Here is a 904120-nt window from a genome sequence, read left to right on the forward strand (position 1 = left end):
ATCGATGCATCGTCGGAGTTCGGCATCTCCATTTTCAACTGGGTCGAAAGTGGCGCTCAGGACCAAAGGGCACATATTGGGGGCATGTCAGATTCTTGGTCGACGGAAAGAAAGGCGTCAATCCACATCTCTATTGGGCAGACGGGCCAGGAATTGTGACCTGTTTTCAAAAGGGAAAGAGCTATCCGCAAGGTACCCTGACGTATCCGGCGCCCTGCAGATAATGCGCGCTTGGGTCACAGCATCGCCGGAACCACCTGATCAGGCGGGCGATGTCCGTCTTCAAAGGTCTTGATGTTGATGATGACTTTTTCGCCCATCTCGATCTCGACCTTCGATCGTAGCCGACCCCATATGCGGCAGCAGTACCACGTTGGGCAGCTCACGCAATCGCGGGTTCACATCGGTTCCGTGCTCATAAACATCCAGTCCCGCTCCTGCGATCTCGTTGCTGCGTATCATGCGGGTCAAGGCATTTTCGTCGATGACCTCACCACGAGAAGTATTCACGATCACTCCGGTCGGCTTCATCAGCTTTAAGCGGCGCGCGTTCATTAGGTGGAACGTACTGGGCGTAGAGGGGCAATGGATCGACAGAATGTCCATACGGGCAACCATCTGGTCCAAGCTTTCCCAATACGTCGCCTCTAGTTTTTGTTCGGTTTCAGGACGCAACCGGCGGCGATTATGGTAATGAACTTGCATCCCAAAGGCTGCTGCCCTGCGGGCAACAGCTTGGCCAATGCGCCCCATTCCCAGGATACCCAATCGGCGGCCACCAAGGCGTCCCCCAAGAACGCGGTTGGGGCCCAGCCAGACCAATCACCCGTTTGCATGATGCTCATGCCCTCGGACAGGCGTCTTGTCACCGAAAGGATCAGAGCCATGGTCATGTCGGCCGTATCATCCGTCAGGACACCCGGTGTGTTCGACACCAGAATACCACGCCGACGCGCGGTTTCGACGTCGATATGGTCCACACCAGCACCATAGTTCGCGATCAGTTTCAAACGCTCGCCTGCCTGTCCGATCAATCCGGCGTCGATCGCATCCGTGACCGTCGGCACGAGAATATCCGCGTCCTGAATCGCTTCGACCAATTCGGCCCGCGTCATCGGCGTGTCGTCGTCGCGCAGGCGCACATTGAACAACTCGCTGAGTCGGGTTTCCACCGCTTCGGGCAACCGTCGCGTAACAACAACACTCAGACGTTCTCTTGACACTTCCGCTCTCCCACGCTTTTCAAACAGCTCCGCGTCATGCCATCGTGGCGCAGGAACAGGCGGGGCACAAGAACCCCATGCGCAAATGACGCAGCCTTTTTTGGTGATTGGCAGTCGAGCATTCAGGCAGGCAGGCAGTGAAGAATTCAAGTTTTATTCATCGTCGCATTTTGGCGGCAGTCTCAGCTATCTCGCTTGTAGCCGCGAACTTTGCCGCCGCGGCTGAAGAGAAGCGTGGTCCAGTGACCAATCTGCCCCTGCCCCGATATGTTTCGATGAAGGCAAACAAAGGCAACGTGCGGCGAGGCCCATCGTTGACCCACCGCATCGATTGGGTGTTCAAACGCCGCGACATGCCGCTACAAATTACGGCCGAACACGGCCACTGGCGCAAAGTCCAGGACCGCGATGGCGCAGGCGGCTGGGTGCACTATGCTCTGCTGTCAGGCGTTCGCACCGTACTGATCGAAAAGGACATGATGCCAATATACTCGCGTGCAGATGCTCGGCGCTCCGGTAACAGCTCACTTCGAAGTCGGCGTGGTCGCACGTCTGGGAAGTTGTTCAACTGAGTGGTGCCGAGTTTCCGCAGGCGGCTACCGAGGGTGGGCTTCGAAAGAGAACCTATGGGGTGTGACACCTGAGGAGGTGCGGGACTGACCAGCAGCCCGCAACAGTTTCAGGACGTGCGCGAGATAAACTCGTTTGTTATTCGTGCCAATTCAGGCCCGACATCTTCCTGTAGAAAGTGTCCGGCATCCGGCAGGATCGTATGCGGTTGTCCTTCGGCTCCGGGGCAGAGTTTCTGAAAAACTTTGTCAACACCGGCCATGATCTTGTCGTCTGCGCCAAAAGCCGTCAGCACCGGGGTGTTCAAACCGCGGATCACAGCCCAGGCATCACGGTTTGCCTGTGACGACGGATTGTCGGGGCTGTCAGGGACCAACACAGGAAACTGGCGTGCGCCCTCCTTGTAGCTCTCGTCAGGATACGGCGCGTCATACGCTGCGACTTCGGCGTCTGTCAGTTTGGACGTAGTTCCGCCGTAGACTATTCGCCCAGCGGGAAACTCCGGCACGTCCTGGCTGAATGCACGCCAAGCCTTGAACGCTTCGCCCATCGGCTGATCCCCGGTCGGCAACGCAGTGTTTGCAACCACAATACGCGCGAACCGGAACGGCATTTCGGCCCAGAGACGCAACCCGATCAACCCGCCCCAGTCCTGGCAAACCAAAGTGATGTTTTGCAGATCGAGCTGACGCAGAACCGATCCCATCCATCCAACGTGCCTCTCATAGGTGTAGTCACTACGTTGACTGGGTTTGTCCGAGCGGCCGAAACCCACGAGGTCAGGCGCGATGACCCGATGACCGGCGCCTGTAAATACGGGAATCATATGCCGATAGAGGTAAGACCAGGTCGGCTCACCGTGCATTACAAGAACAGGGTCAGATCCGGCCGCCCCCTCGTCCAGATAATGCACCCTCAAGCTGCCGCCTTCAGTGTCGTCGACCTCAAGATAGTTTGGCTGATACGGAAAGTCCTTCAACCCATCAAACCGTTCGTCCGGCGTTCGCAGTGCTTTCATGGCAACTCCTCCTCGTGTTGCGATCAAGCCTAGCATTCGCCTGCCATGCGGCTAGGGTGAACGTCACGACAGTTTTCCAAAGGACATGCAGATGAAAGCCATCACCTACAGCCAATTCGGTTCGGCCCAAGAGGTTCTGACCGTCTCGAACGTGGACTGCCCGGCACCGGGACCAGGTGAGGTCACCGTGGATATCACGGTATCTGGCGTGAATCCGTCGGATGTGAAATCGCGCGCGGGTCGCCCAGGCCTCGACAAACCGGTTTTTGCGCAGATCATACCCCACAGCGATGGTTCAGGGGTGATTTCGGCAGTTGGCGAGGGCGTCGCGACGGATCGGATTGGTCAGCGGGTCTGGCTTTGGAACGGTCAATGGAAACGGCCATTTGGAACAGCCGCCGAAAAGATTACCCTACCGGCCGATCAGGCTGTACCACTACCTGATAGTGTCAGCGATGAGGTCGGGGCGACACTTGGCATTCCTGGATTGACTGCCACGCATGCCGTTCTCAACGGAGGGGACGTCCGTGGCAAAACAATACTCATCCACGGTGGCGCAGGAACAGTTGGATATCTAGCCGTTCAAATTGCCAAATGGGCGGGAGCTCGTGTTATCACAACCGCTCGGGGAGCAGGACTTGAAAGAGCCCGTTCTGCCGGAGCGGACGTGGCATTGGACTACAGCGCACCAGATCTGGCCAGCCAAATTCTGACTGCCAGTGGCGGTGCCCCCATCGACAAGATCATCGATGTGGAATTCGGCGCCAATATTGAGCTAAACGCGGAAGTCATCGCAGAAAACGGACGCATTAACGCTTATGGCTCAGCCAAGGACATGACCCCGACGTTTCCGGTGTTTCCTTTCTTGTTCAAAGCCGCAACGATTGAAGTCGTGCTTGTTTACCTGCTGACCCAGGAAGAGCGCACAGCAGCTATTGGTGCTCTGAACAGGGCATTGTCTGCCGGAGCGCTACACAGTCCGATCGAAAAAGTGTTTTCTTTTGGCGATGCTGCGCGCGCGCATGAGGCTGTAGAAGAAGGTGGCCGCGCAGGTGCGATCCTGCTTTCGACCGGGTAATTGGCCACGTCAAAATTTTTCCGGATCGGAGCGATTTTTTTGCTCCGGCCCTCTTGAACCCCAAGATCACTCGGCGTAGATAGCCGCTCACCGATGGGGTGTGGCCAAGTGGTAAGGCAACAGTTTTTGGTACTGAAGATCGTAGGTTCGAATCCTACCACCCCAGCCATCTTCTTCCAGATGATCAGAGCAAGTAGTCGCCGCCCTCAGGGGTGACTAGAATGCCCCTGTTTATGCCCCAGTCGATTGTCGTCGTCTGATGCAGGAAGCCATGGACCCGATCGTGATTCCGAGGGGGACTTGAGCGAGGTCGCCTTTTGAGATCTAGGTTGGGACCCTTAAGGTCCCTCTCTCCTTACAGGGCCCATTAATGAGGATGGGGGATAACACCCTCCCTTAAGGAGGTTCACCACTTCTTACTTATCTCTTCTAGTGACATAGTAACTGATGTTACTCTTTCATCAGAGGTATCTAGGCTAGATATCCTTCCCTACCGGCTTCAGCCCTAGGGGTGTTCGGCAGAGATGTCAGGCGAAAGGCCAGTCATTGCCTGGAACACCTCCCGCATGTCTGACTCTAGGCGCATGATCTTCATGCCGATACCTGCATTGAAGTAAGGAAACATTTCAGGGTGACGCTGGCTCACCGCCACCAAGACTTCGCCTACAGATATCCCCTTAGGGAAAGACTTCCTGGCTCCCTTGGGCATCCGACTCAGAGGCTTCTTGCTGTTGATTACTGCTTGGATGACCTTCTTAATTCCAGAGCGGCTGGATGCGGGCACACCGTAAGCCGCGAGGTCATACAGATCTCCTTCTGGGGGGCTCGCCTTAGCCAAGCCATACAGCAACATCAGCCCCATTTGCCCGTAGTCCAATTCAACAACACTATCGTCGTCTATGATGATGCTACTAAGTCGATCACTCGACCCCATCTTCTGCCAGAAACCGCCGTACAATCGGCCTCCCTGCCGAAAGTCGCCATTGTTAAAAGTGCGCTTCTGGAAGCAACCCCAAAGCCTGCTATGCGCAGTAAAGCGACCTCTGCAAAGTCGCGATGACCGCAGCTTAGGACACGACGCAAACGGCCTATTCCTGCCGCTCACCTTTACTTCCATCGCGGCAACGCGGCTTCACCGAACCGGCCATTCATAGGCTGCGCAGCATATTCAAATGCCGAGTGACTGCTTAGCGGACAAAGCTGTTCATCGCATCAAACTTCTGTGCTCATACCCAGCACTCTGCCGTTGAGGTTCAGAACCTAACAACTATCGAAGCTCTCGCGAAATCCGAGCGTTTCAACGTGAATTCGTCGCCTCTGAGTGCGCCAATCTAACCTGTCCGGAAAATCTACAAAAAAATACATGACTCAGTTTGGAATATTTTTGTCGGCTCATCCGTCTCTCTCATGCAACCCCCGTATTCAACGGTATGCGGGATCAAAGTCATGGGAGGTCAAGAATGGTAGATAACAAGGAAACGATGGACGTTCACGGGTTCTTTTCGGAAGATCCGGCGAAGGCGGACAAGGAATTCTTCGGCCGGGTCGCAAACCCGGATCGTCGCGGGTTCCTCAAGCGGACCGGGCTGGCCACGATGGCGGCGATGGTCGGCACCTCGATCCCGTTCCACCGCGACATGCCCATCGGGTTTGTTCCGGCGGCCATGGCTTCCGAAGACGTTCTTGTCGGCAAGGACGGCCTGACGCTGCTGAACGACCGACCCGTCAATGCCGAAACGCCGCCTGAACTGGTGGATGACGCGATCACGCCCACCGCGCGGCATTTCGTGCGCAACAACGGTATCCCGCCGGAAAATACCAGCCCCGATGGCTGGACGCTGACCATCGACGGCTTCGTCGACGACCCGGTGGAACTGTCCATCGACGACCTGAAATCGCAGTTCGAAGTGGTCACCATGGCGCTGACGGGCTTTGTTGCACAAATTGGCTTTGGGCCGCATTTCTCCTTACCCCGGAAGAACTTATCCTACGGTCTCTGTGACCGGTATGCCAAGCGCGGTGTAGCCATTTAGGACGGCAGCGCGGATCTGGATTTCGGCAACTTGTCGGTCGGAGTCCCGTGCCATGAAGCTTGTCCACAACAGCTTCACACAATGCATTTTGGTCTCGACGCGGCTCCTGCGGTGGTATCCGCTCCATCGCCGCTATAGTGCCCGTCCGAGATACTTAGAGGAGCGAACCGCTTCGTTCCCGGCTATTGCACCAGCCGACGTTGGCTTCCAGAGCTTGGCATTCTTGCGAGGTGGGATGATGGCATTGGCACTGCGACTAGCAATAGCATCGTGGCAATTGCGCAAGCTGTAGCCTCGGTTCGGGAAATCGAGGCAGCAATCTCCGCGTCGCTCGAAGCGCGAAAGGGGATCGCCATTGCCATGCCGCGTGAGCCGCTACCCGAGCAGCGCGGCGACTTTCTTGAGGGGCCAATCCGTCGCAATTTCCATCCACAAGGATCAGGAGACATCTACGTTGCCCAGACGCCTTACTCTTTCCTGTTCGATCCCCAGCGGCGCCTCGGGTGCACCGCTTACTGAGATTCTCCGTTAATTGACTTGTGCAGGATTTTCAAAAGCAAGCTGATGGAAAGCCAGATCAAAACGCCGTTGAATCTCACCAATTGCAGCGAAAACTACGCTCAGGTCGTGTGGCAGATGACCGAACGATCTTTCACAGGATTCAGAAAGCTTGTTTCGAGTGCAAAACAGCCACAATATGCATGAATACGAATAAAACAGGGGAAGTGTTGGTCAAATGGGCAAATGGGGCTGCCCAAGGGCCTCAAAGCTACCTCTAAAGAAAAGGCAAAGTACATGATTGGAAGCATACTCTTTTACATCGGGTTCTTGACCTCATTGGGTATAGGCTTTTTGTATTTCCGTGACCTCGGTGACGTCAGCCAGATGCTGTTGAAAGTCAAACGAGAGAATACGATCCGGTTTATTCGACATGAGTATAAAATTGTTGCTGTTGGGCTATGTGCAGCGGCCGTCATGGTCATTGGCTACGTCATGGGTGGCGGACCAACCTGGCTATTTTGGATTTCGCTTCCGGTGATCGCGTTTCTCTATGTGTTTCCATGGGTTTGGGTGCACGTCGGACTACGCAATCAAAAGGATAAGGCACAGTATTACCCCATCGCAGAAGCCCGTGATTACATCAATCCTTCGGCTTCGGTCATGGTCCTGGTGAACAATGACCATGCTCGCGCACACTCCGATGGCGAAATGATGCGCCCGCATCTGGCCGACGATGAAAAAGGATTGGACGGGGAAGATGTGGTGCTGACTTACTGTGCCATGGCGAACCTGGGCATTGGATACACGCCCCAAATCGAAGGAAAACGCCTGAACCTCGAGGTACTTGCACAACATGGCAACAACCTGATCCTTCGAGACAATAACACCGGCGAGCCAATTCAACACATCTATGGCTTCCGCGAGTCTGATACTGCGCCAGATACGGATGGGCCGGTTTGTCCCCTAAGGCCAGAGCTTGCGATGAAACCCTGGCCCACCTTTCGCATGTCCTTTCGCGGCTTTCAAAAAGCCTATCCCAACGGCGAGGTCTTTTTGAACAAACCGTCGTCAAATCCTCTGTTACGCCTGTTTGATATGGCGGCTGGCATCGCGTTTGGCTGGGGTATCGAACGCCAGCACCAAGAGGCCGCTCCGGTAATGGACAACATGACCCATTTCGATAACCGCCTTCCAAACAAAACCTACGTTTGGGGCGTGACCATCGGGAATGATGCCGTGTGCTGGACCGATGATTTTATTGTCGAAAACAACTGGCTGATCAATACAACAGTTGGCGGGCGGGATCTGGTGGTTAATCTGGATCCAAAATTTGAAAGCGTTGGCGTCTGGTACAATGACAGCGGGAAGCCGGTCACTCGCTGCGATTTCTGGGGCGACTCTGATCAGGGCAAATTACAGCGGGTCGAAACACTGCGGTCCGGGATGTTTTGGTTGGTCTGGGTCGAGTTCTTTCCTCACACAGACATTAACCGTGTCGGAGACCCGGCAAGCGTGGAAGCTGAAACGTGATCTGACAAGTGGGCCCAAACCCTGGGGACGCAACATGAAAACAATCACAATGGGGAGAAACAAGATTTGAAACGCTCAATTTCATGGACTTTGGCAACGGTGGTGGTGTTCATACCGTTTTTAGCTCAGGCCGAAGATGCTCCAATCGTTCACGATGCCGAATACTACATCCTAGAAGCGCAAAACGCCGAGCAATGGGCTGAGGATAACAAAGCCGTCGATAAGAAATTGGCAGCATTTCAAGAAACCAACGGTGGCAAGCCTCCAAACATCATAAACATCCTGATCGATGACATTGGGTTTGGCGACCTGGGCATTCCTGAACTGAACGCCGTCCGAGGATATTCTACGCCCAACATCAATCAGTTTTCGGACGAAGCCATGCGCATGGTGCGCATGTATACTGAGCCGTCCTGCACTCCGACGCGGGTGGCAATGATGACAGGGCGTTTGCCAGTCAGAATGGGCATGGGCGACACCACTGTAGACATCTCCGGGTTTGGCTTGCCAGACGGTGAGGTCACACTGGCCGAAGTTTTGTCAGAAGCCGGATATGCGACCGCGCACGTTGGCAAATGGCATATGGGCGACATTCCCGAAGCTTGGCCGCACAATCAGGGCTTTGATACGGCTGCCTTTCCCATTCATCAGCAAGGGCAGTTGACGATCTACAATGACGACGCGATTTACGAACAGGTCTCGGTCGGGATCAGTGACTTTGATGAACGTTTCATCAAAGACGGCTTCTTTCGCCCGGATTCAGCAGCGATGGTCACTGGCCTGGAGGCTGTAAAAGGCGGGTTGGCACGCGAGGTTGACTTGAAACCGGGGGAACGTTGGACGGCTGAAAAGTACGATGCAATGAACCAGCGGTATCAGAATCAAACCTTGGACAAGCTGCGCGAATTTGCTGGTCAGGAATCGCCGTTTTTCCTGCAATACTGGCCATTGATCCCACTGGACAACACACGCGCCGGGCGCGACGGACCGAAATCACCCAATGGTGGGTTGTACGTCGACAAAATGCAGCAACTTGACGCCTGGCTGGGCGAAATTTTTGACGAAATGGACAAGCTGGGCGTGGCAGAAAACACCATTGTCGTGGTCATGGGTGACAACGGGCACTTCACCAAGTATTCGCCCCAGTCTGGGTTCACTCCGATGGTATTCCGCGGCGGCAAGGCGGACACGACCGAAGGCGGTATTCGCGTTGACAGCTTTATTCGCTGGCCAGGAATGATCGAGGCGGATGGCATCGTCGGCGACATCGTGCATGTCTCGGACCTGTACACAACACTGTCTCGTTTCGCCGGTGCGGATGACTACATTCCACGCGACCGATTGGTCGACGGCGTAGACCAGTCCGCTTTGTTGTTGGAGGGTGAAACCAAGGGCCGTCGCGACCATTTGATCGTATACTCGATCAATACTCCCAAAGAGGTCATCAAGGATCAGCTCAAGCTGCACCTGCCAGGACCGGGTGAGAGCCCAATCGTTGCTCAGTTCTATGACGTCTACCGCGACACCCACGAAAAATACCCGGTTTCGACCGAAGTTGGGGCATGGGGCGGACAAGAGTTCGTGCGTATTCTTGGGCGACACTTGAAGCGCAAAGAAAAGTACCCGGACACGCCTCCGGCTTTTGGTCGCCCATATGAGGGCATCGAGAATTTGCGACCCGAAAGCAAGGCTGCTGTAGAGGCCTTTTTGTTGAAACAGTCGGCTGTCGTTAAGTAACAAACTGGCGCGGCTCTTTGTAGGGCCGCGCCGCTTTTCTTCATATTTGTGCTGTTTTGGCAGGGTCATGATTTTCAGGTTGGAAACGTGAAATGCAAGGCAAACTGGCTTCCCTTCGCGCGCTATTCCTGTCCATGGGTTCTGTCCATCTGGCATCTGCTGCGCTTGGGACTTTTGTGGCCTTGCGCATTGCCGAAACCAACGGGTCTCAGCAATTGGCGTCGTTGGTCGCGGCCAGCTATTCCATGGGGTTTCTTGTTGGGTGTTTCTATACGTATCGCCCGCTGTCCAAAGTTGGCTATGTACGTGCATTTTCAGCCGCGGCGGCCCTGTGCTCGACCTTTTCACTGGCACTGTTCTGGTCTGACAATGGCGCCACGATGATGGTCGCCCGATTTGTGATCGGACTGGCGACGGCAAGTCTGTATGCGGTTGGGGATGCATGGGCCACAGACTCGGCTCCAAAGGAATCGCGTGGCAGCATTTTAGCAATTTACGCGACAGTGCTGGGTGTGGCTTCGGTTCTTAGTCAGGGTGTTGTTGCGTTGTCGTCAGATGATCTTTCAAATGGTTTTGTCGTGATTGCTGGTGTCTATAGTTTTGCGATCGTTGTTCTGGCAATGACCAGACTTGACCAACCAAAAGACAAGTCATCGGCGTCAGTTCAAATGATGCCCGTACTGAGGGCCTCTCCGACAGCTTTTGTAGGTGTATTTGTAAGCGGAGTCGTTCTGACGATTTTTCTCGCAATTCTGCCCTATCAGGCATCAACGGTTGGGATCAACGCGGCAACGATCACTACCTCTATTGCGATGGCCTATTTCGGTCGCATTTTGTTCCAGTTTCCTCTCGGGCGGATGTCCGATCGAATGGACCGGCGGATAGTAATCTTGGGCATCTCAGTTGTGGCCTCTGCTGTGCTTTTTTTGGTCTCTCTTGTGGTGCAGGGCGAAGGATCGGCAATTAGCGGAGAACCGTCTTTAGGCATCCGTATTCTGGCTGTGGGGATCTCAATTACTTTGGGTGGTACGTTGCTGCCGCTCTACTCACTGTTGACGGCGCACGCGATGGACCGAACACAACCGAATTTGGTTGCGTCGACGGCTGTGACGTTACTTTTTGTGTTTACACTTGGCGGGGTCACCGGCCCTGTTCTAGGAGCGATTTTGGCAAGTGTGTTCGGAGGGCGACCGATGGCGTGGGCTGCTTTCCTAATAATGCTAGCGTTCTGTGCGTTTACGACATGGCGACTGATCAGACGCCCGGGAGCAGGCGAGAAGTCTCATAGGCCAATGACTGTTTCTCCGGCAACCAGCGTTCGAATGGCGCTAGACACCAAACCCCTATAGGCGAGTTAATGAACGTCGGATCAACGTTTCGGTTTCGCTGTTTTGACCTGATTTCGCAGTGTTGTGATGCTTTCCGCGGAACTTTTGGCGGTTTGTCTGCTGTGACCGGCACCAGTCACGCTTATCCGCTCGCCGCGATGCCTAGGGTCAGGATTCGTAACCAGAACATGACTATGGCGACCAATCCCAGATAAAACCCGCTTGTCATCCACTTGTGGCTTGCCGTGCGATTTGGGGAAGAAGGGCGCGAGCTTGGTCATCTGCTCGTCTTTCAGCCAGAAAAGAGCACTCATGTCACCGCTCCATTTTTCAGAACCGTGAATCACGCCGCGAAATGTAAATCAATGCATCCTGACCCTGACAGAGGGGCTGATCTGGTCCATTTGACGCCTACAAACGGACCAAGATTCTATCAATCTGACCTTTAAGTTCGAAGCCCACCTTCAAACTGTGTTTCAAACGCCAAAGCCAGGAAAATTGGGGGCCAGAAAGCTTGTTTGGCGCGCGAAACAACGACAATATGCATGAAACGGAATTTAATTGAGTAATGCCCGGAGAGGGGACAGATGAATGAAAAGTAAATCAAAGCTACGGGAAATTTTGGCCAAGAACTGGTCCCTGGTTCTTGAAGCGAGAGCGGCAAAAACGGCCCTTGCTGCGCTATTGTTTGCCTCGGTGGCTTCGTCATCTCAGGCACAATCACTTCCAGCACCCGGACAAGACGAAGAAGGCTGGCGTCATGGCCTGGCCGTGTACTTGTTCACCCCTCTCAGCACTAAAGGGACCTCCACTGTAAACGGGAATTCCGCGAACATTGATTTGGATCTGGGCGACGTTCTTGAAGTGCTCGATTTCGCGGCGGCTGGTCGGTACGAGGCTTGGAATGGCGATTGGGGTGTTATTCTGGATGCCAATTACGTTGGCATCGAAGCCAATGAAAACCTGCCTGGCCCGCTGGGTTCCGGTGTCCGCGTCAACGTGCGACAAAAATGGTTGGGAGCAATGGCCGCCTATCGGGTCGCTAACGGCACGTATGGAGCCAAGAACCAACGCTACACCTTCGACATCCAAGGGGGCGTGCGATACAATTCCATTCGTCAAACGATTGACATCACGACACCGGGCCCTGGCGTTCCTCCAACCTTGGGTGAAGATCAAGGCTGGGTTGAACCCGTCATCGGAGCTCGGGGAATGTGGCGCCTCAATGACAAATGGACCACGATTGCATCAATCGATCTAGGTGGGTTTGGCGCAGGCGGGAACAAACTTCAGGTCGGGGCGAACATCGGCTTTGACTATCAGCCTTGGCAAAACACATCGCTCACATTCGGTTATAGATACTTTAGCATTGATTACAGCGAAAATTTGTCGACGGGGGTTTTCGCATATGATGTTGCCCAACATGGACCCTACATTGGGTTAAAGTACTTTTTCCAATGAACGTTATCCCCAATCTATCCCCTCACAAGTGCAGCGAACGCAATAGATCGTTTGAACAACTACCGTTCTCACTAAAAGCAACGATGGCGATTGCCCGTTCAGCGCGGCGGTTGTCAACACGTACCAAGGCATCAGCTATCAATCACTGACAAAGCTGGAAACATGAGAGCATCGACGAACGCAAAACACCCTGGTTGCTTCGCGTTCGTTTATTGCCTTGTGGGCTGCCTTATGGACCAGGCCAATGTACCCGGAAGATCCTGCAATGGTCATTCACCTATGAAACAAGCTCTTCTCGCAGCCCCGATCCTAATCGCGTTTGTATTGGCGGCTTCACCATTACATGCAGAGAGCACGAACAGGTTCACTGGCGAAGTTGAAACGGCACCAGGCGTTTTGCCTCAACTTGGGGTTTTGCTACGTTTGCCGGACAATTTACAATTGCGTGACCCAGACGAACCAAAGGCGCCAGAGAAGTCGCCCCCCTATAACCGGTTGCTGCCGTTTGGCGCCCAAAAGGTGATAGATCGCGGGTATTCTTTGCCGCTGCCGCTCGGCATCACGATTATCGGTGTGGACAACACCCAACGACAGGGAATCTCGGAGCTCGAGGTGGCATTGGGAAAAGGAACAGCGCCACCTCCTGGTACTGATTTGCGCCCCTTGCCCAACGTTGCCATCGAAAATGTTGTTAGCCGAACCAGAACGAAACAGGTCAAGATCGATGCCTGGCTTCTACCCTTTGTTAATGTTTTCGCCGCAGTTGGAAAGGTGGATGGAACAGTCAACCTAGATGTTATCGCGGATCTGGATGCTGCTCTTCCGCCGCCCGTTTGCACACCGATCGACCCCTGTGGAAGCGTGTCAGCAAATTTTGATGCCGGTGTCGATGCGGTGACCGCCACACTCGGGGCATCGGCTGTTTACAGTTTTGGGCACTGGTGGACCACTGCAACTGCTTCTGCCACCCTCACAGTCGGCTCGAGCTCGGACACCAATATCAAATCCTATACCGGTGGGCTGCGTGCTGGTCGGCGTTTTGCATTTGGGAACGGTCACATCGTCTCGCCATATTTTGGCGTGAGCTACCTAGACGTCGATTCAGTTGTCGAGGGGGTCACAAGCTTGCGAAACGCGTTTCCAGATGGCGACGACCTGCACGTACGCTACAGAATTCATCAGGAAAATCTAGACAAGTGGTCCGCCGTCATAGGTTTGAACATGGGCTTTAGAAACGGCACATCCGTTCAGGCAGAATACAACCGAAACGGTGGTGGGGGGGATCGCATTGTATTGACCACCAGTATTCGGTTTTGATTGACGGGTAGCAATTCGGTCAAGTGTTTTGGGGCTATGTTGTATAGGCGATTGAGGGGGTTCATGGTGTGAACCCAACGCGATAGACATTTGAAATGAAACCCTGATCCACCTTATCAAGGCTTCAAATTGGTCGAAAAACCAGGACCACCTCTGGTTCTGTCTTGGCGGATTTCTCATCTTGTTCAAAACTGATCAACGGTCACCGTGTAATTGGCTGCAGGAGGATGACAAAACGAATGTCTCCTTGGGCCGATTAACAGTCACCTCACAACCTCAGATTGCAGAAAGGGTTTCAGTACAATCAGCTCTTTGCTCCGATCCAAGCAAACGACCCCAGGATGCGGCTGTTGGTTTTGGCTTTGGAAAAATCAACGCTTCGATTGTAAGCGAAACGCTCTATGAAAAAACTGAGCTTCCCGAGCCTGAGACGGGAACTCCAATACCACGGCTTTGAACCGGCCTAATTCTTCAATCGGTCTATCAAGCTTGCGATTTCATTGCGTCTTGCACACAACATATAGTTGTTGAGGTGTCGAATTACGATAGTTCCTGTATGATCCATCGCTTCAAATTAGGTTAAGTTTTCCATTCGGTTCACGGCGCATAGGGAGATCGACCCATTGAAATTGATTGAACTGCTCCGTTGGGACGTCAACTTGGATGGCTGCTTTGACTGTCGCAGCAGATGCAGGCTGCTACTGCGGAGAAGGTCCGAAATCCGCCCAAAGTGCAAATGCTGCGTTTTACACGAATGGCTGCGAAGCGCAGGAAACGGATTTTGCAAAATATGACAATCGGCGGTTAGCTCACCTTTGTAGGCGGCACAGCGAATGGCGATTACATGGCGCAAGTAGACCGTAATGTGGCCCTCTGGTATTGACTGGTCTTCGAGAAGGCCCAAAACGCGGCCAACATTGATTGAAAATCATTGTTTCCCGCCAACACAATAAAGGAAGCTCTGACTTGATTTTTCGAACCGCCTTATTTGCATCCATTGTTGCTGCCACATCAGTCGCGGCCCAGGAAACTCCCATCGTCCATGATGGAGAATTCAATTTTCTTCGCGCTCAATACGGCGAGCAATGGGATGCCCAGGACATTGAGATCGATAAGAAACTAGCGGAAGTTCGAGAGAGAAATGATGGTAAGCCCCCTAATATTCTCTACGTTCTCATCGATGACGTGAGTTTTGGCCTCATGGGCAATCCTGCGATGAACTTTGTCACCGGATTCGACACACCAAACATCAACGATTTTGCCGCAGAAGGCCTTTCTTTGATGCGGATGTATACTGAGCCTTCCTGCACACCTACCCGCACTGCATTCCTGACCGGAGGGCACCCAATTCGCGCGGGTGTCAAGGAAGTGAAAGTTGCCCTTGTTGGTGAAGGGTTGTCCAAGGACGAAGTTACCATCGCCGAAATTCTCAATCTATCCGGCTATAACACAGCACATGTTGGGAAATGGCACCAAGGTGATATTGAGGAGTCATTCGCTCACAATCAGGGGTTTGATGTCGCGTATTTTCCAGTCCATCAGCAAGTACAACTGAGCCTGATGACACCAGAGGCTGCGAATGCAGGTAACCTCAACGGCTGGCATCCATCTACTCAATCCGGGAAATACGGAATGGATGAACGGTTCAAACCCTATGGGCTTGTGACGGGCCTTGAAGCCAAGGCCGGAGAGGATGCTCGGGAAGTTGGCATAGAAGCTGGTGAGGAATGGACACAGGCGCACTATGAACGCATGAACGAGACTTATCAGGCTCAGGTCCTGGAGCAACTTGACCGTTTGGCAGGAAAAGACGAACCATTCTTTCTCCAGTACTGGCCGCTTTACCCAATCAATTTCACTTACGGCGAGCAGCAGCGGTCCCGCAACGGCGGCTTTATGGCTGATAAAATGGAGCAACTTGACGATTGGATCGGTGATTTGATGGCCAAAGTTGATGAACTTGGAATTGCGGATAACACGCTTGTGGTGATCATGGCGGACAACGGCATCTTTAAGCAGTATTCGCCCACTTCAGGCATGATCGAATTGATCTACCGGGGCGGCAAAGCGGAACACCTCGAAGGTGGGGTCCGTGTTGATGCGTTCGTTCGCTGGCTTACCGCAATCGAAGGAGGCAAACACGCAGGGGACATCGTTCACGTTTCCGATCTATTCACAACGTTCGCCCGTATCGCAGGCGGAACTAAATTCATCCCGCGTGACCGGATCATCGACGGTGTGGACCAGACCGCATTGTTTCTTGAGGGGGATGGCAACTCGCGGAGAGACTATGTCTATATCTACGAAGGGCCGGTTTTGCGTTCGATTGTGAAACAGGAATTCAAGATGCACATGCCCGCACCTGGTGTCCCAGTGCGCCGCCGCGCCGGTGTTCAATATCCTTCGCGATCCGCGCGAGATGTATTCTGACATCGGCCAATCGCTTTGGTCCGGGGCGTCCTTTCAGGATATGGCCAAACGGCATCAAAAAATGATTGCAAAATACCCACATCGCGAGATTGGGACTGATGAACCCTATGGAGGCATTGAAAATCTGCGACCAGAAAGTGAACTGGCCCGCAAGACTTTTGCAAGTTGGCAATAACCAAAACGCCGCTTCACGGACAAGATTTGTGTAGTCCCTGAAGCGGCATCTTTGATTGGTGTTCACCCTTAAGAGTGGATTTTTACCTTATCTTCTTGAGCAGCCCCGGGGGTTGTGAAAGATTGGGATCCTAATTTTACCTAATCTGTGCATGCTTGGGCCGGGATGTCACCGCAGGCTTTTCGTTCCGAAAAAGTAGAGCAACTCGACCTTCATGTACCGGTTGCTGAAAAAATTCCTGTAAATCAGGCCAAGGTAGTTGCCAGCGCCTATGCCTGCTCGCCTCCCTGCTTGCGGATCGACCAAGCCCGCATTGGGCTGCGGCCAGCCATTCGCGCAAACCGCTGAGAACAGCAGTTCTGAACCCTTATTGGCCGATGCTGCGGCTTGCATATTTTGGTAATGAGGGCGGATTGCGGTCATTCTCTGCGAGAGCAAGTTAAACATTTTTGGAATTCGTGAGCAGACATTCAGAACGGCTAAAAAACAAGCATCCCGCGGCAGGATGGCAAGGCAGCTTCGAGCGCAAAGCGAGAGTTTATTCGCCTAAATTGAAACAAGTGTTTCTGGTGAGTTCAATTTAGCCTAAACCCAAATTGGCATGGATAAGAACCCCAATGCCAAAACGAAGTTGCCACCCAGCTCGCTTGTGCGCTGGATGGCAGCCTAACACTAATTTTGCCAGTTCCGGGCTGGAGGGTCGGTCCTACTGCGTTTGGATGCTATCATAGCATGCTGACCAACCAGATTTCTTGGGCAGTGTTTGTCCTTTTTGCTTTACAGGCGATCAAGCCTTAGCCGTTCCGATCTTTGCGGTCTTCTTTGACGTTGTCGCGACGCTCTTGGGCTTCGTCCTGCGCGTCTTCGAAATTGTCTTTTTGGATCGCCCCTCCTACGGCTCCGACCGCAGCACCAGCGACTGCGCCGCCCACGACACTTTCGCCAGCGATGCCGGCGACAGTAGCGCCGACAACTGCACCCTTAATCGCTTTGTCGGTGACGTAGTCAGCATGAGCCGTTGATGCCATGGTGAACAAAAGCGCGCCTGAGATCGGAGCGACAAACAGTTTCTTTACAGTCTTCATAGGTTTCATCCTTGTTCTGTGTCAGCAACCACCGCGGCTGCCGTGTGCCATTGAACTAGGTGACTCAAAAGCCTGCTTTCTTTTGGAGACTGGACGAGGTTTTGTGGGTGTTGGACATCTTCCGCCTTCCCCACCCAAGGGGGAGAAAGGGCTTCTAACGGCCAGTTTTACGGAACCTGGCGGGCGTTTCACCTGTCCATCGTTTGAACGCTACTGAAAAGGCGGCCTGATCCGCGAATCCAAGCATGAAGGCAACCCGGGCAACACCTTCACCACTCCGAAGCATCCGTTTGGCCAGGTCACACAGCACCCCTTGCAAGAGTGCTTTGAAACTTGTTCCCTCGGCCGATAGGTGCCGGGTCATCGTGCGCCGCGTCAATCCAAGCTCTCCGGCTATGGCGTCGCCATTTGGGATTGGTCCGGGAAGACGCGCGCCAAGCATGTCCACGATACGGTCGGACAGGCCGCGGACTGCATCAGGCCGAGCCTTCAATTGCTCTTCTCCATGCCGACGTAAATGCCCCAACAAAGTTGGATCTGCTGTTGGTATGCGAAAGCTCATGCCGTTTGCTGGCAGAGCCAAGGCGTATCCGGGCTTGGAGCCTGAGACTTGACACCCCGCCAAATCGGCCAGCAACCGGCAGTGTTCGGCATCGTCTGTTTCCAACTCGATAGAGATAGGGGCAAGTCCGCCAGAGGTGATTTGTTGAACGCGCTTGTAAAGACCGAATATCAGCATCTCGCGATGGCGAGGATACTGATGCGCCGGGATAACACTGCTCTCAAGTATGACTTTCGGTTTGCCAGGTGCGCCCTCAACGTCCAGACGTAGGTCGGGATCTTGCATTGCGTAAAAGCGCTGCGTCATGGCCAGTGCGTCTTCGATCGTTTCAGCAGCTCGCACGATGTAAGCCAGAAGCGTTCCAGGGCCTTGCGCCGACAGCCCGACACGCGCGGCAAAGGTTTTGTCTGCCAAAACCCGACACGCGGTTTCGACTGCGCCCGCCTCATGTAGCAGTTCGACAGTGGCGTCGGGACTGTCGCCGATATCAATGGGTGTCCCTGCCATTTCCAGAACTTCCGGAAACGGAATGCGCGCTCCGGGTTCCTGCGCATAACGCAGCCCAACATTTTGCAGTCTGTAAGCGCTGATGCGTGGCACTCTTCGATCCTCCCCTAGCTTGCACGCAACTCTCTGCAGTCACTGCAATTGTCCAAAAGCCAATAGCAAATGTCCAGAAGCCTCAGGATTGCAGGCGCGATGGCAAATAGGTCCGGGCCATCAGAAAGGAAACTACCATGATCTACTTTGCAAGGTATTACCGCGTGCTGAAGGCAATCCAAAACTGCGCCCACAAAGAATGGGCCGGGGGGAGCGTGCAGGGCCTGCGCACTTCGCCACTTGGCGAAAAAACACCGAACGGTCGTCGTTGGGATCCCCCTACGCCCCGCAGGGGCAACCCTCAGAACCCGCACAGCAACCGACCGAAGACTGACGTTCTCCAGAAACAAAAAATCTACACGCGCTGCTCGGCTGCGTAACAAAAGGACCTGAAACATGAAACCACCCGCGTTCCTGATGATGCCTATACTTGGCCTCATCTCAACTCCTGCTTTCGCTGCTGGCAGCGATCCCAGATGGTGGGTCGCACCCAATCAAACCGACACCTATGCATGGGTTGGATTGGTCGTACTCGCCCTTGCGATCCTGCTGGTTGTGCATCTCTATGCTCGCTTTGAACGCTACACCGAACACAAATCAATTGGTACGCCCCTGCGCACAACAATTCCGACGATGCTGACCGTGGCCTTGGCGTATGAGCTGATGCCAGCCCTTAGCCATTTCAGCAGCCTGCTGCCGGGCGCCCTAATTCTGACCGCAATCGCGCGCGACTTCATGTTGTGGTGGCGTCCATCGCATGAGGAGTTGGTAAAGTGATTGAGATTGTTGTCACATCTTTCCCGTTTGTCCTGCGCGTGATCTATCTGAAATGGCGCGGGCTACCGGTCACCCTCTACAACGTTCACCGAGCGCTCTTTACGTGGTTCGTCTTGGCTCTGATCGTTTTCTTTGCCGTGTTCTACTACTACCCCAAATCCTACACTGGTCTTGTGCCATTCAGAACTGTTCCGGTCGTTGCCGAGAACGGTGGAACAGTCACAGATATCTACGTAAAGGGTGGTGATCGTGTAAAACCGGGAGATCCGCTGTTTGCCGTCGAGAATGCCTCTGAAGTAGCCGCTGTCGATCTCGCGACGCGTAAAGTTGAAGAGATTGAAAGCGCTAAACTGGCTGCTGAGTTGCAAGTCCGGACCGCACAGGCCGTTCTGGATGCCGCGATCACCGCGAGAGAGCAGGCCGAATTGGTACTTATGGATCATGAGGCACTTCAGGCAAAAGGCTCCGCCGCATTTCAAGTGAGCCAGTTGGAGCGTGCCCGGGCCACTTTGAGTACCCGCGAAGCAGAGGTCGAGGCTGCTGAAACGCAACTTGGCGTGGCACAAGTCCAGGCGTCGGCGGTTCTGCCAGCCCAACTTGCATCGGCGCGTGCGTCGTTGAAGCAAGCTCAGGTGGAGTTGTCAAAGACGCTTACGCTCAGCGCGGTCGACGGCGTCGTTGAGCAAGTCACCCTAAATGTCGGATCGCGCGCGGCCCAAGCTGCAATGAGCCCTGCCATGCTGATCGTACCGGACCGGAAAGATGCCGAGAAAGGCCGCATCATTGCAGGGTTTTCACAGGTTTCGCGCACCGAATTGTACGAGGGTATGGCAGCAGAGGTAGCTTGCGAAAGCAACTTCAACATCTCGATGCGCAATACCATTCTCCCTGCAAGGATCGTACGCATTCAGGAGCAGATTTCTTCCGGTCAGCTAGCGCCTAGCGGTCGGTTGATCGAGCCCAGTGAAAAGGCCAAGCGGGGTCAGATCGTCGTACATCTTGACCTGGTGCACACGGAGCACCGCGATCTTCTGGTTCCAGGAAGTGGTTGCATCGTCCAATCCTATACCACCAATTTTGAAGGCGAAATGGAAGGAACCCTTGTCGCCCACGGGATTCAGGCAATGGGTATCATCAAGGCGGTCGGCATACGAGTTAAAGCTTGGTTCGGACTGACTTCGGGTATCGGGTTGATCGGTGGTGGACACGCCTGAGTTTCCCAAAACAATCCCATTCAACGAACACGGCTCCTGGGAACGCCGGGAGCCGTTTCTTCTGTACTTTGGATAGATCACATGCCGCGAAGTGAGTTTTGACACCACTTTCTGTCACCCGGCGAACGGTTGGCAGTTCCGCTTACGCAGTCGTTTCAAAACAATAACGACCAAATACAATGTCCCGGAATGTCAGCTTTCATCCACAAGACAGACCTTCAACATGCCGTTGGCTTCACAACTGCAGCGAACGGCCGGTTCAGTGAAACTGCGCTGCAGCGCCTGACACGGTGGTAAATGTCAGGAAAGGGCCGTTTGCATCGAGTACCTGGCGGTTGTCACAGGAACTTTGCAAAGGTTGCTATCTGCGCATTGCTGCTGCTGACAGGGAGAGCAGCGAAAGTCCGCTTTCCACCCTTCCAGCATGGTGGGTTTTCCAAGCTCCCGAGGGTTGTTCATGTCCGCTTTGGGCTGTCAGCAGCCATCTAGGCATGACCCAGCGAACGTCGGCCAGAAGCCCTTCGTTGCCATATGATGCGCCGGGCTCGAAAGACCGTTAAGAGACGTTTGGCAACGACAAGCGCATTTCAGACTGAACGATGAAGCGATGAGCTCCAAGCTCCTGCAAAAGGGAACACAACGCGCTGCAATCGGAATCTACATTGACCAATGTCAGCGAGCCGACCGTGGCTGCCGCAGCGAGGAGGTCTTCCAAAGCCGAAGGTTCACTGGCAGCAATCTGATGCACGAGGCCACCTGCGCCGATGATCGCTCCACCCTTCTCATGCAGGAAGGACGTCAGCTGTGAGCCGGAAATGGTTTCCGTGGCGTTTTGCCAAGTTGGCTCCCAGGTCGAATACCTCTGAATGACATTCGCAACGGTGTCAAAATCCGACAGTTTGCATGAGGACCGATCAGGAGATGGATGGTTAAACCGATAGCAGTCGAGCTTTCTGGTCACATCAAATCCCATCTTCCGATAGAGACGTTCAGCGCCTGTGTTTCCCTCGATGACCTCGAGCCAAAAGCTCTCGATTCCGACATTATCTGCCGCACTTATCGCCGCCATACCCAAACGGGACGCCAATCCCCGGCCTCTGTGGCCAATCCGAGTTCCGCTACTGATCAGATACCGTTTGGTGCTCCGCGTCGCGACGTTCCAAAACCCAACGACTTCATCATCGTCGATGGCGATAAAGGACGCCTCGGGGTCAAAACCTCTCGCACTCAGCGCCGCTTTGAACGTGTCTGCATCTGGTTGCAATGGAACGATATAATCAGCAAACGCGGCAAGCATGGCGCCATGCAGAGCTCCCAGGTCAAAGCCTGATCCGGCAAACGAAGCAATTCGCGTCATTTTGTGCTTTCATGTCTCCGGGATGCGCAAAAACGCGGTTACTGATGGCGTTCGATGACACGGCCGCTGGTCTGGAAGGACAATCCTTGCGTACCGGTGCCTCCGACCATGAGGGCATTTGCAACCGGCTCGACGACCTGAGACGAAGCTTTCCATTTCACGACAAAATTCGCGCCGGTACCACCGGAGTTTTCGCGTATGCCGATCACATAGTCACTTGATTGAAAGCTGAAGAGTGTGATGGGGTCGTCCAGTAAGTCACGCAAAAGCTCTCCCTCACTTCCATGGTATTGGATGTCGGTCAGCACGATTTGATCCTCTGAATCGACGTTGTGAACGACCAAAGTGGCCGCCAGAGGTTGCTGATCAGAGGCGCTGATATGGACTTGGGAAAAGGCCGGAACATAGATTGTGCCGCCTTTCGACTGAACAAGAAGGTTTTCGGCCTGGGTCGTGGCTGGGCTGGTGACAAGGGCGATCAGGGCAATCAGAAACCAGAGCGGTCCGCGTTCTCGAATTCTTGTCATTGTGCAGTCCATTGGTTCCATCAGTTGACGCATAATGGCATGTAAAACAGGAGTGGAAAAGCGCTGGTTCGGGCGGTTCAAATCAGCCAATGCACTCAAGCCGGAAAGGCCGCGCAGAAGGTCATTGCCGACCATCGGGTGCCGTTGACACGCGGTTCGGGCTCTACGCAAATGAATGTCCGGCGGCCTTGGAGAGATCATCGAAAACTCAGACAAGCAGCCGGTTTGCATCAACGAGGTTTAACGGCTGTTTGTCGACTGTTTCCTGCGATCATGGCAATCCTTCGATGCCGCTGAAAGTGAGGCGGGGTCTAGTTGGAGAGCGTTGGCTTGCGTTCCCGGCTTTGCGCGGCCACTCTCAGCCCACTGGAATTGGAGGGAACGGAACATGCGATTGACGCAACCTATGGCCATCGCGATCAGTGCTGCCCTTGCCAGCGCCATGTTGGCTTCAGTATCTGCCGCTGGTGAATGCAAGGTAGGCGCCATTCCGCATGTGGCCGACGTCAGGATTCTGACTGCAGAACCCGTTTCCGTCCCGGCGGACCATTGCCGCGTGGTCGGGGAGATCGGCACCGAAACCGGTTTTGAACTGCTGCTTCCCGACGACTGGAACGGGAAATTCGTTATGGGCGGCGGTGGAGGGTTCTCTGGTGACTTCAACAACGCCGCCTTGAGATCGGGGAACGTCCTTGAGAACGGGTGGGCGACCGTCACGACGGACACAGGCCACAAAGGGAACAATATTGTTGCCAGCTGGGCGCTGAACAACCTTGAGCGGCAGGTCAATTTTGGGTTTCTGGCGGTGCACCGGACTGCCGTCACGTCCAAGAAAATCATTGCCGAGTATTACGGGGCGGAGATCCAGCGCAATCTCTTCGTTGGCTGCTCCCGCGGCGGTGGGCAGGCAATGATGGTGGCACAGCGGTCTCCGGACCTGTTCGAAGGGATCTATGCGGGGGCACCGGCCTATTCCTGGACAAGGGAAATGGCTGGCCGATGGACATATGACGCCATGAACATGTTCCCCGATCCAAACCAGATTTCGACGCCGGTGATCAATACGGACGCGCAGGCCCTTATCGGAACCGCGATCATGGAGCAGTGCGACACAATTGACGGGCTGAAGGATGGAATCCTGAATGACCCCCGACAGTGCGATTTTGCGGTTTCGAGCCTGAAATGTGGGGAAAGTGACTCCAATCAGTGCCTAAGCGCCGATCAGGTCCGGGTGGCCGAAGACCTCTACCGTGAGGTCGAATTCGGCGGCACATCCTGGCCCGGAATGCCAATGGGCGTTGAGATGCCGGGCAGCCCGCTGGGTTGGTCATTGTGGAACACCGGCGGTTATGTAGAAGGTACCGAGCTCGACTTTCACCCAGGCGATGGCGACGATGAGCAGTATGAAATGCCACCGATCCCGAATGCCACCTGGGGCTTCTCAACGCAGTTGATGAAGAACTTCTTCTACAGCGATCCTGACTGGACCTATGAAGGATATGATTATTCAGGTTTTGCGCATCACGCCGCGCGCGTCGGCCCTACGCTTGATGCTGACGATCCCGACCTCTCGGCGTTCCGGGCCAAGGGCGGCAAGTTGATCCTCGACAACGGCTGGATGGATGGGTCTTTGTCTGCTTTTGGAACCATAGACTACTATGAAAAGGTGCTGGAGTTCGATCCAACCGCGCGGAACGACGTGCGTTTGTTCGTCCGTCCCGGCGTGGCGCACTGTGCAAATGGTCCCGGACCCGACGGCACCAACTACATCGTGGCATTGGAAGACTGGCTGGATTCAGGTGTGGCCCCTGATCAGCTTGACGCGCCCTTCATAAATCCTGCTACCCGGCAGCCCACCGGCGAAGGTCGCATCATCTGCGCGCATCCGGCCGTTGTGACCTATGACGGCAATGGAGATCCAAACGCGCCCGGCAGCTTCACCTGCAAGACGCCGGAGTGACTCTTTGTTCAATTCATGCAAAGCCAAAGTGTTGTTGAGGCCCCACGACGGGGCCGTTGGATAAAGAGCGTTTTATGGACCCTTTCAGAGGAAGGCTTCTGACCTTAAGGTCTCTTTTCGTCGCGATGGCTTCGGTTCAGCTCGTGACCGCAGCCTCCGCGACGCTAGTCGCGCTCTATTTTGCCGAAACCGGCGCTTCGCAAGAGGCGGCCGCGCTTGCGCCCGCTTTTTATTCCTTCGGGTTCCTCCTGGGCTGCTTCTATATCGCTGGATGGCTGAGCACGATCGGCCACGTCAGAGCGTTTGCGGCGGGGGCCGCGATCTGCATCGCATCAACACTTGCCTTTTCCGTGAGCGAAGCGGTGCCCTTTCTTCTCCTGGTTAGGTTTACGACAGGTGTCGCAACCGCCGGTTTGTTCGCCATCGGAGACGCCTGGATCAGCGAATCCGCAGACAGGGAGAGCCGGGGCAGATTGCTGGCAATCTATGCGATCATCCTCGGCACAATGTCGGTTGCCAGCCAGCTTCTGATCCAAATTCTGCCCGATGATCTGGACGAGGCTTTCGTTCTAATTTCCATGCTATACTGCATTGCGATCGTGTTCCTGACGGCGGCCCGAACCGATCCGCCACCGCTCAAGGCAGTCGCCAATGTCCGCATCAAAGAGCTGTTCAGGGACTCTCCCACCGCCTGGGTCGGTGCTTTTTGTGTTGGCATGGTCGCCACAACGCTGCTGAGTGTTGTGCCCTACCGTGCCGCGGTCTTGGGCGTTGAGACCACCGATATCGGGTTTGCAATCGGGATACTCTATCTTGGCCGAATCCTGTTCATGTACCCGCTGGGCAAGGCGTCAGATCTTCTCGATCGCCGCCTGATAATCTTGATAAGCAGCATAATTGCGTCGGTCCTGCTCGCGGGCATCGCCATTCTTGGCTCGGGTGACGAGACCGCCTATATTCTGGCCGCCGGACCCGGGTGGCAGGTAATTCAGCTTGGCGCGTTCCTGTTGCTGGGCGGGTCGCTGCTGACGATGTACTCGCTGCTTGCCGCACACGCTATGGACCGCTCCCCACCGGTTTTTGTGGCGTCGGCCTCTGTGACGATGCTGTTTGTGAACACCGTCGGTGCGGCGTCGGGTCCGCTGCTGGCCAGTGCAGTCTCGGGCATAGTCGGCGACATCGCACTGTTCTGGTTTCTTGTCGCAATGATGGCTGGCTTCGCTGTCTTTGCCGGTCTGAGAATGATCAGCCAAGACGCGGCCGCAATTGCCGAAAAAACAAACCACGAAGTCGCGACGACAACCAGCGTCGAACTGACGCCGCAAGCAAAGAGATAAGAAGAAAAACAGCGCTGCTTGGTGGACCCACGGTGCAGGTGGAATGGACGGCCACTTCCTTGGGGTAGTTGCGCCTGTAGAACCAAGTCTGACCCTTGGGATATGGTCAGTCGAAGGTCGTAGCGCCTCCGCAGACCCCAAGCCAAGGCCAGCCGGAAGCGGTCGTTCGCTGCGCTTGGCAACGTTATCAGAGAAGTGCAGACAGCGGATTCTCAAAATGTCCGGTATTGGTCAGCGGTTAATGCTGAAGAGCGCTCAGAAGTGTTGAGTATCCGGTGCTAAATACAAATGCGGAAAGCGTTCCTGTCACCATCGCCGGAATGCCTTGTCTCCAGGTGTCAAACACGAGGTGGCAGAAAATCGCGCCAACCGAAGTGCACAGCAGGGCCAGTGCCCCAAGCGGACCGATCCAGGATGACTGGAACCAGATGGCGATGGCCCCGAACAGTTCGGTGCACCCGACGAGGAACATGATTTGGCGGTTGAGGCCATAGCTCTCGAACATGTCCAGCTGGATCTCAAACACCTTCTTTTGCCAGCCAAAGATCTTGATAGATGACGCGAAAAGGAAAAAGGCCGACAGTAGACCGATGACAATGTTCAGGACCATTATTAGTTCTCGCTGTTTGATCTCTTGAAGGCTGCAGGTGACATCCCGGTCCATTTGCGAAACGCCCGAGAGAAAGCTGTGGGATCGCCGTAACCAAGCCTTTGTGCCGTTTCACCGACTGATTTTCGGCCCTTTGACAGCAGGGTTTTGGCTTCGTCCTGTTTGACCCGTGCAATCACCTGGGATGCCGTTTGACCATAAGGCTCTAGCCGATTGTTCAATGTATCTGGGTGAAATCCGCAAAGGCGAGCAAGTTCATCTACACCAAATTTTGGTTCAGAAATATGAACCCTAATCAGCCCCTCCAATCCTGCCAGAAAGTCCTGCGGCGCGGCCAGATCTTTGTCCATGATCCCGTAGTCTGGTGCGTTTTCCAGTGCCTCTGGTAGCAATCTGTAGCTTAACCAACCGGAAGGAAACCGGATCGAAAACCCTTGAGGACCGCACTTGATTGCCTTGACGCCGTGAAATTGAGCTGGAAGGGCATCCGGGTCACAGACACGAAGAATGACCTGATTGGGATCCCATCGAAAATCCAGAACCCGATGCAGAAGGGAAATCCAGATGCTGGTCTGAAAGGCATCGGTTTGGCTCGGGGAGACCGCGACCCTGAAATTTCGTTTCGCGTTGAAATAGGCGTGCTCGCCTTCGACAAAGAGAGATTGCGTAACGGCATTGGATTCCTTTGAAACCGCTTGCGTGAACCGGGTGAAGAAGTCCCCCAATGTCAGGGCTTCGGCCAGCATGTCGCCAAGCGGGAGGAATTGGACAAGGTCGACAGATTGACCAACCCGAGCGCAGAAATCCGGTGCGGTGGATTCGGCCACGGCCTGATAGATCTGATAAACCGTATCGTGGCGCAGGAAATTTTTGGGATCCATGACGAGCGCCTCATTCAACCCGAGCGGGTCAAGAACCGTCGCGGGTTCGATGCCAACGTTGCGCAGTGCCGCAACAACGGGACCGGCCACCGATGCCCTGACCAGGGGAGAGACTGATCTGTGGTATTGCCTGATGTCGTTGTCATGTTGCCTCCAACTCAGCGAAATATGACTGCAGATCGGGGAATTCTACAAAATACTTTCAAAACCTTGCAGTTCGCGGAATCCTTTTTTAAGCGCCCCGACAAAGTGTCAGGCATCAAGTTATTCGCATTCTATAATAACTCTTCAATACACCTTTTCTGATTCTCTTCTATGGGAGCTTCGATGATCAATCTTCTGAAGCGTGCAATGGCAGCCACCGCTATCGTGGTCAGCCTTGGGCTCCCATCCCTTGCTCTCTCGCAGGACGAAAAATTTACGATCCTGTTTACCAACGTCAACGTATTTGACGGGGTGAACGAGGCTCTGATTGAAAACGCCAATGTTCTGGTTGTCGACAACCTGATCTCCGAAGTGTCGAGCGAGCCTCTGGCGGCTGCAAATGCCCAGATCATCGACGGTGGTGGCCGTACTCTGATGCCGGGATTGATTGACGCCCATGTGCACATGGCGATCACGGAGCCGGTTGCGGACCTCAGGGACAATTTTGATTGGATGTATTGGGGGGCAGTATCCACGATCGAAGCAGAAAAAATGCTGTTGCGCGGCTTCACCTCTGTTCGTGATGCGGGTGGACCGGCGATTGGGCTTCAAAAGGCCATCGATCGAGGCAAAGCTGTCGGCCCCCGTATTTACCCGTCCGGGCCAGTGATCTCGCAGACGTCCGGGCATGGTGAACATCGGCACTACACGGAACCGCACCCAAACTTCGAAGGGGCCTCACCCTCATTCTTTAACCAACACGTCGAGTTTCTTGCTGACGGTGTTCCCGAAGTTCTGCGGGCTACGCGGGAAGCGTTGCGTCTGGGCGCATCGCAGATCAAGGTCATGGCTGACGGAGGTGTGTCTTCCAGCGTAGACCCATTGCACACCGTTCAATTCTTACCGGAAGAACTGGAAGCGGCCGTTAAGGCTGCTGCAGACTGGGATACTTACGTTCTTGTGCACGTCTACAATGACGAGAGCATTCTGCGATCCATCGAAGCAGGTGTGCAGAGCATCGATCATGCACAATTGATGACCGAAGTGTCGGCGCAGGCGATCAAGGACGCGGATGTCTGGGTTGTGCCATTCTTCTCGCTGCTGGGACTGGATGCCGAAACAGTCACCAAGGCGCTTGGTCCGTTGGCAGCGCCCAAGTTCCTCGAGGTTCAGGGCGGGGCGAGAAACCAGATGCGGTTGCTGAAAGAATTCGGGATCGAAAAGGTCGCCTTTTCAACCGACATTATTGGGGATCCTGTGGCGCTCACCAAACAGAACGATGAGTTCAAGTACCGTCTCGAACAATGGTCATCCTACGAGGTTCTAATGCAGGCAACCTCAAAGGCCGGTGAGTTGTTGGCCCTGTCAGGCAAACTCAACCCCTATCCCGAAGGCCCGCTCGGTGTGATTGCAGAAGGGGCCTATGCCGACATTCTGTTGGTCGACGGCAACCCGGTCGAAGATGCCATGATCATGACCGACTACGAGAACAACTTCGATCTGATCATGAAAGACGGCGTGATCTACAAGAATACACTCGACTGAGTGTCGCGCGGGGTGAACCTTACCTCGGCACCCCGCGCACCAAGCATTTTTTGTTTAAGGGAGAGTAAAATATGAATGCCTCAAAACGGTTGCTAGCAGCCGCAAGCGTGGTTGCTTTGTCGGCGTCCGCTTCTTTCGCGCAGGATGCTCCTGCCCAAACACTGTTCACCAATGTGCATATCTTTGATGGGATCAGCGAAGATCGCATCGAAAATGCCAGCGTCCTGGTCGAAGGCAACCTGATCAAGGAGGTTTCGACCGATGCCATCGACGCGCCGGATGCCACGGTGATCGACGGCGGCGGGCGCACCCTGATGCCGGGGTTGATCGACAGCCACGTTCACCTGAACCTGACCGGGCTTTTCACAAGCTTTGGCGGTGCTGAATACGCCAATTGGGATGGCGTCGGCGCGATGGCGGTCGCAAACGCGCGCGACTATCTGATGGATGGCTACACGACGGTTCGGGATGCCTGTGGTCAAGGCGACGAGATGAAGAAACTTATCGATCAGGGAATCTTGGCCGGGCCGCGAATTTATCCGAGTGGTGCGTGCATCGGTCCACAATCCGGTCACACGGACTGGCGCAGCCCCCGTGCCCGGGCTGAAGGCGGCCCGGTCGCACAGGTGGAGCAACTCAATCTTGCAGTCGTTGCAGATGGAGTGGACGAAATCAGGACAGCCGCACGCCGGAACCTCAGCTATGGGGCGACGCAGATCAAACTCACGGTCGGCGGTGGCGTCTCTTCGGAATTGGACCCGCTTTGGTCTGTAGGGTACGGCGTGGAAGAAATTAGGGCGGCCGTCGAGGTCGCGGCCTTTTATGATACCTATGCCTTCACACACGCCTATACGGACGAGACTGTCCAAATGGCATTGGATGCAGGCGTCAAGGTCATCGAACACGGCCAGATGGTTACTGAAGAAACAGTAAAGCGCATGGCCGACGAAGGAGTCTTCTGGTCGCTGAACACCGCCGGGTTCTCACCAATTCTTTTCGAGCACCCTAACTTTGCAAAGGGCACCCCTGCAGGAGACAAACTGACAATTGCGCAGGACCAGAGCAAGGATCTCATCGAACTGGTCAAAAAGTACAAGCCCAAGGTCGTCCACAACGTTGATACAGTGCTCTCAACGCTCGATCAGGGCCGTGCCCATCGTGATTTTGAAAAGTATCAGTTTGCCGACTGGTTCGGCAATCATGCCATGCTGGTCTCGGCCACGTCCACGGCGGGCGAGTTGGCCCAGTTGACCGGCCAACGCAATCCTTATCCTGAGCAACTCGGCGTGATCAAAGCGGGAGCCTATGCCGATATCCTGATCGTCGACGGCAACCCATTGGAAGACCTATCTGTCCTGGGCGCCCAGTCAAAGTGGTTTGACGCAGAACCCCGAGAAGAAGGTTTCGACACCATCCGTGTGATTATGAAAGACGGTACATTCTACAAAAACACGCTGGATTGAAACCGCTATTGGGCAGGGGCATAGGCCTCTGCCCAACATCAATTTCTTGGAGATTGAAAAATGAAAACGCGCTTAATTGCCCTTCTGGCCGGAGTGACGGCATTTGCCACGTCTGCCTTGGCTCAGAACCCCAGCGATGAAGAAATTGCGGCGCGTATCGAGAAGCTGGTCGAAATGGCTGACCCACGCGGGGACGACGCGCGCGTCGGTGATCTGCCGTATCGCGAACGTTATGCTGATGCGTTCATGATCGATGCCCTTGCTGTCGGCTCACCGGGATTTGAAAGCATCAATTTCCTGTTGAAAGACTGGGAAAACCTTGCAGGACACTACGAAGAATACGGTTTTGCGGCATTCAGCACGACCATCTCAAACGGGTCCGAAGGTGCGCTTGCCGTTCTTGAACGCATCGACGTGATGCAGAAATGGATAGAGGATAACGCTGGTCGCTTCACGCTTGCGACAACGGTCCAGCATCTGCGCGAGGCTAAGGACGCTGGCAAAGTTGCCATCATGATGAATTCCCAGAGCATGGATATGCTGGATGAAAATCTTGCCTATGTTCAGAAGTACTGGGATCTCGGCATCCGGCAGATGAACTTCAGCTACAACCAAACCGGAGCATATTCAGCTGGAATGGTAGCCAATGATCCTCTGGTCATAGATCCCGGCATGACGGAACTGGGCTACAAGGTTGTCGCCGAAATGAACCGTGTGGGTATGATTGTCGACTGCTCGCACTCTTCCTGGCAGACCTGCATTGATGCTGCCGAAATCACCACGAAACCCATGATGATCTCGCACAGCAATTCAGCTGAGCTTTATGACAATTACCGCAACGTATCCAGTGAAGCCATTCGCGCAGTCGCGGCCACAGGCGGTGTCATTTGCGTGAACTTTCTTGGTGGCTTCTTGAACCCTCAAGGGTCTGCAACGCCAAAATCCATTGCCAAGCACATCGACTTCATCGGCCAGATGGTTGGAAAACAGGCGACATGCTTCGGGGTGGATTACGTCGAGAACTATGGTGTGGCGCTCGATCCGATCATCAGGAACCCGGAAAAATACCCACCAGCGCAAGGTTATGGTCTGCCGACACATATGGCACCCCCGGCGGATGTTTGGGCCGTGGCCCGGATTCTAGAAGAAGAACACGGCTGGAGCGAGGGCGACGTTCGTGGCGTGATGGGGGCAAACCTGATGCGGCTTTACAAAGCGAACTGGGGTGAATGAACCCAAATAATCAATGAGGTGACCACATGAAAAAACTTCTGTTCCCAATGTTGCTTTGCGGTTCCATGGCTGCTGCGGAAGATGTCCCGGACATGCGCACCTTTCTGTTCATAGGCACGCCAAACAGTGCGGCGTGGGAAGTGCAGATTGCGAACCCGGGCGACCGTGCCGCCGCGGTCAAGGGCGGCATCGAGGCGCTTGGCGGTGAGCTTCTCAGCTACTATTGGGGATTTGGGAACGGTAAGAACTACATCACCGTATCCCTTCCCGATGACCCCACCTTTATCCAAGCGTTCTATCTCACGCGTCTGGGAGACGGGGTGTTGGATGATTACCAAATGATCGAATTGATGAGCAGCGCGGATATGGGCACGGCGCTGGAACGTGTTTCCGAAGTCAAAACAGCGGATGACATGAAATGAAGTCTCGAGTGGGAAGGGTTCTGGTCGTGACTGGATTGGACTATGCCGCATTGGGTATGCTGGCATTTATGGGCGCGCTGGCAATTGGAGTGATTGTGTTCATTGGAGGGTGGCCCGGGCGGGTCGCGGCAAAACGCAATCATCCTTACCGCAGTGCGGTAACTGTCGGCGGCTGGATTACGCTGATTGCCGGCGGAGTTTTCTTCCCCCTGGTGCTGATCTGGGCCTATGCGGGAACCCCTGACGCCGGAATCAATACGTCGGAGGGCTCAGCATGATCACCCTTATCATTGCGATCTGGATGGGGTTTCTCTGGCTGTTGGTAAAGGTTGGTATCCTCAAGAAATGGCACCTCTGGATGAAGATTTCTCCGGTTGTCGTCTGGGCAGCCGCGCAGGCGATCATCTTTCTTCCACTAAGCTGGACCGCTCCAGTCGGGCCGGTATCAGTTGTCGTCTCTTCGGTTCAGGTGCGGCCGTCTGTTACCGGCCCGGTGATTGAAGTGCCCGTGGCTTCTTGGACGCCGCTTAAGACCGGTGACGTATTGTTCCAGGTCGATCCAGAGCCCTATGCTGCGAATGTTCGACAAGCTGAGGCGCGCTTGAAACTAGCCGAGGAGCAACTCACGCGAAAACGCCAACTGTTCGCACGTCAAGCCGTTGCAGAGGCCGAAACCGAAGCCGCCGAAGCCGAAGTCGAAATGGCCCGCGCACAGATGAACCTCGCCAAAATCAACCTGGAAAACACCACCGTGCGAGCGCCAATGGACGGTATCGTTCCATCTGTCGTGCTGTTGCCCGGCAATCGGGTGGCCGCGGGTCAGGACGTGATGGCAGTTCTGGATGTCGATAGGCCCATTGTCGCGATGATCGTCAAACAGAACGCGATCCGTCATGTTCGGCCTGGTCAGCCTGCAGAAGTCGTGTTCCGCAGCCTTCCCGGGCAAACTTTTGCCGCGTCAGTCAGCAAGCTGTACCAATCCGCACCGCATGCCGAATTTAACACCAGCGGCAAGACCCCGGATGTCCCTGAGATCCGCGATACCACCTATGCCATCGAGCTGAGTGTCGATCTGCAGGGTAAAGCCCTGACACCCGGAGTATCCGGGCAAGCCGCTATCATGACCGATAAGGTCGGATCACTTAGGGTTATCCGGCAAATCACCCTTCGCATGACAACCTGGATGAATTTTCTATGAATGCACTGTCATCTCACCTCACGCGCTTGGTTGGTGCAAGCTGTCTGTTCGTTTCCGCTATGTCTGCCTCTGCGCAAGACGTCAAAAAGCTCGAAGCGGCAGCGCAAGCGTCATTGGGTGGTCCGGGATCCGCCAGCGCGCAACAGGAACAGGACCGGTTGCGTCGGCTGGAAGAGTCGCGTTGGCCGGGTCTGGACCGGGCCCTTGATCCGATAGAGAAGTCATTGGGTCGTTTCCGGGAAAACACAGGCTTGGCACTCAGCTTTGATTATCAAGCTCTGTATCAGCGCAGTTCACATGATCTGACTGGCCAAGACGAGTCCGCCTCGGGGCAACTCAGGATGATCGGCACATGGGAATTGGCAAACCGAGGCGGCGCAAACCCCGGTAGCTTTGTCTTTATTCTGGAAAACCGGCATCGGCTGGGTCAGCCCATTGCGCCGTCGGCATTAGCCGGTCAGATCGGTTATCAAGGCGCCACTGGTGTTACTTTTGGAGACACGGATACAACTCTGTCGGTCGCTTACTGGCAGCAGGGATTTGGAAATGGGCGCGGTGGTATTGTCGCAGGCCGTATTGACCCCGGCGACTATTCCGACATTCTTGGATACGTGAACCCACGAACAACATTTTCGAACTTTTCGATCATGTTCAGCCCGGTCTTACCGATTCCCGATCCAGGGTTCGGTCTAGTGGCGGGCGGATATCTGACCGACCAGATCTACGCCTTGGGGATGGTCAGTGATGCAAATGGGTCTTTGACCGATATAGAATGGTTCCCCGGCGGAAGTGAATTCTACAAATATGCAGAAATCGGTTGGACGCCTGAACGTTCGAAGCGGTTTCTGACAAATGTTCATCTGGGGATGTTCCACGTTGACGAGCGCCAAGATGCAGGTGTGCCGGAAACATATGGCGTGACTCTGGCTGCCAACCACACATTTGAGAATGATCTGATGGTCTTTGGACGACTGGGTTGGTCCAACGGTGGAGGAGCAATAGCGGAGAAGGCTGTAAACAGCCGGCTTGTTGTGGCGACCGGGTACTTATGACGATCTGTTTGGCTTGGCTGTCACGGTAGCTGATTTGACAACACCGGGACTTCCAAATCAAACAACTGTTGAGGCATTCTACCGGTTGGATCTGGCAGACAATCTAGCGCTGACCGCAGATGTTCAGTACCTCAACAACCCTGGATCAAATCCAAACGACCCGCTGGTGTTCGGGTTGAGGTTGAGGGTAAATCTTTAACAGGTAGTTTGCTCATTGTTGCGTCATTCCGTCCGGTGCCCGGTATGGCACTGAGCAGCTGGCGTGGCGGATGAGTGGGCCACTCTATTTTGCGTCCATAGGCAGCCCGATCGTCTGCGCGAGCGCCGTCAGTCCAAAGTAGCTGAAGACGAGTGATTATTGCAAAAGCAGGCGGTAATGAAACTAGTTACAATGGCTGCAAAGCCCGGTTATCAGAAATTGCAAAATCAATCATTGAATGTCGGCTTCGGGCTGCTCGCGAAACTTTGCAAAATTCACTGTCTGCGCATAGCAGGCTTTGGTGTTGCCTCCAGAAGGAGATCTGTATGACCTCTCGGTTTATGGTGTGCCCGCATCCAACCGCTCTGGAATTAAGAAGGTCATCCAAGCAGCAATCAACAGCAAGAAGCCTCTGAGTAGGATGCCGAAGGGAGCCAGGAAGTCTTTCTCTATGGGGATATCTGTAGCCGATGTCTTGGCGGCGCTGAGCCAGCGTCAAGCCCCAGTCAACCAAACAGCATGTGCAATAGCGAACTGTTTTGGTCAAACGTGAGTGAACCCTATTCCGCTGGCCCACCACACATCTCAGTGGTCCGGACAAACCACGAGCTCAGAATAGGAATTCCAGAAATGTCACGCTTGGTGTCGGCTGAATCCTGCGATCGGCACGAAACAGAGAACAGTCATGTTCGACCAATTTCCCGACGGTTTTGCGAACCTACAGAATTTCCTTCTGACACATTCCGAAGGCCTACAAATGTTGCATTGCTCCTTGGTGGTAAGCCGGAACTGAAGGCCACCGTTGACATGATCGACGATGTTTGCACCACACCTTCTCTTACACCAGACTGTTTCGAAGTCTTTGTGCAAACAGCTCCGCAAACTGTTTTGTCGCTGCCGATCGGAACTGCGTGGGCGGGTAAACGGCAAAGATACCTCCAGTTGGAAGCGTCCAGTCCGGAACAAGCCGGATCAATGTGCCGTTTTCAATTTCTCTCTTCGCGAAAAAATCAGGCAGAATGGAGATCCCGGCCCCTTCGACTACCATTGCTTTGATCGCTGGTGTTACGTCTGCTCGTAGCGCAAGGCTCATTTGAACGTCGCAGGTTTCACCGCTCGCTTTGGTAAATTGCCAGTTCAGCGGGTTAGGCAGAGACCTATGTTCAACAAAAGGAAACGCCGCCAATCCTTCCGGATGGTCTGGTCGCCCCAATTGCTCAATCAAGTTAGGCGACGCCACTACGATCTGCTGAAAATTTGCCAACTTGCGGGCGATGTTGGCAGAATCGGCAAGCCAGCCAACCCGATAGGCAATGTCAAATCGTGCCTCAACCGGATCAAACCGTGTATCGCTCAACGTCAAATCGACAGTGACAGCCGGAAACGCGATACGAAACTCGGCAACGACCGGCGAAACGTATGTAACGCCCATATCGAGAGGCGCAGTGATGCGCAGGTTCCCAGTCGGTTCAGTCCGCCCCTGTCGAACCACTTCAAAAGCCTCTTCCGCTTGCGCCACCGACGCGCGCGCGGCTTCGTAAAAGGAATGTCCGGTTTCAGTGAGATTCAGATGGCGAGAGTTGCGTACTACAAGTGTTGCGCCAAGCTCTTCTTCCAGCAGCTGAAGCTGCTTGCTGACCACCGCCTTACTGATGCGCATCCGCTCGGCCGCGGCTGTGATTGTGCCCGCTTCGGCAATGGCAACAAAATACTCAAGACGGTTTAAGTTCGACTTTTTCACAGATCGTCACCTTTTAGCTGACATTGTGTCTTGATTGCGCGCCTTTAGTCAACAATGACGGCACCCTACTTGTGGTTCACCAAAACGGAGACCGCAATGACGCGCTTCATCTACATCTACGATACCTACTGCGGCTGGTGCTACGGCGCGGCACCGGTGATCAACGCGCTGATCGACAGCGGCGCTGATGTCACCGTTCTGCACCGGCACATGTTCCAAGGCGCAAACGCCCACCGTATGGGGGACGGCTTTGGAAGGATGGCGTTGCAATATGACCGGCGCATCGGGCAGCTGACCGGCCAAGAGTTCAGCGAGGCTTATGTCCAGAACGTTCTGGGCACCCCCGGCGAAGTGCTGGACTCCACCCTGACCGCATATGCCGCGGCTCTGGTCCATGATCAGGGTTCCAAGGCCGAGATGACGCTGGCCCATGCCCTGCAACGGGCGCGCTATGTTGGCGGCGTATCAGCCAGTGACAGCAAAGCCGTCCAGAATGCGCTGACAGAATTCGCCATCGACCGCCCGTTGGACGCGGGCAGAAACCAAGCCAAGCAGATCAGTTCGGAAGCCGCCAACTTGCAGGCCCGGTTTGGCACTCAAGGTGTCCCTACCCTGCTGATGCAGACCGACGGCGGAATAACCCAGATCGATATCTCAGCCTACTACACCCTTCCCGAGGAAATCGCGGCCCTGGCCGCATAAATGCAAGGAGCATCCCTATGAAGACGATCCTCACCTCTGCAGCAGCCCTGCTGCTGTCCACCGCAGCCTTTGCCGCGGATCTGACAATCACCGCATTCACCCCCAACGAAGGCAGCCTGTTCCCGGTTTCGTCAAACCTGATCGAAGGCCCGAGCGAGATGATCCTGGTCGACGCACAGTTCGAAAAGGACGATGCGCAGCAACTGGTCGACATGATTAAGGCAACCGGCAAATCCCTGACAACCGTCTTTATCAGCCACAAAGACCCCGATTTCTACTTCGGCCTGGACACCATCCGTGCCGCCTATCCTGACGTCAAAATCGTCGCCACGCCCGAGACCGTCAAAGGCATCGAAAAGACCATCCAGCTCAAGTACGACTTCTGGGGTCCGATCCTGAAAGAAAACGCACCGACGGACCTGATTGTTCCCGACGTTCTTGAGGGGAACAGCCTGACGGTCGATGGCGAAACCGTAAATGTGGTTGGCCTTGATGGCCACGACCCCGTTCACACCTTCCTGTGGGTGCCGTCGGAAAAAACCGTATTGGGCGGTGTTGTTCTGTATGAAAACGTGCACGTCTGGATGGCCGACACCCAAACACCCGAAAGCCGCGACAGCTGGCGTGCGACGCTGGATCAGCTGCTGGCATTGAACCCCGAGCGGATCATCCCCGGCCACGTGATGGGCGAAAGCGCCGAGGACGCCAGCATCGTTGCCTTCACCAAGGAATACGTCGCCGCTTTTGAGGCCGCCGCAGAAAAAGCAAACGGCTCGGTAGAGCTGATCGCAGCAATGCAGGCTGCCTATCCAAGCTTTGAAAACGTGGGCGACCTGAAACTTGGCGCGCAGGTCATCGAAGGCGAACGTTCCTGGCCATAAACGCCCTACCAGCGCCGGAACCAGCCCGGCGCATAACATAAAAGGGCGGGAACAATGTCCCGCCCTTCAGACCCCATATCGCAGTCATCCCGTCAGACCATGAGGCATTTCATGATCTTTGAATCCAACACCTCAAAGCATGTGAAGCGCAGCATGATTGGCGCGACACTGTTGGCCCTCGTTTCTACATCACCGCTTGCCGTCAATGCGCAGGATTCCAAAATGACACCATTGGACATCGTCAAAAGCATTTATGAAGGTGAAACATCCGAAGAAAACGGCCGCAACCTCCAGGCGCACCTGGCACCCGATGTCAAATGGACCGAGGCGGCTGGCTTTTCCTACGCAGGGACCTACACGGAGTTCGGCGAAATCGCAGAAAAGGTGTTTGCGCGTTTGGGATCGGAATGGACCAACTACAAGTTCGTGCCTGAAAACTATGTGGCCGATGACACCCGCTTTGTCGAATTTGGGACCTACTATGGTACGTTCAATGCAACCGGCAAGGAGTTCTCGGCACGGGTTGCGCATGTCTGGCAGGTCCAGGACGGCAAGATCGTAAAGTTTGAACAGTTCATCGACAGCCTGCCAGTTGTCGCAGCGATGGAATAGCCGAGGAACAGGAAGATGTCCCACAAGAGATCGCGCCGAACACTTCTGGCCGGAGCTACAACCGCCGTTGGCAGTCTGCTCTTGCCCCGGACTGTACTGGCAGCCGAACTGACACCGCGCGTGGCTGAGGGGCCGTTTTACCCGACCAGATCCATGCGGGTTCAAGACACCGACAACGACCTGGTCAAGGTCGCCGGGCTGGTGCGCGAGGCGGGTGGGGATATCATCACCCTTAAAGGCCAGATCACCGATCGCAAGGGGGTACCCATGGCCGGTGCGCGCATCGAAATCTGGCAATGCGACGTGAACGGAAAGTATCTGCATCCCGGCGATGATCGGTCGGTGCCCTACGATCAGGGGTTCCAGGGGTTTGGTTACGACATCACCGATGACGCCGGCAACTATACCTTCCGGACAATCAAACCAACCAGATACCCGGGGCGCACGCCGCATATCCACGTGAAAGTCTTTGTCGGACGCCGCGAGGTGCTGACCACTCAATTCTATGTCGATGAAGAGCCCAGTAACTCCAAAGACGGGCTTTACCGCAGGATGTCCAAGGCAGAAGCCAACGCCGTCTCCATGTCATTCACCAAGGGGCCGAATGGCCCGGAAACGATCATCAACGTTGTTGTCTGACGGACTGCGTCAGATCACGAAAAGGAACAGACCATGAAATTCGCTTTGATTGCAGGGGCCATGGCGCTCCTGACCCCAGTGGTTGCCTTGGGGCAATCCGCTGATGCCTTCACCCATGTCGCGGGCAACGTCTATTATTTCCAGAACGGCAGCTACAACTCGCTTGTTGTCGCAACGGACGAGGGGACCGTTGTTGTCGACCCAAACGGCCGCACCGCGAAAAAGCTGCAAGATAACCTGACTGCGCTGACCGACCAGCCCGTGACACATCTGATTTTCTCGCATTCGCACGGCGATCATGCCTCCGGCGGTGATGTCTACGGCGACGATATTCAGGCCATCGCGCATTCGAATGCTCCGGCAACATTGGGAGGCGTTAGTCTCGACGTCCAGTTCGATCATGAGCATAACTTTCAGCTGGGCGAGAACACGATCGAACTGACCTATCTCGGCCCCGGAGACGAGAAGGACATGATCGCAACGGTCGTGCGACCTGAAAACGTTGTCTTTCTTGTCGATATCGCCGCGCCAGAACGTATGTTCTACACCAGCTTGGGCGGTGACAATGTTGAGGGTTGGTATCAGCAGATACTCACCGCTGAAGCGCTCGAATTCGATATCTTCGTGCCGGGCCACGGTCGTATAGGCGACCACAACGACCTGACAAACGTTAGGCTCTATATGGAAGAACTGCGGGCAGATGTTTTGACAGGGCTGCAAGCCGGTAAATCCACGAACCAACTGGTCAAAGAACTTACCTACACCGAACGAAGCCATTGGCAGCAATACGAAGCCTGGCGGCCGAGCAATGTGCGCGGCATGGCTCAGCATCTGATCAACAGCGGAGCAGTTGAGCAATGAAATTCCTGACGGTTTTGAGTTTGTACTTTCGATGATCATTGGGCAAGCCAAACCTGTCTGAGGTGGGACTTGTCAGAGGAATTTCAGAAGATCGGCTGGGACCACAAACTTAGATACAACCCAGCGAAGCTCTCCGCCAGACGGAGGATCACCAAAACCTAGGATGGCCTACAGGAAGCAGCTTCCCATAGTTAAGCTTCGACACGATATCTTCGGGCCTTTCTCGGGTCCCTGCCATCTCTGATCCTCCAATTTCATGGGGCAGTCTATGCCAGCTGGTGGACCACCTTCAGGGACTAATCGAACAACAACATCTCGTCAAAAACAGGTTCGCAACCACTCGCAGAACGTCGCAGACTCTTGTGAGCCTGCGAGACTGGTTTTGTGGTGCATGACATAGTGAGCCTGCCCAGTATCGACGGGCGCGCCGACTATGCGAACCGGGCGTCCCGATGCAATCGCTTGCCGCGCGAAGCGTTCAATCATGATCGTGCAGCCGTTCTCGGCAGCAACCAATTCACATGCAGCAACCGACGTATCGACGACAAGACGAGGAGATATGCCCGCATAGGAAAGACCATGCGCAGACAGATAGCGTGACCAATGATCATCAAACCCCAGCACATGGATGGCCTCGCAAGCCATAAGATCTTTGGATGACTTGATTTTTGCGGCGGTGCGTAGACCACAGACCGGAACGATCGTTTCATCGGCCAGCTTCGCCATTCGGGCATCCGATTGTTTCTGCGGCGCCAGCATAATGTCGACATTCACGGGATGACATTCGTGGTCGTTTTGCCACAAAGACGTGACAAGTTTGATCCCGATGCCGGGAAACGAAGCTTGAAAAGCGGAAAGCCTGGGAGACAACCATACGATCATTGCCGCCGAGGCGCGCAGAACAATTGTGGCGCCGAGCGCGGGGCCAAACAGCCCGTTCGTAGAAAAGGCGATGTGCTCCAGAGAGTCGCGAACCGAAATTAGATAAGCCTGTCCGATCTCCGTCAGTTGCAAACTTTTGGCGCGGCGGATGAACAATTTCTGCCCCAGCTTCCCTTCCAGCGCTTTGATATGCTGGCTAACAGCCGTCTGCGTCAGTCCAAGTTCGCGGCTGGCTGCCGTAAAGTTCAGATGGCGCGCGGCAGCTTCAAACGTGCGAAGCCAGTTGAGGTTGAGATTGCTCGTCATAGGACATCCATAAGTATTTTATGGTCATGAAGGCAAATTCTTTAATTTTTGCTCTAACTCTATGACTCCTACACATGGACTCAGAACCAGTGCGAACCACCCCACAGGCGCAAGGAGTTAGATATGTCACAGATCAGCCCAGACGCAGAGATAGACATTGTTCAAAAGCTTGTGGACCTGTCGCGCTACCCCATTGCGGACTTGGAGAGCCCGGAAGGTGCTGCGTTTCTGAAAAAATGTCAGGATCATATGAAAGTACATGGCTGGTGCAATCTGGATGGGTTCATTCGCGCCAACGCGCTTGCAGAATTAGCCAACGAATCCAACGCCCTGTTACCAAGCGCAGACGTCCTGACCATCAAACGCAATATCTATCAGGGCGCAATCGATCCGACATTGCCGACCAATGATCCGCGACGTCAGGAGTATGTGCATATAGCTACACAATTGGCTGATGATCAGATCCCGCATGACACCCTCATTCAGCGCCTTTACCAATCAGAAATCCTAACGAACTTTGTGCGTCGCGTTCAAAAAAAGCAGGTGCTGTTTCGTTGCGCCGATGAATTCCAGGCTTTGAACGTTGTCGCATTGCATCCTGGCAGCTGGCACGCTTGGCATTACGACACCACCGAATGCACCGTGACACTACTTTTGCAAGCCGCCGAAAACGGGGGAAAATTCACCTTTTTGCCAAACTCTCGCACCGATGAAACAGAAGATCGGGAAGCAGTCGACCGCCTGCTTTCTGGCGACATGTCCCACGCGCAGACATTCGATCGCGGAGCCGGCACGTTTACCCTGTTTCGAGGTGGGTATTCGTTGCACGGTGTGACAGAGGTCGAGGGATCAATCCCCCGCGTCACTGCAATCATGACGTATGATGAGCAAGAAGGACGCGTGATCAGCGATGACATCAACGTTCGCATCTATGGAAAGCGTGTCAAAAAAATACTTGCGGACCGGACAGCGTCCCAAATTCAAAGTTAACGGAAAAATCAATGAAAACAGCTCTTCTTGTAATTGATGTACAAATGGCGCTAGCCCATGACGATGCGGCTGGGGCAGTCCGATCTTGTCCCGAAGCGGCCAACAACATCGAACGACTACTGAACAAATTTCGCGCAAATAGCGATGCAGTCATACATGTCCATCACCATGGGCATGACCCCGATGATCCGTTCCATGCGGATGCGCCCGGAGCGGCGGTTCAGCCATTTGCCGCCCCGGTTGGAGAAGAGCAGGTCATAATCAAACATGTCTCAAGCGCCTTTGCTGGTACGTCGCTCGAGACGGATCTACGCAATGCGGGCATAGACCGGGTGGTGATCTGCGGCGCCACGGCCAACCACTGCGCGGAATCAGCCGCGCGCTCGGCCAGCAGCCTGGGGTTTGACATGATTTATGCGTCTGACGCCGTATGGGCCTATGAGGCAACAGGCCCGGATGGGATCACGCATAGTGCTGATCAGATTCATTCAGTCACACTGGCCAATTTGCATGGTGAATTTGGCGCGGTGCGATGCACTGACGACATCCTAAACTCGCAAGGGTGACGCTCAAAGGACGTGATTGGACTTCGAAATACGCCGTTAAAACGCCTTGGGATGTCACAAGAAACTTTGGGGATCGATATCGACACTAAGTCGCAAATCTCCCTTAAGCCGGATTGGTGCAATCCATCGCGCAATAGCGTCCTGAATAGGGGCCCCCTTATCCGCCTTGACCAAAAGCCGCACCCGGTGACGCCCTCGAATGCGGGCAATCGGTGCTGGTGCAGGACCAAACACCTGCGCTCCGATCTGGCGTAGAGGACCATCGTCACGGGCAAGAGCGTTGCCCAAGTCAAAGACCGCAGCTACATCCGGACCAGACAAAACGATCCCGGCCATCCGCCCATAAGGCGGAACGCCTGCAGCTTGCCGCTCGGCTGCCTCTGCCGACCAGAACCCGTTTTCATCCCCCGACAGGATGGCACGAATAACCGGGTGCTCGGGCTGGAAGGTTTGCAACAGTGCCTGCCCTGGCTTTTCGGCCCGGCCTGCGCGCCCCGCGACCTGCCGCATCAGTTGGAACGTGCGCTCTGCTGCCCTCAGGTCCGAGCCTTGAAGGCCCAGATCAGCATCGATAACGCCGACTAGGGTCAGGTTCGGGAAGTTGTGCCCTTTGGCCACCAACTGTGTGCCGATGATGATATCGGCGTCGCCTTCGGCGATCTCTTCGATCTTGGCCTTGAGCGCACGGGCCGAACCGAACATGTCCGAACTCAGCGTGACAATATTGGCATCGGGAAAGGCCTCCAATGCCTCTTCGGCCAGACGCTCGATTCCCGGTCCGACTGGCGCCAGCTTGCCTTCGACCCCACACGAAGGGCATTCCTCGGGCATCGGTTTGGTCTCACCGCACTGGTGACACATCAGCCGCTTGAGAAACCGATGCTCGACCATGCGGGCGTCGCAGTGATCGCAACCGATCTGCTGACCGCAGGCGCGGCAGAGCGTGACCGGCGCATAGCCGCGCCGGTTGATGAACAGGAGCGATTGTTCCCCTTTGGCCCGACGATCTTCGACCGCTTGCCGCAGAGTGGGAGAGATCCATGTGCTGGCAGGCATGCTCTCGGCCCGCATGTCTATCGCGCGCATGTCCGGCATGACAGAGGCCCCAAAGCGCGAGGTCAGTTCGATCTTGTCGTATTTCCCGGCATCCGCATTGGCCCAGCTTTCCAGCGATGGCGTGGCACTGGCCAACACGACGCGGGCCCCACAGATCGCCGAGCGCAGCACCGCCATGTCGCGGGCATTGTAGGTCACGCCATCCTCTTGTTTGTACGAGGTGTCGTGTTCTTCATCCACGATGATCAAGCCAAGGTGGCGAAACGGCAAAAACAGCGACGAGCGCGCACCGACCACAACCTGCGCGTCCCCCTGCCCCACCATGCGCCAGACCCGTCGACGTTCTGTCATCGTAACGCCCGAGTGCCATTCGGCAGGCCGAGCGCCGAAGCGCGCCTCGACCCGCGTCAGGAACTCAGCGGTCAGTGCGATCTCGGGCAACAACACCAGGGCCTGTTTGCCCATGCGCAAACATTCAGCGACAGCCTCAAGATAAACCTCTGTCTTGCCCGAGCCAGTCACGCCCTTGAGCAGCGTCGTGCCGTATTTCTGCGACTTCAACCCAGCGCGCAGGGTTTCGGCGGCGGCGGCCTGATCAATGCTCAGCTCTTTGCTGGGCAAGTCCGGGTCCAGATGCGGGTAGGGCAGATCGCGGGGGCTGTCTTCTTCGCGGACAATGCCTTGCTTGACCAGCCCTTTGACCACCGTTGGGGTCACGCCTGCCATGTCGGCCAGTTCCTTGAGGGTGAACGAAAGCCCACCGTATTCGCGCAGCACCTCGAGCACACGGCGTCGCGCGTCTGTCTGGCGATCTGGCTCTCCCTCGCCCAGCCGATAGACCTTGCGCATGGATTGCGGATCGCCCAGTGCCCGGCGCGCGGGTGGCCAGCCGCAGCATCATCGACATGGGCGTCAGCGTGTAATCTGCAGCCCGGCCCAAAAACGTTCGCATCTCGTCGCGCATCGGGGCCACATCCAGCACCCGGATGACCGGGCGAATCCCGGATCGGTCGAAATCTCCCTGTCCCGGCCCCCAGACAACGCCCATGACTTTGCGCGGGCCCAGCGGCACCTCGACAAAGGCTCCGCGAAAGCATCCGCCTTCGGGTGCTTTGTAATCCAGAAGCCGATCAAGGGGTTGCGAGGTCAGGACGGCAACCAAATCACCTTGATCAAAGAATTCCGGATCGTGCACGCATCACCTTTGGCAGCTGGGGGTTTCAGTGAGACACCTCATGAGGTAAAGGCATCCGGGACAGAGGCCAACCCATCAAAGGACTGCCCCCATGAAATTCTTCGTTGATACCGCCGAGATCGACGCCATTGCCGAGCTGAACGACCTGGGCATGGTGGACGGTGTGACCACCAACCCTTCGCTGATCAAGAAATCCGGTCGTGACATTATCGAGGTGACCAAAGAGATCTGTGATCTCGTCGACGGCCCCGTGTCGGCCGAAGTCACCGCAACAGACGCCGAGACAATGATCGCCGAAGGCCGCAAGCTGGTCGAGATCGCAGAAAACATCGCCGTCAAAGTGCCGTTGACCTGGGACGGCCTGAAGGCTTGTAAGACGCTGACCGACGATGGTCACATGGTCAACGTGACGCTGTGCTTTTCGGCCAACCAGGCGCTGCTGGCGGCAAAAGCAGGCGCAAGCTTCATCTCGCCTTTCATCGGTCGTCTGGATGACATCAACCTCGACGGCATGGAAATCATCGAAGACATCCGCACCATCTATGACAATTTCGGGTTTGAGACCGAAATCCTGGCCGCGTCGATCCGTTCGGTGAACCACATCCTGGACAGCGCCCGTATCGGTGCTGACGTGATCACCGCGCCGCCTGCCGTGATCAAGGCGATGGTCAACCACCCGCTGACCGACAAGGGTCTGGACGCCTTCCTGGCGGACATCAAAGCGGCCGACATCAAAATCCTCTGATCTGTCTGGGCGGGGCACTCCCGCCCTTTGTTGCCCGATCAAAGATCGAGCACCTCCGGTTGGGCCGGGCAGCGCGCCTGCGGCGCGCTGCGGTTGCGTCCAGTCGACATCGTTTCGATCAAAACACCAACCACGCCGCGCCCAGCGCGGCGCTGGGCCCAACGGGAGGGGCCAGATCTGTGATCTGGTGCCGACGGGCGGGAGCACCCCCTCCGCACCGGTGGTAAACCGCGCACATGTCTCGACAAATTGCCTGACCTGTTGATTTTTCCATCCGAAACCCGCATTCCCATGCTATAAACCAGCCCAACACAAAAACGAGGCTAGAATGAGCAGCAGCCCGAAACTGGAAAACGCTCTGCGCGAGGCGATCATCGCCAAGCCGGACACGGTGCTTGACGACAAGGACCTGATGCATGCCCTTGTCGCCGCCAATGAGCGGGCCATGGGGGGCAATATCGTCGACCTGCGTGGCATCGCTATGGAGCGGCTCGAAGCGCGTCTGGATCGACTGGAAGATACCCATCGCTCGGTCATCGCCGCCGCATACGAAAACCTCGCTGGTACCAATCAGGTGCACCGAGCCATTCTGCGCATGATGGACCCCACCGACTTTGAAACATTCCTTCGTGATCTCGGCGGCGAAGTGGCCGAGGTTCTGCGCGTTGACGCCATTACCCTTGTGCTTGAATCCGTGCAAAACGACGATGACCCCAGCATTCAGCGCATGGGCGATGTTCTGAGCATCGCCGAACCGGGGTTCATTGCATCTTACCTTGCGAACGGGCGCCATTCCGGACCACGTCAGGTCACCCTAAGACAATTGCACCAGGCATCTTCACAGATCTATGGCACGCGCGCGGATTGGATCCGGTCAGAGGCCTGCCTCAGACTTGATTTCGGCAACGGCCGCCTGCCCGGCATGCTGGCAATGGGCGCCGAAGATCCCCATCAATTTACTCCACAGCAAGGCACAGATCTGCTGTCATTCTTTGCAGGGGTATTTGAGCGTTCCATGCGACACTGGCTTTCATGAACCTGATTTCGCCCGCTTGCCGGGATGCATTGCAGTCCTGGCTGGATGTGCAGCATTCCCTATTGGGTCGTTCAGAAAATACGATTACGGCTTACCAAGGTGATCTTGTTGATTTCATGTCTTTCATGACCCTGCACAAAGGACAAACACAGGGATTGGCTGCACTCAAAAGCATTTCTGTCTCTGATATGCGATCCTGGATGGCACAGACACGGTCATCTGGTGTCGGAGCGCGGTCTCTGGCGCGCAAATTGTCTGCTGTAAAAAGTTTCTACAAATGGCTAGCCGAGCGTGAAGGGTTTGAACCAACCGCTGTTTTGTCCACCCGCGCACCAAAGTTCCAACGCAAGCTTCCCCGACCCTTGGCCGAAGACGCAGCGAAAGCAATGATTGAAACGGTCGAAGTGCAGTCATTGTCGGATTGGGTCGCTGCACGGGACGTGGCCGTCGTCACTCTTCTTTACGGATGTGGTCTGCGCATTTCCGAAGCCTTGTCTCTGCAAGGCAAGGATGCCCCGCTCCCTCAAACCCTTCGCATCACGGGCAAAGGCAACAAGGAACGTGTCGTGCCAGTTATCAATCAGGCCAGGACTGCCGTTGAGACCTATCTCCGCCTCTGTCCGCACCCACGCGAAGCTGACGGCCCGTTGTTTCGCGGTGTCCGTGGGAAAGCCCTGGCACCCCGAGCGATTCAAGCCGTCATGGCCAAAGCGCGTATGCAACTAGGGCTGCCCGCAACTGCCACTCCGCATGCCATGCGTCACAGCTTTGCCACCCATCTTTTGGCCGCCGGAGGAGATCTGCGCGCGATCCAAGAATTGTTGGGGCACGCATCGTTGTCGACGACGCAGGCCTATACCGCAGTGGACACCGCGCATTTAATGGACGTTTACAACCGAGCCCACCCCAAGGCCTAAAGACATAGGTTACGGGGCGATCTATCAAAGAACCCGAGCCAGTGAAGGAACTTTGCCTTACCTTCAATTCCCACTATCAACCGTTTGCAGTTCGATGCGTTTTCAGTCATGACGTGCCTATGACCCCTCAGTTTCGTGCCCTCTCCGTTCACCTGTTCACTGCCACCGGCGCCGTATTTGCCATGCTGTCCATGCTGGCAGCGGTTGATGCCAAATGGGACCTGATGTTTCTTTGGCTTGTGGTTGCTTTTTTTGTTGACGGGATCGACGGGCCTTTGGCGCGAAAATTTGACGTCAAAACCAATGCACCGGAATTTGACGGGGTTCTTCTAGATCTGATCATCGACTATCTGACGTATGTCTTCATCCCGGCGTTTGCCTTGTTCAAATCCGGTCTCATGGACGGTTGGACTGGATGGTTTGCGATCATCATCATCACCTTTGCCAGTGCCATGTATTTTGCCGATACGCGCATGAAAACAAAGGATAACTCCTTTTCCGGCTTTCCTGGGTGCTGGAACATGCTGGTTTTGGTGATTTTCGCGCTTGAGCCGAATTTCTGGGTCAGCCTGGCTATGGTCACTGCCCTGGCTGTGGCCATGTTCCTGCCCTTGAAATTCGTCCACCCGGTTCGAACAGAACGGTGGAGGCCTTTGAGTTTGTCGATGGCATTGGCCTGGACATTCTTTGCTGGGTGGGCCGCCTGGGTCGATTTTCATCCCGAAAGTTGGGCGCACTGGGGTCTGATCGTCACCAGCGTGTACCTTGTATCTGCCGGGATTGCCCAACAGTTGATCCCTGCCAAAAAACCCTAGAACGGATATCGGTCTATCTGAATCGAGCAAAGCGGCCTGAAATCCAAATTCAACCTGTTGCGCGATGTCTTCTGACGCTCAAATAGACCATTTTCGCTTTAGAATACGTCATCAACAACAAAGCTGCGGCCGTTGTGATCAAAACTGTCACCGACTTTGGCGCCGACCATGGCCTTGTAGATCGGGCTTTGCGGAGAGATGCCCATATAAGTTATCCCTTCGACATCGAAACGGGTCGTTGATACAGCGACCACGAAGTTGCGGCGGTTGAATGAAACCACGGCGCCTGGTTGAACTGTGTCGGTCACAGAGAAGTCCAGGTTTTCTATGACATCGATCTTGGCGTGGTGGGCTTGAACCGGCGTATCAAAAGCGGCCGCCAAATCCGCATTCTCACGCGATGCTGCTAGGTCGTCCTTGTCGTGAGTTTCCCGATCATCAAGCTGCGAGTCATGCAAAAACGCTTCGTAATGGGCGATCGCTGTTGCCAGTTCCGCTTCTTCCATGGAAAGCAATTTGTCACGAACAGCTTCCTTTAGTGCCGCGCGGTCTGTGTTCATAATGGCCTCCTTGGACGTTTTTGCGATCACTTACATGCCGTGATCTGGATCCATCTTGCCTTGATCCAAATCAGATGAGCAAGCCCGCCGCCCCTTCGTGACGCAGCAAGGCCACCTTCATTTCCACGCCGCCTTTGCCAGAGAACCCCGTCAGTCCTTTGGCTCCCATAACTCGGTGACACGGAATGATGACGGGGATCGGGTTGCCGCCGCAGCCTTGCCCCACCGATTGGGCCGAATACCCCAAGTCCTTTGCCAATTCGCCATAAGTGCGCGTATACCCGAATGGAATGGCAAGCATGGCGTCGCAGACATCACGCTGCATTTGAGACCCTTCTACGCGCATCGGCAAATCAAAGTTTTCCAGCTGACCCGCGTCGTATGCAGCCAATTGCGCCGCCGCTTCATTCAACAAAGGTGTGGGCGTTCCCTGGTTCTCCCCATCCCAAACCAGCTTGGTGATGGCGCCATCGTCTTCGACGATCCCAAGGCGTCCGAATTGTGTATCAACTGCAATCATGGTCATAGGCACAGGGTTCCAGAAGCCCGGGGCCAAGACAAGTTACTTTTGCTGCAAACGCAACGCATTCACTGTTTTGGGGCAACCTTTGAGCGCGTCATAGCCCGTCATGTCTTCGGCCATCAGCAGAGCGTTCAGGATCGCTTCCTCTGCCGCCTCGATGACGGCCTCGAACAGAGGCGAGCACGCGTCGTTGGCAAGCGGCTCGCTCTTATTGATAGAAAAGGCCAAAGCGTAGTCGCCCGAGCCGTTTGACAGCGCCGAACCTATGCGGGCAAGACCGGCAAAACTTCGAGTCGCCAAACGGGTCAAATTCCGCGGGCACAGAGGCGCGTCTGTCGCAACAATCAATACGATCGAGCCATCTGCATCCGCTTGCGATGTTTCGGAGATATCGCAACCATCTATTCGGAGGGTGCCGCCAAAGTTTGACTGCACCAGCACCCCCACGAGATGATCACCGACAACGCGCGATGACGTGCCTATCCCACCTTTGAGGCCAAAAGAAACTGTACCGGTCCCTGCCCCAACGCAGCCTTCGGTCACGAGGCCACTGGATGCAGCGTCGAGCGCTTGGCGCATTTCGGCAACGGTCGGGCGGGCGGCGCGGATATCGTTGAGGCGACCATCGTTGGTTTCGCCAACAACCGCGTTGATGGACGTCACGAATTCGTTGCCTAGCTGTGCCAGCGTATGTTGAATCAGAGCCTCGATCCCGCGCCCGACAGCCAGGGTGTTGGTCAGCAGGATGGGTGTTTCCAGTTCACCCAATTCCTGCACCTGCGTCACGCCGGCAAACTTGCCGAACCCGTTCAGAACCGACAGCCCAGCACAGGGGCGGTCGGTGAACAGATTGCCGGGATGCGGCAGAATGGCGGTCGCACCGGTGCGGGTGCGCGCGCCTTCGTTCAGGGTGACGTGGCCGACGGCCACCTGCCCCACATCCGTGATCGCGTTCAGCGGACCGGGCGGGAACCGCCCGATCGCAAGCCCCAGATCACGGGCGCGCGGCATCTCAGCTCAGCGCCTCGTCACAGCGACCGCAGACACCTGTGTGGCTATGGCCACCCACGTCTGGCAAGATCTTCCAGCAGCGCTGACATTTGGCGCCATCGGCCTTTTCAAACACCACCGACACGCCGTTGATTTCCGGCACACGGAAGGCCTCGGCCGGGGATGGGTCGCCGGTGATGGTCAGGCCCGAGGTGATGCACAGATCGTTCGCATCGAAGGTTGCCAGAAGATCGCGGGTTTCCTTATCCTCGACATGCACCACCGGCGCGGCCTCAAGGCTGGAGCCGATCACCTTATCGCGCCGCTGAAGTTCCAGCGAAGCGGTCACGGCACGACGCACGCGGCGCACTTTGGCCATGGCCTCTTCCAACTCAACATGGCGCCAGTCGGCAGGCGTTTCGGGGAAATCCACCAGGTGGACCGAACTGTCATCGCCCGGGAACCGCTCAAGCCAGACCTCTTCCATGGTGAAGACCAGAACCGGCGCGAGCCAGGTGGTCAGGCGGTGGAACAGGATGTCCAGAACCGTGCGGGCCGCGCGGCGGCGCAGGGTGTCGCCATCGCAGTATAGCGCGTCCTTGCGGATGTCGAAGTAGAAAGCCGAAAGGTCCACAGTGGCAAAGTTGAAGACTGCGCTAAAGACGCCCTGGAAGTCGAACTTGGCATAGCCCTCGCGCACTTGCGCATCCAGCTCGGTCAAACGGCTCAGCACCCAACGTTCCAGACGCGGCATGTCCGCAGGTTCCACCCGGTCAGCTTCGGTGAAGTCGGCCAGCGAACCCAGCATGTACCGCATGGTGTTGCGCAGGCGGCGATAGCTGTCGGCGGTGCCCTTCAGGATTTCCGGCCCGATCCGCTGGTCAGCGGTATAGTCGGTCTGGGCCACCCACAGGCGCAGGATGTCGGCGCCATATTGCTTGATAACCGCCTCCGGCACGATGGTATTGCCGAGCGATTTGGACATCTTCATGCCCTTCTCGTCCAGCGTGAAGCCATGCGTCACCACGTTGCGGTAAGGCGCGCGGCCCTTGGTGCCACAAGCCTGCAGCAGGGACGAATGGAACCACCCGCGGTGCTGGTCGGTGCCTTCCATATAAACATCGGCGATGCCGTCCTCGGTCCCGTCTTCACGGTCGCGCAGCACGAATGCGTGGGTCGAACCGGAGTCGAACCAAACATCGAGCACGTCGAACACCTGATCATAGGCGTCCGGGTCCGCGATGCCGTCGAGCACCTTGGCCTTGAACCCATCTTCATACCAGACATCGGCGCCGTGCTCCTTGAACTCGGCCTTGATGCGGGCGTTCAGATCGGCGTTGCGCAGCAGGTAGTCGGCATCCGTAGGAAGCGCGCCCTTCTTGGTGAAACAGGTGAGCGGCACACCCCGGGCGCGTTGACGCGACAGAACCCAATCCGGGCGATCCTCGATCATCGAGAACAGGCGGTTGCGGCCCCGCTGTGGGGTCCATTTCACCAGTTCGTCGATGGAGCGCAGGGCCCGTTCGCGGATGCTGTCGCCCATCTCGCCCATGCCGTCGTCAAGCTTGCGATCTACGGATGCAAACCACTGCGGCGTGTTGCGATAGATGATCGGTGCTTTCGACCGCCACGAGTGCGGATAGCTGTGTTTGATCTTGCCACGCGCCATAAGGCCGCCAACCTCGACCAGCTTGTCGATGACGGTCTTGTTGGCGTCACCCTCACCACCCTTGCGGGACAGGATAAACTTGCCACCAAAGAACGGCAGATCAGCGCGGAAAGAGCCATCGTCCATCACGTTGTAGGTGATGACCTGCTCGAGCATGCCCAGATCACGATACAGCTCAAATTCTTCCATACCGTGGGACGGGGCGCAGTGGACAAAGCCGGTGCCTTCGGTGTCGGTCACAAAGTCAGCGGCGCGGAAGTCGCGGATGTCGTCCCATTCGCCATTGCCACCCTCGGCGCCGTGCAGGGGATGCGCCAGGCCGACGCCTTCCAGATCAGCGGTGGGCACATCTGCCACACGGGTCCACTGGTCGTCTTCAAGGCGCGCGCGGCGGAATACATCGGCCGCCAGATTGTCGGCTAACAGGTACTTGTCACCAACACTGACCCAGCATTCTTCGGGCGTGCCGGTCACTTCGTACAGGCCATAGGCGATGTCCTGACCATAGACGACCGCCTTGTTGGACGGGATGGTCCAAGGTGTGGTGGTCCAGATCACGACATTTGCGCCAGCCAACTTGTGATCGGCAGGTTCAGCAACCTTGAACTTCACCCAGATGGTGAAGCTTTCCTTGTCGTGGTATTCCACCTCGGCCTCGGCCAGGGCAGTCTTTTCGATGGGCGACCACATGACGGGCTTCGAGCCCTGATACAAGGTCCCGTTCATCAGGAACTTCATGAACTCATCCGCGATCACCGCCTCGGCGTCATAGGCCATGGTCAGATAGGGATCGGCCCAATTGCCGGTGATGCCGATGCGCTTGAACTCTTCGCGCTGGATGCCCACCCATTCGTCGGCAAAGGCGCGGCATTCGCGGCGGAAGTCCACCACGTTCACCTCGTCCTTGTTCTTGCCCTTCTTGCGGTACTGCTCTTCGATTTTCCATTCGATCGGCAGGCCGTGACAATCCCAACCCGGCACATAGCGCGCGTCATGGCCCATCATCTGGTGCGAGCGCACGATCATGTCCTTGATGGTCTTGTTCAGGGCGTGACCGATGTGCAGGTGACCGTTCGCATAGGGGGGCCATCGTGCAGGATGAAGGGTTTGCGCCCTTCCTTTTCCCGCAGACGGTCATAAACGCCGATCTTTTCCCAGCGTTCCAGCCATGCGGGCTCGCGCTTGGGCAGGCCTGCGCGCATGGGGAAATCGGTCTTGGGCAGATTCAGCGTGTCTTTGTATTCAGGCGTATCGGTTGTCTTGTCGGAGCACATGTGTGGCGTCCTTTGGATATCATCGTGGTGTATGGATCGAAGCGGTCAGTGCGAAGTCTCAAGCACCTTTGCCCGGCGTCTCAAGGGTCAGAGCGCCGGGGATATAATTCGAATAATGATGAGGCTCAGATGGCTCATGCGGGCCTTATAGGGCGCAGCGCGTGGCGGGTAAAGCGCCGAGGAATGTTTGAAATGCCTCAGACCACGATTTCTATCGCATTACCCTTCGGTTTTCGAAAACAACCCACTCAAAGCACCTTTTACGATCCCACGCACTGACGGGCGGTGTCGTTTGGAAAAGGGCAGCGGGCGACAGACCTCCATCGCGGCGACACCAACACGGGCGCTCAGCGCCCCGTTGACCAGCCCCTCGCCAAAACGGCGCGACAGTTTGCTGAGGATTGATCCACCCAAAATTGGTTCCAGCAGGTCGTCACCAACGGCGACGGCCCCGGTGGCCACTAGATGCGAGAACACCGCACGCGTCAGCCGCCAGCTGCCAAAGAACCCCGCCTGCCCGCCATAGATCTCTGCCACGCGGCGGATCATTCGCAAGGAAGCAGCCAAGGCCGTCAACACATCTGCCAGCGCCATGGGGACAAGCGCCGTGACAGTGGCAACTTGCCGGGCAGCTGCCTCGACTTCGCGTTTGGCGGCGGCGTCCAGGGGGGCGAGCATCTCGTCCTCGACCAAACCCAGCAGCGTTGAGGCGTCGAATTGTTCGTCCATCCGCTCGGCCACGCGGTCGCGCCCCCACTGCACGTCATCGCGGCCACGGTAAAAGGCCAGCAGACGTTTCGACACATCCTTGGCCTGGCTCAATTCGCCACTGGCCAGCGCGTCATCTGCCGCGCGACGCAGCCCATCCACGCGAGAGAGGCGCCCAATGGCGGCCAGTTCCTTGATGGCAATCACCACGGTGACCAAGACCAACGCGCCCATCAAGCCGGTCACAGCCCAGCCCAGAAGAGGCACGCGGGTGATCAAGGACGTCACAAAATCCCAGGCCGCGACCGAGATCACCGCGCCCAAAACCGACAAAGCCAACGCCCAGAACCATTTCGCCAAACGCGAAGGTTTGCGCGCCGCAACCCGCGCCGCCATCTGCATCGCCTGCCCTGTTGGGGCGGCAATGTCGGGTACCGGCGGCGCGTCAGCCACCGATGCAGCAGGTTCTTGTTCAAGGTCGATGACGACCGGGCCCTTGGTCATGGGTTTGGCTCTTTCTTGTCTGCCTTTGTCCATAGGTAGGTAACATCGGGCAGGTTTTCATCATTGTCGGCCCCGTCGCCGCAAGCCGTTTCGACAAACCCTTCGCGCCGATAGAACCGTTGCGCGCCCTTGTTGTCCTCGAATGTTTTCAGCACCAGCCGGTCGCAGGCGGATTTGGCAGTATCCAGAAGCTGTGGCCCGATTCCACGACGACGCCCCCGGCGCGACATGTAGAGCGAGCAGATTTCCTCGCCATCGCGCGCGATGAACCCTTCGACCCTGCCGTTCACCTCGGCCACGGTGACCCAGCCCCGGTCGATCATGGTGCCACAAAAGCTGATGGTTTCGGCCAGCGTGTGCAATTCGGGCATCCAGTCGTTGTCCTGAGAAAACTGGTGCAGGATCTCGCCAGTCGTTCCGGCGTCTGTTGATCTGGCGGGTCGGATCGTTGCCATCACAAACGGTCCCCGATCAGGAACTGCACCGCGCGATCAAGACGGATGTGCGGCGGCCCATCACCGGGTTTGAGTGTCAGGGGCGCGGGCGCAAAACTCATCGCCTGGTAATCGCCATCAAGCCAGCCCTCAGCCCCGTCGCGCGCCGGCTGCAACAAATGGGCCGGATCATCAGGCAGGGCACCAGGATAAAGCGCAGCCTGTTTGCCGGTGTCCAGCAGCGTGCCCCGCACACATGGCAGCTCTTGCCCGTTGTGGGGGTGCATTTCCTCGGTCGTTGCGCGCAGCGAGGCAAGCGAGAGCGCTGCCGTATCCGCGCCGGCAAACTGCGCCCGGTCGCGGGCATCGCGGGTCAATGCCTCCATGATCGCGGTCAGTTGCGGGTGTTGCAGGTGGTGCAGATGGTCGGCCTTTGTGGCTGCAAACAGAATTTTCTCAACCCGCTTGCCCATCAGCAGGCTGGTGAGCCAGGCGTTGCGACCGGGGCGAAAGCTGGTGAGGATGTCGGCCAGCGCATGGCGCATATCCTCGACTGCCTTGGGGCCTTTGCTGATCGCACCCAACGCATCAACCAGCACGATCTGCCGGTCGATGCGCGAGAAATGATCGCGAAAGAAGGGTTTGACAACTTGGGCCTTATACGCCTCGAACCGACGTTCCATTTCGCGGTGCAGACTGCGGCGGGTAGACGAGCCCTCCACCGGCAGCGGCGCAAAGGTCAGAACAGGCGATCCAGCCAGATCGCCAGGCAATAAAAAACGCCCCGGCGTGCAGTCATAATACCCAGTGTCCCGTGCGTTGTTCAGGTAAGCAGCAAAGTTTTGCGCCAGAGTTTGCGCCAGTGGTTCGTCATGCGTGGCCTCTGGGTCCACGTTCGACAAAGCAGCCATGTAGTCAGCGGCGCAGCGTCGATCTGCGATCCGATCCAGCGTCTCTCGCGACCAATCGTCAAAGCTGCGCTCCAGCAGCGCCAGATCCAGCAGCCATTCGCCGGGATAATCAACAATATCCAGATGAATGGTGCGCGGTCCCTGTAGGCCGGACAATAACCCGTTGGGTTGCACCCGCAGCGACAGGCGTAGCTCGGAAATGGCGCGGGTGCTGTCGGGCCAATGGGGCGTCGGGCCGGTCAGGGCACCCAGATGCGCCTCGTAGTCGAAACGCGGCACTGTGTCGTCAGGTTGTGGTTGCAGATATGCGGCCTCGATCCGGCCCTCTTGCGCGGCCACAAGCCCAGACATGCGGCCCCGGTCCAGCAAGTTAGCAACCAGCGAGGTGATGAACACCGTCTTGCCTGATCGCGCCAGACCGGTGACACCCAGCCGTATGACCGGTTCAAACAGCGCCTCGGACACCGTGTCGCCGACACTTTCGACACTACGCACCACGCGATCCGCCAGAGATGAGATGACCAAACTTATGTCCTGCCCAAATTGCTTTGCCCCAAGATAGGGGGCCGTCCCTGCCCTGACTAGACTTGTATCGCGCGTCAGGGTACTGCCCGACGCCATGTCACGTTACGCATTGAAAGTCGAATATCAGGGCGCGCCCTTCGCCGGGTGGCAGCGGCAAAAGGAACACCCTTCGGTCCAGGGCGCGATCGAGGCTGCCTTGGCGCGGCTGGAACCCGGCCCCCACACCATCGCCGCCGCCGGGCGCACCGATGCAGGCGTGCATGGGTTGGGGCAAGTGGCCCATTGCGACATGACCAGAGATTGGGACCCCTTCCGCCTGTCTGAGGCGCTGAATTATCATCTGAAACCCCAGCCCGTTGCCATTGTCGCTGCCGCCCGTGTGGACGATGACTGGCATGCCCGGTTTTCGGCCCTTGAGCGGCAGTATCTGTTCCGCATCCTGCAACGACGCGCACCTGAAACCCACAACAAGGGTCAGGTTTGGCGCGTCAATCAGCAGCTGGATGTGGACGCCATGCGCGAAGGGGCTGCGCATCTGATTGGAAAGCATGATTTCACGACGTTCCGCTCGACCATATGTCAGGCCACCAGCCCGGTGAAGACTTTGGACGAATTGAGCATCGAAAAAGTGAACGGCTTCTCCGGCCCAGAAATCCATTTCCACGTCCGTGCCCGGTCGTTCCTGCACAATCAGGTTCGTAGTTTTGTGGGCACGCTAGAACGCGTTGGCGCAGGAAGCTGGTCGCCGGAGGATGTAAAAACCGCTTTGGAAGCCTGTGATCGCGCAGCCTGCGGCCCGGTCTGCCCGCCGCAGGGTCTTTATCTGGCGCGGGTTGGTTACCCGCACGATCCGTTCATTTGATTGGATGCAGCACCAGGGTTTGTAACGCCACGCCCACCGGCCCCTTGGTGTCATAGAGGGTGGAATGGGACATGCCGATGCCGTTGTCGTGCCAATGCGACACCGCCTCTGACGCCAGCCAGTCGCTTTCCGGCTCGCGGTGGATTTGCAGGGTTAAATCGGTGTTCATAAAACCGATCCGTTTGGGCATTTCGTTCATCGACAGCCCGTTGCCACAATCCGCCAAAGCACAAATGGACTGAATCGGCGACTGCTCCTCTCCCTCTATCAGGTTCGGCACGCGCGCCCAGACGGTTTTGGGACCGGGGTCGCGGGACTGGCCTTTGGGAAACACCATCTCGGTAAAATTGCCAAACATCGGCTTGTCGTGGATGCCCGCAATCAGGATCGGCTCACCCTTCTCGGTATCTTCGATCCGGGGGCGTGGAACCTGCGCTGTTGGCACGTCTGAGAGCTCTTTGCGCACCAGATGCATGGTCGTGGCACTGGCGCAAACTGTGCCATCCTCGGCTACCACTTCGATCCGCGTGGTGGTCAGCGTGCGCGAGTCGCGCAGCACGTCGGTGTTGATCTGCAAACCCTGCAACGGCACCGGGCGCAGCACATCGATGGTCAAACGTGTGAGCATTTTCGCATGCCCCGCCGCCGCTTCGGCCGCGCGGGCCACCAAACCCGTGACCGGGCCTGCGTGACAATGATCAGGGGACCAAGGGCCGCGGGCGGGGTCGTTTCCATGAAACACCCCGCCCTCGGTCATCTTGAAATAGGAAAGCTCACGCATCAGGCGTCAGACTTTCTCCTGCGTGTATTTGCGCAGCTCGGTCCGGGCCACCTGACGGCGGTGCACCGCATCGGGACCATCGGCCAGACGCAGGGTCCGCACGTGGGTCCAGGCAATCGCCAGCGGGGTGTCCTGGCTAACGCCTTGACCGCCGAACATCTGCACGGCCTCGTCGATCACCTTGAGCGCGACGCGAGGCGCCACAACCTTGATCTGGCTGATCCATGGCGCGGCGGCGCGTGCGTCACCCTGATCCATGTACCACGCTGCCTTCAGGCACAGCAGGCGGGCCATTTCGATCTCCATCCGGCATTCGGCAATGATGTCATAGTTGGCCCCCAGCTGGGCCAGCTTCTTACCAAACGCCTCACGCTGCAGCGAGCGTTTGCACATACGCTCCAGCGCGATCTCGGCCTGACCGATGGCGCGCATACAGTGGTGGATGCGGCCGGGCCCAAGGCGACCTTGGGCAATCTCGAACCCGCGCCCTTCGCCCAGCAGGATGCTGTCGGCAGGCACGCGCACGTTGGTGAACCGGATGTGCATGTGGCCATGGGGCGCATCGTCGTGGCCATAAACCTCCATCGGGCGCAAGATTTCGATACCGGGCGTGTCGGCGGGCACAACGATCATCGACTGGCGCTTGTGCTTTGGCAGCTCTTCGCCACCCGTCTTGACCATCACGATATAAACCTTGCAGCGCGGATCACCCGCACCCGAGGACCACCATTTCTCGCCATTCAGGACATAGTCGTCGCCATCGCGTACGCAAGCCATCGACACGTTGGTCGCGTCCGAGCTGGCCACATCCGGTTCGGTCATCAGATAGGCCGAGCGAATCTGCCCATCGAGCAGCGGCTTGAGCCACTGTTCTTTCATCGCCTCTGTGCCGTAGCGCTCGAACACTTCCATATTGCCGGTGTCGGGCGCGGAGCAGTTGAACACTTCGGCCCCCAAGGGCGTCTTACCCATCTGTTCGGCGAAATAGGCATATTCGACGGTCGACAGGCCAAAGCCCTTGTCGCTGTCCGTCAGCCAGAAGTTCCAAAGCCCCTCGGACTTGGCTTTGGCCTTGAGCCCTTCGAGGATCTCGGTCTGGCGCGCAGTGTATTTCCAGCGGTCTTCCTTGGCGATCTCATCGTGGTATTCCTGCTCCAGCGGCATGATCTCGTCCTGGATCATTGCCGTGACACGATCCAGCAGTGCGCGGTTCTCGTCCCGCATCGAAAAACTCATATCCATTGAAATCCTCCCTGGCGCCCTCGGGTCGATCACCTGATCGAGACCTGCGCTGAAACTCTAGTCTTTACGTTCAGTCAAAGTGTGGCTTAGCTGCGGCGGGTAAGTCCAGCGGTGTGACGGCACGTCATCGGAAAGTTTGTCGGAAAGGGAATGAAATGGCCTTGTTGATTGATATCGGCATCAGCGGATGGATGACAGAAGAGGAGTTGGCCGAGCAGGTCCGCGCCGCCATGCCCACAGCGGATGTTCGCACAAGCGCCGATGTCGGCAATCCCCAGGACGTCACCATGATGGCCGTGGTCAGCCTGAACGGCGATCGCCCGACCGAGTTTCCGAACCTGCAACTGGTGCAAAAGCTGGGCGCGGGCGTCGAAACCATCGTTAAACACCCCGGCCTGCCCGATCATGTGCGCGTTACGCGTTTGAAGCCCGACGCCCCGGCGCGTGAGATCGCGGAATGGTTCCTCGCCTACATACTGCGAGCGCAGCGCAACATGGACAAACACGACTCGGATCAGGCAATCAGCGTCTGGGGCCCGATTGAGCCCCGGTACACCCCTGATACCGTCGTTGGTGTTCTGGGTCTGGGGCACATCGGCAGCCGATCGGCGGGCATGCTGCGCGACGTCGGCTTTCAGGTCAAAGGCTGGAGCCGTTCCCCGAAGGACATTAGGGGCGTGGATTGTTATCATGGTTACGACGCTTTGCCCGACCTTTTGGGTGAATGCGATTTTGTCTGCTGTATCCTTCCGTCGACGGCGGAAACCGTTGGCCTGTTCGACGCCGAGTTGCTAGCGGCGCTGAAGCCTGGCGCGCAACTGCTCAATGCGGGTCGCGGAGACCTAATTGACGAAGCCGCTTTGATGGCCGCTTTGGATGCAGATCAGTTCGACCGAGCCATCTTGGATGTGGTCAGCGAAGAGCCGCTGCCGTCAGACAACCCACTGTGGAATCACCCAAAAGTAGTGATCACGCCCCATGTTTCGGGTTGGCATCTGGGCGATGCGCTCAAGGATGTGGCCGAGAACTATCGCCGCCTGACAGAGGGCAACGAATTGTTGCACGAAGTCGACCGCGACCGCGGCTATTGAATTGACTGATCGAGAGGTTGGAACTTACCCGACCTCTTCGATGCGACACTTCAGTTCCGTATCACCGGGCGGCATGAAGAGCGCCTCGTCCCCCTTGGTGAAAAGGGAGGACGCTCCGCCCAAGAAGGCGTCACTTGCGTATTTCGCACCAGAGCCAGAGGGAACGGAAGGTAGGGCAACGGCCTTGTCCCGCCATTTCAACACCGCCATTGGTGCGCTGGAATTGACGAACACAACACCAATGGCTGCGTCAAACCCATCACAGGCCAGAACTTGTGGTCCAATGCTGATCCCGGCGGAATCTTCGCTCCGCGCGTTGGCATAGCCGGTTCTTAAGTCCATGATACGAAAGACATATTCGTTAGCAACGCAAGAGTTCAAGCCCAACGAAGACTTCCAGCACTCATCACGGCCCTTAATCCATCCGCGTTGCATCGCCTTCAATTCATTCAGCCGCGCGCCTGAAACATCCGCCACAGCCAATTGATAAAGACGCGTCACTTCGACATCGAGCTCGGCCAATGCATCGGATTTGCATACAGCTTGTTCCGCATCGCTTTGCGCCTTGGCGCAGTCAAAGGACGGATCAGCCGCCAACACCCAAGTGCCAAGGAACACAGATGCCGCAGCCAGATACCAAGGTTTCATGTCGGCCCTCCTATGGATTCGACAGTCGAAGCCTAGGCCAAAGCCCTCGCAAATCAATCCTATCGTCACGGTGAAACCGTTCTGCACGCGCGGCAATCTGGAGACTTGGTGCAACCGCAGCGCCGCAAGGCGCTGCGCGGCCCAACGGGAGGTCGGCCCGTCAGGGCAGAGCCGACGGACGGGAGTTAACCGAAATTTGGGGTCAACTGATGAAATCTTTGTACCCGGCTTCGTCCATGTAATCGTCCATGGGCGACAAGTCCGAAGGTTTCATCTTAAAGAACCATGCCTCGCCCATCGGGTCTTCGTTGACCCGGCCCGGCGCATCAACAAGCGCCTCGTTGACCTCGACAATCTCGCCATCTAGAGGGGCTAGGATGTCCGAGGCTGCCTTGACGCTTTCGATAACGACGATCTCGTCATCCTTGGAAACTTCGGTGCCTTCTTCGGGCAGTTCGATGAACACCACATCACCCAATTGCTCTGCCGCATGCGCCGTGATGCCCACCACGATCAGATCGCCCTCTGGCAACAGCCATTCATGTTCTTCGGTGTACTTCATTTCTTTCGTCTTCCCTGTTGGTCTCTGGCTGGAGATCTCACCTCCAAGATGCCACGTAGCACACGCAGCCCCTACTGCCCCCTCTGTCCTTGCGCCTGAGATCGTTATCCCTTCGGCGGACGCATCCCGGCGCCTCTCTCCAGAGTTTTTTCCAGCAAACGGTCCCTTGGGCCTGAGAGATTCCGGGGCGGTTGCTCCTTCGGCACTGATATCGCATCAGTTCTCCCGCATGCTTTGACATATCGTACTAACGGCAAATCGCACCGACAAGACCTTACTGTCCCACCTCGAAACGCTCCCGCCCGTCGTTCAAAGGATGCAAGGGCGATAGACCGCACCGCTGAATGGTCGAATTAGGTGAGCAAGCGCATCACGGCGTCAGCAACCAAGTGCCATTGGCATCCTCGCACCACCGGGTCCGGATCTCTCGCGATTTTGGCGCCCCGTTCGGAAGAACAAAGTGCTGCATATACACGCAGTTTCCCTGCTTCGCTCGAAGTTTCACCGTTCCTTTCGATCCCGTCTCCGGGTTGCTCCATGACAGCTGCCGACCAACACTTGGGATGCCGTTGACGAATAACTGATCCACAGTCGCCTGCATCACCTTGTAATCATCTGGCGTCAGCCCAATCTCGCTGATGATCCGCGACAAGGGCTTAGCCTGCGCATTATGCGCGGCAAACCCCAGCAACGCTGACAAAAAAACGATCGAAATCAAGTGTTTCATTGCTGCCTCAAATACTTCTGATGGTTCGATCACGCCGCAGGTGCGCATCGAACACAGTCCTTGACCACATCGTTACACTGCCCATGTCGGCTTGTCCAAACCCCCAAATGCAAATCTTCAAAATTTCCAAAAGAAAGCTATCCGATTAACCCGCCTTTCCAGCCAATCGCCATTCCTCGCATAGTGCCCGCAACTCACAGATACGAGGCATCCATGGCAAACCCTACTTACTACGCCCCGACTGGCGGGCACCCCAGTCAAGAGCAGCTTTTGACTGACCGCGCCATGTTCACTACCGCTTATGCCGTCATCCCCAAAGGCACGATGCGCGATATCGTTACCAGCTTTCTGCCCTTTTGGGACAAGACCCGTGTTTGGGTTCTGGCCCGTCCGATGAGCGGCTTTGCTGAAACTTTTTCGCACTACATCATGGAAGTTCAGCCTGGTGGTGGCAGCGAGCGCCCTGAAACCGACCCAAATGCTCAAGGGGTTCTGTTTGTTGTCGAAGGCGCTGTGACGCTGACCATCGGCCAGACCGATCACGTACTGGAGGCAGGCGGTTATGCCTATCTGCCCGCAAGCTGTGCGTGGCGTTTGAAGAACCACGCCGGTCCGGCGGCGCGGTTTCACTGGATCCGCAAAGCCTACCAAGCAGTAGAAGGCATTGATCCACCAGAGCCCTTTGTCACCCGCGAGCAGGACGTCGCCCCGAACGAGATGCCAGGGACCGAAGGGCGTTGGTCTACCACCCGCTTTGTGGAACCCGAAGACCTGCGCCACGACATGCATGTGAACATCGTCAACTTCCTGCCCGGTGGCGTCATTCCCTTTGCGGAAACCCATGTGATGGAACACGGGCTGTACGTGCTCGAAGGCAAGGCTGTTTATCGCTTGAATCAGGACTGGGTCGAAGTCGAGGCTGGCGATTACATGTGGCTACGCGCCTTTTGCCCGCAGGCCTGCTATGCGGGGGGCCGGGACCCTTCCGCTATCTGTTGTACAAAGACGTCAATCGCCACATGCCGTTGAGCCCAACGCGTTAAAGCATGCGTTGGGGGTTCACAGTGGCTCCGAAATTTGGTCAAACGGAAGCAGTACCTTCAAAGGACGGAGTTTGGTCAATGAAAATCCGCACAATAATTCCCGCTCTGCTGGCAGCTTTTACTGTGGCAGGCTGTGAATCAACGACACTGACCAAACCAGAATATCCTACGAGATCCGTTTCGGTCTTGAGCCGAACTTGGGAAGTGGTTCAGGTCGCAGACACACCTGTCGCCTACAAGGCCACCCGCGACTGGAACAATCTCAACCCCTTCGGCCCACCAGCACGTCGCCGCAGTGTTCAAGCTGCTACCGCCATACAGCAGGCCACCGGGTGCAAGGTAATCTGGTCGAGCATGTATGAAAACATCTCGGGCCAGTTCTATTCGCAGGTCAGCTGCCCGCCGAGCGTTGCCTCGGGCAGCTAAACAGACGCCCCCATTGCAATCGACAGGGTTCGCGCGGCGGTTTTGACCGCTTGCGCCAAGCCCTCGATGTCACTGTCTGTGACACGAACGGTGGGACCAGACACCGATATACCCGCAACGGGTTCGCCAAAAGCGTCGAAAACCGGGGCGGCGATGCAGCGCATGCCGTCGGTTTTCTCATCCGCGTCAAAGGCATAACCGCGCTCTCGACTGATCCGCAGGTCTTTGATCAGAGCATCTGGCTGGGTTAGTGTCTGCGCTGTGTATGTCGTCAACGGTTGCGCGGACAGAATGGCGTCGCGCCGGTCCTCAGCCATGAAAGCCAACAACGCCTTGCCAATGCCCGAGGCATGCATTTCCGACACCGTACCGGGGGAAAGAATGCGCGGATGTTCGAATGAGTTTCGACCTGGCTGACGAAAAGCACCTCTCCATTGCGTTCGATGCCAAGGTTTGCGGTCTCTCCGGTCTCTTGCATCAAGGCGCGCAGGATCGGTCGCGCCCGCTCAACAAGACTGGTGCGGCGCAAGAACGTCGCGCCGATCAGGAATGCGCCCGGTCCAACACTCCACAGTTGCGCCCGGTCGTCGAAATCGACGAGCTCGCGGTTCTGGAACGTCACCAACACGCGATAGACAGTAGCCGGGGATTGGCCAAGATCTGATGCCAGATCCGTCAGAGTGACAGCGCCTAGCTCGCCCAATCGCTGCAGCACGACGATGGCGCGATCCAACGATTTGATCGTATTCTGCTCGGTCTTGTCATGCCAATCGCGCGGACGCCCGCGCGAGCGTTTGTCAGTCGATTCTACAGGGTCATTCATCGCGCCACCTCAAGAACGAAAATCGATTTCATAATGTGAAAAAATTAACCATATGACAAGAAACAATTTTCTTACATCTTGCGTTTTTGAAATATTTTTTCAAAAAATTGATGACGAATGCCCCCTCTCCTACGCTGGTTCCCAAGCAATCAAGGAGACGGCCATGAGCCATCAAAATCCTCTGTTCATTCCAGTGCCCCACCAACATCCCCGAAGTGGTGCGCAAAGCCTGTGACATGCCCAGCATCGACCACCGCTCGTCGCTGTTTGGCGAGATCCTGCACCCGGCCCGCGAGGGTGTGCGTCAGGTGCTCAAAAGCACATCGGCCGAGGTGTTCATCTTCCCCGCCTCGGGCACCGGCGGCTGGGAGACGGCGATCTGTAATACGCTGTCTCCCGGTGACGCGGTTCTGGTGGCACGCAATGGCATGTTCTCGCACCGCTGGATCGACATGTGTCAGCGTCACGGGCTGGACGTTCAGATCGTGGAAACCCGTTGGGGCGACGGTATCGACGCCGCCCGGTACGAGGAAATCCTGACTGCCGACACCTCGCATCGGATCAAGGCTGTTCTTGCCACTCACAATGAAACGGCGACCGGCGTGCGGTCGGACATCGCTGCCATCCGCCGCGCAATGGATGCCGCGGGCCATCCGGCCCTGTTCTTTGTCGATGGCGTCAGCTCCATCGGTTCGATGGATTTCCGGTTTGACGACTGGGGCGTGGATGTGGCCGTGACCGGCTCGCAAAAGGGCTTCATGCTGCCCGCAGGTCTGGCGATCACCGGCTTCAGCGCCAAGGCACTGGCCGCAACCGAGACTGCCAAGCTGCCCCGCACCTTCTTTGACGTGCGCGACATGGCTGCAGGTTATGCCAACAACGCCTATCCCTACACGCCCGCTGTGGGGCTGATGAACGGGCTGAAGCTGACGACGCAGATGCTGCTGGATGAGGGGCTGGAGAACGTCTTTGCCCGTCACCACCGCATCGCCGAAGGCGTGCGTAAAGCGGTGCGCGCCTGGGGGCTGGAGCTGTGTGCCGCCTCGCCCGATGTTGCATCAGACACCGTGAGCGCGATTTTGACACCCGGCATCAACGGCACCGACATCGTTGCCCATGCGGCGGAAACCTATGGCACCGCGTATGGCGTGGGACTGGGAGAGGTCGCGGGTAAATTGTTCCGCATCGGGCACCTTGGGTCGATGACTGACGTCATGGCGCTTTCGGGGATCGCCACGGCCGAGATGTGCATGGCTGATCTGGGGATGAACATCCAGCTCGGGTCCGGCGTGGCCGCTGCGCAGGAATTCTATCGCCAGTCGCATGCCCACCCGCAACAGGACGCGGCGTGATGAAGGATCTGACCATGACCTTACCCACTTACAAGGATGTGATCGCAGCGCATGAGCGCATCGCGCCCCACATCCACCGGACGCCTGTTCTGACGTCCAGCTACTTTGATGATCTGACCGGCGCGCAACTGTTTTTCAAATGCGAGAACCTGCAAAAAGCGGGCGCGTTCAAAGTGCGCGGTGCGTCGAACGCTGTGTTTGGTCTGGATGACGAGGCCGCCAAGCGCGGCGTCGCCACCCACAGTTCGGGCAATCACGCGCTGTCGCTGTCGTATGCGGCCGGTCGACGGGGTATTCCCTGCCACGTCGTCATGCCCCGCACCGCACCCGACGCCAAAAAGGCCGCCGTGCGTGGTTATGGCGGCGTGATCACCGAATGCGAACCTTCGACCAGCAGCCGCGAAGAGGTGTTTGCCCGCGTCCATGCCGAAACCGGTGCCGATTTCGTTCACCCCTACAACGACCCGCGCGTGATCGCCGGGCAAGGCACGTGCTCGCGCGAGTTGATGGAACAGACTGACGGATTGGACGCCGTGATCGCTCCGATCGGTGGCGGCGGCATGGTCTCGGGCACCTGCCTGTGGATGAGCCACGCCGCGCCGGAAGTGGCGATTTATGCCGCTGAGCCGGAACAGGCCGACGACGCCTATCGCAGCTTCAAGGCCGGGCACATCATCGCGGATGACGCGCCGCAGACGGTGGCCGATGGGCTGAAAGTGCCTTTGAAAGAGAACACCTGGCATTTCGTCCAGAACCACGTGAGCGACATCCTGACCGCAAGCGAGGACGAGATCGTGGCGGCCATGAAACTCGCCTGGCAGCGGATGAAGATCGTGCTGGAACCCTCTAGCGCCGTTCCGCTGGCCACCATCCTGAAAAACCCCGGCGTTTTTGCCGGCAAACGCGTGGGCGTGATCATCACCGGCGGCAACGTCGACATGGACCGCCTGCCCTGGACGCAATAAGGATTGAAACAATGAACGCACCTGCAAAATTCGACGGCCTTGAGGTCGGCTTTGACATCCCCGCCCTGCCCGGCATGGACGAGGCAGACATTCAAACCCCCGCCCTTGTGCTGGATCTGGATGCGCTGGAACGCAACATCACCAAAATGGGTGATCTGGCCGCGCAGATGGGCGTGCGCCACCGGGTTCACGGCAAGATGCACAAGTCGGTTGATGTGGCCCTGTTACAAGAGAAGCTTGGCAACTCCTGCGGTGTTTGCTGCCAAAAGGTCAGCGAGGCCGAGGTGTTCGCCCGTGGCGGCATCAAGGACGTGCTGGTGTCAAACCAGGTTCGCGACCCGGCCAAGATCGACCGACTGGCACGTCTACCCAAGCTGGGTGCGCGCACATTGGTCTGCGTTGATGATCTGGCCAATGTTGCCGACTTGAGCGCGGCTGCGACCCGTCACGGCACCGAGATCGAATGCCTCGTAGAAATCGACTGTGGCGCAGGTCGCTGCGGTGTGACGACCACGCCGCAGGTGGTCGAAATTGCACAGGCCATCGCCAACGCACCGGGGCTGAAATTTTCCGGCATCCAAGCCTATCAGGGCGCGATGCAGCACATGGACAGCTATGAGGACCGCCGGGAAAAGATCGACATTGCCGTGGCCATGGTTCGCGACGCGGTGGACACGCTGAAGTCGCTTGGGCTGGAGTGTGACATCGTCGGCGGCGGCGGCACCGGCAGCTACTATTTCGAAGGCGCATCGGGCGTCTACAACGAGCTTCAGTGCGGCTCTTACGCCTTTATGGACGCAGATTATGGTCGCATTCTGGATCAGGACGGCAAGCGGATTGATCAGGGCGAGTGGGAGAACGCGCTGTTCATCCTGACCTCAGTCATGAGCCACGCCAAAACCGATCTGGCGGTGGTAGATGCGGGCCTCAAGGCGCAGTCTGTGGACAGCGGGTTGCCAGTGGTGTTTGGCCGCGATGACGTGACCTACGCGAAATGTTCGGACGAACATGGGGTAATCTCCGACCCCGATGGCGTGTTGAGCGTCAACGACAAGCTGCGCCTGGTGCCCGGTCACTGTGATCCGACCTGCAACGTGCATGATTGGTACGTGGGCGTGCGTGGCGGCAAGGTCGAAGTTGTCTGGCCGATTTCTGCGCGCGGCAAAGCGTTCTGATCCTCTCCAACCAAACCTGTAAACAAAGGGGCGCGGCATCCACCGCCGCCCCACATACATAAGGAGCGACCCATGTGGATCGTACCTGAGGCAGCGATTGCCGATCTGATGACCGAAGAGGCAAGCTTTGACGCCGTCGAGTCGGTCTTTGCCGCCATGTCGCGCGGCGACGCAGTGAATTTCCCGGTCATCCGCGAAGCCATTGGCCATGCGGACGCGCTCTATGGTTTCAAATCCGGGTTTGATCGGGCAGGCCTGAACCTGGGCCTGAAATCCGGCGGCTATTGGCCGGGCAACATGGACAAAGGGCTAACCAACCACCAATCATCGGTCTTTCTGTTCGATGCCGATACCGGTCAGTGCCGTGCCGTGGTGGGAGGCAACCTGCTGACCGCCCTGCGTACAGCGGCAGCCAGTGCCGTTTCGATCCGCCATCTGGCGCGCTCTGATGCCAAAGTTCTGGGCATGATCGGAGCTTAGCCATCAGTCGGCGTTTCAGATGCGGGCGGCGGTGAAACAGCGGGAATTCGAAAAAGTGATCGGCTGGAACCTGCACCCTGAAATGCTCTCGCGCCTTGCAGATACGGCCACCGAGTTGGGCCTGCCGTTTGAAGCAGTTGATCTCGACCAACTGGGCGCAGAGGCCGATGTGATCATCTCGATCACCTCAAGCTTTGATCCGATCCTGATGGACGCACAGGTGCGCCCCGGCACCCACATCGCCTGCATGGGCACCGACACCATCGGCAAACAAGAGGTCGAGGCGACGCTTTTGACGCGCGCACAAGTCTTTACCGATGAGATTGCACAATCGGTGACGTTGGGCGAGGCGCAGCACGCTGTCAAAGACGGGCTGATCACAGCCGAGGACATCTCGGAATTGGGCGCTGTTATCAACGGCACCCATCCGGGCCGCGCCTCGGCAGACGACATCACGCTATTTGATGGCACTGGCGTCGGATTACAGGACCTCGCCGTGGCCTCTGCCGCCCTGGAACTTGCGATCCAGCGTGGAACAGCCATTGAGGTCGATTTCTAGCCCTGCCATATCTTCGCCCATGAAACTGGCGATCAACGGATTCGGCCGCATCGGCCGCACGATCCTGCGACAGGTGCTTGCCCTGCCGCGGGATTCCGACGTCGAGGTGGTACAGATCAATGACATCGCCCCGCTCGACACTTGCGCATACCTGTTCAAATACGACAGCACTTTCGGCCCCTACCCCGGCGCGGTCCTGGCCGGGGACGAGGCACTGGTGGTCGATGGTCTGGCCATCCCGATCACCCACAGCCCCGACCTGACCCGCGTGGATCTGAGCGGCGCAGACGTGCTGCTGGATTGTACCGGGATCGCCCGCACATCGGATGTAGCGGCACGTGGTCTGACGGCAGGTGCGGGCAAAGTGCTGATTTCCGGCCCCTCTCCGGCAGCCGAGGTAACAATCGTTCTGGGCGCCAACGAAGGTGAGCTGGGCAATGCCCGGATCGTGTCGAACGCGTCCTGCACGACCAATGGCCTGGCGCCACTGGTCAAGGTAATCGACGACATCGCCGGGATCGAGACTGCGCATATGACAACGATCCACTGCTACACCAACAGCCAGCCACTGGTGGACGCTCCGCGGGGCGATCTGGCCCGGTCGCGGGCCGCCGCCCTGTCGATGGTGCCCACAACCTCGTCGGCTACGCACCTGATCGACACCGTCCTGCCGCATCTGGCGGGCAAGATCAGCGGCGCAGCGGTGCGGGTGCCAACCGCAAGTGTTTCGGCGGTGGATCTGGTGGTGCAACTGTCAACGGATATGGACGAGACAACGTTCAGAGATCACCTGCACCAGCAAGTTTTGGCGTCACCCGTTCTGGGGTGGACCGACATGCCGCTGGTCTCGTCAGACCTGCGCAATCGGCCTGAATCGTTGATCATCGCCGAGCCCGAAACCCGGATGACTGGCACGCGACAAGTGCGCGTCTTCGGTTGGTATGACAATGAATGGGGCTTTTCCGCACGCATGCTGGATGTGGCGATGCGGATGGCCACCTAACTTTCAGTATCTCGAAACAGCAGCGCGCCGAGCTTCAGCTCGGCGCGCTGCCCAGCCCAACTGGTCGGTGGGCGCATCAATGATGCGTCCCGACCAGGCGGGAGCACTCCCTTACTCGCCGGGCAAACTGCCCGAGCCGTGACCGGACATGCCACCTGACACTTCCTCGGTGGCCTCATCTGCCAGCTCTTCGGGCAAGATCAGGTTCAGCACGATGGCGATCAAAGCCGCCGGCAAGATGCCTGATGCCGCCAAGATGCGCAGCGTGTCCGGCAGGTATTGCAGCGCGTTGGGTGAGCCCGGCGCAAGGTTCATCACCTCCAGCTGCAACCCAAAACCAATCGACAGTGCAATCGCAAAGATCACCATGTTGCGGCGGTTCCAGTTCACGTCCGACAGCATCGAAACACCAGCCGACACAACCATCCCGAACATCACGATCACGCCGCCGCCCAGAACCTCGATGGGAATGGTGCGGATCAGCGCGCCCACCTTGGGGATCAGACCGCAGACGATCAGGAAGATCGCGCCGATGGTCACCACATGGCGGCTCATCACACCTGTCATCGCGATCAGACCCACGTTCTGGCTGAACGAGGTATTTGGGAAGCCGCCAAACAGGCCTGCAATCGCCGAACCGATACCATCAGCAAAGGTCGCGCCCTGGATCTCCTTGTCGGTCGCTTCACGACCTGCACCACCCTTGGTGATACCGCTCACGTCGCCCACGGTCTCAACCGCGCTGACGAATGACATCAGGCAGAAGCCAATGATCGCCGCCAGGCTGAAATCGATCCCGTATTTGAACGGTATCGGCAGACCGAACGCAGCAGCACGGCTCCAGCTCTGGCCGATCCCGTCCAGGCTCACCAGACCAAAGAACATGGAATAGATGTAGCCCGCGACGATCCCGATCAGCACCGCCGACACAGACAACATCCCACGCGCAAAGAACTTCATCCCCAGCGTGACAAAGATCACCACCAGCGCCACGGACCAGTTCAGCAAGCTTCCGTATTCCGGGTTATTGAACGCCTTGGCAGGTACACCACCGGCCGCGTATTCAATACCCACGCGCACCAGATAAAGACCGATCATCGTCACGACGAGACCTGTCACCAAAGGTGGCAGAGCAAATCGGATGCGGCCTATCACGGTTCCAAGCAGCGTATGGAACAGTCCACCAATCAGAACGCCGCCAAAGAGCGCAGGCAGCGCTTCGACGCCTTTGCCCGCCACCAGGGGGATCATGATCGGGATAAACGCGAAACTTGTGCCCTGCACGATGGGCAGACGCGCGCCCACTGGGCCCATGCCGATGGTCTGAAACAGGGTCGCAACACCCGCAAAGAGCATCGACATCTGGATCAGATAGGTCATATCGGGGAACCCTTGCGCCCCCGCGTCCGAGCCAAAGCCGAAACCGGCCGCACCCGAGATGATGATGGCTAGGCGTGATGTTGGAAACAAACATCGCCAGCACATGCTGAATGCCAAGAGGCACCGCCTTGTGTAGTGACGGTGTGTAGTTGGGGTCGCGGAGTTGCTCCGCTGTCCCGATTGAAGTGTCAGCCATGATCTCACTGTCCTCCCTTGTGGGTCTCATGGGGGTCTTGCCGCTTCTTTGTATGGCGGCTTCTGATTTGATGGCCGCCCTTATTCGGGTCGTACCACCACGAATGGGGTGTCGAACCAATGTTCCTCCAGATTGGTCCCCTCCCCGATGCGGTCCACGACCGCAAACAGTCCCGGTGCATGCAGCGGGGTTAGAACCCCGTGCCACGTGCCCCGGTGAAAATTGATTGCCTGCCCCGGCTTTGTTTCAAATGCCAGCGGTCGTCCCGGTTTGCCGTCTTCATCAGGCGCAACAATAACCAGAAACGAATGCTCGCTCATCGGAATGAACAGCTGGCTGCCCTCAGGGTGCCGTTCGACCAGATCGAGCGTGTAAGGCAAGGATCGCGGGTTGGCGTTGAACAGGCTTACCCCAGCCCGGCCTTGGGCGAAATCCAAAGATGCCCGGTCGTGATACCGCCCGCATTGCCCTTGGTTGATGATCTTGTCGGGCTCTCCTGCAACCTCGATCACCTCGCCAAAAGGCGCAAAGGTCAGGGACGAGATAGGCTGAATGACAATCTGCTGGCTCATGACGGCAGGAGGTCCCGCAGGCGGAATTCAGCAATGCGTTCGACCTGTCGGCAGGCCGCGGCAAATTCCGTGTCGCGATCATGGTCGATCCGGCGATGAAATGCCTCCATGATCGACGCCTTATCGTGGTCACGCACCGCGATGATGAAGGGAAAACCGAACTTATCCACGTAAGCTTGATTAAGCTCTGTGAATGAAGCGCGTTCCTCATCCGTCAGCGCATCGAGGCCCGCCGAAGCCTGCTCGGAAGTGCTTTCGGCCGTCAGTCGTTTGGCCTGAGCCAATTTCCCCGCCAGATCCGGGTGTGCCGTCAGAACACCAAGGCGCTCCTCGTCACTGGCAGACCGGAACATCCGCGCAAGCGCGTTGTGCAACCCCCTGCCGTGTCATGTGCCGGTCCCAGTTCCAGGTCATGGGCCCGCTCAGCGATCCAGGCCGAATGTTCAAAAATGCCGCCGTAGGTTTCGACAAACTCCGCACGCTTCATCTGCGACGGGCGCGGGTGTTTCACCGGCGGGTGTGTTGCGACCCAATGCTGAGCAATCTGCAGGCGAGTGGCGAACCACACGTCCTGATGCCCCTGCGCGTAGTCCAGGAACCGTTTCAGCGCCATGACCCGACCGGGGCGTCCGATCAAACGGCAATGCAGGCCGATCGACATCATCTTTGGTGCCCCCTCTTCGCCCTCGGCATAGAGTGCATCAAAGCTGTCCTTGAGATAGGCAAAGAACTGATCGCCAGAGTTGAACCCTTGCGGCGTGGCAAAGCGCATATCGTTGCAATCAAGCGTATAAGGAATGATCAACTGATCGCGCCCGTCGATCTCGGTCCAATATGGCAGATCATCGTCATAGGTGTCCGAGATGTAATCCACCCCCGCTTCCGCCGCCAAGCGCACCGTGTTCATCGAGCAGCGCCCTGTGTACCAGCCGCGTGGCGGCTCCCCCACCACTTCGGTGTGCAGGCGGACGGCTTCGGCGATCTGCGCCCGCTCGTCCTCCTCGGGCATATCCTTGTGCTCGACCCATTTCATGCCATGGCTGGCGATTTCCCAACCCGCCGACGTCATCGCTGCAACCTGGTCAGGTGAACGCGCCAAAGCTGACGCCACGCCGTAAACAGTGACAGGCAGGTCCTTCATCAGCCGGTGCAGACGCCAGAACCCGGCCCGCGCGCCGTATTCATAGATGGATTCCATGTTCCAATGCCGCTGCCCTGGCCATTGGCTAGCGCCTACGATCTCGGACAGGAACGCTTCAGATGCTTCGTCCCCATGCAGGAGGCAGTTCTCGCCGCCCTCTTCATAGTTCAGAACGATTTGAACGGCGATCTTAGCCCCGCCCGGCCACTGAGCTTTAGGGGGCGTTGCGCCATAGCCGATCATGTTGCGGGGATAGCGTGGGGCAGGCATTTGGGAATTCCGGTGTTGTTTCTGTAGCGCTAATCCTTGAATAGCGCAGAATTGCCACATCGTTTATCAAATGCTGATTGATAGTGTTTCAGTATTTTCACCGCACACAGAACAGTCCGCGGAATGGTTTTCCCGGTTAACCTTCAAAAAGAACGGAAAACACTGTCACGCGGGCGACGTTTGCAATGCCGGACCGACTGCGGCACACCCAATGGCAAATGAATGGAGACAAAGCTATGAGCGGCTATCTGACAACACATGTCCTGGACACGGCCAAGGGCTGCCCCGCGGCCGGATTGAAGATTACCCTATTCCGTATAGACGGGGACACACGGAAAGAACTTGTCGAGATGGTAACCAACGATGACGGCCGCACAGACAGCCCGATCCTTCCCTCAGAGACGTTTGAGACCGGGGTTTATGAACTGATCTTTCATGCAGGCGACTACCTGCGCGCCAGCGGCCAAGCGACAGAAGAACCCTTGTTCTTGGACCAAGTTCCGATCCGCTTTGGCATGTCAGACGAAGATGCGCACTATCACGTGCCTCTGTTGCTTTCGCCGTTCGGGTTCTCGACCTACCGCGGCAGCTGATGCCCAAAGCAGGGTGCGCTCCCGCCCGTCGTCAATTTTTCTGGCGAAAAACCTCCTCCCGTCGGGCCGGGCCTCGCTGCGCTCGGTGGGTGGTGACTGTGATTAAAACGATGCCCCCACCGTGACCGCGCCGAGCCGCAGGCGAGGCGCCCGGCCCAACGGAGCAAGGGCCCGTCAGGGCATGATGCGAGGGCGGGAGTGCCCGCGATCGCTTAACCCACTTTGGCCTCTGCGGATCGCACGGCTTTGCCAACACGTTCGGTCATGAAGTCCATGAACAGGCGCGTCTTGGGGTCTTGGTGGCGGCGGTGCGTGTAAAGGCAGGCCATCTGCACCGGAGTAGGCGGCGTGTCCTCTCCAACGCGGATCAGACGGCCCGACACGAGGTGATCGGCCACTTCGAACACCGGCTTCATCGCAATCCCCTCGCTCGCCAAAGCCCAATCGGTCAACACGTCTCCGTCATCACATTCGTATCGCCCCGACACCGCAAACCGCTTGGGTCCCTCGGACGTTTCCAGCAGCCACTGGAATTCAGTGGCCCCCGGAAACCGAAGGTTCAGACACTCATGCCCGTCCGACAACAGGTCCTCGCCCGACGTCGGATGACCACGCCGCTTTACATAATCAGGCGAAGCAACCAGAACCCTTTGGCAATCAGCAATCTTGCGGATGCGCAGGTTGCTGTCCTCAGGTTGGCCCAGGAAGAAGGCCAGATCCAGCCCTTCGGTCGTCAAGTCCACCGTTCGGTCGGTCAAGCGCAAGCGCACATCGATCTCAGGATATCCTTGCAGAAACTCGGGAACTTCGGGCGCCAACAGCCTTCGTCCCACTCCCAAAGGCGCGGCCACAAACAGCGAACCGCGCGGATTGTCGGTCAGGTTCATCACTGTCGCCTCTGCGGCTTCGACGCTGTCAAGCACCGTCACAGCCCCCGAATAGAATGCCTTGCCATGTTCTGTCGGGGTCAAATTGCGGGTGGTGCGCTGGAACAGCCGGACATTCAGATGATCTTCCAATTGCGAGATGCGCGCGGATGTCACCGCAGGCGAAATGCGCAGGTCGCGCCCTGCGGCAGACATGCTGCCCAGTTCATAGACCCGGACGAACGTGCGAATGTTGTCGAGATAGGACATTTTCTCAGATTTTTTGATACAGCTTGATACTATATGGGAATACCGAACAAACGCCGCTTTGCCTAGTCTGCTTGAAAAAGACCGGAGTGACCCTTCATGTATGATTTTGCCGCCTTCTGGGATTGGGCCGCCTTTGCCGTGCGATGGCTGCACGTAATCACCGCAATGGCCTGGATTGGATCGTCGTTTTACTTCATCGCGCTTGATCTGGGCCTTCGCAAGGCACCTGACTTGCCACCCGGAGCCCACGGCGAAGAATGGCAGGTGCATGGCGGTGGTTTTTACCACATCCGCAAATACCTCGTAGCACCGGCCGAGATGCCCGACCACCTGACGTGGTTTAAATGGGAAAGCTATACGACTTGGCTCAGCGGCGCAGCGCTGTTGATGATCGTCTATTGGGTTGGCGGTGAGCTGTATCTGATCGACACCAACAAGGCTGATTTGGCCCTGTGGCAAGGCATCGCGATCTCGGCGGCCTCGTTGACCATCGGGTGGTTGATCTATGATTTCCTTTGCAAATCTGGCCTAGGCGAACGCCCCACCCTGCTTATGGTACTGCTGTTCGGACTACTGGTGGTCATGGGTTGGGGATATAACCAGATCTTCACCGGCCGCGCGATGATGCTGCACCTGGGAGCCTTCACGGCGACCATAATGACCGCCAACGTGTTCTTCATCATCATGCCGAACCAGCGCATCGTGGTGGACGACTTGAAAAATGGCCGTACGCCAGACCCGAAATACGGCAAGATTGCCAAGCTGCGTTCGACCCACAACAACTATCTGACGCTGCCCGTCGTGTTCCTGATGCTCAGCAACCACTACCCGCTGGCCTTCGCGACCGAATACAATTGGATCATCGCAAGCTTGGTGTTCCTGATGGGAGTTACGATTCGTCACTATTTCAACTCGCACCACGCCCGAACCGGTAATCCGACATGGACCTGGATGGTCACGGCGCTGCTGTTTCTCGCCATCATCTGGCTGTCCACGGCGCCGATGCACGAACCTGTGGAAGAGGCCGAAGCCAAACCCCTGACCCGGCACGAAGAAAAATTCGTTTCCGCCGATGGGTTTGAGGATGCCCATGATATTGTTCTGGGCCGGTGTTCCATGTGTCACGCACGCGAACCTGTTTGGGAGGGTATTTTGTGGGCACCGAAGGGAGTTTTGCTGGAAACTCAGGCGGATATCGCCCGCAACGCTCAGGCGATATACCTTCAGGCCGGGATCACGCATGCAATGCCGCTTAGCCAACATCACATTCATGGAAGACGACGACCGCCGTACGATTGTCGAATGGTTCCGTAGCGTCAACTAATTTTCTGTTTCTGCCGACATAGGTGGCTATTACACAAAACCACAACCTATAGAGGCTACAAAGACTAAAAACCCCCTCCAAACCCAGCATCTTGTGTGTTATTCGGTTCTTTGAAGGCAAATCGCATCGAGCTACGGTTTGCCGGTGCGAGTTCGGGCAGTCTGGAGCCATGGGGATGAAAACAACGGGCCGTTTTGGCGCCGCGTTGCGCGGAGTGACACTTGCTTGGGCGCTAAGCCTGCCTACGGCTTCGTTAGCCTTGGGAACGTCGCTTTCCGCGCCTGGAACGTCCGAAGATTTGCAAGAACGGCTGACAATGAGTTCGCTCGCCCTGTCGGCTGAAAAACACGGGCTTACCGAACCTCTAGAGATTCTGTCTGCCGCATTGTCGGATTATAGAACCCTGGTGCAGGTTCTCTATGACGAGGGTTATTTCAGCCCGGTTGTCAGCATCAAGCTGGATGGGCGCGAAGCGGGTAACATCGATCCCCTTCGCATTCCCAGTCAGATCAACAACGTTCAGATCACAGTTCAGGCTGGACAGAAGTTCAAATTCGGCAAGGCGGCTATTTCACCGACAACAGCGGAAACAGAGTTGCCCGACGGCTATGCCCCCGGACAGACTGCGACAACCGGTGCGATCCGTGATGCTGCCTCTGCAGGTATCGTGGGCTGGCGTGATGCGGGGCACGCCAAGGCCAAGGTAGGTGATCAGAGAATTACTGCTCGTCACCGCGATGCGCAGCTCGATTCCGACATTGAATTGTTGCCCGGACCTAAATTGCGATTTGGCAAGATGAGCGTTTCCGGCCCAACGGACGTGCGCACCGAAGCCATTCGACGGATCGCCGGATTTCCCAGCGGCGAAGTCTACAGCCCCGCTAACGTGCAGAAAGTTGGAACACGACTGCGTCGGACTGGAACGTTCAATTCCGTGACGATAAGGGAACGGGAACAGCCGAATCCTGATGGCACATTGGATTTTGACGCGACATTCGAGGATTTGCCCAAACGTCGCCTGACGTTCGGTGTCGAAGTGTCCTCCAGCAACGGGCTTGATCTGACCGGCACCTGGATGCACCGAAACGTGTTCAACAACGCCAACCGGTTCCGGTTCGAAGCCAACATTCGAAACATAGGTGGCACCGAGGACATAGACGGGCGTATCGGCTTTCGCTTGGACCAGCCGGACAAGCTGGGCCCTGACGATAGCGTATTCTACATCGGCAATCTGGAGCGCCGGAACCGGACCCACTACAATGTCACCAGTGCTCAATTGGGTGTGGGTGCAAGGCGCACTTTCTCAGACGAGCTTTATGCCGAGGCCTGGCTTGGCTTCAACTATGCCTCCTCCGACGATGCTTTTGGCAACGATCGCAGGTTCCGCTACCTTATCGTGCCGATACGCTCGGAGTGGGACAAGCGTGATAACAAGGTCAGCGCGACAAAAGGATTCTACCTGGATACGCGACTTACCCCCTATGTCGGCTTGAGCGGAACTGAAACTGGCGCACGTTTGTTTATCGATAGCCGTGGATATTGGGACGTAACCTCGGACGGCGGCATCGTTCTGGCAGGCCGTTTGCAACTTGGCTCGGTCGTCGGATCATCACAGGCTGGAACGTCGCCAGAATTGCTTTTCTTCTCGGGTGGTGCAGGTACAGTTCGTGGTCAACCCTATGAATCTTTGGGTATTCCGGTTGGTACTGGTATTGCTGGTGGTCGGTCGTTCCTTGGCTTTTCGGCAGAAATCCGTGGACGGGTCACCGAGAGTTCTATCCTTGGTCGGCTTTTATGACATTGGTCTAATTGATGCCTCGTCTTTTGTAACATCTTCGTCAGCACGCCACGCTGGTGCTGGATTGGGCGTACGATATGATCTGGGTGGATTTGGCCCTCTTCGTGTCGACCTCGCTCTTCCAGTCGAAGGTCCAACGGGTGATGGGCTACAGTTTTACATCGGTATCGGGCAGGCATTCTGATGACGCGTTTTTCTACAGGACTTATTGCCGCCACGACATGTATTGCTCTGACCTGCTCTGGTCCCGCTTGGACGCAAGAGGACGACGAAGAAGGCGGCATCCTGGTCGATTTTCTTGAAGACACCCTGTCCGGCGAAGGCCGCCAAATAAAGGTCCGAGGTATCGAAGGCGCGCTGAGCGCCAAGGCCACCATTGAGCAGATCATCGTTTCGGATGACACAGGCCCCTGGTTAACGATCAATGACGCAGTGTTGGACTGGAACCGTCTTGCCTTGATCCGTGGACGGTTTTCTGTAAACGAGTTGACGGCCCGCGAAATCCTTATTGATCGCGCGCCTGAGCCAACGACGCAGGCTGAGCCGCTTCCGGATGCTGGCACGCAACCCTTTCAACTCCCCGAATTGCCTGTCTCAATCGAGGTCGGCGAAATCCGGATCGATACCTTGGGTCTGGGGGAGCCACTGATCGGGTTGGCCGCCGAACTCAAGGTTCAGGGTGCCTTGTCTCTCGCCGACGGCACATTGGCCTCCGACTTGGCCATCACACGTTTGGACCGACCGGGTGACGCCATCAAACTCGAGGCCGGATTCCAAAACGAGACCAGTCAAATCTCTTTGGATCTGCAGGTCATCGAAGACGCAGGCGGGTTGATTTCCACAGCTTTGCAAATGCCCGGGCAGCCGCCATTGTTGCTGACCGCCCAAGGCGAAGGTCCGTTGACCGATTTCACCGCCGACATTTCGCTGGCGAGTGAAGATACCGAACGTGTTGCCGGTCAAGTTCGACTGCGCGGCGTTCCCTTTCAAAGTGACGAAACTCAAAACAGCATTGCTTTCACGGCCGATCTGGGCGGTGACATCACGCCATTCCTGGAAGAGGAATTTGATGCGTTCTTTGGGCTGGATACCCGTCTGAAAGTTGACGGCATCAGTGATCCCGACGGGCATCTCGCCATTTCTCAGCTCGAAGTTACCTCGGACGCTCTGAACCTCAAAGGCGAACTGGATATGGCTTCGGGGGGCGTTGACCAAAGTTGCGCTGCAAGGCCGTGTTTCGCCACCCAATGGTGACAGGGTTGTGCTGCCTGTCGCTGACCCGCGCATCACGTTGGAAGCTGCGCAGTTTTCGGTGCTGTTGGACAAGGCATTGGGCAACCACTGGGACCTGAGCCTGACCATAGACGAACTAGAAACAGCCGATATCCGCGTCGATACGGCAGATCTCACCGGTCAGGGCACCCTCGATCAGGGGGAAACGCTGTCGCTTGAAGGGGACGTTCAGGCGTTGCTGGACGGGCTGGCATTTTCAGACCCGGCCCTGAACGAAGCAGTGGGAAGCAGGATAACGCTGGACGGACTGTTTGACCTGATCGACGCAGGGAACCTGAATCTGACTGATGTTGTCATCAAAGGATCCGACTATTCCGCCAAGGCCAACGCCGAAATCAGCGGCTTGCAAAGTGGCTTTGAAGTTGACGGAACCGTCAGTGTTGAGGCATCGGATCTCTCTCGTTTCTCGGGCCTCGCCCAACAGGACTTAACCGGGACGGTCAAGGCTGATTTGACCGGGACGGGCGCGCCTTTGGGCGGCAGTTTCGATTTCAAGCTTGACGTAGTTGGCGATGGCCTCAGCACCGGCATGTCCGAGATCGACCCTATCATCGCCGGGCGCACAAACATTTTCCTGGACGCAGTTCGCGACCAAAAGGGACTGGAAGTGCGCAAAGTGACCGTGAACGGTCAAACCTTGAATGCCGAGGCCGCCGCGACACTGACCGGATCACAAGGAACCTTTGCCGTAGATGGCAATGCCACGTTTTCTGCCAGCGATCTGTCGGTGTTTTCAGGTCTTGCGGGACGGCAATTGGCGGGCTCGATGCAGGCCAATGTTGTCGGCAAAGGCGACATGAAAAACCAACATTTTGATGTGAAACTGGATGCCTCAGCGCAGGATCTGAAAAGCGGGATGCCCGAAATTGATCCGCTGATCACGGGCCGCACGACCATTTTGGTTGATGCGAAACATGACGATCAGGGCCTCGATTTGCGTCAGTTCTCGTTAGACGGAAAAGCCCTGACCGCCAAAGCCGTGGCTAAACTGACCGGAATTGACGAGGGCAACTATGCCGTGGATGGGAATGCCACAGTTAACGCCCCTGACCTGTCCCTCTTTTCCGCCCTCGCGGGCCAAGACCTGACCGGACGGTTGCAGGCAAAGGTTGCTGGTAACGGTGACCTTGCAAGCCGTCACTTCGACATCCAGCTGGACGCGGATGCAAGCGGCGTGACCAGCGGCATTCCGCAAGTCGATGCTCTGATTGAAGGGCGCACGGTGCTCAAACTGGACGCCGCCAATGCGGCTGAAGGTTTAAACATCAGGACATTTAACCTCAATGGCGCCGCGCTCAACGCAAACGCCAGCGGCAACTTGCAAGAACCTAGCGGCTCGATCACGTTCGACGCAGCCCTGGATGAACTTAAGCGGGTAATACCCTCTTTGTCCGGACCTCTGACAATGGCAGGGGATGTGAAACCAACCGGAAACGGCCTTAAAGGCAAGGTCGAGGTCAAGGGACCCCAATCATCCACTGTGGCTCTGGATGGCGAGGTTGAAACTGACGGAAACGCCGACCTGAACTTTGACGCTAACCTGGCTCAGCTGGAGAGAGATCGTGCCTGAATTGGTTGGCGCGCTGACCGCCAAAGGCAACGCCAAACGCAACAATGGCGTCTGGCAGATTGACGCCGATGCCAAGGGTCCGGCCGGATTGACCAGTGCTATCGCGGGCAGCTTTGACGAGGCATCCGGCGAGGCAGATGTCACGGCCAAGGGTACGATTGGCCTGAGTATTGCCAATCTTTTCATCACCCCTAATTCGATCGACGGCAGCGCAACCTATGATCTAGCCCTGAAGGGCACCCCAAGCGTCGAGGCGGTCAGCGGTACGATCACGGCTTCTGGCACGACTGTTGCCATACCCACTGCAGGACAAACCCTTACCGACATCGGTGGGCGTGTGACCTTGTCAAACGGTAGCGCGAATATAGGCATCACAGGTGGCATGCGCGCTGGTGGATCTTTCCAGGTTAGCGGACCCGTTGAACTGGCGCCTCCTTTCAACGGGCGCATCGCTTTGAATCTGAATGAGTTGGTGCTTACGGATAACGTGTTCTTTGAAACCTCGGCCAACGGGCAGATCGTCATGTCCGGCCCCTTGGCGGGCAACAGTGCCATCGCAGGTCAAATCGTTTTTGGCGAAACCAATATCAATCTGTCTGCCGCATCCGGTGCTGTCGGAGCCGCGCCGATACCTGAAATTCGACACGTCGGCGAATCCGGGGCACAATTCACAACTCGCAAACGAGCCCAATTAGTTAAAGCAGACAGCAAAAGCGCCGGGCCGGTCATATCTCTGGATGTCAGCCTGCTGGCACCCAACAAGGTCTTTGCGCGCGGGCGTGGTCTGCAAGCCGAGCTTGGAGGCCGCATTCACGTTGGCGGAACTACTGCCGCAATTGCCCCGTCGGGACAAATAGAACTGATCCGCGGGAATTTCGATATTCTGGGGCGTCGTCTGAAGCTCACCAAGGGCATCGTCACATTACAAGGTAATCTGACCCCTTACCTCGAATTTGCCTCGACTGCCACAACGTCCGACGGAACAGCTACATTGGAAATCTCTGGCCCTCTTGACGGCCCCGAGATCAAGGTCACTTCGGACCCTGAACGCCCCAGCGAAGAGGCTTTGGCCATGCTTCTCTTTGGCAATCAATTCTCGGAGCTTTCCCCGTTCGTAATTGCCCAGATGGCTGCCTCTCTGGCCCAACTTAGCGGCGCTGGCGGCGACTCTACCAAGGGTGTGCGTGATGCAACCGGCGTGGACACCGTTGATATCGGAGCTGACGAGGGAGGTGCAGGCGAAGTTGGTGTGGGTACCTATTTGACGGATGGTCTGTACACGGACTTTACCGTCAACACCAAAGGCGAGACCGAATTGAACCTGAACCTCGATGTCACTGAAAGCTTTACAGTGAAAGGCACTGTGGACAACCAAGGCGAAACCTCTGTCGGCGTCTTTTTTGAGCGTGATTACTGAGGCGTGAATGACACGCGGTTGACGGCAGCTGTATGACATGCAGTGATCCCGACCTGACCAGTTGGGAGGCCGCCTCATGACATTCACCACTCGCCCCGAGATTGCCGGAACATTTGGCGTTGCCACTTCAACCCATTGGATCGCGTCAGCCGTTGGTATGCGGTTGTTGGAACGCGGCGGGAATGCATTCGATGCGGCGGCGGGGATGGGGTTTGTCCTGCATGTGGTTGAACCTCACCTGAACGGCCCTTTGGGTGACATGCCGATGCTAATCAAACCGACGGGCCACGCCGAGCCGACCATGGTCTGCGGTCAGGGGGTTGCTCCCGCTGGTGCGACGATCGCCCACTATAAGGATCAGGGGCTGGAATTGATCCCGGGTTCTGGATTGCTGGCAACAGTTGTTCCGGGTGCCTTTGACGCATGGATGATCACGCTGCGTGACCATGGCTCCCTCCCCCTACGCGACATCTTGGAGCTTAGCCATTCATTACGCGCGGTCAGGTCACCCGCTATTGCCTCGCGTAGCGAACACGATTGCTAGTTTGGCAGAGTTTTTTGCGCAGGAATGGCCAACATCTTTTCAAACTTGGGTCCCCGGTGGTGCCGTTCCAAATGCAGGCGAATTGTTCTGCAACCCGCAGCTGTCCGACACCTGGGAGCGACTGCTTTCCGAGGCCGAAGTTGTATCCGGCCGCGAAGCACAGATCGAGACCGCACGCCGTGCCTTTTCGACAGGGTTTATTGCCGAGGCCATTGACGAATATTTGCAGGATGCCTGCGTCATGGATGCCAGTGGCAGACGGAACAAGGGCGTTCTCACCGGACAGGATATGGCCGATTGGCAAGCAAGCTATGAGACGCCGCTGCAAGTGAATTACCACGGCTGGACTGTTTGGAAAGGTGGTCCTTGGACCCAAGGTCCGACCCTGCTTCAATCACTCAAGATCCTTGAGGAGGCGCCACTTGCCGGAATGGATCTGAATGGGTCTGAGTTTGTCCATCTGGTGACCGAAACCATGAAACTCTCTTTTGCTGACCGCGAAACGTACTTTGGTGATCCCGATTTCACGGAGATCCCAATGGCTCAGCTTTTATCCGAAAGCTACACCGCTGAACGCCGAGGATTGTTATCGCCATCCGCGTCGACAGAGCAGCGTCCAGGTCGTCTTCCGGGGCATACTGCCTGGGTTGAAGCTGCCCTCTCGCATGCCGGATTGTCATACGAACCCGGTCATGCCATCGGTGCGGGTGAACCGACGATGTCCCATCTGACTGAAAAACGCGGGGACACGGTACATCTGGATGTCATCGATCGTTGGGGAAATATGGTGTCGGCAACGCCGTCCGGTGGATGGCTGCAGTCATCGCCAGTGGTTCCGGGACTTGGGATGCCGCTGAATTCACGGGCGCAGATGTTCTGGCTTGAGGATGGTTTGCCGACCTCGATTGCACCGGGGCGACGACCACGTACGACACTGTCTCCGTCGATGGCACGTGCACCTGACGGAACAGAACTGGCATTTGGTACCCCGGGTGGCGATCAACAGGACCAATGGCAACTGATTTATCTGTTGCGGTTGGTACATGGGAGCATGAACCTGCAAGAGGCAATCGACGCCCCCCTGTTCCACACCGCCCATTTCCAAAGCTCGTTCTACCCACGCGAAGTGCGTCCGGGGCACTTGATGGTGGAACCCTCATTTTCTTCCAACGTAATTTCTGACTTGCGCGCCAAAGGACACATGATCGAAGTGGCAGATCCCTGGACTGTTGGACGATTGACCGCCGCCAGCCGATCAAACAGCGGCTTGTTACGGGCCGCGGCCACACCTCGCCTGATGCAAGCTTACGCGGTCGGGAGATGAAATCGAAATTGCGGCGCAGCCCGTCATGCATGGTCCAACGGGATGAGATGTTCCGCCGGGAAAACTGACGGCGGGCGGGAGCATCCCGCTACCCTTCTCGCAATTTTTATTAAGTGGTGCGCTGCTGCTTGTTCGCCTTGGCGCTGGCATAAATTTGATCAATTATCTCTTGTACCTGTCGCGACAATGTAAGCGGTACAACGTTCTTATTGTCAGATTGGCAAGCCTTCGCAAAAGCATCGACCTGCAACTCGTACTGCCGGGCTGAGGTAAATCGAAACGTTTCTTGTCTGGAATTTGTCTCATCATATAGCACCACTTCGGCAGCGCCGTATTCACCTGCATTGAACGGAGCCCTTACGTCGATCCAACCTGACTCACCCATGAACCGCATGGATTGATGCAGCGCCATCTGCGTGGACACGTGAAAGTTCAGGTTGAACTCCTCGAACGCCACAACAGCCTGAGCGTATATGTCCGTTTCAAACTCTGGTGAATATTCGACCTGGGCCTGCACTCCAATCGGCTTTGCCCCTGTAGTCATCAAGGTCGTGACAATTGGGTAGACACCGATGTCAGGCAGCGCCCCGCCGCCCGCGGCAAGCTGATTACGGGTGTTGGTCGGGTCCGTACTGTAAAAGGAAAACCCGCCGGTTACGTGCCGCAGCTTTCCAATTTTACCGTCCCAGATAAGGTCACGTACCTTGTGCCATTGAGGATGATACCAGACCATAAAGGCTTCAGAGACCAATACGTTGTTATCCCGGGATGCCGCTTCTATCCGATCGATATCGTCTGCTTTCATCGCCATCGGTTTTTCGCAAAGCACGTGCTTGCCCGCTTTGGCCGCCCGTATTGCCCACTCGGTGTGATGAGACGTAGGCAACGGAATATAAACCCCATCGACTTCTGGATCGTTCAGGACCGCCTCATAGGAATCATACCAACGCAGTGCTCCAAACCGTTGCGCAAGGATTTGCGCCAACCCGGAATCACGGCTTGAAACAGCCTGTAGAATCGAAGTCTCGGAGCGCACGATCGCAGGCAAAACATGCTCGCGCGCAATTTTGGCAGAAGACAGAACTCCCCAACGAAACAGACGTTGCATGGCTCATTCTTCCTTATAAAAATGTGCGGCTCCGGTCAGCGCAGCCAGATCATCGGTAATAACGTGGATTGGAACTTGCGACAGATGATCCGAGAAGTACCCTTCGGATTGAAATGCCGCCTTGAACTCCAAAATCGCTCCAGAGTTCAACAAACCCCGCGCAGCACTGCCTGCAAAATGGATACCCCCGAAGGGCAAATACTGAAATACAAGTTCACGGGCAAACAACCCCAATGCCCGGGCCAACGCCGCCACGGACATCTCAACGCCTTCGCACACGCCGCTGTCATAAGCCGAAATCAGTTCCGCAGGGGACATGTTCTGACCGGTCAACGCCTTGTGAAAGCGGGTCATGCCTCGGCCAGAGAACAACGCCTCGTTGGACGAGAATTCAGTTGGCTCGCGCCCAAAATCCTCGCGCAAGGAGGAAACGACACTCGCAGGCAGACTGGCATGTCCCAGTTCCGCTTCGAAAACGACCCCGCCCCGCAGCATGCACACGTTGAAGCCGGTTCCCATACCAGCAACCAGACTCTGCGCGTTGAAGGGTCCAGATACTCCGGGCAAAATCGTTTTCTGTTGCTCCGATGTCAGTCGAGGCAGTGCATAGCCGAGTGCCACTAGGTCATTTGTCAGTTTGACTTTCGGTTTACCCGGCAACGCTGCGCTGATCCTGTCGCAATCAAAAAGCCAATCGCGATTGGTCAACCTTGCCTGGTTGGACGTAACAGGACCAGCGACAGCTATGCAGCACCCCTCCAGATCCAAACTGGTTTTATCGGCAACATACAGGTCCAAAATTGCATCGAATGAAGCGTGTGCATCGTTTTCGAAACGGTTGAGCTGTGAAACCGCCCCGCCTTCGAACAAGCCGATGCGAGAGTTGGTCCCACCGATATCCGCGACAAGTAGCGTCATCATTCGTTCCTTACGCGGCTTCGCCTGATCCCGGCTGTTTGCCCAAGATGATCATACCCAGCAAGTCATCATCAGTGACGTCATCCACATCAACGGTTCCGACCAGCTTGCCATTTTTCATCACGCTCGCCCGGTCGCAAAGTTCCATCACGTCGTGGATGTCGTGGCTGATAAGGAAAATTCCGATGCCTTCAGCCTTTAACTGCTGAATCAACTCGGACACCATTTGCGTTTCATGCGGTCCAAGTGCGGCCGTCGGCTCGTCCATGATCAGGATGCGGGCATCGAAATAAACGGCTCGGGCAATCGCCACCGACTGACGTTGCCCACCCGACAGGGCCGAAACGGGCTCTGCGAACTTTTTGAAGTTCGGGTTGAGCCGCCCCATGATCTTGCGGCACTCGGATTCCATCGCATCGTCATCGACCAAGCCAAACCCAGTTACCAATTCCCGTCCCAGGAACAGGTTACTGGCCGCATCCAGATTGTCGGCCAACGCCAGCGTCTGATAGATCGTCTCGATCTTGTGCGAGCGCGCGTCGCGGGGGTTGTTGATCTCGACTTTCTGGCCGTTGATCAGGATCTCGCCACTATCGCCTTGGTACGCGCCGGACAGGATTTTGATCAGGGTCGACTTGCCTGCGCCATTGTGGCCCAAAAGGCCCACAACCTCACCCGGATACAGATCGACGCTGACATGATCGACGGCGTGAACGCCCCCAAAAGAGATACAGATATCGCGCATTTCGACCAGCGGGGTCTGGTCGCGGTTGATGTCGGATTTGGCCATCAGCTCTCTCCCGTCTTTTTGCGATAGATGATGTCGATCAGGACCGCCAGCACCAGAACTGCGCCCACGACGATGTTCTGCAGCGGCGCATCAACGCCCACCATGGCCATGCCCGATTGTAGTGACTGCATGATCAGAGCGCCCAAGATGGCCCCGTGAATCGTCCCCAATCCACCTGCTAAGGCCGTGCCGCCGATAACTGCCGCAGCGATCACGCGCAGCTCATCCAGCGTACCAATATCATTGGAGTGGTTGGTCAGACGAGCCGAAGCCACCACAGCCGAAATCGCACAAAGCGCCCCCATCAAGGCAAAAATCTTGACGGTCAGCCAGCGGGTATTGATCCCAGAAAGCTCTGCCGCATCCGGGTTACCGCCAGTGGCAAAGATGTAACGGCCCAATCGGGTGCGTTTGGCTAGGATCGTCATCGCCACCGCAATGAAAATCAGCAGCAGTACCGAGATCGGGATGCCATAGGATTGCGTGAACCCTTCGGGCATGACTTCGCCACGGGCTTCGAACATGCGCTGTAGTTTGCGGGTCGGCACCTCATAAGCATTCAGCACCGCGACAAATCCAAGGATGGCAGCTGCGATGATGCCTGCAAGCACACCTTCGGCCCACATCGGTTTGACTGTGAAGCCGTGTTTAACCTTGTTGCGACGGCTCATCCACAGTCCATAAAGCGCCCCGGCCACGGCCAGCAGCCCAAGGATCCAGGATCCGGTTGCGCCGAGCGTTCCATTGATACCACCAAACTTTTGAAACGTCGGGTCCAGCGGGCCAATGGTTTTGCCACTGGTCAAATACCACCCCACATTGCGCCAGACCAAAAGTCCACCAAGGGTCACAATGAACGCAGGAATGGTCAGGTAGCCCACCATCCAGCCTTGAAAAGCTCCGATCAGCGTGCCGATCAACAGACCGACACCAATCGTTATCCACGGTGTCAACGGGTGACCCAGACCGAGCCCCAGTGCGTTGGGCAACAACTGCGTCTGCGTCATAGCCATCACCGCCGAACAAGTCGCCAGCAGGGCACCCACACTCAGATCGATGTGGCGGGTGACGATAACAAACACCATTCCGGTTGCCATGATTGCAACAGATACGGTCTGGATCGTTAGGTTGAAGATGTTTCGCGGTGTCAGGAACCGCCCGCCGGTGACCAAGTCAAACCCAATGCACAGCACAGCAAATGCGCCAATCATACCCAAGAGCCGCAAATCCAGCTCGAGCGTTTGCACGATGTTTTTCTTGGGGGTGCCGGGGACAGATCCGCCTCAGAATGGGTCATTGGATGTCCTGCAGATTTTGGTGCCTCCCCCGGATTTGAAACCGGGGCAAGGCTGTTTCTATTGTCGTCGGCTTAGTTACATGGCGTTGGACCAGCGGTCACACCTTGGCACAGTGCTTCTTGAGTGATCCACTGGGCGTCAACAACGTCAGACAGGTTCTCTTTGGTTACTGGCAGCGGGCTCAGGAACATGGCGCTCATCTTGGTGCCACCGGGCGAGGTCCAGTCATCTGCACCACCAATGGCATTCATCTTCACACCATCCGCCAGCGAAACAGCGATGCTTGCCGCAGCCTTGCCCAGATCACGGGCGTCTTTCCAGACGGATACAGTCTGTGTGCCCTTGGCCACGCGGTTCAGCGCAGCATGGTCGCCATCCTGACCGGAGACAGGGATACCTTCCATGCCTTGTGCGGTCAAAGCAGCCACAACACCGCCAGCGGTGCCATCATTCGAGGCCACAACCGCATCCACACCATTGTCCTGCGCAGTCAGGATCTGTTCCATATTGCGCTGCGCGTTGGCAGGCAGCCAGCCATCTGTATAGGCTTCGGCGACGATGGTGATGTCACCGTTGTCGATGGCATCCTGCAGCACCTCTTGCTGACCACCGCGCAGGAAGTCCGCGTTCGGATCGGTGGGCGAGCCTTTGATCATGACATAGCGGCCCTTGGGCATTGCTTCGAGCACAGCACGCGCCTGCATGCGGCCCACTTCGACATTGTCAAAGGTCAGATAAAACGCGCGAGGGTCTTCGATCAGCCGATCGTAACCGACTACGGGAATACCTTCATCAGCGGCGGCCTGTACAGCAGGACCAATGGCCTGAGCGTCCTGAGCAAGGATGATCAGTGCATCAGCACCCTGCGCAATCAGGCTTTCAACGTCAGAAAGTTGTTTGGCCGACGAACTTTGCGCGTCTGCCGAAATATATTTTGCGCCTTTGGCTTCCAGTTCCGCCTTGATCGCTCCCTCGTCTGTCTTCCAACGCTCTTCCTGGAAATTCGACCAGCTCACACCAATGACGATTTCATCGGCCCAAGCTGCTGTACTGAGAAATGCGCCGACGATTACGGCCGTCGCAGATGCGAAGAATTTCATGATGTCCTCCCAAACAAATTCGGCCTTGCGCTGTTTAGATCGTCAAGCACGGCCTCTCAGAACATCGTGATGCATTTTAATTTGAAAATCAAATTAATTCGAATACTCTGGGCAAAATCTTGTTCAACTGGCAGGCTCAAAGTCAGGAAATCGACAATGCAATATTTATGACATTGTCCGCAAACACCGGAAAGCGGCAATTAAATGGCTGTTTTACAAAGAGAATATGGTCGACGGAGACTGATGGCCGAAATACGGAAATCAGGTCGCATCCCACGGATTGAACTGGCCGAAAAGACGGGCATTAGCCGGGCGACCGTGACCACGATCACTGCTGAATTGCTTCAACATGGCCTGATTGAAGAGGCTGTACGCCACGAGGACGGCCCAGATTCTCGACGTGGTCGCCCTAGGGTCGACCTTAAGATTCGCGGATCAGCACGGCTGATTGTCGGTGTCAAAGTCTCTCATCTGAAACTGTCATTGGTATTGCTGGATTTTGAAGGCACGCAACTGGAGTGCTTCGAACAGGATCTTGATCAAAGCGTACACGCACCTGATCTGCTGGCGCAGAAAGTGAAACAGGCGGTGGGTGAACTTGCACGGAAATCCGGGCACAAATTGGATGACATATCCGGTGTCGGTGTCGGTATTGCAGGTGTCGTCGAAGCACTTAACGGATTTGTCTATTGGTCTCCTTCGCTGGATGAACGGAACGTAGAGTTTGGCAAACTGCTCAGCGATCAATTGGGGGTGCCGACATTCGTGGACAATGACGCCAACCTGGTCGCCTTTGCCGAGCACGTTTTTGGCCTGGCCCGCGCGAAGTCGGATTTTCTGGTTGTGACCATCGAAAGTGGCGTAGGGCTCGGGCTTATGATCGACGGAGAACTGTATCGAGGAACGCGAGGGTGCGGGGCTGAATTCGGCCATACCAAAGTTCATCTCAACGGCGCATTGTGCCGATGTGGCCAGCGCGGTTGTTTAGAAGCCTATGTTGCAGACTATGCGCTTTTACGCGACGCCACTCTGACCACCCAGGCCGACACCAGTGGAGATCCCGTGCAAAGGTTGGAAGCCCTGTTGGCTGCGGCTCGCACGGGGGACCCCACCGCCCGCAGCGTGGTTGATCGGGCCGGTCAGTATTTCGCAATGGGATTGGCAAACTTGGCCAATATTTTCGATCCTGAGCTCATTATTTTGGCCGGTGAACAGATGCAGTTCGACCACCTTTATGCAGACGCGGTTATTGACGCGATGCAACAATCCATCGTCCGGGTGGACCGTAAGCCCCCCGAGGTTGTCGTGCATAAATGGGGCGACCTGATGTGGGCCAAAGGTGGTGCCGCCTATGCGCTGGATCGTGTGTCTGATTTAGCGCTTGAGGATTTGAACGAAAATGCGGATTGAGGCACTTGCACTTGGCTTGTTAGCAGTTCCAGCATCAGCCGAAGTAGAATTCGCGCCCATCGAAATTCCGGAGCACGTCTATTCTGGTGGCTGGGAGCATTTCGTCGGCGGCGGATTGGCCAGTTTCGACTGTGACGGAGATACCCTGCCCGAGCTCTATGCGGCTGGTGGAGAAGCAGACGCCCAGTTGCTGCGAAATACCTCGACTGTTGGTGGTGACGTAAATTTCTCGGTCGACACTCCTGACAGTCTGGCTTTGACGGGCGTTATCGGAGCTTACCCGCTGGATATAGATGCGGATGGGCACATGGATCTTGTCATCTTGCGGGTTGGTGAAAACAAGATCCTGAAGGGCGGGCCGAATTGCGCGTTTTCACCCTTTGAAACCCTAGGATTTGCAAGCGACGATCGATGGACAACTGCTTTTTCGGCCACATGGGAGGTTGGGCAGGTACTGCCAACGCTTGCATTTGGCAACTACGTTGACCGGAACGATCCCGACGGTCCTTTTCGTGCTTGTGATACAAACCAGCTCTATCGGGCACACGGAACCTCCTATGCCGAGCCCATTGAATTGAAGCCTGGATACTGTCCCCTTTCGATGCTGTTCAGTGATTGGAGCAGAAACGGCAAACAAGACCTTCGCATCAGCAACGATCGCCACTACTACGTTGACGGTGGCGCTGAGCAGTTGTGGGAGCTGACACCGGATCTCCGATTGTTTGATAGCGGCGACGGCTGGCAGGATCACAAGTTGTGGGGGATGGGTATCGCCGCACGCGATCTGGACCGAGATGGGCAGCAAGAAGTATTTCTGACCTCAATGGGCGACCAAAGGTTACAGCGGCTTATCGGTCCCGGCCCCCGGTTTGACGATGTGCCTTATAACCTAGGCACCACGGCGCACCGCCCCTATAGCGGCGGCGATGGACGCCCTTCTACCGGATGGCATGTCGCATTTGGCGACGTCCAGAACGACGGGTTGGATGACATTTTCATCTCCAAAGGCAACGTTGAACAAATGCCCGACAGCGCTTTGGACGACCCCAATAACCTTTTGTTGCAGTCCGTGGATGGCAGCTTTTCAGAGGCCGGATTGCAGGCAGGGTTAGCCAGCTTGCATCGTGGCCGAGGCGCAGTTCTGACGGATTTCAACCTGGACGGAAAATTGGACGTCGCAGTTGTGAACCGCCGTGCTCCTCTGGAAGTTTGGCAAAATGTAACGGGTTCAACCGGAAACTGGATCGCATTGACCCTTGAACAAACTGGCCCGAACCGGAATGCGGTTGGCGGCTGGATCGAGGTTTCGACCCGGAATGACGGCGACGAATGGATATTGCGCGAGATCACGCGCGGTGGCGGCCATGCAGGCGACAGTGTCGGATATCATCATTTTGGGCTTAGTGACGCGCAGGACGTATTTGTGCGCGTGACTTGGCCAGATGGATTTGTATCCGAGATGACAAAAGTGCCGTCCAACCAGTATCTAAAACTTGTTCGACGCCCCAAAGGACTGCATGTATCGACGTCTCACTAATGCTCCACCTCAAGCCCACTGGGTACACGAGCAGGAATGCCCAGACGGCCCGCCAAGGCTGTTTCGTCGGTCAATGCACCAAGAAACGCTAAAAGGTCGTCAATCTGCTGATCTGTAAGCTCGGAAGTGTTCAAGCGGTTGGCTGATGCGATGACCTGAACTTCATCTGTGTTTCCCATCAACACGAAGTCGGTCTCGAAAGAACCGCCTGGCAAAACGGTCTGCTCCGCAACAAAGGTTCTCAGGCTTTCGATGGGGCTCAGGTGGTGGCGCACAACGTCTCTAAGCGAAGCGTATGCTCCAGAGTGGCCATAGGGGGCCGTAAACTCGACGTTGCGTAAGGAAGGCGTTCGAAACGCAAAGGCGTCTGCTGTTTCCCCTGTCACTCTCATCCGGCCAACGTCGCGGTTATGTCGTTCAAATCGTGCGGCCTTGCCCGGACCGACCTGAGGCATGGCAATGGCGTGGAACCCATGATCGGTTTGAAAACGACCCGAGTGGCAGGTTGAGCATCCTGCTTCACCATAGAAAAGGTCCATACCGCGAGATTGAGCCGCAGACAAAGTAGACGTGCCGCGAAGAAAACGGTCGAACGGGCTGTCATCTGCTCGCCATTCAAAAGCTATGAACGCGGCGATCATGTTTGAAATGTCAGTGAAAGCGATTGAGCGAGTTCCGATCACGTTGTCGAACCTGGCACGGTACTCCGGAATTGCTTCGATCCGCATGGACAAGATGTCCCAAGCACCACCGGGACCAGTTATGAAGCCTTGCCGCACGGCCTGTGCCACATCGTTCTCAGAATAGTGGCCAGCCATTTCATCGCCTGACAGAACCGGGAACATGGTCTGTGCGCTCAATACTGAAGCAAAGCCCATTTCCATCTCGGCACCCAGCGGCGTTCGGATGCCAGAGGGGCGCATCGTGTCCACTTCTAGCCGTCCGTCGTGAAAAAAGGAGGTGAACTCACTTGCCCCCAGATTGAACAAAGCCGACGAATTGCGTGGTATCCGCTGTTCAGGAAGATTGTCCGGGTCTGGTCGCCGTTCGGGGCCAAGCCCGATGCCTCCGTCACCGATGCCTAAGGACACACCATCTGACGTGGCGAAACGTGGATGATGGCAAGTTGCGCAAGACACGGACCGATTGCCGCTGAGCACTGGGTCAAAAAACAGTAGATGCCCCAGCTCTACTTCGTCCATGTTGACCGGTGGGAAAGTCGGTTCAGCACGTGGCAGTTCCTCAGCAAATGCGGCTGAGCCCACACACAGAGCGAGGAAGAAACGGAAAATCATATTTCATCCTCACGGATCGTAACGCTCAACCGTTGCCGATATGGGCGTTCGGGCGTCGCGATGGTTGTGGGGAAAGCCTGCGTATTAACCGCATTGGGATAGCCCTGTGGTTCAAGACAATAACCGGAAAACGGAATATGAGACTGTCCCTCAAGCGGCGTGTTGAAACGCTCGAGGAATTGACCAGTATAAAGCTGCAGGCAGGGTTGGTCAGTTTCCAACTCCAACGTCAACTGCCCACTCCTAGCAACGACCTGCGTTCCATCCAGTACGAAGTTCATGTCCAAACCGCCGGTCTCCTGAATAGCTTTTGAAAGCCACCGGGGCTTGGAAAAGTCAAACACCTTGCCGTGCACTGTAGCAATGTGGCCCAATGGTATCATCCTGTCGTCAACAGGCGTAATCCCCCGAGCCGGAATGTGCAGGGTGCTGTCCCCTTGCCCCAGTGCATAATAAGAATGCTGCGCCAGATTGACAGGTGTTGGCCGATCGCTGATCGCCTGCATGTCGTAGGTCAAACAGTGTCCCGACAATGAGACCGTAACCGTCAATTCCAATCGCCCCGGATAACCTTGGTCCCCGTGCTTGGACGTTAGGCGAAGTTGAACCGCACGATTGCCGTCCGCTTCCATCGTCCAGTTTTGACTATGCAGCCCTTCGCTCCCACCATGCAGGTGGTTGGGTGCTTCGTTTGCTGGCAGTTCGTATCGTGTGCCATCCCATTCGAACCCTGTGCCCGAAACCCGGTTCGCCAGTCGCCCGACGATCGCGCCCAGAAAACACGGGTTGTGCAGGTATTCCTGCGGATGTTCATACCCCAGTACCACGGGGACCCGGGTTCCATTCACGGGGACGCGCCAATCCTGGGTTATGCAGCCAAGCGACAGAATGGCGACAGATACGTCGCCGTCACTCAGAACATGCCGCCGGATCTCCACGCGTCAGACGAACCGGTTTACATAGTTTTCAAGAATTTCCTGTCGCCCCGATCTCGGTTGTGGGTTGATCGAACCATTCACGACATCCGCAAAGATGCTGTCAAAATCGCTGTTCAGCATCGTCTGCGCCTCATTGCTGTCCCAGCCCGCGTATCGATCCTTAAGAGCTGCATCCAATCCGCCATCTTCCAGCATCGCTGCCGCAGCCATTAGTCCCCTTGCACAGATATCCATCGCGCCGACATGTGCCGCAATCAGATCCACTGCATCCAATGACTGACGTCGCAGTTTGGCATCAAAGTTGGTGCCCCCGGTTCCCAGGCCACCGGCTCGCAGGATGTAGTAGTATGTCAAAGCAACCTCGGGGACGTTATTGGGAAATTGATCCGTGTCCCAACCGGATTGGTAGTCATTGCGGTTCATGTCAATCGACCCCAACATCCCTTCAGCCGCAGCCACCGCGACCTCATGCTCGAACGAGTGCCCGGCCAAAATCGCGTGCCCCTGCTCCAGGTTCAGTTTTACCTCATTCTCCAGCCCGTACTTTCGCAAAAATCCGATACAAGTTGCCGCGTCAAAATCATACTGGTGTTTGGAGGGTTCTTGCGGCTTGGGTTCAACCAGAATTGTGCCCTTGAAGCCGATTTTGTGTTTGTAATCGACAACCATGTTCAAGAAGCGGCCCATGTGGTCCAGCTCTCGTGAAAGATCCGTGTTGAGCAACGTTTCATACCCTTCACGCCCTCCCCACAAGACATAGTTCTCGCCACCCATCTTGTGGGTGGCGTCCATGCAGGTCTTCACGGTTGCAGCCGAATAAGCAAAGACATCCGGGTCTGGGTTGGTCGAGGCACCAGACATCCAACGACGATGGCTGAACATGTTCGCCGTTCCCCACAGCAGACGTGTTTTGCGGGTTTCCATTTTTGCCAGAAAATAGTCGATGATCTCTTCAAAATTGCGCAAGGATTCTGCAAAATCTGCCCCTTCCGGCCGAATGTCAGCGTCATGCCAGCAAAAAAACGGTTGCCCCAGAATGTCGAACATTTCAAACGCAGCATCTGCTTTGATCTTGGCTCGCCCCATTTCATCCTGCGGGTGCCATGGGCGTTCAAAGGTTTGACCTCCAAACGGATCCCCACCTTCCCACGCGAAGGAATGCCAGTAGGCAACGGCAAACCGCAGGTGATCCTCCATCCGCTTGCCCAAGACGACTTGGTCCGGGTTGTAATGACGGAACGCCATCGGGTCAGAGCTGTCAGGGCCTTGGTAGGTGATCGGAGCGATTTCGGGGAAAAACTGTGTCATGGCATGGCTTTCAAGGCGGGATAGGACGAAGAGAAGACTGCGTAGGCGTCCTCGAACGCGGGTTGGAGAGTTTGGTTGGGGTCAACGGTTTCAGCAATCAAGGGTTTGGTCATGATCTCTGACGGCGCAGCACCAGTTACACCACATATCGCCAAGCGGGCCGCCCCAAGGGCGGCTCCGAGTTCGCCTTGCTTGGGGAGTTGCAAAGGAATTCCCAAAACGGTGGCCAACAGCTCCACCCAATAGCGCGATTGCGTGCCTCCACCGATTGCCAGCAGACTGGGCAGGTTCGCTCCGGTCTTCCGCAAGGCCTCAAGACCGTCACGCAGTGCAAAGCTGACACCTTCCAGAACGGCCTGGGTCAACTCGGCACGATCCGTCGCAATGTCCAACCCCACGAAAGCCCCCGTACTGCGCTGTCGTTATGCGGTGTGCGCTCTCCTGACAGATACGGCAGAAACTTCACCTTTGACGGAGTGCGAACGTCACGAAGCTCACTAGTCAATTCGGCTGGCGTGGCGCCCGCGATCTTTGACAGCCAGTTCAGACAATCGGTAGCCGCAAGAATGACGCCCATCTGATACCAGGTATCAGGCACAGCATGACAAAACGTGTGAACGGCGCTTTCCGGTTTTGGCTGGAAACCATCGCGGGCCGCCAGCAACACCCCTGACGTTCCAAGCGAGACGAAACCGTCACCTTCGTTTAGCGCGCCAACGCCGCAAGCGGCCGCGGCATTGTCCCCGCCGCCTGCAACAACTTGTACGTTTTCAGACAACCCTAGGTCACGTGCCAGCTCTGGCCGGATCATTCCGACGACATCCGTTCCCTCAACTAGGTCGGGCATCTGGTCCAGCCGCATCCGGCTTGCTGCCAACAAGTGTCCAGACCATTGGCGAGCACCTACGTCCAGCCAACTTGTTCCTGCGCTGTCCGACATGTCCGAGACGAATCGACCTGTTAGCCAGTAACTCAAGTAATCCTTAGGCAGAAGAACTTTTCCAACCGCCGCAAACAGATCAGCTTCGTGTTCTGCCACCCACAACAATTTGGGAGCGGTAAATCCGGGAAATACGATGTTACCCGACAAGGCTCGCACCTGCGCTAGCTGATCAAGACGAGCCGCCTGCGCATGACTGCGCGTATCATTCCAAAGTATGCAAGGCCGCAAAACGGAACCCTCTGCATCCAAAAGCGTCGCACCGTGCATTTGACCGGACAGCCCGATCCCTTCTACCCGCTTCATTGCTTCGGGACGTTCCGAAGTCAGCTTGGCAATGGCTGCCTGACATGCAGCAACCCAATCCTGTGGGTTCTGCTCGCTCCAGCCGATTTTGGGATAAGACACGGCAAGTGACTGGTCCGCACTGGCCTGCGGTGTGCCATCCACGTCGACAAGCAGCGCCCGCACCCCAGAGGTTCCCAAGTCCAGTCCGATAAACATCCAGTCTCCCCAAGCGTGATTTGCACGCGCTGTAACAATCATGCTTTATTTAATTTTTATGTCAAATTAAAATTCAGCAAGCGCGTTGATCCTTGATTTTGCAATGACTTTTGTCGAAAACAGACCACAATTCTTCCGCAATTACCGCCTGATCAAAGTCGTAGGCAGGTCAGAACCAAAAACCGAACCACCCCTGCCGGTATTGGTGTTAGAAACGTTTCGGTAGAAGAGCGGCAAAGGAGTTCGCATTGAGGATTACCTTTCTCAGTCCACGGTCCAACCTGTCAGGCGGGACTCGTGTGATCGCCACGTATGCCAGAATGCTGCATGACCGTGGGCACCAGGTCACGATCGTGACCCCTTGCGAACGGATCGAAAGCCGCAGGGAATGGCTCCGTTCACTGCTGCCAGGCGGAAAACCTGAATACGCAGATGAAATCGGGCACTATCACAAGATTCCTGAATTGGTTCACGAAGCCGCAACCAGTGACTTTCAATTCTCGGAAACCGATATACCGGACGCAGATGTAATCATCGCAACTTGGTGGGAAACGGCATTTGCAGCCGCTGCCATGCCAGCAAGCAAAGGGCACAAATGTTATCTCATTCAGGGGCATGAGGTGTTTTCACCGCTCCCCGGGCAGATATCGCGTGCGACCTACTATCTGCCCCTTCAGCCGCTTGTAGTGGCAGGATGGCTCGATGATGTCTTGCGTCAAGAATACGATCGCAACGATGCTATCGTGATGCCAAATGGCGCAGACCTGTCGCAATTCCACGCACCTGTACGGGGCAAATCTACGCAACCAACAATCGGATTTCTCTATTCGTCGAACCCAATCAAGGGGACAAGAACCGCGCTCAATGTCATCAACCGGGTCCATAAGAAATTTCCATCACTTCGCGTCGTCGCTTTTGGCACCGAAACCCTGCCGCCAGAAATATCCCTGCCCTCTGGAAGCTCTTACTACAGACGTCCGGAACAGGACGAAATTCGGAAAATCTATGCTCAATGCGATGTTTTTCTGGGCACCAGCACGTCAGAGGGGTTTTACTTACCCCTGCTCGAAGCAATGGCATGCCGCACTCCGTTTGTGTGCACTCGTGTGGGGGCCGCGCCTGACCTGATTGTCGATGGCGAAACCGGCTTTGTTGTGGATGTCGAGGACGAAGACGCGCTTTCAGAAAAAGCCATTCAGATACTCGCGTTGCCCGAGGCAGAATGGAGACACATGTCTGATGCCTGTTTTTCAGTTGCACAAAAGAATGGGTGGGAACAGGCCTGCGACAGAATGGAAGAAACTCTGACAGCTCTGTTGAACGGGCAAACACCATGAGCGTTGATCTGGTTTTGATCGGGCGAAACGAGGGGGAGCGCCTAGTGCGCGCCCTAAATGCCGCAGTGGGACAAGCCGAGCGCATTGTTTATGTGGATTCCGGTTCGACAGATGGCAGTGTCGCGGCAGCACGTGACGCGGGCGCACAAGTTGTCGAGTTGGACATGTCCATGCCATTCAGCGCTGCTCGGGCGCGAAACGCGGGTTACGAACACTTAGCTTCCGGCTCCCCGCCAGTGTACGTCCAGTTCATCGATGGCGACTGCGCCTTGGAACCTGATTGGATAAAAGAAGCAAGCCAAGCGCTTGACCGCGACCCCAACCTCGGGGTCGTTACTGGCTGGCGCTCGGAGGTCAATCGAAATACCAGTGTTTACAACCAGATGTGCGATTTTGAATGGCATCGCCCAGCAGGTCCGATTGAAGGTTGCGGCGGCGACATGTGCGTTAGAGCCGAGGCATTTTCTGCAGTCGGAGGCTTTGCCCCCCAGGCGATCGCAGGCGAAGATGAAGAATTCTGTTTACGTATTGCCAAGGCCGGATGGAAACTGGAGCGTCTCCCGCTTGCGATGACGCGACACGATGCAAATATCACTCGATTTTCGCAATGGTGGCGCCGTGCGGTGCGAGCTGGACATGCCTATACCCATGTCGCGGACCTGCACCCAGGGCACTACCGTCGTGAACGCCTTAGAATACTCGCCTATGGGCTAGTCTTGCCGATGATCGCCCTTGTCGGGAGTTTCGTCTCCTTTTGGCTGCCCGCTGGTGTGCTGGCGCTGTACGGGCTGTCGTATTGCAAAACGGCGCGTGATTTGCGGTCCAATGGCCTTCCTGACGATGAATGCTATCGTCATGCTGGGTTCTTAACGATATCCAAATTCCCAAACCTCTTGGGAATGCTCAAGTATTGGCGAACACGCCGCTCCGGAGACCTCCACCAGATTATTGAATACAAATAGCCACGTGCTCTGACTGTTTGGATTGTGGAGCTGCAACCCCAGTCCGGCGTCTTGCTATTTTTGTTCCCTGCGAAGTCGTAATGCCTGCTGCACCTGACGCGGCAGTATCGCAAGGCAAAGCATATACCTAGGGACCAGTCGCACCGGATTCGAAAGAGCTCGCCACACCCATTCAAGGGCCAGAGCACGTACCCACCGTGGGGCTCGAACCTGATGCCCGCCAAGAAAATCCAAGCCTGCACCTATCGAAGCAAAACCCACGCGAGGGCATATCTGGCGCCCCAGTACCGCCAGGCTTTCTTGCTTGGGTGCTCCCAACGCAAGAAAACACAAACCGACTTCTGCCTCATTCAGTTTTTTCAAGATAGTCGCAGCCAACTCTCCATCTGTCACAAACCCAAATGGTGGCGCCTCGCAGTAGACTATTTTGATACCGGGAGTGTCCGCTTCCAAAGACGCCTTTGCGTCCTCCAGAGCCTGCGCTGTACTCCCTACCAAAGCAACGGGCACACCTTCGGCAGCAGCTACCTGGGCCAGCGGGCCTACCAGATCAGATCCGGGCAAGAGTTCGACCGGTTGCTTTGCCAACCTGGACAGCCAAACAATTGGCCGCCCATCTGCGACAACAAAATCTTGCGCGGCGTAAACCTTTGCGAACTTGTCATCTTTACCCAGCTTAACCAGGTGGTCCAAATTGATCGTCGCCAGCGCAAACCCCTGACCGGATCGAAACCTTTCGCCAACTTTTGACAACAAGGTTTCCCGATCAGGGATATTAACCTGAATGGTCGTGCCGGAAAAAGAAAACTGCACGCTGTGCTCCTGCCCTTTGTTCTTTGCTTATAGATGTAAAAACCAAAGCGCCAGAGTGGTGTGCCGTTCCCGCAAGACGATGCAAAACCGCTTGATTGTCGCCACTTCAATGCCCCATTGCCACGCTATACCGCGACACGTCAGCCCGAGGCTGCTACTGTGCACACAACAACCTGACCAGAAGAAACTGGACCCGATGCCTAACGCGTTCGCATATCTGATGCTGTTGATTTGGCCCATTGTCTGCGTGATCCTGTTCCGCAAAATCCCACTCGAACGTGCGATTATCTGGAGCATTCTGGGCGGTTATCTAATCCTTCCTCCGGTTGCCGAATTTGACCTGCCATTGGTACCGTCCATGAACAAGGATTCCATATCTTCGATCGGAGCTTTCATCGGTTGCACTCTCGTTGCTGATCGGTGGATGTCGATGTGGCCGCGGTCGGTGCCGTCCAGGATATTGGTCGCTTTGTTCTTTTTGTGTGTCATCCCCACGGTTCTGACCAATCAGGAACCCATGGTTTTTCAGGTCCTCGCGGGCAGTGAGCCCATTCGGTTCATAACAAACCACGTCCCAGGCTTGGGGTTGCGGGATCTGCTCTCTGTGATGATCAACCAAGCCGTTGTTCTACTTCCATTTTTTCTTGGCATGACGTTTGTGTCAACAGATACAGGTTTGCGTGAGCTTCTGATCGGATTGGCGGTTGCCGGGCTGGTTTATTCGATACCTGCGATTGCGGAAATTCTGCTCAGCCCATTGATAAACATCTACGTCTACGGGTTCTTTCAGCACGATTTCCAGCAGATGATCCGCGAAGGCGGGTTCCGACCCATCGTGTTCCTGCCCCATGGCTTGTGGCTGGCATTCTTCATGGTCACTGCACTAGCGTCTGCAGCTGCTTTGACTCGCATGTCGCGAGGCAGAACGCGACTATACTGGGGCGCCGCGACTGCCTATTTGCTTTTGGTTCTCAATGCCTGCAAAAGCCTTGCGTCTTTGGGCTATGGCTTATTGCTGACGCCGGTAATGTTGTTCTTTGGCGAGAGACAAAAAATCTTACTCGCTCTGGTTCTTGCTTTCTTTGCAGCAGGTTATCCGATGCTGCGAAATGTGGGCGTCGTTCCGTTGGACGAGATCGTTGCCCAGGCACAAGAAATCAATCCAGCGCGGGCGCAATCACTGGAGTACCGTTTCGACAACGAAGAAGCACTACTTGAAAGAGCCCACGAGAAACCCTGGTTCGGGTGGGGTGGTTGGGGCCGAAATCTTGTTCGGCATCAGGAAACTGCCGATATCCTGACGATTCCTGACGGCATGTGGATCATTATCTTCGGCACCTTCGGCTGGGTTGGTTATGTTGGGCAGATGGGATTGCTTACCTTGCCAATTCTCTTGTTGTTCATCTACAGCCGAAAGATCCCGGCTTCCGAATTATCCCCTTATGTGGCGCCAATTACGATAATCCTGGCTGCAACCATGATGGACATGCTCTTGAATGCGACCCTAACGCCATTTACGTGGTTATGTGCGGGAGCAGTATTGGGTTACGCGGAACGGTTGAGGTTCCCGGTCAAGGAGCAACGCCGCCCTACATTGTTTGGCGAAGGGCCGGTCATGCGGGCCCGATCACAGCCAAAGGGCAGCCGCAGTATTCTGTGATCATTTTCCCCTTAACTTGATGTCTTCTTTGATCACATATTGTTCGCATTGTTGCCGCAATGATCGGGGATCAAGGGGATTGTCGCGGTACCATGAGGGGGAACCGAAATGACGGAAATGCTTTATAGCACGAAATCAGTGCGTTAGGGTCATCTTGGTAAGATAGATAAAATTGAATGCTTTCGGCCCGGTTTAGCGTCCGGTACATTCGGTACGGGTGTGTGGGCTGATATGAACGAACTGGGGATCGTTTGGTCAGACTATGGTAGCAGGTAAAAAACAATATACTGGTGACATTGCCATTGTTGGCATGTCCGTTTGCGTCCCAGGCGCCTCTTCAACTTCGGAATTTTGGCGCAACTTGCGGAACGGAGTTGAATCTATCCGTTCACTGGACGAAGAGACTTTGCTGGCTGCTGGCGAAGACCCAAACCTGCTATCCGATCCGAACTATGTACCAGCTGCTGCTCTGCTGGACGGGTTTGCCGACTTTGACGCCGATTTCTTCGGGTTTAGTCCAAAGGAAGCTGCAATCCTTGACCCACAACACCGCAAGTTTCTTGAAGTCGCTTGGGAAGCAATGGAGGATGCCGGGCATCCCCCCGAAACTATTGACGGCCCTGTCGGCGTCTACGCGGGCTGCGGAATGGGCAGCTATTTCTATTTTAACATCTGCTCCAATCCTGGCCTTGTGGATGAGACGGGCATGTTTTTGTTGCGTCATACTGGCAACGACAAGGATTTCCTGTCGACACGGGTGAGCCATGTCTTTGACCTCAAAGGGCCGTCAATCAACATTCAAACAGCGTGTTCCACGTCTTTGGTCGCTATCCACTATGCCTGCAAAGCCCTGAGAGAGGGCGAGATTGACATGGCTCTCGCAGGTGGCGTCACCATCGAACTGCCGCAGGGTCGTGGGTATCTCTACAAGGAGAATGAGATCCTTAGTCCGGACGGTCATTGCCACGCCTTTGACCATCGCGCGCAGGGAACTGTGTTCGGCTCGGGTTCGGGCGCAGTTGCGCTGCGTCGACTGGATGAGGCGATGGCGGATGGTGATCATATCTGGGCCGTGATCAAAGGCTCGGCTGTGAACAATGACGGCGCAGCCAAGGCCGGATACCTGGCGCCAAGCGTCGATGGGCAAGCCACAGCAGTGGGCGCGGCGCTGGCCGAAGCTGATGTCGCCGCTGACACCATCGACTATGTCGAATGTCACGGCACTGGAACGTACCTGGGTGACCCAATCGAAATCTCTGCCTTGACCGAGGCTTACCGAAAACAAACCGACGACGTTGCCTATTGCCGCGTTGGATCAGTCAAGACCAACATCGGGCATCTGGACACGGCAGCGGGAATCGCAGGTTTGGTAAAAACCACGCTTGGCCTGCATCATAAGAAAATTCCGCCCTCTTTGGGCTATGAAGCCCCGAACCCAGCCATCGACTTTGAAACCAGCCCCTTCAAGGTCAATGACCGACTGAGTGACTGGACATCACACAAGGGACCGCGTCGTGCAGCTGTGAACGCGCTCGGTGTCGGCGGCACAAATGCTCATGCAATTCTTGAGCAAGCACCTGATCGCGGCGCCTCGGACGAAAGCGACTTTCCGTTCCACGTGCTGTGTCTTTCTGCCCGTTCAAAATCGGGACTGGATGCAAATGCCAGAAGCCTGGCAGATCATTTGCGATCCAATCCTGACCTGGATCTCGCCGACGTAGCCTATACCTTGAAAGAAGGCCGCCGTGCTTTCGAAAAGCGCCGCGTGTTGGTCGCGGAAACACCCGAACACGCCGTTGAACTTTTGGAAACTGCCGATCCTCGGATGGTGTTTTCGCATGACGCGATCGAAGGTTCGCCAGACACAGTGTTCATGTTCCCGGGCGGCGGTGCGCAATACGCGGGTATGGCACGCGATCTTTATGAAACCGAACCAGTGTTTGCCGAATGGATGGATCGTGGGTTGGAACACCTGCAAAAACAACTCGACTACGACATTCGCGCTATCTGGTTGCCTGAAAATGGCTCGGCTGAAGCAGAGGCAAAACTGACCCAGCCGTCGGTTCAACTGCCTTTGATCATGATTGTTGAATACGCTCTGGCTCAACTCTGGATGGATTGGGGGGTAAATCCTGCAGCTCTCGTTGGTCATTCGATGGGTGAAAACACGGCCGCATGTCTGGCGGGTATCATGTCATTCGAGGATTGTATTGATCTTGTGCTGCTACGCGGGCGTCTGTTTGATACCGTTCCGGCCGGAGGAATGCTGTCGATTTCGCTCCCCTTGCCAGAAGTACAAGCCATGATAGGTGACGATCTGGACATCGCATCGGTCAATGCCCCACGACTGACAGCAGTGAGCGGGCCGCAGAATGCTCTGGATAAGCTGGCGCAGGAGCTGGTTCGTCAAGATATCGATCATCAGCGCATCGCGATCGACATCGCGGCACACTCGCGGATGCTGAAACCAATTCTGGATAGCTATCGTTCATTTTTACAAAGTATTAGCCTTTCGCCGCCTCAGATGCCGGTGTTGTCAAACCGCACGGGGCTGCCACTGACGAATGAGCAGGCCACCGATCCGGAATATTGGGTGGGTCAGTTGCGCAATACCGTGCATTTTGCCGATTGCATCAACACGCTGGCAACTGAACCATCCCGCGTCTATTTGGAAGTTGGACCTGGCAAGGCTTTAAGCTCGCTGGCACAGATGGCTGACAGGGTTTCGCCCGGGCAGGTTCTGAGCTCGCTGCGGCACCCGGATCAAGATATCCCCGATGACGCATTTTTCCTGCAAGTAATCGGGCGTCTATGGGCGTGTGGAGTTGAGGCCGATTGGCCGCAGATATGGGGTGAAGCCAAACGTCATCGTCTACCGCTGCCGACCTATGCATTTCAGCGAAGCCGCTATTTCATCGAACCCGGCACGCAAAGCACACAAGTCAGCACCCCTTCCCTGAAACGCTCGGATGACCTTGGAGACTGGGGCTGGCGCCCAGCATGGCGCCCTCGGTTGGCAGAATGTGACGTAGACGTTGAAACCGAGTTGGAAGAGACCGAGCCACTAAACTGGCTGATCTTTGAGGACGATGCAGGTGTCGCGGCCCCTGCAATAGAGCGCTTATCCGCAGCCTAGCCATGTCGTTACCCGGATACGAGCAGGCGACACATATGCCAAACTGGGAGATGATTTGTATCAGGTCCCACCTGAACAGGGGCGACATGGTCACGACAACCTGTTTCACCACTTGACCGAAGCAGACCGACTGCCCGATCGGATAGGTCACTTCTGGCTGGTTACACGCTCCGAAACCTTCCGTCCTGGTCATAGCTTCTATGACCGCAACATGGAGCATGGCTTCTTGAGCTTGACGTCACTGGCGCAGGCCATGACCAGCGTCGAACTGCCCGGAGCACTGCATATTGCTGTCTTCACCACGGGCGCTGCGCAGGTTCGTGGAGAAGCACTACCCTATCCTGAAAAGGCCACCATCGCAGGGCCCGCGGGCGTCATCCCGCACGAGATGTCCGGCGTCACCTGTGCCACGATCGACATCGACTTGCCCGAGGTCGAGGCCGTTAATTTTTGGTCGCGTGGCCGCACAAAATCACCCCTTGGGGATGATACACTTACAACTCGCATCCTGGAGGAATTGCTGGCCGAGCCTGGCAACACGATTGCGGCTTTGCGCGGCACCCAACGATTTGGACAGAGCTACAAGCACCTTCAGTTGAAGTCTCCCGAAGCAGCCGTCTTCTCTGAGGGAGGGACGTACCTGATAACCGGTGGCTTTGGCGGTATCGGCCTGACATTGGCAGCCGATCTGATGCGCAACAACAATGCCAACGTCGTGTTGCTCTCACGTGATGTCCTGCCTCCGCAAGAGCAGTGGGACAGTTATCAAAGCACTCACAGTCCCAACGATCGACTGGTTCGACGAATTACTGCCATGCGCGAACTACAGGCTATCGAGACCGGCCGCGTCATGGCTGTGTCTGCAGATGTTTGCAACATCGACCAAATGCGTGCTGCTGTTCGACTGGCTGAAGACACCTTTGGCGCCCTGAATGGCGTGATACATGCTGCGGGGCACATCGCCGATGGACTAATTGCCACCAAGAACGAAGCCGAGATTCAGCAGGTTCTGGCCCCCAAGATTAACGGCCTACAGGTTTTGAACACCTTGTTCCCAGATGGAATGTTGGAATTGATGGTACTCTTTTCCTCGTCCAGTGCCGCAACGCGCCCTGCTGGTCAGGTCGATTATGTCGCTGCAAACGAGTACCTGAATGCTTGGGCAAGGTCTCGCCGAAACGCCGCAACTCGTGTTGTGGCCGTAAATTGGGGTGTTTGGTCGGACGTAGGTATGGCCGCGGAAGCCATGTCAGCGCGCACGGATGGAGCCCAGCCAACCGAGCGTGAAGCCACCGACTTGCCGCTGTTAGACGAGATGGGGTTCGGTGCCGACGGCAACCGAATCTTTGTATCGCACATGCGCCTGGACGAGCACTGGGTGTTCAACGAACACCGCACACGCGATGGAACCGCGCTCATGCCCGGCACTGGTTACATTGAACTGGCGGCTCAGGCTCTCAAGGCGCATGGGATCGACGTTCCCTACGAGATCCGGGATCTGTTTTTCTTCCGACCACTGGACGTGAAGCCCGACCAATCCCGCGAGGTTGTGGTCCGGCTCGAACACAAGGCGGACGAAGTGACATTTACTGTCCACAGCAATGGTGCTGACGGGTATGTTCTGAACGCACAGGCGACCCTGAATTTGCTCGATGACGCGCGTCCAACTCCATTGAACCTGAGTAATATTGCAACGCGCTGCCCAAAGTCCGAAACAGCACCGTTGGATGGTCGGTTACGTTCGCCGCAAGAACGCCATTTGAACTTCGGATCGCGTTGGCATGTGCTACGCAACACGGCCTTCGGTGACAGCGAAGGATTGGCGCGGCTGGCGCTGCCTGACGTCCATCACAGTGACCTTTTACAAGGCTATCAAATTCACCCGGGTCTGATGGATCTTGCTACGGGTTGGGCCATCTCGTTGGCGGAAACCTATGACGACGAAGCGCTTTGGGTGCCCGTTTCATATCGCAGTCTTCGGGTCTATGATGCCCTGCCCGCAGACGTCCGTAGTTGGGTGCGCATGTCAGAGGGCGCCACTCCAATCAGTGGATTTACGTCTTTCGACATCACCTTGTGCGACGCGCAAGGCAACATCTGTGTCGATATTTCCGGCTTCCAGATGAAGCGGTTGACCGAAGAGTTGGCGATAGAGATCTCGGGTCCTGCCGATGCCTCAGCCGTGGATCTGGGGCTAGCAGCCCCTGGCATCGATGCTCCACTCTCACCCGAAGAACTCAGACTGCACCGACAGATCGCGCAAGGTATTCGAGCCGACGAAGGTCCCGCGGCTCTGCGCCGCGCAATTGCGGCGGACCGACCTCAGGTGATCCTCAGCCCGTTAAATCTGCCTGCTTTGCTACAACAGGCTGATGCCGTATCCGAACAAGTAAGCGACAACGCGCAGAGTTTCGAACGACCTGATCTTGATACCGAATATGTTGCACCGGAAACCGAAATCGAAAAGACGCTGGCTGGGTTCTTTGAAACTTTGCTGGGTGTTAGTCAGGTTGGCACTCAGGACAGTTTCTTTGACCTCGGTGGGCACTCGTTGATTGCGGTTCGCTTGTTCGCCCAAATCAACCGTATGTACAAGATCGAGTTCCCGATCTCAGTCCTGTTCGAAGCCCCCAGTGTGGCAAGGATCGCAGAAAGGATCGCTGCACGAGTGGGGGACATATCATCGTCCGTCGAAGACAATACGCGCCCAACAGACACTGAGTATAAGCATCTCGTGCCGCTGCATCAGGCTGAAAACTCAAGTGCCACACCATTCTTCCTTGTCGCAGGTATGGGCGGCAACGTGTTAAACCTGCGCCATCTTGCCCTGATGTTGGGCAATGATCGTCCGGTCTTTGGCCTTCAAGCTAAAGGTTTGGTCGGAACCGACGAGCCGCATAGGCGCCTGGACGACGCTGCCCGGGCCTATGTGGCCGAGCTTCGTATGATCCAACCAAGCGGTCCCTATATGTTGGGCGGTTTTTCCGGCGGTGGTATTACGGCCTATGAAATGGCGCAGCAGCTCACGGCTGCCGGTGAGGAGGTTGCCGTTCTGGCTCTGCTGGATTCCCCGTTGCCCATTCGCCCTTCATTGACCCGCAAAGACAAAGCACTGATCAAACTCCAGCAGTTCAAGTCAAAAGGGCCTGCGTACTTGCGCGAGTGGGTTCGCAATCGCTGGCAATGGGAATTGGAAAAACGCAAAGCCCCGCGACCCGAAGAAAACGTTGCAACTGCCTTTAACAACGTCAAGGTTGAGCTCGCGTTTCTCGAAGCCATCCAGGCATACCAAGTGCAACCGTGGAGCGGCCCAATGACCCTTTTTCGGCCCCCAATGGACAAGCACTGGAAAGTCAGCGGCGGCAATTGGGTGAGTGAGCAACGCGAGTACGTATTCAATGACAACGATTGGGGCAAATGGGCCCCCGAGGTTGAAGTCGTCGAAGTTCCGGGTGATCACGACAGCATGGTCTTGGTACCTAATGTCTCGGTATTGGCTGAAAAGCTGAGAACCTATCTTGACCAAGCAGACGGAGACAACAAAACCGACAGTGCGACCTGGGCAAGCGCAACGGCTGCCGAGTAGATTACATGTCAGATCAGTCGATTCTCACGGTTATCCTGAACTATCGCACACCTGAACTTACGCTCAGAGCCTGCGAGGCGGCGGTGCGCAGCATCGAAGGAACGAATGGCGAGATTGTTGTGGTCGACAACGCTTCAGAAGATGGCTCTTTCGAACTGCTTCAGAACACCGCAGAACAAAACGGATGGAGCCACAACAACCGGGTGCGGGTTCTGCAAAGCGGCCGAAATGGAGGGTTTGGTGCGGGCATGAACTTTGGCATGCGTGCAAACCTGTCATCGGGCGCACAACCGGACTTTTACTATGTTTTGAATTCAGACGCGTGGCCCGAGCCGAATTCAATCAAACTCTTGCGTGATTTTCTACACGCCACCCCCACGGCGGGTTTGGTTGGCAGCTACATTCAAGGTGAGGATAACGTACCGCACCAAACGGCATTTCGTTTCCCGTCCATCACCGGGGAATTCGAGGCCGCTGCGCGAACCGGGCTTGTCAGCCGGGTATTAAAAAACTCCATCATCACACTGCCGATCTCAAAGCATGAAATGCGTGTTGACTGGACCGCAGGGGTGAGCCTGATGATCCGACGAGAAGTGATTGAAGCAACCGATGGCTTTGACGAGAATTTCTTTCTGTATTTCGAAGAAACTGATTTGTGCCGCCGGGCTGCCGCAATGGGATTTACCACGCACTACTTGCCACAAAGCAAAGTTGTTCATCTTGGATCCGCAAGCACAGGCATGAAAACCTGGGATCGGACTCCACCCTATTGGTTTGACTCGCGTTTGCGGTATTTAGTCAAGAACCATGGTGTCATCTACGCAACCATCTCAACATTCAGCCTTGTTTTAGCCGGATCGCTTTGGCGCATTCGCAAGTTCATTCAGCGAAAACCACAGGCAGATCCAAACTGGTTTCTATGCGACCTGGTCACCCACGCCATCGCATCAATATTTCGCGGCCCGGCTTACAAGATTCCACCTTCCCCCGGTTCCCATTGTGAAGGATCCTAGATGACTGGTTTTTCCTGCGTCGTAATTGGCAATGAATCTCTATTAATTGGCTGCGCCGATGCGGTCATGGATCAGGGACACCAGATCAGGGCTGTCATTTCGTCAGATCCTGCAATCCAGTCCTGGGCTGCGTCAAAAGGCCTGCCGCATGGGGACAAGGTCTCGACCCTGACAGAATTGTTCCAACCGGGTGACATTGATTGGTTGCTCTCGATTGCCAATCTTCAGGTGTTGGGGGACGATATCCTGTCTTTACCGGCAAAGGGTTCGGTGAATTTTCACGACGGTCCCCTTCCCCATTATGCTGGTCTGAACACCCCTGTATGGGCCTTGCTGAATGACGAAACAAGCTATGGCGTAACCTGGCACCTGATCGAGAAAGGTATCGATACAGGTGACATCCTGGCTCAGCCCACGTTTGACGTTGGATCAGATGAAACCGCCTTGTCGCTGAACTCGAAATGCTATGCAGCGGCTCTCGACAGTTTTTCAGATGTATTGGAGCAACTGGAAAACGGCTTGAGGCCGACTGAGCAGAATTTGACGGATCGCCGTTATTTTGCACGCGATGATCGACCTGATGCGGGTGGCTCTCTGGATCTGACCCAGTCCGCTGACCGCTTGGCGACTGTTGTCCGATCGCTGCACTTTGGAGAATATTGGAACCCGTTGGTGTGCCCCAAGATCGAAACGGACAATGGGCTCATTGCCATCGGGTCTGCAAGCCCAACAGGGGACAACAGCGGCAAAGAACCGGGAACCGTTCTACAGTTTGATACCTCGGGTTTGGTGGTCGCGACAGGACAGGGCGACATTCGCTTCGAACAGCTTACCACACTTCACGGAAGCGCCTTGTCGCTTTCGGATTGGGTCAAAGTTGGACAGGTTCTTCAAAGCCCAACGGTTGATCAGGCCAAGCAGCGGTCCGATGCCATCTCTTCAGTGCTGGCGGGTGAGCGTCATTGGCGCCCGGTTTTGCACAGGGGCAAACCTGTCGCCATGCCACTGGCCACAGGCGCCACAAACGGGGAATGTGACACGGTTCAAATTGCGGTACCTCAAGGCGTTTCCGTCGAACAATTAGCGCTGGCCGCGGCGGTTTGGGCGCAACACGGTGACGGGTCAGAAGAAATCGTGATTGCTCTTACCTCTGCACCTTTGCAGACAAAGGCCAATCTGGCGCCTGGATTTGTCGAACCTTGGGTTCCCCTCCCCGTATTCGGAAACGAGACTTTATCTGCAATCGCTAACCGACTTACCACCACTACAGATCAAGCTGCGTCGCTCGGAGGATTTCCGTCCGATCTGCCAGTCCGAGACCCTGCAATCACGGGTTTCCAAATCCCGCAGATCGCCATTTCGCTAGACGCGGCAGGTCCAATAACCGGAAGCTGCGTCACTGTTTCGCTGCAACCCGAACAGGCTGTTTTGCACGTAGATCGAGCATCGTTTGACGCGGCCACGATCGCGCTTTTGGCACGACGCTTGGAAACGGCAATAGAGCAAGTTCAAGACGCCAATAAAGATAGCTCTATCAGTAACCTATCAATCCTGTCGGCTTCGGAACGGGCACGTATTCTGACCAATTGGAACAGCAGTGCCAAAAGCTATGATCGCAACGAAACCGTACATCACGCCTTTGAGACACAAGCGGAAAGATCTCCAGATGCTGTTGCGCTTGTCATCGATGACAAGGCCCTTAGCTATAGCGAACTGAATAGACGCGCCAACAGTGTTGCCGAACGTTTGCGCGCCATGGGCGTTGGCCCTGGCGCTAACGTAGGCCTATACACCGATCGCTCACTGGACATGGTTATAGGTGCAATGGCAATCCTCAAGGCGGGAGGGGCCTATGTGCCGCTTGATCCCGCCTATCCATCCGATCGCATCGCGCACTATGTCAAAGACAGCCAGGCAAGCGTTCTGATCTCACAACGCGACATGATCACGAACCTACCATCCTCGGATGCAGACATCCTGTGCATCGAAGACGTCGAGACCGACCCTGAAGCCCGTAACGTTGACGGCGGAGCAACCGCCGACGATTTGGCTTATCTGATCTACACTTCTGGTTCGACAGGCACCCCAAAGGGCGTGATGGTCGAGCATCGGAACGTCGCCAACTTCTTTGCCGGGATGGACGACCGCATCGAGCACGAAGACGGCGCTGTCTGGCTGGCAGTCACCAGCCTCAACTTCGATATCTCTGTACTAGAATTGTTTTGGACGCTTGCACGCGGCTTCAAAGTGGTTCTGACAGGCAACGAAAACCGTGCCGTTGTTTCGAACGGTCCAATCACACAGATTGATCGCCCTATTGATTTCAACCTGATGTATTGGGGCAACGATGACGGTCCGGGGCCGAAAAAGTACCAATTGTTGCTTGAAGGGGCTAAATTTGCAGACGCGAACGGGTTCAACGCTGTCTGGACACCTGAGCGACATTTCCACGCGTTTGGCGGTCCTTATCCAAATCCGTCCGTGACAGGGGCTGCAGTTGCAGCTGTTACCAAAAACCTGTCCGTGCGAGCAGGTAGCTGTGTGGCACCCCTGCACCATCCAGCGCGAATTGCTGAGGAGTGGGCCGTCATCGACAACCTGACGGGCGGGCGGGCCGCAATCGGTTTTGCGTCTGGCTGGCAACCCGACGATTTTATCCTGAGGCCTGAGAACACGCCTCCGCAGAATAAACCAGCAATGTTTGAAAGCATTGAAACCGTTCGCAAACTTTGGCGCGGAGAGTCGGTAGAGTTTGTAAAAGCAGATGGTTCCACGCACGCAGTCGTAACCCAACCGCGACCTGTGTCAAAAAACCTGCCAGTTTGGGTGACAACAGCGGGTAATCCTGAAACCTGGATCGAAGCTGGACGAATAGGTGCAAATGTTTTGACCCACCTGTTGGGGCAAAGCATCGATGAAGTGGCCGAAAAGATCCAACTATACCACCGAGCCTTGCGCGAGGCAGGACATGCCCCGGAAGATCATCGCGTGACATTGATGCTGCACAGCTATCTGGCTGATACCCGCGAGGAGGCTGCCCAGATCGCTCGCGAGCCGATGAAAGACTACCTGCGTTCAGCTGCGGCACTGATCAAACAATATGCCTGGGCATTCCCGGCCTTCAAGAAGCCCAAAGGAGTTTCCAACCCTTTCGAAATGGATTTGGGGTCACTCAGCACAGATGAGCTTGAAGCCATCCTGGATTTTGCCTTTGAGAGATACTTCGAGGATTCAGGTCTATTTGGCACCGTGCAAGATGCCGTGGCCCGCGTCGAAAGCCTCAAACGGATAGGTGTGGATGAGATCGCCTGCCTGATTGACTATGGAATTGACCCGGAAGTTGTTTTGGAAGGGCTCAAACCCTTGGCCGAGGTGCTCCGGCTTGCCAACGCCCCTAGTACACTGGCCAACGATGACTTTTCTCTGGCGGCGCAAATCATTCGCCACGGTGTAACCCACATGCAGTGTACGCCGTCGATGGCGCGCATCATCTCGATGAATGACGAGGCTCGAATAGCATTGGGTCAGGTTGAACATCTCTTACTTGGTGGAGAAGCCTTACCAGCCGAATTGGTCAACGACCTGCGCCGTTGCACCAAAGCCAAGATCCTAAACATGTACGGCCCCACCGAGACCACAATCTGGTCGACTTGCCGGGAGGTACCGAACGAGCCCCAAGGTGTCGTCGACATTGGCACACCGATCGCAAATACGGCTGTCTACGTTCTGGACGACACAGGCGCACTTTGCCCGCTTGGCGTTCCAGGTGAACTTTTCATCGGCGGCGAAGGTGTCACTCGCGGGTATTGGCACCGCCGCGAACTGACTGAAGAACGGTTCGAGATCGATCGGTTTGCCACTGAGGCCGGGCTGACGGTTACGGCTGCTCCACTGATGTATCGCACCGGGGATCTGGTGCGATGGCGGGCAGATGGCAGCCTCGATTTTCTGGGGCGTGCGGATCATCAGATCAAAATACGTGGACAACGGATCGAGCTTGGCGAAATCGAAAACGCACTATCCGGTTTTTCCGGTGTTCGAGCATCGGTTGTCATTTCAAGAGAACAGGCAGGAAATGTTCAGTTGATCGGCTACATCACGACAGATACACCCGTTTCGGACGCCGCGCTGCGAAGCCATCTGGCCAGCTGTCTACCCGAGGTCATGGTGCCTACTCATATAGTGACGCTCGATCACTTTCCTTTGACGCCAAACAAGAAGATCGACCGCAAGGCCCTGCCGGACCCAACCCCTCAGAGCACTGCAAAACCGGTTCAAAGCGATCAGCCAACCGATGGTGTACAAGCCAAAATTGCGGCCATTTGGTCACGCACGCTCGGCGTGAGCGATATTCAACCGAACGACAATTTCTTTACTCTGGGCGGTCATTCTCTGCTGGCAGTTCAGGTGCACCGGGAACTTCGTCAGGTGCTCGACCAACCAAGCCTTTCGATCACCGACATATTCCGGTTTCCAACCCTGGGTGGGTTAAGCGCGCATCTGAACCAGGACTCAGTAGACGAACACCAGCCCGTCACCGACACTGCCGCCCGATCTGAAACAATGTCCAAACGCCGCGCCATGCGCGCAGGACGCCGGATGCGGACCCAATGAATGAAGCTGTTTCCTCTGCATTGATGCTGGCATCATCCATTGTCGACCCGGTGGTTGCTCTGGCCGCGGCCGACCCCCAGGGCAATAATTCCGCGTACCCTGAAGAGTTGCTGGCTGTTAAGGGCGCCGTCCCAAAACGGCGACGTGAGTTTGCGGCTGGCAGAATGGCCGCCCGAAAAGCCATGGCCGAACTTGGCGCGCCCGCTATGGCAATTCCAATGGGACAAGATCGAGCTCCAATCTGGCCAGCGCCCTTGATTGGAAGCATAACCCACTGTGACCGCGCTTGCCTTGCCGCTGTCGCCTGGGTTGGTGACGTTCACATGCTTGGACTGGATATTGAGGACTTCACACCTCTTTCAAAAGACCTGCTCGAAACGGTCTGCACACCATCAGAGCAAAGTTGGTTAAGTCGTCAGGAAAATCCGTTACTCGATGCCAAGCTGGTGTTCTCGGTTAAGGAGTGCGTCTACAAGGCACAATATCCCCTCAGCAATCAGCTGTTTGATTTCCAGACCCTAGAGATGAGTTTCACAAATTCCCGTGATCGGTTTTCTGCTCAGTTCACGCAATCCGTTGCCCCCTTTGCACAAGGTGATCAGATTTCGGGGAAAATCGCGCAGGGCCATGGGTTGATTGTCTCGGCGGTCACAGTTCGTGCGTGAAAGCCGATTGCAGTCACGCTACAAATGTTTCTGACACAACCCAACCTGCGATCCTGTGAAACAAGTTAGGCCGACAATGCGTATTCTCTTATTGCTTCTGCCAGTTCTGATGGTCTTTTGTGCCGGGGTATATTGGTTTTGGTTGAAACCCCGTGTTCCTTCCGCAGCAGTGGTAAATGCTACCTATGCAACTCCGTTGCCAGCTCCAAAGGGACCTATGAATGTCTTTTTTCTGGGGCACAGCTTAGTCAACCAAGACATGCCCGCCATGCTGGCGCAACTGGCCGGAGATGGGCACAGATACAACAGCCAACTTGGTTGGGGCACCCAACTGAGAGCGCATTGGGAGCCGGATATCGAGATTTTGGGCTTTGACGAAAGCAACACGCGACCCGACGTGTTCCGTCCGGCCTCAGAGGCCGTTGGATCGGGAAATTATGACGCGGTTGTTGTGACCGAAATGGTCGAGTTGAAGGATGCGATCAAATACCATGAGAGCGTGAAGTATCTGGGACTGTGGGCTGATCTTGCACATGATGCCAACCCCGACGGCCGAATTTTTCTCTATGAAACGTGGCACTGGCTCAACGACCCGAAGGGGTGGGAGCTGCGGCTGGAAGAAGATCTTGAAAATCTGTGGGAAAACCGCCTTTTGTTGGTTGACCTGGCCCGACATCCTGATCGACCGGTTCATGTAATTCCAGCTGGACAGGTTCTGTTGCAATTCACGAAAGCTGTCAATGCAGCGGGCGGGGTTGATGGAATTTCAGGTCCCGAGGATCTGTTTGGTACTGACCCCGATGGCAAGCTCGATCCGATTCACATGGGTGATCTTGGGAACTACCTGGTTGCTTTGACACATTATGCCGTCTTGTACCAACAATCTCCGGTTGGTTTGCCCCATGAGCTTTTAAAGGCAGATGGCACCCCCGCCAAAGCACCCTCACCAGAAGCGGCCCTGTTGATGCAGGAGATCGTTTGGACAACTGTCACCTCTTATCCAAAAACCGGAGTTCCGCAATGAGTTGGCTGTCCACACTGGTCGGCGTTTTTTTTGTCGGGCACAGCCTGTTTGGTCCTACCAATCCGCAGATGATGGCAGAGGTTCTTGATCGGGCCGCTCCAAACGTTCAGGTGGACTATCAGATCATCAATGGCGCGCCCTTGTCCTATAACTGGACCGAACCCGACCGTGGCGAAGGCCTGAACGCCAGACGCGCATTGGCAGGCGGGGACTACAATGTCGTCGTACTAACCGAGGCCATTCCACTCGCCAATCATGCCGGGTATGGCGACAGTGTCGAATACGCGCAAAAATACTATGATCTCGCCGTTGGAGCAAACGCAGAAACCCGTGTTTTCTTGCAGGAAACCTGGCACGATTTGCGGTCCGGCAGCGGGATCGACATTGAATATGACGATGGCGACGACACGCCTTGGCTACAGCGTATTGAGCAAGACCTCTCTGTTTGGCAAGGGATTGTTGATGCGGTGAACACCAAACGCGATCCGGATGCCCCGCCGATGCAATTGATCCCTGCGGGACAAGCCATGTCGCGCCTAACTTCAGAAATTGCCGCAGGTTCTGTACCCGGTGTCGGAGGGATCGAAGATTTCTTTTCCGACAACATCCACCCCAACGACCTGGGCTTCTACTTTTTGACAATGGTCCAATATGCGGTGATTTCCGGGGAAAGTCCGGTCGGTCTGCCGCGACGACTACGGGACAAATGGGGCGGTTCATATCGTGCCCCAAGTCCGGCGCTAGCGCAGAGACTGCAACAGATCGCAAATGATGCGGCGGTTGCATATGACACCATCCGACCAACACCCCCTCCTCCGGAGCCCGTTACAAGCGACGCGTCAGACGAAGCCGATGTAGACCCCGAAGAAGCACAAGCCACCGTTGAACCAGCCGAACCCGTCGCCTTGCCAGAGGGGTTTCCGACACCGCCAGAGCCCGACGGTCCTGTACCCTTGGCGATTGGGCTTGCGGGCGTGAATGACTGGTCTGTGCAGCAACCGTTTCTGGACGTAATGAAAACCGCCCGCCCCTGGATCGGCCATTTGCCCCGGCAATTTGGTGGGTCAAGCCACGAAGATCTGCAAAAGGCCGGATATCTTGATGAATATGGTTGGCCCGAAGCAATTCCCCCGGAACTCAGCTCGATCGGAACTCTGATCCTGACCGATATTCCAGCTGAAGCGACCTCGACTAAGGGTCGATACCTTCTGCGGTATGAGGGCAAGGGCGTCGTCGAAGTTTCAGGGCGAGCCAAGAACGTTAAATATGGCAAGAACCGGGTCGAGTTTGATTTTGAGCCTGGCCCGGGTTTAGTCGACATTCGCATCCAGCGAACGCATTTGGGCGGGGATTATGTCCGAAACATATCGGTTGTTAAACTCGAACATCAAAATGCCTACGACGCAGGCGCCATCTTCAACCCGCTTTGGTTAGATCATCTGCAAGGGTTCGAAGTTTTACGCTTCATGGACTGGATGGAGACCAACAATTCAACCCAATCCGAATGGATCAATCGCCCAAGACCCACTGATTACACATATGCCCGTCTCGGTGTCCCACTTGAGGTTATGGTCGAACTGCTGAATAGAACCGGCGCAGACGGATGGTTCAACATGCCCCATCTGGCGACAGATGAATACATGCAGACCTTTGCTCAATACGTGGAAAAGACACTTTGGGTTGAGCAAAAAGCATATGTGGAATTCTCTAACGAGGTGTGGAACTGGCAATTTCAACAAGCGCATTGGGCCGACGAACAAGCTCTGGCTGCATGGGGGAAAAAGGACCATTGGGTTGCCTACTATGGCGGGCGTGCCGCCGAGATGGCACAAATCTGGAACAAGGTTTATGGCGATCAGGCACAGGATCGATTGGTGCGTGTAATCGCAACCCAAACCGGTTGGATCGGCCTGGAAGACTTGATCCTGGAAGCCCCTGATTGGGTGGCAGACAACAACAACAGAACTCGTCCCGCTGACTATTTTGATGCCTACGCGGTTACCGGCTATTTTGGCGGCCTGCTGGGGTTAGAAAACAGGCGAGAGATGGTTCAGAGTTGGTTGTCTGAAAGCCGGACCCTGGCCGAGAAACAGGGTCGGGAAAAAGGTCTTACGGGCTCTGGGTTGACGTCATTTGTTGAAAAGCACCGTTTTGACGCGGCTTCGGCTCAAGCATGGGCCGAACTGCGTGACGGTCTCGTCAGCGGTGAGTGGGAGGATACCCTGGCTCATAACCTGACCGAGCGTTTGCCCTATCAAGCCGAAGTTGCAAAAAAGTATGGCTTGGATCTGATAATGTACGAGGGCGGATCGCATGTCGTTGGAGTGGGGCCGATGGTAGATGATGAAGAACTGACAGCCTTCTTTACGCATTTCAACTACACGCCCGAAATGGGTGCATTGTATACTGAATTGCTTCGGGGCTGGCATGCGCTTGGCGGTCAGTTGTTCAATGCCTATGCAGACATTTACCGACCCAACAAATGGGGCAGTTGGGGTCACCTCAGATACCTGTCCGACGATAATCCCCGCTGGCGGGCACTTTCTGCATTCCGATGACCCAAACCCTAAGCATCATTCTTCCCGCCCACAACGAGGCGAACTTTATTGCGGACTGTGCAAAGTGCCTCTTTGACAGCGATCCGTTGCCCGTAGGATGGGAGGTCGACGTTGTTATCGTTGCCAATGGATGCAGCGACGATACAGCCGAAATTGCGCGTTCCATGGAAGAACAAGCACATTCGCTAGGGTGGACCTGGACTGTGATCGAGTTGGAGCAAGGCAGTAAGATCGGCGCCTTGAACGAAGGTGACGCCACCGCCGTGGGGACGATCTTTGTCTACCTAGATGTCGATGTTCGCGTCTCACCTCAGTTGCTCACACAAATCACCGAACACCTGTCTGATACTCAACCTGGCTATTGCAGCGGCACTCCAGAAATCGACGGAGGGGCGAATTGGGTGACAAGGACCTATGCGCGTTTTTGGTCCAGCTTGCCCTTTGCTCAAGATGGCTGCCCCGGTTTTGGCATCTTTGCAATGAACCAAGCGGGACGTGAACGATTGGGGCAATGGCCGGACATCATTTCGGACGACACATATGCCCGTCTGCATTTTGCGCCATCAGAACGGGTCCGGTTGCAGGCCCGATATGATTGGCCAATGGTTCAAGGGTTCCGCAATCTTGTCCGTGTTCGTAGACGCCAAAACCAAGGTGTGCGCCAAGTCCAACACCTGTTTCCCGAACTTGTGCAAAATGATGATGTAAGATCTCTGGGCTTCACCGAACTACTGAGGCGCCTTATTCGCGATCCACTGGGATTTGCGGTTTACGCAACTGTTGCGCTGTCGGTGAAAACCCCCTTGTTCAAAGATCGCTCAACATGGGCACGTGGTCGCTGAGATTCAGGTCTTGGCGCAGGCTCTCTAGAGCTCAATCCTGAAAAACTCGGCCAGTTTCCTAGCCTGGTCGTCAATATCATGACGCTCAAGTACTCGCGTTCTTGCGGCCTGCCCCATCTCCGCAATGTCGTCGATTGATTTTTCGGCAACCAAGGCAATAACCTCTGCCAGTGCCGAGGCATCGCCAGCAGGAACCAACCACCCGGATCGGCCCTGCTCGACCAATTCCGGTATTCCTGCAATCTGCGTTGCAATGACAGGACGCGCGGCTGCCATGGCTTCCATGACAACCATCGGCAAACCTTCAGCGAAACTGGGCATTACCAAAGCGTGTGCAGCATCGATCTCACGGCGTACACCTTCCTGATCCAACCAGCCCGTAAACCGCACCATCTTTTCCAAACCCGCGTCTATCACGGCACTCTCCAGGTCAGTTCGCATTTCGCCATCACCGACCAATGTGATCCTGACCTGGGGATGAATGCTCTGCAGAAGTGCAAGAGCGTTCACCAAAACCATCTGTCCTTTTTGTTCGACAAACCGTCCTATTGTGACCAAACGCAATGGCCCCTCTGGCATCGGCGCGTACGCCCCGAAGGCCGCGCGCTCAATTCCGCAATGAACGACCTTCAGACGCGGCCACGCATCAAACGGCGCCCAGCGACACAGTTGGCTACGGCCAAACTGGCTTACGCCAACTGCGAACGAAGCCCTCTCCAGCTTTTTTGCAAGGGACAGCCCATGAACAGAGTCGAATTCCTCGGGACCATGTACAGTGAAGGAATATCGACACCCACCCAAGGCGTCCGACAACAAGGCAACCGCTGTGGCGTTTGTGCCAAAATGGGCGTGCACGTGCGTGATACCTTGTGTGTTGCAATGGCGCGCAACATAAGCCGCTTCGGCAAGATAGATAAGATGACGAAATACCCCGGACGGTGACGCCCGGCCCATGTGCCAAGCCAGCGCACAGGCTTTGAACAGACATCGAGGTGACCGAAGGCCCACCAAAAACACATCCGACAACAACCCAAGGCCACCGCGATCCAGAACATATTCCGTCCGAGTTGCCTCTTCCTGATCTCTGACATCAACCAAAGTCGCATCACTGCGACGCATTGCCAGTCGAACAACGTCAAATCCGAGTCGTTCAAGGGCCTGTATTTCGCGGCGAATAAAGCTGTGCGAAGGCTGTGGATAGGTATTCAGGACATATGCGATTTTCACAGCGGCACCGTCAAGGAATGTGTCGTTCAAGTCCTAAACGGTTGCCCACACTCTGAAAAGCTCTGGCCGAAAACAGTTTTTGTTGTGTACCCCAATACCTACAGGCAGTATCGCCCCCATCACAGAGGCCGTAGGAACCCATGAGGCAATCATCGAAATGAACCCGATTGCATCAGCTTTTTCAGGCGCTGGCCTGATGGCCCGGGTGCTGCGAAGCGCGTCCTGGTTGATCGTGGGGTACGGCGGCAGCCAAGCGCTCAGGCTGGCGGCAAACCTGATCCTGGCCCGGATACTATTCCCCGAGGCATTTGGCCTGATGGCTCTTGTCGGAGTGGTCACCGTCGGGCTGAATCTTTTCTCCGACGTCGGCATTGGCCCTTCAATTGCTCAGAACAAGCGGGGGGATGATCCAGATTTTTTAAATACAGCATGGACCATTCAGGTTATCCGAGGCGTGATCCTGTTCGGTGCGGCCTGTGCTCTGGCCAGTCCGGTTGCCGGATTTTATCATGAACCGGAATTGAAACATTACCTTCCGATTGCAGCCATTGCGTTGCTAGTCTCCGGTTTCAACCCCACACGCATCGAAACTGCGAACCGACACCTGTTGGTTGGGCGGCTCACGGCTCTTGATCTGGCAAGCCAATTTATCGGCATCGGGTTTATGGTCGGTTTCGCCCTTGCCACCCAATCGGTGCTGTCCTTGGTCTTGGGAGGCGTCGTACAGGCAGTCGCAAAGCTGGCTTTGACTCATTTCGGCCTTCCCGGCCCGCGCAATCATTTCAGATGGGAGCGTACCTCGGTTCTGCAAATCGTGCACTTTGGCAAATGGATTTTCCTGAGCACTGGGTTGGCCTTTTTGATCAGCCAGGGAGACCGCGCAATACTCGGGCGTTTTTTGTCATTGGAAGCGCTTGGGCTTTACAACATCGCCTATTTCCTTGGCAGTTTCCCATCCATGTTGGGCCATGCGGTTTCACCAAAAATCATGATCCCTGTCTATCGGGACCGGCCCGCCCACAAAAGCCACCAAAGCCGACGAAAACTGCGGCTGTTGCGCACTTCTATTACCAGTGGCATCGTCGGACTGTTGCTGGTTACAGCTCTCGCAGGTCCTTGGCTGGTCGGTTTTCTCTATGATGACCGCTACCTGACATCTGGTCCGATAGTCACGTTGATTGCCTGTGCCATGATCCCGCAGTCCATTATTTTGACTTACGACGCCGCTGCTCTGGCCGCAGGCGACTCCAAGTCCTTTTTTGTTTTGAGCTTGGTAAAGGCCGGATCACAGACCCTGTGCATCATTTACGGGGTAATGAACTTTGGCTTGGTGGGCGCCATAACTGGATTAGGAATATCTATGGCATTCAGTTATCCCGTGCTGGTCTGGCTCTCAGTCAAGCACCGTGTCTGGGACCCGCTCCACGACGTAGTTGCCTTTGTGTTTTCACTTTCCTGCGTGTATTTGATTTTGATGTATCACGCAGAGGGCATTCAATCCCTATTGGTCAGCGGCTAAACTGCCTTGTCCTTTTTGGAAGTTCCGCCAAACAGCGAAAACAAGCGTGACCAGACGGATCGGGGCTTGTCCTGGGTATCCAGAAACGGAACCGTAACCACAGGTGCAAAACCCAATTCGCGTTCCATTTGCCCCGCTGATCGCATAACCGGATTTTTAAGCTCGAGCAAATAGGCGAGAACAAAGGCCGCAACAACGCTGGCAGCACCGCCCAAAATAGCCTTTTTCTTGCGGCTTTCGGATATGGGAAAATCTGGCAATGCTGCTTCTTCGATAACGGTCAAACGCTCTGCTTGGCGCTCGGCCTCCAGGCGAAAGCCCAGTTCAGCGTCCGTGCGGCGCGTAGCAATATTGGAAAGCTCGTCGCGCAGTTGTTCTACTTGACGTTCATATGCACCCAGCTTTCGCTGCACTTCAGGAGAGGTTTCAATCAACTCTTCCAGTTCGATTTTTCGTGCCATCAGCAGGTTGTGCTGCGCATCCAACGTTTCCAGTTGCTCCAAGTAGTCCGCGCGCAGCCGTTCGGCCGTAGCTGGTCGTTGGCTTTTTCAGCCAGCTCCATCGATCGTTCGACTTCGATCCTGTCGCGAGCAATGTCCAACAACCCGTCGTTGATGGTCGAAATCTCTTCCCGCCGAAACTCCAGACTTCCTGGCAAAGACAGATCGTTGGTATTTCTGTACTCTGTGATTTCATTTTCAAGGTCCGAAATTTCCTTGGAAATCGCTGCCTCTTGAGCATCAAAAAAGGCAAGCGTCTCGCTTGCTTGTTCGATACGGTTCTCTTTGCTCAATTCAATCGTGCGTTGGCCAAAGTCATGAGCAATCTGTTGCGCCAATTCCGGTGTCGGCATCCGGGCCGAAATCGTCAGGACAGAAATTGTTCCGTCATCCGAATACCCTTCGCGCGCCGCAGCAACCCCTTCAATTTGGACCGCACGCCGCAACATGTCGACCTTTTCGCTGTCCTTAAGGCCGGGCAGATCAGAATACAGTTGGAACTTGTCAATGACCTCAAGAACACTGCCCCTGGCCATCAAGCGTTGTTGAATAAGTTGAAGTCTCCTCGCCGACGATCCTTCTACCGTTGATTTCGCAAGATCATCTGCGATGACTGGCTGAACAATTTGGAGAACTTCGGTGGCCTGATATTCGTGCGCCTGGCGCAGCGCCAACATGACCGACGCGCTACAACCCAAGACGATAACCGTCAGGATCAGCAACGCCCTGCGACGGACCATGTCCGCGAGTTCACCCAAAGAAAAGATCGGCCCCATAGCCTGTGTCCAACCTGCAATTTGATTTGTTCATGCCTGCTCGTCCCGCAATCGAGGCGGTCAGCCATCTTACACCATAGTAAGCTGGCGAAACTATGGCAGTTGCAAGGTTAAGCTGGTGTCACGACGCGTAGGCTTCAAGTACGGAACTGCGGCCACGGTTCAAAACAACTCCCAACAGGGGGATATGACCACCGAAGATCTTTTCGCAAGCCTTGATCTGATCGGCCGTTGTCTGTTCCCCATCCGAGACCAGCAGAACACCGTCAACTTGCGGCATGAACGCTGTAAAGTCATCGTATGCCAGCACAGGTGGTAGATCATACAGGACCACATCCGGCTGCATGTCTTCGATCATCGTTTCCAAAACTTCAATGCAAATCGGCGATTGCAGCAATTCCGCAGCAGTGTTGCTGGGTTTGTCAACGAGACCCAAGGCCAAGGTGTCGCTGCACTTTACCAGATGATCCCGTGCGCTGATTTGGCCGTCCAAAAACTTTTGTTGACGCCCGGCGGCAGCAACATCCAGCACGTTCTTGACGCCAGGATCGCGCATATTCAAATCCATAAGAACCATGCGGCAGTCCGGGACCCGCGCAAGGCTCAATGCCAGATTCGTCGCCGTAAAAGTTGCGCCGCATCCCGCAGTTGGGGCTGTTACCGCGACGCGTTTCCAGCCTTTATGCTTCAAAGTCTGCAATAACCGTGTCCGCAATACATCGAATGCTCGCGCCGTCGAGGTATCTCGAAAGTAATTGACCAAGGGGGCACGGGACAAAAAGTGGTCTCGCACACCCAAAGGCACGTGACGCAAAAGTTCCCAGGTTTCGGGTACCAGGGCAGGAAGCGTTTCGACCCTGCTGTCTTCTGTCAAATCAAGAGGGTCATCATGGCTTGGAAGATCGCGCAGCGCCGCCTTACGTCGAAACGGTTTGTAAACGCCCTCTCCACGATGAGCGTTGCCCTGATATGCGCCATCCGTTTGAACGGCGTGTAGGTCTTTTTCAGAATTCGACACCATGGTGTTATCATAGTAACTCATGTCGCAGCTCCCAAACCACTTTTTCCCGATCCCCCGGCTTGCCGTTCAACCAGCCGTCAGTACCCGGTTCGTTTGACCACAACGCCAAAGGTCTTGATCAACAGCACCACGTCCTGCCAAAACCCAAGGCTTCTGGCGTAAACAGCATCAACTCGAGATCTGACGCTAAACGTATTTTCATTGCGCGCCGAAACCTGCCACAACCCAGTAATTCCTGGTCGAAGCGAAAAGTAGGACCTGCTTGGACCATACAGCGGCAATTGCTCAGGAAGCATGGGACGCGGGCCAACAAGGCTCATTTCACCGATCAGAACATTCCACAGTTGTGGCAACTCATCCAAGGACGTCTTACGCAGGAAATGACCTATCGGAGTAATACGCGGATCATTCTTTAATTTCTGCGTCGTTTCCCATTCCTGTCGCAATTCCGGATCCGACCGCATCAGATGCTCAAATTGCTTGTCTGCATCCACCACCATGGTCCGCAATTTCAAGATCCGAAATTTCTGACCGTTACGCCCCAGACGCCATTGGCGATAGAATGGTTGTCCACCTTCCATCATCAATGCCAAGGCACAAACAAAAATTACGAATATGGAAATCGGCGCGCTCAGAACAATCAAACTGACGTCCAAAGCCCGTTTCCCAAAACTTTTGTAGACTGAATAGCCGCGCTGATCATTTTCTGACTTGTGTACCGCGTCCAATTTTGCCGGGCTGACGACCATTGCAGCCATCCCCCCACCGGCATTCCCGGATCTGATCGATACTCGCGCAGAAGAGTCCAAGGCCGCTTCTTGGATATAGTCCTTCATTGCTTCCCCCACATGGGACTTCACGATACGGCTAGGACGGCCGCATCGCTTGCTACACACTTCTTTAAATTGCTAGGCCCGCAATGCCCCTCATGCAGCGGATCGGCTCCCTTATTACCTAAGTCGCGTCAGCCCCCAACGCGACCGTCTTCATGGCCAGATACCGGCCAAATTTTGCCTTGGTTCTGCCACGATTGACCGTAACACCCACCTGGTCAATTTTCAGAAAATCTGCGTAAACAGATTGTTTCCCCCCATAACCATGCAGAAAACAGTAATTATTCGATTCTCGGTCGAACCAATACCCCCAAATCGGGTCACATTGTTCACGTATTCTCAATTACCCTTCAACAGAATCGTAAATGGAGTGCCTCTGCCCGGCCTTTAAGGGGAATTTTGGGAATTGCGGCGCAAACATGGCAAACAATCTCGGTAATGCTGTCATGTTATGCAGACTGTCATGATTTGGCGCTAACACTTGTGCAAGTACATTGCTTGACGAGCTTACAGCGCGTTTTCAAAGTTCTGACAATTCAACGAACAGGCTCATGCGCCCCTGTACTGGCCTGGTGTATTTCCGGTCCATCGTTTGAACGCATCGTTGAAACTGCTGAGCCCTGAATACCCGAGCAAATAGGATATCTCTGCCAGAGACAGATTGCTGTCCTTCAAATAATTGACCGCCAATGCAGTACGTAGTTCTTCAAGGGTCTTGAAGAATGTTGTGTTCTGTTCTGCCAGACGACGTGACAAGGTGCGCGCACTCATGCCAAGCGTACGCGCCACAATCTCCTGGCTCGCATCACCAGATGCCAGCTTGTCAGCAATAGCTCTTTCGACCTCGACAACGATGGGCGGCAGGTTTCTGGATTTATCCTTCAAAACGCGTTCACATAGGTCGGTCAAAACCTTGTAAAGCTCGTTATCGGCCGTCATCAATGGCAATTCCAGGTCGGTCGCCTTGAAGTGGTAGGCATTGGCGTTCTGGCCGAACTTCACCGGGCAGCCAAAGAAACGCTCAAATGCTTCGATGTTGGTGTTACGCGAATGGTGGAACGTCACAAGCTCAGGGCAGAAGTTCCGATTGGTTGCTTGTCGCATGGCAAAAACCAGACCTGACGCGCCAAATTCAACGTATTGCCTGCGTTTGACATTGGTCGGGACAGCAAAATACCAGCGCAGCACGCCGTCCTGTTCCAATCGGTCTATGTTGATTTCCACCGCATCGCTAAATACTCGGCGATAACGGGCCACGTTGCGAATGAAATCTTTTACCGTCGGTGAGGACAGTCCCACGTAGCTTATAAGCCCGGTTCGACGCATTTCTCGTTTTCCACCGCGAACGAACCCAAGTAGATCGTCACCGGTCAATTCGGATGCGCGCTCAAAAAACGCCGCTATCTGATCAAAGGGTAGGAATGGCTTTTCCTGATTCAGCAAATCTGGCGTGATGCCAGAGCCGCCAAAGATCTGATGTCCATCAAAGCCCTGCGCAAGTAAGTCCCTTGCGAGGGTCTGCACAAATACGGCGCCATGAAGAGGGGTCGGTTGAACCATCTGCGACTACCCCTCAATCCCGCAAATCAGCTTGCCCGAAGTCTTAATCAAACCGGTCTAGACCCTTGTTGTTTCAACTGAGTTTTCTGAAACATAGCATCCGGATTTAAAAAATCTTCTGCAAAATGTCCGAGTCACCGAACGATTTGTCCAATATCCCAAAGGATGATCTGTACCACCTCCCCACATGTGGGATGACATTATCGGCACGATCCAAAGACCAAGCGAGATTGAACTGCAACACTTCAGTCGACCTGTCCGCGTGCTTTTGACTTAGGGATACTTGGAGGGCCACAATGAGCCGCCTGACTGAAATGGAAGCCTTTGCCACCGTCGTCGAAGAAGGTGGCTTTACCGATGCCGCGCGCAAGATGGGAATATCAAAGTCAGCAGTGTCCAAACATATATCGGCATTAGAATCCCGCTTGGGTGCCCGCTTGCTCAGCCGGACAACCCGCAGGGTCAATCCAACGGAAATCGGCCTTGCCTACTATGACAGGGCAAGTCGCATTCTGAATGATGCCGGTGAAGCTGACGCTTTGGTTGCCGCCTTGCACGCACAGCCGTCGGGATTGTTGCAGGTCTCGGCCGCGTCCGATTTTGGCATTCATGAACTTTCGCCGTTGCTGAGTGTTTTCCTGCAAGAATTCCCCGACATCACCGTCAACCTCGAACTCAGCGATCACACCATGGACCTGATCGCTGAAGGGTTCGACTTGGCAATTCGTGTGGGCGAAATGCGTGACAGCAGCTTGAGAGCACGAAAGTTGATGGAATTCCCGATGCGTCTGGTTGCCAGCCCGGAATACCTTGAAAGCACTGGTTGGCCCGAGAAACCCGCTGATCTTGAAGGGCACAAGTTACTTAGCGGGACGACCCGCCCGGGATCCAATATTTGGCGCCTTACAGACCAGACCGGTGCCTTGCGTCAGATACCGGTTGCCGGAGGATTGAGCGTCAATGACGGGCAAACACTGCTAAATGCGGCAGTGGCAGGATTGGGGATCGCCTATTTGCCCGAGTTCATTTTCCGCGAAGCGGTGGATCTCGACCTACTGCGTGATGCAATGCCTGACTTGCCTGATCAGATGCAACCTGTTTATGCAGTCTATCCACCAGGTCGGTTTACGCAGCCCAAGGTCCGGGCTTTCATTGACTTTTTGGTCCAACAGCTAGGCCATTCTCACAAAAGCCCACTTTGACCGCGCGCGTGGTTTGATGCCTTATGCTGTGGTAACTTCATCCATATCAGGAGGGCCTGGAATGCCAGTATCCTTACAAGTGATTTATCCCGTCTCTGAAGGGTCAACATTCGATTATGGCTATTACGCCGATACGCACATGCAATTGGTTGCTGATCATATGGGGCCGCATATTCAATCGACGCTGGTGACAAAAGGCGTCGCAGGTGGCCCCGAGACGCCAGCTGGTTTTCACGCAGTTGCCACGATTGTCTTTGCGGACAACGACGCACTCGGCGCAGCGATGGGTGTTGCCGGACCTGTAATGGCGGACCTGCCGAACTTTACAAATGTTCAACCACAAATGTTGATCGGGGAAGTTATCGGCTAGACGGTCCCCCAACCACATCTGAGTGACGCAGTTGCCGCAGCAACTGGCGCGTACCCGTTGCCGCGTTTTCTGCGTCACCGCTTTCAATGAATGCCAGAACCCGGGCGAGCGCCTCTTTGTGACAAAGTGGATCAAAATGCGATCCTGACTTGCTCAACTGCAATGGCCGGATTGAAAAGTAGTTGGCCCTTACATCCTTGGCACCGTAGCCGTATTTGTAGCTCTCGTTGCCGTGACAAAAATCATAGACCTTATAGCCATTCTCGATCGCCCATCGAATGCTTTGGGAATGTAACAGTGGTCCGATGTGATGCCCCTCGGCAGCGATATCTCGCCCCGATACGATGAAGTGAACACGCTTGTGTTCTGGGTCCAAAACATGCCCCAGGGCTCCCAATGTACGCGCACCCTGACGTAAAACTGCAAGATATAAGAGGCCCAGTTCGTGCGCCGCAGTTAGGACCTGCCGATAGTTCTCGGAAACGGTTGTAGCCGTTCGTGATCCTTTGACCGGCGACCATTTGATCCGCCACAGCCGACAAAGCGTATTCAGATCCCGATCAAACCCTGCAGCCGAGGATCGTTCAAACTGCAGTTGACTGGTTTCAAGATACTTCCGTTCAAACCGTCGGATTTTCTGGCGAGAATTACGGCTGACGTTCTGCTGAAGGTACGCATCAAAACTGGTGGGCAGCTGGACTTGTGGGCAAGAAAGGTTGTCGGTTTGCCCCTTGTTAATGAGATAAGGCTTAGTTCGAACGCGATACTCATCTTGCGAAAATGACGCCTTGAACAAGGCTGTGCGTCGATCAGACAGCACATATCGCAAAGACAATCGTATCCATGGCCAATTCTGCAGACGCGTGGCCAAGGCTGCAATCGCCTCGGCTTCAAATTTTGGATCGCACAGAAACCCTGTGTATTCGCTCCAAATCAAACGTCCGCCTGCCTCGATTTCGGTCTGGAATTCTAACCGAGTAGTACTCCAGTGAACCCGATATTTCAGCGGCAGTACGCAAACCAGGTCCGGCCCAGCCCACACTGCCAAAACCCGCCAACGCCCTTCGGTCGAGGCAAAAGCTTTATGCAGCCACGCCCAAGACAGAAAAACTGTCCCTTCAGGGTCTTTGCCCTCCAGCACCTCCCAAGCGTGTCGCAACTCCATAAAGCCGTCCATCGTATCCACGGCCTCTACCCGAAAATTGCCGATTATTGGCAAAGCCCCGAGTGAATTTGGAACGACGCGGTTCATACTGACTATGCGCTCTTCAGCGAGCCACCTTCCCTGAGAATATCGAGGAAACTGTCCCGGGCACCTTCAAAATTCCGGGTCAAAGGCGCAGTAACTCGTGCCTGAGCTGAGAAGTACGCGCCGACCTGACAGATTTGAGCTGCAAACTCTGGGTGCACTCCGGCGTCGTCGTACTTTCGAACACGCTCTTTGGACAACCAGCCACGCTTCTTCGCTTCTTTCACGATCAGCTTGAAGCGCTGTACACAATGGAACGTCAGATAGGTTGAAAGGTATTCCAGATAGGATGCTAAGTCGTGTCCACATTCAGGATCAAAGCAATCGATCATGACGTCAACCATTTGGTCTGGCGCAACGGGCCACGCTTCATCGCCGATCAACCAGGCAAAATCTTCCGCCCCATGACGCAAGCCAGAATATTCGAAGTCAAACCATCGAAGCACATCGTCTTTGCCAATCGCGGCATTGCCCGAACGGCAATCCCACTTAACAAATTGACGCCCAGGACTGGAAACCGCCTCGCTTGCCGCGATCTGGTCGAAGTCGTCGGCAATCCCTGAGGAAAAGGGTTGAAGTGCATCGACCGCGCCGACAAAGTTCTCGATCCAATTTTTGTTAGCCCCCAAATGCGGCATCATGCCATGCAGATCCGATTTTCGTGCCGCACTTTGATATCGAAAGATCGAGGCCACAGCTTGGGCTGCGAGATCCAGTTGCCCCGTTTGATCATGACGGATGATCTCCTGGTTCAAACGACGTCTGCCCACATCGCTCTGGAACATGATCTCGCCGTCAACGCCAAGACATTCAGGCGTGTCATCGCAATAGGTGCGGAGTTGCTCCAGAACATGTGCTTCAAGATGGGTTCGGCGAAAATTAGGCCTAAGCGTTGCAATAACATCCATATCATCAAAGTGCAGACGGAAACTTGACCGCCCCTCGCCACCGGGGGCCGTCACTTTCAACACAGCTCGACCGAACCGTTCTTCGGCAGTGGAAACGATTAATTTCAACCGATTGTCGCTGTCTTTGCTGACCACAATAGCACCTCGCCTAACCTTGCTCCTCGGCTACATGCCGATGTCCTGAACGTCCGCTCCAGGCCTTGGATAACCTTGAAATCTGTCGATTCTGAGGAAGCTTTACGGTCGAAATTCATATCATATCACCTCGATTCGGGGTCGCCTCTACTTCCCATCTCAATGAGATTGACGGGATAGTGTAGTCAATTGACCGGATTATGGCCTGATTGTTTCCCAGCACCCCTTATTTTCGCTCCAGATTTGTCGGAAAGTTGACACAAATTTGCCCCAGTTGACCTCGGGTCATATCCTGAGGGGCATCGGTGGGTATTGGTGCCTAATACGCGGTGTAAGAGCTGGGTGCGTTTGGTTGCCAGAGATTGCGCACACGTCCTGAGGGGGAGTAACACGCATGAGTTTTCGGTATTGGAATTGGTACGGATACGGCGGCAGCAAATCCTACCACAATGGCGGCGTTGAAGGCGGTCATTTCACATCCTGGTATGACACTTATTTGTCCAAGCATTTTTCTGGGCACTCCGACGGTTATGGTTCGGACGGCACCAAAGGGTCCGGATCCGACGGCACCAAAGGATCTGGATCAAGTGGAACCAAGGGATCTGGATCGAGTGGAACCAAGGGATCGGGATCAGGCGGAACCAAGGGATCAGGATCAGGCGGAACCAAGGGATCGGGATCAGGCGGAACCAAAGGATCGGGATCAGGCGGAACCAAGGGATCTGGATCGGGTGGAACCAAAGGATCGGGATCAGGCGGAACCAAGGGATCAGGATCAGGCGGAACCAAGGGATCGGGATCAGGCGGAACCAAAGGATCTGGATCGGGTGGAACCAAGGGATCGGGATCGGGTGGAACCAAGGGATCGGGATCGGGTGGAACCAAGGGATCGGGATCGGGTGGAACCAAGGGATCCGGGTCCAATGGCAGTGAGCCAACTGATCCTCCGAAAACCAACACCAAGTTTGAAGTGGGTACAGATCCGAGCGTCACAGTCGAAGTGACTGCCTTGGAAGGTGGCGAACTCTTCATTCGCCTCTCACCCACGGACTTCAGCGGAAAGGTAGCTGATCTGGATGGCTTCTTCTTCAACCTCGCGGATGATAGCGAAGTTGAGGGACTGAACTTCTTCCCATCAGAGGGGGAACGCGGTGTCATTGGTCACCAGGCCAACGCAAACAACGTAACGACCCTGTCAAACGGATTCACGGTGCCAGGGCCCGCGTTTGATGCGGCCTTTGAATTTGGTGACACACCGGAAAATCCAGGGGATCTTCCGTTCGATGACGAAATAATCGATATCAACTTCACGCTCTTTTCGGACAATGGCCCGCTAACTTTGGATGATATTGATCTCGACAGCATAGGTGTCGCCGTCGATACAAACTCACCGGACGCACAGTTGCTAACTCCATCTGACACCGAAGATGGCTCACCCTCATATCACAATGGTGGCGTTGAAGGTGACGAACTGGCGGTTTGGTACGACGAACATCTTGGTGGGCAATATGATGATCCCAAAGGGTCCGGCTCCGCGGGAACCAAGGGGTCTGGCTCTGCAGGAACCAAAGGGTCCGGCTCTGCTGGAACCAAAGGGTCCGGATCTGCTGGAACCAAAGGATCCGGCTCTGCTGGAACCAAAGGGTCCGGATCTGCAGGAACCAAAGGATCCGGCTCTGCTGGAACCAAAGGGTCCGGCTCTGGAGGAACCAAAGGGTCCGGATCTGCAGGAACCAAAGGGTCCGGCTCTGCTGGAACCAAAGGGTCCGGCTCTGCTGGAACCAAAGGATCCGGCTCTGCTGGAACCAAAGGGTCCGGATCTGCAGGAACCAAAGGATCCGGCTCTGCAGGAACCAAAGGGTCCGGCTCTGCTGGAACCAAAGGATCCGGCTCTGCTGGAACCAAAGGGTCCGGCTCTGCAGGAACCAAAGGGTCCGGCTCTGCTGGAACCAAAGGATCCGGTTCTGCTGGAACCAAAGGGTCCGGCTCTGCTGGAACCAAAGGATCCGGCTCTGCAGGAACCAAAGGGTCCGGCTCTGCTGGAACCAAGGGGTCCGGCTCTGCAGGAACCAAAGGGTCCGGCTCTGCTGGAACCAAGGGGTCTTGGGATGGTCTGCCCAAATTCACTGGAGATCCGAAAAGTGAAGACACGGCAGATGATGAGACCGTCATTTATGCCTCAGGCGGAACATCCGGTGGGAAACATCCAACACCAGATGACTTCATGGCTCTGATGAACAGAGGCACCGAAGACATCGATGCAGCCCATGCCGACGACAGGTGGGAAGAAGAAGACCCAGAGGACGTTGGATAATTTTCTGCCCTGAAGAACTTGGAAGGACCGGCATTTGCCGGTCTTTCTTACTTACGAATACCCAACTTCGCACCCACTTGAGGTGCCTCAGGTAGGTTTTTATGGTCTTCACACATGCGGGCCAGCCGCCTTTGCGCCCATTCCGGATACTCTGCACTTCGCCCGGTTGCTTGACTGACGTTGATAATCATCCCTTCTTGGGTGGCGCATAACACGTCGTCTTTTTCTGAGAACATCTGCCCGAAGTAATGCAGGCGCTTGCGGTCATGATCGATCAGTCGAAAATGGAAATAGAAACCCTCTCCCTCGAGAAGTTCGCGCAGAAACTGGACGTGAGATTGTATCATGTAAGGCCCCGCTCCAGCCGTTCTTACATAGTCCTCACCAATTCCGAGATAATCACCCACCATTTGCTCCAACGCGAGATCAAAGGCGACGCCATAGTATCCGACGTTCATGTGCTTGTTGTAGTCGATCCACTCAGGCTTGACCGTCATGCCCTTCACAACGATTGGTGCGGGGTAAGGACCGTTGTGACCACTTTCGGGACTATCCGACATGGTTGCTCCTGTCATTTGCACTCCAACAATTACTCCAAACGATCTTTATTATTCAACCACCTAGACAACACCTCTAGGACCCCATCGGCCTATGGGCCTCAAGCCCCCGCAGAATCCAAGTTCGGGTGTCTGCCGGGTCAATCACTGCATCGATTTCATTGTAGGAAGCGACATTGATCGCTCCACCTTCGGAGTAGGCCCGAGCCACCAGTTTCTCGAACAGCGCATCCCTTGATCCAGGGTCCGGTTGCGCATCCAATTCCTTGCGATAGCCAAGTCGCACTCCCCCTTCCAATCCCATTGCACCGAACTCACCCGAGGGCCACGAGATGGTAAAGACCGGATTGGCAAAGCTGCCGCCCGCCATGGCCTGCGCCCCGATGCCGTACCCTTTGCGAATTGCCACAAAGAGTAGCGGCACCTGCAACTCTGCACCTGCACCGATGAATTCGCAGGCGGCCGCTACACCACCGGCGCGCTCGCTTTCGGGGCCGACCATGAATCCCGGCGTGTCACAAAGCGCCAGGACCGGCAGACCGAAGCGGTTGCAAAGACGCAAGAATCGCGCGCCCTTGGACGAGGCCGCCGCATCCAACGCTCCGCCCAGATGGTGCGGATTGTTGACCATCACGCCAACCGGACGACCGTGTACGCGCATAAAGCCAGTGATCAACCCAGAACCAAAAAAACTGCCAAGTTCCAAAAAGCTGTCTGTATCAGCGAGCGTCTCAACGACCTTACGTGGATCATAGATGCGTTTACGGTCTTCAGGGATAAGATGGCGCAGCATCCGTTCATCCGCTGCTTCCCAATCTTTAGTCTCGCCTTGAAAATAGGACAAAACCTGACGTGCGGCCTCGACGGCCTGAACGTCCGTGTCCACCAGAACATCAACCAGCCCGATTTCGGCCTGCATCGAGGCTGGACCAACTTCTTTTGGATCAAATTTTCCAAGACCTCCGGCCTCGATCATTGCCGGACCTCCCAGTCCGATCCAGCTGTTGCGTGTGGCGATGCGAATGTCGCCAGCCCCGAACAGTGCAGCGTTTCCAGCGAAGCAGAACCCTGAATTTACGGTTATCTTTGGCCCCCACCCTCTCAGGCCTGCAAAAGCCGAAAAGGTTTTTACATCCAGCGCACAATGCATTGTCCCCGCGAAGTCGTCATCATTTGGTCGCCCGCCTCCGCCTTCGGTTAGAAAAATGCAGGCGAGATTCATTTCAGCAGCTTTTTCCAGCAGGCGATCGGTTTTCCGATGCCCGAACACACCTTGCGTTCCAGCCATGACGGTCGAGTCGTATGCCAGGATCGCGACTTGTCCCCGATCCTCATGGAAATGGTCAGCGTTGACGGTCCCCAGCCCCGTGACAATACCATCGGCGGGCGCGTTTTCGATCAATGCATCGACACCCAGTTTTCGACGCTGCGCCGCAATGACAAGTTGACCATACTCGTGAAAATTGCCCCCACGACACAGCTGCTCGACATTCTCGCGCGTCGTCGCCTGCCCGCGTGAACGACGCCTCTCAACAGCCTTTGGTCGCGCATCGTCAAGTGTCTTTGACAGTCGCGCGTTCAACTTATCCAAATCCTGTCGCGGTGCATTCACATCCAGTTTTTCCGCAACAAGGCGTTGCTCGTCGCTTGTGTCATCCGGACATAGCGCGGCCAGAACATGCCCCTTAACGACCGTCTGCCCTTTTTGAACGCGTACTTCGGTCATTTGTCCGGCACGTGGAGCAACAACGGGGTGCTGCATCTTCATCGCCTCGATGACCGCCACTTCCTGCCCTGCATGAACGTGCTCTCCCGGCTGAACCAACACATCACTTACCAACGCCTGTATCGGAGAACACACGCCAACATGACCTTCAGGCAAAGTGTTGGCCTCGACATCGCGTGTGCGCTCAACTTCCAGCATTGGCTCGAATACCCGCGTCGACTTTTTTGAGTCTGCAACAAAGCCGTCCAACAAACTTGTATGAACGTCCCAGTTTCGAATTTCTGGTGCTGCCAACAAAGAGCGCAACACAGGTAGGTTCGTGTCCAACCCGGAAATTTCAGCCTCGGAAAGGGCATGTTCCGCGCGGCGAAGTAAACCCGGCAGGTCTTGTCGGCCATGGTGTAAGATGATTTTCACCAACATCGGATCGAAGTTGGGGTTTGAGGCATAACCAGCATAACCGTGCGTCTCGATACGAACACCTTGTCCACCCGGCATCTGGAATCGTTCGATAGTTCCACTGGCCGGAAGAACCCGCCCATCAGCCTGAAGAACTTCGGTATTGACCCGCAACTGCAGAGCATAGCCACGGGGATGAGCTGGCGACAAAAGAGCCGGGTCGATTTCCCCAAGGCTTTGACCTGCCGCCAAGCGCAATTGCAGTTCGACGAGGTCCTGTCCGGTGACCGCCTCGGTTACTGTATGTTCAACTTGAATTCGCGGGTTTGTTTCAATGAACCAAAACGCAGCCTTAGCGACATCAACAAGAAACTCGACCGTCGCCAAGCCGCGTAGTCCGCATGCTCGGCCAACGTCCAATGCTGCTTTGACAAGTCGCGCCCGCAAATCATCGGGAACATTCGGAGACGGCGCGATTTCAATGACCTTTTGGTTGCGTCGTTGCAGCGAACAATCCCTGTCCCAAAGGTGTGTGAAATGCGTGCCGTCACCAAGAAGTTGAATTTCAATATGACGCAAACCTGCCAAGTATCGTTCAGCATAAATTTCGGCCACACCAGATCCGGCCAGTGCCTCGGCTTCGGCCTGCTCAAAAACTGAAGCTAACTGTTCGGCTGTCTGCACCTTCCGCATACCTCGCCCCCCACCGCCCTGCACGGCCTTGAGCATGATTGGCCCCGGATAGGCGCTCAGGAATTCCTGCGCCTGTTGCACCGATGTGAATGGCCCGGCTCCTTCAGGCACGGGCACCCCCACTGTCTCAGCCAGAGTACGGGCCTGCACCTTGTCGCCTTGAATTTCCAGGGTATCGGGGTCGGGACCAACAAAAGTAAGACCTGCGAGTGCGCAGGCCCTGGCAAAGTCCGCGTTTTCGCTGAGCAGACCATAGCCAGGATGCACAGCATCACACCCGGTTGATTTCGCTGCATGCAACAAAGCCTCGACGTCCATATAACCAGCGGCGCCCTTGCCAGGCAGCTGGCAGGTTTCGTCGCCATGTTTGACATGCAAGCAACGCGCGTCATCTGCGGTATGGACAACGACAATCGATATTCCCATTTGCGCAGCGGTGCGCGCAATTCGAATTGCTATCTCACCACGGTTGGCGATCAACAGTTTCTTGAACATCAGCGCACCTCATATCTCTGTTCCTATCAAAGGCAGAATGGGCGCATGAATCCAGCGTATTGGAGGGAGCCAACTTACGCTGACGCAAGGTCGCAGAGGAGTACGGCAGAAATCGATGCTCAGGTTTGGAACCTGCCAAACAGTTGTTCCAATCCAGCGGTGATGTCCGTTTCCATCCCCCGATCCAGTAGAAAATCCCTCAGTTCAGCGTTAAACCCACCCGGCGTGCTAAGGGCCAGAACCAGATCATCCAAAGCACCGACATGATCCAAAGGGGCAGCCATCAGGCTTCCTCCGACAAGCAATCGCAAAAACCGCTCCGCTTCAGCAGCATCGCCGGTTCGCTTTTCCAGCCAGTCGCGTGTTACGGCCAGTTGTTTGACCGCTGGCGACAGGATGGCCTGCGCCGCCAAATAGGCTTCAAGATCTGCGACCGAACCGACCGGTATGACGTGATTTCGAGCAGAAAACAGATTGTGCATCAACGGTGTAGCCGGGCAACACAACAGCGGTGAACCACCCTGTGCAATGGCCGGAAAAGGAATTGCTATGGCGTCGAGCGTGGCGGGTTTGACGAGTGGCGCCAAGTCTTCCGGGGACACTTCGGCCATCAGGGAAACCACGGCCTGACCATCGTGAAACCGCAAGTCAGGCAACAGGTCCCAAGCCACATCGGCCATCAGCCCCAACAACACGACGTCGCTCTGGTCTAGTACGTCTTGATTGCTTGCAATTCCTACATTGTCGAACTCGCTGGCGAGGGCCTGCGCGTTTGACTTGGACCTCTCGGACACAACGATCTGGTGTCCGTCTCCACTTATCCCTCGGACAACCGCCGTCGAAATTGTACCTGTACCCAGTACTCCTATTTTCATCAGATATCCTTCATCAAGCGAAGCGCGTCATAGATCGCCGCGTGAGTGTTTCTCGCCGAAACAGCATCGCCAATTCGGTACAGATCGAAGACACCCTCCGGATTGCGAACAACGGACTGCGGCTGTCCGGCAATCAACGCATCATAATCAACAGCCCCACCGTTTCGCGAAGCGGGGCGCAGATCAAAATACAGATCTGCGTTCGGCACAGTTCCATAGTTGACGACGATCATATCATAGGGCTGTCTTTCAATCAGATCACTATAGTCCGTTCCAACTTCCGCGTTCAGGCGGTTACCTATGCGCTCTATTCCCTTAAGCCGCTTCGTTACGGTAAACGTTACACCCTTGGCCTGTAGGTCTCTCATATAGGGCACCAGGTTCATCGCCATGATATCCGGGGCAAACGTGCGATCGGGTGTCATCACTTCGACATCGGCTCCGCCCCCGGCAGCAGCCATCGCCGCCTGCAACGCTGGATGATCACCGCTTTCATCATAGATCAGAACCCGCCCGGCTGGTTTCACCTCTCCTGAAATGACATCCCAGCTGCTTGTGGCCAAAGGTTGTTCATTGTCTTCTTCGAACAAGGTCGTGTTTGGCACCCCACCAGTTGCCACAATAACCACGTCCGGAGACAGCTCTAAAACAGTCTCTGCTTCGGCCCAGGTGCTAAAGTTAAACTGCACGTCACGTGCCGCGCATTGCGCCATGCGCCAGTCTATGATGCCAATCATCTCGCGGCGGTGCGGGGTTTGTGCTGTCAAACGAACCTGACCGCCAGGATCGGGCGCGACTTCGAATACGGTGACCGCATGTCCGCGCTCTGCCGCAACACGAGCCGCTTCGAGCCCGCCGGGCCCAGCACCCACAACCACCACACGACGGCGCACCGTCGCTGGCAAAATCACATGTGGCATGGTCAGCTCTCGCCCCGTCGCTGCGTTGTGCATGCACAGCGCCTCGCCAGCCTGATAGATGCGGTCCAGACAATAGGTGGCCCCAACGCAAGGACGAATGTCTTCTTCGCGTCCTTCGGCAATCTTTTGAACCACATGAGGGTCCGCCATGTGCGCACGCGTCATTCCCACCATATCCAGCAGCCCCTCGGATACTGCATGACGGGCAGTCGCTACATCCGGAATACGAGATGCGTGGAACGTCGGCATGCCTGTTTCCACCCGTATGCGACCGGCGAAATCCAGATGAGGCGCGCTACGCATTCCTTGAACCGGAATGACATCCGTCATTGCCGGATCAGTGTGAATGCGCCCCCGGATCACGTTCAAAAAGTCCACCTGACCGCTGGACCGCATGACACGCGCCATCTCAAGACCGACATCGGGCGTAATACCACCTTGCTCGGTTTCATCCGCTGTATAACGCACCCCGATCAGAAACTTTGTCCCTACGCGCTCTCGAATAGCCGCAATCACATCCATACCGAACTGCATGCGGTTCTGCAGGCCATCGGCCCCATAACGACCATCGAGATGATTGGTCAGCGGTGACCAGAACTGGTCAATCAGATGACCGTAGGCCTCAAGTTCGATTCCATCCATGCCGCCTGCCTGCATCCGTTCGGCGGCATCTGCGTAGTCCTGAATGATGCGCTCGATGTCCCAATCTTCGACCAGTTTGGGAAAGCTGCGGTGCGCAGGTTCGCGATGCGGCGTTGATGACACAGACGGCAACCAGTCACCCTTGTTCCACCCCGTCCGGCGCCCCAGATGCGTGAGTTGGATCATCACGGCGCACCCATGCTCGTGACACGCGTCGGTCAGCTTGCGAACCCACGGCACGACCTCGTCTTTGTAGGCCAGAATATTGTTAAACACCGGCGGAGAGTCCTTGCTGACCGCCGCCGATCCTGCCGTCATGGTCAAGGCAACACCCGCTTTTGCCCGCTCTTCATGATAGGCGCGATACCGGTCTTTTGGCATTCCCTGTTCGGGGTAGGCCGGTTCATGGGCTGTCGTCATTATGCGGTTTTTCAACGTCAAATGTTTGAGTTGATAGGGCTGCAACAATGGATCTTTGGACATCACGTTTGGTGGCTTTCAATCAAACCTTCTCGACACTACTGTCGAGAACTCATGCAAGAGTGTCAACACAGTTGTGAGACAGGCGGCTCAATGCTAAGCCTGCGCCATGAACGACCAATCCCCTCCCCGCCAGCGCGGTTCGGAAACCTTGTGGCTGGATGCCGCCGAGAAACTGTTGTGTGAAGCTGGTATCGACGCTGTCAAAGTGATGCCACTGGCCAAGTCTTTGGGTTTGTCCCGTACAGGGTTCTATTGGCATTTTCGGGATCGCGACGCACTGCTCGAAGCGCTGGTTCAAAGGTGGGAGGCCAAGAATACCGGCAATCTTGTCGCCCGAACCGAGGCTTTTGCAGAAAACATCTGCGAAGCGATGTTTAACCTTTGTGATTGCTGGTTGGACGACACCCTGTTCGATTCCCGGCTGGATCTGGCAATCCGAAACTGGGCCCGCACCGATCCGACGTTGCAGCACCGGTTGGATCGCGCTGACCAGCAACGGGTCGAGGCCATCCAGGCCATGTTCGCTCATCACGGTTATTCCGACGCCGAAGCCGAGATCCGCACCATGACCGTGCTCTATACGCAGATCGGGTATCTTTCGATGCAGGTGCAGGAAAGCCACTGGAAACGCATCGCCCACGTACCCGACTACGTCGAGGTCTTCACGGGTCAGCGTCCAAGTGAAAGCGATGTGGGACGTTTCATGTCCCGGCATCTGACCGAATAACGTCAGTCTTGAAATATGGCCACTGCCCGAATGAACCCGGCAGAAGCGCCCTTAATCTTGTACGGAAAGCACGAGATTTCGAACCCATTGGGTGGCAGATCCTCTAGGTTTGACAGCTTTTCCATGTGGCAATAGCCGATGTCCATAGACGCCCGGTGTCCTTCCCAGATGATCGAGGCATCACCCGATTGGGCATAGGCTTGCGCGGTCAGCGGAAACGGCGCGTCCCAGCTCCAGGCGTCTGTGCCAGTCACACGCACCCCACGCTCGGTCAGGTAAAGCGTCGCCTCGCGTCCCATGCCGCAGCCTTTCATCAGATAATCCGGCTGCCCATAGTGCGCACCCGCTGATGTATTGACGACAACAATGTCCAACGGCTTCAACTCATGCCCGATCCGCGCCAGTTCTGCTTCGACATCGGCGGCGGTTACCACATAGCCATCGTCGAAATGGCGAAAGTCCAGTTTCACGCCAGGGTTCATGCACCATTCAAGCGGCACCTCGTCGATGGTGATCGCTCTCTCGCCGTTGTTCATCGTGGAATGGTGGTGATAGGGCGCGTCCAGATGGGTGCCGTTGTGTGTGGCGATCTGTAAACGCTCTATCGCCCAGCCCTCGCCGCCCGGCAGATCGTGACGCGTCAGACCCGGAAAAAACGACATCACCTGCCCGGCAGTCTGATCGTGGCTCAGGTACTCGATCTCGGGCAACATGATCGGCGGGTCCGAGACGATGCCCATTTCCAGCGGAACAGACAGGTCGACAAATCGGCGTGGCATGCGGAGGCTCCTGATCAGGTTGTAAGACACCGTAACATGATCGCCCCGTTTGTCTTTAACCGTGTTAGGCTGCCCCGGAATGATTGGAGAAATTTGAATGGCACGATTCAAGCACAGGCTAAAAAACACGTCCGATTGCATGACGATGCACATCGCCACAATCCCATCTGCAGTGGTCACACAGGCGATGGCCGCAGCAGGATCAGATGGGGTGATCATCGACATGGAGCATGGGGCCATTGACCATGCCACCGCACACGCGATGATCGCAGCCACCCAAGGCACCGATTGCGCGCCGCTTGTTCGCCTGCCCGAGATCAATACGGCACAGGCGAAACGCGTGCTGGATTTAGGGGCCGAAGGGTTGGTTTTCCCGCTTGTGCGCACGGTCGAAGATGCCGAACGCGCAGTCGCCGCGATGCGCTATCCCCCCAACGGCAATCGGGGATTTGGCCCCTTCATTGCTCATTCCCGCTGGCAGGTCGCCCTGCCCGAGTATCCATCAAAGATGGAGGATCAATTGGTCTGCTGCCTGTTGGTCGAAACACGGGATGCGATCGAAAACATCGAGGGCATTTGTGCTGTGCCGGGTATCGACCTGTTGGTCCCTGCGCTGTTCGACCTGTCGACCGACCTGGGCCACATGGGCCAATTCGATCACCCCGAGGTGGTCGAGGCCCTAGCCCGTGTCGAAGCTGCTGCCAATGCGGCAGGCATCCCCCTTGGCAATGCCGCATTGAACGAAGAGCAGGCCAGGGGGCTGAAAGCGCGCGGGTATCGGGTTCTCGCGGGCTTTGATGTTTTGTGGCTCAAAGAGAAAGTCGCGCAGACCCAAAGCTGGGTGACCTAGAGGCGGCCTATTTCGACTTTTTCGCCGCCATCCGCCTGCGGGCAGTCATGGCGCGTCCGTCCCGGATGCTCAGCCCCATCAGGAACAGATTGGTCGCGCCCGCGATCAATTCGATGACCTGCACCACATAGAACCCGGTGTCAAAAGCCCCAGCACTGGCCTTGTTGCTTAGGTAAACAGCCGCCGGAACCAGAACCAACAACCCATTGGCCGCAATGATCGGCATCCGCTTTTTCTTGGCCAAGGCGGGCGCATCTTTGCGGCGGCGCCCCATTGCCATCCCACTGGCACCAACGACGGCCATGGCGGGGATGAGGATAAACAGGCCGCGTAAGACCATGCCTTTGACGGCGACGATCATTTCGGGCGTGCCAAGTAGTTCACTGTAAAGTGTTGAGGTCCAAAAGGTCAGGATCGTCAAAAACCCAATGACGCTTAGCGATGGGATGGATTGCTTTCAACATGGGGCTGCTCCCGGCTGTGCGTCAGGCGACGCAGTGGTTTTCGATGGTCAATTTGCGCGCCAGATGCGGGCGCGCCACGGCGCTTGGGGGATAATCAGCAATGCGCCGCTGGAATTCCGGATTGCAGAACGCGTCCCGAAAGCTTTTGACGTCCTGCCACACGGCGTAATTCATGAACGTCGAGCTGCCAGCAATGCCCTGATGCAACTGGGTCGAGATGTAGCCCGGCTGGGCTTTCATGAAATCCGCATCGTATGCCCAGGCCTTGAGCAAAGCCTCTTCTTCGGTTGGGTCGACAGTGAACAGGTTGATCAGGACAATTGGCCCCTCATCCGTTTCCATCTGATCCGCGAGGCTCACAACTTTATCCAACTCTTCAAAACGGGACATGGCGCTTCCTTTCATTTTACATAGCAAGCTATATACTATTGCATAGCATGCTATTCAAGGGGTAATTTCCGGCATGGATTTCAAGAAAGAAGACTCAGCTGGCTATCTGATCAATCACATGGCCCGCCTGTTCGCCAAGGAACTGCAATCGCGGATCGTGCCGTTGGGCATCGTGGTCGGGCAGTTTCCGATCCTGCTGGAGCTGTGGCAAAAGGACGGTGTGTCCCAGAAAAAACTTTTGGAAAACATTGATGTAGAGCAGGCCACACTGGCCAACACGCTCAACCGGATGGAGCGGGACGGGCTGATCAAACGCACCAAAAGCCCAACGGACGCGCGGGTTCAGTTGATCTGGCTGACGGAAAAATCGGCGGGCCTGAAAGAGCAGGCCTACGCTGCTGCATTCGAGGTCAACACCAAGGCCTTGCAAGACCTGAGCTCTCAGGAGCGGGATATGTTCATGGACGTCATGAAAAGGATCATTGACGGTCTGCGTGCCAAATAGACCGGATCAATCTGCAATCGTTCAATTTGTAAAACTCGGCCAACGTCAAGAAAAAACTAAGGCATTTACCGGCAACAGGATCGCCTGCGCTCGCAGGACAATGGCATTGGCGATGCCCATACCATCTACGATGCGCGCGATGAAAGCTGAAAAACCCGTGATCTCTCCGGCCTCGATCTCTTTAGCGCGACTCGTGTATGCGACACCTACACAGGCGCTGCCGGGTGGGAGGATTTCCAGATGTTTGGGAAAGATCGGCGCAAGAAATACGGTCACGGTACCGGGGCGGCGGCGATCCTGTTGGTCCAACAACGCGTCCCCCGGTCGGAACTGACCGGCAGCAATGGCGTTTTGCACGTCGTCCACAATCATCGGGATGATCGTCAGAGGTTTCGAAGCACAGGTGATCTCAACCAACATGCCCGGTTTTATGACGCTGGCCGAGATCTGGCCAAAGGCCGCGACAAACCGACCCTGCCCTGTCACATCCGGCACCAGAACACCTGCCGGGCGCAAGATCGGATTCACAATGTCACCAGGTTTCAACAGGAATTGTTTCACGGTTCCGTCTACCTCGGCAATGACGGTGGATTTCGCGATTTCAGCTTGGGCCTCTTGCAACAAAGCCCGCGCGGTTTCACGTTGCGCTGGCAACAGGGTCGACTGACGCAATTTGGCACCATCCAACGCAGCGATGGCCGCTGTTTGCTGGCTTTCAGCGCGAGCAAGGGCCGTCTCAAGTCTCTCCAAATCCTGCTCGCTGACAGTCGCATTGTTGCGGTCTGCCAACGACTGACGGCGGTTCAAGTCATCGCGCGCCTGGTTCAGGTCGGCAATTGCGGCCTCTAACCTCGCCTCGGCGGCAGCAATGTCTGTTGTAACAACGCCAAGTGCGGCATCCACCTCGGCAATCCTACGACTGGCAGTTTCAACCGCCGCCTCTTGACGAATGGTATCCAGACGAAAGATCGGATCGCCAGCCTTCAGCCGGTCATTATTTTGCACATAGACCTCGGCCACGCGACCTGCTCGGTCCGACAATACAGTGACCGTACGAAACGCAGCCGAGACATTGCGGGTCGAGGGATGAAAATAGAAAATGATCGTCAGCAATGTCACCGCTAGAATGGAACAAGAGGTCAAACCCCATCTCAGTTCGTACCAAACGTTAAACAGCGTGATCTCATGTCCCCAACGCTTGCCCTGTTTGTAGTGGCGATACAGGTAGTCGGGCACAATTGTGATCAGAGCGGAAAAGATAAGCTCAAGCATTGTCATCCTCCGCCTTGGGGCGATGGATGTATGTCGGGAAAACCTCGTGCAGCGGGACAGCCGCGATCAGGATGGCCGCGATCCAAAAGGCGTTGTTCAGGGTGAAAAGCGAGATCAACCCCAGAACACCAACAAGCTGCATCTGAACCTTATGCGCACCCGCCGCCATACGGTCGGGAATCGCCTGTATCGTGAAATAGAACGCACCAAACCCAAGCAGGATGGCCACAAGAAGCACCCCGACGACGATCAGAAATCCGTCGGCTTCTCCTGGCGGGGTCACCCAAAAGGGAAGCCGCGCCAGAGCCTCGTCAGAAAGGGCACTGTTCATCCAAGCCTCCAGTTTCATAACGATACCAGAGAACTATAGACAGGATGCGGCTTTCAGATCAACGAAACCGCATATGTACCGACACAAGCGAAACAGGCGACCCTTTCGGATCACCTGCCTTTTGGATCATTCCGCCGCGATGGCGTCTTCGATCTTTTCAACCCGGATCGCCGAGAACTTGAACTCGGGGATCTTGCCGTAGGGGTCGATGGCCGGGTTGGTCAGGATGTTCGCCGCCGCCTCGACATAGGCAAACGGGATGAACACCATGTCCTCGGCAATCGCCCGGTCGGCACGCACCATGATGTCGATGGAACCGCGACGTGTCGTCAGACGCACCATCTCACCCGGCTCAATACCCATCAGTTTAAGCGTGCGCGGGTTCATCGAGCAGTTGGCCTCAGGCTCCACCGCATCCAGAACCAGTGACCGGCGAGTCATCGACCCCGTGTGCCAGTGCTCCAGCTGACGGCCTGTGGTGGCGATCATCGGGTATTCTTCATCCGGTGCTTCATCCGGCGGGATGACGCTGGCGGGCGTGAACTTGGCACGACCTTCGGGCCGCGGGAATCCATCACCGAACACAATCGCCTGACCGGGATCGGTCTCGTGCAGCGATGGATAGGTGATCGTCTCGGTTTCCAGACGCTCCCATGTGATGTTGTCGAGTGACCCCATGGTCTGCTTCATCTCGTTGAACACCTGAGACACATCCGGGTAATCCCAGTTCAGCCCGATGCGCTGTCCCAGTTCGACAGTAATGGCCCAATCCTCTCGCGCCTCACCCGGAGGGGTCACGGCGGGACGCACACGCTGCACCTGACGGTTGGTGTTCGACACGGTGCCGTTCTTTTCATAGAGCGCGGATGCGGGAAGGATGATGTCGGCATAGTTCGCCGTTTCGGTCAGGAAGATATCCTGAACGATCATCAACTCCAGCTTGGCAAGCGCTTCGCGTGCGTGGCCCGCGTCGGGGTCGGACATCGCTGGGTTTTCACCCTGGATGTACATCCCCTTGATGTTGCCCGCATATGCCTGGTCGATGATCTCGGTCACGGTCAGGCCCTTCTCATTCGAGAAGTCGCGTTCATCTTTCCAGACGCTGTTGAACTTAGCCCGGATGTCATCGTCCATAACCGACTGATAGTCCGGTAGGAACATCGGGATCAGGCCCGCATCAGATGCACCCTGAACGTTGTTCTGACCACGCAGCGGGTGCAGACCTGCGCCTGGTTTGCCGACATTGCCGGTCATCAGGGCCAGCGAAATCAGGCAACGCGAATTGTCGGTGCCGTGGATGTGCTGGCTGATGCCCATCCCCCAGAAGATCAGGCCAGCCTCAGCCCCCGCAAAGATACGCGCAACGCGGCGCAGCTGATCGGGTTCGATGCCGCAGATCGGGGCCATCGCCTCGGGCGTGAAGGCCCGCAGGTGTTCTTTTTCGGCCTCCCAGTTTTCAGTCCAACGGTGGATGTACTGGCTGTCATAGAGCTCTTCCTCGACGATCACGTTCATGATCGCGTTGAGCATCGAGACATCCGCGCCGGGGCGGAATTGCAGCATTTCGTCCGCGAACTTGCGCATGCCAACGCCGCGCGGGTCCATGACGATCAGCTTGCCGCCGCGCTTGGCGAACTGTTTGAAATAGGTCGCGGCAACAGGGTGATTTTCGATCGGGTTCGAGCCGATGATGATCGCCACATCCGCATTCACGATCTCGTTGAAGGTCGCGGTCACAGCGCCCGATCCCACGTTTTCGATCAGAGCCGCAACGGATGAAGCGTGGCACAGACGAGTACAGTGGTCGACGTTGTTGTGACGGAAGCCCTGGCGGATGAACTTCTGGAAGAGATAGGCCTCTTCGTTGGTGCATTTAGCCGAGCCAAAGCCCGCAACCGAACGCGGGTCTTCTTCGCGCAGTGCTTTGAGCTTGGTCGCCGCCAGATCCATCGCCTCTTCCCACGAGGCTTCGCGGAAATGGGTCGACAGATCACCGGGGTCGACGTTCAGCCCCTTGGCAGGCGCATCCTCGCGACGGATCAGTGGCTTGGTCAGGCGGTGGGGGTGGTGGATGTAGTCAAAGCCGAATCGGCCTTTGACACACAGGCGACCCTCGTTTGCCGGGCCGTTGATGCCCTCGACATATTTGACTTTGCCGTCTTTGACCTTGAGCGAGACCTTGCAGCCAACGCCGCAGAACGGGCAGACGCTTTCGGTCTCAGAGTCGTAATCCTTGCTGTCACCCTGCTGGTTATCGTCCAGCACGGTGGCAGGCATCAGCGCACCGGTCGGGCAGGCCTGAACGCATTCGCCGCAAGCCACACAGCTGGATGCGCCCATGGGGTCGTTCTGGTCGAACACGATTTCAGCGGTGTGACCACGACCGGCCATGCCGATCACGTCGTTCACCTGCACTTCGCGGCAGGCACGGACGCAGAGGTTGCAGTTGATGCAAGCGTCCAGATTGACACGCATCGCCACGTGGCTGTCATCCAACAGCGGGATCTTGTCTGCCTCTTTGGCAGGGAAGCGGCTGTCGCTGACATCGTTCAGCTTCGCCATGTCCCAGAAGTGGCTCGAGGTGTCGTGTGCTTCTTCGGGCTGATCCGCAACGAGCAGCTCCATGACCATGGCGCGTGATTTTTCGGCGCGGTCGCTGTCGCTCTTGACCACCATCCCCTCGGCCACCGGGCGAATGCACGAGGCAACCAGCGTGCGCTCGCCTTCGACCTCAACCATACAGGCGCGGCAGTTGCCGTCCGGGCGATAGCCCGGCTGCGGCTTGTGGCACAGGTGCGGAATGGTGAAGCCTTGGCCCTTGGCGGCTTCCCAGATGGTCCAGCCCTCGGGCACGGTGACATCTTCGCCGTTCAGGTTGAAGGTGACGGTCTTGGTTGGGCTTGCGTCTAGCATGGCTCTGTCTCCCTCAGATTTCGTCAGCGAAGTGTTTCATGACCAGGCGGATCGGGTTCGGTGCCGCCTGTCCCAGACCACAGATCGAGGCATCGCCCATGACCTGACACAGGTCCTCGAGCAAGTCCTGATCCCATTTGTCGGCCTGCATCAGCTTGACTGCCTTTTCGCATCCGGCCCGGCAAGGCGTACACTGACCACAGCTTTCATCCTCGAAAAACCGCAGCATGTTCAGCGCCGCATCACGGGCGGTGTCCTGATCGGACAGAACCACAACCGCGGCCGACCCGATAAAGGTGCCAAGCGGTTGCAGGGTGTCAAAGTCGAGCGGGACATCGTCGATGCTAGAGGGGAGAAGGCCCGACGACGGCCCGCCCGGTTGATACGCCTTGAATGCATGGCCATCAGCCATACCCCCCGCCGCATCAATCACGTCAAGAATGGTCGATCCTGCGGGCAGCAGGTAGACGCCCGGCTGGGCAACGCGGCCAGAGACCGAGTAGCTTCGCAGGCCCTTGCGGCCATTCTTTTCAACAGAATTCAGGATCTGCGGCCCCTCGCGGCAGATCTTGGAAACCCAATAGAGCGTCTCAACGTTGTGAACGAGGGTCGGACGGTTGAAAACGCCCACCTGCGCCACAAATGGCGGACGGTGGCGCGGCAGGCCCTTTTTGCCCTCGATGGATTCGATCATCGCGGATTCTTCACCGCAGATGTAGGCACCGGCGCCCCTGCGCAGGTCGATGTAACCCGGCTCGACGATGCCAGCTTCTTCCAGCGCGGCAATCTCGGTCGCGAGAATTTTCAATACCGCGGGGTATTCGTCGCGCATGTAGATAAAGCAGGTTTCCGCTTCGACTGCCCAAGCGGCGATCAACATGCCCTCAAGGAAGACATGCGGCGTGCGCTCCAGATAGTAGCGATCTTTGAAAGTCCCCGGCTCACCCTCGTCGCCATTAACGGCGAGATAGCGCGAGCCTTCGTTCATGCGAACAAAGCCCCATTTCTTGCCCGACGGGAATCCTGCACCACCCAGACCACGCAGGCCCGAGGACAGGACATCCTCTTGCACCGCTTCCCAGTCACCGCTTTCGCGCAGCTCTTTCAGCTTGGCATAGCCGCCTTCGGCCACGTAGGCGTCGTAGGTTTCGTAATCGGGGACATGTGCATGAGTGTCATCTGCCGCAATCGCCGCCTGTACCTTTTCCGGTGTGGCATTGTCGATGTGGTTGTGACCGATCTCAAGCACCGGGGCGGTGTCGCAGCGGCCCATGCAGGGCGCGCGGAGGACGCGGACCTGAGTGGGATCAAGGCCATCTTCGAGCGCCTTTTGCAGCTGCGCGGCACCCGCCATTTCACATGACAGCGAGTCGCAGACGCGGATGGTCAGCGCAGGCGGAGGCGTCTCGTCTTCTTTCACCACATCGAAATGAGCGTAGAAGGTCGCAGTTTCATAGATCTCGGCCTGCCCCAAACGCATCTCAACTGCGAGCGCGGCGATGTGGTCGGCGCTGATATGGCCATGGGCATCCTGGATCAGATGCAGAAACTCGATCAACAGATCCCGGCGACGCGGGCGATCACCCAAAAGGCGCGTGATCTCGGCCTGCGCCTCGTCCGTGAACTGACGGCCTTTGGGCGTGTGCCGCCCTTTGCCCTTACCTGACTTCCAAACGCCCCTGGGTGCGTTTGATGGCTTGGTATCTAATGGTGCCATGATGCCCTCCGATTGACGTTCCGTCTCTCATCAGAGGAGCATATCGTCAAATCGCAAAATGCAATCGCACGATAACGACACCTTATCACCGCAAAGACGTCACCACGCGCTTCAACGCAGCAACCGTAGGCAATTCTGGATCGCGTGTCAGCGTGGCCAGACAGATAGGTTTGCTGACTTCGGGCGCAATCAACGGCAGGGCGCGCGTCCCGGTCAGGTTCCCCAATGCGCGCACCAGCACACGTGGCACCACAGTTGCGGCCAACCCTTCGCGCGCCATGACCATCGCAGCGGTAAAGCCGCTGCTTTCCGCAACCACTTGGGGATGCAGGCCAAGTTCGGCAAAGATGCGGTCCAGAATGCGCCGGTTCTGCATCTGCGGTTCCAGCATCGACAAAGGAAACTCGGCCACACGCGCCCAAGGGATCGGGCCTGTTTCGCTGGTCATGTGATCGGGCACCAACAGAACATAGGTTTCTTCGTACAATGACTGCACCGACCTCAGATCGGTGCCGATGCTATCCCCATATGTGACGCCTGCATCAATCGTGCCCTCGTCCAACCGCTTCTGGATTGTGGCAGATGACATGGAATCGATGCGTGGCACGATTTTTGGGTGCGCTTGATGAAGACGACGCACCAAGCGCCCGGTAAAGGCCAAGGCCGTCGGAATCACGCCAAGAACAAGCGTTCCGCTGATCTCGCCTTTGACGGCAAGTACCTCCTGCTCCAGCGCTTTGGTGTCGAGCAGGATCCGGCGGGCCCGGCGAACAATCATCTCGCCCTCTTCCGTCAGGCCCTGAAATCGGTTGGCCCGTTTGACGATGGAAACCCCCAACCGTTCTTCCAGGTTGCGGATGCGCATGGAAAAGGCGGGCTGCGAGATTCCGCAATCCTCGGCCGCCTTGGCAAAGTGGCGATGCCGCGCCAAGGCGCTGAGTAATTCCAAGTCTCGCAGTTCAATCACAGGTGCGGTCTCCGGGGCGGATCTGCCCCTTTTGCGGATCATAGCGACATTCAGGCCAACGAAAAGTGTTGCATTGCATGGGCCTATGCGCTTGGCGCGGGCTGTCTCAAAAAAGAAATTGACAAAAGTGATGGTCCGCATGGATGCTATAGCGAACGTTCACTAACTTGCCGTTTGGTGAGATATCAGGATTGCACTTACATGCTGACACTTGGCGAATTGATCAATCGGAACGCCCGCAACTTTGGTGATCGCGAGGCGTATGTCGAGATTGACCGCCGCCGTACCTGGCGGGAATTGGACCAGCGCACTGACGCTCTCGCTCGCGTCCTGCGTGGCTGGGGCGTGCGACCGGGAGACCGCATCGGTGTGATCCTGAAGGACTGCATCGAAGTGGTCGAAACCATTGGGGCCTGCGCCAAGGCGGGTGCGGTTCGCGTTGGGTTGAATTATCGTCTTGCTCCACCAGAACTTGGTGCCCTGATTGATGACGCGGGCGTTGATCAGATCTTTGTTCAAGCCGATCTGATCGCTGGAGCCAAAGAGGCCCTGACCCATTCAGATCGGCAACCCCGCTTGATCGGCATAGGCACAGGTCATGACTTGCCTGACGACTACGAGGCACTGATTGCTGAAGGCACAGCAGAAGAACCGCTGAGCCTGTCGCAGCATGAACGGCTGATGATCTGCTACACCACCGGCTCAACCGGATTGCCCAAGGGCGCGATCTATCCACATCGCCAGATGGTCGAATCCATGGCTGCCATCGCCCTGTCCGAAGGGGCCACACCCGACGACGTCTGGCTACACGCGATGCCTGCATCGGGCGTGCCAATCATGCACCTGCTGCGCAACATCTTTCACGGCAACAAATGCGCCATCATCGGCGAATGGGACGCTGAGCGCGCGCTCCAACTGATCGAACGCGAAAAGTGCTCGATTTGCGTGTTGGTTCCAACGATGCTCAACAGCTTGCTGAGTTCCGGTCGGATCGAAGAGCACGACGTCTCATCCATGCGCCAGCTTGGCTATGGCTCGGCCCCGATCCCGCCCGCAACCGTGCGCGAAGCGGTGCAGGCGTTCGGTTGCTCGTTCCTGCAGATGTATGGCACGACCGAGTTGATGGGCATGTCGATGATGCTGACAGCGACGGACCACGACTTGGCGCTTAATCAGGATCACAACTGCCTCGCCAGTGCTGGTCGCCCGCTCTATTTCGTCGAAACCCGGATCATTGACGACGAGGGCAACGACCTGCCACAGGGCGAGGCCGGAGAGCTGCTGATCCGTACGCCTTACGTGATCCCTGGCTATTGGAACCAGGACGTCAAATACACAGAAACAGTGCGCGACGGCTGGCTCTATACTGGTGACATCGCCTCGCAAGATGCCGAGGGGTACGTCTATTTGATGGACCGGGCTAAATTCCGCATTAAATCAGGCGGCTACAACATCTTTCCGGTCGAGATCGAAAATTGCCTGGCCGAACATGAGGCGGTGAACGAAGTCAGCGTCTTTGGTCTGCCCGATCCCAAATGGGGCGACCGCATTCATGCGACGGTCACCCTGGTGGACGGCCATAACATCACCGGAGATGAGTTGCGCGACTTCTGCCGGGGTAAGATCGCCAACTTCAAGATCCCCAAAGAGATCGAAGTTTGGGACAGCCTGCCCAAAGGCCCCACCGGCAAGATACAAAAGCGTGAGATAATCGAGATCTGCATGCAGCGCGAGAAGGAACACGCCACTCTGTGATATCTCGCGAAGGCACGCTGGTTTCTCCCAACCATCGCGCCGCTAGAACCCCGAAACTTGCGCCCGCCCTTGGGCGCATTTTTTTGTTCCGATGAAACCAGGCCGGATCAGTGACGATCCGGCCTGTTCTTTTTCAAAATTCACTCTTCCGGCACATAGTTGCGCACGCACTGCTGGAAATAGGTCAACGGCGCTTCAGCACCCGGTCCTTGCGACAATTGGCCAACGCTATATTTTGGCGATTGAAGCGACCGCTGCATCTTTTCGACAACGTAAATGTCTTCGGTTTGGAAATCCCCGGTTTCGAGCGGAGGTTTCTTCCAGTGCGAGGATTTGATCATGCCCGACACTTTGTCATAACCAGGCAAGTCCTTGACTGATCCTCGGTATTTAAATCGCGATTTGGCCATCCAACTGCGTGCATGCAGATAGGTGGTATTCGCGTCGATGGGTTCCATCCAGGACACCGTGAAACTGTATGGCGAGGACGTGACAATCGTGGTTGGGAACAACATGTAAACCCCACCATATCCCCCCTCGGCGGCATGTGAAATCTTTTTAGCCCCGTGTTTTTCCAACTGCTCGTTCAGGAACGCGGGAATGCGACTGCGGTGTTCGTTGTTTTCGGTCGAATACCAGACCTGATGATCTCCATGAGCATCCCAGATGTTGGCCTCAGGACGCGGACCACCCAGCGTATGTTCGTGCAGATAGACCAAGTGGTACCCGTCGATGGCGTTTTCAAAGAAAACCTTCCAGTTGCACTTCATCTCATATGTAACGACCTGATCAAAAGCGACCAGCTCCGGGCTGTTAATGTCATGTGGCCAAACCACGTCCGGTACGGTTGCCAACCAGTCTTCGATATTTTGATCTGGCTCGGGGCAAACAAAGATTAAGTCCTTGAAAACTCCAACAGAAGCTTCATGCAGCCCGTTGGCTTTTTTGTCGAAATCAGGGAACAATTCCCGCTGGTCCGGGACGCCGCGCAGAGCGCCATCCAGCCCAAAAGTCCACCGGTGATACGGACAAACGATGGTCTTCCCGGTGTTGCCACAGCCAGGATCAATAAGCTCGGTTCCACGATGTCGGCAAATGTTGTGGAACGCCCGCAACTCACCATCACTGCCGCGAATCACCACTAGGGTGAAAGTTCCTGCTTTGACTGTTTTGTAGTCGCCCGGATTGGGAACATCGCTGAGTACACCCGCGAGATCCCCAGGTTTTGGAAAACAGCTCTTTCATTTCACGGGCCAGCCACTCCTGTGAGGTATAGGCCTCGGGTGGCAATATCTGGGTCGCGTATTCTGGCATAGAGCAATCTAAAGTCACGAGAATCTCCTCTTTCTTCTCAGCTGGCGCGCGTCTTTATTCATTAATTTTCATTAATGACAAACTATCACCTTTGACAAGTAATTCAACCTGTGTCTAAATTCAAGGCATCATGAACGTTCACTAACTCTCAAATAACCACGATGAAAAAATTCAAGTGAACGGGACCAGGGAGGAAAAAATGACAACCCAGACTGCCGGTGCGCCCGGTAAGATGCAGCTCTTTTACGGGCTGGGCGGTGTCGCCAACGGCGTGTTTTCGAACGGATTGAGCTTCTTTTTGCTCATCTACTACAACCTTGTCATTGGTCTCCCGGCCGAAGTTGTGGGGTTTGCTCTGTCTATCGCACTGATTTTTGACGCGATTTCTGATCCGCTTGTTGGTTATCTGTCCGATAATTGGAAATCACGGATGGGCAAACGGCATCCATTCATCTTTCTGTCGATCGTACCGACCGCTTTCCTTTTCTGGCTGATCTGGAACCCACCCGCGTCGCTGACCACTGACGGGCAACTGTTCTGGTTCCTACTGCTGACCACCATCGGCCTGCGCCTGTCCATGACGCTGTATGATGTGCCGCACAACGCAATGCTGCCTGAATTGACCAGCGACTATAACACGCGCACTTTGCTTTCCGGACACAAGGTTTCGGTGACATGGATATCAGGTCAGATCATCGTGATCGCGATGTATACAATCTGGCTGGTGCCGACTGATTTCATGCCCTATGGCATCCTCAACCAGGCGGGCTATCAAGAAGCAGGTTTGGTCAGCGCCTTTCTCATCGCAGGTGCCATTCTGATTTCAGCCTTGGGCCTGCTGTCCTACAAGGATCGGATGACCGAAATTGCGCATGAACCCACCAAAAGCGCCGGTGGCTTCTTCCGTCAGTTCGCGTCAGCTGCGGGCCTGCCTGCTCTGCGCGCGATTTTCCTGTCGTCGGCTGTCTACGCCATCGGTGCAGGCGTTGGTGCCGCTCTTTGGACCTATCTGATGAGCTTTTACTGGGAGCTCAGCAACGATCAGATCTCGTTGATCCTGCTGGCCAACCTGGCCGGAGCGCTGATCGCAGGCTTCCTGATCAAAGTTGTGTCGAACCGCGACAACAAAAAGGCCACCGCGATCAACCTGTCGATCCTGTCGACCATCATCGGAGCAGGCCCATATCTGTTACGCTGGATGGACCTGTTTCCGGCCAATGGTACCGACGCTCTGATCTATGTTCTGTTTGTTCACGGCATCATTCAGGTAGGCGTGATCGTCTGGACCTCGTCCGTGCTGACGTCGATGACCGCAGATGTGGTCGAGGTCGGCCTTCACAAATCCGGGTTCCAGAACGAAGGGATCATCACCGCTTCGATCACTTTCATCCTCAAGGCGGGTACAGCCGGTGGGCTGGCCGTTTCAGGTGTGTTCCTGGCATTCGTGGGCTTTCCGACTGCGCCGGATCAGACCAACCTGACGCCGGAAATCATCAGCAGCCTTGGCATCAACTATGCCCTGCTCACCATCGCAATCTACGTAGCGTCCATCATCTTCCTTTTGTTTTACAATCTTGACAAAAAACAATTCGAAGAGATGGTTGGCAACAAAGCTGCATAGAAAACTAACGATTTTCTGCAGGCGGATTCGGCAAACGCCGGAACCGCCTGCAGAACCCCCAAAGGGAGACTTAAATGACCAAGCACGACCCAAATCTGGACGCGGACATGCTAAGCCAGCTTGAGGCGCAGCGTTCGCATTTCCTGAGCACCGGCGCCCCCTCGCAAGAGCAGCGTATCGACCGTATCAATCGTCTGATCGACCTGATTGCCGACAATCAGGACGCCCTGGCGGATGCTGTATCGGCAGACTTTGGCAACCGCGCCAAGGCTGAAACATTGATCGCAGACATCGGCGGTACGCTGACCGAGCTTAAGCATGCCAAATCGCATCTGGCTCAGTGGATGAAGCCTACCAAAGCCAAGGTTGATTTCCCCCTGAACATGTTTGGCGGCAAAGCACGCATCGAATACCAGCCGCTTGGCGTGATTGGCATCGTTTCGCCGTGGAACTTCCCCATCTATCTTGCCATCGGCCCGATGGGAGAGGCCTTTGCCGTCGGCAACTCGGTCATGTTGAAGCCATCGGAATTCACCCCGGCGACGTCTGCACTGATGAAACAGTTGATCGAAGAGAAATTCTCGCCCAATGAGGCTGTCGTGATCACCGGCGGTGTCGAAACCGGCGTGAACTTCACCAAACTGCCGTTTGACCACATGCTGTTCACCGGCGCGACCTCGATCGGCAAGCACATCCTGCACGCGGCTGCCGACAACCTTGTGCCCGTGACGCTGGAACTGGGTGGCAAATCACCTGCCATCGTGACCGACAATGCCGATATGGAGGTTGCAACCTCGCGCATTGCAACTGGTAAGCTGTTCAATGCCGGTCAGGTCTGCCTTGCACCCGACTATGCCATGGTGCCGCGCGCCAAAGTTGGAGAGTTTGTCGATCAGGTCAAAACCAAGATGGCCGCCGCCTATCCTACCTTGCAGGGCAACCCGGACTACACGCACATCGTGACCGACCGTCAGCACGACCGCCTTAAGGCGTTGGTACAACAAGCCCGCGACAGCGGTGCCGAGGTGATCGAAGTGAACCCTGCAAGTGAGAGCTTTGATGGTTCCAATGAAAAGGTCATGCCCCCCACCATCATCGTCGATCCCTCGCCCGAACTGGACGTGATGACCGACGAGATCTTTGGCCCGATCCTTCCGGTTGTTCCTTATGACACCGTTGAGCAGGCCATAACATTCGTGAACGCCCGCCCACGTCCCCTGGCGCTTTATGTCTTCTCGAAAGACGCTGGAGAGCAGGAAAAGGTTCTGGGCAACACCACCTCGGGCGGTGCCTGCATTAACGACACCATCATGCATTCGACCCAGCAAAGCCTGCCCTTTGGCGGCGTTGGACCGTCGGGCATGGGGGCCTATCACGGGCACCACGGTTTCAAGCTCTTTAGCCACGAAAAGGCCGTTTACAAGCAAATCAACATGGACGGGCCGTTCAAACCTTTGCGCGCTCCCTTCGGTAACAAGTTCAAAAAGGCCGTCGCGCCATTGTTAAAGAAGTAAGGGAATTCAATGAAATACCTAACCAACCACCCGGTCACATGGCTGACCGTTGTCGCCCTGATTCTGGCGACGCTTTTCGGCCACTTCTGGGTCTGGGGGTCGCTGTTTCTGTGGTGGGCGTACACCTCGTTCCTCGCAGGAGAGGCGTTTATCGGGGAAATCGTGAACGTCCGGGAAAACCCGCCGCTGTTCTGGACCGTCACCGTAATGTGGTTCTTTCTTGGGGCCTATTACGTGGTTCAGGACCTCGCGTGGAGGCTGTTCGGCATCTACTTCGACATCTCTCAATTGGTTGGCGTCAATCCATACGGGTTCTGATCCCTGGCCCGTTCATTTTTACTAGTGAGGAAAAGACTATGAAACTGACATCTATCCTGAGCACCGCCCTCGTCGCTTCGGCCCTGTCAACGACAGGCGCTTTGGCAGACATGGAAATCACCATCGATGGCGTAGACGCTTCCGGTGGTGCGATCCACGTTCTGGCGTTCAACGACCAGCGTGCATTTGAAAACAACATGTTCGCGAAAATGGTAAGCTATGTAAAAATTCCCGCAGCCGAAGGGACTGTCACTGGCACCCTCCCGGGTCTGGAAGCTGGCACTTATGCGATCATGCTGCACCACGATGCCAACGACAACGGCCAGATGGAAATGAAAGGTCCTGTTCCGGAAGAGGGCTGGGGCTATTCCAACAACGCAGGCGCTACAGGCGTTCCGACCTTTGCCGAAGCATCATTCGAATACACAGGCGACAACAACCCAACGATGAAAATGAACTACGCTCCAAAGTAATCACTTTAGGCAAAAAACCGCACAAAGGCCCTGCTTAGGTGGGGCCTTTTTCTTTGCTACGACTTGCTTTGCGCGTTCGGCACATTATTTTGTCATATGTGACAGAAAATTGGAGGCACTGCGGTACAACTGCATTGCTCCGCACAGTCGAGGCAAAGCCATCAAATGAAGAACACATTGGAAGACAGCAGCCGGTTTCTGATGCAAGCCACACTTGGGGCCAATCAGAAACTTCTGGAAACCGTTCGCACACAAGGGATCAACTCTTGGCTCGCGGGTCAGTTAAATCACAAACCCAGTTCAAGCGATGTGTTCGAAAAGTCGACCCGCGCGATCTGGAAGGATTTTCGCAAGCGACTTGTAAAAGCGCACGGCCAAGGGGCGATTGATGGCGATGGCAACAACCCCGCCCTGCCCTACAAATGGTACTTCCACATGGCCTGGTGGGATCACACACTCAGCAGTAAGGACGACCTGCTGCGTCAGCGCATGGCGCAGGCACTGGGAGAGGTTCTGGTGATCTCGGATCAATCATCACTGGAACTCGATTCCATTGGCTTTGCCAGCTACTATGACCTGCTCTACAAACACGCCTTCGGCTCTTACGTTGACTTGCTCTATGACGTGTCGATGCATCCGATGATGGGCATTTACCTGTCCCATATGCTCAACCAGAAGGCCAACAAACGCAAAAATATCCACCCCGACGAAAACTATGCCCGCGAGATCATGCAGCTGTTTTCTGTCGGCCTGTTCGAACTGAACCAGGATGGCTCGGAAAAGCTGGATGCGGCTGGAAAGCCGATCCCGACGTATGACAACCGCGATATCAAGGAATTGGCCCGTGTATTCACCGGCCTGCTACCCGCGGCTTATGAATACGAATGGAACAACAGTTTCTGGGAAAGCTCGTTTAACGGCTATCCCGTTGGCTTTGATGACGACGTCGAAAAGGCATATAAGACCGTGCCCTTCATCGACGCCACTAAGCCAATGGTGGTCGATGAGAATTACCACGATCGCGGCGCCAAGAAACTGCTGGGTGGTAAACTGACCCTACCTGGAAGGCAAAAAGGCCCATCCGAAATTCGCTCGGCTGTGGAACAGTTGGTGGCGCACCCGTCAACCGCGCCGTTCATTGCGCGCAACCTGATCAACCGGCTTGTAACGTCCAACCCCTCGCCTGCCTACATCCGCACCGTTGCCAAGGCGTTTGGTCCCAAGGGTGATTTGAGTGCCACGCTTGAGGCGATCCTGACCTACCCGCTGACCAACGAGGTGTCGGACAAGCGTCTGCCGACAGCCCGCAAGGCTGGCGGCAAAATGGTGCAGTCGCAAAAACTGAAATCGCCGCTGCATCGCGTGACCCAGCTTTTGCTGGCGTTCAATGCACACAACACCAGTGGCAAGCTCTGGCTTTTGGGCGATGATCTGCAGGAAGAGCTGCAAATGCATCCAATGTCCGCCCCCACCGTATTCAACTTCTATAAGCCCGACTTTGCACCACATGGTGCTCTGCAAAACGCAGGCATGGTCGCCCCCGAGTTTGAGTTGCACACCTCGGCCACCTCGGTCGCTTACGTCAACCAGATGTATTACTGGTTCTTTGGTGGGTTCCTGCCGCTGGTGTCCACCCAGATCGGATCCGGGGCCGAGCAGAAGATGGTGATGGAGATGTATCCAGATACCCTCTGGGCGCAAAAGAAAGACGCTCTGCGCTTTGATCTGTCCTCGGAAATCGCGTCGGCCAAATCTGCGGCCAAACGGGATGCGCTGATTGATGAAATGTCGATCCTACTGACCGGTCGCGCATCATCCAAAGCCAAGGCGCGCATCAAAGAGGCCTTTGCCCAATTTGCAGACAACCCCGAATGGGTGGTGCAAACCATCGCCTTCATGATTGCCATTTCCCCCGAATTCAACGTGCAGGAGGCCTAAGCCATGTTCCATCCCGAATTCACACGTCGCGGTTTCCTGCAATCCACCGGCCTTGCCATGGCTGGCACCGCCGCCATGACCATGGGTCTACCCGGTCTGGCGCGCGCCTCTGGCGGTATGATCACGCCACAGCGCAAGGCGCTGGTGTTCATCATGCTGGATGGCGGCAACGACAGCTATAACATGCTGGTGCCCACCGACCGCACCCACCACAAGCAATACAGCCGCACGCGTGGCAACCTAGCCATCGGGCGCGGCAAGTTACTGGGCCTGGATGGTCCCGATGACGCAGCAGGCCGCAGCTTTGGCCTGCACGCGTCGATGCCCGAAGTGCAAAAGCTGTATAACCGCAAGAAACTGGCCTTTGTCGCCAATGTCGGCCCGCTCGTCGAACGGCTGCGCAAGGAGCAGTTTTATGACGGCTCGGCCCAACTGCCGCTTGGCCTGCTCAGCCATGCGGATCAGTTCAAACACTGGCAGACCTCGCGCCCCGATGTACGCGAAAATCAAGGCTGGTTCGGTCACTTTGCCGACCAATTGCAGCCTAGCCTGTCCGCGCATGAGATCCCGATGAACATCTCTCTGGCGGGACACAACATTCAGCAGAACGGCGCGCACAACCTGCCCTATTCGATAAAATCGGAAGGGTCGGTAGGCCTGTACGTCAAAGAAGAGAAGAACCAGCTGAACGAGGTCCTTCTGGACAGTTTCACCAAGCTGATGAACGAAGATTACGCCGGTGATCCGTTCATGGAAACCTATCTGGGTCTCACCCGCGACGCGCAAGCCAAGCATGAGGTGTTCCGCGACGCCACCAAGGGGATCAACGCGCCGGGTTCGTTCTCGGGTAGTGATCTAAGCCAACAGTTGCGCATGGTGGCCCGTACGATCAAGGCTGCTGATCGGTTAGGGCTGCAACAGCAAACCTTCTTCCTGCGCTACATCGGTTGGGATCACCACGACGAGTTGCTGAACAATCAGGGCTACATGTTGGGTGTGCTGTCGCGGGCTTTAGGAGAGTTCCAGAACTCGCTCGAGGAAATGGGCATCGACGAGCGTGTCGTGACCTTCACCGGGTCCGACTTTGGCCGCACGCTGACCTCGAACGGCAATGGCACCGATCACGGCTGGGGCGGCAACACCATCGTCATGGGGACACCCGTTCAGGGCGGGCGTGTCTTTGGCGAATACCCAAGTCTGGGACTTGGCAATGACAACACCCAAGACGTGGGCGACGGAGTGTTGATCCCGACCACCTCAACCGATCAGCTCTATGCCGATCTGTCGCTGTGGTTCGGCGTTCAAGACAGCGCGCTCAACACGCTCTTCCCCAATCTGCACCGGTTCACTGACACCGCAAACGGGGGTCGTCTGGGTTTGTTTGCCTGAGAGGGCGGTCTTGCCTTGACGGGCAGGGCCAGCTTCCCCTCCTCCACTCCTCTCGGGCGTTTTCCGAGTAGCACCAGATGACCATCGGACCGGGGTCGGGCAAATGCCTGGCCCCGGTTTCTTTACGTGCCGCGGATCAATACCCGCGTTGGCGATCCACTTAGACCAGTAAGTTTCAATGGGGCCGTTATGATCTCCCCCTTGTCGGGTATGGGGCCTGCGTCATCCGCGTTCAGATCTTCGACCAGGAACTTTCCCGCCTCAGCGAGGCGTTGATGAAACCACAACCCGTCTGGGTTATCGACCCGCACGCCGCCCGCCATGACCCAGACCGGCACCGGCAAGGTCAACAGAGCCTTGATGTCGCCCATCGACATCAAATGATCTGCCCGCGCGTCCAGAAAAAGATGGGTGATACCCTCCCAAACGTCCTGAGTCATATCGGTTTTAGGCTGCGCCGCATCCACCCGTCGAAATTGTCCAAAACAATGCTTCGAGTTAAAAGCATCCATCGAGGCCGCACCGGGTACGAAATGACACGGAGCATCTATATGCGTGCCCATCTGGGTACCCATGGACAACGCCCATACCTCGAATCGACTGGCTTCTGGATCGGTCCACTTCATCGCGCCAAAAGGCGGGTCCGAGTAGTTTTCTGCTGAATAGATCCACATGTCGGGGTTCAGATCAAAACTCAGGTCGATCCAATCGGTCATGGTGCATCCTCTATGACTTGCATGTCAGATTTATGCCTTAATGCCTAGCTACACAACCTGCGTTGCATTGATTGTCGGCCAGTAATTCAAACCTCAAGGAACAACTGGCGCCGATTTCAGAATTAGACCAAGCTAAAAATACCACTGGCAACTTTAGCCGCAGACAAATTGACCAAGGGCAATGTTCCCGATTTGAAAATGGAGACACCCTGGTGTTCAAATCTCTGACGGACGTTTAAATGCATCGCATTCACAGATATGCCTCCATTGGGCTGGACGGGCGTCCTGACAAAGAGAAGTCCAAGAGGTATGCATTTAACATTCTGATGTTGATTGGATGTATTACCGCAATCGGATACGCAACCTTTTACGCCATCTACGATTTTGAAGGGTTGCGCATCGCCTGGGCTGCCTCTCTCGTGTGTTCAAGTGTGATATTCGTTCCCTTCGTTGCGGTCTTTAGCCTGCGACTGGCGCTTTATCTGGGTGTCAGCCTCGTCGTCGTTGTCTTCACCTACCTCAGCTATCATCTGGGCACTGGTACGGGTTTGCATCTGTTCATGAACCTCATACTCGTAGGCTTATTCATTGCCTACGGTGTGGACAGGCCAGCCGAGACTTTTGCCATTTGGCTGGTCATCACCCTTGCCATGGTCGCAACCGTTGTCCTTTTCGAAGTTCCATCCGGGAAAGCTGCTATGGATCCGCAACTCAAACAGATCATACACATTGGTGTCGTGATCGGTGTTTCGGCCATGATGGGTGCGAGCCTTTTGGTTCTGTCGCTCAGGGTTGCGCAGGTTGAGGATCAACTAGCAGCCGAACACGTGCGATCCGAAACACTGCTCGACAGTCTGTTGCCCAAAGAAATCGCTTCCCGATTGAAGGCGTCACCGGGATCGACAATAGCCGACGATTTGCCGGACGTGACCGTCTTGTTCGCCGACATTGTCGATTTCACCCCACGCGCAGCTGCGATGGATGCCGAAGAGGTCGTATCGTTCCTCAACATCGTATTCACAGCGTTCGACCGATTGACCGCGCAGTTCGGCCTGGAAAAAGTAAAAACGATCGGCGACGCGTACATGGTGGCGGCCGGAATGCCGACCCCACGTCCAGACCATGCCGAGGTCATGGCAGAAATGGCATTGGCCATGCAGGCCGAAGCAAGCCGCCTGTCCACCGAATTCGAACGCCCACTGCAGGTTCGCATCGGCCTGCATTCTGGCCCTGCCGTCGCTGGAGTGATCGGAACGCAAAAGGTGTTCTATGATGTCTGGGGGGAAACCGTTAACACCGCAAGCCGATTGGAAAGCCACGGCATCAAGGGGCGCATTCAGGTCACGCAGCCCACGCGAGATCGGTTGGCGACCGAGTATGATTTTGAGGCCCGCGACGTGATCGACATCAAGGGGATGGGACCAACGCAAACCTATTGGTTGGTGGGTCAAGCCTAGGATCAGAAAAGAGAACGGGCACGGTCTGAAAGATACCGTGCCCGACTACGATGTTTACAGCAAAACAGTTCGACCCGCTATCATTTACGCGGCATTACACGCAGCGATCCGCACGGCAGATCATGCCGGGCTCACCCGCCTGCATGATCATCTCATGGCTCAATGCGCGCGGCAGGGCCCGCACCAACAGCGCACGTGCGCAATCCAGACGGTCGGCATAGTAATCCGCCGATTGCGCACCTGTACCCGCGTGGGCAGCTTTGGCGATACGCGCCGACATCCAGGCCGAGAAGCTGAGCGCAACCACCTCAAGGTAGTCACAGGCGCCCGACAGCACGTCGCCTTGCACGGTCGACAGCACCCAGTCGGTGCAGCGGCCCAACCGAGCGGCAGCGTCGCGCAATGCAGTCTGTACGTCGGCCAGTTCGGCAGGCAGATCATCGGCCTCGGCCAGCATGTCAGCGACAAAGCCCTTCATCACCGCACCGCTGTCACCGCGCACCTTGCGGGTCACCAGATCACGCGCCTGCACCGCGCTGGTGCCCTCGTAGATTTCAGTGATACGCACGTCACGGACCAGTTGCTCGACGCCATAGTCCTTGATGAAGCCATGACCGCCGTGCATCTGCACCGCCTCATTGGCCATGCGCGAACCCATCTCGGAGAGGTAGGATTTCAGCACCGGCGTCAGAACCGACAGCTTGGCATCGGCTGCTTTGCGGGCCTCAGGTGTGGCGGCGCGATGCGCTTCGTCCAGCAGGCTGGCTCCGAAATAGGCAAACGCACGACCCGCGTCCATTTCACCCTGAGCCGTCAACAGGCGGCGACGCACATCAGCATGCGCGATCAGCGGATCGGCAGGGCCTTCGGGGTTCCAAGGATCGCCATCAGCGCGCCCTTGCAGACGTTCGTGCGCATAGGTAGTCGCGGTCTGAATGGCCGCCTCGGCAATGCCCAGGCCTTGCTGGCCAACAGACAGGCGCGCGGCGTTCATCATTACGAACATCGCAGCCAGGCCCTTGCCCTCTTCGCCGACGATCCACGCCTTTGTGTCCTCAAACGAGATGGCGCAGGTGGGTGATCCGTGGATGCCCATCTTGTTCTCGATCCCTGCGATGGTGATCGTGTTCTGGGTGTCCGTGGTGTTGCCATCGGCATCCAGCATGTACTTGGGTGCCAGGAACAGCGACAGGCCACGCGGACCGGGCTGTGCGCCCTCGACGCGGGCCAGGATCAGGTGGGCCACGTTTTCCGACATGTCGTGGTCGCCCCAGGTGATGAAGATCTTGTTGCCGGTGATGGCATAAGACCCGTCATCGTTCGCAACAGCCTTGGTGCGGATCAGGCCCAAATCGGTGCCGCAATGCGGTTCCGTCAGGTTCATGGTCCCGGCCCAGTTGCCGCTGGTCAGCTGCGGCACATAAACCGCCTTCTGATCGTCCGAGCCATAGGCCATCAGCGCCTCGACCACGCCAAAGTTCAGCTCGTGAATCAGGGCAAACGCCAGGTTGGTGCCTGCCATGCCTTCGCGCAGCGCGGCATGGAGGACGAAGGGCAATTGCTGCCCACCGTATTCTTCCTCAAGCGCCAAAGCGTTCCAACCGTCTTCGCAGAACACCTTGTAGGCGTCGCCAAAACCGGGCGCGGCATAAACCTGACCGTCGACCAGTTTGGCCCCGGGGCTGTCGCCCGCCTCGTTGCAGGTCGCCAGGTTGTCGCGCACAAAGCCGTTGATGGCGTCGACCACGGCAAAGAACGTGTCCTTGTCGCAGTGTTCGTACCCCGGCAGCGCCAGCGTTTTGTCGAGGTTCAGAACCTCATCAAGCAGGAACGTGATGTCCCGTTGGGGGAGTTGATAGTCCATCTTATTCCTCCGTCAGTTCTTCAGCGGTTTGCCGGTGGTCATGGTGTGGCGCATACGCTCGATGGTCTTATCCTGAGCGATCAGACGCATCATGCCGTCGGTCTCCAGCTTGTGCAGCGCTTCCTCGTCCAGCTGGCCACCAGTGCCACCGGCCAAAACGTGAGCCGTTTCACGGGCGATATCGACCGTGTAGGGCGCGTCGGGCAGAGCGTCAGTCAGGGCGGTCAGCTTGACCGCCAGCGCCGCATTGATCGCGTTCGCATCCAGCTCGATCTCGGCTTTGGCTGGGGCTGCGTAGCCATCGACCAGAGCCAGCGCTGCCGCTTTGGCATCTGCCAGCAGACGGTCGCGGTTCATAACCACGCCATCCGTCGCGCGCAGGTAACCCGCGTGCTGCGCCATTGGGGCAGAGCCCACCATCAGCGCGGCAGAGATCACGTCAAACGCAGCCTCGGCGCCCTTGATCGGATCACCCAGTTCTGCGGTCTTGCTCAGCAACAGGGCTGTTGTGCCACCCCACGCAGGCAGCAGACCCACGTTGGCCTCAACCAGACCGATGTTGCTTTCGAGATAGGCCATGACACGATCCGAATGCATCAAGATCTCGCATCCGCCACCAAGGGCCAAACCGCAAGCGGCTGACACAACCGGGAAAGGCGCGTACTTGATCTTGCGCATCGTCGCCTGACCGATGGCCAGTTGGTCCGCGACCAGAGCCAGCTCGCCCGCATCTGCACGATCCAGCGCCTTTTTCAGGTTGGCCCCGACCGAAAAATGGTTGCCATCCGATCCGATGACCATCGCCTTGAAATCACGTTCGACCACATCCAATGCGTCCGACACACCGCTCATGACCAGATCGTCCAGCGCAGCGTTGGGTGCAGTGATCGTCAGCAGGGCAACACCGTCGCCCATGTCGCGCAGGACAACTGCCTCGGTTGCAAACACTGGCGCGTCGGTCAGGTCAGAGGCAAAGATCACACCCGGCCCACGTGGCACATCCGCCTGCTCGCCCGAGGGCAGCAACACCTTGCGGTCCAGACCTTTGCCGGAATAGATGCCACCGCGTTCAGCGGCCAAGACCAGCAGCGGCGGGACATCTTGATCTTCGGCTTTGAGGCGCGCGACGATTTTGTCCGCACCGATCTTATCTATCAGCTTGAACGGACCCATGCGCCAGTTATAGCCAAGCTCCATCGCCACATCGATGTCGGCAGGGTTGGCCGTGATTTCCGGCACGCAATAAGCGGCATAAGACAGGGTCGGACCCATCACAGCCCACGCGTAATCGGCAAGACGGTCACCCGCTTGGTCGATGAAATCCACGCCAAAGGTTTTGGCCAGTTCCGGCCCCTTGGCTTGCGCGCGATAGTCCAGCGTGGCCAGATCGACGGCTTCGATCAAGGTCTTGCCCGCCTCGTTCTTGGACCGTTTATAGAAGCCAGCGCCCGCCTTACGGCCAGCCAGACCTTTGGCGGCCATCTGATCGAACAGCTCCAACCCCTCGGTGTGGGTCTGTTGCGGGTCATTGCTTTCAAGCAGGTTGCGCATCGACAGGCGGGACTTGCCCATCAGGTCAACGCCGATCAGGTCCATCAGAGCAAAAACACCTGTGCCCGGCACACCAAAGGGACGCGCCAGAACAGTGTCGGCTTCCTCAACAGTGATACCACGAGCCACAGCCTCGCGCGCGGCGGCATTCATCCACAGCCCACCCAAGCGGTTCGCGATAAAGCCAGGCCGGTCGTTACAGGGCACCACGGTCTTGCCGAGGCGCTCGTCACTGAACGTACGCGCGCGCTCAGCAGCCGCCGGGTCGGTGTCCGGGCCAGTGACCAGCTCGATTAGGCGCATATAGCGTGGCGGGTTGAAGAAATGGACAATGACAAACCGCTGGCGCAGGCTCTCATCCATTTCAGACACCAGATCCGCCAGCGGGATGGTTGATGTGTTCGAGCTAAGCAGCGCATCGTCGCGCAGATAGGGCGCGATCTTGCCATAAAGCGCGTGCTTGATGGCGAGATCTTCGAGGACGACCTCAACCACCCAGTCGCAATCGCGCAGCTGATCCAGATCGTCGTCCAGATTGCCAGCTGTCAGACGGCTGACATAGGCCGGATCGGCCAATTGCGGCGCGCGGCCTTTGGTCATGCGGCCAACAGCACCCTTGGCAAGGACAGAACGATCCTCGGCGTCTTTTGGCACGATGTCGAGCAGAACCACCTGCGCCCCGGCGTTGGCGAAATGGGCGGCAATGCCTGCGCCCATCACGCCCGAGCCGATAACGGCTACTTTGTTGATTGCAGACATTACAGAACCTCGAACAGGCCAGCTGCGCCCATGCCGCCGCCAATGCACATTGTGGCGACGATGTATTTCGCGCCGCGTTTCTTGCCTTCGATCAGCGCGTGGCCGACCATGCGGGTGCCCGACATGCCATAGGGGTGACCGACCGAGATCGCGCCGCCATCGACGTTCAGTATCTCGTTCGGGATGCCCAGTTTCTGCGCGCAGTACAGCGCCTGCGAAGCAAAGGCTTCGTTCAGTTCCCACAGACCGATGTCGTCCATTTTCAGGCCATTGCGCTCCAGCAGCTTCGGCACGGCAAAGACCGGACCAATGCCCATTTCATCGGGTTCACAACCAGCAACCACATAACCGACATAACGACCCAGCGGCTCCAGGCCACGCTGTTCGGCCAACTTCTCTTCCATCACGACCTGCGCCGAACCACCATCGCTCAGCTGAGAGGCGTTACCGGCAGTGATCCATTTGCCTTCGCCCATGACCGGGTTCAGACCCTGCAGGCTTTCAAGAGTGGTCGATGGGCGGTTGCATTCGTCCTGCGTCAGCGTGACCTCTTCATAGGTGATCTCGCCGGTTTCTTTGTTCTTGTTGGCCTTGGTGACGGTGATCGGTACGATCTCATCATCAAACTTGCCTGCGGCTTGAGCCGTCGCCGTGCGCTGCTGCGATTGCAGGGCAAACGCGTCCTGTTCTTCGCGGCTGATGTTGTACCGCTCGGCCACGGTGTCGGCGGTCTGGATCATCGGGTTGTAAAAACCGCGGACGTTGTTTTCGATCCAGTCCTCTTTCAGGCGGAAGGTGTTGTCACGCCCCATCACCAGCGAGATGCTTTCGGCACCACCCCCAACAACCACATCACATCCATCAACCATAACGCGCGAGCAGGCACGAGTCAGCGCTTCCAGACCCGACGAGCAAAAGCGGTTGACGGTCACACCAGAGGCCGTCACGGGCAGGCCCGCGCGCATAGCGATCTGACGACCCAGGTTGCCGCCATTTGCGCCCTCGGGCACGGCATTGCCGATGATCACGTCTTCGATTTCCGACGGATCAACGCCCGCGCGCTTGACCGCTTCGGCCACGGCATGGCCGCCATAAACGGCCGGGTGAGTGTCGTTGAAGGCACCTTTGAAGGCTTTGCCAATGGCGGTACGGGCGGTGGAGACGATAACAGCGGAACGCATAAGAAATTCCTTTCGGAGGAGGAGAAAGAAGGGAAAAAGGGGGCGTCTCGCGCCCCCGACAAGTTAGTTATCAGTGGGCAGCTTGTAGTCTGCGTATTGCTCGCGCAGGTGCAGTTTGGAGACTTTACCGGTCGCGGTGTGGGGCAGCTCGGCCTGGAACACCACGTCATCGGGCGTCCACCATTTGGCGATCTGGCCATCATAAAGCGCCAGCACGTCTTCGCGAGTAACATCCGAGCCGTCGCGTTTGACCGCAACGATCAGCGGACGCTCGTCCCACTTGCGATGCTTGGCCGCAATGCAGGCAGCTTCGAGCACGTCCGCGTGGCTCATGGCAATGTTTTCCAGGTCGATCGAAGAAATCCACTCGCCGCCCGATTTGATAACGTCCTTGGTGCGGTCGGTCAGGCGCAGATAGCCTTTTTCGTCGATGGCGGCGACATCACCGGTCGAAAACCAGCCGTCTTCGGTGAACGCGTCGGCACCTGCCCCGCCCCAATAGCTGGACGCGACCCAGTGACCACGTACCTGCAACATACCCGAGGCCTGACCATCATGCGGCAGACGCTCGCCCGCGTCGTTGACGATGCGCATTTCGACACCATAGAGGGCGCGGCCCTGTTTGGTCTTGATCTGCAGGCGTTCGTCGATGGGCAGCTTGTCTTCGCCGCGCTTCAGCACGGCGAGCGAGCCCACCGGCGACAGTTCGGTCATACCCCAGCCGTGGACAACCTCGGTCCCGTGATCCTTTTCGATCTTTTCGATCAAGGACAGCGGTGCAGCCGAACCGCCCATCATGGCGCGCTTGACGGTCTTGAGCTTTTCGCCGCGCTGATCGAGGTATTCGTAAAGACCCAGCCAAACGGTCGGCACGCCCGAGATCATGGTGACCTCTTCGCCGTCCATAAGCTCTTGCAGAGGTGCGGGGTCCATACCCGGCCCGGGCAGAACCAGTTTGGAACCATTCATCAGCGCCGCATAGGGAATGCCCCAAGCGCAGGCGTGGAACATCGGCACAACCGGCAGCGTCGCGTCGCGCGAGCTGAGCGCCAGCCAGTCGCCACCCGACACACCCATGGCGTGCAGTACGGTGCCACGGTGGGAATAAAGAACGCCCTTGGGGTTGCCGGTGGTGCCCGACGTGTAGCAGAGCGCCATGGCGGCGTTTTCGTCAATCTCGGGCCAGTCAAAAACGTCAGGCTTGCCAGCGATCAGGCTCTCATAGTCGCTCACTGGCGTCTTCATCTCTGGCACGCGATCCGGGCCGGTCAGGCTGTACCAACCCTGGACGGTGGGGCAGCGGCTGGACACCGCGTCGATCAGCGGTGCGAAAGTGGTGTCAAAGAACAGGTGCGTGTCTTCGGCGTCGTTTACGATGAAGGCAATCTGGTCGGGGTGCAGACGCGGGTTGATGGTGTGGCAGATCGCACCAATGCAAGCCAGAGCATAATACAGCTCTAGGTGCTGCGCGTTGTTCCACGCCAGCGTTGCGACACGGTCACCTGCGCCAACACCCATTTCGGTCAGCGCGTGTGCCAGCTGCTGCGTGCGACGGCCCATGCCGGCAAAGGTGTGGCGATCGACGGACATGTCGGAATTGCGCCAAACGATCTCGGCCTCGGGGTGGGCGCGCATGGCGTGACGAAAGATGCTCGTCACGGTCAGTGGCATGGTCATGATCTGGCCGGGGATTGATTGTTTGGTCATGGGGTATCCTCCCGTATTGAACTGCCGGAGGGTCTCCCCACCCGGCAGATGGATGTTCAGGTTGTGATAGGGTTCAGAGTTGTGGGGGTGTCAGGCGTCCGACGGCTTGTTCCAGAATATGGCTCAAGCCAAGAACACCCACGTCGTCAAAACGTTGACCGATGATCTGAACGCCGATGGGCAGGCCATTTCGGTCCAATCCCATGGGGACGTTCGATCCGGGTTGTTCGGTGAGGTTGAACAGGAATGTATTGGCCCAGCTTTCAAAGATGCGGGTGGGGTCCGAACCTGGAAGATCAGCGTCAAAAGCAGTGTCGGGGGTCGAAGGCAGGATCAGGAAATCATAGCCTTCGATCAGTTTCAGTGTCCGCTCACGCAAACGCTGTGTAGCGACAAAATTTGCGTGGTGATCTAACGCTGTCAGTTCAAGCGCCCGGCGCGTCCAATCGTAGATCACCGGCGTTTTACGTTGTTCGACGTCGGGGTGCTGACTCAACTCGCTCAGCGTACGAACCATATAAAACTGTTCTGCTGGTTCCCATTCGCCCCTTTCAAAAGGAATGGTGTCGAGGCGATCCACGTGAACCCCCTGCCCCCGCAGCGTCTCACCCGCGCGCACGATGGCATTGGCGACGTCCTCGGCCACCGGCTCACCGATGCCAAGCTCGGTGATCACCAGCGCGCGCTTGCTAGGCCGGGTCAAAGCGGTCGAGTTCCGCGACATAGTCCATACCGTCGCGCGGCAGGGCCGAGAAGTCGCGCCCATCCGCACCGGTCAGCACATTCATGTGCAGCGCCACGTCAGTGATTGAGCGCGCCAGAGGGCCAGCAACCAAGACGGGGCTGCCCTGAAAGTAATATGGAACACGACCATAAGACGGTTTGTGCCCTGCCAGACCGCAATATGAGGCCGAGCAGACGGATGGAACCGACGATATCGGTGCCAATCGACACCGGCTCGATCCCCGCACAGACACTCGCCGACGCGCCCGAAGACGAGGCGCCGGTGGTCTTACTCAGATCCCGGGGATTTCGGGTGACACCGTGGTACGAGCTGACACCAGCGGCCAGAATTCCATAGTCGCACATGGTGTTCTTGCCAACGATGACAGCACCGCTGTCACGCATTCTTGCGACAGTGGGGTGATCGGAGGAGTGGACCACCCCGCTGCCGACGGCCGACCCACGATGGGTTGGCAGACCGTTGGTTTCCAGCGCGTCCTTGATCGTGGTTGGCACCCCATCGAGCCAACCCAAGGGCGCGCCATCACGCCAACGGCGTTCAGATGCCTTTGCCTGCGCCAATGCCCCATCGTGATGGACGTGATAGATCGCGTTGATCTTGGGATTGACCTCTTCTATCCGGGCCAACGTCGCTGTCAGGGCCTCAACCGGTGACAGCTCGCGGCGGCGGAACAGATCGGTCATTTCGACCGCAGAAAGATGGGACACGGACACGGTCATAATCGTCTCGAACAGGCTAAGGGATTGTTACTCTTCGTACTTCTTCACGTAGTAGGCCTTGGAGGCGATCTTCCATTCGCCGTTGGTCTTGATCAGCGACAGGTAGTCGATGAAGTATTTAGGCTGCACCGCGCAGTCGATTTTCACGAATGCGGTGTTGGGACCAGATTGGTCGATGTGCACGACGTGGCCATAAACCGGATAGCCCAGTTCCTTGGGGCTTTTGCGACCCGCGACCAGGTCTTTGTACTGTTGCAGCGTCATGTGGATGTAGCTGCCATCGTCATTGGCGCAGCACAGGTCACATTCCGGCAGGAACTGCTTGTCGATTGCAGCGACATCACCTTCATGCAAGCCGATCATGTAGTCCTGCATCATGGTTTCGATTGTTGCGATATCCGCCATCTTTTCCTCCAACGGGGTTACGCCGCCACCGGCGCGAGTTTGTAAAAGCCGCGCTGCGCATAGATCAGCGCCGACGCCTCGGGGTTCAGGTGAACAGCATCCACCAAGCCAAAGAAGACACGGTGCGTGTGCGCATCCGTCCACTCGCTGACGGTGCATTCAAAAGACGCGACCGCCTCTTTCAGGATCGGCAGGCCACTGGCCGAACGTTCCCATGTACCGGCCATCTGGAACTGCTTTTCCTTGTCCTCTTTCGAAGAAAACGCACCCACAACATCCGTAAGGCTGTCGGGCACAACGTTCACGGCGAACTTGTTCGATCCCATGATGTAATCGAACGTCCGCGCCGTGCGGTTTGTGCAGATCAGCAGCGACGGCGGATCAGCGGCCAGCGATGTAACAGCCGTAGCCGCCATCCCGGCGCGAGCGCCTTCATGCTCGGACGTGATGATGGTGGTCGAGGCCGCCAGCAGTTGCATGCCCTGCTTGAACAGCTCTTGCGTATTGTCTTGGGTCATGGCGACCTCCTCTTGTCGTAAGTGGTGTCGGGCCTGTAGCGACCCGACAATGCGATCAGCCGTTGACCTGCTTGATGACACCTTCGGAGAACTCGATCAGAGCTTCTTGCTCGATGTCGTCACCGAAATAATTTACGTGGTGCCAGACGAAGAACTCGTCGATCTGATAACGCTCTGCCAGTTCGCAGATCTGGTCCACAACCTGTTGACGCGAACCGTCCCAGACACGGCCAAGCGGCACGTGATAGGGCGGCGCGTCATAGGCCTGCTTCCACAGGGTGTCGAACATGCCGCGATACTGCTTGGTCTTTTCTGGGGTCTTACCCATCAGCAGGTGACCACCCAATGCCAGAACGTCGTTGTTGGTTGTCTCTTTCAGGCCATTTTCATGCGCGGCCTGCAGACACTGCTCCAGGATGACCGGCATGAACTCTTCTTTGTCGGCGGTCACAAACGACACCATCTTGGCACCCTCGGACGCCCAGAAACGTGCGGTCTCCATCGAGTAGGAGAACGGCGCGTAGACCTTGGGGTGAGGTTTCTGCAGCGGTCGCGGAACGATGCCCGACTTGCGCAGAATCTTGTTTTCATCAACCGGATTGTCACCGCCCCAAAGTTTCGTCGGGTTGAATTCCCATTCCACATTCGACGGGAAGTTCCAGAACTCGCCCTGATGCTCGGTCAGGTCATCGGTCCAGAGCGATTTGATCAGACGCCAGTTTTCATACATGGCGCGACGGTTGCGCTGGTCCGCTTCGGATTTGTCGGATTCGGCCGAAGTGATGTCCAGGTGCTGCCCCATGGTCGCGGTCCAGCGTGGGGTGTTGCCGCGAGAGAAGCCCGCGAACACACGACCACCGGTCATGTGGTCGAGCATCGCGATGTTTTCCGCCGTGGTGATCGGGTTCATCGCGGTCAGGTTCATACCCAGCTGACCAACTTTGAAGTTTTTGGTGTGCTGCGCGATGTACATGTTCCAGAACAGAGGGTTGGTGGTGCACTCCACCCCTTCGACCTGCATGTGATGCTCGGTCAGGCAAAAACCCTCATAGCCCAGCTCTTCGGCCAGAACCATCTGGTCGCGCAGCGTGTGCATCATCTTGTTGAACCGACCCGGATCGCGACCGGCAAGTTGGGCGTCTTCGCCATGTTGCCGAGCGAACGGGATGGCAAGAATTTTGAACTTCATGGCGTGCTTCCCTGAAAATAATGAACGTTCACTAACCTTCACCTGAAAACGCGATATCGTCAAACAATTTTTGTTGATATGTTACAGAGGTTTAGAAAAATCCCTACGTCAAGAAATTTAGTGAACGATCACTTCTTTCTGAGTTATGCTACTTAAACACGCTGGACAACCGGTACTGTCCCAAGCATCGTACGTTTGACCATCAGAGGACAGAGATCGACACATGTTTTCGTATTCCGCAGCTCAGATAACGGAATTTATTTCTAAAAACCAAAATGATAGCGCATTTGCATCGCTTGCCTTGGAGGCCGCGCGTCACGAGCTAGAGCGGGATTGTGATGGTCGGTTGGTCTTGGTCAGCAGCACTGTATCCGCTCTGGCACCAATTTCGAAGGAATCACTTGTTGCAAAACCAACGAGATTGTCCGCAAAAGGTGCTCCCCAACAAGTGTGCCGCGTGGTGTTATCCCAACTATCGAATGGCGCATCAAAAAAGCGCAGCGTCGCAGAAGCGTTGTGTATTTTCCAGCTTCACGAAGCGGATGCCGACGAGGCACCGACGTCGACTTCTGCAACGCAACCACTAGCCCCAAAATCTCGCGAAAACCTGTCCAGCACGGCAGAAACGCGTCGTCTTCAGATATTTGAGGGCGCTTGCAAGGTCATTGCCCGGCACGGTTTCGGCAATGCCACAATGCGCGAAATCGCACGAGAAGCCGGATTGTCGGTGCCCTTGATGTATAAGTATATCAAAGACAAAGATGACATTTTGTATTTGATTATGTCGGTGAACATGCAAGGCATGTTCAACTTCTTTGACAATCAGGAATTTAGCGCCTAAGCACGCCCAAAGAGAACCTGATCGGTGCAGTCGACAAGTATATCGACTACATCGGGGAAAATCGGAAGTATATCAACTTAGTGTATTCGGAAACACGGTCGCTGAGCGCTGAAAACAGGTTGAAGGTATTTGACACCGAGCGTGATTTTATGCGGCGGTGGCAGGCCATCATTGATGACGGTATCGACAAGGGGCATTTTCGACCCGTCAACACAGAGCTTTTATCAAACTTCATCTACTTTCTATGTACGGTCTGGGCTCTGCGACATTGGAGCATCGGCCACTTCCCGGTAGACGAGGTGAAGGTTGCGCTACACGACTTTGTCTTGACAGGCCTGTTGAAAGAGGAAAGTTAAAGTCGATCCAAATCTATAGAATACTTTTTTGTCTTATTTGACAATAAACTAACTTACTGATACAGTCCGATCAACCTAGTGAAAGGCAGTTTCGAATTATGGGGCGTCCCTCGGTTCAAAAACAACGCAAAGCGGAAGTTCTCGATGCTTTTCTGACTTGCGCCGCAAAATATGGAATCGAAGGTGCAACACTCGAGCGGATCGCGGCTGAAGCCGGATTGAAACGCCCTTTGATCAGGCATCACTTGGGAAACCGGGATGATATGGTCAAAGCACTGTCCGAATACGTTCTCGTTCAAATATCCCAATTGGTTGATGAAATGCGTGAAGCGCTTGAGGGGTATCCAACTGCCAAGAATTTCATCGACGCACTTTATACGCCTGAAAGTGAAACAGACCCGCGTCTGAATATCGTCTTTCAATCCTTGATGCAGACGTCCGAGGGATATCCGGGGCTACGCGAGGAACTCATCAGTGTGATGCAGTCGTTCTTTGACTTGGCGAGCGGAGTGATGTCCAGAAACTATCCTCACGCCCCTCAAGCCGAGTGTGATATTGTAGGCCAGGGGATCGTTGGTCTGTATTTGACAATGGATTCTTTTTCTCCCCTCAACCCTCCTTCAGAATGGTCGTACTCGTCATACTTTTCGGCATTGCGTCTAGCCAATTCGCTTACTCAAAAGAACTGATACCGCTTTCTGCCTGGATTGCCGAACAAAGCTTAAGGCATAGATCTGGACGTTCCCATCCAGAGTTGCAGTGATGACGCGCTACATATTATTTCTCGAAACCCTCACCGTAGTCTTTTCTCAAGGGAATGGGCTTTTCCAAATAAAAAAGGACCGGCAGCTATGCTGCAGGTCCTTCGCAGGTCAACACCTGGAACAGGTTAGACTTCCAGCCATTCTTTACGAACTTCGGCGTTATTCTTGAGATCGTCTGGCGTTCCTTCGAACACCATGTGGCCATGGCCCATGACATAAACTCGGTTGGTGACCCGCATGGCGATGGTCAACTTTTGCTCCACCAACAGGATCGAAACCCCACGCTCAGCAATTTGCACCAGCAGATCCCCAACCTGTTCCACAATCTTGGGCGCCAAACCTTCGGTTGGCTCGTCGATCATGATGAAATCCGGGTCTCCCATCAGGGCCCGGCACACGGTCAGCATCTGCTTTTCACCGCCTGACATCACCGACGCATCGACATCAGCACGGGTACGCAAGTTGGGGAACATGTCGAACATGTCCTCCATGCTCCATCGTCCGTCACCATCTTTTTGTCCGGGCTTGAGGCCCAGCATCAGGTTCTGGCGTGTCGTCAGGCCCGGAAAGATATCGCGGTTTTCGGGGACATAGCCAATGCCTTTCTTAGCGATCTCATAGCTTTTTCGCCCTGCAATCTCTTCCCCGCGGAACTGGACCGAACCCTTGGGTTCGACCTCGCCCATGATGGCTTTACAGGTGGTTGAACGGCCTACACCGTTGCGTCCCAACAGCGAGACGATCTCGCCTTCGCCGACCTCAAGGTTGACGCCCTGCAGGATGTGGCTTTTGCCGTAATATGCGTGAAGATCATTTACCTTGAGCATCTTACGCGTCCTCTTCTTCAAGCGTTGTACCCAGATAGGCCTCTTTCACCTTGGCCGAGGCACGCACGGCGTCCGGCACGTCTGACTCAATGATTTCGCCGTATACGAGAACCGAAATCTTGTCGGCCAGGTCAAAGATCACACCCATGTCGTGCTCAACGATCATCAGCGTCTTGTCCTCGGTCACCTTACGGATCAGGTCCACGATCAGGTCGGTTTCCGAATGGCTCATACCCGCACAAGGCTCATCCAACAGGATGATGTCGGCGCCCCCCGCGATGGTGATCCCAATCTCCAACGCGCGCTGCTCGGCATAGGCCAGCGTACCGGCCAGCAGATCGCGACGCGCGGTCAGGTTGATCTCTTCCAGGATCTGCTCGGCCTTTTCGGTCACATCGCGCTGACCATTGATCATGTGCCAGAACGAATACTTGTAACCCATCGTCCACAGCAGACCGCAGCGAATGTTTTCGAAAACGGTCATGTTAGGGAAGATGTTGGTGATCTGGAACGACCGGCTCAGGCCGCGGCGGTTGATCTCGAACGGCTGCATGCCGCTGACATCTTCACCGTGCAGGTAAACCCCACCCGAAGTCGGCGCAAACCGACCGGTGATCAGGTTGAACAGGGTGGACTTACCCGCCCCGTTCGGGCCGATCACCGCATGACGCTCACCCTTTTCGATCTTGAGATTGACGCCCTGGATAATCTTGGCCAGGCCAAAGCTTTTTTCCAGATTGCGCAGTTCGATTGCGGGAACTGTCATTGGGCGTCTCCTGCGTGGTTGGCTTCGTCCCAGGCTGCCTTGATCGACGGCAGGATGCGCGAGACCAAGAACAACGAGATGGCGGCGATCACGATACAGAACCCAAGGGCCTGAAAGCCGTGGCTGTCGAAGGTGATCCCATAGAGCGACATGGTGTGGTCATCACCAAACGAATGCCGTTTGTGGAAACTGATTTCCAGGATCGCTGCCAGCGACAAAACACTGGTGATCGCCGGAATGGCCGCCTTGAGATAAGGACCAACCAACAGGTTGAGTTTACCAAGCGCCAGCGGGCGGCGGTGCATCGCGATGATCCCGGCAAAACCGCCTGGGAAGAACATCACGCAGGCCACGAACAGGATGCCCAGGTAGAGCGACCAGATCTCGGTATAAAGACCCAGAACCGTCTGCAGCAGGGTGAACACGATCGCTCCGATGATCGGGCCTACAAAGAAGCCCACGCCACCCAGGAAGGTGATCAACAGGATCGAGCCTGAGGTTGCGAGGTTCAGGTTCTCTTCGGTCAGGATCTCAAAGTTGATGGCGAACAGCGAGCCTGCCACACCGGCAAAGAAACCCGATGCAATGAACGACATCCAGCGCACCCGACGTTGAGAGTAGCCCAGGAATTCAGCCCGTTCTTCATTGTCACGCACGGCATTGGCGATCCGGCCAATCGGTGTGCGCGAAAACAGATACATCAGCACGGTCGCAACCAAGAGCCAGATTATGGTCAGATAGTAGACCTCGGACTGTGCTGCGAAATCGTACCCCAGAACTTCGGGCCCCATGGTCCGGTCGCCCGAGATGCCCTCTTCGCCACCAAAGAACACGACGATGATGATAGAGCAGGCGGCGATCAACTCGCCCACACCCAGTGAGATCATGGCAAACACGGTGCCCGCACGGCGGGTCGAGAAACTGCCGATGATAAAGGCAAAGGCCATACCGAACATACCGCCCACAACGGGCAGCAGCGGCAGGGGCAGCCAGAGCCCTTCATATTCCACCATGTTCATGACGTGCATGGCAAAGAAGCCACCAAGACCCATGTACACAGCATGACCAAAAGACAGCATCCCGCCCTGCCCCAGCAACATGTTGTAGCTGAGAGCAAAGACGATGGTGATTGCCATCTGGTTCATGATGGTCAGCGCCGAGCTGGACTGAAAGATCAGTGGCAGGCACAGCAGGAACAGCGCGGCAAAGGCCCATGGCAGAAGATTGGACAGCGAGATAAGTCGCCGATTGGGATTGGACACAACTTGCGTTTTAGATGCGGTATTCATGTCTCACGTTTCCCCATCAGGCCCTGCGGACGCAGCACAAGGACAAAGACCATCAACAGATAAGGCAGGATCGGCCCGATCTGAGGCAAGGTCAGGGTCCACAAATCCTGCAGCGGGTGGTCCCAGATGTTTTCAGGTTTGGTAAATCCGATGAAGGTCAGGATGTCCTCCATCGCGACGTTGTAGGCCGCGGCGAAGGTTTGCAGCCAGCCGATGATCAGCGAGGCTACCAAAGCGCCCCAGAGCGAGCCAAGACCGCCGATCACGATGGTCACAAACACGATCGAGCCCAGCTGAACCGCCATGCCAGGGAATGTCCCCAGAACCGGCCCTGCAATCACGCCGACCAGACCGGCCATCGCAGTACCCACACCGAACACGCCCATGAACACCAGCGGCACGTTGTGGCCCAGGTTCTGCACGGTTTCGGGATAGCTGAGCGCGGCCTGAATGGTCATGCCGATGCGCGTTTTGGTAAGGATATAGAGCAGCGTCAGGAACAGCCCCATCGCAACAAAGATCATGAAGACCTTGTAGGCGGGGAAAGAGTTTCCGGCGATTGCAAAAGCAGCAAAGTTCAGCGCTTCGGGCTCGGAATAAGCCATTTGGCTTTTGCCCCAGAAGAACTGGACCACTTCTTCGATCAGCAGCGCCAGACCAAAGGTAAAGATCAATTCGGGCACGTGCCCGTATTTATGTACGCGCCTCAGACCGTATCGCTCGATAAGCGCCCCAAAGACGCCGACTATGACTGGAGCGACCAGAAGGCCCAACCAGAATCCGGTTATTGTGCTGATCTGGTAGGCGAAATACGCCCCCAACATGTAGAAACTGGCGTGGGCAAAGTTCAGAACACCCATCATCGAAAAGATGAGTGTAAGGCCACTGCACAGCATGAACAGCAGCAACCCCGTAACCAGGCCATCCAAAATATTAACGAGGAACAATGCCATCGTTGTCGGCTCCCTGATGAGATTTTCGGTTTTTCTTGGTCTTGTCCCGTCAGGAAACCCCTGACGGGACAGTCTGGCAACCTTTAATGCAATGACGAAGCGTTACGGGCGCTTCATCTTGCAAGTGGTTGGCGCATCTGCCGAGGCCAGCTCGACGACGGTCTCGGCAATCATGCCGTGGCCCGAGTTGTCATAATCAAAGGTCAAACCATCTTTGGCCTGGCCCTGAACGGTCACAGTCTGGATTGCCTGGTGATCGCTTTCACGCATCACTGTCTTACCCGTCAGAATGCCGTCATGCTCCATACCTTCCAGAGCGTAGGCGATCGCTTTGACGTCTTCGGCATTGCCAACTTCGTTGATGGCTGCAGCCAGCATCGGAGCGACGTTCGCCATCTGAGGCTGACCCAGATCCAATTCCGGGAACTTCTCGTAGTACGACGCGGTGAACGCTTCGGCGTCTGCCGACAGCGGCGGGTTGATCTGACCGGCACCAGCCAGTTTCACAATGCCGTCGCCCTGATCACCAAAGTTCGCGGTGATACCCGAGGTGGCACCATAGTAGGTGTAGATCGGCTTGGTGAAGCCAGCACCCATGACAGCCTTGCCCAGGCCAACCATGTCACCGCCCCAGTTGCCTGTGATCACCGCATCCGCTTCGCTCGAAATGACTTTGCGTGCGTACGGAGTGAAGTCCTTGACCTTGCCAATCGGGTGCAGTTCGTTGCCGACGATTTCGATGTCGGGGCGCTTTTCGCCCAGGAACTTGACCGCTGCGGCAGCAACAGCCTTACCGAACGAATAGTCCTGACCAATAATGTAGACTTTTTTGATGTCTTCGTTTCCGGCGATATCGTCGGTCAGCGCGTCCATCTTGATGTCTGCGTTGGCATCGAAACGGAAGTGCCAGAAGTTACATTTGTCGTTGGTTAGCGCAGGGTCAACCGCCGAGTGGTTCAGGAAGATGACCTGATTGTCAGGGTTACGCTTGTTGTGCTTCTTGATCGCATCGGTCAGCGCGTTGGCAACGCCGGACGATGCGCCCTGAGCGATGAAACGAATGCCCTGGTCGATGGCGACTTGCAATTGAATCAGGGATTCTTTCGCGCTGATCTTGTTGTCGAACGGCACGATCTCGAACTCGGCCGCGCCATTCAGCAGGGCACCTTTCTTGTTGACCAGTTCGTCAACTGCGTGACGATAGATCGACAGGCCCTGGTTGCCCGTCGACGCAAACGGCCCCGACAGCGGGTCAATAAAGGCGATTCGGATCTTTTCCTGCGCCATGGCCGAGGTTGCAGCCAATCCGGCGACAACGGCACCGACCAGCAACGACTTGAACTTATTCATTTGTTCCCTCCCTAAGGGTTTGGATTTGCTCGTGGGTAGATAAACACCCATTTGCTTGATCGTGCCAACTTTTGGTTAGTGATCGTTCACCACTGTTGAAAATAATCGTTTGTGTGTCAATGATCTTTTTTGACAGCTTATCGATCAGATTTGCGACTTGGCAACCTTCAACTTTGCGGCGAGGAAAATCCGATCGAGTCGCTGAGCAACTCACCATCAATCGCACCAGAAACCCTGCAAGAACAGAGGAGGGTTAAACGGGGCTGACCTGGGGCACCTCTAATGCGAGTGACTTTTATCAAGCAAATACAACATGATGGCAACTGAAAACTTTACGTTGACAAATTTCCGAATCCAGCAATATCATTAGCATACAAACAACAATGGCACGCTTCCAACCGGGAACCCGCACCTTGGACTACTTTTCGCCCACAACCCTGGACGATGCATTTGACCGCCTCAGCGCGCGCAATGTCGACATCGTAGCAGGGGGGACCGACTTCTACCCCGCACGTCCGCAAGGACCGCTCAAATCTGACCTTCTTGACGTGACCCGCATCGCAGGCTTGTCAGGCATCACGCGCATTCAAGACGGTTGGCGCATCGGCGCTGCGACGCGTTGGAGCGAGATTTTTCGCACCGACCTGCCCGCCGCTTTTGCGGGCCTTCAGGCCGCTGCTCGCGAAGTGGGCAGTTTGCAGATCCAGAACGCTGGAACAGTCGCAGGCAATCTCTGCAACGCCTCTCCGGCGGCGGATGGGGTCCCGCCGCTGCTGACGTTGGACGCACAGGTCGAAATCGGGTCAGCACGCGGCACTCGCACCGTCGCCCTGTCTGATTTCATCACAGGTGTGCGCAAGACGGACCTACACAGTGATGAGCTCGTCACGGCTTTGCTGCTTCCCGAGCCCCCGCACACGCCCAAGGCGCGTTTGAAAAGCTGGGCTCGCGCCGGTATCTGGTGATTTCGATCACCATGACCGCTGCGGTCATTGGTCTGGACGCCGAAGATCGCATTGACCATGCGCGCATTGCTGTGGGGGCCTGCTCACCCGTGGCACAACGCCTGATCGCGCTGGAAAGCGACCTTCTGGGTAAGTCCTTGGATCAGATCGAGGTAACAGAGGCACATCTTGCTCCGCTCTCTCCCATCGACGATGTGCGTGGCAGTGGAGAATACCGTCTGGATGCCGTTGCTGAACAATGCCTGCGGGCCATCAAACAGGCCGGAGGCAAAAATGGATAAGCGCGTGAGCGAAACCGTGACCGATTTCATCTTGAACGGCGATCACGTCAGTGCCACGCCCGTTGCTGGTGAACGCCTGTCCGAAACCCTGCGCGAACGCCTTGGTGCGCGTGACGTCAAGATCGGGTGTAACGCTGGCGATTGCGGAGCGTGTACTGTTCTGGTGGACGGCGATCCTGTTTGCGCCTGCCTGATGCCTGCGCAACAGGCCGCTGGTCGTACCGTGGAAACCCTAGGCGGTCTGGCCCGTGAAGACGAGATCACGCAGCGTTTGACCGAGAGCTTTCAAAACTTTGGCGCGGCACAATGCGGGATCTGTACGCCCGGCATGATGACCGCTGCAGTTGCCCTATTGCGCGACACTGACACCCCAAACGAAGAGCAGGTGCAGGACGCGCTTGGTGGTGTCCTGTGCCGTTGCACCGGATACCGCAAGATCATCGACGCGGTGGTTGCCGCCGGTCAGGCCAAAATCCCCTCCCAGGCCGATGGGCACGCTGGCGAAGGCATTCGCCGTCTCGATGGTCTGGGCAAGGTTCAAGGAACTGAGGCCTTTGGCGACGATGTGGCCCCTGCTGGCACGCTCGAACTGGTGGTGATCCGTTCCCCCTTCCCACGGGCGGGTTTCTCTTTCGGTGATCTGGATGCATTTGCTGAAGTCACAGGCGTGGAAGCTGTTTTGACTGCCGCTGACGTTCCGGGCCGCAACGTGTTTGGCGTTATCCCGGCCTTCATGGATCAACCCGTTTTTGCCGAAGAAGAGGCGCGCTTCCGGGGCGAAGCCGTGGCTGCCGTCGTTGCCACCCCTGAATTTGCCTGTGACTTTGACCCAAATACGTTCCCAGTCGAATGGGACGAGCGCCCTGCCGCTCAGGACGTACATGCGGCAATGGCGCCAGAGGCGGCGCAACTCCACAAAGGCCGTGACGGCAATGTCATGTGCGGGGGCTTTGTCCAGTGCGGCGACGCCAAGGCGGCAATTGCCGAGGCCGACCTCACCGTCGAAGGCAGCTTCCGCAGCGGATTTGTCGAGCACGGCTACATCGAGCCGGAAGCAGGCTTTGCCGAGGTGGTGAATGGCCGAGTCGAAATCCACGCCTGTACCCAGGCTCCGGTCATGGATCTCGATTCGATGGAGATCATACTGGGCATGCCTCGCGATCAGATCCGCATCATTCCGACCGGTGTTGGCGGCGGGTTCGGGTCCAAACTCGATATCTCGGTGCAGCCCTACCTGGCGCTTGGCGCGCTCAAGACGGGCAAGCCCGTGCGCATCTGTTATTCGCGCACCGAGTCGATGCAGTCGACCACCAAGCGGCACCCGTCCGAGATCACGCTCAAGATCGGCGCCACGAAGGATGGCAAGATCAAAGGCTTCGACTTCTTCGGCTACTTTAACACCGGCGCTTATGCCAGCTGGGGACCGACCGTTGCGAACCGGGTTCCGGTCCACGCTTCCGGCCCCTATCAGATCACCGATTACCGGGCCGAATCCAAAGGCATCCACACCAACTGCCCGCCTGCGGGCGCGTTCCGTGGCTTTGGCGTTCCCCAATCTGCCATTGCGCAGGAAAGCCTGTTTGACGAGTTGGCCGACAAGCTGGGGATCGACCGGCTGGATTTCCGCGTCCAAAACTCGTTGGAAAACAACATGCCCACGGTCTGCGGGCAGGTATTTGAACAGGGTGTTGGGATCAAACCGTGTTTTGAAGCTCTGCGTCCCGCGTGGAACGTTGAACGCGCGGCGGTGGCGGAGTTCAACGCCAGCAACGACACACTGAAACGCGGTGTGGGTGTGGCCGGTGGCTGGTATGGGTGTGGCAACACCTCTCTGCCGAACCCATCGACCATCAAATCCGGCGTTCGTGCGGATGGCACAGTGGTACTGCACCAAGGAGCGATGGACATCGGCCAAGGCGCAAACACCGTCATCAGCCAGATTTTTGCCACTGCACTCGGCATTCCCGTCGCGCAGCTCGAAATCATCGGGGCCGATACAGATGTCACGCCGGATGCAGGCAAAACCTCGGCCTCGCGCCAGACCTATGTGTCGGGCAGTGCATCGCGCCTATCGGGCGAGGCGATGCGGTCGCAAATTCTGGCCCGTGTGAACGCGAGCGAAGAGGCGGCGCTGACCGTCGGCAATGGTCAAATCAAGGTCACGGATCAGGGCAGTGAGCATGTCATCAATCTGAGCACGCTGACACCTGACGACGAGGGCTATGTCCTGCGGGCCGAAGAAACCTATGACCCGCCAACCAAACCTCTGGACGAAAATGGTCAGGGCATCCCTTATGCGCAGTTCGGTTATGCCGCGCATCTGGTTGTGGTCGAGGTCGATACCAAGCTGGGCACCGTCAAACCGCTGAAGTTTGTGGCGGCCCACGACGTCGGCAAGGCCATTAATCCGATGCTGGTCGAAGGTCAGGTTCAAGGCGGCATCGCCCAAGGTTTGGGCATGGCCTTGATGGAGGAATACCTGCCGGGCCGGACCGAGAACCTGCACGATTATCTGATCCCGACCATTGGCGACATGCCTCCGGTTGAGACGCACATCATCGAAGAACCGGACGCGCATGGACCTTACGGAGCTAAAGGGCTGGGTGAGCATGTGCTGATCCCCACCGCTCCGGCCATTCTGAACGCAATCAAAGACGCCACTGGCGTGCGATTGAGCCAGGTGCCAGCCACCCCGTCGCGCGTCCGTGCCGCAATCAAGGACAACGCCAATGGCAACTGACCGCGCCAAACCCGAAAAAATCCGCTGCGACGCGTGCCCGGTGATGTGTTTCATTGCCGACGGCAAGGCGGGCGCCTGTGACCGCTATGCCAACCACGGCGGCGATCTGGTGCGTCTGGATGCGCTGACCATCATCGAAAACACCGATGAGGCCAAGCTGGTCCCGTTCATGAAAGACGGCAAAGGCCCGGAAGATTGGGACGGCAATATCGTTAACGGCAACCGCCCGTTTGTAACGGCGGTTGGGGCCGGCACGACATACCCCGACTACAAACCCGCGCCTTTCATCGTCAGCCAAGAGGTCTCCGGCGTCGACATGGTCACCGTCGTGACCGAAGGCATCTTCTCGTACTGCGGGGTCAAGGTGAAGATCGACACCGACCGTCACATCGGCCACGAGCGCGATGTGGTCTATGTCGACGGCGAACCGATTGGTCACGTGATGACGTCGGAGTATGGCTCGAAAATGCTGTCGCTTGGCGGTGTTGAGCACCTGACCGGCGGGTCCAAGAAAGAAGGCCGCATCACCTGTGACGCGCTGCTGAAACTCTGCAACCGCGAAGCCGTGGAAATGGTGATCGGCGAAGAGGGTCACCAGACAACCGTGGTTGTTGAGGCAGGCAAAGCCCCGATTATCAACGGCGTCGAAGAGAAACTGATGCGCGTGGGCTGTGGCTCGGCCACCATCGGCATGTTTGCTAAGCAATGGGTCGATCACGTGGACGACGTGGTCGTCGTGGATGACCACATCACCGGCGTTCTGAGCGAACACCAGGCGGGCAAACTCTTGGATGTCGAGGCCACTGGCATCAAGATCAACGGCCGCCGCTCGACCCCCGGTCGCTATTTCCGGGTCGCTGAACCCGGTACTGGTTGGGGTGGAACGGACATCGAAGACCCGCTCAAGATCCTAGGCGACTTCAATGCCAAATTCGCCAAAGAGGGCATGAAGCTGCTGATGGTGTCGACCACTGGCGAGCAATATGCTTATTTCGAGCTTGATGCGGACTTGAAGCCGCAACCCGTCGACATCCCCGCGCCTCTCAAAGCCTCTGCGGAATTGATCGCCGAAAACTGCGAACCGTCGGTCTGCTCGGTCCTGTTCATGGGTGGCGCGGGTGGCAGCTTGCGGGCTGGCGTCACCGAAAACCCCGTGCGCCTGACCAAGTCGGTCAAAGACTCGCTGACCTTTGTGTCCTGCGGCGGGGCCGAGGCCTATGTCTGGCCCGGCGGTGGTATCACGGTGATGGTGGACGTGCTCGACATGCCCACGGGCTCGTTTGGCTACGTCCCAACGCCTGCTCTGGTTGCGCCCATCGAATTCACCATGCGGGTTAGCGATTATGACACCCTTGGCGGGCACATGGAGGAGATCAAACCGGTTGCCGACGTAGTCTCGGATGAGGCCCGCAAGGTTTCGCAGTTCGAAAACCAGCCTGATCCCAACGCGGCCACCAACTATCGGTGGGCAAAGGGGATCAGCGCCAAGTGAACCCTGCCGCCGCCATACTGCCCTGTGGCACCCGGTTGCATTTGCAGCATGGGCCGATTGATTTGATCATCGGGGCAGATGGTGCACGGCAAAACGCGTTTCAGGCCGCCGAAGCACGGTTTCAGACTGTCTTGCAGGAATTGGTTGGTGAACTGACAGAGCTGCGCCAACCCATGACCTTGGACCGCGCGCCTTTTGAAGGGCGCATTGCCCGTCGTATGGCGCGAGCTGTTCGCCCGCATTGCCTGACGTTCGTTACACCGATGGCTGCGGTCGCTGGGTCGGTCGCTGATGAAGTGCTGAACGCCATGCGCCAGGCCACCCCCTGCGCCGGGCCTATGTGAACAACGGCGGTGACATCGCATTGCATCTGGCACCGGGTGAGACGTTCACCTCTGCCATGGCCTCGGTTGAGGGTCATGATCTTGGTCGTATCGAGATCTCCTCGCGCGACCGGATCGGTGGCATTGCCACGTCTGGTCGCGGGGGGCGCAGCCTTTCGATGGGGGTTGCCGACAGCGTGACCGTTCTTGCCCGCAACGCGGCACTGGCCGATGTGGCCGCAACCCTGATCGCAAACGCCGTCGACCTGCCCGATCACCCCGCGGTCACCCGCTGCCCCGCCAGCGACCTGCATGACGACAGCGATCTGGGTGATCGGCTCGTCACAACCCACTGCGCACCTCTTTCGCGCCCCGATATTCACCATGCGCTGCAAAACGGTCTGATCGTCGCTAAAAAAATGCGCGATGCCGGATTGATCCGCGCTGCATCCCTTCACCTGCAAGGCGAATCCCGTCATGCAGGATCTTCCGGTTTGACCGGACAACAAACCAAACGGACACTGCTAAATGCCTGACGTCATTCTAAGAAAAACAATCGCGTCTTACGAAGAGATCTTTCACGAGGGCGGCCCCGTGCCCGAAACGCCGCAGCGCCGCGCCGCTGTGCTGGCGATCATCAAGAACCCCTTTGCTGGCCGGTATGAGGCCGACATTCAGGGCTTTATGGAAGATTTGAAACCTTTGGGCCTGCAAATGGCGCAGAAACTGCTCGACATCCTGGGCGGCCCTGAAAACATCGAAGGGTACGGCAAAGGCTCTCTGGTCGGTGAAGGTGGCGAGCTGGAGCACGGCGCGCTGTGGCACGCACCGGGCGGCTATGCCATGCGGCAGCTTTTGGGTAATGCAAACGCCATCGTGCCCTCATCCAAGAAGGTTGGCGGCGTTGGCGCGCGGCTGGACGTGCCGATCACTCATATCAACGCATCCTATGTGCGTTCGCATTTCGACAGCATGGAAGTGGGCTGCAACGATGCGCCGCGCGCGGACGAGCTGGCCTTTGCGCTGGTGATGAGCACGGGTCCACGCATTCATTCACGTTCGGGCGGTCTGGAAGCCTGGGACATCAAGGGAGAGGATGGTCTGAGATGAGCATGAACATTCGCAAAATCGCCGTAAACGTCGAAGAAACCCATATCGAAGCTGGCCGCTACATCGCCCCCGCCACCCGCAAAGCGGTGGCTGTGGCCGTGATCGCTAATCCCTATGCTGGCACCTATGAAGAGGATCTGACGCCTCTGATGGATATGGGCGCCGAACTGGGCACAATTCTGGGCAAGAAATGCGTCGAAGCTTTGGGCATCACACCCGAGCAGGCCGAAAGCTATGGCAAATCGGCCATGGTCGGCGAAAACGGCGAGCTGGAACATGCCGCCGCCCTGCTGCACCCGAAACTGGGTGCGCCGCTGCGCAAAGAGGTCGAAAAAGGGGCTGCTCTGGTGCCGTCGTCCAAAAAGATGGGCAGCCCGGGTCAGGTTTTGGATGTACCTCTTGGCCACAAGGACGCCGCTTATGTGCGCAGCCACTTTGATGGCATCGAGGTCCGTCTGAACGACGCGCCGCGTGCCAACGAAATCATGGTGGCTGTGGCCGTCACCGACAGCGGCCGCCCCCTGCCCCGCGTCGGCGGCCTGACCCATGGCGATGCCGAAGGCAAAGACGGCCTGCGTTAACACAACAATTGCGACAAAGGTGACCTAAGGTCACCTTTGTTCTGACAACAAACCAGAAGCCGGGCATAACTGGCCACGTGATAAGGAAAAACTGAACCAACCGGAGGAACAGAAATGACCATGATCAGACGTACCGTTCTGGGTGCGCTTGCGGCCCTACCCCTGATGGGATTTGGCCCGCAGGTCGCACTGGCCGCGGACACGATCGTTATTGGCGAAGTGAACAGCTATACCCGTCTGCCCGCCTTTACCGAGCCCTACAAAAAGGGGTGGCAACTGGCGATTGATGAGATCAACGCAGCTGGCGGGATCGATGGTAAACAGCTTGAGGTGATCAGCCGCGATGACACCGGCGATCCAGCCACTGCCATCCGCATTGCCGAAGAGCTTGTGACCAAAGAGGGCGCCGTTCTGATCTTTGGCACATTCCTGTCAAACATCGGTCTGGCTGTCGCGGATTTCGCCAAGCAAAAAGAGGTTTTGTTCCTTGCATCGGAACCCCTTTCAGACGCCATCGTCTGGTCCAAGGGCAACAAGTACACCTATCGTCTTCGCCCCTCGACACACATGCAGGCCGCGATGCTGGCCGAACAGGCCGCCAAGCTGGACGCGGTGAAATGGGCCACCGTTGCCCCGAACTATGCTTATGGTCAGGACGCGGTGAAGGCGTTCAAATCCGAACTCACCAAATTGCGCCCCGACGTAGAGTTCGTCGAAGAGCAGTGGCCGCCGGTGTTCAAGATCGACGCAGGCTCAACCGTGCGCGCGCTCGAAGCATCCAAGCCGGATGCGATCTTTAACGTGACCTTTGGTGGGGATTTGGCCAAGTTCGTCCGCGAAGGTTCGCTGCGGTTCCTGTTCGAGGATCGCGCTGTCGCCTCGCTGCTGACGGGTGAGCCCGAGTATCTGCAGCCCCTGGGCAATGAAACACCAGACGGATGGATCGTCACTGGTTACCCGCCTGCGGACATCGACACCGACAGCCACAACACCTTTGCCAAGGCATACACCGACAAGTTCGGCGAAGCTCCTAAGACCGGCTCGATCGTGGGCTACAACTCGGTCTTGGCGATTGCAGCGGCTCTGACCAAAGCAGGTTCAACCGACACCGAGGCCCTGCTGGCGGCGATGGAAGGCCTGGAAGTGGCTGACAGCCCCACCGGCCCGTTCAAGTTCCGCGCAGCGGACCACCAGTCTACCATGGGCGCCTATGTGGGCAAGACCGCCCTCGTAGATGGCGAACCCAAGATGGTTGATTGGACCTATGCCGACGGTGCCGCCTATCTTCCATCCGAAGAAGAGGCCGCCAAGCTGCGTCCTGCTGATTAAGACCGCCACTCACGCAGTCTGAGGCGGGGCGCGCAAATACGTGCGCCCTGCCCACCCCCGAATTTCACTCGAATAGGGATGGTAGGCCGACATGGGCTTCTATTTTGCACAACTGTTGACCGGGCTGGCCAATGCCTCGTCGTTGTTTCTGATTGCATCTGGTTTGTCGATTATCTTTGGCGTCACGCGCATCGTGAACTTTGCCCATGGCTCGTTCTACATGGTGGGCGCCTATCTGGCCTACACCATCGTCACCGCACTGAATGGCGGAATCTTTGGGTTCTGGTTCTCTGTCATCGCAGCCGCAGCCATTGTGGGCGTGATCGGCCTATTGATCGAGATGACCATCCTCCGTCGCATTTACAGCGCGCCCGAGCTGTTCCAGCTGGTTGCCACCTTTGGAGTGGTGCTGATCTTTCAGGACGCTACACTGGCGATCTGGGGGGCTGAGGACCTGCTGGGTCCGCGCGCACCCGGTCTAGACCGTGCTGTCCGCATCATGGGAGAGCCGATCCCCGAATACGATCTAGCCTTGATCGCCATCGGTCCCGCCGTTTTGGCAGGCATCTGGCTGCTGTTTCACAAGACCCGCTGGGGTGTGCTGGTCCGCGCTGCGACCGAAGACCGGGAAATGGTCGGGGCACTTGGCGTCAATCAGGCTTGGCTCTTTTCGGCTGCCTTCGTACTAGGTGCCTTTCTGGCAGGTCTGGGTGGTGCGCTGCAAATCCCGCGCGAGGCGGTGAGCCTGCAAATGGACCTGTCAATCATCGGCGAGGCCTTTGTGGTGGTCGTCATCGGCGGCATGGGGAGTGTGAGCGGGGCCTTTGTGGCGGCTGTTCTGATCTCGGTCCTCAACGCCTTTGCTATCCTGATCTTCCCGCAAATCTCGATCGTGCTGCCATTTGTTGTTATGGCCGTGGTGCTGATCCTGCGCCCATATGGCCTGTTCGGCAAACCGGGCAGCGAGCATGTGGGCACTGAAGAACCCGAGCAGCCACTGAAACTGATGAGCAATAAGGCTACCATGGTTTTGCTGGCCGCTGTGATGGTGCTAGGTTTCAGCCCGGCAGTGACGGCTGACTTTACCTCGATCCTTCTGGTTGACGTTATGGTTGCCACGCTCTTTGCCGTGTCGCTGCATTTCATGATGGGAATCGGCGGCATGGTCAGCTTTGGCCATGCGGCATACTTCGGCGTCGGAGCCTATGCGGCGGCGATGGCCACCAAGTATTTTGACTTTGGCATGTTGCTTAGCCATGGCGTTTGGTCCCCTGGCCGCAGCTGCGGCTGCACTGTTCTTTGGCTGGTTCTGCGTGCGTCTATCCGGCGTCTATCTCGCCATGCTGACCATGGCAGCGGCGCAAATCCTGTGGGGGGTCACCTTCCAATGGCAGGACTTTACCGGCGGCGATGATGGCATTCTGGGTGTCTGGCCTGCCCAGTGGGCAAGCTCGGACAAGGTCTATTTCTACATCGCCTTTGTACTGTGCCTCGGCGGGATCTGGTTCCTACGGCGCGTGGCCCATTCGCCCTTCGGCTATACTCTACGCGGCATCCGCGACAGTCAGACCCGGGCCGAGGCCATTGGCGTGGACACCAAGTTCCATCAATGGATGGGCTTTGTGGTGGCCGGTTCCCTTGCCGGTCTGGCAGGTGTTGTCTTTGCCTTTTCCAAGGGCTCGGTCTTTCCCGACACACTTGGCATTGCGCAAAGCATCGACGGGCTGATCATGGTTCTGCTCGGCGGCATCCATGCTCTTGCTGGACCGATCTTTGGCGCCGTGGCCTTTGTCATGATCGAAGACTGGGTCACCCGCCTTGATTACTGGCGCTTCATATTTGGCGGCATCATCCTTGTCGTGGTCCTGCTGGCACCTGATGGCATCGCAGGCGGGGTCAACCGCCTGATACGGGCCATCCTGCCCAACCAGAAAGGAGGTGCGGCATGAACCCGGTTCTGTCCGTCCGCAACCTGTCCAAGAACTTTGGGGGCATCAAGGCAGTGCAAGACGTCAACTTTGACGTGGCCAAGGGCGAGTTTCTGGCCCTGATCGGCCCCAACGGCGCAGGCAAGACCACCTGTTTCAACATGCTCAACGGCTATCTGCCGCCCAACGGCGGGTCGGTGAAGCTGAACGGCAAGGAGTTGCTGGGGACCCCACCACGCAAAATCTGGCGCATGGGTGTGGGGCGCACGTTTCAGATCACCGAGACTTTCCTGTCGATGACCGTGTTGGAAAACATCCAAATGGCGCTGATCTCGCACCATCGCCGGGTGTTTGACATGTTCTCGCGCGCGACGCGTCTTTACGTTGACGAGGCGATGGCGCTGCTTGATCTGGTGTCGATGACCGAGTATGCGGCGCGAGCCTGCTCCGAGTTGGCCTATGGTGACCTGAAACGGTTGGAACTGGCAATTGCATTGGCGCATGAACCCGCCCTGTTGCTGATGGACGAACCCACAGCAGGCATGGCCCCGTCCGAGCGGATAGCGCTGATGGCGCTCACCGCCGACATCGTGCAGCGTGAGGGGGTCAGCGTGGTCTTTACCGAACACGACATGGATGTGGTCTTTGCCCACTCGCACCGCATTCTGGTTCTGAACCGGGGGGAATTGATCGCCGAAGGCACCGGAGATGAAATCCGCGCCAACCCAACCGTGCAAGAGGTCTATCTGGGCGGTGGCACCCTATTTGAAGGCAAGAAGGAGGCCGCCAATGCTTGAGGTTGCAGACCTGGACGCCCGCTATGGCCGGGCGCAGATCCTGAATGGGGTGTCGCTATCCTTGGGTCAGAACGAGGTGGTCGCAGTGTTGGGTCGCAACGGTGCGGGCAAGTCCACGACGATGAAATCCATCATGGGTATGGTCCGGCAGAAAACCGGTCAGATCACCTATGAAGGGCAGAGCATTCTAGGCAAACCCAGCCATGCCATCTGTCGCGCAGGGGTTGGTTACGTGCCCGAGGAACGGCGTATCTTTGGAGAGCTGACGGTCGAGGAAAACCTGGAAGTGGGCCGCCGCGACAAGCGCGAAGATGCCCCCGAATGGACGCTGGAGCACCTGTTTGAATTGTTCCCGAATCTCAAAGAACGGCGCAAGAATCTGGGCAAGCAGCTTTCGGGTGGCGAGCAACAGATGCTGACCATCGCGCGGACCCTTATGGGCAACCCCAAGATGGTGCTGCTGGACGAGCCGTCCGAGGGGATCGCGCCAGTGATTGTCGAGCAGATGGCCAATGTGATTGCCGAGTTGAAACGCGAGGGGTTGTCGGTGTTGATCAGCGAACAGAACCTGCATTTCGCGCGTCTTGTGTCCGACCGGGCCTATATCATCGAAAAGGGTTCGGTCTGTTACGACGGGACTTTTGCCCACCTCGACGAGAACCCTGAAATCTCGAACAAATACTTGGCGGTTTGATGTCTGTCCGGGCGGTCTGCCGCCCGGATTTACCGTTGTGGGCATGCACGTTTTTGTTATACTGCTAATGTTTTTTGCAATTGGCGGATGAGTGGATGACCGAAGCGGCAGACCAAGCAGATACAGACTATCGACTGGATGATCAGGTCGGGTATCTCCTCCGATTGGCGAGCCAACGCCATGCCACAATCTTTCAATCGAAAACCATCAACGGGCTGACCCCCACACAGTTCTCAGCCTTGATCCGAATTTCCGAAGAAGGCACCTGTTCCCAGAACCACCTGGGCCGTCTGGCCGCGATGGACGTGGCAACAATCAAAGGTGTGGTTGACCGGTTGCGTCAAAAGGGTCTGACAGTTACCGCTCCAGACCCCAACGACAAGCGCCGCACGATGATTTCTCTCTCGCCCCAGGGCGAAGAGATGGTTGCACAGATGAAAGAGGTCGGGCGCGAAATTACGGCGGAGTCACTGAAACCCCTTACCGCTGCCGAACAACGCAATCTGGTCAAGATTCTGCGCAAACTCTCATGATCTGACTGGCCGCTTGGGGGATGCCTTGTCCAACTGCAACTCGGACCGCGAAAAGCGGATCGGGGTACGCAGCCCCTGCACCCCCTCGGGCGCGATCTGCATTTCGCGGTGCTGTACTTGCGGGTCATTTAGTGCCTCGGCAACCGAGTTGATTGGCCCCCCGGCACACCGCCTTTTTCCAAGGCAGCCAAGAGGTCCCATTTGCCCCATTTCATGCAGGCGGAGGTCAGCAACTGTGTTAGTTCACTCCTGTTCGCCACGCGGTCGGGATTTGTGGCAAATCGCACGTCTTCAATCAATCCCGGCGCATCCAGAATGGTGCACAGCGTGGCATATTGCCGGTCATTGCCACAGGCGATGATGATGTGCCCGTCCGCGACCGGAAACACCTGATAGGGTACGATGTTTGGGTGTGCATTGCCCAGACGAGTGGGACAGTTGCCCGACGCCAGAAAGTTCATCGCCTGATTGGCCAGAACACCGGTCATGCAATCCAAAAGGCTCAAGTCTACGTGCTGACCCAAGCCTGACGTTTCGCGCTCGGTCAGAGCCGCCTGAATCCCGATAACACCGTAAAGACCCGTAAAAATGTCGGCAAAAGCCACACCAATCTTTTGCGGCTCGCCTGCGGGGTCGCCAGTCAGGTCCATGATGCCGCTCATACCTTGGATCAGGAAATCATAACCCGCACGATGGGCATATGGCCCGTCTTGGCCAAAGCCCGTAACCGAGGCATAGACCAAACGCGGGTTGACCGCCTTGACGCTTTCATAATCCAGACCGAATTTCTTCAGCCCTCCGACCTTGAAGTTCTCAACAAGCACATCTGCATCGCGGATCAGATTCAGCAATTTCGCCCGGTCCTGCGCATCCCCGAAATCCAATGCAATACTGTCCTTACCCCGATTGGCGCTATGGAAATATGCTGCCGTCTTGTCCCCGTCCCGCTCAATAAACGGGGGGCCCCATTTGCGGGTATCGTCGCCCTCCGGGCTTTCAACTTTGAGCACTTCAGCCCCCAGATCGGCCAACGTTTGCCCGATCCACGGTCCCGCCAAAATGCGGGCCAGTTCCACAACTTTCAAACCTTGCAGCGGTGCGCTCATCTTGGGTGCCTTTCAAAAAAATCCCTCGGAGGCAAAGCCTTCCGAGGGGCAGTTCGGGGAGTGTTGTGTCTTAACCAACGACCTGCGACAGGCGTTGCACTGTTCGTAAATCGGTTTTGAGCTTGGAGCCCAATTGGAGGCTGAAAGCATTCGCGTGAATGCCACAGGGACTGCTCATTCGTTCTGTTTCTGGTGTGTCTTTGCCCCACAGAAACAGGCCGGTTTTCTTGGCGGCAGGCTTTGCAGGCATCGATCACTCCAATCAACTCTGACTCAGTATTATCTTCGTTTGTATACTAACGTAAAATGAACTTCCGTCAAGTGATCCGCTGTCGATTTGATTGAACGTACACAAACGTATTGACAGGCCCGCAATGAGTCGATTATTCATTAGCATACAAACGAAAGGACGAGTGCCGATGACCTATGTGGTTACTGACAACTGCATCAACTGCAAATTCACTGATTGCGTAGAAGTCTGCCCCGTGGACTGCTTTTATGAAGGTGAAAACACCTTGGTCATCCACCCTGAAGAGTGCATTGACTGTGGCGTTTGCGAACCCGAATGCCCTGCCGACGCCATCCGCCCGGATACCGATGACGACGCAGAGTCTTGGGTCGAAATGAACCGCAAGTATGCCGAACAGTGGCCGGTCATTACCGAAAAGAAAGACCCGATGCCCCATGCCGATGATTGGAACGGCAAAGAGGGCAAACTTGATCTGTTGTCCGAAACCCCTGCAGCCGCCTGACCGGTACGGAGTAACTCATGTCGCTTGACGAGACCCCCAAAACTCAATTCCCGATACCGGCTAAGCGTTTTTGCTCAGACCGTGACTTCGGTCGAACACTATACAGACCGTTTGTTCAAATTCCGTATAACACGCCCATCAACCTTCCGTTTTCGGTCGGGTGAATTCGTGATGATCGGATTGCCGAATGCCGAAAAGCCTGTGTTCCGCGCCTATTCTATCGCATCGCCAAGTTGGGACGAAGAGATTGAATTCTACTCGATCAAAGTCCCTGACGGGCCGCTGACCGAGCACCTACAGAAAATAGAAGTGGGCGATACCGTTCTGATGCGCAAAAAGCCCACTGGCACATTGGTCAATGATGCTCTGTTGCCGGGCAAACGTCTGTGGATGTTCTCGACCGGTACAGGCATTGCCCCCTTTGCCTCACTCATCCGAGACCCGGAAACCTATGAAAAGTTTGACGAAGTCATCCTCACGCATACCTGTCGAGACGTAGATGAATTGGAATACGGCAAGCAGCTGGTCAAAGAACTGAAGGAGGACCCTCTGGTAGGCGAAATGGCACAGAACTTGCGCCATTACTGCACCGTGACCCGCGAAGATTATCCGTTCAAAGGCCGTATCACCGACCTGATGGCGAGCGGAAAAGTCTTTGAAGATCTGGGCGTTCCGCCAATCTCACCCGAGGTGGATCGTGGCATGATCTGCGGATCGATGGCCATGCTTAATGACACCAAGGCCACGCTCGAAGGGTTTGGCCTCGAAGAAGGCGCTAACAACAAGCCCGCGACATTTGTGGTCGAGCGCGCCTTTGTAGATTGACTATTCGGGGGTTTCGGCCCCCGATCCGAACACCGGGGCCTACCCTCTCGCTCTCACATCAGGCTCCGGTGTTCCGAAATTGAATCGTGATCGGCTTCTCCCTTTGCTCCGATCGCGTTCAGGGGAAAGCACTCTCTCCTCCTCGCTTTCCCCACTTTTCCCCTCAATCCAATCAGCGCAATTGCCCGGACGCGGGCAGGGATTAACCTTCTGCTGTTTGGCGTTTCTTACCGGAGCACAACGCGTGCACCAAGCGTGCACCAAGCGTGCACCGCCTGACACAAGACTTTACGAGCGATGAAAGGTTAGCAGAGCGGGCGATGTTGCAATGATCTGATCATGAATGCGATCGCGAGACAGCCCGGCCCGAGGCCCACCCCATGCCGCAGGTGTTGACGGAAAGGGCACGACAGGACGCGGGGGTCGAAATCTTGGAGGAAGATCGGCCAGCGCTGGCAGTTTCGTCGTGTTTCGCAATGGGCCGTTTCCGGCGGTGCCACTTACTGATCTGCGGGAACCCAATCAGGTAGAGGTGTTCCACCGGTATAATGGTTCTCGGCAGGGTTTTCACGAAAGAGAACATAAAGGTCGATCGGGTCTGAATTCAGCTCTTGCTGCAGGATTGCGGCGATAGCGTCAGACAGGGCTTTTTTGCGATCGGCATCCCGGCCGGGGCGCAGGTCGACGGTCACAAGCGGCAGACCATCGCCAAGGATGCCGAATGCCTCGCGCACCGCGACATAGTCGTATTTGATTTCCTTTGGAGCGAGCGTGTCCAGCACAGCTTGTTTTACGCCTTCGCGGATGCGGATCTTGGTGTCGTGGTCCGTGCCTTCAGGGACTTCAACGCGAATAACGGGCATGGCGTTCTCCTTTTGGGGGGATTGAATTCCGAGCGTATCGTGTGACAGCGGTTTCGGCCATCTGATCCTTTTCGGGGCGGGTGCACGAGGCAAGCCATCGTGCACCCCGAAGAGTTCAAACCTCGAGCGGGGTATTGCCGCGCTGCCATTTCAGCGGGTGGAACACTTCGTCAACGGGGGTCTCGGCCACATGGTTGATGTAGTTCGACATCGTCTTCTGGGCCAGGCCGAGGATAACGTCGAGAACCGCGCGATGGCCATAACCTGCGTCAAAAAACGCCTGCATCTGGGCTTTGGACACGTTACCGCGTTCCCGCACCATCTGAACGGTAAAGGTGCGCAAGGCCTCGAGTTTTGCCGTGGGCAGCGGTGTTTCATTGCGCAGGGCTTGGGTGATCTCGTCCGAAACCTTCATCATCTTTGCGATTCCGGTATGCGCAGGAACGCAGTAATGGCAGGCGTGCTCGACGTTGATCGATTGCCAGACGACGGTCAGTTCATCCGCGTCGAAATCCGTTTCGGTGAACAGTTTGTGCAGCAGCTGGTAGCCCTCGTAGGCCTGTGGGCTTTCCGCAAGAACCTTGTGCAATCCGGGAAGGCGGCCAAAGGCTTTTTGCGAGTTTTCCAGCAGGGGCTTGGAGGCTTCGGGGGCAGTTTCGAGGTCGTGGGACGGGAAGTTCATGTTTCAGATTCCATACATTGAACAGGATATTTGTCATTTAGTCTTTCTTGAGTGATCACTCAAGTATATTATTGAGCAATCGTTCAAGAACGGAACCTCTGATGCCTCGCAAACCGAATTTCGATCGCAATGACTTGATTGAGCGCGCCCGAGATTTGTTCTGGAAGCGCGGATGGTCCGGCACTTCGCTGAAAGACCTTGAAGCCGAGCTGCAGATGAAACCTGGCAGCTTTTATGCGGCTTTCGGATCAAAGGATGCCCTGTTCGGGCTAGCCATGCAAAAATATGTCAATGACGGGTTAGAACACCTTCGGGAATTGGCGGACAAATGTGGTCCGATCAATGCCCTCAAGCAATGGCCTGCGAAGGCCATCGAAAGCGACAATGCCCCGGCCAAAGCCTGTATGCTCTCCAAGACGTTGCTGGAACTGAACGCGCACAATCATCCTTTGGCCGAGCAAGCCAGCCTTCATCTTCTGAAAATGGAAGAGCAGTTTGCCGACTTGTTTCAGCAGGCTCAGTCAGCTGGGGAAATTGACAAAACACATGACCCGCTGGTCCTTGCCCGTAAATACCAGTCGGACCTTTTGGGGTTGCGGGTGTCGGCAGAGCGTGACGGAATCAACGCCCAAGCCATTGCCCAGGAGATCGCAGACGGCATTTCCAGGCTTTAGCGGCATCACCGTCGCGAATGTCAGGTTCCGGAGACGCTTCCGGGTTGGTTGACGCGGGCGCGAAGGTCAGAAACAGGCCGTGAAGCGCTGGTCTGGTGTCGATGACCGAACGGCAGCCTTGTCCGCCTAGAGGACGTTCACTGAGGCTCTGTCAATGTCTGCATTTGGAATAAGAATAACCCCTCGAAAAATCTTCGAGGGGTTCAACTCGCAAAGGCTCACCAAATCTGCGAGGGGCCGGTGATTTGCAACGTTCACGGTATCGGTTAAGGCCCAAGTTGGTTCAGCCCGGGCCGTATCAGGCCTTTGTCCGGTTACTGATTGTCGCGTTTGCCGGTCTTGGCCAGGAACGCCTCCATCCCTGCGCGCGCCTCGGGCGAGGATTGGGCGATGGCAGCGGCCAAGCTTTCGGTGAACAAACCATCGCTGGCAGACATGTCGTTGATGCGGGTGATAGCCTGCATCATCATGTAGTTCGACAGGGGCGCATTCTCGGTCACGCGACGGGCCAGTTCCATCGCCTTGTCAAAGGCGGTGCCGTTGGGCTCGACGTAGTGTGCCAGGCCCAGATCCATCCCCGGCTGCGCCAGATAGCGGCGACCGGTCAGCATCATCTCCATCATGCGGCTGGCACCGATGATGCGGCCCACACGGACCGTGGCCCCGCCGCCGACAAAGATGGCGCGACGACCCTCGGGGAGTTCATAGAACGTGTCCTCTTGGCTGACGCGTATGTGGGCGGTCATGGCCAGTTCCATCCCGCCGCCCAAGACGCCGCCGTTCATCGCGGCCACGACCGGCACGCGGCCGTATTCGATCTTGTCGAAAATCCGGTGCCAGAGGCGGCATTCGTGCATCGCGCCTGCGGCATCGCGCATCGAGTGTTCCAGCAGGTCGAGACCGGCACAGAAATGCTGGCCTGAGGAACGGATCACCACTGCGCCGATCTCATCGGGCAAGGTGTCGAAATAATTCTCGATCTCATGCAGCAGCCCGTGGTTGATGGCGTTGAACTTGGCCGGGCGGTCGAGCGTCAGGATACCGATATTGCCGTCGGTCTCGCTGGTGATATGGGTATATTCCATTGCGGGCGTCCTTATTTCGGCTCAAGACGGATGGCACCGTCCAGGCGCACGCATTCCCCGTTGAGCATGGTGTTCTCGATCATATGGGCCGCAAGCTGCGCGAATTCGCCCGGTTTGCCAAGGCGCGAGGGGAACGGAACCTTGGCACCGAGGCTGTCCTGAATGTCCTGCGGCAGCAGATCCATCATCGGGGTCGAGAAGATGCCCGGTGCGATCGCCAACACCCTCACACCCATGCGCGCGAACTCACGTGCTGCTGGCAAGGTCAGGCTGGCAACGCCGCCCTTGGACGCAGCATAGGCCGCTTGTCCGATTTGGCCTTCGAAGGCAGCGGCGGACGACGTGTTGATGATCACGCCCCGTTCGTTGTCGTCGAGCGGGTCGTTCTGACCCATCTTTTCTGCCACCAGACGCATGACATTGAATGTGCCGATCAGGTTGATCTGTACCGTGCGGGCAAACCCGTCAAGCGAAGCCGCCCCGTTGCGACCGACGATGCGTTCGCCATGGGTGACACCCGCACAGTTAACCGCCACACGCGGCAGGCCGTTGGCGGTGATGGCGGTTTCCAATGCGGCGGCGACCCCTTCGGGGCTGGTGACATCGCAAGACGCGGCTACGGCGCCCAGTTCTTTGGCCGACGCCTCAAGCTTGTCGCCCGGCAAGTCAAAGAGGGCCACCTTTGCCCCCTTTTCGGTTAACGCTTTGGCTGTGGCAAAGCCCAGCCCCGAAGCCCCGCCTGTTACGATCGCGGATGCGTTTTCGATTTTCATTTCGAACTCCTCATATCCCGGCCCAAGGTACGCAACGGCACATCTGCCATCGGCTTGCGCTGTCCCTTTGGGCGAATTATCTCGATTTACGAACCTAAGTGAACGCTCAATAATACATTTGCATACTAACAATCTCTTGGGTAGTCTAATTCTGACAAAACCGGCGTCACGGGCGTGATTCCGGCAGAAGACGCCAGGGAGTGAGACGAAATGACCACAGATGGTCGCGAGACGATGACATCGGCCTACCCAGCCACCAAGTTTGCCCCAGCCGAGGTGGTGCGCACCGAGTTGGGGGATGGCGCGTTTACCTTGAGAAGCCCGCAGCCTTTTGAGATTGCAGTGCAGAACCTGTCAGAGAAGCTGGATCATTGGGCGGTTGAGGCACCGGACCGAGAGTTCCTGATGGAGCGCGACACCGGCGATGTCTGGAGCGGCGTGAGCTACGGCGAGGCGCATGCGCAGGTGCGGGCCTTGGCGGCGTTTCTTCTGAAACAGGGGTTAGGGCCGGAAAAGCCACTATTGATCCTGTCGGCCAACTCGGTGCGTCACGGGGTTTTGGCACTGGCGGCGATGCATGTGGGCATTCCGGTTGTGCCGGTCTCTGTCCCCTACTCGCTGCATGACAAGACGCTGGCCAAGCTACGCCACATCGTATCGGTGACTGCGCCGGGCATGGCTTATGCAGCGGATCAGCAGATTTTTTCAAATGCGTTTGACTATCTGGGTGGTGAGGGCATTGCCCTGCTGTCGGACAATGGTGACCTGAGCTATGGCGCAGCGCTGGCCACGCCGGTGAGTGATGCGGTGGTTGAGGCGGCGGCCAAAGTGGGCCCCAAGACGGTTGCCAAGATCCTCTTTACCTCTGGTTCGACCGGCATGCCCAAGGGCGTGATCGTCAATCAGGAAATGATGATGGCCAGCCAGCAGGCGCTGGTGCAGATCTGGCCGTTTCTTGAGACCGAGCCGCCGGTGATCGTGGATTGGCTGCCGTGGAACCACACCTTTGGTGGCAACTTCAACTTCAACCAGATCCTGTGGAACGGCGGCACGTTTTATATCGACGACGGCAAGCCGGTGCCCGGTGAGATTGAAAAGACCATGCGCAATATCCGCGATGTGTCGCCGACGCTCTATTTTAATGTGCCCAAGGGCTTTGACATGATGCTGCCGGTGATGCGCGAGGATGCGGCCCTGCGTAAGGCGTTTTTTGAACGGCTGCAGTTGATTTTCTTCTCGGGCGCGGGTCTGCCGGATCACCTGTGGGAAGGGCTGGAAGAGCTGGGTGTGGCCGAGCGGGGCGAAAAGATTCCCTTTGTCAGCGCCTGGGGCGCGACCGAGGCGATGTTGATCACCTGTGTTCATTTCCCGGTGCCAAGTGCGGACGTGATCGGCCTGCCGACACCAGGGTATGAGCTGAAATTCCTGCCCAACGGCAGCAAGCTGGAAATGCGTGTGCGCGGGCCGCATGTGACGCCCGGATACCTGAACAACGCCGAAAAGACGGCCGAGGCCTTTGACGAGGACGGGTTTTACCTGACCGGGGACGCGGGGCGTCTGGTGGATGAGGGTGACCTGAGCAAGGGCATCTACTTCGACGGGCGCACGTCCGAGAACTTCAAGCTGATGACCGGGACATGGGTGGCCGTGGGCAACCTGCGGATTGCACTGCTGGATGCGCTGAAACCCATCGTGTCGGACGCCGTGATCACCGGCCACAACCGCAACGACATCGGAGCGCTGTTGTTCTTGAACGCGGATGAATGCAAGTCGTTGGCCGGTCGCGTCGACGATCTGGCGGGCTATGCCAGTGACCCGGCGGTGCGCGCGTTCATCGAGGAACGGTTGAGCGCCTATAACGCGGGCCAGACCGGAAGCGCGACGCGCGTGAGACGGGTTTTGGTCCAGACGGACGCGCCGTCGGTCGAGAAAAATGAAATCACCGACAAGGGCTATATCAACCAGCGTCTGGCGCTGGAACTGCGCGACGCGGCGGTGAGCGAACTTTATGAAGGGTCCGAGCGCATCATCGCCTCGGTCAAGGTGCACGCATGATCGATTACACCGCATCCGAGGCCGAGATCGCCTTTGTTCTGAAACACATCGGTCGGCCCGAGCGGCTGGACGATTGGAGCGACGATCTGGCCGAGGATCTGATTCCGGCCCTGGCGAAATTCATCAACGCCGAGATCGCGCCACTGGACCTGATCGGGGATGAGGTTGGCGCCAAGCTGGAAAATGGCCGGGTGCGGATGCCCCCGGAGATGGTCACCGCCTACAAACGTTATGCCGAGGCTGGATGGCCCGGCCTGTGCTCGCCGGAAGAGTTCGGTGGCATGAACCTGCCCCACGTCTTTGGCGCGGTGCTGGCGGATATGCTGGCAGGCGCCTGTATTTCCTACGAAATGGTGCTGAGCCTGGCGCAGGGTTGCATTCGCACGATCAAAGCATCCGGGTCAGACGACCAAAAGGCGCGGTTGCTGCCGCAGCTGGTGTCCGGTGAATGGATGGCGTCGATGTGCCTGACCGAGCCGGATGCAGGCTCGGACCTGGGCCGGATCAAGACGATGGCAACGCCGGATGGCGACGGTTACGCGATCAGCGGGGCCAAGATTTTTATCTCCGGCGGTGATCACGACTACACCGACAACGTGATGCATCTGGTGCTGGCCCGAACGCCGGATGCCGCCCCGGGTGTGCGGGGGCTGAGCCTGTTTGCCTGCCCTGCCGTGCTGCCCGATGGCACGCGCAACACGGTCCAGACCGTGCGGCTCGAGGATAAGATGGGCATGCATGGCTCGCCCACTTGCCAGATGGCCTTTGACGGTGCCCGCGGTGAGTTGCTGGGCGAAGAAGGCAAAGGCCTAACCGCCATGTTCACCATGATGAACGCCGAGCGTCTGGACGTTTCGTTGCAGGCCGTGGGCCAGATGGATGTGGCCTTCCAACGCGCCCGCGCTCATGCTGCCGGTCGCCGTCAAGGGACGACTGCCGAGGGCACTGCGCTGATCACAGAACATGGCGACGTGCAACGGATGCTTTTGGACATCTACGCGCACACCATGGGCTGTCGCGCGATGGTTTACAAAACCTTCGTGGACATGGATCTGGGCGCAGATCAGGGGCTGCTCGACATCTTGACGCCCACCTGCAAAGCCTTTGCCACCGATGCTGTGAATTCCACCAGCAGCCTCGCGGTGCAGATCCACGGCGGATACGGCTTCTGCAAGGAATACCGGGTCGAACAGATCATGCGCGATGCGCGGATCATGGCGATTTACGAGGGCACCAATGGCGTTCTCGCCACGGGTGTGGCCCGCCGGGCGATCCGGGCCAAGGATGGCGCGGCTGCGGCTGCGTTTGCCGATCTGGTGTCAATCGGCGAGACGTCGATGGAGCTGGCCGATGCGATCGAGGACTGGCGTCAGGCCACCACCGCGATGCAGACCCGCGGCGACATCGGGCCATCGGTCAACGACTACATGCGCCTGACTGGCCTCGTGTATTTCGGTCGGGTCTGGGCGGACATGGAAGCCGCTGCAGATCAGGCCCCCGAACCCGCCCTTATGCGGGCCGCTGCCGCCCATGTTCGCAGCCGCCTGTTGCCGGAATCTGCGCTGCTGCGGCGGCGCATTCTGAACCCCGAACCCACACATGACGCGGCGCTTTTTGCCGCTTAACCCAAGGAAGCAACATGACTGACTTTGCACTCCCCGAAGCCAGCCCACAGGCCGACGCGACGTTCCGCGAAGGCTTGGCTGCTGGCAAGTTCCTGATCCAGCGGTCCACCACGACCGGCGCATACAACTTTTACCCCCGCGCGCTGTCGCCCACCACGGGTGCCGACGATCTGGAGTGGGTCGAGGCGTCGGGCAAAGGCACCGTTTACGCCAGCACCATCATCCGTCGCCCGACCAAATATGGCGGCGACATCAACAACGTTCTGGTCGATCTGGAAGAAGGCCCGCGCCTGTTCACCCGCCTCGTTGACGTCGACAACGAGGCGATCGAGATCGGTATGAAGGTTCAGGCTGTTGTCATGACCCCCGACTTCGGCCCCAACGCCAAATCCGGCGAACCCGCCGTATTCTTCAAGCCCGCGTAAGGAGTTAGACACATGACACACGCACTGCGCGGCAAATCCGCAATTGTTGGCAAGGGCTATTGGGGTCTGGGCAAGACGCCCAACACCTCGCCCATGGAACTGATCGCCAAGGCGACCAAGAATGCTCTGGATGACGCGGGCATGGACCTGTCGGAAATCGACGGCATCTGTGGCGGGACCTTTTATCACTTCTTCCCCACGCTTTCGATCGCCGAGTATCTGGGCATCAAACCCACATGGGCAAACTCTGACATGGTGGGCGGGTCGTCCTTCATGTCGTATCTGGTCGAGGCGACCATGGCGATCCAGGCGGGCCTGTGTAAGAACGTGCTGATCTGCTATGGCTCGAACGCGAAATCCGCGCGCGACCTGAACGGGTTGATCGAAACGCCCCAGTGGGAGCGTGCATACGAGCCGATGGTTCCTGTTCCGGGCTATGCGTTCACAGCTCAGCGCTACATGCATGAGTTCAATGTGCCCAAGGAGCACTTTGGCCATGTCGCGATTTCGGCGCGCAAATGGGCGCAGCTGAACCCCGATGCGACCATGCAGGCCGATCTGACGATGGAAGAATACCTGGCCTCGCCCAGTGTGGCCGACCCGCTGACGGTTCTGGACTGCTGCCTGATGTCGGATGGTGGCGCTGCGATCATCGTGACCTCGGCTGATCGCGCCAAGGATTATCAGGAAAAGCCTGCGTACTTCCTGGGCGGTGGCAATGCGATTTCGCACCGCGAGATCGCACAGGCCGCAAACCTGACCACCACCTGCGCCGCTGAAAGCTCGAAACGCGCGTTCGACATGGCCGGGATCACCACCAAAGACGTGGATGTGGTCGAGCTGTACGACGCATTCACCATCAACACGCTCTTGTTCCTTGAGGACATGGGCTTTGTGAAAAAGGGTGAGGCTGGTGCATTTGTGGCCGATGGCAACATCGCGCCGGGTGGTACGCTGCCGGTTAACACCAATGGCGGTGGTCTGAGCTGCGTGCACCCCGGCATGTACGGTCTGTTCTGCCTGATCGAAGCGGCAACGCAGATCCGTGGGGATGGCGGCAAGCGTCAGATTGATGACGTGAACATCGCCATCGCACACGGCAACGGCGGCACCTTCTCGAACGAGTACACCGCCGTTCTGGGCAGCGAAGCCGCGCTCTGAACACATTAGGCACGGAATCAAGGCCGTAGGCCGCCGTGCCAGCGCCGTCCCGCCCCTCGGGACGGCGCTGCCCCAGCTACCGTTGGCTATATCTCAGCCAGCTACTTCCAACTCTTGCTGGCGGGCTGCGTCCTCTCCCTTGATCTTCTTGTGCTCGTCCTCGGCCACGCCTGCCTTCCAATAACTGGAGAGATAGATCTTGGTCCGGTCCACCCCGCGTTCGTTTCGGAAATAGGTCCGCAAATGTTGCATGGATTTGAACTCACACGCCGCCCAGACCGACACGGTGCCGTCGCGCCATTTGAGCGACCGAATATGCTCGACAAAGCCCGTCGAGGTGCCGTCAGGGTGCGGATTGAGGATCAGATGCAGGGTCATACCATCCGGCAGGGAGATCTCTGGCGCGTCCTCGGGGCTGGTGAGCTCCATCACCACCTCGCCCTTGGCGCCTGCGGGCAGAGCTTCGAGGTTGCACAAAAGCGCAGGCAGCGCGGTCATGTCGCCAGCCATCAGCAGCCAATCGGATGAGGTGTCGATCCATTTGATTTTGCCCGGACCCGCGATCAGAATGTCATCGCCCGCCTTGGCGTTTCGGGCCCAGACAGAAGCGGGCCCGCTTGCGGTCCCGTCAGTGTCATCGTGCAGGGCAAAGTCAACGGTTAGGCGGTTGTGAACCGCATCAAAGGCGCGCACCGTAAAGGTTCGCATCGCCGGACGGTCAGGACGCGGGCGTGGTGCGTCTGGGAAGATCAGCTTGATGTAGCCGCTTTCACTGCCGTCGGGAAACCCGTGCAGGTCATCGCCACCCAGAACGATGCGGCGCATGTTTGGTGTCAGGTTCCACGCGTCCAGAACCTGTAACTTGCGACCTTCTGCTTGCGCCATCGCCTCACTCCTACATCCATCGTTGCCATCATTACCTGAGTGATTTAGTCATATTTAAGATTTACGCAAGCAAAACATGAACAACGCCCGCGCACGAGGGCTGTGCGCGGGCGCAGATCATTCATCAAGCAAGGCTTAGGAAAAGGCTTTGATGACCTTGGAATAGTTCTCGAGCATCTCAAGCTCTTCTTCCTGCTCGAAGTATCCGACGTGATGCCAGACCACGAATTCCTCGGTCCCGTATTTCTCTTTCAACACGCCGACCTGATCGATGACTTGATTGACGGTGCCCTTCCAGACGCGGCCCATGGGCACGTGATAGGGTGGTGCGTTGTAGGCAAAGTTGAACAGCTCTTCGAAGTCCCGATAATGCTGTTCGGCCTGGGCCTCGGTCGAGCCGATGGTCAGGTGACCACCCAAAACCAGCGTGTTGCCCACGTTCAGCTCGGTGTGGCCGTGGTGGTGTGCCTCTTCGAGGTAGATCGGCATGGTCATGTCCATAAATTCGTCTTTGTTGACGAAAGACACCAACTTGGCGCCCTCTTTGGCCCAGAACTTGGCGGTTTCCATCGACCACGAGAATGGCACGTAGAGCGGCGGGAAATCACGCCCGTCGGTGCGTTTGCGCGGACGTGGCACGATGCCCATCTTGCGCAGGGTGCCGTTGTCATCGACCGCGCCCTTACCGCCGTATTCGGCGGTCGGCGGGAAGGGCCACGTGATATCGTCAGCCGGGATATTCCAGAACTCGCCATGGTGGCTGAATGTCTCGTTTGTCCAGGCCTTTTTGACTACGGCCCAGCTTTCCTCCATCAGGCGGCGGTTGCGCGCGTCTTCTTTGGAGCGATCCGATTGCGTGGTGGTGATGTCCAGATGCTGCGCCAGCGTGTTCAGCCAACGCGGCGTGTTGCCCCGCACGAACCCGCAGAACAGACGCCCACCGGACATATGGTCGATCATCGCCATGTCCTCGGCCAGACGCATGGGGTGATGCGCCGTCAGCGCCATGCCCACCTGCCCCACCATCAGGTTCTTGGTGTTGGCGGCGATGTGCATGTTCCACAAGAGCGGGTTGGTCGTGGTTTCGATCCCTTCGACCTGAAAGTGGTGCTCGGTCATGCAAAAACCGGCATAGCCGTTCTCATCGGCAAACTTCATCTGCTCGGTGGTGCGGTCCAGCAAGGTCGCATAACGATCCGGGTCCGAACCCGGCAAAACCACATCCTCTCCCTTGCTGCGCATGTACGGCTGCACCAAAACGTGGACTTTCATCGCGTCACTCCAATATTAGTTATCGTTCACTAAATTTGATGACATGGCATGACGGGCGCGTATTTGACCTGAATCAAATCCCGCCCCTCACGCAGCAGTGAATGCCGTTGATTTGCCGAAAGCGCCCCCGAGGCGCAGGTTCAATACACAGACGTTCGTCAAAACCAACAGCATTAAACCGGCCCAACGGCCTGTATCGGAGGTTCAATAAATGACACGACTGACAACCATCCTGGCGGTTGCCGCCCTAACTTTGCCCTCAATTGCGGTGGCAAAAGGAGACGCGCAAACGGAAACCAAAGCGCATAAGAGCGTACCGGACAACGACCCACGCTGGTCGAATTGGCCGCATGCGCCTGAAACACAGGCGGGACGATCCTATTCCAAACTGGTGCGGATTGAATATGGCGGACCTGTTGAGAGGAATTTTGAATCCGGGCGGCGCTAAGGATCAGCTTCGCCTAGGATAGAGAATGGGTCGCGTGTTTTCTCCGGTCCCCCCGGTACTGCGCGGCCCATTCTTCATTCAGACCATCAGCCAGTTTACGTACACCCGGAACCACTCGGTCTGCGGTCACTGAAGGCAAACCCAGATGAGATAAAACGCGCCGCACTTCTTGCCTTGGGTTGTCCGCGAGATCGGAGTACCGAACCTTGAGCGGAGAAATATCAATCTGCTCGAACCAATTTATCCAAGCTGCCTCGCGCGCTTCGAATTCCGCGACCTTAAGATCGATTAGGGCATAATCGTAGGATGGCGGTTGCAGCGGCCCCTTTTGTTCAACCCTGGTGCCATCGGGAGCCACATGCCAGGTGCCGGTCTGTTCCGCTCGCACGTAGGAGATGGCCTGATCCACCTTGTCCTCGCGGATCAGATGAACAAAACCCGTTCGCCCGAAAACTGCTTTGATCCGCGTCATGTCATCCTCAAGCTTGGGGTGCAGCTGCGTGGTCATAGTGAGCAGATCGGGCAGGCTTTCATGCATCAGACGACAGCCGAAAAGGTCTCCCCCTCCCCGCCCCTCGGTTTGGGCAGCAGACAGGAAGGATGCGCAAAAGGCGGGTTTGGTCAGATCAACCGCCTCGGGCACCTGTAGGTGATCAGCCCACCACTGTCGGGACGGGCCGCGAAAGAAGGAATCCGGTTTTCCGGCCACACCGGTTTGCGCCAACAACCCACAGAGCAGGGTGCTGCCCGACCGAGGATTGGTACAGATAATGTAGCTGTCGTGCGTCATGTCCCCTCTCCCGATCTGGATCTGGATCTGGGGACAGTGGTATCAGGTGTTGAACAGGAAGTGCATTACATCGCCGTCCTTGACGACGTAGCCCTTGCCCTCGGCCCGCATCTTGCCCGCCTCTTTGGCACCGCTTTCGCCGTTGCAGGCGATATAGTCATCGTAGGCGATGGTTTCGGCACGGATAAAGCCCTTTTCGAAATCGCCGTGAATGACGCCCGCCGCCTGTGGCGCTGCGGTGCCCTGACGGATGGTCCAGGCGCGCGCTTCTTTCGGGCCGACGGTGAAATAAGTTTCCAGGTGCAGCAGCTCGTAACCCGCCTTGATCAGACGGTCGAGGTCGGCCTCTTCGAGCCCCATTTCGGACAGGAACATCTCGGCTTCATCGTCTTCCAGCTGGCTGATCTCTTCTTCGATCTGGGCCGAAATGATGACGTGGCTATTGCCCTGCGCCGCGGCCATTTCGGCCACCTTGGTGGAGTGTTCGTTGCCTTCTGCGGCCTCGGCTTCGCCAACGTTGCAAACGTAGAGAACGGGCTTGGTGCTCAGCAGTTGCAGCATCTTCCAGGCTTTGAGGTCTTCGGCGTCGACCTCGACCAGACGGGCTGGCTTGCCATCTTCGAGCATGGCTTGAGCTTCGGCCAGCAGGCGGTCTTGCTGTTGGGCCTCTTTATCGTTGCCTTTGAGCTTGCGCACCAGATTGGCGCGGCGCTTTTCGATGCTTTCCAGATCGGCCAGCATCAGTTCGGTTTCGATGGTTTCGGCGTCGGCCACCGGATCAACACGGCCATCTACGTGGGTCACGTCGCCGTCTTCAAAGCAGCGCAACACATGGGCGATGGCGTCGGTTTCGCGGATGTTGGCCAGGAATTGGTTGCCCAGACCCTCGCCCTTGGACGCACCTTTGACCAGACCGGCGATGTCGACGAATGTCATGCGGGTCGGGATGATCTGTTTGGAGCTTGCAATCGCGGCCAACTTGTCCAAGCGCGCATCCGGCACCCCCACTTCGCCCACGTTGGGTTCAATGGTGCAGAACGGAAAATTCGCTGCCTGCGCCGCTGCTGTTTTGGTCAGCGCGTTGAACAGGGTCGATTTGCCCACGTTCGGCAGACCCACGATACCCATTTTAAAGCCCATGACCGTCTCCTGATGTCATTCCAAAGGGGCTTCTAGGGGTGCAGGCCCAAATTGGCAAGCCGCCCCGGTTTCGTGCGGGTCAGATCACAATCGCGCAACGGTTTTGTGATCCTTGGATCATTGCAAGTGTACCGATCGGTAAACACCTAGATCAGCACCACAAGATCACCGGAAGGCCACAATGAAACACCTCGCAGTCGCACTCTCCATTACCGTGGCTACGGCCGCGCCGCTACACGCACAATCCCTGATCCTGGGTCTGGGGTACGCGGATTTCGAATTCTCGGGTTCCTCGGATCAGGCGCTTGCTTCTATTGAATACCAACATTCGCCCTTTCACGAACGCGAGCGGTTCAGCGCGGCCTTTGCCGGGGCAGCCTCGATCCATGCCAATGGTGACGTACATCTGGGCGTCGGGATCGCGGCGGAATACAAGTTGAACCAGAATTGGTTTGTCGAGGCCAGCGTTCTGCCCGGTGTATTCATCGAGGCCGACAGCACCAACGATCTGGGCAGCAAGTTCGAAGTGCGCAGCCTGTTGGGCCTTGGCTATCGGTTCGAACGCGGCGACGCCCTGTCGCTGGCCATCACGCATAAATCCAACGCCTCGGTGTCGACTTTCAATCCGGGGGTAAATGCGGTCTTGCTGCGCTATCATGTCTCTTTTTGAGCGGTCTTTCTGGGCAACCTGCCCAAGCGGGATTGATTTTCCGGCCAAGTTTCTGCACATCGGGCGTAACCCACAGTTTCAAGGACGCCCGATGACCCGTATCGACGCCAAGTTCGCCGCGCTCAAAGCCCAAGGCAAGAAAGCCTTTGTTTCTTATGTCATGGCGGGCGACCCCGATTTCGACACCTCGTTGGAACTGGTCAAGGGCCTGCCGGGGGCGGGCGTGGACGTGATCGAACTGGGCCTGCCCTTTACCGATCCGATGGCCGATGGTCCGACCATCCAGCTGGCTGGTCAGCGCGCGCTTGAGGCGGGGATGACGCTGGACCGCACGCTGGAGCTGGCGACCGAGTTCCGCAAGGAAGACGACACAACGCCGATCGTATTGATGGGGTACTACAACCCGATTTACAGCCGCGGGGTCGAGACGTTCCTGAGTCAGGCCAAGGCTGCTGGCATAGACGGGCTGATCGTGGTGGACCTGCCGCCTGAAGAAGATGACGAGCTGTGCATTCCGGCGCAAGAGGCTGGTCTGAACTTCATCCGCCTTGCGACACCAACCACCGACGACAAGCGACTGCCGCGCGTTCTGCAGAACACATCGGGCTTCGTTTACTACGTCTCGATCACCGGCATCACCGGCGCCGCCGAGGCGGAAGCCACCGACGTTGGACCCGAAGTGGCGCGGATCAAATCGGCCACCGACCTGCCGGTCATCGTGGGCTTCGGCATCAACACGCCCGCAAAGTCGCAGGCCATCGCCAGTGTCGCGGATGGCGCTGTGGTGGGATCGGCCATCGTTAGCCAGATTGGCGCAGGCAAACCAGTGGGCGAAGTGCTGGAGTTTGTGAAAACTTTGTCCGACGGGGCTCACGCAGCCTAAATAACTGTTTTTACATATCTTTAACGCAAGGCGCAGGAGGTCACTCCGGCGCCTTGTTGCGTTCTGGACCACCAAACTTAGCCCACTTGCGCAACAAATCAGGAATTGGTAAAAACTTCTAACCAATTTTGGATCGGAGTCTGTCATGCCCGTCATTACCAACATCGACGACCTAAAACGTCTGTATCAGCGGCGTGTCCCGCGGATGTTCTATGACTATGCCGAAAGCGGCAGCTGGACCGAGCAGACGTTCCGCGAGAACACCTCTGACTTCGACCAGATCCGCCTACGTCAGCGGGTGGCCGTGGACATGACAGGACGCAGCACTGCAACCCAGATGATTGGCGAGGACGTCGCCATGCCGGTGGCGCTGGCCCCTGTGGGGCTTACCGGCATGCAACACGCCGATGGCGAGATGAAAGCGGCCAAGGCGGCCGAGGACTTTGGCGTGCCCTTTACGCTGTCGACCATGTCGATCAACTCGATCGAGGATGTGGCGAGCGCCACGACCAAACCGTTCTGGTTCCAGCTCTACACCATGAAGGACACGGACTATGTCAGCCGCCTGATCCAGCGGGCCAAGGACGCAAAGTGCTCGGCGCTGGTGATCACGCTGGACCTGCAGATCCTGGGTCAGCGGCACAAGGACTTGAAGAACGGGTTGTCGGCCCCACCAAAGCTGACGCCCTCTACCCTGTTGAATTTGGCTACGAAATGGGGCTGGCTGGCCGGAATGGCCCGTGCGCACCGACGCGAGTTCGGCAATATCGTAGGCCACGTCGAGGGGATCTCTGATGCCTCGTCGCTGGGAGCCTGGACGGCGGAACAATTCGACCCGAGCCTCGATTGGGGCAAGATCGAAAAGCTGATGAATGAATGGGGCGGCAAGGTGATCCTCAAGGGCATTCTTGATGCCGAAGATGCCAAGATGGCTGCCAAACTGGGCGCCGATGCCATTGTGGTGTCGAACCACGGTGGGCGTCAGCTGGACGGCGCGCTGAGTTCGATCCGCATGCTGCCCGAGATCCTGGATGCGGTTGGGGACGACGTCGAGGTGCACCTTGATAGCGGCATCCGATCGGGTCAGGACGTGCTCAAAGCGATGGCGATGGGCGCCAAGGGAACCTATGTCGGACGCGCGTTTGTGTATGGTCTGGGGGCCATGGGGCAAGCTGGCGTGACAAAAGCGCTGGAGGTCATTCATACGGAACTCGACACGACAATGGCGCTGTGCGGCGAACGCGAGATTGCGGGGTTGAGCCGAGATAACCTGTTGGTTCCCGAGAGGTTCGGCGGACGTTGGGCTTAGGCGGGAATATGGTCAAATCGGTTTTCCGCTCACCCCGTTAAGGAAACAGCGCAAAGCCTAACAGCGCCGAATTTCGGTGTGTGATATGCGTGCACCAAGCGTGCACCATACATGCACTGGCATGTACACCGTTTCACCACCGCTCAATGGTTAACGTTGGCCATGGTTCGGGTCCGCGGCATGGCGCCCGCGACGGATTTGAGCGTATTTCGTACCAAACAAGATGCGGTCCGGTTTGCGTCGAAAAGGCCACAACGTCGATTGAAATGCGATTTATTGAATGACAATGCCGCCGAAATTGTGCGGTTGATCCATACTGCTTCTACCGCCCCCACCGAATTCTATATCTCAGCTTAGGAACCATCATGCAAAGAATGTTGTCTTATTTCATGGCTCTGACAACTTTGTTTCTGAGCTCTTCCCTAAGTGCTGATGACGCAAATTGCGACGCTGCATGTCAGGCTGCTCGGAAGGCTGCGAACCCTTTGGCGGATATCCGGGCCATCATGACCGACAATACAATCGCCTTCCGGACTGGCACGAACAACGAAGACAGCTACAGCTTTCAAATTCAGCCGGTATATGCGGTGCCCCTTGATGGTGCCAATCTGGTCCTTCGCGGCATCATTCCGATCCAGGGGGTGCAGCCGGGCGCGGTTCTGCCGCCGGGTATCGCAAACCCCACTCAAAACACGAGCTTGGACTGGGGCATCGGGGATTCGACCGTTCAGGCGTTCTATGCCCCCACGCCACGTGGGAACATCTCTTATGGTTTTGGCGTTCAGGTTTCGCTGCCGACACATTCCAAAACTTCTCTGAAAGGCCCCGGCTGGGGGCCGGACCTGCAGCCGTCATATTCGGACAAACCGGTGACTTGTCGTGGGGCGGGGTTCTGGCCCAGATGTGGGGCGAGAACGACTTTAACACAACGATCCTTCAACCAATCCTGATCTACGGCCTGGGAGGAGGATGGTACTTTGGCTACAACAACACGATCTCTTATAATTGGAACAGCCCCAACAACGATGAGGCCTGGACCGTGCCGTTGGGCTTGATGGCCGGTAAAACCATTGTCACAAACGAAGAAACTGGAACGTCTGTTGACCTCAACGTTGGGTATTACACGTTGAATAGATCACCGACCGGCGGCCCTGACAGGCAGTTGAAATTCGGGGTCTCTTTCTTTTTCTGACCAGCGGCGTACCGGAACCTTGTGAGCCTGCGGTTTCTTGCGTGAAGTCATTCTGTCAGTTCGATAGGGTCGGTGTCGGAAACAGACAATCGCGTCTGCACAAACTTCGTAAGCTGATCCCTGGAACAATTGGGGTGAGGACCTTGCGATGAGCCAGTACACCGACCGGATGGCCCAATTTCGTCAAAGACTGGCAGAGGCTGGCATCGACGTGGCGCTGGTGACTGATGATGACAATGTTTATTATCTGACAGGCTACTACGACTATCTGCACATGGAATTCGGGCGGCCCACCATTCTGGTCGTTCCGCGCGACGGCGACAGCCTACTGATCACCCCCACCATCGATCTGAACGCCGCTACGGCCGCGGCGCGAGTGGATCGAATTGCGGCCTGGAATGACGGGATGGGCGCGGAATGGCGGGCGGAACTGCCCGAGGCACTTGGCGCAGCGGCCCGTGTTGGGATCGAGCCGGATCACATGCCCCCACTGGTGCGGGCCTATGTGGATGAATTGGTGCTGGCCGAGCGTATCGCCTCGACCTCTCCGCTTCTGGCGGACATGCGCATGATCAAATCCGCGCAAGAGCTGCAACTGGCGCGTCACGCAGGTCGAGTTGCGGGTGCAATGATGGCGGCGGGCCGCGCGGCGATTGGCGATGGTGTGCCCGAGTTTGAGGTGGCGATTGCCACCTCGCAGGCCGGGACCCGCAAGGCGGCCGAGTTGTTGGCGGCGCATTATGATGATGCCGACATGTCGCCCAACACGCATTTTCTTCAGATCATGGCCTCGGGTGCCGAGATCACCAAGACGCATCACCGCGCCTCGACCCGGATCATGCGACGCGGCGAGCCGGTGTTTTTGTGCTTCTGCGGCATGACCAATTTTCACCGCTTCAAGCTGGGGTTCGACCGCACATTCTGGATTGGTGAGATCGGCGATCCGACCCAGGAGCGTATCTATGAGGTGGCGGTCGAAAGTCAGGCGGCGGCCTTGCGTGCCTTGCGGCCGGGTGTGACGGCGGAAAGCGTGCATGCGGAATATGCCGAGGTGATCCAGGGCGCAGGGTACGAATACCCCTTCCGCTGTGGCCGGGCGACCGGGTTCAGCTATCTGGAGCACCCGCAGTTGGTCACGGGTGATACGACCGTGTTGCAGCCAGGGATGGTCTTTGCCGTTGATGGCTCGGTCACGACCGAAACCTTTCGGGCGCAGGTCGGCGACAGCTTCATCATCACCGAAGATGGCTATGAACAGATCACCGACCATCCAAAAGCTGCGGCGGACATGATATTGTGACGCTTAGAGGGGTAGCAGACTGACGAGACCCCGATTCAGCCCTTTTCAACCCGCCCAAAGTGGTCTATGAGCGCGGCTTCACGCGGGGATACAGCCTTGGAGGATTCCCGCCCTAACTTATGGAGAATTCATATGGCTGGTCAGATTCCTGATCTTGAGTGCCAGGAACGTGCGGGGACAGGCAAGGGCGCCGCTCGCGCAGCGCGTCGCGCTGGCATGGTTCCGGGTGTTGTTTTTGGCGGTGACGTAGATCCGCTGGCGATCCAGATCCCGTTCAACGTTCTGTTGAAAAAGCTGAAAGCAGGCCGCTTTAAGGCGACCCTGTTCAACCTGAAAGTCGAAGGCCAGGAAGACGTCCGCGTCATCTGCCGCGATGTTCAGCGTGACGTGGTCAAAGACCTGCCGACACACTTCGACCTGATGCGCCTGCGCCGCAACACCCGCATCAACCTGTTCGTGCCGGTTGAGTTCGTCAACGAAGAAGAAGCACCCGGCATCAAGCGCGGCGGCGTTCTGACTGTTGTGCGTCCCGAAGTTGAACTGATGGTCACCGCAGGCGACATCCCCGAGAAGATCACAGTTGATCTGAGCGGCATGGCCATTGGTGACGTGGCGACAATCTCGTCAGTTGATATGCCGAGCGGTTCCAGACCGATCATCGACCGTGATTTCGTGATCGCGAACATCTCGGCCCCGACGGGTCTGGCATCCGCGGATGACGAAGATGGCGAAGGTGAAGGCGAAGGCGAAGAGGCCGAAGTCGAAGCAACTGCAGAAGAATAAGAACTGCTTTGCTTGCCCCATTTGCGGGCAAGGCTGATTTTTGCACCCCCTGACCCATGGTCGGGGGGTGTTTTCGTTTTGGGGCCGCGCATTTGGAACGCCCATGGGTTGGCTGCTACACTTTCCTTGATTCGAATATTTTCATGAATCAAACGGCGGCCTTGCTGCCTTTGTGGGAGAGTTATTATGACAGGTATTTTGACGCGCGCCTGCGCCACGTCAGTGGCCGCGCTGATCACGATGAGCACATGCGGTTTTGCCCAGGTCCAGGACTTGCTGCCGGACAAGGACGATGTGTCCCAGAAATTCGTGGCCGATCATTTTTCCCCCTATGCAGGGCGGACGTTTCCGACGCAGCTTCTGTGGGGCGACACCCATCTGCACACCGAGGTGTCTGTGGACGCGGGCACCATGACCACCGTCAGTCAGGAGGACGCGTTCCGCTTTGCCCGCGGTGAAGAGATCACCACTACCCATGGTCTGCGCGCCAAACTGGGGCGCCCGTTGGATTGGCTGGTCGTCGCAGATCATGCCGAGATGTATGGGTTGATGCCGCAGCTTCTGGCGGGGGACCCCGCTGTTCTGTCGACGAAACAAGGTAAGCTTTGGTACGACGAACTGACCACCGGCGACCATGACAGGATCTTTGCGGCAGCGATGGAGATCGTCGCCTCGCTGTCAGGAGACACGCCGCCCATCGACAACCCAAAGGCCACCAAGAAAGCCTGGCAAAGCTATACGGCGCTTGCGGATCGCTACAACGACCCGGGACGGTTCACTGCACTGATCGGGTATGAGTGGACGTCTGAGGGTGGTGACAACATCCACCGCAACGTGATTTTCCGCGACGATGCGCCCATGGCCAATACAGTGGTGCCGTTTTCGCAATTTGACAGCAAGAACCCCGAGGACCTGTGGAGGCATCTGTCCGACTATGAAGACCGCACCGGGGGCGACGTGCTTGCCATCCCGCACAATGGTAACCTGTCGAACGGGCGGCTGTTTTCGGTGTCGAACTTCGACGAAACACCGCTAACCGAGGAAAATGCGCGCTTGCGCGCCCGGTTCGAACCGGTGATCGAGACCACGCAGATCAAGGGCGACAGCGAGGCCCACCCGTTCCTGAGCCCTGACGACGAGTTTGCCGATTTCGACACATGGGATGCGTCGAACCTGAACGGGACCGAGGCCAAGACTGAAGACATGCTGCAATACGAATATTCGCGCGAAGCTTATAAGACCGGGCTGTTGCTGGAAGAGCAATTGGGCATCAACCCCTACAAGGTGGGTCAGATCGGCTCGACCGATGCGCATACCGGCATGGCGGCAGTGGAAGAGGACAACTTCTTTGGCAAGCATTCCGGAGTCGAGCCCGAGCCCAACCGCTGGGAGCATCTGGTCATCGAGGCACCGGATCCTGAATTTTCGATTTATGGCTGGAAGCAGGCCTCGGGCGGGTATGCCGCTGTCTGGGCCACGGAAAACACCCGCGCCGCCATATTTGACGCGCTGGAACGGCGCGAGGTGTATGGCACCACCGGGTCGCGGATCATGGTGCGGTTCTTTGGCGGCTGGGATTTCGCCGCAGCGGACGCAATGTCCCGCCTGCCCGCCGATCTGGGATACGCCAAGGGCGTGCCGATGGGCGCCGACCTGCCCGTGCGCAAAGGGGAAGGCGCGCCGAATTTCCTGATCGCCGCGCTCAAGGACCCATTCAGCGGCAACCTGGACCGGGTGCAGGTGATCAAAGGCTGGCTGAACGCGGACGGCACGCGCGGCGAGAAGATCTATGACGTGGCCTGGAGCGGCGAACGTGCGCCGGGTGCGGATGGCAAGCTGCCGCCCGTAGGTAATACGGTCGATGTGGCCAATGCCACCTGGACCAATACCATTGGGGCACCCGAGTTGATCACCTATTGGCAGGATCCAGAGTTCGACCCTGCCCTGCGCGCGTTCTACTATGTACGTGTGATCGAGATCCCCACGCCGCGCTGGACGGCGTATGAGGCGAAACGGTTCGGTGTCACGATGGACGACACCGTGCCCATGACTACCACGGAACGGGCCTATACCTCTCCGATCTGGTACACACCGGAAGGGTGAGGCATCAGCGAGAATAGCCCATAGGGGGTGTCTCCCGCCCGTCGTCAATGTTTCTGGCGAAACATTTCCTCTCGTTGGGCCGAGCGCCGCGCTGCGCGCGGCGCGCCACGGCAGAACGCAAACCGTGTGTGTCGAGGCATCGAATTGTGCCAAGCGATCCGAAGCCTGCGACGTTTTCTGGCTTGTCGTGCTGGATTTCGCATGGGTTTCGGTGCATTTAGGCGCCGAACCCGCAACAGACTTTTTTGAGAGGCGCCATGAAACTTTTTGTCGGATTGGGTAATCCGGGCGGCAAATACGCCGGTAACCGACACAACATCGGATTTATGGCGCTGGACGAGATTGCGCGCGATCATGGGTTCGGGCCGTGGAAGGGCAAGTTTCAGGGACAGATCGCTGAGGGTCGGCTGGGCCGTGTGAAGGTGCTCTTGCTGAAGCCGGAGACTTTCATGAACCGGTCCGGCCAATCGGTGGGTGAAGCGATGCGGTTCTACAAGCTCGACAGTACCGATGTGACGGTTCTCCACGACGAGCTGGACCTGGTTCCCGGCAAGGTACGGGTCAAGGCGGGCGGCGGTCATGCGGGACACAATGGGTTGCGGTCGATTCATGATCACATCGGGTCTGCCTACGACCGGGTGCGCCTGGGAATCGGTCATCCGGGCCGCAAGGAGATGGTCTCCGGTTATGTTCTGCACGACTTTGCCAAGGCGGACGAGGACTGGCTGGAAAATGTACTGCGTGGTGTGTCGGACGGGGCCGTTCATCTGGCGCAGGGTGACGGTGGCAAATTCATGAACGCGGTGGCCCTGCGGACTGCGCCGCCACGCTCGTCAAAATCGCCCTCTGCCAAACCCGAGGCAGCGGCAAAACCCAGTGTAGCTGAAGCACAGCCCGCCAAGGACAGTCGTTCCCCCATGCAGAAGCTGTTGGATCGCTTCAGTTGACCTGATGGGCTGGGCGCCTGACGCGTCCTCGGTTGACCAACTCCAAACGATCGCCGCAGGCATCACAGTCGCAGGCCTAGCCTGCGACTGCCCGGCCCAACGGGAGGAGGTGTCCCGCAAGGGGCATTGACGACGGGCGGGAGTGCCTCCGAGTTCATTGCACCTTTGGACCCTCGCTTCCCCCACGTTTCCGTTGCGCTTGATTGTTGCCGCCCTCAGGATGCCGACAACACGGGGAGATTTCAAAACATGCGCACTTTTGGGAAATGGCTGGGTCGGGTTCTGCTGGCACTTATCCTTGCGGCAGTTGTCGTAGGCGTCTGGAAACGAGAAGAGATCATGCGCCTGCTGGCCGTGAACTCTTTGTTTTCAGAAGAAAAGATCGTGCAAAACTTCTCGAACATGGACGCAGCCTTCCTGACCACCACCTTGCCGCGCGGAGATGGCCCAACGTCCGAATTGACCTACGGAGCGGAATACGACCTGCCCGCTGGAGCGGATCAGTGGATCGAAGAGCGGGCAGTGACCTCTTTGCTGGTCATGCAGAACGGCCAAATCCGCTTTGAACAGTATTTCCTGGGCACGGGTGCCGATGACCTCCGCATCTCGTGGTCCATCGCCAAAAGCTATCTCTCGGCGCTCTTTGGGGTGCTGGTTGCCGAGGGCGAGATCGCCTCGCTGGACGACAAGGTCACCAAATATGCACCCAAGCTGCAGGGCAGCGCTTATGAGCATGCCACCATCCGCAATGTGCTGAACATGGCCAGCGGGGTGGTGTTTGACGAGGATTATCTGGATCCCAATTCCGACATCAACCGAATGGGCCGCGTCGTTGCGTTGGGGGGCGAGCTTGACGATTTTGCCGCCTCACTCAAGGACAGTTTCACTGCCCCGGGCGACACCTGGCAGTATGTCTCGATTGACACGCATGTGATCGGCATGGTGATCCGGGGGGCCACGGGGCGTTCAATTTCCGACCTCTTGAGCGAAAAGATCCTGGCGCCGCTGGGGTTAGAGCGGGATGGCTATTATGTCACCGACGGAGCGGGCGTGGCTTTTGTGCTGGGCGGGTTGAATTTCACCACACGGGATTTTGCGCGCTTTGGACAGATGATCCTGCAGGACGGTGAATATGGCGGTCAGCAGGTTGTGCCAGCCGATTGGATCGCGGATTCCACCGTTGCCTCGGCCCCGACTGCGCCGGGCAAAATCGGCTATGGGTACCAATGGTGGATTCCCAAAGGCGCGCATGAGGGCGAGTTCATGGGGCGTGGCGTTTATGGCCAGTACCTGTATTTCGACCAGTCTCGGGGCGTTTTGATCACCACCACGGGCGCAGATCGCAAGTTTCGCGAAGACGGCGTCAGTGATCAGAACATAGAAATGTTCCGCAAGATCGCGCAGAGCCTGTAAGCTGCTCTTATGGAACGCGATGAGAGTGTGAATGTATTGGGTGGCGCACTGCTGGCCTGCTCGACGGATCCGGTGACCGGGTTCTTTCGGGACGGGCATTGCAACACATGCGCCGCCGATCAGGGCAGCCATACGGTTTGCGCCGTGATGACGGCCGAGTTTCTGGCCTATTCCAAATACGTCGGCAACGACCTGAGCACACCTCGGCCCGAATTCAACTTTGCAGGCCTCAAACCCGGCGACAGCTGGTGCCTGTGCGCCGCGCGTTTCATGCAGGCCCACGACGAGGGCTGCGCGCCCAAGGTATCGCTCGAGGCCACGCATCAGCGCGCGCTGGAGATTGTGCCGTTGAGTGTGTTGCAAGAGTGTGCGGGATAACGTGGGGTACTTTGGTTCGAATGTTTCAAGTAGAAAGACTCTGCTTCTAAAGACTTCTGAGCGCAGATAGCGACCTTTGCAAGGCCTGACCAACTTCGCCAGAACCGCCATTCTGGCGGTCTCGTGAGTTGATCGCTTTGAACCCAAAGCCGCCCATGTTGCAATGCGAATGAAGAGCCGCGTCAAATCCGGGTGCAAACATCAAGGTTGCGAGGAGCGGTACGTTTTGACCACGCCACATGCGGATGTCACGCAGCGCCCGCCGCTCTACCGCTACCTGGGAAACCAGTACTTTTCTCGGCCTTTTTTGTTTGCAAGTTCAGGCGATGGTCAACGCCCTGAATTGCTTTTCGCGATGTTGCAAAGTAGATCAACATGCCGATCCAACCAATCTGCGTCCAGCACGTCGTGGCGTATGAGTTTGCGGAAATAGGGTGCAGCGATAGCCAGCTCTATCAGCTGTTCAACCGGAACTTCGTCGTTGATCTCACCGCGGTCAATTGCAGCTAAAAAGACAGTTTCAACACTTGCGAACCTGTCTTTCATGAATTCCGTGATCACCAGTCGTGCTTCTTCATCGGTGGACGCAGCTGCGACCACCTGAGGCGCGATTTGGCCCCATGGCGTGTCATTCAACGCGCCCATCAGAACACCAAGCAACCAGCGCAAGTCAGAGCGAAGCGGGCCATCCGTTTTGGGAGGAATGTTCGGTGGGGTCGCGATGCGCCTGAACGCGGCGTCTCGCAAACTTCGGGCATCGGGCCAGTGCCTGTAGAGCGTGCTGCGCGAAATGCCTGTCGCTTTTGAAACTGCGTTGTGCGTCACGTGCAACACGCCTTCATCCACCAAGATTTTTTGCGCCGCATCAAGTGCAGTCTGCCGTGTAGCGATCAGTCTTGGATCTTCCTTCAAGCGCCCCTCCTATAGAACACATTGTTGCACTACAGAACATTCTGTTCTATAAGTACGAACGGGCACAAGAGCTAATGCCCAAACCATTCTACCAACACATCTTATCTGAATTGGGAGGGTATCAATGTTTAGAACAGCGGCAACCGGACTGGCGGTTTTTTTGTCGATGGGCGCCTCTGCGGCATTGGCTGACAGTGGCACCTACGAACTGGACCCTGGACATAGCCAGGTGATGTTTAGCTATAATCACATCGGGTTTTCAGAGACATTTGGTATGTTCTCGGGCTTTAACGGAGAGGTTGAGTTCAACGAAGATGACCCCTCGGCGTCGTCAGTCACAGTTTCAATGCCGGTCAAATCCATGATCACGGGCTGGGACGCTCGCATGCAACATTTTATGTCCGACGACTTTTTTGGCGCGAACGACGGTGATGTGGTCACATTTGCCTCAACAAGCATCGAAGTGACCGGGACCAATACTGCAAAAATTTCCGGCGACCTGACCATGAATGACATCACCAAGCCTGTCATTTTGGAAACGACACTCAACAAATCAGCACCATACCCGTTTGGCCCCAAGGAGGGCACGCCCACTTTGGGGCTTTCAGCCAAGGCGACCATCGTGCGCTCAGACTTCGGGCTTGGGGCCTTTGCACCCGCCGTGAGCGACGAAATCAAGCTGTTGATCAATATCGAAGCTTTGAAGGTTGATTGACGCATTGCGAGGGCGGCGGCGCAGCGCCGTGCGCCCTTTCCCAATTTCTGACAGGCTGCCAACGAAATGAATTCTTCCTTTAAAACATTGGCGATCGCTGCGGTGGCAGCACTGATGTGCACTTTGGCTTTTGCCCAAGAGCACAGCTTGCCGGAACGCAAATCTCCTCGTCCCGAAACAACAACCGGAGTGCCCCATATCCAGATAGGCGTAGAAATTGACGCTCATTTGGCCGACTTGTTGCTGGAGCGTGTTGCACAATTCCCTGGGGTCAAGCTTGGCCCGACGCGCGTATCACTGCCTGGCGCGATTGGCTTTCAGCTTGACCGTGACATGGCGTTGTCTCAACCGGGATCAGTTGTCGGTGGCTTTGAGTTTGCGCATATGCATCCCGATGGCAGCCTGCATGCTTCGCTGGACCCTACTTTGGCGCAAAAGGCGATTGAGGCCGGATGGGCCGTGGCACATCCTTGGGCCAATCAGCGTCCCGGGTGGAGTGGCTTTGTCATGATCTATACACCGACCACACCAGAAGAACTGAATGTCGTAATCAATCTGATCGAAAGTTCGTACATTTTCATAACCGGCAACACCTTGGGCTAAACGCGTGCTTCTACGAAAGCGCAGGGTGATGCCTGTTTCCTGTCAGAGGGCTGTTTCAGCCACTTTGTTTTTGCGCGGTCAATTTCTTTCGTACATTCTTGCCGTTGCAAAGCGCTCGGAGTGTGCGTGCAAACCGTTAGCAGCAATTGTAGTTCCCGCCCCGCGCAATTTAATCTGCAAAACGTTGTGGTGAATATCCGGTTCAGGCTGCAAGCTGACCTCGTCACTTGCACCTATCCGCAACTTTCGCTCTGATGCGCCTCAGCCAGCGGTCAGGGGCATAGGCCCGCCGTGCGCCAATCCTCTTGCACGTCTAGAAGAAAGCACAGCCGATGAGCTTTATTGCCATGAACCGTTTCAAGATCCGTCCGGGTTCGGAAGGAGATTTCGAAACCATCTGGAAATCGCGGGAAAGCCGCCTGAAAGAGCTCAAGGGCTTTCGCGAGTTTCGCCTGCTCAAAGGGCCGTCGAGCGACGAGCACACGCTCTTTTCCAGCCATGTGATCTGGGACAGCCGCGCCGATTTCGAGGCCTGGACCAAATCCCAGCAGTTCCGCGATGCGCATAAGAACGCAGGCAAGCGCGAAGGCGAAAGCCCTATCCTGGGGCACCCGCAGTTCGAAGGGTTCGAAACGGTTCTACACGAGGCGTGAGCGTCCGCCGGGATGCCGGTTCTGGCGGACCCAAAACAAAAAGCCCCGGCAGATCATTGTCTGCCGGGGCTTGTTTCATCCAGTCAATCTGGCTTGCGCTTAGTCGGCAGTACGACCTTCGGTGTCGGACATGTCGAACCCAAGGTAATTGGCGACCGTCTGCACATCCTTGTCGCCGCGGCCACACATGTTCATGCAGATCAGGTGATCGGCGGGCAGCTCGGGCGCGATTTTCATGACGTGGGCCAACGCGTGCGAGGGTTCGAGCGCAGGAATGATGCCTTCAGTCGAGCAGCAAAGCTGGAACGCCTCTAACGCCTCCATATCCGTGATCGAGACATATTGCGCGCGGCCGATGTCATTGAGCCAAGCGTGTTCAGGGCCGATGCCGGGATAGTCGAGGCCTGCCGAGATCGAATACCCTTCTAGGATCTGACCGTCGTCGTCCTGCAGCAGGTAGGTGCGGTTGCCATGCAGCACGCCGGGGCGGCCGCCGGTGAGCGAGGCGCAATGCTCCATCTTTTCGTTGACGCCCTTACCGCCTGCTTCGACCCCGATGATGTTGACGTCTTTGTCGTCCAGGAAGGGGTAGAACAGGCCCATGGCGTTTGAACCACCGCCGATGGCAGCAATCAGCGTGTCGGGCAGACGGCCTTCGGCCTTGTGCATCTGCTCCTTGGCCTCTTTGCCGATGATCGACTGGAAGTCACGGACCATCGCCGGATAGGGATGGGGCCCAGCCACAGTGCCGATGCAATAGAAAGTGTCGCGCACGTTGGTGACCCAATCGCGCAGGGCGTCGTTCATCGCGTCCTTGAGCGTGCCACGGCCTGAGGTGACCGGGATCACTTCGGCGCCCAGCAGGCGCATGCGGAAGACGTTGGGGGCCTGACGTTGTACATCGTGCGCGCCCATGTAGACCACGCATTTCAGGCCGAACTTGGCGCAGACAGTGGCGGTGGCAACGCCGTGCTGCCCCGCCCCGGTTTCGGCGATGATGCGGGTCTTGCCCATGCGGCGTGCCAGGATGATCTGACCCAGCACGTTGTTGATCTTATGCGCGCCGGTGTGGTTCAGCTCATCCCGCTTGAGATAGATTTTTGCCCCGCCCAGATGTTCGGTCAGGCGTTCAGCGTAATACAGTGGGGACGGGCGGCCCACGTAGTTGGCCCAAAGATCGTCCATCTCGGCCCAGAAGGTCGGGTCGTCCTTGGCCTTTTCGTATTCCTCTTCCAGCGACAGGATCAGCGGCATCAGGGTTTCACTGACGAACCGTCCACCAAAGATACCGAAGCGCCCGCTTTCGTCGGGGCCGGACATGAAGGAGTTGAAAAGGTCGTTGGCCATGAGAGTCTCCGTCGTCGTACCAGATGTTCATAGGAGGTGCGGACCGGATTTGCCATGCAAAAAAGGCATCAGGCTGCGGATTGCCCTTGCTGTCGCCACAGCTGCCACGCGACATCGGGATTCGGAATCTCGGTGCAGGGGAAGTGGTGGAAGTAGAGCACATGTGCGAGACGTGGCGTGACCTTGAGCAGACGCGCGTGGGGACCGCTGTGCGCATAGGCAATCATCTCCTCTGGACTGTCCCATACACTGAGTGAAAAATAGATGTCACCCCTGGGGAAAACGATTGCGTGGCTGCATCCGGGGCTGTCCTTGGCCTGCTGCAGAGACCGCCGTGCACGCCAGAAGAACTCGGGGGCTGTAAGCCAGCTTTTCAACCTAACTCCGCCAATTGCCGCCATCATCACCCTGCCCTCCTGTCATAATAAGTACGATGCGGCGAGTGTGGCGGATCACATGTAGCGACCTGTTTCGAAATAGAAAAACACCCAAGCGGTTCGCTTGGGTGTTTGGCGGTTCATCGGGCGAAAACTTAGGGTAGCAGAACTTTGTCGATCACGTGGATCACACCGTTGGATGCCTCGATGTCGGCGGCAACAACCTTGGCCCCATCAACCTTGACGCCATTGCGTGCATTCACATCCAAGCGGTCCCCCTGAACTGTAAGAACCTTGGCCTTCTTGCCTGCAATGTCACCTGCCATCACCTTGGCCGGGACAACATGATAGGTCAGAATGGCAACCAGCTGGTCCTTGTTTTCGGGCAACAGCAGGCTTTCAACCGTGCCTTCGGGCAAGGCCGCAAATGCCTCGTCCGTGGGCGCGAAAACGGTGAACGGGCCGTGCCCTTTCAGTGTCGGAACCAGCCCTGCGGCCTGCACAGCGGCGACCAGCGTGCCAAAGGTGCCTGCACCCACGGCAGTGTCCACGATATCCTGACCGGCAGCAGTTGCGGGGCTCATCACCGAGGCCGCGATCGCGGCGCCTGCGGTCATGCTCAAAAACATACGACGAAACATTCCATGTCCTCCATGTTGGAATAACAGGAATACGCGAACACCCAGATATTGGATCACTTGATCGCGCACGGCCACCTTACTGCGACGTGCGAAGCCAATGATTTATCTTTTTGAATCAGATCTTTGCCGATTTTACAAAGCTGGCAATACGTTCTGCATCCTTGACGCCCGGAGCGCTCTCGACGCCCGAAGAAACGTCCACCTGACGAGCACCCGTCATACGGATCGCCTCGGCCACGTTGTCAGGGGTTAAACCGCCAGCCAGCATCCAGGGCTTCTGCCAGTATTTGCGACCCGCCAGCAGGCGCCAGTCGAACGCCAGCCCGTTGCCACCAGGAAGATCAGCGTTCTTGGGCGGTTTGGCGTCGATCAAGAGCTGGTCGGCCACGTCCGAATACAGGTCAATCTGCGGCAGGTCCTCAGCATCGGCGATGCCAATTGCCTTCATCACCGGCAGGCCATAGCGCGCCTTGACTTCAGCCACGCGCTCGGGGCTTTCCTTACCGTGGAGCTGCAACATATCGAGCGGCGCAGCAGCGGTGATCTGATCCAGTTCGTCGTCAGTGGCATTCACCGTCAGAGCAACTTTGGCTACTCCAATCGGCACTTCGGCTGCAAGGGCCGCAGCCTGTTCTACCGTCAGGCATCGAGGCGATTTCGGGAAGAATACAAAGCCCACATAGCGCGCACCAGCCTGGGCCGCGGTCGCCACATCGGTGGGGGTCTTCACCCCACAAATCTTTACACTGACAGTCTGAGACATGGGGCTAAATCAGCTGGCCTCATCGAGGATGGCCAGCACCTCGTCCTTGCCTTCGTTGCTCTTGTCCTTGAGCTTGGTCACTTCGCGCTCCAGCTTGCGAACTTCGCGCTTTTTGACTGTCGCATCTTTACGATGCTTGTGCTCTCGCAACCATTCCCACACGAAGCCAATGATGATCCCAGCGGCAATCCCGCCCAGAACCACCACAAACAGCGGCAGCGAAATGGCGAAGTTGAACCCCAGAACACCCGCCAGATCATCGGGTACCAGTTTAAGGGTCACAAATTCCCGGTTTGCCAGCGACACGGACACCAGAAGAATGCCCAAGGTCCCCAGAAACGCGTAGCGAATGTAGCGCATGTTGTTACTTTCCGTTCAATCGATCCCGAAGCAGCTTGCCGGTTTTGAAGAACGGCACGTGCTTTTCTTCGACATGCACTGTTTCGCCGGTTCTTGGATTGCGACCAATCCGCGCGTCGCGCTGTTTCACCGAAAATGCACCGAACCCACGCAACTCGACGCGGTCACCCCGGGCCATCGCCCCCGTCACCTCTTCGAACACGGTATTTACGATCCGTTCCACATCCCGTTGATATAGATGCGGGTTCTCATCGGCGATTTTCTGGATCAGTTCCGAACGGATCATGGTCAGTTCCCCTCCCAAGGCAACATGTTGGCGCAAAGCTATTTTTGTGATCGTACAGGAAAACTAGAGCCATGGGGAACGTTAAGTCAAAGAGTTGACGGGAAAAATCGGGATTGACGCCCTGATTTTCGCCCGGGTTTCACGAGTTTTTCAACTGACAGACGTGCTGCATCGCCGCAAAAGGCCCCGTACTGCGGTATTCAGGTCAGATGATTCGGGGCTGTTGTGTCACGACGTTGGATGCTCAACCTTGCCAATGTGTAGTCGGCAAGAATTCCGTTCAACGGTTCGTTTCGTGGCATTCGGTGCCTTTGATCTCTGGCAGCCAAGGCGCGCGCCGTATGGTCCAGAGCTCATAAGCGGGTGCAAACTGATGGGGATCGTTCAGAGCCCCCAGATGCAGCTCGATCTCGCCTTCCGAACGAGAAAACACCGATGAGCCGCAGCGCGGGCAGAAATGTCGTCCCTGATAGTGTTGCGTCTGCCCCGTCACCGTGACCTCCCCCTCGGGATAGATCGCCGAGGCATGAAACAGCGCCCCGTGATGCTTGCGACAGTCCCTGCAGTGACAGAGCCCGACCCGGAGAGGCGGGCCCTGAGCAAAAAACCTCACCGCATCGCACAGGCATCCGCCGGTCACTTTGGTCATGTGCATTCTCCCTCTACTCGCCCCTATCAATAGCATGTCGATGGAACTCTGATAAAATGCCCGAGGCTCGTTCCTTTTTGCCACGGCCGCGTCACACGGTGGCGCGCCGTGCGCAGCGCGGCGCCTGGCCCAACGGGAGGAAGATTTTCGTCAGAAAATTGACAACGGGCGGGAGCGCTCCGAGTTTAAAGGCAAACTCTGACGGAAAATCAGCTGTGGCGGTTTCGGAGCGTGCCTCTGCGATAGCTCTCCTTTCAGACAAGAGAGCACAGGAACGATTTCGTTCCGTTGGCCCACAGTTCCCAATTCATAAAACTCGGTCATCGGTTCGGCCTCTTAATTGATTTGTTCATGGTCGGGTCTGCGGACTTAGCCGCCGTTTGCTCAGATTGTCCTAATGTCTGCTCTCTCCAAATCGCACGGCATGAGGTTGCGTTTCCGTGGCTTGAACTACCGTCACGATTTCAGCCATTGCTGATACTGGAATGGACGATGTGTTCCGCAACAACCGTACCAAACCAATTGACCCCTGCAATCAAGCTAGGCTCTCCTCAAGGATGCTCGGTTGGTGAAAAGGGGCTTGTAGCTGGTCGAGGAGCAAGCCCCGCCTCCTCTGAAATGATGCCTGACGCGTGCTCTACCTAGATGAGACTGCTATGAGGTTGCGTCTTCATTGACCACATCAGCGAAAGATTTGAAGAATTTGGCCGCAAGTTTCTTGGCAGTGCTTTGGATCAGTCGACTGCCCAGTTGGGCCAGCTTTCCGCCGATATCGGCCTTCGCCTGGTAACGCAGGATCGTCGTGTTGGGCCCATCGGCTGTTAGCGTGACATCTGCGCCGCCCTTTGCGTGCCCGGCGGGTCCGCCATTGCCCTGCCCGGTCAGCGAAAAGGCATCCGGCGCGCCTGCGGTGTCGAGTTGGACGTCACCGCTGAACCGTGCCTTCACCGGCCCGACCTTGAGGACAACCTTTGCCTCCAGTTCAGTGTCCGAGTGCTTGATCAACTCTTCACAGCCGGGAATGCACAGCTTGAGAACCTCGGGGTCGTTCAGCGCTGAGTAGACTTGCTCTTTTGATGCGTTGATGACGATTTCGTCTGCCAGTTCCATGGGATGTCCTTTTAGCAACAGGGAAACTTGATGGTGGCCATATGGTCGGCCTGTTCGGGCGTAAGCGCGAGCTTGTGGCGCAGATGGGCTGCGACGTATCGAATGATCTTCACGTGATGTCCTCCAGCAAGTCTGCCCTGAGAGCGGCGTACGCCTCGGGTGTGTCCACGTCCGTGTAAAACCCGGGAGAGGCCATTGGGTGAAACTGGACATGTTCAGGATGGGTTCGGGTGAACTCTTTGCACCCCGGAGACCTCGGGTCCGCCAGGAGCCGTGCGCGCAAGGCTGCGGGAACCACGATCGGGTTGCCGCGGCGTTGATCCACCGCCGGAATGGAGATGCGCGCGCTGTCAGCCGCCGCATGCGCCGCCAGCAATGACTGAATATCGCCAGCGGTCAGAAGCGGCTGATCCCCCAAACCGATCAGCACAGGGGTTGCCTCATCCACCTCTTGCAGCCCGCAGGCCACCGACGTGGGCTGACCCTGCTCAAAATTAGCGTTGAAAACGGTTTCGGCACCGCTGCCCGAAAGGGCGTTGCCGATCTGTTCGGCCTGATGCCCGGTCACCACCAACACATGTCCGCACGTCGCCGTACGATAGACATTGACCATGTGCCGGATCATCGGGACCCCGGCAACAGGCAAAAGCAGCTTGTTGCGCGCACCCATCCGGCGTGACAGTCCGGCCGCCAGTATGATTGTCGTCACTTCAGCCATCGGTCGGCCTCATTGCAGCACGCCGGTCCTGGACCAGTTGCGCCAGGATCGACAATGCGATTTCTTCGGGCGTCACCGCGCCCAAATCCAAACCTGCCGGAGCTTTCACGCGGTCAATGGCGGATTGTTCAATGCCAGCCGCGGCTAGCTTTTGGGCTAGAAACGCGTATTTCTTGCTGCTTCCGACGAAGGCCACATACGTCGCTTGTGCGTTCAACGCTGCCTTTAGCGCGTCAAGGTCACCTTGTCCCTGGGTCGCGATCACGACGAAGGACCGCTGATGCGGTTGGCCGCGTTCCAGGGTCGAAGACACGGACCAGTGAAACTGTGGGGCGAGATTGCTTATCACCTGCGCCACGGGCGATGCGCCCATGACCACGAGTTGCGGTGACGGCAGGCAGGGTTCGATGAAGATGTCGATCGTGCCGCGCGAGGGACACCCGTTGCCGGCAAATCGCGTGCCGTCCACCTCATCGCCAGCGGCCACGCCTTTTTCGGCCAGAAGGTCTTCTGGTGCGACGGATACAAGCTGTGGCGTCCCATCCTGCAGGGCCTGCAGCGCGGCGCGTTTGACGGCGCCACGGGTGCAGCCGCCGCCAAGCCAGCCTTGGAGGATCGTCCCATCCGCGCTGAGTAGCGCCTTCGCCCCCGGCTTGGCCGCGGTGGACCCGGCCGTGCGCACGATTGTGGCGAAGGCAAAAGGTTCGTCCTTGTCCCGCAGTTCCTGCGCAGCCTGGGCTAGGTCTGTCGAAAGGATTTCAGCCGGGGTCATAGGCGTGCCAACTCCTGTTCCAGCGCGGCCAGATCCCCCAGCGTGTTGGCCGCCTTGAAAGCGTCGAGGTAAGGCAGGGCCGCCGCCATCCCTTCGGCCACCGGTGCGTAATCAGCCCAGCCTTTCAAGGGATTAAGCCAGACCACCTTGCAACCGCGTTTGCGCAGTTTCTCCAGGGCGGCGGCAATGATATCTGGTGCTTCGGTGTCGTACCCGTCGGACAAGATCAGCACGACGCTGCGTCCATCGACGAAGCGTTTGGCATAGGTGTCGGCAAAGCGCATCAGCGACGGACCGATTTTGGACCCCCCGCCGTACCCATCGGCCATCAATGACATCCGTCCAATCGCGCGCATCGCGTCCTTGTCACGCAGAGCTTCGGTGATCCGCACAAGGCGAGTGTGAAAGAGATAGGCGTCAGCGGCCGTGTCGGCCCGCATCAGGCCGACGAGAAACGCCAGAAATATCTGCGAGTAGACGGACATGGAGCCGGAAACATCGCAAAGTGCGACGATCTTGCGCGTGCGGTCCGGGCGCCTCTTGCGCAACAGTTTCAGCGGCTCGCCGCCGGAGGCCAGACTGTGGCGAATAATCTTGCGAAAATGCAACCGGTCCCCTTTGCGCGCGGCAATTCGACGGCGGGATCGCGTGTCGCGCAGGGCGGCCCCGAGGCGGCGCGCGACGGCTTCGGCCTCTGTGATTTCTTCCGGTCGGACAAGATCGCGCAGGTCACGCCGGTTGAGATTGCGTTGTTCGGTGGCGATCAACTTGCCGGTCCCGTCGCTGTCCGCAGCTCCGCCCGTGTCGTCAGGGGCAGTAGAGGTTCCGGATGCGCCAGCGTCTTCACCCTTGGCATCCCGTGAGGAATGAACATCGTCGCTTACAGTGGATGACGGGGTAGGAACGACCTTCTGTCTCACACGACCCATGTCCATCCAGTAGCTGTCGAACAGATCGTCGAACCTCTCATACTCTTCCTTGCAGCCTGTGCAGACCGCACGTAAGGCACGGCGGCTGTCGCCCGGACGAATGGCGTCCACCTCGGCCAGGGCCGTCATGGCAAGGTCTGCTTCTGCAACGCCAAGCCGCAAGCCGTTGTCGCGCAGGTGGGCGATGAAGCCCGCGACCCGGGCGGCCGGACCAGGGTCGCGGCCTGCGAATTTTGTCACCCGGCTCATGCGGCCTTGCCCGCAATGCGCCCTGCCACCTCAGGCGTGATCTGGGCCTGATCGCTTTGGGTTTTCAGCAAGGTCGTCAGTGTCGATTGCAGGACCGCGGGGTTGTCGGTCAGATCGGCGATACCGAGGCCCATCAACGCCGAGGCGAAATCCAGCATTTCGGCGATCCCGGGGGTTTTCTCCAGCTCTTCCTGACGCAGCTTTTGAACGAAGCCGACTATCTGTTCGCCCAGCCGTGCCTCGACCTCCGGGCAGCGGGCCTTGAGGATCGCTAATTCGGTCTCGCGGTCGGGGTATTCCACGTAGGTATATAGGCAGCGACGGCGCAGGGCGTCTGAAAGGTCGCGGGTACCATTCGAGGTCAGGATCACGACAGGGCGGCTTTTCGCGGTGATCGTACCAAGCTCGGGAATCGACACCTGATAGTCAGAGAGGACTTCCAGCAGGTAGGCTTCGAACTCTTCATCCGCCCGGTCGATTTCGTCGATCAAGAGGACCGGGGGCGTGTCTTGGGTAATGGCCGCCAGCAACGGGCGCTCCAGCAGAAAGTCGCTGGAGAAGATCTCGATCTTCGACCGCCTTGCCGGTTTCGCCAGCCTCGGAGGCTGCCCGTATGGTAAGCAGCTGTCGCTGGTAGTTCCATTCGTAAATGGCCTGCGCCGCGTCCAGGCCCTCGTAGCATTGCAGCCGGATAAGGCGCGTGTCCATCACCGCAGACAGCGTGCGGGCGATCTCGGTCTTGCCGACACCTGCCGCACCTTCCAGCAACAGCGGGCGACACAGCGACAGAGCCAGTTGCAACGCAACGGCCAGATCGTCCGAGGCCACATAGCCTTCGATGGCCAGCGAGGCTTTCAAGTCAGTCCAGGTCATGCGTGTCTCCGTAGGGCGGGCATCACCCCGCCCTACCAAAAGGGTCAGTCGTGCAGGCCAAGCTCGTTGGCCGTGCGCCAAATCCGCCAGTGATCATGCGGCATGTTGGTGTGCCGGTTGCCGAAGGGGCGGAACGCGTCCTGCACTGCGTTCGAGAAACAGGGCACGCCGCCAACATGCGGGCTTTCACCTACGCCTTTGGCGCCGATGGGATGGTGCGGGCTAGGTGTGACGGTGTAGTCGGTTTCGTAATTTGGCACTTCCCAAGCTGTTGGCAGGAAGAAGTCCATCAGCGTGCCCGTCTTCACATTGCCCATGTCATCATAAGCAATCTCTTGCCCCAGAGCGACGGCGAGTGCTTCTGTCAATCCACCATGCACCTGGCCTTCGATGATCATCGGGTTGATCCGCGTGCCGCAGTCGTCCAGCGCATAGAAGCGGCGGATTTCCGGAACACCCGTGTCGACGTCGATGTCCATTACACAGACATATGCGCCGAACGGATAGGTCATGTTCGGCGGATCGTAGTAGCTGACAGCCTCAAGCCCCGGCTCAATCCCCGGAATGGCTTGGTTGTAGGCTGCAAAGGCGATTTCTTTCATTGTCTTGAACTTTTCAGGCGCGCCTTTCACGACAAACCGGTCGACATCGAATTCCACGTCATTGTCGTGGACCTCGAGCAAATAGGCCGCGATCATCTGCGCCTTGGCGCGGATCTTGCGGCTCGGCCATGGCCGTGGCGGCGCCTGCCACCGGGGTAGAGCGTGACCCGTATGTGCCAAGGCCATAGGGTGCTGTATCGGTGTCGCCTTCCTCAATGGTGATGCTGTCGGCAGGCAAGCCGATCTCAGAGGCGAGGATTTGCGCGAAGGTTGTCGCGTGACCTTGCCCCTGACTGATCGTTCCCAGACGTGCGATCGCTGAGCCGGTCGGGTGGATGCGGATTTCGCAGCTGTCGAACATGCCAAGCCCAAGAATGTCGCAGTTCTTGACTGGGCCAGCGCCGACAATCTCGGTAAAGAAACTTAGGCCAATGCCCATCAGCTTGCGCGTCTTGCCAGCTTTGAAGTCCTCGACCCGCTGGGCCTGTTCGGCCCGCAGCCCGTCGTAGTCGACGGTCTTGAGCGCCTTGTCCCAAGCGGTGTGATAGTCACCGCTGTCGTATTCCCAGCCAAGGGCAGCAGTGTAGGGGAACTGCTCTTTCTTGATGAAGTTGATCCGGCGCAGCTCAGCTGCGTCCATGTTCAACTCGATGGCCAGGACCTCGATCATCCGTTCGATGAAGTAGACTGCCTCGGTCACCCGGAATGAGCATCGATAGCTGACGCCGCCCGGGGCCTTGTTGGTGTAGACGCCGTCGACCTCCAGATAGGCCGTCGGGATGTCGTAGGAGCCGGTGCAGATGTTCATGAAGCCCGCCGGGAACTTGGTGGGATCGGCGCAGGCATCAAAGCCGCCGTGGTCAGCTGTCACATGGCAATGCAGCCCGGTTATCTTGCCGTCCTTGGTGGCAGAGATCTTGCCGGTCATGTGATAGTCGCGGGCAAAGGCGGTGGTCATCAGATTGTCCATCCGGTCTTCGATCCACTTCACGGGCTTGCCCGTGACGATCGACGCCACGACCGAGCAGACATAGCCCGGATAGGCACCAACCTTGTTGCCAAAGCCGCCACCGATATCTGGGCTGATCACGCGGATGTTGTGCTCTTCAATGCCCGAGATCAAAGACACGACCGTCCGGATCGCGTGCGGCGCCTGGAACGTGCCCCACAGGGTCAGCTTGCCGTTGACCTTGTCCATCGACGCCACACAGCCGCAGGTTTCCAACGGGCACGGGTGGGTGCGGTGGTAGTACATGCTTTCGGTCGCGACGACCTCGGCGTCAGCGATGACCTCTTCCGTTGTGCCTTTGTCGCCTGCGTCCCAGGTAAATATGTGGTTGGGGTGCTTGCGCGGTCCGTGCGCGCCATCGGGAATGGAACCGTCTTCGCCAACAAGGTCCTCGCGCAGAACCACATCGGACTTCAATGCCTCGAACGGGTTCACGATGACGGGCAGTTCTTCGTACTCGACCTCGACCGCCTCGATCCCATCTGCGGCGGCATAGCGATCTTCGGCGACGACATACGCGACCTCTTGCCCCTGAAACAGCACCTTGCCATCGGCCAGCACCATCTGCTTGTCGCCAGCAAGCGTCGGCATCCAGTGCAGGCCCAGCGGCTCCAGATCAGCCGCGGTCAGGACAGCCAGCACACCGGGCACTTCCAGCGCAGCGGCGGTATCAATGCTCTTGATGCGCGCATGGGCGTAGGGAGAGCGGACAAAGTCGCCAAACAACATGCCGTCCAGCTTGATGTCATCGACATAGTTGCCCTTGCCTTGGGTAAAGCGCGCATCCTCGACCCGCTTACGCGAGCAGCCCATGCCTTTGAGATTGTCGACACGTTCTTCGCGGGAAATATCGTCCTTCATTCTGCGGCCTCCTTGGCTGCATTCATTTCGGCTGCGGCGGCCTGAATGGATTTCACAATGTTCTGATAACCCGTGCAGCGGCAGATGTTACCGGCCATGCCAAAGCGGATTTCTTCTTCGGTCGGGTTGGGGTTTTCTTCCAGCAGCTTGGTCGCCCTGGTGATCATACCCGGCGTGCAGTAACCGCACTGCAACCCGTGGTGTTCCTTGAACGCCTCTTGCAGCGGATGCAGGTCGTCCGGCCCGCCGATGCCTTCGATAGTGGTCACCTCGGCGCCATCGGCCTGTGCAACGAACATGGTGCAGGATTTCACCGACTTGCCGTTGATGGTGACGGTGCAGGCCCCGCAATGGGACGTTTCGCAGCCGATATGCGGCCCGGTGATGTTCAGCCGTTCGCGCAGGGTGTAGATAAGCAGTTCACGTGGTTCGGCCAGGAATTCTTCGTCTTTACCGTTTACGTTCAGCTTGATGTGCATTTTCTTTGACATGATGTGTTCCTCCTACGCCCGCGACCAGGCGCGCTCGATGGCACGGCGCAATATGACGCCCGCCACGTGGTTCTTGAACGCGACGGGCCCGCGGTTGTCCTCGGTCGGGTCGATATCGTCCAGCATCGCAGCCACTGCCGCGCCGAGGGCAGCGGCATCGACAGATGTTCCCACCAGCGCGGCGCCTGCGTTTTCGGAATAAACCGGCGTGTCGCTGAGGTTCGTCATCGCGATGGAGGCGCTGACGCAATTGCTGCCGTCCCTGACGATCTGCACCGCGGCGGCGGCTGTCGCGTAGTCGCCAATCTTGCGTTTTTGCTTTTCGTAGGCGTAGCCACCTTTGGGCGCGGGGATAGTTACGGCGGTCAGTACTTCTTCATCCTCGCGTGCGGTCATGTAGGCGGCCTCGTAAAACTCCCGCGCGGGGATATCACGCTCGCCATCCGGGCCGACCACGGTGAATACCGCATTCAGGCATTGCATCAGCCCCGGCATGTCATTGCCCGGGTCGCCGTTTGCGACGTTGCCACCGACGGTGCCCATGTAGCGGACCTGGGGATCAGCAATCTGCAAGGCAGCCTCGCGCAGGATCGGAGCTGCATCCGCAAGCTCGCCATGGTCGATGATATCTGCCTGTGTGACCATCGCGCCGATCACAATGCTGTCAGCCCCGACGTCGATATCCGACATGCCGCCGACATCCTGGAGGTCGATCAGGTGCGGGACTTCGGCCATCCGAAGTTTCATCATCGGGATCAAACTGTGCCCACCCGCCATGACGCGCGCATCGTCTCCGTGTTCTTCAAGAACGGCCAGCACGCCTACCATGTCCTGAGGACGGTGATATTCAAATGCCGCTGGAATCATCGGCTCTCCTCCCTAAAGCGAATGTTCAGTGTGGGAGCGAGGTTGCATGCGGCCGCATGCCACATCACCGGAAAATCAATAAAATACAGGTCTTTTGCACGAAATGCGCCTGCTCACGCACCAATTGCGCCGCCTTGCGCCGCAAGCACGTCTTGAACGGCCTTCAGTTTGGAACGGCTGACGGGTGCGGGCGGCAGATCGTCCCCGTCGAAAAGGCAGCGTCCCTTATCCTTGGTTTTTTCGAAGCGCGAGACACGCGCCGGGTTGACCAGGTAGCTGCGATGGGTCTGCAGGAACCCCAACGGCAAGAGCCGTTTGGAGGCCATAGTGATCGGCCAGACACAGAACAGCCGTTCGGTCTCGGTATAGATCTGTGTATAATGCCCATCGGCGCGCACGAACACCAAGTCCCTGGCCCTGACAAAGACCTTGTTGCCATCCGCTTCACAGGGGATCTGGAGATCGGCCTTCAGTTCCGGCGCGGGTTCCGCTTGCTGACCGTCCTCTTCAGATCCGGGTGTGACCAGATATGTCACGCTCACCCAGAGGCACGCCCCGAAGATCACGAAACTGACGAAGATCACACCAAGCGCCAGCGTTTCATTGCTCATGCTAGGACCAAACTCAGCTGCGGTGGACGTCTGCACAAAATTGGTTTCCGCAATCGCCAGAAAATGTGCCGAGCAAACGGCAAACGCAAAGCAGATCGTCCCAACCACGATGTTGCGGTTTGTGCGCTTGCCATAGGCGATCCAGAAAGCAAGAATACACAGCCCGATGGCCACGATGGAAGAAAAGACGACGCCCGATGTCGTATAGACCGCGCGGCACAGTTCCAGACCGGCCATGCCGATATAGTGCATGACCAGGATGCCAGTCCCGACAATGCAACCCGACAACGAAATGATGAATGGTGTGCGGCTGACGAAATGCAACAGGATCAGGGCCGATCCAACAAGCAGGATCGCCGACAGAGCCGACACCAGCGTGATGGCTGCATCATAATAGAACAGGATCGGCAGCTTCAAACCAAGCATGGCTACGAAATGCATTGCCCAGATACCGCCGCCCAAGGCGATGGACGCAAGCGCGATCGACGCTTTTTTCTGGAACATCGGCTTTTCTGCCAAGTCGCGGGTGAGCGAAAGACCAGTGAACCCTGCGACAAGTGCCACGACGCAGGACATTGCGATCAGAAAACTGCTATGGTCGACGGTCATAAACTCCATGCCGAAAAGGATGACCAAGACTCGAGCGATTTGCAATCAGTGCCGTTCGCATGGCCTTCTTTTCTTGCTGTGGAGCGCGATCATCGACAGCCGCAATTCGGAATGACAGATTTTTTTGCGGCTGACACGGCAGGGCTGGAGAAATCTAAATGCAATTTTCCGATAGAAGACATTCGTGCACTATACAGCCTTCCCCATTTTGGGCTCGTTTCTGCCGTTCACCGATTGGGGTAATTCCCGTTGCCCACCCAAACAAAAAAGGGCCCCGCAACTTGCGTTGCGAGGCCCCGTAACATCCAAGCGGATGGATCAGTCGTCGCCCGTTTTCAGAGCTGCGCCCAGGATGTCGCCCAGCGATGCGCCGGAATCCGAGGAGCCATACTGTTCCACTGCTTCTTTTTCTTCCGCGATCTCGCGTGCCTTGATCGACAGGCCCAGACGGCGGGTCTTGCTGTCGACGTTGGTGACGCGAACGTCGATCTTGTCGCTGACCGAGAAACGCTCGGGGCGCTGCTCGGCACGGTCACGCGACAGGTCCGAACGGCGGATGAAGGATTTCATGCCTTCGTATTCCACCTCGATGCCGCCATCTTCGATTGCGGTCACTTCGACAGTCACGATCGAGCCGCGCTTCACGCCGCCAACCGCTTCAGCGAACTTGTCACCGCCCAGGTTTTTGATCGACAGCGAGATACGCTCTTTGTCGACATCAACCTCGGAGACAACCGCCTGAACCACGTCGTTCTTGTGGTAGCTCTGGATCGCATCTTCGCCACGCTCGTCCCACGACAGGTCGGACAGGTGAACCATGCCATCGATGTCGCCGTCGAGGCCGATGAACAGACCAAACTCGGTGATGTTCTTGACTTCGCCTTCGACCTGAGTGCCCTCGGGGTGTGTTTCTGCAAACACTTCCCATGGGTTGCGCATGGTCTGCTTGAGGCCCAGGGAAACGCGACGCTTGGCGCCGTCGATTTCCAGAACCATGACGTCGACTTCCTGGCTGGTCGAAACGATCTTGCCGGGGTGGACGTTTTTCTTGGTCCAGGACATCTCGGACACGTGAACCAGACCTTCAACGCCCGGCTCCAGCTCAACAAATGCACCGTAATCGGTGATGTTGGTGACGCGGCCCTTGTGTACCGATTCCAGCGGGTACTTGGCAGCAACCAGATCCCACGGATCTTCTTGCAGCTGCTTCATACCCAAGGAGATGCGGTGGGTCTCTTTGTTGATCTTGATGACCTGAACCTTGACGGTTTCGCCGATCGTCAGAATCTCGGACGGGTGGTTCACACGGCGCCATGCCATGTCGGTGACGTGCAACAGACCGTCTACGCCGCCCAGATCAACAAACGCACCGTATTCGGTGATGTTCTTGACCACGCCGTCGACTGCCTGACCTTCGGACAGGTTGCCAATGACTTCGGCGCGCTGTTCGGCACGCGATTCTTCCAGGATTGCGCGACGGGACACAACGATGTTGCCACGGCGGCGGTCCATTTTCAGGATCTGGAAGGGCTGCTTGAGACCCATCAGAGGGCCAGCATCGCGCACGGGGCGAACGTCAACCTGCGAACCGGGCAGGAACGCAACTGCGCCACCCAGATCGACGGTGAAGCCACCTTTGACACGACCAAAGATCGCACCTTCGACACGCTGGTCGTCTGCGTATGCTTTTTCCAGGCGATCCCATGCTTCTTCACGGCGGGCCATCTCACGCGAGATAACGGCTTCGCCGCGGGCGTTTTCAGCCGCGCGCAGGTAAACCTCAACTTCGTCGCCGACAGCGATTTCAGGGGCTTCACCGGGGTTTGCGAATTCTTTCAGTTCGACGCGGCCTTCCATTTTGTAGCCGACGTCGATGATGGCTTGGCCTGCTTCGATAGCGATGACCTTGCCTTTGACAACCGAACCCTCTTCGGGGGTGTCCATTTCGAAGCTTTCTTGCAGGAGGGCTTCGAATTCCTCCATGGATGTATCAGCCATGTGGCGTGTGTGTCCTTTACAACGGTTTTTTTCTGGCCGTGCGGTTGTCTCCGCCGGTCTTGGTTAAGCCTGTCCAGAACGTGGACCGGAACACATCTGATCAAACAAACACAAAGGGCCGAGGTGTACCCCAGCCCTGCTCAGACATGTCATCCGGACGTTGACCGCCCTGTTCAGACATCGCGCGTATAGGCAGATTCCCCGTTGTGTGCAAGGGAAAGCTGCGGGAACAGGGCAGAGAACGTCATATTCACAGCCCGTGTGAGGGTTTGTGTAGCTGCTCGTCCGGCAAACTTAGCAGATCGTCCGGATCGCTTGAAACCGTCAGGACAACCCATAAGCTGACGGGATGGATCCGATCAGCGATATTCTTTCGCATCTCGATTTTGCCGGGATGCTGTATTTCTCGACCGAGTTTTCGGGGGATTGGGGCGTGCATGTGCCAGCCTATGAAAACGTGGTGCGCTTTCACCTGGTACTTAGAGGTGAATGTCATGTGCGGGTCGAGGGGGCGGATGCCCCCTGCCATATCCGGCAAGGGGATTTTCTGATGATCCCGCACGGCGCACAGCATGATTTGTTAGCCCATCCTGACGCGCGGGCGCCCGAGTTGGAAACTGTGCTGAGTGATGCGGGGTATGATGGCAAGGGACAGTTGATTTACAAGCTGCGTGATGATGGGGCGCAGACGCGGCTGTTGTGTGGACACTTCTCATTCTCGCCACAGGCGCGGCGCAATCATTTCCTGCAGACCCTGCCGCCTTTGATATTGGCGCGGGAACTACCGCATGAAGCTGCGGCCTGGCTGGCGGCGACCTTGAACCTGCTTGCGACCGAGGCAGATGCCCCTGCCCCCGGCAACGGCATCATCGTGCACCGGATGACCGAAGTATTGTTCGTGCAAGCCCTGCGCCTGTGGATGCAACAGGAAAACCTGCCACAAGGGGTGCTCAAGGCGATGGGGGATCCGATGATTGCGCGGGCGTTGCGCGCCCTGCATGACGATCCCGCCTCACCCTGGACGGTCGAGAGTATCGCACGCAATGCGGGGATGTCGCGCACGGTATTTGCCGACCGATTCCATAACCTGACAGGAACAACGCCGCTTAAATACCTGACCGGCTGGCGGTTGGAAAAGGCGCGCAAGCTGCTGCAATCGGGCGAGCAGTCAGTCGAAGGAGCAGCGTTGAGCGTGGGGTATCAGTCCACGCCCGCCTTTAGTCGTGCGTTCAGCAAATTTTATGGATTTGGCCCTGGGCAGGCTCGTAAACAAGGCGACATAGACGCCCGGACGATTGGATAAGTTTCCCGGACCACCTGAAATTGTTCGTCCCAAGATCCGCGCCCATTCTCAGGTCATCGCAAGACAAACCTGCGACCAACCTGAGAAAGGAAACACTCATGAAAGCTCTTTTGATCGCCGCCCTCGCCGTCACGCCCATGCTGGTCGCCCCGGCCTTTGCCGCCGATGAGGTCAACGTGGCCCCCGGCATCACCGCAGCAGGTGCGCCGTTGGCTTTGCGCGGCAATGACCCTGTTGACCTGGTCAACGGCGGTAAGGTGGTGAAAGGAACGGCGGATTATGCCGCCACCCATGATGGTGCGGCCTATTACTTTGCCAGCGAAGCCAACATGAAGGCGTTTCAAGCAGATCCGGCAAAGTTCGCGCCCGAGCACGGCGGGTTCTGCTCGTATGGCGTCTCGGTCGGTAAGAAATTCGACGGCGATCCGAACCAGTTTCTGGTTCAGAACGGGCGCCTCTTCGTGTTCCTGAACGCGGCCACCCGCGCGGCGTTTCTGGAGGATGCGCAAGCCACCGAAGCCACCGCAGACCAGCAGTGGGATAAGATCGAGCATACAGCCGTCAGCGATCTGTGACCTGGCTCATCCGGCGGCGGGTCTTGTCTCGTCGCCGGGTTCCGGCAAGGTCAGGCCGATCTGGTGGCATCTATCCAGCAATGCGCGGCGACGATCGAGAGAACCGGTGGATCCGCAGAGCAGCTCCATCCGGCGCGGGGACCAGCCAAAATAGCCGAACGTCCCTTTGGTCCACATTGTATCGAGTGCCGATCCATAGCCCTCTTGTTCGATCTCATCCGAACGCGCGCCAGCAGGGATCAACAGGACGCCGGTGCGGGGCTTTTGCAGGGACAATTCGGGATCGTCGAGCTGATCATAAGCCCACCCCCAGCTCCAGACACGATCCACCCAGCCCTTGGTCATCGACGGCATCCCCCACCAGAACAGCGGAAACACCAGACAAATGGCATCGGCCCGGGCAATGCGGTCTTGTTCGGCCCGGACATCTTTTGATATTTCCCCTTCGGCGTCTTGCATGCTCCAAAGCGGGTTGAACCCTTCGGCATGTAAATCGGCCAGCTCGGCTGTGTGCCCGGCATCCTGCGCCCCCTCCATGAACCGCGCGGCGGTGGCGGCGCTGAAGGATTTGGGGTTTGGATGATCAAGAACGGTGAGTACGTGCATTGCGGCCCTCGGGTTGGTGTCTAAAGCGCACTGTGCAAGCTCAACCCACCTTGAGGGCAAGAGAAATATCAGATTTCTACTACGATGCTTTCATAAACCCTGCCCCCCACAAGCGTTCCCGGGATTGCAGCTCAGGTTCACTGTCGCAGTTTTGACTAAGGAATATGGATGTCTTCTTTGAACCCATTCTAACTGATGCTGCGCGAGGCACAAACGGCCCAGACCGAACCTCCGGTGCCGTCCAAGTTTACCCTAGCAGCTTCCCAAAAACCGACATTGCTCGATGGCGCAGCATTTTGGGTTCGCAAGTGACTGCGTTGCGGACGAAGCGGACTTTTGCAGGTGCGGCCATTGCTAGCGCAGCATTTCTTCGCAAGTGCAGCGGCAAGCATATTACGATGTTGCTCATTTCAGGAGAGCGGCCATCGGGAAGGTCAAAATTCTGTACTCCCTGACCACCCTCTTTCTGCGCGCCGGTCAAACAATCAGATCGCAGAATTTACCGCTATCAATACGTGAGATGCAAAGGGCCGCCTTGGTGCGCCAGCCGTCCTTACATTGAGCGAGAGCGTTACTTGCTCGTTTTCTCGTCATAGGCCTCCCGCGCTCCGTCAATCTTGGCGAGGTTATCTAAAGCCCAATTGCCCAATACGTTTACGGGCTCACGAAAAGACTCGCCCATATCGGTGAGATTGTATTCAACCTTTGGCGGGATCGTTGGATGATATGTTCGGTTCACAAGACCGTCGCGCTCCAGCTCTTTCAGCGTCTTGCTGAGCATGCGTTGCGAGATACCGAGGTTGCGTTTGAGTTCATTGAACCGCAGCGTTCCGTATTCCGCCAAAGAGATCACGACAAGCACACTCCACCGATCTCCGATACGGGATAGGACCTCGTTTATGCGCTGGCAATCAGGGCAACGGTCGTCGTCCAGCATGGAGGTTCCCTTTGTGTGACCGAGGGTCAGAAATGTGCCTTCTTGCGGCGTGCTATGGTGTCGAATAGATCGTCAGTTACGAATGTATACCGCGCAAAAAAGGCGCTGACAATAGGACCAGACACATGACAACCAAGCCGCTTAACGACCTTTTGCAATGGCGCTATGCCACCAAGAAGATGGACCCGTCAAAGGCCGTCCCGCAGGAAAAGGTCGATGCGATCATCGAGGCAGTCCGGATGGCCCCGACATCCAGTGGCACGCAGCCGTTTGAGCTAACTGTTGTGACCAATCCGGATGTTCGCAGCAGAATTGCTAAGGCTGCCGGTAGACAGGCACAGATCACAGACGGGTCTCACCTGTTGGTTTTTGCGGCGTGGGACAACTACACAGAAGATCGCATCGACGAAGTTGTTGATCTGAACGTGCAAGCGCGTGGCGATCTGCCGTTGATACATGCTTATTATGACAATCTGAAATCCAACTACGTGCCTCGTGACGCCGAAACGAACTACGCCCACGCCGCGCGCCAAGCCTATATCGCGCTTGGCATCGCGCTGGTCGCCGCGGCCGAGCAAGAAGTCGACAGCACACCAATGGAAGGTTTTGACCCCGATGCGGTGGATACAATTCTAGGCTTGAAAGAGCGCGGCCTGCGGTCAGTTGTTTTGATGCCTTTGGGCTATCGCGATCCGGCTGGCGATTGGTTGCTGCCAATGGATAAAGTCCGCAAATCCCACGACGCCATCGTCACGGAGGTCAACTGATATGGGCATTCTTCGCAAACTTTTCCGCGCGCAACCGCAACCCACAGCCGACGGCGCGTTCAGCCCGTCACCCCTCGCGATCAAGCTGGGCACATCATCCACGACCGATTACGACGGCGGGGCCTACGCGAAACGGTATGAAGGCACCCGCAACCGCGTACTGATGGTTTGCACCGAAGAACGCAACATGACGATGGCCAATGGCAAGAAATTCTCGACCGGAAACCACCCTGTCGAAATGGGCCTACCGATGCTGCATCTGATGAATGCGGGTTTCGAGATTGACGTGGTCACGCCAACGGGCGCGCCAGTCGCAATCGAGGAATGGGCGATGCCAGCGGATGACGCGGATATCCAAAAACTGTACCGCGACTTTGCCGACACCTTTCAGAACCCCGGTAGCCTTGCCGATTTCGCCGCAAACTCCATGACAGACGATGCGCCCTATGCCGCCGTGTTTATTCCCGGTGGTCATGGTGCGATGCTGGGATTGCCCGACAATGCCGACCTCGGGAAAGTCCTTCATTGGGCGCATAATACGGGCCTTCATACCCTCGCGCTGTGTCACGGTCCTGCTGCGTTGTTAGCTGCCAAAAACGACGCAGATTTTTTGTATGACGGCTACAAGATCGCTGTGTTCCCGGACGCAGTGGACAAGCAAACGCCAATGATCGGTTATTTGCCTGGACCGATGCCGTGGTGGGTTTGCCAAAAACTGACAGCACTTGGCGTCGAAATCATCAACAAAAAGGCCGACAATTCGGTCCATGTCGATCGCCGCCTTGTAACCGGCGCAAGCCCACAAGCTGCAAATGGTTTTGGAAGACTGGCGGCGACAACTTTGCTGAAGCGCGCTCAAGCCAACACTTAGGGCGACGCGGCACTTTTATACAGAAAAAGGCGCACATCACGGTTGAGGTGGAGACACTTTCTGTAGTGATTTCCTCTCGGACGTGATGTGTCTTAGTGCAATAGCCTCCAAGCATCCACGCCCACTCGAATTGAAAACGCAGCTCTAAGCGAGCCGGCTTTTCAAGAGGTCACCAGACTTAAGCAAGATGGGGTGGCCTACCATCGAGAACGCCGTGTTGATTTGCTTTAGCGCTCGAAGTGTTTCCTGATGGATGTTGCTCGTCTCGATACTCTCAGACAGCCCCTCGCGCAGGCGGCCGATGTGGTTGCGTTGCAGTTTTTGTTCGACTTTTCGCACTTTCTCCTTGGCTGCGACTAATTCGCGAGCTTCGGCAGGGTTTTGGTTCATCATAACATTCAGGGCGAGCTGCACATTACTTTGAACTCGGTCCGTAAAATCACGGATTTCTTCGCGGCCTTGGGGCGAGAATTGAACGTTTTGCAGATCCAGACGCTTGGCGAGTTCCAGCATGATCCGCGCGATGGCATCAGATGCAGAATCGAGACTGGATGATATCGAGGCAAGTTCCATCGACCGGCTGCTCAGGTCTTCATCCATGCCCTTTTGCCCAAGGCGCGCGAGATAGAGTTTGATCTCCAGATGCGTCTGTTTGACGGCCTTGTCCTGATCCAGAATCAAGCTGGCGGTGGCGGCGTTCCACTGGTCGTAAAGGGGTTCGACCGTGATCAGCATCTGTTCAATCTTTTGGCCCATCCCCAGCAGTTCGCGCGCCGCACAGTCAATGGCACGCCGAGGGCGGACCAGCAGTGCGGGATCAAGGGCGCTGGTGACCTCCAGCCCTCCGAGCCTGTCGGGTCTTTCAGTGATAAAATATGAAACCACAGCAATAATCGGCCCCACAAACGGAAGCGCCACGAGCGCTAGGCCTACGTTAAACGCAAGGTGCAAATTAATAGCTTGCCGAGCGGGCGTCGTACCGAGCCCGGTCAACAGTTCTGGCATCGCAACGATCAGGAGGAGGACCAGTGCAGCACCGCCACCTCGTAGGATCAGATTGGCCATAACCATCCGTCGCGACGCGATCGGTGCAGAATAAGTAAGAACGAATGCGATAAACCCGCCGCCGAGGTTGGCCCCAAGGATCATGGCGGCGGCAGCAGGGGTTGGAAGGATGGATTGCCCTGCCAATGTGACAAACAGCAATACTGCCGCGACGCTCGAATGGACGAACCATGCAAACACAGCGCCAATGATGAAAGCGGTTAGCAGATCGCTGCCCAGATAGGCCATGATGGCCTGCGTGCTGGAGTTGGATATCATCGGTTCGGTGGCATTCCGGATCATATCCAGCGATACAAAGATCAAGGCAAGCCCAATCAAAATTCGGCCAATCTGCCGTGTGTTGCTGCCGTCGCCGCGCAGAAAAACGGTGACCCCGATCACCAGCAGCAAAGGGATCAGAAGGGGCTGACGCACCATCAAAAGCTGCGTCACCACAGCTGATCCGACATCGGCCCCCAATAGGATCGCCAGCCCTGTCGCTGTCGCCAGCCCGCCCTTTGAGACAAAATTGGACACCAGAACGGCAACCGCAGTCGCGCTTTGCAGCAGCACCGCAGCACCCATCCCAGTCCCGGCCGCCAGCAATCGGTTCTTGGCGGAATGACGCAACCAGCTGCGCATGGGGGCGGCAAACCCACGCTCGACGCCGGTGCGCACAAGGCGTACGGCCCAAATCAACAGGGCCGCGGCGCCTGCGATTTGTATCACGATTTGAAGGGCGTGCGGTTCACTCACCGGTCATGCTCTCCTGCTCTTCAGTCAATCTTGAAGGGAAAAGGACCGGCACCGTCATTTGGGCCGATGCGGATCGACTGAAAGCCCCCATCCCATCGGTGCAGCAGACATCCGTCCTCCTGAGTGTGAAACCCAACCGGCGCATCGGGGCGCCTGTCATAGGCAAAGGTGCTGTTGGGCGATGGTGCGGATACTCCGACATGGCCTGCAACGGTCTGGATCATCATGGCATGGATATGTCCGCAGACAATCCGAAGCTCACCTGCATAGCCGCCGACGGCATCTGTGAAATCCTGTTGATTGGTCAAGCCGATGTCATCCATGAACCTGATCCCAGATGGAAAAGGTGGGTGATGCAACGCCAGCAAAACCGGTGCACCATTTGCGTGGACCAATGCGGCACGCAGAAAAGTCAGGGTCGCAGGGGTCAGGGTTCCGTGCTTTTGCCCCTCGACCAATGTGTCCAGACCGATAAGATAAATCTCTCCGATCCTGTGGCCCCAGTTGATGGGGCCCGCGTTGGGGATGTGGTCAGCAAAAGCTGCACGCATCGGCGCGCGTGCATCGTGGTTGCCGGGGATGACATGCAGCGGCACTTCAAGAGGGGCGATCAGTTTTTTGAAGTGGTCATAGCTTTGCGCGCTGCCATCATCGCTGAGATCACCGCTAACAAGGACTGCATCCAGCACCCCGATCTGATGACGGATTGAACCGATCCGGGCGACCAGGCGATCCAGTGCATCTGCAGTGTCAAGCCGACCCGCGACAAGCCCACCAGGTGCCACGATATGCGTGTCGGAGATTTGTAGGATTGTTGTCATTTGATCCCTGCGCGGAGGAAGGCTTGGACGAATTGACGTTGGAAGATCAGAAAAGCGATCAGCAATGGCGCGACAGACATCAGTGTAGCGGCCGAAATGACGCTGATATCAACGCCGTTTTCTGGCGCGCCAAAGATTGACAGACCAACCGTCAGGGGGCGTGTTTCAGGCGAATTGGTGACGATCAATGGCCACAGAAAATTGTTCCAATGGGTTGAAACGGACACCAGCGCGTAGGCCAGATATGTTGGTTTTGCCAAGGGCACATAGACTCGCCAAAGAATGCCCAGCAATCCACAGCCTTCAATCCGCGCGGCCTCGTGCAGCTCAATCGGGACCCCTTTGAAGGCCTGGCGCATAAGGAATATCCCAAACGCGCTGGCCATGTAGGGCATGCCGACGCCAAGGATCGTATCGAACAGCCCAAGCCGCGAGATCATCGCATAGTTTTCCACGATCAGGACTTCGGGCAGGATGAAAAGCTGCATCAGCACCAAAATGAAGACGAAGTCCTTTCCGGGGAACTGCAACTGCGCAAAGGCAAAGCCTGCCAGTGTGGTCAGAAAGAACTGTCCAATCAGGATCACGGTCACCAACATGAAGGTGTTGATAAAATATTTCAGCCATGGCGCTCCCGCCCAAGCGACGCGAAAGTTATCCAAGGTCCAAGGCGAGAACACGTTCAGATTGACCGCATCTGACGTGGAATGTGTCGCGGCCCAAAAGGCGAACAGCAGGGGGAAATCCAGATGATTGCCAAAAGGATCGCGCCAAAGCTGTCCATGAATTTGGTCAAGCTCTTCATTGGTAATGCGTCCTTTTGTCAAGGTAGAGAAACTGCACAGCCGCGACGATCCCCAGCACACCGATGACCATCATCGTCATGGCCGCCGCACTTGGCGCATCAAAGAAGGCAAAGGCCATCTCGTAAATGTAATAGAGGATGAGTTTGGAGGCATCTGACGGCCCCCTTTGGTCAGGATGAACAGATGGTCGATCAGCTTGACCGAGTTGATCATGGCGTTCACAGCAATGAACAGCGTCGTCGGCATCAACAGAGGCAACACGATGCGGCGCGTATAGGTCCAGCGGCTGGCCCCTTCGATATCAGCGGCTTCCTTAAGGTCTGCCGGGATCGTCTGCAGCGCGGCCAGGTAAAAGATCATGAAAAACCCCGCCTCTTTCCAGATGGTCACAATGATGATGGCCCAAAGCGCCGTTTCCGGCTGGCCCAGCCAGTTCACGGACGGCAAGCCGAACAGGCTGCCGATCTGGTCCAGCACCCCAAGGCCGGGGGTATAGAAGAAAAGCCATAGATTTGCAGCAGCGATCATCGGCAGAACGGTTGGCGTGAAATAGGCAGTGCGCACAAAGCCACGGGCGCGGATTTTCCCATTGGCCCAAAGCGCCATCGACAGCGCGATAAAGATCGACACCGGGATTGTGATGCCTGCATAAAGCAGGTTGTTCTTGACCACGATCCAGAAAGTCGGATCGGCAAATAGCTCGGCGTAGTTTTCGGTGCCTACGAATTCGGTGGGTTTGCGGCGGGTGCCGCGGGAAAACAGGCTCGACCAAAGGGTCGCGACCGACGGATAGAACGCAAACAGCGTCAGCAGAACAGCGGCAGGCGACAGCAAGAGCCAGCCATAAATGGCCTGTCTGCGGCGTTCAAGATTGGCGTGGGCTGACATGGCGCGTCTCCGCTGCGTGACAAAAGATGGGCTAAGCACAAAAAGCGCGCCGACCCTAATGGTATCGTTACTGGTAGTCTTTGAGCAGGCGCACAGCGGCGGCTTGTGCCTCGGCCAGCGCTTCAGCTGGTTCTTTCGCTCCGGTCAAAGCTGATTGGATCGCATTGTTCAGACCATCACGCACGCGGGCTGTCTCGAAGGTCGAGAATTCAGCCACAGCGTTTTCCAGCTGGTTGCGCGCCACCAAGGCAGGCGGGAATTCAGCCGTGTAGGCCTTCAATGCATCTGTCTCGTAGGCAGCGGATGACACGCCCATGTAGCCTGTGCCGATGGACCATGCAGCGGCCTGTTCAGGCGACGTCATGAATTGCATCAGCTTGAGTGCTGCGGCGCGTTCTTCGTCTGTTGTGTCTTTGAACAGGTAAAAGTTGCCGCCACCCGTTGGGGAGCCTTTGCGCACATTTGCAGGCAATTCCGCCACACCGAAATCAAAGCTTGCGCCTTTTTTTACCGCAGTCAGGTTGCCGGTTGAATGCCACATCATCGCGGTTTGGCCTTCTAGGAACGCCTGACGTAGTGTGCCCCATTCAACGGTGCCTGTTGGCATGATGCCATGTTCAGCCGAAAGCGATTTCCAGAACTCCAGTGTTTCCACAACAGTTGGGTCGTCGAAATAGGTGGTCAGGCCATCGTTGGACATGACCTCTTTGCCATTCTGGATCGCAAGAGCCTGGAACATCCAATAAGGATATCCGGTGGAGGGGATCATCAGGCCGTAAGTGTCGCCCTGGGTCAGGGTTTTGCCCATCGAGATCATTTCGTCCCAAGTCGTGGGCGGTGCTTCCGGGTCCAGACCTGCGGCGCGGAACAAGTCCTTGTTGTAATAGGCCACGATAGTTGAGCGCTGGAACGGGATGCCCCATGTCTGGCCTTCGATCTTACCATTGGCCATGAGCGCGGGATAGAATCCGTCCAGCCATTCTTTGTCCGCGTCCGTTGTTGCGACCTCCTCGAACGGGATAACCAATTCCTGTTCGATCAGGTCATAGGCATCGATGGAAAACATCACCGCCAATTGGGCAGGCTCTCCAGAGGCAAGTGCGGACAAGGCACGCACGCGCGTGTCATCGTAGTTGCCCGAATAGATCGCGTTCACCTTGATGTCAGGGTTTGCGGCTTCAAAGTCGGCAACTATGCTGTCCACCACTTCGGTCAATGCACCCCCGACAGCAATCGGGTAATACATCGTCAGTTCTGTTTCAGCGCTTGCTGGCGCGGCAAGACCAACGGCCATAGCCGTCGCCAGACCCAATCCTGTTGTCGAAAATAGTTTCATCTCTCTCTCCCATTGTTTTCGTTCATTGTCGTGTCGGCCAGTGGTTTTCACCCCGCCAGTCGTTGGCCCGCAGCGTCGAAGACGTGCAGATTTTCGTCGTGAAAGGTAATGTCGATCACGTTGCCTTCGGCCATCATCGAAAGACCCGGCTTAAGCACGCAGAGCCCCGCAGCGCCCGCGTGATCCAGACCAATCAGTGTCTCCGCGCCCAGAAATTCACTTTCATTGACAGTGCAGCGCATCCGTCCTTCGCCCTTTGGCACAATCTGGATATTCTCGGCTCTGATCCCGATTGTCTTGTCGTCGCCAAACCCGTCTAAAACGGACGACTGCAGCAATGCCATCGGCGGCGCGCCGACAAATTCGGCGACAAAGGTGTTGTTGGGCCTGCTGTACAAGTCCTCGGGCGAACCAACCTGCTGGATATGCCCGTCCTTCATCAGCACAACCGTGTCGGCCATGCTCATCGCTTCTGTCTGGTCGTGGGTCACATAGACGACCGTGATGCCCAGATCTCGTTGCAATTTCTTGATGTCCTTGCGTACGGCGTTGCGCAGCTTGGCATCAAGATTGGACAGCGGTTCATCCATCAGGCACAGGCGTTGCCCCGCCACGATGGCGCGGGCCAGGGCGACACGCTGGCGCTGACCACCCGACAATTCGCCGGGCTTGCGATCTTCAAGACCGAGCAAGCCGGTGATTTCCAAAGCACGGTGCAGCTTTTCCAGCCGCTCTTTCTTTGGAACGCGCCGGACCTTGAGGCCAAACATGACATTTTCGGCAACCGACAGATGCGGAAAAAGCGCGTAGGACTGGAACACCATCGACAGGTTTCGGTCCGATGCAGCACTTGTCGTCACGTCCTTGCCGTCGATCAGAATCTTACCCTCGTCGGGCAATTCCAGCCCCGCCAACAGGCGCAGCGTGGTAGACTTCCCGCACCCGGACGGGCCCAGAAGTGCGGTGAAGCTGCCCTCGGGAATATCCAGCTTGATGCCTTCAACGCCCAATTGGCCGTTCCAGCGCTTTGCCACGCCGTCGAGCTTCACAAACGGTGTTGTTGTCATGTTGCATGTCCTTCAGCCACAAGCAGGCGATCTTTGATATTGTCCAGCAAAGGCGCAAACTGCGCCCCCGGCCGTCGGTCGATGATGATCCGGTCCATGTCCGCAATATTGCCGCCCAATGCAGGGGCTTGCCGCCCGAATTTTGACCCGTCGATGACCAGAAGAGATTGTTTGGCATTCTCACAAATCTTTTGTGTCGCGCTTACTTCGGTTGTGTGAAATTCCAGCAACCCGCCGTCTTCCGCGATCCCGGCAGCACCAAACACAGCAAAATCCGCTCGGAAACGCCCAAAAAAGTCCAGGACTTCATTGCCCAGAATGTCACGATCCGGCAAACGCACCTCACCACCGGGCAGGATGATCCGGTTCGAGACTTCCTCGCTCAGCGCCATCGCGGCACTCAGGTTGTTCGTGATGACGGTCAGTCCCTTCCGGCGTCGTAATGCCTGCGCAACGCTCAGCGGCGTCGAGCCGATGGAAACGAACAAGGTGGAACCGTCAGGGATCAGCTCTGCAGTGGCCTCGCCGATAGCGCGCTTACCCATCAGGTTCGTGCCAGCACGTTGATCGAAGGGTGTATTGAGAAATTCTTCGCTCAGTTCGATGCGGCCATGGACGCGGTGCAGCATGTCGCCCTCACATAGGGTATCCACATCGCGCCGGATCGTCTGCATGGAAACATCAAACCGGTCAGCAAGTGAACCAACGGTCACAGCACCCTGTTCAAGAACCAAAGCCGAGATCGCCTCGCGCCGTCTTTGTTTTTTTGATGACATCCCACCCCCACGGCCTTGCGTCTCTCGCAACGTTAATCCGCAAAAAGCAACAAAACAACATTTTATTCCACGATTCGGCCTACGCACTCGAATATGTTGGCCGAAAAATTATGAAAATAGGGGTTCATGCTGTCAGTAGCTCTCAAATAAATGTTGTTTTGTTGTTTTGCCTTTCGCTTATGGAATTTTTCTTTAAGGTAATCCCCAAGTGGGCGATCAGAAGACGAAATGGGGAAGCATGCTGACAACGCAGTCGATTTTTGATCGTTACGAGGAAGTGCGGGCACGGTTTCCGAACGTCATCGCCCGCGAAGCCTCGCTTGGGATCACGTCATTGCTGGACATTGCCGATCAGGTCGATGCCTTTGTTTTTGACGCGTTTGGCGTATTGAACGTGGGCGAAACGATGATCCCCGGTGCAGATATGCGGCTGGATCAGCTGCGGGCAAGGGGCTGCGCCATCCGCATCCTTACCAATGCCGCCAGCTACGACCGAGAGGGTGCAATCGCCAAATTCAAACGTCTGGGATTGCGTGTCGAGGACGACGAAATCATCACAAGCCGGGAAGCCGCCCTTCAAAACCTGGGCGAAGGTCACTGGGGTGTTATCGCCGCCGACACGGATCAGCTGAACGACCTGCCCGGCAACGTGACGCGCCTGAAAGACAACGCCGACGACTATGACACAGTCAAACAATTCCTGTTTCTGTCGACAGCTGACTGGACCACCTCGCGTCAAGATTTGTTGGTGTCAGCGATGCAGCAGCGCCCGCGAAAAGTATTGATCGCAAACGCAGATCTGGCGGCGCCTCGCGACAACGGATTTTCCATTGAACCAGGGCACTATGGCCACCAAATCGCCGACCAATTCCCAGGTTATGTACATTTCTTCGGAAAGCCTTTCCCAGAAGTTTATGATCTGATCGAGGCGTCACTGGCATCGCTGACCCCTGAGCGGATTGCCATGTGCGGCGATACTCTACATACGGATATTCTGGGTGCCGCGGCGCGTGGGTGGCGCACTGTACTGGTCACGCAAGATGGCTTGTTCGCGGGCTACGATACGCAGCCATTTTCAAAGCAAGCGCACCTTTTTGCAGATTGGCGCCTCAGCCGAATCTGATCGAGTGGAGTTCAAGATATTTGTGAGTTGAAGATTGGGTTTGTTGATGAGTTCTCGCCTCTCCAGACGGGCAATGGCAGCAGAGAGATTCATCATGGTCAATTTCAAACCGTCTTCTGCCAAAGTCGCAAAACGAAAATTAACCTCTGGCGTAACTAAGCAGAGGTTGGTTTGGTCCGCATATTCGCCTTGAGTGTATTGTTCTTACTGCGGCTCGCATGAATGACTGGTTTTTCTGCCGCTCCGCGGCGTAGAAATTTGCGGATTTGCAGCAATATTCGTGCTGCGAGCACATGCGACGGGAATACCGAAATCACACAATGGGCTCTCTGCGGATCTCGGAGGCAGCGCGGCGTAGGCTAGTCGCTAGGGCGCCGAGTTCGCCACGGACGGCCCGAACCAGGCATTCGTGCAAGTAGAGTGCCATGTCAGCGTCGAGCCCATTGCCGACATTGGCCATCAAAGTCCCATGTGGTCTGGCTCTACCAAGACCCTCATATTTGGCCTTATAGTCATTTCTGGATCGACGTGCGCAATTAGCTCTGGCTCAGAGTTCTGCGTTTACACGACGATGATAACTCGACAACAAACCCCACATACATTGTTGAAGTTCACTCTTTTGCCATTACTGATCTAGCGCTTCCAAAATTCTCTCATCGCGCCCATAGATATCCTCTCTAAAGTGCACGATGCCTTCTTCCACCCAAGCCGTCCAATAGGTGAGCAGAACAGGCATTGGTTTAGGCAGGTCAATCCGAACCGTTTTTCCGCTGTCCAAGATAGATTGCATGCGCTCTGTGCTCCAATCTGGATCTCCCTCCATCAACAGCCCGGCAAGTTCGAACGGGTATTCTAACCTAACGCAGCCCGAACTGAGGTTGCGTTCGTTTCGGTCAAACAAGGACCGGTCGTTCGTGTCATGCAGATAGACGGCATACTTATTGGGAAACATGAACTTCACCAACCCAAGAGCATTGTCTGGGCCTGGTTTCTGAACCAACGTAACTGCCGGATTGTCGGCCCCCCAATTTACAGAACTGGCAGGGATAACATCACCATTTCGATTGCGAACGATATAGTTGTTTCGCCCCAGATACCCGGGATCCTTACGAATGCGGGTTAGCTTGTCTTTGCGGAAAATCGAGGTTGGCACAGTCCATGTTGGATTGAACTCCATATACTGTATTTCATCCCGAAACACCGGCGTTTTTCGGTATTGAGACCCGGTGATGGATCTGGTCGTCCATACCGATCCATCCTCTTTGGCGAGATAGGTTCTTGCCCCTGCAATATTGACCAGAACATATTCCGACTCTTCATCCCGGAACAACCAGCGAGCCCTCTCAAGACTGAGGCGGATCTGGTCTACACGTTCTTCAACCGTGCGGTTTAGAGACACGTAGGTTCTGGGCCCAATGACCCCATCGGCCTCTAGGCCGTGACGCGCCTGAAAGGCTTTGACATCGTTCACCAACCGGTCGTCATAGAGTTCTGCTGGATCGCTGCCGCCCTCGACCGATGGCGGGATCTGACCTTCATTCAGAGCGGCTTCTGCTGCCAGACGATTTCTTAGAATGGACACCGCAGGGTCCGACATCCCAGGCTTCAGTACTGTTGCACTTGGCACTTGAGGCCAGCCCCCATTCGATGCAAATGTGCGATACGTGGCCAATGCATCAACCAGGCTCTGAAACTGCGGGTTTTCTAGGTCGATCAGCGCCATAAGGGCTGCAAAGCCCTCTCCATCCAGATACCGAGCGATGATCTGAACCGGGTCTCCTTGAAGGGTGGGTCGCGCAAAGTTCCAGTCTTTGTCAAGTTCGCCTGGATTGACCTTCCCAAAGACTGAATAGTCGAGCAGCTTGAGAGCAGCATCTGTGGCCAGAACATCGAAGGTTGCCTTCTCCGAAGCACCGCCAGACTGTGCTCTTTCAAATTGCTCCAGCAATTCCGGCAAGCGGAAATCCGACGGTGAAAACCCATGGGCGACGCCCTGGTCTATCTGACGAAGCAGTTCGTTGACTGAGGAATCTTGCTTCCAGATTGCCCGGTAATCCCGCGTATCGTAGAGCTTCGGCAGATGTTCAGCGGAGGCAAGGCTGCTGTCTTGTGAAGGGCTTTCTTCTTTCACTGGGCCAACGATGTCTCGAATGTGATCTGTGACATCGTCGGCTTGACCCACAGAGGGAACGGTTATCATCCCAAGTATAAACAGTGTCAATCTCACCTTAGTCATGAGCAGAGAGGGTTGGCTGGCTTTCACTTTTTGCATGCTTACGTCGAGCTCCGGTTTCCACGCTCATAATTCATAGCTCGAAATGGCAAAAAGCGTAACGACTCTGTCGAATTAAACAGCAGAGCAGTTCTTGGCCGATTTGACGAAGGTTGTTCCGGCCCATTGCGGTCACTCGTCGGCGGTCTTGATTGCTGCGGTGCGGCCCGCCGAACTTGCCATTCGCCACGGCTGCAAATTCGAGCAGGCGACGAACTGGAAGTCTGCGGACATTGTTAACTTTCGCTGCTGTACGCGCCAACATCTGCTTCCAATTCGGCAACACGAATTACTCGATTTCTACAATCTTAGTCACGGAATTCCCTTATGCTCCAAATTTTTTCAACGTGGGTTACATCGACGGGAAACGCTTCGCTGCACAGGCGATTCAACCTATGCAGCGGTCCAGTTAGCTCGCAGAGGCAAGCGATTTCCTGGGGTCGTAGAACGGGATCGACACGACAGTGCACATACGCGTTTCACTCAACTTATCTACCTGTAGGGCCGTGCCTGATGCTGCGTGGTCGATGCTTATCATTGCAAGTGCGATGTTCTTTTCCAGTCTCGGGGAATAGATCGCCGACGTGACCGTGCCGACCTTCACGACCTCTTTCAGGACGGGCCAGAAGAAGTCATTGGACCCGACAAAGGGATCGCCATCAATTTCCAGACCGACAAGCTGTTGCGACACGCCCTGTTCCTTGATCATGGTTAAGGCCGCCTTGCTGACAAAGTCAGACTCCATGTCCAGATCGACAAGACGCCCCATACCCAGCTCAAAGGGGTTGTTCGCAAGGGTCATATCCGCGTGGTAGGACAACATGCCCGCCTCGATCCGGCGAATGCTTGATGTGTGGCCGGGCTTGAGACCCAAAGGCCCACCTACGGCCATCAGATGTTCCCAAAGCCTGTCACCTTGTGAGCCGTCGCGCAGGAAAATCTCGTAACCAAGTTCGCTTGACCATCCGGTGCGTGAAATAATCAATGGCACGCCGTCCCAGTCAAATTCCATGAACCGGTAGTATTTGAGTTCTGTCGGAGCATCGCCAAAGGCTGCGCGTAGGACGTCGCGGGATTTGGGGCCTTGCAGCTGCAACGGTGACACGTCGGGTTCGGAAATGTCCACATCCATACCGGAATTCACCGCAATGCCGCGCGCCCAAAGCAGCACATCACTGTCCGCAATGGACAACCAAAAATGATCCTCGGCCAGTTTCAAAAGGATCGGATCGTTGATGATCCCGCCGTCCTGATCCGTGATCAGCACATATTTGCATTGTCCAACCTGGCATTTGGACAGGTCACGGCAGCTAAGAAACTGGGTGAATTTCGCCGCATCCGGGCCCTTTATCTCGACCTGACGCTCGACAGAGACGTCGCACAGGATCGCTTCATTGACCAGGTTCCAGAAATTCTGCCCCGGATCGCCAAAATCGCGGGGGATATACATGTGGTTGTAGACGGAGAATCCCTTGGCCCCCCACCGCAGGGCGGCCTCGGAATAGGGGGATTTTCGCACCTGCGTGCCAAAGCTGAATTGGGCAAAGTTAAGTTCGTGGGACATGACGTGTATCCAGTTTCATGTGATGGGGCGTCAGCTTTTCGGGCGGATCAGATCGCGGAGTTCGTTTTTGCGAATTTTCCCGGTGGTGGTCTTTGGCAGTTCGCCGAAGATCACTTTCTTGGGGCGTTGGTATCCGGCAAGGCGGGTCTTGGCGTGCGCCAGAAGCTCATCCTCGGTGGCCTCGCCGGAAAGCTCGACAAAGGCGCAAGGCACTTCGCCCCATTTCTCATCCGGCATCGCCACGACCGCACACAGGCTGACGGCAGGATGCGAATACAGCGCCTTTTCCACCTCGATGGAGGAAATGTTTTCCCCACCTGAAATGATGATGTCCTTGGACCGGTCGCGGATCTCGATATAGCCATCGGTGTGCTGCACCGCTATGTCACCTGACCAGAACCAGCCATCCTTGAAGGTTTTGGCAGTCTCTTCGGGCGCTTTCAGATAGCCCTTCATGACGATGTTGCCGCGAAACACAATCTCGCCCAGCGTTTCGCCATCCCATGGAACTGGCTCGCCGGTGTCAGGGTTCAGAACCAGCACGTCTTCCTGCAATTCATACGCAACGCCTTGGCGGGCCTTCAGGTTTGCCTGTTCTTCCGTTGGCAATGCTGCCCAACTCGGTTTTTCCGCGCATACCACTGCGGGGCCATAGACCTCAGTCAGGCCATAGACATGGGTGATGGAGATGCCCATGGCCTCCATTCCGGCAATCACGCTGGCTGGGGGTGGCGCTGCCGCGGTCATCATCTTGATCTTTTGCGGAAAGTCGCGTTTTTCCTCTGCCCCCGAGATCATCGACATGATGATCGGCGCACCGCAAAGATGGGTAACGCCATGATCCGCGAAGGCGTCATAGATCGCATCGGTTCGCGGCGCGCGCAGGAACACATGGGTTCCGGCAAGCATGGTGATCGTCCAGGGAAAGCACCAGCCGTTGCAGTGGAACAGCGGCAGCGTCCACAGGTAAACCGGATGATGCGGCATTTCCCAGGTGACGACGTTGTTGACCGCATTGGTCCAGGCACCGCGATGAGAATAGACAACGCCCTTGGGCCGCCCTGTGGTGCCTGACGTATAGTTCAGGGCAAGCGCGTCCCACTCATCCTCCGGCAGGGTGTAGGCGAAATCCGGGTCGCCTTCCGCCAGCAGCGCGTCATAGGTGAGCGCGCCGATTTTCTCGCCACCTGGGCCTTCGCTATCCTCGATATCGATGACCAACAGGTCACGGCCCGATTGGGCGATGGCCTCAGCCGCCAGATCGGAAAATTCGGTATCGACCAACAAAACTCTAGCTTCGCCGTGATCCAGAATATAAGCGATCGTACCCGCGTCCAGCCGTGTGTTGTTCGCGTTCAGAACCGCGCCCAGCATGGGCACAGCCAGCGCGCATTCCAGTGCCTCGGGGATATTCGGTGCGATCAGAGCGACGGTATCACCCTTGCCGATACCGCGTTGAGCCAGGGCAGAGGCCAGACGTTTGCACCTTTCCGCGACCTCTCCCCAGTTGCGCCGGATGCGGCCATGGATTTGCGCCGGTAGCTCTGGATGCACGCGCTCGACACGCTTGAGAATTGAAACCGGTGACAGGGCCGTGTGGTTCGCTGCATTACGGGCAAGCTCCGGGCCCTCGTAAATCATTCCCCAGTCCAATCTGGCATTGGTTCTTTGCGGGTGAAGGCTCCAATACCGGCCTCGGCATCCTTGGCCATCATGTTTTCCGCCATTGTGCGACCGGCAAAGGCATAGGCTTCCTCCAACGGCATCTCAGACTGCTCATAGAAGGCCCGTTTGCCGATCTTGACGGCCGAAGGGGATTTTTCGGCAATGATACGGGCCATCTCCATGGACGCTGTTTCCAGCTCTGACACAGGAACCACGCGGTTGACCAACCCCATTTCGGCGACGCGAGCTGCGGGCAGGAATTCCCCCAACAGCAGCATCTCCATCGCCAGTTTGCGCGGCACATTGCGGGACAGCGCCACCATAGGGGTTGAGCAAAAGAGCCCGATATTCACACCCGACGTGGCAAAGGTCGCATCATCGGCGGCCACGGCCAGATCACAGGACGCCACAAGCTGGCAGCCCGCCGCTGTGGCGATGCCCTTGACCTCGGCGATTACAGGTTGCGGCAAACGCACCACCCGAAACATCATCGCAGAGCATGTGGCAAACAGGTCTTGGAAATACTGAAATCCACCGTCGGCATCCGCTCGGCGCGCCGACATTTCTTTGAGGTTATGACCGGCACAAAAGTGGTTCCCGCCGCTACGCAGGATTACCGCTTTGACACTGCGATCTTCTGCGATTTGGTCAAATGTGTCTGACAGAGCGCGTAGCATCGCCTCGGACAAGGCATTAATCGACTTGGGCGCGTTCAGAGTCAGAACGGCAACGCCATCGGTGTCGGCCCGAAGGATCAGATCATCATTTTGCATTTCGCCCTCATAAGCCATTGAGTGGAACCTTCAGCATGGGTGCGCCGTTGTCGTCACACGGAATTTCACCCGCTCGCATGTTCACTTGCAGGGACGGAATAATCAGTTTCGGCATGGCCAGTTGCGCGTCGCGTTCGGTGCGGAACTTGATGAATTCTTCGCGCGATTTACCGGCACCCACATGGATGTTGTCGGCACGTTGCTGGCCAATAGTGGTTTCCCACGCGATGGCGCGCCCACCAGGGCCATAGTCGTGGCAGATGAACAGGCGCATCTCGTCCGGCAGGCTCAGCACGGTTTGGATAGAATCGTAAAGCTGCCCTGCATCACCACCCGGAAAGTCTGCGCGGGCTGAGCCGCCGTCAGGCATAAAGAGCGTGTCACCGGCAAAGGCGGCGTCGCCAATCACATGCACCATGCAGGCGGGTGTGTGGCCCGGCGTGGCAATCACAAAGGCCGTCATTTCGCCAATGGTGTAGGTGTCGCCGTCTTCAAACAGAGCATCAAACTGCGACCCGTCGCGCTGAAATTCCGTGCCTTCGTTGAATATTTTGCCAAAGGTGTCCTGAATTTCGATGATGCCTGCACCAACGCCAATTTTTCCACCCAGCTTGTCCTGAAGATAGGGCGCGGCAGACAGGTGATCAGCGTGGACATGGGTTTCGATGATCCATTCCAGCGAAAGGCCTTGCGTCCGGATGGCGTCAATCAAACGATGGGCACTGTCGTAAGTGATCCGCCCGGCGGCGTAATCCATATCCAGAACGCTGTCGATGATCGCACAGGCGTTTGATGCGGGGTCTTTCACGACATAGGAAATCGTATTGCTGGCAGGGTCAAAGAACCCTTCGACTTCAGGCTTTGCTGCCATATTGAGATTTGGGAAATTTGTTGAAGGGTCCATAATTTACTCCAGCTCGCCGCCGACCTTTTTCCAGGCGCCAACGCCTCCGGTCAGGTTCACAACGGGCGACAGCCCCATATCCATGGCCACCACCGCCGCCATTGCAGAACGCCCACCCGATGCGCAATAGAACACGTAAGTTTTATCTTGATTGAACTCCGGCTTGTGTGCCGGGCTTTCCGGGTCGATGTGGAATTCCATCATGCCGCGCGACGATGCGACCGCACCCTCAATGACTCCGGTTTTGGCCTGTTCCGTTCCGTCGCGCAGATCGACAAAAACGTGATCGGGCGAGCCTACCAAGGCCAATGCCTCTTCGGCGCTGATCGCAGGCACGGCTGTCATGGCCGCCTTTACGATGTCTTTCGCACTTTTGGTAATCGTCTGAGCCATGTTGAGTTTCCTTTTCCGATTGGTCTGAAACCAGTCCAGTATTGCGGTGAGCAGCCAGTCCAGGGGCCCGCTACACCCGCAAGCACAGGCAGAGGCCACATGAAATTCTTTGCCACTCTCAGTCAAATTGCGAGATCAAGACGGGGTTTCCAGAACGGGCGGAACAGCTCGATCTTGGGGCAGCGGTTCATCACCACTTTCAGGCCTGCTTCTTCGGCAAGCGCGGCCGCGCGGTCATCATAAACGCCGATTTGGCCCCAAAGCACCTTGGCGCCGATTGCTATGGCCTTCTCGGTGATCGCGTATAGCTCCTCTTTCGGGCGGAATACCTCGACCATATCCACGGGCCGGTCGATCTCTTCCAGCGAATGAACGACAGGTATGCCGCGAATTTCGGTCAGCTTTGGGTTTGGGTTAACAGGAATCATGTCATACCCGGTTTCATGCAGCACACGCAGCACGCCATAGCTGAACTTGGTCTTGTCGCCACTGGCGCCCACCATCGCAATGGTTTTGACCGAACGCAGGATGTCCGCCAGATATTCGGGCGCGTAATCATACAGGTGATCGATGTCAGCTTCGGGCATTTAAGCCTCCTTAGGGGTCGCGATATCCGCCTTCAGCTCATGCGGCTCTAGCGGATCAAGGAAGGGGTTGCGATAAAGTTTGTCGTGGCTTTCGACGCCAATTTCCAATGTGCAATCGCTCACCGCGCGGGCCACACACAACAGAACATAGCCATTGTTGATCTGGCGATTGTTCAACGCCACTTGCCTGCGTTGATCCACCTCACCAGCGGTCAGTTTGGCCGCACAAGTGATGCAGCCGCCGTATTTACAGCCATAGGGCAGATCGACACCCTGTTCGCGCAGAGCGTCCAGCAACGGACGGCGGGCGTCGACCTGATAGGTCGCATCATCGCGGTTGGCGATTGTGATGGTGCGCGTCTCGCTCACAGCCAGATGTCGCTTGTACAATCGCCACCGGGATAGCGGGTTTCATGGCAACGGCTGGGGCCGTTTGGCTCTTTACCAAAATCAACAACGAAATCTTCGTTGATTTTCATACCGCCGTTTTCGACATCGCAGTCGATCATCAGCATGACGCCACCCTGCGTGCGTATCTCTGGATAGAATTGGTTGTCCCAGGTCGAGAACAGCGAGGTCGTGACATACAGGCGTTTGCCATCAAGCGAGAGCTGATACATTTGCGGCCCGCCTGCCACTTTGACGCCATTGACCTCGGGCGCTTTGCCCAAAAGCCCGCCCATCCAAACCTGCCCGGTCAAAACAGGATTATGCGGGTCAGAGATGTCGTACTGGCGCATATCGCCGTGCAACCAGTTATTGAGGTAGAGGTATTTATCGTCCATCGACACAAGGATGGCCGACATCACACCGGGCACGGGAATGGGCCATTCGGGATGCGGTTCATTCTCCACATCAATGATCTTTTCCCATTCCCATTTCCCAGCTTCGGACTTCCAGAAATGGATGACATTGGCGCTGAGCGCGGCACCGCAGAACCCATGCGTGCTGTCAGGATCATGCAGAAACTTTACTTCCAACGGGATCAAGCCGTCTTCGCCGAGATACATTGTCTCGACCGGCACCTTTTTCTCAAAATCCCAGATGTGCAGGCGGCGACCGTATTTCAGGTGGCCCACTTCCTCCAGATCAAACCCTGGCATAAAAGTGTTGGGTGCGGCCCATTCGGAACTGACCATCACGTTATGGCGCGGCTGGTACCAGAAGTCATAACCAAACGGGATATCGCCCATTGAGTTTTCCCAACGACCAACGATCTCGAAGTCTTTGTTGAGGTGCAGATAACCACCGGGCGCTTCGCCCTGTGCGTCACCCAGGAAGGAAATGATGATCTCAGAGCCCAGACAATGTACGGTGTGTGGGCCGCTCAAGTTAGTTTTTGACTTGATCTCGGCCCCGTCAATCACCTTGTGCAGGCGCGGCGCAAACGGGTCCGTCGCGGTGTCGATCACATGGATATTGTTGGACCGCACGCCCGGCACCAGCAAGTACTTACGGCTCATACCTGCGTCGTCGTGACACGAGGAACACGCGTTCCAACCCATGTGATGCAATTCATCCCCGATGCCGGGCATCTCTAAGCGATGGATGACTTGTGAATAGGTCGGGCTCTCCGGGTCGGCGTCTACGGTGGCTAGGTAGTCCGGCTTCTGAATGCCCGTCCCTGTATAGATGGCAATTGTGTACAAGAGTTTTTCACGCGGCGCTTTGATCGCCTCGGCCGGGCTTGCATACCCCGGGCCACAACATGCTCCGTCCATCGTAATATTCCTCCCTTGCGCTCACCTAATAATTCTCGTAAATCGATAAAGAGATTCTCGCAAGGTAAAAATATGCATCTGGAACGCCTGACTTTCATCCTCGAAGTTGTTGGACAAAAGGGCGAGGCAACAGTGGCCGAGATTTGCGCTCACTCGGATCTCCCCAAACCCTCTGCCTACCGGTTGGTGCAGGACCTCGTCGGCGTGGGTCTTCTGGAACCTGTTGCCCGTGGTACATTCACAATCGGCTCTCGCCTGAAGCGGATCACGAAAAGCGACCACTCTGACCGTGCACTGTTAGAGGTGATTGCGCCTGCGTTAAAGCAAGCCGCTAAACAATATGGCACAGCATTCTTCCTGTCCCGCCTGCGCGGAAAATCCGTGGAAATTATTCACGTTGAAACACCTGACACTGGGGTCTCCTATCTCCATCCCGGTTTGGGGAAACGACCCTTGCATGCCTGTTCCTGCTCTAAGGCCGTTGCTGCATTCTCACCCGACTTGTTTTTAACCAGCGAAATGGAAGGCCGACTGCGCGCCTATACCGAATTCACCCTGACAAACGTGCAGGACTTGGAAGCCGAGTTTGACACCATTCGCAAGCGCGGCTTCGCAGAATGCGTGGAAGAGATTGAGCGCGGCATGTGTTCGGTGGCAGCTCCCCTTGCGCCAAGCGGGCCAGGTTCCACGATGTCCATCGGTGCAACCGGATCGGTACGGGTCTTTACGCCAGCGTTCCGCGAGAAACTCGGACCTCAGATCACCCTAATTGCGCGCGATGTATCGACAAACTTGGGCTGGGACGCGGCAACGGACACCAAACTGTCAGGTTAATTTTAAGGTAAACTTCAAACTTGGGCCTCTTCTAAATCTGATCTGAATTGACCTCCACTACACACAAACAAAAGTGCAACGACGGACGTTCGAACGTCTCGCAGCATCGGTCGCAATAGGCTCCCACCCGACTTTGTCCGCAGATGCACATGAGTTTGTTATCTTGAGTTGCCAACGTTTGGTTGGCGCTGTGGTGGAACGTGGTGGATGGGAGGAACCATCATGACCATTGCAAACTTACCTGCCATTTGAGCCTGCCACCCTGCTTGGAATAAAGGTCGCGTCGTCGGGCAAAAACGCCCTCTGATGCCGTAACATGTCTGGGCCATCCGCGTGCGGCTGGAAATCGCCGAGAACCATCGTGATCTGGCTTTGTTCAACCTTGCCATCGACAGCAAGCTTCGCGGTTGCGATTTGGTAGAACTGAAGGTCGCGGACATCTACGCATCGGGTCAGGTCAAGGAACGGGCTTCGATCATCCAAAGCATGACGCAAGGACCCGTGCGGTTCGAGATCACCGAGGGCACGCGCACTTCAATTCTGCGATGGATGGAGGAGCCACTAATGGTTGGATCCGAACACTTGTGGCCTGGTCGGTTTCACGAACGGCTGCACATTTCGACACGCCAATATGCGCGGCTTGTCCGTGAATGGGTCAAATCCATCGGTCTCGATCCCACATCGTTCGGAACCCATTCAATGAGACGAACCAAGGTTGCACACATTTATCGCAAAACTGGCAACCTGCGTGCGGTGCAACTGTTACTCGGCCATACAAAGATGGATAGCACCGTTCGATACCTTGGCGTCGAACTCGAAGATGCGCTAGCGATTTCAGAAGCCATTGAGATTTAGAAACGTGGGCCGTCTTCGCGGACGGCCCAATGCTGACCTAGGCGGTTCTTGCAGCGAATGGGTGGGTTGAGCCCAAAGTACCAAATACAACGCTTGCTCTCGTCAGAGACTTCCCACTACGAGTTTTCTCTGCGGTCCAACCTGAATACTTCGATGGGTTCGCGTATGCCCTTGAGCGTGAACTCGCCAGAAGAGATCGAAGGACAGTCGTCCTCCACGGCAACGGCAGCTCGTGCACTCAGGAGGATTTCGCCGTCCTCAGCCAGTTCGCAAAGGCGCGAAGCGACGTTGATCGCTGTGCCTGATGCAGTGTACTCGGACCGCCCTTCGTAACCCACCATGCCAACAGTGGCATAGCCCAGCGACACGCCGACCCCAAAACCCAGTCGGAATCCCATGCGCTTCCAGTGTTTTGCCAACTCGTCCATGCGAGAGCGCATCGCGACAGCAAGGCGGACAGCATCTCCGGCTGGATCCGGGCAAGGGATCGGATCGTTGAACAGCACCATGATTCCATCACCCATGCGATGATCTACACCCGCGCCATGGGCGTTGATCAACTTGCCCATTTCCTCGTGATAGGTTTGCAACACCTCGATGGTTTCTTCCGGTTCGGCGATCTCGCAGAAAGCTGTGAACCCACGGATGTCACAGAACAGGACCCCTAGTAGTGCGCGGTGGCTCGCCAGCATCTTTTCCGAGCCGGATGAGATTACGGTGTCCGCGACGGCGGCAGGCAGAAAACGCTTGAGCTTGCCCATGCGTTCGATCTCGCCTACCTGGTCTTTAACCCTGTCCTCAAGCTCGGAGTTGAGTGTTTCCAATGCACGGAATTGGCGAACGTTTTCTATCGCGATGACCGCCTGCGCCGCAAAGGTTTCGACCATTCGAATTTCATCCGCCGTGAAAGGGCGGACCTCTCGGCGGCTTAGATTCAGGCATCCAAATGCAATTGCGTTCTTCACCAGCGGTATAGTCAAAAAAGTGCGAATCCCGACCTCATCAACGAGCTTGCGCCGCACTGGATCGCCTTCAAAGTACAGTGGATCATTTGCCATATCGGGCGTGTGAATCGTGCGGGACTCTCGAACCGTGACCGCAATCTGCAATGGTCCAGTCAGGTCAAACTCCGTACCCTTGGGGAAGTGATCCGACATCGGGCCGAATGCCGCTGCATACGCCAAATGGGTGCCTTGTGAATTGACCAAGCTGATCCCGGCGAGATGGGCGTCGGTGAGGTGTCCGGCGTTTGACACGATAGCATCCAGAACCGGCTGCTCATTGTCCCTAGACTGGCTAATGATCTTAAGAATTTCTGCCGAAGCCTGCTCGCGTTCCAGCCGAGTTCTTACTTCCCGAAACTGGCGCCCATTCTCAATGGCAATGACAGCCTGAGCTGCAAAGCTCTCGACCAAATGGATTTCGGTCTCGATGAACGGTCTAACTTCTTTGCGGCTAAGTGCTATCGCACCAATCGCTTGCGGTCCGGAAAGTAATGGCACCACTAGCCAAGAGCGCACTCCTTCAACATCGACTACATGGCTGATGATGGGGTCATTTTTGCGATAAAAATCGGTGTCGCTCAGATCGGCAATGTTGACGGTCAGACCAGATCGGATAGCTTCCGGAATCGGCCTGCCGCTGTCCAAGGGCGCGGATCCCCCGACACTGAAGGCCGTTTCCTCAAACCCCCAGTAAGCGGCAATTTCGAACTGTGTGCGTTCAATGTTGGCGAGTTGCAGAGAGGCTTGGCTTGCCTCGCATAACACCGCCGCCTGTGTGAGGATGGCTTCGAACACAGGTCCTTCGTCATCGCGAGACTTTTGAATGACTTGGAGGATGGACCGGGTCGCTTCTTCGCGTCTAAGACCACGGTGCAGTTCGGTCAGAAGACTTTCCCGTGTTGTGTCATTCTCCATGCCGGGTACAACCTACCTTGAGGTTCATTTGGTCACTTACGGTAAGCTATACGTGTCAGCCGGAACTTGCCAGACTGTAAAGCCTTGATCGTAATTCGAAGGTCGGCCTTGTCCGCATGCTGGACATTTCCCTTAGAACCAGCCCGTGAAGGCTTTCGACCAATATGCGAACATCACACCGTTGCTCTCTGACGAACGTCGTGCCGATTGGGCTGCACCACAAATGCGATGCAGCCCTGCTTTCGTTCCAAAAAGAAACATTATCCAGTCAATTCCCGCCGCAAAGTTCAAGCTGAACCAGCGACCAGGGCAACGCCGTCAGTCGAGCTTGAGCAGCATGTCCTTTTCATAGGCCGCCAGGTCGGCAAACTTGCCTGCCTGCACCTGGTTGGCCCAATCGGGGTTGGCGATCAGGGCGCGGCCGATGGCGACCATGTCGAACTCGTTCCGGTCCATCCGGTCCACCAGATTGTCGAGGCTGGCGGGTTCTGCGGCCTTGAAGTCAGCGGTACCGTCTTCGGGCAAGAAATCGGCGTTCAGGCCCACCGATCCCACGGTGATGCAGGGTTTGCCTGTCAGTTTACGGGTCCAGCCAGCCAGATTCAGGTCCGAGCCTTCAAACTCTGGCTCCCAGAAGCGGCGGGTGGAGCAGTGGAAGATGTCGACACCGGCCTCGGCCAGCGGCTGTAGGAAAGCGCCCAGTTCTTCGGGTGTTTCACACAAACGGGCGGCGTAGTTCTGTTGCTTCCACTGCGAGAAGCGGAAGATCACGGGAAAATCGGGGCTGACGGCGGCGCGGACGGCCTTGACCACCTCTAGCGCAAACCGCGAGCGCGCGGCCAGATCGCCGCCATATGCGTCGTCGCGCTGGTTGGTGCCGTCCCAGAAGAACTGGTCGATCAGGTAACCATGAGCCCCATGGATTTCGACGGCATCAAATCCGATCGCTTCTGCGTCTTTGGCGGCCTTGGCAAAGGCGGCCACAACATCGTTGATGTCGTCCTGTGTCATGGCGTGCCCCCGGACCTTGCCCGGAACGGCCATTCCGCTGGGGCTATAGCCCGGTGTGTCGCCGCCTGGGTTGATGCCGGGTCTACGGATCGCGCCCACGTGCCAGATCTGCGGGGCGATCTTGCCGCCAGCCTTGTGCACGGCCTCGACCACGCGTTTCCACCCGGCCAGTGCCTTGTCCCCATAAAATGCAGGCACATTCGGATACGCGATGGCAGCGGGGTGATCGACAAAGGTGCCCTCAGTAATGATCAGGCCCACGCCCCCCTCGGCCCGACGGCGATAGTAATCCACCACCGCGTCATTCGGAACGTTGCCCGGCGACATGGTGCGCGTCATGGGGGCCATGACGACGCGGTTTTTCAACGTCAGTTTTTCAGTATCCAGCGGGCGGAACAGGGCGTCAGCCTGAGTCATGTTTCTTGGTCCTGCAATCTATGTCTGACAAAAAAGGGGGCGGCCCGTTGAGCCGCCCCCGCGCGATGCTATATCACGCAATCTCGGTCACGAAGGTTTCTTTCGACTTGCGGACCTTTTTCATCGGCAGCAGCCAGTCGGCGTCTTCCTGACGATAGCCCAGCGGCAAAAGCACGACCGAGCGCAGGCCCTTTTCGCTCAGGCCCAGGATCTCATCGACCTTGGCAGGATCAAAACCTTCCATCGGGGTACTGTCGACGTCCAGCTCGGCAGCCGCGGCCAGGGCAAAGCCCAGCGCGATATAGGCCTGACGGGCAGCGTGGTCGTGGTTCACCTGCGCGTCACGCGGCAGGTAGTTGGCTTTGAGGTTCTCGTAATACTGGTTCAGCATCGGGATCTCGCCGCGCTCGTTTGTCATCTGCTGGGTCACCGCGTCGATGCGGTCGGCCGAATAGTTGTCCCAGGCCGCAAACACCAGCAGGTGCGACCCTTCGGTGATCTGGGCCTGATCCCAGGCGTGGGGGCGGATCTGGGCGCGGATGTCGGGGTTGGTCACGACAAACAGTTCAAACGGCTGGGTGCCACTGGATGTGGGGGCCATACGCACAGCCTCGACGATCTGGTCGACCTTGTCTTGCTCAACCGGTTTGGCGGGGTCCATCTTCTTGGTTGCGTAGCGCCAGTTCAGCTTGTCGATCAGGGTGCTTTTGGTCATGTCTTGCGTCCTTTGATGGGCATCTGCCCAGGGGTGGTATAATTTTGTAACCGGCTATATATGTGACACCAGATAGCCCCACAAGAAGGCACATGTCTGAGCCCCGGTCACATAGAGGGAACCACCGCCATGAACAAAGCCAATCAATGCCCTGAATGTGGACGCATAAACGAGGTTCTGGGCCGCGTCGGTGACCGGTGGAGCGTGCTGATCGTGATCTCTCTGGCACGCTACGGTACGCTGCGGTTCAACGAGCTCAAGCGTCATCTGGGCATTTCCCAGCGCATGCTAAGCCTGACCTTGCGTGCTTTGGAGCGCGACGGGTTGGTCAACCGAACCTATCACCCGACAATCCCGCCCAAGGTGGAATATTCGCTGACCCCGCTGGGGCAGTCGTTTCGCAAGCCGGTTGAGGTTATGGGCCTGTGGGCGCTGGAGAACCTGAACGCCATTGATCAGGCGCGCGAAGCCTATGACGCGCAGGCCGCAATGGAAGACGCGTAACGTCTCAAAGAATAGTCTTTTGGATTGTGGGCCGCTCCTCCTAGAGTGGTGGCAATCAAAGGAAAAATTCAGGGGGATTTACGCGTGGGTATTATTACCAGCACATTTCCGGACGTTACCTTGTCCGATCAGACCATCACACAGCGGGTGTTTGAGGGGATCGACCCCGAGATGACCATTCTGATCGATGGGCCATCAGGGCGCAGCTACACCGGGGCGCAGTTCATCGGTGCGGTCAAATCGTTGGCTGGCGGATTGGACGCGCGTGACATGGGAGCAGGCAAATGCGTGGCCTTGATGCTGCCCAACATCCCGGAATATTGCATCGCCTTTCACGGTGTCGCCTGGGCCGGGGGCACGGTCACCACGATCAACCCGACCTATACAGCGCATGAGGTGAACCATCAGCTGATGGACGCGTCCGCCGACGTTCTTGTCACCATCGAAATGTTTTTGGACACCGCACGCGAGGCCGCCAAGGGCACGGGTGTTACCGAAATCGTGGTGATCGGAGATGCGCCCGAAGGCACGCTGGCTTTTACCGATTTGATGGGCGCGCCGATGGCCGAACAGGCCCCGGTTGATGTGGCTGGTCACGTGGTGGCGCTTCCTTACTCGTCGGGTACGACGGGCCTGCCCAAGGGGGTGATGCTGACCCACCAGAACCTGGTGGTGAACACCGATCAGACGCTAGTGCCGTCGGACCTGACCAATGGCGAGCGGACGGTGGTTTTCCTGCCGTTCTTTCACATCTACGGCCTGCAGGTGATGATGAACATCTATCTGGCTGCAGGTGGTGCGCTGGTCACCATGCCCCGGTTCGATCTGGAGCAATATCTGGACCTGATCAGCGAACACAAAACACCTCGGCTATGGATCGTGCCGCCAGTGGCGCTGGCGCTGGCGATGCACCCGCTCATTGACAAATATGACCTGTCGTTTGCCGACCAGATCTTCTGCGCCGCCGCGCCCTTGGGGGCAGATGTGGGCGATGCTTTGGCCGGGCGGTTAGATGCACGGGTCAATCAGGGCTATGGCATGACCGAGCTAAGCCCGGTCAGCCATATCTCTCCCAATGGGGTGGGCAAATCCGGAGCCTCGGGCGTCACCATCCCCAGCACCGAATGCCGGATCGTGAACATCGAAACGATGGAGGATGCCGCGGACGGCGAGGACGGCGAGCTGTGGATCCGCGGACCGCAGGTGATGAAGGGCTATCTGAACAACCCCACCGCCACGGCCGAGACCATTGTTGACGGCGGTTGGCTGCGTACCGGTGACATCGCGCATTTCGATGACGAGGGGTTCGTTTATATCACCGACCGCCTGAAGGAACTGATCAAGTACAAGGGCTTCCAGGTGGCCCCGGCGGAGCTCGAAGCAGAGCTTCTCACCCATCCCGATATCGTGGACGCCGCCGTTATCGGCAAACCCGATGACGAGGCGGGCGAGTTGCCCATGGCCTTTATCGTCGCCGCACCTGGCAAAGAAGCTCCGGATTTAAAGTCGTTGCAAGGATATCTGGGCGACCGTCTGGCGCATTACAAACAGGTTCGCGTGCTCGAGGTAATCGACGAAGTGCCAAAATCGCCCTCGGGCAAGATTTTGCGTCGTTTTTTGAAAGACCGCATCGCTGGCTGACGTGCTAGGGCTTGGATGAAGGGATCAGGCGGGTGCTTTCGGCATCCGCCTTTTTCGTCCGGCACGACACGAAAGGCAGCACCATGAGCACCCCCACCAATTTCCTGGTCATCATCTCGGACGAACATCGCAAAGATGCTATGGGCTGCGCAGGCCATCCGATCGTGAAGACGCCAAATCTGGATGCCTTGGCGGCACGCGGCACGATGTATGACGCCGCCTATACCCCTCACCCATGTGCGTGCCCACTCGGGCGGCACTGGCCACAGGCGATTGGGTGCACAAGACAGGCAATTGGGACAGCGCCACGCCCTATACAGGGCATCCCCGCAGCTGGATGGGCCATCTGCGGGACGCGGGGCGCGAGGTGGTAAGCATTGGCAAACTGCATTTCCGCTCGGGCGAGGATGACAACGGGTTCAGCCAAGAGATACTGCCGATGCATGTGGTGGGCGGCGTAGGCTGGGCCGTGGGTCTTCTCAGGGAGAACCCGCCGCCTTATGATTCTGCCGCTGAACTGGCGGGCGATGTGGGCGTCGGCCCTTCGACCTATACCGACTATGACCGCGCCATTACTGATGCGACCGAGGCTTGGCTGGCTAACCCAGCGCGGCAGGACCAACCCTGGGCCGCCTTTGTGTCCCTGGTCAGCCCGCACTACCCCCTTACTTGTCCCGAGGAATGGGCGGCCATGTATGATCCGGCTGATATGGATCTGCCGGTAGGTTACGGCGAGGGCATCCCCGACCACCCAGAGCTGCGCAACATCAAGGCATTCTTCCACTACGACGACTATTTTGACGAGCAGAAGATGCGCGAGGCCAAGGCAGCTTATTACGGTCTGACCTCTTTCATGGATGACTGCGTGGGACGGGTCCTCAAAGCATTGGAAGAGAGCGGGCAGTTAGAGAATACCGTGGTCGTCTATGTCTCGGACCATGGCGATATGATGGGGGACCAGGGCTTCTGGACCAAACAGGTGATGTATGAGGCCAGCGCCGGCGTGCCGATGATCGCCGCCGGTCCCGGCGTGCCTGCCGGACACCGGGTGGCGACATGTACGAACCTGATCGATATCGCGGCTACGGCGCGGGATATCTGCGGCGTCAGCGGTGATGATACAAGCGCGGCTCTGCCAGGTGTCTCACTGCGCGCCATCGCTAACGCGCCGGATGATCTGGAACGGACAGGGTTCAGCGAGTACCACGACGGTGGCTCCAAGACCGGCACATTCATGGTGCGGTGGGGGCAGTGGAAGTACGTGCATTACGTGGGTCATTCCCCGCAACTCTTTGATCTGGGCAAGGACCCGCATGAGCAGGTGAACCGCGCTGTAGACGGCGTGAACGACCCTGAGGTTCAGGCGGCCCTGGTAGAAGGTGAACGGCGCCTGCGCGACATTTGCAATCCCGAAGAAGTGAATGCCCGCGCCTTTGCCGATCAGCGCCTCAAGATCGCAGAACTTGGTGGAGAAGAGGCTTGTCGCACGGCGTTTGTGTTCAACCACACTCCAACGCCGGTGGAACAAGCCGAACTGGACAGGCAAAAGGGCACGCATTGACGTAAGGTCATGAGTAAAAAACCGCCAACTTGGGCAATTTGACTGCGGTTTTGGCCCTTTGGACTATGGAATACCTTAATTGAACCCTTCGTTCCGGGGACATAGGTACGTCCGGCAGATTGCCACCCCGGTCCGATTCCCAACGACGTTCCGACGGCGGCACGGTCTTTGCACTGCAAGGATCAGTTACACCCGCCGTGGACTACAACGTCCTGCCATCACTCACGAACGGCGGGTTGGGCCGGAGCGCCGAAAGGCTGCTCCGGCCTCCTCTATTTTTGACGAGAACATCACGCTCGGAGCAGGCCGCGTTGGTTGCCAGCACTTTCGTTTGAGAGGCAAGCACTAAGCTACAGCCTGCTTTCCAGACAGCCACCAGGTCTCCACCTCACCGATGCCTTTGACGTCGACCTGCCCGCGTCGAACAAATTGGTACCCCGGTTCCAGCTCTGCCTTTACCTCTGCAGTGACTTGAATGCGGCCCGGTTCCCCGAGGCTTTCCATTCTAGAGGCTGTATTCACCGTCTCGCCCCAAACGTCGTAGAACAGCTTTCGGTTCCCGATAACGCCAGCCACGGCCGGACCTGCGTGAAGCCCGATGCGAACCTCTAGGCCTTCGGGAAACTCGCAAGACATCTCGATCACGACCCGTTGCATGTCCAGGGCCATTTCTGCCACGCGATGCACCGGGTCCCCGACCGGGGACGGCATCCCGGCGGCAACCATATAGGCGTCGCCGATGGTTTTTATCTTTTCCAGCCCATGTATTTCGGCAAGCTCATCAAAGGCGCTGAAAATCTTGTTCAGAAAGTCCACAACGTCCTCGGGCGGCAATGAAACGGCCCTGGGCGTGAAATCCACGATGTCGGCAAACAGGATCGCCACCCTGGGGAGGCTATCGGCGATTGTCCTGTCCGGTTCGAGCTTCAGGCGGGCTGCTATGTCGGCAGGCAGCAGGTTGTACAAAAGCGCCTCAGACTTGGCATGCTCTTTTGCCAACTCTGCGCGCTGGCTTTCGACTTCTTGGTAGAGGTCGCCAAGCTGCTCACTCGTGGCGTTGACATTGTGAGCCAACTCGCCGAGCTCATCCCGATTTGGAACAGAGACACGGGCGTCGAAGCCCCCTTGGCAACTGTATCCAGCGTTTGTCCGATCCGATGAACCGGCCAAACCAGAGAGGACGAGATGGCATAGCCCAGCAAGAGCGATATGCCCACGGCGACCAGTGCCCAAGTGACCACCAATTGGCGTGAGGCCTGATAGGCCACAGCCGTCGACCTGGCCTTGGCGGCCATGTCTCTTTCGATGCCTTGGACGACAGTATAAACATCGCGCTGAATGCTGCGCAGCGGTTCAAACAGTTTTTCCATGGCATAAGGGGCTGCCACCGGCTTGCCTTCTTCGCGACGCAGGCGTTGCACCTCGATGGCATGTGGCCGGAGAATAGCCAATTCAGACCGAAGGCGCGCGACAAGGTCCGCGTCCGGCATGTCAGGTTGCCCGAAGTGTCGAACGCCCTTGCCAACGAACAATTGAAGGTCGCCAACACGAGCATCAACGGGGGCGCCAAAGAATCCCCTGACCCCGAATTGTTGAGCCCATAGGGTGTGTATTGTCCGACAGTCATCGCGATAAGATCGCCGACATATGCGTGGATTTGGGTGAAATACTCGATGCGCTCCTGATCTCGGATCAGTGCCTGGGTACGGGCGTGAGACTGCTGCAAAGAGTAGAGCCCAAAAAGCGACAAGACGACAAGAAGACCGGTGATGCCCATGAATGCGATCAGCAGTTTGGAGCGGATCGATAACCCAATCGCTGCAACGCATCGGGTCAGAATATTGGGTTGTTGCGCCAACATGGGAAAACCCTAGGAGAAAATCTAGAAAACAAGGTGCGTCCAAGTATGCCCTGTTAATCCGGGTTTCGCAAAATGCGTTCATTTTCGGAGCCATGGCCCGCGCCCGAGAAATCGAAGGTTTAGTGCAAACAGCGCTGTCGCGACAGCATGTTTCGCTTTGCAATCTTGCAACGTTGGCTCCGATCGCCGCCAACCCGCTTGCACCGGCTTAGATTTCTTCGCCCTTCTTGAGCAGCTCCTCGATCAGCGCGCGTTGCAGATTGCCGCTGTCGCCGCCACCATATTGAGCTGCCCCCGGAATAGAGCGTGCCATAAGTTTTGGCGATGTTGACGGTTTGCGCGAGACCGGAAATGAACTGATCCTTCTCCAGCGGCGACAGCGGGTGGATGAAGGCAGCCCAGAGCGTTCCGTTGGCAATGGCATAACGCGCGTCGAGCGCGGTGTCGAAATTGGCCTGCATCATCCGCTGCATGTCCTCGCTCGTCAGTTCGTCCGCCCGACGGATCGGAACCATGGCGCGCATGCGGTCTGCGATTGCATCCGTCACTACAATAATCGGCACACCTGCAACTGTCAGTTCAAATCCCGGACCGCGTGGCCGTGCATCCGGATCAAGGACAAAGATGATTTTGCCAAGACGCTCATAGGTCATGCGCTCTTCGGCCTCGGACGCTTTGGGCGTGTCTTCAGTTTCCTGCGCCAAAGCCACTGTGCCAGTGGACAACATCAACAACAGTAGAACGCGACGGATCATGGCGGGCCTCCGGGGTTGGGATGCCCCGAGCCTAAGCAGGCGTGCCCGGATGAGCGATACACAGGTTGGTGATCGGTTCAGCCGACTTGTGGCAGCCTGCCCTGCACGATGGCGATTGCTGCGTCCAACGCGTCGTCGACCGACAGATCGCTGGTGTCCACCAAGACCGCGTCCTTAGCCGGGATGAGCGGTGCCTGCGCACGCTCCATGTCGCGGGCGTCGCGTTCCTTGACGTCAGCCAGAACCTGAGCGCGGCTGATGTCGGAACCTTTGCCCAAAAGTTCCAGATATCGGCGTTCAGCGCGTACTTCGGGCGTGGCGGTGACATAGATCTTCACTTCGGCCTCGGGACAAATCACAGTACCGATGTCACGCCCGTCCAGCACCGCGCCCCCGTCGCGGCGGGCAAAGCTACGTTGAAAGTCGACCAATGCGGCGCGAACTTCGGGGATGACGGCGACCTTGCTGGCGGCACTGGGCCACATGCGCGCTGCGCAGGTCTTCATGGGTCAGGTCCTCGGGCGTCAGTTCCAGCGCGGCGGCCTCGGCCCCCACACCATCCAATGTGCGACGACCAACGGCACGATAGAGCAGCCCGGTGTCCAAATGTGCAAAGCCGAAATGGGCAGATACACCTTTGGAGATCGTACCTTTGCCGAGCTGCTGCCGGTCCGTCGATGGCGATGGTGAAACGCATGGGAGCTCCGCAAATATGGTTCAGCTCACCTTATTTGATCTGGGCACACCTTTGGCAATCCCCGGCACAAAGATTTCCATACCGGGGACAGCGCTTAGTTGCCTGTCAGAGCCTCATAAACCGCGTTACGCAAAACCGGGCGGTAGTATTCGCGTTGATCCGGGTTCTGGATCATGAAGACAACAGCCATGTCCTGTGCCGGGTCGATCCAGAAATAGGTTCCGGCAAAGCCACCCCACCACATATCCCCGATCGAGCCCTTGCCGGTGCCTGCCTCAGACTGGCGAATGGCAAAACCCAGACCAAAGGTGTTTTCGTCCCCTAGCAGGTCGTAGTTACCGGGACGCACACCTTGCAGATGATCCATGCCCATGTCTGCAACGGTTTCGGGCTTCAGGATACGAACACCGCCCAGCTCTCCGCCGTTCAGTAGCATCCCGACGAATTGCAGATAATCCGGCGTAGTGGACATCAGTCCGCTGCCGCCCGACTGATAGGCAGGTTCGATCATGGGATCGAACATGAACCCGTGGACGCCCGGCAAGGCGACACGATCGACCTTGTCCTGCGAAACAAAAAAGGCAGTGTCTTTCATGTCCAGGGGATCGAGGATCTCGGCCTTCAAGAACTGGTCGAGGCGCTGGCCCGAGACAACTTCAACCACATGGCCCAGAACGTCGGTTGATCGGCCATATTCCCAGGCCGCGCCAGGTTCATGTTCCAGGGGCAACGAGGCAATCAGACGGGCGTGATCGCCCGTGCTGACGGTCGTATCCAACAGATTGTGTTTCTTGTATTCATCGCGGGCAAAAGTATCGCCAAAGAAGCCATAGACGATGCCGGACGTATGACGCAGCAAGTCGCGCACAGTGATTTCGCGCTCGGGCTCATACAGGCCGCTGGCTTCGATCAGCTTGGTGTCGGCATATTCGGGGATATACTGGCTGAGCGGCGCGTCAAGCTCCAGCTGCCCGCGCTCGACCAGCATCATGGCCGCGACCGAAACGATGGGTTTGGTCATCGAAAAAATGCGAAAAATATCATCAATCTCTTGCGCCACTCCATCCGCCGCACGCAAACCCGCCGCGTGATGCAGTGCCAGCCTATCGTTGCGCAGGATCGAAACGGTCCCGCCCAGAATGCGCCCCTCGGCCACGTCATTGTCCAGCATCTGCGCGATAGCGGCCACCTTGCCCGGATCAAAACCAATCTCGGCCGGATCGACCAGATCAAAGGCGGCGCCCCATGTGGGCAAAAGTGCAAACCCGGTCACGGTCAAAGCTTGGAAAATGGATTTTTTGAACATCTATCTCTCCCTGATTGCGCCTGTCCAAAACGGCGCCATCAAAGTGTAGCATGAAAATTGAGTTACCGTTCACTTATTTCCCCGTAGATCACCCAATTGCGGGACTTATATGGAGCCTGTAAAAGAACGTACACTCACTCATACACAAGAGACGAACATGGATATCTGGTTTTACGTCGGCATCGGCCTAATCCTTTGGGCGATCAAGGATCTGTTCATGGGCTACACATACCTGTGGGCCCCCATCGCAAGCGATGAGGATCCGTGGACCTATTGGACCGTCCTGCTAGTGTGGTTCGCCCTCGGCATTGGCACCGTGGTTTGGTCGCTCGGCTACATCTAAGCGACAGCGCGGGGATTAACCCCGTGCGACGTTTGCCCCAAGACCGGCCATCAGCGGCTCGAAGATCGGGAACGAGGTGGCAATCGGGCCACCGTCATCAACCGAGACCGGTGCCTGCGCGCCCATACCCATCACCATGAACGACATGGCGATGCGGTGATCCAGAAAGCTCTCGCAGGTGCCGCCGCCGGGCACGTTGCCGATGCCCAGACCTGTGACCGCCCACCAATCCTCACCTTCGTCCACGGTGACACCATTGGCGCGCAGCCCACGGGCCATCGCATCAATCCGGTCACTTTCCTTGACGCGCAGCTCTTTAACGCCCGCCATCATTGTGGTGCCAGTGGCATTGGCGGCAACAACAGACAGCACCGGGTATTCATCGATCATAGATGCCGCACGTTCGGGTGGGACCTCGATCCCTTGCATGTTAGGTGAATAGCGCGCACGTAGGTCCGCGACCGGCTCGCCGCCTTCTTCACGCTCATTTTCATAGGTCAGATCGGCGCCCATCTCACGCAGCGTAGTAAAAAGCCCTGCGCGCGTTGGGTTCAGCCCGATCCCCGGCACCAGCACATCCGATCCCGGCGTCAGCAGCGCGGCACAAACCGGGAAGGCTGCCGAAGAGGGATCACGCGGCACCGCAATCACCTGCGGTTTCAGCTCAGGCCGCCCGGTCAGGGTGATCACCCGGCCCTCGTCGGTGTCCTCGACCGTGATTTCAGCACCAAATCCCGCCAGCATCCGTTCGGAGTGGTCGCGAGTGGCTTCTTTCTCGATTACTACGGTCTGGCCCGGCGCATTCAGCCCTGCCAGCAACACGGCGGATTTCACCTGTGCCGAGGGAACCGGCACCTCATAGCGGACCGGCACCGGATCAGCGGCCCCCACAATGGTCATGGGCAGGCGCCCGCCTTTGCGACCAACAGTCTGGGTCCCAAAGAGCGCCAGCGGATCCGTCACCCGTGCCATGGGGCGGCCGTTCAAGCTGGCATCGCCAGTAAAGGTCGCGGTGATCGGAGAAGACGCCATCGCCCCCATAATCAAACGCACCCCGGTGCCAGAATTGCCGCAGTCGATCACGTTTTCAGGCTCGGCAAACCCGCCAACACCCACACCATGCACCGACCAGCTGCCATCGTCATGTTTGGTCACCTCGGCCCCGAATGCGCGCATGGCCTTGGCCGTATCCAGCACGTCCTCGCCCTCCAGCAGGCCGGTAATCCGGGTTTCCCCAACAGCCATCGCACCCAGGATCAGCGAGCGATGCGAGATTGACTTGTCGCCAGGCACCTCGGCCACACCGCTCAGCGGACCACAGGGGGTCGAGGTCATCGGGATGGGCGTACCGTGTCCGGACATGTGGTGGTTCCTTTTGCGCTATCAGTCCCAAACCGATTACCCAATTGCCCCATCAGCGTCCAGCAGCAAAGGTGACTGCAAGACAATCAGACACCTTTGATCTAACCAGTAAGGCCTTGCCCGATGGGTAAATGGTCCGAAACTGGCAGAACGCAGATAAAAACAGTGTCAGGATCGAGCCCAATCCAATCGCCATTCTCGCTGAGTTTGGCTCAGCCTCGTGCAGCAGCCATACGTCCTAAATTGGAATTGGCTTGATCACTCAATACCCATTCCAACATCGAACGATACGGGCTGTGCGCCAGCGTTGACGACTTCCACGACATGGTCGCCGGACTGCCATAACTGTCCTCGATACGGTGTGTCAGAGGAAATCAGATCGAGCAACAGAGAGCCGTCCGGATTAAATATCTTGTAGTCGAGAGCTCCGCCATGCGAACCGACATCGACATTCAGAAATTGTCCATCGTTCGCGCCCAAAACATAACGCACAGATGTACCGGGTTGGAGGGTTCCGCTCATTACGGTACCGCTGGTGCCCGCGTCAAATCTGACCGTCTGTTCACCGGATACTGTTTGCGAGGCGACACCTGCACCCGCCGATGCGCCTACCCCGTCATTCGCTACATCGCCGTCGCCATTGACGGGACGCAGATCTGCGACCTCAGGTCCGGACCAAACGATGCATTCGTATTCGACACCGTTACCATCGCGGAGACGTACCATGATTGCTGCTTCACTAAATTCCTGCCCTAAAACTTCCCCACCAACGTTGCCGTAGCGGGACATCAGTTCATCGATACAGGCATTCGCTTCGTCCGATATATCGGCCAGCGCCGAAACGGGAAACAAAAGTAGGGGAAGCATTTTCTTTAGCATAGTAAGGCTCCAATCATCGAAGGGTATGAATTGCTCGGCGTGACGTAATGCAAAAGGCTGGTGTCTCAACCAAGTATTGCTTGAACTGATTTTCAGTCAAGGAAGGCTGCGCCCGCGCAGTCGGCTCTGCCCGGAAACTCCTGAGAGCTCAGTCATACGTAAGTGACACCGCTTTAGTCTGAAGCAATGGTGTAATTCATGATGTAGAAGCTCGCTAAGCACAAAATCCGTGTTGAAGCCTGCATTTCGTATGCCTTCTCACAAACACTATGAAGAACATAGCAATTGGTGTCGGTACTATGAATCGCCCAACCAGCGCGACGGGTTCTCTTCGGCGATCTGGCGGAACACTTCCTCTCCCAGAGCATTGCGCAGACGGAAACACACCGCCTTCTCGGATAGTTTCTCTTGACGGGTCATGTAGAAATCGGACCCGAAGAGGACTCTGCTGCGCAGCCGCTCATGCTCCGGCTCATCCCCCAACAAGAAAAGGCGCAGGAACGGCACGTAGTCCTCGAAATGAAACAGCGTGTAGGAAATGTCGGTCCACAGCCCCGGATAATCGCCACTGCAGATCATCTCGCGGATGCGGACTTGCCAGTTGTTGCGGTATTCATCGGCAAAGGGGTTGCGTTGGTCGGGGTTCACATAGGCCGCCCAATCCCGTTGCCCGCCAAAATGCGCCAAGCAGATGCGCAGTTTCGGGTGCGCTTTCATGATCGGGATATAGGCATCGGGTTCTGTGTAGCGGTCGGCCCAATGGTCGGACAACTCGCGACCCTGCACCCCGCCGCGCGAGCAATGGGTCATGAGCGGTAGTCCCAGTTCCTCCATCCTTGGGTAGAGGTGCTTCATCAGTCTCGGGTCATTTGGGGCAAAACCCAAGCGAGGATAAATCTTGACCCCGCGAAACCGCAGTTGGTCGATGGCCCGCCAAACTTCGGTGGCTTGCGGATCGGCGCGCGGGTCGAGCGTGGCAAAGGGGATAACAGAAGAGCCCACCTCTGGGTCATGGGTCAGCTCGGCCAGTTCGTCATGCTGTGCCGTCAACGGCACCTCGGGCGCGCCATAGCCAAACGCCGAAAGCTCCATGGGCAGTACAACAAAACGGGTGTTCGACGGATAGTGCTGACGTACATTGTCCAGGATGGCACGCTGGCTGCCAGCTTGGGTTTCCTGCTGGAACCGGTAGAGACGGCTGAGCTTTTCAGCAATTGGGTGCTGACCGATCAGGGACATACCAAATTCCAGCCCCTGATCAGCCAAGGCATGTCCTTGAAAGGTTTGAGTGCCCAATATGGGTAGTCTTCGGGTACGTGATCAGCGTGGAACAGATGCACGTGGCAGTTCGTGATGCGAAGGTCGGACATGGCAAAATTCCAAAAATAGAATGAATGCCTTCAGTCTACCACTCCTCTCAGCCCTGTCGACGGAAAGTCAGATAATGTGGCACCCTGCCCTCGCGCAGCGCCTTTTGCTCGTAACGAGTGGATATCCAATCCTCCCACGACACGCGCCAATCGTCAGGGCGTTCGGCCAACCAGTCAAAGCCCGCCTTTGGCACCTCTTCCAAGGTCTGGCGGACATAGTCGGGGATGTCAGTGGCAACCCGTAGGATCGCGCCGGGTTTCAGCACCCGCGCCAGCGGCTCCAGGTGCTCTTGCGTTACAAAACGACGGCGGTGGTGACGGGTCTTGGGCCAGGGGTCGGGGTAGAGCAGGAATGCTTTTGAGATGCTTTGATCGGGCAGCACGTCAAACAGATCGCGTGCGTCACCGGGATGCACGGCGAGATTTTCGACGCCGGCCTTGCGGATCTTGCCCAAGAGCATGGCAACGCCGTTGATATAGGGCTCGGCCCCGATGATGCCCACGTCGGGGTTACTGGCGGCCTGATGCACCAGATGCTCACCTCCGCCAAAGCCGATTTCCAGCCAGACGGGTTTGCCGCCAAAGAGTCCGTCAAGGTCGAGGTTCTGCCGCGTGGGGTTTTCATCCCAGCTGACAGCGCCCGGCGCTAGGGCGGCCAGGTCCTCATCCAGATAGGTCTTTTGACTTTGCTTCAGGCTCTTGCCTTTGAAGCGGCCATAAAAGTTCCGGCGGGGGCGTTTGGGGTGATCGGTGCTCATGCTCCGGCCCATACTGGCTTGGGCCGAGCGTTGCAAGATGGGGTGTAGGGTCAGATCTGTTGCAGGAATTGGCGCACCTCGGCCCGCGAGCGCAGAATATGGGTATTACGCGCATCCGACCAGCGATCGACAAAGGCCAAGGCTCGCAAACGGCCGTTGGTTTGATAGTTCCAAGAAAAGGACAGGAATTCACGATCAAAGCGCTCGGGACAATTGGGGCCCATGTCAGGGCGGGTCCGCCCATAGTGACGCGCCGACCGCCACAGGATACGCCAGGTCCGCAAGGCGCGCGGCATGTCCAGAAAGACGATCGTGTCTGCCCGCTCGGCGCGATAATCCATACTGCGCGAATGGTTGCCGTCAAAAACCCAGGCCGACGCGTCAGCAGCAGCCTTGGCCATTTGCATCACGGTTGCTTTGTCCCGCTCGATCCAATCGCCCTGCCAATAGATCGGGTCCATGTGGACGACAGGCAGGGACAAACGGGCCCCAAGAGCACGCGCCAAAGTGGATTTGCCAGACCCTGGGCCGCCGATGATCATTATCCGTCGCATCGTTACCCAACCCTCACACAAACGAGCTGTCCGATCTACCAATCTGGAAAGGGAACCGAAACCCAAATATTCGTAGCGCTCCCGCACCCGAGCGATCCTGGCGGCGCCAGCCCCGCTAGCGGCCTTGGGCCGGGCGCCTCGCCTGCGGCTCGGCGCGGTCGCACCAAAGGCGACTGCTTCGCCAAAAGCGCCAACCGCCGAGCGTAGCGAGGCTGGGCCCAACGGGAGGAGGGCATCTTTGATGCACGTACGACGGGCGGGAGCACACCCCAGCCATGAGTCTCAAGACCGCCCACGAAAAAGAGCGACCCGATTGGACCGCTCTTTTAGAAACCTCAAAGCTTGGCCTCAGACTGCGCCTTTCAGCGCCTCTACCAGATCCGTGCGTTCCCAGCTGAAGCCGCCGTCATCCGACGGTGTGCGGCCAAAGTGGCCATAGGCCGCTGTGCGCTGATAGATCGGTTTGTTCAGACCCAGGTGCGAGCGGATGCCGCGTGGGGTCAAGTCCATAACCTGGTCAATCGCCTTTTCGATCGCTGCGGGTGCAACCTCACCCGTGCCGTGGGTGTCGGCGTAGATCGACAGCGGCTTGCTGACGCCGATGGCATAGCTCAGCTGGATAGTGCATTTTTCCGCCATGCCAGCAGCCACAACGTTCTTGGCCAGGTAACGCGCGGCGTAAGCCGCCGAGCGATCCACCTTGGTCGGATCTTTCCCCGAGAACGCGCCGCCACCGTGCGGGGCAGCGCCGCCGTAGGTATCGACGATGATCTTGCGCCCGGTCAGGCCTGCGTCGCCATCAGGGCCGCCGATCACGAATTTGCCGGTCGGGTTCACATGCCATTCGGTTGCTGCGGTCAACCAGCCTTCCGGCAGGGTTTCGCGGATGTAGGGCTCAACAATGGCGCGGATGTCGTCGCTGGTCAGCGCCTCGTCCAGGTGCTGGGTCGACAGCACGACCGAGCTGACACCGACGGGCTTGCCGTCTTCATAGATCACCGACAGCTGCGATTTGGCGTCAGGACCAAGCGCGGGCTCGGTGCCGTTCTTGCGCACTTCGGCCAGACGACGCAGGATCGCGTGGCTGTACTGGATCGGGGCAGGCATGAGTGCCTCGGTCTCGGTCGTCGCGTAACCGAACATGATACCCTGGTCGCCAGCGCCCTCGTCCTTGTTGTCCGCCGCGTCCACACCTTGGGCGATATGCGCAGATTGCTCATGCAACAGGTTGGTGATCTCGACTGTCTCGTGGTGGAACTTGTCCTGCTCATAGCCGATGTCTTTGATGCAGGCGCGGGCGATGTCTTCGATACGGCCCATGTAATCGCGCAACTTATCCTGATCTGAGAGGCCAACCTCGCCGCCAATAACAACGCGATTGGTGGTAGCAAAGGTTTCAGCGGCAACGCGCGCCTCGGGTTCTTCGCTCAGAAATGCGTCAAGAACGGCGTCTGAAATCCGGTCGCAGACTTTATCTGGGTGACCCTCGGACACGGATTCCGAAGTAAAAGTGTAGTTTTTCCGGGACATCAATAGTGCTCCATTAAGGTTCTACAGCCACGCCAGGAAGCCGTTGTGGCAGTTTCTCGAGGGATACGCGGCACCAAAGGGGTGGTCAACGCCTAAATGTCAGATGCGTCGCGGCGTGTGAAAACGACCACGCCAAGAACGATGGCAATCAGCAGCAACAATGGAGGCGCATCACCGAATCTAGAATATGCTGTCGGTTTCAACGCTGTGGTCAGAGGAGCATCAAGATATCCCGCCTGTCCAAGCGGCAAACTATCCGTGACCACCCCAAGCGGATCAATCATTGCTGAAATGCCCGTGTTTGCTGCGCGGACCATTGGCAGGCCCTGCTCGATCGCGCGCATGCGGGCTTGAGCCAGATGCTGATATGGACCGGAATGGGCTCCGAACCAGGCGTCGTTCGTAACCTGCAACAGAAATTCTGGGCGCTCAGCGACCCCATTAATATCTTGTGGAAAGACTGCCTCGTAGCAGATCAAAGGCAATGCACGCCCAAGTTGCCCCATGAGAACGGTTTCCGGACCAGGACCGGCGCTAAACCCCTGTCCGCTGTTGGCTGCAAACCCATGAACACCAAAACGAGACATCAGGTTCCCGAACGGGACGTATTCACCAAACGGCACAAGGTGGTGCTTGTCATAGATACCAGCGATTTGGCCTTGCCCATCCAGATAGACCATCGAGTTATAGATCCGCGCGCCCTCTGACCGGCGAATACCCAAGGCCAATGGTACCCCGCGTGCTTCACGCGATATCCGTGACAGCGCCGGTTGGGCGTTTTCAAGCCAGACAGGAACCGCTGTTTCAGGCCAGACAATCAGATCCGGGTCAGGTTGTCCGAAATTCGGAAGGGCAGCCGTAAATTCAAGCTGCCTTTCAAAGAATTTAGGGACATGGGCGGGATCCCATTTCTGATGTTGCGGGGCATTGGGCTGGATCAGCCGGATGACATGCCCGCTCGGCTCAACATTCGGCGCCGAGGTTTGCGCGGCCCAGGTAGCAGCGGCAAAGAAGGACCCGGGAAGAAGCGCGAAAATGTGTGACGCCCCCGGCGAAAGAAGCAATGTTCCCAGCCCAAAGGACGTCACCAATGTCAGGATTGCCAGGCCATGAGGTCCAACCCAAGCCAGAAGCAGTGACGCAGGCGCGTCAAGCCATACCTGCGCCAATGCCGCCCAGGGAAATCCCGTCAGCACATAAGCCCGGGCATACTCGGCGAGCGACAGGCCGCAGGTCAGCAAAATGACCCGCGCAATTGGCCCCCGGATCGGCGCGTGAAACAGCGCAACTCCCGCGCCCCAAAACAATGCCAGCCCCGCCGCCAAAAAAAGCAGGGCAAAGGGTGCCATCCACGCGTGACGCTCTGGGTCAACCATGAAGGGTTCTACAATCCACATCAGGCTATGCGTGAAATAACCGACACCCAACGCCCAACCAAGGCCGAACGCCTGAGTGCGAGTCTGAACCCGCGCCAGCAGATAGGGCACACCCGCAAGGGCAACCAGTGTTGCCCACCAATATCCGAAAGGGGCCAACCCAAAAGCGGCAACGCCCCCGACCGCAATAGCACAGGCCATTCGCAGCCAGAACCGCACCAGCACCTGCTGCGTCACTCGATGAGATCGGGCAACATGACCCGAAGCCGCTTGATCCGCCGGGGATCGGCGTCGATGACTTCGAATTCGGGCCCGTCAGGATGACACACGACTTCTCCTCTGGCAGGCACCCGACCAGAAAGCATGAAGACCAGTCCGCCCAATGTGTCGATTTCTTCCTCGTCAACATCTTCATGACTGGTCAAAGAACGACCTATCTCGGTCTCGAACTCGTCAAGCGGTGTGCGCGCTTGCGCAATGTAGCAACCTGGCTTGTCCTTGATCCAAGTCTGATCCTCGTCTGTGTCGTGTTCGTCCTCGATCTCACCGACGACCTGTTCGATCAAGTCCTCGATGGTCAACAATCCGTCGACCCCACCATATTCATCGATGACAAGTGCCATGTGACAGCGTTCTGTCTGCATCTTGGTCAACAAAACACCAATCTGCATCGAGGGCGGCACGAATAGCAGGGGACGCAGCATCCCTTGGAGGTCGAATTTCGTCGAGTTGCCGTTGAAACCGTGGATCAGTGCAAAATCCTTGAGATGTGCAAAACCCAATGGCGTATCCAGCGTTCCCTCGTAGACTGGGATCCGGGTCAAACCGCTTTCCCGGAACACCTGAACCAGTTCCTCCCGGGTGATTGAACTTGGAACCGACACGATTTCAGCGGTTGGTATCGCGACGTCCTGAACGCGCATTCGCCTCAGGTTGATCATGCCGTGGGGTTGGGCCGCTACAATGGCTTGGCCGTTTTGCTCGGTCTCATCCAGCTCCTCGGCTGGGGAAAACGCATCCATAATGCGTGAAAAAACCCGCTCCGGTCGTCGGTGGTGGTATCTAATTCGTTCTGTGGCTGCGCGCGATGCGCTGCGTTAGAACTGCCGTCTGTATCGCCCATTTTTCCTGTTCCAAAACCAAGGCCCAAAGGCCCACTTACTCTATATATGGGTTATCGATGCCCATTTTGCCAAGTATGTCGACTTCCAAAGCCTCCATCACAGTGGCATCCGCGTCACGAATATGATCATAGCCCAACAAGTGCAAAACGCCGTGCACGATCAAATGGGTGACGTGCTCTGCCATTGGCTTGCCTGCTGTTTCCGCCTCTCGTGCGCAAGTATCGAATGAGATTGCAATGTCACCGAGCGCCAGTTCGCCCGTGAAATCGGGTTCTGGCTGCGCAGGATCAGCCCCTCTTCGTCCGGGGCTAGCTCCTGTGCGGGCCAGCTCAGCACGTTGGTCGGCGACGGCTTGTCGCGAAACTCGGCGTTCAGTACAGATATGCGTTCGTCGCCACACGCCAGCAAAGAAATTTCGCAGTCGTCAGGTTCCAACCCTTGATGCCTAAGCGTCGTTGCAGTGGCGCGTTCCGCCAACGCCTCCAGACCGGCATCCCGCCAGCGATCGTCTTCTATCGCGATATCCAGCATAGCAGCCTTTGCCCTTTGCCCAACTCGACCTCAGGTCAGCTGCGGCCAGAATCAGCCTCATAAGCTTCAATGATGGCAGCCACAAGCGGATGGCGCACGACGTCTTTGGAGGTGAAGTAGTTGAAGCTGATCTTGGGAATCGAATTGAGCAGGCGTTCGGCGTCCTGCAGGCCCGATTGCACGCCGCGCGGCAGATCAACCTGGCTGCGGTCGCCGGTGATGACCATGCGCGAGCCCTCGCCCAGTCGGGTCAGAAACATCTTCATCTGCATGGTGGTGGCGTTCTGCGCCTCGTCGAGCACAACAAAAGCATTGGCCAGTGTGCGGCCCCGCATAAAGGCCAAAGGCGCGATTTCGATCCGCTTCTCCTCGATCAGCTTGGCTAGTTGTTTGCCCGGCAAGAAGTCGTTCAGTGCGTCATACAGCGGCTGCATGTATGGATCGACCTTGTCCTTCATGTCACCGGGTAGATAGCCCAGCTTTTCGCCTGCCTCGACGGCTGGTCGACTAAGAATGATGCGATCGACATGGCCGCCGATGAACATAGACACGCCCACGGCCACCGCCAGATAGGTCTTGCCGGTCCCCGCAGGCCCAATGCCAAAGGCCAGCTCGTTTTCGAACAACGACTGAACATAAGCCCTTTGCGCGTCAGTGCGCGGCTCAACCAGCTTTTTGCGGGTCTTGATCTCGACTTTGCCGCCCTTGAACATCTCCAGCTGATCGCCATCGCGCGTGCTGGTTTCTTCAGTCGCGCTGCCCATTCGGAGCTCACGATCAATGTCGCCGGGTTCCACTGTGCGACCTGCCTGTAGACGATCATAGAGCGCCTGTAGCACCTCTAATCCGCGCTTCTGCGCATCCTCGCCGCCCATGATCACCAGCTGATTGCCACGTCGCGCGATCTGCACGTCGAGCGCCTTTTCGATGATGGCCAGGTTGCGGTCGTATTCGCCGCACAGGTCGATCAATAGTCGATTGTCTGAAAATTCGATCTGCGCCTCGCGCGGGGCGCTTTCGGTTTGCGGTGGGGTCAGGGCACCGATGGCCAATCTGCTCTCCTATTTTGGCAGTCTGTCCCAAGCGTAGCCACGATCACGGCTCGCACGCAAGTCGGAGAAGCAACTTTTCATCCATCTGAAACAAAAAAGGCCGCCCAATCGGACGGCCCTGTCGTTTTTGTTTGCTCTGCTCAAATTGAGTCCGGAACAGTCGACCCTTCCTTGAAAGGTCCAGTTGCTACACCCGGAGGTGCCGCGCCGGAACACACAGGTTTGCCGTTACGATCCAAACGCTGCGACAAATACCCCTCGAGACCATCGTCAATGATCCAGTGGTCACACCCTTGTGGGTCGACCCAGATACCCGCCTTGAGGTTCGACAGGTCTTTGGCGTCGATCCCCCGGTCCACTGTCTTGTCGATTGCCGCAGTACAAGCGGCCAAGCCACCCAGAGCTGCAAAAAGCACAATGCCTTTGATCAGTTTCATGATGGCTCTCCTCAGTTCACGCAGACGATTTCGACACGGCGGTTCGTTGCCATATTGGATGCGTTGGAATTCGGCACCCGAGGGTCACGCTCGCCATAACCGCGCACATCCACGATGCGTGCGCCCGTGCTACGACCGACCCGAGCTACAGAATTTGCACGATTCAACGAAAGGCGCAGGTTGTAGGCATCCGAAGCCCGACTGTCGGTGTGGCCGGTTATGATGTACCCGTTTGCTTTCGTTGTCTGAAAGAACTCGCGCAGCCGCGCTTGGCCGAGCTGAACTGATGCGGAAACTGTCAGTCGCAAAAAACTGATCCGAAGGCAGCGTTCCACAAAGGTTGCCGCGTCGGCAGACCGGAATACCCTGCCGGGTAACATGTGGTGTCATGTACCCTTCGGCCCCGTCATCCATAACCCAATGCTCACATCCATCTGGATCGACCCAGATCGTGGGAACGTACCGCTCACCAATCACTGTGCGCTGGTTCTGCGCGGCTGCGGGGGTGGCTACGGCCCCGGCAATCGCGACAATGGCTGTCAGCGCCGCTACAACGCCTTTGATTTTAAAACTAAACACCGCAGATATCCCTCACCGTAGTTCCCCAGAAATTGGCGCCGCCAAAATGCATTTGGCCTGCACCCTTACCCCAACTGACCTAAGGTTAGGAAAATAAGAGATAACTGTGAAGCAAAATCCACCATATATTGTGGCAGAAGCCTGAACACTCACCAGAAATTCACCAAATTGTCGCCATTTTGGCAATACCGGCGTTCAAACGAAATTGATTGAGTCGCTGCGACTCAACCCCAGCCTGATCACTTAATCACCTGCCCAGCCAGAGAATTCGGACCCGAAGACACGATTCTGACGCGCGCGATGTCGCCAATCGACGCCCCAGACCCGGTCACATGCACCGCGTGAAGGTATTCGGATTTGCCGACCATTTGATCGTCGAACCGGCCTTCCTTCTCAAACAGAACGCTGACCTCGCGTCCAACCATACCGTCCTGAATCTCACGCTGATGGCGGGTGATCATTGCCTGCAGACGTTGAAGGCGGTTGTCGGCCTCAACCGGGTCGACCTGGGGCCGTTCCGCCGCCGGAGTGCCCGGTCGGGTCGAGTATTTGAACGAATAGGCGTAGCCGTATTTGACTTGCTCGACCAAATCGAGCGTGGCCTGAAAATCTTCTTCGGTCTCTTCAGGGAAACCGACGATGAAATCGCCTGACATGACGATATCGGGTCGCGCCGCGCGGATGCGCTCGATCAACTTTAGATAGCTTTCGGCGGTGTGGCTGCGGTTCATCCGTTTCAGGATCTTGTCCGATCCGGCCTGCACCGGCAGGTGCAGGTAGGGCATCAGTTTCGAGCAAGTGCCGTGCGCCTCAATCAGATCATCCATCATGTCGTTGGGGTGACTGGTGGTGAAGCGGATACGCTCCAGTCCATCGACCTTGTCCAACTCCCAGATCAGTTGCGCCAGTGTCATGTCGCCGTTGGGGCCAGCACCGTGATAGGCGTTGACATTCTGTCCGAGCAGCGTGATTTCGCGCACGCCGCGTTCCACCAACTCATTGGCCTCTCGGATGATGCGATCAGCCGGGCGGCTGACCTCGGCTCCTCGTGTGTAAGGCACCACGCAGAAAGCACAGAATTTGTCGCAGCCTTCTTGAACCGTCAGAAACGCAGTCGGACCACGCTTCGCCTTGGGGCGGCTCTTCAGCTTTTCGAACTTGTCTTCTTCGGGGAAATCCGTATCGAGCGCCTTTTCGCCCAGCTGGGTCTTGGCCTCCATTTCAGGCAGGCGGTGATAGCTTTGTGGCCCCACGACCAGATCGACCAGCGGCTGGCGCCGCATGATTTCCTGCCCCTCAGCCTGAGCGACACATCCTGCCACACCAATCTTGAGGTCCGGCTTCTCGGCCTTCAGACCCTTGAACCGCCCCAGTTCAGAATAAACCTTTTCAGCGGCTTTTTCCCGGATGTGGCAAGTGTTCAGCAGGATCATGTCCGCGTCATCGGGCGATTTGGCCTCGACATAGCCCTTGCCGCCCAATGCCTCTGCCATTCGCTCACTGTCGTAAACGTTCATCTGGCAGCCATAGGTTTTGATATACAGCTTCTTGGGCTGAGACGTTTTGGACTCGGGCATGTCAGTCGCCTTTGCGTTCGCGGGATCAGCGGCGGGCTTTATACCCTTCGAGCACCGCTTGCAATGCACGTGCAATTAACCGATTTTGGTGTTTGATGCCAGCACGGCAAATCAGGGGCGCCCCGATGGAATACAACTCACTCAGTCATCTCTTGAGGGCAGGTAAGGAAACACTGTCCAAGGGTCCTGTTGCGCTGATCTTTGTCGAGGACGACGTCGAGTTGGCCACGACGATGCGCCATCATCTGCAATGCGGCTTCAAATCTGTAGTGGCCTTCATGCCTGACGCCTTTCCCTTGCCCAAGGACGTCGAAGCCCGCGTGCATCGTGTCCCATTCGATTGTGGCCCACGCCTGGCCGTGGTCGAGGCGATTAACAAGATCATCGAAGCTGCGCCCGGTATTTGGATGTATTACTGTTTCAACGCCGAATACCTGTTCTACCCCTTCTGTGAAACTCGCAGCATAGGCGAGATGCTGGCGTTTCATGGCGAAGAACGTCGCGATTCGATGCTAGCCTATGTCATTGATCTCTATGCAGACGATCTGCACGCCTACCCCGACGGGGTATCGCTTGACCGGGCCAACCTCGACAAGTCCGGGTATTATGCACAATCACGCAAGGATCCGGAAACCGGCCATCCGCGCGAACGGCAATTGGATTTCTTTGGCGGTGTCCGCTGGCGTTACGAGGAGCATATCCCAAAGGAGAGCCGCAAGATCGACCGGATCGCCCTATTCAAATCGGCGCCCGGGCTCAAACTGTTGCCAAACCACACGTTCGAGGATCAGGAATACAACACCTATGCCTGCCCCTGGCACCACAACCTGACGGCAGCAATCTGTTCGTTTCGTACTGCCAAGGCGCTCAAGCGCAACCCTGGCTCGACATTTGAGATCGACAGCTTTCGCTGGCACAACTCCACCCCCTTTGAATGGCACTCGCGCCAATTGCTTGATCTGGGGCTGATGGAACCGGGGCAATGGTTCTAAAGCTGGCGCTGCCTATCACTGGCGCCCTTCGATCCAACACTTCTTGGCAGCGCCCTTTCGGCTACAGGCCAGGGGCGATTTCCGCAGTTTTGCAGGCTTGCCATTATGGCATAACGAAAGCAATCAACGCGACTCTGTAATCAAACCGACCCCTTTGCCACGTTTGCCATGACACAGACCATTTGAACGCCTCGAAGACGATCACGCGCGCCAATTGCTGGACTCGGCGGCCAACGGGTCTGGCCAAGCCCACTCTTCCACTTGCTCAAAATTTCCCGGGAGAGCCGCGCATCGGCAGGGGCAGAGCGCCCTACCCGATCAGCATCGGGAACCAATCTTCGCGCAGGCGCTGACCGGGCTGCATATCGTGCCCCGGAAACGGCGGCGAGGTGCGGCCCGGACGCTCGACATAGCGCGCATCGTCGCCCACCAGCCGCAATGAAAACGCACGGCGGCGGCTGTCAGATGTATTGCCCCGCGCGCCGTGCAGGATTTTGTAGTTGAACGCCACCGCGTCACCTGGCTGCATTTCGAACTCGGCGACCTTCATGCCCTCGGCATCCGGGTCGGGGATCGGCATGTACTGACCCTCGTCGGCAAAGAACCCCTCTTCTGACACCCAGCGGGTTGGCAAAACTTCTTTTTCCCACAGGTGCGAGCCCGCGACGCAGCGCAACGTCGCCTCTTTCACCGGATCAAGCGGTGACCAAAAGCTGACGGTCTGCTGCCCCTCGACAAAGTAGTACGGTCCGTCCTGATGCCAGGGCGTCGCCATAGACGTACCCGGCTCTTTTACCAGAACATGATCGTGGAACATTTGCACTGTGTCCGATTTCATCAAGGCAGCAGCCACTTGTGCTGCTGGCGATGCCTGAATGACATCGCGGAACTGGGGAATGCGGGTCCAGTTGCAATAGTCATCAAAGAACAGACCGGTCTGACCCTCTTTTTTGTTGTCCGAGGCATAGGGTCCCGGCTCGGCCATATTGACCTCGATCCCGTCGCGCAGGGCGTCGACATGATCAGCAAAAAGGCCGGGAACAAGGACAACGCCGTCGCGCTGATAGGTTTCGATCATCTCGGGTGTCACAATCGGGCGCATCACAAAGGTCCTCCATCCATGCTGTTGAGAGAGTTCTGCCCCGGCAAAAACAACATTTCAAATCATATCTGGAAATGACATATTTAACTTCATGTTATACCTGACACTCCGCCACTATGAATATGCCTGTGCCATCGCAGCCGAAGGGAGCTTGTCGGCGGCCGCTGCGCGACTGAACGTGTCGCAGCCTGCATTGTCCAACGCGCTCGACCGGATTGATGCACAGCTGGGGTATCCGCTGTTCATCCGCAAACGGGGCGCCGCGCTGGCCGTCACACCGCAGGGGCGTCGGTTTGTGGACCGGGCCGAGGCGCTCTTGGCCCGCGCCGCCAGCCTGGAAACCGGGTGGGACACGCAACCTGCCACAACCCGACTGACGCTTGGGTGTTTTTCAGACCTTGCTCCGTTTCTGCTCGCGCCCGCCTTGCAGACTTTGCGGCAGGCCTATCCGCAAGTGACAGTCAGTTATCGCGCCGCGGCGTTTGAACCGCTGATTGGTGCATTGCTGAACGGGACCATCGACATCGCCGTGACCTATGACCTGGGATTGGACGCAGGTTTCACCCGCACCACGCTGTTTCATCAAGGACCCATGGCAGTGCTGTCGTCGGATCACGAATTGATAGAGCACCGGAACATGTCGCTCAAGGATCTGTCGGCGTACCCGCTGATCCTGTCGGATGAGGGGCTGTCGGCTCAACATATACTGGGGTTATTCCGCCGCCATGGGCTGTCGCCGGTGGTGGCTCATCGCACACAATCACTTGAGATCATGCGCAGTCTTGCCGCCCATGGCGAAGGGGTCGGCATCAGCTATGCCGCGCCCTACGCCAGCCACAGTTATGACGGTCAGCCTTTGGTGATGGTTCCGATCCAAGACCAAGATGCTCGCGAGCCCGTAATCCTGACGCGGCACGGGATCGGCCCCAGCGATCCAGTGATCGATAACGCTATGGAAATTCTGACAGAAGCTTTGAAAGGACCGCCGCCCTGATCACACCTTGCGCAGGCGGATCACCACATCAACCGACGCAATTTCGACACCCTCAGGCGCCTCGGGCAGGCGCTGGATGACCAGCTGATCGGACGGGGCATCCGACAGGCGGGCCTCGTCCTCCCAATAGAAATGGGGATGGTCGTGGGTGTTGGTGTCAAAGTAGCTTTTTGACCCATCAACGGTGATTTCCTGCAATACGCCTGCATCACAAAAGGCGCGCAGGGTATTGTAAACCGTGGCCAAAGACACCGAAGCCCCTTTGGTCTTCGAGGCCTCGAAAAGGCTTTCCGCAGTGACATGGCGGTGACGGCCATCGCCCACCAGAAGTTCGGCCAGCGTTACGCGCTGACGGGTCGGACGCAAACCCGCGTCGACCAACCAATCGGTGGCAATCTGATTGCTATCTGGTGTCATCACGTCAAGACTCGCTAATGGCTGACTGTATATATAGGGCGGTCCCCCGGGTAAATTCAAATGAAATTCATTCGCAACTGCGCGGACCCAACGTCGCAATCCGCCCGTCCGGCTCTTGCGGGATAGCTAGGCGCGATGTTAGAGGGTCGAAAGCGAAATTTGACACCCCAGGCAGGAGAAGCGGCAGCATGTCCCAATTCCCGAGCAGTTTTGACAAAGATGACCTGCTGAAATGCGCCCGTGGCGAGCTTTTTGGCCCCGGCAATGCACAGCTTCCGGCCCCGCCGATGCTGATGATGGACCGGATCACCGAGATTTCGGGCGATGGCGGCGCGCATGGCAAAGGTCACGTGTTGGCGGAATTCGACATCAATCCGGACCTGTGGTTCTTTGACTGTCACTTTCCCGGCAACCCGATCATGCCCGGCTGTCTTGGTTTGGACGGCCTGTGGCAACTGACCGGTTTCAATCTGGGCTGGCGCGGCTGGCAGGGGCGCGGTTATGCTCTGGGAGTGGGTGAAGTCAAACTGACCGGCATGGTCCGCCCGGACCGTAAGATGCTGACCTACAAGATCGACTTCACCAAAGCGATCCAGACCCGCCGCCTGACAATGGGTGTTGCCGATGGCATCGTCGAGGCAGACGGCGAAGTGATCTATCAGGTCAAAGATATGAAAGTGGCCCTTTCCGAAAGCTGAGGCCGCGCTAGAACCGAAACCGAAAGAGAGGCTCACGGGCCTCTTTTTGCACCTGCAACAGAGAGGACCACGTCGTGTCGATCACTCATAAAGATCTATCTGAAGCCCGCACAGCATGGGGTCAGGGTAAGATTGCCATCTCAAAAGCCTTTGAAGAGGATGGAATTGACGCGGCGCGTCAGGTCGCAGATGCCCATCTGGATGCGATTTATGGCTACAACATGGGACCGGTTTTGTTCAAACCGACCATGGCCAGCGGCCCACAGACCTTTCGGCCTACAAAAGAGGGCGCTTTGGCTTATTTTTGCGGCCACTCCGAGGAATATCCGAAGGACAACGGCTTTGCGATCCAGGGCTGGCGTGCCATGGATAGCGTGACATCGGCCGAATACATCGACGGCGACGTCGCGATGTGGATGGGCTGGGTCATGCTGACAGACAAGGATGGCAACGTGACACAGGTGGACAAATCGTTCGGCTACAAGAAGGACGAAACCGGAAAGCTGCGCATTGTGCTGCACCATTCGTCTTTGCCGTATCAGCCGTAATCCCAGGCAATCTAAAGCCGATCAAACGGCAACAGACAGATTCGTGAAAGGGCCTTCGGGCCCTTTTTTCCTTTTGTAAGATGCAATTCATATCCAAACTGAAGGCAAGACAACACCCATCCGAACAGAAAGAAAGATAGTGCATCGTGAAGTCGTCACGGATAATTTTCCACGACAGTTTTCATGAAACACCCATCAGCAGATGGGTGGGTGCGCGCTGGATCGGGTGGCTCACACAAACCAGCGAGAGCGGCCAGCCAAAGCGGCCAAAGATGATCACGCATCCCTTTCTGGAACAGCGAAAACAATGGTGCACACTGAACGTCCATTTTGACGAAGTTGATCTTTGGTTCGCAATGCCCGAAGAGCTCGATCAGTTTCTGGATGTCTTGTCGAAGAACCCCTCCCATCAGGACAATCGCTGGTTCCGGGGATGAACGTAGGTCGACCGAACACGCATTGGCTCTCGCGTTTGCCATCGAAAGCCAAGTCTCAAAAGTTCCGAAAGCGGCTGTGTGCCTACCTGGTTGAAAACGATGACGTCGAGCGGTTCCGGAAATATTATTTGAGCAATCCAGTTCAATTCGACTTTCCCGATGTCTACGATGTCTATTCAGATGCTCATCACGCATCTTTTGGCGGTCCACACAACTGACCGATCTTGTTTCGAGTTTCAGACTGGAACCATGGGCCATAGATTTGAGAGCCGCGATAAACGACGGCACCGAGGCAATACCGCAACCCACCTTGCACCCCTGCCCGGCAATGCATACTAAGACATAAGCTAACAAGGGAGTGCACGTATGCGTCGTGTCGTCGTCACCGGTCTGGGCATTGTCTCGTCGATCGGCAACAATGCCCAAGAGGTTGTAGCCTCGCTTAAGGCAGGCAAATCCGGAATCGTCGCCAGCGACGAGATGGTCGAACACGGCTTTCGCAGCCAGATCGCCGGAACGCTGAAGCTTGACATCAAGGAGCACGTGGACAAACGCACGCTGCGCTTCATGGGCCCCGGTGCGGCCTATGCCCATATCGCCATGAGCCAGGCCATCGCCGACGCGGGACTGACCGAGGACGACGTTGTGAACGTGCGCACTGGTCTGGTTGCCGGATCAGGTGGACCATCGACCAGCGCCATGCTGGCAGCCCATCAGGTGGTTGCCAAAACCGGCGCGACCAAGCGTATTGGCCCCTTTGCGGTGCCCAAATGCATGAGCTCGACCATTTCCGCCAACCTGGCGACGGCGTTCAAGATCAAGGGGATCAACTATTCGATCACTTCGGCCTGTTCGACCTCGCTGCACTGTATCGGCAATGCGGCGGAGCAGATCATGCTCGGCAAGCAAGACGTGATGTTTGCGGGCGGCGGCGAAGAGCTGGACTGGACCCTGTCGTGCCTGTTCGACGCCATGGGCGCAATGAGCTCGAAATACAACGACACACCCGACAAAGCCTCACGCGCGTTTGATGAGAACCGCGATGGGTTCGTAATCTCGGGCGGCGGCGGCATTGTCGTGCTCGAAGATCTTGATCACGCCCTGGCGCGTGGCGCCAAGATTTATGCCGAAGTGACAGGCTATGCTGCCACGTCGGACGGCCACGACATGGTGGCCCCCTCGGGCGAAGGCGGCGAACGCGCCATGCGTCTGGCCGTTTCCACCCTGCCCGAAGATCGCAAGGTCAGCTATATCAACGCGCATGGCACCTCGACCCCAGTGGGCGACGTCGGCGAAGTTCAGGCCGTGCGCCGCGTCTTTGGTGAAGGCAACGTGCCCCCCATCAGTTCGACCAAGTCGATGACCGGTCACGCACAGGGTGCCATGCGGCGCGCTTGAGGCGATCTTTTGCCTGCTGATGCTAGACAATGATTTCATCACCCCTTCGATCAACGTCGAAACCTTGGCCGAAGGGATCAACCCCGGCGAAGTGGCAACCGAGTTGGTCGAGAATGCAGGGCTTGATTCCGTGATGACCAATAGCTTTGGCTTTGGTGGCACCAATGGCTCGATGATCCTGAGCAAATACAAAGGATAAAACAAATGACCGGAGTATTGCAGGGCAAACGCGGGTTGATCATGGGTGTCGCCAATGATCGTTCGATCGCATGGGGCATCGCTAAAGCCATGGCCGAGGCCGGGGCCGAGCTGGCATTCACCTATCAGGGTGAGGCTTTTGGCAAGCGCCTGGAACCGCTAGCGCAAAGCGTCGGGTCTGATTTCATGGTGGACGTGGATGTCACGGATGACGCGTCGTTGGACACCGCGTTCGCACAGCTGGGTGAGCGCTGGCCAACTATTGATTTTCTTGTGCATGCCATCGCCTATTCGGACAAGACCGAACTGACAGGTCGGTTCCTCGATACAAGCCGGGCGAATTTCAAGAACTCGATGGATATCTCGGCCTATTCCTTCATCGAGGTGGCCCGCCGCGCACATCCGCTGATGAAAGACAATGGCGGTACCCTATTGACCCTGACCTATGCCGGGTCGAACCGGGTTGTGCCAAACTACAACGTCATGGGCGTAGCCAAGGCGGCGCTGGAATCGGCGACCCGTTACCTGGCCAACGATCTGGGTCCCGAAGGCATCCGCGTGAATGCAATCTCGCCTGGTCCGATGAAAACGCTGGCCGGTGCGGCTATCGGCGGTGCGCGGAAGACGTTCAAGTTTGCAGACAACAATGCGCCCATGCGCTCGAACGCGACGCTTGAAGCGGTTGGCGGCACGGCCGTTTATCTATCCTCGGATGCGGGCGCCTTCACCACGGGTGAAATCATTCGCGTTGACGGCGGGTTCCACGTTTTGGGCATGCCGCAGCCCGAATCCATGTAAGTCTGAGGATGAGTACCGTGCAGGACCAATAGGTCTTGCTCCGAAATCGTCACAACTCTGCCCTTGGAAGGTCATGGTTAATGGTCATTGTTCGCAAATGACCGTTAACCTTGATAGGCCAGCTTTGCATGACGGAGCATCCAGACGTAGGTCAAAACCATTGCGTCTGATGAGGATGACACTTATTGTGTTCTCTGGCCTAATGATGATGGTCGTTCTCGCATCATCACCGAAAGTCCAAAACGCCTTTTCCGGCGGTTCGCAGGCGGCGATCTCGAGCCGCGAGAATAGCTCAGAGGCGCGCATCAAGGTTCAGGTTGAAGCACGTCAAGCGACATCTCCAGGTTTCGTCAGCCCGTCTTCGGAGAAAGCCCCCACAGGCACCGCGTGGTACGGAACCACAAAGATCACAATGCAAGATGCAGCATCGTTGTTCACGGAAGAATCAGAAACCTCAGGCCTGGCTGTGTCATCCATGCCGCGCAACAGGATACCTGTACGCAAAGGTGGGTTTCGCGTTTTTGAGTAGACCAGATATCTCAGCTCTACGCTGGACCGCCTGACGAGGTATTCATGCCTCAAAGCCATCCTCGAACGCCACAGCGCCGCGCAACGCGCGGCGCTCGGCCCAAAGGGAGAAGGGCATCTAGATGCCTGTACTCCCCGGCGGGAACACCCCGTCTACACTCCGTACTTCAGTTGATTGAAACAACCTCGAAGTCAAACACCAGGTCCTGACCCGCCAGCGGGTGGTTGGCGTCCAGTGTCACGGTGACCTCGTCCACTTCGACCACAGTTACCGGCAACGCCTGACCGTCCGGTGTCTGCATTTGCAACTGGGTGCCTATCTCAAGCGGGATATCGTCAGGGATGCCTTCACGCGGGATCGACTGGCGGGCGGCGGGATTGATTGGGCCATAAGCCTCTTTGCAATCGATGTTTACTTTTTTCTTCTCGCCCACTTCCATGTCAGGCAGCGCTTTGTCCAAACCGGGGATGATCTGCCCCGAGCCCACCACGAACTCCAACGGATCACGCCCTTCAGAACTGTCAAAGGTGCTGCCGTCCAGCAGGGTTCCGGTGTAGTGGATGCGCACTGTGTCGCCTGATTTGACCTTGGTCATTGGGTCTCCGATCGCATGGGAGTTAAAAGATGGCGCACCCTGACGGAGCCTCACGCCAATGTAAAGGTCAGGGCCTTTCCCCTCTGCCCCGCCTGTGCAACCCTGCGCCCCGGAGTTGAGGGAGAAGACAACATGGCAATCACAACCTGCGTATTCGACGCTTATGGCACCCTGTTCGATGTGGCAGCCGCCGCGCGACAGGCCGCCGCCGAGCCCGCGCATGCCGCGCTCAAGGACAAGTGGATGGAAGTCGCTAATCACTGGCGTCTGAAACAGCTGCAATACACCTGGCTGCGCGCCATCACCGATGCGCATACCGATTTCTGGGATGTGACACAGGATGGACTGGACTGGGCTTTGGAGGCCAGCGGGTTAGATGGCGACGCGGCCCTGCGCCAACGTTTGCTTGATCTCTATTGGGAGCTGCAGGCCTACTCGGAAGTCCCTCAAATGCTGCGCGCCCTCAAGGGTGCAGGGCTGCAAACCGCGATCCTGTCGAACGGCTCGCCTGCGATGCTGGATGGTGCAGTTCAATCGGCAGGCGTAGGTGATGTTCTGGATGATGTGCTGTCGGTGGAAAGCGTCGGCATCTTCAAACCAGACAGCCGTGTCTATGACCTTGTAGGCCAGCGGTTCGGTTGCGCTCGCGACGAGGTTCTGTTCGTAAGCTCAAACGGCTGGGACGCAGCCGGAGCCAGCGGCTATGGTTTCACCACCGCTTGGGTCAACCGTGCAGGCGAGCCGATGGACCGCTTGCCATGGCAGCCCGCGCATGTACTCTCCGACCTGACGAGCATTCCACAACTGGCAGGGGTTTGATGGCCGATTTCACCACCTCGGACGGCAAACGCATTCACTTCACCGATACCGGCAACGGCCAGCCGCTGTTGTGTCTGGCCGGGTTGACCCGCTGCGAGCGGGATTTTTCCCATCTCGCCCCGCATGTCAGAGATCTACGCATGATCACAATGGATTATCGCGGGCGCGGGCAATCAGAGTATGACCCCGACTACATGAACTACAACGTGATGCGCGAAGGTCAGGATGCCATCGAGCTGTTGGATCATCTCGGCCTGGACTGCGTCACCATTCTGGGCACCTCACGCGGCGGGTTGATCGCCATGGCCCTTGCCGCGACGCAGCCGCAGCGTTTGGCAGGTGTGATCCTGAATGATGTAGGCCCGGTGGTCAGCCCCGAAGGCATCTCGCGGATCATGGAATATGTGGGCAAAGCGCCCGTATCCAAAACCTATGGTGAGGCGGCCAAGGCGATGCACGCCGCGCTTGCACCGCAATTTCCTGATGTCCCGGTCGAGGTCTGGCAACAACAGGTCGAGACCCAATATGACGAGACACCGGACGGATTGGCCCTGCGCTATGACGCGAAACTGCGCGATGCGTTGATCGAGCAAGCCGCGGCTGGCCCTGTGCCGAACCTCTGGCCGCTGTTCGAGGCCCTCAAGGGGCTACCCACCGGCGTCATCCGTGGCGAAAACTCAGATATTCTGGAACCAGGCACCTTGGCCGAGATGCAAACCCGGCACCCCGAGATGTTGACGGCGGTCATCCCCAATCGGGGCCATGTGCCGTTTTTGGACGAGCCTCAATCCCTTTCCCTCATCCGCAGTATTCTGGAGCGCGCCTTATGAGCTCGATTGACATGATCCACGCCGCCGCCGAACGCCTGAAGGGGCATGCGCGGCGCACACCACTGCTGAACTCTCCGTTTCTGGATGAGCTTGCCGGGCGGCGGCTGTTCGTGAAACCTGAGTGCCTGCAACACACCGGCAGCTTCAAATTTCGGGGCGCTTGGTCGGCGGTATCTGCACTGGATGAGGATACCCGCAAGCGCGGCATTCTGGCGTTTTCATCCGGCAACCATGCCCAGGGCATAGCCATGGCCGCCACCAAGCATGGCGCGCCATCGGTGATCATCATGCCGTCTGATGCACCCAAAATGAAAATCGACAACACCCGCGCGCTTGGGGCCGAGGTGGTCCTTTATGATCGCGGCAGCGAAAGTCGCGAACAGATTGGCGAGCGGCTGCGGCAGGAACGCGGGCTGACGCTGATCAAGCCCTATGACGAACCGCAAGTGATTGCGGGCCAAGGCACGACAGGGTTGGAGATCGCGGAACAAGCCGCCGAGCACGACGTCACCCAGGGCGACGTTCTGGTCTGCTGTGGCGGTGGCGGGTTGACCTCGGGCATTGCGCTGGCGCTGGAAGAACACGCGCCAGATCTACGCCCCCGGCCGTGCGAGCCGCAGGGGTTCGATGACGTGAAACGCTCGCTTGCCTCGGGCCAGATCGAACAGAACCCAGCGACCTCAGGTAACATTTGCGATGCAATTCTGACCCCGTCACCGGGCGAGATCACCTTTCCGATCATGTTTGAACGCTGTGGCCCGGGCCTGACTGTCACCGAAGACGAGGCGCTGCACGCCATGGCGTTAGCGTTTTCACGTCTTAAGATCGTGCTGGAGCCGGGCGGGGCCGTGGCTCTGGCCGCAGCGCTGTTCCGCAAGGATCAGATCGAAGGTGAGGCGGTGATCGCCGTCGCCTCGGGCGGCAACGTGGACGCCGATATCTTCAGAACGGCCCTGGAGCGTTTCGCATGACCCGATTCACCATCGCCTCCTTCAACGTCAAAAACCTGATCGGCGCGGACAAGGAGTACTACACGTTTCAGAAGTACACCCCCGAAGAGTACGCCTGGAAACAGGATTGGATGGCGGATCAGCTGCTGACCATGGACGCCGACATCGTTGGTTTTCAAGAGATCTTCGAAGAAGAGGCGTTGCGCGATGTGATTGCTGAGACCAATCGGCGTGGCGCGCAGGCCAACGAGGCCAACCTGCCGGATGCCTCGAAACGCTATCACAAGAAGGCAATCTTTCGGAAACTGGCCTTTGGTGGCTACAAGGATGCTGCTCTGGCCTTCGCCGCCAACGCATCAGATGGCGGCCCGGGCGAGCGACGCCCCGGGTTGGCGGTGCTATCCCGGTTTGGCTTTGCCGAGAAACCCAAGATCATCCAAGAACTGCCCGAGCCTCTGCGCATCCCCATGTCTGCTTTGGGCGGTGACGAAGGGGCTGGTCAATACACATTGACCCGCATCTCACGTCCGATCCTGAAGGTTCGTGTGCCGGTTGGGGGCAAGGTCATCACAGTATTCAACTGCCACCTGAAATCCAAGCTGGGTGAATTCATTCGTCCCGAAGGCGCCGAGTTTGCCCCTGAGGCCGTTTTGACCGTGTATGATCCAGTCGGCCGCGCCATGGGTGCGCTGCGCTCGGCTTTGCGTCGCATGGCCGAGGCCTGGGTGTTACGGCGCGAGATCGTGGCCGAACTGGACAAGGGCCACCCGGTGATGGTTCTGGGCGATTTCAACGATGGTGAACATGCAGTGAGTTCCGAGATCATCTCGGGCGAGCATCCGTTCAAGAATTACTCGTGGATGCTGCGACATGACGCCAAGGCCCCCAATGATCGTTATTCACGCGAAGAGAATGAGCAGATCACCGAAGCCGTCGATCGGGTGCGCCTGCGGTCGGCAGAAAAGATGTTCGTGCGCAAATCCCTGCGCGATATGGTCTATACGGCGGCCTTTGGTGGCGTCTATGAGAGCATCGACCAGATCTACATGTCACGTCATTTCGACAGCGCTTGGGATAAATCCATGGGCGAGATGGAATATTACAGCGTCTTCAACGACCACCTGACGGACGGCTCACACCCCGAAGCGCCCTACAACAAGCTCGCCTCGGACCACGGTCAAATTATGGCACATATCCGGCTCACATAACGAAACAAAGAAAGAGGTGCACTCCCGCACCCCAACAGTCCTGGCTTTGCGAGCACCGCTAACGGCTTTGGGCCGAGCGCCTCGCCTTTGGCTGGGCGTGGCTGCGTCCAGTCAATCCATTTCTCGTCTTTATCACCCATCTGCAGCAACGCGCCAACCGCCGAGCACAGCGAGGCCCAGCCCAAAGGGAGAAGGGTATCTTTGATGCACGAACGACGGGCGGGAGCCCCCTCTTTCTTGTGCAACAGCTGGCAACCTTATCGCGAGTGGAATTGATTACGGAACTCTTGCCGAAGACGCAGGCGCTCGGGGTATTCCTGCAGAAACTGTTCGGATGGTTTGCCTTCCCATACCTGCGCATAGACACGCATCTTGTTGCCGCCGTAAATCTTGGCTAGATCCTCGTTAGAATACCCTCGCGCCCAAAGATCATCTGTCACCGCCGCCAGGATTTTAGCCATTTCACCGTTGCCAGTTGCTCCACGATTGAAGGCTTCAATCATGTAGCCTCCGTCGTCGTAAACGTCGGGATTCGCCTTGGCGAAGTCCACCACAAGCTCGGTCGAGAACATGTCGTCCGAGGCGATGCCTACATGATCAACCCCCACCAGTTTTACGTAATAGTCGATCATATCCGCCGCCTGTTTCGGCGAGATGTCCTCGGGCCAGATGCCATCCATCATCCATTCTGTAAACGTGGGTGATACATATCCCCCAGAATTGGCAGCCCTTAAGACCTCTTCGTCCGTGACATTCCTATAGCACCCCTGCGGCGAGGCCTCCGGTTCATCCTTGTAAAGGCCAATCGGCAGCGAATGGCTGTAGATGTAAGGAACCCCAGGATAGTTTTCGTCCATATAGTCCATGGCATCATTGGCCGTATTCACGCCCGTATGGCTGAGGTCCAACAGAATGCCAAATCGCACCATCTCGTCGATTACTGATTTTCCCCAAGGCGTCAGACCGTGATCTTTCCCCTTTTGGGCCGCCAATCCCCCCGCACCAGTTCGAAACGTATCGTTATAGGCGAGGATCATCGACTTAATGCCCATGTCCTTGAACAGCGCCATTTTCTTGAGGTCGCCACTCAAGATGGTCGCCGTCTGGCTGTTCCAGATTACGGCCGTCTTGCCCTGGGCATGGGCGGCTTCAATATCTCGGGTCTGGTTCACGATCACAAAGCTCTGAGGTTTCTCGGCCATCGCAGCGCTAAAATGATAGTGCTGTTCCAGCAGGTCCTCAAACGTCATACCAGCTGCTGTCAGTGTCATTTCATGCCCGGTGATCCCATTATCCCGCGCCCGTTGGAAATAGTCATGCAGTTGCGAATACTCGGTCCAGCCAGTCCCATAGGGGCTGGCCAGCATGCCCAGAACAATGGTGTCCTGCACAAATTGCTTTGCCTTGTCGGATGCCTCCCACGTTTTGCTTTCCTCGCTGGCTTGCCCTGCGGTGGCAAGACCCAGCAGAACGGCCCCGAGTACGATCATTCGCTTCACGTTGATTTCTCCCCTGTCGCGTCACACAACAATATCCGCAAACATTCATATGTCATGCCATTGTTTGCTGCGCCAACCAGAAACACCCTTCAGATGCCATATGGCACGCCCCCGGTCACAGGCAGGTTGATGCCCGTAACATAGCGCCCAGCAGGCCCGGCAAGATAGGCAACCGCCTCGGCCACATCTTCGGGGGTACCAGCCTCGCGCAGTGCCACATCGCCGTAGCGACGACGCTTCATCTCATCCAACGGCACGCTCTGTTCTTGCGCCAAACGCGCGTTGGCGGCCAAGTGCATATCCGTGGCGATGTACCCCGGGCAGACTGTATTGCACAGGATACCATCGGGGCCAAACTCGGCTGCAAGCGTTTTGCTCAACCCCACCAGCCCGTGCTTCATCGCCGTATAGGCACCGAACCCCGGTTCGGCCCCCAAAGACCCGGTCGAGCCGATGTTGATGATGCGCCCGCCCCCCTTGGCCTGCATCGCGGGGATCACGGCCTGCGCCAGCTGCATGGGCCCCAGCAGGTTGACCGCAAAGCTGGCCTGCCACTGCGCGGGCGTGGTGTTTAGGAAATTGTCCGACCCCGCCAGCGAGCCTGCGTTGTTGACCAGAATATCAACAGGTCCAAACGCGTTGTGAACTGTTTCAATGCACCCCGCGATCTGATCGGGTTTGGTGACATCCAACGTCAACGCCAGCCCGCCAACCTGCACCGCCAACTGGTCCAACAAGTCGGTGCGCTGATGGCTCCGGCCCTCGAACTCGATCGAGCCGACTGTATCGGTGACGACAACGCGCGCACCGTCCCGCGCCAGACGCACTGCAATTGCCCGGCCAATTCCGCGCGGAGCCGAGGCCCCGGTGATCAGTGCAACCTGCCCTGCAAGTGATGTCATGGTGTGTCCCTCATGCTTTTGCTGCTCCACGGAAAATCACCCCATTGGTTTGCAGAGGCGCACTGCCTAAGCTAGGCAGAAATCAGGCAGAGGAGAAGACAGATGCAGATCGCAGATTTGGGTGATGTTCGGCTACACTATCGAATTGATGGCGACCCGGACGGCGCGCCGGTGGTGTTTTCCAACTCGCTCGGCACAGACATGAGGCTGTGGGATCCGATCCTGCCCCTGCTTCCCAAGGGGCTAAAGCTCATTCGCTATGACAAACGCGGCCATGGATTGTCGTCCACACCCGATGGCCCCTACACGATGGGTGCGCTGGTGCGCGATGTCGAACGACTGATGGACATGCTGGAAATCAAGGACAGCCTCTTTGTAGGTCTCTCAATCGGTGGCATGACTGCTCAGGGGTTGGCGGTGAAACGGCTGGATCTGATGCGCGCGATGGTGCTGTCCAACACCGGCGCCAAGATCGGCACGCCCGCGATCTGGGACGAGCGTATCGCTGCCGTCAAAAAGGACGGGATCGAGGCCCTGGCCGATGGTGTGATGGAGCGGTGGTTTTCCAAAGCCTTCCGTGAAACGACCGAACTGGAACTGTGGCGCAACATGCTGGTGCGCACCCCGGCCGAAGGGTACTGGGGTTGTTCCGCCGCCATCTCGGGCACCGATTTCTACACGCCCACCAGCGGCCTGCGCCTGCCCACATTGGGTATCGCCGGGTCCGAAGATGGCTCGACGCCGCCTGACCTGATGCGGGAAACGATCGACCTGATCCCCGGCTCGCAGTTTCACCTGATCCGCAAAGCCTAGCCATCTTCCTTGTGTCGAACAGCCCGAGGAATACGCCCGCGTCCTGACACAGTTCATCCGCGACACCGGGCATCTCTGAGCATGGCTGATTTCCTGTTGGTCCACGGCTCGTGCCACGGGGCCTGGTGCTGGCGTGACCTGATACCGGCGCTAACGTCACAAGGCCACGCTGTCCGCGCCATTGATCTGCCTGGCATGGGTGCGGATCAAACCCCTTTGACCGGGATCACCCTGGACGACTGCCGCGATGCCGTGCTTGCTGCCTCAACACCCGAAACGTTGCTAGTAGGACACTCTTGGGGCGGCTATCCCATTAGCGCGGCGGCCGAGGCGGCCCCGGACAAGATGCGCGGGTTGATCTATCTCTGCGCATACTTCCCAACCGATAGCCTGTCGATGGTAGACAGGCGCAAACGCAGCCCGCGTCAAACGCTTGCCGATGCAGTGATAAAATCCGAGAACGGATTGTCTTATACCGTCGAACCTGAGCGTATCCCTGACCTGTTCTATCACGACTGCCCGCCCGAGGCGGTGGCTTACGCCATGCAGCATTTGCGCCCGCAACCCATCGCACCGCAAGATACGCCGCTGCCAACAGGTGTGGCGTTCGACAGTGTTCCAAAATCCTACATCCGCTGCGCGAACGACCGGACCATCCCGCCCGAGTACCAATCCGAGATGACCCGCGACTGGCCAGTGGACCGTGTCCACGTTATGGAGACCTCGCATTCGCCGTTCTTCTCTGACCCGGTTGGGTTGGCGGCGCTTCTGACCCGGATCGAAAGGCATTTCTGATGGCGGCCTCTGTCTTTGATAGCGCGCTCTATTCCCGGCTGTTTCCCACTGGCGAAGTGGGGCGGCTGTTCACCGACACCGCCGAATTGCGTGCAATGTTGCTGGTCGAGGGGATGCTGGCCAAGGCACAGGGTGAACAGGGGATCATCCCCGACGAAAGTGCCGCTGCCATCAATCGGGCAACGATGGAAATCCTGATCGACCCCGGCGCGTTGGCGCAAGCCACGGGTCAGAACGGCGTCAGCGTTCCGGCACTCGTCGCCGAGTTTCGCAACGAAATGCAGGCCCCTGAACATGCGCAATACGTGCATTGGGGGGCGACCTCGCAGGATATTATCGACACCGGGCTGATGTTGCGCTTGCGGCAGGCTCTGGGTCTGATCGAGAAAGATCTGTGTGCGCTGTTGGACCGGCTGGCGCAAATCGCAGATGAACATGCCGAAACGCCCATGGCCGCGCGCACCTATGGCCAGCACGCAACGCCTACGTCTTTCGGGGCTGTCGTCGCGTCTTGGGGGGAACCCCTGTTGGGCCTATTAGGGGAACTGCCCGAATTGCGTCGCTCTTGTTTGCTGGTGTCTTTGTCGGGTGCGGCCGGAACATCCTCGGCGCTTGGGGCCCAAGCCGTCGAGACACGAGAAAAGTTGGCACAACTGCTGAACCTGACCGACCCCGGGCGTAGCTGGCACACCGACCGCACGCCAGTTCTTCGGATTGCCGAATGGTGCAGTCGTGTGTGCCTTACTTTTGGTAAACTGGGTGAGGATGTCACCGAGTTGGTGCAAAGCGGCATTTCCGAAATCACCCTGGGCGGCGGTGGCTCGTCCTCGACAATGCCACAAAAGCAGAACCCTGTGGTGCCGTCTGTTCTGGTGGCGTTGTCACGACAAACCAGCGGGTTGATACCTGTGCTACAAGGCGCGGCGATGCACCGCCACCAGCGTGACGGAGCGGCCTGGTTCACCGAATGGATGTGCCTGCCGCAAATCATTCTGGGTGCAGCTTCGGCCGCACAGGCAGGCGTAGCGCTCTGCAAGGGGCTTGCCCCCAACACTACGCAGATGCGCGTCGCCCTCGACGGCTCACTAGATCTGATCCACGCCGAAGCCCTGAGTTTTACTCTGACCGAACATCTTTCGCGCCCGGACGCACAGGCCGCGACCAAGGCCTTGTGCAAAGAAGCCATCACGGCAGACGTCCCTCTGCGCACACTGGTCGCCCGCGATTGGCCGCAACTGGACACCAACAAGTTGTTCGATCCCGCGCACCAAATGGGGCAGGCCCCAACGGCGGCCCGAACCTTTGCCATTCGAGCACGTGCCGCAGCGAAAACTTGAAGCTGCCCTTTTACTTGTACCGTGGCGGACATAGGTTGCGCTGAAGTCACGACCACCCGGAGCGATCTTTTGCGTCTGCCTGTCCTGTTCATCCTGCTCACAGTCATGATCGACGCCATGGGCATCGGCCTGATCATGCCCATAATGCCTGATCTGATCGTCGAGGTTCAGGGGGGCACACTGGCCGAAGCGGCCCTGTGGGGCGGGGTTTTGAGCACGGTTTTTGCCGTGATGCAGTTCCTGTTCAGCCCTGTGATCGGCAACCTGTCAGACAGCGTCGGGCGACGTCCCGTCTTGCTGGTCTCGTTGTTTGTTATGGCGTTGGATTATCTGGTGATGGCTGTGGCCGGGACCATTTGGCTCTTGCTGATTGGGCGTGTCGTGGGCGGGATCACCGCCGCGACACATGCCACCGCTGGCGCCTATATCGCCGACATATCCGAGCCGCACAAAAAGGCTGCCAACTTTGGCCTGTTGGGCGCGGCTTTTGGCATGGGATTTGTCCTTGGCCCCCTGATCGGTGGCCTGTTGGGTGAACTTGGCACCCGCGCGCCATTCTATGCCGCCGCCATTCTGGCCGGTATGAACTTTGTCCTGGGCTGGTTTGTGATGAACGAAACGGTCACAGACAAAACACGCCGTGCATTCAATTGGCGCCGGGCCAACCCCTTTGGCGCATTCAAGGCAATGGCCGAGATCCCCGGCATCGCCCGGCTGTTGCTAGTCTATTTCCTCTATTCCGTTGCCATCTACGTCTATCCGGCGATCTGGTCCTATTACACGCAAGCCCGGTTCGATTGGGGCCCGCAGATGATCGGCCTGTCGCTAGGGATTTTTGGCATCATGATGGCCATCGTCCAGGGCGGGTTGATCCGGGTCGCGCTCAAATACCTGGGCGAGCGGCGCACGGTTGTTGCGGGCAAGCTTTTGGATCTTGTCAGCTTTGGTTTCCTGGCCTTCATCACCAGCGGAACCTTGGCTCTGTTCCTGACCCCTATTTCAGCATTGGGTGCCGTCGTCTCACCCGCGTTGCAGGGGATCATGTCGAAGTCGGTAGGCGATGATCAACAAGGCGAACTGCAGGGTGTCATGACCGCCGTTCACGCGCTGTCGATGATCGTGTCGCCGTTGATGATGGCTGGCGTCTTTGCCCATTACACCCGCGAAGGAACAAGCATGTATTTGCCCGGTGCGCCCTTCCTGGTGGCGATGGTGCTTTTGTTATTGGGATTGATCGTGTTCCTGCGCACACGCATCACAGTGACGTAATCCCGACACCGCAATGCCGGTTTCCGGCTTGCAGGACCGATGCCCGCACGCCACGGTTGACCCAAGCAAGGGAGAGGACGACATGCCAGCCACCCGAGCCGCGGCCTGCCGCGAATTCAAAGCCTCTCTGGAGCGGACCCAATGCTGAGTTTCCTGACCAATCTGTTCAAACCGCAGGCCGCCAAGGCGCCGCCGATCACGTCCGAAACCTCGATGAATTTCGACACGGACAGCGTCGAGCCATTTCTGATCGGCCTGCTGAACAACCCGCGCTTTGGCCTTCCGACCGAGCTACCCGCGACCATTGCTGAGGCACTGACCGGCATCCCCGTCGATGGCAAACAGCGCTGGCAAATCGATGGCGATTTCGACGGGGCAAAGGTACAGATCAACATCGAAGTCTTCATGGACGACATCGACGCGCCGGATCTGTATTTTTTCTCGACCCAACCCGTGATCGCAGAGATCGATCGGGAACTGACCGCCTTTGGCAACCTGATGGAGTAACGCCTCATGAAGCTGCAAGACCTAGACATCATTGTCACCGCTCCACCTGCGCCTGGTTGGGGCGGGCGCTATTGGATCCTGGTTAAGCTTACCACCGACACGGGTATCACGGGGTGGGGCGAATGTTATGCCTCGTCTGTGGGACCAGAGGCGATGAAGCCGGTGATCCGCGATGTGTTCGACCGGCACATGGCTGGCGAGAACCCCGAAAACATCGAGCTGATGTTCCGCCGCGCGTATTCCAGCGGTTTCACCCAACGTCCCGATTTGACGGTCATGGGTGCATTTTCCGGGCTCGAGATTGCCTGCTGGGACATCCTGGGCAAGGACCGAGACCGCCCTGTACACGCCCTGCTTGGTGGGCGGATGAACGACCGCATTCGAGCTTATACCTACCTCTACCCGTTGCCTCATCACGATCTGAACGAGTTCTGGACCTCGCCTGAACTGGCCGGAGAGAGTGCCGCTGAAATGGTGCGCCGGGGCTATACAGCGATCAAATTCGATCCGGTAAGCCCTTACACGATGCGTGGCGGGCATATGCCTGCGATGACCGATATCTCTTTGTCTGTGGCGTTCTGCAAGGCGATCCGCGAGGCAATCGGCGACAAGGCCGATCTTCTATTTGGCACCCATGGTCAATTCAACACCGCCGGTGCCATTCGTCTGGGGCAAGCACTGGAACCTTATTCGCCGCTCTGGTTTGAAGAACCCACACCGCCCGACAATATCGAAGACATGGCCCGCGTCGCCCGCAACGTGCGCATCCCCGTGGCCACTGGCGAACGAATGACCACAAAGACCGAGTTTGCAGCCGTCCTTCGCACCGGCGCGGCCGAAATCCTGCAACCCGCGCTTGGCCGGGCCGGCGGCATCTGGGAGATGAAAAAGGTCGCCGCGATCGCCGAAGTATTCAACGCTCAAATGGCCCCGCATCTTTACGCAGGTCCTGTGGAATGGGCTGCCAATATCCAACTTGCGGCGTCAATCCCCAACATCCTGCTGGCCGAAAGCATCGAGACACCGTTCCATGACGCCTTGATCAAAGGTTCGATCCGGGTAGAGGGCGGATTTATTGCCCCCCGGACACGCCGGGCTTGGGCATCGACGTGGACGAAGATCTGGCCCGCGCACATCCCTATACAGACGACGGTCTGCACCTACAGATGCAAGAGGAGCCCTGCGACTACAAAGGTGGCAACGCGTTTCAAGGGGGGCACCTGCCAAAGAAGGGTAATTTGGTCCCAGCGGCAGGGGTGTTGTGCAGCTACAATCCTTGCACGCCCCTGTGACCGCCACACTTCAATCCAACGACGGATGATTGATGGGAGTTTTCATTGGGTTTGCTCCCAGAGGTATTCGTTTGTCCGCACCTCAGAGCAGAAGAATACCGCATGATGCGCCGTCAATTGGAGACATAGCCCGCCACGACCTGCAATAGCTTGAAGGCCGTCGCCGCATCGTTCTCAACCACAGCCAGGAATTCCTCTTCTCCGATCCGAAGACAGGTGATGTCCGTTTCGGCCACCATCGACAGCGCGCGCGGCACCTTGCGGATCAGGCCCAACTCACCCACCAGCGTTCCGGCTCCCACTTTGGCGATCAGCTGATCCTCGACTTCGTCCTGCGGCAGATAGAGCCCCGCCTCACCATCGATCATCATATAGGCACCATCCGTGGGCTCATCGTCTTTCAGGAAAACGACCTCGCCCGCCTTGGCATCATACCAGCGCGCACCAAAGGCCAGCAGCCGCAGCTGTCGCCGATCGAGACCCGAAAAGAGTGGTGTTTGCTCTAATGCCCGAAGTTTGCGCGCCAAATCTGCCGAGGCGACACTGTCCTCTTCGACCTCTGTCTGGGCCTCTTCGCTGACGATGCGACCCTGTTGAATTTCCAGGAAAACGTCGAATACACCCGGCGACTGGAATTGATCGTTCAGATAGATCACGGTGGTGTCTGGCAACAGCGCCCGCAGATTTCTGTAGACCGCCACCTGCGTGTCCATGTCGTAGCTGTCCAAGGCCTTGTCCAGGATCAGCACATCGGGTTTCTTGATCGTCGCACGGGTAAAAGCAAGTGGCTCGGCAAAGACAGCCGGCAGGTTGCTGCCACCCAAGGCAACGGGTACATCATAGATCAACTCGATCACCTGCGCCTGCGCACCGTGTTCGGCCAAAGTATCTGTAATCAACTTGCGCAGTTCGTCCGCTTTCGCACCGCCCACTTCGCTGACTTTACCAAACAACGCGTTTTCAAGAACCGTTAGGCCTGGCGCATAGCTGTCAGGCGAAAGTGGAGTGAATACCCCGTCCAGCGATTGCAGCAGCTCCGCCGAATGCCCACGCCGGATTTCCAGAATGCGCGCCTTGAGCTCGTCCGAGAACGCAGGCCCGATCTGATCGGCCGAGATGCGGAAAGGCACGGCCAGCAAGTTTGCAAGCTCGGTGTCATCCAGCGCCGCCGCCCCGTCCGTGCGGGTTTTTTCGACCAGCTCAACAGCAGTTTCATAAGTCTTGACCTCAAGCCCCAGCTTGCGGAACAGCGGGTGGTCGGTGCCATCCAGCCCAAAGATCTGACGCAGCATGTCAATCACGTCCTGGGTCAGGCTGACCAAGGTCTCGTCTACATGCAAGGATCGCAGCAATGCCAGGAACTGGGTCTGTGAGGCGATCATGTCCTGCGAAAAGGCCACCGTTGGCGTGGCAAAGAGCAGGTTTTCCGCCACCGGTAGCGCGGGGTTATAGGCGTCAGGATCAAAAAGATAAGCCTGTGCTTGCAAACCGGCGTCCCGCATCGCTTGCTGCACTACGGGACGCAGTTCAATCAGACGAGCAGCCAGTTCTGGGTGGTCTGCGGCATCGAACTTCTGCTCAGCGCCGCGCCGAAACAAAGCGGCCCCCGAGCCCATCCCCTCGATCAAGCGCAACCACCACGCGCGCAGGGCAGTCTCGTCTTCCAACCCTGCAAGCTGTGGATCCAGCCAATTCGCATCAAAGGGATCATCACTGTTGCCTGCCCGAACAGCCTCGCGGTGCGCCTTGCCGTCAACGCTGTCACCTTGCGGCTGGGGCCGCATTGGCATCATGACATTGTCGCCGATGCTCCCTTGAAACATAACGGGGCGCGAGGTGGCATGACCAATCCGAGCCGCTATCAACGCCTGATGCAGCTCGGATAGACTGTGGTTCGCGATCCGCACCGTGCCTGCCGCTTGCGGCATAATCTCGCGTGTGAGCAGTTCGGCCAAGGCACGGCGGTCTTCTTCGCTGGGTGCTGCAATACCAATGATGCCACCACCGGGCAGCGTTGCGGTCAAATCGTCCAGCACAAGGTTACCGTCCGCATCCCTGACCGAGACATGATCCAGTTCGATGTCTCCGTCCAGTTTGGGGCGGCTCTCTGGTTCGCCTTCAAACAGTGCCTCATCCACCATGCCGGGCGGAGCAAAGCGGTCCAGGATCACCTCCCAGCGGATCGACATGTCCTGGGTCTGATTGTAGTAGGTCAGCAGTTCCTTCCACGGGCTGCTGAGGTCCTTGTAGGCCGCCAAAGCCGCAACCAGGGCGCCCAGAGACACCGCGCCTTGCAGCACCAGATAGCCACCGATGGAAAAGAAAAAGAATGGTGTCAGCTGCGAAATGAAGTTGTTGAGAAACTTCATGAAGAATTTCTTCTGGTAGATCTCGAAGCGGATATCGAAAAGCCGCCCCAGTTGATCCGTGATCGCTGCCCGGCGATATCGCCAGCCGCCATTTGCCCTGAGCGTCGAGGCACCAGCGGCGCTTTCCCCGATCTGGGCCGCCAGCACGCGCACTTCTTGGATGCGGGCCTTGTTGAGCAAATTGATCTGCTTTTGCAGCTTGGGGATCAGCCAGGCTTGCAAGGGGATCAGAGCGATGGCGGCGAGCCCGAACCAGAAGCTCTGCAGGAACAGAAACGACAGGATAGTGATCATCTGGCCAGCCTGCAGCACCGGTTGGCTAATGGCGTCACCCATCAGTCCACCCATCGGCTCGCTTTCTGCGGTGACCATGGACACCATCTCACCTTGGCTGACCCGTTCAAAATAGGGCTGGGGAAAGCGCATGATCCGCGCGATCAACTGATATCGGAACCGGCGCAGCATACGCTCGCTGAGCACGCCTTTCATCGTGTTGATGCGCATCTTCATCAGGCCGTGGGCCAGAACTGACAGTAAGAATGCAATACACAGGATGCCTAGAAACGTGACCTGATCAACAGTGTAACCCCACACGTTAATCGTAGAGCTGGCCGCACCAATGGCGTCGTTGATAATCCGCTTGGGCAGTTCCAGTGTCAGGTAGAGCAACGGGAAAAGAGTTGTCGTCACCGCCAACAGTATCAGCTGGTCGCGCTTGGAATACTTCCAAATAAATTTAAAAATCGAACGTTCTATGAGACTATTCCTGAATTACAGCGCAGCCGAAACACACGACGGAGTACAATCGTCAAAACCAAAGCGTTTCGGGAGAAACCTGGAAAACTTGCCCCACTGTTACCCCTGGCAACAGGCGCAGCCAGGGTACATGCGATTCAAGCTTCATGTTAAACGCTCGCTTCAAACTTACTCCGCCTCGCCGTTTTCAGGCAAATGGATTTACACATCCGAAAATTCTCCTGTCTGTGAACCAGTTCATTTGCAGCCGGTCGGATATGCGCATAAGCTGTATCTCGGCAAGAGTTTGGAGGATAGCTTTGCCCGAACCGATCAGCTCTGTGCTGTTTTTGTTTGGCTTGTTCATGATCAAGCATATGTTTGCGGACTTCTATCTGCAGACACCTAAGATGCTGTCCGGACGGTGCCAATACTGGCATTTGGGGCGGGCAATGCACGCAGGTGTGCATGTTCTGGGATCAATCCTTGTTTTTTTGATAATCGGTTCACCCCTTCTGTTTATTGCCATCGTCGTCGCACTTGAGTGGATTGTTCATTTCAACATCGACTTCGGTAAAGCCAGCTATTCCGAGCGAAAGAACCTCAACCCTGCACAAGCGGCTTTTTGGCAGGCGGTAGGACTGGATCAGTGCCTGCATAACTTGACCTACGTGGCGATGACCTGGGCCTGGGTGGTCTATGCGGCCTGACATCGCATTCAACAAAACAGATTTGTTTCGAAATCCCTGATACTCCCGCCGATCGTCGATGTCCCTGACTAAAGATCCCGTCTTGGTGGAATCGCGCCTGGCTTGACCCAGCGCAACGCCCAAGGCTGTTTGAGGTGGCGCCGCAGATGTGACCACTTGGGCGTGGGAGCACCGCCGGTTTTCAGGACCATTAGTGGCGAGCAGCAGAATATGCGGGGACCGGTTCGGCGTACCCCTTGAGAGGGATTGGATCGAGCGCATCAAAAACTACGCCGTTTCGATCTAGCGCTGCATTGCGCGTGGCTTGATCGACCAACACCTGATCGGGTTCAGCTTTGGAACACAGCCGTGCTGACAGGTTCACGGTTGAGCCCAGAACGGTGAAATCCATTCGATCCTGCGCGCCCATAGCCCCCATGACCACCTCTCCCGAAGCGACACCAATTCCAACATGCAAATTGTGCTCGGGGTGCTCTTCCAACAACCGCGCCATGGCCTGTGTAATGTTCACCGAACACTCAACAGCACGCAGTTCCATATCCGGCCCTTCGAATACAGCAACCAGAGCATCACCGATAAATTTGTCCACGTCCCCCCCGAACTCGTTCACTATGTCAGCCTGAACGTCAAAATACTGATTGAGCACTTCGATCACGACTTCGGGCGACACACGTTCGGAGAATTCGGTATAACCCCGGATATCGGTGAAAATGACCGAGATACGACGCCGCTCTCCGCCTCGTTCCATACCTTCTGTCTCGGCCTTTTGAATGGCTGACATGGTGCCGTGCGAGACAAACTTCATCAATTCCATCCGTTCGCCCAGATGCGTGATCATCTGATTTATCCGCCGGGCCAGATCGCCAATTTCATCACGGGCTCGCACGTCTTCTACCCGGGCAGCAAAATCACCTTCGCCCACTTTCTCGGCCACTGCACCGATGGCCAGGATCGGGCGCGTGAGTTGTCGGGCAAAGATTAGAGCCCCTACAGCCGCGATGGCGAAACCGATCAGACCTACGATCAAGATCTGCCGGGTGATCGCGTTCACAACCGCATAGGCGCTGTCTTCGCTCAATTCAGTAATTACCGCCCATTGAAACCAGTCGGGGAAGGCATACGCCCCCAGAACGGCAGTCCCGTCAGGTCGCACATAGGGCTCTAGCGCGTCCGCCCGTGCGCCTAGCCACAATGAGCGGCATGGTAGAGGCAACGATCTGTCGTTGGATCAACATCTCGGGTTCTTTACCCAAGACACTCCGCCCTGCTTGGTCGACAATCGTGATTTCGCCACGTTGCGCAAAGGGATGACGGCGCACCATGTCACCCAGGATAGACAATTCAATCTTGGCCGCCATCGTGACCTGACGCCCGGCAATTTGTGTCGACAGCGGTAAAGCCAGCGTAGCCAGCCAGTCGCCCGTTTCAGAAACTCGGCTGACAACCGGACGCCCGAATTGGCCGGTGCCTTCAAACGCTTTGATCAGTTCCGGCGGTGTTGCAAGCGTAGAGATTGGATCCAGCCCCGCCTTCACAAGTTTTTCGGCGAACCCCTCATTCGTCACAAGAATGGGCAGATCCGACCCCTCGACGGATAACTGCAAAGCCACAACCTGCGGCAGCTCTTCCAGACCAAGAGTCAGAAGTGAGACTTTTTGCGGAACGCCCAGAACATCGCTGTCGACACCGTTTCGGATGACCATCAAAGGCGTCAGCCATCGGCCCTGAAAGGTGTTATCGAACGCGGTTCTCAGCTGAGCGGCAACCGTAGTCAGGTCTTCGTTTGCTGCACTTTTTAACTCGTCCCGCGAGAGACGCGTCAGATTTTGCCCGACAAGCGCCAAAGGGCCAACAGCAAGCAGTACAGCAAAAACAAAGAACTTGAGGCGCAACGGGAATCTCATTGGCGCCAATCCTAGATCACTTTGCTTGAATCGTCTTGATAATATCGTGTCCTCAATCCCGCGGCACCGCAGTTATCGTGGCAGTGTCTCGCCCAATTCCGCAGACCAAGCCGGTGCTGTCTTGCGCTCGCACAGTAACAGTGTAGCTGCCAGCAGTGGTGTAGCGATGACGCACGACAGACCCTGTCGCCTCGGTCCCATCACCAAAGGCCCAGGTCACCTGTGTTCCCTGCCCGTCTGGGTCTTTTGCATCCAATTCTGCAAACCTCACAACGTCATGTGCAGCGCCAACCGGCACTGTACGGTCCGGGCCTAGCGTCGACAACCGGGGCAGCATTGACCAAAACCCTGGCCGCATCAGTTCCAACATCACATCCAATCGCATCGCTATCATCACGCACACGAAGCCGAACGAGCAGATCCGCCGGGCTTTCAAAGACCCTCTCAACCCGTTCCCCTTCCAAAATTACACCATCACTGAATTCCCAACTCCAATCGGTGATCTGACCATCCAGATCACTTGAGGCACCAGCATCGAATACAACTGCATCCCCCGGACACACGACGCGGTCGGGCCCTGCCAGAGCACTCGGTGCAGAGTTCACCCGCACGTATGTCTCTTCGCTGCGTCGACTGCTTAACAGGCCGCGCCCATCATCCATGCTGACCCGCACGGGGAACAAGCCGGGGGAGACAAAGTTATGCTCGACCGAAGCGCCCGCAATTTCTGCACCACCTCCGAATTGCCAGCTGACTTGCGTTCCATCTTCTACGGTCACGCTCCAGGGAGTATCTACACCCGGACATACAGCACCATCAGCAGCCAGCCCCGCGAGTGGCGCCGGTGTGACCCGAATAATCTGTTCGACATTTCGTTCAGAATTTCCAACGCCCGCGTCATCCCAAACTGTCAGAACAACGGTTTTGTCGCCCGGTTCGGTGAAACGGTGCGAGGCCAACACGGTGTCCGCCGAGCCTCCATCTCCAAAATTCCAGCGAAAACCGACAATCGCGCCGTCCGGGTCTACAGAACCTCCTGCATCGAACCGAACGGATTCGCCTACCGCCACCTCGGCAACGACGTCCATGACAGGTTTAGGCGCAGCGTTCACGATTACCTTGCGAATAATTTCCAGATCGGTACAGCCCTCGGTTCCGCCGGACAGGTTGGTGCGAAGCGTTACAAAATACGCGCCCGGGCTCTCAAAGATATGAGATACCTCCTTACCTGTGGATGTTGACCCGTCCGAGAACTCCCACTCAAACCCCAAAGCCTGTGCTTCACCCAATTGTTCAAGCTCGGCTGAAAACTTCGCTGGCATGCCCGCTGCGGCCCGATCCGAGCCGATGATTTTCAATGTCGGTGCCTCGACCACAGTAATGTTGGCAACATCGCTGTCGAGTGGGCTACATGCACCACGCGCCTCGCCCGTAATCGTAAGAGTCACTGCATAGGTTCCAGCCCGCTTGAAGATGTGAACCGGTGTTTCACCGCTGCCGGAATTGCCGTCACCATAAGTCCAAGCAAATGCATTCACGGCCCCATCCGCGTCCGTTGATCCCGAACCGTCAAAGCGAACTTGTTGGTTTGAACACACAGTGCGGTCCCCACCTGCATCTGCAATTGGGCCCTCACGCACGAGCGCCGCAATGCGATCGATGTCTGTTCCATACTGGGTGCCGGTTTCATTCCGCACAGTTAGCGTCACGGGATACACTCCCGGTTGCTCATAGGTCTTGGTCGGGTTGATCAGATCTGAGGCACTGCCGTCCCCAAAGTCCCATTCGTATGCCAGCAACCCACCATCTGGATCGGCGCTATCCGAGGCATCAAACAGGATGGGTTCACCAGAACACACATCCCGGTTTCCCCGGCATCTGCCAGTGGGCGCGCGCGGATCGTTACCTTTGTGGCATCCACGGAACGCGCGTTTGCAAGCCCCGTGCCATCGTCTACCCGCAGTGTAACCGGGAACACACCCGAGCGCGGATAGATATGCGTGACCTGCTCACCATAAACTGGCGACGACCCATCGCCAAAGTCCCAGTGATACATCAACGCATCCCCGTCGGCGTCCTTGGATTGCGAAGCATCAAAAGAAACATATAGCTTGTCAGTATCAATATCCGGCCCGGCCTCGGCCACTGGCGGGTGGTTCACACGGATCGTCATATCATCACTGGCCGTGCTGTTGAGAACGCCGCTGTCGTCCGTTACGACCAACTGTGCTGACCAGACACCTGGAATGGGATAGTGCCGTTCCACTGTACGCGCTTCAAGCGGCGCGCCCAAGTCATCAAACTCCCACCGATAACTGGTTACTCGACCATCGCTATCAAAACTCTGACCCGCATCAAACTGCAGGGTCTCACCTGGAGCGATCAAACGGTCCGTTCCGGCAACCGCCACAGGGGCGGCGTTCACTGTGATGAATACTTCATCCTCGTCCTCTGCCGCGCCGCCTTGGAAATTGTCGCGCACCAACAGACCAATCCGATATAACCCCGGTTCATCGATCGTGTGCGCAGCTCGAACACCAGACACTGTTTGTCCGTCGGGGAAAGTCCAGATGTGTTCAGAAACCTGCCCATCCGGGTCAATCGATGCTCTGCCTGAAACCACGAACTCCTCTCCCGGAGCCACAGTCTGTGACGGTCCAGCATCGGCAATGGGCGTGGCATTGACAGTTACCTGCAACGTGTCGCGGTCCGTATTCAGCGGCGCGCCGCTGTCATCACGGACGGTCACGGCAACCTCGTACTCACCGGGCCGTAAGAATGCATGACTTACCGTCTGACCGGTTGCGGTACGTCCGTCGCCAAAATCCCAGACCCATTCCGTAATGGTCCCGTCCGGGTCGACAGATCCCCCTCCGTTGAACTCCACTTCGCTTGCGGTCACAAATTGATCCGGACCGGCATCAGCCACCGGTGCGGCATCGACACGCACGGTTCGGGTGACCGATTGCAAGGCCGAGGCAGTCCCACTGTCGTCTTCAACGGTCAACGTAACCGTGAATTGGCCGGGTTGCGTCCATGCATAGTCAACAATTGGGCCTTCTCCAACCGCGCCATCCCCAAAATCCCAGATGTAGGAAAGCACTTCGCCATCGGCATCAATGGTGGCCGATCCGTCGAGCAGAGCAACCTCGGACACCGAGACCGGTCGCTCCGGGATCGTGAAGGTTGGCTCGGGCGGAGAGTTGACCTCAACCCGCATCCCGTCTGTCGCGAGATTATTGACCACACCGCTGTCGTCGATGACGGTCAGTAACACCTGGTAGGATCCACTTTCGGCATATTCATGACTGACGGTTTGACCTTCCAGAACCGTGCCGTCGCCCATGCTCCAGCGATAGGTGTCGATCAAACCGTCCACGTCGTAGCTGGCTCCTCCCGAGACAGTTACGGTTTGCCCCACGATGGCACTCTGGTCTGTGCCAGCCTCGGCAACAGGTGGGAAATTGACCACAACCCTCCGGGTCGCAAGCCCGACGTTGCAGGGGTGTTCGCTGTCATCCTTGACCCGCAGAACGGCGCGATACTGACCCGGCACTTTGTAAACGTGGTTGGTTTTGGCTCCTTCAGCGCGGCCACCGTCGCCAAACGTCCAGCTATGACCCGTAATTGGACTATCCGATTCCTGGGAACCAGAGCCATCAAAGTCCACCGTTTGCCCCGGCGCGACCACGATATCCGCACCAGGCACGGCGACCGGTGCATTGCGCACATGAACTGGCAACATAATTTCATCGCCTCGCCCAGGCCGAGTGCCGGGGTCCAGAACCCGCAACCGAGCAGTATAACGGCCTGGTTCCGCGTAGCGATGTGCCACCACAGGCTTTTCCGAGCGGTTTCCATCGCCAAAGTCCCATTCATGCCCCAAAGGGGTCAGTCCGATAGATCTGCTGGCGTCAAAGGCCACTGAACGGCAATCGGCCAACGGGCGGACACTGCCAATGGCTGTCGGACGAGATGGCGTTGGCGCGTGTTTTGGGGGCATTTTCAGTGGAACAGGATCACCTGCCGCGTCAAAAACGGCCAAAGTGACATCATTGGGCGTCTCAAACCCACCGATCAGGCTGATGGCCAGATTGGTTTCATCGGTATCCACTGTGTCCGAAGTCCAGAAATCCTGCCCTGAAATTCGCAACCCCAAATCGCCGTAGTCTGTCACCAGCGCCAATTCCCCTTTGGCGCCATCGAAGCTCTGGACCTTCAACGGGCCGTTGGTGGTACGGGTGAACCAGACTTGCGTCGCCGTATCGCTGCAGCTGACCAACGCACGGTTGGACGATAGGCAAACATTTCCAAACTTTGAGGCGCGCGGGCACGATCACGAGACAGACTTACGTCCAGAGAATACCCATTGCCATCGTTGCCCTTGCTGCCCTGTACATCGATACGGAAATAAGCGCGACCGCCAACAACTTCGCCCTGACTGGCCCTGACAGCGGTCAGATTGACCCAACGGCCGTCAGTATCACGATCAGATCCCCACGCTTTTTCGACCAGAATCTTACCCGGTTGTGTCACTGGATCATATGGGATCAATCGCGGTTCACGTGCTCCATCTTCGACCGGGGTTGGACGGTCTGCTTCGGTATATGCGCCAGCCCCCCAAACACACGAAACGTAGTTTCAGAGTCGGCCGCCCCGCCATACGTAAAGTCGCGCTTGCCAGATGTCTCGGGGTCGAAGATTCGGACAAAAACGCGATCTTTCAGATCAGCTGGAACGCTGAAAAAACCTGCTCACGCCGATCGACGTCCCCTTCGCGCGAGGGGGCACGGGGACCGTATACAACAAGCAACCCATCAGCCGGGGCCAATTGCTGCGCTACACCGCACTCGGATGACAGGATCACAGCCAACGCGGCAGCTGCGCAGCCTTTTATCCATCTCATTTCCGTTCCCCTTCACCGTTCCTTTTTTGACCACCCCGGTGCCCCCACCCCGGCTGGTCGTTATTGTTCAAAAGCGGCATTCCCCGCGTAGTCTTCGATGATCAATTCAACCAATTCCAACTTTCCCAACTCGGGCGGTAGCACTGCCCGGCACAGGCCGCTGGAATTGTCGCACCGCAAAAAGCCTTCGATTTCGGTGCCCCCCGCGCTAATGACAAACGGTGCCGCCTGACGCAGCCCAGACGCGTCACGGGCCAGCACTTCAATTTCAATTGGTCCGCTATCGCCTTCGGGGCGCCCGAGCTTTGCGCTCAGAACCTCGGGCGGATCAACATCCAGCAATGTATTCAGACGTGTGACACTTACATTTCCAACCGCATCCGTAGCCACAAGCTCAAACTCGTTGGGTCCGGGCACAAGCGATACGGACAGATCAAACCGTCCGTCTAACATAGGCAGTTCTGTTCCATTCAATGTCAGGGCCACCGCGTCACCTGCAGCACCGGTCACTGACAAACGTTCGTCGGACGTGGCCCGAGGTGGTGGTACATCCAGCGTAATCTGCGGCGGGGTTTGATCCTGAATTGCCATAAAACCCAATTCGCCTTCGACGGCTCCTCCCGGAGCCAAAACTTCGATCAAGAAGTTTTGCACCAACTCGTCCACCGGAACGGTGAAACCCAATGTGCCGTCAGTTGCCACCTGCGTACGTAGCAAAACACCTCCACCCCCTGACCTGACAACGACTGCCGCGCCAGGATCGGCCGTGGTTTTAGCAGATACAGAGAGCTGCCCGGTGCGAGACGCCAACGCATCGTTTACCGTGGCAATCCCGTCCGAAAATACGATGTCGACCAAAGCTGCGGGCCGATAGACAACTGTCTGGCCGCGGCGACTCACATTGCCAGCCAGATCAATTGCAACGACCTCAATCGCGTTTTGCCCCGGCAAAAGGGTCAGGTCGGTTACGAAACTGCCATCCCCGTCAACCTTGAGCGGCTTACCGTTGAGCGTCAGCGTCGCCTCTAGTTCAGTCGCTCCCCAAACTTCAATCTGCGGAGTTGTGGCGATGGTATCGGCACCTGGAGACATCAGCGTCAGAAACGGCGGCGTATCATCAACCCGCAACGTGAAATCGCGGGCCGTGCTCCATTCTCCCGGCAGGCCCAGCTTGTCCAGCGCCGCCACCCGCCAGTGATAGCGCTTCGGCTTCAGACCCGTTGCCGCAAAAGCCGTGTCCCGGATACCCCATTCAGAAATTTGCATCTGGTTGAAGCCCGGGTCGCTTGCAACTTCGAGCCAATACGCCTCTGCGCCCTCAAATACGTCCCAGCTCAGGTTTGCGGCTTCTGAATAAAGGATTTGTCCGACCGATGGCAGATTAAGGAGCGGGCTGGTCAGAACTTCTGCCCGCTGTGCCCCCGATCCAGCAATGACAACGCCCTCGTTTTCACCCAAGGCAAAGATCTGCCCTCCGCGCTCGATCTCAAGCTCAGGTGTGTCATAATTTACAAACCGCGCACCGCTTTGATCGTTCTTGATCCAAAAATCCGCCGAGTTTGTCGTGGTTTCAATTCCAGGGACATCAATCTCAAACGTTGTTTTCTCCGATAGCTGATTCAACAGGGCATAAAAATCACCCTCAGCCAGCGATACCTTGGTCACTTCACCTCCCGTCAACGGGTCTGAACGCATCCGCTGGATCGTGGCATTCGAATTCGGGTTGAGCCTCAACCGGCTGAGGTCGCGAAATGTGATCTGCGTTGTGCTCGCAGAAAGCGTACGGACACGCTCGAACTCGACCAGAACATCGTTGCGGGCACGATCCGACCACTTCGGCTCGACCGGCGCACGACCTTCAACGTTGCCCTGTACATCGGACACTACGGCCTCGGCTGAACGATCCCGTTGCGCGATCGAAATATCCAGCGCTTCTCGGGCGAAATCGCTGGCGACACCGGCATAATTGACCACTTCGCGCCATTGGCCAGACTCACGTTGAGTGACGGCAGTGTCGCGGTTTTCTATCGCCCGTCCTATTTCGACAGGCGCAAAAATGCGCGCACCCTCTGCATTTGCCTTTTGAATAGCCTGCAACGATGTCAGCAGGGCTTGGTCCGCTGCCGCGACTTGCCTGACAGGCAACCGCAACTCTGTGCCCGGGCGCAGGTCCGCAGGTGAAGCAATGTCGTTGAGCGCCAGAACAGCAGGCCACAGGTCGGGATCGCTAAGGTGCCTGCCAACGACGCCACGGATCGTGTCTGTTTCGCCAAAGCGCACGACTTCCAGTGGAGCTGACCAAGGATCAGTCTCGGCCTGGGCAATGGGGGAAATTATCAGAATAATGCATGAAACAATCCCGGCCTTCGCCCGTGGCAAAGACAAATTTCGATCAATCAAATTCTTCTTCAACATCATACCGCCAGTCCCAAATGACCGATTTGTCGAAGCAAAACGTCTGCTTAGTATAGTCTCAAAGGTGTTTGCTGCCCCCGGAATGCAGCAAACACCAAAAGTAAGCTCACAAATTAACTCAAGGTTATGCCAAAATTCTAGATTCACCAAATTTGTTTCAAAATTCGAAACAACACGGCGCCAAGCAATGCGATTCGTCAGGACAAATTTGCCACCGGTTTGTTTTGCTTCAGAGTACGTAAAACAACATTTGTTTGTGCGCTCGCGACTGCAGGCAGACGGAACAGAAACCCGTCAAGAAACCGGTTGTATTGTTCTAGATCCGCGCACAAAACACGCAAATGGTAGTCCGATTGCCCGGTGGTGGCAAAGCACTCCTGCACTTCGGGGCTGGTTTCAACTGCGCGAATGAAATCCACGATCTTTTCTGGATCATGGCGTGTCAATTGAACATGAACGATAGCCTGGAACCCCAATCCCATCGCTTTGGGGTTCACCACCACTCCATAGCGTTCGATAACACCCGTATCCTCAAGCATACGTACGCGCCGCCACAGGGCCGAAGTGGACATTCCAACTGCCTCAGCCAGGTTTGAATTTGAGATCTCGACTGTCTTGCTGCAACATCTTCAGGATCTGGAAGTCCCGATCATCCAAGTTCAAATTTTGGTTCATGCATCCACTATTCTGTCAATTTCCGGGTCATCACACCAAGAATAAGCAATCAATTGCAAGATTTGGAACAAAAAACCAGCAGCCAAGGGTTAAGTTGAGACTAGCCGGAACCCAAAAGTGACCCCAGCCATGACACTACACAAATCAAACTTGCGCCCCTATCAACTCTCGGATCGCTACACCAACACGACAGGGCGCGTGTTTTTGACCGGAACTCAGGCCCTTGCCCGGATCATGATGGATCAGGCTCGGCGTGACCGTGAATCCGGGTTGAACACGGCCGGTTTTGTTTCCGGTTATCGCGGCTCGCCACTTGGCGGGCTGGACCTTGAGCTTTGGCGAGCACGCGATCGGCTGGCCGAGGACAAGATTAAATTCATGCCCGCCGTGAACGAAGATCTGGGTGCCACGGCTGTCCTGGGTGCACAACAGGCGACGCTTGATCCCCATTGCGAGGTCGAGGGCGTGTTTTCCATGTGGTACGGTAAAGGCCCTGGCGTCGACCGCTCTGGCGATGCGCTGAAACACGGCAATGCCTATGGATCGGCTCCCAAGGGTGGCGTGCTGGTCGTGGCGGGCGATGATCATGGCTGTGTCTCAAGCTCGATGCCACACCAATCCGATGTGGCCTTCATGACCTGGTTCATGCCAACGCTGAACCCGGCATCCGTCGACGAATATCTGGAATACGGCGAATACGGACTAGCGCTGTCGCGGTTTTCTGGAACCTGGGTTGGGTTCAAGGCGATCAGCGAGACGGTTGAAAGTGCCCGTTCGGTAGAATTACACCCCGACCGCGCGTTTGAATTGCCGCACATCGACGTGCCCGCTGGTGGGCTGCATGTGCGAGCGGCCGATCTCCCCTCGCCCGAGATCGAGACCCGCATTCAACACAAGCTGCGCGCCGTACGCGCCTTTGCCGAGACCAACCCGATTGATCGCCGTGTGTATGACATCGAGAAGGCCAAGTTCGGCTTTGTCACCACCGGCAAGGGCCATCTGGACCTTATGGAGGCGTTGCGCCTGCTTGGCCTGAACGAGGGCAAGTGCCGCGAATTGGGCATCGACATCTATAAGGTTGGCATGGTCTGGCCACTCGCCCGCCGCAACGCCCTGCGCTTTGTGAAAGGCAAGGCCGAGGTGCTGGTGGTCGAGGAAAAGCGCGGCATCATCGAGAGCCAGTTCAAAGAGTATTTCTATGACTGGCCCGGTGACAAACCGCACAAGATGGTTGGTAAATACGACAGCCACGGTGAGCCGCTGATCCCCTGGACCGGAGAGCTGAGCCCACTGATGCTGGCCCCCATCGTCGCCGCGCGGCTGGACGCGTTTTTTCCCGAGGAGGACCTGCCTGCGAAAGCCAAGGCGCTGACCGACACGCCACCGCAGTTGATCAACGTACCAGGCGCAACCCGTACGCCGTATTTCTGCTCTGGCTGCCCGCATAACAGCTCGACCAAAGTGCCCGAAGGCTCCACTGCGGCCAGTGGCATTGGTTGTCATGTCATGGCCAGCTGGATGGACCGCCAGACGGTGGGTTATGCGCAGATGGGCGGTGAAGGGGTGCCGCATGTGGTGGCCAGTAAATTCAACGGTGGCAAGCATATTTTCCAGAACCTTGGCGAAGGTACCTGGTATCATTCCGGCTCACTCGCAATCCGTCAGGCGGTCGCAGCGGGCACCAACATCACCTACAAGATTCTCTATAACGACGCAGTTGCAATGACGGGCGGTCAGCCTGTGGACGGTCCTGTCAGCGTATCCGGGATCGCTCAGACGTGCCGTGCTGAAGGGGTCGATCGGATCGCCTTGGTGTCGGACAACATCGAAAAATTCTCGCGTGCCAACTTCCCTGCCAACACCTCATTCCACAACCGCAAGGAAATGGATCAGGTCCAGCGCGAATTGCGCGAGATCCCGGGCGTCACAGTGCTGATCTATGAGCAGACCTGTGCCACCGAAAAACGCCGTCGCCGCAAGCGGGGTACGATGGATGACCCCAAACGGTTTGCATGGATCAACGATTTGGTCTGCGAAGGCTGCGGTGATTGTTCGGTCGCGTCCAACTGCCTGAGCGTCGAGCCGCGCGAAACGCCTCTGGGCCGTAAGCGTAAGATCAACCTCAGTTCCTGCAACAAGGATTTCTCGTGCCTCGAAGGGTTCTGCCCCAGCTTTGTCACCGTCGAAGGCGCCACCCGGCGCAAACGCGCGGTGACACTGGACCTGGAGACCATCGAGGCCGGGTTGCCCACTCCCGAGCTGCCACCACTCGACGTTCCCTTTGACCTTCTGGTCACGGGGGTGGGCGGCACCGGCGTTGTAACCGTCGGCGCGCTGATCACCATGGCCGCGCATCTTGAAGGCAAAGGCAGTTCAGTGCTCGACTTCACCGGTTTTGCTCAGAAATTTGGCACCGTGCTCAGTTACATCCGTCTGGGTGCTGCGCCCGAAGCGCTGAACCAGGTGCGGATCGACCAGGGCACGGCGGATGCGGTGATCGGTTGTGATGTGGTGGTCAGTTCGGCCCCCAAGGCCTCGGCCCACTATAGCTCGGGCACTCGAGTTGTCTTGAACCGGGCGGAAATGCCGACCGGCGATTTGGTTCTACGCCGCGATGCGCAGTTGAACGTCGACACCCGCGAGGTCGAGATTTCAAAGGTTGTGGGAGCCGACAACGTGGCCGGGTTCGATGCCAACGCGTTGGCCGAACAAGTGCTGGGAGATGCGGTCTTTGCCAATGTGATGATGCTGGGCTTTGCTTGGCAACAAGGTCTGGTTCCGGTCGAACAGATGTCGCTGTCTCAAGCGATCCTGCTGAACGGCGTGGCCGTTGAAAAGAACAAGCTAGCTTTTGCTGTTGGACGCGCGATGGCTGCGGACTCAGCCCGCCTGAAAGATATGATCACGCCCGAGGAACAGCCGGAAACGCTGGATCAGATGATCGCGCGCCGCGCGGCGTTCCTGACCGACTATCAAGACAAGGCTTACGCCCAGCGCTTCACCAACCGGATTGAGCAACTCCGCGCCCGAACATCGGACGAAGTGGCCGAAATCGCCGCGCGCAACCTGTTCAAGCTGATGGCCTATAAAGACGAGTTCGAAGTGGCCCGCCTGATGACCGGGCAAGCCTTTGCTGATGAGTTGGCCGAGAATTTTGAAGGCGATTTCAAGCTCAACTATCACATGGCCCCGCCCATCCTGAACTTTGGCAAGGACGGTCGCGGGCGCCCTGCAAAGCGCGCATTTGGGCCATGGATGCAGTCGGTTCTGGGTCTGCTGGCCAAGGGTAAAGGCTTGCGCAATTCGCCCCTGAACCCGTTCGGCTATCATTCCGAGGCCAAAATGCATCGCGACACACTGGCGTGGTACGAGGGGCTGTTGGATCAAGCAAAGGATACCGAGGCTTGGCAGGCGATCCTGTCCGTAGCAGATGAGATCCGTGGATACGGGCCAGTGCGCGAACAGGCTGTCAAAGTCGCCAAAGCCAAATTCACAGATCTAAAGAGTGCCTTATAGAATTAGGCGGCCTTAACATCCTGCTGCTGTATGTTGCCGAGCCACAGCCGGTCAATCCGATCCAATTCTGCCGGGTCGAACCGGGCCGCGACCTTCCAATAGCGGCCAGAGGGAACATAGTAACCCAGCGCGCGTTCTTGTGCCTCGACACTGGCGAGGCGCGAGGTATCGGTTAGCGGCGTTTTACTCATCCGCTCCGGAGCAGACCGGGGGCACACCAAGCGGCTCTCTCCTTGGGACAGGCGCACCATACGGCACCCTTGGCGGGCAGCGTATTGCATCAAACGCGCGGATTTGGCCTCAAGCGAGCGCAGCGTGATGTCCTGCCGCAACGGATCCGCCTGCCCGGTTCCATAGAAATGCGTGTTGCCTCGCGCAGGATAGACCATGTCGCAGCCGAAATAGGCGATCACGTCTGGCTTCAACGCGTGTAGCGCCCAATACCCCGCTGTAAAAGCCATCGTGCCGCCTGCGTAGACAAAGCCACCATAAGCGTTTTGCGCGGGGACATATTCCCGGGCGGTGATGATCTTCTGGTTGGGCGCCAGTTTGGCAGGTTGGTTTGCTTCGGGAAAATCCTCGGGGTGGATCAGGAAATCCCAATCGGGCCGAACGCGCCAGGCGTTGTTGATGGCCAAGATGTGGGTAAAGGGTTCGCGCGACCAATCTGCCGCCTCTTGCGCGCAGGGCGCAGAGCCCAGAATCAGAACTTTTGGTCCCGTCTGTGTCATAATCGGATCGGCCTCCTGCCTCGCATCTCAATGCGCCAAAATAGGCCGATCCGATTGGCAGTCCAGATGTCAGCCCAAAACCGAGAAGCTGCTTTCCTCGTTGATCGGACGTTTGCGCGAATAGAAACCAACGTCGATCATGTGCCCGGTATAGGGCAATTTGAACTGCAACGGCGCATTGTCGTGATCGCCGCCGCCTTCACAGTAATCGACCAAGGCAGCCATCATCTTGCCCGCAATTGGGGCATTCTTGTATTGGTTCCCGCTGGTGCCGCAGGCCATATAGAACCCCGGTAAACTGGATTTGTCATAGATCGGGATCCAGTCGGTGGATGCATCATAAAGATCCACCACCCCGCGCGTTTTCGACGGGATACCAAGCGATGGCACACGCTGCGCATAGCGCATGGCCTGCGTGGTCCATTGGTCGGTGAATTCTCGATTGTAGTCCTTGTCATCCTCGCACCACTGGTGGGGATCGCATTCAGGGTCTTCGGATCCGATCAGAATATGATTGCCGTGCTCGGGCCGAACATAGAGCGAGATATCGCTGTCCGAGACGATTGTGCCCTGTTCTTCGAAATTAAACCCCTCTGGGCTGGGGACATGCACCACCTCTTGCCGCAGCGGTCGGGTTTGGATGGTCATGTCATCCAAAACGCCCGCCATAGTGTTGACGATGGCCGAACCGGGCCCTGCCACATTGATCACCACAGGGGCATGGATTTCCTCTCCGTCCGCCAGTTTGACACCGCTGACACGACCATCTGATTGTAGGATCTCTATCACTTCGGCGCCGGTGCGCACCTCGGCGCCATGCTGACGGGCGGCATTCATCAGGTTCTGCGCGCTCAGCGCCGGGTCTGTGACATAACCTGCTTGCGGCCAGAACACCGCACCACCCATCTTGCGTCCGTTGGGTTGGCCGAATTCCGGATCATCCATCCGTTTGGCCGGGGCAAAACTGTCGAGCGTGTAGACCGGCATCTTTTCGACGACCTGCTCTGGCGACCATTCTTCGAACGGGCAGTCCAGCTCGGCGCTGTATTTCATGTGCTTCTCAAGCTGACCGTTGGCGTCCGTTTTCATCACCAGACACCCAGTCTGCTTGAATTGAGCCAGGTTCGCACTCTCAGGTAGGCCAAGGTAATCAGCCCAATCGCGCCAATAGTGATACCCTTCCCACGCAAAGGCGGTGCCGTCGAAGGTGGAATAATGCATCCGAATAATGGCACAGGACCCGGCGGTCGAGCCGTGGCCCACCTGTGCGTTACGATCCAGCGAGAGGGTCTTGCGCCCTGCCTTGGCCATCTCAAAAGCGATAGCTGCACCGATGACGCCGGTGCCGATGATGATTGCGTCTGGGTTGCTCATGTCTTGTCTCTCAACTCTCCGGCGGCGCGCCGCCCTCTTGGGTGCGGCGTGCGATAAACTCTTGCAGCGCCCCCACCCGGTCAGGGTCGTGCTTGGGCGGCTCGAATGTGTTCACAATGTTCTGCCAAATACCGGTCGCTCGGTGGTTGGCATCGACCGAACCCCGCTCGGACCAGGTGCCAAAATTCGACCAGTCGCCCACCACCGGTTCATAGAACTGGGTCTGATAGCGTTCCATCGTGTGGGTCGCGCCAAAGAAGTGACCCGAGGGCTGCACCTCGCGCAGTGCACTTAGCGCGATGTCGGCATCCGTCGCCGGGGTACCTGCACAAAGCTCGGCAACCATCTGCAGAACTTCCAGATCGGTGATGATCTTTTCGTAAGAAACCGTCAGCCCACCTTCCAGCCAACCGGCCGAATGGATCACCACCGTGGCCCCTGCCATCAGGCAACCCCAAAGGCCAAACTGGCTTTCATTCGCAGCCTGCGCATCGTTGATGTTGGCTGCTGATCCGCCCGCACAACGCCACGGCAGACCCAACCGGCGCGCCAATTGACCCGCAACCAGCGATGCGGTGAAATGTTCGGGCGTGCCAAAGGCGGGCGCGCCGGATTTCATATCAACGTTGCTGGTGAAGGTGCCATAACACACCGGCGCGCCCGCGCGAGTCAGCTGCGTAAGTGTGATCGCCGCCAGCGCCTCGGCATGGGACAGTGTCATGGCGCCTGCCACAGTGATCGGCGCCATAGCCCCCATCAGGGTGAACGGCGTGACGATGGACACCTGGCCTGCGCGGGCAAAGTCGATCAGACCCTGTGCCATCGGCATGTCGATCACACGGGGCGAGTTGGTGTTGATGATGGTGTAACACCATGGGGTCGCATGGAATTCATCATCCGAGATGCCGCGGAAATCGCGGATCATCTCGAACCCGTCCATCACCTGCGGCGTACCACGGGAATAGAGAAACGGCACCTTGTCCGATTGGGTCAGGATAGTTTCCGTCATTGCATAGTGGCGCAGATGCATCGGGATATCCTGCGCCTCGACCAAGGGTGGGATCATCTGCAGCACATCGAAATGCTGCGTCAGCTGCACCATTTCGCGAAAATCCGACAGTGATCCGGGGCGACGCCCGCGTTCCAAATCGGTGGCATGGGGTGCTCCGGCACCCGGTTGAAACACCAATGATCCCAGTTCCAGCGTGATGTCGCGTTCTCGCACCGCGCCCCTGATCGGGACGGATTTCGGGGCGCTGGCGATTGCAGCATCAACTATATCGCGGCCGATAAAGACCATCTCGTCGTCGATCCGCGCGCCACCTTGCTGGAACAGCTCTCGCGCCTCAGGCAGCAGCACCTTGATGCCGATGTCTTCGAGCACTTCGAGCGAAGCCTCATGCAGCGCCTCGATCCGGTCATCGGTAAAGGCGCGCATCGGAGGGAATGGGTTGCGCAGGTTGTGATAGTCGACCTTGCGCTGTTCTGCGGGGGCCTCGACCCGCGCGCGCCTGCCACGCCTGGTCATGCCCGCATCGCCTTACCCTGGGGGTCATAAGGTGAGATTTCGATGACCTTTGCCTGTCGTTCGACACCCACGATATGCACGCTCAAGTCAGTGCCAACCGCGGCCTGTTCCCGGTCCACCAGCGCCATCGCCAAAGACTTGCCGGTGTGGTGCCCGTAAGCACCGGATGTAACAAAGCCCACGCGGTTACCATCTAACCAGATCGGTTCATACCCGCTGGCGTCGGCACCCTCGGCTTCGATCTCCAGCGTGACCTGCACCTGTCCCGGGCCGTTGCCGTCGCGCTCGGCCATAGCTGCCTCGCGCCCGACGAAATCCTTCTCCCAGTCGATCCAGCGATCCATGCCGGTCATGCCCGGCGTGTAGCCTTGGGTGAATTCCGCCGACCAGATGCCAAAGCTCTTTTCGATGCGTGTCGACAACATTGCATTGAACCCGACCTCGCGGATGCCCTGTTCAGCGCCTGCCTCTAGCAGCATCCGGCGCAGAGCGATGTGATCGCCGTAGCGGCAGTTGAGCTCATAGCCTTTCTCGCCCGTCACCGACATGCGCGCCACCTGACAGCGTACCAAGCCAATGTCGAACTGAGCGCATCCCATGAATTTCAGTTCGCCAATATCCTGTTCTCCCAGCTTCTCAACCACCTCTTGCGATTTCGGCCCTATCACGGCAAAGCCGCAAACCTCTTCGCCAAGATCGCGTAGGGTGACGCCATCGTCCATGTGGTCGTTGAACCAACGCATATGCCAGGCCCGGAGATAATAGCTACCCATGATCCAGTAGCGGCCATCGCCCCAATTCAGAACCGTCAGATCGCCTTTGAGCTTGCCTGTCTCGCTGAGCATCGGGGCCAGCTTGGCACGCCCCGGAGCAGGCAGTTTTGACGCCATGATCCGGTCGAGCCAGATGGTGGCATTCGGCCCTGACACCTCAAACCGCGAGAACCCAGTGATGTCGAGCAGCGCCACGCCCTCGCGGATCGCTTTGCACTCCTCGGCAACGATGTCGTGGGCGTTTGAACGCTTCAGGGTCGGTGTCTCTTCGAACCCTTCGGGTGCGAAATACAGCGGAACCTCAAGATCCCAGCTGACGCCCCATTTGCAGCCCGCCGCCGTCATCGCGTCATGTGCTGGGGACATTTTCAGCGGACGTCCCGCTGGAAGCTGCTCGTTGGGATAGGTCATCACGAAGCGGCGGGAATAGAACTGCCCCGTGGTTTCGCGGATGTATCGTTTGTTCTGCGCAAAATCGCCATAGCGGGCAACGTCCATGCCGTAGACATCCGCCTCAGGCTCGCCGTGGATGATCCATTCGGCCAGCGACTTGCCCACGCCACCGCCTTGCAGGAATCCAGCCATGACCGCGCAAGCCGTCCAGTAACCGCGCTTACCCGGAACCGGCCCCACCAACGGATTGCCATCGGGAGAGAAGGTGAACGCCCCGTTCACCCAGGTTTTGATACCGGCATTGTTGAGGCAGGGGTAGCGCTGAAACCCAAGGGTCAGCTCATTCTCGATCCGACCCAGATCTTCTTGCTGTAGCTCGAATCCATACTCCCAGGGCGCGCCGTCTTCCATCCAGTGGTCATGGTCGATCTCATAGATACCGACCAGCATCCCCTTTTGGTCCTGCCGCATGTAGGTGAAACCTTCGAGGTCGACGGTCATCGGCAGCTCGTGATCCAGCGCTGCGACCTCGGGGATGGCATCGGTGATCAGATAGTGATGGTTGAGCGGTGAAACCGGCAGCTCAACGCTCGCCATGCGCCCAACCTGCTTTGCCCAGAGGCCTGCGGCGTTGACCACATGTTCGCATTGGATGGTGCCTTGTTCGGTCACGACCTCCCACCCTTCGGCGGTTTGGTTCAGCTCTAGCACACGGTTGTTTTCGACCACTGTCGCGCCGCGTTTCTTGGCCGCGCCCGCATAGGCCTGAACGGTTCCGGTGGTGTCGATGTATCCCTCGCGATCGGCCCACATACCGCCCAACAGCCCATCGGTGGACATCACCGGGTTCAGCTCTTGTGCTTCTTCGGGCGTGACAAGGCGGCAATCCTCGATACCGATGGATTGGAACACGCGGTAGGCCGATTGCAACCACTCCCAACGGTCAGGCGTCCCGGCCATCGTCAAGCCGCCGGTCATATGCAGTCCGATGTTCTGACCGCTTTCCTTCTCGATCTCGGGCAGCAGGTCGATGGTATAGGCCTGCAACGCGGCAATGTTCGGATCGGCGTTCAGAGCATGAATGCCCCCGGCTGCGTGCCAGCTGGACCCGGCGGTCAGAACCTTTCGTTCGATCAGGCAAACATCAGACCAGCCGAACTTGGCCAGATGATACAGAACCGAGGCGCCAACAACGCCACCCCCAATGACAACCACGCGGTAATTCGACTTCATCCGACCCTCCACTGCCTGACGTCAAAGGGACGCTATTTCGATTGTTCAAACCTGTCTAGACATTTCTGTACAATACTCAGGAAGCAAACCAAACTGGGAAACGACCAACCAAACGGAGACTTAAACAAAAACTTGATGGAGCCTTATCGAGCAGGCGGCCGATCCTGCGAATACAAGGCAACAATGACTTCCAGGGGTTTTTGGGTTAGCTTGAAATTCAGTTCATCAATCTTTTTTGAAACAAATTGCATAGTGAGCGACCCAATCGAGTCCGCCAGCACCACTTTGACTGACCGCGCGAAATGTCTGTTCGAACTATATGCGTTCGGGCGGTCTCGCGGAGTGAAGGAAGAGAACCGCGACGCAGCAGTTTTCTTGGCCGTGGTGATGCCCATCGCCAACCTGTCCCTTCTGGGATGGATGACCTTCTATCTTGTGTATGACGCAGCCTCGCTCTGGCCAGCCGCAGCAATTTGTGCGGGTCATCAGATCACCCTTTTTCGCCTTGGATCGCGCGACGCAACAGATTCGCCGCCGAAGTCTTTGTAAGCGCCATGATCGGCGCACTATTCACCGCGTTAATGTGGTTTTTTGGCAAAGATTCAGGGCTGACTTACGGACTCCTGATCGCAGTCCTTCTTCTTATCATGGAGATTGGAACTCGGCGCCCATCTGTGATGATCGTTTGTACCGTACCGTTGGTCGTCTTGTTTTGGGTGCTGCCGATATGGTTTCCAGAACCGCAGCCGTTTTCCAATGCAACGCCGTGGTTGCTGCAAACGATTCAGTTCAACAACATTGTCAACGTCATCATGATCTCTTTCCTGATGGTCTTGATTATTCTGCGGCGGGCGGAAAACGCAGAAATAGCCCTTTCAAGGGAATACGAAAGGTCAGAAACCCTTGTTGAAAATCTGGTTCCTGCGCAAATCGCCGCGCGGCTAAAGGAACGGCCGGGCGAAGTCATCGCGGATGAAAACGCGGCGGTCACAATTCTATTTGCGGACCTGGTCGACTTCACTCAGATGGCGACCCGCATGCCACCTGAAGAGTTGGTATCGTACCTGAATCGGGTCTTCTCGGCTTTCGATGCGCTGACAGAGCGCCATGGCTTGGAGAAGATAAAGACTATTGGCGATGCCTACATGGTGGCGGCCGGTTTGCCTGTTGCGCGCCCTGACCATGCCAGCGCAGCCGCGCAAATGGCGTTAGATATGCTCGAAACTTCGGATCGGTTGAGCGCTGAGATAGGTCAAAAAGTCGAAGTTCGGATCGGGCTTCATACCGGACCAGCAATCGGCGGGGTAATCGGAACCACCAAAATGTTTTACGACGTATGGGGCAACACGGTAAACACTGCCGCACGTATGGAAAGTCATGGCGAAGCCGGGCGTATTCAACTGACGGCTGAGGTGCGCCGGGCACTAGGCAGCAGATTTACATTCACGCAGCGCGGGCTTGTCAAAATCAAGGGGAAAGGTCTGGTTGAGACGTTCTGGCTAACGGGACGAAGCGCGCCGGGATGACTTGCCTGTCGTGGAGTGTCGACGGTTTTAACTTCAAGCAGACCCTCGGCCAACGTGTGAAGATTCGCAAAACGAACTCCACGTTTGCCGTTCACCGCAACAAATTCGCGGGCACCAAAAAACCACTGCTTGCCCAGAGTACAAGCCACCTTTGCCTTGAAGGTTCAGTGATCAAATTTGTGCGCTTGGACGCGCCTTGATTGCTTCGTACCAATCCATTGTAGCCGTATGGCTTTCGGGAATACGTTTTTTCACCACACGCGCGAAGTCGACAAAAACAAAGGTTGAGATGTCGGCCAGCGTAAAGTGATCGCACGCAATGTAGCGACTGTCCTGCAAGCGCTCTTCAAGGACGTCAAAGAACTGATCAATCCGTGCCAACCCACGTTCTGCCAATTCAGGGATCTGCGCATGATTTGAAGGCCCGGGAATCGCTCGGTCCTTGAATGCCGGATGAGTGTTGCGCAGCGCCTCAGCCACCGACATGCCACCCTGCTGCTCGGCAATCGAGTTCCACATCAGAACCAGACCCTTTTCATCTGCCGTTCGCCCCATCAGCGGCGGCTCGGGCGTGTGCGCTTCCAAATATGCCGCGATGCCCAGGTTTTCGGTCAGTACCGTGCCTTCGTCCGTGACCAGCACCGGGATCGTTGCTCGCGGATTCACGGCCTTGAAGTCCGCGCTTAGCTGTTCGCCCTTGGCGATCGAGATGTCACGGGTTTCAATCGTCAGCCCCTTTTCGGCGATGAACATACGCGCGCGGCGGGGGTTGGGGGCAGTGGAGCAATCATAAAACAGCATCGGGCAGCCTTTCCTGTCGGGTTCCTGCCCAACGATGACGATGGCAAGCCGCCCCGCCTAGCCCCCGCAGAATGTGACCTTACGACATTACGTGGTTTGACACGGCTCGTGCGATCACACGCTCTTCGTCTGTAGGGATGACCAGCACCGGCACATCGCCATCCGATATCACTTGATCGTTCGCCTCATTGGCGGTTGGGTCCAGGGACAGCCCCATGAACTCCAGCCCCTCCAAGACGCGTGCGCGGATTTCGGGAGAGTTTTCGCCAATGCCACCACAAAAAACCACGGCGTTGAGCCCACCCATGAGTGCAACCATCGCGCCCAGCTCGCGCTTGATGCGAAAGACATAATAATCAATTGCCTCGGCCGCGCGTGGATCTTCACTTGCCAGCAGGGTGCGCATATCGTGGCTGATCTCGCTTAGCCCCAGAAGACCGCTCTTTTTGTAAAGGATATGCGTGATCGCCTCGGCGCTGTGACCCTGCTCCATCAGATAGAGCAGCACACCCGGGTCGAGTTGACCGCACCGCGTGCCCATCGGTAGGCCGTCTAGCGCGGAAAACCCCATGGTCGAACCGATGCTTTGACCGTTTTTGACGGCGCACATCGAGGCACCATTGCCCAGATGGGCCACAATCACTCGACCGCGCGCCAGAATGGCATGATCGCGCTGCAACGTGTCGGTGATATAGTCGTAGGACAAGCCATGGAACCCATAGCGCCGCACGCCCTTTTCATAGAACCGGCGCGGGATGGCAAAAGCGTCGTTCACAAAAGGATGCCCGTGATGGAACGATGTGTCGAAACAGCCGATCTGCACGGCATCCGGGAAAGCCGCTTGGGCCGCGCGGACGGCGGCCAGGTTGTGCGGTTGATGCAAAGGCGCCAACGGAACCAGTGTTTCCAGCTGTGCCATCACATGATCGGTCAACTCGACTGGTCCGGTAAAGGTCTTGCCGCCATGCACGATGCGATGGCCCACACCAGTAACCACATGCCCATGCAACATCGGTTCAATAACTTCGAGAATCGCCTGCACGGCAGTGTTGTGATCCGCCGGCCCAATCTCGATGGTCTTCTTCTCGGGGTAGCTGACCAGCAACTGCGCAACCGGGCCAAGGTTTTCAACCTGCCCCAACATTAGCAATTCAGGCTCGGCCGCATTCAGATAAACCCCGAACTTGATCGAGGAACTGCCCGCATTCAGCGTCAGAAGACCGCTCATGTCCGCCTCCTTAGCGGCGGTAGACGAAACAGCGTCCTTCAACCGCATCAGGCGGCAGCGGCAATTCGGTCAGAGTGTCAAAATACATTCGGTCGCTCGACACCATCAACCCACCGGGTGCCAAAAGCGGCTCGATCAACGGAGAGACAAGCCGGGCAAACACATCGTTCTTTTCGCGGTTGTGACCGCCCAGATCGGCATGGATCAGGCTGGCTGCGGCACCAAAGCGCTCGACCGAGGCAGGTAAAGTCTCACGCACATCGCCCAGGATCAGCATCTCGTCCGGCGGCGTCGAATCCGGGTGCGATGCCACGGCACGCTCAAACACATAGGTGTCGCGCCCTTTGATGTGGGTTTTCATGTGGTGATAGGTGCGCCCGTTGCCTAGGCCCAACTCGAAAACCGGGCCGCTCAAATCGGCTGTCTCGGAGATCGCAAAATCCAGGCAGGCCCGTTGCGAGACCATTCGGTCGATGAACAGATCAAGGCGGCTTACATCGTCACTCACGCGGGTCACTCCTCTGGTACAGTCGGCCCCATTGACCGCAACCTTTGCCCGTCATGCCAAATCCAGAGAGCATTGTGTAGGCACAGTTGACGAAATTCTCCCTTTTTCGTGACGTTTAGTCACAATTTCGGGTTTGACTAGAGGGGGTGCGCGCGCGAAAGTGACACAGAATGACCAGGGGGATCGAGAGACTTATGTTGCGTATCGGCCAGGCGGGTGGACAGCCTGAATGACCCCTTTGTTATCTGTCGAAAATCTGAGCATTGGCTTTGGCGATGGTGAAGCTGTTGTCAAAGATGTGAATTTTGAGGTCCAGCCAGGAGAAACACTGGCTTTGGTTGGCGAATCTGGTTCGGGGAAAACCGTAACCTGCCGTGCAGTTCTGCGCATTTTGCCCCGTGCGGCCCAGATCCGAACGGGCCGCATCACTCTGAATACCGAAAAAGGCCCGTTGACACTGTCAGAATTGGGCGAACGCAGAATGCGTGACGTCCGTGGTGATCAAGTGTCGATGATTTTTCAGGAGCCGATGCGTTCGCTATCGCCCTTGCACCGGATCGGCAATCAGGTGAGCGAGGTTCTGTGGCTGCATCGTGGCGCTTCCGAAAAGGAGGCCAAACGCCAGGTTCTTCAAACATTTGAACGGGTTGGATTTCCTGACCCCGAACGCGCTTACCGCTCTTACCCGTTTGAAATGTCGGGTGGGATGCGGCAACGAGCCATGATCGCAATGGCCATGGTAGCAAAGCCGGACTTGCTCATTGCAGACGAGCCTACGACCGCCTTGGACGTGACCACGCAGGCTCAGGTGTTGGGGCTGATCAAGGAATTGCAGCAAGAAACCGGCATGGCGCTGATCTTGGTCACACATGACTTGGGCGTGGTGGCAAACATGGCAGAAAAAGTCGTGGTCATGCACAAGGGCCGCGTTATGGAAGCTGGCGACGCAGAACCAATACTCAAGGCACCTGCGCATCCTTATACCCAGCAGTTGTTTGATGCCGCACCCGCCATTCCGGCCGAAGCTTCTCTGGCGCCTCCCCTGCCGGACGACGATTTGATCCTGGAAATGAATCAGGTGTCAAAGACCTTCACTATGCGCTCTGGGTCCGCCTGGAAACCGGATGTAATGGTGCACGCCTGCCGTGGAGTTGATCTGAAACTCCCACGCGGTAAAACACTTGCGATTGTCGGTGAAAGCGGCTCTGGCAAAACCACCGCAGCGCGTATCGCTCTGGGAGCCGAGATCCCTGACGAAGGCAGCGAAGTGCTGTTCCGCGCCTCGCAAGGCGCCAAACCGATTACCGTGCATAAGATGTCGCGCGAAGTTCGAACTGCCTTTCAGCGTAATGCGCAGATGGTCTTTCAGGATCCCTACAGTTCGCTCAGCCCACGCATGCGGGTGCAGGACGCGATGACCGAGCCGCTGGAGATTCACAACATCGGCACAAAATCCGAGCAGCGCGACAAGGCGGCGCAAATGCTGCAACGTGTCGGGCTGAATGCCGACATGCTGAAACGCTATCCACACGCCTTCTCGGGCGGTCAACGGCAACGATTGTCAGTCGCCCGCGCGATGATGCTGGACCCCTCGCTGATTGTCTGCGACGAGCCGACTTCAGCACTGGATGTCTCGGTCCAAGAACAAATTTTGACCCTTTTGGAAGAGCTGCAAGAGGGTCTGAACCTCAGCTATTTGTTCATTTCGCACGATCTTGCTGTCGTGGCCCGGATCGCTGATGAAGTCGCCGTGATGCGCCAGGGATTGGTCGTTGAACAGGCCCCGCCCGATACGCTTTTTTATAACCCACAACATCCTTACACCAAGGCTTTGATCGCGGCTCAGCCTGAGCCAGACATCGAGCGCCCAATTGACCTGAAACTGGTTGCTCAGGGTGCCGGATCGCCTGAAAAATGGGCCGAAGCCTTTCGTTTTACCGACTCCATGATACCCTCGTTGGTGGAACTGGAACCCGGCCACAAGGTACGCTGTCATGTTTAAACCCTCTCGCCGCTCTCTGTTTCTCGCTGCGTCGCTCGTTGTTGCCAGCCTGATGCCCGCAGGCGCAAACCCGATCCCGCCGTTACAAGAAAGCACATTCTGGCAGGCCGAAGTTGACGCCGGCGATCTACCGCCGGTGAACGAACGCATCCCGGACCAGCCGATCATTGTTGATATGGAGGCCAAGGGCCGCGAGTTTGGGCAGCAGGGCGGTACGCTGTCGACCATGGTGACCCGGTCCAAGGATATCCGGCAGATGGTGGTTTATGGCTATGCCCGTCTGGTCGGTTATGACGAGAATTATGAACTGGTGCCGGATCTGCTGGCGTCCTACGAGAATGAAAACAACCGCAAGTTCACCTTACGTCTGCGACCCGGCCACAAATGGTCAGATGGTGCGCCGTTCACCTCGGACGATTTCAGGTACTGGTGGGAAGACGTCGCCAACAACCCGTTGCTCAGCCCCGCCGGTCCGCTTGATTTCCTGCGCATCGAGGGTGAGTTGCCCAAAGTCTCGTTCCCTGATGAACTGACCGTTGTGTATGAGTGGGAACATCCGAACCCGAACTTCCTGCAATCGCTCGCGCAAGCACGCCCGCCGTTCATCTATCGCCCGGCGCATTTTCTGAAAGATTATCACGGCGACTTTGCCGATGAAGCTGGGTTGGCAGAAAAAGTCGAAGACGCCCGTGTCAAAAGCTGGGCTGCGCTGCACAACAAGCGCGACAACATGTACAAATTCGACAATTCCGAACTGCCTACATTGCAGCCATGGATCAATGCCAGCGCAGGAAAGAAGATCCGCCACAACTTTGTTCGCAACCCCTATTACCACCGGATCGACAGCAACGGCTTACAGCTGCCCTATATCGACATCGTCGAGATGGAGATCGTGGCCCCCGGTCTGGTCGCTGCCAAATCCAACGCCGGTGAGGTTGACCTACAAGGACGCGGGCTGGACTTCCGCGACACATCGATCCTAAAAAAGGGTGAAGCAGACGGGAACTACAAAACCAACCTGTGGCAGACAGGCGTGGCCTCGCAGATCGCGATCTATCCCAACCTGAATTATGCTGATCCGGTCTGGCGCGAAATCATGCGCGATGTGCGCGTCCGTCGTGCGCTGTCGCTTGGAATCGACCGCAAAACCATCAATCAGGCACTCTATTTCAAACTGGCCAAGCCCGGATCGATGACCGTACTTCCTGCCTCGCCATTTTTTAAGCAAGAGCTCCGAGACGCCTGGGCCGCCTTTGACACAGAAACTGCCAATGCTCTACTGGACGAGGCCGGGTTGGACCAACGCGACGGTAACGGCATCCGCATTTTGCCCGATGGCCGCCCGATGGAGATCGTCATCGAGACAGCAGGTGAGCGGCAAGAAGTTGAAAACGCGCTGCAAATCGTGACCGATACCTGGCGCGAGATTGGTGTCAAACTGGTCATGCGCCCGCTGGATCGCGATATCCTTCGCAACCGGGTTTATCGCCGGCAACACAATGGCTTCAGTCTGGTTTGGCTGGGACAATGGCATCCCGCAAACCTACACCTCGCCCGATTATCTGGCCCCGCGTCATCAGGAATTCCTCGCCTGGCCCAAATGGGGGCAGCATTACCAAACCAACGGTGACGTTGGCGAAGCGCCCGACCTGCCAGAAGCACAGCGTCTGATGGAACTTGCGCTGGAATGGGACCGCGCGGACACTGACGAACAACGGGCAGCCGCATGGAACGAAATGCTGGATATTCACTCTGAGCAACTCTATGGCATTGGCATTCTGGCCGAGGCCCCACAGCCCATCGTTGTGTCCAATCGGATGCGCAACGTACCCAAGAAGGGCCTCTGGGCCTGGGACCCGGGTGCGCATTTCGGTGTTCATCGTCCCGATGAATTTTTCATGGCCGAGTGACGGAACAAGCTGAATGAGCATCCTGCGCTACTCGATCTATCGCTTTTTCACCATGCTGCTGACCCTGCTGGTGGTGTCGGTGCTGGTGTTCGTGATCATCAACCTGCCCCCAGGCGATTATCTGTCGAACCAGATCGCCGAACTGAAGGCGTCCGGGCAATCTGCCGGTGTGGCCAAGGCCGAATTCCTGCGCAAGGAATACGCGCTGGATCGGGCGTTGTGGGAGCAATACATGATCTGGATGGGCTTCATGCCTGGCCCTCATGGCTTCTCTGGCCTTATCCAAGGTAACTTTGGCTGGTCCTTTGAGTTCGACCGCCCCGTGCGCGAAATCGTGGGAGACAGCCTGTGGTTGACGGTTCTGGTCAACATGGCCGCGATCGTTTTCGTCTATGCTCTGGCCTTGCCCTTGGGTGTGATCGCCGCCGCCAAATCGCGCACCTGGATCGACTATACCTCGGCCTTTGTGGGGTATCTGGGTTTGGCCACGCCAAACTTCTTGTTAGCGCTGATCCTCTATTATTATGGTCGTAAGTACCTGAATATTCCTATCGGTGGTCTGATGGACCCCTCGTTCGAGGGACAGCCGCTGAATTGGGAAAAGATCAAGTCTATCATGGTCCATCTGATCGTGCCGACCGTCGTGATCGGCACCGCAGGCGCCTCTGCGATGATGCAACGCCTGCGCGCCAACATGCTCGACGAGTTGGGCAAGCCTTACGTGGAAACCGCCATCGCCAAGGGCATGGCCCCCAGCCGTATGCTGACCAAATATCCGCTGCGTGTCGCCTTCAACCCCTTTGTGGCCGACATCGGCAACCTGCTGCCCTCGATGGTGTCGGGCTCGGTTCTGGTCTCGGTGGTGATGGGCCTACAGACTATCGGCCCGGCTTTGCTGACGGCGCTCAAGACGCAGGATCAGTTCCTGTCTGCCTTCATCCTGATGTTTGTGGCTTTGCTGACTCTGATCGGCACCATGATTTCGGACATTTTGCTGGTCATGCTTGACCCGCGCATCAGATATGAAGGGCGCGATTCATGACCAAACTTCCCGACGGGCGCTTTGTCGATGACGCGCCATACGACCCACAAGTTTCAATCCAACAGCTGGAACGCCGCGATCTGGACGCGCCCAATTGGGTGCTTATCTGGCGCAAGTTCAAGACCCACAAGCTAGGTTTGATTTCGGGCATCTTCCTGCTTTTCTGCTATCTGATGCTGCCTTTTGCGGGCTTCATTGCGCCCTATGGTGCAAACGAACGGAACTCAGATCACCTCTATGCTCCGCCACAGGCTGTGCATTGGGTGCATGAGGGCGAATTCCTGGGTCCCTTTGTCTATCCAATCACGGCCGAGGCAGATCTGGAAACATTCCAGTGGGTGTTCAAACCAGACACAACGACGCCGGTCCCGCTCGAGTTCTTTTGCGAAGGCGCCGAGTACAGCTTGGCCGGTTTCATCCCCAGCGACACCCATCTGTTCTGCGCCCCTGACGGGGCCACGCTGTTCTTATGGGGATCCGACCGTTTGGGCCGCGATGTGTTCAGCCGCATCCTTTATGGCGCGCAACTCTCGCTCACCGTCGGCCTGATCGGCATTTCTGTGTCGTTCTTTCTGGGCATCTTGCTTGGGTCGATTGCAGGTTACTTTGGCGGCCGCATCGACTGGGTCATCAACCGCGTAATCGAGATCCTGCGCTCGCTGCCCGAACTGCCGCTTTGGCTGGCCTTGTCGGCGGCGGTGCCGTCAAACTGGGGGCCGGTGGCCGTCTTCTTCATCATCTCAATCATCCTTGGCATCCTGGATTGGCCAGGCCTTGCACGAGCAGTGCGCGCCAAGTTTCTAAGCTTGCGTGAAGAGGAATACGTGCGCGCGGCCGAAATGATGGGTGCAAGCTCGGGGCGGGTTATCCGCAAGCATCTGCTGCCCAACTTCATGAGCCACCTGATCGCCAGTGCGACTCTGTCGATCCCGGCCATGATCCTGGGTGAAACAGCGCTCAGCTTCCTCGGTCTGGGCCTGCGGGCGCCAGCGGTAAGCTGGGGCGTGATGCTGAACGATGCGCAGAACCTGGCCTCGATCGAGATCTATCCCTGGACGGCGATCCCGATGATCCCGATCATCATCGTGGTGCTGGCTTTCAATTTCCTTGGCGATGGGCTGCGAGACAGCCTCGACCCCTATCAGCAATAAGGCAGACTGGCGGGGGCTCTGCCCTCGTCGTCTTCAGAGCCTCCCGCGGAGTTTTTAGCAAAAGATGAAGAAAGGCGCCAAGGGGGCGGGAGCACCCCTCCCTGACCCTTAATCGCGATCACCGTCACCCGGTCCGATTTCGTCGAGGTAGTCCTCGTCGATCGCCGCTTGAACGGCGCCGGTCACCGCTTCGCGCTGTTTGGGGGTCAGATCCCCAGCTTCTTTCTCGTCTGCCAGACGAACCGTGACCTCACGGTGTGCAAACTTGACGCCTTCTCGGGCGAACAGTTCGCGGATGTCTTGATACACTCGTTTGCGCACCAGCCATTGATCGCCCGGTTTGGTCATGAACTTGACCCGAATAATCATCGCTGAATCCTGCATCTCGATCACGCCCTGCGATTTGAGCGGTTGGATGAAGTTGTCGCCGATCACCGGATCAGTCAGCAGCTCTTTCCCGAGGTTCTTGATCAGTTTGCGAACCTTTTCCACGTCGGTGTCATACGTCACCCTAAGAGGCAATTTCATGATCACCCAGTCACGAGAATAATTCGTCAAAACCTTGATTTCGCCAAAGGGAATGGTGTTCAGAGCACCCAAGTGGTGCCGCAACTGAAAAGAGCGAACCGAGATTTTCTCGACCGTCCCCTTCACATCGCCGATGTCGATGTACTCGCCTTTACGAAAGGCATCATCCAGCAAAAAGAATGCCCCGGAGAATATGTCCCGAACCAGTGTTTGCGATCCGAATCCGACGGCCAAACCAACCACACCGGCACCGGCAAACAAGGGGCTGACGTTGATGCCGATCTCCAACAGCGTGATCAGCACGATCGACACCACCACGACGGCCAGAATTGCGCCCCGAAACAAAGGCAACAATGTCGCGAGACGGCTAGCAGACGAGCCCCCCTTCATCACCCAACTCGGCCTCTTCCATGTCACCGCCTTCTTCAGCGATCTTGCTATCGATCCAGATACGGAAAAAATGGAACACGATGTACCCGATAAATAGGATAACCATGACATCAAGGAACCGCTCCATGGGCAGATCTTCGGTCCATGCCGCATCGGGGTTCCAAATGACCAACAGTGCATAAGCACCAACGACAAATGCCAGGATTCCGGCAACGCGCCGAGCCAGACCCTCAAATGTCGAAATCGAATGTGCGATCTCTGCGACGGGAAGAGGCCGTGGCTCCTCACTAGCCTCTGCCTCGTCTGCCTCTGCATTGATCTCCTGCACTTTGCGAGACCGGTCGAAATACCTCTCCAGTAGGTAGTTCATAGCCCCATACGCAACCACCACGGACATGAAGATCCCGTAGGTCCCCGCAATCAGCGGGATCGGCACTGGATTTTCAAGAACCAGATCCAGCGCAAGTGAGAACCAGCCAAACGCAATGTAGATAATCAACACTGGCGCCCAAGCAATGGAAGTAGCCCAGAGCATCCATGAGACCTGCTCCTTGCTCCGCCCCGCTCGAATGGCCTCCGTTATGGCTCTCGCATTGAAAAGGATCATCAGGACATTGCCGATAGCCCCTACCCCAGTCAGACCCCCGTAGACCATTGCATAGACGTTATAATTCAACCCGAAGTCAGCGACCCATGTCGAAAAAAGGACTGTCGAGATGTCATAGGTCGCGAGGACGGATGCCCAGATATAAAGCCGTTTGGCGTCCTTGTCGGAAAAGGGAGGCAGTCGATATTGGCTAAGGAACGGCGACAGTACCATGCGCCACAGATCGGACACGGTGCGAGACAGGAAATAGGCCGTAAAGATCGCCGTTATCGTAAACTGAACTGAAATGTCTTCGGATTCTCCAAAGGCAATCAGACCAATAATAGTCGCAAAGAGCATCGCAAACAGCGTGCCGCCGATACCCATAACAAAACGAAAAACCAAAAACGGCATCTTGTCCCGGTAACCCACCGGGTTTTCCTTGATGCGCGAAACAACATATTTCTTGGCAACCCTTTTGCCGTAGATCTCTACCGACACCCATCGCCCGATCAGAAGCAGACCGATGTTGATCGCCAATACCCAAAGATAGGTGCTGATATTCCCGTCAGGGCTTGTTTGCCGCAGAATATACTGAACCTCAAAAATCGAATACGGCAACGCCGCAAGTCGCGATTCAAGGGCCTTTCTAAATTCGGCCCATCGTGACTGCGCTTGCATCAACTGGGACGCCTCCCCCATAGGGTCGGCCTTAGCTCCATTTTCACCCGACGCGGCATTGCTCCCGGCCGTTGCCAGGTTCCCGCTGCTGTCAATGACGATGACACTCGCACCAGCGTCCGTTGCTTCTCGGATGGCATTCGCCAGGTCGGCATCCGCAGTGCTTTCGCTGCTGTCAGACCCGGTCACTCCTGAGTACAGCGATAACTGGGCCTGCGCCGTTGTCGTCGAAACGGCCAAACTCAGCGCGAGCATCGCCAATAGGCGGAGCAAAATGGTCAGCATGGAGGTCTTTCTTTGGTTAACTGAACCTGGCTGGGACCCTATCGGAGCAATCCTTTTTATTCAAATGACTAACTTGAATGTTCTGTTGACTGGTTGAAACCTTCCAGCCCGGGCGACACGTCAAAGCGAATTCCCAATAAAATCGTGTTTCCAATCCATCCCCGATTTATTAGTAGGACGGGGTGGGTTTGTCGTTTCCATGAACGGGTGTTACTTGCGACGATTTCAACGTCGCTGATAATGTTCTTGTTTTGCGTCAAATCACTGACAAAGAGACAGGACTTCGGGGATGATCAGACACGCCTCTGCAGAAAAGATCGCCGTGTTGGGCTTGGGTTATGTCGGGCTTCCGCTTGCCTTGGGGTTGGCGCGCGCTGGTTTCCAGACTTTGGGTTTCGACACCGACACCGGGCACGTCGAGGCGCTCGGTAAAGGTGTGGACAAAAATGGCGAAGTGGCCGAGCAATCCCTGCGTGACACTCCGGCAAAGTTCTCTCACGATGCAGCGGATTTGAAGGACTGCACTGTTTACATCATTGGGGTGCCGACACCCATTACTCCGGCAAAAACACCTGATCTAACGCCGCTGAAATCAGCCTGTCATCTGATCGCACCACATTTGCGGGCTGGCGACTTGATCGTGCTGGAATCCACAGTTTATCCAGGCGCAACCGAAGAGGTCTGTGGCCCCGAGTTGGAGCGTCTAAGCGGTCTGCGCATGTACGACGATTTCAAACTTGGCTATTCGCCCGAGCGTGTCAATCCCGGGGACGCCGAGCACTCGATGGATAACGTCGTCAAGATCATATCAGCACAAGACGCCGAGACACTGGACCGGGTCGAAGCTATCTATGCGCCTGTTATCAAGGCTGGCGTCCATCGTGCCAGCTCTATTCGAACTGCCGAAGCTGCCAAGGTCATCGAAAACACTCAACGCGACCTGAACATCGCGTTGGTCAACGAGTTTTCACTGATTTTTTCCCGCATGGGTCTGGATACGCTTGAAGTTCTCGAAGCCGCAGGAACCAAGTGGAATTTTCTGCCGTTCAAGCCCGGCCTCGTTGGCGGTCACTGTATCGGCGTTGATCCCTACTACCTAACGTATAAGGCCGAACAGACCGGATATCACCCCGAAGTCATCCTGGCTGGCCGCCGGATCAATGACAACATGGGGCGGCATGTCACACAGGAATTGATCAAGGCTATGATCGGTAGGGGCATCAACCCAAGTTCGGCCAGGGTTCTGATCCTGGGCTTCACATTCAAGGAAAACTGCGCCGATATTCGCAATACCCGCGTGGCAGATATTGTGTTTGAACTGGCCGACTATTCTGTAAAGACCGAGATTTATGACCCATGGGTGGATGCCCGAGCCTTGCAGTCGGAGTACGGTTTGACCTGCATCAAGGCACCGGAACGCCAAGCCTATGATGCAGTAATCGTTGCAGTTGCACACTCTGAATTCGTCGAAATGGGCAATGCATCCATTCGGGGCTTGGGAAAAGAGGGTGCCATTCTATACGATATCAAAGGGATTTTTGATAAATCCGGATCTGATCTGAGGTTGTAAGCCGTGAACATGGGTGGGAACGTGACAAACGCAGAAACCCCGGGGGCCGAGCGCGCGCCCCGGATCATGCTGTACAGCCATGACACTTTCGGGCTGGGGCACCTGCGCCGCTCTCGCGCACTGGCAGGCGCAATCACCCGCGCCGACCCACAGGCATCGGCCCTCATATTGACCGGCTCTCCTGTAGCGGGTCGTTTCACGTTCCCTCGACGCGTCGACCACGTACGCCTTCCGGGTGTCACAAAACGCAGTGACGGATCCTATGCGTCGCAAACAATCGGTATGGGCATCGAAGAGGTGACTGACCTGCGGTCCAGCCTGATCTGCGCAACCGCCAGTCAATATGAACCGGATGTCCTGATCGTTGACAAGGAACCGACCGGCTTTCGTGGCGAACTGCTGCCAACGCTGAAAACTCTTCTGGAACAAGGCAAGACCAAGCTAGTTCTGGGGTTACGTGATGTTCTGGACGAGCCTGAAGTGCTAGCTGCAGAATGGGAGCGTAAAGACGCCGTTGCCGCAACAGAGCGGTTCTATCATGAAATCTGGGTCTACGGGCTTCGCTCGATCTATGATCCGACCGGCGGTTTGCCACTGTCTGCCGAAGCTCAATCCCGTACACATTGGACAGGTTACCTACGGCGCGAGGTGGGCTCTTCCGATGAACCACCTGAACAGCCCTATGTACTGATCACTCCGGGCGGCGGCGGTGACGGCAAGGCAATGGTTAACCTGGTTCTTAGCGCCTATGAACAGGATCCCAGCCTTTCACCCCGCGCTTTGCTGGTTTATGGCCCTTTCCTGTCAGGTGACCTCAGAGCTGAATTTGAAACGCGGGTTGCCGCCCTAAACGGGCGCGTTACGGCCGTTGGATTTGAATCCCAAATCGAAACGCTGTTCGCTGGTGCTCAAGGCGTCGTTTGTATGGGTGGATACAACACGTTTTGCGAAGTGCTGTCTTTTGACAAACCCGCGGTCATCGTACCCCGAACAACACCAAGGCTGGAGCAATGGCTTCGCGCCTCACGCGCCGAGGAACTTGGCCTAGTCCGAATGCTGGATGAAAACCGCGATGGTTTGACCCCACAGGCGATGATCCAGGCCATCAAGAACCTGTCTGAACAACCTCTACCCTCACAAGCGATCAAATCAGGTCTGCTGGATGGGTTGGACTACGTAACAAGGCGCGTGGATGCCCTTTTGAGCCATAAGACGGAACAGGCCGCTCAATGACATTAAACAATCCGAAGCTGGCGATCGTGGTCAAAGGCTGGCCGCGCCTGTCCGAGACATTCATCGCACAAGAACTGGCGGCTCTCGAAGACTGCGGGCATGAGTTCGATATCTGGTCTCTGCGCTATCCAACAGACAAAAAACGGCACCCTCTACACGACCGTATCAAGGCGCGCATCCGTTACTTGCCGGAATACCTTTACGAGGACCCCGAACGGGTGTGGGCTGCGCGTTCAGCGGCCCAAAATCTTCCCGGCTACGGCGAGGCATACCGCGTGTGGCGAGCAGATCTTGCTCGCGATCTGACCCACAACCGGATTCGTCGCTTTGGTCAAGCTTGTGTGCTTGCCACCGAACTGCCTGCTGAAACCCGAGCATTCTACGCCCACTTCTTGCACACGCCGTCCTCGGTTGCGCGCTATGCCGCAATCATGCGCGGCCTACCATGGAGTTTTTCGGCCCACGCCAAGGACATCTGGACGTCCGACGAGTGGGAAAAGCGTGAAAAGCTGAGTGCCGAGACACACGGCGCCGCATTTGGGGCCACGTGTACCGCGTTCGGCGCAAAACACCTGCGCGATATGGCCGATGATCCGGCGCGTGTCGATCTTGTGTATCATGGCCTTGATCTGACCCGTTTCCCCCCTCCTGATCGCAACCTGCGGGATGCATCAGGCCCGTTCCATATGATTTCGGTTGGACGTTTGGTTGAAAAAAGGGCTTTGACCGCCTGATCTCCGCTTTTGCCCAACTGCCTTCGGATCTGGAATGGCACTGGACTCATATCGGCGGCGGCGAACTGAACGACACGTTGCAAGCGCAAGCCAAAGAGGCGGGTATCTCAAGTCGCATCACCTGGCGCGGCGCCTGCGATCAACCCGAGGTGATCGAGGCCATGCGTGCGGCAGATCTGTTCGTGCTTCCCAGCCGGATCGCCGAAGACGGTGATCGCGATGGGCTTCCCAACGTGCTGATGGAAGCGGCCTCGCAAATGCTGCCTATCCTGTCCACGCCCGTGTCCGCGATACCTGAATTCATCGACAGTGGCACCCATGGCCTGCTCGTCGAGGATGATCCAAGCAAACTGGCTGCCGCAATCTGCAATTTGGCAGGTGATCCTGAACAAACTCACCGCTTTGCCGCCGCTGCGCGCGAGCGACTAGTCGGAGAGTTTGGTATGGCCCCGGGCATAGCTCGGTTGTCCGCGCGCCTGAACCAGTTGATGTCGGGCGGCTAACCCGATGACGCACGTTGCCTTTTACGCTCCCATGAAATCGCCCCATAGTGCGGTGCCTTCTGGGGATCGTGAAATGGCACGCAATCTGATCCGGGCCATTGGACAGCGTGACGGTACCGCGGTGGACTTGGTGTCCGAACTCAGGCTTTTTGACAAGGCTGGCAACCCCGAAGTTCAAGCGGGTTTGAGCCAACAGGCCAAGCATGAAGTAGAACGGCTAATTCGGGACTTGGACAAGAACACGCAAATCTGGGTGACCTACCACAACTATTACAAAGCTCCTGATTTGATTGGCCCCAATGTCTGCGCAGCCCGGAACATCCCATACGTTCAGATCGAAAGCACCCGCGCCTACAGCCGTCTGTCTGGCCCTTGGGCAGGTTTTGCCCAAGCGGCACACGATGCATGCGATGCCGCCAGCGTAATCTTCTACCTCACAGCCAACGACCTGATCACATTGGAACGTGAACGGACCAATGAACAGCATCTGGTTCATTTCCCACCGTTTTTGCCTACTCAAACGCTTTCGGATGCCAGTGACCTGTCTGGTCCCATGCTAACCGTGGGCATGATGCGTGAAGGGGACAAGTTAAAGTCCTATCGCATTATAGCCGAGACCCTTTCGCATTTGCGTGGCGATTGGCACCTGAACATCGCTGGTGATGGTCCGGCTCGCGGAACCGTCGAACACTTGATGGCACCCTTTGGCGATAAGGTTACGTTTCGCGGTCAACTAGACCGTGCCGCTTTGGACAAAATGTACCGATCTGCATCCTTGTTTTTGTGGCCCGGCGTCAACGAAGCCTTTGGAATGGTGTATCTGGAAGCCCAGGCTCATGGTCTCCCGGTTGTGGCACAAGATCGTCCCGGCGTCCGAGATGTGCTGCTGGATGGGACTTACCCAGCTCCCGAGGTAGGTGCTGAGGCGTTGGCGCAATTGGTCGACGAATTGCTTCACAATCCGCAAACAAGATCACGCCGCGGCTCATTGGCCCGCAAGATGATTTCCAAACACCATCTGTTGCCCTCTGCAACTGATCGGTTCTGGTCGGCTGTCACCCCGCTTTTGAAAGGTACCCCATGACCCGTCTTGCCCTTCTCCGTCATGGACACACAGAATGGAACCGCGCCGGGCGCATTCAGGGTCGAAGCGACATTCCTCTGGATGACGAAGCCCGCAAAGATCTTGCGGATTACAGCTTACCGCCCGGCTGGCAACTCGCGGAGGTATGGGCCAGCCCGTTGTCCCGCGCGGTTGAAACCGCCGAAATCGTGGCTGGGCGCAGCCCGATGACCGCACCCGAGTTGACCGAAATGGACTGGGGCGACTGGGAAGGAAAGCGTGGCGTCGATCTTTTGGCACAACCCGAAAGCGGCTTTCGTCATATCGAAGATTGGGGATGGGATTACCGCGCGCCAGGCGGGGAAAGCCCGCGCGAACTGTGGGAGCGGCTGGAACCCTGGGTCCGATCAAGGCAAACCGATACGATCGCTGTCTGCCACATCGGGATCATGCGGGTAATCCTGGCCAAAGCCCACAGTTGGGACTTTGACGGTGAGGCCCCATTTCGGATCAAGCGCAATCGCTTGTTTGTTGTGGATCTCGACAGCTTGATCCCGGAAAAGGAACCCGAACGACTGATACGCAAGGCCAGTTCCGCATGAAGGTTCTGATTGCCGTTACACATCTGTTGGGTACTGGACACCTAAGCCGGGCCTTGACGCTTGGGCGGGCGTTTTCTGACGCGGGTCATGGTGTCACCCTCGTCTCAGGTGGTTTCCCTGCGCCACAATTGAATGCAACTGACCTTGATCTCCGTCAGCTTTCCCCATTGCGTTCCGACGGGACGAATTTCACGCGATTGTTGACTTCTGATGATCGCGAAGCAGACATAATCTATCTTGCAGAGCGGTCGAAGCAGCTGACCGACATTCTGTTCGAAGTTCAGCCAGATGTGCTGATCACGGAACTGTTTCCATTTGGTCGTCGTATACTCAGGCAAGAATTTCTGGCCTTGTTGACTGCAGCGCAAGGCATGACCCCTCGACCCCTTACACTTTGCTCGATCAGAGATATTCTGGCTCCGCCATCGCGACCGGAAAAGGTAACAAAAGCGGATGCCGTAATCTTGGAACATTACGATGCCGTGCTGGTTCATTCCGACCCACGCACCACCCCACTGGAAGCAAGCTGGCCCGTCTCTGACATGCTGTCCGAGAAGCTCAGATACACCGGATATGTTGTACCTGGGATTGCTGCCCCGCATGCGGAAAATGCCGGACGCAACGAAATCCTGGTCAGTGCCGGCATGGTGGAACAGTTGGCACACCGATCTTTCGCGCAGCCATCGAGGCTGCCCGAAAGATCACCAACAGGCACTGGCGCCTGTTGGTTGGTGGTTCGAATTCAAACGAACGGATCCTGAAGCTACGCCAAGCCGATTTGCCCGAAAATGTCACAATCGAACCCACCCGTCCCGACTTTCGACAAATGCTGCATCATGCTGACGCATCCGTCAGCATGTGTGGATACAATACGGCCCTTGACGTGCTCCAATCCGGGACACCTACTGTCTTTGTTCCATTTGATGACGGGCAAGAAGTCGAACAGACGCTGCGCGCCGAAAGCCTGGCCGATCTTGCGGCGATCCAGATCGTGCCCAGCGCGAGCCTTTCCGCGGACAGTTTGGCCAAGGCGGTTTCGAAAGTCATAGCAGAAGGACCCAGAACAGGATTTTCTGCTCAATTTGATGGAAGCCGCGAAAGTGTTCGGATTGTCGAAGCCATGTCCATGGAGCGAGCATGATGGTCGATTGGTCCGCCTTGGATGAGGAATTGGCCGCATGGAGCGCTGAAGGCCTGAAGCTGCCACTTTGGTGGCGCGACGATGATGCCGTAGAACCTACGCCGGAATTGGAGCGTTTGTCTGACCTCTCAGAAAATCTCGGAATTCCGATCCACCTGGCTGTCGTTCCTGCACATGCGACGTTGGCCTTGTCGCGGTTTCTGCAGTCTCGCCCCCATGTCATACCAGTTGTACATGGGTGGGCCCATTGCAACCATGCTCCTGCCGATGAAAAAAAGCCGAGTTTCGGTTGCACCGCCCCTTGGAGGACCTCGTTTCCGACGTCACCAACGGGCACGAGCGGTTGATCGAGCTTTTTGGTGAAATGGTAATGCCGATGTTTGTGCCACCCTGGAACCGCATCGACGGCGACGTTGTGCGGTATCTGCCAGTGGCAGGGTTCAAGGTTTTGTCCACGGCTACCCCCAGAAAGTCGGTATATGCAGCTCCGGGATTGCTGCAAATCAACGCACACCTTGACCCGATTGACTGGCACGGTACTCGAAGTCTTGCGTCACCAGATCAACTGATAGAGCAACTGGTACAGCAACTTCGAGATCGCAGAATGGGCGTGACAGACAACACTGAGCCTTATGGGATGTTGACCCACCATCTGGTTCATGATGAAGACATATGGTCCTTTACCGAGGACGTATTGTTCCGGCTTCTGGACGGGCCTGGCCGGTGCTGGACAATGGCTGAAACCTCAAAAAGGACCCCGCCCCATGAGCCGACTTGATCTCGATGCTGCGCCGCTTTTCTGCCCAAAGGGATGGCTTAAATTGGGCGGCTCAGGCTGTTGCCCATCTGGACGGCGACGTGCTGGACATGGGGCTGGGCAATGGCCGTACCTATGATCATCTGCGTGAAATCCTGCCTGACCGCCGCATCTGGGTGATGGACAGAGTATTGCAGTGCCACCCGTCCTGTGTGCCCCCTGAAAAGGATTTCCTGCAGGGAGAGGCCGAGCCGATGTTGAACAAACTGGCCGAATTTGGGCGGAGCATTGCTCTGGCACACTACGACTTCGGTATGGGAATCAAGGAAGAAGATGTGGCTGAATCGGCACGTCTAAGCCCGATGATCGCGGCGGTGATGAAGCCCGGTGCGTTGTTGGTGTCAGGCCAACCGCTGGTGGGGTTCGAACAGATTAAAGGCCCCGAAACGATCGCACCGGATCGCTACCTTTTCTACCGTGCGTAAGGGGGCTCAATTTCCGAAAACGCTCCCGCCTATCGTCGGTGCCCTGGCGGGGCACCTCCTTTGGTTGGGCCCGGCTCATGCGGGCAAGCCCACATGAGCCTCGCAAGACGCGTCCCGCGCCCGCTTTCCTCAACATTGTGACACGACGAGATCGCAGAAAGTCACGCCACCTGCATCCCCTGCGACCAAACTGCGTGCAATGCCGGAACACCGGCGCGCATACGGAACCGCAAAAGATCAGCTCGGGCCCCAATACGTAGAGCCCCGCGATCCTCAAGACCTACAGCTTTCGCAGGCGCTTGAGTCGCCGTCTTGATGCCACGTGCCATATCGCCCCAGATTTCGCCAAGCTTCACCGCCGAGAGCAGCAACGCAGACGGCACATAGTCTGACGAGACGATGTCCAGCAGGTCCAGCTCGGCCAGCTCTCGCGCCGCCACGTTGCCCGAATGCGAGCCGCCCCGGATTAGGTTGGGGGCACCCATCATCACCTGGATACCGTGATCGTGGCAGGCGCGAGCGGCCTCAACCGTAGTGGGGAACTCGGCCAGTCGGATGCCGTGGCCTGCCGACACTGCCACTTGTTCGGCCGTGGTATCATCGTGGCTGGCCAACACCGCACCAAAATGAACTGCCTGCTTCACCGTCTCGACCTCGTGCATCTCGCCGTATTGATCCCGTAGTCCTTTCAAATGTGCGATATGTTGCAGGAACTCGTCGTCGTTCATCGCATGCTTGCCTTTCATATAGGCCTCGAGCTTGGTCATGTCGCGGAACTGCCGTTGTCCCGGTGTGTGATCCATGAGTGATAAGATGCCGACCCGATCCTCTTTGCCGAACTCGCGCAACTCATCCACCAACGTTTGCGAGCAAACTTCGGCCCGCAAGTGCAGGAAGTGACTGATTTTCAGCGCATCTGCTGCTCGCAGCTCCAGCAGTTCACTCGCCAGATCGCGGGCGTATTTCTTGTAGCGCGCTTTCCCCGATGGGATCGAGCCAACGCGCATGGCATCGAACACGGTGGTGATGCCGGTGCCTGCCAATTCTGCGTCGTGGGCAATGATGGCTGCGGCATGTGGCCAATCAACTTTTGGCCGAGGTTGGATGTGCCGTTCCAGGTTGTCGGTGTGTAGTTCGATTAGGCCAGGGCAGACAAAATCGCCTTCGCAGTCTACGGCTCCGGCAGGAACGGTCGTGCCGCTGTCGATGGCTTCGATGTGCTGGCCCACCACCTTGAGAGACCCCTTGCGGGTCTCTGAAGGGAAAATCAGCGTTGCATTGGCAAGGATCAATTCTTCTGTCATCTGAACTTCACAAGGTTTGAGCTATTGGGAAGGCCACGACATAGGAGGCCAATGTGACATTCTCGCGATACGCGATCTATTTTACGCCGCCCGCCGATGCGGAGTGGACCCGGTTTGGGGCCAGCTGGTTGGGCTGGGACATGGAAACTGGTAAAGCGGTTTCTCATCCAAAGCTTGTTGGCTTGGACGTGGAACGGATCACCGCAACTCCTCACAAATACGGGCTGCATGGGACCATCAAACCGCCGTTCCGACTGGCCGAGGGGCAGACGCTCAATGCGTTGGAACAAGCCTGTACGGATCTCGCCGCAACGCTTGCTCCCGTGTGGCTGGACGGGTTGGAACTGGCGCGGTTGGGTCGGTTTCTGGCGCTGCGCCCGATGGGCGACACCAGTGAATTGGGGGAACTGGCAGCTCAAGCCGTGCGCGGTTTGGACAGCTTTCGCGCCCCTGCCCCGCCTGACGAGCTGGAACGGCGCCGCGCGGCAGGATTGAAGCCCGCGCAAGAGGCGAACCTGCTGCAATGGGGATACCCTTACGTGATGGACGAATTCCGGTTTCACATCACCCTGACCGGCAAGCTGCCCAAGCGTGACCTGCCCGACGTGCAAGGCGCGCTGGAACAGGTCCTGAACCCAATGTTGCCAAAACCCTTTGTGATCAGCGATCTGGCCCTTGTGGGTGAGCGCAGTGATGGACGGTTCCAGATGATCCATCGTTACGCACTCTCAAGCTGAAGCTGCGTCAAGATCGTTTGTACCGTCTGATCCAACGCGCCAGAGTTGTCGACCTCGATCACCCGACGCAGCCCTTCGGGTAATTTCAGGCGTGCGCGATCCAGTCGGCGTTGGCGGTCCTCGACACTCTCGCGGGCGCGAGTGTCGAGCCGAGCCGCCAGAACCTCGGGGGACGCCGTGAGGGATACCACCACAAAATCGCCAAAGAGTTCTTGCGCGTCCAATAGCACCGAGCGCGAGAGGTTTACCAACAAGCCACGCGCCTGACGTCGTTGATCGTGAGTTGCCGCTGGAATGCCATAGCGCAAGCCATGTGCATTCCAATGCAGCAGGAAATCACCCGCAGCCAGGCCAGCGTCGAATTCGGCCTCGGTGGCGCGTGCGAAAACCTCGCCATCCTCGCCCGCTGGCCGGGTAATGACACGGCGCACCAGTTGCAGATCATCCCCACGCGCGGCCAATGCCTCCATCACGCTGTCCTTGCCCACGCCAGACGGCCCGACGACGGCTATGACTGTTGCCAGTGTCATGCGGCCTCCGGCGTAAAGTGCGAGACGTTGACCTCGCGGTCGCAAACCCGCTGACGCGCCTCGACATCGTGAAAAATGCCGACGATGGCAGTGCCGCGCTCCTTGGCCTCTTCGATCAGGGACAGCACGGTCTCGCGGTTGGTGACATCAAGGCTGGCAGTGGGTTCATCCAGCAGCATCGCCGGATACTCATGCGCGAAACCGCGGGCGATATTCACCCGCTGCTGTTCACCACCCGAAAAGGTGGTGGGGCTGAGGGCCCAAAGGCGTTCGGGGATGTTCAGACGCGCCAACAGACCAGCGGCCTTGTCCAGAGCTTTTGCTTTATCGACGCCTACGGCCAGCAGCGGCTCGGCCACCACCTCGAGCGTTGGCACACGCGGCACCACACGCAGGAACTGGCTAACATAGCCCAAGGTCTCGCGGCGCAGCGTCAGGATCTCACGCGGCTCGGCCTGCGCCACGTCCAAGCCCCCCACCATGACACGGCCCGAGGCCGCCAGGTAGTTGCCATAGATCACCCGCATCAGGGTGGATTTGCCCGCACCCGAGGCGCCGGTCAGGGCCACGCATTCGCCTGGGTTCACTTTCAGGTTGGCGCGTTCCATCACTGGGATGACGGCGCTGCCCTGATTGTGCAGGGTAAATCTCTTGCTTACGTTTTCGAGTTCAATCATTTCTCTCGCCCCTCACACTTGCAGCACGCTGGAGACCAGCAGCTGCGTGTAGGCATGTTGTGGGTCATCCAGCACCTGATCGGTCAGACCAGCCTCGACCACATGTCCGTCTTTCATCACCATCAGCCGATCCGCCAACAGGCGCACCACGGCAAGATCGTGGGTCACGATGATGGCGCTCAGCCCCATCTCGCGCACCAGACCACGCAGCAGATCAAGCAGACGCGCCTGCACAGAAACATCCAGGCCCCCTGTGGGTTCGTCCATGAACACCAACCGTGGTCCTGTCACCAGGTTGCGGGCGATTTGCAGACGCTGCTGCATCCCGCCCGAAAAGGCGGTCGGACGGTCATCGACACGGCTTTCGGCAATTTCGACTCGGCCCAGCCAGTCGATCGCCTTGTCTCGGATGTCGCCATAGTGACGATCACCCACGGCCATCAGCCGCTCGCCAATGTTGCCACCGGCGCTGACCGACATGCGCAGACCATCGCGGGCGTGCTGATGGACAAAGGCCCAATCGGTGCGGCCCAACATCCGGCGCTCGGGCTCGGACATTTGCAGCGTGTCCACCGGCCCGTCGGCACGGGTGTCAAAGATGACCTGCCCTGCGTCCGAATCCAGATGGCCTGCCAGACAGTTGAGCAATGTCGACTTGCCCGACCCGCTTTCGCCCACGATCCCCATCACCTCGCCGGGGTAGAGGTCAAAGCTCACATCCTTGCATCCGATCCGCGCGCCATAGTGTTTTTCGATGCCTTTGACTTGCAACAGGGGGGTCATGCTGCGTCCTCCGTTCCCAATCTGCCGACATGACCCGCTGCACGGCGAGAACGGCAATAATCCGTATCCGAGCAGACAAACATCCGGTTGCCTGCATCGTCCAAAATCACCTCATCCAGATAACTGTTCTCGGCCCCGCACAAGTCACAGGCGTGATCTGCCTTGGTGGCCTCAAACGGGTAATCCTCGAAATCCAGGCTCACCACCTTGGTGTGCGGCGGCACCGCATAGATCCGCTGTTCGCGACCGGCGCCAAAGAGCTGGATCGCCGACATCTCAAGCTTGGGATTATCGAACTTGGGAATGGGGGATGGGTCCATCACATAACGGTCTTGCACCATCACCGGATAAGCGTATGAAGTCGCGATGTCGCCATGCTGGCTGATGTCCTCATAAAGCTTCACGTGCATCAGCCCGTATTCCTCAAGGCTGTGCATCTTGCGCGTTTCTGTCTCGCGTGGTTCCAGAAAGCGCAGCGGCTCCGGGATCGGCACCTGATAGACGAGGATCTGATCCTCAGTCAGTTCAGCCTCGGGGATGCGGTGGCGGGTTTGGATGACGGTGGCCTTTTCCGTTTCTTCGGTCACGGCCACGCCTGCGGTGTTCTCAAAGAACTTGCGGATCGAGACGGCGTTGGTGGTGTCGTCCGCCCCCTGATCGATCACCTTGAACGTGTCATCCGGCGTCAGCGTTGCAGCCGACACCTGCACCCCGCCCGTGCCCCAGCCATAGGGCATCGGCATTTCGCGGCTGGCAAAGGGCACCTGATAGCCCGGCACGGCCAGGCCTTTGAGGATGGCGCGGCGGATCATCCGCTTGGTTTGTTCATCCAGATAAGCAAAATTGTATTCGCTCATAGCAAATCTCTTTCATTCAAGGCCGTCTCAAAAGCCTGAGGCGTGGTGAAATGAATGGCGTCCATGCCGACGGTGCGCGCGCCCTCGACGTTTTTCAGCGTGTCATCGACAAAGATGCAGTCTTGTGGCGTCAGTCCCGCGCGTTCGCACAGCCGGTGGAAAATCTCTGGCTGCGGTTTCAGCAGCTTCTCTTGTCCAGAAACCACCGTGACATCAAAGACCTCGCCCAATTCCGGGTGCGCACTGACACCAACAGGCCAGGTTTCGGCTGACCAGTTGGTGATTGCATGCACCTGCCTGCCCTGTTCCCTGAGCCGGTAGAGCAATTGCCAGGTGCCCTCGATCTTGTCGGGCAAAGTTTCAGCATAACGTTCGACATAGGCGCTCAGTCGGCGCTGATCTTCGGCGTTATCCAGCTCGGCCGCCAGGTCGGCAAAGGTTTCGCCCCCGTCTGCCCGAAGGTTCCGATCAAAGAACGCAACCCGCGTCAAAAACTCGGTCACCGCGCTACGGCTACCCAAGTCATCGAGCCAGGCCAGATAGGGGTCCCACCGGATCAGCACGTTGCCGATATCGAAGACGACGGCCTTCATTCCGCGGCCTCTTGATATCCGGCGGTGCGCTCTTCCGCCTCGCGACGCAGTTTGCGCACCAGCTCCAGCTCGGACTGGAAATCGACGTAATGCGGCAGTTTGATGTGTTCGAGGAACCCGGTCGCCTGGATGTTGTCTGAGTGGCTGAGCACGAACTCTTCGTCCTGCGCTGCTGCACCCAGATTGTCCTCGCCTAGCTCCTTCCACCGCAGCGCGCGGTCGACCAGCGCCATAGCGATGGATTTGCGTTCAGATTGACCAAAGACCAGACCATAGCCGCGCGTAAACTGGGGCGGCTCTGTCTTGGAGCCCTGGAACTGGTTCACCGTTTCGCATTCGGTCAGCTCCAGCTCTCCGATCTCGATGGCAAACCCCAGTTCAGGGATCTCCATCTCAACCGCGACCTTGCCGATCCGCAATTCGCCCACAAAGGCATGGTTGCGGGCGTAGCCGCGTTGAGTTGAGTAGGCCATGCCCAAGATGAACCCCTCGTCCCCGCGTGTTAACGACTGCAATCGCAGGGCGCGATTGGCAGGAAATTCCATCGGCTCACGGGTCAGGTCGCCCGGCACCGCATCGCTGGCCGGTTCGCGTTGGATGATGTCCTCATCCTGCAGGAATTCGGTGATGTGCGGCGTTGCTTCTTCGCGCGGCGTTGCCTCGACCGCCGGAGCAACCTCTCCCTCGGCCGCCAGTTTGAAATCCAGCAGGCGATGCGTGTAGTCAAACGTTGGGCCCAAAACTTGCCCCCCGGCGCATCCTTGAACGTCGCTGATATACGCCGGTCGCAAGCCATGCCGCCGGTTTCAACGGGCTGACTGACCCCGAACCGCGGCAGGGTCGTGCGGTAGGCTCGGATCAGAAAGATCGCCTCGATCAGGTCGCCCCGAGATTGCTTGATCGCTAATGCGGCCAGGTCAGGGTCGAACAGCGAGCCTTCGGCCATGACGCGGTTGACCGCAAGACTCAGTTGCTCGCGGATTTGCGCGATGGACAGCTCCTTCACCGATGTCTCGCCGCGCCGCTCCTCGGCCAGCCAGGCGTGAGCGTTTTCAATGGCGCGTTCACCACCTTTGACAGCTACATACATGCCTTAGCCCTTTGCGATTTGCGTGCTGCGCGGCAAGGCCGCGACTTGGGTGCCGCTGGTGAAAAAGAAATCCAACCCCAGAGGGTAGAGCGTGGAATTGGCCTGAAACTCCGGGATATTCGGCAAGTTCAGATGCGCGGTGTCATTGATACCGGGGCCAGAGAGCATTGCGCCGTTTTGCGTCAGCTCGGCGCACTCAACGATCAGGGTCGCCGAGCGATCAGGGTATTCTGAAGTGCCGATCCGATAGGTATTGATCGGCTGAAGATCCGTCCAGGCGCCCACTGCAAAATCCGCTTGAGTGGCATCGACCAAAGGCGCACCTGTGTGAAAGATCAGCCATTGACGCACGTCAGGCGTGTCCGCCCCGCCCGCCAGGTAAACGCCTGTTTCCGGATCACAAAGTGTAAGCAACAGGGTCGCAGCTGCCTCGGACAGAGGAGCTGGCGCCTGCGCCCCGGTCAGGGTGCGAATTTCACCAGGTCGAGCCATGACGGTCATGGCAGCACGAAAGGCATGGGCTGAGTCGATTGGCGCATCCAAAAACCCGCCCGCAAATTGCGTTGCTTGCGTTTGCATCAGTCTTCTCCTCGCACCATGGTGAAAAACTCGACCTTGGTCGCGGCGGCCTTTGCTGCGCGTTTCGTCTTGGCCTGTGCCACCTGATCGGCCAAAGGGGTCAGGATATCGCGCTGCACCCGGTCTGCGGCCTCTGTCTGCATCAGGGCATCAATCAAAGCGGCAGCTTCGGCTTTGGGTTTGGACCGCCCCTGGACATAGCCATGGCCAACGGTGCCGTCTTTCAGAACAAGCGAACAGCGGGTCACCGTCATCTCGCCAACGTTGAAGGGTGCACCGGTACCGCCCATGCGGCCCCGCACCATGACGCCGCCCACTTCGGGGACGCGCAGCCAGTCAAAGGTAGGGCGATCGTCGACTTCGCCCCACAGTGCCATCATCGCTCCCTCGGGCGCGGACGCCATCAGACTCATCCACGCTTTGCGCGCTGAATTGCCGGTATTCATCTCATTTGCCATATTAGCCTCTTGGCGAAGTTGTCTACAACAACTATACAACTAGACAAATCATACGAATTAGAGAGCCATCCCGCAATCCCGCATCTTGTGAAGTTTTGATGACATGAGCCGAACACCAATCTGGAAGACCATTGCCGCCAGTCTCACCTCGGACATTTCCGAGGGGCGATATCGCAATGGTGACCGCCTGCCGACCGAGGCCCAATTGTCCGCAACGCACGGCGTGAACCGCCACACCGTGCGGCGGGCGCTGGCCGAGCTGTCAGAGCAAGGGCTGGTGCATGCGCGGCGAGGCGCAGGCGTGTTCGTTTCGGCGCGGCCCACCGAATATCCCATCGGCAAACGGGTGCGGTACCACCAGAACATTTCGGCCAGCGGCAAGATCCCCGGCAAGCAGATCCTTGCGCTGACGACTCGCGCCGCAGACACGCAAGAGGCCGAGGCCCTGGGTCTGGCAAGTGGCGATCCAGTGCACGTCTATGACGGCTTGTCCCTGGCGGATGGGTTACCGATCGCGGTATTCCAAAGCGTGTTTCCGGCTGGCCGCTTTCCCAACATGCTGACAGCACTTGAGGACACGCAATCCGTCACCCGCGCACTGCAAGGGCTCGGGATCACGGATTACACCCGCAAATGGACCCGCCTGACCGCGCGCCGTGCCAGTGCAACGCAGGCCTTGCACCTGCGAGTGCCAGAAGGCGCGCCCGTGATGCACTCGGTGGGGGTCAATGTCGACCCTAATGGGGACCCGGTGGAGTTCGGGCGAACCTGGTTTGCCTAGCGATCACGTCACGCTAACCTTGGGTGAAACATAAGCGGAGCTCTCCCGCCCGTCGATCAGGCATCTAAGATGCCCTCCTCCCGTTGGGCCGGGCCTCGCTTCGCTAGGCGGTTGGCGACTGGACGCACCCACGCCGAGCCGAAGGCGAGGCGCCCGGCCCAAGGCCGCCAGCGATTTCGGCAAAGCCGGGATCAGCGCGGGCACGGGAGCGCCCCCGAATGGCTCAGGTGTACTTCTCCAAAAACGCCTCGGCCTTTAGGGTGCGAAAATCAGCAAGACGTTCGCGCAGGACGTCATGGCTCCAATCCCACCAGGCCAGTTCCATCATGCACTCCGCCACTTGCTCGGAAAACCGACGGCGCACTTCGGTTGCTGCCACGCCCGCTACAATCGTGTAGGGTGCCACGTCTTTGGTCACCACCGCGCCGGACGCGACCACCGCACCATGGCCGATTGTGACCTCGGGCTTGATGATCGCTGCGTGACCAATCCAGGTATCGTGACCAATTTTCGCCATACGACTGGCGCGATAGGCGAACCAGTCTGCATCATGCTGCGCATCCGCCCAATAGTCCGCCGCGCGATAGTGGAAATGATGCAGCGACGCCTTTTCCATCGGGTGATCCGTCGCCCCGATCCGAGTGAAGCTGGCGATGTTAGAGAACTTTCCGATCCGGGCATTGGCTACGTCGCAGGTCCGGTCGCAGTACGAATAGTCTCCCCACACTGTATTGTTCAGGCGGGTCCTTGCGCCGATCTCAACATACGCCCCAAACTTGCTGTCGTGGATCTGGCAATCAGAGTGGATGAATGGCGTATCGGACTTCAGGCGGGGTTCGGTCATCTTTTGGTCTTTCTCAAACGAAAAAGCACCGCTGGTGGATCAAATCCTTCAGCAGCGCTTTGATTTCCTACTTCAGGGCAGAACGAAGGGCTTGGCCGTGGTGTCCGCTTTACGTTTGCGCGATGTCTTCGCATCGCCCGCGATCAACTTGCGGCGCAACCAGCCCGAGAACCAGTCCATGAACATCACCATCAGGATGATCAGGACGATGTAATACGCAACCTCTTCCCAATCCTTCTGGGTGATGATCGCCTGCGTCAGCAGCAGGCCAATGCCACCTCCAGTGATCGCGCCAATGATGGTCGCGCTGCGGGTGTTGGATTCCAGAAAGTACAGCAACTGGCTTATCAGAACCGGTGTGATCTGCGGGATCACCCCGAACCGATACCGCTGCGGTGCATTGGCCCCGGTCGACTGCACACCTTCGATCTGCTTCTTGTCGACGTTTTCCAAGGCTTCCGAGAATATCTTACCGAAGGTGCCCGTATCCGTCACCAAGATCGCCAGCGCGCCAGTCAGTGGCCCCGGCCCGAAGGCCCTGCTCAAAACCACCGTCCAGATCAGCGCGTCGACGCCGCGGACAAAGTCGAACACCCGGCGCACACCAAAGCGTAGCGGCCCTAGCGGATTGAAGTTGCGGGCTGCCATAAAGGCCAGCGGCAGCGCCACGATACCCGCACCAAGCGTGCCCAGAAAGGCCATCAGGATCGTTTCGAAAATCGCCCAGGCCACATCCTGATGCCGCCACATCTTGTTGGTCCAGAAATCATTCCAGATCGCGCCCGCCTCACCGGCAAAAGCAAGCCCCATCAACTCCCCCGGTCCCTTCCCGTAGTAAGGGCTGTCGAGGGTGAACCAGAAGAGCTCCCAACCGTTGAAGTAGCGGAACACTTCAGACCGGTTGCGGGTCACGGTCAGGCGGCCTGCGTCGGTGGTTACAGCCAGGCGGTTCTTGGACAGGTTGATCCACTCTGGCACCTCACCTGCGGGCAGTTCTGCCTGTACGCCCTTGCGGCGGTCCGGGGTTGCACGGATCAGACCGTAGCCCGGCACGTCAAATTCGATGCTTTCGGGTCCAAACCTCACGATATAGCCGTCTTCCAGGTCGATTACCGTGGTTTCGCCTATCTCGACCCACTCAGGCGACATGCCGTCGGGGTATGCCCCCTTGCGCTCGCCTTCGATGGCGACGGACACGTCGCCGCTGCGGTTGTCGCGGGTGACATGGGTTTTGTAGCTGTAACTGTCAGCCACCAGCGTATTGCCGTTTTTCCAACTGGCTTTCTCATACAACCCCGGTACATCGAATGCGAAGAACACATAAGCCAGGTACAGCAGCACCAAGATCGGCAGGCCAAAGTTCATGATCCGCTTACGGGCAAAGATCTTGTCGGCCTCGGCCTTGAGCGCCGTGATAGGAAGGTTGGTGGCGAATGTACTCATGACGCGGCTCCGTGGGTCAGACGATTGCGCAGGACGCCAGACAGTTGGTCGACCAGAACGATTGTGACGAACAGCAGGATGAATATGGCGGCGGCCTCGTCATAGCGCCCCTGCCCCCAGGACATCGAGTTTCGCAACTCATACCCAATGCCACCGGCACCCACGAAGCCCAGGATGGCCGAGGCACGGATGTTGATCTCGAACCGCAGCAGTGCGTAGCTGACATAGTTCGGCCCCACCTGCGGGATCACGCCCAGATACATCCGCTGCGCCCAGGATGCCCCGACCGATTGGAGCCCCTCGACAGGCTTGAGCAAGGCGTTTTCGTTCACCTCCGAGAACAACTTGCCCAGGGCACCGGCCGTGTGAATGGCAATGGCGATCATCGCCGGAACCGGCCCGCCACCCAGAACAAAAATCAACACCAGCGCGATCACGATTTCCGGGACGGCACGGCAGATGTCGCTGATCCGACGAAAGACGGGGATCAACGCTGGCCAAGGCGCCATGCCGCGCGTGGCCAGCAGTGACAGGAACGTGCCCAACACAGCACCAATCAGGGTCGAGGCGGCTGCGATATTCAGCGTCTCGATCAGGGCTGGCATGAAATGCGCTAGATGTCCGGGCAGCAGAGCGACCTTTTCCCAGGCCTCGCTCAGCACCTCGGTCGGGTAGTCAAGAACTCGGCGCCAACCATCCGTGAAGGAACCTGCGTTGCGCGCATCTGCGGTGCGGAACCCGGCCGCCATCAAGCTGATGAAAAGGATCAGGAGAATACCACCATAGACCCGTTTGCGCTGAACCAGCGCGGAGTAATCGTCGCGAATATCCGCGACTGTTGGGGACCCTGCACTCAGGTCTGTCATTGGAATGCTCCCGTCAAAAACAGGGCCCGGCGTGTAAGTGCCAGGCCCCGCACATTTGGTTCTGAAATCAGTTGGACTTCAGTTTGCGCGCTTCGATGATGACCTCATAGGCGTCATGGCCAATCGGCATCACGCCTTTGGCCTCACCCGAGAGAACGCCATAGGCGCAATCGGGGTCCATCGCGGGCATCGAGGCCATCAGAGCAGTGAACTTGACCTTGACATCTTCGGGCAGAGCCTTGCGCAGAACGAAGGGGCCTTCGGGGATCGGCTTGGATTGCCAGATTTTGACCAGATCGTTCATGTCAACCAGACCCGCATCAACCGCGCGGCGCAAAGCGCCCGAGTTGAAACCGTCTTCCCATTCGCCCAGGCCGTCAGCCCAGCTCACGCCCGCGTCGATGTCGCCGTTGTTCACGGCAACGATGGTCTGCTCGTGACCGCCGGTGAACTTCACTTCACCAAAGTAATCACCCGAGGTCATGGTCGCACCGGTCACTTCGGGAATTTCGATCGAGGGGATCAGGAAGCCAGAGGTCGAGTTCGGGTCGCCAAAACCAAAGGTCTTGTCCTTCAGGTCTTCGATCGAGGTGATGCCGCTGTCCTTGCGGGCAAAACCGATCGAGTAGTAGCCGTAGCCGCCGTCGTTGTTGACCTTGACCAGGATCGGCTCAACCGCTTCGGGGTCCGACAGATAGGTCTTGGCATAACCGCTGGCGCCCAGCCATGCCATGTCGATGGTTCCGCCCAGCAGGCCCTGGATCACGCCGTTGTAGTCGGCGGGGGCAAACAGCTTGGTTGGAACGCCTAACAGTTCCTCGGTCTTGGCGCGCAGGCATTCGTTGTTGTTCAGACGGTCCTGAGCATTTTCACCACCCAGCAGGCCGATGCGGAATTCTTTGATTTCTTCTGCCATGGCCGGTGCGGCCAAGGCTGTGGTTGCCACAAGGGCTGCGATCAGTTTTTTCATCTTTGGGTTCTCCGGTTAAGTTTCCCCGACCCCCATCGGGTTCGGGTGATGAAAGGGATTGAAGCGGGTCAGACCGCTTCTTTGACGGAATTTGCCGTTGCAGCGGCTTCTAGCGTTTCGATCTCGGTCGACGTCGCGGCCTCGGAAAAATCGGCGCCTGCGCCATAGATTTCGCGGGCGACACCGGTGGTCAGCTGCTCCGGCAGGCCATCAAACACGATGCGCCCGTCGCGCATGCCAACAACGCGATCGCAATAGCGGCGCGCGGTGTCGAGCGTGTGCAGGTTGGCGATGACAGTTCGGCCGTCTTCTTCGTGGATGCGGCGCAGGGCCTGCATCACGACCTGTGCGTTCATCGGATCGAGCGAAGCAATCGGTTCGTCCGCCAGAATGATCTTGGGGTCCTGCATCAGAGCACGGGCAATAGCGACCCTCTGCTGCTGACCACCCGACAAGGCCTCGGCCCGTTTTGGGGCGTGTTCGGCGATGCCCAGACGGTCAAGAATGTCGATGGCCTTGTGAATGTCGGCCATGGGAAAGAGGTTGAACATGGTCGAAAAAGTCGAACGACGATTGAGCGTTCCGTGCAATACGTTCGACACCACATCCAGACGCGGCACCAGGTTGAACTGTTGAAAGATCATGGCGCATTCGGCTTGCCAGGCACGTTTGTCTTTGCCCTTCAGCGCGGTGACGTCGTGCCCTTCAAAGGTGATTGCACCTTTGGTGGCATCCTCAAGCCGGTTCAGCATTCGCAGCAAGGTCGACTTGCCCGCACCAGACCGACCGATGATCCCAATCATGCACGGCTTGTCCACGTCTAGCGTGGCCGCATCAACAGCCGTGTTTGCGCCAAAGCGTTTGGTAAGTTTGTTGATCCGCAGCACGAGCCACCCCCATTAGTTGATGTCAGGTGGCTAATGGGCAAAGACAAAAGGTATGTGTCGACCCGGTGAAGGTTTTGTAACGGGCGTCATTACTGAAATTTACGACGAAGGAGAGTGTTAGAAACTTCAGGACGGGCCGAAATCCTGCCCTTCCCCTGTTCGCGCGCAGCATTTGGCCCTATATGAGCGGTCGACTCGCTCTGATCCAATCACTTGCAGGTGCCACTCATGACTTTTGACCGTTCAATCAAGATCGCCCCATCGATCTTGTCCGCTGATTTTGCCAACTTCGGCCAAGAGATCCGGGCCATTGAAGCCCAGGGTGCGGATTGGGTTCATGTGGATGTGATGGATGGGCACTTTGTCCCGAACCTGACGTTTGGTCCGATGGCGGTCAAAGCGTTCCGTCCCCACGTCAAGACGGTGATGGATGTGCATCTGATGATTGCGCCGGTCGATCCCTACATTGACGCCTATGCCGACGCAGGCGCCGATGTGCTGACCGCCCATGTCGAAGCGGGCCCACACACCCACCGTACGCTACAAGCGATACGCGCGGCGGGAATGAAGGCAGGTGTAGCTTTGAACCCCGGAACGCCTGCTGAAGCGGTTGAGCATCTGCTGGACCTGACAGATCTAGTCTGCGTAATGACCGTGAATCCCGGTTTTGGCGGGCAGAAGTTCATCGACATGACCAGCAAGGTCCGTCGCCTGCGCGATATGATTGGCGATCGGCCCGTTCACATCGAAATCGATGGCGGCGTTGATTCGAAAACCGCACCGCTGGTGGCGCAGGCCGGAGCCGATGTGCTGGTCGCAGGTTCGGCCGTCTTCCGCGGCGGTTCTGTTTCGAACCCCGATGTCTACGGCGAGAACATCCGCGCCGTCCGCGCCGCAGCCGAAGGCGTTTACGTCTAAAGTCGCGCCAAAGAGGCCAGGCTCTCCCGCCCGTCGTCAATGCCCCTTGCGGGACACCTCCTCCCGTTGGGCCGGGCCGCCGCGCTGCGCGCGGCGGCTGGCGCTTGCAGCTCCCTTTTGTGATCAAAAAAGCTCTTGTCGGGACGGTACCGCGCCGAGCCAAAGGCGAGGCGCTCGGCCCAAGCCCGTTAGCGGTGCTGACGCAGTCAGGATCGCTCGGGCGCGGGAGCACCCCGAATTGCTTAGCCCAGACGGTGGGCAAAGTGATCAAGCAGCCGGTGCTTCAAGATCTTTCCGGTGGGTGCAGCGGGCAGTTCGGTTGCCACCACAATTCGGGATGGACGTTTGTAACCCGTCAGACGCGTGGCCACAAAGCGGGTCAGTTCTTCAACATCCGGCAAATCCCCGACCGCGGCCTGCACAAAGGCATAGACAAGCTCGTCCCCGTTTACCGTGCATCCGATCACTGCAGATTGAATAACCTGCGGGTGATCGTTCAGCGCGGCCTCGACCTCGGGCGGGTAAACGTTGAAACCACCGTGGATGATCAGCTCTTTTGACCGCCCTGCGATGTGTAGTCGCCCCTGATCGTCAAAATAGCCCAAGTCACCTGTGCGCAGCCAGCCTTCTTGCAGTGCAGCTGCAGTGGCTTCTGGGTTACGATAGTAGCCCTTCATCACATGTGGACCCGCTGTCAGCACCTCGCCCACGCCATCCCCTCCGCCCTCAACCCTATCGTCGACCCTGACCTCGACCCCGGGCAACGCTTTGCCCACAGAAATATCTGGATCCCCCAGATCATTGCTCGACGCGCTCACCCCGGCCGTACTTTCAGTCAGCCCATATCCGTTCTGGATCGGGACGCCATAGAAGGCTTCGGCCTTGCGTTTCCAAGTGGGGTCCAACGGTGCCGCGCCGGATGATGTATAGCGCAACGCGCAATCCTGCACCCCCTCCACCCCCTGTTCTTTGGCGTATTGCATCAGCAGGGCATGCATTTGCGGCACCGCTGAAAACAGGGTCACACCATCTTGCAACTGCTCGTAAAGCCGAGCTGCCGAAAATCGAGCCTCTAACCTGACCTGAGCACCGGCACAGCTTGCTGCCGTAACAACCGAGCAAAGTCCGAAGACATGGGTGATCGGCAATACGCCATAAACTACATCCTCTGGCGTCATCCCCCGCAAATTGGCCGAGGTCATGCCCCCGAACCGCACGTTGTCATGGGTCAGCATAACCCCCTTGGGCGTCCCGGTTGTTCCGGTGGTAAAAAGCATCACAGCCACGTCATGCAAATCCGTATCCGGATCGCTGGTAAAGGGGGCCGCCATGTGGAGCGCGCCAAACGCACCATCTAGCGCTTCGGCTCCCATTGCCTCTGCATGTTTCACCGCGTCCGGCGAAGCTGCTGTCGTCAACAGAACCAAAGTCGGCCGCGCGTGTTCAACGATCCGTGACAATTCACCTGCTGTCTGGCGTGCATTCACCGGCACCGCACAGGCCCCGATCCGCGAGCACGCATAGAGCGCGGCAATGGCAGCACAGCAATTCTCGGACACGATCATGATGCGGTCGCAGGCCCGAGCACCACGCGCCGACAACCCCATTGCCAGAGCGTCGACGGCGCGGCCAAACTCGGCAAAACTCCACGTTGTCCCACCATTGTCGGTCAAAGCAAGAGCATCAGGACGCACCTTGATCTGATCATCCAGAAAATCATGCCATTTGCTCATGCGACCCTCCCCTGTCGTCCAAGCGATGCGCTAGAACCGTGGTTTGCGCTTTTCCAGAAAGGCCGAGATCCCCTCGCCTGCCTCATCTCCTGCCACGGCCCGTGCCATGGCGTCGCGTTCTGCATCAAGCTGTGCTGCCTCGAGCTGCTCATAGGCTTGCCCCACAAGCCCACGGATCATCCTCTGCGCCTCGCGCGGCCCTTGGGCCAAAGCATCCGCCAACTCGTGCGCCGTTGCCAGGGTTTCACCCGGTTCAACGAGATCTGTGACAACTCCAAGGGCAGCCATGCGCGCCGCCTCAACCGGGCAGGCGAGCAGGCACATCTCGGTCGCCAAAGGGCGCGGCAACATCCGCGCCAGCGCCGATGTCAGACCGCCATCCGGGACCAACCCGGCCTTTACGTAGGCGGCGGTGAACTTGGCCCCCTTTGCTGCCACGATGAGATCGCAGGCCAAGGCCAATGACAACCCCGCACCTGCGGCACCCCTTCGACGGCGGCGATCACCGGCACAGGGCTGCCCCGCACTGCGCGGATCACGTCATGCAGCATGTCCACCCGCGCGCGTCGCTCATCCTCTGACAGCGCGCGTCGTTCGATCAATACGTTCAGATCGCCCCCGGCACAAAAGAATTGCCCCGCGCTTGTCAGCACGATGGCGCGAATACGACTGTCGCGCGCCTGGTCAGCAGCTGCCCTTATGGCATCATAGAGCTCTGGCGTCAGCGCCCCACGCTTTTCAGTATTACCGTTGACCACGACCAGGCGGTCATCCTGGTCTTCGACCCAGGCCAGGCTCATGGCTCAGCCCTTTTACTGCCGCGCTTGAATGTGCCCTGCGCCATGGCCAGCAACGCACCATCCTCGTTGCGAAGCTCGCCGGACACATAGGCGATCGAACGCCCGTTGCCTGCGGGTTGACCCACGGCAGTCACCCTTCCGCCGCGACCAGCCGAAACAAACTGCACGTTCAGCGCAACGGTCACCACTGGCTCTGGATCTTCAGGGCAAAACATGGCCGAAGCCGTCTGGCCGCACGCGACATCCAATAACATCGACACCATCCCGCCGTGCAGGATGCCGTGGTAATTCAAATGCTCGGGCCCGATATCCAAGTAGCAGGCCCGGCTGATCCCTGTCCGGCTGTGGTCGATCTCGTATCCGGTCATCGACTGACAGCCAGATTTCTGACGTGTCCACGATGCCCGCGAAGCTTTCTCTGGGCTAGGCCGCGCTGAGTCCAATGAACCGCTCCATGTGATAATCTGCGTCGCCAAATCGATGGTCGGTCAAGACGATCCGCTTGGCAATATGGGCCAACTCATACTCTTGCGTCATGGCAATGCCACCATGCATCTGGATCGCCTCTTCGGCCACCAGCCGACCGGTGCGGGCCATCAAATTGCGCGCGGCCGCGATCTGACGGTCCCGGTCGTCGCTGTCCAGGTGACCAGCGGCATTGGTGACAGCGGACCGCGCCTGTTCCAGTTCGATCAAAAGATCTGAGAAGCGATGCGCCAAAGCCTGAAACGTCCCGATAGGGCGGCCGAACTGCTTGCGCGTCATAAGATATTCACGGGTCAGTTCCGTGGCGCTTTCCATGGCACCCATAACTTCGGCCGCCAGAGCGACATTGGCACGCGCGACAACATCCGAAAGTGCTTCGAACCCTGCCCCCTCGGCGCCTAGCCGAGCAGAGTCTGGCACGCGCACATTGTCCAGTGTCACCTCAGCTGCGCGGCCTCCGCTCATCATCGGATAACCCTGCATTGTCAAACCAGCGGTATCCGCAGGCACCAGGAACAACGAGATCCCATCCAGGCTGAACGGCCCGCCACCTTCACGCGCGGAGACGATCAGATACCCGGCGGCTTCAGCGTTGATCACAACCGCCTTGCGCCCTTCGATCACTATGTCATCACCGTCGGCCCTGGCCGTGGTTTCCACTCGGCTCAGATCGTAGCGGCTGGCTGGTTCACCATGCGCCAACGCCAGATGCAGGCCACCGCCGATCACTTCTTCGACCAGGCCCTGCTGCGCGTCATTGCCAAGCGCGGCAAGCAGCCCGCCGCCCAGAATAGCGGTATCCAGAAAAGGTTCGACTACACCAGCGCGGCCCAATTCCTCGAACACGGTCGAGATGTCAAAGCCCGCGCCGCCAAAACCACCCTGCTCTTCGGTGAACAGCGCACCTATAACGCCCAGCTCGGCCAATTCACCCCAGATATCGGCGCTCAAACCCACGTCACTGTCAATGATCGCGTTGCGCTCGTTGGTGGTATACTTCTCGGACAGATAGCGCCGCAAAGTGTCCTGCAGCATCTGCCGCTCTTCGGTCAGATTGAAATCCATTTTCCTCAGCCCCCATCTTGACCTTGGCGATGATCCCACGCTGGATCTCGTTCGAGCCGCCAAAGATCGACAGTTTGCGATTGTTAAAATATTGCGCCGACACCGGCCCTGCGTAATCCGGCCCGATGGGGTCATTGTCCCCCTCGACCGCCTCAGAGGCGAATGGCATCGCGTAGGGACCAACCGCGCGACGTGCCAGATCGTTGATCTCTTGGCGAATGATTGTGCCCTTGACCTTGAGCATCGAACTTTCGACGCCCGGAGCTTGTCCGGCAGCGGCTTGACTGATGATGCGCAGGTTGGTGGTGGACATGGCCATCAGGTCAATCTCAATCTGCGCCAGACGTGCCGCGAAATGCGGGTTCTCGATCAGCGGTCGGCCATTGGCGCTTTCCTGACGGGCCACACGTTTGACCGCATCCAGACCCGCGCGACTGAACCCGACACCGGCGATCCCGGTGCGCTCATGGGTCAGCAGATATTTAGCGTAGGTCCAACCCTTGTTCTCTTCACCCACAAGGTTTTCGACCGGCACACGAACGTTGTCAAAGAACACCTCGTTCACTTCGGGCGTGCCATCCAGCAGAACGATGGGGCGGACTTCGATCCCGGGCGTGTTCATATCGATCAGCAGGAACGAGATACCTTCTTGCTGCTTGGCGTCCGGATCAGTGCGCACAAGGCAGAATATCCAGTCGGCATATTGCCCCAAAGTGGTCCAGGTCTTTTGCCCGTTGACCACATAGTGATCCCCATCGCGAACGGCACGGGTTTTGAGAGAGGCCAGATCGGAACCTGCACCCGGTTCGGAATAACCCTGACACCACCAGTCGGTGCCATCCAAAATGCGGGGCAGGTAATGATCCTGTTGCTCTTTCGATCCGAACTTTTGCAGCACCGGCGCCAACATCGACAAACCAAAGGGTACGATGCGCGGAGCATAGGCAGCTGCGCATTCATCCTCGAAAATATGGCGCTGCACAGCGTTCCATTCGGCACCACCAAATTCCTTGGGCCAGCCATAAGACAGCCAGCCCTTTTCGTTCAGGATCGAATGCCACAGCTCGTGGCCTTCCTTGCCGATATGTTCACCACGCCGGATCTTGTCCGACATGTCCTTGGGCAGCTTTTCCTCCAGAAACGTCCGCACTTCATCGCGGAACGCCAGCTCCTCATCTGTGTAACTCAGATCCATTCCTGATCCTTCTCTCTCAACATCTGCGGCAAAGCGTACCGCCCGGCACCCCGTGCCGGGTCGCCTTTGTCCGGGCCTCGATGGCCCGGGCAATGGCCCTCGCCGATCAGTAAATTTCGAACAGGCCAGCTGCGCCCATGCCGCCGCCGATGCACATGGTCACGACACCCAGCTTGGCACCGCGACGCTTGCCTTCCAGCATCAGATGCCCGGTCATCCGCGCGCCGGTCATGCCAAACGGGTGTCCAATCGCGATAGAGCCGCCGTTCACGTTGTATTTCTCGGGGTCGATGCCCAGACGGTCACGGGAATAAAGGCACTGGCTGGCAAAGGCCTCGTTCAGCTCCCACAGATCAATGTCATCAACTTTCAGCCCATGGCGTTCCAACAGGCGTGGCACTGCAAAGACGGGGCCAATGCCCATTTCATCGGGCTCACAACCCGCAACCGCGAACCCTTTGAACGCGCCCAGGGGGTCAACCCCCGCTTTTCAGCCTCGGACGCTTCCATCAGCACCACAGCAGCTGCACCATCGCTGAGTTGCGAGGCATTGCTTAGCCGTAATCGCTTTGTCAGGTCCACGGATCGGGTCCAAGCCTGACAGCCCTTCCATTGTGGTTGTCGGACGGTTGCACTCGTCACGATCCACGACGACCTCTTTCTGAGAAATCTCGCCAGTTTCGCGATCCTTGACTGCCATTGTCGTCGTCATTGGTACGATCTCATCGGCGAACTTGCCCGCTTCCTGTGCAGCGGCGATCCGCTGTTGGCTGCGCAGTGAGTATTCGTCCTGATACTCGCGGCTCAAACCATAGCGCTCGGCCACAATGTCCGCCGTTTCGATCATCGTCATGTAGACGTCGGGCTTATGCTCCAAAATCCACGGATCGGGCGCACCGCGCATTTTGGACTGCACCAGCGAGATGCTCTCAACCCCGCCTGCCACCATCGGACCGGCGCCCTCTTGTGTGATCGCGTTGGCTGCCTGTGCGATAGCCTGCAAGCCCGACGAGCAAAAGCGGTTCACGGTCATGCCCGACGCCGTTACCGGCAGGCCCGCGCGGATGGCGATCTGGCGACCGATATTGCCGCCGGTTTCACCCTCGGGTAGCCCGCAGCCGATCACGCAATCCTCGATGTCCGAGCCTTGCAGCCCCGCCCGTTCGACTGCGGCCTGCACGGCATGCCCGCCCATCGTAGCCCCGTGGGTCATGTTGAACGATCCGCGGAACGATTTCGCCAGCCCGGTCCGAGCGGTGGATACAATTACGGCCTGTTTCATCATGCAGTTTCCTTGTTCAGATCATCAAATGTGCGGCCCTCAGCCACGAGTTGTTCAAGAAGGGGCGCGGGCTGCCAGAAATAGTCGTCTTCCTTGGCCCATTCTTTCATGTCAGCCAGCAATTCGCCTAGTCCAACCATATCGGCCCATTTCAGCGGCCCCCCGCGATAGCGTGGAAATCCGTAGCCATAGAGCAGCGTCACATCCACATCGAGCGGGCGCCGGGCGATCCCTTCGCCCACCACTTTGGCCGCCTCGTTGACCATCGCGGCCATGTAGCGGCGCACGATGTCCTCATCGGTGAATTCACGCGTGGTAAGACCTTGCTCTGCCCGTTCAGCCTCAATCAACGGCATCACATCGGGGTTTGGCACGCCCGCGCGCTTGCCCGCCTCGTAGACATAATATCCTTTACCGGTTTTCTGACCAAAGTGCCCGTCTTCGCAGAGTTTATCCGCATAAGAGCTGTCGCGTGCGCGTGGATCCAGCCCTTCGGCCCGCTTGCGTTTGCGCACAGACCATCCAATGTCGAGGCCCGCAAGATCCGCCACCGCAAACGGCCCCATAGCAAAGCCAAAGTCGGTCAGCGCCTTGTCGATCTGATAGGGAGAAGCCCCATCCAGGATCATGTGGTCGGCGCAGGTGCGATAGGTCGACAAAATCCGGTTGCCGATGAACCCGTCGCATACACCTGCCCGCACAGAGGTTTTCTTGAGCTGATTGCCAAGCGCAAATCCGGTTGCAACCACATCAGCGGCGGTTTTATCGGCTACAACAATTTCCAACAGCTTCATGACGTGGGCTGGAGAAAAGAAGTGCAACCCGATGACGTCATCGGGACGACCGGTGCAGGCGGCAATCTCGTTGATGTCGAGGTAGGAGGTATTCGAGGCCAAAATCGCGCCCGGCTTGCAGACTGCGTCGAGCTTGGTGAATACTTGCTTCTTGACGTCCATGTCCTCGAACACAGCCTCAATCACCAGATCCACGTCGCTCAGCGCGCCATAGTCCGTGGCCAGCGTCAACGCCTTGGTTGTCAATTCCTCGAACTGGACCTGGCTGAGTTTGCCGCGTTTCAGGGCACCACCAAGGTTGCCCTCGATCCGTCCCTTTGCTGCCTCGGCGGCTTCGGGCGTCATTTCCAGCATCACCACCGACAAGCCCGACAACAGAGCCGCGGTTGCGATGCCCGCCCCCATGGTGCCGCCGCCGATGACACCGATTGCGTTCAATTCGCGCGGTTCCACACCCTTGAGTTCCGGCAACTTCCCAACTGCACGTTCGGAAAAGAAGGCATGGATCATGCCCTGCCGTTGATCGGACGACATGAGCTCCATGAACAACTGTCGCTCGCGTTTCATGCCGTTGGCAAAAGGCAACTCGCAACACGCCTGAATTCCCCGCACGGCCACCGCAGGCGCGATCTGACCTCGGCTTTTCTTGAGCACAACGTCGTAGAGCGCATCAAAGTCCACCGGAGCGGGCGCATCCATTTCGCTGATGGCGCGACGTGGGGCGCCGCTGTCAAGCAGCTCTTGCGTATAAGCCAACCCGATGTCGCGCGGAGAGCCTTCGGCCACTCGGTCAAGAATGCCCAATTCCAGCGCCTCTTTCGCACCGACCTGCCGACCCGAAGTGATGATATCGACTGAAGCATCAACCCCGATCAAACGCGGCAGACGTTGCGATCCCCCGGCTCCGGGCATAACGCCGATCAGAACTTCGGGCAGACCGACGCGCGCCGATGGCACAGCGATCCGATAGTGTGAGCCCAAAGCAATCTCTAGACCACCACCCAAGGCCGTACCATGCAACGCAGAGACCACAATCAAGGGAGAGGATTCTGATGCGGGTGCAGACGTCAGGCAAAAAGGGTTCGGTTGGAGGTTTGCCGAACTCACGAATGTCAGCGCCAGCAAAATACGTGCGACCTTCGCCGTAGATCAAAACAGCCTTGGCGCCATCTGCTTCAGCCCGCGCCATCCCATCGACCAAGCCGTTTCGCACTGCGTGACCCAAGGCGTTCACAGGCGGATTGTTCGCGGACAGAACCGCAATATCTCCGACCAATTCATACCCAATTGCCTCTGACATCGGCATTCACTCCCCTTTGACGGAACGCGCGTCCGAAAAGTCTGCGCGCCTGCTCCTGTGGGCCGAACATGTGCCCCCCTTGACTGGTCCAGCCATTGTAGGGCTCGCTCCTCGTGACACGTTCGGCGGTCATTTCACGTTGCGAAACGTTGTTCCGCCACGTGAAAGTGATCCGCCCTGACCCCAAGATCAAGGAGAATTCACCGAAGCGACGTAAGGTTGGATTTGGGTTCGGGAGCCGTTTCCTGCTGCGTTCGGCGTCAGTCCTAGGGGCGCACGCAGGTCCACACAGTACGGGTCGATTTGTCGTCAACGCGCTCAAACCCGGCCTTGGTCAGGATCGTTTTGCATTCACGCATGCCCTCAATGCCATATGCCTCGGGGTGGAATTCCAGCACAACGGCGCGGAAGCAATTCAGGTCAGCGTGCCGCAACAACTCGAGTTCTCCCCCTTCGATATCCATCACTAAGACAGTGGGCGCTAGTTGTTCGCAAACCTGCGAAAACGAGGCCGTGGGCACATCCACCACATTGGTAGGCCGGTTCCCGGGGTTGAGCAGCGAAGATCCCAAGTAGCTGTTTCGAACATGAAACGGCATGGTCTCTGGGCGATCACTGGCACTAATGAGCACTTGGTTGGTAACTGAAATCCGATCCTGCAGCCCATTCAATTCATAGAGTTCGTTGATTGCTTCCAACAGATCGGGGTTTGCTTCGAAAGAATGAATGGCTTTGGGTTTGGCATTATGGGCAATCACCGCACCCACTAGGCCGATGCCTGCCCCAATTTCCAGGACCGTATCGTCGGGCGTCACCACATGCAGTGACCCTTCGATCTCCTGCCCCTCATAACGGGCACTCTTAATCCGCTCTATGCGTTTTTCGTGTAGAAACCGTGTCATTGGCACTTTGACGCCCAGGCATTCTGCGGCAACGGTTTGAGTATCAGTCACTGCTCAGGTCCTTATGCCCCGTTTCATTGCGCCGCATCCTGCGGAGATGGGAGGTAAAACGCAAGAGACGGCGATAATATTTCGTAGGGCAAGGCACCGGGTTGACCGTTACGACAGTCGTACCGTGGCACCCCTGGTGCCGCGCAAGTCATTGCGTTTGGCGCGGCCGCAACTTTTGGTCGAATTTCACCCTCATACATGCACGAAAAATACACCGTTGCAGGCGTTGCAATTCGGCTATTCCAAGGTTGCCCCTACTCAATGCTGCAAGTGCAGCATAACTTTCAATCAACCGAAACCCGTATTGGGAGATTCAAAAATGGCTGTTACCGCCGCGCGTTCGCACACCGTCCCCTCGATCCTGGGAGCCGTCGGTGATGTTTTTGTGGGCATCTGGAGTGCCTTGGTTCACATCGGCGAGGCGAACTCGAAAGTGCGCCGCATCCAAATGCTGTCCAACTTGAGCGACCCCGAGTTGGAAGCGCGGGGTATCAAACGCGAGAACATCATCCGCCACGTGATGGCTGACGTTCTGTAAGGGTTGGGACCCAATAGGGTCCCTCTTGCTTCCTAGACCAATGATGCTGCAGCGATTTCATATGCCTGCTGTGTCAGCTCAAAGTCAGCCTCGGTCAAAGCCAGAGACGGATAGGTTTTGCCGGGCGCTTTGAAAATACCCTCTTGCATCAACACCGCGTTGAACCTGGTTGCTTTGACCGTGTCAGCGTTGAATACATCGCGGTAGTCGCGAGGCTGCGTGTCGGCGAAGACAATCTCGAACAAGGTTGGATCTCCGACGATTTGATGCGCGATACCGCGCGCGGTCAGGGCCGCTCTTGCCATATCCATGAGACGTTGACCATTAGCACGTAGTCGGTCGTAGGCCCCGTCGCGGCGTAGCACTTCCATCGTCTTGAGGCCCGCAACGGCTGCCACCGGGTTGCCCGACAGCGTGCCCAGCTGCATCAGCCACTTGTCCGCCCCTACCGTTGCCTTGTCGAAATGCGCCATGATGTCGGCGCGACCTGCAATCGCGGCTAAGGGGAAACCACCGCCAATCACCTTGCCCAATGTGGCTACATCCGGCGTCACGCCATAGAGTTCTTGTGCGCCACCGTAGGAGAAACGGAACCCCGTAACGACCTCATCAAAGATTAGGACGATACCGTATTTGTCGGCCTCTTCGCGCAGCAGCTGCAGGAAACCCGGTTTCGGTGGGATGATCCGCTGTAGAGGTTCGACGATGATGGCAGCGACCTGATCACCATGCTCGGCCAGAAGTGAGCGGATGTAGTCAGGGTCGTTGAAAGGCGCAATCAGCATCTCGGCCCGCACACTTTCAGGGATGCTCGGCGCTGTCTGGAACCGCTTGCGGGAAATTGACCATGCGCGAGGGGGCCAACGACATTTGGGCCTCGGCGCTCATGCCGTGATACCCGCCTTCGAACTTGACGACCTTGTCGCGCCCAGTGAAGGCGCGCGCCAGGCGGATTGCATACATATCGGCCTCGCCCCCGGAGGAGACATAACGGATTTGGTCGGCGCACGGTACGGCGCGGCAGATTTCTTCAGCCAGCTCGACCCCGGCCGCGTTGTTCGCAAAGAATGTCATGCCCTTAGGGAGCTGTTCGGCGACCGCCTCCAACACTTCTGGATGGCCATGCCCCAACAACATGGGACCCGACCCAATCAGGAAATCAACGTATTCCTTGCCGTTCTCATCCCAGACCCGGCTGCCTTTGCCATCGCGGATGAACAAGGTCGGATCAAAGTTGCCAAAGCCACCGCCCGGAAGGACAGTCTTGGCGCGCTCGAACCAGTCGGCTTGTGAGAGGATTTTATCCATTTCTGCAGTCCTTTTGCCGGAGGGAATCCCTTGGGTTTTTAAAATTTTGACCAGAAAGTCAAAAATCAGTCAAGGATGAGATCGGGCGGACCGAGCACATCTTTGTCAGGTTGGATGCCAAGCCCGGGCCCGTCTGGTGGTGCAATCCGGCCCTGATCTCGTGTGGGGCCATCCGGGGCAATCCTTGGGGCGACATAACCCGACAGATCGCAGACGTTCATAACACGGGCCGGATCGGTGGAAGCGCCCAAGTGGAGCAGCGCAGCCGTGGTGATATCCGAGCCCCAGGTGTCTTCGATACACATCCGGGGACCCAGATGCAGACACAGATCGCGAGCGCGGCGCGTGGCCGAGAGACCACCAAACTTGGACAGTTTCAACGCGACCGCGTCCATGCAGCCATGGGCATGACCCGCCAACAGGCTGGCTGTGTCATGGGCGTTTTCGTCGAGCTTCATCGGCAGGCCTGTAGCGACGCGAACACGGGCGCAATCTTCGACGGTGGCGCAGGGCTGTTCCAGCATGATGTCGAGATCGGCCACTGCGCGCCCCACGCGAGAGGCCTCTAGTGAGGTGGCACCGCAATTCCAGTCACCATAGACCAGCGGCCCATCCCCTACCGCCTCGCGAACCAGGCGCAGGCGGGCGACATCTGCTTGCCAATCGGCATCGGCGCCGAGCTTGACCTGAAACTGGCGTATCCCTGTCTGATAAGCGGTCTGCGCGATACGGGCCATTTCATCTGGGGCGATGCAGGTGATCGAGTGATAAAGCGGCATTGTCTCGGTTCGGCGCCCGCCAAGCAGCGCATAAAGCGGTAGGTTGGCGGCCTGGCCGGTCAGATCCCAAAGAGCGATGTCCAGTGCGGATTTGGCATAAACGTGACCCTGCAGGTGTTTGTCGAGCTTGGCCATCAGTGCCTCGGGTCCGACAGGGTCAGCGCCAATCAGCACCGGGGCCATCTCTTGAACGGCAGGTGCAACGCCACGTGCGTAGGCCGGCAGGTAGTGGGGGATTGGGCAGACCTCTCCCCATCCAGTCAGGCCGGTGTCGGTTTCAAGAGCGACAACCACCGTTTCGACCGTGTCGCAGGTCTTGCCATCGGCCATGTAATAGGCGGTGTGGCTGGTGAGCGGTATGTGCCACAGAGAGATGCGCGTGAGCTTCATGAGGAGTAGATCGCAACCGGATCGCCTAAGGCGGCTTCGTCCGGATGCACGCCGAGGCCAGGAGTTTCGGGAAGGTGCAGGTGGCCATCAATGTTGCGGGGACCGCGACCATTGGCGATGTCCACCGTGAGCATGTCCTGGCAGGCCCAAACCGCATGGCAGTTGGCGTCGGGAATGGTAGCGGCCAAGTGCAGCGCCTCGGTGTCAGCCAGAACCGAACCACCGGTGGCCATGACAAACATGTCGATGCCGTGTGCCAGCGCGATGTCACGCATGCGGGCGGCTTTGGTCAGGCCGCCGACACGGTTGAGCTTGATGCCGAAGACTTCGGCCAGACCATCGCGGGCGATGCGGGCGGCATCTTGTAGAGTGACGAGGCTTTCATCAACGCTGACCGGCGCGGAATGCAGCGGGCGGATGGCGGCGATGTCGTCCAGGGTTTCGCCCGGCTGTTCGAACATCACGTGCAGGTCTTCGGTCGCGCGCATCACGCGCAGCGCCTGCTGACGAGTCCAGCCGCGGTTGACGTCATAGAGCACGATTTCACCGGGGCGGCGGATGTCTTCCATATCGCGGACGCGTTCGATGTCGCGTTCGACGTCGCCGCCGATCTTGACGGAATGGGCGACATAACCGCGCTGGCGATAACGGTCCACGACGGCACGGGTTTCGGCCGCCGTCTTGGCCCCAACAGAAGACGCAATCGGACGCGGGGTGCGCGAGCCGCCACCCATCAGATCGGCAATCGGCAGGCCAGCCGCCTGCCCCGCGATGTCCCAGCATGCCATGTCGATGGGGGATTTGGCATAAAGATGCCCTGGCAGCGCCAGATCCATCGCGCGTTCCACGTCCAGCACACGGCGCGGGTCGAGGCCGACGATGAAAGGCGCCATGGTTTCGATCCCGGCACGGATGCCGGGGCCATGGGCGGGTACATAGGTGTGCCCCCAAGGCGTGCCCTCGCCCCATCCGACAAGCCCCTCATCCGTTTCAAGCTTGACCAGCGTGGCATCCAATACTTCGAACTTGAGCCGTCCGCCCGAGAGCCAATAGGGATGCTCGAGCGGCAGGTCGACGTGATAGACCGTGATGCGGGTGATCTTCATTTCAGTTCCACTTCGACAAAGCTCATCGGCTGGTCCGAGGCGTTGATAACATTGTGTTCGACGCCTTCGTTGCGCCGATAAGATGTGCCTGCCGTGACGGTGACCTCGTTTGTCGTGCCATCCGGCATCTCAAGCCGCATGTGGCAGTCGGTGACAGCTGTGATGACGTAATCCATCGCGTGCCGGTGCCAGCCGGTTTCTGCACCGGGCGTGAAATCGAACCGGGTGACACGCACGCGCTCATCGTCGATCATCTGCGTGGCTTTGGCTTGGTCTGTCATTGGGTAAACTCCTCTACCGGGTCGCCGAGGCTGTTGAAGTCGGGCGTAACACCAAGCCCGGGAGTATCAGATGCATAGAGCTTGCCATCACGCGCCTCTGGCCCGCCGACCCCAGTCGAACGGGTGTTGTAGTTCATCAGGTCGGTGGTGTTGTGCATGTATTCTGGTGGTGTGGTGGCTGCAAAATGGGCAAGTGCTGCGCTGGTGATCTCGCCACCCCAGGTGTCTTCGGCAACAACAGGGATGCGGTTTTCAACAAGGTAGTCGCGCACACGGCGAGCTTTGGATAGGCCGCCGAGGTTCGAGATCTTGAGGCAAACGAGTTCCGCCGCGTGATCTGCAACGATTTGCTGCGCCACGGCCATGCCGGTCACGCATTCGTCCAGCTTCATCGGCAGATCGGTGCGGGCACGGACCTGCAGGCATTCGGCATAGGTGCGGCAGGGTTGTTCCAGAATGTAATCCAGGTCACTAGTCGCGCGTGCCACGCGGATCGCATTGTCAACGCGCCAACCTTGATTGGCATCCGCCATCGCCTTTTCGCCCGGTTTCAGCAGCGGCACGGTGGACCGGATGCGGTCGATATCGGCGGCCCAATCACCGCCCACCTTGATCTGGAACTGGCGATATCCTTGGGCGCGATACACCTCCATCTCGGCAATGGTCTCTTCGGTGCCTTTCTGCGGCGCCACCCGGTACATGGGCGCACCATCAGTCAGCTTGCCGCCCCACACCGCCCAAAGGGGTGCGTTCAACGACTGCCCTAGAAGATCCCAACAGGCCGCATCAAACGCCGATTTAGCGTAGCCGTGTCCCTGCACCAGATGGTCCATGACCTGCTCGATCCGGGCCACATTACAAGGGTCCTCGCCCAACAAATGCGGCGCGATCAGACGGGCGAGCGCAGGCACCCCTTCGGAGTGTGCAACCATGTAGTTCTCGCCGCAGGGAGTGAACTCACCACATCCCTGCAAGCCCGCATCCGTATCGATCACCACGACAGAGGCGCGCGCAACTTTGATCGCATTGCCCGCGCCCCAGACGTAAGCCCCGCCCACGTAAGGCAGATCTGTCTGGAAAACGCGGATGCGGGTGATTTTCATGCGGCGTCCATCTTTGGCAGATCCGCCATGCCCGCCCCGCGCCAGAGCACGAAAGTCAGGATAGGCTGGTCGTTTGTCACCATGGCGTGGCTTTGCCAGCTGCTGTGGGCACGGGTTTCGCCCGCTGGGACGCTGACCCGATCCTCATCGGCATAGAATGTCGCCTCACCCGCGATGTTGAGATACAACTCCTCGGCCTCGTGGCTGTGCCAGTCATAGCTCAACCCCTCGCCCCAATACCCGATGTAACCGCGCAACTGGGTGGAGTGGAAATGACCCGTGGGGCCGAAGAGTTCGTAGTAGCCATAGCGATTGCGGAAATCGGCGCCGACTTCTTCCTCGGTGTAGGTGCGTTTCCAGCTTGCCAGATCTGTGGCCTTCTTGACCGCCTGTACCAACGCATCCGTTTGCGGGGTTCCCGGCAAAGCTAGGTTCGCGACCAAGTCGGTGGCAGGAACAGCGCGCGGTTGCAAATTAGATGGGGTCAGATCATCCGGCCAGGAGGCAAACTCGTTCAGGTCTGGGTGCGCGGCATGCAATTGCCGGGCGGCTTCAAGGACAGCGTCGAGGGTCATGGGATCACTACGATGTTTCCGGTGTGGGTTTTGTTGATAAAGGCCTGCTGGGCCTCTCGAAGCTGATTAAGGGGGTAGGTCGCGGCCAAAGCTGGCTTGATCTTGCCATCCTCTATGTATTTCACGACATCGGTGAAGTTTTTCGGCCGGTTCACCGTGGAGCCGACGAAGGTCAGATCGCGCAGATAGAATGTTCGCAAGTCGAGCTCGACCATGGGGCCCGCGATAGCCCCCGAGCACGTATAGCGCCCGCCGCGTTCCAGAATGTCGATCAGCTTGGGCCAGTTGTCACCGCCGACTACGTCAGCGACCACGGTGATCTTTTCCCCCTTCAGCGCCTTGCGCAGGTTTTCAGGGTTCCGCGGGAGGATCACGTCCGGCCCCAACTCGGCGACCTCGGCGTGTTTGGCCTCGGACGCCATTGCAATAGTGCGGGCACCGCGCAGTTTGGCAAGTTGGATCAAGGCACCGCCAACGCCGCCGGATGCGCCGGGTATCAAAACGGTGTCGCCCAGCCCCACATTGGCGCGATCCACCATGCCCTCGGCCGTGACATACGAGCAGATGAAGGTGGCAAGTTCAGCGTCGCTGAGGTCACAGTCGATCGGGGCAATGCCACGCACATCGGCTTTGGTGTATTCTGCGTATCCACCGTCGCATTCCGAGCCGAAGTATCCCGCCTTATCGCGGTTCATCGGCTCATCCCAATCCCGCAGCCATCCCGCCACCATGACGCGCTTGCCGATCAGGCCCGGGTCGGCACCTTCGCCGACTTCAACGACCTCGCCGACAGCATCTGCGCCTTGGATGCGGGGAAAGGTCAGCGGCGCGCCGCCCCAGGTGCTGTCTTCGTCGTCGACCTCATCAAAAGCGCCGCCGGTTGTGGCCTCATCCACCGCTTTGGAATACCAACCCGTGCGGGTGTTCACGTCAGTGTTGTTGAGGCCGCAGGCCCCGACCTTGATCACCACCTCCATCGGCCCCGCCTGGGGCGTGGGCCAATCTTCGTGCCATTCGTATTTGTCAAAATCACCGTGTCCGGTCAGCACCATGGCCTTCATAGTTGCGGGAATGGTCATGTCAGTGGTCCTTTCGAGGTCAGAGGAGGGTATTGCCCCCCGCCTTCGGCTCCCCCGGAGTATTTGAAAATGGGTGAAAATGTTGGGTCATTCTGCGGCCACCTTGGAGGCGTCGGTGCGCGGCAACAGGCTTTGCGGATCATAGACGGGTTCGCTCAGGATGCGGCCCTTGCGGGGTTTGCCTGCGACGATGACCTCAACCTCGGTTCCGGGTTGGTTAGCGTGTGGCTTGACATAGGCAAAGGCCAGGATCTTGCCGACCGAATGGCCATAGGCGACGGACGCAGTCGAACCGACCACCTGACCGTTCAGCATCACAGCCTCACCGCCATGGCCATCTTCGACGCCATCGGATTCGATCTCCAGATAGGCGCAGACCCAAGGCAGATCGGTGTTGAGCGTCTTGTCCTTCCCTAAGTACTCTTTGTCCTGCCGGGCAAAGCGCAGCACGTCGGCCTCGGCCAGTGTGACCTCGTTGGTCAATTCACCTGCCCCTTTGAACCCTTTCTCCATCCGCAGTGAGTTCATTGCAAAGGAGCCATAGTCGGTAATGCCATGCGCCTCACCTGCGGCCCAAAGCGCGTCGTAAACGGCAAGGGTGTTTTCGCGGGGGATGTGCAGTTCCCACCCCAGCTCACCCGCATAGGACATGCGGAAAGCCCAGAGCTTGTGGCCTGCGACCTCGATTTCTTGCGCGGTGAGCCATTTGAACCCGGCGTTGGACAGGTCAGCATCAGTACAGGCCCCCATCACGTCGCGGGCGGCGGGGCCGTTGACTGACAAGGCGGCCCAGTCGTTGGACCGCAGGATGATCTCGGCATCCTCACCGTCACGCTGCTGTTCAAGATGATCCAGCAGGCGCTGCTCAAAGAAGGCGGCACAGACGAGGTAGTAGCGGCCCTCATTCAATTTCACGGCCGTTGTTTCCAGCTCGATCCGGCCCCGGCGGTTGAGCATATGGGTCAGCGCGATGCCACCCACCTTTTGCGGCAGGCCGTTGGCTGTCAGCCGGTCGAGCAATGCTTCGGCACCCGGACCCGCAACCTCGACCTTGGTAAAGGCCGAAATGTCCATGATGCCGACGGCCTCGCGCACAGCTTGGCATTCGGTCGCGACCATATCGTGCACTGCGTTGCGCTTGAACGAATAGTGGTCGAGCTGCGCCACACCATCCTTGGCAAACCAACGGGGGCGTTCGTGGCCATAGACCTCTTCATAGACCGCGCCCTTGTCCTTAAGCCGCTCATAGAGCGGCGAGGGTTTCACAGGTCGCCCTGCAAGGCGATTGAAATGCGGGAACGGGATTTCGTGGCGCAGGCAGTAGTCTTCTTTGGCCTTGGTGACCTGCCAATCCTTGGTGGCATAGCTGCCGAAACGACGCGGATCGTATTCGCGCATGGAAATATCGGCAGCGCCATGCACCATCCAGCGCGCCAGCTCACGTGTCAGACCCGGCCCCCAGCCGATACCGATCTGCGTGCCACAGCAGCACCAGTAGTTGCGCACGCCCGGCGCAGGGCCGATCAGCGGGTTGCCATCCGGCGGGTGCGAGATGGCCCCGTGCACGTCGCGGGAAATCCCCAGTTCAGCAAAGATCGGCATGCGGTTCAGGCTTTCCTCGAGCCAGGGCATGACACGGTCATAATCGGCATCGAACAGCCAGTTTTCATAGTCCCATGGGCATTCATCCAGCCAAACCGCATTGGGGTTGGCCTTTTCGTAGATGCCGATCAGCCCGCGTTTCTGCTCCATTCGGATGTAACCCGAGACCTTCTTGTCGTCGCGGATGACCGGGAGCTCCTTGTCCAGCCCTTCGAATTCAGGCACCGGGTCGGTGACGAAATAATGGTGCGTCATCGAAGTCATCGGCAGTTGCAGGCCGGACCATTCGCCCATCTGGCGGGCATAGGTGCCGCCCGCGTTGACCACATGCTCGCAGGTGATGGTGCCCTGCTCGCTTTCAACCACCCATTCGCCAGTGTCAGCTTGGGTGATGTTTGTGGCGCGGCAGCGGCGGACGATCTTAACGCCCAGCGCACGCGCGCCTGCGGCCATGGCCATGGTCACGTTGGTCGGATCGACGTGGCCGTCGTCTGGTGTGTGGAGCGCGCCCAAAACGCCGTCGAGATTGTAGAACGGGTGCAGTTCGGCCACCTTTTCGGGACCAACGAGTTCGATGTTGAAGCCCAGAGATCGCCCGACGGACAGGGTGTGGCGCAACCAGTCCATTTCATCCTCGGTATAGGCGAGCCGGAACGACCCGCAGCCGTGCCATGTCACCGCCTGCCCGGTCTCAGCCTCCAACGCGCCGGAATACAGCCCGATGTTGTAGTCCACGCATTTGCCCAGACCGAACGAGCTGGTGGAATGGGTGATCTGGCTCGGCGGCGTGCCAGGTCGAGCCAGACGTCAGCTCTCCCTTTTCCAGCAGGACAACATCGCTCCAGCCTTCGTGCGCCAGATGATAGGCAAGGCCCACCCCCATGACGCCCCCACCCACGATGACGACACGGGCGTGCGACGGCAGCTTATTCTCGGACATGATTTTTCCACTTCATGCATCACGATTCTTCTCGACAGGCTAATTCCACATTTGTACCATCGTCAATCATGAATGACACAAATGTATCATATACCGTTCTGGACCGCCTGACCGAGGAATGGGACGCCCTGACGCCCGAGGCGCAGAAAGCCGCGCGCTATGTGCTGGAAAACCCCACGGACGTGGGGGTTTCGACCGTGCGCGAGATTGCCGAAGCCGCCAACGTAAAACCCAACACCTTTGTGCGCATGGCGCGCCAAGTGGGCTTTGACGGGTACGAGGATTTCCGCGCGCCATTCCGCGATGCAATCAGGCGCGGGACAGTGTCCTTTCCCGACCGTGCACGCTGGCTGCAAGACATCGGTAAATCGGGGGAGCTTGGCGGGCTTTATGCCGACATGGTCGGCGCAGCGATCCGCAACATTGAAGAGACCTTTGGCGGAATCAGCGAAGACACCCTAAAGGCAGCCGCGACGGACATCTGGAGTTCACGGCAGGTCTATACTTTGGGCGTTGGCGTCAACAATTCGAACGCCCGCAATTTCACCTATCTTGCCTCGACCGGTATGAAGCAGTTTCATGCGATCCCACGGCCGGGGTCCACTGCGATTGACGATCTGGCCTGGGCGGATGAACAGGACGTGTTGATCGCCATCACCTGCCATCCCTATCGAACCGAGGTAATCGAAGCGATCAAGCTGGCGCGCGAGCAAGGGATGACCGTGGTGGGTCTGTCCGACAGCCCGGCCAGCCCGGTGATCCTGAACGCCAACCACGGTTTTGTTGTTGCTGCCGACACGCCGCAATTCTTCCCCTCCTCCGTATCGACTATCGCCTTGCTGGAAACACTGCTGTCCTTTGTCGTGGCCGTCTCCAGTGATGAGATTGTCGAACGGGTCGAGCGGTTTCATCGTCGTCGCCATCAATTGGGCCTATATGCGGAGGAGCCTGAATGAACGCACCCCTTACGCAGTCTCTGGACGCGCGCTATTATACCGACCCTGCGATTTTCGAGCAGGAAATGCAGGGACTTTTGGCCCGCACGTGGCAGTTTGCTGGCCATATCGCGCAGGTGCGCGAAGTCGGGGATTACTTTGCCTTTGAGATCGCCGGTGAGAGCCTCTTTTGCATTCGCGGGCGCGATGGTGAAATCCGCACCTTCTATAACGTTTGCCAACACCGCGCGCATGAAATGGTCACCGGTGCGGGCAATACGCGTGTGGTCGTGTGTCCATACCACTCGTGGACCTATGAACTATCAGGCGAGTTGCGCGCAGGGCCCAACATCAAGTCAGTTCCGGGATTTGACCGCTCGGCCATTTGCCTGACCTCGGTCCAAACCGAAGTGTTCAACGGCTTCATCTTCGTCAATCTTGATGACGATGCGGCACCTATGGACGACTGGTATCCCGGCGTGCGCGAAGAAATCCGCACCTATGTGCCCCACATCGACGCGCTTGAACCGTTGGAATGGGTCGAGGTTCCAGAAAACTGTAACTGGAAAGTCAGCATCGAGAACTATTCGGAGTGCTATCACTGCCCGACCAACCACCCCACCTTTGCCGAAGGTGTGGTCAAACCCGAGACCTATGACATCAAACCCGACGAGGGCGGCGGCTATGTCTTGCGCCACACTACCGAATGTCAGGCCCTCGACAAGATGACCTATCCCATCGACATGTCGGTCCCCCATGCGGGTGACTACCAGTCGTGGTTCCTTTGGCCGATGTTTTCGTTCCAATGCTATCCGGGCAATGTGCTCAACACCTATCACTGGCGCGCCAACGACACCGATCACTGCACCGTTTGGCGCGGCTGGTATACCGATGGTGGGTCGGAAAGCGCCGTCATCCGACAACTTGCTGTTCAAGACCGTGAAACCACTGTCGAGGAAGACATACACCTTGTGGAATCGGTTTATCGCGGCCTTAAATCGCGTGGCTATAGACCCGGACCGCTTGTCCTGGACCCATCCGGCGGGGTGATGTCTGAGCATTCGATTGCTAGGCTGCAACAATGGATGCGCGAGGCGATTGATCCGTAGCAAACGTCAAGGAGAGGTGCGTTGACTGAACGAACAGGACGCTGCGCTTGCGGTGCGACCATATGGCAGACCTCTGGCCCGGTCCTTTGGGCAGGGCATTGCCATTGCGAGAGTTGCCGACGAGCCAGCTCTGCCCCGGTAACAAGTTTTTTTGACGTTCCACGTGACAGTGTGATCTGGACTGGAAAGATCACGGACCGGCAGTCTTCGGTTGGGGTGCATAGGGGGTTTTGCGCAGCTTGCGGCACGCAGCTTTATTATCAAGCGGATATTTGGCCCGACGAAACACATCTGTTCGCAGCCACGCTGGACGATCCCAAACTGTTTGAACCTCAGGCCCATTACCATTGGGCGGAACGGTTGCCATGGATGGCAATCACCGACGAGTTGCCGAAATACAAAGGGTCTGCGGATGGCGACGATCCTTTGTAGCGGAGACATCCCGAACCATCGCAGCTCTAAGTCAAGGCCCCCTCTCGGGCCGTCTGAAAGCTGACCAACAGCCAAGACCGATATGGAGACTTACATGGCCGACTTGTTCAATGAAGATCTGTTCCTCAAGGGCCTGGAACAGCGAAAGGGCACCTTGGGCGCCGAATACGTGGAAAAGAACCTGGCCGCGGCCGACGAGTTCACGCGGCCCTTTCAGGAGGCGATGACCGCATGGTGTTGGGGCTTTGGCTGGGGTGATGACGTAATCGAGCCCAAGACACGCTCAATGATGAACCTCGCCATGATTGGGGCCTTGGGCAAGATGCATGAGTGGGAGATTCACTGCCGCGGCGCGTTGAACAACGGTGTCACCAAAGAGGAAATCCGGGCCATCATCCACGTGATCGGCATCTACTGCGGGGTGCCTCAATCGTTGGAGTGCTTCCGCGTGGCCCGCAAGGTGCTGGAAGAAGCCGGACAGCTTTCAACGTAGAACTCAGGCTGTTGACTTAGGTTCGCATTCAAACGTTAGAATACCTCTAGTTGATCTGGAGGTACTTTCATGAAGATATTTCGCAGTCTCCTGATAGCGGCTAGTCTGACGTTTTCTTCGTCGCTCGGAGCCTCAGCCCAGGAAAAACCCAACATCGTCTTCATCTTTTTGGACAATTTCGGCTGGGGTGAACCCGGGTTTAATGGCGGCGGCATTATCCGCGGAACCGAGACACCCGCAATGGATGCGCTGGCCGCCGAGGGTTTGCGTTTGACCAATTTCAATGTCGAAAGCCAGTGTACCCCGTCGCGCGCCGCTACGATGACGGGCCGATACGGCATCCGTAGCGGTAATCACACAGTCCCTTTGGGTGGCGGCGTCTACGGTCTGGTCCAGTGGGAAATTACGATGGCCGAGATGCTGAAAGAGGCTGGCTATGATACCGCAATGCTTGGCAAGTGGCATCTGGGTTGGACCGAAGGGCGTTTCCCAACAAATCAGGGGTTCGACGAATTTTATGGCGTTGAAACAACCGATGTTACCGTCTGGAGCACACTGAGCGGGTTTGCAGAGGCAGACATGGAAGCCCCTGTCGTCATGCAAGGTGTAGCTGGAGAACCCGCAACAGTAGCTCGAGATTATGACATCGAGTACCGCGCTTTGATCGATGGCGACCTAACCAACAAGGCCATCGACTTCATCGCCCAAAAGGGCCAGACCGACGATCCGTTCTTCCTGTATCTGGCCTATACCAACACACATTATCCAAACATCCCCCATCCAGAGTTTGAAGGTGCAACCGGCAATGGTGTTTGGGCGGACATCTTGTTGCAGACCGACACCTACATCGGGCGAGTGGTACAGGCCTTGGAGGACGCTGGCGTCAGCGACGATACGGTTGTTATTTTCACGGCCGACAACGGCCCCGAGGCCCTGCCAGTGGGCAGTTCGAATGTGTCGCCTTCTCCGGCGGTGCAAGGTACGGCAGGCCCGTTTCGCGGTACACTTTTCACCAGCCTCGAGGGCAGCATGCGCGTTCCCTTCGCGATCAAATGGCCCGGCAACATCCCTGCCGGATCGGCCAGCAACGAGGTGGTGCATTCCATGGACCTGTTCCCAACGCTTGCGGCTTTTGCTGGCGGCGCGGTCCCACAAGACCGGGCCTTTGACGGCATTGATCAGTCCTCGTTTTTCCTGGGAGAGCAGCCGAACTCGAACCGCGATGGCGTGATTGTCTACATGGGAGAGCAGGTCTTTGGCGTGAAATGGCAGGACTGGAAGGTTCTATTCAAGGAAAACGCCACGATTTTCAGCCCGACGGATTCCTTTGACACACCGCGGGTCTATAACCTGCTGAACGATCCGGGCGAACGGGACAATGTTCTTTTTCCGTACACTTGGGTCGCCGAAAAGGCTCTACCACAACTAGGTGAACATTTGGCGACCTTCGAACAATATCCGCCCATCGCGCCTGGGACGCCTGATCCTTACACGCCGCCTGTTGATTGATGCTCCGCCTGTTGGCGTGCGTTTGGACACAGGCACGCCAGAGACGTTACCCAAGAGGGGATAACTGCGTTTTCGAATTTCTATATGTTACCATTTTTCACGATGCTTGCATTTTGTGTTACATTTTACTTGCGGCGAATCATAATCACACCTATTACCCGACCAAGCGGTCACCTTATGGTGCAGCCAAAAACTGGAGACTATTCTGAATGGACGCCTTCATCTGCGACGCACAACGCACCCCAATCGGACGCTACGGCGGAACCCTGTCTGGGGTTCGGACCGACGATCTGGCTGCGCTGCCAATTGCCGCCCTGATGGAACGCAACCCCGATGTGGACTGGTCCACCGTTGACGATGTGATCTTTGGCGATGCCAATCAGGCAGGTGAAAGCAACCGCAACGTGGCGCGGATGGCCGGGTTGCTGGCAGGTCTTCCGATTGATGTTCCGGGCACCACCGTGAACCGTCTGTGCGCCAGTGGCATGGACGCAGTCGGCATGGCCTCTCGCGGGATCAAAGCGGGCGACTATGACATGGTCATTGCAGGCGGTGTTGAGAGCATGAGCCGGGCGCCTTTTGTAATGCCCAAGGCCACCAGCGCTTTCAGCCGGGCAAACAATGTCTACGATACCACCATCGGCTGGCGTTTCGTGAACAAGAAGATGCACGAGATGTATGGCACCGATACCATGCCTCAGACAGCTGACAACGTGGCCGACGATTACGGTGTGAGCCGCGCTGACCAAGATGCTTTTGCCGCGCGCAGCCAGGCCCGTTGGGCGGCGGCGGACGCAGCCGGCGTGTTCAAGGACGAAATCACAACTGTAACCCTGCCTCAGCGCAAGGGCGATCCGATCGTATTCGACACAGACGAGCACCCTCGCCCCGGAACAACCGAGGAAAAGCTCGCAAACCTCAAAGGCATTAACGGTCCGGACAAGACAGTGACGGCCGGTAACGCCTCGGGTGTGAATGACGGCGCGGCCGCGATCCTAATGGCGAATGAAGATGCAGCGGCCAAGAACAACCTCAAACCGATGGCCCGTGTGGTGGGCATGTCGGTGGCCGGTGTTGCGCCGCGCGTTATGGGCATCGGCCCGGTTCCGGCCTGCCGCAAGGTGTTGGCCCGTGCAGGTCTGACCATCGAGCAGATGGATGTGATAGAATTGAACGAAGCTTTTGCCAGCCAGGGTCTTGCCACCCTGCGCGAACTTGGCGTGGCCGATGATGCACCCCATGTTAACCCCAACGGCGGTGCGATCTCGATCGGGCACCCGTTGGGTATGTCGGGCGCACGTCTGGTGCTGACGGCGGCCTATCAATTGCAACGCACGGGCGGGCGCTATGCGCTGTGCACCATGTGTGTTGGTGTGGGACAGGGTGCCGCCCTGATCCTGGAACGAGTTTAAGGAGGGAACTGCCATGTATGCACAGATGGTCAAATCCGAAGCGTCGCAGGAAGATCCTGAAAAGCTGGCAGCCTTTCAGGCCCGCATCGACGCAGGCGAAAAGATCGAGCCCAAGGATTGGATGCCTCAGGGTTATCGCAAAACGCTGATCCGTCAGATCGGTCAGCACGCCCATTCCGAGATCGTCGGCACCCTGCCCGAAGGCAACTGGGTCACCCGAGCGCCCACTCTGGAACGCAAGGCGATCCTGCTGGCCAAGGTCCAGGATGAGGCAGGCCATGGTCTGTACCTCTACTGTGCGGCCGAGACCCTAGGTGTCAGCCGAGATGAAATGACAGAGATGCTGCTCGATGGTCGCATGAAGTATTCGTCGATCTTCAACTACCCCTCGCTGAACTGGGCCGATATCGGCGCCATCGGCTGGCTGGTGGATGGCGCGGCGATCATGAACCAAGTGCCGTTGCAGCGGACCTCATACGGTCCCTATTCCCGCGCGATGATCCGCATCTGCAAGGAAGAGAGCTTTCACCAGCGTCAGGGTTATGACGCTATCCGCGCCTGCGCAGAGGGTACGCCCGCGCAGAAGAAGATGGCTCAGGATGCGCTTAACCGCTACTGGTATCCGTCGCTGATGATGTTCGGCCCGCCTGACGGAGACTCGGTCCATTCAGAACAGTCAATGGCGTGGAAGATCAAGATCAACACAAACGACGAGCTGCGCCAGAAGTTTGTGGACCAGACCGTGCCGCAGGCTGAATTCCTGGGCCTGACCGTTCCGGACGAAAACCTGAAATGGAACGAAGAGCGCGGGCATTATGATTTCAGCCAGCCCGACTGGTCCGAATTCTTTGACGTGATCAAAGGCAACGGCCCCTGCAACGTCGACCGACTGGCTGATCGCAACAAGGCCTGGGACGATGGCGCCTGGGTGCGCGAAGGCATGTTGGCCCACGCCCGCAAAAAAGCAGCCGCAAAAGTCGCGGCAGAGTAACAAACGAAGACACATCCGCTGTGCGAGGGGCCCGGTTTTAACCACCGGTTTCTCCCCTCGTACCCAGCCAGGAGGAGACCCAAGCTATGAACAACGAATGGCCCCTGTGGGAAGTTTTCATCCGCGGCCAGCATGGCATGAGCCACCGTCACGTGGGCAGCCTGCATGCACCCGACGCCGAAATGGCGATCAAGAACGCCCGCGACGTCTATACCCGCCGCAACGAAGGCGTGTCGATCTGGGTGGTCGAGGCCGTGAACATTTCCGCCTCGTCCCCGTCAGACAAAGGCCCGCTTTATGAACCCAGCGAAAGCAAGGTTTATCGTCACCCGACCTTCTTTGACATTCCTGATGAAGTGGGGGCCATGTGATGACCCGCAACGAGGCTCTGTTTGAGTTCCTCCAGCGTATGGGGGACAACACCCTGATCCTGGGACACCGGATCAGTGAATGGTGCGGTATGGCTCCGGTCCTGGAAGAGGACATTGCGCTGTCAAACACCGCACTGGATTTCATTGGCCAGACCCAGTTCTGGCTGGGCTATGCGGGCGAGGTTGAAGGCGAAGGTCGCGATGCGGACCGTCTGGCCTTTCACCGCGATGCCTGGGATTTCCGCAACGTGCTGCTGGTCGAGATGCCGAATGGCGACTTTGGCCAGACCCTCATGCGTCAGTTCCTGTTCGATGCCTGGCATTCGATCTACGTTGCGCGCCTGATCAAAAGCAGCGACACACGTGTCTCTGAGATCGCCGAAAAGGCCAGCAAGGAAATCGCCTATCACCTGGAACGCTCGGCCGACACGGTTGTCGCCCTTGGTGACGGAACCGAAGAAAGCCACGCGCGCATGCAGAAGGCGCTGGATTATCTTTACCCTTACGTGGGTGAGATGTTCCTGACCGACGAAGTCGACGCCGAGATGATTGCGGCCGGCATTGCTCCGGATCCCAGTACCCTGCGCGAAGAATATGACGCGCTGGTGCAAAAGGTGTTGGATGAGGCCACGCTGACCGTGCCCGGCAACCGCTTTGCCCAAAAGGGCGGCAAGAGCGGCACCATGCACACTGAACATCTGGGCCACCTGCTGTGCTCGATGCAGTGGCTGCAGCGGGCCTATCCGGACGGAAACTGGTAAAGCACCATGGAACAGCCAAGCGTCAAACAGGTTTGGGAATGGCTAGATGCTGTTCCCGACCCCGAGATCCCTGTGATCTCGCTCGTGGATCTTGGCATCATCCGGGACGTCGCGTGGCAAGACGACACGCTGACTGTCACGGTGACGCCGACTTACTCGGGGTGCCCCGCCACATCCGTGATCAACATGGATATCGAGACCGCCCTTCGGGACCACGGGATCGAAAAGCTGCAGCTCAAGCAGCAGCTTAGCCCGGCCTGGACCACCGATTGGCTGACCGAGCGCGGCAAGGCACGACTGGAAGATTACGGGATCGCCCCACCGCAACCTGCGGGCGGTCCAGAACGGTGCCCAAACTGCGGCAGCGGGAATGTGCAGAAGGTCAGTCAGTTCGGCTCGACCCCCTGCAAGGCGCATTGGCGCTGCACCGACTGCCTGGAACCGTTCGACTATTTCAAATGCATCTGAGCCCCAGATAAGAGGAGACGCCCCATGGCGCGCTTTCACGATCTGACCGTCACAGACGTTCACAAAACCATCCGCGACGCTGTCGTGGTCACGCTGCAGCCCGTCAACGGCGCAGCCGAAGAATTCGATTTCACTCAAGGCCAATACCTGACCTTCCGCCGCGATTTCGACGGCGAAGAGCTGCGCCGGTCCTATTCGATCTGCGCCGGTAAGGATGATGGTGTCCTGCAGGTCGGCATCAAACGCGTCGACGGCGGAGCCTTTTCGACCTGGGCCAATGAAGAGCTGAAGGTGGGCGACACCATCCAGGCAATGCCACCCATGGGCGGCTTCTTCACCGCGCTCGATGCGGATGCCAACAAGCATTACCTCGGTTTTGCCGGTGGCTCGGGCGTAACCCCGGTTCTGTCGATCCTGAAAACCACTTTGGCGCGTGAACCCAAAGCGCGGTTCACACTGGTCTATGCCAACAAGGGCGTGAACACGATCATGTTTCGTGAGGAACTGGAGGATCTCAAGAACCTCTACATGGGACGCCTGAACGTGATCCACATCCTGGAAAGCGACGCACAGGACATCGACCTGTTCACTGGTCTGGTGACGCAGGAAAAATGCGCCGAGCTGTTCAAACACTGGATCGACGTCAAAACCGTGGACACCGCATTCATCTGCGGACCCGAACCGATGATGCTGGGCATTGCCGCGGCTCTGCGCGATCACGGTCTGGATGATGCCCAGATCAAGTTCGAACTTTTTGCCAGCGCCCAGCCCGGCCGCGCCAAACGCAAGACCACATCGGGTGATGCTGCCAGCAGCGCGAACCAGACCAAGGCGGCTATCACGATGGATGGCTCGACCCAGACGATCACCATGCCCAAGGACATGTCGATCCTGGATGGTGCGCTCGAAAACGCGATGGACGCGCCCTATGCCTGCAAGGCAGGAGTTTGTTCAACATGTCGCTGTAAGGTGCTGGACGGCGAGGTCGAAATGGTCGCGAACCACGCGCTGGAGGACTACGAGGTCGAGAAAGGCTATGTCCTGTCCTGCCAGGCCTTCCCGCTGACGGATTCCGTCACAGTCGATTTTGATCAGTAAGGAGAGCGATCATGGCAGAAGATATGACAATCGAAAGCTACCTGGCCGCCGGCGGGGTACTGACCAATCCCACCAATGTGCCACCACGCTATCGCGCCGAGCTGATGAAACTGATGGCGATCTTTGTGGACAGTGAACTGGCAGGCGCTGCCGGTTTTGCGGATGTGATCAACGCTGGTCCCGGCATCAAGGAACGGATCGCCGCTGCCAAGATCGTGCTGGAAAAGACCGACAACGCCGACCGTGTGCTGCGAGTCATGGCCGAGTTCGGCGTGGATGCGGACCGCTATGCCTCGCACCATCCGTGGACCGCACGCCTTGGTCGTGATGCCGACATAGGGACATCCCGCAGCGATCACGACATGCGCCTGGCGGTGTTCAACTATCCGCTGGATGGCTGGGTTGATTCCGTGGTGATGAACGTACTGATGAGCCGGGCCGTGGTGATCCAACTGACCGAGTTCTCGTTGATCTCGTATCAACCTCTGGCCGAGGCATTCCGCGCTATCCTGCCTGTGGAAACCCGCCACGCAGAACTGGCTGTCGAAGGCGCACTGAAATTGGCGCAAGAAGGCACGACATCGGACATGCAGACATCGGTCGATTACTGGTGGCCTCGTGTGGCCGCAAGCTTTGGTTCAGGTGCGTCGAACAAGGCGGCTGCACTTAAAGACATGGGTTTGCGTCGTACCACGAACGCCGAACTCAAGACACGTTGGGAAGTTGAAGCATCCACCGTGCTCGATACCCTCGGCTTGAAACGCCCCTAATTCCGAGAGGCTCCCGCCCCTCATTGATGGCCCTCGCGGGCCATCTCCTCCAGTTGGGCGAGGTTCACGCGGGCAAAGCCCGCGTGAACCTCGCCCCTGCCGTCCGCAGGACGCAAGGCCGACAGGCCGCGCAGCTCTTTGTACGGCTCAGAAGAAACTCAAACTTTCTAGATTTTACTCAGACCACCAAGCGTCAGGTTGGAGACCACCGCCGCGTAATCTTCGCGCGCGTTGGGTCCCGCACCGGTGTTCCACATGTAGTACCAATTCAACATCCCAAAGACGGACATGGTAGCAGAGCGGAGCTTCTCACCGTCATTTGCGATCTCTAGTGGTGCGTTTTCAGCGATGATGCTGCTGACAAACTCGACCATGTCGCGCTGATAGCGGCGCAGCAACTTTTGCTGCTCTTCAGGCAAGGCGGACATACCGCTGGTCTGCACCCGGTGTTCATCATCCACACCCTGATAGGCCAGCAGGATCTCGGCCACCACTTTGTGCAGCCGTTCCTCACTGGACAGCCCGTCCAACTCGATCCCGCAGATCAGGTCGCGCAGTTCGCGCAGGTAGGTTTCAAGGATGTCATACAAGATGGCATCCTTGCTGTCGTAGTAGTGATAGATATTCGCCTTGGATATCCCACATTCCCGCGCCAATTGAGTCATTGACGCACGGTCGAACCCCTCGCGCGCGAACACGCGCGCGGCGGATTTCAGGATCTGAGCCCGTTTCTGATCATGGTCTTTTGCAATCGTGCGGGCCAAATTCTACTCCTTGCCTCGGTTGTCGACGACGCGCTTGGCTTTGCCTTCGGAGCGCGCCACCTCGCCGGGATCGCCCACGATAATTTCCGTCGAAACGCCCACGATGTCCTTGATCCGCTTGCTCAGCATCCGCGCAGCGGCCGTCTTGCTCAACTCGTCAGCCGCATCTGGGTTGGCTTCGACAAAGACCCGCATAGCATCCATGCGCCCGGATTTGTAGAGTTCGATCTGGAAATGCGGGGCCAGCCCGCCGGTGGCCATCAGCTGTTCCTCGATCTGTGTCGGGAAAACATTGACGCCGCGCAGAATGATCATGTCGTCTGAACGGCCAGTGATCTTCTCCATCCGACGCAGTGACCGTGCGGTTCCCGGCAACAATCGTGTCAGATCGCGTGTACGATAGCGGACCATCGGCAGGCCCTCTTTGGTGAGCGTGGTGAACACCAGCTCGCCCATTTCGCCGTCGGGTAGTACCTCACCAGTTTCCGGATCAATGACCTCGGGATAGAAATGGTCTTCCCAAACATGCAGGCCATCTTTGGTCTCGACGCATTCGTTGGCCACCCCCGGCCCCATGATCTCGGACAGGCCGTAGATGTCGACCGCATGCATGTCGAATGCCTGCTCGACCTCAAGCCGCATGGCGTTGGTCCAGGGTTCGGCGCCGAAGACACCCACCGACAATGAGCTTTCGCGCGGGTCCAGACCCATCTTGTGAAACTGCTCAAGGATGTTGAGCATATAGGACGGCGTCACCATGATGCCGTCGGGTTTGAAATCGTTGATCAACCCGACCTGCTTTTCGGTCTGGCCGCCGCCCATGGGCACCACAGTCGCGCCAAGGCGTTCGATGCCGTAATGCGCGCCCAGGCCACCGGTGAACAGGCCATAGCCATAGGCGTTGTGCACCATGTCGCCCTTGCACAAGCCCGAGGCACGCAGGGAACGGGCCAGTAGATCAGCCCAATTGTTGATGTCGTTGGCGGTATATCCTACCACCGTGGCCTTGCCGGTGGTGCCCGACGAGGCATGCAGGCGGATGATTTGTTCGCGTGGCACGGCAAAAAGACCAAAGGGATAGTTGTCGCGCAAATCGTTCTTGTAGGTGAACGGAAACTTGGCCAGATCGGCCAAGCTTTGCAGATCGTCGGGGTGTACGCCCGCCTCATCGAACCGCTGCTTATACATCGGCACGTTGTCATAGGCGTGGCGCAGCGACCACTTCATCCGTTCCAGCTGTTTGGCGCGGATCTCGTCGATCGAGGCAATCTCGATCGGGTCCAGGTCGGCTTTGTTCGGGGTCAGGTCCTTCATGGCGTCCTCCACACCTTAATCTTCATCAAACAGGGTGCCTTTGATCGCCCGGGAAAAGCCCCGGAATTCGGCGATCTGTTGGCCGTCCTGATTGGTCACGGTTACATCATAAATCCCGCTGCGCCCGGTCAGGCTCAGCTCGGTTGCGGTGGCGATCAGCCGGTCGCCCAATTGTCCGGGCGCGATGAAGCTGATCACATTGTGTTGGGCAACCGTTGATTGGTTGCGACTGTTGCAGGCAAATGCAAAGGCACTGTCGGCCAGCATGAAGGTCACGCCGCCGTGGCATATCCCATGCCCGTTGCAATGATGCGCCTCGACGGTCATCTCAAGCGTCGCGGTCGCCTCATCAACATAGGTGATTTCCATCCCGGCCCATTTCGAGGCCTGATCCCCATCCCACATGGCTTGGGCGGCACGTTCTGCGCGGGTTTTTGGCGTCATTGTCACTTGCCTTGAAACTTGGGGCTTCGTTTTTCCAGAAACGCAGTGACGCCTTCGGCGTAGTCCGCGCTTTCGCCACAGGTTTTCATGGCATCGGCTTCCATTTCAAGGTGTTCGATCAGATCATCGGTCGCGGCCGCCTGAATGCACTGCTTGGTCAGGCCCATGCCCAGTGTCGGGCCATTGGCGAACTGCTCGGCCAGCGCGCGGGCCTCGGACATCAAATCGTCGTCCGGCAGGGCCTTCCAGATCAGCCCCCAATCCTCGGCCTGTTTGGCTGGCAGGGGTTGCGCGGTGAAGGCCAGTCCCTTGGCGCGCGCCTCACCCAGCAGGCGCGGCAAATGCCACGAGCCGCCGGTGTCCGGAATCAAGCCGACCTTGGAAAAGGACTGGATGAACTTGGCGCTTTCGCCTGCCAGCACCATGTCACAGGCCAGCGCAATGTTGGCCCCTGCCCCGGCAGCAACACCGTTGACGGCGCAGATGACGGGGAAGTTCAGCGACCGAATGAGCGTGACCAACGGTGCATAGAAGGTGCGCACAGTTTTGCCCAGATCAGGCGGGCCGTCCATCTTTGATGGGTCGCGGTCGCCCAGATCCTGACCCGCACAAAAACCGCGGCTAAGCCCCGGTCAACAGCACCGCACGAGCGCCAGAATCACGCGCATTTTCAAGCGCAGCACGCAGCGCATAGTGCATTTCGTCGTTGAAGCTGTTCAGGCGATCTGGACGGTTGAGGGTGATTTCCACCCAATTTCCATGGTCTTGCGCAAGAATCGTATCGCTCATGTCAGGCCCGCTTTGCAGATGTTTCTACAAAACAGTTGCATTAACCGAACGGTTGGTCAATAAATTTTTCGAATATGTTGATTCTCCGATTTTGAGGACAAAGCACATGACGGACAGCGCGGTTGTTACGGTCACGCATGAGGGCGACATCGCCTGGGTTGAGATTGACAATCCCCCGGTGAACGCAACTTCGACCGCTGTGCGTGCAGGCCTTGCTGCGGCGGTGCAAAAGGTTCAAGGCGCGCGCGTTGCCATCCTGACCTGCGCCCGTCGCACCTTTGTGGCTGGCGGTGACATGTCCGAGTTTGACCGAGCGCCTGAAGAGCCCCACCTGCCCGACGTGGTGCAGATGATCGAGGACAGCGAAACACCCTTCATCGCGGCGATGCAAGGCAACGTCTTGGGCGGCGGGTTCGAGATCGCCATGGGCTGCGCCTGGCGGATCGCTGCACCCGGCACCAAGTTTGGCCTGCCCGAGGTGAATGTGGGTCTGGTCCCCGGTGCAGGCGGCACGCAACGCGCGCCCCGCCTGATCGGGATGCAGGCGGCAGTCGACATGGCATGCTCGGGTAAAATCCTGCCTGCTGAGAAATTGTTGGAATTGGGTGGAGTGGATCAGATTGCGCAGGGCGAACTGAAAGAGGCCGTCCGCGCGTTTGCTCAGAACTTGCCCGAACGCCCTGTGAAAGTGCGGGACCGCACGGTCGCGGCATTGCCGTTGGATGAATACGCCGCAACAGAAGTTGCGTTGAAAAGGCGGGCAAAAGGCCAGCAGTCTCCGGCCCTGAACCTCGAGGCACTACAGTGGGCTGCTCTGCCGTTTGAGCAAGGTCAACCGGTCGAGCGCACCTTGCACCTGAAGCTGCGACACTCGGTCGAAAGCCGCGCCTTGCGGTATGCGTTTTTTGCTGAACGCGCCGTTAGCAAGCCCAATCTGATCGCCGGGGTAGAGCCGCGCGCTCTGAACCGGATCGCCATCGTTGGCGGCGGCCTGATGGGCGCCGGGATCGCCATGGCCTGCCTGAGCGGTGGTCTTTCGGTAACGCTGATCGAGCGGGATGCTCCTGCTGCTGACGCGGCCAAAACGCGCGTGTCCGGCTTGATCGAAGGCGGTGTGAAACGCGGCAAATTCTCGGCAGACGACCATTCCGATATGCTGGCGCGCTTGGCGACAACCGATAGCTACGCAGATGCCGCAGACGCCGATCTGGCGATCGAGGCAGTGTTCGAGGATCTGGACGTCAAACGTGACGTATTCCGCCAGTTGGCGGCCGTCATGGGACCGGATGCGATCCTGGCGACCAACACCTCATACCTGGACCCGACACTGATCTTTGACGGCATCCCCAACCTGTCGCGCTGTCTCGGTCTGCATTTCTTCAGCCCCGCGCATGTGATGAAACTGCTCGAAATCGTCAAAACCCCTGACACCGATCCGCAGGTCATCGCCACCGGCTTTGCCCTGGGCAAACGCCTGCGCAAAGTCTCGGTCCTATCGGGTATTTGTGACGGGTTCATCGGCAACCGGATGCTGGCCGCTTACAGGCGCGAAGCGGAATACCTGCTGGCTGATGGAGCCTTGCCGCATCAGGTCGACGCGGCCATGCGCGCCGCTGGAATGCCCATGGGGCCGTTTGAACTGCAGGACCTCACCGGGCTTCAGATTGCTTGGGCCAACCGCAAACGTCAGGCCACAACACGTGACCCGAACGAACGGTACGAGCGCATCGCTGACACGCTCTGCGAAATGAATCGCCTGGGCCAGCGTACCGGTAAGGGTTGGTATTGCTACGAAGACGGATCGCGCACGCCGATCCGCGACGCGGAAGTCGAAGAGCTGGTCGTCTCATACTCCAAAAACAACGGTTTGACTCGCCACACTTTCACTGCCGAACAGATCTCGGACCGGCTGTTGGACGTGCTGGCGCGTGAGGGTCAGCAGATCGTAAGTGAGGGAATCGCCGAGCGCGCCGAAGATGTGGATGTGGTGAAACTTTTTGGCTACGGCTTTCCCCGCTGGCGCGGTGGGCCGATGTTCCTGGCCTCATCCAAGCAGGAAAAAGCTGCATGAAATCTGCATCTTAACGAAATCCAGAACACACCATACACACCCCAAATCGAAAAAATGAACCGATCATAAGACTACCCACAATGCGTTGATGGTTACAAAAACAACCATTATCCGCGTTCATCAACACCATTCTGCGAGGGAGGAAACCCAATGGTAAAATTCACGAAACTGAGCACTCTGCTGGCCTCGGCGGCCTTGGCCGTATCGGGCGCGGCAGCGTTTGCAGCCGACTACACCCTGACGATTTCAAGTTGGGCACCGCCAACCCACGGCATCAACGCCAAGATGTGGCCCAAGTTCGTCGAGATGGTTGAGGAGGCCACCGACGGCAAAGTCACAGCCGAGCTGAAACTGGGCATCGCCCTCCCCCTGCACAGATGGATTTGATTCAGGACGGCGCCGCTGATGCCTCGATCATCTTCCACGGCTACCAGCCCGGCCGCTTTGTCACCACCAAGCTGATCGAACTGCCCGGCTACGAAGGCTCGGCCGAGGCTGCATCGGTCGCCTACTGGCGCGCATATGAAAAATATCTTGCCGAGGCGAACGAGCACCGCGGCGTCAAGCTGATCGCTTTGCACACACATGGTCCAGCTCAGTTGCACTCGAACGCAGCCGTCACAGACATGAGCCAGATCGCCGGCCTCAAGGTGCGGATCCCCGGCGGTGTCGGCGGCGACGTTGGAGCCGCCCTAGGCGCCACCGGCATCAAAGTTCCGGCCCCCAAGGTATACGAAACCCTGGCCTCGAACGCAGCCGACGGCGTTGTCATGCCGTTTGAATCCCGCAAGGGCTTCAAGCTGACCGAGGTTGCCAAAAACGTCTATGAAGTTCCCGGCGGCCTGTACCGTGGCTCGTTCGCTTTCATCATGAACGAAGACACCTTTGCCGATCTGCCTGCTGACATCCAAGCGGCGTTGGACGAGAAAGTCTTTGGTGAACCGCTGAGCCGTGAGATCGGTAAGATCTGGGACGAGATCGACGGCATCGGCCGTGAAGCAACCCAATCGACCGATGGCAACGCGATCAACGCGGCTTCGGACGCGGATCTGGAGAAGTTCAACGCCATCGCCGAAGAAGTTCGCGCCAAGGTTCTGGCCGAAGTCACCGATGCTGGCATCGATGCGCAAGCCGCGTATGACCAAATCAAGTCGGACATGGCCGCAAACTAAGCCTGTCCACCGGGGCGGCGGGTCCTGCCGCCCCACCCTTCGGACCCCTGCAAAGGAGCCCACATGTCTCCCCTTCTCAAGCTCGCCCGCAGCGCCAGCATCGTGCCAATTGTGGTCGCCTGCATTGCTCTGTTCATCCTGATGATCATGACTTTTGCCGATGTCATCTTGCGGTCAATGTTCAATTCACCCATTGAGGCCGCAACAGAACTGACCCGCATTCTGATGGCGGTTCTTGTCTTTTCCGTGCTGCCCATCATCTCGGTCCAGAATGGCCACATTGCCGTCGATCTGACTGACGGCTTGTTCAACCGCTTTCGCCTCAGCCGTCTGCGTGACGGGCTGCTCAATGTCTTTTGCGGCGTGATCCTTTATTGGCCGGTTCAGCGTGTCTGGATCCTGGCGGAACGCGCACGCGACTATGGGGATGTGACCGAATATCTGGCGATCCCCGTCTTCTACGTCGGTTGGTTCATCACCCTCACTGTCGCCGTTTCAGCCATCGCGATGATCATCAATGGCCTGATCCTTCTCTTTGCCCCCAACCTTCTCGCGGAGCCGAACCAATGACCGCCGCCCTGATCGGATTTTTCCTTGTTCTGGTTCTCGTTCTGATCCGGATGCCCATCGTTTTTGCCATGGGCCTTGTTGGCACACTTGGCTTTGCCTACGAGCGCGGCGGCTCGATCTTTGACGAACGCGGCCTCAAGGCCGCGATGTCGATGGTTGGCCGCCAAATCACCGATACCGCACAGGACTATGGCCTGTCGGTTGTCCCTCTCTTCATCCTGATGGGCCTTTTCGTGAACAAGGGGGGCATGGCGCGCGAGCTTTATGCCGTGTCCAACGCTTTCTTGGGTCACATGCGCGGCGGGATCGCCATGGCGACCGTTGCCGCCTGTGGTGGGTTCTCGGCCATCTGCGGCTCATCACTGGCCACTGCGGCGACCATGTCCAAAGTCGCGATGCCGGAAATGCGCCGCTATGGTTACTCGGACGAGCTGTCCACTGCCTCCATTGCGGCGGGAGGTACACTCGGTATCCTAATTCCTCCGTCAGTGATCCTGGTGATCTATGGTCTGCTGACCGAAACCTCGATCGGCAAGCTGTTCATGGCCGGCATCATCCCGGGTATCTTGGGCATCCTGTTCTACCTGTTTGCCGTCCGCTGGACCGTCTGGCGCAACCCGAACTCGGGCCCAGCAGGCGAGCGCGCCAGTTGGGGTGAGCGGTTCAAGGCGCTTGGCTCGGTTTGGGCTGTGCTGCTCTTGTTCTTCCTGGTGATCGGCGGGCTGTATGGCGCGTTTGACTTTGAACCGCTGAACCTGACCTTTTCCCCGACTGAGGCGGCCGGTATGGGCGCGGCCGGAGCCTTTCTGATCGCGCTATTTCGGGGTGGTCTGACCATAGGATCGACCTTTGAGGTTCTGAAAGAGACCACTTTTACGGCTGCGGCGCTTTTTGCGGTGCTGATCGGGGCGCAGATCTTTTCGAACTTCATCAACCTTGCGGGTCTGCCCGAAGCGCTGATCGCCATGGTGACGGCTTATGACGTCGCGCCCTTTGTGGTGATCCTAATGATCCTGGGCATCTACATCATCTTGGGTTGCGTGTTTGAATCGCTCTCGATGCTGCTGCTGACCGTACCGATCTTCTTCCCGCTGGTGACGTCGCTGGGGTATGACCCGATCTGGTTCGGCATCGTGGTGGTTGTCGTCACCGAAATCTCGTTGATCACGCCGCCTGTGGGCCTGAACGTTTTCATCCTGAAAGGGGTGGTTGGCGACGTGTCCACCGGTACGATCTTTCGTGGCGTTACACCCTTCTGGATCGCGGACATCTTCCGCCTCGCCCTGATCGTTCTGGTCCCCATCGTGGTGCTTTACTTGCCGCAGCAGATGGGCGCATTGGGCCACTAAATCTCTTTGGCCGGATGCACCTGCATCCGGCCTTTTTCCGCTTCGGCGGGTTTTTTTGACTCAATTAATTGACCGATCATTCGGTTAATCATAACATGAGCAAAACCGGGCGCGACTCTGCCTGATCGACACCAAGGAGACTTCCGATGAGTTTGCAGCAGATTTCCAGCTTTGCCGCCGGTGAATGGATCGCGCCGGGCAGCGGTGCTCGCACCATCGCTTCGGCCATCACGGGTGAAGCGTTTGCCAGCGCAGGCAACAACGCACTCGATGTGCAAGGCATGCTGGACTACGCCCGCAACGTGGGTGGCCCTGCTCTGCGCCAGATGGGATTCCACGACCGCGCCAAAATGCTCAAGGCACTGGCAAATGCACTGGGTGCGCAGAAGCAGGCGCTTTATGACCTGAGCTTTGAAACCGGTGCGACCCAAAGCGACCACTTGATCGACATCGATGGCGGCATCGGCACGATGTTTGTCTTTGCTTCCAAAGGCCGCCGCGAAATGCCCGACGGGCAGGTATATCTGGACGGCGATGTCGAACAGCTTAGCCGCAATGGCACCTTTCTGGGACAACACGTCTGCACCCCGTTGCACGGCGTCGCGGTCCACATCAACGCTTTCAACTTCCCGGTCTGGGGCATGTTGGAAAAACTGGCCCCCACCCTGTTAGCGGGTGTACCTGCGATCGTGAAACCGGCGACCAACAGCTGTTATGTCACGGAACTGGCGGTCAAGATAATGCTCGACAGCGGCATCCTGCCCGCCGGTGCTCTGCAACTGGTCTCGGGCGGTCTGGGTGACATGCTGGACCGGCTGGGCATGCAGGATGTGGTCAGCTTTACTGGCTCTGCCGACACCGCGCTAAAACTGCGCCAGACGCCTGCGATCGTGAACAACGCGGTGCGGTTTGTGTCGGAACAGGACAGCCTCAACGCCTCGATCCTTGGCACTGACGCCGAGCCCGGAACCCCCGAGTTTGATCTGTTTGTCAAAGAGGTCAGCCGCGAGATGACCGCCAAGGCGGGTCAGAAATGCACCGCAATACGCCGCATCATCGCGCCAGAAACTTCGGTGCAGGCCGTGATCGAGGCTCTGTCTGCGCGCCTGTCGAAAACTCTGATCGGCGATCCGCGCCTGGAAACCACACGCATGGGTGCACTGGTGTCGAATGGTCAGAAACAGGACGTGTTGGAAAAGGCAGCGATCATCGGGCAAGAGGCCGAACGCGTCTTTGGCGACCCCGAAAACTTTGCCGTCGAAGGCGCAAACAAGGACAAAGGCGCGTTCCTGCCGCCGATGCTGTTTCACTGCGCCGACCCGGACAACGCCCAGCGCGTGCACGACACCGAGGCCTTTGGCCCCGTCTCGACCATCATGGGCTACCGTGATCTGGATCACGCGATCAATATCGCCAACCGTGGCCAAGGTTCGCTGGTGACTTCCGTCATCACAAATGATGCAACCGTCGCTCGTGACGTCGTGTTTGGCTCGGGTGCCTACAACGGCCGGATCTACATCAACAACCGCACCTCGATGAAGGAATCGACAGGTCACGGCTCTCCGCTGCCCCACATGGTGCATGGTGGCCCCGGCCGCGCGGGCGGTGGTGAAGAAATGGGCGGCGTGCGTGGCGTGAAGCACTATATGCAGCGCACCGCCATCCAAGGCTCACCCGAAATGCTGAGCGCCATCGGCGGCACTTGGGTGCCCGGCGCGCCCGAAGTCAAAGGCCCCGCACACCCCTTCACCCGCAAGTTCGGCGAGTTGTCGATCGGCGAGACGCTGCACACCGCGTCGCGCACTGTCACGATGGACGATATCGAGCTGTTTGCGAACTTCACCGGCGACACGTTCTATGCTCACATGGATGACGACGCCGCCAAACGGAACCCGTTCTTCCCTGGTCGTGTGGCGCATGGCTATTTGCTGCTTAGCTTTGCGGCTGGTTTGTTTGTCGAACCAAACGAAGGTCCGGTTCTGGCGAATACCGGCTTGGATAACCTGCGGTTCATGAAGCCGGTCAGCGCCGGTGACAGCATCAAGGTGCGCCTGAGCGTCAAGAAAAAGACCCGCCGCACGGATGAATACGGCGAGGTGCGCTGGCACGTGACACTGACCAATCAGGATGACGAAATGGTCGCAGAATATGAACTGCTGACCATGAACGCTTACTAAGTCAAATAGCGCGCGGTTTACCTCCGCGCGCCTTTTTCTCAAGCCATGGCCGTGGCCTCGATCTCGAACATGAGGCCCGGCAAAGCCAGCCGCGTGACACCCAGCAGTGTCATCGGAGGCGCAACCTGATGCGGCCCAAACCGCATCCCCATCAGATCAAAATTCTTCAGCGCTTCGTCCACATCCGTGGCATAGATGCCCAGCCGAGTGACGTTGCTCAGGTCCATCCCGCCATCCGACAAAACCGCCTCTAGATTATCAAGAGCCAGGCCGATCTGCGCGCGCATGTCACCCGAATGCTGAGGAATGCCCGTCTCATCCACAGCGGTCTGACCGGCACAGGTCAACTGTCGGGTACCCCCTCAAAGATCTCGGCCTGATTGTAACCTAGCTTGGGTGACCAATCCCATGGGTTCACAGCAGTACGTTTCATTATTCAATGCTCCTGATTTTTTGTTGCTGCGTCCGGGGTAAATCAAAATAGTGACAAATCCTGTCACTGTTAGTGCTAGGGTGGTCACATGAATGTTCGCAACCGCCATGATGCCATCGTGCGAAGCCTGCGCCGCAACGGAACAGCCACGGTTGATGACCTGGCAGGTGAAGTAGGCGTCTCGCGCCGTACAGTGCTGCGCGACATCAGGGCGCTGCGGGATGAAGGTTTTGTCATTCATTCTGATGTCGGGCGTGGCGGCGGACTGCAGCTTGATCCGCAGTCCATCCAGACCAGCGCACGACTGTCCGTGCCCGAAGTCTTTGCCCTCTTGATCAGCGTGGCGGCTATGCGTGCGGCCGGAAACTTGCCATTCTTTGATCTGGCTGACGCCGGGCTGGCAAAAATCGAAAAAGCGCTGCCATCGGACAAGGTCAAAGAGCTGCGCGCTTTTTTGGATCGCCTGTACATCGGGAAACTTTCGCCGCTGCAGGATCTGTCTGACATGGGCCGGTTAGATCCAGACCTGTTGCCTGTGTTCCAAAGCGCATTCCTGGATCGTCGCCTGCTCCGGTTCGACTATCACGATGCCAAAGGCCGCAAGACCCAGCGACAGGTCGAACCTCAGGCCATGCTTATTCTGCCGCCGCTTTGGTATCTGGTAGCCTGGGATCCGCAGCGCGCGGATTTCCGACATTTCCGGATGGACCGGATCAGCACCCCACGAACCGCCGAATACACCACCTTCAGGCACCGGCATGTGCCATTCGAAGACGACGTTTGTCCATTCAGCGAATTGGGCCCATAAAACCGCCTCAGACCCTTTTTGCGTGGTCTTGCTGTAGCTTGCGTCGTAAACTGATCACATGACAGCTCAAGACCAATGGTTCGACAGCGCGATCACGCGTTTGGCCGACCCACAAAACCAGCGCGTGTGGTCGATCATCGTGTCCCTATTCGGTGATCTCGCGCAAGGTCCCGACGACCGGATAAGCGGTGCAGCACTGACCCGCATCATTCAACCGATGCATGTCAAACCAGAAGCCATCCGTGTGGCTCTGCATCGCCTGCGAAAAGACGGCTGGGTGGACAGCGCCCGGTCTGGCCGCTCAAGCGTGCACCACCTGACCGAGTTTGGCCGGATGCAATCTGCCGCTGTCACCCCCCGGATCTATGACCGGGACCCAAAAGTTTCGCAGGATTGGCATCTTTTGATGTCCGAGGGTGGCGGCGCGCTGGATGACCTATTATTGACAGAAAACTACATCAGCATCGGGCGCAGTGCCGCCTTGGGATCGGGTGCGGTTCCTCCGAATTGCGACGACTTGGTAGTGTTCGATGTCACGGCCCGCAGTGTACCGGAGTGGCTCAAATCCCGCCTGTGCCCACCTGATTTGATCGAGGCATGCCGCTCACTATCAGACGCGGTGGCAAATGTTCGCGACACACGGCCCGCCGAGCTGCAGCTGACTGCTGTGCAGGTCGCAACACTACGCACTCTCATCGTGCACCGCTGGCGCCGTGTTGTCCTGCGCAACCCGGATTTGCCGCCAATGTTTTTCCCTGATGATTGGCGCGGGTCAAACTGCCGGTCTTCGGTTTTTGCACTTTTGGACACGTTGCCCAAGCCGGACTTGAACGCGCTGAACGCCCCTGCTTGATCCCTTGTACGAACTGCAACGCACTCTCGGTAAATTAGCTACAAACAATCCCGGGGCTTGCACTGAAACGCCCCCTGCCTGAAAGATGGCGCACGCTTGGAGATTGAGCCAATGTCCCTAATTGCTGCGATCGTTCTGACTCTTCTGATCCTCGCGGTCGGGCTGCCGGTCATATTCTACCTCTGGACCCATAAGCTGGCTCGAATGGGCGAGCAGCTGGTGCCCCAGGCCGGAGAGGTCATCCCGGTGCGCGGCGGCGGTATTCACTATGTCGAGATGGGTAACCCTCGCAAGCAAACACTTGTCATGATTCACGGGTTGTCGGGGCAATTGCAGCATTTCACTTATGCGTTGGCGCAGGATCTGGCGCAGGATCATCATGTCATCGCGCTGGATCGCCCCGGCTGTGGGTACTCCCCCGCGATGACGACGCTTTGGCTGAATTGCCTGAACAGGCGCGCATGATTGGTGAGTTTTTCGACAAGAAAGGAATCAAGGATCCCGTTCTAGTAGGACATTCCTTGGGTGGTGCTGTCTCATTGGCCATTGCCTTGCAACGCCCGCGCGACATTGCAGCGCTAGCCCTGATCTGCCCACTGACACATCCCATGAACAGCGCGGCACCGGCATTCAAACCGCTGGAAATCCGATCACCCCGCGTGCGCCGCTGGATCGGTAACACAATCGCGGTGCCATTGAGCAAACGCACCGCGGCAGAAACCCTGCGCATGGTGTTTGCGCCCGAAAGCTGCCCCGATGATTTCCTGGAAAACGCGGGTGGCGCGCTTGGCCTACGTCCGCAAGCTTTTGTCACCGCATCCGCCGACTTGGTCTGGGCCGAGCAATCCATTCGCGCGCAAGCCGATCAATACCCGCATCTGCGCACCCCGGGCGGCGTCCTGTTTGGTGCCAAGGACCCCATCGTTCCCGCCAAGGATCACGGCCCAACAATGACGCAATACGGGCTGAGCTATCAAACGCTTGAAGGGCGAGGTCACATGATCCCCATCACTGACCCGGATGCCTGCTCCGAGTTCATTCGCGGTATTTCTGTCATGGCGCGTATTCCGGCCACGCTGGTGAAGTAATCAATAAGGGTTCATGGGTCCACGGTCTGATGACAGGCTGTCCTGTCGCCGCTCGACCAGCATCTCAATCGCGTCAGCCAGATGAACGCGGCCAATGTTGTGGTCGCCACGCGCCACACGCAAACGATGCGCTTCGATCAGAACATCCGCGTGACTGCAACCCATTGGCGGCTCGAAAACATAGCTGGCCAGTTCGATTAGCAACCCCATCGGCTCGGTGAAATAGATCGAGTTCATGAACCCGCGATCCTTGACCCCGGAATGAGAGATCCCGCGCTCGTCCAAACGTTCAACGGCTTGCTCAAATGTGGCTTGGCTGACGGCAAACGCCAGATGATGCACGCAGCCGGGGTCAGTCGGCGTTCGATCATGAACGGGCTGGCGCTTTTCATTGGTAAAGACCGTGATCAATCGCCCGTCACCGGGATCGAAATACAGGTGCCCTTCGTCCGGATTGTCCAGATTGGGTTGATCAAAGACAAAAGGCATGCCTAGCACACCTTCCCAAAAATCAAGCGAGATTTGACGACCCGCGCCTGTCAACGTGATGTGATGAACGCCCTGTACCTGTAGTTTGCGCATCGTCGCCTCCGCTTGCACTCTTGAGGGGAAGTATCGCAATTGACGCATCGGACAATGTCAAACACTGTCGATTACTCTGCCGGTGCTTCCCACGGCGTACGCCCAACCATCCGATCGGCTTCAGCCGTCAGATCGTTCATCGCAGCCTCTAGCGATTGTCGCAGCTCTTCGGTTTGCTCTTCAGTTGCCTTACGCGGCACTTCATGCGGCCATTCCCTACACAGAAACACCCCCTCGTTGCCCCAAACACGGGGCAACAGCATCCGATCCCAACTGCTGGCCTCGCGCCCGTGTTTGACCGAGAAAGTCATACAGAAGACCCGTTTTCCGGTTGTCCGGGCCCAGATCAGCGGCACGTTAGACAAAACCCGTTCCGGTCCACGCGGACCATCTGCGGCGATCCCGATGGACACCCCCTGTTTGGTCATACCCAGCACTTCGCGCGACAGGGCCACATGGCGCTTGTGGCTGGACATCGCAATTGTATCCATACCCAACAGATGTTGAACCCGTCCCACCATGCTGCCCGCGCGCGCGGCCGAAGTGATCGTGCAAATACGTCCCTTGTCCAACGGATAGAGAAACGGAGACATGACCAGTCGTTGATGCCACAGCACCACGACCACCGGTTCGCCCGCCTCGGCCAACTGGTCAAGCTCTTCGAACCCGATCCGCTGCCATTTGGTGTAGCGATACACCATCCGGGCATAGCCCGCGATGCGCCGCGCCACCCAGTTGAGTACGGCCTCGCTGTCTGCGATATTCTTCCGCAGGCTCACCATGGATCCTCCCGTCAGGTTCCCATGTTGATACTGCAACCACCCATCAGCGCAACTCGTTTCTGATCACAGAGCAGTTTCATCGATGAAATGAAAAAAGCCTCTTGAGTCCCGCGCGCGGCTGGCATATCTCCATCGCCACGATAGGGGTATAGCTCAGTTGGTAGAGCGACGGTCTCCAAAACCGTAGGTCCCGGGTTCGAGCCCTGGTGCCCCTGCCATCCCACAAAATTTGATGCGACGTGATCCGGATGTTCAGACATTCGTTGCCCGCCCGATTTCGACGCAAAAATTGTCCCCAAAACAATTGCTCCACTCAGCATTTTGGCCGCAAACTTGACTCTCTAATCCTGAAAGAGGCAGGCTGACTAAGTTTTTAGTAGACATTTTGGGAGATAATTATGGCTAAGAAAGCCACAAAAATAGCGTGCCCGTTTTGCAAAGAGAAGATCAAGGCAGCCGCAGTGAAGTGCAAACATTGCCATTCTGCGCTATCAGCAAATCATGAGTCTCATGGCGGGCAATGCCCCCTCTGCAAAGAGAAAATTCATCCTCAAGCCGTGAAATGCAAGCATTGCGCAACCCTGCTAAATAGTGCGCCTTCATCCGGCGGCGGGTGCGGATGCGAGCGCGGATCACTACAGGCGATGGCTGTCCCAACCGGCCCCGGCATCGGCGGACAGGAATGCTTTTGGCGCTGCTATGATGCTGCCCGTGCATGGGGTAAAGAACGAAACAAGGCACATGAAGATTGCGAAAATGATTGCGGTGTATCGATGCCGCCGCAACCGCACGACTTTTATGACGTCATCGCACCCTTGTACTTTCGTATGCGTTGAGTGGCAGCAAACTGTGTTGACACAACTTCGACAGTAACCGCCTTTGCCACGTCGCTGCCCCCTGCGCATTCAATGTGCTCGTTGTTTTCCATTCGAGAGCACATGTGTGAAAATAATCATGGCCAAACAAAAAAGGGCGCCTCGCAGGCGCCCTTTTCCGTCTGATCATTCGCTAGAGCGAATTATTCAGTGATCTTCGACACAACGCCGGCGCCGACGGTGCGGCCGCCTTCGCGGATCGCGAAGCGCAGACCCTGCTCCATCGCGATCGGTGCGATCAGCTCAACGTCGAACTTCAGGTTGTCGCCAGGCATAACCATTTCGGTGCCCTCGGGCAGGTTCACGGTGCCGGTGACGTCAGTCGTACGGAAGTAGAACTGAGGACGGTAGTTCGCGAAGAACGGCGTGTGACGGCCACCCTCTTCCTTGGTCAGGATATAGGCTTCTGCTTCGAACTTGGTGTGCGGGTTCACGGAACCTGGCTTACACAGAACCTGACCACGCTCAACGCCGTCACGGTCGATACCGCGCAGCAGGGCGCCGATGTTGTCGCCAGCTTCACCGCGGTCCAGCAGCTTGCGGAACATTTCCACACCGGTACAGGTGGTTTTCTTGGTGTCGCGGATGCCGACGATTTCAATCTCGTCGCCCACGTTGATCACGCCACGTTCCACACGACCGGTCACAACAGTACCGCGACCCGAGATCGAGAACACGTCTTCGACCGGCATCAGGAACGGCTGGTCAACAGCACGGGCCGGTGTCGGGATGTATTCGTCAACAGCTGCCATCAGCTCTTTGATCTTCTCTTCGCCGATTTCAGGGTTGTTGCCTTCCATCGCCGCCAGAGCCGAACCGGCAATGATCGGGATATCGTCGCCCGGGTATTCGTACGAAGACAGCAGCTCGCGGATTTCCATTTCCACCAGTTCCAGCAGCTCTTCGTCGTCGACCTGGTCAACTTTGTTCATGAAGACGACCATGTACGGGATGCCAACCTGGCGGCCCAGCAGGATGTGCTCGCGGGTCTGAGGCATCGGGCCGTCAGCTGCGTTCACAACCAGGATCGCGCCGTCCATCTGAGCGGCACCGGTGATCATGTTCTTCACATAGTCAGCGTGGCCGGGGCAGTCGACGTGTGCGTAGTGGCGGTTCTCGGTCTCATACTCGACGTGTGCGGTCGAGATGGTGATGCCGCGGGCTTTTTCTTCAGGTGCGCCGTCGATCTGGTCGTAGGCTTTGAAGTCACCGAAATACTTGGTGATTGCTGCGGTCAGCGTGGTCTTGCCGTGGTCAACGTGGCCGATCGTGCCAATGTTGACGTGCGGTTTTGTACGCTCAAACTTTTCCTTTGCCATTCCTCAGGCGCCCTTTTGCGATTTGGGGGACCCTCGGTCCCGGTTTGCATCTGCGCGCGCGGAATATTTGGTTCAGCGGGGAAAATCAAGAGCATCCTGCGTTCGAGATCAACCTTGAGCGGGTTTTTCCGTGTTTGTTGCTGATTGGGTGGCTCCGGTTGGTTCAGGACGCAATTCGAACCAGCCATTTTCCAAATGCTGCTCGGCCATCCACTCTTCGATCTTGTCCACAATGTTCAGAGACAACCCAGAGATTTGTTCTTCTTTGGTCCGGCTGTGACCCGAGCCCAGAACAGCACTTTGTCCCGTTGTGTCTTCAAAAACCTCCATCTGCACTTTGCGTGCCAGATATTCCTTTTGAGCAACATCATAGACAAATACGTTCACCACAGCGACGCTCTTGGGGTTCAGAAGGACCGGAACCCCTGGAGGGGCAAGCATGAAACCTTCGAGGGATACGGCCACGTCATATTCCTGGGTCCCGGTGTACCTGCGCAAACGCGCCTCCATCGCCTGCTCGAGCGGGGCGTTCCACTCGGATGGTTCCGCACTGCGGGACAACGGCCATTGCAACGCCTTGTCCGTGTAGACATGAATGACCCGAGCTCGGAAAGCGCCCATGTCTTCGGGTGCTTCATTCAATTGCGTTTCACCACATGCGACCAAGATTAACGTGCATGCCAGAGAGATCAGAATTCGGATCATGGATTTTGTCTCGATAAGCCCCATTTGACGCGGGTGTACCCCGGTACCGTTGTTGATGCCAGCTGCATCAGATTGATTACATGTAAACGCGACACATGGATCACGAGAACTTGTAAGTTCGCGGGAAGCCGTACGGCGGGCGTTTGCCGACACCGGCCCGTTTGGCCAGCCATTGTGACATGTCCTGCTCATGCCGGGTCTTGTCGCCGCCCATGGGCCAACTGAGGCCCTCTTCCCAATTGAATGTAGTGATATCTGACAAGCCGCCGTCCAGCTCCAGAGCGCCCTGTTTACCCCGAGCCATGTTATACTTCTGCAGCCGCACTCCTTTGCCGCGCCCCATTTCAGGAAGCTCACCTGTCGGGAACACAAGCAATTTGCCATTTTGCGAAACAACGGCCACGTGATCTCCTGCGACCGGTTTGCAGATCATGGCTTTTTCGTCGCCTTTGACGTTCAAAACCTGCTTTCCGGTGCGTGTCTGCGCCACAACGTCGGGCTCGGGGACAACAAAGCCATTGCCTGCACTTGATGCCACCAAAAGTTTGCGCTCTGGGTTGTGAACCAGAATATCGACAATCTCAGCCTCGTTCGGCAAGTCGACCATCAAGCGTAAAGGCTCCCCCATGCCGCGCCCGCCTGGCAGATTCGCGGCGCTCACGGTGTAGAACCGACCATTTGTGCCAAATACCAGCAATCGATCCGTGGTTTCAGCGTGAAAGATAAACCGTGGCCCGTCACCGTCCTTGAACTTCAACTCGCGTGCAAGGTCGATGTGACCAGTCATCGCGCGAATCCATCCCATCTGCGAACACACCACAGTAATCGGTTCTCGATCTATCATCGCCTCCAGCGGGACGTCTTCGATTTCTCCGGCCTCGGCAAAAACCGAACGACGCGCACCGCCTTCGTAATCCTTGCCAAACGTCTTCTTCGTCTCTTTCAACTGTTCGGCAATCTTGGCCCACTGCAAGGCAGGGTCCGCGATCAGATCTTCGAGGTTCGCGCGCTCCATCATCAGGGCGTCGCGTTCGCGTACCAACTCCATCTCTTCCAGACGGCGCAAGCTGCGCAAACGCATGTTCAGGATCGCGTCTACCTGCACCTCGCTGAGCTCTCCCTCGCCTGGCATCGGCGAAACATAGCTCGCCTCATCCATGGCGCGAACGTGTTTGATGCTCCAGTCTTCGCGCATCAACGCGGCTTTGGGATCTTCGTCATAGCGGATGATATCGATAACCCGGTCGAGGTTGAGGAAGGCAACAATAAAGCCTTCCAAGACCTCCAACCGGTGGTCGATCTTGGCCATTCGGTGACGAGAGCGGCGCAGCAGCACGTCCTGCTTGTGATCCAAGAACGCACGCAGCACTTCCTTGAGCGAGCAGACCTTGGGCGTTACGCCGTCGATCAGGACGTTCATGTTCAGGCTGAACCGCACTTCAAGGTCGGAGTTGCGGTAGAGCATGTTCATCAGCACGTCGGGATCTACGTTTTTGGATCGTGGTTCCAAAATTACGCGGATGTCGTCAGCCGATTCGTCGCGAACGTCCGCCAGAATCGGGATCTTCTTGGTCTGGATCAGTTCGGCTATTTTTTCGATCAGCTTGGACTTCTGTACCTGATAAGGAATTTCGGTTACCACAATCTGCCACTGGCCCCGGCCCAGATCCTCGACCTCGTACTTGCACCGCAGACGGAACCCGCCGCGCCCGGTGCGATAGGCCTTGGCGATGTCTTCTTGCGGCTCGACGATAACGCCCCCGGTCGGAAAGTCCGGCCCGGGCACATAGTTGAGCAACGTGTCGTCGCGCACATCCGGCACTTTGATCATGTGCAAGCAGGCGTCGCAGAGCTCGGCAATGTTGTGGGGTGGAATGTTGGTCGCCATGCCAACCGCAATACCGCTGGCGCCATTAGCCAGCAGATTCGGGAATTCAGCAGGCAGCACCACCGGCTCGGTCAGGCGACCATCATAATTGTCGCGGAAATCAACAGCATCCTCGTCAAGGCCCCGCAAGAGCGCCTCGGCCACAAAGGTCATCCGTGCTTCGGTGTATCGACTGGCCGCCGGGTTGTCGCCGTCGATGTTGCCAAAGTTACCCTGACCGTCGACCAGCGGGTAACGCACGTTAAAGTCCTGCGCCAATCGCGCCATCGCGTCATAGATCGCTGCGTCGCCGTGGGGGTGGAAGTCGCCCATCGTGTCGCCCGAGATCTTGGCTGACTTCAGAAACTTGCCGTTCGACGCCAACCGTAACCTGTTCATCGCGTAAAGGATTCGCCGGTGAACCGGCTTCAGGCCATCACGCGCATCCGGCAGGGCCCGGTGCATGATCGTGCTCAAAGCATAGGTCAGATATCGCTCGCCAATGGCGCGGCGCAGCGGTTCGGCTACCTCACCAGCGCCTTCGGGGGACTTCATGTTGGGGTCGTCGATAGTGTCAGTCATACATGATGTGATACGCCGCCAACGGGCGCGGGTAAAGCAAGCATGGTTCATTTTGCTGGGGACAACTCGGTAAATTCGTCAAAAACGGGAAACAGGGGGAGGAACCCGGCCACCTTCCCCAAGCTTTCGACTCTACATCGGCTCTATGGTATGGTGTGTCGGTAAGTCTGCTACCGATTTAAATATCCATTTTGTCTTTGGGGGGCGCGTGCCATGCGCTTTGTGTTGATCTCGTTTGTGTTTATGGGGCTGGCCTTTTACGAGCTCAGCGGCGGCACAGATTTTGAACCTCGTGGATTACGGCCGACAGAGCCCGAACGCGTGGCCTATGTCCCTAAACAGAAGCTTGCTCCAGTTTCGGAACCCGTAACGGCGGTTGCGTTAGTGGCGAAACCCGTACTTACGCTACGGAAAGCCACAACGGTTCAACAGACACCCGATCCCGAACCTGAATTGTCAGCCGAAGAAACCGCAGCACGACTTGCTCAAATCTCAGTTAGCCTGCAATCAGGATTGAACACCTCTGGGCAAGAACTCGGCACCACATTCACGCTGGCGTCACTTGAACAGGGTGCGTCGTCTTTTCAACGCGCGCCAACAGAAGAACCGGTGACGGAACCCCAAGCTGCAGAACTGTCCGAGCCAGAACCCGACATCCGCGAAATACTGGGAACTCGTGTGAACATGCGCGACGGACCTGGCACCATTTATCCAGTCGTTGGTCGGCTGAACATCGGCCACAAGGTCGAAGTGTTGAGCGAATCCGGCACTGGTTGGTTGCGCCTGCGGGTCTTGCCCGAGCAACAGATGGGTTGGATCGCGGCATCGCTTGTCAGCAAAAAATCACCCTGACCCCTACCTTGCATTGATCTCGACCGCCGCAATCGGCATAGCTGCCTGCAAAACGCCACGCAGGGGACGACATGCAAAAAACCATCCTGATCACAGGCTGCTCATCCGGTATCGGTTACGACGCTGCCCTGGGCATGCGCGACCAAGGTTGGCGTGTCTTTGCTTCTTGCCGCAAAATGGCCGACTGCGACCGCCTTCGCACAGAAGGCTTTGACAGCCCACTGATCGACTACACTGATGCTGCGACCATCACCTCTGGCCTGCAAGAGGTTTTGGACACAACTGGCGGCACGCTTGACGCGCTGTTCAACAACGGCGCGCATGGCTTTCCCGGAGCGGTTGAGGACATCCCAACAGACGGGTTGCGACACATTTTTGAGACAAATTTTTTTGGCTGGCACGAACTGACCCGTCAGGTCATCCCTGTAATGCGTAAACAGGGGCACGGCAGGATCGTTCAATGTTCTTCGATTCTTGGCTTTGTCGCCTTTCCTTGGCGCGGCGCCTATGTTGCGACGAAATACGCACTAGAAGGGCTCACCGACACCCTAAGACTGGAGCTGCATGACACTGGTATCGAAGTGTCGTTGATTGAGCCGGGTCCCGTCACATCAAAGCTTCGGGAAAAGGCCATACCGATATTTGAGCGCTACATCGACTGGAAAAACTCGGCCCTACGTGACAAATACGAAAGCTCTGTGCTCAAGCGCCTTTATCACAGCTCAGGCCGCCCGGATACGTTTGAGCTTCCCCCTCTTACGTCACCAAGCGCCTGGTGCATGCAACCACCGCCGCCCGCCCGCGCCCGCGTTACTACGTCACGACGCCCACCTATGTCGGCGGTTTTCTGCGCCGTATCCTATCCACGCGAGCGACAGACCGTATCCTGACACGGCTCTGAGACAAAAAAACCTGTTCGCTTTTGCTAGATCCGCCGCTAGATGAGCGACATCGAACGTTTAACCCTCTACGAGGCCAAACATGGAAAACATAGTTTTTGTCGTCATGCTCGGGGCCATGTTTGCCGTCGTGCTCGTTCTGGCCATCGGCATCGGGGGATTTGGGGCGGGCGGCAAGTTCAACGCCAAATATGCCAACAAGATGATGCGCCTGCGTATTCTGTTTCAGGCCATCGCCGTGATACTGATCGTTCTCTATGTCTACCTGCGCGGACAAGGAGGCCAATAAATGGTCGTTCTCAACAAAATCTATACGCGAACTGGCGACAAGGGTGACACGGCCCTTGGCAACGGTGAACGCGTTGCCAAATATTCCGACCGCGTGACCGCCTATGGCACCACGGACGAGTTGAATTCCTTTGTCGGTGTAGCCCGACTAGCCGCCGAAACAGACATGGATGCCGCGCTGTCGCGCATTCAAAATGACCTGTTTGATCTGGGTGCCGACCTGTGCCGTCCCGACATGGACAAGGACGCCGAGGCCGAATATCCGCCCCTGCGCGCAACCCTGGAACAGGTCGACCGCCTTGAGGCCGAGATCGACGTGATGAACGATGCACTCGACCCGCTGCGCAGCTTTGTCCTGCCCGGCGGCTCTGCCTTGGCCGCACATCTGCACGTCTGTCGCACCGTGGCGCGCCGCGCCGAGCGGCTGACAGTGGAACTGGGTGCGCATGAAACGGTTAACCCTGCCGTGATCAAATATCTCAACCGTCTCAGTGATTGGTTCTTTGTTGCAGCCCGCATTGCCAACAACGGCGGCAAAGACGACGTGCTTTGGATACCCGGTGCAAATCGCTGAAACCTGCATTTCAGTTGCGACAAATTGGCCCTGCCTGCGTGACACCGAGTCGAGCCACAGCCGCGCATGAGCGAAATTTTCTTGCGTTTAGCGCTCACGAAATGACGAAACGCGACGTCCATCGACACTGACGTGACGATTTTGCCCTGTTGCGGCGGGACCCAAAACGCTATCTAGCCCGGGAGAGCATTGGTGGAGTCGCCCTAGCGGCTTGCCGTTTTTGTAAGGAGCAAACGCAAAAATGAAGGTACTTGTGCCTGTCAAGCGCGTGATTGACTACAACGTAAAGGTCCGTGTGAACGCGGATGGTAGCGGTGTCGATCTCGCCAATGTCAAAATGTCGATGAACCCCTTCGACGAGATTGCAGTGGAAGAGGCGATCCGCCTGAAAGAAGCCGGCAAGGCAGACGAGATTGTCGTCGTGTCCATCGGCGTCGCGAAAGCCCAGGAAACCCTGCGCACCGCGCTGGCCATGGGCGCCGACCGCGCCATCCTGGTCGAAGCTGCTGATGATGTTCACACCGACATCGAGCCGCTGGCCGTTGCCAAGATCCTGGCAAAAGTTGTCGAGGAAGAGCAGCCTGGTATCGTCTTGGCTGGTAAACAAGCCATCGACAACGATATGAACGCAACCGGTCAGATGCTGTCGGCCCTGCTAGGCTGGAGCCAAGGTACGTTCGCATCCGAGCTGGACATCGATGGCGACAGCGCCAAGGTGACCCGCGAGGTTGATGGCGGCCTGCAGACCATCAACGTCAAGATGCCTGCCATCATCACCGTTGACCTGCGCCTGAACGAGCCGCGTTATGCCTCGCTGCCCAACATCATGAAGGCCAAGAAAAAGCCGCTGGATACCAAGACTGCCGCCGACTATGGCGTCGACGTCACTCCGCGTCTGGAAATCGTCAAAACCGAAGAGCCGCCCGCGCGTGCCGCAGGCATCGTGGTTGGTTCGGTTGACGAGCTGGTCGAGAAACTCAAAGAAGCGGGGGCTGTGTAATGGCTGTTCTTCTTCTCGCAGAAGTTAACAATGGTGAACTGGCATTCGACGCCACGGCCAAAGCTGTCACCGCAGCAAAATCTCTGGGTGACGTGACCGTTCTGGCCGCTGGTGGTTCTGCTGCCGCAGCTGGCGAAGCTGCTGCCAAGATCGACGGCGTCGCCAAAGTTCTGGTTGCCGAAGACGAATCCCTGGGCCACCGCCTGGCGGAATCGACCGCAGCGCTGATCGTGTCGCTGGCTGGTGACTACGAGCACATCGTTGCCCCGGCCACCACCGACGCCAAGAACGTGATGCCCCGCGTCGCGGCCTTGTTGGACGTGATGGTGATTTCGGACGCGACCGAAGTGGTTGATGGCTCGACATTTGTGCGTCCGATCTATGCTGGCAACGCCATGCAAACCGTCAAATCGAGCGACGCCAAGAAGGTCATCACCTTCCGCACCTCGACCTTTGATGCGGCTGGTGAAGGCGGTTCTGCCTCGGTTGAAACCGTGTCGGCTGCTGCTGATCCGGGTCTGTCGTCGTGGGTTGAAGACAAGGTTGCCGCAAGCGACCGCCCCGAGCTGACCTCGGCTGGCGTTGTTGTATCGGGCGGCCGTGGTGTCGGCTCCGAAGAAGACTTCAAACTGATCGAAGGTCTGGCAGACAAGCTGGGCGCTGCTGTTGGCGCATCGCGCGCTGCGGTCGACTCGGGTTACGCTCCGAACGACTGGCAGGTTGGTCAGACTGGTAAGGTTGTTGCACCTGAGCTTTATGTCGCTGTCGGCATCTCGGGCGCGATCCAGCACTTGGCCGGTATGAAGGACTCGAAAATCATCGTCGCGATCAACAAAGACGAAGAAGCACCGATCTTCCAGGTTGCGGATTTCGGTCTGGTTGCCGACCTGTTCGCCGCTGTGCCTGAGCTGACCGAAAAGCTCGGCTAAGCCAACGGCCCCGAACTGAATTTGAAAGGCCCGCCAGACTTGGCGGGCCTTTTTCATTAATCCAGGTCTCGCAAGGCTTGATACACCCGGTCCGCAATAATCTGGTGGGTGGCGGGGCCGATCATGTGCTCTGCAACGGGCTCCTGCAAGGTGCCAAAGATCATATCCCCTAGTTCATCCGATTCCCCAGCCATCTTGACCGGCAGCTCGATCACGGCGGCAACCTTGCGACGCAATCCGTTTACCATCTTGGACGTTACCAAAAGAGGTTCGGGACCAAGCAGGTTGCCAGAGCTTTCATCCAACGAAGGATCATACCTCAACCAAAGCAGGATCACCTGCCCTTCAAGCCGTTCAACCAGTGTGTGCATCCGGGCTATCCAGGCCTGTTTCAATTCCTCCTGCACCACCTGGAAACGTTCGTCTGAGATGAGAAAAAGTTGCCCCAAGAGATGCTTGTTGAAGTGGAATTCAGTAAAATCCACCTCATCATACAGGGAAGCTAGAAGTTTGGACGCTTCAAGAAAACGGTCATTGCGCCGTGGATGAACACGATACAATCGGTTCGACAGATTTTGCGCTCCGGGCACTTGCAGAACACATGCCTCAGCATCCTGTGCGAGACGCATCAATTCCGCGTCGTTAAGTATGGAATCCAGACCGCTGTTGATACTTCCGAAGTTTACACATGGCCCACCCATTCGCTGCTCGAGCAAAGTAGGAAACGGCTTCGAAACAAAACGACCGTATGTTTCCGTCCCGCCCATGCAAGCCACATAGGGAGCGTCCAACGATCGCTTCGGCCCCCGAAAGCGCAGTTTTGACGTTCCATAACGACAGGACAATTGTTCAGGCGCATCTGCGCCTTGCATCTGATAACTCATTTCACCCACCAATGTGTTTTGTCACCCAAAAACCAGTTTTCGACCACAGGCGTTGCGATTCCCCTAATGTGCGGTTTTGAAGCAAATTGTTGCGACCACGCCCTCTTGCCGCCGCCCCTGTGCTGCGCATAAAGTCGCCTGAGCGCGCTAGGAAAGGCACGAGAAGATGGACATTCAAAAGGTTGGCGTCATTGGAGCAGGTCAAATGGGCAACGGAATTGCCCATGTGATGGCCCTTTCGGGGTATGATGTGCTACTGAGCGACATCAACGAAGACGCGCTGAAAGCCGCCATTGAAACGATCCAGGGTAATCTGACACGACAGGCTTCTCGTGGGAAAATCTCGGACGAGGCTGTTCAAACGGCCATGGGTCGAATTCAAACCACGTTGCAATTGACCGACATCGCGCAGACGGATCTGGTCATCGAAGCGGCGACCGAACGCGAGACCATCAAACAAGCCATTTTTGACGAGTTGCAGCCCCATCTGCAGCCCCACACGATTCTGACATCAAACACGTCTTCGATTTCGATCACACGCCTCGCCAGCAGGACCGACCGCCCCGAGCGTTTCATGGGTTTCCATTTCATGAACCCCGTACCGGTGATGCAGCTTGTCGAATTGATCCGTGGCATTGCGACCGACGAAGAAACTTTTGCAGCCTGCAAGAAGGTTGTTGATCGGCTGGGCAAGACCTCCGCGAGCGCCGAAGATTTCCCGGCCTTCATCGTAAACCGGATTTTGATGCCGATGATCAACGAGGCGGTTTACACGCTCTATGAAGGTGTCGGAAATGTTCAGTCCATAGACCAATCAATGAAATTGGGCGCCAACCACCCCATGGGTCCGCTTGAATTGGCGGATTTCATCGGGTTGGATACATGTTTGGCCATCATGAACGTGTTGCACGACGGGTTGGCCGACACAAAATACCGCCCCTGTCCTTTGCTGACCAAATACGTTGAAGCCGGATGGCTGGGCCGCAAGTCGCAACGTGGTTTCTATGACTATCGCGGCGATGTTCCTGTACCAACCAGATAAACTGGCCAAGGCACAACACACAGTCCGGCCGCGGTCGTGATGTTTTCAGGTGTCTTCTGGGGCTTTACTGCCAAGGCCCATCGTGTGATCCCGCAGCCATGCCATGAACCCGCGCGGGTTTGTTTCCAGAAGCTCCATATCTGCATCGGAAACCGGGGCGCCGACCACTGGCGCTTGTGGCTTGTTGCAAGATCGAACGATCTCGTGCAGCAACAAACCCTGGCGCATGATAGCCGACATGCGATTGGCCATCAGGTACCAGCGTGAATTGCAGCCGGGGAAGTAGATCGGCACCACCTTTGCCCCCGATCGACGGATCATCTTGGCGGTAAAGACGTTCCATTCCCGTTCGATTGCTGGTCCAAACAACGTGTCCGAAGACATGACCACACCAGAAGGAAACAACGCCACCACGCCCCCTCTTTCAAATGGCCCATTGCCTTGGCCCGCATTTCAACCATTTTTGCCTGAGCATCAGGGTCGTGCGGAAACGGCACGGGGATCATGAACGATGTCGCAGCCTCGTCCAGTCCTGTCAAAACCGAACGGGTCAGGATACGATAATCCTGGCGCGCCCGCCCAATCAGATCCGCAAGGATCATCCCATCCACCATGCCGTGAGGGTGATTGGCAACAACCACGACCGGGCCGCTCTTGGGAATATTATCTAACTGGTCTTGAGGCGTAACCAAGTCGATGCCCATGATGTTCAGCGCTCCGCGCCAGAACTTTTGCCCGCGGTAGTTTTCGTTCTGTTTTTCGAACCGGTTGACCATGCGCAAAATCGTAAGCTTGCCCGTCATCCATTCGATCGCCTTAATCGCCGTCGAAGTCCAAGCATCATCAAACGAGTTCGCATAGGTCAGCGTGCGACGATCATAGATCTCGCCTTCGGACGTGTCCGTATCAGACACGACTGCTGATTTATCACTCTGAGTGGTCTCTGCCACGCGCGCGTCTTTCTTTTGTGATGTCACCCAAGAACAGGCGCTCTCAGAACCCTTCGCCGAACTTGTCAGCCACTAGAGCTTCGAGCGCATCTGCCAACGCCTCAGCATCCGGGCCAGACGTCTCAACGTCAATAGTTGTTCCACGTGACGCTGCCAACATCAAAAGACCCATAATACTGTCACCTGATGCAGAGAGGCCATCACGGGACACTTCGGCCGTCGCATCAAACCCCTCTACCACTTCGACCAATTTGGCCGAGGCTCGCGCATGCAGTCCTTTTTCGTTTTCGATTGTCAATGTCCGCTGAATCATTTGAGCCTAAATTCACTACTCTGGCGCAACGTTGCGCATGTTAATGTATTTTCTTCCTGCTTCCATAGCGCCTGCTGTCGCATCTGAGATCGGCAGATGTCTGCTCTTGGCCAGTTTGATCAACATAGGAAGGTTGGCGCCGTAAAGTATTCGGCGATCCGACGGGGCGCAGGCGCGCAAACTCAGGTTGGATGGAGATCCGCCAAACAGATCTGTGACCAGCACAACGCCATCACCTTGATCAACTTCATCCGCGGCCTTACAAATTTCCCGTTGCTTTTCTTCCCGGTCGTGATCTGCATCGATCGAGATGGCGCGCATTCCCGCTTGCTGTCCGACAACATGTTCAATGGCTGCCAGGTATTCCCTCGCCAATCCTCCATGCGCCACGATGACTATTCCGATCAATCCCGCCTCTCAGTCGCCATTTCGGCGTTCAAGTTCGCGATGCCTAATTGACACTTGCACCCCATGATCCGCAAGGGCCTTCGCCATCGTTTCCGTCAACAAAACCGACCGATGCTGCCCTCCGGTGCATCCGAAGCCGATCGACAGATGCGTTTTCCCTTCGGCGTGATACGCCGGAACTAAAAATTGTACCAAGCTGGTCACCCGGTCTAGAAACGGTGCAAATCGCTCATCTGCATGAATGTGCTCGGCAACCAAGGGACTTCGCCCATCCAATGGTCTCAATTCCGGGTTCCAATGGGGGTTGGACAAGAACCTGCAATCGAAAACCATGTCCAACCCTCCGGGCAGGCCCCGCTTGTAGGAAAAGGAGTGCACCGACACCGCCAACTGGCGCCCTCCTTCGGGTGCGAACCAACGTTCCACTTCGTCCCGAAGCTGGTGGATATTCAATTCAGAGGTATCGATCAAACAGTCTGCAACCTCGCGAATAGGGCTAAGTAGGTCCAACTCTCGGCGGATACCCAATTCGGGTTGGCTTTGAGGGGACATCGGATGCCTGCGCCTTGTTTCTGAGAAACGTTGAAGCAAAACCTCGACCTGGCAATCCAGATACAAAACGGCAGGATCTGTGTTCGATACCCGTTTCAACTGCGAGACCAGCTCAACAAAACCCGAAGTTGTGAAATCTCTGTTTCGAGGGTCGATCCCCAAAGCCAAAGTGCATTGGGGTGGAGATCCCTCGACTAGAGGCTTCACCATCGCCATCGGCATGTTGTCGATCGCCTCGAACCCAAGGTCTTCCAGAACGCGGATCGACGTTGAGCGACCGGCGCCCGACGGGCCGGTAACCAAAACGATCTGCTTAACACTCTTTACGTCATCGGACATTCCGGATCATGCAAACCTTCTTTAAGGAATTGAAACAGCGCCGCCGCAAAATGGGCTCCTTCCACCTTTCGAAATAGGTGCAGTTTTTGCCCATTAAAGTAGATTTCTCGCGTGCGCGGCAAACGGTCCGTTTCCACAACATCCATATCTACGACGGCAAGGAGCTTTGCCGGTCCGACAAGCTCTGCATGCAACAACCCTAAACCGCGCGCTTCGACGAGATTGGGCAATCGTTCAGGGGCTTGCGCAATGATCTCTCCTTGGTCAACTTCAAGCGCAACTCTGTCATCTGCCACCAGATCGCACCCGTATGCCATCAGCTGCAAGGCCAACGCCGACTTGCCTCTTCCAGACTGCCCCCGGATCAACAGCCCGCGACCTGCTAAGGAAACGCAACTCGCATGAACTGTTTCTGATGAATTGTGTTGATCAGCCTGAACCGACGGCATTAATCAGACCGGTAATCCCACGACAAAGCGGGCCCCAAGAGGGTCAGATGTTACATCCGCCTCGGTCGGTCGGATATTCTCTGCCCAGATCACTCCACCGTGCGCCTCTACGATTTGCTTTGAAATCGCCAGGCCAAGTCCGGAATTGTTACCAAAATGCTCTTCTGGGCGTTGCGAGTAGAACCGTTTGAAAATTTTGCTCAGCGCCTGATCTGGAATACCGGGCCCAGTGTCTTCGACAACAATCAAAACCCTATTTGATCGTTTCCGTGCCCAGACACGGATTGCATCCCCTTCTTCACAGAAGGAAATCGCATTGGTGATCAGGTTCACAAATACCTGCGCCAGCCGAGCTTCCAGCCCTTGAATGACAACAGGGTCCGGGGGCAAGTCTGTAATGTAGTCAATCCCCTTCCCGCGCGCATCCTCGCCCAAGTATTGGTTCAAGTTGTTCAGCATCTGCAACAGATCAAACGCTTGTTCTTCTTCCTTGACCAACTCGGCATCCAATCGGGACGCGTTAGAGATATCGCTGACCAATCGGTCCAGCCGCCGCACATCGTGTTCGATCACCTCCATCAGCTTCTCACGCTGATCGTCGCGCTTCACCATTCGCAAGGTGCCGACTGCGGACTGCAGGCTGGCCAAAGGATTCTTGATCTCATGGGCAACGTCTGCTGCGAACTGCTCATTGCCATCAATGCGCGAGTAAAGCGCGGACACCATGCCGCGCAAAGCACGACTCAAGCGTCCAATTTCATCAGGACGGGCTGACAGGTCCGGTATTCTGATCCGGCCCGGGTTCATGCGACGCGCGTTTCGATCGCGCCCCAATTCTGCAGCTTCAGCTAGATCCGCCAACGGGTTGGCTATTGTCGAAGCAAGAACCAAGCTGAGACCTATGGAAACCAGAAGCGCCACGATGAACATTTGCAAAACGCGTTCGCGTTCGCGTTTGGCCAGCGTATCAATCTCACCAGATGGGCTGGCCATGGCAACCACGCCGACCGGACTTCCACTTTGAATGATGGGTGTTGCAGTCGCAAACACCCTGCCTCCTGCGGTGTCCTGTAAAACCTCAACTTGGGTGCCATTTGCGATCGCAAGAGGAACCAGTGACTTGAGTTGAGGTTCAAGGTCAGTGGTGACTTCAGGCACCGGAGCGGAGAATAACCCGGAAACGGACTTCCAAAGCCCTGACAGAGTATCGCTAATCAGTGTGGAACTGTCATTCTGATCAGCCTGCACAGACAAAGAACTTGAATTTTCATTGCCCTTTCCCTGTGCGATCAATGTCTGCGCGCTGTCATAAACGAACACCTCGACCCCGGCGCGCAAGCTCAGGCTCTCAAGTGTCTCTGCTGCATCAATTCCGTCACCAGTGGCCAAATTGACTGGGCTGCCCTCAGGCATCTGGGCCTCGAAAACATCGGCAACAAGTCGGGTTTCGCCCACCAATGCCCCGGCGCGCTGTGTGACTAGGCTGTCACGGGAGTCGTTAAGGTAAAGAATACCAGCAACAAGAATGATCAGTGCGATCAAGTTGAAGGTAATGATCTTGCGCGTCAGCGGAGATCCCCTCAACGAAAACAGGCTGCGGCGGGCCCTTTTGACCCGCAACTCCTGAGACACCGTGCTTTGCGGAGCGACCCAATCGTCGCCCAGCACTACGTCACCACTGCCGTCGCCCTGAGATGTGCCAGTATCGCGCACGACATCCCTTTCGAATTGAATTCCGGATCACTCCGTTACTCTTCATTATATCTGTAACCGATCCCGTACAGCGTCTCAATCGCGGCGAAATCTTCGTCTGCGGTGCGCATCTTCTTGCGCAGGCGTTTGATGTGGCTATCGATGGTCCGGTCATCTACGTAAACTTGGTCATCATAGGCTACATCCATCAACTGGTCGCGGCTTTTGACGAACCCCGGGCGCTGCGCCAAAGCCTGCAGCAACAGGAACTCGGTTACAGTCAGCGAAACATCCTTGCCCTTCCAACTGACGGCATGCCGCAAAGGATCCATCCGCAAATGGCCACGTTCCATGACCTTTGCTTCCCCAGTGTTGGTTCCTGCGACATCTCCTGCAACCGTTTCCTGACGACGCAAAAGCGCGCGGATGCGTTCCACCAGAAGACGCTGAGAAAATGGCTTCTTGACGTAGTCGTCGGCGCCCATCCGAAGACCCAGAACTTCGTCAATCTCGTCATCCTTGGACGTCAGAAAGATCACGGGCATTTGGGTTTTCTGCCGCAAACGTTGCAACAAATCCATGCCATCCATACGTGGCATCTTAATGTCTAACACCGCCATATCAGGCAGCTTCTTGTTAAACGCATCAAGCGCTGCTTGACCGTCATTGTAAGTTTCGACTTCAAAGCCTTCGGCCTCTAGAGTCATGGAAACCGACGTCAGGATGTTCCTGTCGTCGTCCACCAAAGCAATCTTTGACATCCGAATGTGCCCCTATGCTGCTCAATTCTGCCTTATTTTTTTCCCATTCATCGCTCTTTTGAGGGGGCGAATCAATCCATAACTGCGATTCGAACGCCTCTTTCCCAAGCATTGAGGCAAAAAACCTTACTCAGGGATGAATAAGTGCCCGTCAAAGCAGCTGAAAATTAATGGTTGCGCTAAACATTGCCTTGGTTGCGCTAACTGCGCCAAAGCGTCCTGTTCATGTCCCAAACCGTCATGTTAAGACCCGCCTCACCGGCGATCAGGCCGGACCAAAAGCCCCAACGGCCACAGATCGGTTTCAAGCGCCGCGCGCCGACACAGGAGAATTAAAACATGACATCTGGACGGGTTAACCCGCAATTCCGCCTCGAAGATCAGGGCATCGAGGGTCTGGGCAATGTCTATTACAACTTCATGGAACCGGCGCTGATCGAAGCAGCCCTCAAGCGCGACGAAGGTACGCTGGGCAAAGGCGGCGCGTTTCTGGTGACCACCGGCAAATTCACCGGCCGCTCGCCCAAGGACAAGCACGTCGTCAAGACCGAGAGCGTCAAGGACACGATCTGGTGGGAAAACAACGCCGCCATGAGCCCCGAAGGGTTCGATGCGCTTTATGCCGACATGCTCGAGCATATGAAGGGCAAGGACTACTTTGTGCAGGATCTGGTTGGCGGGTCTGACCCGGCCTATTCGATCAACGTGCGCATGGTGACCGAGCTGGCCTGGCACAACCTGTTCATCCGCCACCTGCTGCGTCGGCCGTCCCGCGAAGACCTGGATGAGTTCGTGTCGGATTTCACTGTCATCAACTGCCCCAGCTTCAAAGCGGACCCGGCCAAGCACAACTGCAACTCGGAAACCGTGATTGCGCTGAACTTTGACAAGAAGGTCATCCTGATCGGCGGCACCGAATACGCGGGTGAAAACAAAAAATCGGTCTTTACCCTGCTGAACTATATGCTGCCCGAAAAGGGTGTCATGCCGATGCATTGCTCGGCCAACCACGCCATTGGCAACCCGGTCGATGCGGCCGTGTTCTTTGGCCTGTCGGGTACTGGCAAAACCACCCTGTCGGCCGACCCTTCGCGCACTCTGATCGGTGACGACGAACACGGCTGGTCGGATCGCGGCACCTTCAACTTCGAAGGTGGCTGCTATGCCAAGACCATCAACCTGAGCGCCGAGGCCGAACCCGAGATCTATGCGACCACGACCAAGTTCGGCACCGTGATCGAGAACATGATTTTCGACGAAGAGACCAAGGAACTGGACTTCGACGATGACAGCCTGACCGCAAACATGCGCTGCGCCTACCCGCTCGAGTACATTTCGAACGCGTCTGCCTCGGCCATGGGTGGTCATCCTAAGAACATCATCATGCTGACCTGTGACGCCTTTGGTGTTCTACCTCCGATCGCGCGTCTGACACCGGCGCAGGCGATGTATCACTTTCTGTCGGGCTTCACCTCGAAGGTTGCAGGCACAGAGCGTGGCGTAACCGAGCCGCAGCCGACCTTCTCGACCTGCTTTGGCGCCCCCTTCATGCCGCGTCGCCCCGAGGTGTACGGCAACCTGCTGCGTGAAAAGATCGCCCAGCACGGTGCTACCTGCTGGCTGGTCAACACCGGCTGGACCGGTGGCGCCTACGGTGTGGGCTCGCGCATGCCGATCCGCGCCACCCGTGCCCTGCTGACGGCCGCTTTGGACGGGTCGCTGGCCGAAGCCGAGTTCCGCAAGGACTCCAACTTTGGCTTTGACGTTCCGGTCGCCGTTCCTGGCGTCGCCGAAGTGCTGCTGGATCCGCGCCGCACCTGGGATGATCAGGAAGTGTTCGACAAACAAGCCACCAAGCTGGTGCAGATGTTTGCCGACAACTTTGAGCAATATTTGCCGTACATTGACGAGGACGTAAAAGCCGTCGCAATCGGCTGATACAACTTTAGCCATGAATGAAGGCCCCGTCAGATTGGCGGGGCTTTTTCATTAACACATCGTGAACCATTATTGATTGCTTGATCAATCAAACATCGTTAATCTTTCCTGACAGGAAAAAACCCGGCACCTGACGGCACCGGGCATCACAATGAAAGGATCTTATTGGCTGCCACCACTCACAAATAAGCAGCCTAACATCAGATAGGTTACGTTATTGATCTCTTGTGTCAATATGATACTGCTAGAAATCAGTAACTTTTGGATGCGATCATTCGCTATCTGCATGTCTCTAAGATCAATTGGTCACAAAACAGGCTATCGAACAAAATGCGTGAACTTTCAAAACTGGCGGAACTCAGAAAACTCATGCTCAGCATGGAGCGTTCGCTAGGGCTGCAAGATCTTTCGCCGGTTGAACGTGACATTTATTATGCCGCCAATGAGCTGTCAGAAAATGGAAATGGGGTTCGAACAATAGGATTGATCGAACATTCTCTGCTGGAAACCGTTTCTCGCCCAACGTTTTTTCGTGCGCTTAAATCCTTGGTCAACAAAGGGTATTTATCGCACTGCAATACGGTGAACAGAGGGCAATATACGGTTAATGGACCGCAGGACTACTAGAACAGCTGACGCTAGCGGACCCGCACGTGCGATCGCTGGTTAAAGAAACAATCGTAGCATCTGGCCTATACCTCGCTGCCTTTCTGGTGGTCTTCGAGGTAGTCACCCCTTTGCAAAGCATGTTTTTTCCAGAGTTCCCTAGCCGAGCCAGCTTGTTGTTTTTACCTCATGGTATTCGTGTGCTGACAGCATGGTTGCTTGGCTGGCGCGCCATTCCCGCGCTTTTACCGGGTGTGTTTCTGGTTTTTCTATACGTCGGAGGAACTGACGTCTTTCTTCCAAGCAGGCTGGCGGCGATTGCAATAGCAGTAACAGTAGCACCGGCAGTTTTCATGGCCCTGGCCGCTATAAAGCAGGACATCAGACCTCGCCCGGGCAAAACCCCCTGCTGGCCATGCGTCATGGGCGTCGGAATTGTGACCTCGTTCTTGACCGCGCTTTTGACGAATATGGCGTTTGGTAGCGAAACAGTAGAATATGTCGCGTATCTGATCGGCGACGTTTTCGGCCTGTTCTTCCTGATGCTTGGCCTTCTTTATGTCTTTCGGTTCCTGAGAAGCCGCGCCTAGCCAAAGACCCATCACCTCCTGAGATAGCCACATTCGGATTTTTGGAAACTTGATTTGCCGATACCGCAATGGGTAGGCAACGCTTGAGCGATTACCCTTGTCTCGTGTCTAGTTGGTGCGAAACCGAACAGGGTCATAAACATGAGCCAGCCACAGTCAACTCGCTCAAAACGTTCTGGTCGAAAAGAACGCCACGCTCAGCGTGCAAAGCCGCCTGCGGTAAATCCATGCCCTCCTGGGCAAATCGGAGGTCAGTTCAAGCCTTTGACGCAAGCCGATATGGATGCGATTTTCAAGACGGCTCTACGACTGCTTGGTGAGCTTGGCATGGGGGAAACCCCTGACCGCTTGCAAAGCCTGTTAGTTAAAGCAGGTGCACGCAAATCTAAGGATCGTGTCCTGCTGCCCGAGACACTGGTCCGTCAGGCTATCGCCACGGCTCCACAGCAGTTTGCACTTCATGGTCGCGATCCATCACGCACGATCCATGTTGGCGGCAAGAGGGTATATTTTGGCACCGGAGGAGCCGCCGTACAGACTTTGGACATTGAAAACGGGCTGTATCGCGCCTCGACCCTACAAGACCTACGAGATTTCACACGGCTGCAGGATCGGCTTACCAACATAAGCTGGTTTACAAGGTGTTGCATCGCCACAGATGTCGAAGACACCTTCGAACTGGATGTAAATACGGCCTACACACTGTTGAGGCACACGACGAAACCGTCGGCAACTGCCTTTACACTGGCCGAACATGTCGGGCCGATCGTCGATATGCTCGACATTGCGGCAGGTGGAGTGGGTGCTTTTTCAGAACGCCCATTTTTGAAAGCTCATATTTCCCCTGTCATCTCGCCCTTGCGTTATGCCGAGGACGCCGTCGATGTTACTTTTGCCTGCCTCGATCATAACATCCCGGTGTCCTGCATCACGGCGGCACAGGCCGGTGCGACCGCGCCCGCCACGCTTGCCGGGTTCCTTGTGCAATCACTGGCAGAAACACTGGCGAGCCTTGTCATGGTGCAGGTGATCAAACCGGGTCATCCCATGGTGTTTTCAAATTGGCCTTTTGTGATCGACCTTAGAACTGGTGCTTTTTCCGGAGGAGGGGAGAGATCGCCCTGCTTAACGCGGCCTCGGCGCAATTGTCCAACTGGCTTGGCTTGCCCTCTGGCGTTGCGGCTTCGATGACCGACGCCAAGGCCATCGATGCACAGTATGGAGTGGAAAAAGCGATGACATCGCTTGCAGCGGCCTTAGCTGGTGGAAATCTGATCTACGAAAGCTCCGGCATGACGGCATCCTTGCTAGGAGCCAGTTTCGAAGCCTTCGTCCTGGATGACGAAATGCATGCCCATACCTATCGGGCACTGCGAGGCGTCGAGGTGTCACCCGAGAACTTGGGGTTTGACGCGATCTGTTCCGCAGTATTGGGTGACGGTCATTTCTTAGGCGGATCACACACATTGTCGGCGATGGAAAGAGACTATTTCTATCCGCATATCGCGGACCGTGATACGCCAAAAACCTGGGCGGACAAGGGCGCCCCTGATGCTTGGTCTGTCGCGCGCGAAAAGGCCAAATCCATCTTGGCCGAACATCATCCCGACTACCTGACTGCGGAACAAGACAAGGCGATAAGACAGCGACTGCCGATACTGTGAATTTCACCCAAAAAGCGCACGGCGCAACAAGTTCAGAGCAGCAACCAGCAGAACTATGAGCGTAATCTTTCGAAAAGTGCCCTGATCAATACGACCCTGCAGGCGGCCGCCTGCCCACATACCAGCCACCCCAGGCACAACAAGCGTCAAGGAAAAGACAAGAGTTTCAGACCTGAGGATTCCTGACGTCAGATGGGCCACGACCAAAGCGACAGCGCCCAGACCATATATGACGCCCTGAACGCGCATCTGGTCATCCTTTGGTGTATTCAAGGCCGTCAGATAAGCCACGGTCGGTGGCCCCCAAACGCCCGCCATGCCACCTACGAGATCCCGCCACAGCACCTGTTAGGGCTTCGACTTTCATGGAAGGTGCTTTCAGGGTAAAGCGCAACCCGAACAATTGCGCGACCGCAAAACCCGCAACGGGGATCGCAATCATCAGCAAAAACGTGTCGGCATCAACGCGTGTCACCAATTGCGACCCCATCAGCAGGAACACCAGCCCAACCAGCAGAAAAATGCGGAATCGCCGCACCGAGACTACAGCAGCTTGCATCCCTTGACCCAATGCCTGCATTCCGTTTGTCACAAGGGTTGGAATGATCAATCCAGCCAAGGCCCAATCTGGCGGCAAAACCATACTGAGCCCAGCGATGGAAATCATCGGCATGGCAAATCCGACCATGCCCTTGATCAGTCCGGCAACAAACAGAACTGCAAAAGCAAGGGCCCATTCTGTGGGCGACAAGATCGCAAACCAACCTACCATATTCCACCAATATCACTCTTATCGGACGCTGCACTGCAAAAATGATGACGCAATAAATGAACCATACGTGGGGTTTCTGCGTATTTATGTTGCGCTGCACGTGCAAAATGATATGACCAAGCCAAGAACAGAGGAATTGATTCATGGCCCATGACGGACAGGATATGACGACGATGACGAACCCCGTGATTTTGCCCGACCTTCTGACATTGACCGGCGCGGCGATTGCCCCGGTTGATTCCGTGTTCGAGGCTGCCCGGACCTCGGTCCGCGAGTTGGTGAGCGTCGATGGCAAGGTATCGGGCGCGTTGATCGAAGCAAATCAGACCGCCGCCCATGGCTTGGCTTGGCTAGCGACCTATCAGAATTCGCTGCACCAAATGCAGCGTTGGGCTGAAGCGCTGCAAGCCGACGGCAACTTTGGCGAGATGGAGCAGCTGCTCCACCAGATCGCGTTTGGTGAGTATCTGCACCAAATCGCAGGCGGCATCCCGATGAACCAGACCGAGGTCGTGCGCCTGCAGGACATGGGGTTGGGTTGGGACGCGCTGTCGGGTTTCCAATGCGCTGAAGTGCAATCGCTGATGTCCTCTGCCAACAGCCAGGCCGCCCGTTCGCGCCTTGTTGAGCTGATGGAAGAGCAAGCAGGCTCGACCATGTTCGGAGCCTCTGGCCTGGATGAAGAGCTGGAGATGATCCGCGACCAGTTCCGCCGCTACGCTGCCGAAAAAGTCGAGCCACATGCGCATGACTGGCACCTCAAGGACGAGCTGATCCCGATTGAGATCATCAACGAGCTGGCCGAGATGGGCGTCTTTGGCCTGACCATCCCCGAAGAATTCGGCGGCTTCGGCCTGTCCAAGGCGTCGATGTGCGTGGTATCCGAGGAATTGTCGCGCGGTTACATTGGTGTGGGCTCTCTGGGAACACGGTCCGAGATCGCGGCCGAGCTGATCATGGCCGGTGGCACCGACGAGCAGAAAGCCAACTGGCTGCCCAAGATTGCCAGTGCTGAAATCCTGCCAACAGCAGTCTTCACTGAACCCAACACCGGTTCGGATCTGGGGTCGTTGCGCACACGCGCGGTCAAAAATGCCGACGGCGACTATGAGGTCACCGGAAACAAGACCTGGATCACGCACGCCGCCCGTACGCACGTCATGACCCTGTTGGCACGCACCAACTCTGACACGACAGATCACCGAGGCCTGTCGATGTTCCTGGCCGAAAAAACACCAGGCACCGATGAAAACCCGTTCCCGACCCCCGGCATGACCGGCGGCGAGATCGAGGTTCTGGGATATCGCGGTATGAAAGAATACGAGCTGGGTTTTGACGGCTTCAAGGTCAAAGGCGAAAACCTGCTGGGCGGCGAAGAGGGCAAAGGCTTCAAACAGCTGATGCAGACCTTCGAGTCGGCCCGCATTCAGACCGCCGCCCGCGCTATTGGTGTGGCGCAATGCGCGCTGGATATCGCGATGCAGTATGCACAGGACCGCAAGCAGTTCGGTAAATCACTGATCAACTTCCCCCGCGTGTCGGGCAAGCTGGCGATGATGGCTGTCGAAATCATGGTGGCGCGTCAGTTGACCTATTTTTCTGCTTGGGAAAAGGATCACGACCGCCGCTGCGACCTTGAGGCCGGTATGGCCAAACTGCTGGGCGCTCGCGTTGCATGGGCGGCTGCGGACAACGGCCTCCAGATCCACGGCGGCAATGGCTTTGCGCTGGAATACAAAATCTCTCGTGTCCTGTGTGATGCGCGCATCCTGAACATCTTTGAAGGTGCAGCTGAAATTCAAGCTCAGGTCATCGCCCGCCGCCTGCTCGGCTAAGGCGTATCAATAGAAATTTCCCCGACTGGGCCCGGTTTCAAACGCCGGGCCTTTTCTTTTGAGCACCCATGTGCAATCGGGCATAGGCTAACAAAAACTGCGCGGTTTTGGGGGCGGCAGGAGCACACCCACCATTGCAGACAAACGGGCACCTCAGTTACCAACGACTTAACACAATTCGAGAGTTGCCATGAGAACCTTGCTCATTTTGCCCTTCCTCGCCCTGTTGCAATGCGGCTCGGACGAGACAATCGCCGCCTATGGTGCAGCGGGGCTTACGTGGGAATTGCAGAGCATCGACACAGACCGCTTCTCTGGCCCCATTACACTAACCTTCCCCGAGACCGGCCGGATCGCAGGGCAAGCGCCCTGCAACGCCTATCGCGCCGCCCTCAATGTGCCTTACCCCTGGTTTGAGCTCAAAGCCTTTGGCGCAGGCACCTCCGAGTGCCCCCTCCTGGTCGAGGAAGGCACCTATTTTGCAGCCCTTCTGTCGATGACTCAATCCGAGGTGTCCGGGAACACCTTGATCTTGCGCAATGATGCTGGGAACGAAATGGTGTTCACAGCCGCCGAGTAAAGGTTGCCACGAAACGCCCGCGCGCTTCTGGCAAAGGTCGCGAGCCCAAGGCGGGTGCCAATCGGTGTTCCAAAAATACCCGGTCGTGCGCAACGCCCGCACAACCTCTTCGTCTGAGGCCACCCCCTTGCCCAGCATCACCGGTGGCAAGTCCAGCAGCCGATCAGCCCACTCCCCTGCCCCCGCCTGCGAGACGGCGCGACCTGATTTGGGTGAGACATATGCCAGACCCTGATCCGAGCCGGTCACCGCGCAGACCGACAGATCCATCCCAAATCCCAACTCATCCAGCAGAGCCATTTCCCACTGAAGATAGGCCAGAGGCCATATTTCATCTTGTCCCAAAAGGTCCAAAAGCTGCTCTGATCGCCGATACAGATCCGCATGTGGCTCGCGCTCAGGCAAGGCAAAGGCCAACAGGGCTGTCACCGCATTCAGCCCCGACAAAGACAAGCGACCCGACAATGCAATAGCCGCCCGGCTGCGCAGGGGTTCGACCTGATAGCTGCCCAGATGATCCTCAAGCCGCGCACGCCACAGCAGATCCAACTGCGCGCCCGGTTGCAGGATCGGAGCGATCTTGCGACTGGTCCCACCGCGGACAACGCCAGCATGACGCCCGTGCCCTTCGGTGAACACGTCGATGATCGCCGCCGTTTCTCCGTGGCGCCGTACCGTCAGCAAAATTCCATGATCGCGCCAGTCCAAGAAACGGCCCCTAAAAACACTCAATCGCTAACAGAGCGCAACCAACGATGCCCTGCAAGCCCACTTGACTCCTGGCCTGCCGTCACCTTTATTTAACTAAAATGTTAAACTAAGGAGTGGCGCCATGCGCGCAATCACCATTACCTACACCTACAGCGGTGACGAAACGGTCTGGCAAGATGCAATTAACGCCTTTGTTTCAGCTTTGGATGCGGACACAGAGTTGGCTGGCCGCTTCTCTTACCAAGTTGCCGTCGCCGACGACAAGGAAACCCGCGTCCATTGGGGCCGTTGGGACAGCGCCGAAGCTTTGGCGCATGTGCAATCTCAGCCCTACTTCAAGGAGTTCGCAGGAAAAGTAAGAGAGTTCGCAGGTGGCGCACCCAATGCAACCGGCCACGATATCTTCGCCAAAACCGGCAATTGGTGAGCAGGCTATTCCAGCCCCTCGTCCCCAAGCAAATGCCGCCCCTGACGGTCTTCGACCTCGATTACCCACAGATCGGGGTCAAACCCTCGTTGGCGCGAAATGGCCGCGTCAACATCTCCCTCGACGCCCGATGCCAGCTCGGACCAGACCCGCTCGCCGGTCATCAGGTTGTATTCCCGCTGATAGGCCACCGCCTGCCCATCCAGAGTGTTCAGCTTGACCAGAACGGCCCCCGCGTTGTCATCTCCATGAGCCACGACAAAGGCGGGAATTTCCTGAAATCTAAGCCGCGCCAGATAGGCCTGAACCCAAAACTCGGCTGTCAGCCGGGTCATGCGTTTCCGTCTTTGAAGTCAAGACCCATCTCGGAATAGCGCTCGGCCTCGTCCAGCCAGTTAGGCCGCACTTTGACCTGCAGGAACAGATGAATCTTACGATCAAGGAACTCTTCCAACTCGGCCCGTGCTGCTTGGCTGACCGCCTTGATGGTCTCGCCCCGCTTGCCCAGAACGATCCCCTTGTGGCCATCGCGCACGACATAGATGATCTGGTCAATCTTGGCCGAGCCGTCCTTGCGCTCTTCCCAGTTCTCCGTCTCGACCGTCAGCTGATAAGGAAGCTCCTGATGCAGGCGCAGGGTCAGCTTTTCACGCGTCATTTCGGCTGCGATCATCCGCATCGGCAGATCGGCGATCTGATCCTCGGGGTAGAGCCATGGGCTCTCGGGCAGTTTGCCTGCCAACCATTGCCGCAGATCGTCCACACCATGGCCGCGTTCGGCCGAAATCATAAAGGTTTCGGCAAACCCATAGCGCTCGTTCAGATCCTGAGCCAGACCCAACAGAACCTCGGACTGCACCTTATCGATCTTGTTGATCGCCAGCGCCACAGTCCGGCCCTGCCCGATCTCTTGTAGACCGTCCAGAATGCGCTCGACGCCTTCGGTGATGCCCCGATGCGCTTCGATCATCAGAACAATGACATCAGCATCAGCCGCCCCACCCCAAGCCGCTGCAACCATCGCGCGGTCCAACCGACGACGCGGCTGGAACAAGCCCGGCGTATCGACAAACACCAACTGGCTCTCACCTTCCATCGCCACGCCGCGAATGCGGGCGCGGGTGGTCTGCACCTTATGCGTCACGATCGACACTTTCGCGCCGACCATGCGGTTGAGCAACGTGGACTTGCCCGCGTTGGGTTCACCGATCAGAGCGACAAATCCGGCACGTGTGGTCATGTAAAGCCTCGATCCTTACGAAAGCGCGCGTTTTAGCCGAGTTTCCTGCAAAGCGCCAGCACCCGTTTAGCCTTTGCTCACCGCCTCAAGCAACGCTTTGGCAGCGGCCTGTTCAGCCTGCCGCTTTGCACCGGCTGTGGCCTGAGCCTCAGTCCCGTCCTGCAAGCGGGCGACAATCGTAAAGACTGGCGCATGATCTGGACCGCTGCGCGATACCTGTTCATAGCTGGGTGGTTTTTGCCCCCGCGCCTGCGCCCATTCCTGAAGCGAAGTCTTGGCGTCGCGCGCATCGGCTTCGACCGTGGTGACGCGCTTGCCCCACAGCCGCAGGATCATCGCCTGGGCCGCCTCAAAGCCACCATCCTTGTAGACGGCAGCAATGACGGCCTCCATCGCGTCTCCCAGCAAGGCCTGTTTGCGACGGCCACCAGACATCATCTCGGACCGGCCCAGTTTTAACACCGCGCCCAGATCAATCTCGCGCGCGACATCGGCACAGGCCTCTTTGCGCACCAACGCGTTGAACCGCGGCGCCAGTTGACCCTCGGTCGCTTTCTTGTCGTGATCGAGAAGCGCCGTGGCCATCACCAACCCCAGCACCCGATCACCCAGGAACTCCAACCGCTGGTTATCCCCTCGGGTTGGCGACGAGATCGAGCCATGAGTCAACGCACGCACCAGCAACTCGGGTCGGGCGAACTCATGTCCGATCCGCTCCTGGAATGCTCTCATTTCGGCCGAAAGTTTCACTCGATCCCCTTGAAAAAGCGATCACTCCGCCAGGTCCAGAAGAACAGCATTGACCGGCCAGCAGACGAGAACATGATGCGATCCGCCCGTCCGATCAAGTTTTCATAAGGCACGAATCCTACGCCGCCAGCCGACTGCGGCAAACGGCTGTCGCTGGAGTTGTCGCGATTGTCACCCATAAAGAAATAATGCCCTTCGGGAACAACATAAATGCCAGTGTGGTCCGACGCCTGGTTCCCGATATTTAGGATCGCGTGACTTTCACCATTGGGAAGCGTTTCAATCTGCCTGGGTTTTTGACACAAGCCGCCCTCGCCCACGGGGCCATTTTCACACCGCGGACGCAGACGTTGCGGTCCTTGCTCGGCATAGACTTCCTCGAAGATGCCGTCGTCTTCGACTTTTACCGCCTGGCCGTTCAGATACAGCAGTCCGTCCTTGATCTGAACCTTATCACCCGGCAGACCAATCAAACGTTTGATATAATCGCGTCCCGACACCGGGTGACGGAAAACAACGACATCGCCACGATCAGGCTCGCCCCCCAAAAGCGAGTGTTGTCGCCTTTGGCCCAGCCACAGATGTCTTCGGCATCAACGATCAAGCTGGGGCACGAGGCATAAGAATAGCCATAGGCCATTTTGTTCACGAACAGGAAATCACCGATCAGCAGGGTTTCCTTCATGGAACCGGACGGGATCCAGAACGGTTGAAAAAACAACGTGCGAAAGACACCAGCAATCAGCAGGGCATAGACGATGGTTTTGATCGTCTCCCAGATGGCGTTTCCTGATTTGGCTTTGGTGGCCATTCGGTTCTCCGATCCAATCGATCTAACAAAGTGTTTGGGGCTACATGCGGGCGGGGTCAGGGTAAGTCAAGGTATCGACACCGGCATCGGCCACGGGTCGCGCCTCGATCACCACAAAGGCCTGGGCCCAGGGGTGATCATCGGTCAAAGTTACGTGAATAATGGCCTCGTACCCTTCTGGCGTCATCTCTTTCAAACGCTCAGCAGCCCAGCCAGTGACATGCATCACCGGCTGTCCGGTGCGCAGGTTGGTAACCGCCATGTCCTTCCACGCGATTCCCATCCGCAAGCCAGTACCTAGTGCCTTGGAACAGGCTTCTTTCGCGGCCCAGCGTTTTGCATAGGTTCCCGCGGTGTCATGCCGACGCTCTGCTTTGCGTTGCTCTATGTCAGTGAACACACGGTTGCGAAAGCGGTCGCCAAAACGATCCAGCGTGCCCTGAATACGTTCAATGTTTGCGAGGTCTGTACCGATGCCTAGGATCATGACAACCGAACCGTCAGGATCTTGTAACTTGCGAGACCAAAGAACCCGGCAAAGGCAAAGTCAAACCAGCGTCGCGCACGGCGATAGGCGTTGACCATTCGCTCGGACGAGAACAGGAAAGCGTAGCCAATAAAGACAACCAACGACCCCGCGTAGAGCATCCCGAAATAACCCAACAGCATCGCAAGGCTGGCATCGTTTGGCGCCACGATGGCATAGATTGACCCCCAGCTCAGGATCGCTTTGGGATTGGTCAGATGGATCGCGGCACCCTTGGCAAAGATAGAGCCAAGCGTGCCCTTCACGGGATTGCCCAATGCTACCTCGTCTGATCGCAACGCCCGCAACAGTGCCTTGATCGCCAACCACCCCAGATAGGCGACGCCCACGTAACGGATCACCTCGAACACCCAGACATTGGCCAGCATAATTGCGGACAGCCCCAAGGCTGCCGCAATGCCCCACGCGGCAGAGCCTGCACAAATGCCAAGCGCAAAGACCAATCCGGCCCGGCGGCCTTCGGTCATTGCGGTTCCGGCAATCCCCATGGTCGCAGGCCCCGGCGAGCCGCCAGCCAGCAACCAAGCGATCCAGACCGCAACAAACCCCGGCGTGATCATGCGCGCGCCTCGTCCATCAGGCGGCGCATTTCACTGATCGCAGGGGTTATGCCGCGAAAGATCGACTCGCCGATCAAGAAGTGACCGATGTTCAGTTCCATCACCTCGGGAAAGGCAGCAACCGGTTGCACGGTGTCATAGGTCAGGCCATGGCCCGCGTGCACTTCAAGCCCCAACGAGTGAGCAAAGGCCGACATCTCACGCAGCGCTTCCAATTCACGGTCGCGTTCGTCGAAACGACCCTCAGAATGGGCATCGCAATAGGCGCCGGTATGCAACTCGATCACTTCGGCCCCGATCCGGTGAGCCGCCTCGATCTGGCGTTTGTCAGCCGCGATAAAGATCGACACCCGGCAGCCTACGTCGCGCAATGGTGCGATGAAATGGGCCAGCCGGTTTTCCTCGCGCGCGACTTCGAGCCCACCTTCGGTTGTCCGCTCTTCGCGCTTTTCAGGCACAATGCAAACGGCATGGGGTTTGTGGCGCAGAGCGATCTTTTGCATCTCGTCTGTTGCGGCCATTTCGAAATTCAACGGCACCGACAGAACCTCCATCAGCCCATCAATATCCGCGTCCGAGATGTGGCGGCGGTCTTCGCGCAGGTGCGCGGTGATGCCATCAGCCCCGGCCTCTTCCGCCAGCTTGGCCGCGCGCAACGGATCGGGATAGGCCCCGCCCCGCGCATTTCGAACCGTTGCAACATGGTCGATGTTCACACCAAGACGCAGTTTGTCGCCAGACATCGCACGAATCCTTTTGATTAATTTTGCCCGAGACTAGTCCGCTTTGCCCAGAGGGTCAGCCTCAGCTTCGGCTTTTTTACGGATGGCGTCGAACTTGGCTTTGATCTTTTTGCGGCGGCGCTGCTGATAGGCGCGGATCAAAGGCAGGCTGAGCATATGCATGATCGTGGCTGCAATGATCCCCGGCAGGATACCCCCAACCAGATAAGGCAAGAACACCTCATAAAAGAATACCGATAGCCCATGCCAATCCGCCACGTCAGGCGTAAAGATCGCCTTGCAATTGTGCCACAGATCCGCCCCAGCCTGTTTGAATTTCAACCCCAGCGAGGCGTTCTGTTTTTCAAATTCGGTGCCAAGAATGAAATGTCCCGTTCGCAGCGACACAGCAGCAATGAAGATGAAAGACAGCGGATTGCCAAAAAACGTGCTCATCAAAGAGGCCAGAATATTGCCTCTGATAATGTAGGCCAACAACGCGGCCACGAGAAAGTGCAGCCCAAAGAGCGGCGTGAAGCTGGTGAAAACCCCAGCCCAGATGCCGCGCGCAATCCGTTCGGGTGAATCCGGCAATCGGCGCACACGGTGTTTGACATAGTGAAAGGCTCGGGTCCAACCACCGCGCGGGTACACGAATTCCGAGGCGATCTGCACTGGCGTGCGTCGATCTCGGCGTTTGAATACCACCCGCGTGTTCCTTTCCGTGCCGAAACGGCTTTAGCTAATCCCGGATTTTCCCGGGTTTTTCTCGCGATACCGTTCAACAGCGGCTACATCACTTTCCGCCTCAAGCATCAGCATCAAAGAATGCAGTTGTTCTATGTCCCGAAGCTCGGCGTTGACCATCAACCTGTAGAAATCCGGTTTTCTGTCGACAATCTCCAAGTTTGAGATATTGGCCTTTTTCTCTCCGATCAATGTGCAAATGCGCCCTAAGACGCCAGCGTCGTTTCCGATCGTCAAATCCAGCGTTGCCCCATAAACCGCCGGGTGAGTTCCGGCATGCCAGTGCAAATCGACCCAGCGTTCGGTCTGATCCTCAAACTCGCTCAAACGATCGCAGTCGATTGCATGCACCACCACGCCCTTGCCGCGGTAGGTGATCCCCAGAATGCGCTCGCCAGGAAGCGGCTGACAACAAGGCGCGCGCTCAAAGCTCTGCCCCGGTTCCAGACCAATAACAGCCCTGCGCAGCGGGATCGCGTCCCCCTCGTCGGGCGCCAACTCCGGATAAACCGCTTGCACAACGTCATGTGCCGTCAACTCGGCGCTGCCCAGTCGGGCCAGCAACTCGTCCCGGTTTTTCAAGCGCAGGTTTTTGGCCGCTGTGTCCAGTGCCTTGTCCGTAGCTTTTCGTTGCACATGCTCGAACGCAGAGCGTGCAAGCTCCTGTCCCAGTTTGATAAACCGTTCACGGTCCACTTCACGCAATGCACGCCGGATGGCAGTGCGGGCTTTGCCGGTGACCGCGATGTCCAGCCAGGTAACCTGCGGCGTCTGACCTTCGGCCGTAATGATCTCGACCGACTGACCATTCTTGAGACGAGTCCATAACGGCACGCGGATGCCGTCCACCTTGGCACCGACACAGGCATGGCCAATCCGCGTATGGATGGCATAGGCATAGTCCAGCGGTGTCGCCCCGCGCGGCAGTTTGACCACGTCACCCTTGGGTGAGAAGCAAAATACCTGATCCGAATACATCTCAAGCTTGACGGCCTCGAGGAAATCCTCGTGGTCTTCTTCATTGTCAAATTGCTCGGTCAGGTTGGCGATCCATTTTGCCGGATCAACCGCAAAGGGGTTTTCGGTCCGCACGCCGTCCCGGTACGACCAATGCGCCGCCACACCGGTTTCCGCCACATCGTGCATCTGGCGGGTGCGTATCTGCACCTCGACCCGTTTGCCATCGCGCCCCGACACCGTGGTGTGAATCGAGCGATAGCCGTTTGATTTTGGCTGGCTGATGTAATCCTTGAACCGGCCCGGTACCGCCCGCCAACGCTGGTGGATCGCGCCAAGGGTGCGATAGCAGTCTTCCTCGGACAGAGTGATGATGCGGAAACCATAGATGTCGGAAAGGCGAGAAAACCCCTGATCTTTTTCCTGCATCTTACGCCAGATGGAATAGGGTTTCTTGGCCCGGCCAAACACTTCGGCTTGGATCCCCGCCTTTTCCAATTCGAATCTCATGTCGCCGGTGATGCGATGGATCACGTCACCTGTTTCACGCTGCAGCGTAATGAAGCGCCGGATAATCGACTGTCGACCTTCGGGATTGAGAACACGGAACGCCAGGTCTTCAAGCTCTTCGCGCATCCATTGCATACCCATGCGGCCCGCGAGCGGTGCATAGATGTCCATAGTTTCGCGCGCCTTCACCACCTGTTTTTCCGGCCGCATTGCTTTGATCGTGCGCATGTTGTGCAAACGGTCGGCCAGTTTTACCAGAATGACCCGCAAGTCCTTGGACATCGCCATAAACAGCTTGCGAAAGTTTTCGGCTTGCTTGGTTTCGCGGCTGGACAGTTGCAGATTGGTCAGCTTGGTAACACCATCGACCAACATGGCGACCTCGTCACCGAAGCGTTTGGTCACTTCTGAATAGGACGCCTTGGTGTCTTCGATAGTGTCATGCAGCAACGCGGTGATGATGGTGGCATCATCCAACCGCTGCTCGGTCAAAATAGCGGCGACGGCAACAGGATGCGTAAAGTACGGCTCGCCTGAATGGCGAAACTGCCCATCGTGCATTTCCTCGCCAAAGTCATAAGCTTCGGCTAGGCGCTTGGCGTTTGTTTTAGGATTGTAGTTGCGGACCAGCGCAATCAGATCTTCAGCTGCAATCATTTCCGGTCCGCATCCTTTCGCGGTGGGGTCAGCCCTGCCCCTGCGCTTCCATCAAGGCACGCAGCAGTTTTTCTTCGGACATGTCGTCATCGGTCGGCTTGTCGGAGTCTGCTCCCATCAACAGGGCCATCGAATCCTCTTCGGGTTCGTCAACCTCAATCTGGGTCTGGTTGCTTTCGATCAGTCGTTCGCGCAGGTCAGCGGCGCTCTGAGTTTCGTCAGCAATCTCGCGCAGGGACACGACAGGGTTCTTGTCGTTGTCACGATCCACGGTGATCGGCGCACCCGCAGAAATCTCGCGCGCCCGATGGGCGGCAAGCATCACCAGTTCAAACCGGTTTGGAACCTTGTCTACGCAGTCTTCAACCGTCACGCGGGCCATCGGGCAATCTCCAAAGTGAAACCTTGTCCAGAAGAGGTGTATGTAAGGGCGAATCTCCAGCTTGACAAGCAAGAAACGACTTGATCGTCCATGATCAAATCGGCTCGACCTCTGCCACGTCTTTTTCTGGCAAGGCTGCACAAAGTTCCCCGATTGTGCGTCCCAAAACAGGGTGCACCCAATCCGGTGCCACATCATTGGCGGGAACAAGGGCAAATGCCCGGTCCTGAAGTCTTGGATGCGGTAAAATCAGACAATCAGGCGTCGCCCTGACCTGCTCCTCTAACGGCAAACGCATCCAGCTTGCAAAACTGTCTTGATCTGGCAGAACCCGATCTGCGTACATCAGGATATCAAGATCAAGCGTCCGCATGCCCCAACGCTGCTCGCGTGCGCGTCCGAATTCATGTTCGACTTCGTGCAACAACTGCAAAAGAGCTTCGGGTGAAAGCTCTGTTTCGACACGAATCGCAGCGTTGACATAGTCAGGACCAGCTCCTGCCGGGAAACACGGGGTTTTGAAGAATCGGCTCGTTTTTCGAATCACTATGCCGCTGTCCGCAATGCGTTGAATTGCTTGCCGCAGGGTCACTTTGGGGTCAGCCCCGTCAAAAGGTAGGTTTCCACCCAATGCGATAACCACATTTGACCGAATTTGTGTCAACATTGACCCCTAATCATTATCATATCATACTTGCGATACACGTGAATTCTCCTAGATTAATGGCACCATTTCGCCAATTTAAGCACTCACTCACGGATAACAGGGCGAATGGATTATACCGGAAGGACATATTTATGTTTTACAAGGACGAACGGCTAGCGCTGTTCATCGACGGTTCAGATCTTTACGCCGCCGCCAAAGCACTGGGTTTCGATATCGATTACAAGCTGCTGCGCCAAGAGTTCATGCGTCGCGGCAAGATGCTTCGTGCTTTCTACTACACAGCGCTCCTGGAAAATGACGAGTACTCGCCCATCCGGCCCTTGGTGGATTGGTTGCACTACAATGGCTTCACCATGGTGACCAAGCTGACCAAGGAATACACCGACAGCATGGGCCGCCGTAAGGTCAAGGGTAACATGGACATCGAACTGACTGTGGATGCCATGGAACTTGCGCCGCGCGTGGATCACATCGTTCTCTTCTCGGGCGATGGTGACTTCCGCCCGCTTGTGGCCAGTCTGCAACGTCAGGGCGTGCGCGTGTCGGTTGTCTCCACCATTCGCAGCCAACCACCGATGATCTCGGATGAATTGCGCCGTCAAGCCGACAATTTCATCGAACTTGAAGAACTCAAGGATGTCATTGGAAGACCGCCGCGCGAAGTTCCGATGGAACCACGCAGCGTCATGGCCGCAAGCGGGCAATAACTTAATAGGTCTAATCAGCCCGAGCCGGGTCAACCCTGCAGGGTAACTGTGTCAGACACCAAAGACCCCGAGCCCTTCGGCTCGGGGTCTTTCTTTAACAAAACCCGACTTGCCCACCGGGTGAAATTACACCCAAAGAACGCATCGTTTTATGATCTGGTCATTCAATGAGTTCGATATACATTTCCGCCATGTCAGATTCGTGACAAATTCCCGCACTGGACCTGAAGTGAGCAAAGCCTTACCTGTCGCTAAGCAAGGAGATGCCAAAATGACCAAACCGCCTCTGACATTGTATTTGGCAGCCCCCGCGGGTTCTGTGCCGGTGTTGATCGTGCCATCAAGATCGTGGAAATGGCGCTCGAAAAATGGGGCTCGCCCGTCTTTGTGCGCCATGAAATTGTACACAACAAGTTCGTCGTCGATGGCCTGCGCGACAAAGGTGCAATCTTTGTCGAGGAACTGGACGATTGCCCCGACGACCGCCCGGTGATCTTTTCCGCCCATGGCGTGGCCAAATCCGTCCCGGCCGAGGCCTCGCGCCGTAACATGGTTTTTGTCGATGCCACCTGCCCGCTGGTCAGCAAGGTGCATGTCGAGGCACAACGTCATTCCGAGGCCGGCCTGCAAATGATCATGATCGGTCACAAAGGCCACCCCGAAACAATCGGAACGATGGGGCAACTGCCCGAGGGCGAGGTTCTGCTGGTCGAAACCGTCGACGATGTGGCGACCGTTCCAGTACGCAATCCGGACAACATCGCCTATGTCACGCAAACCACGCTGAGCGTCGATGACACCAAGGACATAGTAGCAGCCCTGCAGGCGCGTTTTCCAAAGATCGTTGGCCCGCATAAAGAAGACATCTGCTACGCGACCACCAACCGGCAAGAGGCGGTCAAGGCCATCGCCCCAAAGGTGGACGCAATGCTGGTAGTGGGCGCGCCCAACTCGTCAAACTCACGCCGCCTGGTCGAGGTCGGCTCGAAGGCGGGATGCAACTATGCCCAACTTGTCATGCGCGCGGAAAACATCGATTGGCGCGCGTTGGATGGCGTGACATCTGTGGGCATCACCGCTGGCGCATCCGCCCCCGAGCTGTTGGTGAACGAGGTAATCGATGCCTTTCGAGAGCGATTTGACGTCCACGTAGAAACAGTCGAAACGGCCGTCGAAAACGTCGAATTCAAAGTTCCACGTGTCCTGCGAGTGCCCGCATGAGCGACAAACAGACACTCGACGTCTATGCCGGTGCCGCGAAGCAATACGCGGACGGTTTTGCACGATCCAAAGACATTGATCAGAAATCCGACGTGCGTGGCTTTCTGGAATTGATCCCAGAGGGCGGATGCATCTTGGATCTGGGCTGCGGCCCCGGCCATTGGGCCGCGCGTTTCAAAGCAGAAGGCTTGCAGGTCGATGCAACCGACGCCTCCCCCGAGATGGTGGCCCTGGCCAAGTCCGACTTTGGCGTCGATGCACGTGTCGAAACTTTTGATCAGATGAACGCCGAAGATGTTTACGATGGCATCTGGGCCAACTTTAGCCTCTTGCACGCCCCGCGCGAAGAGTTCCCCGCCCATCTGACCCGCATTCACCGGGCCTTGAAACCCGGTGGCGCCTTTCACATCGGCATGAAACTGGGCAGCGATCAGGGTCGCGACAATCTAGGCCGCTTCTATTCCTATTTCAGCGAGGATGAATTGCGCGAGCATCTGAACACCGCAGGTTTTACTGTAATCCGCTCCAAACGCGGCAACGGCGAAGGTCTGGCCTAGCAACGTCGAAACCTTTGTAACGATGACTGCACATGCCTGAGCTCTTTGCCTATACCGACGGAGCATGCTCCGGCAATCCCGGCCCCGGCGGCTGGGGCGCACTGCTGCGCGCGATGGAAGGTGAGACGGTCGTGAAGGAACGCGAACTCAAGGGTGGCGAAGCCGAGACCACCAACAACCGCATGGAACTGCTGGCTGCGATCAACGCGCTTGAGGCACTGGAGCGCCCCACAAAGATCACGGTCGTCACCGACAGCGCCTATGTGAAGAACGGCGTAACCGGCTGGATCTTTGGCTGGAAGAAAAACGGCTGGAAGACCGCTTCGAAAAAGCCAGTGAAGAACGTCGATCTGTGGCAACGCATCGATGAGGCGCAACAACGCCATGATGTGACCTGGGAATGGGTCAAAGGCCACGCGGGGCACCCTGAAAACGAGCGAGCTGATGAATTGGCGCGCGCGGGCATGGCCCCCTTCAAACCCAAGAAAGCCAAGACGTGAATGCACTTGCCCTATTGGATTATGCCTCGGTCCTGGTCTTTGCCCTGACAGGCGCATTGGTGGCCAGCCGGGCGCAGCTGGATCTGGTAGGGTTTGCCTTTGTGGCGTGCCTCACCGCTGTTGGGGGCGGAACCGTGCGCGATCTGCTGCTGGATCGCCACCCGATTTTCTGGGTGGGCGAGCCGACGTATATCTTGATCGCGGCATCTGCCGCTGTGCTTGTGTTTTTTACCGCGCATCGGATGGAGAGCCGCTACAGCTGGTTGATCTGGTTGGATAGCTTTGCACTGGCAATCGCTGTGGCAGCCGGTACGGGTGTTGCCCTGACACTGGGTCAACCACCTATCATCGTGGTGCTGATGGGCATGACCACCGGGTGTCTGGGCGGATTGATGCGCGACGTCGTGTGCAACGAAATTCCACTGGTTCTGAAACAGGGGGAGCTTTACGTGACCTGCGCCCTTGTCGGATCATGTGTTTCGATTCTTGTTTTCGCGCAAGGCTTGCCGCAGTTGCCCGCTCTGGGGCTAGGTGCGCTCACCTGTTGGGGCCTGCGCGCAGGCTCGTTGATCTTTGGCTGGCGTCTGCCCGTCTACAAAAGCCGACCACCCCGCACGCACAACCGGTAGCGCTCCCGCCCGTCGTCGATGCCCTGGTGGGACATCTCCTCCCGTTGGGCCAGGCTCATGCGGGCGTTGCCCGCATGAGCCTGGCCCCGCCGTCCGCAGGACGCAAGGCCGACAGGCCGCGCAGGTGGCACCTTCAGCGCAATAACCTCGCGCCAATCTCTTTGACGAATTTCGCCGCCACCATCGCCGTCATCCCGTAAGGGTCGCGATGCGGGTTCAACTCAACGATATCCGCACCGACCAAGTCCCCTTGAAACCGCGCGATCAGGTCAATCGCGTCACGTGTGCTGAGGCCCCCCGGTTCGTGATGCGACACGCCCGGTGCAAAGGCCGGATCCAGACCATCAAGATCGAGCGATAGATAGACTGGTCCATCAAACACGGGTGTCAGGTCGGACCGCCAGTTGCGCATGTCCACAACCTCAACCCCGAACCGTTCAGCCTGCTCGCGCTGATGCGTGTTCATCGTCCGAATGCCCACCTGCATCAAACGCTTGACCTTGCCCGTTTCCATCACCCGCGCAAACGGACAGCCATGCCCCAGCGGGCCGATATCCTGTTGATCATAAAGGTCCGGGTGCGCGTCGATGTGCAGTACATTCAATCCATCATAGCGATCCGCGTGGGCGGTGATCAGCGGATAGGCCACCGAGTGATCCCCACCCAAGGACAAAAGCCGCGCGCCTGTGTCGATGCGCGCGCCTGCACCGGCCTCGATCTTGGCGATTGGTTCTGGCCCGCGCTGTTCGAACACATCCAGATCGCCGGTATCCTTGACCCGGTCCGTCGCGCCCAGATCCGTGCCATCCTCGGCCGTCAGGTTTGCCGCCCCAGAATGCAGCGCCTCGCGGATGCGGTTTGGCGCAAACGCGGGGCCTTGCAAAAACGAACTGTGCAAATCGAGCGGCACGCCCATCAGGGCCACATCATCCGCCCCCAGATCCTTGATCGTTGCACTCGTGATCATCGCACCCTCCGCCAGAAATCTCATTTCCAGCAGTTGGCGCCCTCGGGCGATTTACGTCAAGCCCCTGTCAGCGCTTGTGAAAATAGGTCTTCCAGATCCAGATCACCAACAGCGCACCAAGCACCGCGCCAACAAAGCCCGAGAGGATTCCCATCACGCTTGACAGAAAGCGCAGGACAAAACCGCCGACAAGCGCGCCGATGATGCCGATGAACATGGTGGTGGGAATGTCGGCCTCGATCCGCATCAGACGCGTTGCCAGAAACCCGGCCGCCGCCCCGATTACGATAAGCGCCACAACCGTCATGTCAGCGCCTCCAATGGAATGGCACGATAACCAACGCGCCAATGCTCGATACAATCGCATTCATTCCAGGCGAAGAAAAACCAACGCCAAACATGATGCGGATGAAATAGAACAGGAACGCCCCACCGATGCAAATGATCATCGACTGCAAGATGCCATTGCGGGTCCAGCCTGTGCGCTCCGAGGCATAACCCACGATACCGGCAATCACCACGGTTCCCATCAACGTCATGAACATGGCGTCATCCTTTTAAAGCTGCGCACCCTTGGCCACCGGCATACCACGCAGAAACACATCCGTATCCTGCGCGCCTTTCCCGGCCCTTTGCAAGCGCAACAGGGACACCGCCCCTTCGCCACAGGCCACGGTCAACATATCGTCCAACACCGCACCCGGCGCGCCTGTGCCATCTGCAAGGCGCGAGGCCAACAGTTTCACCCGCTGTCCGTCAATCTCGGTCCATGCTCCGGGGAATGGGGACAGGCCACGAATTTGGCGATCCACCTCAACCGCTGGCTTGGTCCAATCAACCCGCGCCTCTGCTTTGTCGATCTTGTGCGCATAATTTACGCCCGCCTCTGATTGCCCCTCGGGCACCAGATCGGGCAATTGCACCAGGGCATCAACAATCGCCTGCGCACCAATCGCAGACAGCCGATCGTGCAGCTGTGCTGTGGTCTCTTCGCCGCCAATCGGCGTGGCCACGCGCGACAAAACCGGTCCGGTGTCCAGACCGGCCTCCATCTGCATGATGCAGACACCAGTCTCAGCGTCGCCTGCCATGATCGCGCGGTGAATAGGCGCGGCCCCGCGCCACCGTGGCAACAGGCTGGCATGAATGTTCAGACATCCCTTGGCGGGCGCATCCAGCACCGCCTGTGGCAGGATCAATCCATAGGCCACAACCACCGCCACGTCGGCTTGCAAATCCGCGAAAGCCGCCTGCTCCTCCACCCCTTTTAGGGAGACGGGATGGCGAACCTCCAACCCCAACTCGACGGCGCGTGCATGCACCGGCGTTGGCCGCTCTTTCTTGCCCCGACCGGCCGGGCGCGGCGGCTGGCAGTAAACGGCCGCGATCTCATGCCCAGCATCAACCAGAGCATCCAGCACCGGCACCGAAAACTCGGGCGTTCCCATGAAGATGATGCGCATCACGTTCCCCTGCTCGGTTTTTGGCCTCAGCCGTTCTGTTTCTTTGCCTTGCGCAGCAGCATGTCGCGTTTGACCTTGCTGAGATGGTCGAAATACATCTTGCCGTTCAGATGGTCGATCTGATGCTGCACACTCGTCGCCTCGATCCCGACAAAGTCACGCCGATCCACCGCGCCGTCTTCGTTCAGGAACCGCACGGTCACCGCACGCGGACGTTTGATCTTGGCCGACATGCCCGGCAAATTCGGGCTCGCCTCATCATGTTCGCGCAGCTCGATCGACGAATGCAGGATCTCAGGGTTGGCCAAACGCACTGCCCGTCCTCGCTCGGTCGAGCCATCAACCACCGCCAACCGCAGCATCACGCCGATCTGGTTACCTGCCAGACCAACGCCCGGCATCGCCTCCATCGTGTCGATCATGTCGGTCCAGATAGCGCGGATCTCATCAGTGATCTCGGTCACCGGTTCGGCCTTGGTGCGCAGTCGTTTGTCGGGCCACGGCAGGCATTTGCGAACTGTCATGTGCTCATTTCCCTGTAATGCGCCTCGGCCGTGCGGCGGGCGACGGCGTCAAGACGGTCAAAGGTTACCATCCCGTTGAGATGATCAAACTCGTGTTGGATGCAGCGCGCCTCGAACCCGTCGAAATCGGCCATGTGAATGTCACCCTCGGGTGCGGTCCATTGCACCGTCACAGCACGCGGGCGAGAGACTGAAACCATAATTCCTGGAATAGACAAGCACCCCTCGGGCCCAATCTCTTCTGCGCGTTCAGCCGCCATGATGAAGGGGTTGATCATTGCCAAGGGCGTCGGCTCGCCCTCTTTCCAGCCGCAATCCATAACAAATACGCGCTTGAGCACACCAATCTGCGGCGCGGCTAAACCTCGGCCATTTGCCGCATACATCGTATCGAACATGTCTGCGATCAGCACGTCCTCGGGTCCCGTCACCGGCGCACATTGCGTCACAAGCCGGTCGTCGGGCCAAGTCAAAATGGCTCGTACCGCCATTCAGGCGCGCGCCCGCTCACGCTTAAGCTTTTGCATCTTGCGCGTGATCATCTGCCGTTTTAGCGGTTTCAGATAGTCGATGAACAATTTCCCATCCAGATGGTCGATCTCATGCTGCACGCATGTGGCCCACAAACCATCGAACACTTCTTTCTGGGCGTTGCCATTCTGGTCCATCCACGCCACCTCAACCTCGCGCGGGCGGGTCACCTCGGCGTATTGATCCGGGATCGACAAACACCCTTCTTCATAGACGTTCAAATCGTCCGAAGACGACAGAACTTCGGGGTTGAACATCACCAACGGGCGGGGTGTCTCGCCCTCTTCCTTGACACAATCCAGCACGATCAACCGGTTCAGCACGCCGATCTGCGGCGCGGCCAGACCGATGCCGGGCGCCTCATACATCGTTTCAAGCATGTCGTCGGCCAGCTTGCGCAAATCGTCCGAAATATCGGCAACAGGATCACACAGCTTTTTCAAGCGCGGGTCGGGATGGATCAGAATGCTACGTTTCATGCCGGTGATTTAGGCCATAGTGCGCGTCACCGCAACGCCCCCTTGCGTCCACCGGATTTCCCGCTAGCCTGCCCGGCGCACATGACAGGAGAGGCTCATGAATTTCGACGACCTGATCGACCGCCGCGGCACCCATTGCGCCAAGTGGGATATGATGGAACCGCTCTATGGCGTTCCCGCGGACACGGGCTTGTCGATGTGGGTGGCCGACACCGATTTCCAGTGCCCCCGAAGTGGTCCGCCGCAAGATCCACAAGGTCGCAGACGGCGTTCTGGGCTACACCAATCTGGATACCGATTACAAAGGCGCGATCCAGTGGTGGATGGACACCCGCCACGGCTGGAGCATCGAGCAGGACGCGATCTTTACCACCACCGGGCTGGTGAATGGCGTCGGCTTGTGCCTGGACACATTCACGGCTCCGGGTGACGGGATTGTCCTTTTCACGCCAGTCTATCACGCCTTTGCCAAAGTGATCCGCGCCGCTGGCCGCACTGTGGTCGAATGCCCACTGGTGAACAACGATGGCCGGTATGAGATGGATTTCACCGCTTATGACGCGATGATGACCGGTTCGGAAAAGATGATCATCCTCTGCTCGCCGCACAATCCGGGTGGCCGGGTCTGGACCCAAGAGGAACTGCAAGGCGTTGCGGATTTCGCCAAGCGCCACGACCTGCTGTTGTTGTCCGACGAGATCCACCATGATCTGGTCTATGCAGGGCACAAACACATTGCCATGCAGATCGCCGACCCGTCGATCACGGATCGGCTGCTGATGCTGACCGCGCCCTCAAAAACCTTTAACATCGCTGGTCTGCACACAGGCCAGGTGATCATCCCCGATCCAGACTTGCGCGCCCGGTTCGCCGCGCGCATGGCCGCGCTTAGCGTGGCGCCGAACTCAGTCGGGCAGTTCGCCACCGCAGCTGCCTATTCGCCCGAAGGGGCCGAGTGGGTCGATGCGCAGGTGGCCTATCTGGATCAGAACCGGCAGATCTTTGATGCCGCCATTGCAGGCATTCCGGGACTGTCTTCGATGAAGTTGGAATCAACCTATCTGGCCTGGGTCGACTTCACCGACACCGGCATGCCACGCGAAGACTTCACCAACCGCGTCGAACAGGACGCCCAGATCGCGGCCAATCATGGCACGACCTTTGGCTTGGGCGGTGAAAGCTTCCTGCGGTTCAATCTAGGCACCCAACGGTCGCGTGTCGAAGAGGCCTGTGCCCGCCTGACCCGTGCCTTTGGTGATCTTCAGTAACCATGTTGTGGCGGTTCTTCTGGACCGTTCTGGCGTTGGTTCTGGTGACCGGCGCCAGTCTAGCGTTGTGGGATCGCTTTGCACCTCGACCTGCCCCTCCACCCTCGGCGCTGGATGTTGATCAAATCGATCACATCCTGATCGAGAAATCGGCACGTCGGTTGACCGCAATGGCAGACGGTCAGGTGGTCATGCAAGTGCCGGTCGCCCTTGGCTTTGCACCGGACGGGGACAAAGTGCAGGAAGGCGACGGCAAAACGCCCTTGGGTGAATTCATCATCGACCGCCGCAACCCCAACAGTGCCTTCCACCTGTCACTTGGCCTGAACTATCCCAGACCACAAGACATCGCTCGCGCCAAGGCGGATGGCGTGGACCCGGGCAGCGACATCTTTATCCACGGCCAGCCCAACGGAATTGTCGGTATTTCCTTGCCAGGAGATTGGACTGCAGGTTGTATCGCCATCAGTAATGCACAGATGGCGCAGCTCTGGTCGGTTACGCCCATCGGCACCACCGTCGAAATCCGCCACTGATTCGAAGAACTCCCGCCCCGCCGTAGATGCCCCTTGCAGGACATCTCCTCTGGTTGGGCCGAGCCGCGCTGCGCGCGGCGGTTGGCGCTCTTTTGGGACCTAAGATGGAAAAACGAAAAGTCGCCCAGTCCACGCCTGCTGCAACGGCATAGACATAACCCCACGCGGTACCGCGCCGCGCTCGGCGCGGCGCCGGGCCCAAGTCCGATGGTGGAGCTGACGCAGTCAGGTCTGCTCGGGCGCGGGAGCACCCCTACCTAACCAGTGAACTGTTCAGCCGTCCTTGCCCAACAGGGCAATCGGCGTATCCGGGTCACGATAGAAATCCAACGGGGCCTTGTCGGCGGCAACGGTATTGCGCTTGAACTCGTAACGCATTTCGCCCGCCTCGTCTTCGGATGCGATGATCAGGCACTGATAAAGGTGGTTGGCTCCATCATACAAATCAACCAACCCCCGCAGGCGCGGCGTCGTCTCGGTCTCCACCGCAAAACCATCTTTCCACAGGCGAAGAACCTTAAAATACTCCTCCCCCATCTCAACGCGCAGGCGGCTTGCCTTTTTCAGGCTGGCTATACGGGCCGCGTTCAACCCGTCACTGATCTCTTTGGACACATAAGTACTCATGTCGCTCCTCCCAGACGAACAAAGCCCAGCCTCTTCGGAGAGGTTTTAAAATCAAGATAAGATTTTGTGAATTATTGAATCCGAACCATGCGTTGCGCAGAAACCTCAGACCAAGTTGTGCGGTAGCGCAGAGAGGTTGCGCGTAACTTGCCATGTGCGGACTGCGAACATCGCCTTAAGTTACCTCCAAACAAAGATTGGAGATCACTCATGGGCTTGCTCATTGACGGCACGTGGCACGACCAATGGTATGACACCAAATCCCACAACGGCGCGTTCAAACGCAGCGCCGCGCAATTCCGCAACTGGATCACCGCCGACGGCGCGCCCGGCTCCTCGGGCCAAGGAGGTTTTCCAGCCGAGAGCGGGCGCTACCATCTTTATGTCAGCTATGCCTGCCCTTGGGCGCACCGCACATTGATCTTTCGCAAACTCAAGGGGTTAAGCGATCACATCACTGTCTCAGCCGCTCATCCCGACATGCTGAATGAAGGGTGGAGCTTTGAAACAGACGATCACGGCGCAAGCGGCGATGATCTCTATAGCCTGTCCCACGTTCATCAGATCTATACCAAGGCCGATCCTGGTTACTCGGGCCGAGTGACAGTACCAATCCTATGGGACAAACAGCGCCAAACCATCGTGTCGAACGAAAGCTCCGAAATCATCCGCATGTTCAATTCTGGCTTTGATGGAGTGACCGACAACACCGAAGACTACTGGCCCGCACCGATGCGCGACGCTATCGAAGAGGTGAATGCTCGCATTTATGATACGCTCAACAATGGTGTCTATAAGTGCGGATTTTCCACGACTCAGGCCGCCTATGACGCCGCTGTAATTCCCCTGTTTGATACGCTGGCTTGGCTCGAAGAACGCTTGTCCAGCAACCGCTATTTGATGGGGGACAAGATAACTGAAGCAGACTGGCGTCTTTTCACGACCCTGATCCGCTTCGATCCGGTCTATCACTTACATTTCAAATGCAACCGTAAAAGGATCATCGACTACCCCAACCTCTGGGGCTACACGCGCGAGCTGTATCAATGGCCGGGTGTGGCCGAGACAGTGAACATGAACCACATCGTGCGCCACTATCACTACAGTCATGAAAGCGTGAACCCGCACCGAATTGTGCCGATCAACCCGGTAACAAACTACCTGGAACCGCACGGGCGCGGTTAACGCCCCGCCGCATAATGCTCGACCATCGCTGCCAGATCTTCTGGTGGCGTACCGCTTTGGACATAAGCACAGGCATTGGGGCTGTGGGCAAAGATCGATCCATCCGAGAAAAAGCTCGTGTTTGTCACAAATATGACTCGCGCCTCGGGGCGCCTATAGCTGGCGAAATCAGCCACGGCCAGGGCGCTACCGCCTTCTAACACCAGATCCAGTACGATTATCTCAAATTCTGTTCCATACAAAGCAAGGATCGCTGCCTCCTGCGTGCGCACAAGGCTGACCCGCGCGCCTTGCCGCTCAAGGTGGCGCTTCCACAGCGTTCCAAGGTCCGGATTACTTTCAACGATCAAAACATTCATGGCAGACGTAGGGCACTTTCTATCTTGATAATCCTGTGCCGCTCCCCTTTTCCCGTGATCTTTCTTTTCCCTTAACAAACTCTTAACACAATAGGATACGATCGGCGGATTGACGGTCACGTCTTGTGCATCAGGCAATTTTCCGCTTGAACCGATTCCGTCTATCATACCGCAAATCCGGGTTCTTGGCATGACCGAAGCTTTTGATATTAACCCGCGTGCCAAACGCGATCACGGAGGCGGCTTGGACGCCGCCCGTCAGCAATTTGGCGGGCGACCGGATGAGTGGATTGATCTGTCCACTGGCATCAACCCGACCCCTTACCCAGTCCAAGGCTTGACTGACAATGACTGGGCAGCTTTGCCGGATCACAACGCCTTTGAAGATCTTGCATGTGCAGCCCGTTCATTCTGGAACGTGCCTTCAACGGCAAGCGTCCTTCCTGCGCCCGGTGCCTCAGCCCTGATCGCACGGCTGCCGATGCTAGCCCCGGCATCTACCGTCGAAATCACCCGCCCCACCTACAACGAGCATGCCGCCGCCTTTTCGTCGCAGGGCTGGCAAGTTCAGGACCACGGACCGGCAGATGCACGGGTTTTGGTGCACCCGAACAACCCGGATGGGCGCCTTTGGCAGCAAAACGATGCTGAACAGGCAGGGTTGGTGGTTATCGACGAGAGCTTTTGCGATGTCACCCCAGATGCCAGCCTGGTTCACCTGGCGGATCGACCGGATACAGTCATTCTCAAGAGCTTTGGCAAGTTCTGGGGCTTGGCGGGCCTTAGACTTGGCTTTGCCATTGCCAGACCTGAACTCATTTCCCGGCTGAACGACATGACTGGCCCCTGGGCCGTGTCCGGCCCCGCCTTGCGGATCGGCACGCAGGCCCTGCGCGATGAAGACTGGGCGGAAAAGACGCGTGCTCAACTGGGCGACGACGCCCAAAGATTGGACAAGCTGATGCTGGGCAAGGGCGCAGAACTGGTTGGCGGAACTTCGCTGTTTCGGCTCTACCGCGTGGACGACGCCAAGGCCTGGCAAACCCGGCTGGCAAAACACCACATCTGGAGCCGCATTTTCCCGTACTCCGACACCTACTTGCGGCTTGGCTTACCAACCAACGACGGGTGGGTCCGATTGGACACTGCGCTATGACCTCTTTTGCCCTCGCTTTCGCTATGCTTCTCGATGCGGCCTTTGGAGAACCCAATTGGCTTTGGTCTCGTGTTCGACACCCGGCCGTCTTGATGGGCGACGCCGTCGGATGGTTAGAAAGACGGCTGAATCACGGCCAGCATCGACAACTCAAGGGGGTGATCGCGGTTTGTATTCTAGTGTTGACTGCATGGGGTCTGGGCTTTTTGTTGTCTCAGTTGGGCGTCATAGCCCAAATCCTCTGCTGTGCAATTTTGCTGGCGCATCGGTCTCTGGTTCAGCATGTGCAGGATGTGGCTGACGCCCTTCGGCTGTCTCTTGCTGAAGCGCGCCAGATGGTTTCCCGTATCGTTAGCCGCGACACTGGTGAGATGACAGCACCGCAGGTGGCACGTTCTGCCATTGAAAGTGCTGCCGAAAACCTCAGTGATGGGGTTGTCGCACCCGCGTTCTGGTTTCTGGTTGCCGGTTTGCCCGGGTTACTGATCTACAAGGTGGTCAACACCGCGGACAGCATGGTTGGCTATCGCAATGAACGGTACCTGCAATACGGGTGGGCTTCGGCGCGGCTGGACGACTTGCTGAACTTGGTTCCTGCGCGTCTTACGGGCATTTTGATTATCCTTCTTTCAAATCAATGGCCTAAAACACGCGAGATCATCGAGGATGCGCAACGCCACATCTCGCCAAATGCAGGCTGGCCCGAGGCTGCCATGTCGCGCGCCCTGAACGTGGCACTGGCGGGCCCGCGCAGCTATCACGGCCAAACCCGCCATCTGGCATGGGTCAACGAAGACGCACGCCAAGACATCGGCGCGCGCGAGGTCGAACGCGCGGTGAACATGCTATGGCAAGTCTGGGCGCTGTGTCTGGGACTGGTGATTGCCTGCCTTGTGGTGATGCTGATAGTCTGATCCAAACAACAATTGGATTTCTCGACTTCATGAAATTTTCCCACCTTTTGGCCGCCCTTTCCCTTCTACCCGGCGCGGCTTTTGCCCAATGCGGCGGTTCTTTCACCTCCTTTGTTTCCGGCCTTAAATCCGAAGCCGTGTCTCAGGGGCACGACGCCGCCGCAGTGGACGGTTTCTTCCAAGGCGTATCTCAGGATCCGAAAGTGCTGCGCGCTGACCGAGCCCAAGGCGTCTTTCAAAAACCCTTCATCGACTTCTCCCGTCGCCTGATCTCGCAAAACCGGATCGACCGGGGACGTGCCATGGCCCAGAAATACGATACCGTCTTTGACCGGATCGAGGCGCAATACGGCATCTCACGCGGGGTGCTTCTGGCGTTTTGGGCATTCGAAACCGACTATGGCTCGTTTCAGGGCGACTTCAACACCCGCAACGCTTTGGTGACACTTGCCCACGACTGTCGCCGCCCCGAGCTGTTCCGTCCGCAGATCTTTGCCGCATTGGAGTTGTACTCGCAGGGCGATTTCGACCCTGCTCGTACCACCGGCGCCTGGCTGAGCGAAATCGGCATGGTGCAGATGCTGCCCCGCGATATCCTGGAAAACGGCGTGGATGCGGACGGCGATGGCACCGTATCGCTGAAAACTTCAGCCCCCGATGCGCTGACTTCAGGCGGAAAGATGTTGTCGCACCTGGGTTGGGTTGCGGGTCAACCTTGGCTACAAGAGGTCACTGTACCCAGCAAAATGGATTGGTCTCTCAGTGGCCCCGGCAAACCGCGTCCTGTCTCCGAGTGGCAGGCCCTGGGTGTGAACGCTCGGGACGGATCACTGGCCAACTTAGACGCCTCATTGATTTTGCCCCAGGGACACAAAGGCCCTGCTTTCCTTGCCTATCCCAATTTCGACGTCTACTTCGAATGGAACCAGAGCTTTGTCTATGTCCTTACGGCCGCCTATTTTGCCACCAGGCTGGAGGGCGCGCAGATCTATGATGCAGGCACCCCGGATCAGGGTCTGGACGGCAATCAGATGAAGCAACTGCAACGCAAACTGCAATCGCGCGGCCACGATGTTGGCAAGATTGACGGCATCCTTGGCGCCGGAACACGAGCGGCGGTTCAAGCCGAACAAGGACGGTTGGGTTTACCCGCCGATGCCTGGCCCACCCCAACGTTGTTGGGACGCCTCTGACTGTTTCGTTCCGCCAAAGTGCAACACCCAACATCCGTGTTTTTAAGCGAATTATCGCGTCGGATCTTGTCTGTCGCCGGACCCCAATCCGTAAGAGAGGCTGATGCAGTCAGGTTAACTCGGACACGAGAGACCCCGGATTGACTAAGCCACCAGCTTCACTGCCCCACATCAGGCCGCACGGGATAGCGTTCGCCCTTTTCGTTGATCAGCACCAATCGACCCTTGTTGTGAACAAACAAGTCACAGCGCCGTAACCCATTGCGAAACGCAGTACAGATACTGCCGTCCTCAGCCACTTCATAGGTACCAAAAGCCGTCCCGCCCCCATTCACGGCCGAATAGGTGTAAGAATAGGCCCCGCCGGTTGAGTATCTGGATTGCCCGTCGTCGTAGAACGTCAATACCCGGCCTTCGAGCGCCTGCAACTCCGCAGTCGTCAACTGTACATCGCCGTGTCGTAGAACCCACTCCGCAGCGGACGCACTTCCACTCAACAAAAGAAACAACAAAACATATCGCATGGCGGGATCATGCCGCCACAATTCTGATTTGGGGAATCACGTTGAGGTGAGTACCGGAGCTACGGCCGTATTCCGAATTCGAAGGTCATCCGCATCCGGCCCGCTTTTCGCTGGCGCACCAGCTTGACCTCATCACTCTTGATCTGGACGTCACAATTGCCCGCTTGCTGGCGCAGATTGACACACAGATGTCCGCGCCAATGCAAACGAACGGCGCCTAGGGATACACCATCCTTGAGTGTTTCAACCAGTTCCGGAACATCCATCTGCTGGTCTTCCCGTTCGTAAGAAACCTGTCGCAAACTTGGCACACTTGTCCCTTGGGCATCGAATTCTGTACCGAACCTTGAAGCTCCGATACGCCACAACGCCAACTCATCCGCGAAGGCCGAACTCGCGAACGTCATAAAAACAAGGGAAATTAATACAACCATCTCAATAGGCTAGCAGACAGAACCCAAATTTTCTACTAATGCGTGATCACGCCACCAAAGATTCTGCTTTTTTCAGATCAACCGAAACCAACTGACTGACACCCTGTTCTTGCATGGTCACGCCAAACAACCGATCCATGCGGGCCATGGTCACAGCGTGGTGCGTGATAATCAGGAACCGCGTCTCAGTCTGGCGACACATTTCATCCAGCAAGTCACAGAACCGGGTCACGTTGGCATCGTCAAGTGGCGCGTCCACCTCGTCGAGTACGCAGATCGGAGCAGGATTGGCCAAGAATACCGCAAAGATCAACGCCATCGCGGTCAGGGTCTGCTCACCGCCCGACAGCAGCGACAGCGTAGACAGCTTCTTGCCCGGAGGTTGACACATGATCTCTAGTCCCGCGTCCAGCGGATCCTCGCTTTCAACCATCACCAGATTGGCCTCGCCACCACCAAAAAGGTGCTTGAACAGCATGGCAAAGTTCGAATTCACCTGTTCGAATGCGGTCAACAGGCGTTCACGTCCCTCGCGATTGAGGCTGGCAATGCCATTGCGCAGGGTCTTGATCGCTTCCTCCAGATCACCCTTCTCAGCCGCAAGCGTGTCGTGCTCCTCCTGCACCTCGCGCGCATCCTCTTCTGCGCGCAGATTCACGGCTCCCATGGCATCCCGCTGGCGTTTGTGCCGGTTGACTTCGGATTCCAGTGTCTCCGCATTGGGCATTCGCTCGGGATCAACATCCAAGTCGTTGAGCAACTGGTTCGGCGTCAATTGCTGATCCTCAGCGATCCGCTCGGCAGCGGCCACAACAGTTTCCCGCGCCGCATCCGCACGCGCTTCGGCTGCTGCTCGCGCCTCGCGCGCTTCTGAGGCCAACCGTTCTGCTTCACGCTCTGCCAGCATGGCTTCTCGGTGGGTGGCCTCGCCAATCGCCAGAGCGTCAGCCGCGCCTTTGCGTCGTGCCTCAGCCGCCTCTGATTGCTCCGCCAGTTCTTCGCGCTGTTCAGCGATCTCGACGGGCACTGACATCGCGTCGGCCAAGTCCTCCTCAGAGGTTGCCTTGCGCTCGACCAACTCTGCAATCCGCTTTTCTGCGGTATCCAACCGATGTCGCCAACCGCTGATGTCCTTGGTCACTTCCTGCGCGCGCTTGGTGCGGGCATCACCTTCGCGCCGCAGTTCATCATGAGATGATCGATGGGTCAGCATGGTGATCCGAGCCGCCTCGACGGTCTGTTTGATGTCTTCGACCTGCTGACGCGCTGTGTCCAAATCACCCAACTCGGACAGGGCTTTTTCGGCCTCGCGCATTTGAACCCGCGCGGCCATTGCATCCTCTTTGTGCCGATCCACGGCCAGTCCCAGTGTTTCAAGCCGCCCCTGCGCCAGATTGCGGTCGGCTTCGGACTTGGACAACGCCCGCGCCGCCTCGGCAACACGCTGGTCGGCAGCCCGGCGCGCTTCACGCGCGCGGCGGTCAGCCTCGGTCACGTCCGCCAACTGCTGCGACAGAGCTTCATGCGCGGCGCGGGCCCCGTCAGCCTGCGCGCTCACCCGCTCCAACTCTTGCTTCAAAGCCTCGAGCCGGTTGAGCTGTTCCAGCCGCATTGCCGCTGCACTTGGCGCATCCTCGGCCCAGGCCCGGAAGCCGTCCCATCGCCACAGGTCACCTTCGCGCGATACGAGCCGCTGCCCAGGCTTCAAAGCCGCTTGCAACCGACTGCCATCATCACCGCGCACAATCCCGATCTGCGCAATCCGGCGGCTCAGCCGATCCGGCCCAGACACATGCAACGCCAGCGGTTCAGCCCCCTCTGGCAATGCCTGATCCGCATCATAACCCGGCACCTGAACCCAGCCTGACGGCCCGTCATCATCGGCCAAGGGCGCACGCAGGTCATCCGACAGCGCGGCCCCCAGGGCCTTCTCATACCCTGGCGCCACACGCAGCAGGTCCATTACCTGTCCGCCCTCTGCCGTATCCCGCGCCACCAGCTTGGCCAGCGCGGTTGTCTCGGCCCGGATCGCGCCAACCTCCCCCTCGGCTTCAGACCGTTGTGCACGAGCCTCAGCCTCACGCGCCTGCGTGTCATTGCGCAGCTCATCCGCCGCCGCCAGCGCCTCTTCGGCAGCCTCTGCTGCCTCGCTGGCTTCTTCCTCGGCGTCCAGCGCCTCGCCGTAAGCGTCCACGGCCTGCTCCAGCGCCACTCCGGCTTCGCTCACCGCATCGCGCGCGCGCACCTCTTCACCTTCGGACCGGTCCAGCGTCTTGCGGCTGTCGTCGACCAGACGCTGCGCTGATTGATGCCGCGCCGCTAGACGTGCGACATCTTCGGTCATTTGGGACAAGTGATCTTCGCGTTCCTGCAAGACCGAGGCCGCCTCGCGCGCCACCTCGGCTGCCTCGGCCAGTTTGTCGGCTTGTCCTTCGCTGGCCTTTGCCAGTTCCCGCGCTTCCCATTCCAACCGTTCAATGGTCTCGCCCGCATCGCGGTTCAACCCGGTTTCTCGCTCGATATCTTGCCCTAGCTGGGCAATCCGGGCAGTCAACGTCTCGATGGCCTGACGGGCTCGGGTTTCCTGATCGTTCAGCGCGTCGCGTTGAACCTGCATCCGTTGCAGAACTGCTGCCGCGATCGCCTCTTCTTCGCGCAGCGGTGGCAATGCTTCGTCGGCCTCGGCACGCGCGCTCGCTGATTTCAGCGCCATCCCTTCTGCCTGCGCAGCCTCGGTTGTGCGACCACGCAAAACCTCTTCTGCGCTCGCCCGCGCTTCCTCTGCCTCTTTCCATCGACGATAGAGCAGCATTCCCTCGGCCTGCCGCAAAAGCGTGCCGATCTCACGATAACGGGCTGCCTGCCGTGCTTGACGGGCCAGTTGCCCCAACTGTGCGGCCAACTGCTCCAACACATCATCAACGCGGGTCAGGTTGGTTTCGGCCCCTTTCAGCTTCAACTCGGCCTCATGCCGCCGCTGATAAAGACCCGAGATCCCCGCCGCCTCTTCCAGGATACGCCGCCGCGCCTTGGGCTTGGCGTTGATCAGTTCCGAAATCTGCCCCTGTCGCACCAACGCCGGAGAATGCGCCCCGGTTGAAGCATCGGCAAAGAGCATCTGCACGTCGCGTGCCCGCACGTCCTTGCCGTTGGTCTTGTACGCGCTGCCAACGTCCCGGGTGATCCGACGGATGATTTCCAACTGATCGCTGTCATTAAACCCCGAAGGGGCCAAGCGCTCGGAGTTGTCCAGCTGCAATGAAACTTCGGCAAAGTTGCGCGCCGGTCGGGTCGCGGCTCCTGCAAAGATCACATCTTCCATCCCACCGCCGCGCATCGCCTTGGGACGGTTTTCACCCATCACCCAACGTAGCGCTTCAAGAAGGTTGGACTTGCCGCAGCCATTTGGCCCTACGACTCCGGTCAGCCCGTCCGCGATGATCAAATCGGTCGGATCGACAAAGCTTTTAAAGCCGGTCAGTCGGAGTTTGGAAAAGCGCAAATGGCGAGCCCTTGGTGATTCCTTATCCCAACCAGCCTGCGCAGCGATCACCCACCTGTCAACGCTGTCGCCACCCTATCTAGACCAACCCCGCAGGTTATCCACAAGATATTGCTACTGCGGATCGCAAGTCATGTCCGTTCGGCCGTCCCCTGATGCTGTGATCCAAGTGACCTGCTCACATTCCAGCGTGGGATACTTCAATTTGGGATCACCACCATAGGGCTCGCAGGTGATATTGGTCCAAATCTCGGACCCGTTCGAGAATGAGGTCGAATTCCACTCGTGGCATTCATACTGCGGTTTGCCCGTGTTTGCGGCTTTGTTCTGAGCCTCGCCCGCCACGATCTTGTCCGCCTCGGCAATGAATGCCCGCGCCTGCGCCATATTGCAGCCTTTGACGCCCCAGGTCACAAACCGACTGACGCGATACACCTTGGCAATGGGACAGCCCGTCAGCTTTCCCATCACCTGTTCCAGCGCCACGTAATAGGCATCTGTATCGTGCAAGTCTGACACCCTGCGCCTGGCTTTTACCACGTCTTCTGTAATCTGAACCTCGACAGCATAGCCACCGACACTCAATTTTTGCACGGGTTGGCCCGCCGTGAACCCCGCCTCAGGCGGAGCACAGGCCACAGCCAATAAAAGGGTGGCAAATGCAAGGAACCGGATCATGCCGCCACCCTCGGCACGAATGGTTAACAAATCCTTATTCAGCGAGCGCCCGTCGCAGAACCGCGCCCAATCGGGACACGCCTTCGCCAATCGCGGCCTCTCCTGAGTTGGAAAAGTTCAACCGGATCGTGTTGACCCCAGATCCATCCGCAAAGAAGGCGCCGCCCGGGACAAACGCCACCCGCTCTTCGCGGATCGCCCGGTCCAACAGCGCGGCCCCATCCATGCCCTTGGGCAGGGTGATCCAAACAAACATGCCGCCCTCAGGTCGGGTCCAATCAACGCCATCAGGCATGTGATCGGCCAACGCCGCGAGCATAGCATCCCGCCGCGCGCTATAAGCCCCACGCAAGGCGTTCACATGCTCTTCAAAACACGCTTCAGCCACACCGTGAATGGCCATCTGGTTGATGGTCGGCGAATGTAGATCCGCGGCCTGTTTCATCAGCACCAACTTAGAGATCACCGGCTTGGCCGCCACAATCCAGCCCACGCGCAACCCCGGCGACAGGGTTTTGGAAAACGACCCGCAATAGATCGTCCGACATGCCTCCAGATTGCCTTTCTGCGCCAGTTCCATCGCCAGGATCGGCGGTATGGCCTCGCCGTCATAGCGCAACGCCTGATAGGCGCCGTCTTCGATGATCGCGCAATCCAGCGCCTCGGCCATGCCCAGCAGGCGCACGCGCCCTGCTGCATCCACCGTCTCGCCAGTCGGGTTCGAGAAGTCAGCCGACAGATAGGCGAACTTGACCCGCCCACCTGCGGCCTCGGCCCGCCAGGCAAAGTCGGATACGTCATGATTGACCCCCAAATCCAGCCGATCAAACCGCGGCTCATAGGCGTTGAACGCCGCCAAAGCACCTAGATATGTTGGCCAGTTCACCAAAGCTGTATCCCCCGGCGACAGCAGCAGTTTGCCCAGATAGTCTAACGCCTGTTGCGACCCCGATGTGATCAGAATGTTGTCAACATCACAGGGTACCCCGATGCCCGCCATGTGGTTAGCCAGCCATTCCCGCAGTGGCAGATATCCCTCGCTCACCGAATACTGCAACGCCTTGGCCTGATGCTGAGAATCCAGCGCCGTGGAATAAGCCGCCTGAAACGCCTCGGTCGGGAACAGCGCCGGATCCGGAATGCCACCCGCAAATGAGATGATGTCGGGCTGGTCCAGCAGTTTCAGCAACTCGCGGATTTCCGAGGCCTTGAGCCGGTCGGCACGGGTTGCAAACATCTCCTCTAGCTTCATCTGTGTTTCTCCTCCAAAGCTGCGGATCAGCCTAGGCAGAGGCTGAGTTAAGTCAAACATGCTGACCTTTGTTACAGCAATTGTGATCAGTCAGCCTCTCTGACATTTCCTCACTTGCAGCTGCAGCCTCACCGTGGTCATATGTTTTGACCAATTTGAAAAAAGGCCCGGTCATGCCCTTTCAGAAAGTCCAGCCCGAGAAACTGTCGACATCGGTAGTGCGCCAGATCGAACTGCTGATCCTGCGCGGCATCCTGCGCCCAGGTGAACGCCTGCCCTCGGAACGGGAACTGGCCGATCGGCTGGGCGTTTCCCGCCCCTCATTGCGCGATGCGATTGCCGAGTTGCAGGAGCAAGGCCTGCTGACCGCCAAGGCGGGCTCTGGCGTATTTGTGGCCGAGGTTCTGGGCAACGCCTTCTCACCCGCACTCACGCGGCTGTTTGGCGCGCATGACGAGGCGATGTTCGACTATCTGTCGTTCCGCAGGGACATCGAAAGTCTGGCCGCCGAACGTGCAGCAAGGCTGGGGTCGGACAGTGACCTCAAGGTCATTCAGACGATCTACGACAAGATGGTTGTGGCCCACGGCTCCCCAGGTTCGGACGAAGAGGCGCGCCTGGACGCCGAGTTTCACATGGCCATACTCGAGGCGAGTCATAACGTGGTCATGCTCCACATGATGCGGTCGATGTTCGACCTGCTGCGAGCGGGCGTCTTCTACAACCGGCGCATCATGTTCCACCAGCAACACACCCGCGCCTCGATCCTGGATCAGCACCGCGCCATCAACAACGCCTTGCAGGCCCGCGATCCCGTCGGCGCCAAGGCCGCGGTTGAGGCACACCTGAGTTTCGTCAAACAATGCCTGTCCGACCAACAGATCGCCGAACGCAACGAGACCATCGCCCGGCAACGGCTGGAACACGAAACCGGTCAGAACTAACAGCGGCCAAAGGTGAATAGGAGAACGGGGTACTCCCGCGCCCGCGCTGATCCCGGCTCCGCCGGAATCGCTGGCGGCCTTGGGCCGGGCGCCTCGCCTTCGGCTCGGCGCCGGTCCCGCTAGGAGCATTTGTTTCGCCTCATGCGCCAACCGCCGAGCGAAGCGAGGCCAGGCCCAACCGGAGGAGGTTTTTCGTCAGAAAAATTGACGACGGGCGGGAGCAGCCCCTTCACCAGTTCTGCACCGACCACAAAAAAACCCGGCCGCTAGGCCGGGTTCTTTCAAATCATTCAGGCGTCAAACGCTCAGTGAAGCTTGGCGTCCACTTCGGCGATGGCCGCGTCGATCAGCTTGTTGCCTTGCGCCGCAGTCATCTGTTTGGCGATCACCTCATTGGCCGCAGAAACGGCAATGGTGACGGCTTGGTCGCGGACCTCTTTGACGGCCGAAGCCTCGGCCGATGCAATCTGGTCCTGCGCAGCGGCCAGACGGCGTGCAATCGATACTTCCAGATCGGCCTTGGCCTGCTCTGCTGCCAGAACAGCGTCGTCTTTAGCAGCTGCCACGATGGCGGCGGCCTGGTCCTGAACCTCTTTCTGCTTGCGCTCGTACGAGGCCAGCAAAGCTTGGGCTTCGTCACGCAGAGCACGGGCTTCATCAAGCTCGGACTGGATGCCCTGAGCGCGATTGTCCAGCGCACCGCCGATCATGCCGGGCACTTTGAAGTAGAACAGCACCCCGATGAATACCAGGAAGCCCAGTGTCACCACAAAGTCGGTGTTGCCCAACGAAAAGAATGGACCGCTTGCAGCAAGCGCGGGGCTTGCAACGCCAGCTGTCAGGATAAGGGCGAGGGTGTTACGCATGGCTCTTATCCTTTCATCCGGGCGTCGATCGCACCAGCGATACCAGCCTCATCTGCCTGACCACCCAGGGCGGTCACAATCTCGCCTGCGGTGTCCTTGGCAACAGCCTGAATGCTGTCCAGGGCACTGGCACGGATTTCGGCAATTGCCGCTTCCGATTCAGCTGCCTTGGCGGCAATCTCGGCGTCCGCCTTGGCAATCGCCACATCCAGATCAGCCTGGATTTCGGCGCGCGCCTCGGCTGCGATGGCCTGTGCTTGCGCACGGGCATCTGCCAGAGCCTTGTTATAGGCTTCTTCCGCTTCAACCGCTTTGGCCTTCAGGTCCTCGGCGGCAGCAATGTCGTTTGTAATGGTGCCCTGACGTTCAGCCAGGATCGCACCGATGCGCGGCAGAGCCACACGCGACAGGATCAGGAAGATCGCAACCAGCGTAATGACGAGCCAGAAGATCTGGTTGCCCATCCACTCTCCGCAGAGCTGGGGCATGCCGACCGCGCTGCCGTACGAGTCGACGCAGGCGCTGACGAAGTCTGTTGTCTCAGTTGCCATGTCGGTCTCCTTGGAAACTTAGCTTACATTGGGCAGCGCGATCGTGTCGAACTGCCCAACCGTAAGGATGTCGGTTCCCGAAGGTCTTAGACGGCGAACATCAGCAGCAGAGCGACCAGGAATGCGAAGATGCCCAGAGCTTCTGCGAACGCGATACCGATGAACAGGGTCGCGGTTTGCGATGCGGCGGCCGAAGGGTTGCGCAGAGCGCTTAGCCAAGAAGTTACCAGCTACGTTACCAACACCGATAGCGGCTGCGCCGGAACCGATTGCTGCCAGGCCTGCGCCGATGTGTGCGAGATCGCCTTCCATGAGAATTCTCCTTACGATTGGAAGTTTCGATTTTAGGGGTTCAGAACCTTAGTGCGACGGATGCAGCGCATCCTTCAGATACACACAGGTCAGAATTGTGAATACGTAAGCCTGGATAAAGGCCACGAGGATTTCCAGGCCATACATGGCCGTGATTGCCAGAACGGATACCGGCGAGATCACTGTGATGGCGGCAAAGCCTGCGAACACCTTGATCACCGCGTGACCGGCCATGACGTTACCAGCAAGACGGATCGAATGGCTGACAGGGCGTACAAAGTACGAGATCAGCTCGATCACGGCCAAGATGGGACGCAACGCCAGCGGCGCGCTCGACACCCAGAACAGGCCCAGGAAACCGGCACCGTTGATGACGAAACCCAGGATGGTCACGGTCAGGAACACGGCCAGCGCCAGCACGGCGGTCACGGCAAAATGCGATGTGGTGGTGAAGGACATCGGCAGCAGGCCAAGGAAGTTGGCGCTGACGATGAACATGAAAAGCGTCATGATGTAGGGGAAGAACTTGATACCGTCCTTGCCGCAGACGTCTTCGACCATCTTGTAGATGAAGCCATAAGTCAGTTCCGCGATCGACTGGCCGCGGCCAGGGACGATGGCGCGCTTGGATGTGGGCAAAACCAGCAGGGCAATCACGGCCACGATGGCCAGAGCCAACCACAGGGTCACGTTGGTGATGGTGAACATGCCAACTGCACCGTCGCCAAACAACGGCTTGACGATGAACTGATCCATCGGGTGGAAAACCAGGCTGCTACCTTCTGCGGCTGTTGTATCGCTTGCCACGATCTAGTCCCTCTCGTTCTTCTCGGCGCCGATGTTTTGCTCGGCGGCCAATGCCTTGTCCTGAACCTCTTTCGCGCTGCGCATCATCGTCTTGATGCCGACGGCAAGGCCCAACAGTGTAAACAGCACCAGGAATATCGGGATGGTCCCGAACAGGTAATCCAACCCGTACCCAATGCCAAAGCCGATCCCGATGCTGACCGTCATTTCGATGACCATCCGCCAGGCAAGCTCGCCATGGGAAAAGCCCCGATCCACACGCTCGGCCTAGCGCTTGCGCCTTTTTCACCGTCGCGATCCGCGCCTCCAGCTGCGACAGGCGCTGCTTTTGGTCGTCTTCGGTCACGGGTAAATCCCTCACGTTGTCTTGGGGTAGGTGCTAAGGGTGTGGAGCTAAGGAGTCAACGACACTTATGCCGCAGCTCATTAGCGCATAAGATTCTGTTTTAACTAAATAAAAACAATAATCCAGAGTCCCCCGACACCAACCCTCGTCCCCGGAACCCCCTGAAATTGCCCACTATCCATATTCAACCAAAAGGTTGATTAATGCGTTTTCGCCAACTTTGGGCCGGTTCCGCACTTTTGGATTACCCCCCGATGCACAGAGCAGCTCGGTAAAGTTCATTTGAACTCGCACTTTGGCATCCCGACAGTTTGCTGCGCAATTTCTCGGTGAACGTATCGCAGCCCCTCGCCCGGATAGCCACGTAAGGTCAGGCAGGGTGTTTCGCACTTGGCAGTTTGTCAGAATTCTGTTCCGCCCATTCATGCATCTGCAAGAGCAACGGCACCAAGCTTTCGCCCAGAGGGGTCAGGCTGTATTCCACATGGGGCGGGATGGTCTGGAAATCTCTTCGAAGGACAAATCCCGACTCCTGCAATTCTGTCAGCTGGCGCGTCAACGTGCGGTGGGTAATGCGACCAAGATTGCGCTGAAGCTGATTGAACCGGCATCCCCCTTGGGCCAACCAATAGATGATCAACAACTTCCACCGGCCAGAGATCGCCGAAATCAGCGCCTCGATCTGGCAATTTTCCTCTGGCTCATGCTGTTTCATAGCAGTATCCTAGATGACCGTACTTGCCCGATTGCGCGTGCCTTCATAACTAGCGCCCAACGCAAAGCGCTGCAATGAGAGATCAAATGAGCAAAAAGAAAATCGTCATCGTTGGTGGAGGCTATGTAGGGTTCGAGGTTGCCAAAGAACTGGACGCCCATGCGGATGTCACTCTCATCGAACAACGTGAAGCCTTTGTACAACCACCCGCAGCGATCCGCGCGCTTGTGCAGCCCGGACTTCTGGATCAGATCATCCTTCCCTACGACACCCTGCTGAAAAACGGGAAGGTCATGCGTGGCCGTGCGGTGTCGATTTCTCAATCGGATGTCACCTTGGACTCCGGGGATGTTGTCCCGGCGGATTACATCGTTGTAGCCACCGGATCCTCTTATGCCGCGCCTTTCAAACCATCGGGCGACAGCATCGCTGATTTTCGCAAAGCCAGCTCAGATGTCAGCACAAAATTGGCCAAGGCAAACTCTGTCGCAATTGTCGGAGCTGGCGCAGTGGGGACAGAACTTGCTGGTGAGATTGCAACGGCGCAGCCCGGAAAATCCATAACGCTGATTTCATCTGGCGAAACTCTTTTTCCGATGTACCCGTCACGGTTGGGCGCGCAACTCAAACGCAAGTTGGAACGCCTGGGCGTGACAGTTGTACTCGGACAACGCGTACAGGATTTGCCTCAGTCGGATCACCCATTTGAGGGTGCGGTTACATTGACGAATGGTACTGTAATTGCGGCAGATCTTGTTTTTCCGGTGATTGGATCCAAGGCGCAAACCGCCCTGATACAAAATCTCCCGGGCGCTGAACTTGGGTCCTTGGGTCGAGTCAAGGCAGACGAATGGCTGCGCCCATCCGACTACCCCAATGTATTTGCAGCCGGAGACATTGCTGATGTCGGAGACAATATGACGATCGTCGCGACAGCCCGGCAAAACCCATGGCTGATCAAGACATTAAAAAAGGTGCTGGCAGGGGAACCTCTGGAGAGCCAAAAGCCCTACACGCCATGGAAGAAGGCCCCAATTCTTGTCCCCTTGGGGCCTGTGATCGGCAACAGCTGGATATTTGCCACACTGGGAGATTGGGTCACACGCACAATGAAAGGAAAGGACCTTTTCATTCCGAAATATCGCAAGGCGTTTGGACAGAAACACGGATGAAGCCTGTGCTGCCCGCCCCATCGGGCGGGTTGAAACACTCTCAAGCCGTCCCGGCAAATGGGACACAAGAAATGGATTATTCGGAACAAGGCCATCCGCGCAGGTCCGCAGTCTCCTCCAACAACCATTCGCGAAACGCCCGGGCGGCTTTGTGGCGTCGGGCGCGCGTGCTTTGCACCAGCCGCATGGCACCATCACGAAATCCCACGTCAAAGCACCGGATCAACCGCCCCGCCGCGACCTCTCCGGCCACGCAATCCCCGGCACCCAGATAGACGCCCAACCCCTGCACTGCCGCCTCGAACGACAATTCGGTTTCAATATGTTTACGCGGATCAGACACTTCGCCCGGCGCCAAGCCTGCCACCTGCCCCCACCGGTCCCAGATGCCAGTGCCGCGATCCTTGAATCGGCGGTACTGCAAAACCTCTCGTGGGTCATTCCATCCCTCACGCCGCAATTCCGGCGCAGCATAGACTTGTAGTGGCGTATCGCTGATCAGGTCCGATGGCGCGTCCAACTCGCCCCGAAAGGCAAACCGTAAAGCAACGTCCGCCTCGTATCGGTCCACATCCGCCAGCGCATTGGTTGCCTCGACATGCACCTCGACGTCTGGAAAAGCCGCGTAAAAGCGTTTCAGCCGCGGCATCAGCACCTTGAGCGCAAAGAGCGGCTCGCTGCTGACGGTAATCCGCCCCTCGGGCGCCTCGCCCAGATCCTCGGTCGCGTCCGAGATCAGATCGAGCGCAACAGTGACCCGCGACAGATAGTTGCGCCCCTCGGCCGTCAACTCCAACCCGCGCGGCAGATCCCGAAACAGGGCCACACCCAAGCGATGCTCCAGCCCACGCACATGGCGGCTGATCGCCGAGTGGCTGACATTCAGTTCTTCAGCTGCACGGCTGAAGTTCTCGTGTCGCCCGGCGGCCTCAAAGGCGCGCAAAGCGTTCAAAGGGGGCAAAGGGCGGGACATGGGCAATATGTGCATTTTTTGCACATAAGCTGTCAAGCAATTGAAATTGTGAAGATGTCTCAGGGGCCCCATATCGTCAACATAGAAAGGAAAAAGGTGAAACATGACTGCAATCGACATGATCCGCCCCGCGAGAACAACCACCAGCTTTTGGCACATTCTATTTTCATGGCTCAAACCCAAGCCAAAGATGCTGACCGGCCCCCTGCCTCAAACAGGCAGATTTGCCCGCGACTCTGGACTGTCCCCGACCCAGAAGGAACTTCTTCAAATGCAATGGCCATCGCAGACAACACGGCACCCAATGCTCTGAACCCTTTCCGGGCGGCGCTAGTCGAGCTATGACCAAGGCATGAGTGACCAACTTGATGCCGTCTTTGCCGCCCTGGCCGATCCCACCCGCCGCGCGATTCTGTCGATGCTGCTCGAAGACGATATGGCCGTGACGGATGTGGCCGAACCATTCGAGATGTCGCTGGCCGCCATTTCGAAGCACCTGACCATCCTGACCCGCGCAGGCCTGATCGCGCAGGAAAAGCGCGGCCGGGTGAAATGGTGCAAGCTGGAGCCGGACGCGATGCGCGCCGCCAGTGTCTGGATGCAGGGCTTTGGCCAGTTCGAACCGGTCAACCTGGACGCCTTCGAGCGGTTCCTGGAAGAAGAGCTGTCAAGCGACTCTACAGCCGAAACCTAGCCAACGCCGCCTTATGACCATGCAGAACGTGAGTCCGCATGTAGCCTCAAACGGATCGAAACGACCCGCTCACATGCTTCTGGGTTCAAGGGCACGCCAGACGTCACTTTGCGGACTGGACAACTTGAAAAGAACCGACCCGCAAATGCGGGTTTTCCACGCCCAACCTCAAAGTCACCAAATGCGCGTCAAAAGCGAAACCATTCTCTCCCAGTCGCAGGATCGACCGCCAACGGCACATTTATCGCGACCAAATCGACATCCCCGTGGTCGACTACGCGCCTGCAGTCATCCCCCCTTTATGCGCGCATCAACAGAAAGCCGCGGTGCAATTGCCCCGCCAGAACACCGCTGGCTTGCATAAAGTGATTTCTAACCGACGCGCTGCCTCGCAACTTATTCAAACCAGCAAAAAGTGGCGGATTACAGCCACACAGAACTCAAGACATCTGATTCAAGATCAGCCCTCAAAGAACTCGCCGCAATCTCGGCCCAACCTCTTCGAACCCTTCGCGTTGATAAAAGCCCAGCGTGCGTGCCCAGTCCGGTTGTGGCGGTGCGCCAACCTCCAGCCGTTTCCACCCACGCTCTCGCGCAAATGTCTGCGCTGCTTCCACAAGCAGGTGCGCAACACCGGCCGACCGCCAACTCCGATCGACATAGAGCTCGGAAATCTCGCCGAAAACGCCTCCCGCATAGATCGCTGCGCATTCGTTGAGAACCAGCACACCCACTGTTTCTTCCCCGGCGACGGCCAGAAACGCGGTCACCGCGGGCAGCGCCAGCACCGTTTCTGCATTTGCCGCCACGACAGACGCATCAACCGAAGCTCCATCCAACTCGGACAAGAGTGCCGCGACCAAACATGCGACAACCGGGGCCTCATCCAGTGCCGCCTCTCGGACCATAGGCACTTCACGCATCATCCATCCCTTTCGCCTCGGTCACCGATTTCGGCTTTCGCACATCAAGCAACATCCACAACGCCACCACCGTCAGCCCCACGCCAACCAGGACAAGCCCCGCTGGGGCGCCGTGGCCCAGCGCGATCTCCCACACAATGACCCAGCTGGGTGTCAGATATGTATAGGCCATGACCTTGGCCGCAGGCAGATGCAGGGTGGCGAACTGCAAGAGCACAAAGGTCGCCGCACTGGCAAAAATCGCAACGTAGAAAATCGTTATCCAAACCAAGGGTCGCAAGCTGGCCCAATTGGTGGCGCGAATGTCAGACCAGCCATAGATCCACAGCAGAACGCCCCCCGCCACCAGCATGCCAAAGGTGAACACCACCGCAGGCTCGCCCCTATTCAGCTTGCGCACCATGGGGGTATAGATCGCATGCGCCGCGCAGCCCCAGAAATAGATGATCTCGCCCTGCCCGATCTCGAACGCGCGCAACGCTGCCAGATCGGCGCGAAAAATCACCCATAGTGCCCCGGCTCCGCCGATGGCCAGCGCCAGCGCCATCCAGGGCGTTGTCACTTGACGCAATAGAACCCACCCCGCCACCGCCGCCATCACTGGCGTCAAGGTAAACACTGCCGCCGCACTCACCGGTGGCGCGGTCTTGAGCCCCTCAAACATCAGCACGAAATAGGTGGCGAACAGCCCGCCCAGCACCAGATACCGCCAAGGCGCCTGCGCTGCAGAGCGTGGCAGTCCGGTTGTGGCCAGCGCGGCAACCCCGATCACCACCGCCGCGATGACAAAACGAACTGCGTTCAGGGCCGTTGGCGCGATGTCATTTGCGACCAAGCCACCCAGCGAGAAACTCCCCGCCACCAAGGCCGAGAAACAAAGCATCGCCAGATGTCCACGCATCACAAATGTCAGATTTCCCAAGACTTGGATCGCTCTTTCAGAAACTTCAGGAAGGCCTGAACCTTGGTGGTGCGATGCAGATCCACATGCGTCACCAACCACAGCTTGCCCGACCATTCCGGCATCGGCTCTGCAACCTGCACAAGGTCGGAATTTTGCGCTGCAACCCAGCGTGACATGAACCCGATCCCCGCGCCTGCTCGAATGGCGGCGTGGCCCGAGAAGATATCCGTGCAGCGAAACGTAATCTGATCTTCGGACACTTTGGTTCTCAGCCAGCGATAAAACGGCGCCCGGCTGTTCTCATCGTCATGGCCCACAAACACGTGCCCCTCTAAATCGTCGATCCCTGCGGGCAACCCGTGACGCTCGACATAGGATGTGCTGGCATAAAGCCCCATGGTATCCGACACAAATGGCTGTACCACATTGTCGGGCTGATCCGGTGCCGCACCGGCGCGTATCGCCACATGTGCCTCGCCGTATTCCAGTCGGAACACCCGGTCGCCTGTCAGATACCGCACCACCAGTTCTGGGTGCATCTTCTGAAACGCCGCCAGTTCCGGAACCAGCAAGGGCCCCACTGCGGCCAGCGATGTGACCACCAGTTCACCCGAAACATCATCCCCTTGCCCCTTGAGCCGCCCGACAAGTTGGTTGAACTGATCCTCGGTCGCCTGCGCCACCCGCAAAAGATCGTCACCGGCCTCGGTCGCGGTATAGCCGCGCGCGTGCCGCTGAAACAGCTTGACCCCCAACCGCGCTTCGATCGAGTCGATGTGGCGAATTACGGTTGCATGGTGCACACCCAAAACCTCGGCTGCGCCACTGACAGTGCCCATTCTGGCCACCTGAAACGCTGTGCGCACTTCATCCCAATTGTCCATGACACCTCTCTTGCACGATTCACTTCTGTGCAAAAACAAACAAAACTTGTTCAATTATGGCAGTTGAGTTCAAATTTGCAACATTTATGTCCAATGGAACAGTTCCAGCAACCGCCTTCAAGGACAATCGCTCATGACCACCACTGTTCTGCACATCGACACATCGGCCCGCCGTCAGGGTTCGGCCACCCGCGAGCTGACCGACCAGATCGTCAAACAGATCGCCCCCGCCCGCATCATTCGCCGCGATCTGGCCACGCCACTGCCATTGATTACCGAGGATTGGGTCAACGCCAACTTCACCCCCGCCGACGCGCGCAACATCGAACAGCAAGAACTTCTGTCTCTCTCCGATCAACTCGTCGCAGAAATCAAGGACGCTGACACGGTTGTCATTGGCATGCCCATGTACAACTTCGGTGCCCCGGCCGGCTTCAAGGTCTGGGTCGACCTGATCGCCCGCGCCGGTCTGACGTTCCAATACACCGCTGAAGGCCCCAAGGGCCTGCTGAGCGGCAAACGCGTTATCGTCGCCGTCGCCACTGGCGGCGTACCCTTGGGCTCCCCTGTTGACCACCTCTCGGGCTACATCCGTCAGATCATGGGCTTCATTGGCCTGACTGACGTTGAGTTCGTCGCGGCCGAAGGCATGTCGACAGATCCGGAAACCGCGCTGAAGGCAGCGCGCGATGCGGTCGCAAAACTCGCCGCGTGACCAAGAAAAGCCAGGCGCGGACAACCGCCGCACCTGGCCTTTTTCGTCGAGCCGGTCGGAATCACGACCCCGTTAAATTGCTTCTATGACCTGAACTGCGGCTCTCGTTTCTCCAAAAACGCGGTCATCCCCTCTTTCTGGGCAGGCAAACCATAGAGCGCATGGTACATCTGGCGTTCGAACCGAACGCCTGCGCCAAGCCCCACCTCTTCGGCTTCGTTCACGCAGGCCCGAGCCATCATCACGATATCCTTTGGATACTCGGCGATCGTGGCCGCGACCTCCTGAGCCGTCTCCTCTAGCGCTTCATCTGCAACAACTCGACTGACCAACCCCATTGTCAGTGCCTCGTCTGCAGCAACCATCCGCCCGGTCAGGATCATGTCCATTGCACGTGCGCGCCCTACCAACCTGGTTAGACGCTGAGTGCCACCAATACCTGGAATGCACCCGATCTTGACCTCTGGCTGACCAAACCGGGCCGATGTCCCCGCAAGAATAACATCACACATCATCGCCACTTCGCAGCCACCGCCCAGCGCATAGCCTGCAACAGCCGCTACTTTTGGCGTGCGCAGGGCCGCAAACTGGTCCCACCCCGAAAAGAACTTTGTTGCGAACATCGAGCTGTAGTCCTGTGCGTTCAACTCAGCGATATCGGCACCGGCTGCAAAAGCGCGCTCATTCCCAGTCAACACAATGCAGCCAACATCCGGGTCGTCGTCATAGGCTCGGGCGCAATGCAGGACCTCCTCCATGACTTGAGTGTTGAGTGCATTCAGCGCCTTGGGCCTGTTGAAACGGATCGTCAGAACACGACCACTTCGCACAACATCTATGGTTTCGTAGGTGTCATAAGAATCACGCATATCAACTATCCCAAATTGCACCAAAAGCAGGAATGCCACGGCGTTCCATGTCGTAAATGACTTGCTGCGTCAGCTTTTGGTTGGAAATCACGATGACTGCCTCAGCCCCGGTTTCACGGACCGCGTCGAGCGCAAGCGCCGACAAGTCCGGCTTGCCGCGCGTATCGGTGTCCCAAATCAACGGATCTTCGGTATTGCCTTCAATCTCATCAACAAGCGCATCCCCATAAGTCTTGCGAGGGCTTCGAGTCGACCAGATCAACTTGTTCGGCACCTCATGCGCAAGCAAATGCGGCAGGATCGGACCAATACCGCTACCGGTTCCAACATAAACGACCTTCTTGAACAGAACTTCGATGCGTGCCACGCCAGATGTGGTGATCCCTTTCACCCAGACGTGCGATGGCGGGTTGTCGATGAACCGCCCGGTCCAGTCACCTGCCCGGCTGATAACGAGGCGGTAACCTTCTTCGCCAGGCGTCGGAATATTGGCAAAGGAATGCCACTCTCTGAGTGGGCTCAGGCTGAGCGCATTGGACGAGCCAGGAAAAGGCGTGTCACCATAGTTGAACCGCACCACAACAGCATGGCTGGATGGCTTTTCGATCTTCACCGGCACTTTCTTCAGTGTCATCCAGGGCGATGCGATCGACAGAGTGATCAGACACAACAGCCAAAAGGACAGGCTCTCGGCCACGGCGCCCTGATCCGTATCCCGTACCATCGACATATTATGTGCCCAAAACAGCGCCAGCAGGGCCCATCCTGCAAACCGATGGACATGTTCGAACCGGTTGTGGAACTTCTGCCGAATGGGACCAATGGCCGTCACAACCATCAAGACCATCAGAGCAACCATCACAGCGGTCAATCCAAGGGTCACCCGCGATGCAGACCCCACGCCGTTGACCTCATTCGCCACCAGCGCGAACAGCAAAAACGCGAACCAGACCGACCCCGCAACCGCACCGCCCGAATGTAGTCCGCCGAAATGGAACACCTTTCCCGCGCCCCAACGCATCCACAGGGGCCAGCTTGTGGGAATGCGCGTGGCCAACCAAAACAACAGGTTCACCACCCGCTGTTGACGGATCAGAATGGCCAAGGTGAAATTCAACAAGGCCAACCGCGCAATCAGAATCCACGGCGAAAACCCCGCCGTGGCTCCATGCCCGCGACATCAACCCGTCGGCAAAAATCCAGACGTTGACCGCTGCAACCAGTGCAGCCAGTCTGCGATACTCAATAACTGACGGATGCCGGGTGAAGTTACGAAGCCTAAATCGCGACGGCGCGTTGATATCTGTCGTTTGAACCGTCATTCCGCCGCCTCCAAACGAGGTTCCGAAAGCACTTGCCTGGCCATTGCCAACAACAAGCGCTTGTCCAACTTACCCCGGACCGTCTTCGGCAGAGTGCCCAACGGCACGATGATCTTTGGCACACAATAATAGGGCAGTGCTTGCTCTACATTGCTTCTCGCCTCGACGGGGCACACGTCTTCAGGGCTGACAAAAGACACCAGTGTTTGGCCGTCATACTTCAGCGTCACTGCTTGGGCGCATTCTGGGGTTGCCTCAAGCGCGCGCGACACTCCATCCAATTCCACCCGAAAGCCCCGGATCTTTACCAGGTCATCAACACGACCAAAGTGCAGAAGCTCTCCAGCTTCCGTCCACGCACCAAGATCACGGGTGTTGAACATCATATGACCAGGGCGGAATGGGTCGGGTTTGTATCGTTCCGCGTTCAGCTCGGGGTTCGCCAGGTAACCGGCGGTAACACAGTCGCCGCCAGCCCACATCACCCCACGACCGCCGAACGGAACCGGCTTGAGATCCTCGTCAAGAATGTAGACCGTGTTGTTCGGCGTCGGTCTGCCAATCGTCAATTCTGTCTTGTCCGGGTGGTGCCGCATGGCAGTGTTGATGATTGTCGTCTCTGTCGGACCACATGAGTTGTAGAAATTGCAAAAACTCGCCCATTTGTCGGCCAACGGACGTGGACAGGGTTCACCTGCCACTGCAGCAGTCTTGATATTCTGACACGCATCCGCATCCAACGATCCCAGAACAGAAGGCGTCGCGATCAGGACATCCACTTTGCTGGCGGTCTCTTGAATATCAGACCCACGAATGACCAGAGTAGCCCCATTCGACAAGGCTCCCAGTGTTTCCCATGCCGCCATGTCAAAAGCGATCGACAGGACCTGCGCCACTTTCAGACCTGGCCGCATTCCCAGATCCCCCGGAGCAGTCTGCAGAATGTTGCACAGGTTCTTGTGCGTGACCTGAACACCATTGGGCACCCCCGTTGTTCCCGAGGTAAAGAGCACCATGCAGATATCTTCTGGGTCCAGAGGGCTGGGCTCGGTATAGCGCGGGGCCGTCTCGGCACACAGCTGATGCTCCAGCACAATCAACCGCTGTCCGGGCACCAACGGCACCTTGTCCGAAAGCTCTTCTAGCGTCAAAACCACACGCGCCTGTGTCGTCCGGGAAATATGCCGCAGAGCTTTGTCCGTTGCGACACCGACATGCTGCGGAACGTAATACGCTCCCACTTTCATACAGGCCAAAATCCCCACCACCATCGGAATGGATCTTTTTAGATAAAGCCCGACCGCATCCCGATGGCCAATACCAGCATCGGTCAAACGGTGCGCCAACCGCGCGGCAGCTGCATCCAGCGCACCGTAAGTGATTACATCGCTCGCCCATTCCACCGCCGGTGCCTCGGGCTGAAGAGCCGCGAAATGCTCAAAGCCTGCAAGAATGGTCTCGAACCGCGGCGTTTCTTGCGGGCCCCAACCAAATCGCTCAAACCAGTTTTCAGGCGCCGGACCTGCTGCTTGCTGTGGTGAGAAGTTTGTAAGGGACGACACGGTGAAACCTCCTATATGAACTTCCTTCACGTTCATGGGAAATTTTCCCACGATCAATACACAGGGTCGTGAAAATGGTTTCGTAAGTATGAACATTGGCATATATTTGCCGAAACGGCATGGCGCTTGAGATGACATCCAGACAGACAGACACGAACACAGAACGCTTGGAGCGAACGCTTGCATCTGTCCTGCGCCCCCTTTCCAAGATAATGATTAAAAACAATTTCTCTGTGCAAATGGGGATAGAAGCACTTAAACGTGCCCTGGTTGGTTCAGCTTTGGACGGGACCGATGCAACCGACAGCCTCGTCAGCCTTAAAACAGGTGTACATCGCAAAGATGTGAAGAGGCTCCGTTCCGACATCGAAGACGGATCGCCCGCAAAATTTCCCATTCATGGACTAGCGATGGTCCTGGCAACCTGGACTCAGCAAAAGCCATTTAGCAACGGAGCAGGTGGCGGTCGCCCCCTGGCGCGCAAGCGAGACGGCGACACGCCCGGCTTTGATGAACTGATCAAGGCCAGCAAAGTCGATCTGGCAGCAGCAACCGTCATGAACGAGCTCCAGGCGCAGGATCTCGTGACTCAGCACCCCGATGGTGCGATCGAATTGCGCACGACAACCTTTGTCGGCAAAACCGGTGACGCGGCTCTGGAAGCCTTTGAAGCCACCATCGCTGATCACGTCAGGATCGCGACTGAAAATGTGCTCACCCCTCCAGGCGAGCCACGCCAGTTTGATCAGGTATTGCGGTACTCCCACCTGTCGGACGCCTCTGTCACTCAACTGGAGGAGACTGCACGGACTATGGCAGCAGACTACCTTGGAACGCTGAACACCCTCGCCCATAAGCTGCAGAGTCAGGACGATGCCTCGGGCAACCTCCTGAACGGCCGTTTCGTCACTGGCGTTTTTGTCGCCCCCACACCTCCGGTCCGCGACGGGCAGCCGGACAAGGTCAAGGACACATGACAGTGAAACACACATACTCTGCAGCCCTGATCCTGTTTTGCTCGCTCCTGCTGCGCGTTCCAGGTGCCATGGCCGAAAACGAACCTCGCGAGGGCGGCTTGACAGGCACCGGAATTGTCGGAGAAATCACGGCACTGGGCAGTATCGTGGTCAACGGCCATCGGATCACGTTCCCAGCATCGCTGCCTGTCACCTCTGAAACCGGAGAAAAAACAGCAAGTGACTTGGTTCCCGGCGACGTCGTAGCCGTCGCCGTTACCGCGGATCAACAGGGTTGGGCGGCTCAGGCTATCCAGCAGATCCATTCTGTGATCGGGCCAGTTTCTGCACTTGATGGCAACGAGCTCACAGTTCTGGGCGTATCTGTGGAATCTCCGGGCACTTTATCAGATTTGAAGGTAAACGATTGGGTTGCCGTGCAAGGTTTCTGGACCCGTTACGGCATCCAGGCAACCCGCATCGAATCCATAGCTCCGCACAAAACCGCAAGCCTGCAGGGCAGTTACGTTAAGCCCGTCACGGATCAAGGCACAACCACCATTGGCACTGCCACACTTGACATCTCTGGCCTGGAACACGCCAGCCCAGGGGATGTTCTGCGCGTCTCAGGCCCCGTCAAAGGCAACCGCCTGCAAGTGACGGACATTCACCTCGGGGTCTTTGCCCACCCGGTCGGTGTTGTTCTGGCCGAAGGTTATTTTTCCGATGTTGCAGCCTCGGGTCACTACACCGTCAATGGAAGCGGTTTGTCTTCATACACTGACAACCTGGCTCAGACCATGCCTACAGGTCGCGTTCAGGTCTGCGGCATCGATGGTGAGCTGCTGCAGTCTGATGATGGCGTGTCGGATGAACCTCGCAAACAACTGGCAACGCTAGGGTGCGACCTTCCCTAAGTGTTTGCCTGCCGAAGCAGCGGTGCGACGATCAAGCCAACACTGTTGGCACTTCCCCTAGTCGGGCCACCCTTGACTGGGCTGGCTCACCTCAAACCCAATTCACCTCACAACCGATCTTCTCAAAGAACGTCATCATGCCCTCTTGCGACATCGCCACAGTGCGGTCGTTGACCAGCGGGTGCATGTTGATCACATCCGCTTTCTGGGCGGCCGCGTCCATGAAAAACGTCACCCCGTTCTCGACCCCGTTGATCATCGCCAACGGGCTGACCGCGCCCGGACGGATGCCAAGGTTCTGCAATAGTCGATCCGCCGATCCAAACGACAGATTGCCCACGCCCAGTTCAGCGCCCAGCGCTTTCAGATCAATCTCGCGGCTCTGCTCCAGCGTCACCAGATAGTTCCTCTTTTTACGGTCCCGCAAGTACAGGTTCTTGACCCGCAGCGTGGCCTCTCCGGCCACCACGAACTGATCTTCGACTGCCATCGCATCTTCGACCGTGCGCAGCGGCACGTGAGAGTGCAACCGATAGCTCAACCCCCAATCGTCCAGACGCTTGAGCAGCGCGTCCGAACTGAGCGGAAGAGTGTCCTGAAAAGCGGATGAAGCGTCCATGGGCTGTGGCTCCCGTATCAAAGGTAATTCCCAACCGCCTACCACGCAGCCTGCAAAAGGCAATGCCTCAATATCATACTGTATGGTATGATTTTCTTGACTCACTCCGGCAAAGCTGAAATCACACCACCCAGTATGAAATTAGACTCGCAACCCACCACCGAAAGACTCCCCATGACGGACAACTCTCAACCCAGCACCTCGCGCACTCTCCGCCTCAAGGGCATTTGCATCGCACTGTTTGGCGCCGCCCTGATGAGCCTTGACCCCGTGTTCATCCGGTTTTCCGGCGTGGACGAGCTGGAAACCTCGTTCCTTTTCGGCCTCTTCACTGCGATTTCAATGGCGACGGTTATTCAACTCAGCGACAAGCGCGGCGTCCTACAGGTTCTGCGCGACAGCGGCTGGCCGCTTCTGATTTCAGGCCTGCTGATGTTGGGCAGCGCAAGCGGATTGGTCTTTGCCATCAAGAACACCTCGATCGCAAATACGTTCCTGATCCTCAGCGCCACACCCGCCATTGCCGCGATCTTCAGCTGGCTGTTCCTGCGTGAAGTCGCCTCGAGACAGACACTGTTGGCCATCGCAGGTGTCATCGTCGGCATTGCCATCGTTGTCTCGGGCTCTACCGGGTCGGGCAATTTGTTCGGCGATCTGCTTGCCGTCTTTGCGGTGTCCTGCCTTGCCCTGATGATGACGCTCTTGCGCAAGTTTCCGGATGTCAGCCGCATGGGTGCCGTAGGGACCGGAGGGTTCCTGCTCGCGGCCACCATGGTCTTTGTTACCGAGCCCTCGCAGTTCGGCGCGCAAACATGGCTGATCATGGCGGCCATGGGCCTGCTCACCGCCCCTTTTGGTCGCGTCCTGTCCATGGTCGCCACGCGTTATGCCACCGCGACCGAGGTTTCGATGACCCTGATGTTGGAAACCGTTCTGGCGCCGATCTGGGCCTATATCTTCTTCACCGAAGTGCCCGCTGTTGCGAGCCTTGCAGGTGGGGCTGTCATCCTGATCACCATCGCGGCCTATACCTTGCACCTGGCCAAAGCTGGCGATTAGAACCCTCAACTGGTTTAGGGAGCGCCCAAATCTGCCAGTACAACGCGGACCGCCATCTCGGCGTGCCGGGCAATCTCATGGTCGTCCGGCCGCCCCCGCCCCAACAAGGCATCATCGCGATGCGCCAAAAGCATCGAGGTTAGGAGGCATATATGCGCCTCGGGCTCGGCCACGCGCAACCTCTGGGTAAAGAACATGGCCAAGGCCGCATTGGTCTGATCCGGCGCGGCCGTAAAAAACGTGCTGACGACCTCGGGCGAGCGTACACTTTCCGCAACCAACAGGCGGAACACACGGAGCGGCTCGTCCTCCAGATGCCAGCGCATGAACCCTTCGGCAAATTGAACCAAGGCCGTCCTGGGCTCAGCACCCTCAAGGTGGTGCAGGAAATCGGCCCCGCTCGATTGGCCGATCAGCTGGAGCGTGGCCTCAAACAAGTCAATTTTGGACGGGAAGTAGCGATAGACCGTCTGCTTGGTGACCTCAGCCGCCGCCGCAATGCGGTCCATGTTCGCGGCCTCAAATCCAACAGACAGAAATTCATCCCGCGCCGCCGCCAAAATGGCACGGCGCTTGGCTTCGCGTTTTGCTTCCATCTTGCCCATGGATCGCCCCCGAATTGATCATCCTATTCAGTATGCTTTTCCCAGGGGCGGTTCAAGGCAGCTTACCGGCACGATTGCTCAGCTGACGTAAGCGCAGAAGTCCTGAACGTAGCGGATGTAGCCATTGGTGAACATCTCAGCCTTCTCGCGCACATCCGATCCTTGATGCATTATGAAGACCTCGGTTTTGCGCTCGATGTAATGTGTTGTTCCGTCTCCACGACCGGACGCGACATACTCGCCCTTAGGAGGTCGTTGGAACGGTTTTTCATGGCTGAAGTCGGTGCCCTCTTTCGCCTTGAAAAACACCATTGCCATCGGCGGCTCCGTTTCGGCATAGACAAAATAGTCTATCTCCGGAGTGGTTGGATTCTCACTTAACCCAACCGTCAGCATCGGAAATTCGAATGACGTCCACAGCACCCATCCTTCGCCTTCGACCTCTTTCCAGCGATAGGTTGTGAGCTGGCAGTCATTGACCTCAACCGCATGCCGCTCGTCTTTGAACTCGTTCTGTCCACCTGCCTCTATCTGCGCAATCAGCGCCGCTCGATCCGACGCGGCGGTAACGGAACTCGCCATCAACATTGCCAAAAGCAAACTCAAAACCCGCATCAAGCCCTCTTCCCTTGCCTCCTCAAGAGCTAGGAAATTCAGTCAATGGCTGCAAGCGCCCCACCCCCACTTCTCCTTATTGAAAATACAACGGGGGCAGCGCCCCCAAACTCCGGCACCACTTGACTCTGCCCCCCATTCCGCATACGTCCCGCGCAAACACCCGGGAGCATTGTGCCTTCCGGTCCCATGAGTCGTTCAGGGATCGCCCCCCACCAGCGTGTTACGCCCGTGGGGGTAAACTTGTATGGCTCGCCCCGATCCGCATTGCGCCACATCGGCACAATTGGAAACGACCCCGCCGCCTCTTAAGTAAGGGGCACCTGCAAGAACCGGCAAAGGAGCCACGACGCGTTATGTTTGAAAATCTATCCGAACGCCTCTCTGGGGTCTTTGATCGCCTGACCAAACAGGGCGCCCTGTCCGAGGAAGACGTCAAAACCGCCCTGCGCGAAGTGCGCGTCGCCCTGCTGGAAGCCGACGTTTCGCTGCCCGTCGCGCGCGAGTTCATCAAGAAGGTGCAGGATCAGGCCACCGGCCAGGCCGTCACCAAATCCATCACCCCCGGTCAGCAGGTCGTCAAGATCGTGCACGACGCATTGGTCGACACCCTGCGCGGCGAAGAAGACCCCGGTGCGCTCAAGATCGACAACCCGCCTGCCCCGATCCTGATGGTCGGTCTGCAGGGCGGCGGTAAGACCACCACCACCGGTAAACTCGCCAAGCGCCTGAAGGATAAAGAGGGCAAAAAGGTCCTCATGGCCTCGCTCGACGTCTACCGTCCTGCGGCTATGGACCAGCTCAAGGTGCTGGGCGCCCAGATCGGCGTCGACACCCTGCCGATCGTACCCGGCCAGAACCCCGTCGACATCGCCAAACGCGCCAAACAGCAGGCCGCGCTTGGGGGCTATGACGTCTATATGCTGGACACCGCCGGTCGCCTCCAGATCGACGAAGTCCTGATGCAAGAGGTCGAAGACGTCCGCGACGCCGTCTCCCCTCGTGAAACCCTGCTGGTGGTCGACGGCCTGACCGGCCAGGTCGCGGTTGAGGTGGCGGAAGAGTTCGACGCCAAGATCGGCATCTCGGGCGTTGTCCTGACCCGGATGGACGGCGACGGCCGTGGCGGTGCGGCCCTGTCGATGCGCGCTGTTACCGGCAAGCCGATCCGCTTTGTGGGTCTCGGCGAGAAAATGGACGCGTTGGAGACCTTCGAGCCTGACCGCATCGCGGGCCGAGATCCTTGGCATGGGCGACATCGTAGCCCTGGTCGAAAAGGCCCAGGAAACCATCGAGGCCGAACAGGCCGAAAAAATGATGAAGCGCATGATGAAGGGTCATTTCAACATGAATGACCTGCGCATGCAGCTGGAACAGATGCTCAAGATGGGCGGCATGGAGGGCATGATGTCGATGATGCCCGGCATGGGCAAAATGGCCAAACAGGTCGAAGAAGCCGGCTTTGACGACAAGATCATCAAACGCCAGATCGCCCTGATCCACTCCATGACCAAAAAAGAGCGCGCCAACCCCGGCCTGCTGCAAGCCTCGCGCAAAAAACGGATCGCCGCAGGCGCCGGGATGGAGGTCTCTGACCTTAACAAACTGCTCAAGATGCACCGGCAGATGTCGGACATGATGAAAAAGATGGGCAAGATGGGCAAAGGCGGCATGCTGAAACAGGCCATGAAAGGCATGCTCGGCAAAGGCGGCGCCAGCCCCGAACAGATGGCGCAGGGCATGGACCCCAAGGCGCTCGAAGCAGCAGCTAAGGCCATGGGCGGCAAAGGCGGAATGCCCGGTGGCCTGCCCGGTCTCGGCGGCGGCATGGGCCTGCCTCCGGGCCTCAGCGGTTTCGGCAAAAAGAAGTAACCGATGCGCATCCCCACCCTCCAGACAGAGCGCCTGACGCTGCGCGCCCCCAAGCTCGAAGACTTCGAGCATTGGGCGGCATTCTTTGCGTCCGCGCGCGCCATCCACGAGCGGGGCATGATGTCCCGGCGTGAGGCATGGCATGTCTGGGCCGGGGATGTCGGCGTCTGGACGCTACGCGGCTACGGCCCGTTTGGCGTCGAAACCACAGATGGCGGCGACTACGTCGGAGAAGTGGGCATTTATCAGCCCGATGGATTCCGGGACCAGAACTGGGTTGGTTCGTAGTCCCCGAGGCCGAAGGCAAAGGCTATGCCGCCGAGGCCGCCCGTGCTGTCATGACGTGGGTTAGAACAACATTTGGCTGGGACAGGCTGATCAACATCATTGATCCTGCCAACACCCGTTCCATCGCATTAGGTCAACGTCTTGGCGGCGTCATCGACCCCACCGCACAAGGCGATGATCCCGACGACATCGTCATCGTGCATGACCTGCGGGAGATGGCATGATCCAGATCCCCACCATATCGACCCCGCGCCTGACGCTGCGCCCGATGGAAGCCCGCGATTTCGCGAGCTTCACGGCGTTCTTTGCGTCCGATCGGTCGAAATTTGTGGGCGGCCCGATGACGGCCGAACAAAGCTGGCGCGCCTTGGCCACCGAACTGGGCCACTGGCAGTTGCGCGGTTTTGGCCGTTGGGCCGTCGAAGAAACCGCAACAGGTGAATTGGCCGGCATCATCGGCCCCTGGTTTCCCCACGGCTGGCCCGAACCCGAATTGGGCTGGGACCTGATGAACGGGTTCGAGGGCAAAGGATACGCGACCGAGGCTGCACTGGCATCGCGCGAATACGCCTATGACACGCTGGGTTGGAAAACCGCCATCAGCCTTGTTGCCCCGGAAAACCACGGCTCGCGCAATGTCGCCAAACGCATGGGCGCAACATACGAGGGCATCTACGAGCACGAGCGTCACGGCGCGTTGGAAATCTGGCGTCACCCGTCTCCGCAAGATCTCGCCGCTGGCGGGATGGAGGCCTACGCATGACCGCACTCGACCTCAACGTCCCCACCATCGAAACTCAGCGCCTGATCCTGCGTGCCCCGCATGCCGACGACCTGCCGCGCATGACCGCGTTCTTTGAAACCGAACGCAGCCACATGGTCGGCGGTCCCAAGACCGCTGCCGAAAGCTGGGAATCGCTGATCAAACGTCTGGGCCACTGGACGCTGAACGGCTTTGGCCTGTGGCACCTGACCGACAAGGCAACGAACGCCTTTGTTGGCTGGACGGGGATGATTTTCGCCCCCGGTTGGGACGAACCCGAACTGGGCTGGACCGTAATGGACGAGGCCGAAGGCAAGGGTTACGCATTCGAAGCCGCTCATGCCGCCCGCGACTTTGCCGCTCGCCATCAAGGCCTTGATGGCGTGATGAGCTACATCGCCCACGCCAACGACCGTTCCATGGCGCTCGCCACGCGTCTTGGTGCTGCTTACGAACGCGAAGGCGAGTTGTTGGGCAAAAAATGCCAGGTCTGGCGCCACCCGAAAGTGGGGGGCGATCAATGACCGTCTCGATCCCCACCTTGGAAACCAAACGCCTGATCCTGCGCGGCCCCGAAGCTGACGACTACCCGGACTTCAAGGCAACCTTCACCAGCTACCGCGCGCGCTTCATGGGCGGGCCGCTGAACGCCTATGAGTCATGGATGCTCTATGCCGCCGAAATCGGCCACTGGCAGATCCGCGGCTATGGCATGTGGATGATCCACGACAAGGCCACGGATGAGACCTATGGCATGGCCGCACGGCTGGAAACCCGCAAAATGGCCCGAGCAGGAACTGGCCTGGGTGATCTGGCCCGATGCAGCAGGTCACGGTTACGCACTCGAAGCGGTTGATGCCGCGCGCCGCTATTTCTACACCCAGCTCAGTTGGGACGGCGCGGTCAGCTACATCGACCCCAAGAACCTCGACTCGATCCGCCTGGCCGAACGCCTGGGCGCGGTCAAGGACAAGAACGCACAGACCATCGATGGCAACGATGCTGTCTATCGCCATCCCTCGCCCGCGCAACTTGATGGTTCGCAGTTGGCGCATGGCATCGAGATGGAGATCGACCACTACGCCGATCCGCTGTTCAAACCGAAAGGATGGGCACTTGATTAACGCACGTCTTTTCTCTCGGTTCGCCGGTTTCGATGGTGTGTCGCGGCGGTGCACGGGTAGTGCACGCTTGGTGCACGCATTGTGCATCCTGTATTTCACCCAATTTGCTGCAACTCAGAGGACCTCATGACTGATCCCGTGACACGCGCAGCCGAGCTGCTGAAAGACCACCGCGACAGCATCGACCGCCTCGATGCGATTCTCGTCTATACTCTGGGCGAGCGGTTCAAGCACACCCAAGCGGTGGGTCGCCTCAAGGCATCTCACGACCTTCCCCCGTCCGATCCAGCCCGCGAAGCGGCGCAGATCGAGCGGCTCGAAGACCTGGCGAAAGAAGCCGATCTGGACCCCGATTTTGCCAAGGCTTTCCTGAACTTCATCATTCAGGAAGTCATCCGACACCACAAGAAACACCAAGAATAACAGGCCCTTGCCTGCTAACGCCATCTAAAGGAGATAAACCCATGGCTATGAAAATTCGTCTCGCCCGCGGCGGCTCGAAAAAGCGTCCCTTCTACCGCATCGTGGCTGCTGACAGCCGCATGCCGCGCGACGGTCGCTTCATCGAAAAGCTGGGCACCTACAACCCGCTGCTGCCCAAAGACAGCGAAGAGCGCGTGAAAATGAACATGGAGCGCATTCAGTACTGGCTGGACCAGGGCGCCCAGCCCACCGACCGTATCGCTCGTATGCTGGAAGCCGCTGGCGTCCGCGAAAAAGCCGACCGCAGCAACCCCAAGAAGGGCACCCCCGGCAAGAAAGCCCAGGAGCGGGCAGAAGAGAAAGCCGCCAAGGCAGCAGAAGCCGCTGAAGCATCTGAATAATGGGGATAATCTGCGTGCAAGATCAGCTTTTCACAGACGATTTTCGCACGCAGCTTGACCTGCTGATGCGGCTCCGGCGCGACGTGCGCCGGTTCCGCTCTGACCCGGTGGACGAGGTGGCGCTAGCGCGCTGCCTCGACGCCTTTTCCATGGCTCCCTCGGTGGGGCTGTCGGAACCCTGGCGCATCCTGCGCATCGACAGCGACACGGCCCGCGCCGCCGCTTTGAACAATTTTCGCACCGCAAACTCCGAAGCTTTGTCCGGCTATTCCGGCGAACAGGCTGAAAACTACAGCAAGCTCAAACTCTCGGGCATGCAAGAGGCCCCGGTGCAACTCGCTATCTACTGCGATGACGCCACATCCAAAGGCCATGGCCTTGGAGCCCACACCATGCCCGAAATGCGCCGCTATTCCGTCGTGGCCGCCACCACCCTCTTCTGGCTACGCCTGCGCGCCGAAGGGTTGGGACTGGGCTGGGTGTCCGTGCTTGACCCCAAACAACTAGCCATCGACCTGAACGCCGACCCCAACTGGCGGCTCATAGGTTATTTTTGCATTGGCTGGCCGGAACAGATATCTGATACACCCGAATTGCAGCGCGAAGGCTGGGAACAGCGTCACGCACAACTGCCCATTGAAACCCGCTGAGGCCCCATGACAGACACCAACGACAACGACCTGGTCTGCGTCGGCGCCATTGCCGGCTCTTACGGGGTACGCGGCGAAGTACGCATCAAATCCTACTGCGCCATCCCCGAAGACATCGAAGCCTATTCACCACTCACGGATGAGACCGGCACCAAGAGCTTCACAATCCTGCTGACCCGCGCAATCAAGAACGGCTTTGCCGCCCACTTGGGTGATGTGGCGACCAAAGAACAAGGCGACGCCCTGCGCGGCACCCGCCTGTTCGCACACCGCGATCAACTCCCCTCGCTGCCTGACGACGAATACTATCACGCCGACCTGATGGGGCTGGCCGTATTTGACACCGGTGGCACCCAACTGGGCCGCGTGAAGTCCGTGCAAAACCACGGCGCCTCGGACCTGCTCGAAATCGAAGGGCCCGGGATCAAGGGCACCACCCTCCTCCCCTTTACCCTGGCGGCGGTCCCAACTGTCGATCTCGCCAGCGGTCGCATCATCGTTGATCCGCCCGAAGGTCTGCTCTGACCCCCTCCACTTTCTGCGAGTATCCCGGAGCGCAAGGCAGAGCCTCGCCCCGCGCCGCAGGCGCAAATCAAGCGTGCGGTCGGTACTCAATTGGATCACCCGGGCTTTTCGAGCGCCCGACCTTCGCCTATGACACTGACATGAACGATACACCAAGCAAATCCCATGGCCGCAAAGCAATCCGCCCGACATTCAAGCCACGCGAGCTGATGACGGCGACACCCGACCTGCACGGCGTGTGGAAAGCCAAGATTCTAACCCTCTTTCCAACCGCCTTTCCTGGTGTCCTGGGCGAGAGCCTGACCGGCAAGGCCCTGCAGGACGGTCTTTGGCAATTGGAGACCATTGACCTGCGCCAGTTCGGTATCGGCAAGCACCGCAACGTCGATGACACGCCGGCAGGTGGCGGCGCCGGCATGGTCCTGCGCGCTGATGTTCTGGGCAATGCCATCGAATACGCGATGGAGGGTGTTCGCGGCAATTGGCCAATCCTCTACCTGTCTCCGCGTGGCAGGCGCATGGATCAACCAATGATGCGCAACCTCGCGCGCGCCGAAGGGGTCACCCTGCTTTGCGGTCGGTTCGAGGGGGTCGATGAGCGGGTGTTGGAGCATTATGGCATCCAAGAAGTCAGCTTGGGTGACTTCATCATGACCGGCGGCGAGATTGCCGCTCAAGCGCTGATCGACGCGACCGTGCGCCTGATCCCCAATGTTCTGGGCAACGCCGCTTCTACAGAAGAAGAAAGCTTCTCTACTGGCCTTCTGGAGCACCCTCAATACACCCGTCCCGCCGAATGGAAAGAACGATCCATTCCCGATGTCCTAATGTCTGGGCACCATGGAAAAATCGCCGAATGGCGGCAGACGCAAAGAGAAAACCTGACCAGATCTCGTCGCCCCGACCTTTGGGAAGTCTACAAAAAACACTCTGACACCTAACCGCGCTTGACACACGCACCCAAGACTGTCGAATTAGCCCCGCGGAATATCCGGGGGAAAATCTGTGTTTTATGGGCGGCTCAAGGGGCAGGATGGGGAACGCTTTCGCGATGCGATGAAAACCCTGCAGGAATTGTGCGGACCGATGTTCGCATCGGACAACCTGATCGGGTTGCAGCGCGCTGCGGGGTTTCGTGAAGACAAGAGGTTTGTCGACGCAATCAAGCGGAACGCCCAAAACAGACAGGAACAATCTCTAGCTTGGCGCTTGCATACACTGTTGTGGGCTGCGCAAAACACGCTGTCCTTAGACGGAGACTTCGTCGAATGTGGGGTTTGGAAAGGCTTTTGTTTTGCCTTCTTGACCGACTATTTAGAGTTTCAGAATATCGACAAGGTACTTTACCTTTATGACACCTTCGAGGGCATCCCGGACCAGATGAATTCCGAGAACCGTTCCAACGAGGTTTACGAACGAGACAATCAAACCGATCCCGACGCTATATTCAACATTGTAAAAAAGCGGTTTGCAAACCTCCCCAACACTCGGATTGTCAGAGGGATGGTGCCAGACAGTTTTTCCCAAGAATGCCCGGACAAGGTTGCCTTGCTACACATTGATATGAACTCGGCCGCCTCCGAAATTGCAGCGCTAGAAGTGCTGTTTGACAAGGTTGTCCCGGGTGGGATGATCGTCTTTGACGACTATGGTTGGACCGGCTACGCTGCACAGCGACGAGCAGAGGATGCATTTATGGCAGCCCGTGGCCACAACGTGCTGGAACTGCCCACTGGTCAGGGGCTGGTGATCAAACATTGATCCCATGAGGGGTTGAACCCCTACCGCAAAAGACGTAAACGACCCCCAGTCTGGAATCGCCTCTGTGCGCTCCGGGCTTTTGGCTGTTTACGCCACAGTACCCTGAATGTCTTCTTCGACCGACGGGACCGGCAATTAACGGTCAATTTCAAGGAACAGACGACCAGACCTCTGGCGGGCTGCGCATGCGGAACCCGATGAAGACCAAGAGCTATCTGGCGGCGCCCAATCTTCGTGGATCAACCACGAGCAATAATAGGAGACCTGCGATGGACCTGATCGCACAACTCGAGGCGGAACAAGTTGCCGCCCTGGGGAAAGATATCCCCGATTTCAAAGCCGGTGACACCATCCGCGTCGGCTATAAAGTGACCGAAGGCTCGCGCTCGCGCGTCCAGAACTACGAAGGCGTCTGCATCAGCCGCAAAAACGGTTCGGGCATTGCCGGTTCGTTCACCGTCCGCAAAATCTCGTTCGGCGAAGGCGTGGAACGTGTGTTCCCGCTGCACTCGACCAACATCGACAGCATCACTGTTGTCCGCCGTGGTCGCGTCCGTCGCGCCAAGCTGTACTACCTGCGTTCGCGCCGTGGTAAATCCGCACGTATCGCAGAAGATTCCAACTACAAGCCCAAGTCGGGCGCTCAGGCGTAAGGATCGGTCTCATGAAAAAAGATACACATCCCGAGTACCACGTCATCAACGTCAAAATGACCGATGGCACCGTCGTTCAGATGAAATCCACCTGGGGCGCCGAAGGCGACCAGCTGGCTCTGGACATCGACCCCTCGGTTCACCCGGCATGGACCGGCGGCAACACCCGCCTGCTGGACGCCGGTGGCCGCGTGTCGAAGTTCAAGAAGAAATACGAAGGTCTGGGCTTCTAAGCTATCTCGACCCTCACTTGACCCCAAAGGCTGCCTTTTGCCTAAGGCAGCCTTTTTTCATTCTCTCCATCCGCGCGGGGTCTGCCCGCGAGAAAGCCGCCACCCGTGAAACAAGTTCTTGCCGATGCGCTCAAAGAGCGCGGTTACGAAACCCTGACCCAAGTGCAGGAGGCCGTGACGCAGCCTGAACTCAACGACCGCGATTTGCTGGTGTCTGCCCAGACCGGCTCGGGCAAAACCGTGGGCTTTGGCCTGGCGCTTGGCCCAACCTTGCTGGGGGATGATGAAGCCTTTGGTCAGGCCGACGCGCCGCTCGCGCTGATTATCGCCCCCACCCGTGAACTGGCCCTGCAGGTAAAACGCGAACTGACATGGCTATACAAGGGTGCTGGCGCATTTCTAGCGTCCTGCGTTGGCGGCATGGACATGCGCGATGAGCGCCGAGCGTTGGCCCGTGGTGCGCATATCGTTGTGGCCACGCCCGGACGTCTACGCGACCACATCATGCGCGGCTCGATCGACCTGAGCCAAGTGCGCGGCGTGGTGTTGGACGAAGCTGACGAGATGCTGGATCTGGGATTTTCCGAAGATCTGGAATTCATTTTGGGCGAATGCCCAGAAGATCGCCGCACTTTGATGTTCTCGGCCACCGTACCGCGTGGCATCGCCAAACTGGCCGAGAACTATCAAAACAACGCCGAACGCGTGACAACCGTTGCCGAAACCAAGCAGCATTCGGACATTGAATACCGGATGATGTCAGTGGCTCCGCAGGACGCCGAAAACGCGATCATCAACGTTCTGCGGTACTACGAAGCCCCTAACGCCATCATTTTTGCCAACACGCGTGCCATGGTCGCCCGCCTGACCGCGCGCCTGTCGAACCGCGGCTTCCCGGTTGTGGCCCTGTCGGGTGAGCTGACCCAATCGGAACGCACCAACGCCTTGCAATCCATGCGCGACGGTCGTGCCCGCGTCTGTGTGGCCACTGACGTCGCCGCGCGCGGCATCGATCTGCCGGGCCTGGATTTGGTAATCCACGCCGAACTGCCCAACAACCACGAAACACTACTACACCGCTCTGGCCGGACCGGCCGTGCCGGGCGCAAAGGCGTAAGTGCGTTGATCGTGCCACCCAAGGCGCGTTCGAAAGCGCAGCGCATTTTGCGGTTCGCCAAACTGACGGCTGAGATGTGCAATGCCCCCTCGGCAGACGAGGTCAAACTGCGCGACGAAGAGCGGATGCTGGCGGATCTCGGCTTGGCAGGATGCTATTACCGAAAACGAGCAGACCCCGGTTCAAAAACTGATGGATCAGTTCAGCCCCGAGCAGATTGCGGCCGCCTATCTGCGCCTCTATCACCAACGCCATTCCGCCCCCGAAGAACTGAACGCTGTCGACGCAGGCAAACCGCAAAAACCGCGCGCGGCCTTCGGCCCAAGTGTCTGGTTTTCGATCTCTGGTGGTCACGATGCAGGTGCAGAACCCCGGACTTACCTGCCGATGATCTGCAAGGCCGGTGATCTTACAAAGGACGACATCGGTGCGATCCGTGTGCAGCAACGCGAGACCTTTGTAGAGTTGAAGCAAGAAGCCGTTGCAGGATTCCTTGCCAATCTGGATGGCAAGACCGAGCTTGAGCCGGGCGCCGTGCTGAAGCAGTTGGACTCGGCTCCTGAAATTTCGAATTCTCCTCGTCCGAAATTCAAAGGAAAACCGCGCCCTGATCGTTCAGATAGTGGCGAGCGTCGTCCGCCACGGGACCGTGATGGTCAATCCGAACGGCCAGCGTGGAAAGACAAGGGCCACAAGGACGAGGGGCGCAAGCCGCGTCATGCTAAAGGTGACAAACCTGCGCGCTCGACACCGCCGGTCGACTGGAACGACGCGCCAGAGCCACGGCGCAAGAAGCCAAAACCAGATGCCGCTCGCAAAGGTGATGGTGGGTTCAAGAAGAAACCAGCACAATCTGAAGGCCACCGCCCTGATGTTGTCGCAGAACCTGCCAAAAAGCGTGGCCCCAAACCCGTCGGCAAACCCAGTGCCAAACCTGGTGCCAAATCAGGTGCAAAACCCTATTCAGGCAAAGCCTCCGGCAAGCCGCGCGGAGACAAACCTAAAGGCCCGCCACCGCCCAAGAGCAAACCAAGCAGCAAAAAAAATAAAGCCCGCGCAATGGACGCCAGCAAACGCTACAACCCCAACAAAGGGGGTGATGCTGCGCCGCGCAAGCCGCGCAAAAGCTAAGCATCTCTCCTGCATGATCCACCCATAGATTGAGCAGGGGACACCCATGAACACTTTTCATGGTGTCCGTCTCAACATATAGTGGCGACAAATCGCGCAAGATGGCTTGGGCGAAACAAAGGACTTGGGGCAGATGGCGCATATCATTGTCGTCGGAAACGAAAAAGGCGGTGCGGGCAAATCCACCGTCTCCATGCATGTGGCCACGGCGCTGGCGCGGATGGGTTTCAAGGTCAACACACTGGATTTGGACCTGCGCCAACGCAGCCTCGGGCGCTATTCGGAAAACCGAGCAAGCTTCCTGAGTAAGGAAGGGCTGGAGCTACCAACTCCGCACACCCATGACCTGCCCGAAATCGACCCGACCTCTTTGAAGCCGGGCGAGAACATCTATGACCACCGGCTGTCGGCGGCGGTGTCCCGACTGGAAGCAGACAGCGATTTCATCCTGATCGACTGCCCTGGTTCGCATACCCGCCTGAGCCAGGTGGCGCATTCGCTAGCCGATACGCTGATCACACCGCTCAACGACAGCTTTGTCGACTTTGACCTTTTGGCGCGGATTGATCCCCAGGGTGAAAGGATCCTTGGCCCTTCGGTCTATTCCGAAATGGTCTGGAACGCGCGGCAGCTTCGAGCCCAAGCGGGTCTGAAACCCATCGATTGGGTCGTTGTTCGCAACCGTGTGGGCACACAGCGTATGGTCAACAAGGAGAAGATGCAGCGCGCAATCGAGATGCTGTCGAACCGCATCGGCTTTCGCATTGCACCCGGCTTCTCCGAGCGCGTGATCTTTCGCGAGCTGTTCCCTCGCGGGCTGACCCTGTTGGATCTCAAAGACATCGGTGTCAAACAGCTCAACATCTCGAACATCGCGGCGCGTCAGGAATTGCGCGACATGATGAAAGCTCTCAACCTACCCGGCGTAGAGATCGACTTCTAACATTTCCGGCGGCACTCCCGCCCGTCGTCAATGTTCCTGACGGAACATCTCCTCCCGTTGGGCCAGGCTCACGCGGGCAAAGCCCGTGTGAGCCTGGCCCTTGCCGTCCGCAGGACGGAAGGCCAATCGGCCGCGCAGAGCCGCGATTCCAGTTAGCCTGCGTAAATTGTATATAGTTCCTGAGGTTCAGACACGCCGCGCAGCATGTAGCGCCCAACGCTGACGAGATCATGATCCGTTTTCCCAGATGCCTGTATGATAGGCTCGGACAAGATCACGCTTTGCCCGACTGATCGATGCATGCCCGATAAGCGTACAGTCAGGTTCACTGCCGGGCCGATCACCGTAAAGTCGAGCCGGTTTTCAGCGCCAATGTTGCCATACAGAATCTCACCTGCGTGCATGGCCAGTGTCACCCCAGTGGTTGTTTCACCGCGGCCCCGACGCTCGGCGTTCTTCTCTTCCATTTTTTTGCGCAACTCGGCCACTGCATCCAAACCTGCTGTTACCGAAACCTGAAGGCTCTGCAAATTGAACATCGCCAGAATGCCGTCCCCCATGAACTTCAGAATGTTGCCGCCATGTCCTTGGATCACTCCAACGGCCAGCCCAAAATAGTCGTTGAGCATCGCAATCAACTCGGGTCCTGGTGTTTGCTCGGTCAAGCTGGTGAAGTCTTTGAGGTCGAAGTAGCACAAAACAGCATCGATCTGTTGCAATGACCCACGACGGATTTCGCCTGACAACACGCGCCGCCCTGCATCTCTACCCAAGTAGACCTGCAACAGATCAGCAGCCACACGCCGGTTGGCCGCTGCTTTCAACGCTAGCGACAGATAAGGCTGCGCTGCTCGAACAATGGAGAGATCGCTGTCGTTAAACCCATCCGAGCCATCGCTGGTCCAAGACAGCAACACTCCTTCAGGCGCATTCCTTGGGTCAAGTGGTTCATCATCGTTGCGGGACTCGAGCACGACGCCTGCCGCAAAATAATCCGTCGCACCCGTTTCCTTGAGCTCGTTCAGGAGTGGGAACCGGCTCGGCTCATTGCTGTCAATCAGCCGTTCGCGATACTCAGTCAGGTCGCGTTCCAACAAATGATAGAGTGGGCTTCGCAACCATTCCGCGCGGGGTGTTTCCGAGTAGGTGTATTCCTCACTGCTCATCCCCTCTTCACGCAGCCACTCAAACCCGATGCCACCATATTGTGGATGAAACGCGCTTTGGGCGACGTGCAGCCGATAAAGAGGAATGCCAAGGTCCACCAACTGCGAGCAATAGCCGTTAAGCACCTCTTCCTGCGTGGCCCCTTCAAGCCCACGCTGCAACAACCAAGTGTTCAATACATCAGCGGATGCATCGATAGGCGCGTGTCGTTGCCCGACATCGGTCATTGGGATCTCCTGTCCGCTTCATTTTCTTCAGGCGATATGAGCATTCACATCGCGCTTGGACAGACCCGGTGGTCAGATTTAGTCCAATCCCGCAAGCCGTCTCAACATCATACGCAGCAAAACCACCTCTCCGGCGGTGAATTGCTTGCCCAGCTGCGTCTCATAGGCCTCGGCCTCTTGACGCAGCTCGCGATAAACCGCGAGACCTGCTGTGGTCAATGCCAATCGCTCGGACCGCCGGTCACTCTCATCACGTGTGCGTGTAAGATATCGCCGCTGGCTCAGCTTCGCCACGGCCCGACTGATCTTGGTCTTATGCATGACCGCACGCTCGCCGATTTCCTTTGCCGTCATCTCGCCGTAGTTGCCCAGATGGAACAGCACCCGCCATTCGGTACGCAGCATCCCATAGCGATTCTTGTAGGTGCGCTGAAACCCCAGGGAACTCTGCTCCGCAGCCAGATTCAGCAGAAAAGGCATGAAATTCCGCAAATCAAAGTCGTCTTTTTCAGTCATTTTCGATCTCCTCGCGCTTGTTAGTTACAAAATCAACTATTATTCCACAACCCAGAACGGAGGAACGCGCGATGAATCGTCCAACCGACCCACATAATTTTGTACAGGCCACATCGGCCACGGGCACGACCGAGGGCTACATGCCCGGTTTTGGAAACGACTTTGAAACCGAGGCCCTGCCAGGCGCTCTGCCCCAGGGCATGAACAGTCCGCAGAAATGTAACTATGGCCTTTATGGCGAACAGCTGAGCGGTACGGCCTTCACCGCGAACCCGCCGGAACGGACCTGGTGCTATCGCATTCGTCCGTCGGTCAAACACTCGCACCGCTACGAAAAGATCGACCTGCCTTATTGGAAATCGGCTCCTTGCGTTGACCCGGACGTCATCAGCCTGGGACAATACCGTTGGGATGCGGTGCCGCATTCGGATGAGGGGCTGACCTGGCTGACGGGCATGCGTACCATGACCACGGCCGACGATGTGAACACTCAGGTCGGCATGGCCACGCATATCTATCTGGTCACCGAGACGATGCAGGACGACTATTTCTTCTCGGCCGACTCCGAGATGCTGGTGGTCCCGCAAGAGGGCCGCCTGCGCTTTGCAACCGAGTTGGGAATCATCGACGTCGAGCCAAAAGAGATCGCCATCCTGCCACGTGGTCTGGTCTACCGCGTTGAGGTGCTTGAAGGCCCGTGTCGTGGGTTTGTCTGCGAAAATTACGGTCAGAAATTCGAGCTGCCCGGTCGTGGCCCCATCGGTGCCAACTGCATGGCGAACCCGCGTGATTTCAAAGCTCCGATTGCGGCGTTTGAGGATCGCGATGCCCCCTCGACCGTCACTGTGAAATGGTGCGGTCAGTTCCACACCACCAAAATCGGGCACTCCCCGCTGGACGTGGTGGCATGGCACGGCAACTATGCGCCCTATAAATACGACCTGCGCACCTATTGCCCGGTTGGCGCAATCCTGTTTGACCACCCCGACCCCTCGATCTTTACCGTGCTGACTGCGCCGTCGGGTCAACCGGGGACGGCCAACATCGACTTTGTGCTGTTCCGCGAGCGTTGGATGGTAGCGGAAAACACCTTCCGCCCGCCGTGGTATCACAAGAACATCATGTCCGAGTTGATGGGCAACATTTACGGTCAGTATGACGCCAAACCACAGGGCTTTGTTCCCGGTGGCATGAGCCTGCACAACATGATGCTGCCTCATGGCCCAGACAAGAATGCTTTTGAAGGCGCTTCGAATTCGAACCTCGGCCCCGAGAAGCTGGACAACACCATGTCCTTCATGTTCGAAACCCGTTTTCCGCAGCATCTGACAGCATTTGCCGCCAATGAAGCGCCGTTGCAGGATGATTACATCGACTGCTGGGAAGACATCGAAAAGAAATTTGACGGTACGCCGGGTATGAAGTGATGGATGGGGGCGCTGCCCCCTCTTGCCCCCGCCGTATTTGAAACAAGAAGAAACATGGGGGACACTCCCCTGCACCGAAAGGACAAGACATTGCCTTTGATGACATCCTGGGTGGCTTCGGCCAACGATACCAACCACCCGTTTCCGCTGAACAACCTGCCTTACGGCGTGTTTTCAACCGAAGCTTCTGATCCCCGCTGCGGCGTGGCGATTGGGGACATGATCCTGGACATCACTGCGGCCGAGGCTGAGGGGTTAATTGCCCTGACAGACGAGCCGCTCTTTGACATGCCGTTCTGGAACATCTTGATGGAAGAAGGGCCCGCCGTCTGGACCGCTTTGCGTGAACGTTTGACCGCTCTGTTAGCCGAAGGATCCGATGAGCAGGCCAAGGTAGAGCCACTGCTAGTGGCCGCCGCAGAGGCCGACTTGCACATGCCTTTCGCCGTCAGCGAATACACCGATTTCTACGCGGGCAAACAACACGCCCAGAACATGGGCGCGATTCTGCGCGGTTCGCCAGATCTGCCCGCCAACTGGCTGCACATTCCCATCGGCTACAACGGTCGTGCTTCGTCGGTTGTTGTTTCGGGGACACCGATCCATCGCCCCAATGGACAGACCAAAGCACCAGATGCTGAGATGCCTTCGTTTGGACCATCCAAGCGTTTGGACATCGAGCTGGAAATGGGCGCTATCGTCGGTACCGGTTCCGATCTTGGTCAGCCGATCACCGTCGACGAGGCCGACGCCATGATCTTTGGCTATGTCCTGCTCAACGACTGGTCTGCCCGCGACATCCAAGGCTGGGAATACCAACCGTTGGGTCCGTTCCAGGGCAAAGCGTTCGGCACATCAATCTCACCTTGGATTGTGACCGCTGCAGCGCTGGAAAGCTTCCGCGCACCGACCCCGGCCCGTGACAAGGAGCTTCTGCCTTATCTGGATGGCACTAAGGACGGCCTCTATGACATCGAGCTTGAGGTGCTGATGCAGCCCGAAGGCGCTGAGACCGCATCCGTGATTGCCAAAACCAACTACAATCGCATGTACTACTCTGCCGCCGAGCAGCTGTGCCACCACGCCATCGGCGGGTGCGAAATGAACAGCGGCGACCTCTTGGGTTCTGGCACCATTTCCGGCCCCGTGCGCGAAGAATACGGCTCGCTGATGGAACTCAGCTGGGCCGGGCGCGAGCCCTTCACGCTCGATACCGGCGAAACGCGCGGTTTCATCGAAGACGGCGACACGCTGACCCTGCGCGGCAATGCGCGCGGTGACGGCTACACAATCGGCTTTGGCGACTGCACCGGGACAATCCTGCCCGCCGTCAACTGGCCCGCAGAATAAGGAACACGACCCATGGCAAAAGCATTCGCGTCCCAAGGGGACATGTCTGAGAAAAAAATCACCTTTGATGAGATCGGCGAGGGGCTTTACGCCTTTACCGCCGAGGGCGACCCGAACTCGGGCGTGATCATCGGTGATGACAGCGTGATGATCGTCGAGGCACAGGCGACCCCGCGCCTGGCCAACAAGGTGATTGAATGCGTGCGCTCGGTGACCGACAAGCCGATCACCCATGTGGTGCTGACCCATTATCACGCGGTGCGCGTGCTGGGGGCGTCTGCCTTCAATGCGCAGCAGATCATCATGTCGAACACCGCCTACAACATGGTGTTGGAGCGCGGACAAGAGGACTGGGACAGCGAATTCCAACGCTTTCCCCGTCTGTTCGAAGGCCACGAAAGCATCCCCGGCCTGACCTACCCCACCACCACCTTCACTGATCAAATGACCGTCTTCCTGGGCAAACGCCGGGTCGACATCAAACAGATCGGCCGTGCCCATACTGCCGGTGACGCGGTGATCCACGTGCCGGATCAGAACGTCATGTTCACAGGCGACATCGTCGAATACCACTCGGCCTGCTACTGCGGCGACGGTCACTTTGCCGATTGGGGTCAAACGCTCGACAACATCAAAGCCTATGAAGTGGACGCGATTGCTCCGGGTCGCGGCGACGCTCTGGTGGGCAAAGAGATGGTGAACGCTGCCATCGAAAACACCCGCGATTTCGTCGAAAGCACCTATCGCCCGGTTCAGCGCATCGCCGCACGTGGTGGCTCGCTGAAGGAGGCATGGGATGCCGTGCGCGCCGAGTGTGACCCGAAGTTTGCAGACTATGCGATCTACGAGCATTGCCTGCCCTTCAACGTCGCCCGCGCCTATGACGAGGCGCGCGGCATCGCACACCCCCGTATCTGGACCGACAAGCGTGATCTGGAAATGTGGGCCGAGCTGCAGGGCTAACGCGCTACTGGGGCGTCTTTGATCCAGATCGTGTCGCCCCGGACCGAAACGACAGAGAATGAACCATCACTCCCGGCGAGCCATCGCCGGGACCCGAGAAACTCGTGCTTATCGCACTGTTTGAGGGGAGAGAGCCCATGAACAAGATTTTCGAAGTTCCACTCTATGCCTATAACCGCAGCCCGGATCAGGACGCACCTGCGCCGGTTCGGCACAAGGTCGCAGTGATTGGTGCAGGACCTGTTGGTCTGGCTGCCGCAATTGACCTGGCCCAGCAGGGGATCGAGGTTGTCGTGCTGGACGACAACGACAAGGTCAGTTTTGGCAGCCGTGCGATCTGTTTCGCCAAACGGCCGCTGGAAATCCTTGATCGCCTGGGTTGCGGTCAACCGATGGTCGACAAAGGCGTTCAATGGAATATGGGCAAGGTGTTCTTTGACGACCGCCAGGTCTATGACTTCAACCTGCTGCCCGAAGAGGGTCACGCACGCCCGGCGTTCATTAATTTGCAGCAGTACTATTTCGAAGAATACCTAGTGAACCGCGTCCAGGAGTTGCAAGCTGCGGGTGCGCCGATCGAGATCCGTGGCCGCAACAAGGTCGAGGCCATCGGCACGCATCCCGACCATGTAAAACTGGAAGTCGAAACGCCCGAAGGGTCCTATACCCTCGAAGCGGATTGGCTGATCGCCTGTGACGGCGCCGGATCGCCCACCCGCCGGATGCTGGGCAAGGATTTTGTTGGTCGTGTGTTCGAGGACAATTTCCTGATCGCCGATGTGATCATGGATGCCGATTTCCCGACCGAACGCTGGTTCTGGTTTGATCCGCCCTTCAACAAGGGGCAATCGGCGCTGCTGCACAAACAACCCGATGGCGTCTGGCGCATCGACCTGCAGCTCGGTTGGGACATCGACAAGGAGCGCGAAAAACGTCCCGAGAATGTGATCCCGCGCCTCAAGGCGATGCTAGGCGAAGACGTGGAGTTTGAGCTGGAATGGGTTAGCATCTACACCTTCCAATGTCGCCGGATGGAACAGTTCCGCCATGGCCGCGTGCTCTTTGCAGGCGATGCGGCACATCAGGTTTCACCCTTTGGCGCGCGCGGCGCAAACTCAGGCCTTCAGGACACCGACAACCTGATCTGGAAGCTCAAGCTGGTGATGGAGGGCAAAGCACCCGAAAGCCTGCTGGACAGCTATGACATGGAGCGTGTCCATGGTGCGGATGAAAACATCCTGAATTCGTCGCGTTCGACCGATTTCATCACGCCTAAATCCGAAATGAGCCGCGTTTTGCGCGACGCCGTGCTGGACCTGAGCGAGCATCACGAATTTGCCCGTCCGCTGGTGAACTCTGGTCGCCTGTCGGTGCCTTGCACCTATGATGGCTCGCCCTTGAATTCGGCCGATGCGCTGGATGGCCCGGCCCGAACCCGGCCTGGTTCGGCTTGCCCTGATGCACCGCTGGGGGATGAGTTCCTGCTGCCCAAGCTGGCGGACAAATTCACCCTGCTCACCATCGACGCGGACGCCCCGGATTTGATCGAAGAGGATGGCGTCGAGGTCACTCGCCTGGCGTTGTCGGTCAAGGATGACGCGACACTGGCGCTCAAGGAACGGTACCTCGGGGACAACGACAGCGGTGTTTACCTGATCCGCCCGGATCAGCACGTGGCCGCCCGCCGACCCAGCTTTGACGAACCGCAAATCCGCGCCGCGATCCGTCGCGCCACAGGCAAGGAGTGACCCAGATGGATGACCTGATCCTGACCCCGAACATCGACGGCGCAGATGATTTCTACGCCGAACTGCTCAGCATTCACGAGGGCCTGGACAAGGCCGACAGCGACGCGTTGAACGCGCGGCTGGTGCTGGTGCTGGCGAACCACATTGGAAACCGCGCGATCCTGACCCAAGCGCTGGCGGCTGCCGCGCTCAAAAAGGAGGTTTGATACATGAAAGTCGAAAAAATCCACCACGTTGCCTATCGCTGCAAGGACGCGAAGGAGACAGTGGAATGGTACGGCAAGATGCTGAACATGGATTTCATCCTGGCGATTGCCGAAGATCACGTGCCGTCCACCCACGAGCCCGATCCCTACATGCACCTGTTTCTGGACGCAGGTGACGGCAATGTTCTGGCGTTCTTTGAACTGCCGACCAAGCCGGAAATGGGGCGTGACCCAAACACCCCAATCTGGGTTCAGCACATCGCGTTCAAGGTCAAGGACCGCGAGACGCTGATCGAGTTCAAGGATCACCTCGAGGCCAATGACGTCGAAGTTCTGGGTGTCACCGATCACTCGATCTTTCACTCGATCTATTTCTTCGATCCCAATGGCCACCGTGTTGAACTGGCCTGCCCGGATCCGGAAGAAGAGGCCATGCTCAAGCGCATGGATGAGGTGAAGTGGGACATGCTCAATGAATGGTCCGTGACCAAGAAAGCCCCCAAACACGCCGATTGGCTGCATGCCAAAGAGCTGAACAAAGCAAGCTGAACTTGCTAAGCTACTCAAATCGACCGGTTCATCGGGGCCGGTCGCTCGCATGTGCATGGAGGCCCTATGAGCGATACGATCCTTTTTGACTACTGGCGGTCCTCAGCCAGCTATCGGCTGCGCATTGCGTTGAACTTGGCAGGGATCGAGTACCAAGCCATTTCTGTCGATCTGGTCAAAGGCGAGCACAAATCTCCCGAGCATCTTGCGCGCAATCCTCAAGGGTTTGTGCCGGTGCTGGAAATTGACGGTCTGCGCCTGACACAGTCGCTGGCGATCCTGGGCTATCTGGATCAGACCCGAGACTTGGGCCTGCTGCCAAAAGATCCCGGTTCCCGGGCGCAAGCACAGGCCCTTGCTCATTCTATTGCGGTCGACATACATCCTGTCTGCAACCTGCAGGTGGCAAAACATGCGACGGCGCTCACCGGCGGGGCTGAGGGTATGCCGGGGGACTGGATGACCCACTTCATCCGACCTGGCCTGCAAGCGTTCGAGGCCCTTCTGAGCGCCTATGACCAAGCCCCGTTCTGTACCGGTGACGCCCCCGGATTGGCTGACATCTGCCTGATGCCGCAGCTCTACAACGCCCGTCGTTGGGGTGCAGATTTTAGCGACATGCCGCGCCTTTCGGGTGTGGAAACAGCTTGCCACACACATCCCGCATTTGCTGCGGCCCATCCGGATCAATGGGCACCTACCGAAAAGTGACGTAGGGGAAATTCTACCTATGCGGTAGTTTTCTACCCCCTCCTCTTTGAGCCACGCAAAGCCGTGTTAGGCTTGGCGCGTTCGGAGTTTTCCCGAACCAATTGGGAGGAAGACCTTTGAAGACATCATTATTCGCAGGATTTGCCTGCGCCATCAGCCTTGCAACCAGCACCTGGGCCGCCGATTGCACCCCATCCAAATGGGGTGAAGGTGACGAGCTGGGGTCCGCCAATCTGGTGAGCCCGGAAAACACCCTCAAAGCAGCTGCGCTGATCAAACAGGGCAAGTCGCAACCGCTTGGCATCGTGATCGATTCCAATACACCCGCGTTCCCACCCCGCTCGCTCAGCCTGCAGGTGGTGCAACCCAACCAGCAGGGCGGTCAGAAACTGGATGCCTTCGGCTATCCCGGCAACTACAACGATGACCTGCTTCAAACCTGGGTTGGCATCGGCAGCCAGATCGACGGGCTGGGTCATTTGGGCGAGGGCGGATTCTATTACAACTGCGCCGACGAGAAAGAGATTTCAGCCATCACTGGCCTCACCAAACTGGGTGTCCACAATATCCCGCCATTGGTTGGCCGCGCCGTCATTCTGGATATGGCAAAACATGCCGGGAAGGATTACCTGACTGCGGGTGAGCATTTCGGCGAAGAAGAGATCAAGGCCGCAGCCGAGGCACAAGGTGTCAGCATTGGCAAAGGTGACATCGTTCTGTTCCACACCGGCTGGACCGAGAACACGCTTGAGTCCGATCCGACCGCCTGGGTATCGGGTGAACCCGGCATCAATGTCAGCGGTTCGCGCTATCTGGCGTCGCTCGATGTGATGGCCGTTGGGGCCGACACCTGGGGCATCGAGCCGGTTCCGCCCGCGCCCGGTGACGGCGCGTTCTATGGCCATGTCGTGCTGCTCAAGGACCACGGCATCTATATCCTTGAAACGATGAACACCGGTCCTGTTCTGGCTGACGGCGTCAACGAGTTCATGTTTGTTCTGGGCCAGGCCCGCATTCGCGGCACTGTTCAGATGATCATTAACCCGGTCGCGCTGTACTGATCGCCCCCCGGAGGCCGCAAATTGCGCGGCCTCCGACGCGTTTTGACGCTTTCGAACTGTCTTTTTCCCAAGTCACGTTGTTAGGTTGGAAAAAACGACAGGGGACAAGATATGGCCAAACACGGATATGATAGCGGACGATTGAATCTGCCTTTTGTGGGCATCTGCACCTTCGGGAAATACCCTTACGTCGAAGATTGGGACCAGATCGACGCTGATGTTGCCGTGATGGGTGCGCCCTTCGATTTCGGCACCCAATGGCGATCCGGCACGCGTATGGGTCCGCGTGCGATCCGCGAAGCATCAACCCTGTTTTCCTTTGGCCACGCCGGAGCGTATGATTTTGAGGACGACGTGACCTATCTGGACCCTGCCAAGGTCACCATCGTCGACATCGGCGACGCCGACATCCTCCACACCGACACTATTCAGAGCCACGCCAACATCGAACACGGCGTTCGCAAGATGCTGCAAGCCGGCGCTCTGCCGGTGGTTCTGGGGGGCGATCATTCGATCAACATCCCGTGCATCAACGCCTTTGACGACCAAGAGCCGATCCATGTGGTGCAGATCGATGCACATCTGGATTTTGTCGATGAACGCCACGGCGTGCGCTATGGTCACGGTAACCCGATGCGTCGCGCCGCCGAAAAACCCTATGTCACCGGGCTCAGCCAGATCGGTATTCGCAATGTCTCGTCCACCGCCAAAGACGGCTACGAAGACGCCCGTTCGATGGGATCGGACATCCAATCCGTTCGCCACGTTCGCAAGATGGGGGTCGAGGCGATGTTGCGGCGCATCCCCGAAGGCGCGCGGTATTACCTGACTGTCGATATCGACGCATTTGACCCGTCGATTGCACCCGGCACCGGCACACCCAGCCACGGTGGTTTCATGTACTACGAAGTGCTGGAGTTGATCGACGGGCTGGCCCAACGGGGTGAAATTGTAGGCATGGATCTGGTCGAAGTCGCCCCTGATTACGATCCAACCGGCAGCACATCGACCCTTGCAGCCCAGCTTTTGATGAATTCCATTGGCAGGATTCTACATCATCGAGACGCGTAGGCAGTTCGGCAAGTTCAGCCTACATGAGATCGTTTTCAAGGTCTTCTGCTGCAAACCCCAGAGCGTCCAGACCATTCTCCAGATGGTCTGACAGATGCGGCGTTCCGATCAGGTAATCAGCACAAGGAGTAGAGGCTTCGGCACGCGCCGTGGCGACGGCCTCTGCAAAGTCATCTGGAAAGAAGCTCTCGCGCCCAATCCACATAATCGCCACAAGCTCAGCCTGTTCATCTTCGCTCATGCGATCAACAAAGGCACGCAACTCACCTTCAGCCCGGTTCAACTCGCGCGCCATCATTGCGACTTGCACCACATTTCTCGGCGAAATTTCCAGCATCGTTCTACCCCTTTGTTCGCGGTTACAAGCCAACTATGCAGGCCTCTCAGAAGCAGAGTCTTTGATCTTGCGCAAACCCCTCGCGGACGCTCGCAACGATCTGTGCAGAAAATGACATCAACGCCCGAAAACCAGCGCCACTATGCCCCTATTTCGCGTTAGTGTTGCGGGCATGAGACTTGATCTGCCTGATGATGACACCCTTTATGATGCCCTGCTGAACCGCGACCCTTTCTGGGATGGACGAGCATATGTTGGCGTCACCAGCACCGGTATCCTTTGCCGCTTGACCTGTCCTGCCCGCAAACCCAAACGCGAGAACTGTGTTTTCTTCGATACAATCGGATGCGGGATCGAGGCCGGGTATCGGCCGTGTAAACGATGCCATCCCATGGAACCGGCAGCGCAGGCGGATCCAATAATCCAGAGGCTGTTGACCGCGCTTGAACAGGAACCGACCCGTCGATGGAGTGAAGGGGATCTGAAGGCTCTGGGGCTTGACCCGTCCACTGTTCGCCGTGCCTTCAAACGACATTTCGGGCTGACTTTCCTTGATATGGCGCGCCAAACCCGATTGCACGCTGGACTGACAACCTTGGCAAAGGATGGACGCGTGATCGATGCACAACTTGACGCGGGCTTTGAATCACCCGGCGCCTTTCGTGCGGCTTTTGCTCGGCACTTGGGCTTGCCCCTAACGCCTTCCGCTCAGACGCGCTGTTGAAAGCAGACTGGCTTCAGACCACACTGGGGCCAATGATAGCCGTCAGTGATGCAACCCACCTGCATTTGTTGGAATTCACCGATCGTAGGGCACTGCCAGCCGAGCTCAAACGGTTACATAAGGCGTCAAAGGGATCTTTGGGCTTTGGGCGACAAACCCCGATTGATCGGATCGAACGACAGTTGAACGACTATTTCCAAGGCCAATCTGCCCGGTTCGACGTTCCATTGGCCTTGCATGGAACGCCATTCACCTGCGCAGTTTGGGACATATTGCAGACCTTGCCTGCTGGCACCGTTCACTCCTACTCTGACATCGCACGCCGGTTGGGTCGCCCGCAGTCAACCCGGGCAGTCGCTCGTGCGAATGGCGCCAATCAGATTGCAATAATCATCCCATGTCATCGCGTCATGGGTGCCGATGGATCCTTGACTGGCTATGGAGGGGGTCTTTGGAGAAAACAGAAACTGATCGAACTTGAACGCCAATATACCCCAACCGAAGGTGTAATTGCATGACCCAATCCGACACAGCCCGTAACTTTGCGAACTTACACCGTCCCGGTCACCCCCTGATCTTGTACAACGCTTGGGATGCAGGAAGCGCCATGGCCATTGCCAAGGCAGGGGCCCCAGCCATTGCAACAGGGAGTTGGTCACTTGCTCATGCTCAGGGGTTTGGGGATGGGCAAGAGATGCCGTTAGAGTTTGCCCTGCATATCCTGGCGCGGATCACGACCTCGGTAGACCTGCCTGTGAGTTTCGACTTTGAGGCGGGATATTCTCAGGACAATGGCGTTCTTGCTACCAATTTGGAGCGTGTCATCGCCGCTGGGGCCATTGGCGTTAATTTTGAAGATAGGGTAATCGGCGGCAAAGGTCTGTTACCCGTGCAGGCACAAGCAGAGAGGATCGCTGTTCTACGTGGCGCAGCCAAGGCAACGGGTGTTACCATCTTCATCAACGCTCGCAGTGACGTTTTCTTTCAGGGCTCTAAGGAGGACGCGCACCCCGATTTGATGGACGATGTCATCGACCGTGCAAAAGCTTATGCTCAAGCAGGGGCTGATGGGCTGTTTGTCCCGGGTTTGACCACTCCGGATCTGATCAGAGACATCTGCACAGCCACGTCTTTGCCAGTGAACATCATGCAGACCGGCAAGGCACCGGGTCACAGAGCATTGGCCGATCTGGGTGTCGCAAGGGTCAGCCATGGCCCTGCGCCGTATCTGGCAGCCATGGCAGGTTTGACCGAGGCGGCAAAAGTTGCGCTGACTGTCTAAACCTGTCTGATCAGCGATTGAAGCCGCTGTGATATTTCGTCTTTCGCTTGCTCAGAAGGGCTCCTGTACCCGAGCGACCCCGATTTTGTCGACATCACTTGAATCTTAGGGCCAGAGCACTGCGGTCATGGGTGACACGTCTGGCCGTTGCAGTTTAAGCCGCTACAGCTTGCTCCAAAGGCGGCTTAAAACGGTGGTGGGTAATCTGCTCTTCGTTGATCTCGATGGCTACTCCGGCAGGAACCTCTATCCATTTTTGCCGTTCGTCATCCAGAGGCTCGGAAGACACGATGAGTCCATGAGCACAGCGGCGGTGAAACAAACTGGGAGCGAGGGCATCTGATGCATAGCGCGCCGCAAAAGGCGTTTCCCATCCGACCAGCAGGCTGCAAATCGCATGTACGGCAACTCACCTTGACGGCGCGAAAGATCCTCAACTCGTCCCACGGCACGAGCCATCGCCTGAATGGGATCGGTTTCCAACCCTTCACCCAAAGCGATCAAAAAGATCGCCTCGCTTTCAGTGGCACCCCAGCGATGCTCATAGCAGTCGGTCGGGATCATCCCGTCCAGCTTCTGCCGGATCTCGTTGATGACCGCCAGCCTGCCCGTTGTGCATGAAGCTCCATCGACCATGGCCGAACGGATGACAGTTGTTGCGTGATGTGGCTGTCCCTGTCGACGCTCGCACATGTGCCAGAAACATTCCCGACCGCGTATGATGGGCCAACTGTCGAAGGTTTGCATCCGACCAGGCCGGATTAGTATCTTTGTAGAAACAAGGACTTTCCCGATCAGAATACCAAGCCAGACCAAAGCCATCCGCATTTATTGGCGTCTTACCAATCATCGCATTACGGCTTTGTTCGACCAGCGATTGTTCTTGGTTGAGGACCAGTTCGTCAAAATAGCGCGGGGCACCTGTCCACGCGAGAAATCGGCACATTTGGGAATTCCGTTCGGGATCTTCTTTGTGCAGAAGATACACTCCAAGAATTGAACTTTTTCACCAAATCCCCCAATCTCAACTGAGTTGTTCGAGAGTTTGACCCAACAATCGCCTATCTGCGGGTTAAATCCTCACTCTCCTGGTTTGGTCAGAGGCACCACCGAGCCGGTGTCTTCGGGGGCCAGTTCTTCGAAATCAAAATTGTCCAATCGCAGCGCCCGGCGCCCCGCCTTGTCGGCGCTGATCTTGATATCCGAAATATCTTTGGCCGCCTGTCCAAAATGACGATCCAGGTTGGCCACCCGGTCACCCAGTCGTTCGACGTCCTTGTGTAGCAACCCCAACTCCTTACGGATTGCCCCGGCTTGTTCGCGCATTCGCGCATCCTTCAAGATCGCGCGCATGGTGTTGAGTGTCGCCATGCAGGTTGTGGGCGAGACGATCCAGACCCGCGCGGTAAAACCTTCGCGCACGATCTCGGGAAAATTCGCATGCAATTCCGCGTAGACTGCTTCCGACGGTAGGAACATCAGCGCACCATCAGCGGTTTCCCCATCGATGATGTATTTTTCAGAGATCGCTTTGATATGAGCCCGCAAGGCCGTTCGCATCATCCGCGCGGCCTCGTTCAACTCGCTTTGGGTCTCAGCCCGACGCAGCGCCTCATAAGCTTCCAGCGGGAATTTGCTGTCGATCACGATGGGGCCCGGTGGGTTGGGCAGATGGATCAAACAGTCCGCCCGCTTGCCGTTAGACAGGGTGTGCTGCAACGCATAGCTGTCCGACGGCAACGCCTTGGACACGATGTCATTCAGCTGAATTTCCCCAAACGCCCCGCGTGTTTGTTTGTTCGACAAGATGTCCTGCAAGCTTAGCACATCACCCGACAGTTTGGTGATGTTGTCCTGCGCCTTGTCGATTGTCTTGAGCCGTTCCTGCAACTGCGTCAGCGAGGTCGCGGTTTGTTTCGACGATCCATGCAAGCTCTCTTTCATCCGCTCTTGCATTTCGGCCAGGGCCCTGGCCGAGCGCATGGCGTTGTCTGCCAGCCGGTCGTTCATGTGCTGCTGCACATCACCCAGCCGCGCCTCCATCGTTTGGATCACCTGCACCTGTGCATTGGCCTGCGTGTCCGACACATGTTGCAACCCACCGCGCAGCTGCTCTTGACCTGCTCCCAACTGCTGGACGTTCTGGCCAAGAATGGCCATCTGCTGCGTCAGAGGTTCCGCCAATCGGGCCGAGCGGTTGGCCGCCCGCAAGCTGAGAAACACCAGCAAAGCAATCAGCAAAAGGACCGCGGCCGCACCAAGAGCCATCAGGACCAAAGGGTCCTCCAGCGAATAGGTCTGTCCTGCAATCTCGATCATCTGCGCCTCGCCTGTGTTCTCTTTTTGTTTCCCAAGTCTCTAGCGAGGGGACCCGGGAAAATCAACTGCGTCCGAACAGCCGTTCGATGTCTGCCAGCTTCAGCTCGACATAGGTGGGCCGTCCGTGGTTGCACTGGCCGGAATGGGGCGTCGCCTCCATCTCGCGCAGCAGCGCGTTCATCTCTTCACCGCGCATCCGGCGACCTGACCGGATCGAGCCATGGCAGGCCACGCGGCTCAGAATCGCCTCTATCCGGGCTTGAACCATCTGGCTTTCGCCCTCGTCAGCCAGTTCGTCCAGGATGTCCAGAATCATTGCCCGCGCATTCACCTCACCCAGAATGGCCGGGGTTTCACGCACAGCCACAGAGCTGCCGCCGAAGGCTTCGATGGTCAGGCCAAACCTGCTCAGATGATCCGCCACTTCGAGCAACCGGGAACAATCGCCCTCAGAAAGCTCGACAATCTCAGGAATCAAGAGGGCCTGGGCGGCCACACCGTTTTCGGCCAACTGGGTTTTGAGCTTTTCGTAAACCAGCCGCTCGTGGGCCGCATGTTGGTCCACGATCACCATGCCATCGGCGGTTTGTGCGATGATGTAGTTTTCATGTACCTGCCCGCGTGCCGCACCAAGAGGCAGCTGTTCCACGGCTGCCACGGGTGTTTGGTCTTCGGCTACCGGAGTGGGCTCGATCACCCGACCGGAGTAGCTTTGCGACAACTCGCCAAACCCGGGGGCTGGCATCGGCTCGGGCGCTTGAGCGTGGTAAGCAGCCGTGCGAGAGACCATCGATGGGCGGTCCATCTGATAGATGCGCGCGGTACCAGCTTGCGGCGCTGGCTCGGGCCGCATTGCCCCCAAGGTGGCATTCGCCACGGTGGTTGACGCTCGATGCCCGGCTTCGGCCAAAGCATGGCGTAGTGTCGAAATAATCAGCCCCCGTGCGATGCCGGGATCGCGGAAACGCACCTCGGACTTGGCAGGGTGGACGTTCACGTCGACCAGTGTCGGATCACAATCCACGAACAAGGCTGCCGCGGGATGGCGATCCCGGCTTAGGAAATCGAAATATGCCGCCCTCAGCGCGCCCGTCAGCATCTTGTCGCGCACTGGCCGTCCATTAACGAACAGGTACTGCGACACCGCCGCACCACGGGAATAGGTCGGAAGGGCGGCATAGCCGTAAAGGCGAATGCCCTCACGCTCGGATTCGATCCGAAGGGCGTTTTCAGCAAACTCGCGACCAATGACCCGGGCCAGGCGCGCGTGCAGAGCATCGAACAAATCGCCGCTTTCGGCGTCGGCTCGGAACACGACCCGACCTTCACCACCGCCAGAGACATCGCGCAGGGTCAGCCCGATTGAGGGCTCTGCCATCGCCAACCGCTTGATCGTATCGGTGATGGCCTGCGCCTCGGCTCGGTCGGTGCGCATGAACTTGAGTCGCGCTGGTGTGGCAAAAAGAGGTCTCGCAACTCAACCACAGTGCCAGACCGCAAGGCCGCCGGCTTGACCGGTTCAACCTGCCCACCCGCAACGCGGATGCTTGCAGCCTCGTCACCCGGAACCCGGCTGGTAATGGTCAATCGCCCCACAGCCCCCAGTGATGGCAACGCCTCGCCCCGAAAACCAAAGGTGTCGATGTCCAACAGGTCCGAGCCGTCGATTTTCGACGTCGCATGGCGGGACAAGGCCAGCGGCAATTGCTGGGGTGAGATCCCGCAGCCGTCATCCGTGACCCGGATCAGCGTCTTGCCGCCGTCCGCGATTTCCACCGTGATCCGAGTGGCCCCTGCATCGATTGCGTTCTCCACCAATTCCTTGACCGCCGAGGCCGGTCTTTCCACCACTTCACCGGCTGCGATCCGGTTGATAGCGGCATCGTCGAGTTGGCGAATAACAGGGCGAAATTCGCCGATATTGGGGTCAGGGTGAGGCATACCGCAAAACCTAGCACAAAGGCAGTCGATTCTGCCACCCGAAAGCGGAGCAAGAAAAGAAACCCGGCACGTCTTTTTGAACTACAGCGGTTGGATAGACCAGCTAGCCACGGACAGCCGGGTTTCTCGTGAGTGGTGGTTATTCAGAGGGCTTGCGCCGCTCTGGCCATGACGTCAACTTGGGCAGTAGAGTGCAGGTTGTTAAGCTGAAAGCTGTCTGAATTTTCCGATTGGCGCGATCAAGTAATTGGATGACCGGATCCCTCAATGCTCATTCTTGAGTTGGGGCTCCAAGGCGCCGACGGCAGGGACCGAAAAACGCCGAAATCCCCAGGATCATCCCGGACATCGTAGCGATCATGCCGGCTGCACTCACCGCGTTCTCCGCGCCCAACCAAAGTGGGCCGTATCCCGCCAACACATAGCCCGATACTGCGGACAGGACGGCAAAAACCACACTCCAGGCAATCTGATGTTCCAGTTGGTTTGTCATCATCCGGGCTGCGGCGGGTGGACATATGAACATCGCAATGACGATGATTGATCCTACAGCGTCAAAGGCAGAAACTGCAGCAATGGCTGCCACGATTACCAGCGCCAATCCTAATAGGTTTGTTCGTATTCCCATGGTCCTAGCGAAACCCTCGTCAAAAGTGGAGAGTTTCAGCGGACGCCAGAAAAGCCAGGTGAACACGGTGACACAAACAAGGGTCAGGGCAATTCGCCACAACTCAACCGGTAGCCCTGACAGAGCTTCTGGATCCCAAAGCGACGACCACCCGACTGCATCCAACCAGATTAGGCTTTCCAGATTGCCATAAAGCGCGTGTTCAACATCTAGATGCACGGACGAGGTATCGGTTTGCTCGAGCAGCAATACACCGCCCGCAAACATCGTGGTAAAAACGACACCCATCGCGGCGCCTGGTTCAATACGGCCCAAACGACGGATCGCTTCGATTAACAGAACGGCCACAAAAGCAGCGCCTACCGCACCCAACATCATAGGCCACGCCGATATCACGCCGGTTAGCAGGAAAGCCACAACGATGCCCGGCAGTACCACGTGGCTGATCGCGTCGCCGATCAACGCCTGTTGACGCAGAACCAGGAAATTTCCCGGCAATGCACATGCCACGGCTGAAAAAATGCCGATCAGCAAGGGAGTTAAGGACAGGGGAACAAATTCTTCACCGCTCATGCCAGAACCCCTTGCGGGCCGCCGATACGGCGGTCGATTTCTGCAATTTGATCTTTTGTCAAAACTGTTTCGATATCGCGCAACCCGTCATAAAGCGCGGCGGCTGCTTCGTGCGATTGATCTGCACGTGCGACTTCCCATCGCTTTTCGTCGCGAAGGGCCTTGGCGGCACGCGCCCGCCCCAATTCGGTTGCGACGCCATCCGCCCTTGCAAATCCCGCCCGGGACAACAATCGCAATGTCAGCCGCTCATAAATGGGCTGTCCTTGAGCCAAGGCCAACAGCCCTTGTCGCAAATGCACCCGTCGTTGGAAACGCAGATGCCCAAGTACCGCAGCCAAGACACCCCGGCCCGGCGCAACAAACAGCGATACCGCAAAGAGCGCGAAACTAACCAACACAATGATCGGCCCAGTCGGCAGGTTGGGCGCCGATGCGGAAATCGCGGTGCCAACATAGCCGGAAAGCCCTCCAAACAGACCACTCAGCAGAACCACACGCTCGGACCGCTCAGTCCAAAAGCGGGCAGCAACAGGCGGAATGATCAATAATGCCACAATCAGGATCAGACCGACGATCTTGAGCCCTACAACGGTCACGGCCATGACCAGACCCATCATCGCAAGGTCGATCCGTGCGATAGGCAGTCCTCGCGCAGCAGCATACTCGGGATCAAACGCAACAAGTGTCAGTGGACGGCGCAGGATCATGATCATCATCAGCGTTAAACAGCCACCAACGGCGATGACCAAGGCGTCAGCCCACAGCATTCCGGCCGTCGACCCTAACAGGAATCCCTCCAATCCTGCTTGCCGCCCCGCACCTATTGATTGGATCACTGTCAACAATACTACACCAAAGCCAAAGAACACCGACAGAACTGCCCCAATGGCTGCATCCTCGGCCAATCGGGTGTGACGGGTCAGCCAGTTGAGGCACAAGAGCCCAACCCAGGCCGACATGGCCGAGCCAAGCAAAAGCCCGATCAGGTTGCGACCGTCCCCGCCAAAGGCAACCATCACCATGAAGGCGATGCAGACGCCCGGCAGGGTCGCATGGCTGATCGCGTCGCTGACGAGGGCGCGCTTTCGCAGGAACAGAAAGGTGCCTGTTACCCCGGCAGAAACGCCCAATAAAGTCGCACCAATGGCAACCAAAGTGGCGTTATAGCCAAGCTGTAACAGCAAAGCATCGCTGAGCATGAGGACTGTGTCCGTCTATCTAGCCGACCACGCGCGACAGCTGGTCGATCTGCGAGGTTGCCAAGCGACCGCCATAGGCGGCCTGAAGCGTTTCGGCGGTAAAGGCCGTGTCCACTGGACCTTCGGCCACCTTGCGGGTGTTGATCAGGAACACATGGTCGAAATAGTCGGTAACCGTGGCCAGATCGTGATGCACCACAACCACAGTCTTGCCCGCGTCCTTGAGCGATTTCAGAACCGCTATGATCGCCTTTTCGGTGGCGGCATCGACACCGGCAAACGGTTCGTCCAGCAGATACAGGTCTGCATCCTGCGCCAGCGACCGGGCCAGAAAAACACGCTGCTGCTGCCCGCCAGACAGCTGCCCGATCTGTCGGTCAGCAAAGTCGCGCATACCCACACGGTTCAGGCAATCCATCGCCTTGGCCTTGTGTCGGCCGCGAAGTCGGCCCAGCAGACCAAGTTCGCGATAAAGCCCCATCAGCACCACGTCGATCACGCGGGTTGGGAAATCCCAATCCACACTTGCACGCTGAGGGACATAGGCTATGCGGGCGCGCTGATCTTCCAGCGGTTTTCCAAAGGCGGTAACCTGCCCCGACAGCGGCTTGACGATGCCAAGCGCAGCCTTGAGCAAGGTTGATTTACCGGCCCCATTCGGGCCGATGATCGCGGTCATCGCCCCGGCCTGCACTGTCATATCAACCGAGAACACAGCTGGTTTTTGACCATAAGAGACTGTCAGCCCCCGGATCGCCAGCGGGCTTTGAACCAAAGCCTCATTGGTGTTTGCAATTCCATTGTTGCTTGCCAGTTCCAGCATTGTTCAGAACCCCGCCGACAGTTTGCCGTCCATGCCGCGCGCAGGCACGTCTGCGCCCAAGGCACCGGCAATCACGGTGATGTTGTGGTCCAGCATGCCGATATAGGTGCCTTCGTAGGTGCCATCTTCGCCCATGGCATCGCTAAAGAGTTCGCCCCCGACATGAACCTTGTGCCCCTTCGCCGCAGCGCCTTCGATCAGGGCGCGAATGGACCGGTCCGAGACCGAGCTTTCGACAAAGACAGCGGTGATCTGACGATCCACCAGCATATCAACCAACTCGCCAATGCGGTTCAAACCGGCCTCGGATTGGGTCGAGATACCTTGGATGCCCAAAACCTCGTAACCATAGCTGCCACCGAAGTAGCCAAAAGCATCATGCGCCGTCAGCAGAACGCGGTTGTTATCGGGCACCTGCACCAGAGTTTCTGCCGCATAGGCCGACAGACGGTCCAGATCAGCCAGGTGCTTTTCAGCGTTGGCCGCAAAAACATCCGCCGCTTCGGGGCGCACATCGGTCAGGGCCTTTTGCACTTCGATCACCACATCGCGCCACAGGTCCGGGGTCATCCAGACGTGGGGGTCGTATTTATCGGCATAATCGTCATGGGCGCGCAGCTTGGATTTATCCAAACCTTCGGCCACGGCGACGACAGTGCGCTTACGTCCAAGATCGTGAAAGAACTCTTCCATCTGTGCCTCAAGATAGAGCCCATGCCACAAGATCAGATCCGCGCGGGTCATGGCAACGATATCGCTGCGTGTCTGGCGGTACGCGTGTGGATCAACGCCGGGACCCATCAGGCCTTTGACTTCGACCTTATCCCCGCCCACCTGACGCGCGGCATCTGCGATCATGCCCGTTGTGGCCACCACCTTGAGCGGTTCCTGCGCCCAGGCCGTGAATGGCAGGGCCAGCAGTACTCCGGCAATCAGTAAAGAACGTCGCAGAATCATCTCAATCCTCGCATTGGTGCGCCCATCTAAATTGAGAATTATTCGCAACTAAGTCAATGCTATTGAGAATTATTCGCAAGAAAAGCTACAATACCCTGTAAAACAAAGGTTTTACTTCATGCCTTCCGCCGTTAGATCGTCTAGAAGAGCAAAAACAAGCCGACGCAGTGACTTGGAAAAGAGCCGATCCTCGGGCCAGGTCAGCCAATATCCGTCCCGCGTGTTCAGCTTGCCGCCTGAGGGCAGTATCAGTTTGCCAGCAGCCAGATCAGCCTGTGCCAGTGGCACAGAACCAAGGACAACGCCCAGCCCTTCGCGGGCGGCGCGTAGACCGTGCACCATGGAATCAACACTTAAAACCGCGCCGCCGGGCACCGTTCCGCCTGTCTCACGGCTCCAATCCTGCCAGCCGGGGCGTTCGCCGCGCACCTCGATCCGGGGAAGGTCCTGCCCCTGTGCGTCTGGCGCGGCCATTGGAACCAAAACCTCTTGCTCGATCAGGCGCGCTTTGCGCCCGGGCCATGTTCCGCGCCCATATCGCAGCTGTAACCAGGTGCGTTCTTCGTCAAACTCCGACCGTTTGGCGACGGAATCCGTGACCAGCCTGACGTTCGGGTATTGGGCCCAGAACGCGCCAACACGTGGCAAGATCAGCGTATCAATGTGTGAACTCAACGCTGCCAGTCGCAGTTCCTTTGGCGCGGTGCCAAACAGATCTTCGGTGTTGCGTTCCAGCGCGGTCAGGCTGTCCTGCACCAACGGCAGATAACTTTCCCCATCCGTCGTAAGGGACACACCCCGCGCCTCGCGGATAAAAAGGCTACGGCCCAGCCACGCCTCTAGATTGCCCATCCGCTGACTGACGGCGGCCTGTGAAATCCCGAACTCGCGCGCAGCGGCAGAAAACCCGCCCAGTCGTCCCGCAGACTCGAACACGCGCAGCCAATCCAGCGGGGGCAGCCCGACTTTTTTCTCACCCATAAGAAATTCCTGCCCTGAGATAGAATAAGGTTTAATTGTCGTAATGGCACGCAGCGGCTATTTCCTCAAGGGAAAGCTCGCGCCACAAGGAGAGACCCCATGCTGCGCTCTGCCACCCATGATCCGTCCGTCGTCACAGTTGAGTTTGACGATGGCACCACCTCCCGTTTCCATGCCATTTGGCTGCGCGACAACGCGCTGGACCCCGAGACCCGCGCGCCGGGGAATGGTCAACGGTTGATCACAATTGGTGACATTCCCACCGACATCGCCATCGACGTCGCAGACGTGTTGAACGGGAACTTGTCAGTAACCTTTTCGCCCGAAGGTAAGACTGTCACATTCCCCGCCGACTGGCTGGCGGATCACTGCTATGACCGCGATCAAGCCAGTGTCATTGGTCGTGTCGCACCAGGCATCACCACTTGGGAGCGCGGCATCGACGCCCCCAGCGGCGATTGGGCTGCGGTCCAGTCGACCCATGCCGCCAAACGCGATTGGTTGGCCGCCGTGGCCGAGTTCGGCTTTGCCAAGCTGACAGGCGGCCCGACCGAGCCGGAATCACTCCTGAAGGTGGCAGATCTGTTCGGTTACGTGCGCGAGACCAACTATGGTCCCTATTTCGAGGTACGCACCGAGGTGAACCCGACCAACCTGGCCTATACCGGCCTTGGTTTGCAGGCCCACACGGACAATCCCTATCGTGATCCGGTTCCGACTCTGCAGATCCTGTATTGTCTGGAGAACTCGGCCGAAGGCGGGGATTCTGATCGTTGTTGACGGGTTCCGTGCCGCCGAAAAGCTGCGCGATGCAAACCCACAGGGCTTCGCCCTGCTGGCGGGTTACCCGGCACGGTTCGAATACAGGGGTTCGGACGGGGTTTGCCTGCGGTCCCGCCGTCCGATGATCGAACTGTCACCTGATGGAGAGCTGGTCGGCATTCGGTTCAACAACCGTTCTTCTGCCCCCATCGTTGATGTCCCCTTCGACAAGATGGAGGCCTACTACGCCGCCTATCGCCAGTTGGGCGAGATCATCGACGACCCGGCCATGGGCGTGTCCTTCAAACTGGAACCGGGTGAAAGCTTCATCGTTGACAACACCCGCGTGCTGCATGCGCGTCTGGGCTATTCAGGTGCCGGGTCACGTTGGTTGCAGGGGTGCTATGCGGACAAGGACGGGTTGCTGTCGACCTTGGCTGCGATGGAGATGACACAGTTGGAGGCTGCGGAATGAAACCCGATTTCACGACATTGGATCGCAGCAATATCGTGGCGTTCTTAGGGGACATCTTTGAGCGCCGTGGCGGTGAAGAATACCTGGGCGAGCCGGTCACCATGGCCGAGCACATGCTGCAAGGCGCCACCATCGCCGAACAGAACGACCAACCCGAAGAGATCATCGTCGGGGCGTTGCTGCACGATATCGGGCATTTCACGTCCGAGTTCGGCACCTATCACCCCGACGACACCGAAGACCGCCATCACGAAGATGCCGGTGCCGAGGTGCTGGAACAGTTCTTCCCATCTGTCATCACCGATTGCTGTCGCTATCACGTGGCAGCCAAGCGGTATCTGTGCGCGACCAAGCCGGACTACTTCAACCGCCTGTCTGCCGCTTCAGTGCACACGCTTGAGCTGCAAGGTGGGCCGATGAGTGCAGATGAGGTTGCCGAATTTGAGGCCAACCCAAACCTCAAGGAGATCATTCAAGTGCGATATCTGGATGAGGCCAGCAAACGGGCGAATATGGACACCCCCGACTTTGCCCACTTCGCCCCCATGGTGCAGCGTATGGTCGACCGTCATTTGGGTACTGCATGAGCGCGCCTGAGTACATATTCGAGGCCAGCTCGAAACCCTCATTGCCCTGGCATGAGGTGCCTTTGATCCGGGCCACGGACGAGACGATCAAAGGTTATGGCTGCCTGGTCGATGACCCGGACACCTTTGAGATCGAGATCGTGCGCTGGCCACAGCAAGGCTGGCGTCCGATTGATGAAGGCACAGGGGATGAGGCCGACTGGGTCGAGGGCACGTTCAAATGCGACTGGCAAGGCGATGTGCTTTACGGCGAGAACGAAGCGGTCAGGGGCCACTATGTTCTGGGCTGGTCGACTGATCCGCAACAGGCCCAGACCGAAGCACAAACCGCACCCCGCGATCAGGTGCTGCTGTGGCACATGAACTATCACCCCGACGGCGGGCAAATGTTCTGGCCGCTGGACAACAAACCCTTCATCGTGCCCGTCGCCTTGCCTGGCGATAACCTGACGCCGGATAAGGTGGTGGCGTTCTGGTGTGATGGTTCACGTGGGCTCTACATCCATCCCGGCATCTGGCACGAGGGGATTTTCCCAGTCGAAGACAACCAGCGGTTCTTGGATCGTCAGGGTAAGGTCCACGCCCGCGTCAGCGCCGACATCGGGAAAGAGTTCGGCGTCTACCTGTCCTGCCCGCTGCGTGCGGATAAAGTGAAAGACCTCTAATCAGAGGGCCATGCGCGCTGTCAGGCGGTGGCGCGCACAAAATGGATCTGGGCGGGCACGCGAACGGCGTCGCCCTCCGCCATCTCTGAAAACCCGGCCACCAACTTCGCCCGAATGGCCTCGCGGTGCGTATCGGTCAGGTTTCCCTTGGCCTTTTCGACCCCCATTCGCATACCTGCCGCCCCCATTATCGTGTGCATTTTGCCCACGTCCTCGGGGCTGCCACGCGGGGTCAGCTGCAAGTCCTGCGTGTCGATTTCAACTGACCATCCGGCGCCGGACAATATCCGGTCGATCTTGTCTGGGTCATTCAAAGACATCGGGCCTGGTGCGTCCGGATCAAACTCCGGGCCCGGGCCAAAAACCTCGGCCGCAATACGGCCCGGCATGCTGAACCAGGGGTTGGCCTTGGGTGGCCCCCAGCAAGCGCATGTCAGCACTGCGCCAGGTTTCAGAGCTGTACGTACATGCGCGAAGGCAAGATCCGGGTCAGCAAAAAACATCACACCCAAAAGCGAGATGGCGGCGTCAAACCCGCCTCCCTCAAACGCATAGCTCGCCGCGTCACCAATCAAAACGTCCACATTATCGGGCGTGCGGTCGATGGCGCGTTCGGCAAATGGCGGTGCGATCTCGATCCCGGTCACATGGCCTGCAGGACCAACAACATCGGCGGCGCGCAACAAGGAAACCCCTCCGCCGGGGCCAATATCCAGAACGGATTGTCCCGGACGCAACCCGGCACGCGCAATCAGCCCATCCAGAATCGGGGCATGGGCTGCATCCGTCTCTGCCTCGACCCGCAGCCAAGGCTCTGCAATCGCTTTCCAGTCCATGATGTACCGCCCCTCGTGCCATGTCGGCTTGAGGTCAGTCTGGCAGTCGCGCGCTGTCATGGCAATCAATCAAGATGACAGCGCCAGATCCACACGTTGAAAAACGTCGAAATGTCGGAGTTCAGAGCCCCAGAACGTCGACCATGTCGTATTCGCCGGGCGCTTTGCCCTGCCCCCAAAGCGCGGCTTTGAGCGCGCCACGGGCAAAGATCGCGCGATCGGTCGCAAGGTGGCGCAGCACGATGCGCTCGCCAGCAGCGGCAAAAAGCACGTCATGCTCGCCCACGATGTCGCCACCGCGCACGGCGTGAAAGCCGATGTCGCCCCGTTTGCGCGCGCCGGTGATGCCGTCGCGGCCCCGGTCCGACACATCGTTCAGATCAACGCCGCGCCCTTCGGCGGCGGCTTCGCCCAGCATCAGGGCTGTGCCCGAAGGCGCGTCGACTTTGTGGTGATGGTGCGCCTCGATCACTTCGATGTCGAAATCTTCGTCCAGCGCGGCGGCGACCTTTTTGGTCAGCTGCACCAGAAGGTTCACACCCAAGCTCATGTTGCCAGCCCGCACGATGACCGCATGGCGCGAGGAAGGTTCAAGCCGCGCAATCTGCTCGTCCGACATGCCGGTGGTGCCAATCACATGCACACAGCGCGCCTGTGCGGCCAAAGCGGCAAACTCAAGCGTTGCTTCGGGCGCGGTAAAGTCGATCACGGCCTGCGCATGGGAAAACGCCTCTAGCGCATCGTCCGTCACGATAACGCCGACAGGTTGACCGCCCATGGCCGCGCCCACGTCACGCCCGACCCAATCGTGTCCCTTGCGTTCAACCGCGCCCACCAGTTTCGCCGCGTTGCTGTTCAGCACGGTTTTCATCAGCATCTGACCCATGCGGCCTGATGCTCCGGTAATGACAATCCCTGGTGTGTGGGTCATGGCACGATTCCCTTTTGTCGGCTCATTGCCTCCTACCCGCTTCGCGCCCGCTTGGCAAAGCCCGGCTTTGCCCTTAGATCGGGGATATGGCCAAGAACAAATTCCATGACGGGCCAGGCCCGTCCCAACGTCAGCTTCGCGTCGGCGAACTTATCCGCCGCACCTTGTCCGAGGTGCTGGCGCGCGGCGACGTGCATGATCCCGATCTCAACCGCATGTCGATCACCGTGGGCGAGGTTCGCACCTCTCCCGACCTCAAGATCGCGACCGCCTATGTGTTGCCGTTGGGCGGCAAGGGCCAGGACGAGGTACTGAAACTGCTTGCCCGCAACAAAGGCGAGCTGCGCCGCGTCATCGGCAAGAAAGTGGGGCTGAAGTTCTCGCCCGACCTGCGGTTTCGCCTGGACGAGACGTTTGACCAGATGGACGACACCCGTCGCATGTTCGATCAGGACGCGGTGCGCCGCGATCTGGACGAGTGATCCGGGCACTGCTGATCGGATTGGCCGCTTTGGTGGCGGCACCGGCGGCGGCGCTGGACTGTAGGGATGTGTCTCATGCTGACAACCGATACTCCATCTGTGAGGTGGATTTGACGACGGACGAGCTGCGCCTGTTCCTGCGGGATGATCAGGGCGAGGTTCTGGGACAGTTTTCCGCGGTCGATTCCGAGCTAGAGGGTGAAGGCAAACAGCTGGCCTTTGCAATGAATGCGGGCATGTATCACTCGGATCGCTCGCCTGTCGGGCACTATGTCGAAGACGGCACTGAAGAGATGCGGGTTGTACCCAATGCTGGCCCCGGAAACTTTGGCCTGCTGCCCAACGGCGTGTTCTGCATCGAACCGGGTAAGGCGCGCGTGTTGGAGACGCTGGCGTTTCAGGCCGCCGAGCCGGATTGCCGCTTTGCAACGCAATCTGGTCCGATGCTGGTGATCGACGGATCTTTGCACCCCCGGTTCCTGCCCGACAGTACCTCGCGTTATCTGCGTAATGGCGTGGGCACCAGCGCAGATGGAAAACGTGCGGTCTTCGCCATATCGAAAAACGCTGTTACCTTTCACGAGTTCGGCTCGCTGTTTCGAGACGTCCTTGGAACACCGAACGCTCTTTATTTCGACGGCAACATATCGCGCCTGTATGCGCCGCAGTTGAACCGGGCAGACGCGGGGTTCTCGATGGGGCCCATCGTGGGCGTTGTCACTCCGCGCGAGTGACATTGCGGCTGACGCAACCCCAAAAAATGCGAGTTTGACAGGGCGCGGCCAATCCGATAGGTCGCGCGCCTCAAACATGTTCGAGGGGCATCATGGCACGCAAACGCAAGGGGCGCGACATTTCCGGTTGGCTGGTGGTGGACAAGCCCGCGGGCATGACATCGACTGCCGTGGTCAACAAAGTCCGTTGGGCGATGGATGCCAAGAAGGCAGGCCATGCAGGCACCCTGGACCCCGAAGCCACCGGCGTGCTGGCCGTGGCTTTGGGCGAAGCGACCAAGACAGTCCCCTACATCACCGACGCTCTCAAAGCCTATATCTTTACCGTTCGGCTGGGTCAGGCCACCAACACTGACGATGCCGAGGGTGAGGTGATCGCGGAAAGCGCCGAACGCCCCACGGACGAGCAGATCAAAGAGGCACTGGCCCCGTTCCTTGGCGACATCATGCAGGTGCCGCCCAAGTTCTCGGCCGTCAAGATCGACGGGCAGCGCGCCTATAAACTGGCCCGCGACGGTGACGAGGATTTCGAGCTTGCTGCGCGCCCACTTTGGGTCGAAGAATTGATCCTGGTGGATCGTCCCGACGCCGATCACGTGACGCTCGAAATGACCTGTGGCAAGGGCGGTTATGTCCGCTCGATCGCGCGAGATCTTGGCGCGGCCTTGGGGTGCTACGGGCATGTGCGCGAACTTCGCCGTATCTGGTCCGGGCCGTTCGAGGCCGAGGATGGGATCACCATCGAACAGATCGACGAGATGGCCAAGACCCCGGTGCTTGACGAATTTCTGCGCCCGCTGGAACAAGGCTTGGCCGAATTGCCCGAGCTGAAATGCACTCCCGAAGGTGCAGCGCGCCTGCGTAATGGCAACCCTGGGATGGTTCTGGCGTCGGATGTTGAATACGGGGATGAAGCCCGGGCTTCGCTCGACGGTCAAGCGGTAGCAGTCGGAACGTACAAAGCAGGCGAATTGCACCCCAGCCGGGTCTTCGTTCAACCAAATTGAAGCCTGTGGCCTGACGGATCGTGACGTGCTAGCCAACAGCCATGATCACGCGCACTCATACCAAGGGCGACGCGCCCTCGACCGCCGTTTACTCGGATTGCGAACGCTATCGCTATAGCTTGACCCGGATCTGGGATCCGTCGGGCGGCAAGGTTCTGTTCGTGATGCTGAACCCTTCGACCGCGACCGAGGTGCAAAACGACCCCACTGTGGAACGCTGCGAACGCCGGGCACGGGCCTTGGGGTTCGGGGCGTTTCAGGTCACCAACATATTTGCCTGGCGTGACACCGATCCGCGCAAGATGCGGGCTGCGGCTGATCCAGTTGGCCCCGATAACGACGCCGCAATCCTCACCGGTGTTAGCTGGGCAGATACGGTCGTTGCAGCTTGGGGCACTCATGGAGAACACCTTGAGCGGGGTGCCGCCGTGGAATGCCTGTTGCGCACATCAAACCGTCCCATACACCACCTTGGCCTGACCAAGGCAGGGCACCCGAAACATCCCCTATACATCTCATACACCCAACAACCGGAGCCTTGGCCCTAACTAATTGTTCGTTAACCATTTCTCCAAACGCTCTTTGACCTGAACACCCGCTTCGTGGCCTACTGTTCAATGGTGGAATTTGCGTGTGGAGAATGAAAATGCTGGCATTGGCGGGGTTGCTTGGCCTCATGGCCGTCGGAGGTGTCTCTCTGATGGCACTGGATTTTTCCACTGAAGCCGAAGCAGACGACGACTCGGTGAACGATGACGAAGCGATCGTAAATCTTGTTGACGACCCTACTCTCGTTCACAATCAGCGACCCGATAGCGTCTTAACTGAAACCCAACTCACGAACGAAACCGCAGACATCGCCAATTCGGACTTTGGTGATGAGCAAAACTCTGTCGAAACAGATCAGGCCGCATCGAACGAAACGCAGGATCAGTGGCGCATCCATTTGGGCGACGATGGAGATGACACGCTCGACGGTACGGATACAAACGACCAGATGAATGGTTTTGGCGGAAATGACATTCTGTCAGGGGGATCCGGCTCGGACATCTTGCATGGTAATACCGGTGAAGACAGCCTGAGCGGTGGTGCAGACAACGATACAGTTCTTGGCGAAGACGGTTCAGATCTGTTGTTCGGCAATGATGGGGACGATGCGCTTTATGGCCACTTTGGCGATGATCAGTTGCAAGGCGGAGCAGGCGACGACACCCTGTATGGCGGGCAGGACGAGGATGTCCTGGCCGGAGGTGATGGCGACGACGCGTTACATGGCGGCTATGGCAATGACACCCTCATAGACGATAACGGGCAGGACACGCTGTTTGGGGGAACCGGAAATGATGTAATATCGGGCTGGAATGAAACCACGGGCAGTGTAGTGGACGCAGATTTTCTAAACGGTGGTCAGGGCAACGATACAATCATCGGCGGATCATCAGACATAATCACTGCGGGATCAGGTGCCGATCAGATCATACTGGGCGATTGGATTGTTGATGGTGACGCCGCGGACGTGATGGATTTTGATCCCGCGCAAGATCGTCTTTTGATCAGCTGGGACCTTTCAGCAGACCCCAATCCGCAAGTAGAAGTTCAATCTCATCCAGAGCATGCAAATTTGAATCGCGTTTTGGTCAACGGTGAAGAAATCGCATTGTTGCGCGGCAGCGGACAAGTTTCAGCAGCAGATGTGATGCTGATCGACCATGATGAGCTGGATGCGATGAACCTTGCCGGCTAATGACCCTTCGCGACAGAGACCGCCTCAAGTAACAAACCCTTTGCCAATCCAAAAGAAAACGCCTATATCCGCGCATCTGTCGGGGATTCGGCCGTTGGGTTGAGTTTGCGACAGACATCTCCATGGGCCTGTGCTGGACGACATCCCGGCCTGAGCCATCCACTCTAACCTTGTAAAGGAGACCCCGATGTCGATCACAGCTGCAGAAAAAGCACGCGTCATGACCGAGTACGCAACCAAAGAAGGCGACACCGGTTCGCCCGAAGTTCAGGTTGCTGTTTTGAGCTCGCGCATTTCGACTCTGACCGAACACTTCAAGACCCACAAAAAAGACAACCACGGCCGCCGTGGTCTGCTCAAGATGGTTGCTCAGCGCCGCAAGCTGCTGGACTACCTGAAAGGTAAGGATGAGGCCCGTTATCAGGACCTGATCAAACGCCTGGGTCTGCGCCGCTAACCGCGGGGCATCGACGAAAACCGGTTTAACCTGGATTTTGTCTGTATTTGGCGCTCGCCACCCGGCGGGCGCCTTTTTTTGTTGAAACCTTCACAACTCCACACATCATAAATTGCGCATAGGTTGGCCTGTGATACAGTCCGTCACATAGATCTTTCGCCGGAGTTTATCGTGTCATCCCTTTTCAAAAAGCTGGCCCTTTTCCTTTTGGGCCTTGTGGTGTTGTGCGTCGTTGGCCTGTGGCTGCTGCTGTCCTCTTCGCTGTTGGCAGGCCCTCGGGGAGCTCTCGTGGCGCGCGTGCTGCAGGACAAATTGGGACAAGACGTTGCAATAAATGGCGGCGTGACGGTCGATCTGGGATCCGTCCTGCATATCACTGCCCAGGACGTGGTGCTTCTCAACGACACCGATCCCGACAGCAATCTGGCGGATCTCCAAAGGCTCGACTTCGATCTGGCAGCCCGGGATCTGATGCAAGGTCGGATCACCCTATCCAATCTGACCGCCACGGGGGCCCGTGTCACAGTTGTCGTAGATGAAAACGGGTACAGTGGTTGGACAAACGCGATATCGGACGCGCCTGCCAACACCGAGGTCACCAACCCGAAAGGCAGCGTTTCCTTCAACCCACTGAGCTTGCTGTCCGGTCAAGGGATTCAGCTGTCTGACAGCAGCGTCCTGTATCAGGATGCGAGAAACGGCTTGGATCTTGAAGTGCAGATGAGCGCCTTTGGCCTGATCCAGGAAACACCCTCAGCACCCTTGATCCTGTCGGGCAACGGTGCATTGAACGGTGAGACTTTTGACTTGGACGGCACATTTGCCAAAGGGGATCCGTTTTCCGCCAATATCCGCTTCAACCAGATGCACATCGACCTGTCTGGGGATCCCACAGACGGTGGATATGTCACCTCGATCAGCGCCGAGATCCAAGAGCTGGAGCAGCTGCTGGACGCGCTGAAGCTGCAAAAGCCGATCTCCGGTAATGGCAAGATTAGCGCCAAGATGCACACCTCGGACGGACCAGCGCGGGTGACGGATGTGAACGTTGCCGTGGCACTGGACACCGGTCAAAGTCTGACGGTGACAGGCGAGTTGGGCGAAATGGGCAACGCTTCCGATGTCTCGCTCGACACGCGCATTCGCCTCTATCCCGACAACGCCTTACCGCCCCCCGCAACACTGCGGCGTGACTTGAAACTGTTGGGTGTCGACATGACCCTCGAGGCGCAGCCAAACGGCATCCCGAAACGGGGTATGGTGATCGCCACCAATGGTTTCGTCCTGGACACAACCGGCGAAGGCCCGCCCCCTGTTGAGGTTTCTGGCATATCACGCACCGCCGACGGGTTGCTGCGCCTCGGCAACGCCGTACTTCGGATCGGCCCGCCAGATGCACCCTTTCTGGTTGTCGAAGGCGCCGTCGAGGATGCGCTGCGACTGGAGGGGATCGACTTTGGCGCCGACCTGTTGATTTCGGCCTCAAGTCTGATTGCGCCCGAGGGATTTGCCGCGGCTGGTGATCTGGGCAAGCTGGTTGGCGGTTTTCGCCTGAAAGGCAATGCCAAGGTTCTGTCGCTCAGCGAGCTTCAGGCCAAATCGCAAGACTCCGACCTGTGGCATCTGGATGTAACCGGCTCGGTGTATAACGCGCTCAAATTCGAGGATGTCGATCTGCATGTTAAGGTTGATGTTCCTTCGGGCGCCAAGCTGCTCGAAACGCTGGAGTTGAAGCCAATCGACACAGGCCTGGTGCAGCTGGCCATCGACTTGACCAGTCAGGACACGGCTTGGGAAACGGTAATGGCCGTGGATGTGGCCGACTCAGAACTGGATCTGGCAATGTCCTTGGACATGGCAGACCCGCACCCAGTGGTGCGCGGCACGGTCGAAAGCGATCTGATCCGGATCAATCACCTGCGCGACATCGCCGCCTCGGCGCTCCAACTGTCAAAACTGAATCCGCAGGCTGAAAGCGCAGAAAAACCCGCCGACACAAATGAGATCCAACCGCTCGTCCTGAGCAAGGAAGAGCCCACAAGTGGGCCCTTGCGAGATGTGACGCTGGAACCACTCGGTCGAACCATACTGCTGTCTGGCATGGACCTGAGCGTGCAGATCGATCTGCGAAAACTCGAAGGCAAAGCAGGCACCACCAGCCTGCAAAGCGCGTTTGAATTCGCCGAAGGCAAAGCCCAGTTGGGGCCGGTCGATTTCAGCTATGGCGGAGGTCATTTCAACATCACAGGACTGATGGACATGAACGAAGATCCCGACACCCTAAGGGTTGAGGGGTCCACTGACGGATGGGACTTTGGCGAGATCATGCAAGCAATCAACTTCAAGAAGCCCGCCAGCGGAGTGGTCAACGGCGAGTTCAAGCTGCAAGGGCACCATAAATCGGTGAGTGATTTCCTGGCTACAATGCAAGGATCTGCCTTTGTTTCGATGCGCAACGGGACCATCGACACACAATTGCTAGACATCGCCGGGCTGGGTGTTTTGCCTTGGTTATTTACCAAAGAGCGCGGCAAAACCGCCCCTATCGTCTGTGCACAAGCTCCACTTTACTTTGCGAATGGGCAGGTTTCGACCAAGCAGATTGTGGTGGAAACCGATCAGGTGCAGGTGGTGGTCTTTGGCAACGTGAATCTGAAAGGCAAGACACTTGACATCACCGGACAGCCACGACGCATCGGCAAGCCGCTGTCGCGCAGCCCCTGGCCGTTTACACTCAAGGGCTCGTTGAATGATCCTAAGGTCAAGGTTAAGGACGGTCCCCGCCGCCTGAAGCGCTCGGATGGGGCCTCTAAAATGCCGGACGACCGCAAGCTCTGCGTGCCCGATATTCTGCAATTGCAATAACGCGCCGCACGCAGAACACAGTGCGCGCTGCCCCTATCCAGCGGTAGCGGCGGATATTCCCCAATAACCCTGATCAGTCCCCTTTCATTTGGGGGAAAACTGATGTAAGGGCGGCTTCATCTGAGACGTGGTGCACGGACCCTGGCACCGTGAAGGAAGATAACAGGGGTCGGCGGCAATGGGGCCGTCATGCAAACGGGAGACGCGGGAGGGCCCGCGAGTGCTCCTATTTAGGATACGCTAGATGTTTAACGTAACAACGAAATCCATGCAGTGGGGCGAAGAGACGCTTACACTGGAAACTGGCAAGGTTGCCCGTCAGGCCGACGGCTCGGTCATCGCCACTTTGGGCGAAACCAGCGTCATGGCCAACGTGACCTTTGCCCGTCAGCAAAAGCCCGGTCAGGACTTTTTCCCGCTGACCGTTCACTACCAAGAGAAATATTATGCCGCCGGTAAAGTTCCGGGTGGCTTCTTCAAGCGCGAGGCGCGCCCGACCGAAAAAGAGACGCTGACCGCGCGTCTAATCGACCGTCCGATCCGCCCGCTGTTTGTTCCTGGCTTCAAAAACGAAGTTCTGGTGATGTGCACCGTGCTGAGCCACGATCTGGTCAATGACCCGGACATGGTTGCAATGATCGCCGCTTCGGCTGCTCTGACCCTGTCGGGTGCTCCGTTCATGGGCCCGATCGCCGGTGCGCGCGTTGGTTTCGAGGACGGTGAATACGTTCTGAACCCGACCGTCGACGACATGCAGGACCTGCGTCTGAACCCTGAACAGCGTCTGGATCTGGTTGTCGCCGGCACCAAAGACGCCGTGATGATGGTTGAATCCGAAGCCTACGAGCTGTCCGAAGCTGAAATGCTGGGCGCAGTTAAGTTCGCGCACGAGCAGATCCAACCGGTCATCGACCTGATCATCGCTCTGGCCGAAGAAGCTGCAAACGAACCGTTCGACTTTACACCCCCGGATTATTCGGAGCTGTACGAAGCCGTCAAAGCTGCTGGCGAAACCGAAATGCGCGCCGCATTTGCGATCAGCGACAAGCAAGAGCGTACCGCCGCTGTTGCTGCAGCTCGTGAAACCATCAAAGGCGCCTTGACCGAAGAGCAGCTGGACGACGCGAACCTGGGTTCGGCGCTGAAGAAGCTCGAAGCAGGCATCCTGCGCGGTGACGTTGTTAAAACCGGCAAGCGTATCGACGGTCGCGCAACCGACGAAATCCGCGACATCGTCTCGGAAACCGGCCTGCTGCCGCGTACACACGGTTCGGCCCTGTTCACCCGTGGCGAGACCCAGGGTCTGGTTGTGACCACACTGGGCACCGGCGACGACGAACAGTTCATCGACGCCCTGCACGGCAACTTCAAATCGAACTTCCTGCTGCACTACAACTTCCCTCCCTATTCGGTTGGTGAAGTGGGTCGTGTGGGCCCTCCGGGTCGTCGTGAAATCGGTCACGGTAAACTGGCATGGCGCGCTCTGCAGGCCGTTCTGCCCGCCGTCACCGATTTCCCGTACACCGTTCGCGTTGTGTCGGAAATCACCGAATCCAACGGCTCCAGCTCGATGGCGTCGGTCTGTGGTGGCTCGCTGTCCATGATGGACGCAGGCGTTCCGCTGAAAGCACCGGTTGCTGGCGTTGCGATGGGTCTGATCCTGGAAGACGACGGTTCGTACGCGATCCTGTCCGACATCCTGGGCGACGAAGACCACCTGGGCGACATGGACTTCAAAGTGGCGGGTACCGAAAACGGCATCACCTCGCTGCAGATGGACATCAAGGTTGCAGGCATCACGCCCGAAATCATGGAAAAAGCCCTGGCACAAGCCAAAGACGGCCGTATCCACATTCTGGGTGAGATGGCCAAAGCCCTGACCGAAGCGTCCGAGTTCTCGGTTCACGCACCGCGCATCGAGACCATGCAGATCCCAACCGACAAGATCCGTGAAGTGATCGGTTCGGGCGGTAAAGTGATCCGCGAGATCGTCGAAGTGTCGGGCGCCAAGGTCGACATCAACGACGAAGGCATCATCAAGATCGCATCGCCCAACGGCGAAGCCATCAAGAAGGCCTACGACATGATCCACTCGATCGTCGCAGAGCCCGAAGAAGGCGCGATCTACACCGGTAAGGTCGTCAAGATCGTCGACTTCGGTGCATTCGTGAACTTCTTTGGCAAGCGCGACGGTCTGGTCCACGTGTCCCAGATCGAAAACCGCCGCCTGAACCACCCTTCGGACGTTCTGAAGGAAGGCCAGGAAGTGAAGGTTAAGCTGCTGGGCTTTGACGATCGCGGCAAGGTTCGCCTGTCGATGAAAATCGTCGATCAGGAAACCGGCGAAGAGATCGCACCTGAAAAGAAAGAAAAGAAAGAAGACTGATCCTTAGTCTTACCTTTCAGAAGGCCCCGACCAAGTGTCGGGGCCTTTTTTCGTTTGCAGCCCAGCGTTACGTGGGGTTTCAGATGAATTGGCGATCGCTGCGCTGCTAGCGTTTAAACATGCAAGCCGATCCTCAAATGCACCCGATCCGCTACACGGCCGCTTGCGCCGATGGCATTGGTATCGCCTGTTATCGTTTTGCCAATCCCGGCGGCGTTCCGGTCATCGTCGTGCATGGCACGTTTTCCAGTCACGAAGGGTGCATCGGCTTAGCCCGGAGGCTGGCCGATGATGGGTTGGACATCTGGGCGATGGATTGGCGTGGCCGAGGTGGCAGTGATCAGCCAAAACACAGCTTCGATTTTGATACCGTTGCAGAATTCGACATCCCATCGGTGATGGATCTGGTCAAAGCAGAAACAGGGCACTCGTCGGCCTACTTTGTCACCCATTCTGGCGGCGGTCTGGTCGTCGCAATGTGGGCGGCCCGCAACCCTGACGAGGCCAATCAAAATATCCGGGGATTGGTCACAATGGCCGCTCAGGCCCATCTTGCAGCAGATCCACCTGAACACCGCAAGAGAATCGACGATATGGCGCAATACCTGGCGAACGTTGACGTCATTCCACGTCGTCACTTTGGTGTCGGATCGGAGCCTGAAAGCGCCCGGTTGATGCGTCAGTGGTGCCGCTGGAACCTGGAGCAGACGTTCGTGGGGTCCGATGGTTTTGACTATGTTCCTGCGCTTGGGCAGGTACAGTTTCCGCTGCTGTCAATGGTCGCCGCGGCGGATACATTCGTCGCCCCCAAGCCGGGTGTGAAGTGTTCGCAAATTGCTTTGGAAGCTCTGACCGGACGATTGTCGTATGCGGACGGGAGCAGGGGTTTCTCGAAGACTATGACCACGGCAGAATTCTGGCCTCCAGTGCGGCCGCTCGGGACGTTTGGCCGTTTGTCGCGAAATGGATTGAGGACAGGTTGAAAACTTAGCACCGATGAAAGACTTCTGAAATCGCAACTTCGTGACACGACAAACCGCGGTTGGATTGATGGAGGCCTCCTCCTCAGATTATTCAATCACCCCGACACGAAATTCTGTGATCAGACGTGACGGCTCGGCCCCTTCCAATCGTCGGCGCAGCACGCAATTGGTTAAGCATCAAACGCCTGAACAAAGGATCACCAGATGCTTTCCCGTCATCTCATAGCCGCTGCCACGCTGACACTGTCCGCCTCGGCGCTGTCTGCTCAATCATTGCCCGAAGGATATTACATTCAGGGTTTTGCTGGCTTCAATCAATTGCAGGACACCAATCTGTCCGGCACGATCGGTGGCGCGCCACAATCCGTCTTTGGCGATTTTGACAGCGGCTACGGCATCGGTGTTGCTGTGGGTCGCGAAATTCCGCAGTGGAGTAGTTCAAACATCGGCACCCGTGTCGAACTGGAACTGTCCTATCGCAACAATGATGTGGATACGCTGAATTTCACCGGCAACGGCCCCGGAAATGAAGCCAATACCAGCGGTGACATTTCTTCGACGTCGCTGTTTGCCAACGTGCTTTTCGATTTCAAGCAACAAGGTGCGTTCACGCCCTTTGTCGGGTTTGGTCTGGGCGCGCAACGCAGCAGCTATGACCTTGTGTATGGGCCGGGCGTCGCTATTCGGGACAGCGATACCACCTTTGCAGCTCAGGCCATTGCCGGTGTTAGCTACGACATCAACAACAGCACGGCGCTGACGCTTGATGCTCGATATTCACGCGCCTTTGATGCTGCTAGCAGTCGGCTCAATCCAGCCGGAATTTCGACCGGTACGGTCGAAGATGATCTCGACAATTTCAGCGTAAACCTCGGTGTAAGGTTCAAGTTCTGAAGTTAAGCGAAACAGCCCCCGCCTTGGTTTCGCTTTCACCGCATGGCCCGGCGCGGTATGCATCGGGCCATGCGATCATTTATTATCCATATGCAGGGCGACACCAAACGCGCTCCTAACGTTGAAAAACTGCTAAAAACACTACCCGATGCACAAGTTATCGACGCTGTGGTCGGCAAAGACATTTTGGCACAACAGAGTTTTGCAACAAGGCCAGGTGACCTACACCAACCTGAGTACCCCTTCCCCCTCAGTCCGGGTGAGGTCGGGTGTTTTCTAAGTCACCGCAAATGCTGGCAACGCATTCTAGACGAAGATTTGAGCCACGCCCTGATCGTCGAAGACGATTTGTCAGTCGATCCTGAACTCTGGGCCGAAGCCATGGATCTGGTCGAAACACACTCCACCCCGGAAACTTTCATCCGATTGCCAGCCAAAAGACGCGAAGTCGCAAAAAGCATCGTGGCCGAACGCGACCGAGCAAAAATGTTTCTACCAAAGGTCATCGGCTTGCAGACCGTATGTCAGGTGGTCGGCCGCAATGCCGCAAAGCATCTGCTTGAGGTGACAGAGGTTCTGGATCGCCCAGTTGACACCTTTTTGCAGATGCATTGGGTTACTGGACAACCGGTACATACGATTTTGCCAAACGGCGTGGCAGAGATCACCGAGGATCTTGGCGGTTCTACAATCCAGAAAAAGAATACCGGTGATAGCAAATTGCAGCGTGAATTCAAACGAGCTGTTTATCGAGCCCGCGTTTCTCTGCGCCCCCAGCCTGCCTAACCGCAAAAAATTCCCGCGGCCAACGACCGCGGGAGCAGTACATTTCAGCAGGCCAATCAGCTCGGCGCTTTAGTTTTGCGCAGATAGGGGAAGATTGTCTCGAACTCGCCAAATTTTTCCTTGGCCTCTTCGTTGCTGACGGCTGGCGGGATGATCACATCTTCTCCCGGCACCCAGTTTGCTGAGCGTGGCAACACCCTTGCCGGACATCTGCAACCCGTCCAGAGCACGCAGAATCTCGGCAAAGTTGCGGCCCACGGTCATCGGGTAGGTCATTGACAGTTTCAGCTGCTTGTCAGGGCCGATGATGAACACCGAACGCACTGTGGCGCTGTCAGCCGGGGTGCGGCCATCTGGCAGATACGCCTCGGCAGGCAGCATGTCGAAGGCTTTTGACACGGCCAGACCATCGTCTGCGATGATCGGGAAACCAGCGGCAGCATTGCCGTATTTCTCAATATCACCTTTCCATTTCTTGTGGTCCTCAACCCCGTCAACGGATACGCCGATTACCTTGGTACCGCGCGCGGCCCATTCATCGGCCAGCTGTGCGACCGCCGAAAACTCGGTGGTGCAAACTGGTGTAAAGTCTTTGGGGTGGGAAAACAGAATCGCCCAGCTGTCGCCGATCCAGTCGTGGAACTGAATGGTGCCCTGATCGGTTTCAGCAGTAAAATTCGGAACAGTATCGTTAATACGCAAACCCATGGCTCATCTCCTTTGGTATGAAAATCCGGGTCGGATCGTCCTGACCCGCTCAACTTAGTGGTTCTGCCGCAAGGTTACAGGGGCAAAGTGACGAAGGGGAAACAATTCCTGCTTGCAAAGACCGGCGCGATGCGCAGCTTTGACAGCGGAGGAGCTTCACCCGGATGATGCGATCAATTCATCCGTTTACCCCTTGCTCGGAACCGGGGGTGGTGACACATTGGCCACAAATTCGACCAATCGGTCGATTTATTGGCAGGATCAGGAGAGCCAGACATGATCGAAAAACGCAACTTCTACATCAACGGCGCATGGGTTGCCCCGGCCGCCGCAAACGATTTTGAAGTCATCAACCCGTCCACCGAAGAACCCTGTGCGGTGATCTCTTTGGGTGATCAAGCTGACACGGATGCAGCTGTCGCTGCCGCCAAGGCCGCCCTACCCGGTTGGATGGCAACCCCTGTCGAAGAACGGATCGCTCTGGTCGAGAAACTGGCCGAAGTTTACCAGTCCCGCACCGAAGATCTGGCGCAAGCCATGTCCGCCGAAATGGGCGCGCCCATTGACATGGCCCGTACACAGCAGGTCGGTGCCGGTGCATGGCATCTGATGAACTTCATCAAAGCCGCCAAGAAGTTCGAGTTTGAAAAGCCGCTTGGCGATCACGCCCCGAACGATCGCATCATTCACGAGGCAGTTGGCGTAGCGGCCCTGATCACCCCGTGGAACTGGCCGATGAACCAGATCACGCTCAAGGTCGGCGCGGCGGCGGTTGCAGGCTGCACCATGGTTCTGAAACCGTCCGAGCAAAGCCCGCTGAACGCGATGGTTTTTGCCGAGATGATGGATGAGGCCGGGTTCCCTGCCGGTGTCTTCAACTTGGTGAATGGCGATGGCGTCGGCGTCGGCTCGCAGCTGTCAGGTCATCCAGACGTCGATATGGTCAGCTTCACTGGCTCGACCCGTGCGGGTACGGCGATTTCCAAGAATGCTGCCGACACGCTCAAAAAGGTACATCTGGAACTGGGTGGCAAGGGCGCCAACGTGGTTTTTGACGACGCCGACGACAAGGCGATCAAACGTGGCGTTCTGCACATGATGAACAACACCGGTCAAAGCTGTAACGCCCCGAGCCGGATGCTGGTGCAGCGTGGCGTTTATGATCAGGCGGTCGAAACCGCAGGTCAGGTCGCACAGATGGTGTCCGTCGGCAACGCTTTGGAAGAAGGTCGCCACATCGGCCCCGTCGTGAACGAGCTGCAATGGAACAAGATCCAGGACCTGATCCAGAAAGGCATCGACGAAGGCGCCAAGCTGGTTGCGGGCGGCACAGGTCGCCCGGACGGCCTGAACAAGGGTTACTATGTGAAACCCACCGTCTTTGCCGACGCCAACAACCAGATGACCATCGCGCGCGAGGAGATCTTTGGACCGGTTCTGACCATGATCCCCTTCGACACCGAAGAGGAAGCCGTCGAGATCGCCAACGACACGCCCTATGGACTGACCAACTATGTTCAGACCCAGGACCCGCAGCGTCTGAACCGCATGGCGCGCACCCTGCGCTCGGGCATGGTCGAAATGAACGGCACCAGCCGTGGTGCTGGCTCGCCTTTTGGTGGCATGAAGCAGTCTGGTAACGGCCGCGAAGGCGGCGTTTGGGGGCTTGAAGACTTCTTGGAAGTCAAAGCCGTCAGCGGTTGGGCAGCTGAGTAAACTCCTCGTGCTTTGAATGAACGCGGGCCGGACAGTTCCAATCTGCCCGGCCCGTTTTCTTTGTCATTCCGGCATCACGATCAGTTGCGGCTGACCATCCGACGTCTTGCGCGTCGAACGCCCATCCCAACCAACCTCGCCGCTTACCCGCTGGCGGAAAGACGAGAAGCTGTCGAAGGTCACAACATCCACGGGCTGATCAAAATGCAGGGTGACACGGCGATGCGACCCGTCCCCAATCGTGGACAGCGCGCGCACCTCTCCTTTGAATGATTGCCCCAGATAGGTTCCGCGAACGCGGTCTCCAACTCGGAGCAGCATTCGGTTCCCCGCCATCGCATGCAGAGTGTTCCAATCCCGCACGCCATGCTGTGTGGCCACCAATTCCAGCGATTCACTGTGGCTGAGTTGCACGCCTGTGCCGCGCAGTTTCTCTCTCAGACGTTTGGCCTGGGCTTTGAGCTCCGACACTGGAGCAATGTTTGGTACAATAGTCATCATTTGCCTCGTTTCTTTCAAACGGACACGCAAGAACTTGGACGGGGCTCGCATTGCCATCCGGGCGCGCCGTGAAAGGGGCGTCAGATGTATCTTTACTGGGTTTCACCAAAGCCAAAGGGCCGCGAGCGGCAGGGAACCCAAACCTGAGCCGGTGAAATAGGAAGCCCAGACCCACATGTCAACGGCATGGCTGGTCTTGCCAGTCAGGAGCGCCTAAACAGACACAGACGCCTTCACTTGGGACAGCCCGCAATGATCATCACTCGCCTGCACGGCCGCCTCGGCAATCAGATGTTCCAATATGCCGCCGCTGCCGGATTGGCGGCACGGATTGGTACACAGGTGGCTCTGGACGCGCGCAGTGCCATTTTGCGCGGCGAAGGGGTTCTGACGCGGGTGTTTGATTTGCCGCTGGTTGATCCCACTTCATTGCCTCCATTAAAGTCCGAAGCGCCGTTGCGCTATGCGCTGTGGAGGAAAATGGGGAGCGCGCCCAAGTTCCGACGCGAACAAAATCTGGGTTACAACACAGGGATTGAGGGGTGGAAAGACGGCAGCTACCTGCATGGCTATTGGCAGAGCGAAAGGTATTTTTCGCATATCGCGAAAGACATTCGGACAGCTTTTACATTCCCCGATTTTTCAAACTCGCAAAACGCCGAAATGGCAGAGTACATTAGCGAGGCGCAGGCCATTTCGCTCCATGTGAGGCGAGGCGATTATGTCAGCCTGAACGCGCATGTACTGTGTGACCAGAGCTATTACGAGACCGCTTTGGCCCGAGTTCTGGAAAGTGTCGAAAGTACGCCGACGGTCTTTGTCTTCTCGGACGATCCGCAGTGGGCCAAGGACAACCTGCCGCTGCCAGTCAAAAAGGTGGTGGTGGATTTCAACGGCCCCGACACCGACTTCGAAGATATGCGTCTGATGAGCCTGTGTCGGCACAACATCATCGGCAACTCATCCTTCAGCTGGTGGGCCGCCTGGCTGAACCGGACACCCGGAAAACAGGTGGCGGGTCCATCCAAATGGTTTGGCGATCCAAACCTGTCCAACCCCGACATCTTGCCCCCAGACTGGCACCGGATCGAGGCGTAGCCCCGAGGTCTTTTGCCAAAATACGGGTACCGCAGGTATGTGCCCGCAGGATGCATTCCAAAACCGGAAGCCCTCCCGCCCGTCGTTCGTGCATCAAAGATGCCCTCCTCCCGTTGGGCCGGGCCTCGCTACGCTCGGCGGTTGCGCTTGTGGCAAAACGAACACCCCAAACTGAACCGCGCCGGGCACTGCCCGGCGCTACGCCCAAGGCCAGTAGAGGTGCTGGCGTAGCCAGGATCGCTCGGGCGCGGGAGCACTCCCGAACTGGTTCAGAACGGTGCCTTGGCACGGAACTTCATCGACATCCCCCTCTGGGTGTTTCAGTCGCAGCTCTTCGGAATGCAACATCAACCGCGGGAACTCGCGTGCAGGGCCTTCGGCATAGAAGGGATCACCCAGGATCGGGTGGCCCAGGGCCAACATGTGCACGCGCAACTGATGCGAGCGCCCGGTCTTCGGGCTAAGCTTCACCCGCGATGACTCACTTTCGTACTTGGCAACGCGCCAATCCGTCACTGCAGGTTTGCCCGTTTCGTGGCACACCATTTGGCGCGGTCGGTTCGGCCAATCCACGATCAGTGGCAGATCGACGGTTCCGGTTTTGGGCTCCAATCGCCCCCAAACCCGGGCCACATAGGTCTTGCGCGTCTGGCGTTTTTCGAACTGCAACCCAAGGTGACGTTGTGCATGTGGGGTCTGGGCAAAGACCATCACGCCGGATGTATCGCGATCCAGACGATGCACCAGCAGAGCCTGAGGAAACGCTGCTTGCACGCGAGTGAGCAGGCAATCAGCCAGATGCACCCCCGTCCAGGCACGGACAAAAGGCCCGAAGGTTTGTCGACCACGATCAACTGCGCGTCCTCGTGCAGCACATTCAGCGGGTCATTTGGCGGGCGGTAGTCATCACTCATGTCGGCGTCCCTACCTGACTGTGCTGCCTCCCGCAACGTCGCCCTTGCAGCCTTGTTCGCGATGACTGACCTTTGCGGAAAGGGAGAGGAGACACCATGCACCCAACAATCATCAAGATGCAGGAGGTCGTGGCCAAAGGCGACGAAAGCCTGATCCACGAGTTGCTTGCCGAAGACGTCAGCTTTATGCCGCCAACCTACTACAAAACCTGGACGGGGCGTGAACCGGTTGCCGCTGTACTGGGTCATGTAGGCCAGGTGTTTTCCGATTTTCGTTATCGGCGCGTGATGGGCGCCTAGCACGGACTGGGCGCTTGAGTTTCAGTGCAAGGTCGGCGATCTGGACGCCGTCGGCGTTGACCTGATCACACTGAATGATGACGGTCTGATCCAGACTTTCGAAGTTGTCATGCGCCCCTACAAAACCATCGGTGCGCTGCGCGACGCAATGAACGCGCGGGTGATGACCGACGCGCGCTTCCTCAAGTTCCGCGAGGCACTGTCCTGATCGCAGTGGATCAAATCCTGCGTGTGCCGCTGATCCCGGTGTTGGCGGCACAGGCAATTTCTGTTCGGCGTAGTGCGCAGTTGCTGGGCGAACCGGCTGGTCCCCGCGCCGGGCGAGATCGGAACCGGACCTACCCTGCGGCTTCTGATCGCCGGAGATAGCTCGGCCGCCGGGGTTGGAGTAGACAAGCAGTCCCAAGCGCTCAGCGGCCAGTTGGTCAGCCTCTTGAGCCAGGCCTTTACAGTTGAATGGCAGCTAGAGGCCACGACCGGCCATATAACACGCGACACGATCCAGCGCCTGTCTCAGCTTGAGGGGCCGTTCGACGTGGTGGTTACTGCGCTTGGGGTAAACGATGTTACCCGTTGCGTGACACGCAAGCAGTTCATCAACCACCAATCCGAACTGATGGACCTGCTCACCAAGCACTTCGACGCCTCACTGGTGCTGGCCACAGGTGTTCCGCAAATGGACCTTTTTCCAGCATTGCCCAATCCGCTGGCCTGGGTGTTGGGCGCGCAGGCCCGGCGGTTGGACACGGGTCTTGCTCATGTCGCGAGCCAGTTCCCGCAGGTGCATCACTTCAAACTGACCATCCCTCCCGAACCGGCCTATGCCGCGCGGGATGGTTATCACCCCAGTGCGCGGGCTTATCGCATTTGGGCACAGATGCTGGCAGACCCCATTTTCGCCAGTTTCGATTAGGCTGTCCGGCGCATGCTGCGGATCATCGACAGCGAATAAATCACCAATCCGGCCCAGATCAGCGGAAAGGCGAACATGCGACCCCGATCGACCTCTTCGCCGAACACGAACACCGCATTGATGAAAATCATCGACGGCGCGATGTATTGCAGGATGCCCACGGTGGACAATCGCAACAGCTTGGCCCCGTTGGCATAAAGGATCAGCGGCACTGCTGTCACCACACCGCACCCCATCAGTAATGCTGTGTCAGAGAGATTACCTCCAAAACTGGAAATGCCCTGTCCGCCGAGATATGCCAGATACCCCAACGCCGGGATGGTCAGGATCAGAACCTCGAGCAGGAAACCTTGGTTGGGTCCAATGGGAAGCGATTTTTTGAAGAAGGCGTAAAACCCCCAGCTAAGCGTCAAGCTGATGGCGACCCACGGCAGTTTGCCGGATTCAAAGATCAACACCAGCACACCCGCGCTTAAGCAAAGGCAATCGCCACCAACTGCGCGCGTGTCAGCCCCTCGCGCAGCAGCAAAGCACCCAGGGCAATGCTGAAGAGCGGATTGATGTAGTAACCAAGCGCCGCGTCCAGGGTGTTGTCATTGGCAATCGCCCAGACATAGATACCCCAGTTCACAGAGATCAGAGCCGCCGTCACACAACCCATGGCCAGCATCCGCGGCGTCCGCAATGCGACTTTCAAGTCCTTGGTCCGCCCCAGCAAGATCAACAGCACACCGGCCAATGGCACCGACCAGATGATCCGGTGCGCTACAACCTCAGCCGCAGGCATATGCGACACAGCCTTCAGATAGAGCGGCAGAAACCCCCACAGCACATAAGCCGAGATCGCAAAGGCCAGGCCCTGCGGCGTGTCAACGTTCTGAGCGGGTTCGACGGGGGTGGACATGAACGGGTCTCCGAATGATACCCAATGTCCTTAGGTCACCCGATCAGGGTTTGGGAATGAAATTCATCGCACTAATCCATCAAGTTTTGTGCGATGCTCATCTCAGAAATCGATGGCGAGGCCCTTTTTCTCCCAATCGCCATAGCGCACAGGTTCGGGCCCGTCGCGGCCACCTAGCTCTTTGGGCATTGCCTTGACCTTGTCTTCGGCGGCCTTGCGGCGTTCTTCGGCCTCGGCCAACGCACGCTGCGCGGCGGGGGGCAGATCTTTGATTTGGTCGGCAGGCATCTCGGTCATGAGCGGGTTCCTTTATCGCACATCCGTGATATACGCGCGCGTCGACCCAAGGCAAGGTGGCCAAAGGTCTCAACACGCAGGAGCCGATCCATGTCAGACCCAGCAACCAGCGCCCGCCGAAGCGCCATCTACCTGCTTGATCAGGTGTTGGGTGAACAGCGTTTGCTGGCCGAATGCCTGTCTGCCGGAGCGTTGGACAAGTTGGCGCCAGAAGATCGCGCACGGGCACAACGGTTGACGGTGGAGACGCTACGCGGCTTGGAACGCGCCGACCGGTTGTTGCAGAAACACCTGCAAAAGAAACCCCCGCTGTCGGTGCACAACGCACTGCGCATTGGCACGGTCGAGCTGTGTCAGGGCGAGGCTGCGCATGGGGTGGTGAACTCGATGGTCGACATCGTGTCCCGCAACCGCCGCTATGGACGGCTCAAGGGTCTGGTGAATGCGGTTTTGCGCAAGATCGCCGCCGAAGGACCCGAAGCATGGCCTGCCCTGCGCGCGCCGCGCCTGCCGAAATGGCTGCGCAGCCCATTGGCGCAGGCCTGGGGCAACGAGACGATGCTGCAAATCGAACTCGCGCATCTGGCCGGGGCGCCGCTGGATCTGACATTGAAACCGGATGCAGATCCGGCCCCGCTGGGAGGTGAGGTTCTGCCTACTGGATCGGTTCGGCTGCGTGATGCGAAGCAGGTCTCGATCCTGCCTGGCTTTGAAGCTGGCGATTGGTGGATTCAGGATGCCGCCGCCGCCCTGCCCGTCAAGGTTCTTAACCCGCAGGAAGGGGAAGAGGCTCTTGATCTCTGCGCCGCGCCGGGCGGCAAGACCATGCAGATGGCAGCCGCTGGAGCCAAGGTCACCGCCCTGGACATAAGCGCAAACCGGATGGAGCGCGTGCAGGAAAACCTGACCCGCACCGGGTTGCAGGCTACTCTGATCACTGGCGATGCGCTCGAGCATCAAGGCAGCTATGACGCGATCCTGCTGGATGCGCCCTGTTCGGCCACCGGCACGATCTCGCCGCCACCCTGATTTGCCGCACGCCAAGGACGGCTCGCAGTTTGGCGAATTGATCGAATTGCAGACGCGGATGCTGGCCCATGCCTGGAGCCTTCTGAAACCCGGTGGGCGGCTGGTGTTCTGCACCTGCTCGCTGCTCCCGGACGAGGGCGAGGTGCAAGTGGAAGAGGCGCTAGAGATGTTCCCGGACATGGAGGTCGACCGTTCCATGCTGGACCGTACCGGCATTGATCCGACTTGGCACACAGAAGAGGGCGGGCTACGCCTGCGCCCCGATTATTGGGCTGACCGTGGCGGCATGGACGGCTTCTATGTGGCCTGTTTGCGCAAGTCTGCCTGAGCCCCATTATTCATCGGTGACTCGAACGGATTGAACCGCTATCCTCTGCCCAAACGCCAAAGAGCGTAAGAGGCAGCATCGATGTTCAGTCCAGATTCCATGGCCAGTCGACGCACGCGGTTTCTGAACCGCCTGTACGCACGTCTGAGCCAACGGCGTAAATCGCTCACCGGTTTTGTCTCGCAGCCAGAGCCCCGTACCGTTGGTTCTTTTGCGCGTGGTCGGCAGTTGGTGGCGGGCAATCTGCTGTTTGCCGGGTACCTGGTGGAATCCAAGGAAAGCGGTTTGTGGGAGGTCAAAGCCCCCAATGCAGCATTCGATGCCGAGCGACACGGGTTTGCATGGCTGGATGACTTGGCCGCTGTTGGAGATTTTGCAGCCCGTGAAAAGGCGCAGAAATGGCTTTGGGGCTGGATCAAAGTACATGGTGATGGACGCGGTCCCGGCTGGACGCCGGAACTGGCCGGTCGACGCTTGATCCGCTGGATCAACCACGCGCTGTTCCTGTTGCGAGGGATGGAGCCTGCGCAGAGCGACGCGTTCTTTCTGTCACTTGCACAACAGACATGGTTCCTGTCGAAACGCTGGCCCGCCGCCACTCCCGGCCTGCCACGGTTCGAGGCGCTGACTGGTTTGATCTATGCCGGCCTTGCCTTGGAAGGCAGCGAAGAACTGGCCGACCCGGCTGTTCGGGCGCTTGCACAGGATTGCCAATCGCAGATCAATGAACAAGGCGGATTGCCCACGCGCAACCCAGAGGAGCTGCTCGAGGTCTTCACGCTTCTCACATGGGCTTCTGCCGCCCTGCACGAAGCCGGACGCGGCTGTCCTCCTGAGCATTCCGCCGCGATCGCGCGCATAACCCCGACACTTCGCACTCTGCGCCATGCCGATGGTGGTCTGGCCCGGTTTCATGGTGGCGGTCGAGGGTTAGAAGGGCGACTGGATCACGCCCTTGCAGCCAGCCCCGTCAAACCGCTGCATTCCGAGGGGCTCGCCATGGGTTATGCTCGCTTGTCCGCGCACCGCACCAGTGTCGTGATTGACGCCAGCCCGCCGCCCTCGGGCGCGGCATCTTTCAATGCGCATGCCTCGACACTGGCGTTTGAGCTGACTTCGGGCCGCCGCCCATTGATCGTCAACTGCGGATCGGGTGAAACCTTTGGCGTGGATTGGCGGCGTGCAGGACGCGCGACCCCATCGCATTCAACACTGTGTTTGGATGGTTATTCCAGCGCTCGCTTGGCCGACCCGCTAAAGGGGACGGCTTACGAGGCGCTGGTGGATGCCCCCAAGCATGTTCCCATTGAAATGTCCGAAGCCCCCGATGGCATTCGGTTCCAGTGGCGGCCACGATGGTTACGCTGCGGTCTTTGGCCTAACCCACGCCCGCACGTTGGAACTAACGCTCGATGGCCGTGGCATGGCGGGTGAGGACATGCTGCTGGCGATGGAGGATGAGGCCAAACGCAAGTTCGACAAGGCAATGGACGCCACCGTGCTGGCCGGCGTGGGATTCGACATCCGCCTGCACCTGCACCCCGAGGTCGATGCGGCGGTGGATTTGGGCGGCGCGGCAGTGTCCATGGCGCTCAAAAGCGGTGAGATCTGGGTTTTCCGCCATGACGGTCAATTTAAATTATCACTGGAACCAAGTGTTTACCTCGAAAAGAACCGTTTGAAGCCACGCGCGACAAAACAGATCGTTCTATCCGGGCGCGCAATGGAGTATGCGACGCGCATCCGGTGGTCGCTGAGCAAGGCGCAGGACACTGCGGTTGCCATTCGCGATCTGAACCGGGACGAACCCGAATTCGACTGATCACGACAAGGATCCAGACACATGACCGACCTTCATCCCGTGCGCCGCGCGCTGCTTTCCGTTTCCGACAAGACCGGATTGATCGAGCTGGGCAAGGCACTGGCCGCACGCGGGGTCGAGCTGCTGTCGACCGGTGGCACCGCCAAAGCGCTGCGCGAGGCTGGTCTGGCGGTCAAGGACGTCAGCGATGTCACCGGCTTCCCCGAGATGATGGACGGTCGCGTCAAGACACTGCACCCGATGGTGCATGGTGGTCTGCTGGCCCTGCGGGACAACGACGCACATGTAGACGCGATGAATGAGCACGGTATCGACGCCATCGACCTGCTGGTCGTGAACCTCTACCCGTTTGAGGCCGCCCTGGCCCGTGGTGCCGATTACGACGAGATGATCGAGAACATCGACATCGGCGGCCCGGCGATGATCCGCGCGGCCTCCAAGAACCACCTGTTCGTGAACGTAGTGACCGACGTTGAGGACTATGACGCGTTGCTGGCCGAACTGGACGCCAACGACGGTCAGACAACTTACACCTTCCGCCAGCGCCTGTCGCAGATTGCCTATGCCCGCACCGCCGCCTATGACGCGGCAGTGTCGACATGGATGGCCGGTGCCATTGGCGAACAGACCCCGCGCCGCCGTGCATTTGCCGGTGAGGTCAAACAGACGCTTCGTTATGGTGAAAACAGCCACCAGCAGGCAGCGTTCTACACCGATGGGTCGAACCGTCCGGGCGTCGCCACCGCCGTGCAATTGCAAGGCAAAGAACTGAGCTACAACAACATCAACGACACCGATGCAGCCTATGAGCTGGTGGCCGAATTTGACCCGACCGAAAGCGCCGCCGTGGCCATCATCAAACACGCCAATCCTTGCGGCGTCGCAAAAGGCGCAACTCTGATCGAGGCCTACCAAAAGGCGTTTGACTGTGACCGCACATCGGCCTTTGGTGGCATCGTCGCACTGAATCAGCCGCTGGATGCTGTCACAGCCGCCAAGATCGTCGAGATTTTCACCGAGGTCGTGATCGCACCGGGCGCATCGGACGAAGCGAAAGAGATCTTTGCAGCCAAGAAAAACCTGCGGCTGCTGCTGACCGATGCTCTGCCGGATCCGCGCGCACCGATCACGACCTACAAGCAAGTCGCCGGTGGCGTTCTGGTTCAAGACAAGGACGTCGGCTATGTCGGCCTGGACGATCTGAAGGTGGTGACCAAAAAGGCGCCAAGCGACGCGCAGCTGCAAGACCTGCTGTTCGCCTGGAAGGTTGCCAAACACGTCAAATCCAACGCCATCGTCTACGTCAAGGACAACGCAACCGTTGGCGTCGGCGCAGGGCAGATGAGCCGTTTGGACAGCGCAAACGTGGCGGCGTCCAAGGCTGCTCGCATGGCGACCGAACTGGGCCTGAGCGAAAGCCTGGCCAAAGGGTCCGCTGTCGCCTCGGACGCGTTCTTTCCCTTTGCCGATGGCCTGCTAGAGGCCGCTGCAGCAGGCGGGACATGCGTTATTCAGCCGGGCGGTTCCATGCGCGATGACGAAGTGATCAAAGCGGCGGATGAGGCCGGTTTGGCGATGGTCTTCACCGGCATGCGCCACTTCCGCCACTGATGCGATACGGACCGCTCATATGGGCCGCATTCTGGGCCTTTCTGCTCGACCAGATCAGCAAGTATCTGGTCGTGCATGTCATGCGGGTGGCCGATCAACCTGGTGGCATCGACGTGCTGCCACCGCTGCTGACTTTCAAATACGGTGAGAATCGCGGCATCAACTTTGGCCTGTTTCAGGGTGACAGCTCGGCCTCAATGTGGATTCTTGTTGCCTTGTCCATTTTGATTTGCCTTGGTGTCATTTTTTGGCTCTCTCGAACCTCCCCCACGCGCTGGATGTTGATGAGCGCAGGGTTGCTCATAGGCGGGGCGTTTGGGAATGTCATAGATCGGCTGCTCTATGGCTATGTGCTGGATTTCTTGAACATGTCTTGCTGTGGCATCAACAATCCGTTTGTGTTCAATGTAGCTGATATCTTCATCTTTGCTGGAGCCATCGGGCTGATCCTGTTGGACGGAAAAGATAAGGCGCAAGGCGCGTCTGATGAAAAGGCCCCGTGACGGCAGTCGACAAATACGGTAGAAGCCTGAGAAACAGGCAGGAGACAACCATGCGCACGCCGCTTGGAATGATTGCATTGATAGCCACTGTTGTTGTTGCAGGATGCAGCAACACAGGTCTCAAAGACATCCGCTCGACCGGCGAAGGCCCGGACGAGTTCGCAATTATGCCTGTAAAACCTCTGACTGCGCCACAGGATTACGCGGTTTTGCCAGCACCTACACCCGGTGGCGCAAATCTGACGGATCCAAACCCTAATGCTGATGCCGTCGCAGCGTTGGGTGGACGTCCTTCAGCGCTTGAAAACACAGGTGTTCCATCGTCGGACAGCGCACTGGTTACCGCGACCAGTCGATATGGCGTCCCTGCCAACACCCGCGCTTCGCTGGCTCAGGAAGACGCAGAGTTCCGCAAGCGACAGGGACGCTGGACACGTATCAAACTGTTCCCGGTGGATCGTTATCAGCAAGCCTACCGCAAGGAATCGCTCGACCCGTATCAGCAGACTGAGCAATTCCGACGCTCTGGGTTCGGCACCCCTCGGCGCCGCCGGTCAGTGAATAAGCGCCCAACATCAGTTCTCGGACGAATGAAGTTTTCTTAATTTTTCGTCAGTGGTTCTTGAACGCCGCGTGTCCTGCCGTAGGTTGACACACAACCGTCACGGAGGACGTTTGATGATCCGAGCAATTGCTTTGGCTGTCGCTATCTGTTCCGCTACGCCCCTGTGGGCCGAGCAAGAGCAACGCGAGGAAGTAACTACATATAAGCTGGATAACGGCATGGACGTCGTTGTGATCGAAGATCACCGCGCACCAGTTGTGCAGCACATGGTCTGGTATCGAGCCGGATCAGCCGATGAACCAGTCGGTTCGTCCGGCGTGGCTCATTTTTTGGAACATCTTCTGTTCAAAGCTACCGACAAGCTGGAATCGGGTGAGTTTTCCGCCACTGTTGCAGCAAACGGCGGACGCGATAATGCGTTTACGTCTTATGACTACACCGCCTATTTCCAACGTGTGGCTGCTGATCGGCTGGAATTGATGATGCAGATGGAAAGTGACCGGATGCGCAACATTCGCTTGACCGAACAAGATATCAAAACAGAACGCGACGTGATCCTGGAAGAGCGCAATCAGCGCACCGACAGCAACCCTCGCGCCCTGTTTGGCGAGCAACTAAATGCGTCTCAATATCTCAATCATCGCTATGGCGTTCCGATAATCGGATGGCGTCACGAGATGGAAGAATTGGACATGGACGATGCCTTGTCCTTTTACCAGACGTACTACTCACCGAACAATGCAATCCTGATCGTATCCGGCGATGTGAAACCTGATGAGGTTAAACAGCTGGCGGACAAATACTATGGCGTCATACCAGCCAACCCGGACCTTCCAGAACGCCTTCGCAGCCAAGAGCCACCTCAGACTGCCGCGCGCCAGCTTGTGTATGAAGACGCACGTGTTGCCCAACCGTATGTTCAACGTTCGTATCTGGCGCCAGAGCGTGACCCGGGCAAACAGGAAGAAGCAGCTACCTTGTTCATGTTGGCCGAGCTGTTAGGTGGTGGAACGACGTCGTACCTGAACGAACGTTTGCAATTTGACACTCAAACCGTTGTGTATGTTGGCGCTTTCTACGGCGGAGTATCGCTCGACGATACGACCTTTGATCTAATTGTCGTCCCCAGCAAGGATGTGTCTCTGCAAGATGCCGAAGACGCGATGGATGCTGCAATTGCAGATTTCATAACCGAAGGCGTCAATCAGGAAGACCTGGACCGGATCAAGATGCAATTGCGCGCATCGCAAATATATGCCCGCGACAACGTGGACGGTATCGCCAATCGGTATGGCCGAGCGTTGACCTCGGGCCTGACAGTCGAGGATGTGCAGGCTTGGCCAGATATCCTTCAAGCTGTTACCGGCGAAGACATCATTGCCGCTGCAAAAAAAGTGTTCCAAGCCGAGACATCGGTAACCGGCTGGTTGATGCGCGAACAGGAGATAACCCAATGAAACTGATCCTGAGCACTATCACCGCCCTGTTTGTAGCACTGCCCGTTTTGGCCGAAGTCAAAATCCAGGAGGTAACATCGGACGCAGGCATAAAAGCCTGGCTGGTCGAAGAACACTCTATTCCATTCACGGCTCTCGAAATCCGCTTTCGTGGAGGCACATCACTGGATGTGCCGGGCAAACGTGGTGCCACCAATTTGATGATGGGATTAATCGAAGAAGGCGCTGGCGATCTCGATGCACGAACCTATGCACGCAAGCTCGAATCTTTGGCCGCATCGTTTTCTTATGACGCATCAGACGATTCCGTTTCCATCTCGGCCCAGTTCCTGACCGAAAATCGGGAGGACGTGATCGACTTGCTGAAAACTACTATCCATGAACCTCGATTTGACCAGGACGCCATTGACCGGGTTCGCGCTCAGGTCATCTCTGGCCTCAAATCAGATGCCGAGGATCCCAACACCGTCGCGGATCATTCGTTTGCGGCCATGGCCTATGGCGATCACCCATACGCCACCGATGGCAAAGGAACAGTCGATAGCATCTCGGCCCTAACGCGTGACGACATCATGCAAGCATACGAAAACGCATTTGCCCTGGACCGTATTTATGTTGGCGCGGTCGGGGATATCTCCGCTGAGGAACTGCAATCCTTGCTGGATGAGTTATTGGCAGAGTTGCCAAAGAAAGGCGCTCCTATTCCGGGCAAAGCCGACGTGGCCATCGAAGGCGGCATCACTGTGGTCGATTTTGATACACCGCAGTCGGTGGCTCTTTTTGGACATTCCGGCATTGATCGCGACGACGACGATTTCTTTGCAGCCTATATCATGAACCACATTCTGGGCGCTGGATCGTTTGAAAGCCGTTTGATGTCCGAGGTCCGCGAAAAACGTGGGTTAACATACGGTGTTTATTCCTACTTGGTGCCCAAGGATCTGGCCTCGATCTACCTGGGTAGTGTTGCCTCAGGCAACAAGCGCATTGCCGAAGCCATTGAAGTGATCAAAAGCGAGTGGTCTCGCATGGCCGAAGATGGCGTGTCCGAGGAAGAACTCGAAAATGCAAAAACCTATCTGACCGGAGCGTATCCTTTGCGGTTTGATGGCAACGGGCAGATCGCAGGAATCATGGTTGGCATGCAGATGCAGGATTTGCCCATCGACTACATCGCCACTCGCAATGACAAGGTGAACGCCGTGACGCTTGAAGACGTAAAACGAGTCGCGGGTGAATTGCTGAAACCCGATGAGCTTCACTTTGTGGTAGTTGGTAAGCCTGAAGGGTTGGAGACAACCAACTGATCGCGGGGCTTCTGGATGCTCGGGGCACTCCCGCACCCGAGCAATCCTGGCTTCGCCTGAACCGTTAGCGGCTTTGGGCCGAGCGCCTCGCCTTCGGCTCGGCGCGTTCACACCCAGACGAGAGCTGTCCTCAGAAATCCCGACGGGTGACAGTCGCGATTTGACGCAACCGCCGAGCGCAGCTAGGCACGGCCCAACCGAAGGAGGGCATCTGTGATGCACGTACGACGGACGGGAGCAATCCCGTTCCGGAAGCTGACTTCAGTTTCTGCCCTTGGACATCGAACGCAGCATTTGCCCAATCATCTGCCCCGGTCGGCCGGACCCTCGCTGATAAAGCGCGCCATCGACAGCCAAAACCGTACCGCTGATATAGCCCGCCAGATCTGAGCCGAGAAACAAACATGCGTTGGCGACGTCCTGCGGTTGCCCCCAGCGGCCCAATGGTACGTCGCGCTTGAACTTCTCTTCTGCGTCCGGCGTAGGCGCCAGACGTTTGGCGCCTTCGGTGCCTTCGATGAACCCTGGCACGACCGAGTTTACGCGAATGCCCTCGAGTCCCCATTCCATCGATAGGGTTCGGGTGATCTGATCCACACCTGCCTTGGCCGCGCAGACGTGGCTTTGACCCTCGTAAGGCAGATATGACTGCGGCGCCGAGATATTGATGATGCTGGCCCCGGGGCGACGCAGAAAGTCATAGGCCCCTTTCATCACGTGGATCGTCCCCATCAGGTCGATGTCGATCACCGTCTTGAACGCGTTGATCGACATGTCTGCAGCCAGTGCTGGGAAGTTGCCTGCTGCCCCTGACACTAATACGTCAAAGTCACCGAATGCGTCGTGGAACCCTTTGAGTCCAGCCGCAACGGCATCGGCATCGCGCACGTCAAACGCCACACCAATCGCGTCTTGTGCACCAGCATCTTTCAGCGCCGCGACTGTATCGTCGACCTTCTCCTGCGACCGGCTGGCGACGGCCAGTTTTGCGCCCGAGGCCGCAAAGGCCTCGGCGATACCACGGTTGATCCCGCTTGTGCCGCCGATGACGACGACAGTTTTGCCTGCAAAATCCATGTAGAGTCTCCCCGTTTGTAACGGGGTGCCCTACTCGCCGTAAGGCACCCAGATGTTCTTGATCTCGGTCGCAGCCTGAAGGAACTTGCGGCTGTGGTCCACGTTCCAGTCGGTTGCCGTGGCGTTATTCACCCAGGTCCGCTTCAGGTTACCCGCTGCTGCATGTTCGATCTGTGCAGACACGTCGCTGGAGGAAAACGACCAGACTGCATCGACATTCAGATGCGAGGCCAAGGGTTTCGCCAGCTCCGCGTGGCTGCCAGTCAGGATATTGACCACGCCTGCAGGCACGTCCGAGGTTTCAAGGATCTGATAAAAGTCGGTCGCGGCCAGCGGATAAGGCTCGCTTGCGGCCAAAACCACCCGGTTGCCCATGGCAATCGCAGGTGCCATGACCGACACAAGCCCCAGCAAAGGCACCTCATCCGCGCACAACGCGCCGATCACACCAGTTGGTTCCTTCATCGCCAGCGCCACGCCCCGGATCGGGACACCGTGCACCTGACCGTCGTATTTGTCGGCCCAAGCCGCCGCGGTGAACAAGCGCTGGATCGAGGTCTCGACCTCTTTTGCGCCAGTTTTCTTGCCGGTCATGGCGTCGATCCGATGGGCAAACTCATCCGCACGAGCCGAGAGGTTCTCACCGATGTAGTAGAGGATCTGCGCCCGAAGATGCCCAGTCGCCTTGGCCCAGCCTTTCGCGCCCGCGGCAGCTTCAACCGCGTTGCGGACGTCCTTACGGTTGGCTAGACCCACGTGGCCCAACAGGCCCGATTTGCCATAGACGGGCTTGGAGTATCCGCTGTCGGGACGCGCTTGCTTGCCGCCAACATACATTTTGGCCGTGCGGTCGATGGGATCAACCGGGGCACCTTCGCCTACCACGGCTTCAACCTTGGCCAATGCCTTGGTTTTGCCCTTGGACTTGGTGTAGGCGCTCAGCCCTTCCCAACCGCCTTCGCGACCAAAGCCGCTTTCACGTATCCCGCCAAACCCGGCTGCTGCATCAAAGAGGTTGGTGGCATTCACCCAGACCACTCCCGCGACCAGCTTGGGCGCGATGTCCAAGGCGAGGTTCACATTCTCTGTCCAGACTGTTGCCGCCAAACCGTAGCGTGTGTTGTTGGCCAGCTCGACCGCCTCGCCCGGCGTACGGAAGGTCGAGGAGACCAGAACCGGGCCAAAGATCTCTTCCTGCATCAGCGGGTCGCTGGTTTCCAACCCGGTGATCAGGGTCGGCGGGAAGTAGCAGCCGTTTTCGGGCATATCGCAAGCGGCTTGATAGAGCTCACCGGCGGTGTTGCTTTCGACCATGCCCTTGATGGTTTGCAGCTGAACCGGGTCCACTACGGCACCGACGTCAATGCATTTGTCCAGGGGGTTGCCGATGCGCAACCCGTCCATGCGGGTGCGCAACTTGGTATGGAAACGATCCGCGATCCCCTCTTGCACCAACAAGCGCGACCCGGCGCAGCAGACTTGGCCCTGATTGAACCAGATGGCATCCACCAGACCTTCGATGGCTGAATCGATATCGGCGTCGTCAAAGACGATGTAGGCGGACTTGCCACCCAACTCGAGCGTCAGTTCCTTACCCGACCCTGCCGTTGCCTCTCGGATGCGACGCCCGACCGAAGTCGAGCCGGTAAAGGCGATCTTATCCACGTCCGAGGCGACGATCATCTCACCGACGGCGCCATCGCCTGTAACGATGTTGACCACGCCCTTGGGTAGGCCCGCCTGAGTGCAGATGTCGGCGAACAGCAGTGCGGTCAGCGAGGTGTACTCGGCGGGTTTCAGAACCACGGTGTTGCCCATCGCCAGCGCGGGCGCGATCTTCCATGACAGCATCAGCAGAGGGAAGTTCCACGGGATGATCTGGCCACAAACGCCAAGCGCCTGCGCATCGGGCAGCTCGCTTTCCATCAGTTGTGCCATACCCGCGTGATAGTAGAAATGCCGCTGTGCCAACGGGATATCGATGTCGCGGCTCTCGCGGATCGGCTTGCCGTTGTCCATCGACTCCAGCACGGCAAACAGGCGCGAATGTTTCTGCAGCAGGCGCGCAATCGCATATAGGTAACGCGCCCGGCCTGCACCGCCCAGACCTTCCCACTTGGGTTGGGCTTTACGGGCGGCATCAACAGCAGCATCCACATCCGACTGGGACGCCTGGCTCAGTGTTGCCAAAACCTCGCCCGTCGCGGGGTTGCGGCTCTCAAATCCGTCGCCGGGCTTGGTGAAGGCCCCGTTGATGAAGTGACCGAACCGGTCGCCCTGATCCACCAGCCAAGCCAATGCCTCGGCGGCGCTTTCAGGGGCGGGGCCATAATCCATGGTCTCAAAGATCTCTTTTACAGACATTCGTTTTTCCTCAACCCATGGAGTGACGGTAACCGGCGGAGTATGCCCCGGTGACATGGTGTTCCAACTGGCGTTCGATGTCGCCCAGCAGCGACGAAGCGCCAAAACGGAACAGGTCAGGTTGCAGCCAACGGTCGCCCAACTCATCCTTGATCAGCGACAGATAAGTAACTGCGTCCTTAGCTTTAGAGATGCCGCCTGCAGGCTTGTACCCGACACGGTATCCGGTGCGATCATAGTAGTCGCGGATGGCACGGATCATCACCAGCGTCACGGGCAAGGTGGCGTTGACGCTTTCCTTGCCGGTCGAGGTCTTGATGAAATCGGCCCCCGCCATCATGCAGACCAGCGAGGCACGCGCGACGTTGCGCAGGCTGCCAAGCTCACCGGTGGCCAGAATGGCTTTAACGTGAGCATCGCCACAGGCCGCGCGAAAGGCCTTCATCTCGTCATAGAGGGCTTGCCAATCGCCCGACAACACGTGGCGACGCGAGATCACGATGTCGATCTCCTCGGCGCCTGCCTTCACGCTCTCTTCAATCTCAGCGACGCGCAGGTGGAAGGGCGAAAGGCCCGCCGGGAAACCGGTGGAAACCGCTGCAACCGGGATGCCAGTGCCTTTCAAAGCGTCCACGGCGGTTTCGATCATGTCGTGATAAACGCAAACCGCGCCGGTGGTGATCGCGGGCATATCCATCGCATCAAGCAGCGCACCCGAAACAGGTTGGCGCGCCTTGGCGCACAGGCGGCGCACGCGGCCGACTGTGTCATCGCCTGACAGCGTCGTCAGGTCGATCATCGTGACCGCCTTGAGCAGCCAGGCCGCTTGATAATCTTTCTTCACCGATCGGCGCCCGGGCAGTGTCGCGGCCCGGCGCTCGATGGCCGATGTATTGGCCTGCACGGCCCGCACCCAATCCAGGTCCAGCTCGGTGCCTGGGTTTCGGGGTTCCGTTACAAGCGGCAGATGCGCGGTGCGCACGGGTGTCTCAGCGCTTTGGGTGCTCTGCGATTCCATCTGATGCATCCTCTGAGGAGTTAGAGGCGCAAAATCGCATGGGTGCGGCATATTGGCAAGCGACGCGCCGGGTTTGACGGCGCGTTTTTTGACCAAATGGCAAAATTTTTTGGATGGGGCGCATGTTTCACCCCATCCATTTGGTTTTCAAACCTGTCAGATCACACTTTGACCCGCTCGGACTTGGGATCATACATCGGCTTGAGCGAGGCTTCGGCTTTGACCCGTGTGCCCATGACGTCGATCTCATAGGTCGAGGCCAGCACTTCGGCGGCGGTTTCACCTTCGCAGGGTACGTATCCCAGACCAACGGCGGCACCCAGGTGGTGACCGTAAGAACCAGAGCTGAGGTAGCCCACAATCTCGCCATCCCGGATCACTGGCTCGTTGTGATAGAGCAGCGGCTCGGCATCGGTCAGTTTGAACTGCAGCAGGCGGTTCTTGAGACCTTCTTCTTTCTTGCGCAGCACCGCATCGCGCCCGATGAAGTCGGGCTTGTCGGTCTTGACCGCAAAGCCCAGACCCGCCTCGAGCACGTGATCCTCGGCGGTGATGTCGTGACCGAAGTGGCGGAAGCCTTTTTCGATCCGGCAGGTGTCCATCATGTGCATGCCGCAGAGTTTCAGGCCAAGGTCCTGACCCGCTTCGTGCAGCACCTCAAAAGCGTGGCCTGCCATGTCGGAGGAGACATAAATCTCCCAACCCAGCTCGCCCACGTAAGTTACGCGGTGCACGCGGGCTAGGCCCATGCCCAGTTCGATCTCTTGCGCAGTACCAAACGGGTTCACCTCGTTCGAGAAGTCGTTGGGCGACACCATCTGCAACAGCTTGCGTGCGTTGGGCCCCATGACCGCCAGAACGCCTTCGCCAGCCGTCACATCGGTGATCACCACGTTGAAGTTGCCCTGATGACGTCGCATCCAGGTTTCATCCGCCAGACGGGTCGCCGCCGGGGTGACCACCAGATAGGCGGTTTCGGACATGCGCGTTACAGTGACGTCCGCCTCGATACCCGCGCGGCTGTTGAGGAACTGGGTGTAGACGATCTTGCCCAAGGGCACGTCGTACTGACCACCGCCGATGTAGTTCATAAAGGCGCAAGCATCGGGGCCTTCGACGCGAATTTTACCAAAGGACGACATGTCGTACATGCCCACATTGGTGCGGATCGCGTTGTGCTCTTCGGCTACGTTGTCAAAGAAGTTCTGGCGCTTCCAGCTGTATTCATACTCGGGCGTCTGGCCCTCGCGTGCGAACCAGTTGGCGCGTTCCCAACCCGCCAGCTCACCAAAGACAGCACCGTTCTCCTTCAGATGGTGATGGAACGGCGTGCGGCGCACACCACGGGCGGTGGCCTTTTGGCGGAACGGGAAGTGGTCGGCATAAAGCAGACCCAGCGTCTCTTTCGAGCGTTCAAAGAGGTACTGTTTGTTGCCCTGGAACGGCTGCATCCGGCTGATGTCCACATCGCCCAGATCAAACGGCTTTTCACCGCTGTCCATCCACTCGGCCAGTGCATGACCCGCGCCACCCGCAGACTGGATGCCGATCGAGTTAAAGCCCGCTGCGACCCAGACGTTGTCCATCTCGGGCGCCAGACCCAGGTGATAGGCGTCGTCGGGGGTAAAGCTCTCGGGACCGTTGAAGAAGGTATGAATGCCCGCCTCCGCCAGCATCGGCATCCGTTCACAGGCGGCTTCGAGGATCGGCTCGAAGTGGTCGAAGTCTTCGGGCAGCTGATCGAATTCAAAGGTATCGGGAACACCGTTCATCGCCCAAGGCTTGGCATTGGGTTCAAAGGCACCAAGCAGCATCTTGCCTGCGTCTTCCTTGTAATAGGCGCATTCATCCGGCACCCGCAGAACCGGCAACTGGCTCAAGCCTTCGATGGCTTCGGTCACGATGTAAAAGTGCTCGCACGCGTGCAGTGGCACGTTGGTGTTGGACATCCGACCAACTTCGTGGCCCCACATGCCCGCACAGTTCACGATCATGTCGCATTCGATGTGGCCGCTTTCCGACCCATCGTCTGATGCCCAATCGACGCCAGTGACCTTGCGGCCTTCGCGCACGATGTTGGTGACCTTGGTACGTTCCTTGACGATCCCGCCACGCTGACGCGCGCCCTTGGCCAGGGCCAGCGCGATGTTGGCGGGGTCGCCCTGACCGTCGAGCGGCAGGTGCACAGCGCCTTTGACATCTTCGACGTTCAGGTGGGGATAGAGTTCGGCCACGCGTTCATTCGAGATCTCGTGCACCTCGACACCAAAGGCGCGGGCCATGGCCGCCTGACGGTAAATCTCTTCCTTGCGCTCTTCGGTCAGGGCCACAGTGATCGAACCGCAGCGTTTGAAGCCTGTGGCAACTCCGGTCTCTTCTTCCAGTGTTCCGTAGAGTTCCTGGCTATACTTCGCCAGTTTGGTCATGTTCGCCGTCGCACGCAGCTGTGCGATCAAGCCTAGCTGCGTGCCAAGTCGTGCCACTGGTCAACTGCTTGCGTTCCAGCAGGACAACGTCGTTCCAGCCCTTTTTGGTTAGGTGATAGGCCACCGAGCAGCCAATGACGCCGCCGCCGATGATGACCACGCGGGCTTTGTTGGGAAGATCGGCCATGTTTTTCTCCGCCTCAGAATTCGATGCGCAAGTGTGCCACATCAAGGCGACAAGAAATCTACAAAAAGCGTCAGGGAATCAGCCAAAATCACCCGTGCATAGATCGACGCTGACGACGCAAAACGAACGGAGTTATGCCATAGAAACTTTTGTAGACTGCTGAAAACCCGTTGGGAAATCCGCATGCCAAGCCGATTTCGCGCACACTCATGGTGGTGTTCAGCAGCAGGTTATTTGCCTTTGCCAGCCGCATCTCCCGATAGAAGGTGTTCGGCGTCGCACCCAGATAGGTCTTGAACTTCCGTTCCAATGAGCGATTCGACAGCCCCAATGCCGCGACGATTTCATTGATCGGTACGGGGTCTTCGACATTGGCCTGCATGATCTTGATGCATTGATCCAACTTGTCGTCACCCGTGGTCGTTGTCTTGACGCCAGAAAATGGCTGCTGTGAACCAAAGTCACGGATTTTCTCGTGAAGCAGGATGTCGGCGACCGTCATCCGCGCCGCACCCGAGATATGCCGACCGATCACTTCCAGCGTCACGTCCACAGTCGCGCCCATTCCTGCGCAGGTAACAACTGGCCCGTTCTCGGTGGCGATCGAGAAGTTAGCGTCAAACGCACCGGTTCGTTCACGCAGAAATGCCGAGTTTTCCCAGTGGGTCGTGTGAGATTCCACCTCGCCATTGTCATGGATGTATCGGCTGGCGGCTTCGGCCAGCAGGAACACCTGCGCACCGCGATAGGTATAGTCCGACACTTTGCGGCCCAGCGCCAAGTCTGGGCAGTCCGGATCGGCGTTACCAATGACAAAGACGTAATCAGCATTCGGTTGGCTAACCATACGCTCGGTCGACACAATCGCACCCGAGCTGCTTTCGATCATCCCGCCAGAGATCGAACGATAGGTCCATGCAAAAGGGGGTGTTGGGCAGACACGGTTGGCCAGGCGGATGACATCAACGACCCCCGCCAGCTCGGTCAGGACAAATCCATTGGCCACAACAATATCGAAGTGCCATTGGCGGTTGGTGTCCGACACCAGATGCAGTTTACTCTTTCCACCCATGTCGCCGCCCCTCCTAGACGATCCGATGCCCTGCGTCTCGCAGTTGGCGCGCCAATTCTGCAATGTGGTCAGGGCCCACTTCGCAACAACCACCGACAATCGATGCCCCTTGCGCGACCCACCCCATTGCGTGGGTCGCATAGGCTCTGGGATCAAGGTCCGTTCGCTGTTCCAACGCATCGACGGTAGGGGCGTCTTTCAGGAAGCCCTCACTGATGCGCGTAAATCCGTTGGCATAAGCTCCGTAAGGCCGGTCAAACTCTTTGATGATGGCTAACGCTGCTGGGATCGCCTCGGGTCGGGAACAATTGATCAACACCGCCTGCGGATCGAACCGCTCGATCAATGGGCCAATGTCAGTCAATGCCTCACCCGAGCGAAGGTGTGTCCCGTCGTCGTCCATGACAGTCAGAGCCAGCCAAACAGGCTTGTCGTGACCTTCAACCCCGCGCAATGCGCCCTCGGCCTCTTGAACAGAAGATACCGTTTCGAGCAGGAACAGGTCTACGCGGTCTTTCATAATGTCCGCCAGTTCGCTGTACTTGACCGCTGCATCTGCCGGGTCGGGGTTCAAGTCCGGTCGATAGGACGCCAACAACGGCCCCAAAGAGGCAGCAATTCGCCCGGTGCCCTCACGAGCACGTTCAGCCTGGGACAGAGCGGTTTCGATCAAGTCGGACAGCTGGTCTTCCATATCGACACGCACCAACCGCGAGCGATGCACCGCGTAGGTGTTGGTCGTGGCAACCGTTGCGCCCGCGTCGAAATAGGACGTGTGAACATCACCCACCAGGTCGGGGTGGTCAATCATGACGCGGGTCGACCAGAGCGGGGTTGCCCGGTCGCCACTGCGCTTGACCAGTTCCTGCCCGATCGAGCCATCCAGAAGAGTAATATCGGCCATTCACAGTCTCCTTAGGGGATCAGCACCAGTTTACCCGGCAGCGTCTTGCTTTCAAAATCTGCCTGGGCCTTCGCGATATCGCGAAGCGGATAAGTTTTCGAGATCAGGGGGCGAATTTTTCCGGCATTCATCAGCCCGACCAACCGTCCAAACACCTCGGGTGATTGATAGGTGCAGCCATGGATCGTGATGTCGCGCAGATAAATCTCGCGCAGATCAGCCTGCACCATCGGCCCAGCGATGGCCCCTGAACACGCATAATGCCCACCGGGTTTGAGGCCCAGAATCAAATCGCCCCAAGCAGACCCGCCCACAACGTCGATGACCACATCATAGGTTTCACCCGGAATGGGCGCTCCGCGAGCAATGGTGGTTGACGCGCCCTGCGCCAAAACAATCTCGGCCTTTGTCGCACTGGTCAGGCCCGTCACCGTCGCCCCGCGCAGCGCCGCCAATTGAACCGCGGCCAGCCCAACACCACCCGATGCGCCGGTGATCAACACGTGGTGCCCAGCCGTGACACCCGCGCGGGTCAACAGATTCTCGGCTGTGCCAAAGGCGCAGGGGATCGCTGCAAGTTCGGGGTCGGACAGCGGGGACGCCGAAACATCATACAAGTCGTCAGCTTCGACCAGACAATACTGCGCAAACGCCCCATCCGTCTCGGACCCCAACGCGATGAAACCCTGCGGATTGCCGGGGCGCGGACGTGGCAGGTTGATGGGGCACGTCACGCGTTGACCCAATTCGAAACCGGTGCCCGTGCCAACAGCCACCACGTGGCCGCACAGATCACCGCCCTGAATGCGAGGGAACGCAAGCGCCCCGCCCCACCCACCTGCATCGACGTCTTGATCCACATCTGACGTGGCACCCGTCACGTCTGAGGAATACCAGCCAACACGCGTATTGATATCAGTGTTGTTCACCCCAGCAGCAGCAACACGAACCAGAACCTGTCTCGGTCCGGGCGTGGGCACGGGGATATCTTCGCGCCATTCCAGAGTCTCCGGCCCACCGTGGCCGGTCAGATACACGCCGTGCATCGTGTCAGGTAAACTCATCCCCTCAACCTCTCTTGCCACTCACATTCGCCAGACAGGATCGTGTCATGCCCAAGGTTCCACCCGATCTCTCGGATGGAACCAGTGTTTTAGCCCGATTTGGGCGTCAGGCGCGCAAACGCTCGTTTGCGGGGTCCCAAAGCGGCTGGTCTTCTTGCACCACCGCACGGCATCTCTCGCCGTAGATTTCAACCTCGAGCTCGGTGCCCGGCTGTGCCAATTCAGAACGAACCATGCCCAGCGCGATGGACTTGCCGATGCGGTAGCCCCAACCACCGCTGGTGGTTTCACCGACAATCTCGTCACCAGACCATATGCAGGACATGTAAGGCGCGTCTGCATCCCCGGCCTCAACCGTCAGCGTAACAAAGGACTTTTTCACACCCTGCTGCTTTTCGTTCTGGATCGCAGCCTTGCCCGGGAAGTCCTGCGGCTTGTCGAGTTTGACGAAACGGCCCAAACCACCCTCAAGCAGCGAATAGTCAGTGCTCAAGTCGCCTTTCCACGCGCGATAGCCTTTTTCCAGACGCAGAGAGTTCAGCGCGTACATGCCAAACGGCTTGGCGCCTGCATCCAGGATGGCGTCATAGATCGCGGGCATGTCCTCGACCAGAGCATGGACTTCCCAGCCCAGCTCACCGGCAAAAGACACGCGCACAAGATGCGCTGGACGGCCTGCGACAGTGGCAGCCTGATGGGTCAGCCAGCCAGTGGACAAATCCGCATCCGACATGCCAGCCAGCAGATCACGCGATTTCGGCCCGGTCACAATCAAGGTGTCACGGGTGGTGGTGACGTCAACGACCGAGACACCGGCGGGCATTGCATTCACCAGGATATCGCGGTCATGCCATTGTGCGGTTGCGGCGGTGATCATCACGAACTCATCCTCGCCCAAACGCATGCAGGACATTTCAGTCAGGATGCGGCCACGGCTGTCCGAGACGTAGACCAGGTTGATCCGGCCAACCTTGGGCAGGCCCCCAGTCACCAGACCGCGCAGCGCCTCGGCTGCGCCTTCGCCACTCAGATAGAACCGCGAAAAACCCGGCAGGTCGAGCACGCCAACGCCATCGCGCACGGCTTCACACTCTTCCTTGATGCGCTGCTCCCACGGGCCCGAACGGCCCCAGGTGTGCGTCGCCTCAAGCGAGGTATCGTCGCCATCCTGCGCAAACCAGTTGGCGCGTTCCCAACCGTTGTAGGCCCCCATGACGCCACCCAGTTCCTTGACCTTGGCGTGGACCGGCGACAGCTTCTTGTCGCGTGCCGCGGGCCATTCGTGGTGCGGGAAGTGCATGGCGTATTCGTTGCCGTAAACCTCCATACCCTTCTGGTTGCAGTAATCCTGATCGGTGTAGTCGGTGTAGCGGCGCGGATCGACCGCCCACATGTCCCATTCGGTGTGACCATCGACGATCCATTCTGCCAAAACCTTGCCTGCGCCGCCGCCCTGAGCGATGCCAAAGGTGAAGGTGTGCGCCTCAAACGCATTCTTGACGCCGGGCATTGGGCCGATCATCGGCAGGCCATCGGGCGCATAAGGGATCGGGCCATTGATGACGCTGGACACACCCGAGGATTCCATAAGCGGTACACGTGCCATTGCATCAACAACGATGTCCTCGATCCGGTCCAGATCTTCCTGCCACAGCTGGAAGCTGAAATCCTCGGGCATCTTGTCGTCGTCGCCGAGCCAGTGGCCTTTGCAGTTCGGCTCGTACGGGCCCAGGTTGTAGCCGTTCTTTTCCTGACGCAGATAATAAGACACATCCACGTCGCGGATCAGAGGCAGCTTGCCGCCGTGTTCCTTGGACCAGGCTTCGACCTCGGGGATTTGCTCGGTCAGCAGGTACTGATGTTCCATCACCATCAACGGAACGGTGCGCCCACCAAAAGGCTTGAACATTTCACCTACGCGCTGCGCGTAATAGCCAGCAGCATTAACCACATAATCACAGGCTATGTCGCCCTTGTCGGTGTGCACGGTCCAGGTGCCATCGTCATGCTGCGTCACCCCGGTTGCCGGGCAGAAGCGGATGATCTTCTGGCCCATGTCGCGCGCGCCTTTTGCCAGCGCCTGCGTGACCTGCGCCGGGTCGATATCACCATCGGACGGATCCCACAGCACGCCTGCCAGATCATGGGTTTCCAGGAACGGATAGCGCTCTTTCGCCTCTTCTGGCGTCCACATCTCCATCTCGATGCCCTGATAGCGGCCCATCGACATGGCGCGTTCGAATTCTTGCATCCGCTCTTTGGTATGCGCCAGACGGATCGAGCCAGACTGGTGATAGTTCATTGGGTAATCAACCTCTTCGGCCAACCCAGAATAGAGCTCGGTCGAATAGCGCTGCATGTTCATGATCGACCACGAGGTCGAGAACGTGGGTACGTTGCCCGCCGCATGCCAGGTGGATCCGGCGGTCAGCTCGTTCTTTTCGAGCAGAACGCAATCGGTCCAGCCCTTTTTGGCCAGATGATACAGCGACGAACAGCCGACTACGCCGCCGCCGATGATGACCACACGGGCCTTGGTTGGGAAATCAGACATGATGCTCCTCATTCAGTCCTTTTGCGGCAAACCGTCCGCAATGTCGTAATAATCGCCTTTGGAGGCGGTGAAGATGTGCTTGGACAGTTTCAGGCCCGTAGGCCCGTCCACTGCGCCAAGCGCAAAGCTTGTTGTGTCTTCGTCGTGGGCCTTCCAGAACAGGAATGACCCGCAGCGCGGGCAACTGCCGCGTTTGGCCAGATCACTGGCGTGATACCAATTGACGTCGCCGGTGATCGTCAGTTCGGCGTCGGGCACATAGGCCGACGACCAGATGCCACCCGATTGCTTGCGGCATTGTCTGCAATGGCACATCGAGGCACCCTGCGGTGTGGCGGCGGTTTCAAAGCGGATGTCTCCGCACAGGCACGATCCTTTGATCATCGGGCTCCCCCTGTTTGCGGCATGCCGCTGGCCCCCAGCAGCACCCCATAGATGATGAAACAGACGGCCATGACGCGGCGCACCGTGGTGTTGAACACGGCCCCCAACGCGGTCCGTCCCATGATCGCGCCGAGCAAGGTGAAGCCTGTGTAACTGAGTGCCGTGAGCGCCAGAGCGGTCGGCATGATCACTGTCATCTGGCCCCAGACCGGCACATCCGGCCGCACGAACTGTGAAAACGCCGCCAGATACCCCGCCACGCTCTTGGGGTTGATCGTCGCCACGGCCAAAGCGTGCAGATAGACCTGCCGTGCCGGGCGCACTTCGGAGGGCGCTGGTTTGCTCGCGTTGCTCCAGCCGCGCACCCCAAGATAGATCAGGAAACCGGCCCCGATCAGCTTGGCCACGAAAAAGCGGTCGGAGAGGTGGCGATCAAGGCAGTGACCCCAAGTGCAGAGAGGACCAGAAACGCACAGGCCTGCGTCAGGACCGCCAGCACTCCGACCATGGCCCGCGCAAAAGGCAGGCTCATCCCGTTGGAAATGCAATTTACCGCGTTTGGTCCTGGCGTGGTGACAAAGACCAGCCAGAACAGCGCGAATATGGTCCACGCCTCAAAGCTCATCAGTACACCGGCGGCGCGATGACCCAGACGGCCACGGCAGGCTCGTCATAGGGGTTGGACCATTGGTAAGGTTCGTGTTTGATCCGAAAGCTGTCGCCCGGACCGACGGTGAAAGTACGGTCGCCGATCATCAGATCCAGACGACCCGAGACCATGTAGCCCACTTCCTGCGTCGGGCGGTTGGCCGGTTTCTGCATCCGGGATCGGGGGCGAAAGGTGGAATGCACCATTTCGAAATCATCTGTCAGATCGGGGGAAAGCAGCTCTTCGACCAGCCCTTCGTCGCCTGCCCCCATCGGTCGACGCGAGCCCGCGCGCACCACATGTCCCTGTTCGCTGGCCGGGGCTGCAGAGTGCGCAAAAAGCATCGACATCGGCACACCCAAGCATTCGGCAATTTGGCGTAGGTCGGAAATCGACGGGTCCGACATGTCACGTTCAACCTGACTAAACCAGCCGACGGACCGCCCCAAATGCCCTGCGATATCACTGAGAGTCAGCCCACGCGCCTTGCGCAGCGCGCGAATGTCGGCGCCCAAAGTGGCGCTTTGTGGGGCCTGGCTGTTCACCAACTGCTCCTCTCTTGATTCGTGAAATTTTCTCCTCGTTTTTCACGATCCTCCGAATCCATGAAATTTCCAAGCGTTTTTTCATGGGTGTTGAAACTTTCTGATTGCTGTTCCATGTGTGCGGACACATGGAACAGAATTCATTCCTCTGGAACGCCATCATTTATGTTTGGGCCATCAATGGCTTGACCCTGGCATTCTTTGCCTGGGACAAGTTGTGTGCGCGCTTGAGATGGCGACGGGTGCCAGAACACTTTTTGCTCTGGCTGGCGGCTTTGGGCGGATCGCTGCAGCTGCCTATCTGTCGCGCTGGCTGTTCCGGCACAAAACGAAAAAGCGGCCATTTTCACGATGGCTGCTCTCGATTCTATTGTTTCAAATCACTGCCGGTGTGATTCTAGCGGGTAAATACCTGTGACAGGATTGAAGACAGGGCATCCGCGTCTTGCTGAGTGAAAGCGTCCGGTTGATCGCTGTCGATGTCAAAGACACCAATCACCTCACCCCTGGCATTGCGCACTGGCAGCACCAATTCGGATCGGGTTGAGCTGGCGCAGGCGATGTGGCCTGGGAACGCCTCGACATCCGGTACCAGTTGCACGTCACCTGTGCGTGCCGCTGCGCCACAGACACCCCGCGCAAAGGGGATGACCAGGCAGCCATGGCCGCCTTGATACGGCCCGATCTTGAGCAGTTCCGGCTCGGTCACGCGGTAAAACCCTGTCCAATCGAAACGGTCGTCCGAATGATGCACCTCGCAGGCCACGGTTGCCATCAGGGCAACCTCATCCGTTTCGCCGTCAGTGAGTGAGGCGATTGTGGCGGTCAAAGTATCGTAGTTCGCGCGCATGTCGTGCTCCGCTAATGAAAGGGGGCGGGGGATGTACCCCCTTACCCCGCCCGTATTTGAAACGACAAGAAGGTTCAAACCCGCTCGATCGCAATGGCCGTGCCTTCGCCACCGCCGATACAGATGGCCGCGATGCCGCGCTTGAGACCGCGCTTTTCCAAGGCGTTCAGAAGAGTGACCATGATCCGTGCTCCCGACGCTCCAATCGGGTGGCCCAACGCGCAAGCCCCACCGTTCACATTTACCTTATCCCGCGAGAGACCCATTTCGCGCATGAACGCCATCGGAACCACGGCAAAGGCTTCATTGACCTCCCAAAGATCAACGTCGTCGGTTGTCCAGCCCAGACGGTCGAGCAACTTTTGCGCTGCTGGAACAGGTGCTGTCGTGAATAGTCCGGGTGCCTGAGCGTGGCTGGCATGCCCCAGCATGCGGGCCCGCACCGTTAGGCCCCGCTCTTTGGCTACATCCTCTGATGCCAGTACCAGAGCGGCCGCGCCATCCGAGATCGACGAGGCATTGGCCGCAGTCACCGTCCCATCCTTGCGGAAGGCCGGTTTCAGCATGGGGATCTTGTCTGGACGCGCGGACTTTGGTTGCTCGTCCGCATCGACGACTACCTCACCTTTGCGTGTCTTCAGCGTCATCGGCGCGATTTCACCGTCGAACGCGCCATTGTCTTGCGCCTCAAGAGCATTCGAAAGAGATTTGAGCGCGTATTCGTCCTGCGCCTCACGGGTGAACTGATAAGTTTCGGCGCAATCCTCGGCAAAGGTGCCCATCAGGCGGCCCTTGTCATAGGCATCTTCGAGCCCGTCGAGGAACATGTGGTCGATGACCTGACCATGGCCAATGCGAGCACCACCGCGCATCTTGGGCAACAGGTAAGGCGCATTTGACATGCTCTCCATCCCACCAGCGATCATCGTGCCGACGTGGCCCAAGGCAATCTGGTCAAAAGCCAACATTGCCGCCTTCATGCCTGAACCGCACATCTTGTTGAGTGTCGTTGCTAGGCACTTCTTCTCCCAGACCTCCGGCAAACCCCGCCTGGCGCGCGGGCGCTTGGCCCTGCCCGGCAGGCAAAACACAACCCATAAGCACTTCGTCGACCGTTTCAGCATCAGCCTCGGCAAGCGCTGCCCGAATGGCGGCGCCACCAAGTTCGGATGCTTCCACGCCGTCAAACACACCTTGGAACCCTCCCATCGGAGTGCGTGCTGCACCCGAAATAATCACCTGCTTCATTGATCCCTCCTCTACGGGTTCAGCCCTAAAAACGGATTGGTAACAAATGTGCTCTAGCTTACGGGCAAATCAAATACCACTAAGGGAATTCGCCATGAGTCTCAGCAGCACCATAACCGATCAGGCGCGGATTATTACCGTGAATGCCGATCAGAATCGATGCCGCAATTGCAATTCAGTTCAAGGAAGACATGCGAACCGAGACCGAAGGAGCACCAGATCGTGTCATTCTGGATCTATCTAAGGTGACCTTCATCGATTCCAGCGGGTTAGGCGCAATCGTCGCTTCCATGAAACAACTCGACGCGAGCCGAAGTTTGGACTTGGCAGGATTGACTCCGGTAGTCGACAAGGTGTTCCGGCTCACTCGAATGGACACAGTGTTCAACCTGTTTCCATCTTTAGACGACGCGTTGTCAGACACTGCAAAGCAATAAGCAATCTGATTGGAGGCGGCGGCGTGAGCGAAATTGAAAAACGGGGCAAGTTCGCCTTGTCGTTCCGCGCAACGGAGTTTGAGGCTCGGAGCGGTATTTGCGCAGTCGCCGAGCAGCTTCGGGTGCATGGTGTCGGTGAAGAAACCGCAGGTGACATAGAAATCGCGTTGGCTGAGGCCATCAACAACATTGTCGAGCACGCCTATTCGGACATCGAACCCGGGCAAATCAGGGTTGTTTGTTCATTTCAGCAGAGCCGATTGGATATCCGCATTTCGGACAAGGGTTTGCCACTTCCATCCGGTGAATTACCTGAGGGAGCTCCGGCACTCATCACCGAAAGCAAGCAGGACTTGCCAGAAGGCGGGTTTGGCTGGTTTCTGATCCGTCAATTGACGAGCGACATTCACTATGACCGGCAAAACGGGCAAAACCGCCTGTCGCTAGGGTTCGATTTAGCAGCTACCACACCGCCACCGCCACATTAACGCCTCAATCACTCCGCACTCGCGCCGCAAACGAGGAGCAAACCATGGGTGTAGCTGCAAATCTGGCTTCCCTCGGTGTCGCGCGTAAAAGCCCCCACCCAGTGCGTGACACCGAGGAATAACTTCAGGCAATTGACCTTCCCCGAGAGCGCTCTAAGCTCGGCCTCGAGAGAAGGGAGATCCAATTCATGCGCGATTTTCAATTGCCGGGCCGGTCCGAGGTTCTGGCGGCGAACGGGATGTGTGCCACCTCCCATCCTCTGGGAGCTCAAGCGGCCATAGACGTTCTCAAGCGCGGTGGAAATGCTATGGATGCTGCGATCGCAGGTGCTATCCTGTTGGGCATCTGCGAGCCGCAAATGACAGGTATTGGCGGCGATTGCTTTGTATTGTATTCCGACCCAAAAAGCGGACGTGTTCACGCCTTAAATGGATCAGGGCATGCTCCGGCAAAGACAAACGCAGAGGAATTGCGTTCTTCGGGCCTAACGAACATTCCGTTAAATAGTGCAGATGCGGTGACGGTTCCGCGTGCGATGGATGCCTTTTGCCACCTTTCCGAAACGGTCGGGGTCATCGGTTTGGATGCGATCCTCCAGCCAGCGATCCACTACGCGGATCATGGCGTTCCGGTCGCGGCGCGGGTTGCATTTGATTGGGCAAGCGATGCGAGCACGTTGCAGGGAACCGCACGGGAAAAATTTCTAAACCAGGGGTCCCCGTATAAAACGGGACAGGTTTTCAAAGCCCCCGGCCAAGCCGAAGTGCTGCGCCGTGTGGCAAAGTCCGGGCGGGACGCCTTTTATCAGGGTGAAGTTGCAGAAGACATGATTGCGACGCTCAGGAAATTTGGCGGCGTTCACACGCTTGAGGATTTCGCGCCTGGATGTGACATGTCATCCGAACCAATCAGCGGAATTTACAAAGGTGTCGACCTGATCGAGCATCCGCCCAATGGCCAAGGTGCAACTGCCATCTTGATGCTGAACATTCTTGATCACTTTGACCTAGGCGATATGGAGGCACTGGGCGCGCAAAGACTCCATATCGAAGCCGAAGCTGCAAAACTGGCCTATGACGCCCGCAACCGTTTCATTGCGGATCCTGATCATACAGCCCGATTGCAGCACATGCTGGATCCAGAAACCGCGCGAAAACTGGCAGAGTTGATTGATCCAACAAAGGCCATGGCGTCCCCTCCAGCGGTAAGTGAAGCGGTCCACAAGGACACCATCTATATAACCGTCGTCGATCGAGACGGGATGGCGGTATCTTTGATCTATTCCATTTTTCATGGTTTCGGGTCAGGCATCGCGTCTGACAAATTCGGAATTTTGCTTCAGAACAGGGGAGCCGGTTTCACCCTTGAACCTGGTCATCCCAACGAACTGGCTGGTGGCAAACGACCAATGCACACGATTATTCCGGGCATGCTGGCCGAAAACGGAAGAGTAACCATGCCTTTTGGTGTAATGGGGGGGCATATCAACCTAATGGACATGCCCGCTTCCTTTGCAACCTCGTAGACTACGACATGGGCCTGCAACAGGCGCTGGATGCACCTCGAGCTTTTGCCGATGCTCGGCAAACTTAAAGTCGAACGGGGATATTCGAACAAGGTGCGACAGGAGTTGGAGGACATGGGGCACACAGTTGTCGTTCCGGACACCGCCATAGGCGGTGCGCAGGCGATCCGTATTCGCGACGATGGAGTACTGGAAGGCGCCAGTGATCATCGCAAGGACGGGTGTGCATTGGGCTACTAAGTGGTTCGACTTCGCCCAAAACAGGGCGAGTTCCCTAGTTCAACTGAAAGTGCAGCGGATATGATCCGTCCTGAAACGGCCCAAACATGTCTGGTATGTCCGGATGATCCACCGGCTCGCCCGAATAATCCGCGACAAGGTTCTGTTCGGATACATAGGCGACATAATAGCTTTGGTCGTTTTCAGCCAAAAGATGATAAAATGGCTGAGCTTTCAGAGGTCGGCTGTCTTCGGGAATCGCCTGATACCATTCCTCGGTATTGGAAAATTCCGGGTCGACATCAAAAATCACTCCGCGAAACGGATGCTTTTTGTGGCGAACCACTTGGCCCAAATGATATTTTGCGCGCGTTTTTAGCATTGCAGTTGCAGCCCCCATATTCTGTTACTACCCGTAACGCGACACATTTGTCCAACAATTGTACGGAAATTTGGGGAAACAGTCTGTGAACCTTACTTTGACAGTCCTCGAAATCGTGGCTCCGGTTTTTATGCTGGCTGCGGTTGGGTTTACTTGGGTCAAGCTCGGATTCGAGTACCGGATTGAGTTCATCACACGTTTCGCCATGACGCTGGCTGTACCCAGCCTGATCTTTGTTGCCCTTATGCAAACCGAGATTTCTGGCGACGAACTTGGAGTGTTCACTGTCGCAACAATTGCAGGGAATTTGCTTCTGTCGGTTGTGTTCTGGACATTTGTTCGACTCACAGGGCTCGATCAACGCACTTATCTGTCGCCGCTTATTTTTGGCAACACAGGCAACCTGGGCCTGCCCTTATGTATTTTTGCATTCGGTGACGCCGGTCTTGGCTATGCAGTGATCTTTTTGTCCGTCACCGCACTTTGGTCTTTTTCCTATGGAATTTATCTGGTTGCTGGTCAGGGGTCCTTTGCAAAGGTTGTACGCGAACCAATGGTATGGGCCACTATTCTGGGCGCGTTGTTCCTGTGGCAAGGATGGGAGACGCCAACCTTTCTAACCAATGGTTTAGGCCTCATGGGCCAGATGGCCGTCCCAATGATGCTGGTCACACTAGGCGTCGCGGTTGCGCGCCTGACACCAAACAATATTGCGCCCGCCATTTTGCTCTCAATTTTCAAACTGGGGGTTTGCGTGATCTTAGGCTGGATCACTGCCGCATATTTCGATCTGGGCAAAGTAGCGACCGGAGTCCTGATGGTTCAATTCGCTACCCCCGTAGCGGTGACGTCCTACCTTTTGGCCGAACGTTTTGGCGCCGATTCTAATGCCGTTGCCGGTATGACCGTTGCTTCGACCATCCTGTCCGTTCTCTCCATGCCGCTCATCCTGGCCTTTGTTCTGTAACCTTTGGGAACCAGTACTCCGGGCTGTTAGGAATGTGATTTGCCCACCCAAAAAAATGGGTTAAAGTACGCAAAAAAGGGCAAGAGGCGGATGAGCAGATCTCTTTGCGCGTTGATGGTCGTGTTGCTAGTAGCAGCTTGTGGTGGTGGGTCCAAATCCCCTCCGCGCAATCTGGATAATGCATGCAGCATCGCCAGCCAACGTCCGGAATACATCAAGGCGTTCAAGAAAACTGAACGTAAATGGGGCGTGCCCGTGCATGTCCAGATGGCTACCATTTACCAGGAAAGCCGGTACAAATCGAACGCGCGTACGCCACACAAATATGTGCTTGGTGTTCTTCCCATGGGCCGCCAAAGCAGCGCATTTGGCTACAGCCAAGCCTTGGATGGCACGTGGGAACAGTACCAAGAAGAAACCCGCCGAGGGCGCGCGCGTCGCGATCGAATGCGGGATGCTTCCGATTTCATCGGTTGGTACATGACGAAGAGCAAAACAAAGAACGGAATTGCGCTTACAGACACGCGCAATCAGTATCTGGCCTACCATGAAGGACACACTGGTTACGCACGTGGGACCTACCGCAATAAGTCCTGGCTGCTTCGCACCGCTGACAGCGTCGCCGCACGCGGTGAAATGTACCGCAAGCAACTCAAGACCTGCGGGCGATTCAAATACTGAGGAATTTGTGCTTCTGCTTTAAGAGGCACAATCCAACCCGCTTGAATCGTCGTTAGTGTGTCTCAGCGGTCTGTTGAGACACCGGGTTCTCCGTCTATGAACAGGTTTTGGTTCAGGCTGTTGCCCTTGGTCAGCGGCCCCAAAATGACGGTCGTCCGTCCACCGCCGTTGTCGTGCACCACCCATTTGCGCAACTCAACCGGATCACCTGTAAACAGCAAGTCGATCCGCCCGTATTCCGGGTGTTCCGGGTCTTGCGCGGCCACGATCGTCGAAGTTCCGTCGAAGTCATGGCCAACTACCATTCCAGCACGTGCCAAATCCACATTGCGGGCCAAAATGATGGACAATGGGGTTCTGCTGAGCGGGTATTGCTCAGGAGGTTGGTTGGACTTCGGGTCGTGAATAATCACAGCCCCACCTTTTGCCAGAACAACGGAACTGTCTGGAGGATCGTATTCGAACCGCATCCTTCCTGGCCGTTGCAGCCACAGTTTCCCTGTGGATAGTGACCCATCATCGTTGATCTGGGTAATCGTGGTCTGAACGGTTTTCAATCCGTTCAGATAGGTCGAAATTTCCGACAAGGGCAATTTTTCGGCCGCCCAGGCCGCCGGAGCGGCAAGGGTCACCGCAATGGCAAAAGCGAACTGTTTCATGATCCCTAGATAGTCACCCCAAGCCGGAATGGAAGCCCGAACTTATTGTTGTTCGGGCACAAGGATTTCACGCTTGCCCACATGGTTCGCAGGCGAGACCAACCCCTCATCCTCCATCTGCTCAACCAGACGCGCGGCTTTGTTGTAGCCTATCGCCAGTTTGCGCTGGATATAGGACGTCGAGCACTTGCGGTCCTTGATCACGATGGCCACAGCCGAGTCGTACAACGCATCTTCACCATTGGTGTTGCCACCTGTGTTCAGGCCCAGAACCGCGTCGATGTTGTCTGCCTTTTCGTCGTCCGGGCCGTCGACCACACCGCTCATGTATTCGGGCGGACCAAAGGCTTTGAGGTGATTGACGATCTCTTCGACTTCTTCGTCGGACACGAACGGGCCGTGGCAGCGGGTAATCTTGGCCCCACCAGCCATATAGAGCATGTCGCCCATACCCAGCAGTTGCTCGGCCCCCATTTCGCCCAGAATGGTGCGGCTGTCGATTTTCGACGTGACCTGAAACGAAATCCGGGTGGGGAAGTTCGCCTTGATCGTACCGGTGATCACGTCCACAGAAGGACGCTGTGTCGCCATGATCAGGTGAATACCCGAAGCCCGCGCCATCTGCGCCAGACGCTGGATGCAGGCCTCGATCTCTTTACCCGCGACCATCATCAGGTCGGCCATCTCGTCGACGATCACGACGATATAGGGCAGCACCTTGGGTTCGAACTCTTCCGTTTCGAACACGGGTTCGCCGGTGTCATCGTCAAATCCGGTCTGAACGGTCCGGCTGAACAGTTCGCCCTTGGCCAGGGCTTCGCGCACGCGACCGTTGTAGCCTTCGATGTTGCGCACGCCCATCTTGGACATCTTGCGATAGCGATCTTCCATCTCGCCCACGGTCCATTTCAGTGCGACAACGGCCTTTTTCGGGTCGGTCACAACCGGCGACAGCAGATGCGGGATGCCGTCATAAACAGACAGTTCCAGCATCTTGGGGTCGATCATGATCAAGCGGCATTCATCCGGCGTCAATTTGTAAAGAAGCGACAGGATCATCGTGTTGATCGCCACCGATTTACCCGAACCGGTAGTCCCTGCGATCAGCAGGTGAGGCATCTTGGCCAGGTTGGCGACAACAGAATCGCCGCCGATGTTCTTGCCCAAGGCCAATGGCAGTCTCATGTTGCTATCGCCAAAATCGCGACTTGCCAGGATCTCGCGCAGAACCACCTTCTCACGGTTTTCGTTAGGCAGTTCGATACCAATGACAGAGCGACCTGGTACGGTCGAGACACGCGCCGAAAGGGCCGACATCGATCGCGCGATATCGTCCGACAAACCAATGACACGACTCGCTTTGAGGCCCGGCGCAGGCTCCAGTTCGTACATGGTGACAACGGGACCAGGGCGGACACTCACGATCTCACCTTTGACACCATAGTCATCAAGCACGTTTTCCAGCATCCGCGCGTTTTCTTCCAAAGCTTCGTCGCTCAGATGATGGCGCTGAATCGTTGTCGGGTTCTCCAACAAGTTTAGCGGTGGCAGCTCGAATTGTACGGCAGGCTCTTCGAACGCAAGCTTCGGCTGAGCCTCGGCTTGAGCACGGCGTGACGGCTGCGGAGCTTTGCGTGCAGGCTGCTCGACCACAGCTTTACGAGGCTGCGCAACAGGGATTGAAGCAGAAACCGGGGTCGTGTTCTGAGTCGCAATAGGTTCGACAACAGGTTCCACTTCGGGCTGTGGCGCGGGAGAAAATTCTTCCGGCTGTGCAATCGGTTCAACTTGCGACGTAAACTCCACATTCTGCAGCGCAGTCGGCTCAATCTCAACATGTTGTTCGACATACTGTGTTGCGGTCAAAGGAGGTTCGGTCGGGAAATTTCCACCTGCGGTCGGATCCAGCAACAACGGATCCGGTCCGCGTCCACGACCCTTAGTCAAGGGGAGTGACGGATCCGGTTGCGGCTGAACAACGCCAGCCGCTTCCTTTCGGCTGCGAACAACCTGCGCGATCTTCGATTTGATCCGGTCATCGCCCGGCATTGCCTGGTCCGCCGCAACAGCTTGAGGTTCAACCAACTCTGGCTCAGGCATTGGTTCTGGACGGCGGATCAGGCTGGGCATGCGAGCCAAAAGGCCAGCTTTTGGTTCGGCAACAGCCGCTGGTTCGGGCACCATCATCGGCTCGGTTTCGATGACGGCCTCGGCTTCGGCAAGCTGTGCGGCAAGTGCGGCCTCTTCTGCAGCGGCCCTGGCCGCTTCCTTGCGCTCGGACCGCAAGGCCTGGCGCTGTCGGGCGACAGCAACGGTCGCGGATGCGCCTTGCCCCACAATCGTCATGAACGCCCCATAGGCCATGATCAATCCGATCAGAAATCGGCGCATGCCCTGACGCACTTCGGCGCGGTTGAACCCAAGAACAAAAACTCCCATCGAAACCATGGCAATCGCAGCAAGGACAGAGATGATCTTGACCAGGAAATGCAATCCCACAGGTAGCAGCAACAGGAACATCCCGAAGAAAAAGTCCCCTCCTGCGCCACCAAGACTATATTGGTGCGCCGCCTGCCATTCATCGCTAGGCGTCAAGGATGCAGCATAGATGGCAACAATAATCAGCCAGAATGGCGACATCACCAAAGGCCAGAAAAAACGGTCTTCGCCAAAGTGCAAAGTTAATCGCAGGCCCCAGGCAATGGTAAACACGGGAATGCCCCAGCTGGCCTTGCCCATAACGAGCATCAAAACGCCAGCGACCCAAGCCCCCATACGACCCATCCAGTTTTGAACAGGCGCGTCGGTCGAGACCATCCAATTTGGATCTTCGGGGGTATAGGATCCAAGCAAGGCTGCAAATGCCAAACCGACCAGAACAAGAAAGATCCCGGCCAATTCCTTGCCGCGCCTTTCAATGGCCGCCTGCATATTGCTGTCCAACAACGGATCGCGACCGCGTGCGTTATATGATGCCATGCCTACCCTCGAACCTTATCCGTAAATGCAGTCGCGAAGCGTTTCCAACCCGCGCTGCAATTCTGTTTTTGGGGCCACCATTGCGACCCGAATATATGTCTCGCCCGGGTTTTGCCCCGGTTCACCTTGTGCCAGATAAGCGCCGGGCAACACCCGAACGCCTGTCTCTTGCCACAGCTTCAATGCCACCTGCTCGCCATCATCGACCGGCAGCCACAGGAAAAAACCTGCTTCGGGCGATTGATAGCCCTGAACACCGGCCATTACCTGATCGGCGATGGCGTATTTCTCTTGATAGAGACGGCGGTTTTCCGCGACGTGCGCCTCATCCGCCCAGACCCGCGCTGCCGCCATCTGCAACGGCATCGGCAGCGGAGCACCCGAATAGGCACGCAGCTGTTTGACCCGGGCGATCGTCTCGGACCCGCCCGCGATCAGCCCGGACCGAAGCCCGGCCAGGTTTGACCGCTTCGACAAAGAATTAAAAAGCGTGATCCGTTCCGGGTCCGCTCCCAACTCTTGCGCGACTGTCAGGACACCTACGGGGGCCTCGTCGCGATAAATTTCTGAATAGCATTCGTCCGCAAAGATGCGGAAGTCGAACCGCTCGGCCAGCTGGATCAGCTCGGCCCAGTAATCTCGACTTGCCACCGCGCCCTGCGGATTGGCAGGTGAACAGATGTAGGCCGCTGTCGTGCGATTGAGTACCTCATCGGGCAAGCCTGCATAGTCGGGCAGATGACCCGTAGCGGCTGCCGCGGGTACAAAAACTGGCTCGGCCGCAACAGAAAGCGCCGCCACCATGTAGACCTGATAAAAGGGGTTCGGACACAGGATGACCGGTTTTTGGCCATTCTTCGTCTCAGGGCACAGTGCCATGGCGGCGTTGTACAACCCCTCACGCGTGCCGTTCAGAGCCATTACCTGCGTGTCCGCATCCATCTGCACGCCATACCGTCGCCCGATCCAACCTGCGATCGCACCGCGCAGCTCGGGCATACCGTTGTTGTCAGGATACCCCCGGAACCCGGCGGCGTTTTCCATGATCACATCCGTGACCCACTGCGGGAAATCATGCTTGGGCTCGCCAATGGTCATATGCACAACATCACCGCCCGGATCATGATGATCGAGCAATGCGCGCAGACGCGGGAATGCATAAGCCGGAAGGTTCGAAAACCGCTCGGGGAAATTCATCTCAACTGCCTCAGTACCGGGATCATTCGCGCCCCGTTTGAGACCAAGTTACAGGTCACACCCCGTTTCGTCCAGACAAAGCATTGCCGTGATTGGCAATTGTGGCATTCAGGTCAAGGCTGCTTCGGCCGCTGCCCCAACGCGCAGCAGGGCCTCTTCACAATCGGGCAGACCCATCAGCATGATGCCGCAGCTTGGGGTGCCGGTGGGCAAGGTCAGGGCACAAAGCCCCATCAGATTGCCAATGCGCGTGTTCCTGAGAGCCAGTAGGTTTTCAGTGACATAATAATCATGATCGCTTTCCAACCGCGCCAGATTCGGCGGCAGGATCGGAGAGGTTGGCGCCAGAACGGCGTCATACCCCGCAACGGCGGCATCCCAATCCGCGCGGCAACCTTCCAAGGCGGCCCACGCCGCCACATAATCAGGGCCCGAAAAATTGCGCCCTGCCTGAAAGCGCTCCCGAATTTCCGAAAACATCGCATCAGGATTGGCCTCGATCACATCGCGCCACAACCCGTAGGCCTCGGCCGTGTAAAGCGCGCCACTCAAGGGCAGGGCTTGCTCTACTTCCGGCACCTCAATTGTCTCGATGGTGGCTCCTGCCGCCTCTAACCGGCGCACGGCATCGTCAAACGCTTGGCCGGGTGCGTCGCGTAAATCATCCAAAGCCACAGTTTTCAAAACCGCAAACCGACGCCCCTTTAATGACGCGCCGCGCAAATCCACAGGCACTCCACCTTCGAGCATGGCCAACATCTGCGCTGCGTCCTCTACCGAGCGGGCAAGCGGGCCAACGGTATCAAAGCGCAGGCAAAGAGGCACAACGCCCTCCAGGCTGAGCTAAGCCCGATGTAGTTTTTAGCCCTACAAGATCGTTCCACGCCGAGGGAATACGCACCGAACCGCCAGTGTCCGAGCCGATCCCACAGGCCGCCAGATTGAACGCAACAGAGGCCCCTGCCCCGGATGACGAACCGCCCGGAACGGCGCTTTCGTCGTGCACACAAGGCGGCGTGGCCGTGATCGGGTTATATCCCAAACCGGAAAACGCCAGTTCAGACATATGCGTCTTGCCCAGGCAAACCGATCCCGCGGCTGTCGCGTTCTGTAACACGACCGCATCCGTGTCCGGAACGCGCCCCTTGAGCAGGGCCGACCCTGCCTCGGTTCCAACACCAGCCGTATCGAACAAGTCCTTCCAACTGATCGGTACCCCATCCAGCAGAGACAGGCGGCGACCGACTCGGGCACGTTCCGCGGCCGCGTTCGCCTCGGACAGCGCGCGATCATGAGTCACACGGGCGTAAATCCGGTCGCGCAGGGGATGGGCGTCGATAGAATCCAGATAGGCTTGGGTCAGCTCAACCGGATCAATCTCTTCCGCGGCAATCCCACGCCCCAGATCGCTTGCGGTCATTTTCAGCCAGTCGCCCATGTCATCCTCCCCAACTGCTTTGGGTGCGACGGTAGCGACAGCGTTCCGCATGGACAATCCCGAAAGGCTGCGCATATTGCACGTTATGGATACGACATCGGACATCGTGATTGTTGGCGGCGGGCTGAATGGCCCCGCGCTGGCATTGGCCCTGACCGCTACCGGGCACAGTGTAACCGTGATCGACGCGTTGCCGGTCAAGACACGCAAGAATGCAGCCTTCGACGGCCGTTCTTATGCTCTGGCCCTGGCCTCGCAACGGCTCTTGCAGGCAATCGGTGTTTGGGAGGCGGTCGAAGATCACGCCCAACCGATGCTGGAGATCAAGGTTACCGACGGGCACGCAGGTGCTGGCCCTTCGCCGTTTTTCATGCATTTCGACCATGCCGAGCTTGAAGAAGGGCCGATGGGCTACATGGTCGAGGACCGTCACCTGCGCCGCGCTTTCATGGATGCGATGGTAGCTGATCCGAAAATCACTCAGATCAATGACAAAATAGTAGTCGCGCAAGAAGCATCGCAGGCAGGTGTTTCGGTAACGCTCGACGATGAGACCACGGTCTCCGGCAAGCTGCTCGTGGGCTGCGATGGTCGCAAAAGCGGTACAGCCGTCCGCGCAGGCATCAAACGCACCGGGTGGGACTATGGGCAAACGGCCCTGGTCTGCGCCATCGAGCATGAACTGTCGCATCATGGGATCGCTCACCAGTTTTTCATGCCACCTGGACCGCTGGCCATCTTGCCACTGACCGGCAACCGCAGTTCAATCGTGTGGAGCGAGCGGACCGAGATGGCGCATCGCATCAATGCGATGGAGCCCGAAGACTATATGCAAGTGCTGCGCCCGCGGTTCGGTGATTTCCTAGGGCAAATCAAACTCGCAGGCGACCGGTTCACCTATCCGCTGAATCTGACAGTGGCAAATTCATTTGTCGGGGATCGGTTGGCATTGGTCGGCGACGCCGCGCATGGGGTGCACCCGATTGCGGGCCAAGGGCTGAACGCAGGTCTGCGGGATGTGGCTGCTCTGGCCGAGGTGCTGACGCTCGCCGGGCGACGAGGTGAGGACATGGCGTCGCAACTGGTTCTGGAGAGGTATCAACAGTGGCGTCGCTTTGACACCGCGACATTGGCGCTGGCGACAGATGCATTCAACCGGCTGTTTTCAAACGACAACCCGCTACTGCGGTTGGGGCGTGACATAGGCATGGGGGTTGTTGGATCACTCCCCGGCTTGAGACGAGGCTTCGTGCGCGAAGCTGCGGGATTGACCGGGGATTTGCCAAAATTGATGCAAGGTCGGTCGATCTGAATGGCCACCTAAGGCAGTTGGCATTCAGAAGCACTCCCGCCCGTCGTACGTGCATCAATGATGCCCTCCTCCCGTTGGGCCGGGCCTCGCTGCGCTCGGCGATTGGCAACTGAGGCGACCCAGTTGCCCCAAGCTGGACCGCGCCGAGCCGAAGGCGAGGCGCCCGGCCCAAGGCCGCCAGCGATTTCGGCGCAGCCGAGATCAGCGCGGGCGCGGGAGCGCCCCGAGCCACCGAACACCTTCAGTCGAGTTCACGCGCCTCGTCCTGCAACATTACCGGGATGCCGTTGCGAATGGGATATGCCAGACCTGCAGATTTCGAGATCAGCTCCTGCCGTTCCGCATCATATTCCAGCGTTGTCTGGCTCATCGGGCAAATCAGCACCTCAAGCATGCGGCGGTCAAACGCCTGATTCTGTTCGGTCACTGTAGTGTTTCCTCGTTCCCATCACCGCCCCGCAGGGCAAATTCAATCAACGTCACCAGCGTCTCCCGCCGGGTCGCAAGACAGGGTGCCTCGAGCAGAGCCTGCTTTTCCTCAGGATCAAAGTCGAGCAGCATAGACAGTGAATTCACCAGTAATTCGTCTTCCGCATCCTTGAGCGTTTCCCAATCGGTCGACAAATCCCGCGCAGAAAAGAACCGATGCAGCAGGTCCAGAAACTCGGGCCGATCGAACCTGTCATCCGCCTCACTACGCCCCAGATCCCGGTCAAACCCGTTCCAACACACCTGACAGCGACGATACGGGGTGAACCCCTCGATCTCGCTTTTGACCCGGAAGCGCGACACGCCACTGAGCGTGATCATGTATCGCCCATCTTCGGTCTCAGAGAACTGTGTCACACGACCGGCGCAACCGATCATGTGCAGCTTGTCCGAACTGGCGGGTGACGGGTTCGGCTGAACCATCCCGATCAGACGTTGGGGTGTCTTCAGCGCATCGTTGAGCATCTGAAGATAGCGCGGCTCAAAGATGTGAAGTGGCAGTCGGGACCGGGGCAACAAGAGCGCCCCAGTGCAAAGGAAACACGGCGATCGTGTCCGGCAAATCGGCGGATTGCATCATGTACCGATACTAGCTCTGATTTTTTTTAGGCAAATATCATCGAACTGAGCTTGCGCCGCCCGTTCAGAACCACCGGATCATTGGGCTTTAGCGAATCAAAGATCGTGAACAACTGCGCCTTGGCTGCACCGTCATTCCACTCCCGATCCCGGCGGAAAAGCTCCAGCAGTTGCGACACGGCCTCTTCGACGTTGTCGTTGGCATGCAAAGCCTGTGCCAGATCGAAACGGGCTTGATGGTTGTCGGGTTCTGCCTCGACCGTTGCGGTCAGCTCGGCCACGGGCCCCGCATTTGCAGCCTGCTTGGCCAGCTCCAGCTGCGCGTGCGCCGCTTCCAACTCAGGGCTGTCCGAGATTTCAGCAGGGGCACCGTTCAGAATGGCTTCGGCCTGTTCCAGATCGTCCAGAGCGATATGAGCGCGCACCAGACCACCGTAGGCGGCCGAATGATTAGGGTCTTCACCCAGAATCGCGGCAAAAGTCTGCGCCGCATCGACGGCCGCGCCGCTGATCAGCATTTCTTCGGCAGCCTCAACCGCTTCGTCCAGTTGACCACCGGGGGCTTCTCCGCCAGCTGCGGTGATCACTCGGTCCACAAACGCCGTGATTTCTGAACCCGGCAGTGCGCCCTGAAACCCGTCAACCGGCTGCCCCTTGAAAAAGGCATAGACCGTAGGGATCGACTGGATTTGCAGCTGGCCTGCGATCATCTGCGCTTCATCGACGTTGATCTTGACCATCTTGACCGCGCCTTTGGCTGCGGTCACCGCATCCTCGAGCATCGGGCCTAGCGTCTTGCAAGGGCCACACCAGGGCGCCCAGAAATCAACGATCACTGGCACCTCTTGCGAGGTTTCGACCACATCGGCCATGAATGTGGCTTCAGAGCCGTCTTTGATCAGATCAGCGGCGGGAGCGCCGCCTGCGCCGTTGAGAATGTCCATGCCGTGCCTCTTTGGGTTCAAGCTTGGCCTTTATATGCCGACAGTCGAGCCGGAAACCAAGTGGGCGCGGGCCTGTTTACTGAAAAAACAGGCCTCATTCCGTTACAGATCGAACGTCGCAAAGACCGGAGCATGGTCGCTTGGTTTTTCCCACCCGCGTGCGCCGCGCAGAACACGGCTGGAATGACCCGCGTTCGAGATATCCCCCGTGGCCCAGATGTGATCCAGCCGTCGCCCCTTATCGGCCGCGTCCCAATCACGTGCACGGTACGACCACCAGGAATAAAGCTGCCCGTCTGGAATATCTTGCCGGGTTACATCCACCCAACCGCCCGCGTCTTGGGTTTCAGCCAAATGCTCGACTTCAATCGGCGTGTGGCTGACCACCTTGAGCAGTTTCTTGTGGTCCCAAACGTCATCTTCGCGCGGCGCAATGTTCAAGTCCCCAACCAGAATCGATTTATTCATCTGCTCGGTTTTAAACCAATCGCGCATGTCGGTGAGGTAATCCAGTTTCTGCCCGAACTTCTCATTCTTCTCGCGGTCCGGCACATCGCCGCCTGCTGGCACATAGAAGTTATGAACCGTGACGCCGTTTTCCAGCGTCCCAGCGATATGGCGTGCATGACCCAATTCCGCGAAATCCTGGCTGCCGGCCTCGACCATCGGGATGCGCGACAAGATGGCGACGCCGTTGTAGCCTTTTTGCCCACGCGCAACCATGTGGGTGTAGCCGAGCGCTGCAAACCCTTCCATCGGGATCTTGTCCACCGGGCTCTTACACTCTTGCAGGCAGAGCACGTCGGGCGCCTCTTCTTCGAGCAGTTTCAGCACGATCGGCTCGCGCAGACGGACCGAGTTGATGTTCCAGGTGGCAAGGGTAAAGGGCATGATCAGGCGTTCCTTGTTCGCGGTCGGCACACCCTAACGTGGCGCATCTTGGTGTGCCATCCCAAACGACAGCCCTAAGCTTGGTCAGTTTTTTCGTTCAGCCCGGGCTTGCCGCATCACACCGCCATTGCCGGTGATGCGCAGGTTTTCACCATTATCCAGCAGCTCAACGTCGGCCTTTTCCAATTCACCTTTCCAGCCGTGCTTAGTGCGTTCGAGCGCCGATGTTTCAGGTCCATCGCTCTGACGATCCCAGACCATTTCGGTACAATCTGCATTGACCGTGAAGTCGCCATAGATGCCATGTTCGCTGAATGCATATTCGCCCGAGGCCCATGGGCAGGCGGAAGCCGCACCCGTGATCAAAAAGCCGCCAACAAATGTTATCGTCGCAAAGAGTTTCATAGGGGAATCCATTACTGTTTAGATCAGATGCCCTGAAAGATAGCGCAGATATTCAATTCGTCACAGCACCCCTCTGAACAAAAAAAGACCGGGCACAAGGCCCGGCCCAGTCCAACAGGGAGGTACATGTCATAACCCGGACATGTGCGGGATAGTGCGACCCTAAAGATGTATCGCAGGTACCGCTTTGATCTGGGTCAAAATTCAGGCCACCAGGCGATAGCCGCCGGATTCAGTCACCAGAAGGCGGGCGTTTGACGGATCAGGCTCGATCTTTTGACGCAGGCGATAGATGTGGGTTTCCAGTGTATGGGTCGTCACACCTGCGTTGTAGCCCCAAACCTCGTGCAGCAGCACATCGCGCGCCACAACACCGTCGGTCGAGCGATAGAGGAACTTGAGGATGTTCGTCTCTTTCTCGGTCAGACGGATTTTGCGATCTTCTTCAGTGATCAACATCTTCATCGCAGGTTTGAACGTATACGGTCCAAGCGTGAACACGGCATCTTCTGATTGTTCATGCTGGCGCAGCTGTGCACGAATACGGGCCAGCAGCACCGGGAACTTGAACGGTTTGGTGACATAGTCGTTGGCGCCTGCGTCCAGACCCAGAATGGTGTCAGCGTCGCCATCGTGACCGGTCAGCATCAGGATCGGGCTTTTGACGCCCTGTTTGCGCATCAGGCGGCACAACTCGCGCCCATCGGTGTCGGGCAACCCAACATCCAGGATCACCAAGTCATACAGCGCCTCTTTGACGCGCTCCATGGCACTCTGGCCGTCGTTTGCTTCGAACACGTCGAAGTCCTCGGTCATCACGAGCTGTTCGCTCAGCGCTTCGCGCAGGTCTTCATCGTCATCCACCAGCAGGATCTTTTTCAACTGAGCCATCGTGGCGTCCTCCTAATTCCGTGTCTCACACTTGAGCGCGATAAACGCATTCGACAAGATTTACTGCAATCGTCTCACGCCCTCGTGTCTATCGCAGGGTAATTGTTTCACATTCCTTACAATTGAGGATAGGAAGAGCCGCAAACGTTATAGGGTAACTTCAATGAGCCTTGTCCCAGACATCACCGAACTTCTGGCCCGCGCGCGATCCGATCTGCGCATGGGTGTTCCGGTGATTCTGACCGACGACGCGGGCCTGAGCGTTTTGGCATGTTCAGCCGAAACCCTGAATGCCGAGCGCCTGCAGGATCTGCGTGATCTGGCAAATGGTCATCTTGTAGTCGCCGTGACTGTTCGCCGTGCCGAAACGTTGAAAGCGCGCGCCTATGACGGGGATCTGGCCCGTATTGAAATCCCCGACTATGCGGATCTGAATTGGATTCAGTCGATTGCCGACCCTTCGGACGATCTGAACACTCCGATGAAGGGCCCAATTTTGACCGAGAGGCAAGGCAGCGCCAGCTTGCACCGGATTGCCATCACCTTGGCAAAATCCGCCCGCCTGTTGCCTGCCGTGGTGGTTGCTCGGATCAAAGATGGCCCGGCCTTTGCAGGATCCCACGGTCTAACGCTGATCGAGCACGCCCTTGCCGCGCCCCATCTGGCGGAACGCAGCCCCCTGCACTCCATCTCGGCCGCCCGACTGCCGATGGAGGTGTCTGAAGCCGGTCGTTTGCATGTCTTCCGCCCAGAAGACGGTGGTGAAGAGCATTACGCCGTCGAAATCGGCCGCCCTAACCGCGACAAACCGGTACTGGCGCGCCTCCATTCGGCTTGTTTCACAGGCGATATAATGGGCAGCCTGAAATGCGACTGCGGTCCGCAGCTACGCGGCGCCTTGGCGCAGATGGGCGACGAAGGTGCCGGGGTTCTTCTCTACCTGAACCAAGAAGGGCGCGGTATTGGCCTGGCCAACAAGATGCGCGCCTACTTCCTTCAAGATCAAGGGTTTGACACGGTCGAGGCCAACCACCGCCTGGGGTTCGAGGACGATGAGCGTGACTTCCGTCTGGGTTCGGACATCCTGAAAGAGTTGGGTTTCAAATCAGTACGCCTGCTGACCAACAACCCCAACAAGATCTCGATGATGGAACGTACCGGCATCGCAGTGACCGAACGCGTCCCCTTGAAGGTGGGTGAGACCGCATTCAACCGCGACTATCTGGCGACCAAAGCAGCCAAATCTGGGCATATGCTGTGACACCTGGCGATCTGGTCCTGACACCTTTGGGTGTTCGGTTTCAAGGTCGCCTCTACCCGTGCTCGATCGGCAAGGGAGGCATTCGCCAAGACAAGCGCGAGGGCGACGGAGCCACTCCGGTCGGCGTACACCGGATCGTAGGCATGCTCTACCGCCCTGATCGGATCGCGCGCCCTGCACCTTGGGCCATGCCAATCGGGCCGTGTGATCTTTGGTCCGATGCATCAGGTGAGCGGGATTACAATCTGCAAGTTCGAGTTCCCTATGCGCACAGCCATGAAAAGCTGCGCCGCGCCGATCCGCTGTATGATCTGGTGCTAGTCACCGACTGGAATTGGCCGAACGCAGAGCCAGGCAAGGGGTCAGCCATATTCATTCATCAGTGGCGCAGGCCGGGCTATCCGACCGAGGGCTGCATTGCCTTTCGCCGCGAGCACCTGCATGAAATTGCACGGGAAATTCACCCCGACACTCGGCTTATTGTACCGGAGCCTTGACCCTCTCGCCAAAGATGGCCGAACCCACGCGCACATGCGTCGCCCCCAAAGCAATCGCGCGCTCAAAATCACTGCTCATGCCCATGGACAACCCATCCAGACCGTTGCGCGCTGCGATCTTGGCAAGCAGTGCAAAATGAAGCGCGGGTTCCTCTTCGACAGGGGGGATACACATCAACCCTTTGACAGGCAGATCCAAGGCGCGGCATTCCGCAACGAAGTCATCAGCTTCTAAGGGCAGGATACCCGCCTTTTGCGGCTCTTCGCCTGTATTGACCTGAACAAACAAATCCGGGCAATGACCAATCTCTTGTGCCAATCGCGCCAGTGCCTTGGCCAGCTTGGGACGGTCAACAGAGTGGATGGCTTGGCACAGCTCTATGGCCTGGCGTGCCTTGTTGGTTTGCAGCGGGCCGATCAGATGCAGATCAATGTCTGAAAACCGCTCCATGAAACCGGGCCATTTTCCTGCGGCCTCTTGCACCCTGTTTTCACCAAAACAACGGTGCCCCTGTTCCAACACGGCCTCAACCCGCTCATTGGGTTGAACTTTGGACACAGCAATCAATTTCACAGAATCTGCAGAGCGTCCGGCGGATTGAGCCGCCTTGGCGATGCGGGCAGAGATGTCTTGCAACGACATGGGATTCCTCGATCAGCGTTTGAGGCCAGAGAAACACCATGTTGCGGCAAAGAAAAGGGCAGGTCCGAAGACCTGCCCAAATTCGATACCGTCAAGCGGTGTACAGCTTAGAAGCTGAAGTACACACCAGCCTGGAAAGTGTCGTTGTCGTTCGAAGCACGGCGGTAGCCGGTTTCGAAGGACGCGCCGCCACCCAGGTCGTACGAGTAGTGGATACCGTAGGAAGTACCTTCGGAACCCAGACCACCATTGTTGGCGTCGGTGTTGTCGGTACGACCGGCTGTTACGTCTGCTGCCGAAACTGCGTCTTCGTCAGTGACCCAGACCAGGATGTTCGACGCTGCGCCGATGTCGTAGTTGCCGTACAGGCCCCACTTGCCGATGCCGTCGTTGTCAGCATAGGCCAGGCGAACGCCCCAGTTACCACCGTCATACGAACCGGTGATAATACCTTTGTCTTCCCACAGGTTGTCGGAATCCTGGTAGGATGCGGCAACCGAGAACTGGTTCCAGCTGTAGGCCAGCATCACAGCGGCACGAGCAGCTGCGTTCGCCGAACCGTTACCAACGCCCGGGTTAACGGTGCTGTTGTTACGCTTCGAGTAGGAAACGTGACCGGTGAAACCGTTGGCCGAGTACAGTGCTTCCACACCGTTCACGCCCGAACCACCCGACGAGTACGAGTCCCAGTTGAAGTATTCGTCGTTGACGTTACCAACGTGCGAAACGAAGCCTGCACCGTCAACACCGGTACCTGCGGTACGGGTCTCGAGGTAGGTGCCAGGTGTGTTTTCAACCGCACCGATGATGTTGCCGACGTTGACGCGGAAACCTTCGTAGGTCACGCCAAAGCGAGCACCGTTTGCCTGGCGGGTCGCGCCGACAACGTTGTCACGGCTTTCAGCCTGGATACGGAAGCGAGCGTCAAAGCCAACACCCGAGTCGGTTTCTGCCGACATGTCGAACTGCAGACGCAGACGGCTGGTGATGGTGGTCTTGGAGATGCCGTTGACGTTGCTGTCGTTGGCGTCATTGTAGTCCAAGCCGAAACGGCCGTAGCCGCTGATGCGAACGTCTGCTGCTGCGACGCTTGCGGTAGCGATCAGCGCAGTCGTTGCGAAGAGAACTTTTTTCATCGTTTTTTCCCTCGGTTTTCTATTCACATGCCCAAACCGGAGAATCCAGCGTGGGTATGGAGAGGGGTTTCGCTCTTTTCGCCCCCTTCTTGCAAGACTTCGACGCCGCTCGTTAGCAAAGTCGTCACGGATGGTGCAGCTTTGCCACAGTCAGATCAACTCAACGATGAGAATTCTGTTCCAATCCTGCTAAGAGACCGACTTCCCATAAGCATACATGCCTATCGCGGGCGCGCGTGACACTTAGACTCTTGCTCCGCTTGGCCAGCAAAGGTAGGACATGCTCTAGTATGAAGTGGTGGGATGACCTGATGGTGCTGCAAAAGACGATAAAAGTGACTTTGCTCCTGACCTTATGTCTGGGCGTGGCAGCGTGCGGCAGCAGACGTTCAGCCACCACAAGCTCAGTTGGGCCTCTCGGGCCGGACGATGCGATTACAACCAACCGTGAATCTGCACCCACAGATTATGAAAGATCCTCGATCTGGGATGTGTTTGGCCCCAACAACAGCGAACAGGCAGCAAACGTTAACCGCTACCTTTGGGCTGCTTCATTGGATGTGCTCAACTTTTTGCCAGTCCAGTCCGTCGATCCCTTTACTGGAATCATTGTCACCGGTTACGGCACTCCGCCGGGCGGAGGCAGATCGTATCGTGCGACTGTCCACATCAAGGATCCGGCGCTAGACGCGCGTTCACTGAATGTGGCGTTGCAGACAAAGGGGGGCCCGTCAGCCCTGGAACGACCCGCGCAGTCGAGGATGCGATTCTTTCGCGTGCACGTCAGCTACGCATTGCGGACGACAAACTCTAGAAACCCGCAGAAATACCATCTATCACAACGCCGGGTTCCTGCCCGGCGTTTTCATTTACCCAAGGACCGCATCTGATGTCGCGCTATTCCGCCAACGAAATCGAAGCCAAATGGCAAGAGGCCTGGGATAAGGCCGGGATATTCACCGCCAAACGCAGCGCGGAAAAACCCAAGTACTATGTGCTTGAGATGTTTCCCTACCCCTCAGGCAAACTGCACATGGGTCACGTGCGTAATTATACCATGGGCGATGTGATCGCACGGCACAAACTGGCCACTGGCCACAGTGTCCTGCACCCAATGGGATTTGACGCCTTTGGCATGCCTGCCGAGAACGCCGCGATGGCCATCGGAGGGCACCCCAAGGACTGGACCTATTCCAACATCGACACGATGGTCGAGCAGATGAAGCCACTGGGCCTGTCACTGGATTGGGCCCGCATGTTTGCCACTTGTGATGTCGATTACTATGGCCAACAGCAGTCTCTGTTTCTAGATTTCCTGGATAAGGGGCTGGTCTACCGCAAAAACGCTGTGGTGAACTGGGATCCGGTCGACATGACCGTTCTTGCCAATGAACAGGTCGAAGGTGGCCGCGGCTGGCGGTCTGGCGCCCTGGTCGAACGGCGCGAGTTGACACAGTGGTTCTTCAAGATCTCTGACTACTCCGAAGAGCTGTTGAGCGCGCTGGACACCCTCGACAATTGGCCCGCTAAGGTGCGCCTGATGCAGGAAAACTGGATCGGCAAATCGCGCGGTCTTCAGTTTGCGTTCGAGCGCACCGACGGCGCCGAGCCGATCACCGTCTATACCACACGCCCCGATACGCTAAACGGCGCATCCTTTGTCGGCATCTCACCTGATCACCCGATCTCGAAAGAGCTGGAAGCGGACAACCCCGAACTGGCCGCGTTCCTTGCCGAATGCCGCAAAGGTGGCACCACCGAAGAGGCCATCGAAACCGCGCCAAAGCTGGGTTACGACACCGGCATCAAGGTCAAACACCCGCTGAACCCGGATTGGGAACTGCCCGTCTGGATCGCCAACTTTATCCTGATGGATTACGGCACCGGCGCAATCTTTGCCTGCCCCGCCCACGATCAGCGCGACCTGGATTTCTGCCGTAAATACGATTTGCCGGTGATTGATACCTTCTTCGCACTCGACAATGACACACCGGTCTCAAAAGACGCCTTTGTTCCGCTCAAGTCAGAAAAGGTTCGCTGGGTCGATCACTTTGCTGGCCTGACCGAGGCCACCGGCGAAGAGGCAATCAACACCACCATCGACTTTGCGGAAAAGGCCGGTTGGGGCGAAGGCGTCACAAAATACCGCCTGCGCGACTGGGGTTTGAGCCGTCAGCGCTATTGGGGTTGCCCGATTCCCGTGGTGCATTGTGATGCCTGCGGCGTGGTTCCCGAAAAGAAAGAAAACCTGCCGATCGAGCTGCCCTATGACGAAGACGGCAAAGCGATTGATTTCTCGGTGCCCGGCAACCCGCTGGATCGTCACCCTACATGGCGTGACTGCACCTGCCCATCGTGTGGCGCGCCTGCGCAGCGTGAAACTGACACGATGGACACTTTCGTCGATTCCTCGTGGTATTTCGCCCGCTTCACCGCACCCAAGGCGGAAACACCCACCGATCTGGCCGAAGCCGAGTATTGGATGAACGTCGATCAATACATTGGCGGCATCGAGCATGCGATTCTGCACCTGCTCTATTCGCGCTTCTTTGCCCGCGCGATGCAAATCACCGGCCACCTGCCCGAAAAGGCGATCGAACCGTTTGACGCTTTGTTCACGCAAGGCATGGTGACACACGAGATCTATCAGACACGGGACGCCAATGGCCGCCCGGTGTATCACCTGCCCGAGGATGTCACCGACGGCAAATTGGCGGACGGGACCGAGGTTGAGATCATCCCCTCGGCCAAAATGTCCAAGTCTAAAAAGAACGTAGTCGATCCGGTTAGCATCATCTCGGCCTTTGGCGCCGACACCGCGCGTTGGTTCGTTCTGTCCGATCTCGCCGCCTGAACGGGACGTGGAGTGGACTGCATCCGGTGCTGAGGCTGCGCACAAACACCTGAGCCGCGTTTATCGCATCACTGCTGAGATCGCGGCTTCTGATGCACCTGCCAATGATCAGGATGACGCATTGCTGCGCGAGACTCACAAGGCGATCCATGATGTGTCCGGCGGGGTTGAGAGCTTTGGCTTCAACGCCTCGATTGCGAAACTTTACGCCTTCACCAACGTGTTGGCCAAATCCAAGGCCGGTGCCGACGCCAAGCGCCAAGCCGCCAAGACGCTCGCACAGCTGATGTCGCCAATGACCCCGCACCTGTCCGAAGAGCTCTGGCAGCTTTTGGGTGGTGAGGGTCTGGTGGCCACTGCACCCTGGCCAGTCGCAAATGAGGCGATGCTGGTCGATGACACCGTTACCCTGCCCATCCAGATCAACGGCAAACGCCGCGCGGAAATCAGCGTGCCTGCCGATATGGACAAGGCAGAGGTTGAAAAAATCGCCATGGCAACCGAAGCTGTGCAAAAGGCGCTGGATGGAGCCGCGCCCAAGAAAGTCATCGTTGTGCCGGGCCGGATCGTGAATGTTGTGGTTTAACCGAAAACTCTTGCTAATGATCCCGCTGGTGCTTGCTGCCTGCGGGTTTCAGCCAGTTTATGGCACGGGCGGTACTGCGTCCGCCCTGCGCGGCAAGGTCGAAGTGTCCGCACCTGACAACGTCGAAAGCTATTGGCTTGTGCAGAACCTCGAAGAGCGCTTGGGGCGTAGTGCCTCTTCGTCCTCGGACTACGACTTGGCCGTCAGCGTCGCCACTACAGAGCAAGGTCAGGCGATCACCGCGTCCAATGAGATCACGCGCTATTCAATTATTGGGACCGCCGATTACACGCTGACCAACAAGGCTTCGGGTCAAGTTGTGGCCTCGGGCAAGGTCGACAACTTCACCGGATATTCTGCCACCGGTTCGACCGTGGAAACACTGGCCAGCGAGCGGGATGCACGGAACCGTCTAATGACCATCCTGGCCGATCAGATCACAACACAACTTTATTCGACCGCGGACCTGCCTTCATGAAGCTGAGCCCGCGCGAGGCAGAGGGATATTTTGCCAAGCCTGACGCGGGCAAAACCGGCCTGCTGATCTATGGTGCCGATGCCATGCGCGTGGCCCTGAAACGACAACAAGTGATCGCAGCCTTGCTTGGCCCCGGTGCCGAAGAAGAAATGCGCCTGACCCGTATGCCGGGTGCGGAGTTGCGCAAGGACCCGGCTCAATTGGTTGATGCGATCAAGGCCGTTGGCTTTTTCCCCGGCCCCCGCGTTGCGTTTGTCGAGGATTGTCCAGAAACGTCCAACCCGGCCATTTTGGCCGCGTTAGAGGATTGGGAGCCGGGTGACGCCCAGATCGTAATCACGGCCGGGCAACTCAAACCCACATCCAAGATCCGCAAGGCATTTGAAGGGCATTCCAACGCCTATGCGGTCGGCATCTATGATGAGCCCCCCTCACGCGCCGAAATCGAGCGCACGTTGGCCGAGGCTGGCATTCGCGGCGTACCTCCCGATTCAATGGCGGCCTTGACCGATTTGGCGAATGACCTGGGACACTGGGGATTTTGCCCAAACCATCGAGAAACTGGCGCTTTATAAGCGTGGCGACAGTGGCGAGTTGAACATCGACGACATCGAAGCCTGCGCGCCTCGCTCAACTGAAGCCGCACTAGATGATGTCCTGAATGTTGTGGCCGAAGGCCGTGCGGGCGAGATCGGCCCGTTGATCCGCCGCCTGCAATCGCAAGGCACCAATGCCGTTAGCCTATGTATCGGGGCGACTCGACATTTCCGCATGCTCTATACCTGCGCCTCGGCTCCAGGTGGCCCGTCCGAGGGCGTTAACCGCCTACGCCCACCAGTTTATGGCAAGCGCCGCGACCGGGTGTTGCGACAGGCGCAGGGCTGGGGCGCTTATAAGCTGGAAACCGCGCTGACAGTGCTGACAGACACCGACCTGGCATTGCGCTCGGCGGGGCAGACCGCCCCCGCCATGGCGCTTGTGGAACGGGCCATGATCCGGCTGGCGATGCTCTCACGCTCACGCTGAGGTGATGTGACGAGGCGTAGGTCTTGATTTGCGTTTGTCCATCCGCACATTTGTACACAAACGGAAAAACAGGGAAATTTCAGCATGTACAAAGTCTATGGTCGCCTTCAAAGCCGCGCCTCGCGGGTTCTGTGGCTGCTCGAAGAGCTGGGGCAAGAGTATGAATTCATCGACGTCGGCCCACATGATCCGCAGGTCAAAGAACTGAATGGGACTGGCAAAATTCCGGTTCTGGTCGACGGTGATCACGTGATTTCGGACAGTTCGGCGATCATGACTTACCTGGCCGACAAACATGGCGAATTCACGTATCCGGCGGGCACACCCGAGCGCGCGCAGCAAGATTCGCTTTTTCATGCGCTGGTCGACGAGTTCGACGCGCTACTTTGGACAGCCACCCGCCACATGGGCATCCTGCCCGAAGACAAGCGCGTTCCAGCGATCTATGAAAGCCTGAAGTGGGAGTTCGAGAACAGCGTGGACCGTCTGAGCAAGCGATTCCAGGGGCCATTCCTGCAAGGCGACAAGATCACGATTGCGGACATCCTGTGCGCCCATTGCATGACCTGGGCCCGCGGGATCGAGTTTCCGGTGAATGCGGACAATCTGCGTTCCTATGGAAAAGAGATGCGTAACCGCGAGGCGGCCCAGCGCATGGGGGCCTTGGCCAAGAAAGCCTGAAGCCGCTGCAACTGAGCACGAAGCACTCTCGATTTCACCGCTGTCGGCAGCGTTCTGCGGTGCCGCGCCGGGCGCAGCCCGGCGCCCGGCCCAACGGGAGGAGGTATCCCGCAAGGGGCACCGACGACGGGCGGGAGCACTACTGGTTCAGGTCATCCACAACGCTGCGCCGCTGCACGACCGGCCCATCGTCCGGTGGCCAGGCACGCAGTCAGCAAGTACCCCCAGTCGGTGCCTCCCAATCCAGCATTTCCCCGGCGCAGAAGACGTCTGGTAACTGCTTCAGCATCAGACCTGCATCCAGCTCCGCTTGCGGCACGCCGCCCGCCGTTGAGATTGCTTCGTCCATTGGGCGCAAACCGGTATGTGTCACCTGCAATGTCTTGATCAATTCGGCCAAGTCCGCGGGATCATTGGGCAAGGGGCGTCCGAATTCCATAAGCAGTGCGGTGCGCACCGGGCCAAGCTTCAATACTTTCCTCAGGTGGTTTGACAAGCTCGCCTTGCCGCGTGGGCGTGACAGGCGTTTGGCCACATCGGTGGCACTCACATCCGGCATCAGATCGATGTGTAATGTTGCGCCTTCGCGCACGGCCTTGCAAATGGAATAGATACCGCCACCTTCCAGACCGCGCGCAGAAATCACCGCCTCGCCCCGGGTCGTCACATCCCCGGCAGACCAAGCCACGCCCTTGATCGGCTGTCCAAACAGGCTCTGCATATGGCTCGACCAGTCCACCAAAAGCCCCGCGTTTGAAGCTTTGAACGGCGCAAGTGACACGCCACGGCCTACCAAGATCTCCGCCCACATCCCGTCCGCCCCCAGCCGCGACCAACTGGCCCCGCCCATGGCCAAAACCGTAACATCGGCGTCCAGCGCAATCTCACCCTGCTCCGTGGCAAACAAAAGCTGCCCCTCTCGCCAACCGGTCCAACGATGGCGGGTTCGGACCTCGACCCCCAACGTGTCCAATCGGTTCAACCATGCCCGCAGCAGCGGTGAGGCTTTCATGACGGTTGGAAACACCCGCCCCGACGAACCAACAAACAGCTCTTGCCCCAATTCCCGCGCCCAATCCTGCACGGCCTTGGCGTCAAACTCGCCAATCATGGGCCGCAGCCAATCGGCCGCCTCATCATAGGCCGTCATAAGTGTCTCGAATGGCTCATCCTTTGTCAGGTTCAACCCGGACTTCCCGGCCATCAGAAACTTGCGTGCCACCGATGGCTTGGCCTCGGCCACGATCACCGAGAAACCCTTCCGTGCCAGTTCCTCGGCCGCCATCAGCCCCGCAGGCCCTGCCCCTATGACAACCGCGCGCTTCACCTCGACCGGGTCTCGATGCTTCCCGAGAGCTCAACCACCCGATGCGGATAGGGGATCGTAATCTCGTGTTCCTTGAGCGCGTTCCAGATCAAGAACAACACGTCGGACGAGAACTTGTTGGCCCCGTCGTCGATCCCCTCAATCCAAAACTCCACGGCAAAATCAACGCCGCTGTCCCCAAACCCACGCAGCTCGCAATCGGGCGGGAATGGTTCGGACAGCACGCGAGGATGCTTGGCCACTGCCGCTTCGATGATGTCAGGAACGGTGTTGATATCGGTGTCATAACTGACTGAAAACGGCGCCTCATACCGGTTAGCTGATCCGCTGTCTGAGAAGTTGACGACGCGCGTGGTGATGAAATCCTCGTTCGGGACAACAATCCAACGCCCGTCGAACGTCTCCAGAATCGCAGCACGTGCGCCCATTTTGACGATGGTTCCGGCCTCGCCCCCGTCTAGTTCGACATAATCGCCAACCGTCGCCTGCCCTTCGAGCAGCAGGATCAGGCCGGAGATAAAGTTCGATGCGATCTTTTGCAGACCAAAGCCCAGACCCACACCGATCGCGCCCCCCAGAACCGCAAGCGAGGTCAGATTGATGCCCATGATGTTCATCACCAGCAGGAAGGCGACACCAAAGATGCCGATTTCAATGGCCTTGGCGGTCAGTTCCCGCATGGCAGGACGCATATCGTCTTGCTTCTTCAAAAACTGCGCCGATTGATCGTTGGACCAACGCCCCATCCAGAAGATCGCGCCGCCTACAACAATGAACCGTAGCGCAAAGAGCAGCGAGAACGACAGATTGCCAAGCGGCACAATCGTCTCATCCAGCTTGGTCATCGCCGGTTCCAGCAGTCCAAGCGCATAAAGCGCAGCCACCGGGATCAGGATGTAACGCCCCAGCAGCTTCATCATCGGATCGGTGATGATCTCGCGCACCAATATGCGCACCGCCAAAAACAGGAACACGCGTTTGCCGAACGCAATCACGGCGCCGGATCCGAACAGAGATCGCGTTACGCTTTCGCCGATGCCGGTAAACGCATATGCCATCAGCGGTAGAAGTAGCGGCACAAGGATCAGGATGAACCGCCGCGCCTTGGCCACCGGGTTGTCGCTGTCTTCGGGCGGGGTCAAAAGCCGCGCCAAGGGCGTACGCAGTTTACGCGCCACGACCAAAGCCAACAGATAGGCCACCACCAACAGCGCAAACTGCGACCAGGCCGCCGGGCTGACCAGCCAGCCAAGGGCGATGTCCCATAGCCTCTGTGCTTGCTCCAAAGCCTGATTTTGCAGATCGGATCCAAATTCCATATGTGCCCCCGGTTGATCCTTTTGCAAAGTGGTGCATCCTCTTACCGATGCCGAACAAGGAAAAAAACCCTGACAGCTTCCCCGCAGATATGCCCGTGTGCCCTTTGTGTGGTCGTCCGATCCCCAAAGACAACGGCAGCCTGCACCATTTGATCCCCAAGCTCAAAGGCGGCAAGGGCGGCCCAACCGTGCTATTGCATCAGATCTGTCACAAAGAAGTCCACGCCACGTTGACCGAGGCGGAGTTGGCACGATCCTATGCTACAGTCGATGCGCTGCGGGCGCATCCGAGGCTGGAGAAGTTTCTAAGGTGGGTGAGCAAACGCCCCCCGACTTTCGATCCAAAGTGCCGGGAAAGCGTCGTGGGCGAAAGTAACCGTTACCGGTACGGATCAGTTTGATCGCCGATCTCGATCCCAAGAACATCAGGTACTGGCACAAAAGCGGCTTCAGCGACATGCTGAAACTCCAACGTGGTATAAGGGCGTTTCCACAGCCACTCGCGATTTTCGACTGCCCACAAATCCGTGTTTGGCGGCTGTTCATCGGTGAAAGCATAAAAATGCAGATCAAAGCCATGAGGCTCGACGTCCTGCACGGACAACAGACGCATGCCCAGATCGCGGCATCGCTGATCCTCGGCCTCAATGTCGCCGGTTCTGAGCGTGATTTGACCGATGCACCCCAGCGCAAACGGGGCTTCGGCGTCGCCAGCTCCGTTAAGTCGGTTGCCTTCAAAATCATGTTGCAGCAACTCGATCACGAACCCTTCGGGGTCGGACAGATGCGCCATGTAGCCGATATCCAGAAACTGGCGCGGGCCCGAAACCTCAACCCCGTTGGCACGCAGATGCTCAACGGCCAGATCGACATTAGGCAAGGTGATCCCGATCTTCCAATACCTGTGCCCCCGGTCATGAGTGTAGCCCCCGCCGCCCGGCACCAGCAGCAAATCGGCGTCTTCGCCATCGTAACCAAGCCGCCACGCGTCCCCTTCGGCGCACGCCTGCATTCCTAAGATATCACGGTAAAACGTCGCCAAACCCTCGGGGTTGGCGACACGCAGGCGCAAAGCGTTCAAACTCATTGGCACAGCTCGGCAATGCCAGTAGCAATTTCAGACTTGGCCGCGACAACATCATCTGTCAAATCGCGCGCTGTCGACATGAGCGCGTCCGGCTCCACCACACGATCAACCAGACCATAGGCATAAGCCTCGTCGGCCGTGATCTTTTGCCCAGCCATTAGGATCATCTTGGTCCGCGCAGGACCGATCAGAGCCTTCATACGTATCGGATCAGAAGCTTGCGGCAGAAAACCCAGTTTCATAACTGGATAAAAGAACTTGGCGCCCGGCACCGCGATCCGCAAATCACAGGCCAATGCCATGCCATTTGCCCCGCCAGCCAGTGTGCCATTCAGGGCTGCTATTGTCAGACAAGGCAGCGCCGCGATTGCGCCTGATAACCGCTCCCACACGTCCGAGGTCGCAAGACCGGCACGTGCCTCATCCAGATCGGCTCCGGCGCTGAACACCTTGCCCCGACCGGTCAGGATCAGCGCCTTGGCCGCAGTCGCGTCCATGGCGATCTGAACCAGCTCTTCGAGCATCGCCTCGGTTAGAGAGTTGGCCTTGTCTGGGCGGTTGATGGTCGCGATCCACAGCCCGCCATCTTTTTCCAGTTCGATCATGTCAGGCCAACCCGTGCCCGGATGCCTTCGTCGCGCAGCGAGATTTCGGTGCCCACGTATTCATCCGCATCCGACGAACACATCCACAACAGCGCGCGAGCTGGCCAATCGGCAGGAACATGAACCTCCCAATCCAACTGACTGACCGGGTTGATGCCGCTGGCTTTGATCTCGCGCTGCATCTGGGTTGCGACGGTACCCGGCGACAGGCCCATTGCGCGAATACCGTTCTCGCGCTCTTCCTTGTCCAGGCAAGCAGTCAGCATCGCGGCTCCTGCCTTGGACGAGCAATAATGGCTCCATGCCTCGACCGGGCCATGCGCAGCGCCCGAACTGATGGTGATGATGGTGCCGCCGCCACCCTTCTTCATGACTTTCAAGGCCGCGTGCATTCCGTAGAAGACGCCCTTGAGATTGATATCGATGGCTTGCCCCCAACCCGATGGGTCGCTGTCTGCCAAACGCGCAATAGGTTCGATCACACCTGCGTTGCCAACCAAAACATCAAGCCCGCCAAAGTGGTCGACTGCTGTTTGAATAGCCCCGCTGACCGCACCGTAGTCGCTGACGTCACACGAAATTGCCAAGGCCTTGTTACCAATTTCCTGAGCCAATGCCGAAATTTGGGCGTTGCTGCGCGCGACAAGGACGACATTGGCCCCAGCGGCGGCAAAAACCCGCCCGGTTTCAGCACCTATTCCCCGACTGGCGCCCGTGATCAAAACCGTTTTGCCCTGCATTTCCACGTTCCTGCCCCTTTTTCTGCCATGTTCGAGCTAAGTCGTACCGAGCGCAGAGGAAAGCGTCTAGCCCTTGCCCTCTTGACGACTGCTACGCAACGACAGACCATGTCGGCAAATTGATACAGAAGGGTTCACTTATGTCTGTTTTCTTTCGCCGCTCGTGCGGCGCGGCTTTCGCTTATGCCGTTGCAACCCAAGGTGCCTGGGCGGATTTGACCGCCCAAGACGTCTGGGCAGATTGGCAAGCCTACATGGGGGGAATGGGCTATTCCATCTCGGGTGATGAAAGCACATCTGGCAATGTCACCACGATATCGGACTTGACCATGTCGATGGCGATCCCCGATGCCGAAACCAGTTTTGTAATGGTTATGCCCACGGTCACCTTTGCAGAAAACGGCGATGGAACGGTTGCCGTCGGAATGCCTGACCAATTTCCTTTGACCCTGAATATCACCTCGGAAGGGGAAGGTCCCGTCAAGGTCGTGCTGGACTACGCCATTTCCAATATGGCGATGGTTGTGTCTGGCTCGGCTGATGACATGACCTACACGTATTCAGCAGACAAAGCAGACTTGACGCTGGCCTCTATTGAAGCCGATGGCGAAAGTATTCCGCAGGATGAATTAGGTGTCAGCCTTGTCATGGAAGCCCTTGCCGGTTCGTCGCAAATGAAAATCGGCGAGATGCGTGACATCACGCAGAATATGACCGCTGGCACCATCACCTATGACGTCAAGTTTGACGACCCCGACTCTGATGACGCAGGCAATTTCGCAGGAAAGGTTGCTGATGTTTCCTATTCTGGTGTCGGCTCGATCCCGTCTCAGATTGATGCGTCGGACTACAGCGCCTTCCTAAACTCCGGGTTCAAGTTCGACGGAGCCTTCACCTATAAATCCGGCAACGGTTCCATGCAGGGGACTGGCGACGGTGAATCCTTTGCAATGAGCAGCAAATCGTCGGGTGGCGATTTCCGGTTTGGCATGAACAGCACCCGCATCCTGTACGATCTGAGCCAAAGTGGCGCTGAGATGTCTATGACAGTGCAGGATTTGCCTTTTCCCATTGACGTGAAAATGGCCAAGTCCGGGTTCAAGCTCGATATGCCCATTCAGGCAGGCGATGCACCGCAACCATTTTCATTTGGACTGAACATGACCGACTTCACCATGTCCGACATGATCTGGGGCATGTTTGATCCCGCTGGCGCCCTGCCACGTGACCCGGCGACAGTCGTTCTTGATGCCACAGGCACGGCTAAGGTTTTGGTCGATTTTCTGGATCCTGTTGTCGCTGAAACACTCGAAAATACCGGCGCTGCTCCAGGTGAGCTGAACACCCTCAAGATCAACGAACTTGTCGTATCGATGGTTGGCGCCAAGCTGGGCGCAACGGGTGACTTTGAATTTGATAACTCCAACCTCGAAGCTTTTGACGGGATGCCCACCCCATCTGGCGTTGCAAATCTCGAATTGAGCGGTGCAAACGCGTTGCTCGACAAACTGATCGCCATGGGGTTTGTTTCGGACAGTGACGCCATGGGCGCGCGCATGATGATGGGTTTGCTGGCGGTTCCCGGCGACACGCCGGACTCGTTGAAATCGACGATCGAATTCAACAAGCAGGGTCACATCATCGCAAATGGTCAACGGATAAAATAATCCGTCCCCAAAACCACGATCAGGGCTGCGATAGCGCAGCCCTTTTCTTTGGCCCGCAGGACTTGCAGCGCACCACGCGCAGGGCTAGGTCCAAAGGGCAGCCAATATCAAAAGAGAAACCGGATGTCCCACACCCCCGAAGAGCTGAGCCACGCCCTGATTGATGCCGCCCGAAAGGCTGGCGCAGACGCGGCAGATGCCATCGTGATCCAGGGCACTTCGGTCTCCGTTGACGTGCGCAACGGCACCCTTGAAACCGCAGAGCGGTCAGAGGGGAGTGATGTGGGACTTCGCGTGTTCCTTGGCCAGCAGCAAGCTATCGTTTCTGGTTCCGACGCCCGCCCCGAAACGATGCAGGCCATGGCCGAGCGCGCAGTGGCAATGGCCAAAGAGGCCCCGGAAGACCCCTATACAGGCTTGGCCGAGCCCGAACAATTGGCGCTAAACTGGAACTATGACGCGCTGGAACTCTTTGATCCGACCCCCGAACCAGCACCCGAAGCTCTGAAAAAGGACGCGCTTGCAGCCGAAGCCGCTGCATTGGCCGTTGACGGTGTTTCGCAGGTATCTGATGCCAGTGCAGGATACGGTGAACATCGGGTCCATCTGGCCGCCACCAATGGCTTTTCCGGTGGGTATACACGCACCGGTCGATCGGTGTCCTGCGTAGCCATCTCAGGCAGCGGTACCGGGATGGAACGTGACTATGACGGTGACAGCCGTTGTTTTCAGGCCGACCTGCGCAGCCCCGACGAAATAGGACGCTCTGCTGGCGAACGAGCCGTGCAACTCATGGGCGCACGCAAGCCGGAAACGGGCACCTATCCCGTTTTGTTCGATGAACGGATTTCATCCTCTCTAATCGGACATTTGATGGCCGCCAGCAACGGCGCAGCCATTGCACGCGGGTCATCCTGGCTGAAGGATTCGATGGGTGAGCAGGTATTACCTGAACATCTGTCCATCATCGAAGACCCCCACCGCGCCCGTGTACCTGGCTCGCGTCCCTTTGATGCCGAAGGTTTGCTCACACGGCGCCGCTCGGTTGTCGAAAATGGGGTACTGACAGGTTGGACTTTGGATCTGGCCAGTGCGCGTAAGTTGAATATGACGTCCACAGCAAACGCGGCGCGCGGTGTGTCCTCTCCACCATCACCCAGCAATTGGAACCTTGCGTTGACCCAAGGAGATTGCAGCCGTGAAGATCTGCTGCGAGACATGGGAACCGGCCTGTTGGTGACGTCGATGATCGGCACGACCATCAACCCCAACACCGGCGACTATTCTCGTGGCGCATCGGGGTTCTGGGTCGAGAACGGCGAGATCACCCACCCCGTCAACGAATGCACCATCGCGGGTAACCTGCGCGACATGCTAATGCGGATCATTCCGGCAAATGACGCGCGTACATATCTTTCGCGCGTCGTGCCGTCACTTCTGATCGAAGGGATGACGCTTGCCGGGAACTGATCTTTCGCTTTTGATCGCTGCCGCTCGAGAAGCCGGCAAGATCGCCACGCGTTTTTCTGGAAAAGAGGCCAAGCGTTGGGAAAAGCCTGATGGCGCCTAGCCCTGTGACTGAAGCGGATTTGGCGGTCAACGAGATGCTCGAGGCAACACTTCCTGCCGCGCGTCCCGATTATGGCTGGTTGTCAGAAGAGACCGAAGACAACCCCGAACGTCTTGATCGATCCCGCGTTTTTGTTATCGACCCGATCGACGGCACGCGCAGTTTTGCTCAAGGCTCACGAACATGGGCGCACTCCCTGGCAGTGTGTCAGGACGGTATTGCGACAGCGGCGGTTGTCTACCTACCACAACGAGACCTGCTGTTTGCTGCCGCAACCGGAAAAGGTGCAACGCTCAACGGTGAGCCAATATCTGTTTCCGACAGCCCAAGTTTAGTGCAGGCCGAAGTTCTGGCGGCCAAACCCAATTTGAACAGCGCACACTGGCGTGACGGTAACGTACCTGACTTTGGTCGCGCCTATCGCCCCTCATTGGCCTATCGAATGGCATTGGTCGCCCAAGGGCGGTTCAACGGCATGCTGACGTTGCGCCCAAGCTGGGAATGGGACATTGCGGTCGGCGATCTGATCATCCGCGAGGCCGGAGGCATCTGTACAGATCGCTTTGGCGCGCCGCTCAAGTTCAACAATCCAAAACCCAAATTGGCCGGAGTCGTCGCGGGTGGGCGGAACCTGCATGATCTGATCAGCGCAGCCCTCGATCCGGCTAGCGATGGCATCCCCGGATCCGTATAGACCTTGGAAGCAGTTGACCTGATGATCGAAACCCGTAGTTTGCGATCCCAACCGACCGTTCAAAAATAAGGACCGGAGCAATGGATCATGGCCCGCGGTGGTGCATCTACGCCCTGACCTTCACCGATGCTGAAAGGACAGCGTGACATATGGCGCGGTCTCTCAGTCTGACTGCTTATCGTGCTTTGTCCTGGCGGGGGCAACAATCGCACGACGCCACGCCACCACCTCGTCCGGACGGTCCCCTCGTTTGGTTTCACGCCACTACACCTGAACGATTGGCGGCGCTTCGTGATCTGGGTCAACGGCTTATTGCCATTCGACCCGAGCTGGGCCTTTTGTTTACCCGACCGCCCAAAAATGAGCTGCGTCGATGGCCTCAACAACAGGCGGAAGCGGTCCCATTGCCTTTGGATCATCCGGGCGCTGCTAGAGAGTTTCTGACCCATTGGCACCCGGATATCTGCATCTGGACCGGAGGCGGACTGCAACCGAACCTGATCAGCCAGGCATCGGAACAAAAAATCCCCATGATCCTACTGGGGGCATCAGAAGCTGAAATGCAATTGCGCAAGCATCGGTGGTTTCCCGACCTGCATAGAACGACATTGGATTGTTTCGAAAGCATTCTGGCCGACAGTGAAGCCTCTGCCCGTTATGTGCGCAGGTCGGGGGTGAGTTCTTCAAAAGTATCGGTTTCGGCAACGTTGCAAGTCAGCCCCAATCCCCGTCCTTGGCCAGAGGATGAATTGACCGAAACAACAACAATCTTGGCAGGGCGCCCGGTTTGGCTGTCAGCGTGGTCGCAGGATGACGAGTTCATTTCAATTTTGATTGCACACAGGCATGCATTGCGGTTCCTCCACCGTCTGCTGCTCGTCCTGCATGTAGCAAATCCTACCGAAGCCGAACCCCTGAAAGCGCGTCTGACAGCAATGGATCTGCGTTGTGCTGACTGGGACGCCGGAGACGACATAGAAGATACAACCCAAGTTGTTCTCAGCACCGAGATCGAAGACCTCGAACTCTGGTACCGTATTGCTCCTTTGACGTTTATGGGTAGCTCGCTGGAGCCAGGAGCCGGGGGCCGAGATCCCCTTACGGCCGTGGCGCTTGGTTCGGCCGTTCTATATGGGGCCAACGTTCACAAACACATCGATACCTACGCACGGCTGGCTTCCGCTGGTGCGGCACGCGCGGTTCGAACAGCCGAAGACCTCGGGAGTGGCATCGTTCAACTCTTGGCGCCGGACCACGCCGCGGCCATGGCCTTGGCAGGATGGCAGGTTGTAACCGAAGGCGCCCATTTAACTGATCAGCTGCTTGATTTGATACAAGACAAGTTGGACGAGCGAGAGACATAATATGAAACCACCCGAGTTCTGGTATACGTCTCCAGCCCAGATAGATTGGCGCGCCCGGCTTTTGCAGCCACTTGGGGCAATTTATGCGAGGGCGACAGCTCGTCGGCTTTCGACGGGTAACTCGTTCACCCCCGGCGTTCCTGTAATTTGTGTAGGCAATTTGAATGCAGGAGGCACGGGCAAGACCCCCACGGTCATCTGGGTTCTCGAACAACTTCGCAATGCAGGCCACGAGCCTCATGTGGTGACCCGTGGGTATGGGGGGTCTTTGGAAGGTCCGGTTCGCGTTGAACCCGGGCTCCACAAGTCGGACGCGGTGGGTGACGAACCTCTGCTGCTTGCCGCATTTGCCGAAGTTTGGGTTGCAAAAGACCGGGCGGAAGGGGCCAAGGCTGCCGCAGACTTTGGGGCAACTGTGATTGTGTTGGATGATGGGTTTCAAAACCCAAGTGTTCACAAGGACCTGTCGATTGTCGTGGTCGATGCAACCCAAGGGTTCGGCAACGGTCTGTGCCTACCCGCCGGACCACTTCGCGAACCTGTTGATGTGGGGCTTTCACGGGCGGATGTGGTGTTGACCCTCGGAAACACCGAGGCACAGGCGGAGTTCACGAGTACATGGGGAAAATCAGTCACGGTGCCGCAAACGACGGGTGAGGTCAGAGCGCTGCAGACAGGAATGGATTGGGATGGAACGCCGGTTCTGGCATTTGCAGGGATCGCCAACCCAAAGAAGTTCTTTCGCACTCTTCGAGATCAAGGCGCCAATCTGCTACGTTCCGAGGCTCTGGACGATCATCAACCACTGACAACAGCGTTGATGTCACGACTTGAAAACGAAGCCAAACTGCTTGGCGCCCAGATGGTAACAACAGAAAAGGATGCGGTGCGCCTACCTCCCTCCTTTCGGAGTAAAGTAATCACGTTACCTGTTCGCTTGCAGGTGAGTGAAAGCGAACGCCTGATTACCTTGATGCTAAAGGCTGCACCGGTTTCCTGACGCAGTCAGTGCAAAAATATCTTTGTCCGAGGCAATCAACGGCTGTGGTGTTCAATTGCGAAACACTTTCACCGGTCGTCGGTACACTCTGCGGGATCACGCTGCGCGCAGCGCGGCGCCCGGCCCAAGGCCGTTCGCAGTGCTGACGCAGTCAGGACCCTTCGGCGCAGGAGCGCTGCCGAACAACAGTTGTTTAATTGTCCTCGCCGAGCTTTGGTGCCGGACGATGCAACGCCAATTCAGCGTCTGAAAATCGAAACGGTGCGCGGACACCCGGCACGCCGTCCAGCTCGATCTGCATACCCCGCGCCACAATCTGCGGATCTGCCATAACCTCGTCCAACGTATTGATTGGCCCGGCTGGTACGCCTTGCGCTTCGCATGCAATCAACAGATCCGCCTTGCTTCGCTGCGCAGTCGCACCGTTCAGGCGCGCAATCATTACACGGCGGTTTGCGATGCGATCCTTATTGCGTAGAAATTCAGGCGCTTCGGCCATTTCGTCAAGATTCAGGATTTTGCACAGCCGTTGATATTGCCGGTCATTTCCTGTGGCGATGATGATGTGTCCATCCGCGCAATCAAACACCTGATAAGGCGTCAGGTTGACGTGGGCGTTGCCCATCCGTTCGGGCGCCTTGCCCGTGGTCAAATAGTTCAGCGCCTGATTGGCCGTTACGGCCACAGCCACATCCAGCAGCGCCATATCCACGTGCTGACCACGTCCAGTCTGTTCACGTTGATGAAGCGCCGCAAGAATTCCCGACACTGCGTAAATACCCGTGAAGATGTCTGTGATGGCGACACCGGATTTCTGTGGCTGACCATCCGGTTCCCCGGTGATCGACATCAACCCGGACATGCCTTGGATGATGAAGTCATAACCTGCACGATGCGCATAAGGACCGTCCTGCCCGAATCCGGTGATCGAGCAGTAAATCAGGCGCGGATTGATCTCTTTGAGGCTGTCATAGTCCAACCCGTATTTTGCCAAGCCGCCAACTTTGAAGTTTTCGATCAAAATATCGGCGTCGCGAACCAATTCGCGCACCTGCGTCTGACCTGCAGGGCTTGAGAAATCTACCGTAACCGAGGCCTTGCCTCGGTTCGTCGAATGAAAATAAGCCGCCGACTCGTCATCGTCTCGAGTGACAAATGGCGGCCCCCAGGCGCGGGTGTCATCGCCCGCCGGGGATTCTACCTTAACAACTTCAGCCCCAAGATCAGACAGCGTTTGACCGGCCCGGTGGCTGCCAAAATACGCGCCAGTTCGATGACCTTCAGGCCCGCCAGCGGTGCTGTCATCAGCTGCCCAGCTCAGCTTCGATCAGGGCTTTAAAATCGGCATAGGACTGGTTCGAGACCTTCTTGCCGTTGACAATGAAGCTGGGCGTGCTTTCGATGCCGTCTTTTTCGGCGTTTTCCTGGTACCAGGTCACCAGTGTCTGGGCCTTGCCCGCGTCCTGCAAGCAGGCCTCAAGCGTGTCATTGTCCAATCCGGCTAAGCGACCGATTTTGCGCAGTTCCTCAACGATTTCCGACGGGCCACCGGCGCGTGCCCAATCGGACTGTCCTGCGTAAATCAGATCGCTGATGCCAAAGAATTTCTCGGGCCCTGCACAGCGTGCGATCATCGAGGCCCACAGACCGTAACGGTCAAAATACACTTCGCGGTAGATGAACTTTACCTTGCCGGTGTCGATGAAATCTTTCTTGAGTTCCTTGTACGGTCCCTCGTGAAACGCGGCACAATGCGGACACGTGTAAGAGGCGTATTCGATGATTTCGACCGGCGCGTCTTCGGCACCCTGAACCATCTCGACGATAGTGGATGTGTCAACCTCCGTCTCTTGCGCATAGGCCGCGCCGACGAGCGGATTACTCGGCAGATTGCTTTGCGGCTGGCTCAGCCAATACCCGCCCGCGGCAATCGCCACGGCAGCACAAAAGAGGGTTCCAAAACGGGTCATACCTCGCCCTTTCTCAGTGTTTTTCTTAGATAGGATGTTGCGGCCCAGACGTTCAAGAGCCGTTCGCAATTCGTCACTTTCCACCCCATCGGCCGCATCGCGCGCGGCGGTCACGACTTCGGGGTTGATCTTGGGTTTTGCTTGTTTCGGTTTGTGCCCGAAACTGGCCTGCCCCTCGGCAAATCCGGTGGGCGCGGTCTGCGTGATGCGAATCCGGCTGATCGCGTTATAGCCATAGGCCGCGTTCACCTTTTCCCGAAGCCGCTCCTTTTGCATTTCCAGCATCGGCGCCTGCGGACCGGTGGTCAGCACCGTCAGCGTCGCGCCGAACCCGTTGCGCCCATAGCCCACGTTTACAGGCCGCGCGATGGCGGCGATGTCCTGTCCGACGATCTCGGCCCAATGGGTCAGCACCCGCGATACGGCAAACCCACGGCTTTCCCCGGCACGCCGGATCTGGTCGCTGAGCACTGTTCCCGTGCGCTTGAACCCGTATGTTGTCGTTCGTCTGGTCTTCATCTGGTTTCCGACTCTGTTGACGCTATTGTAGACAGCACCGGAACAGGTGCCAGTGAAACCCGAAGAGCAGGGGAAAATTGTTTGCAAAAGCATGAACACAAGATTGTGAGCAACGCACTGTTGGCGTGGTACGATGTGCATGCGCGCGAATTGCCGTGGCGGGTCTCTCCGACTGATCGGCGCACTGGCGTTGTTCCTGACCCCTACCGCGTGTGGCTGTCCGAGATCATGCTGCAGCAAACCACCGTAGCTGCGGTCAAAGATTACTTTCATCGCTTCACCTCTCGCTGGTCCACGGTACAGGATTTGGCCGCGGCGCGGGACGAGGATGTGATGGGAGAATGGGCCGGTCTGGGCTATTACGCCCGCGCCCGCAACCTGCTGAAATGCGCTCGCCAAGTGACCAAAGCCCATGACGGCGTCTTCCCCGACACCCATGATGAGCTGCTGACCCTTCCCGGTATTGGCCCCTACACTGCTGCCGCCATCGCCTCAATTGCCTTCGACCGGCCGGAGACCGTACTGGATGGCAATGTCGAACGGGTTATGGCGCGGTTCCACGACATTCACGACCCTCTGCCCGGTTCAAAGTCGGCGCTGCGCGATCTGGCCGAAATGCATACGCCGATGCGACGCCCCGGTGATCACGCCCAGGCGGTGATGGATCTGGGCGCGACGGTATGCACGCCCAAATCCCCTGCCTGTGGGATCTGCCCACTGATGACCAACTGCCAAGGGCGTCTGGCGGGCACCGCCGCTGAGCTGCCAAAGAAAGCCCCTAAGAAGCCCAAACCAACCCGCTTTGGCTATGCTTACGTCGCCCGCGATGGCGACGGTGGTTGGCTGATGGAGCGGCGTCCAGACAAGGGACTGTTGGGCGGCATGCTGGGCTGGCCCGGGTCTGATTGGTCCGAAGATCCTGCACCCAAACCGCCGTTTGAGGCGGATTGGAAGGACATCGGGGCTGAGGTGCGCCATACCTTCACCCATTTCCATTTGCATCTGCGGGTGTTGACTGCGCCAATGCCCGATACAGCCCCACCCACAGGTCTGCGCATTGTCGCCAAACACGACTTCCGCCCTTCGGACCTGCCGACTGTGATGCGCAAAGCATACGATCTGTGGCGTGACCATTAGCCATTTGTGGTCAAAGGTAAGCCCACGTTAGACTGCGTGTAATTCCGATGCGGAGCCCATCATGATCGCACCCGAAACGCTCAGTCGCTGGCAAAATGCCCTACCCTTCTGGATTTCACTGCTGCTGGTTCCACTGGCCTGGTTTGCAGCGATGACGGGCGGATGGAGCCTGATCCTGGTGCCACTGACGACATGGTGGGCGTTTGCGATCCTTGATCAGTTGACCGGGCTCAACACCGAAAATGCAGACCCGCAAACACCCGACGGGCAGTTGAATTGGTACATCCGCCTCACGCAGTTGTGGGCGCCAATACAATTCCTGACCCTCTTTGGTCTGATCTGGTATGCGACGCACAACGCCCATCTGAGCAGCCTGGAGAAAGTCGCCCTGTTCTTTGGTGTTGGCGTCATCACCGGCACCGTCGGCATTAACTACAGCCACGAGCTGATGCATCAGAAAAGCCGCTTCGAGCGAACCTTGGGTGATATCCTGTTGGCCATGGTCCTATACAGCCACTTCCGGTCCGAGCATCTGCTGGTGCATCACCGCTATGTCGGCACCCCTCGCGACCCGGTGACTGCCCGCTACAACGAAGGGTTCCACCGGTTCTACCCCCGCGTCCTGATCCAGTGCTGGCGCAGCGCATTCAAAGCTGAAAAAGACATGCTCGCGCGCAAGGGACTCTCATGGACAAGCCTGAGCAACCCTTTCTTCCGCTATTGGGCACTGCAAGCCGGGATGATCCTGCTGGCCTTTGTGTTGGGTGGCTTCAGCGGCGTGTTGTTGTTCCTTGTGCAAGCTGGGGTCGCAATCTGGCAATTGGAACTGGTCAACTACGTTGAACACTACGGCTTGACCCGCAAGCATCTTGGCGACGGTAAGTATGAGACGGTGCAGCCGCGCCACTCCTGGAACGCTGCACACAAGGCATCAAACTGGCTGCTGATTAACCTGCAGCGCCACTCGGACCACCACTACAAACCCGACCGCCGCTTTCCACTGTTGCAGAACCACACCGAAGAGGACGCACCGCAGCTGCCCTACGGCTATCCCGTGATGACCGTGGCAGCAATGATCCCGCCACTATGGCGCCGCATCATGAACCCCCGCGTGCGCAGTTGGCGGCGACACTACTACCCCGAGATCACAGATTGGCTGGACTACAACAAAGCCCGCCACCCAATGCCCCGCTGACAAGGAAACGCGACCGCAGCGCACCGCAGGTGCGCTGCCTGGCCCAACCAGAGGCGACGCCGCAGGCGTCAACGATGGGCGGGAGTGCCTCCGTCACAAGGTCCAGACGTCCATGCGCCCGTCCACACCCCGCACACCTTGGTCCGAGTGCAACTCCAACCCATCCAGGCACTCCAGCCCTGCGATGTGCTCACGAATGACTTGATCCCGCAGATCGCTGCTAACCACCAGCTTGACGCCAAAGTCGCGGGTCAACCCCTCCAACTTCGCTGCGACATTTACCGCATTGCCGATCACCGCATACTCCAAGCGGTTTGCGCCGATATCGCCCAACAACGCGGGCCCATAGTGCACCCCGATCCCGGCATGAATTTCAGGTTCGCCAGCGCGTTTGCGCTCGCCGTTCCACTTTTCCAACACCTGCACCATCGACCGGGCACAGGCCATCGCGTTGGATGCGTCCCGCTCTCCTGAAATAGGCGTGCCGAACGTCGCCATCAGACCGTCACCCAGGTATTTGTCCAGCGTACCATTGTGGCGGAACACCTCAGCCTCCATCCGGGAATGGAACCCCCGCAGCAATTCGATCACGGAATAGGGATCGCGATCAGCGGCAAACTTGGTAAATCCCACGATGTCGATAAAGAGCACTGCGATATTTTCATTTCGTACCTGCTTTAGCGGCTCGTCGTTCTGGCTAAGCTGGTCCACAACATTGGGCGAGAAGTAGCGCGACAGGTTCGCTCGTTCCCGTTCGAGGCTTGCGTTGCTCATCAACAACCGATTGAAGCGCCGAACCGAGAACGCCAACGTGACGGCCACAATCAGGAAAACGATCGTTTCCTGAATGCGCAGGCTGACCATAATGCTGTTTGGATCCAGGAACTCGGCAACATCCGGGTACCCCTGAAAAGCCGTCGCTGCCTTCTCCGACAGGCCGGGAATGGGCGTCGCGAACCACCACATTGCGATCCAACCCAGCGTCCACATTCCCGCCGTCCATGTCCCAATCGCAATCACTGTACGCCAAGAATAAGCCAATGTACCGCCCGCAAGGATCAGCATGAAATATTGAAAGTTCTCGAACCTGTATTGCATTGCAGCCGGGCGCACATCTTCGCTGAATGGATTGGGTACCAGCATCCCAACCGTCATGATCAACAGGTCCATGAACAACAAAAATAGCTCAAGCCCAGATTGCCCCACGCGCCCTGCACGACGGATCAGCCAACCGTTGGCTGCAATCAACGCAAGGATGAAGTGATAGTACAGAACCTCCCACGCGGGATTAATTAAGACCAGAAAGACCGCAATGATCGCCATCGCAATCCAACGAGCCCGTACGGCCAGTTCCAGCCCTTCCCGTTTATGATTTTCCAGAACAGCCTGTGTGTACTCGTTCAACTCTTCGGGAACGTCCGGCTGGGTAAAGAAAACCTTCCACGGCGCGGTGACGGAGCGGCGGTTTCGATCATGACATATTTCCCTCGTGTCCTGGACAGAGATAGGAAGGCAGGGTACCGCCCAAAACCCCCTGCGACAAAAAGAAAAAACCCCGCCGAGAACGGCGGGGCAAGGTGTAGTGCCATGTGTCAGGCCACAGGCACCGGCGGTATTCTTGATCTATTGTGAGATTAATTACGCATCTCGGATCGGATCTGCTGACGCAGAACATCGATCGGAACCGTCTTTCCGTCGCGTTTGAAGCACCAATAGGTCCAGCCGTTGCAGGACGGCGCGTTTTCCAGATGTGCGCCAACCTGATGGATCGAACCTTTGATGTTGTCGCCAATCAGAGTGCCATCTGCGCGCACCTTGGCCTTATGACGCTGGTTCATGGAATACAGCTCTTCGCCCGGGCGCAGCATGCCGCGCTCGACCAACTGACCGAAAGGTACGCGCGGTTCGGCTCGTTTCGATGCACTAACCTCCAGTGCTTCGCGGTCGAATTTACGGACGTTGGCGATCCGTTTCTTCGCAACCTTGCGGTATGCCTCTTCACGTTCGATGCCAATGAAGTCGCGCCCCAGCATCTTTGCCACTGCGCCGGTGGTGCCGGTGCCGAAGAACGGGTCCAGAACCACATCACCCGGCTTGGTCGAACCAACCAGAATGCGGTGCAACAGCGCCTCGGGTTTTTGCGTCGGATGGGCCTTGTCGCCGTTTTCATCCTTGAGCCGCTCGTGCCCTGTGCAAATCGGCATGACCCAATCAGAACGCATCTGGATACCTTCATTTAGTGCCTTGAGCGCTTCGTAGTTGAAGGTGTATTTCGCGCCTTCCTCTTTCGAGGCCCAGATCATCGTCTCATGCGCGTTGGTGAAGCGTTTGCCACGGAAGTTCGGCATCGGGTTCGACTTGCGCCAGACCACATCGTTCAGGATCCAGTATCCGGCGTCCTGCAGGGCCGATCCGACCCGGAAGATGTTGTGGTACGAACCAATCACCCAGATCGCCCCGTTAGGCTTGAGCAGACGCCGCGCGGCTTTCAGCCAGTCGCGGGTGAATTGATCGTATACAGCAAAACTTGAAAACTGATCCCAATGGTCATCGACCGCGTCCACCTGACTGTTGTCAGGGCGATGCAGCTGACCCTTGAGTTGCAAGTTATAGGGGGGATCAGCGAAAATCAGATCAACGGACGCCTCCGGCAGACTGTTCATCATTTCGATGCAGTCACCGGATAGAATCGTGTTTAGAGGGAGCGCAGCTGCGCTCTTTACTTTGGTTTTCGTCATGTTCTGCCTCAGGTTCCACGGCGCATTTTTGCGCTCATTTGGTTAACCTAAGGATGAGTCAAACCGGATTCCGCGTCAAATTCTTTTTTGAATCAGAGGCTTACGATTTACCCTTGATACAAGATATTGTGTACCGGCTTGAACGAACGCCTATGATGTGGGGTTACACCAAGGTTTAGCAGCGCCTCGCGATGTTTTTTTGACGGATATCCCGCGTTCGTTTCCCAGCCATATCCAGGATGCTGTTGCGCCAAATCCACCATGACACGATCTCGACATATTTTGGCCACAATTGAGGCCGCTGCGATGGAAACGGATCGACCGTCACCCTTGACGACAGCCTCGGACCTGAGCTGTAGGCCTTGGGGAATCAGGTTTCCATCGATCAGCAGATAATCTGGGGGCGGATTGAGCCCTGCCACGGCCCGTTCCATCGCCAAATGCGAAGCTTTGAGGATGTTGATTCGATCAATTTCTTCCACCGTGGCATGGGCGATTGATACCTCGGCCTGGGCATGAATTGCGGCCTCCAATGCTTCGCGTCGCTTGGCGGTCAATTTCTTGGAGTCATTGAGTCCCTCGGGGATGTCTTTCGGATTCAGGATCACCGCGGCCGCCGTCACTGGCCCGGCCAACGGCCCGCGCCCGACCTCATCCACTCCTGCAATCCGCAGATACCCCTGAGCCTGTAGTGCCCGCTCCATCTCAAAATCTGGTAGTGTCATACTCCTTGGGAAATCCTGTCTCCGCCGTAAACGCAAGAGAAAAGGAGAGAGAGGTCACCCTCTCTCCCCAAGGCGCCGTTCTTCGACGCTCTCCCTGCTCGACTTGGGATCACTATCGGTTGTGTACGACCCGATAGCCCTGTTGACGCAAACAGCGGGGCTCAAAGGCCTGTTTGTTGCGCTTGCCATTCCAGAACGACACGCGGCACTGTGACGGAAGATGGTTGGTATACTTGTAGTTCTTGTACAGGCAGCGTGAACTCAGCAAAGGCTTGTTCCGCGAATAGCTCGGCATCTGCCGAAGGCAGTTAGACGGCAGATCATACCGCGAAACGCTCGACGGCAAAGGACGGGGCTTTACTGTTTGATAGTGGTTATGTTGACGGGCAACCGGTTCGTGATTTTTCTTCTTTTCGTAGTGATGGATGGCCGCGCCAAAGAGAGCAATTGCTGCGAGCCCACCAAGAATTCTCTCCGCTTCTCCTGCCCGAGCGGGGGCAGCGGAAAACCCTGTGATCGCAATGGCTGTGGCAACAATAAACGCGATGAATTTACGGTGCATGACCTAAGTTCCTTTCGAGGTCTTGAAGAAGCCCACGAAGTTGGGCGCCTTGGATACCCCGAACTTGGGTCGACGTGGTTCGGACAGGCAATATCGCGACCATGTTATTGAATAACCGCTATCTCAAAGCTCTGCTGTTATTGAATAACCACGCGCAAGCAATCAGGATAAGGATCATGAAACACATCTTGCACATAGCGGCATTGGCCACCCTGATTGCAGCCTCGCCAAGTCAAGCCGCCGCTGAATGTTATGCCGATTACAAGGCCAAACAGGACAGCCCGTTGCGACTGCATTACGGCGTCATCGCGGTAAACAGCTGCACGCCTGGTCAAGCCTCACCCGAAGTATCAGCTCGGCTTCAAGCAGCAGGTTGGACCCTGCTCAACGTCATCTCGGTTTTTGGCCCCGAAGGCCTGCAAGAAAGGAAGGCCGATGCCGGACAATTCTATCTCCGTTTCTGACGCCCGCCGATCCGGAACACGGCTTGTCGGTGTCGGGATTGCTGCAATTGTCGTCTTACTGGCCACTGCGGCCGTATTTTTGATCCTGACATTGCCCGACGCCAACGCCTTTAATGCCAGGGTAGAACAAGTCTTTGTCGACAACGACCTGACAACTCAGGCCGAAATCAAATTACTTGAAATATTAGCACAGTCTGGCACCGCGTTTTCCGACACTCTGACCAGTTATCGCATGGTGATCTTTGTGTTGTTGGTCTTTGCCAGCGCGATGCTGATCGCAGCCCTTATTTTTCTTCTGATGTTGGTTACGATGAACCGTCGTATGGCTCAAATCGAACGAACAGGCATTCAGGTAACTTCACTGCTGATCAGCCGGGAAGAGAATACTGTCTATCTCAACAATATGGATTTCAAACTTACTGCGGCTGCAATCGAAACCCTGTCAGTATTGGCCGAAGCACGGATGGACGACGATGTTCTTTCAGGTGCCCAAATCGAGGCGATGATCTCGGGCAAAGATGCATCGGATTGCGAGGAAGCCGCTCGGCGCGACTAGAATCAAACGGCTACGTGATACGCTTGGAAATCAGATGATAAGCGATCTCTTGGTCAAGAATATCGCCCGGCGTGGTTACATGCTGGCGATAGAAAAGGATGTGATCCAGATGGTGTAGGCCGTAGTGATTGCGCCTTGCCCGCCAGGTCTTGGCTTGGCGAATACCAATCGCGCTTTTGGGCTTCGAAACCATCCCCCTAAGTTCTCGTCTGGATCGAGAAAGCCTAGTGATTGGGTGACGTGCGATTCTTTCCTTGTTTCGTCTGATTGGTCGAGCTTACCGGCGAGTTGCATGTGCACCTCGCCATATTATCATAAACCAGCTCGTCATTAATTGGAGGGCATTGAGCCGCTCCTGCCGGATTGATTGGCTTTCCCTGAAAGGCGCAGGCCGCAACGCAAATGCACTCATCCCGCGTCAGTGGTTTGTTACTCTGCGCGCCTAGGGGTGCGGCACCAAGTGACAACGACAGCAACAATAGGACCCGGATCATTTCAAACTCCTGTCAACTCCATTCACGATGACACAGAACCCGACGCTTTCCAATTCTCGGATTTTCGGGTGCCCCTCTTGGAAATTCACGTGTTCCGCCCCATCCTTATAGGTATCTGCGCAAATCGACGGAGACCCGGGTCTATGAATGTCCACACGTCCCCGCAGGTTCAGGGGTATGCCATTAATATCGAGCGGCTCGGCGGACGGGTCGAAGTGTTCCGAAATGGGATAAAGCTGGCCTCTAGTGAAAACGCCAAGGTGATGTACGAAACGCGCCTGCCACCCACCGTTTACTTTCCACGCGAAGACGTCTGCGTTGATTTGAGCCCAGCGACCGACTTGCAGACTTTCTGCCCGTTCAAGGGAACGGCCACCTACCGCGACATCAACTTAAGCGACGACTCGCTCTCGAACTCGGTCTGGGCCTATGAAAATGCCTTGCCTGAAAGTAGGGAAATCGAAGGCCACATAGGGTTTTCTCAGCAAAGCTATACCCACATTGATCTGGGTCAGAACGCCCTCCGCTCGATCAGCGACGGCAACATCAGCGGACCGCTTATAGATTGGTTGCTGCGCAACGCATGGATGCTGAACACACCCGAAGACTTCACGCATGCACTCGCCGAAAAGATGACCGAACATGGCGTCGCGGTCTCCCGTCTGGGCGTCTTGGTATGGTCCTTGCATCCGCTCATCGCAGGAAAACACTATATTTGGGAAAAAGGCGAAGCCGAGATATCCACCTTTGCCCCAACATATGAAATCCACGATCACCCGGCCTATACCAACAGCCCACTACGCCACGTGTCGAATGGTCTGGGTGGTGTGCGTCAACGTTTGGACGACGACCGGCCTGAGCACAGTTTTCCGATCATGGAAGACCTGCGTGCGAAAGGGGCCACTGACTATGTTGCCATGCCGCTTCCGTTTTCAGATGGGCGAACAAACGTCCTTACTCTGACCAGCGATCACCCTGACGGCTTCACAACTGCCAACCTTGGGTTGATCTTTGAGTGCTCGGCAATCATTGCACGCTTTTATGAAGTCTTCATGCAACGAGAGAACGCTCAATCCCTGCTTGAAACCTATGTCGGAAAACGGTCAGGCGCACGCGTTTTAGGAGGTGAGATCCGCCGAGGTGACGGGGATGAGATTGACGCCGCGATCATGTTCTGCGACCTGCGCGGATCAACAAGACTGGAAGAATTATTGGGGCGCGATCAGTACATCGTCTTGCTTAACGAGTTTTTCGAGCGAATTTCCGACATTGTGCACGAAAACGGAGGCGAAGTTCTCAAATTCATCGGCGACGCGGTTCTGGCGGTGTTCCCAGCCGGAGAAGACGACCAGACCGCGCGGGTCAATGCACTCAACAGCGCCAACGAAATCGTGCGCCGAGTGCCCGAGATTGAATGCCCTTACGAACCTTGCGACTGCTCAATCGGTTTGTCCTTCGGGCGAGTGACCTATGGCAACATCGGATCACGCGAAAGATTGGATTTCACCGTGATCGGACATGCGGCCAACGTCGCTGCACGATTGGGTGACTATGGCAAGACCGTTGGGCGCCGTATCGTGTTTAGCAAGGACATATTGACGGCCTGCGATGACTGCGACCCATTGGGCGATGTTCCACTACACAATGTCTCTCAGCCTGTCACATGCTACGCGGTTCGACCGAAGTAGAACTTTCCTCCATTCAGTCGAGGATTTTCACTATGAGATACCACTCGCTGTCTTCAACAGAAGACGACGTAATTTTGGCGTTCGGCTACGCGGTACTACACAAGCCAACAGCGGAAAGTAGTGTTTATTCTCACGACGCGACCCACCCGCATGAACAATAAGGGCGATTCTCCTGCGGTATTTGCGAGTACAGAATTTCCCAGAGGCCCCTGCTGCGCGACGGGCAACATCGTTTTAAACAGATGCATATCCCGACACACCATCCGGACAAAATTTGGCTGGTGACCGATAGGATCGTACTGGCTAGACAATACGGCCGTTATGGCTACCGCCGGAGGTCGGCTTTGCTCAGAGAGGCAAGTTGGCCCTTCTCGGTAGATTGCTTCGCAACCGCTGCTGGGCGACGGGTCTGCCGCAGGCATGCCGAACGGCTAGGACAGCAAGAGATCGAAAAATCCATAAAAAAAGGGAAGGGTCGGCTCTGACTGAATCCCTTATGTGTTTTGCCTTGCAGACCACTGTCAGGCAGTGGGCAGCACTTGCGCCAGGCCGCGACCAGAGTATCAAACCACGTCTTCCGGTTCTATGAACTTCGTTCATTGCCGCACAGATAATGGAAAGGCCCCCCACACGCTAAGCAATCTGTGTGAACGCCACCGAGTATGTTTAACGGTAAAAGTGAAACGCAAGCTGAAACTGTCAGAGCCTTTGATCGCAATTTCTCTGCACCGAGACCCAAAGAAGTTTTGGGATTCGTAGATGGGAATTGCTTCTCACTTTTTGACCGACACTCGTCTCCTGCGACGATCAAAGTCGTCATCTGGTGGCAGCTCCCTGTCTTCATCCGAAAATTTGACCTGAGCGCAGCAATGCCATTAGCATCATTTTAGACAAATGAGTTCAGCTTTGTAGCAGAGCAAGGGCGATCGAAGAGGACGAGCTGCTTGCATTGAATTCATTGATTTGTGCTCTGGCTAAGTACCGATTGGTCAATTGCTCAATTGCAGCAGAGTCTGAAAATTGTGAAATTTCGGATGAGCCCGTCGCTGCCAGTAATTTGTCCCTGAAAACGCCCAACTGCTTGTCCAAATCAATTTGCCCAAAGCTACTTGGCAAGCCCAAAGCGGTTTCAAACATCTGTCGCAAAGGGGGTAAGCCCATCACCGAGAACCATTTGACATCATCACCAATGGATTCGTTGGCAAGAGCTTGAAGTTCCCTCTCTGCGTATAGGGCAATGCGCATCGTTTCGTTTTGTTCCCCAACCGACTCTTCAAATGCTTCCAGATTGCTCAGCCGAACGACTTCTGCCATGTTCGTCTGCAAGCCTGTTTTGCGCAACTCTCCCGGGCCAAAGCCAAACGCTTTGCTGAACTTCTGATATCGCGCATCAGCAAGTCGGTTTGCGAGCGCATCATCGCTGTTAGTGCCATCCTGAAGAATCTTCTGCACAAAGAACTTGTTACTTATGTCCTCTTGCAAACCGAACGCGTTCAACGCGACCGAAAGCAGCCGGTGATCTGCAACAAGATCCTCCGCAGACGTTACTTTGCCGATGTTTTCGACAAAATACCGATGTTCTCTAACCCGCATCTGCGAGTTTGAAAAACTCTCCAACTGAGATTCATAGGTTCTCTGCAGAAATCTCCACCCAGAAATTCCGGATGTCGGAACTACCGGCGAAAAACTCATGAGGAATGCGTGGCCAAAAGCCGTTCTTCGCGAGGTAACAGACTGCGCAATGCTTTTAGGCAGCGGTAATGGTGATCACTGACCAACGCATCAGTTGCTTCCGCCAAAGACGCTCGACTGTCCGGGTCGGTAAACACCTGACTCAATTCCTCGATACGACGCAACAATGGCATCCGCGCCGAGGCCGGGTCGCTGTCACCGGAAAGCACAAGTTGCGCCGCATAGCATACCCTGCGTACAGGTGTCGTTGCTTCTTCGGGGTGAATTGCATCTCTCAATCGAAGGATATTGGCGTCTGGTGTCACAATCGATAAACGGCCACGCCTGTCTCCGTTTTCAATGACGGCTCCATTGATCAACAGGCGTTCTTTGGGAGCCAATTTCAAAACCAATCCACTCATGTCACTCTGTCCCTCCGCGAAGGCCACGCATGATGGCCTGATTCACCTCCAGCAATGGATCAACAGGCGCTTCACGAGCCAGCACTTGGCTCGTGTAACGGCGCGTGAACTCCGCCAGCGAAAACAGATCCGCCTTCAATTGATCCGGAAGAGGGTTGTCGGAATTTGCTGCCTCAATAGCAAATATTCCCCAAAGCTTACGGTTGGCGTGAAGCGCCTCTACCAAAGCCGGGAAATCCTTCTCTCCCTTGGCTTGAGCAAGCTGCATTTGGCGGGAAATTCTCGCAACCGCTTCGTATTCAACGCTTCGCGTCGTACGAGTTGGTGCCGAAGTCACAGAATATGCTTTTTGGGCAAGAGAAATCGCGTTCACATTTTTTCCTTACGTGGTCAGACCAAAAAAGAACCAGGGCCTCGAAAGGCCCTGGCCAGAGCCGGTTAACGGAACAGGGACATGATGGTCTGCGGTGCAGTATTCGCAATCGAAAGAGCCTGAACACCCAGTTGCTGCTGAGTTTGCAGGGCTTTCAAACGCGCCGACGCAGCCTCCATATCGGTGTCGACCAACGACCCGATGCCAGACGTCATTGCATCCGTGACCTTACTTACGAATTCGTTCTGATCACCGATGCGCTTGGCAGACGCACCTAATGCCGCTGCTCCATTGACCGCCCTTTGGATCAAAAGTTCCATGTCATCGATCGACGCGTCAGCAGCAGCAGCTGAAGACACATCAACTGTGGCTAGATCAAGTTGAGCCTCGAAATCTACAGACGCAACGGTGATGTTTTGCGCGGTAACGGCACCTGCTGCATCGCGGTCCAGCGACGACAATACCGTGATATCGCCGCCAGCGGTGTTCAGCAGATTAGATCCGTTGAACTGCGACGCACCGATGATCGACGTAATCTGTGCCTTCAGCTCGTCAACATCAGCCTCGATCTTGGCGTTATCAACGTTTTCGCCGGTTGCCGCGACGACTTTTTCCTTCATCTCGTTCAGGATATTGGTGATCTGCTCGGCACCGGCTGAAGCGACAGCCACAGTCGATTCACCCAATGACAGGGACTCGGATACGGCCTTGAAACCCGACACATCCGATTCCATGACCTTGGAAATCGCCCAGATGGCCGAGTTATCCTTGGCCATAGCGACCTCTTTACCAGTCGAAATGGCGTTTTGTGTCGACGTCAGATCGTTGTTGATCGATTTGAGGGTCTGAAGCGCAACCATTGCGCCGTTGTTCGTCAGAATACTGGTCATGTTCGTCTTCCTTCAATCATAAGGCGGTTTCCGCCCTGAGTTTTCCCGCCTGCTGGGGCGGCCTAAACGTCTTTCTGACGATTGCGAGATCCGTTTACCTGGTACCGCGCCACCTTAGTCCGAGGTGCGAGGTCACCTTTGACCGCCAGGTCCTAATGGAATGCTAAAGTGGAAAAGTTCGATTTCTCTGATTTTATTCAATCGGTTCTCAAGCCCTTTTTCAAGTTGTTTGCTGGCCTGGGTGTTGTGATGCCTCTTTCGGCACCCTTCGTCATAGGTCTCTAGCCCACGACGCACACGGCGCATTTCCGCCATGCGATTGGCAACCGCTTGAATACCTTCCAGTGCGCCATTGAGCAGATTCTGATTGCGTGAAACCTTTGATCGCACATCGCTCAATTTATACCGTTCCACTGAACCAAGATCATTGATTCTATGTATCAGCTTTTCTTTTTCAGGCAGGAGAGTACCCAAGCGCTCCAGTTCACCTTCGACCAAGGCGGACCGTTCCAGTTCTAGCAGTTCGTCCAACGCTGCAATCAACTCGTCAGCTGTTTCATTCTTCATTTTTCTGCCTCCTTCAGGGCATTAAAAAGCGCCTCGGCCAATCCGATTCCGCCTGAGCTTGAAATGCGCTCTGCCTGTTGTTGAACAAGAAACGATTGGAACTGGTCCTCGCTGAGCCCCGCCATTCATCACTGCCCGTCCTTTTCCCAACCCCGCCGCCGACAGCATTTCGGAGAGAAACGTTGCTTCAAGTTTGACGGCAACTTCGCGCAGCTGTTTGTCACGTTGAGTATCCGGCAGCGAATTCTGCATTGGGGTCGGTTGAATCACAGGGGCCATCGCTTCCTCTCAAATTGCATCGAATTTTCTCAGCCTGACCTGAAAGCAGTTAAAAAAAATGTAACCGGATTGAGAGATTGTTTTTTACATCAAAGAAGGTTCAGACCCGTGATCACAAACAATCTGCTTCCACTCAAAACTGTTGATGGACCCGGCGACACCAATGGAACGCGCTCTACAGAGCGTTCTTCAAAGACCAAGGTGACAGATTTCGCTTCGGTGCTTGAACAGTCAGATTCATCAGAACCGACCCCTTCGGATCCAAACGATGAATCGACACAGGAGACAGATTCGACCGAGGGCGTTCAACAAACAGCTGATCAAGAAGGAACAAACGTCGTGGACGGCCTCGAAGAAGGACATACACAGGTTTGGAACTCGTCAAGTATAGGCCAAATATCCGACCTTTGGTTGAATAAATCTGTATCGCCCGTCACCCAGAATCCCGTCGCGAATGGAGCAATGGAATCCGCTACAAAGCCCGGTTCGGGCCAGCCAGAGGCCAAAGTTTTTGGTCTGCAAAGCACATCGGAAGCGGCCTCACTCACAGGAAAATCGCCAATTCTACCGGACCATTCGGGTATGGGGCGGTATAGTCGAGACGATTTGGACCGTTTGCTCCCCAATCCTGAGTCGGTTGGAACGCCAGACCACAAAAATTCGTTGGAAAAAAATGTCCTGGCTTTTCAGTTCAACTCTGTTGGCGTCAGTCACAAAACCGAAGCGCACGCCCTCAACAACGAAAAAATGCTACACTCGCCGGGTTCTCTGGTCTCGGGTAGGGTCGCAGAGTCGACAGCGCCAGATGCGTCCGCAAGTTTTGCCAATCTGGCTTCTGTACAAGACGAAACAAAAAGCCCTCAATACCTTCTGGACAAGCCCCAATCGGTCTCTACAGATTCTCATTCGAGAACAGTTGTAACGGCAACCCCAGGAATATTGGCCGCGAAACAGGGTGAACAGCAGGGTACGCCTCCATCGACTGGGAACGAGACGCGCAGCTTGGGGCAACAGCAATTTCTCGCTCAGACAATTTCGGTCGCCCAAGAAAGCACCAACGATGGCGTACTTTCGCACCAATTGTATGCGCTAACTGCAACGAACGTGCGGGCTCCTGGTAATGCGGCTCACAGCGAGAACATTTTCGCCATGCAGGCCGAGAGCGGAAGTGAAGTAACCGTACCTGACCCAAGTGGAAATCAGCGCTCTAACTCAGATCAGAGGCGCAATGCCCAGACGATGAGTATGGCCCCAAAACCTGACGCACAGGCAACTTTAGCCCCGTATGTGACACCAGAACTTGTCGCCGATGCTGCACAAACCCCCGAGCTTGATCCGGCATTGCAGATCTCGGACGAACGGCTTTCTGGTAGTGGTCTGGTAGGCCCAAATTTTCAAAGTCCGCAGAACGCGCAGGACCTGGCGCGAGTTGACCTCCTCAGATCTCTGTCCGCTCAAGTCAGCGAGCAGATGGCAAGGCGAAGTGCTGGATCAATGGATATCACCCACCAATCTGAAGAACTTGGTCGGTTAAAGATGACAATGCAGTCAAACGAAACCAGCATGACGGTGACGATCACCGCCGAGCGGCTGGAAACATCGGAGCTCGTTCGACGATACTCTGAACAATTGATCCAAGATCTCCGACGGATGGGTTTTGACCAGGTTGAACTGAATTTTTCTGAAAGGTCCTCCACGTCCGAAAACCCTCAAAGACAAGATCAAAACACAAGTGACGATGAACGTACTCAATCCATCGCCCCTAGCGATATCGATGAAACCAACAGAATTGCCCGTCTGAATGATCAGACCGGCATTGATTTGAGGCTTTGAACATGGACGCATCCCAAGTCGCGCAACCCAGTAACACGGTCACTTCGTCCTCAGCCCCGCAGCAAGGAACGAGCACACAGCAAGCGCTGACTTCAGATTTTGAAACCTTCTTGCGAATGCTGACCACGCAGGCCCAAAACCAAGACCCGCTTGAGCCGCTGGATTCGTCTGAATACGCAGCGCAGCTTGCACAGTTTTCAATGGTTGAACAGCAAACAAAAACCAACAACATGCTGGAATCACTGGTCAACAAGTTGAGCGCCGTCAACATGAATGAGCTGTCCAATTGGATCGGAATGGAAGCCCGAGCCTTTGCCCCCGGCCATTTCAACGGGGCCCCAATCACGGTTTCAGCCGCACCCGTTGCATCGGCGGACGCAGCGTTTCTTATTGTACGCGATCAAAGCGGAAGCCAGGTGGATCGGTTAGCAATTCCAGTTTCGGCGGATTCCGTCATTTGGGATGGGGTCGACAACACGGGTAATCCGGTACCGAGCGGCTCATACAGCTTTGCGGTTCAAAGCCTTAAGGACGGTCAGGTCATTCTTGAAGAGGCCGCGCCCGTTTACAACAAGGTGATCGAAGCGCAGATACAAAACGGTGAGGTCGTCTTGATTCTTGAGGGTGGCGACGCAATTCTTGCTTCGACGGTATCAGCGGTGCGTGCATAAGAAACATGATGCACAAGTTTGACTGACAGAGTATCTATCACTCTCGAATCACACCTTTTGATCGAGCACTCCGCTGACCCTTTCAAACCAAATGCCGCCGTCCACGCTGGTTTCGATGCTAGTTGAACGCGATATTCTGGGCCGTGGCGACCAGTTTGAGAGACTTCTGGGTGGGCGAACAAATAGGGTCTGGAAGGTAGTTGGATCACGCCACAGCACGGTACTCAAACTGTATCGGGTAAATGGCGGAAATCCTTTGTTTCGAAACGACCCAACCCTAGAACGCATTTGTCTGAACACCCTTGCGCATAAAAGTCTTGCGCCCAAATTGCACGAAAGTGGTGTCTGGGATGGCACATACTGGTTGCTCTACGATCACGCGCCCGGCGTGTGCTGGACCTCTGACCCAAAACCGGTCGCTCATATGCTGCATCGATTGCATGCCCATCCAGTTCCAAAAGACGTGCCTGACGGCTGCAACGGCAGTCACGAACTTTGGATACACGCCAATGCGATTTTGGGTGAATGTTCCAAGTCTGCAAGTTCCAGGATATGGGGCCGAGAGCCGAAGCAACACATTGCGCCCTATCCTACCAGAACGCTGATTCATGGCGATCCCGTACCTGGCAATATTCTTGTTCAAAACAACCAAGCCATGCTGATTGACTGGCAATGTCCCGCAGTAGGAGACCCTGCAGAAGATCTGGCGATGTTTCTATCCCCTGCCATGCAACTGCTGTATCGCGGAACCCCGCTATCAGATGCCGAAACCCAAGTATTTTTGGATGCCTATCCAAACAGAGAGGTCACGCAGCGGTATCATGAAGTTTGCCCGTGGTTTCATTGGCGCATGGCTGCCTATTGCCTGTGGCGTCTGGAAAAGGGCGAAACCGATTATGCCAAAGCGCTCGAACTTGAACTTCAAGCACTGGATGCGGCCTGACCAAAGAGTCAGGCGGTACGGTCCGCGGCCTGTTCTTCCTGTTTTTGTCGCACCAACGCCCGTTTGCTGACAAGGGATGCGGTCAACACGCCCACAGTGACGATTGCAATCATGATTGTTGAGAGAGCATTGATCTCTGGTGAAACGCCCAACCGAACAGCCGAGAAGATTTTGATCGGCAATGTCGTGGCCGAAGGTCCAGAGGTAAATGACGCAATCACAAGATCATCAAGGGACAGAGTGAAAGCCAGCAACCAGCCAGATATGACGGCCGGTGCGATGATAGGTAGGGTCACCAATCTGAATGCCTCGGACGCGGAGCACCCCAAATCCAAGGCGGCTTCTTCCAGCGAACGGTCAAAGGTTACCAGCCTCGACGATACAACCACCGACACATAGCACATCGAGAACGTTGTATGCGCAAGAACAATGGTCAATACGCCTCTGTCCAAACCGATCCCAATGAACAGCAACAGCAACGACAGACCGGTAATGACTTCCGGCATAACCAGTGGCGCGTAGATCATTCCCGAAAACAGCGTTCGACCAAAGAAGCGCCCACCACGCACCATGACATAGGCTGCCATGGTTCCCAGAACCGTCGCAAATGTTGATGAGATCACCGCCACTTTCAATGTCACCCAAGCTGCATTGAGAAACGCCTCATTCTGAAGAAGTGCCCCATACCACTTGGTCGAAAACCCGGCCCAAACTGTCACCAGTTTGCTTTCGTTGAAACTAAAGATGATCAGGATCAACATCGGGATATACAGGAAGGCGAACCCGATGGTTAGCGAGACGACGTTGAACCAACTGAGTTTGTTCATTTCTCAATCTCCGCCTGCTGTTGCTGGTTGCGCTGGAAAACAACGATCGGAATGATCAGGATCAGCAGCAGGAGGACAGCCACAGCACTTGCCACCGGCCAATCACGATTCGAGAAAAACTCTTCCCAAAGAACCTTGCCGATCATCAATGTTCCCGATCCACCCAACAAAGATGGGATCACGAATTCACCCAGAACCGGGATGAACACCAAGAAAGAACCGGCAACAATTCCAGGCCGCGACAAGGGGATGGTCACCAACCAAAACGCCCGGAGTCTTGAACACCCAAGGTCTTCGGCGGCTTCGATCAGAGATCCGTCCAACCGATCAAGTGCTGCATAAATCGGAAGAATCATGAAGGGCAAATATGTGTAAACGATCCCGATATAGACGGCGGTATTGGTGTTGAGAATTGTAAGAGGGGTTGAGATCAACCCCGTCCACAACAAGATCTGATTTAGAAACCCCTCGTTGCTCAGAATTCCCATCCACGCATAAACCCTGATCAGGAATGATGTCCAAAATGGCAAGATGACCAACATCATCAACGTAGGTCGCCACTCTTCAGGCGCACGCGCCATTCCATATGCCATCGGATAACCCACAATCAGGGTCAGTATCGTCGCGATCACGGCGATCTTTAGGCTACTAAGGTAAGCTTTCCAGTACAGGTCATCCTCGGTCAACCAGATGAAATTCTCAAAATCCAATTGAGACAAGAATGTCCGAAACCCTTGCCACCCTTCGGACAGATCCAAGGAAGGCACATAGGGCGGGATGGCGATTGCGGTATCGCTCAACGAAATCTTAAGAACGATTCCGAACGGCACCAAAAACAGCGCCAATAGCCAGAAGTACGGAACGGCGATCAGAACGGCGCGGCGCATCAGTTTGCCAACAAGACGCCCGCGGTGGCTGTCCAAGACAACCAAACAGGGTCTTCCCAAGTAAAGCTACGACGAGAAATCCGGCGTGTATTGGCAGCTTGCGCTTTTATGATCGAACCGTTGGGTAATTCAACGTGGTAGGTTGAAAGGTTGCCCAGGTAAGCAATGTCGTGCACGCGTCCTTGAACCACGTTAGAGGCATCTTCCGGGCGGTCGGCGGAGATCGTCACCTTTTCTGGTCGAATTGCCAAATGGCATGTCTGACCATTTTCGAATTGGGTCGAAGAAATGGCGGTTATCGGATTTTGCCCCTCGGACCAATCGATCTTGTAAGCGCCTTCCGCGTCTGCACTGGCGCGGCCTTGGATGATATTCACGTCCCCGATAAAGTCCGCGACATATACGGATTCAGGGTTTTCATAGATCCGATCTGGTGTAGCGACCTGAATCAGACGCCCTTCGTCCATGACAGCGACCCGACTGGCCACGGTCATCGCCTCTTCCTGATCGTGGGTCACAATCACAAAAGTCGTTCCAGTCTTTTCCTGGATATCCATCAATTCGAACTGGGTGTCCTGACGCAGTTTCTTGTCCAAGGCACCGAGCGGTTCATCCAGAAGCAACAACTTGGGAGCTTTGGCCAAAGACCGTGCAAGAGCCACGCGCTGTCTTTGACCGCCTGAAATCTGATGAGGCTTGCGTTTTGCGAACTTCTCCAAGCGGGTCAGTTTCAACATCTCTTCAACCCGCGCCTCAAGTTCCAGCTTGGGCACTTTGTCTCGTTTCAGGCCAAAGGCTATGTTTTCCCAAATGTCGAGGTGCGGAAACAACGCGTAGGATTGGAACATCATGTTCACTGCACGCTTGTTTGGGGGAACGCCTGCAATATCTTGACCGGCAAGCTCGATCGCTCCTTCGGTCGGGTTTTCGAAACCGGCCAGCATGCGCATCAAAGTGGTCTTACCACACCCCGAAGGACCTAGCAGGGCAAAGAACTCTTTTTCAAAGATGTCCAACGTCAGGTCGTTGATGGCCGTGAAAGAGCCAAATCGTTTTGTGACATTTCGAAATCGGATCAGCGGCTCAGCCTGAGGATCGTCCCACGGCGCAAAAACAGTCGAGTTCAAGTTATCCCCCATTTGTCCTGAGTGCGAATTCTATACTGACTAAACGAAGTTGCCGGATAGGTGGCCCTATCCGGTAACTCATTGTTTTGCATCAGGTCCCTGACTTTACCTTGGTCCACAAGCGCGTCACCACCCGTTGGGTTTTGGCCGGGTAGGGCGTCGTGATGTAGAGGTTCTGCATCGTCGCCTCATCCGGATAGATCGCGGGATCATCAATCACATCGGATTCCAACAGCGGCTGCGAAGCCTTGTTGCCATTGGCGTAGTAGACGTAGTTCGACGCCGCCGCCATGTTTTCAGCATCCAGAATGAAGTTCAGGAACTTGTGTGCCGCGTCCGGGTTGGGAGCGTCTACCGGAATGGCCATCTGGTCGAACCACATCAACGAACCCTGCGAAAACGCGTTGTAAGCGATTTCGACGCCATTTTCGGCCTCCGCTGCACGGTCGCGGGCTTGCAGAATGTCACCCGACCATCCGACGGCCACACAAATATCGCCATTGGCCAGCGCGTTGATGTACTCCGAACTATGGAACTTCTGGATATGCGGGCGCACCGCAGCCAGAATCGGCTCGGCTTTGCTGATCACGTCCTTGTCGTGGCTGTCAGGGTCTTCACCCAAATACTGCAGAACCATCGGGATCATTTCGGACGGCGCATCCAGGAAATGCACCCCGCACGAGGCCAGCTTTTCCATGTTCTCGGGTTTCAGAACCAGGTCCATGCTGCTGAGCGGTGCATCCTCACCCAAAACTTCTTTAACTTTCGCGACGTTCACACCCAGTCCAGTTGTGCCCCACATATAGTTGATGGAATAAGCATTGTCTGGGTCGTAGCCAGAAGTCCGATCCTTGATCACATCCCACAGGTTAGTCGCATTGGGCAGCTTGGACATGTCCAGTTTCTGGAACGCCCCCGCCTGAATTTGACGTTGCAGGAAAGTTCCAGAGGGAACAACGACGTCGTACCCCGAGCCTCCGGACAACATCTTTGTTTCAAGAACCTCGTTGCTATCGAAAACGTCGTAGATCAGATCGATCCCGGTTTCCTCTTCGAACTTCGACAGCAGTTCTTCGTCAATGTAGTCGGACCAGTTATAGACGCGGACCTCTTCGGCAAAGGCCGCCGAAGTTGCAAGCGCTAGCACAGCTGTCAGCGTCAAAGATTTGAATTTCATATGGGTGTCTCCCTGCTTGGCAGCGGGTATGCTCCCGCCTGCGTAGATTTGATCAAGTTTTGCCTTCTGCGGCAACAGTGTTTATTATTCCAACCAACACAAACGCAAAACAACGTAACAAAAACTGGGTCAAGCCCCTTGAATATGATCAAAAATAAGGCCCCTGCCGAAAAATCTGAAACCGGCAAGCGCCCCGCACATGAGCAGGTCTACCAGACGCTCAAAGCACAAATTCTGTTCGGCGAGATGGCTCCGGGGCAGGCTGTGACCATCCAGGGTCTGACTGATTCGCTGGGTGTTGGTATGACCCCCGTGCGCGAAGCAATTCGCCGATTGATCTCAGACGGGGCGTTGATTTTCCAGGGGAATCGCCGTGTGAGTGTCCCTGTTTTAACGGCCAATGACGTCGAACAATTGATTTACGTAAGGAAATCAACCGAGTCCGAGCTTGCACGACGGGCCGCGTTACGCATCACACCGGCCCAGGTAGATGCGCTTGAGGCGATCGACGACGCGCTTGATCAGGCCATCGCAGTCGGTGATGTTGCCGGCTATTTGCGTCACAACCATGCGTTTCACGAAACCCTGTATCAGGCTTCGGATGCTCCGATCATGCGCGATCTGGCAGACCGTATGTGGCTGCGGTTTGGTCCCTCTTTGCGCGTTGTATGTGGCCGTTTTGGAACACAAAACCTGCCCGACCGACACAAGGACATGTTGACCGCCCTGCGCGATGGCGATGCTCTGGCCGCTGGTCGCGCCATGGAACAGGACGTTGAACAAGGCATGGAACTAATGGTCGGAATGTTTGCAAACACCCCGTGACTCGGCTTGTCGATTGACTTAGGATAATTTGATCATATTCTGCGCTCAAAGCCCCTTTGCGAGGAGTCCGCACCATGTCGACTATCACAAACCACCTGCCCACGGCCGAGCTTCAAGCTCTGGATGCCGCCCACCACATGCACCCGTTTACCGCCAACGGCGAGTTGGCTAAAAAAGGCGCGCGCGTCATCACGCGGGCCAATGGCGTCTATCTGACCGACAGCGATGGACAGGAGATCCTCGATGCGATGGCGGGCCTGTGGTGCGTCAACATCGGCTATGGCCGGGACGAGCTGGCTGAAGTCGCCGCTCGTCAGATGCGTGAGCTGCCCTACTACAACACTTTTTTCCAGACCACGCATGTACCTGTTATTGCGCTCGCCAAAAAACTGGCGGAACTGGCACCCGGCGATCTGAACCACGTGTTCTTTGCTGCCGGAGGATCCGAGGCGAACGACACCAACATCCGCATGGTTCGCACCTATTGGGCCAACAAAGGCCAACCAGGCAAGAACATCATAATAAGCCGTAAGAACGCCTACCACGGCTCGTCGGTTGGGTCGGGAAGCTTGGGAGGCATGGTGCACATGCATGCTCAGGGCGGAATGCCGATCCCGGACATTCACCACATTGAACAGCCCAACTGGTGGGCCGAAGGTGGCCATATGTCCCCCGAAGATTTTGGTCTGGCCCGCGCGCAAGAGCTGGAAAAAGCCATTCTGGAGTTGGGCGAAGACCGCGTCGCGGCCTTTATCGGTGAACCGATCCAAGGTGCGGGAGGCGTGATCGTTCCACCAGCAACCTACTGGCCCGAGATCCAGCGCATCTGTGACAAATACGATATTCTGTTGATCGCGGACGAGGTGATCTGTGGCTTTGGCCGAACCGGCGACTGGTTTGGCTCGGAAACCGTCGGCATCAAGCCGCACATCATGACAATCGCCAAAGGTCTGAGCTCGGGCTATGCGCCCATCGGCGGCTCGATCGTTTGTGACGAAGTGGCTGAGGTGATCGCCGGTGGAGAGTTTAACCACGGCTATACGTATTCCGGTCACCCTGTTGCCGCTGCCGTTGCGCTGGAAAACCTGCGCATCCTCGAAGAAGAGGGCATCGTTGATCATGTCCGTAATGTGGCTGCTCCATATCTGAAAGAGAAATGGGAAGCCTTGGCCGACCACCCGCTGGTCGGTGAGGCCAAGATTTGCGGCATGATGGCATCGATTGCTCTGACCCCGGACAAGGCCAGCCGCGCCAAGTTTGCATCAGAGCCCGGCACTGTCGGCTATATTTGCCGCGATCGCTGCTTTGCCAACAACCTCGTGATGCGCCATGTCGGTGACCGCATGATCATTTCGCCGCCGCTGATTCTGACTCCGGCTGACATTGACGAGATGATGGCGAGGATTCGCAAGTCGCTGGACGAAGCTCATGCGGAACTGATCGAAAAGGACATGATGAAAGCCGCGTCCTGACTTTCGAATTTTACAGAAATTCGCAGTACTGCTTGATTCTTGAGGCGTCCGGGTTCCCGGTCGCCTCAATTTTTTTGATCGATCAAAAGACGATTTTGAACTGGAAATGGTCGCAAGAGTTTCCCTTGCGTCGTAATTCTGTTGCGTTTGGGCTGTTTGCGCGCTTAAGCTTTGTCCAAAGCAGCATAGACTGTACCAAAAAACAAACTTCGGGGAGCTGGCTTTGTCTGAAACATCCAGCAATGACGCGTTCGTAGAATTCGAGCGTGTGCAAAAAAGCTATGACGGCGAAACTTTGGTCGTCAAAGATCTAAATCTAACAATGCCAAGGGGCGAGTTTCTAACGATGCTTGGCCCGTCAGGTTCCGGCAAAACCACTTGCCTGATGATGTTGGCGGGGTTTGAGACCGCAACACATGGCGACATCCGATTGGGCGGAACGTCCATCAACAACATCCCACCGCACAAACGCGGCATCGGCATGGTGTTCCAGAACTATGCCCTTTTCCCTCACATGACGATTGCCGAGAATCTGAGCTTCCCACTGGAAGTGCGCAAGATCGGCAAGTCCGACCGTGAGGAGAAGGTGAAACGCGCGTTGGACATGGTGGAAATGGGCGCCTTTGGCGGCCGCCGTCCAGCACAGCTTTCTGGTGGTCAGCAGCAACGCATCGCTTTGGCGCGTGCCCTGGTGTTCGAACCTGAACTGGTTTTGATGGACGAACCACTCGGCGCGCTGGACAAACAACTGCGGGAAAAGATGCAGTTCGAGATCACTGATCTGGCGCACCGCCTGGGCATTACCACCGTCTATGTGACGCACGACCAGACCGAGGCGATGACCATGTCGGACCGGGTGGCTGTTTTCGACGACGGTCGCATCCAACAGCTCGCGCCGCCAGATACACTGTATGAAGAGCCCGAAAACAGTTTCGTCGCGCAGTTTATTGGCGAAAACAACACGCTTGAAGGCGTGGTTCAGGAAATCAACGGCGAGGTTGCCCTGGTCAAGCTCGACGATGGCGAGTTGATCGATGCAAAACCGATCAACGTGGGCGTCGGCGACCGCACCCGCGTGTCAATCCGCCCCGAGCGGGTCGAATACAACAAAGACCGCCTGAAAGAAGGCACCCATACGATCAAAGCCGAAGTGCTGGAATTCATCTATATGGGCGACATTTTCCGTACACGCCTGCGCGTTGCTGGAAATGACGAGTTCGTCATCAAGACTAGGAATGCCCCCGATCAGGTTCGTCACGAGCCCGGCTCGATGATCGAAATCGGTTGGCTTCCTGAAGATTGCCGGGCGCTGGACGCCTGATCGCAAACCTTTGCGGACCCCGACGTCAGATCGGGGCCGTTTGAAATACGTTCAACAATGGAGAGAAATATGAAATTCACCAAACTCACAGCTCTTGCAGTGACAACGGCGCTGGTTGCACCCGCTGCTTTTGCGCAAGAGATGACCATCGTGTCCTGGGGTGGCGCGTACACCAAGTCGCAAAAGAATGCGTATCACGACCCCTATTCGGAAAAGACCGGCGTCACCATCATCAACGATGACAGCTCGGCCGAAGCGGTTGCTAAGCTGCGCGCCATGGACGAAGCAGGCAACGTGACTTGGGACGTGGTCGACGTCGTTGCGGCTGATGCAATCCGTCTGTGTGACGAAGGTCTGGCGATGGAAATCGACGCCGACACCATGCTGGCGCCCGCACCTGATGGCACCCCGGCGTCCGAAGACTTTGGCGACCTGCTCGTTTCTGACTGCTTTATCCCGCAGATCGTGTATTCGACCACCTTTGGTTACCGCACTGACCTGGTTGGCGACACTGCACCCACAAGCGTCTGCGCGGTCTTCGACACCGATGCATATCCCGGCAAGCGTTCGCTTGAGAAGCGCCCGATCAACAACATGGAATGGGCTCTGATCTGTGACGGTGTTGCCAAAGACGACGTCTATGACGTTCTGGCCACACCCGAAGGTCAGGATCAGGCTCTGGCAAAACTGGACACCATCAAAGACGACGTGATCTGGTGGTCCGCTGGCGCTGACACTCCTCAGCTGCTGGCTGATGGTGAAATCGTAATGGGTTCGACCTACAACGGTCGTCTGTTCTCGGTCATCGAAGAGCAGAAGCAGCCGGTTGCCATGCTGTGGGACGCGCAGGTGTTCGATCTGGACGGTTGGATCATCCCAGCCGGTCTGAGCGACGAGCGCAAGAAGCAGGCGCTGGACTACATCATGTTCGCGACCGACACTCAGCGTCTGGCGGATCAAGCCAAGTGGATCTCTTACGGTCCGGCACGCGCATCTTCGGCACCGCTGGTTGGCCAGCACGCCGATCTGGGCATCGACATGGCACCGCATATGCCGACCGATCCGGAAAACGCAAAGAACACGTTCCTCTACAACTACGAGTTCTGGGCTGACTACCGCGATGACATCGACGGCAAATTCCAGGCGTGGCTGGCGAAATAATCGCCCTGTCTGAATTCGGAAAGGGCCACGACTAGGCCCTTTCCACCTCCATTCGTTTGGACATTTACCAATAAAAACAAGACCAACGGGGAAGACATGACGGACACCACCTCCGATGGGCCTATGCTTGCCGCAGACGGCACGCCGCTCAAGAAAAGCCTGGCCCGCGCGCTGAGATTGCAAAAGATGAGGGCGCTGATGCTGATTGCGCCGCTGCTCCTCTTTGTGCTGTTTTCTTTCATCATCCCTATCATTTCGATGCTGTCGCGCTCGGTGGAAAACGACATCGTAGCGGATACCCTGCCGTTGACAGTGGTTGAACTTCAGGCTTGGGACGCTGACACCGGCGAATTACCCGATGAACCTGTTTATGCGGCATTTGTGGCGGACATGGTCACAGCCATTGAAGCCAAACAACACACCCGCCTTGGCACCCGGTTGAACTATGAGCAGACCGGCATGTCGTCACTGTTCCGCAAGTCAGGCCGCAAACTCAAGCGGATGGACCCTGAAACCGATGGTCCGTTCAAAGAAGCTTTGATCAAGGCCGACAAGAAATGGGGCGACGTTGAAACCTGGCGCGTGATCAAGACCCACTCACCACGCTACACGAATGGGTATTTCCTGAACGCCGTGGATATGCGCCGTACACCTGAAGGGGCGCAATCTCAGCCAGAAGACAAGCAGATCCTGGTCAAGCTTTTTGGCCGCACGCTGATAATGTCCCTGATAATCACAGGTTCCTGTATCTTGCTGGGGTACCCAGTGGCTTGGATTCTGGCCAACCTGCCGATGCGCACCGCCAACGTTCTGATGATCCTGGTGCTTCTGCCATTTTGGACCTCGCTGCTGGTACGGACATCGGCCTGGAAGGTCATGCTACAGCAACAAGGCGTCATCAACGAGGTTCTGGTCTGGCTTGGTATGGTGGCGGATGACTCACGATTGGTCCTGATCAACAACCAAACCGGCACGATCATCGCGATGACCCACATCCTGCTGCCGTTCATGATCCTGCCGATGTATTCGGTGATGCAGACGATCCAACCCACCTATCTGCGTGCGGCGAAATCCATGGGCGCGACCAACTGGACGGCGTTCTGGCGGGTCTATTTCCCGCTGTCCATTCCGGGCATTGGAGCGGGCTCGATCCTCGTTTTCATCTTGGCGATCGGTTACTACATCACGCCTGAAATCGTCGGCGGCACCAAAGGTGTCTTCATCTCAAACCGAATTGCCTACCACATTTCGAGCTCTCTAAACTGGGGCCTTGCGGCTGCATTGGGCACGATCCTTCTGGTGGTCGTTCTGATCCTCTATTGGGCCTATGACAAGATCGTGGGCATCGACAACGTGAAACTGGGGTAACGGACATGGCTGCACTCACACCGATCTCGCGCAAACCTATGTCTCTTGTCTTGCCGACCGTTGCGGCGGCAGGCGGGTTGCTCGGGCTATTTGTTGGTACCGCAAATGGTTCTGGCTTCCTGGGCATTATTATTGGTGCTGCCATCGTGACAGCGTTGGCGGCGCTCTACATCTTTGCTTTGAAAAACGAGCAATTGACAAAGTGGATTTCGATCGCCGTCTTTGTCGTCCTCGGTTTTTTCTTTGGCGGCATTCCCGGAGCGATCTTGGGTGCCATTGCAGGCTGGTTCTTTCATTGGTTCACCTACTGGATGTACGAAGGCCGCTATCGCCAGCGACTGTTGCCCTACCTGACCCCAGGCCAGGTGTTGTGGCACTATGGCTTCAGGGTGATTTGTGGAGCGATCTTCGTATTCCTGATCACGCCAATCCTTGTGGTCATGCCTCTCAGCTTTAACTCACAGGACTTCTTTACGTTCACACCAGAGATGCTCCGGTTTGAGGCTGAAGGTTACTCGCTCAAACACTATCAAGACTTCTTCACCAACAATGAATGGCAGCGCTCGTTCAAGAACTCGCTGATCATTGCGCCGATTGCGACGGTCATCTCGGTGAGCCTTGGTACGCTGGCCGCCATCGGTCTGAGCCAAAGCCATGTTCCCGGTCGCCGGGCGATCATGGCCGTCATGATCTCGCCGATGATTGTGCCGCTGATCATCTCGGCCACCGGCATGTTCTTTTTCTACTCGAGCATCGGCAACTGGATGGAAGGAACGCTGGGACTTTCCAAAAACTTCGTGGGATACGTCAAAGTCATTCTGGCCCATGCCGTTCTGGGCATTCCGTTCGTGATCATCACAGTGACGGCGACATTGGTTGGGTTTGACCGCTCTCTGACGCGTGCCGCGGCAAACATGGGCGCAAATCCGGTCACGACCTTCTTCCGCATCCAGATGCCGCTGATCCTGCCGGGCGTGATATCGGGCGGCCTCTTTGCCTTCATCACCTCGTTTGACGAAGTTGTCGTGGTGCTCTTTGTCGGTTCGGCCAGCCAGAAGACGCTACCTTGGCAGATGTTCACCGGTCTGCGCGAGCAGATCTCGCCGACCATCCTGGCTGTGGCGACGATCCTCGTGGTGATCTCAATTGCTCTGCTGACCACGGTCGAGCTGCTGCGCCGCCGTTCGGAACGACTGCGGGGCATGTCACCGGGCTAAAGAAAAACACCCTGCCGTTCTTCTCGTGGACAATACGGCGGGGTGAATTGATCCACGGGTTCAAGGAGGGGCAGCGCCCCTCTTTTTCATCTCAGGCTTTGCAGCAGACGGGGTGAAGCATAGCCATCGGGCACCATTCCACTGGCAACCTGGTAGGCCCTGACCGCGTTGATCGTCAGCGGGCCAATCTTTGCGTCGATCTTTTGGGTATCAAACCCCTTCGCTGTCAGCCGTTCCTGTAATTCGATCCGCTCATCATAGGTCAGGGCTCGGTCTTCACGTGGCCAGTCACCCTGCAACTTGCTCTCGCCACGAATGCGGTCGCTAAGGTGTCCCACTCCGATTACATAGGCATCAGCAGTGTTATAGCTCTCAAGCACTTCGAAGTTGTCGAAGATCATGAAGGGCACGCCCTCTGCCCCACCGGGAAGCAAGATTGACGCCGCGCCGTGATTGCGCACCGCCTTGCCATTCACGTCCTTCACGCCAAGCTTGGCCCACTCCTTTGGGGTCTTGGTAATCTCGCGATTTGCCAAAGTGTAATCGAACCCTTTGGGCAACGTGACCTCAACACCCCAGGGCTGTCCGGTGGTCCAGCCATGCCCCGCCAGATAGGCCGCGGTTGAGGCCAAAGCATCCGTCGGATCGTCGGACCAGATGTTGCGTTTACCGTCGCCAGAGTAGTCTACTGCATACTCAAGGAATGAGGTCGGCATGAACTGCGTATGCCCCATCGCCCCTGCCCAACTGCCATTCATGTTGCGACTGGCCACATCACCCGCCTGCAAGATTTGCAAAGCTGCAACCAACTGCTCTTCGAAAAAGTCACTGCGTCGCGCGTCATACGCCAGGGTCGCCAGCGAGCGGATCACGCTCTTCGATCCCCGAAAGGTGCCATAAGCGCTTTCCAGTCCCCAGATCGCCACCACGACCTCTTTCTCGACGCCATACTTAGCCTCGATCCTGTCCAGCAGGGCGTTGCGCTTTTTCAGCGCCGCTTTGCCGTTCTTGACCCGCAGATCCGACGCCGCACTGTCGAGGTAGACCCAAACCGTCTTTGTGAACTCGGATTGGTTACGGTCGCGTTTGATCACCTCGGCGTCATAGCTCACACCGCTTAAGGCGCCCTGCCAGACAGACCGCTTGATGCCTGCAGCTTCGGCCACTGGGACCAAAGCCCACGATCCACTCTTGAAAGCCACCCTCGGACGCAACAGCTGTGGATTTCACCGCATCTACATGTGCAGGGCGCAATTGCGGCCTGAGCGAGGTCAACACCTCCGCCGAGGCCAGTTTGACGGTAGTTTCGGTTTCGGACCCGGTGCTTGCCCCGGGCATCATTACAGCGGTCACTGCCGCGGCACTTAGCAATACACGCATCTTGGTTGTCCCGACTATCTGCTCTGCTCAAAAGGTAGCGTGAAAGCCGCATCCACGAAAGGGATCACTCGGGCGGTGTGCAATCCTCCGCTCGCGCCCGTTCGGCCCGCAGCCCTTCGATAGCTTGCCTTAGCAGGGGCACCCGATTGGGGCGAAAGCTCTGGTCGGTCACGATCAACTCGCGCATCCGATCCAAACGGAACGTTCGAAAATCCTGCCGTAGATGGCACCATGCCACCAACACGCTGGCCCGATCCATGTAGACAAGTGATAGCGGGTTCACCCGGCGATGGGTCTGAGCCCCGTGCACGTCCGAATACCCAAATTCCACCGCCTGTTCATCCCAAGTCGCCTTGCGCAGGCGCGCAACTTCAACCCCTGGTTTGGGGGGCGATCGAACCGTGTGGCCGTCAACACAGCATGGCTGAGACGATGAGATTGGCGTTGCGGCAGGCGCCCTTGCAGTTTGCGCAGGGCTGCGCTGGCGGCTTCGGACAAGGCCGGATCACCGATCAACTCGACCTCGCGCAAACCCAGAACCAGCGCCTCCAACTCGTCATCCAGAAACCCCAGAGGCGGCAGGGTCGCGTCCTCAATCAGAGTAAAGCCAAACCCGGCCTCACCATCGATCACCGCCCCAAGACTGCGCAGGGTATCAATGTCGCGATGCACCGTGCGCGGCGACACCCCCAGATCCTGCCCCAGCTGGATCGAGGTGCGTGGTTGCGGCCCTGAACGCAGGGCTTGCATCAATTGGAACAGGCGGGCGGTGCGTGACATGTCTCCATCCTGCTTATCACTGATGACAGAAACTGTCATCACTCGCCTCTAGGTTCGACTCAATTCAAATCTCGGAGTTCGCTTATGTTGACCCTTCTCATTTATCCTTCGGCCTTTGGCCTCTTCAGCGGCAGTCCCTTCTGTGTCAAAGCCGCCTATCTTCTCGAAGCTTCGGGCCAGCAATGGCAGCGCTCCGACCTGCTCGACCCGCGCAAGATGCCCCATCGCAAACTGCCCGTACTGCGCACACCCGAGCGGCTGATGCCTGACAGCGACGCCATTCGTGGCTGGCTGGAGGCGCGTGGCGCGGACTTTGACCAAGGCCTAAGCGATCTGCAAAAAGGTCAATCACGTGCGCTGATCCGCATGGCGGAGGATCACTTGTATTTTCAATTGGTCATGGACCGCTGGGGCAATGACGAGGTCTGGCCAGCGCTGCGCGAGACGTTCTTTGTTGGCATTCCGCGCCTGATCAGGGGGCCAATCACCAAGTCCGTCCGCAAGTCAGTCCTGCGCGGGTTGGACATGCAGGGCGTATCTCGGTTTTCGCAAGCCGAACGACTGGAGCGAGTCGAGAACGACCTGACCGCGATCTCTGCCTTCCTGTGGCATTCACCGTTCTTGATGGGCAGCACTCCGACTTCTGCCGACTATTCCGTCGCGCCAATGTTGGCCGCAATTGCGGCGACACCAGTTAAAACGCCCCTGCAACAACGGATTGCCAATGACAGGCTGCTGACCGACTATGTCGCAAGAATGGATCAGGCGTTTGATTTGACATGACACCCTATGCCAACGAACAGGTCGCCGCAGCTTATGCGGCGATCCCACCAGAACCCCGTACAGGGCTGCTGCGATTGCGCGAGTTGATTTTTGACGTGGCGCACGACCTGCCGCACAAGCCGCAGATCGAAGAGACGCTGAAATGGGGTCAACCAGCCTATCTGACAGCCAAGGGATCAACCATCCGGTTGGGTGTTCCAAAGGCAGGTGGATTTGCCCTGTTCGTGCATTGCCAAAGCCGCCTGATCCCGGATTACGAATTGGCTTTCCCCCAATCAGACCGGATCGAGGGCACGCGCGCCGTGCTGTTCAACGAGGCCGATCAGATCGACGAGGGACGTCACGGTTGGCTCATCGCCCGCGCGTTGACATACCACCAAAAGAAGTGACCTAGCGCCGCTTGCGTTCCACCTTGCGCTTGATCTTGTCCCGTTTGCGTTTGCCTTTGATCGCCTTGCGGCGTTGGGTTCGCCCTGCGGGGCTAACCGGCTTTGGCATGGCCTTGTCTTCGACCGACAGCAGCTCCAATTCCAACCCGCCTGTCACCGGTGTCGCTGTCGTCAGCCGCACAGTGACACGCTGACCGATGGACAGGATCATACCCGTATCCGATCCCATCAGCGTCCCGGCCTCGCGGTCGAAATGAAAGAATTCACGCCCCAGCGAGCGCACCGGAACCAGTCCGTCAGCCCCGGTTTCGTCCATCTTCACAAAGGCCCCGAACCGGGCCATGCCACTGATCCGGCCGGAAAATTCATTGCCCACCCGTTCGCTGAGGTATGCGGCAAGATAACGATCGGTTGTGTCGCGTTCAGCCATCATCGAGCGGCGCTCGGTGTCCGAGATATGGGTGGCCGTGTCCTCCAGCCGGTCAATCTCATCCGGTTGCAACCCATCATCTCCCCAACCATGCGCTTTGATCAGTGCACGGTGTACGATCAAATCGGCGTAACGCCGGATGGGCGATGTGAAGTGCGCATAGTTGCGCAACGCGAGGCCAAAGTGACCAAAATTCTCAGGCGAATAATACGCCTGCGCCATCGACCGCAAGGTAGATAGATTGATCAGCTCCGCATCGTCCGTGCCCGCTGCGGCTCGTAGCAGCGTGTTCAGGTGACGTGTTTGCAGTACCTGCCCCTTGGCCAAATTGTACCCCGCCGCCTGTGCCGTCTCGCGAAGCGACTCGAGCTTCTCGGGCGCGGGTTCTTCGTGCACGCGGAACAAGAGCGGTGATTTCTTGGCATTGAGTGTTTCGGCTGCTGCCACATTGGCCAGGACCATAAACTCTTCGATCAAGCGGTGCGCATCCAGCCGGTCGCGGAAATTCACCGACTGCACCGTGCCATCGTCATCCAACACGATCTTACGTTCAGGCAGATCCAGATCCAGTGGTTGTCGTTCCTCGCGGGCCTTTTTTAGCGCAGCGTAGGCGGCATAGAGCGGCTTTAGGATCGGGTCCAACAACGGGCCAGTCCGGTCGTTGGGATTGCCGTCGATGGCATCTTGCACTTCGGCGTAGTGCAGCGAGGCGGCTGACCGCATCAAACCTCGCACAAAGCGGTGCGAGAGCTTGTTGCCATCTGCATCCAGTTGCATCCGCACCGCCAAACAGGCGCGCGGCACCCCCTCGTGTAGCGAACACAGGTCACCGGACAGGCGATCCGGCAGCATCGGCACCACGCGGTCAGGGAAATAGCTGGAGTTGCCTCGTTTGCGCGCCTCTCGGTCCAATGCCGAATTGGGGAGCACATAGGCCGCCACATCCGCAATCGCGACCCAAACGACATGCCCGCCGGGGTTTTTAGGGTCGTCATCGGCGTGTGCATAACAGGCGTCGTCATGGTCGCGTGCGTCCGAGGGGTCAATGGTCAGCAAGGGTAGATCACGCAGGTCCTCGCGCCCGCTCAGCCCGACAGGCTTGGCGGCATCAGCCTCGGCGATTACGGGGTCGGGGAAGTCATCGGGGATGCCATGTTGATGGATCGCAATCAGCGACACCGCCTTGGGTGCGGACGGATCGCCGAGGCGTTCCACGATCCGCGCTTTGGGTAGGCCCATGCGGCCCTTGGGTCCGGCCTGCTCGGCCTCGACCAGCTCACCATCCTTGGCCCCCAGCACGGCGGCCTCGGCAACGGTCCATTCTGTGCCTGCGGACTTGTCGATGGGCACGATCCGTCCGCCTTCGCTGCGCTTGCGGAACACACCCAAAATGCGTTTGGGATTTGCGCCAATGCGACGGATCAGGCGCGCCTCGTAATTGTGGTCTTCCTCGTGCACGACAGTCAGACGCGCAAGAATGCGATCCCCTTCACCCAAAGCCGGGTCCGAGGCTCGCGGAATGACCAGTACAACAGGTTCCACCCCTTCGCCGTGCCATTCCATCGGCTTGGCAAAGAGATCCCCGTTCCCATCCGGCGCCTTGACCTGCAGCACGCTGACAGGTGGCAAACGATCCGGATCCGAATAGCTGCGTTTGCGCTTTTCCAGATGGCCCTCGGCCTCAAGTTCTTTGAGCAACCTCTTAAGGTCGATCCGATCCGCGCCTTTGATCCCAAAGGCTTTGGAAATGTCTCGTTTCGAAGTGAGGGTCGGGTTGGATGAAATCCATTCCAGGATTTCTTCCTTCGTGGGAATACGCGTCATACCTCTGGCCTAACACGGCACTGGATCAAGGTCATGGGCAAAACGCTATGTCCGGTCCAAATCCGCCTTTGTGTCCACATCGCGCAGCTCATCCACCAAAACAATACGGCGTCCCGGCAGCGTGCCCATCGTATCAGCCAACGCATGTTCGGTGGACCAGCGCACTCCCTTGAACAGGGTATTTGGCAGGGCCGAGGCGCGCTTGGCCCCCACCAGCCAATACCCACCATCCGGCGCAGGGCCAAACACCGCCTCGTGCGATCCAAGCGCTTTGAAGGCGCGCGCGATATGTGCGGCGGTGATGCCCGGGATATCGGCACCGATCACGCACACTGGGCCAGGCGGCATACCCCGCAGCATCCGCCCCATCCGGTTACCCAGATCACCGTGCCCCTGCGGCGCACGCGGCAGATCGACAGGCCAAACACGGCTTAGCAGCCCTTCACGATCCGGGGCCACTGCCAGCACAATCTGCCATCTCGGATCGCGCAGACGCCGGATCAAACTGCGAGTCTGGTGTCGGAACCACCACGCGGCACCGACCATGCTGATCTCTCGCCCCAATCGGGTTTTGACCCGGCCCGGATGGGGTTCTTTGACCATGATGACCAGCGTTTGCCTCATGACAGGGTCAACACCATGTCACGGTGGTCGATGCCTGCGTCGTCATAAACAGGGCCATAAACCTCAAACCCCAGTTTTTCGTAGAACCCAAGCGCGTGGATCTGAGCACCCAGCTTGACCTGCGTTATGCCGGATTGGCCTTTTGCGACCTCAATCCCTTTGCGGATCAGCGCCGCACCCATGCCGGTACCGCGCCCCTCAGGCAAAACGCAAACCCGCCCAATCTTGGCAGTTTCACCGTCAAACAAGACACGCGCTGTTCCGGTCGGGACACCATCCAACGAGGCCAGCATGTGAGTGGCGATCTCGTCCATGATGTCGATTTCTTCTTCGACGGGAACGCCCTGTTCTTCCACAAACACAGTGTGGCGCAAGGCAAAACAGGTGTCGCGATCTTGCGTCACCTCAATCTTCAATGTCATGCAAAATAGTCCCGCAGAATGCGTGTGTAGATGTCTTTGAGCTGGTGTATCTGCGCCACTTCGACCCGTTCGTCGACCTGATGCATGGTGCGGCCGACCAGACCGAATTCCACAACCGGGCAGTGGTTTTTGACAAAACGCGCGTCCGAAGTGCCGCCCGTGGTCGAGAGTTCCGGTTTGACGCCGGTTTCCGCCTCGACAGATGCGGCGACCAGTTCGGACAACTCACCCGGAAGGGTCAAAAAACTCTCGCCCGAAATCTTGACCTTCATCGCGATCTCGACACCAAAGGCATCAGCCACCTGATCTGCCTCGCTTTGCAACCAATCTGTCAGACCCGCGCCCGTATGCGTGTCATTGAACCGGATGTTTACAGCTGCGGTACACTGCGCCGGGATCACGTTGGTGGCCGGGTTGCCGGTGTCCATGGTCACCACAGCCAGAGTGGACGCATCGAAATGATCTGTCCCCTGATCCAGCTCGTGGCTTGCCAAGCGATCCATCAAACGTGCCAGTGCTGGCAGCGGGTTTTTGGCTCGGTGGGGATAAGCGGAATGCCCCTGCACACCGGTTACAGTGAACCACGCAGTCATAGAGCCGCGCCGACCGATCTTGATCATCTCACCCATGGTATCAGGGCATGTAGGCTCGCCAACCAGGCAGACTGACATCGCCTCCTGTTCGGTGCCCATGTAGTCCAAGAGCGCCGTTGTGCCGTCGATGGCATCACCCTCTTCGTCACCGGTGATGGTCAGGATCACGGCGCCATCGGGTGGCGTTTGGGTGACAAAGTCGATGGCTGCTGCGGCGAACGCTGCAACGCCCGATTTCATGTCGGTCGCGCCGCGCCCATACATGAACCCATCTTTTTCCTCAGCCCCAAAGGGTGGCATGGTCCAGGCGGCCTGGTCCCCCAAAGGAACGACATCCGTGTGTCCATTAAACCCGAAAGTACGCGTGTGGCCCTTGGCGCCCCAACGGGCAAACAGGTTCGACACATCGCCCCGGTCCACGCGGGTGCATTCGAACCCTGCCGCAGCCAGTTTGTCGGTCAGCAAAACCAGCGCCCCACCCTCGTCCGGCGTCACCGAAGGGCAACGGATCAGATCAGCGGTAAGTTGGGCGGCATCAGTCTGGGTCATCGTCTCACTCACTTGGGTCATGGCCATTGTTGGGTCACACTTGTGACGAAAAGGTCGCGTTGCCAACCCCTTTCGGCCCAAATGTGCTTAACAGATGGGCGAAACCCGTGCTAACCCTTTGAGTAATAATATGACCCGAGGCAGGGCAATCAGCAGTACAGTCGCAAAAGACTGACCGAAACACGACCGCGTGCTGTCAAAAGAACAGCCGTGGCCACCCGTTTTGTCTGGACAGGGGAGTACCCCTGCGGCCGGGTGTTCTGCCTCTTCAAGATCGAGGGTTGGGGCAGGACATGGCAACGGGCGCCGAACTAAACTATCAGACAAACGCGTCTGCTATCCAAATGGCGCAGACCATTTTTGGCGATGGCGTAAACGTCGAGAGCGCATCCTATTCGGGATGGGGCCAATCTTCGGCAATTTATTCCAATGGCGACGCTTTGGCGCCGGGTGCCACTCCGGGCGACTCTGGCGTTATCTTGTCAACAGGCCGGGCGTCTAGTTATACGCGGGGCAGTGGAGACCCGAACCGATCCGGCAGCACATCTACCAACACATCCGGCGAGAATAACAACGCAGATTTTAATGCCGCTGCCGGAACAAATACCTACGACGCATCCTATCTGGACATCAGTTTTACCGTTGACGATCCAACTGTCACACAGATGACAATGCAATTTATCTTTGCGTCCGAAGAATACCCAGAGTTTCAAAATTCGGTTTATCAGGATTTTGTTGGCGTCTGGGTCAACGGAACACAGGTGGATATGGGCGTGGGGAACGGCGACGCCGACCCGGGCAACATCAACAGTGCGAACAACGAAAACCTGTTCCTGGACAATACGAACGACGACTATAACACCGAGATGGACGGTCTGACGGTCACCATGACCCTGACCATGAACATCGTACCCGGCGCCTTGAATACGATTCGCATCGGCATCGCGGACGTATCGGACAGCAGTTACGACTCGAACCTGCTGATTGCTGCGGATAGTGTTCAGACTGCTCTTGTGGCCAACGATGATAGCGCCACACTGTTCCCGACGGGATCACAGACCATTGATGTGTTGGCCAATGACGAGAACAACTCGGGCGGGACCCTGTCAATTACGCACCTGAACGGTGTCGCTGTAAACGCTGCAGCGATACGGTGACGTTGAACACCGGCCAGACTTTGCAGCTGAATGCAAACGGCACGATCACAGTTTTTGGCGATGGTGACACCGAAGACTTCAATTTCACCTATGGCGTAACCAATACCACCAACACCGACACCGGCCTTGTAAACGTCAGCTCTGTTCCATGTTTTGTTGCTGGGACTCTCATCATGACGCCCGCAGGAGAAAGGCCTGTTGAACGCTTGGTGCTTGGCGAATTGGTCGACACTCAGGATAACGGGCCTCAGCCGTTGCGTTGGATTGGGCGGCGCACGGTGCGCGCCCAGGGTGACATGGCCCCCATTCGTATCCGCGCAGGAACTTTTGGCGAGCACCGTGACCTTCTGGTGTCGCCACAACATCGTGTTCTGGTTCGCGATAGCCTGGCTGAGTTGTTGTTTGGTGAAGGCGAGGTTCTGATCGCAGCAAAAGACTTGATCAATGACCATTCGGTCACACGCGTCGAAGGCCGCGCCGTAACCTATGTCCACCTCATGTTTGACCAGCATCAGGTCATCTATTCCGAAGGTCTAGCGACAGAAAGCTTCCTGCCCGGACCACAAACCACTGACCTGTTCGAACAACCCATCGTCGACGAAATTTGCGCGATCTTTCCCGAACTGGACCCTGCAACAGGTCAAGGCTACAGCCCGGCTGCCCGGCGCACGCTGCGCAAATTCGAGGCACAAGTGCTGATGTCCGCTCAAAGGGTGGCTTAGCACATGACTTGGATCGCTTTATCCGACACTGACGGCCAGACATTTGCGCCGCAGGGCCTTGACCGGCATCCCGAAGAGCGCGCATTGATCGGCCCGCACGAAGACGACCTTCTGGTGAGAGGATCGCTCGTCATCGAAACCCAACTTCCCACTACCGTTCGACCAAGATCCCTGGTGTTTTTCGAACGCAATGGTGACTGGCCCTTCCACCTTTCACTTCAGGCCATTCCCGGCGGGGGCATGATCCTGATCCTTTATCAGGGCGACTCAGTCCTGCATCAAGCCATCAACCCTTCGGAAATGGGTCGGTTGGACGTCCTGCGATTGACATATTCCTGGGATGCACCTGCCCGGTGGGGACGCCTGGCTATCGAGCGCAACGACAAAGAGAACCTGTTTCTAACTGATGTTCCCAATCCCAGCCCCCTCAGGGCAGGGGATGCGCGCGCGCTGTTCAAACCAGGTGAACACCGCTTTGTTGCACCCGACGTCATCTATCTTGCACTCAGCAACGAGGTCGAACCCGTCGGCCCAATGCCAACACTTCTGCCGTCCACGCCCATTGCTACCCCGGATGGGTACCGCCCGATCAGCAAACTTCAAAGGGGAGACGTTGTTCTGACAGCAGACCACCAGGTCGTGCCGGTCCTTCACAAAATCTCGCGCACAATGCCTACCAGCGGAACGTCGAAGCCATTGCATTTGCGAGCCCCGTATTTTGGTTTGCAGCAAGACATCCAAACCGCTCCGGACCAGAGGCTTTTGTTGTCGGGCAGCGAAGTCGAATATCTGTTTGGCCAAGAGGCGGTCCTGACACCGGTTCGACATTTGACCGGTGGAGCGTCCGTTCTGGAGGCACAATGTAGTTTGACAGTCACCTTTCAACAATTGTTGCTGCCTGAACATGAACCCATGTTGGTCGCGGGAACAATTGCCGAAAGTCTGTATATTGGGAGAATTAGGCGTAAACCGCAGCATCTGGCAGCCAGTCTTCTTGGGCGTCTGGATCGGCACGGACTTCCCGATCACGGTAGGTCGAAGTATCCAGTTCTCAGGGCGTTTGACGCACGCATCCTTGCCGAGCGCCGGGTAGCCTGACCTAAGGTCAGCGAACAAAGGGCGGACTTGCTCGAGCACCTGAATTTGTCTAGGAACGCGCAAACTAAGGACTGTACTTATGCGCGGCCTTCTCCTCGGTTTGTGCCTGACACTCACACTTTGGGCCCAAGCACCCTTTGCTCAGACCCTTACGGTCTCAACGGTTTCCCGTCCGCCGTTCTCGTTTGTCGAGGACGGAGCAGACGCCGGATTCTCGATCGAACTATTGTCCGCTTTGGCAGAGGCGCTGAATTGGGATATCGCAATCCAGCGGTACGATCAGTTTGCCGACATGCTAGCCTCGATGGAAAATGGCGACGCCGACTTGGCAATCGCCAATATCTCGATCACTGCAGCCCGTGAAACCCAAATGGACTTCAGTCAGCCAATTTTTGAGTCCGGGCTGCAACTTATGGTTCCCGAAGGTCAGGCAAGATCTCCTTCATTATTGCGGGCCTTGTTGTCTTTCGACCTGTTTCTGGCAATCGGATTCGCGTTTGTGCTGCTAATGGGCGGCGGCATGTTGATGTGGTATTTCGAACGCCGCTCTCAACCTTACTTTGACCGTTCCGCAGGCGAGGCTTGGTTTCCGTCTTTCTGGTGGGCTTTGAACCTTGTCGTGAACGGCGGCTTTGAAGAACGTGTTCCTCGCACGGCATTTGGGCGCATGTTCGGCGTAGTGCTGGTCATCTCATCGCTGTTCATCGTTTCGGTTTTTACTGCCCGGATCACTTCTGTGATGACCGTTGATGCCATCAGCGGGTCGATCAATTCGGTGAACGACCTCTACGGGCAAAAAGTTGGAACCATCCAAGGTTCGACAGCCGCCGGTTTCCTCGATCGCCGAGAGATCACGTACACGCCGTACGAAGGGCTGAAGCCTATGATAGCGGAGTTCGAAAAGACGAAGCTGGACGCAGTGGTGTTTGATGCCCCTATTCTGTCCTACTATGCTTCACACGAGGGGCGTGAATTCGCGACGATGACAGGCGCCATTTTTCTGCGCGAGAATTACGGCATCGCCTTCCCCACCGGCTCTCCCCTGGTCGAAGAGGTCAATCAAGCCCTGTTGGCCATCCGGGAAAACGGTACATACGACGAGCTTTACCGCAAGTGGTTCGGATCCAGAAACTGATCCGCTAAGCCTCTTGGGTGCCATCATCAAAAAACGGCGTCATCTGAGCAACAATGACGGCGTTTTCCTCTAGCGCGCGGTCCATCAGCGCGCGCTCTTCGTCGCTGATGTCATGCCCTTCAGCTTCACGTTCGGTTAAAGTGCCATATCCCGTCACATCCAGTGGAGCAGTATCAGCCTGTTTCAGGATGGCGACTGCCTCGCGCACGGCTTCTGCCTCGTCCACGCCGCTGGCATAGCACATCAAAGCTGCGCCCGTTGCGCCCTTTGGCAGGCCATCGCCCTCTTTGCGGCCGATCTGAACCAACAGGGTATAGACCTGCTGACGCGATGGTTTCTTTTTCTTTTCCATCCCTGCGCCATAGCCTGCGCCTTGCATGCGGGTCAACCACGCAGAGGTCGATAAAATTCAAGACAATTAGCAATTGGGGGAAAACGAAATCGGAAGATTTGCCCGGTATTTCTGCGTCAAGGATAGACAAACGGAATGCAGGAATGCCCAAAGCTTCGGAACTGCCGGTTGATACATCGGCTTCGGCCATGGATATGGCCAACGCCATGTTCGGCGACGGAATGCAAATCGTCTCGGCGGACTACTCCGGGGCAGATTCTGCATCCGGAATCTACAGTGATGGAGACAGCGTTGCCCCTGGGGTGACCCCTTCGGATACGGGGGTCATCCTTTCCACCGGCCGTGCCACCGACATCACCAACAGCTCGGGCGAAGCAAACGTTAGCGCAGGTACGACGACCAACCACTATCGGGCGGGGGACGATGACCTGACTGAAATGGCCGGGGCGCAAACCTATGATGCCGCTGTCTTTGAGGCTGATTTCATTCCCCAGGGCGACACGGTCACCATGCAGCTGACGTTTGCTTCGGAAGAATACCTTGAGTACGTGGGATCAGGTTTCAACGACGCCGTCGGTATTTTCGTGAACGGAGAGCCCGCGCAATTGATGGTCGGCGATGGTGAAATCACCATCAACAACATTAACGACACCAGCAATTCCAACCTTTATGTCGACAACCCTGCAAATGCCGAAATCGCAAATACAGAAATGGACGGTTTTACCGTTACCCTGACTGTCAAAGCACCAGTCACGGCAGGTGAAATGAACTCGATCAAGATCGCAATCGCGGACGGGGGTGACGGTACCTATGATTCCAACCTGTTGATCGCCGGGGATCTCGCTGCAATCGTCATTGATCGCTGAAAATGACACGATCAATGTCACTGGCGGAAACGCCGAGACCGTCGACGTTCTGGCCAATGACAGTTCGGACGCTGGTGGGCAAATGATCATCACCATGATCAATGGACAACCGGTTTCAGCCGGGGACACGATCACCCTTTCAAGTGGAGAAGAAATAACAGTCAATGCCGATGGCACGCTCACCATCGATTCCGACGGGGATGAGGCGTCGAGTTCTTTTTCGTATCAGGTTCAGGACGGGGCCGGAAACACGGACACCGGTATCGTCACAATCAACACTACCCCTTGTTTTGTAGCAGGGACCCTGATCGATACCGTAAAGGGGAGCATACCCGTCGAAGACCTGAAACCCGGCGATCTCGTTAAAACTCGGGATCACGGTCCACAACCTCTGCGTTGGGTTGGTAAGTCTGAGCGCCTGGCCCGCGGGAACGACGCGCCGATCCTCTTTGCCCGTGGCGCGCTTGGCAACCACGACGCCATCGCCGTTTCCCCCAACCACCGCATTTTGTTGACCACCGCCCTGTCCGAGATGATGTTCGGCGCATCCGAGGTTTTGGTGCAGGCCAAGCACCTGATCAACGACCGCTCAATCCGGCGCTGTGCAGATGGCGAGCCGATCACTTATGTCCATCTCTTGTTCGACCGTCATGAAGTGGTGCGCGGCAATGGCCTGGAAAGTGAAAGCTATCACCCCGGAGACATGACAATAGACGGCTTTGATGCCGACACGCGGAGTGAAATTCTGAACCTCATGCCGGATTTGACCAGAAGCGATTTTGGCTACGGGCCATCCGCCCGCATGTCTCTGCGCGGGTACGAAACCCGCGCATTGATCAGGGGCTAAGGACGACTCAGAAAGTCACGACTGACAGTGCCCCGAAAACATCTGGGGAAAAACGGAAAGCTGTCGGTGGCGAAATAGACGTAACTCCCATCGACCATGGCCCCGTTGCATTCATCCAGATTGCCGCTACCGGCTACATGCTGCCAGTCCTGCTCATAGGTGCCATCGTAGCGGCCATGGGGCGTGGTCGGGCGTTTGCCGGGCTTGAGTTGCCAGGACGGTTTGACAGTGTCGCCCACATAGTGGATCGGGAATCCATCCGCCGCATAGCCGATCAGCGTGCCCTTGAGCGATGTGATCAAAGCTGGTGCCGGGGCGTGATAATGGTAAAGTCCGCGATGGTCGACATGGGCGTTCTGGCGGTCCATTCCTAGCATATCCGCAGCCCCCATCCCTTCGAGCCTCCAACCGCTGGAATTGTCACGTGAAAACCCACGTGGGCTCGAGGCATCATAGAAATCCGCCGTACCCGGCCGGAACGGGATACCAGTCAATGAGATGCCCGAGGTATTGGCCTGATATGTGATCCGGCCCGTGTCGCGCGGCGAGGCATCAACACAATACATCAGCTTTTGCGCCCGAAACCGATGCGGGTTCCCACGGTTCGGGAAAGTGCCAATCATGTGGTTAGGCGTCCCGTTGGAACTGATACAAAGCTGATCGCCCTTGGCGCTGATGTTGACCGAGTTGGCCGCGTGGCCTGGGAAACTCTCTAGAAATACGACCATTGCCATCAACCCGGCCAGAACCAGCAAACGTGTCATCAGGTCTCCTCCACCTTTGTCGGATGCCTGATACAACGCGGCCGCGACGTGTTTCCGTCGCGGCCGCTTGATAGATCTTGAATCGGGTTAGTGATCAGTCGCGCAGTAGCTCGTTAATCCCGGTCTTGGACCGGGTCTTTTCGTCCACGCGCTTGACGATCACAGCACAGTAGAGGTTCACGTTGTTTTTGGACGGCATCGAGCCTGCAACAACCACCGAGTAAGGCGGCACTTCGCCATACATGACTTCGCCGGTTTCGCGGTCAACGATCTTGGTTGATTGGCCGATGAACACGCCCATGCCCAGAACCGAACCTTCACGCACGATGCAGCCTTCGACAACCTCGGACCGGGCACCGATGAAGCAGTTGTCTTCGATGATGGTGGGGCCAGCCTGCATCGGCTCCAGCACGCCGCCAATGCCAACGCCACCCGACAGGTGCACGTTCTTGCCGATCTGCGCGCAGGAGCCAACGGTCGCCCATGTGTCAACCATGGTGCCCTCGTCGACGTGAGCGCCCAGGTTCACGAACGACGGCATCAGGACCACGCCGGGGGCGATGTAGGCGGATTTGCGGACAACGCAGTTTGGCACGGCGCGGAAACCGGCAGCTTTCCACTGATCGTCGCCCCAGCCTTTGAACTTGCTGTCGACCTTGTCCCACCAGCCGCTGCCCTGCGGGCCACCGTCGTGCTGCTCCATGTCCTTGATACGGAAACCCAGCAGAACCGCTTTTTTGGCCCACTGATTCACATGCCAATCACCGCTGTCTTGCTTTTCAGCTACACGCAGCGACCCACTGTCGAGCGCATTCAGTGTGTCTTCGATGGCTTCACGCTGTTCGCCGGTTGTGGCCGGAGTGATTGTGTCGCGCGCCTCCCAGTGCGGCTTCGATGGCGGCTTCGAGTTGTGCGTTCGACATGGGTGGCTCCCTGAGTTTCTCGTGATGTTGACATGGCCTATAAGGGGCAATGGGCCAAGGCGCAATCCGACGCGCCCGCGCCCCTTTGCGGCGTTTTGATCATGTGGCCAAGGGATCAGGCGCGATATTGCCACCGCAAACCAAAACAGCCACTCGTTCACCCGGTTCCGGTACATAGGCCCCAGACATCAAGGCGGCCAGCGCCGTGGCCCCGGCAGGTTCCACCAACTGGCGATGTTCCCGCCACAACGCATGCTGCGCCCGCGTGATTGCTTCATCGCTGACCAGCACTGATTGCATGCCCTTTGCCAGACCAAAACAGATATCCCCGATCCGCCTTGCGCCAAGCGCATTAGCCGCCACACCCGAAACGTTAACATCCACGGGTTCGCCTGCTGCCAGTGCCGCGTTCAACGCGCAAGAGGTCTCGGGCTCAACTGCCACGACCTTGCGGGCGCCTTGAAACCAAGCCAACGCGCCTGCAATCAGGCCGCCACCACCAACGGCGATCAGGACTGTATCAGCTTCAAGCCCCTGCGCGTCCCATTCGGCAAAACAGGTTCCCTGCCCGGCCACCGTCGCAGGCGCGTCATAGGCGTGGATCTGCATCGCGTCTGTTTCGGCTTCATACGCTTGGGCCAAAGCCAACGCATTGGCATATTCGCCCGGCACGACAGTCAGGTCAGCACCAATCCCTTCGATCAGGGCAATCTTGGACGGTCCGGCCATTTCCGGCACGAAAATCTTAGCTGGATACCCCAACGCCCGCGCAGCAAAGGCAGCCGCTGCCCCATGATTGCCGCCAGAGGCCGCGACAACGCCCGCAGCAGGGACATCACAACTGAGCAATGTGTTGAAGGCGCCGCGTGCCTTGAAACTACCCGTGTGCTGGGTGTGTTCCAGCTTCAACTCGACCGGATAGTCCAGTCCAAAGCCATTCACCGTCATCACCGCCGTTTTCTGAACGTGGCCTGCGATGCGCTCGGCTGCTGCTTTTATCTCGGAATTCCCCTGCATGGTCGCGTCCCTGTCACTGGTGTTGCCGCTGCGAACCCTATAGCTGTTGAAAAAACACGCAAGCAGGGAACCCCGTGACATGAAAGAAGACCGCCTGAGCCCCTTCCGCGATGCGGGCACCGACCGCTCAACCGCGCGTGAGGTTCCGGATACTCCGCAAACCCGCTCGTGCGGCCTACAAACTGGCCTTTGCGGACGAGGATTTTCTGTGCCGGGATGAGCTGCGTCCAGTGCGCCTGCAGTTGGAGTTACTCAAGCCTGAGCTGATGATGGGCGAGCGCGAGATCACCTCGACCATTGTGATGTTTGGCGGCGCGCGCATCCCTGAGCCTGCACAGAAACACACCGCACGGACGCAAACACTGGCAGATCTGTCGGAATACTATGACGAGGCGCATGAGTTTGCCCGTCTGATGACCGAGAAATCCAAACAGTCCGGATGCCGTGAGAACGTGATCGTAACCGGAGGCGGCCCCGGCGTGATGGAGGCGGGCAACCGTGGGGCCGAGGATGCAGGAGGTTGTTCTATTGGTCTGAACATCGTGCTCCCTCACGAACAGGCACCAAACGCCTATGTCACACCCGACCTGAGCTTCAACTTTCACTACTTCGCGATCCGCAAAATGCATTTCCTGATGCGCGCGAAAGCGATCACCGTGTTCCCCGGCGGCTTTGGCACAATGGACGAACTGTTCGAGGCGCTGACTCTGATTCAGACCGGGCGCATGGATCGGGTGCCATTCCTGCTCTTTGGACGTGAATTCTGGGAGAAGGTGATCAACTGGGAGGCTTTGGCCGATGCGGGAACGATTTCGGACGAGGATTTGGACCTATTCCGCTTTGTCGACACCGCACAACAGGCGATGGAGTTGATCGAAAACTGGGACGTCGCGCCGCCACGCAGCGACATTCCGGGGCGCTGATCCGGGAATCGGCAAAACTGTGCTAGACTGGGCCCCTCAGCCACATCCTTGGGAGGGGCCAATGGCATATGTAACCGTCTCGACCTGGCGTTATGACGAAACGCTAGACGAAGCAGCCTTGCTCGAAAGCGCCGAGTCAAAACTCAGCCAGCTTAAGGCCATGGGCGCAAGCTCGGGCCATCTGGTCCGCACCAGCCCGACCGAGGGAATGATTGTCCTGATCTACCCGGACGAGGGCACGTGGAACCGAGTCCGCGAAACCGTGATGCACATGCGGGCCGATACCCGTCCTGAAAGGGGAGGCATCAACACCGGTGCGCTGGAAGGGCCAGCGGCGGTTTCGGTATAAGTCGGCTGAGAAAACTCAGCCGAACTGCGCCGGAAGAACGCCCAACTCGGTGCCCTGGGGAAGCTTGGTGACGACTTGTGAGCCGCGCACGTCCTTGATCCCATAACCAAAGCCCGCGATCCGGAATTTCCATTCCCGTGCGCTCAATGCTTTGGTGCGTTCTTCGCGAAGCAAATCCAGAATGCCATCCTCGATCAGCGCGCCGCCAATATCTGCTTGTGCCATTATTCCATCCTCAACGTTTTTTGTTTGTTTACAGATTGGAAACTGACTGTTGATCAGGGCCGAACTTTACCGGAAATGAGGAAAGATTAAGGCAGCCGGTGGGGCTGCCTTTGGGCCAGTTATTTTTTGGCCTTGTTGTCTTGCAGTTCCTTAAACAGGAACATTGGGATCAGAACACCGGCAATCACAGCGCCCAGCCACACCAACAGAGTGGCGGCCAGCAGGTTCGCCACACCGCCGACGGTCAGGCCAGATGCGATCAGGTCGGTGATAAGCAGGCCAACAAAGGTTACGGCAAGAGCAACGCCACCTTTGAGCGCCGGGACGTTCTTTTCACTGATCTTGGTGATCAAAGGATCAGCGATCACCTGAACAACGGTGAAAACCAACACGACAACAATGATGGACAGTGGCGCGATTTTGAAACCAGGCAAAAGTGCGACAGCCAACAAAAGACCAACAGCGTTGCCGATCAACAATGCGACGGCCGACAGGATACGGCGGGACATGGGATCAATACCTCACATTCAATTTCATCAGAACTTGAATGCACCCTACCCATGGTTCAGGCGAAATTCATCAAGAATTTCAAAGCCCGGCTTCGGCCTCGATCTGTTTGCGAGACTTGCGCGCGCGCTCGGTTGCCGATTTCAGCTGACCACAGGCCGCCATGATATCCTCGCCGCGCGGCGTGCGGATCGGTGAGGCATAGCCCGCTTTGTAGATGATGTCCGCGAATGCATGGATCCGATTGCCAGAACTACGCTTGTACGGCGCACCCGGCCATTCGTTGAACGGGATCAGATTGATCTTGGCCGGAATGTTGTATTCCTTGATCAGCGCGATCAGACGGTGTGCATCTTCCTTGGTGTCGTTCACACCTTCAAGCATCACGTATTCAAACGTGATCCGTTCCGAGTTGCTGGCCCGCGGGTAATCCGCCAACGCCTGCAACAGTTCCTTGATCTTCCAACGCTTGTTGATCGGCACCAGAATATCGCGGGTCTCGTCGGTGGTTGCGTGGAACGAGATCGCCAGCAGACATCCGATTTCCTCGGCCGTGCGGGCAATTTCCGGAACAACGCCGGACGTCGACAGGGTGATACGACGACGGGACAGCGAGATACCTTCGGGGTCCATCGCGATCTTCATCGCGTCGCGCACATTGTCAAAGTTGTAAAGCGGCTCGCCCATGCCCATCAGAACGATGTTGGACAACAGGCGGGTTTCGTCCTTGGGTTCACCCGGGACAGGCCATTCTTCCAGATCGTCACGCGCCATCATGATTTGACCCACGATTTCCGCCGACGTCAGATTGCGCACCAATTTCTGCGTGCCTGTGTGGCAGAACGAACATGTCAGGGTGCAGCCGACTTGCGACGACACACACAGCGTACCGCGTCCCTCTTCGGGGATATACACCACCTCGACCTCATGCCCGCCAGCGATCCGCACCAGATACTTGCGAGTACCATCCTCGGACACCTGACGCGAGACAACCTCGGGGATTTCGATCACAAACTTCTCGGCCAGGTCGGCGCGGTACGTTTTGGCCAGATTGGTCATCTCGGCAAAGTCGCGCTTGCCCCACTGATAGATCCACTGCCAGATCTGCCCGACCCGCATCTTGGCCTGCTTTTCCGGCGTGCCGTTTTCGATCAGAACCTCGCGCATTTGCGCGCGGGTCAGACCAACAAGGTTGATCGGCCCCTCGGGCAACTTGCGGGGGATCGTCATGACATCTTGGGTGATCGGCGCTTTGGCAGACATGGCTTTGCTCGGATTCTGTCGCGGGATGCGCCTCTATATAGGATTTCCAGCAAAGATCAAAAGGTTTCGCGGAACAAAGCGACGCGCTTATTGAGTCATGCTCATAAGCTCTTTGATCCGGACCCGTCCTAATTCAATCATACAGGACTGGATGGCGATACCTGTGCCCGAGCCTCCTCCGAAAGAAGCCCCCACAGCTTTGCATTGCGCATCGCGATAGGCCGCCCATGATTCTTGCGCCGCGTTCATCGCAGGCACCGCAACCGCTCGTCCCGTGACCTCATCCAACTCTTGCGCCGACGCCATCGCAATCTCTTGCGCGATAACCATAGCAGCCTCCACGCGTTGCGCCGCTTCCGAGACGCAAGCTCCGATTTCAACTTGCGAGCCCGCATCACTGCATTCCAACGACGGGTCAGCAGCAGCATGCAACGGGTAAAGGCACAGAACGAACAAACATATCTTCTTGATCATGAAGGTGCTCCATATTCGTTTGTTTCGGGCTGAGAGGGGCGGGTCAACCACCAGATCATGAGTACGGCCAACGCAAGTTGCACGAATCCGGCCACAAACAGTCCGGTCAGCCCAAGGGCCGCGGCTGGACCGCGCAGAACATCCGGGTCATCGACACGTGTTTCCATAAAGAAAAAGCCATGATGCCCGAAAACAGGAACAATACGGTCGTCATGGAAACAAACATCGGCAACAAAAGGTACCATCCCGGATACCCACCATCGTGCATACGCCGCCATCCAGCTGCAAGTAGAGGCAGGAAGGTTGCGATCTGAAAGAGGCCGGTCAACAGGCGGCTCTGTTCCAGTGTCTCTGGGTTCACCCCAAACAGCATGCGGTCAACGACCGATAGCACCGCAGATATCAACACGACAAACAGCAGGAACCACCAATACTCTGGTCGGCCTGCCCTGCCTGAGAATGTTACGTACTTTGAAAAACAAGTCTTAACAGCTTCGGAAAAAGTCATTTTGACCCTCATACATTCAAATATCGACATGCTGCCCGATCGTGAGTTGAGTGGTCAAACAAAAACGGTCGACCCGCCATACGACAGGTCGACCGCTACTAGCCAAAGTGGCGAATACTGTTACTCGGCCGCTGCCCGGGGCTGCCATGCAAAGGGCTGGAACATTCCGTCTACTGGCGTTTCAAACAGCGCGTTGGTGTAGTTCGACAAAACCTTTTGCGCAAAGATCACCAGCAGGTCCTGCAGCGCTTTGTCGTCATAGCCCGCAGCCCGGAACGCGGCCAGTTCGTCCGCAGAAGGGCGACCATGGTTGTCGCGCAAGGCTAGGGTAAAGCTTCGCAGGGTTTCCAGCTTGGCGTCCGCCAGTGGCTCTTCATCACGCAGGGCATTGATGATGTCGTTCGACACCTTCTCGCGCTTGGCGATTCCGGTGTGGGCGGGCACACAGTAATGACATTGATTGGAGACATTCATTGTCATCCAGATGACCGTGCGCTCTTCTGGCGAGAACCCAGTGGTCATCGCCAGACGCGACAGCTCTTTGTACGCCCCTAACAACGCAGGGCTGGTCGCCATCACGCCGTGCAGATTGGGGATCGAGCCAAAGGCTTTGACGGACCCTTCGAGTAGGGGTTTGGCAGCGTCGGGGGCAGTTTCGATGGTGTGAATGGTGGTCTCAGTCATGGATTGCGGTCCTTGGTCAGAATTGCTGACACAAGTTAGTTACGCAGCCCCAAAGACGAAACGGCAATCCTGGCACAATCTACTGTGCATAGACGCTCAGAAAATCACGGAATTGTGCTTTGCAGAAACATCATCTGCGCAAAAGTGCGGCGAATTCGGAACTGTTTGCGTAAGGACCTCAGAGCGATCCAGGGTCATCCGCTAAAGTCCGATCACTTGTCGCAGCGCTTTTCCGCGTCTTCGATGGCCGCGGTAAAGCCCAAGAGCGAGAAGGTGTCTTTGGTCTGTGTTCCTCGAGCCGAACGTGCGGTCAGCACAGCCTGCGCCCCGCGTTTCATAGCCGTAATGATCTTGGTGTCATCCGCCGCCGTTGCAGGCCAAGCCCATTCGCCCTCGGTGAACAGCTCAAACTCGGTACCGCTCACGTTCAGGTTCACGGTCGATCCTGGCGCAAAAGGGTAACCGCCTGTGAACGTCACCTGGCCTTTGACGTCAGCCTTGGGGCGGAAGAACACAAAAAGAAGAATGTCACTGCGCCGAACAGCCACAACGCGGCCACCGCGAGTGTTCACGGTTTCCTTAGGGGCTGAGACGCTCCAGCATTCGGTGGGGTCGTCTTCGACAAAGACGCTCCAATCTGTTTTGGCCGCCACTCGGTTCGAGCTTTGCGCCTGAGCATATACGCTGGTTGCGAAGGCGGTCGTCCCCGCCACACACAGGCCCGCGATGATGCGGACAAGTTTCGATCCCATTTGTCCAGCCTCCTAGACCGTCCTTAACCTCAATTCCATGGCACGCCCGCAGGCTTGGCAACCTGTCTGTCTTGCGCAATCCATCATTTGCCGACATAGACACACTAACGCAGGTTTCACCATGGGTGAAAGAGTGATTGGCGAGAATCTGCCAAGAAATTGGGAGGATACGATGACACAACCAGTTCCGATGACCGAAATTTGGCGAGGACCTTTTTGGAAAGCGTCCATTTGGGTCACGCGGTGGTCTGCGACGACACCGGTCAGATCGTGCGCAGTTGGGGCGATCCGAACGCCCGCATCTATCCCCGTTCGTCCGCCAAAATGATTCAGGCGCTCCCCCTGCTCAGCTCAGGTGCTGCCGCGAAATTCGGGCTGAACAGCGAGCACATGGCGCTGGCCTGCGCCTCGCACAATGGGGCCGCGATCCATACGGACAGGGTGTCAGCCTGGTTGGACCACCTCGGGATGGGAGATGATGATTTTCGTTGTGGCCCGCAGGAGCCCGCTGATCTGGATGCACGGAACGGTCTTATCCTTGATCACAAATCTCCCTGCCAGATGCACAACAACTGCTCAGGTAAACACGCGGGATTCCTGACCCTGACCCAACACATGGATGCAGGTGCGGAATACATCGACATCGACCACCCCGTGCAGCAAGCCTGCCTCGCCGCGTTCGAAGAATCCACTGACGAAACCAGCCCCGGTTACGGCATTGATGGCTGCTCGGCACCCAACTTTGCAACCTCGCTGACCGGGCTGGCCCGATCGATGGCGTGGTTTGCCTCAGCCGCTGACCGCTCCGATCGCCAAAGCGCTGCCGCCGAACAGCTGACCGCCGCGATGATCAAGCACCCGGAACTGGTCGCAGGCGAAGGCCGGGCTTGCACCGAACTGATGCGCGCAATGGATGGAAAGGTGGCGATCAAAACCGGGGCCGAAGCAGTGTTCATTGCCATCATCCCGGAAAAACGCATGGGTGTTGCTCTAAAAATCGCAGATGGCACAACCCGTGCCAGCGAATGTGCTATTGCCGCCATTCTGGTTGAGCTTGGGGTGCTGGACGCCGATCATCCGGCGACCAGAAAATTCATGAACGCGCCAATCCTGAACCGGCGCAATGTGGATTGTGGCGTGATCAAACCAGCGGCCGGGTTCATTTAGAGCTCCGGCCTGCAGGCTTACATCTCCATCACTTCGGCAACTTCGACCGAACCGTTGCCATCAACAACCATCGGGCAGCCTTTGGCCATTTTCGTGGCGGCATCCATGTTGTCAGCTTTGACCACAGTGTAACCCGAGATCGGGTTCGCACCGCCGTCATCTGCTACCCCGCTGGCACTGACCGTCTTGGACATACCAACTGGTGCACCGGGAATTTCCAGCGCTTCTCCCATATTCTCAAACCAGGCACCCCAGGCCGCCATGACCCGTTCGCCCTCTTCCTGAGTCTCGGGTTTTGCACCGCCGTGATAGGCAAATACGAACTGTGGCATTTCAATTTCCTCCTGTTGCAATCGTTAATTTAATTGAGCGGACAACTTGCGCAGCGACGAGGTCCAACCGCTTTCGTGATTGGCGCTGATTTCGTCATCGCCAAGCTCGCGATGATCAATCATCAAACGCGCGCCTGATGCGGTTTCAACAATCGTGAACGTCACATGGCTTTCAGGCCCGCGCTTATCATCGTCATCATGCCAGCCCCAAGTGAAACCAACCGATTTTGGAGCGTCCACATGGGTCACCTGACCCGACACCTTGTACTGCTGACCCTCTTCGTTTTGCATCGTGGAATGCCACGGGCCAAGGCGTGTGAAATCCAAGTCATGCACCGGCACATGCAGCCCCTCGGGGCCCCACCATTTCAGCAGTTTTTCGGTGTTCGTTACCCAAGCATACAGCTTTTCAGGGCTCACGGGAAACTCGCGCTCCAGACGCAGGTCGGTCATTGCTCATCATCCTCCAAAATGGCGGCCTCCAGCCGATCCAGGCTGGTTTCCCAAAATTCGCGTTTCGAAATGGTCCAATCCGCAATGGCGCGCAGCCCGTCAGGCTGGATGGAATACAATCGCTGCGGTCCGTTGGCGCGCTGTTTGATCAACCCCGCCTGACGCAGCACCTTCAAATGGCGCGAGATCGCAGCACCGGACATGCCGCGCCCTTCGATCAAGTCACCAGCAGCCAATTCGCCTTGGGACATGAGCTGTTCGACGATTCCCAAGCGCGTGGAATCAGAGAGTGCGGAAAATGCAGTAACGAGATCGGGCATATCACATTATTTAACATTACCGTTAAATATGTAAAGCCCTGTCCTGCCGCGGTGCTTAGCTCAGAACAAACTCACTGCGCGCATAGCCTTGCACATAAAGCAACGCAGTCAGGTCCCCGTGGTTGATCCGCACCTCGCATTCAGCTGCGACTGACGGTTTGGCATGCAACGCCACGCCGGTTCCAGCCCGCTTGAGCATGCCCAGATCGTTTGCCCCATCTCCCACGGCCATTACATCCACCTCAGCAATTCCCAAACGTGCGGTGATCTGCTCCAAGGCTTCGACCTTAGCCTGCTTACCCAGAATGGGGCGCCCCGCCTCTCCGGTCAGTTTGCCCTCTGCGACCAGCAACGTGTTCGCCCGGTTTTCGTCAAAGCCCAACGTCGCTGCCACGGAAGAGGTGAATGCCGTGAACCCGCCCGACACCAACGCAGCATATCCACCGTTGGTCTTCATCGTGGCGAGCAAAGCCTTGCCGCCGGGCATCAACGTGATCCGCTCCTTCAGCACCCGCTGAATGACACCCTCGTCCAGACCTTTGAGCAAGCCAACGCGCTCGGTCAGTGCGCCCTCGAAATCCAGCTCGCCGTTCATCGCCCGCGCCGTGATCTCTTTGACGCGCGGGCCAACGCCTGCGACCTCGGCCAATTCATCGATGCATTCCTGCTGGATCATAGTGCTGTCCATGTCCGCCAGAAGCATTTTCTTGCGCCGCCCCGCGACTGGTTGCACCACCAGATCAACACCCAATTTCTGCAGATCCGCCCAGACCTCCCATTGGTTGTCAGGCTGGCTCGGCAACTCAAACTCCGCTGCCTCATCCGGAGCCAGCCAGATCGCGTCACCGCCCCCCAGGCATTGCGCAGAGAATCGACCAAAGCGGCGTCCAGTGAGGGCTGAGAGGGATTCGTGAGCAACGTGGCAACAAACATCGGCAGAGTCTCCTTTGCTCTTCGCATAGCGCAGCCGCAGAAAATGCGCCAGAGACGGGTAACTTCAACTTGCACGTCCAGTTTCACTGTTGCGGCATGCTCCTAAAACACTGACATACTTCATCTTTTCAAAAATACTCTATTCCGCAACCTGCGACAGACGCACCGGGTAAATATCCCGCAACCCCGGAACAAGAGTTTCCGATAGTGGTCATTTGCGTCGCCTTCACGTGACGAAGCGTCGAAATCAGACCTCTTTTTGTCTTGCACGCCGCGCTGCAGCAGCCTAGCTCTGTCGGTGGGACACCCTTCCCCAACGAAGGGCAGATATCTGTAAGGATACCAGAAATGGCTACTCATCAACCGGCAACGCGCCCGGCCAATCCGCGTTTTTCCTCTGGCCCCTGTGCCAAACCCCCCACATTTGATGTCACCAAACTCGCCGACGCCGCTCTGGGCCGCTCGCACCGTGCCGCCGTTGGCAAGGACAAGCTGAAGGCCGCGATCGAAGGCACGCGCGAGGTTCTGGGCATCCCCGCAGATTACAAGATCGGCATTGTGCCCGCCTCGGACACCGGTGCCGTGGAAATGGCCCTCTGGTCGCTGCTGGGTCAGCGCAAGGTCGAGATGCTGGCTTGGGAAAGCTTTGGCTCGGGCTGGGTCACGGATGTTGTGAAACAGCTGAAGATCGACGCCGAGGTGAAAACCGCCGACTACGGCCAGATCGTTGATCTCGCCTCGGTCGATTGTAACAACGACGTCGTTTTTACCTGGAACGGTACCACAGCAGGTGTCCGTGTCCCGAACGCTGATTGGATCGCTGATGACCGCGAAGGTCTGACCATCTGCGACGCGACCTCGGCCGCCTTTGCGATGGACCTGCCTTGGGACAAGCTGGATGTGACCACGTTCAGCTGGCAAAAGGTGCTGGGTGGCGAGGCGGCGCACGGCATGCTGATCCTCAGCCCCCGCGCCGTTGAGCGTCTCGAAAGCTACACGCCCGCTTGGCCGCTGCCAAAAATCTTCCGCCTGACCAAGGGCGGCAAGCTGATCGACGGTATCTTTACAGGTGCGACGATTAACACGCCCTCGATGCTAGCAGTTGAGGATTACCTCTTCGCTCTTGACTGGGCCCGCTCGGTTGGTGGCCTGCAGGGTTTGATCGCCCGCGCGGATGCCAACGCGCAGGCCGTGTTCGACTTCTGCGCCGCCAACGACTGGATCGCCAACCTGGCCGAGGATGACGCGACGCGTTCGAATACCAGCGTGTGTCTGAAATTCAACGACGCCCGCATTCAGGACGGTGCCGCCTTTGCCAAAGCCGTCGCCAAACGGCTCGAGGCAGAGAACATCGCGCTCGACATCGGTGCTTATCGCGATGCGCCCGCCGGTCTGCGGATCTGGTGTGGTGGTACGGTCGAAACCTCGGACATTCAGGCAATGCTGCCTTGGTTGGCCTGGGCATTCGAGGCCGAAATCGCAGCACAATCCCAAGCCGCCTAACGCAACGGGGACCGTTTTCTTGAGAAGAAAACGATGCGGAAATTTTTGAAAAATTCCGCGCCCCTCCCGCAGACCAATCAAAGGACCACAACCCATGGCCCCCAAAGTACTCGTATCCGACAAGCTTTCCGAAACCGCCGTTCAGATCTTTCGCGATCGCGGCATTGACGTGGATTTCCAGCCCGACCTGGGCAAAGACAAGGACAAGCTGGCCGAGGTGATCGGTCAGTATGATGGCCTTGCCATCCGCTCGGCCACCAAAGTGACCGAAAAGATCCTGGCAAACGCCGACAATCTAAAGGTCATCGCCCGCGCCGGCATCGGCACCGACAACATCGACAAAGATGCGGCGTCGAAAAAAGGTGTGATCGTCATGAACACACCCTTTGGCAACATGATCACCACCGCCGAACACGCCATTGCCATGATGTTCGCCGTGGCCCGCCAGATCCCCGAGGCCAGCGAGAGCACACACGCTGGCAAATGGGAAAAGTCCAAATTCATGGGCACCGAGCTAACCAACAAAACACTTGGCGTCATTGGTGCCGGCAACATCGGCGGTATCGTCTGCGACCGTGCCCGTGGCCTGAAAATGAAGGTCATCGCCTATGACCCCTTCCTGAGCGAAGAGAAAGCCGACAAAATGGGCGTCGAAAAGGTCGAACTCGACGACCTGCTAGCGCGCGCCGATTTCATCACCCTGCACGTGCCGTTCACCGACGCCACCGCCAACATCCTGAGCCGCGAGAACCTTGCCAAGACCAAAAAGGGCGTCCGCATCATCAACTGTGCCCGTGGCGGTCTGGTCGACGAAGAGGCGCTGGCCGAGATGCTGCAATCGGGTCACGTTGCTGGCGCTGCCTTTGACGTTTTTGCCGTCGAACCGGCAAAAGACAACGCGCTCTTCAACCTACCCAATGTGGTCTGCACCCCGCACCTTGGTGCCGCCACAACCGAGGCGCAGGAAAACGTAGCTCTGCAAGTAGCTGAGCAGATGTCGAACTACCTGCTAACCGGTGCCGTTGAAAACGCGCTGAACATGCCGTCGGTCACCGCCGAAGAAGCCAAGGTCATGGGCCCCTGGATCAAGCTGGCCGGACATCTTGGCTCTTTCGTAGGTCAGATGACCGACGAACCCGTGAAAGCGATCAACATCCTTTATGACGGCGTCGCCGCCGAGATGAACCTGGCTGCGCTCAATTGTGCCGCCGTCGCCGGCATCATGAAAAAGTTCAACCCCGAGGTGAACATGGTTTCGGCTCCGGTTGTGGCCAAGGAACGTGGCATCCAGATCTCGACGACCAATCAGGACAAGTCGGGTGCATTTGAAGGTTACATCAAGGTCACCGTGGTCACCGACAAGCGCGAGCGTTCGATCGGTGGAACCGTGTTCAGCGACGGCAAGCCACGCTTCATCCAGATCAAGGGCATCAACATCGACGCCGAGATCGGGCGCCACATGCTCTACACCACAAACGAAGACGTGCCGGGCATCATCGGCGCATTGGGTCAGACCATGGGTGCGAACGGCGTGAACATCGCCAACTTTACGCTTGGCCGTGCCGGAGCGGGTCAGGAAGCCATCGCTCTGCTTTATGTGGACGAACCTGTCCCGGCAGAAGCACGCGCCAAGCTGGCTGAGACCGGCCTGTTCACCCAGATCAAGCCGCTGGAATTTGACGTCGTCTAAAGACCCGAACATCTGTGACGACGCTCAAAACGCCGCCCCTTCACCGGGGCGGCGTCTTTTTGCCCGCTCTTGCCGGTTGCGCTGCACGGCCACATTGCTAGGGTCAGGCCAAGCAGGATCGGGCAGAAAATGACCACACCAATTTACGCCATCGGCGACGTGCACGGGCAGCTAGAGCTGCTTGAGGCAGCACTTGACCGGATTGAAACGGACGGCGGCAAGGATGCACGTGTCGTATTCCTGGGGGATTACACCGACCGTGGACCCGACAGCCGTGGCGTTCTTGACCTGCTGGTTCGCGGCAAGGCGCAGGGACGTGATTGGATCACACTCAAGGGCAATCACGATCGGATGTTTACCATGTTCATGCAGGACTATCCGATGAACGACAACCAACTGCTGGTCGGCTATCACTGGCTACATGAACGGCTGGGCGGCATCGAAACTCTGGCCTCCTATGGCGTCGATGTGCCCGAACGCACCCGCATTCATGAAGTTCACTCTGCTGCGCGCAACGCCATTCCGGCCGAACACGTGACCTTTCTCAACGATCTACCGACAACCTATTTGCAGGACGGTCTGCTGTTCGTTCACGCAGGTGTCCGGCCACGTGTGGCCCTACAGGATCAAGTCGAAGACGATCTGGTGTGGATCAGGCAGACCTTTCTGAACTACGCCGACCCACACCCCTGGTTGGTGGTTCATGGCCACACGCCTGCGAAACAGGCGGAACACAAAGGCAACCGCGTCAATCTGGATTCCGGTGCCGCGTTTGGCGGGCCTCTGTCCGCCGTCGTTTTCGAGAACGGCGACTGCTGGCTGCTGACCGATCAGGGCCGTGTGCGCTTAGCCCCAGAGATCGGTTGAAAGATACTTCAACCCGCTGTCGCAGATCACCACTCCGATCACACCCCCGGCCTCTACCCCTTCCAGCAACCGTAGAGCGGCGGCCACATTTGCCCCGGCAGAAAACCCGGCAAAGATTCCCTCTTCCCGCGCCAGCGCTCGTGTCGTCTGCCGCGCTTCATCGCCTGACACGGTCAGATAACCATCAGCACGGACATCGCGCAGAAAGGCCAAGTCAAACATTGCATAGCCGCCGCCTTGAATAGGGTGTCCGGCTTGGGTGACATCCTGACCGGCCAAGGCAGCCGCGCCTTCGGGCTCGACAAGATAACCGCGAATGTCGGCATTCATCTGGCGCAGCCCTTGCATTGTGCCTGCAAATGTCCCGCCCGATCCCGCAAAATCCGCAAATGCGGTCATCGTGTGATCCGAGTCCGCCCAAAGCTCAGGTGCCGTCGTGTTCATATGAGACTGAGCATTCCCCAAGTGATGAAACTGATCCGCGCGAAAGGCATCGCGTGCGGCAGTGATCTGTTCCGCCTCGGCCTCGACCAACGCCAGATCCTCACCTGAAACTTCACCCGGAAAACTTCCGTGCGCCTGATCCACCAGTACCACCTCGGCCCCAAGCGCCTCCATCATCCGTGCGCGCTCTTCCGAGTTGCCGCGCGACATGACTGCCACAAAGGGATAGCCCTTGATCCCGCAGACAATTGCCAGCCCGGTGCCCATATTACCGCTGGTCAGCTCAACCACGGTCTGCCCGGGCACCAAATTTCCCTCAGCTTCAGCCGCTTCGATGATGCCCTTGGCCGCCCGATCCTTCTTAGAGAAGCCGGGGTTCAGATAATCAAGCTTCGCCAGTATCCGCCCCTGTAGCCCGCGCGCCTGCACCATCCGATCCAACCACACAGACGGCGTGCCACCGATTACATCGACAATCGAGTTGTGCGCCACCATCTTCACCTTTTTCAAATACTCCGGGGAGTCGCGCAGCGACGGGGGCAGCGCCCCCTACCGTCAGCCCCAATCCAGAACAACTTTGCCGCTCTGCCCGGATTTCATCGCCTCAAACCCAGCCTCAAACTCATCCACGCCAAACCGATGCGTAATGACACGGCTCACGTCCAAGCCGTTCTGCAGCATCGCGATCATCTTGTACCAGGTCTCGAACATCTCGCGGCCATAAACACCCTTGATCGTGATCGCCTTGAACACGATCCGGCTCCAATCCACCGGAGATTTTCCCGGCGGAATCCCCAACAACGCGATCTTACCGCCCATGACCAATGCCTCGACCATCTGATCCAGCGCTGCTTGGGAACCCGACATCTCAAGTCCGACATCAAACCCTTGGGTCAGCCCAAGCTCGGCGATCACATCGTTCAGGTCCTCGCTCGACACGTCGACCGCCCGCACCGTCGGCACCACATGTTCGGCCAATTTCAAGCGATCCGCGTTGATATCGGTGATCACCACATTGCGTGCGCCGGCGTGGCGGGCCACCGCTGCCGCCATGATCCCGATGGGACCTGCACCAGTGATCAGAACGTCTTCGCCCAACAGATCAAAACTCAGCGCTGTGTGCACTGCGTTGCCCAGAGGATCGAGAATGGCACCGATCTCGTCAGGTATGTCATCCGGCAAGGGCACCACGTTGAACGCAGGCAGCCGAAGGTATTCGGCAAAAGCCCCCTGTTCGTTCACGCCGATCCCGCGCGTTCCAGGATCCAGGTGAAACTTGCCCGCGCGGCTCTGACGGCTGTCGGTTCCGATAAGGTGGCCTTCGCCCGAGCAGCGCTGCCCAACATTCAAGCCGGTCACATTACGACCCAATTCGACAATCTCACCTGCAAACTCATGCCCCGTGATCATCGGAACCGGCACCGTGTGTGACGCCCATTCGTCCCAGTTCCAGATGTGGATGTCTGTGCCGCATATCCCGGTTTTGTTGATCCGCACCAGAACCTCATCCGGGCCAATTTCGGGTACCGGCGCACGGACCTGCCACAGCCCTTCGCGCGGATGGGACTTCTCCAAAGCCTTCATCGTATTTGGTCGCATCAGATCACTCCCAACTCTTTGCCCACCTTGCCAAAGGCGGCTAGTGCACGGTCCAGATCGTCGCGTGTCAGGGCGGCATTCATCTGCGTTCGAATACGTGCTTTGCCGCGTGGGACCACGGGGAAGAAGAAGCCCGAGACATAGACGCCTTCATCGAAAAGTCGCGATGCCATTTCCTGCGCCAGCGTGGCCTCTCCCAGCATCACCGGAATGATCGGGTGCTCGCCTTCAAGCAGGTCAAACCCCAACTCGGACAATCCGTTGCGCCAATGTGTGGCGTTTTCGAACAGTTGCGCACGCAAGGCGCCTCCCTCTTCGACCAAGCGGATCGCCTCGATCCCGGCAGCGACGATGGCGGGCGGCAGCGAATTTGAGAACAGATAGGGCCGCGCCCGCTGCCGCAGCAGGTCGATCACTGGCTGCGGCCCGGCGATATAACCGCCGATTGCCCCCCCAAGTGCCTTGCCCAAAGTTCCCGTCAGAATGTCCACATCAACGCCAAAGTGATCCGGTGTGCCTGCGCCGTTCGGTCCCATGAAGCCTGTTGCGTGGCAATCGTCGACCATGACCACGGCATCATATTTGTCCGCCAATGCGCGGATGGCAGGCAGATTGGCCAGATACCCGTCCATCGAAAACACGCCGTCCGTCGCGATCATGATGTGCCGCGCGCCGTCCTCGCGGGCCTGTTTCAACCATGCCTCAAGGTCGTTCATATCGTTGTTCAAATAGCGATAGCGTTTGGCCTTGCACAACCGAACCCCGTCGATGATCGAAGCATGGTTCAAACTGTCCGAAATAATTGCATCCTCTGGCCCCAGCAACGGCTCAAACAGCCCGCCGTTGGCATCAAAACAGGCCGCAAACAGGATCGCGTCGTCTTTGTTCAGAAACTTGGCCAGACGCTGTTCAAGCTCGCGGTGAATATCTTGTGTGCCACAGATAAACCGGACCGAAGCCATGCCAAAACCCTTGTCCCCCATTGCTCTCTGAGCGGCCTCGATGAGTGCGGGGTGATCCGCAAGACCAAGGTAATTGTTGGCACACAGGTTGATAACTTCGCGATCACCTACCGTGATCTCACCCCCTGGGGGAGGTGATCATTCGTTCGCGTTTGTACAGACCTTCAGCCTCGATCTCAGCAAGGGTTTGAGAAACACGTGACAAAAAAGCTTCGGACATAACGACCTCCTGATTTCGAGTCAGTGTCTACCATAACGGATGGAATTCCGAAATAGGAGAAGTTCACCATTACGGAAAAATTTCCGCCAATGCGGATTTTCAGTTTTCCTCTGCCTGCTGGTCTTTGTGCCTAGTCGCAGCCTCGGGTCGTGACACATAGGCAAGAACCATGTTTTCAAGGGAGGCGGACAACTCGGTGCGCAGAAGCTGCAGATCGTGCTCGGCTGTTTTGGACTGGCGGGCACGCGCCCTGTCACGCAGCTCCTGGCGCAGGTCTAGATAGGTCAGCGTCAGGTAACCCGCCGCAGGTGCCAAAACAAAAGCCGACCAGAAAACCGTCCAGTTGAACCCTGGCTGCGTTGCGTGGGGGATCAATGACCCCAACATTGCAGCTTGGATCAGCCAACTACCAGGAAACAGCAACAGGCTCGAAAACAATGACCACGTTGCCATCTTGTCCTCGTCCTTGCCATGCGCAAACCATCGCGAGACATGAAACGGGACAAAATTCAGAACCGATCCAATCAGCCACATCGGCATCAAGGCAAACAGGGTCACACGAGGCCATCGTAATGAAAATCCAGCAATCTTCCCCTCGCGAGGCACATCCTCGCCTCGGGCCGCCGTATAGCGCGCCAGCTTCGACAAGGCCTGTTCTACTTGCTCGGGACGGTTACGCTTTGCCCATGCATAGCCACGACAGAACGTATGTTGCATTCTGACCTGATTCTTCATTGCGGCCAAAGTCCGGGCGTCCATACCACTTTCAGCCCAGGTTTCTGTGTGTTGCCAAAGTTCGGTTGCCTGTCGGATAACCTGCGCATCTTCCCAGGAACTGAAGTTCAGCGTCACTTCGGACAACCCCTGCTGGATACGCCCTGTCAGATCTCGCACGACTGCGCGGCGTGTCGCGACATCATTGGTTGCCCTGTAAACTTGGGCTTGTCTGGTGATACCAATTGGCTCTCCCACTTGCAGCAGTACACGTGACCTGAAGGTAGACTTATCTTCGAACGTCAACCCTACGGGCAGGATCTGCACGCCCAAATCCCCACCCTGCGCTTCAGCCTCAAGGGCAATCCGGGCTGCACCACTTTTCAAGGGCAACAAATGTGGCTGATTGTGACTAAGCCCTTCGGGAAACACCGATAGAACGCCCGTGTTTGCCAGAACTTCAGACGATCTGTCAAACAAGGGTCTGTCTTTGGCCATCTTCATTCCGACGTCTTGTTGCCGGTACACCGGCACGACGCCCGCTGCTTTCAGAAGGGGAACCAGCGGTTTGTAGTCCCACAAGATGCTGGCGGCCAGCAAACGCGGCATGCGCGGTAGAAAACAGCTGACAAGAACCCCATCAACCAAACTGTTACCGTGATTGGCAACGATCATCACCGGCCCCTTGAGCGGAAACTTCTCGGCGCCGACGACTTCAATCCGGCTGAAGAAAGAATTCATCAGGATGCGCCCGATGCCACGCAGAAAAACGTTGACCCGAGACATGCGCATTGTGTTCGGCTTCTGCGGATCCACCATCTTCTTTTTATGCCCCTCACGCCCGTGTTTCATCCGATTGGGCGTGGACAATACCTTCATCAATTCCCCGTCATTCAAATCGAACGACCGTTTGCTACAATTGCTGACGGATCCCAGTTTATTATCGGTAAAACCCGTTAAGACCTCTTTTCAGCACCAACTGAGCCTAGCGCGACCTGCCCAGCCCCGCAAACCCAAACTCGGTATCATGTTTGCTTAATCTGACTGGACAATGACGGCATGTGAAGACACCAATGGCACCCGTGCGTCGTTCGACACATGCAGTCCGGCAAGGAGACAATTGATGGATGATAGATCATTGAAACCGGCCACCTTGGCCGCGCAAGCGTTGGGTGCTCTGGACCGTCAAAGCGGTGGCGTCGTGCCGCCAATTCAACCTGCCACGACCTTTGCCCGCGATCGAAACTACGAGCCCTTGAATTCGGACAACGTATACTTGCGGGATCAGAACGAGGGAACACGCCTTGCCGAGCAATTGATTGCCCGATTAGAGGGTGCAGAAGCCTCGCTTTTGTTCCCTTCAGGCATGGCGGCAATTGCTGCCGCGTTTCGAACCATTCCCAACGGTGGCCGCGCGATTGTTCAGGCTGGTATCTATTGGGGTACGACAAAATGGGTTCGAGAATTTTGCGAACGGCGACAGATTGCCCTCGACGAGTTTGATGCCCGCTCGCCCGAAACTCTGTCAACGCTATGCCAGACCAAGGCCAATCTTGTTCTGATTGAGACACCGTCAAACCCCTGGCTGCTTACAGTCGATATCGAGAACGCAGCCAAACAGGTTCATGGCGCGGGCGCAAAACTGTTGGTGGATGCAACAGCTGCAACCCCGGTATTGTGCAATCCGATCGAATGGGGTGCTGATCTGGTAATGCATTCGGTCACCAAGGCGATCAACGGGCATTCAGACGTACTGGGTGGGGTGCTTTCAACCGCGACCGACGATGCCGTCTGGCAAGAAATTACCACAGACAGGCAGGGAGCAGGTGCGGTTATGAGCCCGTTTGACGCCTGGTTGTTGGTACGCGGGATGCGAACATTGCCGTTGCGTGTCGAGCGCATGTGTTCCAACGCACAAAAAGTTGCAGATTTCCTGAACAACCACCCCAACGTGGCCGACGTGTATTATCCCGGGCTTCCCGGTTTTACAGGTCATGAGATTGCCAAGAAACAAATGAGAGGTGGCTTTGGCTGCCTGCTGTCGGTCTTGGTGAAGGGAGGGGCCGCGGATGCCTTGGCAGTTGCGGGTCGACTGAACCTGTTCCACCGGGCGACGTCACTGGGCGGGGTCGAGAGCCTTGTCGAACACCGTCATACCATCGAGCCCCACACCGGCATTCCCGAGAACTTGTTGCGTCTGTCGATCGGCATCGAAGATGTCGAAGACTTAATCGCCGACCTCGATCAAGCCCTGAAGGGGTAATCGGTTACAACCCCAAGGCAACCTCGGTCAGTGCTTCCAGAAAAGCAGCACCAGCTGGCGACAATTGCGCCTTCGCCCGGTACGACACGCCTACGGGCCCGGTTCCAAACGGTAAGGTCAGCGGCAACTGCGCAAGTGTGCCAGCGGCAATGTCCTGTGCCGCAACATGGGCCGAGCATCAGCCCGATGAGCGACTCGTTCTGCAACAATGCGCGATTGGTTAGATAGGATACGGATTCAACAGACATCGAAGGTGAGAAATGATCGTTGCGCACAAAGAACTGGTCCAGTTGTCTGCGCAGCGTGGTTTCAACGGGCGGCAGAATCCACCCAAACGCCGTAAGATCGGAAAATGTCAAACCAGGTTTGTCACACAGCGGATGGCCCGCGCCGACCACAAGCACGATCTTTTCGTCAAACAATGTGCGCTGCTCCAACTCGCTGCGGTAGCGGTGGGTGGGCAGACGTCCGACGACAAGGTCAATTTCGCCGGAATGCAGCGCAGGCATCAGCACCTCGTTGGTGCCCTCGACAACCTTGATCGCCACATTTGGGCGCGCACGGATCACCTGCTGAATTGCCGCTGGTAACAGTTGCGGTGACGCGGCCAGCAAGGTGCCTATCACCACCCGCCCGCTGTTACCTTCGTTCAGATCATCCAGCTCTTGTGCAGCATTCGACACCTGGGCAAAGATCAGTTTCCCATGTCGGATCAACGCATCGCCATAGACCGTCGGAACAACGCCGCGATTGGTCCGTGTGAACAGCTGAACCTCAAAGTCCAGCTCCAGGTCCTTGATCATCTTGGTTGCAGCCGGTTGCGAAACATTCAATTCACGCGCTGCGTTCTGAATGTTGCCATGCTTTCCCACGGCCACCAGGAGGCGCAATTGACGAAGTTTGAGCCGTGTAAGAACCCGTTCGACAATTCGAGAGTGGCTCATGGCTTCCCCTTTAACCCCCAATCGGCTGTCTTGCTTCGACGATGGCAGCAACCACGCTCATGGCCGCCAGAGCGGAACTGCGCGGGTTATCTGGCAGTGTCTTGCCGGAAATCTCGAACCGGAATGATCCAAAGTCACCCTGGGCATGGATCTCGTGCACGTTTGTTTGGGTGTTGGGGTCTGCAACCAGTTCAACTTCTGTCCGCTCGAAACCAACCCCGGCCAAAGCCACCGCCGCCGCGACGTTTGCGTTCTTGGGATACCGCAACGCGGCGTCCCGTGCGGTTCCAATGAAATGCACCTGCGCGTGGTTCAAAGGGACCGACAGGTCGACCACGTCTTCGGCCGGTGACCCCTTCCACCCTTCTGGGGGCTTACGCCCAACATACCGTACCGTCCCCAGATCACCGCATCGGGCCGCGCGCAATGCATCCAGACCGCCAATTGCGCCACTGGCTAGATGCAACCTACTGCCACCAGAGCGGGCCGATTTCTCCAGATCGGACAGCAGATCGGCATCGGCCAAGGCACCGATGGACACCGTGATCACGTCACAGCCACGCGCCAAAGCCTTTGGGCCATGCGCCCGCAAACCTGCATGGCCGGCACAGTCGATGACATGAGTGACACTCTCAGGCAACTCATCGACGGAGGCCACGACCGGCACCCCCTCAGCACCTTGCAGGCCATCGACGCGCTCGCGCCGCATGATCAACGCCAACAGATCTGCATCAATCTCGCGCAGGGCAGACTGTACAAACTGGGAAATGGCGCCATTGCCGATAAGAGCGATTTTCATGAGGTGTCCTTTGCTCCACTTGGTCTTCTCTATACTTTCAACCCAACGTGTTTGCTATCCATTCCAGTTATAGCAATTTCTCTTCTTTGTATTTTTCACAACCTTCTATTCATGATCATCTCCGATTACCCAAGCTTGAAACCGAACGGTGTGCAATGTCACAGACCAAGGCAAAATATGTGGGTCGGTCCGTGCCGACCCGGGTTGCGCCGACACTGCTGCGCGGCCACGGGCGGTACGCTGATGATGTTCCTCTGGACCAACCTCTTTTTGTCGCATTCCATCGTAGCCCAGTTGCATTAGGAAAAATCAGTTCATTGGATTTGGATGATGCACGGGCGCAAGACGGTGTTTTTGACGTCCACTGCGGCAAAGACGTTGCCCACCTTGGCGCACTCGCGGTCAATCAGGTCATTCCTTTGCTGCATTCGCTTCCATATCCGGTTTTGGCCCAATCACTGGTCGAAAGTGTCGGGCAACCAGTCGCCGCCGTTTTGGCAGAAACTCAAAATCTGGCTTTGGACGCAGCAGAGCTGATCTATGCCGATATTGAAGACGGTGAGAATCAACAGCCCGAAAAGACGATTGCCAAAGACACATGGTCCAGCGGCGACACCGCCCACCAATTTGAGGCGGCCGCCCATGTGGTCGAAGTGGAACTCAATCACCCGCGCCTGGCCCCTAATCCGATGGAACCTAGAACTATAACCGTCGAATATCACGCAGAAACAGATACTGCGACGGTCTGGCATTCCACTCAGACTCCCCACCGCTCTCGGTCCGAACTCTGCCGAATCCTAAACATCGACCTCGAACGCATTCGTGTGATTGCCATCCATGTGGGCGGAGCGTTTGGAATGAAAGGGTCAATCTACCCAGAAGAGGTCTTCACCGTCTGGGCTGCATTCAAACACAAGCGCAATACCAAATGGACCTCAACTCGATCCGAAGAGTTCTTGTCTGCTACTCATGGCCGAGGCGTTTACAGCCGGGGAAAGCTCGCCTTGACCGCTGATGGAAAGTTTCTCGCTCTACAAGCGAACATTGAGGCACCAGTTGGCAGCTGGCTTCCCAACAGCGGGCTGATTACTGCTTGGAACGCAGGACGATTGCTGCCGACCGGCTATGATGTTCCTGCGATTGATGTGCAGACGCGCGCTGTGCAGCACCGCATTGGCCCGACCGGCATCTATCGCGGAGCTGGCCGCCCCGAAGCCAACTGCCTGATGGAACGCTTGGTGGACAAGGCCGCAAAGGAACTAGGCCGCGACCCAATTGACCTTAGATTGCAGAACCTGCTCGCCGCAGACCAATTGCCGCGCGAAACGGCCACCGGTAATTTGTTGGATTCTGGTGATTATTCCCGCGCCCTCGGGATTTTGAAAGATCAAGGCCTTTACACCGATCTGTCGGAACAAAGAGAGCGCCGCCGTCGAGATGGAGAATTGGTGGGCCTAGGCGTTTGTTTCTACGTCGAGCCGTCCGGTTCCGGTTGGGAAAGCGCGCGCGTCACCTTGAGCACTGATGGCAGGGCACAGGTAGACAGCGGCAGCTCGTCTCAGGGTCACGAACGCGAGACGGCGTTTGCCCAGATCGCTGCAGATGTTTTGCATCTGTCCCCCGACCAGATCACTGTTCAGTGTGGTGATACCGGCACGTGTCCCGAAGGCATCGGCGCGCTGGCGAGCAGATCGACGGCCATTGGCGGCAGCGCGGTATTGCAGGCATGCCGTGAAACTCGCGAACGTCTGTCGGCTGGTGAAACCGCCCCTCTGACCTCTGAAGTTCGTTATGAAAACAAGGGCCAGGCTTGGGGGTATGGCGCATATCTGGTTTTGCTTTCAATCTGCCCGGACACTGGCACTCTGACATTGGAACATGCCTCATGTGTCGACGACACTGGCTGCATAATCAATCCCGATCTGGTCAAAGGACAGATTCAAGGAGGGTTTGCCCAAGGCGTGGGTGAAGCGTTGATGGAACAGGTGATCTATGACGACGACGGGCAGCTATTGACCGGGTCCTTCATGGATTACGCCATGCCGCGCGCCAATGACGTACCGCGCTTGGCTATGCAGACTTTCGAAACCGCCAGCCCGATGAACAGCCTGGGGGCAAAAGGTGTTGGCGAGGCCGGAACTATTGGTGCGCCGCCCGCCATCCTGAATGCCGCAATCGACGCCCTCAGCCCCTTGGGCATTACCGATTTGAATATGCCACTGACCGCACACACCCTCTGGCAGGCCATGCAAGAGGCCAAGCAAGGACAAAACTCATGAAGTATTCGAAACTCGACGCCAAGGATTACGCCCGCGAAAACATGCGCGGGATTTGGGCAGCTGCTCTCAACCCGTTCAACGCGGACGGGTCCTTCAACGAGGCCGGTCTGCGATCAAACATCCGCCACTGGGTCGACGATCTGGACATTCAGGGCCTGTTCATTGCCGGTAAGCAGGGCGAATTCTTTTCCATGTCGCTGGACGAGCGCAAACGGAATTTCGAAATCGCGGTCGAGGAGTGCGACGGCAAGGCAGGCACCATCATGTCGGCCTCGGATCAGAACTTCGACACGGTGGTCGACCTAGCCAAACACGCACAAGATTGCGGCGCAGACTATGTGGTTGTTCATGCCCCGATCCTGCACTTCGTGACCGATCAGGATGACACCGTGTTCAACTACTACAAGGAACTCTGCGACCGCGTGGACATAGGCATCGCCATGTGGAGCCACCCCGACAGCGGTTACCTGATGAGCCCCGAGCTTTGCGCGCGGGTGGCAGATCTGCCCAACATCGTGGCGATCAAATATTCGGTCCCGCGCGAGATGTATGTAAAGCTAACCCATCTGGTTGGCGACAAGATCCACGTCTCAACAGCGTCCGAGGCCGAATGGCTGGACAACATCGAAGAACTGAACTGGAAGCTCTATCTGTGTTCGTCACCGCCCTATCAGATCCAGACCAAAACCGATCAGCGCATGAATGAATACACCCAATTGGCGTTTGAAGGGAAATTTGCCGAGGCCCGCAAAGTGCGCGACAGCCTTGAGCCGGTACGTGAAGCTATCAAACGCACCAAACCTGGCGGCAAGCCGCAGGCCCATGGCAAATACTGGCAGGAGCTGCTGGGGCAAGTTGGCGGCCCGGTTCGCTCCCCTTGCTGCAATTGACCGACGCTGAAAAGGCGGCCACGCGTGAAGCCTTCGAAAACTGTGGTCTGAAACTCTGAGACATCACAAAGACACCATAAGGCGGGCATCTCACATCATTACCATACTAACAGAATTTTCAGGCCGGGTATTGCCCTCCCCGGTCAGAATCTTCAGCGGCTGCGCCACGCGCCTAAAAGTTGCTCACGTTTCGTTGAGCCCATCCAGTTCGTTCAACAGGTCCAACAGCAGCTCAAACCGTTCCGCGCCCATCTGATCCTGCAGCCTCTGGGTCAGATCCAGACTGGTTTTCAGGTTGTTTTTGATGATGACAGAACCATTTTCGCTAACTTCCACGATCTGTTTTCGCCCATCTTTCGGGTCAGGCCTCCGATGGATCAGTTCCTTTTCTTCAAGTTTCTGAAGAATCCGGGTCAAGCTTGGCAGCAATAGACAGGCTTTCTGCGCGATCTGCGTCGGGTCCTGTGGGCCCTCTTCCTGCAGCACGCGCAAAACACGCCATTGCTGTTCCGTGATATCAACATCAGCCAACATGGCACGGATGGGGCCCATTACCCGCTCACGCGCACGCAATAGAGCAATCGGTAAGGAACGGGACGTGGTAAGGTCTGGTCTCGGCATACCCAACTGTCGCCTATAGTTTGACCCACTTCAACCGACGAGTGACAGACGCATGGTTGACAGAATCAGAAATTTAGTTCACATGTTAATTATAAAGTGAGCGAGAAAACCATGCCCCATCTGACCATTGACTACTCGGCAAACATGGAAGATCGCGTCGACATGGCGGCGTTCTGCGATGCCTTGCGACTTGCCGCCATCGAAACCGGCGTCCTGCCAATGGCGGGTGTTCGAGTTCGAGCAATCAGAGCAGATCACGTTTCGATCGCCGACGGCAATCCGATTCACGCTTACGTGGATATCTCGGTTCGTTTGCGCGGTGGCCGGGACCTGGAAACCCGTAAAGCCGCAACCCAAAAGATTTTCGACGCAGCACAAAGCTTCCTGTCTGAGACCATGGCCATCCATTCCGTCGCACTGTCGTTCGAAATGCGCGACATAGACCCAGAGCTTTCGCCAAAGACCGGAACCATCCGGAACCATTTGTCCGCGTCTGGACAGCCCGACACATAAACCAAACACACCGAGCTTGGCGGGCAATCCCCATGCTCCTGACACATGAGAGGAAGACCCGATGCCCGTCCCAACCGCAAACTTGTACCCACCGTTCAACATCGTGCGTCTCAGCCACGTGGAATACCGGGTCACTGATCTTGCAGCGTCTCGGGCTTTCTATGTCGATACACTGGGTCTGCAGGTGACCCACGAAGACGACAAACAGATTTATCTGCGAGCAATGGAAGAACGAGGCCACCATTGCATTGTCTTGTCCCAGGCAGACTCTGCGAATGTTGGCGTGCTGGGCTTCAAACTGTTTGACGACAGTGATCTCGACAAGGCAGCAACCTATTTTTCAGAGCAGAACCTGCCCGTCGAGTGGGTTGAACGACCATTCATGGGGCGAACCCTGCGCACGCGCGACCCGTGGGGCATTCCGCTTGAGTTTTACGTCAAAATGGACCGGCTTGAGCCGATCCACCAAAAATACAAGCTTTACAACGGCGTCAAACCGCTGCGAATTGACCATTTCAACATGTTCTCGGCAGATGTAGATGGAGCAGTGGCCTTCTACAACGACATCGGCTTTCGCACGACGGAATTCACCGAGGATGACGAAAGTGGTAAGGTTTGGGCAGCTTGGATGCACCGAAAGGGCGGCGTTCACGATGTTGCCTTTACCAATGGTCGTGGCCCGCGCCTGCATCATACCGCATTCTGGGTACCCACCCCTCTGAACATCATCGACCTGCTCGATTTGATGGCCACCACCGGCTATGTAGACAACATCGAACGCGGCCCCGGACGCCACGGGATTTCCAATGCTTTCTTTCTGTACGTTCTCGACCCGGACGGCCATCGCATCGAGATCTATTGTTCAGACTATCAAACGGTCGATCCCGATCTGGAACCTATCAAGTGGGACCTGAAGGATCCGCAACGCCAGACTCTTTGGGGTGCAGCCGCGCCGCGCAGTTGGTTCGAACATGGATCGACTTTTGATGGCGTCACTCCGATCGAAAGCGCTCTGAATGCGCAACCGATCATCGCCCCATAGGTTACATATAGACAGCTCTTCGGTGGTGGTACTAACTTCCACCCGAACCAAGCACCCCAGCCATCCATCATAACCCGAATTAGAGGTCTCTCCATGTCCGCACCACATAACCCTTTCAAGCACGCTCTATTGCGGGGCGATGTCCAAATCGGGTGTTGGATGAGTTTTGCGGAAGGCGCCTGTGCGGAAATCATGGGGACAGCCGGGTTTGACTGGCTGGTCATCGACGGTGAACACGCGCCTAACGACATCCGGTCAATCCGGGATCAACTGGTAGCCCTTGCAAACAGTTCTTCACATCCCGTCGTTCGCGTTCCTGTCGGCGAGACCTGGATGATCAAACAGGTTCTGGATGCTGGCGCCCAGACGGTTCTGGTGCCCATTGTTGAAAGCGCTGACCAAGCACGGGAACTCGTGCGCGCATGTCGCTACCCTCCGACCGGCGTGCGCGGTGTTGGTGCGACGGCCGCACGCGCAACAAAATTTGGGTCGGTGTCCGAGTATATTCAAACAGCCAACCAAGAGGTGTGCTTGATCGTTCAAGTCGAAAACACTGTTGGTATCGCGGCCCTGGACGAGATCTTGGAGGTCGAAGGTGTTGACGGTGTGTTCATCGGCCCAGCGGATTTGTCGACGGATATGGGGTTTCAGGGAAACAGCGCCGCGCCCGAAGTTCGATCAGTCATTTCTGATGCAATCAAGCGCATCAAAGCCGCCGGAAAAGCCCCAGGTATCCTGGGGGTAGCCGACGATGCATCACAGGCTTATCTGGACATGGGTGCACAGTTCCTTGCGGTCGGCATTGACGTATTGATCCTAACCAACCATGCCCGTGCCCTGGCAAAACTGTGGAAAGACCGGACCACCCCCTGATCGCCGAAAAAGTGTCGGCATTACTTGCGGTCTGACGCCTTTATCTGGGCCGCAGCCCGGGCGTACCCGCCAGAGGCTCCGTCAATGAAATGCACATGGTCATCCTGCATTGCCGACGGGACAAAACAGGTCACCATGGCATCTTGTTGAGAAATCAAACCGAACCGGATTTTTTTGCGACGCTCAGCTTCGGTCAATATGTCCTCGATGCGCGCCTTTGTATCGGCATCGCAATCCACCGTCATCTTCAGCCCGTCATCGAACTTGCGATAGTCGGCATTGGCAGTGATCATTTGTTTGTAGTGGACCGGATCAAACGAACCAACGTTCATGTCGGTCTTGAACAACGTCCAACTGAACACAGTCTTGAAGAACAGAATGCTCTTGAACACCCAAACCGGTAAAGAGCCGCGCAAAGAGCGTGCTTCAATTTCCAGGCCCGAAGACGACCACCTTACGCGCGGACCGGGTGCAGGGACTGGGTGACCGTTTCGGTCCAACGTGCCAATTGCCGTGACGACCCGCTGGGCAACATCCGCAAAATCGCGTTCAGAAGCCGAAGCCGACGGTAGAACAACCAATGACAGCATTTCACCATGTACCGAGGTCACATTGCTCCATCGGCACGACAAACCGGTCAAATCCGGTTCAGCCCCGGTCGGGGACATCTCGATCGTATACCTGCCGGTTTTCATCTGCTCGTCGACCCAAGCCAAACCACCTCCTGCAAACATGGCATAATCGACACCTGTCGAGGCCGCGAAGCGCGCTACGCGAACATCCCGGGCCGCCGCATGAATATCTGCAACTGGCACAATCGCTGCACGCAGATTGATTTCGAATTTCTCCATCGCCCATCGCCTGAGATCAGCAAGTGTTCTTTCCGCAATCTTTCGGTCGGATGCCGGTAAGGCAAACGATGCACCGTCCCCACCAAACACATAAGGAAAGGTGTTGTTTCCCAATGCATTTGCCATCGCCGAGATGACTGACGCCCCAACCATGTTGACGATTTTATATCGGCCGCGCTCAATTTCGCCGGTCGAATCCACAATGTCGGCTGTTCCCACAACCCAGTCCTCTGGAACAGGAACATACCTTGATGGCTCGGCAAGCCTGTCAAAGCTCGCCGTTGGGTCTAGCGTCTCATAGAATCGGTCGCCTTCGTCAAACGCGACAATCGTTTGGGGTACAGAACCTTGCATCCCCCGAAACTAACGCGACCAGACCGGTTGTCGCGTGAATGCAACAATTCACACGGGCTTGTGCATGGGTGGTTAAAATGTCACCCATCTGCCCGAGGAGACATTCGGAGGGAAGTCGCATGCAGGCAGGGTTGATCATATTGTGTCTAGCATACGTGCTCAGCCAGTTTTTTCGGGCCTTCCTTGCTGTCCTCAGCGGCGTTTTGAATCAAGACATTGGGGCAACCCCGGATGACCTTGCCTTTGCGTCCGGGCTTTGGTTTCTAACCTTCGCAGCGATGCAGCTGCCCGTCGGGCTGGCCCTTGACAAGATCGGGCCACGGCGCACAGCGGCCGTGCTTTTGCTCGCAGGTGGCAGCGGTGGTGCAGTTCTGTTTGCGTTGGCAACGGCCCCCATTCACGTGAGCTTGTCGATGGTCTTGATCGGGATCGGGTGTTCGCCAGTGCTTATGGCGTCCTATTACATCTTCGCCCGCAACTATGCTCCCGCACGCTTCGCCACCCTGGCCGCGTTGATGCTGGGCGTGGGTTCCAGTGGCAATCTGGTGGCTTCCTACCCGACCGCACTGGCAGTTGAACTGATCGGCTGGCGCAGCACGCTGATGGGACTTGCGGTTATGTCCGCTGTGGTTGCTTTGGGTATCTGGTTGACCGTCCAAGACCCAGAACCCGTTGAAACAAAAGAAAAAGGGTCACTGTTCGATCTGCTCAAACTGCCTGCACTCTGGGCCATTCTGCCGCTGATGTTCGTGGCCTATGCCCCGTCCGGTGCGATCCGGGGTCTGTGGGCCGGACCATATCTGTCGGACGTCTTCGGACTGTCGACCGGGCAGATTGGACAAGCCACGCTGGTCATGGGGGCGGCGATGATTGCGGGCACCTTCGCCTACGGACCGCTTGATCGCATCCTGGGCACGCGCAAATGGGTGATTTTTGGCGGCAATCTGTTGTCTGCCATCGCCTTGGTCGTGCTGTGCTTGTGGATTGACCAGGGTGTTTGGACCTCGGTCATTCTGTTGGCGGTGATCGGTTTCACCGGCGCCACCTTCCCCGTCATCATGGCCCATGGCCGCGCCTTTGTTCCGGCCCACCTGGTCGGGCGCGGCGTGACGCTCTTGAACCTCTTTGGCATCGGCGGCGTTGGTGTGATGCAGATCGTCTCGGGCCGCTTACACGAAGGGGCCGCTGCCACCACTGCGAGCGCGCCATATGTGATCATATTCGGGTTCTTCGCCGCCACGCTAATGATCGGTCTGGTGTTCTACCTCTTCAGCCGCGACAGCGTGGACTGACACACCGCTTTTGACCCCAAGCCTCTTTCCTCCAGACCGCTTTCGCTGTATGGAACCGCCGCCGGTCATAAGACCGGGATATCTGGAGAAAGAAAATGGGTTATCGCATCGTCGTCGTCGGCGCCACTGGCAACGTGGGCCGCGAAATGCTGAACATCCTGGCCGAGCGCCAGTTTCCCGTGGACGAGCTCGCCGTGCTGGCAAGCCGCCGTTCGTTGGGTACCGAGGTAAGCTTTGGCGATAAGACACTCACGACCCAGGATCTGGATACCTTTGATTTCACTGGTTGGGACATGGCGTTGTTTGCCGTGGGTTCCGAAGCAACCAAGGTCTATGCGCCCAAGGCGGCCGCAGCTGGCTGTACCGTGATCGACAACAGCTCGCTCTATCGCTACGACCCGGACATTCCGCTGATCGTGCCCGAGTGCAACCCGCAGGCGATCCACGACTACGCCAAGAAAAACATCATCGCCAACCCCAACTGCTCGACCGCGCAAATGGTTGTCGCGCTGAAACCCCTGCACGACCGCGCCAAGATCAAGCGCGTTGTCGTCTCGACCTATCAGTCGGTGTCGGGTGCCGACAAAGAGGGCATGGACGAGCTGTGGGATCAGACCAAAGCGGTTTACAATCCAACCTCGGACGTACCGCCGAACAAGTTCCAGAAGCAGATCGCCTTCAATGTCATTCCGCAGATCGACGTCTTCATGGAAGACGGCTCGACCAAGGAAGAATGGAAGATGGTTGTCGAGACCAAGAAGATCGTCGATCCGTCGATCAAGGTTACAGCCACCTGCGTGCGCGTTCCTGTCTTTGTCGGCCATTCCGAAGCCGTGAACATCGAATTCGAGGAGTTCCTGGACGAAGACGAGGCCCGCGACATCCTGCGCGAAGCACCCGGCATCATGGTGATCGACAAGCGCGAAGACGGCGGATACGTCTCGCCCATCGAATGCGCGGGCGACTTTGCCACGTTCATCAGCCGCATCCGTCAGGACAGCACAATCGAAAACGGCATCAACCTGTGGTGCGTTTCGGACAACCTGCGGAAGGGCGCTGCACTGAACGCCGTTCAGATCGCAGAACTGCTGGGGCGTGAAGTCTTGAAGAAAGGCTGAAATCAGTCTGACTTAAGAAATAGCTTTTCTAAAACACCCCGCCATTTTTTGGTGGGGTGTTTGTTTTTTCATGCTCACTTGATCGCAAACCAAACGACAAAAAAGTGGACATTACTCAGTCGCCAAACTGGGCAATACTTTCACACGCATCCCGGGGCGTAACTGGAAGTATGGATTGTCGATTTCGGCCCAAATGGTGATGGTTCCGCCGGGAAAATCTACCCGCGAGGAAACATTCTCTGGCTTGGTCGTCTCCGAGTAGACCCAAGTATCTGAAAGCTTTATCCGAAGTATTACTTTTTCCAACAGTTCCTGGGGTCTTCTAAGGTCGTCAATTTCAAGTTGCTCTATCCGTTCAACATATGGAATTGCGTAAGACAATCTCACCGGATCCATTTGATCGATGCGAGCCAACGGCGCGCGCCCCTTTTTGACATAGCCGCCAGCGTTCACTTCAGAACGGCTGATAACCCCGCTGATCGGTGCAAGTATGCTGGTGTTGCTCAATTCAACTTCCGCAGCCGCCAATTCTGCCTTGGCTTGTTCGACCAATGCTTCCCCCAGCGACAAAGCGACTTCAGCCCTGAGCATTTGTACATCGGTTGCCGAACCACGGTTCTTGAGTTTTTGAATACGGTCAAGATCTTGGCGCGCCGAATCCAACGTTGTTTCCGCTTTTACTGCGTTGAATCGGCGCGTTCTAACAGCAAGCTCAAAGGGTTCAGCATGAATGGAAAAAAGAACGTCTCCTTCGTTGACGAATTGACCTGGCTTAAAGTGAACCTTGGTAATGACGCCGTCGATCAAGTTTGACACATCGTAGGTCACCAAGGCTTCAATTCTTCCGGGAAACTCAACCTGAGAAGAGTTGCTCTCATCAGCAAGAACGGGATTGAGAATACCGCTGACGACCAGCGTGGAAAAACAGACAAAGCCAGTGCCTACAAACCCTAGAAACTTCGAGATTGAATTTAGAACCATCTTTGCCCCCACAATCAGAATTTCACATCTATCTCGTACGTCTGAGGATATCAGCAAACCTTCTGCCAAGCCATTTGGGATCGAAATAACAGATAATTGCGCGCTCATAGCTTCATCGGGCGCGTCAATCTTGGAATATGCGTCAGATCTTAGTCAGACTATCGCTTCCGGCTATTGAACAGCATCACAATACGGCACGAATGTCCCAGGTATGTGGGGCACTCGAGCCGCAGGTTCAAAGGTGGAGGCTTCGCCGGTAAAGTCCGGGCCTACAAACTCAACAAGAACAGTGTGATCGACGGAAAGGCCACCAGAATGATCACCCGGATGATGTCCGAGCCGACAAAGAACATCACGGCCTTGTAGGTCTCGACCATCGGTGTTTTGCGGTCCATCGCGTTGATGATGAACAGGTTCATCCCCACGGGCGGGGTGATCAACCCGACCTCGACCACAATCAACACCAGAATGCCGAACCAGATCGCGACATGTTCCGCCTCCATCCGGTTGGCCATGCCTTTGGTTATCCGAATGCCCAGCTCTTTCATCTCGGCACGGGTCAATTCAGTCCCGTTGGCAATCGCCTCTTTGATGGACGCGAGCGTGTCCGCCGCCATCCCCTCGGGTACGCCCACCGCAAGCACTTCACGCGCGGCATCGGCCTGCAAAGCGGCCAGATTAACCAAGTCGAAATCCATGGCCGAGATCACCGGAAAGAAGATCGGGATCGTCAGCAGGATCATCGACAGGCTGTCCATCAGGCAGCCAAAGACCAGATAGAAACATAAGATCAACGCCAGAACCATCCACGGGCTGAACCCCTGACTGACCACATAGTTCGACAGCTCTTGGGGCACCTGCGTCAGCGCCAGAAAACCATTGTAGAACCCAGCCCCCAGCACGATGAAAAAGATCATCGCGGTGGACCGTGCGGTCACCGTAAAGCTCTCAACCAGCGACGAGCGCGTCAGCCCGCCATTGAAAAACGCAATCACCGCCGTGCCGAATGCCCCAACAGCCGCACCTTCGGTCGGCGTGAACCAGCCCAGATAGATACCGCCCACCACCAGACCAAAGACCAGCAGCACCGGCCAGACCTGAATGAGCGCGGCAAACCGCTCGGAATAGGGCACCGCTGGCCGCGTGCCCGCGCTTTCAGGGTAAAGCCGCACATAGACCGAGATCGCGATGACATAGCCCAACGCCGCCATGATGCCGGGAATGAAAGCCGCCAGAAACAGCTTTGCGATGTTCTGTTCGGTCAGGATCGCATAAATCACCAGCACCACAGACGGCGGGATCAGGATGCCCAACGTTCCCCCCGCCGCCAATGTCGCGGTCGAAAAACCGCCTGCATAGCCGTATTGCTTCAACTCGGGCAGCGCCACACGCCCCATCGTCGCCGCCGTGGCCAGCGACGAACCGCAGATCGCGCCAAAGCCCGCACAGGCCCCGATGGACGCCATGGCCACACCGCCCTTGCGGTGGCCCAACCAGCCTTCGGCCGCCTTGAACAAAGCATTCGACATGCCCCCCAAAGTGGCGAAATGCCCCATCAACAGGAACATCGGAACGATGGTCAACGAATAGCTGGAAAAGGTCGTGTAGGTCTCGTTCTTAAGGCGCGCAAAGGCCACCTGCGTGCCATCCGTGACCCAGATCAATCCCACCAGCCCGACGACAAACATCGCTAGCCCAATCGGCACGCGCAAAAATATCAGCACCATCAAGGCGGGGAAGGATGCAATCCCGATCTCAAGCGCGGTCAATGGCTTGCCTCCATCCCGTCATGAATCACGATCTCGACCCGTCAGGAACTCGTAAACCCGAACACCGGCCATGTAGATACCTACAATGGCTGCGGCCAGCGAAGCGACAAAGCTTAGCGCATAAGCCCACCAGATCGGGAATTGCAAAAGGAATGTCGTCTCGCCGTATTCCTTTTTGCTCAGCATCCCATCGCCCAGCTTCCAGGCAATCAGCACCAGCACCCCGGCAAAAGCGACCTCGATCACCATCCGCAGGAACCGGTTCACGCCTTTGGAAAAATTGTTTGCCAGAATGTCGACCGAGGCGTGGCCTGCCGTGATCTGGCACAGCGGCATGAAGCAGAAGATGGCAAAGGCAACGCCGGCCTCGACCAGTTCAAAATCACCATTCACCGGACCAATGCCAATCGCAATCGCCCAGTCGGAAAAACCGGGCGCCAGTCCTTGCATGAAATCACCATGGAAAAAGCCGTTCAAAAGACGGCCCAGGATAGAAGCACAGGTCAACAGGATCAGAGCGCTCAGGACAATCCCGCCGACAATGGCCAGCGTGCGGGCCAATCCCATCATCAGCTTGTGCATCGGTCGTTCGTCTTTCTTGGAATGGCGACCGTGGCGGCGACACCGCCACGGTCAGATGTACTTACTGCGAGTACTTTTCGATCAGCATCTGCGCTTCTTCGATCAGCGCCTTGCCGTCCTTGCCCTTGCTTTCCATGTCAGCGATCCATTCGTCATAGATCGGCATGGCCAGCGCCTGCCATTCGGCGGTCTGGTCAGCATCCAGCGTGATGATGTTGTTGCCCAGATCCTCGGCAATCACACGTGACGGGCCATCGGCATCCGCCATGGTTCCACCCGCAAAGACAGAAAATTCCAGACCCGAGTTGTTGTCGATCACCTTCTTCAAGTCATCGGGAAGGCTTTCATACTTCGGCTTGTTCATCGCCAGAACAAAGGTCAGCGTATAAAGCGCCTTGCCGGTGAACTCGGTGTGGTTCTCCACCAGTTCCGGCACTTTCAGCGCAGCGGTCACTTCCCACGGGATGGTGGTGCCGTCGATCACGCCTTTGCTCAGACCCTCGGGAACTGCAGGGACCGGCATGCCAACCGGTGTCGCGCCCAGCTTGGTCAGCAGCGAGTTGACCGAGCGGGAACCGCCACGGATCTTCATGCCTTGCAGGTCATCGGGGCTTTCCACCGGATCAGCCGTGTGGATCAGGCCCGGACCATGCACCCATGTGCCAAGGATGTGCACATCCTTGAACTCGGTGTCCTTCATGTGCTTTTCGAACATTTCCCAATAGGCGCGGCTCATCGCGCGCGCATCGGTCATCATGAACGGCAGCTCGAACACTTCGGTCGATGGGAAACGGCCCGGAGTGTAGCCCACAACAGTCCAGATGATGTCGGCCACGCCGTCAATCGCCTGATCCATCAACTCTGGCGGCTTACCCCCCAACTGCATCGACGGATAACGCTCGACCTTGATCCGACCACCCGAATCCTTTTCGACATTGTCCGCCCAGACATCCAAAACCAGCTTTGGCACGTTGGCCTGCGCTGGCAGGAACTGGTGCAGTTTCAGTGTAACCTCTTGTGCCAACGCCGAAGTTGCGCCGAAACCGGTGGCCATGGCTGCTACGGCCGCGCCCCCGATCAGACCCATTAGGGTTCTGCGATAAGTCATGATTTCCTCCCTTTGATCCCTCTTTGAAGCAATATAATGCAAATCTGGAACATCAATGCAATATATTGCTACAGTCTTTGGTCACGACGCCGCGCTCTCCAACCCGGTGCCGCCATAGAGCCATTCGATCTCCCCGTACCAATCTGCGGGTGATTTCTCCCGCATGATGGCATTTCTCAATTCCGCATGAGCCCCCGAGGGATGATAAATGTGCTCTCCTATCTCCCGAGACTGCAACTGAACCCGCGCCGTACGCAAGCGCCGTTTCTGCTGATAGGCGCACAAAGCCTGTTCCAGATCACCGTGACAGGCCACCATGTCTGACAAACAAACAGCATCTTCCATCGCCATGCAGGCGCCTTGGGCAAAATATTGCAGCATCGGATGGGCCGCATCACCCAGCAGGGCTACGCGCCCCTCGACCCAGTCCATCACCGGATCACGGTCGCACAGAACCCACAGCTTCCAATCCTGCCCCTGTTCGATCACCTGTTGTGCCAGTGGGTGCACATGCTCAAACCCACGCCGCACCTCTTCGACCGGAACGGGCTTGCCTGCCACCGGTTCGGGCGCGTGGTTGTGATAGGTCACGACCAGGTTGAAATTCTGTCCGCCCGTCAGCGGGTAGTGCACCACATGGCATTTCGGCCCTGCCCACAGCGTCGCCGCATTCCAGCGCAGCGCCTCCGGCATCTGATCCACCGGAATGACCGAGCGATAGGTGGTATGTCCCGAGACCCTCGGCGGCCCATCGTCCAGCATTTGCTTGCGAACTTTGGACCACAACCCATCCGCTCCGATCAACGCCACACCCTCAACACGCGCGCCATCGCTCAGAACCGCATGAACGCGGTCACCATCTTGCTCATAACCCTGAACCGCTGCCTCGGTCCTGAGTTCGATCAAGGGATTCGCCTCACAGGCGCCTAAAAACACCCCATGCATCTCACCCCGATGTACCACGGCATAAGGGTTGCCCATGCGCGCGCGAAACTCATCGCCCAGCGGTATCCGAGTAATCTCTTCCCCGCTCAGCGCATCCATCAGCCGCAGATTGTCGATGTAAACGGCCATCGCCCGCGCGGCATCGCCCACACCCAGATAGTCAAAAGCATGAAACGCATTGGGGCCAAGCTGTATTCCGGCTCCGATCTCGCCAAACTGCGCGGCTTTTTCCAGAACCAACACCCGTCGCCCGCGCTGGGCCAGGCCCAGCGCCGCAGCCAGACCGCCAATCCCACCACCAGCGATCAGGATGCGATCCTGAACCATCGCTTATTCCGCGTCGCTCAACGTCAGGGCAATCGGGTCCAACCCATCAATACCGCCCTCGATCACGTCACCGGCCACAACCGGCCCAACACCTGCAGGCGTCCCGGTCATGATCAGATCACCGGGCCGCAGGTGGTAGAACCCCGACAAATGGCAGATGATTTCGTCAATCTTCCAGATTAGCTCGGACAGCGTTGCATCCTGCTTGACCTCGCCATTGACCGACAGATGAATGCGCTTTTCCTCATTGGGCGACCAATCTGCAACCTTGGTCAGAGGCGCAAAAACAGCGGATTGCTCAACATCCTTGCCCAGATCCCAGTGGTCGCTGCTTGTTCCGCTCGCGGATCTGCAGATCCCGCCGCGTCATGTCCAACGCGCAGCCATAGGCATACACTGCATCCCACGCTTGCCCGCTATCGGCTCGGAACACCGGCTTGCCAATCGCCAAAGCCAATTCCATCTCGTAATGAAAACTCTCGGTGCCCGGAGGGTAAGGTAAGTTCGCCCCCGTCAGCACGGCATTCGGCGCCGACTTGGTGAAATAAAAAGGCGCCTCACGATCCACCTCATGCCCCATCTCGGCGGCATGTGCGGCATAGTTCCGGCCGACGCAGAAAATCCGCCCAATGGGATACGTCGCCGCCTCTCCGTTCACGGGGATGCCGGGGGTTTGGGGCAGGGAAAACAGGCTGTCGCTCATCGCGCGCGCTCCTCATAGTAGCCAAGTTTGTCCTGTAGCGGACGGTCATGAATGCGGATCACAAAGGCCTCGCTCTCCGCCTGATGAGAGATAGCGGCAAACACCGGCGCCGTGAACGTGTCCTTTGGCCCCCACTCGATCACTTGCCCGTCAACCTCGGTTCGGCCCCGCCCCTTGATCACATGAAACGCGCAAGACGACGACCGCAATGGCGGGGTTTGTGACTGCCCCGCGCCAAACATCATCGCCGTGAACCCAAGCGTGGGCAAAATGTCCTCGCCCGTTTCGGGGTTGATGTAATCCAATTCTGCGATCTCATCCCCACCATAAGCCGCCATCTGGCGCAACGCCGCCTCGGTCCCGGTCCAGGGGTAGCGCAACATCGGAAAGCGGCGGGCGCGGTGATCTGGCCTCCGGGTGGGAGCCAGACCCGCCGCCTTGTATTCCACCTCGCTGGCATCTGGTCTGTTACGTTGAGCCTGCAAGTCGCCCTCAATCGCATAAGACCCTTCAAGCTGCACAAACACTGGCAGATCCAAAGCATCCAACCAAACCACCGGCACATCACCCTCATGACCGTGATCATGCCACTCCCCCGAAGGGGTCAGGACAAGATCACCCTCTTTCATTGGCAACCGTTCGCTATCAACAACCGAATAGCCACCGGTCCCCTCGACAATGATCCGTACCGCAGATGGAATATGCTTGTGAGCCGGGGCACTTTCCCCAGTGCAGCAGCAGTTGCATACCTAAATAGATCGACGCCGTTGCCTGCATGGCACCCGGCCCTCGTCCCGGATCGGACAGGACCAGCACACGGCGTTCGGCTCTTTCCACAGGTGTCAGCTCTCCCGCCCGCATTAACAAAGGTCTGATATGTTCGTAACTCCAGTATCCTGCCTGGGTGACCGGCTGCGGTGCCCCGTGCGGAAGGACATTTCGCATCATCGGCCAAAGAGGAGCAACGCCTACCTGTTCCATTTCGTCTCGGTATGCCTGAGGCAGATCCTCAATTCCCGCCAATGGTCCCGACATTTTAGGCTCCCAATCTTCGGCTATAAGGTGTATACTTACCATAAATAGTAACACCTAATCGTAACCTTCGGAACCTATTGTAACACTTCAGGCAGGCCCACCTCTTCATCGTGTATTCGGGCTATTTTTTGCCAACAACCACAGATTGCATAGGCATGAATTCGCTCACTTTCAGCCTCTCCGAGCACCTTGCCTTCTTGGCTCTTGCCTTGCACAGCCCGCAGCGTCCAACTGCAAAATAGAGATAAAAATGAATCACTATGACGAAAGCGATAGCGTCACTGGACTCCAAGGGAGTGGGAAACCGTAGGTCCAAACGACATTTCAGCCCAAGTCAGGGCTCAACCAAAGGAATCAAAATTCATCGGAGCATTGACCTCTTGAACCTTCCCCCAGTTTATAGGTTCAGGAACGTTAGAACAGCATCCCTGCTCCGGCAGGCGCTCCGATGGGCAGGTCAGCACGTTCGAATATTTTTGTTGAACATACTGACCGACGGCCAGGCTTTGCCGCTACACCCAGCCTGGCCTTCCCCGTCAAAGAGAACCCCCTCCTCTTTGGCGGGGACCCTCCAGGGTTCTAGTCTTTAGCAGTTCACTAAAATTTTAGGCCTTGTAGCGGGATCAAGACAGCTGCACGAATGCCCCCAGAATGCCGGAGGCAGGAAAGGGTTTTCGCGTCTCAGGTTTTCCGGGCGGAGACTTTAGTGGCTCAAACAGCGCGGCCTTTTTGCCAAACGCGTTTGATTTCCATTTCCTCAGTCACCAAAAGGACGTCAGCCTGCATACCGGGACTCAGGTGTCCCAACGCAGTTGCTCCGACCAGCTCAGCGGGTGTCCGGCTTGCCATCTCAATCGCTGTTGGCAAAGCAATGTCACACCTTTCCACAAGGTTCCGGATCGCCACCGCCAAGGGCAAATGCGCACCCGCCAACGTGCCATCCTGCAGCGTCAAGCGATTGCCCGCTCTTCGGATTTCCCTCCCGTTCAGCTGAAAACTTTGGACGTCGGATCCCGCCGTCGCCATTGCGTCGCTCACCAGAAAGATTTGCCCGGGGGCAGCTTTGGCGCGCAAAGCATTCACCATGGATGCTGGATGCACATGCACCCCATCAGCAATCAACCCCGCTGAAAGCTCGCCCAAGGCCAGTGCAGCTCCCACAACACCCGGTTCGCGGTTGCCCATCTGGCTTTGCGCATTGAACAGGTGGGTTACGCAGCGTGCGCCTGCATGGGCCGCGCTTTTACAGACGTCAAATCCCGCATCAGTGTGTCCCAGTGAGACCAGCACCCCCGCATCAGACAAAGCCTTAATCTGACCTTCATCCACACTTTCCGGCGCGACGGTTACCTTGAGCACCGGTATCCTGCCAGCTGCCTCAATCAGTTCCCGCAAATCCTGGTCAGTCATCGGTCGGATCAGATCGCCATCATGCGCGCCCTTGCGCGCCTCAGACAGATGAGGTCCCTCAAGGTGCAGCCCGATTATGCCCGGCACCTTTTGCTCTATCGCATCCTCGACAGCCTGAATGGCCCGAGACACCTGTTTGGCTGTATCCGTGATCAACGTCGGTAGGATCGAAGTCGCTCCGATCCCGGCATGGGCCGCCGCAATTGTTCGCAGGGTTTGCACATCTGGCGCATCATTGAACATGACACCGCCGCCTCCGTTGACCTGCAAATCCACGAATCCGGGGATTAACCGACCGCCGCCAAGCGTTTCGACCACCGCGCCCTGCGGAATGCAATTGGCAGGCACAACGTCCCAAATGCTCGGCCCACGCAGGACAAGGGCCCGATCCCCAACAAACCCACCATCAATCAGGATCTCGGCCCCGGTCAGTGCGATCATGGTTGGTGTCATATGGTTTCCGTGACCTTGTTGAGGTGGCGCGGTGCGTCCGGATCAATACCCCGGCTGGCGGCAAATGTCTCGACCATGGAATAGAATGACACAATCAGGCTCAAAGGATCGGTCAACGGGTGCCCGGTTCGCACATGCTCGATACAACAGGCCTGTTTCACCCGGTTTGTGGTCGCGAACACTATTGCACCCTTGGCGCTGATTTGATCGGCAATCTCTGCCAGTGCAGGTTCAGCGGCATCTGCAGCCGCAAAGCCCAACACCGGGAACCCTTCTGCCACGATCGATACCGGCCCGTGCAACACCTCGGCGGAAGAGTAGCTCTCGGCATGCAACTGGCAGGTTTCCTTGAATTTCAAGGCAGCTTCGTTGGACATGGCCAGTGAATGTCCACGGCCAAGCGTGAACAGTGAGGCATGTGTGCCAATGGCATCCCGCACCTCGGGCCAGTCCAGTCTGGTCGCCGCATCCAGTTGTTCGGGCAAATTGGCGATCGCACGCAGCAATTCCTTATCCCCCTCCCACTCTGCCAGCAGCAGCAACCCCGCCAGGGCGGACGTGACAAAGGTCTTGGTCGCGGCAACGCTCAACTCTGGTCCGGCACAGATGTCCAGGGTCTCGGCGCAAACCTGTGCCAGCGGAGAGGTTGCATCATTTGTGATCGCCACCGCCATGGCGCCATCGCGGCTCGGCATTTTGCGCCATGCTGACGATGTCCGGGCTGCGCCCCGATTGAGACACCGCCAGGCATAACGCGTTATCCAGCTTCAGGCGGCGATCATAAATCGAGGCAACCGACGGGCCAACTGAGGCCACCGGCAGTCCTAACAAAAGCTCCGAAGCGTATTGCAAGAACGTACAGGCATGGTCAGATGATCCCCGCGCCACAGTGACTACAAACGATGGATCACGGCGCCGGATCTCAGCGGCCACTCTTGCTATATTGGGCCCGCCTACTCGAACCAGGCGTTCCACCGCTTCGGGTATCTCGCGGATCTCTTGCCGCATCTTGGATGTATGGGTGTCCATTTCGGATCCTATGTGTTGGCCAACCGAAGCTCCGCGACAAAATCGTAGGCATCACCACGATACGTCGATCGGGTGAATTCAACGGCCCTTCGGTTCTCAAGGTACGAGGTTCTGACGATGCGCAGCCCGGCGCTGCCAACCTTGACGTTCAGGACCTCTGCTTCGTCTTCTTGAAGGTTGATGGCAGAGATACGCTGCAAAGCCCGGACCGGTCGGTTTCCATCCTGCTCCAGTCGTGCATAGAGAGACGTCGTGACCGAGTTCGGGTCCGGCAAAATATCTGTCGGCAACGAGGCGCATTCAATGGCCATCGGCCTGTCGTTGGCCCGCCGCAAACGCACGATGCGCGCTACGGATTCCCCTGAGGTAAGAGCCAGGGCCATCACCTCTTCCGGTGAGGGAATGTGAAGCCCACGCTCCAACCACTCACTGTCTGACTCGAAGCCGCGTCGCTGCATGTCTTCTGTGAATGAGGTAAGCCGCGACAGCGATTGCTCCACTTTGGGGGCGCCATCGGAGACAAAACTCCCGGACCCCTGCCGCTGCACAATGATCCCGCGGTCAACCAGATCCTGCATCGCCCGCCGCACAGTCACCCGAGAAAACCCAGTCAGGCTGGCAATCTCACGTTCAGCAGGCAATGGAGCGCTCTTGTCCAGCAGCCCGCTTTCGATGCTTTCCTCAAGCCGCTTACGCAGCCTCACATAACGCGGCCCCGCTGCCTCGTCGATCCAGCGGCCCGCCTTCAGATAGCTTTCAATGGTATCGGTGCTCATACGGCCTCCTGCGCATGCGCCTGTGCAAACTCACGGGCCAGCAATAAGGCCCCGTCCAGCGCGCTCCCTGTCGGATCTGTGAAGTCGGCCTTGATCTCGTCAGAAAGATAAGGCTCATAGCACGCGGCCAGACCGCCCAGCGCACAGATTGCTTCACCCGGTCGGTGTCCAAGGGCACACAGACCATCCGAGATGTAGCGCGCACCGATCAACACCAGCTCACGCCCAACTGGGTCGCCTTGTTTTGCGGCCTCGACGATATCCGGCGCCAGGGAACCATAATCCGCCGGGCTGGCCGAGGCCGAGAACGCAACAATTCGATGGGCTTCCTGCCCAAACCCGCTTAGACACCGCTCAATCAGGGGGCTTGTCGGTGACATACCGTCAAGCACGTGCAGAGCGCGCCGCAGCAAGGCCCTGCCCAACCAGTTGCCTGACGCTTCGTCTCCCAAATCCGCGCCATATCCACCCAGAAACGTAATGCCATCCACCGTCTGGCGCGCCAAGAAAGACCCGGTTCCAATGCCGATCACCGCACCTGTACGTTTGCCCAGCGCACCGACAACCGCGGATCTGCGATCATCCTCTACCAAAAGCACTGAGTTCGGCAGTCGCTGCTCGACCAGCTCGGCAGAAGCACGATCTGTGATACCAGCAAGACCGGCATAAACAGGAATGCGCCAGAATACATCGCGCGCCAATCCGGAACGGTCCGCCAGCTGCTCGAGACCAGACACTAGCGTTGCCAGCGCCTCGTCAAACGCCGAAAACACATTTGCGCTGCCCAGCGTCAGAGCCTCGCGCCCGTCTGGCATATCGAGCACAAATCGGCAGGATGTACCACCGCCATCAATCGCGATCAGGTATGGAAAGCGGGTTTCAGTCATGTAGATACCTTTACAATACCTATTCCCCCAAATAAAGACCTTTACGGTGAAACACCAACGTTTAAAGCAAATCATAGCCGTTTTTCCAACTAACAGCCGTACCATATAGACAAAAGGTATTGCATAGGTATCATGAGTAAGAATCGGGGGATTCTGTATGCCTGCGCTAGACGTGCCACAAACAGAACAATTGAATCAGCACGCCAAAGATCTGGATCTTTGCGGCGACGATGTCATTTTATCCCGCCTGCTTGCCAGCCAACAAGCAGCTCTGAGCGCCATTGAAAGTTGCATCCCGCACATCGCGCGCGCCGCCAATCTGATGGTTGATACACTCAATCAAGGGGGAAGACTGCACTATGCCGCAGCCGGATCTTCCGGTCTTATGGCATTGGCTGACGGCGCCGAGCTGCCAGGCACCTACGGCATAGACCCCAGCCGAATATCAATTCATATGGCCGACGGCATTCCCACCGGAGCAGACATGCCCGGACATACCGAGGACGATGAACGCGCCGGCATCAACGCTGCCGCCGAAGTGTCAGTCACAGACACCGTCATCGCGATTTCGGCCAGCGGCACCACACCCTTTCCCTTGTCGTTTGTCCAACAAGCCAAACTCAAACGTGCTCGGGTTGTGTGCATCGCCAACAATCCCGAGGCCCCACTTTTTGAACAAGCCGATATCGCAATCTGCATTCCGACCCCACCCGAACTCATTGCGGGTTCAACTCGTTTGGGCGCAGCAACCGCTCAAAAAGCCGCGCTTAACATGATGTCGACACTCATGGGCGTGCGAATGGGTCACGTGGTGGATGGCATGATGGTGAATGTCGTCGCCGACAATCGCAAACTACTGGATCGCGCCGAGGGCATCGTCGCCAGGATCACCGGAGCACCGGGTGACGCCGCGCGTGATAATCTAAGCAAATGTAAGGGCAATGTGAAACAGGCCGTTCTGCTGGCAATGGGGGCCCGGTCACCGGATCACGCTCGGCACTTGTTGGCCTCGACCAACGGGCAACTGCGCCCCGCCATGCAGCAACTGAAATAACCCCCGATGGGGATGAAACAAGAAACGACAGGGAGAGAGATTATGACTACAAAAATGGCAACAGCGGCCTTGCTGGCATCAACCGTTCTGGGTGGTGGCGCATTCGCCGAAACGACACTGACAATTGAAAGCTGGCGCAACGATGACCTGACGCTATGGCAGGATAAGATCATCCCCGCATTTGAAGCAGCAAACCCCGACATCAAGATCAAATTCACCCCTTCTGCCCCAGCAGAATACAACGCCGTTCTCAATGCCAAGCTGGATGCCGGTTCGGCAGGCGATCTGATCACATGCCGCCCCTTCGATACGTCACTGGGCCTGTATCAGAACGGCCAATTGGCAGACTTGTCCGATCTCGAGGGCATGGCAAATTTCTCTGACGTGGCAAAGTCGGCATGGCAGACTGACGATGGCTCCGCTACTTTCTGCGTCCCGATGGCCTCGGTCATTCACGGCTTCATCTACAACAAGGACGCGTTTGAAGAGCTGGGTATCGCGGTGCCTGAAACCGAAGCTGACTTTTTTGCCGCTCTGGACAAGATCAAAGAGGACGGCAGCTATATCCCGATGGCGATGGGCACCAATGACCAATGGGAAGCCGCGACCATGGGCTACAACAACATCGGCCCCAACTATTGGAAGGGCGAAGAAGGTCGCGTTGGCCTTATTCAGGGCACCCAAAAGCTGACAGACGAACAATGGGTTGCTCCTTACCGCCAACTGGCCAAATGGGGCGCTTACCTTGGCGATGGATATGAGGCACAGACCTATCCCGACAGCCAAAACCTGTTCACCCTTGGTCGCGCAGCCATCTATCCGGCGGGCAGCTGGGAAATCAGCGGCTTCAACAACCTGGCTGATTTCGAAATGGGGGCCTTCAAGCCGCCGGTACAGAACGCGGGCGACGACTGCTACATTTCGGACCATACCGACATTGCCATCGGCATGAACGCAGCATCGCCAAATCCCGAGGCCGCCCGGACCTTCCTGAACTGGGTTGGCTCTGAAGAGTTCGCCAACATCTATGCCAACGCACTGCCGGGCTTCTTCTCGCTGTCCAGCTTTGATGTCCCAATGGAAGATCCCCTGGCACAAGAGTTCGTCAGCTGGCGCGGCGAATGCGGATCAACCATCCGTTCGACCTATCAGATCCTGTCGCGCGGCACGCCGAACCTTGAAAACGAGACGTGGAATGCCTCGACACAGGTGATCAAAGGTGCCGAAAGCCCCGAGGACGCAGGCAAGCGCCTGCAGGATGGTCTGGCCAGCTGGTACGAACCTCAGAAGTAACCACCACTCACAAGAACGGACCCCGGGCGTTCGCGCCCGGGGTCACCCAAACGCATCCCGGGGTACGCTGGCATGGGTCAGTCCAAATTCAAATGGCACATCGTGGTTTTTCTGGCACCCGCCGTGCTGATCTATACTGCCGTGATGATCTTTCCGCTGTTCAACACGCTGCGCCTTGCGCTCTATACCGAGGTTGATCAGGCGCGCGTTTTTGTCGGTCTTGAGAACTTCAAAACTTTGTTCGGAGATCAAAACTGGTCCGGCCCGTTCTGGAACGCGCTTGGCAACAACTTCTGGTTCTTTTTCATCCACATGCTGGTGCAGAACCCGATCGGCATTGCGCTCGCAGCCATGCTGAGCCATCCAAGCCTGCGGTTCGCGGCCTTCTATCGGTCCGCCATTTTCATTCCCACAATCCTGTCCTTTGTCATCGTGGGCTTTGCATGGAAGCTGATCCTGTCACCGATCTGGGGCATCGCACCCGATATGCTCAAGGCCATTGGCCTCAAATCGCTTTATGCCCCTTGGCTGGGCAAAGAAGAATACTCGCTGACAACACTGGCGCTGATTTCAGTCTGGCAGTTTATCGGCATCCCGATGATGCTGATCTATGCCGCGCTGCTGTCGATCCCCGACGAAATCCTTGAAGCAGCCGAGGTCGAGGGCGTCACCGGGTTCTCCGCCTTCTGGAAAATCAAACTGCCGCTGATCCTGCCCTCGATCGGCATCATCTCGATCCTGACGTTTGTGGGCAATTTCAATGCCTTTGACTTGATCTATGCAGCGCAAGGTGCGCTGGCCGGGCCAAACTTCTCAACCGACATTCTTGGCACATTCATGTACCGCACCTTCTTTGGGTTCCAGCTGCAACTGGGCGATCCGCATATGGGTTCGGCCATTGCCACGGCCATGTTCGGTATCATCCTGCTGGGGGTCTGTATCTATCTGTTCGTGATCCAGACCCGCATCCGCCGGTATCAGTTTTAAGGGGGCCATGATGAACAAAGCCCGCCGCAATCCACTGAACCTGATCGCCATGCACGGCGCGTTGATTGTCTATGTCGTGATCGCTCTGTTCCCCGTCTTTGTGATCCTGATCAACAGCTTCAAGGCCCGCAAGGCGATCTTTCGCGAACCGCTCAGCCTGCCAAACTCTGACACGTTTTCGCTGATCGGCTATCAGACGGTTATGAAGCAGGGGGACTTCTTCCTTTACTTCCAGAACTCGATGATCGTCACGGTGGCATCCCTGTCGATGATCCTGCTGTTTGGAGCCATGGCCGCCTTTGCCCTGTCCGAATACCGGTTCAAAGGCAACACGCTGATGGGGCTGTATCTTGCGCTTGGCATTATGATCCCGATCCGAATTGGCACGGTTGCGATCCTTGAAATGATGGTGGCCACAGGATTGGTGAACACGCTTTGGGCCTTGATCCTTGTGTATACGGCACAGGGGCTGCCCCTAGCCGTCTTCATCCTGTCCGAGTTCATGCGACAAGTCAGTGACGATCTGAAAAACGCAGGCCGCATAGATGGGCTTAGCGAATACACCATCTTCTTCCGCCTCGTCCTGCCGCTGGTTCGCCCCGCAATGGCAACCGTTGCCGTGTTCAACATGATCCCGATCTGGAACGATCTGTGGTTCCCCCTGATCTTGGCCCCGGCCGAGGAAACCAAGACCCTGACACTGGGCAGTCAGGTCTTTATCGGTCAGTTCGTGACCGACTGGAACGCTGTCCTTTCAGCACTCAGCATGGCGATCCTGCCAGCACTGGTGCTGTATCTCATCTTCTCGCGGCAACTGATCCGCGGCATCACGTCGGGAGCCGTCAAATGATCCGTGTTCTGATCGCCGGATTGGGCAACATGGGGCTAAGCCACGCGCTGGCCCACCACAATCACCCCGATGCACAGATCGTAGGGCTGGTGAACCGGTCGGGTCAGGTTGATCACCCCAACCTTGGCAGCTATCCAGCGTATTCCGATTTCCACACCGCTTTGACCGAAACCAAACCCGATCTGGTCGTCATCGCCACCTACTCTGACACGCACGCCGATTACGCCTGCATGGCGATGGACGCAGGCGCGCATGTCTTTGTCGAAAAGCCCCTTGCCACCACCGTTGAAGACGCCCGCCGCGTCGTGGCCAAGGCGCAAGAGACAAAGCGCAAACTGGTCGTCGGCTACATCCTGCGCCATCACCCTTCGTGGATGCGTCTGATCGACGAGGCGCGCGACCTTGGTGGACCATATGTGTTTCGCCTGAACCTGAACCAGCAATCCGACGGCCCCACCTGGGAAACCCACAAGGCCCTGATGCAGACGACATCCCCCATCGTCGATTGCGGCGTGCACTACGTCGACGTCATGTGCCAGATCACGGATGCACTGCCCGAACGGGTCAACGGCATGGGTTTGCGCCTGTCGGACGAAATCGCCCCGGACATGTACAACTACGGCCAGTTTCAGGTTGTGTTCAGCGACGGCTCGGTCGGCTGGTACGAGGCCTAGCTGGGGCCCGATGATGTCCGAAACAGCCTTCTTCGTGAAAGACATCATTTCACCCAACGGGGCGGTATCGATCACCGAGGGCAACAAGGGCGCATCAGACGATGTTGACGGCCACACCAAGGTCGGTGGCATTCTGGTACATCGGCCTACCGGCGACACGCTCATCGAGATGGACGGCGAACCGGGACATCAGGACCTCTGCGATGCCGAACAGGCTTACATGTTGCGCGCCATCGCCAAAGACATCGATCTGACCCGCCATATGTCCGACGCAGTCCAGTCGCTCCGCATCTGTCTGGCCGCCGATGAAAGCATCCGTTCCGGCCACCCCGTCGACCTGAAAGAGACCTGACATGACCGCCCTGAATCTGACAAACGTGTGCAAGTCCTTTGGCTCTGTCGACGTCCTCAAAAACATCAACCTGACCGTCGAGGAAAGCGAATTCGTCGTTTTTGTCGGCCCCTCGGGCTGTGGGAAATCCACCCTGTTGCGCGTGATTGCGGGGTTAGAGGATGCAACCTCGGGCAACGTTGAAATCGACGGCAAAACCGTCAACAACACACCACCAGCCAAACGCGACATTGCGATGGTTTTCCAGTCCTACGCGCTCTACCCTCATCTGTCGGTCGAAGGGAACATGGCCCTTGGCCTGAAGCAGGCCTACCATCCCAAGGACGAAATCAAACGCCGGATCACCGAGGCCAGCCGGATGCTCTCGCTAGAGGATTACCTGGCCCGCCGTCCCGCCGAACTATCGGGTGGCCAGCGTCAGCGCGTCGCCATCGGCCGCGCCATCGTGCGCAAACCGAAACTGTTCCTGTTTGATGAACCTCTGTCGAACCTCGACGCGGCACTGCGCATGAACACTCGAATCGAGATCGCCAATCTCCACCGCCAGCTTTCGGCCTCGATGATCTATGTGACCCACGACCAGATCGAAGCGATGACCCCGGCTGACCGCATCGTCGTTCTGCGCGATGGTCGGGTCGAGCAGGTGGGTACTCCGATGCAGCTCTACAACGAACCTGCCAATCGGTTCGTAGCCGAGTTCATCGGCTCTCCGTCCATGAATTTCCTGCCGGCTGAAATGGTCGGTGGCGCGGCTGGGCACTCGATCGGCATCCGCCCCGAATACCTTGAATTGACACCAACCGGCGCCCTTCAAGGCATCGTGGCCCACGTCGAACGGCTAGGTGGCGACACCAACGTGCTTATTGATATTGGTCAGGACCTGCGTGTCACCGCACGGGTGTTCGGTCAGTTCGAAATCGCGCCCGGCGCACAGACAGCCTTGAGCTTTGACTCGGCCAAGGCGCTGACCTTTGATACCGATGGCCTTCGGGCCTGATGGTCCTCAGGCGTTTTTGACGATTAGAAAGACGCGCGCGGGCTGCTCCCCGGCTTCGATGGCATGTGCGATGTCGGCTGCATACCGGGCGGTGTCCCCGGCGTTCAGTGTGTTGGTGGCGCTGCCCGATGTGATCCGAACCGACCCCTCTAGCACTGTCAGTTGTTCGTTGGCCCCGCGCGTGTGTGGCTGGCTGTTCAGCGACCCGCCCGCCTCGAACCGAATGTCATAGACTTCGTGCCCGTCGGCCTCTTCGGGTGGTGACAGAATCTGGATGCGGCACCCCTGCCCCATGTTGTCGATGCTCGGCACATCCGATGCGCGCAGAACTTCGATTTTGTCAGCTGCGTCGCCGTCTTCCAAGAGGCCCGCAAAATCCACCTGAAGCGCGCGGGTCAAGTTCCACAGTGTCGCGATGGTTGGGCTGCTTTCGCCGCGCTCGATCTGACTGACCATCGAGCGGGAAACGCCCGACAGGTTTGCCACCGCTTCTAGCGACAGGCCCTGTGCGCGCCGGGCCTCTTTCAGCCGCGCAGGCAGGCGTGTCAGGATATCGTCTGCATTCTCCGTCATAACGGAGTCTCTGCCTGTCTTTCATTGCCCTTGTCAACTCCGCTCGCCGCCAGTAAAAGATAGTTACGTAATAACATTACTACTATCATGCGCAGAAACGTCCAATCCTCCCTCCGGCGACGCAAGGCCGCCCCCATGACACGTTTCGACCGGCTGCACCCTGAACTGCGCGGCTGGCTGCAGCGTGCAATGCTCAGCTGGTCGGTTAAGTCGGCCGAACGGATTTGGGCCAAAGCCATGCGCCAACACAGGGGTGACCTGCGGGCCGCCTTGCTCGAACTGGATCGTCTGGAACGCGCCCACATGAACCGCGACATCGAACGCATTTGGGGACCCGACCACCCGGGCCTGACAGGTGGTCGCGAGATGCAAAAGGCAGCGTAAGACCGGTGCACGGGTAGTGCACGGGTTGTGCATAGAGGTTTCCGACAGTTTTGATGACGGCACGTTCCCGCAGACAGGCCCGTGCTGCACATGCATAATGCCGCCAAATCGAGAGGAGACATCTATGACCGACATCGTGATTCTGGACGGTGCCCGCACCGCCATCGGCACCTTTGGCGGGGCCTTGGCCTCGACCGCACCCATCGACCTGGCTACCGTCGCAACCGAGGCCGCTTTGGAGCGCTCGGGCGTCGAAGGCGCGCAAATCGGGCATGTGGTTTTTGGCCATGTGATCAACACCGAACCCCGCGACATGTATCTTAGCCGGGTGGCCGCGATGCAGGCGGGCATTCCCAACGGCACACCCGCGATGAACGTCAACCGCCTGTGCGGATCGGGCGCACAAGCCATTGTTTCTGCTGTGCAATCCCTGATGCTGGGCGATGCCGACTTTGCCTTGGCAGGCGGCGCCGAAAGCATGTCGCGCAGTCCTTTCATCATGCAACAGACCCGGTGGGGCGCCAAGATGGGCGACGTCAAATCACTCGACATGATGCTGGGTGCACTGAACTGCCCGTTCGGCACCGGCCACATGGGCGTCACGGCTGAGAATGTCGCAGACGAGCACCAGATCACCCGCGAGCAGATGGACGAGTTCGCAATAACAAGCCAGACCCGCGCCGCCGCGGCCATTGAAGCAGGTCATTTCAACAGCCAGATCACGCCCGTCCAGGTCAAAGTAAAACGCGATATGGTCGACTTCATGGTCGACGAACACCCCAAGGCCACCACCACCGAGGCCCTCGCCGGTCTGCGTCCCGTCTTCAAGAAGGACGGTCGCGTAACTGCTGGAAATGCAAGCGGAATCAACGATGGTGCAGCAGCGATGGTGTTCGCCACGGCCGACGCGGCAGAGAAGGCTGGGCTGAAACCCAAGGCCCGTGTTCTGGGCTATGCCCACGCCGGTGTCCGCCCCGAGGTGATGGGCATTGGCCCGGTTCCGGCAGTGCAGAACCTGATGGCCAAAACGGGTCTTTCGGCGGGTGACTTCGACGTCATTGAAAGCAACGAAGCCTTCGCTTCTCAGGCTCTGGCGGTGAACAAGGAACTGGGCCTGGATGCGGCCAAGGTGAACCCCAATGGCGGCGCAATTGCCTTGGGTCATCCGGTGGGTGCAACCGGCGCGATCATCACCCTCAAAGCGCTCTATGAACTTGAGCGCACGGGTGGCTCCAAGGCGCTTGTCACCATGTGTATCGGCGGCGGCCAGGGAATCGCAATCGCTCTGGAACGCCTTTAATTCAATAGTGAAATTCACGAAGGACCGCAGTCACTCGGCTGCGGTCCTTTCTCTTTCCGCGCCAGTTTCGCAGCCAGATTCAGCCCCACACCGGGCCGTGACCAAGGACATTGCGCAATGCAAATCGCGCAACCGTGGGTCTGGTTAAAAAATGGCAAGCATTTGTCGAAATCCACGTACCATTTGCGTGTGCCACGCACCATCTGCTTGTCGGGTGACAGCGCCTCGGGCGGACAGGCATCCTCGCAAATCCGGCAGCTCTGACAAAACGCATCAATCCCATGCTCCCGCGCCGGGGTTGGCTCAAACGGCGCATCGGTCAACACCGCTGACAGCCGGAACGAGGCCCCAAGTTCCGGGTTGATGATCGAACCGTGTTTGCCCAATTCCCCAAACCCGCAAACCAAAGCAGGCGGGATCATCGCCAAGGCACCAGTCATTGGTCCAGTTACTGCCTCAGCCTCCCATCCCTGCTCTCTGATCCACCCGGCCACCGTCTTTGCTGCCAAAGCGGCGCGAGCGTATTGGGTCATGACCTCCAATCCAGCGCGAGGCTCAGGGGCTGCGGAAATCTCGGCATAATCATGTTGCACACCCAAAATGATGACCCGAGATTGAGGGATATCATGGCCCTCGAACACCCAGTTGGGCTGCATCTCGGCAACGCCCGTCATTTCGCAAATGTCGTCCTGGACAAAATGATCCAAGCCGCGCGTCCAATCCGCTGGAGACCGAGACACCGCAACCGGCGCCACATCGGGCAAGGCTGCATCCAAGATCTTTTGCCGCGCAGCGCGTTGCACGCTGAACGCAGGTTCCTCAGCAGATCTGGTATAAAAATAGAGCTGCAGGGGACCGTGCGGGATGTCCATGGGGTCAGGCGCCCAATAGACCATCGACGGATTGCGAGGCTCAACCTCGCCCAATCCATTGATGTCATTGCCGCTGATGTCGGGCTGACGGGAGGTTTGATCCGGGTCTGGCTGAAACGGGCGATATGGGCTCGGTTTTGGCATAACCGAACCCTACCATAATTTTAGCTCAGAAAATCGCGTCCGCGAAAATCACCAACAAACCACCCGCAACCGCACCACCCAAAACCATCCACAGACGGCTTTGAAAGGTCATGGGGTTGGGTTTATCTTCGACCGACTGTGCGATCAGCGCCTTTTCGACCAAAGCGGGCAGACGCGGGCCAAAGCGGGCTAGAACCATGGCGGTTTTGGACAGGTCAGACACTATGGCGCGCGGGCCGATGGATTGTTTGATGTAGTCCTCGACAACAGGTCGGGCGACGTCCCAGATGTTGATGTGCGGGCTCAGCGAGCGTGCCACCCCCTCGACCACGACCATGGTGCGCTGCAGCAGGATCAGTTCGGTCCGGGTTTCCATGCCAAAGCGTTCTGTCACCTCGAACAGGTAGTTCAGCAGCCGCCCCATCGAGATCTGTGTGGCGTCCATGCCAAAGATCGGCTCTCCGACGGCGCGCAAGGCGCGGGCAAACTCGTCAACGTCTTGATTTGCGGGGACATATCCGGCCTCAAAATGTACCTCGGCCACACGTTTGTAATCGCGGCGGATGAAGCCAAAAAGGATCTCGGCATAGACCCGGCGGGTGTATTCGTCGATGTGGCCCATGATGCCGAAATCATAGGCGATGATATCCCCATTTGGCGCGACCTTGAGGTTACCTTGGTGCATATCAGCGTGGAAATAGCCATCGCGAAGTGCGTGCATCAGGAACAGTCGCAACACTCGTTCGCCTAAATCGACACGATCATGACCGACGGCATCAATGGCGTCATTGTCGCCCAATGGCACGCCGTCAGCCCAGCCCAATGTCATCACGCGACGCGAGGACAAAGACCAACGCACTGGCGGCAACTGGAACCCGACATCGTCCTTGGTGTTGTCGTTAAACTCGGAAGCGGCAGAGCTTTCCAAACGCAGGTCCAACTCACCTCGAACCACCCCGTCGAAATGTTCGATCACTTCCATCGGGCGCAACCGACGTGCGCCAGGGCAAAGAGATCGACGATGCGGGCAGCGAAATAGAAGGCATCCACATCCTTGCGGAAAGCTTTTTCAATCCCAGGACGCAGAACCTTGACCGCGACCTGATCTCCTGACGTTGCAAGTGTTGCCTTGTGCACCTGTGCGATCGAGGCGGCGGCGATCGGCTCGCTGAATTCGCTGAACATCTCAGGGATAGATTGGCCCAATTCGCGCTCTACCTCGGCCATCGCCTCGGCACGGGAAAAAGGTGGCAGCTTGTCCTGCAGAACGCGCAATTGTTCGGCCAGTTCGTCTCCGACAACGTCTGGTCGGGTTGACAGGATCTGACCGAACTTGATGTAGGCTGGACCGAGCGCCGTCAACGCACGGGTCGCGGGAGGCATTTCAGGGTCACCTTTGTACCCAAGCCATTGAAACGGCTTGCCCAAAGCGTGCGCCACAAAGCGTAAGAGCGGCGGGGCCTCAAACGCGTCGAGCACCACATTCATGGCACCCGTCCGTTCGAGAGTTGCGCCTGTCCGGATCAGACGAATGATGTTGTGAGGTCCGCGCATCGATTAGAGCTTCCAACCTGAATGCAGCGCCGCAATACCCATCGACAGGTTGCGATATTTGGCGTTGCCGAACCCTGCGGTGCGCACCATGCCCAGAAAAGTCTCTTGGTCAGGGAACTTGCGGATCGATTCCACCAGATACTGATAACTGTCGTAGTCCCCGGCAATCGCCTGCCCCATGCGCGGGATCACGTTAAAGCTATAGAGATCATAAAGTTTCTGCAGCCCGTCGTTGGGCAACTGGCTGAACTCGAGCACCATCAGGCGGCCACCGGGACGCAGCACGCGATAGGCTTCGTTCAATGCCTCTTGCGGCCGGGTCACGTTCCGGATGCCGAACGAGATCGTGTAAACGTCAAACGTGTTGTCTTCAAAAGGCAGGGACATGGCGTCGCCCACAACCCAATCAAGGCTCGCGGCCAGATGCGAAGCCTCGGCCCGCTTTCGTCCTTCGACCAGCATCGGCTCGGTCAGGTCCAGCACTGTGGCGTGGCCATGGCCCGCGCGGTCCAGAAAGCGGAACGAGATGTCACCGGTGCCACCTGCCACATCCAACAGCTTTTGTCCCGGACGTGGAGCCAACCAATCCATCATCGCATCTTTCCACACCCGATGGATGCCCATGCTCATGACGTCGTTCATGATATCATATTTGCTGGCGACAGAGTTGAATACGCCCTGAACGCGCCCGGCCTTTTCGCCTTCGGGAACTTCGGAGAAACCAAAGTGGGTGGTCTTTTGACTGTTCTCGGACATGGGCCTTGCCGTTTTCTGATTTCGTCACTGTTATAGGACGTTGGAACACGGGCACAATGCGGCCCTTTGGAATTGGGAGTCCCTTAATGCCTGAACTGCCCGAGGTCGAGACCGTCCGACGGGGTCTGACCCCTGCGATGGAAGGCGTGGTGATTGAACGCGCCGATGTGAACCGCCCCGATCTGCGCTGGCCGTTCCCGGACCGGATGGCCCAGCGTTTGACCGGCGCACGGGTCGAGCGGTTGAGACGGAGATCGAAATACATCCTGGCTGATCTGGATACGGATGAGACATTGCTGATCCACCTGGGCATGTCGGGGCGCATGACGGTGTCTGGTGATCCCTTAGGGCAGTTCGCGCACGAGCACCCAATGCCGGAAAAACACGACCATGTGGTGTTTCACATGGCCAATAGTGCGCGGGTCACCTTCAACGACCCTCGCCGGTTTGGGGCAATGGATCTGCTGCCGACAGCGACGGCGGCGGAGCACAAGCTGTTGTCCGTCTTAGGCCCCGAGCCCTTGGGCAACGATTTTCACGAACAACATTTGGTTGAGTCGTTTCGCGGCAAGAATACTCCGGTCAAATCCGCGCTTCTAGATCAGGGAATCGTTGCAGGTTTGGGCAATATTTACGTTTGCGAGGCGTTGTTTCGCGCCGGAATTTCGCCACGTCGCAAAGCTGGAAAAATTTCCTCAGCCCGCGTTACCGCCTTGGTTCCCATCATTCGCAGGGTGCTGTCGGACGCCATCGACGCGGGTGGATCTTCGCTCAAAGATTTCCGCCAAGCCGATGGAGAACTTGGATATTTCCAGCACAGCTTTGACGTTTATGGACGCGAGGGTGAGCCCTGCCGAACCCCCGGCTGCGGCGGGACCGTGGCCAGAATCACCCAGTCGGGACGCTCATCTTTCTACTGTCCGCAATGCCAAAGATAACTTGAACGATCTTTCCCTCGTGGTAAGGAATCGATCCAGAACGGAACAACCGAAAGCACATCTCCATGGCCTTTGAGACGATCATCGTCGACGTTGAAGACCACGTAGCCCTTATCAAACTGAACCGCCCGGACGCTTTGAACGCTTTGAACACCCAACTGCTGGGTGAGCTATGTACTGCGTTGGACGAAGCCGAAGCCAACGACAAAGTGCGCTGCATTGTCCTGACTGGATCGGAAAAGGCTTTTGCCGCCGGTGCCGACATCAAAGAGATGTCCGAGAAGACATATGTCGAAGTATTCACCGAGAACCTGTTCGGAGACATTGGTGATCGTGTGAGTGCCATCCGCAAGCCGATCATTGCCGCCGTGAGCGGATACGCTTTGGGCGGAGGGTGTGAGCTCGCGATGATGTGCGATTTCATAATTGCATCGGACACCGCAAAGTTTGGTCAGCCTGAAATCAATCTGGGCGTCATCGCTGGCATAGGCGGGACGCAGCGCCTGACGCGATTTGTGGGCAAGTCCAAGTCGATGGACATGAACCTTACGGGCCGTTTCATGAACGCTGAAGAGGCCGAACGTTCGGGGCTGGTGAGCCGCGTGGTACCTGCCAAGAAGCTGATCGACGAAGCAACCGCCGCAGCCCAGAAGATTGCCGAGAAATCGCAACTGACGGCAATGGCCGCAAAAGAAGCGGTAAACCGCAGCTATGAGCTGACTCTGAATGAGGGGCTGCTGTTTGAACGTCGTGTATTCCATTCGATGTTTGCCACCGAAGACCAGAAAGAGGGCATGGCCGCCTTCCTGGAAAAACGCGAGGCACAGTTCCGCGACAAGTGACGTCGCGTAAGGGAATCACATCCACGGATTGGGCGGGGCAACACCCTGCCCTTTTTCGTTTCAGTGAAGCCGTTGCAGAATCGGCTTGGCATTCCGAGCAAACTTGGCTAATTAGCGCCGCAATACATGCGCGTGCGGCCCGCTCTGGCTAGAATCACACCGGTGACCTGATACCCGGCTTGGGCTTGGCATTGCGCTAACTTGAACAAACCGAACCGAGATAAAGGTCAGAATACCATGGCAAATTCGCCCCAGGCAAAAAAGCGCGCCCGTCAGAACGAAAGCCGCTTTGCCGTCAACAAAGCCCGTCGTTCGCGCATCCGCACCTTCCTGCGTAAAGTCGAAGAAGCAATCGAATCCGGCGACAAAGAAGTCGCAACTGCTGCTCTGCGCGCTGCTCAGCCGGAATTGATGCGTGGTGTGACCAAGGGCGTGTTCCACAAAAACACCGCGTCGCGCAAGATGTCGCGCCTGGCTGCACGAGTTAAAGCTCTGGCTTAATTCGCGACTCGCACAAAAATGTTTTCTGAAAAGGCGTTGCCATTGGCAGCGCCTTTTTCTGTGGCTGTTGCACAGATGCCCCTTTGCTGCGGGCGCGAGAGATTCTTTGTCGGGAAAGGCAGAGTCAACATCAGAGTTTCGTTGCCGGTTCGCACCCTGACTTGCTACCACTGTCTCAGCGATTCACTTGCTTGGGGGGACAGGCAGCAAGGAACCCGACCTGACAGGCATCAGGTAGTGGTTTCATGCGATTGCCATGAGCCGGATATCCGGTCTGGTTGGTCTGCTATGGGTTTCATCTGTGAACACCCTAGCCCTGTCAAAAATGAGTGTAACGGGTAACGAAGATTCATAGTCCGTCGGGACAGGCGGTTATTGATCTTTGTGTATCGTTATTTTGTGGGCAGCGTACCACAGAACACCGCGGCGCGAATGTCGGTGCACGAATCCCATGTGCGTGTGAATCCTGCCGAGACTGGTTCGGCATACTGGATGGGTAAAAAGCAGGCCGAATGGCCACAAACGATGGGACGCGTGAGGCGCTGGATGACACAAGAAAAATGGGGACAACTCCGTCAAAAACTGCTCAAGACAGTTGGACAAAACAACTACTCGACGTGGATCGAGCCATTGGAATTCCAAGAACTGCAAGATGGGGTTGCAGTATTCTCGGTTCCGACGAATTTCATGGGGAACTATGTCAGCCAGAATTTCGCTGACCTGATCCTGTATGAATTGAACAATTCCGGAGAAGCAGTTCAGAGAATTGCGTTCCGTGTCGCTGCGAATTCGTCTGTCCGACCGACTGTCGTCGCAAGCGCACTGGAAAAGAACGATCCTTCGGATTCAAATGAAGCGTCGCCAAAAACCGACGTACGGGCGGCGAACAACAGCTTTGATCCCCTTGATACTTTGCAAGCAGCGCCATTGGACTCGCGTTTCACTTTCGACAGCTTTGTTGTCGGGAAACCAAATGAACTGGCGCATGCAGCAGCACGGCGCGTCTCAGAAGGCGGACCAGTGACCTTCAATCCACTGGTTCTTTACGGAGGCGTCGGCCTTGGTAAAACGCACCTGATGCACGCTATCGCATGGGAACTAAAGTCAAAACGCCCTGAGTTGAACGTGTTGTACTTGTCGGCTGAGCAATTCATGTATCGCTTTGTTCAGGCCTTGCGCGAGCGCCGTATGATGGACTTCAAGCATCTCTTCCGATCTGTCGACGTGCTGATGGTCGATGATGTTCAGTTCATTGCCGGTAAGGACTCAACTCAGGAAGAGTTTTTTCACACTTTCAACGCGCTTGTAGATCAGAACAAGCAAATCATCATCTCGGCTGATCGCGCTCCGGGTGAAATCAAGGATCTCGAAGATCGTGTGAAATCTCGTTTGCAATGTGGCCTGGTGGTTGATTTGCATCCGACCGACTACGAGCTGAGACTGGGCATTTTGCAAAACAAGGTGCAGCAGCACAAGGCAACCTACCCTGACCTGTTGATTGCGGATGGCGTGCTCGAGTTTCTTGCTCACCGCATCTCGACCAATGTGCGTGTTCTTGAAGGGGCGCTGACTCGGCTCTTCGCCTTCGCCTCTTTGGTGGGGAGGGAAATCGACATGGAACTGACGCAGGATTGTCTGGCAGATGTTCTGCGCGCATCTGAACGCAAGATCACGGTCGAAGAAATCCAGCGAAAAGTGTCGGACTATTACAACATCCGCCTCAGCGACATCATCGGCCCCAAGCGCCTGCGTTCTTACGCCCGACCACGGCAGATTGCGATGTACCTTTGCAAGCAGTTGACCAGCCGCTCGCTGCCTGAAATCGGTCGCCGGTTTGGCGGGCGCGATCACACAACTGTCATGCACGGTGTAAAACGCATCGAAGAGTTGAAAACGACCGACGGCCAAATTGCCGAAGACGTTGAAATGCTACGCCGCGCACTTGAGGCATAAGCCAAAAACCATCACTCTCACAAGGGCCCCGGACATGCGCCGGGGCCTTTGTGGTTCTGTCGATGTGTGTTGCGGTCAACGTTTTTGCCGGATCTGTGGCCCTTGGGCCACGCGGGTCTTGACGCCCTGTACTTTCCAGCGGACAAATCCATGAAAAAACTTGTACCACAGGCCTGACCCGCTAGGGTGCCTGTCCCGGCCATCACACTGGCCCAAGAAAAGGATGTAGGGATATGAAGATCAGCATCGAACGCGGCACGCTGCTCAAGGCCGTGTCTCAGGCCCAATCCGTTGTGGAACGCCGCAACACTATCCCGATTTTGGCGAATGTTCTGATCGAAGCCGAAGGTGACAGCGTGCAATTCCGCGCCACTGATCTGGATATCGAAGTAGTGGACAAGGCCCCCGCTCAGGTCGAACGCGCAGGTGCCACCACGGTTGCCGCCACCACATTGCATGAGATTGTCCGCAAATTGCCAGACGGGGCGCTGGTGACGCTGACCGCTGACAGCACAACCGGCCGTCTGACGGTTGACGCCGGTCGATCGAATTTCTCGCTGGCGACGCTGCCACGCGAGGATTTCCCGGTCATGGCCTCGTCCGAGTATCAGTCGAACTTTACCGCGCCCGCTGCCGTGCTGCGCCGCCTCTTCGACAAATCGAAATTCGCCATCTCAACCGAAGAAACCCGCTATTACCTGAACGGTGTCTACTTGCACGTCACCGATGCTGATGGCGGCAAGGTGCTGCGTGCCGTGGCCACCGATGGCCATCGTCTGGCCCGCATCGACGCCGAACTGCCCGCAGGATCTGCTGACATGCCGGGCGTGATCGTGCCACGCAAAACCGTGGGTGAGCTGCGCAAGCTGCTGGACGACGACGAGATGGACATCGCCGTGTCGGTCAGTGAAACCAAAGTGCGCTTTGCCACACCCGACATCACCCTGACATCCAAAGTGATCGACGGCACATTCCCCGACTACACGCGCGTGATCCCGCAAGGAAACACCCGCCGGTTGGAGGTGGACGCCTCTGAGTTTGCCCAGGCCGTGGACCGGGTTGCAACCGTTTCGTCCGAGCGTTCGCGCGCGGTGAAATTGCAGCTGGAAGAAGACCGCCTGATCCTGTCCGTCAATGCGCCTGACAGCGGTGCGGCAGAAGAAGAGCTAGCCGTGGCCTATGGCGACGAACGGCTCGAGATCGGGTTCAACGCCAAATACCTGCTGGAAATCGCGTCTCAGGTGGACCGCGAAAATGCAGTGTTCATGTTCAACTCGGCCGACGATCCGACATTGATGCGCGAAGGCAATGACCAGAGCGCCGTCTATGTTGTCATGCCGATGCGTGTTTGATCGCGCATTCTGCGCGATGCCTGCGGCGCGAGTATTTTTGAAAAGATGAAGGGGGCGGTCACGTGTTGGCTCTGACCGAGTTGACCATCTCCCACTTTCGCTCCCACAAGGTGGCGCGGCTGTCATTGGATGGCCGTCCTGTTGCCATTTACGGGGCCAACGGGGCAGGCAAAACCAACATCCTGGAAGCAGTATCTCTGTTTTCTCCGGGGCGCGGCATGCGGCGCGCAAGTGCGGCCGAGATGACCCGGCGGCCCGAGGCCTTGGGCTGGAAGCTGCAGAGCGTGTTGGACGTGCAGGGTCAATCCCATGAGATCGAAACCTGGTCTGACGGCGGCGCGGCCCGACAGGTGCGGATCAATGGCAAGTCAACCAATCAGGTTGCATTGGGGCAGCTGTCTCGTGTCGTATGGCTGGTGCCCTCGATGGATCGGCTGTGGATCGAAGGCGCTGACGGGCGACGGCGGTTTTTAGACCGCATGGCGCTGAGTTTTGATCCCGGCCATGCCGAGGCATCGCTGCTTTATGAAAAGGCCATGCGCGAGCGCAACAAGCTGCTCAAGGAACAAATCCGCGACGATCACTGGTATGTGGCACTGGAACGGCAGATGGCCGAGGCTGGCGCCCGAATCCATCAGGGGCGGCTGTCCGCGCTGGATCTGGTCCGACAGGCTCAGGAGCAGGCTCAGACCGCCTTCCCCTCCGCTGATCTGGAACTGCTACAAACCGAAGGAGCCATGCCAGAAACCGAGGCCGACCTACGCGAGGCGTTGATCGAAAGCCGGTTCCGCGATCTGGCGGCAGGACGAACGTTGGTGGGACCGCATCGCAGTGACCTGTATGGTGTGTTTGCTGCCAAAGGCGTGCCCGCCAAAGATTGCTCGACGGGGAGCAAAAAGCACTGCTGGTCTCGCTGATCCTATCCAACGCCCGCGCATTGGCCGCACAGACAGGCGCACCGCCTATCGTGCTGTTGGATGAGGTCGCCGCACATCTGGATGCAAACCGCCGCGCTGCACTCTATGATGAGATTTGCGCCCTTGGCACGCAGGCCTGGATGACAGGCACGGGACCCGAATTGTTTGGCGAACTGGAAAACCGCGCGCAGTTTCTAGAGGTCACCGAACAAGGCGGCGTGTCCGAGGTTCACGCCCCATGACCGTTAGCGCCTGGGAATTGACCCTATACGCGGGCGCCTTGCTGGTGCTGTTCCTGACTCCCGGTCCGGTTTGGCTGGCGCTGATTGCCCGGTCCCTGAGCGGCGGGTTTCAAGCCGCCTGGCCGTTGGCATTGGGTGTTGCGATCGGCGACATCATTTGGCCGCTGCTGGCCATCATCGGCGTTTCGTGGCTGGTCAACGAGATTGATGGGTTCATGACTGTCCTGCGCTATGTCGCCAGTGGCGTGTTTCTTTGGATGGGGATCAGCGTGCTGCGTCATGCGGGCGACACGATCCGCGAAAACAAGGCGCTGACCAAGCCGGGAAAATGGGCCGGGTTCCTGGCTGGCGTGATCGTAATTCTGGCCAACCCAAAGGCGATCTTGTTTTACATGGGGATGCTGCCTGGCTTCTTTGATTTAAGCCAGATCAACCGCGCGGACATCGTTCCAATCATCGCGCTGTCGTTCACCGTTCCTCTTATAGGCAACCTAGCGTTTGCCCTTTTCATCGACCGGATACGCAATGTTTTGACCTCACCAAAGGCGATGCGACGATCCAATATCGTGGCCGGTTGCCTGTTGGTCTGCGTCGGCCTGATTATTCCCTTTTCGTGACACAAAATATGGTGGGATGGCGTGACATCCCCCCAGAAAACGTATAAGGTGACAAAATAATGAAGGTACTCTCCGCATGTCCGAAGACAATCAGGCACCCGAAGAATATGGCGCTGATTCCATCAAAGTTCTCAAGGGCTTGGAGGCCGTGCGCAAACGCCCTGGCATGTACATCGGGGATACCGACGATGGGTCGGGTCTGCACCACATGGTGTATGAGGTCGTAGACAACGGCATTGACGAGGCTTTGGCTTACCACGCCGACCATGTGACCGTGAAGATTCACGCTGACAGCAGCGTCTCGGTCAGCGACAACGGGCGCGGCATTCCGGTCGGTATCCACGAAGAAGAAGGCGTATCCGCCGCCGAGGTCATCATGACCCAGCTGCACGCGGGCGGCAAATTCGACAGCAACTCGTACAAGGTGTCAGGTGGTTTGCACGGGGTGGGCGTTTCGGTTGTGAATGCCCTGTCGGACTGGCTGGAACTGCGCGTCTGGCGCGACGGCAAGGAACACATAGCGCGCTTTGAACGCGGCGAGACCGCCAAGCACCTGGAGGTTGTGGGCGAATGCGGCGATCAGACAGGCACCGAAGTTCGGTTCCTGGCGTCGACTGATACCTTTTCGAACCTTGAGTATTCGTTTGAGACGCTGGAAAAACGCTTGCGCGAGTTGGCATTCCTGAATTCGGGCGTGCGGATCATCCTGGTTGATGAGCGCCCGGCCGAGCGGCTGGAATCCGAACTGTTTTATGAGGGTGGCGTTAATGAGTTCGTCAAATACCTCGATCGCTCCAAATCCCCGGTCATGGATGCGCCGATCTATATCAAGGGCGAGCGGGACGACATCGGCGTCGAAATCGCCATGTGGTGGAACGACAGCTATCACGAGACAGTCCTGCCTTTTACCAACAACATCCCCCAGCGAGATGGCGGCACCCACATGGCGGGCTTCCGGGGCGCACTGACGCGGACGATCAACAACTATGCACAATCCTCGGGCATCGCGAAGAAGGAAAAGGTGAACTTTACCGGCGACGATGCGCGTGAGGGTTTGACCTGTGTTTTGTCGGTCAAAGTGCCCGACCCCAAGTTCAGCTCGCAGACCAAAGACAAGCTTGTCAGCTCTGAGGTGCGCCCCGCTGTTGAAGGGTTGATGAACGAGCGGCTAGCCGAATGGTTTGAAGAAAACCCAAATATCGCCAAGCAGATCGTCGGCAAAATCGTTGAGGCCGCGTTGGCGCGTGAAGCTGCGCGCAAAGCCCGCGAACTGACCCGGCGCAAGACGGCTATGGACGTGAACTATCTGGCTGGCAAACTTAAGGATTGCTCGGAAAAAGATCCCTCCAAAACCGAAGTTTTCTTGGTCGAGGGTGACTCGGCCGGTGGTTCGGCTCAGACGGGTCGTGACCGTCGAACACAGGCGGTTCTTCCCCTGCGGGGTAAAATTCTAAACGTAGAACGTGCGCGGTTCGACCGGATGTTGTCGAGCCAGGAAATTGGCAACCTTGTGATGGCACTTGGCACGGGTATTGGCCGGGATGAGTTCAACATCGAGAAACTGCGGTACCACAAGATCGTCATCATGACTGACGCGGACGTTGATGGTGCGCACATCCGTACACTGCTGCTGACTTTCTTCTACCGTCAGATGCCCGAGCTGATTGAGGGTGGATACCTCTACATCGCGCAGCCACCCCTCTATAAAGTGGCGCGCGGCAAATCCGAAGTGTACCTGAAGGATCAGGCGGCACTGGATGACTACCTTATCAATCAAGGCATAGAAGGGGCAGTGCTTAAACTGGGCACCGGCGAAGAAATTGTTGGACAGGACTTGGCGCGCGTGGTGGATGAAGCACGGCAGCTCAAGCGCGTGCTGGATGCGTTCCCGACGCATTACCCCCGCCACATCCTGGAACAGGCAGCTGTAGCCGGTGCCTTTGTGCCCGGTGCAGTGGACGCGGACCTGCAAGGCGTAGCCAACAAGGTCGCGGCGCGTCTGGACCAGATAGCGTTGGAATATGAGCGCGGTTGGCAGGGCCGGATTACCCAGGATCACGGCATCCGGTTGGCCCGTATACTGCGCGGTGTCGAAGAGGTTCGCACGCTGGACGGCCCAATGCTGCGCTCGGGCGAGGCGCGCAAGACCGGCAGCTTTACCCAAAGCCTACAAGAAGTCTATTCGACGTCCAGCCAACTGATCCGCCGAGACCGTAGCCAAGTCATCCACGGCCCCCTGGATCTGTTACGTGCTGTCCTTGAAGAGGGTGAAAAGGGTCTTTCGCTGCAACGCTACAAAGGTCTGGGTGAAATGAACCCCGACCAGTTGTGGGAAACCACTTTGGACCCGGACGCGCGCACTCTGTTGCAGGTGCGTGTTGACGACATGGTCGAAGCCGATGATCTGTTTACCAAACTCATGGGCGACGTCGTCGAACCCCGCCGCGAATTCATCCAACAAAATGCCCTAAGCGTCGAAAACCTCGACTTCTGACATATTGTAGGGGTGATCATAATGCTGCATACTCTCCATTGATTTCATTAAGGAAATTCGCGGGGATTCACCCATAATGTTGCACATCGTTTGCGCGTAAGTTTGCACGATTTGCCCATAAGTTGGCATTGTCGCCTGAAGTTGCCACCTCAATAGGCAAGTGGCATCATCGGGATCAACCTTGAGGCGCTTCTCTCTAGTATTGTGTCCATTTTCTGATGCAAGTTACAAGATTTGGGCGAGGTAGGCCCTCGATTTGTGCGTCCTGCTTTCAGGGCCCTGAATGGAAGGACTTGGGGCTCAGCATTCGACAAGATTGGCGGAAAGTGTGTATTCGCTGCAAGCGCGAGATCGCAACTACTGTTCTGTCAAACCAGACGTTCAAAAGCTCCTTGCAATAAGTCACCACATTGAGCGAAGTGCGACTGCAACCCGTTTAAAACCGATTTATCCGGCCAAATCTGCGAGCAATTTTCTTGCTATTGCCTGGTCTTCGGGGCAGTCGCCTTCGGCGATACCTTTGTGGACGGGGGTAAGAATGGCAATGGCTTCGTAGTTCCGGCCTTGTTCTTGCCAAAGGTGGGCTAGGTCAATCGCTGCGCGCAGTTCCCAGAGTTTCCCACCTTGTTGACGGGCAAAATCGAGGCTGCTGACAAGGTATTTCTCGGAGGCTCTTGTGTCGTCAGCAGCTATTGCTGCTTGCAGCCTGTATAGGCTCGATAAGGCGTTGTTCTCGCCCGTCTTTTCGATCATGTCCTGCACCTCACCCGCCAGCTCAACAGCGCAGTTCCGATGGCCTAGCCTTAGAACTGATCGAGCAAAATCAATGTGAAGGTGAGTTATGTTTGCTTTGAACTTTGTGGCCGCAAGATTCTCATGCGCTTTGCGATATCTTTCGATGCTGGTTTCGTCACCATTTCGCGCCGCAACAATTTCGGTCATCACTGGTAAGAAAGCCAGCCAGAGGCCCAGATTATGTTCATGAGCAACCGGCGCTATTTCGTTCAGGCACCGCTCCAAGTCAGAACTGTCCCCAGCAATCAGGCTGTATACGGGCCGCATCATCAGCACATAGCTTATTGTCGGAATGTGACCGGTTGATTTGGCCAGGATTTCCGCGTTGTCGATGTGAGTATTTGCGCGGATCGTTTGTCCTAAGACTAGCAAGTTCACTGCTTTAAAAAAATGGGCCGTTACGCCGATATCTTGCCCAAACTGGCTGGCCAGCCCGGCATGCGCGACGGGGTCATAGTTTGCAAGGGCGATATCCAAATGATGGCCCGACTGCACATAATTTCCCAAGAACCAGCGCGACGCACCCGCAACCCGGTTGGCGACCACCATTTGAGGCGTTTTTGGTGAGTTTTCGGTAAGTTCGACAAGCGCTTCCGCGCTGCGTAACGCATCTGAGTGCTGCCCTCTGGTTCCCGCGCCAACCCACAATCCGTAAAGTATCGAATACCGCATCGGAGTTTCGCCAACCTTGTCCGCGAAACCTAACGCTTTCTCGAACGCTTCCAGTGTTTCGTCGGCTGCGTGGCCCTTGCGGGAAAGAAAGGCCATGCTGAGAGGCACTTGCAGTGCAAGCGCACGTTCAAACGGCGGGGTTTCGCTGTGCTCCAATTGGGGAGTGATCAAAGTAATCGCCCGGCCAAGGTGTGAAATCGCCTCATCAAAGGCCGGTTTTGCGATGGCGGCTTTGCTCGCCGTTTCCCAGAAGTCGATGGCGCGGCCTGTTAGGTTTGCGGCTTCGGCATGAACGGCAAGAAGTTCTGGTGCGCTGTCGGCGTCGGCTTCCAGTGCGTTCAGAATGCTAGTGTGGACGTCACGTCGTCGCGTTTTCAAAAGACTTTCATATGCGGCATCACGAACCAGAGCGTGCTTGAACAGATATGTCGCCTCGGGTGGTATACCTCGCCGGTAGATCAACTCGGCTGCGATAAGGTCGTCCATAGCCTCGGACAATTTTGCGTCTGGAAGAGGTGAGATTTGCGACAGCAGCTCGTGGCTGAATTCCCGCCCAATGCACGCGGCAGTTTGCGCCACTTCTTTGATCGGGGTCAAACGATCCAGGCGCGCCATCAGGCTGTCATGCAGCGTGGCAGGGATGGCGATGGCACTGAGGGGGCCATCTAGCACAAAGCAGCCGCCTTCTTTCTTCAGCGTGCCGGATTCCAAGATGGTTTTGGTCAGTTCCTCGACAAATAGAGGTACACCGTCGGTACGCTGCCCGATGATCTCCATGATCTCATCCGGAAGTGCTTTACCGCCGGTCAGCTTGGAAACGATTGACCCAATCTGATCTGTGCCCAGACGATTCAACGCGAACTTTGTAACGATGGGATGCCCACCAAAACCATGCTCGTACGTTGGACGGGCTGTTGCAAGAATCATGACCGGCTGATCGGTGATCTGGTCCAACAAGATATCCAGCAGTTCTTGCGAAGTTGGGTCGACCCAGTGCAGGTCTTCGAACACGATCAGAACGGGCTGTTCTGCGGCTTGCCTGACCAGCAATTCAGTTAGCGCTTTCATTGTCTGGGCACGCTGCTGCGCTGGCGTCAGGTCCAATGCGCCGTAGCGCGCCTCACTATCGAGCCCCAACAGGGGCACCACCAGCCGAAGCGTATCCTGATCCGCGCCAAGCAGCGCTTCCAGCTTATCCAACCGTACATCAGCGCTGTCCGACGGGGTGAAGCCGGCTGCAAAAGCCATCTGTTGTGTGATCGGATAGAAGGCGGTGTCCGCGTGATAGGGTGAGCACTGGAAGGTGATCCGAGTGTGGTTGTCGTTGGCGACTTCGTCGATGATCGCCCGGGTGATGCGAGATTTGCCGATGCCCGCCTCGCCACTGACGATGACCATCTGTCCTTGACCTGACTTGGCCAATGCCCAACGTTCGGTCATCAGCGCTATCTCCCGCTCACGCCCGACGATGGGTGTCACGGCACCTGCTTGGTGGGCAGCGAAGCGGCTTTGAACAGAAGCTTCACCATTCACAAGAAAGGCGTCGACGGGGCCGCTGATGCCTTTCAGATCTTGCCCACCGAGAGGGGAAAGATCGAAGATCGCGCCCAACAAGCGCTGCGTTTCCTTGGCCACGACCAGTTGGTTCAGGCTTGCCACCCCCTGCAGACGCGCGGCGAGATTTGGGGTTTCACCGACCACCGCCGCCTCTTGCGTGGCGCCGCTGCCGATCAGGTCGCCAACAATGACGACACCAGTTGCGATGCCGACGCGGGTGGACAGGGACGCCCCATCGGGGGCGGTGATTTTCCTGACGTCGTCGATGATCGACAGGCCTGCGCGTACGGCGCGTTCGGCGTCGTCCTCGTTAGCGCGTGGCCAACCGAAGTAGCACAGCACGCCATCACCCATGAACTTGGCGACAAAACCCTCAAAGCGGCTGACGACGCCAGCGACGGTGTTCTGATAGGAGGTGATGACATTTCGCATGTCTTCCGCGTCTACACGTGTCGCCAACTCGGTCGAACCGACAAGGTCGACAAACATTACCGTCAGGTGGCGGCGTTCTGCTTCGGAGGGTGTCCCAGTGTTAACACTCTGTGGATTTGAGGCAGGCATGTCCGGGACGGTTTGGACCGTCTCAGTCATTTGGTTAAGCAATGCCACAGCGCTGAGCATTTTCCGGCGGTGCCCAACCGAAGTGACTCCAATATCTTTCAGATCTTCTGATGTCAGCTCTGCCAGAAGCTCAGTGTCGATGTCATTATCGCGAAATGCGCGTTCGTATTGGCGTAAGCCAAGGTCCGCCAACCATTTCCCGATATCTATCATCAAACGCTCACAGCTTCCACGCTCACACAAATTGGTTGTCTGTTGTAGCGCCGAGAAAACGAATTTGTCGATGTAAAACTCACGGATGCAAAGTTCCGGCTAACGTCTATGTGTTGCGTTGGGATGCTGCACCGAGTTCGAACGGCCGCTTTATGAGTACCGTCTTGGCTGACGTAAAGGTCGGTTGTGGGCCGTCCGCGAGGACGGCCCTTGTGGTTAGATTCAAACGGCTTCCGATATAGCCAACGCGTCTTCCAGTTCGACACCAAGATATCGAACGGTGCTATCCATCTCGTGTGGCCGAGCAAAAGCTGCACCGCTCGCAAGTTTCCAGTCTTGCGATAGATGTGCGCAACCTTGGTTCTCCGCATCGAATGCGTGCCAAATGATGTTGGATCAAGCCCAATGGATTTGACCCAATCGCGAACCAAGCGTGCGTATTGACGGGTCGAAATGTGCAACCGTTCGTGAAAACGTCCGGGCCACAGGTATTCCGAACCAACCATCAGCGGCTCCTCCATCCATCGCAGAATAGATTTGCGCGTGCCCTCGGTGATTTCAAACCGCACAGATCGCTGCGTTTTGCTTTGGATAATCGAAGCCCGTTCCTTGACCTGGCCAGAGGCGTAGATGTCGGCAACCTTCAGCTTTACTAGGTCACACTCGCGAAGCTTGCTGTCGATGGCAAGGTTGAACAAAGCCAGATCACGGTGCTTGTCGGCGATTTCCAGCCGCACGCGGATGGCCCAGACATGTTTCGTGTATCAGAGGGGTTTTTGCCCGACGACGCGACCCTTGTTCCAAGCAGGGTGGCAGGCTCGAATGGCAGGGAAGTTTGCAATGGTCATGATGGTTCCTCCCATCCACCACGTTCCACCACAGCGCCAACCAAACGCTGGCAACTCAAGATAACAAACTCGCGTGCATCTGCGGAGAAGGTCAGGTGAGAGCCCGGAGTCATCGATGCTGCACTCGCGTCGAATGTCTCCTTCCGACCAGTCGATTGCTTTCAGGCTTTGAGTGACCACTACCATGCCGCTTTGTAGATATTCAGCGCATCTGCTTCAGTGAGTTTGCGTGGGTTGTTCACAAGCAAACGGGTTTGGTTCATGGCATCGGAAGCCAGCTTCGGCAAGACATCCTGCGGGATATTCATTTCGCGCAAGGTTTGTTGTAGACCACAGCGTTTTGACAGGGCAGCCATAGCTTCACAGAACGCATTTGCGCGCTCTTGTTCATCCGTGATCTTGGTCAGTTTTGGAAAGGCAAAAGGCGCGATCGCGGCGTAGGGTTCGGGAGCGACCTTGGCGTTGAAGCGCAAAACGTATGGCAGCACCAACGCGTTTGACAGACCGTGTGGCACATGGAAATGCCCGCCAATCGGGTAGGCTAGCGCATGCACCGCTGCGACTGGTGAGTTGGCAAACGCCTGCCCCGCCATCATCGAACCAAGCAGCATATCCGAGCGCGCCTTAATATCATTACCTGAGTGAACCGCAGTCTCCAGAGATGCACCCATCAAGTGCAAGGCTTCAGTTGCAAGGTTGCGCGAGATCGGGTTGTTGTTTGCATTTGTCGAGGCATAAGCCTCGATGGCATGCACCATCGCGTCGATCCCTGTAGCCGCCGTAATATGCGGGGGCAGGCCGAGTGTTAGTTCGGGGTCAAGCAGAGCGATGTCGGGCAAGATCACTGGCGAAACCACACCCATTTTCTCGCTTTTGCCTGTCGTGACAATCGAGATGGGTGTGACTTCTGATCCGGTGCCTGACGTAGTTGGAACAAGAATAAGCGGTAGGCGCGGCCCCTTAGCGTTGCCAACTCCGTAGACATCTTTCAGGCTTTCGTTGCCTGTCGCGAGCAAGGCCGCGAGCTTTGCCACATCAAGTGATGAACCGCCACCAAGTCCAATGACACCTTGCGCTTTGCAATCAAGCGCCATCTGCGCGCAAAGGTTAACAATGCTTTCTGGCGGATCGGCTTTGACATCCATATAGAGGGTGACGTCTACACTTGCGCCTTTCAGCGAGGCTAACGCTTTGTCTACGATACCCGTGGCCAACATTCCCTGATCGGTGACCAACAACACACGCGTTCCGATCTCGTTTGCGACCATATCCCCTAGCTGCGCCAGTAGCCCTGCACCAAAACGTATGCTTGCAGACGTATTGAAATTAAACGGTGTCACGTGGCACTCCTCTTGAAAAAAGAAAACTCAACTGACGACTGTGATGACAACTACGGCACTAACCACAATCCACGGTAGACGCATGAGTTCAAGTTCTTGAATGTCGGTGTCTCGGATCGGGACTTACAATCGGCATTATGCCTCCGCTGAGAACGTCTGCAAGGTCTGAAAAACGCCGCTATTGTCGAAATGTTCGGAGCACAAAAGCTCAACCAATGCACCTTTGTATGATTGTCGCGAACGGATAGAAGCTGACTTTGGTGCGGACAAACTAGACTTTGCCCTCGGAGAAACTAAGGTCTGCTCAGCACTCCTTTCGGACGAAGTCATGTGATTGAAAAGTGGTGTCTTCTCGATTGAAGTTGCTGAAAAATCGGTGCCGTGCATGATCATGAAAACTGATCATGAGATTGAAGATGATAAAAAGCCGGATCACACTCAAGCAGCTCGAAGCCTTCTCATTTGTTGTGGACATGGGAACCTTTAGAGCAGCAGCCGCTGCCCTTGGCACAACTCAACCCAACATCTCATCGCGGATCTCTGCATTAGAAGCTGCCTTAGATGTCACGCTTCTTTATCGCGACGCCGGTTCCGTACGTCTGACCACCAAAGGCAAAGATCTTCTTGAGCGGACGCGGGACGTGCTTCGGGCGGGAGAGGCGTTGCTGGAAGCGGCGGGTCGGCAGGAGCTTATCAAAGAACGTTTACGGCTTGGTGTGACAGAACTGGTCGCCTGTACTTGGCTTCAACCCTTCCTCCGTCAGCTGCGGCGAGAATATCCCAACCTTCGGGTTGAACTTCAGGTCGACTTGTCTCGCCAAATCGAAGAGCGCCTTCGAGAAGGGCAGCTTGACCTTGCCCTTCAGAATGCCCCGTTTGTTTCGCGGACGTCGGGCGAAAGAATGCTTTCCAGCGAAACATATGTCTGGGTGGCGAATGAAGAAGTTGTAGATGGCCTTGCGGAGGGAGCCTCGGTCGGGCGTTTCTTTGACCGCGCTGTCTTGACCCATGCGCGCCACACGGCCGCGGGGAATGCCTTGCATGAATTGGCGAGAGAGCGTGGGTACGATGCTGGCAAGATCGTCCATTCCAGCGCGTTGTCAGCGTGTCTGCCGATGGTCAGTGAGGGGATGGGTGTGGCGCTTCTTCCAAGGTCGCTTGTGCAAGGCGAGTTGGACGCAGGTCGGTTGAAATCGCCCATTTCGGATTGGACTGCGCCGCCTTTGACATTTTTCGCGCGCTTCAACTCAAATCGGGCGCCACGGTTTGTCGAAAAGGCGAGTGACATTGCGGCTACTATTCGGCCGAGTGCAACGGAGGATAAATTAAATCTATAGGGTGTAGAAAATCAATTGATTTGAATTCTAATCTGCCATGGTCCCATATCGACATACTGATCTTGTGCGCATGTGGAGAGACAGATGAAGGCAGAACCTATTCGAGTGGGCGTCGATATTGGCGGCACATTCACAGATGTCGTTCTGGAAAAGGTCGGCGAACAGTATTCGGTGAAAGTCCTGACGACCTATGCGGCTCCCGAAAACGCGATCATCGACGGAATACATCAGGTCTGCGCCAAGGCGGGCGTAGAGCCTTCGCAGATCGAACAGATCATTCATGGGACCACATTGGCCACCAACGCGCTGATTGAGCGACGCGGTGCCAAAACGGCTTTGATCACGACGGAAGGTTTCCGCGATGTGATCGAGATGCGTACCGAAAGCCGGTTTGAGCAGTATGATCTGAACCTCAGCCTTCCTGATCCGCTGTTGCCGCGTCAGATGCGATTCACCGTCCCCGGACGCGTGAATGCCAAAGGAGAAATCCTGGTAGAGCTTGAGCGTGCAGATGTCGAAGCCGTTGTGGATCGCATTGCAGAAGCCGGCTTCGAAAGCGTCGCGGTTGGCTTGATCCACTCTTACCTTAACCCCAAGCATGAGCAGTTGGTGCGTGAGGTTTTGGCAGAGAGGCTGCCCAACGTGTCGGTGTCCATCTCGTCCGAGGTATCGCCGCAGATGCGTGAATACGAACGTTTCAACACTGTCGTGGCCAACGCGTATATCAAACCGCTGATGGCCTCCTACCTTGGACGGCTGGAGGATCGGCTGCGCGGCGAAGGTGTCGCCTGTCGTATTTTCCTGATGCATTCTGGTGGTGGGATAATCTCGATCCAGAATGCGGCCGATTTTCCGGTGCGACTGGTAGAAAGTGGGCTGAGCGGGTGGTGCGGTCTTCGCGGCCCACATAGCGGCCCGTTATGGCCTGGACAAAGTGCTGTCATTCGACATGGGCGGGACCACGGCGAAGATCTGTCTCATCAAAAACCAGACGCCAAAAACCAGTCGTGTCTTTGAGGTCGCGCGCACCTACCGGTTCAAGAAGGGGTCAGGCATGCCGATTTCGATTCCGGTGATCGACATGGTGGAGATTGGCGCGGGCGGCGGCAGCCTCGCCCATTTGGACGGCATGCGGCAAATCCGTGTGGGCCCCGAAAGTGCCGGATCCGAGCCGGGGCCTGCCTGCTACGGGCGCGGAGGTGAACGCCCAGGTGTGACGGATGCAGACCTTGTTCTGGGCAAACTGGACCCGGATAACTTCGCTGGAGGCTCGATCACCCTTCATCCCGATCAATCAAAACAAGCGTTGAGCGCGTACGTCGGAGACACTCTGGACATGGACGCGGTCGAGGCGGCCTTTGGCGTGGCCGAAGTAGTCGATGAAAACATGGCCAATGCGGCGCGTGTCCATGCAGTCGAGAATGGCGAAGACCTGAGCGAGTACACTATGATCGCCTTTGGGGGGGCCGCCCCTTACATGCTGGGCGTCTTTGCGAAAAACTCGGGGTTGAGCGGCTGCTTGTACCGCCCGGCGCGGGTGTCGGCTCTGCCATTGGATTCCTGCGCGCGCCCTTCAGCTTTGAGGCCAATCGTTCAGTCTACATGAAGCTGAGCGATTTCGATGCGGACAAAATTAAGGGCCTCCTGACCGATCTCAAGGCTGAAGCGACAGGCTTCGTGCGCACCTGCGACGAAGTCAGCCCGATCCTTTCAGAATTCAAGGTCTACATGCGCTACACCGGTCAGGGTTGGGAAATCCCGGTTGACCTCACCGAAGAGCAGGTGATGAATCCGGACGCGGTTACATTTGAAGCACGGTTCTGAAGAGGATTACACCAAGCTTTTCGGTCGTCCCGTCGCAGGCATGGATATCGAGATTACCGTCTGGTCGGTGAACGCCACGACACCGCCCGAAGTCGTCGGGCGCATTGAAACGACAGACGGCAGCACGCCTGTCGCTCTAAACGGTACGAGGCAGCTCTTTGATGCGGCGTCCAGCAAATACCTCGATGCCCATGTCATTGACAGAAGTCTCATGGAGGCAGGCCAGCGCGCACATGGACCAGCCGCCGTGACCGAAGCTGAGACGACCATTATCGTGCCCGCCAGTCGGGATGCCATCTGCCAACCGGACGGTTGTATCGACATCGTGGCGAAGGGAGCTGTCCAATGACCCAAGAACACTCGAAAGTCGCCTATCAGGTTATGTGGAACCGCCTGATTTCTGTCGTAGAAGAACAAGCACAGGCGCTGGTGCGCACGGCCTTCTCGACTTCAGTGCGCGAAGCCGGGGACTTGTCGGCAGGCGTTTATGACACCCATGGCAACATGCTGGCGCAGGCGGTCACGGGCACCCCGGGCCATGTCAACGCAATGGCCGATGCGGTTGCGCATTTCATTCGTCGGATTGGGCGACAGAACATGTTTGAGGGCGATGTCTACATCACCAATGATCCGTGGGAAGGCACAGGCCACCTGCATGACATCACGATGGTCACGCCCTCGTTCCACAATGGCACTTTGGTCGGCTGCTTTGCTTGCACGGCGCATATTGTGGATATCGGGGGGCGTGGCTTCGGGGCGGACGCGCAGAGCGTTTATGAGGAAGGGCTCTACATACCGATCATGAAGTTCGCAGATCGTGGTGAGGTCGACGAAACTCTGGTGCGGATCATACGCGGAAACGTGCGCGAACCGGATCAGTTGATCGGTGACATCTATGCTCTTGCCACATCCAACGAGATTGGCCACCGACGCCTGATCGACATGATGGAAGAGTTCGCCCTTGACCATTTGGACGGTATCGCAAATTTCATCCTCGAAAACTCGCGCCGCGCAACAATTGAGGCGATTGCAGCTCTGCCACAGACCTCTGCCACCGGCGAGATGACGATGGACGGCTTTGATGTGCCTATCACGCTGAAGGTGAAGATCAGCGTCGAAGGAGACCGTATCGTCACCGACTTCACTGGAACCTCTGGTCTCGACAAAAAGGGCATCAACTGCCCGCTCGTCTACACCAAGGCCTATGCCTGCTATGCGCTCAAAGTGGCGATCGCGCCAGAAATTCCAAATAACGCTGCCTCGCTCGCACCATTTGAAATCACAGCGCCCATAAACTCCATCGTCAACGCGCTGCACCCCGCGCCGGTCGCTCTGCGTCACATCGTGGGGCATTTTGTGCCGGACGCGGTCTACGACGCCTTTGACAAGATCGTTCCCGGTTTGGTGCCTGCCGAAGGCGCAGGATGTCTTTGCAATTTCCAGGTCAGCCTGCGCCCGCGCAGCGATGCACCGGCACCCGCGGACGCGCGCCGGTCCGAGGTTTTGACCTTCAACTCGGGTGGCTCTGGTGCACGGCCCGAACACGACGGCATGAACGCGACAGCCTTCCCATCGGGCGTGATGACGATGCCCATCGAGGCCACGGAACACGCAGGTCCCGTCATCATCTGGCGCAAGGAATTGCGCCCCGACAGCGGCGGCGCAGGCAAGACGCGCGGCGGTTTGGGGCAGTACATGGAAGTCGGCGCGCAGGAAGGTCACGAGTTTGACATCCAAGCCATGTTTGACCGCAGCCAGCACCCCGCTCGGGGCCGTCGAGGCGGCCAGAACGGCGCACCAACGACCATCGCTCAAGACGATGGATCGGCCATGCGGGTCAAGGGCAAGCAGTTCGTCCCACACGGGCGTAAGGTGGTGATGGCCTTTCCGGGAGGCGCTGGCTACGGCGATCCATTGGGCCGCCCAAAAGAGCTTGTGAAACGCGATCTGGCGCGGGGATATATTTCTGAAGAAACGGCTCGGACAGACTATGGTCTGTTAGAGGAGGACATCGCGGCGGTGCAATTAGCTGTCGCAAGGGGGGAACAGATATGAGCAACCAAAGTCCATCAAAGCAAAGTTATGACGTGATCATCATCGGAGGCGCCATCATGGGCGCTTCGACCGCGTGGTTCTTGTCGGACAACAAAGACTTCAACGGCTCGGTCCTTGTCGTTGAACGGGACATGACCTTTGAAAACTGCTCCACTACGCACACTAACTCCTGCATGCGACAACAATTCTCAGCCGAGTTGAACGTCCGTATCAGCCAGTTCGCTGCCGACTTCGTAAAGAATATCCGCAGCTATATGGGCGGCGATGAACGCATACCGGAACTCAGCATCCGCTCTTTCGGTTACATGTACTTTGCGGACAACGACGGCTTTGCCGACGTGCTGCGTGAAAGTCAGCAGGTGCAACTGGCTGCCGGTGCTGCCACTCAGCTTATGACGCCCGAAGAGATCAAGGCCGCTTATCCCTTTTACAATGTTGATGACATCGTGCTGGGGTCTATCAACCTGGTGGACGAAGGGTATTGGGACGGGGGCGCCGTAAATGACTGGTGGCGACGCCAAAGCCGCGAGCGTGGTGTCGAATGGGTCCAGAACGAAGTAGTGGCGATCACCCGCAACGCCGCCGGAACACAGGTCGAAAGCGTCACTCTTGCCTCAGGCGAGGTGGTCGCCTGCGGTCAGGTCGTCAATGCCTCGGGTCCCCGTGCTGCGCGCACCGCCCAGATGGCGGGCATCGACGTGCCGGTCGAGCCGCGCAAGCGCTATTCTTGGATTTTCAAAGCCGAACAACCACTTGATCAGGACCTGCCGTTGACGATTGACCCGTCAGGTGTGCACGTCCGCGAAAACGGCGGTGGGACATATCAGTGTGGCGGGCATTCCGACTATGACCCGGCTGTGGAATTTGACGACTACGCGATGGATCACTCGATGTGGGAAAGCCACGTTTGGCCCATCCTTGCGACCCGTATCCCGCAATTCGAGGCGATCAAAGTGCAATCCGAATGGGGCGGACACTACGCAATGAACACCTTTGATCACAACGCGATCATGGGACCGCACACAGAGCTTTCGAACTTCATCTTTCTCAATGGTTTCTCCGGTCACGGGCTTCAGCAGTCGCCCGCGATGGGGCGCGGGACTGCCGAATGGCTGACCTATGGCGAATACCGCGCTCTTGATCTGTCACCGTTCCATTTCGAGCGGATCCCGGCAAATAGGTCGATCATCGAGAAAGCCATTATCTGATGAAACTACCAGCCAATTCCTTCACCCGCGCCATTGCGGCGGGAGAGAAACAAGTCGGCCTTTGGATCAGCCTGTGCAGCAACTTCGCCGCAGAGGTGGTATCAACCGCTGGATACGACTGGGCGCTGATCGACATGGAACACAGCGCCAACGATTACTTTAGCGTGCTGGGTCAGCTTCAGGCCTTTGCGGGGTCTCCGACCACGGCCCTTGTGCGTGTGGAATGGAACGACGCAGTCGCCGCCAAGCGGCTGTTGGATCTGGGTGCGCCGGGCCTTTTGTTTCCGATGATCCAATCAGTTCAAGAGGCCGAACAAGCGGTTGCCGCAACACGCTACCCGCCTCGCGGCATTCGCGGAGTGTCTGGTGTGACGCGGGCAACAGCCTTTGGGCGCGTTTCCGACTATGTGGCGCGGGTTGAGGAAGAAACCGCTGTTCTCTTGCAACTGGAAACTCGCGCTGCCGTAGAACAAGCCGAAGCGATTGGCGCGGTTGATGGTGTCAGTGGCATCTTCTTTGGACCCGCAGACATTGCCGCCGATATTGGCAAACTCGGAAAACCGATGGACCCGGATGTTTGGGCCTTGATCAAACCTGCAGCGCAAAAGCTGATTGCCAAAGGTATGCCGGTCGGCACCTTGGTCACGAACCCCGCTTTTGCGGCTGACCTTTTGAACGAAGGCTTCACCTTTGTGGCTATTGCGACAGACACGGGGCTTCTGGCGCGGGCCGCCGATGCGGCCTTGGCGAAAACAAAAGGCGCGTTGCGATGAGCTTTGCCGCGTCGCGATTGGCACCGGTCAAGCCGTCCGCTTCCGCCTGGGTCAGCCAGGCTGCGAAAGAGGCCAAGGCGCGCGGTGAAGATGTGATTGATCTTGGTCTTGGCGAGCCGGATTTCGACACGCCCGACCATATCAAAGAGGCCGCACATCAGGCAGCTCTCAGAGGCGAGACAAAGTATCCGCCCACGAATGGCACGCTCGTGATGCGGCAGGCCGTCGTGGACAAACTCAAACGCGAAAACGCTCTGGACTACGCGTTAAACGAAGTAATCGTGTCGAACGGGGCCAAACAGGTGCTGTTCAATGCCTTCATGGCCACGCTGGAGCCGGGCGACGAAGTGCTGCTCTGCGCGCCCTATTTCGGTCAGTACAAGGACATCGTGGTCATCCTCGGCGGTGTACCGGTGCCGCTGGAATGTCCGGCTGAGGCTGGCTTTCTCCTGACGCCCGACCAATTGCGTGACGCCATCACACCCAAGACCCGTTGGCTGCTCTTGAACCAGCCGTCGAACCCGTCGGGCGCGGTTTATTCAGATGCCCAGATTGCGGCACTAGGCGATGTGTTGGCCGATTATGAACGCGTGCTGGTCCTGTCGGATGAGATCTATGAACACATACTGTTTGATGGGCGCGTGTTCAGATCGTTTGCGGCGCTTTGCCCGGATTTGAAAGACCGCACCTTGACGGTCAACGGCGTGTCCAAAGCTTATGCCATGACGGGTTGGCGCATCGGCTATGGTGCTGGGCACAGAGATCTGATCACGGCGATGACCAAGGTGCAAAGCCAAATCTCGTCAGGAGCGTGCTCCATTGCCCAAGCTGCTGCCGCGGTCGCATTGAACGGGCCGCAAGATGATGTCCGCGCCTTTTGCCAGGCGTTCGAGGCGCGCCGTGATCTTGTGGTCGCGCGTGTGGCGCAGATTCCGGACTTGACGCTCGACGCACCCGGCGGCGCGTTTTACGGCCTGATAGGCTGCGCTGGTCTGATCGGGGCCAAAACCCCTCAGGGCGAGACGCTTGCAAACGATACAGATGTCACAGCATATCTTCTTAAAGCTGCTGGTGTCGCCGCCGTTCCCGGCAACGCCTATGACCTTTCGCCGTTTTTTCGAATTTCAACAGCTGCCTCGGAAGAGGTGTTGGGCACTGCGATGGATCGCATCTCCCGCGCTGTTGCCGACCTAAAAGGACCCAATAAATGAAAAAGCTAGTCCTCACCGGCGCTGCTGGCCGCCTTGGCTCGTACTTGCGGGAACCGTTGTCACAACTTTGCGATGAATTCGTCTCGTCGGACATTGCCGACAACGTTTCCAACCTCGCGCAGAATGAAACCTACGTTAAGGCGGACATCACCGACCTTGATGCCATGACGACGCTTCTGGAAGGGGCGGATATGGTGGTGCATTTCGGGGCTGTGGGCGATGAAGCGCCCATGGACGTGCTATGGGGGCCGAACTTCTACGGAGCCTATACCGTGTGGGAGGCCGCTTATCGCAACAAGCTGCGCCGGGTTGTCTATGCCTCGTCCATCCACGCGGTTGGCATGCACAAGAAAACGGATTTCATTGGCATTGATGCCCCACACAAACCCGACACCTTCTACGGGCTTGCCAAGTGCTTTGCCGAAGACCTCGCCTCTCTCTACTGGGATAAACGTGGGTTGGAATCCGTCTGCATGCGCATCCTGTCTTGCGCGCAGCCGACCAATTCACGCGCTGTGGGGACCTGGCTCAGCTATGACGACCTGATCCACATGGTCGAACGCGCGATCAACACGCCCATCACAGGCTTCAGCGTGGTTTACGGCGTATCAAACAACGACCGAGCGCCAGTCGATAACGCCAAGGCACAGCACCTCGGCTACCGTCCCAAGGACAACGGCGAGCAATTCGCCGCAGAAATCTATTCCACAGATGGCCCGCTCGATCCTCACGATCCCGCCAACACACACCACGGTGGCCCATTTGCTGCCGTTGAGCTCGGCAATAGCGGCATGGCCCATCTAAACCTCGACACGGACGATACCGGAAAGCACTAAGCACATAGAAAAAGTTGCTCTGATCAAAGCAGGTGGCTCCGGCGTGTGTGCAGACAGCGCGCGCGCCTTAGCCGCAGATGGCTTCAAAGCCGGAATTCTGTCGTCTTGACAGACCTGTTTATCCTGCGTGGCGTCCCCGTTTACATAGAGCCAGGGTCACCTTGGGAGAATGGATGCTGCGAAAACTTCAATGCCGGGCTTCGTGATGAACTGCTCAATGGCGAAATCTTCTACAGCTTGCGGGAAACACAAATCCTGATCGAGAAATGGAGGAAACACTACCAAACCAAACGACCCCACAGTGCTCTGGGCTGCCGTCCACCGGCTCCGGAAGCCATCGTCCCGATGGAACCGAGGCCAATCATGCACTAACATTCAAACTGGACCACTCAGGTGGGGCGGATCAGAAACGGGTCATCCACCACTTTCTTCGGTCAGAAAGTCAGAAGTCCATTCGCTGCGCGTCTACTTCCAGGCAAAAGCGGGTTGGTCAAAATGTGAGACCCGGGTTGTCTTGCCTCGCAGCGCAATCTCGCGAAACTGATAGAGAATGGCAGCCGTGGGCGCATACATGTAGTGCCCCAAAGTCGGGAAGAAGGCAGACAAAACCGGATGATCGCCGTTGTCGCTGTCCTGAAGCCTGGGAATGTCGGGGCTGTCCAGCTCGCGCAAAGGCAAGTGGAACACCTGTGCAACCTCTGAAGGATCAGGACATAACTGCACCTTTCCAGGGGCCCACACCACAATCGGAGAAACCCGGAACCCGGATCTGGTCGGAAACTGGTCAAGCTGACCAAGGACGTCATCTGCACCCAAATCTAGCCCCAGTTCTTCGTGCAGTTCCCTGAGGGCGGCATCGACTTCGAGTTCACCTTCGTCCTGGCGACCGCCGGGCAAAGCATACTGACCGCCGTGGCGGTTAAGTTTCGGAGGTCTCAATGTCATCAGCACACAGGCCTCACCGGTTTCCTTGTGCTCGGTTACTACGATTGCAACAGCGGCATCTCGCAATCCAGGCTGTTCTACGGTCATGGCCTTAAAGCCTCCAAGGTTGGCCTGGAACCGAGACAACAGATCAGAGCTGAACACATAGGATTGCAAGAGACGATCCAATCTTCAGGTTTATGGGCCCGATGGCATTTACTCATCGCAATAGAGGACACACAAGGCATGAGCGACGACCAGAAAACCCGCCACAACTCATTCTTGCATCTTGCGACAGCAGATGCACTTAATGCTAGTGAATTGATGTCTGAGGGTTGATCTCGCCGAAGCCTCTCTCCCTATGAGGAGAGGCATTCAGGAGGTAATGCAAACTTATGGGCAAATCGTGCAAATTTATGCGCAATCGCCGCGCAAAATTATGGGCGAGAAGCGTGGTTTTTTTCCTTTAGATTCAATGATCGGTGTGCAGCGTTTTGCGCACACCTATACATATTGAGGGGACTTGCATACTACTTCTCAAAGTACTTGTGTATTCGTTCGATTCTGTGCGGAAGGATTTAGCCCTCCACTACAGGATAGTATGGCTGTCCCCAGTTTTCCTCTGGATGATCCATAATGATGTCGATGAATATCGGCATCAAGAAAGCCAAGATGGCTGCTCCGTCTCGGACTTGCTCGCGGTTCGCCGAACTGTTCCAAGTAGCTCCACCATGCACTAGCTGGTTGCGCAGAACGTAAAGTCGTTCAAACAGCTTTCCTAATACTTGTGCGCTGTCCTGCGCTTGTATTGCATGGGCGAATGCACGCGAAGACTTTACAAATCGCAGCTCCCAATCGTCAAACCCCGGCTTGCCGTTGTGATGGTGCCAGAACGCATTGAAGATGTACTTGTTGCTCATAAGGCTCCGGATGGGTCCAGAAAATTTCATCCATATCGCATCATAGATTAGCCTTTCGTCATCCAGCGACACCAACTTTGCAAAGAAATCAGTGAATGTTGCCCGCTCACTAGATGCGTATTCATCAAAGGCATCTTCTTTAGCATATGCCGCATTGAACGCGATCCAGAGAAAGATAAACTGGGCGTCATCGTCGCCTTCAACCGCTTCAGCTCTCCCCAACCAGCTTAGGGATCGATGGACTCGTAGACCGAGATCTTCCGGAAACTCTTCACGAATTTTGCGCTGTTTTGTCTTCAGCCCCGAATGATCAAGATCGAATGCCATGCTTCCTCCAATGAACTCTAAGGCGCAATGCCAGAACCGCCCAACGTTACGCGTTGCAAGCCCGAGATAGCGGCTGAGGCATAAGTCTGCTTTCGAGTTGGTGTCAGGGATCTGTTTGAATTCGCCAAATCCTGTTGCAGTCACTTTCCGAATGCATCGGCAGGCTCAGTAAATTCTCCAAGGTCGTGGTTGTTCACCCGGCTGAATAACGCTCCGTGGTTCACAAGTCATGCAAAACAGAGTTTTTGATTTTTTGCCAAATGAATTGTAGCAGTGGATGACACATCAGTATGAGGCTACCATGGAAGTTGATGTATCCAGGCTTTTGCATTTGGTTGAAACGCTCGAGCAGTCCGGCGCCAACGGTGAGACCGTCGACAAGGTTTTGAAAAATTCTGGGCTGACACGGAAAGATTTGGCGCCGACCGCGAAAAGCTTTTCGTACAAGAAGGAAGTCCTCTTCGTTCGAGAAGCCAGTGAGGCTCTGCGAGATCTAACATTTGGGGCTCGAGCAGGTCTGAATTGGAAGGTTTCAAATAGTCTTACGGGATACATCAGCAAATACTCCAAGGACCTTAGAGCCGCCATCGAAAACACTGCTAGGTTTCACGAGATCATTGATCCGGCAGTTCAGTACGATCTAAGGATTTCTGGAAACTTCGCAGCATTCGAAGTCAGGTGGAAAGATGCAAGCTATGCCAAGTTCCATCGCCATACCGAATTCCTGATGTTCGCGGTTCTGTCAAGAATGCGTGCTATTTCGCAATCAAGTTTCTATCCGATTGAAATTCGTTTTCAGCATGAAGTCAGAAGGTCAGCTGGCGACTTTCAAAAGCTGGCTGGCTTCCCTGTGATCTTTGGTGCAGAGACTTTGGAAATGATCTTACCTCTGGCGGTTCTGGACCTTCCCATTCCAACCTATGACTTGCGGCTCAGAGAACACCTTACTGAGTATGGAGAGCGGCTGCTTTCTGAACAGGGTAGAGTCAAGCAGACCCTCAGATCAAAAATCGAAGGCTTTCTAACTTCTGCCCTCCCAGCCAGAATGCTCACGTCAGACGAAGTTGCGGCAAGTGTCGGAATGAGTGCCCGCACATTTGCTCGTAGGCTGAATGAAGAAGGCACTAGTTTTAGAGATGTTGTTGACGAGCTGAGATTTGATCTGAGCAAGACGTTTATGAAGGATGACATGAGCTTGTCGGAGATCGCCTTTGCTTTGGGCTACGCAGACCAAGCTGCTTTTTCCACCGCCTTCAAACGTTGGACTGGTGTCTCACCGAGTAGTTTTAGGGCTCAAGACTAAGGTGATCGTTCCCTACCGCCCATTCCAGCTTCAAACTTTGGGCGGTTTCTCAAATACCTTTGGCAGGAAACCAAAAGTCTAGATCCGCGCTCGTCCATAGCTCCAGTCCAGTTACTGGAGATCAATATTGCTCGATTTTAAAGAAAGCACGTTGGCGGTCGTTGATGGCCCTCGATACATTGTCATTGATACCGAAACCACTGGTTTGAGCAATGATGCCCGAGTGGTTCAACTGAGCGCAGTTGACGTAACAATTCCCCTTCAATCCGCGAAGAAGGGAGAAATGATCTACGACGGGAATGTGCGCGCTATTGACATGCTGCTGAATCCAGAATGCGCCATCCCATCAAGGGCCAGCCGCATTCATGGAATTTACGACGAAGACGTGGAAGACAGTCCAACATTCAGCCACCGAGCTCACGAGATCGCTGAGTTCTTCGAAGGAGCCGTTCTGATCGGCCACAATGTCAGCTACGATTTGGCCAGATTGGAGTACGAATTCGAAAGAGCCGGAGTGCCATGGACTCAGCCAGAGTACATCTGCACTCTCGCTTTGGCTCGCCAGTTTTACGACTTCCCCAACAACAAACTAACTACGATTACTGATACTCTTGGTATTCCACACCATCCTCACGAGGCATTGAGCGATGCATTGGCAACGTTTCAGTTCTTGCATGTAATTGTCGCCAGCGGAAAAAACGTTCCTGGAGTAACAGACCGCCCAGATACCTTTGCTTTGGAGCCCGAGCTTAGACCGGGAGAGGAATACTATAAGCCTGACTTCTTGACCGGACATCCATTGGGCCAATTGACCAGAATGGGCGATGATCTATCCGGTGCGCATCTGGAAGAAGGCTGGCAGCAAACAGAAGGGTGGCTGGACGAGGTTCAAGGCAGTAGTCCACACTCACGTCATACGCTTGATCCCGAGCAACCAACTGCCAGAACGATCATTGTTTTGAAGGAGCCTCAGGGCAATGCCAATTCTTGGTTCTGGATGATTTTGGTCTCGTTTCTGATCGGTTTTGTCACCGTGTACGTTTTTACCGTCTAAGGATTTGGGCGTTTGCCAGGCTCGTATCCACAAAACTCTGTGGGTTTGGCAAAAAAACAAAAACCATTGGCAAGCGTTCGTAACAAATCCAGCTCTAGCGGTCATACCTAGCCCAAGATGCTCATTGCAAGTTTGAGCGCATCGCAAAATTTTTCTTGGAAGGCTTCATCAATGTTTGACGAAAATGGCCGCCTAACAGCAGAAGAAGCCAAGGGGCTGCGGACAGCAAAAGAATTGGAAGGCCATCTTGCCTGGCTTGATACGTTTACTCCAGCCGCGCTGGGTGTACTCGCCATCGCATCAGGCATTTACACCTACCTTGGTGTCTCCTCATTGCTGGAAGACAACGGCGCGATTTCGTTCTTTGCAGCTGTCGCCTACTCCATTGCGGTTTCGGTCGGCATTTTCGTTTTCTGGAGTTACATGCTGCGACTGCTGCCCTCCATGCGGTCAGCCGCTGGCTTCATCGGCCTCACCGTCTCCACAATGGTTGGGTCCATTGCAATCATAGCAATGTCGAGCTGGCTGAACGCAGCAGCTCTCGCTGGATCAGCCGCTGTAGAGCAGCATTTGGAAAACACGGTGCGCGACTACCAATCAGCCTTGGAGCAAGCGCACGACATCGCCTTGAGCGGTCAGGCATTGGGCCGCGAGGTGGAGCGCGCACAACAGAGCTTTGAAGAACTCGCGGAACTAGAACGATCTGGTGAGTTGTCTGGTACTGCTGGTCAAGGCGCTGTGTTCCGAGTGCTTACCCAAAAGTCCGAAGAACTCAGAAACCTGGAAGAGCAAATCGCATCTCAACAGCCATTGATCGAAGATGCCTTTCAAGATGGGAACGAAATCCTCGCGCGTATGCGCGAACTGACCGTCGCTCCGGGACCAGTTGATCGTAGATCGGTTCAGTTTTCGGAGGAAAGCGTCAAGCTGGCTGGAGTTCTCTCGCAGCTAAATCAATACAGTGTCGCTGCTCTAGTGGTGCGAGCCGCAGAAGACCTGCCTGCATCCGTTGTACTTCCTGAGCTGGACGGACGGAATTCGACAGTTCGAGATGCTCAATCTGCCACAATCAATTCCGTGCTTGATGCGCTTGATCAGCGAAGCCGAACTTTGAAGAACGCCGCCCAGGAAGTCCTGGAAATGGAACCGCCGGTTGAGACCGCCTACAATCCGATTTCAGCAGCGGATGCCGTCATACGTTATGCACACAATTTTGTTCCGTCCTGGGCCGGAGCAATCGCAATTGATCTGTTGCCTGCGGTCTTGGTCTTCGTGCTCGCCATTACTCAGGCTGCAATCAGAAGTGGTCGAGATGGAATGAGCATCGAGGAGACGCTCACGCTTGCCGACCTCAAGGCTGCCATGAATGCGATGAAGGATGTCGAGATCACGATGGGTGCCGCAGACGCGGCAATCCACGAACGAACGTCTTCATCCAAAAATGACACAGACCAAAACGCATGACGCGCTGGCTCCCAAAATTCGACCCACGGCATGGAATGCGAACAGTCTTGATCGTCCAACTTGGATTGGCCGGGCTGTTGATTGCAAACGAATTGGTCCCTGATCTTCCGAACGTGTTCCGGAAGCCAGTAGAGCTGCCTGTTGGTCCAGTGTCGCCTGGCGATCAAAGACGTGAATATCGAACCGACAGACCAAACCCTGGGCTTCTGACCGTGGACGAGCCGTCGGATATGCCGCTGCCAGACGAGTTTTCGGATCGCCTCAACTTCTCTCAATTGTCCGTCGATGGCATTGGTGAGGTCGTGTTGCTGTCAGGCGGTATCGAAGTCGGCGACGCTGAAAGATTCAAGGATTACTTGGATACCCTGCCGACCATTCCCCAAGTGGTCGCCTTGCACAGCCCAGGTGGAATTGTTGCCGAGGCTCAAGAGATTGGCCGCCTCATCAGAGAGCGGGGCCTTCAAACAGGAGCGTTTTCAAACGCGTTCTGCCTATCCAGCTGTCCATATGTTTTGGCGGCCGGAACGGAGCGTACGGTTTCCCTTCAATCAGTTGTTGGACTGCACCAGCATTACTATGAACAGCCGAAACTGCTGCCCGTGGTGTTTGCCGTAGAAGATATCCAAGTCAGCCAAGGCGAAACCATGGAGTACCTAATCGAGATGGGAGTGGATCCGTCTTTAATGATCTACTCGCTTCGAACTCCGCCGGAGGAGATCTACGCTTTGGTCGAAGACGAATTGATCGCGACACGCATTGCGACACAGATCATCAAGTAGGCTGCACTTTAGCGGCCGTAGGCTGAAAACGGCTCTACTTGCCCATGAACATATGTGTGCTGTCCGACAACAGATCGCTTCTATTTGAATTGGTAGGAGGCGCCGGACTCGAACCGGCTCGTGCACTCTAATCTGGAGCTACAGGGATATAAGCCCCGCCCGCATACCCATGCTGCCTCCCAAATGGGGTGGATGAACATCGACCTCACGATGATATTCGTTGGCACATCGGCGTCAGAGTTATCACCGAAGGCATAAGCGGGCGGTGGCGATAGGTGGTCATGGCGTCTCCGATGCAGACTGTTCCCGCATTTCGCTGGCACCAACCTCTTCCAAGTGTTTGACGAGCCGTTGCAAGCCCTCTTCGAGTTCAGCCCGAACAGCTGATCTGACGGCTTTAAAATCATCGTCTGGAAGATCGATCAGAACATCTTCGACCCGACGGTGTGAAACGCTATCCGGATCGAAGCCCGTCATCGGGAAGATGATGCGCATTGCGGTGCCGGTCCCCAAGAAGCGTCGGCTCTCCATTTCCAGATCGGAGTAAATCCGGCCAGTAGTTAGATCGAACAGGACCGTCTCGACGAGTTCCCTGTTTAAGATGCGGGCTTTGATTTCTTCAACGAGATCGTCGTTTCTGAAGTCTTGGAGTCGGCACGGCGTGTCAGTGTTCGGTGTGATTGTATCTGGCATTCTTACCTCCTTGGCAAAGTAGGAGGCACAGAGCCATGTCGGCTCTTTCAACTATTCCTGAAGTGAGGTGACTTTGACCCGATCACTTACCAGTGCTGCCTCCCACAAGTGGTTATGTGGGCTATCGAACTCAGTCCGATATTCGTTGGCAATGGTTCGTTGCGTGGGTCATAGGCTGAGGCTGCTAGATCGCTGTTGCTTGCGTCAACAAAAGAATTCGGGAATCGCAAATTCACCGCGTGTTCCGGGAACCTTCCCGTTTAGGGTGTGTCGCTGGAGCCAAATCTGCTTGGTTGTCTGTCGCGTAGACAGAAAATCTGGGGAATCTGGCAAGGCGGTTCGGTCACACAGCTTCTCATGAGAAAGCCGCAAAGGGACTTGGCGTTTGGCCCACTTCCGGCCCAAAGCTGTCGTTCGACCAAGGACACCTACGCCGCAATGCCACCCGTCGAAGGAGACCTTCGCTGCGCCTGCAATATAGTTAGGCGGACGGAGGTCGGGATCGCGGACAAACCGGCCTGATGCTAGTGCAGCGAAATTCTCGGCCGCGCGCCCATCAAATACAGGACTACGTCGCAGCAGTGCAGCGCGTTTTATCAGCACTCTGATGCCGTCCGTAAGTTAGCGCAGGCATAAGGCAGGTATCGCCCTGATGTCGATGCATTCCTCAGGTTCAATTTCAAAGCTCATTGGCGTCAAAGCGCAGCTAGCGCAGCCTCGGCCCGCGCCAGCAGAGGCACCGCTCCCTGTGCACGCGCATTCGCAATCGCCTGCTCATAGGCCTGCGCAGCGCCAGCGGGGTCACCTTCCGCTCGCCTTATGTCCCCGAGAACGCGCTGCAGCACTGGCTCCGCCCAATGTTCGCCACAGGTCTCCGCCTCTGCCAGCCCTCGTTTGACCGCTTCAACTGCTCCGAGTGCGTCTCCCGCGCGCAGCCGGGCTTTGGCCTGCTCCGCGATGAAAAGGGTGCCCACAGCCAGCATCCCGCTGCCTGGTACGCCTCCAGCGCAGTGTCGAGTTTTGCCGCTCCGTCTGGGTCGTCGGTCATGCATGCAATTACCGCCTCGTAAATGCTGGCGAAGAGCTTCCATAGCGTCATGTCGTGCTCCATGCCGACCCGACGCATCTCTTCTGTTACTTCGCGCGCGCGGGAGATGTCGCCTTCCCAAACTGCCAGCATGATGTCGTGCAGCGCGGCATAGCAGAATGTGTTGGCGTGGTTTAGCTCGCGCGCCCGCGCCATAGAGCGGTCGGCGACAGCCAGTGCACCTTCACGGTCTCCGCATATCCACATCGCCAGTAGCATGTAGCACCAGATCTGCACGCCCGGGTCCTGCGCGAACTTGCTGGAAAAGTCAGAAATCTCCGCCTTCTGGTACAGCGAATACGCAGTGTTCAGATCCTCCAACGCCTCAGGCGAACGCCCCATCGCGATCAGCGTTGCCGCCCGCATCCGGCGTGAGATCAGCCGCGGGATCGGGTCGGCCTCTCCGGCCATCTCGCCCACCAGCTGGTTAGCAGTCTGGTAGGCGCGGTGAAGCCGGTTGCCGATATAGGGCGCGATCCAAGCGCCGTAGTAGATTGCCACGCGCAACTCGGCGCTCTCGGTTGAGGCCATCCGCTGCATTGCTTTGTCGAACACCTCCGAAGCCTCGGCCGAAGCGTAGCCCTCTTTGGCGATATAAACCTGTGCCAGTTGCACAAGCAACGCCAGTTCGCGCTCGCGCCAGGCCGGGTCGTCCAGAAGGAAAGCCACTTCTTTCAGCGCCATTTTCAGATGATTAACCGCCTCGTCATAAGCGGGCCGCGCCTGCGCCCGCGACCCTGCCTCAGCCCAAAGCTCCACCGCCTTTTCTGCCAGTCCCGCCTCGGTAGCATGGTGTGCGACGAGCTCCGGTGCGGCGCCTTCGGCCTCGAACACCTGCACCAGCCGTCCGTGGATCTCCTGCCGTCGGCGCTTGAGAAGGCTCTCGTAGGCAACGTCTCGCACCAGCGCGTGCTTGAAGACGTAACTGGCATTGGGCGGCGCGCCACGGCGGAAGATAAGCTCACTCTGTTCAAGCTGCACCAACGCGTTGTCTAGCGCCTGCTCATCGACCCTTGCGATCTTTTCGAGGGCCGTACGCTCGAAACGCCGTCCTATGCAAGCCGCCATCTGCGCCACCTCCTTAATCGGCTGTAGCCGGTCAATCCGGGCCATCAGTGAATCGTGCAAGGTCGCCGGGATGGTCACGCGGCTGAGAGGGCCGACCAGCTCATAGGCTGTGTCCGTCTCGCGCAGCTCGCCCGATTCCAGGATGGTCTTGGTCATCTCCTCGATGAACAGCGGCACCCCGTCGGTGCGGGCAATAATCTCGTCGACTAGTTCAGCCGGCAGCGTCTTCCCGTTGGCGATCTTGGCAAGCACGTCCGCCGTCTGGTCTGAGCCGAGCCGGTTCAGCGCCAGCTTACTGACGATTGGATGGCCGCCAAAGCCGTGAGCAAAGCTCGGTCGCGCAGTGATCAGGATCATTGCCCGCTCAGTGGTAATTCGGTCAAGACAGGCCTCGAGCATCGTGAGGGTGGAGGCGTCGATCCAGTGTGCGTCTTCCACCACCATCAGCGAGGGCTTCTCGCGCGCGAGCGCCCTGACTTCCTCGGCAGTATCTTCCATAATTCGATTTCGCACCTGCTGCGGGGTCAGGTCGAGCGGTCCGAGTTCAGCGGTCATGTCGATCTGCATCAGTTCGGCAACGATCCGCGGATCGGCCCTGCGCAAGTTCGTCCGCAACTTGTCAAACCGGTCTGCCGGGCTGTCTCCCTCGGTCAGGCCCATTGCGTGCTCGAGTTGCTGAATCACGGGATAGAAGCTCGAATCCGCGTGGTACGGCGAGCAGTGGTAGCTTATCCGATAGTGCTCGCGCCGCGCGATCTCGTCGATCACAGCCCGGGTCAGGCGTGACTTGCCAATCCCGGCCTCACCAGTGAGTACCACGACCTGCCCTTCGCCCTCCTCGGCTCGGCGCCAACGCTCCATGAGCAGGCCCAGCTCATGGTCACGTCCAACCATCGGCGTCGCCGACGCCTGCGTGTCATCCTCGAACCGGCTTGCGAGGCTGCGCTCTATCTCGACCCGCCAGGCTTTTACTGGCCACTCCACTCCTTTCACCTCGATTTCGCCGAGGCTGGAAACTTCGAAATCTTGCCCCAGCAGTGCCCGGGTCTCATCGGCCACAACGATCTGGCCGGTTTCAGCGACGCTCTGCAGCCGCGCAGCGAGGTTAGGCGTATCACCGACCACTGCCTCTTCCTGCGCTGCACCCTCGCCGATCAGGTCCCCAACCACGACCAGCCCGGTGGCGGCGCCAATCCGTACCGACAGCTCGCGTCCGTCCGGCGCGCGCATGCCCTGCATCGCACGAATGATCTCCAACCCCGAGCGCGCTGCCCGGCTGGCGTCGTCCTCATGCGCACGGGGCCAGCCGAAATAACAGAGCACACCGTCACCCATGTATTTTGCGACCTGCCCCTCGTAGCGCGTGACAATTCCGGCCACCGCATTTTGATATCCGGTGATCACATCGCGCATGTCCTCTGGGTCGAGCGTTCTCGACAACTCCGTTGAGCTAATCAAATCGACGAACATCGTGGTTAAATGCCGCCGCTCCGCCTCTCTGCTCCCGCGTTCCAGGACAGAGGAAGTGGCATCTTCCTGTTCCCTTTCAAGCGCCGCGCGCAGTCGTTTGCGAGCGCCGAACGAGAGGCCCAACTCGCGCATATCCTCGTCGGTGAGGTCAAAGAGAATATCGAGATCGACCTCGTTTTCGGCGAGGATCGTCTCCAGCCCGGCCAAATTGCGGGTCGACAGCCATTGCGACAGATCCGGCATTGTTGCGATACCCCGATATCATTGGTGCAGGTAGTATGTTCCATGGATAACCCGTATGCCGCAAATGAATATTTGGTTGGGTCTGGATGGACATCCGTCGATCTGTCCAGCAGGGTAAGCGGAGCGACAAATTTGATGGGGCTCAAAATGCCGATTGACCAGCACAGATTTGACAATCAGGTCGTCGCTTACTCGGCGGCGTGGAACTTCGGTAACCCTGAGGCAGTGGCCGACCACTATGCACCAGGCAAGGGTATTACCATCAACCGCGGCGAAAACCAGTTCGGCCGCGAGGAGATGGTCGCCATGGCCGCAGGCTTCATGGGCTCATTCCGCGATCTCAAGCTGACCTGCGATTTCACCCGCTTGGCAGGCGACCACGCCGTCTTTGGCTGGACGCTGGAGGGCCACCATGCCGAAACCGGCAATTTCGTCCGTGCCAGCGGCTGGGAGGAATGGGATCTTGATGACGACTGTAGGGTTACCAACTCGCTCGGCTGGTTCGACAGCGTTGACTACGAACGGCAGGTTGCGGGCTGACAACTTTCGAACGACACAAGCTGTCCAGCTGCGGCTGCTCTGGGCTCGTAGCAGACCTCGGAAGCGGAGCAGCATTCTAACAATTAGGCGGCTAGACTTCGGTCACTCGCGGCCCAAAGCAGGCGTTGATGCATCATGCGGCTAAGGTCCGCTTCGAGCCCCAAAGAAGAGTTTGCTTCCAAGATTTGCCCAAAAGGTTGCTTGGACAAAGGTATGAAACAGCTCAAGACCAAATAACTAGATTATTCGGCTGCATGCGGTACGCCTGCGTATTTTGCATCCACTTTTCTGCGAACTATTTCGGCAATCAGGATGCCTGCGGGTGCCGATCCCCAAATGCAGATCTGGATTGCGAGCGCCTCCATGTCGCGAAAGAGCGGATCAATCACAAAGAGAACGATCCGGAACAGCCAGAACGAGCCCCACATCGAGCCGACAAAACGCCACATCCAGATGCGATGCCCAGAGGTGTCCTTCCGACGGATCGCAAGCACCCCCATGACCGCCGTGGCATAAACGAACATCGACATAGAAAAGAAGCCCATAGACGACATCAATCCGCCGTACTCACCGACTGAGCCGTGCTGGGCCGCAAGGATTACCGCGCAGCCAACGCCGAGGGTTAGTACGGCAAAGCTGATACGACCAATGAGCGCATGATTGCGCCCGGTTCCGCCGGGAAAAAACATCTGCACATGCATCAGGACGAAGACGATGGAATTGCAGATGACATGGCCCAATAGCAGCGCCGACCGCATCTCGGGGCCGTTCGCGAAACGGTCGTAAAATGCCACACCCCACGCCGGATGGTTGGTATAGGTGTCGCCCCAGACCGAACAAGAGTTGTCAGGGCAGGTCAAAACGGCATTGGCCGTGGTGGGATCGGTTAAGCCCAAATTGATCAGGACGTCATAGATGCCGACGAAATTGGCAATCGCAGCAGCAGGGCCGTTAACAACATAGCCAAGGTTCAGATAAAGCATCAGGGCGACACCAAAGAGCAGTACCGGCAGGAACTTCCCGCGCATGACCGCGTAAACCGCAAGACAGGCCCAGACCACCAAAGCGGCAAAGACCGACATCACTCCAATTGGCAAAGCCATTTCGTTCTCCCAATCCGAAACGTGCACGCTTCAGGCTCGCACAATGAACGTGTCCAAAGCAATGTTCTTGGTGATCTGCGCCGCGCCTTGCTCAGAGGCAACACCGGCTACGCGACAGTGACACGTGTTTCGAACAGGAAGTCCTGGAGCCTTTCTTCCACGCGAGATGCAGAAGACCCGTCGCCCTCTGACAGCGACACCGTCACGCACAACCCGCGGGGTCCTCCGGCCTCGACTGTCACTTGGGCTTCGGGCAACTGCATCTCGTCATGAAGTAGATTTGAGACAACCATACTGGCGGCATCGCACCGCAGGCTGGGTTTGTAGATCTTGCCCACAGAAGTCAGAGGAATCTCGTCAACAACCTGAATGAACTTTGGCCAGGCCGGTCGTTCATCAATCGTCTGTCGGGCATGCTCCATAAGGTCTTCAAGGTCGACCTGCGCTGATGGGTGAAGCTGGATGAAACACATCGGCAGTTCTCCGGCATAGGGATCTGGCATTCCCACAGCCGCCGCCAAAGCCACAGACGGATGCGTGCTCATGGCATTTTCGATCATCACCGGATCAATGTTGTGACCACTGCGAATGATCAGGTCTTTTGAGCGGCCCGCAACATAAAGACACCCCTGCGCGTCTTTGTATCCCAGATCACCCGAGTTCAGCACACCATCTGCGAAAACCCCGTCATTGTGCTTGGGATCGCTGTATCCCGGAGACACGTGGGGGCCCTGAATTGCGATGACACCGATCTCTCCGGTGTCGCATTGCGCGCCCAAACGCCCGTCACTCTCCAGTTTCCGAACCTCAACGGTGGTGTATGGCAATGCCCAGCCTACGGAACCTGCGGTGCCGGAACCACTAAGGGGATCGATGCTGATAAGGCCGGAAGCTTCTGTCATGCCAAGGATTTCAAAGAGAGTGCAGCCAGTGACCTCGTTGAATTTCTGTGCCACGGCAGGCGGCAACAGGGATGCACCGGTGGCCCCCGCGCGAACACGCGAAATATCGTGATCTTCGACCGGCGTTTGCAGAATTGCGCCAATCGCAGTCGGTACGCCACCAACGATTGTCACGTTGTATTCCGCAACAAGCCGCCAGAAACTTCCAACGACCGCCGGATTTCGCAGGCCCGCTGGTGTCATGACCAGCAATTCAACACCGGCCATAAAGCAACTGAGCCCGCCCACAATCGTGCCCGCGACGTGAAAGAGGGGAAAGGTCGCGGTAAACACATCATCTGGGCGAAAGCCGCACATGACGGCCCCGCCGAATGCCGCGACCAACTGGCTGCGGTGTGTATGTGCCACCAGTTTGGGCACACCGGTTGTGCCTCCGGTGTGAAAATAGGCGGCCAGATCGGCACCGCTGCGCGCCTCTCCAAACGTCAGGTGATCGTCAGGCTGCGCCATCAAGGCTGCGGCAAAATCGACCACGCCAGGTTCGGCTGGCGCACCCGGAGGAGATACACGCACAAGAACGAGATCCGGGATCTGGGCCCGCAGCGCCAGGGCTTTTTCCCAGATGTCCAGTTGCGGATGAGGGCCGAGAGCTACCAGAATCTTGGCTTTGGAAGCTTTCAGAAGTTCAGCAATGCTCTCGGGCTGCAAAAGGAAGTTGATTGGCACGGCATAACCTGCCGTCTCCGCGCCCCAGAGTGTGACATGCGTTTCAGCCAGCGCAGGCAGCATGTACGCAACACCCGGCGCATCCCCTCCGATGTCCGAAAATAGATTTGCCGCGCGCCTGATTTGTCCCAGCAATTGTTGATAGGTTACACGGCGCGGCTCTTCATCCGCGGCCCCAGTCATCAGCATCGTGAGCGCGGTTGCTTCGGGGTCTCGCGCGGCGCTGTTTTCAAAGACCTCCAGAATGCTTTGCTCGGGCAACCGCGCATCAAGCGTCATCTCGGCTTCAAATTCACGCAGGTCACGTTGCGATCTGATCGGCTGGCTTCCCAGAATGGCCATGAAGTGTCCTCGCCCTCGTTAATGGATTTATTAAGCTTTTGTCGTAGTGTCAGGAAATGCAACCCTGATGCACCGCTTCGGGCATGGAAGCAGATCGGTACTACAACGACTTGAAGCCAATCTCAGTCATTTCGAAGTGTCGAATTGACGAAGACCCATTCACACAGCGGCGAAGGTCCACTTGTAGTCAATTTTTTCTGAGGCAGGATCCAGCCCTAAGCAGACATTTGTCCAGCGGGCAGCGAACGACTTCTTCGAGCCCAACCTGTTCATTTGTTGGAGCGCAGCGAACGGCGGCTTTTGCTATGCGCAGCAGGACTTACCTTCCTGTATCGGCGGGCAAGGCACGGTTGCATAAGAGCAATAGACGCAGCAATCCCCTTCGAGCGGTTTCAGCACCGCATGGCAAGACTTGCATTCATAAAACCATTGGCACGCATCTGTTGGCATGGTTTCCACCTGCGAATGTCCACACTCTGGACACGTGATTTTGCTGTTCAGTTCGATTTGTTGATCATCCATGTTCTTCACATCAGAGTTATCAGATAGTCATTGATGCGAGCCTCGTTAAACACGACGACCCACGCGAGGGCAGTTAGAACGGTGCTTCCTGCGAGCCACCATTTGAGGTGAGATAGAGAACCTTTTCGGTAGGCAAAGAGCCATGCCAACAAGAGAACCAGCGTTGAACCCGCCAACACATAAAAGCTAATTGCGGCGATTTTTCCAAAGACGGCAAGCCAACCGCCACCTAATCCGACGAGCATCATCGTCATCGGAAGAACGCAACACGCAGCCACTCCAAGCGCTGATACTGACACCAAGAAACTTGCTTGCACGTAGTTCTTCATTGGCGTGCTTCCCGCCATAGAGCAAACATTTTTCTCGCTGCGTCTTCCTCCCACAGCGGTGAACTGGTTGCGAGAATGAAAGCAAGTGTTGTTAAGCTGAGTAAAACCACAGTTGAGCGCCTTTGGCTTGCGCATTGCCAACGTCGCAAAAGACGAAGCCACCCCCAAACTAGTATCAGCCCTACGACCGCGAGAATTTCGACGCGGTATTCTACAAATGGGCCAAGCATGACAAGCCATGATCCGCCCAAGCCAATTATGGAAAGGCCAATCGGTAGGACGCAGCATGACGCGCTGAGCAAAGCGAGCAATCCAGCACCGCCGATTAGCAGGCGGTTCGGCCCCTTGGTTCCATCAATTAAAGTTTCGGTATTCGACATCATGCCGGACTTATGCATCCTGTAGTGGCTACAGAATCAAGCGGAGTTCGATCACATGATTGCGATTGGAGAAGCATCCCGACAAAGCGGCGTTTCCATTGAGACCATTCGCTATTACGAGCGAGAAGGAATAATATCCAAAGCAGGCCGCACAGCGTCTGGACGACGCACCTATACGGACAAAGAAGTATCCGAGCTCTGCTTCATTAGGCGTTGCCGTGATCTTGGGTTTTCAATCGCGGATGTAGTGGCACTGCGTGATCTGGCCGATGCGCCAAGCGACTCGTGTGGGACGGTTGAGCATCTTGGTCGAAAACACCTTCAGGAAGTTCGAGTGAAGCTAAAGGAGTTGAGACAGCTTGAAAAAGCTCTGGCAGAGTTGGTCTCCAACTGCGCAAATGGCAAAAACGCCTGCCCGATGCTGGACGCGCTAAGGGCAAGAGGACATTGGCCGGACGGCAGGTTAGTCCGCTGAGCCGTCTTCCACCCCCTCAAAATTCTGCACTTAGTATCATCGTCCGCTTCTGGGAGGCTGCGCCGCGGCGATTTAGCACCACTTGAATGGCTGCTTTGGGCCGGAATCTGCTTTGGTCACTGAGTCCTAACCGCCGAGGAAGCTTCCTCCCAGGATCTTTGGAGTTCTCCGAGTAGCCGAGCCCGACTACGAAGGATAGCGCGATATTGCAGGCGACGGCTTCCAGCCAAATGCGGACCCAAGAAGCTTTGCACACTTGTCATCAAGTTGCGCAAATTTGTTGTAAACAGTCCATGTTTCCATACGGGCTTCAGTTCACGGATTTGCTGAGCCACCTATCTATCTGCAACACCGTTTCTTGATAGGTCCTGTCCATCATCAAATTATGGCTAGCACCAGCAATTTCATGGAAGTCAGAACCGTAGAATTCTGCTGAACGTCGGGCGCCCTTCAAACTGACAACGGCATCGTTTTCCGCTGCCAGCCAAAGCATTGGAGAACGTACCGGCTTCTTCGGTGACCAAAACGGTGGGTTGTGCTGGTTGAGAACGAGCGCGGATTCCTGATCAAGCCGAGAGTGCAATTCTTCCGGGGAAAAAGTAGCGCCATCGGTGATCAGCATTGAAGCTGCCCATTCGGCGCTCCGAATAAATGGATTGGTCGAAAGTGTTATTCCAACCAGAAAGGTCCCGACTGGATCACGCATCATATGTCTGAGCATGCAGTCTGCCCAAGTGCTGTGCGAAGTCCATGACGCAACAAGCACCACGGCGGGCAAATCATCTGCCACCTTCTTAAGATATCACTGCGCCAGTGCTCCGCCCATACTATGCCCGATCAGAACCGGTTTTTGCGGCAAGCGTTCAATTTCCTGCTTAAGGATGGACAGGTAAAACCCCATAGTTGCAAACCTGATGTTCTTCTCAATAGGCGAGGCTCCGTGGCCTGGAAGGCTGATTGCGTGGCTTTCCCAACCCTGTTTGGCGAGTATGGCCTGCCAGGGTTCCCAGCACCAAGCGCCGTGCCACATGGCATGTTGAAACAAGATCGGAGTCGCGTGTTTCTTAACCTTTGGCGTATATTTGATCCGTTCAATACCGTCCTTGATTTCACTCGAAATAGAAAGGGAGGCTCGACTGTCATCCGCCATCCGTTCAATGCCTCGTGGTTGAATCTACAAAGGGGAGCCTAGCCACGGCTCCCATCGTTGGCAATTTGAACTCTGATCCGACTTTTGGATCGCCGCGACAGCTATTTTCTATTCTTCAAATTCCAGCGTTCGCTCGAGAACGACTTCTTCTGACGTCAGGACTCTTTCGCCCAGCCCTTAGGCTCGCAGCCGAAAACCAGTCCTTGGCTCTTTGAACACAGACTTTCAACGCCATTCTTGAGGAGCGACACGCCTTGTTGCTCCTCATTTGTTGTACAGAGACTGTCAGTTCCCAACGATCTACTTTCAGACTGACTGTCCCAAAATCACACATTCCCGTCTCAAGGTGAAAAGAGATCCGTGTGAACCCACCCTACTTTCAGTGTTGTAAGGAAAACAAACTAACACACCATAAAGAACTGAAAGGAATACACAATGTTCACCACCTTCACCAAAGCAACCGTCTCTGCCGTCACCGCAATGACATTGGCCACAGCTGCCTTCGCCGATACCGGCAACTCAACGCAAACCTCGCCGCAATTCGAAAGCTATGAACTCGCCCAGACCGTTGGAATGGACCATCGCCAGGACCGCCGCGACGACCGGCAGGACGACCGCCAGGATCGCCGCACCGACCGTCAGGACTGCCGCCAGAGCGAAGGCGCAGTCGGCAACGATAAGCGCAACTGCAAACAGGATGAGCGCGGGGAACGCAACCTGAACGGCTGATGCTCTGATCCTACTTTCCACCGCCACGAACAACACACCCGGTGGAACGTTAGTACGGTCGACAAATGAAATAGCCGACAAACTCAAAACAGATGCGGGGCTTCCTTTCTCCGCATCTTTCCCGGAGGAACGCGCCGGGGGCGGAAGCCGGGTTTGGTGTGTTGATGTGCATCCGGCTTCCGTGCATTCCCTTTCAAACAACCCCCTTCATTCCCAGAGCCCACATCCGGCTCCGTTCCACCATTTCACTCCATCCTTGTCCCAAATGCGAAAGCTCGTAAGGTGGTGGGACTCGGCCGTGGGACAGAAAACGCTTTGAAACCAAAGAAGAATGAACGCTTTTTGTTTGTCTGTGACCAGGCCGAAAAGGAGCTTGGCAGAGAAGCGTTGGCCCGCTTGTTGCGCAGGGTTGGGGTTGACCCAAACCAGCCAGACAAGATCGATATCACGGCACAACAGGAAGCCACGCTGATACGGGAAACCTGCCGCTCGCTTGGCGACATCGCTTTTGCTGCCCGAACAGGACTGGCGTTTCGACAGGCTCATACCCTGACGGCCTATATCGCCAGGAGTTCGGGCACACTGCGCCGGGCAATTGAAAACTCTGTCCGGTTCTATGTTCTGGCTGATCCGGAAACCAGTTTCCGGCTGTTTCAACGGGACGCAAGAGAGGCCATGGAAGTGTCCAGCAGCGATGGTGCCTTGCTGCGTCATCACCGTTTCCAGGAATTCCTGGTCTTTGGCCTGCTGGCCCGCCTGAGAGCGCTTGCAGGCGCGGAATTTCACCCCGAGAAACTCTGCTTTCGCCATGAGGTAGGAGCGGATGTCCGAGCTTTCGAGAAGCTTGCTGGCGGCCCGGTGGAGTTTGGGAGCGACTTCAACGGACTTGTGTTCGGTGAAACAACCCTGGACCTGACGTTTGCACACCACGACCCGGATTTGGTCGACTACCTGTCCGAACTGGGGGCGGCCCAGTTGAAGAAGAGCGGACACGGGGCAGACAGCCTTCGAGCTCGGATAGAGAAGCTCATCCTCGAACACCTCCCCGGTCATATGCCATCAGCCGTTGAACTGGCTGCCGAACTGGGCATGAGCCGACGCACTGTAACCCGTCAACTCGGTAAGGAAAACACGAGCTTTCGCAACGTGGTCGAGGAGTTTCGGTTCGATCTTTCCAAGACCTATCTGAATGATGGCCTCAGCATCTCGGAGATCGCCTTCTACCTTGGCTATGCAGATCATGCGGCCTTCTCAACGGCCTTCCGCAGATGGGCGGGAAAAAGCCCAAGAGAATACCTAAAATCACGCTGAGCCAGCAGACCGCCCAAACCCATGACAACAACCCCGGCCAACAGCAACTCGATCAACGTAAAAAGGAACCGAAATGTTGTGCGGCTTAAGATGAAAAAGACGAACTGTTCCGGTTGTTTTCGTTTCTATCCAACGTGCTTCTCAAACGGAGGCGTCAGGTCTGGTTCAAAGTCGATCTAGCCCATTTAGGTACTTCGTTTGAGAAACTCCGAAATGGTGGGTGAAGGCGCGTGTGAAGTTGCCTGGCTCGTTGTATCCCAGAGCTTCGGAGACAATCTCGACAGAGTTTCCTTGCAGCATCAACAGCTCAACCGCTTGGTCCATGCGGGCTTGGTGCTGACGTCAGACACCGTGATTGGCGCTCTCGTGATGTTGCTGTTTAGAGGAGCTCTTGCGTCCCTGAGGCCTGCGGTGATCACGCAGTCTCTGGATGAACAAGAAGAAGCGATTGTGGTCCGGTATTTAATTGAGCTGAGTGCAGGATCACAGGAATATTTCCTTTGCTGGTTTCGGAAGTTGCATCCAGCTTCCAGCAAGCGCTTCAAGTTTGTCTTTCTAAGGCCAATCCACATCCCAAAAGGTCTGTTGGCTTTTTACGCAGCCTTTCCTGGGCTAAGGTGACCGGGAGCAAATCAGAAAATACGACGAATGGATTTCAACAGGCGAAAATTTCTTACTGGTTCCGTGTCCAGTTTAGCCGTGTCCGCGGCGTGTACTGTTGGAGAAGATTTCGTCCAACCCCAAACAGATGTGCCATCTCAGTTCTTGAGGGCGACTTCGGCTCGCTCTCGGCCGGTTGGCAGCGCTCAATGGTGGCAACTTTACCAAGACCCCAAACTCAACCGCTTGGCCAATCTCGGCCTAAAACAGAACTTAGATGTGCGTCGAGCTGTTGCGCGGATTGAGCAATCTCAAGCCATTCTTGAAGGGGCTGGATATCCACTGTCCGGCCAAGCGCGCATATCAGAGTTTACGGCCGCAGGGGGTGGATCTGAAGGACGAATAGACAGCGGGTTCGTGCGTGTTCAAGCCAGCTGGCAGCTCGACCTCTACGGGCGGCTGAAACGTGAACGAGAAGCCGCGCTCTACAGATTGGAAGCTGCCTATGCAGATGCCAATGTAGCGCGGACCACATTTCTCAGCGAGCTCACAACCGCTTACATTGATGCCCGTTTTTTCCAAGAGCTGATCCGCATCAATCAAAGAGTGGTGCAATCAAGAGAAGAAACGCTGGCGGCAACGGAACAGGCACGCGCCGAAGCAGCCAACTTGATCCCCACCGATCAACAATCCGATCCGAACTCTGTTTCCAAACCAGAAGTTACTGAGTTGGATGTCGCCCAGGCAAGAACGCTCGTCGCAACCGCAAAGGCAGAACTGCCGGAAGTGAAGATCCTATTCTTCAAATCCGTATCAAGAATTGGAACGCTACTAGGGCAAGCTTGGGATCGACCGCGGGAAGGTTTGGACAGAGAAGCGCCACAGCCATTGCCGGTCGTTCAGGGATTGGAAACTGGCATACCAGCAGATCTGGTGCGCAACCGTCCCGATGTCGTTCTTGCGGAAAAGAGGTTAGCTGAAGCTGTCGCTTTGGTTGGCGTAGCTGAAGCTGATTTGTACCCAGAGCTTCGTTTGACCGGTAACATCAATATCAACTACTCCGGAAATGAAGTCCTTCCTTTGGCAGGCTTCGGTCGACTGGGTTTGGATATCCCATTGTTTGAACTGCCTGAGCGACGCTCGCGTGTTCGCTTTCAGGAGGCCCGTGTTGATGAACTCAAGCTAAGTTGGGAAAACGACGTGATCTCCGCAGTTGAGGAAGTGCAGGATGCCCTTGTGAGTTTTAGAAATCACGAAGAGGCTGTATTGTTCACAGGGCAGGCCATAGTTGAATTGACAAACGTGTTGGAGCTTGCACGAGCGTCCTACATTTCGGGGCAAACCAGCTTTCTGCAAGTGCTCGATGCTGAACGAGCCCTTCTTTTAGCTGAGAATGCACTGGCCTTGGATAAACGAAATTTCGCCGTGGATTTTGTCGACCTCAACGTCGCTCTTGGTGGCTTCTTTCAATCCTAAGCTCTGATTTAACCGCTGACTTTAGACAGCGCATCCAACTTGCTATATGAGCGAAGGTCGCGATTTCGCTTCGGCTACTTTGGGCTCCTAGCAGACCTCGGAGGCGGCGCGGCATTATTAAACTTAGGCAGTCAGACCACCGTCACTTACGGCCCAAACCTGCCGTTCGCTCACCGGTCAAGATGCTGCATTTGCAGCTCGCATTCCGGACATTCGCTGTTACAGCGAGATGCGGGCGGCATCTTATGACCGGGTAGCAGACGAACTCGCCGTTCGCTGAACTTGCCACCTGGTCAGATCCGAATCTCTGGAATGTGCAGAAAACCTGTATCTCTCTACAATTTCTTGGCCCAATCAGCCGCTGTCAACCGGCTTAGCTAACTCGGCCACTTGCTCTGGCCTCAAGTACAGCCGCCCCAACGTTTCTTCCGGAATAAAGTCAGGCCAGTTTTCCGCGAGTTCCTGGGCATGGCGCTTAGCTTGTTTCATATTTCCAAGCGCATGGTGAGAAGCTGCAAGATAGGCGAGAGTTGGAGCGGAGAACGGATCGCCGGACGCTGCTGCTGAATTCAAGGAAACGATGGCTTCCCGGTAGTTTCCAAGATGAAAATTCGCCGCCCCGTTAATGCTAAGATTCGCAAACCTGCCAAGGCCGGATGTTCTCGGCCTTTCCATGTCGGATGCGGAACGGGCGGCCTCGAGTTCACCAACAAAGAGCATTAGGATAGCATAGAAATCCAAAACGTTCCCGTCTGACGGCGCAATGTTCAAGGCTATGTCAGCATGTGCCTTGGCCTGTTCGATATCCCCTTCCGCGTAGAACACCCACGAGAGCGCGGATTGGGTCCAGGAGTTAGCTGGAGAGAGCTCTTCAGCGCGATCAACGCTCTGTCGTGCTTCCTCAATTAGTAACGTTCTTTTTGGCCCGTCATGAAGAAAAAGGGCCATCGCGGCTAGACACTGAGCAGATCCTGCGTGCCCCCCAAAGTACCCAGCATCCTTGCGGATCGCCTGTTGGAACATCGCTAGAGACAGCTCCAGCTGTTGTCGTTCGAACATTGGAAAAATAATGTTCCGGGCGTGATCCGATAAAGTAACGGCTTGCAGACTGGACGGTGATTTGGCCAATCTTGCCAGGCGTTCAGCCTCCAATTTTGGGTCGCCGGAGTATTCCGGTTGCGACGGTTGTTCAACCGTGGACTTACCAAATGGGAGTACCAGACCACCTAGGCCAAAGCCTACCACTAGTGCGGCCAAAACTAGTGCGACAAGGGTCGTTTTGCCGTCCTGAACGAACGGCGGGGATCTCGATTGTCTGGTGACGAGCCTCTGCTTCGATTTCGTCAGTTCGCCGAACTTCATATCGCGGCACATACCCGCCCGTATCGATGTGGATGAAGATGGGATCATTCTGTCCGGGTCCGGCATAATACTGGGTCAGTCGACGTCTCAGACGTCCTGCGTCGACCCGAACGATATTGTGGTTGTCAGAGTGTTGATCGGGTGAGCGACCATAGACTTCTTCGGCAATTGTCTTTGCGAGGATTTTCCTGGATGGATCCGAGAGGTTTCGGTTCACCACGTATTCAAGCAGATCCCCGAGCCGACTGGCCCCTTTGAACATCTCACTTGATCTGACCCTTTGCAACTCGCCGAGGATGTCGAGTTCGGTCGGAAAATCAGCGGCTGAGAAGTCCTGTTCGGAACTGTTTGAGGCGTCATTCATTTGGTCAGATTAGTCGCAAGCCTCGAAAATCTAAAGTGTTTCACCCCTTTCACACCGTGTGAAACTGGCGTGACTGCATCTCAAAGGCTCATTGTCGTGCATGATTTTGACGGGATTCCGGAGGTCGTATGGGGGCAATAGAAGAGAGTTTTTCGGAGTTGGCCAGCACTATCCAGAAACAGCGGATTAACGACGTTGCTTTGGACGAAATCTGCAAAGACTTTGAACTTCTGACAGCAGACCTGCGCGAGCTTCCCGAGAAACAGAACGAATACAATTGTCAGATTCAAACCGATCTCCTTAACAGCCTGGACGGGTTGAAACAGGAGATACTGACAAAGGTGCGGAGGTCCTGACGGGCCACCGCTTACTAGCGTGAAGGTATCCGGGTTGCCCTTGGATGACGAGAAGCGGCCGAACCTTTTTGGCAAACAAAAGTTCGAACTTTCAAATTGGCATAGGAGCAAGGAAGCACATGACGCGAACAAGAAACCACTATTTAGGACTGATTTGCGGCTTGGCAGCACTGATCCTACCTTCAATGGCCATGGCTGAGGACGCTCCAATTGTCCGCGACGCCGAGTATCGAATACTGGAACGACAGCATGGGGAACGTTGGGCAGCGGAGGACAAGGATATTGACGCCAAGTTGGCCGAGTTCCGCGAATTGAACGGAGGCAAGCCGCCCAACATCCTTTACATCCTACTGGACGATGTCGGGTTCGGCGAATTCGGGATGCCGGATCTTGATGTCGTCAGAGGGTATTCGACGCCAAACATCTCGGACTTTGCCGAACAAGGCATGTCCATGATGCGGATGTATACCGAACCGTCCTGTACGCCGACGCGGGTTGCCATGATGACAGGGCGTCACCCGGTTCGCACGGGTTTTGATGAGGCTAAAGCCGTGCCCGAGGGCGAAGGACTGGCGGATCGCGAAGTGACTCTGGCCGAAGTTCTAAGTGAAAGTGGCTACACTTCCGTTCATATCGGCAAATGGCACATGGGCGATATCGAGCAGAGCTATGCAATCAACCAGGGCTTCGACTACGCCGAGCATCCGATCCATCAGCAGGCACAACTCGCTCTCATGAACTCGACAGCGTTGAACGAAGGTCATGTTGACGGAGTGGACCTGCGTCTTCGTTCGACTGAGCTCATTCTGGACGATACGTTCCGTATTGATCCCTATGCGATGGTGTACGGCACGGTCGGCGAAAAGGGAGGATCGATCAGGGAAGTTCACATGGAGCCGGGGCAGCAATTCTCTCAGGATGATTACCTTGCAATGGGGCTTCGTTACAAACAAAGCATGCTGAACCAGTTGGAAAAGCTTGCCGCCGAGGACAAGCCGTTCTTCCTGCAATACTGGCCTCTGATTCCGATCAGCTTCACTCGAACCGACATCGAGGAGGCAAGAACGCTGAATGGTGGTCCAGTAGCCGAGGCTATCGTAAAGATCGACGAGTACATTGGGGAAATCCTCACTCGCGTCGAAGAGCTTGGCCTAGCGGACAATACCGTTATCGTGATCATGGGTGACAATGGCCCATTCATGGAATTCGTGGATAAGAGCGGCCAGTCCGACAGGATTTATCGCGGCGGCAAAACCGAGCATCTGGAAGGCGGCGTTCGCGTTAACGCCTATGTCAGATGGCCGGAAATGATCGAAGCAGGCTCGCGGGTCAAAGACATCACGCATGTTTCAGACCTGTTCACCACCTTTGCTCGCCTTGGTGACGGCGAAGCCAGTATTCCACGCGACCGGATCATCGATGGGGTCGACCAAACTCCACTTTGGCTTCTTGGAGAAACACACGGACGTCGGGATTACGTTTTTGTCTATGAGGGGTTCGTGCTCAAGTCGCTTGTCAAACAGCAGTACAAAATGCACCTGCCGCCTCCGGGCGGGAATCCAATTCTCGCGTCCATGTACGACCTGTACAAGAATCCCAGAGAAGACAGACCCCAGGACTCCATCCGCATTGGTGTCGGTTTCGGTGCTAACTTCAGCCTCATGGCACAGCGCCATCTGGGCATGAAAGAGCTTTACCCGGATCAGCCAGCAGGGCACGGCCCACTATACGGGGGCATTGAAAACTTGCGCCCTGAAACACAAGCCCTGATTGACAACATCCTATTCGCTCAGAGCTTGACGAAAAAACCTGAATGATCAGTCGAACTGGTTTTCCTGGCCGGACGTGTTTCGGCCCGGATTTTTCTTCGCCTTCATCCAAGAAATGAGATCTCCACATGCCCCTAAAAACTACTTTCAAAGACTATCTTTGTGTCGCAACGATACTGGGCTCCATCGGAACGGCTCAGGCTGAGCCCCTCGCTTTGAGCTATTCGGACGACTGGCGGTTTGAGCTTACCGGTTATCTGTTCGCTCCTGCCTCTACGACAGGGTCCACAACTGTGGCGGGTCAGACTGTGCCATTGGATCTCAACCTGAAAGATGCGCTGGAGCTGTTGGATTTTGCCATCTCTGGCCGGTTTGAAGCCTGGCGCGGGAACCTGGGCCTCATAGCCGACATGAATTATCTGGCGCTTGAGGCCAATGCGCAGCCCGCTCCGCCGATAACCGCTGACGTGAATGTAAAGCAGGCATGGCTGGGCCTTCTGGCCGCATACCGGGTCGCATCGGGAACCACGGCGAGCGGCAATCCCTATTCCATCGACGTTCAGGCCGGAGCGCGGTACAACAGCCTTGAGCAAACGGTTGCAATTATAGGTGGGCCTGGATCTGGCACCACTTTGGGTGGAACTGAAACCTGGTGGGAACCAGTCATCGGTATCCGTGGATTGTGGAAAATCAACGACCGCTGGAGTGCAGTCGCTGCTGCTGATGCAAGTGGCTTCGGTGCGGGGGAAATGACCTGGCTTGGAGTGCGACCCTAGGGGCTGCCTACAAGACCGGGAAAAACGGTTCCCTCAAGTTCGGACTACGCCACTGTAGCATCGACTATTCAACCGTTCGCTCGGATGGCCCGTTTGCCTACAATGTCAAACAAACCGGCCCGTACATCGGGTATACCTATACCTTCAATTGACGAGTGTTCATTTACAAGGAAACACCTCAAAAATCGGTCAACCAAGGGTTACTTCCGATTTGGTCTCGGTGCGGTCCAATGCGCTTGCGGAATTGAGCCGATCTAACTGCGGCAGCACCGACTCATAGTTGACTTGCGGCAGCGCAGAGATGACCTGAAATTTTGTGCATTTTGGATGTCTGCTTCGGTAGCGCAGGCCTTAACACCTCGTGGTTGCAGCTAAGGTCCGAAGCCCGCCCTCATTACCAAAATATGCAAACCGCAGCATCGGTCAATAAGGGTTCAGAACTGCTGTTCTCAGCGGTTTGCGCGAATGGCTGGCAGCAGCACATAGTGGACATGGCCATTGGGCACCAAGGGCGGCTTCAGGTCATTCGCTGCGTTCTCAACCAATGGCTGCTATGCGCAGTTAGTATACTTTTCAAAGTCTCTGGGACAACCGTTTGCGACCGCTCGAACTCTGTTATCAAATGTCTGCTCCGATATCCGGAGCATTTGCCTCTGTTCGGATTTATTCTTTTCTAGCCAAGGTCTTGCGCGCGTTGGTTCGAGAGCCCCTTTGCGAATGCAGCTGACTTGAATAAGCTCCACTCAAGCATCTGGAGGGTGAGCAATCAGTTATTTGTACTCAATGGCGGCAGCTATGGGCCTGCTTTTAGGGGGAATGCAAATGGTGGTCTGGATGCGACTGAAGTCCGGACCAGAGTTTCTGTTGGCCTCCTTGATGGCGTTCTCCGCGGGGATTGTCGCGATCTGCGAGGCCGGGTTTCTCGGGCAACCGTCTACTGAAGCTATTCAAGCCCGGCTTGAAATACAGAATATCGCAATAGCGGCCATGCTGACCTCGATGGTTTGGTTCGTGCATTTCCGCCTTCAGTCGGGCCGTAAATGGCTGGCATGGGCCATATCCGTGACGTGGGGCGTTTGCGCCGTTGCCAGTGTCATCAGTCCGGGCAACCTCACCTTTTCTTCTGTGGAGCATGTTGAGTATCTCTCTACACCCTGGGGTGAGGCCTACGGTGTGGTGTCTGGGGAATTCCATCCGTTCAAGATTATCGCCGATCTAGCCAGCCTTGCGATCACAGTCTTTGTGGTTGATGCGACCGTGGCAGCTTTCAGGCTTGGCCACAGGCGGCAGGCGCTCCGCACAGGCGGTTCGATCCTGTTCTTCATTGTCATTGCCGGTGTACACACACCTTTGGTGGATGCGGGCATCGTGCAAACGCCTTTCATTGTATCCTTGGTGTTCGTGGCTATTTGTTTCTCGCTGGCACTGGATCTCGCCGATGATGTGGCCCTTTCAGTAAGACTGAACGCCGTCCTCCTGAAAGAGCGGCAGAGATGGAATGCTCTGACGGAAAATGTCGACCTAGCCGTGATCCGGGTCGATGCCAAAGGACACATCGCCTATGTGAATCCTTTCCTGGAAAAGATCAGCGGCAGAAGCCTCGAAAGCCTCGTGGGTATGACAGTCGCAAGCTTGGTTCCTGGCGAGCATAAAACCGAAGTGCAAAGTCTTGCGACATCAACCCAAAACTGGACCACCCGGGCCCGGAAACCGCGCCCATTGAACTCGGCGAAAGGCGAAACCCGCGAGATTGTCTGGTTTAGCGTAGCGCTGACGACAGAAGGCGGGGACCCTGATGGCTTCATTTCGTTCGGGCAGGACGTAACAGACCTGTTGATAGCCGAGGATGAAAGCAGAAAAACACGGCAAGAGATTGAACGGCTCACCCGTGCGGTCGCGCTTGGTGAACTCTCATCCTCTCTGGCCCACGAACTCAGCCAGCCAATCGCGGCCATTCTTAGTAACGCGCAGACCCTGCAAATACTGCGCAACAGAACCGGAATACAGCCCGACGAAACGGATGAGATTCTCGGCGACATTTTCGCGGACTCTCAGCGGGCCAAGGACCTCATGCACCGTGTGCGAGGTTTCATGTTCAATCAGGCGCCGAGTGTCGAAACCTTTGACCTGGGCGAAGCCGCCGCCGAAGTTGTGGACATGGTGTCCGGTGAGGCTCAAAGAAAGGGGATCAGCATCGCATTGCCTAATGCAGACAGCGTTTACCCGGTGGAAGGAGCCAAATTGGAGATCCAGCAGGTGCTGATGAACTTACTGCTCAATGCCATTCAGGCAATCAGTAGTGGTGAAGAGTCTGGAAAGGTCTCAGTGACATGGGAACGAACCGGCGAGCGCGACCTGAAGATCCGGGTAGAGGATACCGGACCCGGCTTGCCCCCTGAACTACAGAACATGGTTTTTGATCCGTTTGTTACGACGAAAGCAACTGGCACAGGTATTGGCTTGGCGGTTTCCAAGCGGATCGTCGAACGTCATGGCGGCACTGTAAACGCCGGAAAAAGCAGGTTGGGTGGTGCAGGGTTTATCGTGGAGTTGCCTAATTTCATAACCGAGGTCAAAAAGTTACGTGCCTGATTTCAAGCCAGAAATCATATTGGTTGATGATGACCCCTCGGTATTGAAAGCCTTGTCCCGACAGGTTGGCCTGATGGGCTACGAGCCTGTGGCATTTGGCGACGCCAGGAAAGCTGCACAGCATATCCGTGCAGGACACGGAGATTGCCTGCTTCTTGATCTGCGGATGCCCGAGGTATCCGGGCTGGATGTGCAGGACATGCTTGCGGGGGTTCCGGTTCCGATTGTTTTCATAAGCGGTCACGCCACAATCACGGCGACTGTTCAGGCCATGCAAAACGGCGCCGTGACCTTTCTGGAAAAGCCTGTTGAATACGCTGATTTGGAGCGGGCGATTAGTACTGCTTTACAAAAGGGAACAGAGTTACGTCTCAAGCATAGTGAACAAGTATCTGCAAAAGAGCTATTCGCGTCTCTAACTGAAAGACAGCGAGACGTCTTCCGAGTTCTGGTCACTGGGGCGACAAACAAGGAGATCGCCCATAGGCTAGGGGTCGGCGAACGAACGGTAAAGGCGCATCGTCACGCTATCATGGAACGCCTCAAAGCGGATAGCATCGCAGATATTTACAGTTTGGCCGCAGAACTTGAGCTAAACTGACCGCGCATTTCGGTCATTGCATCCCAAAAAACCGAGCCGAGATTCCCTTTAGTACAATATCCGGGTGATCGAAACGCTGGCAGAGTAGTGCCAGGAGGATCAATTTGTGTCTCGGTCTCGTGGTCACGTCTTTGTTGTGGATGACGATTCCAGCTTTCTGGCTGCCGTCTGCCGCCTGATTCGCGCTGGCGGGTTCGAGGCAACAGGCGCTGGTCGGTTGAGTGACCTTTATGCACGGCTCCCATTGCCCGCGCGGAGCTGCGTTCTTGTCGACATAATACTGAATGGCGAACGCGGTCTAGAGATCGCTGGTGTTTTTCGGGACCGGGGCGAAACAGCACCCGTCGTCTTTATGTCGGCAACGGATGACACAAGCACACTTCTTGCAGCGGATCAGGCAGGGGCAACACCCTGCCTTAGAAAACCATTTGAAGCGGATGAGCTGTTTGGCTCCATCGAAACCGCACTGTCCGAAGCAATCAGCACAACGGTTAGACAAAAATAAAACTTAGAAGATAGGAGGATCTTATCTATGCGCATTACTTCAGCACTTGGTGCTATTGCATTTTCCCTGACTTGTGGGGCTGCGGCAGCACAGGAGAAACCAAACATACTATTTATCATGTCTGACGACGTCGGGCCGACAAATGTCAGTGCACATGGCGATGGTATTGTCGGGTATGAAACGCCGAACATCGACCGCATCATCAACGGTGGAATGAAGTTCATAGACTACTACGCCGAACAAAGCTGTACGGCGGGACGATCAGCGGCAATAACTGGTCAGTCTCCAATCAGAACCGGACTACTCAAAGTAGGTTTACCTGGCGCAAGCCTTGGGCTTCAGAAGGAAGATCCGACGCTCGCAACTTTATTGAAACCTCATGGATACGCGACGGGCCAATTTGGTAAAAACCACCTTGGAGACCGAAACGAATATTTGCCAACGGTACATGGCTTTGACGAGTTTTATGGAAACCTCTACCACTTGAACGCAGAAGAGGAACCCGAAGAGTATCTCTATCCCAAGGACCCAGCATTCAAAGCTGAGTTTGGTCCACGCGGCGTCTTGGACTGTAAGGCAACGGACGTTGAAGGCTCCGAAGAAGATCCCAGATTTGGGCCTATCGGTCGGCAAGAATGTACCGACACTGGCCCGCTAACCCGAAAACGTATGGAAACAGCGGATCAAGAGTTTGTCGATCGGACCGTCGACTTCATCAAACGCAATGAAGAATCTAACACGCCTTGGTTCGCTTGGGTAAATACATCTCGGATGCATCTGTGGACGCATCTGAGCGAAGACAGCCAAGGTGTGACTGGCAAAGGGCTCTATGCCGATGGCATGGTCGAGCACGATGGCCAAGTCGGGCAACTTTTGGATTTGCTGGATGAGCTGGAAATCGCCAAAGACACAATAGTGGTCTACACCACTGATAATGGTCCACATTTCAATGGTTGGCCAGACGGGGGCAATACGCCGTTTCGAGGTGAGAAGAACACAAACTGGGAAGGTGGCTATCGAGTACCTGCCGGTGTTCGTTGGCCCGGAGTGATACCAGAAGGCCAAAAAACTATCGAGATGGCAGCACATCTTGATTGGGTGCCAACATTGATGGCTGCAGCCGGAGAACCTGACATTAAAGATAAGCTAATGAAGGGGCACGAGGTTAGCGGGATGGAGTACAAGGTCCATCTGGATGGCTTCAATCTGATGCCGCTTCTCACCGGTGAATCTGACAAGTCTGGGCGCGAAGAGTTTTTCTACTGGAACGATGGTGGTCAGTTGGTTGGGTTGCGCCGAAACGACTGGAAGATGGTTTTCATGGAGCAGCGTGCGAAGAAATTCGCTCTTTGGGGTGAACCGTTTGTATCCCTGCGCTTGCCCAAAATCTTCAACTTGCGCATGGACCCCTGGGAACGGGCAGATTTGAATGCAAACGGGTATGACAACTGGCGCATTCGGCAATTGTATACTTTGGTGCCAAGCCAGGTCATCGTGCAGGAGTTCCTTAAGACTCTTGCCGAATTCCCGCCGCGTCAGAAGCCCGCAAAATTCAACGTCGAAGACGCGATAGCAGCGATGTCACAAGGCGCAGCCAACTGAAAATCGCAACTTTTTGGCGGCTGGAAAATCTGGCTGCCTCCTAGACCTCGGAGGCGCTATGCTTCGTAAATCTGTTATAGCACTGGTATGGATCTTTGGGTTTTCTTCGGCGGCGTCCGCCCAATCCGATTTAGGCGCCGCTGTTCAAAACCCAATTAGTTCCCTGATCAGCGTTCCATTCAAATTCACCTTCGACAATGGCGCACCGAACGGCAAGGCCAACTCGATGACCATTCAACCGGTGATCCCGGTTACTGTAGGCGATTGGAACCTCGTTTCGCGGTTCATCATTCCTCTCTACGATGCCCCGGGGGGTAGCTGGGCTTCCTGGAAACCCAGGGATCGGCAACCCGACCCAGCCGGGTCGGGTTACCGGGTTGGGCGACATCAACTACACGCTGTTTTTCAGCCCGGTGAAGCCTGTCAATGGTTGGATCTGGGGCGCGGGGCCATCCATCACTGCGGACAGCGCGACGGACGACAGGCTGGGCAGCGGGAAATGGAGCGCTGGTTTTTCCGCTGTCGCTTTAAACCAGCCTGGCTGGGGTACTTGGGGAGGGCTCGTTCGTCATCTCTGGTCTTTTGCCGGTGATAGCTCAAGACGAGATGTGAACCAAACTTTGATCGAGCCCTTTATCAATTACAATCTCGACAATGGCTGGTATCTGATCAGCGACATGGTGATCACATACGACTGGGAAGCTCCGTCAGGCGACCGATTGCTGCTGCCATTGGGCGGTGGTGTTGGCAAGATCACCAAGTGGGGAAATCAACCAGTCAATCTGCGAGCCGAAGCATATTACAATGTTGAAAGGCCTGCCAGCGCGCCTAAATGGCAAGTCGGTTTCACCGTGCAGCTCCTGTTTCCGAAAGGATAACCATGCTTAAGACAACTGTATTAGGTGGAGTTCTGTTCCTCATCCCATTCGGCATCCTGCTTCTCGTCCTACATGAAGTTCTGCTTCTTTCACTCGTGATTGTTGATCCCATCGCTTCCCTCTTTCCGAAAGATGATTACTGGGGAATTTCCCTCGCGTTGGTTCTTGCGGTCGTACTGATCATTCTTGCCTGCTTCCTGGCCGGACTTGCGGCCCGACACGCAGCGGTTTCCGGGGTTTCTTCAAAGGCGGATCAGTTCCTAGAGCAGCTGATCCCTGGGTACGAAATGCTTCGCTCTCGGATTGCCAGCGTGTTTTCTGAAGAGCCGCATGCATCTTCCAAAAAAGTTGTCTCGGTCATGTCAGGGGGACTAAAGCGATATGCGATCCTTATCGAAGAGAACGCAGAAACCGGAGATGCGGTTGTGTTTCTTCCCGGAGCGCCAAGCGCAGAAACTGGCGTCTTGGGGCGTGTCCAAATCTCTGACTTGGAGTTTGAGGATATTCCGGCTCACAAACTCCACAACGCATTCAAGTTCTATGGGCGAGGCTTGGGTGAAATCGTGCCTCAGTAACCCTCTCTGTCCCATCGGCTATGGATCACTATGAACCGGTCCGACAGAGATTCATTGTCACTGGGGAAGATAACGGCAAATGGCTGCCCTCCCTGCTTGTGCGGCTTTGTTGCACAGACCGGATGATACGCAGACTTGCCCCCCGGGCGGATTGTGACAGGTATGCCAAGCGCAGTATAGCGGTTGAGTATGGCGATGCGGATCGGGATCTCCGCGACCTGCCGGTCAAAGTCACGAGCCATAAGCGATTGGCCCATCAGCTTCATACAATGCATCTTAGTCTCAACGCGGCTTCAGCGGTGGTATCCACTCCACCGTTGCCAGAGCGCGCGGCCCAGGTATCGTGATGTGCTGACCGCTTCGTTTCTGGCGGCAGCTCCAGCACTCGTGGGCTTCCAAGGTTTGGCATTCTTGCGTGGTGGAATGATGGCGTGAGCGCCACGGTTGGCAATCGCATCATGGCATTTGCGGGTATCGTATGCCGCGTCAGCAGTGACTGATCACTGTGCCCTGATGGGGTAGGATTCAAACACTTTCAAGTCACTGGCGCGTTCTCAAGGCACTGGCTCCTTGGAGCTATCACGATTTGATGCCGCTCCTTTGTGGCAAAATACCAAGTCAAAAGAGCAAAATAATCCCGTTTCACGTCCATCGGACCAATCACCCAAAATACCGATGGTTTGACACAGCCAAACCCTAACGGCGGGCAAAATCTGTCATGCGTTTGATGCTGCCTGCTTGAGGATGTACCTGCAATCGCAATAGGGGCATTCCACCCAACCCTGATCCTCGGGGATTTGCAGCCACACCCGGGGATGACCCAAAGCTCCTTCACCGCCGTCACAGGCGACGCGACTGGATTCGACAATTTTGGTTTCCGGCGCTTCGATAGTCATCGCTGGCGATCCTTCTGGAGTTGTAGGCCTCGCGGGCATGGGTTAGCTGCTTTTATGAGCGATCAACCGAGCAGGGGCAAGTGCGGCAGATGACCCAGGATGCAATCCGAATCGAAGGTCTGAAGAAAACCTATCGAGGCGGGCGTGGAGAGCCCGAAAAGCAAGCTCTCAAGGGGATTGACCTGGTTGTGCCACGCGGGTCTGTCTTTGGCCTGCTGGGGCCAAACGGGGCGGGTAAATCGACCCTGATTAACATTCTGGCCGGTCTGGTGGTCAAATCCGCGGGCCAGGTGACGATCTGGGGCTTTGATCAGGATGCCAATCCGCGGCAGTCGCGGGCTTCCATCGGAGTGATGCCACAAGAGCTGAACCTTGATCCCTTCTTTACCCCGCGAGGCGCTTTGGAAGTTCAGGCTGGACTCTACGGAGTACCAAAAGCGCAACGCCGCAGCGATGAGATCCTGGAGATGGTGGGCCTGTCAGACAAGGCTGAGGCCTATGCCCGAACGCTGTCTGGCGGCATGCGTCGAAGGCTCTTATTGGGCAAGGCGTTGGTGCACCACCCGCATGTGCTGGTGTTGGACGAGCCGACCGCAGGTGTGGACATTGAGCTGCGCCAGATGCTCTGGGCGAATGTGAGGAAGCTGAACCAGCAGGGGATGACCATTATCCTGACCACTCATTACCTGGAAGAGGCACAAGAGATGTGCGACCAGATCGCGATTATCAACCGGGGTGAAAAGATCGTACAGGATAGCACCGCCAGTCTATTGGGTCGGCTGGACGCGCGCACCATGGTCATACTCCCGGATGCGCCCGTCCTGCAGCTCCCCAAAGCCCCGGGGATCGAAGCCGCCCTGCGCGACGATGGTGCGGTGGTGATGTCCTATCACAGCCAACAGACCAACGCCGAACAGGTGCTCGAAGCGGTCCGTGGGGCCGGTATCCGCATTCGCGACGTCAAAACCGAAGAGGCCGATCTTGAGGATGTCTTTCTGGCCCTGACGTCGTCTCGTTAAGCGCGGTTAATTCGCGCCTGATAGCAATTGTTGCGCGAAGATCGGACGTGAATGTAAGCCACGTCAGGGCGCACAAAGATGCGGGCAGCAGCGTTTGTTATTTGGTCGGCAGGTTCCACGGCACCGGTGCCATAAACGATCCTGTCGTCTGCACCATACCCTTTGATCAGATAGTCGGGGGAGGTGGTTAGAATTTCTGGCACACCGTCACCTGAGTATCTCTCGCAGGCGTTTGCGCACAAGAATATCGGTCCCGTTTCGGCGTAAGGGTGCACTCCCTCAAAGGGACGATGCGCTAGGATCAGCATCGGCATGCCTTCGGGTATGTTGCACAGACAGTGGCGGCATGGATTGCCCGGCCCAGTAGAAATGGCGCGTTCTGGTGGGTTGCCATAGGCGTCGTGGGCACCGGCTTGATAGGCCCGGACTTCGGTGGTGGGCAAGGCTTCGATTGTGAGCATGGGATGTCTCCTTTTCTGGATCTAACCTGCCCAAGATGCGGGGCCTGAAACGACCCGTTTCCTGCGCAATGCGGTTTCGACTCGAAAAAGAACAAAACGTGAATATAATTGTGAGTCTCATGTTTGCCGAACTATCGATCACGTCGAATTTCACCTTCCTCACCGGGGCCTCCCACCCTGAGGAGTACATGGAGCGTGCGGTGACGCTGGGGCTCGAGCAGATCGCGATTGCGGATGACAATTCGGTGGCCGGAATCGTGCGGGCGCACACCCAGGCGCGCGAGATCGCGCGCAAGGTGCGCGAGCGTCGGACGTGGGAAGAGCTGAACACCCCCATCGGGCCACCCTGCCCCGATCACATCGCGCGGCCTACATCTTATCCGGTCTATGCGGTGCCGCGTCTGATCCCAGCGGCGCGGCTGATCTTTACTGATGCACCTGCGATGACCGTGCTGCCACAAAACCGACAGGGTTGGGGCAACCTGTGCAGGATCTTGTCCACCGGACGGCTCAGGGCGGACAAGGGCGACTGCATTCTCCATCTGTCGGACCTTGAGGATTTTGCCGACGGCCTCCACCTGCTGCTGTGGCCACAAGCGACCACAGATCGACGCGGTGCGGGTGAATGGGGGCCACGGGCGGACCGGTTGACGCGCCGCTTTGAGGGGCGCATGCACATGCTGCTCGCCCCTGCCTACGATGGGGCCGACAGGGATCGCTTCACGCAGATCGAGGCTCAGGCCCGCGCGCTTGGCATCCCCACGATTGCCAGCGCCGCGCCACGTATGCACCACGGCGCCCGCCGCAAACTGGCCGATGTACTCAGCGCCATCCGCCTGCGCTGCAAGGTCGAGGATCTAGGCCGCGCCGCACTTGCCAACGGAGAGCAGCGCCTGCGCTCTGAAACGGAAATGCTCCGCCTCTTCAAAGGCCACGAAGGTGCGGTCGCCCGCGCCGGGGATCTGGCCCAAACCATTACCTTCTCTCTTGATGAGCTGCGTTATGAATACCCTAGCGAGGTGAGCGAGAACGAGACCCCGACCAAACGGCTGCACCGTTTGGCGCATGAGGGGCTGAAATGGCGTTATCCGGCAGGGGCATCCGAAAAGGTGCAAAACATGATGGCCCATGAACTCGCCCTCATAGGCAAGTTGAAATACGAGCCCTATTTCCTGACCGTCCGGGACATCGTGCATTTCGCCCGCTCGCGCGACATCCTGTGTCAGGGGCGCGGGTCAGCGGCCAATTCGGTGGTCTGTTTTTGTCTCGGCATCACCTCGGTCAGTCCCGAAATGGGCACGATGGTGTTTGAACGTTTCGTGTCCGAGGCGCGGGACGAGCCACCCGACATCGACGTTGATTTCGAACATGAACGCCGCGAAGAGGTGATCCAGTGGATCTATGAACGCTATGGCCGCCACCGCGCGGGCCTCTGCGCCACAGTGATCCACTATCGCGGCAAACGCGCCATCCGCGAGGTGGGCCGCGCTATGGGCCTGACCGAGGATACCATCTCGGGCCTCGCCTCACAGCTCTGGGGCTTTTTCTCGGCCGACGGGCTCGAGGCGCAGCGCATGCGCGAGATCGGCCTCGACCCCACCGACCGCCGCCTGCAACAGACCATGGCGCTGGTCTATGAAATCGTGGGTTTCCCCCGACATCTGAGCCAGCACGTCGGCGGCTTTATCGTGACCGAGGGGCGGCTGGACGAGCTTGTCCCCATCGAAAACGCCACGATGGAGGACCGCACGGTCATTTGCTGGGACAAGGACGATATCGACAGCCTTGGTATCCTCAAGGTCGACGTCCTCAGCCTTGGCATGCTCACCTGCATCCGCAAGGCGTTCGATTTGATCGGGCAGCACCACGGCACACAGTACGCGCTGGCTACCTTGCCGCCCGAAGACCCCCGCGTCTATGACATGCTGTGCGATGCCGACAGCATCGGTGTGTTTCAGGTGGAAAGCCGGGCGCAAATGAACTTTCTGCCGCGCATGCGGCCGCGTAATTTCTATGATCTGGTGATCGAGGTCGCCATCATCCGCCCCGGTCCCATCCAGGGCGACATGGTTCACCCCTATATCCGGCGTCGCAATGGCGAAGAAGACGTCAGCTTTCCCTCAGACGCGCTGGGCGAGGTGCTGGGCAAGACGCTGGGCGTGCCACTGTTTCAGGAACAGGCGATGCAGATCGCCATCGTGGGGGCAGGGTTCACCCCCGAACAGGCCGACCGCCTGCGCCGGTCGCTGGCGACGTTCAAGAAACACGGCTCGGTTAGCGAGTTTCGCACGCTGTTCCTGCGCGGGATGAAGCGCAACGGCTATGAACAGGATTTCGCGGAACGCTGTTTTTCCCAGATCGAAGGCTTCGGCTCTTACGGCTTTCCCGAAAGTCACGCCGCCAGTTTTGCTCTGCTGGTCTATGCGAGCGCTTGGATCAAATGCCACCATCCCGGCATCTTTGCCTGTGCCTTGCTGAATTCTCAGCCGATGGGGTTTTATGCGCCCGCTCAGATCGTGCGGGACGCGCGCGAGCATGGCGTGCCGGTGCGCCCGGTCTGCATCAACACCAGCTATTGGGACAACGTGATGGAACCCGATGGGCGCGGCGGGCTGGCGTTGCGGCTGGGGTTCCGTCAGATCAAGGGGCTGAGCGAGGAAGACGCCAGCTGGCTCACAGCGGCGCGGGGCAATGGGTATCAAGCGGTGGACGACGTGTGGCGCCGGGCTGGTTTACCGCCTTCGGTGATCGAGCGGCTGGCCGAGGCAGATGTTTTTGCCGCCTGCGGTCTGAACCGACGCGAGGCGCTGTGGCAGGCCAAGGCAATCAAGACGGCCAAGCCACTGCCGCTCTTTGCCCTGGATATGGAAGGCGAGGCGCTGGATGAACCTACCGCCCATCTGCCCGAGATGACCTTGGGCGAGCAGGTAGTCGAGGATTACGTTGCCATGCGCCTCAGCCTCAAGGCGCACCCGGTGGGGTTGTTGCGGCATCTTTTGACGCCCGGAGCGGCCCAGGTGCGCGAGGTGCAAAAGAGACCGGCAAAACCTGCCGCTGCGTCACATCCAAAGTCTTGACCTGAGCCCTTACCGCAGCTGAAATCGTGAATATCTGCCGTCAGGACACGCGCGAAACCTACAGTTCCCGACAGTTCCCGAAATCGGATACTGGCTTAACCAAAGGATGTTCCCATGATCATGAGAAATCTGATTGCCACAACTGCAAGCGTTGCTTTGCTGGCGGGAGCGGCCGATGCCTGCACCCGGCTGCTCTATGAGACCGGCAAGGGTGATTACATCGTTGGCCGGACACTGGATTGGTTCGAAGACACCTCAACCGATATGTGGGCTTTTCCCAAAGGCATGCAGCGGGATGGCGGCGTGGGGGAGGGTTCCATTGAATGGACGTCGAAATACGGTTCCGTCGTATCCACGATTTATGACATCGCCTCGGTCGACGGCATGAACGAAGCAGGCCTGGTGGGCAATGTGCTCTATCTGGCCGAAGCCGACTACGGTGACGCCCAAGCCAGCGGCAAACCGTTGTTGTCGATCGGCGCGTGGCTGCAATATGCGCTGGACAATTATGCAACCGTGGCCGAGGCCGTCGCCGCGCTTGAGGCTGAACCTTTTGCCGTCATTGCTCCAGAGCTGCCCAACGGAAAACCTGCGGGCGGGCATCTGGCCCTGTCTGACAACACCGGCGACAGCGCCATCTTTGAATACCTGGATGGCAAACTGGTGATCCATCACGGGTCCGAACACACAGTGATGACGAACTCGCCGCCATTTGACGAGCAGATTGCAATCACCACCTATTGGGACAGCGTCGGCGGGTTGGCTTTTCTGCCCGGGACCCATCGGGCATCGGATCGGTTCGCACGGATCAGCTGGAACCTGAACGCAACGCCGAAGTTCGATGATCATCATGATGCTCTGGCAGCCGTGTTCTCGTTGGCGCGCGGAATTTCGGTACCCTACGGCGTCGAAGATCCGGAACGCCCCAACATCGCATCCACAATCTGGCGGACGGTCGCTGATGGGTCCGAAGGCCGCTACTATTATGAAAGCGTCTTTAACCCTGCGTTGTTCTGGGTCGATATCGACAAACTGGATTTGTCCGACGGCGCAGCCTCGCAAAAGCTTGAACTGGGTCTCAAGCCAACACTCGCCGGAGAGGTCTCGGCCAGTTTTGAACCGTCTGAACCATTCAAGTTCCTGAATGAATAAGGCTTAGGTCACGGATCGGTGCGGGGGCGAAACCTCTGCCCGATCCTTTGGTCCGGTGACTGCTTGGCATGTGTTCGACGTGTTTTTGGTCCCTATGGTCACTGATTGCGCTAAAGGCGGTTCACCCCTGCGCACGCAGCGGCTAGAAGGCCCGCAAGAGCAGCAGCCGGAGATCCAACATGACCGCCCCCAAGCCAGTCGTCCTGTGCATCCTTGATGGATGGGGGCTTTCTGAGGACACCGAGGCAAACGCACCCTATCTGGCCAACACCCCGACATTTGATGCGATCATGGCAGATGGTCCACATGCACAACTGATCACGCACGGCCCGGACGCAGGGCTACCGAGCGGGCAGATGGGAAACTCCGAAGTTGGGCACACCAACATTGGCGCAGGCCGTGTCGTGGCGATGGATCTGGGCCAGATTGATCTGGCGATCGAAGACGGTTCCTTTTTCAAAAACGCCGCGCTGCTAGAGTTCATCGCAAAGATGAAGAAAACCGGCGGCACCGCACACATGATGGGGTTGGTGTCGGACGGTGGCGTCCACGGGCATCTGGATCATATCGTGGCAGCCGCGCTGGCAATCACGCGTGCCGGGGTGCCGGTGGCACTGCATGCGATCACCGACGGCCGCGATGTCGCTCCGAAATCGGCCTATACCTATATAGGTGAGTTGGAAGAAAAACTGCCCGAAGGAGCCAAGATCGTTACCGTTTGCGGTCGCTACTTTGCTATGGACCGTGACAACAGGTGGGAGCGCGTGTCCGAAGCATATGGCGCCATGATCCAGGCCGAGGGGCGCGAAACTGCAACCGCCCATGACGCCGTGACACGCGCCTACAACCAGTCTGAGACTGATGAATTCATCGTGCCGACCGTGCTCGATGGTTATGAGGGTGTTCAAGATGGTGATGGCCTATTTTGCCTTAACTTCCGCGCCGACAGAGCCCGTGAGATTCTAGCCGCCATCGGCAAGCCCGATTTCGACGGATTTGACACCGGCAATCGGCCTAAGCTGGCAGCCCTGTTGGGCATGGTCGAATACTCGGACGACCACAACACCTACATGACCACAGCCTATCCCAAGGCTGAAATCGTCAACACTCTGGGCGCTTGGATTGCCAAACAAGGCAAGCGGCAATTTCGCTTGGCTGAGACAGAGAAGTACCCCCATGTCACCTTCTTCTTGAACGGAGGCAAGGAGGTGCCCGAGGAAGGTGAAGACCGTTACATGCCCAAGTCGCCCAAAGTCGCGACATATGATCTTCAGCCCGAAATGTCCTCGGCTGAGGTGACTGGGAAATTCGTCGAGGCGATTGAGGCGGGCTACGACCTGATCGTCACCAACTATGCCAATCCGGATATGGTCGGGCATACCGGTGATCTGGATGCCGCGATAAAAGCGTGTGAAGCGGTGGACCAGGGGCTAGCCCAAGTGATCCAGGCGCTGAACAAGGCAGGCGGGGCGATGATTGTGACCGCTGACCACGGCAACTGCGAGAAGATGTTCGACCCGGTCACTGGCGGGCCACATACGGCTCATACGCTGAACCCGGTTCCTGTGGCCCTTGTCGGCGGGCCGGATGGCGCTAAGCTGCGCGACGGGCGGCTGAGTGATTTGGCCCCGACGGTTCTGGAACTGATGGGGCTGCCGAAGCCGCCCGAGATGACTGGGGAAAGCCTACTGGCATGACATTGCGTGCAACACTATTGGGATTATTGCTCTGGGGGGAACGGCAGGTGCCGAATCCGATCCCGCCGAAGCAGCCCGTAGCGCGTCAAGTCAGTTGGAACAGGCCAGCATTGCCCTTGAAGAAGCCACCGGCGCGCGAGATCGCGTCCGGGCCTTGACCGCAACGGTTCAGGCCTATGAAGCCGGGCTGACCGCGATGCGAGAAGGCCTGAGGCGCGCATCGACCCGCGAAGGCCAATTGGCGGCTCAACTCCGGGCGCGAGAAGGCGAAATTTCGCAACTGCTTGGGGTTTTGCAAACGATCGAGACATCGGAGCCCCCAATGCTTTTGTTGCATCCCGCAGGCCCTATGGGCGCCGCCCGATCCGCGATGATGCTTGCCGAGGTCACGCCCGGCCTGAATGCGCGGGCACAAAGCTTGGCGCGAGATCTGGAAGAAGTTTCCGTACTGCGTGCGCTGCAGCAAGACGCTGCACAAAAACTGGAATTCGGATTGGCCGGGGTGCAAAAAGCACGCTCGGAACTCAGTCAGGCCATCGCAAACCGAACAGATTTACCTCAACGTTTTACCGAAGATCCGGTTAGAACGGCGATCTTGATCTCATCGACTGAGACCTTGGGCGGGTTTGCAAGTGGCCTTTCTAAGATCGCTGACGGGGAAATAGCGGCCTCTGTCGGCAACATCACAGAGAGAAAAGGTGAAATTGATCTTCCCGTGCAGGGGCTGATCTTGCGACGCGCTGGTGAAAAGGACGCTGCCGGGATCAAGCGAGACGGTATCATCATAGCCACGCGTCCGCGCGCTCTGGTCACAACACCAACGTCAGCAACTATTCGCTACTTGGGTCCTTTGCTGGATCTGGGGAACGTCGTCATACTTGAACCTCAGGTGGACACCTTGTTTGTCTTGTCCGGCCTTCAAGAGGTCTATGGAAAGACCGGGCAAGTCCTTCCCGAAGGCGCTCCAGTGGGCTTGATGGGCGGTGCGGCGCCTGAAATTGGAGCAATCTTGTCACTAAGCGGTGATGGCACTGGAACTGACCGCACAGAAACGCTCTATATAGAAGTCAGAGAGGGCGGGAGCCCGGTGGACCCCGATGAGTGGTTCCGAACCGACAAGGATGGATAAACACACATGAAGAAATTCGTGATGGCCGCTCTGGGCGGCACGTTGGCAGGGATTGTCGCGACCACCCAGATCGCAGGCCCGCTTGTGGCGCAAGAAGCCAAAAGTAACGCCAGCGTCTATGAACAGCTCGATCTGTTCGGTGACATTTTCGAACGCATTCGCGCGCAATATGTCGAAGAGGTCGATGAGGGTGAACTGATTGAGGCGGCCATCGATGGCATGCTGACATCACTGGATCCGCATTCCAGTTATCTCTCCCCCGAAGATGCTGCGCAGATGCGCGTACAAACACGTGGAGAGTTTGGCGGGCTGGGGATTGAGGTCACTCAGGAAGAAGGCTTTGTAAAAGTCGTTTCTCCTATCGACGGGACACCGGCGGACGAAGCGGGTGTAGAAGCCGGGGATTTCATCACTCACGTTGACGGGGAAAGCTTGCTGGGGCTGACTTTGGACAAGGCCGTCGAATTGATGCGTGGCCCAGTTGGATCCGAAATCATTATCACAGTCGTGCGTGAAGGCGAGCAGGAACCTTTTGATGTCTCGATCATTCGCGACACCATCAAGCTGACAGCGGTGCGCGCTCGGACCGAAGGTACAAGCGTCGTATTGCGCGTGACCACGTTTAACGATCAGACTTTCCCGAACCTGAAATCCGGGCTGGAAGAGCAGATCGAGGAAGCTGGCGGAATCGATAGTGTCAATGGCATCGTTCTTGACCTGAGAAACAACCCAGGTGGTTTGCTGACCCAGGCGATCAAAGTGTCCGACGCGTTCTTGAATGAAGGGGAAATTGTCTCGACCCGTGGCCGCGACCCGGCTGATGGAGAGCGTTTCAACGCCGAAGACGGCGATCTGGCACAGGGCAAACCAATCGTTGTCCTGATCAACAGTGGCTCGGCTTCCGCGTCAGAAATTGTCGCTGGCGCTCTGCAGGATCACCGCCGCGCCATTGTCGTAGGCACCAAGAGTTTCGGCAAAGGTTCGGTACAGACCGTGATGCCATTGCGCGGTGACGGGGCCATGCGATTGACAACTGCGCGGTATTACACACCGTCAGGGCGATCAATTCAGGCTTTGGGCGTATCTCCGGACATTGTGGTCGAACAACCACGTCGAACTGCATCAAACGATGAAGACGAAGACAATGGTCGCCCGTCACGGTCCGAAGCCGATCTGCGTGGAAGCCTGAATAACGACAGCCTGTCCGAGGATGAGATTCGCCAGATCGAAGAGGATCGAGCTAAAGCCGAGGCAGCCGCTGAGTTGCGCGAGGAAGACTATCAATTGGCGTATGCGATCGACATTCTCAAAGGATTGTCAGCTTTGGTGCCTGAAAAAGAGTAACACGCTTCAAGCTTACTGACACACACGCTTCAAATGGCACCCCGGTTTCAAGACTGGGGTGCCATTTCTGTTTTGCCAGTGTAATTGGATGTGACAATCCAAGGCGTAGTTTTTATCTGGAAACGATTGTTTCGTCGTTTCGCGGACGCAAACGATCCCAGACAAAACCCTGATATTATCCCACCTCTGCCCCGATCTCGCCCAGATTGGTCAGCATAACCGTTCCTTGAAACGACGTATAAGCCGAGGGACCGAGCATGGATCGACTGACAGAAATGGAAGCCTTTGCCAATGTGGTGGATCAGGGCGGCTTCACCGATGCCGCCAAAAAAATGGGCATTTCAAAGTCTGCCGTATCAAAACATGTCTCGAGCCTCGAGGCCCGTTTGGGTGCACGCTTACTTAATCGTACCACACGCCGTGTCTCACCTACCGAAATCGGACTGGCCTACTATGATCGCGCTCGCCGTGTTCTGAATGACGCCGGAGAAGCAGACGCACTTGTGACATCCATGCAATCCGCGCCATCCGGTCTTTTGCGGATCAGCGTCGCAACGGATTTTGGCGTCAATCACCTGTCGCCCGTTCTTTCCGAGTTCCTGTCTGATTTCCCGGACATCACGGTGAACATGGTGCTCAACAACCGCTATGTCGAGTTGATCTCGGAAGGGTTTGACATGGCAGTACGCATCGGTGAGTTGGAAGACAGCACACTGCGCGCCCGAAAGTTGACCGAAACCAACAAGCGCATGATTGCCAGCCCGGAATACTTCGAGAAGTATGGGCGCCCCCAAAAGATCGACGATCTAAATGAACACAAACTGCTGCACTACTCGAACCAATCCAGCGGCAATGTTTGGAAATTGACAGCCCCGTCCGGCGAAAAGCGTCAAGTCCGCACCGCTGGCTGGCTAAGCGTGAATGACGGTCAATCACTGCTCAACGCGGCAATCAGTGGTCTCGGCATCGCCTATCTGCCCAGCTATCTGTATTCAGACGCGATGGAACAGGGCCTGATCGAAGATGCCATGCCATCGCTGCCGATCGAGACACAAGGCATTTATGCCGTTTATCCGCCCGGACGCTTTACCCAACCCAAAGTGCGGGCCTTTATCGACTTTTTGGTTCACGCCTTCTCTGAAAAAGGTCCGCTGGACTGGTAAGTTCTTCTGTTTGCTTCCCTTGGCAAGCCAACTGTGCCCCGAGCGACTTGTGCGCTCGGGGCCTTTTCGTATGAGCATTCGCGTCATTACCGCCAAAAATCTGTCGGTCAGTTGTCAGTACAATGTGTCCCGGTAGCGCTGTTCTGTATAAGACTGCTCTGTCGAAACAACGTCCATTTCTGAGTGATCCCGCACCATTTCATAAAGCGTCGCGACAGGACGTTCAGCCTAGCCATGTATCCGGTTTCCAAAGACCTGAACGCATTGGTGCCTTGCCACAATGCGTGAAAATCTCTTCGGCTTTGACACGAAGTACTGTCTTGGGGCTTCGACCGTTCACCTGGAACTGATCGCAAAGGACAGGGTCTTCAAGGATTTCTGCAACGCCATTTACACGCAGTGTCTCGGACACCGAAGGGATCATGAACAACAAAGCAACCTTGGGATGGGTCAGAATGTTCATAAGCCCATCAATTCGATTGTTTCCGGGACGGTCCGGAATCAAAAGCGTTTTATCAGATTCAACTTTGACAAAGCCCGCCGGGTCACCCTTTGGAGAGACGTCAAGATTTGTTCCATCCGAGGTCGCCAAAATTAAGAAGGACGCGTGTGAAATAAAGTCTCGGCAGTGGTGATCAAAATGAAAAACAACTTTTGCAGCCGCATGCGGAGATGCGTCACCGTATACCTCTCTGAGCCTTTCAGGTGTCAAAAATCTACTCCGTAATTAGGTTTCACAATCTCTCAAATCAATTTGGTGCGTGCATTGGCTATGTGGTCAGGAGTTTCCGATTTAATGCTCTATCGATTTGACAACCACACCGCCTCAACCCGTCGATTTGCTTCACGCCCTTCTGGCGTTTCGTTCGAGGTCAGAGGTGAAAGATATCCGACACCCCCAGTCTCCAACCTGTCTGCGGACACATCAAACTCTTCCACAAGCCTGTTCTTCACCGCATCAGCTCGCCGTTTGCTGAGGGAAACATTTTTTTCCAATTGCCCTATGTTGTCAGTGTGCCCGACCAGCGCCACTCGCCGAGTGTCATCCGTTTTCATCCATGCTGCCAGATCAGCAAGGGACGTATACGGGCCAATGCCCAGTGCATCGGAACCAGTCTCAAACTCAAGATCATTCAGCACGGTATGACCATACTGCTCCAAGATATTGATCGGGTCGGTCTCCGGAACACCTAGACGAGTTGAGTTTTGAGGGGCCAGAGCAGGCCCCACATCGACCGGCACGACTGATATTATCTGCAGATATGCGTCTGGTGGGTTGCGGCTCACCAAAATGCTTAGTGCTTCCTGCCCTCGAACAGCCGACAAAAACCTATAGTCTCTCAGCGACACATACATGTCCGGTGATGGGACCACTTCGGTGCCAAAACGAAAGTCAAAACCGCCACAAGTTTCATCGACGCAGTCCAGCACAATATCGTAGCCATGGTCAGATACCTGATCCCGCAACGATGAAAACACTTGAAGTGTCGTCTTGGAGCCAACTCCAGATCGCCACGTTCTCTTTGTGACGCGCCCCTCGAACTTTTTTGCCGGTACCTCGGAACCGTTCCAAACTGCAATCGGTAATTCGTAACTATCCAAAGGATAATCCCGATCTGTCAACTGACGGGCTTCGGGCGGTAAGTTCAACTCCTGCGCCGCGGCAGGCAATGCCGCGAATGCGGCGCAGAGAGCAAGGGTTCGGATCATCTGAACTGACTGTGATACTCATCGTTGGGCACCATGGCAGTGGCGCTGGCCACGCGATTGGACATGTTGAAGAACCCGATCACATTGGCCAAATCCCAAATATCGCGATCAGAAAGCCCGACATCGCGCAACACCTGGCGGTCGGCCTCTTCTGTTTTGGCGCTTGCGGTGGTGACCTTTTCGGCAAAATCCAACATCGCCCGCTGGCGCGCATCCAGAGGCGCGACACGGTAGTTCATCACCAGCATCTCACCCAGTTTAGGATCGCCCGACAGCTGCCGCACAGCCGCGCCATGAGCAACCAGGCAATAGAAGCACTTGTTGATTGACGAGACCACAACGGCGACCATCTCGCGTTCCAGCTTGCTTAGCCCGCTGGGGGCCAGCATCAGGTCGTTATACATATTGGTAAAGGCGTTCAGCTTGTCGATATCAAAGGCGTTGGCCTTTAGCACGTTGGGCACCATGCCCAGCTTTTCCACACAGATGTCAAAATAGCGCTGCGTCTCTTCGGGCAGCGGGTCGACCATGGGCAGGTCCAAGGCGGTGGGTTGGGTGTCTTTGGTCACGTTTGTCTCTCTCCCCTAGACAAGATGGCGGTAATGATAGGCGCTGACCGGTTGCATTCCCAGCGAACGATAGAGCGCATTGGCCCCTTCATTCGCATCTGTGCACATAACACTCAAAGTGTCAGCGCCGTTTTTCAAAGCCCAGAAGGCCACGCCACGCATCGCCCATTTGCCAAGTCCCTGTTTGCGCTGGAACGGCACGATCTCGACGGCGTGGACCATGGCTACATCGTTATGTATCGCGGCATAGGCAGCCCCACCGGGCTTGTCATTGTAGCGCATCAGGATGCCCGTCTTGGGGCCTTTGGCGCGCTCCATTACTGCAAGCCGCGCTGGTCCGATGCCACCGGCGGCCCAGATCTCGCGCATGATCGCCAGGGGCTCCCAGATGGTGAAGACGGTGACCCGAGGAATCGCCAAATCGGTCAACTGTTCCACCGGACAGGAATAGATCGTGACAGCATCAACAACCTGATATCCGCGCGCGTCCAATTGCGCGTCCAATGCCTCGTCCCCGGGGCGGATCATGAATATCTGTTTTTGCCCAAGGTCGCGCATCGCGGCCTCAACGGTTTCAATCTCAGCTTCGGTGACTGGGCCATCGGCCGTGGCCGCCGAGACGCGACTGCCACCGCCCTGCCCTTCACGCAAGATAAAGGGCCCAACCACGTGACGGGCAGCAGCTGGCCAGGTCTGGTCGATGACGTCAAACCAGTTCACGCTCATAGCTCCAGCTCCCGCGCCAGACGGGTAACGGCGGCGTCTATGAGTGCTCCGTCAGTTCCGCGCACCACGACATTCGCGCCGAACACGCCATCCTTTTGAAACGGATAACAGCCAATCGACAGATCCGCGAAATCCTCGGCCAAAGTCGACAGGGTCGAGGCGATGTCGCCCTCGCCACGATTGACCCGCAGGGTTTGCGACAAAAGCGGTGCTCCACCGGTCAAAGTGGGCAGGATGCTGGCCACCATGGCGCGGAATACGCTCGGAACACCTGCCATTACGTGGACATTCTCCAAGGTAAATCCGGGCGCGGTCGAGACCGGGTTTTCGATCAGAACGGCGTCATCAGGAATACGCGCCATGCGTAGGCGGGCCTCGTTCAATTCCAGCCCCGTCGCCTTATAGTGCGCTTCGAGCAGCGCCCGCGCGTCAGGTCGCACATCGATATGTTTACCAAAGGCCCGCGCGATGCAGTCGGCGGTGATATCGTCATGCGTAGGGCCGATGCCGCCGCTGGTGAACACATGGTCATTGGCTGCCGACAGCGCCCTGACCGCCTGTTCAATGGCAGTTGCATCGTCGCTGACAATGCGGACCTCGCACAGGTCGATACCGTGTTTCGTCAGTTCCCCTGCCAGGTGAAACATGTTGGCATCCCGGGTTCGCCCCGAAAGGATCTCATCCCCGATGACAAGCATGGCAGCCTTTGGGTTCGACATGGGTCGGCCTCCTGTGAAACGCGATTGCAAGATATCTGTCCTGCCCTGCCCCGCAAGGCAGAAAGCGCCCTAAGGCGCAGGTGTCGCAGATATCAGTTCGAAAAGAGCCATATCGTGCCCTTGATAAGATCGAACCAACGCTGACGGATGGGTCGACAGATTCCACCCCATCGGTCGCATCGATCAGGCACAGGATGTGGCCAAAACGGTTGTGCTCCTGCTTCCGGGCCAGGCGACTTGGGTGACCGGAGCAATCTCGAACGTCGACGGGGGTGTCATGGCCGGGGTGGCCTGATCCCTCTTTTCCCACGGGCGGGGCTGCGCTAGGCAGGGGCATGCACTTCCCCACGCCCCTGATCCCCGCCCGCCTAGTCCGACGCTACAAACGTTTTCTCGCCGACTGCACGCTAGACGACGGGCGCGAGGTGACAGCCCATTGCGCCAACCCCGGCTCGATGATGGGATTGGCGGAATCGGGGTCGAAAATTTGGCTGGAACCAAATGATGATCCCAAGAAGAAGCTGAAATTCGGCTGGCGGCTGGTCGATCACGAGAACGGTCATTTCACTGGCGTGGACACATCAATCCCTAACCGTGCCCTGCGCGCTACTTTGGAAGCGCGCGAAATTCCCGACCTCGCCGCTTATGACACCGTCCGGTCCGAGGTGAAGTATGGCGAGAAGAGCCGTATCGATTTTCTGCTGTCAGGCCCGGGGTTGCCGGATGCATATGTGGAGGTCAAAAGCGTCACTCTATCGCGCCAACCGGGGCTGGCGGAATTTCCCGACAGTGTCACTGCACGGGGCACCAAGCACCTGAACGAGCTATCCGCGATGGTCGAACAAGGCCACCGCGCCATCATGTTGTACCTGGTGCAACGCACCGATTGTGACCGCTTTGCCCTGGCTGCAGACATTGATCCAGCCTATGCGGAAGCCTTTGATATGGCAAGGGAAAACGGCGTCGAGCGTCTGATTTACGCGACACAGATTTGCCCTGAAGGGATCACGGTTGATACTTCTAAACCCCTGCAACCGGCTGGGCAGTCATGAATATAGAAATCGTCGATCTGACCCCAGACTTGATCCCGCAAGCGGCCGAGATGTGGCACGCAGGCTGGCATGATGCCCATGCTAGCATTGTGCCAATTGATCTGACCGCGCTGCGCACTTTGACCAGTTTTTCTGAGCGTCTGGAGAAATACGCGCCCACGACCCGCATTGCCGTATGCGAAGGTCGGGTGCTGGGTCTTTGCGTGATCCTGCAGGATGAGATCAACCAGATGTATGTCACGGCCCAGGCGCGCGGCACGGGGTTGGCCGCGGATTTGATCCGGGACGGCGAGCATCACATTCGCGCGGACGGGCACACAACCGCTTGGCTGGCTTGCTCCGTTGGAAACACGCGCGCCGCGCGGTTCTATGAAAAATGTGGCTGGGTGAATGCCTGCACGGAAACCCTGCGTTTTGAAACACAGACCGGTCCATACCCGCTGGAAATCTGGCGGTTCGAAAAGCACTTGGCCTGAACCGCCAGAATCGCGCCCATCAAGGAACGCTCAGAGGTTTAACCAAAAACGTAAAAGCACAGCTTGTTGCCGTCGGGGTCGCGCGCATAAGCACCGTAGAAGCGATCTGGCACACGTTGGCCCGGCTCGCCCTCGCAGGTGGCGCCCAGGCTGATCGCACGATCATAAAGCGCTTTGGCCTCATCCTTGCTGTCGGCGGGAAATGCAATCATGGAGCCATTGCCGCTGTCGCAGTCTCCGCCATCATAAGGCGTGCAAACCGCCAACATCGGTGCCGCGGGGTTTGCCCCGATAAAGGCAATGCGGCCCACGTCGATCATGACCTGAGCACCTTTGTCGGCAAACAGCTCTGTGTAAAAGCTCTTGGCGCGCTCCATATCCGACACGCCGATTGTGACATAACCGATCATCTGATTGTCCTGTTCTGTTGGGGTTCATGGTTGCGCCGAACGCTCGGCCAACCCTTCGACATTATCAAATCACGAAAGCGGCATTGCCACCGCTGCGACCAACGACCTTGCGTTCCATGACGGTATGCCCCTGAAAACCACCCCTTCAACACCCTCTGGCCCTTTCTGCACAAGCAGATTAAATAGAACGCAAGCGTGCAACCAATGGAGCCCCGCGTTGATGAAAGAACATCGTGGCCGCCTGACCAAGGACGGCATCCGCATTTATGAACAAGGTGACTTTGCCTAAGCATGCACGCGGCAGGGGCGCTTGCGGCGCAGATTCTGGATGACATCGCGCAGCATGTGTTCCCGGGCCAGACCACGGGTGCCCTTGACGGCATGATCACCCAGATGGTCGAGGATGCTGGCGCCACATCGGCCACCATCGGCTATAAGGGCTATCAGCACGCCAGCTGCATCAGCGTGAACCACGTTGTGTGTCATGGCATTCCCGGTGACAAGCGGCTCAAAGAAGGTGATATCCTGAACATCGACGTGACTGTCATTGTCGATGGCTGGTTTGGCGACACCTCGCGGATGTATGTGGCAGGCAGGCTGCCGCGCAAGGCTGAGCGTTTGATTCAGGTGACCCATGATGCGCTGTTCAAAGGCATCGAGATGGTCAAACCCGGCAACACGTTCGGCGACATTGGCCACGCCATTCAGGCCTATGTCGAGGCACACCGCATGAGCGTTGTTCGCGATTTCTGCGGTCACGGGTTGGGACAGGTTTTCCACGCCCCGCCCAATGTCCTGCACTATGGCCGCCCCGGCACCGGCGCGGTTCTGGAAGAGGGCATGTTCTTCACGATCGAACCGATGGTGAACCTGGGACGCCCCGAGACCAAAACGCTGGCCGATGACTGGACTGCCGTAACCCGTGACAAGTCACTGTCAGCGCAGTTCGAACATTCCGTAGGTGTAACCTCAGACGGGGTCGAAATCTTTACCCTGTCACCGGGTGACAAGTTCCACCCCACTTACTGATCGGTTTCCTTGTTCTGCTGGCTCTGCCAAAGCGCCAGCAGCAAGGTCGTCTCGCCCACAGGCGTCACCGCATCCTGGATGAATACAGGCGACCGCCGCGGCTTGCGCTGTGGGCCTGTTGTGTCTTTCGTGCGTTCAATCGGCTCCCAAAGGCCGGATGTCATCATGCGGTCCATGGGCGCAATTTAGCACGCCTGCATCAAAGCTCCAAAAGCGTTGGCAATTCGGCCATGTCGTGAAACACCTCTGCGCCATGTGCCGCCAATCGGGCACCGTCATCGTGCTCTGCGTAGCCAAAGCACCGCATCCCCGCGCGCTGTGCTGCCAAAGCTCCGCTTGGGCTGTCTTCGATCACAGCTGGTGATTGGGCACCAAAGTGCTTTGCAGCCGCCAGGAACAAGTCTGGCTCTGGCTTGCCGACCCCCAACTCGTGGGCTGAAAACATGGCCGGTTCGAATCGATCCCACAAGCCATTCTGCCCGAGCGTGATCTTCATCTTCTCTCGACTGCCGTTCGAGGCGACGCAGTACGGAATATTCAGTGCATTGAGGCGGGCCAGCACATCAGGGATGCCCCGAACAAGCGGCACGCCAGCCCTCAGCCCCGCGTAGGTTTCGGCGTAAACCTCATCAATCCAACCTTCGGGCAGGTCGGCCCCCATATCGCGGGCCATGTCCCTGACACCCTGCATGGTTCCACCAACGAAATGCCCCATGCATTCTTTCAGGGTAAGTGTCAGGCCATAGCGAGCCAGATTGTCGACAAGCACCTGGTTCGATACCACTTCGCTGTCGACGAGCACGCCGTCGCAATCAAAAACCACCAGATCAAACATGTCTCTGCCCCAAATCGCGTTTTCCGACAGGAGTATCGGTCAATGTCGGGGGGATCAAATGCAGGCTCGGCGACGCCCCGCCCGCATCATTTCAGTCTGAAACAGAGCGCCACAGAAGCGTCACATGCGTATCGCCATACTTACGCCGGTCGTGCAGTTCGAACCCTTGAGGAACCTCCATCGGCTGGCTTTCTTCCCAGACGATCAAGGCATCGTCTGCGATCCAGCCGCCCTGCACCGTCAAATCCAAAGCCTTTTGCCCCAAGTCCTTGCCGTAAGGCGGATCGAGGAAAACCAGATCATAGGTCGCATCCGGGTTTGGTCCCAGCCGCGTGGCATCGCGGCGGATCAGGGTGGTGCGGTCTTTGGCTCGGGTCAGGTCGATATTCTTGCGGATCAGCCCCTGCGCTACGCGCCCGTCATCGACAAAGCTGACATGCGCGGCGCCACGCGACAACGCCTCAAGCCCAAGAGCGCCAGTTCCGGCAAAAAGATCCAGCACCCGCGCGTCAGGAATGGCCCCGGTGTGCATCAGAACGTTGAACAGGCTTTCACGAACCCGGTCGGTTGTGGGACGCAGATGGGCACCTGCATCCCCCTTGCCAACCGAGGCCAAAGCACGCCCCCGGAACTCTCCGGCGATGATCCTCACGCTTTGAGGAGCGGCTTCAGATCCGCCTCAGGATCACCCACGATCGCTGGATCAGCGGATTTGCCGCCATCAATCAGACGTTTACCCACCATATAGGCACGCGGGTCGTTCATCGCGTCCACGGCCAGCAATTGCTCGCCTTTGTAGTACCAGAACGACGTTGTAAGCCCCTCACCTTTGCGGGTCACAACGCGGTCAAAGCCGGTGTTCAGACCCGCTATCTGCAGCTTGACGTCATACTGATCCGACCAGAACCAAGGCGTCGCGACATAGTCCTTGTCGGCACCCATCATGTTTTGAGCCACAACCTCGGCCTGATCAATGGCGTTGGGAACGCTTTCCAGGCGGATACGCTCGCCTTTGTAGGGGAAAGACGCACAGTCACCGGCCGCCCAGATCGATGGATCAGACGTGCGCCCATGGGCGTCGGTCTTTATGCCATTGTCCAGTTCCACACCGGCCATTTCGGCCAATTGGATCGCGGGGGTGATGCCCACGCCCACTACGGCGAAGTCGATTTCCAGCTCGGCGCCATCAGTCAGCACAGCACCTGTCACCTTGCCATCTGTGCCGACAAGATGGTCCAAACCCACACCTTCGCGGATGTCGGCCCCGTGGCTGCAGTGCAGGTTGCGGAAATAATCACTGGTTTCAGGCGCCGCCACGCGCTGCAGAATACGTTCGGCCATTTCGACCAGCGTCACCTGTACACCGCGCTTGGCACAGACGGCAGCCGCCTCAAGCCCGATGTAACCACCGCCGATGATCAAAGCACGCGCGCCGTCCTTGAACTCCGGTGCCATTGCATCCGCATCGGCCAAATCCCGAACCAGAAATACATTGTCCAGATCACCACCGATCTTGGCAGGCAGGCGGCGCGGATCAGACCCAGTGGTCAAGGCCAGTTGATCATAAGCGATCACCTCATCACCTACAGTCACGGTCTTGGCCGCCGCATCAATCGCCGTCACACGGCTGCCCAGCATTACGGTGATGTTCTGCTCTTCGTAGAAGGACGCAGGCCGCAGGAACAGACGTTCCAACTCCATGTCACCCAGCAGGTATGCTTTGGACAGTGGCGGGCGCTGATACGGCAGAACCGGCTCGGCCCCGATCAAGGTGATCTCGCCCTCGAACCCGTCTTTGCGCAGTTTTGCTACTAGAGACGATCCTGCCTGCCCCGCTCCGATCACGACGATATGGCTCATTTTCTTCCTGCCTCACTAAAAAATGATGGTCACCTGTCGGCCAACAGCTATATGCCGAAGGGCATAGAACCGCAAATCCAACAACGAGGTATCAAGTTATGATTGCAGTTGGCGAACAAATCCCCGACGCCACAGTGACGTTTATGGGCGCTGAAGGCCCCGAACAGACAAACATCGCAGACAAGACCAAAGGCCGCAAAGTTGTGATTTTTGCAGTGCCCGGTGCCTTCACCCCAACCTGCCATTCGGCCCATGTTCCCAGCTTCATCCGCACCAAGGATCAGTTCGCAGCTAAGGGTGTGGACGAGATCATTTGCGTGTCTGTCAACGACCCTTTTGTGATGTCTGCCTGGGGCGAAGCGACAGGTGCTTCCGCAGCCGGTTTGACCATGATTGCTGATGCAGAATGCACTTTCACCGATGCCATCGGTGCACGTTTTGACGCCCCGCCTGCTGGTTTGATTGCCCGTTCGATCCGTTACGCGATGCTGGTTGAAGACGGCAAGGTTACAGCCGTGAACGTCGAAGAAAACCCCGGCATGTGCGAGCTGTCCGCAGGCGAAGGTCTGCTGGACGTTATCTGAGCTTTTTCACCCCGAAGCCGCTGGTTTCGGGGTGTTTTTCTGTCTCAAATATTATTGTCATTTATGACAAGCAAAAATCCGCCGATGGTAAGTGCAAGTTCGTAAATTCACGTCCGTCGGCGGGGCCTTAAACGCAATCGATTCGCCTCACAGCAACGAATCCATCTTGCGTGCCAGTTTGGCGTCCAAAGCCGACAGCCCGTCCACGTCATGGGTGCTCAACACAACTTCGACCGTGCGATAGACGTTGCTCCATTCCGGATGGTGGTTCCATTTCTCGGCCCAGATCGCCACGCGGGTCATCCAGCCAAAAGCCTCGACAAAATTGTCGAAGATGAATGTCTTGGTGATCGCATCCCGACCCTCGACCATGGTCCAGCCATTGTCGAACAGCGGGCTTAATAGCGGGCCGCGTGTGGCATCTGACAGTTTCTCGGTCATTGCTGTTCCTCCACATCCACCTTTTTGAAAGGGCCGTACTCCGTCAACAGCTCGATCTCTTGGTCAATTGCCTCGCGTTCTGCCTCTAAATACCTGGCGATGGCATCGGCAAAGCCGGGGTCTCCAACCCAATGCAGACTGTGGGTTTGTGTGGGCATGTACCCGCGCGCCAGCTTGTGTTCACCTTGAGCACCCGCCTCGACACGCTTCAACCCTTTTGAGATCGCAATGTCGATTGCCTGATAGTAGCACAGTTCAAAGTGCAGACAGGGATGATGTTCGATGCAGCCCCAGTATCGTCCAAAAAGCGTCTCGCGACCGATGAAATTCAACGCCCCTGCCACATAGGCCCCGTTCCTTTCTGCGAGCACCAGTGCCATGTCATCGGGCATCGTTTCATGAGCGATCTCAAAGAATTGCCTCGTCAGATACGGAGAGCCCCATTTGCGGGCTCCGGTGTCCTGATAGAACATCCAAAAGGCATCCCAATGCTCCGGCCTTAACGCATCGCCGGAAAACGTATGGATACGGCCGCCAAATTCATTGGCCTGCCTACGCTCCTTGCGCAGTGTTTTGCGCTTGCGCGAAGACAAGGCTGTAAGGAACCCGTCGAAATTTTCATAACCATCATTCAGCCAATGAAATTGCTGCGTTGTGCGGTGCATCAAACCCATCTCGCGACCAATCCCGGCTTCGTCCTCGGTACAAAATGTGACATGCACGGTCGAAACATTGTTGTCCGCTGCCAGTTGCACCATCCCCTGCACCAACGCCGATTGCCCAATCCCCTCGTATCCTGGACGAACCAGAAATCGTCGGCCTGTCGCCGGGGTAAAGGGCACGGCGACCTGAAGTTTCGGATAATACCGTCCCCCGGCACGCTCATAGGCATGCGCCCAGTTGTGATCGAAAATGTATTCGCCCTGACTGTGCGACTTGGCATACAGCGGCGCGGCACCAATTAGCATACCGTCCAAGTAGGCGGTAAGATACTGAGGCTGCCATCCAGAACCAGGTCCGACCGATCCGCTATCTTCCAGCGCGCTCAAAAACCTATGGGTTGTGAACGGGTCCAAAGGACGACCACCATCCTCCGCCTCGGGGCAGGCGCAGGCATCCCAGTCCCGCGAGGATATCTGCGACAGAGAATTCAGAACCTGAATTTCGATTTGCGCCTGATCCATCCTACCTCCAACCTTGACCCATTATCTGTGGTCCAATGCGCACGGATCAAGCGGGGTGTTGAGCCAAGTACCCCTCAAAAGTCACATTCTCGGCGACCATTCGGGCTCGTTTCTCCTGCTCAGGAGATTTGACAGTCCAACATAGGATACGTGCTCCTGCTTGTTTGAGGTCTGCGACCCGAGGCCGATCCAAATCCTGAACCTCATGGCTGATGAAACACGATTGCGTGCGATCGAAATCCGGTATTCCTCGTAAGTGATCGCATACGGCTTTGGACAGTGGCCATTCCGACGGCTCATAGGCGCTGGTGACAATCCCGCGGGGCACGTCAGGCGCCAACTCCGCCATCATGGCGACGCTGTTGGGATTGAATGACATGAGTGCAACTGGCCCCGCATACCCATCAAGCGCCTGAACCGTTGCCCTTTCAAGTGGCCCGATCGCCGTGCCCATTGCCCCGTCCTGGTCCTTTAATTCGATCAGAAGCGGCACTTGACCTCTGACCAGTGACAAAACCTCTTTCAGCGTCGGAATGCCTTCGCCATCTCCTCCGCTCAGGGCCGTGGCTTGCGCGTCCTTGGCAGATACCAACTGAATCGCACCTTCTCGTCCAGTCAGGCGGCCCATGTCATAGTCATGGAACACCATTGCCTGATCGTCAGAGGTCAACTGCAGATCAATTTCTATCCCGAAACCATTGGCAATTGCCGCACAGATGGCCGCCCTGCTGTTCTCGGGGCGGCCGTCCGTCACATCATGCAAGGCACGATGGGCAAGGGGTGCCTCTAGAAAGGCGCGGGGCAGCTGCGGGATCATTTGATCTGAAAAAAGCCTTCGATCTCGACCGCAACACCCAAGGGCAAGGCTGCTGCACTAACGGCCGAGCGCGAGTGGCGACCGGCGTCGCCCAACGCTTCGACCATAAAATCGGACGCCCCGTTAATAACTTGCGGTTGGGCCGTGAAATCGGCGGTCGAGTTTACGAACCCGGTCAACTTCACGACACGCACCAAACGGTCCAGATCGCCACCACAGGCGGCTTTGACTTGAGCCAACAGATTGATGGCGCAGCGGCGCGCGGCGGCGGCACCTGCTTCGACATCCATATCGTCGCCCAGTTTGCCCAAAATGAGACCGTTTTCGTCATTGGAAATCTGGCCTGATATATAAACCATATCTCCCACCTGCACATAAGGTACATAGTTTGCCGCCGGTGCCGGAGCGTCCGGCAGCGTGATGCCCATGCTTTCAAGTTTTGCTTCGATGCTCATGGCGTGCGCCCTCCCGAAATCAGTTGTCGGGCGGACGCTAGCCGGGATCGTGAGTTACGAAAAGCCTGAAACTCAGGTTTCGCGGAAAGCTTTGGTGAAATAGTCCGCTAGCGGCTTGACCAAGTAGTAGATTGGAGATTGATCCTCTGTGCGGATAAATGCCTCGACCGGCATACCGGGGATCAGAACTGTACGCTCGGGTAGTTTGTCCTGTTCCCCTTCGTCCAATTCGATCTCGGCCCGATAAAACGACAGTTGCGTAGTATCGTCTTCGAACGCATCAGCCGAAATTTGCGTCACCGTTCCGATCAGCTCTGGTGTCTCTCTTTGATCCAATGCCGAGAACCTCAAGGTTACCGGCTGCCCAACATAGATCTGATCAATGTGAATCGGCTCTACCCGCGCTGCGATTACCAATGGGCGATCCTGGGGTACCAGAAACAGAACAGGATCCGCCGGGCGGATCACTGACCGGGGCGTATGAACCTGAAGCCCATAGACGATGCCTCCAACCGGGGCCTTAATCTCAAGACGGGCAAGTTGTTCCAGCAATGAACGGCGTTGTTCGGCCAGTTCCAACTCGCGGTATCGCAAGTCGCGCAGACGAGTGATTGCCTCTTCTCGCTGCGCAGTGCTGAGTTTGAGGATCTCTATGTCGATCTCGGTCACGCGGCCTTGCGCCTGTGCCTCGCTTGCAACCAATTCACCCAAGGTGCCTTCAAGATTGGCCAAGGTGCGTCGTAAACTGAGCACCGTGGCGGCCTGGGCAAGTCCCTTGTCCAATAGTGATTGCTGACTGACCAGTTCCTGCGTGATCAGATCAACCTGAGTACGGGTTGATTTCTGTTGCGCAACTATGCCTTCGATCTGGTTGTCGATCTGAGATCTTCTTTTTCTAGCTGCTCTATTTCGCGCCCAACTGTGGCGCGCCGAGCCCTAAATAGACGCTCTTGTCCTTCAACCAGATCTGCAACTTCCAACCTGACCGAGGCCGCATCCATCAATTCGGGCTCAAAGACGATGTCTTCGGCCTCATCCCGTTCCGCCTCCAAACGGCCGCGCCGAGCCATGAGCTCAAACAATTGCCCTTCGACAATCACCAACTGAGAAGCCAGCAAATTTGAATCCAGCTTGATCAGAGTGGACCCGGCTTCGACGGCGTCCCCCTCGTCAACAAGGATTTCTGCAACGATGCCGCCGTCAAGATGCTGGACAACCTGCCGGTTGCGATCAACTTCGATGCGTCCACTTGCGATGATTGCCCCCGCAATGCTGGACAAGACAGCCCAGGTACCAAAACCGCCGACAAGTATTAACAGGCCGATCATACCGATCATTACAGGCTTGCGTGCAGACCAAGTGTTGTCACTCATCGTACGGCCCCCATTGCAGCTGCCTGTTGGATGTTCTGATGATTGGCTACCCTTTCTTTCAGGACTTGTTCCTTTCCGCCAAAGGCCGCGCGGGTTCCTTGGTCCAACACAAGCAAAGTGTCGCATTCCTGAATAGCAGCTGGTCTATGCGCCATGACCAGAACGGACTTGCCCTGGGATTTCAGCGTCTTGATCGCCCGGTTCAAAGCCAACGATCCGTCACTATCAAGATTGGAGTTCGGTTCGTCCAAGATGACAATCACCGGATCCCCATACAGAGCCCGAGCCAAAGCAACACGTTGCAACTGCCCCCCTGACAATCGCCCCCCACCTGATGAAATGCGCGTATCGTAGCCGTCCGGCAACTGAACAATCATTTCATGAGCTGCGGCCATTTTTGCCGCAGCCACAACCTGATCCGCATCAGGAGCGTTCGACAAGCGCGCAATGTTTTCCGCAATCGTGCCTTCGAACAGTTGCACCCGCTGTGGAAGGTATCCGATGTGACGGCCAAGAATGTCAGGAGCATATTGTTCCAATGCAGCCCCATCCAGCCGGACACTACCACCCGCGGGACGCCAGACACCCGTCAGCGCCCGCGCCAAGGTGGATTTGCCAGACCCTGACGGCCCGATGACCCCCACCGCTTGCCCGGGTTCAACTTCAAATGAAACTGTTTTCAACTGCGCTCGGGTATCACCAGGCGGCACAATCGTTAGCGACTGAACAGACAGCTTAGCCTTTGGCTGGGGCAAACGGGTCTTTTCCTCTTCAGGTGGAACCTTCCCCAAAAGGTCAGCCAGGCTGTGCCAGCCCTTGTTGGCACGCTGCACCATTTGCCACTGGTTGATCACCATTTCGATCGGTGCCAACGCCCGCCCCATCAGGATCGACGCAGCAATCATCGCTCCCGGCGTGATTTCTCCCAACAGCACCAAATACGCGCCCAAGCCAAGCATCGCCGACTGCAAGAACAACCGCAGCGTCTTGGTCAGGGTCGTGAACGTGCCGCCTATGTCGGCAGCCGTGATGGATTCGCTCAACGACACATCTCGGGCTTTCTTCCATCGCTCAAACGCGGCGGTTCGCATGCCCATTGCCTGAATCATCTCCGCTTCCGAGCGGATTTCTTCGGACATCATGGCAGCTCGATTGGTCGAGATGTTCGCTTGCAAAACAGGCTCTCGAGAGAACAGCTGATTGATGAAAGTCAGACAGATCAAAATCGAGCCGCCAACAACGGCCAACAAACCCAGCCACGGATGAAACAGAGTGATGCCTAGCTAAAAAGATCGGGGTCCACGGTGTGTCAAAAAAGGCCGTGAAAACAGGCGACGCCACAAACCTTTGAATCGACTCCAGATCGGACAGACCAGTGCGTGCAGACGGATCATTAGCAATGGCTTCTCTGCGAGATCATCGCGTCGAACACACGTTTGTCCAACCGGCTTTGAAAACGTGCAGCAACGCGGCCCATAATGCGGCCGCGTGTGTAGTCCAGAACACCCATAACGCCGTACAGGAAAACCACCAAAAGAGACAACGCAACAAGGGTCTCTTCGGATCGACTTCCCAGCACCCGGTCGTAGACCTGCAACATATAAAGAGGGCCAGTCAGCATCAGCATGTTGGCAAAAAAACTAAACAAGCCAACGGTCCAGAACAAATGCCTGCTTTGACGGCGCGTTTCGCGCAGTTCTTCGTATCCTGCGTGTAAATTCGTCTTCATATCGTTATCAATTATCCGCCTGCTCAAACTGAGACTGCTTTACGCCACAATCGCAACGAGATAAATGCGATCTTGTTCCAATTGTGTCACACATCCAACATGTATCTTTAGTGTTCCTGCAAAAGGTAAGTGTTACGTGTATACCCGGGCATTGGATTTGAACCGGAACTTGTTGAGCGGACTGAGAACTGAATGAAGATTCCTGCCAGAACCAATTTGCGTCTGTGCATCATGGCTCTGGTCGTTGGTGTGTCTGCCTGTGCGCAAACCACGACCGAGGAAAAAGCCAACGGCGCTGTTCACGACCCCTACGAAAGTACCAACCGCTCAGTCCACAGCTTTAATCGGGGCGTGGATCAGTACTTGTTCCGACCCGCATCCAAAGGGTACGTCAGCGTTATCCCCGAACCGATGGTGACAAGTTTCAACTCCTTTGCGGAAAATCTTTCCCTGCCCGGACAGGCGGTCGACTATCTGCTGCAAGGCAAACCAAAGGAATCGGGCATTGCACTGTTTCGGTTCGCAATCAATACGACGGTTGGTTTCGCAGGTCTGGCCGATCCGGCAACGGACTTTGAAGTGCCACAGGTCGACACAGACTTTGGCGAGACATTGCATGTCTGGGGCGTGGGTGAAGGCGCATATCTTGAATTGCCGCTCTACGGACCATCGACAACCAGGGATGCCGTCGGCGTTGTCGTCAATCTGTTCACGAATCCAATCGATTTTGCACCGACACGACCCGTCGACAACCTTGGACTTTACGCGGAAATTGTCCGACGCATGGGGGACCGGGGCAGATTTTCTGACACCGTCGATTCAATTTTGTATGAAAGCGCGGACAGTTACGCTCAAGCTCGCCTGATTTACCTGCAAAATCGCCGGTTCGAACTGGCAGCCGACGACGAGGACGCCTATCTTGGCCTATACGCAGATCCCTACTCTGACACGTCAGACCCGTACGAGGACCCCTATGCCGAGTAACTTTTTGAACCGTAGAACTCTTGTAGCAGCTTCCGTTGCCGGTCTTGGCCTGGCGATGTTGCCGTTCCCAGCCTTTGCCTTGACCGAAGCCGGTGCACGCAAACTGGTTAATGGCGTCGTGACCGACATCAACAAAGTCATTGATTCAGGCAAATCAGAAGCCGCAATGCTGCGCGATTTTGAAAAAGTGTTTGTTCGCTATGCGGATGTTCCGATCATGGCGCGCTATGCACTTGGTGCGGATGGACGCAGTGCATCCAAGTCCCAGATGCGATCCTTTACCAAGGCTTTTCAGGGCTACATTTCACGCAAATATGGCCGTCGGTTCCGCGAGTTTATTGGTGGCGAGGTTAGCGTTAGGTCAGCCCGCAAGATCAAGAACGGATACGAGATCAGAAGTTCGGTCAAGCTGCAGGGATCAGCCCCGTTCGATGTGACCTTTCTGGTGTCGGACAAATCCGGCAAGGACAAGTTCTACAATATGTTTATCGAAGGTGTGAACCTACTGCTGACAGAACGCACCGAGATCGGCGCCATGCTGGATCGGCGTAAGGGTGACCTCAACAAGTTGATTGCTGACCTGGACAAGGCTGGCTGACCCATATTTTCGAAATAAAAAGCGCTGTAAGCCGCCTCACAGTTGGGCGGCTTTTTCTTTTTCCGGCTCAAGAACTGCCGTTCCGCCGGTTTGCGCAGACCCACGAAATCACCCGACATTACGGATTTCGTGTCGATCTTCACGTCCACTTGCCCCAAAGAAACAGAGAGCTCCCGCCCGTCGTCGATGTTTCTTGCGAAACACCTCCTCCCGTTGGGCCCGGCGCCGCGCTATGCGCGGCGCTACGCCCAAGTCCGCTGGCGGTGCCGACGAAGTCGGGATAGCCCGGGCGCGGGAGCACCCCCGGTTCCGATACAACGGCACACCCGGGTCAGTTCCGACCTCCGAATATATCCTTGAGCAGTTGATCAACAGCTTGCCCCAATCCCCCACCGGGTTTTTCTTGGGCTTCTCGGGCAAACGCGTCGGACGTGTTGGTCCGCGCATGGGCAAAGGCTTGGATTCAAGCCCGTCCTGAACCCGCACCATCGTTTCGTGCCATATCTCCGCGGGCAATCCGCCTCCGGTCACGCCTGATAAAGGAGTGTTGTCGTCATATCCCATCCAAACGCCGGTTACATAATCTGCGGTGAAGCCAATGAACCAGGCATCCCGCGCCGCTTGTGTCGTGCCCGTTTTGCCTGCCACTTGCCATCCGGACAAAGCTGCACGACGACCGGATCCTTCGGATACGACCTTCTCCATCATCCAAATGAGTTGTTCGGCCGCCCCGTTTTGAATGACGCGCTCTCCGATGCCTCCTCCAGATCCCATGAGCGGCGTATCATCCCCCAACAGCTTTAGCTCAACCAAACCGTAAGGTGTCACCGACGAACCGCCATTCAGAATACCCGCATAAGCTCCGGTCATTTCCAGAAGCGTACTTTCAGATGCGCCCAATGCCAAAGCCGGTCCCGCCGCAAGATCACTGTCGATACCAAAGTCACCAGCGACCTTACGCACCAGATCACGCCCGACTGCCTCGGACACCTTGACCGCCGGTATGTTCAAAGAGTCTTTCAAAGCATGTGTCAGCGTGACCTGACCATAGTGCTTGTTTGTATAGTTCTTTGGGCACCACTCTCCTGAACCCGGGATATTCAAGCAGTAGGGAGCATCCACGACCGTATCAAGCGGTGAATACCCAAGCTCCAACGCGGTGGCATAGACAAACGGCTTAAAGGCCGAGCCCGTTTGACGCATGGCCTGGGTTGCACGATTGAAGGCCCCAGTGACTCGCGTCTTGCGCCCGCCAACCATTCCACGTACCGCCCCATCCGCTGACATGACCACAATGGCTGCCTGTGCCTTGGATCCTTTGCGAACCTTTTCCTGAAACACGAAATTCATCGCTTCTTCCGCCGAGGTCTGGATACGCTGATCCAGCGTCGTACGGATAATCACGTCTTCGGTCGTGTTGCGTGTAAAATACTCCGGCCCCGTCGACATCACCCAGTCCGCGAAATACCCTCCGGCCCGTGCCGCTGCCGCCTCGGACAATTGCGCTGGTGTGTTGCGCGCTGTGTTGGCTTGCTGCGCAGTCAGGTATCCCTGATCTTCCATCAATCCTACGATGACCCGCGCCCTGTCCTGAGAACGCTTCAGATTGTTAGTCGGTGCATATCGCGTCGGTGCCACAAGAAGACCAGCAAGCATAGCGGCCTCAGATGGGCTGACCTCTGCGGCCGACTTGCCAAAGTAACGCTGGCTGGCTGCCTCGAAACCACGTGCGCCTGCGCCAAGGAAAGCCCGGTTGAGATAGATAGTGAGAACCTCATCCTTGCTATATTTGACCTCCATCGCCATCGCATAAACAGCTTCTTTGACCTTGCGCCAAAGCGATCCTTGTCGGCAATCGTCTTCGTATGCTTTTTCCGACTCCCATTGGGACTCGTCGTAAGGCACTCCAAGGCACAGCAGCTTGGCTGTCTGCTGCGTAATGGTAGAGCCACCGTGCCCCGACAACGGTCCGCGCCCCTCACTCAGATTGATCCGCACAGCGCTGGCGACACCACGCGGACTAATCCCGAAGTGCCGATAAAACCGCTTGTCTTCTGTCGCAATGACCGCGTTCTTTAGATGTGGAGAAACAGTCTCTGTTGTCACCACACCGCCGAACTGATCACCGCGCCAGGCAAACACTTTGCCGTCCCGGTCCAACAGGGTCACAGACCCACGTGCGCGCCCGTCCAGCAGTGCACTCACATCAGGCAGAGTGGTATAGACCAGCCCAACGGCCAGCGCGAGGAGCAAAGCGACAATCATTCCAACGCGCCAAGTGAACCCCCAGATCAAACTGACAATCCAGCCGATAGCTCTGCGCAACGCTCCCGGGATTCCTCCACCCGAGCCGCCCTTGCGAGCTGACTTGCGTGGCTTGCGAGCAGGTGTTTTTTTCGAAGATGCCTTTTTCCCCGGCGCCGCTTTTGGCTTGGGCTTGGGCTTGGCCGCCTTTGACCGGGCCGCGGACGGGTACCTCTTGTCTGCAACCAATGGCGGTTTGCGCCGCTTTGAATCACTCATACTCAACCCTGCTCGGCTCTGGCTTTTGGGGCACAATACCCCGCCAAGCTCCGAGTGTTGAGGTGTTATTCACATTCATATTCCCTTTTAGATTTGCCTCATTTTTCATCTTGGTGGGGTTTTTGTGCAAAAAATGTGCAAATTCTTGTGATTTTCATCCTATCTCTGCCCAATCACGGTTTCTCTGCAGCGCAGCAACGGTCTTGATTTGCCCATCAAGACACGCAGGCCGCCGCCTGCTCAGCTGAGGGGAATACAGTGAAACTCATCATCGCAACAATCAAGCCGTTCAAGCTGGAGGAGGTCCGCGAAGCGCTGACCGAGGCCGGTATTCGCGGCATGATGGTCACCGAGATCAAGGGCTTTGGCTCGCAATCCGGCCATACAGAAATCTACCGCGGCGCGGAATACGCCGTGAACTTTGTCCCCAAGATCAAACTGGAAATCGTGGTTGCCGCCTCGATGGTCGATCAGATCGTCGAGACCATTTCCAGCACTGCGCGCACCGGCAAAATCGGCGACGGCAAGATCTTTGTCCTGGACGTGGAACAGGCCGTGCGCGTGCGCACCGGGGAAACCAACGACGACGCACTTTGAGCGTCCGCACACTCTTATCCAAGGGAAAATCGAAATGAACCTTCTCAAGACACTTCCTGCTGCGGCCGCGCTAATCGCTCTGCCGACGCTGGCCCTGGCGCAGGATGCTGCCGCGCCGGGCTTTGACGAAATCGGCCCCTACATCATGACCACGTTGCTGTTCTGCATGGCGGGTTTTCTGGTCTTCTTCATGGCTGCAGGCTTTGCCATGCTCGAAGGCGGCCTGGTGCGCTCCAAGAACGTAACCATGCAGATGACCAAGAACATCGCGCTCTATTCGATTGCGGCGATCATGTATTGGTTCGTGGGCTTCAACACCATGTATCCGGGCGATTTTAACGGCTTCTTCGCCATCGGCGGCCCGACCGTTCTGGACGCGGTTGGCGTTTCAGCGGCGGATGCGGCGCTGGATTATGCCTCGGTGGGTTCTGACTTCTTCTTCCAGCTTGTGTTTGTCGCCGCAACCGCTTCGATCGTGTCGGGCGCATTGGCCGAGCGGATCAAGCTTTGGCCCTTCCTGATCTTCGTCGTGGTTCTGACTGGTCTGATGTACCCAATCTCCGGTTCGTGGAAATGGGGCGGTGGCTGGTTGGACGCCATGGGCTTCCAGGACTTCGCCGGTTCAACTGTCGTGCACTCGGTTGGTGGCTGGGCCGCTCTGGCAGGTGCCATCGTGCTGGGTCCGCGGATCGGCAAGTACGGCAAAGACGGCAAGGTCATCCCGATCCCGGGTTCGAACCTGGCGCTGGCTACTCTGGGTACCTTCATCCTGTGGCTGGGTTGGTTCGGCTTCAACGGCGGCTCTCAGCTGGCAATGGGCACCGTGGGTGACGTGTCGGATGTGTCGCGCATCTTTGCCAACACCAACATGGCGGCTGCCGCTGGTGCCGTGACCGCGCTGATCCTGACGCAGGTGATGTTCAAGAAACCCGACCTGACCATGGTGCTGAACGGTGCTCTGGCCGGTCTGGTGTCGATCACCGCTGAACCGCTGGCCCCGACCCTGTTCGGCGCGCTGTGGATCGGTGCCGTTGGCGGCGTGATCGTGGTCTTCACCGTACCCTTCCTTGACAAGCTGAAGATCGACGATGTGGTTGGTGCGATCCCGGTTCACCTGTGCGCCGGTATCTGGGGCACCATCGCGGTGATCTTCTACAACTCGGACGCGACGCTGATGACTCAGCTGACCGGCATCGTGGCCTATGGTGTCTTCACCTTCGCTGTCAGCCTGGTTCTGTGGGTCATCCTGAAAGCGACCCTGGGCATCCGCGTCAGCGAAGAGGATGAAGTCAACGGCCTCGACATGGCCGAGCTGGGAATGGAAGCATATCCCGAATTCTCGCGCGGCTAACCCGTCCGAGATGTGAAACAACGGCCCGAGCCATCCGGCTCGGGCCTTTTTCGTTCGTCTTACTCAAAATCACCCTCTGCCCAATCCTGGATGTCATACAACCAGCCTTCGGACGCACTGCCTGCTGCATGGCCTACGTCGAACAGCGCGTTCATGTAATCCCGATCAAATGGTTCTTCGGGTTTGATCGCAAATTCCCGCGGAATATAGGTGATATTGGCCCCGAGCCCATCCCGCTTGGCCAACGACAGGATACTTTCGATGTTGCCAATGCTCTGTGAGCGGATCAGCATCTCGAACGCACGGTTGGCCACGGCAGTGGCGTTGCCATTCAACGGCTCGAACGACGGCTCAAGTGACTTGTTGTGGATCAGCCAGATGGTGTTTTTCTGCCCACTCAAACCCGCCTTACGTAACATCCGCCCCATGGGCAAGCCGGGGGGATAGACAAATACCTCGCGCGTCAGCCCGCCATCGACATGCAACTCTTCGCGGCGAATATCGCCATCTGTCACTTCGATGGTGATGGGTGGGAACACAACTGGAATCGCGGCCGAGGCCAGAATCACGTCACGGATCAGCGCTCGCGCCTGCGGCGTTTCAATCTGCGCCAACTGACCGATATCCCAAAGCACTGGCCGCTCGGCGTCGATGTTGGTGGTGCCCACCAACAGGCGACGCCCCTTGCGGTGCTCGGCTCCGATCTCAGTAATCAGATCATCTGTCAGCTCACGCTCAATCGCGGCGCGCAGAGGCGTTGTCTTACCCACAAACCCGCGCCCGAAAATCGCACCTGCCACATCCAGCCGTGCTACATCCCGAGTGGTGGTCTGGGTGTAGAAGCGCTTGAGCCGGGCGTCATACTCCGACCCCAAAAAGGCAAAAGGCGCAATCAAGGAACCTGTCGAAATCCCGGTCACAATGTCGAAATCCGGTCGCTGACCCGACGCTGTCCAGCCGTTCAGGACCCCCGCGCCATACGCCCCATGTTGCCCCCCACCGGACAGAGCCAGTATGTTCAGCCCGCGCCCACCTGGCACCTGCGCCAAGGTCGGTTGCAACTGCGAACCAAGGGGCGCGAGGCTGGCCGGGCCCCCATCTTCGAACAGCCGCACCTCGGCCGATGCCGCCGCAGGATAAAACCCCTCATACGTCTCGGCTGTAGGGGTCACATTGGTTCGGTCATAGCTGCCTGCGCAAGCCACCAGAACAAGGCTCAGCAAAAGCGAGAGGGTAAATCGGGCACTGGTCATCGGTCAGCACATCTAAATCAAGGAACGTTGACGTGCCGTTGCCATAGAACCAGCGACAAAAAAAGCCGCCTGTTGCGTCAACAAGCGGCTTTTTCGTCATTTTTGGCAATTTAATGCCGATTTTCACCGAAGATCAAATACCGGCGTCAACGATGGCCTTGGCCAGGATCGGCACGGTCTTTGCGTTCAGGCCCGCGATGTTCATACGGCTGTCACCCACCATATAGATCGCATGCTCCGCGCGCAGCTTTTCTACCAGCTCGGGCGTGGTACCCAGACGCGAGAACATACCGCGGTGCTGCGCGATAAAGCTGAAGCGGTCCGAACCACTCAAACGCTGCAATTCGTCTGCCAGTTGCTGGCGCAGACCCAGCATCGAGACGCGTACATCCTCCAGCTCAGCCATCCAATCGGCGCGCAGAGCGTCGTCGTTCAGGATGGTGGTCACAATGCGGGCCCCGTGATCTGGTGGGAAGGAGTAGTTCTGACGGTTCAGAAACGCCAGTGTCGCTTGATTCAACGCAGTCTGGCTGGCGTCGTTCGAAACAGCCATCAGCAAACCAGTGCGCTCCCGGTAGACACCAAAGTTCTTAGAACAAGACGCCGCGATCAGACATTCCTTGACCGACGAGGCCACCAGACGCACGGCTTGCGCGTCTTCTTCCAGACCGTCGCCAAAGCCCTGATAGGCAATATCGATCATCGCCACCAGGTTTTGGGCATTGATCAGGTCCACGACCTCTTGCCACTGCACCAGATTCAGGTTGGCACCCGTCGGGTTGTGACAGCAGCCATGCAGCAGCACCACATCGCCCGGCTTGGCGGTTTTCAAATCCTCGATCATGCCGTCGAAATCGACGCCACGTGTCTCGCTGTCGAAATAGCGGTAGGGAACTGTTTCGACACCCAGATAGTTCAAGATCGAGATGTGGTTCGGCCAGGTCGGGTTCGACACGAACACGCGCGCCTCGGGCGAGGCCATCTGGATCAACTCAAACGCCTGACGGCAGGCGCCTGTACCACCGGGGGTCGCGGCTGCACCCACGTTCTCGCGTGCCACGGCGTCGCCGAGGATCAGTTTGATCATCGCGTCCGAATAGGCCGGATCGCCAACCAAACCCACGTAGGATTTCGATTCCTGCTCTTCCCAGATCTTCTGCTCGGCCGCCTTGACCGCGCGCATCACCGGTGTAACGCCCTCGGCGTTCTTATAGACCCCTACACCAAGGTCGATCTTGGTGTCGCGCGGGTCTTCGCGATAGGCTTGCATCAGCGCCAGGATCTTGTCTGCTGGCTGCGCTTTGAGGTTTTCGAACATCAGTTCTCTCCGGTTGCGACGGGCAGGGTCGGGAATGCACCCCATTCAGCCCAGGAGCCGTCATAAAGCGAGTAATCGGACTTGCCCAAGCGGTGCAGGGCCAGCGCCAGCACGGCAGCCGTAACACCCGATCCGCAGGTGGTGATCGCAGGTTTCGACAAATCGACCCCGGCGGCCTCGAAAATTTCGCGGCACTGGTCGGGGGACTTCATCGTCCCATTCTTGTTGAGCAACGTGTTGAACGGTACATTTTTTGAGCCGGGGATGTGGCCAGAACGCAGCCCCTCGCGCGGCTCGGCAGCCTCACCCCGGAACCGGGGGCTGAGCGCGCATCGATAATTTCATGATCATCCAATTTGGCGGCGGCCGACACTTGCGTCACGTCGCGGACAAGATGGTTTTGCACGCGCACAGTCATGTGGCGGTCACGGACAACAGGGGGCAGATCCTCAATCTCATGCCCTTCAGCCTGCCACTTGGGTAGACCTCCGTCCAGCACGGCAACGTTTTCCTGCCCCATCAATTTGAACAGCCACCAGACACGCGCCGCCGACATCAAGCCCGCGCCGTCATAAACGACAACCTGATGCCCGTCCCCCACACCCATGGCCCGCATCCGCGACATGAACTTTTCGACCGGTGGCACCATATGAGGCAGGTCCGAGCGGCGGTCGGAAATGTCGTCGATATCAAAGAATCGAGCACCCGGAATATGAGCGGATTGATACTCGGCTTCAGGGTCGCGGTTTTCAGTCGGTAGATACCAAGATGCATCCAGCACCCGCAGGTCCGGATCCTTAAGGTGATCGGCCAGCCAACTGGTGGACACGAGTGTTTTCGGATCGTCGGTCATACATGCCTCCCCTATGCGCTAGATTGTCCGTATACCCGCAGGAATTTTGGTGCAAGTCCAGCACAGAAGTTACGACACCAGAACAGCCCCGAGACCAGAATTTTCTAACGAAAGAGGCTGACGTCACAACCGTGTGGGAATGATCCCGCGGTCCTGAAGCGCGTTGAGAACGTCCAAAATAGTTCCCGTAGACACGTCAACAGAGCCGGACATTTGCGCACCAACCCCACCTTCACCTATTTCCCGTGTTCCCCCTTCGAATTCCCGAGGTGTCAACGAAGACAGCTCAGATGGCAGATTTAGGCAAATTGGATGTGCCTGAAAGAACGCTTCGCTCGCCTGCAACAGCAGTTCCTTTGCCTTGGCAAGATGCGCGTTGTTCTGTGCAACGTCACCCGATCCAGTCGGAAGCACCATTTCCACGTCTCCAAGGCCGAAGGTGAGACAAAGGCCTTTGACATTCAAAGACACCGCAGCAGCCAAACTGACGGCTTCAGAGTACACCATTTCCCCGCGATCGACGGCCCGCAGTGTTTCACGCTCACAGGCGAACAGTTCGACCAGAAGTTGACCTTGAGCCGTCAGAGCCTCCTCATCGGCAACAAAATTGATCGAGGCCTGGGATAACTTACCATTGCAAACATCAACCAATGGCTCGGTAGACACCAACTGCTCAAAACGCTGCTGAAGTTCACGCAGATCCAGCAACACATCGAACCTGACCCGTCTTGGGCTTTCGTCCGAAAGCTCCAGATTAAGCTCAAAGGGAAGTTCTGCGTCGTTTACCTTGACCGTGTCGGTCAGATGGTATGTCACCTGTTCCGCCCGAAGACCACCTGTCAAAACAAGCAAACTGGCAACAACCAAAAGCCGTACGAATAGGGTCGTCCTGATCTCGCGCAAAATCACTTGGTTGCCCCCTGCTGCTTTAGCTGAGCCAAACGAAGCAGCTCAATCAGGGTGGTTGCGCTGGTATCAATCGATCCTGAAAGGGTCGCACCGAGGCCACTCTCTCCAATTTCATGAGTCCCACCCGAATGGAACCGGGGGCAAGTGCCGACAGTTCATCAGGCAATTCTGGGCAGATCGGATTTTCGTCCAGCACCTCGGTACCTTTTTCAAGGATTAGCTCACGCGCGGTATCCGTCAGGTTGAAAAGGTCCGCCAAACCGCCCAAAAACCCCAACGGATCAAGCTGTACATCTTCCAAGTTCAACACGAGGCACTGCCCGCGAACCTTTGCCGAGGCACGCACCTGAAAATTCACGTTTTGCCCCAACAACAACGGACCGCGATAATGAACCTTGGGGTCTTTTTCGTTGCAGAGAAAAACTTTGCCTGCACCTGACCATTTGCCACAATGGCCTCCCCTTCGGCATAGGTATCCTTCATCGCAAGCGCAAATTTTGCTTTGCAGGTTTCCTTCAGGATTCCGGAAAAAAGGCCCGGAACGTTCTTTTGCAAATGCCTGAGATCCAACCGCGTCGAGATACCCATTCGGGTTTCATCCACTTCGCTCAGCCGAACAAACAAAACATAAGGAATCTGAACCCCTTTGGCCTGAATGGATCTTGCAACCGTGACCTTGAAATCATCGGCTGAAACCGAAACCGGAAACAGAATCACTACAAAGCAAGAGATGATCGCAGCAGCAGAACGTTTGGCTTGCGACAGAAAACACAATTTTCTTCGGCTCAATTCCCTAAACAAAAAGTAACGCCCCGCTCAAAATCCCAGACTAAAGCGTAGCAGCGATGAACTCTGTTCGTCACCAACAAACAAGGGAATATGGCCGATAAACGTCTGAGGCCCTATCAGCCGTGATCCTTGAGCAGACGCTGCTTTTGACGCGACCAATCGCGTTTCGCCTGGGTCTCGCGCTTGTCGTGGTTCTTTTTACCCTTGGCGATGCCTATCTTGATCTTGGCCTTGCCACGATGATTGAAATACAGGACCAGCGGCACCAGGGTCATGCCTTTGCGCTGTGTCGCATTCCACAAATCCGATAGCTCCCTGCGCGAGACCAGCAGCTTGCGACGGCGGCGTTCCTCGTGCTTGAACATCTTGGCCTGCTCATATGGCGCGATATATGAATTCACCAACCACAGCTCGCCGTTTTCCACGGCCGCATAGCTTTCAGCGATGTTCGTTCCACCGACTCGCATGGACTTGACCTCGGACCCTTCGAGCATGATGCCGCATTCGAGATCGCTCTCGATGGCATAGTCGAAGCGCGCCCGCCGGTTCTCGGCGACCACCTTGTAGTTCGGATCTGTCTTTTGCTTGGCCATGGACGCCAGATTTAGGCGCGCAAGCGTCCCTGTGCAAGCGGGTCTTGCAATGAAACTCAGCCCACGCGCCGCCCGCGCAGGTTCTGAACAATGCCCACAAGGCTGATGACGATCCAGAACCCCTCCATCAACATCGAGGCGAGGTTAAAATTGTGGCTGAGCGAATAGGTCAGCAACAGTGCGCCCAGCAGGTTCACCACCGGAAACATCAGATCGTCGGAATTCAAGTAGCGCATCTGAGTTGCAAAGTATGCAAGCGCGATGACCAGCGTGCCGGTTGTGCCAATGGCATCAGGCCAACTGAGGCTGGAAAGGAATTCAGACATGGACTGCGAACCTATCAAAATACGTTTCGCACGCGCCCTATCCGGCACAGGGCCAAGTGGCAAGGGATCAACGATTCACGCAGCGTCCTTGGACAGGAAATCAGCCAGCAGATCAAACACCAACCGGATTCGGCGCGAAGTATGCAGCTCGCGATGGGTGGCCAACCAGATTGGAAACCGCACCGGCTCCAACGCGCTGACCACCCGTTCTACGCCGGGACATCGCTGCGCGACTTGATCGGCCATCAGCGACAGGCCCAACCCTTGTTCAACCATCGCCCAAGCCGCACTACCCGAAGTGGACCCCAGGCGAAAGTTTTCAGGCGACAGCCGCACGCCTTGCTCGCCAAAGAACTCTATCATTCGCGAAATATCACCAAATGAGATGAAATCATGCTCGGCCAGGTCCACGATCGATTTTGGTCGCCCGCGCTCGGTCAGGTAACTGGGTGCTGCATAAAGGTGCGCCGTGGTTTCCGTGACAAGCCGCGCAAAAAGTTCGGGCTGTTCTGGGCGAACATGTCGGATAGCGATATCCGCCTCGCGCATTTGCAAGTCACGCAGATCATCGGCCGAGACCAAGTCAACCTCAAGCTTGGGGGCGACCTCGCGCAAGCGCAGCAGTACGTGTGGCATGACATGGGTGCAAAAGACCTCGGACGCCGTGATGCGAACCATGCCGTCGATGGACTGGGACTGACCGCTGGCCACCAGCGATAGGTGCATTGCCGCGTCACGCATGGATCTCGCATAGTTCAACATCTCACGCCCCGCCTCGGTTAAGGCCACGGATCGACCTGACCGCTCAAAGAGTGTCACGCCCAGGGCTTGCTCCAATGCTGCAATCTGACGCCCGATGGTTGGCTGAGTCTGCCGCAATACGCGCGCCGCAGCGGACAGAGACCCCTCCTCCGCCGTCGCCAGAAAAGCCCGCACATGGGACCAGTCAAAAGAGATGCCCTGCCAATTCATGCGTTTTTGTATAGCAGCTGAACAATTTTAGGCAATTCACCAATAGTTTTCGCATGGGTTATCACCCACGCAAAGGAGATCTTAACATGGCCCAATCAGCTGCATTCTGGGATAGCATTGCGGAACGCTATGCCAAATCCCCTGTCAAAGACGTCGAAGCCTATGAATACACGCTCGAGCGCACTCGGTCCTACCTGAGCGCGGAAGACAGTGTTCTGGAACTGGGCGCGGGCACGGGGTCAACCGCATTGTTGTTGGCCCCCAGCGTGGCGCGTTACGTGGCCAGCGACCTGTCCCCGAAAATGACCGAAATCGGCCGTACCAAAGCCAATGATCAAGGAGTGTCCAATGTGGAATTTGTTGCAGCGGGTGTTTCTGACCCGCAGTTGGCGAGCACGACTTATGACGCAGTAGTTGCTTTGAACCTGTTACATCTGCTTCAAGACCTGCCTGAGCAGTTGAAACGCATCCGCGAGTTGGTCACGCCGGGTGGTCTCTTTATCTCAAAGTCGGTTTGCCTGAACGCCAAAGGGTTGCCCTTCAAGTTCAGAGTAATGAAACTGGCTATCCCACTGATGCAGTTGGTCGGCAAAGCGCCGTATGTAAACACCCTGACCATAGAAGAACTGGAGCGGCAGGTGACGGATGCGGGCTTCGACATAATCGAAGCCGGAAACTACCCTGCGGCGCCCCCAAGCCGGTATCTGGTCGCACGCCGCCGCCCCTAGGATCAACCGAGCTTGGCGTGCACCTCGTCCAGATCAATTTCGTCAATTGGCATCTTGTTAGCAGGGTTTTCGAAATCGTATTTGAACAAATCAAAGTCGCGTTTGTAAATCTCATAGACAAGGTGCATCGACAGATCGTCAAAGTAGTCTTCGACTGGGTGTGCACGCTTTGGGCCGTGCCCTTCGGATTCGTTGAAACGCGGGATTGCTGACAAATCGACCGACACCGGGGTTTCGATACTGTTGAGCACCCCGTTCATGCCGTCATTGAACTTCTCGGTCCAGAAGATGTTGTCATACCGCCCGCCGTTGGAAATGAACGTCGAGACATGGCCAGACATGGCGGACCAGTGAATATCGGGATCCATCGGGCGACGCCAACGGATCGTATCGCGTGCAAACAGCAGGAAACGACGAAAACTTTTTATCTGGTCGAATTCCTGTTTTCCGTCGTCCCCGCCAACCTCGATCCCGTATTTGTAGATCAATGTTGGGACCAGATTGCCGCGATAGCGTTTGCCGTTTCGCTGGATGCCGCAGATCTTGTCAAAGAACGAGGACAGGATACGGGTGTAGGGATTGCGAACACAGGTGAAGGCATACGACCTGTGAGCTTGCACATTCCGCGTGATCGGCCCTTGGCTATCTTCCAGCGCCCATTTGTGCAGCCCGCCTTTCGCATCATGGATGTCGCCGTCAAAAAACTCGCCGTGATCCGAATAGAACATAATCTGACCAATGGTCGAACAGGCGCATTTCGGCACCACGCGATAGACCACACTTTCACTTTCCGTCATCCATGTCCCTGGAAAACCCATCTGTCTTGCCTCCGTACCCCGTTTCGCCCTAGCTTGAGCGACAGGCGTCTTTGCCTCAAAAAAACAAAAAAACATTGTTTATTCAATCGGTCTTCACCTTTAACAGAGTAAACAAAGAGCAGAAACAAGGGATCATCGTTTCCAATATGGCAAAAATTGCCTACATATTGCTGTGTCACAAAGATCCTGAGGCCATCATAATGCAGGCCGAGCGGCTGACCGCGGCTGGCGATTACATGGCTATCCACTTTGATGCGCGAGCCAAGTCCGAGCATTTTCGACAAATCCGTACCGCTCTTGCCGACAATCCCAACGTGACCTTTGCACGCAAACGTATCAAATGCGGCTGGGGTGAGTGGTCCCTGGTACAGGCTTCTCTTTTTGCCATCGAGGCTGCGGTTGACGAGTTCCCGCGTGCCACGCATTTCTACATGCTTTCGGGCGACTGCATGGCCATCAAAACAGCCGAATACGCGCATCGCTTTTTGGACCAGAACGACAAGGATTTTGTCGAGAGCTTTGACTACTTTGAAAGCGACTGGATCAAGACGGGCTGGAAAGAAGAGCGGCTGATCTATCGTCACTGGTTCAACGAGCGCACGCAGAAAAGGCGCTTTTATGCCATGTTCAACTTGCAAAAAAGGATAGGTTGGGAACGGGAAATCCCGCACGACATTCAGATCATGATCGGCAGTCAATGGTGGTGTTTGCGGCGCCAGACAGTTGAATGGATTTTGGAGTTCACCCGAGCCCGTCGGGACGTCATGCGGTTTTTCGCAACCACCTGGATTCCAGACGAGACCTTTTTTCAGACTGTTGTGCGCCACCTGATTCCCGAAAACGAAATCGACTCCCGAACGCTCACGTTTTTGATGTTTTCGGACTACGGGATGCCAGTCACATTCTACAATGATCACTATGATCTTCTGCTCAGTCAGGATTTTCTGTTCGCCCGCAAGATCAGCCCCGACGCAAAAGAGCTCAAATCACGGCTAGGACGTCTCTATGCGGCTTACGACGTGCAGTTCCAGATCTCGAACGAAGGTCGTAGCCTATTCAAGTTTCTGACTGGCAGGGGGCGAATCGGGCGCCGGTTCGGCATGCGATTTTGGGAAACTGAAAGCACACTGGGACGCGAACGCGAGCTGATGATCGTGGTCTCCAAGAAATGGCACGTCGCAAAGCGCCTTCTTGAACAGATCGGCCTTGTGACCAACGTGCCGACAATCGAATTTCTATTCAATGAAGAAAGCACGCCACTTCCAGATCTAGGCGGCATTCAATCCTCGTTGGAAAAGCGAACGCGACACAGGCGAGCGCTTATGAGGATGCTGTTTGAATACTATGACACCGATCGTTTGGTTATCTGTATGGATCCATCAAATCTGGATCTAATGCATGACTTTTTCTCGGATCGCTCGGTCACCCGAATGCTCGAGATAGAGTGCAAGTTCACCGACGAGTACCTGATCGGACACGCTCACAGGGTCGGACTGGCTGGCGAGCGCACACCCAAGGCCACACTTGAACGCCTGCTTCCGACAATTCGCAATGACCTGGCTCATGAAGGGGACCGGATTCGCGACGCTGGGTTTGCCCGATACGGCCGCCTTCGCGAAGCGGCTCTGCCCGAGGAAAACGCCGAAAAATTGGCCGAATTCCTGTCAATTTCTTCGGATCAAGGTCTGCGCTTGGCGCAGACCGAGTATCTTTTTGCGGACTGATCCAAACCATCACTTGAAGGTCAACACACCTTTGTAGTCCGAAATCAAAGGGGTTTCGGCGCCTTCTGGGAAGGTGATCACAAACGTATCCGTCTGAAGGTTCTGTCCGTTGTAATCCTTCATTTCATAGTTTTGGATAGCCTGCCCTTTGACCGTTACTGCATCGCCAGTTTCTTCTGCACTCAAGATGGAATAGCTGCGGTCGGTTTCTTTGTAGTCCTTAAAGTACTCCTGATACTCCTCCGGGATCTCGATCTCGGCATAGGCCTGGACCTCTTCGGCGGTGAAATTGAATACATCGTCGGGAATGCCATAACCGAATTTGGTCGTGTATTGAGCTGTCGCGTTCGGCATGAACATGTTGATCATCGGTGGGTAATTTTCGCTAATCAGGTTCGAATAAAAACTATCGACCAGCGCCTTGGCGTCTTCAACTTTGTCGGCCAGAGCAGGCTGTGTTGATAAAGCTGCCACTGCTGTTGCGGCAAACAGGGCGCGGGTGGATTTGGCTAAATTGGCAACGGTCATTATTACTCTCCTAATAATTGTCATATATGACAGCAAAGAGAACATAAGAAACCTGCTCCGCGTTTCAACCATCCTGCTTAAACAAAAAAACGCCGCAGTAGTTTGCGGCGTTTCTTAAGAGGATCAGGACTTCCAACTGTCCAGCCATTTCCGGAACCTACCCCGCTTTTCACCTATGGCATCGCTGAGCGGCATAAAAGCTGTCCTCGACGCTTTCGACCATGGGATCGATCCGCGCCTGACGGAAGCGCCGCCAGCGGACGTAAAGCGCCCAACCGATGGCCGCGAAAAAGATCAGGAAGATGATGTTGAACCACGGGATGATGCGCACATCAGGCCCGTCCACACGCCAGATTTTGACCGCGTTGGGAAAGATCGACATGAATTCATTTCGCCAGCCGTAGTGCCGGATCACGGCCCATTTTGGGTCGGCCTCGGATGATTTCAAATCCGCCGCCTCGGCCTGCAAGTTCGACGATGTCACTTTGAAATAGGGCGGCCAACCCCAGCCGGTGTCTTCGTTGCGATAGACCATGACCTTGCCGTTGGCTTTGCGGGTCTGGATGAAAAACACGTCCCGGTTCGATGTCGTGGTGTCACTGCCCACATCCTGCGCGGCCCAGAACAGGCTGTTCTCGCCCGGATCGATCCGCTTTTCGTAGGTGTCGCTGACACGGACGACATCATGTTGCGGCAGGGTGTAGTGCAGAACAGCCACCACAGTGCCCCAGAACAAGATAATGAACGCCCATTTGATGTAAGCCATGGATCAGGCCCTCACATAAAGTTCGAATAATAAACTAGGAACGCGATGATCCCCAGCGGAACAACATACACGCCCAATATCAGCTTGCGCCGGAACGAGCCGTCGTACTTCTTCAGCCCGCGCTGAACAAACGCTTCGCGATCACCGGACATGCCCTTCTTGTCCCAATGCGCCTCAAGCTTGCCGCGCCTCACGCGCCGGGAATAGATCGACACGATCACGTAGATCACTGTCAGGACAATCAGCAGCGGGATCATCAACCGCAACATAACGATCATTTACGGCCTCCTTACTGCGCCCCAGGGTCCGACGCGCTCGATCAGATCATCCACCCGCGTCTCGCCATCCATATCCGGCTCGTGCCCAAACAGCGCCTCGCGCGCACCTGCCTTGTCCACCTGATACTCCTGCTCAAGGAAATCAGCAACATAGGCCTTCTTCGCCTCAGGCCAGCCCGCATAGGTGCGATAGAACAGTTCCTTGTGGCAGATGAACAGCTGGCGCACGTCCAGTGGGCAAAGCTCAGCCAAAAGCATATTCACCAGATCGCGGTGCGGCGTGTCGGCCGCGCGCAGAGTATAGAAATACGCCGGATGGTCCGAGCTGATGCGCGGCCAACTGCCCCCGGACCTGGCCCAGGACATCAACTGCGACAGCCCGTGATACACCTCGGGCAGCTGATCCACATGCCGCCGCGCCAGCCGCCGCATGTCACCTCGCCCCAGCTCGCTCAAGTCGATGCCAGCATTTGCCGCCGTATCGATGGTGATGAAATCCATCTTCTGCTGCAGGATCGCCGCCGCATCCACACCGCGCGCCTTGACGATGGGTTCGGCCAGATCGTTGTAGTCCAGAAACTTGGCAATCCGGTTCCGGTCACTCAGGTCAAAGACATATTTGACCGGCAGCTCTTCGTCGGGCTTCTCACCACTCACAATCACCGCAGGATGATCCAGATCGGTGAACAGATACATGCCACCAAAATGCGCCGTCCAGAACGCGCCTTGCTCAAACGTCGCTTGGCTCAGATGCACCGGATTGCGGGTCACATCGCCGGTCTGTTTCGCCGCGCCGATCATGTCGGCAATCAGCACATCATCGAACCAGGCATCTTCCTCGGTCTTGAACCGCTCGACCATATTCGCCAGCTGCGTCGCGGTCTTGAGCGTGCCGCCCACGGTGTCCGCCTCAACCTCCACGCGTTTCAGATCAAACAGATCACGCGCCGAGCGGATCTTGAAGACCGAGTTCACCAGCTCACCCGCCACCGCATCCGTGGCCGTCAGGGCAAAAAGCTGGCTTTCGTTATCCTCGATGAATTGCCGCAGAATATCCCGCGAGGTCGAGAATTTCACATTGAGCAGCGGCGCCCGCTTTTGCTCGGTCGTGAGCAGAATGAACTGCCGATTGACCCCATTGGGGTTGAGGTAGAGCGGATCGCCGAGTTCCTCGCCAATCTCCGGCGAAAACCCCGAGATATCGACATGAAAATCACTCAGCTGCGTGGCCTTGCCACTCAGATGCCCGAGCGCACGGTTATAGCGCTCGATCAAGGCCGGGCTGGAGATATGGACCAGATTGCCAAACATCAGGCCTTTTTGGATGAGGCGTTTCATTCGCAAGTAGTCTCCCAAATTGGAGCGTCCAAAGCCTCACTTAAGGCTGCCCTTAGTTCTTCGATTTCCAGTGAATCCAAAAAGTCTTGCTGGTCTACATGAAGATCTTTTCTTAGTAGGGAAATTTCATCCAAATATTGGACAGTCTTCAAAAAAGGCTTTTGACTAGGGCACTCAATTACAGTTTTGTCATGAAAAATGTTGAGAAGATCGTTAAGTCCACTCTGTACGCGCGATCCTTGTCCACGCAAAATTTCCTCAGGCTCTTGGTTTTCAACAATCTTAACTAGGCGATGAACTGGCTTAACCTTCCTACCCAAAATCGGCTTTCTCACTGGATCACCTTCATTGTTATTTCTGAGGTGCCCTGAATCTGAGTAATGCCATTTGAGATGCGAAAGGACTTCCAAACTATCTAGAGTCAGCTTCAGCTTCATTTCGAAAACTTGTTTCGCTGTTGAGCGTTCCTCTCTGCCATCTTGGTTTACTGCAGTTCTCGCCATTATTTTCGTTGCTTTCCGCTGCCTTTTCATCTCCTTGCGCGTTAGTCGCAGTTCCTCTCTCTGCGCCGCCAGTTCTTTGCTTTGCATCATTACCGTTACGATAATCCAGAGAAACGCCAAAGTGCTTGCGATGCCCGCAAGTGCGTCTCCGATTTCGTTCGCCGGTGACAAAAGAAAAGACCAAAACCTCCACGACCAACCATCATCGGTCTTTTGAGGAAGTACAGCAACGACAGCAATCATTGCCAAGAACAGCTTTGTGGTACCGACGCCGACAAACATCGGGTTGCCGCGATTGACGCCTGCTTTGACCAGCCGGACTTGATACTGGACCCAATTAGATACCTTCAGCACACCGTCTTGTAGATTGAATTCTTGTAAGTGTATCACTTCTCCTCCAAATACCGCTTCTTGGCCTCTTCCTGACGGCCAAAGTCGCGGACCATGGCCTCGATCGCGACCTCGTCGCTCTTGTCGGCATAGCGGAATTCGCTGTCGGCGTAGCGGTTGATCTCTTGCAGGACCATGTCGACCGTGATCGGCACGCGCAGCTCGGAAATCATCGCCCTTTTGGTGTCGTAGTCCTTGAACAGGAACAGTTCGGGGTTCTCCATCCATTCGTCTGGCAGCTCAAAGTCCATCGCACGGACTTTCACGGCGTCGGTGATGTTCTTGATCGCGCGGCCCGTGAACCGCTCATCCGCCTGCTGGATGCCCTTGAGGTACGTGCCCAGCTTGGCAATCGTATCCAGCGTGCCGATCTGGTCCGACACCCGGTCGAACACATCCAGCAACCCCTGTTCATGGGGGCGGTTGTGCCCCTCAAAACTCGCAGCCACCGCGCGTTTGATCTCTTGCGCGGCCATCAGATCATGATCGCCCAGTGGGATGTCGTGGTTCTTGCCCATGAGCAGCGACAGGATGTCGATGTAGTCCTCGCGGCTTTGTGGGCCATCGACGAGGAACCGCGCCCCCGCCCGCTGGCGCAGAGCGTCGTCGACATTCTCGGGGTAGTTCGAGAACATGCCAAAGGTGCAATTGCCACGTACGACCGTATTGGCACCCGCAAAGCTCTCCATCAGCACCGCTGTGATTTCCAGCTGCCCGGCGCTGGACTGCCGGTCGCCGCGCTTGCCCGCCAGCTGGTCGATGTCGTCGATGGTGCCGAAACCTATCACCGACGGGTCGATGATCGTGTTGATGAACGCCTTGGCGTTCTGCCCCGATTTGCCCTGATAGCTGTCGATGTTGTCGGTCGACAGGTTCTGATAGCGGAATGGATAGCCCGCGACCTGGCAATAGTCATTCAAGAGCCCCGCCATCATCTGGATTAGCGTCGTCTTGCCCGTCCCCGGCTTGCCATCACCCATGAAGGTAAAGATGAACCCGCCCAGTTCGGCAAAGGGGTTCAGGCGGCGGTCAAAGTCATAGGCCATCAGCATCTTGGATAGCCGCAGCGCCTGATACTTGGCGATATGGTTACCCACCACTTCGGTCGGTTTCTTGAACGTCATGGTCAGCGTGGTGGATTTCGCCTTGGACGCTGGTTCGAATCCCCGCAAGGTCAGATCATCTGCGTCGATCCGCCAGGCACTGCCTGCAAAGCCCACCAGATGCTGCGCCGTCTGCGCACGCTGCGCGGCCTTCTCCATCAGCCCTTCGGCATAGGCGCTGACAGCGGCCACCAGATGCGCATCATCGGGTGCTTTGGTCGCCAGAACCTGATCCAGCTCCCACAACGCGCCATGCAGGGCAAGCTGTCTATTGTCGGTCAACAGCTCCTCAACCTCACCCACATCCACCGTGGTTTCGGTCAGATGCGACGACATCAGATAGGCCAGCGCATTGCCCAAAACATGGGCCGAAATCAGAGCCTCTGCCGTCAGCAACTCGGAAAACTCGGCCTTACGTGCAGGCGGCAGATCGCCTGCCAGATTGGCGCGCTTCAGATCGCCCAGCGCGGTCTGGTCCGAATAGACCTCACCCATCGCCAGAGAAATCGCAACTGCCCGCCGCAACCCATGCTGCACCGTCGCCTGCAAGGGTGAGGTCAGCGCATCCCCATCATCCGCCGCTTCGATCCGGTCGATCAGATGCACCCCATCAGCCCGCACAGTGCGGCGCGTCGCCAGACCCGGCGTAGTCGAGCGAAACCGCCGCCGCGTGCCAACGCCGGGGCTGCGTTCCGGGGTCGCGCTTTCGACAACAGGTTTGGCGATCCGGGGCGCATGATCAAACCCTTCGAGCAGCGCGGTCGCTGCCGGGTAGTGCTTGCGAATATCCTCTTCGCGCAATTCCATCTGGTCAGACGTCAAACTCATCTCAAATCCGCCCTTGCTTCATCTTTTCAAAAATACTCTCGCCGAAGGCCCAAAATCAGTACCTCAACACCTGCCCCGCATTGCTGACGACGAACTTGCGCACATCGCCAAAACCGGGCGGGTTCTGCTCGGCCAGAACCTGAAACGGCCGTTGCGGCAGGATGATCGAGCGTTGTGTATGCGTGGCACCAGTTTCGGCCCCGCGCCCGCCAAACGGATCAAGCGCAAAGACCTCGCGCTCGACTGTGGAAAACCACCCCGAACGCTCCTCAACCACATCCTCGCTTTCCAGCTCTTCGGTGGTCCAGGCCAACGCCCAATCCTGCCCCTCGGGTGCGCCTGCATCTTCCAGCACCTGACGCAATGGCCCCGATTGTTCGGTATATGCCGAGGAATACATCGGCCCCACGTGGAAGCGTTTCAGCCGCTTGGGGTGCAGATCGTCAAAATCCTGATCGAACCCTTTGGCGATGGTCACCAGCTTTAGCCCGCCAAGCGCCTGCGCCATCAGATGGGCCTGCACTTCGGGCCAGCGGCGTTCGTCCTTGGGTAGGGCGATCTTACCGCTGTCTTCGACCTCCATCAGGTAGATCACCGGCAAGTTGATCTGGCTATCATAGACAGCCCAGTGGATCATGAACCTGCGCCGATCACCGGTGGTCCCAATCCAAATGCTTTCAGGATCATTGCGCGCCCAGAACAGCTCTCCCTTCAACAGTTCTTCGTAATAGAGCCGCTGGGACAGTGCGAACTGCAGCCGCGTGGGCACCTGCTGTTCGCTGATGATCTGACGCACCATGTCGTGCTTCAACTGCGCCTCGGACGGCATGTTTTCCAGATGCCGCTGTGCCTGCTGCGCATCATTGGCCATGGTCATCAACTCAGCCGCCACCGGAAACCCGCTGTCGCGCCGATCCATCGCCAATGAACCAAAGAACCGCCCCGTATCGCGACCGACCAGCAGGTATTTCATGCTGAGCGCCCGGAACGTGTAGAGCAGCCCCGACAGATAGCGCGAGACGATCTTGACCTCTTCTTTCGAAATCGCCCCCTCGGCCTGCATATTCGCGGCCACCCGCAGCAGGTGGACAGTGATCACCTCGAACTTGCGGAAATACCGGCGCGAGGCAAAGGTGTCGGTCAGGCCGACATGGTCATGAGCAGGATCAGTCAACAGGTGCGCTCCACAAACGATAGGCGGCATGTACAAGACCAAAAACTACGAAACAGGCCGCCAACCAACCAAACTGGCCAGCAAGTAAGGCGTACATCACAGAGAGCAAAAGCCAGAAACTCCCCAAGACGACCCACCAGAACCAATTCTCAGGCGACACTAGAAAACTGAGCAATTCCAGCAGATCCAAGACTACCCACCATACAAGTTCTTGTCGTGCTTCTCGACAATCGAGGCAAACCGGCGCGCGAACCGCTCATCAGCTTTGGCCTTCTTCTCCAGCACGTCACGGGCAAAGACCATGTGGTCCTCATGCGCTTCCAACATGTCGGCCATTTTCTGATTTGTCGCGGTGCCGATGGCGGCCATGGCGGTCTGCGCCTCTTGGTCGGTCTGCACACCGATCTCGTTGATCCGGTGCGCCACGTCCTGTTGCTGCGCCGTTTTCAGCGATTTGGTCAGGGCATCATAAAGCACCACACGCTGTTGCGTGTCTGTCTGCAGCTTGTTGATCAACACCATCTGCGTCGCGGCCTGGTTCTGCAGCGAGTCGACCCAGGATTTGCCCTTTTCGATGTAACGTTCCAACGTCTGGCTCTTGGCAAGCTTGACCTGCTCGTCCTGCACCAGCGCGTTATATGTCTTGTTCAGATCGGCCAGTTCGGTTTCCAGCTTGGTCCGCGCGGCGGCGTCCTGTTCGACGCTGATCTTGTTTTCCAACTCGATGATCTTGGGATCCATGCCCAGGATCTCGGCCCGGACGTTTTCCAGCTCTTGCACCGTGAATTCGCGGTCATCCAGCGTCGAAGTCAGATTGGTTTCCACCTTCTCGCGCTGCTCTTCGAGCACACCCAACTGCCCTTGCAGCAATTGAACGATCACATCCGATTTCGCGATCAGATCCTGCAATTTGTCGTCGATATTGGCCGTGCGCATCCGCTCCTGCCGCATCGATTCCGACTTGGCGCTGGCAAAGATACCGACAAAGCTTTCCCACCCGGTTTTCGAACGCATCTCGTCAAAATCCTTGGAAAAGGCAGATGTGACATCGTCCAACCCCATGATCAGCTCTGCGATGTTCGAATTCATCACTTCAGTATGGGCATGGACGTCCTCAAGCGTAGCATTCTCGATGTCGATATCCGCCTCGGCGGTGCCGATCTTTGCCCTCGCGGCCTCGATCCGACTGGTCAACCCTTCGATCTGCGACTGGCTTTCGCGCACGCGCTGCTGGGTTTCCTGAATCATCGTTTCAAATTCGCTATTCGCCATACCGCCCTATCCTTTTCGTTTGTATACCATTGTATATAGGGAATGTTACAATGATTTACATCCCCCGCCAGTCTGTCTTTGCTGAAAGTCTCGCAAAGCGCGATCAGAATTGAAAGGGGAATGGGGCATGAAACCATCTTCCCCACGCTTTTCACCAATGCTATATCGCCTTAGGGCTCACAGGCGATGGCGTCGCCAGAGAGACTGCCTCTCGCCCCGCATCCACGCTCCTGTACGCCGGGACTTTCAATCGGGAGATTGAGGGCCCCGCCTGAAGCCTCCCCGAATATGGAGGCACCCATGGCCTGGTCGCCTGAAAAAACGCAAGTCAAAAGCTGGAATGAATGGGACACCCTGCGCCATGTGATCGTGGGCCGTGCCGATGATTGCCACATCCCGCCAGAAGAGCCCGCGCTGGACGCCAAGGTGCCCGAAGACAGCGACATGCGCGGCCAGTGGGGCCGCCGCCCGCAGGAAACGATTGATCGCGCCAACGAACTGCTGGACAACTTTGCCGATCAGCTGCGCAATCGCGGCGTTCGCGTAGACCGCCCCGATTCAATTGATCACTCCCTGCCTGTCACCACCCCGGATTTCCACACCGACAGTCAGTTCGGCTGTATGCCCCCGCGTGACGTGCTGCTGACCGTCGGGCATGAGATGCTAGAGGCAACGATGTCCTATCGCTGCCGCTGGTTCGAATATCTGAACTATCGCCCGCTGCTGAAACAGTACTGGGAAGAAGACCCCAACTTCCGGCACGAGGCCGCGCCCAAACCTCGCTTGACGAACGAGGATTACCACCCCGATTACCTCAGCGACAAAATCGGCGTTGAAAAGCGCCTGCAGTGGGCGGCCGAGAAGTTCTTTGTCACCACCGAGGAAGAACCCTTGTTCGACGCCGCTGACGTGCTGCGGTTCGGCAAGGATCTTGTGGTGCAACATGGGTTCACGACCAACCTCAAAGGCATCGAATGGCTGCGTCGTCACTTTCCTGATCACCGTGTGCACACAGTGAACTTTCCCGGTGATCCCTACCCCATCCACATCGACGCTACGTTCACTCCGCTGCGTCCCGGCCTGATCCTGAACAACCCTCAGCGTCGCCTGCCCGAAGATCAACGCGGCATGTTCGAAAAGAACGGGTGGGAAATCGTGGACGCCGCGCAACCCGCGCACAACACTCCGCCGCCGCTCTGCTATTCTTCGACCTGGCTGTCGATGAACGTTCTGGTTCTGGACCCCAAAACCGTCTGTGTCGAAAAGTCCGAAGTCTATCAGGCCGAGCAGATGGACAAGCTGGGTATGGAAGTGGTCGAAGTCGAATTGCGCGACGCCTATGCCTTTGGCGGCGGCCTGCATTGTTGTACGGCTGACGTCTATCGCGACGGTGAGTGCGAAGATTACTTCCCCAATCAATAATCTACAGAACAAACAAAAAAGCCGCATCCCAGGATGCGGCTTTCTTCGTCTGAGGGGTTATCCGACAACGTTGAATTCCGGCCCGTAAGGATAGCCGGTGATATTTTCGTTGCCATCCTCGGTGATCACCAGGATATCATGCTCACGATATCCACCCGCACCCGGTTCGCCATTTGCAATTGTCAGCATCGGCTCCATCGAAATCACCATGCCCGGCTCAAGCACAGTGTCGATATCCTCACGCAGTTCCAACCCGGCCTCGCGGCCATAGAAATGCGATAGCACGCCGAACGAATGACCGTAGCCAAACGTGCGATGTTGCAGCAGGTCACGTTCCTCAAAGAACTGGTTGATCTTGTGCGTGACGTCCGCACAGCTGACACCCGGTTTCAGCAGTGACATGCCGTATTCATGCGCCGCCACGTTCGCCTCCCAAATCTTGAGCGAGGCTGGATCAACCTCCTTAACAAACATCGTCCGCTCAAGCGCGGTGTAATAGGCGCTGATCATCGGGAATGTGTTCAGTGACAGGATATCGCCCCGTTCCAACACCCGCCCCGTCACCGGGTTATGCGCACCATCGGTGTTGATCCCTGACTGAAACCAGACCCAGCTGTCACGATATTCCGCATCCGGGAACCGCTTGGCGATCTCCAGCTCCATCGCGTCGCGGCCCGCCATGGCCACATCGATCTCGCGCACGCCTGCCTTGACCGCATCGCGGATGGCATAGCCGCCAACGTCGGCCACATTCGCACCGTGACGGATCAACGCGATCTCGGCCGGGGACTTATGCATCCGCTGGCGCATAGTCGTCTCGAACAGGTCGACCATGGTAATGGGTTTCAGAAAATCCTCCATCTTGTCGCGCTGCATCAGCGTCAGATGATCGCCCTCATATCCAATGACCTGCCCCTCGCCCGTCACCGACAGAATCGCCCGCCAGTAATTGTCGCGCTGCCAGTCGGTATAGGTGATGTTGTCGCCATAAGAACGCCGCCAAGGCTGACCCGCATCAATGCCTGCACTGATCGTGACACACTCAGTTTCGGTCACAACCAAAGCGTACGGACGACCAAAGGCGCAGTACAAGAAGCTCGAATAATACGCGATATTGTGCATCGACGTGAACACGGCAGCCGAGGCTCCAGCAGCCTCCATGCGCTCACGAAGCTCCGCAAGACGCGCCTCGTATTCGCTGTCAGCGAATGGCAACGGTGCCTTTACCCCATTGTGATAACGGTAGAAATCCGGACGCGGTGTGGTGATGGTCATTGTGTGACCCTCCTTTTCAGAAAGGTCCTGGCGTTCAGGACAGAACATGGGCGCATGCATGCTGCATGAGGCGACGCCATCGCCAAGGCCCGCGCGCACATTGACCTTAACCCTCTCTTCGTGCAACCCCTTTCACGACACGATCTGACACGGTGATGAGTGAACGTTCACTTTACTCTGGACTGCTCTTCCTCTATGGCTTGGCACTAGACAAACCCACCCGCAGATGCATTGTGTGCACACAAACGACTTTATGAGCCGGAGGCCAACCCATGCTGGACGCAACAACCGACCTGAAATCGCTGCTCAAAGACCCCGAGCTGCTGGCGACCAAAGCCTATATCGGCGGTCAGTGGGTCGATGGCGACAACGGCACATTCGCCGTGACCAACCCCGCCCGTGGCGACGTGATCGCCGAGGTCGCGGACCTTAGCCGCGCGCAGGTGGCTGGTGCCATCGCACAGGCCGAGGCCGCCCAGAAAGAATGGGCCGCAATGACCGGCAAAGAACGCGCCGTGATCCTGCGCCGCTGGTATGACCTCATGATGGAAAACGCCCAGGATCTGGGCACCATCCTGACGGCCGAGCAAGGCAAACCCCTGGCCGAGGCCGTGGGCGAAATCGGTTATGGCGCGTCATTCATCGAATTCTTCGGCGAAGAGGCCAAGCGCATCTATGGCGAGACCATTCCCGGTCACCAACGTGACAAGCGCATCACCGTGCTGAAACAGCCGATCGGCGTTGCCGCTTCGATCACGCCGTGGAACTTCCCCAACGCGATGATCACCCGCAAGGCCGCGCCTGCGCTGGCCGCTGGCTGTTCGTTTGTGGCACGCCCCGCCAAGGAAACCCCACTGTCTGCGATCGTCATGGGTGTTCTGGCCGAGCGTGCCGGCATCCCCGCTGGCGTGTTCAACGTCGTGCCGTCGTCGTCCTCGTCGGAGATCGGCAAGGAATTCTGCGAAAACCCCGGCATCCGCAAGCTGACCTTCACCGGGTCGACCGAAGTCGGCCGCATCCTGATGAAACAGGCCGCCGATCAGGTCATGAAATGCTCGATGGAACTGGGCGGCAACGCACCGTTCATCGTATTTGATGACGCCGATCTGGATGCTGCCGTCGAAGGCGCAATGATGTGCAAATTCCGCAACAACGGCCAGACCTGCGTCTGCGCCAACCGGATCTATGTACAGGCTGGCGTGTATGATGAATTCTCGGCCAAGCTGAAAGCAGCCGTCGAGGCGCTGCAAATCGGCGACGGTCTGGCCGCTGGCACCACAACCGGCCCGCTGATCAACGCCGAAGCAATCGATAAGGTCCAGGAACACATCGAAGATGTTGTATCCAACGGCGGCGCGGTTCTGACCGGCGGTCAGGCGCACGATCTGGGCGGCACCTTCTTCCAGCCCACCGTTGTCACCGGTGTCACCCAAGACATGAAGGTTGCACAAGAAGAGACATTCGGCCCCCTTGCCCCGCTCTTCAAGTTCGAAAACGAAGATGACGTCATCGCCATGGCCAACGACACCATCTTTGGTCTGGCCTCCTACTTCTACGCCAAGGACCTGAGCCGCGTGTACAAGGTCGCCGAGGCGCTGGAATATGGCATCGTTGGTGTGAACACCGGCATCATCTCGACCGAGGTTGCACCGTTCGGCGGCATCAAACAGTCGGGCCTGGGCCGCGAAGGCAGCCACCACGGCATCGAAGACTATCTGGAGATGAAATACATCTGCATGTCGGTCTAACCGGCATCCGCCACAGGGCGCGTGACCATCGTTGACGTCAGCTTAATGATGGCGCGGGTCCAGGCCGCCTCTTCTTCGGGGGTTAACTTCCCCTCCATCACCTCATGCAACGCGGCCTCAAGCGAGTGGGCCGCGTTTGTCATTTGCGCTTCGCTCAATTCAAACCGCGCATGGCTCTTGGCCAGGACATCCGCCAGTTGCGCAAAAGTGCTGTAATCCGACAAACTGCGCACGGTCGAAGCCAGCATAGTCGCGAACATCTCTTTCTGTTTGACAAAATCACCGCGAAACAGCGGCTGAACCTCAGGCATTCGCGCGAAAAGATGCACATAGAACCGTTCCGTCAACTCTGCCTTGCGGGCAAAGATGCGGGCGAAACTGGCTTGAACGAGGGTGATGTCAGAATTGTCCATTGAATTGGGCCTTCTATTGGGCAGAGCCGCATCATCTTACCAACCTATTAAAATTTGGTTTCTGTACCCTGCTTGACGCCCATTTCACGCGCCCGTAAACAAGCCACTTTCCAGATTGAGGCAGGAGGGTGCGGGCATGGCGCAGCATGGCCCCGTATTGGGTATTGATTTCGGAACATCCAACTCGGCTGCGGGCATCCTTCTGGATGGAAAGCCGCATCTGATCGAGATTGAGCCCGGGCAGAAAACCCTGCCCACAACGTTTTTCTTCGACTTCGACACACGGCAAACTCTCATCGGCTCCCCCGCCAACGCCGCCCTGATTGACGGGCTTGAAGGGCGATTCATGCGCGCCCTCAAACGGGTACTGGGCACCACCCTGATGCATGAGAAGCGCCAAGTCCTGAACGAGCGTGTGACCTTCGTCGACATCATTGCCCGCTTTATCTCACGCATCAAAACGCAGGCAGAGGCGCAGACAGGTCTGAGCTTCGAAACCGCCCTTTCCGGCCGCCCCGTCAATTTCCACGGGCCCGGAGACGCGCGCGAAGGACAGGCCGAGGATGACTTGCTGCAGTGCTATTTGGCCGCCGGTTTCAAAGACGTTAGCTTCATGGCTGAACCCGAAGCCGCCGCTATCGCCAGCGGCATCACTGACGGGCGCGGTCTGATCGTGGACATCGGCGGCGGGACCTCGGACTTTTCGCTATTTGAAACCGACGCCGACGGAAAGGTCCGTATCCTGGCCAACCATGGCATTCGCGTCGGTGGAACGGACTTCGATCGCGCCATCAACGTGGACACGGTCATGCCCCTGCTGGGTAAAGGCACACAGTTACGCAAGGACATTGGCGCGGGCCTTCTGACGACTCCAAATGCTATCTTCAATGACCTTGCCACATGGGAAAAGATCCCCTTCCTCTATACCGCGCAAACGCGGCGCATGGCCTCCGACATGCTGAAACTCGCCGAAGAACCTGCCAAACTGCAGCGCCTTCTGACGGTGCTTGAGGATGAACTGGGCCATGACCTGGCCTTTGCCGTGGAACGCGGCAAAATCACTGCCAACGCGCCCGATACCGCTCAGGCCAAGATCACGCTCGACATGATCGAACGAGGCCTCACCGCGCCGCTTGACGCATTGGACATCACGCGCAGCCTGTCGAACTTTGCAATCGAACTGCACACGGGGGCGCGGGACACATTGCAAATGGCGGGTTGCGCCCCGCAATCCGTGCGCCATGTTGTCTATGTCGGCGGTTCCAGCCTGATGTCACTGGTGCCTCAGGCGATGCAGTCCCTCTTCCCCGACGCCAAACACAGCTTCACCGAGGTTTTCACCGCCGTTGCCGACGGTCTCGCCATCGCCGCAAACCGGTCTTGAGGCAAGCCCGTGACAGTGGCGGTGAAACGCAACCACGCCGCGCGTCAGCGCGGCGCCCGGCCCAACCCTGAGGCGCCTTTCGGCAGAAAGGTTCGAAGGGGCGGGAGCACGCCCATCCCCCACGTACACCAAACCCCGCACCAGTCTGGTACGGGGTCGGCACGATAACCGAGGGAGGGACAGATTATCGTCTTGGCCCCCTCGCGCCCGAATTCCGCAATGGACGCGAGAGGTGGGAGGTCTCGTTAGTTGACGGGCTTGGCGTTCACCAGCTCCTGCTCAACCGTCTTTCCGGATGCAATCTCGATCCGGCGCGGCTTCAGGGCTTCGGGCACTTCGCGCTGCAATTCGATGTGCAGCATCCCGTCCGTATGGCTGGCCCCGGTCACGCGCACATGATCTGCCAGGGTGAACCGGCGCTCGAACGCGCGGGTGGCGATGCCACGGTGCAGATAGGTGCGCTCGGTCTCGTCAACGGCCTTCTTGGCCGACACAACCAGAGAATTTTCTTTCATCTCGACCGACAGGTCGGCATCCGAAAACCCGGCCACGGCAATCGAAATGCGATAGGCATCCGCAGCGGTTTTCTCGATGTTGTACGGGGGGTAGCTAGGCTGCGCCACGTCGTTGGTCAGAACCCGATCCATCAGGTCCGCGATCTGATCAAAGCCGATGCTGGCGCGGTGCAGTGGTGCAAAATCAAAAGTACGCATAGGTCGTTATCCTCATCTCTTGAGCGATTTACGTCTGTTGCCCTCCAATTGGACGGGCGTTTTGTTTTTCCGAACCCCTGTATCAGGCGGCCCGGTAAAACTCAGATGGGATGTTAGAATTCAGGTTTCAAGACCCGTTCGCACGATCGGTAGGGCGCACAAATTTTGCCCCCGTCGAATTGCGTGTCGACCCGACCTGCAAACGCCGCACCTTGGCCTTGGCAACATGTGCTTCGGCTCGCATTCGCCGCTTCAGATCCGCGACGATATCTGGAAGTTCCATACCCCAGGCTACTTTGCGCCCCTCGACCTGGGCCATCGCGGACACCACCGACAGAATGCGTCCCCGGTCGCCCACCTGGGTAAAAACAGCCGACCCCGACGAGCCAAAGGTAACGTTGCAATCAAAAGCCATCAATCTGTCTTCTCGGTGAAGAACCTGGCACGAGCGTTGGCGCGAGATTGCGTCTGCACGCCCGCGGCCATAAGACGATACGCTGACCTTGGCGTCCGACAGTCCCCCGCTGTGCAACACAAATGGATTTGCTTGCGCCACACTTATCGGGTCTGCCAACCGCAACAGTGCAACATCAACCCGAACCCGTTCGGGCGAAGGCGGCTGATTGGGGATGAAGTCCGGGTGCGTCGCAATCTGCTTGACCCTTCGGTCTGCAATCGATTGACCGTCCCTAAGCCCAGCGCGAAAAACGATCTGATCCACCGAATAATGCGCGCCGGTCGACTTGTCGAACGCACAATGCGCCGCCGTCAGTACCAGGTCCGGGGCGATCAGCGTACCCGTGCAAAACCCTTTGCCTGCCAAGTCCAGCCGACCAACAGCTTCCCACCCCAATAGATCGTCCCGATCCGTCAGCCGAACCAGCCCTGATGTCTGGGCCAAAGCAGCAGCCCCCAACAACACCCACAGCAAAAGTCCGGCAAGAACTCTCATGGTTTCACGAACTTCGCGCCTGTCTGTCGACGTGTTTGACCAACTTGGATACGATTGGTTGACGGAGGTGGAGATTGATCAAACCCCTGCCCTGACGCCAGTTCGGCCCGCAACAGGACAAGCGACTCTTCAAGCGCAGAGCCCAGCGCCACCCGGTCCCCATGAACTTCGGCTTTGGCAGACACCACCGATACGATCCGGGGCTCGTTGCCGTTAAAGGAAAAGATAGGCGCGCCAGATGACCCAAAGTCCACATCGCAAGACATCACCAGAATGCCCTGCTGTTGTGCCATGACCGAGCACACTTCCTGCAATGATGGAGCCTCGGACCGGTTTTGAGCATAAGAAACAACACCAACGTCTTCGCCACGCGACGGGCGTGATCCGGTTTTGAACGGTTCGACAGTCGTGTTGCGGATCGGTCGCTGCAATTCCAGCAAAGCCACATCGTTTCGTACGCGCTCGGTCGAAACAGCGCCGTCGTAGACATAATCGGGATGCACCACCGCTCGACGCACATAACGATAGGCAGAAGCCCGGCCATTGCGCCACCCGGCCAGAAATTCGATCTGCTCCGCGTCGATACGCTGCTTGGTCGTCTTGTTGTAAAGGCAATGTGCAGCAGTCAGCACCAGATCAGGCGCAATCAAGGCACCGGTGCAAAAGCCCGCGCCGTTGATGTCCAGCCGTCCGACCGCTTGCCAGTCCCGCCCGGAATCAGTTGTATCCAGACGCTGCAGGCGTGCGTCCTCAGCCAGTGCGGAAAACGGCATTGCGGCCAGGATCACAGCTTTCAAAAGGTTTCGCACAAATGCCTCCGCGTTATCTTGTTGTCCCAAACTGGTATTGACGCGGTGGGGCAAAAATAGGGCACGGACGCGGCAACATGCGTCGGTCTTGTGACCTTTATCGCGCAGCGGTGATCGCAGCCTTAACCATTGAATGGGCCTCAGCCAAACTCACCAAACGTGGATTTGTTCCTGCGGCGCTGTCATGCAACGACTTGGCGGCGATCCGCTCTGCGCAGTCAAGCGGAACACCGATCTCGCCCAAAGATCTTGGAATGGACAGATCATCCAATAACACCCCAACAGCGGCAATCACCCCTTCCGGCGTAGCGTCGGTTATTTCCATTGCTTCGGCCAACCGTCTGGATTTCCACTCTAGATCCATAAGGTTAACACGCAAGACAACGGGCAATATGATGGCATTCGTCAACCCGTGCTGGGTGTCATGTTCGGCACCCACCATGTGTGAAATGGCATGCACCATTCCCAGCCCTTTCATGAAAGCGATACCCGCCAAACAAGAGCCAACCAACATGCCACCCCGGGCCGCCATGTTGTCCGGTTCGCGGTAGGCAACCGGCAACCAGCGGGAAATCAGCGACAGGCCCTCAAGCGCCATCCCATCACACAACGGGTGAAACCCGGGAACGCAATACGCCTCGATCGCATGGGTCAGTGCATCCACACCGGTCCAAGCCGTTAAATGTGCGGGCAAGCCCACGGTCAGTTCGGGATCCAGCAGAGCCAGCGAAGGTTTAAGGGTTGGGTGCCAGATACAGAATTTCATGCCCTTTTCGATATGGGTGACCATGGCCGTGCTTTCGGTCTCGGCCCCGGTGCCTGCTGTTGTCGGGATGGTTATCAGCGTCGGAAAGGCATGATCCGATCCCAGATCGGGAACGGGTTGCTCAAATTCGAAGTCCCACAAATCAACGTCGTTGTTGGCGGTAAGGCAGATGGCCTTGCCTCCATCCATGGCACTGCCACCACCAATAGCAATGATCGCATCGTGTGAACCTTCGTGAAAGGCCACCCGACCGGCACCAATCTCATCATCACGCGGGTTGGGTGAAATTTCGGAAAACACCGAAGACTCAAGACCCGACGCAGACAGGTGACCGGCAAGATCGGTCAAGAAAGGCAGGTTTCGGCTGCCCCTGTCCGTCACAATCAACGGATTGGCGACCCCGAGCGCGATACACTTCGCTCCAATCTCGGCAAGGCGCCCCGGACCATAGGCTATGGGAACGGGAAACGTCCAATCTTGTGCCACCAGCAAATCGTTTGGGTCTATGCCTGCCGGGTGATCCATTTGTGCCTCGTTGTGTGTGCTGTCGAATGCGGGTCAGACTATCAAGCATGATGGCTACGGCAAGACGCGTTTTCTGGCCTTACTTCAGTATCGGCACCGCCGACTTCTGTTTGCCACTGGCGGTCAACGCAGCCGGTTGTGGTCCGCCTGTTGCCCAATCCAGCAACTCAACGGTGTGTACAATCGGCACCTCTGTCGCCGACCCGATCTGCATCATGCACCCAATGTTCCCAGCCGCGATCAGGTCTGGCTTCTTAGCCTCCAACGTCCGCACCTTGCGTGCCTTCAGCTGCCCCGAAATCTCGGGCTGCATCAGGTTATAGGTGCCTGCACTGCCGCAACACAGATGAGGGTCCGCAGGCTCCACCACCTTGAACCCGGCGCGTTTGAGCAGCGTCTTGGGATGCGTCTTGATCTGCTGTCCATGCTGCAACGAACAGGCCGCGTGATATGCCACCGTCAGCCCCTTATCCACACCCTCGGGCAAGTCGAGCTGCATCAGCACCTCACTGACATCCATCGCGATCCCAGACACCCGCGCAGCATCAGTCGCTAACGGGTCATTTCGGAACATATGGCCGTAATCCTTGACCGTCGTACCACACCCCGAAGTGTTGATCACAATGGCATCCAGCCCTTTGCCATCCATCTCAGACACCCAGGCGCGGATGTTCTTGGCCGCTGTCTTGTGGCTCTCAGCGGTTTTGCCCATGTGATGGGTCAACGCCCCACAACACCCAGCGCCCTCAGCCACCACAACTTCGCACCCCAGCCGCGTCAGCAACCGGATCGTAGCGTCGTTGATGTCGGTGTTCAGCGCCTTCTGTGCACAACCCGTCATCAAAGCCACCCGCTTCTTGCGCGGCGCCTCAGCTGCAAAACTCTGCGGATCATCATTGCGACTGACCGGCGGGATCGTCTTGGGCGCCATGTCCAGCATCGCCCGCAGCCGTGCATCCGGCATCAAGCCCCGAAACGGCCGCCCGATCTTCGCCCCCACCAGCGCCAACCTGAACCGCATCGGGTATGGCAAAATCTGCGCCAGCACCCAGCGCAGCACCCGGTCCGAAAGCGGCCGTTTATAATTGTCCTCGATATACTCGCGCGCGTGATCCACCAGATGCATGTAGTGCACACCCGAGGGGCACGTGCTCATGCAGGCCAGACAGGACAGGCACCGGTCAACGTGTTTGACCACCTTCTCATCCGGCACGCGGTTGTTTTCCAGCATGTCCTTGATCAGATAAATCCGCCCTCGCGGGCTGTCCAATTCATCGCCCAGCACCTGATAGGTGGGGCAGGTCGCCGTACAGAACCCGCAATGAACACAAGACCGCAAAATCTCGTTCGAGCGCTGGATCGCAGGGTCTTTCAACTGCTCTGGTGTAAATGTCGTCTGCATGTCCTACCCCATCAGTTCCGGGTTAAAGAGCCCGCGTGGATCGAACCGCTGCCGCACCTGCGCAGAGATCAAAGCGACCGGCGCAGGCTCGGGCTGAAACTTCGCCTGCCCCACGCCCCGCACCAGCGTCATGTGTCCAGCCACATCGCCAAGCCTAACCCTCAAATCCGTCCCCTCAGGCACCCGCGCCCAGATCAGCCCGCCGCCCCAGTCAAACAGCAGGGCATCTGCACCCAACCGAACCGCCAAATCCGGTGCATCCGACGGCTTCACCGAAATCCGCCAGACATCGCCCGGCTTTCGATGAAACGCCGCAACATCACGCACGTCACGCCACAGACCGGCACTATCTTCGGCCATAGACACCGCGCCAAAGGCCCCGGCAACACCCCGCAACTGCTCAACTCGATACGCAACCGACGCGACAAACCCTTCGACCCGCAGCAGCACACACCCCGCCACCGGATCAAACGCCGCGCCCGACACCTCAAACGGAGAACCCAGCGCCGCTGACATCACCTCGACCGCCCGCGCGGCCCCGTCGACAGCGACGCACAGCGTCTCTTCCGCTTCGGCCAGGGGCAACACCTTCAACGACACTTCGGTCAAAACGCCCAACGTCCCCCAGGACCCCGCCATCAGTTTGACCAGATCATAGCCGGTGACGTTCTTCATCACCCGCCCGCCGTTCTTGATCACCTGCCCCAAACCATCGACATACCGCACCCCCAACAGGAAATCGCGGCACGCACCCGCCTGAACCCGACGCGGGCCCGACACATTGGCAGCCACAACCCCACCAATCGTCGGCTCACCACCTGTGCCCAGCAACCCCCGATGATCCATCGGCTCAAACGCCAATCGCTGACCCTCGGCGGCCAACGCCGCCTCGATCTCGGCCACCGGCGTGCCCGTCTTGGCCACCAGCGTCAAAGCGCCCGGTTCATAGAGCTCAATTCCACTCAAACCCGCCACGCTCAATTCCGCTCCCGGCCCGCCGACACCACGCGTACCGCCACCGACAATACGCACAGGTTCGCTCAATCCGGCCACGATCTCGGCCAACTGGCCTTCGGTCTCTGGTCTCATTTCATCTTTTCCAAAATACTCTGGGGGTTTGGGGGCAACGCCCCCATCACTCTGCCGCAATGCTCGCCTCGCGCCGTACTTCAGTCACCGACAGCGGGAACACCTTCGCCGGGTTCAACAGCCACGCAGGATCAAACACATCCTTGACCGCCATCTGCGCTTCAAGATCTGCAGCCGTATACTGATGCAGCATCAGATCGCGCTTTTCGACACCGACCCCGTGCTCGCCAGTCAAACAGCCACCCGCATCAACGCAGAGCTTCAGGATCTCGGCTCCGAATTCCTCACACAGCTCCAGATCGCCCGGCTTGTTGGCATCAAACAGGATCAGCGGGTGCATGTTGCCGTCGCCCGCGTGGAACACATTGCCCACCGGCAGGCCGTACTGCTCGCTCAGTTCGCCAATCCGGCGCAGAACCATCGGCAGCGACGACACCGGGATCGTACCATCCAGACACATATAGTCGTTCATCTGCCCCATGGCGCCAAAGGCCGACTTGCGACCCAGCCAGATCTTGGCGCTTTCTTCCTCTGACTGACTCTCGCGCAGCTCTACCGGTTTGTGACGCTTGGCGATCTCGACGATCTTGGACAGCTGATAGTCGATCTCTGCCTCCGATCCCTCGACCTCGACAATCAAAAGAGCATGGCAATCTGGGTAACCCGCCTTGGCAAAATTCTCGCAAGCCTGAATGCACAGCGTATCCATGAACTCGATCGCCACCGGCAGGATGCCCGACTTGATGATGTCGCTGACGCAATGGCCCGCAACCTCATTGTCATCGAAGGCGATCATCACGGGTCTCGCGCCTTCGGGCTTGCGCAGAATGCGCAGGGTCGCTTCGGTCACAACGCCCAACTGCCCCTCGGAACCGCAGATAACCCCAAGCAGGTCCAAACCGCCCGCATCCAGATGCGCGCCGCCAATTTCAACCACGGTGCCATCCATCATCACCATCGTGACACCCAGCAGATTGTTGGTGGTGACACCGTATTTCAAACAATGCGCCCCACCGGAATTCATCGCCACATTGCCGGCAATCGCACAAGCCAGCTGCGACGACGGGTCAGGTGCGTAAAAGAAGTCCTCTTCCTCGACCGCACCTGTGACGCTCAGGTTGGTGCGGCCAGACTGAACCCGGATGACGCGGTTGGCGTAGTCTGTCTCCAGAACATCGTTCATTCGCGCCACGCCAAGGATCACGCAATCGGCCGTGGGCAGCGCCCCACCGGCCAGCGAAGTTCCCGAACCGCGCGGCACCACCGGAACACCCTCTTCATGGCAGATGCGCAAAACGTCCGACACCTCCTGTGTCGAGGCAGGCAAGACCGCCAACATTGGCGGGCATTTATAGGCCGTCAGCGCATCGCACTCGTAGGCGCGCGTCTCGGCCTCGTCATGAATCACGGCATCCTCAGGCAACACACGCAGCAAGCGCTCAACCAACCTTGCCTTGCGCGCCAGAACGGCTGCGTTGGGTGTGGGCATTTCCATGCAAATCCCTCCATTTGGTAAAATAATATTACCAATTATGCGATCTGGCAAGTCCAACTGGTAAATCGTAGGATCAGCCTATGACCTGGATAGACCGCGCCCTGCTGTTTTCGCCGCTGGATTATGTGGCCGTGACCTGCCTGATTGCGGGATGGCTTTGGATCGGGTGGCGGATTGAAAACCCAAATCCCAACAAGCTTTCGGTTTCGGCGCTGATGGACCAGTTTCGCCACGACTGGATGAAGCAGATGGTCACGCGCCAACCGCGCGTTTTCGATGCCCAGCTGGTTGGGAACATGCGTCAAAGCACAACGTTTTTTGCTTCCACTTCGATGATCGCAATCGGGGGTGGCCTGGCCTTGTTCGGCAACACGGAGAGGCTGGCTGGTGTCGCAGAAGACCTTGCCATCGGCAGCGCACCCGCGATGGTTTGGGAGATCAAGATCCTGATCGTAATACTTCTTTTATCAAATGCGTTTCTGAAATTCGTCTGGTCCCACCGCCTGTTTGGCTATTGTGCCGTACTGATGGCCGCCGTACCCAACGACCCCGAAGACCCGCATTGCGCGCCTCGTGCCTCACAATCGGCCGAGATTTCAATTACGGCCGCGCGTAGCTTCAATAAGGCGCTCAGAACAATCTATTTCGCGCTCGCCTCGACCGCATGGATGCTCGGGCCCGTGCCCCTTCTGTTGGCCACCACCGTCACACTCGCGATCCTCTATCGGCGCGAGTTCGCCTCGCATTCGCGCAGGGTTTTGCTGAAGCTCCCTCCGAACACAGAGTCGTGACCTGAACCCTCATAGAATTCGCGATAGGCTCCGCCCATGAGATACCTGATCCCCTTCCTGTTCCTCGCCGCCCCTGCGCTGGCCGACGGCCCGCAGATCGAAAAAGCCACCGCTCGCGCCAGCGGCGATACGTGGCGATTCGATGTCACCATCCGCCATCCGGACACCGGCTGGGATCACTATGCCGATGGCTGGCAGGTGCTGGATATGGACGGGAATGAGTTAGGAATGCGCGTGCTGCACCACCCGCATGTAGACGAACAACCCTTTACCCGCTCGCTCGGTGGCGTTCAGATCCCGGATGGAACCAAACAGGTCCAAATCCGCGCCCGAGATTCCGTGCACGGCTGGAACACGGACACCTACATCATCGAATTACAGTAAATCACACCCGGTGATACGGCCCGCCCGCCAAGATATTGGCGGCCCGATACAGCTGTTCGGCCAGCATCACCCGCACCAGCATGTGTGGCCAGACCATCTTGCCGAAGGATATTGAAAAATCCGCCTCGGCGCGCAGGGACGGATCAATTCCGTCCGCGCCACCAATCACCAGCGCCAGATCTTGCCGCCCGGCATCGCGCCACTTGCCCAACTGACCGGCAAAATCAGGCGACGACAAAACCTTGCCGCGCTCGTCCAGCGTGCAGATCACCGCGCCCTTGGGCAGCGCCTTGCGCAGCAACGCAGCTTCGGCACCCATGCCTGCGTTTTTCTTATCCTCAACCTCAACGACTCGGGCAGGGCCAAGGCCCAGCGCCCGCCCTGTCCGGTCGAACCGGGTCAGATAGTCGTCAATGAGGGTTTTCTCGGGTCCGGCCCGCAAACGGCCGACCACGCAAATGCTGATACGCATGATGTGTCACGTACCCCCGAAAAAGCGGGGGCAAAAGCGCCTCAGTTGGTTGAGGCGCTGCTACCTTGCGGCAGCCACATCTTTTCCAGCTGGTAGAATTCGCGCACCTCTGGGCGGAAGATGTGCACAACCACATCACCCGTATCGATCAGAACCCAATCGCCGGCATCCTTGCCTTCGACCTTCGAGGTAAACCCGAACTCCTGCTTGATGCGATCTGTCAGCTTCTCGGCCATCGACGACACCTGACGCGTCGAACGACCCGATGCGATGATCATGTAATCACCGATCTCGGTCTTGCCGCGCAGATCGATCTGCACAACATCTTCGGCCTTATCGTCGTTGAGAGAAGATAGAATACGCTCAAGCAGCTTTTCGCTGGTGAGTTGAGACTGAGCCATCATTGCGGCCCGTCCGTCGGTGGACTTAGCCACCTCTGCATGCGTTGACAGGACATTGTCCTCCTTTTTACGCGTCGACAGCCCCCCGACGCTGGGGTGCCTTTAAGGTAACAACGCCAAGATGACAATTCAATGAATCGCCTAAGTGATCTCACGCAGCTGTGCCCTTACGGCACTTGGCCCATATCAGGCAGATAACAGCAGACCTTGATAGAACTCACCTCGCCCCTGTATCTGGGGCACATGACACCCGTTTACGCCTCATGCATCTATCTGCAAGACCGCGCTCGCCTGCGCGAGCGGTTCTTTGGGGCTGCCCGCACGGTTCTGGCCCGCCTATAAGCGGCGCCCAGCCACCACATTGCCAGCTATTTCCAAACCACGGGAGAGGACCACATGTCCCCCAAGACACTCTATGACAAAATCTGGGATGCGCACGTCGCGCATGAGGCCGAAGACGGCACGACCCTGCTCTATATCGACCGCCACCTGGTGCACGAAGTAACCAGCCCGCAGGCTTTTGAGGGCCTGCGCATGACCGGCCGCAAGGTGCGCGCACCGGAAAAGACCATCGCTGTTCCAGATCACAACGTGCCCACAACCAAAGGCCGTGAAGATCCGACACAGATGACCGAGGAAAGCCGCATCCAGGTCCAGGCGCTTGACACCAACGCCAAGGAATTCGGCATCCACTATTACCCGATGAACGACGTCCGTCAGGGCATCGTGCACATCGTCGGCCCGGAACAGGGCTGGACCCTGCCCGGTATGACCGTTGTGTGCGGCGACAGCCACACCGCGACCCACGGCGCATTCGGCGCACTGGCGCACGGCATCGGCACATCCGAGGTCGAGCACGTTCTGGCCACACAGACGCTGATCCAAAAGAAATCCAAGAACATGAAGGTGGAAATCACCGGCAAACTGATGCCGGGCGTGACCGCCAAGGACATCACGCTGGCCGTGATTGGTGAAACCGGCACCGGCGGCGGCACCGGCTATGTCATCGAATATTGCGGCGAAGCGATCCGCGATCTGTCGATGGAAGGCCGCATGACCGTCTGCAACATGGCCATCGAAGGCGGCGCACGCGCCGACCTGATCGCGCCGGACCAGACAACATACGACTATGTCCAAGGTCGCCCCCACGCCCCCAAAGGCGCCCAGTGGGAAGCCGCCCTGGACTGGTGGAAAACGCTCTACACCGACGAAGGCGCGCATTTCGACAAGGTTGTCACACTCAAAGGCGAAGACATTCAGCCCGTCGTTACCTGGGGCACCTCGCCCGAAGACGTGCTGCCGATCACCGGTGTTGTCCCCAACCCCGAAGATTTCGAAGGCGGCAAAGTCGAAGCTGCCCGCCGCTCGATTGACTACATGGGTCTGACACCGGGTCAGAAGCTGACCGACATCGAAATCGACACCGTGTTCATCGGCTCGTGCACCAATGGCCGGATCGAAGATTTCCGTGCCGTGGCCGAAGTGGTCAAAGGCAAGAAAATCAAGGACGGTATGCGCGCCATGATCGTTCCGGGATCTGGCCTTGTCCGTCTGCAAGCCGAAGAAGAAGGCCTGGCCGACATCTTTAAAGAGGCCGGCTTTGAATGGCGTCTGGCAGGCTGCTCCATGTGTCTGGCGATGAACCCCGATCAGCTGTCCGAGGGCGAGCGCTGCGCCGCCACTTCGAACCGCAACTTCGAGGGGCGTCAGGGCTATAAAGGCCGTACCCATCTGGTGAGTCCGGCCATGGCTGCCGCAGCGGCACTCACAGGACGGCTGACAGACGTACGCGAACTGGTGTAAGGTCCCTTCAAATATGAATATTTGAGAGGAAATAAACTATGAGTGACTGGCTGAAACTGCTCCTGTTGGGGCTTCTATCCATCGTATTTGGCGTGTTCATCCTGGGCGCGCCGGTCGTGGCCTCGATCGCGGTAACCGCGATCACCGGCATTCTGCTGCTGATAAGTGGCGGCTTGCAACTGGTTGGCGGCTTTACGGTCGAAGGTACGGGCAACAAGATCCTGTCCATTCTAATGGGCGCGATCATGTTGTTCCTGGGCTGGTCATTCCTGGCGCACCCGCTGCAGGGCACCATCTCGCTGGCGATGCTGATCCTGATCCTGTTCATGGCAGGCGGCATTGCTCGGGTCATCCTGTCGTTCCAGATGCGGGGCACGCCCTATTTCTGGCCGACGATCATCTCGGGCGTTCTGTCCATCGTACTGGCCGGTATCATCTGGACCAATGCGGCGGCTGAACCCGCGTGGCTGCTGAACCTCGTTGGTATCCTTCTTGGGATCGAAATGCTGTTCAACGGCTTTGGCCTGCTCTTTGCCGCGCTGTTCATGCGTGGTGCCGAAAAAGAAGCTTAAGCGGCTCTGACACGAGCGGGGCCGCGAAACATGCATCAGCTGTGCACGGGTTGTGCACAGCTGATGCACGCAAATCATACCTCGCCTAGCGGCGGGGATCCTACCAGATGCGGTAGGTCGAAATTAGGAGTCTGGTAATGGACAAATTCGAAAAACTGCACGGCATCGCGGCCCCGATGCCCCTCGTAAACATCGACACTGACATGATCATCCCCAAGGTGTTCCTCAAGTCGATCCAGCGCACCGGCTTTGGTGTGAACCTGTTTGACGAGATGCGCTATAACCGCGACGGCACCGAAATCGCCGATTTCGTGCTGAACAAACCGCAGTACCGCAACGCCGAGATCCTTGTGGCGGGCGACAACTTTGGCTGCGGCTCGTCGCGTGAACATGCGCCGTGGGCAATTGCAGATTTTGGCATCAAATGCGTGATCTCCACCAGCTTTGCCGACATCTTCTTCAACAACTGCTTCAAGAACGGCATCCTGCCCATCGTCCTGCCGCAAGAGCAAGTCGACGTGCTGATGTCGGACGCGGATAAGGGCGAAAACGCCCGGATGACCGTGGATCTGGAAGCGCAAGAGATTACCACCTCGGACGGTCAGGTGATCAGCTTTGAGGTCGACGCCTTCAAAAAGCACTGCCTGCTCGAAGGTCTCGATGACATTGGCCTGACCATGGAAAAGGCCAGCTCGATCGACACATTCGAACAGCAAGCTGCGCAAGCCCGACCTTGGGTGTGATCGAGTCTGAGCTCAGGACAAAGCTAACATTCCCGTGGGCCGCAGATTTCTGCGGCCCATTTTTTGTGATTTGCGGTCCTCGTCACACAATCCACAACATTTAGTGCCTCGTAGGCGCTTCGCCCCATTTCCGCTCCACCAATGATGCAAAGACGCACCAGTCTCGCCATCTTTTCGCCTAAAATCAGGTGTTTCGTAGATCGGTGACTTGAGTGGGTGACCAAATGGCGGCACAAATGAGGCCAAAATGAGGCACGAACCCTACGGGGTTTGATCAAGTTGGAACAAAGGCTCGGCAACGCATCGGCCTGTCCAGTTTGAAGGGATCGGACAGTGATTGCACGCATCACGGGCGCGGCTTTGCGCGGGATATTGGTGGCCTTGATGGTGGTCACGCCTGCGCTGTATTTGCCGGGCTACACAACGAACTCTCCAGAGATCGTGCTTCTGCTCGCGATCCTTGCATTCGTGCTGACTTTTGCCGAATACAATTCAACCTTTCCGAGCTTTATCGAATTCCGAGATGCGCCGCCGTTGAACAGGTTGCGTTTCATTGCTCTGATGACAATGGTCGTGTTACTGACACTGATCTGCAAACACAAATATGCGCCAACAAATGTCACAGCTCTCTTTTCCGGGATGGGAGTGCTGATCGCACACCTTGTGGATTTCCCGTTCTCTCCCGTGCGGCTTGTTGTTTTGATGTTGCCCGGTCATGCAGCCCCTGAAACTGTGAGTTCTGTGCGGATCGCGGCCGGTGTTTCCTATGTCGTCGCCCTAGGAACTGTTGCTGCCTTTTACATAGCCATCCGAGTTCGCGGATGGCCCATAGGCAACGGTGCGTTCAACGTCTGGATCAACTTACCGCTTTTTGACCCGACCACCGGTGGCGACGTGGTCTCGCGCCTCCAACGCGACGGGCGGATCAACGTGATCCTTGGTGTACTCTTGCCCTTTTTCATTCCGGCCGTGGTTAAGGCCACCTCCGATCTGGTCAACCCGATTATGCTGGATAACCCGCAAACCCTGATCTGGACAATGAGCGCATGGGCCTTTCTACCCGCCAGCATGATCATGCGAGGTATGGCGATGCTGCGAATTTCTGACCTGATCGAAGAAAAGCGTCGCCGCGCCTATGCCAACGCCGAGGCCGTGCAAACCGCATGAGATGGCTGCTGCTTGCACTGGCTTTCTTGCCAGGCATGGCCACAGCAGAGCCTCTGCGGATTGCAAGTTTCAACACCGAACTCTCCCGAGATGGACCTGGCCTGCTGCTACGCGATCTGCAGAAGGGTAAGGACAAACAAATTGCCAATGTACTCGAAGTAATTTCTCATATCTCACCCGACATTCTGGCGTTGCAGGGTTTGGATTGGGACCATGACGGTCTGACGTTGAATGCACTTGCCAAGGCGCTGGCCGATGAAGGTGCCCCCTATCCCCACAGCCTGGCGTTGAAACCCAACAGTGGGATGATGACAGGTCTGGATCTGGACGGCGACGGCCGTCTAGGTGGGCCAGGAGATGCCCATGGGTATGGCAAGTTTACCGGTCAGAACGGAATGGCCATCCTGTCCCGCTATCCCATCGACCACACCGACGTACAGGACTTCTCGACCTTTCTGTGGAAAGATCTTCCCGGTGCACGCTTGCCGCAACGCGACGGCGCACCCTTTCCATCTCACGCTGCACAAGACATTCAACGACTGTCATCTGCCGGACATTGGGTCGTGCCGATCGAAACCCCAATGGGCCGCATTCACCTACTGACTTCTCAAGCCGGCCCCCCGGTGTTTGACGGACCCGAGGATCGCAATGGGTTGCGCAATCGCGACGAAAACCGATTTTGGACACTGTTTCTGGGCGGCGCGCTTGCCTCCGCTCCTCAGACGCACTTTGTTCTGTTGGGCGGCACCAACCTGGACCCATGGGACAGCGACGGCTATGGCGAGGTGGTGCAGGCCCTGCTCGACGACCCGCGCCTGCAAGACCCTGCCCCCATCAGCAATGGAGCGACAAACGCTCCCGATCAAGGACACCGCAGCCCCAACGCCACCGACACGGTTGAGTGGGACGGCGTTGGGCGCTTGCGGGTCGATTACGTCCTGCCCTCGCGCGATTGGGTCGTGCAGGCGTCCGGCGTGTATTGGCCCGCCGAAGGAGAGGCAGGCCATGAGGCAGCCCTAGGTGCCAGCCGCCACCGGTTGGTTTGGGTTGACCTGATCGCCGACAAGTGAGGCCAAAATGGTCGAGGCCAGTGCCTGTTCAATCGGCGTCTCCTGAAATTCGGGGAGTAACTCCTGAAACCGTGCTCCATCCAGACTGTGGGCCGTGCGCCACAAATAGCTCATCTCGACCAGGCAACGCGCCATTGGCCACACCGGCTGCATCAGCTTGACCGGCAGCCAGTTCATCCGCTTAATCGCCACATCACGGCCCAGGATCACCCCTAAATGCCGCGCCAGATCCACTCCGCTGGCGGTGTATCCCGGAAACGAAACATCGCAGAACCGAGGCAGATCATGCCGCATCTCGGCCAAATGCACAGCTGCACGGCAAAAGTCGTGCAGATAGGCCCAGCTGTGATCAATACGCGGATCACCCGGATAGATGAACCTCCCCTTGTGCAGCTTCTTGGCCATGATCATGTCAAACCAATTGCCCGAGGCCTGAGTGTCGATGAAATCCCCCGCCCGCAGGATGATCGTGCGCACGCCTGACGCGGCGTAGATGCGCTCCATCTGGACCCGAATGCGTCCCAGCGGATTCTGGGCGCGGTGCGGCGTCGCCTCGGACCATGGTGCGGGTGTCTCGGCACCAAAGACATAGACATTGCCCGGTACTATTACCGTTGCATTGCTCAGCCGCGCCGCCTCAATCACCTGAGCGTGCAGACGTGGGACTTGCTTGGCCCAGTCGGGATAGGTTGGGTTCCAGCCATTCACGATCACATCGACGCCTTGAGCAGCCAGATTCAGACTGTCGCGACTGCGATCAAATGTTTTGACGATCCAACCGGCGGCCCGGAACTGTTCGGCAGCGTTGCGGCCAAATCGGCCTGTTGCGCCCAGGATGAGTGCGGTTCTAGTCATGAAAGTCCTCCTTTGCTTGGCACAAGGTTATCCATTCACATTGACTGTATGAATTGCCCCAAAATGCAGGTCATGTATTCATTGATGAATGGATGATACTTTCACCTCAACCGACTGGACACTGATCCAAAGCTTCGTCGCCGTCGCAGAACACGGCTCTCTCTCCGGTGCGGCCCGTGCGTTGGGTCGCAGCCAACCCACTTTGGGGCGGCAAATTCAGGCGCTTGAGGCGTCTCTTGGCGTATCCCTCTTCGATCGCCACGCTCGCGGTCTAAGCCTGAGTGACACCGGCAGCCGCCTGCTCCCGCTGGCACAACAGATGCACGACGCTATGCAGGCCCTGACGTTAACGGCTGCCGGACAGTCCAAGGACCTGAGCGGCACAGTGCGCCTGACCGCCTCGGTCTTCATGTCTCACCATGTGCTGCCGGATATTCTGGCGCGCATCCGACAAACTGAACCGCAAATCCAACTGGAACTGGTCCCAACAGATGCCACCGAAAACCTGCTTTACCGCGAGGCGGATATCGCCATCCGCATGTATCGCCCCCGACAGCTCGACATCGTGGCGAAACGCGTAGGCAGCATCAAACTCGGCGCCTATGCCGCGCACAGCTATCTTGAACGCAAAGGGCACCCAGCAAAGATTGACGATTTGTTTAACCACGACATTGTCGGTTATGACGCCAACGATTTGATCATCCAGACGATGCAACACATGGGCTATTCGGTGAGCCGCTCGCAATTCCCGGTGCGCTGCGACAACCAAAGCGCCTATTGGCAGCTGGTGCGCGCGGGCTGTGGCATCGGGTTCTGCCAAGCATCCGTAGCCGACGCCGACCCGACAGTCGCAAAGCTCGATCTAAACTTGAGCATTCCCGCGCTCGAGGTTTGGCTTGCCGCGCCTCAGGCCATGCACCAGACCCCGCGCATTCGCAGGGTCTGGGATTTGTTAGCGGCAGAGTTACTGTCCGTTCAGGACGGCAAGTCGCCGGTGTAAGCCCCGCGTGGCGGATAATTGTTCTCCAACGCCCATGTGATGCCACCCAGCATGTCCGCCGTCGACGGACGCGCAAAAGGCGTTGTCTGCTGCCAGCCGAAATATAGCGTCCGATCCGGCGCGATGTAGAAATGTCCCGGCTCGGCAAATAGGTCCGCCTCAGCCGAATCCGGGCGCTTGGACGAAATCCACAACCCCCAATCGTCATGCGCGGCCTGGAGCGACAGTTCATACCCGACACGCAGTTTCGAAGTGCCCGCCTTTTCAACCGTCTGTTCGGCGCGGTCCTTGGTGTCGGTGCTGATCATGATCACCTCCAACCCTTGAGCGGCGAAGTCGTCCAGAGCCGCCTCAACCTCCGTCATCTGGCGGATACAGATGGGACAATGCAGGCCTCGATAGACAATTACGACGGTGCCGTTCTCGCCGTGATTCTTGTCCAGATCAAAGGTCCCCTGACCCAAAGTTTCGATTGTTAGCGCAGGAACCTGTTTTCCTGGTGTCAGCATAGTCAGTTTCCCTTGTTTTTAGCCGGATCGTCACATTGACCCCTCTGGCTGCACACGCTAGGCCCATTGCGACAGAACGCAAGGAGAGCCCCGATGTCCAACCCCTCGCTCCTCATCCTTCCCGGTGATGGAATTGGCCCTGAAGTCATGGCCGAAGTGCGCAAAATCATCACTTGGTTTGGCGACAACCGTGGTCTTCAATTTGACGTGAGCGAAGATCTGGTTGGCGGCGCAGCCTATGACGCACACGGCGCGCCCCTCTCGGACGAAACGATGGCCAAGGCGCAAGAGGCCGACGCCGTCCTGCTGGGTGCCGTGGGTGGCCCCAAATATGACGATCTGGATTTTTCGCTGAAGCCTGAACGTGGCCTGCTGCGCCTGCGCAAGGAAATGGACCTCTATTCGAACCTGCGCCCGGCGCAGTGCTTCGATGCACTGGCCGACTTCTCGTCGTTGAAAAAGGACATCGTCGCCGGTCTGGACATCATGATCGTACGCGAGCTGACCTCGGGCGTCTACTTTGGCGAGCCGCGCGGCATCTTTGAAGAAGGCAACGAGCGCGTGGGCATCAACACCCAGCGTTACACCGAGTCCGAAATCGAACGTGCGGCCCGCTCGGCGTTTGAACTGGCGATGCGTCGGGGCAAAAAGGTCTGCTCGATGGAGAAGGCCAACGTGATGGAATCCGGCATCCTGTGGCGCGAAGTTGTGACCCGCGTGCATGCCGATTATCCCGAAGTGGAACTCAGCCACATGTACGCCGACAACGGTGCCATGCAGCTGGTCCGCGCGCCCAAACAGTTCGACGTCATCCTGACCGACAACCTGTTCGGCGACATCCTGTCCGACTGCGCCGCCATGCTGACCGGCTCGCTGGGGATGCTGCCGTCCGCCTCGCTCGGCGCACCCATGACCAACGGTCGCCCCAAGGCGCTATACGAACCGGTCCACGGCTCAGCCCCCGACATCGCAGGGGAAGGCAAGGCGAACCCGATCGCCTGCATCCTCAGCTTTGCAATGGCGCTGCGCTATTCCTTCGACAATGGCGCTGAAGCGGACCGCCTTGAAGCCGCCATCGAAAAGGTTCTGGCCGATGGCGCCCGCACCGGCGACCTGCTGGGCGAAGAGGGTGTAACCCCACTCTCGACGTCGGAAATGGGCGACACCATCGTGGCAGCCCTGAACGACAGCCTGTAATTCAGCTTCTGCCTGCGCCGGACGTGTCTGGCGCGGGTAACTCCCAGGTCGCGATCAGATGGTGATGCGAGACACGCTCGTCGTGGACGGAGCACTCGCCGCAGTCACCGGCAAGCGCAGGTTGCTTCTTCAATAGATTTCAATGCAGTGGCCATGGGCTCCATACCGACCGGGAACATCTCGATACCGCAGAAAAGAAATCAGAAATTCCCTTTCTATTCACTCTGCAACCTACCCACCAATCGCGCTCAATTGAACAAAGAGCAAGAAGCGCGAAATCTCCAGTAGCCACCACGAATCCTCTTGCGAAAGCCAAACTGCAGGTATAGATCACGCGCCACGGTCGGAGTGTAGCTCAGCCTGGTAGAGCACTGTCTTCGGGAGGCAGGGGTCGGAGGTTCGAATCCTCTCACTCCGACCAATAAATCAAGGCGCCCAAGGGCGCCTTTGTTGTTTTCAAGACAGTGATCCCTGGTTCGTTGAACCTGAGCCTAGTCGAACTCCAACGCGCTAGCGGCCTTGCGGAGGTGTTCCGGGCTGTAACGCGCATAGACGGACGCCGTAATCCGCGAATCCGAATGGCCAAGAAACTGGGCGATCTCCTCCATCGCGATGCCTGCCTCGGCCATGTGGACAGCGGCCGTGTGCCGAAGCACGTGAGGCGAGACATCAAGCAGTCCAGCATCGACTGCGGCCGCCTTGAAGCCCTTCTTGATGGATTTCACAGGTCCACCCGCCCACTCCACGACATAGTCGGACAGTGCGGCCTTCTGCGCCTCCAGAAGCGCGGCACGGAGGCTCTCGGTCATGGGGACGATAGCGCGACCCTTTCTCTGCCCTTCGCCCGTGCGGAGGTTGATCTGACCACGCTCAAAGTCCACCCGATCCCAAGTCAGCTCCAGAACCGCAGTCACCCGGGCAGCCGTAGACAACATCAGCCGGATCGCCAGCTTGGTATGAGGAGCACATTCGACCGCAAGGAGCTGTGCGATCTCCTGGCGCGTAAGATACCTTTCCTTGGGCGCTGGTTTGCTGGGGCGCTCGATGAAGGGTGCCCTGTCGATCAACCCGGTCTTCTCGGCCCAATTCAAACAAGTCCTCAACTTACCGAGCTGTGTCCAAATCGTGCCGTCCTGAATGCCAGCCTGCCGGCGATCCGCGATGTAGGCCTTGCAGTCGTGCGCGCCGATCTGATCCGGGCGAAAGGCACCAAACCAGGGCAGCACGGAACGGCCGGTGTATTCCATGCTTTCATGCACCGGCCGACCCTCGACTGTCGCGCTGTAGGATTTCCAGATCATCTCCACCGTCAGCTCGCCCTTTCCAGCTGCCTGGGCGAGGAGGACGTCACGGGCTTCCGCCTCGGCGCACTCGAGGGTTTCCGCGTCAAGACGATACCGGCGTCTGCGTCCATCTTCCTCATACCAGACAACGACGAAGCGGCCGATGAGCCGACCGATACTATATTCCTGCACTGCTCATATTCCTCTACTCTGTGGGCCGGTATGCGAAACTGACGACGAACTCTGAAATGTTCGAGCTGTCCGGACTTGCAGAGCTGGCGAACAGTTTCAGAACTGCAGCTCCAGCGCTCTGCAAGAGATTTGGGGGTGTAAGGCGGGGACAAAGTGCGCTCCTTCTCTTTGGCAAAATCATTTAGTTTATAGCGATTGAGACGAGGGATGCGCTTAGGAGCTCAAGAAAAACTCTAAATGACTGAAAATAAAAAATATTTACCAAAATCGCAAAAATCGCAGATTACGATCTTCCGTGAGAACACTGAGGAAGCTGCCGCTGGCAATCGCAACAAGAAGTTTGATCTCCATCCACCGTCGCGAGATCCGACTCTTCCCTCGCGATCGTGTTCCGGGAAGTGGTCCAGAAAGCGCAGATTTCGAGTGCCCGAAATAGCGGATGGTCTTTTTCACGGACTTTACTGCGGTTCGAATACGGACAAAGGCAGAGCATTCAGGTCAGCACGAACTTGGCGCCATCTGGGCATGCAGCGATCCAGAACTGCGACAAAGGCTTCGTCGTGTTTCGGCGAAATGAAATGGGCCATCTCGTGGAGGATCACATATTCTAGACAGGCTATCGGCTTCTTTGCGAGATCGATATTCAGCCAGATCAATCCTTTGTTCGGATTGCAACTTCCCCATTTCGTCTTCATTTTCTTGATGCCATATTTCGGTAGCGGAAGATGCAAGTCGTCGGCCCACTTCTGAACACGTGGTCGAGCCTTATCGTTGAGCGTTTTGCGATACCATTCTTGCATCCAGCGTGCTCGTCGTAGGACAGTGCTACCCTTGGGAACGATCATCTTAATCCGCTTGTCCGCTGTCAGTTCAAACTGGTGGCGATTACCTGGAGCCTCGACCAAGATGAGCCGATAAGCGCAGCCGAACACATAGTGGGTCTCGCCCGACACATACGTTCGCTTGGCTTCTCGTTCCTGCGATAAAAAAGACAACTGCTGCTTCTTGATCCAGGGGAAGCGGGTCAACACGGCCATGCGCACGGCTTCGTTGGACAACGCAATCGGGGCAGCCACCCGGACACGACCATCCGGCGGGTAGACCCCAACGTGCAGGTTGGCGATGCGCTTGCGAACCACCTCGACTGACAAGCCTCCGATGTCGATTGTTTCAGTATTCATTCTGGGCCCTGACAATCTCGAAAATGCGATCCAGTTCGTCATCGTCCGTGATCAATTCGGAGAGCTTACGGCGTAGCATTCGCTCCTTCATCTTGCTGCCTCGCCATCCTTGCTGGGCGGTCTGGCGTATCGCTTCGTCGACTGACATCGCGAGGTTCTCGTCGCCGTTCAGGTTATCATACAGAGCCTTTCTTCCCGGTGTAGAAATGGCATCCGGATATTCGACACCGTGACCCTTTTTGACCTGACGAACGAGGTCGGCAATCTTCTCCAAATACTCGGCGTAGGCGACGGCCTCGCCCCGGCGCTGCTTCACAAGATCAGTCAGAAGCTCCGACATCTTCTCATAGAACTTGGGATTGACGGGCGTTTCATCGATGATCAATCGCCTGACATTGTTCTCGATCGCCTCGGCCACGTTTTCCTGCTTCTTCCGCACCGAAGGAGGCAAATCATCGACGCCAGCCGCACCCTTGCTATCAATCAAGTCGATCAAGCTGATGTCATCAAGGTGGGAGATCACCTCCGAGTCGTCTGCCTTGATGTAGTTGTCGATCAGGTGTCGCATTGCCGGTTCGAACAACTTCATATCAACCGCATCACCGCTGTGAAGGCGGACGGCATCCCTGATGCTGATGGCATGTTCGACTTCATTTCGATACTGGCCAAGCTCCAGGTCGTTCAGGCCCGACTCCGCTGGCTCGGCCGCCACGTTGGCAAAGGCCCGGGCATACCGGCCGGCGATCTTGTAGAGCACCTGCCTGCGACGTGCTTTCTCATCGGCATCTGGATCGTTATCGATGCCATGTGGGCTGGAGAAATAAGCATAGACCTCCTCGTCGCCTTTCGGCTGCTCCACGGCATCCATCAGTCCAAACCAAGCATCCCGTGCCGCTTGAAGATCTTCTGAAGCTTTCTCCGCACGGTCGCTGATAAGCCCCTCCACGTCTTCCTTGTCAAAGGTGTCGAAGGCCTCGGACGTATAGTCGTCCACCGCGCTTTCGATGTTCTTGAACAGGTCCTTGTAGTCGACGATGTAGCCGAAATCCTTATCGTCACCGTCGAGGCGGTTCACGCGGCAGATCGCCCGGAACAGCCCGTGATCGCGCATCTGCTTGTCGATGTAGATGTAGGTCGCGGTGGGCGCATCGAAGCCCGTCAACAAGCGGCTCACCACGATCAGGAGCTTCATCCTGGCTGGCTCTTTCTTAAAGGACTTCAGAGACTCCTCCTCGTAGTCCTCTTCGCTCTGATCACCTAGCAGCTGGTCATAGACCTTGTAGACGTATTGCTTCTCCGTCTCGCCCATACCGGCCTCTTCGCCGGTCAGCTCTGAAGCCATGCGCTTGTAGGAGGTGACAATCGCGCACTTGTCGGCAAGTTCAGAACCTGAGTTGCGGAAGATCTCATAGAACTTGCAGGCCTCGGGGATCGAGCCTAGCCACCAGCATGGCGTTCCCTGTCCCGGACTTGAGACGCGACTTCATCTCCATGTCGAGGATGATGTCGTTGGCGATCTGCGTGAGCCGGTCGCGGCTCGACAGGACGCGCTGCAACGTGCCCCAGCGTTGTTTCAGCGTTGCCTTGGCGACCGGCGTCAGGCCCTTGGTTTTGGTCTCGAACCAGTCGTCGATCTTCTTGGGCGAGCTGATACGCTGGTCGATGTCGCGCGCCTCATAACGTAGGTCCAAGACCACCTCGTCCTCAACCGCCTCGTCGAAACGGTAGGGCTTGCCGATGTAGGGGCCGAAGGTCTCTAGAGATGTGGACTTGTCCGACCGCAACAGGGGCGTGCCAGTGAACCCGATGAACATCGCCTCGGGTAGGATCTGACGCATGGCCTTGGCGAGCTTGCCCGACTGCGTTCGGTGTGCCTCGTCGATGAAAACGTAGAAGTCGCCGACCGGTGCACCGATCTTTGCGGCCTGGATGTCCGAGATCAGATCGGCCATCTCTCCTTCCTCGCGTTTGCCGAACTTGTGGACGAGCGAGCTTACCACCCGGTCTTTGGGGTCGGCGAGGGCTGCCATCAGGTCATTGCCGCTCTTAGCGCGGCGCACCTTGTCGCCTGTGTTGGCAAAGACATCCTTTATCTGACCATCTAGCTCCTTGCGGTCTGTGATGATCAGAACGCGCGCGGCTGGCAGATGCTCGCGGATCCAACGCGCCAGCATCACCATGATCAAGCTCTTGCCCGACCCTTGGGTCTGCCAGATGATGCCGCCCTCGTGGCGCTCCACGCGCTCCTGAGCGGCCTTCACGGCGAAATACTGGTTGGGCCGGGCGACCTTCTTGATCCCAGCGTCGAACACGATGAAGTCGTGGATCAGCTCCAGGAACCGATCCGGCGCCATCATCTGCGTCAAGTCGCGGTCCAGACGGCCAAGGATGTCGCTGTCTTCCTTCCAGGCCAGCCAGTAGGGCTGTGGTGTCTGGATGGCAGCATAGCGCAGCCCCTCGCTGTCATTTCCAGCGAAGGTGATCTGCACCGTGGTGAAGAAGTGGCGGATGAACTCGGGGCGCTGGTTGTCGAGCGTCTGGCGTATGCCTTCGCCCACGCCGACGGTGGACCTCTTCAGCTCGACCACGCCGAGCGCGATGCCGTTGACGTAGAGCACCAGATCGGGGCGCTTGTTGTAGGCTTTGGCGTCCTTGCCTTCGACGGCGACCTCCTCGGCGACGCCCAGGTCGTTGGCAGCGGGATCGGCCCAGTCGATGAACTGCACGGTTACAGGCGCCTCACCGGGGCCGGGGGTGACTTGCACGCCAAAGCGCAGCATGTTGTAGAACGCCTTGTTGGCCTCGTAAAGTTTCACACCATCCATGCGTGCCTCACGCTTCAGCTCGGCGATGGCTTTGGTGACGACCTCCGAGTCGTAGCCACGGGAGAGAAGCCAAGGGCGGAGGTAGTCCTCTTCGATATTGGAATTATTCGGGCGCTTCTGCCAGTCGCCCAGGTAACGCCAGCCGAGGCCGCTGGGGCTGTCGGTCTGGTGCGCACTGAGCAGGGCGATGACTCTGTTCTGCGCCTTGCGTTCCGCTTCCCCAATCTTGCTCATGTCACCCTCTCAATCTCTTACCGAAAATTCACACCAGCCTATTCCGTCCGGTCAAAAGGTTTTGCATCATCCCCTGTTTCACCTGCCGAGCCTTTTCGAGGCGGGTTTCGAGGGCGTGTATTTCGGCATCCATGTCAGTCAGAACCGCGGCAATTGCACCTTGCTCGCCTTTCGTGGGTGGGATGGCAAATGCCATCTCTCGCAAGAACTTGAAGTGTCGATTGTAGCCTGTATTTGGAATCTCTTTGCTTTGCAGTGAGAACGACAAGAACTTAGTAAGGTAACCGTCCTTAGCGCCAATCGGCTGCGTTCCATCTGCGCCAAGAGCAAAATCAAAATCCACGAACTTAACAATCCGGGTGTGGTCCCCAAAGATGATCAAACCACCTTCCGGCGGCGAAAACCGTCGAGCCTCGACGTTTGTGTATCCTGCGACGAGGCTCTTGCCCTGGTCGACTATTGGGATGGTGCCGTCCATTGCATATTCAGAGGCCTGCACCTGAAAATTCTTGGCATTGACCCGTTTGAAAGCTGCGCCAAACGATACCTCCCCCACTCCCCGAGAACCTTGGAAGGCGGCGCTTGCCGGTGAGGAGTTCTTGCATCGCGCCCTGCTTAATGAGCCGCTTCTTGGCGATCAGCCGCTCCAGCCCCTCGACCAGCGCATCCGCATCCGAAAGCGCCTCGGCGATGGCTTGTTGTTCGGAACGGCTCTCCGGAAGCGGCAAGAGAAACCGTTCGACATCGCCACAGTTGAGCCCAGGCTGAGCCCCCCCTTTACATAATTTGCTACATTTGTCGCGCCGACCTGGCTTCGCAACATGTGAAAAATGAAGTCAGGGTGGGCTCTTTTTTCGTTGATCGCCACTCTCGCAGTGGTCTGTGTAAGATTGGCACCATTCAGCCAAGCTGGAACTTTCGCCACCTCGCCGGTGCTTGCCCCAACGATTGTGATAATCAAGTCGCCAGGAGCGACACGGGCATTCCTGTAGCGCCGTTCCACGGCGTCAGAGACGCGAAAGAACTCCGAAGAATCTACCCAGCCGCGTGAATAATCCTGGCCTCTAATCAAAAAACGGCCATTCGGATCAAACTTTCCAGGTTGCACGATGCCATATCGAATTCCACGGTCCGGATCGACAAGCGATGCCAAATTTTCGACTTTCCAGTTGCTCGGAATGGATCTGACTCCGCTTTCTTTGAAGCGACTTTTCAATTCAATGCCAGCCATCAGACCTCAAGCCCCATGCTCGCCAGATGCCGCATGACTGTGAGAGACAGTGATTGTGTAGCATCTGCCAAATCGGAAAGAGTGTGACCATACCGCTCCGTCAGCACACGCACCCGGGCGGTCAGTTGTTCGGTCCGCGCCTCGATTTCGGCCTCGATCAACTCGGCGATGTCGGACAGCCACTTGTCATTGACCACCAGCGCCCCGGTCTCTTCCTCGGTCAGCTCGGGATATTTCTTCAGCGTCGCCTCGGTCAGAGCCTCCTCAGCCTCTTTCACGACCTTCTTCGCCGCCGTCTCCGCAGCCATCAGCTTCAGGACCTGCTTGAGCAGCGTCGTCTCCTCCGGCTCGGCCTCACCGGTTTTTTGGCGCACCTTGACCGAGGCCGCGGTCAACTTGCCCGCCTCGGTCAGCGCATCAGCCAGCAGTCCACCCTCGTCACCATGTTCCTCGACCATCTCCTCGATCTCGCGGCCTAATTCACCGACCACGGCCTCCGCGTCGTCCAGCGCCGTCTGCATCTCGGGGAAGAAGCGCGCGACCACGAGCGCCGGCGGGATCACGTCGGCCACCAGCCGCACCTTGTTAACGGTCAGGTCGGCCTCTTCCAGCCACTTGACCTTGCCCTTGTCGTCCGTCTCCTTGCGCGACTCGCGCAGTTCCCCGGCGGCGTCCCAGTCCCCGCCGGAGATGATGAACACATCATCCTGCATGGTCTCGGCCCAGTAGGACATCAGCCGCTGATAGGCCTCATACTTGTCGATCAGCGGCGCGGCCTCGAACCGGGTGAGCATGTCCTCGGCGAGTGCATGGATCAGCACCTTGGGGTGGTCGCCGGGCTGGATACCCCGTAGGGCGTCGATGTTCGCTGTGGTCCAGCCGTTCAAGATGTCATGGACGTGGTCGCGGAACGCCTCGAACTCGGGGTGCTGGCGGATGGTGGTGCGCACCTCCTCGGGCTCGACCAGCGGATCGGAGTATCCGGAACGTGGGTTGGGGCCAAAGAGCGTGGCGCGGACGCCGGGCATGACTTCCCAGAAATCAGCCAGCAGATCAATGTCGCGGTTCGGCACGCCACCCTTCAGGTGCGCCTCGATGTCCTGCAGGTCCTCGGGCTCGGAGCCGTCGATGTAGCGCGGGATGTTGAGGTTGAAGTCGTTGCGCGCGATCTCGTCGAAGGGCACGAGGCGGGAGTAGCCCGGGATCTCCAGGTTGCGCGTGTAGGCATCGATGATCTTGTGGATGTCGCGTTCTCGCAGGCGGTTCTTGTTGCCGTCCTTGATGAAGCCCTTGGAGGCGTCGATCATGAAGACCGGACGCTTGTCGGTCGCTTCGGACTTGTCGAGGATGATGATCGAGGCGGGGATGCCGGTGCCATAGAAGAGGTTGGCCGGGAGGCCGATGATGCCCTTGATGTAGCCACGCTTGAGGATCTTCTCGCGCAGCTCGGCCTCCTTGTTGCCGCGGAAGAGCACGCCGTGGGGCAGGATGATCGCGCCGGAGCCGGTCGCCTTCATCGAGGCGAGGAGGTGCAGCAGGAACGCGAAGTCGCCATTCTTGTCAGGAGGCGTTCCCATGTCGAAACGGCCATAAGGGTTGTCGCCGGTCAGACCGGACGCCCAGGCCTTTTGGGAGAACGGCGGGTTGGCAACGACGAAGTCGAAGGTCTGGAGTTCGTTCGCGCTTGCTTTGAAGTGCGGCTCGCCGATGACATCGCCCTGGGCGATCTCTGCGGTCTCCTTGCCATGCAGGATCATGTTCATGACCGCCAGGCCACGCGTGGTGATGTCGAACTCCTGGCCGTAGATTGTGAGATCTACGTCAGCCGTCTCGGCCGCCTTAAGCAACAGCGAGCCGGAGCCACAGGTCGGGTCGTAGACGGTTTGCTTTGGGCTGTTGGCACGGCTGACGCCAGCCACCGCCGCGACCACGCGCGAGACCTCTGCCGGAGTATAGAACTGGCCCTTGCTCTTGCCCGACTCGGTGGCGAAATTCCGCATCAGATATTCATAGGCATCGCCAAGGATGTCATCGCCATCGGCGCGGTTGCGGCTGAAATTGAGCTCTTCGCGGCTGAAGATGTTGATCAACGCAGTCAGTGTGTTGACCATCTTCTGACTGCGGCCGAACTTCTCCGCGTCATTGAAGAAGGCACGGTCGATCACGCCACCAAGGTCGTTCTCCTCGGCGATCCGGGCGATGATCTTGTCCATCTCCTCGCCAATGTTCTTGGTGCCACGCAACTTCTTCAAGTCGTCGAACGAGCAGCCTTCCGGCACCTCGATCAGCGCATCGGCCTGACCTGCCCGGTCGGAAACATATTTCACAAATAACAGGGTCAGGATGTAGTCCTTGTAGAGTGACGCATCCATGCCGCCGCGGAGCTGGTCGCAGCTTTCCCAGAGAGATCTGTAAATGTCGCTTTTTTTGATCGCCATGTTGAGGTGTTTGCCTTTTTATTCGATTCTGGATAGCTGGGCGGCTTCGAGCGCTTTTCCAACAGTCTTCCTCGTCCACTGCTTGCCTGTAGCAGTTAGCAGACCGCTCTCGTTCGCTTTGTCTGCAACCATTTGTAGAGTAACGGCGTTGTGTGCTTCAAGAAGCTCTTCTCGCAAACGCTGGATCTTTTGGCCGATCGCAATTGAACGTTCCGAACGGGATCTTGTTGAAGCCTGACGGGCTTTACTGGTATCGCGTTCGACGTTTTGTTTGAGTTTGTTTCTTTTTAAGTCAGGAAGCATCAACAGCATTTTGCGTTCATCGCTAGAGAAGTTGACCAATCTTTTTCTGTTGCCGCACGAGAAGATGTGCTCACCATAGTCAGTCAGCTGATCAAGCAACGCAGCACGGTCCGATGTCGAGGTGCGATTGAAATAGCGAGAAAGATCATCGACAAATATGGCGCCCGCGTTAGCCGTCTTCAGCTTTTTCAGGAGGTCCAACATTTCTGGCAGATCTTCGAGGCATCGAATCGATCGCGCGTAGTCGCTGGAAAATTTTGCCTGCTCATTGGGGCGCATTGCTTGAACTTGCTGAAATGCGTCGAGCTGCGGTTTCGCCTCTGGATTATTTCGCAAATAGCCAGTGGGGTTTACTCCATACGTGATCAAGACGTGAAAATAAAACATGGTCGCCCCCGCCCTTGTCACGTTTGTGTTGCGCAACACAAACGTGACATCTCTTTGTGCTTGGGGACTTGCTATATATGTTCGGATCCGGAGGAAACCTCTCCGGAATCACCTCGTGTCCGGAAGCTCCTCTTTCCGTTAGGCTCCCATAACCGTCTCTCTTCTATATAAGAAACCTGTTTTAGTAAGAACATACATATAAAGAAGAGGCAAAGCTCCTCTTTCCGGCCAAGAAGTCTTCATCCGGAAAAGAACAGTGTTGTTGGATCGTGCAGATGCGCGGTAAGCAACTCCGGAAGCGCGACCTTGTTTTGCTATGCGGATCTCGTGATCGGCTGCTGCGCCGACGACGCAACTTCGAACACAACGCAATACGTTTGATGTTCGAAACGTCATCAGGTTGGCTGGAGCACTCACTGGCAGCGTTCAGCGCTGTTTTCGACACATGATAGCACCGAAATTGAGACGCGCACCCTGAGCGCACTCAGCGCATGGATTGTTCGTCCACAGTGTCATCAAAACTATAGGAGGTTTCAATTGTTCGGACGTGGCGGCACCAGAACCCATCCCCTTAGTCATGAGTGGGAAACACTAGGACTTCAATGTTGAAGGGATCCGACGAATAGATCGTAGCGAAACGTCGAGCCATTCCTCGCCCCGCCCCGTTATCAGCGTCGTTCCAAGGCGTTCGGGTCTAAGCATCTACGTCTTTGAGAGAGGCAAGATCAATGAAGGAGATGCTATTCTCGGTCAGCCACGAATGCTGGTCCAGACCAGGCTTGGACCGCATCGCCTGGTGCAACCTGGTATGGTCACCAGTATGAAGAACCAGGAGGTTGTCCGGGATGTTGTTCAGCTTGTCCTCGTCTATGTGATGAACGTGTTCATCTTCATCGAGTTCCCGCTTCAGAAGGCTTTTTGCAATTTCGCGATGCAAATACTCTCTATGCTCCCCACCACCGACAACTACATAATTGTTGCTTAGATGACCGCCTTTCCACCGATTGGCTTCCTTGCGCATTTTCCCAATCTTAGCGGCGGCCATCTTCTTTCTCGTTTCTTCTGTCACGGCCCGACCTGCACCGGCAGATGCCATCGCGGCAATACGATCATCTGTCTCCTTGGAAAGCCCACGGTTCCAAGCTTGACGACCGAACATCGGGTTGCCCTCACCACTCCGTTCCTCGCTCATTCGCCTGTAAACCGTCGACGTCTCAGGAGACAGCCCCTTGTTCCAAGGTTCAGTGAGTCCAAGCCGGACACGGTGACCAGCATCGCGGTGTATGCCATGGGCTTTCAGGAAGCGTTCAAGCTGGCTCTTGCTGACACCGACTTCCTGCACAAGTTCTTCCTTTGTTGCGCCTTCAGCGAGATAGCGCTGCCTGACCCAATTGGGGTTCACATCGCCCATGATCTCGCGACGCCGCATACGTATGATTGCTATCTCTCTGGCTACGGTAGATTTCTTCATGCCCAATTGGCGAGCGATTTTTGTTTGCGCGACGCCTAGATCGTGGAGGCGTTCTATTCTGGAAATGTGAGTCATTCAGAGACAGTCTATGATGTTGCATTTTGGCAACAGTATAGCCTACCGCTGAGAAAGCTCAAATGCTTTCTGCCACGGTAAACGAAGAAGGCTTTGAAGCACTCTGAGCGCAGCAGAAACATCTAAAGTAGCAAACACTGCAGTCTTGTCGAACAACGCCCCGGCCCATTTCTCATCAGCTTCGATGGTCTTCACGCAGCCTTCAACGAATTTGCCACGCTCCTTCGCCATCTCTTCGGGGAGCTTCTTGCCCATGATCTTGCGAAGTTTGTCAGCTTCGGCTCCGGTATACCCGGCGATCACCTGGGCCACCTTCATGACCTGCTCCTGATAGACGATCACGCCATAGGTGCTTTCTAGGATTGGAGCCATTGACGGGTGGTCATACTCTACATCCTCCATACCCTGCTTGCGCTTGTAGAAGCTGTCCATCATGCCGGATTCCATCGGACCTGCCGACACAAAAGATATATGTCGACCCGTTCAAAAGCTGCTTTTGGCCTGAATCTGTCAACTTAGTGTATGCTTAAGGGAAACGTTGAAGCTCGAAAACAACGGAAAGCTCTGTCACTTGACACCCAAAGGTTTCCGACACTTTTTGTCATGTAAAGCTGCGGCAACCCTATGTGAACCTAAGTCGGGACCCGGCGCTTCAGTTTCGTCGAGCCATTCCTTTTCTTGGCTAGGTTGTCGGAGCAAGATAGATGTCTACCTGTTCTGATAGGGGAGTGCTTAGTTGGATATTTGCGAGGCTTGCAAATTCCGAGCTCCAAATCCTAGAATAATTTAAACACAGGGAAACCTAGGTATCCAGAGATCTGGGGAGTTCGACATTGCAAGAAAATGACACCAATCGCCCCGAAAGGACTTCGGAGACTACGACTGATAACCAGTTCAAAATGGATACAAACACCCGAGAACCTGATGACCCTGATAAACAAAGTTCAGTTCATCAAAGCCGAGTCTTAGAGGCTGCCCAAGAAGCGGAAAGACGGTTTAGAGGATCCATGAAAATCTTGGCAAAATGATAAAGCTCAAGGTCTTTCATCAGCGGAAAGACGCCTTTTATTTGAACCCCCCGCAGTGTTTTCCCAGGGTCTCTGTCATTACTCACCTTACGCAGGAAGCGCAGCCAAGAGCGCTCGTTGGAAGTGAGAACCTCTTTTTGATCACGCATAACACTTATACTTCCCGAAGATCGCTTTGATCGCCCCACGTGACCTGTTCGTCAGCCTGGGGTCAGTATTGTTGGAGGCTTCGCGGGTCGCTTGCAGCCAACCGATTTCGTTCGCGGTGATCGGCTCGCCGAACACCTCCACAATTGCCACGGCGGCCGTCCGACCAACCGCCTGCTCCTGGGCAAGCCGCATTACGTAGGTGGGATCCGCTTCCAGTGCCTGCTCCAGCGCAGGAACGCGATCTAAGGGCACTTCAGAGCTCCCATGCTTGATCATCGTGATTATGTTGGCATTGGTGTAACCTGCCTGCGCGGCAATCTGGGCCTGTCTCTTGGTTGGCTCCAGTTCGAGTATCCGGCGTTCAATATTATTCGCCATCCGGGTGTCTTCATGCGGTTTCCTGGTCATTGCCATCCGCTCAGAAGTGACGCAGCACGAGCTGCTTGTCCTCGATATAGCAATGTTTTTGTTGGGGATTTTAGGGAAAATAGCTACAAACTAAAGCAACATAGTCAGACCTATTGGATGTTGGAGATGTATCTTTTAGAACCGGCAATTGGAATACGTCACTCTGGCTTGCCTAAGCTCTTCAGGTGCTTCAACGCAGAGTGAGCAGCATTTACCTCTCGCTCGATATGAAGATTGTCTCGCTGAGGAATTCGTGGTCGCGGCTCGCCTTCATACCACTCCTGAACGACACCGCCTTTTCTACGTTTTCCTTTTCGAAAAATATCTCGATACCTAGTCGGCGCAATACCTTCAAAATGCTCAAAGGACACACTTCCATTTGGCACTCCATCAATCGTAATTGAATCGAAATGTGAGCTCGAAGCTTTACTCTTTGGATAGGGTTCGACGTAGACAACACGATCTACCCCTGAGGCTATTATATGCTTCGCACAATTATGGCATGGGAACGTGGTGACATACATTGTGGCATCTTTGAGAGGGCGGCCTAAGCGCGCGGCGTCACAGATTGCAGTCATCTCCGCATGAGTCATCCGACCATATTCAGTGATGTCAGAGACAAGGGCATTGTCGGCGGCCGCGTTCAGCATTTCTTTCGTTTCTGAAGAATCTAGATCTCTGCCTGTCTTGATAAGGCCAACGCTGACCAATTGCTGTAAGAAATCAACGATGATCCTCTGCCTTTCGACGCTGTTCTGCTCGGTTCGTCGTTCAATATCACGCGCGAGTGGGTCATCCGTAATCCAGTAGTTGCCACCACCCGCTTTAGGGACTTCGTTGCAGCCAACTGCAATAATGTCGCCTTCCTTTGTTGTTAGCGCTGCTCCCACTTGCCGTGACAGGTCAGCCGTGCGGAGAGCAGCTGATGCCGCCATGAAAGCCCCGAATTCATCTCGGTTCGGGGTCTTTGCATTGTCGCCAAAAAAGGCTCGAACAAGGTGCAACAGCTTCGCTGCCAATTTCGTTTTGTCAGAGGCATCGATAAAAAAATCTCCTCGATGGAAGATGTCGCCTATCTGCTGACCGTAGTCATCCTCCTCCTCGTGGTCGTCCACTTCAATTAGGTTTCGCGCCTTCTCTTCACACTGGTGTTGTTTGAGGCCGGGGTGATCACTTGATAGCTTAGCAACAAGGTTTTGAACCCGCGCGTCTTTTTCCAGTGAGACTGAGATCTGGAGAAATTTGTCACCATACAGGCTTCTTAACAGCTTGACCTCTTCTACTCGCTTCAATTGACGAATAATGTAAGCCTGTTTTGGAATTGCTGGGATGGTTTCGCTCCCAATCGCATCGCCTCCACCTGCTTTGCTCTCTCGAACTTTTCGTATCTCCGAAATGGCCAAGCCCGCGAGAGCGGCGCCGTTTTTTGCGGTTCGGCAAAAGAATTAGCGGTCCCGATTTTCTTCTCGTATTCGGTGTCTTGGCCCTCTTCACTTTCAGTTTTTTGAGCCCTTTTTAAAACCTCGGTTATGTGGATTATTTCGGACGAGTAGCCAACTTGGCGAAGCGCTTCGACTAAGCTTGCTTGAACATCGTCCATGTTGACGCCAATTGGTCCCACAAGCCCGAAAACTAGTTCTGGATGGTTAACGTCGTCGAAAAATGAGCTTTCAAGCATTTGATATCTCCAAATCAACCAAGAGGCGTGATGGAGGCACCCCTTACTCCTTAATGAAGATAGTATTGTGCGGCAGGTCAACCGAGAAACCTGCTTACTGCAGTCAACACTGACCGAAGGGTGATCCTCTGATGACCAAGGGCGCGGAAGGTCGGTGCGCCCCATTGACGCTCTCCGCTCGATGGTGGATTAGGCCTTGATCCGATTCAATGTCTGATTCAAAGTGACGAAAAGGGAGATACGAATGCAGGAAACATTGGCTCAGAGCGCACATCCTCACGAAGAACATCGACCTTATGAACCCAACGAAGAGTTCCTTCAAGTCCTTGAAAAACTTGAGCAAGAGGTCAATTCTCAAGACGAATACGTTCGACGCCAACTGCAAGCTGTCTTCGAACAGAAGTAACAACACGCTTCTTCTCTTTGCAGGTTATTGACCAAGCCTGCCGATAAACCACAGTCGCATTTCCTACCTCAAGAGTGAAGACAGTGCTCTTCGGTTCAATGAACCTGTAGAACCCAAACTTGCTTGGTTTCCTAGGCATCACAGCCTGAAGAACAGGGTTCCTTTTACCATAAATCAATAGCTTGGCGCATGACGTCGATCTTCGGGAGGCAGGGGTCGGAGGTTCGAATCCTCTCACTCCGACCAATCACTTCAAATACTTAGCAGAATTTGACCCCTGAAAATGGGGACGGAAGACACATTGTAGCATTGCGGAAGAGGCAAAGCTCGGTTGCATATTGTTGTCACCGTCTTGACCAACTACGAAATACTGATCGCCAGGTGAGATCGAACAATTCGGTGACCTTGTGTCATATGGTTCGTCACACGGCCTCCATTTCTGGCTGATGGGTAAGGTCGTTGCAGATCCAAATGCATCAACGGATAAGTGGCGCTCGTTCAAGCTTCTTTCGTTCCAGTTCGATTTCATCAATTCCTGCGTCTCGGCGAAGCCGTGCGTTCAGATACAGCACGCTACTTCGATGCCCACAACCAAACCGCAGAGCCTTCTGTACCGCGTGCCGAAGCCGTTTGATGAATTCCGAAGCCGGTGAAGCAGAGGTCTTGATAACCTCGAGTTCTTGTTCGACTACGTAGCTCATGTCCGTCTCCTCAGTTGGATCGTGGACAGATTGCCGGAGGATGACAGCCACCTTCAAACGCCGTTCCTTGACATCCATTGTTCCAAAAAGGCACAAAGAGCTATGCCAAGATCTCTGCCCCCGTTGAACGCCCTCCGCGCTTTCGAGGCAGCGGGCCGTCTGGGCAGTTTCACAAAAGCTTCTGTCGAGTTGAACGTTTCGCACTCTGCGATTTCCCGTCATGTGCGCGGTTTGGAAAAACGCCTCAACGTTCATCTCTTTCGCAGCAAGATCACAGGCGTTGCTCTTACCGATCAGGGTCAGGCTTACCTCGCGGAGATCACACCGGCCCTGGACAAGATCGCCGAGGCAACCGAGGCATTAATCATTCCGCCGGAAGGCATGGTGACACTGACGACGGAGAGTACCGTCGCGCAAAAGTGGCTGGTGCCTCGTCTCCCCAGTTTTAAGGCGCGCCATCCGGGAATCGATCTGAAGCTTTCGGTCACAACGCAGGTTATGGACATAGAAGCGCATGATTTTGACATTGGGCTCAGATACCTGCGTAATGATCCACCAACAGGTTACGATCTTCTCTTTCCCTCAACTGTCCGCGCCTACGCCGCCCCAGAATTTGCTCCCTTGTCCTACAGCAAACTGGACCTTCAGGGTCTTTCCAAGGGGCCATTGATTGAAGAGGCAACCTTTCGCCTCTGGCCGGAATGGTTCAGGATTGCAGGCTTGGAAAAAGTCCCCGAACTCGACCTTGCTCATCCGCTTGGGGCACTCCTTGCCATTCAGTCAGCGGTAGCGGGATTGGGTGCCGTATTAATGGACGCACACCTATGTGAACCAGAACTAGAAGCAGGCGCACTGGTGGAACTTGCGCCGTTCCAAATTCGACATGGCGGCTACTATGTCGCTGTCAATAGCAGAGCAGCGCGTCGGAAAGCTGTCCGTGCCGTCCATAGCTGGCTGCTTGAGGCGAGCGGTCAGTCCCAGTGATTAGAACATCATGAACATGGATCTACAGCGGAGGAGAACGCAAAATCCGCATCGATAGCGCAACCTTTCATACGACCTGTAGCGATCTCAACCGACTTCACCCGCCCGGGCCGCAATGTCGCGTATGCCTGTCTGGTGATATCCCTGCTCGAGAATACACATGACTACGGCTTCCAGGATCTGATTGCGCCGCTTGGCCGTTGCCGTCTTTCGAACCGACTCTGCCTTTGCATCATCTGACATTTTTTCATTTTTACATTAAACAAACGATCGTTCATTTCGCATAACATCTTAGGAGCGAGAAAGGTTTCTTCGCACGAGTGATGACTGGCCTAGCAGCCGAGCGCGGTGAATAGAGGATGGTCATGTTGGGCGCCAAATATCTAAAAGACCAATAGCGCGGCATCCAACTTGAGGGATAAATACGGGGGCCTGGCTATGACGCCGACTGGTTTCGAGATGCTTTGAAAGAAAAGGGATATCTGAGGTCCAATTGATTCCGACAAATGATTGGATTGTCATCGAGTTGGTTGGTGAGTTGGCGAGATTACTGTTGTTGGGGGGCCCAAAAACGAACGAAGCCACCCGAGGGTGGCTTAGTCGAGTATTCTGGTTGCGGGAGCACGATACCAACGAAATTTGCGGCGCCTAACTCATTTCAAAGACTTTGCAGGATAATGGCGTCTGGAGGTTGTCAAATCCGGGTAAAGCACGAAAATTCTTTGTCCCTTGTCAGATAAAATCCAAAGCGTTTGGCTTTTTGTGGACCAGGCTAGTCCACTGACATCGAGATCCGAGTCGCTGGCATGGATCGAGGTAAACCCCATCTCTTGAGTCAATGTAACTATCGCCTCAATTTCGTTCAAGGTGGGCAATATGGACAAAAGCAGTCGCGGTTTGCCTTCTATCACTACGAACAATTGATCCGTGTCGGGCAGTACAGTGATCCCTTCTAGGCCCTTGTTCGAAGGGTTGTGCGCCAGTAACGGTAAGAGGCTTGAATACCCTTTCATCTGGTTCAAAGATCGCCTCATGATGAACTTGGGTTCATTCGGGTCGAATTTTAGAATGGCACGGTCCTTTTCCTGTACCAGAAAGAGTGTTCCACCACGCCCGACAGCTACGCCTTCCAGATCGGCGCTATCAGTGTGGGGCAGAGCTAGGCTGCGAATAGCGGATTGCCTTACGACTCAATTCGCGCAAATTTGCATGACGCAACCGGCCGTAGTTTGGTCATGTAGTCGGAAGACATTAGTTTCAGATCCTGCGCCGCGTACTTTGGGGCACGGTTGACTTACGGCACTGGGGCCTTAGCTCAATCTACCGAAGCCGGGCTTTGGGCAAGATAGTTAGCTTTCCGCACCTCAAAGCCAGTTCGGAATCAAATCTAGTTGGCTAAGGTGACGATGGATAGCCAAACTCTGCGTCCAGTATGAACTAAAAAATTCTTTCAGGGCGCCATATAGCGAGGAGTGTCTAGAAAGCGGTTTGGCGACTTGAAGCTGCTGCTGATGCTTTCATAACGGATGTTCCACTCAGTGCTGCCGCTCGTCCCCTACTGCAATCCTAGCCGCTTCATAGCAATCGGCCCCGGCGTCAGGCTTTCTTGCCAAAGTGTCCAGTCACCACCTGCCCCCATGTAGCCAGAGTACAGCTTGGCCACGAGCCGTTGATTGGCTGCTATTTCCGTCCAAGAAGTATCCGCCATCAAAGGATGTTTCTGTTTCAACCATTCGAGGTAAGTTGCTGCTTGCCAATCATTTAGCCCTGGTTGCTCCGAGAAATATGCCAACGCATGGGAAAAATCTTTCGGACTTGTTGCGCCAAGGACAACGAAATGGTGTTCGATTGCCCATGGTAAAATAGCCGCAACAGTCTTTGCTTTAATGCGGTACCGGCCAACAGAATAATTCATTTTGTAAGCGAGGTCCGGTGAGGCGAATACAAGAACATCCTGTGCTTCTTCTGCCAATTGCCGCACGGCCGAACGTTCTTGATAAGATTTTCTTTCCGCTTCTCTGACTGTCGCAAGTACAGAGGACGGTACAGGTGGCGAGTGGAGCTCAAACTCCAGCGACGCCAACCAATGAGCGCGTTCTTTCATTGTGAAAATGGCTGCGCACACGCCCACGAACAAGCCAAGAATGATCCAGGAAATTTTGCTCATCCAGTCTACTAAAACCTAAAACAAATCACGCGTAAACTATTCGTAACCCCACCCGCCGAAAGAGAAGCTTGGAAGGGTGGAAGACCGCAGGGCAATCCAGTGAACGCCTTCAGCGCAACCTTCAAAACGCTCCGAGCCTTTCGCCGCCTTTCAAACTCCGGCTCAGAAGTCGTCCAGCTTGAGCTCTTGGGATAGAGCCTGCGCATCGGCCTCGGTTAGCGGAAGGATGAACCGGTCTCCTTTGATACTTTCGGCGATGCTGACTGATCGCACTAGCCTTCCATTAACCCGGATGTCGAGCGTACGACCTACCGATGCCTCCGTGAACGCGCCCAGGGCAGCCGCAAGACTGGGTTCCAACCTTAGTTCGATAAGCGACTGGCCAGTTTGATCAGTGCGCATTTCGCCCCCGTCAACCCGCTGTGCCGTTATCAAAATTGGCCCGAGCTGAAGGGGCGCCGTTGCTTTTTCAACAACGCATATCGGATGGTCTCCGGGATTCTGGCCGCCACCCAAATCTAGGCAACCGTCAGCATATGACGCCCGCTGTATCCCCATGCCGATCCAGCAACCCAATCCCGCAGCTGCAATGGTAAGAGCAAACAACGAAATTCGCTTGCAAGACATCATGTTCTCTTCCTGTTTGTTCGTTCGCCGAAAGGCTGCGAATGCTAGGCCTTGAGACTTGACTGGCGCAGAGCATTGCTATTCCTTTCAAGAATACCCCCAAAAAAACTGAAACGAAGGACACTCGCTATGGGCTTTGTTCAATCTATTAAGGTTTGCCTTTCGAAATATGTCGGTTTTTCAGGACGGGCGACACGTTCAGAGTACTGGTGGTTCGTGCTTTTCGTCATCTTGTGCAACATCGTTTTTTCGATCCTAGACAGGGCGATTTTCGGCACCAACCCCGCATCCGGCGATAGTGCGAGTGTCTTTAACCCCTTATTTCAAATCGCGGTTTTTCTGCCGATGCTCGCTGCAGGATGGCGCAGAATGCACGACACCGGGCGTCCTGGATGGTACCTTCTCCTACCAATGGCGCTAGGGTTTGCAACCATGATTGCGATTTTGAGCGGTGTTGCGATCTTCTCCGTACTGGAGGGCGGCGTAGACGATCCTGAGGTTCTGCGCGGTCCAGCAGCGTTCCTCGGAGTAACAGGGATGATTGTGGTCTGGGTGCTGCAATTGGTCTTGACGGTCATGATGATCTGGTGGCTGACCCGGCCGTCCGAGGAAGGGGCCAACGCCTACGGACCACCAGCAGCGTAGCTGACTATCCTAATTGACTGTTGCGGTATGAAAGGAAGCAGAATGAAGCGAATGATATCTTTCGGCCTTGTGGTTGCCTGCGCCATCGCCACGCCGGTCCTTGCAGAATGGACTTTCGTTGCCGAACCGACTGCAAATGCGTTCATCCAATCCAACGACTCCACGCTGGAACTACAATGCGACCGCATTCGCTTTGCGCCCGCAGGCTATGAGGACAGCGAGGACATCGTAGCCAAGCAGGGACTGTCGATCCGTTTCATGAGGGATGGAACGACAGAGGCAGGTGCCTTCCAGGTTGGAACGGAAAACGCCAGCACTCAGATCGTTGACAACTTCCCCGTCGAGATCTTGTTCAACGAGGCTCAGGATTATGGCTTCGTTCTGGATCAGTTGGCGGCAAATGCCTTGGTCAATCTTTCCATGATCGATCAGGATGTTACTTACGGGATCTTCGACTTGGCAGGATCGAGCGCGGCCATCAATTCACTCAGGTCTGTCTGCGGCGGCGCTGAACAGCAGACCGCCAGCACTGAGGCTCCAGAGGGCGTGGTCTATTGCGGTGGCGGCGCCGTGAAACGCCAGATCGAATACGCGATCCTGGACTCACCGGATGGCGAATGGGATGCCTTGTTCACAGTGAATGGCGAAGTCTCCCGCGCGATGACGGCCTACAGTTACTTTGGTAATGCAGAAGCCCCGAAGGGGTTCATCGTCGCGCTTGTTGGTGAGGACCGATCAGAAACGCTCGTGTTTAGCGATGGTGGCAAGGACTGGCTGGAATACGGAGACTACCAATATGAGAAGTGCAATTGATGCCTGCGCGTGAGGTGAAACCACAATTGAGTGGACCCAAGGCCTTGAGATTTTTCGGGGTTTTGGTTGCATCCTGGTTTGCCTTGATTACACCGGCCGCGTCCGCCGATTTGCCCGAGCTGCCCGCACAGTTGCAGGAGAAAGTCGAGAACGCTCGGCAGGCTTGCGCCGAATTCGAAGAAGGCGTCTTCCTACTCGAATGGGGAGCCGTTGATCGGGTCAATCTGGATGGGGACCTGAACCAAGACTGGGTTCTGAATGAGAGCAACTTCGCCTGTTCGACGGCTGCATCACTTTACTGCGGAACGGGAGGGTGCATGTCGCATTTCCTCGTGGATGGTGTGCTCCAGTCTATGTTGAATCGGGGATGGGAGCTCGCCAATTTGGGACCCAACAGGGTTCTTCTTGTCGATGTTCATGGTTCGCATTGCGGCGGTATCAACCCAACACCTTGCGCCGTGGCCAGCACATGGGACGGAGATGAAAGAAAATGGCGAACGACGGGTTCCGAATGGGAGTAGACCGCGTTGGAAAAGTGCTCATACGCCCTGACGCATTGAGCACCGCCGCTGTAGGCGTCGAACGGCGCGTTCGGACATGGGCATCTAACATTCATCTCCCTCACGCTATTTGGTCTTGGCCTTTTCTTTCGGCGGGGTAATGGGGTCGTTTATCAACGCAGATGGCATCCTGCACGAACCCTATCATCTGGCGACCCTCGGTCGGCTTCATACTGTCCGGGGGCGTTGTGCTGATGGCCACGCTTATTGCCAGGATCATTAGAAATCAGAGGAACTGCAAATGAAGAACCGCTACACATATCAAGTTTTCTCAGCACTCCGTTTCTCGGGGGCGGTTTTTGAAAGCGCGCGTCTGTGTGCGATCGGCTTAATGCTGGGTATTAGCCTGATCACTGGTTGCAGCGAACCCGCGCCGAGCGGCGGGATCAGTGAACCGGATCCCGAACTGGTTTTCGTTCGTGGTTACCGTTCAGCTGATGACGGCTGCAAACTCACCGGTGAGTCAGCCTTCACCGCTGACTTCTTGGACGACTCTGCAGACCTCGTGACATGCCCGACTGGTAGCGCTGCTGCTGAGAGTTTGGTATCCGAAGCCTCGGCTACGATGGTCACGCAGACCAACAGCTATACCCTCTACTCCGTGCCCCGCCAATGAGTTGTTCACCTTGCCGCCCCTTGCGGCAGTCAAACATCAGCATTTGCATAGATTGGCCGCGGCAGAACAAGCACCCAGCTTCCTGCGCCGTTTCTTCAGCGCATCGTCCTGCAAGACGCTATCAAGGCGCACAAATCCGGCTACCCTTTCGTCCTTCCCCGGCTAGACCGCGACGCGTTCGAGTTACGGTTCACAACCTTAGTGACCATTCCGGTCGGCGAGAACGGCACTTAGTGTCCGTCATAGAATGATATGGAACACGAACGTTTGATTGGTTTTCGATTTGGTTCGCACGAACAGCGTGATTTTCCATCAGCGTTACGTAGTCGTAGAAGGGTTGCTTACGTCCAACCGCTTCGGCATCAATAGGCTCGGTAAGATGCGCGTGCCGGAATCTTGGCAGATGAAAACCCACGCGTCTCTATCTACATGACAGTTGGCGAACATGTGGGTTCAGTTGGTTCAGCCCGAGTGGGTTGATGGATCATCATCTTCTGGCAAGTGCACAATCGGATCATCAACCGGGAGATCAGGTTCTACGTTTTCATCTTGTGCATCGGACTCTGCATTTCCTGAAACCATAGGGCCATCCAACGTTGTCGGGTCGAGAACAGGTGTGTCGCCGGGCGATAACGCGTCAACACCAAGTGCCGACGCATACGGGTTTGCGTGATCAACGCCCGGTGTTTGAGAAGACGCGTCAGGATCTACCCCGCCTCCAATCGCGTCAAGATAGGGGGATGTTGGGGAGTCCTGGCTGGACCCGGCGATCGCCTCGCGCGAATGCTCGGTGGGTTCGTTTTCGGGCGAAGTGCCCTGTGATTGTTCAGCATCGGCAACTTCTGATCGTTGAGCGACAGACGCTTCAACAACGTCGCTCAGGCCGATGATTTCGTCATTGGGATCTTGTGGATCCATGTCCACAGAAACCTCAAATGTAGGCTCATCGTAACTCGGAGCGTCGTGTTGCGAAGGCGTTACTGGCACGATGTCAATACCCAGAAGGGTCGTGTGATCAACGTGGTGACCACTGTGCCCATGCACGCTCTGGACGTTGATATTGACCTGCACCTCTGCATCCGACGTATGCGTTCCATGCTGCAGGATGCGGAACGTGTCGGTGTGGCGCCCGGATGTTGTTCCGCCACCGCCTTGTTTGATCACAGCGGAATCCGCACGATAATTGTATTCGAAATGCCCGTTCTGGGGATTGATGGTCAACGTCCCGTACTGGCCCGGCAAAGAGAGAACTCCGTGGCCTTGACCATTGTCGATCGCCCACCCCCGGAACCGCCGGTCAGAGTGCCCGACAGGTGCGTGGTTCCAGAACCCTGAACCTGCGTTGCCTTGGGAGGTGTTGGCGCCGCAGTTACATCCAAAGTCGCCGTAGTACTGCGAGTTTCATGACCATCCGTTACCGAGATCGTCACTGGGACATCGGTTTGGTTTGCGCCGGATGTGGGGGTGAACACCCAGTTGCCGCCGGTTTGGTGGAAGCTCCCGTATCGCGCGTCGACTTGAATATTTGAAACTGACAGTTGATCACCCTGATCCACGTCGGTCGCGTGAATGGCGGCCAACAGATCTGCAGGCGACCAGGTCTTGTTTGCCCCCGGTTGCGTCGCTCCGAGGTCTCCTGGATGAACAACAGGCCCGTCATTGGTGCCCGTAACGGTAATCACGAGGTTACGCGAGTCGGTATCGGTGCCATCGGTGACGGTTACAGGTATGGTTACCTGTTCGGTCGCGCTTGCCGCCAGGTGCTGGTAAGCTGCATCCTTGGGATCAAAGCTCCAACTACCGTCAGGGTTCAGTGTGAACCCAGCAGGTGCAGCTTGGCCAAGTGAATAGGTTAGCGCATCACCCTTATCCGTGTCCGTTGCCGACATTTGGCCAGACACCGTTGAACCGTCCTCGGTCGCCGAAGCCGTCGCCGCACTCAGAACAGGCGCGTCGTTGGTGCCGTGAATCGTCACGGTCAGCGTATGCTGCGTGCCATCGATGCTGGTGATGGTCAGCGTATCTGTCAGCGGCGGGCTCGAGGTACCCAGCCCCTGAACAGCCGCCTGGCTATTGTCGGCCGTGTAGGTCCAATTCCCGTTCGCATCCAGCGTGAAACTGCCGTAAGTGCCCGCGCCAGCCGTTCCAGCTACAGGGGTAAAGGCAGCTTCGCCCGCATCCGGGTCGGTGATGGTGAGCGTGCCGGACGTGGAGATACGGGCCAGCGAAGTATGGTGGCCGGGGCCGACGTCCTCGGTCACGTGGCCAGTGTCAACACCCGCGATCCGCGCGGAATCGTTCGTTCCAGTAACGGTGATGACAAGGTTGCGGGTATCCGTCGCACCGGCCTTGTCGGCGACCGTAACGGCAATGGTCACATCTCGCGTCTGGCCGTCTGGGATGTTCTGATAGGCTGCACCCGTGGGATCGAAACTCCACGACCCGTCCTGGTTCATCGTGAACCCGTCAACAGGTTGAGCGATCGAGAAGCGCTGCGTGTCGCCGGTATCTACGTCAGTCGCTGACATCCGACCCGTAACGCGCTGGCCATCCTCCGTTGCGTATGCGGTCGAAGCGCTCAGCACTGGGGCATCATTGGTGCCTCGGGCGAAGATCTCGACATGTTGCATTGCCTTCGAACCGTCGGTCGACACCGCTTCAATATCGAAGCCCATTGCATGCCGCTGGCCCGCGCGCATGTTTTGCACCGCGTTGTTATCCAGAGCAAAAGCCCAATGCCCGGATGCGTCTACCGTAAAGGTGCCATAGGCATTCGTTGTCGTCTGCGGCGTGAAGGACACGCTGTCGTGCGTGTCGGTATCATGCGCTTGCAGCTGACCGCTCACTTGCGTCTTGCTGTCCTCGACGACTTCGCCCAGCCAACCGGCAGTCGAGGCAGGCGTATCGATGACCACACCGTCTTCATGGCCTTGAATCGTAACCGAGATTGGAACCCGCGTACCATCCTGAGTAACCAGAACCGCCGTTTCCCCCAGGTTTTCGCCAGCCTTCAAACCCTGGATGGCCGGGTTCCCATTGTCGGCGAAATACATCCACTTATCGTGCCCATCCGTGCCATGGGTTGTATGGAAAGAGCCATATGTACCTTGGATGGTCGAGGCGAAATTCGCAGGAAGCTGGTGCAATACGCCGCCCACTTCGATCGCGACGACCTGTCCTTCGCCCGTGTCGGGGTCCGTGACATCCAAATTGTGCCAGGCGGTTTCAAGTCTACCGGACCTACTGAGCTGGTCTTCGGTTATGCTGCCAGTCGTTGATCCCGAATAGACGGCAGCGTCATTGGTGCCTGTGACGGTAATCACGAGGTTCTGCGTGTCGGTGTCGGTGCCATCTGTGACGGTGACGGGGATGGTGACCTGTTCGGTCGCGCCTGCCGCGAGGTGCTGATAGGCCGCATCGGTCGGGTCAAAGCTCCAGGAGCCATCTGCGTTCAGCGCAAAGCCCGCAGGGGCCGCCTGGCCGAGTGAATAGGCCAGCGTGTCGCCCGTATCAACATCCGTCGCCGACATCTGTCCCGAGACCGCGCTGCCGTCCTCGGTCGCCGAGGCCGTCGCAGCACTCAAAACTGGCGCGTCATTCGTCCCGTGGATCGTAATCTGGATCTGGTGCGTGGTGCCGTCCGCCGAGCGAACACGATACGTGGCATGCCCCTCCTGTCCGGCAGCCAACTGCTGAACGGCAGGGTTGCTGTTGTCCGTGACATAGCTCCAACTGCCACTGGAATCGATATGCAGGTTGCCGCCAAAGGGATCCGAGATCGCGTGCTCCCCGAACTGGCTGTACTGGAAGTGTTCCTGCGAAGGGCCGTCGGGATCGCTCACTGTCAGCAGCCCGCTGATCACGATACGTCCTTTGACATGATCTTCTGTCGCAGAGCCGGTGTCGGTGCCGCCGATGATTGCGGCATCACTGACGGCGGCAAGCGAGGTCGTTGCACCGGTGTGGGTGACGCCGCCATGGGCGTCCTTGACGTCATAAGTAAAGTGGACCGCGCCGTTGTAGTCGCGGGCGGGCGTGAAGGTGAAGGTGCCGTCCGGGTTGGCGCGGACCGAGCCATGATCGACCCGCAGCGCCGCTATGGTGAGTTTGCCTGCATCATTGGCATCCACCTCGACTGTGTTGGCCAACAACTGCGCCTTGGTCAGGTTTTGCGCGGTGTCCTCGGTGCCGCGCGCAAGCGTGACCTCGGACGCACAATATGGGGCATCATTGCTGCCGTGGATCGTGATCGTGATGTCATGCGCTGTGCCGTCCTTGGAATAGACGGTTATCGTGTCCGTCAGGGTCTGGTTTTCGCCAAGCTGGTCGATCGCTGTGCCCCGCGTGGTCGGACGACCTCCGACGACGGCCGTATGACCGGCGTCCGCGTAGTAGATCCATTCGCCATTGGGACGGAGCAGCAGGTCACCATAGGTGCCGTGATACTGATAGGCCGGGCCCTTGGGGTCGAACGCAGCCTCGCCCGCATCCGGGTCGATTATTGTCAGTTGCCCCGACGCTCCAAGGCTGGCCCGCCCCAGCGTTGCAATCCCCGGCGCGTGCTGGTCGGGCGACAAGTCCTGTCCCGCCGTGTTTTCCGTGACATCACCGGTATCGACACCCCCGATGATGGCCGCGTCTCCAACAGCCGTCAATGTCAGGCTGGCGCTCTGCGCGACCGTCCCGCCATGCCCGTCGGTGACCGCGTAGCTGAGGACGACCGGCCCGTTGTAGTTCGGATCCGGCGTGAAGGTGAAGCCATTGGCCGCGTCGCCCGTGATCACTCCGTGGCTGGCGCTCAGCCCGGTGACCGAGAGCTGATCGCCCGTGTCCACATCCGTGGCATGTTCCAGCAGCTGCGTCGCCGTGATCTGAACCGGCTTGTCCTCCGTGCCGCCGGGCAGCGTGACCGGACCGCTGACGGCCGGGCCGTCATTGGTGCCTGTGACGGTAATCACGAGGTTCTGCGTGTCGGTGTCGGTGCCATCTGTGACGGTGACCGGGATGGTGACCTGTTCGGTCGCGCCTGCCGCGAGGTGCTGATAGGCCGCGTCGGTCGGGTCAAAGCGCCAACTGCCATCTGCGTTCAGCGCAAACCCCGCAGGGGCCGCACTGGCCGAGTGAATAGGCCAGCGTGTCGCCCATATCCACATCCGTCGCCGACATCTGTCCCGAGACCGCGCTGCCGTCCTCGGTCGCCGAGGCCGTTGCCGCACTCAGAACAGGTGCGTCATTCGTTCCGTGAATGGTGATTTGAATCTGGTGCGTCGTCCCGTCTGCGGAGCGGATCGTCGTTGTGTCTGTCGCTGTCTGACCTGCACCAAGCTGCTGAACTGCCTGCAGTCGATTATCGATATAATAGATGAAATTGCCGTCTCTCTGCAGCACGACATGCCCACCAAGGTGTGAGTTGTAACCGATCCCCTGATATGTCTGCGAGCCAATATTAGGATCGAAAGACGCTTCGCCCGGGTCGGGATCCGTAATGTCCAGCTTGCCATAGACCTGTAGTTCGTAGTGCGTGTTGATATAACCACGGTCCTCCGTCACCGAAGGTATTTTGACGTCCGTGATGATCGCGGGATCCCCAACGGCTGCGAGCGTCAGGCTTGCGGTTTGCGCCACCGAACCTCCATGTCCATCTGTGACGGTGTAGCTCAGGCTGACTGGACCGTTATAGTTGGCGTTCGGCGTGAAGGTGTAGCCATGTGCCGCGTCGCCCGTGATCGTGCCGTGGCTGGCTGTCAGGCCGGTGACTGAGAGCTGATCGCCCGTGTCCACATCCGTGCCATGTTCCAGCAGCTGCATCGCCGTAATCTGAACCGCTTTGTCTTCGGTCCCGCCGGGCAGCGTGACCGGACCGCTGACGGCAGGCCCGTCATTGGTGCCTGTGACGGTAATCACGAGGTTCTGCGTGTCGGTGTCGGTGCCATCTGTGACGGTGACGGGGATGGTGACCTGTTCGGTCGCGCCTGCGGTCAGGTGCTGATAGGCAGCATCGGTCGGGTCAAAGCTCCACGAGCCATCCGCGTTCAGCCTGAACCCTGCAGGTGCGGCCTGCCCAAGTGAATAGGCCAGCGTGTCGCCCGTATCCACATCTGTCGCTGACATCTGACCCGTAACCGAAGAGCCGTCCTCTGTCGCCGAGGCCGTAGACGCACTCAGAACAGGCGCGTCATTGGTGCCGTGGATGGTGATCTGGATCTGGTGCGTGGTGCCATCCGCCGAGCGAACACGATACGTGGCATGCCCTTCCTGACCGGCTGCCAACTGCTGAACGGCAGGGTTGCTGTTGTCCGTGACATAACTCCAGCTGCCACTGGAATCGATATGGAGGTTGCCGCCAAACGGATCCGAGATCGCGTGCTCTCCGAATTGGCTGTACTGGAAGTGTTCCTGCGAAGGGCCGTCGGGATCGCTCACTGTCAGCAGCCCGCTGATCACGATACGTCCTTTGACATGATCCTCTGTCGCAGAGCCGGTGTCGGTGCCGCCGATGATTGCGGCATCGCTGACGGCGGCAAGCGTGGTCGTGGCACCGGTGTGGGTGACGCCGCCATGGGCGTCCTTGACGTCATAGGTAAAGTGGACCGCGCCATTGTAATCGCGGGCGGGCGTGAACGTATAGGTGCCATCGCCATTGTCCCGGATCGAGCCGTGATCGGCGCGCAGCCCTGCGATGGACAGCTTGCCTGCATCATTGGCGTCCACTTCGACCGTGTTGGCCAACAGCTGTGCCTTGGTCAGGGTTTGCGCGGTGTCCTCGGTGCCGGGGGCAAGCGCGACCTCGGATGCACAATACGGGGCATCGTTGCTGCCGTGGATCGTGATTGTGATGTCATGCGCCGTGCCGTCTTTTGAATAGACGGTGATCGTGTCCGTGAGCGTTTGCCCTTCGCCCAACTGGTCGATCGCACTGCCGCGCGTGGTGGGGCGACCGTCGAAGAAGCGCGCGTTCCCGGCATCGGCAGAATAGAACCATGTGCCATCTGCCCGAAGATTTAAGTCGCCATACGTCCCGTGGTAGGTAAACCCGAGCCCATGCGTATCGAGACGCAGCTTCACCGGCGTCTGGGTCAATAATCGTCAGCTGACCGCTTGCGTTCAGTGTTTCCGTTCCCAGCACTCCGATGCCCGGCTGATGCTGATCAGGAGACTTGTCCACTCCAGCAGTGTTTTCCGTGACATCACCGGTATCCACACCGCCAATGATGGCCTTGTCGTCGGTGCCGTTGATGGTGACGGTGATCTGTTTGGTGGTGCCGTCGACGGTTGAGACGGTGAGGGTGTCGGTGATCTGGTCGCCGGTCTTGAGCGCCTGGACAGCGGGTTGTCCGTTGTCCAGCGTGTAGCTCCAGGTGCCATCGGGCTGCACCGTGAAGGCGCCATGGGCGCCTGCCGCGCCGGTCTGGGGCACAAAGCTCGCCTGGCCCGCATCCGGGTCAGTCACATCGAGCTTGCCGCCGGTCGCGGTGAGCTTGTCCTCTGTCACGGCGCCCACGGCGGTGCCCGAGATAGCGGCCTTGTCGTCGGTGCCGTTGATGGTGACCGTGATCTGTTTGGTGGTGCCGTCGACGGTCGAGACGGTCAGCGTATCGGTCAGCTGCTCGCCGGATTTCAGACCCTGGACAGCGGGTTGTCCGTTGTCGAGCGTGTAGCTCCAGGTGCCATCGGGCTGCACGCTAAAGGCGCCATGGGCGCCCGCCGCGCCGGTCTGCGGCACAAAGCTCGCCTGCCCCGCATCCGAGTCAGTCACATCGAGCTTGCCGCCGGTCGCGGTGAGCTTGTCCTCTGTCACGGCGCCCACGGCGGTGCCCGAGATAGCGGCCTTGTCGTCGGTGCCGTTGATGGTGACCGTGATCTGTTTGGTGGTGCCGTCGACGGTCGAGACGGTCAGCGTATCGGTCAGCTGCTCGCCGGATTTCAGACCCTGAACAGCAGGCTGGCTGTTGTCCAGCGTGTAGCTCCAGGTGCCATCGGGCTGCACCGTGAAGGCGCCATGGGCGCCTGCCGCGCCGGTCTGCGGCACAAAGCTCGCCTGCCCCGCATCCGGGTCAGTCACATCGAGCTTGCCGCCGGTCGCGGTGAGCTTGTCCTCTGTCACGGCGCCCACGGCGGTGCCCGAGATAGCGGCCTTGTCGTCGGTGCCGTTGATGGTGACCGTGATCTGTTTGGTGGTGCCGTCGACGGTCGAGACGGTCAGCGTATCGGTCAGCTGCTCGCCGGATTTCAGACCCTGAACAGCAGGCTGGCTGTTGTCCAGCGTGTAGCTCCAGGTGCCATCGGGCTGCACCGTGAAGGCGCCATGGGCGCCTGCCGCGCCGGTCTGGGGCACAAAGCTCGCCTGGCCCGCATCCGGGTCAGTCACATCGAGCTTGCCGCCGGTCGCGGTGAGCTTGTCCTCTGTCACGGCGCCCACGGCGGTGCCCGAGATAGCGGCCTTGTCGTCGGTGCCGTTGATGGTGACCGTGATCTGTTTGGTGGTGCCGTCGACGGTCGAGACGGTCAGCGTATCGGTCAGCTGCTCGCCGGATTTCAGACCCTGGACAGCGGGTTGTCCGTTGTCGAGCGTGTAGCTCCAGGTGCCATCGGGCTGCACGCTAAAGGCGCCATGGGCGCCCGCCGCGCCGGTCTGCGGCACAAAGCTCGCCTGCCCCGCATCCGAGTCAGTCACATCGAGCTTGCCGCCGGTCGCGGTGAGCTTGTCCTCTGTCACGGCGCCCACGGCGGTGCCCGAGATAGCGGCCTTGTCGTCGGTGCCGTTGATGGTGACCGTGATCTGTTTGGTGGTGCCGTCGACGGTCGAGACGGTCAGCGTATCGGTCAGCTGCTCGCCGGATTTCAGACCCTGAACAGCAGGCTGGCTGTTGTCCAGCGTGTAGCTCCAGGTGCCATCGGGCTGCACCGTGAAGGCGCCATGGGCGCCTGCCGCGCCGGTCTGCGGCACAAAGCTCGCCTGCCCCGCATCCGGGTCAGTCACATCGAGCTTGCCGCCGGTCGCGGTGAGCTTGTCCTCTGTCACGGCGCCCACGGCGGTGCCCGAGATCGCGGCCTTGTCGTCGGTGCCGTTGATGGTGACCGTGATCTGTTTGGTGGTGCCGTCGACGGTCGAGACGGTCAGCGTATCGGTCAGCTGCTCGCCGGATTTCAGACCCTGGACAGCGGGTTGTCCGTTGTCGAGCGTGTAGCTCCAGGTGCCATCGGGCTGCACGCTAAAGGCGCCATGGGCGCCCGCCGCGCCGGTCTGCGGCACAAAGCTCGCCTGCCCCGCATCCGGGTCAGTCACATCGAGCTTGCCGCCGGTCGCGGTCAGCTTGTCTTCGGTCACGGCGCCCACGGCGGTGCCCGAGATCGCGGCCTTGTCGTCGGTGCCGTTGATGGTGACCGTGATCTGTTTGGTGGTGCCGTCGACGGTCGAGACGGTCAGCGTATCGGTCAGCTGCTCGCCGGATTTCAGACCACTGGACAGCGGGTTGTCCGTTGTCGAGCGTGTAGCTCCAGGTGCCATCGGGCTGCACGCTAAAGGCGCCATGGGCGCCCGCCGCGCCGGTCTGCGGCACAAAGCTCGCCTGCCCCGCATCCGGGTCAGTCACATCGAGCTTGCCGCCGGTCGCGGTCAGCTTGTCTTCGGTCACGGCGCCCACGGCGGTGCCCGAGATCGCGGCCTTGTCGTCGGTGCCGTTGATGGTGACGGTGATCTGTTTGGTGGTGCCGTCGACGGTTGAGACGGTGAGGGTGTCGGTGATCTGGTCGCCGGTCTTCAGCGCCTGGACAGCAGGCTGGCTGTTGTCCAGCGTGTAGCTCCAGGTGCCATCGGGCTGCACCGTGAAGGCGCCATGGGCGCCTGCCGCGCCGGTCTGCGGCACAAAGCTCGCCTGCCCCGCATCCGGGTCAGTCACATCGAGCTTGCCGCCGGTCGCGGTGAGCTTGTCCTCTGTCACGGCGCCCACGGCGGTGCCCGAGATCGCGGCCTTGTCGTCGGTGCCGTTGATGGTGACGGTGATCTGTTTGGTGGTGCCGTCGACGGTTGAGACGGTGAGGGTGTCGGTGATCTGGTCGCCGGTCTTCAGCGCCTGAACAGCAGGCTGGCTGTTGTCCAGCGTGTAGCTCCAGGTGCCATCGGGCTGCACCGTGAAGGCGCCATGGGCGCCTGCCGCGCCGGTCTGCGGCACAAAGCTCGCCTGCCCCGCATCCGAGTCAGTCACATCGAGCTTGCCGCCGGTCGCGGTGAGCTTGTCCTCTGTCACGGCGCCCACGGCGGTGCCCGAGATAGCGGCCTTGTCGTCGGTGCCGTTGATGGTGACCGTGATCTGTTTGGTGGTGCCGTCGACGGTCGAGACGGTCAGCGTATCGGTCAGCTGCTCGCCGGATTTCAGACCCTGAACAGCAGGCTGGCTGTTGTCCAGCGTGTAGCTCCAGGTGCCATCGGGCTGCACCGTGAAGGCGCCATGGGCGCCTGCCGCGCCGGTCTGGGGCACAAAGCTCGCCTGGCCCGCATCCGGGTCGGTCACATCCAGCTTGCCACCCGTGCTCTGCGTCTTGTCCTCTGTCACCGCGCCCTGAGAGACTCCAACAATGATCGCTTGATCGTTGGTGCCCATCACGTTGACAACCAGTTGGTGGCTCGTGCCATCCACGCTGTGTATTGTGAAGGTTTCACGCTCTCTCTGTCCAAAAATCAGTGCCTGAACTGAGGCCGAGGCGTTGTTAAGCTTGTAGATCCAATGACCTGACTGATCGATCTGCAGGTGACCGTATATGCCGGTCAACGAAGTGGTATGAAAACGTGACTCTCCTGGGTCCGGGTCGACAATTGTCAGTGTGCCGGACACCGTAACGACAAGATCTTCTGTTGTCGTTACGGTATCTGTTCCCGAGATCTCGCGCGGCATCTGGTTGTGGCAATACATTGTAAGGCAACTGAACCTGTGCCGATTGACCACTCGGATCCACAACGGTTGCTGTGAGGTGCCCTGATCCAAACCAGTCTGTAGGTGGCGTCATCGTCAGGTTCTTCAGGTCGGTGCCGGGGCTGAGAATCCATGTTCCGTTGGGGCTGGCGTGCCCATGGTTCATGATCGTTCCGGGGGCAAACCACCGATTGTAACGGTTGATCCTCCCGGTGTGTTGTTACCGTTCACTACGGAAAGTAGGACCGGTACGGGGTTGCCCTCTTTGCCACTTGGAATGAGCCCGGCGATCGCAGGTCCATTAGGCTGACCACCCGTTACGACATGGTTCGGCGTCTGTCCCGATAAATGACCGCCACCGCCCGTTGGCACAGCGGGAATGATCGCGTGCCCAACATTCGTCCCAGTGCCCAGGCTTGGTAAAGCGTGGGTGAAACCTGAAAGGTCTGAGCCTGTTGTTTGGGTTTGAGCAAGAGGCAACGGCGTCAAACCGGATGTGGCCAACCAGTCAGATACGGATTGCGCACCCGGGCGCCCCGGCTCGGAATGCAATTCAGACAGACCGACGCCCAAATGGCGTGCTAGGGCTGGTGCGGACACCATCAACTGACGGTCGCCTCGGGTGGCGCCTATTTGCTCTAAGTCGTCCAGCGCGGTGTGAGTATCTTCGGCTTCAACATCTGGCAGATCGCTCGTGTCAGTCACAACCCAAGCAAAAATCTCTTCAGACAGTTCGTCCCTAGGATCCGTGGCTGAGCGAGAAGTTTTGGATTTGCTTGGATTCTGATCGGACATAGCGTTCTTCCTCACCGCTCGGTCAATGCAAGATCGAGATTGGTGTAGATGGGCTTCCAGACATATTGAAACACGGTCTTGGCACCGGTCTTGATATCGGCTTCGCCAGTCATTCCCGCGATCAATGTTAGGCCGTCATCGACATCCCGGAAATGGTCGTTTTCCAATTGCACCAAGACTTCATAGAAGGCTGTGCCTCGCTCATCGACTGCTGTTGTTGGTGATACTTCCTCGACCGTCCCGGGCAAAGCGCCAAAGCGGCTGTAATCGAAGCTGTCGATCTTCAATCGAACTGGTTGTCCGACCGACACAAAGCCGACATCGCGCGGCGACAAGCGACCGATGAAACGAAAACCGCCATCGGCAGGGACGACAGTGACAACCATGCCGCCCGGATCGATGACATCGCCAATTGTGTCGTCTGGGATGGACTGGATAACGCCGGCAATCGGCGACCGAATCTCTGTTTCCGCGACACGACTCTTCAGTCCAGCTGCTTCGGCCTGCAGTGCTCGCCGTTGAGCATCCGCCTCTGCAATTCGGCTCCGCGCCTTTGCATACTCATCCAATTCGACTCGTGTCAGCGATGCCTGAAGCTCTGAAATCTCAGCCTCGGCAATGGTTTTGCGTCCGGCAAGTTGTGCAAGGTCAAAACGGTACTGAGCTTCCTGTTCGCGCAGTTCCGCGAGCTTCGCGCGTGCGCTCAGGCCCCGATCCAAAAGGTCCTGTTGCACGGCACGCTCCTCCTGAGCGACAGCTATCTGTTGAATGAGTTGGGGGCGTTCCTCATCGATGGCTGCAATCTCGGCGCGCTTTTCTTCAATTTGAGATCGGATCACTGAGTGTTCGGCACGAATAAACGCACGAGTAGCCGCCAGCGCAGCCGTCTCGCGTTCCACGAGATCATTCCAGTTCTCGGCATGGATCGAGAAATCTGGTTCACGCCCCTCCGCCAACGCTAAAAGCCGCTCGATTTCAAGCGACAGCCCCGCAATACGCGCTTCGGCGGCCAAAAGCGCCGACTTTGCTTCAGTTTGATCCAGAATCGCCACGATCTCGTTCGCCTCAACCATCTGACCGCGCGTGACCCGCAACTCGGCTAACTGACCTCCATGCCGGCTTTCAACTCTCTTAACTTGAGCTAAGGGTTCTATCTCCCCTCGCGCCTTAGAGATCTCGTCAATGGGCGTGTAAACCATCCAGATCACCAGCGCCGTCACCCCTAGCAGTATGACAATTGCGGCCCGACGCATCCAAACAAAAGTCGACGTGTCGTAAAGGTCGAAAGGTTGGTTTTCGCGATCTTCACCCATCGGTATTCTCCTCCGTCGAAGCTTCTGTCTTTGGCTGTTCAGTCTGAACGGGCCCGCAATAGACGACATTGCCAGCGTCAAGAACGATGGCAACATCGGCGCTTGCCGCGAGTTCCATGTCGTGTGTCGCAAGAACGACAGTAGCCTTGCCGCGTGTTTCTTCGATAAAATCCAGGATATTGGACTGTGCATCCTTGCCGGTCGCGGCGAGTGGATCATCGAGAACGAAGAATGTGCTGTCGTATCCGATGATCGCAGACCAAGCTGTATGTTCCAAATTGGCCTCGGCTACAAACCCGACCCCATGTTTTACTCTGTTTTGATCGAGCCAAATACCGTTGTCAGAGCCGAGGTAGGCGCATCGTGCGTCGATTTCGTCTGGATCATACTGAGACATCTGGCGGCCGTTCAGCGTCAAGTGGCCCGATTGCGGTCGGAGATGTCCTGCGATGAGCTGAAGCAAAGTAGATTTGCCGGATCCATTTGGTCCCATGACGACGACGACGCTCCCTGGCGCCACATCGAAACTAACGCCTGTAACTGCGGGTGGTTGACCGGCTTCATAACGGTAGAACAGACCTTGCGCAGCAACGGCAGGCGCTTTCGGTTCGAGTGCGATCTGGAGGTGGGCCTCTTGACCAATCGTAGGCGCACGCAACTGTTTCTCAAGAGAGTGCCAGCCATTGCGGATTGACTTGAGACGCGGAATAGCAAGGAACAGCGATTGTGCAGGGCCAGTTATGCGCCACGTTAACAACATGGTTCCGATCAGAGTTCCGGGAGATAAATCTCCTTTAAGCGCGAGGTCGATACCGACGACCAAAGTCACGAGTGCGGTCCCGGAGCCGAGCGTGGTAGCGACTGCAGACTGGGATCCGATCCTAGTCATGGAGTGGTGCGTTTCGCGCGCACTTGACCGCAAAGTTGCATCGAACCGCCGAATCCACTGTTCTCCAAGTCCGGCACGTTGAATGGCGCCATTCGCATCGAGCAGTTCCCCGATCATTTGCGTGCGTCTCGTGGATTGTCGGACGGCAAACGGATCCTTGCTGCTGGTTCCGGCGTTCATCAAAAGACCCAAACCCAAAAACAGCACGAGATAAATTGCTGGAATGAGCGCCATGCCCCCTCCGACGATCACTAGGGCGACAAATGTCAGCAAGATAAAGGGTGCATCATAGATCGCCGCGATGTTAGGCGAGGCGAACAGATCAGCCGCGCGCTCACCTTGCCGAACCTTCGCTATAATAGTACTGCCAGAATTCCCCACGGCATTTGACGCAGGAGAGCGCAGAGCTTTGCTTAGCAAGCAATGTTGCTATCTGTCCTGAAAGCGAGGCGTATTCTGTGGCGGCAAGCCCAGACCGCACGCGGCGCATCGCCAGCATCGTGCTCAGAACAATCACCGCACCGGACAATAGGGCCGGAAGCGAATTGGCGGCACCTCCCCCAACACCCGATCATACACTGCCATTGTAAAGAAAGGTACAGCAAGGGCGCATAGGTTTATGACCAATGACTGCCACGCTACATGGACGAAAGCGCGACGTGCGCGCAATGAGATATTGGCGTAGGTGACTTTTGTGGCTTCGGATTCGGGAAGCATGCGAAGAAAAAGGATCGGCCCCTTTGGCAAACGCATCTGTCGCGGCCTGTCATTCTCAGGAAATGAGACGAGCTCCTTATCCTTTCGCACCAGCGCGGCCCAGTTTTTGCCGTCCCATGCGATCAATGCACCATCATGTCCGTCGTTCCAGGTTCCAGGAACGCCCTTATGGATCGAAGCGTGAACCCCGATCAGGTTGCAGGCGCGCGCCATGTCGGAAAGAGAAGAGGAAGACCCACCAAACGCGGCGTTTATCACCTCGTCAGAGTGCCGCCCGTCGAGAAAGGTAAGTACGGATTGGAGGAAACCGATGGCGTCAGGCATTATTCGACCCCCTCGATCCAGTTTAGTGGGTCTTCGAGGCGGCGGGCATCTTTCAGGCCATCGCGGAGAACATTCGAGGATGTTTGTATCAGGATCTTGACCTCGTCCGAGAAAGACAGAAGGAATTCAGAAAGTTTCTGCACCGCTTCGACATCCAAAGAGGCCTCAGGGGCCTCAAGAATGACCAGTTCGGGTTTGCCGACAAAGGCTTGAACGATTGCTGCGCGCTTGGCTCCGCCATCCGGAAGTGGTTTACCCGAAGACATCAGTTCCGTGTCGTAGCCGTGAGGAAGTCGACAAACGATGTTGTCCAGTCCAATGTGCCGTGAGAGTATCGACGCCTCCTCCTCAAGATCACTGTCAAGACGGGACAAGCAGCCCATCAGTCGACCAATCAACAGCCGCGGGCGGGCGCCTACGACACGGACAGCATCCGTGTACGCAAGTTTACGCGACAAGTGATTAACGATGACTTCCAACTTTTCAGGGGCTGACTGATGCGGCGACGCTTCAAAAACCCAGATGCCGCCACCGGTCGCGTACAAGAAACCTGCGGTATCGTTTGTCAGCGGTTTCCCGACTTCTCCACTGCGATTAAGGATGGACTTCGATTGCTTTGCGGCGACGGCTGCAGGCTGGGCACGCAGGACTGTTGCAGCAACGCCGACAAGTTGGGAGGCCGCCCTGGAACCCAGCAAAGTGCAGGCTGCGAGGCCACCAGTCGTCATCTGCCCCGTAAGCACCTCTCCGGCTCCCAACCAGACTACACCGACAGTCGTGATCAGCGCGCCACTCTGAAGCATGTCCATCTGAAAGCTGCTGATGTTCTGGATCGTTCTTTTTGCCTTGGACTGTTCTGCGCTCGCGCGAGCCAAACGCGAAAATGTCGCGCCGAGGCTGTTCAAGGTCGTCGTGTTTGAAGACGCATTCGCAAGTGCAGTGATACCGGCCTCAAACTGCGCGCTAGACTGCATTTCTTGTACTAGTGCCGATCGATTGCGCGTTGCAACTATGAGGAATGTGATCACCGAAACAGCGGCGACCATTAGGGGGCGGCTACAACAACCCCACCAAGATATGCAATCAAAGCGAGAAAAACGATTGTAAATGGGGCGTCAAACTTCGCAAGCATTGTTTGACCAACATTCACATCCCGCGCTTTGGGAGGCGTAGAGGCGAGAAGAAGAGCTTCCTCTTGGCTGTGGTTCCCCTGAAGCAATTGCACGACGGTTTGAGACCAGAGCCTATGCTCTTCCAGCGCTGACCATCGGGCTAAAATCCCGGACCTGACGTATCGGAGCAGCCCAGAGAGCAACAACGCCACAACAACAGCCGAGAAAATAACTATGGCCGATCCGGCTGATTGATTTGGTAAGATCCGATCGTAAACTTGAAGGAGAGCTAGCGGAAGTGCCAATGCAAGCGCGTTGATTCCAACGGAAAGAAGGCTCACAAAAAGGCGCGAGCTTGCGGTCATCGTGGGAGCACTAGTGGATTTATTTTCTCGATGTGTCGCGTCGATGCTCATCCATGTCCTTCTCAAAAAATTTTAGATATTCAGCTTTACTAAAGAAAAACTAACACAGCGTGAAAGTGAATCAACTCAAAGGCTCAATTAGATAAAGACGGCTTGAGACAAGGTACGTCAGGAAAGTTTCTTGGAGCGAGCCCTTTCGCGGCTTCTTGTTTGCGGTTCGCCTTTGCATGCGGGCAATCCCTGAACAATTCACTTTCGATGGCAGCCAGATCTTTTGCGCGTGCCATTCCACCGTCACTCGGGACTCGAGGCTTGCTTTAAGTTAGTCTGATGTCATTTCTGATTTCGACTACTTCGAGCCTTTGCCAATGCCGCCCCTATCCGCGATTGAGATTCCCAGTGAGGAAGAGCTGACAGAGATCGCGAAGGGTAGCCTTCAAGTTCCAGCCAAGCACATCCGCTTCTTTGTGCAATCCGTTCAGGTCATCGCGCATACACTTTCGGCTTTTCAGAAGCGCGGCATACCCCTTAACGAAGCGATCAAGAGAACAAAAACCGCTCTGAGCGATACAATTGCAAACTTGCGTGATGCCCGGACCGCGTTTTCGTCCGAAGTGGACCTCATTCGATACTTTTCGGACGAAGATCTTTCGAGCAATTTAGCTATCCTCTTAAGCATTCCCGGCATGGAGATATTGACCGGTCAAAATACTGGTTTCTGGATTGACGAACGGGAGTTGGAGCTCGCAATCAAGCGGTCCCGTGACGGCGGTGCTCAGTGGATTCTCTCGGAGGTTCAGCGGGCCGCAAGGCAAGCCATGGCCGAAAACCCAACTCTACCAATCACAAACTTCTTGGGGCTCCTCATCAAGCACCTGGAAGCGCAAGATGCGCTGATCGGCCCAGTGCCAATAGGCAAACCGCCCAATCAAGCACGGCAATATGCGCTCACTCAACTTTCGCACACCTTTGAAAGAGTTTACGAGGCCAAGCCGACATCAACGTCGGCAGGTATGTTCTGCAATATGTGTGAACTGGTTTTCGAGAGTATTGGCATGAGCACCACTGGTCTGGACACCGCAATTACTCGCCACCTGGCTAATTGATCAATGGTGGGACCGTCCAAACTTCATAGTCATTAGTCGAGCAAATCCTCATCGACTAACGACTACAGAGATCACGGAAGCAGGCACTAAAAAGTGTCCATGACGGACACTTCACGCCACAAGGTTACCAAACCGAACACGGAACGCTCTCAGCCTTCCTTGGAAGCTTTGGTACGCGTTCTTGCAGGTTCTGCGGCAAGACAGTTTGTGTCCGAGTTGGAACGTGGACGGGGCACAGATGGTCTTGAAGGCACACTCTCCGTCAAATCGGAGAACCCAGAATGACAGAAGCACAGTTTGACACAATGTTGACCGTGTCCATGGTTGCAGATCGCATGCGCGTCTCAGAACGCACCGTGTTTCGCTGGATAAAAGTCGGTCGCCTGAAGGCTTTTCAGGTGGGGAGGGTCCTTCGGATTCCCGAGGCTGAACTGATCGATTTCATCGACGAACGCACCAGCTTTTAGGGTCTTGGCTGAAGGTTTCTTCGATCAATTTTTGTGTATATTTTTCAAAATATTGTCACCTATAGTGTAAACTATATCTGCATTGTCTGATTGTTGATTAATGCCTAGTTATCACTATTTTCAACCTGGGACGCTGGGAGACAACCAAATGCAAGATCTGTCAACTTCTGTCACTCCGTTGACCACATTAGAAGATGTGATCAACCGGCTCGACTGCATGGACGAGATTTCGAAAGGCGATGCTCGGGAGATGGCATCTGCGGTCCGCAAGGTTGCGTCCTTCCCAGCACCTGCCCACATCTGCTGTGACAATAGACATCGGGAACCTAAGGCAGGTTTTGGAGACTGTGCAACCGCGCCGTTTCAACATAACGGCTCGCAGGCTCGGCAACATCCGCTCCCTCTTCGTCAGAGCCCTGATGGTGGCAGGCGCACCCGTGGAGCCATTGCGCCTGAGCGCACAACTATCTCCATGTTGGGCCGAATTGGCGCGGCTGCTGACAACCCCGAATGACAAGCAAGCGCTGGCCCGGTTTTCGCAGTGGTGCTCTCTGCGTGGAATTGAACCAGAAGACGTGAGCGACAATACGGTCACGCAGTACCGAGAAGCTTTGCTCAATCGGAGCTTCGTCAAGAATGGCGAGAAGCACGTCCAGAACCTCGTGCGAGCCTGGAACAGATCGGTCGGCGCAATAGAAGAATGGCCAGAGTCTGCTCTGACAGTTGTATCGCGGCGTGAAGTCTTTCTTCTTCCCGAGACAACTTTCCCACGCAGTTTCGTCGCGGATCTCGACAAGTGGTGCGAGCGGCTCGCAGGCGCTGACCTCTTCGAAGAACAGCCGTTCAAAACGCTACGCCCAGTGAGCGTCAAATCGCAGCGGGAACACATTCTACGCTGCGCGTCCGCTTTGGTGCACGAAGGCATCCTCCCTGAACACATCATCGATTTGGCATTTCTGGTCACCCCCGAGAACACAAAAGCTATTCTCAAGTGGTTTCTTGCACGCAACGGCGGAAAGCCCTCTCAGCAAACCCATCACGTCAGTGGAGTCTTGCTGTCCATCGCGCGTCATTGGGTGCAACTTGAAGACGCGGAACTTTCCAAAATCGTGGCAATGTGCAGCAAGTGCCGGGTAAAATCGGAAGGGATGACCAAAAAAACCGGGATACGATCCGACTGTTCGATGATGAGATCCTGGTTCGAGAGTTGCTGTTTCTGCCCGACAGATTGATGAGGCGCGCTTTGAACAAACCCAGCGTTAGCAAGCGTGACGCCTACCTGGCATCGCAGGCTCTGGCTATTGGTCTTTTGCTGAATGCTCCCATCCGGATCGAGAACCTGGCGAACATCAATATTGACCGCCATATCATACGTCTGGGCAAAGGGCGGAATCAGTCGGTGTCGCTTTCCTTTCCCGCTGACGAGGTCAAAAATGGCCTGGAGATTGAGCTGCCGCTGGCACCCGAGACGATTGGGCTTCTTGATGCCTACTTGTCCAAGGCTTGGCCGGTTCTCGCGTCAGCAGGTTGCCGTGACCTCTTTCCGGGTCGACATGGATCGAAGCGTTCAAAAGTCGGGCTCGGCATGGCAATCGCCAAGACGACTGAGCGGGAACTCGGCGTTCGTGTCAGCCCCCACCAGTTCCGCCATATCACTGGTTATCTCTTTCTCAAGCAATGCCCCGGCGATTATGAGACAGTTCGCGTCCTTTTGGGCCACAAGTCGCTGCAGACGACAATCCAGTTTTATGCCGGCATGGAGATTTCTGCCGCTGCCAAGCGGTTTGATGAAGTGGTGCTTTCGCCGGTTCGCAAGGGAAGGAAGGCGTTCCGATGACACGCAAACGTAAACTCCCGCGCTGCGTACCTGTCATGGAATGGCCAGAGAAAGATCGCGAGGCTTGGGCATTTGCCCTTCGACCTGAAGACATCTTCGATGGCAGCGGATCCGCAGCTCACCTACGTGCACCCTCGGTGAAGTCCATTGAGCAAGCCGTTGGCCGTTTCCTCGGATGGCTAGAAGATGTGGAGCTTCGCAAAGCTACCGAAGTCCCACATAGCACCACGATTGGCACCTTGCGTAGTTATGTTGGCTGGCTGAAAGGACGAGTTGCTCCTTTCACGGTCGTGGGCCAAGTCAGGGACCTTCACGAGTATCTTCGCTTTGCCTGGCCAAACGTTGATCGCTCGCACGTCAAACGAGCGGAGCGCTCTCTTTCTTGGAAAGCGAAGCCAACAAAGGATAAGCGCGCGAGGCTGAGGCCCAGCGAAGATCTGGTCCTGTTGGGCGAGGAACTCATGTCACGAGCTACAACCCTAAAAGGAGGAGATCCAAGGTTGCCATTGGCGCAATATCGCGACGGGCTGGCGATCGCATTGCTGGCACTTCGACCTCTCCGCATTCGCGCCTTCGGTTCGATACAGTTGCAGGAACACTTGGTCCAGGTCGGCGAAGAATGGAAGATTGTCATCCCAACCGAGTTGTCGAAGACCCATCGTCCATGGGAGGCCAATGTTCCTACACGGCTGGTTCCAGCATTGATGCACTATCTGGGAAAGATAAGGCCACAACTGCTTGAACTCCAGGGTCGCTGGCATAGCGCACCGGGCCGGGCGCTTTGGATATCAATTGATGGTTCTGCCCTAAAGCCCAGGGCACTCGGCGAAGCCATAACCAAACGCACGGCCCAAGCCTTTGGCCAAGCAATCTCCCCACACTATTTTCGGGACAGCGCCGCAACGACACTTGCCTACGACAGCCCCAAGAACGTGAGACTGGCTACTCCCCTGCTCGGCCACACCAACCCTAAGACGACCGAGAAGCACTACAATCAAGCCAGTCAGGTAGAAGCCGGGCGTAAGTTGAACGGTGCAATGTATTCGCTGCGCAAGCGTCTGGCGTGACACATTCCCATCAAGTTTCAAGGGAGCCTAGCCACAACCGGCTGCAGGAGTTACAGTATGACCCAAACTACCCCACGTGTTGCTCTCTACGCCCGCTACAGTTCCGACAACCAGCGCGACGCTTCCATTGAGGACCAACTGCGTCTGTGCCGTGAACATGCGGATGCTGAGGAATGGGCCGTTGTGGATAGCTATAGTGACCGGTCAAATTCAGGCGCGAGCCTGATCTCGCCCGGGCATTCAATCCCTTCTGGAAGATGCGTTAGCTGGCAAGTTCGAAGTTGTACTAGCGGAATCCCTAGATCGCATTTCTCGTGATCAGGAAGACATCGCCGGAGTTTACAAGCGCCTTTCTTTCGCTGCAGCGTTCAGATCGTAACCCTTTCCGAAGGCGCGATATCGGAGTTGCACATCGGGCTAAAAGGCACGATGAGCGCTCTGTTCCTAAAGGATCTTGCAGACAAAACACGTCGCGGTCTGCGCGGTCGCGTTGAAGCTGGGCGATCAGGAGGCGGAAACAGCTACGGGTATGATGTCGTGCGACGCCTGGAAGCCGACGGCTCACAAGCAACCGGTGAGCGCAAAATCAATTCAGAGCAAGCGACCATAATAACCCGCATCTTTGACGACTATGTGGGAGGGTTCTCACCACGCAAGATAGCCCAAGCGCTCAATAAAGAAGGTGTTCCTGGGCCACGAGGAACAGCGTGGGGCGCTTCCACCATTCATGGCAACATAAGCCGTGGCACCGGTATATTAAATAATGAACTCTACGTTGGACGCTTGGTTTGGAACAGGCTTCGCTACCTCAAGGATCCTAAAACCGGGCGCCGGGTTTCACGACTCAAGCCGCCTGAAGACTGGATTTCAGTGCCAACACCGGAATTGCGCATTATTCCACAGGAACTTTGGGACGCTGCAAAGTCACGCCAAAAAAGAACGGCTCTCCCTAAGCGGACCAACCGGGGGCTCGCACTGGGCCGCGCCCGACGGGCAAAGTACCTGCTATCAGGGCTACTTACCTGCGGGGCCTGTGGCGGCGGCATGTCAGTCATTTCGCAAACCCACATCGGGTGCTCTTCTGCGCGCAACAAAGGCACGTGCAACAATCGCAAGTCCATCGCGAGGATCAAAGTTGAAGACCGGGTTCTCACCGCGCTCTCCGACCAATTGATGGACCCAGACCTGTTCAGTGTCTTTTGCGAAGAGTTCGTCGCAGAGACCAACCGGTTGAGAACCACCTCCCAATCGTCTCGCGCGTCCAAGGAAGCCGAACTCGCGAAGACCAATCACGCGCTGGAACGTTTGGTCCAAGCACTGATAGACGGAGCACCGACGTCGACCGTCAAAGGAAAAATGGCTGAGCTGGAAGAGAGGAAGGTCAAGCTGGAGAGTGACCTGGAGGAGGCACCAGCCCCGCAACCGACGCTGCATCCCAACATGTCAGACGTCTACCACTTAAAAGTCCGCGACCTTGCCAACGCTCTCAATGAAGCCGATGTGCGCAGCGAAGCTGCTGAGGCGCTACGCGCACTCATCGACAAGGTGGTGCTGACACCTTCTGAAGACGGATATGACATGGATCTGCATGGAGATCTTGCCGGTATCTTGGCCTTAGCAGCTGACACAAAAGCAAAAACCGCCCGAGCCGACATGGCTGAGGCGGTTTCGCAAATATCGTTGGTTGCGGGAGCAGGATTTGAACCTGCGACCTTCAGGTTATGAGCCTGACGAGCTACCGGGCTGCTCCATCCCGCGACACTTTTGACCGTCCGCGCTTGCGGTTTGAGGTCTGGTATATTTGACCGTTTTGAGAGAATTGGATTTTACTAGGTTTGGCGGTGAGCTACTCTCCCACGCCTTGAGACGCAGTACCATTGCCGCAGCAGTGCTTAACTTCCGGGTTCGGGATGGGACCGGGTGTTTCACTTGCGCTATGACCACCAAACCGAGAAAAATCCATTTAACTTCGATGAATGGATTTGGCGGCAGGCAGGGTATTTGCGTAGCAAATGCCCGTTGCCGCACCTGAGTTATGTCAGGCTGGCTGTTCCAGTTCATCGAAGAAGATCAATCAACACCGTGGACTTTGTTTTCAAAGTCTCACGTGCTGTCCATGATTTTGTGTTTTGTAGGGTTCGTATGCTTATTGGAACCAGTTTTTCTTTTACTGGATCAAATCAAGCCTATCGGGCAATTAGTACCGGTCAACTGAACATGTTACCATGCTTACATCTCCGGCCTATCGACGTGGTGGTCTACCACGGCCCTCAGGGATACCTTGTTTTGAGGGGGCTTCCCGCTTAGATGCCTTCAGCGGTTATCCTGTCCGAACATAGCTACCCTGCACTGCTGCTGGCGCAACAACAGGTCCACCAGTGGTTCGTTCACCCCGGTCCTCTCGTACTAGGGGCAACTCCTCTCAAGTATCCTACACCCACGGCAGATAGGGACCGAACTGTCTCACGACGTTCTAAACCCAGCTCACGTACCTCTTTAAACGGCGAACAGCCGTACCCTTGGGACCTGCTCCAGCCCCAGGATGAGATGAGCCGACATCGAGGTGCCAAACACTGCCGTCGATATGGACTCTTGGGCAGTATCAGCCTGTTATCCCCGGCGTACCTTTTATCCGTTGAGCGATGGCCCTTCCACTCGGGACCACCGGATCACTATGGCCGTCTTTCGACTCTGCTCGACTTGTCAGTCTTGCAGTCAGGCTGGCTTCTGCCATTGCACTCAACGAGCGATTTCCGACCGCTCTGAGCCAACCTTCGCGCGCCTCCGTTACGCTTTAGGAGGCGACCGCCCCAGTCAAACTACCCGCCACACAGGGTCCCGGATCCGGATAACGGACCGCGGTTAGACATCAAGCAGAACAAGGGTGGTATCTCAAAGGAGGCTCCACAGGAACTGGCGTCCCTGTTTCAAAGCCTACCACCTATTCTGCACATGTTCGGCCTAATGCCAGTGTGAAGCTGTAGTAAAGGTGCACGGGGTCTTTCCGTCTAACCGCGGGAAGCCTGCATCTTGACAGGCAATTCAATTTCGCTGAGTCGATGTTGGAGACAGCGGGGAAGTCGTTACGCCATTCGTGCAGGTCGGAACTTACCCGACAAGGAATTTCGCTACCTTAGGACCGTTATAGTTACGGCCGCCGTTTACCTGGGCTTCAATTCAGAGCTCTCACCCCTCCTTTTAACCTTCAGGCACCGGGCAGGCGTCAGACCCTATACGTCGTCTTGCGACTTCGCAGAGCCCTGTGTTTTTAATAAACAGTCGCCACCCCCTGGTTTGTGCCCCCAGCCCCTAGTTGCCTAGGAACCGGGCCTCCTTCTCGCGAACTTACGGAGGTATTTTGCCGAGTTCCTTCAACATCGTTCTCTCAAGCGCCTTGGTATTCTCTACCAGTCCACCTGTGTCGGTTTAGGGTACGATCTCATGGAAGGGCTATTTCCAGGGACCTCTCAGCAGCCCATTCAATCCGATAAGGATGAACTACCTCCGAGATCCGTCACCTCTTCCTGGCCCAGGAATATTAACCTGGTTCCCATCGACTACGCCTTTCGGCCTCGCCTTAGGGGTCGGCTTACCCTGCTCAGATTAGCTTTAAGCAGGAACCCTTGGACTTTCGGCGAGAGTGTCTCTCACACTCTTTGTCGCTACTCATGTCATCATTCTCACTAGTGATCTCTCCACCGGATCCCTCACAGGCCGGCTTCATCGAAAGCTCCTTGCGTCCAACACCTTCCGAAGAAGGTTAAAGACGCATGGAACTATGTCACACTACGCTCTGCTACCATGCCTTACGGCATCCTAAGCTTCGGCTCATGGCTTGAGCCCCGTTACATCTTCGCCGCAGGACGTCTTAATTAGACCAGTGAGCTGTTACGCTATCTTTAAAGGATGGCTGCTTCTAAGCCAACCTCCTGGTTGTTTTGGACATCCCACCTGCTTTCCCACTTAGCCATGAATTGGGGGCCTTAGCTGTAGGTCAGGGTTGTTTCCCTCTCCACTACGGACGTTAGCATCCGCAGTGTGTCTGCCATCTAGTACTCCCGGGTATTCGGAGTTTGGTTAGGATCAGTAAGCCTGTGGGGCCCCATTACCCATCCAGTGCTCTACCCCCGGGGTATTCGGATGACGCTCTACCTAAATAGATTTCGCAGAGAACCAGCTATCTCCGAGTTTGATTGGCCTTTCACCCCTAGGCACAACTCATCCCGACCTTTTTCAACAGGTGTGGGTTCGGCCCTCCAGTAAGTGTTACCTTACCTTCAGCCTGGTCATGCCTAGATCACTCGGTTTCGGGTCTGATCCCACGAACTCGACGCCCTATTAAGACTCGCTTTCGCTGCGCCTACACCTAACGGCTTAAGCTTGCACGTGAGACCAAGTCGATGACCCATTATACAAAAGGTACGCTGTCAGCCCTCAAGGGGCCTCCAACTGATTGTAGGCGTTCGGTTTCAGGTACTGTTTCACTCCCCTCGTCGGGGTGCTTTTCACCTTTCCCTCACGGTACTGGTTCACTATCGGTCAGTAAGGAGTACTTAGCCTTCGAAGGTGGTCCTCCGATCTTCAGACAGAATTTCACGTGTTCCGCCCTACTTAATACGTCCATCAGAGCTTCCTATACGGGGCTGTCACCCGCTATGGCCATGCTTCCCAACATGTTCTAGTCACTCATCCGGCTCGGCTGGTCCCCGTTCGCTCGCCGCTACTAGGGGAGTATCAATTGATTTCCTTTCCTCCGGGTACTTAGATGTTTCAGTTCCCCGGGTTTGCTCTTAAAACCCTATGTATTCAGGTCTTAAGTACCTGGTTAAGAACATTATAAACAGCCGAAGCTATTATAATGAACTTTCAGGTGGGTTCCCCCATTCAGAGATCCATGGATCAAAGCTTATTCTCAGCTCCCCATGGCTTATCGCAGAGTATCACGTCTTTCATCGCCTCTTACTGCCAAGGCATTCACCAAACGCCCTTCTCGCGCTTGATTTGATCCAGAAAGAGAAAACTGACGTCTTTCGACCGCAGTAGCTGGTAAGTAACTGCAGCTTATCTTCCTGAACCAAAAGCATACTTTCCCGCCCGCTTCATGTCGGTGAAGCGGACATTGAGTGTTCCGTGCGGAACACTCGGGTTAGTGTACTTGACTTGGACAACTCTGTTCGTTTCAGACGGGATACATAAGACGGAGCGAGGAAACACTCGTGTCAAATGCCTTCCACCGAAGTGGAACCGAACTGAGATCCACGCCACACTCGGCGCGATCAAACAGTGTTGATTGATTTCTCTCTAAACGATGTCAATGCTTCCGAAGAAGCGACGTCCGATTGGACGGTTAAAAACCAAAAACGGTGCTTAACGATCAAATCGAAGGGATATGGTGGGTCGAGGAGGACTTGAACCTCCGACCTCACGCTTATCAGGCGTGCGCTCTAACCACCTGAGCTACCGACCCAGCTGATTTTGCGTTGCAAAATCGGCGTTCAGCCCCTCGTGGTTATCCAGGGCCGTATATCTGGTGGAGCCTAGGAGGATCGAACTCCTGACCTCCTGAATGCAAATCAGGCGCTCTCCCAGCTGAGCTAAGGCCCCTTGAAGAACCCTGCATTCAGGGCTCGGTGACTGAAGAGATATGAGGACGGCCTGGTCCTGATGTTTGGTCAGTTTTGTATACTGACCGTTGCTAAGTGTTTCACGATCAAGAGCGAACTCTATGATGACTAGAAACATCCTTAGAAAGGAGGTGATCCAGCCGCAGGTTCCCCTACGGCTACCTTGTTACGACTTCACCCCAGTCGCTGAGCTCACCGTGGTCCGCTGCCCCCTCGAAAGGTTGGCGCACGGCCTTCGGGTAAACCCAACTCCCATGGTGTGACGGGCGGTGTGTACAAGGCCCGGGAACGTATTCACCGCGTCATGCTGTTACGCGATTACTAGCGATTCCGACTTCATGGGGTCGAGTTGCAGACCCCAATCCGAACTGAGACAACTTTTGGGGATTAACCCACTGTAGTTGCCATTGTAGCACGTGTGTAGCCCAACCCGTAAGGGCCATGAGGACTTGACGTCATCCACACCTTCCTCCCGCTTATCACGGGCAGTTTCCCTAGAGTGCCCAGCCGAACTGCTGGCAACTAAGGATGTGGGTTGCGCTCGTTGCCGGACTTAACCGAACATCTCACGACACGAGCTGACGACAGCCATGCAGCACCTGTCACTAGGTCCCGAAGGAAGGCTCCATCTCTGGAGTTGTCCTAGGATGTCAAGGGTTGGTAAGGTTCTGCGCGTTGCTTCGAATTAAACCACATGCTCCACCGCTTGTGCGGGCCCCCGTCAATTCCTTTGAGTTTTAATCTTGCGACCGTACTCCCCAGGCGGAATGCTTAATCCGTTAGGTGTGTCACCAACAAGCATGCTTGCTGACGACTGGCATTCATCGTTTACGGTGTGGACTACCAGGGTATCTAATCCTGTTTGCTCCCCACACTTTCGCACCTCAGCGTCAGTATCGAGCCAGTGAGCCGCCTTCGCCACTGGTGTTCCTCCGAATATCTACGAATTTCACCTCTACACTCGGAATTCCACTCACCTCTCTCGAACTCAAGACCAGGAGTTTAAGAGGCAGTTCCAGGGTTGAGCCCTGGGATTTCACCCCTTACTTTCTGATCCGCCTACGCGCGCTTTACGCCCAGTAATTCCGAACAACGCTAACCCCCTCCGTATTACCGCGGCTGCTGGCACGGAGTTAGCCGGGGTTTCTTTACCAGGTACTGTCATTATCATCCCTGGCGAAAGAGCTTTACGACCCTAAGGCCTTCATCACTCACGCGGCATGGCTGGATCAGGCTTGCGCCCATTGTCCAAGATTCCCCACTGCTGCCTCCCGTAGGAGTCTGGGCCGTGTCTCAGTCCCAGTGTTGCTGATCATCCTCTAAAACCAGCTATAGATCGTAGACTTGGTAGGCCATTACCCCACCAACTATCTAATCTAACGCGGGCTAATCCAAAGGCGATAAATCTTTCCCCCGAAGGGCACATAGGGTATTACTCTCCGTTTCCAGAGGCTATTCCCTACCTTTGGGTATATTCCCACGCGTTACTAACCCGTCCGCCGCTCACCCCGAAGGGCGCGCTCGACTTGCATGTGTTAGGCCTGCCGCCAGCGTTCGTTCTGAGCCAGGATCAAACTCTCAAGTTGAAAAGCACTTGCATGCTTATCCTTGACGTTCGAACCTCTGCACATCACTCATATTGGCATTACTGAAACCAATATAAGTTTTCTCTGTTTGTGTGCTTCAGCTACAAAGTAGCGAAAGCCGTACAAACAGTGAAGCTGACACTCAATCATCGGGCCGAAACCCTAAGAGCGTTGATATACAGACGTTGATCCATCGAAATGAACCAAACCGCCCACATATCTCTTCAGTGTATTCTATTGTCAAACAGCGTCGGAGCCTAAACCCCAGAGACAAAAACCAACACGAAGCGCCAATCTTACCTGGCGCAAACCGCGTCAATCCTACCTCGAATTCTCTCCGAACTTCCCATCCCGAACTCTCCGTCCAGTCCGTTCCGTCCGCACCGTAGCGCCTCAGCGCCGCCGGTGAAGGGGTATTTACGGATGACACCGTGAGTCCGCAACCCCCATTTCGCAAAAACTTCAAAGTTCCTCGATGTTTTTTGTTTATTTATTTATTTACAATAGCTTAGCGATCATCAGCGCAGGACGTAAAGGTTAGTCTTCGGGTCAGGGAGGAACAGCATACATTCAATTTGAGTGATGACACTCTACATATTGTAGCTTTTAGCCATGTCCACACAAGGCATGGATTGAATCTCTGTTTTTTGCGACTCGTTTAACCACACCTTGGCGTTCAATGCGGAAGTACAGACCATTCACAGAGCTGCTGACCTTGACGATAGGCTAGGATTGGACCCAGGGAGTTCATCACAAATTCGCTTTGGCTAGGTCGAAGCAGTGCAACATCTCCCGGTACCATGCTGGGTCGAGCTGTACCGCTCCAGATCTCTTGATTGGTAGATCGTCCAAAAAGCTTCGAATAGCCGTATCTAGCAGGATATACAGGTTGCCCCATAAAATACCCGCCCTGGATCACGACATCAGCAGAACCGTTTCTAAGTGGAGATAAGAACTCCAAGCCTGGCCAGGGATTACCCGGCAAAACCTTGAGAATTGGTGTGGCTATGTAAGCCGCTGGCACAAAACCATGTGATGATGATTGCTCAAAATCCGACGGCAAGACCATCACTGAACCGAAACTAATGTCGTTGATCATATTTTCAGAAACATAGCGTTGGAACGTCAAGCTTCCCCCAGTGTTGAAGCACAAGCCATCGCCAATTGTATTAGCCCACTCCCAAAAAGAACGGTAAGTGCGAAAGAAACGCTTTTCTGCCCCCGAAGCCAGAATCGCAGGAAGTTTTGAAAGATGAGGCTCATACCCCATCAATCCAGCCAGCTTGAGCCCCTCATTCTCGCGCAAGAGAGCATCAACTTTGGGGATATCCGTAACTGCGAATCCCCCCTGTGAAGCCCGACATCGATTTCGAGATTTACGCGCAACCTTACATCGAACTCCTTTGATAGTTCATCATATTGCGACAAGCGTTCGATGCTATCTATCAGCCATTGCACCTGATGAACTGCATTAGGGTGTTGTTTGAGTATACGGCGCACTGAACTAACGAGCATCGGACGCCCCAACAACAGATCGCCATTGGATTCGGATAAGAGCTTTGCCAGCATGGGCTCTGAGAACACCATGAGGTCATCGATCTTCAGAGCCTTTTTCAGGTAATTCAGCAACGGGCCAGACGGGAGAGACTTTGCAACTAAACGCCAGGAAAGGGTCGGGTCAGCGGTCTTTTGTAGCACCTGAATATTGTGATCAAGAGCATCCAAGTCCACGATCACACTCGGCCTGTTCAAACCGCTCTCTCGTAGGACTGCTGACGCTTCCGCTAAATCGGTCACAATCATCTCGTCAGGACCCTTCAACCAGGAGTTTTCGCAAATATCCACTCAGGAATTTACCCGAAGGGTCAAGTTTCTCTCGGAGCTCGCAAAATCGGAGAAAGTCTGGGTAGAGCTTATCGAGATCTGAGAACGTCAAAGAGTGCATCTTCCCCCAATGTGGCCGCGCTCCTGCAGCTTTGAAAATTGGCTCAATATCTGCGAAATACTCCCTGAAATTCTGATGAGCCGCGGTATGGATGGCCACCGAAATTCGCTCTCCGCCCTGAAAAGGAGACAGCCAACCACTGTCGCCAGCGGTTTTTCGAACTTCAATCGGGAAATAGACATTGGGATGATTATTTTCCGTTCTTGCAATGACGTCTTTCAGCACTTCCCGCGCTGCATCTGGTGGTACATGATATTCCATTTCCACAAACCGAACGTCTCGTTGACTGCACAGAACCCGCCAACTCTCATCAACGTAATCTTCTTCTGTTTGCAGCGCAGAAAGAGACGCCAAAGCCTGGCGCCGCAGACTTGGATGCAAACGACCAAGAAAACGCGCAAACCTCAGTCCGTACACAGCAAGGTTGTCCAAATCTGCAGGCGCCTTTCCTCGGGGTTCGGTCGCCAGATCATGTCGCAGGCGAAGTGTTTTTTGAGACCAAGGAATGTAGAAGAACTCAAAGTTTCGGTGAGATGCCCAAAGTTCGTGCATCTGTGCGAGAGTATCCTGCAAGCTCCCCACTTCCACTCGACGCCGAAGGTAGTACTTGGGAACTAGCTCTACCTGAGCTTCAAGTATAACACCCAAAGCCCCAAGCGATACCCGAGCTGCTTCAATCAGATCACCGGTCGGATCATCTTCTGTATTGATGATGTCACCACGTGCCAACATGATCTTTACGTTCCGCAATTCAGCCGACAGACAGGGAAGAGTGGCGCCTGTTCCATGCGTAGCCGTAGACACGGCTCCAGCCAAAGTCTGGACGTTGATGTCACCAAGGTTGCGAAACGCCAGACCTTCATCGGCCAAAAGCGGTGACAGCTCTTTCAGCTGCTTGTTGGCGTCCATCCAGGCCAGATTTTCCGAACTGGCAATACGTGGGGTCTCCCGAAGATCCCGTAGCGAAACGATTCTCGACGCTTCTGCGACCAAAGGCGTAAAGGAATGGCCAGAACCTACGATCCGTGGCGAACTTTCTGTCGAAATGACGTGTCGAAGCTCATCCAAAGACGTCGGATAGATCGCGTGCAAATGGTTCTCTTGATTTCCACCCCAATTTTTCCACATCCGAAATCCTCCTTTTGAAAAGGGTTTCCGCAAATGGAATGGTTCTCAAGCCTGATCCAACGTCAAGTGTATATGTGAGTGG

781 protein-coding genes, 6 tRNA genes, 3 rRNA genes, 109 pseudogenes and 2 riboswitches (1 of these 901 running past the window's edge) are annotated in these 904120 nt (G+C 57.1%); of the genes and pseudogenes, 420 read left to right on the forward strand and 479 right to left on the reverse strand.

All coding sequences use genetic code 11. The annotated features are described in order from the left end of the window. A protein-coding gene (locus ACZ1HE_RS17455) for a M23 family metallopeptidase (RefSeq protein ID WP_472624535.1) crosses the window boundary here: on the forward strand, positions 1–224 show its final stretch. It extends 235 nt beyond the left edge of the window; only the last 224 of its 459 coding nucleotides appear in the window; its start codon lies off the left edge, out of view; it ends in the stop codon at positions 222–224. Positions 225–236: 12 nt separating this feature from the next. On the opposite strand, the pseudogene ACZ1HE_RS17460 reads toward ACZ1HE_RS17455, so the two are convergent. Beyond that, positions 237–1223: pseudogene (locus ACZ1HE_RS17460) on the reverse strand (2-hydroxyacid dehydrogenase). Between the two features lie 167 nt (positions 1224–1390). Between ACZ1HE_RS17460 and ACZ1HE_RS17465 the strand changes: the two are divergent. Further along, positions 1391–1883 (forward strand): annotated as a pseudogene (locus ACZ1HE_RS17465) (SH3 domain-containing protein). 19 nt (positions 1884–1902) lie between these two features. Here the strand turns inward: ACZ1HE_RS17465 and ACZ1HE_RS17470 are convergent. After that, the gene (locus ACZ1HE_RS17470; protein WP_472622826.1) at positions 1903–2811 is read right to left on the reverse strand and encodes a haloalkane dehalogenase; all 909 of its coding nucleotides are present in this window, start codon (positions 2809–2811) and stop codon (positions 1903–1905) included. A 91-nt stretch (positions 2812–2902) separates the two neighbouring features. Between ACZ1HE_RS17470 and ACZ1HE_RS17475 the strand changes: the two genes are divergently transcribed. Both ACZ1HE_RS17475 and ACZ1HE_RS17480 read left to right on the forward strand, forming a co-directional pair. Then, positions 2903–3889 carry an NADPH:quinone reductase gene (locus ACZ1HE_RS17475; protein WP_472622828.1) on the forward strand — a complete coding sequence of 329 codons (987 nt, stop codon included), beginning with the start codon at positions 2903–2905 and terminating at the stop codon, positions 3887–3889. Between the two features lie 94 nt (positions 3890–3983). Next, positions 3984–4058: transfer RNA gene (locus ACZ1HE_RS17480), tRNA-Gln, on the forward strand. Positions 4059–4394: 336 nt separating this feature from the next. Here the strand turns inward: ACZ1HE_RS17480 and ACZ1HE_RS17485 are convergent. After that, the gene (locus tag ACZ1HE_RS17485; protein ID WP_472622830.1) at positions 4395–4847 is read right to left on the reverse strand and encodes a hypothetical protein; all 453 of its coding nucleotides are present in this window, start codon (positions 4845–4847) and stop codon (positions 4395–4397) included. 502 nt (positions 4848–5349) lie between these two features. Between ACZ1HE_RS17485 and ACZ1HE_RS17490 the strand changes: the two genes are divergently transcribed. After that, positions 5350–5922, forward strand: a complete 573-nt coding sequence (locus ACZ1HE_RS17490) for a twin-arginine translocation signal domain-containing protein (protein ID WP_472622832.1) — start codon at positions 5350–5352, stop codon at positions 5920–5922. On the opposite strand, the pseudogene ACZ1HE_RS17495 reads toward ACZ1HE_RS17490, so the two are convergent. Then, a pseudogene (locus ACZ1HE_RS17495) lies at positions 5872–6213 on the reverse strand (transposase); the annotation flags it as partial. The gene ACZ1HE_RS17490 and the pseudogene ACZ1HE_RS17495 overlap by 51 nt on opposite strands. Between ACZ1HE_RS17495 and ACZ1HE_RS17500 the strand changes: the two are divergent. The 4 genes from ACZ1HE_RS17500 (at position 6193) to ACZ1HE_RS17515 (ending at position 11039) form a co-directional block, all read left to right on the forward strand. After that, complete coding sequence (locus ACZ1HE_RS17500; protein WP_472622834.1) at positions 6193–6441, forward strand: hypothetical protein; 249 nt, start codon at positions 6193–6195, stop codon at positions 6439–6441. The pseudogene ACZ1HE_RS17495 and the gene ACZ1HE_RS17500 overlap by 21 nt on opposite strands. Positions 6442–6717: 276 nt before the next feature. Then, complete coding sequence (locus tag ACZ1HE_RS17505) at positions 6718–7953, forward strand: DUF3179 domain-containing (seleno)protein (protein ID WP_472622836.1); 1236 nt, start codon at positions 6718–6720, stop codon at positions 7951–7953. A 66-nt stretch (positions 7954–8019) separates the two neighbouring features. Beyond that, entirely contained in the window at positions 8020–9690 is a 1671-nt protein-coding gene (locus tag ACZ1HE_RS17510; protein WP_472622838.1) for a sulfatase-like hydrolase/transferase, read from the forward strand. Between the two features lie 92 nt (positions 9691–9782). Beyond that, the gene (locus ACZ1HE_RS17515; RefSeq protein ID WP_472622840.1) at positions 9783–11039 is read left to right on the forward strand and encodes an MFS transporter; all 1257 of its coding nucleotides are present in this window, start codon (positions 9783–9785) and stop codon (positions 11037–11039) included. A 182-nt stretch (positions 11040–11221) separates the two neighbouring features. On the opposite strand, the pseudogene ACZ1HE_RS17520 reads toward ACZ1HE_RS17515, so the two are convergent. After that, positions 11222–11332: pseudogene (locus tag ACZ1HE_RS17520) on the reverse strand (IS5/IS1182 family transposase); the annotation flags it as partial. A gap of 277 nt (positions 11333–11609) precedes the next feature. Here ACZ1HE_RS17520 and ACZ1HE_RS17525 point away from each other — a divergent pair. The 3 genes from ACZ1HE_RS17525 to ACZ1HE_RS17535 all read left to right on the forward strand — a co-directional run bounded on the left by ACZ1HE_RS17525 (position 11610) and on the right by ACZ1HE_RS17535 (position 16226). Further along, entirely contained in the window at positions 11610–12479 is an 870-nt protein-coding gene (locus tag ACZ1HE_RS17525) for an outer membrane protein (protein ID WP_472622842.1), read from the forward strand. A 441-nt stretch (positions 12480–12920) separates the two neighbouring features. Continuing rightward, the gene (locus ACZ1HE_RS17530) at positions 12921–13796 is read left to right on the forward strand and encodes an autotransporter outer membrane beta-barrel domain-containing protein (protein ID WP_472622844.1); all 876 of its coding nucleotides are present in this window, start codon (positions 12921–12923) and stop codon (positions 13794–13796) included. Between the two features lie 921 nt (positions 13797–14717). Beyond that, positions 14718–16226, forward strand: a complete 1509-nt coding sequence (locus ACZ1HE_RS17535) for a sulfatase-like hydrolase/transferase (protein WP_472622846.1) — start codon at positions 14718–14720, stop codon at positions 16224–16226. A 343-nt stretch (positions 16227–16569) separates the two neighbouring features. Here the strand turns inward: ACZ1HE_RS17535 and ACZ1HE_RS17540 are convergent, their stop codons facing one another. From ACZ1HE_RS17540 to ACZ1HE_RS17550, 3 genes are all read right to left on the reverse strand, one after another. After that, positions 16570–16824: a hypothetical protein gene (locus ACZ1HE_RS17540; protein ID WP_472622848.1), complete on the reverse strand. Its 255-nt coding sequence runs from the start codon at positions 16822–16824 to the stop codon at positions 16570–16572. Positions 16825–17195: 371 nt separating this feature from the next. Beyond that, positions 17196–17486, reverse strand: a complete 291-nt coding sequence (locus tag ACZ1HE_RS17545) for a hypothetical protein (RefSeq protein ID WP_472622850.1) — start codon at positions 17484–17486, stop codon at positions 17196–17198. Between the two features lie 154 nt (positions 17487–17640). Beyond that, the gene (locus ACZ1HE_RS17550) at positions 17641–18648 is read right to left on the reverse strand and encodes a helix-turn-helix domain-containing protein (RefSeq protein WP_472622852.1); all 1008 of its coding nucleotides are present in this window, start codon (positions 18646–18648) and stop codon (positions 17641–17643) included. 396 nt (positions 18649–19044) lie between these two features. Between ACZ1HE_RS17550 and ACZ1HE_RS17555 the strand changes: the two genes are divergently transcribed. Both ACZ1HE_RS17555 and ACZ1HE_RS17560 read left to right on the forward strand, forming a co-directional pair. After that, a complete protein-coding gene (locus ACZ1HE_RS17555; RefSeq protein ID WP_472622854.1) occupies positions 19045–19425 on the forward strand; it encodes a hypothetical protein in 381 nt (126 codons plus the stop codon). Next, on the forward strand, positions 19422–20639 hold the full coding sequence (locus ACZ1HE_RS17560; protein ID WP_472622856.1) for an HlyD family secretion protein: 1218 nt from the start codon (positions 19422–19424) through the stop codon (positions 20637–20639). Before ACZ1HE_RS17555 ends, ACZ1HE_RS17560 begins: the two co-directional genes overlap by 4 nt. A 556-nt stretch (positions 20640–21195) precedes the next feature. Here ACZ1HE_RS17560 and ACZ1HE_RS17565 read toward each other — a convergent pair. After that, positions 21196–21996, reverse strand: a complete 801-nt coding sequence (locus tag ACZ1HE_RS17565) for a GNAT family N-acetyltransferase (protein ID WP_472622858.1) — start codon at positions 21994–21996, stop codon at positions 21196–21198. 38 nt (positions 21997–22034) lie between these two features. Then, positions 22035–22523: a DUF3124 domain-containing protein gene (locus ACZ1HE_RS17570; protein WP_472622860.1), complete on the reverse strand. Its 489-nt coding sequence runs from the start codon at positions 22521–22523 to the stop codon at positions 22035–22037. 388 nt (positions 22524–22911) lie between these two features. Here ACZ1HE_RS17570 and ACZ1HE_RS17575 point away from each other — a divergent pair, with 388 nt between their 5' ends. Together ACZ1HE_RS17575 and ACZ1HE_RS17580 are read left to right on the forward strand one after the other, a co-directional pair. Further along, positions 22912–24483, forward strand: a complete 1572-nt coding sequence (locus tag ACZ1HE_RS17575) for a DUF6351 family protein (protein WP_472622862.1) — start codon at positions 22912–22914, stop codon at positions 24481–24483. Positions 24484–24608: 125 nt separating this feature from the next. Continuing rightward, on the forward strand, positions 24609–25820 hold the full coding sequence (locus ACZ1HE_RS17580) for an MFS transporter (protein ID WP_472622864.1): 1212 nt from the start codon (positions 24609–24611) through the stop codon (positions 25818–25820). Positions 25821–26058: 238 nt separating this feature from the next. On the opposite strand, the gene ACZ1HE_RS17585 is transcribed toward ACZ1HE_RS17580, so the two are convergent. Then, positions 26059–26430, reverse strand: coding sequence for a DoxX family protein (locus tag ACZ1HE_RS17585; protein WP_472622866.1), 372 nt, complete (start codon positions 26428–26430; stop codon positions 26059–26061). 2 nt (positions 26431–26432) lie between these two features. Beyond that, entirely contained in the window at positions 26433–27401 is a 969-nt protein-coding gene (locus ACZ1HE_RS17590; RefSeq protein WP_472622868.1) for a helix-turn-helix domain-containing protein, read from the reverse strand. A gap of 237 nt (positions 27402–27638) precedes the next feature. On the opposite strand from ACZ1HE_RS17590, the gene ACZ1HE_RS17595 reads away from it, so the two are divergent. The 8 genes from ACZ1HE_RS17595 (at position 27639) to ACZ1HE_RS17630 (ending at position 34567) form a co-directional block, all read left to right on the forward strand. Beyond that, positions 27639–29000, forward strand: coding sequence for a metal-dependent hydrolase family protein (locus tag ACZ1HE_RS17595; protein ID WP_472622870.1), 1362 nt, complete (start codon positions 27639–27641; stop codon positions 28998–29000). Between the two features lie 71 nt (positions 29001–29071). Further along, on the forward strand, positions 29072–30463 hold the full coding sequence (locus tag ACZ1HE_RS17600; protein WP_472622872.1) for a metal-dependent hydrolase family protein: 1392 nt from the start codon (positions 29072–29074) through the stop codon (positions 30461–30463). A gap of 60 nt (positions 30464–30523) precedes the next feature. After that, on the forward strand, positions 30524–31696 hold the full coding sequence (locus ACZ1HE_RS17605) for a dipeptidase (RefSeq protein WP_472622874.1): 1173 nt from the start codon (positions 30524–30526) through the stop codon (positions 31694–31696). A 26-nt stretch (positions 31697–31722) separates the two neighbouring features. Then, positions 31723–32118, forward strand: coding sequence for a hypothetical protein (locus ACZ1HE_RS17610; protein ID WP_472622876.1), 396 nt, complete (start codon positions 31723–31725; stop codon positions 32116–32118). Continuing rightward, on the forward strand, positions 32115–32396 hold the full coding sequence (locus ACZ1HE_RS17615; protein WP_472622878.1) for a DUF3302 domain-containing protein: 282 nt from the start codon (positions 32115–32117) through the stop codon (positions 32394–32396). The genes ACZ1HE_RS17610 and ACZ1HE_RS17615 overlap by 4 nt, the downstream gene beginning before the upstream one ends. Beyond that, the gene (locus tag ACZ1HE_RS17620; RefSeq protein WP_472622880.1) at positions 32393–33316 is read left to right on the forward strand and encodes an HlyD family secretion protein; all 924 of its coding nucleotides are present in this window, start codon (positions 32393–32395) and stop codon (positions 33314–33316) included. The genes ACZ1HE_RS17615 and ACZ1HE_RS17620 overlap by 4 nt, the downstream gene beginning before the upstream one ends. Before the next feature lie 59 nt (positions 33317–33375). Then, positions 33376–34368 (forward strand): hypothetical protein, encoded by a 993-nt coding sequence (locus ACZ1HE_RS17625; protein WP_472622882.1) that lies wholly within the window; start codon positions 33376–33378, stop codon positions 34366–34368. 34 nt (positions 34369–34402) lie between these two features. After that, complete coding sequence (locus ACZ1HE_RS17630; protein ID WP_472624537.1) at positions 34403–34567, forward strand: carbohydrate porin; 165 nt, start codon at positions 34403–34405, stop codon at positions 34565–34567. A gap of 838 nt (positions 34568–35405) precedes the next feature. Here ACZ1HE_RS17630 and ACZ1HE_RS17635 read toward each other — a convergent pair. Then, positions 35406–36308, reverse strand: coding sequence for a LysR family transcriptional regulator (locus ACZ1HE_RS17635; RefSeq protein ID WP_472622884.1), 903 nt, complete (start codon positions 36306–36308; stop codon positions 35406–35408). Between the two features lie 96 nt (positions 36309–36404). Between ACZ1HE_RS17635 and ACZ1HE_RS17640 the strand changes: the two genes are divergently transcribed. The 5 genes from ACZ1HE_RS17640 (at position 36405) to ACZ1HE_RS17660 (ending at position 40003) form a co-directional block, all read left to right on the forward strand. Then, on the forward strand, positions 36405–37010 hold the full coding sequence (locus ACZ1HE_RS17640; RefSeq protein WP_472622886.1) for a DsbA family protein: 606 nt from the start codon (positions 36405–36407) through the stop codon (positions 37008–37010). A gap of 17 nt (positions 37011–37027) precedes the next feature. Continuing rightward, entirely contained in the window at positions 37028–37891 is an 864-nt protein-coding gene (locus tag ACZ1HE_RS17645) for an MBL fold metallo-hydrolase (protein ID WP_472622888.1), read from the forward strand. Positions 37892–38002: 111 nt separating this feature from the next. Further along, the gene (locus ACZ1HE_RS17650; RefSeq protein WP_472622890.1) at positions 38003–38503 is read left to right on the forward strand and encodes a nuclear transport factor 2 family protein; all 501 of its coding nucleotides are present in this window, start codon (positions 38003–38005) and stop codon (positions 38501–38503) included. A gap of 15 nt (positions 38504–38518) precedes the next feature. Further along, complete coding sequence (locus tag ACZ1HE_RS17655) at positions 38519–39142, forward strand: dioxygenase family protein (RefSeq protein ID WP_472622892.1); 624 nt, start codon at positions 38519–38521, stop codon at positions 39140–39142. A gap of 33 nt (positions 39143–39175) precedes the next feature. Continuing rightward, a complete protein-coding gene (locus ACZ1HE_RS17660) occupies positions 39176–40003 on the forward strand; it encodes an MBL fold metallo-hydrolase (RefSeq protein ID WP_472622894.1) in 828 nt (275 codons plus the stop codon). A gap of 318 nt (positions 40004–40321) precedes the next feature. Here ACZ1HE_RS17660 and ACZ1HE_RS17665 read toward each other — a convergent pair whose 3' ends face one another. Next, on the reverse strand, positions 40322–41191 hold the full coding sequence (locus tag ACZ1HE_RS17665; protein ID WP_472622896.1) for a LysR family transcriptional regulator: 870 nt from the start codon (positions 41189–41191) through the stop codon (positions 40322–40324). Positions 41192–41314: 123 nt separating this feature from the next. Here ACZ1HE_RS17665 and ACZ1HE_RS17670 point away from each other — a divergent pair, with 123 nt between their 5' ends. Then, on the forward strand, positions 41315–42181 hold the full coding sequence (locus ACZ1HE_RS17670; RefSeq protein WP_472622898.1) for a HalD/BesD family halogenase: 867 nt from the start codon (positions 41315–41317) through the stop codon (positions 42179–42181). Between the two features lie 11 nt (positions 42182–42192). Further along, positions 42193–42747 (forward strand): isochorismatase family protein, encoded by a 555-nt coding sequence (locus ACZ1HE_RS17675; protein WP_472622900.1) that lies wholly within the window; start codon positions 42193–42195, stop codon positions 42745–42747. Between the two features lie 54 nt (positions 42748–42801). On the opposite strand, the pseudogene ACZ1HE_RS17680 reads toward ACZ1HE_RS17675, so the two are convergent. Then, positions 42802–44998: pseudogene (locus ACZ1HE_RS17680) on the reverse strand (primosomal protein N'). 91 nt (positions 44999–45089) lie between these two features. Here ACZ1HE_RS17680 and fsa point away from each other — a divergent pair. From fsa to ACZ1HE_RS17700, 4 genes are all read left to right on the forward strand, one after another. Beyond that, positions 45090–45743, forward strand: a complete 654-nt coding sequence (gene fsa / locus ACZ1HE_RS17685) for a fructose-6-phosphate aldolase (RefSeq protein ID WP_108786445.1) — start codon at positions 45090–45092, stop codon at positions 45741–45743. Positions 45744–46071: 328 nt separating this feature from the next. Next, positions 46072–46779, forward strand: coding sequence for a DUF484 family protein (locus tag ACZ1HE_RS17690; RefSeq protein ID WP_472622902.1), 708 nt, complete (start codon positions 46072–46074; stop codon positions 46777–46779). Beyond that, complete coding sequence (locus tag ACZ1HE_RS17695) at positions 46776–47696, forward strand: tyrosine recombinase XerC (protein WP_472622904.1); 921 nt, start codon at positions 46776–46778, stop codon at positions 47694–47696. The genes ACZ1HE_RS17690 and ACZ1HE_RS17695 overlap by 4 nt, the downstream gene beginning before the upstream one ends. A gap of 119 nt (positions 47697–47815) precedes the next feature. After that, a complete protein-coding gene (locus ACZ1HE_RS17700; protein WP_472622906.1) occupies positions 47816–48511 on the forward strand; it encodes a CDP-alcohol phosphatidyltransferase family protein in 696 nt (231 codons plus the stop codon). 98 nt (positions 48512–48609) lie between these two features. Here ACZ1HE_RS17700 and ACZ1HE_RS17705 read toward each other — a convergent pair whose 3' ends face one another. The 7 genes and pseudogenes from ACZ1HE_RS17705 to ACZ1HE_RS17735 all read right to left on the reverse strand — a co-directional run bounded on the left by ACZ1HE_RS17705 (position 48610) and on the right by ACZ1HE_RS17735 (position 56609). Then, positions 48610–49071: a GreA/GreB family elongation factor gene (locus tag ACZ1HE_RS17705; protein ID WP_472622908.1), complete on the reverse strand. Its 462-nt coding sequence runs from the start codon at positions 49069–49071 to the stop codon at positions 48610–48612. 70 nt (positions 49072–49141) lie between these two features. Further along, positions 49142–49597 carry a methylated-DNA--[protein]-cysteine S-methyltransferase gene (locus ACZ1HE_RS17710; RefSeq protein ID WP_472622910.1) on the reverse strand — a complete coding sequence of 152 codons (456 nt, stop codon included), beginning with the start codon at positions 49595–49597 and terminating at the stop codon, positions 49142–49144. Positions 49598–49633: 36 nt separating this feature from the next. Then, positions 49634–50605 carry a P1 family peptidase gene (locus tag ACZ1HE_RS17715; RefSeq protein ID WP_472622912.1) on the reverse strand — a complete coding sequence of 324 codons (972 nt, stop codon included), beginning with the start codon at positions 50603–50605 and terminating at the stop codon, positions 49634–49636. Position 50606: 1 nt separating this feature from the next. Then, positions 50607–53527 (reverse strand): annotated as a pseudogene (gene ileS, locus ACZ1HE_RS17720) (isoleucine--tRNA ligase). Positions 53528–53746: 219 nt separating this feature from the next. Continuing rightward, a complete protein-coding gene (locus ACZ1HE_RS17725) occupies positions 53747–54739 on the reverse strand; it encodes a YcjF family protein (RefSeq protein WP_472622914.1) in 993 nt (330 codons plus the stop codon). Further along, the gene (locus tag ACZ1HE_RS17730) at positions 54736–55194 is read right to left on the reverse strand and encodes a GNAT family N-acetyltransferase (protein ID WP_472622916.1); all 459 of its coding nucleotides are present in this window, start codon (positions 55192–55194) and stop codon (positions 54736–54738) included. The genes ACZ1HE_RS17725 and ACZ1HE_RS17730 overlap by 4 nt, the downstream gene beginning before the upstream one ends. Then, positions 55194–56609, reverse strand: coding sequence for a YcjX family GTP-binding protein (locus ACZ1HE_RS17735; RefSeq protein WP_472622918.1), 1416 nt, complete (start codon positions 56607–56609; stop codon positions 55194–55196). Before ACZ1HE_RS17735 ends, ACZ1HE_RS17730 begins: the two co-directional genes overlap by 1 nt. 94 nt (positions 56610–56703) lie before the next feature. Here ACZ1HE_RS17735 and truA point away from each other — a divergent pair, with 94 nt between their 5' ends. Then, positions 56704–57471, forward strand: coding sequence for a tRNA pseudouridine(38-40) synthase TruA (gene truA / locus ACZ1HE_RS17740; protein WP_472622920.1), 768 nt, complete (start codon positions 56704–56706; stop codon positions 57469–57471). Here the strand turns inward: truA and ACZ1HE_RS17745 are convergent. Beyond that, on the reverse strand, positions 57464–58252 hold the full coding sequence (locus ACZ1HE_RS17745; protein ID WP_472622922.1) for a thioesterase family protein: 789 nt from the start codon (positions 58250–58252) through the stop codon (positions 57464–57466). The genes truA and ACZ1HE_RS17745 overlap by 8 nt on opposite strands. A 6-nt stretch (positions 58253–58258) precedes the next feature. Then, positions 58259–59494, reverse strand: a complete 1236-nt coding sequence (locus tag ACZ1HE_RS17750; protein ID WP_472622924.1) for an acyl-CoA dehydrogenase family protein — start codon at positions 59492–59494, stop codon at positions 58259–58261. A 155-nt stretch (positions 59495–59649) separates the two neighbouring features. Here ACZ1HE_RS17750 and ACZ1HE_RS17755 point away from each other — a divergent pair, with 155 nt between their 5' ends. Continuing rightward, entirely contained in the window at positions 59650–60585 is a 936-nt protein-coding gene (locus ACZ1HE_RS17755; RefSeq protein ID WP_472622926.1) for an NAD(P)-dependent oxidoreductase, read from the forward strand. A gap of 24 nt (positions 60586–60609) precedes the next feature. Here ACZ1HE_RS17755 and ACZ1HE_RS17760 read toward each other — a convergent pair whose 3' ends face one another. The 3 genes from ACZ1HE_RS17760 to ACZ1HE_RS17770 form a co-directional block, all read right to left on the reverse strand. Then, entirely contained in the window at positions 60610–61233 is a 624-nt protein-coding gene (locus tag ACZ1HE_RS17760) for an MliC family protein (protein WP_472622928.1), read from the reverse strand. A gap of 202 nt (positions 61234–61435) precedes the next feature. Beyond that, on the reverse strand, positions 61436–61795 hold the full coding sequence (gene gcvH / locus ACZ1HE_RS17765) for a glycine cleavage system protein GcvH (protein WP_108786428.1): 360 nt from the start codon (positions 61793–61795) through the stop codon (positions 61436–61438). 149 nt (positions 61796–61944) lie between these two features. Then, positions 61945–62033, reverse strand: a riboswitch (glycine riboswitch). Positions 62034–62165: 132 nt separating this feature from the next. Then, the gene (locus ACZ1HE_RS17770; protein WP_472622930.1) at positions 62166–62570 is read right to left on the reverse strand and encodes a hypothetical protein; all 405 of its coding nucleotides are present in this window, start codon (positions 62568–62570) and stop codon (positions 62166–62168) included. Positions 62571–62735: 165 nt separating this feature from the next. Between ACZ1HE_RS17770 and ACZ1HE_RS17775 the strand changes: the two are divergent. Together ACZ1HE_RS17775 and ACZ1HE_RS17780 are read left to right on the forward strand one after the other, a co-directional pair. Beyond that, positions 62736–63565 (forward strand): annotated as a pseudogene (locus ACZ1HE_RS17775) (bifunctional allantoicase/(S)-ureidoglycine aminohydrolase). 78 nt (positions 63566–63643) lie between these two features. Then, a complete protein-coding gene (locus ACZ1HE_RS17780; protein ID WP_472622932.1) occupies positions 63644–63991 on the forward strand; it encodes a hypothetical protein in 348 nt (115 codons plus the stop codon). Here the strand turns inward: ACZ1HE_RS17780 and ACZ1HE_RS17785 are convergent. Then, entirely contained in the window at positions 63988–64347 is a 360-nt protein-coding gene (locus ACZ1HE_RS17785; protein ID WP_472622934.1) for an IclR family transcriptional regulator, read from the reverse strand. The two genes, ACZ1HE_RS17780 and ACZ1HE_RS17785, sit on opposite strands and share 4 nt — an antisense overlap. Next, positions 64263–64814, reverse strand: coding sequence for an IclR family transcriptional regulator (locus tag ACZ1HE_RS17790; protein WP_472622936.1), 552 nt, complete (start codon positions 64812–64814; stop codon positions 64263–64265). The genes ACZ1HE_RS17785 and ACZ1HE_RS17790 overlap by 85 nt, the downstream gene beginning before the upstream one ends. Before the next feature lie 163 nt (positions 64815–64977). On the opposite strand from ACZ1HE_RS17790, the pseudogene bhcA reads away from it, so the two are divergent. The 5 genes and pseudogenes from bhcA (at position 64978) to ACZ1HE_RS17815 (ending at position 70348) form a co-directional block, all read left to right on the forward strand. Next, positions 64978–66166: pseudogene (gene bhcA / locus ACZ1HE_RS17795) on the forward strand (L-aspartate--glyoxylate aminotransferase BhcA). After that, the gene (gene bhcB / locus ACZ1HE_RS17800) at positions 66166–67131 is read left to right on the forward strand and encodes a beta-hydroxyaspartate dehydratase BhcB (RefSeq protein WP_472622938.1); all 966 of its coding nucleotides are present in this window, start codon (positions 66166–66168) and stop codon (positions 67129–67131) included. Before bhcA ends, bhcB begins: the two are co-directional and overlap by 1 nt. A gap of 11 nt (positions 67132–67142) precedes the next feature. After that, entirely contained in the window at positions 67143–68306 is a 1164-nt protein-coding gene (bhcC, locus tag ACZ1HE_RS17805; RefSeq protein ID WP_472622940.1) for a 3-hydroxy-D-aspartate aldolase BhcC, read from the forward strand. A gap of 72 nt (positions 68307–68378) precedes the next feature. Then, positions 68379–69345 (forward strand): annotated as a pseudogene (gene bhcD / locus ACZ1HE_RS17810) (iminosuccinate reductase BhcD). Between the two features lie 19 nt (positions 69346–69364). After that, positions 69365–70348 (forward strand): type I glyceraldehyde-3-phosphate dehydrogenase, encoded by a 984-nt coding sequence (locus tag ACZ1HE_RS17815; RefSeq protein ID WP_472622942.1) that lies wholly within the window; start codon positions 69365–69367, stop codon positions 70346–70348. A 111-nt stretch (positions 70349–70459) separates the two neighbouring features. On the opposite strand, the pseudogene ACZ1HE_RS17820 reads toward ACZ1HE_RS17815, so the two are convergent. From ACZ1HE_RS17820 to puuE, 3 genes and pseudogenes are all read right to left on the reverse strand, one after another. After that, a pseudogene (locus ACZ1HE_RS17820) lies at positions 70460–71924 on the reverse strand (uracil-xanthine permease family protein). 80 nt (positions 71925–72004) lie between these two features. Beyond that, the gene (locus tag ACZ1HE_RS17825; protein WP_472622944.1) at positions 72005–72496 is read right to left on the reverse strand and encodes an ureidoglycolate lyase; all 492 of its coding nucleotides are present in this window, start codon (positions 72494–72496) and stop codon (positions 72005–72007) included. Then, positions 72493–73907, reverse strand: a pseudogene (gene puuE, locus ACZ1HE_RS17830) (allantoinase PuuE). Before puuE ends, ACZ1HE_RS17825 begins: the two are co-directional and overlap by 4 nt. 236 nt (positions 73908–74143) lie before the next feature. Here puuE and uraH point away from each other — a divergent pair. Next, complete coding sequence (gene uraH / locus ACZ1HE_RS17835; protein WP_472622946.1) at positions 74144–74500, forward strand: hydroxyisourate hydrolase; 357 nt, start codon at positions 74144–74146, stop codon at positions 74498–74500. A gap of 212 nt (positions 74501–74712) precedes the next feature. Here uraH and ACZ1HE_RS17840 read toward each other — a convergent pair whose 3' ends face one another. Next, positions 74713–75636, reverse strand: a complete 924-nt coding sequence (locus ACZ1HE_RS17840) for a LysR family transcriptional regulator (RefSeq protein WP_472622948.1) — start codon at positions 75634–75636, stop codon at positions 74713–74715. Between the two features lie 96 nt (positions 75637–75732). Between ACZ1HE_RS17840 and ACZ1HE_RS17845 the strand changes: the two are divergent. From ACZ1HE_RS17845 to ACZ1HE_RS17875, 7 genes and pseudogenes are all read left to right on the forward strand, one after another. Next, positions 75733–76960: pseudogene (locus tag ACZ1HE_RS17845) on the forward strand (urate hydroxylase PuuD). Between the two features lie 796 nt (positions 76961–77756). Further along, positions 77757–78942: pseudogene (locus ACZ1HE_RS17850) on the forward strand (autotransporter assembly complex protein TamA). Then, entirely contained in the window at positions 78942–80012 is a 1071-nt protein-coding gene (locus ACZ1HE_RS17855; RefSeq protein ID WP_472622950.1) for an AsmA family protein, read from the forward strand. The pseudogene ACZ1HE_RS17850 and the gene ACZ1HE_RS17855 overlap by 1 nt, the downstream one beginning before the upstream one ends. After that, the gene (locus ACZ1HE_RS17860) at positions 79966–81621 is read left to right on the forward strand and encodes a translocation/assembly module TamB domain-containing protein (protein ID WP_472622952.1); all 1656 of its coding nucleotides are present in this window, start codon (positions 79966–79968) and stop codon (positions 81619–81621) included. Before ACZ1HE_RS17855 ends, ACZ1HE_RS17860 begins: the two co-directional genes overlap by 47 nt. Continuing rightward, a complete protein-coding gene (locus tag ACZ1HE_RS17865) occupies positions 81614–83038 on the forward strand; it encodes a translocation/assembly module TamB domain-containing protein (RefSeq protein ID WP_472622954.1) in 1425 nt (474 codons plus the stop codon). Before ACZ1HE_RS17860 ends, ACZ1HE_RS17865 begins: the two co-directional genes overlap by 8 nt. Positions 83039–83114: 76 nt before the next feature. Then, positions 83115–83582 carry a gamma-glutamyltransferase gene (locus ACZ1HE_RS17870; RefSeq protein WP_472622956.1) on the forward strand — a complete coding sequence of 156 codons (468 nt, stop codon included), beginning with the start codon at positions 83115–83117 and terminating at the stop codon, positions 83580–83582. Then, positions 83485–84906 (forward strand): gamma-glutamyltransferase family protein, encoded by a 1422-nt coding sequence (locus tag ACZ1HE_RS17875; protein WP_472622958.1) that lies wholly within the window; start codon positions 83485–83487, stop codon positions 84904–84906. Before ACZ1HE_RS17870 ends, ACZ1HE_RS17875 begins: the two co-directional genes overlap by 98 nt. A gap of 109 nt (positions 84907–85015) precedes the next feature. Here the strand turns inward: ACZ1HE_RS17875 and ACZ1HE_RS17880 are convergent, their stop codons facing one another. The 5 genes from ACZ1HE_RS17880 to xylF all read right to left on the reverse strand — a co-directional run bounded on the left by ACZ1HE_RS17880 (position 85016) and on the right by xylF (position 90120). After that, positions 85016–86014 carry a Gfo/Idh/MocA family protein gene (locus ACZ1HE_RS17880; protein WP_472622960.1) on the reverse strand — a complete coding sequence of 333 codons (999 nt, stop codon included), beginning with the start codon at positions 86012–86014 and terminating at the stop codon, positions 85016–85018. A 3-nt stretch (positions 86015–86017) separates the two neighbouring features. Continuing rightward, positions 86018–86932, reverse strand: a complete 915-nt coding sequence (locus tag ACZ1HE_RS17885; protein WP_472622962.1) for a glucokinase — start codon at positions 86930–86932, stop codon at positions 86018–86020. A gap of 10 nt (positions 86933–86942) precedes the next feature. Continuing rightward, on the reverse strand, positions 86943–87722 hold the full coding sequence (locus ACZ1HE_RS17890) for an ATP-binding cassette domain-containing protein (protein ID WP_472622964.1): 780 nt from the start codon (positions 87720–87722) through the stop codon (positions 86943–86945). After that, entirely contained in the window at positions 87722–88933 is a 1212-nt protein-coding gene (locus ACZ1HE_RS17895) for a sugar ABC transporter permease (RefSeq protein WP_472624539.1), read from the reverse strand. Before ACZ1HE_RS17895 ends, ACZ1HE_RS17890 begins: the two co-directional genes overlap by 1 nt. Before the next feature lie 158 nt (positions 88934–89091). After that, the gene (xylF, locus tag ACZ1HE_RS17900) at positions 89092–90120 is read right to left on the reverse strand and encodes a D-xylose ABC transporter substrate-binding protein (RefSeq protein ID WP_472622966.1); all 1029 of its coding nucleotides are present in this window, start codon (positions 90118–90120) and stop codon (positions 89092–89094) included. 243 nt (positions 90121–90363) lie between these two features. Here xylF and ACZ1HE_RS17905 point away from each other — a divergent pair, with 243 nt between their 5' ends. Next, positions 90364–91530 carry an ROK family protein gene (locus ACZ1HE_RS17905; protein WP_472622968.1) on the forward strand — a complete coding sequence of 389 codons (1167 nt, stop codon included), beginning with the start codon at positions 90364–90366 and terminating at the stop codon, positions 91528–91530. Beyond that, the gene (locus tag ACZ1HE_RS17910) at positions 91520–93067 is read left to right on the forward strand and encodes a CRTAC1 family protein (RefSeq protein ID WP_472622970.1); all 1548 of its coding nucleotides are present in this window, start codon (positions 91520–91522) and stop codon (positions 93065–93067) included. Before ACZ1HE_RS17905 ends, ACZ1HE_RS17910 begins: the two co-directional genes overlap by 11 nt. Here ACZ1HE_RS17910 and ACZ1HE_RS17915 read toward each other — a convergent pair. The 4 genes and pseudogenes from ACZ1HE_RS17915 to xylB form a co-directional block, all read right to left on the reverse strand. Then, entirely contained in the window at positions 93064–94362 is a 1299-nt protein-coding gene (locus ACZ1HE_RS17915) for a cytochrome-c peroxidase (protein WP_472622972.1), read from the reverse strand. The genes ACZ1HE_RS17910 and ACZ1HE_RS17915 overlap by 4 nt on opposite strands. After that, positions 94359–95300, reverse strand: coding sequence for an aldose epimerase family protein (locus ACZ1HE_RS17920; protein ID WP_472622974.1), 942 nt, complete (start codon positions 95298–95300; stop codon positions 94359–94361). The genes ACZ1HE_RS17915 and ACZ1HE_RS17920 overlap by 4 nt, the downstream gene beginning before the upstream one ends. Positions 95301–95303: 3 nt before the next feature. Continuing rightward, on the reverse strand, positions 95304–96608 hold the full coding sequence (xylA, locus tag ACZ1HE_RS17925) for a xylose isomerase (protein ID WP_472622976.1): 1305 nt from the start codon (positions 96606–96608) through the stop codon (positions 95304–95306). Then, positions 96605–98052 (reverse strand): annotated as a pseudogene (xylB, locus tag ACZ1HE_RS17930) (xylulokinase). The gene xylA and the pseudogene xylB overlap by 4 nt, the downstream one beginning before the upstream one ends. A 248-nt stretch (positions 98053–98300) precedes the next feature. On the opposite strand from xylB, the gene ACZ1HE_RS17935 reads away from it, so the two are divergent. Both ACZ1HE_RS17935 and ACZ1HE_RS17940 read left to right on the forward strand, forming a co-directional pair. Next, positions 98301–99389 (forward strand): glycosyltransferase family 4 protein, encoded by a 1089-nt coding sequence (locus ACZ1HE_RS17935; protein WP_472622978.1) that lies wholly within the window; start codon positions 98301–98303, stop codon positions 99387–99389. Beyond that, entirely contained in the window at positions 99386–100351 is a 966-nt protein-coding gene (locus tag ACZ1HE_RS17940; RefSeq protein WP_472622980.1) for a glycosyltransferase family 2 protein, read from the forward strand. Before ACZ1HE_RS17935 ends, ACZ1HE_RS17940 begins: the two co-directional genes overlap by 4 nt. 54 nt (positions 100352–100405) lie before the next feature. Here ACZ1HE_RS17940 and ACZ1HE_RS17945 read toward each other — a convergent pair whose 3' ends face one another. Further along, on the reverse strand, positions 100406–101164 hold the full coding sequence (locus ACZ1HE_RS17945) for a WecB/TagA/CpsF family glycosyltransferase (RefSeq protein ID WP_472622982.1): 759 nt from the start codon (positions 101162–101164) through the stop codon (positions 100406–100408). Between the two features lie 196 nt (positions 101165–101360). Between ACZ1HE_RS17945 and ACZ1HE_RS17950 the strand changes: the two genes are divergently transcribed. The 9 genes and pseudogenes from ACZ1HE_RS17950 to ACZ1HE_RS17990 all read left to right on the forward strand — a co-directional run bounded on the left by ACZ1HE_RS17950 (position 101361) and on the right by ACZ1HE_RS17990 (position 120262). Continuing rightward, positions 101361–102824, forward strand: a complete 1464-nt coding sequence (locus tag ACZ1HE_RS17950) for a hypothetical protein (protein WP_472622984.1) — start codon at positions 101361–101363, stop codon at positions 102822–102824. Positions 102825–103086: 262 nt separating this feature from the next. Then, positions 103087–109546, forward strand: a pseudogene (locus ACZ1HE_RS17955) (type I polyketide synthase). Between the two features lie 5 nt (positions 109547–109551). Then, complete coding sequence (locus ACZ1HE_RS17960; protein WP_472622986.1) at positions 109552–110559, forward strand: glycosyltransferase family 2 protein; 1008 nt, start codon at positions 109552–109554, stop codon at positions 110557–110559. Then, entirely contained in the window at positions 110560–115173 is a 4614-nt protein-coding gene (locus ACZ1HE_RS17965; protein WP_472622988.1) for a MupA/Atu3671 family FMN-dependent luciferase-like monooxygenase, read from the forward strand. Positions 115174–115196: 23 nt separating this feature from the next. After that, positions 115197–115466 (forward strand): annotated as a pseudogene (locus ACZ1HE_RS17970) (4'-phosphopantetheinyl transferase family protein); the annotation flags it as partial. Positions 115467–115496: 30 nt separating this feature from the next. After that, positions 115497–115838 carry a 4'-phosphopantetheinyl transferase superfamily protein gene (locus tag ACZ1HE_RS17975; protein WP_472624541.1) on the forward strand — a complete coding sequence of 114 codons (342 nt, stop codon included), beginning with the start codon at positions 115497–115499 and terminating at the stop codon, positions 115836–115838. A 259-nt stretch (positions 115839–116097) separates the two neighbouring features. Further along, a complete protein-coding gene (locus ACZ1HE_RS17980) occupies positions 116098–116862 on the forward strand; it encodes a hypothetical protein (protein ID WP_472622990.1) in 765 nt (254 codons plus the stop codon). Beyond that, positions 116859–119420 (forward strand): hypothetical protein, encoded by a 2562-nt coding sequence (locus ACZ1HE_RS17985; protein ID WP_472622992.1) that lies wholly within the window; start codon positions 116859–116861, stop codon positions 119418–119420. Before ACZ1HE_RS17980 ends, ACZ1HE_RS17985 begins: the two co-directional genes overlap by 4 nt. Beyond that, positions 119417–120262 (forward strand): glycosyltransferase, encoded by an 846-nt coding sequence (locus ACZ1HE_RS17990; protein ID WP_472622994.1) that lies wholly within the window; start codon positions 119417–119419, stop codon positions 120260–120262. Before ACZ1HE_RS17985 ends, ACZ1HE_RS17990 begins: the two co-directional genes overlap by 4 nt. 24 nt (positions 120263–120286) lie before the next feature. Here the strand turns inward: ACZ1HE_RS17990 and ACZ1HE_RS17995 are convergent, their stop codons facing one another. Next, complete coding sequence (locus ACZ1HE_RS17995) at positions 120287–121489, reverse strand: glycosyltransferase (protein WP_472624543.1); 1203 nt, start codon at positions 121487–121489, stop codon at positions 120287–120289. A 157-nt stretch (positions 121490–121646) separates the two neighbouring features. Between ACZ1HE_RS17995 and ACZ1HE_RS18000 the strand changes: the two genes are divergently transcribed. Further along, positions 121647–123008 (forward strand): oligosaccharide flippase family protein, encoded by a 1362-nt coding sequence (locus tag ACZ1HE_RS18000; RefSeq protein ID WP_472622996.1) that lies wholly within the window; start codon positions 121647–121649, stop codon positions 123006–123008. Here the strand turns inward: ACZ1HE_RS18000 and ACZ1HE_RS18005 are convergent. The 5 genes from ACZ1HE_RS18005 to ACZ1HE_RS18025 form a co-directional block, all read right to left on the reverse strand. Further along, positions 123005–123469: a hypothetical protein gene (locus ACZ1HE_RS18005; protein ID WP_472622998.1), complete on the reverse strand. Its 465-nt coding sequence runs from the start codon at positions 123467–123469 to the stop codon at positions 123005–123007. The two genes, ACZ1HE_RS18000 and ACZ1HE_RS18005, sit on opposite strands and share 4 nt — an antisense overlap. Further along, on the reverse strand, positions 123469–124284 hold the full coding sequence (locus ACZ1HE_RS18010) for a hypothetical protein (RefSeq protein WP_472623000.1): 816 nt from the start codon (positions 124282–124284) through the stop codon (positions 123469–123471). Before ACZ1HE_RS18010 ends, ACZ1HE_RS18005 begins: the two co-directional genes overlap by 1 nt. Positions 124285–124405: 121 nt before the next feature. After that, complete coding sequence (locus ACZ1HE_RS18015; RefSeq protein WP_472623002.1) at positions 124406–125326, reverse strand: CpsD/CapB family tyrosine-protein kinase; 921 nt, start codon at positions 125324–125326, stop codon at positions 124406–124408. A gap of 56 nt (positions 125327–125382) precedes the next feature. Continuing rightward, entirely contained in the window at positions 125383–126141 is a 759-nt protein-coding gene (locus ACZ1HE_RS18020) for a sugar transferase (RefSeq protein WP_472623004.1), read from the reverse strand. A gap of 546 nt (positions 126142–126687) precedes the next feature. Beyond that, positions 126688–127662, reverse strand: a complete 975-nt coding sequence (locus tag ACZ1HE_RS18025; RefSeq protein WP_472623006.1) for an AraC family transcriptional regulator — start codon at positions 127660–127662, stop codon at positions 126688–126690. Between the two features lie 332 nt (positions 127663–127994). Between ACZ1HE_RS18025 and ACZ1HE_RS18030 the strand changes: the two genes are divergently transcribed. Next, positions 127995–128900, forward strand: a complete 906-nt coding sequence (locus tag ACZ1HE_RS18030) for a LysR family transcriptional regulator (protein WP_472623008.1) — start codon at positions 127995–127997, stop codon at positions 128898–128900. A gap of 61 nt (positions 128901–128961) precedes the next feature. Further along, positions 128962–129270, forward strand: a complete 309-nt coding sequence (locus ACZ1HE_RS18035) for an EthD family reductase (protein ID WP_472623010.1) — start codon at positions 128962–128964, stop codon at positions 129268–129270. Here the strand turns inward: ACZ1HE_RS18035 and ACZ1HE_RS18040 are convergent. Together ACZ1HE_RS18040 and ACZ1HE_RS18045 are read right to left on the reverse strand one after the other, a co-directional pair. After that, positions 129260–130522, reverse strand: coding sequence for a GNAT family N-acetyltransferase (locus ACZ1HE_RS18040; protein ID WP_472623012.1), 1263 nt, complete (start codon positions 130520–130522; stop codon positions 129260–129262). The two genes, ACZ1HE_RS18035 and ACZ1HE_RS18040, sit on opposite strands and share 11 nt — an antisense overlap. Positions 130523–130527: 5 nt before the next feature. Beyond that, positions 130528–131535: a hypothetical protein gene (locus tag ACZ1HE_RS18045; RefSeq protein WP_472623014.1), complete on the reverse strand. Its 1008-nt coding sequence runs from the start codon at positions 131533–131535 to the stop codon at positions 130528–130530. 421 nt (positions 131536–131956) lie between these two features. Here ACZ1HE_RS18045 and ACZ1HE_RS18050 point away from each other — a divergent pair, with 421 nt between their 5' ends. Beyond that, positions 131957–133876 carry a hypothetical protein gene (locus tag ACZ1HE_RS18050; protein ID WP_472623016.1) on the forward strand — a complete coding sequence of 640 codons (1920 nt, stop codon included), beginning with the start codon at positions 131957–131959 and terminating at the stop codon, positions 133874–133876. A 47-nt stretch (positions 133877–133923) separates the two neighbouring features. Here ACZ1HE_RS18050 and ACZ1HE_RS18055 read toward each other — a convergent pair whose 3' ends face one another. The 4 genes from ACZ1HE_RS18055 to ACZ1HE_RS18070 all read right to left on the reverse strand — a co-directional run bounded on the left by ACZ1HE_RS18055 (position 133924) and on the right by ACZ1HE_RS18070 (position 140666). Then, complete coding sequence (locus ACZ1HE_RS18055) at positions 133924–134451, reverse strand: thioesterase family protein (RefSeq protein WP_472623018.1); 528 nt, start codon at positions 134449–134451, stop codon at positions 133924–133926. A 58-nt stretch (positions 134452–134509) separates the two neighbouring features. Continuing rightward, positions 134510–137746 carry an acetyl-CoA carboxylase family protein gene (locus tag ACZ1HE_RS18060; RefSeq protein WP_472623020.1) on the reverse strand — a complete coding sequence of 1079 codons (3237 nt, stop codon included), beginning with the start codon at positions 137744–137746 and terminating at the stop codon, positions 134510–134512. Between the two features lie 119 nt (positions 137747–137865). Next, positions 137866–138621 (reverse strand): NAD(P)-binding domain-containing protein, encoded by a 756-nt coding sequence (locus tag ACZ1HE_RS18065; protein WP_472623022.1) that lies wholly within the window; start codon positions 138619–138621, stop codon positions 137866–137868. After that, positions 138621–140666, reverse strand: coding sequence for an oxidoreductase (locus tag ACZ1HE_RS18070; RefSeq protein WP_472623024.1), 2046 nt, complete (start codon positions 140664–140666; stop codon positions 138621–138623). Before ACZ1HE_RS18070 ends, ACZ1HE_RS18065 begins: the two co-directional genes overlap by 1 nt. A gap of 106 nt (positions 140667–140772) precedes the next feature. Here ACZ1HE_RS18070 and ACZ1HE_RS18075 point away from each other — a divergent pair, with 106 nt between their 5' ends. Continuing rightward, positions 140773–141393, forward strand: coding sequence for a TetR/AcrR family transcriptional regulator (locus ACZ1HE_RS18075; RefSeq protein WP_472623026.1), 621 nt, complete (start codon positions 140773–140775; stop codon positions 141391–141393). Between the two features lie 2 nt (positions 141394–141395). Here ACZ1HE_RS18075 and ACZ1HE_RS18080 read toward each other — a convergent pair whose 3' ends face one another. Continuing rightward, a complete protein-coding gene (locus ACZ1HE_RS18080) occupies positions 141396–142172 on the reverse strand; it encodes a cyclase family protein (protein ID WP_472623028.1) in 777 nt (258 codons plus the stop codon). Positions 142173–142269: 97 nt separating this feature from the next. Here ACZ1HE_RS18080 and ACZ1HE_RS18085 point away from each other — a divergent pair, with 97 nt between their 5' ends. Continuing rightward, positions 142270–143022, forward strand: a complete 753-nt coding sequence (locus ACZ1HE_RS18085) for an HpcH/HpaI aldolase family protein (RefSeq protein WP_472623030.1) — start codon at positions 142270–142272, stop codon at positions 143020–143022. A 7-nt stretch (positions 143023–143029) separates the two neighbouring features. On the opposite strand, the gene ACZ1HE_RS18090 is transcribed toward ACZ1HE_RS18085, so the two are convergent. Both ACZ1HE_RS18090 and ACZ1HE_RS18095 read right to left on the reverse strand, forming a co-directional pair. After that, positions 143030–143443: a hypothetical protein gene (locus ACZ1HE_RS18090; protein ID WP_472623032.1), complete on the reverse strand. Its 414-nt coding sequence runs from the start codon at positions 143441–143443 to the stop codon at positions 143030–143032. Positions 143444–143507: 64 nt separating this feature from the next. Then, positions 143508–143876, reverse strand: coding sequence for an antibiotic biosynthesis monooxygenase family protein (locus ACZ1HE_RS18095; protein WP_472623034.1), 369 nt, complete (start codon positions 143874–143876; stop codon positions 143508–143510). Between the two features lie 73 nt (positions 143877–143949). Between ACZ1HE_RS18095 and ACZ1HE_RS18100 the strand changes: the two genes are divergently transcribed. After that, a complete protein-coding gene (locus ACZ1HE_RS18100; RefSeq protein WP_472623036.1) occupies positions 143950–144381 on the forward strand; it encodes a MarR family winged helix-turn-helix transcriptional regulator in 432 nt (143 codons plus the stop codon). Positions 144382–144426: 45 nt separating this feature from the next. On the opposite strand, the gene ACZ1HE_RS18105 is transcribed toward ACZ1HE_RS18100, so the two are convergent. The 5 genes from ACZ1HE_RS18105 to ACZ1HE_RS18125 all read right to left on the reverse strand — a co-directional run bounded on the left by ACZ1HE_RS18105 (position 144427) and on the right by ACZ1HE_RS18125 (position 151581). Beyond that, positions 144427–145653, reverse strand: coding sequence for an HlyD family secretion protein (locus tag ACZ1HE_RS18105; protein WP_472623038.1), 1227 nt, complete (start codon positions 145651–145653; stop codon positions 144427–144429). Continuing rightward, positions 145646–145984, reverse strand: a complete 339-nt coding sequence (locus ACZ1HE_RS18110; RefSeq protein WP_472623040.1) for a hypothetical protein — start codon at positions 145982–145984, stop codon at positions 145646–145648. Before ACZ1HE_RS18110 ends, ACZ1HE_RS18105 begins: the two co-directional genes overlap by 8 nt. Positions 145985–146110: 126 nt before the next feature. Continuing rightward, entirely contained in the window at positions 146111–148897 is a 2787-nt protein-coding gene (gene fdhF / locus ACZ1HE_RS18115; RefSeq protein ID WP_472623042.1) for a formate dehydrogenase subunit alpha, read from the reverse strand. Positions 148898–148910: 13 nt separating this feature from the next. Beyond that, positions 148911–150614: an NAD(P)H-dependent oxidoreductase subunit E gene (locus ACZ1HE_RS18120; RefSeq protein ID WP_472623044.1), complete on the reverse strand. Its 1704-nt coding sequence runs from the start codon at positions 150612–150614 to the stop codon at positions 148911–148913. 85 nt (positions 150615–150699) lie between these two features. After that, complete coding sequence (locus ACZ1HE_RS18125; RefSeq protein WP_472623046.1) at positions 150700–151581, reverse strand: LysR family transcriptional regulator; 882 nt, start codon at positions 151579–151581, stop codon at positions 150700–150702. Between the two features lie 201 nt (positions 151582–151782). Here ACZ1HE_RS18125 and ACZ1HE_RS18130 point away from each other — a divergent pair, with 201 nt between their 5' ends. Then, positions 151783–153336 (forward strand): class I adenylate-forming enzyme family protein, encoded by a 1554-nt coding sequence (locus ACZ1HE_RS18130; RefSeq protein ID WP_472623048.1) that lies wholly within the window; start codon positions 151783–151785, stop codon positions 153334–153336. Between the two features lie 140 nt (positions 153337–153476). Here the strand turns inward: ACZ1HE_RS18130 and ACZ1HE_RS18135 are convergent, their stop codons facing one another. After that, positions 153477–154475, reverse strand: coding sequence for an aromatic ring-hydroxylating oxygenase subunit alpha (locus ACZ1HE_RS18135; protein ID WP_472623050.1), 999 nt, complete (start codon positions 154473–154475; stop codon positions 153477–153479). Between the two features lie 374 nt (positions 154476–154849). Here ACZ1HE_RS18135 and ACZ1HE_RS18140 point away from each other — a divergent pair, with 374 nt between their 5' ends. The 6 genes from ACZ1HE_RS18140 to ACZ1HE_RS18165 all read left to right on the forward strand — a co-directional run bounded on the left by ACZ1HE_RS18140 (position 154850) and on the right by ACZ1HE_RS18165 (position 161903). Further along, positions 154850–156271, forward strand: coding sequence for an MFS transporter (locus tag ACZ1HE_RS18140; protein ID WP_472623052.1), 1422 nt, complete (start codon positions 154850–154852; stop codon positions 156269–156271). 74 nt (positions 156272–156345) lie between these two features. Continuing rightward, a complete protein-coding gene (locus ACZ1HE_RS18145) occupies positions 156346–157785 on the forward strand; it encodes a coniferyl aldehyde dehydrogenase (protein ID WP_472623054.1) in 1440 nt (479 codons plus the stop codon). Positions 157786–157794: 9 nt separating this feature from the next. Then, on the forward strand, positions 157795–158103 hold the full coding sequence (locus ACZ1HE_RS18150; protein ID WP_472623056.1) for a hypothetical protein: 309 nt from the start codon (positions 157795–157797) through the stop codon (positions 158101–158103). A 38-nt stretch (positions 158104–158141) separates the two neighbouring features. After that, entirely contained in the window at positions 158142–158576 is a 435-nt protein-coding gene (locus ACZ1HE_RS18155) for a DUF2141 domain-containing protein (RefSeq protein ID WP_472623058.1), read from the forward strand. A gap of 165 nt (positions 158577–158741) precedes the next feature. After that, positions 158742–160514 carry a DUF1800 family protein gene (locus tag ACZ1HE_RS18160; protein WP_472623060.1) on the forward strand — a complete coding sequence of 591 codons (1773 nt, stop codon included), beginning with the start codon at positions 158742–158744 and terminating at the stop codon, positions 160512–160514. 3 nt (positions 160515–160517) lie between these two features. Continuing rightward, the gene (locus ACZ1HE_RS18165) at positions 160518–161903 is read left to right on the forward strand and encodes a DUF1501 domain-containing protein (RefSeq protein ID WP_472623062.1); all 1386 of its coding nucleotides are present in this window, start codon (positions 160518–160520) and stop codon (positions 161901–161903) included. A gap of 122 nt (positions 161904–162025) precedes the next feature. Here the strand turns inward: ACZ1HE_RS18165 and ACZ1HE_RS18170 are convergent, their stop codons facing one another. After that, positions 162026–162619, reverse strand: coding sequence for a cyclase family protein (locus tag ACZ1HE_RS18170; protein WP_472623064.1), 594 nt, complete (start codon positions 162617–162619; stop codon positions 162026–162028). Positions 162620–162858: 239 nt separating this feature from the next. Between ACZ1HE_RS18170 and ACZ1HE_RS18175 the strand changes: the two genes are divergently transcribed. Beyond that, entirely contained in the window at positions 162859–164076 is a 1218-nt protein-coding gene (locus ACZ1HE_RS18175) for an adenylate/guanylate cyclase domain-containing protein (protein ID WP_472623066.1), read from the forward strand. Positions 164077–164170: 94 nt separating this feature from the next. On the opposite strand, the gene ACZ1HE_RS18180 is transcribed toward ACZ1HE_RS18175, so the two are convergent. The 10 genes from ACZ1HE_RS18180 to ACZ1HE_RS18225 all read right to left on the reverse strand — a co-directional run bounded on the left by ACZ1HE_RS18180 (position 164171) and on the right by ACZ1HE_RS18225 (position 174714). Continuing rightward, positions 164171–165940 (reverse strand): acyl-CoA dehydrogenase family protein, encoded by a 1770-nt coding sequence (locus ACZ1HE_RS18180; protein ID WP_472623068.1) that lies wholly within the window; start codon positions 165938–165940, stop codon positions 164171–164173. Between the two features lie 12 nt (positions 165941–165952). After that, a complete protein-coding gene (locus ACZ1HE_RS18185; RefSeq protein WP_472623070.1) occupies positions 165953–168250 on the reverse strand; it encodes a 3-hydroxyacyl-CoA dehydrogenase/enoyl-CoA hydratase family protein in 2298 nt (765 codons plus the stop codon). Beyond that, complete coding sequence (locus ACZ1HE_RS18190; protein ID WP_472623072.1) at positions 168250–169431, reverse strand: acetyl-CoA C-acyltransferase; 1182 nt, start codon at positions 169429–169431, stop codon at positions 168250–168252. The genes ACZ1HE_RS18185 and ACZ1HE_RS18190 overlap by 1 nt, the downstream gene beginning before the upstream one ends. A gap of 63 nt (positions 169432–169494) precedes the next feature. After that, positions 169495–171138, reverse strand: a complete 1644-nt coding sequence (locus ACZ1HE_RS18195) for a long-chain-fatty-acid--CoA ligase (RefSeq protein ID WP_472623074.1) — start codon at positions 171136–171138, stop codon at positions 169495–169497. Positions 171139–171211: 73 nt separating this feature from the next. Beyond that, a complete protein-coding gene (locus tag ACZ1HE_RS18200; RefSeq protein ID WP_472623076.1) occupies positions 171212–171862 on the reverse strand; it encodes an amidase family protein in 651 nt (216 codons plus the stop codon). Continuing rightward, positions 171828–172034 carry an amidase family protein gene (locus tag ACZ1HE_RS18205; protein WP_472624545.1) on the reverse strand — a complete coding sequence of 69 codons (207 nt, stop codon included), beginning with the start codon at positions 172032–172034 and terminating at the stop codon, positions 171828–171830. The genes ACZ1HE_RS18200 and ACZ1HE_RS18205 overlap by 35 nt, the downstream gene beginning before the upstream one ends. Next, entirely contained in the window at positions 171940–172590 is a 651-nt protein-coding gene (locus tag ACZ1HE_RS18210) for an amidase family protein (RefSeq protein WP_472623078.1), read from the reverse strand. Before ACZ1HE_RS18210 ends, ACZ1HE_RS18205 begins: the two co-directional genes overlap by 95 nt. A gap of 39 nt (positions 172591–172629) precedes the next feature. Further along, entirely contained in the window at positions 172630–173007 is a 378-nt protein-coding gene (locus tag ACZ1HE_RS18215) for a nuclear transport factor 2 family protein (RefSeq protein ID WP_472623080.1), read from the reverse strand. A gap of 17 nt (positions 173008–173024) precedes the next feature. Next, the gene (locus tag ACZ1HE_RS18220; protein WP_472623082.1) at positions 173025–173525 is read right to left on the reverse strand and encodes a flavin reductase family protein; all 501 of its coding nucleotides are present in this window, start codon (positions 173523–173525) and stop codon (positions 173025–173027) included. 55 nt (positions 173526–173580) lie between these two features. Beyond that, positions 173581–174714 carry an LLM class flavin-dependent oxidoreductase gene (locus tag ACZ1HE_RS18225; RefSeq protein WP_472623084.1) on the reverse strand — a complete coding sequence of 378 codons (1134 nt, stop codon included), beginning with the start codon at positions 174712–174714 and terminating at the stop codon, positions 173581–173583. 223 nt (positions 174715–174937) lie between these two features. Between ACZ1HE_RS18225 and ACZ1HE_RS18230 the strand changes: the two genes are divergently transcribed. The 3 genes and pseudogenes from ACZ1HE_RS18230 (at position 174938) to ACZ1HE_RS18240 (ending at position 176600) form a co-directional block, all read left to right on the forward strand. Next, positions 174938–175555 carry a TetR/AcrR family transcriptional regulator gene (locus tag ACZ1HE_RS18230; protein WP_472623086.1) on the forward strand — a complete coding sequence of 206 codons (618 nt, stop codon included), beginning with the start codon at positions 174938–174940 and terminating at the stop codon, positions 175553–175555. A gap of 14 nt (positions 175556–175569) precedes the next feature. Beyond that, positions 175570–175911: pseudogene (locus ACZ1HE_RS18235) on the forward strand (hypothetical protein); the annotation flags it as partial. 98 nt (positions 175912–176009) lie between these two features. Beyond that, the gene (locus tag ACZ1HE_RS18240; protein WP_472623088.1) at positions 176010–176600 is read left to right on the forward strand and encodes a TetR/AcrR family transcriptional regulator; all 591 of its coding nucleotides are present in this window, start codon (positions 176010–176012) and stop codon (positions 176598–176600) included. Positions 176601–176800: 200 nt separating this feature from the next. Here the strand turns inward: ACZ1HE_RS18240 and ACZ1HE_RS18245 are convergent, their stop codons facing one another. The 5 genes from ACZ1HE_RS18245 to ACZ1HE_RS18265 all read right to left on the reverse strand — a co-directional run bounded on the left by ACZ1HE_RS18245 (position 176801) and on the right by ACZ1HE_RS18265 (position 181860). Continuing rightward, positions 176801–177502, reverse strand: a complete 702-nt coding sequence (locus tag ACZ1HE_RS18245) for an ABC transporter ATP-binding protein (protein WP_472623090.1) — start codon at positions 177500–177502, stop codon at positions 176801–176803. 1 nt (position 177503) lies between these two features. After that, positions 177504–178268 carry an ABC transporter ATP-binding protein gene (locus ACZ1HE_RS18250; RefSeq protein WP_085794569.1) on the reverse strand — a complete coding sequence of 255 codons (765 nt, stop codon included), beginning with the start codon at positions 178266–178268 and terminating at the stop codon, positions 177504–177506. Continuing rightward, the gene (locus ACZ1HE_RS18255; protein WP_472623092.1) at positions 178265–179557 is read right to left on the reverse strand and encodes a branched-chain amino acid ABC transporter permease; all 1293 of its coding nucleotides are present in this window, start codon (positions 179555–179557) and stop codon (positions 178265–178267) included. Before ACZ1HE_RS18255 ends, ACZ1HE_RS18250 begins: the two co-directional genes overlap by 4 nt. After that, complete coding sequence (locus ACZ1HE_RS18260) at positions 179554–180510, reverse strand: branched-chain amino acid ABC transporter permease (RefSeq protein ID WP_472623094.1); 957 nt, start codon at positions 180508–180510, stop codon at positions 179554–179556. Before ACZ1HE_RS18260 ends, ACZ1HE_RS18255 begins: the two co-directional genes overlap by 4 nt. 102 nt (positions 180511–180612) lie before the next feature. Next, a complete protein-coding gene (locus ACZ1HE_RS18265; protein ID WP_472623096.1) occupies positions 180613–181860 on the reverse strand; it encodes a branched-chain amino acid ABC transporter substrate-binding protein in 1248 nt (415 codons plus the stop codon). A gap of 383 nt (positions 181861–182243) precedes the next feature. On the opposite strand from ACZ1HE_RS18265, the gene ACZ1HE_RS18270 reads away from it, so the two are divergent. The 13 genes and pseudogenes from ACZ1HE_RS18270 (at position 182244) to ACZ1HE_RS18330 (ending at position 194633) form a co-directional block, all read left to right on the forward strand. Next, positions 182244–182825, forward strand: coding sequence for an FAD binding domain-containing protein (locus ACZ1HE_RS18270; protein WP_472623098.1), 582 nt, complete (start codon positions 182244–182246; stop codon positions 182823–182825). 11 nt (positions 182826–182836) lie between these two features. After that, entirely contained in the window at positions 182837–183106 is a 270-nt protein-coding gene (locus ACZ1HE_RS18275) for a hypothetical protein (RefSeq protein WP_472623100.1), read from the forward strand. Beyond that, complete coding sequence (locus tag ACZ1HE_RS18280) at positions 183099–185846, forward strand: molybdopterin-dependent oxidoreductase (protein WP_472623102.1); 2748 nt, start codon at positions 183099–183101, stop codon at positions 185844–185846. The genes ACZ1HE_RS18275 and ACZ1HE_RS18280 overlap by 8 nt, the downstream gene beginning before the upstream one ends. Then, positions 185836–187338: a 6-hydroxynicotinate reductase gene (locus tag ACZ1HE_RS18285; protein ID WP_472623104.1), complete on the forward strand. Its 1503-nt coding sequence runs from the start codon at positions 185836–185838 to the stop codon at positions 187336–187338. Before ACZ1HE_RS18280 ends, ACZ1HE_RS18285 begins: the two co-directional genes overlap by 11 nt. Beyond that, positions 187335–187682, forward strand: a complete 348-nt coding sequence (locus ACZ1HE_RS18290) for a hypothetical protein (RefSeq protein WP_472623106.1) — start codon at positions 187335–187337, stop codon at positions 187680–187682. Before ACZ1HE_RS18285 ends, ACZ1HE_RS18290 begins: the two co-directional genes overlap by 4 nt. After that, positions 187679–188197: a hypothetical protein gene (locus tag ACZ1HE_RS18295; protein WP_472623108.1), complete on the forward strand. Its 519-nt coding sequence runs from the start codon at positions 187679–187681 to the stop codon at positions 188195–188197. The genes ACZ1HE_RS18290 and ACZ1HE_RS18295 overlap by 4 nt, the downstream gene beginning before the upstream one ends. Then, complete coding sequence (locus ACZ1HE_RS18300) at positions 188190–188771, forward strand: amino acid synthesis family protein (protein WP_472623110.1); 582 nt, start codon at positions 188190–188192, stop codon at positions 188769–188771. The genes ACZ1HE_RS18295 and ACZ1HE_RS18300 overlap by 8 nt, the downstream gene beginning before the upstream one ends. Then, on the forward strand, positions 188768–189352 hold the full coding sequence (locus tag ACZ1HE_RS18305) for an amino acid synthesis family protein (RefSeq protein ID WP_472623112.1): 585 nt from the start codon (positions 188768–188770) through the stop codon (positions 189350–189352). Before ACZ1HE_RS18300 ends, ACZ1HE_RS18305 begins: the two co-directional genes overlap by 4 nt. Positions 189353–189466: 114 nt before the next feature. Beyond that, entirely contained in the window at positions 189467–190681 is a 1215-nt protein-coding gene (locus ACZ1HE_RS18310) for an ABC transporter substrate-binding protein (RefSeq protein WP_472623114.1), read from the forward strand. Between the two features lie 91 nt (positions 190682–190772). Next, a pseudogene (locus ACZ1HE_RS18315) lies at positions 190773–192630 on the forward strand (ABC transporter permease). Then, positions 192627–193406: an ABC transporter ATP-binding protein gene (locus ACZ1HE_RS18320; protein ID WP_472623116.1), complete on the forward strand. Its 780-nt coding sequence runs from the start codon at positions 192627–192629 to the stop codon at positions 193404–193406. Before ACZ1HE_RS18315 ends, ACZ1HE_RS18320 begins: the two are co-directional and overlap by 4 nt. Further along, positions 193399–194100, forward strand: coding sequence for an ABC transporter ATP-binding protein (locus ACZ1HE_RS18325; RefSeq protein WP_472623118.1), 702 nt, complete (start codon positions 193399–193401; stop codon positions 194098–194100). The genes ACZ1HE_RS18320 and ACZ1HE_RS18325 overlap by 8 nt, the downstream gene beginning before the upstream one ends. 95 nt (positions 194101–194195) lie before the next feature. Then, positions 194196–194633, forward strand: a complete 438-nt coding sequence (locus ACZ1HE_RS18330) for a MarR family winged helix-turn-helix transcriptional regulator (RefSeq protein ID WP_472623120.1) — start codon at positions 194196–194198, stop codon at positions 194631–194633. Here the strand turns inward: ACZ1HE_RS18330 and ACZ1HE_RS18335 are convergent. Further along, positions 194628–195739 (reverse strand): annotated as a pseudogene (locus ACZ1HE_RS18335) (CaiB/BaiF CoA transferase family protein). The gene ACZ1HE_RS18330 and the pseudogene ACZ1HE_RS18335 overlap by 6 nt on opposite strands. Before the next feature lie 70 nt (positions 195740–195809). After that, positions 195810–195989, reverse strand: coding sequence for a hypothetical protein (locus ACZ1HE_RS18340; protein WP_472623122.1), 180 nt, complete (start codon positions 195987–195989; stop codon positions 195810–195812). 169 nt (positions 195990–196158) lie between these two features. Here ACZ1HE_RS18340 and fdxA point away from each other — a divergent pair, with 169 nt between their 5' ends. Then, entirely contained in the window at positions 196159–196491 is a 333-nt protein-coding gene (gene fdxA / locus ACZ1HE_RS18345) for a ferredoxin FdxA (protein ID WP_472623124.1), read from the forward strand. 24 nt (positions 196492–196515) lie between these two features. Beyond that, the gene (locus tag ACZ1HE_RS18350; protein WP_472623126.1) at positions 196516–197316 is read left to right on the forward strand and encodes a ferredoxin--NADP reductase; all 801 of its coding nucleotides are present in this window, start codon (positions 196516–196518) and stop codon (positions 197314–197316) included. A gap of 500 nt (positions 197317–197816) precedes the next feature. On the opposite strand, the gene ACZ1HE_RS18355 is transcribed toward ACZ1HE_RS18350, so the two are convergent. Then, positions 197817–198179, reverse strand: coding sequence for a tautomerase family protein (locus ACZ1HE_RS18355; RefSeq protein WP_472623128.1), 363 nt, complete (start codon positions 198177–198179; stop codon positions 197817–197819). A gap of 115 nt (positions 198180–198294) precedes the next feature. Continuing rightward, positions 198295–198861, reverse strand: a complete 567-nt coding sequence (locus ACZ1HE_RS18360; protein ID WP_472623130.1) for a carboxymuconolactone decarboxylase family protein — start codon at positions 198859–198861, stop codon at positions 198295–198297. A gap of 101 nt (positions 198862–198962) precedes the next feature. Between ACZ1HE_RS18360 and ACZ1HE_RS18365 the strand changes: the two genes are divergently transcribed. After that, positions 198963–199535, forward strand: a complete 573-nt coding sequence (locus ACZ1HE_RS18365; RefSeq protein ID WP_108788449.1) for a TetR/AcrR family transcriptional regulator — start codon at positions 198963–198965, stop codon at positions 199533–199535. A 314-nt stretch (positions 199536–199849) separates the two neighbouring features. On the opposite strand, the gene ACZ1HE_RS18370 is transcribed toward ACZ1HE_RS18365, so the two are convergent. Together ACZ1HE_RS18370 and ACZ1HE_RS18375 are read right to left on the reverse strand one after the other, a co-directional pair. After that, positions 199850–200620 (reverse strand): crotonase/enoyl-CoA hydratase family protein, encoded by a 771-nt coding sequence (locus ACZ1HE_RS18370; protein WP_472623132.1) that lies wholly within the window; start codon positions 200618–200620, stop codon positions 199850–199852. A gap of 11 nt (positions 200621–200631) precedes the next feature. Continuing rightward, positions 200632–201393 (reverse strand): SDR family NAD(P)-dependent oxidoreductase, encoded by a 762-nt coding sequence (locus ACZ1HE_RS18375; RefSeq protein ID WP_472623134.1) that lies wholly within the window; start codon positions 201391–201393, stop codon positions 200632–200634. A 210-nt stretch (positions 201394–201603) separates the two neighbouring features. Here ACZ1HE_RS18375 and ACZ1HE_RS18380 point away from each other — a divergent pair, with 210 nt between their 5' ends. The 4 genes from ACZ1HE_RS18380 to ACZ1HE_RS18395 are packed head-to-tail and all read left to right on the forward strand — an operon-like array spanning position 201604 to position 206659. After that, on the forward strand, positions 201604–203448 hold the full coding sequence (locus ACZ1HE_RS18380; protein WP_472623136.1) for a feruloyl-CoA synthase: 1845 nt from the start codon (positions 201604–201606) through the stop codon (positions 203446–203448). Beyond that, positions 203445–205073, forward strand: a complete 1629-nt coding sequence (locus ACZ1HE_RS18385) for an acyl-CoA dehydrogenase (RefSeq protein ID WP_472623138.1) — start codon at positions 203445–203447, stop codon at positions 205071–205073. The genes ACZ1HE_RS18380 and ACZ1HE_RS18385 overlap by 4 nt, the downstream gene beginning before the upstream one ends. 14 nt (positions 205074–205087) lie before the next feature. Then, a complete protein-coding gene (locus ACZ1HE_RS18390; protein ID WP_472623140.1) occupies positions 205088–205498 on the forward strand; it encodes a Zn-ribbon domain-containing OB-fold protein in 411 nt (136 codons plus the stop codon). Positions 205499–205510: 12 nt separating this feature from the next. After that, positions 205511–206659: an acetyl-CoA acetyltransferase gene (locus ACZ1HE_RS18395; RefSeq protein WP_472623142.1), complete on the forward strand. Its 1149-nt coding sequence runs from the start codon at positions 205511–205513 to the stop codon at positions 206657–206659. A 93-nt stretch (positions 206660–206752) separates the two neighbouring features. Here the strand turns inward: ACZ1HE_RS18395 and ACZ1HE_RS18400 are convergent, their stop codons facing one another. Together ACZ1HE_RS18400 and ACZ1HE_RS18405 are read right to left on the reverse strand one after the other, a co-directional pair. Continuing rightward, entirely contained in the window at positions 206753–207544 is a 792-nt protein-coding gene (locus tag ACZ1HE_RS18400) for a siderophore-interacting protein (protein WP_472623144.1), read from the reverse strand. A 135-nt stretch (positions 207545–207679) separates the two neighbouring features. Continuing rightward, positions 207680–208816, reverse strand: a complete 1137-nt coding sequence (locus ACZ1HE_RS18405; RefSeq protein WP_472623146.1) for an LLM class flavin-dependent oxidoreductase — start codon at positions 208814–208816, stop codon at positions 207680–207682. Positions 208817–209027: 211 nt separating this feature from the next. On the opposite strand from ACZ1HE_RS18405, the gene ACZ1HE_RS18410 reads away from it, so the two are divergent. Further along, a complete protein-coding gene (locus ACZ1HE_RS18410; RefSeq protein ID WP_472623148.1) occupies positions 209028–209264 on the forward strand; it encodes a hypothetical protein in 237 nt (78 codons plus the stop codon). A 13-nt stretch (positions 209265–209277) separates the two neighbouring features. Here ACZ1HE_RS18410 and ACZ1HE_RS18415 read toward each other — a convergent pair whose 3' ends face one another. Further along, the gene (locus ACZ1HE_RS18415) at positions 209278–210054 is read right to left on the reverse strand and encodes a Stf0 family sulfotransferase (protein WP_472623150.1); all 777 of its coding nucleotides are present in this window, start codon (positions 210052–210054) and stop codon (positions 209278–209280) included. 42 nt (positions 210055–210096) lie between these two features. Continuing rightward, positions 210097–211194, reverse strand: coding sequence for a redox-regulated ATPase YchF (ychF, locus tag ACZ1HE_RS18420; RefSeq protein WP_472623152.1), 1098 nt, complete (start codon positions 211192–211194; stop codon positions 210097–210099). A gap of 181 nt (positions 211195–211375) precedes the next feature. On the opposite strand from ychF, the gene ACZ1HE_RS18425 reads away from it, so the two are divergent. From ACZ1HE_RS18425 to ACZ1HE_RS18470, 10 genes are all read left to right on the forward strand, one after another. After that, positions 211376–211864: an acyloxyacyl hydrolase gene (locus tag ACZ1HE_RS18425; RefSeq protein ID WP_472623154.1), complete on the forward strand. Its 489-nt coding sequence runs from the start codon at positions 211376–211378 to the stop codon at positions 211862–211864. A 91-nt stretch (positions 211865–211955) separates the two neighbouring features. Continuing rightward, positions 211956–212747 carry a tryptophan synthase subunit alpha gene (gene trpA, locus ACZ1HE_RS18430; RefSeq protein WP_472623156.1) on the forward strand — a complete coding sequence of 264 codons (792 nt, stop codon included), beginning with the start codon at positions 211956–211958 and terminating at the stop codon, positions 212745–212747. A 145-nt stretch (positions 212748–212892) separates the two neighbouring features. Then, on the forward strand, positions 212893–214056 hold the full coding sequence (locus tag ACZ1HE_RS18435; RefSeq protein ID WP_472623158.1) for an alpha-hydroxy acid oxidase: 1164 nt from the start codon (positions 212893–212895) through the stop codon (positions 214054–214056). A 389-nt stretch (positions 214057–214445) separates the two neighbouring features. After that, a complete protein-coding gene (locus ACZ1HE_RS18440) occupies positions 214446–215006 on the forward strand; it encodes a hypothetical protein (protein ID WP_472623160.1) in 561 nt (186 codons plus the stop codon). A gap of 390 nt (positions 215007–215396) precedes the next feature. Beyond that, positions 215397–216548 (forward strand): M24 family metallopeptidase, encoded by a 1152-nt coding sequence (locus tag ACZ1HE_RS18445; protein ID WP_472623162.1) that lies wholly within the window; start codon positions 215397–215399, stop codon positions 216546–216548. 132 nt (positions 216549–216680) lie between these two features. Next, entirely contained in the window at positions 216681–217331 is a 651-nt protein-coding gene (locus ACZ1HE_RS18450) for a 50S ribosomal protein L25/general stress protein Ctc (protein ID WP_472623164.1), read from the forward strand. A gap of 186 nt (positions 217332–217517) precedes the next feature. Further along, positions 217518–219434, forward strand: coding sequence for a DUF3604 domain-containing protein (locus tag ACZ1HE_RS18455; RefSeq protein WP_472623166.1), 1917 nt, complete (start codon positions 217518–217520; stop codon positions 219432–219434). Positions 219435–219691: 257 nt separating this feature from the next. Continuing rightward, positions 219692–220381, forward strand: coding sequence for an aminoacyl-tRNA hydrolase (gene pth / locus ACZ1HE_RS18460; protein ID WP_472623168.1), 690 nt, complete (start codon positions 219692–219694; stop codon positions 220379–220381). A gap of 249 nt (positions 220382–220630) precedes the next feature. Continuing rightward, positions 220631–221794 carry a serine hydrolase domain-containing protein gene (locus tag ACZ1HE_RS18465; RefSeq protein WP_472623170.1) on the forward strand — a complete coding sequence of 388 codons (1164 nt, stop codon included), beginning with the start codon at positions 220631–220633 and terminating at the stop codon, positions 221792–221794. 9 nt (positions 221795–221803) lie between these two features. Beyond that, entirely contained in the window at positions 221804–222172 is a 369-nt protein-coding gene (locus ACZ1HE_RS18470) for a DUF2237 family protein (protein ID WP_472623172.1), read from the forward strand. A gap of 330 nt (positions 222173–222502) precedes the next feature. On the opposite strand, the gene ACZ1HE_RS18475 is transcribed toward ACZ1HE_RS18470, so the two are convergent. Further along, a complete protein-coding gene (locus ACZ1HE_RS18475) occupies positions 222503–223084 on the reverse strand; it encodes a TetR/AcrR family transcriptional regulator (RefSeq protein ID WP_472623174.1) in 582 nt (193 codons plus the stop codon). Between the two features lie 124 nt (positions 223085–223208). On the opposite strand from ACZ1HE_RS18475, the gene ACZ1HE_RS18480 reads away from it, so the two are divergent. The 3 genes from ACZ1HE_RS18480 (at position 223209) to hmuQ (ending at position 225055) form a co-directional block, all read left to right on the forward strand. Further along, positions 223209–223799 carry a YceI family protein gene (locus ACZ1HE_RS18480; protein ID WP_472623176.1) on the forward strand — a complete coding sequence of 197 codons (591 nt, stop codon included), beginning with the start codon at positions 223209–223211 and terminating at the stop codon, positions 223797–223799. A gap of 66 nt (positions 223800–223865) precedes the next feature. Beyond that, positions 223866–224402, forward strand: coding sequence for a luciferase domain-containing protein (locus ACZ1HE_RS18485; RefSeq protein ID WP_472623178.1), 537 nt, complete (start codon positions 223866–223868; stop codon positions 224400–224402). 332 nt (positions 224403–224734) lie between these two features. Then, on the forward strand, positions 224735–225055 hold the full coding sequence (gene hmuQ, locus ACZ1HE_RS18490; protein ID WP_472623180.1) for a heme-degrading protein HmuQ: 321 nt from the start codon (positions 224735–224737) through the stop codon (positions 225053–225055). Positions 225056–225154: 99 nt separating this feature from the next. Here hmuQ and trpB read toward each other — a convergent pair whose 3' ends face one another. From trpB to rpsA, 17 genes and pseudogenes are all read right to left on the reverse strand, one after another. Further along, entirely contained in the window at positions 225155–226402 is a 1248-nt protein-coding gene (gene trpB, locus ACZ1HE_RS18495) for a tryptophan synthase subunit beta (protein WP_472623182.1), read from the reverse strand. Between the two features lie 68 nt (positions 226403–226470). Further along, positions 226471–226806, reverse strand: coding sequence for a hypothetical protein (locus ACZ1HE_RS18500; RefSeq protein ID WP_472623184.1), 336 nt, complete (start codon positions 226804–226806; stop codon positions 226471–226473). Positions 226807–226934: 128 nt separating this feature from the next. Then, positions 226935–227420 (reverse strand): fasciclin domain-containing protein, encoded by a 486-nt coding sequence (locus tag ACZ1HE_RS18505; protein WP_472623186.1) that lies wholly within the window; start codon positions 227418–227420, stop codon positions 226935–226937. 115 nt (positions 227421–227535) lie between these two features. Beyond that, positions 227536–228183, reverse strand: coding sequence for a phosphoribosylanthranilate isomerase (locus tag ACZ1HE_RS18510; RefSeq protein ID WP_472623188.1), 648 nt, complete (start codon positions 228181–228183; stop codon positions 227536–227538). Between the two features lie 9 nt (positions 228184–228192). Next, positions 228193–228543, reverse strand: a complete 351-nt coding sequence (locus tag ACZ1HE_RS18515; protein WP_472623190.1) for a lipopolysaccharide assembly protein LapA domain-containing protein — start codon at positions 228541–228543, stop codon at positions 228193–228195. A 4-nt stretch (positions 228544–228547) separates the two neighbouring features. Further along, on the reverse strand, positions 228548–228829 hold the full coding sequence (ihfB, locus tag ACZ1HE_RS18520; RefSeq protein WP_164658324.1) for an integration host factor subunit beta: 282 nt from the start codon (positions 228827–228829) through the stop codon (positions 228548–228550). 280 nt (positions 228830–229109) lie between these two features. Continuing rightward, entirely contained in the window at positions 229110–229478 is a 369-nt protein-coding gene (locus ACZ1HE_RS18525) for a GFA family protein (protein ID WP_472623192.1), read from the reverse strand. 654 nt (positions 229479–230132) lie between these two features. Then, a complete protein-coding gene (locus tag ACZ1HE_RS18530) occupies positions 230133–230588 on the reverse strand; it encodes a CoxG family protein (protein WP_472623194.1) in 456 nt (151 codons plus the stop codon). Positions 230589–230697: 109 nt separating this feature from the next. Then, entirely contained in the window at positions 230698–231306 is a 609-nt protein-coding gene (locus tag ACZ1HE_RS18535) for a nucleotidyltransferase family protein (RefSeq protein ID WP_472623196.1), read from the reverse strand. After that, a complete protein-coding gene (locus ACZ1HE_RS18540) occupies positions 231299–232078 on the reverse strand; it encodes an XdhC family protein (protein ID WP_472623198.1) in 780 nt (259 codons plus the stop codon). Before ACZ1HE_RS18540 ends, ACZ1HE_RS18535 begins: the two co-directional genes overlap by 8 nt. Further along, positions 232075–233256, reverse strand: a complete 1182-nt coding sequence (locus tag ACZ1HE_RS18545; protein ID WP_472623200.1) for a vWA domain-containing protein — start codon at positions 233254–233256, stop codon at positions 232075–232077. The genes ACZ1HE_RS18540 and ACZ1HE_RS18545 overlap by 4 nt, the downstream gene beginning before the upstream one ends. Further along, positions 233253–234129: pseudogene (locus ACZ1HE_RS18550) on the reverse strand (AAA family ATPase). Before ACZ1HE_RS18550 ends, ACZ1HE_RS18545 begins: the two are co-directional and overlap by 4 nt. A gap of 44 nt (positions 234130–234173) precedes the next feature. Continuing rightward, positions 234174–236601 (reverse strand): annotated as a pseudogene (locus ACZ1HE_RS18555) (aerobic carbon-monoxide dehydrogenase large subunit). After that, a complete protein-coding gene (locus ACZ1HE_RS18560; RefSeq protein ID WP_058281632.1) occupies positions 236598–237092 on the reverse strand; it encodes a (2Fe-2S)-binding protein in 495 nt (164 codons plus the stop codon). Before ACZ1HE_RS18560 ends, ACZ1HE_RS18555 begins: the two are co-directional and overlap by 4 nt. Positions 237093–237104: 12 nt before the next feature. Then, positions 237105–237959, reverse strand: a complete 855-nt coding sequence (locus ACZ1HE_RS18565; protein WP_472623202.1) for an FAD binding domain-containing protein — start codon at positions 237957–237959, stop codon at positions 237105–237107. A gap of 113 nt (positions 237960–238072) precedes the next feature. Further along, positions 238073–239188, reverse strand: coding sequence for an MHYT domain-containing protein (locus ACZ1HE_RS18570; protein WP_472623204.1), 1116 nt, complete (start codon positions 239186–239188; stop codon positions 238073–238075). A gap of 309 nt (positions 239189–239497) precedes the next feature. Then, a complete protein-coding gene (gene rpsA, locus ACZ1HE_RS18575) occupies positions 239498–241177 on the reverse strand; it encodes a 30S ribosomal protein S1 (RefSeq protein ID WP_472623206.1) in 1680 nt (559 codons plus the stop codon). Positions 241178–241526: 349 nt separating this feature from the next. Here rpsA and ACZ1HE_RS18580 point away from each other — a divergent pair, with 349 nt between their 5' ends. Both ACZ1HE_RS18580 and ACZ1HE_RS18585 read left to right on the forward strand, forming a co-directional pair. Then, on the forward strand, positions 241527–242480 hold the full coding sequence (locus ACZ1HE_RS18580) for an AraC family transcriptional regulator (protein ID WP_472623208.1): 954 nt from the start codon (positions 241527–241529) through the stop codon (positions 242478–242480). 98 nt (positions 242481–242578) lie between these two features. After that, positions 242579–243055: a YHS domain-containing (seleno)protein gene (locus ACZ1HE_RS18585; protein ID WP_472623210.1), complete on the forward strand. Its 477-nt coding sequence runs from the start codon at positions 242579–242581 to the stop codon at positions 243053–243055. Between the two features lie 6 nt (positions 243056–243061). Here the strand turns inward: ACZ1HE_RS18585 and ACZ1HE_RS18590 are convergent, their stop codons facing one another. Together ACZ1HE_RS18590 and ACZ1HE_RS18595 are read right to left on the reverse strand one after the other, a co-directional pair. Continuing rightward, positions 243062–243661 (reverse strand): NAD(P)H-dependent oxidoreductase, encoded by a 600-nt coding sequence (locus tag ACZ1HE_RS18590; protein ID WP_472623212.1) that lies wholly within the window; start codon positions 243659–243661, stop codon positions 243062–243064. 571 nt (positions 243662–244232) lie between these two features. Further along, positions 244233–244598, reverse strand: a complete 366-nt coding sequence (locus ACZ1HE_RS18595) for a winged helix-turn-helix transcriptional regulator (protein ID WP_472623214.1) — start codon at positions 244596–244598, stop codon at positions 244233–244235. A 125-nt stretch (positions 244599–244723) separates the two neighbouring features. Here ACZ1HE_RS18595 and ACZ1HE_RS18600 point away from each other — a divergent pair, with 125 nt between their 5' ends. Together ACZ1HE_RS18600 and hchA are read left to right on the forward strand one after the other, a co-directional pair. Next, positions 244724–245365: an NAD(P)H-dependent oxidoreductase gene (locus tag ACZ1HE_RS18600; RefSeq protein WP_472623216.1), complete on the forward strand. Its 642-nt coding sequence runs from the start codon at positions 244724–244726 to the stop codon at positions 245363–245365. A 1-nt stretch (position 245366) separates the two neighbouring features. After that, the gene (hchA, locus tag ACZ1HE_RS18605) at positions 245367–246236 is read left to right on the forward strand and encodes a glyoxalase III HchA (protein WP_472623218.1); all 870 of its coding nucleotides are present in this window, start codon (positions 245367–245369) and stop codon (positions 246234–246236) included. Positions 246237–246380: 144 nt separating this feature from the next. On the opposite strand, the gene ACZ1HE_RS18610 is transcribed toward hchA, so the two are convergent. The 7 genes and pseudogenes from ACZ1HE_RS18610 to ACZ1HE_RS18640 all read right to left on the reverse strand — a co-directional run bounded on the left by ACZ1HE_RS18610 (position 246381) and on the right by ACZ1HE_RS18640 (position 253730). Then, positions 246381–248036, reverse strand: a complete 1656-nt coding sequence (locus ACZ1HE_RS18610) for a Na/Pi cotransporter family protein (RefSeq protein ID WP_472623220.1) — start codon at positions 248034–248036, stop codon at positions 246381–246383. A 20-nt stretch (positions 248037–248056) separates the two neighbouring features. Next, the gene (locus ACZ1HE_RS18615) at positions 248057–248857 is read right to left on the reverse strand and encodes a phosphodiesterase (protein WP_472623222.1); all 801 of its coding nucleotides are present in this window, start codon (positions 248855–248857) and stop codon (positions 248057–248059) included. After that, positions 248854–249662, reverse strand: a pseudogene (locus ACZ1HE_RS18620) (carbohydrate ABC transporter permease). The gene ACZ1HE_RS18615 and the pseudogene ACZ1HE_RS18620 overlap by 4 nt, the downstream one beginning before the upstream one ends. Continuing rightward, a pseudogene (locus ACZ1HE_RS18625) lies at positions 249659–250551 on the reverse strand (carbohydrate ABC transporter permease). The pseudogenes ACZ1HE_RS18620 and ACZ1HE_RS18625 overlap by 4 nt, the downstream one beginning before the upstream one ends. A 67-nt stretch (positions 250552–250618) precedes the next feature. Then, complete coding sequence (locus ACZ1HE_RS18630) at positions 250619–251887, reverse strand: ABC transporter substrate-binding protein (protein WP_472623224.1); 1269 nt, start codon at positions 251885–251887, stop codon at positions 250619–250621. Positions 251888–251934: 47 nt separating this feature from the next. After that, positions 251935–252954 (reverse strand): ABC transporter ATP-binding protein, encoded by a 1020-nt coding sequence (locus tag ACZ1HE_RS18635; protein ID WP_472623226.1) that lies wholly within the window; start codon positions 252952–252954, stop codon positions 251935–251937. After that, positions 252951–253730 (reverse strand): DeoR/GlpR family DNA-binding transcription regulator, encoded by a 780-nt coding sequence (locus ACZ1HE_RS18640; protein ID WP_108790962.1) that lies wholly within the window; start codon positions 253728–253730, stop codon positions 252951–252953. The genes ACZ1HE_RS18635 and ACZ1HE_RS18640 overlap by 4 nt, the downstream gene beginning before the upstream one ends. Before the next feature lie 238 nt (positions 253731–253968). On the opposite strand from ACZ1HE_RS18640, the gene ACZ1HE_RS18645 reads away from it, so the two are divergent. Further along, entirely contained in the window at positions 253969–254853 is an 885-nt protein-coding gene (locus ACZ1HE_RS18645) for an HAD-IIA family hydrolase (RefSeq protein WP_472623228.1), read from the forward strand. A 625-nt stretch (positions 254854–255478) separates the two neighbouring features. On the opposite strand, the gene ACZ1HE_RS18650 is transcribed toward ACZ1HE_RS18645, so the two are convergent. From ACZ1HE_RS18650 to ACZ1HE_RS18690, 9 genes are all read right to left on the reverse strand, one after another. Further along, entirely contained in the window at positions 255479–257053 is a 1575-nt protein-coding gene (locus ACZ1HE_RS18650; protein ID WP_472623230.1) for a L,D-transpeptidase family protein, read from the reverse strand. Positions 257054–257534: 481 nt separating this feature from the next. Then, complete coding sequence (locus ACZ1HE_RS18655) at positions 257535–258689, reverse strand: glycine cleavage T C-terminal barrel domain-containing protein (RefSeq protein WP_472623232.1); 1155 nt, start codon at positions 258687–258689, stop codon at positions 257535–257537. Positions 258690–258719: 30 nt separating this feature from the next. After that, positions 258720–260330 carry an acyl-CoA synthetase gene (locus ACZ1HE_RS18660; protein ID WP_472623234.1) on the reverse strand — a complete coding sequence of 537 codons (1611 nt, stop codon included), beginning with the start codon at positions 260328–260330 and terminating at the stop codon, positions 258720–258722. Further along, a complete protein-coding gene (locus ACZ1HE_RS18665; protein WP_472623236.1) occupies positions 260327–261145 on the reverse strand; it encodes an enoyl-CoA hydratase in 819 nt (272 codons plus the stop codon). Before ACZ1HE_RS18665 ends, ACZ1HE_RS18660 begins: the two co-directional genes overlap by 4 nt. Then, positions 261135–261998: an MBL fold metallo-hydrolase gene (locus ACZ1HE_RS18670; protein ID WP_472623238.1), complete on the reverse strand. Its 864-nt coding sequence runs from the start codon at positions 261996–261998 to the stop codon at positions 261135–261137. The genes ACZ1HE_RS18665 and ACZ1HE_RS18670 overlap by 11 nt, the downstream gene beginning before the upstream one ends. A 36-nt stretch (positions 261999–262034) precedes the next feature. After that, on the reverse strand, positions 262035–262424 hold the full coding sequence (locus ACZ1HE_RS18675; RefSeq protein WP_472623240.1) for a rhodanese-like domain-containing protein: 390 nt from the start codon (positions 262422–262424) through the stop codon (positions 262035–262037). Positions 262425–262546: 122 nt separating this feature from the next. After that, on the reverse strand, positions 262547–263011 hold the full coding sequence (locus ACZ1HE_RS18680; protein WP_472623242.1) for a CoA-binding protein: 465 nt from the start codon (positions 263009–263011) through the stop codon (positions 262547–262549). Beyond that, entirely contained in the window at positions 263012–263380 is a 369-nt protein-coding gene (locus ACZ1HE_RS18685) for a 2Fe-2S iron-sulfur cluster-binding protein (protein WP_472623244.1), read from the reverse strand. It lies immediately after the preceding gene. Then, positions 263377–264732 carry a selenium-binding family protein gene (locus ACZ1HE_RS18690; protein WP_472623246.1) on the reverse strand — a complete coding sequence of 452 codons (1356 nt, stop codon included), beginning with the start codon at positions 264730–264732 and terminating at the stop codon, positions 263377–263379. The genes ACZ1HE_RS18685 and ACZ1HE_RS18690 overlap by 4 nt, the downstream gene beginning before the upstream one ends. Before the next feature lie 72 nt (positions 264733–264804). Between ACZ1HE_RS18690 and ACZ1HE_RS18695 the strand changes: the two genes are divergently transcribed. Both ACZ1HE_RS18695 and ACZ1HE_RS18700 read left to right on the forward strand, forming a co-directional pair. Next, positions 264805–265566, forward strand: coding sequence for an IclR family transcriptional regulator (locus tag ACZ1HE_RS18695; protein ID WP_472623248.1), 762 nt, complete (start codon positions 264805–264807; stop codon positions 265564–265566). A 333-nt stretch (positions 265567–265899) separates the two neighbouring features. Then, entirely contained in the window at positions 265900–266421 is a 522-nt protein-coding gene (locus ACZ1HE_RS18700; RefSeq protein WP_472623250.1) for a tyrosine-type recombinase/integrase, read from the forward strand. Positions 266422–266537: 116 nt separating this feature from the next. Here the strand turns inward: ACZ1HE_RS18700 and ACZ1HE_RS18705 are convergent, their stop codons facing one another. The 3 genes from ACZ1HE_RS18705 to ACZ1HE_RS18715 form a co-directional block, all read right to left on the reverse strand. Further along, complete coding sequence (locus ACZ1HE_RS18705) at positions 266538–268340, reverse strand: GAF domain-containing protein (RefSeq protein ID WP_472623252.1); 1803 nt, start codon at positions 268338–268340, stop codon at positions 266538–266540. A 318-nt stretch (positions 268341–268658) separates the two neighbouring features. After that, positions 268659–269768 (reverse strand): NADH:flavin oxidoreductase, encoded by a 1110-nt coding sequence (locus tag ACZ1HE_RS18710; RefSeq protein WP_472623254.1) that lies wholly within the window; start codon positions 269766–269768, stop codon positions 268659–268661. A 73-nt stretch (positions 269769–269841) separates the two neighbouring features. After that, on the reverse strand, positions 269842–270483 hold the full coding sequence (locus tag ACZ1HE_RS18715) for an NAD(P)H-dependent oxidoreductase (protein WP_472623256.1): 642 nt from the start codon (positions 270481–270483) through the stop codon (positions 269842–269844). Positions 270484–270612: 129 nt separating this feature from the next. On the opposite strand from ACZ1HE_RS18715, the gene ACZ1HE_RS18720 reads away from it, so the two are divergent. The 3 genes and pseudogenes from ACZ1HE_RS18720 (at position 270613) to ACZ1HE_RS18730 (ending at position 274189) form a co-directional block, all read left to right on the forward strand. After that, positions 270613–270987 carry a winged helix-turn-helix transcriptional regulator gene (locus ACZ1HE_RS18720; protein WP_472623258.1) on the forward strand — a complete coding sequence of 125 codons (375 nt, stop codon included), beginning with the start codon at positions 270613–270615 and terminating at the stop codon, positions 270985–270987. An 84-nt stretch (positions 270988–271071) separates the two neighbouring features. Further along, positions 271072–272628 (forward strand): AMP-binding protein, encoded by a 1557-nt coding sequence (locus ACZ1HE_RS18725; protein WP_472623260.1) that lies wholly within the window; start codon positions 271072–271074, stop codon positions 272626–272628. A gap of 140 nt (positions 272629–272768) precedes the next feature. Beyond that, positions 272769–274189: pseudogene (locus ACZ1HE_RS18730) on the forward strand (sulfatase-like hydrolase/transferase). Between the two features lie 345 nt (positions 274190–274534). Here ACZ1HE_RS18730 and ACZ1HE_RS18735 read toward each other — a convergent pair. The 5 genes and pseudogenes from ACZ1HE_RS18735 to ACZ1HE_RS18755 form a co-directional block, all read right to left on the reverse strand. Further along, positions 274535–275155, reverse strand: a complete 621-nt coding sequence (locus ACZ1HE_RS18735) for an adenylate/guanylate cyclase domain-containing protein (RefSeq protein ID WP_472623262.1) — start codon at positions 275153–275155, stop codon at positions 274535–274537. Further along, complete coding sequence (locus ACZ1HE_RS18740) at positions 275128–275679, reverse strand: hypothetical protein (protein ID WP_472623264.1); 552 nt, start codon at positions 275677–275679, stop codon at positions 275128–275130. Before ACZ1HE_RS18740 ends, ACZ1HE_RS18735 begins: the two co-directional genes overlap by 28 nt. 490 nt (positions 275680–276169) lie before the next feature. Further along, positions 276170–276805 (reverse strand): hypothetical protein, encoded by a 636-nt coding sequence (locus tag ACZ1HE_RS18745; RefSeq protein ID WP_472623266.1) that lies wholly within the window; start codon positions 276803–276805, stop codon positions 276170–276172. A gap of 77 nt (positions 276806–276882) precedes the next feature. Continuing rightward, a pseudogene (locus tag ACZ1HE_RS18750) lies at positions 276883–277502 on the reverse strand ((d)CMP kinase). 94 nt (positions 277503–277596) lie between these two features. After that, positions 277597–278808, reverse strand: coding sequence for a serine hydrolase domain-containing protein (locus ACZ1HE_RS18755; RefSeq protein ID WP_472623268.1), 1212 nt, complete (start codon positions 278806–278808; stop codon positions 277597–277599). 157 nt (positions 278809–278965) lie between these two features. Between ACZ1HE_RS18755 and ACZ1HE_RS18760 the strand changes: the two genes are divergently transcribed. After that, entirely contained in the window at positions 278966–279151 is a 186-nt protein-coding gene (locus ACZ1HE_RS18760) for a hypothetical protein (RefSeq protein ID WP_472623270.1), read from the forward strand. Between the two features lie 15 nt (positions 279152–279166). Here the strand turns inward: ACZ1HE_RS18760 and aroA are convergent, their stop codons facing one another. The 13 genes and pseudogenes from aroA to miaB all read right to left on the reverse strand — a co-directional run bounded on the left by aroA (position 279167) and on the right by miaB (position 292280). Beyond that, positions 279167–280513 (reverse strand): 3-phosphoshikimate 1-carboxyvinyltransferase, encoded by a 1347-nt coding sequence (aroA, locus tag ACZ1HE_RS18765; RefSeq protein WP_472623272.1) that lies wholly within the window; start codon positions 280511–280513, stop codon positions 279167–279169. A 258-nt stretch (positions 280514–280771) separates the two neighbouring features. Further along, complete coding sequence (locus tag ACZ1HE_RS18770) at positions 280772–281392, reverse strand: hypothetical protein (RefSeq protein WP_472623274.1); 621 nt, start codon at positions 281390–281392, stop codon at positions 280772–280774. 297 nt (positions 281393–281689) lie between these two features. After that, positions 281690–282658: an amidohydrolase family protein gene (locus ACZ1HE_RS18775; RefSeq protein WP_472623276.1), complete on the reverse strand. Its 969-nt coding sequence runs from the start codon at positions 282656–282658 to the stop codon at positions 281690–281692. A 151-nt stretch (positions 282659–282809) separates the two neighbouring features. Then, positions 282810–283520 (reverse strand): tRNA (guanosine(46)-N7)-methyltransferase TrmB, encoded by a 711-nt coding sequence (trmB, locus tag ACZ1HE_RS18780; RefSeq protein ID WP_472623278.1) that lies wholly within the window; start codon positions 283518–283520, stop codon positions 282810–282812. A gap of 50 nt (positions 283521–283570) precedes the next feature. Beyond that, a complete protein-coding gene (locus ACZ1HE_RS18785) occupies positions 283571–284074 on the reverse strand; it encodes an AAA family ATPase (RefSeq protein WP_472623280.1) in 504 nt (167 codons plus the stop codon). 348 nt (positions 284075–284422) lie between these two features. After that, positions 284423–285604, reverse strand: a complete 1182-nt coding sequence (gene metK / locus ACZ1HE_RS18790) for a methionine adenosyltransferase (RefSeq protein ID WP_472623282.1) — start codon at positions 285602–285604, stop codon at positions 284423–284425. A 6-nt stretch (positions 285605–285610) separates the two neighbouring features. Next, positions 285611–285659: riboswitch (SAM-SAH riboswitch) on the reverse strand. 37 nt (positions 285660–285696) lie between these two features. Continuing rightward, positions 285697–287217, reverse strand: a complete 1521-nt coding sequence (gene lnt / locus ACZ1HE_RS18795) for an apolipoprotein N-acyltransferase (protein ID WP_472623284.1) — start codon at positions 287215–287217, stop codon at positions 285697–285699. Beyond that, positions 287214–288002 carry a transporter associated domain-containing protein gene (locus tag ACZ1HE_RS18800; RefSeq protein ID WP_472623286.1) on the reverse strand — a complete coding sequence of 263 codons (789 nt, stop codon included), beginning with the start codon at positions 288000–288002 and terminating at the stop codon, positions 287214–287216. The genes lnt and ACZ1HE_RS18800 overlap by 4 nt, the downstream gene beginning before the upstream one ends. 136 nt (positions 288003–288138) lie before the next feature. Beyond that, positions 288139–288635, reverse strand: a pseudogene (gene ybeY / locus ACZ1HE_RS18805) (rRNA maturation RNase YbeY). 35 nt (positions 288636–288670) lie between these two features. After that, positions 288671–289687, reverse strand: coding sequence for a PhoH family protein (locus ACZ1HE_RS18810; protein ID WP_472623288.1), 1017 nt, complete (start codon positions 289685–289687; stop codon positions 288671–288673). A gap of 140 nt (positions 289688–289827) precedes the next feature. Beyond that, the gene (locus ACZ1HE_RS18815) at positions 289828–290124 is read right to left on the reverse strand and encodes a hypothetical protein (protein ID WP_472623290.1); all 297 of its coding nucleotides are present in this window, start codon (positions 290122–290124) and stop codon (positions 289828–289830) included. A gap of 11 nt (positions 290125–290135) precedes the next feature. Beyond that, positions 290136–290649: pseudogene (locus ACZ1HE_RS18820) on the reverse strand (OmpA family protein). A 293-nt stretch (positions 290650–290942) separates the two neighbouring features. Continuing rightward, complete coding sequence (gene miaB / locus ACZ1HE_RS18825) at positions 290943–292280, reverse strand: tRNA (N6-isopentenyl adenosine(37)-C2)-methylthiotransferase MiaB (RefSeq protein ID WP_472623292.1); 1338 nt, start codon at positions 292278–292280, stop codon at positions 290943–290945. Positions 292281–292405: 125 nt separating this feature from the next. On the opposite strand from miaB, the gene ACZ1HE_RS18830 reads away from it, so the two are divergent. Beyond that, complete coding sequence (locus tag ACZ1HE_RS18830) at positions 292406–293272, forward strand: hypothetical protein (RefSeq protein WP_472623294.1); 867 nt, start codon at positions 292406–292408, stop codon at positions 293270–293272. A 310-nt stretch (positions 293273–293582) separates the two neighbouring features. Here ACZ1HE_RS18830 and ACZ1HE_RS18835 read toward each other — a convergent pair whose 3' ends face one another. Beyond that, positions 293583–294374 carry a phytanoyl-CoA dioxygenase family protein gene (locus ACZ1HE_RS18835; RefSeq protein ID WP_472623296.1) on the reverse strand — a complete coding sequence of 264 codons (792 nt, stop codon included), beginning with the start codon at positions 294372–294374 and terminating at the stop codon, positions 293583–293585. Between the two features lie 91 nt (positions 294375–294465). On the opposite strand from ACZ1HE_RS18835, the gene ACZ1HE_RS18840 reads away from it, so the two are divergent. Next, on the forward strand, positions 294466–295368 hold the full coding sequence (locus ACZ1HE_RS18840; RefSeq protein WP_472623298.1) for a LysR family transcriptional regulator: 903 nt from the start codon (positions 294466–294468) through the stop codon (positions 295366–295368). On the opposite strand, the gene irrA is transcribed toward ACZ1HE_RS18840, so the two are convergent. After that, the gene (irrA, locus tag ACZ1HE_RS18845; RefSeq protein WP_472624547.1) at positions 295369–295785 is read right to left on the reverse strand and encodes an iron response transcriptional regulator IrrA; all 417 of its coding nucleotides are present in this window, start codon (positions 295783–295785) and stop codon (positions 295369–295371) included. A gap of 188 nt (positions 295786–295973) precedes the next feature. Between irrA and fabA the strand changes: the two genes are divergently transcribed. The 6 genes and pseudogenes from fabA (at position 295974) to ACZ1HE_RS18875 (ending at position 300391) form a co-directional block, all read left to right on the forward strand. Next, the gene (fabA, locus tag ACZ1HE_RS18850; RefSeq protein WP_108788286.1) at positions 295974–296483 is read left to right on the forward strand and encodes a bifunctional 3-hydroxydecanoyl-ACP dehydratase/trans-2-decenoyl-ACP isomerase; all 510 of its coding nucleotides are present in this window, start codon (positions 295974–295976) and stop codon (positions 296481–296483) included. Between the two features lie 74 nt (positions 296484–296557). Then, on the forward strand, positions 296558–297031 hold the full coding sequence (locus ACZ1HE_RS18855; protein ID WP_472623300.1) for a phosphoribosyl-AMP cyclohydrolase: 474 nt from the start codon (positions 296558–296560) through the stop codon (positions 297029–297031). Between the two features lie 272 nt (positions 297032–297303). Then, complete coding sequence (locus tag ACZ1HE_RS18860) at positions 297304–297468, forward strand: hypothetical protein (protein ID WP_472623302.1); 165 nt, start codon at positions 297304–297306, stop codon at positions 297466–297468. Between the two features lie 366 nt (positions 297469–297834). Continuing rightward, positions 297835–299065, forward strand: a pseudogene (gene fabB / locus ACZ1HE_RS18865) (beta-ketoacyl-ACP synthase I). 5 nt (positions 299066–299070) lie between these two features. Beyond that, a complete protein-coding gene (locus ACZ1HE_RS18870; RefSeq protein ID WP_472623304.1) occupies positions 299071–299862 on the forward strand; it encodes an enoyl-ACP reductase FabI in 792 nt (263 codons plus the stop codon). Between the two features lie 202 nt (positions 299863–300064). After that, a complete protein-coding gene (locus ACZ1HE_RS18875; protein WP_472623306.1) occupies positions 300065–300391 on the forward strand; it encodes a hypothetical protein in 327 nt (108 codons plus the stop codon). Between the two features lie 166 nt (positions 300392–300557). Here the strand turns inward: ACZ1HE_RS18875 and ACZ1HE_RS18880 are convergent, their stop codons facing one another. Beyond that, positions 300558–300986, reverse strand: coding sequence for an FKBP-type peptidyl-prolyl cis-trans isomerase (locus ACZ1HE_RS18880; protein ID WP_472623308.1), 429 nt, complete (start codon positions 300984–300986; stop codon positions 300558–300560). A 132-nt stretch (positions 300987–301118) separates the two neighbouring features. On the opposite strand from ACZ1HE_RS18880, the gene ACZ1HE_RS18885 reads away from it, so the two are divergent. Genes ACZ1HE_RS18885 through ACZ1HE_RS18900 form a run of 4 tightly spaced genes read left to right on the forward strand, consistent with a single transcriptional unit; the run spans position 301119 to position 304793 of the window. After that, the gene (locus ACZ1HE_RS18885; RefSeq protein ID WP_472623310.1) at positions 301119–301805 is read left to right on the forward strand and encodes a haloacid dehalogenase type II; all 687 of its coding nucleotides are present in this window, start codon (positions 301119–301121) and stop codon (positions 301803–301805) included. After that, entirely contained in the window at positions 301805–302635 is an 831-nt protein-coding gene (locus ACZ1HE_RS18890) for an alpha/beta fold hydrolase (RefSeq protein WP_472623312.1), read from the forward strand. The genes ACZ1HE_RS18885 and ACZ1HE_RS18890 overlap by 1 nt, the downstream gene beginning before the upstream one ends. Next, positions 302632–303606, forward strand: a complete 975-nt coding sequence (locus ACZ1HE_RS18895; RefSeq protein ID WP_472623314.1) for a threonine ammonia-lyase — start codon at positions 302632–302634, stop codon at positions 303604–303606. The genes ACZ1HE_RS18890 and ACZ1HE_RS18895 overlap by 4 nt, the downstream gene beginning before the upstream one ends. Beyond that, positions 303603–304793 (forward strand): endonuclease/exonuclease/phosphatase family protein, encoded by a 1191-nt coding sequence (locus ACZ1HE_RS18900; RefSeq protein ID WP_472623316.1) that lies wholly within the window; start codon positions 303603–303605, stop codon positions 304791–304793. The genes ACZ1HE_RS18895 and ACZ1HE_RS18900 overlap by 4 nt, the downstream gene beginning before the upstream one ends. A 257-nt stretch (positions 304794–305050) precedes the next feature. On the opposite strand, the gene ACZ1HE_RS18905 is transcribed toward ACZ1HE_RS18900, so the two are convergent. Both ACZ1HE_RS18905 and ACZ1HE_RS18910 read right to left on the reverse strand, forming a co-directional pair. After that, entirely contained in the window at positions 305051–306283 is a 1233-nt protein-coding gene (locus ACZ1HE_RS18905; RefSeq protein WP_472624549.1) for a dipeptidase, read from the reverse strand. A 98-nt stretch (positions 306284–306381) separates the two neighbouring features. Continuing rightward, entirely contained in the window at positions 306382–307194 is an 813-nt protein-coding gene (locus ACZ1HE_RS18910; RefSeq protein WP_472623318.1) for an SDR family NAD(P)-dependent oxidoreductase, read from the reverse strand. Positions 307195–307296: 102 nt separating this feature from the next. On the opposite strand from ACZ1HE_RS18910, the pseudogene pcaD reads away from it, so the two are divergent. The 6 genes and pseudogenes from pcaD (at position 307297) to ACZ1HE_RS18940 (ending at position 313207) form a co-directional block, all read left to right on the forward strand. Next, positions 307297–308086: pseudogene (gene pcaD / locus ACZ1HE_RS18915) on the forward strand (3-oxoadipate enol-lactonase). Between the two features lie 2 nt (positions 308087–308088). Further along, the gene (locus tag ACZ1HE_RS18920) at positions 308089–308802 is read left to right on the forward strand and encodes an alpha/beta fold hydrolase (protein WP_472623320.1); all 714 of its coding nucleotides are present in this window, start codon (positions 308089–308091) and stop codon (positions 308800–308802) included. Beyond that, the gene (locus ACZ1HE_RS18925; RefSeq protein WP_472623322.1) at positions 308802–310139 is read left to right on the forward strand and encodes a class-II fumarase/aspartase family protein; all 1338 of its coding nucleotides are present in this window, start codon (positions 308802–308804) and stop codon (positions 310137–310139) included. The genes ACZ1HE_RS18920 and ACZ1HE_RS18925 overlap by 1 nt, the downstream gene beginning before the upstream one ends. A gap of 69 nt (positions 310140–310208) precedes the next feature. Beyond that, positions 310209–311408: a TCR/Tet family MFS transporter gene (locus tag ACZ1HE_RS18930; protein ID WP_472624551.1), complete on the forward strand. Its 1200-nt coding sequence runs from the start codon at positions 310209–310211 to the stop codon at positions 311406–311408. Between the two features lie 141 nt (positions 311409–311549). Beyond that, positions 311550–311915, forward strand: a complete 366-nt coding sequence (locus ACZ1HE_RS18935; RefSeq protein ID WP_472623324.1) for a hypothetical protein — start codon at positions 311550–311552, stop codon at positions 311913–311915. A gap of 6 nt (positions 311916–311921) precedes the next feature. Further along, positions 311922–313207, forward strand: a pseudogene (locus ACZ1HE_RS18940) (mandelate racemase/muconate lactonizing enzyme family protein). 113 nt (positions 313208–313320) lie between these two features. On the opposite strand, the gene ACZ1HE_RS18945 reads toward ACZ1HE_RS18940, so the two are convergent. Continuing rightward, complete coding sequence (locus ACZ1HE_RS18945) at positions 313321–316320, reverse strand: ABC transporter transmembrane domain-containing protein (protein WP_472624553.1); 3000 nt, start codon at positions 316318–316320, stop codon at positions 313321–313323. Positions 316321–316676: 356 nt separating this feature from the next. On the opposite strand from ACZ1HE_RS18945, the gene ACZ1HE_RS18950 reads away from it, so the two are divergent. Next, complete coding sequence (locus tag ACZ1HE_RS18950) at positions 316677–317021, forward strand: DUF3307 domain-containing protein (RefSeq protein WP_472624555.1); 345 nt, start codon at positions 316677–316679, stop codon at positions 317019–317021. Between the two features lie 190 nt (positions 317022–317211). Here the strand turns inward: ACZ1HE_RS18950 and ACZ1HE_RS18955 are convergent, their stop codons facing one another. From ACZ1HE_RS18955 to ACZ1HE_RS18995, 9 genes and pseudogenes are all read right to left on the reverse strand, one after another. Continuing rightward, the gene (locus ACZ1HE_RS18955; RefSeq protein WP_472623326.1) at positions 317212–318174 is read right to left on the reverse strand and encodes an adenylate/guanylate cyclase domain-containing protein; all 963 of its coding nucleotides are present in this window, start codon (positions 318172–318174) and stop codon (positions 317212–317214) included. After that, positions 318164–318925: a hypothetical protein gene (locus ACZ1HE_RS18960; RefSeq protein WP_472623328.1), complete on the reverse strand. Its 762-nt coding sequence runs from the start codon at positions 318923–318925 to the stop codon at positions 318164–318166. Before ACZ1HE_RS18960 ends, ACZ1HE_RS18955 begins: the two co-directional genes overlap by 11 nt. Positions 318926–318977: 52 nt before the next feature. Further along, complete coding sequence (locus ACZ1HE_RS18965) at positions 318978–319181, reverse strand: PKD domain-containing protein (RefSeq protein WP_472623330.1); 204 nt, start codon at positions 319179–319181, stop codon at positions 318978–318980. Positions 319182–319200: 19 nt separating this feature from the next. Next, entirely contained in the window at positions 319201–320784 is a 1584-nt protein-coding gene (locus tag ACZ1HE_RS18970; protein WP_472623332.1) for a PKD domain-containing protein, read from the reverse strand. Beyond that, entirely contained in the window at positions 320676–323147 is a 2472-nt protein-coding gene (locus ACZ1HE_RS18975) for a PKD domain-containing protein (RefSeq protein ID WP_472623334.1), read from the reverse strand. The genes ACZ1HE_RS18970 and ACZ1HE_RS18975 overlap by 109 nt, the downstream gene beginning before the upstream one ends. After that, complete coding sequence (locus ACZ1HE_RS18980; protein WP_472623336.1) at positions 323144–323461, reverse strand: hypothetical protein; 318 nt, start codon at positions 323459–323461, stop codon at positions 323144–323146. Before ACZ1HE_RS18980 ends, ACZ1HE_RS18975 begins: the two co-directional genes overlap by 4 nt. A 187-nt stretch (positions 323462–323648) precedes the next feature. Further along, positions 323649–323831, reverse strand: a complete 183-nt coding sequence (locus ACZ1HE_RS18985; protein WP_472623338.1) for a hypothetical protein — start codon at positions 323829–323831, stop codon at positions 323649–323651. Positions 323832–323891: 60 nt separating this feature from the next. Further along, entirely contained in the window at positions 323892–326249 is a 2358-nt protein-coding gene (locus ACZ1HE_RS18990) for a FecR domain-containing protein (protein WP_472623340.1), read from the reverse strand. A 194-nt stretch (positions 326250–326443) separates the two neighbouring features. Next, positions 326444–326921 (reverse strand): annotated as a pseudogene (locus ACZ1HE_RS18995) (Lrp/AsnC family transcriptional regulator). A gap of 129 nt (positions 326922–327050) precedes the next feature. On the opposite strand from ACZ1HE_RS18995, the gene ACZ1HE_RS19000 reads away from it, so the two are divergent. Further along, the gene (locus ACZ1HE_RS19000) at positions 327051–330437 is read left to right on the forward strand and encodes an indolepyruvate ferredoxin oxidoreductase family protein (RefSeq protein WP_472623342.1); all 3387 of its coding nucleotides are present in this window, start codon (positions 327051–327053) and stop codon (positions 330435–330437) included. 2 nt (positions 330438–330439) lie between these two features. On the opposite strand, the gene ACZ1HE_RS19005 is transcribed toward ACZ1HE_RS19000, so the two are convergent. The 4 genes from ACZ1HE_RS19005 to ACZ1HE_RS19020 form a co-directional block, all read right to left on the reverse strand. After that, on the reverse strand, positions 330440–331168 hold the full coding sequence (locus tag ACZ1HE_RS19005) for a hypothetical protein (protein ID WP_472623344.1): 729 nt from the start codon (positions 331166–331168) through the stop codon (positions 330440–330442). A 69-nt stretch (positions 331169–331237) separates the two neighbouring features. After that, positions 331238–332542: an NAD(P)/FAD-dependent oxidoreductase gene (locus ACZ1HE_RS19010; RefSeq protein ID WP_472623346.1), complete on the reverse strand. Its 1305-nt coding sequence runs from the start codon at positions 332540–332542 to the stop codon at positions 331238–331240. A 10-nt stretch (positions 332543–332552) separates the two neighbouring features. Next, positions 332553–334070, reverse strand: coding sequence for a trimethylamine methyltransferase family protein (locus tag ACZ1HE_RS19015; protein WP_472623348.1), 1518 nt, complete (start codon positions 334068–334070; stop codon positions 332553–332555). Next, on the reverse strand, positions 334067–336469 hold the full coding sequence (locus ACZ1HE_RS19020; protein WP_472623350.1) for a GcvT family protein: 2403 nt from the start codon (positions 336467–336469) through the stop codon (positions 334067–334069). The genes ACZ1HE_RS19015 and ACZ1HE_RS19020 overlap by 4 nt, the downstream gene beginning before the upstream one ends. Before the next feature lie 252 nt (positions 336470–336721). Between ACZ1HE_RS19020 and ACZ1HE_RS19025 the strand changes: the two genes are divergently transcribed. Both ACZ1HE_RS19025 and ACZ1HE_RS19030 read left to right on the forward strand, forming a co-directional pair. Next, on the forward strand, positions 336722–337018 hold the full coding sequence (locus tag ACZ1HE_RS19025; RefSeq protein ID WP_472623352.1) for a hypothetical protein: 297 nt from the start codon (positions 336722–336724) through the stop codon (positions 337016–337018). Between the two features lie 5 nt (positions 337019–337023). Next, positions 337024–337995, forward strand: a complete 972-nt coding sequence (locus tag ACZ1HE_RS19030) for an adenylate/guanylate cyclase domain-containing protein (protein ID WP_472623354.1) — start codon at positions 337024–337026, stop codon at positions 337993–337995. A 171-nt stretch (positions 337996–338166) separates the two neighbouring features. Here ACZ1HE_RS19030 and ACZ1HE_RS19035 read toward each other — a convergent pair whose 3' ends face one another. The 3 genes from ACZ1HE_RS19035 to ACZ1HE_RS19045 form a co-directional block, all read right to left on the reverse strand. After that, positions 338167–338796 carry a glutathione S-transferase family protein gene (locus tag ACZ1HE_RS19035; protein ID WP_472623356.1) on the reverse strand — a complete coding sequence of 210 codons (630 nt, stop codon included), beginning with the start codon at positions 338794–338796 and terminating at the stop codon, positions 338167–338169. A 79-nt stretch (positions 338797–338875) separates the two neighbouring features. Next, on the reverse strand, positions 338876–340024 hold the full coding sequence (locus tag ACZ1HE_RS19040) for an acetate/propionate family kinase (RefSeq protein WP_472623358.1): 1149 nt from the start codon (positions 340022–340024) through the stop codon (positions 338876–338878). A gap of 10 nt (positions 340025–340034) precedes the next feature. Then, positions 340035–340490 (reverse strand): class I SAM-dependent methyltransferase, encoded by a 456-nt coding sequence (locus ACZ1HE_RS19045; RefSeq protein WP_472624557.1) that lies wholly within the window; start codon positions 340488–340490, stop codon positions 340035–340037. Between the two features lie 271 nt (positions 340491–340761). On the opposite strand from ACZ1HE_RS19045, the gene ACZ1HE_RS19050 reads away from it, so the two are divergent. Genes ACZ1HE_RS19050 through ACZ1HE_RS19070 form a run of 5 tightly spaced genes read left to right on the forward strand, consistent with a single transcriptional unit; the run spans position 340762 to position 346637 of the window. Further along, positions 340762–342534, forward strand: a complete 1773-nt coding sequence (locus tag ACZ1HE_RS19050) for an ABC transporter ATP-binding protein (RefSeq protein ID WP_472623360.1) — start codon at positions 340762–340764, stop codon at positions 342532–342534. Beyond that, positions 342527–344164, forward strand: a complete 1638-nt coding sequence (locus ACZ1HE_RS19055; RefSeq protein ID WP_472623362.1) for an ABC transporter substrate-binding protein — start codon at positions 342527–342529, stop codon at positions 344162–344164. The genes ACZ1HE_RS19050 and ACZ1HE_RS19055 overlap by 8 nt, the downstream gene beginning before the upstream one ends. Before the next feature lie 40 nt (positions 344165–344204). Further along, positions 344205–344444: a hypothetical protein gene (locus ACZ1HE_RS19060; RefSeq protein ID WP_472623364.1), complete on the forward strand. Its 240-nt coding sequence runs from the start codon at positions 344205–344207 to the stop codon at positions 344442–344444. Positions 344445–344457: 13 nt separating this feature from the next. Next, a complete protein-coding gene (locus tag ACZ1HE_RS19065) occupies positions 344458–345486 on the forward strand; it encodes an ABC transporter permease (protein WP_472623366.1) in 1029 nt (342 codons plus the stop codon). Next, positions 345483–346637, forward strand: a complete 1155-nt coding sequence (locus ACZ1HE_RS19070; protein WP_472623368.1) for an ABC transporter permease — start codon at positions 345483–345485, stop codon at positions 346635–346637. The genes ACZ1HE_RS19065 and ACZ1HE_RS19070 overlap by 4 nt, the downstream gene beginning before the upstream one ends. Positions 346638–346745: 108 nt before the next feature. On the opposite strand, the pseudogene ACZ1HE_RS19075 reads toward ACZ1HE_RS19070, so the two are convergent. Continuing rightward, positions 346746–349077 (reverse strand): annotated as a pseudogene (locus ACZ1HE_RS19075) (mechanosensitive ion channel family protein). Between the two features lie 319 nt (positions 349078–349396). Between ACZ1HE_RS19075 and ACZ1HE_RS19080 the strand changes: the two are divergent. From ACZ1HE_RS19080 to ACZ1HE_RS19120, 9 genes and pseudogenes are all read left to right on the forward strand, one after another. Next, a complete protein-coding gene (locus ACZ1HE_RS19080) occupies positions 349397–350677 on the forward strand; it encodes a nucleotide sugar dehydrogenase (protein WP_472623370.1) in 1281 nt (426 codons plus the stop codon). A gap of 9 nt (positions 350678–350686) precedes the next feature. After that, positions 350687–351910 carry a glycosyltransferase family protein gene (locus ACZ1HE_RS19085; protein ID WP_472624559.1) on the forward strand — a complete coding sequence of 408 codons (1224 nt, stop codon included), beginning with the start codon at positions 350687–350689 and terminating at the stop codon, positions 351908–351910. Then, positions 351907–353147, forward strand: a pseudogene (locus ACZ1HE_RS19090) (glycosyltransferase family 4 protein). Before ACZ1HE_RS19085 ends, ACZ1HE_RS19090 begins: the two are co-directional and overlap by 4 nt. Before the next feature lie 4 nt (positions 353148–353151). Then, positions 353152–354231, forward strand: coding sequence for a glycosyltransferase family 4 protein (locus tag ACZ1HE_RS19095; RefSeq protein WP_472623372.1), 1080 nt, complete (start codon positions 353152–353154; stop codon positions 354229–354231). After that, entirely contained in the window at positions 354228–354812 is a 585-nt protein-coding gene (locus tag ACZ1HE_RS19100; protein ID WP_472623374.1) for a histidine phosphatase family protein, read from the forward strand. Before ACZ1HE_RS19095 ends, ACZ1HE_RS19100 begins: the two co-directional genes overlap by 4 nt. Further along, the gene (locus ACZ1HE_RS19105) at positions 354809–355573 is read left to right on the forward strand and encodes a glycosyltransferase family protein (RefSeq protein ID WP_472623376.1); all 765 of its coding nucleotides are present in this window, start codon (positions 354809–354811) and stop codon (positions 355571–355573) included. The genes ACZ1HE_RS19100 and ACZ1HE_RS19105 overlap by 4 nt, the downstream gene beginning before the upstream one ends. Continuing rightward, positions 355513–355953 (forward strand): glycosyltransferase, encoded by a 441-nt coding sequence (locus ACZ1HE_RS19110; RefSeq protein WP_472624561.1) that lies wholly within the window; start codon positions 355513–355515, stop codon positions 355951–355953. Before ACZ1HE_RS19105 ends, ACZ1HE_RS19110 begins: the two co-directional genes overlap by 61 nt. 301 nt (positions 355954–356254) lie before the next feature. Then, positions 356255–356731 carry a polysaccharide deacetylase family protein gene (locus ACZ1HE_RS19115; RefSeq protein ID WP_472623378.1) on the forward strand — a complete coding sequence of 159 codons (477 nt, stop codon included), beginning with the start codon at positions 356255–356257 and terminating at the stop codon, positions 356729–356731. Further along, a pseudogene (locus ACZ1HE_RS19120) lies at positions 356718–357195 on the forward strand (class I SAM-dependent methyltransferase). Before ACZ1HE_RS19115 ends, ACZ1HE_RS19120 begins: the two are co-directional and overlap by 14 nt. A 161-nt stretch (positions 357196–357356) precedes the next feature. Here the strand turns inward: ACZ1HE_RS19120 and ACZ1HE_RS19125 are convergent. Beyond that, the gene (locus ACZ1HE_RS19125) at positions 357357–358499 is read right to left on the reverse strand and encodes an alpha-D-ribose 1-methylphosphonate 5-triphosphate diphosphatase (protein ID WP_472623380.1); all 1143 of its coding nucleotides are present in this window, start codon (positions 358497–358499) and stop codon (positions 357357–357359) included. 53 nt (positions 358500–358552) lie between these two features. On the opposite strand from ACZ1HE_RS19125, the gene ACZ1HE_RS19130 reads away from it, so the two are divergent. After that, positions 358553–359236 carry a DUF1045 domain-containing protein gene (locus ACZ1HE_RS19130; RefSeq protein WP_472623382.1) on the forward strand — a complete coding sequence of 228 codons (684 nt, stop codon included), beginning with the start codon at positions 358553–358555 and terminating at the stop codon, positions 359234–359236. Here ACZ1HE_RS19130 and ACZ1HE_RS19135 read toward each other — a convergent pair. From ACZ1HE_RS19135 to phnG, 8 genes and pseudogenes are all read right to left on the reverse strand, one after another. After that, complete coding sequence (locus ACZ1HE_RS19135) at positions 359218–359766, reverse strand: AAA family ATPase (RefSeq protein WP_472623384.1); 549 nt, start codon at positions 359764–359766, stop codon at positions 359218–359220. The genes ACZ1HE_RS19130 and ACZ1HE_RS19135 overlap by 19 nt on opposite strands. Continuing rightward, a complete protein-coding gene (gene phnL / locus ACZ1HE_RS19140; protein ID WP_472623386.1) occupies positions 359763–360443 on the reverse strand; it encodes a phosphonate C-P lyase system protein PhnL in 681 nt (226 codons plus the stop codon). The genes ACZ1HE_RS19135 and phnL overlap by 4 nt, the downstream gene beginning before the upstream one ends. A gap of 12 nt (positions 360444–360455) precedes the next feature. After that, positions 360456–361226: a phosphonate C-P lyase system protein PhnK gene (gene phnK, locus ACZ1HE_RS19145; RefSeq protein WP_108788174.1), complete on the reverse strand. Its 771-nt coding sequence runs from the start codon at positions 361224–361226 to the stop codon at positions 360456–360458. Next, on the reverse strand, positions 361223–362083 hold the full coding sequence (locus tag ACZ1HE_RS19150; RefSeq protein ID WP_472623388.1) for an alpha-D-ribose 1-methylphosphonate 5-phosphate C-P-lyase PhnJ: 861 nt from the start codon (positions 362081–362083) through the stop codon (positions 361223–361225). Before ACZ1HE_RS19150 ends, phnK begins: the two co-directional genes overlap by 4 nt. Beyond that, the gene (locus ACZ1HE_RS19155; protein ID WP_472623390.1) at positions 362080–362676 is read right to left on the reverse strand and encodes an HAD family hydrolase; all 597 of its coding nucleotides are present in this window, start codon (positions 362674–362676) and stop codon (positions 362080–362082) included. The genes ACZ1HE_RS19150 and ACZ1HE_RS19155 overlap by 4 nt, the downstream gene beginning before the upstream one ends. Continuing rightward, positions 362673–363766, reverse strand: a pseudogene (locus tag ACZ1HE_RS19160) (carbon-phosphorus lyase complex subunit). The gene ACZ1HE_RS19155 and the pseudogene ACZ1HE_RS19160 overlap by 4 nt, the downstream one beginning before the upstream one ends. A 3-nt stretch (positions 363767–363769) precedes the next feature. After that, positions 363770–364345, reverse strand: coding sequence for a phosphonate C-P lyase system protein PhnH (gene phnH / locus ACZ1HE_RS19165; protein WP_472623392.1), 576 nt, complete (start codon positions 364343–364345; stop codon positions 363770–363772). Further along, the gene (phnG, locus tag ACZ1HE_RS19170; RefSeq protein WP_472623394.1) at positions 364345–364803 is read right to left on the reverse strand and encodes a phosphonate C-P lyase system protein PhnG; all 459 of its coding nucleotides are present in this window, start codon (positions 364801–364803) and stop codon (positions 364345–364347) included. The genes phnH and phnG overlap by 1 nt, the downstream gene beginning before the upstream one ends. Before the next feature lie 103 nt (positions 364804–364906). Here phnG and phnF point away from each other — a divergent pair, with 103 nt between their 5' ends. Next, positions 364907–365584: a phosphonate metabolism transcriptional regulator PhnF gene (gene phnF, locus ACZ1HE_RS19175; protein WP_472623396.1), complete on the forward strand. Its 678-nt coding sequence runs from the start codon at positions 364907–364909 to the stop codon at positions 365582–365584. Between the two features lie 223 nt (positions 365585–365807). Here phnF and ACZ1HE_RS19180 read toward each other — a convergent pair whose 3' ends face one another. The 5 genes from ACZ1HE_RS19180 to phnC all read right to left on the reverse strand — a co-directional run bounded on the left by ACZ1HE_RS19180 (position 365808) and on the right by phnC (position 370594). Next, a complete protein-coding gene (locus ACZ1HE_RS19180) occupies positions 365808–366428 on the reverse strand; it encodes an LbetaH domain-containing protein (RefSeq protein ID WP_472623398.1) in 621 nt (206 codons plus the stop codon). 72 nt (positions 366429–366500) lie between these two features. Beyond that, positions 366501–367871 (reverse strand): phosphonate ABC transporter, permease protein PhnE, encoded by a 1371-nt coding sequence (gene phnE, locus ACZ1HE_RS19185; protein ID WP_472623400.1) that lies wholly within the window; start codon positions 367869–367871, stop codon positions 366501–366503. Continuing rightward, positions 367868–368737, reverse strand: a complete 870-nt coding sequence (gene phnE / locus ACZ1HE_RS19190; protein WP_472623402.1) for a phosphonate ABC transporter, permease protein PhnE — start codon at positions 368735–368737, stop codon at positions 367868–367870. Before phnE (ACZ1HE_RS19190) ends, phnE (ACZ1HE_RS19185) begins: the two co-directional genes overlap by 4 nt. A 67-nt stretch (positions 368738–368804) precedes the next feature. Then, a complete protein-coding gene (phnD, locus tag ACZ1HE_RS19195; RefSeq protein WP_472623404.1) occupies positions 368805–369707 on the reverse strand; it encodes a phosphonate ABC transporter substrate-binding protein in 903 nt (300 codons plus the stop codon). Between the two features lie 68 nt (positions 369708–369775). Next, the gene (gene phnC / locus ACZ1HE_RS19200; protein ID WP_472623406.1) at positions 369776–370594 is read right to left on the reverse strand and encodes a phosphonate ABC transporter ATP-binding protein; all 819 of its coding nucleotides are present in this window, start codon (positions 370592–370594) and stop codon (positions 369776–369778) included. A gap of 228 nt (positions 370595–370822) precedes the next feature. On the opposite strand from phnC, the gene rpe reads away from it, so the two are divergent. After that, a complete protein-coding gene (gene rpe, locus ACZ1HE_RS19205; RefSeq protein ID WP_472623408.1) occupies positions 370823–371512 on the forward strand; it encodes a ribulose-phosphate 3-epimerase in 690 nt (229 codons plus the stop codon). Between the two features lie 242 nt (positions 371513–371754). Here rpe and ACZ1HE_RS19210 read toward each other — a convergent pair whose 3' ends face one another. The 8 genes and pseudogenes from ACZ1HE_RS19210 to ACZ1HE_RS19245 form a co-directional block, all read right to left on the reverse strand. Continuing rightward, positions 371755–373245, reverse strand: a complete 1491-nt coding sequence (locus tag ACZ1HE_RS19210) for a class I adenylate-forming enzyme family protein (protein ID WP_472623410.1) — start codon at positions 373243–373245, stop codon at positions 371755–371757. A 30-nt stretch (positions 373246–373275) separates the two neighbouring features. Further along, a pseudogene (locus tag ACZ1HE_RS19215) lies at positions 373276–374045 on the reverse strand (oxepin-CoA hydrolase, alternative type). After that, positions 374042–374413, reverse strand: coding sequence for a PaaI family thioesterase (locus tag ACZ1HE_RS19220; protein ID WP_472623412.1), 372 nt, complete (start codon positions 374411–374413; stop codon positions 374042–374044). The pseudogene ACZ1HE_RS19215 and the gene ACZ1HE_RS19220 overlap by 4 nt, the downstream one beginning before the upstream one ends. A 55-nt stretch (positions 374414–374468) precedes the next feature. Further along, positions 374469–375596: an acyl-CoA dehydrogenase family protein gene (locus ACZ1HE_RS19225; protein ID WP_472623414.1), complete on the reverse strand. Its 1128-nt coding sequence runs from the start codon at positions 375594–375596 to the stop codon at positions 374469–374471. Next, positions 375496–376791 carry an acyl-CoA dehydrogenase family protein gene (locus tag ACZ1HE_RS19230; protein WP_472623416.1) on the reverse strand — a complete coding sequence of 432 codons (1296 nt, stop codon included), beginning with the start codon at positions 376789–376791 and terminating at the stop codon, positions 375496–375498. The genes ACZ1HE_RS19225 and ACZ1HE_RS19230 overlap by 101 nt, the downstream gene beginning before the upstream one ends. A gap of 106 nt (positions 376792–376897) precedes the next feature. Further along, positions 376898–378073, reverse strand: a pseudogene (locus tag ACZ1HE_RS19235) (acetyl-CoA C-acyltransferase). After that, positions 378073–380167, reverse strand: a pseudogene (locus ACZ1HE_RS19240) (3-hydroxyacyl-CoA dehydrogenase NAD-binding domain-containing protein). The pseudogenes ACZ1HE_RS19235 and ACZ1HE_RS19240 overlap by 1 nt, the downstream one beginning before the upstream one ends. A 266-nt stretch (positions 380168–380433) precedes the next feature. Next, positions 380434–381120, reverse strand: a complete 687-nt coding sequence (locus tag ACZ1HE_RS19245; RefSeq protein WP_472623418.1) for an FkbM family methyltransferase — start codon at positions 381118–381120, stop codon at positions 380434–380436. Between the two features lie 319 nt (positions 381121–381439). On the opposite strand from ACZ1HE_RS19245, the gene ACZ1HE_RS19250 reads away from it, so the two are divergent. After that, the gene (locus tag ACZ1HE_RS19250) at positions 381440–381658 is read left to right on the forward strand and encodes a DUF1127 domain-containing protein (protein ID WP_472623420.1); all 219 of its coding nucleotides are present in this window, start codon (positions 381440–381442) and stop codon (positions 381656–381658) included. 32 nt (positions 381659–381690) lie between these two features. Here ACZ1HE_RS19250 and ACZ1HE_RS19255 read toward each other — a convergent pair whose 3' ends face one another. From ACZ1HE_RS19255 to ACZ1HE_RS19295, 9 genes and pseudogenes are all read right to left on the reverse strand, one after another. Further along, a complete protein-coding gene (locus ACZ1HE_RS19255) occupies positions 381691–382443 on the reverse strand; it encodes an aminotransferase class III-fold pyridoxal phosphate-dependent enzyme (RefSeq protein WP_472623422.1) in 753 nt (250 codons plus the stop codon). A gap of 16 nt (positions 382444–382459) precedes the next feature. Next, positions 382460–382966 (reverse strand): aminotransferase class III-fold pyridoxal phosphate-dependent enzyme, encoded by a 507-nt coding sequence (locus ACZ1HE_RS19260; RefSeq protein ID WP_472623424.1) that lies wholly within the window; start codon positions 382964–382966, stop codon positions 382460–382462. Positions 382967–383031: 65 nt separating this feature from the next. Beyond that, positions 383032–384135 carry a mandelate racemase/muconate lactonizing enzyme family protein gene (locus tag ACZ1HE_RS19265; RefSeq protein ID WP_472623426.1) on the reverse strand — a complete coding sequence of 368 codons (1104 nt, stop codon included), beginning with the start codon at positions 384133–384135 and terminating at the stop codon, positions 383032–383034. Continuing rightward, positions 384132–385241: a mandelate racemase/muconate lactonizing enzyme family protein gene (locus ACZ1HE_RS19270; RefSeq protein ID WP_472623428.1), complete on the reverse strand. Its 1110-nt coding sequence runs from the start codon at positions 385239–385241 to the stop codon at positions 384132–384134. The genes ACZ1HE_RS19265 and ACZ1HE_RS19270 overlap by 4 nt, the downstream gene beginning before the upstream one ends. Then, a complete protein-coding gene (locus tag ACZ1HE_RS19275; RefSeq protein WP_472623430.1) occupies positions 385238–385522 on the reverse strand; it encodes a cupin domain-containing protein in 285 nt (94 codons plus the stop codon). The genes ACZ1HE_RS19270 and ACZ1HE_RS19275 overlap by 4 nt, the downstream gene beginning before the upstream one ends. Continuing rightward, positions 385519–386625 (reverse strand): mandelate racemase/muconate lactonizing enzyme family protein, encoded by a 1107-nt coding sequence (locus ACZ1HE_RS19280; RefSeq protein WP_472623432.1) that lies wholly within the window; start codon positions 386623–386625, stop codon positions 385519–385521. The genes ACZ1HE_RS19275 and ACZ1HE_RS19280 overlap by 4 nt, the downstream gene beginning before the upstream one ends. After that, positions 386622–387200, reverse strand: a complete 579-nt coding sequence (locus ACZ1HE_RS19285) for a dimethylsulfonioproprionate lyase family protein (protein ID WP_472623434.1) — start codon at positions 387198–387200, stop codon at positions 386622–386624. Before ACZ1HE_RS19285 ends, ACZ1HE_RS19280 begins: the two co-directional genes overlap by 4 nt. Then, complete coding sequence (locus tag ACZ1HE_RS19290; protein WP_472623436.1) at positions 387197–388279, reverse strand: alcohol dehydrogenase family protein; 1083 nt, start codon at positions 388277–388279, stop codon at positions 387197–387199. The genes ACZ1HE_RS19285 and ACZ1HE_RS19290 overlap by 4 nt, the downstream gene beginning before the upstream one ends. A gap of 87 nt (positions 388280–388366) precedes the next feature. Continuing rightward, positions 388367–390821, reverse strand: a pseudogene (locus tag ACZ1HE_RS19295) (FAD-dependent oxidoreductase). Between the two features lie 68 nt (positions 390822–390889). Between ACZ1HE_RS19295 and ACZ1HE_RS19300 the strand changes: the two are divergent. The 12 genes from ACZ1HE_RS19300 to ACZ1HE_RS19355 all read left to right on the forward strand — a co-directional run bounded on the left by ACZ1HE_RS19300 (position 390890) and on the right by ACZ1HE_RS19355 (position 401170). Then, on the forward strand, positions 390890–391777 hold the full coding sequence (locus tag ACZ1HE_RS19300) for a MurR/RpiR family transcriptional regulator (RefSeq protein WP_472623438.1): 888 nt from the start codon (positions 390890–390892) through the stop codon (positions 391775–391777). Then, positions 391774–392865: an aromatic ring-hydroxylating oxygenase subunit alpha gene (locus tag ACZ1HE_RS19305; RefSeq protein WP_472623440.1), complete on the forward strand. Its 1092-nt coding sequence runs from the start codon at positions 391774–391776 to the stop codon at positions 392863–392865. Before ACZ1HE_RS19300 ends, ACZ1HE_RS19305 begins: the two co-directional genes overlap by 4 nt. Positions 392866–392886: 21 nt before the next feature. Further along, positions 392887–393297 (forward strand): GFA family protein, encoded by a 411-nt coding sequence (locus ACZ1HE_RS19310; protein ID WP_472623442.1) that lies wholly within the window; start codon positions 392887–392889, stop codon positions 393295–393297. Positions 393298–393391: 94 nt separating this feature from the next. After that, entirely contained in the window at positions 393392–393790 is a 399-nt protein-coding gene (locus ACZ1HE_RS19315) for a carboxymuconolactone decarboxylase family protein (protein ID WP_472623444.1), read from the forward strand. 69 nt (positions 393791–393859) lie between these two features. Further along, on the forward strand, positions 393860–395299 hold the full coding sequence (locus tag ACZ1HE_RS19320) for an arylsulfatase (RefSeq protein WP_472623446.1): 1440 nt from the start codon (positions 393860–393862) through the stop codon (positions 395297–395299). Between the two features lie 209 nt (positions 395300–395508). After that, positions 395509–396711 carry a 3-oxoadipyl-CoA thiolase gene (pcaF, locus tag ACZ1HE_RS19325; RefSeq protein WP_472623448.1) on the forward strand — a complete coding sequence of 401 codons (1203 nt, stop codon included), beginning with the start codon at positions 395509–395511 and terminating at the stop codon, positions 396709–396711. A gap of 13 nt (positions 396712–396724) precedes the next feature. Then, positions 396725–397702, forward strand: coding sequence for a 1,2-phenylacetyl-CoA epoxidase subunit PaaA (gene paaA / locus ACZ1HE_RS19330; RefSeq protein WP_472623450.1), 978 nt, complete (start codon positions 396725–396727; stop codon positions 397700–397702). Positions 397703–397788: 86 nt separating this feature from the next. Continuing rightward, positions 397789–398073, forward strand: a complete 285-nt coding sequence (gene paaB / locus ACZ1HE_RS19335; protein WP_085794386.1) for a 1,2-phenylacetyl-CoA epoxidase subunit PaaB — start codon at positions 397789–397791, stop codon at positions 398071–398073. After that, a complete protein-coding gene (gene paaC / locus ACZ1HE_RS19340) occupies positions 398073–398834 on the forward strand; it encodes a 1,2-phenylacetyl-CoA epoxidase subunit PaaC (protein WP_472623452.1) in 762 nt (253 codons plus the stop codon). Before paaB ends, paaC begins: the two co-directional genes overlap by 1 nt. Before the next feature lie 6 nt (positions 398835–398840). After that, positions 398841–399302 (forward strand): 1,2-phenylacetyl-CoA epoxidase subunit PaaD, encoded by a 462-nt coding sequence (paaD, locus tag ACZ1HE_RS19345; RefSeq protein ID WP_472623454.1) that lies wholly within the window; start codon positions 398841–398843, stop codon positions 399300–399302. Between the two features lie 24 nt (positions 399303–399326). Then, positions 399327–400400 (forward strand): 1,2-phenylacetyl-CoA epoxidase subunit PaaE, encoded by a 1074-nt coding sequence (paaE, locus tag ACZ1HE_RS19350; RefSeq protein WP_472623456.1) that lies wholly within the window; start codon positions 399327–399329, stop codon positions 400398–400400. 11 nt (positions 400401–400411) lie between these two features. Next, positions 400412–401170 (forward strand): Phenylacetic acid catabolic protein, encoded by a 759-nt coding sequence (locus tag ACZ1HE_RS19355; RefSeq protein WP_472623458.1) that lies wholly within the window; start codon positions 400412–400414, stop codon positions 401168–401170. A gap of 167 nt (positions 401171–401337) precedes the next feature. On the opposite strand, the gene ACZ1HE_RS19360 is transcribed toward ACZ1HE_RS19355, so the two are convergent. From ACZ1HE_RS19360 to paaG, 4 genes and pseudogenes are all read right to left on the reverse strand, one after another. Beyond that, positions 401338–401934 carry a TetR/AcrR family transcriptional regulator gene (locus ACZ1HE_RS19360; RefSeq protein WP_472623460.1) on the reverse strand — a complete coding sequence of 199 codons (597 nt, stop codon included), beginning with the start codon at positions 401932–401934 and terminating at the stop codon, positions 401338–401340. A 3-nt stretch (positions 401935–401937) separates the two neighbouring features. Further along, positions 401938–403248 carry a phenylacetate--CoA ligase PaaK gene (gene paaK / locus ACZ1HE_RS19365; RefSeq protein WP_472623462.1) on the reverse strand — a complete coding sequence of 437 codons (1311 nt, stop codon included), beginning with the start codon at positions 403246–403248 and terminating at the stop codon, positions 401938–401940. A 15-nt stretch (positions 403249–403263) separates the two neighbouring features. Beyond that, positions 403264–403692 carry a hydroxyphenylacetyl-CoA thioesterase PaaI gene (gene paaI / locus ACZ1HE_RS19370; RefSeq protein ID WP_472623464.1) on the reverse strand — a complete coding sequence of 143 codons (429 nt, stop codon included), beginning with the start codon at positions 403690–403692 and terminating at the stop codon, positions 403264–403266. A 2-nt stretch (positions 403693–403694) separates the two neighbouring features. Beyond that, positions 403695–404481, reverse strand: a pseudogene (gene paaG, locus ACZ1HE_RS19375) (2-(1,2-epoxy-1,2-dihydrophenyl)acetyl-CoA isomerase PaaG). Positions 404482–404587: 106 nt separating this feature from the next. Between paaG and ACZ1HE_RS19380 the strand changes: the two are divergent. The 6 genes from ACZ1HE_RS19380 (at position 404588) to paaZ (ending at position 411820) form a co-directional block, all read left to right on the forward strand. After that, a complete protein-coding gene (locus tag ACZ1HE_RS19380; protein ID WP_472623466.1) occupies positions 404588–406552 on the forward strand; it encodes an FAD-dependent oxidoreductase in 1965 nt (654 codons plus the stop codon). Between the two features lie 150 nt (positions 406553–406702). After that, positions 406703–406939: a hypothetical protein gene (locus ACZ1HE_RS19385; protein WP_472623468.1), complete on the forward strand. Its 237-nt coding sequence runs from the start codon at positions 406703–406705 to the stop codon at positions 406937–406939. Beyond that, positions 406930–407724 (forward strand): TRAP transporter substrate-binding protein, encoded by a 795-nt coding sequence (locus tag ACZ1HE_RS19390; RefSeq protein WP_472623470.1) that lies wholly within the window; start codon positions 406930–406932, stop codon positions 407722–407724. The genes ACZ1HE_RS19385 and ACZ1HE_RS19390 overlap by 10 nt, the downstream gene beginning before the upstream one ends. A gap of 63 nt (positions 407725–407787) precedes the next feature. Then, positions 407788–408294: a TRAP transporter small permease gene (locus tag ACZ1HE_RS19395; RefSeq protein WP_472623472.1), complete on the forward strand. Its 507-nt coding sequence runs from the start codon at positions 407788–407790 to the stop codon at positions 408292–408294. Next, complete coding sequence (locus ACZ1HE_RS19400; RefSeq protein ID WP_472623474.1) at positions 408291–409643, forward strand: TRAP transporter large permease; 1353 nt, start codon at positions 408291–408293, stop codon at positions 409641–409643. Before ACZ1HE_RS19395 ends, ACZ1HE_RS19400 begins: the two co-directional genes overlap by 4 nt. A 146-nt stretch (positions 409644–409789) precedes the next feature. Then, positions 409790–411820 carry a phenylacetic acid degradation bifunctional protein PaaZ gene (gene paaZ, locus ACZ1HE_RS19405; RefSeq protein ID WP_472623476.1) on the forward strand — a complete coding sequence of 677 codons (2031 nt, stop codon included), beginning with the start codon at positions 409790–409792 and terminating at the stop codon, positions 411818–411820. A 38-nt stretch (positions 411821–411858) separates the two neighbouring features. Here the strand turns inward: paaZ and ACZ1HE_RS19410 are convergent, their stop codons facing one another. Next, positions 411859–412167, reverse strand: coding sequence for a RidA family protein (locus ACZ1HE_RS19410; protein WP_472623478.1), 309 nt, complete (start codon positions 412165–412167; stop codon positions 411859–411861). Positions 412168–412341: 174 nt separating this feature from the next. On the opposite strand from ACZ1HE_RS19410, the gene ACZ1HE_RS19415 reads away from it, so the two are divergent. From ACZ1HE_RS19415 to ACZ1HE_RS19430, 4 genes are all read left to right on the forward strand, one after another. Continuing rightward, positions 412342–413061, forward strand: a complete 720-nt coding sequence (locus ACZ1HE_RS19415) for a helix-turn-helix transcriptional regulator (RefSeq protein WP_472623480.1) — start codon at positions 412342–412344, stop codon at positions 413059–413061. Positions 413062–413119: 58 nt separating this feature from the next. Next, positions 413120–413914, forward strand: a complete 795-nt coding sequence (locus tag ACZ1HE_RS19420) for a PaaX family transcriptional regulator C-terminal domain-containing protein (protein ID WP_472623482.1) — start codon at positions 413120–413122, stop codon at positions 413912–413914. Positions 413915–414025: 111 nt separating this feature from the next. Then, positions 414026–414379, forward strand: coding sequence for an alpha/beta fold hydrolase (locus ACZ1HE_RS19425; RefSeq protein WP_472623484.1), 354 nt, complete (start codon positions 414026–414028; stop codon positions 414377–414379). Then, complete coding sequence (locus tag ACZ1HE_RS19430) at positions 414358–415002, forward strand: alpha/beta fold hydrolase (RefSeq protein WP_472624563.1); 645 nt, start codon at positions 414358–414360, stop codon at positions 415000–415002. Before ACZ1HE_RS19425 ends, ACZ1HE_RS19430 begins: the two co-directional genes overlap by 22 nt. On the opposite strand, the gene ACZ1HE_RS19435 is transcribed toward ACZ1HE_RS19430, so the two are convergent. Together ACZ1HE_RS19435 and ACZ1HE_RS19440 are read right to left on the reverse strand one after the other, a co-directional pair. Then, entirely contained in the window at positions 415003–415584 is a 582-nt protein-coding gene (locus tag ACZ1HE_RS19435) for a VOC family protein (protein ID WP_472623486.1), read from the reverse strand. A 71-nt stretch (positions 415585–415655) separates the two neighbouring features. Further along, complete coding sequence (locus tag ACZ1HE_RS19440) at positions 415656–416363, reverse strand: lysophospholipid acyltransferase family protein (RefSeq protein WP_472624565.1); 708 nt, start codon at positions 416361–416363, stop codon at positions 415656–415658. A gap of 145 nt (positions 416364–416508) precedes the next feature. On the opposite strand from ACZ1HE_RS19440, the gene ACZ1HE_RS19445 reads away from it, so the two are divergent. Together ACZ1HE_RS19445 and ACZ1HE_RS19450 are read left to right on the forward strand one after the other, a co-directional pair. Beyond that, positions 416509–416584 (forward strand) — tRNA-Trp (locus ACZ1HE_RS19445). A gap of 180 nt (positions 416585–416764) precedes the next feature. Next, positions 416765–417202, forward strand: a complete 438-nt coding sequence (locus ACZ1HE_RS19450) for a hypothetical protein (RefSeq protein ID WP_472623488.1) — start codon at positions 416765–416767, stop codon at positions 417200–417202. Positions 417203–417384: 182 nt separating this feature from the next. On the opposite strand, the gene tuf is transcribed toward ACZ1HE_RS19450, so the two are convergent. The 3 genes from tuf to parC all read right to left on the reverse strand — a co-directional run bounded on the left by tuf (position 417385) and on the right by parC (position 421714). Beyond that, entirely contained in the window at positions 417385–418560 is a 1176-nt protein-coding gene (gene tuf, locus ACZ1HE_RS19455) for an elongation factor Tu (RefSeq protein ID WP_472623490.1), read from the reverse strand. A 108-nt stretch (positions 418561–418668) separates the two neighbouring features. Beyond that, positions 418669–419265, reverse strand: coding sequence for a hypothetical protein (locus ACZ1HE_RS19460; RefSeq protein WP_472623492.1), 597 nt, complete (start codon positions 419263–419265; stop codon positions 418669–418671). A 100-nt stretch (positions 419266–419365) separates the two neighbouring features. Next, a complete protein-coding gene (parC, locus tag ACZ1HE_RS19465; protein WP_472623494.1) occupies positions 419366–421714 on the reverse strand; it encodes a DNA topoisomerase IV subunit A in 2349 nt (782 codons plus the stop codon). A gap of 213 nt (positions 421715–421927) precedes the next feature. Between parC and ACZ1HE_RS19470 the strand changes: the two genes are divergently transcribed. From ACZ1HE_RS19470 to ACZ1HE_RS19495, 6 genes and pseudogenes are all read left to right on the forward strand, one after another. Next, positions 421928–422566, forward strand: a complete 639-nt coding sequence (locus ACZ1HE_RS19470; protein WP_472623496.1) for an SH3 domain-containing protein — start codon at positions 421928–421930, stop codon at positions 422564–422566. A gap of 71 nt (positions 422567–422637) precedes the next feature. Then, positions 422638–423467 (forward strand): annotated as a pseudogene (locus ACZ1HE_RS19475) (SDR family NAD(P)-dependent oxidoreductase). An 80-nt stretch (positions 423468–423547) separates the two neighbouring features. Next, positions 423548–423754: a twin transmembrane helix small protein gene (locus ACZ1HE_RS19480; protein ID WP_472623498.1), complete on the forward strand. Its 207-nt coding sequence runs from the start codon at positions 423548–423550 to the stop codon at positions 423752–423754. Further along, positions 423755–424327, forward strand: coding sequence for a cob(I)yrinic acid a,c-diamide adenosyltransferase (locus ACZ1HE_RS19485; RefSeq protein WP_472623500.1), 573 nt, complete (start codon positions 423755–423757; stop codon positions 424325–424327). A 241-nt stretch (positions 424328–424568) separates the two neighbouring features. Next, positions 424569–425327 carry an electron transfer flavoprotein subunit beta/FixA family protein gene (locus ACZ1HE_RS19490; RefSeq protein ID WP_472623502.1) on the forward strand — a complete coding sequence of 253 codons (759 nt, stop codon included), beginning with the start codon at positions 424569–424571 and terminating at the stop codon, positions 425325–425327. Next, the gene (locus ACZ1HE_RS19495; protein WP_472623504.1) at positions 425327–426256 is read left to right on the forward strand and encodes an electron transfer flavoprotein subunit alpha/FixB family protein; all 930 of its coding nucleotides are present in this window, start codon (positions 425327–425329) and stop codon (positions 426254–426256) included. The genes ACZ1HE_RS19490 and ACZ1HE_RS19495 overlap by 1 nt, the downstream gene beginning before the upstream one ends. A 56-nt stretch (positions 426257–426312) precedes the next feature. On the opposite strand, the gene ACZ1HE_RS19500 is transcribed toward ACZ1HE_RS19495, so the two are convergent. Then, on the reverse strand, positions 426313–427140 hold the full coding sequence (locus ACZ1HE_RS19500) for a DUF6473 family protein (RefSeq protein ID WP_472623506.1): 828 nt from the start codon (positions 427138–427140) through the stop codon (positions 426313–426315). A gap of 166 nt (positions 427141–427306) precedes the next feature. Between ACZ1HE_RS19500 and ACZ1HE_RS19505 the strand changes: the two genes are divergently transcribed. Further along, positions 427307–428182 carry a 3-hydroxybutyryl-CoA dehydrogenase gene (locus tag ACZ1HE_RS19505; RefSeq protein ID WP_472623508.1) on the forward strand — a complete coding sequence of 292 codons (876 nt, stop codon included), beginning with the start codon at positions 427307–427309 and terminating at the stop codon, positions 428180–428182. Positions 428183–428227: 45 nt separating this feature from the next. Here ACZ1HE_RS19505 and ACZ1HE_RS19510 read toward each other — a convergent pair. The 7 genes and pseudogenes from ACZ1HE_RS19510 to ACZ1HE_RS19540 form a co-directional block, all read right to left on the reverse strand. After that, positions 428228–429132: pseudogene (locus tag ACZ1HE_RS19510) on the reverse strand (lysophospholipid acyltransferase family protein). A 43-nt stretch (positions 429133–429175) separates the two neighbouring features. After that, positions 429176–429445, reverse strand: a complete 270-nt coding sequence (locus tag ACZ1HE_RS19515) for an HPr family phosphocarrier protein (protein ID WP_472623510.1) — start codon at positions 429443–429445, stop codon at positions 429176–429178. 15 nt (positions 429446–429460) lie between these two features. Next, entirely contained in the window at positions 429461–429853 is a 393-nt protein-coding gene (locus tag ACZ1HE_RS19520) for a PTS sugar transporter subunit IIA (protein ID WP_472623512.1), read from the reverse strand. A 9-nt stretch (positions 429854–429862) separates the two neighbouring features. Then, on the reverse strand, positions 429863–430744 hold the full coding sequence (rapZ, locus tag ACZ1HE_RS19525) for an RNase adapter RapZ (RefSeq protein ID WP_472623514.1): 882 nt from the start codon (positions 430742–430744) through the stop codon (positions 429863–429865). Beyond that, positions 430729–431193, reverse strand: a complete 465-nt coding sequence (locus tag ACZ1HE_RS19530; RefSeq protein ID WP_472623516.1) for an HPr kinase/phosphorylase — start codon at positions 431191–431193, stop codon at positions 430729–430731. The genes rapZ and ACZ1HE_RS19530 overlap by 16 nt, the downstream gene beginning before the upstream one ends. Positions 431194–431196: 3 nt before the next feature. Next, positions 431197–432906 carry a sensor histidine kinase gene (locus ACZ1HE_RS19535; protein ID WP_472623518.1) on the reverse strand — a complete coding sequence of 570 codons (1710 nt, stop codon included), beginning with the start codon at positions 432904–432906 and terminating at the stop codon, positions 431197–431199. 35 nt (positions 432907–432941) lie between these two features. Continuing rightward, positions 432942–433646: a response regulator transcription factor gene (locus tag ACZ1HE_RS19540; RefSeq protein ID WP_472623520.1), complete on the reverse strand. Its 705-nt coding sequence runs from the start codon at positions 433644–433646 to the stop codon at positions 432942–432944. 339 nt (positions 433647–433985) lie between these two features. Between ACZ1HE_RS19540 and ACZ1HE_RS19545 the strand changes: the two genes are divergently transcribed. From ACZ1HE_RS19545 to ACZ1HE_RS19560, 4 genes and pseudogenes are all read left to right on the forward strand, one after another. Then, complete coding sequence (locus ACZ1HE_RS19545; protein ID WP_472623522.1) at positions 433986–435584, forward strand: phosphoenolpyruvate carboxykinase; 1599 nt, start codon at positions 433986–433988, stop codon at positions 435582–435584. A gap of 261 nt (positions 435585–435845) precedes the next feature. After that, positions 435846–436211, forward strand: a complete 366-nt coding sequence (locus tag ACZ1HE_RS19550; protein ID WP_472623524.1) for a helix-turn-helix domain-containing protein — start codon at positions 435846–435848, stop codon at positions 436209–436211. 26 nt (positions 436212–436237) lie between these two features. Further along, complete coding sequence (locus tag ACZ1HE_RS19555; protein ID WP_472623526.1) at positions 436238–436780, forward strand: hypothetical protein; 543 nt, start codon at positions 436238–436240, stop codon at positions 436778–436780. A gap of 141 nt (positions 436781–436921) precedes the next feature. Continuing rightward, positions 436922–438444 (forward strand): annotated as a pseudogene (locus ACZ1HE_RS19560) (trimethylamine methyltransferase family protein). A 3-nt stretch (positions 438445–438447) separates the two neighbouring features. On the opposite strand, the pseudogene ACZ1HE_RS19565 reads toward ACZ1HE_RS19560, so the two are convergent. Further along, positions 438448–439216: pseudogene (locus ACZ1HE_RS19565) on the reverse strand (sulfite exporter TauE/SafE family protein). Positions 439217–439359: 143 nt separating this feature from the next. On the opposite strand from ACZ1HE_RS19565, the gene ACZ1HE_RS19570 reads away from it, so the two are divergent. Together ACZ1HE_RS19570 and ACZ1HE_RS19575 are read left to right on the forward strand one after the other, a co-directional pair. Then, a complete protein-coding gene (locus tag ACZ1HE_RS19570; protein ID WP_472623528.1) occupies positions 439360–441051 on the forward strand; it encodes an acyl-CoA dehydrogenase family protein in 1692 nt (563 codons plus the stop codon). A 190-nt stretch (positions 441052–441241) separates the two neighbouring features. Next, the gene (locus ACZ1HE_RS19575) at positions 441242–441631 is read left to right on the forward strand and encodes an META domain-containing protein (RefSeq protein ID WP_472623530.1); all 390 of its coding nucleotides are present in this window, start codon (positions 441242–441244) and stop codon (positions 441629–441631) included. On the opposite strand, the pseudogene recO reads toward ACZ1HE_RS19575, so the two are convergent. Continuing rightward, positions 441615–442339: pseudogene (recO, locus tag ACZ1HE_RS19580) on the reverse strand (DNA repair protein RecO). The gene ACZ1HE_RS19575 and the pseudogene recO overlap by 17 nt on opposite strands. A 124-nt stretch (positions 442340–442463) precedes the next feature. Here recO and ACZ1HE_RS19585 point away from each other — a divergent pair. Then, positions 442464–442769, forward strand: a complete 306-nt coding sequence (locus ACZ1HE_RS19585) for a hypothetical protein (RefSeq protein WP_472623532.1) — start codon at positions 442464–442466, stop codon at positions 442767–442769. Positions 442770–442774: 5 nt separating this feature from the next. Here ACZ1HE_RS19585 and ACZ1HE_RS19590 read toward each other — a convergent pair whose 3' ends face one another. From ACZ1HE_RS19590 to folK, 11 genes and pseudogenes are all read right to left on the reverse strand, one after another. Then, positions 442775–443104, reverse strand: coding sequence for a DUF1491 family protein (locus ACZ1HE_RS19590; RefSeq protein ID WP_472623534.1), 330 nt, complete (start codon positions 443102–443104; stop codon positions 442775–442777). Continuing rightward, positions 443101–444009: a GTPase Era gene (gene era / locus ACZ1HE_RS19595; RefSeq protein ID WP_472623536.1), complete on the reverse strand. Its 909-nt coding sequence runs from the start codon at positions 444007–444009 to the stop codon at positions 443101–443103. The genes ACZ1HE_RS19590 and era overlap by 4 nt, the downstream gene beginning before the upstream one ends. A gap of 66 nt (positions 444010–444075) precedes the next feature. Next, complete coding sequence (rnc, locus tag ACZ1HE_RS19600) at positions 444076–444759, reverse strand: ribonuclease III (protein ID WP_472623538.1); 684 nt, start codon at positions 444757–444759, stop codon at positions 444076–444078. Further along, a pseudogene (lepB, locus tag ACZ1HE_RS19605) lies at positions 444756–445570 on the reverse strand (signal peptidase I). Before lepB ends, rnc begins: the two are co-directional and overlap by 4 nt. A gap of 40 nt (positions 445571–445610) precedes the next feature. Further along, on the reverse strand, positions 445611–446057 hold the full coding sequence (gene acpS, locus ACZ1HE_RS19610; protein ID WP_472623540.1) for a holo-ACP synthase: 447 nt from the start codon (positions 446055–446057) through the stop codon (positions 445611–445613). Beyond that, on the reverse strand, positions 446054–446677 hold the full coding sequence (locus ACZ1HE_RS19615) for a LysE family translocator (protein WP_472623542.1): 624 nt from the start codon (positions 446675–446677) through the stop codon (positions 446054–446056). Before ACZ1HE_RS19615 ends, acpS begins: the two co-directional genes overlap by 4 nt. Next, positions 446674–447420: a pyridoxine 5'-phosphate synthase gene (locus ACZ1HE_RS19620; RefSeq protein WP_472623544.1), complete on the reverse strand. Its 747-nt coding sequence runs from the start codon at positions 447418–447420 to the stop codon at positions 446674–446676. The genes ACZ1HE_RS19615 and ACZ1HE_RS19620 overlap by 4 nt, the downstream gene beginning before the upstream one ends. A gap of 33 nt (positions 447421–447453) precedes the next feature. Next, the gene (locus ACZ1HE_RS19625; protein ID WP_472623546.1) at positions 447454–448107 is read right to left on the reverse strand and encodes a DUF2062 domain-containing protein; all 654 of its coding nucleotides are present in this window, start codon (positions 448105–448107) and stop codon (positions 447454–447456) included. Positions 448108–448137: 30 nt separating this feature from the next. After that, positions 448138–450270, reverse strand: a complete 2133-nt coding sequence (locus ACZ1HE_RS19630; RefSeq protein ID WP_472623548.1) for a RelA/SpoT family protein — start codon at positions 450268–450270, stop codon at positions 448138–448140. A 28-nt stretch (positions 450271–450298) separates the two neighbouring features. Continuing rightward, entirely contained in the window at positions 450299–450652 is a 354-nt protein-coding gene (rpoZ, locus tag ACZ1HE_RS19635) for a DNA-directed RNA polymerase subunit omega (RefSeq protein WP_472623550.1), read from the reverse strand. Between the two features lie 94 nt (positions 450653–450746). After that, a complete protein-coding gene (folK, locus tag ACZ1HE_RS19640) occupies positions 450747–451319 on the reverse strand; it encodes a 2-amino-4-hydroxy-6-hydroxymethyldihydropteridine diphosphokinase (protein WP_472623552.1) in 573 nt (190 codons plus the stop codon). A gap of 131 nt (positions 451320–451450) precedes the next feature. On the opposite strand from folK, the gene ACZ1HE_RS19645 reads away from it, so the two are divergent. The 5 genes and pseudogenes from ACZ1HE_RS19645 (at position 451451) to ACZ1HE_RS19665 (ending at position 454933) form a co-directional block, all read left to right on the forward strand. Next, a complete protein-coding gene (locus ACZ1HE_RS19645) occupies positions 451451–452026 on the forward strand; it encodes a LabA-like NYN domain-containing protein (protein ID WP_472623554.1) in 576 nt (191 codons plus the stop codon). 271 nt (positions 452027–452297) lie between these two features. Beyond that, positions 452298–453247 (forward strand): annotated as a pseudogene (gene ispH / locus ACZ1HE_RS19650) (4-hydroxy-3-methylbut-2-enyl diphosphate reductase). Next, positions 453244–453804, forward strand: a complete 561-nt coding sequence (locus tag ACZ1HE_RS19655) for a class I SAM-dependent methyltransferase (protein WP_472623556.1) — start codon at positions 453244–453246, stop codon at positions 453802–453804. The pseudogene ispH and the gene ACZ1HE_RS19655 overlap by 4 nt, the downstream one beginning before the upstream one ends. 32 nt (positions 453805–453836) lie before the next feature. After that, positions 453837–454304, forward strand: a complete 468-nt coding sequence (gene rnhA, locus ACZ1HE_RS19660; RefSeq protein ID WP_472623558.1) for a ribonuclease HI — start codon at positions 453837–453839, stop codon at positions 454302–454304. After that, positions 454301–454933: a trimeric intracellular cation channel family protein gene (locus tag ACZ1HE_RS19665; protein ID WP_472623560.1), complete on the forward strand. Its 633-nt coding sequence runs from the start codon at positions 454301–454303 to the stop codon at positions 454931–454933. The genes rnhA and ACZ1HE_RS19665 overlap by 4 nt, the downstream gene beginning before the upstream one ends. Positions 454934–455066: 133 nt before the next feature. Here the strand turns inward: ACZ1HE_RS19665 and speB (ACZ1HE_RS19670) are convergent, their stop codons facing one another. The 7 genes from speB (ACZ1HE_RS19670) to def (ACZ1HE_RS19700) are packed head-to-tail and all read right to left on the reverse strand — an operon-like array spanning position 455067 to position 458897. After that, positions 455067–455924, reverse strand: a complete 858-nt coding sequence (gene speB / locus ACZ1HE_RS19670) for an agmatinase (RefSeq protein ID WP_472623562.1) — start codon at positions 455922–455924, stop codon at positions 455067–455069. Between the two features lie 43 nt (positions 455925–455967). Then, on the reverse strand, positions 455968–456207 hold the full coding sequence (locus ACZ1HE_RS19675; protein WP_108789996.1) for a GlsB/YeaQ/YmgE family stress response membrane protein: 240 nt from the start codon (positions 456205–456207) through the stop codon (positions 455968–455970). A 1-nt stretch (position 456208) separates the two neighbouring features. After that, positions 456209–456445 carry a hypothetical protein gene (locus ACZ1HE_RS19680; RefSeq protein WP_472623564.1) on the reverse strand — a complete coding sequence of 79 codons (237 nt, stop codon included), beginning with the start codon at positions 456443–456445 and terminating at the stop codon, positions 456209–456211. A 12-nt stretch (positions 456446–456457) separates the two neighbouring features. Further along, positions 456458–457363, reverse strand: a complete 906-nt coding sequence (fmt, locus tag ACZ1HE_RS19685) for a methionyl-tRNA formyltransferase (RefSeq protein ID WP_472623566.1) — start codon at positions 457361–457363, stop codon at positions 456458–456460. A gap of 26 nt (positions 457364–457389) precedes the next feature. Beyond that, entirely contained in the window at positions 457390–457887 is a 498-nt protein-coding gene (gene def, locus ACZ1HE_RS19690; RefSeq protein ID WP_472623568.1) for a peptide deformylase, read from the reverse strand. After that, positions 457884–458378, reverse strand: coding sequence for a peptide deformylase (def, locus tag ACZ1HE_RS19695; protein WP_472623570.1), 495 nt, complete (start codon positions 458376–458378; stop codon positions 457884–457886). The genes def (ACZ1HE_RS19690) and def (ACZ1HE_RS19695) overlap by 4 nt, the downstream gene beginning before the upstream one ends. Next, the gene (gene def, locus ACZ1HE_RS19700; protein WP_472623572.1) at positions 458379–458897 is read right to left on the reverse strand and encodes a peptide deformylase; all 519 of its coding nucleotides are present in this window, start codon (positions 458895–458897) and stop codon (positions 458379–458381) included. Positions 458898–458994: 97 nt separating this feature from the next. Between def (ACZ1HE_RS19700) and ACZ1HE_RS19705 the strand changes: the two are divergent. Both ACZ1HE_RS19705 and ACZ1HE_RS19710 read left to right on the forward strand, forming a co-directional pair. After that, a pseudogene (locus ACZ1HE_RS19705) lies at positions 458995–460165 on the forward strand (MalY/PatB family protein). 2 nt (positions 460166–460167) lie between these two features. Then, complete coding sequence (locus ACZ1HE_RS19710) at positions 460168–460701, forward strand: L,D-transpeptidase family protein (protein ID WP_472623574.1); 534 nt, start codon at positions 460168–460170, stop codon at positions 460699–460701. A 273-nt stretch (positions 460702–460974) separates the two neighbouring features. On the opposite strand, the gene ACZ1HE_RS19715 is transcribed toward ACZ1HE_RS19710, so the two are convergent. After that, the gene (locus ACZ1HE_RS19715; RefSeq protein ID WP_472623576.1) at positions 460975–461328 is read right to left on the reverse strand and encodes a hypothetical protein; all 354 of its coding nucleotides are present in this window, start codon (positions 461326–461328) and stop codon (positions 460975–460977) included. Between the two features lie 210 nt (positions 461329–461538). Here ACZ1HE_RS19715 and ACZ1HE_RS19720 point away from each other — a divergent pair, with 210 nt between their 5' ends. Beyond that, on the forward strand, positions 461539–462513 hold the full coding sequence (locus tag ACZ1HE_RS19720) for a glutathione S-transferase family protein (RefSeq protein ID WP_472623578.1): 975 nt from the start codon (positions 461539–461541) through the stop codon (positions 462511–462513). On the opposite strand, the gene ACZ1HE_RS19725 is transcribed toward ACZ1HE_RS19720, so the two are convergent. Further along, positions 462510–462872, reverse strand: coding sequence for a response regulator transcription factor (locus tag ACZ1HE_RS19725; protein ID WP_472623580.1), 363 nt, complete (start codon positions 462870–462872; stop codon positions 462510–462512). The two genes, ACZ1HE_RS19720 and ACZ1HE_RS19725, sit on opposite strands and share 4 nt — an antisense overlap. A gap of 190 nt (positions 462873–463062) precedes the next feature. On the opposite strand from ACZ1HE_RS19725, the gene cobD reads away from it, so the two are divergent. From cobD to ACZ1HE_RS19740, 3 genes are read left to right on the forward strand one after another with little or no spacing between them, the layout of a single operon-like run. Then, entirely contained in the window at positions 463063–464028 is a 966-nt protein-coding gene (gene cobD, locus ACZ1HE_RS19730) for a threonine-phosphate decarboxylase CobD (protein ID WP_472623582.1), read from the forward strand. Between the two features lie 23 nt (positions 464029–464051). Continuing rightward, positions 464052–464942 carry an adenosylcobinamide-phosphate synthase CbiB gene (cbiB, locus tag ACZ1HE_RS19735; protein ID WP_472623584.1) on the forward strand — a complete coding sequence of 297 codons (891 nt, stop codon included), beginning with the start codon at positions 464052–464054 and terminating at the stop codon, positions 464940–464942. Between the two features lie 29 nt (positions 464943–464971). Further along, positions 464972–466135, forward strand: a complete 1164-nt coding sequence (locus ACZ1HE_RS19740) for a lytic murein transglycosylase (protein ID WP_472623586.1) — start codon at positions 464972–464974, stop codon at positions 466133–466135. 158 nt (positions 466136–466293) lie between these two features. On the opposite strand, the gene ACZ1HE_RS19745 is transcribed toward ACZ1HE_RS19740, so the two are convergent. The 5 genes from ACZ1HE_RS19745 to ACZ1HE_RS19765 all read right to left on the reverse strand — a co-directional run bounded on the left by ACZ1HE_RS19745 (position 466294) and on the right by ACZ1HE_RS19765 (position 472525). Beyond that, positions 466294–466659 (reverse strand): hypothetical protein, encoded by a 366-nt coding sequence (locus ACZ1HE_RS19745; protein ID WP_472623588.1) that lies wholly within the window; start codon positions 466657–466659, stop codon positions 466294–466296. Positions 466660–466718: 59 nt separating this feature from the next. Further along, entirely contained in the window at positions 466719–467066 is a 348-nt protein-coding gene (locus ACZ1HE_RS19750; protein ID WP_472623590.1) for a hypothetical protein, read from the reverse strand. A 73-nt stretch (positions 467067–467139) separates the two neighbouring features. Continuing rightward, positions 467140–470595 carry a chromosome segregation SMC family protein gene (locus tag ACZ1HE_RS19755; protein WP_472623592.1) on the reverse strand — a complete coding sequence of 1152 codons (3456 nt, stop codon included), beginning with the start codon at positions 470593–470595 and terminating at the stop codon, positions 467140–467142. 114 nt (positions 470596–470709) lie between these two features. After that, complete coding sequence (locus ACZ1HE_RS19760; protein ID WP_472623594.1) at positions 470710–471363, reverse strand: hypothetical protein; 654 nt, start codon at positions 471361–471363, stop codon at positions 470710–470712. Next, complete coding sequence (locus tag ACZ1HE_RS19765; RefSeq protein WP_472624567.1) at positions 471308–472525, reverse strand: aminotransferase-like domain-containing protein; 1218 nt, start codon at positions 472523–472525, stop codon at positions 471308–471310. The genes ACZ1HE_RS19760 and ACZ1HE_RS19765 overlap by 56 nt, the downstream gene beginning before the upstream one ends. A gap of 173 nt (positions 472526–472698) precedes the next feature. On the opposite strand from ACZ1HE_RS19765, the gene ACZ1HE_RS19770 reads away from it, so the two are divergent. Further along, positions 472699–473469 (forward strand): FadR/GntR family transcriptional regulator, encoded by a 771-nt coding sequence (locus ACZ1HE_RS19770; RefSeq protein WP_472623596.1) that lies wholly within the window; start codon positions 472699–472701, stop codon positions 473467–473469. Between the two features lie 305 nt (positions 473470–473774). Here the strand turns inward: ACZ1HE_RS19770 and ACZ1HE_RS19775 are convergent, their stop codons facing one another. From ACZ1HE_RS19775 to ACZ1HE_RS19800, 6 genes and pseudogenes are all read right to left on the reverse strand, one after another. Next, positions 473775–474335, reverse strand: coding sequence for a F0F1 ATP synthase subunit B (locus tag ACZ1HE_RS19775; RefSeq protein ID WP_472623598.1), 561 nt, complete (start codon positions 474333–474335; stop codon positions 473775–473777). A 5-nt stretch (positions 474336–474340) separates the two neighbouring features. Beyond that, positions 474341–474886, reverse strand: a complete 546-nt coding sequence (locus ACZ1HE_RS19780) for a F0F1 ATP synthase subunit B' (protein ID WP_472623600.1) — start codon at positions 474884–474886, stop codon at positions 474341–474343. Positions 474887–474972: 86 nt separating this feature from the next. Next, a pseudogene (locus ACZ1HE_RS19785) lies at positions 474973–475198 on the reverse strand (F0F1 ATP synthase subunit C). Between the two features lie 48 nt (positions 475199–475246). Further along, positions 475247–476005: a F0F1 ATP synthase subunit A gene (locus ACZ1HE_RS19790; RefSeq protein ID WP_108789953.1), complete on the reverse strand. Its 759-nt coding sequence runs from the start codon at positions 476003–476005 to the stop codon at positions 475247–475249. Positions 476006–476008: 3 nt separating this feature from the next. After that, a pseudogene (locus ACZ1HE_RS19795) lies at positions 476009–476351 on the reverse strand (AtpZ/AtpI family protein). Between the two features lie 370 nt (positions 476352–476721). Continuing rightward, entirely contained in the window at positions 476722–477066 is a 345-nt protein-coding gene (locus ACZ1HE_RS19800) for a winged helix-turn-helix transcriptional regulator (RefSeq protein ID WP_472623602.1), read from the reverse strand. A 74-nt stretch (positions 477067–477140) separates the two neighbouring features. On the opposite strand from ACZ1HE_RS19800, the gene ACZ1HE_RS19805 reads away from it, so the two are divergent. Next, complete coding sequence (locus ACZ1HE_RS19805; RefSeq protein WP_472623604.1) at positions 477141–478238, forward strand: NAD(P)/FAD-dependent oxidoreductase; 1098 nt, start codon at positions 477141–477143, stop codon at positions 478236–478238. A gap of 76 nt (positions 478239–478314) precedes the next feature. Here ACZ1HE_RS19805 and ACZ1HE_RS19810 read toward each other — a convergent pair whose 3' ends face one another. Then, the gene (locus ACZ1HE_RS19810) at positions 478315–479211 is read right to left on the reverse strand and encodes a LysR substrate-binding domain-containing protein (RefSeq protein WP_472623606.1); all 897 of its coding nucleotides are present in this window, start codon (positions 479209–479211) and stop codon (positions 478315–478317) included. 352 nt (positions 479212–479563) lie between these two features. Between ACZ1HE_RS19810 and ACZ1HE_RS19815 the strand changes: the two genes are divergently transcribed. Beyond that, positions 479564–479905, forward strand: coding sequence for an ArsR/SmtB family transcription factor (locus ACZ1HE_RS19815; RefSeq protein ID WP_472623608.1), 342 nt, complete (start codon positions 479564–479566; stop codon positions 479903–479905). Between the two features lie 467 nt (positions 479906–480372). Here ACZ1HE_RS19815 and ACZ1HE_RS19820 read toward each other — a convergent pair whose 3' ends face one another. Genes ACZ1HE_RS19820 through ACZ1HE_RS19830 form a run of 3 tightly spaced genes read right to left on the reverse strand, consistent with a single transcriptional unit; the run spans position 480373 to position 482616 of the window. Further along, entirely contained in the window at positions 480373–480828 is a 456-nt protein-coding gene (locus tag ACZ1HE_RS19820) for a GNAT family N-acetyltransferase (protein WP_472623610.1), read from the reverse strand. Continuing rightward, positions 480821–481729, reverse strand: a complete 909-nt coding sequence (locus ACZ1HE_RS19825; RefSeq protein ID WP_472623612.1) for a DMT family transporter — start codon at positions 481727–481729, stop codon at positions 480821–480823. Before ACZ1HE_RS19825 ends, ACZ1HE_RS19820 begins: the two co-directional genes overlap by 8 nt. A gap of 8 nt (positions 481730–481737) precedes the next feature. Next, a complete protein-coding gene (locus ACZ1HE_RS19830) occupies positions 481738–482616 on the reverse strand; it encodes a LysR family transcriptional regulator (protein WP_472623614.1) in 879 nt (292 codons plus the stop codon). A 133-nt stretch (positions 482617–482749) separates the two neighbouring features. Here ACZ1HE_RS19830 and ACZ1HE_RS19835 point away from each other — a divergent pair, with 133 nt between their 5' ends. Further along, the gene (locus ACZ1HE_RS19835) at positions 482750–483331 is read left to right on the forward strand and encodes an FMN-dependent NADH-azoreductase (RefSeq protein ID WP_472623616.1); all 582 of its coding nucleotides are present in this window, start codon (positions 482750–482752) and stop codon (positions 483329–483331) included. Positions 483332–483414: 83 nt separating this feature from the next. Here the strand turns inward: ACZ1HE_RS19835 and ACZ1HE_RS19840 are convergent, their stop codons facing one another. From ACZ1HE_RS19840 to ACZ1HE_RS19850, 3 genes are all read right to left on the reverse strand, one after another. After that, positions 483415–484200 (reverse strand): enoyl-CoA hydratase-related protein, encoded by a 786-nt coding sequence (locus tag ACZ1HE_RS19840; protein ID WP_472623618.1) that lies wholly within the window; start codon positions 484198–484200, stop codon positions 483415–483417. A 1-nt stretch (position 484201) separates the two neighbouring features. Beyond that, positions 484202–485317, reverse strand: a complete 1116-nt coding sequence (locus tag ACZ1HE_RS19845) for a hypothetical protein (RefSeq protein ID WP_472623620.1) — start codon at positions 485315–485317, stop codon at positions 484202–484204. Between the two features lie 201 nt (positions 485318–485518). After that, on the reverse strand, positions 485519–487084 hold the full coding sequence (locus ACZ1HE_RS19850) for an AMP-binding protein (protein WP_472623622.1): 1566 nt from the start codon (positions 487082–487084) through the stop codon (positions 485519–485521). Between the two features lie 131 nt (positions 487085–487215). Between ACZ1HE_RS19850 and ACZ1HE_RS19855 the strand changes: the two genes are divergently transcribed. Both ACZ1HE_RS19855 and ACZ1HE_RS19860 read left to right on the forward strand, forming a co-directional pair. Continuing rightward, positions 487216–488061 (forward strand): DUF6502 family protein, encoded by an 846-nt coding sequence (locus tag ACZ1HE_RS19855; protein ID WP_472623624.1) that lies wholly within the window; start codon positions 487216–487218, stop codon positions 488059–488061. Between the two features lie 2 nt (positions 488062–488063). Further along, a complete protein-coding gene (locus tag ACZ1HE_RS19860; protein ID WP_472623626.1) occupies positions 488064–488957 on the forward strand; it encodes a DUF5666 domain-containing protein in 894 nt (297 codons plus the stop codon). A 91-nt stretch (positions 488958–489048) separates the two neighbouring features. Here the strand turns inward: ACZ1HE_RS19860 and ACZ1HE_RS19865 are convergent, their stop codons facing one another. After that, positions 489049–489576: a prolyl-tRNA synthetase associated domain-containing protein gene (locus tag ACZ1HE_RS19865; protein WP_472623628.1), complete on the reverse strand. Its 528-nt coding sequence runs from the start codon at positions 489574–489576 to the stop codon at positions 489049–489051. A 174-nt stretch (positions 489577–489750) separates the two neighbouring features. Between ACZ1HE_RS19865 and ACZ1HE_RS19870 the strand changes: the two genes are divergently transcribed. Beyond that, entirely contained in the window at positions 489751–490635 is an 885-nt protein-coding gene (locus tag ACZ1HE_RS19870) for a DMT family transporter (RefSeq protein ID WP_472623630.1), read from the forward strand. Between the two features lie 14 nt (positions 490636–490649). Here ACZ1HE_RS19870 and ACZ1HE_RS19875 read toward each other — a convergent pair whose 3' ends face one another. Then, positions 490650–491240 carry a TetR/AcrR family transcriptional regulator gene (locus ACZ1HE_RS19875; protein WP_472623632.1) on the reverse strand — a complete coding sequence of 197 codons (591 nt, stop codon included), beginning with the start codon at positions 491238–491240 and terminating at the stop codon, positions 490650–490652. A 78-nt stretch (positions 491241–491318) separates the two neighbouring features. After that, entirely contained in the window at positions 491319–491822 is a 504-nt protein-coding gene (locus ACZ1HE_RS19880) for a hypothetical protein (RefSeq protein ID WP_472623634.1), read from the reverse strand. Positions 491823–492211: 389 nt separating this feature from the next. On the opposite strand from ACZ1HE_RS19880, the pseudogene ffh reads away from it, so the two are divergent. From ffh to ACZ1HE_RS19955, 15 genes and pseudogenes are all read left to right on the forward strand, one after another. Continuing rightward, positions 492212–493727: pseudogene (gene ffh / locus ACZ1HE_RS19885) on the forward strand (signal recognition particle protein). A gap of 3 nt (positions 493728–493730) precedes the next feature. Continuing rightward, a pseudogene (locus ACZ1HE_RS19890) lies at positions 493731–494239 on the forward strand (GNAT family N-acetyltransferase). Beyond that, complete coding sequence (locus ACZ1HE_RS19895) at positions 494236–494778, forward strand: GNAT family N-acetyltransferase (protein ID WP_472623636.1); 543 nt, start codon at positions 494236–494238, stop codon at positions 494776–494778. The pseudogene ACZ1HE_RS19890 and the gene ACZ1HE_RS19895 overlap by 4 nt, the downstream one beginning before the upstream one ends. Continuing rightward, positions 494775–495302: a GNAT family N-acetyltransferase gene (locus ACZ1HE_RS19900; RefSeq protein ID WP_472623638.1), complete on the forward strand. Its 528-nt coding sequence runs from the start codon at positions 494775–494777 to the stop codon at positions 495300–495302. Before ACZ1HE_RS19895 ends, ACZ1HE_RS19900 begins: the two co-directional genes overlap by 4 nt. Next, a pseudogene (locus ACZ1HE_RS19905) lies at positions 495299–495902 on the forward strand (GNAT family N-acetyltransferase). Before ACZ1HE_RS19900 ends, ACZ1HE_RS19905 begins: the two are co-directional and overlap by 4 nt. Positions 495903–496028: 126 nt before the next feature. Next, positions 496029–496325: a chorismate mutase gene (locus tag ACZ1HE_RS19910; protein WP_472623640.1), complete on the forward strand. Its 297-nt coding sequence runs from the start codon at positions 496029–496031 to the stop codon at positions 496323–496325. 41 nt (positions 496326–496366) lie between these two features. Continuing rightward, positions 496367–496726, forward strand: coding sequence for a 30S ribosomal protein S16 (rpsP, locus tag ACZ1HE_RS19915; RefSeq protein WP_472623642.1), 360 nt, complete (start codon positions 496367–496369; stop codon positions 496724–496726). Next, positions 496726–497376: a 5,6-dimethylbenzimidazole synthase gene (gene bluB, locus ACZ1HE_RS19920; RefSeq protein ID WP_472623644.1), complete on the forward strand. Its 651-nt coding sequence runs from the start codon at positions 496726–496728 to the stop codon at positions 497374–497376. Before rpsP ends, bluB begins: the two co-directional genes overlap by 1 nt. 6 nt (positions 497377–497382) lie before the next feature. Next, complete coding sequence (rimM, locus tag ACZ1HE_RS19925; RefSeq protein WP_472623646.1) at positions 497383–497901, forward strand: ribosome maturation factor RimM; 519 nt, start codon at positions 497383–497385, stop codon at positions 497899–497901. A gap of 140 nt (positions 497902–498041) precedes the next feature. Further along, positions 498042–498842 carry a tRNA (guanosine(37)-N1)-methyltransferase TrmD gene (trmD, locus tag ACZ1HE_RS19930; protein ID WP_472623648.1) on the forward strand — a complete coding sequence of 267 codons (801 nt, stop codon included), beginning with the start codon at positions 498042–498044 and terminating at the stop codon, positions 498840–498842. Between the two features lie 64 nt (positions 498843–498906). Then, positions 498907–499662, forward strand: a complete 756-nt coding sequence (locus ACZ1HE_RS19935; protein WP_472623650.1) for a TylF/MycF/NovP-related O-methyltransferase — start codon at positions 498907–498909, stop codon at positions 499660–499662. Positions 499663–499931: 269 nt separating this feature from the next. Then, positions 499932–500315 carry a 50S ribosomal protein L19 gene (gene rplS, locus ACZ1HE_RS19940; RefSeq protein ID WP_085794269.1) on the forward strand — a complete coding sequence of 128 codons (384 nt, stop codon included), beginning with the start codon at positions 499932–499934 and terminating at the stop codon, positions 500313–500315. An 11-nt stretch (positions 500316–500326) separates the two neighbouring features. Next, positions 500327–500548 carry a 50S ribosomal protein L31 gene (rpmE, locus tag ACZ1HE_RS19945; RefSeq protein WP_108789909.1) on the forward strand — a complete coding sequence of 74 codons (222 nt, stop codon included), beginning with the start codon at positions 500327–500329 and terminating at the stop codon, positions 500546–500548. A 105-nt stretch (positions 500549–500653) separates the two neighbouring features. Next, positions 500654–502796: pseudogene (locus ACZ1HE_RS19950) on the forward strand (DEAD/DEAH box helicase). Positions 502797–502929: 133 nt separating this feature from the next. Further along, positions 502930–503739 (forward strand): division plane positioning ATPase MipZ, encoded by an 810-nt coding sequence (locus ACZ1HE_RS19955; protein ID WP_472623652.1) that lies wholly within the window; start codon positions 502930–502932, stop codon positions 503737–503739. Between the two features lie 152 nt (positions 503740–503891). On the opposite strand, the gene ACZ1HE_RS19960 is transcribed toward ACZ1HE_RS19955, so the two are convergent. Beyond that, the gene (locus ACZ1HE_RS19960) at positions 503892–505133 is read right to left on the reverse strand and encodes an adenylate/guanylate cyclase domain-containing protein (protein WP_472623654.1); all 1242 of its coding nucleotides are present in this window, start codon (positions 505131–505133) and stop codon (positions 503892–503894) included. A 78-nt stretch (positions 505134–505211) separates the two neighbouring features. Next, a complete protein-coding gene (locus ACZ1HE_RS19965) occupies positions 505212–505649 on the reverse strand; it encodes a MarR family winged helix-turn-helix transcriptional regulator (RefSeq protein WP_472623656.1) in 438 nt (145 codons plus the stop codon). 71 nt (positions 505650–505720) lie between these two features. On the opposite strand from ACZ1HE_RS19965, the gene hmgA reads away from it, so the two are divergent. From hmgA to speB (ACZ1HE_RS20010), 9 genes are all read left to right on the forward strand, one after another. Further along, positions 505721–507076 (forward strand): homogentisate 1,2-dioxygenase, encoded by a 1356-nt coding sequence (gene hmgA, locus ACZ1HE_RS19970; protein WP_472623658.1) that lies wholly within the window; start codon positions 505721–505723, stop codon positions 507074–507076. 90 nt (positions 507077–507166) lie between these two features. Then, positions 507167–508426 (forward strand): fumarylacetoacetase, encoded by a 1260-nt coding sequence (gene fahA / locus ACZ1HE_RS19975; RefSeq protein ID WP_472624569.1) that lies wholly within the window; start codon positions 507167–507169, stop codon positions 508424–508426. Between the two features lie 12 nt (positions 508427–508438). Next, positions 508439–509389, forward strand: a complete 951-nt coding sequence (locus tag ACZ1HE_RS19980) for an MBL fold metallo-hydrolase (RefSeq protein WP_472623660.1) — start codon at positions 508439–508441, stop codon at positions 509387–509389. Between the two features lie 137 nt (positions 509390–509526). Continuing rightward, positions 509527–511137 carry an FAD-dependent oxidoreductase gene (locus ACZ1HE_RS19985; protein WP_472623662.1) on the forward strand — a complete coding sequence of 537 codons (1611 nt, stop codon included), beginning with the start codon at positions 509527–509529 and terminating at the stop codon, positions 511135–511137. A gap of 5 nt (positions 511138–511142) precedes the next feature. Beyond that, on the forward strand, positions 511143–511343 hold the full coding sequence (locus ACZ1HE_RS19990) for a DUF2783 domain-containing protein (protein ID WP_472623664.1): 201 nt from the start codon (positions 511143–511145) through the stop codon (positions 511341–511343). Positions 511344–511346: 3 nt separating this feature from the next. Continuing rightward, entirely contained in the window at positions 511347–511892 is a 546-nt protein-coding gene (locus tag ACZ1HE_RS19995; RefSeq protein WP_472623666.1) for a VOC family protein, read from the forward strand. A 66-nt stretch (positions 511893–511958) separates the two neighbouring features. After that, on the forward strand, positions 511959–512603 hold the full coding sequence (maiA, locus tag ACZ1HE_RS20000) for a maleylacetoacetate isomerase (protein ID WP_472623668.1): 645 nt from the start codon (positions 511959–511961) through the stop codon (positions 512601–512603). Positions 512604–512719: 116 nt separating this feature from the next. Then, positions 512720–513664 (forward strand): cyclase family protein, encoded by a 945-nt coding sequence (locus tag ACZ1HE_RS20005; protein ID WP_472623670.1) that lies wholly within the window; start codon positions 512720–512722, stop codon positions 513662–513664. Positions 513665–513775: 111 nt separating this feature from the next. Beyond that, a complete protein-coding gene (gene speB, locus ACZ1HE_RS20010) occupies positions 513776–514735 on the forward strand; it encodes an agmatinase (protein WP_472623672.1) in 960 nt (319 codons plus the stop codon). Positions 514736–514754: 19 nt separating this feature from the next. Here the strand turns inward: speB (ACZ1HE_RS20010) and ACZ1HE_RS20015 are convergent, their stop codons facing one another. Next, a complete protein-coding gene (locus ACZ1HE_RS20015; protein ID WP_472623674.1) occupies positions 514755–515072 on the reverse strand; it encodes a DUF3775 domain-containing protein in 318 nt (105 codons plus the stop codon). Positions 515073–515244: 172 nt separating this feature from the next. Here ACZ1HE_RS20015 and ACZ1HE_RS20020 point away from each other — a divergent pair. Together ACZ1HE_RS20020 and ACZ1HE_RS20025 are read left to right on the forward strand one after the other, a co-directional pair. Next, positions 515245–516314: pseudogene (locus ACZ1HE_RS20020) on the forward strand (bifunctional transcriptional activator/DNA repair enzyme AdaA). Further along, positions 516311–517078 (forward strand): isocitrate lyase/PEP mutase family protein, encoded by a 768-nt coding sequence (locus ACZ1HE_RS20025; RefSeq protein ID WP_472623676.1) that lies wholly within the window; start codon positions 516311–516313, stop codon positions 517076–517078. The pseudogene ACZ1HE_RS20020 and the gene ACZ1HE_RS20025 overlap by 4 nt, the downstream one beginning before the upstream one ends. Positions 517079–517232: 154 nt before the next feature. On the opposite strand, the pseudogene ACZ1HE_RS20030 reads toward ACZ1HE_RS20025, so the two are convergent. From ACZ1HE_RS20030 to ACZ1HE_RS20065, 8 genes and pseudogenes are all read right to left on the reverse strand, one after another. Further along, a pseudogene (locus tag ACZ1HE_RS20030) lies at positions 517233–518024 on the reverse strand (class II glutamine amidotransferase). Between the two features lie 134 nt (positions 518025–518158). Further along, on the reverse strand, positions 518159–519397 hold the full coding sequence (locus ACZ1HE_RS20035; protein ID WP_472623678.1) for a DNA recombination protein RmuC: 1239 nt from the start codon (positions 519395–519397) through the stop codon (positions 518159–518161). 61 nt (positions 519398–519458) lie between these two features. Continuing rightward, positions 519459–521338 (reverse strand): annotated as a pseudogene (gene mutL / locus ACZ1HE_RS20040) (DNA mismatch repair endonuclease MutL). A gap of 271 nt (positions 521339–521609) precedes the next feature. Then, entirely contained in the window at positions 521610–522539 is a 930-nt protein-coding gene (locus tag ACZ1HE_RS20045) for a metal ABC transporter permease (RefSeq protein WP_472623680.1), read from the reverse strand. After that, positions 522536–523741 carry a metal ABC transporter permease gene (locus ACZ1HE_RS20050; protein WP_472623682.1) on the reverse strand — a complete coding sequence of 402 codons (1206 nt, stop codon included), beginning with the start codon at positions 523739–523741 and terminating at the stop codon, positions 522536–522538. Before ACZ1HE_RS20050 ends, ACZ1HE_RS20045 begins: the two co-directional genes overlap by 4 nt. Positions 523742–523760: 19 nt before the next feature. Further along, complete coding sequence (locus tag ACZ1HE_RS20055; RefSeq protein ID WP_472623684.1) at positions 523761–524564, reverse strand: metal ABC transporter ATP-binding protein; 804 nt, start codon at positions 524562–524564, stop codon at positions 523761–523763. A 3-nt stretch (positions 524565–524567) separates the two neighbouring features. Then, a complete protein-coding gene (locus ACZ1HE_RS20060; protein WP_472623686.1) occupies positions 524568–525521 on the reverse strand; it encodes a metal ABC transporter solute-binding protein, Zn/Mn family in 954 nt (317 codons plus the stop codon). Between the two features lie 111 nt (positions 525522–525632). Next, positions 525633–526502 (reverse strand): LysR family transcriptional regulator, encoded by an 870-nt coding sequence (locus ACZ1HE_RS20065; protein WP_472623688.1) that lies wholly within the window; start codon positions 526500–526502, stop codon positions 525633–525635. Positions 526503–526601: 99 nt separating this feature from the next. Between ACZ1HE_RS20065 and tmpA the strand changes: the two are divergent. From tmpA to ACZ1HE_RS20080, 3 genes and pseudogenes are all read left to right on the forward strand, one after another. Beyond that, positions 526602–527739 (forward strand): annotated as a pseudogene (gene tmpA, locus ACZ1HE_RS20070) (2-trimethylaminoethylphosphonate dioxygenase). Next, entirely contained in the window at positions 527736–528326 is a 591-nt protein-coding gene (tmpB, locus tag ACZ1HE_RS20075) for a (R)-1-hydroxy-2-trimethylaminoethylphosphonate oxygenase (protein ID WP_472623690.1), read from the forward strand. Before tmpA ends, tmpB begins: the two are co-directional and overlap by 4 nt. Beyond that, a complete protein-coding gene (locus ACZ1HE_RS20080) occupies positions 528323–528991 on the forward strand; it encodes an ureidoglycolate lyase (RefSeq protein WP_472623692.1) in 669 nt (222 codons plus the stop codon). Before tmpB ends, ACZ1HE_RS20080 begins: the two co-directional genes overlap by 4 nt. Before the next feature lie 20 nt (positions 528992–529011). Here ACZ1HE_RS20080 and ACZ1HE_RS20085 read toward each other — a convergent pair whose 3' ends face one another. Then, on the reverse strand, positions 529012–529887 hold the full coding sequence (locus ACZ1HE_RS20085; protein ID WP_472623694.1) for a class I SAM-dependent methyltransferase: 876 nt from the start codon (positions 529885–529887) through the stop codon (positions 529012–529014). Between the two features lie 61 nt (positions 529888–529948). After that, on the reverse strand, positions 529949–530758 hold the full coding sequence (gene dapB, locus ACZ1HE_RS20090) for a 4-hydroxy-tetrahydrodipicolinate reductase (RefSeq protein ID WP_472623696.1): 810 nt from the start codon (positions 530756–530758) through the stop codon (positions 529949–529951). A gap of 86 nt (positions 530759–530844) precedes the next feature. On the opposite strand from dapB, the gene rbfA reads away from it, so the two are divergent. From rbfA to ACZ1HE_RS20145, 11 genes are all read left to right on the forward strand, one after another. After that, the gene (rbfA, locus tag ACZ1HE_RS20095) at positions 530845–531240 is read left to right on the forward strand and encodes a 30S ribosome-binding factor RbfA (RefSeq protein WP_472623698.1); all 396 of its coding nucleotides are present in this window, start codon (positions 530845–530847) and stop codon (positions 531238–531240) included. Beyond that, a complete protein-coding gene (locus ACZ1HE_RS20100) occupies positions 531237–531974 on the forward strand; it encodes a phosphodiester glycosidase family protein (protein WP_472623700.1) in 738 nt (245 codons plus the stop codon). Before rbfA ends, ACZ1HE_RS20100 begins: the two co-directional genes overlap by 4 nt. A 92-nt stretch (positions 531975–532066) precedes the next feature. Further along, a complete protein-coding gene (gene truB, locus ACZ1HE_RS20105) occupies positions 532067–532981 on the forward strand; it encodes a tRNA pseudouridine(55) synthase TruB (protein WP_472623702.1) in 915 nt (304 codons plus the stop codon). A 41-nt stretch (positions 532982–533022) separates the two neighbouring features. Then, positions 533023–533529, forward strand: coding sequence for a DUF1643 domain-containing protein (locus tag ACZ1HE_RS20110; RefSeq protein ID WP_472623704.1), 507 nt, complete (start codon positions 533023–533025; stop codon positions 533527–533529). 98 nt (positions 533530–533627) lie between these two features. Beyond that, complete coding sequence (locus tag ACZ1HE_RS20115) at positions 533628–534725, forward strand: calcium-binding protein (RefSeq protein ID WP_472623706.1); 1098 nt, start codon at positions 533628–533630, stop codon at positions 534723–534725. 187 nt (positions 534726–534912) lie between these two features. Continuing rightward, positions 534913–535182 (forward strand): 30S ribosomal protein S15, encoded by a 270-nt coding sequence (gene rpsO, locus ACZ1HE_RS20120; protein WP_472623708.1) that lies wholly within the window; start codon positions 534913–534915, stop codon positions 535180–535182. A gap of 171 nt (positions 535183–535353) precedes the next feature. Further along, positions 535354–538047 (forward strand): AsmA family protein, encoded by a 2694-nt coding sequence (locus ACZ1HE_RS20125; protein WP_472623710.1) that lies wholly within the window; start codon positions 535354–535356, stop codon positions 538045–538047. 244 nt (positions 538048–538291) lie between these two features. Beyond that, positions 538292–540433, forward strand: coding sequence for a polyribonucleotide nucleotidyltransferase (gene pnp / locus ACZ1HE_RS20130; protein ID WP_472623712.1), 2142 nt, complete (start codon positions 538292–538294; stop codon positions 540431–540433). A 119-nt stretch (positions 540434–540552) separates the two neighbouring features. Beyond that, complete coding sequence (locus tag ACZ1HE_RS20135) at positions 540553–541416, forward strand: alpha/beta fold hydrolase (RefSeq protein ID WP_472623714.1); 864 nt, start codon at positions 540553–540555, stop codon at positions 541414–541416. A 204-nt stretch (positions 541417–541620) separates the two neighbouring features. Beyond that, complete coding sequence (locus ACZ1HE_RS20140; RefSeq protein ID WP_472623716.1) at positions 541621–542310, forward strand: outer membrane protein; 690 nt, start codon at positions 541621–541623, stop codon at positions 542308–542310. Between the two features lie 69 nt (positions 542311–542379). Then, entirely contained in the window at positions 542380–543096 is a 717-nt protein-coding gene (locus ACZ1HE_RS20145) for a glycosyltransferase family 25 protein (protein ID WP_472623718.1), read from the forward strand. 56 nt (positions 543097–543152) lie between these two features. Here the strand turns inward: ACZ1HE_RS20145 and ACZ1HE_RS20150 are convergent. After that, positions 543153–543804 (reverse strand): annotated as a pseudogene (locus ACZ1HE_RS20150) (peroxiredoxin). Between the two features lie 276 nt (positions 543805–544080). Between ACZ1HE_RS20150 and ACZ1HE_RS20155 the strand changes: the two are divergent. Continuing rightward, positions 544081–545520 (forward strand): aldehyde dehydrogenase family protein, encoded by a 1440-nt coding sequence (locus tag ACZ1HE_RS20155; protein WP_472623720.1) that lies wholly within the window; start codon positions 544081–544083, stop codon positions 545518–545520. A 63-nt stretch (positions 545521–545583) separates the two neighbouring features. Here the strand turns inward: ACZ1HE_RS20155 and ACZ1HE_RS20160 are convergent, their stop codons facing one another. Continuing rightward, positions 545584–546018, reverse strand: coding sequence for a glyoxalase superfamily protein (locus ACZ1HE_RS20160; RefSeq protein WP_472623722.1), 435 nt, complete (start codon positions 546016–546018; stop codon positions 545584–545586). A 255-nt stretch (positions 546019–546273) separates the two neighbouring features. Between ACZ1HE_RS20160 and ACZ1HE_RS20165 the strand changes: the two genes are divergently transcribed. After that, positions 546274–547119 (forward strand): alpha-1,2-fucosyltransferase, encoded by an 846-nt coding sequence (locus ACZ1HE_RS20165; RefSeq protein WP_472623724.1) that lies wholly within the window; start codon positions 546274–546276, stop codon positions 547117–547119. A gap of 269 nt (positions 547120–547388) precedes the next feature. Here the strand turns inward: ACZ1HE_RS20165 and ACZ1HE_RS20170 are convergent. Then, positions 547389–548033, reverse strand: a pseudogene (locus tag ACZ1HE_RS20170) (RluA family pseudouridine synthase). A gap of 96 nt (positions 548034–548129) precedes the next feature. Between ACZ1HE_RS20170 and ACZ1HE_RS20175 the strand changes: the two are divergent. Together ACZ1HE_RS20175 and ACZ1HE_RS20180 are read left to right on the forward strand one after the other, a co-directional pair. Continuing rightward, positions 548130–548541: pseudogene (locus ACZ1HE_RS20175) on the forward strand (nuclear transport factor 2 family protein). Positions 548542–548613: 72 nt separating this feature from the next. Further along, complete coding sequence (locus tag ACZ1HE_RS20180; protein WP_472623726.1) at positions 548614–549246, forward strand: SGNH/GDSL hydrolase family protein; 633 nt, start codon at positions 548614–548616, stop codon at positions 549244–549246. Here the strand turns inward: ACZ1HE_RS20180 and rarD are convergent. Both rarD and ACZ1HE_RS20190 read right to left on the reverse strand, forming a co-directional pair. Next, a pseudogene (gene rarD, locus ACZ1HE_RS20185) lies at positions 549243–550150 on the reverse strand (EamA family transporter RarD). The gene ACZ1HE_RS20180 and the pseudogene rarD sit on opposite strands and share 4 nt — an antisense overlap. A gap of 102 nt (positions 550151–550252) precedes the next feature. Further along, positions 550253–550447, reverse strand: a complete 195-nt coding sequence (locus ACZ1HE_RS20190; RefSeq protein WP_472623728.1) for a DUF1674 domain-containing protein — start codon at positions 550445–550447, stop codon at positions 550253–550255. A 90-nt stretch (positions 550448–550537) separates the two neighbouring features. Between ACZ1HE_RS20190 and ACZ1HE_RS20195 the strand changes: the two are divergent. The 7 genes and pseudogenes from ACZ1HE_RS20195 to ACZ1HE_RS20225 all read left to right on the forward strand — a co-directional run bounded on the left by ACZ1HE_RS20195 (position 550538) and on the right by ACZ1HE_RS20225 (position 559069). Then, positions 550538–551804, forward strand: a pseudogene (locus ACZ1HE_RS20195) (RsmB/NOP family class I SAM-dependent RNA methyltransferase). Between the two features lie 81 nt (positions 551805–551885). Continuing rightward, positions 551886–553626, forward strand: a pseudogene (locus ACZ1HE_RS20200) (heparinase II/III family protein). Positions 553627–553647: 21 nt separating this feature from the next. Beyond that, positions 553648–555237, forward strand: a complete 1590-nt coding sequence (purH, locus tag ACZ1HE_RS20205; RefSeq protein ID WP_472623730.1) for a bifunctional phosphoribosylaminoimidazolecarboxamide formyltransferase/IMP cyclohydrolase — start codon at positions 553648–553650, stop codon at positions 555235–555237. Continuing rightward, a complete protein-coding gene (lspA, locus tag ACZ1HE_RS20210; RefSeq protein ID WP_472623732.1) occupies positions 555237–555740 on the forward strand; it encodes a signal peptidase II in 504 nt (167 codons plus the stop codon). The genes purH and lspA overlap by 1 nt, the downstream gene beginning before the upstream one ends. Positions 555741–555790: 50 nt before the next feature. Then, positions 555791–556345: a DUF3035 domain-containing protein gene (locus tag ACZ1HE_RS20215; protein WP_472623734.1), complete on the forward strand. Its 555-nt coding sequence runs from the start codon at positions 555791–555793 to the stop codon at positions 556343–556345. 73 nt (positions 556346–556418) lie between these two features. After that, entirely contained in the window at positions 556419–557762 is a 1344-nt protein-coding gene (locus tag ACZ1HE_RS20220) for a M16 family metallopeptidase (protein WP_472623736.1), read from the forward strand. Then, positions 557759–559069 (forward strand): M16 family metallopeptidase, encoded by a 1311-nt coding sequence (locus ACZ1HE_RS20225; RefSeq protein WP_472623738.1) that lies wholly within the window; start codon positions 557759–557761, stop codon positions 559067–559069. The genes ACZ1HE_RS20220 and ACZ1HE_RS20225 overlap by 4 nt, the downstream gene beginning before the upstream one ends. Before the next feature lie 261 nt (positions 559070–559330). On the opposite strand, the gene ACZ1HE_RS20230 is transcribed toward ACZ1HE_RS20225, so the two are convergent. The 11 genes and pseudogenes from ACZ1HE_RS20230 to ACZ1HE_RS20280 all read right to left on the reverse strand — a co-directional run bounded on the left by ACZ1HE_RS20230 (position 559331) and on the right by ACZ1HE_RS20280 (position 573313). Further along, positions 559331–560146, reverse strand: a complete 816-nt coding sequence (locus ACZ1HE_RS20230) for an SDR family oxidoreductase (protein WP_472623740.1) — start codon at positions 560144–560146, stop codon at positions 559331–559333. Between the two features lie 30 nt (positions 560147–560176). After that, positions 560177–562510, reverse strand: a complete 2334-nt coding sequence (locus tag ACZ1HE_RS20235; protein WP_472623742.1) for an aldehyde dehydrogenase family protein — start codon at positions 562508–562510, stop codon at positions 560177–560179. Positions 562511–562520: 10 nt separating this feature from the next. Then, positions 562521–563528 (reverse strand): deoxyribose-phosphate aldolase, encoded by a 1008-nt coding sequence (gene deoC, locus ACZ1HE_RS20240; protein ID WP_209249684.1) that lies wholly within the window; start codon positions 563526–563528, stop codon positions 562521–562523. Positions 563529–563689: 161 nt separating this feature from the next. Then, positions 563690–566141 (reverse strand): annotated as a pseudogene (locus ACZ1HE_RS20245) (GcvT family protein). Between the two features lie 88 nt (positions 566142–566229). Next, positions 566230–567213 (reverse strand): GlxA family transcriptional regulator, encoded by a 984-nt coding sequence (locus ACZ1HE_RS20250; protein ID WP_472623744.1) that lies wholly within the window; start codon positions 567211–567213, stop codon positions 566230–566232. Between the two features lie 13 nt (positions 567214–567226). Beyond that, positions 567227–568117: a homocysteine S-methyltransferase family protein gene (locus ACZ1HE_RS20255; protein ID WP_472623746.1), complete on the reverse strand. Its 891-nt coding sequence runs from the start codon at positions 568115–568117 to the stop codon at positions 567227–567229. 11 nt (positions 568118–568128) lie between these two features. Then, positions 568129–569181, reverse strand: coding sequence for an alcohol dehydrogenase family protein (locus ACZ1HE_RS20260; RefSeq protein WP_472623748.1), 1053 nt, complete (start codon positions 569179–569181; stop codon positions 568129–568131). A 106-nt stretch (positions 569182–569287) separates the two neighbouring features. Beyond that, entirely contained in the window at positions 569288–571735 is a 2448-nt protein-coding gene (locus tag ACZ1HE_RS20265; RefSeq protein ID WP_472623750.1) for a GcvT family protein, read from the reverse strand. Positions 571736–571747: 12 nt separating this feature from the next. Continuing rightward, a complete protein-coding gene (locus tag ACZ1HE_RS20270) occupies positions 571748–572119 on the reverse strand; it encodes a GFA family protein (protein ID WP_472623752.1) in 372 nt (123 codons plus the stop codon). Further along, positions 572116–572744: pseudogene (locus ACZ1HE_RS20275) on the reverse strand (LysE family translocator). The gene ACZ1HE_RS20270 and the pseudogene ACZ1HE_RS20275 overlap by 4 nt, the downstream one beginning before the upstream one ends. Further along, complete coding sequence (locus ACZ1HE_RS20280) at positions 572744–573313, reverse strand: helix-turn-helix domain-containing protein (protein WP_472623754.1); 570 nt, start codon at positions 573311–573313, stop codon at positions 572744–572746. Before ACZ1HE_RS20280 ends, ACZ1HE_RS20275 begins: the two are co-directional and overlap by 1 nt. Before the next feature lie 128 nt (positions 573314–573441). On the opposite strand from ACZ1HE_RS20280, the gene ACZ1HE_RS20285 reads away from it, so the two are divergent. After that, a complete protein-coding gene (locus tag ACZ1HE_RS20285) occupies positions 573442–573708 on the forward strand; it encodes a DUF1294 domain-containing protein (protein WP_472623756.1) in 267 nt (88 codons plus the stop codon). Positions 573709–573710: 2 nt separating this feature from the next. Here ACZ1HE_RS20285 and ACZ1HE_RS20290 read toward each other — a convergent pair whose 3' ends face one another. Both ACZ1HE_RS20290 and ACZ1HE_RS20295 read right to left on the reverse strand, forming a co-directional pair. Continuing rightward, positions 573711–574163, reverse strand: a complete 453-nt coding sequence (locus ACZ1HE_RS20290) for a GAF domain-containing protein (RefSeq protein ID WP_472623758.1) — start codon at positions 574161–574163, stop codon at positions 573711–573713. A gap of 74 nt (positions 574164–574237) precedes the next feature. Beyond that, positions 574238–575411, reverse strand: a pseudogene (locus ACZ1HE_RS20295) (thiolase family protein). 94 nt (positions 575412–575505) lie between these two features. On the opposite strand from ACZ1HE_RS20295, the pseudogene ACZ1HE_RS20300 reads away from it, so the two are divergent. From ACZ1HE_RS20300 to ACZ1HE_RS20310, 3 genes and pseudogenes are all read left to right on the forward strand, one after another. Then, positions 575506–575848 (forward strand): annotated as a pseudogene (locus tag ACZ1HE_RS20300) (STAS domain-containing protein). A gap of 23 nt (positions 575849–575871) precedes the next feature. Further along, on the forward strand, positions 575872–576336 hold the full coding sequence (locus tag ACZ1HE_RS20305; RefSeq protein WP_472623760.1) for an ATP-binding protein: 465 nt from the start codon (positions 575872–575874) through the stop codon (positions 576334–576336). A gap of 239 nt (positions 576337–576575) precedes the next feature. Beyond that, positions 576576–578102: pseudogene (locus ACZ1HE_RS20310) on the forward strand (gamma-glutamyltransferase family protein). Between the two features lie 34 nt (positions 578103–578136). Here the strand turns inward: ACZ1HE_RS20310 and hspQ are convergent. Next, positions 578137–578463, reverse strand: coding sequence for a heat shock protein HspQ (hspQ, locus tag ACZ1HE_RS20315; RefSeq protein ID WP_472624571.1), 327 nt, complete (start codon positions 578461–578463; stop codon positions 578137–578139). An 85-nt stretch (positions 578464–578548) separates the two neighbouring features. Here hspQ and ACZ1HE_RS20320 point away from each other — a divergent pair, with 85 nt between their 5' ends. Continuing rightward, positions 578549–579430 carry an AEC family transporter gene (locus ACZ1HE_RS20320; RefSeq protein WP_472623762.1) on the forward strand — a complete coding sequence of 294 codons (882 nt, stop codon included), beginning with the start codon at positions 578549–578551 and terminating at the stop codon, positions 579428–579430. 90 nt (positions 579431–579520) lie between these two features. Then, entirely contained in the window at positions 579521–580111 is a 591-nt protein-coding gene (locus ACZ1HE_RS20325; RefSeq protein ID WP_472624573.1) for a transglycosylase SLT domain-containing protein, read from the forward strand. Between the two features lie 62 nt (positions 580112–580173). Here the strand turns inward: ACZ1HE_RS20325 and ACZ1HE_RS20330 are convergent, their stop codons facing one another. From ACZ1HE_RS20330 to ACZ1HE_RS20345, 4 genes and pseudogenes are all read right to left on the reverse strand, one after another. Beyond that, complete coding sequence (locus ACZ1HE_RS20330; protein ID WP_472623764.1) at positions 580174–580770, reverse strand: LolA family protein; 597 nt, start codon at positions 580768–580770, stop codon at positions 580174–580176. 42 nt (positions 580771–580812) lie between these two features. After that, the gene (locus tag ACZ1HE_RS20335; protein WP_472623766.1) at positions 580813–583749 is read right to left on the reverse strand and encodes a DNA translocase FtsK; all 2937 of its coding nucleotides are present in this window, start codon (positions 583747–583749) and stop codon (positions 580813–580815) included. Positions 583750–583764: 15 nt separating this feature from the next. After that, positions 583765–584946 carry an aminotransferase class I/II-fold pyridoxal phosphate-dependent enzyme gene (locus tag ACZ1HE_RS20340; RefSeq protein WP_472623768.1) on the reverse strand — a complete coding sequence of 394 codons (1182 nt, stop codon included), beginning with the start codon at positions 584944–584946 and terminating at the stop codon, positions 583765–583767. 108 nt (positions 584947–585054) lie between these two features. Next, positions 585055–586384: pseudogene (locus ACZ1HE_RS20345) on the reverse strand (amidase). 85 nt (positions 586385–586469) lie between these two features. Here ACZ1HE_RS20345 and ACZ1HE_RS20350 point away from each other — a divergent pair. After that, positions 586470–587696, forward strand: coding sequence for an FAD-dependent monooxygenase (locus tag ACZ1HE_RS20350; protein WP_472624575.1), 1227 nt, complete (start codon positions 586470–586472; stop codon positions 587694–587696). Between the two features lie 241 nt (positions 587697–587937). On the opposite strand, the gene ACZ1HE_RS20355 is transcribed toward ACZ1HE_RS20350, so the two are convergent. From ACZ1HE_RS20355 to ACZ1HE_RS20380, 6 genes and pseudogenes are all read right to left on the reverse strand, one after another. Beyond that, on the reverse strand, positions 587938–588090 hold the full coding sequence (locus tag ACZ1HE_RS20355) for a Trm112 family protein (protein ID WP_472624577.1): 153 nt from the start codon (positions 588088–588090) through the stop codon (positions 587938–587940). Between the two features lie 29 nt (positions 588091–588119). Then, positions 588120–588765: pseudogene (locus tag ACZ1HE_RS20360) on the reverse strand (LON peptidase substrate-binding domain-containing protein). Positions 588766–588790: 25 nt separating this feature from the next. Further along, positions 588791–589708, reverse strand: coding sequence for a tetratricopeptide repeat protein (locus ACZ1HE_RS20365; RefSeq protein WP_472623770.1), 918 nt, complete (start codon positions 589706–589708; stop codon positions 588791–588793). A gap of 102 nt (positions 589709–589810) precedes the next feature. Then, on the reverse strand, positions 589811–590599 hold the full coding sequence (locus ACZ1HE_RS20370) for an exodeoxyribonuclease III (protein ID WP_472623772.1): 789 nt from the start codon (positions 590597–590599) through the stop codon (positions 589811–589813). 84 nt (positions 590600–590683) lie between these two features. Next, the gene (locus ACZ1HE_RS20375) at positions 590684–591004 is read right to left on the reverse strand and encodes a hypothetical protein (RefSeq protein ID WP_472623774.1); all 321 of its coding nucleotides are present in this window, start codon (positions 591002–591004) and stop codon (positions 590684–590686) included. Between the two features lie 204 nt (positions 591005–591208). Then, positions 591209–591895: a response regulator transcription factor gene (locus ACZ1HE_RS20380; RefSeq protein ID WP_472623776.1), complete on the reverse strand. Its 687-nt coding sequence runs from the start codon at positions 591893–591895 to the stop codon at positions 591209–591211. Between the two features lie 163 nt (positions 591896–592058). On the opposite strand from ACZ1HE_RS20380, the gene ribA reads away from it, so the two are divergent. Both ribA and ACZ1HE_RS20390 read left to right on the forward strand, forming a co-directional pair. Next, positions 592059–593156 (forward strand): GTP cyclohydrolase II, encoded by a 1098-nt coding sequence (ribA, locus tag ACZ1HE_RS20385; RefSeq protein WP_472623778.1) that lies wholly within the window; start codon positions 592059–592061, stop codon positions 593154–593156. Then, positions 593153–593653: a L,D-transpeptidase family protein gene (locus ACZ1HE_RS20390; protein WP_472623780.1), complete on the forward strand. Its 501-nt coding sequence runs from the start codon at positions 593153–593155 to the stop codon at positions 593651–593653. Before ribA ends, ACZ1HE_RS20390 begins: the two co-directional genes overlap by 4 nt. Here the strand turns inward: ACZ1HE_RS20390 and ACZ1HE_RS20395 are convergent. Continuing rightward, positions 593634–594296, reverse strand: coding sequence for a YggS family pyridoxal phosphate-dependent enzyme (locus ACZ1HE_RS20395; RefSeq protein ID WP_472623782.1), 663 nt, complete (start codon positions 594294–594296; stop codon positions 593634–593636). The genes ACZ1HE_RS20390 and ACZ1HE_RS20395 overlap by 20 nt on opposite strands. A gap of 107 nt (positions 594297–594403) precedes the next feature. Then, positions 594404–595432, reverse strand: coding sequence for a porin (locus ACZ1HE_RS20400; protein WP_472623784.1), 1029 nt, complete (start codon positions 595430–595432; stop codon positions 594404–594406). 311 nt (positions 595433–595743) lie between these two features. Between ACZ1HE_RS20400 and ACZ1HE_RS20405 the strand changes: the two are divergent. The 5 genes and pseudogenes from ACZ1HE_RS20405 to ACZ1HE_RS20425 all read left to right on the forward strand — a co-directional run bounded on the left by ACZ1HE_RS20405 (position 595744) and on the right by ACZ1HE_RS20425 (position 601057). Next, positions 595744–596246 (forward strand): annotated as a pseudogene (locus tag ACZ1HE_RS20405) (DUF3576 domain-containing protein). Between the two features lie 75 nt (positions 596247–596321). After that, positions 596322–598872: pseudogene (leuS, locus tag ACZ1HE_RS20410) on the forward strand (leucine--tRNA ligase). Further along, positions 598859–599350: an LPS assembly lipoprotein LptE gene (gene lptE, locus ACZ1HE_RS20415; RefSeq protein ID WP_472623786.1), complete on the forward strand. Its 492-nt coding sequence runs from the start codon at positions 598859–598861 to the stop codon at positions 599348–599350. Before leuS ends, lptE begins: the two are co-directional and overlap by 14 nt. Then, positions 599347–600376: pseudogene (gene holA / locus ACZ1HE_RS20420) on the forward strand (DNA polymerase III subunit delta). The gene lptE and the pseudogene holA overlap by 4 nt, the downstream one beginning before the upstream one ends. A gap of 84 nt (positions 600377–600460) precedes the next feature. Next, positions 600461–601057, forward strand: coding sequence for a glutathione S-transferase family protein (locus tag ACZ1HE_RS20425; protein ID WP_472623788.1), 597 nt, complete (start codon positions 600461–600463; stop codon positions 601055–601057). A gap of 152 nt (positions 601058–601209) precedes the next feature. Here the strand turns inward: ACZ1HE_RS20425 and ACZ1HE_RS20430 are convergent. Continuing rightward, positions 601210–602342 (reverse strand): annotated as a pseudogene (locus ACZ1HE_RS20430) (TIGR03862 family flavoprotein). 38 nt (positions 602343–602380) lie between these two features. Then, positions 602381–603703, reverse strand: coding sequence for a mechanosensitive ion channel family protein (locus tag ACZ1HE_RS20435; RefSeq protein ID WP_472623790.1), 1323 nt, complete (start codon positions 603701–603703; stop codon positions 602381–602383). Positions 603704–603792: 89 nt separating this feature from the next. Between ACZ1HE_RS20435 and ACZ1HE_RS20440 the strand changes: the two are divergent. After that, a pseudogene (locus ACZ1HE_RS20440) lies at positions 603793–604079 on the forward strand (HNH endonuclease). A gap of 3 nt (positions 604080–604082) precedes the next feature. Here the strand turns inward: ACZ1HE_RS20440 and ACZ1HE_RS20445 are convergent. From ACZ1HE_RS20445 to ACZ1HE_RS20455, 3 genes are read right to left on the reverse strand one after another with little or no spacing between them, the layout of a single operon-like run. Then, positions 604083–604790: a VOC family protein gene (locus tag ACZ1HE_RS20445; protein ID WP_472623792.1), complete on the reverse strand. Its 708-nt coding sequence runs from the start codon at positions 604788–604790 to the stop codon at positions 604083–604085. Continuing rightward, complete coding sequence (locus ACZ1HE_RS20450; RefSeq protein ID WP_472623794.1) at positions 604787–605395, reverse strand: enoyl-CoA hydratase/isomerase family protein; 609 nt, start codon at positions 605393–605395, stop codon at positions 604787–604789. The genes ACZ1HE_RS20445 and ACZ1HE_RS20450 overlap by 4 nt, the downstream gene beginning before the upstream one ends. Continuing rightward, on the reverse strand, positions 605392–606141 hold the full coding sequence (locus tag ACZ1HE_RS20455; RefSeq protein WP_472623796.1) for an SDR family oxidoreductase: 750 nt from the start codon (positions 606139–606141) through the stop codon (positions 605392–605394). The genes ACZ1HE_RS20450 and ACZ1HE_RS20455 overlap by 4 nt, the downstream gene beginning before the upstream one ends. A gap of 134 nt (positions 606142–606275) precedes the next feature. Between ACZ1HE_RS20455 and ACZ1HE_RS20460 the strand changes: the two genes are divergently transcribed. From ACZ1HE_RS20460 to lpxK, 5 genes and pseudogenes are all read left to right on the forward strand, one after another. Then, complete coding sequence (locus ACZ1HE_RS20460) at positions 606276–607802, forward strand: DUF2125 domain-containing protein (protein ID WP_472623798.1); 1527 nt, start codon at positions 606276–606278, stop codon at positions 607800–607802. Between the two features lie 123 nt (positions 607803–607925). Then, positions 607926–609272 carry a TldD/PmbA family protein gene (locus tag ACZ1HE_RS20465; protein ID WP_472623800.1) on the forward strand — a complete coding sequence of 449 codons (1347 nt, stop codon included), beginning with the start codon at positions 607926–607928 and terminating at the stop codon, positions 609270–609272. Next, positions 609259–610066, forward strand: a pseudogene (locus ACZ1HE_RS20470) (3'(2'),5'-bisphosphate nucleotidase CysQ). Before ACZ1HE_RS20465 ends, ACZ1HE_RS20470 begins: the two are co-directional and overlap by 14 nt. 149 nt (positions 610067–610215) lie before the next feature. Next, a complete protein-coding gene (locus tag ACZ1HE_RS20475; protein ID WP_472623801.1) occupies positions 610216–611430 on the forward strand; it encodes a 3-deoxy-D-manno-octulosonic acid transferase in 1215 nt (404 codons plus the stop codon). A gap of 1 nt (position 611431) precedes the next feature. Continuing rightward, complete coding sequence (gene lpxK / locus ACZ1HE_RS20480; RefSeq protein ID WP_472623803.1) at positions 611432–612430, forward strand: tetraacyldisaccharide 4'-kinase; 999 nt, start codon at positions 611432–611434, stop codon at positions 612428–612430. A gap of 193 nt (positions 612431–612623) precedes the next feature. On the opposite strand, the pseudogene ACZ1HE_RS20485 reads toward lpxK, so the two are convergent. From ACZ1HE_RS20485 to ACZ1HE_RS20495, 3 genes and pseudogenes are all read right to left on the reverse strand, one after another. Continuing rightward, positions 612624–613735, reverse strand: a pseudogene (locus ACZ1HE_RS20485) (CaiB/BaiF CoA transferase family protein). Next, positions 613735–614400: a DsbA family protein gene (locus ACZ1HE_RS20490; RefSeq protein WP_472624579.1), complete on the reverse strand. Its 666-nt coding sequence runs from the start codon at positions 614398–614400 to the stop codon at positions 613735–613737. The pseudogene ACZ1HE_RS20485 and the gene ACZ1HE_RS20490 overlap by 1 nt, the downstream one beginning before the upstream one ends. Before the next feature lie 6 nt (positions 614401–614406). Then, positions 614407–614919: pseudogene (locus ACZ1HE_RS20495) on the reverse strand (DUF721 domain-containing protein); the annotation flags it as partial. Between the two features lie 105 nt (positions 614920–615024). Between ACZ1HE_RS20495 and mutY the strand changes: the two are divergent. Both mutY and ACZ1HE_RS20505 read left to right on the forward strand, forming a co-directional pair. Next, entirely contained in the window at positions 615025–616056 is a 1032-nt protein-coding gene (gene mutY / locus ACZ1HE_RS20500; protein WP_472623805.1) for an A/G-specific adenine glycosylase, read from the forward strand. 61 nt (positions 616057–616117) lie between these two features. Beyond that, the gene (locus ACZ1HE_RS20505; RefSeq protein WP_472623807.1) at positions 616118–617251 is read left to right on the forward strand and encodes an alkane 1-monooxygenase; all 1134 of its coding nucleotides are present in this window, start codon (positions 616118–616120) and stop codon (positions 617249–617251) included. Between the two features lie 93 nt (positions 617252–617344). On the opposite strand, the gene ACZ1HE_RS20510 is transcribed toward ACZ1HE_RS20505, so the two are convergent. The 4 genes from ACZ1HE_RS20510 to ACZ1HE_RS20525 form a co-directional block, all read right to left on the reverse strand. Next, positions 617345–618655, reverse strand: coding sequence for an adenylate/guanylate cyclase domain-containing protein (locus ACZ1HE_RS20510; protein ID WP_472623809.1), 1311 nt, complete (start codon positions 618653–618655; stop codon positions 617345–617347). Positions 618656–618885: 230 nt separating this feature from the next. Next, complete coding sequence (locus ACZ1HE_RS20515; RefSeq protein WP_472623811.1) at positions 618886–619989, reverse strand: DNA methyltransferase; 1104 nt, start codon at positions 619987–619989, stop codon at positions 618886–618888. Positions 619990–620096: 107 nt separating this feature from the next. Continuing rightward, entirely contained in the window at positions 620097–620714 is a 618-nt protein-coding gene (locus tag ACZ1HE_RS20520; RefSeq protein ID WP_472623813.1) for a ribonuclease HII, read from the reverse strand. 112 nt (positions 620715–620826) lie between these two features. Then, positions 620827–621276 (reverse strand): hypothetical protein, encoded by a 450-nt coding sequence (locus tag ACZ1HE_RS20525; protein WP_472623815.1) that lies wholly within the window; start codon positions 621274–621276, stop codon positions 620827–620829. 176 nt (positions 621277–621452) lie between these two features. On the opposite strand from ACZ1HE_RS20525, the gene ACZ1HE_RS20530 reads away from it, so the two are divergent. The 3 genes and pseudogenes from ACZ1HE_RS20530 to ACZ1HE_RS20540 all read left to right on the forward strand — a co-directional run bounded on the left by ACZ1HE_RS20530 (position 621453) and on the right by ACZ1HE_RS20540 (position 624478). Then, complete coding sequence (locus ACZ1HE_RS20530; protein WP_472623817.1) at positions 621453–621740, forward strand: hypothetical protein; 288 nt, start codon at positions 621453–621455, stop codon at positions 621738–621740. Continuing rightward, positions 621712–622414, forward strand: a pseudogene (locus ACZ1HE_RS20535) (winged helix-turn-helix domain-containing protein). The gene ACZ1HE_RS20530 and the pseudogene ACZ1HE_RS20535 overlap by 29 nt, the downstream one beginning before the upstream one ends. A gap of 519 nt (positions 622415–622933) precedes the next feature. Next, entirely contained in the window at positions 622934–624478 is a 1545-nt protein-coding gene (locus ACZ1HE_RS20540; RefSeq protein WP_472623819.1) for a DUF427 domain-containing protein, read from the forward strand. Positions 624479–625378: 900 nt separating this feature from the next. Here ACZ1HE_RS20540 and ACZ1HE_RS20545 read toward each other — a convergent pair. The 6 genes from ACZ1HE_RS20545 to ACZ1HE_RS20570 form a co-directional block, all read right to left on the reverse strand. Continuing rightward, on the reverse strand, positions 625379–626170 hold the full coding sequence (locus ACZ1HE_RS20545) for a DUF1217 domain-containing protein (protein WP_472623821.1): 792 nt from the start codon (positions 626168–626170) through the stop codon (positions 625379–625381). Continuing rightward, complete coding sequence (gene flbT, locus ACZ1HE_RS20550) at positions 626167–626571, reverse strand: flagellar biosynthesis repressor FlbT (protein ID WP_472623823.1); 405 nt, start codon at positions 626569–626571, stop codon at positions 626167–626169. Before flbT ends, ACZ1HE_RS20545 begins: the two co-directional genes overlap by 4 nt. Position 626572: 1 nt before the next feature. Continuing rightward, entirely contained in the window at positions 626573–626944 is a 372-nt protein-coding gene (gene flaF / locus ACZ1HE_RS20555; RefSeq protein ID WP_472623825.1) for a flagellar biosynthesis regulator FlaF, read from the reverse strand. A gap of 65 nt (positions 626945–627009) precedes the next feature. Then, a complete protein-coding gene (locus ACZ1HE_RS20560) occupies positions 627010–627834 on the reverse strand; it encodes a flagellin N-terminal helical domain-containing protein (protein WP_472623827.1) in 825 nt (274 codons plus the stop codon). Positions 627835–627966: 132 nt separating this feature from the next. Then, a complete protein-coding gene (locus ACZ1HE_RS20565) occupies positions 627967–628401 on the reverse strand; it encodes a flagellar biosynthesis protein FlgN (protein ID WP_472623829.1) in 435 nt (144 codons plus the stop codon). Continuing rightward, on the reverse strand, positions 628398–628526 hold the full coding sequence (locus tag ACZ1HE_RS20570) for a rod-binding protein (RefSeq protein ID WP_472623831.1): 129 nt from the start codon (positions 628524–628526) through the stop codon (positions 628398–628400). The genes ACZ1HE_RS20565 and ACZ1HE_RS20570 overlap by 4 nt, the downstream gene beginning before the upstream one ends. 100 nt (positions 628527–628626) lie before the next feature. Between ACZ1HE_RS20570 and ACZ1HE_RS20575 the strand changes: the two genes are divergently transcribed. From ACZ1HE_RS20575 to ACZ1HE_RS20585, 3 genes are all read left to right on the forward strand, one after another. Next, a complete protein-coding gene (locus tag ACZ1HE_RS20575; protein WP_472623833.1) occupies positions 628627–630513 on the forward strand; it encodes a flagellar hook-length control protein FliK in 1887 nt (628 codons plus the stop codon). Between the two features lie 2 nt (positions 630514–630515). After that, on the forward strand, positions 630516–631184 hold the full coding sequence (locus ACZ1HE_RS20580) for a flagellar hook capping FlgD N-terminal domain-containing protein (protein ID WP_472623835.1): 669 nt from the start codon (positions 630516–630518) through the stop codon (positions 631182–631184). A gap of 115 nt (positions 631185–631299) precedes the next feature. After that, positions 631300–632127 (forward strand): phosphotransferase, encoded by an 828-nt coding sequence (locus ACZ1HE_RS20585; protein ID WP_472623837.1) that lies wholly within the window; start codon positions 631300–631302, stop codon positions 632125–632127. 8 nt (positions 632128–632135) lie between these two features. Here the strand turns inward: ACZ1HE_RS20585 and ACZ1HE_RS20590 are convergent, their stop codons facing one another. The 4 genes from ACZ1HE_RS20590 to ACZ1HE_RS20605 all read right to left on the reverse strand — a co-directional run bounded on the left by ACZ1HE_RS20590 (position 632136) and on the right by ACZ1HE_RS20605 (position 636145). Beyond that, positions 632136–632954 (reverse strand): ABC transporter permease, encoded by an 819-nt coding sequence (locus ACZ1HE_RS20590; RefSeq protein ID WP_472623839.1) that lies wholly within the window; start codon positions 632952–632954, stop codon positions 632136–632138. Further along, complete coding sequence (locus ACZ1HE_RS20595) at positions 632951–633841, reverse strand: ABC transporter permease subunit (RefSeq protein ID WP_472623841.1); 891 nt, start codon at positions 633839–633841, stop codon at positions 632951–632953. Before ACZ1HE_RS20595 ends, ACZ1HE_RS20590 begins: the two co-directional genes overlap by 4 nt. After that, on the reverse strand, positions 633841–634980 hold the full coding sequence (locus ACZ1HE_RS20600) for an ABC transporter ATP-binding protein (RefSeq protein WP_472623843.1): 1140 nt from the start codon (positions 634978–634980) through the stop codon (positions 633841–633843). The genes ACZ1HE_RS20595 and ACZ1HE_RS20600 overlap by 1 nt, the downstream gene beginning before the upstream one ends. 79 nt (positions 634981–635059) lie before the next feature. Then, on the reverse strand, positions 635060–636145 hold the full coding sequence (locus ACZ1HE_RS20605) for a polyamine ABC transporter substrate-binding protein (RefSeq protein WP_472623845.1): 1086 nt from the start codon (positions 636143–636145) through the stop codon (positions 635060–635062). Positions 636146–636289: 144 nt separating this feature from the next. Between ACZ1HE_RS20605 and ACZ1HE_RS20610 the strand changes: the two genes are divergently transcribed. From ACZ1HE_RS20610 to ACZ1HE_RS20635, 6 genes are all read left to right on the forward strand, one after another. Then, on the forward strand, positions 636290–636970 hold the full coding sequence (locus ACZ1HE_RS20610; RefSeq protein ID WP_472623847.1) for a GntR family transcriptional regulator: 681 nt from the start codon (positions 636290–636292) through the stop codon (positions 636968–636970). A 74-nt stretch (positions 636971–637044) separates the two neighbouring features. Beyond that, positions 637045–638442 carry an aspartate aminotransferase family protein gene (locus ACZ1HE_RS20615; RefSeq protein ID WP_472623849.1) on the forward strand — a complete coding sequence of 466 codons (1398 nt, stop codon included), beginning with the start codon at positions 637045–637047 and terminating at the stop codon, positions 638440–638442. A gap of 223 nt (positions 638443–638665) precedes the next feature. Beyond that, the gene (locus tag ACZ1HE_RS20620; RefSeq protein ID WP_472623851.1) at positions 638666–639763 is read left to right on the forward strand and encodes an ABC transporter ATP-binding protein; all 1098 of its coding nucleotides are present in this window, start codon (positions 638666–638668) and stop codon (positions 639761–639763) included. 69 nt (positions 639764–639832) lie between these two features. Further along, positions 639833–640924, forward strand: a complete 1092-nt coding sequence (locus tag ACZ1HE_RS20625) for an extracellular solute-binding protein (RefSeq protein WP_472623853.1) — start codon at positions 639833–639835, stop codon at positions 640922–640924. A gap of 96 nt (positions 640925–641020) precedes the next feature. Then, positions 641021–642292 carry an ABC transporter permease gene (locus ACZ1HE_RS20630; protein WP_472623855.1) on the forward strand — a complete coding sequence of 424 codons (1272 nt, stop codon included), beginning with the start codon at positions 641021–641023 and terminating at the stop codon, positions 642290–642292. Positions 642293–642297: 5 nt separating this feature from the next. Further along, positions 642298–643509 (forward strand): ABC transporter permease, encoded by a 1212-nt coding sequence (locus ACZ1HE_RS20635; protein ID WP_472623857.1) that lies wholly within the window; start codon positions 642298–642300, stop codon positions 643507–643509. 86 nt (positions 643510–643595) lie between these two features. Here the strand turns inward: ACZ1HE_RS20635 and ACZ1HE_RS20640 are convergent. Then, positions 643596–644847, reverse strand: a pseudogene (locus tag ACZ1HE_RS20640) (lytic murein transglycosylase). Positions 644848–644953: 106 nt separating this feature from the next. Beyond that, positions 644954–645669 (reverse strand): annotated as a pseudogene (locus ACZ1HE_RS20645) (helix-turn-helix transcriptional regulator). A gap of 84 nt (positions 645670–645753) precedes the next feature. Between ACZ1HE_RS20645 and ACZ1HE_RS20650 the strand changes: the two are divergent. Together ACZ1HE_RS20650 and ACZ1HE_RS20655 are read left to right on the forward strand one after the other, a co-directional pair. After that, positions 645754–646452 carry a glutathione S-transferase family protein gene (locus ACZ1HE_RS20650; protein WP_472623859.1) on the forward strand — a complete coding sequence of 233 codons (699 nt, stop codon included), beginning with the start codon at positions 645754–645756 and terminating at the stop codon, positions 646450–646452. Then, positions 646449–646841 (forward strand): DUF1801 domain-containing protein, encoded by a 393-nt coding sequence (locus ACZ1HE_RS20655; protein ID WP_472623861.1) that lies wholly within the window; start codon positions 646449–646451, stop codon positions 646839–646841. The genes ACZ1HE_RS20650 and ACZ1HE_RS20655 overlap by 4 nt, the downstream gene beginning before the upstream one ends. A 1-nt stretch (position 646842) precedes the next feature. On the opposite strand, the gene rnr is transcribed toward ACZ1HE_RS20655, so the two are convergent. From rnr to dapE, 4 genes are read right to left on the reverse strand one after another with little or no spacing between them, the layout of a single operon-like run. Then, positions 646843–649095 carry a ribonuclease R gene (gene rnr / locus ACZ1HE_RS20660; RefSeq protein WP_472623863.1) on the reverse strand — a complete coding sequence of 751 codons (2253 nt, stop codon included), beginning with the start codon at positions 649093–649095 and terminating at the stop codon, positions 646843–646845. A gap of 45 nt (positions 649096–649140) precedes the next feature. Next, entirely contained in the window at positions 649141–649719 is a 579-nt protein-coding gene (locus ACZ1HE_RS20665) for a TIGR04282 family arsenosugar biosynthesis glycosyltransferase (protein WP_472623865.1), read from the reverse strand. Then, complete coding sequence (locus ACZ1HE_RS20670; RefSeq protein WP_472623867.1) at positions 649716–650141, reverse strand: GNAT family N-acetyltransferase; 426 nt, start codon at positions 650139–650141, stop codon at positions 649716–649718. Before ACZ1HE_RS20670 ends, ACZ1HE_RS20665 begins: the two co-directional genes overlap by 4 nt. Continuing rightward, complete coding sequence (dapE, locus tag ACZ1HE_RS20675; protein WP_472624581.1) at positions 650138–651283, reverse strand: succinyl-diaminopimelate desuccinylase; 1146 nt, start codon at positions 651281–651283, stop codon at positions 650138–650140. Before dapE ends, ACZ1HE_RS20670 begins: the two co-directional genes overlap by 4 nt. A 293-nt stretch (positions 651284–651576) precedes the next feature. Between dapE and ACZ1HE_RS20680 the strand changes: the two are divergent. From ACZ1HE_RS20680 to ACZ1HE_RS20690, 3 genes and pseudogenes are all read left to right on the forward strand, one after another. Beyond that, a pseudogene (locus tag ACZ1HE_RS20680) lies at positions 651577–653162 on the forward strand (Hint domain-containing protein). A 3-nt stretch (positions 653163–653165) separates the two neighbouring features. Then, positions 653166–654260, forward strand: a complete 1095-nt coding sequence (locus ACZ1HE_RS20685) for a Hint domain-containing protein (RefSeq protein ID WP_472623869.1) — start codon at positions 653166–653168, stop codon at positions 654258–654260. Between the two features lie 79 nt (positions 654261–654339). After that, the gene (locus tag ACZ1HE_RS20690; protein ID WP_472623871.1) at positions 654340–655395 is read left to right on the forward strand and encodes a transporter substrate-binding domain-containing protein; all 1056 of its coding nucleotides are present in this window, start codon (positions 654340–654342) and stop codon (positions 655393–655395) included. Positions 655396–655399: 4 nt separating this feature from the next. Here ACZ1HE_RS20690 and ACZ1HE_RS20695 read toward each other — a convergent pair whose 3' ends face one another. After that, positions 655400–655774 (reverse strand): hypothetical protein, encoded by a 375-nt coding sequence (locus ACZ1HE_RS20695; RefSeq protein ID WP_472624583.1) that lies wholly within the window; start codon positions 655772–655774, stop codon positions 655400–655402. A gap of 116 nt (positions 655775–655890) precedes the next feature. On the opposite strand from ACZ1HE_RS20695, the gene ACZ1HE_RS20700 reads away from it, so the two are divergent. Both ACZ1HE_RS20700 and ACZ1HE_RS20705 read left to right on the forward strand, forming a co-directional pair. Continuing rightward, positions 655891–656613, forward strand: coding sequence for a choice-of-anchor L domain-containing protein (locus ACZ1HE_RS20700; RefSeq protein ID WP_472623873.1), 723 nt, complete (start codon positions 655891–655893; stop codon positions 656611–656613). Continuing rightward, a complete protein-coding gene (locus ACZ1HE_RS20705) occupies positions 656603–657460 on the forward strand; it encodes a Hint domain-containing protein (RefSeq protein ID WP_472623875.1) in 858 nt (285 codons plus the stop codon). The genes ACZ1HE_RS20700 and ACZ1HE_RS20705 overlap by 11 nt, the downstream gene beginning before the upstream one ends. Here ACZ1HE_RS20705 and ACZ1HE_RS20710 read toward each other — a convergent pair. The 3 genes and pseudogenes from ACZ1HE_RS20710 to ACZ1HE_RS20720 form a co-directional block, all read right to left on the reverse strand. Beyond that, positions 657457–658224 carry a YHYH protein gene (locus ACZ1HE_RS20710; RefSeq protein ID WP_472623877.1) on the reverse strand — a complete coding sequence of 256 codons (768 nt, stop codon included), beginning with the start codon at positions 658222–658224 and terminating at the stop codon, positions 657457–657459. The two genes, ACZ1HE_RS20705 and ACZ1HE_RS20710, sit on opposite strands and share 4 nt — an antisense overlap. A 94-nt stretch (positions 658225–658318) precedes the next feature. After that, a pseudogene (gene dapD, locus ACZ1HE_RS20715) lies at positions 658319–659147 on the reverse strand (2,3,4,5-tetrahydropyridine-2,6-dicarboxylate N-succinyltransferase). A gap of 99 nt (positions 659148–659246) precedes the next feature. Next, entirely contained in the window at positions 659247–660164 is a 918-nt protein-coding gene (locus ACZ1HE_RS20720) for a threonine/serine dehydratase (RefSeq protein WP_472623879.1), read from the reverse strand. Between the two features lie 79 nt (positions 660165–660243). On the opposite strand from ACZ1HE_RS20720, the pseudogene ACZ1HE_RS20725 reads away from it, so the two are divergent. Together ACZ1HE_RS20725 and ACZ1HE_RS20730 are read left to right on the forward strand one after the other, a co-directional pair. After that, positions 660244–661087 (forward strand): annotated as a pseudogene (locus ACZ1HE_RS20725) (LOG family protein). A 61-nt stretch (positions 661088–661148) separates the two neighbouring features. Beyond that, positions 661149–661436 carry a hypothetical protein gene (locus ACZ1HE_RS20730; protein WP_472623881.1) on the forward strand — a complete coding sequence of 96 codons (288 nt, stop codon included), beginning with the start codon at positions 661149–661151 and terminating at the stop codon, positions 661434–661436. Between the two features lie 15 nt (positions 661437–661451). Here ACZ1HE_RS20730 and ACZ1HE_RS20735 read toward each other — a convergent pair whose 3' ends face one another. The 7 genes from ACZ1HE_RS20735 to ACZ1HE_RS20765 all read right to left on the reverse strand — a co-directional run bounded on the left by ACZ1HE_RS20735 (position 661452) and on the right by ACZ1HE_RS20765 (position 665849). Then, entirely contained in the window at positions 661452–661661 is a 210-nt protein-coding gene (locus ACZ1HE_RS20735; protein ID WP_472623883.1) for a hypothetical protein, read from the reverse strand. Positions 661662–661780: 119 nt separating this feature from the next. After that, a complete protein-coding gene (locus ACZ1HE_RS20740; protein ID WP_472623885.1) occupies positions 661781–662170 on the reverse strand; it encodes a hypothetical protein in 390 nt (129 codons plus the stop codon). Positions 662171–662249: 79 nt separating this feature from the next. Then, complete coding sequence (rlmN, locus tag ACZ1HE_RS20745) at positions 662250–663431, reverse strand: dual-specificity RNA methyltransferase RlmN (protein ID WP_472623887.1); 1182 nt, start codon at positions 663429–663431, stop codon at positions 662250–662252. 87 nt (positions 663432–663518) lie between these two features. Then, positions 663519–663905 carry a lysozyme inhibitor LprI family protein gene (locus ACZ1HE_RS20750; protein WP_472623889.1) on the reverse strand — a complete coding sequence of 129 codons (387 nt, stop codon included), beginning with the start codon at positions 663903–663905 and terminating at the stop codon, positions 663519–663521. 106 nt (positions 663906–664011) lie between these two features. Then, on the reverse strand, positions 664012–664413 hold the full coding sequence (locus tag ACZ1HE_RS20755) for a DUF805 domain-containing protein (protein ID WP_472623891.1): 402 nt from the start codon (positions 664411–664413) through the stop codon (positions 664012–664014). A 120-nt stretch (positions 664414–664533) separates the two neighbouring features. Further along, a complete protein-coding gene (locus tag ACZ1HE_RS20760) occupies positions 664534–665097 on the reverse strand; it encodes a carboxymuconolactone decarboxylase family protein (RefSeq protein ID WP_472623893.1) in 564 nt (187 codons plus the stop codon). A gap of 212 nt (positions 665098–665309) precedes the next feature. Continuing rightward, positions 665310–665849: an invasion associated locus B family protein gene (locus ACZ1HE_RS20765; RefSeq protein WP_472623895.1), complete on the reverse strand. Its 540-nt coding sequence runs from the start codon at positions 665847–665849 to the stop codon at positions 665310–665312. Between the two features lie 172 nt (positions 665850–666021). On the opposite strand from ACZ1HE_RS20765, the pseudogene ACZ1HE_RS20770 reads away from it, so the two are divergent. Next, a pseudogene (locus ACZ1HE_RS20770) lies at positions 666022–667016 on the forward strand (asparaginase). Positions 667017–667033: 17 nt separating this feature from the next. Here ACZ1HE_RS20770 and ACZ1HE_RS20775 read toward each other — a convergent pair. From ACZ1HE_RS20775 to serB, 4 genes and pseudogenes are all read right to left on the reverse strand, one after another. After that, positions 667034–667348, reverse strand: a complete 315-nt coding sequence (locus tag ACZ1HE_RS20775; RefSeq protein WP_472623897.1) for a YciI family protein — start codon at positions 667346–667348, stop codon at positions 667034–667036. 24 nt (positions 667349–667372) lie between these two features. Then, positions 667373–667801: an SRPBCC family protein gene (locus tag ACZ1HE_RS20780; protein WP_472623899.1), complete on the reverse strand. Its 429-nt coding sequence runs from the start codon at positions 667799–667801 to the stop codon at positions 667373–667375. Continuing rightward, on the reverse strand, positions 667798–668121 hold the full coding sequence (locus tag ACZ1HE_RS20785) for an ArsR/SmtB family transcription factor (protein ID WP_472623901.1): 324 nt from the start codon (positions 668119–668121) through the stop codon (positions 667798–667800). Before ACZ1HE_RS20785 ends, ACZ1HE_RS20780 begins: the two co-directional genes overlap by 4 nt. Before the next feature lie 55 nt (positions 668122–668176). Next, a pseudogene (serB, locus tag ACZ1HE_RS20790) lies at positions 668177–669054 on the reverse strand (phosphoserine phosphatase SerB). A 348-nt stretch (positions 669055–669402) separates the two neighbouring features. Here serB and ACZ1HE_RS20795 point away from each other — a divergent pair. From ACZ1HE_RS20795 to ACZ1HE_RS20805, 3 genes are all read left to right on the forward strand, one after another. Continuing rightward, a complete protein-coding gene (locus tag ACZ1HE_RS20795; protein ID WP_472623903.1) occupies positions 669403–670557 on the forward strand; it encodes a phosphoserine transaminase in 1155 nt (384 codons plus the stop codon). A 94-nt stretch (positions 670558–670651) separates the two neighbouring features. Next, positions 670652–672247, forward strand: a complete 1596-nt coding sequence (gene serA, locus ACZ1HE_RS20800) for a phosphoglycerate dehydrogenase (RefSeq protein ID WP_472623905.1) — start codon at positions 670652–670654, stop codon at positions 672245–672247. 129 nt (positions 672248–672376) lie between these two features. Continuing rightward, positions 672377–673114 carry a metallophosphoesterase family protein gene (locus ACZ1HE_RS20805; protein ID WP_472623907.1) on the forward strand — a complete coding sequence of 246 codons (738 nt, stop codon included), beginning with the start codon at positions 672377–672379 and terminating at the stop codon, positions 673112–673114. Here ACZ1HE_RS20805 and ACZ1HE_RS20810 read toward each other — a convergent pair. The 4 genes and pseudogenes from ACZ1HE_RS20810 to ACZ1HE_RS20825 all read right to left on the reverse strand — a co-directional run bounded on the left by ACZ1HE_RS20810 (position 673094) and on the right by ACZ1HE_RS20825 (position 677932). Continuing rightward, a complete protein-coding gene (locus ACZ1HE_RS20810) occupies positions 673094–674053 on the reverse strand; it encodes a PLP-dependent cysteine synthase family protein (protein WP_472623909.1) in 960 nt (319 codons plus the stop codon). The two genes, ACZ1HE_RS20805 and ACZ1HE_RS20810, sit on opposite strands and share 21 nt — an antisense overlap. A 60-nt stretch (positions 674054–674113) precedes the next feature. Continuing rightward, a complete protein-coding gene (gene tdh / locus ACZ1HE_RS20815) occupies positions 674114–675142 on the reverse strand; it encodes an L-threonine 3-dehydrogenase (protein ID WP_472624585.1) in 1029 nt (342 codons plus the stop codon). 14 nt (positions 675143–675156) lie between these two features. Continuing rightward, a pseudogene (locus ACZ1HE_RS20820) lies at positions 675157–676339 on the reverse strand (glycine C-acetyltransferase). Between the two features lie 99 nt (positions 676340–676438). Further along, a complete protein-coding gene (locus tag ACZ1HE_RS20825) occupies positions 676439–677932 on the reverse strand; it encodes a lysophospholipid acyltransferase family protein (RefSeq protein WP_472623911.1) in 1494 nt (497 codons plus the stop codon). Between the two features lie 244 nt (positions 677933–678176). Between ACZ1HE_RS20825 and ACZ1HE_RS20830 the strand changes: the two genes are divergently transcribed. Beyond that, positions 678177–679316 carry a trans-sulfuration enzyme family protein gene (locus tag ACZ1HE_RS20830; protein ID WP_472623913.1) on the forward strand — a complete coding sequence of 380 codons (1140 nt, stop codon included), beginning with the start codon at positions 678177–678179 and terminating at the stop codon, positions 679314–679316. Here the strand turns inward: ACZ1HE_RS20830 and ACZ1HE_RS20835 are convergent. Both ACZ1HE_RS20835 and ACZ1HE_RS20840 read right to left on the reverse strand, forming a co-directional pair. Beyond that, complete coding sequence (locus tag ACZ1HE_RS20835) at positions 679298–680260, reverse strand: LysR family transcriptional regulator (RefSeq protein ID WP_472623915.1); 963 nt, start codon at positions 680258–680260, stop codon at positions 679298–679300. The genes ACZ1HE_RS20830 and ACZ1HE_RS20835 overlap by 19 nt on opposite strands. Before the next feature lie 10 nt (positions 680261–680270). Continuing rightward, positions 680271–681059, reverse strand: coding sequence for an aspartate dehydrogenase (locus tag ACZ1HE_RS20840; RefSeq protein WP_472623917.1), 789 nt, complete (start codon positions 681057–681059; stop codon positions 680271–680273). Positions 681060–681214: 155 nt separating this feature from the next. Between ACZ1HE_RS20840 and ACZ1HE_RS20845 the strand changes: the two genes are divergently transcribed. Both ACZ1HE_RS20845 and ACZ1HE_RS20850 read left to right on the forward strand, forming a co-directional pair. Next, entirely contained in the window at positions 681215–683338 is a 2124-nt protein-coding gene (locus ACZ1HE_RS20845) for a xanthine dehydrogenase family protein molybdopterin-binding subunit (protein WP_472623919.1), read from the forward strand. Further along, positions 683335–684287 (forward strand): annotated as a pseudogene (locus ACZ1HE_RS20850) (dihydrodipicolinate synthase family protein). Before ACZ1HE_RS20845 ends, ACZ1HE_RS20850 begins: the two are co-directional and overlap by 4 nt. A gap of 124 nt (positions 684288–684411) precedes the next feature. Here ACZ1HE_RS20850 and hpaR read toward each other — a convergent pair. Next, positions 684412–684849, reverse strand: a complete 438-nt coding sequence (hpaR, locus tag ACZ1HE_RS20855; protein ID WP_472623921.1) for a homoprotocatechuate degradation operon regulator HpaR — start codon at positions 684847–684849, stop codon at positions 684412–684414. Between the two features lie 111 nt (positions 684850–684960). Between hpaR and ACZ1HE_RS20860 the strand changes: the two genes are divergently transcribed. The 3 genes from ACZ1HE_RS20860 to ACZ1HE_RS20870 all read left to right on the forward strand — a co-directional run bounded on the left by ACZ1HE_RS20860 (position 684961) and on the right by ACZ1HE_RS20870 (position 687277). Next, entirely contained in the window at positions 684961–685362 is a 402-nt protein-coding gene (locus ACZ1HE_RS20860; protein WP_472623923.1) for a 5-carboxymethyl-2-hydroxymuconate Delta-isomerase, read from the forward strand. 61 nt (positions 685363–685423) lie between these two features. Next, positions 685424–686404 (forward strand): 3,4-dihydroxyphenylacetate 2,3-dioxygenase, encoded by a 981-nt coding sequence (hpaD, locus tag ACZ1HE_RS20865; RefSeq protein ID WP_472623925.1) that lies wholly within the window; start codon positions 685424–685426, stop codon positions 686402–686404. A gap of 93 nt (positions 686405–686497) precedes the next feature. After that, on the forward strand, positions 686498–687277 hold the full coding sequence (locus ACZ1HE_RS20870) for an aldolase/citrate lyase family protein (protein ID WP_472623927.1): 780 nt from the start codon (positions 686498–686500) through the stop codon (positions 687275–687277). Between the two features lie 20 nt (positions 687278–687297). Here ACZ1HE_RS20870 and ACZ1HE_RS20875 read toward each other — a convergent pair whose 3' ends face one another. Continuing rightward, a complete protein-coding gene (locus ACZ1HE_RS20875; RefSeq protein WP_472623929.1) occupies positions 687298–688482 on the reverse strand; it encodes a DUF3095 domain-containing protein in 1185 nt (394 codons plus the stop codon). Between the two features lie 119 nt (positions 688483–688601). Between ACZ1HE_RS20875 and ACZ1HE_RS20880 the strand changes: the two genes are divergently transcribed. Beyond that, a complete protein-coding gene (locus ACZ1HE_RS20880; RefSeq protein ID WP_472623931.1) occupies positions 688602–689774 on the forward strand; it encodes an MFS transporter in 1173 nt (390 codons plus the stop codon). A gap of 95 nt (positions 689775–689869) precedes the next feature. Then, positions 689870–690892: an aspartate-semialdehyde dehydrogenase gene (locus ACZ1HE_RS20885; protein ID WP_472623933.1), complete on the forward strand. Its 1023-nt coding sequence runs from the start codon at positions 689870–689872 to the stop codon at positions 690890–690892. A gap of 111 nt (positions 690893–691003) precedes the next feature. On the opposite strand, the gene ACZ1HE_RS20890 is transcribed toward ACZ1HE_RS20885, so the two are convergent. From ACZ1HE_RS20890 to ACZ1HE_RS20945, 12 genes and pseudogenes are all read right to left on the reverse strand, one after another. Beyond that, positions 691004–691981, reverse strand: coding sequence for an efflux RND transporter periplasmic adaptor subunit (locus ACZ1HE_RS20890; RefSeq protein ID WP_472623935.1), 978 nt, complete (start codon positions 691979–691981; stop codon positions 691004–691006). A gap of 161 nt (positions 691982–692142) precedes the next feature. Then, positions 692143–693642 (reverse strand): TRAP transporter large permease, encoded by a 1500-nt coding sequence (locus ACZ1HE_RS20895; RefSeq protein ID WP_472623937.1) that lies wholly within the window; start codon positions 693640–693642, stop codon positions 692143–692145. Further along, positions 693639–694224 (reverse strand): annotated as a pseudogene (locus ACZ1HE_RS20900) (TRAP transporter small permease). Before ACZ1HE_RS20900 ends, ACZ1HE_RS20895 begins: the two are co-directional and overlap by 4 nt. Before the next feature lie 61 nt (positions 694225–694285). Beyond that, entirely contained in the window at positions 694286–695332 is a 1047-nt protein-coding gene (locus ACZ1HE_RS20905) for a TRAP transporter substrate-binding protein (protein ID WP_472623939.1), read from the reverse strand. 81 nt (positions 695333–695413) lie between these two features. After that, positions 695414–696604, reverse strand: coding sequence for a 3-hydroxybenzoate 6-monooxygenase (locus ACZ1HE_RS20910; RefSeq protein WP_472623941.1), 1191 nt, complete (start codon positions 696602–696604; stop codon positions 695414–695416). Between the two features lie 3 nt (positions 696605–696607). Next, positions 696608–697307: pseudogene (locus ACZ1HE_RS20915) on the reverse strand (fumarylacetoacetate hydrolase family protein). Next, a complete protein-coding gene (locus ACZ1HE_RS20920) occupies positions 697304–698008 on the reverse strand; it encodes a cupin domain-containing protein (protein WP_472624587.1) in 705 nt (234 codons plus the stop codon). Before ACZ1HE_RS20920 ends, ACZ1HE_RS20915 begins: the two are co-directional and overlap by 4 nt. Next, on the reverse strand, positions 697953–698342 hold the full coding sequence (locus ACZ1HE_RS20925) for a hypothetical protein (protein ID WP_472623943.1): 390 nt from the start codon (positions 698340–698342) through the stop codon (positions 697953–697955). The genes ACZ1HE_RS20920 and ACZ1HE_RS20925 overlap by 56 nt, the downstream gene beginning before the upstream one ends. Before the next feature lie 711 nt (positions 698343–699053). Next, the gene (nagA, locus tag ACZ1HE_RS20930; protein ID WP_472623945.1) at positions 699054–700205 is read right to left on the reverse strand and encodes an N-acetylglucosamine-6-phosphate deacetylase; all 1152 of its coding nucleotides are present in this window, start codon (positions 700203–700205) and stop codon (positions 699054–699056) included. Beyond that, a pseudogene (locus ACZ1HE_RS20935) lies at positions 700202–701234 on the reverse strand (SIS domain-containing protein). The gene nagA and the pseudogene ACZ1HE_RS20935 overlap by 4 nt, the downstream one beginning before the upstream one ends. Before the next feature lie 8 nt (positions 701235–701242). Further along, on the reverse strand, positions 701243–702010 hold the full coding sequence (locus ACZ1HE_RS20940; RefSeq protein ID WP_472623947.1) for a GntR family transcriptional regulator: 768 nt from the start codon (positions 702008–702010) through the stop codon (positions 701243–701245). Further along, a complete protein-coding gene (locus ACZ1HE_RS20945) occupies positions 702007–702897 on the reverse strand; it encodes a glucosamine kinase nucleotide-binding domain-containing protein (RefSeq protein ID WP_472623949.1) in 891 nt (296 codons plus the stop codon). The genes ACZ1HE_RS20940 and ACZ1HE_RS20945 overlap by 4 nt, the downstream gene beginning before the upstream one ends. A 157-nt stretch (positions 702898–703054) precedes the next feature. Between ACZ1HE_RS20945 and ACZ1HE_RS20950 the strand changes: the two genes are divergently transcribed. The 6 genes and pseudogenes from ACZ1HE_RS20950 to ACZ1HE_RS20975 all read left to right on the forward strand — a co-directional run bounded on the left by ACZ1HE_RS20950 (position 703055) and on the right by ACZ1HE_RS20975 (position 709104). Then, entirely contained in the window at positions 703055–703951 is an 897-nt protein-coding gene (locus ACZ1HE_RS20950) for an N-acetylmuramic acid 6-phosphate etherase (RefSeq protein WP_472623951.1), read from the forward strand. Positions 703952–703993: 42 nt separating this feature from the next. Continuing rightward, entirely contained in the window at positions 703994–705244 is a 1251-nt protein-coding gene (locus ACZ1HE_RS20955; RefSeq protein WP_472623953.1) for an ABC transporter substrate-binding protein, read from the forward strand. A 72-nt stretch (positions 705245–705316) separates the two neighbouring features. Beyond that, complete coding sequence (locus ACZ1HE_RS20960; RefSeq protein ID WP_472623955.1) at positions 705317–706231, forward strand: carbohydrate ABC transporter permease; 915 nt, start codon at positions 705317–705319, stop codon at positions 706229–706231. Between the two features lie 10 nt (positions 706232–706241). Continuing rightward, a complete protein-coding gene (locus ACZ1HE_RS20965) occupies positions 706242–707081 on the forward strand; it encodes a carbohydrate ABC transporter permease (RefSeq protein WP_472623957.1) in 840 nt (279 codons plus the stop codon). Beyond that, a pseudogene (locus tag ACZ1HE_RS20970) lies at positions 707078–708107 on the forward strand (Gfo/Idh/MocA family protein). The gene ACZ1HE_RS20965 and the pseudogene ACZ1HE_RS20970 overlap by 4 nt, the downstream one beginning before the upstream one ends. A gap of 1 nt (position 708108) precedes the next feature. Beyond that, positions 708109–709104, forward strand: coding sequence for an ABC transporter ATP-binding protein (locus ACZ1HE_RS20975; RefSeq protein WP_472623959.1), 996 nt, complete (start codon positions 708109–708111; stop codon positions 709102–709104). Positions 709105–709110: 6 nt separating this feature from the next. Here ACZ1HE_RS20975 and ACZ1HE_RS20980 read toward each other — a convergent pair whose 3' ends face one another. After that, positions 709111–709677: a helix-turn-helix domain-containing protein gene (locus ACZ1HE_RS20980; protein WP_472623961.1), complete on the reverse strand. Its 567-nt coding sequence runs from the start codon at positions 709675–709677 to the stop codon at positions 709111–709113. Between the two features lie 87 nt (positions 709678–709764). Between ACZ1HE_RS20980 and ACZ1HE_RS20985 the strand changes: the two genes are divergently transcribed. Next, entirely contained in the window at positions 709765–710061 is a 297-nt protein-coding gene (locus ACZ1HE_RS20985; protein WP_472623963.1) for a DUF6525 family protein, read from the forward strand. Between the two features lie 124 nt (positions 710062–710185). Then, positions 710186–711361 (forward strand): acetyl-CoA C-acyltransferase family protein, encoded by a 1176-nt coding sequence (locus tag ACZ1HE_RS20990; protein ID WP_472623965.1) that lies wholly within the window; start codon positions 710186–710188, stop codon positions 711359–711361. Between the two features lie 14 nt (positions 711362–711375). On the opposite strand, the gene ACZ1HE_RS20995 is transcribed toward ACZ1HE_RS20990, so the two are convergent. The 3 genes and pseudogenes from ACZ1HE_RS20995 to ubiE all read right to left on the reverse strand — a co-directional run bounded on the left by ACZ1HE_RS20995 (position 711376) and on the right by ubiE (position 714687). Then, positions 711376–712377 carry a 4Fe-4S dicluster domain-containing protein gene (locus ACZ1HE_RS20995; protein WP_472623967.1) on the reverse strand — a complete coding sequence of 334 codons (1002 nt, stop codon included), beginning with the start codon at positions 712375–712377 and terminating at the stop codon, positions 711376–711378. A gap of 25 nt (positions 712378–712402) precedes the next feature. After that, positions 712403–713931, reverse strand: a pseudogene (gene ubiB, locus ACZ1HE_RS21000) (2-polyprenylphenol 6-hydroxylase). A 3-nt stretch (positions 713932–713934) separates the two neighbouring features. Next, complete coding sequence (gene ubiE, locus ACZ1HE_RS21005; protein ID WP_472623969.1) at positions 713935–714687, reverse strand: bifunctional demethylmenaquinone methyltransferase/2-methoxy-6-polyprenyl-1,4-benzoquinol methylase UbiE; 753 nt, start codon at positions 714685–714687, stop codon at positions 713935–713937. An 86-nt stretch (positions 714688–714773) separates the two neighbouring features. On the opposite strand from ubiE, the gene mutM reads away from it, so the two are divergent. The 8 genes and pseudogenes from mutM to gyrB all read left to right on the forward strand — a co-directional run bounded on the left by mutM (position 714774) and on the right by gyrB (position 724543). Beyond that, positions 714774–715625: a bifunctional DNA-formamidopyrimidine glycosylase/DNA-(apurinic or apyrimidinic site) lyase gene (gene mutM, locus ACZ1HE_RS21010; RefSeq protein WP_472623971.1), complete on the forward strand. Its 852-nt coding sequence runs from the start codon at positions 714774–714776 to the stop codon at positions 715623–715625. Between the two features lie 65 nt (positions 715626–715690). Next, positions 715691–716467, forward strand: coding sequence for an enoyl-CoA hydratase (locus ACZ1HE_RS21015; protein ID WP_472623973.1), 777 nt, complete (start codon positions 715691–715693; stop codon positions 716465–716467). Between the two features lie 237 nt (positions 716468–716704). Continuing rightward, positions 716705–716968: a 30S ribosomal protein S20 gene (gene rpsT, locus ACZ1HE_RS21020; RefSeq protein ID WP_472623975.1), complete on the forward strand. Its 264-nt coding sequence runs from the start codon at positions 716705–716707 to the stop codon at positions 716966–716968. A gap of 546 nt (positions 716969–717514) precedes the next feature. Continuing rightward, positions 717515–718921: a chromosomal replication initiator protein DnaA gene (gene dnaA, locus ACZ1HE_RS21025; RefSeq protein WP_472623977.1), complete on the forward strand. Its 1407-nt coding sequence runs from the start codon at positions 717515–717517 to the stop codon at positions 718919–718921. Positions 718922–719154: 233 nt separating this feature from the next. Further along, positions 719155–720273 carry a DNA polymerase III subunit beta gene (gene dnaN, locus ACZ1HE_RS21030; protein WP_472623979.1) on the forward strand — a complete coding sequence of 373 codons (1119 nt, stop codon included), beginning with the start codon at positions 719155–719157 and terminating at the stop codon, positions 720271–720273. A gap of 62 nt (positions 720274–720335) precedes the next feature. After that, positions 720336–721432, forward strand: a pseudogene (recF, locus tag ACZ1HE_RS21035) (DNA replication/repair protein RecF). Then, positions 721429–722049: a LysE family translocator gene (locus ACZ1HE_RS21040; RefSeq protein ID WP_472623981.1), complete on the forward strand. Its 621-nt coding sequence runs from the start codon at positions 721429–721431 to the stop codon at positions 722047–722049. Before recF ends, ACZ1HE_RS21040 begins: the two are co-directional and overlap by 4 nt. 76 nt (positions 722050–722125) lie before the next feature. Then, positions 722126–724543: a DNA topoisomerase (ATP-hydrolyzing) subunit B gene (gene gyrB, locus ACZ1HE_RS21045; RefSeq protein ID WP_472623983.1), complete on the forward strand. Its 2418-nt coding sequence runs from the start codon at positions 722126–722128 to the stop codon at positions 724541–724543. A 447-nt stretch (positions 724544–724990) separates the two neighbouring features. Here gyrB and ACZ1HE_RS21050 read toward each other — a convergent pair whose 3' ends face one another. The 3 genes and pseudogenes from ACZ1HE_RS21050 to ACZ1HE_RS21060 form a co-directional block, all read right to left on the reverse strand. After that, positions 724991–728341: an AAA family ATPase gene (locus ACZ1HE_RS21050; RefSeq protein WP_472623985.1), complete on the reverse strand. Its 3351-nt coding sequence runs from the start codon at positions 728339–728341 to the stop codon at positions 724991–724993. A gap of 222 nt (positions 728342–728563) precedes the next feature. Further along, positions 728564–729084 (reverse strand): annotated as a pseudogene (locus ACZ1HE_RS21055) (tyrosine-type recombinase/integrase). 284 nt (positions 729085–729368) lie between these two features. Then, positions 729369–730529, reverse strand: a complete 1161-nt coding sequence (locus tag ACZ1HE_RS21060) for an iron-containing alcohol dehydrogenase (RefSeq protein ID WP_472623987.1) — start codon at positions 730527–730529, stop codon at positions 729369–729371. Between the two features lie 404 nt (positions 730530–730933). Between ACZ1HE_RS21060 and ACZ1HE_RS21065 the strand changes: the two genes are divergently transcribed. The 12 genes and pseudogenes from ACZ1HE_RS21065 to ACZ1HE_RS21120 all read left to right on the forward strand — a co-directional run. After that, positions 730934–731866, forward strand: coding sequence for a LysR family transcriptional regulator (locus tag ACZ1HE_RS21065; protein ID WP_472623989.1), 933 nt, complete (start codon positions 730934–730936; stop codon positions 731864–731866). Between the two features lie 84 nt (positions 731867–731950). Beyond that, on the forward strand, positions 731951–732883 hold the full coding sequence (locus tag ACZ1HE_RS21070) for a hydantoinase/oxoprolinase N-terminal domain-containing protein (RefSeq protein WP_472623991.1): 933 nt from the start codon (positions 731951–731953) through the stop codon (positions 732881–732883). Beyond that, entirely contained in the window at positions 732801–733472 is a 672-nt protein-coding gene (locus ACZ1HE_RS21075) for a hydantoinase/oxoprolinase family protein (protein WP_472623993.1), read from the forward strand. Before ACZ1HE_RS21070 ends, ACZ1HE_RS21075 begins: the two co-directional genes overlap by 83 nt. Continuing rightward, positions 733469–733690, forward strand: a complete 222-nt coding sequence (locus ACZ1HE_RS21080) for a hypothetical protein (RefSeq protein ID WP_472623995.1) — start codon at positions 733469–733471, stop codon at positions 733688–733690. Before ACZ1HE_RS21075 ends, ACZ1HE_RS21080 begins: the two co-directional genes overlap by 4 nt. Beyond that, the gene (locus ACZ1HE_RS21085) at positions 733674–734039 is read left to right on the forward strand and encodes a hypothetical protein (RefSeq protein WP_472623997.1); all 366 of its coding nucleotides are present in this window, start codon (positions 733674–733676) and stop codon (positions 734037–734039) included. Before ACZ1HE_RS21080 ends, ACZ1HE_RS21085 begins: the two co-directional genes overlap by 17 nt. Next, positions 734036–735745, forward strand: coding sequence for a hydantoinase B/oxoprolinase family protein (locus ACZ1HE_RS21090; RefSeq protein WP_472623999.1), 1710 nt, complete (start codon positions 734036–734038; stop codon positions 735743–735745). The genes ACZ1HE_RS21085 and ACZ1HE_RS21090 overlap by 4 nt, the downstream gene beginning before the upstream one ends. After that, complete coding sequence (locus ACZ1HE_RS21095) at positions 735742–736953, forward strand: NAD(P)/FAD-dependent oxidoreductase (RefSeq protein ID WP_472624001.1); 1212 nt, start codon at positions 735742–735744, stop codon at positions 736951–736953. The genes ACZ1HE_RS21090 and ACZ1HE_RS21095 overlap by 4 nt, the downstream gene beginning before the upstream one ends. Further along, positions 736953–737726, forward strand: coding sequence for an HpcH/HpaI aldolase family protein (locus tag ACZ1HE_RS21100; RefSeq protein ID WP_472624003.1), 774 nt, complete (start codon positions 736953–736955; stop codon positions 737724–737726). Before ACZ1HE_RS21095 ends, ACZ1HE_RS21100 begins: the two co-directional genes overlap by 1 nt. Continuing rightward, on the forward strand, positions 737723–738937 hold the full coding sequence (locus tag ACZ1HE_RS21105; RefSeq protein WP_472624005.1) for a pyridoxal phosphate-dependent aminotransferase: 1215 nt from the start codon (positions 737723–737725) through the stop codon (positions 738935–738937). The genes ACZ1HE_RS21100 and ACZ1HE_RS21105 overlap by 4 nt, the downstream gene beginning before the upstream one ends. Then, positions 738934–739773 carry an NAD-dependent epimerase/dehydratase family protein gene (locus tag ACZ1HE_RS21110; RefSeq protein ID WP_108790146.1) on the forward strand — a complete coding sequence of 280 codons (840 nt, stop codon included), beginning with the start codon at positions 738934–738936 and terminating at the stop codon, positions 739771–739773. Before ACZ1HE_RS21105 ends, ACZ1HE_RS21110 begins: the two co-directional genes overlap by 4 nt. 4 nt (positions 739774–739777) lie before the next feature. Then, positions 739778–739879, forward strand: a pseudogene (locus ACZ1HE_RS21115) (SDR family oxidoreductase); the annotation flags it as partial. Next, positions 739879–740145, forward strand: a pseudogene (locus ACZ1HE_RS21120) (integrase core domain-containing protein); the annotation flags it as partial. The pseudogenes ACZ1HE_RS21115 and ACZ1HE_RS21120, both read left to right, overlap by 1 nt. Positions 740146–740238: 93 nt before the next feature. Here ACZ1HE_RS21120 and ACZ1HE_RS21125 read toward each other — a convergent pair. Together ACZ1HE_RS21125 and ACZ1HE_RS21130 are read right to left on the reverse strand one after the other, a co-directional pair. Continuing rightward, a complete protein-coding gene (locus ACZ1HE_RS21125) occupies positions 740239–740805 on the reverse strand; it encodes an NUDIX hydrolase (protein WP_472624007.1) in 567 nt (188 codons plus the stop codon). A 470-nt stretch (positions 740806–741275) separates the two neighbouring features. Further along, positions 741276–741944: a hypothetical protein gene (locus ACZ1HE_RS21130; protein WP_472624009.1), complete on the reverse strand. Its 669-nt coding sequence runs from the start codon at positions 741942–741944 to the stop codon at positions 741276–741278. A gap of 277 nt (positions 741945–742221) precedes the next feature. On the opposite strand from ACZ1HE_RS21130, the gene ACZ1HE_RS21135 reads away from it, so the two are divergent. From ACZ1HE_RS21135 to ACZ1HE_RS21150, 4 genes are all read left to right on the forward strand, one after another. Beyond that, positions 742222–743247: a helix-turn-helix domain-containing protein gene (locus ACZ1HE_RS21135; protein WP_472624011.1), complete on the forward strand. Its 1026-nt coding sequence runs from the start codon at positions 742222–742224 to the stop codon at positions 743245–743247. A 127-nt stretch (positions 743248–743374) separates the two neighbouring features. After that, positions 743375–744301, forward strand: a complete 927-nt coding sequence (locus tag ACZ1HE_RS21140) for a 3'-5' exonuclease (RefSeq protein ID WP_472624013.1) — start codon at positions 743375–743377, stop codon at positions 744299–744301. 171 nt (positions 744302–744472) lie between these two features. Then, positions 744473–745765: a hypothetical protein gene (locus ACZ1HE_RS21145; RefSeq protein ID WP_472624015.1), complete on the forward strand. Its 1293-nt coding sequence runs from the start codon at positions 744473–744475 to the stop codon at positions 745763–745765. 35 nt (positions 745766–745800) lie between these two features. Further along, positions 745801–746544 carry a COG3904 family protein gene (locus ACZ1HE_RS21150; protein WP_472624017.1) on the forward strand — a complete coding sequence of 248 codons (744 nt, stop codon included), beginning with the start codon at positions 745801–745803 and terminating at the stop codon, positions 746542–746544. 279 nt (positions 746545–746823) lie between these two features. On the opposite strand, the gene ACZ1HE_RS21155 is transcribed toward ACZ1HE_RS21150, so the two are convergent. Further along, entirely contained in the window at positions 746824–747237 is a 414-nt protein-coding gene (locus tag ACZ1HE_RS21155) for a hypothetical protein (protein WP_472624019.1), read from the reverse strand. Positions 747238–748054: 817 nt separating this feature from the next. After that, positions 748055–751105 carry an adenylate/guanylate cyclase domain-containing protein gene (locus ACZ1HE_RS21160; protein ID WP_472624021.1) on the reverse strand — a complete coding sequence of 1017 codons (3051 nt, stop codon included), beginning with the start codon at positions 751103–751105 and terminating at the stop codon, positions 748055–748057. 147 nt (positions 751106–751252) lie between these two features. Here ACZ1HE_RS21160 and ACZ1HE_RS21165 point away from each other — a divergent pair, with 147 nt between their 5' ends. Then, on the forward strand, positions 751253–751645 hold the full coding sequence (locus ACZ1HE_RS21165) for a nuclear transport factor 2 family protein (RefSeq protein ID WP_472624023.1): 393 nt from the start codon (positions 751253–751255) through the stop codon (positions 751643–751645). Positions 751646–751887: 242 nt separating this feature from the next. Here ACZ1HE_RS21165 and ACZ1HE_RS21170 read toward each other — a convergent pair whose 3' ends face one another. The 4 genes from ACZ1HE_RS21170 to ACZ1HE_RS21185 form a co-directional block, all read right to left on the reverse strand. Beyond that, positions 751888–752748 carry a hypothetical protein gene (locus ACZ1HE_RS21170; protein WP_472624025.1) on the reverse strand — a complete coding sequence of 287 codons (861 nt, stop codon included), beginning with the start codon at positions 752746–752748 and terminating at the stop codon, positions 751888–751890. A 107-nt stretch (positions 752749–752855) separates the two neighbouring features. After that, entirely contained in the window at positions 752856–754718 is a 1863-nt protein-coding gene (locus tag ACZ1HE_RS21175; RefSeq protein ID WP_472624027.1) for an acyl-CoA synthetase, read from the reverse strand. 303 nt (positions 754719–755021) lie between these two features. After that, positions 755022–755240, reverse strand: coding sequence for a GDCCVxC domain-containing (seleno)protein (locus ACZ1HE_RS21180; protein ID WP_472620108.1), 219 nt, complete (start codon positions 755238–755240; stop codon positions 755022–755024). A 5-nt stretch (positions 755241–755245) separates the two neighbouring features. Continuing rightward, on the reverse strand, positions 755246–755704 hold the full coding sequence (locus ACZ1HE_RS21185; protein ID WP_472620107.1) for a hypothetical protein: 459 nt from the start codon (positions 755702–755704) through the stop codon (positions 755246–755248). A 300-nt stretch (positions 755705–756004) separates the two neighbouring features. Between ACZ1HE_RS21185 and ACZ1HE_RS21190 the strand changes: the two genes are divergently transcribed. Further along, positions 756005–756424, forward strand: a complete 420-nt coding sequence (locus ACZ1HE_RS21190; RefSeq protein WP_472620106.1) for a MerR family transcriptional regulator — start codon at positions 756005–756007, stop codon at positions 756422–756424. 310 nt (positions 756425–756734) lie between these two features. On the opposite strand, the gene ACZ1HE_RS21195 is transcribed toward ACZ1HE_RS21190, so the two are convergent. Both ACZ1HE_RS21195 and ACZ1HE_RS21200 read right to left on the reverse strand, forming a co-directional pair. Continuing rightward, a complete protein-coding gene (locus ACZ1HE_RS21195; protein ID WP_472624029.1) occupies positions 756735–757214 on the reverse strand; it encodes a hypothetical protein in 480 nt (159 codons plus the stop codon). 12 nt (positions 757215–757226) lie between these two features. Continuing rightward, positions 757227–757574, reverse strand: a complete 348-nt coding sequence (locus ACZ1HE_RS21200) for an alpha/beta hydrolase (protein WP_472624031.1) — start codon at positions 757572–757574, stop codon at positions 757227–757229. A gap of 435 nt (positions 757575–758009) precedes the next feature. On the opposite strand from ACZ1HE_RS21200, the gene ACZ1HE_RS21205 reads away from it, so the two are divergent. Together ACZ1HE_RS21205 and ACZ1HE_RS21210 are read left to right on the forward strand one after the other, a co-directional pair. Beyond that, the gene (locus ACZ1HE_RS21205) at positions 758010–758303 is read left to right on the forward strand and encodes a hypothetical protein (RefSeq protein WP_472624033.1); all 294 of its coding nucleotides are present in this window, start codon (positions 758010–758012) and stop codon (positions 758301–758303) included. Positions 758304–758690: 387 nt separating this feature from the next. After that, the gene (locus ACZ1HE_RS21210) at positions 758691–759614 is read left to right on the forward strand and encodes an AraC family transcriptional regulator (RefSeq protein WP_472624035.1); all 924 of its coding nucleotides are present in this window, start codon (positions 758691–758693) and stop codon (positions 759612–759614) included. A gap of 165 nt (positions 759615–759779) precedes the next feature. Here ACZ1HE_RS21210 and ACZ1HE_RS21215 read toward each other — a convergent pair whose 3' ends face one another. After that, positions 759780–759938, reverse strand: coding sequence for a helix-turn-helix transcriptional regulator (locus tag ACZ1HE_RS21215; protein ID WP_472624037.1), 159 nt, complete (start codon positions 759936–759938; stop codon positions 759780–759782). A gap of 324 nt (positions 759939–760262) precedes the next feature. Between ACZ1HE_RS21215 and ACZ1HE_RS21220 the strand changes: the two genes are divergently transcribed. Then, the gene (locus ACZ1HE_RS21220) at positions 760263–761690 is read left to right on the forward strand and encodes an efflux transporter outer membrane subunit (protein ID WP_472624039.1); all 1428 of its coding nucleotides are present in this window, start codon (positions 760263–760265) and stop codon (positions 761688–761690) included. A gap of 354 nt (positions 761691–762044) precedes the next feature. On the opposite strand, the gene ACZ1HE_RS21225 is transcribed toward ACZ1HE_RS21220, so the two are convergent. After that, a complete protein-coding gene (locus ACZ1HE_RS21225) occupies positions 762045–763052 on the reverse strand; it encodes a tetratricopeptide repeat protein (RefSeq protein WP_472624041.1) in 1008 nt (335 codons plus the stop codon). Positions 763053–763891: 839 nt separating this feature from the next. Between ACZ1HE_RS21225 and ACZ1HE_RS21230 the strand changes: the two genes are divergently transcribed. The 8 genes from ACZ1HE_RS21230 to ACZ1HE_RS21265 all read left to right on the forward strand — a co-directional run bounded on the left by ACZ1HE_RS21230 (position 763892) and on the right by ACZ1HE_RS21265 (position 773070). Then, a complete protein-coding gene (locus tag ACZ1HE_RS21230; protein WP_472624043.1) occupies positions 763892–765589 on the forward strand; it encodes a sulfatase-like hydrolase/transferase in 1698 nt (565 codons plus the stop codon). Positions 765590–765669: 80 nt separating this feature from the next. Continuing rightward, complete coding sequence (locus ACZ1HE_RS21235) at positions 765670–766317, forward strand: hypothetical protein (protein ID WP_472624045.1); 648 nt, start codon at positions 765670–765672, stop codon at positions 766315–766317. Positions 766318–767151: 834 nt separating this feature from the next. Further along, the gene (locus ACZ1HE_RS21240; protein ID WP_472624047.1) at positions 767152–768909 is read left to right on the forward strand and encodes a two-component system sensor histidine kinase NtrB; all 1758 of its coding nucleotides are present in this window, start codon (positions 767152–767154) and stop codon (positions 768907–768909) included. Continuing rightward, a complete protein-coding gene (locus ACZ1HE_RS21245; RefSeq protein WP_472624049.1) occupies positions 768902–769510 on the forward strand; it encodes a response regulator transcription factor in 609 nt (202 codons plus the stop codon). Before ACZ1HE_RS21240 ends, ACZ1HE_RS21245 begins: the two co-directional genes overlap by 8 nt. 106 nt (positions 769511–769616) lie before the next feature. Beyond that, a complete protein-coding gene (locus ACZ1HE_RS21250) occupies positions 769617–770015 on the forward strand; it encodes a response regulator (protein ID WP_472624051.1) in 399 nt (132 codons plus the stop codon). A gap of 27 nt (positions 770016–770042) precedes the next feature. Further along, positions 770043–771617, forward strand: a complete 1575-nt coding sequence (locus tag ACZ1HE_RS21255) for an arylsulfatase (protein WP_472624053.1) — start codon at positions 770043–770045, stop codon at positions 771615–771617. Between the two features lie 377 nt (positions 771618–771994). After that, the gene (locus ACZ1HE_RS21260; RefSeq protein WP_472624055.1) at positions 771995–772495 is read left to right on the forward strand and encodes a hypothetical protein; all 501 of its coding nucleotides are present in this window, start codon (positions 771995–771997) and stop codon (positions 772493–772495) included. Beyond that, the gene (locus ACZ1HE_RS21265; RefSeq protein ID WP_472624057.1) at positions 772450–773070 is read left to right on the forward strand and encodes a hypothetical protein; all 621 of its coding nucleotides are present in this window, start codon (positions 772450–772452) and stop codon (positions 773068–773070) included. The genes ACZ1HE_RS21260 and ACZ1HE_RS21265 overlap by 46 nt, the downstream gene beginning before the upstream one ends. Before the next feature lie 152 nt (positions 773071–773222). On the opposite strand, the pseudogene ACZ1HE_RS21270 reads toward ACZ1HE_RS21265, so the two are convergent. Continuing rightward, positions 773223–773570 (reverse strand): annotated as a pseudogene (locus tag ACZ1HE_RS21270) (transposase); the annotation flags it as partial. Between the two features lie 216 nt (positions 773571–773786). Further along, complete coding sequence (locus tag ACZ1HE_RS21275; RefSeq protein ID WP_472624059.1) at positions 773787–773966, reverse strand: zinc-finger domain-containing protein; 180 nt, start codon at positions 773964–773966, stop codon at positions 773787–773789. Positions 773967–774055: 89 nt separating this feature from the next. On the opposite strand from ACZ1HE_RS21275, the gene ACZ1HE_RS21280 reads away from it, so the two are divergent. Next, positions 774056–774985: an ABC transporter ATP-binding protein gene (locus ACZ1HE_RS21280; RefSeq protein ID WP_472624061.1), complete on the forward strand. Its 930-nt coding sequence runs from the start codon at positions 774056–774058 to the stop codon at positions 774983–774985. On the opposite strand, the gene ACZ1HE_RS21285 is transcribed toward ACZ1HE_RS21280, so the two are convergent. Then, positions 774982–775446 carry a DUF1203 domain-containing protein gene (locus tag ACZ1HE_RS21285; RefSeq protein WP_472624063.1) on the reverse strand — a complete coding sequence of 155 codons (465 nt, stop codon included), beginning with the start codon at positions 775444–775446 and terminating at the stop codon, positions 774982–774984. The genes ACZ1HE_RS21280 and ACZ1HE_RS21285 overlap by 4 nt on opposite strands. Before the next feature lie 119 nt (positions 775447–775565). Between ACZ1HE_RS21285 and ACZ1HE_RS21290 the strand changes: the two genes are divergently transcribed. From ACZ1HE_RS21290 to ACZ1HE_RS21315, 6 genes are all read left to right on the forward strand, one after another. Continuing rightward, complete coding sequence (locus tag ACZ1HE_RS21290; RefSeq protein ID WP_472624065.1) at positions 775566–778523, forward strand: error-prone DNA polymerase; 2958 nt, start codon at positions 775566–775568, stop codon at positions 778521–778523. 114 nt (positions 778524–778637) lie between these two features. After that, on the forward strand, positions 778638–779675 hold the full coding sequence (locus ACZ1HE_RS21295) for a linear amide C-N hydrolase (RefSeq protein ID WP_472624067.1): 1038 nt from the start codon (positions 778638–778640) through the stop codon (positions 779673–779675). Positions 779676–779854: 179 nt separating this feature from the next. Continuing rightward, positions 779855–781372: a 2,3-bisphosphoglycerate-independent phosphoglycerate mutase gene (gpmI, locus tag ACZ1HE_RS21300; protein ID WP_472624069.1), complete on the forward strand. Its 1518-nt coding sequence runs from the start codon at positions 779855–779857 to the stop codon at positions 781370–781372. A gap of 25 nt (positions 781373–781397) precedes the next feature. Continuing rightward, entirely contained in the window at positions 781398–782501 is a 1104-nt protein-coding gene (locus tag ACZ1HE_RS21305; RefSeq protein WP_472624589.1) for a murein hydrolase activator EnvC family protein, read from the forward strand. A gap of 6 nt (positions 782502–782507) precedes the next feature. Then, positions 782508–783845 carry a S41 family peptidase gene (locus ACZ1HE_RS21310; protein ID WP_472624071.1) on the forward strand — a complete coding sequence of 446 codons (1338 nt, stop codon included), beginning with the start codon at positions 782508–782510 and terminating at the stop codon, positions 783843–783845. Between the two features lie 257 nt (positions 783846–784102). Further along, positions 784103–785008 carry a LysR family transcriptional regulator gene (locus ACZ1HE_RS21315; RefSeq protein WP_472624073.1) on the forward strand — a complete coding sequence of 302 codons (906 nt, stop codon included), beginning with the start codon at positions 784103–784105 and terminating at the stop codon, positions 785006–785008. A gap of 223 nt (positions 785009–785231) precedes the next feature. Here ACZ1HE_RS21315 and ACZ1HE_RS21320 read toward each other — a convergent pair whose 3' ends face one another. From ACZ1HE_RS21320 to ACZ1HE_RS21340, 5 genes are all read right to left on the reverse strand, one after another. Beyond that, positions 785232–785720: an MSMEG_1061 family FMN-dependent PPOX-type flavoprotein gene (locus ACZ1HE_RS21320; protein ID WP_472624075.1), complete on the reverse strand. Its 489-nt coding sequence runs from the start codon at positions 785718–785720 to the stop codon at positions 785232–785234. An 89-nt stretch (positions 785721–785809) separates the two neighbouring features. Beyond that, positions 785810–786718, reverse strand: a complete 909-nt coding sequence (locus ACZ1HE_RS21325; protein WP_472624077.1) for an OmpA family protein — start codon at positions 786716–786718, stop codon at positions 785810–785812. Beyond that, positions 786715–787287: a peroxidase-related enzyme gene (locus tag ACZ1HE_RS21330; RefSeq protein ID WP_472624079.1), complete on the reverse strand. Its 573-nt coding sequence runs from the start codon at positions 787285–787287 to the stop codon at positions 786715–786717. Before ACZ1HE_RS21330 ends, ACZ1HE_RS21325 begins: the two co-directional genes overlap by 4 nt. A gap of 15 nt (positions 787288–787302) precedes the next feature. Beyond that, positions 787303–788013, reverse strand: a complete 711-nt coding sequence (locus ACZ1HE_RS21335; RefSeq protein ID WP_472624081.1) for a GNAT family N-acetyltransferase — start codon at positions 788011–788013, stop codon at positions 787303–787305. Further along, on the reverse strand, positions 788010–788732 hold the full coding sequence (locus ACZ1HE_RS21340; protein ID WP_472624083.1) for a competence/damage-inducible protein A: 723 nt from the start codon (positions 788730–788732) through the stop codon (positions 788010–788012). The genes ACZ1HE_RS21335 and ACZ1HE_RS21340 overlap by 4 nt, the downstream gene beginning before the upstream one ends. Before the next feature lie 196 nt (positions 788733–788928). Here ACZ1HE_RS21340 and ACZ1HE_RS21345 point away from each other — a divergent pair, with 196 nt between their 5' ends. The 3 genes from ACZ1HE_RS21345 to ACZ1HE_RS21355 are packed head-to-tail and all read left to right on the forward strand — an operon-like array spanning position 788929 to position 790260. Then, the gene (locus ACZ1HE_RS21345) at positions 788929–789027 is read left to right on the forward strand and encodes a hypothetical protein (RefSeq protein WP_472624085.1); all 99 of its coding nucleotides are present in this window, start codon (positions 788929–788931) and stop codon (positions 789025–789027) included. A gap of 40 nt (positions 789028–789067) precedes the next feature. Continuing rightward, on the forward strand, positions 789068–789784 hold the full coding sequence (gene sfsA, locus ACZ1HE_RS21350; protein WP_472624087.1) for a DNA/RNA nuclease SfsA: 717 nt from the start codon (positions 789068–789070) through the stop codon (positions 789782–789784). Continuing rightward, the gene (locus tag ACZ1HE_RS21355; RefSeq protein ID WP_472624089.1) at positions 789781–790260 is read left to right on the forward strand and encodes a GNAT family N-acetyltransferase; all 480 of its coding nucleotides are present in this window, start codon (positions 789781–789783) and stop codon (positions 790258–790260) included. The genes sfsA and ACZ1HE_RS21355 overlap by 4 nt, the downstream gene beginning before the upstream one ends. Before the next feature lie 38 nt (positions 790261–790298). Here the strand turns inward: ACZ1HE_RS21355 and ACZ1HE_RS21360 are convergent, their stop codons facing one another. After that, entirely contained in the window at positions 790299–790670 is a 372-nt protein-coding gene (locus ACZ1HE_RS21360) for a VOC family protein (RefSeq protein ID WP_472624091.1), read from the reverse strand. Between the two features lie 220 nt (positions 790671–790890). Here ACZ1HE_RS21360 and map point away from each other — a divergent pair. Further along, positions 790891–791699: pseudogene (map, locus tag ACZ1HE_RS21365) on the forward strand (type I methionyl aminopeptidase). On the opposite strand, the gene ACZ1HE_RS21370 reads toward map, so the two are convergent. The 4 genes from ACZ1HE_RS21370 to ACZ1HE_RS21385 all read right to left on the reverse strand — a co-directional run bounded on the left by ACZ1HE_RS21370 (position 791693) and on the right by ACZ1HE_RS21385 (position 794394). After that, on the reverse strand, positions 791693–791875 hold the full coding sequence (locus ACZ1HE_RS21370) for a hypothetical protein (RefSeq protein WP_472624093.1): 183 nt from the start codon (positions 791873–791875) through the stop codon (positions 791693–791695). The pseudogene map and the gene ACZ1HE_RS21370 sit on opposite strands and share 7 nt — an antisense overlap. 23 nt (positions 791876–791898) lie before the next feature. Beyond that, positions 791899–792534: an HAD family hydrolase gene (locus ACZ1HE_RS21375; RefSeq protein ID WP_472624095.1), complete on the reverse strand. Its 636-nt coding sequence runs from the start codon at positions 792532–792534 to the stop codon at positions 791899–791901. Positions 792535–792625: 91 nt separating this feature from the next. Next, the gene (gene rsmD / locus ACZ1HE_RS21380) at positions 792626–793186 is read right to left on the reverse strand and encodes a 16S rRNA (guanine(966)-N(2))-methyltransferase RsmD (RefSeq protein ID WP_472624097.1); all 561 of its coding nucleotides are present in this window, start codon (positions 793184–793186) and stop codon (positions 792626–792628) included. Continuing rightward, positions 793183–794394, reverse strand: a complete 1212-nt coding sequence (locus ACZ1HE_RS21385; RefSeq protein WP_472624099.1) for an NAD(P)/FAD-dependent oxidoreductase — start codon at positions 794392–794394, stop codon at positions 793183–793185. The genes rsmD and ACZ1HE_RS21385 overlap by 4 nt, the downstream gene beginning before the upstream one ends. 98 nt (positions 794395–794492) lie before the next feature. Between ACZ1HE_RS21385 and ACZ1HE_RS21390 the strand changes: the two genes are divergently transcribed. Continuing rightward, a complete protein-coding gene (locus ACZ1HE_RS21390) occupies positions 794493–794978 on the forward strand; it encodes a redoxin family protein (RefSeq protein ID WP_472624101.1) in 486 nt (161 codons plus the stop codon). Between the two features lie 147 nt (positions 794979–795125). Here the strand turns inward: ACZ1HE_RS21390 and ACZ1HE_RS21395 are convergent, their stop codons facing one another. The 6 genes and pseudogenes from ACZ1HE_RS21395 to ACZ1HE_RS21420 all read right to left on the reverse strand — a co-directional run bounded on the left by ACZ1HE_RS21395 (position 795126) and on the right by ACZ1HE_RS21420 (position 800977). Beyond that, entirely contained in the window at positions 795126–795419 is a 294-nt protein-coding gene (locus ACZ1HE_RS21395) for a 4a-hydroxytetrahydrobiopterin dehydratase (RefSeq protein WP_461403697.1), read from the reverse strand. Next, on the reverse strand, positions 795416–796603 hold the full coding sequence (locus ACZ1HE_RS21400; protein ID WP_472624103.1) for a GNAT family N-acetyltransferase: 1188 nt from the start codon (positions 796601–796603) through the stop codon (positions 795416–795418). Before ACZ1HE_RS21400 ends, ACZ1HE_RS21395 begins: the two co-directional genes overlap by 4 nt. 46 nt (positions 796604–796649) lie before the next feature. After that, positions 796650–797420, reverse strand: a complete 771-nt coding sequence (locus ACZ1HE_RS21405; RefSeq protein ID WP_472624105.1) for a glycerophosphodiester phosphodiesterase family protein — start codon at positions 797418–797420, stop codon at positions 796650–796652. Further along, positions 797417–797875, reverse strand: coding sequence for a RidA family protein (locus ACZ1HE_RS21410; protein ID WP_472624107.1), 459 nt, complete (start codon positions 797873–797875; stop codon positions 797417–797419). The genes ACZ1HE_RS21405 and ACZ1HE_RS21410 overlap by 4 nt, the downstream gene beginning before the upstream one ends. 72 nt (positions 797876–797947) lie before the next feature. Then, positions 797948–799248, reverse strand: a pseudogene (locus ACZ1HE_RS21415) (HlyD family type I secretion periplasmic adaptor subunit). Then, positions 799245–800977: pseudogene (locus ACZ1HE_RS21420) on the reverse strand (type I secretion system permease/ATPase). Before ACZ1HE_RS21420 ends, ACZ1HE_RS21415 begins: the two co-directional pseudogenes overlap by 4 nt. 192 nt (positions 800978–801169) lie before the next feature. Between ACZ1HE_RS21420 and ACZ1HE_RS21425 the strand changes: the two are divergent. Next, on the forward strand, positions 801170–801961 hold the full coding sequence (locus ACZ1HE_RS21425) for an MlaA family lipoprotein (RefSeq protein WP_472624109.1): 792 nt from the start codon (positions 801170–801172) through the stop codon (positions 801959–801961). Beyond that, positions 801951–802559 carry an MlaC/ttg2D family ABC transporter substrate-binding protein gene (locus ACZ1HE_RS21430; RefSeq protein WP_472624111.1) on the forward strand — a complete coding sequence of 203 codons (609 nt, stop codon included), beginning with the start codon at positions 801951–801953 and terminating at the stop codon, positions 802557–802559. The genes ACZ1HE_RS21425 and ACZ1HE_RS21430 overlap by 11 nt, the downstream gene beginning before the upstream one ends. A 108-nt stretch (positions 802560–802667) precedes the next feature. On the opposite strand, the gene ACZ1HE_RS21435 is transcribed toward ACZ1HE_RS21430, so the two are convergent. Then, on the reverse strand, positions 802668–805082 hold the full coding sequence (locus tag ACZ1HE_RS21435) for a transglycosylase domain-containing protein (RefSeq protein ID WP_472624113.1): 2415 nt from the start codon (positions 805080–805082) through the stop codon (positions 802668–802670). Positions 805083–805340: 258 nt separating this feature from the next. On the opposite strand from ACZ1HE_RS21435, the gene ACZ1HE_RS21440 reads away from it, so the two are divergent. Both ACZ1HE_RS21440 and ACZ1HE_RS21445 read left to right on the forward strand, forming a co-directional pair. Further along, entirely contained in the window at positions 805341–805679 is a 339-nt protein-coding gene (locus tag ACZ1HE_RS21440) for a P-II family nitrogen regulator (RefSeq protein ID WP_085793953.1), read from the forward strand. A gap of 34 nt (positions 805680–805713) precedes the next feature. Further along, the gene (locus ACZ1HE_RS21445) at positions 805714–807030 is read left to right on the forward strand and encodes an ammonium transporter (protein ID WP_472624115.1); all 1317 of its coding nucleotides are present in this window, start codon (positions 805714–805716) and stop codon (positions 807028–807030) included. A gap of 59 nt (positions 807031–807089) precedes the next feature. On the opposite strand, the gene ACZ1HE_RS21450 is transcribed toward ACZ1HE_RS21445, so the two are convergent. The 9 genes and pseudogenes from ACZ1HE_RS21450 to ACZ1HE_RS21490 all read right to left on the reverse strand — a co-directional run bounded on the left by ACZ1HE_RS21450 (position 807090) and on the right by ACZ1HE_RS21490 (position 814043). Then, positions 807090–808283, reverse strand: a complete 1194-nt coding sequence (locus ACZ1HE_RS21450) for a patatin-like phospholipase family protein (protein WP_472624117.1) — start codon at positions 808281–808283, stop codon at positions 807090–807092. Between the two features lie 133 nt (positions 808284–808416). Further along, positions 808417–809601 carry an amino acid aminotransferase gene (locus ACZ1HE_RS21455; protein ID WP_472624119.1) on the reverse strand — a complete coding sequence of 395 codons (1185 nt, stop codon included), beginning with the start codon at positions 809599–809601 and terminating at the stop codon, positions 808417–808419. Continuing rightward, a pseudogene (gene sseA, locus ACZ1HE_RS21460) lies at positions 809601–810454 on the reverse strand (3-mercaptopyruvate sulfurtransferase). The gene ACZ1HE_RS21455 and the pseudogene sseA overlap by 1 nt, the downstream one beginning before the upstream one ends. A gap of 123 nt (positions 810455–810577) precedes the next feature. After that, entirely contained in the window at positions 810578–811270 is a 693-nt protein-coding gene (locus ACZ1HE_RS21465) for a hypothetical protein (RefSeq protein ID WP_472624121.1), read from the reverse strand. Positions 811271–811409: 139 nt separating this feature from the next. After that, positions 811410–811721 (reverse strand): hypothetical protein, encoded by a 312-nt coding sequence (locus tag ACZ1HE_RS21470; RefSeq protein WP_472624123.1) that lies wholly within the window; start codon positions 811719–811721, stop codon positions 811410–811412. After that, complete coding sequence (locus tag ACZ1HE_RS21475) at positions 811718–812137, reverse strand: hypothetical protein (protein ID WP_472624125.1); 420 nt, start codon at positions 812135–812137, stop codon at positions 811718–811720. Before ACZ1HE_RS21475 ends, ACZ1HE_RS21470 begins: the two co-directional genes overlap by 4 nt. 131 nt (positions 812138–812268) lie before the next feature. After that, positions 812269–812745: an SsrA-binding protein SmpB gene (gene smpB, locus ACZ1HE_RS21480; protein ID WP_472624127.1), complete on the reverse strand. Its 477-nt coding sequence runs from the start codon at positions 812743–812745 to the stop codon at positions 812269–812271. Between the two features lie 56 nt (positions 812746–812801). Then, on the reverse strand, positions 812802–813071 hold the full coding sequence (locus tag ACZ1HE_RS21485; protein ID WP_472624129.1) for a CBU_0592 family membrane protein: 270 nt from the start codon (positions 813069–813071) through the stop codon (positions 812802–812804). A gap of 75 nt (positions 813072–813146) precedes the next feature. Beyond that, on the reverse strand, positions 813147–814043 hold the full coding sequence (locus ACZ1HE_RS21490) for a LysR family transcriptional regulator (protein WP_472624131.1): 897 nt from the start codon (positions 814041–814043) through the stop codon (positions 813147–813149). Positions 814044–814129: 86 nt separating this feature from the next. Between ACZ1HE_RS21490 and ACZ1HE_RS21495 the strand changes: the two genes are divergently transcribed. Continuing rightward, a complete protein-coding gene (locus ACZ1HE_RS21495) occupies positions 814130–814771 on the forward strand; it encodes a class I SAM-dependent methyltransferase (RefSeq protein WP_472624133.1) in 642 nt (213 codons plus the stop codon). A 2-nt stretch (positions 814772–814773) separates the two neighbouring features. Here ACZ1HE_RS21495 and ACZ1HE_RS21500 read toward each other — a convergent pair whose 3' ends face one another. Continuing rightward, on the reverse strand, positions 814774–815589 hold the full coding sequence (locus ACZ1HE_RS21500) for a sulfotransferase family protein (protein WP_472624135.1): 816 nt from the start codon (positions 815587–815589) through the stop codon (positions 814774–814776). A 146-nt stretch (positions 815590–815735) separates the two neighbouring features. Between ACZ1HE_RS21500 and ACZ1HE_RS21505 the strand changes: the two genes are divergently transcribed. After that, positions 815736–817313 (forward strand): DUF5928 domain-containing protein, encoded by a 1578-nt coding sequence (locus ACZ1HE_RS21505; RefSeq protein WP_472624137.1) that lies wholly within the window; start codon positions 815736–815738, stop codon positions 817311–817313. A 9-nt stretch (positions 817314–817322) separates the two neighbouring features. Here the strand turns inward: ACZ1HE_RS21505 and ACZ1HE_RS21510 are convergent, their stop codons facing one another. From ACZ1HE_RS21510 to ACZ1HE_RS21545, 8 genes and pseudogenes are all read right to left on the reverse strand, one after another. Then, entirely contained in the window at positions 817323–817841 is a 519-nt protein-coding gene (locus tag ACZ1HE_RS21510) for a hypothetical protein (RefSeq protein ID WP_472624139.1), read from the reverse strand. A 123-nt stretch (positions 817842–817964) separates the two neighbouring features. Beyond that, positions 817965–818607 (reverse strand): annotated as a pseudogene (locus ACZ1HE_RS21515) (DUF1523 family protein). A gap of 11 nt (positions 818608–818618) precedes the next feature. Then, entirely contained in the window at positions 818619–818885 is a 267-nt protein-coding gene (locus tag ACZ1HE_RS21520; protein WP_472624141.1) for a hypothetical protein, read from the reverse strand. Further along, entirely contained in the window at positions 818886–820223 is a 1338-nt protein-coding gene (locus tag ACZ1HE_RS21525; protein ID WP_472624143.1) for a DUF6638 family protein, read from the reverse strand. Then, on the reverse strand, positions 820220–821116 hold the full coding sequence (locus ACZ1HE_RS21530; RefSeq protein WP_472624145.1) for a hypothetical protein: 897 nt from the start codon (positions 821114–821116) through the stop codon (positions 820220–820222). Before ACZ1HE_RS21530 ends, ACZ1HE_RS21525 begins: the two co-directional genes overlap by 4 nt. Then, positions 821113–823047 (reverse strand): AAA family ATPase, encoded by a 1935-nt coding sequence (locus tag ACZ1HE_RS21535; RefSeq protein ID WP_472624147.1) that lies wholly within the window; start codon positions 823045–823047, stop codon positions 821113–821115. The genes ACZ1HE_RS21530 and ACZ1HE_RS21535 overlap by 4 nt, the downstream gene beginning before the upstream one ends. A gap of 55 nt (positions 823048–823102) precedes the next feature. Further along, positions 823103–824221 carry a hypothetical protein gene (locus ACZ1HE_RS21540; RefSeq protein WP_472624149.1) on the reverse strand — a complete coding sequence of 373 codons (1119 nt, stop codon included), beginning with the start codon at positions 824219–824221 and terminating at the stop codon, positions 823103–823105. A gap of 192 nt (positions 824222–824413) precedes the next feature. Further along, positions 824414–825493, reverse strand: coding sequence for a hypothetical protein (locus ACZ1HE_RS21545; RefSeq protein WP_472624151.1), 1080 nt, complete (start codon positions 825491–825493; stop codon positions 824414–824416). A gap of 300 nt (positions 825494–825793) precedes the next feature. On the opposite strand from ACZ1HE_RS21545, the gene ACZ1HE_RS21550 reads away from it, so the two are divergent. Continuing rightward, positions 825794–826915 carry a serine/threonine protein kinase gene (locus ACZ1HE_RS21550; RefSeq protein ID WP_472624153.1) on the forward strand — a complete coding sequence of 374 codons (1122 nt, stop codon included), beginning with the start codon at positions 825794–825796 and terminating at the stop codon, positions 826913–826915. 57 nt (positions 826916–826972) lie between these two features. Here ACZ1HE_RS21550 and ACZ1HE_RS21555 read toward each other — a convergent pair whose 3' ends face one another. Next, positions 826973–828190: an aminopeptidase P family protein gene (locus tag ACZ1HE_RS21555; RefSeq protein ID WP_472624155.1), complete on the reverse strand. Its 1218-nt coding sequence runs from the start codon at positions 828188–828190 to the stop codon at positions 826973–826975. 272 nt (positions 828191–828462) lie between these two features. On the opposite strand from ACZ1HE_RS21555, the gene ACZ1HE_RS21560 reads away from it, so the two are divergent. Continuing rightward, the gene (locus tag ACZ1HE_RS21560; RefSeq protein ID WP_472624157.1) at positions 828463–829938 is read left to right on the forward strand and encodes an NAD-dependent succinate-semialdehyde dehydrogenase; all 1476 of its coding nucleotides are present in this window, start codon (positions 828463–828465) and stop codon (positions 829936–829938) included. On the opposite strand, the gene ACZ1HE_RS21565 is transcribed toward ACZ1HE_RS21560, so the two are convergent. Then, a complete protein-coding gene (locus ACZ1HE_RS21565; RefSeq protein WP_472624159.1) occupies positions 829935–830351 on the reverse strand; it encodes a globin domain-containing protein in 417 nt (138 codons plus the stop codon). The two genes, ACZ1HE_RS21560 and ACZ1HE_RS21565, sit on opposite strands and share 4 nt — an antisense overlap. A gap of 136 nt (positions 830352–830487) precedes the next feature. On the opposite strand from ACZ1HE_RS21565, the gene ACZ1HE_RS21570 reads away from it, so the two are divergent. After that, entirely contained in the window at positions 830488–831735 is a 1248-nt protein-coding gene (locus ACZ1HE_RS21570; protein WP_472624161.1) for an Hsp70 family protein, read from the forward strand. Between the two features lie 245 nt (positions 831736–831980). On the opposite strand, the gene ACZ1HE_RS21575 is transcribed toward ACZ1HE_RS21570, so the two are convergent. The 7 genes from ACZ1HE_RS21575 to ACZ1HE_RS21605 form a co-directional block, all read right to left on the reverse strand. Beyond that, positions 831981–832448 (reverse strand): Hsp20 family protein, encoded by a 468-nt coding sequence (locus ACZ1HE_RS21575; protein WP_472624163.1) that lies wholly within the window; start codon positions 832446–832448, stop codon positions 831981–831983. Between the two features lie 127 nt (positions 832449–832575). Further along, on the reverse strand, positions 832576–833400 hold the full coding sequence (locus tag ACZ1HE_RS21580; protein ID WP_472624165.1) for a trypsin-like serine peptidase: 825 nt from the start codon (positions 833398–833400) through the stop codon (positions 832576–832578). Beyond that, positions 833397–834209 (reverse strand): trypsin-like serine peptidase, encoded by an 813-nt coding sequence (locus ACZ1HE_RS21585; RefSeq protein WP_472624167.1) that lies wholly within the window; start codon positions 834207–834209, stop codon positions 833397–833399. Before ACZ1HE_RS21585 ends, ACZ1HE_RS21580 begins: the two co-directional genes overlap by 4 nt. Positions 834210–834306: 97 nt before the next feature. Beyond that, the gene (locus ACZ1HE_RS21590; RefSeq protein ID WP_472624169.1) at positions 834307–835500 is read right to left on the reverse strand and encodes an iron-containing alcohol dehydrogenase; all 1194 of its coding nucleotides are present in this window, start codon (positions 835498–835500) and stop codon (positions 834307–834309) included. 79 nt (positions 835501–835579) lie between these two features. Next, positions 835580–836902 carry a glycolate oxidase subunit GlcF gene (gene glcF / locus ACZ1HE_RS21595; RefSeq protein WP_472624171.1) on the reverse strand — a complete coding sequence of 441 codons (1323 nt, stop codon included), beginning with the start codon at positions 836900–836902 and terminating at the stop codon, positions 835580–835582. Positions 836903–836905: 3 nt separating this feature from the next. Beyond that, positions 836906–837991 carry an FAD-binding protein gene (locus tag ACZ1HE_RS21600; RefSeq protein ID WP_472624173.1) on the reverse strand — a complete coding sequence of 362 codons (1086 nt, stop codon included), beginning with the start codon at positions 837989–837991 and terminating at the stop codon, positions 836906–836908. A 46-nt stretch (positions 837992–838037) separates the two neighbouring features. Beyond that, complete coding sequence (locus ACZ1HE_RS21605; RefSeq protein ID WP_472624175.1) at positions 838038–839486, reverse strand: FAD-linked oxidase C-terminal domain-containing protein; 1449 nt, start codon at positions 839484–839486, stop codon at positions 838038–838040. 80 nt (positions 839487–839566) lie between these two features. Between ACZ1HE_RS21605 and ACZ1HE_RS21610 the strand changes: the two genes are divergently transcribed. Both ACZ1HE_RS21610 and ACZ1HE_RS21615 read left to right on the forward strand, forming a co-directional pair. Next, positions 839567–840277 (forward strand): DUF599 domain-containing protein, encoded by a 711-nt coding sequence (locus ACZ1HE_RS21610; protein WP_472624177.1) that lies wholly within the window; start codon positions 839567–839569, stop codon positions 840275–840277. 36 nt (positions 840278–840313) lie between these two features. After that, positions 840314–840661: a hypothetical protein gene (locus ACZ1HE_RS21615; RefSeq protein WP_472624179.1), complete on the forward strand. Its 348-nt coding sequence runs from the start codon at positions 840314–840316 to the stop codon at positions 840659–840661. Position 840662: 1 nt separating this feature from the next. On the opposite strand, the gene rlmH is transcribed toward ACZ1HE_RS21615, so the two are convergent. Both rlmH and rsfS read right to left on the reverse strand, forming a co-directional pair. Continuing rightward, positions 840663–841133, reverse strand: a complete 471-nt coding sequence (gene rlmH, locus ACZ1HE_RS21620) for a 23S rRNA (pseudouridine(1915)-N(3))-methyltransferase RlmH (RefSeq protein WP_472624181.1) — start codon at positions 841131–841133, stop codon at positions 840663–840665. A 41-nt stretch (positions 841134–841174) separates the two neighbouring features. Further along, positions 841175–841537: a ribosome silencing factor gene (gene rsfS / locus ACZ1HE_RS21625; RefSeq protein ID WP_472624591.1), complete on the reverse strand. Its 363-nt coding sequence runs from the start codon at positions 841535–841537 to the stop codon at positions 841175–841177. A 240-nt stretch (positions 841538–841777) separates the two neighbouring features. Here rsfS and ACZ1HE_RS21630 point away from each other — a divergent pair, with 240 nt between their 5' ends. From ACZ1HE_RS21630 to ACZ1HE_RS21655, 6 genes are all read left to right on the forward strand, one after another. Beyond that, on the forward strand, positions 841778–841876 hold the full coding sequence (locus ACZ1HE_RS21630) for an isopropylmalate isomerase (RefSeq protein WP_235820224.1): 99 nt from the start codon (positions 841778–841780) through the stop codon (positions 841874–841876). Between the two features lie 54 nt (positions 841877–841930). Beyond that, positions 841931–843337: a 3-isopropylmalate dehydratase large subunit gene (leuC, locus tag ACZ1HE_RS21635; RefSeq protein WP_472624183.1), complete on the forward strand. Its 1407-nt coding sequence runs from the start codon at positions 841931–841933 to the stop codon at positions 843335–843337. Between the two features lie 38 nt (positions 843338–843375). Beyond that, on the forward strand, positions 843376–843909 hold the full coding sequence (locus tag ACZ1HE_RS21640) for an HdeD family acid-resistance protein (protein WP_472624185.1): 534 nt from the start codon (positions 843376–843378) through the stop codon (positions 843907–843909). A gap of 137 nt (positions 843910–844046) precedes the next feature. After that, a complete protein-coding gene (gene leuD / locus ACZ1HE_RS21645; protein ID WP_472624187.1) occupies positions 844047–844652 on the forward strand; it encodes a 3-isopropylmalate dehydratase small subunit in 606 nt (201 codons plus the stop codon). 333 nt (positions 844653–844985) lie between these two features. Beyond that, positions 844986–845819, forward strand: coding sequence for a hypothetical protein (locus tag ACZ1HE_RS21650; protein ID WP_472624189.1), 834 nt, complete (start codon positions 844986–844988; stop codon positions 845817–845819). Continuing rightward, the gene (locus ACZ1HE_RS21655; protein WP_472624191.1) at positions 845816–846889 is read left to right on the forward strand and encodes an endonuclease/exonuclease/phosphatase family protein; all 1074 of its coding nucleotides are present in this window, start codon (positions 845816–845818) and stop codon (positions 846887–846889) included. Before ACZ1HE_RS21650 ends, ACZ1HE_RS21655 begins: the two co-directional genes overlap by 4 nt. Here the strand turns inward: ACZ1HE_RS21655 and ACZ1HE_RS21660 are convergent. Further along, positions 846836–847744, reverse strand: coding sequence for a Rossmann-fold NAD(P)-binding domain-containing protein (locus ACZ1HE_RS21660; RefSeq protein ID WP_472624193.1), 909 nt, complete (start codon positions 847742–847744; stop codon positions 846836–846838). The two genes, ACZ1HE_RS21655 and ACZ1HE_RS21660, sit on opposite strands and share 54 nt — an antisense overlap. Before the next feature lie 88 nt (positions 847745–847832). Between ACZ1HE_RS21660 and ACZ1HE_RS21665 the strand changes: the two genes are divergently transcribed. Then, on the forward strand, positions 847833–848744 hold the full coding sequence (locus tag ACZ1HE_RS21665) for a LysR family transcriptional regulator (protein WP_472624195.1): 912 nt from the start codon (positions 847833–847835) through the stop codon (positions 848742–848744). On the opposite strand, the gene ACZ1HE_RS21670 is transcribed toward ACZ1HE_RS21665, so the two are convergent. Next, positions 848720–849253 (reverse strand): redoxin domain-containing protein, encoded by a 534-nt coding sequence (locus tag ACZ1HE_RS21670; protein ID WP_472624197.1) that lies wholly within the window; start codon positions 849251–849253, stop codon positions 848720–848722. The two genes, ACZ1HE_RS21665 and ACZ1HE_RS21670, sit on opposite strands and share 25 nt — an antisense overlap. 93 nt (positions 849254–849346) lie before the next feature. Here ACZ1HE_RS21670 and leuB point away from each other — a divergent pair, with 93 nt between their 5' ends. Both leuB and ACZ1HE_RS21680 read left to right on the forward strand, forming a co-directional pair. Further along, positions 849347–850450, forward strand: coding sequence for a 3-isopropylmalate dehydrogenase (gene leuB / locus ACZ1HE_RS21675; RefSeq protein WP_472624199.1), 1104 nt, complete (start codon positions 849347–849349; stop codon positions 850448–850450). Positions 850451–850794: 344 nt separating this feature from the next. Next, positions 850795–850871, forward strand: a tRNA-Pro gene (locus ACZ1HE_RS21680). A gap of 70 nt (positions 850872–850941) precedes the next feature. Here ACZ1HE_RS21680 and ACZ1HE_RS21685 read toward each other — a convergent pair. From ACZ1HE_RS21685 to ACZ1HE_RS21755, 15 genes and pseudogenes are all read right to left on the reverse strand, one after another. Beyond that, complete coding sequence (locus ACZ1HE_RS21685; RefSeq protein WP_472624201.1) at positions 850942–851925, reverse strand: tyrosine-type recombinase/integrase; 984 nt, start codon at positions 851923–851925, stop codon at positions 850942–850944. A gap of 17 nt (positions 851926–851942) precedes the next feature. Continuing rightward, positions 851943–852077, reverse strand: a pseudogene (locus ACZ1HE_RS21690) (excisionase family DNA-binding protein); the annotation flags it as partial. A 306-nt stretch (positions 852078–852383) separates the two neighbouring features. Beyond that, entirely contained in the window at positions 852384–853106 is a 723-nt protein-coding gene (locus ACZ1HE_RS21695; RefSeq protein WP_472624203.1) for a M48 family metallopeptidase, read from the reverse strand. Next, the gene (locus ACZ1HE_RS21700; protein WP_472624593.1) at positions 853096–854538 is read right to left on the reverse strand and encodes a type I restriction enzyme subunit R domain-containing protein; all 1443 of its coding nucleotides are present in this window, start codon (positions 854536–854538) and stop codon (positions 853096–853098) included. Before ACZ1HE_RS21700 ends, ACZ1HE_RS21695 begins: the two co-directional genes overlap by 11 nt. Continuing rightward, entirely contained in the window at positions 854513–856165 is a 1653-nt protein-coding gene (locus tag ACZ1HE_RS21705; protein WP_472624205.1) for a type I restriction endonuclease subunit R, read from the reverse strand. The genes ACZ1HE_RS21700 and ACZ1HE_RS21705 overlap by 26 nt, the downstream gene beginning before the upstream one ends. Positions 856166–856193: 28 nt before the next feature. Beyond that, positions 856194–856721 carry a restriction endonuclease subunit S domain-containing protein gene (locus ACZ1HE_RS21710; protein WP_472624207.1) on the reverse strand — a complete coding sequence of 176 codons (528 nt, stop codon included), beginning with the start codon at positions 856719–856721 and terminating at the stop codon, positions 856194–856196. After that, positions 856651–856902 (reverse strand): annotated as a pseudogene (locus ACZ1HE_RS21715) (hypothetical protein); the annotation flags it as partial. The gene ACZ1HE_RS21710 and the pseudogene ACZ1HE_RS21715, both read right to left, overlap by 71 nt. Next, on the reverse strand, positions 856803–857396 hold the full coding sequence (locus tag ACZ1HE_RS21720; protein ID WP_472624209.1) for a restriction endonuclease subunit S domain-containing protein: 594 nt from the start codon (positions 857394–857396) through the stop codon (positions 856803–856805). The gene ACZ1HE_RS21720 and the pseudogene ACZ1HE_RS21715, both read right to left, overlap by 100 nt. Continuing rightward, a complete protein-coding gene (locus ACZ1HE_RS21725; RefSeq protein ID WP_472624211.1) occupies positions 857396–859834 on the reverse strand; it encodes a type I restriction-modification system subunit M in 2439 nt (812 codons plus the stop codon). Before ACZ1HE_RS21725 ends, ACZ1HE_RS21720 begins: the two co-directional genes overlap by 1 nt. A gap of 18 nt (positions 859835–859852) precedes the next feature. After that, complete coding sequence (locus ACZ1HE_RS21730) at positions 859853–860524, reverse strand: hypothetical protein (RefSeq protein ID WP_472624213.1); 672 nt, start codon at positions 860522–860524, stop codon at positions 859853–859855. 694 nt (positions 860525–861218) lie between these two features. After that, positions 861219–862070, reverse strand: coding sequence for an NUMOD3 domain-containing DNA-binding protein (locus ACZ1HE_RS21735; RefSeq protein WP_472624215.1), 852 nt, complete (start codon positions 862068–862070; stop codon positions 861219–861221). A gap of 42 nt (positions 862071–862112) precedes the next feature. Further along, the gene (locus tag ACZ1HE_RS21740; protein ID WP_472624217.1) at positions 862113–862532 is read right to left on the reverse strand and encodes a hypothetical protein; all 420 of its coding nucleotides are present in this window, start codon (positions 862530–862532) and stop codon (positions 862113–862115) included. A 490-nt stretch (positions 862533–863022) separates the two neighbouring features. After that, positions 863023–863247 (reverse strand): hypothetical protein, encoded by a 225-nt coding sequence (locus ACZ1HE_RS21745; protein WP_472624219.1) that lies wholly within the window; start codon positions 863245–863247, stop codon positions 863023–863025. Continuing rightward, on the reverse strand, positions 863240–863626 hold the full coding sequence (locus ACZ1HE_RS21750) for an XRE family transcriptional regulator (RefSeq protein ID WP_472624221.1): 387 nt from the start codon (positions 863624–863626) through the stop codon (positions 863240–863242). The genes ACZ1HE_RS21745 and ACZ1HE_RS21750 overlap by 8 nt, the downstream gene beginning before the upstream one ends. A 188-nt stretch (positions 863627–863814) precedes the next feature. Next, the gene (locus tag ACZ1HE_RS21755) at positions 863815–865059 is read right to left on the reverse strand and encodes a deaminase (protein WP_472624223.1); all 1245 of its coding nucleotides are present in this window, start codon (positions 865057–865059) and stop codon (positions 863815–863817) included. A gap of 519 nt (positions 865060–865578) precedes the next feature. Here ACZ1HE_RS21755 and ACZ1HE_RS21760 point away from each other — a divergent pair. Further along, positions 865579–865740, forward strand: coding sequence for a hypothetical protein (locus ACZ1HE_RS21760; protein ID WP_472624225.1), 162 nt, complete (start codon positions 865579–865581; stop codon positions 865738–865740). A 476-nt stretch (positions 865741–866216) separates the two neighbouring features. On the opposite strand, the gene ACZ1HE_RS21765 is transcribed toward ACZ1HE_RS21760, so the two are convergent. Beyond that, on the reverse strand, positions 866217–866441 hold the full coding sequence (locus ACZ1HE_RS21765; protein ID WP_472624227.1) for a hypothetical protein: 225 nt from the start codon (positions 866439–866441) through the stop codon (positions 866217–866219). A 30-nt stretch (positions 866442–866471) separates the two neighbouring features. Here ACZ1HE_RS21765 and ACZ1HE_RS21770 point away from each other — a divergent pair, with 30 nt between their 5' ends. Next, positions 866472–867425 carry a LysR substrate-binding domain-containing protein gene (locus tag ACZ1HE_RS21770; protein ID WP_472624229.1) on the forward strand — a complete coding sequence of 318 codons (954 nt, stop codon included), beginning with the start codon at positions 866472–866474 and terminating at the stop codon, positions 867423–867425. A gap of 87 nt (positions 867426–867512) precedes the next feature. Here ACZ1HE_RS21770 and ACZ1HE_RS21775 read toward each other — a convergent pair whose 3' ends face one another. The 4 genes from ACZ1HE_RS21775 to ACZ1HE_RS21790 all read right to left on the reverse strand — a co-directional run bounded on the left by ACZ1HE_RS21775 (position 867513) and on the right by ACZ1HE_RS21790 (position 869994). Continuing rightward, on the reverse strand, positions 867513–867668 hold the full coding sequence (locus ACZ1HE_RS21775) for a TetR family transcriptional regulator (protein WP_472624231.1): 156 nt from the start codon (positions 867666–867668) through the stop codon (positions 867513–867515). A 410-nt stretch (positions 867669–868078) separates the two neighbouring features. Next, positions 868079–868597 (reverse strand): esterase-like activity of phytase family protein, encoded by a 519-nt coding sequence (locus tag ACZ1HE_RS21780; protein WP_472624595.1) that lies wholly within the window; start codon positions 868595–868597, stop codon positions 868079–868081. Positions 868598–868980: 383 nt separating this feature from the next. Beyond that, complete coding sequence (locus ACZ1HE_RS21785; RefSeq protein WP_472624233.1) at positions 868981–869592, reverse strand: hypothetical protein; 612 nt, start codon at positions 869590–869592, stop codon at positions 868981–868983. Positions 869593–869754: 162 nt separating this feature from the next. Continuing rightward, positions 869755–869994, reverse strand: coding sequence for a hypothetical protein (locus ACZ1HE_RS21790; protein WP_472624235.1), 240 nt, complete (start codon positions 869992–869994; stop codon positions 869755–869757). A 354-nt stretch (positions 869995–870348) separates the two neighbouring features. On the opposite strand from ACZ1HE_RS21790, the gene ACZ1HE_RS21795 reads away from it, so the two are divergent. The 4 genes from ACZ1HE_RS21795 (at position 870349) to ACZ1HE_RS21810 (ending at position 872853) form a co-directional block, all read left to right on the forward strand. Next, positions 870349–870864: a DUF805 domain-containing protein gene (locus ACZ1HE_RS21795; RefSeq protein WP_472624237.1), complete on the forward strand. Its 516-nt coding sequence runs from the start codon at positions 870349–870351 to the stop codon at positions 870862–870864. Between the two features lie 42 nt (positions 870865–870906). Then, complete coding sequence (locus tag ACZ1HE_RS21800; RefSeq protein WP_472624239.1) at positions 870907–871677, forward strand: hypothetical protein; 771 nt, start codon at positions 870907–870909, stop codon at positions 871675–871677. Next, positions 871677–872198 (forward strand): hypothetical protein, encoded by a 522-nt coding sequence (locus tag ACZ1HE_RS21805; protein WP_472624241.1) that lies wholly within the window; start codon positions 871677–871679, stop codon positions 872196–872198. The genes ACZ1HE_RS21800 and ACZ1HE_RS21805 overlap by 1 nt, the downstream gene beginning before the upstream one ends. 280 nt (positions 872199–872478) lie before the next feature. Continuing rightward, positions 872479–872853, forward strand: a complete 375-nt coding sequence (locus ACZ1HE_RS21810; protein ID WP_472624243.1) for a hypothetical protein — start codon at positions 872479–872481, stop codon at positions 872851–872853. A gap of 462 nt (positions 872854–873315) precedes the next feature. Here ACZ1HE_RS21810 and ACZ1HE_RS21815 read toward each other — a convergent pair whose 3' ends face one another. The 11 genes and pseudogenes from ACZ1HE_RS21815 to ACZ1HE_RS21865 all read right to left on the reverse strand — a co-directional run bounded on the left by ACZ1HE_RS21815 (position 873316) and on the right by ACZ1HE_RS21865 (position 889329). Further along, a complete protein-coding gene (locus ACZ1HE_RS21815; RefSeq protein WP_472624245.1) occupies positions 873316–874074 on the reverse strand; it encodes a hypothetical protein in 759 nt (252 codons plus the stop codon). After that, positions 874071–878006, reverse strand: coding sequence for a VCBS domain-containing protein (locus tag ACZ1HE_RS21820; RefSeq protein ID WP_472624247.1), 3936 nt, complete (start codon positions 878004–878006; stop codon positions 874071–874073). Before ACZ1HE_RS21820 ends, ACZ1HE_RS21815 begins: the two co-directional genes overlap by 4 nt. Further along, positions 877915–879918, reverse strand: coding sequence for a VCBS domain-containing protein (locus tag ACZ1HE_RS21825; protein ID WP_472624249.1), 2004 nt, complete (start codon positions 879916–879918; stop codon positions 877915–877917). The genes ACZ1HE_RS21820 and ACZ1HE_RS21825 overlap by 92 nt, the downstream gene beginning before the upstream one ends. Positions 879919–880036: 118 nt before the next feature. Further along, positions 880037–882433, reverse strand: a pseudogene (locus ACZ1HE_RS21830) (VCBS domain-containing protein); the annotation flags it as partial. Continuing rightward, positions 882375–883763: pseudogene (locus tag ACZ1HE_RS21835) on the reverse strand (VCBS domain-containing protein); the annotation flags it as partial. The pseudogenes ACZ1HE_RS21830 and ACZ1HE_RS21835, both read right to left, overlap by 59 nt. Before the next feature lie 162 nt (positions 883764–883925). Further along, on the reverse strand, positions 883926–884558 hold the full coding sequence (locus ACZ1HE_RS21840; protein WP_472624251.1) for a hypothetical protein: 633 nt from the start codon (positions 884556–884558) through the stop codon (positions 883926–883928). A gap of 11 nt (positions 884559–884569) precedes the next feature. Next, complete coding sequence (locus ACZ1HE_RS21845; protein WP_472624253.1) at positions 884570–885967, reverse strand: HlyD family type I secretion periplasmic adaptor subunit; 1398 nt, start codon at positions 885965–885967, stop codon at positions 884570–884572. Continuing rightward, a complete protein-coding gene (locus ACZ1HE_RS21850; RefSeq protein WP_472624255.1) occupies positions 885864–887141 on the reverse strand; it encodes an ATP-binding cassette domain-containing protein in 1278 nt (425 codons plus the stop codon). Before ACZ1HE_RS21850 ends, ACZ1HE_RS21845 begins: the two co-directional genes overlap by 104 nt. 132 nt (positions 887142–887273) lie before the next feature. Next, the gene (locus ACZ1HE_RS21855; protein ID WP_472624257.1) at positions 887274–887801 is read right to left on the reverse strand and encodes a hypothetical protein; all 528 of its coding nucleotides are present in this window, start codon (positions 887799–887801) and stop codon (positions 887274–887276) included. Beyond that, positions 887801–888775 (reverse strand): ATP-binding cassette domain-containing protein, encoded by a 975-nt coding sequence (locus ACZ1HE_RS21860; RefSeq protein WP_472624259.1) that lies wholly within the window; start codon positions 888773–888775, stop codon positions 887801–887803. Before ACZ1HE_RS21860 ends, ACZ1HE_RS21855 begins: the two co-directional genes overlap by 1 nt. 71 nt (positions 888776–888846) lie before the next feature. Beyond that, positions 888847–889329 (reverse strand): 6TM ABC transporter family protein, encoded by a 483-nt coding sequence (locus ACZ1HE_RS21865; RefSeq protein WP_472624261.1) that lies wholly within the window; start codon positions 889327–889329, stop codon positions 888847–888849. A 317-nt stretch (positions 889330–889646) separates the two neighbouring features. On the opposite strand from ACZ1HE_RS21865, the gene ACZ1HE_RS21870 reads away from it, so the two are divergent. The 7 genes and pseudogenes from ACZ1HE_RS21870 (at position 889647) to ACZ1HE_RS21900 (ending at position 895480) form a co-directional block, all read left to right on the forward strand. After that, the gene (locus ACZ1HE_RS21870) at positions 889647–890384 is read left to right on the forward strand and encodes a hypothetical protein (RefSeq protein WP_472624263.1); all 738 of its coding nucleotides are present in this window, start codon (positions 889647–889649) and stop codon (positions 890382–890384) included. A 281-nt stretch (positions 890385–890665) separates the two neighbouring features. Next, positions 890666–890851: a helix-turn-helix domain-containing protein gene (locus tag ACZ1HE_RS21875; RefSeq protein ID WP_472624265.1), complete on the forward strand. Its 186-nt coding sequence runs from the start codon at positions 890666–890668 to the stop codon at positions 890849–890851. Between the two features lie 1126 nt (positions 890852–891977). Beyond that, positions 891978–892688: a tyrosine-type recombinase/integrase gene (locus ACZ1HE_RS21880; RefSeq protein WP_472624267.1), complete on the forward strand. Its 711-nt coding sequence runs from the start codon at positions 891978–891980 to the stop codon at positions 892686–892688. Beyond that, on the forward strand, positions 892685–893755 hold the full coding sequence (locus ACZ1HE_RS21885) for a tyrosine-type recombinase/integrase (protein WP_472624269.1): 1071 nt from the start codon (positions 892685–892687) through the stop codon (positions 893753–893755). Before ACZ1HE_RS21880 ends, ACZ1HE_RS21885 begins: the two co-directional genes overlap by 4 nt. Positions 893756–893812: 57 nt before the next feature. After that, positions 893813–893968: pseudogene (locus tag ACZ1HE_RS21890) on the forward strand (recombinase family protein); the annotation flags it as partial. A gap of 37 nt (positions 893969–894005) precedes the next feature. Then, positions 894006–894134: a hypothetical protein gene (locus ACZ1HE_RS21895; RefSeq protein ID WP_472624597.1), complete on the forward strand. Its 129-nt coding sequence runs from the start codon at positions 894006–894008 to the stop codon at positions 894132–894134. Positions 894135–894184: 50 nt separating this feature from the next. Beyond that, positions 894185–895480, forward strand: a complete 1296-nt coding sequence (locus tag ACZ1HE_RS21900; RefSeq protein ID WP_472624599.1) for a recombinase family protein — start codon at positions 894185–894187, stop codon at positions 895478–895480. On the opposite strand, the gene ACZ1HE_RS21905 is transcribed toward ACZ1HE_RS21900, so the two are convergent. The 9 genes from ACZ1HE_RS21905 to ACZ1HE_RS21945 all read right to left on the reverse strand — a co-directional run bounded on the left by ACZ1HE_RS21905 (position 895437) and on the right by ACZ1HE_RS21945 (position 904038). Further along, positions 895437–895513: transfer RNA gene (locus ACZ1HE_RS21905), tRNA-Met, on the reverse strand. The two genes, ACZ1HE_RS21900 and ACZ1HE_RS21905, sit on opposite strands and share 44 nt — an antisense overlap. Positions 895514–895588: 75 nt before the next feature. Next, a 5S ribosomal RNA gene (rrf, locus tag ACZ1HE_RS21910) occupies positions 895589–895703 on the reverse strand. 228 nt (positions 895704–895931) lie between these two features. After that, a 23S ribosomal RNA gene (locus tag ACZ1HE_RS21915) occupies positions 895932–898757 on the reverse strand. A 388-nt stretch (positions 898758–899145) separates the two neighbouring features. After that, positions 899146–899222, reverse strand: a tRNA-Ile gene (locus ACZ1HE_RS21920). Between the two features lie 61 nt (positions 899223–899283). Beyond that, a tRNA-Ala gene (locus ACZ1HE_RS21925) sits at positions 899284–899359 on the reverse strand. 144 nt (positions 899360–899503) lie between these two features. Beyond that, positions 899504–900965: ribosomal RNA gene (locus tag ACZ1HE_RS21930) — 16S ribosomal RNA — on the reverse strand. The 16S, 23S and 5S rRNA genes sit together here with 3 tRNA genes alongside, the layout of an rRNA operon. A 676-nt stretch (positions 900966–901641) precedes the next feature. Further along, positions 901642–902271 carry a type III PLP-dependent enzyme domain-containing protein gene (locus ACZ1HE_RS21935; protein ID WP_472624271.1) on the reverse strand — a complete coding sequence of 210 codons (630 nt, stop codon included), beginning with the start codon at positions 902269–902271 and terminating at the stop codon, positions 901642–901644. Further along, positions 902235–902768, reverse strand: coding sequence for an alanine racemase (locus ACZ1HE_RS21940; RefSeq protein WP_472624273.1), 534 nt, complete (start codon positions 902766–902768; stop codon positions 902235–902237). Before ACZ1HE_RS21940 ends, ACZ1HE_RS21935 begins: the two co-directional genes overlap by 37 nt. Positions 902769–902772: 4 nt before the next feature. Then, positions 902773–904038, reverse strand: a complete 1266-nt coding sequence (locus ACZ1HE_RS21945; protein ID WP_472624601.1) for a D-arabinono-1,4-lactone oxidase — start codon at positions 904036–904038, stop codon at positions 902773–902775. Positions 904039–904120: the final 82 nt, after the last annotated feature.

This window comes from Falsiruegeria sp. JB4-1, from assembly GCF_055693495.1.

Excerpts from the sequence above, each read along its gene's own strand:
- ACZ1HE_RS19655 (WP_472623556.1), top strand. The coding sequence starts at position 453,244 with ATGAGCGACAAACAGACACTCGACGTCTATGCCGGTGCCGCGAAGCAA.
- ACZ1HE_RS20985 (WP_472623963.1), top strand. The coding sequence starts at position 709,765 with ATGCGCAGAAACGTCCAATCCTCCCTCCGGCGACGCAAGGCCGCCCCC.
- tdh (WP_472624585.1), bottom strand. The coding sequence starts at position 675,142 with ATGAAGGCTTTGGAGAAGTCCCATCCGCGCGAAGGGCTGTGGCAGGTC.
- ACZ1HE_RS17475 (WP_472622828.1), top strand. The coding sequence starts at position 2,903 with ATGAAAGCCATCACCTACAGCCAATTCGGTTCGGCCCAAGAGGTTCTG.
- ACZ1HE_RS21430 (WP_472624111.1), top strand. The coding sequence starts at position 801,951 with ATGCCGAGTAACTTTTTGAACCGTAGAACTCTTGTAGCAGCTTCCGTT.
- ACZ1HE_RS17705 (WP_472622908.1), bottom strand. The coding sequence starts at position 49,071 with ATGAACACAGACCGCGCGGCACTAAAGGAAGCTGTTCGTGACAAATTG.
- ACZ1HE_RS20780 (WP_472623899.1), bottom strand. The coding sequence starts at position 667,801 with ATGACCGACCTGCGTCTGGAGCGCGAGTTTCCCGTGAGCCCTGAAAAG.
- ACZ1HE_RS19715 (WP_472623576.1), bottom strand. The coding sequence starts at position 461,328 with ATGAGTACTTATGTGTCCAAAGAGATCAGTGACGGGTTGAACGCGGCC.
- ACZ1HE_RS19815 (WP_472623608.1), top strand. The coding sequence starts at position 479,564 with ATGAGTGACCAACTTGATGCCGTCTTTGCCGCCCTGGCCGATCCCACC.
- ACZ1HE_RS19810 (WP_472623606.1), bottom strand. The coding sequence starts at position 479,211 with ATGTCCCGCCCTTTGCCCCCTTTGAACGCTTTGCGCGCCTTTGAGGCC.
- ACZ1HE_RS20740 (WP_472623885.1), bottom strand. The coding sequence starts at position 662,170 with ATGTCCCGCCGTATCCTGTCGGCCGTCGCATTGTTGATCGGCAACGCT.
- ACZ1HE_RS17675 (WP_472622900.1), top strand. The coding sequence starts at position 42,193 with ATGAAAACAGCTCTTCTTGTAATTGATGTACAAATGGCGCTAGCCCAT.
- bhcB (WP_472622938.1), top strand. The coding sequence starts at position 66,166 with ATGAAGGATCTGACCATGACCTTACCCACTTACAAGGATGTGATCGCA.
- ACZ1HE_RS17815 (WP_472622942.1), top strand. The coding sequence starts at position 69,365 with ATGAAACTGGCGATCAACGGATTCGGCCGCATCGGCCGCACGATCCTG.
- ACZ1HE_RS18540 (WP_472623198.1), bottom strand. The coding sequence starts at position 232,078 with ATGACCCCGGCTGAAATCCTTTCGACAGACCTAGCCCAGGCTGCGCAG.
- ACZ1HE_RS20425 (WP_472623788.1), top strand. The coding sequence starts at position 600,461 with ATGTACAAAGTCTATGGTCGCCTTCAAAGCCGCGCCTCGCGGGTTCTG.
- ACZ1HE_RS19020 (WP_472623350.1), bottom strand. The coding sequence starts at position 336,469 with ATGAAGTCGAATTACCGCGTGGTTGTCATTGGGGGTGGCGTTGTTGGC.
- truB (WP_472623702.1), top strand. The coding sequence starts at position 532,067 with ATGGCACGCAAACGCAAGGGGCGCGACATTTCCGGTTGGCTGGTGGTG.
- ACZ1HE_RS20785 (WP_472623901.1), bottom strand. The coding sequence starts at position 668,121 with ATGCCCGATCTCGTTACTGCATTTTCCGCACTCTCTGATTCCACGCGC.
- ACZ1HE_RS18305 (WP_472623112.1), top strand. The coding sequence starts at position 188,768 with ATGAGCATGAACATTCGCAAAATCGCCGTAAACGTCGAAGAAACCCAT.
- ACZ1HE_RS18815 (WP_472623290.1), bottom strand. The coding sequence starts at position 290,124 with ATGAAACTGATCAAAGGCATTGTGCTTTTTGCAGCTCTGGGTGGCTTG.
- ACZ1HE_RS18360 (WP_472623130.1), bottom strand. The coding sequence starts at position 198,861 with ATGAACTTCCCGTCCCACGACCTCGAAACTGCCCCCGAAGCCTCCAAG.
- ACZ1HE_RS19745 (WP_472623588.1), bottom strand. The coding sequence starts at position 466,659 with ATGCGATATGTTTTGTTGTTTCTTTTGTTGAGTGGAAGTGCGTCCGCT.
- ACZ1HE_RS21745 (WP_472624219.1), bottom strand. The coding sequence starts at position 863,247 with ATGCGTGATCAAAAAGAGGTTCTCACTTCCAACGAGCGCTCTTGGCTG.
- ACZ1HE_RS21395 (WP_461403697.1), bottom strand. The coding sequence starts at position 795,419 with ATGACCGAGAAACTGTCAGATGCCACACGCGGCCCGCTATTAAGCCCG.
- ACZ1HE_RS19285 (WP_472623434.1), bottom strand. The coding sequence starts at position 387,200 with ATGACCCTCGACGCTGTCCTTGAAGCCGCCCGGCAATTGCATGCCGCG.
- ACZ1HE_RS20750 (WP_472623889.1), bottom strand. The coding sequence starts at position 663,905 with ATGATCAAGAAGATATGTTTGTTCGTTCTGTGCCTTTACCCGTTGCAT.
- ACZ1HE_RS20350 (WP_472624575.1), top strand. The coding sequence starts at position 586,470 with ATGGATACGACATCGGACATCGTGATTGTTGGCGGCGGGCTGAATGGC.
- ACZ1HE_RS17785 (WP_472622934.1), bottom strand. The coding sequence starts at position 64,347 with ATGCATGCCTCGGGCATTGGCAAGGCGTTGTTGGCTTTCATGGCTGAG.
- ACZ1HE_RS20270 (WP_472623752.1), bottom strand. The coding sequence starts at position 572,119 with ATGATCAAAGGATCGTGCCTGTGCGGAGACATCCGCTTTGAAACCGCC.
- ACZ1HE_RS19035 (WP_472623356.1), bottom strand. The coding sequence starts at position 338,796 with ATGCTGTTTTATGATTGCTCCACTGCCCCCAACCCCCGCCGCGCGCGT.
- ACZ1HE_RS18660 (WP_472623234.1), bottom strand. The coding sequence starts at position 260,330 with ATGATTTACGAGGGCCCGGAGCTTGCCCGTAATGCAGCGAACCACACG.
- cbiB (WP_472623584.1), top strand. The coding sequence starts at position 464,052 with ATGCTTCTCGATGCGGCCTTTGGAGAACCCAATTGGCTTTGGTCTCGT.
- ACZ1HE_RS21400 (WP_472624103.1), bottom strand. The coding sequence starts at position 796,603 with ATGGATCAGGCGCAAATCGAAATTCAGGTTCTGAATTCTCTGTCGCAG.
- ACZ1HE_RS18440 (WP_472623160.1), top strand. The coding sequence starts at position 214,446 with ATGGCTCTGACAACTTTGTTTCTGAGCTCTTCCCTAAGTGCTGATGAC.
- ACZ1HE_RS19390 (WP_472623470.1), top strand. The coding sequence starts at position 406,930 with ATGGATTTGATTCAGGACGGCGCCGCTGATGCCTCGATCATCTTCCAC.
- ACZ1HE_RS19210 (WP_472623410.1), bottom strand. The coding sequence starts at position 373,245 with ATGAGCAAATGGCATGATTTTCTGGATGATCAGATCAAGGTGCGTCCT.
- ACZ1HE_RS18880 (WP_472623308.1), bottom strand. The coding sequence starts at position 300,986 with ATGACCAAGGTCAAATCAGGCGACACAGTGCGCATCCACTACACCGGA.
- ACZ1HE_RS20140 (WP_472623716.1), top strand. The coding sequence starts at position 541,621 with ATGCTTTCCCGTCATCTCATAGCCGCTGCCACGCTGACACTGTCCGCC.
- ACZ1HE_RS21505 (WP_472624137.1), top strand. The coding sequence starts at position 815,736 with ATGGCAAAAATTGCCTACATATTGCTGTGTCACAAAGATCCTGAGGCC.
- ACZ1HE_RS18515 (WP_472623190.1), bottom strand. The coding sequence starts at position 228,543 with ATGCGCTACATTCGCTACGCGTTTCTGGGGACCTTGGGCATTCTTCTG.
- ACZ1HE_RS19055 (WP_472623362.1), top strand. The coding sequence starts at position 342,527 with ATGTTTAAACCCTCTCGCCGCTCTCTGTTTCTCGCTGCGTCGCTCGTT.
- serA (WP_472623905.1), top strand. The coding sequence starts at position 670,652 with ATGGCCCCCAAAGTACTCGTATCCGACAAGCTTTCCGAAACCGCCGTT.
- ACZ1HE_RS21340 (WP_472624083.1), bottom strand. The coding sequence starts at position 788,732 with ATGTCGAACCCAAAGGCTGCCATGCTTGTCATCGGGGATGAGATCCTT.
- ACZ1HE_RS17610 (WP_472622876.1), top strand. The coding sequence starts at position 31,723 with ATGAAAAAACTTCTGTTCCCAATGTTGCTTTGCGGTTCCATGGCTGCT.
- ACZ1HE_RS19065 (WP_472623366.1), top strand. The coding sequence starts at position 344,458 with ATGAGCATCCTGCGCTACTCGATCTATCGCTTTTTCACCATGCTGCTG.
- ACZ1HE_RS17490 (WP_472622832.1), top strand. The coding sequence starts at position 5,350 with ATGGTAGATAACAAGGAAACGATGGACGTTCACGGGTTCTTTTCGGAA.
- ACZ1HE_RS20775 (WP_472623897.1), bottom strand. The coding sequence starts at position 667,348 with ATGCCACAGTTCGTATTTGCCTATCACGGCGGTGCAAAACCCGAGACT.
- ACZ1HE_RS21510 (WP_472624139.1), bottom strand. The coding sequence starts at position 817,841 with ATGACCGTTGCCAATTTAGCCAAATCCACCCGCGCCCTGTTTGCCGCA.
- ACZ1HE_RS20355 (WP_472624577.1), bottom strand. The coding sequence starts at position 588,090 with ATGCTTGAGGTGCTGATTTGCCCGATGAGCCAGACAACGCTGGAATAT.
- ACZ1HE_RS17575 (WP_472622862.1), top strand. The coding sequence starts at position 22,912 with ATGCGATTGACGCAACCTATGGCCATCGCGATCAGTGCTGCCCTTGCC.
- ACZ1HE_RS21800 (WP_472624239.1), top strand. The coding sequence starts at position 870,907 with ATGAAGCGAATGATATCTTTCGGCCTTGTGGTTGCCTGCGCCATCGCC.
- flbT (WP_472623823.1), bottom strand. The coding sequence starts at position 626,571 with ATGAGTGGATTGGTTTTGAAATTGGCTCCCAAAGAACGCCTGTTGATC.
- paaC (WP_472623452.1), top strand. The coding sequence starts at position 398,073 with ATGACCCGCAACGAGGCTCTGTTTGAGTTCCTCCAGCGTATGGGGGAC.
- ACZ1HE_RS20050 (WP_472623682.1), bottom strand. The coding sequence starts at position 523,741 with ATGCTCAGCGATGCTTTGCTGTTACAGCTTGGCTATAACGCCACTTTG.
- phnF (WP_472623396.1), top strand. The coding sequence starts at position 364,907 with ATGAGCCGAACACCAATCTGGAAGACCATTGCCGCCAGTCTCACCTCG.
- ACZ1HE_RS19680 (WP_472623564.1), bottom strand. The coding sequence starts at position 456,445 with ATGTTCATGACGTTGATGGGAACCGTGGTGATTGCCGGTATCGTGGGT.
- ACZ1HE_RS18320 (WP_472623116.1), top strand. The coding sequence starts at position 192,627 with ATGAACCCGGTTCTGTCCGTCCGCAACCTGTCCAAGAACTTTGGGGGC.
- mutM (WP_472623971.1), top strand. The coding sequence starts at position 714,774 with ATGCCTGAACTGCCCGAGGTCGAGACCGTCCGACGGGGTCTGACCCCT.
- ACZ1HE_RS19615 (WP_472623542.1), bottom strand. The coding sequence starts at position 446,677 with ATGATCACGCCGGGGTTTGTTGCGGTCTGGATCGCTTGGTTGCTGGCT.
- ACZ1HE_RS18270 (WP_472623098.1), top strand. The coding sequence starts at position 182,244 with ATGGCACGCTTCCAACCGGGAACCCGCACCTTGGACTACTTTTCGCCC.
- ACZ1HE_RS18470 (WP_472623172.1), top strand. The coding sequence starts at position 221,804 with ATGGAACGCGATGAGAGTGTGAATGTATTGGGTGGCGCACTGCTGGCC.
- ACZ1HE_RS18300 (WP_472623110.1), top strand. The coding sequence starts at position 188,190 with ATGCCTGACGTCATTCTAAGAAAAACAATCGCGTCTTACGAAGAGATC.
- ACZ1HE_RS17965 (WP_472622988.1), top strand. The coding sequence starts at position 110,560 with ATGACTGGTTTTTCCTGCGTCGTAATTGGCAATGAATCTCTATTAATT.
- ACZ1HE_RS17605 (WP_472622874.1), top strand. The coding sequence starts at position 30,524 with ATGAAAACGCGCTTAATTGCCCTTCTGGCCGGAGTGACGGCATTTGCC.
- ACZ1HE_RS18530 (WP_472623194.1), bottom strand. The coding sequence starts at position 230,588 with ATGGAACTGGCAGACGAAATCGTCATCAACGCATCAAAAGAGCAAGTC.
- ACZ1HE_RS21040 (WP_472623981.1), top strand. The coding sequence starts at position 721,429 with ATGACCGTTAGCGCCTGGGAATTGACCCTATACGCGGGCGCCTTGCTG.
- ACZ1HE_RS21425 (WP_472624109.1), top strand. The coding sequence starts at position 801,170 with ATGAAGATTCCTGCCAGAACCAATTTGCGTCTGTGCATCATGGCTCTG.
- ACZ1HE_RS20015 (WP_472623674.1), bottom strand. The coding sequence starts at position 515,072 with ATGCTGGAAATTTCGCCGAGAAATGTGGTGCAAGTCGCAATGATGGCG.
- ACZ1HE_RS21090 (WP_472623999.1), top strand. The coding sequence starts at position 734,036 with ATGACCCAAGAACACTCGAAAGTCGCCTATCAGGTTATGTGGAACCGC.
- ACZ1HE_RS18140 (WP_472623052.1), top strand. The coding sequence starts at position 154,850 with ATGACAACCCAGACTGCCGGTGCGCCCGGTAAGATGCAGCTCTTTTAC.
- ACZ1HE_RS21110 (WP_108790146.1), top strand. The coding sequence starts at position 738,934 with ATGAAAAAGCTAGTCCTCACCGGCGCTGCTGGCCGCCTTGGCTCGTAC.
- ACZ1HE_RS17505 (WP_472622836.1), top strand. The coding sequence starts at position 6,718 with ATGATTGGAAGCATACTCTTTTACATCGGGTTCTTGACCTCATTGGGT.
- ACZ1HE_RS20155 (WP_472623720.1), top strand. The coding sequence starts at position 544,081 with ATGATCGAAAAACGCAACTTCTACATCAACGGCGCATGGGTTGCCCCG.
- ACZ1HE_RS20890 (WP_472623935.1), bottom strand. The coding sequence starts at position 691,981 with ATGAGCGCGCAATTATCTGTTATTTCGATCCCAAATGGCTTGGCAGAA.
- ACZ1HE_RS17665 (WP_472622896.1), bottom strand. The coding sequence starts at position 41,191 with ATGACGAGCAATCTCAACCTCAACTGGCTTCGCACGTTTGAAGCTGCC.
- ACZ1HE_RS21520 (WP_472624141.1), bottom strand. The coding sequence starts at position 818,885 with ATGATCGTTATGTTGCGGTTGATGATCCCGCTGCTGATTGTCCTGACA.
- ACZ1HE_RS20605 (WP_472623845.1), bottom strand. The coding sequence starts at position 636,145 with ATGAAATTCAAATCTTTGACGCTGACAGCTGTGCTAGCGCTTGCAACT.
- ACZ1HE_RS18800 (WP_472623286.1), bottom strand. The coding sequence starts at position 288,002 with ATGGATGCGTTTTCCCCAGCCGAGGAGCTGGATGAGACCGAGCAAAAC.
- ACZ1HE_RS18870 (WP_472623304.1), top strand. The coding sequence starts at position 299,071 with ATGACCGGAGTATTGCAGGGCAAACGCGGGTTGATCATGGGTGTCGCC.
- ACZ1HE_RS20055 (WP_472623684.1), bottom strand. The coding sequence starts at position 524,564 with ATGCTGGAACTGGCAAGCAACAATGGAATTGCAAACACCAATGAGGCT.
- ACZ1HE_RS18275 (WP_472623100.1), top strand. The coding sequence starts at position 182,837 with ATGACCGCTGCGGTCATTGGTCTGGACGCCGAAGATCGCATTGACCAT.
- sfsA (WP_472624087.1), top strand. The coding sequence starts at position 789,068 with ATGCACTTCCCCACGCCCCTGATCCCCGCCCGCCTAGTCCGACGCTAC.
- ACZ1HE_RS20830 (WP_472623913.1), top strand. The coding sequence starts at position 678,177 with ATGGATGATAGATCATTGAAACCGGCCACCTTGGCCGCGCAAGCGTTG.
- ACZ1HE_RS18585 (WP_472623210.1), top strand. The coding sequence starts at position 242,579 with ATGAAAGCTCTTTTGATCGCCGCCCTCGCCGTCACGCCCATGCTGGTC.
- ACZ1HE_RS18160 (WP_472623060.1), top strand. The coding sequence starts at position 158,742 with ATGAAGAACACATTGGAAGACAGCAGCCGGTTTCTGATGCAAGCCACA.
- gcvH (WP_108786428.1), bottom strand. The coding sequence starts at position 61,795 with ATGAAGTACACCGAAGAACATGAATGGCTGTTGCCAGAGGGCGATCTG.
- ihfB (WP_164658324.1), bottom strand. The coding sequence starts at position 228,829 with ATGATCCGTTCGGAACTGATCCAGAAAATCGCCGATGAGAACCCGCAT.
- ACZ1HE_RS19300 (WP_472623438.1), top strand. The coding sequence starts at position 390,890 with ATGAATGACACAAATGTATCATATACCGTTCTGGACCGCCTGACCGAG.
- trpA (WP_472623156.1), top strand. The coding sequence starts at position 211,956 with ATGACCCGTATCGACGCCAAGTTCGCCGCGCTCAAAGCCCAAGGCAAG.
- ACZ1HE_RS18165 (WP_472623062.1), top strand. The coding sequence starts at position 160,518 with ATGTTCCATCCCGAATTCACACGTCGCGGTTTCCTGCAATCCACCGGC.
- ACZ1HE_RS18195 (WP_472623074.1), bottom strand. The coding sequence starts at position 171,138 with ATGACCAAACAATCAATCCCCGGCCAGATCATGACCATGCCACTGACC.
- phnL (WP_472623386.1), bottom strand. The coding sequence starts at position 360,443 with ATGATTGAACTCGAAAACGTAAGCAAGAGATTTACCCTGCACAATCAG.
- ACZ1HE_RS20255 (WP_472623746.1), bottom strand. The coding sequence starts at position 568,117 with ATGGCCGATATTACTCTTCTGGATGGCTCGATCGGGCAGGAACTGGTC.
- ACZ1HE_RS18370 (WP_472623132.1), bottom strand. The coding sequence starts at position 200,620 with ATGGAATATACCCATATCACCAGCGAGACCGACGGCAATATCGGTATC.
- ACZ1HE_RS21155 (WP_472624019.1), bottom strand. The coding sequence starts at position 747,237 with ATGCCAGATACAATCACACCGAACACTGACACGCCGTGCCGACTCCAA.
- ACZ1HE_RS21355 (WP_472624089.1), top strand. The coding sequence starts at position 789,781 with ATGAATATAGAAATCGTCGATCTGACCCCAGACTTGATCCCGCAAGCG.
- ACZ1HE_RS21765 (WP_472624227.1), bottom strand. The coding sequence starts at position 866,441 with ATGAGCTACGTAGTCGAACAAGAACTCGAGGTTATCAAGACCTCTGCT.
- ACZ1HE_RS21790 (WP_472624235.1), bottom strand. The coding sequence starts at position 869,994 with ATGCGCACTGATCAAACTGGCCAGTCGCTTATCGAACTAAGGTTGGAA.
- ACZ1HE_RS17960 (WP_472622986.1), top strand. The coding sequence starts at position 109,552 with ATGTCAGATCAGTCGATTCTCACGGTTATCCTGAACTATCGCACACCT.
- ACZ1HE_RS20795 (WP_472623903.1), top strand. The coding sequence starts at position 669,403 with ATGGCTACTCATCAACCGGCAACGCGCCCGGCCAATCCGCGTTTTTCC.
- ACZ1HE_RS21145 (WP_472624015.1), top strand. The coding sequence starts at position 744,473 with ATGTTTGACGAAAATGGCCGCCTAACAGCAGAAGAAGCCAAGGGGCTG.
- ACZ1HE_RS18050 (WP_472623016.1), top strand. The coding sequence starts at position 131,957 with ATGAGTTTTCGGTATTGGAATTGGTACGGATACGGCGGCAGCAAATCC.
- ACZ1HE_RS18510 (WP_472623188.1), bottom strand. The coding sequence starts at position 228,183 with ATGTCTCAGACTGTCAGTGTAAAGATTTGTGGGGTGAAGACCCCCACC.
- ACZ1HE_RS21720 (WP_472624209.1), bottom strand. The coding sequence starts at position 857,396 with ATGGCTGGCATTGAATTGAAAAGTCGCTTCAAAGAAAGCGGAGTCAGA.
- ACZ1HE_RS18085 (WP_472623030.1), top strand. The coding sequence starts at position 142,270 with ATGGCACGATTCAAGCACAGGCTAAAAAACACGTCCGATTGCATGACG.
- rlmN (WP_472623887.1), bottom strand. The coding sequence starts at position 663,431 with ATGTCTGCCAAAGCGCCGATCACCCAAGATGTCATGACGATCCCCCGC.
- ACZ1HE_RS17595 (WP_472622870.1), top strand. The coding sequence starts at position 27,639 with ATGATCAATCTTCTGAAGCGTGCAATGGCAGCCACCGCTATCGTGGTC.
- ACZ1HE_RS21560 (WP_472624157.1), top strand. The coding sequence starts at position 828,463 with ATGCTGGACGCAACAACCGACCTGAAATCGCTGCTCAAAGACCCCGAG.
- ACZ1HE_RS21655 (WP_472624191.1), top strand. The coding sequence starts at position 845,816 with ATGAGATGGCTGCTGCTTGCACTGGCTTTCTTGCCAGGCATGGCCACA.
- ACZ1HE_RS19880 (WP_472623634.1), bottom strand. The coding sequence starts at position 491,822 with ATGGCGAGTTCCGTTACCGCCGCGTCGGATCGAGCGGCGCTGATTGCG.
- ACZ1HE_RS20880 (WP_472623931.1), top strand. The coding sequence starts at position 688,602 with ATGCAGGCAGGGTTGATCATATTGTGTCTAGCATACGTGCTCAGCCAG.
- ACZ1HE_RS20065 (WP_472623688.1), bottom strand. The coding sequence starts at position 526,502 with ATGGGTGAGAAAAAAGTCGGGCTGCCCCCGCTGGATTGGCTGCGCGTG.
- ACZ1HE_RS21180 (WP_472620108.1), bottom strand. The coding sequence starts at position 755,240 with ATGGATGATCAACAAATCGAACTGAACAGCAAAATCACGTGTCCAGAG.
- ACZ1HE_RS20975 (WP_472623959.1), top strand. The coding sequence starts at position 708,109 with ATGACCGCCCTGAATCTGACAAACGTGTGCAAGTCCTTTGGCTCTGTC.
- ACZ1HE_RS20835 (WP_472623915.1), bottom strand. The coding sequence starts at position 680,260 with ATGAGCCACTCTCGAATTGTCGAACGGGTTCTTACACGGCTCAAACTT.
- ACZ1HE_RS17655 (WP_472622892.1), top strand. The coding sequence starts at position 38,519 with ATGTCCCACAAGAGATCGCGCCGAACACTTCTGGCCGGAGCTACAACC.
- ACZ1HE_RS20695 (WP_472624583.1), bottom strand. The coding sequence starts at position 655,774 with ATGCAAGGCGCAGGCTATGGCGCAGGGATGGAAAAGAAAAAGAAACCA.
- ACZ1HE_RS18055 (WP_472623018.1), bottom strand. The coding sequence starts at position 134,451 with ATGACAGGAGCAACCATGTCGGATAGTCCCGAAAGTGGTCACAACGGT.
- ACZ1HE_RS18220 (WP_472623082.1), bottom strand. The coding sequence starts at position 173,525 with ATGACCCAAGACAATACGCAAGAGCTGTTCAAGCAGGGCATGCAACTG.
- ACZ1HE_RS18580 (WP_472623208.1), top strand. The coding sequence starts at position 241,527 with ATGGATCCGATCAGCGATATTCTTTCGCATCTCGATTTTGCCGGGATG.
- ACZ1HE_RS21325 (WP_472624077.1), bottom strand. The coding sequence starts at position 786,718 with ATGATCCGAACCCTTGCTCTCTGCGCCGCATTCGCGGCATTGCCTGCC.
- ACZ1HE_RS18415 (WP_472623150.1), bottom strand. The coding sequence starts at position 210,054 with ATGACGCACGACAGCTACATTATCTGTACCAATCCTCGGTCGGGCAGC.
- era (WP_472623536.1), bottom strand. The coding sequence starts at position 444,009 with ATGACCACACGTGCCGGATTTGTCGCTCTGATCGGTGAACCCAACGCG.
- ACZ1HE_RS21795 (WP_472624237.1), top strand. The coding sequence starts at position 870,349 with ATGGGCTTTGTTCAATCTATTAAGGTTTGCCTTTCGAAATATGTCGGT.
- gyrB (WP_472623983.1), top strand. The coding sequence starts at position 722,126 with ATGTCCGAAGACAATCAGGCACCCGAAGAATATGGCGCTGATTCCATC.
- rnr (WP_472623863.1), bottom strand. The coding sequence starts at position 649,095 with ATGACGCGTATTCCCACGAAGGAAGAAATCCTGGAATGGATTTCATCC.
- ACZ1HE_RS21170 (WP_472624025.1), bottom strand. The coding sequence starts at position 752,748 with ATGGCTTTGCCAATTGGAGTGATGTCGGTCTTTGCCGCTTTGGTGGTC.
- ACZ1HE_RS17790 (WP_472622936.1), bottom strand. The coding sequence starts at position 64,814 with ATGAATGACCCTGTAGAATCGACTGACAAACGCTCGCGCGGGCGTCCG.
- acpS (WP_472623540.1), bottom strand. The coding sequence starts at position 446,057 with ATGATCCTAGGCATCGGTACAGACCTCGCAAACATTGAACGTATTCAG.
- uraH (WP_472622946.1), top strand. The coding sequence starts at position 74,144 with ATGAGCGGCTATCTGACAACACATGTCCTGGACACGGCCAAGGGCTGC.
- ACZ1HE_RS20980 (WP_472623961.1), bottom strand. The coding sequence starts at position 709,677 with ATGACGGAGAATGCAGACGATATCCTGACACGCCTGCCTGCGCGGCTG.
- ACZ1HE_RS18425 (WP_472623154.1), top strand. The coding sequence starts at position 211,376 with ATGAAACACCTCGCAGTCGCACTCTCCATTACCGTGGCTACGGCCGCG.
- ACZ1HE_RS20885 (WP_472623933.1), top strand. The coding sequence starts at position 689,870 with ATGGGTTATCGCATCGTCGTCGTCGGCGCCACTGGCAACGTGGGCCGC.
- ACZ1HE_RS19775 (WP_472623598.1), bottom strand. The coding sequence starts at position 474,335 with ATGCGTAACACCCTCGCCCTTATCCTGACAGCTGGCGTTGCAAGCCCC.
- ACZ1HE_RS19710 (WP_472623574.1), top strand. The coding sequence starts at position 460,168 with ATGTTGTGGCGGTTCTTCTGGACCGTTCTGGCGTTGGTTCTGGTGACC.
- trmB (WP_472623278.1), bottom strand. The coding sequence starts at position 283,520 with ATGAGCACCGATCACCCCAAACGCCCCCGCCGGAACTTTTATGGCCGC.
- speB (WP_472623672.1), top strand. The coding sequence starts at position 513,776 with ATGGCCAAACACGGATATGATAGCGGACGATTGAATCTGCCTTTTGTG.
- ACZ1HE_RS21630 (WP_235820224.1), top strand. The coding sequence starts at position 841,778 with ATGACACCCGTTTACGCCTCATGCATCTATCTGCAAGACCGCGCTCGC.
- ACZ1HE_RS18705 (WP_472623252.1), bottom strand. The coding sequence starts at position 268,340 with ATGGAGAATGACACAACACGGGAAAGTCTTCTGACCGAACTGCACCGT.
- ACZ1HE_RS19125 (WP_472623380.1), bottom strand. The coding sequence starts at position 358,499 with ATGACAGAAGAATTGATCCTTGCCAATGCAACGCTGATTTTCCCTTCA.
- ACZ1HE_RS18365 (WP_108788449.1), top strand. The coding sequence starts at position 198,963 with ATGCCTCGCAAACCGAATTTCGATCGCAATGACTTGATTGAGCGCGCC.
- phnK (WP_108788174.1), bottom strand. The coding sequence starts at position 361,226 with ATGACCCCCCTGTTGCAAGTCAAAGGCATCGAAAAACACTATGGCGCG.
- purH (WP_472623730.1), top strand. The coding sequence starts at position 553,648 with ATGACCGACCTTCATCCCGTGCGCCGCGCGCTGCTTTCCGTTTCCGAC.
- ACZ1HE_RS18500 (WP_472623184.1), bottom strand. The coding sequence starts at position 226,806 with ATGATGGCGGCAATTGGCGGAGTTAGGTTGAAAAGCTGGCTTACAGCC.
- ACZ1HE_RS21885 (WP_472624269.1), top strand. The coding sequence starts at position 892,685 with ATGACACGCAAACGTAAACTCCCGCGCTGCGTACCTGTCATGGAATGG.
- ACZ1HE_RS21845 (WP_472624253.1), bottom strand. The coding sequence starts at position 885,967 with ATGTTGCCATCGTTCTTGACGCTGGCAATGTCGTCTATTGCGGGCCCG.
- ACZ1HE_RS17645 (WP_472622888.1), top strand. The coding sequence starts at position 37,028 with ATGAAGACGATCCTCACCTCTGCAGCAGCCCTGCTGCTGTCCACCGCA.
- ACZ1HE_RS18755 (WP_472623268.1), bottom strand. The coding sequence starts at position 278,808 with ATGTTCAAAAAATCCATTTTCCAAGCTTTGACCGTGACCGGGTTTGCA.
- ACZ1HE_RS17580 (WP_472622864.1), top strand. The coding sequence starts at position 24,609 with ATGGCTTCGGTTCAGCTCGTGACCGCAGCCTCCGCGACGCTAGTCGCG.
- ACZ1HE_RS19315 (WP_472623444.1), top strand. The coding sequence starts at position 393,392 with ATGGCCGACTTGTTCAATGAAGATCTGTTCCTCAAGGGCCTGGAACAG.
- ACZ1HE_RS21220 (WP_472624039.1), top strand. The coding sequence starts at position 760,263 with ATGGATTTCAACAGGCGAAAATTTCTTACTGGTTCCGTGTCCAGTTTA.
- ACZ1HE_RS19980 (WP_472623660.1), top strand. The coding sequence starts at position 508,439 with ATGGCAAAAGCATTCGCGTCCCAAGGGGACATGTCTGAGAAAAAAATC.
- lptE (WP_472623786.1), top strand. The coding sequence starts at position 598,859 with ATGTTGTGGTTTAACCGAAAACTCTTGCTAATGATCCCGCTGGTGCTT.
- ACZ1HE_RS21735 (WP_472624215.1), bottom strand. The coding sequence starts at position 862,070 with ATGACTCACATTTCCAGAATAGAACGCCTCCACGATCTAGGCGTCGCG.
- rpe (WP_472623408.1), top strand. The coding sequence starts at position 370,823 with ATGACTTTTGACCGTTCAATCAAGATCGCCCCATCGATCTTGTCCGCT.
- ACZ1HE_RS18435 (WP_472623158.1), top strand. The coding sequence starts at position 212,893 with ATGCCCGTCATTACCAACATCGACGACCTAAAACGTCTGTATCAGCGG.
- fdxA (WP_472623124.1), top strand. The coding sequence starts at position 196,159 with ATGACCTATGTGGTTACTGACAACTGCATCAACTGCAAATTCACTGAT.
- dapB (WP_472623696.1), bottom strand. The coding sequence starts at position 530,758 with ATGACCCACACACCAGGGATTGTCATTACCGGAGCATCAGGCCGCATG.
- ACZ1HE_RS20670 (WP_472623867.1), bottom strand. The coding sequence starts at position 650,141 with ATGACATTGAAGATTGAGGTGACGCAAGATCGCGACACCTGTTTTGCC.
- ACZ1HE_RS18030 (WP_472623008.1), top strand. The coding sequence starts at position 127,995 with ATGAGCCGCCTGACTGAAATGGAAGCCTTTGCCACCGTCGTCGAAGAA.
- ACZ1HE_RS21875 (WP_472624265.1), top strand. The coding sequence starts at position 890,666 with ATGACAGAAGCACAGTTTGACACAATGTTGACCGTGTCCATGGTTGCA.
- rbfA (WP_472623698.1), top strand. The coding sequence starts at position 530,845 with ATGGCCAAGAACAAATTCCATGACGGGCCAGGCCCGTCCCAACGTCAG.
- ACZ1HE_RS19750 (WP_472623590.1), bottom strand. The coding sequence starts at position 467,066 with ATGACGTTCGCGAGTTCGGCCTTCGCGGATGAGTTGGCGTTGTGGCGT.
- ACZ1HE_RS17985 (WP_472622992.1), top strand. The coding sequence starts at position 116,859 with ATGAGTTGGCTGTCCACACTGGTCGGCGTTTTTTTTGTCGGGCACAGC.
- ACZ1HE_RS20375 (WP_472623774.1), bottom strand. The coding sequence starts at position 591,004 with ATGAAACTCTTTGCGACGATAACATTTGTTGGCGGCTTTTTGATCACG.
- ACZ1HE_RS18670 (WP_472623238.1), bottom strand. The coding sequence starts at position 261,998 with ATGGCAGCAAAGCCTGAAGTCGAAGGGTTCTTTGACCCTGCCAGCAAT.
- ACZ1HE_RS21500 (WP_472624135.1), bottom strand. The coding sequence starts at position 815,589 with ATGGGTTTTCCAGGGACATGGATGACGGAAAGTGAAAGTGTGGTCTAT.
- ACZ1HE_RS21870 (WP_472624263.1), top strand. The coding sequence starts at position 889,647 with ATGCCGCCCCTATCCGCGATTGAGATTCCCAGTGAGGAAGAGCTGACA.
- ACZ1HE_RS21860 (WP_472624259.1), bottom strand. The coding sequence starts at position 888,775 with ATGCAGTCTAGCGCGCAGTTTGAGGCCGGTATCACTGCACTTGCGAAT.
- ACZ1HE_RS21565 (WP_472624159.1), bottom strand. The coding sequence starts at position 830,351 with ATGGACAATTCTGACATCACCCTCGTTCAAGCCAGTTTCGCCCGCATC.
- rimM (WP_472623646.1), top strand. The coding sequence starts at position 497,383 with ATGACAGACACCAACGACAACGACCTGGTCTGCGTCGGCGCCATTGCC.
- ACZ1HE_RS19830 (WP_472623614.1), bottom strand. The coding sequence starts at position 482,616 with ATGGACAATTGGGATGAAGTGCGCACAGCGTTTCAGGTGGCCAGAATG.
- ACZ1HE_RS19570 (WP_472623528.1), top strand. The coding sequence starts at position 439,360 with ATGGCCCATGACGGACAGGATATGACGACGATGACGAACCCCGTGATT.
- ACZ1HE_RS18645 (WP_472623228.1), top strand. The coding sequence starts at position 253,969 with ATGCTGACAACGCAGTCGATTTTTGATCGTTACGAGGAAGTGCGGGCA.
- ACZ1HE_RS21175 (WP_472624027.1), bottom strand. The coding sequence starts at position 754,718 with ATGGCCATTCTGGGAAGCCAGCCGATCAGATCGCAACGTGACCTGCGT.
- ACZ1HE_RS20755 (WP_472623891.1), bottom strand. The coding sequence starts at position 664,413 with ATGACTTTTTCCGAAGCTGTTAAGACTTGTTTTTCAAAGTACGTAACA.
- ACZ1HE_RS20250 (WP_472623744.1), bottom strand. The coding sequence starts at position 567,213 with ATGGGTGGAAAGAGTAAACTGCATCTGGTGTCGGACACCAACCGCCAA.
- ACZ1HE_RS19500 (WP_472623506.1), bottom strand. The coding sequence starts at position 427,140 with ATGAGTTATCAGATGCAAGGCGCAGATGCGCCTGAACAATTGTCCTGT.
- ACZ1HE_RS18185 (WP_472623070.1), bottom strand. The coding sequence starts at position 168,250 with ATGTCTGCAATCAACAAAGTAGCCGTTATCGGCTCGGGCGTGATGGGC.
- ACZ1HE_RS18105 (WP_472623038.1), bottom strand. The coding sequence starts at position 145,653 with ATGCTTGAGCTTATCTTTTCCGCTCTGATCACAATTGTGCCCGACTAC.
- ACZ1HE_RS17545 (WP_472622850.1), bottom strand. The coding sequence starts at position 17,486 with ATGAAGACTGTAAAGAAACTGTTTGTCGCTCCGATCTCAGGCGCGCTT.
- ACZ1HE_RS17840 (WP_472622948.1), bottom strand. The coding sequence starts at position 75,636 with ATGTCCTATCTCGACAACATTCGCACGTTCGTCCGGGTCTATGAACTG.
- ACZ1HE_RS21660 (WP_472624193.1), bottom strand. The coding sequence starts at position 847,744 with ATGACTAGAACCGCACTCATCCTGGGCGCAACAGGCCGATTTGGCCGC.
- rlmH (WP_472624181.1), bottom strand. The coding sequence starts at position 841,133 with ATGCGTATCAGCATTTGCGTGGTCGGCCGTTTGCGGGCCGGACCCGAG.
- ACZ1HE_RS21165 (WP_472624023.1), top strand. The coding sequence starts at position 751,253 with ATGCCGATTGACCAGCACAGATTTGACAATCAGGTCGTCGCTTACTCG.
- ACZ1HE_RS18080 (WP_472623028.1), bottom strand. The coding sequence starts at position 142,172 with ATGCCACGCCGATTTGTCGACCTGTCTGTTCCGCTGGAAATGGGCATC.
- ACZ1HE_RS17870 (WP_472622956.1), top strand. The coding sequence starts at position 83,115 with ATGACATTCACCACTCGCCCCGAGATTGCCGGAACATTTGGCGTTGCC.
- ACZ1HE_RS19280 (WP_472623432.1), bottom strand. The coding sequence starts at position 386,625 with ATGAAAATCACCCGCATCCGCGTTTTCCAGACAGATCTGCCTTACGTG.
- ACZ1HE_RS18840 (WP_472623298.1), top strand. The coding sequence starts at position 294,466 with ATGTTATACCTGACACTCCGCCACTATGAATATGCCTGTGCCATCGCA.
- ACZ1HE_RS21785 (WP_472624233.1), bottom strand. The coding sequence starts at position 869,592 with ATGAGCAAAATTTCCTGGATCATTCTTGGCTTGTTCGTGGGCGTGTGC.
- ACZ1HE_RS18280 (WP_472623102.1), top strand. The coding sequence starts at position 183,099 with ATGGATAAGCGCGTGAGCGAAACCGTGACCGATTTCATCTTGAACGGC.
- ACZ1HE_RS21610 (WP_472624177.1), top strand. The coding sequence starts at position 839,567 with ATGACCTGGATAGACCGCGCCCTGCTGTTTTCGCCGCTGGATTATGTG.
- ACZ1HE_RS18070 (WP_472623024.1), bottom strand. The coding sequence starts at position 140,666 with ATGTCCAAAGATCCATTGTTGCAGCCCTATCAACTCAAACATTTGACG.
- ACZ1HE_RS20955 (WP_472623953.1), top strand. The coding sequence starts at position 703,994 with ATGACTACAAAAATGGCAACAGCGGCCTTGCTGGCATCAACCGTTCTG.
- ACZ1HE_RS21600 (WP_472624173.1), bottom strand. The coding sequence starts at position 837,991 with ATGAGACCAGAGACCGAAGGCCAGTTGGCCGAGATCGTGGCCGGATTG.
- ACZ1HE_RS21525 (WP_472624143.1), bottom strand. The coding sequence starts at position 820,223 with ATGAAACGCCTCATCCAAAAAGGCCTGATGTTTGGCAATCTGGTCCAT.
- ACZ1HE_RS19270 (WP_472623428.1), bottom strand. The coding sequence starts at position 385,241 with ATGAAGATCACCCGCATCACGGTCTATCACGTCGACCTGCCGCTCGAG.
- ACZ1HE_RS19250 (WP_472623420.1), top strand. The coding sequence starts at position 381,440 with ATGGCTGTTACCGCCGCGCGTTCGCACACCGTCCCCTCGATCCTGGGA.
- ACZ1HE_RS21940 (WP_472624273.1), bottom strand. The coding sequence starts at position 902,768 with ATGATTGTGACCGATTTAGCGGAAGCGTCAGCAGTCCTACGAGAGAGC.
- ACZ1HE_RS20965 (WP_472623957.1), top strand. The coding sequence starts at position 706,242 with ATGAACAAAGCCCGCCGCAATCCACTGAACCTGATCGCCATGCACGGC.
- ACZ1HE_RS19675 (WP_108789996.1), bottom strand. The coding sequence starts at position 456,207 with ATGACGGTTGTGGCGCTTATCGTAATCGGGGCGGCGGCCGGGTTTCTG.
- bluB (WP_472623644.1), top strand. The coding sequence starts at position 496,726 with ATGGGGATAATCTGCGTGCAAGATCAGCTTTTCACAGACGATTTTCGC.
- paaD (WP_472623454.1), top strand. The coding sequence starts at position 398,841 with ATGGAACAGCCAAGCGTCAAACAGGTTTGGGAATGGCTAGATGCTGTT.
- ACZ1HE_RS17650 (WP_472622890.1), top strand. The coding sequence starts at position 38,003 with ATGATCTTTGAATCCAACACCTCAAAGCATGTGAAGCGCAGCATGATT.
- ACZ1HE_RS20760 (WP_472623893.1), bottom strand. The coding sequence starts at position 665,097 with ATGACTGAGACCACCATTCACACCATCGAAACTGCCCCCGACGCTGCC.
- ACZ1HE_RS20810 (WP_472623909.1), bottom strand. The coding sequence starts at position 674,053 with ATGGTGGCGCACAACTCGATTGTCGATGTAATCGGTGGCACGCCGTCT.
- ACZ1HE_RS19900 (WP_472623638.1), top strand. The coding sequence starts at position 494,775 with ATGACCGCACTCGACCTCAACGTCCCCACCATCGAAACTCAGCGCCTG.
- rsfS (WP_472624591.1), bottom strand. The coding sequence starts at position 841,537 with ATGATGGCTCAGTCTCAACTCACCAGCGAAAAGCTGCTTGAGCGTATT.
- ACZ1HE_RS21385 (WP_472624099.1), bottom strand. The coding sequence starts at position 794,394 with ATGAGCCATATCGTCGTGATCGGAGCGGGGCAGGCAGGATCGTCTCTA.
- ACZ1HE_RS20435 (WP_472623790.1), bottom strand. The coding sequence starts at position 603,703 with ATGGAATTTGGATCCGATCTGCAAAATCAGGCTTTGGAGCAAGCACAG.
- ACZ1HE_RS19255 (WP_472623422.1), bottom strand. The coding sequence starts at position 382,443 with ATGCTGATTGCGCCTTTCAACGACCCTGACTACATCCGCTCACTTCTG.
- ACZ1HE_RS21900 (WP_472624599.1), top strand. The coding sequence starts at position 894,185 with ATGAGCGCTCTGTTCCTAAAGGATCTTGCAGACAAAACACGTCGCGGT.
- ACZ1HE_RS19320 (WP_472623446.1), top strand. The coding sequence starts at position 393,860 with ATGAAGATATTTCGCAGTCTCCTGATAGCGGCTAGTCTGACGTTTTCT.
- ACZ1HE_RS19045 (WP_472624557.1), bottom strand. The coding sequence starts at position 340,490 with ATGGTCTCGCAACGGGCCTGCCTGGATTTTGCGATCTCCGAGACAGCC.
- ACZ1HE_RS19105 (WP_472623376.1), top strand. The coding sequence starts at position 354,809 with ATGAAGGTTCTGATTGCCGTTACACATCTGTTGGGTACTGGACACCTA.
- ACZ1HE_RS19305 (WP_472623440.1), top strand. The coding sequence starts at position 391,774 with ATGAACGCACCCCTTACGCAGTCTCTGGACGCGCGCTATTATACCGAC.
- ACZ1HE_RS20710 (WP_472623877.1), bottom strand. The coding sequence starts at position 658,224 with ATGACACGTTTGCTGGTTCTGGCCGGGTTGATGGCAATGGTCGTATTT.
- ACZ1HE_RS20215 (WP_472623734.1), top strand. The coding sequence starts at position 555,791 with ATGCGCACGCCGCTTGGAATGATTGCATTGATAGCCACTGTTGTTGTT.
- ACZ1HE_RS19135 (WP_472623384.1), bottom strand. The coding sequence starts at position 359,766 with ATGACACTGGCAACAGTCATAGCCGTCGTCGGGCCGTCTGGCGTGGGC.
- ACZ1HE_RS18075 (WP_472623026.1), top strand. The coding sequence starts at position 140,773 with ATGAACGACCAATCCCCTCCCCGCCAGCGCGGTTCGGAAACCTTGTGG.
- xylA (WP_472622976.1), bottom strand. The coding sequence starts at position 96,608 with ATGACACAGTTTTTCCCCGAAATCGCTCCGATCACCTACCAAGGCCCT.
- ACZ1HE_RS20565 (WP_472623829.1), bottom strand. The coding sequence starts at position 628,401 with ATGAAGAATGAAACAGCTGACGAGTTGATTGCAGCGTTGGACGAACTG.
- rpmE (WP_108789909.1), top strand. The coding sequence starts at position 500,327 with ATGAAAAAAGATACACATCCCGAGTACCACGTCATCAACGTCAAAATG.
- ACZ1HE_RS17980 (WP_472622990.1), top strand. The coding sequence starts at position 116,098 with ATGCCCGCCATGCTGGCGCAACTGGCCGGAGATGGGCACAGATACAAC.
- nagA (WP_472623945.1), bottom strand. The coding sequence starts at position 700,205 with ATGACACCAACCATGATCGCACTGACCGGGGCCGAGATCCTGATTGAT.
- ACZ1HE_RS21805 (WP_472624241.1), top strand. The coding sequence starts at position 871,677 with ATGCCTGCGCGTGAGGTGAAACCACAATTGAGTGGACCCAAGGCCTTG.
- ACZ1HE_RS19910 (WP_472623640.1), top strand. The coding sequence starts at position 496,029 with ATGACTGATCCCGTGACACGCGCAGCCGAGCTGCTGAAAGACCACCGC.
- ACZ1HE_RS20220 (WP_472623736.1), top strand. The coding sequence starts at position 556,419 with ATGATCCGAGCAATTGCTTTGGCTGTCGCTATCTGTTCCGCTACGCCC.
- ACZ1HE_RS19275 (WP_472623430.1), bottom strand. The coding sequence starts at position 385,522 with ATGACAGACCAAGCCAAAGCCACGCAGATGATCGACGATGAGCGCGTG.
- ACZ1HE_RS18895 (WP_472623314.1), top strand. The coding sequence starts at position 302,632 with ATGAGCTCGATTGACATGATCCACGCCGCCGCCGAACGCCTGAAGGGG.
- ACZ1HE_RS18920 (WP_472623320.1), top strand. The coding sequence starts at position 308,089 with ATGGCTGATTTCCTGTTGGTCCACGGCTCGTGCCACGGGGCCTGGTGC.
- ACZ1HE_RS19230 (WP_472623416.1), bottom strand. The coding sequence starts at position 376,791 with ATGGATCTGAGTTACACAGATGAGGAGCTGGCGTTCCGCGATGAAGTG.
- ACZ1HE_RS18760 (WP_472623270.1), top strand. The coding sequence starts at position 278,966 with ATGGATATCTGGTTTTACGTCGGCATCGGCCTAATCCTTTGGGCGATC.
- ACZ1HE_RS19590 (WP_472623534.1), bottom strand. The coding sequence starts at position 443,104 with ATGACCCGGCTGACAGCCGAGTTTTGGGTTCAGGCCTATCTGGCGCGG.
- ACZ1HE_RS21775 (WP_472624231.1), bottom strand. The coding sequence starts at position 867,668 with ATGTCAGATGATGCAAAGGCAGAGTCGGTTCGAAAGACGGCAACGGCC.
- ACZ1HE_RS21240 (WP_472624047.1), top strand. The coding sequence starts at position 767,152 with ATGCGACTGAAGTCCGGACCAGAGTTTCTGTTGGCCTCCTTGATGGCG.
- ACZ1HE_RS21670 (WP_472624197.1), bottom strand. The coding sequence starts at position 849,253 with ATGCTGACACCAGGAAAACAGGTTCCTGCGCTAACAATCGAAACTTTG.
- pnp (WP_472623712.1), top strand. The coding sequence starts at position 538,292 with ATGTTTAACGTAACAACGAAATCCATGCAGTGGGGCGAAGAGACGCTT.
- ACZ1HE_RS19060 (WP_472623364.1), top strand. The coding sequence starts at position 344,205 with ATGGAACTTGCGCTGGAATGGGACCGCGCGGACACTGACGAACAACGG.
- paaZ (WP_472623476.1), top strand. The coding sequence starts at position 409,790 with ATGAGTTTGCAGCAGATTTCCAGCTTTGCCGCCGGTGAATGGATCGCG.
- ACZ1HE_RS19840 (WP_472623618.1), bottom strand. The coding sequence starts at position 484,200 with ATGCGTGATTCTTATGACACCTACGAAACCATAGATGTTGTGCGAAGT.
- ACZ1HE_RS18200 (WP_472623076.1), bottom strand. The coding sequence starts at position 171,862 with ATGTCGCGGAACTCGACCGCTTTGACCCGGCCTAGCAAGCGCGCGCTG.
- ACZ1HE_RS18065 (WP_472623022.1), bottom strand. The coding sequence starts at position 138,621 with ATGAAAATAGGAGTACTGGGTACAGGTACAATTTCGACGGCGGTTGTC.
- ACZ1HE_RS17600 (WP_472622872.1), top strand. The coding sequence starts at position 29,072 with ATGAATGCCTCAAAACGGTTGCTAGCAGCCGCAAGCGTGGTTGCTTTG.
- ACZ1HE_RS18695 (WP_472623248.1), top strand. The coding sequence starts at position 264,805 with ATGCATCTGGAACGCCTGACTTTCATCCTCGAAGTTGTTGGACAAAAG.
- ACZ1HE_RS20735 (WP_472623883.1), bottom strand. The coding sequence starts at position 661,661 with ATGGCACAAGCAGATATTGGCGGCGCGCTGATCGAGGATGGCATTCTG.
- dapE (WP_472624581.1), bottom strand. The coding sequence starts at position 651,283 with ATGACCCAGACTGATGCCGCCCAACTTACCGCTGATCTGATCCGTTGC.
- ACZ1HE_RS19895 (WP_472623636.1), top strand. The coding sequence starts at position 494,236 with ATGATCCAGATCCCCACCATATCGACCCCGCGCCTGACGCTGCGCCCG.
- ribA (WP_472623778.1), top strand. The coding sequence starts at position 592,059 with ATGAGCCTTGTCCCAGACATCACCGAACTTCTGGCCCGCGCGCGATCC.
- ACZ1HE_RS19460 (WP_472623492.1), bottom strand. The coding sequence starts at position 419,265 with ATGATCCGAATTCTGATCTCTCTGGCATGCACGTTAATCTTGGTCGCA.
- ACZ1HE_RS21360 (WP_472624091.1), bottom strand. The coding sequence starts at position 790,670 with ATGATCGGTTATGTCACAATCGGCGTGTCGGATATGGAGCGCGCCAAG.
- phnG (WP_472623394.1), bottom strand. The coding sequence starts at position 364,803 with ATGGCAAATGAGATGAATACCGGCAATTCAGCGCGCAAAGCGTGGATG.
- ACZ1HE_RS18860 (WP_472623302.1), top strand. The coding sequence starts at position 297,304 with ATGATCACGCATCCCTTTCTGGAACAGCGAAAACAATGGTGCACACTG.
- ACZ1HE_RS21535 (WP_472624147.1), bottom strand. The coding sequence starts at position 823,047 with ATGAGTTTGACGTCTGACCAGATGGAATTGCGCGAAGAGGATATTCGC.
- folK (WP_472623552.1), bottom strand. The coding sequence starts at position 451,319 with ATGTTGACACAAATTCGGTCAAATGTGGTTATCGCATTGGGTGGAAAC.
- ACZ1HE_RS18890 (WP_472623312.1), top strand. The coding sequence starts at position 301,805 with ATGGCCGATTTCACCACCTCGGACGGCAAACGCATTCACTTCACCGAT.
- ACZ1HE_RS20905 (WP_472623939.1), bottom strand. The coding sequence starts at position 695,332 with ATGACTTATCGCAGAACCCTAATGGGTCTGATCGGGGGCGCGGCCGTA.
- rpsO (WP_472623708.1), top strand. The coding sequence starts at position 534,913 with ATGTCGATCACAGCTGCAGAAAAAGCACGCGTCATGACCGAGTACGCA.
- leuB (WP_472624199.1), top strand. The coding sequence starts at position 849,347 with ATGTCCAACCCCTCGCTCCTCATCCTTCCCGGTGATGGAATTGGCCCT.
- ACZ1HE_RS21840 (WP_472624251.1), bottom strand. The coding sequence starts at position 884,558 with ATGTCCGATCAGAATCCAAGCAAATCCAAAACTTCTCGCTCAGCCACG.
- ychF (WP_472623152.1), bottom strand. The coding sequence starts at position 211,194 with ATGGGCTTTAAAATGGGTATCGTGGGTCTGCCGAACGTGGGCAAATCG.
- ACZ1HE_RS17950 (WP_472622984.1), top strand. The coding sequence starts at position 101,361 with ATGCCTAACGCGTTCGCATATCTGATGCTGTTGATTTGGCCCATTGTC.
- ACZ1HE_RS20380 (WP_472623776.1), bottom strand. The coding sequence starts at position 591,895 with ATGGCTCAGTTGAAAAAGATCCTGCTGGTGGATGACGATGAAGACCTG.
- def (WP_472623570.1), bottom strand. The coding sequence starts at position 458,378 with ATGGCGGTACGAGCCATTTTGACTTGGCCCGACGACCGGCTTGTGACG.
- fabA (WP_108788286.1), top strand. The coding sequence starts at position 295,974 with ATGTCCCAATTCCCGAGCAGTTTTGACAAAGATGACCTGCTGAAATGC.
- rpoZ (WP_472623550.1), bottom strand. The coding sequence starts at position 450,652 with ATGGCCCGCGTGACGGTTGAAGACTGCGTAGACAAGGTTCCAAACCGG.
- ACZ1HE_RS19150 (WP_472623388.1), bottom strand. The coding sequence starts at position 362,083 with ATGAGCGAATACAATTTTGCTTATCTGGATGAACAAACCAAGCGGATG.
- speB (WP_472623562.1), bottom strand. The coding sequence starts at position 455,924 with ATGAGATTTCTGGCGGAGGGTGCGATGATCACGAGTGCAACGATCAAG.
- ACZ1HE_RS20160 (WP_472623722.1), bottom strand. The coding sequence starts at position 546,018 with ATGACTATTGTACCAAACATTGCTCCAGTGTCGGAGCTCAAAGCCCAG.
- ACZ1HE_RS19435 (WP_472623486.1), bottom strand. The coding sequence starts at position 415,584 with ATGCGCAAACTACAGGTACAGGGCGTTCATCACATCACGTTGACAGGC.
- ACZ1HE_RS20585 (WP_472623837.1), top strand. The coding sequence starts at position 631,300 with ATGCTAGTTGAACGCGATATTCTGGGCCGTGGCGACCAGTTTGAGAGA.
- hmuQ (WP_472623180.1), top strand. The coding sequence starts at position 224,735 with ATGAGCTTTATTGCCATGAACCGTTTCAAGATCCGTCCGGGTTCGGAA.
- ACZ1HE_RS18720 (WP_472623258.1), top strand. The coding sequence starts at position 270,613 with ATGAACAAAGCCAATCAATGCCCTGAATGTGGACGCATAAACGAGGTT.
- ACZ1HE_RS20590 (WP_472623839.1), bottom strand. The coding sequence starts at position 632,954 with ATGAACAAACTCAGTTGGTTCAACGTCGTCTCGCTAACCATCGGGTTC.
- ACZ1HE_RS18745 (WP_472623266.1), bottom strand. The coding sequence starts at position 276,805 with ATGATCCGTCGCGTTCTACTGTTGTTGATGTTGTCCACTGGCACAGTG.
- ACZ1HE_RS19870 (WP_472623630.1), top strand. The coding sequence starts at position 489,751 with ATGACGGACAACTCTCAACCCAGCACCTCGCGCACTCTCCGCCTCAAG.
- paaI (WP_472623464.1), bottom strand. The coding sequence starts at position 403,692 with ATGACGCCAAAAACCCGCGCAGAACGTGCCGCCCAAGCCATGTGGGAT.
- paaK (WP_472623462.1), bottom strand. The coding sequence starts at position 403,248 with ATGAAGGACCTGACCCCGAACAAAGCCGACCTGGACCCGATCGAGATT.
- ACZ1HE_RS21945 (WP_472624601.1), bottom strand. The coding sequence starts at position 904,038 with ATGTGGAAAAATTGGGGTGGAAATCAAGAGAACCATTTGCACGCGATC.
- glcF (WP_472624171.1), bottom strand. The coding sequence starts at position 836,902 with ATGCAGACGACATTTACACCAGAGCAGTTGAAAGACCCTGCGATCCAG.
- ACZ1HE_RS20445 (WP_472623792.1), bottom strand. The coding sequence starts at position 604,790 with ATGAGTTTGAACGCTTTGCGCCTGCGTGTCGCCAACCCCGAGGGTTTG.
- ACZ1HE_RS18960 (WP_472623328.1), bottom strand. The coding sequence starts at position 318,925 with ATGAGATTCCCGTTGCGCCTCAAGTTCTTTGTTTTTGCTGTACTGCTT.
- ACZ1HE_RS20730 (WP_472623881.1), top strand. The coding sequence starts at position 661,149 with ATGGCATATGTAACCGTCTCGACCTGGCGTTATGACGAAACGCTAGAC.
- ACZ1HE_RS21390 (WP_472624101.1), top strand. The coding sequence starts at position 794,493 with ATGATTGCAGTTGGCGAACAAATCCCCGACGCCACAGTGACGTTTATG.
- ACZ1HE_RS20080 (WP_472623692.1), top strand. The coding sequence starts at position 528,323 with ATGAGCGCGCCTGAGTACATATTCGAGGCCAGCTCGAAACCCTCATTG.
- tuf (WP_472623490.1), bottom strand. The coding sequence starts at position 418,560 with ATGGCAAAGGAAAAGTTTGAGCGTACAAAACCGCACGTCAACATTGGC.
- ACZ1HE_RS18640 (WP_108790962.1), bottom strand. The coding sequence starts at position 253,730 with ATGTCATCAAAAAAACAAAGACGGCGCGAGGCGATCTCGGCTTTGGTT.
- ACZ1HE_RS19355 (WP_472623458.1), top strand. The coding sequence starts at position 400,412 with ATGGCAGAAGATATGACAATCGAAAGCTACCTGGCCGCCGGCGGGGTA.
- ACZ1HE_RS19085 (WP_472624559.1), top strand. The coding sequence starts at position 350,687 with ATGGGTGGGAACGTGACAAACGCAGAAACCCCGGGGGCCGAGCGCGCG.
- ACZ1HE_RS20945 (WP_472623949.1), bottom strand. The coding sequence starts at position 702,897 with ATGACTGAAACCCGCTTTCCATACCTGATCGCGATTGATGGCGGTGGT.
- ACZ1HE_RS18330 (WP_472623120.1), top strand. The coding sequence starts at position 194,196 with ATGACCGAAGCGGCAGACCAAGCAGATACAGACTATCGACTGGATGAT.
- ACZ1HE_RS18485 (WP_472623178.1), top strand. The coding sequence starts at position 223,866 with ATGAATTCTTCCTTTAAAACATTGGCGATCGCTGCGGTGGCAGCACTG.
- ACZ1HE_RS18035 (WP_472623010.1), top strand. The coding sequence starts at position 128,962 with ATGCCAGTATCCTTACAAGTGATTTATCCCGTCTCTGAAGGGTCAACA.
- rapZ (WP_472623514.1), bottom strand. The coding sequence starts at position 430,744 with ATGTCCGATGACGTAAAGAGTGTTAAGCAGATCGTTTTGGTTACCGGC.
- ACZ1HE_RS20870 (WP_472623927.1), top strand. The coding sequence starts at position 686,498 with ATGTCCGCACCACATAACCCTTTCAAGCACGCTCTATTGCGGGGCGAT.
- ACZ1HE_RS17695 (WP_472622904.1), top strand. The coding sequence starts at position 46,776 with ATGAACCTGATTTCGCCCGCTTGCCGGGATGCATTGCAGTCCTGGCTG.
- ACZ1HE_RS20720 (WP_472623879.1), bottom strand. The coding sequence starts at position 660,164 with ATGCAGGGGAATTCCGAGATAAAAGCAGCAGCCGAGCGCATCGCAGGC.
- ACZ1HE_RS18740 (WP_472623264.1), bottom strand. The coding sequence starts at position 275,679 with ATGCCGGACGCGGACCTTGTCGCGCGCCTTCGGTCTGAATTGGCTATT.
- ACZ1HE_RS20825 (WP_472623911.1), bottom strand. The coding sequence starts at position 677,932 with ATGAAGGTATTGTCCACGCCCAATCGGATGAAACACGGGCGTGAGGGG.
- ACZ1HE_RS20370 (WP_472623772.1), bottom strand. The coding sequence starts at position 590,599 with ATGCCCTTTACCCTTGCCACCTGGAACATCAACTCGGTCCGTCTGCGC.
- ACZ1HE_RS19835 (WP_472623616.1), top strand. The coding sequence starts at position 482,750 with ATGACCACCACTGTTCTGCACATCGACACATCGGCCCGCCGTCAGGGT.
- ACZ1HE_RS19395 (WP_472623472.1), top strand. The coding sequence starts at position 407,788 with ATGTCTCCCCTTCTCAAGCTCGCCCGCAGCGCCAGCATCGTGCCAATT.
- ACZ1HE_RS21445 (WP_472624115.1), top strand. The coding sequence starts at position 805,714 with ATGAACCTTCTCAAGACACTTCCTGCTGCGGCCGCGCTAATCGCTCTG.
- ACZ1HE_RS18990 (WP_472623340.1), bottom strand. The coding sequence starts at position 326,249 with ATGATGTTGAAGAAGAATTTGATTGATCGAAATTTGTCTTTGCCACGG.
- ACZ1HE_RS21185 (WP_472620107.1), bottom strand. The coding sequence starts at position 755,704 with ATGCGCAAGCCAAAGGCGCTCAACTGTGGTTTTACTCAGCTTAACAAC.
- ACZ1HE_RS19030 (WP_472623354.1), top strand. The coding sequence starts at position 337,024 with ATGATCGGCGCACTATTCACCGCGTTAATGTGGTTTTTTGGCAAAGAT.
- ACZ1HE_RS19385 (WP_472623468.1), top strand. The coding sequence starts at position 406,703 with ATGGTAAAATTCACGAAACTGAGCACTCTGCTGGCCTCGGCGGCCTTG.
- ACZ1HE_RS20085 (WP_472623694.1), bottom strand. The coding sequence starts at position 529,887 with ATGACAGCGCGCGACTGCCAGACTGACCTCAAGCCGACATGGCACGAG.
- ACZ1HE_RS19645 (WP_472623554.1), top strand. The coding sequence starts at position 451,451 with ATGTTTTACAAGGACGAACGGCTAGCGCTGTTCATCGACGGTTCAGAT.
- pcaF (WP_472623448.1), top strand. The coding sequence starts at position 395,509 with ATGGACGCCTTCATCTGCGACGCACAACGCACCCCAATCGGACGCTAC.
- ACZ1HE_RS18885 (WP_472623310.1), top strand. The coding sequence starts at position 301,119 with ATGGCAATCACAACCTGCGTATTCGACGCTTATGGCACCCTGTTCGAT.
- ACZ1HE_RS20625 (WP_472623853.1), top strand. The coding sequence starts at position 639,833 with ATGAAATTCACCAAACTCACAGCTCTTGCAGTGACAACGGCGCTGGTT.
- ACZ1HE_RS17670 (WP_472622898.1), top strand. The coding sequence starts at position 41,315 with ATGTCACAGATCAGCCCAGACGCAGAGATAGACATTGTTCAAAAGCTT.
- ACZ1HE_RS20325 (WP_472624573.1), top strand. The coding sequence starts at position 579,521 with ATGAGCAGATCTCTTTGCGCGTTGATGGTCGTGTTGCTAGTAGCAGCT.
- ACZ1HE_RS18655 (WP_472623232.1), bottom strand. The coding sequence starts at position 258,689 with ATGTCCCACGAACTTAACTTTGCCCAATTCAGCTTTGGCACGCAGGTG.
- ACZ1HE_RS18265 (WP_472623096.1), bottom strand. The coding sequence starts at position 181,860 with ATGAATAAGTTCAAGTCGTTGCTGGTCGGTGCCGTTGTCGCCGGATTG.
- ACZ1HE_RS21485 (WP_472624129.1), bottom strand. The coding sequence starts at position 813,071 with ATGTCTGAATTCCTTTCCAGCCTCAGTTGGCCTGATGCCATTGGCACA.
- ACZ1HE_RS21615 (WP_472624179.1), top strand. The coding sequence starts at position 840,314 with ATGAGATACCTGATCCCCTTCCTGTTCCTCGCCGCCCCTGCGCTGGCC.
- ACZ1HE_RS19415 (WP_472623480.1), top strand. The coding sequence starts at position 412,342 with ATGAATGTTCGCAACCGCCATGATGCCATCGTGCGAAGCCTGCGCCGC.
- ACZ1HE_RS17540 (WP_472622848.1), bottom strand. The coding sequence starts at position 16,824 with ATGACCGCAATCCGCCCTCATTACCAAAATATGCAAGCCGCAGCATCG.
- ubiE (WP_472623969.1), bottom strand. The coding sequence starts at position 714,687 with ATGTCCGAGAACAGTCAAAAGACCACCCACTTTGGTTTCTCCGAAGTT.
- ACZ1HE_RS18310 (WP_472623114.1), top strand. The coding sequence starts at position 189,467 with ATGACCATGATCAGACGTACCGTTCTGGGTGCGCTTGCGGCCCTACCC.
- ACZ1HE_RS20525 (WP_472623815.1), bottom strand. The coding sequence starts at position 621,276 with ATGCACCGTAAATTCATCGCGTTTATTGTTGCCACAGCCATTGCGATC.
- ACZ1HE_RS19865 (WP_472623628.1), bottom strand. The coding sequence starts at position 489,576 with ATGGACGCTTCATCCGCTTTTCAGGACACTCTTCCGCTCAGTTCGGAC.
- ACZ1HE_RS19805 (WP_472623604.1), top strand. The coding sequence starts at position 477,141 with ATGAGAGATCAAATGAGCAAAAAGAAAATCGTCATCGTTGGTGGAGGC.
- ACZ1HE_RS19000 (WP_472623342.1), top strand. The coding sequence starts at position 327,051 with ATGACACTACACAAATCAAACTTGCGCCCCTATCAACTCTCGGATCGC.
- ACZ1HE_RS20230 (WP_472623740.1), bottom strand. The coding sequence starts at position 560,146 with ATGGATTTTGCAGGCAAAACTGTCGTCGTCATCGGCGGCACAAGCGGG.
- ACZ1HE_RS17515 (WP_472622840.1), top strand. The coding sequence starts at position 9,783 with ATGCAAGGCAAACTGGCTTCCCTTCGCGCGCTATTCCTGTCCATGGGT.
- ACZ1HE_RS19490 (WP_472623502.1), top strand. The coding sequence starts at position 424,569 with ATGAAGGTACTTGTGCCTGTCAAGCGCGTGATTGACTACAACGTAAAG.
- ACZ1HE_RS17620 (WP_472622880.1), top strand. The coding sequence starts at position 32,393 with ATGATCACCCTTATCATTGCGATCTGGATGGGGTTTCTCTGGCTGTTG.
- ACZ1HE_RS21290 (WP_472624065.1), top strand. The coding sequence starts at position 775,566 with ATGTTTGCCGAACTATCGATCACGTCGAATTTCACCTTCCTCACCGGG.
- ACZ1HE_RS21275 (WP_472624059.1), bottom strand. The coding sequence starts at position 773,966 with ATGACTATCGAAGCGCCGGAAACCAAAATTGTCGAATCCAGTCGCGTC.
- ACZ1HE_RS19965 (WP_472623656.1), bottom strand. The coding sequence starts at position 505,649 with ATGACTGAAAAAGACGACTTTGATTTGCGGAATTTCATGCCTTTTCTG.
- ACZ1HE_RS17875 (WP_472622958.1), top strand. The coding sequence starts at position 83,485 with ATGGCTCCCTCCCCCTACGCGACATCTTGGAGCTTAGCCATTCATTAC.
- ACZ1HE_RS21105 (WP_472624005.1), top strand. The coding sequence starts at position 737,723 with ATGAGCTTTGCCGCGTCGCGATTGGCACCGGTCAAGCCGTCCGCTTCC.
- ACZ1HE_RS18340 (WP_472623122.1), bottom strand. The coding sequence starts at position 195,989 with ATGCCTGCAAAGCCTGCCGCCAAGAAAACCGGCCTGTTTCTGTGGGGC.
- ACZ1HE_RS20475 (WP_472623801.1), top strand. The coding sequence starts at position 610,216 with ATGGCGCGGTCTCTCAGTCTGACTGCTTATCGTGCTTTGTCCTGGCGG.
- ACZ1HE_RS20950 (WP_472623951.1), top strand. The coding sequence starts at position 703,055 with ATGCCTGCGCTAGACGTGCCACAAACAGAACAATTGAATCAGCACGCC.
- ACZ1HE_RS19070 (WP_472623368.1), top strand. The coding sequence starts at position 345,483 with ATGACCAAACTTCCCGACGGGCGCTTTGTCGATGACGCGCCATACGAC.
- ACZ1HE_RS19725 (WP_472623580.1), bottom strand. The coding sequence starts at position 462,872 with ATGAATGTTTTGATCGTTGAAAGTAATCCGGACCTTGGAACGCTGTGG.
- bhcC (WP_472622940.1), top strand. The coding sequence starts at position 67,143 with ATGAACGCACCTGCAAAATTCGACGGCCTTGAGGTCGGCTTTGACATC.
- ACZ1HE_RS21705 (WP_472624205.1), bottom strand. The coding sequence starts at position 856,165 with ATGAGCAAGATTGGGGAAGCGGAACGCAAGGCGCAGAACAGAGTCATC.
- ACZ1HE_RS18910 (WP_472623318.1), bottom strand. The coding sequence starts at position 307,194 with ATGACATCACTTGCAGGGCAGGTTGCACTGATCACCGGGGCCTCGGCT.
- ACZ1HE_RS21410 (WP_472624107.1), bottom strand. The coding sequence starts at position 797,875 with ATGAGCATCGAAGCAAAACTTGAAAGCATGGGCATCACGCTGCCGGAC.
- ACZ1HE_RS21190 (WP_472620106.1), top strand. The coding sequence starts at position 756,005 with ATGATTGCGATTGGAGAAGCATCCCGACAAAGCGGCGTTTCCATTGAG.
- ACZ1HE_RS19005 (WP_472623344.1), bottom strand. The coding sequence starts at position 331,168 with ATGACACAGACGGGACCAAAAGTTCTGATTCTGGGCTCTGCGCCCTGC.
- ACZ1HE_RS20515 (WP_472623811.1), bottom strand. The coding sequence starts at position 619,989 with ATGACGAAAACCAAAGTAAAGAGCGCAGCTGCGCTCCCTCTAAACACG.
- ACZ1HE_RS18395 (WP_472623142.1), top strand. The coding sequence starts at position 205,511 with ATGACACACGCACTGCGCGGCAAATCCGCAATTGTTGGCAAGGGCTAT.
- gpmI (WP_472624069.1), top strand. The coding sequence starts at position 779,855 with ATGACCGCCCCCAAGCCAGTCGTCCTGTGCATCCTTGATGGATGGGGG.
- ACZ1HE_RS17770 (WP_472622930.1), bottom strand. The coding sequence starts at position 62,570 with ATGCGCACCTGCGGCGTGATCGAACCATCAGAAGTATTTGAGGCAGCA.
- ACZ1HE_RS21065 (WP_472623989.1), top strand. The coding sequence starts at position 730,934 with ATGAGATTGAAGATGATAAAAAGCCGGATCACACTCAAGCAGCTCGAA.
- ACZ1HE_RS20165 (WP_472623724.1), top strand. The coding sequence starts at position 546,274 with ATGATCATCACTCGCCTGCACGGCCGCCTCGGCAATCAGATGTTCCAA.
- ACZ1HE_RS19740 (WP_472623586.1), top strand. The coding sequence starts at position 464,972 with ATGAAATTTTCCCACCTTTTGGCCGCCCTTTCCCTTCTACCCGGCGCG.
- ACZ1HE_RS21555 (WP_472624155.1), bottom strand. The coding sequence starts at position 828,190 with ATGACCATCACCACACCGCGTCCGGATTTCTACCGTTATCACAATGGG.
- ACZ1HE_RS20190 (WP_472623728.1), bottom strand. The coding sequence starts at position 550,447 with ATGACCGAGATGCCTGCCGACCAAATCAAAGATCTGCCCCCCGCCGCG.
- ACZ1HE_RS21730 (WP_472624213.1), bottom strand. The coding sequence starts at position 860,524 with ATGTTTTATTTTCACGTCTTGATCACGTATGGAGTAAACCCCACTGGC.
- ACZ1HE_RS18535 (WP_472623196.1), bottom strand. The coding sequence starts at position 231,306 with ATGGCTGAAGTGACGACAATCATACTGGCGGCCGGACTGTCACGCCGG.
- ACZ1HE_RS18385 (WP_472623138.1), top strand. The coding sequence starts at position 203,445 with ATGATCGATTACACCGCATCCGAGGCCGAGATCGCCTTTGTTCTGAAA.
- ACZ1HE_RS20505 (WP_472623807.1), top strand. The coding sequence starts at position 616,118 with ATGATCGCACCCGAAACGCTCAGTCGCTGGCAAAATGCCCTACCCTTC.
- ACZ1HE_RS21335 (WP_472624081.1), bottom strand. The coding sequence starts at position 788,013 with ATGAGCGTGAACTGGTTTGACGTCATCGACCAGACCTGGCCAGCTGCT.
- ACZ1HE_RS18630 (WP_472623224.1), bottom strand. The coding sequence starts at position 251,887 with ATGAAACTATTTTCGACAACAGGATTGGGTCTGGCGACGGCTATGGCC.
- ACZ1HE_RS17565 (WP_472622858.1), bottom strand. The coding sequence starts at position 21,996 with ATGACGCGAATTGCTTCGTTTGCCGGATCAGGCTTTGACCTGGGAGCT.
- ACZ1HE_RS18680 (WP_472623242.1), bottom strand. The coding sequence starts at position 263,011 with ATGCCCGAAGCTGACATCGATCACCTGTATGATTACGCGCCCGAATAT.
- ACZ1HE_RS21080 (WP_472623995.1), top strand. The coding sequence starts at position 733,469 with ATGAAGCTGAGCGATTTCGATGCGGACAAAATTAAGGGCCTCCTGACC.
- leuC (WP_472624183.1), top strand. The coding sequence starts at position 841,931 with ATGTCCCCCAAGACACTCTATGACAAAATCTGGGATGCGCACGTCGCG.
- ACZ1HE_RS19260 (WP_472623424.1), bottom strand. The coding sequence starts at position 382,966 with ATGGATAAAATCCTCTCACAAGCCGACTGGTTCGAGCGCGCCAAGACT.
- ACZ1HE_RS17905 (WP_472622968.1), top strand. The coding sequence starts at position 90,364 with ATGGCCGAAATACGGAAATCAGGTCGCATCCCACGGATTGAACTGGCC.
- ACZ1HE_RS19545 (WP_472623522.1), top strand. The coding sequence starts at position 433,986 with ATGACATCTGGACGGGTTAACCCGCAATTCCGCCTCGAAGATCAGGGC.
- ACZ1HE_RS19495 (WP_472623504.1), top strand. The coding sequence starts at position 425,327 with ATGGCTGTTCTTCTTCTCGCAGAAGTTAACAATGGTGAACTGGCATTC.
- truA (WP_472622920.1), top strand. The coding sequence starts at position 56,704 with ATGTCACGTTACGCATTGAAAGTCGAATATCAGGGCGCGCCCTTCGCC.
- ACZ1HE_RS19480 (WP_472623498.1), top strand. The coding sequence starts at position 423,548 with ATGGAAAACATAGTTTTTGTCGTCATGCTCGGGGCCATGTTTGCCGTC.
- ACZ1HE_RS18905 (WP_472624549.1), bottom strand. The coding sequence starts at position 306,283 with ATGATCGTACTCGGGGCCGTTCTGCTGGGTCTTGCCACCGCAGGGCAA.
- ACZ1HE_RS18985 (WP_472623338.1), bottom strand. The coding sequence starts at position 323,831 with ATGAGATGGATAAAAGGCTGCGCAGCTGCCGCGTTGGCTGTGATCCTG.
- ACZ1HE_RS20235 (WP_472623742.1), bottom strand. The coding sequence starts at position 562,510 with ATGTCTGTAAAAGAGATCTTTGAGACCATGGATTATGGCCCCGCCCCT.
- ACZ1HE_RS20290 (WP_472623758.1), bottom strand. The coding sequence starts at position 574,163 with ATGCGCGCGAACTACGATACTTTGACCGCCACAATCGCCTCACTCACT.
- ACZ1HE_RS17710 (WP_472622910.1), bottom strand. The coding sequence starts at position 49,597 with ATGACCATGATTGCAGTTGATACACAATTCGGACGCCTTGGGATCGTC.
- def (WP_472623572.1), bottom strand. The coding sequence starts at position 458,897 with ATGAAACGTAGCATTCTGATCCATCCCGACCCGCGCTTGAAAAAGCTG.
- ACZ1HE_RS21230 (WP_472624043.1), top strand. The coding sequence starts at position 763,892 with ATGACGCGAACAAGAAACCACTATTTAGGACTGATTTGCGGCTTGGCA.
- ACZ1HE_RS20110 (WP_472623704.1), top strand. The coding sequence starts at position 533,023 with ATGATCACGCGCACTCATACCAAGGGCGACGCGCCCTCGACCGCCGTT.
- ACZ1HE_RS18240 (WP_472623088.1), top strand. The coding sequence starts at position 176,010 with ATGGGGCGTCCCTCGGTTCAAAAACAACGCAAAGCGGAAGTTCTCGAT.
- ACZ1HE_RS20450 (WP_472623794.1), bottom strand. The coding sequence starts at position 605,395 with ATGATCGAACTGGAAAAAGATGGCGGGCTGTGGATCGCGACCATCAAC.
- ACZ1HE_RS20115 (WP_472623706.1), top strand. The coding sequence starts at position 533,628 with ATGCTGGCATTGGCGGGGTTGCTTGGCCTCATGGCCGTCGGAGGTGTC.
- ACZ1HE_RS21750 (WP_472624221.1), bottom strand. The coding sequence starts at position 863,626 with ATGGCGAATAATATTGAACGCCGGATACTCGAACTGGAGCCAACCAAG.
- ACZ1HE_RS17660 (WP_472622894.1), top strand. The coding sequence starts at position 39,176 with ATGAAATTCGCTTTGATTGCAGGGGCCATGGCGCTCCTGACCCCAGTG.
- ACZ1HE_RS19400 (WP_472623474.1), top strand. The coding sequence starts at position 408,291 with ATGACCGCCGCCCTGATCGGATTTTTCCTTGTTCTGGTTCTCGTTCTG.
- ACZ1HE_RS21125 (WP_472624007.1), bottom strand. The coding sequence starts at position 740,805 with ATGACCGTAGAACAGCCTGGATTGCGAGATGCCGCTGTTGCAATCGTA.
- ACZ1HE_RS21490 (WP_472624131.1), bottom strand. The coding sequence starts at position 814,043 with ATGAATTGGCAGGGCATCTCTTTTGACTGGTCCCATGTGCGGGCTTTT.
- ACZ1HE_RS19080 (WP_472623370.1), top strand. The coding sequence starts at position 349,397 with ATGATCAGACACGCCTCTGCAGAAAAGATCGCCGTGTTGGGCTTGGGT.
- ACZ1HE_RS21455 (WP_472624119.1), bottom strand. The coding sequence starts at position 809,601 with ATGTTCGAAAACCTCAAAGCGCAGCCAGCAGACAAGATCCTGGCGCTG.
- ACZ1HE_RS20285 (WP_472623756.1), top strand. The coding sequence starts at position 573,442 with ATGGAACAGAATTCATTCCTCTGGAACGCCATCATTTATGTTTGGGCC.
- tmpB (WP_472623690.1), top strand. The coding sequence starts at position 527,736 with ATGAAACCCGATTTCACGACATTGGATCGCAGCAATATCGTGGCGTTC.
- ACZ1HE_RS17990 (WP_472622994.1), top strand. The coding sequence starts at position 119,417 with ATGACCCAAACCCTAAGCATCATTCTTCCCGCCCACAACGAGGCGAAC.
- ACZ1HE_RS18925 (WP_472623322.1), top strand. The coding sequence starts at position 308,802 with ATGGCGGCCTCTGTCTTTGATAGCGCGCTCTATTCCCGGCTGTTTCCC.
- ACZ1HE_RS21285 (WP_472624063.1), bottom strand. The coding sequence starts at position 775,446 with ATGCTCACAATCGAAGCCTTGCCCACCACCGAAGTCCGGGCCTATCAA.
- ACZ1HE_RS20335 (WP_472623766.1), bottom strand. The coding sequence starts at position 583,749 with ATGGCATCATATAACGCACGCGGTCGCGATCCGTTGTTGGACAGCAAT.
- ACZ1HE_RS19800 (WP_472623602.1), bottom strand. The coding sequence starts at position 477,066 with ATGAAACAGCATGAGCCAGAGGAAAATTGCCAGATCGAGGCGCTGATT.
- ACZ1HE_RS19985 (WP_472623662.1), top strand. The coding sequence starts at position 509,527 with ATGAACAAGATTTTCGAAGTTCCACTCTATGCCTATAACCGCAGCCCG.
- ACZ1HE_RS20700 (WP_472623873.1), top strand. The coding sequence starts at position 655,891 with ATGCCCAAAGCTTCGGAACTGCCGGTTGATACATCGGCTTCGGCCATG.
- ACZ1HE_RS18560 (WP_058281632.1), bottom strand. The coding sequence starts at position 237,092 with ATGTCAAAGAAAATGCACATCAAGCTGAACGTAAACGGTAAAGACGAA.
- ACZ1HE_RS17690 (WP_472622902.1), top strand. The coding sequence starts at position 46,072 with ATGAGCAGCAGCCCGAAACTGGAAAACGCTCTGCGCGAGGCGATCATC.
- dnaA (WP_472623977.1), top strand. The coding sequence starts at position 717,515 with ATGACACAAGAAAAATGGGGACAACTCCGTCAAAAACTGCTCAAGACA.
- ACZ1HE_RS21070 (WP_472623991.1), top strand. The coding sequence starts at position 731,951 with ATGAAGGCAGAACCTATTCGAGTGGGCGTCGATATTGGCGGCACATTC.
- ACZ1HE_RS21640 (WP_472624185.1), top strand. The coding sequence starts at position 843,376 with ATGAGTGACTGGCTGAAACTGCTCCTGTTGGGGCTTCTATCCATCGTA.
- ACZ1HE_RS18285 (WP_472623104.1), top strand. The coding sequence starts at position 185,836 with ATGGCAACTGACCGCGCCAAACCCGAAAAAATCCGCTGCGACGCGTGC.
- ACZ1HE_RS17615 (WP_472622878.1), top strand. The coding sequence starts at position 32,115 with ATGAAGTCTCGAGTGGGAAGGGTTCTGGTCGTGACTGGATTGGACTAT.
- ACZ1HE_RS19585 (WP_472623532.1), top strand. The coding sequence starts at position 442,464 with ATGCGCGCAATCACCATTACCTACACCTACAGCGGTGACGAAACGGTC.
- ACZ1HE_RS18230 (WP_472623086.1), top strand. The coding sequence starts at position 174,938 with ATGTTTTCGTATTCCGCAGCTCAGATAACGGAATTTATTTCTAAAAAC.
- ACZ1HE_RS18770 (WP_472623274.1), bottom strand. The coding sequence starts at position 281,392 with ATGCTAAAGAAAATGCTTCCCCTACTTTTGTTTCCCGTTTCGGCGCTG.
- ACZ1HE_RS18110 (WP_472623040.1), bottom strand. The coding sequence starts at position 145,984 with ATGAACAGTGCCCTTTCTGACGAGGCTCTGGCGCGGCTTCCCTTTTGG.
- ACZ1HE_RS18255 (WP_472623092.1), bottom strand. The coding sequence starts at position 179,557 with ATGAATACCGCATCTAAAACGCAAGTTGTGTCCAATCCCAATCGGCGA.
- ACZ1HE_RS18010 (WP_472623000.1), bottom strand. The coding sequence starts at position 124,284 with ATGGGGCCGATCTTTTCTTTGGGTGAACTCGCGGACATGGTCCGTCGC.
- ACZ1HE_RS19765 (WP_472624567.1), bottom strand. The coding sequence starts at position 472,525 with ATGAAGCTAGAGGAGATGTTTGCAACCCGTGCCGACCGGCTCAAGGCC.
- ACZ1HE_RS21015 (WP_472623973.1), top strand. The coding sequence starts at position 715,691 with ATGGCCTTTGAGACGATCATCGTCGACGTTGAAGACCACGTAGCCCTT.
- ACZ1HE_RS20630 (WP_472623855.1), top strand. The coding sequence starts at position 641,021 with ATGACGGACACCACCTCCGATGGGCCTATGCTTGCCGCAGACGGCACG.
- ACZ1HE_RS20400 (WP_472623784.1), bottom strand. The coding sequence starts at position 595,432 with ATGAAAAAAGTTCTCTTCGCAACGACTGCGCTGATCGCTACCGCAAGC.
- ACZ1HE_RS20615 (WP_472623849.1), top strand. The coding sequence starts at position 637,045 with ATGTCGACTATCACAAACCACCTGCCCACGGCCGAGCTTCAAGCTCTG.
- ACZ1HE_RS20765 (WP_472623895.1), bottom strand. The coding sequence starts at position 665,849 with ATGGGATCGAAACTTGTCCGCATCATCGCGGGCCTGTGTGTGGCGGGG.
- rpsP (WP_472623642.1), top strand. The coding sequence starts at position 496,367 with ATGGCTATGAAAATTCGTCTCGCCCGCGGCGGCTCGAAAAAGCGTCCC.
- ACZ1HE_RS19955 (WP_472623652.1), top strand. The coding sequence starts at position 502,930 with ATGGCGCATATCATTGTCGTCGGAAACGAAAAAGGCGGTGCGGGCAAA.
- ACZ1HE_RS18100 (WP_472623036.1), top strand. The coding sequence starts at position 143,950 with ATGGATTTCAAGAAAGAAGACTCAGCTGGCTATCTGATCAATCACATG.
- ACZ1HE_RS18190 (WP_472623072.1), bottom strand. The coding sequence starts at position 169,431 with ATGCGTTCCGCTGTTATCGTCTCCACCGCCCGTACCGCCATTGGCAAA.
- ACZ1HE_RS18505 (WP_472623186.1), bottom strand. The coding sequence starts at position 227,420 with ATGTTTCGTCGTATGTTTTTGAGCATGACCGCAGGCGCCGCGATCGCG.
- ACZ1HE_RS21810 (WP_472624243.1), top strand. The coding sequence starts at position 872,479 with ATGAAGAACCGCTACACATATCAAGTTTTCTCAGCACTCCGTTTCTCG.
- ACZ1HE_RS18130 (WP_472623048.1), top strand. The coding sequence starts at position 151,783 with ATGCTGACACTTGGCGAATTGATCAATCGGAACGCCCGCAACTTTGGT.
- ACZ1HE_RS20265 (WP_472623750.1), bottom strand. The coding sequence starts at position 571,735 with ATGTCTGATTTCCCAACCAAGGCCCGTGTGGTCATCATCGGCGGCGGC.
- ACZ1HE_RS18170 (WP_472623064.1), bottom strand. The coding sequence starts at position 162,619 with ATGACCGATTGGATCGACCTGAGTTTTGATCTGAACCCCGACATGTGG.
- hspQ (WP_472624571.1), bottom strand. The coding sequence starts at position 578,463 with ATGCTAAAAACGCGCGCAAAATATCATTTGGGCCAAGTGGTTCGCCAC.
- ACZ1HE_RS19960 (WP_472623654.1), bottom strand. The coding sequence starts at position 505,133 with ATGACCGATGTCGGGCAACGACACGCGCCTATCGATGCATCCGCTGAT.
- leuD (WP_472624187.1), top strand. The coding sequence starts at position 844,047 with ATGGACAAATTCGAAAAACTGCACGGCATCGCGGCCCCGATGCCCCTC.
- parC (WP_472623494.1), bottom strand. The coding sequence starts at position 421,714 with ATGACTGACACTATCGACGACCCCAACATGAAGTCCCCCGAAGGCGCT.
- ACZ1HE_RS19990 (WP_472623664.1), top strand. The coding sequence starts at position 511,143 with ATGGATGACCTGATCCTGACCCCGAACATCGACGGCGCAGATGATTTC.
- fmt (WP_472623566.1), bottom strand. The coding sequence starts at position 457,363 with ATGCGCATCATCTTCATGGGAACGCCCGAGTTTTCGGTGCCGGTGCTG.
- ACZ1HE_RS21100 (WP_472624003.1), top strand. The coding sequence starts at position 736,953 with ATGAAACTACCAGCCAATTCCTTCACCCGCGCCATTGCGGCGGGAGAG.
- ACZ1HE_RS18250 (WP_085794569.1), bottom strand. The coding sequence starts at position 178,268 with ATGACAGTTCCCGCAATCGAACTGCGCAATCTGGAAAAAAGCTTTGGC.
- fsa (WP_108786445.1), top strand. The coding sequence starts at position 45,090 with ATGAAATTCTTCGTTGATACCGCCGAGATCGACGCCATTGCCGAGCTG.
- lpxK (WP_472623803.1), top strand. The coding sequence starts at position 611,432 with ATGAAACCACCCGAGTTCTGGTATACGTCTCCAGCCCAGATAGATTGG.
- ACZ1HE_RS18410 (WP_472623148.1), top strand. The coding sequence starts at position 209,028 with ATGACACGACTGACAACCATCCTGGCGGTTGCCGCCCTAACTTTGCCC.
- ACZ1HE_RS21405 (WP_472624105.1), bottom strand. The coding sequence starts at position 797,420 with ATGATCCCGCAGCTGCCCCGCGCCTTTCTAGAGGCACCCCTTGCCCAT.
- ACZ1HE_RS20960 (WP_472623955.1), top strand. The coding sequence starts at position 705,317 with ATGGGTCAGTCCAAATTCAAATGGCACATCGTGGTTTTTCTGGCACCC.
- ACZ1HE_RS19820 (WP_472623610.1), bottom strand. The coding sequence starts at position 480,828 with ATGCGTGAAGTGCCTATGGTCCGAGAGGCGGCACTGGATGAGGCCCCG.
- ACZ1HE_RS17975 (WP_472624541.1), top strand. The coding sequence starts at position 115,497 with ATGCTTGGACTGGATATTGAGGACTTCACACCTCTTTCAAAAGACCTG.
- ACZ1HE_RS17730 (WP_472622916.1), bottom strand. The coding sequence starts at position 55,194 with ATGGCAACGATCCGACCCGCCAGATCAACAGACGCCGGAACGACTGGC.
- ACZ1HE_RS19095 (WP_472623372.1), top strand. The coding sequence starts at position 353,152 with ATGACGCACGTTGCCTTTTACGCTCCCATGAAATCGCCCCATAGTGCG.
- ACZ1HE_RS17940 (WP_472622980.1), top strand. The coding sequence starts at position 99,386 with ATGAGCGTTGATCTGGTTTTGATCGGGCGAAACGAGGGGGAGCGCCTA.
- ACZ1HE_RS18375 (WP_472623134.1), bottom strand. The coding sequence starts at position 201,393 with ATGAAAATCGAAAACGCATCCGCGATCGTAACAGGCGGGGCTTCGGGG.
- ACZ1HE_RS18935 (WP_472623324.1), top strand. The coding sequence starts at position 311,550 with ATGCTGAGTTTCCTGACCAATCTGTTCAAACCGCAGGCCGCCAAGGCG.
- ACZ1HE_RS21665 (WP_472624195.1), top strand. The coding sequence starts at position 847,833 with ATGGATGATACTTTCACCTCAACCGACTGGACACTGATCCAAAGCTTC.
- fdhF (WP_472623042.1), bottom strand. The coding sequence starts at position 148,897 with ATGCTAGACGCAAGCCCAACCAAGACCGTCACCTTCAACCTGAACGGC.
- irrA (WP_472624547.1), bottom strand. The coding sequence starts at position 295,785 with ATGACACCAGATAGCAATCAGATTGCCACCGATTGGTTGGTCGACGCG.
- ACZ1HE_RS20365 (WP_472623770.1), bottom strand. The coding sequence starts at position 589,708 with ATGGACATTCTCAACGGCGCAGGCGGCGCTCCCGCCGCTGATCTGATC.
- ACZ1HE_RS18225 (WP_472623084.1), bottom strand. The coding sequence starts at position 174,714 with ATGAAGTTCAAAATTCTTGCCATCCCGTTCGCTCGGCAACATGGCGAA.
- ACZ1HE_RS18000 (WP_472622996.1), top strand. The coding sequence starts at position 121,647 with ATGAACCCGATTGCATCAGCTTTTTCAGGCGCTGGCCTGATGGCCCGG.
- ACZ1HE_RS19540 (WP_472623520.1), bottom strand. The coding sequence starts at position 433,646 with ATGTCAAAGATTGCTTTGGTGGACGACGACAGGAACATCCTGACGTCG.
- ACZ1HE_RS20635 (WP_472623857.1), top strand. The coding sequence starts at position 642,298 with ATGGCTGCACTCACACCGATCTCGCGCAAACCTATGTCTCTTGTCTTG.
- ACZ1HE_RS19995 (WP_472623666.1), top strand. The coding sequence starts at position 511,347 with ATGAAAGTCGAAAAAATCCACCACGTTGCCTATCGCTGCAAGGACGCG.
- ACZ1HE_RS18565 (WP_472623202.1), bottom strand. The coding sequence starts at position 237,959 with ATGATTCCAGCGGCATTTGAATATCACCGTCCTCAGGACATGGTAGGC.
- ACZ1HE_RS19040 (WP_472623358.1), bottom strand. The coding sequence starts at position 340,024 with ATGAGCGGTCTTCTGACGCTGAATGCGGGCAGTTCCTCGATCAAGTTC.
- ACZ1HE_RS21435 (WP_472624113.1), bottom strand. The coding sequence starts at position 805,082 with ATGAGTGATTCAAAGCGGCGCAAACCGCCATTGGTTGCAGACAAGAGG.
- ACZ1HE_RS20690 (WP_472623871.1), top strand. The coding sequence starts at position 654,340 with ATGCGCGGCCTTCTCCTCGGTTTGTGCCTGACACTCACACTTTGGGCC.
- cobD (WP_472623582.1), top strand. The coding sequence starts at position 463,063 with ATGACCGAAGCTTTTGATATTAACCCGCGTGCCAAACGCGATCACGGA.
- ACZ1HE_RS20995 (WP_472623967.1), bottom strand. The coding sequence starts at position 712,377 with ATGCCAAAACCGAGCCCATATCGCCCGTTTCAGCCAGACCCGGATCAA.
- ACZ1HE_RS18060 (WP_472623020.1), bottom strand. The coding sequence starts at position 137,746 with ATGTTCAAGAAACTGTTGATCGCCAACCGTGGTGAGATAGCAATTCGA.
- ACZ1HE_RS20570 (WP_472623831.1), bottom strand. The coding sequence starts at position 628,526 with ATGGCGGGGCTCAGCGAGGACCAGTTCCAATCGTTTCTTGTTCAACAA.
- miaB (WP_472623292.1), bottom strand. The coding sequence starts at position 292,280 with ATGCCCGAGTCCAAAACGTCTCAGCCCAAGAAGCTGTATATCAAAACC.
- ACZ1HE_RS17555 (WP_472622854.1), top strand. The coding sequence starts at position 19,045 with ATGAAACCACCCGCGTTCCTGATGATGCCTATACTTGGCCTCATCTCA.
- ACZ1HE_RS19485 (WP_472623500.1), top strand. The coding sequence starts at position 423,755 with ATGGTCGTTCTCAACAAAATCTATACGCGAACTGGCGACAAGGGTGAC.
- ACZ1HE_RS18095 (WP_472623034.1), bottom strand. The coding sequence starts at position 143,876 with ATGTCCCGTTTTGAAGAGTTGGATAAAGTTGTGAGCCTCGCGGATCAG.
- ACZ1HE_RS18830 (WP_472623294.1), top strand. The coding sequence starts at position 292,406 with ATGGAATACAACTCACTCAGTCATCTCTTGAGGGCAGGTAAGGAAACA.
- ACZ1HE_RS18785 (WP_472623280.1), bottom strand. The coding sequence starts at position 284,074 with ATGCGACGGATAATGATCATCGGCGGCCCAGGGTCTGGCAAATCCACT.
- ACZ1HE_RS17755 (WP_472622926.1), top strand. The coding sequence starts at position 59,650 with ATGGCCTTGTTGATTGATATCGGCATCAGCGGATGGATGACAGAAGAG.
- hchA (WP_472623218.1), top strand. The coding sequence starts at position 245,367 with ATGGGCATTCTTCGCAAACTTTTCCGCGCGCAACCGCAACCCACAGCC.
- ACZ1HE_RS21590 (WP_472624169.1), bottom strand. The coding sequence starts at position 835,500 with ATGGATCACCCGGCAGGCATAGACCCAAACGATTTGCTGGTGGCACAA.
- ACZ1HE_RS20520 (WP_472623813.1), bottom strand. The coding sequence starts at position 620,714 with ATGACACTACCAGATTTTGAGATGGAGCGGGCACTACAGGCTCAGGGG.
- paaB (WP_085794386.1), top strand. The coding sequence starts at position 397,789 with ATGAACAACGAATGGCCCCTGTGGGAAGTTTTCATCCGCGGCCAGCAT.
- ACZ1HE_RS19770 (WP_472623596.1), top strand. The coding sequence starts at position 472,699 with ATGCCCTTTCAGAAAGTCCAGCCCGAGAAACTGTCGACATCGGTAGTG.
- ACZ1HE_RS21855 (WP_472624257.1), bottom strand. The coding sequence starts at position 887,801 with ATGCCTGACGCCATCGGTTTCCTCCAATCCGTACTTACCTTTCTCGAC.
- ACZ1HE_RS20225 (WP_472623738.1), top strand. The coding sequence starts at position 557,759 with ATGAAACTGATCCTGAGCACTATCACCGCCCTGTTTGTAGCACTGCCC.
- ACZ1HE_RS18480 (WP_472623176.1), top strand. The coding sequence starts at position 223,209 with ATGTTTAGAACAGCGGCAACCGGACTGGCGGTTTTTTTGTCGATGGGC.
- rpsA (WP_472623206.1), bottom strand. The coding sequence starts at position 241,177 with ATGGCTGATACATCCATGGAGGAATTCGAAGCCCTCCTGCAAGAAAGC.
- ACZ1HE_RS18465 (WP_472623170.1), top strand. The coding sequence starts at position 220,631 with ATGCGCACTTTTGGGAAATGGCTGGGTCGGGTTCTGCTGGCACTTATC.
- ACZ1HE_RS18525 (WP_472623192.1), bottom strand. The coding sequence starts at position 229,478 with ATGACCAAAGTGACCGGCGGATGCCTGTGCGATGCGGTGAGGTTTTTT.
- ACZ1HE_RS20665 (WP_472623865.1), bottom strand. The coding sequence starts at position 649,719 with ATGAGGCAAACGCTGGTCATCATGGTCAAAGAACCCCATCCGGGCCGG.
- ACZ1HE_RS21760 (WP_472624225.1), top strand. The coding sequence starts at position 865,579 with ATGCAGGAAACATTGGCTCAGAGCGCACATCCTCACGAAGAACATCGA.
- ACZ1HE_RS17570 (WP_472622860.1), bottom strand. The coding sequence starts at position 22,523 with ATGACAAGAATTCGAGAACGCGGACCGCTCTGGTTTCTGATTGCCCTG.
- ACZ1HE_RS18400 (WP_472623144.1), bottom strand. The coding sequence starts at position 207,544 with ATGGCGCAAGCAGAAGGTCGCAAGTTACAGGTTCTGGACGCGTGGAAC.
- ACZ1HE_RS18950 (WP_472624555.1), top strand. The coding sequence starts at position 316,677 with ATGATCAAGCATATGTTTGCGGACTTCTATCTGCAGACACCTAAGATG.
- ACZ1HE_RS18120 (WP_472623044.1), bottom strand. The coding sequence starts at position 150,614 with ATGGCACCATTAGATACCAAGCCATCAAACGCACCCAGGGGCGTTTGG.
- ACZ1HE_RS18900 (WP_472623316.1), top strand. The coding sequence starts at position 303,603 with ATGACCCGATTCACCATCGCCTCCTTCAACGTCAAAAACCTGATCGGC.
- ACZ1HE_RS18020 (WP_472623004.1), bottom strand. The coding sequence starts at position 126,141 with ATGAAGGACTATATCCAAGAAGCGGCCTTGGACTCTTCTGCGCGAGTA.
- ACZ1HE_RS18175 (WP_472623066.1), top strand. The coding sequence starts at position 162,859 with ATGCATCGCATTCACAGATATGCCTCCATTGGGCTGGACGGGCGTCCT.
- ACZ1HE_RS17725 (WP_472622914.1), bottom strand. The coding sequence starts at position 54,739 with ATGACCAAGGGCCCGGTCGTCATCGACCTTGAACAAGAACCTGCTGCA.
- ACZ1HE_RS21205 (WP_472624033.1), top strand. The coding sequence starts at position 758,010 with ATGTTCACCACCTTCACCAAAGCAACCGTCTCTGCCGTCACCGCAATG.
- xylF (WP_472622966.1), bottom strand. The coding sequence starts at position 90,120 with ATGAAATTCTTCGCATCTGCGACGGCCGTAATCGTCGGCGCATTTCTC.
- ACZ1HE_RS20340 (WP_472623768.1), bottom strand. The coding sequence starts at position 584,946 with ATGAATTTCCCCGAGCGGTTTTCGAACCTTCCGGCTTATGCATTCCCG.
- ACZ1HE_RS19575 (WP_472623530.1), top strand. The coding sequence starts at position 441,242 with ATGAGAACCTTGCTCATTTTGCCCTTCCTCGCCCTGTTGCAATGCGGC.
- ACZ1HE_RS19530 (WP_472623516.1), bottom strand. The coding sequence starts at position 431,193 with ATGCCGTCGGTTCAGGCTGATCAACACAATTCATCAGAAACAGTTCAT.
- ACZ1HE_RS18405 (WP_472623146.1), bottom strand. The coding sequence starts at position 208,816 with ATGAAAGTCCACGTTTTGGTGCAGCCGTACATGCGCAGCAAGGGAGAG.
- ACZ1HE_RS21575 (WP_472624163.1), bottom strand. The coding sequence starts at position 832,448 with ATGCGTACTTTTGATTTTGCACCACTGCACCGCGCCAGCATCGGCTTT.
- ACZ1HE_RS20135 (WP_472623714.1), top strand. The coding sequence starts at position 540,553 with ATGCAAGCCGATCCTCAAATGCACCCGATCCGCTACACGGCCGCTTGC.
- ACZ1HE_RS21235 (WP_472624045.1), top strand. The coding sequence starts at position 765,670 with ATGCCCCTAAAAACTACTTTCAAAGACTATCTTTGTGTCGCAACGATA.
- ACZ1HE_RS20650 (WP_472623859.1), top strand. The coding sequence starts at position 645,754 with ATGTTGACCCTTCTCATTTATCCTTCGGCCTTTGGCCTCTTCAGCGGC.
- ACZ1HE_RS17700 (WP_472622906.1), top strand. The coding sequence starts at position 47,816 with ATGACCCCTCAGTTTCGTGCCCTCTCCGTTCACCTGTTCACTGCCACC.
- ACZ1HE_RS20035 (WP_472623678.1), bottom strand. The coding sequence starts at position 519,397 with ATGATCGAGATTGCAGGACAGACCTATTCGCTGGAGGACCCTTTGGTC.
- ACZ1HE_RS20600 (WP_472623843.1), bottom strand. The coding sequence starts at position 634,980 with ATGGGGGATAACTTGAACTCGACTGTTTTTGCGCCGTGGGACGATCCT.
- ACZ1HE_RS21130 (WP_472624009.1), bottom strand. The coding sequence starts at position 741,944 with ATGGCATTCGATCTTGATCATTCGGGGCTGAAGACAAAACAGCGCAAA.
- lspA (WP_472623732.1), top strand. The coding sequence starts at position 555,237 with ATGCGATACGGACCGCTCATATGGGCCGCATTCTGGGCCTTTCTGCTC.
- ACZ1HE_RS21450 (WP_472624117.1), bottom strand. The coding sequence starts at position 808,283 with ATGACCAGTGCCCGATTTACCCTCTCGCTTTTGCTGAGCCTTGTTCTG.
- ACZ1HE_RS19155 (WP_472623390.1), bottom strand. The coding sequence starts at position 362,676 with ATGAAGGCCGTCGTCTTCGATATCGGCAACGTGCTGATCCGGTGGGAC.
- ACZ1HE_RS18005 (WP_472622998.1), bottom strand. The coding sequence starts at position 123,469 with ATGGCACGAAAAATCGAACTGGAAGAGTTGATTGAAACCTCTCCTGAA.
- ACZ1HE_RS21280 (WP_472624061.1), top strand. The coding sequence starts at position 774,056 with ATGACCCAGGATGCAATCCGAATCGAAGGTCTGAAGAAAACCTATCGA.
- ACZ1HE_RS18570 (WP_472623204.1), bottom strand. The coding sequence starts at position 239,188 with ATGGAGTTTATGACCGTCGACCATAGCAGTTTTCTGATCGCAATGTCC.
- ACZ1HE_RS21495 (WP_472624133.1), top strand. The coding sequence starts at position 814,130 with ATGGCCCAATCAGCTGCATTCTGGGATAGCATTGCGGAACGCTATGCC.
- ACZ1HE_RS19225 (WP_472623414.1), bottom strand. The coding sequence starts at position 375,596 with ATGGATTTCAATCTGACCGAAGAGCGGCAGATGCTGCAGGACACTTTG.
- ACZ1HE_RS18450 (WP_472623164.1), top strand. The coding sequence starts at position 216,681 with ATGGCTGGTCAGATTCCTGATCTTGAGTGCCAGGAACGTGCGGGGACA.
- ACZ1HE_RS19620 (WP_472623544.1), bottom strand. The coding sequence starts at position 447,420 with ATGTCTGGCGACAAACTGCGTCTTGGTGTGAACATCGACCATGTTGCA.
- ACZ1HE_RS18155 (WP_472623058.1), top strand. The coding sequence starts at position 158,142 with ATGAAACTGACATCTATCCTGAGCACCGCCCTCGTCGCTTCGGCCCTG.
- ACZ1HE_RS19875 (WP_472623632.1), bottom strand. The coding sequence starts at position 491,240 with ATGGGCAAGATGGAAGCAAAACGCGAAGCCAAGCGCCGTGCCATTTTG.
- ACZ1HE_RS17715 (WP_472622912.1), bottom strand. The coding sequence starts at position 50,605 with ATGCCGCGCGCCCGTGATCTGGGGCTTGCGATCGGGCGGTTCCCGCCC.
- ACZ1HE_RS17750 (WP_472622924.1), bottom strand. The coding sequence starts at position 59,494 with ATGGATATGAGTTTTTCGATGCGGGACGAGAACCGCGCACTGCTGGAT.
- ACZ1HE_RS20545 (WP_472623821.1), bottom strand. The coding sequence starts at position 626,170 with ATGAGTTTTTCGCCGGTAGTTCCGACATCCGGAATTTCTGGGTGGAGA.
- ACZ1HE_RS21605 (WP_472624175.1), bottom strand. The coding sequence starts at position 839,486 with ATGGAAATGCCCACACCCAACGCAGCCGTTCTGGCGCGCAAGGCAAGG.
- ACZ1HE_RS17910 (WP_472622970.1), top strand. The coding sequence starts at position 91,520 with ATGCGGATTGAGGCACTTGCACTTGGCTTGTTAGCAGTTCCAGCATCA.
- ACZ1HE_RS19265 (WP_472623426.1), bottom strand. The coding sequence starts at position 384,135 with ATGAAGCTCACGCGCATCTCTCTGTGGCACATACCGCTCACCAGCCAC.
- phnH (WP_472623392.1), bottom strand. The coding sequence starts at position 364,345 with ATGCAAACGCAAGCAACGCAATTTGCGGGCGGGTTTTTGGATGCGCCA.
- ACZ1HE_RS17780 (WP_472622932.1), top strand. The coding sequence starts at position 63,644 with ATGAAAATCCGCACAATAATTCCCGCTCTGCTGGCAGCTTTTACTGTG.
- ACZ1HE_RS18245 (WP_472623090.1), bottom strand. The coding sequence starts at position 177,502 with ATGCTCAAGGTAAATGATCTTCACGCATATTACGGCAAAAGCCACATC.
- ACZ1HE_RS18690 (WP_472623246.1), bottom strand. The coding sequence starts at position 264,732 with ATGGACGGAGCATGTTGTGGCCCGGGGTATGCAAGCCCGGCCGAGGCG.
- ACZ1HE_RS20560 (WP_472623827.1), bottom strand. The coding sequence starts at position 627,834 with ATGACCAGTATTCTGACGAACAACGGCGCAATGGTTGCGCTTCAGACC.
- ACZ1HE_RS20540 (WP_472623819.1), top strand. The coding sequence starts at position 622,934 with ATGAATGTCCACACGTCCCCGCAGGTTCAGGGGTATGCCATTAATATC.
- hpaR (WP_472623921.1), bottom strand. The coding sequence starts at position 684,849 with ATGCCGAGACCAGACCTTACCACGTCCCGTTCCTTACCGATTGCTCTA.
- ACZ1HE_RS18180 (WP_472623068.1), bottom strand. The coding sequence starts at position 165,940 with ATGGACTATCAACTCCCCCAACGGGACATCACGTTCCTGCTTGATGAG.
- ACZ1HE_RS21375 (WP_472624095.1), bottom strand. The coding sequence starts at position 792,534 with ATGTTTGATCTGGTGGTTTTTGATTGCGACGGCGTGCTCGTCGACAGC.
- ACZ1HE_RS18390 (WP_472623140.1), top strand. The coding sequence starts at position 205,088 with ATGACTGACTTTGCACTCCCCGAAGCCAGCCCACAGGCCGACGCGACG.
- trpB (WP_472623182.1), bottom strand. The coding sequence starts at position 226,402 with ATGGCCAACGACCTTTTCAACTCCTTCATGTCCGGCCCCGACGAAAGC.
- ACZ1HE_RS17895 (WP_472624539.1), bottom strand. The coding sequence starts at position 88,933 with ATGATTGGCGCATTTGCTGTGCTGTGCATTGGGTTTGACTTGGTCACC.
- ACZ1HE_RS17760 (WP_472622928.1), bottom strand. The coding sequence starts at position 61,233 with ATGAAACCTTGGTATCTGGCTGCGGCATCTGTGTTCCTTGGCACTTGG.
- smpB (WP_472624127.1), bottom strand. The coding sequence starts at position 812,745 with ATGGCCAAGCAAAAGACAGATCCGAACTACAAGGTGGTCGCCGAGAAC.
- ACZ1HE_RS20910 (WP_472623941.1), bottom strand. The coding sequence starts at position 696,604 with ATGGTTCAGGATCGCATCCTGATCGCTGGTGGTGGGATTGGCGGTCTG.
- ACZ1HE_RS17825 (WP_472622944.1), bottom strand. The coding sequence starts at position 72,496 with ATGAGCCAGCAGATTGTCATTCAGCCTATCTCGTCCCTGACCTTTGCG.
- ACZ1HE_RS17915 (WP_472622972.1), bottom strand. The coding sequence starts at position 94,362 with ATGATTTTCCGTTTCTTCCTCGCTCTGTGTGTGGGCTCAGCCGCATTT.
- ACZ1HE_RS21215 (WP_472624037.1), bottom strand. The coding sequence starts at position 759,938 with ATGGACCAAGCGGTTGAGCTGTTGATGCTGCAAGGAAACTCTGTCGAG.
- ACZ1HE_RS17885 (WP_472622962.1), bottom strand. The coding sequence starts at position 86,932 with ATGACGCTACTTGTCGCGGATATCGGTGGGACCAACTCTCGCATCGGC.
- ACZ1HE_RS20940 (WP_472623947.1), bottom strand. The coding sequence starts at position 702,010 with ATGAGCACCGATACCATTGAAAGCTATCTGAAGGCGGGCCGCTGGATC.
- ACZ1HE_RS20530 (WP_472623817.1), top strand. The coding sequence starts at position 621,453 with ATGAAACACATCTTGCACATAGCGGCATTGGCCACCCTGATTGCAGCC.
- ACZ1HE_RS18445 (WP_472623162.1), top strand. The coding sequence starts at position 215,397 with ATGAGCCAGTACACCGACCGGATGGCCCAATTTCGTCAAAGACTGGCA.
- ACZ1HE_RS19720 (WP_472623578.1), top strand. The coding sequence starts at position 461,539 with ATGGGCTTGCTCATTGACGGCACGTGGCACGACCAATGGTATGACACC.
- ACZ1HE_RS18595 (WP_472623214.1), bottom strand. The coding sequence starts at position 244,598 with ATGCTGGACGACGACCGTTGCCCTGATTGCCAGCGCATAAACGAGGTC.
- maiA (WP_472623668.1), top strand. The coding sequence starts at position 511,959 with ATGAGCGATACGATCCTTTTTGACTACTGGCGGTCCTCAGCCAGCTAT.
- ACZ1HE_RS18675 (WP_472623240.1), bottom strand. The coding sequence starts at position 262,424 with ATGGCTCAGACGATTACCAAAAGTGCGAAAGACATCGTAAAGGCGGCC.
- ACZ1HE_RS21580 (WP_472624165.1), bottom strand. The coding sequence starts at position 833,400 with ATGAGAGTTCTTGCCGGACTTTTGCTGTGGGTGTTGTTGGGGGCTGCT.
- ACZ1HE_RS21160 (WP_472624021.1), bottom strand. The coding sequence starts at position 751,105 with ATGCCGGATCTGTCGCAATGGCTGTCGACCCGCAATTTGGCCGGGCTG.
- ACZ1HE_RS21315 (WP_472624073.1), top strand. The coding sequence starts at position 784,103 with ATGGATCGACTGACAGAAATGGAAGCCTTTGCCAATGTGGTGGATCAG.
- ACZ1HE_RS17470 (WP_472622826.1), bottom strand. The coding sequence starts at position 2,811 with ATGAAAGCACTGCGAACGCCGGACGAACGGTTTGATGGGTTGAAGGAC.
- ACZ1HE_RS19515 (WP_472623510.1), bottom strand. The coding sequence starts at position 429,445 with ATGATTCAGCGGACATTGACAATCGAAAACGAAAAAGGACTGCATGCG.
- ACZ1HE_RS19450 (WP_472623488.1), top strand. The coding sequence starts at position 416,765 with ATGGCTAAGAAAGCCACAAAAATAGCGTGCCCGTTTTGCAAAGAGAAG.
- ACZ1HE_RS20060 (WP_472623686.1), bottom strand. The coding sequence starts at position 525,521 with ATGATTCTGCGACGTTCTTTACTGATTGCCGGAGTACTGCTGGCCCTG.
- ACZ1HE_RS20395 (WP_472623782.1), bottom strand. The coding sequence starts at position 594,296 with ATGTCGTTGCAAGACATCTCTGCCCGCATCGCCAAGGCGGCTCAATCC.
- ACZ1HE_RS17625 (WP_472622882.1), top strand. The coding sequence starts at position 33,376 with ATGTCTGCCTCTGCGCAAGACGTCAAAAAGCTCGAAGCGGCAGCGCAA.
- hpaD (WP_472623925.1), top strand. The coding sequence starts at position 685,424 with ATGCCCGTCCCAACCGCAAACTTGTACCCACCGTTCAACATCGTGCGT.
- ACZ1HE_RS19470 (WP_472623496.1), top strand. The coding sequence starts at position 421,928 with ATGCGCTTTGTGTTGATCTCGTTTGTGTTTATGGGGCTGGCCTTTTAC.
- ACZ1HE_RS21050 (WP_472623985.1), bottom strand. The coding sequence starts at position 728,341 with ATGATAGATATCGGGAAATGGTTGGCGGACCTTGGCTTACGCCAATAC.
- ACZ1HE_RS19290 (WP_472623436.1), bottom strand. The coding sequence starts at position 388,279 with ATGACCATTCCCGCAACTATGAAGGCCATGGTGCTGACCGGACACGGT.
- ACZ1HE_RS21695 (WP_472624203.1), bottom strand. The coding sequence starts at position 853,106 with ATGAATACTGAAACAATCGACATCGGAGGCTTGTCAGTCGAGGTGGTT.
- phnE (WP_472623402.1), bottom strand. The coding sequence starts at position 368,737 with ATGACAGACCTGAGTGCAGGGTCCCCAACAGTCGCGGATATTCGCGAC.
- ACZ1HE_RS18615 (WP_472623222.1), bottom strand. The coding sequence starts at position 248,857 with ATGACAACAATCCTACAAATCTCCGACACGCATATCGTGGCACCTGGT.
- ACZ1HE_RS21370 (WP_472624093.1), bottom strand. The coding sequence starts at position 791,875 with ATGGACCGCATGATGACATCCGGCCTTTGGGAGCCGATTGAACGCACG.
- ACZ1HE_RS20860 (WP_472623923.1), top strand. The coding sequence starts at position 684,961 with ATGCCCCATCTGACCATTGACTACTCGGCAAACATGGAAGATCGCGTC.
- ACZ1HE_RS18590 (WP_472623212.1), bottom strand. The coding sequence starts at position 243,661 with ATGCACGTACTCACCGTTCTTGATCATCCAAACCCCAAATCCTTCAGC.
- ACZ1HE_RS18380 (WP_472623136.1), top strand. The coding sequence starts at position 201,604 with ATGACCACAGATGGTCGCGAGACGATGACATCGGCCTACCCAGCCACC.
- ACZ1HE_RS18040 (WP_472623012.1), bottom strand. The coding sequence starts at position 130,522 with ATGAACCGCGTCGTTCCAAATTCACTCGGGGCTTTGCCAATAATCGGC.
- ACZ1HE_RS21255 (WP_472624053.1), top strand. The coding sequence starts at position 770,043 with ATGCGCATTACTTCAGCACTTGGTGCTATTGCATTTTCCCTGACTTGT.
- ACZ1HE_RS19630 (WP_472623548.1), bottom strand. The coding sequence starts at position 450,270 with ATGATTGCAGCTGAAGATCTGATTGCGCTGGTCCGCAACTACAATCCT.
- ACZ1HE_RS17745 (WP_472622922.1), bottom strand. The coding sequence starts at position 58,252 with ATGCGTGAGCTTTCCTATTTCAAGATGACCGAGGGCGGGGTGTTTCAT.
- ACZ1HE_RS21225 (WP_472624041.1), bottom strand. The coding sequence starts at position 763,052 with ATGAAGTTCGGCGAACTGACGAAATCGAAGCAGAGGCTCGTCACCAGA.
- ACZ1HE_RS20490 (WP_472624579.1), bottom strand. The coding sequence starts at position 614,400 with ATGACCCGTTTTGGAACCCTCTTTTGTGCTGCCGTGGCGATTGCCGCG.
- ACZ1HE_RS18545 (WP_472623200.1), bottom strand. The coding sequence starts at position 233,256 with ATGAGCCGGGTGACAAAATTCGCAGGCCGCGACCCTGGTCCGGCCGCC.
- ACZ1HE_RS18635 (WP_472623226.1), bottom strand. The coding sequence starts at position 252,954 with ATGACAACAACACCGTTTGTGAAGCTCGACGGCGTGGCAAAGCGCTGG.
- rplS (WP_085794269.1), top strand. The coding sequence starts at position 499,932 with ATGGACCTGATCGCACAACTCGAGGCGGAACAAGTTGCCGCCCTGGGG.
- hmgA (WP_472623658.1), top strand. The coding sequence starts at position 505,721 with ATGAATCGTCCAACCGACCCACATAATTTTGTACAGGCCACATCGGCC.
- aroA (WP_472623272.1), bottom strand. The coding sequence starts at position 280,513 with ATGTCCGGACACGGTACGCCCATCCCGATGACCTCGACCCCCTGTGGT.
- ACZ1HE_RS20990 (WP_472623965.1), top strand. The coding sequence starts at position 710,186 with ATGACCGACATCGTGATTCTGGACGGTGCCCGCACCGCCATCGGCACC.
- ACZ1HE_RS18715 (WP_472623256.1), bottom strand. The coding sequence starts at position 270,483 with ATGACCAAAAGCACCCTGATCGACAAGCTGAACTGGCGCTACGCAACC.
- ACZ1HE_RS19420 (WP_472623482.1), top strand. The coding sequence starts at position 413,120 with ATGACAGCTCAAGACCAATGGTTCGACAGCGCGATCACGCGTTTGGCC.
- ACZ1HE_RS20840 (WP_472623917.1), bottom strand. The coding sequence starts at position 681,059 with ATGAAAATCGCTCTTATCGGCAATGGCGCCATTTCCCAGTTTGTACAG.
- ACZ1HE_RS18015 (WP_472623002.1), bottom strand. The coding sequence starts at position 125,326 with ATGAGTTACTATGATAACACCATGGTGTCGAATTCTGAAAAAGACCTA.
- ACZ1HE_RS18455 (WP_472623166.1), top strand. The coding sequence starts at position 217,518 with ATGACAGGTATTTTGACGCGCGCCTGCGCCACGTCAGTGGCCGCGCTG.
- ACZ1HE_RS19180 (WP_472623398.1), bottom strand. The coding sequence starts at position 366,428 with ATGACCGAACCCCGCCTGAAGTCCGATACGCCATTCATCCACTCTGAT.
- ACZ1HE_RS18665 (WP_472623236.1), bottom strand. The coding sequence starts at position 261,145 with ATGGCTTATGAGGGCGAAATGCAAAATGATGATCTGATCCTTCGGGCC.
- ACZ1HE_RS20025 (WP_472623676.1), top strand. The coding sequence starts at position 516,311 with ATGACCCAATCCGACACAGCCCGTAACTTTGCGAACTTACACCGTCCC.
- ACZ1HE_RS20580 (WP_472623835.1), top strand. The coding sequence starts at position 630,516 with ATGGACGCATCCCAAGTCGCGCAACCCAGTAACACGGTCACTTCGTCC.
- ACZ1HE_RS21095 (WP_472624001.1), top strand. The coding sequence starts at position 735,742 with ATGAGCAACCAAAGTCCATCAAAGCAAAGTTATGACGTGATCATCATC.
- paaA (WP_472623450.1), top strand. The coding sequence starts at position 396,725 with ATGTATGCACAGATGGTCAAATCCGAAGCGTCGCAGGAAGATCCTGAA.
- ACZ1HE_RS20685 (WP_472623869.1), top strand. The coding sequence starts at position 653,166 with ATGACTTGGATCGCTTTATCCGACACTGACGGCCAGACATTTGCGCCG.
- ACZ1HE_RS21545 (WP_472624151.1), bottom strand. The coding sequence starts at position 825,493 with ATGGCGAATAGCGAATTTGAAACGATGATTCAGGAAACCCAGCAGCGC.
- ACZ1HE_RS21310 (WP_472624071.1), top strand. The coding sequence starts at position 782,508 with ATGAAGAAATTCGTGATGGCCGCTCTGGGCGGCACGTTGGCAGGGATT.
- ACZ1HE_RS18355 (WP_472623128.1), bottom strand. The coding sequence starts at position 198,179 with ATGCCCGTTATTCGCGTTGAAGTCCCTGAAGGCACGGACCACGACACC.
- phnD (WP_472623404.1), bottom strand. The coding sequence starts at position 369,707 with ATGAAAAAACTGATCGCAGCCCTTGTGGCAACCACAGCCTTGGCCGCA.
- ACZ1HE_RS20460 (WP_472623798.1), top strand. The coding sequence starts at position 606,276 with ATGTCTGTTTTCTTTCGCCGCTCGTGCGGCGCGGCTTTCGCTTATGCC.
- ACZ1HE_RS17880 (WP_472622960.1), bottom strand. The coding sequence starts at position 86,014 with ATGCAACGTCTGTTTCGTTGGGGAGTTCTGTCTTCTGCCAAAATTGCG.
- ACZ1HE_RS21725 (WP_472624211.1), bottom strand. The coding sequence starts at position 859,834 with ATGGCGATCAAAAAAAGCGACATTTACAGATCTCTCTGGGAAAGCTGC.
- metK (WP_472623282.1), bottom strand. The coding sequence starts at position 285,604 with ATGTCCCGGAAAAACTACACTTTTACTTCGGAATCCGTGTCCGAGGGT.
- ACZ1HE_RS19100 (WP_472623374.1), top strand. The coding sequence starts at position 354,228 with ATGACCCGTCTTGCCCTTCTCCGTCATGGACACACAGAATGGAACCGC.
- ACZ1HE_RS18150 (WP_472623056.1), top strand. The coding sequence starts at position 157,795 with ATGAAATACCTAACCAACCACCCGGTCACATGGCTGACCGTTGTCGCC.
- ACZ1HE_RS21295 (WP_472624067.1), top strand. The coding sequence starts at position 778,638 with ATGATCATGAGAAATCTGATTGCCACAACTGCAAGCGTTGCTTTGCTG.
- ACZ1HE_RS20145 (WP_472623718.1), top strand. The coding sequence starts at position 542,380 with ATGCGATCATTTATTATCCATATGCAGGGCGACACCAAACGCGCTCCT.
- ACZ1HE_RS19015 (WP_472623348.1), bottom strand. The coding sequence starts at position 334,070 with ATGACCAGGCGTGGCAGGCGCGCGCGGGTCGAGGCCCCCGCAGAACAG.
- rnhA (WP_472623558.1), top strand. The coding sequence starts at position 453,837 with ATGCCTGAGCTCTTTGCCTATACCGACGGAGCATGCTCCGGCAATCCC.
- trmD (WP_472623648.1), top strand. The coding sequence starts at position 498,042 with ATGAACGATACACCAAGCAAATCCCATGGCCGCAAAGCAATCCGCCCG.
- ACZ1HE_RS18650 (WP_472623230.1), bottom strand. The coding sequence starts at position 257,053 with ATGATAACCGTTCCCTCTGTGGGTCAAGCCGACGATGTCACAGATCAC.
- ACZ1HE_RS21865 (WP_472624261.1), bottom strand. The coding sequence starts at position 889,329 with ATGAGCATCGACGCGACACATCGAGAAAATAAATCCACTAGTGCTCCC.
- ACZ1HE_RS20595 (WP_472623841.1), bottom strand. The coding sequence starts at position 633,841 with ATGCGCCGCGCCGTTCTGATCGCCGTTCCGTACTTCTGGCTATTGGCG.
- ACZ1HE_RS19010 (WP_472623346.1), bottom strand. The coding sequence starts at position 332,542 with ATGAGCAACCCAGACGCAATCATCATCGGCACCGGCGTCATCGGTGCA.
- ACZ1HE_RS17525 (WP_472622842.1), top strand. The coding sequence starts at position 11,610 with ATGAAAAGTAAATCAAAGCTACGGGAAATTTTGGCCAAGAACTGGTCC.
- ACZ1HE_RS21820 (WP_472624247.1), bottom strand. The coding sequence starts at position 878,006 with ATGTGGATATGGGCGACACGCTGGCCTATTCACTCGGCCAGTGCGGCC.
- paaE (WP_472623456.1), top strand. The coding sequence starts at position 399,327 with ATGGCGCGCTTTCACGATCTGACCGTCACAGACGTTCACAAAACCATC.
- ACZ1HE_RS18260 (WP_472623094.1), bottom strand. The coding sequence starts at position 180,510 with ATGGCATTGTTCCTCGTTAATATTTTGGATGGCCTGGTTACGGGGTTG.
- ACZ1HE_RS19855 (WP_472623624.1), top strand. The coding sequence starts at position 487,216 with ATGACATCCAGACAGACAGACACGAACACAGAACGCTTGGAGCGAACG.
- ACZ1HE_RS18875 (WP_472623306.1), top strand. The coding sequence starts at position 300,065 with ATGATGATGGTCGTTCTCGCATCATCACCGAAAGTCCAAAACGCCTTT.
- rpsT (WP_472623975.1), top strand. The coding sequence starts at position 716,705 with ATGGCAAATTCGCCCCAGGCAAAAAAGCGCGCCCGTCAGAACGAAAGC.
- ACZ1HE_RS20845 (WP_472623919.1), top strand. The coding sequence starts at position 681,215 with ATGTCACAGACCAAGGCAAAATATGTGGGTCGGTCCGTGCCGACCCGG.
- ACZ1HE_RS17585 (WP_472622866.1), bottom strand. The coding sequence starts at position 26,430 with ATGGTCCTGAACATTGTCATCGGTCTACTGTCGGCCTTTTTCCTTTTC.
- def (WP_472623568.1), bottom strand. The coding sequence starts at position 457,887 with ATGACAGTTCGCAAATGCCTGCCGTGGCCCGACAAACGACTGCGCACC.
- ACZ1HE_RS18600 (WP_472623216.1), top strand. The coding sequence starts at position 244,724 with ATGACAACCAAGCCGCTTAACGACCTTTTGCAATGGCGCTATGCCACC.
- ACZ1HE_RS18215 (WP_472623080.1), bottom strand. The coding sequence starts at position 173,007 with ATGGCGGATATCGCAACAATCGAAACCATGATGCAGGACTACATGATC.
- ACZ1HE_RS20045 (WP_472623680.1), bottom strand. The coding sequence starts at position 522,539 with ATGAGCGGTGAAGAATTTGTTCCCCTGTCCTTAACTCCCTTGCTGATC.
- ACZ1HE_RS18325 (WP_472623118.1), top strand. The coding sequence starts at position 193,399 with ATGCTTGAGGTTGCAGACCTGGACGCCCGCTATGGCCGGGCGCAGATC.
- ACZ1HE_RS19050 (WP_472623360.1), top strand. The coding sequence starts at position 340,762 with ATGACCCCTTTGTTATCTGTCGAAAATCTGAGCATTGGCTTTGGCGAT.
- ACZ1HE_RS19220 (WP_472623412.1), bottom strand. The coding sequence starts at position 374,413 with ATGACCGGATACGAGATCGACCACAGCCGGACAGGGATCAGCCGGGCC.
- ACZ1HE_RS17855 (WP_472622950.1), top strand. The coding sequence starts at position 78,942 with ATGACGCGTTTTTCTACAGGACTTATTGCCGCCACGACATGTATTGCT.
- ACZ1HE_RS17640 (WP_472622886.1), top strand. The coding sequence starts at position 36,405 with ATGACGCGCTTCATCTACATCTACGATACCTACTGCGGCTGGTGCTAC.
- phnE (WP_472623400.1), bottom strand. The coding sequence starts at position 367,871 with ATGAGTACATTCGCCACCAACCTTCCTATCACGGCGCTCAAGGCCGAG.
- ACZ1HE_RS20925 (WP_472623943.1), bottom strand. The coding sequence starts at position 698,342 with ATGTCGGGACCATTGGCGGGAATTGAGGATCTGCCTCAGGCATACCGA.
- ACZ1HE_RS21570 (WP_472624161.1), top strand. The coding sequence starts at position 830,488 with ATGGCGCAGCATGGCCCCGTATTGGGTATTGATTTCGGAACATCCAAC.
- ACZ1HE_RS21135 (WP_472624011.1), top strand. The coding sequence starts at position 742,222 with ATGACACATCAGTATGAGGCTACCATGGAAGTTGATGTATCCAGGCTT.
- ACZ1HE_RS20805 (WP_472623907.1), top strand. The coding sequence starts at position 672,377 with ATGACCACACCAATTTACGCCATCGGCGACGTGCACGGGCAGCTAGAG.
- ACZ1HE_RS19825 (WP_472623612.1), bottom strand. The coding sequence starts at position 481,729 with ATGCGTGGACATCTGGCGATGCTTTGTTTCTCGGCCTTGGTGGCGGGG.
- ACZ1HE_RS19780 (WP_472623600.1), bottom strand. The coding sequence starts at position 474,886 with ATGGCAACTGAGACAACAGACTTCGTCAGCGCCTGCGTCGACTCGTAC.
- deoC (WP_209249684.1), bottom strand. The coding sequence starts at position 563,528 with ATGGAATCGCAGAGCACCCAAAGCGCTGAGACACCCGTGCGCACCGCG.
- ACZ1HE_RS20330 (WP_472623764.1), bottom strand. The coding sequence starts at position 580,770 with ATGAAACAGTTCGCTTTTGCCATTGCGGTGACCCTTGCCGCTCCGGCG.
- ACZ1HE_RS19380 (WP_472623466.1), top strand. The coding sequence starts at position 404,588 with ATGACGGACAGCGCGGTTGTTACGGTCACGCATGAGGGCGACATCGCC.
- ACZ1HE_RS19425 (WP_472623484.1), top strand. The coding sequence starts at position 414,026 with ATGTCCCTAATTGCTGCGATCGTTCTGACTCTTCTGATCCTCGCGGTC.
- ACZ1HE_RS21150 (WP_472624017.1), top strand. The coding sequence starts at position 745,801 with ATGCGAACAGTCTTGATCGTCCAACTTGGATTGGCCGGGCTGTTGATT.
- pth (WP_472623168.1), top strand. The coding sequence starts at position 219,692 with ATGAAACTTTTTGTCGGATTGGGTAATCCGGGCGGCAAATACGCCGGT.
- ACZ1HE_RS18145 (WP_472623054.1), top strand. The coding sequence starts at position 156,346 with ATGACCAAGCACGACCCAAATCTGGACGCGGACATGCTAAGCCAGCTT.
- ACZ1HE_RS18835 (WP_472623296.1), bottom strand. The coding sequence starts at position 294,374 with ATGCGCCCGATTGTGACACCCGAGATGATCGAAACCTATCAGCGCGAC.
- ACZ1HE_RS20465 (WP_472623800.1), top strand. The coding sequence starts at position 607,926 with ATGTCCCACACCCCCGAAGAGCTGAGCCACGCCCTGATTGATGCCGCC.
- ACZ1HE_RS21265 (WP_472624057.1), top strand. The coding sequence starts at position 772,450 with ATGGCAAGTCGGTTTCACCGTGCAGCTCCTGTTTCCGAAAGGATAACC.
- ACZ1HE_RS21200 (WP_472624031.1), bottom strand. The coding sequence starts at position 757,574 with ATGGCGGATGACAGTCGAGCCTCCCTTTCTATTTCGAGTGAAATCAAG.
- ACZ1HE_RS17890 (WP_472622964.1), bottom strand. The coding sequence starts at position 87,722 with ATGGCCAAATCCGACATCAACCGCGACCAGACCCCGCTGGTCGAAATG.
- ACZ1HE_RS20655 (WP_472623861.1), top strand. The coding sequence starts at position 646,449 with ATGACACCCTATGCCAACGAACAGGTCGCCGCAGCTTATGCGGCGATC.
- ACZ1HE_RS18710 (WP_472623254.1), bottom strand. The coding sequence starts at position 269,768 with ATGACTCAGGCTGACGCCCTGTTCCGCCCGCTGGATACTGAAAAACTG.
- ACZ1HE_RS19505 (WP_472623508.1), top strand. The coding sequence starts at position 427,307 with ATGGACATTCAAAAGGTTGGCGTCATTGGAGCAGGTCAAATGGGCAAC.
- ACZ1HE_RS20610 (WP_472623847.1), top strand. The coding sequence starts at position 636,290 with ATGATCAAAAATAAGGCCCCTGCCGAAAAATCTGAAACCGGCAAGCGC.
- ACZ1HE_RS21550 (WP_472624153.1), top strand. The coding sequence starts at position 825,794 with ATGGCCTGGTCGCCTGAAAAAACGCAAGTCAAAAGCTGGAATGAATGG.
- ACZ1HE_RS20875 (WP_472623929.1), bottom strand. The coding sequence starts at position 688,482 with ATGCAAGGTTCTGTACCCCAAACGATTGTCGCGTTTGACGAAGGCGAC.
- ACZ1HE_RS20260 (WP_472623748.1), bottom strand. The coding sequence starts at position 569,181 with ATGAGTTTACCTGACACGATGCACGGCGTGTATCTGACCGGCCACGGT.
- dnaN (WP_472623979.1), top strand. The coding sequence starts at position 719,155 with ATGAAGATCAGCATCGAACGCGGCACGCTGCTCAAGGCCGTGTCTCAG.